General features: G+C 59.0%; 622 protein-coding genes, 12 tRNA genes, 2 pseudogenes and 1 riboswitch (1 of these 637 only partly in view). Of the genes and pseudogenes, 261 read left to right on the top strand and 375 right to left on the bottom strand.

Annotated elements, in window-relative coordinates; all coding sequences use genetic code 11:
- The 13 genes and pseudogenes from GM608_RS04610 to GM608_RS04550 all read right to left on the bottom strand — a co-directional run.
- A pseudogene (locus GM608_RS04610) lies at positions 1–1304 on the bottom strand (membrane-bound PQQ-dependent dehydrogenase, glucose/quinate/shikimate family); the annotation flags it as partial.
- Positions 1297–1677, bottom strand: a complete 381-nt coding sequence (locus GM608_RS04605) for a glycerol dehydrogenase (RefSeq protein ID WP_227431441.1) — start codon at positions 1675–1677, stop codon at positions 1297–1299. The gene GM608_RS04605 and the pseudogene GM608_RS04610, both read right to left, overlap by 8 nt.
- 167 nt (positions 1678–1844) lie before the next feature.
- Positions 1845–4049: a pyrroloquinoline quinone-dependent dehydrogenase gene (locus GM608_RS04600; RefSeq protein ID WP_333645102.1), complete on the bottom strand. Its 2205-nt coding sequence runs from the start codon at positions 4047–4049 to the stop codon at positions 1845–1847.
- A complete protein-coding gene (locus tag GM608_RS04595) occupies positions 4042–4422 on the bottom strand; it encodes a hypothetical protein (protein WP_052349052.1) in 381 nt (126 codons plus the stop codon). Before GM608_RS04595 ends, GM608_RS04600 begins: the two co-directional genes overlap by 8 nt.
- 113 nt (positions 4423–4535) lie before the next feature.
- Positions 4536–4883: a chorismate mutase gene (locus GM608_RS04590; RefSeq protein WP_249079626.1), complete on the bottom strand. Its 348-nt coding sequence runs from the start codon at positions 4881–4883 to the stop codon at positions 4536–4538.
- A complete protein-coding gene (locus GM608_RS04585) occupies positions 4873–5529 on the bottom strand; it encodes a metallophosphoesterase (RefSeq protein WP_081563190.1) in 657 nt (218 codons plus the stop codon). The genes GM608_RS04590 and GM608_RS04585 overlap by 11 nt, the downstream gene beginning before the upstream one ends.
- Positions 5530–5676: 147 nt before the next feature.
- Positions 5677–10224, bottom strand: a complete 4548-nt coding sequence (locus GM608_RS04580) for an AAA family ATPase (RefSeq protein ID WP_333645101.1) — start codon at positions 10222–10224, stop codon at positions 5677–5679.
- Positions 10225–10270: 46 nt separating this feature from the next.
- Positions 10271–10927, bottom strand: a complete 657-nt coding sequence (locus GM608_RS04575) for a thioredoxin domain-containing protein (protein WP_043560036.1) — start codon at positions 10925–10927, stop codon at positions 10271–10273.
- 87 nt (positions 10928–11014) lie between these two features.
- Positions 11015–11899, bottom strand: coding sequence for a hemolysin family protein (locus GM608_RS04570; RefSeq protein WP_081563187.1), 885 nt, complete (start codon positions 11897–11899; stop codon positions 11015–11017).
- 57 nt (positions 11900–11956) lie between these two features.
- Positions 11957–12448 (bottom strand): rRNA maturation RNase YbeY, encoded by a 492-nt coding sequence (ybeY, locus tag GM608_RS04565; protein ID WP_081563186.1) that lies wholly within the window; start codon positions 12446–12448, stop codon positions 11957–11959.
- Positions 12417–13520: a PhoH family protein gene (locus tag GM608_RS04560; protein WP_333645100.1), complete on the bottom strand. Its 1104-nt coding sequence runs from the start codon at positions 13518–13520 to the stop codon at positions 12417–12419. Before GM608_RS04560 ends, ybeY begins: the two co-directional genes overlap by 32 nt.
- A complete protein-coding gene (gene miaB, locus GM608_RS04555) occupies positions 13517–14902 on the bottom strand; it encodes a tRNA (N6-isopentenyl adenosine(37)-C2)-methylthiotransferase MiaB (RefSeq protein ID WP_081563185.1) in 1386 nt (461 codons plus the stop codon). The genes GM608_RS04560 and miaB overlap by 4 nt, the downstream gene beginning before the upstream one ends.
- Before the next feature lie 51 nt (positions 14903–14953).
- Positions 14954–15913, bottom strand: coding sequence for a lysophospholipid acyltransferase family protein (locus GM608_RS04550; RefSeq protein ID WP_333645099.1), 960 nt, complete (start codon positions 15911–15913; stop codon positions 14954–14956).
- A 195-nt stretch (positions 15914–16108) separates the two neighbouring features.
- Here GM608_RS04550 and GM608_RS04545 point away from each other — a divergent pair, with 195 nt between their 5' ends.
- The 3 genes from GM608_RS04545 (at position 16109) to GM608_RS04535 (ending at position 23153) form a co-directional block, all read left to right on the top strand.
- The gene (locus tag GM608_RS04545; RefSeq protein WP_333645098.1) at positions 16109–18214 is read left to right on the top strand and encodes a BamA/TamA family outer membrane protein; all 2106 of its coding nucleotides are present in this window, start codon (positions 16109–16111) and stop codon (positions 18212–18214) included.
- Positions 18214–22437, top strand: a complete 4224-nt coding sequence (locus GM608_RS04540; protein WP_333645097.1) for a translocation/assembly module TamB domain-containing protein — start codon at positions 18214–18216, stop codon at positions 22435–22437. Before GM608_RS04545 ends, GM608_RS04540 begins: the two co-directional genes overlap by 1 nt.
- Before the next feature lie 71 nt (positions 22438–22508).
- Positions 22509–23153 carry a YceI family protein gene (locus GM608_RS04535; RefSeq protein ID WP_043560048.1) on the top strand — a complete coding sequence of 215 codons (645 nt, stop codon included), beginning with the start codon at positions 22509–22511 and terminating at the stop codon, positions 23151–23153.
- A gap of 48 nt (positions 23154–23201) precedes the next feature.
- On the opposite strand, the gene GM608_RS04530 is transcribed toward GM608_RS04535, so the two are convergent.
- From GM608_RS04530 to GM608_RS04520, 3 genes are all read right to left on the bottom strand, one after another.
- Complete coding sequence (locus GM608_RS04530; RefSeq protein ID WP_154981424.1) at positions 23202–24002, bottom strand: SDR family NAD(P)-dependent oxidoreductase; 801 nt, start codon at positions 24000–24002, stop codon at positions 23202–23204.
- A gap of 78 nt (positions 24003–24080) precedes the next feature.
- Positions 24081–24653 carry a CarD family transcriptional regulator gene (locus GM608_RS04525; RefSeq protein WP_227431438.1) on the bottom strand — a complete coding sequence of 191 codons (573 nt, stop codon included), beginning with the start codon at positions 24651–24653 and terminating at the stop codon, positions 24081–24083.
- A gap of 88 nt (positions 24654–24741) precedes the next feature.
- Positions 24742–25617 carry a bestrophin family protein gene (locus tag GM608_RS04520; protein ID WP_086431419.1) on the bottom strand — a complete coding sequence of 292 codons (876 nt, stop codon included), beginning with the start codon at positions 25615–25617 and terminating at the stop codon, positions 24742–24744.
- A gap of 119 nt (positions 25618–25736) precedes the next feature.
- Here GM608_RS04520 and GM608_RS04515 point away from each other — a divergent pair, with 119 nt between their 5' ends.
- Positions 25737–26858 carry an S-(hydroxymethyl)glutathione dehydrogenase/class III alcohol dehydrogenase gene (locus tag GM608_RS04515; protein ID WP_043561195.1) on the top strand — a complete coding sequence of 374 codons (1122 nt, stop codon included), beginning with the start codon at positions 25737–25739 and terminating at the stop codon, positions 26856–26858.
- Complete coding sequence (gene fghA / locus GM608_RS04510) at positions 26858–27709, top strand: S-formylglutathione hydrolase (RefSeq protein ID WP_373364567.1); 852 nt, start codon at positions 26858–26860, stop codon at positions 27707–27709. Before GM608_RS04515 ends, fghA begins: the two co-directional genes overlap by 1 nt.
- A gap of 64 nt (positions 27710–27773) precedes the next feature.
- Here the strand turns inward: fghA and hisI are convergent, their stop codons facing one another.
- Both hisI and GM608_RS04500 read right to left on the bottom strand, forming a co-directional pair.
- On the bottom strand, positions 27774–28196 hold the full coding sequence (hisI, locus tag GM608_RS04505) for a phosphoribosyl-AMP cyclohydrolase (protein ID WP_081563179.1): 423 nt from the start codon (positions 28194–28196) through the stop codon (positions 27774–27776).
- A 1-nt stretch (position 28197) separates the two neighbouring features.
- Positions 28198–29046, bottom strand: a complete 849-nt coding sequence (locus GM608_RS04500) for a folate-binding protein YgfZ (protein ID WP_166651606.1) — start codon at positions 29044–29046, stop codon at positions 28198–28200.
- A gap of 87 nt (positions 29047–29133) precedes the next feature.
- Between GM608_RS04500 and GM608_RS04495 the strand changes: the two genes are divergently transcribed.
- From GM608_RS04495 to GM608_RS04475, 5 genes are read left to right on the top strand one after another with little or no spacing between them, the layout of a single operon-like run.
- Positions 29134–31524, top strand: a complete 2391-nt coding sequence (locus tag GM608_RS04495; RefSeq protein WP_243831574.1) for a cache domain-containing protein — start codon at positions 29134–29136, stop codon at positions 31522–31524.
- A complete protein-coding gene (locus GM608_RS04490) occupies positions 31521–32339 on the top strand; it encodes an ABC transporter permease (protein WP_154981426.1) in 819 nt (272 codons plus the stop codon). The genes GM608_RS04495 and GM608_RS04490 overlap by 4 nt, the downstream gene beginning before the upstream one ends.
- A 2-nt stretch (positions 32340–32341) precedes the next feature.
- Complete coding sequence (locus tag GM608_RS04485; RefSeq protein WP_052349054.1) at positions 32342–33073, top strand: ABC transporter ATP-binding protein; 732 nt, start codon at positions 32342–32344, stop codon at positions 33071–33073.
- Positions 33074–33083: 10 nt separating this feature from the next.
- On the top strand, positions 33084–34055 hold the full coding sequence (locus GM608_RS04480; protein WP_333645094.1) for an MlaD family protein: 972 nt from the start codon (positions 33084–33086) through the stop codon (positions 34053–34055).
- On the top strand, positions 34052–34840 hold the full coding sequence (locus GM608_RS04475) for a hypothetical protein (protein WP_333645093.1): 789 nt from the start codon (positions 34052–34054) through the stop codon (positions 34838–34840). Before GM608_RS04480 ends, GM608_RS04475 begins: the two co-directional genes overlap by 4 nt.
- Positions 34841–34911: 71 nt before the next feature.
- Here GM608_RS04475 and bioB read toward each other — a convergent pair whose 3' ends face one another.
- The gene (gene bioB / locus GM608_RS04470) at positions 34912–35907 is read right to left on the bottom strand and encodes a biotin synthase BioB (RefSeq protein ID WP_043560069.1); all 996 of its coding nucleotides are present in this window, start codon (positions 35905–35907) and stop codon (positions 34912–34914) included.
- A 121-nt stretch (positions 35908–36028) separates the two neighbouring features.
- Between bioB and GM608_RS04465 the strand changes: the two genes are divergently transcribed.
- The 8 genes from GM608_RS04465 (at position 36029) to mltG (ending at position 44513) form a co-directional block, all read left to right on the top strand.
- Positions 36029–36853, top strand: a complete 825-nt coding sequence (locus GM608_RS04465) for an acyl-ACP desaturase (RefSeq protein WP_043561201.1) — start codon at positions 36029–36031, stop codon at positions 36851–36853.
- Positions 36854–36890: 37 nt separating this feature from the next.
- Positions 36891–38984 carry a M13 family metallopeptidase gene (locus GM608_RS04460; protein WP_333645091.1) on the top strand — a complete coding sequence of 698 codons (2094 nt, stop codon included), beginning with the start codon at positions 36891–36893 and terminating at the stop codon, positions 38982–38984.
- A 122-nt stretch (positions 38985–39106) separates the two neighbouring features.
- On the top strand, positions 39107–39832 hold the full coding sequence (locus GM608_RS04455; protein WP_043560070.1) for a glycine betaine ABC transporter substrate-binding protein: 726 nt from the start codon (positions 39107–39109) through the stop codon (positions 39830–39832).
- Positions 39833–39880: 48 nt separating this feature from the next.
- Entirely contained in the window at positions 39881–40825 is a 945-nt protein-coding gene (gene fabD / locus GM608_RS04450; RefSeq protein ID WP_103765550.1) for an ACP S-malonyltransferase, read from the top strand.
- A 13-nt stretch (positions 40826–40838) separates the two neighbouring features.
- Positions 40839–41582 carry a 3-oxoacyl-[acyl-carrier-protein] reductase gene (gene fabG / locus GM608_RS04445; protein ID WP_043560072.1) on the top strand — a complete coding sequence of 248 codons (744 nt, stop codon included), beginning with the start codon at positions 40839–40841 and terminating at the stop codon, positions 41580–41582.
- A gap of 163 nt (positions 41583–41745) precedes the next feature.
- A complete protein-coding gene (locus GM608_RS04440; protein ID WP_043560073.1) occupies positions 41746–41988 on the top strand; it encodes an acyl carrier protein in 243 nt (80 codons plus the stop codon).
- Between the two features lie 127 nt (positions 41989–42115).
- The gene (gene fabF / locus GM608_RS04435) at positions 42116–43399 is read left to right on the top strand and encodes a beta-ketoacyl-ACP synthase II (RefSeq protein ID WP_043560074.1); all 1284 of its coding nucleotides are present in this window, start codon (positions 42116–42118) and stop codon (positions 43397–43399) included.
- A 43-nt stretch (positions 43400–43442) separates the two neighbouring features.
- On the top strand, positions 43443–44513 hold the full coding sequence (gene mltG / locus GM608_RS04430) for an endolytic transglycosylase MltG (RefSeq protein ID WP_043560075.1): 1071 nt from the start codon (positions 43443–43445) through the stop codon (positions 44511–44513).
- A 99-nt stretch (positions 44514–44612) separates the two neighbouring features.
- Here the strand turns inward: mltG and GM608_RS04425 are convergent, their stop codons facing one another.
- Positions 44613–45314, bottom strand: coding sequence for a lipid-binding SYLF domain-containing protein (locus GM608_RS04425; protein WP_052349055.1), 702 nt, complete (start codon positions 45312–45314; stop codon positions 44613–44615).
- Between the two features lie 49 nt (positions 45315–45363).
- Complete coding sequence (locus GM608_RS04420) at positions 45364–46170, bottom strand: inositol monophosphatase family protein (protein WP_192848220.1); 807 nt, start codon at positions 46168–46170, stop codon at positions 45364–45366.
- A 167-nt stretch (positions 46171–46337) separates the two neighbouring features.
- Between GM608_RS04420 and GM608_RS04415 the strand changes: the two genes are divergently transcribed.
- Positions 46338–47225, top strand: a complete 888-nt coding sequence (locus GM608_RS04415; RefSeq protein WP_333645088.1) for a hypothetical protein — start codon at positions 46338–46340, stop codon at positions 47223–47225.
- Positions 47226–47278: 53 nt separating this feature from the next.
- Here GM608_RS04415 and GM608_RS04410 read toward each other — a convergent pair whose 3' ends face one another.
- From GM608_RS04410 to GM608_RS04390, 5 genes are read right to left on the bottom strand one after another with little or no spacing between them, the layout of a single operon-like run.
- Positions 47279–48034 (bottom strand): nucleotidyltransferase family protein, encoded by a 756-nt coding sequence (locus GM608_RS04410; protein WP_154981431.1) that lies wholly within the window; start codon positions 48032–48034, stop codon positions 47279–47281.
- Positions 48031–48837, bottom strand: a complete 807-nt coding sequence (locus tag GM608_RS04405) for a sterol desaturase family protein (RefSeq protein ID WP_043560082.1) — start codon at positions 48835–48837, stop codon at positions 48031–48033. The genes GM608_RS04410 and GM608_RS04405 overlap by 4 nt, the downstream gene beginning before the upstream one ends.
- On the bottom strand, positions 48834–49934 hold the full coding sequence (locus tag GM608_RS04400) for an LptF/LptG family permease (RefSeq protein WP_052349056.1): 1101 nt from the start codon (positions 49932–49934) through the stop codon (positions 48834–48836). Before GM608_RS04400 ends, GM608_RS04405 begins: the two co-directional genes overlap by 4 nt.
- Positions 49931–51100: an LptF/LptG family permease gene (locus GM608_RS04395; protein WP_081563172.1), complete on the bottom strand. Its 1170-nt coding sequence runs from the start codon at positions 51098–51100 to the stop codon at positions 49931–49933. Before GM608_RS04395 ends, GM608_RS04400 begins: the two co-directional genes overlap by 4 nt.
- Positions 51094–51948: a metallophosphoesterase gene (locus tag GM608_RS04390; protein WP_333645087.1), complete on the bottom strand. Its 855-nt coding sequence runs from the start codon at positions 51946–51948 to the stop codon at positions 51094–51096. Before GM608_RS04390 ends, GM608_RS04395 begins: the two co-directional genes overlap by 7 nt.
- Before the next feature lie 211 nt (positions 51949–52159).
- Between GM608_RS04390 and GM608_RS04385 the strand changes: the two genes are divergently transcribed.
- Positions 52160–53146 carry a diacylglycerol kinase family protein gene (locus GM608_RS04385; RefSeq protein WP_248460666.1) on the top strand — a complete coding sequence of 329 codons (987 nt, stop codon included), beginning with the start codon at positions 52160–52162 and terminating at the stop codon, positions 53144–53146.
- Positions 53139–54074 carry a hypothetical protein gene (locus tag GM608_RS04380; RefSeq protein WP_333645120.1) on the top strand — a complete coding sequence of 312 codons (936 nt, stop codon included), beginning with the start codon at positions 53139–53141 and terminating at the stop codon, positions 54072–54074. The genes GM608_RS04385 and GM608_RS04380 overlap by 8 nt, the downstream gene beginning before the upstream one ends.
- 89 nt (positions 54075–54163) lie before the next feature.
- On the opposite strand, the gene spt is transcribed toward GM608_RS04380, so the two are convergent.
- From spt to GM608_RS04365, 3 genes are all read right to left on the bottom strand, one after another.
- Positions 54164–55363, bottom strand: a complete 1200-nt coding sequence (gene spt / locus GM608_RS04375; protein ID WP_081563168.1) for a serine palmitoyltransferase — start codon at positions 55361–55363, stop codon at positions 54164–54166.
- The gene (locus GM608_RS04370) at positions 55360–55614 is read right to left on the bottom strand and encodes an acyl carrier protein (RefSeq protein WP_043561221.1); all 255 of its coding nucleotides are present in this window, start codon (positions 55612–55614) and stop codon (positions 55360–55362) included. Before GM608_RS04370 ends, spt begins: the two co-directional genes overlap by 4 nt.
- A gap of 81 nt (positions 55615–55695) precedes the next feature.
- A complete protein-coding gene (locus tag GM608_RS04365) occupies positions 55696–57444 on the bottom strand; it encodes a fatty acyl-AMP ligase (protein WP_333645086.1) in 1749 nt (582 codons plus the stop codon).
- Positions 57445–57806: 362 nt separating this feature from the next.
- On the opposite strand from GM608_RS04365, the gene alr reads away from it, so the two are divergent.
- Both alr and GM608_RS04355 read left to right on the top strand, forming a co-directional pair.
- Positions 57807–58892, top strand: a complete 1086-nt coding sequence (gene alr / locus GM608_RS04360) for an alanine racemase (RefSeq protein WP_333645085.1) — start codon at positions 57807–57809, stop codon at positions 58890–58892.
- A gap of 299 nt (positions 58893–59191) precedes the next feature.
- Complete coding sequence (locus tag GM608_RS04355; protein ID WP_181005201.1) at positions 59192–60586, top strand: peptide MFS transporter; 1395 nt, start codon at positions 59192–59194, stop codon at positions 60584–60586.
- Positions 60587–60591: 5 nt separating this feature from the next.
- Here GM608_RS04355 and GM608_RS04350 read toward each other — a convergent pair whose 3' ends face one another.
- From GM608_RS04350 to mutM, 10 genes are all read right to left on the bottom strand, one after another.
- Positions 60592–63177 carry a cation:proton antiporter gene (locus tag GM608_RS04350; protein WP_086431402.1) on the bottom strand — a complete coding sequence of 862 codons (2586 nt, stop codon included), beginning with the start codon at positions 63175–63177 and terminating at the stop codon, positions 60592–60594.
- A 129-nt stretch (positions 63178–63306) separates the two neighbouring features.
- On the bottom strand, positions 63307–65130 hold the full coding sequence (gene glmS / locus GM608_RS04345; protein ID WP_154981436.1) for a glutamine--fructose-6-phosphate transaminase (isomerizing): 1824 nt from the start codon (positions 65128–65130) through the stop codon (positions 63307–63309).
- Positions 65130–66461 carry a bifunctional UDP-N-acetylglucosamine diphosphorylase/glucosamine-1-phosphate N-acetyltransferase GlmU gene (gene glmU / locus GM608_RS04340; RefSeq protein ID WP_333645083.1) on the bottom strand — a complete coding sequence of 444 codons (1332 nt, stop codon included), beginning with the start codon at positions 66459–66461 and terminating at the stop codon, positions 65130–65132. Before glmU ends, glmS begins: the two co-directional genes overlap by 1 nt.
- 46 nt (positions 66462–66507) lie before the next feature.
- A complete protein-coding gene (locus GM608_RS04335) occupies positions 66508–67413 on the bottom strand; it encodes a hypothetical protein (RefSeq protein ID WP_333645082.1) in 906 nt (301 codons plus the stop codon).
- Positions 67403–69850 carry a DNA topoisomerase (ATP-hydrolyzing) subunit B gene (gene gyrB / locus GM608_RS04330; RefSeq protein WP_081563161.1) on the bottom strand — a complete coding sequence of 816 codons (2448 nt, stop codon included), beginning with the start codon at positions 69848–69850 and terminating at the stop codon, positions 67403–67405. Before gyrB ends, GM608_RS04335 begins: the two co-directional genes overlap by 11 nt.
- Before the next feature lie 128 nt (positions 69851–69978).
- Positions 69979–71079: a DNA replication/repair protein RecF gene (gene recF / locus GM608_RS04325; protein ID WP_081563160.1), complete on the bottom strand. Its 1101-nt coding sequence runs from the start codon at positions 71077–71079 to the stop codon at positions 69979–69981.
- A 9-nt stretch (positions 71080–71088) separates the two neighbouring features.
- Positions 71089–72213 (bottom strand): DNA polymerase III subunit beta, encoded by a 1125-nt coding sequence (gene dnaN / locus GM608_RS04320; protein ID WP_043560108.1) that lies wholly within the window; start codon positions 72211–72213, stop codon positions 71089–71091.
- 74 nt (positions 72214–72287) lie between these two features.
- The gene (dnaA, locus tag GM608_RS04315; RefSeq protein WP_333645081.1) at positions 72288–73739 is read right to left on the bottom strand and encodes a chromosomal replication initiator protein DnaA; all 1452 of its coding nucleotides are present in this window, start codon (positions 73737–73739) and stop codon (positions 72288–72290) included.
- Between the two features lie 285 nt (positions 73740–74024).
- Positions 74025–74297, bottom strand: coding sequence for a 30S ribosomal protein S20 (gene rpsT / locus GM608_RS04310; RefSeq protein ID WP_043560115.1), 273 nt, complete (start codon positions 74295–74297; stop codon positions 74025–74027).
- Positions 74298–74405: 108 nt separating this feature from the next.
- Positions 74406–75260 carry a bifunctional DNA-formamidopyrimidine glycosylase/DNA-(apurinic or apyrimidinic site) lyase gene (gene mutM / locus GM608_RS04305; RefSeq protein ID WP_086441637.1) on the bottom strand — a complete coding sequence of 285 codons (855 nt, stop codon included), beginning with the start codon at positions 75258–75260 and terminating at the stop codon, positions 74406–74408.
- 29 nt (positions 75261–75289) lie between these two features.
- Here mutM and ubiE point away from each other — a divergent pair, with 29 nt between their 5' ends.
- The 5 genes from ubiE to GM608_RS04280 all read left to right on the top strand — a co-directional run bounded on the left by ubiE (position 75290) and on the right by GM608_RS04280 (position 80611).
- The gene (ubiE, locus tag GM608_RS04300) at positions 75290–76078 is read left to right on the top strand and encodes a bifunctional demethylmenaquinone methyltransferase/2-methoxy-6-polyprenyl-1,4-benzoquinol methylase UbiE (RefSeq protein ID WP_081563158.1); all 789 of its coding nucleotides are present in this window, start codon (positions 75290–75292) and stop codon (positions 76076–76078) included.
- Between the two features lie 2 nt (positions 76079–76080).
- Positions 76081–77268, top strand: coding sequence for a bifunctional phosphopantothenoylcysteine decarboxylase/phosphopantothenate--cysteine ligase CoaBC (gene coaBC / locus GM608_RS04295; protein WP_249085510.1), 1188 nt, complete (start codon positions 76081–76083; stop codon positions 77266–77268).
- Positions 77269–77303: 35 nt separating this feature from the next.
- Complete coding sequence (gene dut, locus GM608_RS04290) at positions 77304–77756, top strand: dUTP diphosphatase (protein WP_043560125.1); 453 nt, start codon at positions 77304–77306, stop codon at positions 77754–77756.
- Positions 77757–78010: 254 nt separating this feature from the next.
- Positions 78011–79288, top strand: a complete 1278-nt coding sequence (locus GM608_RS04285; protein ID WP_143539834.1) for a hypothetical protein — start codon at positions 78011–78013, stop codon at positions 79286–79288.
- Between the two features lie 3 nt (positions 79289–79291).
- Positions 79292–80611, top strand: a complete 1320-nt coding sequence (locus tag GM608_RS04280; RefSeq protein WP_081563154.1) for an AAA-associated domain-containing protein — start codon at positions 79292–79294, stop codon at positions 80609–80611.
- 46 nt (positions 80612–80657) lie between these two features.
- Here the strand turns inward: GM608_RS04280 and msrA are convergent, their stop codons facing one another.
- Positions 80658–81191, bottom strand: coding sequence for a peptide-methionine (S)-S-oxide reductase MsrA (gene msrA / locus GM608_RS04275; protein WP_043560130.1), 534 nt, complete (start codon positions 81189–81191; stop codon positions 80658–80660).
- Between the two features lie 170 nt (positions 81192–81361).
- Between msrA and ilvD the strand changes: the two genes are divergently transcribed.
- Positions 81362–83215, top strand: a complete 1854-nt coding sequence (gene ilvD, locus GM608_RS04270) for a dihydroxy-acid dehydratase (protein ID WP_081563153.1) — start codon at positions 81362–81364, stop codon at positions 83213–83215.
- A 104-nt stretch (positions 83216–83319) separates the two neighbouring features.
- Here the strand turns inward: ilvD and GM608_RS04265 are convergent, their stop codons facing one another.
- Both GM608_RS04265 and GM608_RS04260 read right to left on the bottom strand, forming a co-directional pair.
- The gene (locus GM608_RS04265) at positions 83320–86025 is read right to left on the bottom strand and encodes a valine--tRNA ligase (RefSeq protein WP_249085509.1); all 2706 of its coding nucleotides are present in this window, start codon (positions 86023–86025) and stop codon (positions 83320–83322) included.
- A gap of 97 nt (positions 86026–86122) precedes the next feature.
- Complete coding sequence (locus GM608_RS04260) at positions 86123–87574, bottom strand: TolC family outer membrane protein (RefSeq protein WP_081563152.1); 1452 nt, start codon at positions 87572–87574, stop codon at positions 86123–86125.
- A gap of 197 nt (positions 87575–87771) precedes the next feature.
- On the opposite strand from GM608_RS04260, the gene GM608_RS04255 reads away from it, so the two are divergent.
- Positions 87772–87845, top strand: a tRNA-Cys gene (locus tag GM608_RS04255).
- Positions 87846–88212: 367 nt separating this feature from the next.
- On the opposite strand, the gene glk is transcribed toward GM608_RS04255, so the two are convergent.
- Together glk and GM608_RS04245 are read right to left on the bottom strand one after the other, a co-directional pair.
- On the bottom strand, positions 88213–89202 hold the full coding sequence (glk, locus tag GM608_RS04250) for a glucokinase (protein ID WP_043560138.1): 990 nt from the start codon (positions 89200–89202) through the stop codon (positions 88213–88215).
- A 95-nt stretch (positions 89203–89297) separates the two neighbouring features.
- Entirely contained in the window at positions 89298–90092 is a 795-nt protein-coding gene (locus GM608_RS04245) for an SDR family oxidoreductase (RefSeq protein ID WP_043560141.1), read from the bottom strand.
- Between the two features lie 87 nt (positions 90093–90179).
- Between GM608_RS04245 and GM608_RS04240 the strand changes: the two genes are divergently transcribed.
- Entirely contained in the window at positions 90180–91358 is a 1179-nt protein-coding gene (locus GM608_RS04240; RefSeq protein WP_333645077.1) for a hypothetical protein, read from the top strand.
- Positions 91359–91410: 52 nt separating this feature from the next.
- Here GM608_RS04240 and thiL read toward each other — a convergent pair whose 3' ends face one another.
- The 3 genes from thiL to nrdR are packed head-to-tail and all read right to left on the bottom strand — an operon-like array spanning position 91411 to position 93326.
- Positions 91411–92355 carry a thiamine-phosphate kinase gene (thiL, locus tag GM608_RS04235; protein WP_081563150.1) on the bottom strand — a complete coding sequence of 315 codons (945 nt, stop codon included), beginning with the start codon at positions 92353–92355 and terminating at the stop codon, positions 91411–91413.
- 12 nt (positions 92356–92367) lie between these two features.
- On the bottom strand, positions 92368–92850 hold the full coding sequence (gene nusB, locus GM608_RS04230) for a transcription antitermination factor NusB (protein WP_154981445.1): 483 nt from the start codon (positions 92848–92850) through the stop codon (positions 92368–92370).
- A complete protein-coding gene (gene nrdR, locus GM608_RS04225) occupies positions 92847–93326 on the bottom strand; it encodes a transcriptional regulator NrdR (protein ID WP_043560151.1) in 480 nt (159 codons plus the stop codon). Before nrdR ends, nusB begins: the two co-directional genes overlap by 4 nt.
- Positions 93327–93477: 151 nt before the next feature.
- Between nrdR and GM608_RS04220 the strand changes: the two genes are divergently transcribed.
- The gene (locus GM608_RS04220; protein ID WP_052349061.1) at positions 93478–93984 is read left to right on the top strand and encodes a copper chaperone PCu(A)C; all 507 of its coding nucleotides are present in this window, start codon (positions 93478–93480) and stop codon (positions 93982–93984) included.
- Positions 93985–93995: 11 nt separating this feature from the next.
- On the opposite strand, the gene recQ is transcribed toward GM608_RS04220, so the two are convergent.
- From recQ to cydD, 4 genes are all read right to left on the bottom strand, one after another.
- On the bottom strand, positions 93996–95840 hold the full coding sequence (gene recQ / locus GM608_RS04215) for a DNA helicase RecQ (protein ID WP_249085702.1): 1845 nt from the start codon (positions 95838–95840) through the stop codon (positions 93996–93998).
- Positions 95841–95881: 41 nt separating this feature from the next.
- Entirely contained in the window at positions 95882–96298 is a 417-nt protein-coding gene (locus GM608_RS04210) for an OmpA family protein (RefSeq protein WP_043560156.1), read from the bottom strand.
- Positions 96299–96409: 111 nt separating this feature from the next.
- Positions 96410–98047, bottom strand: a complete 1638-nt coding sequence (gene cydC, locus GM608_RS04205; protein WP_333645075.1) for a thiol reductant ABC exporter subunit CydC — start codon at positions 98045–98047, stop codon at positions 96410–96412.
- Positions 98044–99741, bottom strand: coding sequence for a thiol reductant ABC exporter subunit CydD (gene cydD / locus GM608_RS04200; protein WP_333645074.1), 1698 nt, complete (start codon positions 99739–99741; stop codon positions 98044–98046). Before cydD ends, cydC begins: the two co-directional genes overlap by 4 nt.
- A gap of 133 nt (positions 99742–99874) precedes the next feature.
- On the opposite strand from cydD, the gene GM608_RS04195 reads away from it, so the two are divergent.
- A complete protein-coding gene (locus GM608_RS04195; protein WP_333645073.1) occupies positions 99875–101689 on the top strand; it encodes an ATP-binding cassette domain-containing protein in 1815 nt (604 codons plus the stop codon).
- A gap of 52 nt (positions 101690–101741) precedes the next feature.
- On the opposite strand, the gene GM608_RS04190 is transcribed toward GM608_RS04195, so the two are convergent.
- Both GM608_RS04190 and GM608_RS04185 read right to left on the bottom strand, forming a co-directional pair.
- Complete coding sequence (locus tag GM608_RS04190; RefSeq protein WP_052349062.1) at positions 101742–102164, bottom strand: superinfection immunity protein; 423 nt, start codon at positions 102162–102164, stop codon at positions 101742–101744.
- A 47-nt stretch (positions 102165–102211) separates the two neighbouring features.
- A complete protein-coding gene (locus GM608_RS04185; RefSeq protein ID WP_333645071.1) occupies positions 102212–103192 on the bottom strand; it encodes a Gfo/Idh/MocA family oxidoreductase in 981 nt (326 codons plus the stop codon).
- Positions 103193–103347: 155 nt separating this feature from the next.
- On the opposite strand from GM608_RS04185, the gene secD reads away from it, so the two are divergent.
- Together secD and secF are read left to right on the top strand one after the other, a co-directional pair.
- Positions 103348–104886 carry a protein translocase subunit SecD gene (secD, locus tag GM608_RS04180; protein WP_043560163.1) on the top strand — a complete coding sequence of 513 codons (1539 nt, stop codon included), beginning with the start codon at positions 103348–103350 and terminating at the stop codon, positions 104884–104886.
- A gap of 5 nt (positions 104887–104891) precedes the next feature.
- Positions 104892–105821, top strand: coding sequence for a protein translocase subunit SecF (secF, locus tag GM608_RS04175; protein ID WP_043560166.1), 930 nt, complete (start codon positions 104892–104894; stop codon positions 105819–105821).
- A gap of 82 nt (positions 105822–105903) precedes the next feature.
- On the opposite strand, the gene GM608_RS04170 is transcribed toward secF, so the two are convergent.
- A complete protein-coding gene (locus GM608_RS04170) occupies positions 105904–106224 on the bottom strand; it encodes a hypothetical protein (protein WP_333645070.1) in 321 nt (106 codons plus the stop codon).
- A gap of 14 nt (positions 106225–106238) precedes the next feature.
- Positions 106239–106691: a large conductance mechanosensitive channel protein MscL gene (gene mscL, locus GM608_RS04165; protein WP_043560173.1), complete on the bottom strand. Its 453-nt coding sequence runs from the start codon at positions 106689–106691 to the stop codon at positions 106239–106241.
- A 240-nt stretch (positions 106692–106931) separates the two neighbouring features.
- Here mscL and rpmE point away from each other — a divergent pair, with 240 nt between their 5' ends.
- From rpmE to GM608_RS04145, 4 genes are all read left to right on the top strand, one after another.
- A complete protein-coding gene (rpmE, locus tag GM608_RS04160) occupies positions 106932–107159 on the top strand; it encodes a 50S ribosomal protein L31 (RefSeq protein WP_043560174.1) in 228 nt (75 codons plus the stop codon).
- Positions 107160–107401: 242 nt separating this feature from the next.
- Positions 107402–108013 carry a DUF1013 domain-containing protein gene (locus tag GM608_RS04155; RefSeq protein ID WP_052349063.1) on the top strand — a complete coding sequence of 204 codons (612 nt, stop codon included), beginning with the start codon at positions 107402–107404 and terminating at the stop codon, positions 108011–108013.
- Positions 108014–108034: 21 nt separating this feature from the next.
- A complete protein-coding gene (gene purE / locus GM608_RS04150) occupies positions 108035–108529 on the top strand; it encodes a 5-(carboxyamino)imidazole ribonucleotide mutase (protein ID WP_043560177.1) in 495 nt (164 codons plus the stop codon).
- Positions 108526–109662 carry a 5-(carboxyamino)imidazole ribonucleotide synthase gene (locus GM608_RS04145; protein ID WP_282802809.1) on the top strand — a complete coding sequence of 379 codons (1137 nt, stop codon included), beginning with the start codon at positions 108526–108528 and terminating at the stop codon, positions 109660–109662. The genes purE and GM608_RS04145 overlap by 4 nt, the downstream gene beginning before the upstream one ends.
- Here GM608_RS04145 and GM608_RS04140 read toward each other — a convergent pair whose 3' ends face one another.
- Positions 109663–110301 carry a RadC family protein gene (locus GM608_RS04140; RefSeq protein ID WP_249109482.1) on the bottom strand — a complete coding sequence of 213 codons (639 nt, stop codon included), beginning with the start codon at positions 110299–110301 and terminating at the stop codon, positions 109663–109665. It lies immediately after the preceding gene.
- 5 nt (positions 110302–110306) lie between these two features.
- Complete coding sequence (locus GM608_RS04135) at positions 110307–110930, bottom strand: JAB domain-containing protein (RefSeq protein WP_052349065.1); 624 nt, start codon at positions 110928–110930, stop codon at positions 110307–110309.
- Between the two features lie 99 nt (positions 110931–111029).
- Here GM608_RS04135 and GM608_RS04130 point away from each other — a divergent pair, with 99 nt between their 5' ends.
- Genes GM608_RS04130 through GM608_RS04120 form a run of 3 tightly spaced genes read left to right on the top strand, consistent with a single transcriptional unit; the run spans position 111030 to position 115968 of the window.
- Entirely contained in the window at positions 111030–113243 is a 2214-nt protein-coding gene (locus GM608_RS04130) for a UvrD-helicase domain-containing protein (protein WP_333645069.1), read from the top strand.
- A 17-nt stretch (positions 113244–113260) separates the two neighbouring features.
- Positions 113261–114166 carry a 50S ribosomal protein L11 methyltransferase gene (locus GM608_RS04125; RefSeq protein WP_043561252.1) on the top strand — a complete coding sequence of 302 codons (906 nt, stop codon included), beginning with the start codon at positions 113261–113263 and terminating at the stop codon, positions 114164–114166.
- Positions 114167–114198: 32 nt separating this feature from the next.
- Entirely contained in the window at positions 114199–115968 is a 1770-nt protein-coding gene (locus tag GM608_RS04120; protein WP_333645068.1) for an aminopeptidase P family protein, read from the top strand.
- A gap of 79 nt (positions 115969–116047) precedes the next feature.
- Here the strand turns inward: GM608_RS04120 and GM608_RS04115 are convergent, their stop codons facing one another.
- Positions 116048–116272, bottom strand: a complete 225-nt coding sequence (locus GM608_RS04115; RefSeq protein WP_043560191.1) for a DUF3126 family protein — start codon at positions 116270–116272, stop codon at positions 116048–116050.
- An 89-nt stretch (positions 116273–116361) separates the two neighbouring features.
- Here GM608_RS04115 and GM608_RS04110 point away from each other — a divergent pair, with 89 nt between their 5' ends.
- Positions 116362–117108, top strand: coding sequence for a hypothetical protein (locus GM608_RS04110; protein ID WP_333645067.1), 747 nt, complete (start codon positions 116362–116364; stop codon positions 117106–117108).
- Between the two features lie 53 nt (positions 117109–117161).
- Here GM608_RS04110 and GM608_RS04105 read toward each other — a convergent pair whose 3' ends face one another.
- From GM608_RS04105 to GM608_RS04090, 4 genes are read right to left on the bottom strand one after another with little or no spacing between them, the layout of a single operon-like run.
- On the bottom strand, positions 117162–117857 hold the full coding sequence (locus tag GM608_RS04105; protein WP_333645066.1) for a pyridoxine 5'-phosphate synthase: 696 nt from the start codon (positions 117855–117857) through the stop codon (positions 117162–117164).
- A 19-nt stretch (positions 117858–117876) separates the two neighbouring features.
- On the bottom strand, positions 117877–118881 hold the full coding sequence (gene pdxA, locus GM608_RS04100; RefSeq protein ID WP_333645065.1) for a 4-hydroxythreonine-4-phosphate dehydrogenase PdxA: 1005 nt from the start codon (positions 118879–118881) through the stop codon (positions 117877–117879).
- A 17-nt stretch (positions 118882–118898) separates the two neighbouring features.
- Positions 118899–120314, bottom strand: a complete 1416-nt coding sequence (locus tag GM608_RS04095) for a M20/M25/M40 family metallo-hydrolase (protein ID WP_249089791.1) — start codon at positions 120312–120314, stop codon at positions 118899–118901.
- Entirely contained in the window at positions 120307–123507 is a 3201-nt protein-coding gene (locus GM608_RS04090) for a glycosyltransferase (RefSeq protein WP_333645064.1), read from the bottom strand. Before GM608_RS04090 ends, GM608_RS04095 begins: the two co-directional genes overlap by 8 nt.
- A gap of 237 nt (positions 123508–123744) precedes the next feature.
- On the opposite strand from GM608_RS04090, the gene GM608_RS04085 reads away from it, so the two are divergent.
- The 4 genes from GM608_RS04085 (at position 123745) to GM608_RS04070 (ending at position 125574) form a co-directional block, all read left to right on the top strand.
- Positions 123745–124077 carry a hypothetical protein gene (locus GM608_RS04085; protein ID WP_043560207.1) on the top strand — a complete coding sequence of 111 codons (333 nt, stop codon included), beginning with the start codon at positions 123745–123747 and terminating at the stop codon, positions 124075–124077.
- Between the two features lie 12 nt (positions 124078–124089).
- Positions 124090–124809, top strand: coding sequence for an orotidine-5'-phosphate decarboxylase (gene pyrF, locus GM608_RS04080; RefSeq protein ID WP_043560210.1), 720 nt, complete (start codon positions 124090–124092; stop codon positions 124807–124809).
- On the top strand, positions 124806–125459 hold the full coding sequence (locus GM608_RS04075; protein WP_333645063.1) for a phosphoribosylanthranilate isomerase: 654 nt from the start codon (positions 124806–124808) through the stop codon (positions 125457–125459). Before pyrF ends, GM608_RS04075 begins: the two co-directional genes overlap by 4 nt.
- A 24-nt stretch (positions 125460–125483) precedes the next feature.
- A tRNA-Ser gene (locus GM608_RS04070) sits at positions 125484–125574 on the top strand.
- Positions 125575–125670: 96 nt separating this feature from the next.
- On the opposite strand, the gene nfsB is transcribed toward GM608_RS04070, so the two are convergent.
- On the bottom strand, positions 125671–126327 hold the full coding sequence (nfsB, locus tag GM608_RS04065; RefSeq protein ID WP_081563470.1) for an oxygen-insensitive NAD(P)H nitroreductase: 657 nt from the start codon (positions 126325–126327) through the stop codon (positions 125671–125673).
- A 359-nt stretch (positions 126328–126686) separates the two neighbouring features.
- Between nfsB and bfr the strand changes: the two genes are divergently transcribed.
- Positions 126687–127181: a bacterioferritin gene (gene bfr, locus GM608_RS04060; RefSeq protein WP_081563135.1), complete on the top strand. Its 495-nt coding sequence runs from the start codon at positions 126687–126689 to the stop codon at positions 127179–127181.
- Between the two features lie 37 nt (positions 127182–127218).
- On the opposite strand, the gene GM608_RS04055 is transcribed toward bfr, so the two are convergent.
- Positions 127219–127776 (bottom strand): (2Fe-2S)-binding protein, encoded by a 558-nt coding sequence (locus GM608_RS04055; RefSeq protein ID WP_333645062.1) that lies wholly within the window; start codon positions 127774–127776, stop codon positions 127219–127221.
- A gap of 157 nt (positions 127777–127933) precedes the next feature.
- On the opposite strand from GM608_RS04055, the gene GM608_RS04050 reads away from it, so the two are divergent.
- Both GM608_RS04050 and gpmA (GM608_RS04045) read left to right on the top strand, forming a co-directional pair.
- A complete protein-coding gene (locus tag GM608_RS04050; protein ID WP_081563132.1) occupies positions 127934–129229 on the top strand; it encodes an MFS transporter in 1296 nt (431 codons plus the stop codon).
- 190 nt (positions 129230–129419) lie between these two features.
- The gene (gene gpmA / locus GM608_RS04045; RefSeq protein ID WP_081563131.1) at positions 129420–130172 is read left to right on the top strand and encodes a 2,3-diphosphoglycerate-dependent phosphoglycerate mutase; all 753 of its coding nucleotides are present in this window, start codon (positions 129420–129422) and stop codon (positions 130170–130172) included.
- A gap of 70 nt (positions 130173–130242) precedes the next feature.
- Here gpmA (GM608_RS04045) and GM608_RS04040 read toward each other — a convergent pair whose 3' ends face one another.
- Positions 130243–131547, bottom strand: coding sequence for an LTA synthase family protein (locus GM608_RS04040; RefSeq protein WP_193599730.1), 1305 nt, complete (start codon positions 131545–131547; stop codon positions 130243–130245).
- A gap of 384 nt (positions 131548–131931) precedes the next feature.
- On the opposite strand from GM608_RS04040, the gene GM608_RS04035 reads away from it, so the two are divergent.
- From GM608_RS04035 to GM608_RS04020, 4 genes are read left to right on the top strand one after another with little or no spacing between them, the layout of a single operon-like run.
- The gene (locus GM608_RS04035) at positions 131932–133056 is read left to right on the top strand and encodes a hypothetical protein (protein WP_333645061.1); all 1125 of its coding nucleotides are present in this window, start codon (positions 131932–131934) and stop codon (positions 133054–133056) included.
- On the top strand, positions 133049–134413 hold the full coding sequence (locus tag GM608_RS04030) for a capsule biosynthesis protein (protein WP_408863027.1): 1365 nt from the start codon (positions 133049–133051) through the stop codon (positions 134411–134413). Before GM608_RS04035 ends, GM608_RS04030 begins: the two co-directional genes overlap by 8 nt.
- A gap of 1 nt (position 134414) precedes the next feature.
- Positions 134415–135644 (top strand): glycosyltransferase family 1 protein, encoded by a 1230-nt coding sequence (locus GM608_RS04025; protein WP_276825064.1) that lies wholly within the window; start codon positions 134415–134417, stop codon positions 135642–135644.
- Positions 135569–136852 carry a glycosyltransferase family 1 protein gene (locus GM608_RS04020; RefSeq protein WP_333645060.1) on the top strand — a complete coding sequence of 428 codons (1284 nt, stop codon included), beginning with the start codon at positions 135569–135571 and terminating at the stop codon, positions 136850–136852. The genes GM608_RS04025 and GM608_RS04020 overlap by 76 nt, the downstream gene beginning before the upstream one ends.
- On the opposite strand, the gene GM608_RS04015 is transcribed toward GM608_RS04020, so the two are convergent.
- The 6 genes from GM608_RS04015 to GM608_RS03990 are packed head-to-tail and all read right to left on the bottom strand — an operon-like array spanning position 136828 to position 143735.
- Positions 136828–138123 carry a glycosyltransferase family 1 protein gene (locus tag GM608_RS04015; RefSeq protein WP_333645059.1) on the bottom strand — a complete coding sequence of 432 codons (1296 nt, stop codon included), beginning with the start codon at positions 138121–138123 and terminating at the stop codon, positions 136828–136830. The two genes, GM608_RS04020 and GM608_RS04015, sit on opposite strands and share 25 nt — an antisense overlap.
- A 15-nt stretch (positions 138124–138138) precedes the next feature.
- Positions 138139–139746 carry a glycosyltransferase gene (locus GM608_RS04010; RefSeq protein WP_333645058.1) on the bottom strand — a complete coding sequence of 536 codons (1608 nt, stop codon included), beginning with the start codon at positions 139744–139746 and terminating at the stop codon, positions 138139–138141.
- Between the two features lies 1 nt (position 139747).
- Positions 139748–140962 carry a glycosyltransferase family 32 protein gene (locus tag GM608_RS04005; RefSeq protein WP_276825067.1) on the bottom strand — a complete coding sequence of 405 codons (1215 nt, stop codon included), beginning with the start codon at positions 140960–140962 and terminating at the stop codon, positions 139748–139750.
- A gap of 22 nt (positions 140963–140984) precedes the next feature.
- The gene (locus GM608_RS04000) at positions 140985–141653 is read right to left on the bottom strand and encodes an ABC transporter ATP-binding protein (protein WP_284438450.1); all 669 of its coding nucleotides are present in this window, start codon (positions 141651–141653) and stop codon (positions 140985–140987) included.
- Between the two features lies 1 nt (position 141654).
- The gene (locus GM608_RS03995; protein WP_333645055.1) at positions 141655–142491 is read right to left on the bottom strand and encodes an ABC transporter permease; all 837 of its coding nucleotides are present in this window, start codon (positions 142489–142491) and stop codon (positions 141655–141657) included.
- The gene (locus GM608_RS03990) at positions 142488–143735 is read right to left on the bottom strand and encodes a capsule biosynthesis protein (RefSeq protein WP_192848173.1); all 1248 of its coding nucleotides are present in this window, start codon (positions 143733–143735) and stop codon (positions 142488–142490) included. The genes GM608_RS03995 and GM608_RS03990 overlap by 4 nt, the downstream gene beginning before the upstream one ends.
- Positions 143736–143952: 217 nt before the next feature.
- Here GM608_RS03990 and GM608_RS03985 point away from each other — a divergent pair, with 217 nt between their 5' ends.
- The gene (locus tag GM608_RS03985) at positions 143953–145206 is read left to right on the top strand and encodes a polysaccharide biosynthesis/export family protein (protein WP_249079556.1); all 1254 of its coding nucleotides are present in this window, start codon (positions 143953–143955) and stop codon (positions 145204–145206) included.
- 152 nt (positions 145207–145358) lie between these two features.
- On the top strand, positions 145359–146027 hold the full coding sequence (locus tag GM608_RS03980) for a sterol desaturase family protein (protein WP_333645054.1): 669 nt from the start codon (positions 145359–145361) through the stop codon (positions 146025–146027).
- 107 nt (positions 146028–146134) lie between these two features.
- Here GM608_RS03980 and GM608_RS03975 read toward each other — a convergent pair whose 3' ends face one another.
- Positions 146135–146269, bottom strand: coding sequence for a hypothetical protein (locus GM608_RS03975; protein ID WP_276830201.1), 135 nt, complete (start codon positions 146267–146269; stop codon positions 146135–146137).
- Between GM608_RS03975 and GM608_RS03970 the strand changes: the two genes are divergently transcribed.
- The 8 genes from GM608_RS03970 to GM608_RS03935 all read left to right on the top strand — a co-directional run bounded on the left by GM608_RS03970 (position 146257) and on the right by GM608_RS03935 (position 157388).
- On the top strand, positions 146257–148614 hold the full coding sequence (locus GM608_RS03970) for a glycoside hydrolase family 66 protein (protein WP_333645053.1): 2358 nt from the start codon (positions 146257–146259) through the stop codon (positions 148612–148614). The two genes, GM608_RS03975 and GM608_RS03970, sit on opposite strands and share 13 nt — an antisense overlap.
- Positions 148614–150890, top strand: a complete 2277-nt coding sequence (locus GM608_RS03965) for a hypothetical protein (RefSeq protein WP_333645052.1) — start codon at positions 148614–148616, stop codon at positions 150888–150890. Before GM608_RS03970 ends, GM608_RS03965 begins: the two co-directional genes overlap by 1 nt.
- Positions 150891–150943: 53 nt before the next feature.
- Positions 150944–153721 carry a hypothetical protein gene (locus tag GM608_RS03960; RefSeq protein WP_333645051.1) on the top strand — a complete coding sequence of 926 codons (2778 nt, stop codon included), beginning with the start codon at positions 150944–150946 and terminating at the stop codon, positions 153719–153721.
- Positions 153718–156228, top strand: a complete 2511-nt coding sequence (locus GM608_RS03955; protein ID WP_333645050.1) for a hypothetical protein — start codon at positions 153718–153720, stop codon at positions 156226–156228. The genes GM608_RS03960 and GM608_RS03955 overlap by 4 nt, the downstream gene beginning before the upstream one ends.
- Before the next feature lie 62 nt (positions 156229–156290).
- Positions 156291–156599, top strand: a complete 309-nt coding sequence (locus GM608_RS03950) for a hypothetical protein (RefSeq protein WP_333645049.1) — start codon at positions 156291–156293, stop codon at positions 156597–156599.
- Positions 156596–156835, top strand: coding sequence for a hypothetical protein (locus tag GM608_RS03945; protein ID WP_086441135.1), 240 nt, complete (start codon positions 156596–156598; stop codon positions 156833–156835). Before GM608_RS03950 ends, GM608_RS03945 begins: the two co-directional genes overlap by 4 nt.
- 5 nt (positions 156836–156840) lie before the next feature.
- On the top strand, positions 156841–157248 hold the full coding sequence (locus GM608_RS03940) for a structural protein P5 (RefSeq protein WP_333645048.1): 408 nt from the start codon (positions 156841–156843) through the stop codon (positions 157246–157248).
- A complete protein-coding gene (locus tag GM608_RS03935; RefSeq protein ID WP_193599779.1) occupies positions 157245–157388 on the top strand; it encodes a hypothetical protein in 144 nt (47 codons plus the stop codon). The genes GM608_RS03940 and GM608_RS03935 overlap by 4 nt, the downstream gene beginning before the upstream one ends.
- Before the next feature lie 355 nt (positions 157389–157743).
- Here GM608_RS03935 and GM608_RS03930 read toward each other — a convergent pair.
- The 4 genes from GM608_RS03930 to gatC all read right to left on the bottom strand — a co-directional run bounded on the left by GM608_RS03930 (position 157744) and on the right by gatC (position 161161).
- Positions 157744–157836 (bottom strand) — tRNA-Ser (locus GM608_RS03930).
- Between the two features lie 93 nt (positions 157837–157929).
- Positions 157930–159390 (bottom strand): Asp-tRNA(Asn)/Glu-tRNA(Gln) amidotransferase subunit GatB, encoded by a 1461-nt coding sequence (gene gatB / locus GM608_RS03925; RefSeq protein ID WP_043560255.1) that lies wholly within the window; start codon positions 159388–159390, stop codon positions 157930–157932.
- A complete protein-coding gene (gene gatA, locus GM608_RS03920; protein ID WP_043560258.1) occupies positions 159387–160874 on the bottom strand; it encodes an Asp-tRNA(Asn)/Glu-tRNA(Gln) amidotransferase subunit GatA in 1488 nt (495 codons plus the stop codon). The genes gatB and gatA overlap by 4 nt, the downstream gene beginning before the upstream one ends.
- Entirely contained in the window at positions 160874–161161 is a 288-nt protein-coding gene (gene gatC / locus GM608_RS03915) for an Asp-tRNA(Asn)/Glu-tRNA(Gln) amidotransferase subunit GatC (RefSeq protein ID WP_043560260.1), read from the bottom strand. The genes gatA and gatC overlap by 1 nt, the downstream gene beginning before the upstream one ends.
- A gap of 71 nt (positions 161162–161232) precedes the next feature.
- On the opposite strand from gatC, the gene ruvX reads away from it, so the two are divergent.
- Entirely contained in the window at positions 161233–161697 is a 465-nt protein-coding gene (gene ruvX, locus GM608_RS03910; protein ID WP_043560262.1) for a Holliday junction resolvase RuvX, read from the top strand.
- Positions 161698–161768: 71 nt separating this feature from the next.
- Here ruvX and GM608_RS03905 read toward each other — a convergent pair whose 3' ends face one another.
- From GM608_RS03905 to GM608_RS03895, 3 genes are all read right to left on the bottom strand, one after another.
- Positions 161769–163010 (bottom strand): Gfo/Idh/MocA family protein, encoded by a 1242-nt coding sequence (locus GM608_RS03905; RefSeq protein WP_052349072.1) that lies wholly within the window; start codon positions 163008–163010, stop codon positions 161769–161771.
- A 367-nt stretch (positions 163011–163377) separates the two neighbouring features.
- Entirely contained in the window at positions 163378–163758 is a 381-nt protein-coding gene (locus GM608_RS03900; protein ID WP_081563114.1) for a VOC family protein, read from the bottom strand.
- A 148-nt stretch (positions 163759–163906) separates the two neighbouring features.
- Positions 163907–163981: transfer RNA gene (locus GM608_RS03895), tRNA-Val, on the bottom strand.
- 14 nt (positions 163982–163995) lie between these two features.
- Here GM608_RS03895 and GM608_RS03890 point away from each other — a divergent pair.
- The gene (locus GM608_RS03890) at positions 163996–164910 is read left to right on the top strand and encodes an N-formylglutamate amidohydrolase (RefSeq protein WP_081563113.1); all 915 of its coding nucleotides are present in this window, start codon (positions 163996–163998) and stop codon (positions 164908–164910) included.
- 29 nt (positions 164911–164939) lie between these two features.
- Here GM608_RS03890 and GM608_RS03885 read toward each other — a convergent pair whose 3' ends face one another.
- The 5 genes from GM608_RS03885 to GM608_RS03865 all read right to left on the bottom strand — a co-directional run bounded on the left by GM608_RS03885 (position 164940) and on the right by GM608_RS03865 (position 169153).
- Positions 164940–165296, bottom strand: a complete 357-nt coding sequence (locus GM608_RS03885) for a hypothetical protein (RefSeq protein WP_043560268.1) — start codon at positions 165294–165296, stop codon at positions 164940–164942.
- Between the two features lie 142 nt (positions 165297–165438).
- Positions 165439–165813 (bottom strand): VOC family protein, encoded by a 375-nt coding sequence (locus GM608_RS03880; protein ID WP_043561274.1) that lies wholly within the window; start codon positions 165811–165813, stop codon positions 165439–165441.
- Between the two features lie 367 nt (positions 165814–166180).
- A tRNA-Val gene (locus GM608_RS03875) sits at positions 166181–166255 on the bottom strand.
- An 89-nt stretch (positions 166256–166344) separates the two neighbouring features.
- Positions 166345–168234, bottom strand: coding sequence for a hypothetical protein (locus tag GM608_RS03870; RefSeq protein ID WP_333645046.1), 1890 nt, complete (start codon positions 168232–168234; stop codon positions 166345–166347).
- Between the two features lie 4 nt (positions 168235–168238).
- Positions 168239–169153: a mitochondrial fission ELM1 family protein gene (locus GM608_RS03865; RefSeq protein WP_333645045.1), complete on the bottom strand. Its 915-nt coding sequence runs from the start codon at positions 169151–169153 to the stop codon at positions 168239–168241.
- A 104-nt stretch (positions 169154–169257) separates the two neighbouring features.
- On the opposite strand from GM608_RS03865, the gene GM608_RS03860 reads away from it, so the two are divergent.
- Positions 169258–170415, top strand: a complete 1158-nt coding sequence (locus GM608_RS03860; RefSeq protein WP_333645043.1) for a DEAD/DEAH box helicase — start codon at positions 169258–169260, stop codon at positions 170413–170415.
- 58 nt (positions 170416–170473) lie between these two features.
- Here GM608_RS03860 and glyA read toward each other — a convergent pair whose 3' ends face one another.
- Positions 170474–171769 (bottom strand): serine hydroxymethyltransferase, encoded by a 1296-nt coding sequence (glyA, locus tag GM608_RS03855; RefSeq protein ID WP_081563108.1) that lies wholly within the window; start codon positions 171767–171769, stop codon positions 170474–170476.
- A 107-nt stretch (positions 171770–171876) separates the two neighbouring features.
- Here glyA and GM608_RS03850 point away from each other — a divergent pair, with 107 nt between their 5' ends.
- The 5 genes from GM608_RS03850 to GM608_RS03830 all read left to right on the top strand — a co-directional run bounded on the left by GM608_RS03850 (position 171877) and on the right by GM608_RS03830 (position 177862).
- Positions 171877–173340, top strand: coding sequence for an APC family permease (locus GM608_RS03850; protein WP_086431021.1), 1464 nt, complete (start codon positions 171877–171879; stop codon positions 173338–173340).
- A 101-nt stretch (positions 173341–173441) separates the two neighbouring features.
- Entirely contained in the window at positions 173442–174884 is a 1443-nt protein-coding gene (locus GM608_RS03845) for an APC family permease (protein ID WP_043560304.1), read from the top strand.
- Positions 174885–174935: 51 nt separating this feature from the next.
- Complete coding sequence (locus GM608_RS03840; RefSeq protein ID WP_081563106.1) at positions 174936–176381, top strand: amino acid permease; 1446 nt, start codon at positions 174936–174938, stop codon at positions 176379–176381.
- A 94-nt stretch (positions 176382–176475) separates the two neighbouring features.
- A complete protein-coding gene (gene hemB / locus GM608_RS03835) occupies positions 176476–177471 on the top strand; it encodes a porphobilinogen synthase (RefSeq protein WP_043560310.1) in 996 nt (331 codons plus the stop codon).
- Positions 177365–177862: a YraN family protein gene (locus GM608_RS03830; protein ID WP_257788388.1), complete on the top strand. Its 498-nt coding sequence runs from the start codon at positions 177365–177367 to the stop codon at positions 177860–177862. The genes hemB and GM608_RS03830 overlap by 107 nt, the downstream gene beginning before the upstream one ends.
- Positions 177863–177947: 85 nt before the next feature.
- On the opposite strand, the gene GM608_RS03825 is transcribed toward GM608_RS03830, so the two are convergent.
- The 9 genes from GM608_RS03825 to purB all read right to left on the bottom strand — a co-directional run bounded on the left by GM608_RS03825 (position 177948) and on the right by purB (position 185181).
- Positions 177948–178265, bottom strand: coding sequence for a hypothetical protein (locus tag GM608_RS03825; RefSeq protein WP_103765496.1), 318 nt, complete (start codon positions 178263–178265; stop codon positions 177948–177950).
- A 152-nt stretch (positions 178266–178417) separates the two neighbouring features.
- Positions 178418–178753, bottom strand: a complete 336-nt coding sequence (gene grxD / locus GM608_RS03820; RefSeq protein WP_043560315.1) for a Grx4 family monothiol glutaredoxin — start codon at positions 178751–178753, stop codon at positions 178418–178420.
- An 18-nt stretch (positions 178754–178771) separates the two neighbouring features.
- The gene (locus tag GM608_RS03815) at positions 178772–178999 is read right to left on the bottom strand and encodes a BolA/IbaG family iron-sulfur metabolism protein (protein ID WP_081563465.1); all 228 of its coding nucleotides are present in this window, start codon (positions 178997–178999) and stop codon (positions 178772–178774) included.
- Between the two features lie 31 nt (positions 179000–179030).
- Positions 179031–181274: a phosphoribosylformylglycinamidine synthase subunit PurL gene (purL, locus tag GM608_RS03810; protein ID WP_052349074.1), complete on the bottom strand. Its 2244-nt coding sequence runs from the start codon at positions 181272–181274 to the stop codon at positions 179031–179033.
- Positions 181274–181972, bottom strand: a complete 699-nt coding sequence (purQ, locus tag GM608_RS03805; RefSeq protein WP_043560318.1) for a phosphoribosylformylglycinamidine synthase subunit PurQ — start codon at positions 181970–181972, stop codon at positions 181274–181276. Before purQ ends, purL begins: the two co-directional genes overlap by 1 nt.
- Before the next feature lie 17 nt (positions 181973–181989).
- Positions 181990–182742 carry a Rap1a/Tai family immunity protein gene (locus GM608_RS03800; RefSeq protein ID WP_052349075.1) on the bottom strand — a complete coding sequence of 251 codons (753 nt, stop codon included), beginning with the start codon at positions 182740–182742 and terminating at the stop codon, positions 181990–181992.
- On the bottom strand, positions 182739–182981 hold the full coding sequence (purS, locus tag GM608_RS03795) for a phosphoribosylformylglycinamidine synthase subunit PurS (RefSeq protein ID WP_103765495.1): 243 nt from the start codon (positions 182979–182981) through the stop codon (positions 182739–182741). The genes GM608_RS03800 and purS overlap by 4 nt, the downstream gene beginning before the upstream one ends.
- A complete protein-coding gene (purC, locus tag GM608_RS03790) occupies positions 182981–183742 on the bottom strand; it encodes a phosphoribosylaminoimidazolesuccinocarboxamide synthase (RefSeq protein WP_043560324.1) in 762 nt (253 codons plus the stop codon). Before purC ends, purS begins: the two co-directional genes overlap by 1 nt.
- Positions 183743–183849: 107 nt before the next feature.
- Positions 183850–185181: an adenylosuccinate lyase gene (gene purB, locus GM608_RS03785; protein ID WP_333645040.1), complete on the bottom strand. Its 1332-nt coding sequence runs from the start codon at positions 185179–185181 to the stop codon at positions 183850–183852.
- Positions 185182–185404: 223 nt separating this feature from the next.
- Here purB and GM608_RS03780 point away from each other — a divergent pair, with 223 nt between their 5' ends.
- Both GM608_RS03780 and GM608_RS03775 read left to right on the top strand, forming a co-directional pair.
- Positions 185405–186043 (top strand): TerC family protein, encoded by a 639-nt coding sequence (locus tag GM608_RS03780; RefSeq protein WP_166651618.1) that lies wholly within the window; start codon positions 185405–185407, stop codon positions 186041–186043.
- Complete coding sequence (locus tag GM608_RS03775; RefSeq protein ID WP_333645039.1) at positions 186015–187982, top strand: lytic transglycosylase domain-containing protein; 1968 nt, start codon at positions 186015–186017, stop codon at positions 187980–187982. The genes GM608_RS03780 and GM608_RS03775 overlap by 29 nt, the downstream gene beginning before the upstream one ends.
- Before the next feature lie 73 nt (positions 187983–188055).
- Here GM608_RS03775 and GM608_RS03770 read toward each other — a convergent pair whose 3' ends face one another.
- The 12 genes from GM608_RS03770 to GM608_RS03715 all read right to left on the bottom strand — a co-directional run bounded on the left by GM608_RS03770 (position 188056) and on the right by GM608_RS03715 (position 201235).
- On the bottom strand, positions 188056–188334 hold the full coding sequence (locus GM608_RS03770; protein WP_043560331.1) for a hypothetical protein: 279 nt from the start codon (positions 188332–188334) through the stop codon (positions 188056–188058).
- A 163-nt stretch (positions 188335–188497) separates the two neighbouring features.
- Positions 188498–188947, bottom strand: a complete 450-nt coding sequence (locus GM608_RS03765) for a type II toxin-antitoxin system RatA family toxin (protein WP_043560335.1) — start codon at positions 188945–188947, stop codon at positions 188498–188500.
- Positions 188947–189927: a lipoyl synthase gene (gene lipA / locus GM608_RS03760; RefSeq protein ID WP_043560338.1), complete on the bottom strand. Its 981-nt coding sequence runs from the start codon at positions 189925–189927 to the stop codon at positions 188947–188949. The genes GM608_RS03765 and lipA overlap by 1 nt, the downstream gene beginning before the upstream one ends.
- Positions 189928–189930: 3 nt before the next feature.
- Entirely contained in the window at positions 189931–191337 is a 1407-nt protein-coding gene (gene lpdA, locus GM608_RS03755; RefSeq protein WP_081563099.1) for a dihydrolipoyl dehydrogenase, read from the bottom strand.
- A gap of 2 nt (positions 191338–191339) precedes the next feature.
- A complete protein-coding gene (locus GM608_RS03750; RefSeq protein WP_333645038.1) occupies positions 191340–192587 on the bottom strand; it encodes a pyruvate dehydrogenase complex dihydrolipoamide acetyltransferase in 1248 nt (415 codons plus the stop codon).
- Between the two features lie 5 nt (positions 192588–192592).
- A complete protein-coding gene (locus GM608_RS03745) occupies positions 192593–193966 on the bottom strand; it encodes a pyruvate dehydrogenase complex E1 component subunit beta (protein ID WP_249085476.1) in 1374 nt (457 codons plus the stop codon).
- Positions 193967–193969: 3 nt separating this feature from the next.
- Entirely contained in the window at positions 193970–194974 is a 1005-nt protein-coding gene (pdhA, locus tag GM608_RS03740; protein WP_043560353.1) for a pyruvate dehydrogenase (acetyl-transferring) E1 component subunit alpha, read from the bottom strand.
- Between the two features lie 117 nt (positions 194975–195091).
- Positions 195092–196039, bottom strand: coding sequence for an indole-3-glycerol phosphate synthase TrpC (trpC, locus tag GM608_RS03735; protein ID WP_081563098.1), 948 nt, complete (start codon positions 196037–196039; stop codon positions 195092–195094).
- Positions 196040–196087: 48 nt separating this feature from the next.
- Positions 196088–197161, bottom strand: coding sequence for an anthranilate phosphoribosyltransferase (gene trpD / locus GM608_RS03730; protein WP_333645037.1), 1074 nt, complete (start codon positions 197159–197161; stop codon positions 196088–196090).
- Positions 197161–197760: an aminodeoxychorismate/anthranilate synthase component II gene (locus GM608_RS03725; protein WP_043560360.1), complete on the bottom strand. Its 600-nt coding sequence runs from the start codon at positions 197758–197760 to the stop codon at positions 197161–197163. The genes trpD and GM608_RS03725 overlap by 1 nt, the downstream gene beginning before the upstream one ends.
- The gene (locus tag GM608_RS03720) at positions 197757–199271 is read right to left on the bottom strand and encodes a chorismate-binding protein (RefSeq protein WP_333645036.1); all 1515 of its coding nucleotides are present in this window, start codon (positions 199269–199271) and stop codon (positions 197757–197759) included. Before GM608_RS03720 ends, GM608_RS03725 begins: the two co-directional genes overlap by 4 nt.
- Entirely contained in the window at positions 199268–201235 is a 1968-nt protein-coding gene (locus tag GM608_RS03715; protein ID WP_333645035.1) for a peptidyl-prolyl cis-trans isomerase, read from the bottom strand. The genes GM608_RS03720 and GM608_RS03715 overlap by 4 nt, the downstream gene beginning before the upstream one ends.
- A 158-nt stretch (positions 201236–201393) precedes the next feature.
- On the opposite strand from GM608_RS03715, the gene tpiA reads away from it, so the two are divergent.
- From tpiA to kdsA, 4 genes are all read left to right on the top strand, one after another.
- Positions 201394–202188, top strand: coding sequence for a triose-phosphate isomerase (gene tpiA / locus GM608_RS03710; RefSeq protein ID WP_043560363.1), 795 nt, complete (start codon positions 201394–201396; stop codon positions 202186–202188).
- 18 nt (positions 202189–202206) lie between these two features.
- Entirely contained in the window at positions 202207–202536 is a 330-nt protein-coding gene (gene secG / locus GM608_RS03705) for a preprotein translocase subunit SecG (RefSeq protein ID WP_043560365.1), read from the top strand.
- A 73-nt stretch (positions 202537–202609) separates the two neighbouring features.
- A complete protein-coding gene (locus tag GM608_RS03700) occupies positions 202610–204253 on the top strand; it encodes a CTP synthase (RefSeq protein WP_043560366.1) in 1644 nt (547 codons plus the stop codon).
- A complete protein-coding gene (gene kdsA, locus GM608_RS03695) occupies positions 204250–205074 on the top strand; it encodes a 3-deoxy-8-phosphooctulonate synthase (RefSeq protein WP_333645034.1) in 825 nt (274 codons plus the stop codon). The genes GM608_RS03700 and kdsA overlap by 4 nt, the downstream gene beginning before the upstream one ends.
- Before the next feature lie 20 nt (positions 205075–205094).
- Here the strand turns inward: kdsA and GM608_RS03690 are convergent, their stop codons facing one another.
- Positions 205095–205577: a DUF3429 domain-containing protein gene (locus tag GM608_RS03690; RefSeq protein ID WP_086431032.1), complete on the bottom strand. Its 483-nt coding sequence runs from the start codon at positions 205575–205577 to the stop codon at positions 205095–205097.
- A 113-nt stretch (positions 205578–205690) separates the two neighbouring features.
- On the opposite strand from GM608_RS03690, the gene eno reads away from it, so the two are divergent.
- Together eno and GM608_RS03680 are read left to right on the top strand one after the other, a co-directional pair.
- Entirely contained in the window at positions 205691–206977 is a 1287-nt protein-coding gene (eno, locus tag GM608_RS03685) for a phosphopyruvate hydratase (protein ID WP_043560384.1), read from the top strand.
- Positions 206978–207175: 198 nt separating this feature from the next.
- Positions 207176–207499 (top strand): septum formation initiator family protein, encoded by a 324-nt coding sequence (locus GM608_RS03680; RefSeq protein WP_043560387.1) that lies wholly within the window; start codon positions 207176–207178, stop codon positions 207497–207499.
- 147 nt (positions 207500–207646) lie between these two features.
- Here the strand turns inward: GM608_RS03680 and rpmG are convergent, their stop codons facing one another.
- From rpmG to GM608_RS03655, 5 genes are all read right to left on the bottom strand, one after another.
- Positions 207647–207814 (bottom strand): 50S ribosomal protein L33, encoded by a 168-nt coding sequence (gene rpmG / locus GM608_RS03675; RefSeq protein ID WP_043561310.1) that lies wholly within the window; start codon positions 207812–207814, stop codon positions 207647–207649.
- A gap of 172 nt (positions 207815–207986) precedes the next feature.
- On the bottom strand, positions 207987–209339 hold the full coding sequence (locus GM608_RS03670) for a hypothetical protein (protein WP_333645033.1): 1353 nt from the start codon (positions 209337–209339) through the stop codon (positions 207987–207989).
- Positions 209340–209477: 138 nt separating this feature from the next.
- Positions 209478–210041 carry a CDP-diacylglycerol--glycerol-3-phosphate 3-phosphatidyltransferase gene (pgsA, locus tag GM608_RS03665; protein WP_081563091.1) on the bottom strand — a complete coding sequence of 188 codons (564 nt, stop codon included), beginning with the start codon at positions 210039–210041 and terminating at the stop codon, positions 209478–209480.
- A gap of 44 nt (positions 210042–210085) precedes the next feature.
- A complete protein-coding gene (gene uvrC, locus GM608_RS03660; RefSeq protein WP_103765482.1) occupies positions 210086–211963 on the bottom strand; it encodes an excinuclease ABC subunit UvrC in 1878 nt (625 codons plus the stop codon).
- A 306-nt stretch (positions 211964–212269) separates the two neighbouring features.
- Positions 212270–213298 (bottom strand): dipeptidase, encoded by a 1029-nt coding sequence (locus tag GM608_RS03655; protein ID WP_333645032.1) that lies wholly within the window; start codon positions 213296–213298, stop codon positions 212270–212272.
- Positions 213299–213400: 102 nt separating this feature from the next.
- Here GM608_RS03655 and GM608_RS03650 point away from each other — a divergent pair, with 102 nt between their 5' ends.
- Entirely contained in the window at positions 213401–214195 is a 795-nt protein-coding gene (locus GM608_RS03650) for an exodeoxyribonuclease III (RefSeq protein ID WP_081563089.1), read from the top strand.
- Between the two features lie 82 nt (positions 214196–214277).
- Here GM608_RS03650 and GM608_RS03645 read toward each other — a convergent pair whose 3' ends face one another.
- The 8 genes from GM608_RS03645 to GM608_RS03610 form a co-directional block, all read right to left on the bottom strand.
- Positions 214278–214982 carry a response regulator transcription factor gene (locus GM608_RS03645; protein ID WP_043560399.1) on the bottom strand — a complete coding sequence of 235 codons (705 nt, stop codon included), beginning with the start codon at positions 214980–214982 and terminating at the stop codon, positions 214278–214280.
- Positions 214983–215104: 122 nt separating this feature from the next.
- The gene (locus GM608_RS03640) at positions 215105–216955 is read right to left on the bottom strand and encodes a sodium:proton antiporter (RefSeq protein WP_043560400.1); all 1851 of its coding nucleotides are present in this window, start codon (positions 216953–216955) and stop codon (positions 215105–215107) included.
- Positions 216956–217107: 152 nt separating this feature from the next.
- On the bottom strand, positions 217108–218421 hold the full coding sequence (locus tag GM608_RS03635; protein WP_248630444.1) for an RsmB/NOP family class I SAM-dependent RNA methyltransferase: 1314 nt from the start codon (positions 218419–218421) through the stop codon (positions 217108–217110).
- A 60-nt stretch (positions 218422–218481) separates the two neighbouring features.
- Complete coding sequence (gene guaB, locus GM608_RS03630) at positions 218482–219966, bottom strand: IMP dehydrogenase (RefSeq protein WP_081563087.1); 1485 nt, start codon at positions 219964–219966, stop codon at positions 218482–218484.
- 144 nt (positions 219967–220110) lie between these two features.
- Positions 220111–221499: an oxygen-independent coproporphyrinogen III oxidase gene (hemN, locus tag GM608_RS03625; RefSeq protein ID WP_333645031.1), complete on the bottom strand. Its 1389-nt coding sequence runs from the start codon at positions 221497–221499 to the stop codon at positions 220111–220113.
- A gap of 115 nt (positions 221500–221614) precedes the next feature.
- Positions 221615–221688: transfer RNA gene (locus GM608_RS03620), tRNA-Gln, on the bottom strand.
- Positions 221689–221730: 42 nt separating this feature from the next.
- Positions 221731–221804, bottom strand: a tRNA-Gln gene (locus tag GM608_RS03615).
- A 69-nt stretch (positions 221805–221873) separates the two neighbouring features.
- Positions 221874–222896, bottom strand: coding sequence for a DUF475 domain-containing protein (locus GM608_RS03610; protein ID WP_333645030.1), 1023 nt, complete (start codon positions 222894–222896; stop codon positions 221874–221876).
- Positions 222897–223023: 127 nt separating this feature from the next.
- Between GM608_RS03610 and GM608_RS03605 the strand changes: the two genes are divergently transcribed.
- Both GM608_RS03605 and GM608_RS03600 read left to right on the top strand, forming a co-directional pair.
- A complete protein-coding gene (locus GM608_RS03605; protein WP_103765474.1) occupies positions 223024–223815 on the top strand; it encodes an RlmE family RNA methyltransferase in 792 nt (263 codons plus the stop codon).
- On the top strand, positions 223805–224668 hold the full coding sequence (locus GM608_RS03600; RefSeq protein ID WP_333645026.1) for a glycosyltransferase: 864 nt from the start codon (positions 223805–223807) through the stop codon (positions 224666–224668). The genes GM608_RS03605 and GM608_RS03600 overlap by 11 nt, the downstream gene beginning before the upstream one ends.
- Positions 224669–224686: 18 nt before the next feature.
- Here GM608_RS03600 and GM608_RS03595 read toward each other — a convergent pair whose 3' ends face one another.
- A complete protein-coding gene (locus tag GM608_RS03595) occupies positions 224687–225151 on the bottom strand; it encodes an Rrf2 family transcriptional regulator (RefSeq protein WP_081563464.1) in 465 nt (154 codons plus the stop codon).
- Positions 225152–225371: 220 nt separating this feature from the next.
- Between GM608_RS03595 and hmpA the strand changes: the two genes are divergently transcribed.
- Entirely contained in the window at positions 225372–226586 is a 1215-nt protein-coding gene (gene hmpA, locus GM608_RS03590; protein ID WP_333645023.1) for an NO-inducible flavohemoprotein, read from the top strand.
- An 85-nt stretch (positions 226587–226671) separates the two neighbouring features.
- On the opposite strand, the gene mfd is transcribed toward hmpA, so the two are convergent.
- A complete protein-coding gene (gene mfd / locus GM608_RS03585; protein WP_333645021.1) occupies positions 226672–230166 on the bottom strand; it encodes a transcription-repair coupling factor in 3495 nt (1164 codons plus the stop codon).
- A 106-nt stretch (positions 230167–230272) separates the two neighbouring features.
- Between mfd and recG the strand changes: the two genes are divergently transcribed.
- Together recG and GM608_RS03575 are read left to right on the top strand one after the other, a co-directional pair.
- Positions 230273–232375: an ATP-dependent DNA helicase RecG gene (gene recG, locus GM608_RS03580; RefSeq protein ID WP_333645019.1), complete on the top strand. Its 2103-nt coding sequence runs from the start codon at positions 230273–230275 to the stop codon at positions 232373–232375.
- Between the two features lie 279 nt (positions 232376–232654).
- Entirely contained in the window at positions 232655–233341 is a 687-nt protein-coding gene (locus tag GM608_RS03575) for a cold-shock protein (protein WP_333645017.1), read from the top strand.
- 143 nt (positions 233342–233484) lie between these two features.
- On the opposite strand, the gene smpB is transcribed toward GM608_RS03575, so the two are convergent.
- The 4 genes from smpB to GM608_RS03555 all read right to left on the bottom strand — a co-directional run bounded on the left by smpB (position 233485) and on the right by GM608_RS03555 (position 236580).
- Positions 233485–233988 carry an SsrA-binding protein SmpB gene (gene smpB, locus GM608_RS03570; RefSeq protein WP_081563081.1) on the bottom strand — a complete coding sequence of 168 codons (504 nt, stop codon included), beginning with the start codon at positions 233986–233988 and terminating at the stop codon, positions 233485–233487.
- An 8-nt stretch (positions 233989–233996) separates the two neighbouring features.
- Entirely contained in the window at positions 233997–234896 is a 900-nt protein-coding gene (gene dapA, locus GM608_RS03565) for a 4-hydroxy-tetrahydrodipicolinate synthase (RefSeq protein WP_043560424.1), read from the bottom strand.
- 104 nt (positions 234897–235000) lie between these two features.
- Positions 235001–235840 (bottom strand): prephenate dehydratase, encoded by an 840-nt coding sequence (locus tag GM608_RS03560; protein WP_043560427.1) that lies wholly within the window; start codon positions 235838–235840, stop codon positions 235001–235003.
- Complete coding sequence (locus tag GM608_RS03555; protein WP_086431043.1) at positions 235831–236580, bottom strand: 3-deoxy-manno-octulosonate cytidylyltransferase; 750 nt, start codon at positions 236578–236580, stop codon at positions 235831–235833. Before GM608_RS03555 ends, GM608_RS03560 begins: the two co-directional genes overlap by 10 nt.
- 65 nt (positions 236581–236645) lie before the next feature.
- On the opposite strand from GM608_RS03555, the gene GM608_RS03550 reads away from it, so the two are divergent.
- The 3 genes from GM608_RS03550 (at position 236646) to GM608_RS03540 (ending at position 240379) form a co-directional block, all read left to right on the top strand.
- Positions 236646–237440 carry an inositol monophosphatase family protein gene (locus tag GM608_RS03550; RefSeq protein WP_086431044.1) on the top strand — a complete coding sequence of 265 codons (795 nt, stop codon included), beginning with the start codon at positions 236646–236648 and terminating at the stop codon, positions 237438–237440.
- Between the two features lie 82 nt (positions 237441–237522).
- Complete coding sequence (gene serA, locus GM608_RS03545) at positions 237523–238788, top strand: phosphoglycerate dehydrogenase (protein ID WP_333645016.1); 1266 nt, start codon at positions 237523–237525, stop codon at positions 238786–238788.
- Between the two features lie 94 nt (positions 238789–238882).
- Positions 238883–240379 (top strand): YifB family Mg chelatase-like AAA ATPase, encoded by a 1497-nt coding sequence (locus GM608_RS03540; RefSeq protein WP_043560437.1) that lies wholly within the window; start codon positions 238883–238885, stop codon positions 240377–240379.
- Between the two features lie 3 nt (positions 240380–240382).
- On the opposite strand, the gene metC is transcribed toward GM608_RS03540, so the two are convergent.
- Positions 240383–241603 (bottom strand): cystathionine beta-lyase, encoded by a 1221-nt coding sequence (gene metC / locus GM608_RS03535; RefSeq protein WP_333645014.1) that lies wholly within the window; start codon positions 241601–241603, stop codon positions 240383–240385.
- Positions 241604–241799: 196 nt separating this feature from the next.
- On the opposite strand from metC, the gene GM608_RS03530 reads away from it, so the two are divergent.
- A complete protein-coding gene (locus GM608_RS03530; RefSeq protein WP_227431353.1) occupies positions 241800–242519 on the top strand; it encodes an endonuclease/exonuclease/phosphatase family protein in 720 nt (239 codons plus the stop codon).
- On the opposite strand, the gene GM608_RS03525 is transcribed toward GM608_RS03530, so the two are convergent.
- From GM608_RS03525 to hpnA, 12 genes are all read right to left on the bottom strand, one after another.
- Positions 242510–243931: a phospholipase D-like domain-containing protein gene (locus tag GM608_RS03525; protein WP_333645012.1), complete on the bottom strand. Its 1422-nt coding sequence runs from the start codon at positions 243929–243931 to the stop codon at positions 242510–242512. The genes GM608_RS03530 and GM608_RS03525 overlap by 10 nt on opposite strands.
- 85 nt (positions 243932–244016) lie before the next feature.
- Entirely contained in the window at positions 244017–246227 is a 2211-nt protein-coding gene (parC, locus tag GM608_RS03520) for a DNA topoisomerase IV subunit A (RefSeq protein ID WP_103765464.1), read from the bottom strand.
- A gap of 41 nt (positions 246228–246268) precedes the next feature.
- Complete coding sequence (recO, locus tag GM608_RS03515; RefSeq protein ID WP_333645011.1) at positions 246269–247039, bottom strand: DNA repair protein RecO; 771 nt, start codon at positions 247037–247039, stop codon at positions 246269–246271.
- Between the two features lie 79 nt (positions 247040–247118).
- Positions 247119–248030, bottom strand: a complete 912-nt coding sequence (tsf, locus tag GM608_RS03510) for a translation elongation factor Ts (protein ID WP_043560447.1) — start codon at positions 248028–248030, stop codon at positions 247119–247121.
- A 148-nt stretch (positions 248031–248178) separates the two neighbouring features.
- On the bottom strand, positions 248179–248946 hold the full coding sequence (gene rpsB, locus GM608_RS03505; RefSeq protein ID WP_043560449.1) for a 30S ribosomal protein S2: 768 nt from the start codon (positions 248944–248946) through the stop codon (positions 248179–248181).
- 179 nt (positions 248947–249125) lie between these two features.
- Positions 249126–249764: a hypothetical protein gene (locus tag GM608_RS03500; RefSeq protein ID WP_043560452.1), complete on the bottom strand. Its 639-nt coding sequence runs from the start codon at positions 249762–249764 to the stop codon at positions 249126–249128.
- Positions 249764–251692 (bottom strand): squalene--hopene cyclase, encoded by a 1929-nt coding sequence (gene shc / locus GM608_RS03495; RefSeq protein WP_248630572.1) that lies wholly within the window; start codon positions 251690–251692, stop codon positions 249764–249766. The genes GM608_RS03500 and shc overlap by 1 nt, the downstream gene beginning before the upstream one ends.
- A gap of 101 nt (positions 251693–251793) precedes the next feature.
- Positions 251794–253098: a hydroxysqualene dehydroxylase HpnE gene (gene hpnE, locus GM608_RS03490; RefSeq protein ID WP_043560457.1), complete on the bottom strand. Its 1305-nt coding sequence runs from the start codon at positions 253096–253098 to the stop codon at positions 251794–251796.
- Positions 253095–253979: a presqualene diphosphate synthase HpnD gene (gene hpnD, locus GM608_RS03485; RefSeq protein ID WP_081563073.1), complete on the bottom strand. Its 885-nt coding sequence runs from the start codon at positions 253977–253979 to the stop codon at positions 253095–253097. Before hpnD ends, hpnE begins: the two co-directional genes overlap by 4 nt.
- Positions 253980–254096: 117 nt before the next feature.
- Positions 254097–254987 carry a squalene synthase HpnC gene (gene hpnC / locus GM608_RS03480; protein WP_232086321.1) on the bottom strand — a complete coding sequence of 297 codons (891 nt, stop codon included), beginning with the start codon at positions 254985–254987 and terminating at the stop codon, positions 254097–254099.
- The gene (locus tag GM608_RS03475) at positions 254984–256138 is read right to left on the bottom strand and encodes a glycosyltransferase (protein ID WP_043560465.1); all 1155 of its coding nucleotides are present in this window, start codon (positions 256136–256138) and stop codon (positions 254984–254986) included. Before GM608_RS03475 ends, hpnC begins: the two co-directional genes overlap by 4 nt.
- 25 nt (positions 256139–256163) lie before the next feature.
- On the bottom strand, positions 256164–257171 hold the full coding sequence (hpnA, locus tag GM608_RS03470; protein WP_043560468.1) for a hopanoid-associated sugar epimerase: 1008 nt from the start codon (positions 257169–257171) through the stop codon (positions 256164–256166).
- Positions 257172–257301: 130 nt separating this feature from the next.
- Here hpnA and GM608_RS03465 point away from each other — a divergent pair, with 130 nt between their 5' ends.
- Together GM608_RS03465 and GM608_RS03460 are read left to right on the top strand one after the other, a co-directional pair.
- Positions 257302–258312, top strand: coding sequence for a lysylphosphatidylglycerol synthase domain-containing protein (locus tag GM608_RS03465; RefSeq protein WP_086431051.1), 1011 nt, complete (start codon positions 257302–257304; stop codon positions 258310–258312).
- A 48-nt stretch (positions 258313–258360) separates the two neighbouring features.
- Positions 258361–259251: a prephenate dehydrogenase/arogenate dehydrogenase family protein gene (locus GM608_RS03460; RefSeq protein WP_043560473.1), complete on the top strand. Its 891-nt coding sequence runs from the start codon at positions 258361–258363 to the stop codon at positions 259249–259251.
- Between the two features lie 126 nt (positions 259252–259377).
- Here GM608_RS03460 and pyk read toward each other — a convergent pair whose 3' ends face one another.
- Positions 259378–260742, bottom strand: coding sequence for a pyruvate kinase (gene pyk, locus GM608_RS03455; RefSeq protein WP_043560476.1), 1365 nt, complete (start codon positions 260740–260742; stop codon positions 259378–259380).
- A 24-nt stretch (positions 260743–260766) separates the two neighbouring features.
- Positions 260767–261486, bottom strand: coding sequence for an SH3 domain-containing protein (locus GM608_RS03450; RefSeq protein ID WP_333645010.1), 720 nt, complete (start codon positions 261484–261486; stop codon positions 260767–260769).
- 315 nt (positions 261487–261801) lie between these two features.
- Between GM608_RS03450 and GM608_RS03445 the strand changes: the two genes are divergently transcribed.
- Positions 261802–262083 carry a hypothetical protein gene (locus GM608_RS03445; protein WP_249089249.1) on the top strand — a complete coding sequence of 94 codons (282 nt, stop codon included), beginning with the start codon at positions 261802–261804 and terminating at the stop codon, positions 262081–262083.
- 434 nt (positions 262084–262517) lie between these two features.
- On the opposite strand, the gene GM608_RS03440 is transcribed toward GM608_RS03445, so the two are convergent.
- From GM608_RS03440 to GM608_RS03405, 8 genes are all read right to left on the bottom strand, one after another.
- Positions 262518–263450, bottom strand: coding sequence for a hypothetical protein (locus GM608_RS03440; RefSeq protein ID WP_333645008.1), 933 nt, complete (start codon positions 263448–263450; stop codon positions 262518–262520).
- A complete protein-coding gene (locus GM608_RS03435; RefSeq protein WP_086431056.1) occupies positions 263450–265141 on the bottom strand; it encodes an AAA family ATPase in 1692 nt (563 codons plus the stop codon). Before GM608_RS03435 ends, GM608_RS03440 begins: the two co-directional genes overlap by 1 nt.
- A 9-nt stretch (positions 265142–265150) precedes the next feature.
- Entirely contained in the window at positions 265151–266302 is a 1152-nt protein-coding gene (locus GM608_RS03430) for a restriction endonuclease subunit S (protein ID WP_086431057.1), read from the bottom strand.
- Entirely contained in the window at positions 266299–267822 is a 1524-nt protein-coding gene (locus GM608_RS03425) for an N-6 DNA methylase (RefSeq protein ID WP_086431058.1), read from the bottom strand. The genes GM608_RS03430 and GM608_RS03425 overlap by 4 nt, the downstream gene beginning before the upstream one ends.
- Positions 267823–271218: a DEAD/DEAH box helicase family protein gene (locus GM608_RS03420; RefSeq protein WP_333645007.1), complete on the bottom strand. Its 3396-nt coding sequence runs from the start codon at positions 271216–271218 to the stop codon at positions 267823–267825.
- The gene (locus GM608_RS03415) at positions 271215–272072 is read right to left on the bottom strand and encodes a WYL domain-containing protein (protein WP_086431183.1); all 858 of its coding nucleotides are present in this window, start codon (positions 272070–272072) and stop codon (positions 271215–271217) included. Before GM608_RS03415 ends, GM608_RS03420 begins: the two co-directional genes overlap by 4 nt.
- 117 nt (positions 272073–272189) lie before the next feature.
- Positions 272190–272777 (bottom strand): recombinase family protein, encoded by a 588-nt coding sequence (locus GM608_RS03410; protein WP_333645006.1) that lies wholly within the window; start codon positions 272775–272777, stop codon positions 272190–272192.
- Positions 272778–272904: 127 nt separating this feature from the next.
- Positions 272905–273285, bottom strand: coding sequence for a plasmid mobilization protein (locus tag GM608_RS03405; RefSeq protein ID WP_086431061.1), 381 nt, complete (start codon positions 273283–273285; stop codon positions 272905–272907).
- 223 nt (positions 273286–273508) lie between these two features.
- Here GM608_RS03405 and GM608_RS08900 point away from each other — a divergent pair, with 223 nt between their 5' ends.
- On the top strand, positions 273509–273868 hold the full coding sequence (locus GM608_RS08900; RefSeq protein WP_086431062.1) for a TraK family protein: 360 nt from the start codon (positions 273509–273511) through the stop codon (positions 273866–273868).
- Positions 273869–274271: 403 nt separating this feature from the next.
- On the opposite strand, the gene GM608_RS03400 is transcribed toward GM608_RS08900, so the two are convergent.
- Both GM608_RS03400 and GM608_RS03395 read right to left on the bottom strand, forming a co-directional pair.
- Positions 274272–275126 (bottom strand): replication initiator protein A, encoded by an 855-nt coding sequence (locus GM608_RS03400; protein ID WP_333645005.1) that lies wholly within the window; start codon positions 275124–275126, stop codon positions 274272–274274.
- 24 nt (positions 275127–275150) lie between these two features.
- A complete protein-coding gene (locus tag GM608_RS03395) occupies positions 275151–275372 on the bottom strand; it encodes an AlpA family phage regulatory protein (protein ID WP_333645004.1) in 222 nt (73 codons plus the stop codon).
- Between the two features lie 109 nt (positions 275373–275481).
- Here GM608_RS03395 and GM608_RS03390 point away from each other — a divergent pair, with 109 nt between their 5' ends.
- Positions 275482–276324 (top strand): helix-turn-helix domain-containing protein, encoded by an 843-nt coding sequence (locus GM608_RS03390; RefSeq protein WP_333645003.1) that lies wholly within the window; start codon positions 275482–275484, stop codon positions 276322–276324.
- On the opposite strand, the gene GM608_RS03385 is transcribed toward GM608_RS03390, so the two are convergent.
- Entirely contained in the window at positions 276321–277517 is a 1197-nt protein-coding gene (locus tag GM608_RS03385; RefSeq protein ID WP_333645002.1) for a tyrosine-type recombinase/integrase, read from the bottom strand. The genes GM608_RS03390 and GM608_RS03385 overlap by 4 nt on opposite strands.
- A gap of 306 nt (positions 277518–277823) precedes the next feature.
- Positions 277824–279419 carry a glutamine-hydrolyzing GMP synthase gene (guaA, locus tag GM608_RS03380; protein ID WP_081563461.1) on the bottom strand — a complete coding sequence of 532 codons (1596 nt, stop codon included), beginning with the start codon at positions 279417–279419 and terminating at the stop codon, positions 277824–277826.
- Positions 279420–279584: 165 nt separating this feature from the next.
- Between guaA and GM608_RS03375 the strand changes: the two genes are divergently transcribed.
- The 5 genes from GM608_RS03375 to GM608_RS03355 all read left to right on the top strand — a co-directional run bounded on the left by GM608_RS03375 (position 279585) and on the right by GM608_RS03355 (position 284395).
- Positions 279585–279962, top strand: coding sequence for a hypothetical protein (locus GM608_RS03375; RefSeq protein WP_333645001.1), 378 nt, complete (start codon positions 279585–279587; stop codon positions 279960–279962).
- Between the two features lie 98 nt (positions 279963–280060).
- A tRNA-Arg gene (locus GM608_RS03370) sits at positions 280061–280137 on the top strand.
- 31 nt (positions 280138–280168) lie between these two features.
- Positions 280169–280245, top strand: a tRNA-Arg gene (locus GM608_RS03365).
- Positions 280246–280394: 149 nt separating this feature from the next.
- Positions 280395–281717, top strand: a complete 1323-nt coding sequence (gene lysA, locus GM608_RS03360; RefSeq protein WP_333645000.1) for a diaminopimelate decarboxylase — start codon at positions 280395–280397, stop codon at positions 281715–281717.
- A 5-nt stretch (positions 281718–281722) separates the two neighbouring features.
- Entirely contained in the window at positions 281723–284395 is a 2673-nt protein-coding gene (locus tag GM608_RS03355) for a DUF4175 family protein (protein ID WP_333644999.1), read from the top strand.
- Between the two features lie 202 nt (positions 284396–284597).
- On the opposite strand, the gene GM608_RS03350 is transcribed toward GM608_RS03355, so the two are convergent.
- From GM608_RS03350 to GM608_RS03340, 3 genes are all read right to left on the bottom strand, one after another.
- On the bottom strand, positions 284598–286109 hold the full coding sequence (locus GM608_RS03350) for a Ppx/GppA family phosphatase (protein ID WP_249079474.1): 1512 nt from the start codon (positions 286107–286109) through the stop codon (positions 284598–284600).
- 2 nt (positions 286110–286111) lie between these two features.
- Complete coding sequence (locus GM608_RS03345; RefSeq protein ID WP_408863026.1) at positions 286112–288229, bottom strand: RNA degradosome polyphosphate kinase; 2118 nt, start codon at positions 288227–288229, stop codon at positions 286112–286114.
- A 252-nt stretch (positions 288230–288481) separates the two neighbouring features.
- On the bottom strand, positions 288482–289192 hold the full coding sequence (locus GM608_RS03340) for a DnaA ATPase domain-containing protein (protein WP_043560490.1): 711 nt from the start codon (positions 289190–289192) through the stop codon (positions 288482–288484).
- A gap of 171 nt (positions 289193–289363) precedes the next feature.
- Here GM608_RS03340 and purM point away from each other — a divergent pair, with 171 nt between their 5' ends.
- Together purM and purN are read left to right on the top strand one after the other, a co-directional pair.
- Complete coding sequence (gene purM, locus GM608_RS03335) at positions 289364–290422, top strand: phosphoribosylformylglycinamidine cyclo-ligase (RefSeq protein ID WP_043561347.1); 1059 nt, start codon at positions 289364–289366, stop codon at positions 290420–290422.
- A gap of 7 nt (positions 290423–290429) precedes the next feature.
- Positions 290430–291020: a phosphoribosylglycinamide formyltransferase gene (gene purN, locus GM608_RS03330; RefSeq protein ID WP_333644998.1), complete on the top strand. Its 591-nt coding sequence runs from the start codon at positions 290430–290432 to the stop codon at positions 291018–291020.
- A 96-nt stretch (positions 291021–291116) separates the two neighbouring features.
- On the opposite strand, the gene ndk is transcribed toward purN, so the two are convergent.
- Positions 291117–291539 (bottom strand): nucleoside-diphosphate kinase, encoded by a 423-nt coding sequence (gene ndk, locus GM608_RS03325; protein ID WP_043560494.1) that lies wholly within the window; start codon positions 291537–291539, stop codon positions 291117–291119.
- A gap of 112 nt (positions 291540–291651) precedes the next feature.
- Here ndk and GM608_RS03320 point away from each other — a divergent pair, with 112 nt between their 5' ends.
- Together GM608_RS03320 and GM608_RS03315 are read left to right on the top strand one after the other, a co-directional pair.
- Positions 291652–293568 (top strand): ABC-F family ATP-binding cassette domain-containing protein, encoded by a 1917-nt coding sequence (locus tag GM608_RS03320; protein ID WP_333644997.1) that lies wholly within the window; start codon positions 291652–291654, stop codon positions 293566–293568.
- A gap of 70 nt (positions 293569–293638) precedes the next feature.
- Complete coding sequence (locus tag GM608_RS03315; RefSeq protein WP_333644996.1) at positions 293639–294841, top strand: AI-2E family transporter; 1203 nt, start codon at positions 293639–293641, stop codon at positions 294839–294841.
- A gap of 12 nt (positions 294842–294853) precedes the next feature.
- Here the strand turns inward: GM608_RS03315 and GM608_RS03310 are convergent, their stop codons facing one another.
- From GM608_RS03310 to GM608_RS03295, 4 genes are all read right to left on the bottom strand, one after another.
- Complete coding sequence (locus GM608_RS03310; protein WP_043560501.1) at positions 294854–295270, bottom strand: hypothetical protein; 417 nt, start codon at positions 295268–295270, stop codon at positions 294854–294856.
- Positions 295254–296408, bottom strand: a complete 1155-nt coding sequence (locus GM608_RS03305) for a DegT/DnrJ/EryC1/StrS family aminotransferase (RefSeq protein ID WP_333645115.1) — start codon at positions 296406–296408, stop codon at positions 295254–295256. Before GM608_RS03305 ends, GM608_RS03310 begins: the two co-directional genes overlap by 17 nt.
- 4 nt (positions 296409–296412) lie before the next feature.
- The gene (locus GM608_RS03300) at positions 296413–296814 is read right to left on the bottom strand and encodes a MarR family transcriptional regulator (protein WP_043561353.1); all 402 of its coding nucleotides are present in this window, start codon (positions 296812–296814) and stop codon (positions 296413–296415) included.
- 240 nt (positions 296815–297054) lie between these two features.
- Positions 297055–298461, bottom strand: a complete 1407-nt coding sequence (locus GM608_RS03295) for a leucyl aminopeptidase family protein (RefSeq protein WP_333644995.1) — start codon at positions 298459–298461, stop codon at positions 297055–297057.
- A gap of 99 nt (positions 298462–298560) precedes the next feature.
- Here GM608_RS03295 and GM608_RS03290 point away from each other — a divergent pair, with 99 nt between their 5' ends.
- The 3 genes from GM608_RS03290 (at position 298561) to fdxA (ending at position 301886) form a co-directional block, all read left to right on the top strand.
- Positions 298561–301167 (top strand): helicase-related protein, encoded by a 2607-nt coding sequence (locus GM608_RS03290; RefSeq protein WP_333644994.1) that lies wholly within the window; start codon positions 298561–298563, stop codon positions 301165–301167.
- Positions 301164–301451: an RNA-binding S4 domain-containing protein gene (locus GM608_RS03285; RefSeq protein WP_043560508.1), complete on the top strand. Its 288-nt coding sequence runs from the start codon at positions 301164–301166 to the stop codon at positions 301449–301451. The genes GM608_RS03290 and GM608_RS03285 overlap by 4 nt, the downstream gene beginning before the upstream one ends.
- A gap of 102 nt (positions 301452–301553) precedes the next feature.
- Positions 301554–301886, top strand: a complete 333-nt coding sequence (gene fdxA, locus GM608_RS03280) for a ferredoxin FdxA (protein ID WP_043561359.1) — start codon at positions 301554–301556, stop codon at positions 301884–301886.
- Between the two features lie 163 nt (positions 301887–302049).
- Here the strand turns inward: fdxA and cyoD are convergent, their stop codons facing one another.
- From cyoD to GM608_RS03255, 5 genes are all read right to left on the bottom strand, one after another.
- Positions 302050–302388 (bottom strand): cytochrome o ubiquinol oxidase subunit IV, encoded by a 339-nt coding sequence (cyoD, locus tag GM608_RS03275; protein ID WP_043560511.1) that lies wholly within the window; start codon positions 302386–302388, stop codon positions 302050–302052.
- Positions 302388–303002 carry a cytochrome o ubiquinol oxidase subunit III gene (cyoC, locus tag GM608_RS03270; RefSeq protein WP_043561362.1) on the bottom strand — a complete coding sequence of 205 codons (615 nt, stop codon included), beginning with the start codon at positions 303000–303002 and terminating at the stop codon, positions 302388–302390. The genes cyoD and cyoC overlap by 1 nt, the downstream gene beginning before the upstream one ends.
- Positions 303003–303020: 18 nt before the next feature.
- Positions 303021–305018: a cbb3-type cytochrome c oxidase subunit I gene (locus GM608_RS03265; RefSeq protein WP_043560513.1), complete on the bottom strand. Its 1998-nt coding sequence runs from the start codon at positions 305016–305018 to the stop codon at positions 303021–303023.
- Between the two features lie 14 nt (positions 305019–305032).
- On the bottom strand, positions 305033–306025 hold the full coding sequence (gene cyoA / locus GM608_RS03260) for a ubiquinol oxidase subunit II (protein WP_227431357.1): 993 nt from the start codon (positions 306023–306025) through the stop codon (positions 305033–305035).
- Between the two features lie 432 nt (positions 306026–306457).
- Positions 306458–307222 carry a Bax inhibitor-1/YccA family protein gene (locus GM608_RS03255; protein ID WP_248460507.1) on the bottom strand — a complete coding sequence of 255 codons (765 nt, stop codon included), beginning with the start codon at positions 307220–307222 and terminating at the stop codon, positions 306458–306460.
- A 155-nt stretch (positions 307223–307377) separates the two neighbouring features.
- Between GM608_RS03255 and GM608_RS03250 the strand changes: the two genes are divergently transcribed.
- Positions 307378–307971, top strand: a complete 594-nt coding sequence (locus GM608_RS03250) for a 2'-5' RNA ligase family protein (RefSeq protein WP_333644993.1) — start codon at positions 307378–307380, stop codon at positions 307969–307971.
- On the opposite strand, the gene GM608_RS03245 is transcribed toward GM608_RS03250, so the two are convergent.
- Both GM608_RS03245 and GM608_RS03240 read right to left on the bottom strand, forming a co-directional pair.
- Positions 307968–310007: a lysylphosphatidylglycerol synthase domain-containing protein gene (locus tag GM608_RS03245; protein ID WP_333644992.1), complete on the bottom strand. Its 2040-nt coding sequence runs from the start codon at positions 310005–310007 to the stop codon at positions 307968–307970. The two genes, GM608_RS03250 and GM608_RS03245, sit on opposite strands and share 4 nt — an antisense overlap.
- A 3-nt stretch (positions 310008–310010) precedes the next feature.
- On the bottom strand, positions 310011–311633 hold the full coding sequence (locus GM608_RS03240) for a lysine--tRNA ligase (protein WP_081563049.1): 1623 nt from the start codon (positions 311631–311633) through the stop codon (positions 310011–310013).
- A 106-nt stretch (positions 311634–311739) separates the two neighbouring features.
- On the opposite strand from GM608_RS03240, the gene GM608_RS03235 reads away from it, so the two are divergent.
- A complete protein-coding gene (locus GM608_RS03235; protein WP_408863032.1) occupies positions 311740–314721 on the top strand; it encodes an ATP-dependent DNA helicase in 2982 nt (993 codons plus the stop codon).
- A gap of 105 nt (positions 314722–314826) precedes the next feature.
- Here the strand turns inward: GM608_RS03235 and groL are convergent, their stop codons facing one another.
- Positions 314827–316488, bottom strand: coding sequence for a chaperonin GroEL (gene groL, locus GM608_RS03230; RefSeq protein ID WP_043560525.1), 1662 nt, complete (start codon positions 316486–316488; stop codon positions 314827–314829).
- Between the two features lie 54 nt (positions 316489–316542).
- Positions 316543–316833, bottom strand: coding sequence for a co-chaperone GroES (gene groES / locus GM608_RS03225; protein ID WP_043560528.1), 291 nt, complete (start codon positions 316831–316833; stop codon positions 316543–316545).
- A 322-nt stretch (positions 316834–317155) separates the two neighbouring features.
- Here groES and GM608_RS03220 point away from each other — a divergent pair, with 322 nt between their 5' ends.
- On the top strand, positions 317156–317944 hold the full coding sequence (locus tag GM608_RS03220; protein WP_043561370.1) for an SDR family oxidoreductase: 789 nt from the start codon (positions 317156–317158) through the stop codon (positions 317942–317944).
- Positions 317945–318019: 75 nt separating this feature from the next.
- On the opposite strand, the gene GM608_RS03215 is transcribed toward GM608_RS03220, so the two are convergent.
- The gene (locus GM608_RS03215) at positions 318020–318916 is read right to left on the bottom strand and encodes an S-methyl-5'-thioadenosine phosphorylase (RefSeq protein ID WP_043560531.1); all 897 of its coding nucleotides are present in this window, start codon (positions 318914–318916) and stop codon (positions 318020–318022) included.
- A 261-nt stretch (positions 318917–319177) separates the two neighbouring features.
- On the opposite strand from GM608_RS03215, the gene hemF reads away from it, so the two are divergent.
- Positions 319178–320083, top strand: coding sequence for an oxygen-dependent coproporphyrinogen oxidase (gene hemF / locus GM608_RS03210; protein WP_333644989.1), 906 nt, complete (start codon positions 319178–319180; stop codon positions 320081–320083).
- Positions 320084–320121: 38 nt separating this feature from the next.
- Here the strand turns inward: hemF and galE are convergent, their stop codons facing one another.
- The 8 genes from galE to GM608_RS03170 all read right to left on the bottom strand — a co-directional run bounded on the left by galE (position 320122) and on the right by GM608_RS03170 (position 327870).
- Complete coding sequence (gene galE, locus GM608_RS03205) at positions 320122–321108, bottom strand: UDP-glucose 4-epimerase GalE (protein ID WP_333644988.1); 987 nt, start codon at positions 321106–321108, stop codon at positions 320122–320124.
- Between the two features lie 148 nt (positions 321109–321256).
- A complete protein-coding gene (locus tag GM608_RS03200) occupies positions 321257–322054 on the bottom strand; it encodes an ABC transporter ATP-binding protein (RefSeq protein WP_043560539.1) in 798 nt (265 codons plus the stop codon).
- Between the two features lies 1 nt (position 322055).
- Positions 322056–323102 (bottom strand): iron ABC transporter permease, encoded by a 1047-nt coding sequence (locus GM608_RS03195; RefSeq protein ID WP_052349086.1) that lies wholly within the window; start codon positions 323100–323102, stop codon positions 322056–322058.
- Positions 323103–323139: 37 nt separating this feature from the next.
- Complete coding sequence (locus GM608_RS03190) at positions 323140–324279, bottom strand: ABC transporter substrate-binding protein (protein ID WP_043560542.1); 1140 nt, start codon at positions 324277–324279, stop codon at positions 323140–323142.
- Between the two features lie 154 nt (positions 324280–324433).
- Positions 324434–325003: a Smr/MutS family protein gene (locus GM608_RS03185; protein ID WP_276825109.1), complete on the bottom strand. Its 570-nt coding sequence runs from the start codon at positions 325001–325003 to the stop codon at positions 324434–324436.
- 4 nt (positions 325004–325007) lie between these two features.
- Positions 325008–325847 (bottom strand): site-specific DNA-methyltransferase, encoded by an 840-nt coding sequence (locus GM608_RS03180; RefSeq protein ID WP_086431081.1) that lies wholly within the window; start codon positions 325845–325847, stop codon positions 325008–325010.
- Positions 325844–327079 carry a murein transglycosylase A gene (locus GM608_RS03175; protein WP_227449642.1) on the bottom strand — a complete coding sequence of 412 codons (1236 nt, stop codon included), beginning with the start codon at positions 327077–327079 and terminating at the stop codon, positions 325844–325846. The genes GM608_RS03180 and GM608_RS03175 overlap by 4 nt, the downstream gene beginning before the upstream one ends.
- Positions 327080–327174: 95 nt before the next feature.
- Complete coding sequence (locus GM608_RS03170; RefSeq protein WP_043560551.1) at positions 327175–327870, bottom strand: Tim44/TimA family putative adaptor protein; 696 nt, start codon at positions 327868–327870, stop codon at positions 327175–327177.
- Positions 327871–328146: 276 nt separating this feature from the next.
- Here GM608_RS03170 and secB point away from each other — a divergent pair, with 276 nt between their 5' ends.
- Positions 328147–328665, top strand: a complete 519-nt coding sequence (secB, locus tag GM608_RS03165) for a protein-export chaperone SecB (protein ID WP_043560554.1) — start codon at positions 328147–328149, stop codon at positions 328663–328665.
- Between the two features lie 69 nt (positions 328666–328734).
- Here secB and GM608_RS03160 read toward each other — a convergent pair whose 3' ends face one another.
- Entirely contained in the window at positions 328735–329415 is a 681-nt protein-coding gene (locus tag GM608_RS03160) for a uroporphyrinogen-III synthase (RefSeq protein WP_333644986.1), read from the bottom strand.
- A gap of 5 nt (positions 329416–329420) precedes the next feature.
- Positions 329421–330470, bottom strand: coding sequence for a hydroxymethylbilane synthase (hemC, locus tag GM608_RS03155; RefSeq protein WP_043560559.1), 1050 nt, complete (start codon positions 330468–330470; stop codon positions 329421–329423).
- A gap of 69 nt (positions 330471–330539) precedes the next feature.
- On the opposite strand from hemC, the gene tsaD reads away from it, so the two are divergent.
- From tsaD to murJ, 4 genes are read left to right on the top strand one after another with little or no spacing between them, the layout of a single operon-like run.
- Positions 330540–331667 carry a tRNA (adenosine(37)-N6)-threonylcarbamoyltransferase complex transferase subunit TsaD gene (gene tsaD, locus GM608_RS03150; RefSeq protein WP_154981572.1) on the top strand — a complete coding sequence of 376 codons (1128 nt, stop codon included), beginning with the start codon at positions 330540–330542 and terminating at the stop codon, positions 331665–331667.
- On the top strand, positions 331664–332635 hold the full coding sequence (locus GM608_RS03145; protein ID WP_043560562.1) for an NAD(P)H-dependent glycerol-3-phosphate dehydrogenase: 972 nt from the start codon (positions 331664–331666) through the stop codon (positions 332633–332635). The genes tsaD and GM608_RS03145 overlap by 4 nt, the downstream gene beginning before the upstream one ends.
- Before the next feature lie 8 nt (positions 332636–332643).
- Positions 332644–333141: a glutathione peroxidase gene (locus GM608_RS03140; protein ID WP_043560564.1), complete on the top strand. Its 498-nt coding sequence runs from the start codon at positions 332644–332646 to the stop codon at positions 333139–333141.
- A 3-nt stretch (positions 333142–333144) separates the two neighbouring features.
- Positions 333145–334701, top strand: coding sequence for a murein biosynthesis integral membrane protein MurJ (gene murJ, locus GM608_RS03135; protein ID WP_043560565.1), 1557 nt, complete (start codon positions 333145–333147; stop codon positions 334699–334701).
- A 17-nt stretch (positions 334702–334718) separates the two neighbouring features.
- Here murJ and GM608_RS03130 read toward each other — a convergent pair whose 3' ends face one another.
- Positions 334719–335186 (bottom strand): GAF domain-containing protein, encoded by a 468-nt coding sequence (locus GM608_RS03130; protein ID WP_333645114.1) that lies wholly within the window; start codon positions 335184–335186, stop codon positions 334719–334721.
- Positions 335187–335371: 185 nt separating this feature from the next.
- Between GM608_RS03130 and mutS the strand changes: the two genes are divergently transcribed.
- Together mutS and GM608_RS03120 are read left to right on the top strand one after the other, a co-directional pair.
- The gene (gene mutS / locus GM608_RS03125; RefSeq protein WP_333644985.1) at positions 335372–338089 is read left to right on the top strand and encodes a DNA mismatch repair protein MutS; all 2718 of its coding nucleotides are present in this window, start codon (positions 335372–335374) and stop codon (positions 338087–338089) included.
- Positions 338079–340955: a [protein-PII] uridylyltransferase gene (locus GM608_RS03120; protein WP_333644984.1), complete on the top strand. Its 2877-nt coding sequence runs from the start codon at positions 338079–338081 to the stop codon at positions 340953–340955. Before mutS ends, GM608_RS03120 begins: the two co-directional genes overlap by 11 nt.
- A 46-nt stretch (positions 340956–341001) precedes the next feature.
- Here GM608_RS03120 and GM608_RS03115 read toward each other — a convergent pair whose 3' ends face one another.
- Positions 341002–343263 carry a TonB-dependent receptor gene (locus GM608_RS03115; RefSeq protein WP_333644983.1) on the bottom strand — a complete coding sequence of 754 codons (2262 nt, stop codon included), beginning with the start codon at positions 343261–343263 and terminating at the stop codon, positions 341002–341004.
- A gap of 204 nt (positions 343264–343467) precedes the next feature.
- Between GM608_RS03115 and GM608_RS03110 the strand changes: the two genes are divergently transcribed.
- The 7 genes from GM608_RS03110 (at position 343468) to GM608_RS03080 (ending at position 351460) form a co-directional block, all read left to right on the top strand.
- Positions 343468–344922, top strand: a complete 1455-nt coding sequence (locus tag GM608_RS03110) for a PepSY-associated TM helix domain-containing protein (protein WP_333644982.1) — start codon at positions 343468–343470, stop codon at positions 344920–344922.
- Entirely contained in the window at positions 344919–345239 is a 321-nt protein-coding gene (locus tag GM608_RS03105) for a hypothetical protein (protein WP_333644981.1), read from the top strand. Before GM608_RS03110 ends, GM608_RS03105 begins: the two co-directional genes overlap by 4 nt.
- On the top strand, positions 345236–346273 hold the full coding sequence (locus GM608_RS03100; RefSeq protein WP_192848060.1) for a hypothetical protein: 1038 nt from the start codon (positions 345236–345238) through the stop codon (positions 346271–346273). Before GM608_RS03105 ends, GM608_RS03100 begins: the two co-directional genes overlap by 4 nt.
- A gap of 26 nt (positions 346274–346299) precedes the next feature.
- Entirely contained in the window at positions 346300–347697 is a 1398-nt protein-coding gene (gene thrC, locus GM608_RS03095; protein WP_043560577.1) for a threonine synthase, read from the top strand.
- A gap of 163 nt (positions 347698–347860) precedes the next feature.
- Positions 347861–349129: a pitrilysin family protein gene (locus tag GM608_RS03090; protein WP_248630417.1), complete on the top strand. Its 1269-nt coding sequence runs from the start codon at positions 347861–347863 to the stop codon at positions 349127–349129.
- Positions 349126–350475 (top strand): TldD/PmbA family protein, encoded by a 1350-nt coding sequence (locus tag GM608_RS03085; RefSeq protein ID WP_192848058.1) that lies wholly within the window; start codon positions 349126–349128, stop codon positions 350473–350475. The genes GM608_RS03090 and GM608_RS03085 overlap by 4 nt, the downstream gene beginning before the upstream one ends.
- A 7-nt stretch (positions 350476–350482) precedes the next feature.
- Positions 350483–351460 carry a TIM44-like domain-containing protein gene (locus GM608_RS03080; RefSeq protein ID WP_043560579.1) on the top strand — a complete coding sequence of 326 codons (978 nt, stop codon included), beginning with the start codon at positions 350483–350485 and terminating at the stop codon, positions 351458–351460.
- 235 nt (positions 351461–351695) lie between these two features.
- Here the strand turns inward: GM608_RS03080 and GM608_RS03075 are convergent, their stop codons facing one another.
- The 3 genes from GM608_RS03075 to GM608_RS03065 all read right to left on the bottom strand — a co-directional run bounded on the left by GM608_RS03075 (position 351696) and on the right by GM608_RS03065 (position 354639).
- The gene (locus GM608_RS03075; RefSeq protein WP_249079441.1) at positions 351696–352661 is read right to left on the bottom strand and encodes a heme o synthase; all 966 of its coding nucleotides are present in this window, start codon (positions 352659–352661) and stop codon (positions 351696–351698) included.
- 11 nt (positions 352662–352672) lie between these two features.
- Positions 352673–353812: a hypothetical protein gene (locus tag GM608_RS03070; RefSeq protein ID WP_333644980.1), complete on the bottom strand. Its 1140-nt coding sequence runs from the start codon at positions 353810–353812 to the stop codon at positions 352673–352675.
- A gap of 170 nt (positions 353813–353982) precedes the next feature.
- Positions 353983–354639, bottom strand: a complete 657-nt coding sequence (locus GM608_RS03065; RefSeq protein ID WP_103765432.1) for a class I SAM-dependent methyltransferase — start codon at positions 354637–354639, stop codon at positions 353983–353985.
- A 184-nt stretch (positions 354640–354823) separates the two neighbouring features.
- Here GM608_RS03065 and GM608_RS03060 point away from each other — a divergent pair, with 184 nt between their 5' ends.
- Positions 354824–355126, top strand: a complete 303-nt coding sequence (locus GM608_RS03060) for a hypothetical protein (protein ID WP_192848055.1) — start codon at positions 354824–354826, stop codon at positions 355124–355126.
- A 40-nt stretch (positions 355127–355166) separates the two neighbouring features.
- Here the strand turns inward: GM608_RS03060 and gshB are convergent, their stop codons facing one another.
- From gshB to uvrB, 4 genes are read right to left on the bottom strand one after another with little or no spacing between them, the layout of a single operon-like run.
- Entirely contained in the window at positions 355167–356153 is a 987-nt protein-coding gene (gene gshB / locus GM608_RS03055) for a glutathione synthase (protein WP_081563030.1), read from the bottom strand.
- 59 nt (positions 356154–356212) lie between these two features.
- Positions 356213–356713 carry a transcription elongation factor GreB gene (greB, locus tag GM608_RS03050; protein ID WP_043560592.1) on the bottom strand — a complete coding sequence of 167 codons (501 nt, stop codon included), beginning with the start codon at positions 356711–356713 and terminating at the stop codon, positions 356213–356215.
- A 6-nt stretch (positions 356714–356719) separates the two neighbouring features.
- On the bottom strand, positions 356720–357628 hold the full coding sequence (locus GM608_RS03045; protein WP_086441219.1) for an aldose 1-epimerase: 909 nt from the start codon (positions 357626–357628) through the stop codon (positions 356720–356722).
- Positions 357629–357630: 2 nt separating this feature from the next.
- Positions 357631–359748 (bottom strand): excinuclease ABC subunit UvrB, encoded by a 2118-nt coding sequence (gene uvrB, locus GM608_RS03040; protein ID WP_052349096.1) that lies wholly within the window; start codon positions 359746–359748, stop codon positions 357631–357633.
- Between the two features lie 182 nt (positions 359749–359930).
- Between uvrB and GM608_RS03035 the strand changes: the two genes are divergently transcribed.
- A complete protein-coding gene (locus GM608_RS03035; protein WP_086431097.1) occupies positions 359931–360287 on the top strand; it encodes a hypothetical protein in 357 nt (118 codons plus the stop codon).
- 63 nt (positions 360288–360350) lie between these two features.
- Here GM608_RS03035 and GM608_RS03030 read toward each other — a convergent pair whose 3' ends face one another.
- The 4 genes from GM608_RS03030 to GM608_RS03015 all read right to left on the bottom strand — a co-directional run bounded on the left by GM608_RS03030 (position 360351) and on the right by GM608_RS03015 (position 369724).
- On the bottom strand, positions 360351–361709 hold the full coding sequence (locus GM608_RS03030; protein ID WP_333644979.1) for an AarF/ABC1/UbiB kinase family protein: 1359 nt from the start codon (positions 361707–361709) through the stop codon (positions 360351–360353).
- 72 nt (positions 361710–361781) lie between these two features.
- On the bottom strand, positions 361782–363641 hold the full coding sequence (locus GM608_RS03025) for a M3 family oligoendopeptidase (RefSeq protein ID WP_232086314.1): 1860 nt from the start codon (positions 363639–363641) through the stop codon (positions 361782–361784).
- A gap of 93 nt (positions 363642–363734) precedes the next feature.
- Positions 363735–368294 carry a glutamate synthase large subunit gene (gene gltB / locus GM608_RS03020; RefSeq protein ID WP_408863025.1) on the bottom strand — a complete coding sequence of 1520 codons (4560 nt, stop codon included), beginning with the start codon at positions 368292–368294 and terminating at the stop codon, positions 363735–363737.
- Positions 368294–369724 (bottom strand): NAD(P)-dependent oxidoreductase, encoded by a 1431-nt coding sequence (locus GM608_RS03015; protein ID WP_333644978.1) that lies wholly within the window; start codon positions 369722–369724, stop codon positions 368294–368296. The genes gltB and GM608_RS03015 overlap by 1 nt, the downstream gene beginning before the upstream one ends.
- A gap of 324 nt (positions 369725–370048) precedes the next feature.
- On the opposite strand from GM608_RS03015, the gene GM608_RS03010 reads away from it, so the two are divergent.
- From GM608_RS03010 to lptB, 6 genes are all read left to right on the top strand, one after another.
- Positions 370049–370135 (top strand) — tRNA-Leu (locus tag GM608_RS03010).
- 60 nt (positions 370136–370195) lie between these two features.
- Positions 370196–370846 (top strand): ribonuclease D, encoded by a 651-nt coding sequence (locus tag GM608_RS03005; RefSeq protein ID WP_043560607.1) that lies wholly within the window; start codon positions 370196–370198, stop codon positions 370844–370846.
- A 12-nt stretch (positions 370847–370858) separates the two neighbouring features.
- Positions 370859–371836 (top strand): SIS domain-containing protein, encoded by a 978-nt coding sequence (locus tag GM608_RS03000; protein WP_043560609.1) that lies wholly within the window; start codon positions 370859–370861, stop codon positions 371834–371836.
- The gene (lptC, locus tag GM608_RS02995) at positions 371833–372573 is read left to right on the top strand and encodes an LPS export ABC transporter periplasmic protein LptC (protein ID WP_043560612.1); all 741 of its coding nucleotides are present in this window, start codon (positions 371833–371835) and stop codon (positions 372571–372573) included. The genes GM608_RS03000 and lptC overlap by 4 nt, the downstream gene beginning before the upstream one ends.
- Positions 372574–372580: 7 nt before the next feature.
- The gene (locus GM608_RS02990) at positions 372581–373510 is read left to right on the top strand and encodes an LptA/OstA family protein (RefSeq protein ID WP_248630411.1); all 930 of its coding nucleotides are present in this window, start codon (positions 372581–372583) and stop codon (positions 373508–373510) included.
- A 2-nt stretch (positions 373511–373512) separates the two neighbouring features.
- The gene (gene lptB / locus GM608_RS02985) at positions 373513–374253 is read left to right on the top strand and encodes an LPS export ABC transporter ATP-binding protein (RefSeq protein ID WP_227449645.1); all 741 of its coding nucleotides are present in this window, start codon (positions 373513–373515) and stop codon (positions 374251–374253) included.
- Between the two features lie 353 nt (positions 374254–374606).
- Here lptB and GM608_RS02980 read toward each other — a convergent pair whose 3' ends face one another.
- Both GM608_RS02980 and GM608_RS02975 read right to left on the bottom strand, forming a co-directional pair.
- Positions 374607–374870 (bottom strand): DUF1150 family protein, encoded by a 264-nt coding sequence (locus tag GM608_RS02980; protein WP_227656560.1) that lies wholly within the window; start codon positions 374868–374870, stop codon positions 374607–374609.
- On the bottom strand, positions 374857–375372 hold the full coding sequence (locus GM608_RS02975; protein ID WP_043560630.1) for an Hsp20 family protein: 516 nt from the start codon (positions 375370–375372) through the stop codon (positions 374857–374859). The genes GM608_RS02980 and GM608_RS02975 overlap by 14 nt, the downstream gene beginning before the upstream one ends.
- A 182-nt stretch (positions 375373–375554) precedes the next feature.
- Between GM608_RS02975 and def the strand changes: the two genes are divergently transcribed.
- Genes def through truA form a run of 3 tightly spaced genes read left to right on the top strand, consistent with a single transcriptional unit; the run spans position 375555 to position 377826 of the window.
- Complete coding sequence (gene def, locus GM608_RS02970) at positions 375555–376106, top strand: peptide deformylase (RefSeq protein ID WP_333644977.1); 552 nt, start codon at positions 375555–375557, stop codon at positions 376104–376106.
- 3 nt (positions 376107–376109) lie between these two features.
- Complete coding sequence (gene fmt / locus GM608_RS02965; protein ID WP_333644976.1) at positions 376110–377042, top strand: methionyl-tRNA formyltransferase; 933 nt, start codon at positions 376110–376112, stop codon at positions 377040–377042.
- Positions 377035–377826: a tRNA pseudouridine(38-40) synthase TruA gene (truA, locus tag GM608_RS02960; RefSeq protein WP_182040316.1), complete on the top strand. Its 792-nt coding sequence runs from the start codon at positions 377035–377037 to the stop codon at positions 377824–377826. Before fmt ends, truA begins: the two co-directional genes overlap by 8 nt.
- A 13-nt stretch (positions 377827–377839) precedes the next feature.
- On the opposite strand, the gene GM608_RS02955 is transcribed toward truA, so the two are convergent.
- Positions 377840–378658 (bottom strand): sulfotransferase, encoded by an 819-nt coding sequence (locus tag GM608_RS02955; RefSeq protein ID WP_193599791.1) that lies wholly within the window; start codon positions 378656–378658, stop codon positions 377840–377842.
- A 255-nt stretch (positions 378659–378913) separates the two neighbouring features.
- On the opposite strand from GM608_RS02955, the gene rfaE2 reads away from it, so the two are divergent.
- Both rfaE2 and GM608_RS02945 read left to right on the top strand, forming a co-directional pair.
- Positions 378914–380404, top strand: a complete 1491-nt coding sequence (rfaE2, locus tag GM608_RS02950) for a D-glycero-beta-D-manno-heptose 1-phosphate adenylyltransferase (protein WP_249079421.1) — start codon at positions 378914–378916, stop codon at positions 380402–380404.
- Positions 380401–381534, top strand: a complete 1134-nt coding sequence (locus GM608_RS02945) for an AGE family epimerase/isomerase (protein ID WP_333644975.1) — start codon at positions 380401–380403, stop codon at positions 381532–381534. Before rfaE2 ends, GM608_RS02945 begins: the two co-directional genes overlap by 4 nt.
- Positions 381535–381558: 24 nt before the next feature.
- Here GM608_RS02945 and GM608_RS02940 read toward each other — a convergent pair whose 3' ends face one another.
- The 28 genes from GM608_RS02940 to rpoZ all read right to left on the bottom strand — a co-directional run bounded on the left by GM608_RS02940 (position 381559) and on the right by rpoZ (position 408603).
- A complete protein-coding gene (locus GM608_RS02940; protein WP_249109325.1) occupies positions 381559–383310 on the bottom strand; it encodes a chloride channel protein in 1752 nt (583 codons plus the stop codon).
- Positions 383311–383450: 140 nt separating this feature from the next.
- Positions 383451–384596, bottom strand: a complete 1146-nt coding sequence (gene dapE / locus GM608_RS02935; RefSeq protein WP_081563017.1) for a succinyl-diaminopimelate desuccinylase — start codon at positions 384594–384596, stop codon at positions 383451–383453.
- Positions 384597–384604: 8 nt separating this feature from the next.
- The gene (gene dapD, locus GM608_RS02930) at positions 384605–385435 is read right to left on the bottom strand and encodes a 2,3,4,5-tetrahydropyridine-2,6-dicarboxylate N-succinyltransferase (RefSeq protein ID WP_081563016.1); all 831 of its coding nucleotides are present in this window, start codon (positions 385433–385435) and stop codon (positions 384605–384607) included.
- Between the two features lie 54 nt (positions 385436–385489).
- The gene (gene argB, locus GM608_RS02925; protein ID WP_043561420.1) at positions 385490–386386 is read right to left on the bottom strand and encodes an acetylglutamate kinase; all 897 of its coding nucleotides are present in this window, start codon (positions 386384–386386) and stop codon (positions 385490–385492) included.
- Positions 386387–386458: 72 nt separating this feature from the next.
- Positions 386459–387124, bottom strand: a complete 666-nt coding sequence (yihA, locus tag GM608_RS02920) for a ribosome biogenesis GTP-binding protein YihA/YsxC (protein ID WP_373364570.1) — start codon at positions 387122–387124, stop codon at positions 386459–386461.
- On the bottom strand, positions 387124–388908 hold the full coding sequence (yidC, locus tag GM608_RS02915) for a membrane protein insertase YidC (protein WP_081563014.1): 1785 nt from the start codon (positions 388906–388908) through the stop codon (positions 387124–387126). The genes yihA and yidC overlap by 1 nt, the downstream gene beginning before the upstream one ends.
- A gap of 124 nt (positions 388909–389032) precedes the next feature.
- The gene (yidD, locus tag GM608_RS02910) at positions 389033–389263 is read right to left on the bottom strand and encodes a membrane protein insertion efficiency factor YidD (protein WP_248460467.1); all 231 of its coding nucleotides are present in this window, start codon (positions 389261–389263) and stop codon (positions 389033–389035) included.
- Positions 389260–389610, bottom strand: a complete 351-nt coding sequence (rnpA, locus tag GM608_RS02905) for a ribonuclease P protein component (protein ID WP_043560650.1) — start codon at positions 389608–389610, stop codon at positions 389260–389262. Before rnpA ends, yidD begins: the two co-directional genes overlap by 4 nt.
- Before the next feature lie 2 nt (positions 389611–389612).
- The gene (gene rpmH / locus GM608_RS02900) at positions 389613–389747 is read right to left on the bottom strand and encodes a 50S ribosomal protein L34 (protein ID WP_081563011.1); all 135 of its coding nucleotides are present in this window, start codon (positions 389745–389747) and stop codon (positions 389613–389615) included.
- A 174-nt stretch (positions 389748–389921) separates the two neighbouring features.
- Complete coding sequence (gene gloA, locus GM608_RS02895) at positions 389922–390317, bottom strand: lactoylglutathione lyase (protein WP_043560652.1); 396 nt, start codon at positions 390315–390317, stop codon at positions 389922–389924.
- Between the two features lie 6 nt (positions 390318–390323).
- Positions 390324–391175: an LpxI family protein gene (locus GM608_RS02890; RefSeq protein ID WP_043560655.1), complete on the bottom strand. Its 852-nt coding sequence runs from the start codon at positions 391173–391175 to the stop codon at positions 390324–390326.
- Entirely contained in the window at positions 391172–392026 is an 855-nt protein-coding gene (gene lpxA, locus GM608_RS02885) for an acyl-ACP--UDP-N-acetylglucosamine O-acyltransferase (RefSeq protein WP_086431108.1), read from the bottom strand. The genes GM608_RS02890 and lpxA overlap by 4 nt, the downstream gene beginning before the upstream one ends.
- Positions 392027–392031: 5 nt before the next feature.
- Positions 392032–392451, bottom strand: a complete 420-nt coding sequence (fabZ, locus tag GM608_RS02880; protein WP_154981692.1) for a 3-hydroxyacyl-ACP dehydratase FabZ — start codon at positions 392449–392451, stop codon at positions 392032–392034.
- Between the two features lie 175 nt (positions 392452–392626).
- On the bottom strand, positions 392627–393658 hold the full coding sequence (gene lpxD, locus GM608_RS02875; protein ID WP_043560663.1) for a UDP-3-O-(3-hydroxymyristoyl)glucosamine N-acyltransferase: 1032 nt from the start codon (positions 393656–393658) through the stop codon (positions 392627–392629).
- An 11-nt stretch (positions 393659–393669) separates the two neighbouring features.
- A complete protein-coding gene (locus GM608_RS02870) occupies positions 393670–394614 on the bottom strand; it encodes an OmpH family outer membrane protein (RefSeq protein WP_408863024.1) in 945 nt (314 codons plus the stop codon).
- Positions 394615–394698: 84 nt separating this feature from the next.
- Complete coding sequence (bamA, locus tag GM608_RS02865; RefSeq protein ID WP_043560665.1) at positions 394699–397194, bottom strand: outer membrane protein assembly factor BamA; 2496 nt, start codon at positions 397192–397194, stop codon at positions 394699–394701.
- A gap of 224 nt (positions 397195–397418) precedes the next feature.
- Positions 397419–398504, bottom strand: a complete 1086-nt coding sequence (gene rseP / locus GM608_RS02860) for an RIP metalloprotease RseP (RefSeq protein WP_081563008.1) — start codon at positions 398502–398504, stop codon at positions 397419–397421.
- Entirely contained in the window at positions 398497–399681 is a 1185-nt protein-coding gene (gene dxr, locus GM608_RS02855) for a 1-deoxy-D-xylulose-5-phosphate reductoisomerase (RefSeq protein ID WP_043560670.1), read from the bottom strand. The genes rseP and dxr overlap by 8 nt, the downstream gene beginning before the upstream one ends.
- Positions 399682–399776: 95 nt before the next feature.
- Complete coding sequence (locus tag GM608_RS02850) at positions 399777–400547, bottom strand: phosphatidate cytidylyltransferase (protein ID WP_043560672.1); 771 nt, start codon at positions 400545–400547, stop codon at positions 399777–399779.
- Positions 400544–401281 carry a polyprenyl diphosphate synthase gene (gene uppS / locus GM608_RS02845; RefSeq protein ID WP_283162639.1) on the bottom strand — a complete coding sequence of 246 codons (738 nt, stop codon included), beginning with the start codon at positions 401279–401281 and terminating at the stop codon, positions 400544–400546. Before uppS ends, GM608_RS02850 begins: the two co-directional genes overlap by 4 nt.
- 11 nt (positions 401282–401292) lie before the next feature.
- The gene (frr, locus tag GM608_RS02840; RefSeq protein WP_043560677.1) at positions 401293–401859 is read right to left on the bottom strand and encodes a ribosome recycling factor; all 567 of its coding nucleotides are present in this window, start codon (positions 401857–401859) and stop codon (positions 401293–401295) included.
- A gap of 74 nt (positions 401860–401933) precedes the next feature.
- The gene (gene pyrH, locus GM608_RS02835; protein ID WP_043560680.1) at positions 401934–402671 is read right to left on the bottom strand and encodes a UMP kinase; all 738 of its coding nucleotides are present in this window, start codon (positions 402669–402671) and stop codon (positions 401934–401936) included.
- Positions 402672–402764: 93 nt separating this feature from the next.
- Positions 402765–403691 carry a GTPase Era gene (era, locus tag GM608_RS02830; RefSeq protein WP_192848040.1) on the bottom strand — a complete coding sequence of 309 codons (927 nt, stop codon included), beginning with the start codon at positions 403689–403691 and terminating at the stop codon, positions 402765–402767.
- Positions 403684–404436 (bottom strand): ribonuclease III, encoded by a 753-nt coding sequence (rnc, locus tag GM608_RS02825; protein ID WP_086431112.1) that lies wholly within the window; start codon positions 404434–404436, stop codon positions 403684–403686. Before rnc ends, era begins: the two co-directional genes overlap by 8 nt.
- A complete protein-coding gene (gene lepB / locus GM608_RS02820; RefSeq protein ID WP_043560682.1) occupies positions 404433–405275 on the bottom strand; it encodes a signal peptidase I in 843 nt (280 codons plus the stop codon). The genes rnc and lepB overlap by 4 nt, the downstream gene beginning before the upstream one ends.
- 123 nt (positions 405276–405398) lie before the next feature.
- Entirely contained in the window at positions 405399–405803 is a 405-nt protein-coding gene (acpS, locus tag GM608_RS02815) for a holo-ACP synthase (protein WP_081563005.1), read from the bottom strand.
- Positions 405804–405807: 4 nt separating this feature from the next.
- Positions 405808–408129 carry a bifunctional (p)ppGpp synthetase/guanosine-3',5'-bis(diphosphate) 3'-pyrophosphohydrolase gene (locus GM608_RS02810; protein ID WP_081563004.1) on the bottom strand — a complete coding sequence of 774 codons (2322 nt, stop codon included), beginning with the start codon at positions 408127–408129 and terminating at the stop codon, positions 405808–405810.
- Positions 408130–408237: 108 nt separating this feature from the next.
- Positions 408238–408603, bottom strand: coding sequence for a DNA-directed RNA polymerase subunit omega (gene rpoZ, locus GM608_RS02805; RefSeq protein ID WP_043560688.1), 366 nt, complete (start codon positions 408601–408603; stop codon positions 408238–408240).
- 341 nt (positions 408604–408944) lie between these two features.
- Between rpoZ and GM608_RS02800 the strand changes: the two genes are divergently transcribed.
- The 3 genes from GM608_RS02800 to GM608_RS02790 all read left to right on the top strand — a co-directional run bounded on the left by GM608_RS02800 (position 408945) and on the right by GM608_RS02790 (position 411341).
- Positions 408945–409550 (top strand): NYN domain-containing protein, encoded by a 606-nt coding sequence (locus tag GM608_RS02800; protein ID WP_043560690.1) that lies wholly within the window; start codon positions 408945–408947, stop codon positions 409548–409550.
- A 140-nt stretch (positions 409551–409690) separates the two neighbouring features.
- Positions 409691–410566: an NAD(P)-dependent oxidoreductase gene (locus GM608_RS02795; protein ID WP_249079403.1), complete on the top strand. Its 876-nt coding sequence runs from the start codon at positions 409691–409693 to the stop codon at positions 410564–410566.
- Between the two features lie 166 nt (positions 410567–410732).
- Positions 410733–411341 carry a superoxide dismutase gene (locus GM608_RS02790; protein WP_043560695.1) on the top strand — a complete coding sequence of 203 codons (609 nt, stop codon included), beginning with the start codon at positions 410733–410735 and terminating at the stop codon, positions 411339–411341.
- Between the two features lie 105 nt (positions 411342–411446).
- Here the strand turns inward: GM608_RS02790 and yajC are convergent, their stop codons facing one another.
- A complete protein-coding gene (gene yajC, locus GM608_RS02785) occupies positions 411447–411803 on the bottom strand; it encodes a preprotein translocase subunit YajC (RefSeq protein WP_043561439.1) in 357 nt (118 codons plus the stop codon).
- An 85-nt stretch (positions 411804–411888) separates the two neighbouring features.
- Here yajC and GM608_RS02780 point away from each other — a divergent pair, with 85 nt between their 5' ends.
- Entirely contained in the window at positions 411889–412764 is an 876-nt protein-coding gene (locus GM608_RS02780) for an ATP-binding protein (protein WP_081563002.1), read from the top strand.
- A gap of 56 nt (positions 412765–412820) precedes the next feature.
- On the opposite strand, the gene GM608_RS02775 is transcribed toward GM608_RS02780, so the two are convergent.
- Entirely contained in the window at positions 412821–415358 is a 2538-nt protein-coding gene (locus GM608_RS02775) for a TonB-dependent receptor (RefSeq protein WP_333644973.1), read from the bottom strand.
- Positions 415359–415576: 218 nt separating this feature from the next.
- Between GM608_RS02775 and GM608_RS02770 the strand changes: the two genes are divergently transcribed.
- Complete coding sequence (locus tag GM608_RS02770) at positions 415577–415996, top strand: (deoxy)nucleoside triphosphate pyrophosphohydrolase (RefSeq protein ID WP_333644972.1); 420 nt, start codon at positions 415577–415579, stop codon at positions 415994–415996.
- A 63-nt stretch (positions 415997–416059) separates the two neighbouring features.
- On the opposite strand, the gene GM608_RS02765 is transcribed toward GM608_RS02770, so the two are convergent.
- Entirely contained in the window at positions 416060–416953 is an 894-nt protein-coding gene (locus GM608_RS02765) for an SMP-30/gluconolactonase/LRE family protein (protein ID WP_227431368.1), read from the bottom strand.
- 138 nt (positions 416954–417091) lie between these two features.
- On the opposite strand from GM608_RS02765, the gene GM608_RS02760 reads away from it, so the two are divergent.
- Entirely contained in the window at positions 417092–417853 is a 762-nt protein-coding gene (locus GM608_RS02760; RefSeq protein ID WP_333644971.1) for a competence/damage-inducible protein A, read from the top strand.
- A 62-nt stretch (positions 417854–417915) separates the two neighbouring features.
- On the opposite strand, the gene GM608_RS02755 is transcribed toward GM608_RS02760, so the two are convergent.
- The 3 genes from GM608_RS02755 to GM608_RS02745 form a co-directional block, all read right to left on the bottom strand.
- A complete protein-coding gene (locus GM608_RS02755; RefSeq protein ID WP_043560709.1) occupies positions 417916–418884 on the bottom strand; it encodes an acetyl-CoA carboxylase carboxyltransferase subunit alpha in 969 nt (322 codons plus the stop codon).
- 81 nt (positions 418885–418965) lie between these two features.
- Complete coding sequence (locus GM608_RS02750) at positions 418966–419919, bottom strand: tyrosine recombinase (protein WP_333644970.1); 954 nt, start codon at positions 419917–419919, stop codon at positions 418966–418968.
- Between the two features lie 12 nt (positions 419920–419931).
- Entirely contained in the window at positions 419932–420138 is a 207-nt protein-coding gene (locus GM608_RS02745; protein WP_043560710.1) for a hypothetical protein, read from the bottom strand.
- A gap of 151 nt (positions 420139–420289) precedes the next feature.
- Here GM608_RS02745 and aroB point away from each other — a divergent pair, with 151 nt between their 5' ends.
- The 6 genes from aroB to GM608_RS02715 all read left to right on the top strand — a co-directional run bounded on the left by aroB (position 420290) and on the right by GM608_RS02715 (position 428657).
- Positions 420290–421966, top strand: coding sequence for a 3-dehydroquinate synthase (gene aroB / locus GM608_RS02740; RefSeq protein WP_333644969.1), 1677 nt, complete (start codon positions 420290–420292; stop codon positions 421964–421966).
- Positions 421967–422177: 211 nt separating this feature from the next.
- Entirely contained in the window at positions 422178–423335 is a 1158-nt protein-coding gene (locus tag GM608_RS02735; RefSeq protein WP_043560711.1) for an OmpA family protein, read from the top strand.
- Positions 423336–423550: 215 nt separating this feature from the next.
- Positions 423551–423967 (top strand): GtrA family protein, encoded by a 417-nt coding sequence (locus GM608_RS02730; protein ID WP_166651622.1) that lies wholly within the window; start codon positions 423551–423553, stop codon positions 423965–423967.
- Positions 423968–424110: 143 nt separating this feature from the next.
- On the top strand, positions 424111–426750 hold the full coding sequence (alaS, locus tag GM608_RS02725) for an alanine--tRNA ligase (protein WP_043560713.1): 2640 nt from the start codon (positions 424111–424113) through the stop codon (positions 426748–426750).
- Between the two features lie 280 nt (positions 426751–427030).
- A complete protein-coding gene (locus tag GM608_RS02720; RefSeq protein WP_333644967.1) occupies positions 427031–427723 on the top strand; it encodes a carbonic anhydrase in 693 nt (230 codons plus the stop codon).
- Positions 427716–428657: an endonuclease/exonuclease/phosphatase family protein gene (locus GM608_RS02715; RefSeq protein WP_333644965.1), complete on the top strand. Its 942-nt coding sequence runs from the start codon at positions 427716–427718 to the stop codon at positions 428655–428657. Before GM608_RS02720 ends, GM608_RS02715 begins: the two co-directional genes overlap by 8 nt.
- Before the next feature lie 65 nt (positions 428658–428722).
- Here GM608_RS02715 and GM608_RS02710 read toward each other — a convergent pair whose 3' ends face one another.
- Together GM608_RS02710 and rpsD are read right to left on the bottom strand one after the other, a co-directional pair.
- Positions 428723–430264, bottom strand: a complete 1542-nt coding sequence (locus GM608_RS02710) for a peptide chain release factor 3 (RefSeq protein WP_043560717.1) — start codon at positions 430262–430264, stop codon at positions 428723–428725.
- Positions 430265–430354: 90 nt separating this feature from the next.
- Positions 430355–430972: a 30S ribosomal protein S4 gene (rpsD, locus tag GM608_RS02705; RefSeq protein WP_043560719.1), complete on the bottom strand. Its 618-nt coding sequence runs from the start codon at positions 430970–430972 to the stop codon at positions 430355–430357.
- A 329-nt stretch (positions 430973–431301) separates the two neighbouring features.
- Here rpsD and GM608_RS02700 point away from each other — a divergent pair, with 329 nt between their 5' ends.
- Positions 431302–432504, top strand: coding sequence for an MFS transporter (locus GM608_RS02700; RefSeq protein WP_043560722.1), 1203 nt, complete (start codon positions 431302–431304; stop codon positions 432502–432504).
- Positions 432505–432520: 16 nt separating this feature from the next.
- On the opposite strand, the gene GM608_RS02695 is transcribed toward GM608_RS02700, so the two are convergent.
- The 5 genes from GM608_RS02695 to GM608_RS02675 form a co-directional block, all read right to left on the bottom strand.
- Positions 432521–434218: a TolC family protein gene (locus GM608_RS02695; RefSeq protein ID WP_052349106.1), complete on the bottom strand. Its 1698-nt coding sequence runs from the start codon at positions 434216–434218 to the stop codon at positions 432521–432523.
- On the bottom strand, positions 434218–436080 hold the full coding sequence (locus tag GM608_RS02690) for an FUSC family protein (RefSeq protein WP_248460448.1): 1863 nt from the start codon (positions 436078–436080) through the stop codon (positions 434218–434220). The genes GM608_RS02695 and GM608_RS02690 overlap by 1 nt, the downstream gene beginning before the upstream one ends.
- Positions 436073–437125, bottom strand: a complete 1053-nt coding sequence (gene mdtN, locus GM608_RS02685) for a multidrug transporter subunit MdtN (RefSeq protein WP_043560724.1) — start codon at positions 437123–437125, stop codon at positions 436073–436075. The genes GM608_RS02690 and mdtN overlap by 8 nt, the downstream gene beginning before the upstream one ends.
- Before the next feature lie 15 nt (positions 437126–437140).
- Entirely contained in the window at positions 437141–437437 is a 297-nt protein-coding gene (locus GM608_RS02680; RefSeq protein WP_333644964.1) for a YtcA family lipoprotein, read from the bottom strand.
- A 272-nt stretch (positions 437438–437709) separates the two neighbouring features.
- A complete protein-coding gene (locus GM608_RS02675) occupies positions 437710–439107 on the bottom strand; it encodes an MATE family efflux transporter (protein WP_333644963.1) in 1398 nt (465 codons plus the stop codon).
- Positions 439108–439199: 92 nt separating this feature from the next.
- On the opposite strand from GM608_RS02675, the gene cysS reads away from it, so the two are divergent.
- The 3 genes from cysS (at position 439200) to GM608_RS02660 (ending at position 442435) form a co-directional block, all read left to right on the top strand.
- Positions 439200–440588, top strand: a complete 1389-nt coding sequence (gene cysS / locus GM608_RS02670) for a cysteine--tRNA ligase (RefSeq protein WP_154981603.1) — start codon at positions 439200–439202, stop codon at positions 440586–440588.
- A gap of 8 nt (positions 440589–440596) precedes the next feature.
- Complete coding sequence (locus tag GM608_RS02665; RefSeq protein WP_043560726.1) at positions 440597–441379, top strand: RNA methyltransferase; 783 nt, start codon at positions 440597–440599, stop codon at positions 441377–441379.
- Positions 441380–441451: 72 nt separating this feature from the next.
- The gene (locus GM608_RS02660) at positions 441452–442435 is read left to right on the top strand and encodes an ion channel (protein WP_333644962.1); all 984 of its coding nucleotides are present in this window, start codon (positions 441452–441454) and stop codon (positions 442433–442435) included.
- Between the two features lie 27 nt (positions 442436–442462).
- Here the strand turns inward: GM608_RS02660 and gltX (GM608_RS02655) are convergent, their stop codons facing one another.
- From gltX (GM608_RS02655) to GM608_RS02640, 4 genes are all read right to left on the bottom strand, one after another.
- Positions 442463–443800 (bottom strand): glutamate--tRNA ligase, encoded by a 1338-nt coding sequence (gene gltX / locus GM608_RS02655; RefSeq protein ID WP_249085413.1) that lies wholly within the window; start codon positions 443798–443800, stop codon positions 442463–442465.
- Between the two features lie 60 nt (positions 443801–443860).
- Complete coding sequence (locus GM608_RS02650) at positions 443861–444310, bottom strand: hypothetical protein (protein ID WP_154981695.1); 450 nt, start codon at positions 444308–444310, stop codon at positions 443861–443863.
- A gap of 107 nt (positions 444311–444417) precedes the next feature.
- A complete protein-coding gene (locus GM608_RS02645) occupies positions 444418–445593 on the bottom strand; it encodes a nicotinate phosphoribosyltransferase (RefSeq protein WP_043560740.1) in 1176 nt (391 codons plus the stop codon).
- 59 nt (positions 445594–445652) lie between these two features.
- Positions 445653–447032: a class II 3-deoxy-7-phosphoheptulonate synthase gene (locus tag GM608_RS02640; RefSeq protein WP_043560743.1), complete on the bottom strand. Its 1380-nt coding sequence runs from the start codon at positions 447030–447032 to the stop codon at positions 445653–445655.
- Positions 447033–447318: 286 nt separating this feature from the next.
- On the opposite strand from GM608_RS02640, the gene GM608_RS02635 reads away from it, so the two are divergent.
- On the top strand, positions 447319–447765 hold the full coding sequence (locus tag GM608_RS02635) for a hypothetical protein (protein ID WP_043560745.1): 447 nt from the start codon (positions 447319–447321) through the stop codon (positions 447763–447765).
- 76 nt (positions 447766–447841) lie between these two features.
- On the opposite strand, the gene GM608_RS02630 is transcribed toward GM608_RS02635, so the two are convergent.
- From GM608_RS02630 to GM608_RS02620, 3 genes are all read right to left on the bottom strand, one after another.
- Positions 447842–449935, bottom strand: a complete 2094-nt coding sequence (locus GM608_RS02630; protein WP_081562990.1) for an FUSC family protein — start codon at positions 449933–449935, stop codon at positions 447842–447844.
- A gap of 28 nt (positions 449936–449963) precedes the next feature.
- Complete coding sequence (gorA, locus tag GM608_RS02625) at positions 449964–451355, bottom strand: glutathione-disulfide reductase (RefSeq protein ID WP_086431123.1); 1392 nt, start codon at positions 451353–451355, stop codon at positions 449964–449966.
- Between the two features lie 203 nt (positions 451356–451558).
- The gene (locus tag GM608_RS02620; RefSeq protein ID WP_081562988.1) at positions 451559–452452 is read right to left on the bottom strand and encodes a ferredoxin--NADP reductase; all 894 of its coding nucleotides are present in this window, start codon (positions 452450–452452) and stop codon (positions 451559–451561) included.
- Between the two features lie 194 nt (positions 452453–452646).
- Between GM608_RS02620 and GM608_RS02615 the strand changes: the two genes are divergently transcribed.
- Complete coding sequence (locus GM608_RS02615) at positions 452647–455133, top strand: helicase-related protein (protein WP_333644961.1); 2487 nt, start codon at positions 452647–452649, stop codon at positions 455131–455133.
- Between the two features lie 69 nt (positions 455134–455202).
- Here the strand turns inward: GM608_RS02615 and GM608_RS02610 are convergent, their stop codons facing one another.
- From GM608_RS02610 to GM608_RS02570, 9 genes are all read right to left on the bottom strand, one after another.
- The gene (locus GM608_RS02610) at positions 455203–456309 is read right to left on the bottom strand and encodes a hypothetical protein (RefSeq protein ID WP_052349118.1); all 1107 of its coding nucleotides are present in this window, start codon (positions 456307–456309) and stop codon (positions 455203–455205) included.
- Between the two features lie 195 nt (positions 456310–456504).
- Positions 456505–457770, bottom strand: coding sequence for a serine--tRNA ligase (serS, locus tag GM608_RS02605; RefSeq protein WP_333644960.1), 1266 nt, complete (start codon positions 457768–457770; stop codon positions 456505–456507).
- 79 nt (positions 457771–457849) lie between these two features.
- The gene (gene tatC, locus GM608_RS02600; protein ID WP_043561487.1) at positions 457850–458632 is read right to left on the bottom strand and encodes a twin-arginine translocase subunit TatC; all 783 of its coding nucleotides are present in this window, start codon (positions 458630–458632) and stop codon (positions 457850–457852) included.
- Between the two features lie 118 nt (positions 458633–458750).
- A complete protein-coding gene (gene tatB, locus GM608_RS02595; protein ID WP_052349119.1) occupies positions 458751–459374 on the bottom strand; it encodes a Sec-independent protein translocase protein TatB in 624 nt (207 codons plus the stop codon).
- A 16-nt stretch (positions 459375–459390) separates the two neighbouring features.
- Complete coding sequence (gene scpB / locus GM608_RS02590) at positions 459391–460023, bottom strand: SMC-Scp complex subunit ScpB (RefSeq protein WP_081562985.1); 633 nt, start codon at positions 460021–460023, stop codon at positions 459391–459393.
- Positions 460016–460777 carry a ScpA family protein gene (locus tag GM608_RS02585; RefSeq protein ID WP_081562984.1) on the bottom strand — a complete coding sequence of 254 codons (762 nt, stop codon included), beginning with the start codon at positions 460775–460777 and terminating at the stop codon, positions 460016–460018. The genes scpB and GM608_RS02585 overlap by 8 nt, the downstream gene beginning before the upstream one ends.
- An 18-nt stretch (positions 460778–460795) precedes the next feature.
- Positions 460796–461974, bottom strand: coding sequence for an SPOR domain-containing protein (locus tag GM608_RS02580; RefSeq protein ID WP_333644959.1), 1179 nt, complete (start codon positions 461972–461974; stop codon positions 460796–460798).
- A 3-nt stretch (positions 461975–461977) separates the two neighbouring features.
- On the bottom strand, positions 461978–463789 hold the full coding sequence (gene argS, locus GM608_RS02575) for an arginine--tRNA ligase (protein WP_408863023.1): 1812 nt from the start codon (positions 463787–463789) through the stop codon (positions 461978–461980).
- Positions 463790–463969: 180 nt separating this feature from the next.
- Positions 463970–465145, bottom strand: coding sequence for a deoxyguanosinetriphosphate triphosphohydrolase (locus GM608_RS02570; protein WP_043560757.1), 1176 nt, complete (start codon positions 465143–465145; stop codon positions 463970–463972).
- Between the two features lie 145 nt (positions 465146–465290).
- Here GM608_RS02570 and GM608_RS02565 point away from each other — a divergent pair, with 145 nt between their 5' ends.
- Together GM608_RS02565 and xth are read left to right on the top strand one after the other, a co-directional pair.
- Entirely contained in the window at positions 465291–465626 is a 336-nt protein-coding gene (locus GM608_RS02565; RefSeq protein ID WP_043561500.1) for an iron-sulfur cluster assembly accessory protein, read from the top strand.
- A gap of 27 nt (positions 465627–465653) precedes the next feature.
- Positions 465654–466424 (top strand): exodeoxyribonuclease III, encoded by a 771-nt coding sequence (gene xth, locus GM608_RS02560; RefSeq protein ID WP_333644958.1) that lies wholly within the window; start codon positions 465654–465656, stop codon positions 466422–466424.
- Here the strand turns inward: xth and GM608_RS02555 are convergent.
- The 5 genes from GM608_RS02555 to GM608_RS02535 form a co-directional block, all read right to left on the bottom strand.
- Positions 466421–467236, bottom strand: a complete 816-nt coding sequence (locus GM608_RS02555; protein WP_333644957.1) for a nucleotidyltransferase domain-containing protein — start codon at positions 467234–467236, stop codon at positions 466421–466423. The two genes, xth and GM608_RS02555, sit on opposite strands and share 4 nt — an antisense overlap.
- Before the next feature lie 135 nt (positions 467237–467371).
- Positions 467372–469192 carry an aspartate--tRNA ligase gene (gene aspS, locus GM608_RS02550; protein ID WP_043560765.1) on the bottom strand — a complete coding sequence of 607 codons (1821 nt, stop codon included), beginning with the start codon at positions 469190–469192 and terminating at the stop codon, positions 467372–467374.
- 192 nt (positions 469193–469384) lie between these two features.
- The gene (locus GM608_RS02545; protein WP_081562980.1) at positions 469385–470335 is read right to left on the bottom strand and encodes a GNAT family N-acetyltransferase; all 951 of its coding nucleotides are present in this window, start codon (positions 470333–470335) and stop codon (positions 469385–469387) included.
- Between the two features lie 332 nt (positions 470336–470667).
- Entirely contained in the window at positions 470668–472284 is a 1617-nt protein-coding gene (locus GM608_RS02540) for an FAD-dependent oxidoreductase (RefSeq protein ID WP_081562979.1), read from the bottom strand.
- Between the two features lie 150 nt (positions 472285–472434).
- Positions 472435–473220 (bottom strand): DUF2076 domain-containing protein, encoded by a 786-nt coding sequence (locus tag GM608_RS02535; protein WP_043560769.1) that lies wholly within the window; start codon positions 473218–473220, stop codon positions 472435–472437.
- A gap of 279 nt (positions 473221–473499) precedes the next feature.
- On the opposite strand from GM608_RS02535, the gene GM608_RS02530 reads away from it, so the two are divergent.
- Together GM608_RS02530 and glyS are read left to right on the top strand one after the other, a co-directional pair.
- Positions 473500–474396 carry a glycine--tRNA ligase subunit alpha gene (locus tag GM608_RS02530; protein ID WP_081562978.1) on the top strand — a complete coding sequence of 299 codons (897 nt, stop codon included), beginning with the start codon at positions 473500–473502 and terminating at the stop codon, positions 474394–474396.
- Positions 474389–476494: a glycine--tRNA ligase subunit beta gene (glyS, locus tag GM608_RS02525; protein ID WP_333644955.1), complete on the top strand. Its 2106-nt coding sequence runs from the start codon at positions 474389–474391 to the stop codon at positions 476492–476494. The genes GM608_RS02530 and glyS overlap by 8 nt, the downstream gene beginning before the upstream one ends.
- Before the next feature lie 77 nt (positions 476495–476571).
- Here glyS and GM608_RS02520 read toward each other — a convergent pair whose 3' ends face one another.
- From GM608_RS02520 to GM608_RS02485, 8 genes are all read right to left on the bottom strand, one after another.
- The gene (locus GM608_RS02520; protein WP_043561507.1) at positions 476572–477228 is read right to left on the bottom strand and encodes a LysE family translocator; all 657 of its coding nucleotides are present in this window, start codon (positions 477226–477228) and stop codon (positions 476572–476574) included.
- 88 nt (positions 477229–477316) lie between these two features.
- Entirely contained in the window at positions 477317–478471 is a 1155-nt protein-coding gene (gene rodA / locus GM608_RS02515) for a rod shape-determining protein RodA (protein ID WP_052349127.1), read from the bottom strand.
- A gap of 16 nt (positions 478472–478487) precedes the next feature.
- A complete protein-coding gene (gene mrdA, locus GM608_RS02510) occupies positions 478488–480323 on the bottom strand; it encodes a penicillin-binding protein 2 (RefSeq protein WP_227449652.1) in 1836 nt (611 codons plus the stop codon).
- Between the two features lie 172 nt (positions 480324–480495).
- Complete coding sequence (locus GM608_RS02505; RefSeq protein WP_154981614.1) at positions 480496–481062, bottom strand: hypothetical protein; 567 nt, start codon at positions 481060–481062, stop codon at positions 480496–480498.
- Between the two features lie 230 nt (positions 481063–481292).
- Positions 481293–482225, bottom strand: a complete 933-nt coding sequence (gene mreC / locus GM608_RS02500) for a rod shape-determining protein MreC (RefSeq protein WP_154981615.1) — start codon at positions 482223–482225, stop codon at positions 481293–481295.
- 67 nt (positions 482226–482292) lie between these two features.
- On the bottom strand, positions 482293–483339 hold the full coding sequence (locus tag GM608_RS02495) for a rod shape-determining protein (protein WP_043560776.1): 1047 nt from the start codon (positions 483337–483339) through the stop codon (positions 482293–482295).
- A gap of 255 nt (positions 483340–483594) precedes the next feature.
- The gene (locus GM608_RS02490; protein WP_333644952.1) at positions 483595–485166 is read right to left on the bottom strand and encodes a 2-isopropylmalate synthase; all 1572 of its coding nucleotides are present in this window, start codon (positions 485164–485166) and stop codon (positions 483595–483597) included.
- Between the two features lie 192 nt (positions 485167–485358).
- Entirely contained in the window at positions 485359–486183 is an 825-nt protein-coding gene (locus GM608_RS02485) for an N-acetylmuramoyl-L-alanine amidase (RefSeq protein ID WP_043561514.1), read from the bottom strand.
- Between the two features lie 597 nt (positions 486184–486780).
- On the opposite strand from GM608_RS02485, the gene GM608_RS02480 reads away from it, so the two are divergent.
- Positions 486781–489579 (top strand): ribonuclease E/G, encoded by a 2799-nt coding sequence (locus GM608_RS02480; protein WP_333644951.1) that lies wholly within the window; start codon positions 486781–486783, stop codon positions 489577–489579.
- A 91-nt stretch (positions 489580–489670) separates the two neighbouring features.
- Here GM608_RS02480 and GM608_RS02475 read toward each other — a convergent pair whose 3' ends face one another.
- Both GM608_RS02475 and xseA read right to left on the bottom strand, forming a co-directional pair.
- Positions 489671–490072 (bottom strand): hypothetical protein, encoded by a 402-nt coding sequence (locus GM608_RS02475; protein ID WP_052349135.1) that lies wholly within the window; start codon positions 490070–490072, stop codon positions 489671–489673.
- A gap of 85 nt (positions 490073–490157) precedes the next feature.
- Entirely contained in the window at positions 490158–491609 is a 1452-nt protein-coding gene (gene xseA, locus GM608_RS02470; RefSeq protein WP_282799575.1) for an exodeoxyribonuclease VII large subunit, read from the bottom strand.
- Positions 491610–491684: 75 nt separating this feature from the next.
- Here xseA and purD point away from each other — a divergent pair, with 75 nt between their 5' ends.
- Positions 491685–492923 (top strand): phosphoribosylamine--glycine ligase, encoded by a 1239-nt coding sequence (gene purD, locus GM608_RS02465; protein ID WP_086431138.1) that lies wholly within the window; start codon positions 491685–491687, stop codon positions 492921–492923.
- Between the two features lie 81 nt (positions 492924–493004).
- Here purD and GM608_RS02460 read toward each other — a convergent pair whose 3' ends face one another.
- From GM608_RS02460 to polA, 3 genes are read right to left on the bottom strand one after another with little or no spacing between them, the layout of a single operon-like run.
- Positions 493005–493682, bottom strand: coding sequence for an HAD family hydrolase (locus GM608_RS02460; RefSeq protein ID WP_333644948.1), 678 nt, complete (start codon positions 493680–493682; stop codon positions 493005–493007).
- An 18-nt stretch (positions 493683–493700) separates the two neighbouring features.
- Positions 493701–494363: an SCO family protein gene (locus GM608_RS02455; protein ID WP_043561521.1), complete on the bottom strand. Its 663-nt coding sequence runs from the start codon at positions 494361–494363 to the stop codon at positions 493701–493703.
- Positions 494364–494398: 35 nt separating this feature from the next.
- The gene (gene polA, locus GM608_RS02450) at positions 494399–497179 is read right to left on the bottom strand and encodes a DNA polymerase I (RefSeq protein WP_333645111.1); all 2781 of its coding nucleotides are present in this window, start codon (positions 497177–497179) and stop codon (positions 494399–494401) included.
- Positions 497180–497276: 97 nt separating this feature from the next.
- On the opposite strand from polA, the gene GM608_RS02445 reads away from it, so the two are divergent.
- Entirely contained in the window at positions 497277–498257 is a 981-nt protein-coding gene (locus tag GM608_RS02445; protein WP_333644947.1) for an alpha/beta fold hydrolase, read from the top strand.
- Between the two features lie 70 nt (positions 498258–498327).
- Positions 498328–498404, top strand: a tRNA-Arg gene (locus GM608_RS02440).
- Positions 498405–498770: 366 nt separating this feature from the next.
- Here GM608_RS02440 and GM608_RS02435 read toward each other — a convergent pair.
- The 4 genes from GM608_RS02435 to GM608_RS02420 form a co-directional block, all read right to left on the bottom strand.
- Positions 498771–502508, bottom strand: coding sequence for a hypothetical protein (locus tag GM608_RS02435; protein ID WP_333644945.1), 3738 nt, complete (start codon positions 502506–502508; stop codon positions 498771–498773).
- A 525-nt stretch (positions 502509–503033) separates the two neighbouring features.
- Positions 503034–504230 carry a Dyp-type peroxidase gene (locus GM608_RS02430; protein WP_333644944.1) on the bottom strand — a complete coding sequence of 399 codons (1197 nt, stop codon included), beginning with the start codon at positions 504228–504230 and terminating at the stop codon, positions 503034–503036.
- Between the two features lie 10 nt (positions 504231–504240).
- Positions 504241–505407: a hypothetical protein gene (locus GM608_RS02425; protein WP_154981623.1), complete on the bottom strand. Its 1167-nt coding sequence runs from the start codon at positions 505405–505407 to the stop codon at positions 504241–504243.
- 10 nt (positions 505408–505417) lie between these two features.
- Positions 505418–506905, bottom strand: coding sequence for a carbohydrate porin (locus GM608_RS02420; protein ID WP_081562965.1), 1488 nt, complete (start codon positions 506903–506905; stop codon positions 505418–505420).
- A gap of 247 nt (positions 506906–507152) precedes the next feature.
- Here GM608_RS02420 and GM608_RS02415 point away from each other — a divergent pair, with 247 nt between their 5' ends.
- Positions 507153–507581, top strand: coding sequence for an EamA family transporter (locus GM608_RS02415; protein ID WP_043561539.1), 429 nt, complete (start codon positions 507153–507155; stop codon positions 507579–507581).
- Between the two features lie 120 nt (positions 507582–507701).
- Here the strand turns inward: GM608_RS02415 and GM608_RS02410 are convergent, their stop codons facing one another.
- The 6 genes from GM608_RS02410 to GM608_RS02385 all read right to left on the bottom strand — a co-directional run bounded on the left by GM608_RS02410 (position 507702) and on the right by GM608_RS02385 (position 514766).
- Positions 507702–509117, bottom strand: coding sequence for an amino acid permease (locus tag GM608_RS02410; RefSeq protein WP_052349139.1), 1416 nt, complete (start codon positions 509115–509117; stop codon positions 507702–507704).
- Between the two features lie 134 nt (positions 509118–509251).
- On the bottom strand, positions 509252–510781 hold the full coding sequence (locus GM608_RS02405) for a hypothetical protein (RefSeq protein WP_192848005.1): 1530 nt from the start codon (positions 510779–510781) through the stop codon (positions 509252–509254).
- Positions 510782–511029: 248 nt separating this feature from the next.
- Positions 511030–512478 carry an alginate export family protein gene (locus GM608_RS02400; RefSeq protein WP_227449654.1) on the bottom strand — a complete coding sequence of 483 codons (1449 nt, stop codon included), beginning with the start codon at positions 512476–512478 and terminating at the stop codon, positions 511030–511032.
- Between the two features lie 231 nt (positions 512479–512709).
- Positions 512710–512862: an SDR family oxidoreductase gene (locus GM608_RS02395; RefSeq protein ID WP_086431145.1), complete on the bottom strand. Its 153-nt coding sequence runs from the start codon at positions 512860–512862 to the stop codon at positions 512710–512712.
- The gene (locus GM608_RS02390) at positions 512859–513260 is read right to left on the bottom strand and encodes a hypothetical protein (RefSeq protein WP_276830478.1); all 402 of its coding nucleotides are present in this window, start codon (positions 513258–513260) and stop codon (positions 512859–512861) included. Before GM608_RS02390 ends, GM608_RS02395 begins: the two co-directional genes overlap by 4 nt.
- A 237-nt stretch (positions 513261–513497) precedes the next feature.
- The gene (locus GM608_RS02385; protein WP_333645110.1) at positions 513498–514766 is read right to left on the bottom strand and encodes a glutamate-5-semialdehyde dehydrogenase; all 1269 of its coding nucleotides are present in this window, start codon (positions 514764–514766) and stop codon (positions 513498–513500) included.
- A gap of 181 nt (positions 514767–514947) precedes the next feature.
- Here GM608_RS02385 and GM608_RS02380 point away from each other — a divergent pair, with 181 nt between their 5' ends.
- Positions 514948–516153 (top strand): multidrug effflux MFS transporter, encoded by a 1206-nt coding sequence (locus GM608_RS02380; RefSeq protein ID WP_333644941.1) that lies wholly within the window; start codon positions 514948–514950, stop codon positions 516151–516153.
- A gap of 15 nt (positions 516154–516168) precedes the next feature.
- On the opposite strand, the gene GM608_RS02375 is transcribed toward GM608_RS02380, so the two are convergent.
- From GM608_RS02375 to GM608_RS02360, 4 genes are all read right to left on the bottom strand, one after another.
- Positions 516169–516825 carry an invasion associated locus B family protein gene (locus GM608_RS02375; RefSeq protein WP_333644940.1) on the bottom strand — a complete coding sequence of 219 codons (657 nt, stop codon included), beginning with the start codon at positions 516823–516825 and terminating at the stop codon, positions 516169–516171.
- Between the two features lie 81 nt (positions 516826–516906).
- Positions 516907–519594 (bottom strand): aconitate hydratase AcnA, encoded by a 2688-nt coding sequence (gene acnA, locus GM608_RS02370; protein WP_333645109.1) that lies wholly within the window; start codon positions 519592–519594, stop codon positions 516907–516909.
- A 52-nt stretch (positions 519595–519646) separates the two neighbouring features.
- Positions 519647–520957 carry a citrate synthase gene (locus GM608_RS02365; protein ID WP_086441530.1) on the bottom strand — a complete coding sequence of 437 codons (1311 nt, stop codon included), beginning with the start codon at positions 520955–520957 and terminating at the stop codon, positions 519647–519649.
- 151 nt (positions 520958–521108) lie between these two features.
- On the bottom strand, positions 521109–521237 hold the full coding sequence (locus GM608_RS02360; protein ID WP_256462227.1) for a hypothetical protein: 129 nt from the start codon (positions 521235–521237) through the stop codon (positions 521109–521111).
- Between GM608_RS02360 and GM608_RS02355 the strand changes: the two genes are divergently transcribed.
- Positions 521236–522294, top strand: coding sequence for an isocitrate/isopropylmalate dehydrogenase family protein (locus tag GM608_RS02355; protein ID WP_086431147.1), 1059 nt, complete (start codon positions 521236–521238; stop codon positions 522292–522294). The two genes, GM608_RS02360 and GM608_RS02355, sit on opposite strands and share 2 nt — an antisense overlap.
- A gap of 69 nt (positions 522295–522363) precedes the next feature.
- Here the strand turns inward: GM608_RS02355 and GM608_RS02350 are convergent, their stop codons facing one another.
- Entirely contained in the window at positions 522364–522903 is a 540-nt protein-coding gene (locus tag GM608_RS02350) for an HdeD family acid-resistance protein (protein ID WP_081562957.1), read from the bottom strand.
- Positions 522904–523085: 182 nt separating this feature from the next.
- Between GM608_RS02350 and gpmA (GM608_RS02345) the strand changes: the two genes are divergently transcribed.
- The gene (gene gpmA / locus GM608_RS02345; RefSeq protein ID WP_333644939.1) at positions 523086–523823 is read left to right on the top strand and encodes a 2,3-diphosphoglycerate-dependent phosphoglycerate mutase; all 738 of its coding nucleotides are present in this window, start codon (positions 523086–523088) and stop codon (positions 523821–523823) included.
- Here gpmA (GM608_RS02345) and GM608_RS02340 read toward each other — a convergent pair.
- From GM608_RS02340 to GM608_RS02315, 6 genes are all read right to left on the bottom strand, one after another.
- Positions 523785–524687, bottom strand: coding sequence for a GIY-YIG nuclease family protein (locus GM608_RS02340; protein WP_333644938.1), 903 nt, complete (start codon positions 524685–524687; stop codon positions 523785–523787). The genes gpmA (GM608_RS02345) and GM608_RS02340 overlap by 39 nt on opposite strands.
- Positions 524688–524819: 132 nt before the next feature.
- Entirely contained in the window at positions 524820–526049 is a 1230-nt protein-coding gene (locus GM608_RS02335) for an SMP-30/gluconolactonase/LRE family protein (protein WP_081562955.1), read from the bottom strand.
- 74 nt (positions 526050–526123) lie between these two features.
- Complete coding sequence (locus GM608_RS02330) at positions 526124–527260, bottom strand: asparaginase (protein WP_081562954.1); 1137 nt, start codon at positions 527258–527260, stop codon at positions 526124–526126.
- A 16-nt stretch (positions 527261–527276) separates the two neighbouring features.
- The gene (locus tag GM608_RS02325; RefSeq protein WP_043560802.1) at positions 527277–528500 is read right to left on the bottom strand and encodes a hypothetical protein; all 1224 of its coding nucleotides are present in this window, start codon (positions 528498–528500) and stop codon (positions 527277–527279) included.
- Between the two features lie 127 nt (positions 528501–528627).
- A complete protein-coding gene (locus GM608_RS02320) occupies positions 528628–529833 on the bottom strand; it encodes a hypothetical protein (protein ID WP_333644936.1) in 1206 nt (401 codons plus the stop codon).
- A 79-nt stretch (positions 529834–529912) separates the two neighbouring features.
- A complete protein-coding gene (locus GM608_RS02315) occupies positions 529913–530428 on the bottom strand; it encodes a hypothetical protein (protein WP_333644935.1) in 516 nt (171 codons plus the stop codon).
- 450 nt (positions 530429–530878) lie between these two features.
- Here GM608_RS02315 and GM608_RS02310 point away from each other — a divergent pair, with 450 nt between their 5' ends.
- Positions 530879–532390 (top strand): globin-coupled sensor protein, encoded by a 1512-nt coding sequence (locus GM608_RS02310; RefSeq protein ID WP_081562952.1) that lies wholly within the window; start codon positions 530879–530881, stop codon positions 532388–532390.
- A gap of 257 nt (positions 532391–532647) precedes the next feature.
- Here GM608_RS02310 and GM608_RS02305 read toward each other — a convergent pair whose 3' ends face one another.
- Together GM608_RS02305 and panC are read right to left on the bottom strand one after the other, a co-directional pair.
- A complete protein-coding gene (locus tag GM608_RS02305; RefSeq protein WP_154981630.1) occupies positions 532648–533766 on the bottom strand; it encodes a glycerol dehydrogenase in 1119 nt (372 codons plus the stop codon).
- Between the two features lie 284 nt (positions 533767–534050).
- Entirely contained in the window at positions 534051–534881 is an 831-nt protein-coding gene (panC, locus tag GM608_RS02300) for a pantoate--beta-alanine ligase (RefSeq protein WP_043560810.1), read from the bottom strand.
- Between the two features lie 138 nt (positions 534882–535019).
- On the opposite strand from panC, the gene GM608_RS02295 reads away from it, so the two are divergent.
- Both GM608_RS02295 and GM608_RS02290 read left to right on the top strand, forming a co-directional pair.
- A complete protein-coding gene (locus tag GM608_RS02295; RefSeq protein ID WP_333644932.1) occupies positions 535020–536261 on the top strand; it encodes a TIGR03862 family flavoprotein in 1242 nt (413 codons plus the stop codon).
- Positions 536258–537727 carry an ATP-binding protein gene (locus GM608_RS02290; RefSeq protein WP_086431152.1) on the top strand — a complete coding sequence of 490 codons (1470 nt, stop codon included), beginning with the start codon at positions 536258–536260 and terminating at the stop codon, positions 537725–537727. The genes GM608_RS02295 and GM608_RS02290 overlap by 4 nt, the downstream gene beginning before the upstream one ends.
- 142 nt (positions 537728–537869) lie before the next feature.
- On the opposite strand, the gene GM608_RS02285 is transcribed toward GM608_RS02290, so the two are convergent.
- From GM608_RS02285 to tkt, 7 genes are all read right to left on the bottom strand, one after another.
- On the bottom strand, positions 537870–538430 hold the full coding sequence (locus GM608_RS02285; RefSeq protein WP_043561569.1) for a gluconokinase: 561 nt from the start codon (positions 538428–538430) through the stop codon (positions 537870–537872).
- Positions 538427–539116 (bottom strand): ribose-5-phosphate isomerase RpiA, encoded by a 690-nt coding sequence (gene rpiA / locus GM608_RS02280; RefSeq protein WP_043560820.1) that lies wholly within the window; start codon positions 539114–539116, stop codon positions 538427–538429. The genes GM608_RS02285 and rpiA overlap by 4 nt, the downstream gene beginning before the upstream one ends.
- On the bottom strand, positions 539113–539853 hold the full coding sequence (pgl, locus tag GM608_RS02275) for a 6-phosphogluconolactonase (RefSeq protein WP_043560822.1): 741 nt from the start codon (positions 539851–539853) through the stop codon (positions 539113–539115). The genes rpiA and pgl overlap by 4 nt, the downstream gene beginning before the upstream one ends.
- A 21-nt stretch (positions 539854–539874) precedes the next feature.
- Positions 539875–540711, bottom strand: a complete 837-nt coding sequence (locus GM608_RS02270; protein WP_333644930.1) for an HAD family hydrolase — start codon at positions 540709–540711, stop codon at positions 539875–539877.
- Between the two features lie 71 nt (positions 540712–540782).
- Positions 540783–541787: a phosphogluconate dehydrogenase (NAD(+)-dependent, decarboxylating) gene (gene gnd / locus GM608_RS02265; RefSeq protein ID WP_043560825.1), complete on the bottom strand. Its 1005-nt coding sequence runs from the start codon at positions 541785–541787 to the stop codon at positions 540783–540785.
- Between the two features lie 2 nt (positions 541788–541789).
- Positions 541790–544639 (bottom strand): bifunctional transaldolase/phosoglucose isomerase, encoded by a 2850-nt coding sequence (locus GM608_RS02260; protein WP_081562947.1) that lies wholly within the window; start codon positions 544637–544639, stop codon positions 541790–541792.
- Between the two features lie 20 nt (positions 544640–544659).
- A complete protein-coding gene (tkt, locus tag GM608_RS02255; RefSeq protein ID WP_333644929.1) occupies positions 544660–546711 on the bottom strand; it encodes a transketolase in 2052 nt (683 codons plus the stop codon).
- Positions 546712–547082: 371 nt separating this feature from the next.
- On the opposite strand from tkt, the gene GM608_RS02250 reads away from it, so the two are divergent.
- The 5 genes from GM608_RS02250 to GM608_RS02230 all read left to right on the top strand — a co-directional run bounded on the left by GM608_RS02250 (position 547083) and on the right by GM608_RS02230 (position 551632).
- Positions 547083–547586 carry an ankyrin repeat domain-containing protein gene (locus GM608_RS02250; RefSeq protein ID WP_043560832.1) on the top strand — a complete coding sequence of 168 codons (504 nt, stop codon included), beginning with the start codon at positions 547083–547085 and terminating at the stop codon, positions 547584–547586.
- Positions 547583–548647, top strand: coding sequence for a histidinol-phosphate transaminase (hisC, locus tag GM608_RS02245; RefSeq protein WP_086431155.1), 1065 nt, complete (start codon positions 547583–547585; stop codon positions 548645–548647). The genes GM608_RS02250 and hisC overlap by 4 nt, the downstream gene beginning before the upstream one ends.
- 44 nt (positions 548648–548691) lie before the next feature.
- Positions 548692–549930, top strand: a complete 1239-nt coding sequence (locus tag GM608_RS02240) for an aminopeptidase (protein ID WP_043561572.1) — start codon at positions 548692–548694, stop codon at positions 549928–549930.
- Positions 549931–549952: 22 nt separating this feature from the next.
- On the top strand, positions 549953–550405 hold the full coding sequence (locus tag GM608_RS02235) for a hypothetical protein (protein ID WP_081563440.1): 453 nt from the start codon (positions 549953–549955) through the stop codon (positions 550403–550405).
- Positions 550406–550888: 483 nt separating this feature from the next.
- On the top strand, positions 550889–551632 hold the full coding sequence (locus GM608_RS02230) for a response regulator transcription factor (RefSeq protein WP_333644928.1): 744 nt from the start codon (positions 550889–550891) through the stop codon (positions 551630–551632).
- A gap of 101 nt (positions 551633–551733) precedes the next feature.
- Here GM608_RS02230 and glmM read toward each other — a convergent pair whose 3' ends face one another.
- The 15 genes from glmM to secA all read right to left on the bottom strand — a co-directional run bounded on the left by glmM (position 551734) and on the right by secA (position 568264).
- The gene (gene glmM / locus GM608_RS02225) at positions 551734–553098 is read right to left on the bottom strand and encodes a phosphoglucosamine mutase (RefSeq protein ID WP_043561575.1); all 1365 of its coding nucleotides are present in this window, start codon (positions 553096–553098) and stop codon (positions 551734–551736) included.
- 196 nt (positions 553099–553294) lie between these two features.
- Complete coding sequence (gene ftsH / locus GM608_RS02220) at positions 553295–555181, bottom strand: ATP-dependent zinc metalloprotease FtsH (protein WP_333644927.1); 1887 nt, start codon at positions 555179–555181, stop codon at positions 553295–553297.
- A gap of 149 nt (positions 555182–555330) precedes the next feature.
- A complete protein-coding gene (gene tilS, locus GM608_RS02215) occupies positions 555331–556620 on the bottom strand; it encodes a tRNA lysidine(34) synthetase TilS (RefSeq protein WP_333644926.1) in 1290 nt (429 codons plus the stop codon).
- 19 nt (positions 556621–556639) lie between these two features.
- Positions 556640–557584 (bottom strand): tol-pal system YbgF family protein, encoded by a 945-nt coding sequence (locus tag GM608_RS02210; RefSeq protein ID WP_198027106.1) that lies wholly within the window; start codon positions 557582–557584, stop codon positions 556640–556642.
- A 132-nt stretch (positions 557585–557716) separates the two neighbouring features.
- Positions 557717–558199: a peptidoglycan-associated lipoprotein Pal gene (gene pal, locus GM608_RS02205; RefSeq protein ID WP_043560851.1), complete on the bottom strand. Its 483-nt coding sequence runs from the start codon at positions 558197–558199 to the stop codon at positions 557717–557719.
- A 151-nt stretch (positions 558200–558350) separates the two neighbouring features.
- Positions 558351–559718: a Tol-Pal system beta propeller repeat protein TolB gene (gene tolB, locus GM608_RS02200; RefSeq protein ID WP_043560854.1), complete on the bottom strand. Its 1368-nt coding sequence runs from the start codon at positions 559716–559718 to the stop codon at positions 558351–558353.
- Positions 559719–559743: 25 nt separating this feature from the next.
- On the bottom strand, positions 559744–560769 hold the full coding sequence (locus tag GM608_RS02195) for a hypothetical protein (protein ID WP_052349152.1): 1026 nt from the start codon (positions 560767–560769) through the stop codon (positions 559744–559746).
- Between the two features lie 11 nt (positions 560770–560780).
- On the bottom strand, positions 560781–561215 hold the full coding sequence (tolR, locus tag GM608_RS02190) for a protein TolR (RefSeq protein ID WP_043560856.1): 435 nt from the start codon (positions 561213–561215) through the stop codon (positions 560781–560783).
- A 5-nt stretch (positions 561216–561220) separates the two neighbouring features.
- Positions 561221–561952, bottom strand: a complete 732-nt coding sequence (gene tolQ, locus GM608_RS02185; RefSeq protein ID WP_043560857.1) for a protein TolQ — start codon at positions 561950–561952, stop codon at positions 561221–561223.
- Between the two features lie 127 nt (positions 561953–562079).
- Entirely contained in the window at positions 562080–562514 is a 435-nt protein-coding gene (locus GM608_RS02180) for a YbgC/FadM family acyl-CoA thioesterase (RefSeq protein WP_333644925.1), read from the bottom strand.
- A gap of 24 nt (positions 562515–562538) precedes the next feature.
- Positions 562539–563588, bottom strand: coding sequence for a Holliday junction branch migration DNA helicase RuvB (gene ruvB, locus GM608_RS02175; RefSeq protein WP_373364562.1), 1050 nt, complete (start codon positions 563586–563588; stop codon positions 562539–562541).
- 29 nt (positions 563589–563617) lie between these two features.
- The gene (ruvA, locus tag GM608_RS02170; RefSeq protein WP_333644924.1) at positions 563618–564256 is read right to left on the bottom strand and encodes a Holliday junction branch migration protein RuvA; all 639 of its coding nucleotides are present in this window, start codon (positions 564254–564256) and stop codon (positions 563618–563620) included.
- Positions 564253–564759 carry a crossover junction endodeoxyribonuclease RuvC gene (gene ruvC, locus GM608_RS02165; protein WP_043560866.1) on the bottom strand — a complete coding sequence of 169 codons (507 nt, stop codon included), beginning with the start codon at positions 564757–564759 and terminating at the stop codon, positions 564253–564255. The genes ruvA and ruvC overlap by 4 nt, the downstream gene beginning before the upstream one ends.
- Entirely contained in the window at positions 564756–565505 is a 750-nt protein-coding gene (locus GM608_RS02160) for a YebC/PmpR family DNA-binding transcriptional regulator (protein WP_043560868.1), read from the bottom strand. Before GM608_RS02160 ends, ruvC begins: the two co-directional genes overlap by 4 nt.
- 101 nt (positions 565506–565606) lie before the next feature.
- Positions 565607–568264 (bottom strand): preprotein translocase subunit SecA, encoded by a 2658-nt coding sequence (secA, locus tag GM608_RS02155; protein ID WP_333644922.1) that lies wholly within the window; start codon positions 568262–568264, stop codon positions 565607–565609.
- Between the two features lie 328 nt (positions 568265–568592).
- Between secA and GM608_RS02150 the strand changes: the two genes are divergently transcribed.
- From GM608_RS02150 to GM608_RS02115, 8 genes are all read left to right on the top strand, one after another.
- Positions 568593–569546: a peptidylprolyl isomerase gene (locus GM608_RS02150; protein ID WP_227431380.1), complete on the top strand. Its 954-nt coding sequence runs from the start codon at positions 568593–568595 to the stop codon at positions 569544–569546.
- A 3-nt stretch (positions 569547–569549) separates the two neighbouring features.
- Complete coding sequence (gene argJ / locus GM608_RS02145; RefSeq protein WP_043560878.1) at positions 569550–570785, top strand: bifunctional glutamate N-acetyltransferase/amino-acid acetyltransferase ArgJ; 1236 nt, start codon at positions 569550–569552, stop codon at positions 570783–570785.
- Between the two features lie 234 nt (positions 570786–571019).
- Entirely contained in the window at positions 571020–572282 is a 1263-nt protein-coding gene (locus tag GM608_RS02140) for an NAD(P)/FAD-dependent oxidoreductase (RefSeq protein WP_081562941.1), read from the top strand.
- Positions 572283–572519: 237 nt separating this feature from the next.
- The gene (locus tag GM608_RS02135) at positions 572520–573257 is read left to right on the top strand and encodes a 2OG-Fe dioxygenase family protein (protein ID WP_043560882.1); all 738 of its coding nucleotides are present in this window, start codon (positions 572520–572522) and stop codon (positions 573255–573257) included.
- Positions 573258–573335: 78 nt separating this feature from the next.
- Positions 573336–573884 (top strand): hypothetical protein, encoded by a 549-nt coding sequence (locus GM608_RS02130; protein WP_052349154.1) that lies wholly within the window; start codon positions 573336–573338, stop codon positions 573882–573884.
- A 334-nt stretch (positions 573885–574218) separates the two neighbouring features.
- Positions 574219–575199: a homocysteine S-methyltransferase family protein gene (locus tag GM608_RS02125; RefSeq protein WP_333644921.1), complete on the top strand. Its 981-nt coding sequence runs from the start codon at positions 574219–574221 to the stop codon at positions 575197–575199.
- A 42-nt stretch (positions 575200–575241) separates the two neighbouring features.
- Complete coding sequence (locus GM608_RS02120; RefSeq protein ID WP_333644920.1) at positions 575242–577752, top strand: TonB-dependent receptor; 2511 nt, start codon at positions 575242–575244, stop codon at positions 577750–577752.
- Positions 577753–577791: 39 nt separating this feature from the next.
- Positions 577792–579168 (top strand): cytosine permease, encoded by a 1377-nt coding sequence (locus GM608_RS02115; protein WP_333644919.1) that lies wholly within the window; start codon positions 577792–577794, stop codon positions 579166–579168.
- 32 nt (positions 579169–579200) lie between these two features.
- Here GM608_RS02115 and GM608_RS02110 read toward each other — a convergent pair.
- Positions 579201–579274, bottom strand: a tRNA-Gly gene (locus GM608_RS02110).
- Between the two features lie 168 nt (positions 579275–579442).
- Positions 579443–579523: riboswitch (SAM riboswitch) on the top strand.
- Positions 579524–579601: 78 nt separating this feature from the next.
- Between GM608_RS02110 and metZ the strand changes: the two genes are divergently transcribed.
- From metZ to GM608_RS02085, 5 genes are all read left to right on the top strand, one after another.
- On the top strand, positions 579602–580813 hold the full coding sequence (metZ, locus tag GM608_RS02105) for an O-succinylhomoserine sulfhydrylase (RefSeq protein ID WP_043560889.1): 1212 nt from the start codon (positions 579602–579604) through the stop codon (positions 580811–580813).
- Positions 580814–580973: 160 nt separating this feature from the next.
- Complete coding sequence (apaG, locus tag GM608_RS02100; protein ID WP_154981641.1) at positions 580974–581450, top strand: Co2+/Mg2+ efflux protein ApaG; 477 nt, start codon at positions 580974–580976, stop codon at positions 581448–581450.
- A gap of 26 nt (positions 581451–581476) precedes the next feature.
- Positions 581477–582700: a 2-C-methyl-D-erythritol 2,4-cyclodiphosphate synthase gene (ispF, locus tag GM608_RS02095; RefSeq protein WP_249109286.1), complete on the top strand. Its 1224-nt coding sequence runs from the start codon at positions 581477–581479 to the stop codon at positions 582698–582700.
- 347 nt (positions 582701–583047) lie between these two features.
- Positions 583048–584310, top strand: a complete 1263-nt coding sequence (locus tag GM608_RS02090) for a hypothetical protein (RefSeq protein WP_333644918.1) — start codon at positions 583048–583050, stop codon at positions 584308–584310.
- A complete protein-coding gene (locus GM608_RS02085; RefSeq protein ID WP_333644916.1) occupies positions 584307–585767 on the top strand; it encodes a hypothetical protein in 1461 nt (486 codons plus the stop codon). Before GM608_RS02090 ends, GM608_RS02085 begins: the two co-directional genes overlap by 4 nt.
- A gap of 32 nt (positions 585768–585799) precedes the next feature.
- Here GM608_RS02085 and GM608_RS02080 read toward each other — a convergent pair whose 3' ends face one another.
- The 8 genes from GM608_RS02080 to aat form a co-directional block, all read right to left on the bottom strand.
- Positions 585800–586561, bottom strand: coding sequence for an ATP12 family protein (locus GM608_RS02080; RefSeq protein WP_333644915.1), 762 nt, complete (start codon positions 586559–586561; stop codon positions 585800–585802).
- A 20-nt stretch (positions 586562–586581) separates the two neighbouring features.
- The gene (locus GM608_RS02075; RefSeq protein WP_333644914.1) at positions 586582–589194 is read right to left on the bottom strand and encodes an AsmA family protein; all 2613 of its coding nucleotides are present in this window, start codon (positions 589192–589194) and stop codon (positions 586582–586584) included.
- Positions 589195–589263: 69 nt separating this feature from the next.
- Positions 589264–590235 carry an RluA family pseudouridine synthase gene (locus tag GM608_RS02070; RefSeq protein ID WP_043560896.1) on the bottom strand — a complete coding sequence of 324 codons (972 nt, stop codon included), beginning with the start codon at positions 590233–590235 and terminating at the stop codon, positions 589264–589266.
- A complete protein-coding gene (locus GM608_RS02065) occupies positions 590232–591617 on the bottom strand; it encodes a replication-associated recombination protein A (protein ID WP_408863031.1) in 1386 nt (461 codons plus the stop codon). The genes GM608_RS02070 and GM608_RS02065 overlap by 4 nt, the downstream gene beginning before the upstream one ends.
- Positions 591618–591660: 43 nt before the next feature.
- The gene (locus GM608_RS02060) at positions 591661–594954 is read right to left on the bottom strand and encodes a DUF3971 domain-containing protein (protein ID WP_333644912.1); all 3294 of its coding nucleotides are present in this window, start codon (positions 594952–594954) and stop codon (positions 591661–591663) included.
- A 102-nt stretch (positions 594955–595056) separates the two neighbouring features.
- Complete coding sequence (locus tag GM608_RS02055; RefSeq protein WP_086431169.1) at positions 595057–595572, bottom strand: peroxiredoxin; 516 nt, start codon at positions 595570–595572, stop codon at positions 595057–595059.
- Positions 595573–595576: 4 nt separating this feature from the next.
- Complete coding sequence (locus GM608_RS02050; protein WP_333644911.1) at positions 595577–596494, bottom strand: hypothetical protein; 918 nt, start codon at positions 596492–596494, stop codon at positions 595577–595579.
- Positions 596495–596530: 36 nt separating this feature from the next.
- Positions 596531–597205 (bottom strand): leucyl/phenylalanyl-tRNA--protein transferase, encoded by a 675-nt coding sequence (gene aat, locus GM608_RS02045; protein WP_333644910.1) that lies wholly within the window; start codon positions 597203–597205, stop codon positions 596531–596533.
- A 32-nt stretch (positions 597206–597237) separates the two neighbouring features.
- On the opposite strand from aat, the gene GM608_RS02040 reads away from it, so the two are divergent.
- A complete protein-coding gene (locus GM608_RS02040) occupies positions 597238–597435 on the top strand; it encodes a hypothetical protein (protein WP_043560907.1) in 198 nt (65 codons plus the stop codon).
- A 79-nt stretch (positions 597436–597514) separates the two neighbouring features.
- On the opposite strand, the gene GM608_RS02035 is transcribed toward GM608_RS02040, so the two are convergent.
- Together GM608_RS02035 and GM608_RS02030 are read right to left on the bottom strand one after the other, a co-directional pair.
- On the bottom strand, positions 597515–598330 hold the full coding sequence (locus GM608_RS02035; protein WP_043561605.1) for an EcsC family protein: 816 nt from the start codon (positions 598328–598330) through the stop codon (positions 597515–597517).
- A gap of 57 nt (positions 598331–598387) precedes the next feature.
- Positions 598388–598807, bottom strand: a complete 420-nt coding sequence (locus GM608_RS02030) for an EVE domain-containing protein (RefSeq protein WP_081562934.1) — start codon at positions 598805–598807, stop codon at positions 598388–598390.
- Positions 598808–599008: 201 nt separating this feature from the next.
- Here GM608_RS02030 and ccmC point away from each other — a divergent pair, with 201 nt between their 5' ends.
- The 10 genes from ccmC (at position 599009) to GM608_RS01980 (ending at position 607623) form a co-directional block, all read left to right on the top strand.
- Positions 599009–599758 carry a heme ABC transporter permease CcmC gene (gene ccmC, locus GM608_RS02025; RefSeq protein WP_043560916.1) on the top strand — a complete coding sequence of 250 codons (750 nt, stop codon included), beginning with the start codon at positions 599009–599011 and terminating at the stop codon, positions 599756–599758.
- On the top strand, positions 599755–599946 hold the full coding sequence (gene ccmD / locus GM608_RS02020; RefSeq protein WP_043560918.1) for a heme exporter protein CcmD: 192 nt from the start codon (positions 599755–599757) through the stop codon (positions 599944–599946). Before ccmC ends, ccmD begins: the two co-directional genes overlap by 4 nt.
- Positions 599947–599979: 33 nt before the next feature.
- Positions 599980–600528 (top strand): cytochrome c maturation protein CcmE, encoded by a 549-nt coding sequence (gene ccmE, locus GM608_RS02015; protein ID WP_052349160.1) that lies wholly within the window; start codon positions 599980–599982, stop codon positions 600526–600528.
- Positions 600529–600547: 19 nt separating this feature from the next.
- On the top strand, positions 600548–602554 hold the full coding sequence (locus GM608_RS02010) for a heme lyase CcmF/NrfE family subunit (protein ID WP_408863030.1): 2007 nt from the start codon (positions 600548–600550) through the stop codon (positions 602552–602554).
- Complete coding sequence (locus GM608_RS02005) at positions 602545–603147, top strand: redoxin domain-containing protein (RefSeq protein WP_333644906.1); 603 nt, start codon at positions 602545–602547, stop codon at positions 603145–603147. The genes GM608_RS02010 and GM608_RS02005 overlap by 10 nt, the downstream gene beginning before the upstream one ends.
- Positions 603144–603596 (top strand): cytochrome c-type biogenesis protein, encoded by a 453-nt coding sequence (locus tag GM608_RS02000; protein ID WP_333644905.1) that lies wholly within the window; start codon positions 603144–603146, stop codon positions 603594–603596. The genes GM608_RS02005 and GM608_RS02000 overlap by 4 nt, the downstream gene beginning before the upstream one ends.
- A gap of 3 nt (positions 603597–603599) precedes the next feature.
- Positions 603600–604061: a c-type cytochrome biogenesis protein CcmI gene (gene ccmI, locus GM608_RS01995; RefSeq protein ID WP_043560921.1), complete on the top strand. Its 462-nt coding sequence runs from the start codon at positions 603600–603602 to the stop codon at positions 604059–604061.
- A complete protein-coding gene (locus tag GM608_RS01990) occupies positions 604058–604426 on the top strand; it encodes a hypothetical protein (RefSeq protein WP_154981647.1) in 369 nt (122 codons plus the stop codon). Before ccmI ends, GM608_RS01990 begins: the two co-directional genes overlap by 4 nt.
- Positions 604427–604505: 79 nt before the next feature.
- The gene (locus tag GM608_RS01985) at positions 604506–606173 is read left to right on the top strand and encodes an NAD-dependent malic enzyme (RefSeq protein ID WP_103765349.1); all 1668 of its coding nucleotides are present in this window, start codon (positions 604506–604508) and stop codon (positions 606171–606173) included.
- Between the two features lie 43 nt (positions 606174–606216).
- On the top strand, positions 606217–607623 hold the full coding sequence (locus tag GM608_RS01980) for a class II fumarate hydratase (protein ID WP_333644903.1): 1407 nt from the start codon (positions 606217–606219) through the stop codon (positions 607621–607623).
- 118 nt (positions 607624–607741) lie between these two features.
- On the opposite strand, the gene GM608_RS01975 is transcribed toward GM608_RS01980, so the two are convergent.
- From GM608_RS01975 to GM608_RS01960, 4 genes are all read right to left on the bottom strand, one after another.
- The gene (locus GM608_RS01975; RefSeq protein WP_249079311.1) at positions 607742–608056 is read right to left on the bottom strand and encodes a hypothetical protein; all 315 of its coding nucleotides are present in this window, start codon (positions 608054–608056) and stop codon (positions 607742–607744) included.
- A gap of 11 nt (positions 608057–608067) precedes the next feature.
- The gene (locus tag GM608_RS01970) at positions 608068–608496 is read right to left on the bottom strand and encodes a GH32 C-terminal domain-containing protein (protein WP_333644902.1); all 429 of its coding nucleotides are present in this window, start codon (positions 608494–608496) and stop codon (positions 608068–608070) included.
- Positions 608497–608552: 56 nt separating this feature from the next.
- Positions 608553–609401 carry a hypothetical protein gene (locus tag GM608_RS01965; RefSeq protein ID WP_333644901.1) on the bottom strand — a complete coding sequence of 283 codons (849 nt, stop codon included), beginning with the start codon at positions 609399–609401 and terminating at the stop codon, positions 608553–608555.
- Positions 609402–610013: 612 nt separating this feature from the next.
- On the bottom strand, positions 610014–613865 hold the full coding sequence (locus GM608_RS01960) for an autotransporter domain-containing protein (RefSeq protein ID WP_333644900.1): 3852 nt from the start codon (positions 613863–613865) through the stop codon (positions 610014–610016).
- A gap of 394 nt (positions 613866–614259) precedes the next feature.
- On the opposite strand from GM608_RS01960, the gene GM608_RS01955 reads away from it, so the two are divergent.
- On the top strand, positions 614260–614502 hold the full coding sequence (locus GM608_RS01955; protein ID WP_249079304.1) for a hypothetical protein: 243 nt from the start codon (positions 614260–614262) through the stop codon (positions 614500–614502).
- A 955-nt stretch (positions 614503–615457) separates the two neighbouring features.
- Here GM608_RS01955 and purF read toward each other — a convergent pair.
- The 3 genes from purF to GM608_RS01940 form a co-directional block, all read right to left on the bottom strand.
- Entirely contained in the window at positions 615458–616900 is a 1443-nt protein-coding gene (purF, locus tag GM608_RS01950) for an amidophosphoribosyltransferase (protein ID WP_043560928.1), read from the bottom strand.
- 140 nt (positions 616901–617040) lie between these two features.
- The gene (locus GM608_RS01945) at positions 617041–617595 is read right to left on the bottom strand and encodes a CvpA family protein (protein WP_081562928.1); all 555 of its coding nucleotides are present in this window, start codon (positions 617593–617595) and stop codon (positions 617041–617043) included.
- A 52-nt stretch (positions 617596–617647) separates the two neighbouring features.
- Positions 617648–617971, bottom strand: coding sequence for a hypothetical protein (locus tag GM608_RS01940; RefSeq protein ID WP_052349163.1), 324 nt, complete (start codon positions 617969–617971; stop codon positions 617648–617650).
- A gap of 597 nt (positions 617972–618568) precedes the next feature.
- Here GM608_RS01940 and GM608_RS01935 point away from each other — a divergent pair.
- From GM608_RS01935 to GM608_RS01925, 3 genes are all read left to right on the top strand, one after another.
- Positions 618569–619948 (top strand): Hint domain-containing protein, encoded by a 1380-nt coding sequence (locus GM608_RS01935; RefSeq protein ID WP_333644899.1) that lies wholly within the window; start codon positions 618569–618571, stop codon positions 619946–619948.
- A gap of 149 nt (positions 619949–620097) precedes the next feature.
- Complete coding sequence (locus tag GM608_RS01930; protein WP_154981651.1) at positions 620098–620805, top strand: hypothetical protein; 708 nt, start codon at positions 620098–620100, stop codon at positions 620803–620805.
- Entirely contained in the window at positions 620802–622703 is a 1902-nt protein-coding gene (locus tag GM608_RS01925; RefSeq protein WP_333644897.1) for a ShlB/FhaC/HecB family hemolysin secretion/activation protein, read from the top strand. Before GM608_RS01930 ends, GM608_RS01925 begins: the two co-directional genes overlap by 4 nt.
- Here GM608_RS01925 and hemA read toward each other — a convergent pair.
- The gene (gene hemA, locus GM608_RS01920; protein ID WP_043560936.1) at positions 622700–623908 is read right to left on the bottom strand and encodes a 5-aminolevulinate synthase; all 1209 of its coding nucleotides are present in this window, start codon (positions 623906–623908) and stop codon (positions 622700–622702) included. The two genes, GM608_RS01925 and hemA, sit on opposite strands and share 4 nt — an antisense overlap.
- 196 nt (positions 623909–624104) lie before the next feature.
- Between hemA and GM608_RS01915 the strand changes: the two genes are divergently transcribed.
- Positions 624105–625370: an MFS transporter gene (locus tag GM608_RS01915; RefSeq protein ID WP_333644896.1), complete on the top strand. Its 1266-nt coding sequence runs from the start codon at positions 624105–624107 to the stop codon at positions 625368–625370.
- Positions 625371–625484: 114 nt separating this feature from the next.
- Here the strand turns inward: GM608_RS01915 and GM608_RS01910 are convergent, their stop codons facing one another.
- Both GM608_RS01910 and GM608_RS01905 read right to left on the bottom strand, forming a co-directional pair.
- On the bottom strand, positions 625485–633398 hold the full coding sequence (locus tag GM608_RS01910) for an autotransporter domain-containing protein (RefSeq protein WP_333644895.1): 7914 nt from the start codon (positions 633396–633398) through the stop codon (positions 625485–625487).
- Between the two features lie 251 nt (positions 633399–633649).
- On the bottom strand, positions 633650–635266 hold the full coding sequence (locus GM608_RS01905; RefSeq protein ID WP_333645106.1) for an FAD-dependent protein: 1617 nt from the start codon (positions 635264–635266) through the stop codon (positions 633650–633652).
- 194 nt (positions 635267–635460) lie between these two features.
- Between GM608_RS01905 and GM608_RS01900 the strand changes: the two genes are divergently transcribed.
- The 3 genes from GM608_RS01900 (at position 635461) to GM608_RS01890 (ending at position 639012) form a co-directional block, all read left to right on the top strand.
- Positions 635461–636555 (top strand): cation diffusion facilitator family transporter, encoded by a 1095-nt coding sequence (locus tag GM608_RS01900; RefSeq protein ID WP_333644893.1) that lies wholly within the window; start codon positions 635461–635463, stop codon positions 636553–636555.
- Positions 636536–637486 carry a cation diffusion facilitator family transporter gene (locus tag GM608_RS01895; protein WP_052349165.1) on the top strand — a complete coding sequence of 317 codons (951 nt, stop codon included), beginning with the start codon at positions 636536–636538 and terminating at the stop codon, positions 637484–637486. The genes GM608_RS01900 and GM608_RS01895 overlap by 20 nt, the downstream gene beginning before the upstream one ends.
- Positions 637487–637656: 170 nt before the next feature.
- The gene (locus GM608_RS01890) at positions 637657–639012 is read left to right on the top strand and encodes a chloride channel protein (RefSeq protein ID WP_103765828.1); all 1356 of its coding nucleotides are present in this window, start codon (positions 637657–637659) and stop codon (positions 639010–639012) included.
- A 50-nt stretch (positions 639013–639062) separates the two neighbouring features.
- Here the strand turns inward: GM608_RS01890 and GM608_RS01885 are convergent, their stop codons facing one another.
- Together GM608_RS01885 and GM608_RS01880 are read right to left on the bottom strand one after the other, a co-directional pair.
- On the bottom strand, positions 639063–640145 hold the full coding sequence (locus tag GM608_RS01885) for a WD40 repeat domain-containing protein (RefSeq protein ID WP_043560946.1): 1083 nt from the start codon (positions 640143–640145) through the stop codon (positions 639063–639065).
- Positions 640142–641218, bottom strand: coding sequence for a GTP-binding protein (locus tag GM608_RS01880; RefSeq protein WP_333644891.1), 1077 nt, complete (start codon positions 641216–641218; stop codon positions 640142–640144). The genes GM608_RS01885 and GM608_RS01880 overlap by 4 nt, the downstream gene beginning before the upstream one ends.
- Before the next feature lie 231 nt (positions 641219–641449).
- On the opposite strand from GM608_RS01880, the gene GM608_RS01875 reads away from it, so the two are divergent.
- The 3 genes from GM608_RS01875 to GM608_RS01865 all read left to right on the top strand — a co-directional run bounded on the left by GM608_RS01875 (position 641450) and on the right by GM608_RS01865 (position 646237).
- The gene (locus tag GM608_RS01875) at positions 641450–642439 is read left to right on the top strand and encodes an aldo/keto reductase (protein WP_081562594.1); all 990 of its coding nucleotides are present in this window, start codon (positions 641450–641452) and stop codon (positions 642437–642439) included.
- Between the two features lie 251 nt (positions 642440–642690).
- Positions 642691–644331, top strand: coding sequence for a Hint domain-containing protein (locus GM608_RS01870; RefSeq protein WP_333644890.1), 1641 nt, complete (start codon positions 642691–642693; stop codon positions 644329–644331).
- 253 nt (positions 644332–644584) lie between these two features.
- Positions 644585–646237: a Hint domain-containing protein gene (locus tag GM608_RS01865; protein WP_333644889.1), complete on the top strand. Its 1653-nt coding sequence runs from the start codon at positions 644585–644587 to the stop codon at positions 646235–646237.
- 77 nt (positions 646238–646314) lie between these two features.
- Here GM608_RS01865 and GM608_RS01860 read toward each other — a convergent pair whose 3' ends face one another.
- Together GM608_RS01860 and GM608_RS01855 are read right to left on the bottom strand one after the other, a co-directional pair.
- Positions 646315–647037, bottom strand: coding sequence for a hypothetical protein (locus GM608_RS01860; protein ID WP_146046941.1), 723 nt, complete (start codon positions 647035–647037; stop codon positions 646315–646317).
- A 106-nt stretch (positions 647038–647143) separates the two neighbouring features.
- A complete protein-coding gene (locus tag GM608_RS01855; protein WP_043560954.1) occupies positions 647144–647785 on the bottom strand; it encodes a hypothetical protein in 642 nt (213 codons plus the stop codon).
- Positions 647786–648071: 286 nt separating this feature from the next.
- Between GM608_RS01855 and GM608_RS01850 the strand changes: the two genes are divergently transcribed.
- A complete protein-coding gene (locus GM608_RS01850; protein WP_081563375.1) occupies positions 648072–649022 on the top strand; it encodes a DUF2272 domain-containing protein in 951 nt (316 codons plus the stop codon).
- Between the two features lie 7 nt (positions 649023–649029).
- Here the strand turns inward: GM608_RS01850 and GM608_RS01845 are convergent, their stop codons facing one another.
- Entirely contained in the window at positions 649030–649401 is a 372-nt protein-coding gene (locus GM608_RS01845) for a rhodanese-like domain-containing protein (protein ID WP_086441343.1), read from the bottom strand.
- Positions 649402–649678: 277 nt separating this feature from the next.
- Here GM608_RS01845 and GM608_RS01840 point away from each other — a divergent pair, with 277 nt between their 5' ends.
- On the top strand, positions 649679–650701 hold the full coding sequence (locus tag GM608_RS01840) for a cysteine synthase A (protein ID WP_249103179.1): 1023 nt from the start codon (positions 649679–649681) through the stop codon (positions 650699–650701).
- 20 nt (positions 650702–650721) lie between these two features.
- Here GM608_RS01840 and GM608_RS01835 read toward each other — a convergent pair whose 3' ends face one another.
- Positions 650722–652050: a transcription antitermination factor NusB gene (locus GM608_RS01835; RefSeq protein WP_333644886.1), complete on the bottom strand. Its 1329-nt coding sequence runs from the start codon at positions 652048–652050 to the stop codon at positions 650722–650724.
- Positions 652051–652144: 94 nt separating this feature from the next.
- On the opposite strand from GM608_RS01835, the gene GM608_RS01830 reads away from it, so the two are divergent.
- The 4 genes from GM608_RS01830 to GM608_RS01815 all read left to right on the top strand — a co-directional run bounded on the left by GM608_RS01830 (position 652145) and on the right by GM608_RS01815 (position 656663).
- A complete protein-coding gene (locus GM608_RS01830; protein WP_333644885.1) occupies positions 652145–652822 on the top strand; it encodes a YggS family pyridoxal phosphate-dependent enzyme in 678 nt (225 codons plus the stop codon).
- A gap of 169 nt (positions 652823–652991) precedes the next feature.
- Positions 652992–654962, top strand: coding sequence for a potassium transporter Kup (locus tag GM608_RS01825; protein WP_043560963.1), 1971 nt, complete (start codon positions 652992–652994; stop codon positions 654960–654962).
- A 2-nt stretch (positions 654963–654964) separates the two neighbouring features.
- Positions 654965–656134 carry a radical SAM family heme chaperone HemW gene (hemW, locus tag GM608_RS01820; RefSeq protein WP_249090013.1) on the top strand — a complete coding sequence of 390 codons (1170 nt, stop codon included), beginning with the start codon at positions 654965–654967 and terminating at the stop codon, positions 656132–656134.
- Between the two features lie 76 nt (positions 656135–656210).
- Complete coding sequence (locus tag GM608_RS01815; protein ID WP_249079282.1) at positions 656211–656663, top strand: DUF1489 family protein; 453 nt, start codon at positions 656211–656213, stop codon at positions 656661–656663.
- A gap of 3 nt (positions 656664–656666) precedes the next feature.
- On the opposite strand, the gene GM608_RS01810 is transcribed toward GM608_RS01815, so the two are convergent.
- Positions 656667–657344, bottom strand: a complete 678-nt coding sequence (locus tag GM608_RS01810) for a 4-hydroxythreonine-4-phosphate dehydrogenase (protein WP_227431383.1) — start codon at positions 657342–657344, stop codon at positions 656667–656669.
- A 138-nt stretch (positions 657345–657482) separates the two neighbouring features.
- On the opposite strand from GM608_RS01810, the gene pdxH reads away from it, so the two are divergent.
- Complete coding sequence (pdxH, locus tag GM608_RS01805) at positions 657483–658139, top strand: pyridoxamine 5'-phosphate oxidase (RefSeq protein ID WP_052349169.1); 657 nt, start codon at positions 657483–657485, stop codon at positions 658137–658139.
- Between the two features lie 72 nt (positions 658140–658211).
- Here pdxH and GM608_RS01800 read toward each other — a convergent pair whose 3' ends face one another.
- The 9 genes from GM608_RS01800 to rimP form a co-directional block, all read right to left on the bottom strand.
- Positions 658212–659639, bottom strand: coding sequence for a nitronate monooxygenase family protein (locus GM608_RS01800; protein ID WP_043560968.1), 1428 nt, complete (start codon positions 659637–659639; stop codon positions 658212–658214).
- Positions 659640–659714: 75 nt separating this feature from the next.
- Entirely contained in the window at positions 659715–661865 is a 2151-nt protein-coding gene (gene pnp, locus GM608_RS01795) for a polyribonucleotide nucleotidyltransferase (protein WP_043560971.1), read from the bottom strand.
- Between the two features lie 196 nt (positions 661866–662061).
- A complete protein-coding gene (gene rpsO, locus GM608_RS01790; protein ID WP_043560974.1) occupies positions 662062–662331 on the bottom strand; it encodes a 30S ribosomal protein S15 in 270 nt (89 codons plus the stop codon).
- Positions 662315–663289, bottom strand: a complete 975-nt coding sequence (truB, locus tag GM608_RS01785; protein ID WP_043560977.1) for a tRNA pseudouridine(55) synthase TruB — start codon at positions 663287–663289, stop codon at positions 662315–662317. Before truB ends, rpsO begins: the two co-directional genes overlap by 17 nt.
- 18 nt (positions 663290–663307) lie before the next feature.
- Complete coding sequence (gene rbfA, locus GM608_RS01780) at positions 663308–663751, bottom strand: 30S ribosome-binding factor RbfA (protein ID WP_043560980.1); 444 nt, start codon at positions 663749–663751, stop codon at positions 663308–663310.
- Complete coding sequence (gene infB, locus GM608_RS01775; protein WP_154980974.1) at positions 663748–666486, bottom strand: translation initiation factor IF-2; 2739 nt, start codon at positions 666484–666486, stop codon at positions 663748–663750. Before infB ends, rbfA begins: the two co-directional genes overlap by 4 nt.
- A 16-nt stretch (positions 666487–666502) precedes the next feature.
- A complete protein-coding gene (locus GM608_RS01770) occupies positions 666503–667168 on the bottom strand; it encodes a DUF448 domain-containing protein (protein ID WP_227449778.1) in 666 nt (221 codons plus the stop codon).
- Complete coding sequence (nusA, locus tag GM608_RS01765; protein ID WP_043560987.1) at positions 667143–668684, bottom strand: transcription termination factor NusA; 1542 nt, start codon at positions 668682–668684, stop codon at positions 667143–667145. Before nusA ends, GM608_RS01770 begins: the two co-directional genes overlap by 26 nt.
- 34 nt (positions 668685–668718) lie before the next feature.
- Complete coding sequence (gene rimP / locus GM608_RS01760; protein ID WP_081563379.1) at positions 668719–669306, bottom strand: ribosome maturation factor RimP; 588 nt, start codon at positions 669304–669306, stop codon at positions 668719–668721.
- Positions 669307–669567: 261 nt separating this feature from the next.
- Between rimP and GM608_RS01755 the strand changes: the two genes are divergently transcribed.
- The 3 genes from GM608_RS01755 (at position 669568) to GM608_RS01745 (ending at position 672448) form a co-directional block, all read left to right on the top strand.
- On the top strand, positions 669568–670149 hold the full coding sequence (locus GM608_RS01755; protein ID WP_154980972.1) for a hypothetical protein: 582 nt from the start codon (positions 669568–669570) through the stop codon (positions 670147–670149).
- An 83-nt stretch (positions 670150–670232) separates the two neighbouring features.
- Positions 670233–671516: an AAA family ATPase gene (locus GM608_RS01750; protein WP_081563380.1), complete on the top strand. Its 1284-nt coding sequence runs from the start codon at positions 670233–670235 to the stop codon at positions 671514–671516.
- On the top strand, positions 671513–672448 hold the full coding sequence (locus GM608_RS01745; protein WP_333644879.1) for a hypothetical protein: 936 nt from the start codon (positions 671513–671515) through the stop codon (positions 672446–672448). The genes GM608_RS01750 and GM608_RS01745 overlap by 4 nt, the downstream gene beginning before the upstream one ends.
- Before the next feature lie 8 nt (positions 672449–672456).
- Here the strand turns inward: GM608_RS01745 and GM608_RS01740 are convergent, their stop codons facing one another.
- Together GM608_RS01740 and GM608_RS01735 are read right to left on the bottom strand one after the other, a co-directional pair.
- Positions 672457–673977, bottom strand: a complete 1521-nt coding sequence (locus tag GM608_RS01740; protein WP_052349215.1) for an ABC transporter substrate-binding protein/permease — start codon at positions 673975–673977, stop codon at positions 672457–672459.
- 68 nt (positions 673978–674045) lie between these two features.
- Entirely contained in the window at positions 674046–674789 is a 744-nt protein-coding gene (locus GM608_RS01735; protein ID WP_052349171.1) for an amino acid ABC transporter ATP-binding protein, read from the bottom strand.
- Between the two features lie 193 nt (positions 674790–674982).
- On the opposite strand from GM608_RS01735, the pseudogene ccmA reads away from it, so the two are divergent.
- Together ccmA and ccmB are read left to right on the top strand one after the other, a co-directional pair.
- Positions 674983–675564, top strand: a pseudogene (ccmA, locus tag GM608_RS01730) (heme ABC exporter ATP-binding protein CcmA); the annotation flags it as partial.
- Between the two features lie 54 nt (positions 675565–675618).
- Positions 675619–676323: a heme exporter protein CcmB gene (gene ccmB, locus GM608_RS01725; RefSeq protein WP_081847766.1), complete on the top strand. Its 705-nt coding sequence runs from the start codon at positions 675619–675621 to the stop codon at positions 676321–676323.
- Between the two features lie 66 nt (positions 676324–676389).
- Here the strand turns inward: ccmB and accC are convergent, their stop codons facing one another.
- Genes accC through aroQ form a run of 3 tightly spaced genes read right to left on the bottom strand, consistent with a single transcriptional unit; the run spans position 676390 to position 678646 of the window.
- Positions 676390–677745, bottom strand: a complete 1356-nt coding sequence (gene accC / locus GM608_RS01720; RefSeq protein ID WP_043560997.1) for an acetyl-CoA carboxylase biotin carboxylase subunit — start codon at positions 677743–677745, stop codon at positions 676390–676392.
- Positions 677745–678200 carry an acetyl-CoA carboxylase biotin carboxyl carrier protein subunit gene (locus GM608_RS01715; protein WP_043560999.1) on the bottom strand — a complete coding sequence of 152 codons (456 nt, stop codon included), beginning with the start codon at positions 678198–678200 and terminating at the stop codon, positions 677745–677747. The genes accC and GM608_RS01715 overlap by 1 nt, the downstream gene beginning before the upstream one ends.
- Positions 678197–678646, bottom strand: coding sequence for a type II 3-dehydroquinate dehydratase (gene aroQ / locus GM608_RS01710; protein WP_043561671.1), 450 nt, complete (start codon positions 678644–678646; stop codon positions 678197–678199). The genes GM608_RS01715 and aroQ overlap by 4 nt, the downstream gene beginning before the upstream one ends.
- 174 nt (positions 678647–678820) lie before the next feature.
- On the opposite strand from aroQ, the gene GM608_RS01705 reads away from it, so the two are divergent.
- Positions 678821–679411 (top strand): septal ring lytic transglycosylase RlpA family protein, encoded by a 591-nt coding sequence (locus GM608_RS01705; protein WP_333644878.1) that lies wholly within the window; start codon positions 678821–678823, stop codon positions 679409–679411.
- Positions 679412–679422: 11 nt separating this feature from the next.
- Here GM608_RS01705 and GM608_RS01700 read toward each other — a convergent pair whose 3' ends face one another.
- Both GM608_RS01700 and GM608_RS01695 read right to left on the bottom strand, forming a co-directional pair.
- The gene (locus GM608_RS01700; RefSeq protein WP_227449777.1) at positions 679423–680400 is read right to left on the bottom strand and encodes a YihY/virulence factor BrkB family protein; all 978 of its coding nucleotides are present in this window, start codon (positions 680398–680400) and stop codon (positions 679423–679425) included.
- 56 nt (positions 680401–680456) lie between these two features.
- On the bottom strand, positions 680457–681215 hold the full coding sequence (locus tag GM608_RS01695) for an aspartyl/asparaginyl beta-hydroxylase domain-containing protein (RefSeq protein WP_227656466.1): 759 nt from the start codon (positions 681213–681215) through the stop codon (positions 680457–680459).
- 466 nt (positions 681216–681681) lie between these two features.
- Here GM608_RS01695 and GM608_RS01690 point away from each other — a divergent pair, with 466 nt between their 5' ends.
- The gene (locus GM608_RS01690) at positions 681682–682821 is read left to right on the top strand and encodes a type III PLP-dependent enzyme (protein WP_043561002.1); all 1140 of its coding nucleotides are present in this window, start codon (positions 681682–681684) and stop codon (positions 682819–682821) included.
- Between the two features lie 45 nt (positions 682822–682866).
- On the opposite strand, the gene GM608_RS01685 is transcribed toward GM608_RS01690, so the two are convergent.
- Positions 682867–684660 (bottom strand): ABC transporter ATP-binding protein, encoded by a 1794-nt coding sequence (locus GM608_RS01685; protein WP_192848641.1) that lies wholly within the window; start codon positions 684658–684660, stop codon positions 682867–682869.
- A 153-nt stretch (positions 684661–684813) separates the two neighbouring features.
- Between GM608_RS01685 and nth the strand changes: the two genes are divergently transcribed.
- Together nth and GM608_RS01675 are read left to right on the top strand one after the other, a co-directional pair.
- Complete coding sequence (nth, locus tag GM608_RS01680) at positions 684814–685512, top strand: endonuclease III (protein WP_408863022.1); 699 nt, start codon at positions 684814–684816, stop codon at positions 685510–685512.
- Positions 685513–685628: 116 nt separating this feature from the next.
- Positions 685629–686573, top strand: coding sequence for a glycosyltransferase (locus GM608_RS01675; RefSeq protein WP_043561007.1), 945 nt, complete (start codon positions 685629–685631; stop codon positions 686571–686573).
- Positions 686574–686580: 7 nt separating this feature from the next.
- Here the strand turns inward: GM608_RS01675 and GM608_RS01670 are convergent, their stop codons facing one another.
- Positions 686581–688905 carry a ComEC/Rec2 family competence protein gene (locus GM608_RS01670; RefSeq protein WP_333644876.1) on the bottom strand — a complete coding sequence of 775 codons (2325 nt, stop codon included), beginning with the start codon at positions 688903–688905 and terminating at the stop codon, positions 686581–686583.
- A gap of 24 nt (positions 688906–688929) precedes the next feature.
- Here GM608_RS01670 and gltX (GM608_RS01665) point away from each other — a divergent pair, with 24 nt between their 5' ends.
- The 9 genes from gltX (GM608_RS01665) to GM608_RS01625 all read left to right on the top strand — a co-directional run bounded on the left by gltX (GM608_RS01665) (position 688930) and on the right by GM608_RS01625 (position 700914).
- Positions 688930–690333 carry a glutamate--tRNA ligase gene (gltX, locus tag GM608_RS01665; protein ID WP_086431802.1) on the top strand — a complete coding sequence of 468 codons (1404 nt, stop codon included), beginning with the start codon at positions 688930–688932 and terminating at the stop codon, positions 690331–690333.
- Positions 690330–691268: an aspartate carbamoyltransferase catalytic subunit gene (locus tag GM608_RS01660; RefSeq protein ID WP_043561013.1), complete on the top strand. Its 939-nt coding sequence runs from the start codon at positions 690330–690332 to the stop codon at positions 691266–691268. The genes gltX (GM608_RS01665) and GM608_RS01660 overlap by 4 nt, the downstream gene beginning before the upstream one ends.
- Entirely contained in the window at positions 691265–692542 is a 1278-nt protein-coding gene (locus GM608_RS01655) for a dihydroorotase family protein (RefSeq protein WP_282802659.1), read from the top strand. The genes GM608_RS01660 and GM608_RS01655 overlap by 4 nt, the downstream gene beginning before the upstream one ends.
- The gene (gene plsY / locus GM608_RS01650) at positions 692539–693174 is read left to right on the top strand and encodes a glycerol-3-phosphate 1-O-acyltransferase PlsY (protein ID WP_043561018.1); all 636 of its coding nucleotides are present in this window, start codon (positions 692539–692541) and stop codon (positions 693172–693174) included. Before GM608_RS01655 ends, plsY begins: the two co-directional genes overlap by 4 nt.
- The gene (dprA, locus tag GM608_RS01645; protein WP_333644875.1) at positions 693158–694366 is read left to right on the top strand and encodes a DNA-processing protein DprA; all 1209 of its coding nucleotides are present in this window, start codon (positions 693158–693160) and stop codon (positions 694364–694366) included. Before plsY ends, dprA begins: the two co-directional genes overlap by 17 nt.
- 60 nt (positions 694367–694426) lie before the next feature.
- Positions 694427–697153 carry a type I DNA topoisomerase gene (topA, locus tag GM608_RS01640; protein ID WP_333645104.1) on the top strand — a complete coding sequence of 909 codons (2727 nt, stop codon included), beginning with the start codon at positions 694427–694429 and terminating at the stop codon, positions 697151–697153.
- Between the two features lie 178 nt (positions 697154–697331).
- Positions 697332–699209 carry a S41 family peptidase gene (locus GM608_RS01635; RefSeq protein WP_333644873.1) on the top strand — a complete coding sequence of 626 codons (1878 nt, stop codon included), beginning with the start codon at positions 697332–697334 and terminating at the stop codon, positions 699207–699209.
- A 34-nt stretch (positions 699210–699243) separates the two neighbouring features.
- Positions 699244–699597: a DUF1491 family protein gene (locus tag GM608_RS01630; RefSeq protein WP_154980966.1), complete on the top strand. Its 354-nt coding sequence runs from the start codon at positions 699244–699246 to the stop codon at positions 699595–699597.
- A gap of 171 nt (positions 699598–699768) precedes the next feature.
- Complete coding sequence (locus tag GM608_RS01625; protein WP_043561026.1) at positions 699769–700914, top strand: OmpA family protein; 1146 nt, start codon at positions 699769–699771, stop codon at positions 700912–700914.
- Positions 700915–701042: 128 nt separating this feature from the next.
- On the opposite strand, the gene GM608_RS01620 is transcribed toward GM608_RS01625, so the two are convergent.
- Positions 701043–701651 (bottom strand): hypothetical protein, encoded by a 609-nt coding sequence (locus GM608_RS01620; RefSeq protein ID WP_248630326.1) that lies wholly within the window; start codon positions 701649–701651, stop codon positions 701043–701045.
- Positions 701652–701912: 261 nt separating this feature from the next.
- On the opposite strand from GM608_RS01620, the gene GM608_RS01615 reads away from it, so the two are divergent.
- Entirely contained in the window at positions 701913–702449 is a 537-nt protein-coding gene (locus tag GM608_RS01615; protein ID WP_081562618.1) for a hypothetical protein, read from the top strand.
- A 41-nt stretch (positions 702450–702490) separates the two neighbouring features.
- Complete coding sequence (locus GM608_RS01610) at positions 702491–704488, top strand: type IIA DNA topoisomerase subunit B (protein WP_408863021.1); 1998 nt, start codon at positions 702491–702493, stop codon at positions 704486–704488.
- Between the two features lie 65 nt (positions 704489–704553).
- Here the strand turns inward: GM608_RS01610 and GM608_RS01605 are convergent, their stop codons facing one another.
- The 3 genes from GM608_RS01605 to GM608_RS01595 form a co-directional block, all read right to left on the bottom strand.
- Entirely contained in the window at positions 704554–705390 is an 837-nt protein-coding gene (locus GM608_RS01605) for an aldo/keto reductase (protein ID WP_043561701.1), read from the bottom strand.
- 116 nt (positions 705391–705506) lie between these two features.
- Positions 705507–706559: a DNA polymerase IV gene (dinB, locus tag GM608_RS01600; protein WP_249079264.1), complete on the bottom strand. Its 1053-nt coding sequence runs from the start codon at positions 706557–706559 to the stop codon at positions 705507–705509.
- 95 nt (positions 706560–706654) lie between these two features.
- Positions 706655–707419 (bottom strand): LexA family transcriptional regulator, encoded by a 765-nt coding sequence (locus GM608_RS01595; RefSeq protein ID WP_166651630.1) that lies wholly within the window; start codon positions 707417–707419, stop codon positions 706655–706657.
- A gap of 245 nt (positions 707420–707664) precedes the next feature.
- Here GM608_RS01595 and GM608_RS01590 point away from each other — a divergent pair, with 245 nt between their 5' ends.
- The 4 genes from GM608_RS01590 (at position 707665) to GM608_RS01575 (ending at position 710708) form a co-directional block, all read left to right on the top strand.
- Positions 707665–708312: a hypothetical protein gene (locus GM608_RS01590; protein ID WP_248630325.1), complete on the top strand. Its 648-nt coding sequence runs from the start codon at positions 707665–707667 to the stop codon at positions 708310–708312.
- A gap of 299 nt (positions 708313–708611) precedes the next feature.
- Positions 708612–709016 carry a hypothetical protein gene (locus GM608_RS01585; RefSeq protein WP_086431794.1) on the top strand — a complete coding sequence of 135 codons (405 nt, stop codon included), beginning with the start codon at positions 708612–708614 and terminating at the stop codon, positions 709014–709016.
- The gene (locus GM608_RS01580; protein WP_052349176.1) at positions 709006–709464 is read left to right on the top strand and encodes a hypothetical protein; all 459 of its coding nucleotides are present in this window, start codon (positions 709006–709008) and stop codon (positions 709462–709464) included. The genes GM608_RS01585 and GM608_RS01580 overlap by 11 nt, the downstream gene beginning before the upstream one ends.
- A gap of 14 nt (positions 709465–709478) precedes the next feature.
- Positions 709479–710708 (top strand): PBSX family phage terminase large subunit, encoded by a 1230-nt coding sequence (locus GM608_RS01575; protein WP_227449774.1) that lies wholly within the window; start codon positions 709479–709481, stop codon positions 710706–710708.
- A 12-nt stretch (positions 710709–710720) separates the two neighbouring features.
- Here GM608_RS01575 and GM608_RS01570 read toward each other — a convergent pair whose 3' ends face one another.
- Complete coding sequence (locus GM608_RS01570; RefSeq protein WP_256462226.1) at positions 710721–710852, bottom strand: hypothetical protein; 132 nt, start codon at positions 710850–710852, stop codon at positions 710721–710723.
- Positions 710853–710888: 36 nt separating this feature from the next.
- Here GM608_RS01570 and GM608_RS01565 point away from each other — a divergent pair, with 36 nt between their 5' ends.
- From GM608_RS01565 to GM608_RS01540, 6 genes are read left to right on the top strand one after another with little or no spacing between them, the layout of a single operon-like run.
- Complete coding sequence (locus GM608_RS01565) at positions 710889–712325, top strand: DUF1073 domain-containing protein (protein ID WP_154980962.1); 1437 nt, start codon at positions 710889–710891, stop codon at positions 712323–712325.
- Complete coding sequence (locus tag GM608_RS01560; protein WP_086441370.1) at positions 712322–713251, top strand: DUF2213 domain-containing protein; 930 nt, start codon at positions 712322–712324, stop codon at positions 713249–713251. The genes GM608_RS01565 and GM608_RS01560 overlap by 4 nt, the downstream gene beginning before the upstream one ends.
- Positions 713252–713286: 35 nt before the next feature.
- Positions 713287–713787, top strand: a complete 501-nt coding sequence (locus GM608_RS01555; RefSeq protein ID WP_249085349.1) for a hypothetical protein — start codon at positions 713287–713289, stop codon at positions 713785–713787.
- Between the two features lie 56 nt (positions 713788–713843).
- Positions 713844–714869, top strand: a complete 1026-nt coding sequence (locus GM608_RS01550) for a hypothetical protein (protein ID WP_052349250.1) — start codon at positions 713844–713846, stop codon at positions 714867–714869.
- A 3-nt stretch (positions 714870–714872) separates the two neighbouring features.
- Complete coding sequence (locus GM608_RS01545; RefSeq protein ID WP_181005249.1) at positions 714873–715286, top strand: hypothetical protein; 414 nt, start codon at positions 714873–714875, stop codon at positions 715284–715286.
- A gap of 10 nt (positions 715287–715296) precedes the next feature.
- Positions 715297–715818 carry a DUF4054 domain-containing protein gene (locus GM608_RS01540; RefSeq protein WP_333644869.1) on the top strand — a complete coding sequence of 174 codons (522 nt, stop codon included), beginning with the start codon at positions 715297–715299 and terminating at the stop codon, positions 715816–715818.
- 56 nt (positions 715819–715874) lie between these two features.
- Here the strand turns inward: GM608_RS01540 and GM608_RS01535 are convergent, their stop codons facing one another.
- The gene (locus GM608_RS01535; RefSeq protein WP_043562128.1) at positions 715875–716066 is read right to left on the bottom strand and encodes a hypothetical protein; all 192 of its coding nucleotides are present in this window, start codon (positions 716064–716066) and stop codon (positions 715875–715877) included.
- Positions 716067–716203: 137 nt separating this feature from the next.
- On the opposite strand from GM608_RS01535, the gene GM608_RS01530 reads away from it, so the two are divergent.
- From GM608_RS01530 to GM608_RS01480, 11 genes are read left to right on the top strand one after another with little or no spacing between them, the layout of a single operon-like run.
- The gene (locus GM608_RS01530) at positions 716204–716593 is read left to right on the top strand and encodes a hypothetical protein (RefSeq protein WP_043562126.1); all 390 of its coding nucleotides are present in this window, start codon (positions 716204–716206) and stop codon (positions 716591–716593) included.
- Positions 716539–717120 (top strand): LIC_12616 family protein, encoded by a 582-nt coding sequence (locus GM608_RS01525; protein WP_277129044.1) that lies wholly within the window; start codon positions 716539–716541, stop codon positions 717118–717120. The genes GM608_RS01530 and GM608_RS01525 overlap by 55 nt, the downstream gene beginning before the upstream one ends.
- 30 nt (positions 717121–717150) lie before the next feature.
- Positions 717151–718320 carry a DUF3383 family protein gene (locus GM608_RS01520; RefSeq protein ID WP_248630319.1) on the top strand — a complete coding sequence of 390 codons (1170 nt, stop codon included), beginning with the start codon at positions 717151–717153 and terminating at the stop codon, positions 718318–718320.
- A 3-nt stretch (positions 718321–718323) separates the two neighbouring features.
- The gene (locus GM608_RS01515) at positions 718324–718767 is read left to right on the top strand and encodes a phage tail fiber protein (RefSeq protein WP_081562632.1); all 444 of its coding nucleotides are present in this window, start codon (positions 718324–718326) and stop codon (positions 718765–718767) included.
- An 11-nt stretch (positions 718768–718778) separates the two neighbouring features.
- A complete protein-coding gene (locus GM608_RS01510; protein WP_333644868.1) occupies positions 718779–719243 on the top strand; it encodes a phage tail assembly chaperone in 465 nt (154 codons plus the stop codon).
- Between the two features lie 14 nt (positions 719244–719257).
- Positions 719258–719380: a hypothetical protein gene (locus GM608_RS01505; RefSeq protein ID WP_268235067.1), complete on the top strand. Its 123-nt coding sequence runs from the start codon at positions 719258–719260 to the stop codon at positions 719378–719380.
- Positions 719367–720374: a hypothetical protein gene (locus tag GM608_RS01500; protein ID WP_333644866.1), complete on the top strand. Its 1008-nt coding sequence runs from the start codon at positions 719367–719369 to the stop codon at positions 720372–720374. The genes GM608_RS01505 and GM608_RS01500 overlap by 14 nt, the downstream gene beginning before the upstream one ends.
- 21 nt (positions 720375–720395) lie before the next feature.
- Entirely contained in the window at positions 720396–721094 is a 699-nt protein-coding gene (locus tag GM608_RS01495) for a hypothetical protein (RefSeq protein ID WP_086431786.1), read from the top strand.
- Positions 721091–721390 carry a phage baseplate plug protein gene (locus GM608_RS01490; protein ID WP_086431785.1) on the top strand — a complete coding sequence of 100 codons (300 nt, stop codon included), beginning with the start codon at positions 721091–721093 and terminating at the stop codon, positions 721388–721390. Before GM608_RS01495 ends, GM608_RS01490 begins: the two co-directional genes overlap by 4 nt.
- A complete protein-coding gene (locus tag GM608_RS01485; RefSeq protein WP_333644865.1) occupies positions 721387–722406 on the top strand; it encodes a hypothetical protein in 1020 nt (339 codons plus the stop codon). The genes GM608_RS01490 and GM608_RS01485 overlap by 4 nt, the downstream gene beginning before the upstream one ends.
- Before the next feature lie 54 nt (positions 722407–722460).
- Entirely contained in the window at positions 722461–723114 is a 654-nt protein-coding gene (locus tag GM608_RS01480; protein ID WP_043562108.1) for a Gp138 family membrane-puncturing spike protein, read from the top strand.
- A gap of 4 nt (positions 723115–723118) precedes the next feature.
- On the opposite strand, the gene GM608_RS01475 is transcribed toward GM608_RS01480, so the two are convergent.
- From GM608_RS01475 to GM608_RS01450, 6 genes are all read right to left on the bottom strand, one after another.
- On the bottom strand, positions 723119–723691 hold the full coding sequence (locus tag GM608_RS01475; RefSeq protein WP_043562106.1) for a hypothetical protein: 573 nt from the start codon (positions 723689–723691) through the stop codon (positions 723119–723121).
- A gap of 78 nt (positions 723692–723769) precedes the next feature.
- The gene (locus tag GM608_RS01470) at positions 723770–723925 is read right to left on the bottom strand and encodes a hypothetical protein (RefSeq protein WP_156878807.1); all 156 of its coding nucleotides are present in this window, start codon (positions 723923–723925) and stop codon (positions 723770–723772) included.
- A gap of 148 nt (positions 723926–724073) precedes the next feature.
- Positions 724074–724442, bottom strand: a complete 369-nt coding sequence (locus GM608_RS01465) for a hypothetical protein (protein ID WP_043562104.1) — start codon at positions 724440–724442, stop codon at positions 724074–724076.
- Positions 724443–724564: 122 nt separating this feature from the next.
- Positions 724565–724900, bottom strand: coding sequence for a hypothetical protein (locus GM608_RS01460; RefSeq protein ID WP_143539976.1), 336 nt, complete (start codon positions 724898–724900; stop codon positions 724565–724567).
- A gap of 1074 nt (positions 724901–725974) precedes the next feature.
- Positions 725975–726400 (bottom strand): hypothetical protein, encoded by a 426-nt coding sequence (locus GM608_RS01455; protein WP_146046938.1) that lies wholly within the window; start codon positions 726398–726400, stop codon positions 725975–725977.
- A gap of 175 nt (positions 726401–726575) precedes the next feature.
- Positions 726576–727145 carry a hypothetical protein gene (locus GM608_RS01450; protein WP_146046937.1) on the bottom strand — a complete coding sequence of 190 codons (570 nt, stop codon included), beginning with the start codon at positions 727143–727145 and terminating at the stop codon, positions 726576–726578.
- Between the two features lie 46 nt (positions 727146–727191).
- On the opposite strand from GM608_RS01450, the gene GM608_RS01445 reads away from it, so the two are divergent.
- Positions 727192–727542 (top strand): hypothetical protein, encoded by a 351-nt coding sequence (locus tag GM608_RS01445; RefSeq protein ID WP_333644864.1) that lies wholly within the window; start codon positions 727192–727194, stop codon positions 727540–727542.
- A protein-coding gene (locus tag GM608_RS01440) for a baseplate J/gp47 family protein (protein WP_333644863.1) crosses the window boundary here: on the top strand, positions 727529–728582 show its 5' portion. 173 nt of this gene lie beyond the right edge of the window; the window shows 1054 of its 1227 coding nt (coding positions 1–1054); its start codon is at positions 727529–727531; its stop codon lies off the right edge, out of view. The genes GM608_RS01445 and GM608_RS01440 overlap by 14 nt, the downstream gene beginning before the upstream one ends.

Here is a 728582-nt window from a genome sequence, read left to right as displayed (position 1 = left end):
GGGAAGTCTGGCAGCGGCTTGCCTGTCCGACGGTCGAGGATGAAGGTCTGGCCCCGTTTTGTAGGCATGATGAGGGCCGGGATGATGCTTCCGTCATCGGCATGATAGTCGAACAGCGTTGCCTGGGAACCAATGTCGTAATCCCAGACATCCTTGTGGACGGTCTGGAAGACCCAACGGGGTTCACCCGTGCGGACATCAAGCGCCACCACGGCGGATGACACCTTGTTTTCCGCATCGCTGCGCATGGCGCTGTAATAGTCAGCCGAGGAATTGCCCATGGGGACATAGACCAGCCCCAGGGCATTGTCGCCCGTCATGGCCGTCCAGGAATTGGGTGTTCCACGGCTGTAATAATGGTCCTTGTCCGGCTGGTGGTGGTTGTCCGGATTATTGACATCCCAAGCCCAGAGGAACTTTCCACTTTCGGCATCATATCCCCGGATGACGCCTGATGGTGCCCAGCGGCGCTGACCGTCCAGCACTTCATGATTGACCACGATCACGCCATTGATGATGGGAACCGGACTGGTCACCCCAACAAAACGGGGCACGGACCAGCCCATGCCCTGCATGAGATTGACCTGCCCGCCATGGCCAAAGGCCTCGCACGGTTTGCCGTCTTCGGCATCAACGGCGATCATCCGGTTGTCCAGCGTGGCCTCAATGATACGGTTATGGCAGGTCTGCCCATCCGCTGCGGTGGATGACGTGTAGTAGGTGACGGATTTGCAGGCAGAGGTGAAGGGAATGGCATCGTAGCTTTCATGGGCATGGAAGTGCCATTTTTCCTGCCCCGTAGCGGCATCGACACGCATCATGTCATTCGTGGCGGAGCAGAGATACAGGGAATCACCCACCTTGATGGGGGCCGTTTCCGGCGCCAGTCGATTCAGTTTGCCTTTTGGTTGCAGGACTCCGGTATGGTAGACGAACGCCCGTTGCAGCCTGCTGACATTCTCCGGTGTGATCTGGGTCAGCGGGGAATAGCGTGTGGCCCGGTCGTCCCGCCCATAGGCAGGCCAGTCCTCAGCTTTGGGATTGGCACTCTCCTGAGGGACGGCCTGGGGAAGCTGGTCGATGGGGAGCTCATCAATATCCGGCAGGTTGGCGGCATTGACGCCTGTGGCCTGGGGTGTGTTGGGAGCAGGGGGATGATAGATGGTGGAAACCGTTTCCTCCGCAGGTGCCGTCTCGTGAGACGTGCTGGGGGAGGCGGCCTCCTGGGCTTTTACGGCGGATAGTGATGTGCCGAGGATGGTACCTCCCAGAAGGAGACCAAGAAGACGGACTTGATTACGCATCGGGAGTGACTTTCTGGTTGCGGAGGAGACGGGGAAGAAAAGCAGCGACCACGATGGCCAGCAGGGTGGGCCCGAAGAGGCGCGGCAGCCATCCCCAGAAATTGAAACCGACCTCGTAGATCGTCCAGGGAATTGTCAGGGCCCAGGCGAGAAGATAGGTCCAGGCACCCACAGGGCTCTGGCGGAAAAGATAGATGCCTGAGAGGCAGAGGAGCAGTCCGCAGAGGGTGTAATACCAGGACCCACCCAGCAGAATGAGCCATGAGCCGAAAATGACGAAATAAAGCCCGAAAAGCAGAATCAGCAGGGCAAATGCCCAGATGGCTATATCTGCGCCTTTGGGTTTTTCATTGGGATAAGAGAGAAAAGACACAGTTCCATCTCCAGTTGACCAGAAAATATCAGGAAACCATGGGGATACACGTTTCGGATAAAAACAGATTGACAAGATCAACCCATATATTTGGTCAGGGAACTCAGGTTGATACACTGGACATGCCGGTTACATGATTTTTTCATGCAACCGGCACGATCCCAAGGTTACTTGCTGTCTGCCTCTGGCAGAGCATAGACAACCAGCGCATCAGACACCGGGCTGCGCATGAAGTGATGCCCCCCGGCCATGATGGCGACATATTGCCGACCATTGACGGCATAGGTCATGGCGTTGGCCTGTCCCCCACCGGGCAGCACGTCAGTCCAGAGCGTCTTGCCTGTCTTGAGGTCAATGGCGTGTATCTGGTTGTCGGTCGATGCTCCGATGAAGGCGACACCGCCAGCGGTCATGACAGGACCGCCATTGTTGGGCGTACCGATTGTCAGCGGCAGGTGCGAGGCGATACCCCACGGGCCATTGGCACGGGCCGAACCAAGTGGCTTCTGCCACAGGACCTTGTGCGCTTTGAGGTCAATGGCGGTGACCATCCCGTAGGGTGGCACATTGCACATCATCTGGGTGAAGCTGTTCCAGTACGGGGTGACGACAATTCCATAGGGCGTCTGCGCCTGTGCCCCGTTACCTTCAGCCCCACCAGCGCCAGCTTTGAACTGGGGTGAATCAATGGGAATCAGCCCCATTTTGTCAGCTTTCTTGCGGCTGACGAGCTGGTCATACATGGGCAGGCTGCTCCAGTTGGCCAGCAGGATGCCCGTCTGCGGGTTATAGGAGATGCTGCCCCAGTCACTGCCCCCATTATAGCCGGGGTATTCCAGCCACGGCTGCTTGATGGTAGGCGGTGTGAACTCGCCGACATAATGGGCCCGACGGAATTTGATGCGGCAGGCCAGCTGGTCCAGTGGCGAGATGCCCCATGTGGCGGCTTCTGTCAGCTCCGGGAAGCCAAGACGGGGAACCCCGACAGACCACGGCTGCGTTGGAGCCCGTGGATCACCCTGAACGAAGCCCGGGCTGGGAGCCGGTTTTTCCACGACAGGGAAGTCTGGCAGCGGCTTGCCTGTCCGACGGTCGAGGATGAAGGTCTGGCCCCGTTTTGTAGGCATGATGAGGGCCGGGATGATGCTTCCGTCATCGGCATGATAGTCGAACAGCGTTGCCTGGGAACCAATGTCGTAATCCCAGACATCCTTGTGGACGGTCTGGAAGACCCAACGGGGTTCACCCGTGCGGACATCAAGCGCCACCACGGCGGATGACACCTTGTTTTCCGCATCGCTGCGCATGGCGCTGTAATAGTCAACCGCAGAGTTGCCTGTGGGCACATAGACCAGCCCCAGGGCATTGTCGCCCGTCATGGCCGCCCAGGAATTGGGTGTTCCACGGCTGTAATAATGGTCCTTGTCCGGCTGGTGGTGGTTGTCCGGATTATTGACATCCCAAGCCCAGAGGAACTTCCCGCTTTCGGCATCATATCCCCGGATGACGCCTGATGGTGCCCAGCGGCGCTGGCCATCAAGCACTTCATGATTGACGACGATCACGCCATTGACGATGGGCGGAGCTGTTGTCATGGCCACGAAACCGGGGACGGACCAGCCCATGCCCTGCATGAGATTGACCTGCCCGCCATGGCCAAAAGTCTCGCAGAGCTTGCCATCTTCGGCATCAACAGCAATCAGCCTGTTGTCCAGTGTCGATTCAATGATGCGGTGATGGCAGGGCTGCCCATCCGCTGCGGTGGATGATGTGTAGTAGGTGACGGATTTGCAGGCCGCCGTATAGGGAATGGCATCGTAGCTTTCATGGGCATGGAAGTGCCATTTTTCCTGCCCCGTAGCGGCATCGACACGCATCATGTCATTCGTGGCGGAGCAGAGATACAGGGAATCACCCACCTTGATCGGCGTGGTTTCTGCAGCCCACTTGTTGGCCTTCCCTTTGGGAGGGAGGCTGCCGGTATGGTAGATGAACGCCCGTTGCAGTCTGCTGACATTTTCCGGCGTGATCTGTGTCAGCGGGGAATAGCGTGTCGCCTGGTCATCACGCCCATAGGCAGGCCAGTCCTCAGCTTTGGGATTGGCACTCTCCTGAGGGACGGCCTGGGGGAGCTGGTCGATGGGGAGCTCATCAATATCCGGCAGGTTGGCGGCATTGACGCCTGTTGGCTGGGGGGTACCCGGCTCAGGGTCGTGGTAGATGCTGGAGCTCGTCTGCGCTTCGCTGTCATTGTCCGGGCCGGGGGTTTCCAGCGAGGGAGGAATCTGGGCATGGGCCACATGGACCGGGAGCGAGGTGCCAAGGATGGTGCCACCCAGAAGGATACCGAGAAGGTAAGACTGGTTACGCATTGTAGTGTTCCTTCTGGTTGCGGAGAAGGTGAGGCAGGCAGGCAACAACGGCAACCGCCAGCAGGGTGGGCCCGAAGAGGCGCGGCAACCATCCCCAGAAATTGAAACCGACCTCATAGATCGTCCAGGGAATTGTCAGGGCCCAAGCGAGAAGATAGCTCCATGCTCCTGTGGGGCTCTGGCGGAAGAGATAGATGCCGGAAATGCAGAGAAGGAGTCCGCAGGGGGTGTAATACCAGGACCCACCCAGCAGAATGAGCCATGAGCCGAAAATGACAAAATAAAGGCCGAAAAGCAGGATCAGAAGCGCCAGTGCGTAAGTCGCCAGGCTTGCCAATCCTTGCTTCGGTCTGGAGGATGATGATGGTGACACGACATTATCTCCAGTCTAGCAGAAACCATGTCGTAACTATGAGGCCATCCAGGATGGGAGAAAAATAGATAAATAAAGTTAATTTATATTTATGATAGGTAAAATGGATCAATCTATTCTTTATTCAGGTCGGGATTTTGTGGCGTATCCTGAAATTGTGCAGCAATAGCTTTATGATTGGCAATGACCTCCCCAACAAGAAAGGCAAAGAACTTTTTTGTGAAGTCAATGTCCAATCCGGCATCCTGGGCCAGAGCATGCAGGCGGGTCAGCTGCTCTTTCTCCCGGGCCGGGTCGCAGGCAGGGAGGTGGGAGGAGGCTTTTAGAGCCCCCACATCGGCTGTGCAGCGGAAACGTTCTGCCAGCATATAGATGAGGGCAGCATCGATATTGTCGATACGCTGGCGGAGAGCGGTCAGCTGACGGGTTGGATCAGGCAATGTGTCATTTTTAGAGGTCATTGAGGTCAATCCATGCGAGATGGCCGCCTTTGCCGGCGCCGAGATCCATGAAGATGGCTTTTCCTCCCAGCCGGCCAGTTCGGTGCAGTGGGCGGCCATCAAGGGACCGTCTGTCATGCCCGACATAAACGGTTATACCTTCTGGAATACGGTTGATCCAGCTCAGGCGTCGTTCTGGATACCCGTCCGGCTGGAGGCGGCTTGTCGTTTCTCCGAAGAGTGCCCGTGAAAGAGGGGCGGACATGTCGGCAAGCCCTGTCTGTGGCGGGGGGCCGGAGAGCATGGCCGTGTGGAACCCACCATGAACGAAGAGCATGTTGCCCAGCCTCTGCCATGCCGGTGCCTGAGCGACGGCTTTGAGGGAACGGTTAGCGAGGTCTTCGGCTGTGGAGGTCTGAATCTGTTTCAGGGTGGTTTCCAGCGGGAGGTCACGGCGCAGCCGCCGCCCCTCCAACGCTCGGCCCAACTTGCGGTCGTGATTGCCGAGAACGAACATGCCCCTGTGCGTCTCCAGCAGGTCCAGCATGGTTTCCAGCACGCCAGCACTGTCCGGCCCGTGATCGACGAGATCTCCCAGCTGGATGATGAAGCGCTTTGTGGCTATGGCATGGCGGAAAGCGTTGAGATCACCGTGCACGTCTCCCACAATGCGAAGACCATGCTCGCGAATGCGGGATAAAACCGATTCGTCAAGCCGTGGTTCTGAAAAGATAGGTCGATCGCTCACGGTTTTGTAAACTCAGCCTCCAGTTGCCTTAAAGGGCACTAATTGTCTGATGATAATGGGAGAAGGTCAACCATTTACCATGCGGATGCTTTCATCCAGATTGACAGAGAGCAGGCGGCTCACGCCCCGTTCCTGCATGGTGATCCCATAGAGACGGTCCATATGGGCCATAGTCAGCTGGTGATGGGTGATGACCAGAAAACGGGTGCCCGTTTCTTTGGTGATGTCACGGATGAGCGTGCAGAAGCGCTCCACATTGGCATCATCAAGGGGGGCATCAACCTCATCCAGAACGCAGATGGGAGCTGGCGTGCAGTGAAAGGCTGCAAAAATGAGCGAGAGGGCTGTGAGAGCCTGCTCTCCGCCGGAGAGAAGAGACAGGGTTGAGAGTTTCTTTCCGGGGGGCTGGGCAAATATTTCCAGCCCGGCCTCCAGCGGGTCGTCGCTGCCAACCATCTGGAGATGTGCCTTGCCTCCACCAAACATGCGGGTGAAGAGCTTCTGGAAATGCTCATTGATGTCCGCAAAGACGGCCATGAGGCGCTGTCGGCCTTCCCGGTTGATCGCCCCGACCCCGCCACGCAGGCGGGCAATGGCGGTTGAGAGGTCCTGATGCTCCCGGGCGATTCGTTCGGATTCTTTCTGGGCTGTCTGGAACTCGTCTTCGGCACAGAGATTGACCGGGCCCAGATCATCACGGCGCTTCAGGGCCCGTTTCAGGGCCTGCCGCAGGGCCTGTTCAGCATCGGCTGAAACAGTGTTCGGGGCTTCGGCATTGTCTGGCAGGGGGGAATCATGGCGCAGGAGAGCCAGAGCCTCTTCTGCCTGTTCGGCCCGTTCACCAAGCCGGATGGTGTCTTCACGGTAGCGGCTGCTGCCATCCTTGTGGTGGTCCAGCAGGGCCTGCTGGTCATGCAGGGTGGCTTCGGTCTGGGCCAGGTGGCTGGTGAAGACCTTCTCTTCTTCTTCCAGCGTTCTGAGCGTTTCCATATCCTGCTGGAGCTGCTCTTCATGGCGGGCAAGGCTGCAGTCTTCCGCCTGCTCCGGGGTGGCCGTCATCAGGGCTGCGTGGCGGTCCGTCAGGTCCTTGATGAGGGTCTGGAGCTGGGCATGCCGGTCGGCCTGTTTCTGGCTGTCCGTCAGCAGATGCCCGTGTCGTTCTTTTAGCAGGGAAAGAGTCTGCGACAGGGTGTTATGGTCTGCCCGGTGCTGCTGAAGGGCATCCGTGGTGCTGGTCAGCCCGGCCTTCGTCCGGTCGAGTTCTTCTTTCAGAATGGCGATGTCCGGCAGATCGGACTGATTTTTCTGGCAGGCTGCCTCATCAGTCAGGCGTTTTTCTAGAGTGGTTTTCAGGGTCTGGATCTGCTGCTGGAGGCTTTCCCGCCGGGCTTGCAGGCCAGCCAGAAGGCGGCTTCGCTCCTGAAGGGCCTGTTCCTGTCGTGTGGCCTCTTTGCGGACTGTTTCGGCCTTTTGTATGGCCTCCGCTGCGGCCTGTCGGGCATGATGGAGTGCGTCTTCTGCTGTTTTCAGAGCCGACTGAAGAGCTGGAAGGTCGATCTTTGCCTGTGTGTCCAGTACGGTCTGTTTCTGTCCGCTCAGCTCCCTGATGTCCTGCTCCAGCTGGTCGATGGTCTGTGTCCGTTCAGCGAGCTGTTTCTTCAGGGCATCGTTCCTGAACAGGGCCTGTTGTCGCTCGTTTTCAGCTTTCTGGTGTTGGGAGCGGGCCTCTTCAGAGGCCAGTCGGGCTGACTGTTCTTCATCCCGGATGGTCTGGAGGACTGCCGCAGCGTCGGAGACGGCCTTGTCTGAAACGGGAAGGGCCTTCAGCTCTGACTGTACCGCAGCAAGCTGTGACTTTGTCCGGTTCTGCTGTGCCTCATGGCCGGAGGCTTCCTGTTGGAGAAGGGAGATCTGCTCCTGCTGGAAGGCATGGCGTTCCGTAAGCCCTTCCAGCTGGTGCTTCTGCCGTGCCTGTTCGTCACGTTCGTTTTGGGCAGACTGGCGCTGTTCTGCCAGTGCCTGTGCCAGTGTTTCACACTGTGTGTGCAGTGTGTCGGCGGCAGCTTTCTGGACAGCGTGCTGCTGGTCGAGTGTCTGAATGGCGGCGGCGGTCTTCTTGAGGGCCTGTGCCTGTTGGAGGCGTACCATTTCTGCCGTGGGCGTGTTGGGCTGGCGGATGAAACCATCCCAGCGCCAGAGGCCCCCTTCTTTTGTGACGAGGGCCTGACCAGGCTGAAGATAGTGGTGGAGGGCAGGGCCGTCTTCAGTCTTTTCCAGCAGGAAAATGGCCCGGAAAGCCCGCTCAAGTGGAGCCGGTATATTGATAAGGGATGCCAGACTGGGCAGGGCCGCCAGTGCCTTGACTGCGGGTGTCTGTTTCCCAAGCGGGGGCAGAGGGCGCCATTGCCGTGGCGTATCAGTCAGGGGTTCTCCCTCAGGGGGGAGAGACGCTTCCAGCCCATCTGTCAGGGCGCTTGCAACGGCCCTGATGAGGGCATCCGGGATTTCCAGCTGTTCCAGTACGGGATGGGGGATGGCGAGGAGACTGCCTTGCAGGGTGCTTTGCAGCCCTTCATGCTCGCTCTGGTAACGCAGCCGGTCCGTTTCGATCTGTTGCAGGGCCTGCCGTGCCTCTTTTTCCTGTTCCAGAAGAGCATTGTGCTGTTCTTCGGTCTGGGTGATGGCTTCGAGGCGGGAGTTGATCTGCTTTGCCAGCATGTTGAGACGGGTCCGTGCGCCATCGAGCTCTTCGATGCTGATCGCACGGTCAAGGGCGTCCTTCAGAGCGGCCTGCGCTGCTGTGGAGCGTGCCTGCTGGTCTGCCAGCTGTTCGGTCAGGCGTTTGACGTCCTGTTGCAGAAATTCGCGGCGCTGCTGGCATTTTTCCAGCGCAGCCTGCTCGCTGAGCCAGAGCTGCTCTGCCTGTTCACGCTTCTGTATCAGACCTTTTTCAGCAAGGGCGGTCTGTTCTGCCAGTGTCCGTGTGGTCTGACAGGCTGCCTGAAACCGCTCTTCTGCGGTCTTGTCAAGCAGGCCGTGTCTGATTTCCTGCTTCTGGGTTCGTTCCGTTTCCAGACGGGACTGCTGCCTGGTCACTGCCTGGGTCAGTTCTTTTTCACGCTGTTGCAGCTGTTCAAGCCGGGTTCTGGCTTCATGCAGATCACGCTGTGTGCGGTCGGTGAGAAGTCTCTGTTCCTGAAAATGAGCTTCGGCCTCCCGGGCGTTGCGTTCGCAGCTGCTGGCTTCCTCCATGCTGGCGGAGACCTGCTGGCGCAGCTGATCAGCAATTGCTTCCCGGGTGCAGTCCTGTTCGATGGCCTGAAGTTCGATTTCCAGATGGCTGAGGTTTTCCCTGTCATCAGCAATCTGACGTGCCAGCTCCTGCTGGCGGCTCTGGAGCCGTTCATGCTGGAGTGTTCCATCCTGATAACGGGATGACAGCGCAGCATGGTCGGCCCGCTGGGTGGCTTCTGTCTGTTGCAGGGCCGTGATCGTCTCTTCCAGCGCAGGGAGCTTCGTGGCGGTGGCCCGTTGCTGGTCCATGATCTGTTCCAGTGCCAGCCGGGTCTGAGCCTGCTGTTCTTCCAGCTGGCTCAACTCTTTTTTCTGTCGGGCCAGATCATCTTCCAGCTGGGCCCGCTGTCTGGCATGGTCGGCCGAGGCCTGCTGCAGGTGCTGGAGGGCAGCTTCTGCTACGCCGACATGGATGCGGTACTGCTCCAGCCGCTGGCGGAGCGTGGCCAGAGCTTCGCTTTCCTGCTGGCGTTTTTCTGCCTGTAGTTCGACATGCTTTTTGGCATCCAGAAGAGCCTGCTCATTTCTGGCCAGGGCTTCTTTGGCTTTTTCCAGAGCAGCCCGGCGGCTCTGGACGAGCTCTTCGGCTCTGGCATGTTGAAGGATGAGCAGAGACCGTTCATGCTGGCGTATATCCTCTGATGCCTGCCGGTAGCGTCGGGCCTGTTCGGACTGGGTGGAGAGGCTGCTGAGCTGCTGGTCCAGCGTTCTGCGATGCTCTTCGGCCCGTTCCAGATTGCTTTCAGCCTGACGCAGTTTCAGCTCAGCGTCCCGGCGGCGGACATGCAGGCCGGTGATCCCGGCGGCTTCCTCCAGCAGGAGGCGACGCTCTTCCGGTTTGGCAGCGATGAGCTGGCTGACACGGTTCTGGCTGATGATGGATGAGCTGCGGGCACCGGAGGACAGGTCCGCAAAGATGGTCTGTACGTCTTTGGCCCGCATGATACGATTATTGATGCGGTAGGTGCTGCCCGCACCACGTTCTGCCTGACGGGAGACTTCCAGCTCTTCCGATTGCTGGAAGGGCGGCGGCGCAAGACCGGCAGCCGCACCAAGATGGAGGGTGACACGGGCCAGATTGCGGGCCGGGCGGCTGCCTGTCCCGGCAAAGATGAGGTCATCGCTCTCTCCACCACGTAGGGCACGGGCGGAGCTTTCCCCCATCGTCCAGCGCAGGGCCTCGACAATGTTGGACTTGCCGCAGCCATTGGGGCCGACAATGCCGGTCAGGCCCGGCAGGATGTCCAGATGGACCTCATCAGCAAAGCTTTTGAAGCCGACAATATCGAGGCGGGTCGTGATCGCCTTGTGCTGTGTCATTGAACCCCGTGTGGACTGTGGCGATGGAGGAAAGCGGAAGAGGGGATCAGGCCTTGCTGACGAGCTCGGCAAATTTCTCCACGGTCTCAGGGTCCTGAGCGAATGGTGTGCTGTTGAAGCGGAAGTAGGGTGTTCCCTTGATGTCGTAGGTCTGTCCGTCCTGCTGGGTCAGCTGATACAGTTCCTGCCCGAAGGTCATGTCCTTGCTGATCCTGTCGAATTCATCCGGGGCAATTCCGGCCAGGGCAGCCTCCTGCTTGAGATGGGCAACCGGGTCTCCACCAGAGAAGGCCCACTGCATCTGGCGGGAGAAGAGGGAGCTGATGAAGGGTAGGTAACGTTCTTCAGGCAGGGAGCGTGCCACCATGGCAGCAATCATGGCAACCTGATCCAGTGGGAAATCGTGGAACTGATAACGGATCTTCCCGGTATCGATGAACTGTTCCTTGACCTGGGGGAAGATGTCCGTCGCAAAATGGGCACAGTGGGTGCAGGTCAGGGAGAACCATTCCTGAACGAGCACGGGAGCCTTGGCATCACCGATGATGCGGGGAGAGAGGCGGGGGTCTTTCGGTGCGGCAGCCTGTGTCTGTGCCAGAGCGGGACTCTGGGCAAGGAGGGTGCCGGCAGTCAGCCCGGTTGCCAGCAGGGCAGAACCACTGGTCAGAAAATGACGGCGTGAAAATGGGTGGTGGGAGGTCATGACGGCTCCTTTGTTCTGGGGGAAAGGCTACGGTGCGGTATCGGTCAACGGTTCATCCTGCCATGAACGGCAAGAGAGGTGGTACCGTCAAGAGGATGGGCCGGTGGAGGGTGTCTGCCCGTCCGCCGTTTCCGGCTGCCGCCGCAGGTGGGCAGGGACACGCATCCGCAAGGTCAGGATATGCCGGGCATCGGAATCGATCACCCGGAACTCCAGCCCGCTGGGATGAACCAGCACTTCATCACGGGCCGGGACATGCTCGGCCAGATGGAAGACAAGACCACCGACAGTTTCGATTTCTGCCTCCCGTTCCTCCCGTGTCAGAACAGGGCCAAGGCGCTCTTCCAGCTCCTTGACGGGTAGCCGGGCATCAAGGTCGATCGTGCCATCGGGACGGTTGAACCATGGTGTGGTGACCGGCTCGTCATGTTCATCAGAGATGTCGCCAACAATGGTTTCGATGAGGTCTTCAATAGTCACAAGGCCATCGATGCTGCCATATTCATCAATGACAAGCGCCATGTGGGTACGGCGCTGACGCATCTGGAGCTGGAGGTCCAGCACCGGGATGCTGGGTGCGACGAGCAGAGGCTGGCGGAGAAGGGAACGCAGGTTGAAAGGTTCTTTCGTACCGATATGGGCGACAAGGTCCTTGACGTGGATCATCCCGACGATGTCATCCAGCTCATCATGGTAGACGGGCATTCGGGAGTGATTTTCCTCCCGCATCAGCCCCAGAGCCTCATCAAAGGAGAGATCATCCGACATGGCGATGATGTCGGCCCGGGGGATCATGACGTCATCAGCGGTGATGGTACGCAGGCGCAGTACGTTCATGATGAGCGCCCGTTCCTGCCTGTCCAGCTCGGGAGAGTCAGGATTGGTCTTCCCCAGACTGGCGGCTTCCCGGACGAGGTCAGCAATATGCTGCCTTATGGTCTTTGTGCGTGCCTTGCGGTGGAAAAGTTTCATCGGGTGCGGAACGTTCCTGTTTGCGGGCGGAAGAAAAATGTGACGGTTTTTCAGGGATCAGCGGCGGGAGTGAGGGCGTGGCCTCCATGGGTCGCCGAACCCCATCCGGCAGAGAATGAAAGTTTCCAGTCCTTCCATCTGCCGGGCTTCACCGGGATGATGATGGTCATGTCCGGCCAGATGGAGCAGGCCATGAACGATCAGATGTGCCGTATGGGCCCGGAGGCTCTTGCGGGCCTGTAACGCCTCCCGGTGCATGGTCTGGTAAGCAAGGATGATGTCTCCACCCAGCATGGGAGCAGGGGGCTCGAATGTCAGGACATTCGTTGGCTTGTTCTTGCTGCGGAACTGCGCATTGAGCCGCTGGATGTGGCGGTCGTCCGTAAAGACGAATGAAGGGCCCGGCCTGCCTTGAGGGAAGACATTCCCATAGCGCTGGGCCATCTGGCAGGATTGTCGGACAAGCCGCTCCACATCTCCCAATGCAGCCCGCCAGCGTGGATCAGAAACCAGAACCTCAGCGTGGGGAGTAACGGGGCGTTTCATCATCTGTCCGGTAAGAGTGGTAGGGGTTGGCCGCTGCATCGGCACCCTTCTGATCGTAGGCTTCGACGATGCGGGCGACAAGGGGGTGGCGGACAACATCGGCTGCCGTGAGCGGGCAGACAGCAATGCCTTTGACCCCTTCCAGCGTGGCCACGGCGTCCCGCAGGCCGGATGTCACACCACGCGGCAGGTCTATCTGGCTCAGGTCGCCCGTAATGGCCATGCGGGTACCAGCCCCCATGCGGGTCAGGAACATTTTCATCTGGGCAGGGGTGGTGTTCTGGGCCTCGTCAAGAATGACAAAGGCATGGGCCAGTGTCCGTCCCCGCATGAAGGCCAGTGGCGCCACTTCGATTTCTCCACTGGCCATGCGGCGTGAGACCTGGTCACCGGGCATCATGTCGTGGAGGGCATCGTAAAGGGGGCGCAGATAGGGGTCGATCTTTTCCCGCATGTCGCCGGGCAGGAACCCAAGTCTTTCTCCGGCTTCAACGGCAGGGCGGGAGAGGATGATGCGATCCACCTGTCCTGCCTGGAACATGGCAACGGCCTGTGCCACGGCCAGATAGGTCTTGCCTGTACCCGCAGGCCCAAGGCCGAAGACAAGCTCTTTGCTGGCCAGAGCCTTCATGTAGGCGCTCTGTCCGGGGGAGCGGGGAGCAATGGCTCCACGTTTTGTCTGGATATGCGGGAGATTGTCCAGTGAGGAAGCATCCATGGGTGGAGCAGTTTCTTCAGCTGTGGGGCGGCGTGGGCTGCGGCGATGGGATGGCAGGGCTGTCAGCCTGATGACGCCATCAACCTGGTCTCCATCCAGTGTCACGCCTTTGCCAGCCTGCTGGTAGAGCGCCTGGAGGACGGCCTGCGCCCGATTGACGGCATCCGTCTCTCCGGAAATGGCCACACGGTTGCCGCGGCAGACCAGTCTCGTGCCGGTTCCCTGTTCCAGCCGGATGAGGTGACGGTCATGGTCCCCGAGGACTTTCTGCAGGCGATGATTGTCCTCGAAGCGGAGTGTCGTCGTGCGGTGTCCTTCCTGACCGGAAGAAAAGGACGCTGGGGCGGAGCGGCTCAAATGGCTGTGCTTTCCTGTTCATGAAGGTGGCCACCAAGGGAATTGGTGAAGGGCGCTGTAATGCGAACCTTGACGATCTCGCCGATCAGGGAGGGGGAGCCCTCAAAATGGACAGGCTGAAGATAGGGTGATCGTCCGTTGAGTTGCCCCGGCTTGCGACCGTGGCCTGTGACGAGAACATCCTGAACCGTACCGACAAGGGAAGCATTGAATGCATCCTGCTGTTCTCGCAGAAGAGCCTGAAGGGCTGCAAGCCGTTTTTCCTTCACATTTTCAGCTACCTGGAAAGGCTGTCCAGCAGCAGGCGTGCCGGGGCGCTGGGAGTATTTGAAGCTGTAGGCACTGGCGAATCGTACATCTCGCACCAGCTGCATGGTGGCTTCAAAATCCTCATCTGTTTCGCCGGGGTGACCGACGATGAAGTCGGATGTCAGGGCTATGTCAGGACGGGCCTCTCTCAGACGTCTGATGATCTCCCGGTATTCATCAGCCGTATGGCCACGGTTCATGGCTTTCAGCACCTTGTCGGACCCGCTCTGGACTGGCAGGTGGAGGTACGGCATGAAAATGGGATTGCTCCGGTGGGCATCTATCAGTGCCTGCTCCATATCCCTGGGATGGGACGTTATGTAACGCAGACGTTTGAGCGCTGGAATCTTTTCATGCAGGAGGGCGGCCAGTTCCGGCAGGGAGGCCGTGCCGCCGTTCCAGTCGCCATGGAAGGCATTCACGTTCTGTCCCAGCAGGGTGATTTCCTTGACACCACTGGCGACGAGCCGTTCGGCTTCGGCCAGGATGGAGGCGACAGGGCGGCTTGTCTCGGCCCCGCGGGTGTAGGGGACCACGCAGAAGGAGCAGAATTTGTCACAGCCTTCCTGGATTGTGAGAAAAGCGGTCAGGTTGCCTTCATTCTGCGGGGCGGCTTCCTCCGGAAGGAGGTCGAATTTGGATTCAACGGGGAAATCCGTATCAATCACGCTGCCACCGGCACGGGCGATGCGGGCGACCATCTCCGGGAGGCGATGGTATGTCTGCGGGCCAAGCACGAGGTCCACATAGGGGGCCCGGGCCAGAAGCTCCTTGCCTTCTGCCTGTGCCACGCATCCTGCGACAGCGATGAGGGTCTCTTTCCCTTCCAGCTTGCGGGCCTCACGGATCTGGCGCAGCCGCCCCAGTTCCGAGAAGACCTTCTCGGCCGCCCGCTCACGGATATGGCAGGTATTGAGGATGATCATGTCCGCATTGTCGGGCAGGTCCACCGGGCTGTAACCCAACGGACGCAGAACATCCGCCATACGGGCACTGTCATAGACATTCATCTGACAGCCCCATGTGATGATGTGCAGGCCCCGTGATGGGGAGGTGGAAATCTGTTCTTGCATGATGATCGCAGTCTGTCCGTGAATCAGCGGGCTATGAAAGAAAGAAGCAGGTCATGAGCGGGTGGAAGGGGTGATATCCTGCAGACGGTTCTGCCGCAGGTCTTCGCTGCCCTGTTCGATGGCGGCCCGTGCAGCATTGGAGAGGGCCTTGCGGGACGGGTAATCCTCCGGCTTGATGGGAGGATGGAATACGATAGTGGCCCGCATGGAGCGCCACTTGCCAAGGCCCATCAGATGGGGGCCAAAATCCATGTCTCCGAACCACGAAAAGACGAAAGACCGTCTGTGCCGCCCTACGGGCAGGCCCTCCAGCTGGTCATAAGCCACCGTGACGGGCTGGATGATGCAGGAGGGGTGATCGTCAGTGGCCGGGTCACTGGGGCGGCGGACTGGTTTCGCAATGGCAAAGAGTGACGACATGAAAGGCAGCAGACCATTGCCTTTGGAGGTCGTACCCTCCGGGAAAAAGGCGATGTCATACCCTTTGCGCAGCTGGTTGATGACGTTTTCGACATCCTGTCCGGCTTCCTGCCGGTTGCGGTTGATGTAAATTGTCCGGCCAAGGAAGGTCAGATAGCCGATGACAGGCCAGTGGCGGACTTCCTGTTTGGCGATGAAGAAGGCCGGAAGAACTTTCCCCAACACCAGCACGTCCAGCCATGAGCAGTGGTTGGCCACGTAGATGACCCGTCGTCCATCAGCCCGTGGCGTGAGGGACCCCGCCCGCTCTCCGATCGTGCGGACTTTCAGGTTGAGGATGCGGCAGGCCACGCTCCAGAAAAAGAGAGGGAAGCGGCGGAACATTTTGCCGGGCATGAGCAGGCACGACCCCTGCCCGACGCACCCGGCAGCAGCCCAGGCCAGCAGGGCACCAGCCCGCAGGCGGGCCCGCAGACGGTCCGTGAATGTATCCTGCAAGGCACGGTTCTGCTCGGCAAAAAGACGGTCCGGGTCGAAAACCGGCCGATGGCTCTTTCGTTTTTTTGTTGGGTGAGGCTCTGCAACAGACATAGTCGTCTAGATAGGCATTTTATGGAAGAGAGACAATCTTTATCAGCAGGATAGGGCGATCTTCCTGTCGTGACAGTGAAGAATGCTTCATATGACAGAACAGAAACTTTTTTAGAACAGAACTGTCTGTCATAAGGGGCCGGAACAGCCAGTGTTCTGGAATATATGCCGGAACTGGTTGAATCAGCGGGAAAAATGACGAGTCATCATTTGGCAGGCAGGATGGGGAAACGGTCGGAGCGTATTGCAACGCTACTGTTGTGTGTGGTGGTGCTGGGGTGGGAGACCATGCCGGTATGGGGGGAGGACAGCATGCCTGTCGTGCACGAACTGGTGCGGCACGCCCTGCCTTACACGACAAAGATTGAACCGGTTGATGACAAGGCCGTCACGGATGGCATGGCGGCAGCGTCCCAGCTGGTCAGTCTTCAGGCTACACGCAGTGTTGGTCCATATGCTCTCGCTGGCCGGATAAGGGCTGATTATGAGCGGGTGCAGGGGGCGTTGCAGTCGCGTGGTTATTATGGCGGGCATGTGAGGATCAGTGTGGAGGCCGGAGGCAGGACCGTGGATGGCCGTGCGCCGGATCTGGCTGGTTTTCTGGCGTCCGTGCAGCCGGGAGAGGCGGTCACGATCCATCTGGGAGCTGTATTGGGGGAGCAGTTCACGGTTGGGCGGATCATCATTGTCGGGGAAGATGGTGATGGCCAGGGGACGGCTGGCAAGGCTGCGGATGGGAAACAGGGAAAGGCGGACCAGCCTTCCGTACGGCAGGTTCTTTCTCTCTCGGAGGGGGAGCGCAGCAGCCTAGGGCTGAAGGAGGGAGCCCCTGCTGTTGCAGAGGATGTGCTGGCCGTACAGGGCCGCCTGCTGACATATCTTCAGGAAGAAGGCTACGGGCTTTCCGACGTGCAGGCGCCTCAGGCCATCCTGCATCCGGAGCGGAAGCAGATCGATGTGCAGATCAGGATGAAGCGGGGCCCCAAACTGGTCATTGGCCCCATGACGCTGAAGGGGCTGGAGCGTGTGAAGCCGGATTATGTCCGACGCCGCATGTTGCTCAGGGAGGGGCAGCTGTATCAACCGTCCGTGCTGGAGCAGGCACGTCTCGATCTGGGGAGTACGGGGCTGTTTGCTTCGGTCATACAGAAGAATGGGGACAAGGTATTGCCCCTACCCAGTCAGAAACCTGCCCCCGGTGGGAAAAAGTCGGCTGGGAAGAAAATGGCGGAACAGCCTCTGCCTCCTGGAGTGGAGGGGGCGCTGCCAATCGATTTTGATTTCAGCGAAGGCAAACGACACCGTCTGACAGGTGATGTCGGTTATTCGACCGATCTTGGCGGGCGTGCCGGCGTTTCATGGCTGCACAGGAACCTGCTGGGCCGTGGTGAGCAGCTGCGTGTTGCTGCCATGGCCACGGGGCTGGGTGGAACAGCCCAGCAGGGCCTTGGCTATGACGGGTATGTGGATTTCATGAAGCCGGATTTCCTTCAGCGCAGCCAGTCGCTTGACCTCCGGATCGAAGCCATACGTCAGCTTCTTTATTCCTACCGGCAGACGGCTTTTCTGGTTCAGGGGCGTGTGGAACGCCCCTTGTGGAAGGATTTTTCTGGCAGTGTAGGCATGACGCTGGAGCAGGAACATATCCGCCAGTTTGGCAGGAAAGCGGAGTATTTCATTGCTTCTGTTCCCATCAAGCTGGATTATGACGGGACGCATCGCTCAAGCCCCATTGAACCGGCGACGCATGGTTTCCGTGTTTCGCTGGGTGTGACGCCATCTGTTTCCCTGGAGCACAAGACCTCGTTCTTCATTCCCATGAACATGCAGGCTTCCACCTATTTCGATCTGGCGCGTCTGGGGCTGACCAGGCCCGGCTCCAGCGTCATTGCCATGCGTGTCATGATAGGGTCGATCCAGGGGGCTTCCACCTGGAATCTTCCGCCGGATCAGCGTCTGTATGCGGGAGGGCCGGGGTCCATCCGTGGTTTCCGCTATCAGGGGGTCGGGCCTCAGTATGGAACGACCAAATATGCCATAGGCGGGACGAGCATGGATGCCGGGACAGTGGAGTTCCGGCAGCGTCTGCCAAAGAATTTCGGTCTGGCGGCCTTTGTGGATGCAGGCCAGGTCAGTGGCAATTCCATGCCTGGTCATGGGAGACTGCGTGTCGGTTGTGGCGGGGGTGTCCGGTACTTCACGCCGATCGGCCCTGTTCGTGTGGATGTGGCCATGCCGATCAACCGGCCGAACCGTGGTGACAAGTGGGAACTCTATCTGGGCCTTGGGGAGACTTTCTGATGCTGGCGCTGGGACGCAGGATTCTCCGTTACGCCGTCGTCTTTCTGGGATGTGTGTGCCTGCTGGTGGCCGTGCTGCTTGTGGGTATCAATCTGCCACCGGCAAAACGGTTCGTGGAGCAGAAATTGCCAGAGTGGTCAGGCGGCATGGTTCAGGTCGAGGGGATGGAAGGGATTCTGCCCTGGCATCTGGCGCTGTCTCATGTGGTTCTGCGGGACCCGCAGGGCATATGGCTGGAAGGGCGGAATGCGGACCTCCGGCTCGGCCTGTTGTCCCTGCTGCACAAACAGGTCCATGTGCGGCACCTCTCTGCGGAGCAGCTGGCCTATGTCCGCAATCCTGCTTTCCCACCGGACCCGAAGGCGCAGGAAAAACCTTCAACTGGTCTGCCAGACTGGGGGGTGCGGGTCGATCATCTGGGCCTTTCCCTGCTGACAGTCGGGCCGACTGTGTTCGGGCAGGCGGCCAGTCTGAAGATTGAAGGCAAGGTCCGGCTGGAAAGCCTCAGTGCGCTGACCCGTATGCCTTCATTCAAGAAAATGCCGGCCCTACGGCTCTGGGTGAAGGCAGAGCGTCTCGACAGGCCGGCCCATCTTCTGGTTGATCTGCAAACCTGGCGGCACAGGACACATGGCCAGCTGCATTATGATGAAGATGCTCAGGGATTTGCAGCCTCGCCGGGCGGGCTGGCCGTGTTTGATCCTCTTTCGGTTGATCTCTCCCTGCATGGGCCTTACAGGGCACTGGCCGTAAAGCTGGATGTCCGGGCTGCTACCCAGCAGGACAGCCCCCTGACGGCCCTGCTGAAAGGTCGTCTCGACCTTGTCCATCTGAAGAATGACCTGACACTGGATGTCCATGCGCCGCCCATGACGGTTCTGCCCGGTATGGGGTGGGAGAAACTTGATCTGGCTGCCGCTCTGGATGGCGCCATGCTGGACCCTCATGGCACTATCCGGCTTGATGGCGTGAATCTGATGGCAGCAGGAGCCGGGGCAGGGCATCTGCATCTCCAGCTTGATGGGCAGGGAGGTGGCCTGCAGGCCCTTCTGGCACGGGATGCCATGACGTTCAGGAAGGTCATCAGAGGGCAGAACAGGGAAAGCAGGCTTTCCCTGTCCGCACGTTTTGATGGTGTCCGGGTACCTGGAAAAGCCCCAGCCATGCTGGCGGAGGCTCCGCTGGTTCTTGCAGCAACAGTGCAGCCCTATCGGGTGGACAGGCCCTATGAGGTGCATCTGGAACATGATGCGGTACGGCTGAATGTTACGGGAACGATGACTTCGGTTCTGGACGGACACATGCAGCTGGATGTGGGTCGGTTGCCGGAACTTGCTGCTCTGCTCGGCCAGAAGCTGGCCGGATCGTTCCATGCTGGTGGGGCCTTCAGCGTTCCTCTGGGGGCACCGGGCAACATGACGGCCCGTCTGGAGGGGCATTTTGGCCTGAAGGAAGGCCCGGCACAGGCAGTGGCCCTGATCGGAGATCAGGGAGCCTTGCGTCTTCAGGCGAAGCGGGACAGGGCGGGTCTGCTCCAGCTGGACCAGCTCTTTCTGGGAGGGAAAGCGTTCCGGCTGGAAGGGAAAGGCCAGCTGGACCCACAGCAGGTAGTGTCTGCCTCGCTCAGGTTGGCCCTGTCTGATCTGTCCGCATTGCATGAGGCCCTGCGGGGGCAGGCCACGCTGGAGACCAGAGTGGAAGGATCGGTGACGGACCTTGCCACACAGGCCCATCTGGCAGGAATGCTGGGGGTTGTGCATCCTGGTGTTTCCCTGCCCATGGCGCCGGTGGATCTCCATCTGGACCTGGCCCATCTTCCCTCCCGGCCGCAGGGGACAGTGCAGATGCAGGGCACGCTGGACCGTGCGCCCCTGAAGCTGCACATGACGTTTGCCCGCAAGGACGATGGCGAGGTCGTGGCCGACCTTGATACTCTGGCGTGGAAGGATCTTCAGGGGCGGGCCGCCCTGGCTCTGCCGACCGGGCAGCGCATCCCGTGGGGTGATGTGGAGTTGAGGATCGCCCGGCTGGATGGTTTCAGCCGTCTTCTGGGGCGGCCAATGGCCGGGCATCTCCAGCTGGGTCTGCATACGGTACCGGGGGTGGAGAAAGGGCTTGCGGGAGCTCCAGCGCCTGACCGCCTGACTCTGGCGCTGGATGGCCAGTTTCATACGAATGGCTATGCCGTGAAAATGGCGAGCCTGAAGGGTGAGCTTCAGCATCTTCAGGAAGACCCGGTGGCGGACATGTCTTTCCAGCTTTCTGGTCTGCAGGTCAATGACATGACGGGTAGCCTGAAGATGCGGGTGAAAGGACCACAGACAGCCTTGGGGATTCAGGCTGATGGTCTTTTTGAGCATGTCATGCAAGCTCCGGCCCGTTTTGGGCTTCTGGCGCAGGCTGACATTCCGGGGCAGGCCGTGAAGCTGGGCAGACTGTCTGCTGTTCTGAAAGGTGAAACCCTTCGTCTCCTGCGGCCGGTGACTGTGCATTACGGGCCAACCATGGCAGTTGACCACCTGACTCTTGAAGTCCAGCCTCCTCATGGTGTTGCCGCACGGGTAATGCTGAATGGTAGTCTCAAGCCAGAGATGGCTCTTGAAGCCAGCCTGGAGCATGTCACACCTGCCCTAGCAGAGCCATTTGTTCCGTCTCTTCATGCCGCAGGTGAATTCGCTGCTTCAGCGAGATTGAAGGGCAGTCTGGCAGCTCCAGCGGGCCGGATTACGCTGGATGGGACAGACCTGCGCCTGATGAGTGAGCCGACGGCGTCCTTCCCGGCGGGACGACTGCATGTTCAGGCTGATCTGAATGGGAAACAGGCCCAGCTGCGGACGGAGCTGCGTGCCGGTGAGCCGATGGCCCTGCTGGTGACAGGCCGTGTGCCGCTGTCGCCAGCAGGGGATATGGACCTTGCTGCAAAAGGGCGGCTGGTCCTGTCGGTTGCCAATGCGTTTCTGGGGACGGATGGCATGGCGGCCGGTGGGCAGATGAGCCTCGACCTTGGCATCAGAGGTCCCATGAAGCAGCCCAGCATCGATGGGAGTGTGCAGCTGCATGGTGGTTCGTTCGACCATTATGCTCAGGGGGTGCATCTTCAGGCCATTGATGCCGTGCTCATGGCTCATGGGGATACGCTGGTTCTGGATCATGTCACGGCCCGGGCGGGGCGGGGAACATTGGGGATGAAGGGGCAGGTGGGTGTCCTGCGGCCTGGTCTGCCGGTTGACCTAGAGTTCCTCATGGAGAAGGCCCAGCCGATACAGAGTGACATGTTGACGGAGCTTATCAACAGTCATCTGCATATTCATGGTCAGGCTACGACCAGGCTTGATGTCGAGGGTGACATCACGGTGCCGGAGGCTTCGATCACCCTGCCTGATTCCATGCCGGCTTCGGTGCCGCAACTGGAGATCATCACGCCGGAAGAGGCCAGGGAGGCTCCCCGACCGGAGCCGAAACTGGTCGTGGGGCTGAATATTGATTTCATCTCTCCTGGCAGACTGTTCGTCAGGGGGCATGGCCTGTTTGCCGAGATGCAGGGCAAGCTGCACATAGGTGGTGTGAGTACGGCACCCCTGCTGACAGGCGGGATCAATCTGAAGAGGGGCAATTTCAACCTGGCGGGGATCAATCTCAATTTCACACATGGGCAGGTTGGCTTTACTGGCGGTGGTGCGGCCCACCGGCTTGATCCGACAATCGATTTCAGAGCGGACCGCAACGCCAATGGGACTCTGGCAAGCCTGCTCGTGCGTGGTTATGCGAGTGATCCGAAGATTGATTTTGTCTCCAATCCGAGCCGTCCGCGTGATGAGGTCCTCTCCATCCTGCTTTTCGGGACGGACAGAAACTCTCTTTCTTCAACTCAGCTGGCATCTCTGGGGTTGGCGATCGTGCAGATTGGTGGTGGCTCTGCTTTTGACCCGATGGGCAAGGTCCGCAGCACGCTGGGGCTGGACCATCTGGCCATTGGTGGGGGCAACAGCGTGGGCAAGGGGGCTGCCAGTGTGGAGGCAGGCAAATATGTGATGAAGGGTGTCTATGTCGGTGCCAAGGAAGGTCTGTCCGGCAAGGGGGCGCAGGCGCAGGTCAAGGTTGATCTGACAAAACGGTTGCAGCTGAACACGACAGTCGGCACTGGTGGACAGGTGACAGGCTTTACAACTCCGGAGAATGATCCGGGCTCCAGCGTCGGGCTCTCCTATGGGATAGATTATTAGAGCCTGCTCCTGTAGAGAAAAGAGGCAGAGGCTTCAGTCTGCCACACGTTTTTACAGGGGAAGGACCTGCCATGCGTTTCTCATTACGGTCTGTTTTTACGGCCATTGCTCTTTCCTGCTCGGTTCCGGCAGTGGCGTCTGCACAGGTCGTGACGGATGCATCCCAGATCCAGCCGGGATATTACAGGGTCGAGCCCCAGCATACGCAGGTCAGCTTTACCGTGCTGCATTTCGGTTTTTCCGTGTTTGAAGGGCTTTTCTCCGGGGCTTCTGGTGTGCTTCGGCTGGATCCCCGCCAGCCGGAAGCCTCCAGCCTTTCCGTTTCCGTGCCGGTGTCTTCCGTCCTGACGACAAACAGCAAACTGATGGAGGAGCTGAAAGGGAGCGAATGGCTGGCGGCGGGCCAGTTTCCCAAGGCTGAGTTTGTTTCTGTCAGTGTCAAACAGACGGGACCGAATGACGCCCTCGTATCGGGCAACCTGACACTGCACGGCATCACGCATCCTGAGACGCTGCGTGTTCATTTCCTTGGGGCGGGCGTCAATATGCTCGACAAGAAATATACGGTCGGTTTTGATGCGACAGCGACCATCAGACGCAGCGATTTTGGCGTCAGGATGTTCATTCCGTATGTCAGCGATGAAGTTGAGTTGAGGATCGCTGCCGCTTTTGAACGGCAGGACGTGGCCGTTCCAGCAGGATCGGATGACAGGTGAAAGGCAGACGGCCCCGGCGGAACATCTGCGCCGGAGCCGTCTCTGGTCTTATGATGACCAGTTGTGTTCAAAATCTCCATAAAGGGTCAGGCCACCATCGACATAGAGTGTCTGGCCCGTGATGTAGCTGCTTTCCTCAGAGGCAAGGAAGCCCATGGCCGTAGCGATTTCGTCGCTGTTGCCGGGACGTTTCATAGGGATGTGGCTGGCAACTGCTTCATACTGCTTGGGATCGTTCACCCAGGCATCGTTGATCGGCGTAACGATGGCGCCGGGTGCGACGATGTTGAACCGTATTCCACGGGAGGCATATTCCAGAGCCAGGGTACGGACGATGTTGCCCACGGCACCTTTGGAAGCTGAATAGCCCAGATAATGAGGCTTGGGGATCAGCTGGTGAACGGAGGAGTTAACAACGGTTCGCCCCTTCACGCCGGTTTTCAGCCAATAGCGCAGGGCCGCACGGCAACAGAGCATGACGCCTGTCACGTTCACGGCCATGACACCTTCAAAATCGGCCAGTTTTACGTCTTCGGAGGGAGAGGGAATCTGATAGCCTGCATTGCAGATGAGGATATCAAGGCCCCCCATGCCTTCAATGCTCTTTTGGAACACGCCTTCGACAGCTTCTTCACTGGAGATGTCACCGGCAGCGATGACATGCTCGCCGCCAGCCACTTTTGGGAGGGTTTCCAGAACGGTCCGCAGCTTATCTTCCTTGCGTCCGTTAATGGCTACCTGTGCCCCGTGTCTGGCGAAATACTGCGCGGCAGCCTCACCGATTCCCTGGGAGGCGCCGGTAATCAGGACCTTCTGCCCTGCAAAACGCTTTGATGAAGTTGTGGACATAACCTCTAACCTTTCCCGTCAGGGTTCTGGAGGAAGCACCCCTCCCGGAGAGACAGGTCTGAGGGAGGGGATGAGGGATCAGGCGTTCTTCATGGTCTGGGTCAGATCTTCAAGAACCTTGGCCGGATCCTTGTTCTCAAGTACAGCCAGCTCGGCGACGAAACGTTCCTGAGCGGCTTCGAAAAGTTTACGTTCGGAAAAGCTGCCGTCAAGGCTGTCCACATTGCGGCGCAGGTCACGCAGAACCTCCGCAATCTGGACAAGATCACCGGAGTTGATCTTTTCCTGGTAGGCCACGGCGCGGCGGGCCCACATGCCACGGCTGACATGCGGCTTGCCCTTGATGACGGACATGGCCTTGTCCACGATCTCGCGCGTGGCGATCTTGCGCAGGCCGGATTTGCGGGCCTTGGCAAGCGGGATACGCAGTGTCATCTGGTTGCCGGGGAAAGAAATCTGGATCATTTCGATCTTCGTGTCGGCGATCTCTTCTTCACCGATACGGTCAACCCGGCCTACGCCGTGGGCGGCGTAAACGATGGCATCACCCTCGCGGAAAGGATTCTTTTCCTGCTCTGGGTCTTTCTGACGGGCAGTGTGCTCGGCGGCGGCGCGGGCCATCTCGTCAGTAACACCACCCTTCTGGGACATTCTGAAGCTGTTGTTCATGGCGGGGAGGATAGCAGAAAAACGGGAATATGTCTTGCAGAACCTGAAACTGGTCTTCCATGGTTGTCTGTCATGGCATCTGCCCGAAGCGGGGCTGTGGCAATGGATGATATTCCATGCCCAGTGGCTGGAGCAGGTCCCGCTCGATCGTGCGGCTCATTGTCAGCATGGGCAGGGAATGGGGGCTGACCTTGAAAGGCTCCTGAAGGTTCTGCCCGCTTCGGTCCAGCATCTGGAAGAGCACGCCAATGATGCTGGAGCCCAGCGGGGTGATCCAGCCCAGGGTCTGCACGGCGGACAGGGGCAGCAGGATGCAGAAGAGATGCGTGATGACTTTTGGCAGAAGTGAGTACTGCACGGGCAGGGGCGTGTTGCGGATGCGTTCCAGTCCGCCCTGGGCATTGGCGAGGTCGGAGAGGATACGGTCCACCGTACCATGTACGGCTCCGTCTATGTGCCGTTCCTCAACCAGGGTACGGACCTTCTGGCCGATTCTGTAAAGCAGGGCATTGGCCGGATTTGTGCAGGAGAAGACAAACCGGTAGGTGTCCGCATCCAGCAGGCCCTGGATGGCGCTGTCCGGCTCGTTGCCGCTCAGTGAGGATTTCAGGATATAGGGATAGGCTGCCATGGCCCGGGCCAGGCTGGGCTGCCCTCCGAGCAGGGACTCCAGTTCTCGCCCGAAAGAGCGGCAGTTGTTGGTGATGGCGCCCCACAGGGTGCGGGCTTCCCACCAGCGGGCATAGGCGGCGTTGTTGCGGATTCCCAGAAAAATGGCCAGGGCTGACCCCATGAGAGAAAAGGGAAGGGCGGGCTGTTCCATCCATTCCTGATGGAATATCTGGAACAGGATGACCACCACGCAGTCCCATCCTGTGAGGATGACCAGAGGGGGGAGTATCTCCCGGAAGAGTATGGAAAGTCCGTAGCGGCGTTTGATGATCAAGGTGGCAGATTCCTCACATGGCGAGTGGTGAATATGTCAGGGCTTGAAGCCCGCTCATTCTGTGGCACAATTCGGGCCGCAGAAACAGCGACAGACAGAATTAATAAGGGGTAATGAAAATGGACGTTCGCGCCGCAATCGCTCTTGAAGCAGGCAAACCGCTGGTTGTTGATACCGTCCAGCTGGAAGGGCCCCGGGATGGGGAAGTGCTGGTGGAGATCATGGCCACGGGGCTGTGCCATACGGATAAATACACGCTCTCCGGCAAGGATCCTGAAGGTCTGTTTCCGTCCATTCTGGGGCATGAGGGGGCCGGGATTGTCCGTGAGGTCGGTGCCGGGGTGAAGCACCTCAAGCCTGGTGATCATGTCATTCCCCTTTATACCCCGGAATGTCGTGAGTGTCCGTCATGCCTTTCCCGCAAGACCAACCTGTGCACGTCCATCCGCAGTACGCAGGGCAGAGGCCTGATGCCGGATGGCACGACACGGTTCTCTTACAAGGGAAAGCCGGTCCACCATTATATGGGCTGTTCCACATTCGCCAATTTCACGGTCATGCCGGAAATTGCCCTGGCAAAGATCCGTTCTGATGCTCCGTTCGACAAGGTCTGCTACATCGGCTGCGGCGTGACGACCGGCATTGGTGCCGTGCTGTTCACGGCCAAGGTCGAGGCCGGCTCCACCGTGGCGGTGTTCGGTCTGGGCGGAATCGGCCTGAATGTCATTCAGGGAGCCAAAATGGTCGGGGCAAACCGCATCATCGGCATCGATATCAACCCCGAGCGTGAGGCCATTGCCCGTAAATTCGGCATGACGGATTTCGTCAATCCCAAGGATCTGGGAGAGAATGGTGATCTTGTTGGTCATCTCATCGAACTGACGGGGGGCGGCGCCGACTATACGTTCGAGTGTGTGGGTAATGTCAGCCTGATGCGTCAGGCGCTGGAAAGTGCCCATCGCGGCTGGGGTGTGTCCTGCGTGATTGGCGTGGCCGGTGCAGGGCAGGAAATCAGCACGCGGCCTTTCCAGCTCGTGACAGGTCGCCGCTGGATCGGCTCTGCCTTCGGGGGGGCCCGTGGCCGGACTGACGTTCCGAAGATCGTGGACTGGTACATGGAAGGGCGCATCAACATTGATGATCTCATCACCCATGAGATGAAACTGGATGACATCAACCAGGGCTTCGAGATGATGGAGCGTGGCGAAGGCATCCGCAACATTGTGAATTACGGGCTATGATGGGCAGGAATCCATTCACACTGATTGAGCGTCATCCCTGCTGTGGAGGGGAGGTACACTTCCTCTCCCACCAGTCGCAGGAACTTGGGTTACCGGCCCGTGTCAGCATTTTCCTTCCGGCAAAGGCGCTTGCTGGTGATCGTGTGCCTGCCATTCATGTTCTGGCGGGCCTGACCTGCACGCAGGAGACGTTCCTCATCAAGAGCAACGCCATCCGTCATGCGGCGGACCATGGCCTTGCCCTGGTGGCGCCGGATACATCCCCACGGGGTGCAGACGTGGCCGGGGAAGATGATGCCTATGATCTGGGCACGGGTGCCGGCTATTATGTCGATGCCACGACAGACCCATGGGCGGCCCATTATCGCATGGGCTCCTATGTGCGCCGGGAGCTGCCTGCTCTGGTGGAAGAGCATTTTCCCATCATGGCCGGACGCCGTGGAATCATGGGTCATTCCATGGGAGGCATGGGGGCTCTGGCTGTGGCGCTTGGTGATGCTGGAGCGTGGCAGACTGTGTCAGCTTTTGCTCCCATTTCTTCACCCTCGCAGGTGGATTGGGGGCATAAGGTGACGGATGCCTATTTTGGCGGGCACGAGGCCGAGTGGGCGCAGTACGATCCTTGCCTTCTTCTGGAGGCCGGCATGACCCATCCGGGCACGCTGCTGGTCGATCAGGGACTGGATGACGAATTCCTGTCCCGTTTGCAGCCGGAGCGGCTGGAACAGGCGGCAAAGGCGGCTGGGCAGTCCCTGACACTGCGGCGGCATGAGGGGTATGACCATTCTTACTGGTTCGTGCAGAGTTTCATACAGGACCATCTCAAACATCATGCCGAAGGCCTGCTCTGATCATTCATGATTATGGCGTGGCTGAAGCCCTTTCCACCTTCGGGTCGGAAAGGGCTTTTCTGTGTCAGGATGATTTTTTCGTGCTGTAAAGTTCTTCAGGAGCAATGGCCGGGCTGGTCAGCTCTACACAGCCGGCAGGGGTGAGGGACTGATAAAAGCAGCTGCGGCGACCCGTATGGCAGGCAACGCCTTTCTGCTGGACGGTCAGGAGCAGACAGTCCGCATCACAGTCCAGAGCGGCGGCAAGAAGGTGCTGTTCCTGCCCGGAGCTTTCTCCTTTGCGCCAGAGTGTGTTCCGGCTGCGGGAATAGTAGCAGACCCGCCCTGTTGCCAATGTTTCGGCCAGGGCCTCCCGGTTCATCCAGGCCAGCATGAGAACTTCGCCGTTTTCATCCTGTGCGATGGCGCTGATGAGGCCCCGGCTGTTGAAATGAACTTCATCCAGCAGGGTTGTCAGGGTAGGATCGGTGATAGGCTGCCAAGGCATGTCAGGAGTCCTTTTCTTGGGTCTGTTCCGTATCTCTGGGGAGCCAGTCAGGCCAGTCCAGCGTGATGGGGTGGTCGTCCAGCTGTAGCCCGCTGGTGTTCCAGGCCCGACGGTGCAGCAGGGCGAGCCCGTGCTGACCGGCATGTGACCTGAGCTCACCGACCTCCTGTCCGTCCAGTGTCACAGTGCCCTCATCGGGTAGGGGCTGGCCATCGGTAGACCGTACCGGCAGCAGCCGTTTCTTGATGAGCCCCCGATAATGGGTCCGAGCGGTGACCTCCTGCCCCAGGTAGCAGCCTTTGGTCCATGATACGCCATGGAGGTGGTCCATGTTGGCCTCCAGCACCAGTGTCTGGCCGGGGACGATATCCTCATCTCCCGGAATACCGGTTTGAAGGCGCCGGGCAAGCAGGGCGTCGGCTTCTCTCTGCTGGACGGCTTCATCATTGGCGGGAGAGCCTGGAATGATGGCCCGCCAGCCCAGTGCTGGATGCCGGGGGTCTGCAGCATGGATGAGTGCCCCGTCCGGCCGTGGGGTTTCCGGCGCTCCTGTCAGGATGGTGGCGTCCATCCGTTCCATGTGTACGTCTGCTCTCAGTCTGAAGCGACGCAGGGTTTTCAGGAGGGAGTCCGTTTCAGTCTCTGGGAGGTCGAGAAGGAGAGCCTCTTCAGTTTTCCATAGGAAGAAGAGCGTCTGTATGCGTCCCTGGGCATTGAGCATGGCGGCCCATGCGGTCCCGTTTTGTGAAAGGGCCTGTACATCATTGGTTATGAGGCCGTTCAGAAAGCTGGTCCGTTCATTTCCTGTGAGTGAAATGACAGAACGGCGTGAAAGATGGTTGCGCTTCATCAGTGTCCGCATGATAGTGGTGGCAAAAGAAAAGGGACCTTCGCCCTATTCCAGCATGGCATAAAAGGTATCATTTCGGGATACCGGATGACCGAGGGGGATTCTAGAGCCTTGCCGACAGATGAGATCATAGATCCCGCCATTGATACGACAGGGCGGCGCTGGCAGCTTTTTCAGTTCATAGGGCCAATCCTTGGCGTGATCCTGGTCATCATGACCATCGGAGTTGTCACGCTCTACACGTACAGGACCATGCGGGAGGGGGCGATCACCCTTTCGCGGAATCTGCTCAAAAGCCAGCAGCGTTATATTACGGAAGAAGTCAGCCATTATCTCTCTCCGGCGACGGGTATTTCCTTCATGGCCAGTGGAATGCTGGCCAGTGATGACATGAAGGCGAATGCCAGTGCCTTCATGTCGTTGGGGCGCTCTGTCCTGCGGGGCATTCCGCATGTGGACAGTTTCTATCTGGCTGATGATCAGGGGCATTTCTGGATGTCTGCCCGGCGGGAAGGGCAGTACGAGGAAACGACTCTTCAGGAAGAAGACGGGGCCCCCTATTACCGCCATAGGGTCACCGACAAGGATGGCCGCTTCATCTCTACGGACAGGCTTTCTGCCGAAGGGTATGATCCACGGCTGCGTCCCTGGTACAAGGGGGCTCTCCGGTTTGAGGACAGGACACCGGACCGGCGCCTGTTCTGGACCGACCCTTATCCTTATCTCTCGACGCATCAGTTCATCGTCACGGCCTCCATGGCCTTCAGGACACTGGATGGACGGCACGTCGTTTTTGCCATCAGCATTTCATTGAATCAGCTGACACGCTTCGTGAACAGCCTCAAGGTCGGCAAGAGCGGACAGGCTGTGATCGTGGATCTGAGTGGTCATGTGATTGCGGGCCATAACATGCTGGATGTCGGCAAGCCAGGTTTCGATGCGGAGAATGTCCATCTGGACCCCAAGACACAGCCGGTGTTCGTCCGGGCGCTCAATGTGTTTCGTGTCATGGGAGATGGTACGGGCATGGTCCATGCCAGGGGACAGAACTATGTTACCATTGCCTCTGCCATGCCGCTGGCCAAGAGGTCGTGGGTGCTGCTGCTGAATGCGCCTGAAAGTGACTTTGCCAGTTTTACACATGCCGTGCAGAAACAGGCGGTTTATTTTTCTGTTGTGATTGTCGGGCTGGCGCTGATTCTCGCCATGGGGCTGATCTATCAGGGACGGCGGGTTGAACGGTTGCAGACCGGCCTGAATGTGCTTGATGAAAAAAAGAAGGAAGACAATGCGGTCCTTCTGAAGATCACCAACATGGAAGGTCTGCTCGATCCAGAGCAGGAACAGCCTTATTTCTGCGAGGCTCTGGCCGAACGTGCCGTAGCACGCCGGGCCAGCATCTGGCGGCTGCTGGCTGATGGGGACAGGCTGCTGTGTGAGGACATGTTCGACCGTGGCAGGGATGCTCACGGTTCGGGCATGGAGCTGACCAGAAACGGTCACTCTGGCGTCTTTGAATGTCTGGAAAGCGGCCATGCCGTTGATCTGCCAGATGCGGAGGAGGATCAGCGTTTCCAGAGCCTTCAGCGTGTGGTCATGCGGATGATCGGAGCCAGACATCTCTTCTTCATGCCTGTGATGGAAGAGCACCGGCCGGTGGGCGCCATCATGCTGGAGGACCCCTACCAGCTGGGTGAGGCGGACCGTGTTATTGGTCTGATCGCTTCGATTCTGGCTGTCCGTTTCGGTCATGTTCAGGAGGAAGAGAAAAAGGCGGCGCAGGCTCAGGGCGGGCCTGTCACCATGGCCGATTCTGCTGGCCGGTCCCCCAGACCCCAGATGCGTATTGTCGAGGGCTTTCTCATTCATCCGGAAGAGGAAACTGACAGGACACCGCCCATGCCCGGCCTGTATCCGACGGTGCCCATCATGGTTCTGGAATTTTCCGAGGCTTATTCTTCCAACCGCGATGCTGCCCAGGCCATGCTGGAACTGGTGGCCGAACTTGGCGGGAAGATCGAAGGCATTGCCAGGGAGCGTGGTCTGTTTTCGGCCCAGGTGGCGGGGAATCGGTTCATTTTCCTGGGCAGCTGTTCCCAGAACGTTGATGCGGAGGGGGCCGTCCATCTTGCAGAGGCAGCCATCGGAATCAGGGAAGCCTGCCTGATGGTCATTGCCCAGATGAACACGCAGCTCATGTTCCGTATCGGGATTGACGTCGGGCCTGTCCTTGTTGCCTATTTTGGGGAGAGACGGGACATCTTCAATCTGTGGGGAGAGGGGCTCACCATGGCAGAAGCCTTGGCCCACAATGCTCCTGATGGGGGGCAGGTACAGGTCTCAGAGCGAGCCTATCAGGCCCTGCAGGGCATTTTCCTGTTCCGTCTGAGGGGAGAGTTTTTCCTGCCCAACAATGGGATCTCCAACAGCTACATTCTGGCAGGCAGGAGTGAGAACACGGCGGCAGGGGGATCATGAATTTCTCCGAGCGCTTTGCCGTCATTAATAGTGGCCTGGCCATGCTGGGCCGTTTTGCCCGGTCCCAGCCCCGGTTCTTTCTCATCATGATCGGGGCTGCATGGGGGGTCGTCTATGAGATGCTGCACCCCAGCTCATGGCGTCGGACGGTCATCATCGAGTTTCGTCGCAATCTGCGTCAGCTGGTAGGTAGCGGTTTTTTCAGCGTAGTGGTGGTGGCCGTCATCACGGGGTTGGGGCTGGTTTCGCAGGCTGTTTACTGGCTGGGTTTTGCTGGCATGTCGCAGATGACCGGAAGCCTTCTCTCCAGCGTCCTGCTACGGGAAATTGCGCCCATTCTCGTCGGCGTCATTCTTCTGGGACGTTCTGGCATGTTGATGCTGACGGAAATGGGCACTCTGACAACCAGCGGGCGGCTCAAGACCCTGAATGGCATGGGTATTGATCCGTTTCTGGCACTTGTCGTGCCACGAACCATTGCGACGACGGTGGGCGGGGTCACGCTGGGTACCTTTTTCAGCGTCATCGCTTTGGGCATGGGGTATGTGGCCTGCTGGATGAAAGGGATCGTCACGTCATCCATCTGGTCTTTCATTTTCGATGTGATCAACAGCATGCAGCCGGGTGATTATATCGGGATTCCTCTGAAATTTCTTCTGAGCGGGGCCTGTGTCGGTCTGTGCTGCTGTCTGTCTGGCATGGATGTGACGGCAGAGGACAATCTGACAACCTTCATGCCACGGGGCTTTGCGCGTGGCATCATGTCCATTCTGGTCATCAATGTGGTGATCGACGTCATTCTGGGGAGCTTCTGACGGTGGAAGGCACAACTCTTTCAGAAGGGGATTATGGTTTTGTCCTGAAGCTGGATGATGCTGTTCCGGTGTCTGATTCCACAGGGTTGCCTTCAGTAAAATACAATCTGGCACTGGCACCCGGTGAATGTGTGTTCGTGGAGTGTCGTGACAGTTTCAGGGCGTCGCAGTTTACGGATTTCTGCGCAGGGCTTCTGCCCGTCAAGCAGGATGCGAGGACAGGCAGGGGACAGGGAACGGTCAGCTGCATGGGGCTGAACTGGGCGGAGCTGGATGAAAGACGGGCGCAGGCACTGCGGGGGCGTATCGGTCGCATTACCGAGGACAGTGGCTGGATTGACCTGTACGAGATGCATATGAACATTCTCTGGCCTAGCCTGCATCACAGTCGTGCCTCTTATGACAGACTGGTGGTGGAGGCCGTCCAGCTGGCCCAGTCATTCGGCATGCCCGGCCTGCCAACGCAGCTGCCTGAAAAACTCTCCCCGCTGGACAGGAAACGCTCGGAATATGTGCGAACCTTCATGAACAGGCCGTCCTTGCTTCTGTTGGAAAATCCTATCAGTCTTGGGGGACCGGTCGAGCTGTACAACGCTTTTCTGACAGAACTGACAGCTGCACGGGAGCGGGGCTGTGCGGTCGTGTGGATCGGTTCGGAGCGTTCCGCCTGGGCTGGTTATGCCGGGCCCGGCATGCAGCGTTTTCGCCTCGGTAGTAATGGTCTCGTAAAGTGAGAGATATGTGATGCGTCCTTTACGTTTACGTCGGCGTTCCGGTCTGGCAGCTCCTCTGTTCAGGAGCTCTTTCGTGGATGAGTGGGTCGGGCTGCTTGTTCTGCTGGCTCTTGTCATCCTGACAGCTGTTCTGGTCGAGGCCGGTTTTCTCAAGCAGTGGCTGACACCGGCAGGGCGTCTCCATTTCGTGCTGCCGGAAAGTGGTGTGGCGGGGTTGGCTGTCAATAATGACATTGAAGTCATGGGGGTCCGTGTAGGGGAAATCCGGCGGCTGGACCTCAATGAATCAGGCCGTATGTATGCGGAAGGAACGATCGAACCCCATTTCGAGCGCTATATTCGCAGTGACAGCATTGCTACCATCAAACGTCGCCTTGTCGTGGCGGGTGCGGGGTATATTGAAATCACCCGTGGGCAGGGAGAGCCGCTCAACTGGGATTATGCCGTGTTGAATACCAGCGTGGAACCCAACCCTGCGGACATGATTGTCCAGACCCTGATAGATCTGCGGGCCAGATTGCTTCCTGCCATGGATAATGTGGAAGAGATCACGAAGCAGGCCAAGGATATCATGGTGGACCTTCATGCAGGTAAGGGGACAGCTGGTGCCCTGCTGACCAATGAGGAAACGGCCCAGCGTGTAAATACGATCCTGGTTTCATTGAACAAGGCCATTGAGGCTGTGCAGCCACTGGAACAAAAGTTGCAGATTACGCTGAATGAAGCCAATGGCGTGATGCAGAATGTGCATGGCCTGACCAAGGGGTTGAAAGATGCCGGCCCGGAAGTGCAGCGGAGCGTCCGTAATGTGGCTGATGCCACGGAGCAGCTTCCCGCCGTTCTGGCTGAAGCTGAGGCTACGGCAGACAGCCTGCGCAAGCTGAGTGATCAGCTGCGGGGTTTGTGGTTGCTGGGCGGTGGTGGCGGCAAAAACAGGCACCGGCCTGACCGCAGGCTCCCGGCCCGTGAGGTGAGACCATGAAATTTTGCAATGTCATCATCTCTCTTTCCCTCTCCGCCGGGCTTCTCTCAGGTTGTTCCAGCGGTCCCGGTGAGTGGGAAGACCAGCGCTACGCCACAAGAATGGATGCTGCCGACAGTGTGTTCAGTCTTGGCTATATCCAACAGGCGAGGCAGCATTACGCAGATGCTCTGGAGCGGGCGTTTCTGATTGATGATGTTCAGGCCATCCATGATGCCGGTTTCAACCTGGCTACCAGCGAGCTGCGTCTGAAAGACTATCAGGCGAGTCTGGAGACATTACGCCGGGTGTCTGAAGCATTGATGGTGAGGGGCTGGACTGGCGGACGGCAGGCTGATCTGCATCTCGTACGGGCATCTGTCTTTTATGCCCAGACATATTGGCAGCATGCGGGTGATGAGGCGAAGCTGGCCAGGACCAGTCCGGATGATCGGATACGTTTCAGCGCTTATGCGTTGGGTGGTCTGGCAGCAGCTGCGCAGTTTGATCGGGCTGGGCTGGAGGAGGCCATCACCGCTCTTGCTCCCAGCAGGAATGACAAGGACCAGGCCAACCTGAAAGAACTTCTTACCCTGCGTCTGATCCTGAACAGGGATTGGCAGCCAGCGGCAGAGTCTGCCGAGGGGCTGGTGAAAATACGCAGGGAAGACATGGATTACGAAGCCATGCGTCGGGCTCTGCTGCTGGAGGCCAAAGCTCTTCGTGCCATGGGGAAGGAGCAGGCTGCTGGGCGTGTCATGCAGCGTTTCAGGGATAGTGCCCGGAAGCAGCAGAGCAGCCTGTAAGCTCGCTGCCTGTCTGGTCAGGTGGATGCGCGCCAGAAACCGTTCTGGAGCGCATCCATGGTGGGGTCAGATCAGGCTGTTGCCGTTTTCTGCATCATGGGGCTCATGCCCAGCATGGCCAGAAGCTCTGTGTCCCTGTTCTGTGCCGGATTGGGCGTCGTGAGCAGCTTTTCCCCCCAGAAAATGGAGTTGGCTCCTGCCAGAAAACAGAGCGCATGTGTTGATTCGGACATGTTTTCACGTCCCGCTGCCAGACGGACGTGGCTGGCTGGCATCATGATGCGGGCTGTTGCAATCACGCGGGCGAAGGTGATCGGATCCACGGCCTCTTCATCAGCCAGCGGAGTGCCCTCCACGCGGACGAGCAGGTTGATGGGAACACTTTCCGGGTGGGTCGGCAGATTGGCCAGTGTCGTCAGCAGGCCGGCACGGTCCTGCGTGTCTTCACCCATGCCGATGATCCCGCCGCAGCAGACCTTGATGCCGGCATCACGCACATTGGCCAGAGTATCCAGACGTTCCTGATAGGTCCGTGTGGTGATGATCTTGCCGTAGAAATCTTCTGACGTATCAAGATTATGATTGTAATAGTCCAGACCGGCCTCTTTCAGGCGGGCAGACTGGCTGGGCGTGAGCATCCCTATGGTCAGGCAGGTCTCCAGTCCGAGAGCCTTGACCTCCTCAACCATGCGGCAGACAGCATCCAGGTCACGGTCCTTCGGGGCACGCCATGCAGCGCCCATGCAGAACCGCCCGGCACCGGCTTCCTTCGAGCGTCTGGCATCGGCGATGACACGCTCCAGCGGCATGAGCTTTTCAGCGGCCATGCGCTTGTCGTGGTGGGCGCTCTGCGGACAGTAGGAGCAGTCTTCCGGGCAACCGCCGCTCTTTATGGAGAGCAGGGTTGATATCTGTACCTTTGTGGGGTCAAAAAATTGCCGGTGTGCCAGCTGTGCCTGAAAGATCAGCTCCGGGAAGGGCAGAGCAAGAAGGGCTTCTGCTTCTTCGCGAGCCCAGTCGTGCCGGAGCGTGACCTTCTGAGGCGAGGGGCAGGTCTGTTCAGTCATCTAGCTTTTGTCTCCAGAGTTGGCTGCATACACCTACCCAAAAGATGGACGCTATGCCATCCGAAAAGTATGATAGATGCATGAAGGGTTAACGTCATTTCGGAAAATTCAGGGTGTCTTTATGAAACATTGGCAGATTGATCAGATGGACTGGGCCGCCTTTGACGCGACGAAGGTGAACCCTGATATCCTTGCCCTCGTGAAGGCAGCTTCTGTGGTGGAGCGGAATGCACGGGACTATACCTGTTACCTCAGGAATGTTTTCCATGACGATTCCGGTTTCCGGGATGCCGCACAGAACTGGGCGGAAGAAGAGGTCCAGCATGGAGATGCCCTTGGGAAATGGGCCATGCTGGCAGACCCGGACTGGGATTACGCCAAAGCTTTTGAGCGATATCGGGACGCTTACAGGATAGATACGGACGTGTCCTCATCCATCAGGGGGTCTCGTACGGGGGAGCTGATTGCCCGCTGCATGGTGGAAACGGGAACATCCTCTTTCTATACGGCACTGGCTGACGCTACGGATGAGCCCGTTCTGAAGGCGGTCTGCAAGCAGATCGCTGCTGATGAATACCGTCATTTCAAACTGTTTTATGACAACATGCATCGTTATCTGGAACGTGAGAAGCTGGGGCGCTGGTTCCGTCTGCGGATTGCCCTGAGCCGTGTGATGGAAAGTGAGGATGACGAACTTGCAACAGCCTTTTACATCACGAACAGTGAGAAATTCCGTTTTTATGATCACAAGAACTGTATTGCTGCCTACATGGCCCGGGCCCTGTCCTTCTACCAGCAGAAGCATCTGGACCGTGTCACGGCCATGATTTTGAAGACATCGGGCCTGACACCCCATTCCCGCATGCAGCGGTGGCTTGCGAAGGGGATGCATGCCCTGATCTCTTGGAAGCAGAGGTCGTTCGCCCGTCAGCTTCAGCAGGCCTGAGCTGTTTCATACCCTTTTTTCAACAATGGATGTTTTCATGAAAATTCCATCATTCCGTACCGTCCTGAAACAGTGCAGCATGCTCATGGTGATCGGGGGCGGGCTTGCCGCAGGGGCAGCTGGCCAAGCACAGACCCAGACGCCTCAGGCCTACAGGAATGGCTGGGGGTTTGATCAGGCAGGAATGGATCCGGCCACTCCGCCAGGGCAGGATTTCTTTACCTATGCCAACGGCCATTATATCGGGCAGCTGAAGATTCCTGACGACATGAGCAGTTACGGGCCTTTCCATATTCTTGCTGAACTGTCTCAGGTGAGGCAGAAAGCGCTTCTGGAGGCCTTGCTACCGTATGCGGAGGTGGGAGACGAACGCAGCAAGCTGGCAACCTTTTATAGCAGCTTTCTCGATCAGAAGACTGTTGATGCCAAAGGTGGCGATCCGCTTGAGGTGGAGCTGGGCCAGATACGGGACATGAATGACAGGGCATCCTTGGCCCGTCTGTTCGGTCTTTCGGCCAGCTCCCTCATGTACAGCCCTTTTGCTCTGGATATTGAACAGAACCAGAAGGATCCGACACAGTACATGCTGATGCTGGATCAGGGCATGAGTATTGGCATCAGTGGGGGTCTTGGGCTGCCTGACATCAGCTATTACAGCAATCCTGCCCTGGCCCCGCAGAAAAATGCCTACCGGGCTCATGTTGCCAGAATGTTGGAACTGCTGGACTGGCCTGATCCGGACAATGACGCCTCAGCTGTTGTGGCTCTGGAAACGGCACTGGCGAAGGTGGAAACTCCCCGTGATCAGACACGGGACCCCGTGAAGATGTTCAATCCGATGATGGTAAAAGAGCTGGTTGGTCTGGCGCCCGATGTGGATTGGGTCACTTACCTGCGGACCATGGGGGTGCCAGAGGCAGGTCTGATGGAGCGTGTGATCGATGTGCGTGAACCGGAATCCATTGCGGAGATGGCCCGGATCATTGCCGGGGCTGACAGGAGGACGGTCAAGGCCTGGCTGTCTTTCCATCTGGCCGACAATGCAGCGCCATATCTCTCTCGTGAGTTTTCAGATGCGTCTTTTGATTTCAATGGTCGGGTTCTGATGGGCATGAAGCGTCAGCCCGACCGCTGGAAGCGTGCTGTCCGTGCTACGAATACGGCCATGGGCTGGGCGCTGGGGCGCCTCTATGTAGAACATTATTTCCCGCCTGAGGCGAAGGATCAGATCACCGGGCTGGTCCAGGAGCTGAAGAAGGCCTTCCGCTGGCGGCTGGAGCATAATGAATGGATGGATGCTCCGACCCGTCAGGCGGCGCTCGTCAAGCTGGATCATTTTGCCATGCAGGTGGGCTATCCCCACAAATGGTGGGATTACTCCGCACTGGATATTCGCCCGGGCGATGTCTATGGCAATGCCTCACGTGGCATCGCTTTCAACTGGCATCATCGTCTGGACCAGCTCGACCGTCCCGTGGACCGGGACGAATGGGACATGACGCCTCAGACGGTGAATGCCTATAATGACCCGGTAAAGAACGAGATCGTTTTCCCTGCGGCCATTCTCCAGCCGCCATTCTTTGACCCCACGGGTGATATGGCCGTCAATTATGGCGGCATTGGCGGGGTCATTGGTCATGAGATGAGCCATGGTTTTGATGATCAGGGCCGTCATTATGATGAGCATGGTCGCCTGCATGACTGGTGGAGCAGCCGGTCTTCCCAGGCTTTTGAGGAAAGAGCGAAAAGACTCGGGGCCCAGTATGATGCCGAGGAAGTTTTTCCCGGCCTGCATGTGAATGGCAGGATGACCATGGGGGAAAATATTGCTGACCTTGGGGGGCTGAATCTGGCGGTGCAGGCCTATCATGACAGCCTTCATGGTCGGACGGAGGCACCTCTTCATGGTTGGACGGGAGACCAGAGAGTGTTTCTTGGCTGGGCGCAGGTCTGGCGTGAGAAGGACAGGCCAGATGCCCTGAAACGGCAGGTTCTTTCCAACGAGCATGCTCCAGCTGCCAGCCGGGTGAACATGCCGGTTCACAATATCGATCTCTGGTATCAGGTGTTCGGTGTGAAAGCGGGAGACAGGCTGTATCTGCCGCCGGAGCAGCGGGTCAAGATATGGTAACAGGAGCAGACCATCGTCCTGCGAAGCCAGCCCCTGCCTGAGGGAAAAATGGGGGCGGGGCTTCACAAACGGCCGGGCTATGGCTATCCCGGGTCTGTTTCTTCATCATGCGGGGCTGTTTCATGTCATATCTCACTATTGGTCATCTTTACACGGCGTTGCATGCCGCCTGTGCCAGTGGCGTGGCCCGTGTCATCGAGGCGAATGGTGAGGAAGTCGCCTATGCTGATCTGAGCCGGGATGAACGTTTACAGGCTTTGGATGATGGCGAGGTCGATATTCTCGTGTCGGCATGGTTCCCGCAGGATGAGGTCATTCTGTCTCATGGGCATGAAGCCATTGGTAGCCTGTATCATCCTGAACTTCAGTTTTCCGCCCTTAAAAAATCAGGGAAGGGTGCTGGCTGGAAGGCTGCAGACTTTACCTCCCTTCTCACCACGGCCGAGGCACGCCCGTTTGTGGAGAAAGCTTTTGAGCAGCGTCCTGCCCTCAAGGAGCTCCCTCTTGAAGTTGTTGCGCCGGAAGAGGTCTTCCCGCGGTTGAAGCAGGCGGAAGAGGCAGGGGATTGTCCTCTGGTCGCTGTCTGGCAGCCTCATGCCGTTTTCCATGTCGAGATGCTGGAGGGTCTTCCTGATGGAGACCTGCTTGCTGGCGAGGTGCAGACGGCCCGGCTTGTTCTGCGCAAGGGGCTTCGTGCGGAGGTGGATGAAGACATGCTGGATGAGCTGTCCATCATGATGCTGAGCAACAAGGTCATGAGCGCTCTTGACTACGCCGTAAGCATTGATGGAATGGGCCCCGGAGACGCTGCGGAATCATGGCAGCGCGGGCGGTTGATTCCCCGCTGACGTTCTTTTGTCATCACCGTTGATAAACTGAAAGCTGGAGGTGTTTGCATGGCTCGTCATGCGTTTGTGTTTCCTGGTCAGGGCAGCCAGTCTGTCGGGATGGGGCTGGAGTTGTACAAGGCATTCCCTGTTGCCCGTGCCGTGTTTGAAGAGGTGGATGAAGCTCTTGGGGCCAATCTTTCCCGGCTGATTTTTGAGGGGGATCCCGCCGAGCTGACGGCAACGGAGAACACCCAGCCGGCTCTTTTTGCAGTTTCCATGGCGACCGTGCGGGTGCTGGAACATGAAGGGGGCTTTGCCCTGAAAGAGAAAGCCATGCTTCTGGCAGGCCATTCCCTGGGAGAATATGCTGCCCTGACAGCAGCTGGTGTCATGGGGATTGCCGAGGGTGCCCGCCTTCTCCGCTTGCGGGGCCAGGCGATGCAGCGTGCTGTGCCTGCAGGGCAGGGAGGCATGGCGGCCATTCTGGGTGTTGAGCCGGATGTGGCGCAGGAGATCTGTGCAGACTGTGCGGAAGGTGATGTTCTGGAAATCGCCAATGACAATGGTGGTGGGCAGATCGTCATTTCGGGGCATATGGCAGCGGTGGACCGTGCCATGGCAGCGGCAAAGGACAGAGGCATCCGCCGTGTGGTGAAGCTGCCCGTATCAGCCCCGTTCCATTCTTCTCTGATGGCACCGGCTGCCGCCGAGATGGAAGAGGCTCTGGCAGGGGCAGCGTTCCGGCCTGCCGCCATTCCTGTCATTGCCAACGTGACGGCAGAACCAGTCTCTCAGCCTGATGACATCCGTACCTTGCTGGGCCAGCAGATCACCGGGCGTGTGCGCTGGCGGGAGACTGTACTTTCCATGCCGGGCAAGGATGTTACCTGCCAGCATGAGCTGGGTGCCGGGAAGGTGCTGACAGGGCTGGCGCGTCGCATCGTGCCTGATCTGGCGGCTGATCATGCTGGAACTCCGGCAGAGATCGAAACAATGCTGAAAAGCCTGTAAGGGGGTAGTCCTGATGTTTTCTCTTTCTGGTAAGCTGGCTCTGGTGACCGGCGCTTCTGGTGGTATTGGTGCGGCCATTGCCCGTCAGCTGCATGAGTGTGGTGCGACTGTCGTGCTGAGCGGAACACGGGAGGGAGCCCTCCAGGATGTGGCAGCGGCTCTGGGTGGTGAGCGTGTGCATGTCGTCACGGCCAATCTGTCGGATGATGCACAGGCCGATGCTCTGGTGGCCCGTGCAGAGGAAGTGGCAGGGCAGCCTCTGGATATTCTTGTCAACAATGCGGGGCTGACACGGGATACGTTGGCCGTGCGGATGAAGGATGATGATTGGGCACAGGTGCTCAAAGTCGATCTGGAAAGTCCGTTCCGTCTGGCCCGTGCTGCGCTGAAAGGGATGCAGCGGCGCCGTACCGGGCGTATCATCTCCATTTCTTCCATTGTGGGGACAACGGGCAATCCGGGGCAGGCCAATTATGCAGCTGCAAAGGCCGGTCTGGTGGGCATGAGCAAGTCTCTGGCCCAGGAAGCAGGCCGCCGTGGTGTGACGGTCAATGTTGTGGCACCGGGCTTCGTGGAGACTGCGATGACCGATGTTCTGCCGGAAGCTGTACGGGAGAAGCTGCTGGGTAACATTCCGCTTGGCCGTATGGGGCGCCCGGAGGATGTTGCTGCAGCCGTTGTCTATCTTGCTTCGGACGAGGCTGCATGGGTGACGGGCACGACGCTTCATGTTAATGGTGGGATGGCCATGGTCTGAAAAAGTTGGCGTTTGCAGGAAAACATGCTAAGCGCGGCCTGCTTGGCCTGGCAAAGGCTCAGAGTATGGCTTCATTGCCGGGCATTCCGATGTCCCGAAGCTGACAGGCAGGCAGGTTTTTTTCTTAGAAACACCCGGTAGGGGTAGCAAGGATTTAAGGCAGATGAGCAACGAAATCGCTGACAAGGTGAAGAAGATCGTCGTCGAGCATTTGGGCGTCGAAGAAAGCCAGGTGAAGCCGGATGCTTCCTTCATCGACGATCTGGGCGCTGACAGTCTGGACACGGTCGAGCTGGTCATGGCTTTCGAGGAAGCATTCTCCGTCGAGATTCCGGAAGATGCCGCCGAGAAGATTGCTACTGTGAATGATGCCATCGAGTATATCACCAAGCAGAAAGCTGCCTGATTCCCGGTGTAGGGATTGGATGACGGGACGGGCTGGTCGGGGATCAGTCCGCTCCGTTCTGAAAGAGCGAAGCGGAGCAAGTCCGTTTCGCTTTATGCGTATTTACGAATTGTGAGGTAAGGCGGCGATGAGCGGCTCTGGAACGGACAGAAAACGTGTGGTCGTTACGGGAATAGGCGTAGTCAGCCCGTTGGCTGTTGGTGCAGAACTGACATGGAAGCGCCTTATCAACTCTCAATCCGGCATTGGTCCGATCACACAGTTTGATGCTTCTGATCTTCCGGCGAGAATTGCAGGCGAAGTTCCAGCCGGACCAACGGAAGAGGGTGGACTTACCCTTTCCGACTGGGTGCCTGTCAAGGAACAGAAAAAGATGGACCGGTTCATCCATCTTGGTCTGGCAGCGGGTATCCAGGCTGTGGAAGATTCAGGCTGGAAGCCGGAATCAGAGGAAGATCGTTGTGCAACAGGTGTCATGATCGGTTCTGGCATTGGCGGCCTGAAAACGATCTACGACAACTCGCTGGCTGTGGCAGCAGGCAAGGCACGTCGTCTTTCTCCTTTCTTTATTCCTTCATCGCTGATCAATCTCACGGCGGGGCATTTGTCCATCCGTTATGGTTTCAAGGGGCCGAATCATGCCGTGGTGACCGCTTGTGCGTCCGGTACCCATGCGATCGGTGATGCGTCCCGTCTGATCCAGCATGGCGATGCGAAGGTAATGGTTGCTGGTGGCGCAGAGTCGGCCATCTGCGAGCTCGGTATTGCCGGTTTCTGTTCAGCCCGCGCCCTTTCGACCAGTTTCAATGACAGTCCGACAACAGCATCCCGCCCGTGGGACAGGCAGCGTGACGGGTTTGTCATGGGTGAGGGTGCCGGCGTGGTCGTGCTGGAAGAGTACGAACATGCAAAGCGTCGTGGTGCCAAGATTTATGGCGAAGTCGTTGGGTATGGTCTTTCGGGGGATGCCTATCACATCACCGCTCCGGCGGAGAATCATGAAGGGGCCTTCCGTGCCATGCAGGCTGCCCTGAAGGATGCCCGGGTCAGCCCTGCCGAGATTGGCTATGTCAATGCTCATGGGACCTCCACAATGGCGGATGACCTGGAACTCGGGGCTGTAGAGCGCCTGTTTGGTGATGCAGCTGCTGGTACGAGCATGTCGTCCACAAAGTCGGCGATCGGGCATCTGCTGGGTGCCGCTGGCGCCGTGGAGGCCATTTTCTGCCTCCAGGCCATGCGTGATGGTATCTTGCCTCCTACGCTCAATCTGGATGAACCGTCCAGTGAGAGCGCCATGGACCGTATCCCTCACAAGGCGAAAGAGCAGCAGGTGGATGTTGCTCTTTCCAACAGCTTTGGCTTTGGTGGGACCAACGCCAGCCTTGTTCTGAAGCGGTTCAGGGGCTGATCTGACTGTCTGATGCAGATTTTCGACGCTGGAGACTGAAACGATGGCACAGGAACCTGCATCAGACACTTCCAGAAAACAGGGGCCTGAAGAAGAGAGTGGAAGCAGGGCCAGGAAGCGTTTCCGTCTCCTGACAAAAGGACGGGTCTTTGCTTTGCTGCTGGCCGCTGCTGGTGGAACCGTTTTCGCCGGGTATGGCCATTACACAGACCCGGGGCCTTTACAGACAGAGCGTGTGGTTGTCATCCCAAAGGGTGGCACTGGTCGGGTCATTGAAGCCCTTCAGGAAAATGGGATTCTGGCACGGGGTGGTGTGTCTTCCCTGTTCTTCAAGGTAGCCATGTATGCCACCCGCTCACAGGGAGCGATTCACGCAGCGGAACTGAAGTTTCCAGAGCGGGTGTCCATGGCTCACAGTCTTGAGATTCTCCGTCATGGGCATCCTGTCACGCACAGTTTGACCGTAGCGGAGGGCCTGACAGCAAAGCGCATCAGGACATTACTGATGCAGGCACCTGCGTTGCAAGGAGACCTTCCCACCATAGGGGAGGGGCAGGTGGCACCTCAGACGTTCTTTTATGTCTGGGGCATGGAGCGACAGGCACTTCTGCATCACATGACAGAATTAATGGGTAAGACGCTTCAGGCGATCTGGGATCAGCGGGATCAAGCAGCCTTGCAGGGTGTCATAACCACACCAGAACAGCTTCTGATTCTGGCTTCGCTTGTGGAAAGGGAGACGTCTTTGGCAGAGGAGAGACCACAGATCGCCCGGGTCTTCCTGAACCGTCTGAAACAGGGAATGAAGCTTCAGACAGATCCGACTGTCATTTATGGGTTGAGCGATGGAGATGGGGTGCTGCCTCGCCCCTTGACGCATGAGGACCTGCAGACAGAAAGCCCCTACAACAGTTATCTTCATCCGGGTCTGCCTCCGGGGCCTATCTGTTCGCCCGGTCGTGAGTCGTTGGAGGCAGCAGCTCATCCCGCTTCGGGTAATGCGCTGTATTTTGTCGCAACAGGACATGGGGGGCATAATTTTGCCCATACCCTTGCCGAACAGACGGATAACGTCCGTGCCTATCGCCGTATGAAAAAAGCGGCAGCCCAGTAATTTTTCCTGTGCAGCGGGATACCTGAAAAGAAGAAGGGGCATTATCCACTTCTGGATAATGCCCCCATCTGTGAGAAGACCGTATGATCTGCCTCAATCTTACTGGTTGAAGGCCTTCATGACGACACGACGCAGCGCATCGGCTGACTTGTTGTTGACCTGCATCCGCACAACGATGTCTTCCGGCCCGACGACCTGATGGTAATAGGAACGGTTCGCCTCACTATCGGGTTTCAGCTTGCTGCTGCCGAGGGACACACCAGCAAAAACCCCCTTCATCTTCTGCATGGCATAGACTTCCTTGGGGGTGTTCTGCGTGCTGCTGCTGTCATTGCCAAAAGCAGCATCGGCACTGGCGTCAAAGCTGAACTCGTGATCCATCAGGTTCAGGAGTGCTTTCTGGGACGTGATGAAGAAGAAAAGCTGGCTGTGCTGATAACCAGCCTGAAGACCAAAGGAGCCTGCGCTCAGGTTATAGAAAGCCGGGTCAGACCAGGAATTGTTGGCACCACGGGCCAGCAGGACGCAACGCCCACCGGTACCACCAACGATGAGAGACATCTTCGTGACGTCGGGACAGATCACGACGGCTTTTGTCTCGCCAAGTACATGGGCCGTCTTTTCCTTGACTTTGGAGTCAAGCAGAGCGGACTGCACGGCGAATGTAGCCTTGTTTACGAGAACCTGCTGTTTGGAAATCTTGGCAGCGGCTGCGTCACCGGCGCAGGCGCTCATGGCGAGCATGCCAACACCCGCAGCAATGGAAACAGTCCGTGAGATGTAGGAAAATGACTTGGACATCGGAAACCTCTCTGTAGGCTGAAAACGGATGCACGTTGGAACTATAAACTTAATCTAGTGTAACGCCTAGTGTCTTCGAGAGGGTTGCCGCAACCAGCGGGGCACAGGCGAGGATGGTCGTACGCTGCGTCAGGCCGCCCATTTTCAGGAAAGGTGACACGTGGGCTCCAGCTTCATCAAGAAGGACCAGGGCCGCAGCAACATCCCAGAGGAAGATGACGTATTCGTGATAACCATCCGAGCGACCACAGGCAACGTCAGCCAGAGCGAGGGCGCCAGACCCCAGCGACCGTGGCATGACCCCCTTGTGCAAAAGGGCCTGCATCTTTTCGGGGTACCAGCCTTCGGGGACGTAGGGTGACCAGCCAATTTCCACCATGGCTTCATTCATCTTGTCGGTTGTTGATGCCTTGATGGGGGCTCCATTGAGGAAGGCGCCTTTTCCCTTTCTTGCCGTAAAGCTTTCCCGGATGGCTGGAGCTTCTATGATACCTGCCACCGGGACATTCCGGTGCATGAGGCCTAGAGAAATGCACCAGCGATTACGGCCTCTGGCATAATTGGATGTGCCATCAATAGGGTCTATGACCCATCGGAAGAGCCCGGATGAGCTGCCGCCATGCTCTTCTCCCAGAAAGGCATCCTCGGGGAAGAGGGCTCCCAGACGGGCCGTGACAAACTGTTCCACGGTCCTGTCTGCTTCAGTCACGTAGTCCTGATGGCCCTTGAGATCAGCGGCTGGCTTACCGGGGGCAGGCTGCATGTTCAGGGCAAGGGCCGCAGCTTCCTTGATGATGGAACAGGCCGCATGAAAGCGGATGTCGATGGCGGTATCCGTATCGTATGTGATGGGCATTCATGAATCCTTGAATATGGCAGCTGCGACGTGTCCGGGGCAGAAAAGTACAGGAAGATGCTCCGGCTGTCAGCCATTCCAGAGGAACAGTAGCTCTTCCACTGGAGAGGGCAGCTCTGTATGGTGGAAGATGATTTTATGAGCATGTATCCGTAGGATGATAAGAGATGAAGCTGTTTAAAATGGACTATTGGCGTTCGGCCATTCTTCATGCTCCTTTTGAGCAGGTTATCCGGCAGAACAGTCTGGACGACATAGACATGACGTTCCTGCCGTCCTGTGGAAAGGATGGGTTTCTTGCAGATCCTTTTGGTCTATGGGACGGGGGACGCTTGCATGTTTTTGCTGAGTATTATGATTACAGCCAGGCCAAGGGTGTCATTGAGGTTCTCATTTACGATGAGTCCTTCGCCCTGCAGGAGCGTCGCTGTGTCCTGAGTGAGGATTGGCATCTCTCTTATCCCTATGTGTTCCGGCACGAGGGAGTGACCTACATGCTGCCGGAGGCCTACAAGTCCGGGCGTCTGACACTCTACAAGGCAACATCCTTTCCCTATGAGTGGCAGCGTGTGCCCATGTTCGACTTCCCCATTGGAGCGATTGACGCCACCCCACTTCATTATGCTGGACGCTGGTGGCTGTTCTGGACACCACCTGCCCCTAAACAGGCACGGCAGAGCACATTGCACATTGCTCTTGCAGAAGAGCTGACAGGCCCATGGTGCGATATGGGGCATTTTCTGATTGACCGCAGCGGTGCCCGTCCGGGAGGGACGCCGTTTGTTGAGGGCGATGAAGTGTTCCTGCCAGTGCAGGATTGTTCGGAGACATATGGCGGTGGCATCCGTCTGCTTCGGATCAGTGGCTTTGGTAAGGGGAGGCCGTCAATTTGCGGGGGAGATTCCGTCCCAGTGCATCTGCCGGAAATCAGGGACTATCCAGACGGCATGCATACTCTTTCTGCCGCTGGAGATGTAACGCTGGCGGATTTCAAGAAAATACGCCGCGGACTGGGACCTTTTCTCTTCAATATCAAGAGACAGATTTTGAAGTAAGATCGTGTTTCTCTTCATGCCGTTGTCAGAATGGGGCGGCATGAAGGGAAATGTCAGGGGTGACTCAGCAACTGCTCTGCGAGAGCTGCGTCAGCGGGTTTGTCAACATCGACAGCAGCCCGGCCGTCAGAGAGAGGGATAAGTCGTATTCTGGCGCCCGTAAGGGCATGTATGCGTTCTTCAAGCCTGTGGGAACTGAGCGTGCGCGTAAGGGTACGCAGAATGGTCGGCAGCCCCAGAATCATGGCCATGCGCAGAGGCTGTTTCCGGTAACGCTGAAGACGCTGCCAGAGCGCAACTACGGCTTTCGCCTGTGGAGTAGCCAGCCAGAAGAGATTGCAGCCTGAAAACTGAATATCTGCCAAGCGGATGTAGGTCCGCTTGGTCTGGGGTACGTCCCGCAGGATTGTCTCCTTCAAGGCGACACCGGCCGTCAGGTCGACATTGGCTGTCCGACTCTTTTCGATGAATTCCCTGACCCACTCCGGGCGGAGCAGAGCATGGTCTGCCGTCGTGACGAGGCAGGGCGTGCCGATGGCGTCGAGTGCCTGGGCAACACTTTCGCTTGGAGAGGGGGCAGACCGCAAAAGAGTGATGCGATCCCCCAAATGGCTCAATAGACCGGGCTGTTCGATACTGACCCATATTGGCCCGATTTCAGGAACCTGTTCAAGCGTATGGAGAACACGCTCAATCATGGGGCTGTTTGCAATGGGTAGCAATGCTTTGTGAGATACCTGCCCCATGCGGGCCAGAGGGTCACGCTCGCCGTCACGCGACCCGGCCAGTATCAGGACTGGAATGTTCATGCGCTCTTGGAAAGTTCTTCGTTCTTGGGAGCACGGGCAGGGTCCGGCCGGTCACGGGGAGGGGCACCTGTCCGCCGCATGACCCAAGGATAACGCTCTGCCTCTTCGACCGTGTAGCCCAGATTGAAGACATACGGGCTGCGGGGGCGTTCCTTGGCGGCCCGGTAAAAGGTACCCATCAGGCGATCTGGCAGATAGTTGGTGATGCCGTAATTGCCATCTTCATCGTGAAAATGGTGCAGGACATGGAGCTGCTTGATGTACACCACCCACTGCCAGCGGGGTTTGTAGGCCAGATGCTGGATGCAGTGGAAAAATTCATAGATGCAGGTCATGACCAGCGCTGTGGAGAGTGCTGAAAAAGCTCCACCCCAGCCGCCAATCAGCCAGCCTATGGGCATGGTGATGACCATCATGGTCGGAACTGTGTTCAGAGGAGAGCCGAACAGGACTTCGAGCAGATGGGGATCCTGGTGGTGGTCAAAATGGATACGCTTCCACATGGAGGCTGTGATGGGGTTCCGGTAGAACCAGCGTCCGTGCAGGATGTAACGGTGGATGATGTACCAGGCTGTCGGATAGACAGCGACAATGACGGGAATGGGGATGAGGACTCCCCACCAGCTGTGACGCAGATACAGGCTAAGTATGGCCGTACCGATAATCAGGGCAAAATAGAGCAGGATTGTCGGATAGGTAAGGTAAGCCGCCCATAACTGCGAAAGATTCATTTTTCCCAGATCATAACTCCTGCCTTTCTGCATGAGAGTCGTGCCCTGGAAAAATTGTTTGAACGTACTCATTTTTCCTCCATCCGCAGTATCCATGCCAGACCAAACAGGGCTGCCACGATCTGGCCCGAACTTATAGCGATTAATATGGGAAGGGAACCTGAATTTCCCAGAGCCGAGATCATGCCCTGTAGAATGACCACTCCCAGACCAGCCGCCATCACGTACACCGGCAACGGGTTCCGCAATCCCGCACGCGGCGGAATGTAGGTGATGGGCAGAGTGATGAGAAGCATCACCGCCATCTGCACCGGCAGCATCAGTGTAGCATATAATGCCATCAGATAATTTGACCTAGGTAAATTGGATGGCACTTTTCCCGAGAAAATTTTCCAGAACTGATGCGGGGTATAATACACGCCCTGCAATGTCATGTTGATGATCTCCTGCGGGGATGCCGTCAGGGTGGGAGGGGGCGGTTCGCTGCTCAGCTGAACCTGTGTCTGTTCGTTGGAAACGGTCAGCTGCCTAGCGATGCCATGGTTGACCCAGTGTCCTCCTTCATGGACCAGATTTTCATAATACTGGGCTGCGGTCAGGTTTCCGTTCTCGGCCTGACGACGGTAGAAGATGACCTTGGAAAGGTTTCTTCCACCATGGCTGATGGTTTCAACATGGATGATGTCTGTTCCGAGGCGGAACCACAGGCTGTGTAGATCGTCAGTGGCATTGGCCTGCGTTGCGCCTTCGTTCCACCAGCGGTTGAGTTCCTGCTCACAGGGGGGAATGACCCATAGTTGCACGGCCATGCAGATGACGCCAAGCAGGAGTGGAATGGGCAGAAGGTAGCGGAACATGTTGAGGGTAGAGAGCCCGGCTGCCCGCAGCACGGCAATCTCGCTGGAGAGTGCCATCTGAAGCAGCGTGAACAGGCCCCCGATCATGACCGAGAGGGGCATGATTTCAACGATGAGTGTTGGCAGGTGCAGGCCTATGTATCGGAACAGGCCACTAATCCCCAGATGCCTGTCCAGAATGGTGGAGGCATCATCCAGCAGGGCAAGAATCTCGAGCAGGGCTGTCAGCACGCCACAGCATAGGAGAATCTTTGTCAGAAGCGGCTTGAGAAAGACCTGAAGCAGGGTGGGATTGGAGGGCAGGACTCTCATGGTGACGTCCTGTTCAGGAGTACCGGTTTTCTGTGACGCCAGGAGACCTGGGAGCGTGCCAGCAGGGCTGCCGTGCAGCCAATGCAGAAGAGGAATTCGGGAACCCAGATCGTCAGCCAGACGGAGGCTTTTCCATTTGTGGCCATGCTGTGCCCAAAAAGGAGAACCTCATTGAAGCCGACCAGAATGATGGCGAGCATGATCTGCCCGACCACGGATCGGCGACGCTTGCGCCCGATGGCGAAAGCGATGGCAAGCAGTGGAATGAACATGATGCTGATGGCCCGTGCCAGACGGAAATCCATTTCGGAGCGGAGCACGATGTAGGAAATGCGTGGGGAGCCGTGGCGGAGGGCCTGGAACAGCTCGGGTGTGGTCATTTCCCGTTCATCATCACCACGGGATCGAAAAGCTTTTCGGCTTTTGCTGCGTTCGATGACACGGGCTATATGTTCAAAATGGGTAACGGTAGCATGGTCGTCAGGCACATCTGGTGTGTTAACGTGAATGACCTGCCCATCCCAGAGGTCGAGCTGGGTGGCCTGGTCCCGCTCAGAAATGGTCAGCAGCCCTCTGGGAGCCGTGATGAGCTCAGCTTTCCCATTATCCTTCAGATTGCGGATGAAGATGTTTTTCAGACGGGCCCCACCATGGTCGACACGGTCTGCTGTCAGCATGGTGGTGGAAGATGTTGAGGCGAACATGCCAGACTGAAGGTGGGGTGCCCAGCCCGTATGTTTGGCGAAATAGAATCCTTCCCGGTAGTCATATCGGGCAATCGGTTGAATGTAGCCGTACAGGAGCAGGCTGAGGGTGGCCAATATGGCCCCGACCTTGATGTAAGGCTGGCTGATGCGCAGCAGGGAAATATGGCCGGCACACAGCACGTCAATCTCGTTGTGATCGCTCATCCGGTTGACGGTCATGAAGATTGCGATGCAGAGGGCAGCCGGTAGCGCCAGTCCCATATAATGGGGCAGGAGATCGCTGAGAAGCGTGATCAGTGTGGCAATGGAGCTGCCGCTGCTGGCCAGATGGTTGAACAGCGTCAGCAGTCGCTCCAGCAGCAGGGCAACAAGCATCGTCCCCAATGCAATCGTAAAGGGGGGAATCAGCTGCTTCAGTAGGTAGCGATCCAGTGTTGGCAGGGTACTTCGTATCAACATGCAGGCTGCCTTGCCGAAATGCTGGAGAACCATTCCATGTGGGAAAAGGGGTGCCCCGTGTGGTCTCGGCGGATGAGCCTGATCTGCCATCCTTCTTCATGCGGGGTAAAGGTAAGATGGTTCCATGAGGCCCTGCGCTCGGGATTCTGGCTGTTCATGGCCGCAGCGCCGACCCCCAGAAGGGGTATGTCTGTCCCCTCGACGGTGGTTATGGTTGCATCGTGAGAGTGTCCGTGCAGGACCAGGTCTGCTCCATGGCGACGCAGGAGGCTGGACAGGGCTGGCGTGTTGATCAGGGATTTCCTGAAAGGCAGCAGCTTTTTGCGAGGGGGATGATGAAGCATGACAACCCGGCAGTATCCTTCTTCACCCAATTTCGCAAGAAGGCTTGCCAGTTTTTCGCGCTGTTTCCTGTCGATGCGTCCGTAGGCGGTAAAAGGAGGGGTTGGCAGAGCGGAGTTGAGCCCGATGACGGCGACCCTTCCGAAAAAACGGACAAAAGGAAAGGCACTGTCGGACCACGTTTCCCACTGTGCCAGGCTGTTCCTGTAAGAAATGGGCGCCATGAAGTCATGGTTGCCTGGTACGACGACGGGAGTGAGAGGCAAGGTGGACAGCCAGGCAGCCGCCTGACGATATTCTTCCTTCGTGCCGAAATTTGTTATGTCGCCGCTGATGAGCAGGGCAGAAAGTTCCTTGTGGGAGGCGATGTTTTCGAGCAGCTCGGCTGTGACGGATGGCAGCAGGACATGCTTCCGTCTGCTGACCCAGAGAATGCGGCTGAGCAGACGTTTGTTGAGGAAGGCAGACCATGCGATGGTGGGGGGAGGCAGATGCGGGTCTGACATATGGGCCAGACAGACAGAAAGGTCACGCCGGGAAGATGCAGTGGCGGACGGGTCGGAAAGCATTGTTGCACCATATCCATGAAGGGGCGGGTGATCTCTCAGGAGAAAAACTCCTTGCTGGCCCCCTTAGCATAGCCATGTTAAAGGGGTTCGGCCAGCGTATGAAATAGCCTGGCTTTTTTATGTTTCTGGGCGGATGCGTGGTGGATAGATGCAGAAATTGATGAATGTCGTACAATCGGCCCTGATACATAACCCCAACAGCCGCAAAAATGCTCAGGACAAAGGGCAGTTCGTGCGAATGGCACGGCAAAAAATGGGGGATTTCTGCGTATCTGCTCTAAATGACAGCCATCTCCCTGCGCATCTGACTGAACTGAAAAGCCGGGGTGTGGATCTGATTGCCATCAGTGGGGGGGATGGTACGGTCAGTGCCTGTCTGACAGCGATTGCTTCTGTCTATCATGACTGTCCCCTGCCGTCCGTGGCCATTCTGCCTTCCGGCAATACCAATCTCATAGCCGGTGATGTCGGGTTCGGCCTGCATGGCGAGGCCGCCATTGATCGTCTGTTGCGCCCTGAAGGGCTGAAAAGCTGTATTAGGACGCCCATAAGATTGTCCTGGCCGGATGGAGAACGGCCTTCGGTACTGGGCATGTTTGGTGGCTGTACGGGATATGCCAGAGCTGTCCGTATCGCTCATTCGCCGAATGTCCTGAAATTTGCTCCGCATGATCTTGCTGTTTTCTTTACGCTCTTCAGCAGCATGGCGAGCCTTCTTTTCCGTCGCAGCCGCCATTCCTGGATGAATGGGGACAGGCTCTCCTGGTCGGCAGAGGGAACGGGATTGCCTGTGCCAGGCAGGGAGGGGCGCAGCTTCCTTTTCATGACGACAGCGCTGGAAAAACTGTCTCATGGCATCTGGCCATTCTGGAATGAAGATACCAGTAGGGACGGGTTCCATTTTCTTGATGTCCATGCGTTTCCTGAGGCGTTGCCGAAGGCCTGTTTCAACCTCCTGAGGGGGCGGGCACCGGAATGGCTGCGGGCACACAAGGATTACACGAGCGCTACTGCCCGGGCGATGCAGCTTGAAACAGACAGTGATTTTGTTCTGGATGGTGAGGTCTTTCCAGTTTCTGCCGGTGGCCGCCTGAAACTGGAAGAAGGACCGGCCTTTCGGTTTGTCCATGTCTGACATCATCAGGAAGACGCTCATCAATGAGCTGACAACGCCCGTAGCTGGAGAGCTCGCCCAGTTTGCAGAGGCTGTTGCCAGTCGGCTGCGCAGGCCGCCGCTCGGTGTCCTATTTTATGGATCGGTTCTCCGCAAGGTTGATCCCGAGGGGATCGTTGATTTCTATGTCATCACAGACCGGCCGGAAAGTCTGGGTGTACATGCCTTGGCCCGTATGGCCAATCGTCTTCTTCCCCCCAATGTCTATTACATGGAACATGAGGTAGAGGGGCGGACCATACGAGCAAAAGTTGCCTTTCTGTCCATAGCGCAGTTTCTCGGGCGCAGTACGCTTTTTACAGTGGATACGACCATATGGGCCCGCTTCTGCCAGCCGGTGCGTCTGGTCTGGGTACGTGATGCTGGAAGTGCTGATCGTCTTTTACAGGCCATTAGCCAATGTGTGATTACGGCATCCTGCTGGGCGGCCTTGCTGGGACCTGAGCAGGGCAGGGCGGACGTATACTGGCACGATCTGTTTGCCCATACCTACGCTGCCGAGCTGCGTGTGGAAAAGAAGGGACGCAGCCACAACCTTCTGGCAGGAAGAGAGGAGCGATACGAAATCCTGCTGAAAGCAGCCTGGAGGCAGGCCTCCCTGAGCTATGCTGCGCAGGGAGACGTTCTGCTTCCCCAGCTTACGGCTTCAGCGAGAGACAAGGCAACACGGGACTGGGGAAGGGTGAAAGCCTTTGGGAAGCCGTTGAACGTGGCACGTCTCATCAAGGCAGCGTTTACGTTCAGGGATGGGGTGAGCTATCTGCTGTGGAAAATACAGCGGCACACGGGACAGACGATCCACGTATCGGCTTTTGAGAAAAGGCACCCTATTTTGACCCTGCCGCTTTTTCTTTGGCGGGCCCGGCATCTCCGGTCAGGGAGATCATGACAACGGCCTGATGGGGATGCTTATCAAAAGAAAAGCCCCCAAAGCGGAATCATGATCCTGCTTTGGGGGCTCCGGCCTGTCGGGCGGGATCAGACCAGCTTCAGTTCTTTGGCGATGGTGCCGAATGTCTCTACGGCCCGGTCAATTTCGGCAGCAGAATGTGCCGCCATGACAGAGCAGCGCAGCAACGGCCTGTTGTCCGGCGTTGCCGGAGGCAGGGAGAGATTGACATAGACTCCGGCATCAAGGAGTGCGTTCCAGAAGGTAATGGCCTGCGGAATATCTTCCAGCGTGACGGCAATGACCGGGGAGACGAAGCTGCTCGTGTTCAGTCCGACAGACTTGAATCCCTGATGCAGTCGGGCTGCATTATCTTGCAGTTTCTGGCGCAGATCAGGACGGTTCTGGATTTCCTCGAGGGCCGCCAGGGTTGCTGCGATGATTTCAGGTGGCAGCGAGGCTGTGAACATGTAGGGGCGGGAGCAGAGGCGCATGAGATCAATTTCATCATGATCCGTTACGCAATATCCCCCGACCGTCCCGAGAGATTTGGAGAACGTTCCGACGATAAAGTCGATATCGTCCTCACAGCCCTGCATTTCTGCAACGCCACGGCCATGCTCGCCCAGCACACCAAAAGAATGGGCCTCATCTACCATCAGGGGAATGTTGTGGCGCTTCTTGACCTCGACGAACTCCTTGAGGGGAGCGATGTTCCCCGTCATGGAGTAGATGCCTTCAGCGATGATCAGGCGGGCCCCGGTCGTTTTGGCTGTTCTGGCGACACGCTTCTCCAGGTCCGCCGGGTCATTGTGCCGGAAGCGGATGACCTGTGCCCCAGAAAGGCGGGCTCCATCATAGATGGAAGCATGACTGTCAGCATCGAGAAAAAGGATGTCATCCTTGTTCACGAGGGCCGAAATCGTCCCCAGATTGGCCTGGTATCCTGTCGAGAACACCATGGCGTGTTTTTTTCTGAAAACGGACGTCAGAGCCTTTTCCAACTGCTGATGCAGTCCGAACGTACCATTGGCAATGCGGGAGCCTGTAGTGCCCACGCCCATGGTTTTGGCCGTATGGATGGCTGCGTCCCGTGCTGCGGTGGATTGGCTGAGACCAAGGTAATTGTTGGTACCGAAGAGAAGGGTTTCCCGCCCCTCGATGATACCGACCGTAGCGGAAAGAGGGCGCTCTATCACGACGCCAAAAGGATTCCTCGGGCTTGCAGCCATGAGGGAGTCGTAATTTCCCTTCAGAGTGGCGTATTTGTCAAAAATGCCAGCGCTCATGCCTGTTCTGCCTTGATGGTATGCAGACAGGAAGCGAGATCTTTTATGGTACGGATGTCTGCAAGCTTGTCGAGAGGGACGGAGACATCAAGCATATCCTCAATCTCCATCACAAAATTCATGACGGCGAGACTGTCGAAGGCCAAGTCTTCCACGATCCGACTGTCTTCGGAAATGTCGCGTGGCACTTTCGGGTTTTCCAGAAGTTTCTGGAGAATCATGTGAGAGATATCAGCAACACTGTCTGTCATGTCTTGTCCCTTTGTGACCAAGCGAAGAAGGAAGACCAGCATGACCTTCCTTCTCATATTTGGGAATGGCCTCTTCAGCTCTCAGGCGAATTCCTTGTTGAGGTACATGGCCCTGGCACGAGCCCGGGTCAACTTTCCCGATGAGGTCTGGGGCAGAGACCGTGGCGGCACCAGAACCACATCCACATCAATACCATGTAGACGGCGGAACAGGGCAACCAGTTCTTCTTTCAGTCTGCTACGGGGTTCTTCTTCCGTGTAGCGACACTGGACCAGCGCCACAACCCGCTCTCCCTGGCCATCTTCAACCGAGAAGACGGCGACATCACGGGAACGGAGAGAGTCGACTTCATGCTCTGCGGCCCATTCCAGGTCCTGCGGCCAGATGTTTCGGGCATTGATGATGATGAGATCCTTGGCACGCCCGGTAATGACGATCTGGTTATCAAGCATGTAGCCGATATCGCCAGTATTCAGCCACCCATCCCCGGAGAAGGCCTTTGCCGTTTCGTCCGGGCGGTTGAAATAGCCTTTCATCAGGCTGGGGCCGCGGACATGGACGGTGCCAACCTGACGTTCCTTCAGTGCTTTGCCGGAACCGTCACGCACTTCGATCTGATGTCCGGGCAGGCAGACGCCACACAGCACGAAGTCACGTGCTGTATCGGTACCTTTCTTAGCCGGCTGCGCATAATCTTCCCGTTCCATGATGGAGAGGTCGACCGTATCTGTACGCAGCCCGGTGTTGAGCGGGGCAAAGCTGATGGCCAGAGTTGTTTCGGCCATGCCATAGCTGGCGACGAAGGCCTTTTCATCAAAGCCACGTTTGGCAAAAGTCTCGGCGAAATTGTGGATGATGTGCGGGCGGATCATGTCACCGCCGATGCCGGCCACACGCCATGAGGAAAGATCAATATCCTCCCGGGCGCCACGGCGGGCGCAGAGCTCGTAGCCAAAGGAAGGACTGTAGGACATGGTTGCCTTGTTGCGGGCAATCAGCTCCAGCCAGATATGCGGACGGCGTGCAAACTCCCGTGTGGGCAGGAGATCGACAGAAAGCTGGCAGGTCATGGGCGTCAGGAAAAAACCGACAAGCCCCATGTCATGATAAAGCGGCAGCCATGAGACGCAACGGTCATCCCGCTCATCAGAGCTGGGATAGACTTGGAGACCATGACGGGCAATGGCGTGAGCATTGGCCATTCCGGCTTTCTGCGTCACACTGATGCCCATGGGAAAGCGAGTGCTGCCCGATGAAAACTGGAGGTAGGAGAGAGAATCCTCACTGATTTCCGGCAGCGGAATATCCTTTTCCTCACAGGCTGTCAGTTCAGCCGGGGACCCGCCAAAGAGAAGGGAAAAACCAGCGACGATATCGGCTGTCCAGTCACCGATGACCTTGGGGACGACAACGGCTCTGGCATCCGCACTTGTGATCATGCCACGCAGTGTCTCGATGTACCCTTCCTTGCCACCAAAAGCGACAGGGAGGGGCAGGGGGGCGGGGACGAGACCGGCATACTGGCAACCGAAGAAAATGCGGGCGAAATCACCGTCACTTTCCGCAACAATGGCCACCCTGTCTCCCGGCTCCAGTCCCAGGCCGAGCAGGCGGCGGGCCATGGCATGGGCCTGCTGTCGCAGCTTGCTGTAGGGGAGGACTTCCAGCAGGGTTCCCCGTCCAGAATAGATATTGAAGCCACTGGCCCCCTGTGCTGCGTAGTCAAGGGCAGCGGGGAAGCTGGGGAAGTCTCCATAGCGGCGCTCGATGCCGGAGCGGCTCGGGGTGATGGAGAGTGTGGGAGTGGGTTTCTGATTGGCCTCGGTCAAACCTGGACTAGCTCCGTTTGGACCATCGGACTGAACATCCTGAGGCCCCTGCGAAATCAAAAAAACTTGACCCCTGTTCATAGGGTAAAGACCACTCTGCGCCCGCAGAGCAGTAATGCTGTGCCCTGTCTCTAATACAGAACACCCCTCTGCCTCAAGCATATGTCATGATTTTCACCGACAAAATTGCTGCCCTCTGGCGGGAGGCTTTGTCTTCCTTCCTGAAAACTGGGAGAAAAGCCCGGAAAACAGGGAAAAAACGGTATGGGATTTTATCATTAAATAATAATTTCTAAGGAAGATATTTCCTGTAAGATCAGGGCGCCTGATCTTGGACAGCATGAGAATGAGAGGCCAGAGAGATGCATTTCTGCAAGCAGACAAGTGCCCGTCTGACGGTGGATCTTGCCGCTATCAGGAGGAACCATGCGTGGTTGGCGGAGTGCGTACGGGGTGCGGAATGTGCTGCTGTGGTCAAGGCTGATGCTTATGGGCTGGGTGTGCGGGAGATTGCCTCCAGTCTTGCTGACAGGGTCCAGACCTTTTTTGTGGCCCAGCCGGAGGAAGGATGCCAGCTGCGGAGACTGCTGCCGGACAAGAGGATTTTCGTGCTGCATGGCTTCCTGACAGGGCAGCCGGAAACGATGGTGGAGCATGGTTTGATCCCGGTTCTGAACAGTCTGGAGCAGGTAAGGCAGTGGCGGGCTTTCTGTCATGGGGAGGGGCAGGATCATCCGGCGGCTCTCCAGTTCGACACGGGCATGTCCCGTTTCGGGGTTTCGAAAGATGACCTTCGCATCGAGGTTCTGAGAGGGTTGAAGCCGGTCCTCGTCATGAGCCATCTGGCCTGTGCGGATCAGCCAGATGACCCTGCCAACAGGGAGCAGCTTCAGCGTTTTCTGGCCATGAGTGCAGTTTTTCCTGATGTGCCTCGGTCATTGGCGGCTTCTTCCGGCATTTTCCTGGGAGCTGACTATCATTTCGAGATGGTTCGCCCCGGTATTGCGCTTTATGGCATTCCGCCGCATGGGGAGAGCTGCCCACTCGTGCCAGCCATTGGGCTTGAGGCTCAGATATTGCAGGTCAGGACTGTCGAGGCAGGGGGGAGTATCGGGTATGGCCTGACCTATCGTGCAGAGCGGCGCAGGCGTGTGGCGACTGTTGGTATTGGCTATGCCGATGGCATCTTCCGTTCTTTTGCCCGGGATGGTGCCTTGTGGTGGGGAGATAAACGTCTGCCTGTTCTCGGACGGATTTCCATGGATAGTCTTTCCGTTGATGTTACGGAGTTGCCGGATGAGGTTGCCCGGGAGGGTGTATGGCTGACACTCATCGGGCCGCAGCAGGATATTGCTACGATGGCCGAATGTGTGGGTACGATCGGTTATGAGGTGCTGACGTCTCTGGGCTACAGGTTTGATCGTTTTTATAATGGTTCGTGCCGGTAATTGTCTGTCAGTTTCTGATCTGTTGATGGCCAAGAACAGAACTGGGTAATGGTATGGGCTGGATCAGCCCAATGCACTATATGGTCGCAGCATGGGATGCACATTGCCATTGGGTTCTGTGAGGTCATATGATTGTGGCGTCATGGATGTTTGATACGTTGAATTTGCTGGTATGTATGGCTGGTCGTTAGATTATCTGGTTGGTTTTAACATATATGAGTTTGCATAATCTTTATTATGCGATTTTCTTTTGTGAAGGGAACTCCCACAAGATTTCTGTCGCTGCTATAAGACAACCCATGACTGACAGATTATTTGATATCCTTCCAGCCAGATATAAAAACCCGAAGACTGAATTTCTTGGGCATCCCAAAGGTTTGTGGGTTCTGTTCTGGACGGAAGGCTGGCTCTCCTTTGCCCAATACGGGATGCTTTCCATATTGGTGGTGTATCTGAAGGACATCCTGCAGCACACAGACCGGGCCCGGCATATTCTGGGCCTACCGTCCCTTCTGTCCATCAATGATAGCCTGTACGCCCCCAGTGGTCTGGACGCCACAGCTGGCAGTCTTTCGGGCCTCATCATGGCGGTCATATTTGCAGCTCCATTTGTGGGAAGTTTCATGGCAGATCACGGCCTTGGCCGGACGCGTTCTGCTGTCATTGGCATCAGTCTGCTGACAGTCAGTTTTACCCTCATGATGGCGGAAAGCTGTTTTGTTCTGGCCCTGTGGCTCTTTTTGGCAGGTGTTGCTTTGTCCGGCAGCCTGAAGGCGCAGGTTGGAGCGCTATATACGTTGGAAGACCGTAGACGTTCTGATGCTTATCAGCTTTACAGCCAGAGCATACAGATCATGGCCATCATCTCTCCCCTTCTCTGCGCCTTTCTGGGAACCATTGCCTGGCGTTGGGCTTTCATGGCAACAGCTTGTGCGATGATGATGGGGTTGGCTGGCTATCTCATGGGGTGTCGTTATCTCCCAGAAGAAACGGCCTCCTTTGCTGTTGGCAAGGATATCCGGCCAGTCGGTTGCACGGTGGTGGAAAAGAAACGGATTGTCTTTCTGCTCTGGCTGGTAGGCCTGTTTGCCCTTGGAGTTCTTCCCAATCAGGAAATCATGGATGGTTATCTTCTCTGGGGCAGTGATCATTATCGCCTGACTGTCATGGGCATTACGTGTCCCGTCAGTACGCTGGTTTCATTGGATAGCGTCATCAGCATGATTACGGGATTTCTGGTCCTGTGGTTCTGGCGCTGGTATGATCACCGCCGTGGCCGCCCCGTACATGACATGACAAAGATCATCATTGGTAGCGCCATTGCGACAGCTGGGCCGTTATTCCTGATCGCAGGAGAATATGTCTGCCCCGCCCCTCATCAGATCAGCCTCTGGTGGGGTGTGGCCTTCCATACTGTCAATGACATTGGCTGCGGGATGACTTTTCCTATCGGAATGGCCCTCTTCTCCCGTTATGCACCTGCACGGCACAGTACGACACTGATTTCCTGCTTTACATTGCATATTTTTCTGGGAAACCTGATGGTCGGCAAGCTGGCAGGGATGCTGCACCAGATCCCTGATGCGCTTTTCTGGTCGCTTCATTCAGGCGCTGCTTTCCTGTCTACGCTCGGCCTGATGGCCTCCAGCAGGATTGGCAGCCGCCTGTTTCTGGCAGGTTCTTCCCACGGCTGAAAAGGTCAGCGTTTTTCCACGATCGGCGAAATGATGAAACCGGCTTCATGGGCTGGAGAGATGGTGTTGCCTTCTCTGGTAATGACCACGTTGGCTCCGAGAGAGCCCTTCAGCCTCATGTCATGCCGCTTCATGATCTGACGCTTCACGATGGGAAAGGTTTGCAGAAGCCTGTCAAAATCAGCTTTTGGAATGGCCAGCATGTGGGAAAATTGCAGGGAGCGGACCGTATTATGCGCTCTCTGTCCCTGAATATGGCTGTTGGCGCCAATCAGGTCCCCTGCTCCCAGCATGACTTCCTGGGTTTCCGTGCTGGTGGATGTTTCTACAAGACCTGCCACCTGCGCATAGATCGTGCGGATGCGCTCGCCTTTGCGGATCAGTATCTCCCCTGGCGAGAGGAAACAGATGAAGACCCGGCCCGCCAGTTCATGAAGGGCTGCATCTGGAACCCCGTTGAAGGCAGGGAAAGACCTCAGACGCTGCTCAATGCCACTGCGCAGGTTGAAGCGTAACGGCGTGTCCAGCCGATTCCTCTGTCGTTCGATCGACTTATGAAGCTCCCGATGCAGTTCCTGCGAGATGAGGTTGTCCTTTGCCAGAGTGGCATATTCTTCATCTTCCAGACGAAGGGCTATCTGGCGCAACAGACGTCCCTCCAGCGCTTCTGAATAGCCGGAATAATGCAGCCTCAGTGTTGCCAGGGCATCATCCAGCAGTTTGCGCTGCCGTCCCAGCACTTCAGACACGATTTCCGTAATACGGAGTCCCAGAGTGGGTTCCATGCGTTCCCGGACAAAGCGTATCAGGGATGTGGAAACCAGATGGGAAATGATCAGCGTTTCAAAACGCTCCATCATGCAGGCGGTCAGCGGGCGATCAATATGAAAGCGCCTGTGCAGCATCTGTGCCAGGCGGAGACGCCAGGAAGGCTGAAGACTCTTGCGGCGTGTCTTGACGTAGCCATACCGTCCCTCCAGCTGGGTGGCATCCACGATGGCCTCTGTAGCGCGCAGCAGGGTCTCGATCACCCGACGGCTGGACATTCCCTGAACCCGGAAAAGGTCCAGCAGCAGGGTCCGCTCCTGGTTGGCAATGGTCAGCAGGGCCATGTTGACGCGATCTTTGTCGGTCAGTGCTGTCTCAAAATTGTTGCTGGCTTTTTCCTTTTCGGCACGCTGTTCAAGCCGGCTGATGACCCCGCCCCGTGTCCGGGCACCAAAACTGAGTTCATCAGACACATGGGCCACACGCTGAGCCACATGGCTGAGACCGATACCGATGATCTGGTTTCGCAGAGCTTCATCAATGGGGGACAGCCTGTCGAGCTTCAGGAAAAGAACCAGAGAGCGTAGCGTCGTGCCATTGATGAGAAGTGTGGTCAGTACAAATCCGGTAGCTACGATCCCGACAAAATGGGTGATGGAATCGTTGATGTGCGGGTTTTCATTGACAGCAAGTGCCAGCGCCAGCGTGATGGCGCCACGCAGGCCACCCCAGGCCATGGTGGTCTTGAAGCGTAATGGAACAGGTGGCGACAGTCTGGTGAGGATCAGGAGAGGAAGGAGGCCGAAGATGACGGCTGCTCTGGCGATCAGCCCTGCCAGACTGGCAATGAAGATCAGCAGAAGGTCCCACTTCGTCATGCCGATCATCATACGGGGGACAAGCATGGCCGCTAGCATGAAGACGAGCGTACTGGCCCAGAACTCGATCTGCTCCCACAATTCCCGGAGAAAGCGCCACGTCTGGGGACGGAAGGTGGATGGACCAAAAGCCGAAATGGTCAGACCGGCAGAGGCCGTGGCGACCACACCGGAAAACCCGAGGATATCGTCACAGAGGATGTAAACCCCATAGGGCAGCACGAGGGAGAGTGTGATCTCAGCTGCGGGGAATCCGCTGATGGCAGTAATCATGATGAGGGCCAGTCGGGCGACTGACACACCGATGATGACGGCTCCGGCAAAGTTGGTCAGAAAATCTATGCAGGCTTCACTGAAACTGATCTGGTGATGGGCGGTGATGGCCGATACCAGGATGGTGAAAATGGCAATGGCCGCTGCATCGTTCAGCAGGGCTTCCCCTTCCACAAGGCGGCTTAGGCGGGCCGCTGCGCCGATCTCACGGAAAATGCTGGCCACGGCAGAGGGATCTGTCGTGGCCACGATGGCCCCCAGCAGGAGGCAGGCAACGAGGCTCTGCTGTGCAAAGGGATAGAGGGCAAAGCCAATAGTCGCTGTGGAGACAATGACAGCCACGATGGCCAGCAGCAGCACCGTGGCGATTTCATGGGTCAGACTGCGGACATTGATCCCCATGGCCCCCTGAAAGACCAGGAGTGGCAGGAAGATGAGCAGGAAGCCCTCACTGCTGATGGGGAATGACAGGAGAGCCCCTGCCGGTCCTTCCAGCAGGTCCAGCCCCATGGAATTGTTGACGAGAGAGGACGCTGCCCCCAGCCCTATCCCCAATACGGCAATGATGACCGTTTCAGGCAGGTTGATCTTCTTGGCCAGGGGCGGAATGAAGCTGATGAGAAAAAGGAGGAAAACCAGGGTCAGAAGTACAGCTGCCAGCCCTATTTCCATCTGATATCCCCTTTTTTCACCCTCTGATCACGCTGCCCGGAGAGTAAGCGCAAAACCCCTGTCAGGCAAGCCTTGCAGGGGGTTATTACCTGCTTTCCACCTTTCTGAAGCATTAACGGGGCGTCGTCGTTACTCCACGGTAACGGACTTGGCCAGATTGCGGGGCTGGTCCACGTCCGTACCTTTCAGCAGGGCAACTTCGTAGGCCAGAATCTGTACCGGAATGGTGTAGAGGATGGGCGCCACGAAGGCACTGACATCCGGCAGGATGACCATGTGTTCTGCAATGTCTTTCAGCCGTTCAGCCCCCTTGTCATCGGTAAAGACAAGAATGCGTCCCCCACGGGCCCGGGCTTCCTGAAGGTTGGAAAGTGTCTTGTCAAACAGGATGGTGGAAGGTGCGATCGCCACGACAGGAACACTGGGGTCGATCAGGCTGATGGGACCATGTTTCAACTCTCCAGCGGCATAGGCTTCTGCATGGATGTAGCTGATTTCCTTGAGCTTCAGCGCCCCTTCCTGGGCAACAGGCATGCAGATTCCACGTCCCAGATAAAGGACGTCCCTGGCCTGGGCAATCACCCGTGCCATGGTGCGTATCTGGTCGAACAGGCCCAGAACTTCCATGGCATGGGATGGAAGGTCCAGCAGGTTGTCTGTCAGCTCCCGTTCCCGTTTTTCATCCAGCAGGTTGCGCTGGCGGGCAAAATCGATGGTCAGGGCAGCAAGCACGGCAAGCTGGGCCGTAAATGCCTTGGTGGAGGCAACTGATATTTCTGGTCCGGCTACCATGCCCAGAACCAGATCACTCTCCCGGCCCATGGTGGAATGTTCCACGTTCAGGATGGAGACGATGCTCTGCCCAGCCGTCTTGAGCTCCCTCAGCACCCCGAGTGTATCGGCTGTTTCACCGGACTGGGATATGAGCAGTGCCAGCCCCTTGTCAGGCTGTGGCGGGTTCCGGTAGCGCAGCTCGGAGGCCACATCAATATCAACCGGCAGCCGGGCCAGCTCTTCAAGCCAGTAGCGGCCGACCATGCCAGCATAAAAAGCTGAACCGCAGGCCGTGATCGTAGCACGGGACAGCGTACTGGCATCAAATGGCATATCTGGCAGAGCAATGCGGCGTGTGACAGGGTCGATGATGCGCTGGAGCGTCTGGCCAATGGCTACGGGATGTTCATGGAGTTCCTTCTCCATGAAATGCCGGTACCCATCCTTGCCAATCTGCCCCGTTGTCAGGGAGGCTGTCTGGATCGGCCGCTCAACAGCCCTGCCCTGCCCGTCCAGAATCTCGACATGCTCCCGCGTCAGCACGCACCAGTCCCCATCTTCAAGATAGGATATCTGGCTGGAGAGCGGTGCCAGGGCGAGACTGTCCGACCCGAGGAACATCTCCCCTTCGCCGTAGCCAATAGCCAGAGGAGCGCCATGACGTGCCCCGATGAGGAGATTGTCATGTCCCTCAAAGATCATGGCAATGGCATAAGCGCCCTGGAGCTGACGGATGGTTGCAAAAGCAGCTTCCTTGGGAGGCAGACCGTTCTGGATATGCTCATCCAGCAGATGGGCAACGGCTTCTGAATCCGTTTCAGTCTCGAAGGTACGCCCCCCGGCTTCAAGGGTTTTCTTCAGGTCTGAAAAATTCTCGATGATACCGTTATGAACAATCGCCACTTTTCCGACCCTGTGCGGGTGGGCATTGTTGGTGGTTGGTGCTCCGTGGGTTGCCCAACGGGTATGGCCAATACCTGTGGTACCGGAAAGGGGTGTTTCCTCCAGAGCCTTGGCCAGATTATCCAGCTTTCCGGCAGCCCGGCAACGTGCGAGCCGACCATGCTCCACGGTCGCAATGCCGGAAGAATCATAACCGCGATATTCCAGCCGACGGAGCCCTTCAAATACGATCGGAGTAGCAGGACGGTGTCCGACGACGCCACAAATACCACACATCAGCCCTGTTCCTTCTTCTTCCGCAGTGCCTGCTGGAGAGCCTTCCCCTTGCCTGCCTTATTGTCCTGCCGTGCCCGCCCGAATGCAAGGGCCTCGGCGGGAACGTCCTGCGTGATGACACTGCCTGCCGCTGTCATGGCATCATCGCCAATCTGGATGGGGGCCACCATGATGGTATTGGACCCTATGAAGCAGCCTTCCCCAATAACGGTTCTGTGTTTGAAGACGCCATCATAATTGCAGGTTATGCTGCCAGCGCCAACATTGCTCCCCGCACCTATCTGGCTGTCCCCCAGATAGCTGAGATGATTTGCCTTGCTTCCGGCCCCCAGAGTCGTGTTTTTGAGTTCCACGAAATTGCCGACGTGGCTGCCTTCATGGCAGACAGTGCCAGGGCGCAGCCGGGCATAAGGGCCAATCACGGCGCCCTGCTTCACAACACATCCTTCCAGATGAGAAAAGGCACGGATTACGCAACCTTCTTCGAGAGTGACGCCAGGCCCAATGAACACGTTGGGTTCGATCACCACATCGGCAGAAATGATGGTATCAGGGTCGAAAAAGACGCTGGATGGATCAATTAGGGTGGCGCCCTGTTGCAATGCTTTCTGGCGCAGACGCTGTTGGAGCCGTGCTTCGGCCTCTGCCAGCTCGGCCCGGGAGTTGATGCCGGCCAGCTCGTCCTCCGTCCCCTCGACGCAGCTTACTCGTCCTTGCTGGGCTGCGAGAGCGACGATATCCGTCAGATAATACTCGTTCTGGGCATTTTCGGGGGTAATGCGGCCCAACCAGTCTTTCAGCTGCGCAACCTCAGCACACATCATGCCTGCATTGCAGAGTGTAATGCGCCTTTCGGCGTCGGAAGCATCCTTGAACTCGACGATCCGTTCCACCTGCCCATCGGGGCCTGTCACAATCCGCCCATAATGCCCGGGCACAGCAGGGCGCATTCCCAACAGGGACAGTACGTTCTCCTGTTCTCCCTGGGCATCCAGCAGGCGCTGCATGGTATCGGCTGTCAGGAGTGGGTTATCAGCATAAAGTATGACAGCCCGTCCCTCTTCCAGCCCATCCACGCCTGTTTTTGCGGCGTGTCCCGTACCCAGACGTTCATGCTGGATGACAGTTGTGTGGGGAGATACCTGCAGGGCCAGATCATCCATTCCCGGGCCGATGACGACCACAATGCGGTCCACGACCTGCCGGGCTGTTTCGATCAGATGCCAGATCATTGGGCGGTTTCCCAGACGCTGCATGGCCTTGGGATACCGGGACTTCATGCGTGTTCCCATACCGGCAGCCAGAATGATGGCAGTAGTCATGGAACTCATAGATCAGGCCTCCCATGGAATGAAGACAGGTGCATGAGGGGAAGGCTCAGCGGGTCTGGGTGTGTGTGACAGCAGAGACTTTTGGTGCTGCCTGTAGAACGACAAGAATCTGCCCCATCTTGTAGTGATCGAATTCGATGCGTGCTGGAACGAACCCGCCCTGAGGATCATGGACAAACCAGACGGTTCCTTTGTGAGGACTGGACTGGGCGGCCTTGAAGCGTGTGCCGATGGAAAAACCACCAATCTGCCGTCCCGTGAAATCACATTTCAGGGCGTCCCCCCGAAAATAGGACCCATGATCCTTGGGAAGGGTCGTCTGGCTGGGGCCATGAACATCCAGATAGGACAGACGGATACCGTCGAAAACAGGTCTGCTGAAAGTGCAGTCCTGTTTCAGCGTCATCCGGTGTGTCAGCGCAACAAGAAAACTGAGCATGTCGACAGACTGCTTCAGCTCTGCAGCGGGCAATGGCTCCCGCTGTTTGTCTACTGGCAGGAAGACGGCCACATGCGGGCCAGTCAGATCAAAATCAATGTGAGCTTTTTCTTCCTCGCCATGGGCAAATCCACTGTTGCTGAAGGAAACCGGCGCAACATTATCTCCGTTGAAGTGCCCCTGGGCACTGCTCAGCAGATTCAGTGTCAAAAACCAGCTGGCAAGACCAACGGTATAAAGATGCGTCTCCACTCCGTAGCCCCAAGGTTGCAGGACATAATCTGCATCAGCGCCCAAGGCACGATACCCATGAATGAAAACACCGTACCGGAGATGTATGTTCTGTGCGGCAGGCAGGGTGTCGGCTGCGCTTTGCAGTGAGGGTGCCGGTGCAGGCGCGTCTGCCTGCTCTGCCAGAGCCCCCGGGGCCAGCAGACAGGAAGAAGCCAGCGTCAGGCCCGCCAGCAGGCGGCCAGTGATGGAGCGGCGGATTGAAAGCGTGTCAGACGTCAAGATTGGCAACCTTCAGTGCGTTATCCACGATGAACTCACGACGGGGTTCGACAACATCCCCCATGAGGGTGGAGAAAACCTGCCCCGCTTCTTCGACATCGCCAACCTGCACTTGCAGGAGGGTCCGGGTGGCCGGGTCCAGCGTGGTGTGCCAGAGCTGCTCATCATTCATTTCGCCCAGGCCCTTGAAGCGGTTGATGGCCAGACCACGGCGCCCCTGGGCCAGTATCTGTTCCATCATCATGCCTGGGCCAGAAAATTCGAAATTCTTCTGGTCAAGCTGCAATGTCACGGGCCTGCTGAAGAATTCAGCAAGCCACTGGGACTGCGCGAGAAGACGGCGTGCTTCACTGGAGCGAAGCAGTGTGGCTTCAAACGTGTAGCGTTCTCCCACACCACGGAGAAAACGACGGCAGGTGACGCCCTGGCTGTCGGCCTCAACTTCCCAGCCCCGCTCATTTTCAGGAGATGCTGCTTCCAGTCTGGCCAGGAAGCCATCGACTGCTTTCTGTCGGATCGCTGCATCAGGGTTGATGAGCCCGCTGACAGCCGCCTGCTCCATGATCCAGAGCGGGACACGGGCTGAAAGTGCCCGCATGTCCTGTGCCAGTCGGCTGCAACGGTCAATCACGTCACGGAGTTCCGCACCGTCCAGTACGGTTCCGTCATGGCAGGTCAGGGATGCATTGCTCAGGGCCTTGTCCAGCAGGTAGCTGTCCAGTGCAGGTTCATCCTTGAGGTAGCGTTCCTCTTGTCCACGTTTGGCACGGAAGAGCGGCGGTTGGGCAATGTAGAGATGGCCGTTTTCGATGAGTTGGGGCATCTGCCGGAAGAAGAAGGTCAGAAGCAGGGTGCGGATGTGGGAGCCATCCACGTCAGCGTCCGTCATGATGACAATCTTGTGGTAACGGAGCTTGTCAATATTGAAGCCCCCCTGCTCGGCTGGACCATGACCGATCCCCGTGCCCAAGGCTGTGATGAGGGTGCCAATTTCGGCAGAGCCAAGCATCCGGTCGAAGCGGGCACGCTCAATGTTGAGAATTTTGCCACGCAAGGGCAGAATGGCCTGGAAACGGCGGTCCCGTCCCTGTTTTGCTGTTCCGCCGGCAGAATCCCCCTCCACAATGAAGAGTTCTGCCCCTTCCGGGTTGCGTTCCTGGCAGTCGGCCAGTTTGCCCGGCAGGGATGAGACATCCAGAACGCCTTTGCGCCGTGTTAGCTCCCGGGCACGGCGGGCGGCCTCTCTCGCACTGGCGGCATCAGCAATCTTGGCAATGATGATGCGGGCTTCCTTGGGATGCGTCTCGAACCAGTGGCCGATCATGTCGGCGGCAATGGTGTGCACGACAGGCTGAACTTCGGAAGAAACCAGCTTGTCTTTTGTCTGGGATGAGAATTTGGGGTCGGGAACCTTGACGGAAAGAACGGCGGAGAGCCCTTCCCGCATATCCTCACCTGTGAGATTGCTGGTTTCTTTCTTGTTGCCCAGCAGAGAGGCATATTTCCCGACGGCCCTCGTCAGGGCCTGCCTGAAACCGGCCAGATGGGTGCCACCATCACGTTGGGGAATGTTGTTGGTGAAGCACAGCATGGTCTCGTGGAAGCTGTCATTCCAGCAGAGAGCAAATTCCACCTTGATGCCAGATGTTTCATCCTGCAGCTCCCCGGTGATGGGAGGGTCGATCAGTGGCGTCTTGGAGCTGTTGAGCCATTTGACGAACGCTGTCAGCCCCCCTTCATAGTGGAAGACAACCTCCCGTGGCTCACTGTGACGCTCATCACGCAGGATGATCTTCATACCCGAATTCAGGAAGGCCAGCTCACGGACACGGCGCTCCAAGATACTGAATTCGAATTCAGTTTTGGAGAATGTCTCCGCACTCGGCTTGAAGGTGACTTCCGTTCCGTTTTCTTCGTCCGAATCACCGATGACGGCCAAGGGAGCTACACGCTCACCGTGCCGGAAATGAATGGCATGTTCCTTGCCCTGTCGCCAGATGCGTACATCCATGGTCTCGGAGAGAGCATTGACAACCGCAGCCCCCACACCGTGCAGACCGCCGGAAACCTTGTAGGAATTCTGATTGAATTTGCCCCCGGCATGCAGCTTGGTCAGCACGACTTCAGCCGCACTGATCCCCTCTTCCTCGTGCAGGTCTGTCGGGATACCACGCCCGTTATCCCGGACTGTGACAGAGCCGTCCCCATTCAGAGTGAGAATGCAGTAGGAGGCGAAACCTGCCTGTACCTCATCAACGGCATTATCAATGATCTCGAAGACCATGTGATGCAGGCCGGAGCCATCATCCGTATCCCCGATATACATGCCAGGCCGCTTGCGGACAGCATCCAGCCCCCGCAGGACGGAGATGGAAGAGGCGCCATATTCCTCATGATCGGAAGACTGAATTTCCGGCTGGTTATGGGATTCTGACATGCCTGCGCATTACTCCGGTTGGCTGAGAGCTTTGATGAGTGAATATACTGTCAGAAGCCTTTCCTGACCAGTGCTGTCACCGGGGTTATCCCGAAATAACCGTGAGAAAAGGCCATATTCTGGCCGCCTCATGCCGGATGGAGTGCGCCATTCTGAACATGAAAGAAAGCTGCAATGTTTCTGATGGAAGAAAAAGGTTCAGCTTCGGTTCCTGTCAGGATGGTGGTCGTTTTCAGGGCAGAGAGACTGTCCATCAGGATGATCCGCCGCCGTTCATCAAGATGGGTCAAAGGTTCATCCAGAAGGATGACGGGAGCCTGCCCCCAGACCCTGCTGATGGCATGGGCATGGGAGAGGATGACGCTCAGGAGCATGATTTTCTTCTGTCCACTGCTGGAGTGTGCTGCCTGACGGCCTGTCATGGCGTCCCGCAGGCTCATGTCAGCCCTGTGTGCTCCGATAGAGGTGCTCTTGCGGGCTTTGTCCTGAAGGCGGGACTGTTGCAGGGCGTGGCGGAGCTTGTCTTCCACTTCCAGAGCCGGGCTGGCTTTCAGCGCTGTGGCGATGGGGCAGTGCAGCTCCAGAAGGGTTTGGGGGAAAGCTTCATTGCCGAAAGGGGTTTCTTCCAATGTTTCGAGAAGATGCAGCCGGGCTGCCGTTATGGCGACTGCGTGGCGGCTTATGGATTCTTCTAGGGAGGTCAGCCAGGCCGTTTCATCAGGCTGTTCCAGCAGGATGCGGTTCCGGCTCATGACGGACCGCTCATGTGCCATGAGCTGCTGCGTATGATCCGGCAGGAGAGCGACGGTTAGCCGGTCCAGAAACCGTCTACGGCTGCCAGCACCTTCAAGAAAGAGACGTTCCATCTGCGGAGTAAGCCAGACGCAGGAATAAAGTCGGGCAATTTCTGCCATGGTCCGTGTTCTTTCTCCGTCCAGGAGAAAGATGCGGCGTCCTCGCCCCTCGGTCAGGCCGGTAGACAATTGGAACTGTTGTCCTTCCCGCTCCAGATGGGCGGCGACGCCCCATTGGGTTGTTCCGTGGCGGGGCAGCATATGAGCTGGTGAGCCCAGAAGCCCCCGCCCCGGAGCAAGCAGGGAAAGGGCTTCCAGAAAATTGGTTTTGCCGCTGCCATTCTCCCCTGTCAGGACGGACAGGGTGGCGGACGGCTCCCAGACGCACCGTCTGTAATTACGAAAATCCGTTAATGTCAGACGGTGCAGGTTCAAGGAGATCGTTCAGACCCGGATGGGCATGAGAACGTACAGAGCCGCAGGTTCGGCCGTATCGCGGATCAGTGTTGGAGATGAACTGTCGGCAAGGGCGAACTCGGCTTCAGCGTCAATCTGGTCGGTGATGTCCGTCAGGTAACGGGCCTGGAAGCCGATCTCCATGTCGTCATTGTCGTAGGTGACGCTGTTTTCATCCAGCTCCTCCTGAGCAATGCCCTGATCGGGGCTGGTTGCGGAGAGGGTCAGATGGTTCTTCGTGATGGTCAGCTTTACCGGGCGGGAACGTTCCTGGCTGATGGCGGCCACACGACCTACGGCTGCCGCAAGATCCTGCTTGGTAACACGCAGGATGCGTGAATTGGACTGGGGAATGACACGGGTATATTCCGGAAAAGTGCCATCCACCAGCTTGGAGGTCAACAAGATGGAACCGATACGGAACTGGATGCGCGTCTCTGAAAGAGCCACCTCTACGGAGGCTCCATCATTATCCAGCAGTTTCCGAACTTCGGTTACGGTCTTGCGGGGGATGATGATGCCCGGCATTTCTTTTACGCCGAAAGGCGCTGGAACGTCGACCTTGGCCAGCCGGTGTCCATCTGTCGCCACAGCCCGGAGATGGTTCTTTTTGTCCACCAGTACGATATGGAGATAGATGCCGTTGAGATAATAACGGGTCTCCTCGTTGGACATGGCAAAGCGGGTACGGTCGACCAGCCGACGCAAATCACCTGCCTGAATGGCAAAATGATGAGGCAGATCGCCTGCTACCATGGCCGGAAAGTCATCAACTGGCAGAACGTTCAGGCTCGTCTCGTACCGCCCGGCCTTGAGGTGAAGGGGCCCTTCCGCATCCTTCTGTTCGAACTCGATCAGGGCACCATCGGTCAGTTTGCGGACGATCTCGAAGAGAACGGCAGCCGGAACAGTGACGGACCCGGCATGTGTGGCCTCTGATGGAATTTCCTCGACGACGGCAATCTCCATGTCCGTCGCTGTCAGGCGCAGAACCTCGCCATCATGCTCCATCAGCACATTGGCGAGAATGGGGATGGTGTTCCGTTTTTCAGCGACACCCTGAATGTGAGACAGTGCACGCAGAAGTGGCGCGCGATCAACTGTGAACTTCATGACAACCCCAAAGCCTTATCGGGAAGAGTAATATGTCTCTCTAGCAAAACAAGGACATGCTTGAAAAGCCATCTTCAGCTTTCCAGCATGTGGCGCAGCAGCTCGACGCTTTCAGCCAGACCGGGGTCCTGTTCCATGAGCTCCGAAATGCGGTTCACGGCATGCATGACAGTCGTATGGTCCCGATTGCCGAATTTCCGGCCGATTTCCGGGAGGCTGCGGCTTGTAAGCTGTTTGGCCAGATACATGGCAATCTGCCGGGGGCGGGCCACGGCCCGGGCACGACGGGCTGATGACATGTCGGTCAGACGGATATTGAAATGCTCGGCCACCTTGCGCTGGATTTCATCGATCGTGACACGGCGCTCATGAGCTTTGAGCATGTCTTTGAGGACATCCTGTGTCGATTCCAGCGTGACGGGTCTGCCTACCAGATCAGCATGGGCGATGAGGCGGTTCAGTGCACCTTCCAGCTCCCGCACGTTGGTGGTGATCTTGTGGGCCAGATATTCCAGCACCTTGGGAGGGACAGGCGTGCCAGAGGCCTTGGCCTTGGCTTCCAGAATGGAAATGCGCAGTTCGAAGGTCGTAGCGTGAATATCCGCTACCATACCGCAGCCCAGCCGTGTGCGGAGCCTGTCCTCCAGACCGGAAAGATCAGAGGGGCTCTTGTCAGCGCTGACGATGATCTGCCGCCCTGCATCCACCAGCGCATTGAATGTATGGAAGAATTCTTCCTGCGTGCTGTTCTTCCCGATCAGGAACTGGAGGTCGTCAATCATCAGCACATCAACCGACCGGAGCTGTTCCTTGAACTCCATCTGGGATTTGGACTGCATGGACGCAATGAAACGGTACATGAATTTTTCGGCAGACATATAGGCGACCGAGATGTTCCCGCGGCTGATCAGCTTGAGGCCAATAGCGTGCATGAGATGGGTCTTGCCAAGACCAACGCCACCGTACAGGAAGAGCGGGTTGAAACCGGGGCTGGCGGGATGATCCGCAACACGCCCTGCACAGGCATAGGCGAATTCATTGGGCTTGCCGACCACGAAATTGTCGAACGTGAAGCGTCGGTCCAGCGGGACGGCAAGATCATTCCGTACTTCATTCATCGAGGGCGAAGTGGCTGCAACGGCCTCTTCACGATCCAGGGCCGCTGCATCTTCATTGGCCATGGCGCTGATGGAGAGATTCGCAGCCCCCCCGCCCTCTTCAGCCTGTGGAGCATCATCCCCGGCTTTTGCGGCACGCTGTGCTTTCTTGTCGATCCGTAATTCGACATGCTGGACAGCTGGATTCTCTTCACGCCACAGGGACTGAAGGCGTTGGCCATACTGGGCACGGACCCAGTCTCTCAGAAAACGTTCCGGCAGGTAGAGGGTAATTTCATCATCATCCAGCGGGCCCAACGTAATGCGCTGGATCCACATCCTGTATTCCACATCGCCGACCTCACCTTTCAGGCGATCGCAGATGCGCAGCCAAGATGCCTTGAGAGCAGAATTTTCAGAAGAGGCCATAGCAGCGTCCTGGGACTGAGCTTTTTCCACTTCTGATCTCCGTACTTCATGGTCTTGCAGGCCTTCGGCTAGGGTAGAACCCGCCAGAAGGGGTAATCAAGTGTTTTTGCCGGGGCGTTGGGTGCCTTGTCACACTAGCTTAACCTTCAGGAAAGGGAAAGCCTGCTTGGGCCATGATACGACCCCGCCTTGCGTGAGGGCAAAAAAAGAACGCGCCCAGTGGGCGCGCCCGAAACCGTTTCATCAGGTCCTGATGAAACGGGCCATTCTGCCTGGATCGGACGATCAGGCAGCGGCGGTAAGAGACTTGATGCGGGCAGAGAGGCGGGAGAGCTTGCGGCTGACCGTGTTGCGGGAAATCACACCCTTGCCAGCTGCACGCTGCATCTCAGGCTGGGCCGCACGAAGTGCTTCTGCCGCTGCATTCTTGTCGCCGGACAGGATGGCCTTCTCAACATTCTTGATGAAGGTACGCATACGGGACAGGCGGGAAGCGTTGCGCAGACGGCGGCGCTCGTTCTGACGGATGCGTTTACGGGCAGATGCGTTGTTTGCCATGGGCTTCAGGTTTCCTGCGGATAGTTCGCTAAAAAATAATGTCTGCCCCTCTACCGCTCCGCTGACATGGCGTCAAGCACTGTCTTCATATCCTGCGGCAATAACGGGTCACTTACGCAACTTTTTCTGGCAGTGTGGACAGAAAAACGTGGACCGACTGCTCTGTGTCATACGCTGTATGGGGATGGAATGCCCTTTTGCCAGGCATGCTGGGCAGGGTTGCCCTTCCCTGCCATAGACAAGATGCAGGGTCTGGAAAGTCCCTGGCTGGCCATCAGTGTGCACATAGTCCCGCAATGTGGAGCCTCCGGCTGCAATAGCCGTCTGGAGTATCTCCACAATGAGGCTGCAGAGACGTTTTGTCTCCGCCTTGCTCAGACTGTCAGCGGCCCGTGCGGGATGGATGCGGGCCCGAAACAGGGCTTCGCAGACATAGATGTTCCCCAGTCCGACAATCCGGCGCTGGTCCAGCAGGGCATTCTTGATAGGCATCCGTGTCGTGACCAGGGTTGCCGCAAGGGCTTCTGCCGTAAACTGGTCAGAAAGAGGTTCCACTCCCAGATGGGCAAGCTGTGGCTGCTGGTGTTCCTGTTCTGTCTGGAAGAGACAGACCATGCCGAAACGTCTGGGATCCACCAGGGCGACACGATGGTCGTTGCTGGTCCACAGGACGAGATGCTCATGCTTGCGGGGTGGCAGATTCTGGCGGGCAGGGTCGATGAACAGCCTGCCGGACATGCCCAGATGTATGAGAAGGGTCCAGCCATGCTGGAAATCCATCAGAATATATTTGGCACGACGTCTCAACTGGATGATCGTTTGATGGAGGAGGATTGTGGAGAGACCTGGCGGAAAAGGCAGACGCAGGTCAGGCCGGTTGACCTCCACGCTGGACAGGCTGTGCCCCTTCAGCGAAGCCTTCATGCTCTGGAGAATGGTTTCAACTTCGGGGAGTTCTGGCATAAATATCCGCAATGAGATAACGGTGGCATATGACTGAACACCATTCTTCCCATACCTCCTCTTCTTCGTCAGCTGATTTTGAGGCTGATACGATTGATTTCGGCTACCGTGATGTGCCACGGGGCGAAAAGAAACCGCTGGTCCGACAGGTTTTTGAAAGCGTTGCTGGCAAATACGACGTCATGAATGACGCCATGTCCCTCGGTATCCATCGGGTCTGGAAGCGCATCTTCGTGACCATGCTGTCCCCGCAGCCGGGATACAGGCTGCTCGACCTTGCTGGCGGTACGGGAGACATCACTTTTGGCTGGTTGCGTCGTGGTGGTGGCCATGCCGTGCTTTCGGACATCAACGAGGCCATGCTGGAAGTTGGCCGTCAGCGGGCCATCAAGGCCGGGCTGATCGGGGAGATGGATGTCTGTGTTGCTGATGCCGAGGCACTGCCTTTTCCTGATGCTTCGATGGACAGGGTCTCCATGGCGTTCGGACTGCGCAACTGTACGGACAAGGATGCTGTCCTGCGGGAGGTCCGTCGTGTGCTGAAGCCGGGCGGGCGTTTTCTTTGCCTTGAATTTTCGAAAGTGGATGTGGCGGCCCTCTCGGCCCTTTATGATCTCTGGTCCTTTCAGGTGCTGCCCCGCATGGGGCAGATGATTGCTGGTGATGCGGAGAGCTATCAGTATCTTGCCGAAAGCATCCGCATGTTCCCGGATCAGGAAACACTGGCAGGCATGATGCGGGCGGCGGGGATGGATCGTGTATCCTATCAGAATCTTTCGGGAGGGATCGTGGCCATTCATTCTGGCTGGCGGCTTTGAGCATGGCCCGCGTCATTCTCATTCTGGGAGGTGGCATTGCTGCCTACAGGGCGCTGGATCTCGCTCGGCAGCTCCGGCATGAGGGTATGGAGGTCGTGCCCGTCATGACGGAAGCGGCGAAGCAGTTCGTGACGCCATTGTCCCTGGAAGTGTTGTGTGGCGCTCCTGTCCATGATGAGCTGTTCCGCCCCGGGCAGGAAAGTGAAATCGGTCATATCGCTCTTGCCAGGTCGGCCGACTTGGTGCTGGTCTGCCCGGCCACGGCCAATCTGATGGCTCGCATGGCACAGGGCATGGCTGATGATCTGGCCACGACCCTTCTCCTGGCAACGGCAGCTCCCATTCTTCTGGCACCGGCCATGAATCCTCACATGTGGTCCCATCCTGCCACACAGGCCAATCTTGCCCTGTTGGAGCAGCGGGGTGTCCGATGCGTTGGTCCGGCGCATGGTGCCGTGGCCTGTGGTGAAACCGGCATGGGACGTCTGGCAGAGCTGGACGAGATTCTGGCGGCAGTCCGTTCAACCCTGTCGGGGGGAACAGGCCTGAGGGGGTGCCGTATCATTGTCACGGCCGGCCCGACGGTAGAGCCGATTGACCCTGTCCGCTTCATTTCCAACCATTCATCAGGGCTTCAGGGCTATGCCATTGCAGGCGCTCTGGCGGCCAGAGGTGCCGACGTCCGGCTCGTGAGTGGTCCTGTCTTTCTGCCCACTCCACCGTCTGTCCAGCGGATTGACGTAAGGACGGCAGAAGAGATGAAGGCTGCCTGCCTTGCACAGCTTCCGGCTGATGCAGCCATCTGTGTGGCAGCTGTCAGTGACTGGCGCCCTGAGACTGTCAGCAGCCGGAAGATGAAAAAAACGGCAGAGGCTCCGCCTGTTCTTTCCCTGAGAGAGAATCCTGACATTCTGGCCACGCTGTCCCATGTTGCAAAACGTCCGGCACTGGTTGTCGGGTTTGCGGCGGAGACGGATGATCTTCAGAGTCATGCGGAGCAGAAGCGTCGCCGCAAGGGGTGTGATTGGCTTCTTGCCAATGATGTGAGCCGGCATCCGTTTGGTGGGCAGAAAAATCAGGTATTGTTCCTGACAGAGAATGGAACGGAGAGCTGGCCAGAAATGACCAAACCCGCTCTGGCAGAACAGCTTGCAGAGCGGGTGGTGGCTTTTTTCCAGAAACAGGATTAACAGTCCTCTGGCTTTAGCTGTGAGGGGATCAAGCCATGTCCGATGTCGTGAAAGTCCGTATTCTTCGCCTCCCCCATTCCGAGGGGCTGGAGCTGCCTGCCTATGGAACTGCCGGAGCTGCCGGTGTTGACTTCCAGGCGGCGGTGCAGGAGCCTCTGATACTTCGTCCGGGGGAGCGGAAACTGGTGCCGACAGGGCTGTGTGTTGCCCTGCCTGAGGGGCATGAGCTTCAGATACGTCCCCGCTCCGGGTTGGCCCTGAAGCACGGCATCATGGTGCCCAACAGTCCCGGCACCATTGATGAAGATTACCGGGGAGAAATCCGCATCATCCTCATCAATGCCGGGGCGGAAGATTTTGTCATCGAACGTGGGATGAGGATTGCCCAGGGGGTTCTGGCGCCTGTCGTGAGAATGCAGTGGCAGGAGTGCAGCAGCCTTGATACAACAGACCGAGGGCATGGGGGCTTCGGCAGTACCGGCCATTGACCGGTTTTCCAGTCCCGGCGGCTGATTTTTGAGGGGTCGGTCATGAAGATTCATTCGGCCATGGGCCAGCCATGAGACGGGATACTTGGCCCTTTGCGTACCTTTCCAGACTGGGGGAAAGAAGCAGGCACTGGCTGTTGGCTTATCAGGGAAGTGGTCTCTCCTGCTGTGTCCTGATTCTGGGGGGACTGTATGGGCTTCTGCGGGCATGTGGTCTGGTGCCCTTCCCTGTCTTCCCGTCTCCATGGGATGATATGTTCTGGACCCTGGGCAAGGGAGTGGTGGCGCTGCTTCTGGCGGCTGCGGGGCATTGTGTTCTCCTCTCCTTGGCGGCCTGTTCGACTGGCCTGCGTCGGGCGCTGGCTGGTGTGACGGCCATACTGGGAGAAATTCCCTCCCTTTGCCTTGTCGGGCTATTCTGTATGGTCATGACGCCGTTCTGGGATGTCGTGGCGGTGGGCTGCTTCAGCCTGCTGGTCAGGAGTGTCCACGCCACCCTGAAAGCGGAAACAGGAATCCCGTCCAGTTTTCTGAAAACGGCAAGAGCCTTGCGGCTGGGGCGCTGGCAGGGTTTCTGGCGCCTTCACATCCCGTTTGCCTTCCCTGAACTCGTACGGTCCGTTCTGAGGGACCTGCCCGATTTCTGGCTCCGTATTCTGGGAGGGGAGCTGGTTCTTGCACTGTTTCTTTCCCATACCCCTTCCGGGTTGGGGGGAGCACTTCTCTCGGCTCTGAAAACAGGCGGAGAGTTGTCCGCCTGTGGCGTACTGCTTCTCATGCTGGTGCCTGTGCTGCTGGTTCAGCATGGTCTCATTGCGCCCCTGCGCGGATACGGTCGGCATTATGCCGTCTGTGACCAGATGCAGACACAGAGGCTGGAGGAGCGTTCCGCTTCCTGGAAGAGGCGCTGCCTGCTGGGAGGGGCCGGAACCATGCTGACCATGATCCTTTCCTGGGGGTTCTGGGGCATACCGGGGCCGTTGGGAGCTCTTGTCGTAGCGGTCTGTCTGGTTGGTGGGGTCTGGGGGTGGCTGGGGGGCCTGCTGCTGGGTGCTCCTGTACAGGTGCAGAAGCGGATCCGGAAGGCCTGCCTGGTGGTAGCGCTTTTTCCTGTTTTCATGGTCTGGCTGGGACTGTCCGTACCCGTCCCTCTGAATGTCATGCCGGCTCTGGCGGTCATGGGCATCACTGGCTGGGCGTTTCTTCGGGAAGCCGACGTTGCGGGGCGTCAGTTCATCGTGATGGGGCATCATCTTCGTTTGCCCCTGTGGTCATTCTGGAAGGATGTCCGCCTGCCCCTGCTTTGCCCGCCTCTGCTGCAGGCAGCTGTCGTGGCGCTGCCTTTTTTCTGGGACAATGTCTATCTGGCCGCTCTGCTGGAAAGGAAAACGCTCCATCTGCGTATTCTTCAGGCTCACGCCTATAGTGTACAGGGCATCCTGCTGTGCCTGATGACGCTGATGGCTGTGTCTGTCCGATGGGGTATCTGCATTCCATTGCAGGAGCGCATGGCGCACCGTTATAGGATCTAGCTCATGAGTGCTATCTTACGCTTGGCCGACTGTGCACAGTTTGCACATAAATCCCGCCATCAGGACGTTCCCATTGTTGAACAGGTCAACATGGATGTTCGGGAGGGGGAAATTCTGGGGCTTGTCGGACGTTCAGGCTCGGGCAAATCCAGCCTTTTGAAGATCATGGCTGGCCTGGAACAGCCCCGAAAGGGGAAAGTGTTCTGGCGGGAAGGACGAGCTACTGCCCAGGCGCTCGAAACGGTGTCCATCATCCTTCAGGATGATGTTCTCTTTCCATGGCTGACAGTACGGGAAAATGTTCTTCTTGCTCTGGAGGCCAGACGTCAGCCCCGGGAAGAGCGGGAAAAAATTGCGGATGCCATCATCGAGGTCCTCGATATGGACGGATATGAAGGTGCCTATCCGAGAGAGCTTTCTGATGCTCTGGCAGAACGGGCCTCGCTGATCCGTGCTCTGGCACGGCAGCCTGAAATCCTTCTGCTTGATGAGCCTTTTCTCAATATCGATCATCTGAGTGCCGAAAACCTGCGAACAGACCTGATAGAACTGTGGCAGGAACATCGGCTGGGACCTTTGAAAGCCATGGTGCTGGCCACTCATGCCATTGAAGAAGCCGTGCTGATGTGTGACAGGATTTTACTGTTTTCATCGGGGCCAGGGCGTATCACGCATGAGATTGTTGTGCCCTTCCCCCATCCCCGGAATCGTCAGGACGATGATTTCCGCCATTTTGTGGACCAGATATATACATTGATGACCCTTCGGGCGCCCAGTGTTTCGGAGGCTGACCTTTCCACGCCCGATCAGGGAGAGGTTCAGGATGAAAGTGATTCCTTCATCGTGCTGCCCGACATTTCCATTGAACTTCTGGTCGGCCTCATGGAATCGCTGGAACATGCGCCCCTCTCTGGTCGGGCAGACCTGCCGGAGCTGGCCAATCAACTCCAGATGACTCTTGATGACCTTTTCCCGCTGGGTGAAACCCTGCAATTGCTGGATTTTGCAGAGCTGGAGGATGGAGACATCATGCTTACCAGCACGGGCCGTACCTTCGTGGAAGGCGATGCCGATGCGCGCCGGGACATCATGCGGACGGCCCTGCTCCATTCCGTCCCGCTGCTGAAGCTGATCCGCAGCACGCTGGATGAGCGGAGCAACCATGCCATGGATGCTGATATATTCCGCCGCAAGCTGGAAGATACCATGTCCACAACCTATGCCCGGCAGACAATGAATACAGCCATATCATGGGCCCGTTATGCCAATCTGTTTGGCTATGATGAAGAAACGGACCGTGTGCTGCTGGAATATGACGAGTGAAGGAACCTTTTTCCGTTCCTTCACTGTTTTCATGATGGAGAACTGATTATTTCAGCCGGTCCCGGTAGAGCTTGCGGGCCTTGGCAACCTTGGGGGCCACGACGGCGGCGCAATAGGCTGTTTCCGGGTTGCGGGCAAAATAATCATGATGGCTTTCTTCCGCCTCCCAGAAGTGGGCAGGTCCCTCAATGGAGGTGACAAGCGGTGCCTCCCAGATGTTCTGGGCTGCAATGTCGTCCCGGACTGTCCGGGCAACGGCCTGTTGGGCTTCATCACCAAAGATGACGGAGCGGTATTGCGTGCCTACGTCATTGCCCTGCCTGTTCAGCTGGGTCGGGTCATGGGTTGTGAAGAAAACCCGGAGAATATCTTCCAGACCAATTTCAGCAGGATTGAACACCACCCGTACTACCTCGGCATGGCCAGTCCTGCCGGTACAGACAGCCTTGTAGCTGGGATGCTCTACATGACCACCCGCATACCCGGGTTTGGCAGAGATGATGCCCCTGAGACCGTTGAAGATGGCTTCGACACACCAGAAGCACCCGCCCCCAAGGATGATGGATGATGTCTGTGTCATGGTTGCTCCTGTCTGTCTAAAATCGTGAGTGCCCTGCATATGGCCTTCAGCGGCCTGTATCGCTAGGGGGCAATCACCATGCTTTTCATATCTTTCAATTTTTTTGTTTTATGTTACCGTTTCTTACTATAGAACGCCCTGAAATATTTTTTTTGAAAGAGGTTTCCTGAATGCCTGCCTATCGTTCCCATACAAGCACCCGTGGCCGCAACATGGCAGGGGCCCGTGCGCTCTGGAGAGCGACAGGCATGAAGGATGGGGACTTCAGCAAGCCCATCATTGCCATTGCCAATTCCTATACTCAGTTCGTGCCCGGTCATGTCCATCTCAAGGACATGGGAGCTCTGGTGGCTTCGGCTGTGGAGGAAGCCGGTGGTGTGGCCAGGGAATTCAACACCATTGCCGTGGATGACGGTATCGCCATGGGGCATGGCGGGATGCTCTATTCCCTGCCCTCACGGGAACTGATTGCGGATTCCGTGGAATATATGGTCAATGCCCACTGTGCCGATGCGCTGGTCTGTATCAGCAACTGTGACAAGATTACACCGGGCATGCTCATGGCCTCGCTACGGCTGAACATCCCGACCGTTTTCGTGTCTGGCGGGCCAATGGAAGCTGGCAAGGCAGACATGGACGGCATTGAGCGGGCGGTTGATCTTGTGACCTCCATGGTGGCAGCAGCTGATGAACGTGTCAGTGATGACATCTCCGAACGTGTGGAACGATCCGCCTGTCCGACCTGCGGTTCATGCTCGGGCATGTTCACGGCCAATTCCATGAATTGTCTGACGGAGGCGCTTGGTCTTTCCCTGCCGGGCAATGGCTCTCTTCTGGCGACACATGCCAAACGTAAGGAGCTTTTTCTTGGGGCTGGCCGCCTGAGCGTAGAGCTGGCAAAGCGCTGGTATGAGGAAGGCGATGCAACGGCTCTTCCCCGTGGCATTGCTACGAAGGCGGCTTTCACCAACGCCATGACGCTGGACATTGCCATGGGGGGCTCCACCAACACGGTGCTGCATCTGTTGGCCGCAGCCCGGGAAGCCGGAGTCGATTTCACGATGAGTGATATTGATGCCCTGTCCCGGAAGGTCCCTCACCTCTGCAAGGTGTCGCCCTCCGTTGCCAATGTACATATGGAGGATGTCCACCGGGCTGGCGGGATTCCGGCCATTCTTGGAGAGCTGGATCGTGCCGGCCTGATTGATGCGGGAACGCCGACTGTGCACTCTCCTACGCTGGCGGCGTCCCTGAGGCGTTGGGACATCATGCAGAATCAGGATGAGGCGGAAGAGCTGTTCCGGGCAGCGCCTGGTGGTGTGCGGACGGTTGAGGCTTTTTCCCAGAACAGCCTGTACAGGGAGCTGGACCGGGACCGTCGGACCGGTGTTCTGCGTGACCGGAACCACGCCTTCTCGCAGGATGGCGGGCTGGCTGTTCTTTATGGAAATCTGGCGCTGGATGGCGCCATCGTCAAAACGGCAGGGGTTGCAGAACATATTCTGAAGTTCAAGGGGCGTGCCCGTGTCTTTGACAGTCAGGATGCTGCTGTGAATGCCATTCTGGGCAAGGAGATCATACCGGGTGATGTCGTGGTCATCCGGTATGAAGGGCCCAAAGGCGGACCGGGAATGCAGGAAATGCTCTACCCGACCAGCTATCTTAAATCCATGGGGCTGGGAGAATCCTGCGCACTGATTACTGATGGACGTTTTTCTGGCGGGAGTTCTGGGCTTTCTGTTGGTCACATGTCTCCGGAAGCCGCTGAAGGCGGTCTGATCGGCCTGGTGGAAGAAGGTGATACCATTATCATCGACATTCCTGAAAGGCGTCTGCATCTGGAAGTGTCGGAGACAGAGCTTGAAGCGCGCCGTGCTGCCATGCATGGGAAGGGCTCTGCAGGCTGGCAGCCTCAGCGTGAACGTGTCGTTTCCACGGCTCTGAAGGCTTATGCGGCCATGACGACCAGTGCAGCCCATGGGGCTGTTCGGGATCTGTCCCAGATCATCGTCAAGAAGCTGTAATATCAGGGACGGTTGTCAGTACCGTCCCTCTCGATAAATCCCTTGCAATAAAAAAGCCTGCCGTTTCAGGGCAGGCTTTTTTTTACTCTGATGGCAACGGGAAATCAGCTTATACGCCCCAGAGCTGTTTTCTGCTTGGCAAGCTCCTGCTGGAACGTCTCCAGCCGGTCACGATTTTCCTGAACAACCTCAGGCTTGGCACGGGCAACAAAGTTCTCATTGCCGAGCTTCTTTTCGACCTTGCCGATTTCCCCCTCAAGCCGTGTGATTTCCTTCTGGAGACGGGCTTTTTCCGCCTCAAGGTCGATCACACCCTCCAGCGGCAGGAAGATGGTTGCTTCATCCAGAATGAGCTGGGCAGCCATTTTCGGCGGCTCCCCTGCCAGTGGTGAAACTTCGGAGGCACGAGCCATCTGGTCGATGGCAGCCTGCCATTTACGGGCCCGTTCGAGCGTTTTTTCCGAAGCATCACGCAGCAGCAGCGGGGCTTTCTGGGATGGCGGAACATTCATTTCTGCCCGAACAGTCCGCACGTCACTGATCAACCGGATGACCCAGTTGACTTCATCCGCAGCGTCTTCAGCACCGGCAATCTGGGGAATCTCAGGCCAGCTGTCGGTCCCAAACGGTCCAGAATAACCCAGCTTCTCCCAGAGCGTGCTGGTCACGAATGGAATGACGGGGTGCATCATGCGCAGAATAATACCCAGTACATACGCACCAGCTGCCTTCAGCTCTTCTGCCTCCACACCACCGGCCCGGAAGGTCGGTTTGGAGAATTCCACGAACCAGTCACAGAAAATATTCCAGACAAAATTGTAACAGCAGCGTGTGTACTCATCAAAACGGGAGGCTTCCAGTGCCGCATCGGCTTGTGTCACGGCCTTGCGGGCTTCCTCCAGAATCCAGCGGGCCATGGTGGACTGGACAGCAGATGGATTGAAACCGGGATTCGGTTTCACTCCATTCATCTGGAGGAACCGGGAGGCGTTCCAGAGCTTCGTGATGAAGGCTCTATGTTCTTCAACACGGGTACGGCCCAGCTTGATGTCCCGTCCCAGCCCAGCACCCGCAGCAATGGCAAGGCGGGTAGCGTCCGCCCCGTAATCGGCAATCAGATCCAGAGGATCAATACCATTGCCTCGGGACTTGGACATTTTCTGTCCCTTCTCATCCCGAACAAGGCCATGGATCAGTATTTTGCGGAAAGGAACCTTCCCCATGAAGTGAAGCCCCATCATCATCATCCGGGATACCCAGAAAAAGATGATGTCAAAGCCGGTGACCAGGGTGCTGGTTGGATAATAGAACTCCAGCTCTTCCGTCCTGTCCGGCCAGCCCAGTGTCGTGAACGGCCAGAGAGCCGAGCTGAACCATGTGTCCAGCACGTCTTCATCCTGCGTCAGGGTGATGGAAGGGCCAGCCTTCTTCTGGGCTTCTTCTTCCGTCTCTGCAACGTAGGTTTTTCCATCAGACCCATACCAGGCCGGTATCTGATGCCCCCACCAGAGCTGACGGCTGATGCACCACGGCTGAAGGTCCCTCATCCAAGCGAAGAAGGTATTCTCCCATTGTTGGGGTTCAAAGACCATTTCACCGGACTGGACAGCCTCGACGGCGGGCTGTGCCAGTCTGGGCGCATCGCAGTACCATTGCAGCGTCAGTCTCGGCTCCACAATGGCACCGCCACGTTCGGCTGTGGGTACCTGAAGCACATGGGGCTCGATTTTTTCCAGCCAGCCCATCTCTTCCAGCTTTTCAACGATCTTCTTACGGGCCTCATCACGGTGGAGACCTTCCAGAGCCTGGACGAACTCGATGTCGCTTATGCCAGCGTGGTCAGCCAGTTCGGCACGGATCTCATCCAGCCAGATGCAGGCGCTTTCATCCAGAATGGTCGGTGCTGGCAGGTCATGACGCTTTCCGACTTCGAAGTCATTGAAATCATGAGCTGGTGTGATTTTAACAGCCCCTGTTCCCTTTTCCGGGTCTGAATGTTCGTCTGCCACGACAGGGATGCGCCGCCCCGTCAGGGGAAGGATGATGGTCTGGCCAACCATGCTGGTATAGCGGTCATCTTCCGGATTGACGGCCACAGCCACGTCGCCCAGCATGGTTTCCGGTCGGGTTGTGGCAATCGTGATGGTTCCACCGTTTTCCAGAGGATAACGGATATGCCACATGGAGCCTTTTGTTTCCCTGTTCTCCACCTCCAGATCAGAAATGGCCGAGCGGAAAACAGGGTCCCAGTTGACAAGACGACGGTCCCGATAGATCAGCCCTTCTTCATGCAGCTGGACGAATACCTTGCGAACGGCACGTGACAGACCTTCATCCATGGTGAACCGTTCACGGGTCCAGTCCGCCGAGGCACCAAGGCGGCGAAGCTGCTGGATGATGGTCCCGCCATATTCATTCTTCCAGTCCCAGACACGCTCAATGAAGCGGGGCCGACCAAGCTCTTTCCTGTTGATGCCTTCCTTGTCCAGAGCCCGTTCGACAACCATCTGCGTGGCGATACCGGCATGATCTGTACCGGGCTGCCAGAGAACATTGGCCCCTTTCTCCCTCTGCCAGCGGATAAGAATATCCTGGAGAGTGAAGGTCAGGGCGTGCCCGAGATGCAGTGTCCCCGTGACGTTGGGGGGCGGAAACATGATGGAATAAGGCGAGCCACCTTTCCCGGGGTCCGCCCTGAACGTCCCGGCATTTTCCCACAATCTGTAAAGCGTGGTTTCGTAATCGGCGGGGATGAAGGCCTTTTCCAGATCGGAAGGAATCAGAGAAGAGTGTGCATTCTGTTCGGACATGGTTTCCCGGGTCATGATGTAGCGTGTCAGAGGGTGATGTTCATATCACCGGCATGAAAACTTGCCGATAGGCAGAGGCGAAAAACCCCTCCCCCATTTATCGGCCTGGCTGGTTCACCTGATAATCCCCAACGCCCCAGAGGCGGTTTTTAACGGCATGATAATAGGCTTTTTCATCATACAGGGGGACATTCAGTTTCAGGTCCACAGCGGTGAGATGGCCCATGGCACGGGCAATGTCGTAGGAGGAGGTGACCAAGGATGTCACGCTCTGGATGAGTGCACGCTGTGACTGCAACAATGTGGCCTGCTGCTGGAGGACGGACAGGGTTGTTGCCGTACCGACAAGAGCCTGCCTTTCGACACCGGCAAGGGCCGCCATATTGGAGGAAACGGCAATCTGGTGGCTGCGGAGCGTGTCCTTGATGGACATGTAGGTCTGCCAGCTTTCTGATGTCTGCTCCAGGGCAGACCTGCGCTGGACATCCACCTCATTGCGGGCTGCGATGGCCGTCTGGCGGGCCTGCCGGACGGCTGCATATTCACTCCCTCCCTGATAGAGGGGAATCTGGAGGTTGAGCGTGGCGTATTTGTTGTCCTGCAGGGACTGGTCCTGCCCCTGATCTTTTGAACGCTGATAAGCCACTCCGGCAGAAAGTTTGGGCATGATGGCCGACATCTGGAGGGAGATGTTGTCTTTCTGCTGTGCTTCATTGAAGAGTGCGGCGATCACGTTCGGATTGTTCCGCACGGCCTCTGCTACGGCTTCCTGTTCCGTACGGACAGGCAGGGCCAGAGGCTGTGGTGGAACGAGGTCTGGTGGGGCCGGCACACCAACGACCTGGAGATAGCTGGCCTGGGCTGCCTGCACGGCACCTTCTGTCTGATGACGTTCGGCCGTGGCTGTTGCAAGGGCACCCTGCGCCTGCGCCACGTCTGTCCGGCTCAGTTCCCCGAGGCGGAAGCGCCTGTTCGCTGCATCCAGCTGGGCCCGCAGAGCCCTCTCATTATTGATGCTGACCTGGAGGAGCTGAAGATTGGCGACCAGACGGACATAGGCATTCATGGCCCCGTAAAGGACCTCCTGCTCCGTTTCTATCAGCCGAGCTCTCTGGGCAAAAATCTGGTTGCGGGCCATATGGATGCTCGCAACCGTTTTTCCGCCCTGATAGATGGGCTGGGTCAGCGATACGGTCGTGTTGTAACCGCCACTGTTATAATGCTGGATGTTGGGCAGCCTGACAGTCTGGCCATTGATCTCGGTCTGCTGTGTGTAGCGGCTGCTGCCCTTGTAGTAGGTCAGTGACCCATTGGCCGTAATGGTTGGTCGCCACCCCGCCTCTGCTGCGGACATCTGCTCATCAACAGAGCGGAGCTGCGCCCGGGCTTCCCGAAGCTGGGGGTTCGTCAGATAGGTCAGAGCCAAGGCATCTTTCAGGGTATGAGGGACGAACTCCGGGTTGCCATTGGGATTTGTAACCGCTGTCTGGGCATGGCCATGCTGGCACAGGAGCCCGGCTCCAACACATAGGCCCAGCCCCATCTTCATCGATTTTCTAATTTTTAAAAAAAAATGGGGCGGGAGTTTCATGCTCGTTAATCTGCCGGTTTGGTCGTCTGTTTCGGAAAAGATGTGCAAGAGGGACTATAAGGGAGAATCTCACTGAAAATAAGCGAAAAATGCCCTGTATCGTTTTCTCCCTATTGACCTGTGAGTAATAATCCTTATTAAGGACACACACCTGAGGTCTGGTGGCAGAATGGCTATGCATCGGACTGCAAATCCGCGTATGTGGGTTCGATTCCCGCCCAGACCTCCATGGTGTTATCCCGATACGTCCCAGACACCTTGAGAAACAGCCATTCTCGGGGTAGCGACTATTCCGATTAGTCCCGGTGTATCCCACAATTTTGGGGGTATATAAGGGGGTAATATTTCTGGGGAATTTCCCTTTTTGATGACGGTTTTTTGTGTGGTCGCAGGCCACACAGGCGCTTCATGGAATTTCAGATTCTACTTCGTCCAAGCTGTTTCTCCCGAAACATGACGAAAAAGGGTGCGGCTTGGTAAAACATGGGGCGAATGGAACAGTGTCCTCGATCAACCCTGCATTTTTTCAGAAAATCATATCATGATGAAGGAAGGGAGCATCCTCTTTCTGGATGACTCCCCTCCCCTCATTCAGATCAAGCAGTTTCTGCCTGTTTGCTGGCTGTTTTGCTGGCATAAGCAGCGGCAGCACCGTACAGGCCAGGCTGCGGATGTGTGATGATTTTCACCGGCATTTCGCTCATCATGGTTTCGAAACGCCCCTTGGCGATGAACCGCTCAGCAAAGCCGGAATGCGGTAGAATATTTGCCAAGCGCTGGCCCAGCCCACCGGCCACAACAACACCATGAGCCCCATGGGCAAGAGCCAGGTCCCCGGCAACAGCTCCGAGACTCAGGAAGAAGCGCTCCAGTGCTGCGGCGGCCAGATTGTCCGTTCCTTCCATCGCTGTGGTCCACAGGGTGCGGTTGTCCTTGATGGTGATGGGACGATCCTGGAGTTCTGCAATGACTTCATACAGGTTGGTCAGGCCCGGCCCTGAGACGATTCTCTCAACAGAAACACGACGGAAACGTTCACGAAGCGCCTGAAGGATATGATCTTCCACCGCATCCAGAGGCGAGAAGTCCATGTGCCCACCTTCCGTTGCGATCACATGATACCCATCTTCGCCACGCAGAAGGCTTGCAACCCCCAGCCCCGTACCCGGACCAAGAATGGTGATGGTCCCCTCGGAGGGAAGATCAACATCTGGACCACACAGGTGGTTCATGTATTCCGGGCCAACCTGGGCCACAGCATGACCGATCGCTCCGAAGTCGTTCACCAGAACGAAATCATCCAGCTTCAGGCGGCTGCCAAGCTGGGCCGGCTGGATGATCCACGGATTGTTGGTCATCTTGAGGACTTCGCCATTGATCGGACAGGCCACGGCAATGCCCGCTTCCCGGGGAATGGGGCGCCCCAGTGACCGGCCAAAAGCCTCCCATGCCAGCGCCAGGGAAGCGTGCTCGGCACATTTGAGTGTCGTTGCTTCCCCGAGAGACACCACCCGACCATCCTTGATTTCAGCGATGGCAAAGCGGGCATGGGTTCCGCCGATATCAACGGCAACAATTTCTTTCATACGTTTATCCCTTCAATACGCAGAGAGATGTGCTGCCCCATTTTCCCATGCCCCCTTCCTGTCTGCAAGCACCTGACCTGTAAGGTTTTCTTCAATTATTGGTGGGCAGTCTTTTCATGTTCAGGATGCTGCATGACATCCAGCCGCCGCAGGATGCGATGGGCGATAGGACGGGGAAGGACCATCTCCAGCAGACGGGTCAGCTGGAACACCCACGGGAATACAAGAACCCCCCTGCCCTGATTGATGCTGCGGGCGATTTTGCGGGCTGCTTTCTCCACCGGAACGAGGAAAGCCTGCTCACCGTCCAGCCGCTGGCTCATGGGGGTATCCACAAAACCTGGAGCGATCAGGCAGACACGGACATTATGAGGTGTCATGGCTGCCTGGAGGGCCGTGCTGAAGCGTCCCAACCCTGCTTTGGAGCCACTATAGACTGTGGCCAGCGGCAGATCATGGAAGGAAGCGACAGACCCCATCAGGGCGATGCGTCCATGACGACGGGCTGCCATGCGGTTTGCCATTTCGGTGGCCATGGCCACAGGGGTGGCAAAATTGACCATGGACATTCTGAGGGCTGTCTCTGCTGATTCAGCAAGGGCGCCATGAGGCCGGATGTCCGCCATCCCGGCTGAGAGGATCAGGATGTCGATCGGCAGCTGGTCATCGGTATAGGCAAGGGCTTTCAGTGCCTCATCGGCCTGTGTCAGGTCGATGCTGAAGATGTCCACGCTGGCACCTTTTGCACGCACTGCGGACGCCGTTTTTCCCAGCCGCTCTTCACTCCGTCCCCACAGTGTCAGATGTACGCCGGGACGGGCATAATACTCCGCCAGAGCCGCCCCGATGCCGCTGGAAGCGCCAGTTATGAGGATGTGATGCCGAGGCATCGTTGAGTTTTTTTCTGGTCTGGACATGAAGCCCCTTTCATTTTTGCCCTCTAGCGGGAAGGCTCGTGTACGAGTATAGCCATTGCTATGCAATGTGAAGCGCCAAACTCTCAATCTGCCAAGGTCGATGTTCGTCCCGTGACCACACGGGGAGATTTACGTCGTTTTATCACACTTCCGCGCCATATCTATAAAGGAATGGACGGCTTCGTCCCCCCGCTGGACATGGAGCAGAGGCACCTGCTCAGCCCCAAGGAATCCCCGGTTTTCCGCCATGCGGAGATACAGTATTTCTTGGCTTGGTGCGATGGTCGCCCCGTTGGACGAATCGCTGCGATTGTCGATCATAAGGCAATTGATCACTGGCAGGAAGTTATTGGGCAGTTTGGTGCGCTTGATGCCATTCCTGAACGGGAGATTGTCTCAGCCCTTCTACAGGCTGTTGAGGATTGGCTGAAAAAACGGCAGATTTCCAAGATACGCGGCCCAGTCACGCTGAGCGGAAATGCGGAGACCGGGACCATGGTGGAAGGGCAGCGCTCCGCCCCCATGATTGCCATTCCTTGGCACCCGAAAGGTCTGGATGCCCTCATCCGTCAATGTGGATATGAGAAGGCGCAGGACCTGCTGAGCTACCGGCTGGAGTTGGATGGAACGACGGAAGAGCGCTTCAAGGTTCCAGGCAATCTGAGACTCGGTGAAGGGCGGCTCAGCACGATTACGACCCGCAATCTTTCCAAGAAGGAAATCACTACCCAGGGAGAGGTGCTGCGGAAGCTGTATAATGATGCCTGGTCACATAAGTACAATTTTGTGCCCATGCAGGATTACGAAATGACGGCCATGATCGAGCAGATCAAGCCGCTCCTGCGCCCTGAGCATTATGTCCAGATTGATCAGAATGGCGAACCGGTTGCCATGGCCATGGTTCTTCCCAATCTCTACGACATTGCGGGGGATCTGGGAGGAGCACCATCACCTCTTGGGTGGATGCGGCTTGGCTACCGGCTGGCAACGCACCGTTTTCGGTCGGCCCGTGTGATTCTGCTGGGTGTTTCCAGCAAATTGCGCGGAACGATGCTAGGGTCGCTTCTGCCTTCTCTCGCCATTGTGGAACTGATGCGTCGTGGTCATACGCTGCCTTACAAATGGGTTGAACTTGGCTGGGTTCTGGAGAGTGATGTCGGAATGAGGAATCTGGCGGAATCTCTCGTGCCTCATCCACATAAAACACATCGTCTTTACGAAAAAAATCTTTCTGCCTGATGAGGCTGGGTGGAGGAAGTGCCCTTCTTCCTCCATCATGGTCTGGCAGTGATCAGAAATGCTGCCAGCCGGTCCGTGAGAAATTGATGGGGGCGTGCTGTCTGTCCAGCATGGTCACGCCTTCGCCTTCTGTCACCATGCCCACTTTGGTGAGGGGCACGCCGTGCTGTCTGCAATGGGCCTGCAAAGCGTCCTCGCTGGCGGCGGGGCAGGTCAGCAGAAGTTCGTAATCATCCCCTCCGAGGAGGATTATCTCCCGGTGAGTCGCCATATGGGCAGCAACCTCAGGGACAAGAGGCAGCTTTTCTTCAAAAAGAGTGATGGCCACACCAGATTCTTCGGCAATATGGCCAGAATCCTGCAACAGACCGTCCGAGATATCCATGGCGGCACTGACGATACCATACAGGGAAAGGCCGGTACGAGGTGTCGGTATACGATAGGCCTCTACAAGAGAAGCGTCCCCTGTCGCCAGTTTGCCCAGTCGGATCTGCAATCCCAACGCAGCCCGCCCGAGACTGCCGGTAATCCAGACACCATCTCCTGCTCTGGCACCATCACGGCGTAAAACCTGTCCCCGCTGGACTGACCCCAGAATGGTGACATTCAGCATCAGCGGGGAAGGACTGCCAGTTGTGTCGCCTCCCAGAAGAGAAATGTCATACTGTTTCTGATCCGCTGCCAGCCCGGCAGCAAATTCCGTAAACCAGGCTTCATCATAATGCCGTCCTGGCGGAACACTGACATTCAGCATGTAATGGCGTGGCCGACTGCCCATGGCAGCCAGGTCTGAGAGATTGCAGCGTAGCAGCTTGCGGGCAATCGTCCCTGCCGGATCATCTGGGAGGAAATGAAGCCCCTCAACCATGGTATCGCTGGAGAGAACAAGTTCTTCCCCTGCTGGGAGAGCCATGGTTGCTCCATCATTGCGAAGCTCCATGGCGCCCGGCCCTGCAAGTGGACGGAAATGCCGGGCTATGAAGTCAAACTCGCCCATCTGTGCCGTCCTTTACCGTGCGCCCTGCTCTCCGCCCAGCTGACGGGCAAATCTGTCCAGAATGCCATTGACCATCTTCGGTGCATCCCCACTGAAAAAGCCATGGGCGACATCCAGATACTCATTGATGGCAACCTGGGCTGGCAGCCCTGTCATCATTTCTCCAATAGCCGTGCGCAACAGGGCACGCAGGACAGGGTCAAGACGGTCCATCGGCCAGCTTTCAGGAAGCAGTGCTGTCAGAGTCGTGTCGATGGCATCCTGTTTCAGCACGGCATTGCGGACAAGCTCTTCCAGCAGGTTCAGGTCGGCATCAGGAATATGGCCATCTTCAAAACAGGCCGTAGAGGCAACATGCCGGTGCCGGATGAACTCCATGAGGACACTCTCGGGATTGGCACCTGTCTGTTCGCACTGATACAGGGCCTGCGTGGCTGCCATGCGGGCAATTGTCCGGCTGCGTTTACGTGATGTAGTGGATGACGGTTCGGTCATGGGGTCTCCTGAGAGGGGGGATTGGCGGGGCTGTTCATATCGACAAGAATTTTGGAGAACGCCTCAATCTCCCGAAAATCTTTATAGACACTGGCAAAGCGGACATAGGCAACGCCATCAATCTCACGCAGCGCATCCATGACGAGCTCTCCGATCCTGTAGGATGGGATTTCCTGTTCGCCGGAGGCTTCCAGCTGTCTGACAAGGCCATTCAGCAGGCGCTCCTGCTGTACCTCATCGACAGGCCGTTTCCGCAGGGCAATCCGGATGGACCGGGCCAGTTTGTCACGATCGAAAGGAATGTGGCGACCATCGGCCTTGATGACGGTCAGTTCACGCAGCTGCACGCGTTCAATGGTGGTGAAGCGTTGCGCACAGGCACAGCAGACACGCCGACGGCGGATGGCAGCACCATCTTCTGCCGAGCGGCTATCCTTGACCTGCGTTTCCTGATTTCCGCAAAAAGGGCAGTACATGGCATAATCCGAAAAGCAACCAGAGCAGGGTCTTTCTTGACCCCGCCTGCTGCACAGTTTATCGGAAATGGCAGCATTGAGGAATATGAAAGGGCTTTTTTCTTTATGATTGCCCTGTCTTTTCCCAGGCCATATGGCAGGAGCGAGGATCATGAACAGGACAGGACGCAACTCCCTGACAATAGCAGCCCTGCTGATCGGTCTCGGGCTGGAAAGTGCCGCCGCTACCGACAGCGGTGTAGCCCCCCCGCCTCTTTCCCTGAAGAGCATCACCATCAATGATGCCGCGCTGCACACACGCTACAGGGAAGCTCCGTTTGCTTTCGGGACATTCTCGCTGAGCAATCATGGGGTAACGGACATGCTGCTGCGCGGTATCACATCTCCCGGATGCAATTCCGTCACGTCGAACCGGAACAGCCAGGTTGCGATCCAGTCTCCCCGGCAGACATATGATATTTTCCAGCGCATGGCTGTGCCGCATGAAGGGACGCTCGTTTTTCCGACAAGTGGCTATCATCTGATCTGCCACGGGCTGAAAGTCCCCTATCAGGCTGGCAGCAAACTTGATTTCACGTTTCATTTTCAGGATGTGGGAGACGTGACGGCTTCGTTTGTCATGCAGCCGATTGTGGAAGAAAAACACGTCGGCCCCTGATGCTCCCCTTTTCAGGGAGCTTCCTGCAGAATGGCCAGAACCGCATCGCCGTAACGTTCGATCTTGCTCTGACCAACCCCACGGATGTCTCCCAGCTCCTGCCTGTTGGTTGGATGGGCCCGGATGATCTCCCGCAAGGTGGCGTCACGAAAAATGATGTAGGGCGGGATTTCCTGCTGATAGGCTTCTTCCCGCCGCCACATCTTCAGCGCTAGGAAATGGCGATATTCTTCATCAGAAAGCCCTTCATTGGGGTCATTTCGTGGCGTGTCTCCCATGCTGGCCATGTGGCGTGACGTTGCGTCTTCCCTCAGGCTGACGGACACCTCTCCCCTGAGAATGGGCCGTGCTGTCTCCCGCTTCAGTCCCAATCCGCCATGATCCCCCACCATGCCAATCGCACCACGGGCTATGAGCTGCCGGATGACCATACGCCACCAGACATCCGTTCTGTCTTTCCCAATCCCGAAGACTGAAAGGTGCTGAAGGGCGTGGCGTTCCACCGCTTCTGTCATTTTGCCCTTGAGAACAGCAATGAGCTGCACGGCTCCAAACCGTTCGCCTGTCCTGTATATGGTGGAGAGAACCTTTTGTGCTGCTTCAGTGGCATCAAAGGTAGAGGGAGGATGCAGACAGTTATCGCAATGGCCGCAGGGTTCATGCAGCGTTTCACCGAAACAGGCCAGAATGGCCTGGGTCCGGCAACCTGTTGTTTCTGTCAGGGAAATCATGCTTTCCAGCCGTCCCTGCATCGCCCGTTTTTCCGCCTCCGGCACCTGGGCTTCTTCCAACCAGTAGCGGGCTCTGGCGACACCTTCTCCGCTGTAAAGCAGAAGAGTATGCGATGGTTCACCGTCACGTCCAGCACGGCCTATCTGCTGGTAATAGCCCTCTGGTGACGTCGGCATGTCCAGATGGATGACGGTGCGGACATCTGGGCGGTCGATGCCCATGCCAAAAGCTATGGTTGCCGCAACGATCATGGGCTCACCAGAACGGAACCGCAACAGGACATTCTTCTTGTCGGCGGGGGACATGCCAGCATGAAAAGCAAAAGCTGTATGGCCTTTTTCACGCAGCTGCCGGGCCAGTGTTTCCGTCTTCTTGCGGCTACCGCAATAGACGATGGCCGCACCCTGTCCCATATGGCGGTCCAGTGCATCCAGAACCTGACGTGTCTCCGAGTGTTTGGGCTGGGCCTGAAGAAACAGGTTGCTCCTGTGGAAACTGCCCATCAGTATGTGAGCCTGGGGCATGTCCAGAGCCGCCAGCATGTCACTTCGTGTGCGAGGGTCTGCCGTGGCTGTCAGCGCAATGCGGGGAACTCTGGGGAACAGCTGCTTCAGATTGGCCAGCTCTCGATATTCCGGCCGGAAATCATGGCCCCAGGCGGAAACGCAATGCGCTTCATCAATAGCAATGAGCGACAGGCTGCATCGCCGCAGCAGGTTGAGGCTGTACGGTGTCAGCAGTCTCTCGGGTGAAATATAGAGGAGGTCGAGCTGATCACAGAGCAGATCCTCCCGGACTGTCTGCTGATCCTGATACTCCATTTCGGAATGAAGGGCTGATGCCCTCACCCCGAGCTGCCTCAACCCGGCAACCTGATCTTCCATCAGGGCGATCAGGGGGGAGATGACGAGCCCAACCCCTTTGCGGCAGAGAGCCGGTACCTGATAGCACAGGCTCTTCCCGCCGCCTGTTGGCATGAGGACGAGAACGTCCTCCCCTTTCATGACGGCCTGAACGGCACTCTCCTGAAGGCCCCGGAAGCTCTCAAAACCAAAAACCCGGTGCAGGACAGCTTCAGGAGTTTCACCAACATGACGGGGAAAGCGATCAATGGGGTTCCCTATTCCTTCGCAGGGTTCCCCGTCATGCTGACCGTGCTCCTGAATCAATGTGCGCCCAGATGGACCGTGACACGACGGAAGGCGACGCGTGAATTCTCGACATCTGTTGGCACGAAGGGTTCCTTGCGGATATCCTCACGCTTGATGCCATCCCGCACCAGCACATCAACCACAGAATCCGCACGGGCATCTGCGAGTTTTTTCAGCACGTCCGCATCCTCATTTTTCCCGGCCGAACCGGAAACCGTGATGTGCGAGATATTCCGTTTGTGGGCGGCATCAACGGCGCTGGCGATGATGGCCTCCCCTGTGGGGCTGAGGGTCACAGACTCCGTATCAAAAAACACGACATAATCATCCCGCGGCGGATGCGATACGCAGCCAGCCAGAAGCCCGGCCACCATGAGGGAGGTCGCCCCCACGGGAGCAAGACGACGCATGAAAGCAGAAACCTTCTTCATGGGAGCATCCTTCTCGTTACCTATGGAAAATGATCATCTTTAACTGCCCGTGCTTTGAGCTCCGGTCAATATGGGTCTGGGCCCTGGGAGTGGTAAAAATGCATCCATGGCTCAAAGAGGCTGGGACTTCAGGCGTCCCTCATGGAGGGTCCAGAGGTGATCCAACTGTTCCACTCCTGTAAGACGATGGGTAATCAGCAGGATGGTACGGGAGCGGTCCAGCTGGTTGAGTGTTGCCAGAAAGGCACGTTCCGTCTCCAGATCGAGCCCGGTACCGGGTTCATCAAGGATCAGTACCGGGGCTTCAGAAAGCAGCACGCGGGCCAGAGCAATGCGGCGCCCCTGCCCGCCGGAAATGTGGGACCCGTTTTCACCAATCCAGCTATCCAGCCCATCAGGCAGGGAACGCACGAAATCAGCAATCTGCGCCTGTTCCAGAGCAGCCCAGAGGGCTTTGTCAGAAAAGCCCTCCCGTCCCAGAAGCAGATTGGAGCGGATCGTGTCGTCAAAAAGATGGCTTGCCTGAGAGAGCCATGCCACCTGCTCCCGCAGGGCCTCGGTCTGGATGGAAGCCATGTCCTGCCCACCCAGTGTAATGCTTCCTTCCTGAGGCGCCACGACCTTGAGCAGCAGCGCTGCAAGACTGGACTTCCCGGCACCTGATGGTCCGACAAGTGCGGCCCTTTCCCCTGCCCGGAGTCTGAAATTCACATTCTGCAGAACGGGTTTTTCCGGTGTCCAGCCAAAGGTGACGTCCCGCCCTTCAATCTCATGGCCAGCGGGGGCAGGCGCTGTTCCTTCTGCGGGAGTGCCTTCAGGCATGACCGTGGCATCCACCACACGTTTTGCCGCATGGCGGATGCGCCCGAAAAGAAGGCCTGCCCTTGGTAGATCCACGATGCTGTCCAGAGCAGTCATGACAACAAAAAGAATGGTGATGCCCATGACAGCCTGCTCTTCAGGGAAGAAGACTCCCGCACATCCTGCCAGAGCAAGGATGATCCCCAGGCGGGTCAGCAACAGGGAGATGGCATGGATGTGTGCCATGGCCTGTCCCTGGCGACGCTGCACGGTGTAAAAGGCTTCCTCTGCGGCCAGAAACCGCTCTGCAGCGGCATCTTCCTGCCCGAAGATGCGCAATTCACGCATCCCTCCCACGAGATCAAGGGCCTGATTGTTCATGTCAGCCTGCGCCTGTTGCAGCTCTGGCCCCCAGCGATAGGACAGTTTCGCCATGAGTGCCGGCAAGGCAAAAGCGACCAGGCAGAAAATGACACCGATACTGAGTGCCAGGAGCAGGCTTCCCTTCAGACAAACCCAGATGACGATGGGCAGACTGAACAGCGCCGTTGCCAGCGGGACCAGAATACGCAGATAGAGACTGTCCAGACTCTGCACATCGGCCACGAGGCGGGAGAGCAGATCACCAGAACGCCGGAAGCCCAGCCCAGCTGCGGCTCCTTTGGCCAGATTTCTGTAAAACCAGAGGCGGATGTCTGCAAGAACCCGAAAGGTGGCGTCATGCGTGGCCAGACGTTCCAGATAGCGGAGAATGATACGGGCGGCGCCAGCAAAGCGGAGGATGCCAAAGGCAACGACCCCACCAATGGCGATCAACCCGAGGCGGGAGCCGGTCTGCCCCATGAGCAGGAAAGCGGCACAGACGGAAAGTTCGGCCAGAACCAGCCCGATAAGCAGGCGTCCCCCACGGGCTTTCCATACATTCCATAATGGCTGCAATTGCCTCATGCCAGTGTCTCCTGTTCCGTAAGCCGTCCCGTCTCCATGGTAAGACGCACGGTCTCACCAATATTGTGGAACTGGGGCGAATGGGTGGAAATCAGGGCTGTACGACCCTTCAGCAGCCCCCGGAGAGACATGAGGATGTCCTGCTCCGTCATGGGGTCAAGATGGGCGGTAGGTTCATCCATGATGAGCAGCGGGGCATCTTTCAGGAAGGCACGGGCGATGGCGATCCGCTGGGCCTGCCCACCTGAAAGGCCGAATCCTCCCTCACCCAGTCTGGTCTCCAGCCCATCAGGAAGCAGGGGCAGATATCCCGTGATGGAAGATGCTTCCAAAGCCGCCTGAAGCTGCTTTTCAGACGCTTCAGGTGCAGCGAACATGATATTCTCACGTAGCGTACCTGCAAAAATGACCGGCTTCTGACCAATCCAGCTGATCTGTTGCGTGATTTCTGCCGGGGCCAGCGCCTGGAGGTCGACACCGCCAAGACGTATGGAACCTTCGAGGGGCCTGATGAAACCCAGCAGCATTTCAATGAGGGTTGATTTTCCAGCTCCTGATGGGCCCGTCAGCAGGGCCACGTCACCCGCCTTGAGCTGGAATGATACATCGTCAAGCGCCAGTGGCCGATCCTTTACCCACTGATAGGAAACCCCCTGCACATCAAGCTCAATACCCCGAGCCGTCCGCTCGGCACGTGGCTGGTCAGCAGATGTGCCAGCTGCCATTTCTGGCAGGGTCGGCAGTTTCTGTATGGCCTCGCCGCTGCTGGTAATCTGTGCTCTGTCCTGATAGGCCGCTGAGAGTGCACGGAATGGCGCAAAGGCTTCTGGTACCATGAGCACGGCAAACAGGATGCTGGTTGTCTGCGCAACAGACCCGCCATGCATGAGACCGTGGCGCTGGTCGATCACGATCCAGACCAAGGCAACGATCATGGCAACATCAGTGGATGCTGATGTCAGAAAGGCCAGACGCAGCACTTTCATGGTCCGCTGTCGCAGTTCATCAGCAGCCTGCCCCAGGCCTTGGGCATCTTTTTCCGCATTGCCGGAAAGAACGATGGTAGCAATGCCCCTGATCCTGTCCAGAAAACGGACCTGGAGGCGGTTGAGGGCAAGAAGCTGACGGCGTGAGGCAATGGCTGTAGCAATGCCGAACACGGCCTGGAAAAAAGGAAGGGAAAGGCAGCATCCCCCCAGAATGAGCCCTGCCCGGTGATTCTGCCAGAACACAACAAGAACGACAGACCACTGCGCTACCACCCAAAGGGCCGAGGCAGGCAACCAGCGGGCAAAATAGCCCTCCAGCGCTTCGATGCGGTCTGTCAACAGAGACGCCAGTGCAGCACTGTGCTGATGCCGGAGTAGCGCCGGCCCCTGTGCAAAAAAGCGGGACAGCAGCTCGCGCCGCAGGCGTTTGCGGGCCAGCTCACCACTGGAGACAGCCAAGTGTTCCTGCACATATCCCAGAATGACACGGACGACAGACATGAGAATGAACATACCCAACCAGCGGGCATCCAGCCTCCCCCCGCCTGCCAGCAGGCCTGCCAGAATGGAGGCTAGGCTCCATACCAGCACCATTCCGGCAAGGACGTTGCACATTCCGATCAGGGCCATACACATGGTGGCTGGGCGATTGGCGCCATTTTGCTGCCGTACCCAGCCTTTGAGCATCTTCTTGTCTGCCTTCATGGGGAGACATATACAGAGGAAGCGGGGAAAAGAAAAACAGACAGAGTAAAAGTTTTCCATCGGAAAAATCTTTCTTTCACCTCTTCATCCGTTCCATATTGCAAATCTGCTTCGGTTTCTTCACATCAGGCCCATGTCTGCACCAATCCTCAATCTACAGAACATTTCATATACTCTGGGTGGCCGTCCATTGCTGGACGGTGCCACGCTCTCCGTGTTGCCGGGTGAACGGCTCTGCCTTGTCGGGCGAAATGGCTCGGGCAAATCCACCCTGCTCCGCATTGCAGCGGGGGAGCTGGAACAAGATGATGGCGAGCGTTTCCTCCAGCCAGGGCTGAAAGTACATTATCTGCCGCAGGAACCCGACCTTTCTGGGTGGGACACGGTTTTCGATTATGTGACGGCGGAGCTGGACGAGACAGCCCATTACCGGGCCCGAGCCATGCTGAGTGAGCTCGGCATGGATGGTCGTGAAAAATGTGCCAGTCTTTCTGGAGGGGAAGCACGCCGAAGCGCCCTTGCCCGGGCTCTGGCAACTGAGCCGGACCTTCTCCTTCTGGATGAACCGACCAACCATCTGGACCTCCCCTGCATCGCCTGGCTGGAGCGGGAGCTTCTGGCCTCGGGAGCGGGGATGATCATCATCAGTCATGACCGCCGCTTTCTGGAAACATTGTGCAAGGCAGTCATTTGGCTGGATCAGGGGGGCACGCAGAGGCTGGACGCCAGCTTCGCCCATTTCGAATCATGGCGGGACGAGCAGATTGAGCTTGCCGAACGGGCAGCGCACAAGCTGGACCGTCAGATTGCCCGTGAGGAAGACTGGATGCGCTATGGCGTCACAGCACGCCGAAAGCGAAATGTCCGTCGTGTTGCTGAACTGGCCGCCCTGAGGGCGGAGCGGCGTGATCTTGCCTCCCGCCAGAGAGGCTCCCTGAAGCTGGAAGCCAGTGAGACGGAGAATACCAGCAAGATTGTCATGGCTGCGGAAGGTGTTGGCTGGGCCTATCCGGAGCGTCCCCTCATCCGTGATCTGACGCTGAAGGTGACCAGAGGCGACCGGTTGGGAATCTGCGGGGCCAATGGGGCCGGGAAAACGACGCTTCTGCGCCTGCTGACCGGTGAGATGACCCCACAGGCCGGTGAAATCCGGCGTAGTCCGTCCATCCAGATGGTGACGCTGGACCAGCAGCGCAGCGCCCTGGATGGCGACCAGAGTGTGGCCAGCTTCCTGACGGACGGACATGGCGAGATGGTACAGGTCGGCACGGAAAAACGGCATGTCATTGGGTACATGAAGGACTTCCTCTTCCGGCCGGAACAGGCCCGCACGCCAGTCAGCCATCTCTCCGGGGGAGAACGGGGGCGGCTGGCGCTGGCGGCTGCCTTGGCCCGTCCTTCCAATCTGCTCGTGCTGGATGAGCCTACCAACGATCTGGACCTTGAGACGCTGGATATGTTGCAGGACATGCTGGGCGATTATGCTGGGACGGTTCTGCTCGTCAGTCACGATCGTGATTTTCTGGACAGACTGGCAACCTCAACTCTGGTGGCAGAGGGTGATGGCAGCTGGATTGAATATGCTGGTGGCTATTCCGACATGCTGGCCCAACGCAGGGGACGGTCTCCCGTAGAGAGACGCCAGAAAGACACGGCCCCCTCCTCCAGCGATACAGGTTCTTCCCCTGTACGTACTGTCAAACAGACCGTCAAACTGAGCTACAAGGAACAACGGGAGCTGGACCGGCTGCCTGAGCTTCTTGAAAAACTTGAAAAAGACGCCACGCTTTGCCGGAATGCTCTGGCTGACCTCGGGCTGTACAACCGGGACCCTGTCCGGTTTGAAAAGATTACGGCTGCGCTGGAAGACACCGAGACAAAGCTGCGCCAAGCGGAAGAGCGCTGGGTTGAGCTTGAAAGCAAACGGGAAGAACTGCTGGAAAACTGATCTTCGGCAAAGGTCCTTCCAGCCTGCAATGGCGGGCTGGAAGGACATGCCGTTACAGGCGGTTGATGAGACGTTCCTTGGCCTTGGCGAATTCAGCTTCTGTCAGGGCGCCACGGTCTTTCATCTGGGCGAGCTGCTCCAGCGTTTCAGTTGGCCGGTCAGAAGATGATCCTCCAAAAGATTGGGTCCGATCATGTGCCTGATAGGGGCCCCAGCCCTGTCCATCCTGAAATGCAACCAGTTTTTCTTTTGGCCAGAGTGCCCAGATGAGCAGGCCGATCCAGAAGAATCCTGTCCACCCAGCAAAGACATTCAGACCGATGAGAAGCCATTTCTGGGGATGCTGCCGCATGATGGCAATGATGCTGGGCAGGAAATACAGCGCCAGCATGGAGAGCATGAGGATGGCGAAGATCAGCAGGCTCAGATAAGGATTTATGGCGTTGATCTGCTGCGTGTAGTCAGTCATGTCCATGATGATTGTCCCTTCATGTCGTAAGGAAATGCACTATAGTGTCCTGATCAGTCGATCAGACCTGCATGCCGGATCAACTCCTGCGCAGCCCGTATCTCTTCACCAACTCTCAGGGCAGCGTCAAGAGCCCTGAGACCGGCCTGTCCATCCACCATCACGGGAGCACCATCCAGACAGGACGCCACAAAAGCATCATGCTCGGCAGCTAGGTTGTCATGGTCATGCCACCGCACACTCTGCCGCCGGAAGCCATTGCTGCCCGGGAGGGGTATTCCTTCATGACGGTTTATGAAAACCAGCTGTCGACTCATGAAATCCGCCGAGAGATAGCCTTCTTGAGAGAAAAGACGCATTTTCCGTTCGGTCTTGAGAGAAATGCGGCTGGCCGTAATGGAGGCAACGCAGCCATTGGCAAAACGGACACGTGCATTGGCGATGTCTTCATGAGCACTGGAGACGGCGGCGCCCATCGCATCAATATGGAGGATGGGGCTGTCCACAAGGGACAGGATGAAGTCGAGATCATGAATCATCAGGTCCAGCACGACTGATACATCCGTGCCCCGCTCCTTGTAGGGAGCGATCCTTGTGGCCTCGATGTACAGAGGCTGTTTCATGCGGGCTGAAATGGCCTGATGCTCGGCCGAATAACGCAGTAGGTGCCCGACCTGGAGGATGCGTCCCTGCTCTCCAGCACAGCGTACCAGTGCGGCCCCTTCTTCTTTTGTGGCGGCGAGAGGTTTTTCAACCAGCACGTGGCAGCCGACCATCAGGGCCTGTTGTGCCATCTGATAATGTGTTTCGGCAGGGGAAGCGATGATGACAGCCTCACACCGTTCCAGCAGCTCCTCGTAGTTTCTGAAGGCAGAGGTTCCCGTTTCTTCCGCAATGCTTTGGGCACGACCATGATCAGGGTCGTACAGCCCGACCAGCCGCTCCCGGGGGTGTCTGGCAGCCTGGAGGGCATGGTAACGGCCAAAATGCCCGGTACCCGCAATGGCGACATCAAGGAGCTTTTCCGTCTTCATGAAAGGAATCATAGCACCCGGAAATGCTTGTGCAAGGCGCCATGCAGCCATGCATAATGGTTGCAATAAAATACTGGAGAGGGCATGGTCGCACCCATCTGCGAGATTAGTTCTGGCCTCTTCATTTCCACGTTTTTGAGGTTCTCTGACCCCTTATGTTGTATTACAGCCGCCTCAGGATGTTAGGCGTGGTGGGCATCTGTTTAATCAGTGCCCTGCTCTGCCTGCCCAATTTCATGAAATCTCCCTCATCATCCCTGCCCTGGCATCAGGTACATCTGGGGCTTGATCTGAGGGGAGGCTCCTATCTCCTGTTGCAGCTGGATACGAAAACCCTCCAGCATGACCGGCTTCAGTCACTGGAAGGTGAGATCCGTCAGGGGCTGCTTAGTGCCCACCTTGGCTATCGGCTCATCCAGCGGGATGATGCTACGGCCTCCGTGCTGCTCACGCCCCGCTCCGAAAGTGAAAAGGAGAGCGACCGGAAGGTTCTGGAAGAACTGACGCCCTCCATTCCTGGTGAACTGGCCATCAATGAGAAAGATGGCCGCTTCGTCATCAGCCTGACACCGGAATCCATCCGGGCCCGGGCCCGGGAGGCTGTGTCACGCTCCATCGAGATTGTCCGTCGCCGTATCGACAGTACCGGTGCCATCGACCCGAGCATTGCCCGTGAGGGGGAAGACCGCATCGTGCTGGAACTGCCGGGCATCAGCGATCCTCAGCGTATCAAGACCCTGCTGGGCACAACAGCCCGCATGACCTTCCATCTCGTTTCTCCAGACCCGCTCCATGCTGGTCCCGGCACGACCATGCTGCCCCTGCCTGAAGGGCGTGGAGAAATCGCCGTGGAGGACAGGGTCGACGTGGATGGTGCCAACCTGACAGACGCCGCTGCCACAATGAATGAGGGGCAATGGGTTGTCGAACTGAAGTTTGACAATAAAGGTGCAGATGACTTTGCCCGCATTACGACAGAGAATGTCGGCAAGCCGTTCGCCATCGTTCTGGACGGTCGCATCCTGACAAGCCCTGTCATCAACGGCCCCATCACGGCGGGGCGCGGGATCATAACCGGGCGCTTCACGGCTCGTTCCGCCTCCGACCTGGCGCTGCTGCTCCGTGCCGGGGCCCTTCCTGCTCCCCTTGCCGTAGTGGAACAGCGCAGCATCGGGCCGAGCCTTGGTGCGGCCTCCATCCATGCTGGTGTGGTCAGTCTTGCGGCTGGCTTTGTGCTGGTCGTACTGTTCATGCTGCTGTTCTATGGCCGGTTCGGCCTATATGCGGACATTGCGCTGTTTGCCAATCTGGTCATGATCCTGGCCATCCTGTCGCTTTTTGGAGCAACACTGACCCTGCCGGGTATGGCGGGTATCCTGTTGACCCTCGGCATGGCGGTGGATGCCAATATTCTTATCAATGAGCGTATCCGGGAAGAAGTACGGAACGGCCGGAAACCTCTTCAGGCGCTTCAGGCCGGGTTCCAGCGGGCCACAGGGACCATCATCGATAGCAATGCTACGGCCTTCCTCGCCCATGTCATGCTCTTTGTCTTTGGTACGGGGCCGGTCCGCAACTTTGCCCTGACCATCACCATTGGCATCGTCACCACGCTGTTCACGACGCTGGTGCTGTCCCGCATGCTGATTGTCCGTTGGTATGCTCATAAACGTCCACAGGAATTGCCGGTCTGATCGCCATGTTTTCTCGCCCTCTTCTCCGTTTCGTACGTGATGACCGACAGATCCACTTCATGCGTGGCCGTCATGCCGGTCTGATTGTCTCCGCCCTTCTCTCCATCGCCTCTGTGGTGCTGTTCATTGCGCCGGGCCTCAATCTGGGGCTTGATTTCCGGGGTGGAATCATCGTGGAAACCCACTCTCCAGCAGCGGAAGATCCCGCCCATATGCGGGAGGTCCTCAAGGCTGGTCACATCAATGCGGCCTCCGTACAGTCTTTCGGGTCTCCGCAGGATGTCCGCATTGCCATCAACCTTCCGCCAGGGGGTGAAGATGAGCATGTTACCCAGAAGCTGGTGGATCAGGTCCGCACGGTCATCGTGCAGGCTGTTCCTGGTGTCCAGATCCAGCGGGCTGATGCTGTCGGCGGGTCCGTGTCGTCCGAACTGTTTCGGGATGGTGTGCTTGCCCTCCTCTTCAGCCTCGGGATGATTCTCATCTATATCTGGTTCCGCTTCGAGCGCGAGTTTGCCCTGAGTGCTGTCATCACACTCGTGCTGGACCTGACAAAAACCATTGGTTTTCTAGTGGTTACACGGTTCGAGTTTGACCTCGTCATGGTTGCGGCACTGCTCACCATCTTGGGTTATTCCACAAATGACAAGGTGGTCGTGTATGACCGTATCCGTGAGAATCTCCGCAAATACAGGACAATGCCTCTGCGGGAATTGCTGGATCTTTCCATCAATGAAACACTGAACCGGACACTGGGTACGTCCATGACGGTGTTCCTTGCCGCTCTGCCTCTGGCACTGTTTGGTGGAAGCACGCTGACCGGCTTTGCTACGGTCATGCTGTTCGGCATTGTCGTGGGGACATCATCATCCATCTTCATTGCCGCACCACTTCTGCTCCTGATGGGGCAGAAGCGACTGCGCAAAGCAGGCTGAGACCAGCCTTTTCACCGGAATACGGTCAGAAAAAAGGGGGCTCTGGAGCCCCCTTTTCTGTATCCTGTCCAGCTCCCGGGAACTATTTCAGGATAAGCCCAAGATAACGGGTCAGTATCTGTTCCGCCCTGAAGTCCGACCTGATCGTCTGTGAGTCCAGATTGTGGATCACAGCCTTGCGGGTCACCTCATCCATCTGGATCAGCGTGGGCATATCTTTCTGGTGCAGTTGGCCCAGCAGGAAAGCGCCACGGGCCATTCCATTGATGATGAAATATGAATAAAGGTGCGCATTGGGCGACAGAGGGACCCCGAAAGCTGTACCATCCGCCCTAGCGGAACTGGCAGACAGGACGCCTGCCAGAGCAAGACCCGCCAGGGCGCATCGTGCCGTCATTCTCATGGGGAAAAAACGGGTCATTTCTCTACTGCGCGTGCCGCCAGGAGGTCACGGATCTCCGTCAGCAGCACTTCCTCTTTGGAAGGAGCCGGCGGGGCGGAGGGCTGCGCTTCTTCCTTGCGGTGCAGCTTGCCGACCAGACGCATTACCCAGAAGATGAAAAAGGCAATGATGAGGAACTGGAGGACCGCATTGAGGAACAGGCCCACATTGATGGTCACGGCTCCGGCCTTCTGTGCCTCTGCCAGTGTATCCTTGACCGGCCCTTTCAGGGTGATGAAGATGTTGCTGAAGTCCACGCCCCCCGTCAGAAGACCCAGGATCGGGGTCAGGAGATCCTTGACGGCGCTGTTGACGATGGAGCTGAAAGCAGCGCCAACCACCACACCGATTGCCAGATCCACGACATTCCCGCGCATGATGAATTTCTGAAAATCAGAAACCCAGCCAGGTGTTTTGATAGGACTCATATAGCCTTTTCCTGAAATTTGAAGAATCTAGACCGCACGACAGGCATGATCTGTGCCATGTAGCCGAGCCCTGCCGTAGCATACAGCGTATTATGGCAAAACTGTATGAAGTCTCTAAGAATCGCTTTATCAACAAAAAGAATGATGCCCAACCTTTATTTTCCGAGCCATATCCTTTATGGAGGGCTCCGTCTGCTCCGGTCGGTATCGGAGCTTCTTTCATCAGGTTCAGGAAATATTATGAAACCCGGTATCCACCCCGACTATCATGAAATCACGGTCGTGATGGCTGATGGCAGCGAATATACAACGCGTTCCTGCTACGGCGAGCCCGGCGCGAAGCTGCGTCTGGACGTTGACCCCAAGACCCATCCGGCCTGGACGGGCGTTCAGCGTATTCTGGATACAGGGGGGCAGGTTGCCAAGTTCAACAAGCGCTTCTCCGGTATTGGCAATATCAAGAAGTAAGACAGTTTCCCTTTACGGGATGTCTGGATAGAGAAACCCTCCCCCCTTTTCCTCGGGTGGAGGGTTTCTTTTTATTTCTTTCCATCTTGACCTCTCATGGTCTCTGACGCATCTTGGCGGCACTGTCGTGCATTGTCGCAGGCACCGCCCCTCATGCGGGTGGCGGGTGATTCTTTTCCAGAGTGGCCCGGGCCCTGCCAGATGCCGGACCATATTATCGCTCTGCAAAGGACTGCGTTGACATGACCCTGCCGCTAATGCCGAAGGCAACTGCCGTCTGGCTGATTGAGAAAACCGGCCTTACCTTTGACCAGATCGCCACTTTCTGCGGGATGCACCCGCTGGAGATTCAGGCTATTGCTGATGGTGAGGTTGGCGGCGGGATCAACGGCTATGATCCTGTAAAAAACAATCAGCTGACTGAAGCCGAGATCAAGCGCTGTGAGGCCAATCCCGCCGCCCGGCTCAAGCTGACAGCCACTCCCAATCCCGTGGCCCGTCGTGCCAAGGGGGCACGCTACACACCGGTGGCCAAGCGGCATGATCGCCCCGATGCCATCGCTTTTGTCCTGCGCCAGTTCCCGCAGCTGAACGATACCCAGATTGTCCGCCTGTTGGGCACAACCAAGGATACGATTGCCAAAATCCGCAACCGTGAGCATTGGAACAGCCCCAACATCAAGCCTCGTGACCCCGTCATCCTTGGCCTCTGCACCCAGACAGACCTGAATGCTGCCGTTCAGGCCGCCAATGACCGTCTCGTCCGGGAAGGGAAGCCGCTTGAGAATGATCATGAGGCAATCGACCCGGAGAGCCTCTTCCCGTCCCGTGATGAAACCGGCAACAGCTTCTGAGACAAAGAGGGGCAGAACACGATGAGTGTCTCACCAGCGCCGTCAGTCGGTGTGATCATGGGCAGCCAGTCGGATTGGGAGACCATGAAGCATGGTTGTGAGCAGCTGGACGCTCTGGGCATCCCCTATGAGGCCCGGATCGTTTCCGCCCACCGGACGCCGGACCGGCTGGCTGATTATGCCAGAACGGCTCGTGAACGTGGCCTGAAGGTCATCATTGCCGGAGCGGGTGGCGCAGCCCATCTGCCAGGAATGTGTGCAGCATGGACGACCCTGCCTGTTTTTGGAGTGCCGGTGGAAAGCCGCACGCTCAAAGGGCAGGACAGTCTGCTCTCCATCGTGCAGATGCCTGGCGGGGTGCCTGTCGGCACACTGGCCATCGGCAAGGCTGGAGCCATCAATGCAGCTCTGCTGGCTGCATCTGTCCTTTCCCTCTCCGATGACAGCATAGCCGAAAGGCTTGAAGCCTTCAGGGTACGGCAGACGGCTTCCGTGGCTGAGGTTCCTGCAGGATGAAGACGGAAGCATTACAGCCTGGCGCCTGGATCGGCATTGTTGGGGGGGGACAGCTTGGTCGCATGTCTGCCGTGGCCGCTGCCCGGTTGGGCTATAGGGTCCATATCCTCTCCAACAGTGAGCCAAGCCCGGCAGCGGAAACATCGGCCCGTTTCACGGTTGGTGCTTACGATGATCCGGTGTGTCTGGAGCAGTTCGCCCGTTCCTGTGACGTCATTACGTTTGAATTTGAAAATATCAGCGCAGAGGGTCTGGCCCATCTGGCACGGTTCTGTCCGGTCCATCCATCCGGTCATATTCTGGAAACCAGCCAGGACCGTATCACCGAAAAGACCACTCTGGAATCCTTCGGCCTGCCGGTTGCCCCCTGGAGGGAAATCGGTTCGGCAGAGGAGTTTCATGCTCTCCCATCATTCGGCTTTCCCTGCATCCTGAAAACAACCCGTTTCGGTTATGATGGGAAGGGGCAGTTCCGTCTGGAGAATGAAGCCGCTTTCAACTCTCTGGCAGCAGAGGCAGACGCCCTCCCCTATCCGCTGGTTGCGGAGCGGAAAATTGATTTTGCCCGTGAGGTCAGCGTGATGGTTGTCCGCAATGCAGCAGGCACCGTGCGCTGCTTTGATGTTACGGAAAATCATCATCGCCAGGGGATCCTCCGTGTCTCCATCACACCAGCCCCCATCATGCCCGATCTGGCTGAAAAAGCGCAGACCCTGGCCGCAACGTTGGCTGAAAAGCTCGGGCTTGTCGGTATCATGGGGGTGGAACTGTTTGAGGATCGGGATGGCAGGCTCCTTGTCAATGAGATTGCGCCTCGCCCTCATAATTCCGGCCACTGGACCATGAGTGCCTGTCTGGTAGACCAGTTCGAAATGCATGTCCGGGCCGTGACCGGGCTGCCCCTGCCACCTGCCCGACGCCATTCTGATGCCTACATGCATAATCTGATTGGCCCGGATGACATGGCGCTCCTGCCAGAGATCGTGGGGGAGGAAAATGCCTCCATCCACCTCTATGGAAAAGAGGAAGCTCGCCCGGGGCGCAAGATGGGCCATGTAAACCGCATCTTCCCTCGTGGAGGGCTGCCCGGAAGCATGGTTCTTTCCCGCTATCAGCCCCAGCTTGAGGACTGATCAGTCATCATCAAGAAGCCCAAGCTGGCGGAAGCTGGTCTGGGTTTTTCTTGTGATGATGACATGGTCTATCAGACAGACATCGATGACAGCCAATGCCTTCTGAATGGCCTGGGTCATGGTGATGTCTCCCCGGGATGGGTTTACCTGCCCTCCCGGATGATTGTGGACCATGATGATTCCGGCTGCGCCCAACGCCAGACATCGTTTTGCTATCTCACGTGGATAGACCGAAACATGGTTGATTGTCCCGTGGCTCTGCACTTCATCGCGGATGAGGTGTTTCCTGTCATCCAGAAAAAGCAGCCGGAACTGTTCCACTCTTTCCCTGGCCATCTGGACCATCAGATAGTCCTTCAGCAATTCCGGTTGCTCCAGCAGGTTGCCCTCTGGCAGCAAGGACCGTCCATACCGATGGGCCAGCTCTTTCAGCACAGCACAGAATACGGCCAGAGGCACATCATCCCGGTTTATGGCCTTTCTGTCCGTTGGCTGAGCTGAAATGAGTTCAGCCAGTGAAGAATGATGCCGCAGAAGGCGCTCAACCAGCTCCTTGCGGGCATCTTTCCCGGCAACAACAAACGATGCGATTTTGTGAAAGCTCTCCCTGACGGAGGGCAGACGGTCCGTAATGGTCATCCTCCTTATAGAAGCCCGGATTCACTCATGCTGACATACCATCCCTCACCAATCAGGATGCCTTCATGGACGATGACATCCAGAGACCGCAAGACCTGTCTCAGCCCCCGTACCTCTGGAGCCAGTGCCGTGGCTGGACTGCGTGGATGGTAATAGACGACGATGGCCGCAGTGGCGTGGCAGTTGAGAAGTGTCTGTGCAATTGATCGGTGGAGGGCATGAAGGTTACTGGCTGCTGGCAGCAGCTTTTCCATGATCAGGCCGTTGTTGCTGTCCAGGCAGATCAGACCGATGGCTGGCTCATCTGTCCTTTGCAATGTGCCTTTCAGATAATTCATCAGAGCCTTGGCATTGCCCAGCTGAAGCGGCATGTCTTCATCACTCTCCATGAGGGAGCGTGCTGCCAATACGGGCAGTTCCAGAAGGCTCATGATGCGCTCGCTCAGACCATGCTGCTCCAGTCTGGCAGAAGATGCCTGCAACAGCTTCCCTATCGACCCGAAAGCGGAAAGCAGCGCTTTGGCCTGCGGGTTGGTGTCCCTGCGCGGAATGGCGTAGAAAAGCAGAACCTCCAGGAGCTCATAGTCGGCCAAGGTCTCGGCTCCATGGGTGAGGATGCGCTCTCTCATCCGTGCCCTGTGCCCCTGTTTGGATGAAACTGCTTTTTTCACAATCTATGGTTATGTCCTAGCCAGCGGGTATGAGCCGCATTATACCAGATAATTGTGATGGATGATCTTTTTTCCCCCCGTTTTCCGTCTTCCGGTCCTGATTATCTGCACGGGCTGAATGAAGAGCAGCGTCTTGCCGTGGAAACGACGCAAGGCCCCCTGCTGATTCTGGCTGGTGCCGGTACCGGGAAGACCCGGGTTCTGACAACACGGTTCGCTCATATCCTGCTGGAAAAGCTGGCATGGCCCGAGCAGATACTGGCCGTGACCTTTACCAACAAGGCTGCCCGGGAAATGAGGGAGCGCATCAGCGCCATCCTCGGCCGACCAGTGGAAGGCCTCTGGTTGGGAACCTTCCACTCTCTCTGTGCCCGCATGCTTCGGCAGCATGCGTCACATGTCGGGCTGGAGCGCAACTTCACCATTCTCGATACGGACGACCAGCTCCGTCTTCTCAAGCAGGTCATAGAGCCCTGGAAACTGGACCTCAAGCGCTCTCCTCCGGCACAGATCATGCATCAGATCCAGTTATGGAAAGATCAGGCCCTGCTGCCCGATGGCATCACTGCTGCGCAGACACCTGAACTGGCCAATGGCCAGCTCCCGGCCATCTACGCTGCCTATCAGATACGTCTGAAGGAAATGAATGCCTGTGATTTCGGGGATCTCATGCTGCATGTGGTGACCATCCTCCGTCAGCATCCCGATGTACTGGAGCAGTATCAGAAACGCTTCCGCTATATTCTGGTTGACGAATATCAGGATACGAACACCATTCAGTATCTGTGGTTGCGTCTTCTGGCCAGAAGGCAGGATGGACAACCCTCTAACATTGCCTGCGTCGGGGATGACGATCAATCCATCTATTCATGGCGTGGTGCCGACATCGCCAATATCCTCCGTTTCGAGAAAGATTTTCCCGGTGCACGGATCATCCGGCTGGAGCAGAATTATCGTTCCACCCCCCGCATCCTGACCGTGGCTTCGCAGGTCATTGCCCATAATGAGGGACGGTTGGGCAAGGTTCTGCGGCCTGGGCTCGACATCATGGAGGGTGATCCTGTCGAGGTCATCAACATGCCGGACTCGGATGACGAGGCCCGTGTCATTGGCCGCCGGATACAGGAGTTTCACACAAAAGGTCATCCTTACGGTTCCATCGCCATTCTGATGCGGGCTGGTTTCCAGACACGTCCCTTTGAAGATGCCCTGATGAAAATGGGCATTCCCTATCAGATTATTGGCGGTTTGCGTTTTTATGAACGGGCCGAGATACGGGATGCCATCGCCTATATGCGGGCAGTGCTGTATCCCGTTGACGATCTGGCCTTTGAGCGCATCGTCAATCTACCCAAACGGGGATTTGGCAGTGTTGCCCTGACCCGTCTGCGGAATGCTGCCAGAGAGAGGGGGCTGTCCCTTCAACAGACGCTTCAGCATCAGCTGGAACAGGGGCAGCTGAAGGGCAAGGCGGCCGCCACGCTGTCGGACCTGATGGACAGCCTCTCCAGGGCCAGAGACACTGTCAGCAAGGAAGGCCATGTTGTCGCCACTGACATGGTGCTGGAAGAAAGTGGGTATCTCGCCATGTGGCGGGATGACCCGAAGACCATAGAAGCCGCCGGCAGGCTGGACAACATCCGGGAGCTGATCCGGGCGATTGGTGAGTTTCCAACAATGGATGCGTTTCTGGAACATATCGCCCTTGTGATGGACAGCGACAATGCCGAGGACGATCCGGACAAGGTCAGCCTGATGACGCTCCACGCCGCCAAAGGGCTTGAGTTCCCAACGGTTTTCCTGCCCGGATGGGAGGAAGGCCTTTTCCCGTCCCAGCGTTCTCTGGATGAAGGTGGAAACCAGGCTCTGGAGGAAGAACGGCGCCTCGCTTATGTCGGCCTTACCCGTGCCCGTGAGCGGGTAATCATATCCCATGCAAACAGTCGTCGGCTTTATGCAAACTGGCAGGACTCCATACCAAGCCGCTTTCTGGATGAACTGCCTGAAGAACAGGTTTTACGGAATGTTGCAGAGGCCGGTCACGCCCTGCCCTCAAGGTCATTTTTCAGGCACAGGGCTCAGGTTCTGTCAGGACAGCAGTGGGCCAGACCGTCCGCTATGCAGCCTGCCGTCCCCATCGGAGCGACGGTGCGCCACAACCGTTACGGTGAAGGTGTGGTCATCGGGGTTGAAGGGGATCGTCTGTCCATCAATTTTGAAAATATCGGTCTGAAGCGGATCATGGCCGGTTTTATAGAGGTCGTATCGTGAAGACAAAACAGAGCCCTATTGCCCCCACCCATGTTGGTTCCCGCCATGCCCGGGCGCTGGAGACGCTTTCCATTGTGGTGGAGGAAATACACGTTCCACTTTTCGAGCAGGCCCTGCTTGGGGTCTGTGACACGGTCGGCATGTTCGAAGAGGATGATGAGCAGCGTTACTGGCGGCTGGAAGCCGTCAAGGAAAAAGGGCGGAATGAGGAGGAGCTGGATAACGCCCTGGCGCTTGTCCGTGCCATGACAGGCGTGGACGCACCCCTGCACCGGCAGAACACCGAGGCCGAGGGCTGGCTGGCCCGTACGCAGGAAGCCTTCCCTCCCCAATATGTCGGACGGCGGTTCTGTATCCGGGGGACACATCTGAAGGAGACGTCGCCTTCCAATCGGCTGGACATCATACTGGATGCCGGGATCGCTTTCGGGTCCGGTGAACATGGTTCCACCCGCGGGTGCCTGCGTGCCTTGGAACAGATTGCCCATCGGCGCCCCCGTCATATTCTGGACATGGGATGTGGGTCCGGTATTCTGGCCATGGCAGCGGCTCGCCTGCTGCATCGCCCTGTTCTGGCCGTGGATATCGAGCCATGGTCTGTCCGTGTTGCAGCTTCCAATGCCCGGCTGAACAGGCTCGGCCCCCTGCTGGACTGCCGCTTCGGCAATGGCTGGCATACGGAAGCTGTTCGCCGCAATGCTCCCTATGATCTTGTTTTTGCCAATATTCTGGCTCGTCCTCTCTGCCGCATGGCCAAGGATCTTGCCCGCAACCTTCAGGCAGGGGGAACAGCCATCCTGGCCGGACTGCTCAATACCCAGGCCCGCATGGTGCTGGTTGCCCACCAGAGGCAGGGCCTGATCCTTGAAAAGCAGCTCAGGGAAGGCCCCTGGAGTACCTTGATCCTTCGGAAACCAGCCTGACTGTTCTCTCCCGTTTTTCCATGGTGGCGTCTGTGTCTCTTTCATCCATTCCTTTGCAGGACCGTCCTGCTCTCGTCCGCCAGCAATTCGATAGACTTGGCATTTCCGGTGTCATCGTCACCCGGGGTGATGAATATCTGGGGGAATATGTTGCGCCCCATTCTGAAAGACTGGCCTGGCTGACCGGTTTTACGGGCAGTGCTGGCCTTGCCATCCTGCTGGCAGAAACCGGCTGTGTTTTTTCCGATGGCCGCTACACCGTACAGATGACCGAGCAGGCTCCGGCGGCATTGTGGGAAACCCGTCATGGCGGCCAGCATCCTCCCCGGCAGTGGCTGGCTGAGAAAGCGCAAGGGCTGCGCATCGGGTATGACCCCCGGCTGACCAGCCAGAGAGACCTCTCATCATGGGAGACGGATGGTATTCAGCTCGTACCCCTGTCTGACAATCCAATAGATATGTCATGGCATGATCAGCCTCCCTCACCAGCCAATCTGATCCATCACCAACCATTCGAATTTACAGGGGAAACAAGCCGGAGCAAGCGGGATCGTCTGGCCCGGCAGCTGCATGAAGCGGGGCAGGATGCCATGATCCTTGCGGACTGCCCGTCCCTCGCCTGGCTGTTGAACATCAGGGGAAGTGACATTGCCATGACCCCTGTCGCCCATGCGTACGGTCTGCTTCATGCTGATGGTTCGGCCGACATTTTTGCTGATGTGACCCGTTTCCATGATGCCCCGGAAGATTCAGGCATACGTCCATTCCCTCCTTCCGAACTGTCGAAGGCCTTGCAGGCCCTTGCCGGAAAAACCGTACGGCTGGACCCTGCCACGACACCAGTCTGGTTCAGCATGGTCCTGAAGGACGCCGGAGCTCACATCGCTGATGGGCCGGACCTGTGCACTCTTCCCAAAGCCATCAAAACAACCGTGGAACAGGATGGCAACCGTCGGGCGCATGAACTGGACAGCATTGCTCTGGCCCGGTTCCTGCACTGGCTGGAAGAACATGGCCCCGGCCATCGTGAAACAGAATTGGCCGATCGCCTTGAGGCGTTCCGGGCCATGTCCCCTGATTATCGGGGCCCCAGTTTTGAGACAATTTCTGCGGCTGGTCCCAACGGCGCTTACCCTCATTACCGGGCCGAAGCCGGGCATGACAGCATCCTCCAGAAAAACAGCGTCTATCTGGTTGATAGTGGGGCGCAATATCCTTTCGGCACCACGGACATCACACGGACTATCTGGACTGGCCCGGATGAAGCACCTGCCGCCATCCAGAAAGCTTTCACGGCAGTTCTGAAGGGGCATATTGCCCTGAGCCGCCAGCGTTTCCCCATGGGACTGCCAGGTTACAGGCTGGATACTCTTGCCCGGGCGGCTCTCTGGAATCAGGGACTGGATTTTGATCATGGTACCGGCCATGGCATTGGCAGTTATCTTTCCGTCCATGAGGGGCCTCAATCCATCTCCGTAGCGCCACGGCCGACCGGCCTTGTACCAGGGATGATCCTTTCCAACGAACCGGGCTATTACGAGGTTGGCGCTTACGGCATCCGTATCGAGAACCTGCTGCTCGTTCGGGAAAGTTCCCTGCCCGGAACCGTACGGCCCTCCCTGGAGTTCGAGGTGTTGACCCACACCCCCATAGATCGCCGTCTCATCGCCATGGAACTTCTGACAGCAGAAGAACGGCACTGGCTGGACCAGTACCATGCCACGGTTCTGGAAAAGCTCCTGCCACTGCTGGAAGATGAGCTGCACCCGTGGCTCCGTCAGAGCTGTGCACCTCTGCTTTGAAAGCAGTACCTGCATATGAAAAAACCTCTCACCATCAAGGATGAGAGGTTTCCTGCTGTACCGGTAAGACCGCTACAGGTCAGGCAGGAGGGAGGTCTTCTTCCAGCACTGTCATGTTGACGGCATAGGAGACCTCGCCCTCATCCTCATCGCGATACACAGTCCCCACGACTTCACCAGCCACTGCGATTTCCACACTCATGCCCTTGCGTGGCGGGACCTGAACTGTCAGCTCCGGAGAGCCCAGCAGACGGCGCAGTGCCTTTTGCAGGCGGGGAACCTCAGCAGCGGAAATATCGGCCATAAAGCAAACTCCAAAAAGGGAAACGGCTCCTCCTTCTCTAACCGATTGCACTGGAGACTAAAACCCATCTTTCAGACAGAAAGAAAAACATGATAAAGCAGTCCCCCCATTGCCTGCCTTTCTACTCTGATGGAGAGAGAATGACATTTCAGAAAATCCTGTTCCGGCTTACCTGTATGCTGCCGCTCGGCCTCTCTGCCTGCGGTTATTGGGATGCCCATGAGGCTCACAAAGCTCAATATGAAATGATCGGCATGACAAGCTATGATCTGCAGGCTTGTGCGGGAGCTCCCAATTCGACCAAATCACTGAATGACAGTACGGCGATCTGGGAATACGACATTTCCCGTTCGATCGCCCCTCTCCCCAGCTCTGGCCTTCTTCCAGTAAGTTCGGCTATCAGCGCCTATCAGTCTATTTTCGGTGGAGCTGGCTCAAGCTGCCGGATGCTTGTCCGTATGGATCATGATCGGGTTGCCGAGATCCATTATGCGGGCGACGATGACGAATATATTGGCGAAGACGGTATCTGCTCCATGCTGACACGCGGCTGTGCACGACAGCCTGAAGGAACAATGCGTGATGCTCCGGGCGTCTGGCCCATGGGGCCGATTTCGGCATTTCATTCCATGCCCACGGAAGAGCAGCGGCCAGAGGCCACCTATTCCGACAAATCAAGTAAATTTGTTCCGAATTACGATCATAAGCCGAACGAACCTCTTATCCAGCCAGCTCCTAAAGACGGGAGCATCCCTAAGGTCCGTCGTAACAATGGGCTATTCAGTATCCAGCAGGGCAATAATGGATTGCCCATCTTCAACACACAGCCCAACTGAATCCTGAGGGAGGTCCCAGTGACGGGACCTCTCCATGACGGTTGATGAAGTCTTCAGGAAAGCAGATCTTTCATCCGCCGCACGGAAGCTCCCAGCCCGACAAAGACGGCTTCGCTGATCAGGAAATGGCCGATATTGAGTTCTTTCAGCCCAGGCAGTTCCGTGATGGGAGAGACATTCTCATAGGTCAGACCATGACCGGCATGAAGTTCAATCCCGCATTCAGCTGTCATATGGGCAGCCCTGTGGAGACGTTCCAGCTCGCCTTCTTTCCCCAGAGCGTAGGCTCCCGTATGCAGTTCAACCACTGGAGCTCCCAGAGCAGCCGCCGTGCGAATGGCTTCCGGCTCTGGATCGATGAACAGCGAAACACGGATGCCAGCTTCCAGAAGGCGGCTGACATGCGGGGCCAGACTTTCTCGTAATCCTACGACATCAAGCCCACCTTCTGTTGTCAATTCCTCCCGTCTTTCGGGCACAAGGCAGCAGGCGTGGGGCTTCAGTGTGCAGGCCATGGTCACCATTTCGTCCGTGACAGCCATTTCAAAATTGAGTGGAGCCGAAAGCGCCCGGAGGCGACGGATATCCTCATCCCGAATGTGGCGCCGGTCCTCACGCAGATGGGCCGTAATACCATCAGCCCCATTCTCCAGAGCCAGCTCAGCAGCACGGACAGGGTCGGGGTAGCGCTCACCCCGTGCGTTCCGCAATGTTGCAACATGATCAACATTGATACCAAGACGGATCATGGGCTGTTCCTTTCCCTCTTCATGGAGTCTGCGCATCACTCATGACACGCTGGCTTGCCATATCATGGGCCATGGCAAGCGCTGATGAAAGGCTTGAAATGCTTGCCTTTCCTGTCTCACCCGGACCGACGGCAATATCAAAGGCTGTTCCATGATCTGGCGATGTGCGGATGATGGGCAGACCCAGTGTGACGTTGACACCTCCAGCCATGTCCAACGTCTTGACCGGGATGAGGCCTTGATCGTGATACAGGCAGATTGCCGCATCGTACCGGGGACGGACAGCGGCACTGAACATGGTATCTGGTGGCATGGGGCCACTTACCTCCAGCCCTTCCCGCTGCAAGGCCTCTATAGCGGGCTTGATGATGCGGCTTTCCTCATCCCCCATCATGCCATTTTCACCTGCGTGAGGGTTCAGCCCTGCAATGGCAAGCCGAGGCTGGATCAGACCGAAATCACGTTGCAGGGCAGATGCCGTTACCCGGCTCACAGCCATGATGCGGTCTGCCGAAAGCGTCTCGATGGCCTGTCTCAACGAGACATGAATGCTTGTCAAAGCAACCTTGAGCTGCGGGCAGGCCAGCATCATGACTTCCCTGCCACGGGCACCACACAGAGCTGCCAGAAACTCTGTATGCCCCGGATGGGGAAAACCGGAAGCTGCCAGCACATGCTTGGCAATAGGGTTTGTCACGACAGCTCCGGCTGCCCCTGACAGAGCGTAATGAACAGCTTTTCTGATGCTCTCGATCACCGCTACGGCATTGCCTGTTGAGGGATGCCCGGGTTTGACCGGTTCCGGGCAGGAAAGCGCCAGTACGGGCAGGGCTTCTGCAAAACAGGCGGCTGCCTCGGACGGATGGCATATTTCCCGGTAGGGTGTGTTGCCTCCCAGCAGCACCGGGTCCCCTATCCAGAAAAAAGGTCGCCCAGCCGTTCTGAGACACTCCCAGACACGGCGTGTCAGCTCCGGCCCTACACCAGCCGGGTCTCCCATGGTCAGGGCAACAGGTTGCGCCATGCCTGGTCTTATACGATTCATCGGGCCAGGGCAGCCAAGATGCGGACCCATGAGCGTATCCCGTGGAAGAATGAATCAAGACCATACTGCTCGTTGGGAGAGTGTATCCGATCATCAGCCTGAGCAAATCCCACCATGAGTGCATCCATGCCCAAGGCTTCACGGATTTCCTCTGCTACCGGGATCGAGCCTCCACAACCAGTCATGACGGCCGGTTTGCCCCATTCCTTACCCAGAGCGTCCAATGTTGCCAGAAGAAAGGGATTGTCCTGATTCACGGCAAAACCGGATGAAGCTCCATGCCCCGTAAAGACAACCTCGACATCTTCCGGCAGGGCTGCACGGACATAAGCCCGGAAGGAGTCCCGAATCCTGAGTGGGTCCTGCCCCGGTACCAGACGGAATGATACCTTCGCCGAAGCCCGGGCCGGAATGACTGTCTTGAAGCCATCCGCCTGATACCCGCCAGCAAGGCCATTGACCTCAAAACTCGGACGGCACCATGTCTGCTCAATGGCACTGAAGCCCCGCTCACCAGCAGCATGGGACAGGCCGACATCTTCCAGCAGGGCTGCATCATCAGGATAGAGTGTCCGCCACTGCTGGCGGGTATGCTCATCCGGCACGGTCACACCGTCATAAAAACCGGGCAGTGTGACCCGCCCCTGCTCATCACGCAGGCCACTGATGATCTGGCAGAGCAGAAAAGCCGGATTGGCCGCAGCATTGCCATACATCCCGGAATGAAGGTCCTGGCTGGCAGCGACGAGCTCGATTTCCTCGGCAACCGTGCCACGCAGAGAGGTCGTGATGGCCGGGGTCTCCCTGTCCGGCATGGCGGTATCACAGATCAGGGCAATATCAGCTTTCAGCTCTTCCTGATTCTCCCTGAGAAAGGGAAGCAGATTCTCACCACCGGATTCTTCTTCACCTTCCAGAAGAAAACTGACAGCCACGGGGAGGTCCCCATGAACAGCTTTCCATGCCCGACAGGCCTCGATGAAGGTCATCACCTGCCCTTTGTCATCGCTCGCTCCCCGGGCGACGAGGACCTTCCGGCCATCGCCGGTTTTCTTCAGGCAGGGTTCGAACGGATCCGTTAACCAGAGGGCTTCAGGGTCTGTCGGCTGAACATCGTAATGACCATAGAAGAGAACGTGGGTCTGCCCGTTCCGTACCTTCTCTGCATTGGCATCATCATGCCCGACAACCATTGGATGCCCCGGTTCTGCCCATGAAACATTCCGCAAAGACGTCGTAAAGCCAAGCCCCTGCAATTCTTCCGCCAACCAGCGGGCGGCTTTCCGGCAATCATCCCTGTGCTGCTTCTGTGTGGAAATGCTGGGAATCCGCAACAGTTCACAAAGCCGCTCCAGTGCCGTCTCCTTGGTGGCCTCCACATGCTGGAGGACTGCGGCCATACGTTCAGTCATTGTCAGCCTGTTCCTTCTGATTCTGGTCTTCTTCAGGCAATGTCACACCCAGATGAGTGGGAAGCGGCATGAATTCATCCTCCAGCCCGTCTTCCGACTCTTCATCTTTATCTTCGGCGGCAGGGGGGTCTCCAGCCGGTTTCAACACGATGCGCAGAGGGGCCGGTGCAAAGGAGCGATGTAGCGGTGCCCCTTCCTTCCCGGCAGGGGGGGCTACCGTAGCGGGCCCATTCAGTAATGCCTCGATGAACCGCCCAAAAGCTTCATGCAGGCGACCATGGCCGTGCCTCTCCCTGACCGTTTCATGCGCTTTGCGCCGTATCCGGTCCCAGAGAGCCGGATCTTCATACAGACGGATGATCTGCCGGGCGAAATGCTGCGGATCGTTGAAACCACCATCCAGAGCTTCTTCTTCATCCTTCCAGCCCAGACGTTCCATCTGAACCTTGTTCAGCACGGCCGGGATGCCCTGACCGGCGGCTTCCAGTATCTCGGTAGCCTGTGTGGCCGGGACCCGCGAAGGGTCCATGAGAATACGGCATCGCTGCATCATCCTGGGCAGCGTATCCATTTCGGCCAAGCCATCCAGTGGTGCCAGGCGCTCATAAAATCCCAGATCGACCAAAGGATGATGATACCCTCCGATCCCGATGGAAGGTGGCAGACTGAAATGACGTTGCAAGTGGGGCATCACGGCAAGGCAGAACCAGTCAAATCCGTCATGTCCGGAATCCCCTGCCCGGTAGATGGAAAGAGGGAACAAAATACCCTGCCGCCGTTCAAATTCGTCCTGTTTGCCCAGCTGCCGGCATGAAACAGCATAAGGCAGAGCTGTGACATTGCCGTAGCCCAGCCTGTGCAGCAGTGCGGTTGTCTGCTCATCACCCGTCACGATGCCTTGGCAGAGCCACGCATAATCCAGTTCTTTTCTGGCTTCTCTCATGAGACGTGCCGGCTCATCCACAATGCCAACGAGACGTCGCAGATGCTCTTCCACAGCTCTGAGGGCCGTGCCGTCCTGATTGACAGTATCAAGAACGATCAGCTTGTCCTGAAGGGAAATGTCCCCTGTGGCAAGAACCGGCCCCAGACGGGACAGAACATGCGTTCCACCAATCCAGAGCAGTTTCATGTCGGTCAACCGGTCCCGCAGGAAGGATGAAAAATCATCCACACCCCGCCAGCATTCCACATCAGCTGGATAATCATGAGGAATGACGAGCCTGTCTTCTTCTTTCCGGTCCAGACCGACAACCAGCACCTGCCAGCCCAGCCAACGGAAAGCATCAATCTGCTGCATGACCCGCCGTGCTGAACCACCTTCAATCAGGCGTGGAAGATGGGGGAAAACCATCATGACAAGAGGGCGATAGCTCTTGCCCATGCGGGCGTCCCCTCGTGCCACGGCATGTCTGGGCAGAAAAACGGGGAATAGACGCCGCAAGGCATCCTTTCCCATGGTCCGCCTCGCATAACTTTCCGGCGTGGCATTCAGCAGTCTGGCCTGTACGGTTGGCCAATAAGACAGGGTCCGCCCCGTGGCCCGCAACGCCATGGAAAAACAGGTAAAGAAAGGCTCCGCCCTGTGCCCTTCCAGGTAGTGCAGTGCCTGTTCCATCGCTGTGCGATGGCAGAACAGCAGCCCCCCCTGAATGGCTTCCACCATCTTCTGGAAACTGACAGACTGGGCCTGTCCTTTTTCTCCCTGACCATGGCACGTGATGCTGCCATCACGCCATACAGCGCTACCTGCTTCCAGTACGGTATTGATGCTTGTAAGAAGTTTGCCGCCCCCCTCACTTTCTTCAGCCATCATGGAAGCCATGGCAAAGGACAGGGCCATGGGCAACAGCTGCACGCCGGATTCCAGAAGCAGGATGCGCTCACCGGCAAGAAAAGGCAGACTCTCCCGCAACTGCTGCGCCAGGGGCTGGAGCTTGTCGCTGACAACGTGCCGCAACCCCTCTACTGCCTGATCCAGCCGTTGCCGGGAAAGGGTGTTGCCCGTACTGGCCACGACGACCTGCATGTCGGGAATACCCTGCGCATGCAGGGAAGCAAGCGTTGCAATATCGAGCAGATAATTGCCCTGTGAAAACAGAACGACACTCAGCTGGGGAGACGCCTGATTCACGAATCTCAAAGGCTTCCTGAACAGGGAGGGCAGACTGGCTTCGACCTTGCGTAACGCCAGCCTGTTGGCGGCAGTAATGGAAATCCCGGGAATTTCGGCGCCTGTCCGCCCTTCCTGCTGTAAAATCCAGAGCAGAAAGGGATTGTCCACGTGTGCCTTGTTGAGTGACTGGGGCATATCCAGCGTGGCCACAAACGCCCTGAAATCCAGATCAGCCGATGGATTGCGCAGCTCACTGATCCCTGCCCGGATGAAATGGGCATAACCATTGCGGAACATTCCGCTTTTCACGGCATCAGCTACGTCAGGATTCTGTGCCAGATAATAGGATTCATCAAAATAAGGGTTCGGATCATAAGCGCTGGGATTGTCACATCCCATGTAATGGTGAAGTGGCCCTGTAAATACGCCATCCTCTATCAGCTTGAGAACATCGGGATATTTTTCAAGATACCAGACAGGATCGAAGTACCAGGACGTTCTGACTGTTTTCATGTCAGGATATTCGAGGGCCAGATATTGGCTGAAGGCCCCCTGGGAGGGATCAAACGGAATGTTTTTCCCCAGACATTCACGAATGAAGAGTTCGGCATCGAAAAGGAAATGAGGCGACCGGAAACCATAATCCCCGACACGGAGAAAATGGTCATAGGCATTGACATGCCCTGCCTCACGCATGGCCCGGAGACTGTAGTCCGAATTCACCTTGAAGTAGTATTCTGCCGAGAAAAGCCAGTGTCCAGAGCAGCTCTGGCAGCCTACATCTACATAATGCTGGAACCCGCTCTGAAAGATACCTTTCTCCTGCACGCCACGCCGGACATCAGGATAGGCATTCAGGTACCATTCTTCATCAAAATACCTGTTGGGTGAAGTTCCTTCCTGTCCCTCACCGCTCTGCCATCGCTCGGCAAGCTGTCCGTCCGTCCAGACCGTCCCCGCCTCTGCCAGCTGCCGGGCATAACGGCGACGGTACCAGGCGGCATCAAATTCACTCCAGACAGGAGCCCTTGCCCGATCATTCGCTACAGCCTCGAAAAAGGTCCCATCCGTGTCCATCTTGCTTCTACCAGCCTTTCCAGCATTGAGACGACGCCTGAGCGCCTAATACCAGAGTTTCCCCTTTTTAGGGAGGATAACTACACCTCCTTTCATCAAGATCATGTAAAGACAAAACAGATGGATGACAGAATGGGCGAGTTCTTCTAGAGTCCGCCAACAACATTCACCAGCATTCTTCATGACCCTCCTGGTCCATCTTGTTTACTGCCACAAGGCAGGGTAGGAGCAATCCGCATGATTCGCCTTCTGATCATCGTTCTTTTTCTGGCCTTTACGGCCATTTTCGCCATGAGCAATCTTGATGATGCCACCGTCTGGCTGGCCTCATTCGGCTTCTCCATCAAAATGGGAAAACTCATCACCCTGCTTGCCGTGCCGTCCCTCGTGCTGGGGCTGCTGCTTGGCCTGACAGGCGAACTGCGCCAGCGTCGCCGCGCCCGCAAGGCCGAATCACAGCTGCGTACATCCCAGAAACAGCTGATCGAGCTGCATCAGCGGCTCGACCAGCTCAAGGCGGGCAGTGTTGCTCCCACTTCTGATGCGATCCAGCCTTCTTCACAGAAATAAGACCATTTCCTCATGTCTATTCGTCGTACCCGCCTCATTGCCGCATTGGATACCGCCTCCCACGACCAGGCCCAGCACTGGGCAGCAGCGCTGGAAGGCAAGGTTGATGCCATCAAGCTTGGTCTGGAATTCACCTATGCCTGCGGGCTGGATGCCGTAAAAAGTCTGGCCGCCCGGCAGGAGCTTTTTCTGGATCTGAAGCTGCATGACATTCCCAACACGGTTGCCTCTGGCCTCCGGGCTCTGGCTCCCATCCAGCCGAGCCTGATGACCATTCACGCACTTGGGGGTGCCGAGATGATCAGCCGCTCCCGTGCAGTTCTGGAAGAGGCTTTCGATGACGGGCGGAAGCGCCCCAAGCTCCTTGCTGTGACTGTACTGACCAGCATGAATGAGGAAAGCCTTGCGGAGATAGGCATCAACACCACACCGCTAAAGGAAGTGGTACGGCTGGGCCGGATGGCTGTCCGGGCCGGAGCTGATGGTCTGGTCTGTTCAGCTCATGAAATTACGGCGCTGCGTGATGCTCTGGGTGACGGACCAGAACTTGTCGTTCCGGGCATTCGTCCCGCAGGCAGCAGCACGGATGACCAGAAGCGCATCATGACACCAGCACAGGCAGCACGGGCTGGTGCCGACTGGATCGTGGTTGGCCGTCCCATCACCCGGGCGAATGATCCCGCCGCCGCCGCACAGGCCATTCAGGATGAATTGCAGGCTGCGACCTTGTGAAGGTTGACGTCAAAATCTGTGGTCTGACACGGGCAGAAGATATGGAAGCCTGTGCCGTATCGGGTGTGCGCTGGGTTGGTCTTGTGTTCCATTCCGCCTCCCCCCGTTTTGTCCGACCGGAACAGGCAGCCCGGCTGCATGAGGCCATAGCGTCTCCCTCTGCGGGGGGGCCTCTTCGTGTCGGGCTTTTTGTGCGGCCAACCCATGAGCAGATTGCTGCCGTTCTGGAGCGTATCCCTCTGGATATTCTGCAACTCTATACAGATGAAGCCACTGCTTTCACCCTGAAAGAGCAGATAGGTCGGCCCGTCTGGTTGGCCCGTGGCGTCGCCCAGCAGCACGATCTGCCTGTCTCGAAAGCCATGGATGGGTATGTCATCGAAGCACCTGCCCAGAAAGGAGATACCCGCCCCGGTGGGCTGGGGCGTGTGTTTGACTGGACGCTGACACGCCAGTGGCAGGCTCCTGCTCCGTGGCTTCTTGCCGGTGGGCTGACCCCTGACAATGTGAGCGAGGCTGTACGGGTCAGCTGCGCCCAAGCCGTTGATGTCTCATCCGGAGTGGAAGAAGCTCCTGGGATCAAGTCTGCGCTTCTTATTGAAAAATTTGTGAAAAATTCTCAGAAAAAGGCTTGCACTCGCAAAGAATAATGGTATTGTCCCCCCATCGCTCGCGGAGAGATGGCCGAGCGGCTTAAGGCGCACGCTTGGAAAGCGTGTGTACGTTAATAGCGTACCGAGGGTTCGAATCCCTCTCTCTCCGCCACTTCCCCTTGAAAATCTGCTTTCCGTTCAGCGCTCCGAGTGCATGCCTGTAGACCCCACCGGAAGATCGTAATCCCCCGGTGAAGCCTTGTGTTGCTCAGGCCTTCGAAAAGATGCTCTCAGGTGCCAGGCGGGATTTCGGGCATGTCGCATTGGCATCTTTGTCAGAATGATAGCCAAGCGCAACAATGACCAGAGGTGTCAGCCCTTTTTCTTTCAGGCCGAATTCTTCTGAAATGACATCCGGCAGGAAGCCCTCAATTGGTGTTGCATCAACACCCAACAGCCCCGCGGAAAGCAGCAGAAAGCCCTGTGCCAGATAAACCTGTTTCTGGTTCCAGTGGGCGACATCGCCAGCATCCAGATGCTGCTGGACATACCCGGCACGGGCTGTACCAAAACCCTCACGGGCCGCAGCATCAGCGTAGCGTCCGTCCTGCTCTTCTTTGTCGAGCACTGTCTCAAGATAAGATTCCGGCAGCTCATTGCGGGCGCAGAGAACCACTACATGAGAGGCCTGCGTGATCTTGGGCCGATTATAAGACAGAGACCCGGAATCTGGTGTTGCCTTGGCCAGACGCTGCTTGCCTGCATCATCATCGGCAATGATGAAATGCCAAGGCTGGGCATTGACCGAAGACGGGCTGTACCGCAGGGCTGCCAGCAGCTGCTGCACTGTCTCCTCCGGGATACGGCGAGCCGCATCGTAGGCCTTGGTCGTGTACCGTGTTTTCAGAACGTGGAGAAGATCCATGACATCCATCCTTCAGTTATGTGGGAATATGTTCTATTTATATCAAACAATAAGGATTCAGCAAACGATTCCATCCTGTTCCCAGTATCAAGATGGGGGGTGTGGGCATCAGGAGCAATGAAAAGAAAAACTTATGGGATAAACAGGATTTTTAAATATATATCGAAATGACAAGAAAAACCATGAAATACTCACCGTGCGATTTTGATAATCTTTCTTATAAAGTCTCTTTGATAATGATTATCAAGTACGAATACATCGTAATTTAATTTTTATATTGCAATCCTCAAAGTTGAAGACTATACCGACCTTCGTTGGAGATAATCCTACAGTTCATACTTCATGCGATGGAGAGAAAAATGGCCGCAAAAGACCCGAAAGTAATTGAATATCTCAATGCTCAGCTTGCCAATGAGCTGACAGCCATCAACCAGTACTTCCTTCATTCCCGCACCCTGAACCATTGGGGCGTCACCAAGCTGGGCAAGAAGGAATATGAAGAGTCCATTGAAGAAATGCGTCATGCCGACTGGCTGATCGAGCGCATCCTCTTCCTGGGTGGACTGCCGAACCTGCAGCATCTGAACCCGCTGCACATTGGCGAGAATGTCAAAGAGATCCTGGAATGTGATCTGAAGGTCGAGGCTCTGGCTCTGGAGAAAATCCGCGAGGGCATCGCCTATTGCGAAAGCGTCCGTGACTTCGTGTCCCGCGACCTGCTCTTCCGCATCCTCGCTGACGAAGAAGCCCATGAAGACTTCATCGACACCCAGCTGGACCTCATCAAGCAGATCGGCCTGGAACGCTACATTACGCTGAACTCTGAAAGCGCCGACCAGAATAGCGGCCACTGATCACTGTCAGAAGCCAGACTGATGAAAGAAGCCTCTCTTAAAGGGAGGCTTCTTTTTTTTGTATCGGGTCATCACCATTGGCTATCTGTGCAGCCATCCCCTGCTCTATTGCCATAGTTGTCGGGCAGGGACAGGTTTTCCGCTTTGCTTCTTTCAGAAGGCAGGCGACTCCCTTTACACAGTTGCCGCATTTCACCTGACACTTACGGGCAGAGTAAACCTCGGAGACTTTCACAACTCCGGCCTGAATGGCCGCCTGCACGTCCCTGTCAGACAATCCGTTGCATGAGCATATAATCATCTGGAGCCCGCCTTCCATTCTGCTGCACCCCTGTGACGCTAATGATAATGACATTCTTTCGCAACTTAATTCTCTCCTTTTTTTTCGAAGGCTTTTCAGAATGATAGCGAAATGGGTATGAAAAAATTCAGGTTTCACCGAAAACAGAAAGTGATTCATGACACGACCATGGAATATCTCTACCATTCGCCAGATATCCCGGGCGATAAGGGAGAACTGGTCGCTGGATATACAAAATTGAAAAAAAATCATCTTTATGATATCAGAAACATACTTCTGCGTCTGGACAGGCATACTGAATTCCTATTTCAGGGCTCTAATAAAACGCTTCCTGTACGGACGATAATTCAAGGGGCCTGAGCACTCTCGTAAGGCCAGTCAATCATCTATTGAGGAATGAAGCGCCACGGACTGGCTTTTTTCATCCCTCCCCAACAAATGGAGAGATTTCATGGCAGGCACGCCAGACAAGAAACCACACTTTGTTGAAAAAATAGGCATACCGGCCGCCCTGTTCTGGGCCTTTGTCGGACAGCTTCTCTTCATGGTCGGCGATGGTGTCGAGGCGGGATACCTGGATACGTTCATGCTGCACACCGGCCACCCCCAGAGTTTCGTCAACGAGCTTTTCACTTTTTACGGCATCACCGTGATGATTGCCGCCTGGTTTGCCGGGCCACTATCCGATCTCATGGGACCTAAAAAGGTCATGTGGAGCGGTCTGGTCCTATGGGCTGTCCTGGAGGTCTGCTTCCTTGTTTTTGGGCTTACCCCCAACAACAGTACATGGATATTGACGTTCTATGCTCTCCGCGGGTTTGCCTATCCGCTGTTCGCCTATGGTTTCCTGGTCTGGATTGCTGCAGCGACACCAACATCCATGCTTGGAGCGGCAGCCGGCTGGTTCTGGTTCTCTTTCTCTGCCGGCCTGCCTACTCTCGGCTCCCAGTTTGCCCGTTTTGCGATTCCTGCCATCGGTGAAATCAACACCTTCTGGTGCTCTCTGGGGCTGGTTGTTCTCGGCGGACTGATCGCCCTGCTTTTCACAAGGGAGCCAACCGGCAATCGCCGTCTTCTACCTGCCGATGTTCCTGCCCGACAGATCTTTCTGGGCTCCATCAGCATCATCTGGCGTGAGCCCAAAACTCTCATTGCCGGTATTGTCCGCACGGTTGATACATCATCGGAATATGCCTTTCTGGCCATCATGCCCGGCTTTTTTGTCGATCATCTGGGGTTCACGCTCGGGCAGTGGCTCAACCTGCTGTCACTCATCTTTTTGAGCAACATCATCGTCAATCTGATTTCAGGCATGGTGGCGGACAAAATGGGCTACCGCTTCGTCGTGGCTGTTTTTGGAGGTATCGGTGGCTTCATCACCATCCCCCTCTTCTATTATGTTCCCCTCTGGTATCCGGGCAATTTCGCAGCGGCTGCGGTTGTGGGCATACTTTATGGAGCCTCCATCGCTGCCTTCGTTCCTCTCTCCGGTCTTATGCCCCAGATCTGCCCACGGGAGAAAGCCGCTGCGCTGTCCATACTCGGGCTGGGCGCTGGAGCGTCGACATGGGTAGGGCCTGCCATTGTTTCCCTCTGCGAAATGATTTTCGGCGTCGGCATGGCCTACGTCATCTGGACATTTGCCATCATCTATCTGCTGACCGCCGGTCTGACCATGACACTGACCGTTTCATCAGAGGCTCGCCGTTTTACCGAAGAGCAGGAAAAGAAGCAGGGAACCCCCTGATCATCCCTTCCATGCCCGATCAGAACAAAGGCCATCCCCTGCGGGTGGCCTTTTTCTCTCCGTCCCTGTCATGCCTCATAACGGCTATGCTCTGACAGACGGCATGAAGTGAGGCTGAGCCCTTGCAGTTCAGGCTGTAGTGGCGCAATCTCCCAGTGTTGCTAAAACCTTATACATTAAGGAGATCATCATGGCCGTAACAAAGCTTGTTCTGGTTCGTCACGGGGAAAGCCAGTGGAACCAGGAAAACCGCTTCACTGGCTGGTATGACGTCGACCTGTCAGAGAAAGGGCGCAGCGAAGCCAAAGCTGCCGGCCAGTTGCTGCACAAGGAAGGCTATTCCTTCGATTACGCTTATACCTCCGTGTTGAAGCGTGCCATCCATACACTCTGGAACATTCTGGACGGTGTGGATCAGGCATGGCTGCCCGTTGAGAAGAACTGGCGTCTGAATGAACGTCATTATGGTGCTCTCCAGGGCCTCAACAAGGCTGAAACAGCCAAGAAATATGGCGATGAGCAGGTCAAGCAGTGGCGCCGTGGTTTTGCTGTCACGCCGCCTGCTCTGGAGCGTTCCGATGAGCGTTTCCCCGGTCATGATCCGCGTTATGCCCATCTGAGTGCTGATGAGCTGCCCGTCACGGAAAGTCTGGCCCTGACCATTGAGCGTGTGATTCCCTACTGGGAGAAGACCATCCTGCCGCGCATCAAGAAGGGCGAGAAGGTCATCATCGCTGCTCACGGCAACTCCCTTCGTGCTCTGGTGAAATATCTGGACAACATGACGGAAGATGAAATCCTGAACCTGAACATTCCTACAGGTGTGCCGCTGGTTTATGAGTTCGATGAGAACTTCAAGCCGGTCAAGCACTACTATCTGGGTGATGCCGAGGAAATTGCTGCCAAGGCAGCAGCTGTCGCCAACCAGGGGAAAGCCAAGTAATCCTCTCTGGCATATGAAAAGAAGAAGGGCGCCTCTTCATCAGGCGCCCTTTTTTTTATAGCGTATCTTTTCAGGAGCTGACGTGATGAAGAATGCTCCGATGGAGCTCGGCAGGTGTTACATCTACAGGCTCAGATGATACGCGACTTCCCTCTGGCCCATTGGGCCGCAGTATGACATAGGGTGTCCCCCTCTCCAGTCCTTCAACAGCAGGCAATGCTTCCAGCGCCGGACGATGGTCCCCAAAGAATACCAGCATGATGTCCCGCCCGCTCCCTTTGATCTCTGCAAGCAGTTCCCGCAACATGGCATCACCATTCTGCACGTGCTGATGCCACGCTTCTGCACCACTCGATTGCTCCAACCGCCCTTTCTTCCAGGGACCATGATTTTCGATTGTCACACAGTAGGCCAGAAAATGATCGTTTTTCTGGAGATATGTCAGCAGCCGTGCTGTTAGCGCAGCATCACCTACATACGGGCCAACCCTGTCCTGCTCGGAAAAACATTCCCGCCCGATGACGTCATTGAACCCCCATAAGGGCAGCAGACGATTCCGACCATAAAAACGCAGATCATAGGGATGCAGGAAAAGAGCCGTTTCATAAAAATGTTTCAGACGATTCGGCAGGGCATGGGACGGAGACTGATCCGCTGTCAGGAATGGATCAAACCGGCGATATGAGAGCATCTCCTCATCATCGCCACACAGAACCCCATATTCACTACGCATCGTATAGGCACCTAATCCGCTAGGCAGGAGCCTTCCCCATTGTACCGCTTCCTGCCGACATCGGACGAGCTCTGGCAGAGGCGACCACTCATTCTTCAGCTCCGCAGGATCGGCAAATGATTCACACTGGATGACGATGACAGACTCTGGTGCGGCAGCCGTCCGCAACAAGGCAGGCCTGACGGGTAGCGGTGCCAGCTCATGGCAGCGCCAGGCATAAAGCAGCAGTGTTGGCAGCAGCCCTCCCTCACGCACATCCCGCCACACGTCCGGCCCTGTTTCATCGGAACGACTTCCCCGTGCCAAAAGCCACCAGAGGCATAGTCCCACGGCGACTGCCTCGATACAGCCCATCAGCCGTAACCCGACAGACAGTGATGAAGCCCATGCAAGCAGGTAGAGCACCCCTGCACCACCAGCTACGACAACACACCGCACAGCAGGCGGAATGCCCTGAAGATAAAAACGTGGATGCTTCATGAACGCATCGATCAGGGCAAAGTCCGTGAAAACCAAAGGTTCATTCAACAGGCGCAGCTTCAGGTTGGATGCCGTTACAAGCACCCCCATCAGGATGGCACTCAGCAGCAGGGAAAGCCAGATGACACCTGTCAGGCAAAGAAAAATACCGGTTGCCATCATGACTGGAAAACAGCGTAAAAGGACCAGGGAGGGCTTTCTTACAATACGGACAGGGTGAACAAAAAGGTCGATACCTTCTCCAATGACAAGGCTCCCTACAATCATCAAACATAATTCTGTAATGTAATATGACATTGAAGATACTGGAACTCCGAAAGAAATGACAGAATAAACGGATTCATGAAGTTTTCCCTGGACATTTCAGGGATGGATTGATCAATGAAATGGAAATTTTGCCAATAAACTCCACTTATCGGTCGAATTATTATTCAATCGTGGAAATTAAATTATATTCACCACCCCTCTCTTCCCAAAAAAAAGACTTCCTGATAACAAGCTAGTGTTTCTACCACCTGTCCGGTATGGAAAAGGCCCCATTTCACCATGTCATGCCATGTCCCTGCGTCTGGAGCCAGAGCCATCAGGCCTGTCGTAGCCTGCCATGGAATAGCATGGTGGAAACAGCGCCGCATTCGTTCTTTTCTTGAAGGAAGAGACCCCATCCGGTTTTTCTGGTCGCCCCGTCGGGCTCTGGCCTATGCCCGGAAAAAGAATGCTGGACTGGCTGTTTGGGCAAACCGCATCACACCAGCCCTGCAGGCACAGGCTTATGCCATGCGGGTGCCCCTCTTCTTCGTGGAAGATGGCTTCATCCGGTCCATGGGACTGGGAAGCGGGTTTCTGCCTCCATGCTCCATTATCCTGGACAGCCAGGGCGCTTATGTTGATCCCTCCCACCCCAGTGATCTGGAGGACATGCTGAGGGATATCAAGGTTGCACCGGCCCTCCGTGGAAGAGCCGATACTCTCATGGAGCGCCTCAAAACGCTTCATGTTTCCAAATATGCCGCTACGCCTGATTCATCTCCCGTCAAAATGGAGCATCCTGAGGGGGGGCCGGTCATTCTGGTTCCGGGGCAGGTTGCTGGAGATCTGTCTGTCGTAAGAGGCGGAGGCAAGATTACGGATAATCTCGCCCTGCTGCGTGAGGTTCGCCGCAGGAATCCTGGAGCATGGATCATCTATCGGCCCCACCCTGATGTGGAGGCCGGCCATCGTTCCGGTCATCTTTCCGAAGCAACCATTCTTGCCTACGCCAACAGCATTGACCGCAGTGGCAGCATGAGCCAGCTCCTTACACATGTTGACGAGGTACACACCCTCACATCCCTGACAGGTTTTGAGGCGCTGATACGTGGCAAAAAGGTTACAACATACGGTGCCCCCTTTTACGCTGGCTGGGGGCTGACAACACATCTGGGACCATCTCTTCCCCGCCGGGGGCGTCAACTGGATGTAACAGACCTTGCTGCAATCGCCCTTATTCTGTATCCGCTCTATATCAATCCAGAGACAGAACAGCGATGTGACGTGGAGGAGCTGATTGACTGTTTTGGCAAGACTGAGCTCTGGAAGCCAACATACGCCATGAAATTACGGCAGAGGCAGGGCCAGCTACGCCGTTGTTTCACACATTTCATTTCATCATGCCGGGCCCCTCATGCTTGACAATACCCAGACAACATATTCTGGCCACCCTCCCGAAGAGACGGAACACGCCGAATATCCATCCAATTTTTTTGAAGATCCGAGCCTGACAGAGACCAGCACGCTTGTGCCCATGTCGCTCCAGATCCCCCCAAAAACAAAACGCAATTTCCTGCTGCTCCAGGGGCTCATGGGGCCTTTTTTCCAATCTGTTGGCCGTGCCCTGAAAAAACGGGGGCATAATGTGTGGAAAATCAACTTCAATGGAGGGGATGAGCTTTTCTGGCGTCTGGGAGGTGGTATTGCCTTCCGCAGCAATTATGGGACATGGCCCGCCTTTCTGGGGCACATCCTGCAAAAACATCACATCACGGACGTGCTGCTGTTTGGTGACTGCCGGGAACTCCATCGGCAGGCCATCCTCATCTGCCGTGAAATGAATATTGCCGTCCATGTTTTTGAGGAAGGCTATATCCGGCCAGACTGGGTCACCCTGGAACTTGGTGGCGTTAACGGTAATTCCACGCTACCCAAAGACCCTGACTGGTACTATCAGCGTGCCAGCCAGCTGCCTCCTGCCGCCCCACATGAGCCTGTCCCCTCTTCCTTCCCACGTCGTGCACTGGAAGGCGTGGCCTATAATGCAGCCACCATTCTTCTGAAGTGGCGTTTCCCGCATTGGACAGATTATCGCCCCTGGCCGCCCCTGGTGGAAGGCGTTGGGTGGTTGCGACGCCTCTGTCGCCGTAAAAAGGCTCAAAAACGCAGTCACGAACTGACTGAATGGCTGGTTGAAGGGCCCAAGCCTTACATGCTGCTCCCTCTGCAACTGGATGCCGATGCCCAGCTACGCCTGCATTCTTCCTATTCAGGCGTGGCGGAAGTCATCACCGAAGTTCTTGTATCCTTTGCCAAAAATGCCCCACTGGAGATGCGTCTTGTCATTAAAGAGCATCCGCTTGACAATGGTGTGCAGGACTGGAAGAAACTTGTCCAGCGACTTGCTGCTGCGCATGGTGTCAGCAATCGTGTGGATTACATGGAGCTTGGAGATATAGCCAGGCTTGTGCGTCATGCCCGTGGGGTCGTAACCGTTAACAGCACGACTGGTACCCTGGCTCTGGCTCATAATGTCCCTGTCATTACCTTGGGTCACGCCATTTACGACATGCCGGGACTGACTGCGCAATCGACATTGAAAGCTTTCTGGCAGGCACCCCAGCGACCTGACCCACTCATCTTTGCGGCTTTTCGTCGTGTACTGATAGATCAATGCCTAATCCCTGGAGGTTTCTTCTCTGAAGAAGGGCTTGAAAAGCTGACGTTAAGTACCATTTCCCGTTTGGAAAATTATTCCACATGCAGAAGGGTACAATAAAATGACAGTACCATCAATTTCATTTATTCTTGACATATCACGCTTGCTCTCAAGAGCAGGATCTGCAGTTCCTACGGGGATTGATCGAGTTGAACTCGCTTATGCTGAATACCTTTTAACACATCATCAAGATCAAACCTATTTTGTCGCCCTTTCTTTAACTGGACGCCTTGGAAGACTTCCACGCAGTACCGTTACCACGTTTATCTCAAATTTACTTAATGGATGGAATTTAGGTCACAAAGAGAAAATAGCGGAAGCAAAGAATATTGCAAAAAAACTAAAAATATATTTGTTTTTTCCTAACTCTTTGCCTGATATTAATGGTATAAAATTCTATTTTCTAGTATCTCACCATCATTTAATGCATAAAAAAATAATAAGAAATTTTCTTTCTAAGACAGGATCCTACTTCATACCCATGGTACATGATCTTATTCCTATTGAATATCCAGAGTACTCACGACCTCGCGAAAAAATACGTCACAAAGCCCGTATTGATAGCGTCATAGAACTGGCTCGAGCTGTAATTGTACCAACTGACTCTGTGAGAGAATCATTAAAGCCATTTTTCTCCCAAGCAAACCGCCATGGCATCCCTATTTGGAAAACACCACATGGGGTCCATAAGCAGGCCATCTATCATACTAATCAAGAGTGCAAAAATTATAAATATAAAAAGCCATATTTCGTGTATATCAGTACAATCGAACCGCGTAAAAACCATCTTTTGTTGCTCCATTTGTGGCGTTACCTTGTCCAGCAACGTGGGGAAGAGGCCGTCCCTTATCTTATTCTTATTGGTAAGCGTGGATGGGAAAATGAAAATATTCTAGACCTATTAGAAAGGTCACCCGCTTTGCAGAATCTTGTTATAGAGGAAAGTGGTCTTTCTGACGAATGTGTTGCCTCCTTATTAAGATATTCTAACGGTCTTCTTTTCCCAAGCTTTACAGAGGGTTATGGTTTACCGCTCACAGAAGCTATGAGTCTAGGAGTGCCCAGTATTTGCTCCAACATTCCTGCATTACGTGAGATAGGCCAAAATATTCCATCCTATGTGTCTCCACTTGATGCAACAGAGTGGGAAAAAATAATAGACGACTTTTCACAATACGGCCCTCTATGGCAGGCTCAAAAAGAGCGCCTTAAAAAATGGTCTCCCTTTTCATGGTCTCAGAGCGTAGCTCTTACTCTCTCTCACTGTCTCACACTAACTCAAAACGACTAATAAAAATAATGGATAATTCTTTTCTTTCATCCCACAGAAGCCACTCGACAATATGGTTTGATGGACGCAATATTGGACGTAGAAATGGGACTGGCGTTCAGTATTACGCAATCAATCATAGTAATGTAACTAGAGAACTTGGTTATAGTACAGCGTGGCTATTAGAAAACGTGGAGGGATATTCGAGCCTATCGATTGCATCTCGCATAATCGCTGCTCTACTTTCCCGTGCTCCTACAATAAGCAATATGTTTCAATCCGTCTGGGGAGATGCTTTCCTAGCAAACGACCTCTATCGTGTAGCACATCTTCATTATCGATATCATAAGCGACTTTTAAGACTAACCCCTCTTTCTCCACCAGACATAATGCACTGGACATATCCGCTTCCTCTTTTTATGGAAGGATGTCAAAATGTAGTTACAATTCATGATATAATTCCGCTTACACATCCTTCCTTAACAGGTATCGATCCTACTCGGTTTCGTAGAATTTTATCTTCTTTAATAGAAAGTCCTGTCCATTTTGTCGCCGTTTCAGAAACAGTTCGAAATCAAATAATTAATTTACTTTCTGTGCATCCAGATCGTATAACGACTCTATATCAACCCGTTGAATTTAGTAAACAAGTAAGAAATTCCATATCGAATGCTCCCCGAATTGCTCCAGCTGATTCATTTGTATTTTATGGTCGCATTGAACATCGAAAAAATATTGAAAGATTATTGGAGGCCCATGCTCTTAGTGGAACAAAAACCCCACTTATTTTAATTGGTCCTGATGGAGATGATAGACCGAATTATAAGCCGTATGGTTCAAGTAGCCAAGTAATTCGGTTACCATGGAGCAATCGTTTCTCTCTGTTACGGACTCTTCAAGAGTCTAAAGCCCTTCTTTTTCCAAGCCTTGCAGAAGGATTTGGACTTCCAATTATTGAAGCCATGTCATTAGGTGTTCCAGTTCTTACCAGCCGTGGAGGTGTTACAGAAGAAATTTCCGGTGATGCAGCCATGCTATGCGATGCTACTAATATAGTAGAGATGGCAAATTGCATAAATATACTCGATCAGCTAAGTGAGAACGACAAAAAAAGAATGATTAAGGCAGGATTAGAGAGAGCAAAATTCTTCTCTTCCAACCTGTATAAGAGAAATATTTCTTCTTTTTATGAAAAGATCAAAAGCTATCCTTCTAATACTATACTATAAAATTCCAACAACCTCTTTTTATAATTCTCTTCATCAAAATAAACTGCACGCTCCTTACCCTTATCTTTTAATGAGTTGCAAAGAAAATCATCTTTATCTAATCGTTCGATTCCGGCTTTTATCGCATTAACATCATATGGATCAACCAATAGAGCTGCATCAGAAGCAACTTCTTTCAAGGCTCCAGTATTAGAGGTGAGAACAGCCGTTTTTAAATTAAAGGCTTCCAAAATAGGTAGACCAAAACCTTCAAATATGGAGGGGAATAACACAGCACGTGCATGTTGTATTAAAGACCTTAGTAATTTAACGGGAACATATGGAATATGAATAATCACCCCCATAGCAATTCCCTGTTCAAGAAATCGCAATTCCTCTTCTTCTTTCCACCCATTAGACCCTACCAATACTAAAGGACGATTAGTTTCAGATAATAAGAAGGCTTCTAATAAACGACCGATATTTTTTTTAGGCTCAAGCTGGCCAAAATATATAAAGTACCCCCCATCAGAAATACCAAATAGTTTATTTATTTCCCGCTCTGTCCGTTCATAAGAGATATCAGAAAGAGTAAATGGTGTCGATTGATATGTATTGAAAATCTTATTTTGAAACTTTGGAAAAAAATCAACAATAGTATCCTTAGAATATTCAGAAACCGTACAGACATAATCAGCCTCATTAGCTAATGAATTCATTAAATTATAATAATAAATCTTATCATCTAAAGTTGTATAAGGCATCTTCAATGGAACTATATCATGAATAGTATAAATATTTTTTGCTCCAATAACCTTAATAGGTAAAGGATACGTCCAATGCACTATATCTTGATTCATTGTATTTTTTATTTTTAAAAAGCATCCAGTTTTCTTAAAAAAACCAGCTGCCATCTGAAAAATAAAAGGAATATTAAAAATACAATCAAACGTAGGCATGTGCTCCTCAAAGGATCGTGCCTCCACGCAATTATTAAATCTAATCAACTCAGCTTTATGCCCCAAAAAATTGAAAGCCGTTTGTCGCCACCACCTAGGAGAATACAGCCGAGGCCTCCTGTATCGCATATCTGCAGCTAATTGGTTAAAAAACATAACTTCCTGTAAATTCTCATTCAACCTCCTAGGGATATTTAGTCCATATAGTACGTTTACCTTAAATCCTATACTACTTAATGTCCTAGAGAGAACGCGACCGTAAGTAGCAACCCCCGTCCCTTTAGGAAGAGCTAAATTGAATCCATCAACTAGTACTCTAGGCGCAATTTTCATAAAACATCTCCTTTTCTAATCTGAAAACCTAAATAGATTCGTCCTAAATTTTAAGAAAGAAAACTTACTATTTTTTTCATGTTTCTCCTCTGGGGCGGCCTTTACCTTTTCAAGAGAGAGTTGAGAAATTCCACCTTGAAAATCCCCGTCAACATACAATACGAACTCAACAAATTCTTTCCTCTTAGATAGAAAAAAATCATACGTCTCGTTAGAACGTTCCGCTTCAGTGGGATACCTGGTTTCAAAATTTTCGATTGATTCCTGAGCAAAGGCAGCAGTTACTGCAATCTTTAGATTTTTAAAAACTGTTCCCTCAATGAATTTAATATTAAGTCGATAAAATCCTGCTTCCAAATCAACATGAGGGCCATACAAAATCTTACCAAGATCTTTTTTGGTAACAAGAATAGAATTCTCATCCTTCTTACCTCCATCAGCCAGACGTAGAGTAGGATGCCTAGCATCCCAAACATAATTGGAATTATCTTCAATAACTATACCCGTTACCCCTCCAAAAAAATCTCCAAAAGCACTCATCCTAAATTCAACGGATTTTTTATTAGAATCAAAATTAAAGAAAAAAACTTCTTTATTGTGCTCACTTACAAAGCCATAGTCAAAATCATATTCTCTATATATCGTATTTTCGGTTGCAATATCTAAAAAAATACGTCTATACTTGGTATTCGGCAAGAAGTTAAGAGTTATCTTATAGCTACCCGCAGGCAAATCAACATATGGGCCAAAAAAAACTCTTCCTCGAGCATGGGAAACATAAATCACCCCATTTTCCTTTTTTATTTTTTTATTCCCTATAGGAATAATATGCTGATCACTAGCAAGCCACTCATAATTCTTTTCTCCAAATACTTTTTTTTGCTTCCAAAGAAGGCAGTAACTATTAGCTCCCTTAACACCCAATTCTGATATATTGCCCGCTACGCTCTTGTTTCTCAATGCGACAACCCTTCTATCAGGGCTTACAAAAGTAACATTCTGCACAAACCTTTCAGGCGTTATGTATCTAACTTCTCCAATATATTGATCGTCGATATCCAACATATTAGAATTCTCACTAATAACAGTAGCAAAGCTACGTCCCAAAAGAGGTGAGCCTGTAACATAATGATCATGTGGACCATAATATCTATTACGACAATTATTTACAATTTTTTCAATAAGTACCTTCCACTCCTTGCGTTTAGGTAAAGACCATAAAAGGCTATTTTGCAAACTAGCCCAACATTCCATTCCATCATATGTTTCATAAAAAGCGGCTACACCACACTGTCTCGGAATCTGCCATCTATTTAGCATGTATATAGAAAGATCAAAATATAACCCACCGTAAATATACATTAGACAATATCTAGCCAAATCACTTTTATAGGCATAAGGCGTTAAGGTATCAAAAGCTTTCAAAACATCTTTTGAAAAATGACGTTTAATAAATTCTCTTATTTCATTGCCAGACCACATTTTATATGCGGCTTGAGGATATAATGAACGAGCTACATCAATATGATGCTGAATAGTAGGAGAAAAACTACGGGGCAAGACAAAGTCATCAACAATAAATATTTGATGAAGATATTTTATTTCATGAAACTCATTTGACATTTTAAATTCCTCTCACAAATTTTAAAAAACCACCTAAAAGTCCAGAGGATACCCCCCTTTCTCCTGGAAGGGGAGGAAAAGACCTCTCTTGATTCTCTATTAGAATTTTCTTTATCCCCCCCAAAAAACCATTTGGCGTATAAATTTTAAATTCCACCTTCCGCCACAGTTCCTCGACATCAAACGTATAGGAAAAAACATTGGAGACAAGCTCATCACAGGAAAAAACAATAGAATGGTGATCTATTTCAGAATAATTAGATACTATAGATAACTTTATTTCATCAAAAAAACTTTCCTCCTCAAAGACAATAGAGAATCTATATCTCCCTTTTGGGAGAGAAACGTATGGCCCATACGTCATACCCTCCTTCCTATCTAAGGAAATAATCTGCCCGCTTTCCGTTTTACTCAATCCACCTTTTACAAATATAAGAGGATCATCTGAATTCCATATCATAGGATTTTCAGCATAAACCTGCCGTGTATGCCAAAACTCATTATAATTATTAGAATTTTTGAGACCTATCTCCTTCAAATCTCCACCTGTTTTCTTATTCCGAATCGCTACAACAATACCCTCTCTTGATACGTACGTCATATTAATAATATCAGCCTCCGCAGTAACGCAACGTGTCTGACTTACATACTGACTATCTGCTTCTAAAGTATCCTTCCTAGAAGCCATAACAGACAAAAAGACCTTTCCCAACAAAACCGGACCTGTCGGATACAACGGATTGAAGCCGTAATATTTTTTACGACAGTTTTCCACTATGAGATCAATTGCCAAACGGAATTCTTCCCGTCGAGGCAACGCCCACAAAAGGCCAGTTTGAATTGCCGACCAACTCGGAGAAATAAAAGAAGGCTCCTTAAAGGCCGCAACATCCTTAGAGAAAGGTATATTCCAAGGCTTTAACAATAAGACACCAATATCAACACACAACCCTCCATAAACATACAACAAAGCATATTTAACAAGATCTGCTTTATAAGCATATGGACATAACGTCTCATAGGCCTCAAAGACAGAAGTAGGAAAATTTTTCTTCAAAAATTTTCTAATCGTCCTATCATTCCACAGCCTATATTTTGCCTTCGGATATATCTTTTTGATCGCTTGTCTATTATTTTTCACGAAATCAGGAAGTTTCCCGCTTTCCTTGTCAAGAATTAAAATTTGATGAACAGCTTCTATTTTATGTGCTTTCATTAACGCTCACCTCAGCAAGTTTTCATAAATTGTAATATTTTTCAATTCCCTCGTCAACAGAAGAAGAGAGAAATACCTTCTTGTCATGAATCAGAGCGGCCCTATTGCAGGTATGCTTAATAAAATCAGTATTATGCGAAACAATTAAGAGTGTCCTATCCGCACGTTTTGCAAAAAGCTCATCTTCACACCTTTGCGCAAAACGTGCATCTCCAACCATAATTACTTCATCAATCAAATAACAGTCAAATTCTATCGCCAGAGAAAGCGAAAAAGCCAATCGCGCATGCATACCTGATGAATATGTTTTTACAGGATCATAAAACTGTCTACCTAACTGGGCAAAGCCTTGCACATAATCCAAGGTTTCTTCATAATCTAAATGATAAACACGACAAATAAAACGCAAGTTATCATGCCCAGAAAGACTACCTTGGAACGCCCCTCCAAAAGCCAACGGCCATGAAACCGTCATCCCATAATGAATTGTTCCACTAGTCGGCTTTTCAATTCCACCAATCATCTTAATTAAAGTAGATTTTCCTGCTCCATTTCGTCCCAATATTCCCAGCCTATCTCCATAATTAACCTCTAAATTTACACGATCTAAGATGAGTCTTCTTTTTTTTCCAACATGATAAGCTTTCGAAAGATCTTGACATATCAACTTACCCATCAACTTCGCCTCCATATTACGATAACTCTATATGAGGTCTAACTCTTAAACAAAGATACAACCCAACCATAAACGTAAGTAAAGACGTATAAGTCATAAAGCATATAGAATAATGTGGAACAACTTTAGAACCAAAAAATCCAGACCTCATCATTTCAATTCCATTGGCTATAGGAGAGGTATATTCAAGAACCCACCTATATTTTGGAGGGATCCAATCAATCATCACAAAAGCCCCAGTCCACGGCAGGGCAAGATATGTCAAAACACTAACCGTTTTCTCCAACAAATCAGAACGTTCAGTCAAATAGGAAAATATAAACGAAATACCATAAGTAAAAAAAACAACAAATCCAAACCCAGAAAGTGTTAAAGCCCAATCCTCTGGGAGTTCCATGTACCCCAATGAAACAGCACCGCAGAGAACAAGGATAGCAGCCATCATGACACCTATCACTTCCAAAGTAATACGTGCAGTAATGATATCTAGAGGAGTTACCAACCTATGATAAAGCAAGCTTGAATTAACAGCATAAGCTTTCGTTGATCTAACAACAGCATGCCGAAAAAGTACCAAAGGAACATATCCCGTAACAACCATAGCAGTCATCCGGAGACCATGCTCATGCGAAGGACGAACAAGTGTCCACATAATTGTCACCCCTCCGCAAAAAAGAATAGGTTCTCCCACCACCCAAAGAAATCCTATATTCTCACGACCATACCTTGTTAACGTTTCTCGCATAATTAACGCATAAATCACACGCAACTGCGTTAAAATGGACTGAGACAATGTCAAATTGACATGTTTTTTAGCGCTCCGTACCTTCTTATTAACCATTTTTTCTCTCACTGAAGAGTATGCTCTTTCGCACCTGAGACAAGAAGAGACCCAATAACATAAAAAATCAGCATCGTTATGAAGGTCAACACAATAAATACAGCAGTTCGTGGATAAGCAGCATAATCTGGCAGACTGGGTTGAGCTACAACCGTGACATACAACATTTGACGATCCGCTTGAGCCTTCGCCATTTCCAAGGCCGTCGTCTCTGCTGCCAATTTTTTCTCAATTATCGTTTTTTTGACTGCCAGTTCATCATAACCAAGCAATTTAGGTACCAACGACCCAGAATTCATCTCATGACCAGTTATATGAGCCTGGGCATTTTTCATTTGCGTTTGAATTGATGCAATCCGCTGGGCATATACCTTCCTCAAAGGGCTATGCGGCGCCGTAAGATCCAGTTGTTTTTTTTCGGCTTCCATCATGGAAAGCGTTGCTTCTAAGGAAAGAGCTGTTCCCATCATAGGAACAGCCTGCTTCATTGGATCAATTGTTTCATTGCTATACCGATAAGCCGCCAACTGCATCTCCGTCTCGTGCAGTTCCTTCAAGGTTACGTCAAGCTCCGACTGTACAGCGTGTAAAGTATTATAGCGCTGCCGATCGTTCATCTCATTGACAAGTTTTTCACCAGCATCCAAGAGAGCTTGCGCCACCTTTTGCGAGTCTTCAGCTGAGAACGTGCGAACCTTTAAATGTGAAATCCCAGTCTCCTCATCAATTTGGGCTTTCACATGTGTTAAATAAAAAGAGTAGAAGCTCTCAAAATCATTGCGGGTAACTATAGAAGGAAATTTAGCCAAAAAATCCGCATATGACCGGGAAAAAACAGCCCTTAGATCAACCTTCTGAATCAGCATACGCAGCGCATCACGCGACATCATATAGTCTTGAACAGCATACGTGTCCTGCGTACCTCCATGATTAGCCTCCAAAAGACCAACCATTCCACCAAACCCTGAACTATTTAATGATTTTCCACGTACCAAAAAATGTGTTTCTGAAACATACTGGGGGGAGGCAAAAAACCACAAATAAGAAGCAACCAGCAAGGTTGGGAACAAAACAACGACAGAAAACATCCATTGCTTGCGGAACCACCTTGGCACCTTCATGATGAGCCCATTTACCACATACTCACCTAAGTATCGGATTGTTGATTTTGCAGATCCAGATGAAAGCTCAATGTTTCTCTCCTGAGAAGAAATCATCCGTCCCTCACTTTCAACCTCTGAAGCCGTATCACCCAATCTCCTGCCCTCCCCAATCATCCGCACAGAACTCATCCCGACGGTAGCCAGCACGCTCTTACCAATGCCAATCTTTACTCGTCAAGCTTCCTACAAAAATACCACTCTTAATATGGTCTTCCCTATATGCCGACGATACATGCTGGGCTTGCATCGTTTATAAAAAATGGATAAGAACGGGGCATCTTTTTAGAATTATCATCATCAGGACGATAAAATGATCCGGTTTTCCTCGTGTAGAAAAGCGTTCGCTCATAACGTAAGAGCATCTGCGTTGCTTTTCAGAGGTACAACTGGTTTGGCAGCTTTGCTTTTGGCCAGCTGCAGCTGGGTTCCACGCTCCAGCCCAACACAAAAACAGGTCCACCAGTATACTAAATCTTCTGCCAATACGACGGCCCTTCATTATAGATTGTTTCCCGTAACACCCGAAATCGCCGACATACTCGCCTCCCAGGTGCGTCCACTAATCTCGACATTAGATAAAAGCAATCTTAGAGTTTCTCTTAATGACCACATCGGCGCAGGAGACATTTTGGGGATTACTATATTCGAACTAGGAAATGGTCTCTTTTCTTCATCCGACAGAAGTGTAAGCGGCACCAGCTCCAATGGTGAGAGTGTAATTGGCGCAGCACCTCGTATTTCATCGCAAAATCTCCCTCCCACTCAAGTGGAAGGAGATGGTACAATAATGGTACCATATGTTGGGAGAATGAATGTTTTGGGGAAAACTCCAAGCCAAGTGGCAATGATTATCCAAAGTCATCTAAAAGACAAATCTCAAGATCCACAGGTTATGGTCCGTATTCAGAATGATATAGGAAATACTGTAATAGTTTCGGGAGAGATATTGCGCCCAGGTCGTGTCGTTCTTTCTCTAGCGAATGAACATTTGTCAGATGTGATCGCTATCGCTGGAGGGGCCAAGTACCCACCAAAAGATTCACAGGTGGAATTGGTTCGACAAGGCAAGATTGGCGCAACTGATTTAGCAACTCTCGAGGATCATCCTGAGGAAGATATTAGAGCTGATCCTGGTGACCGCATCCGTGTTATCTATCAACCGCGAACCTTCACTGCTTTTGGAGCTGTTGGACAGACCCAGCAAAGGAACGAAGTACAGTTTGGAACGGCTAATCTAAGCTTAGCGGGAGCCATTGCTCGAATTGGCGGACCAGCCGATAATAGAGCGGATGGAAATGCCGTCTACTTAATCCGCTACGAAGATGCAGAAATTTGTCGTCGTCTCGGGGTACCCATCAAGGAAGGTGAGCACTCAGCTCCAGTCATTTATGAAATTGATATGCTGAACCCTACGCAATATTTCTTGGCTCAGAAAATTCCTATGAAGGATCATGATGCTATTTTGATTGCTGATGCTGCTACGGATGCAATTTACAAGATAGATATGTTGATAGGCACATTCATGGGACAGGCCGCCACTATTGGTCTATATGGTGTTCGTTAAGAATCTGAAATATGGTATTGAAGGTCACTCTGAGTAGTACGCAGGGTGGATTAGTCTGTTTTCCTATGACGGGATTCTCGCAAAGAGCGTAAGCTTTCGATCCTAAAAGTAGCTAATAATCGTCGATGTTGCCGGTTTGGAGCAGTGTAGTCATGTCAGAATCTTCTTCCAGACTTATTAGAACAGCCGATCCAACACAGCCTTCGATTCCACATCATAAGCTTTCAAAAAAAGCTCCTCCCGTTCGAATTTTTCGTCAGGATTGGATGGAGTCTTTGACATTTATCTCTTTTCGGACCTTCCTGTGTTGTTGTTTTTTATTTGAAAGCATAGTGTTAACTATAACAGTAGAGTACAATGTGCACTTTTGGCATACCATACTATATATAGTCTATGGTTTGTTTATCTGGTTTTTGACAGAATATACACTCCATCGTTTTATCTTTCACTTTTCAAGTGAAAGAAAGATGATACAACGTCTTGTTTATATTTTCCATGGCAATCATCACATTCAGCCCAATCACCCTTATCGTACTTTGATGCCTGTCATAGTAACCCTTCCCGTTGGTTTGGTCATTTGGGCCCTTTTTGTCTTCTTATTGAAAATTGGTTTAGGGAGTGCTCTCTTTTTAGGTTTTTATCTTGGTTATATTTTTTATGATTCTGTACATTTTGCAACACATAACTTTCAAATGAAACGTTTTCCTTTTTCTCTTTGGAAAAGACACCATTTACTTCATCATTATCGAACTGAAGAGCATAACTATGCTATTAGCGTACCTTGGCTCGATAAGGTATTTCGTACACACTTTAAGTTGTAGCTTATTTATTTAATAAATTTTACTCTTTTGTTGAGATTCTCATTTATAAAATTTAGACTACACATAGTATCAGTATACCGTCTTTCAAACTTGAGATACTTGCTCCATCAACTTTCTCTTTCAAGGGACAGGACACCGGTGAGCCGGCCAACGCCGTGACGGACCGTGACGTGGAGGATGCCGCCTCCATCAGCCTGTCCGGCTGGTATCAGATTGAGGATGAAGACTGATGAAAAAGACACTGACCGCCACGGCCCTGCTGCTGGGCATGGCCGGGTCCGCCCATGCCGGTATCCTGAGCGGCCCCCTCATCAGGAGGGTGATTGATGACAGGGCCTTCTATCAGCCCGGAGACAGGGCCACCATCAGCATCGAGATGACCAACACCACGGGAGCCGATTTCAACGGCAAGCTCAACCTCACAACATGCTCCCGTGGCTATCTGCTGGCCATCGACGCCCACAATGTCAGCATCCCGGACGGGGCCAGCCAGACGGAAACCTTCACCATCACTGTGCCATCCCTCGTGGCCAACGGTTACCAGCTCTCCATCAATGCCCTCCAGGCTTCCGACAGCGGGTACGCCATGTGCACGGGGACGGGAAGCTCTTCCTCAGACCCGGTCGATATCGCAAGCGGGGCCATCAACGTGGCCAACCATGCCCAGGATGACCCCATCGAGGGCTTCGTCGATCCGCAGGCCATGCAGTCCGTCACCGATTACGAAGCCGTCGCCCGCAACATGGCGCAGTATCACATCAACATCGTCCAGTTCTATGACTGGGGTTCCCGCCATGATGCCCCCTACACCGACGCCGCCTCATGGCGGAACCTCCAGAACGTCACCGTCACCCGTGAGGAAACGGCCGGGCTGGTCGGGGCCTTCCGCCGACATGGAATCTTCTCCCAGCTCTATACCCTCTGGAACGGAGCCTATGCGGACTGGCCTTCCCGGAACCCCAACGTCACCATCGGCATGGGTGCCTTCCGGAACCGGTGCGGCCTGAAAGGCACCTGCACGGTCGCCGACCAGATCAGCATCGGCGGAAACTGGAAAGACTGGGGATGGGCCATCGACGGGATCGTGCAGGAAAATCCGGCCAATGGCCGCTGGCAGAAATGGATCACCAGCCAGTATCTCGCCGCCCTGAAGGGCTGGGGCTTTGATGGGGTCCATCTGGACACGCTTGGCGATCCGGGCATGGCCGCCCATGACGCAAAAGGCCGCCTGATCTACGATTTCGGCAGCTACCTCGCCGACTTCGCCAATCAGGTCCAGGCCGCAACGGGCGTCTGCACGGACATCAACCAGGTATCCACATGGAACCTTCAGGACGAGGCCGTGCGGGGCAACAGCTGCAACCTCTATGTCGAGCCTCACCCGGAGTTCGGAGACAATGCCTATTTTCCCTCCTTCAACGGGCTGATGGAGCAGGCGCATGAATGGACCAGCCGCCCCCTCATCGTCGTCTATTACCCCCAGCAGGTCATGAGCGGATCCCTGGAACCGGACAAGGCCCTGAGTGGCGACACCGTGCCTTTCTGCAACCCGGAGGATGACGGTGGCCAGAAGGTCTGCCCGGCCAGCAGTCCCGGCATCGAGCTCCTTCTGGGGCAGGTCGCCGTCTCGGGGGCGTCGGAGCTGATGCTGGGGGACATCGACCACCTCATCCCCGGACCCTTCTTCTCCCGCCCTACCCTGAAAATGGGAGCCGACCTCCAGCAGTTCATGGCGGATTACTACAACTGGTTCGTTGCCTTCCGGGACCTGCTGCGGGGCCATTCCGTGGACACGCCGGACATCGTCTTCATCTCGGACAGCTCCGGCCAGAACATCGGGGCATCCGATGGCAATGCCGGGAAAATCTATTATCACACGTGGGATAGGGCCGGCGTGGCGGAAGGTGTCTCCCTGACCAATCTGGTCGGGCTGAAGGACAACCGCATCGACGACCCGGATGGAACCCACAGCCCGGTCGAGCAGAAAAACATCCGGGTCACCATGCAGCTCTATGGCGGCAGGCCGACCGGGCAGGCATGGTATGCTGCACCGGACTACAATCATGGATTCCCGCAGCTCCTCTCCTACAGCGTGGGCACGTCCGGCAATGACGGGTTCGGCAACCCCGTCTACACGGCCACGTTCACCATTCCGTCCCTCAAGACCAGCGGCATTGCGTGGGTCGAGGGCAACACCCTGAAAAACCGGACGGACTGGACGCTGGACGGCACCGCCAGTGACCTCATCCGGGGTGGTACCCCCTCATGGTCACCCAACGGCATGGGAGGGCGTGTGGCCGCAACCGTGCATGGCTGCTGTGGCAGGAGCATCTACTGGGATGGCATCGACTTCGGACAGGGCGTCTCATCCCTGGCCGCCGTCACATACAGCCAGCATGGCGGGGTGATGGAGTTCCGTCTCGACAGTCAGGACGGACCCGTGCTGGCCAGGCTGACCGTGCCACAGTCAAAGGGCGGGAATGTCGACAGCATCCAGACACAGATCATCCAGTCCCCGACAGGTGTGCACCGGGTCTGGGTCGTCTTCCCCGGGCAGGATGTCAGCCTCTACGGATGGAGGCCCTGATGTCACAGTCTCCTTCTGGCCCGCAGGTCGGCCTGACATGGTTCAGCTCCTTCAGCGGCGGCGTGATGGCTCCATTGGTCGGATACAGGGCCGACATGGAGAAATGGCATTCCGGTGCCGCCGAGCTGACCAATTTCTTCGTACATGTGCAGGGCGGCATCTCAAACCGCCCCGGCACACAGTATGTCGGCACGTCAAAGGCCGATGCCTCAGGTCCCCCACCGAAGCTGATCGCCTTCATCTACAACAATACCCAGTCCTATGTGCTGGAGTTTGGCGACCGCTATCTCCGCTTCATCAGCAACGGGGCCTATCTGGCCAATGCCGATGGCAGCCCCTATGAGCTGGCCACACCTTACAGCATCGAAGACGCCTTCTGGCTGCGCCATGCCCAGTCTGCCGACGTGATGACCCTGACCCATTCCGGCTATCCGGCCATGAACCTCTCCCGCCATGGGGAGCTGGACTGGACGCTGGATGTGATCTCCTACAATGCCGGGATAGAGGCACCTTCATCACTTCTGGCCTCTGCCGTGGAAGGCAATGCCGCCAATACGGGCACGACACCAGGCGTATCAAAGGTGACGTATGAATATGCCGTCACCTCCGTCTCCAATGAGAGGAACACGGAGAGCAACGCCACGCTGGCGCCGTCCCAGACGGAAATGACCACCCAGACCCAGACCGTCACTGACCCTGTGACTGGCAGGACCAGCACGGTCACGTCACAGATACCGGTCGAGGTCGGCAGGTTCGTGACCAACTACAACATCGGCTACTACACGAATTACGGGAACTACAACACGCTCTCATGGCCTGCCGTGACGGGAGCGGACTATTACAACGTCTATCGCCGCTTTGCCGGACAGTGGGGGCTGATCGGCAACACCACGTCCCTCAGCTTTGACGATGTGAATTACGCTCCCGATACCGAGAACGGACCGCCCGCCCATCGCAACCCCTTTGATGGCAATAACAACCCGGTTTCCGTCACCTATTTCCAGCAAAGGCGGGTCTTTGCCGGATCTCTCGCCTACCCCCAGACGGTATGGATGAGCCGCTCGGCTAACTATACCAATTTCGACATTCACACGCCGGTCGTCTCCGATGACGCCATAACGGCTACCATTGCCAGCCAGCAGGTCAACACCATCAAGCATCTGGTACCGATGGCGGACCTTCTGGCTTTTACCGGAACGGGCATCTGGAAGATCTCCGGCGGCCAGACCGGCACGCCCATCACGCCCAGCAACTTCACCGCCATACCGCAGATGTTCGTGGGAAGCTCGGACGTGCAGCCCCTGCCCATCAATACTGACGTTCTGTTCATCGAAAACAAGGGCAGCCATATCCGTGACCTGCAATATGACTGGTACGCACAGATCTATCAGGGCAATGACCTCTCCGTTCTGGCTGACCATCTCTTCTATGGCTACACGATATCAGACTGGTCCTTCGCCCAGTTCCCCTTCAACCTGATCTGGGCCGTGCGGTCTGACGGCACGATGCTCGGCATGACCTACCTGAAGGAACAGAACGTCATGGCATGGCACCAGCACAGGACGGAGGGCGGGGCCTTCCAGTCCGTTGCGGTCGTGCCGGAGGAGAATGGCTACGGGGCCATCGAGGACACGCCCTATGTGGTGGTGAAGCGCAGCCTTGCTGGGCGGCAGAGCTACACCATCGAGCGCATCCAGTCCCGTCAGCTGGGGATGGAGAATGACGACATCACCCGCTCATGGTTTGTGGACTGCGGCCTGCGCTATGAGGGGAAGGACACCGGCACCGTCTCCGGGCTGGGTCATCTGGCGGGAGCAACCGTGTCAGCCTGCATTGACGGGCGGGGCTTCACGGGGCTGACGGTGGGGAATGACGGCACCCTCACCCTGCCACGGCCCGGCAGCGTGGTCACGGTCGGGCTGCCCATCCATGCACGGGCCGTCACCCTGCCGCTGGATCTCGGAAACCCTCCACAGTTCGCCCGGCGCAAGCGGGTCAGCAAGGTCTATGCCTCGCTCTACAACAGCTCCGGCCTGAGCGTCTCCACAGACGATGGAAAGACATTCCACGGGCTGGATGGTCAGGGTGCCGCCGCCGGGCCGTCAGCACCCAATCCCTACCAGAAGAAAGACACCGGTCCCGCCCTCATCTCCGGCCTGACCATGCGGATACCAACGCCCAACTGGACCCAGAAGGGCAGCTTCATCCTCCAGACCGACCAGCCTCTTCCCGTGACCGTCACCAGCATCAGCGTGGACGTGGAGCTGGGGAGCTGAGATACACCAGAATTACAAACCCCTGACATGCTCTCCCGCCACAGGGAGGGCATATGTCATTATTTTCAGGCGGACTGAACACGCTCAGGAGCGTTCAGGATGAAGGACTGGCAGGGCAGCAGTCGTCCCTTGAACAGTCGCTTGGTGCATCCGTCATGGCGGGCATCAATGACATGCCGGTCGTCCGCATCGGTGACTGGCTGCGCCATGAGACGAAAAGCACCGAAGGCGATACCCTAAGCCCGGAAGATGCCAATGCCCGCTATGGCATCAGGGGTGTTCTGAACTTCGACAGGCCTGTTTCTTCTGCACTTGCCCAGACCCTCAATGATGAGAAGCAGGCTGACCTCATCCGGCAGAACACCATCCGCAACGGGCCTGACGGCATCATCAGCGGCACCCTGAATACCGTTGCCGGGGCTGCCCCTGCTTTTCTGGACCCCATCAACTATGCCGCCGCCCTGATCCCGGGCCTTGGGGAGGAGCGCATCGGTCTCGCCCTTGGCAGTGCCGCTGCCCGTGCCGAGGGATTGGGCATGGAGCGTGTGGCGGACGGTCTGCTCAGTGCCGAAGGGCTGAACCGCCGTGCCGGGGCGGCCCTCTCCGGCAGCCTGCCGGGACGTGTGGTACAGGGTGCCAGCCAGGGTGCCATCGGCATGGCGGCCCTCGAGCCGCTCAACATGTATCTGGACCGTGACGAGCACAATGACTGGAGCATGGGTCAGGCCCTCCGGGACATCGGCTTCGGCAGCATCATGGGGGGTGGCCTGCATGGTCTGGGCCATGCCTTTGGACGGCGTCTCGAGCGGGCCGGAACCAGTGCCAGGGGGCAGGTTCTGGCCGATGGTCTCGCTTCCATGGCCAGCGACAGTCCCGGCAATGCCGAGAGCCTGCTGAACATCCATGAGGTCCAGAACGCCAGAGACGGGCTTGACCGCACCATGGCCGGGCATGGTGCCGAGCCTGATGAAACAGTGTCTCAACCTCCCCTGCGGGACAGGATTGCTGATGACCTGTCCCAGCTCCGGCAGAGCCATGCTGACACGCTGGATGAGGCGGCCCTGTATGAGCGTCCCGATGATGAGCCGGAGCAGCCAGATGCTGCTGCGCCCCAGCCTGCCATGCCGACCGGGAAGCCGCCATCAGCTCCATCCCTCTTCACCTTCCTGACCCGCCACGGTGGGGTGCTGGATGAAGGCGGCGAGCTGCGGGCCAATGACATCCACCGCCAGCGCATCGGCCTTGTGCGCCGCAATGGGGGCATGTCTCTGGATACGGCACGGGAACGGGCCATAGAGCACGGCTATCTCAGGCCCGATGCCGACATCAACGACCTTCTGGATGCCATGGTGGAAGAAAGCCACGGGCGCAAGGTGTTCCCTGATGGCAGGCTGGCCGGAAACGGAACGGATACTGCCGCCCTGGAGGAACATCACCGGGAACAGGCTGCCGATGATGCTGATGCAGCGGCCCGGGCGGCAGACATCACCCTCACACCGGAAGAGCATGCCCATGCCACGGAGGCCATCCTGTCCGGCATGCACCCAGATGCTGCCATGGAGGATGCCCTGCGGGTATCCGGCCATGCCACATGGGAGCGGTATGCGGACATGCTGGACCATGGCCGTGCCACCCACATGGAGCGCATCGGGGCAAAGCAGGAGCTTCTCCATGCCCTCACCCGCCAGCGTCTGGGCCGCTATGCCCAGCATCTTGATTCAGGCCTTGAAGGGCTGGACCTTTACGATCTCGCTGGCTCCATCCTGAAGAAGGGCAGCCCGGAAGATGCCGTGGAGCAGGCCCTGCGCCTCATCGAGGCAGAACGGGGAAAAGGCCACGACGCCAGCTGGCAGGGCCATGTGGAAGAGGCCTATCAGAACGCAAGGCAGCGGCTCGATGCCATCCAGCAGGATGCGGCAGAAGCCATCATGAGAAACCTCCATGGTCATGAAGATCATGAGGTCACGCAGAGCCGTGCCGGTCTTGCAGCCCAGAGGGAAACAGCCCCCAGCCCGGAACAGGGCCAGGATGTTTCCCCACTCCCGACCAGCGGTATTGAGCATCTGGACCTTTCAGCGGCTGGGGATCATCCTAATATAATTTGGCATATGCCAGCTGGCATGAAAGATACGCCAGCCTGGCCAACTATCATTGCTGATGGGAAGCATACCGTCAGGCTTAACAAGGAAGGCATAGATATTGGTGGGGGGCATGGAAGACTTCATATCGAAGCCAGACATGGAAACGAGATAAGAGCGCTTGGCTTCACCAACGTTGATGACTTTGTTCGTCATGTTCTTGGGAATGCAACAGAAATCAGGCGTGACCGTCCAAAGCGGAATAACGCCACCGGATCTTACATTATCGCCCATATGGGGGAAAATGCCGAAGAAAAAAGCCTGCACAAAGTGGCCGTCCTCCATCTCATGAAAGAGGATGGTTATTACCGCGTTGCCACGGCAGGAATGTTTGAGAGAAAATACATCGAAGGAAAATCGCTGCTTAGTGGGGACCACACCCCACCGCATCCCCACAGCAGAGATGCCGGACCCACCGGACCCATGCCTCCAAAGGCTGACGGGCATGGCCGTGATGACGGTATCCGTCACAGCGACATTTTGGATAATGGGAATCACTCTCCCCAAAGTCAAGATAAATCCATTATCGAAGCACAAACCTACTCTGACCAGATAGACCGTCAGCTTGCCACCCTAGGCGATCAGATAAGCCCTGAAGAACTGGCAGAGATCCGCCGTGAAAAGGATCTCTCCGATGGCAATGCCGATGCCCTCACCTCCGCCGCCGCCTGCCTTACAAGGAAAGCCCCATGACCCACGAGAACCCGTGCTACAACGAAGCCGAGAAAGCCGCTGGCCGTGAAATGTCCAAGGCAGAGCTTGACGAGATGTTCGGGCGGCTGGAGAAGGAAGCCGGACGCTACATGAAGCAGGGTCTGTCCCCTCGGGAGGCACTGGAGAAGGCCGGTGCCCGCATGGCCGATGAGGAACGTCTGGCCGCCATCATAGAGGCCAATGCCCGCAAGAAAAACCTCATCGTCAGGGCCGAACTGCGCCGCCGCATCGTGCCCGGCGATGAAGCAGCATCCCTTGAAGGCATCCTTGCCGGGAAGCAGACCGGGGAGAATGGCGCCGCCCTCTCTGTGGATGCCAGCAGCCACGCCCGCACTGCCCAGCTTCTCGGCCCTCTCATGCATGATCTGGACAAGGCAGGCGTCTTCAAGGCCCTGCTGAAGCGTGATGAACAGTTTGATGCCGATGTGGCCCGTGAGATGTGGCGTCTGGATGACCCGAAATCCGGGGCACCAACGGGCAATAAGCTGGCTGCCGAGGCCGCCCGCATTCTGTCTGAATATCAGGACACAGTGCGGCTGATGCAGAACAGGCAAGGCGCCTGGATTGGCAAGGCCGACCACTACGTCACCCGCCAGAGCCACGACATGTGGAAGATACGGGGCGATGGGTCGGACCGGGCCTACCAGAACTGGCGGGACACCATCCTCCCCCTGCTGGATGACCGTACTTTCGAGATGATGCCCGCCAAGCAGTCGAAGGAAGATTTCCTCCGCAATGTCTGGCTGAACCTCTCCACCGGTGAGCATGATAACGCCAACGGGCGGGACTGGCTTTCCGGCTTCAAAGGCACATCAAACAGAGCCAAGAAGGTCAGTCAGAACCGTGTGCTGCATTTCAAAGATGCCGATGGTTGGCTGGCCTACAACAGGAAGTTCGGCCAGGGCCATGTGGTGGACAGCATCTTCAAGGGCCTCATCAGTGGGGCACGCAACGCCGCCGTAATGGGCGATCTGGGCACGAACCCTGAGAACATGTTCCGCAGCATGATCGAGGAAAGCGTGCAGGCCGCCCGTGAGAGGGCTGATGCCAGAATGGTGGACAGGCTCCGCAGGCTGGAGCGCAGTGCCCTGCTGGACATCGTGACAGGCCGGGCCAGACAGCCGGCCAACAAGACGGTGGAAACCATCGGGGCCTACGCCCATGCGTGGAACCAGATCACGAAACTGGGCGGCGTGATGATCTCCTCCCTGCCCGATCTGGCCATCAATGCCGCCGTGCTGAGACACAATGGCGTCCCGCTGCTGGAAAGCTACTGGAACAGCCTGAAAGCCCTTGCTCCGGGCCTGAGCAGCAAAAACCCGGCAGAGCGCAAAGAGATCGCCCGGCTGCTGGGCGTGGGGCTGCAGGGGCATCTTGGATCCGTCATGAGCCGCTTTTCCGCCAATGATGCCCCACTGGGAAAGATGAGCGACCTCATCAACAAATTCTACCGCATCAACGGGCTGCAATACTGGACGGACAGCCTGTCCGAGGGCATCGGCCTGATGCTCTCCCACAATCTGGGGCGGAATGCCGGTCTGTCATATAAGGCCCTTGATGGAAAGCTGCGGGCCAGCCTGCAACGCTTCGGCATCACCCGACCGGAATGGGACGTGATGCGGCAGGCCGTGCGGACAGCCGCTGGAGAAGACCATATCCTGCCCAGCGAGATGGGACGCCTGTCTGACGATGCCGTGGCTCCCCTCATCGAAAAAGGCCAAACAGCCGATGACGTGCGGGACAGTCTGACCCGAAAGCTCTATGCCTACATCACCGACCAGACACGGGAGGGCATGACGGAACCCGATGCCCGCACGCAGGCGACCTTCCGGGGCATCAGCAACCGGCTGGATGACGTGAACCCGCTGCTCGGACAGGCTGCACGGCTTATGCTCCAGTTCAAGAGCTTCCCGGCCTCATATATCCGCCGCTTCTATCAGCGTGAGGTGAAACGCAACGGGATGGACCTTCCCGGTATCATCCACATGATCGCAGCCACGACCGTGCTGGGATACGTCGCCATGCAGGCCAAGGCCATTCTGGCCGGGAAAGAACCACGGGATGCAGGCGATGTTCGCACATGGATGTCGGCCATGGCCCAGGGCGGGGGTGCCGGGATTTATGGGGACTTCCTCTTCGGCCAGATGAGCCGCATGGGGAACACGACGCTGGAAACACTGGCTGGGCCGACCATCTCCGATATCACGAAACTGGCCGGGATATTCACCGCCACCCGTGACGAGCTGGTCGGCAGCCCTGACGCCGAGAAGGCCCGCACCTATCTGGCCGATCTCGTCCGCTTTGCCTCCGGGCAGATACCGTTCGGCAATCTTCCGGGCATCAATGCAGCCCTGAAATATGGCGTGATCTACCGCCTGCAGGACATGATAAATCCCGGTTACACGGCCCGTTATGAAAAGCTCGTCCAGCGCAGTCAGGGGCAGGGCTTCCTCGTATCGCCAACATGGAGCCCCTATGGGCGCTGAAGACACGCCCGAATTACAAACGCATGATGATCTGTCCGTCATGATGATGGAGATGGACATTCATGCGCTTCACACTAGCACTTCTTGCATCCCTGATGGCTGGAACGGCTTTTGCAGACAGCATCGCCGTTCCTCCTGCCCAGCACGGGATTTTTGATGGCGGTCAGCTCCCACCGGCGGCTCGTGGTATCATGACCTTTGGGGCAGCTGATGGAGTAAGTCTGACCGCCCGCCCCTATTCCGCCCTGCCTCTTTCGGTACCAGTTGGCACGGCCTTCTTCTGCACGGATTGCGCCGGGACGGGTCAGCCCGTCTTCTTCAATGGAAGTGCATGGGTGGATGCCTCCGGGACTGGAGCGAAACATCCATGAATGACCAGTATCTGACCCGTGCCGAAGGGCTGGAGATCAAGAAGGACATTCGAGAGATCGAGACAGATATGGCCGTTGTCAAGGACAGGCAGGCCAGCCAGCAGCAGATGCTGGAACAGATACTGTCCCAGGTCAGGCACGGCAACTCATGGCGCAGCATGTTCATTGCCGGTGGGTCAGGAGCGGGAGGGATTATCCTCGCCATCATCATGAAGATTTTCCACATCGGAGGGTAAAACCCATGGAAGTACGGGGTATCCGAAACAACAATCCGGGCAATCTGAACTATGTCGGACAGGCCGGGGCGCATCTCGAAAAGGGCGTTCATCCACGCTTTGCCGTGTTCGCAACACCTGAAGCCGGGCTGATGGCCCTGCGAGGCCAGCTGCTGCGCTACAACCAGAGGAATGGTCTGGACACGGTGGCGGGCATCATCGGCAAATGGGCGCCTCCCAGCGAGAACGACACGGCCAGCTACATTGAAGGCGTGTCCCATGCCCTCGGCGTCACACCGGACCAGAAGCTCGGACCCTTCACGCCACATCTCGTGGCGGGTCTGATGAGGGCCATCATTCTCATGGAAAACGGGAAAAATCCCTATGGCCCGCTGATCGACAGGGTGGCCGGAGTGCAGGAAGCCGCAGCATGAAGCCCCTGCACTGGCTGCGCCAGCCGACAACGCTTCAGGGCCTGTCCCTCATCATTGCCGGTGAGGCCAATGCCCAGAACGCAACCATGGTCCGCATAGACGAGGCAGCAGCCAGTACGCCACAGACCGAGGGCCAGTGAAAACCTTCTCTGGTTGTACGTCCCATACGCTCTAGTACAGACCTGTGGCCTCACCCTGCTAGGAGGGTGCAGCGAGGTCCACATCCGCCAGCAGTTGCCTCAACCTGCGAACACCTACGATAGAACAGCAACGGAGTGCCTATGCAGAGACGGTGGCTCACCCAGAGCTGAAGAACGTCCACATCCAAGCGGCTGATCTCGATTATACCCTGCGGGAAAATGCGGCCTGCTGGGGAATTACAGCTCATTCTGAGCCCCCTCAAAATTCCCCACAGCACGACTGAGACAAGCACGATAAACGGACCTAAAACCGTTACACGATCATCCAATTTTTTGCTATTTTCTGAGAGAACCGTGGCGGAGGGGATGGGATTCGAACCCACGATACGGGAGTTACCCGTATAACGGTTTAGCAAACCGCCGCCTTCAGCCTCTCGGCCACCCCTCCGCTGTAAACGGTTTTCACACGGCGTTTGCAGGAGTGTTTGTAGGGGGAAATGACGTTGACGTAAACCCCCTACAACACTCTTTTTCATAATTTTCAGGAGGCAAGCAGCTTCTTCAGCAGCTCGTTCACCATGGCAGGATTTGCCTTCCCTTTCATCGCCTTCATCGTCTGTCCGACAAAGAAGCCGAAGAGCTTGTCCTTGCCGCTCCTGTACTCCTCCACCTTGTCCGCATTGGCTGCCAGAATATCACTGATGGCTGCCTCAATGGCTCCCGTGTCGGTCACCTGCCGCAGGCCCTTGCGATCCACGATGACAGAGGGCTTCTCCCCCGTCTCCACCATGTCCTCGAAGACTTCCTTGGCAATCTTCCCGTTGATGGTGGAATCACTGATCAGGGACAGAAGCTCACGCAGGGCCTCGGCAGAAACAGGACTATCCTCGATGCTGCGCCCCGTACGGTTCAATGCGGCGAAGAAGTCACCCAGAATCCAGTTCGTGGCCAGACGGGCGTCAGCCCCACGGGCAACCGTCTCGTAAAAATCCGCAACGGACTGCTCCGCCGTCAGCACGCCAGACTCATAGCGGGACACGCCATATTCTTTTTCCAGACGGGCACGCTTGTCCTCTGGAAGTTCCGGCAAGGCAGCCTTCAGCTCATCAACCCAAGACTGCTCGATGACCAGCGGAAGAAGATCCGGCTCCGGGAAGTAGCGGTAATCATGCGCATCCTCCTTCGTCCGCAGAGACCGTGTCTCGCTCTTCACATGGTCGAAAAGACGGGTCTCCTGATCGATCTCTCCACCAGACTCCCAGATGTCCACCTGGCGCTGCGCCTCGACCTCGATCGCCTGCATGACAAAACGTACGGAATTGACGTTCTTAATCTCGCAGCGCGTGCGATACCCTTCTTCCCCCTCACGGCGGACGGAAACGTTCACATCCGCACGCATGGAGCCTTCCTCCATGTTGCCGTCACACGTCCCCAGATAACGGAGAATCTGACGCAGCTTGCGGAGGTAAGCCCCAGCCTCTTCCGGAGAGCGGATATCCGGCTCACTCACGATCTCCATGAGAGCAACACCCGCACGGTTCAGATCGATGAAAGAGCGTGTCGGGTCCTGATCGTGAATGGACTTGCCTGCATCCTGTTCCATGTGCATGCGGGTCACGCCAATATGGCGGATCTCACCATCAGAAAGTTCGATCTCGACCGTGCCCTTACCAACGATCGGATGCTCAAACTGGCTGATCTGATAGCCCGTCGGAAGATCAGCGTAGAAATAGTTCTTCCGGTCAAAGCGGCTGAAAAGATTGATCTGTGCCCGCAACCCAAGGCCCGTCCGTACGGCCTGTGCCACACACTCACGGTTCAGGACAGGCAACATGCCGGGAAAACCGGCATCAACCAAGCTGACGTGCGTGTTGGGCTCCCCGCCATATTCCGCAGAGGCACCAGAGAACAGCTTGGACTGGCTGACAATCTGGGCATGGACCTCCAGCCCGACAATGACTTCCCATTCGCCAGTTTCACCCGTGATACGATATGCGCTCATGCTGACACCCCTGCATGAATGGTGGGACGATGGGTAAAGGAAGCGGCCCGCTCCAGAACGGAGCCGGCGGCCAGCAGCGTTTCTTCATCAAAGAAACGGCCGATCAGCTGGAGCCCGAGCGGCACGCCACGGCCATCCAGCCCGGCCGGAACGGACAGGGCCGGCACGCCTGCCATGCTGGCCGGCACCGTAAAGACGTCATTCAGATAGACCTGAACCGGATCGGTCGGCTTTTCATCCCAGGCAAAAGCCCCGGAAGGAGCCGTTGGGGCTAGGATGACATCAACCGTTTCATACGCCTTCAGGAAGTCACGCTGGAGCAGCGTACGAACCTTCTGGGCACGAAGATAGTAAGCATCGTAATAGCCGGAAGACAGCACATAGGTGCCCAGCAGGATACGGCGCTTCACCTCATCCCCAAATCCGGCAGCACGGGTGGCTTCATAAAGTGCATCCAGAGACGCACCGCTGACACGCTCCCCAAAGCGGACACCATCATACCGGGCGAGGTTGGAGGATGCCTCTGCCAGAGCGGCAATGTAATAGGCTGGCAGACCATACTTCGTATGCGGCAGGGAAATGTCCACCACTTCGGCGCCAGCCTCTTTCAGCCAGTTGATCCCCTGCTGCCAGATGGCTTCAATCTCGGCAGGCAGACCATCGATGCGATATTCCTTTGGAATACCGACCTTCAGCCCCTTCACGCCACGTCCAAGAGCCGCCTCATAATGTGGGACGGGCCTGTTCACGCTGGTGGAATCCTTGGGGTCGAACCCTGCCATGGATTCAAGAAGAATGGCACAGTCCTGAAGGGTACGGGCCATCGGCCCCGCCTGATCCAGAGAGCTGGCAAAGGCGATCGTCCCAAACCGGGAGCAGCGGCCATAGGTCGGCTTGATTCCCGTAATACCGCAGAAAGCCGCAGGCTGACGGATAGAACCGCCCGTATCCGTCCCGGTCGCTCCCAGAACAAGCCCTGCCGCCACAGCAGCAGCGGACCCGCCAGAAGAGCCACCCGGCACAAGCTTTGCATCGGAATCACGACGCTTCCACGGATTTTCCACACCACCAAAAGCAGAGGTCAGGTTCGTGGAGCCCATGGCGAATTCATCAAGATTCAGTTTGCCCAGCGAAATGGCCCCATCACGCTTCAGGTTCGCTGTCACTGTGCTTTCGTAAGGCGGCACAAAATTACCCAGAATCTTGCTGGCAGCCGTCGTACGAACGCCTTCCGTTGCGAAAAGGTCCTTGATCCCGATGGGCAGGCCACAGAGGCTTCCACCTTCTCCCTTCGCCAGAAGGGCATCCGCTTCTTTGGCGGCCAGACGGGCCTGCTCGGGCGTGCGGGTGATGAAGCTGTTCAGCCCACCATCAAGACGTTCAATGGCATCAATATGGGCATCGACCAGCTCGACGGCAGAAATCTTGCGGGACCGGAGAGCCTCACGGGCAGAAGCAAGAGTATGATCAAAAATGCTGCTCATCATTCCACCACCTTCGGCACGGTATAGAAGGGGCCTTCACGGTCCGGTGCGTTGGAGAGCACCTTGTCCCGACAGTTGCCATCTGTCACCTGATCGTCCCGCAGACGTGGCTGGGCCAAACCAGTTCCAATCATCGGTGGAACGTCGGTCACATCAACCTCATTGAGCTGGTCAACCCAGCCAATGATCCCCTGCATCTCTTTCTGATAGGTGTGAACCTGCTCTTCCGAGAGGCCAACCCTTGCCAGCCTGGCCATTTTTGCCACTGTTTTCGCATCAAGCGACATGTATAATCCTGCTTTCAGACATCAATCACATCAGCCTATTACGGCCATGGAAGCGATCATACCCCTTTGCCATGACACTATTCAATCCACATGACCTGCGTAATCAGCTCCCTGCAGCACATTCCATCTTGGGGCTGGACCCCGGCAGCAAACAGATTGGCGTGGCGCTCTCCGACACTGCTCTCATGCTGGCCTCCCCCCTGACCGTGCTGGCCCGTGGTAAAATGAAGCAGATGGTTCCCCAGTTTCAGACCCTCTGTCGTAAACATGAAATTGGCGGGATTGTGGTCGGCCTTCCACTTTCACTGGATGGCAGCTTTGGCCCGGCGGCACGTGCCGCCAGTGACTGGGCCAATGACCTTAGTGAGCGGCTGGGCCTGCCTGCCTGCCTGTGGGATGAGAGGCTTTCGTCCAGTGCCGTAAACCGTTTCCTCGTTCAGGAAGCCGACATGACCCGCAAGAGGCGTGGCGAGGTCGTGGACAAGATGGCCGCCGCTTACATGCTCCAGGGCTGGCTGGACGCCACTGCGGCCTGATCCTGCCGATACAAAAAAGAGAGGCCGCATAAATGCGGCCTCCCCTCCTGCATGACATCCAATCGAAATGATCAGATGGTCTTGCGCCAATCACCCCAATCGGTGGAAACCGGGCGGCTGCCAGAATGGGCAGACTGATACATGGCCTGAATCAGACGGACATCCTGCATCCCTTCCTCACCCGTGGCTGCCAGCGGCGTATTGTTGGCAACGCTGATGGCCAGATGATCCAGCTGTGCAGAGAACTGGTTCAGGGCCGGGATGGTGAACATCGGGGTGGACCATGTATGCGTGTCACCAGTGGTGCAGTGGCTGACACTGTTGCACCAGTAACTCGTGGCCGGGTCCATCCGCAGGGAGGCGTCCGTCCCCTGAAGGTTGAAGCGGGACATGGCATTCACGTTGAAGGAGGCGCTGCCATGTGCCACGGCACCGGAACGGTACTTCATGATCCAGACGATGGTCTCGTCGATCTCACGGAACATCGGGTCAGACGGCGGCATGATGGTGGCCTGGACCTCGATTGGATCTTCATTCAGCATGTAGCGTGAACCGTTGACGCCATAGATGCCCAGATCCATCAGCGCACCACCACCAGACAGGGAGCGGGTCAGACGCCACTGGTAGGTCGGATCCGTCGGGTCGGTATTGTCACCGTTATCCGTGGTAATGATCTGCGGCTTGCCAATGCTGGTACGGGCCAGCTCGATAGCCTTGTGCGTAACGGGATCAAAGTGGCAGCGATAGCCAATCATGAGCTTCTTGCCAGCCTTCTTGCCGGCAGCAATCATGCGCTGACACTCTTCGACCGTGACGGCCATCGGCTTCTCACACAGCACATGCTTGCCGGCACGGAAAGAACGCTCCGTGAAGTCGGCATGCAGGGAGTTGGGCAGGATGATGTAAACGGCGTCAACCTCCGGGTCCTGCGCAATCTTGTCAAAATTGTCGTAGGTGTAGAGGTGCGATTCCTCGATCCCGTAATGCTTGCCCAGACGACGGGCCTTGTTGATGTCGCCGCTGACCAGCGCCGTCACCTTGGCATATTCACACTCGGCAAAAGCCGGCAGGATCTGATTGACGGCATATTTGCCAAGACCCACGATGGCATAGCCAAATTTGCGGGGACCATCATTCATCGGGCGAAGCAGATTCGGATACGGGCGTTTGCCCAGCCCGGCAGGCGGTGCGGGGAAACCGAGAGACTGGGCCACAGCCTTGCCAGCGCCGCCAGCCAGAATAGAAGCACCGAGTGCTCCAAGAACATGCCGACGACCTGCATTTACTGGTTTATGTGGTGAGTGAGAGCTCATTATGAATATATCCTTTTCACTCAAGTAAGCAGCCCCGCACGATTACAAAGGCTGGTGACGAACGGAAAATTCCATTGCTTCCCGCTTCGTTTCCCCGAAGTTAAGACTCCAGACGGGGTAATTGCAATTAACCTTGGGAAAGGAATTATTTTTGAAGGCAAGAAAGGCAATAAATAAAATTTATCTTAAAAATAAAATTCTTATTTTACAATAAGTTAAAATCAGATAAGGCGCAGTCCAGTTTCATCATGGCAACTGTATGGATGGGCTGCATTTTTATCATGGCATGAACAAAAATGGCCGCATCCCCCGTTCCAGGAGATGCGGCCATTTCACGAAAACCGAATAATCCGGTCTGAATTACCCGTTACATTTTATGAAACGCACAGAGCTTGTTTCCATCTGGGTCACGAAGATAGGCCAGATAAAGCTTCATGCCCATCACCACACGCTCACCTGGCGGATTTTCAACAGCTGTTCCCCCTGCCCTGATGCCAGCTTCATGCCACCTGCGTACATCCTCGGGAGACGACAGGCCGAGACCAACCGTACCGCCATTGGCAGCCGTAGCAGCCTCCCCGTTGATCGGACGTGTGATGATGAATATCTGCCCATCCTTCTGGTACACGATCCTGTCCGGATTATCCTGCGGGCAGAAATCAGCTCCCATGACACCGAACAGGGCATCATAGAACGCCTTGGCCTTTTCCAGATCGTTCGATCCCACAACAATATGACTCAGGAACATGGTCTCTTCCTTTCCACACCAATACACATTCTCTGCGCGTACCAGAAAATCTACAGGCTAAGTGAAATTTTCGCTAGAATAGAAAGAAGATGGCTATACAGCCACCTGCACTTCAAGCATATTTTCAGGGAGGTAATCACCAGAGGGGTGGTGGGCGCAACAGGGATTGAACCTGTGACCCCTACCATGTCAAGGTAGTGCTCTACCGCTGAGCTATGCGCCCCCGTCTGGTGTGAAATGGTGTTTACCTCAGCCTATGGATTGTGGCAAGCCTTTATTGTGAAAAAAAATCAGAAACTTCCATGCACCAACACTGCCCGCCCGTCTTCCACTGTCGGGATCCATCTTCCTTCCTGCCGGAAGCGGACACCCTTCCTGCTTTCCTCTCCACATTCAGGGCGCAATTACCCCCAGCATTTCCTGGAAATGGCCGTCCTGCCCATGACAGAGCTGGAACGCATGGAGGACCGATTCACCGATCAGCTCCTTCAATATGCCCCTGAGAATGGCCTGAGCCTCGTGCAGGCCCTGTTTCCTCGCAGTTTCTGCGATGTAAACCGGGACTGGAGAGAACTGGATGCCACCATGTTTTCTCCTCCTCTCATTGAGAAGGACCTCATCCTCAGCACGAAAGTCAGCGCAGGTTATGGTGTCATTCCCCGCTGCACATCGCCAGGCAAGAGCATCTACCGCTATTGCCTGCCTCTCGAAGAGGCGGGACATCGCCTTTCACAATATTGGGAGCCATACCATACAGCGCTCCAGCAGACGCAGAAAACACTGCACGCACAGTTTGGCGCTTCCATCCTGCTGGACATCCATTCCATGCCACCACTGGCACAGTCCCGCCCCTGTGATGTCGTCCTGGGGAACAGGCATGGGAAAACCTGCTCCGACAGACTTATCAGCCTAGTGGAGCACCTTTTCCTCGAGAAAGGGTACCATGTCCAGCGAAACACACCCTACTCGGGCGGCTACATAACGGGCAGATACGGCCAGATGGAAGAAAATCGGCAGACCCTGCAGGTGGAAATCAACCGTGCCTGCTACCTGAACCTACAGACGTTACAACCCAACCGCCATTTTGAAAAAGTACAGAAAGACATCACGGACATTCTATCCGAAATGGCACGGACTCACCCTGCCCCATAAACCGGGCAGGGTAAATCAGAGAACAGAACTTACCTGCCCAGAAGAAACGCTATCCCGGCAAGACGGTTGTTCTGTGCAACCTGAGCCACAGCCACCCCCTTGGCATTCCGTACGATTCCCTTCGAATCGATCGACCCTACCACCGTGCCCGTATTGTCATACACGACACCGGTCCGATCAACTTCTCCGATGATCTTCCCCGTACTGTTGTCCTCCACCGCTCCTGCAGGACTCACAGAACCAGAAAACGGCGCCGTTATCTGCTTCAGCCCTCCCTGCTGAGCCGTGGTATTTCCCGAAGCAGCGAACCCTATGGAAGAAGTACAGGCCCCAATGGCCATTCCTCCCAGCAGAAACATACGGGCCAGCCTGGATGATAAAGACATGGCTATCTCCTCCTGTTTTCCTTCATCAGAACACACTGAAGGAAAAGAAAAAACCTCACATACACAGGAGCCTCGTATGATCCAATCAATCATACCCACGGGACTCGCAGTAATTCCCGCCCCCCCTGCAATTATCCCACGTTCACATATCGTGACGGGCACAAAGCTTATTGCCATCGGGGTCCCGGAGATAGGCCATGAAATATTTCCTGCCTCCGATGGTCCGCACGCCAGGTGCGTCTTCTATTGCGGTTCCACCATGCTCAACACCAACCCTGTGCCAAGCCTCCACCGCCTCCACGCTCGAAAGGGCAAAACCAAGAGTAAAGCCATTCGCAGCTGTGGCAGGCTGCCCATCAATGGGGCGCCCAACCATGAACATCTGACCATCCTTCTCGTAAAGCAGCTTACCCATCAGTTCCCCAAGGGCCTGCCCTCCAAGAACGTTGAAAAGGGCATCGTAGAAAGCCTTGGCCCGTGGCAGATCATTCGTCCCGATGACAACGTGCGTATACAGCATAACCCCTCCATCCACTTGCAGACATCCAACCATCTTTGAAAGTGGGGACCACAACAGGACAGTTCAATCCCTCAGATACAGGCTACGCATGATCACCCTATCTTCCAAGCGTATACCATCGCATCACGACAAAGAACGTTCCGTACATTTTTCATCATTCTGCAAACAGGAATGGACAAAAATAAAATGTGATAAATTTTATCTCGTGGAATTGGGCAAGAACAATACCGACAAAACGAAATCCGGTCAGTTCAACCAAAAGCTGTCATTTTAAAAATGACGACACAAAGTCACCGTCAATTAAAAACAATAAGGCAGCAAAACAACTGCAAAAGCGAAAAACGACATCTTTTCAGGAAAGCCATGGTGGATGCGACAGGGATTGAACCTGTGACCCCTGCCGTGTGAAGGCAGTGCTCTACCGCTGAGCTACGCATCCGTCTCTTTGGATGAGCGCCTTATACCGCTCTCCCCCGGCACTTGCAAGAGCAATAAGGGAGAACGGTACAGATTATTTCAATAACCCTCTCAAAAACCAAACATGTGATCCAGAGAGAAACTCCCAACGCCATTCTCCAGCCCATGATACCCGAACAGACGGCAGGTCAGGTCCCGTATGAGAACATACCCCCCCTCTCCTGCCTTCTGTAACAGCTCCGCATCAAAAAGCTCATGAGGCTTCAGAAGCCAGGAACCGGAAGGCTGAATACTGATGGTCTCCTGCGCCACTTCAGCCCCATTGGCAGCGTGAAGATGCAGACAGGTCCTGGAAGGCTGACGCCCATCCCGCAGGGACGTGGGATAGATCAGATGGCAGAAGCTTTTCAGGGTAACACCATCAAGCTTCTGCCCCAGCTTCAGGAACAGCCGGGTGGTCAGGCCCGGCGGTGGACCTGCATAAGACTGCGGCTCATTCCGCCAGGTCATCATGGTGTTGAAAATATGTCCACCAAAACTGGTTTCGGCGGCATGATCTGTCCCGATATGGCGATAACGCATCAGCGCATGAGGCCAGCCATCTCCCTCCCCCCCATCACGGAAATCATAGACCAGCTCCGCATGACCGGGCTGATTCATCAGTTCATGCAGGGCCACGGCTCCCTGATGATTCCGGGGCAGATTACCCAGAAAATGACTGCCACAGCTCTGGCCTGCTTCATCAAACAGATCCAGCCTCATCGGCAGGCTCTCCAGGGCTTCCGACATGGGGGTCGGCTGGACGAAACTCGTATAGACAGCCGGGTCCGGCACCGGAAAAGGCAGAACGAAACCACGCCCAAGCAACGGGGACATCGTGCGGATTGCCGGGTCCGGCAGCAGATCGGCACGCTCAACATTCATATGGGCAATACGGGTCCGGCCCCTCTGCACAACCTCGTAGCGGGGCCGCACCAGATGCTGCCCGGAACGAAGTTCAAGCTGGGCTGGCCATTCCAGATCAGGAAACAACGCTCCCACATCAACAGCGACCGTCTCATAAGGTCCGATAACCTGCTTTACCGCACGATGCTCTTCCTCGCCCATCGGGTTCAGCGTGATCGCCCCTGACGGAATGGCCGTGCCATGACTGTTCTGTATCCAGAGGCGGACCGTCTCCTCGTCGTCTGGAGCTGGCAATGTGGCAAAGCGCATGGAAGGCCAGGCATTGGCATCATGGGTAACAGACAGGCTGGGATCACCATTCCGGCCAAAACTGTCCAGCGCATATTTCACGACATCATGGCCTTTCGCCCCGATGACATGAATGAAAAGCTGTCCAACAAAATCTGGCAGGCCAAACTGTTTCTTCACCGTGCGGCTGTCAATCACTACACCCGCATCAGCCTCTTCCACCTCCTCAAACCATTCAGCCAGAACGTGACCAGTAACATCAAAGAGCCGCAACCAATAGCGGATCGTTTCTGCACCATAATTCGACCAATAATTCGCCGTAACCAGCCTGGTGCTGAACTGTTCAGTCTCCCGGAAAAAGGCAAAATTGGTCGCAAAATTGCATTTGTCCAGATAAGGCCGCCGGTAAGGCAGAAATTTATCCGGCAACCGTGCATCCCCCAGAGTATGAAGAGGCTTCCCTCCGAGAAATCCCCCAAGACGGGACCGCATCCTGGTATCATCAAAAGACAGGGCCAGGACCGCATCCGCATCAATCTCGGCAATGTGGACGACAGCCTTTTTCTGCCCGCCAAATCCATCAGGCTGCCCGACCTGCTCGCTATCATGCGTCAGGATGACGGAAGGCTGAAGAGCAGGATACAGCCCGCATACTGTCGGCAGGTACCCCTCCGGGTCATAAACGGCAAGAGAGCAGTGCTGAAGCGTCTGCTCCAGCTCTTTCATTCCCTCTACAACCAGAGGGTGAGACAAAGCCTTATAAAGGACGTTCCCCCCCTGCGGGCCAAATGTCTTGATATCCAGCATTGGGTCATCCTTCCTGATTGAACTGAATACGGCGATGTATTTCTTCTGCTGCCAGAGAAGTATCGTCAAGTCTTTTACAAGGAGAAAACGAAACGTTTCTTAAAGAAGACTGCACACGTCCCTCTTTTTCAAGTATCTCGACGAACCTCTCAAGCCTTGAAGACCGACCCTTCAATGGCAGAATACAGACAGGGCGATCCGTCGCCACTGCTTCGGAGATCATGGATACACTATCCTGCGTCACAGCCAGAGCATCAGCGCAGGCCAGCAGTCCCATATAAGGATTCTCATTCCCTTTTCCTTCCATCACGACACCCCCCAGAGGCATCAGGCGCTCCCGCAGCACCTCCAAAGCCTGCCGTGATGTCCGTCTGGATGGTGTCAGCACGCAGCGAACACCAGTTACCTGCATGAAACCGGCCAGCTTCTCCGACAGGACCGCAGCTTCGGCCTCTTCCAACCTGTACCGCCCATTGGAGCCACCCAGAAGCACCCCCAACACCTTTTCTGCCCCTGCCCGGACACGATCCTTCCACAGCTTGCCAGCTTCTTCCAGACGGGCCGGTGTAACATCATGCATGGCTGTACGGACTGAAAGCACATTCGGCCCCTCAAGCCGGTCATGCTGACTGGCCACGACAAGAGCAAAGGGGGAGAGTTTCGCTCGTGGGTGCTGTATCTGCACTACTGGCAGACCGTACCGTTTTCCGAGAGCCGCCCCGGCCACGCCGCCCTTTCCACCCACGCTGATGATGAGACGGGTTGCAGAAGAAAGGCTGAATGGGGCAAAAAGACCCAGAGAATGCGGCCAGAAACGGACGGACAGACGTGAGACCAGCCTTCCCCTGTTGGTGATGACAGGATGGAACTCCCACGAAAAACCCGTCCGCTCTGCCAGCCCTCGCCCCTGGGATCTCATTCCGGCGAAATCTTCAGCTATGATGGCTGCATGCATTCCTGATCTCCTGCGGGTATGGTCCCGTGCATCACATCGACATCCCTCTTCTGGCAAGAACAGCATTCATGACACAAACAGATTTTACAGACCTCGGCCTTTCAGACGAGCTGGCACAGGCCGCCCGGAAAGCAGGCATGGCCAGACCAACCCCCATACAGCAGCAGGGCATCCCCCCCCTTCTGGCGGGGCGTGACGTTCTCCTGCCCGGCCAGACCGGCACGGGCAAGACGGCAGCTTTCGTCCTGCCCGCCCTCCAGAAACTGGCCAGCCTCAAACAGGACGGAACTGCCGGGTCCATTCCACGGGTCCTGATCCTAGAGCCAACCCGTGACCTCGCCATGCAGACAGCCGGGGTCTGCCGTCAGCTGGGCCGTCAACTTCCCCTCCGCACGCGGGTCATCTGTGGCGGCGTGCCCCGTGACCAGCAGGCACGCTCACTGGAACAGGGAGCCGACATCATCGTCGCCACACATGGCCGCCTTCTGGACTTCGTGGAGAAAGGCGAACTGTCGCTGGAACACATCATCTATCTGGTGCTGGATGAGGCTGACCGTCTTCTGGATGAAGAATTCTCCGCCAGCATGACGGCTCTCGTGCCCTATATCGCCGACCGGCCCCAGACCATCTTCTGTTCCGCCACGCTGCCGGAACCTGTCATGGCACTGGCAAAACAGGTTACGAAAGACCCCGTGCGGGTGGAACCCGGCGAGGAAGAGGTCACGCCACGGCGCATCCGCCAGCAGGCCCTGTTCATCACCGAGGCGCAGAAAGACACCCTGCTCCTGACACTTCTGGAACGGTCAGGAGCACAAGCCAAAGACGGAACGGGTCGAAGCATCATCTTCACGAAGACGAAGCAGAAAGCCGATTCCGTCGCAAAACTCCTGAGAAAAACCGGATACAGGGCCATTGCCCTGCATGGCGGGCAGACGCAGGGAGACCGGAAAAAGACTCTGGACCGCTACCAGAATCAGACCGGGTCCATCCTCGTGACAACGGACATTGCCGCCCGCGGACTTGATATTGACGACATCCAGCTCGTCGTGAACATGGACCTGCCCCAGACGCCAGAACTCTACATTCACCGCATCGGCCGGACAGCCCGTGCGGGAAAGCAGGGGCGGGCCGTCACGTTCGCCACGCTGGAAGAACGGACCCGCCTGCGGGATATTGAGAAGCACATCCAGTACCGCATCCGCATCATCACGACGGAAACGCTATAGAACGGCCTTCCTGCCGGGGGCTGACTGGCACGCCCTCCCCCGGCAGAACTGAACATGATCAGGCAGACGCACGATCATAGATCGGGAAGCGAGCACACAGCTCCTTCACATCCTTGCGGATACGCTCGAAGGTAGCGTCATCATTCTCATCAGCGCTCAGCACGGCATCAATCATGCGAGCCACCTGACGGAACTCTGCCTCACCGAAACCACGGGCCGTGGCGGCCGGGCTGCCCAAACGCACGCCAGAGGTGACGAACGGCTTTTCAGGATCGAACGGCACGGCATTCTTGTTGGCGGTGATGCCAGCACGTTCCATAAGGGCCTCGGCCTTCTTGCCGGTCACCTTCTTGGGGCGCAGGTCCACCAGCACAAGATGAGTATCCGTACCACCCGTCACGATATCGAACCCACATTTCAGCAGCTCGTCAGCCAGCGCACGGGCATTTGCCTGCACACGCTGCTGATATTCCTTGAACTCACCCTGCAGGGCCTCACCGAAAGCTACAGCCTTACCGGCGATGACGTGCATCAATGGGCCACCCTGGAGACCAGGGAACACCGCAGAGTTGATCTTCTTGGCGATCTCCGCATCGTTGGTCATGATGATGCCGCCACGGGGGCCACGCAGCGTCTTATGTGTCGTGGAAGTCGTGATATCAGCGTGAGGAACCGGGCTGGGATAGAGGCCAGCCGCCACAAGCCCGGCGAAATGGGCCATGTCCACCATCAGATAGGCACCGACCTCATCAGCAATCTTGCGGAAACGGGGGAAGTCGATCACGCGGGGATAGGCCGAGCTGCCCGCCACGATGATGCGGGGTTTGTGCTCACGGGCCAGACGCTCCATCTCCTCGTAATCGAGCAGGCCGTCCTCGCCACGCACACCGTACTGCACAGCCTTGAACCATTTGCCGGAATAGTTCGGGGCTGCACCGTGGGTCAGGTGGCCACCGGCGGCAAGGCTCATGCCGAGGATGGTGTCACCCGGCTTTGCCAGTGCCATGAAGGCCGCCTGATTGGCATTGGCACCGGAATGGGGCTGGACATTGACGAATTCAGCACCGAAAAGTTTCTTCAGACGGTCGATGGCAAGATTCTCGACCTTGTCCACATCAACGCAGCCACCATAATAGCGGCGACCCGGCAGACCCTCGGCATATTTGTTGGTCAGGACGGACCCCTGAGCCTCCATTACGGCGAAAGACGCCATGTTCTCAGAAGCGATCAGCTCGATGCCATCCTGCTGGCGTTCAAGCTCGGCATTCAGGATCGCACTGACTTCATGATCCCTCTCCTTGAGGGGGGCATGAAAGAAAGAATGCAGACCGGCCTGATTGGTGCTTTTGGACATTGTCATCCATCTCCCGCAAAAAAACTCTTTTCTTTCTATAGGCGCGAGAGCTAAGCGCGTCTATCGTCGCAGGTTAATTACGTTTAAAAAATGCGAGAGACCCACCAATGACCTTGCCCTTCTGGCAGACCAAACAAGTCCCCCCTCCAGAAAGTCAGAACAGTGGACTGAAAAGGGTGTTCGGCCCCTGGCGTCTCATCGCCATGGGTGTTGGCGTCACCGTTGGCACGGGTCTCTTTTCCCTTACAGGCGTTGCTGCCGGACAGAATGCCGGCCCGGCAGTCATCATCTCTTTCCTCATCGCCGCCATCGCCGCCAGCTTCGCTGGGCTCTGCTATGCCGAGCTGGCCGGGATGCTGCCCTCCGGCGGGTCCGCCTATGCCTACGCCTACGCCGGACTGGGTGAAATTGTCGCCTGGATCATCGGCTGGGACCTGATTCTGGAATATACGGTCGGGGCGGCGGCCGTCGCCTCCAGTGCTTCGGGCTACATCGCCTCCCTGCTGAAGGGATGGAACATCATCATTGACCCGAGACTGCTTGCGCCACCAATGACGGATGTCGTCATGCCGGATGGTCACACCGCCCATGCGTGGTGCAACGCACCGGGAATGTTGCTTCTCTTCATCATCACCCTGATGCTGATGCGGGGCACAAACTTCTCCGTCCGTCTCAACTCGCTGGTCGTGCTGGTAAAGATTCTCGTCATCGTCGGCCTGATCATCGTCTGCACGCCTTTTGTCGATACCAGCAATTTCCACCCCTTCATCCCGGCCAATACGGGGAAATTCGGAGAATTCGGGATCAGCGGCATCATGCGGGCTGCTGGCATGGCCTTTTTTGCCTATGTGGGCATCGACATTGTGTCCACCGCCGCACAGGACACGAAGAACCCCCAGCGCAACATGCCGATCGGCATTCTGGGGAGCCTGCTGACCTGTGCTGTCATCTATGTCGTTTTCTCCACCATCCTTCTTGGTGTGGTGGACTATCGTGCCCTCGCCCATGACCCCAGCCCCGTTGCCACGGCCATGGACAAGATTCATATGCCATGGATGGCCGTGCTGGTGAAAATCGGCATCACCTTCGGTTTCATCTCCGTGCTGTTCGGCCTGCTCATCGGGCAGAGCCGGATTGCCATGAACATGGCCGATGACGGCCTTCTGCCCCCCTTCCTTGCCAGACTGCACAAAGGCACCAGCACGCCCTGGACGGCCCATATCATCACTGCGGCAACGGCCGCCGTGCTGACGGGCTGCGTCCCCATCGCCACGTTGGGGGAGATGACCTCCATCGGCACCCTGCTCGCCTTCGTCATCGTCTGTGCCGGCGTGACGGCCCTGCGCTTCCGGGCACCGGAGGCACCACGCAGCTTCCAGGTGCCGGGCGGGCCGTTCGCCGTGCCTCTGCTGGGGATCATTTCCTGCGGGATCGTCATGGGATCCATGAGCCCGCTCACATGGATGCGTCTGATCCTCTGGCTGGCAGTCGGCTTCTGCGTCTATTTCGCTTATGGCATCAGGAAAAGTAGACTACGCAATAATTCTACAAAACAGGGTGGAAATTTATAATATTCTTCCATAGAAGAGAGATCACCCTGGATGCGGTTCCCCGCAAAGGATACCGCATCCGGGGCAGACCAGAAACGACCGGACATGAGATCTTCTTCCCCATGATGTCATCCCTGTGGCGCAAAAAGGCCATCACCTCTTCCACTCCTCCATCCACCGGACTGAAGCGCATCTTCGGGACGTGGCAGCTCATCGCCATTGGAGTGGGTGTAACCATAGGGGCCGGTCTTTTTTCCCTCACAGGTGTGGCAGCAGGACTTTATGCCGGCCCGGCCATTCCGCTCGCCTTCCTCATCGCTGCGGTTGCCGCCAGCTTTGCCGGTCTCTGCTATGCCGAACTGGCAGGCATGATCCCCTCTGGCGGATCGGCCTACTCCTACGCCTATGCCGCCCTCGGTGAATTCGTTGCCTGGGTCATCGGGTGGGACCTGATCCTTGAATATACCGTCAGCACGGCGGCCGTCGCCTCCAGCTGGTCCGGCTACATGACCTCCTTCCTCCGGGATTGGGGCATTGTCATCGATCCACGGCTCCTGAACCCGCCCATGACGCTGGTTGAACTGCCCGACGGCCACAAGGCCCATGCGTGGTTCAATGCTCCCTGCCTGTTCATCCTCTGGCTGGTCACCATCATGCTGACACGGGGCATGAAAGAATCCTCCTGGATGAATGCGCTCATCGTGGGCATCAAAATCTGCGTGCTGGTCGGCCTGACCGTTGCCTGCATCCCCTATGTCCAACTGGCCCATTTTCATCCCTTCATCCCCCCCAACGGAGGACATTATGGGGATTTTGGCTTCAGTGGTGTCATGCGGGCAGCCGGGATGGCCTTTCTCGCCTATATCGGGTTCGACATCGTCTCCACGGCGGCGCAGGACACAAAGAACCCCCAGCGTTCCATGCCCTTCGCCATCCTGGGCAGCCAGATCATCTGTGCAACCGTCTATGTCATCGTATCGGCCGTGCTGGTTGGCGTGGTGGACTACCACCACTTCGCCCATGACCCCAGCCCCGTGGCTACCGTCATGGATGTCGTCAACATCCCGTGGCTCAGCCTGCTCATCAAAGGCGGCATCTGTCTGGGCTATGTGTCTGTCGTCTATGGCCTGCTGATGGGCCAGAGCCGCATCCTGATGAGCATGTCCCAGGATGGCCTGCTGCCCACCTTCTTCCGCCGGATGCACCCGAAAAGCCATACGCCGGTGCCCAGCCACATGCTCAGCTTCCTTGTCAGTGGCGTACTGGCCTGCTGCCTGCCCATCAATGTGCTGGCCAACATGGCATCCATCGGAACCCTGACAGCCTTCGTGATTGTCTGCGCAGGTGTCATCGCCCTGCGTTTCACATCTCCCGATGCGCCCCGCACCTTTCGCCTGCCCGGAGGGCCGCTTCTGATCCCCTGCCTGGGCATCATCTCCTGCGGCAGTGTCATGCTCTCCATGAGCCTGATCACATGGATGCGTCTAATTATCTGGTTGGTCATTGGTGCTGTCATCTATTTCGCTTATAGCATACGGCACAGTCATCTCAGGACGAACGGCTGAACGGCCGTCCTCCTGTTCTGGACGACACCGAAACATCGTGGAGCAAAGTACATGAGACGGCCTTTCTGGCGTACCAAACCAATATCCCAGGCGGCAGCCCCCGAAACAGGGCTACATCGTGTACTGGGGCCGTGGCAGCTGATTGCCCTGGGTGTTGGTGTCACTGTCGGTGCTGGCCTGTTCTCCATGACGGGCGTAGCCGCAGGGCAGTATGCCGGCCCTGCCGTGACGCTTTCCTTCATGATCGCCGCCATTGCCTGCGCTTTTGCCGGTCTCTGCTATGCCGAACTAGCCGGAATGATTCCCGAGGCCGGGTCCGCCTACACCTACGCCTATACCTCCATGGGGGAAGGTATCGCCTGGATCATCGGCTGGGATCTTATCCTGGAATATACGGTAAACGCTTCCACGGTAGCAGCCAGCTGGTCAGGCTATTTTGCCAGCCTGATGCATGAAATCGGCATTTCGCTGGATCCCCGCCTGCTGGCCCCTACCGGTGCCTCCATCATGACGTCAGACGGGCAGTTCGTCCGCGCCTGGTTCAATGCTCCTGCCGTCTTCATCATCTGCGCCGTCACCTGCCTGCTGATGTGTGGCACCAGGGGCTCCAGCAAGATCAACATGGCCATCGTGGCTCTCAAGCTGCTGATTATCGGAAGCGTGACGGTCATCTGCCTGCCACACATCAGCGCTGCCAACCTGCACCCTTTCATTCCGGCCAATACAGGGCAGTTCGGACAGTTCGGCGCAAGTGGCGTGATGCGGGCTGCGGGGCTCATTTTCTTCGCCTATATCGGTTTTGATATTGTCTCCACAGCGGCGCAGGACAGCCACAACCCCCAGCGCAACATCCCCCTGAGCGTATTGGGCAGCCTGGTGCTGGCCGCCGTCATCTACGCCATTTTTTCCTTCGTGATTGTCGGTGTCGTCAATTACCGGGCCATGCTGCATGACCCCAACCCGGTCGCCACGGTCCTGCACAGCCTGCATATCCCCTGGTTCTCTGCCCTGATAACCTTCGGCATAGCCTTGGGGTATATCTCCGTCATCTATGGGCTGCTCATGGGCCAAAGCCGCATCTGTCTCTCCATGGCCAGAGACGGCCTGCTGCCCTCCCTCTTCGAAACCCTGAACAGACGCAGCCGGACACCGTGGTCCTCACATATCATCACAGCCGTGGTGGCGAGCATTCTGGCAGCCTGCCTGCCCATCGACATCCTTGGCAAGATGACCTCCATCGGGACACTGCTCGCCTTCATCATTGTCTGTTTCGGTGTAATGGTCCTGCGCCTCCGTCAACCGAATGCAGTGCGTCGCTTCAAGACACCGGGGGGGCCATTCCTCGTCCCCATCCTCGGTATCCTGTCCTGCGGAACCGTCATGCTTTCCATGGACATCATGACATGGATCAGGCTGGCCCTCTGGCTCTTGGTCGGCCTTGGAATCTACGCCGTTTATGGTCTGCACCGCAGCCGCCTCAAACATACACACCACTGAAAGCCACCATCTCCTCCATGAAGCCACCCTCCTGCGAGGGTGGCTTTTTTTAAGGGGTCTGGTCATACGGGATTTCAACAGGCATCATGCCTGCATGATGATACATTCTTTTCCCCACACCCGCCTGCGTCGCAATCGTCACGATGACGCCACACGCCGCCTTGTCAGCGAAACACACCTGCATGTCGATAATCTGATCTGGCCAATTTTTGTCTGTGAGGGCGAAAAACAGCGTCAGAAAGTACAGGCCATGCCGGGCGTGGAACGTGTGAGTCTCGATCTGCTAGCGGAGCATGTCCGCCCCGCTGTCGAGCTGGGCATACCAGCTGTCGCTCTCTTCCCCGTCACGCCCATGGAAAAACGTGACGAGATGGGAACGGAAGCCCTGAACCCCAGCAACCTGATGTGCCGGGCTGCCCGGATACTGAAAGCCGCCTATCCCGGGCTTGCTCTCGTCGGGGATGTGGCTCTGGACCCCTACACCTCCCACGGGCATGATGGCCTAGTACGGGATGGACAGATTCTGAATGATGAGTCCGTCGAGGTTCTTCGCAAACAGGCCCTCAACCAGGCAGAGGCCGGCATCGACATCATTGCTCCCTCCGACATGATGGATGGGCGCGTCCGGGCCATCCGCTCCACGCTGGATGAAAATGGGTACCAGACAACCCGCATCATGGCCTATGCAGCCAAGTATGCATCTGCATTCTACGGTCCGTTCCGCAACGCTCTGGGCTCCGATGCCCTGCTCGGCGGAGACAAGAAAAGCTACCAGATGGACCCCGCCAATAGTGATGAAGCCCTGCGCGAAGTTGCCATGGACCTTGCAGAAGGGGCCGACATGATCATGGTCAAACCAGGGATGCCTTATCTGGACATCATCCGCCGGGTGCGTGACAGTTTTGCCGCACCGACATTCGCCTACCAGGTCTCCGGTGAATATTCCATGATCATGGCCGCCATTGAGAATGGCTGGCTGGACCGTGAGAAGACCATTCTGGAAAGTCTCATGGCCTTCCGTCGTGCCGGCTGCCACGGCATCCTCACCTATTTTGCTGTCGAAGCAGCCCGTCTGCTGCGTGCCCGCTAAACCATCTTCTCTCACCCCGCCTCCTCACCGCAGGAAGCGGGGTAGCTTGGCCTATCAGGCAGGTAAACAGGCTGAAGATGCTGCTGCAGAATTTCTGGCCAGACAAGGGTATACCCCCTTGGCAAGAAGGCTACGAACTCCCTGCGGAGAAATCGACCTCCTTGTCGCCAATGATGAGTGGCTTCTTGCCATTGAGGTCAAGCAACGCACAACCCTGAGCGAAGCCCGGTACGCTCTTTCGCCCCAACAGAGCCAACGCCTGCTCCGGGCTTTTGCCTTCATTCTCGAGACAAGACCAGACTGGCAGCGCCCCAATACCCGGCTGGATGTGCTGGTCATCGATAAGACGGGACGCATTGAACAGATAGAGGATGCCCTCCGTCTATACTGACCACTTCATCCGAACAAAAAGAAACCCCACAAAGGCCAATTCAGCCTGCGGGGTTTCCCATTTTCATGCTCACAGGGAGACAGGCTCACCCGCGGCGATGATGCGTATTCCGCTGATGCCTGCTGACAACATGGCCATGGAAAGCCACGGTCCGGACAGCAACAGCCCGATGATAATGTGAAGCGGCCAGACGGGTCGGCACAGCGCCACGTGTATGGAACGCTGCCCGACGGGCAACCGTCACATGATGAAAGGCCGATGGCGGGGCGATGAGCGCACTGAATGTCAGCTTGCTCGCCTCATGCTCTGTCAGGATACGATCTGCATGGGCAGAAGGAGCAGACGCCAGCCCCACAAACCCCAGAAGCCCAAAAAGAACCCCTCCCTTAAGGGATTTCACCATGTCATCAACCCTCCACCTTTACCCCAAGCCGCTACAACAGGGATGGACCTCATTCTACAAATAATGGGCAACTCTAATCACAACAGGATGAAGAAAGCAACGTTGGAAGCCTACGCTGACCTTTATTTAATGAGGACCATCCTGCTCTGAAATCAGTCCCCGTTTTTCAGCAGGCCCTTCTCTGCCAGAAGGCTCTCCAGCTCACCGCTCTGGTACATGTCCGTCACGATGTCACACCCGCCAATAAACTCACCCTTCACATAAAGCTGTGGAATTGTCGGCCACTGGGAAAAATCCTTGATACCCTGACGCATCTCCGGGCTTTCCAGCACATTCTCCGTTTCAAAATCCACACCCACATGGGTAAGAATCTGCACAACACGAGCAGAGAACCCACATTGCGGAAACTGCTTGTCGCCCTTCATGAAGAGCATGACGGGATTCTTGTCCACCAGGGACTGGATGGTCTGAAAAACAGCCTCATTCATTTGATCATGTCCTCTCGATCAACCAGGAATACGTGTCTTGACGGCCAGAGCATGAAGCTCTGTTCCGACACGGTCCCCGAAAGCTTCATAAACCAGCTTGTGCTGCTTTACCCGTGGCACACCACGAAATGCCTCGCTGACGACCTCACAGGCAAAATGGTCGCCATCACCTGCGAGGTCTTCAACCACAATCTCGGCATCAGGAAAAGCTGCCCGGAGGGTCTTCTCTATCTCTTCTGCTGTCATCATGGTCGAAGCCTCCTTACTCTTCGTTTCCTCAGGATATTTCATCCAGATGCACGACCGGAGCATCCTCCTCTTTCTGCCCCATGAAACGGGGGAAGAAAGAGGCATGCTGCTTACGGAGATGTTCAACCGATACCGCCATGACGCCATCAAGCTTCAACACATCACCGCCGATACGGCCCAAGCGGGATACCGGTACACCAGCCGCCTGTGCAGCCTCCAGCACTGCATCAGCCTGCTTCGTGGCCAGTACATACCGGGCCTGATCCTCAGCAAACCAGTAGACATGCTCTGCCAGTCCGGCCGGTCCTTTTTCAAGGATGCATCCCCTGTCACCTGCCATGGCCATCTCAGCCAAAGCAACGATCAGGCCGCCGTCTGACACATCATGACAGGCTTCGACAAGACCTTTCTGGATCTGCTCACGCACGAAGTCGCCATTGCGCCGCTCTGCCGTAAAATCAACAGCCGGCGGGGCTCCTTCCTCACGACCCAGGATTTCCTTCAGCCAGATGGACTGACCCAGCTCCCCCCTGGTCTCACCAACCAGAAGAAGCTCACCGTCCTGCGGCATGGCCAGACCAACGGCCTTCCGGACATCATCCAGAACACCGACACCACCAATCACAGGAGCTGGCTGAATGGCCGTCACCGAACCATCATCACCACGGGTCTCATTATACAGGGAGACATTGCCGCTGACGACCGGGAAGTCCAGAGCACGCCCCGCATCGCCAATCCCTTTCACAGCCTCGACGAACTGCGCCATGATACGTGGATTTTCCGGGCTGGCAAAATTGAGATTGTCCGTCATGGCCAATGGTGTGGCACCTGTGGCTGTCAGGTTCCGCCACACTTCCAGCACGGCCTGAGCTCCCCCAACATACGGATCAGCCTGACCGTACCGTGGTGTGCAGTCGGTCGTCATGGCGAGAGCACGGTCAGTCCCTTCCACCCGGACGATGGCCGCATCAGCCCCACCGGGACGCTGGACAGTCTGCCCGCCCACGCCGCTGTCATACTGGTTCCATATCCATGCACGGGAGGCCCCATTGGCACCCGCCAGAAGGCGGCAGAGGCCTGCCTCTATTCCACATGGATCAGCAGGCGCCACCAGAGCAGGCTGCCGTTCATACGCCACCGTAGGCCGGTCATAGATCGGAGCCTCATCGGCCAGCGGACCGAGAGGAATATCCGCTTCAACCTTTCCATTATGCCGCACGATGATGCGTCCACTGTCAGTCAGCTTTCCGACAATGGCAAAATCCAGTTCCCACTTCTCGAAAATCCGGCGAGCTTCTTCCGTTCTGTCAGGACGCAGCACCATGAGCATGCGTTCCTGACTCTCGGAAAGCATCATCTCATAGGCATGCATGTTGGGCTCACGCTGCGGAACATGATCCAGCTCCAGATCAATCCCGACACCACCCTTGCTGGCCATTTCCACGGCAGATGAAGTCAGGCCCGCTGCCCCCATGTCCTGAATGGAAATCACCGCATCGGTGGCCATCAGCTCCAGACACGCCTCCAGCAGAAGTTTCTCGGTGAAGGGGTCCCCCACCTGCACGGTCGGGCGTTTGGAGCTTGATTCGGAATCAAACTCCGCTGAAGACATGGTGGCACCATGAATCCCGTCACGCCCCGTCTTGGAGCCGACATAAACAACCGGATTACCTACACCTGCCGCAGCTGAGAGGAAGATACGGTCCTGCCGGGCAATCCCGACCGTCATCGCATTGACCAGCGGATTGCAGTTATAGGAAGAATGGAAGTTCACCTCACCGCCAACGGTCGGTACCCCCATGCAGTTGCCATAGCCACCAATACCGCGCACGACACCATCCACCACACGCTTGGTATCCTTGTGGGAGGCATCACCAAAGCGCAGGGCATTCAGGTTGGCTATGGGGCGGGCACCCATGGTGAACACATCACGCAGGATACCACCAACACCCGTTGCGGCTCCCTGATAGGGTTCAATGAATGACGGATGATTGTGACTTTCCATCTTGAAGACGGCGGCCAAGCCTTCTCCAATATCAATCACACCGGCATTCTCACCCGGACCGTGGATGACCCATGGAGCCTTGGTGGGCAATGTCTTGAGATGAAGACGGGATGACTTGTAGGAACAGTGCTCCGACCACATGACGGAGAAAATGCCAAGCTCTGTCAGGCTCGGCGTCCGTCCCATGATGTTCAGCACCGTCTCATATTCGTCATCTTTCAGGCCGAAAGAACGTGCAAGCTCGATATCAACAGGTGCTGCTGTCATCAGCCCAGTGCCTCCATGATCCCGTTAAAGAGCGGCAAGCCGTCCGTGCCGCCAAGGATCTCCTCTGTCAGATTTTCAGGGTGCGGCATGAGACCACAGACACGGCGGTTCTCACTCAGCACACCGGCAATGGACCGGGCACTGCCATTCATGTTTACGTGCTCGTCCCCGTCCTTCACCTGCCCCTCTGCGGTGCAGTAACGGAAAGCGACACGGCCTTCTCCCTCCAGACGGTCCAACACGTCTGGCGCAGCCGTGTAGTTGCCGTCCCCATGGGCCATGGGTGCACGGAAAACATCACCATGCTTCCAGCCAGACGTGAAGATGCTGTCACGGCCTTCAACCTTCAGGTGACAGTCCTGCGAGAGGAAGCGCATCCCCGCATTACGCAGGAGCGCCCCCGGCAACATCTGGGCTTCCGTCAGAATCTGGAAACCATTGCAGACACCAAGGACATAACCACCCTTCTCGGCGAACTGGCGCACGGCTTTCATGATCGGTGAATGAGCCCCCATGGCACCGCTGCGGAGATAGTCCCCAAAGCTGAACCCACCGGGGAGGACGATCAGGTCAAACCCTTCGACACTGTCCTGCTGATGCCAGAGCATCTGAGGTGTCCGGCCGGATACCACCCGGAAGGCCTGAGCCATGTCGCGCTCCCGATTGGTGCCCGGAAAAACGACGATACCTGTTTTCATTGACTGTCTACTGTCCTCTACTGAGCCGCTGGTGCCGAGGCGATGGGCCGTATCGTGGAAGAGCACGGATAGTTGTCATGCAGGGCCCGGTAGATGCCACGCCCGGCGGGTTCGTTCATGGCATCTTCATGACCAGCATACCACCCGACAACCAAAGCCCGGAGCTGGGCTCCCCGGATTTCCTTCGGGACACAGAAAGCCACCGGTGTATGGACTCCCTCGACCGTGGAATAATTGCGGGCCCAGACCTCACTGTCCATCGTTCCGGCCAGATAGCCGTCACAGGCGAGCAGGCCACTCTCATGCGTGCACATGGAGACGAGGCCACGTCCCGGCAGAGAAGAAATATTCTGCGCTTCAGCCCTCTGTTCAACATACATGCCGGCCATGCCCGTAGGGCAGGCATAGTTGGCATGAAGGGCCTGATAGACGGCCCGTCCGGCAGGCTGGGCGGCCACGCCATCATGACCAGCCAACCAACCGACAACAAGCGACCGGACCTGAATACCCTTGATCCCCGCAGGCAGACAGAAAGCCGTCGCAGGGCGCGCCCCGACCAGAGCCCCAAAACTCTGCGACCAGGCAGCACCATCGACCACACCGGCCAGATAGGACCCGCAGGCAGCCCGCTTGGACTCTTTCTGGCAGAACTTTTCCAGCTCAGCGCCTGAAAGAGATGAAATACGCTGAGCGTGAGCCGCAGTCCCCAAGAACACGCATGCCATGCTGAAAAACAGGGCAAGCCCTGTCTGCCGAACAGACTTTTTCATCCAACCACCTCTACCCGAAAATCCTCAATCACCTCATTGGCCAGAAGAGCACGAGCCATTTCAGCTCCCTTCTCCTTGGCCGCCTCTGCACTGTCAGTCTTCACGCACAGATCCACCACACGGCTGATCCGCACATCAGATGCCTCCTCGAACCCGAGAGAATGCAACGCATGCTCCACTGCCTTGCCCTGCGGATCCAGCACACCGTCCTTCAGAGAAACAAACACCCTAACCTTCATCACACACTCTCCGCAGCTACGCTTTCAGCCTGGCCATGTTCCGGAAGGATACCCAGACGACGTGCCACTTCCTGATAGGCCTCACCGACGCCACCCATGTCCCGACGGAACCTGTCCTTGTCCATCTTCTCCTGTGTCCGGCTGTCCCACAGACGACAATTGTCTGGTGAAATCTCGTCAGCCAGGACTATCCTCATCTCGTCCCCCTGCCAGAGACGACCGAACTCCAGCTTGAAATCAATCAACGTGATCCCGACACCCGTAAACAGGCCGCACAGGAAGTCGTTCACCCGCAGGGCGAGGCTCTGGATTTCCTCAAGCTCCTGCGGATGCGCCCAGCCGAATGTGGCAATATGCTCTTCGGAAACCAGCGGGTCATTCAGCGCATCATTCTTGTAATAATATTCCACAAGGGTCCGGGACAGACGCTCACCTTCAGGCAGGGCAAAACGCTTGGAAAGGGACCCCGCCACAACATTGCGGACCACGACCTCCAGCGGAATGATCTCCACCTCCCGCACCAGCTGTTCGCGCATGTTCAGGCTGCGGATAAAGTGGGTGGGAATGCCCAGCTCCCCCAGACGCTGCATCAGATATTCGCTGATCCGGTTGTTGAGAACACCCTTGCCCGTAATGACGCCACTCTTGGCCCCATTGCCTGCCGTTGCATCATCCTTGAAGTACTGGACGACCGTTCCCGGCTCCGGCCCTTCAAAAATGATCTTGGCTTTTCCCTCATAAATCTGACGACGGCGAGCCATGTCATTCAATCCTTAATCGATGCACCTACAGGTCGTCCGGGCAGCCTAGCACAGCTGGACGCCCTTAGACGAGCCTGAGATCAGGCCGGCAGCTCCGGCCCTGCTGTTCAGCCAAAAACGCGGGCAAATATCTGGTCCACTGCACGGAGATGCCGTGCGGGATCCAGAGCATCATCAAGCACGGCCTTCTCGACCCGTCCGGCCACCTCGGGATCAGCCTCCAGATTTTCACGGAATGTCCGGCCTTCTGGCGTACCGAGCTTCGTCCATGTTGCCATGGCGGCACGCTGGACGATCCGGTAGGCATCCTCCCGGGAAATGCCAGCACGGGCCAGAACCAGCAGCACCTCGCCAGAATGGACCACGCCACCAAGGCTTTCCACATTGGCAAGCATCTGGTCTGGATAGACCACCAGTTTCTCCATCATCCCGGTCAGGCGGGCCAGGGCGAAGTCCAGCGTGACCGTCCCATCCGGGCAGATGTTCCGCTCCACAGAGGAATGGCTGATGTCACGCTCGTGCCACAGGGCCACATTCTCCAGCGCCGGAGTGACATAAGAGCGGATGAGGCGGGCCAGGCCCGTCAGGTTTTCGGACAGAACCGGGTTCCGCTTGTGGGGCATGGCCGAGCTGCCCTTCTGCCCGGCATGGAAGAATTCTTCTGCCTCACGCACCTCAGAGCGCTGGAGATGCCGTACTTCCGTTGCCAGACGCTCGATCCCGCTGGCGATCACGCCCAGAGCGCAGAAAAAAGCCGCATGACGGTCACGGGGGATCACCTGCGTGGAGACAGCCTCCGCCTTCAGCCCCAGGTGATTGGCCACATATTCTTCCACCTCGGGAGAGATATGGGCATAGGTACCCACCGCACCGGAAATGGCACAGACGGCGATTTCCTCACGGGCCACCTCAAGACGGCGACGGTTGCGGGCAAACTCGGCATAATGCCCGGCCAGCTTCTGACCGAAGCTCATCGGTTCAGCATGGATGCCGTGACTGCGCCCGATGGTGACGGTATGTTTGTGCTCATGGGCACGCTTTTTCAGTGCAGCCAGAAGGATGTCCATGTCCTCCAGGAGAATATCGGCCGCCTGCGTCAGCTGTACGGCCAAACAGGTATCCAGGACATCAGAGGATGTCATGCCCATGTGGACAAAACGGCTCTCCGGTCCGACCTTTTCTGCCAGCCATGTCAGGAAGGCAATGACGTCATGGCGGGTTTCGGCTTCAATCTCATCAATCCGGGCCACATCAGCATCGGAGAATGCCGCCATGGCCTCATCACCCTTCGTGCGGATGATCCTGGCAGCTTCTTCCGGAATCTCCCCTCTCTTGGCAAGCGCCTCACAGGCCAGAGCCTCAATCTCGAACCAGATGCGGTAACGGTTGACCGGTGACCAGATGGCCGTCATCCGAGGACGCGAATAGCGGGGAACCATGACGTAACTCCTGCAGAAAAAGCAATCCAGCCCTGCTTACCCCAAACAGTACCCTCTTGCCAGAGCCGACAGCGAAAAGAGACCGGCTTTTACAGGAAGGGAAGCAGAACCGTCTTTATCAATCTTCTCCGGAGAAATCATTTTACTGCATCAGAAAACATTTCTGGCTATAATGGAGGGCCGACAAAGGCAGGCCGGACACTGCAAATACGATCGTGTGATCATGTCTCTTTTCCATTTCATCGTGATGGTCTGTCTGACCATCCTCCTGAATCTGGCCCTCAGCGGCTATAACGTGATCATCCTCAAGAGGATCATAGACAGCATCAGACCAACCGGAACCGATGAAAATTTCCAGTCCTCCGAGACACAGGCAGAAATACGGCGCTACAGGCGGCAGGCTCTGATCTTCGGCACGGCTCTGGCTGCATTTCTCAGGATCGGGCTGACCCTGATCCTCAGTGATCTCCTCATTTTTTCCTACACGAAACTTGTAGCCAGCGTTCTGCTGTTCTGGACAAGCTGGACACTGTACCGTGCCCTCACGTCCCCCGTCCCGGAAGAGACAAGCAGCCACTCAACCAGCCTGGCCGAGGCCATTCCCAAGATCATCATTGCGGACCTCGCCCTCGGATTAGACAATATTCTCGCCATCGCCTGTGTGTCCATCCATCACCACATCATCCTCATTGTCGGGCTCGTCATTTCCCTCGTGATCATCACGGCCGGCGTCATCCATACGCCCACCCTCCTGTTGCGGATGCGCTGGCTGGGCTGGGTTGGCGTCCTGATCATGCTCGGCCTCAGCCTGCACCTTCTTTACCAAGGCTATCATGATATCCGCTTTCCGAACGTCCATTAAACCGCCAGGCAGACCGGGGCGGACAATCCTCCGATGCGTTCTGGCCCTCGCCTGTTCTGCTCCGGCCGTGACAGCATGGGGCGACACTTCCAGATCACTGGAAGCAGAGCTCGGCCTTTCCCCTTCTGTTCCATCCGCATCGTCCCCATCCCGGCTGGATGAATGGAAAGCGCTGACGGCCCCGGGAGGCACGGCCTACCCAGCCCAGCGTTATGCGGCTTTTCTCCGCCAGCAACCCGCCTGGCCGTTGCAGAAACGCATCGAAAGCCGGTATGAACGGGCCATGCTGATGGAAACGTCGGCGCAGGCACGTCAGGCCCTGTGTCCTGCCTTCCCCATCATGCGCAGTGATCTTCTCGCCGCCTGTGCCTCCTTTCTGCCGGACCTCCCAACCCAGGCACGTCGGCTCTGGCGGGAAACAGACATGGGTCCGGCAGAACAGGGGCTTTTCCTTACCCGTTTTTCAGCCCATCTGACAGCCGATGATGAACTGAAACGCTACGAGCGGCTGGAACGCAACGGCCCGGTCACCCTTGCCAGGGAGCAGCTTCAACGAACACCTCCTGCTCTGCGTCCTGTCCTCACAGCACGGCTGGCCAACCGTTTTGCCACGGCTGACGCCGATGCTGCCTTCCAGAATACGGATGCCTCCAGCGATGCCATGCTGGTTTATTATCGACTGAAATATCTGCGCCTTCACGACCGGCTGGATGAAGCCATCCAGCTCTGGCAGCAACCGCTTCCCACAACGTCCGTCGGTGCCCTCTCCCCGCCGACGGTCACACAATGGCAGGACGAGCGTACAAATTTTGTCCGGGCCCTGTTACGCTCCGGCAGACATGATGCCGCACTGACGGGTTTTGCCCTGCTGGACACCATACCTGCCTCCAGCCAGACCGAAGACAGCCACATGATGGCCGGATATATCGCCCTCATGCTGCTGCATGACCCCAACCGGGCTGCACCACATTTCAAGGCTCTGGCAGCAGAAACAGACCTGAACCACCGGGCCGCAGGGCTCTACTGGCAGGCCCGAAGTCTGGAAAGCCAGCACCCGGACCAGGCCGGACCACTCTTCAGGAAAGCAGCAACCCTGCCGACCACCTTTTACGGCCAAATGGCTCTGGCACGATTGACGCACACAGCATTTCTCTCGGCCACCAACCGGGACATGCGTTTCCTCGCACTGCTGAAACAGCAACTGGCTGCTCTGCCCCCCATGCCACCAGCAGGAAAGTCGCCACGACCTGATCTGATGGCAGCCGCAACACGGCTGCAACAGGCTGGTGACAACCAGAATGCTACCCTGTTCCTGACCTATCTTCAGGGCAGGACACAGGATGACCGGGCGGGGCAGCCAGCCATAGCACGCCTTTCAACCAGACTTGGCCTGCCCAAGCCTGCCATCCTCGTGGCCCGACAGCTGGCCCGGCAGGGTATCGCCTTCTATCCGGGAGGCTATCCGTCACCCCGTGTCATGGTCCCCACTTCCCTGCCCCCGAGCCTCATGCCAGCCCTGATCCGCCAGGAAAGCAGCATGGATGAATACGCTGTCAGCCCCCGCCATGCACTTGGCCTCACGCAGCTTCTCCTGCCAACAGCCATCCGGACAGCAAAACGCCATGCTCTACCGTATCAGCTGACATCCCCTGCCGACCTGCTGGACCCCAACATCAACACGACGATCGGCAGCCTTTTCATGGAGGACCTTCAGGCCCAGTTCGGTCAGGTTTTGCCCTACGCACTGGCTGCCTACAATGCCGGGCCTGGCCGCTCCAGGCAGTGGCAGGACGAAATAGGCAGCCCCACGTCTCCAACACGTGAAGATGAAGACAGTCTGCTGCGCTGGATTCTCCTCATCCCCTATAAGGAAACACGAGTCTATATCGAGCACATCATCACGGACATGTCCCTTTACGCACTTCTCCTGCCCCATTGATCTTTTAGGGACGAATCATAAAAAAAGCGGTCCCAGACGGGACCGCTTTTCCACTGCCAGAAACAGGCCTGGATCAGTTGGCCGGAGCTGCTTCCGGAGCCGGAGCTGCAGGCTGGGCCGGAGCTGCTTCCGGAGCCGGAGCTGCAGGCTGGGACTTCTGCAGGGAAGATGCGTTCAGATCTTCAGTAGCCTGCGGAGCCTTGCCGTCTTCCTTCTTCTGGCCATGCTTCATGTTGCACTTCTTGCCATGATGATGGTGATGGCGAGCATGATGGGCATCAGCAGCAAAAGCCGGAGCAGCAGCAGCTGTCAGGCCGATCAGAGCGACAGCAGAGAGAGACAGTTTCTTCATAAAATCCTCCTCAATCGTCCTTCCATGTGACGACGGGGGCAGTGTAGGACGAATACTTCTGCAAAACAATCCACACAGCACTAAAAGAAATATTACATAAAAAACAGGTCTGTAAGTCCACCCCATCCAGACCGGGCAACAGATCTTTCGTCTGCTGGTCCTGTCAGCCTGCATTCCCTCCGGGAGGCCCATAGATTGCCCCAGCCCGGGTAATAAAAGCCTTGACCATCAAGCGGACCCCCTCATTGAAGACCATGCCGATGGCATTCCTCAGAAGGCGGGACCGGAACTCAAAATCCACAAAGAAATCGACACGGCAGCCCTGCCCCTCCGGTGTGAAGGTCCAGACATTCTTGAGATGTTTGAAAGGACCACGCTCATACCCCACGACGATACGATGGGGACGCTCCAGCCGCACACGGCTCGTATAGCTTTCCCTGAACGGTCCGAAGCCGATTGTCAGGTCGGCCAGCAGCTCGTCTTCCGTACGTGACCGAACGACCGATCGCACGCACCAGGGCAGAAACTCAGGATACTTGCCAACATCAGCTACCAGATCAAAAAGCTGCTCAGCAGAATAGGGAATCACTCTCTGTTCAGCGTGTGTCGGCATCAGCCCTGACCCTTTTTCAAACGACGTTCCCGGGCCTCACGCAGCTCGGCAAAGTCCCGGTCCGCATGATAGGAGGACCGGGTCAGCGGAGACGAGCTGACCTGAAGGAACCCCTTCGCCCGGGCCATGGCACCGTAATCAGCAAATTCATCAGGCGTGACGAAGGCTTTCACTGCCGCATGTTTGACAGTGGGTTGGAGATACTGACCCAGTGTCAGAAAATCGACATCGGCAATCCGGAAATCATCCATCACCTGCGCCACCTCCATCTTCTCTTCACCCAACCCCAGCATCATGCCGGACTTCGTGAAGATGGACGGATCAAGCTTCTTGGCCTCATCCAGAAGACGGACTGACTGATAATAACGGGCCCCCGGGCGTATCCCCGGATAGAGCCGGGGCACCGTCTCGATATTGTGGTTGAACACATCCGGCCGGGCTTCCACAACCACCTCCAGCGCACCCGGCTTCCGCAGGAAATCGGGTGTCAGGATTTCTATGGTCGTACCGGGCGACGCAGCCCTGATGGCGGCGATCACATCGGCAAAATGCTGCGCCCCGCCATCAGGCAGGTCATCACGGTCCACCGATGTGATGACCACATGCTTCAGCCCCAGCTTGGCCACAGCCTCCGCCACATGGGCAGGTTCATCAGGGTCCAGCCGGTTGGGAAGGCCCGTCGTGACATTGCAGAAGGCACAGGCCCTCGTGCATATCTCACCCATGATCATCATGGTCGCATGGCGCTGGGACCAGCACTCCCCGATATTCGGGCAGGCTGCTTCCTCGCAGACGGTCGCCAGGCCATGCGTGCGCATCAGCTCTCTTGTCTCATCATAGACGGGATTGCTCCCTGGAGCCTTCACCCTGATCCATGAAGGTTTCTTCTGGATGGGGTTGTCCGGCCGGTGAGCCTTCTCAGGATGCCGTATGGCCGCCATACGCTCCCGCTGATGATTGATGACGATACGCTGGACCATGAATCAGATGTGCAGAGCACCCTCATAAGCGGCAAGAACGGCTTCGTGCATCGTCTCCGAGATGGTCGGATGCGGGAAGACCGTTTCCATAAGCTCGGCATCGGTCAGCTCGCCCGTACGGGCAATGACATACCCCTGGATCATCTCCGTAACTTCGGAGCCGATCATATGGGCACCGAGCAGCTCGCCCGTCTCGGCGTCAAAGACCGTCTTGGTCATGCCTTCAGGCTCACCCATGGCCACGGCCTTGCCGTTGGCCAGGAAGGGGAACCGCCCGACACGGACCTTGTAACCCTCTGCCTTGGCCTTCTCCTCGCTCAGCCCCACGGAAGCCACCTGCGGACGGGCATAGATGCAGCCCGGAATGTTGCGGGCATGGAGAGGCTCCGGAGAGCGTCCGCTGATCTTCTCGACGCAGATCACACCTTCATGGCTTGCCTTGTGGGCCAGCCACGGCGGAGCCGCCACGTCACCGATGGCATAGATGCCCGGCTCACCCGTGCGGCAGAACTCGTCCGTCTGGATGTGCGAACGGTCCACCTTGACCTTCGTTCCCTCGAGGCCGAGGTCTTCCACGTTCCCGACGATGCCCACGGCGCAGATCACACGATCCACCGTCAGGTCAACCTTGCCTTTTGCCGTCTCGATCGTGGTGGAGACCTCATTGGCCCCCTTCTTCAGCGGACCAACCTTCGCACCCGTATGGATGGTCATGCCACGCTTCTCGAACGCCTTGTGCGCCTGTGCGCTGATCTCGGCATCCTCGGTCATGAGGATACGGTCAGCCACTTCAGCAATCGTGACCTCACAGCCAAGATCACGATAGAAAGAGGCAAACTCGATGCCAATGGCACCAGAACCGATGACCAGAAGCCGCTTGGGCAGCGTATCTGGCGTCATGGCCTCACGGGCACCCCAGACAAGCTTGCCGTCCGTCTCAAGCCCGGGAAGCTGACGCCCCCGTGCCCCGGTGGCCAGAATGACATGAGGCGCACGGATCTGGGCCGTTTCCTTGCCATCCTTCGTGATGGAGACCTTATGCGCCTCACCAGCACGACCGGCCAGCCTGCCACGGCCATCAAAGGTCGTGACCTTGGCTTTCTTCAGAAGATGGGCCACGCCCTTCCCCATCCGCTCCGCCACGCCACGGGACCGTTTCACGATGGCTGCGAGGTCAAAGGACGGCTGGTTGGCAGAAAGACCGTACTCCTGGAGATGGCCGAGCGTATGATACACCTCGGCGGAGCGCAGCAGGGCCTTGGTGGGGATGCAGCCCCAGTTGAGGCACACGCCACCCATGTGGGTACTCTCCACCAGAGCCACATTCATGCCAAGCTGGCTGGCCCGCAGTGCGGCCACATAGCCCCCCGGGCCACCACCGATCACAACAAGATCAAAAAGGTCGGACATGATCAAAGCACCAGAGAATAAGGGTTCTGAATGAGGTCACGCAGCGTATTGAGCCACTGCGCACCAAGAGCACCATCCACGGCACGATGATCCACCGAGAGCGTGGCCGTCATGACGGTTGCCACGGCCAGCTCACCATCCCGCACCACGGGGCGTTTCTCACCCGAAGCAACCGCAAGGATGGCAGCCTGCGGCGGATTGATGATGGCGGCGAAGTCCTTCACGCCAAACATGCCCATGTTGGAGATGGAGAACGTTCCACCCTGATAGTCCTCAGGCGAGAGCTTGCCGTCACGGGCACGGGTCGCAAGACTGCGGGCCTCCTGACTGATCTCCCTGAGGCTCTTGCGGTCAGCCTGCCGGATGACCGGCGTCACCAGCCCATCCGGCACGGAGACGGCCATGGAAATGTCCACATCCTCGAAATGCAGCATCTCGGTCTCGGTGAACTGGACGTTCAGGCCCGGCAGCTTCTTCAGGGCAAGAGCCACAGCCTTGATCATCATGTCATTGACAGAGATCTTGCAGCCCTCGGCCTCCAGAGCCTTGTTCAGGCGGCTGCGCAGGGACAGCAGGGCATCCAGCTCGATATCGACAGAGACATAGAAATGCGGCACCTGTGTCTTGGATTCCGTCAGGCGGCGGGCAATCACCTTCCGCATCCCGGAATGCTTCACATGCTCCACATGACCAGCTGCCGGAGCGGCCGCAGACGACGCAGCCGGAGCAGGCTTCTGCCCCTTCGCCTTCTCCACGTCACGCCGCAGGATGCGGCCATTGGGGCCTGTCCCTGCCAGACTGGCAATATCAACCCCATGCTCCTTGGCAATGCGACGGGCCAGAGGAGAAATGAAGATACGCTCCCCTTTGCCTTTTTCAGGTGCAGCCGGCTTCTTGTCCGGGTCGAAAGAGGAAATCTCAATCGGGGCGGGAGTCTCGTCCTTTACTCCGGCCTTCTTTTCCAGTTCCGGCTTTGCCCCGGCAGCCGGAGCCTCCGGAACATCTTCCCCCTCATCCACCAGAATGGCGATCGGGGTTTTCACGGCCACATGCTCGGTCCCTTCCGGAATGAGGATCTTCCCAAGAATCCCCTCATCCGCCGCTTCCACTTCCATGGTCGCCTTGTCGGTCTCGATCTCGGCGATCACATCGCCGGACTGGACCATGTCACCCTCTTTTTTAAGCCAGCGGGCGACAGTACCTTCCGTCATGGTCGGAGACAGGGCCGGCATTAAAATATTGATTGCCATCGGTTTCAGTCTCCAAACTGCTTGCGCACAGCCTCAACAATCCATTCCGGCTTGGGCAGGGCCAGCTTCTCCAGATTTGCTGCATAAGGGAGAGGAATATCCAGCCCGCAGACACGGGCCGGAGGGGCATCCAGCCAGTCGAAGGCCTGCTCGACGGCAACCGTGCAGATTTCGGACCCGATGCCCGCAACCGGCCAGCCTTCTTCCACCGACACGATGCGGCTCGTCTTCTTCACGCTCTTGATGATCGTTTCCGTATCGAGCGGACGCAGGGTCCGCAGGTTGATCACCTCGGCCTCGATGCCCTGCTCGGCCAGAAGCTCGGCAGCTTCCAGAGCCACGCCAACCATGATGGAGAAAGCGACCAGCGTCACGTCCTTGCCTTCACGCTCGATCTTGGCCTTGCCGATCGGCAGGATGAAATCCTCATCCACCGGGCATGGGAACTTCTTGCCGTACATGATCTCGTTTTCCAGAACCACGACCGGGTTCGGATCACGGATGGCCGCACGGAGCAGGCCCTTGGCATCTGCCGCAGACCACGGGGCCACGACCTTCAGGCCCGGAATGTGGGCATACCAGCTGCCAAAGCACTGGGAATGCTGCGCCCCGACACGGGCCGCTGCTCCGTTGGGACCACGGAACACGATCGGACAGGACATCTGACCACCGGACATGTAACGTGTCTTGGCGGCAGAGTTGATGATGTGGTCCACAGCCTGAAGGGAGAAGTTCATCGTCATGAATTCGACGATCGGCTTCACACCGGACAGGGCGGCACCAACGGCCATGCCGGTGAAGCCATGCTCCGTGATGGGCATGTCCATGACACGCTTCGCACCGAATTCATCCAGAAGGCCCTGACTGACCTTGTAGGCACCCTGATACTGGGCCACTTCCTCACCGAGCAGGAACACGTCCTCATCACGACGCATCTCGGCAGCCATGGCATCACGCAGAGCCTCACGCACGGTGATCTCGGCCGTCTCCCCCCATTCAGGCTCGACCAGATCGGTCGTGGAGGTGCTGGCCGGAGCCTGTGGTGCGGGCATCTGGGCAGGAACGTTCTTTTCCACCTTGGAAGCAGAGCCAGCCTTGGGACCGAGGTCCAGCCCGTCCGCTGCAGAAGCATCCTCACCTTCCTCCAGCAGGACGGCGATAGGCGTGTTCACCGCCACGTGGTCCGTTCCCTCGGTGACGAGGATACGCCCCAGAACGCCTTCCTCGACGGCTTCCATTTCCATGGTGGCCTTGTCGGTCTCAATCTCGGCGATCACTTCGCCGGGCTTGACCACATCACCTTCTTTCTTGACCCAGCGGGCCAGTGTTCCCTCCTCCATCGTCGGGGAGAGAGCAGGCATGAGAATAGGAGAGGCCATGAGTTATTCCCCCACCAGAACGTCGGTCCAGAGCTCGGATGCATCCGGCTCAGGGCTGGTTTCTGCAAATTCGGCAGCATCCTTCACAGTGGCCTTCACATCCTGTTCCACTGCCTTGAAGAAGGCTTCATCAATCCCGTGCTTGATCATTTCTGCTTTCAGCGTTTCGATCGGGTCACGTGTCCGGCGCATCTCGTCCACCTCGGACCGCTGGCGGTACTTCGCCGGGTCTGACATGGAATGGCCACGATAGCGGTAAGTTTCCATCTCCAGCAGGAACGGCCCCTTGCCGGAGCGGCAATGCTCCATGGCTTCTCTGGCGGCCTGATAAACGGCGGCCACATCCATGCCATCCACCTTACGGGATGGAATTCCCCACGGAGCGGCATTCTTCGAGAGGTCCTTGGAGGCGGAGGAGCGCTCAATGGAAGTCCCCATGCCGTAACGGTTGTTCTCGATCACATAAAGGCAGGGAAGCTTGTGCAGGGCGGCGAGATTGAAGCTCTCATAAACCTGCCCCTGATTGGACGCACCCTCACCGAAATACACGATGGAAACGGCACCATCCTTCTTGTAGGCACTCGTCAGGGCAAGGCCGGTCCCGATGGCCACCTGCGCTCCGACAATACCATGCCCTCCGTAGAACTCCTGTTCCTTTGAAAACATGTGCATGGAGCCACCCTTGCCGTGGGAATACCCCCCTGAACGGCCTGTGAGCTCCGCCATGACGCCACGGGCCGTCATGCCAGCCACCAGCATCTGCCCGTGATCACGATAGGAGGTGATGGAACGGTCGCCCTTCTTCATGGCGAGACCGATACCAGCCACGACAGCTTCCTGACCGATATAAAGATGGCAGAAGCCACCGATCAGCCCCATGCCATACAGCTGGCCGGCCTTTTCCTCGAAGCGACGCACAAGGAGCATTTCCCTGTAGGCACGCTCCATTTCCTCCCGTGATAGCGCCGGGCCATTCTGCCGGTTCGGCGCGTCCGTCATAGAACCCATGACACTCTCCCGCGGTTGACGATTTCAGATAGGGCGGACTTGTAACAACAGTCCCTTCCAAAAGCTAGCTATCCGAGACCCCCTCCAACCATTTTTTATACCGGACCGGTACTCTTTTCAGAAACCGAGCAGCCTGCGGGCTGCAAGCCCCGGATCTTCCTCACGCAACAGTGATTCTCCGACCAGAACGGCACTGCACCCTGCCTCGCCAACCTTGGCCAGATCATCCGGCGTGGCAATGCCACTCTCGGACACGACAAGACGATCCGGCGGAACCTGCGGAGCAAGGTCCAGCGTCGTCTGAATGTCCGTCTTCAATGTCTTGAGGTTCCTGTTGTTGATGCCGATCAGGAAACTGTCATAAGCAAGCGCCCGATTCAGCTCTTCTTCGTTGTGCACCTCAAGCAGCACATCCATGTCCAGACCACGGGCCAGAGCGATCAGCTCAACAGCCTCATCTTCCTTCAGGGCGGCCATGATAAGCAGGATGCAGTCCGCCCCGATGAGGCGGCTCTCATGAACCTGCCATGGCTCAAGGATGAAATCCTTCCGCAGGATCGGAAGGCTGCATGCAGCACGGACGGCCTGAAGGTCTTCCGCACTCCCGTGGAAACAGGACCCTTCCGTCAAAACGGAAATACAGCTTGCCCCAGCATTCTGATAGGACCGGGCGATCTGCGCCGGATCATACTCAGGCCGCAGGATTCCTGCCGATGGAGATGCTTTTTTCACCTCTGCGATGAGTCCCACACGCCTGTCAGCCGTAATATGCTGAAGGGCCTGACCAAACCCACGGGTCGGCATGGAGACTTCCTTTGCCTTGGCAGCAATCTCCTTCAGCGGCATCACCTGCATCCGCTGCTCGACATCAAGGCGGGTCCGGGCACAGATGCGCTCCAGCACATCACCGCCGCTCTCCCCGCTACCTGATGTGGCAGGCTGGGAGACTTCCGACGCTACCGCCTCCTGTGCATCACCATTTGAAGGGACATCAGAAGCCGGAACCTGTCCACCATCCTCTGCAGGGGCAAAAGCAGCCATCGACCGCTGTGGCAAAAAAATCATGATCGTCCTGAATCTTTACCTTGGAACATTACCGAACGGTTCTAGCGTTCAGTCCTGAGCACTTACACCCGTTTGAGCCCGGATTAAAGCCTTCCGGGCCAGCCCTTCATCAAGGGAGCGGGCTGCCTCGGCCACGTTGCGCCTCAGAGCGGGAACAGAGAGACGGCCACTCTCAAGCAGATTCCCCCGCCCGGCAACATGCAGGCCAACAGCTGCATTCAACAGCACCGTATCCCGATAACAGCCTGTTTCTCCTGCAAAAAGAGCCCTCATGCGCTGGGCATTGCAGATGGGGTCTCCCCCCTTCAGGGCGGCAATGCCGTAATGCGGCAGACCGGCCATTTCCGGTGTCAGGTCAAAAGAAATGATCTCCCCATTCTCCCACACATCATTGTGTGTTGGGCCGGCGAGAGTCAGTTCATCAATTCCGCCTTCATCCGTATGACCATGCACAACCCAAGCGGAAACAGCCCCCAACTCACCCAGCACCCGGGCCACTGGCCGGCACCAGACTTCATCAAACACGCCCACCAGCTGCCGCCGGACCCGCGCCGGATTGCAGAGCGGCCCCAGAAGGTTGAAGAGTGTCCTGAAACCAAGCTGTTTGCGAACAGGTGCAGCCACACGCATGGCCGGGTGATGGAACGGCGCTGCCAGAAAAGCGAGATTTTCCTGCCTCAGACGTTTTTCCTGCCGGGCATGGTCCGCATCGGCAGGAATCTCCAGAGCTTCCAGAACATCCGTTGCCCCGGCCCGGGAAGACAGGGCCCGCCCCCCGTGCTTGGCCACGGGCACGCCCAGCCCAGCCAGAACAAAGGCCGTGGCTGTGGAGACATTCAATGTTCCCAGGCCATCGCCCCCTGTGCCGCAGACATCCACCGTGTCATCCGGCACCTTCTGCAAGGCCTGCATACTCCGCCGCACGGCCTGCACAGCACCTGAAAGCTCCTCAACGGTCTCTCCCCGCATCTGAAGGGCTGTCAGGAAAGCGGCAAGTTCAATATCCGAAACGGCTCCCTGCATGATGAGCCTGAAAGCCTGCTCCGCCTCAGAAACATCCAGCTCCTTTCTGGCGGCGACTTTCCTGAGAAAAGACGCAAATGGCTTCTCCTGCCCGCCCATCAGCCAGTTGCACCCTCTTTCTGCGGAAGAACATTGGCCAGTCGCAAAAAGTTGGCCAGAAGGTCACGCCCGGAATTGGAGGCAATGCTTTCAGGGTGGAACTGCACACCATGGATCGGATGCTCCCGGTGACGGACCCCCATGATGACACCATCCTCCGTCCTTGCATTGACGATGAGCGAATCCGGTATGCTGTCCGGGTCCAGCGTCAGGCTGTGATAGCGCACCATATCCACCGGGTCGGGCAGCCCGGCAAAGACCCCGCTGCCATCGTGATGGATGGCATTGATCTTGCCATGCATCGGCACGGCAGACCGGACGACCTTCGCCCCGAAGACCTGCCCAATGGACTGGTGGCCCAGACAGACACCCAGCACGGGGACCTTCCCCGCTGCTTTTTCAATCAGCTCACAGCAGATACCCGCTTCATCGGGAGAACAGGGGCCGGGAGACAGCACAATGGCAGAAGGATTCATCTCCAGCGCCCGGTCTGCGGTCAGCGCATCATTCCGTTTCACCGCACATTCCACACCCAGTGCTCCGAAATGATGCACCAGATTGAAAGTGAAACTGTCATAGTTATCAATCAGCAGGATCATCTGACTCTCTCCTCACATCCAGAGGTCATATCTGCTTTCTCAGATGATGTGCGGGATGAGGAATTACACCCCCCTTCCCCAGAAAACGCCTGCTGCCCATTATGAACAGCCTGACCAATGGCCGCCTCCGCAGCAGTGAAGAGCGCCCGGGCCTTGGCTCTCGTCTCCTGATATTCCGACTCAGGGTCAGATTCCGCCACGACACCGCAACCGGCCTGCACATGCATCTGGCCATCCTTCAGCAGGGCCATGCGCAGACCGATGCAGGTATCCATGTCACCATCCGCTCCGAAATAGCCGACACACCCGGCATAAGGGCCACGCCGGGTGGGCTCCAGCTCGTCAATGATTTCCATGGTGCGTATCTTCGGCGCCCCGGTCAGCGTTCCCGCCGGGAAAGCAGCCGAGAGAGCATCCAGCGCCCCGCACCCCGGCTTCACCCGGCCCGTCACGGTCGATGAAATATGCATGACATGGCTGTAGCGCTCCACCACGAAACGGTCGGGCACCTCCACGGTCCCGAGCTGGGACACACGCCCCACATCGTTCCTGCCCAGGTCGATCAACATGAGATGCTCGGCAAGCTCCTTGCCATCAGCGAGCAGCTCTTTCTCCAGTGCCAGATCATGGGCCCGATCCCGCCCGCGGGGCCGGGTTCCGGCCAGAGGACGGACCGTTACGATACCATCCCGCATCCGCACCAGAATCTCCGGGGACGACCCTACGAGGGTGAATTCACCCAGCTCCATCAAAAACAGGAACGGTGCCGGATTGATGCGCCGCAAACTGCGATACAGGGCCAGTGACGACAGGGGAAACGCTGTCGTGAAACGCTGGCTCGGAACAATCTGGAAGGCATCACCCGCTGCAATATAATCCTGCGCCGTCCTCACCTTCTGGAGGAAAGCCTCATGCGTGATGTTGGAAACAGGCTCCGCCAGCCGGGTTCCCTCTGGCAGGGTCTCTGCCGGGTCAGCAACGGGCTGCCGCAGAGCGGCCACAGCCTTCTCCAGCAGCGCCTCCCCTTCTGCCCTGGCCATGCCATCACGCAACGGGGTGGCCAGAATCAGCTCGTCCCGCACCGTATCGAACACAGCAAACAGCCGGGGACGGATCATCACCCCTTCTGGCAGGTCCAGGTCATTCGGCGGCGGGTTGGGAAGGTCTTCCATCTGCCGGACCATGTCATAGCCCAGCACGCCAAAGACACCCCCAATCATCGGGGGCAACCCCTCCGGCAGGTCCATACGGCTCTCATCAAGCAGAGCCTTCAGCGACACCAATGGAGCCGCCTCTTCCGGCCTTCCATCACGGAATGCCTGACCATCCTTGCAGCGCCAGACCGTATCCGGCAGCAGGGCTATGATGGAATACCGCCCTCTGGCAGCGCCTCCCTCCACACTCTCGAAAAAGAGGCGGTACGGATCATCCACCAGACGGGAAAGACGGAGAAAAACCGAGAGCGGTGTCAGCAGATCGGCTGCTTCTACCCTATGTAATATCCTGCTCACTGCTGGCCCAACCTTCCTGAAATCATGCTCAGCACCCTCTCGTTCACATCACTGAACAGAGCTGCATTGAAATGACGGGGAGGAGCCTCCCGGGTATAGGACATGCCCAGCGTCTCCTGAAGATCATTGCGGTAAGCCCCGGCTATCAGGCTTGCCTGACGCTGCCGGATGGCCTGCATCATGGTCGGTGATTCCGCATACTGCCCTGTCACATTGACAAGCCAGTAGCCATCTCCCTCCTGGAGCATGGCTGTCTGTCCCTGTTTCTGCTCAAGCGCCGCCCTGAGAATGAGGGCGGGCACATCGTTCCGCAGCTGGAGGCGAGAAAAATGCTCATCCTTCTGGAGCATGGCTTCCTCTTTCTGTCCTGCCAGAGCCTGACGCAGCCCCTCTTTTTTCGCCTGCTGATACAGGGCGGTGACCCTCTGCTCAGTGGCGTGTTTCCGGGCATCCGCCAGCCAGGCATCCTTGACGGCCTGCTGCACGGCCTCGTACGGCTCCTGCCTGCCCGGCGTGACACCATCCACCAGCACGGCAAAAGCACTGCCATCCGGTCCGGTCACGACATGCGGCGGCTCATCTTTCTTCTGACTGAAGACCTGCTCTATCAGAGCCTGACGCAGGGCGGCATCACCCGGCAAAGGAGCAGGCTCCCCGCCCGGCAGATTGCCATGGGAATCCAGACTGCCTTCCAGAGGGAAAGCACCAATGTCGGCCGGAACCTTGTCCAGCGTGACAGACCCGGCCACGGCCTCCTCAAAGGCTCTCTGACGGTCCTTCAGCATGGCCGTCGCCCGTTCATTGGCCAGATCCTCACGGAGACTGTCCTTCAGGCTTTCAAAACTGGCATGTCTCGCAGGCTTGACGGACAGCACATGTACCACGCTCCAGCCAGCGGCCGTACGAACAGGTGCGGAAACATGACCCTCCGGCGTGGCAAACGCTGCCTTGCCCAAGGCCTCATCAGGCAGATCGGTCAGACGGGCGTCATTCAACGTGGCAGGAATGGCTTTGGGGTGCTGCTTCTGCAAAGCCGCCCAAGACTGCCCTCCCCGCCATGCTGCCGCCAGACTCTTTGCCGTAGCCTCATCCGTCACGGCCAGCACCTCAATGGAGCGCAGTTCCGGACTGTTATGCCGGGCCGCCTCGGCGGGGTCCTGCATCTTCATCCTGTATGCCGCCTGGAGGTCCTCATCAGAAATCTGGATCGTCTTTGCGACACTGCCTGCCGTCATGATCACGATCCGGGCATGACGGTACTCCGGCTGCCGGAACTGCCAGAGATGGTTCTGATAATAACGCTTCAGCTGCCCATCAGTCGGTTGGGCAGACACCTCTCCCAGAGAGAACGGCAGACGCACCATATCCACCACGGCGCCATGACCGATATAGTTCATCAGCCAATCCAGCTCCTGCGCCGGGGGCTGCACGGTTTTACCGAATGCAAGCAGAGTGGCACTACCATAAAGCATGCGCCGTACTTCCTGCGTCAGATCCTGATGACTCATATTGTTACGCCCGAGCACCGCCTCCATCTTCTGCGGGTCAAAGCGGCCACTGGGATCCTGGAAATCCGGCATGGCAAAAACAACCCCACGAATCGTTTCATCCCCAGGATTGAGGCCATTCCGCCTGCCAGCCAGTTCTCCCTCATGCACCAGAATGAGACTGCGCAGGGCCGTATGGCCGATCTCCTGCCGTCCCTGCGGGGTCTTCAGGAATTCAGCCGAACCACCCGTCTGCTGAAGGACAGAGGCAACCTGATTCTGGATGGCTTTCTGAAACTCGGCAGGGGTGATCTTGTGTGCTCCGACCTGCACCACGGTATCACCGCCCAGACCGGCCATGCCGCCGCCCAGCCCAAAAAAGGTGCCTCCCAGTACAACAAAAGACACGAAAACCATTAAGGCGATCACCCGGCCGAGCCAGGAGTCAACCAGGAAATGACGCAGGGCAGTAATCATCGAAGACGCATATCACTTTACTGATGGCAGAATAGCATTAGCCGGGAAAACCCGCTAAGCTGCCCCAGCATAGAGATGCCGACACAGATTGACCAGCACGGCGTGTCCCTTCTCTGCTCATGCGCAGTGGATGCATCGTGCCGACCGGGGAGAGCAGAATGACCACCGTACCCAAATTCGTCATTGGGAACTGGAAAATGCAGGCTCGCCACGAGCACGGCCTACAGCTCGCACGGGACATTGCCCATGGCATGAAAGAAGCCCCGCCGCCAGCCCACCTTCACACCATCATCTGTCCGCCTTTCACGCAGCTCGATGGTGTCCATCAGGCCCTGAAGGAAGTCTGCCTGCCCCACGAGCAGCTGGCCCTGGGGGCACAGGACTGTTACCCGGCCTCCTCCGGGCCCTTCACGGGGGATATTTCCGCCCCGATGATCCGGGACATGGGAGCACGCTATGTCATCCTGGGGCATTCCGAACGGCGCCAGAACCATGGGGAGACGGACGCAGTCATCCGTCAGAAGGTCAAGGCCGCCACGGCAGCCGGACTGACGCCAATCGTCTGCATTGGCGAACATCTGGCCGAACGGAACGAAGGTCGGGCCGCCAGCGTACTTTCCACACAGATTGAGGGCTCCCTGACACGGGGCTTCCGTGGAATCGTGGCCTATGAGCCTGTCTGGGCCATCGGCAGTGGTATCACACCCTCCCGGGAAGAGCTCCAGAGAAAGCTCCAGCTGATCCGTGCCCTGCTGCCAATGAGACTCATGACGGATGACATTCGTGTTCCGGTCCTGTATGGCGGGTCTGTAACTTCCGTGCAGGCTCCCTCCATCATGTCCATAGAGGCAGTGGATGGGGTGCTTGTCGGCAGTGCCAGCCTCGAGGCACGAAGCTTCCTGGACATCATTGGCGCTGCGGCTGAAGCAACAACGCCTCAGCCTTCCCCATAACCTGTTGGACCTGACTGCATGACCACATTACTGCTTATCCTCACTGTTCTGGTTGCCCTGGCCCTCATCGGCATTATCCTGATCCAGCGTAGCGAAGGCGGTGGTCTCGGCGTTGGCAGCAGTCAGGGACTTGGCTCCTTCATGTCCGGCCGGGGGACAGCCACCCTGCTGACCCGCGGTACGGCCGTTCTGGCTGCCATTTTCATGATTCTCTGCCTGTGTCTGGCCGTGCTGAACCGTGGGGCCTCCAGCGGTGGCAACACGCGGGACATTCTGGCCCATCCTCCTGCCAGCCAACCAGCAGCTCCAGCGGCTCCGACAGCACCGTCCCAGCCACAGCATCCCTGAGGCCATTTTTGGGGGAAGCGGAGCACATAATCTGCTTCCCCTTCCCCCCCTCTTCACTATATAAGGGCCTCCCATGACGCGCTTTGTTTTTGTGACGGGTGGGGTTGTATCCTCCCTCGGTAAAGGTATCGCTTCGGCGGCTCTGGCTGCCCTCCTCCAGGCTCGTGGGCACAAGGTCCGCATCAGGAAGCTGGACCCTTATCTGAATGTTGATCCGGGCACGATGAGCCCGTATCAGCATGGTGAGGTGTTCATCACTGATGACGGTGCCGAGACCGACCTCGATCTCGGCCATTACGAGCGTTTTACGGGTGTTCATGCCCGTCGCTCCGACAACACCACGACGGGCCGCATTTACTCCGATGTCATCGCCCGGGAACGCCGTGGCGATTACCTCGGGGCTACGGTCCAGGTCATTCCGCACATCACGGATGCCATCAAGGAAGCCGTGGTTACCGATACGGATGGCTACGATTTTGTCCTGGTTGAAATCGGCGGCACGGTTGGCGACATTGAGAGTCTTCCTTTCCTGGAAGCCATCCGCCAGCTCCGCAATGATCTGGGGCATGAGAACACCATGTGTGTTCACCTGACCCTCCTGCCTTACATTCCCTCCGCTGGTGAGCTGAAAACCAAGCCGACCCAGCATTCCGTCAAGGAACTCCAGAATGTCGGCCTCCAGCCGCAGATTCTGCTCTGCCGCTCCGACCGTCCCATTCCGCAGACAGAGCGGCAGAAAATTGCCAGCTTCTGCAATGTCCGTCCCGAAGCCGTAATTGCAGCGCTGGATGTCGATACAATCTACGCCTGCCCTATCGCCTATCACGAGCAGGGCATGGATCGTGAAGTTCTGCGTTATTTCGGCCTGCCGTTCGAAACAGCGCCAGACCTCTCCCGCTGGGAGAAAATCGTCCGTGGCGTTCGGGAGCCGAAAGGCGAAGTCCGCATCGGCATCGTCGGCAAATATACGGCCCTGCTGGACAGCTACAAGTCCCTTGCCGAGGCCCTTCTGCATGGTGGCATCTCGCAGGATGTCCGTGTCCATATGAACTGGATTGATGCAGAAGAACTGGAAGACCCCTCCAGTCTTGAAGAGCAGCTGCGTGGCATGGATGGCATCCTCGTGCCGGGCGGCTTTGGCGAACGTGGGTCTGAAGGCAAGATCAACGCTGTCCGTTATGCCCGTGAAAACCGGATTCCGTTCCTTGGAATCTGCTTCGGGATGCAGATGGCCGTTATTGAATGTGCCCGCTCCCTCGCAGGCCTGAAGAAGGCCTCCTCCACGGAGTTCGGCCCGACAGATGAGCCACTGGTCGGCCTGATGACCGAATGGGCCCGTGGCACGGAACTGCTGCGCCGCCGTGAAGGAGGCGACCTTGGCGGAACCATGCGTGTCGGTGCCTATCCGGCCAAACTGGTTGAAGGCTCCCGTGTTGCAGAGGTCTACGGCCGGACGGACATCCGTGAGCGTCACCGCCATCGCTGGGAAGTCAACGTCCATTACCGTGACGTGCTGGAAAAAACGTCCCTGCGCTTCTCTGGCATGTCTCCCGATGGCGTTCTGCCCGAGGTGGTGGAATATCCAGACCATCCCTGGTTTATCGGTGTGCAGTACCATCCAGAGCTGCTTTCCAAGCCGTTCGACCCGCACCCGCTTTTCGTAGGGTTTGTCGGCGCGGCAAAAAAAGAACATCTGTCACGGGAACAGGATGTATGAGCGTCCCTCTGGGCAAATTTATCATTGGTCAGGATCAGCCCTTCCGGCTGATCGCTGGCCCGTGCCAGATCGAATCCCGTGATCACGCCTTCTTCATGGCCGAAGCCCTGCATGGGCTCTGTCAGGAGCTGGATATCGAGCTGATTTACAAAAGCAGTTTCGACAAGGCCAACCGCAGTTCCGTCCATGCTGCCCGTGGTGTCGGTATGGAGGAAGGGTTGAAAATCCTCTCCGACATCCGGTCCCGCTTCAATATTCCTGTGCTGACGGATGTTCACGCACCGGAACAGTGTGCTCCTGCAGCTGAAGCTGTGGATGTTCTCCAGATTCCGGCTTTTCTCTGCCGTCAGACAGACCTTCTTCTGGCCGCTGGACGGACAGGACGGGCCATCAATGTCAAAAAAGGGCAGTTCCTCGCTCCGCAGGACATGCAGAACATTGTCGACAAGCTGAAATCTACCGGCAATGAGCGTATCCTGCTCTGCGAACGTGGCACCTGCTTCGGCTACAATACACTCATCAACGACATGCGGGCCCTCCCCATCATGGCGCGCACCGGCTATCCCGTCGTCTTCGATGCCACCCACTCCGTGCAGCAACCGGGCGGATTGGGTACAGCCACCGGAGGGCAGCGTGAATTCGTTGCTCCGTTGGCCCGGGCCGCCCTGGCGACAGGTGTAAGCGCCCTGTTTATCGAGACCCATCAGGAACCGGATACGGCCCCCAGTGATGGCCCGACCATGATCCCCCTTGCTGAAATGCGGTCATTGCTGACCCCACTCAAAAAGATTGACGAACTCGTGAAAGCTGAGGGCCTCTGATCAGAGGCCCTTCCTCCCTCTCAAAACTGGCCTTGCGGTGAAAGAAGGGCAAACAGGAAGCCAATCACGCACAGACCGGTGCTGATGGCCCGGACCATGATATATCCCTGCGGCAGGTCACCATGCCGGTTGGCGATTCGTTCCAGAGCAAAAATTCCTGCAAAGCCGATTGCCTCCAGCCCGAAGCCTGTGCGCAGATTTCCCAGCAGGCCTACGCAGAGGGCAAGCCACCCCCAGAGAAACGCAAACGTCCCTGAAAGAAGCGCCCGCCTGTCCCGCAGGCTCTCTCCCTTTGGCGGAATGATCGTGGGTTTGCTGGCCAGCAAACCCCACTGTACAGCCCCATAAAAAGGCAGGAGGCATCCCCCATAGGCCAGAAGGATCTGGCTGAGATGTGGCAGGGATGTCAGCACACCCGCCAGAAACAGCCAGCCCCCCACCAGAAAGGGAAAAACGCCGCCAAGCGCAACAAGCATGGCAGCCGTGACAGGAAATTGTCGCATCTTAATTGACCTCGGGCGCGGATTTTGAGACTGAAATAGAGCGAAAGCGGATCCGGTCTGCGAGCTGATAATAGGCCGTTCGGGGTCCGCCGCATAGAGTCAGGAGAAGTCCCTTGAGCGCTATTGTTGATATTATTGCCCGCGAAATTCTGGACAGCCGTGGTAACCCGACTGTTGAGGTAGATGTTGAACTGGCCTCCGGTGTTACCGGCCGTGCCGCTGTTCCTTCCGGTGCCTCCACCGGTGCCCACGAAGCTGTAGAACTGCGTGATGGCGACAAAAAACGCTTCCACGGCAAGGGTGTCCTGAAGGCCGTCAACGCCGTGAACACGGAGATCGCCGACAAGCTGCGTGGCATGGAATCTGAAGACCAGATCGCCATCGACCAGGCCATGATCGACCTTGATGGTACACCGAACAAAGGCCGCCTTGGCGCCAATGCCATTCTCGGTGTGTCCCTCGCCGTGGCCCGTGCCACAGCTGAAGAGCTGGACCTGCCGCTGTACCGCTATGTTGGCGGCACATTCGCCCATGTTCTGCCGGTCCCGATGATGAACATCATCAACGGTGGTGAGCATGCGGACAACGCCATCGACTTCCAGGAATTCATGATCCAGCCGGTCGGGGCTTCTTCCGTTGCTGAAGCCATCCGCATGGGCTCCGAAATCTTCGCCTGTCTGAAGAAAGAGCTGCACAAGAACGGCCTGAACACCAACGTTGGTGATGAAGGTGGTTTTGCTCCGAACCTGAAGTCCACAGAGGAAGGCCTGAAGTACATCGAGAAGGCCGTTGCCGATGCCGGCTACAAGTTCGGTACGGACATCACCATCGCTCTCGACTGTGCCTCCACCGAGTTCTACAAGAACGGCCGTTACGAGATGAAGGGCGAAGGCAAGAGCTTCTCCTCCAGCGAGATGGTCTCCTACCTTGAGGAACTGACCAAGAAGTTCCCGATCGTCTCCATCGAGGATGGTCTGGCTGAAGATGACTGGGAAGGCTGGAAAGAGCTGACGGAGCGTCTGGGTGACCGCATCCAGCTGGTCGGTGACGATCTCTTCGTGACCAACCCGGCCCGTCTGAAGGAAGGCATCGAGAAGGGTGTTGCCAACTCCCTGCTCGTGAAGGTGAACCAGATCGGCTCCCTGACAGAGACACTGCACGCTGTGGAAATGGCCCAGCGCGCTGGCTACACCACTGTCATGAGCCACCGTTCTGGTGAGACCGAGGACAGCACCATTGCCGACCTCGCCGTCGCCGTGAACACGGGGCAGATCAAGACCGGGTCCCTCTCCCGCTCCGATCGCATGGCCAAGTACAACCAGCTGATCCGCATTGAGCAGCAGCTGGGCAAGAGCGCCAAGTATGCTGGTCACAGCATCCTGAAAAAAGCCCGCAAGTAATTACGGGAGCAGTTTAGCCGGTTCTCCCGGCTGAACTTGCGGAAAGGCCTCCACCTGGAAACGGGTGGGGGCTTTTTTATACCTCCCCTTCAGATTTTCTCTCTGGCATGGCCGGCAGATACCTTGCCTCTCCCGCCAACCGCTTATAAGGTGATAACCGTTTCAACCTGATCAACATGAAGACCGAGGAGCCATTGCATGATCGCTCTGCTACGGCGTGGACTGGGTGCTGTATTCGCTCCGCTCCTCTTTCTACTTCTGACAGCCTATTTCATCTGGAATGCCCTGCATGGGACTCTTGGTATTGAGGCCTATCAACGACAGAAGAAACTTCAGGCAGAGGCACAGTCCGCCCTGCTGGATGCCCATAAGGAGCAGGACATCTGGCGTCGGCGCGTCATGGCGCTGAATGAAAGAGCCCTGGACCCGGACATGCTGGATGAACGGAGCCGAGTGATGCTCAACAGCAGCCGCAAGGGCGATCTGGTCATTCCCTACGGTGAGAAAAATTCTCTTTATTGACAGACAGGATAAGCAGGCTCTGCCCCCGCTCACCTCACGTTTCCCTGCAAACCATCAAGGCGTTTCTACACGCTTGGGGGCAATGACACATAAAAAAAAAAGCGGCCCCAAAAGGCCGCCTTTCTTTTTCGTCAAATGGAATGACGATTACTTGATCTTCGCTTCACGGAAGACAACGTGCTTGCGCACAACCGGGTCGTACTTGCGTACTTCCATCTTCCCCGTTGCCGTACGGGCATTCTTCTTCGTGACATAGAAATAACCCGTATCTGCAGAAGAAACGAGACGGATCATGATTACGTTTGTCTTGGCCATACTACCCTCGGACTGCTGCCGCATGATGGGACGCTGCTTCATCAGTGTCGGAGCAGCACATCCCCTATACCTGAGCGGGACAATGATACCTTGAGCCTTTCAGGTCAAGCCCTTTCCAGCCCACGATACCCTCATTGAGACAGATTATGCTCTTTTTCTCACAAGATTGGTCTCATTTGTCCCAGTCAAACTGATAAACCCTTTCACTCTTATGAGAACGATGGGACCTCGCAGGAGCCTCAAAGCCCAGAGCATCCACGTAATCATCATCACGTTTTCTGCTCGAATGATGACGCTCCTTCTGGGCATGTGCTTCCACATGCCGTCCGGCGACCGTGTGATGCTCCCTCTCGATAACCACCACCTCATGCTGACGGGCCTGCGTATGCTTATGCCTATGCGTCCGATGCGGCTCCACCACCGGCTGTGCTGCATCCACCACTGCAGCCTCATGCCTGTGATGTGCTCCAGCCTTGCCCTTGGACCTGTGCTTGTGCTGTCTGCCCATCTCTTCATCAGCTCCAGACTGTTGTGGGAGAGGAGCTGCTACGACACCAGTCTCAGGCTGCGGACGGGGTGCTTCCGTAACGGCTGGTACCTGACGTACAGGACGCTGCGGTTCGGAAGGAACCTCGACCCTGGGCTGCGGACGGGGCGCTTCCGTAACGGCTGGCGCCTGACGTACAGGACGCTGCGGTTCGGGAGGAACTTCAACCCTGGGCTGCGGACGGGGCGCTTCCGTAACGGCTGGCGCCTGACGTACAGGACGCTGCGGTTCGGGAAGAACCTCGACCCTGGGCTGCGGACGGGGCGCTTCCGTAATCGTCGGCTCCCTGTAGGCTGGCTGCCGGGATACGGCACCCCCGCCAGCCCTGCGCTCCAGATGGGAAAGCGGTTCTGCCGGCGGTGCCTTCTGGAGCTCGGCCTGAGCCTCCTGCCGCGATTCCTCAGAAGAATGAACATGCCCGAATGTTCTGGCATGTGCGTACAGGGACGCCTTGCCCGCACTGACAACCTTCACGCTGCCATCAGGAGCGATGAGCGTATCCGTTCCATCACCATTGGGAATGGTAACCACACCCCGCCCTGCGGGCTCCATGTAAGGCCGCGCATTATCCTTGACATGGGATGGAATGGGTTTGCCTATGGGCATCACGCCCTTACCGGACCCATAACGCTGCCCGACATCTTCCCCGACACTCATGCCCTGGCCATCATTGAGCTGCTGCCGGAGATCCGCATCAAGCTGTGGTCGCGCCTTCTGCCATTTCTCAACAAAATTCCTGTCAGACCGGCTGACATCCTGAAGGCTGGGCACAGGCTCCGGCTGACCCGGCCAGACATCCCCCTCCTCGGGAAGAACAGGCATTGTGCTCAGCTTCACTCCCCGGACACGCTGCGCCGTCTCGCTCCGGGCATCTGGCATGTTCGGATTGCCAAAAGGATTGATCGTACTGCCCAGATGCCTGTCCAGACCCGTGCAGCTGACCGAAAAACTGGTACACCCCACCGCAAAGAAGGACATGACAGCGCCTACCCTCTTTAGCTTTCCTTCCCTGCTTTTCATTCCCTACCCTTTACAATCATCGCAACCTGTCCCCAGGAAGGCTCAGCCCACCTTCTGCCACCATCATCTCGAGCTGCCAGATACCTCACACCAAGTCTATCTCCGCATCTGCGCCACGGTCGCCTTGAGGTAGTCTGTCCCCGTCAGAAGCGTCGGAATGACAGACAGCCAGAGCAGCGCAGCGCCAATTACGCCAAAGCACCATGTCACGTCATGAAAGGAGGTAGAAGCCCCCTCCCCCAGAATCAGGAAACCGATGGCCACCATCTGTGTGCCTGTCTTCCATTTGGCCAGACGGGTGGACGGAATCGTCTCATTGCGGGAGGCCATATACTCCCGCAGCCCGCTGATCATGATTTCCCGAAGCATGATGAGAATGGCTGCATACAACGAGCAGAACCGCAGCCCTCCCATCCCTGCAAGTGCCAGGAGAAGCCCCCCGACAAGGAGCTTGTCTGCGATCGGATCCATCATCCTGCCAAGGTCTGATGTCAGGCCTTGCCGACGGGCCAGAGCCCCATCGAGATAGTCAGTCACACAGGCGCCAACATACAGCAGAAACGCCATATCAGCCCACAGGCCACCACCTGCCAGACACCCGATCAGCACCGGGATGACAAGGATACGGAACAGAGTGAGAAGGTTGGGAAGATTGATCACCTGATATCCCTAATATGGAAGGCCACCCCCAACACGGTGCTCAGTCAGGGTTTTTTGAGGACGTCACTCTGTTCTCTTACCCATTCTGGATGGAAATATCCATAAATGACCTGTGCCATTTCGCGATTAATTCCCGGTACATGCTCCAGCTCTTCCAGAGCCGCCTGCCCGACATGGCGTGCAGAGCCGAAGCGGGTCAGCAGAGCCTTCTTGCGAGCTGGGCCAACACCGGGAATCTCGTCGAGGCCGGAACGGGTCAACGCTCTGGAACGTCCTGCCCTGTGTGTCGTGATGACAAAACGGTGGACCTCATCCCGCAACCGCTGAAGATAGTAGAGGACAGCATCATTGACGGGCAGCTGGAACGGTTCCTTCCCCTCCACAAAGAACCATTCCCTCCCTGCATTGCGGTCCACCCCCTTGGCAATACCCACTACAGGAATGGAGGACAGGCCCCTCTCCGCCAGAATCTCCCGGACGACTCGTACCTGCCCTTTGCCGCCGTCAATCAGCAGCAGGTCCGGCCAGTTTTCACTCCCTGAATCATCCGGTGTCAGCTGGGCAAAGCGACGGGTCATGACCTCCTTCATCATGCCAAAATCATCACCCGGAGCGACGGGACCACGGATGGCAAATTTCCTGTAAGCCCGCTTCACGAAACCTTCCGGGCCGCCCACAATCATGGCGCCATAGGGAGCCTGTCCCATCAGATGGGAATTGTCATAAACTTCAATACGTTTCGGTGGCTCGGGCAGGTCGAAAAGCTCGGCCACCTTTTCCAGCAGAACGGCCTGCCCGGCCGTTTCTGCAAGCCGACGCTCCAGAGCTTCACGAGCATTGAGAATGGCGTGGTCCAACACCGCCTTCTTTTCACCCCGCTGCGGCTGGAGAATCTGCACCTTCTGCCCCCGTTGCAGGCTCAGCGCTTCAGTCAACAGAGGCTGTTCAGCAGGCTCAGAACTTGTCAGCACCTGTAAAGGAGGCTGCTTGTCCTCGTAGAACTGGAGGAGAAACGCCGCAAGAACATCAGCCGCAGGCTCATCTGCCTCATGCCGGGGATAGAAAGCCCTGTTGCCATTGTTGCGACCACCACGGATGAAAAAGACTTGGATGCAGCTCTGCCCCGCCTGCTGCCAGAGCGCAACGACATCCGCCTCCTGGATGCTTGCCGGATTGATGGCTCCTGAGGCCCTTAGATTGGCAAACCCCCGGATACGGTCACGGATGAGAGCAGCCCGTTCGAAAGCCAGCTCCTCGGAAGCCTGTTCCATTTCCAGGGTCAGGCGCTGTTGCAGCTCCCGGCCGCCTCCACTCAGGAATTCCTTCGTCTGTTCCACCAGCCCCTGATACTCCAGCGGGCTGATGCGCTCCACGCAGGGAGCAGAGCAACGCTTGATCTGGTGCAGCAGGCAGGGGCGGGTCCGGGATTCGAAAACGCTGTCCGTACAGGTCCGCAGCATGAAGGCCCGCTGAATGACCTGAATTGTCTGGTCCACTGCTCTGGATGACGCAAAAGGCCCCCAATAGGTTGCCCCTTTGACGGGCTTCCCCCGTTGGCGCATCAGGCGGGGATAAGCGTGATCCCCGCTCAGCAGAAGCCACGGATAACTCTTGTCATCCCGCAGAAGGATGTTGAAGCGGGGCTTCATCCGCTTGATGTAGTTGGCCTCCAGCAGCAGGGCCTCGGCCTCGGTGCGTGTCACGACAATTTCCATGCTGGCCGTCAGGGAGACCATGAGCTTCAACCGGTCCGGCAGACGGGCGACATGCGTGTAAGACGTGACCCGCTTCTTCAGGTTCAGCGCCTTGCCGACATACAGCACCTCCCCCTTCGCACCGATCATGCGATACACGCCGGGACTTTCAGGAATCGTCTTCAGGGCTTTCCGAATCGCAGGGGCGCCGTGGGGTCTTTCAGGCATATGTCCTAGTTTTCCGCCAGTTTTTCATGATCATGCTGCGCCTTTCATACTCATCCACCATTCCTGTGGACAAAGCTGTGAATACTCCAAGGGTAAAAGCACACAGCATAGGGTTTCTCTTCTTTTTTCATAGATTGCCCATTTTTTAGGCAAAGAATATAACCATCTGAAAAATAAGGAATTATAAAAGATTTTATCCCTGCATCCTCCCCTTTCCTGCCCCCTGATGGCGGTGTGGGCTGTCAATCCCGTTTCTGAAAAAATTACTGTGCAAAAAATACCACGAATTTTCTCAAAAAGTAAAAATCAGGTTTGACATTTCGAAATTTTATCTTCTGCCCTCTGCAACAGGCGCAGCATGTTTTCTCCACATATGGCCCGAATCTCCCCGGCATCCAGACCAGCAACAGCCAGCGCTTTGGACACATGGTGAGTCTCACTGGCATCCTGCCAGCCCTCTATCCCGCCTCCGCCATCAAAGTCGGACGAAATTCCCACATGTTCGACACCAATCCTGCGGGCCACATACAGCACATGCTCCACAAAATCTTTCAGCGTTCCACCACCACCCCGGCGCAGGAATGGCCCCATGGCTGTAATCTGGATCAGGCCACCACTGGCCTTCAGTGCATCAAGCTGTCCATCATCCAGATTGCGGGGATGATCACACAAAGCCCGCACACAGGAATGGCTGGCAAAAACAGGAACTGAGGATGCATCCACCGCCTGCATCATGGTCTTGCGGGATGCATGGGAAACATCCACCAGCACACCATGCCGGTTCATCTCACCAATAACCTCCCGCCCCAGAGCGGACAGACCGCCATGCACTTCTGCCGACCCTTGCCGGACAACCGCCGAATCCGCCAGAAGGTTATGGCCATTATGGGTCAGGGTCATGTAACGCACGCCATGCCGCCGGGCGAGATAGCCGATCCGGGCCGGGTCATCCGCCAAGGGGTAGCCATTTTCCATGACAGGCACCAAAGCCACCTGCCCGGCCTCCGTAGCCCGCCGGATATCCGGAACTCTCCGGCACAGCACAGCCTGCCCGGAAAGATGAAGCGGAACCATCTCTTCCATCGCCTCCAGCATGGCCCGTGCTCTTTGCCACGCTGCCTCATGCCCTGCGTCATCCAGACCAGCCTGCGGTGTATAGGCAGCCAGACAGGCCACCCCCATCCCACCGGCCTGCGCCTTGGGAACGGTAAACCGGCGTTCCACATCCCGCATGGCAACATCCGCCTGGTCCCGCTTATGCCAGCAGGGCAGACCTTCCGCCGTTTTTTCGTTCCATGGAATATCAATATGGCTGTCGATCATCAGGATGGGCATATGCGGGAGACTTTCCTTATTCATTCCCCCCAGATTGGGGTAAACCCTGTTCATCGCAAGATCATCCGTTGAAATTTCCCGCTCCAGAGGAGATCAGAAAACATGCGTCTCATTACATGGAACATCAATTCACTCCGCCTCCGGCTACCCCTGCTCCAGCGTCTGATTGAGGAACAGGCCCCTGATGTCATCTGCCTTCAGGAAACCAAAGTGCCGGACCCTCTCTACCCCCGTGATGCACTGGCAGAGCTGGGTTTTCCCCATCAGCTCTATCGTGGAATGAAGAGCTATAATGGGGTCACCATTCTCTCCCGCACACCGCTGGAGCCCATTACCGGCACGCCGGACTGGTGTGGCCGGGAGGATTGCCGCCATGTGGCTGCCAGCATCCAGACAGAAACCGGGCCGGTGACGCTCCACAATTTCTACGTGCCCGCCGGTGGCGATATTCCCGACCCGCAGGAAAATGAAAAATTCGCCCATAAACTCGCCTTCCTTGAGGAGGCTACAGCATGGTTCCGGGCCAATCCGCCACAGCGGAGCATTCTGGTCGGTGATCTCAACATCGCTCCGCTGGAGCATGATGTCTGGAGCCACCGTCAGCTTCTGAAAATCGTCAGCCATACGCCACCGGAAACGACACGCCTGACCGAATGGCTTCATGCCGGATTTGAAGACGCCATGCGGAAGGCCATTCCAGAACCGGAAAAGCTCTTCACATGGTGGTCATACCGCAATCGTGACTGGAAAAAATCCAACCGGGGGCGCCGTCTGGACCATATCTGGACAACACCGGACCTTCTCCCCGGCCTGAAGACAATCAATGTCCTCAGCCCCATGCGGGACTGGACCTCCCCTTCCGACCACGTTCCCGTCATGATGGATCTGGCCGTCTGACCAGACTGGACCAGATGGCAGAAAGGCTGGCAGGACTTCCTCCTGCCAGCCTTTCTTCTATCCGCCCTCAGGGCACCATCCGTCAGAGATCAGGATTCAGGCAGTACCCACCACCTTCCGTCAGCAGAATCCCGGCCCGGCCATGATCAGGCTCGATCTTCTGCCGCAGACGGTAGATGTGCGTTTCCAGCGTGTGGGTCGTCACCGAGGCGTGATAGCCCCAGACCTCATGCAGCAGCACGTCCCGCTCCACTGGCTGCCCACCGGCACGGTAGAGATATTTCAGGATTGCCGTTTCCTTTTCCGTCAGATGGATGCGCTGCCCCTTTTTCTGGTCCACCAGCTGCTTCCTGGCCGGATGGAAAACATAGGGACCGATATCAAAAACAACATCCTCACTGTTCTCGAAAAGACGCAGCTGCGCCCGCAGACGGGCCTTCAGCTCGCCCATGCGGAACGGTTTGGCCACGTAGTCATTCGCTCCAGCATCCAGACCACGAATCACGTCATCTTCATCATGCGACCCCGTCATCATGATGATGGGGATATGAATGCCCCTCTCCCGCAGCCCGGCACAGAAATCCCGCCCGTCACCATCTGGCAGGTTCACATCCAGCAGAAGAATGTCTGTCCTGCCTCCAGAAGAGTGATCCATCACCTCCCGTGCAGCCGCAATGGTGGCAGCCTGTTCAACGCGGTACGCTTCCTCCTCTCCCAGCTGTTCAGCCAGCAGAAGGCGCAAGGCATCATCATCGTCAACAATCAGTATTGAGTGATGAGCATTCATATCCCAAAAATCCCGTCCGTAATGCACTCAAAACCCCGCCTCTCCGCCCATGCCGGATGGGCAGACAGGGAGGACCTGTCTTTCTGATAGGGCACTACACTAGCCCGAATGACGGCCAAGCACTACGCCCCTGCACGCAGTTCTGCTTCCTCTTTTACATCTGCCCCCTCATCACGGCTTTCCGGCGCCCTCATGGAAATGACAAGATCCCCCATGCTCGGCATGGTCCAGGCCCGATCTTCTGCCGAGCGAACGAAGATGCCCGTACCCCGGCGAACAATGAGCAGATCCAACCGGTTTTCTTCTTTCCCGAAAAGATCCACCGTGGCATCCGTCACGCTCTGACAGACAAAACGCCAGCCACGACTGAACAGGGTATCAAAGAACGTATAGTTCCAGCCCGGTTCTCCCAGCACCTTCCCCCGGGCATCACGTGAGAGGCCACGATACAGGTCCAGCCGGGCCACACCGGGACTGACCTGATAGACCCTCTCCCGCCCCATATGCGGAGCCATGTGCCCGCAGACCATCCCGTTATAGATGGCATCCCCGGTCGTGGCGATCAGGTAGTCCGCCGGGCGCTCCTCCAGAGCCTCCTGCCCCGCTGCGGAGAGAAGTTCCGCCTTGAGGACCGGCACCCCACGCCGGGCTGCGGGCATGAGTTCCTGCGCTGTCGTATCCACCAGCAGAACAGGTACCTTCTCCTCATTCAGGCAGGCCGCCAGATCGGTCGACCAGGCATTACCACCAAGAATGACCAGAGCAGGCTCATTGGAGAGAGTCAGATGCAGCCTTCGTGCCAGCGGGCCGAGTGAAAAACCGTGGCAGATCATCGTCACGGCAATCACGCAGAACACGGCCGGCATGACAAGATCGGCAGAGGCGTACCCCGCCTCCGAAAGCTTGATCCCCGCCGCACCAGCCACAGCCGCCGCAACAATCCCTCGTGGAGCGATCCATCCGACAAAAATCCGTTCCTGCCAGCTGATGCTTGTCCCCAGCGTGGCCAGGAAAATGCACAGGGGGCGAACGACAAACAGCACAACCAGCGTGAGAAGCAGGATGGGAATGGACAGTCTGGCCAGCACGGCACGGTGCAGGTCGGCCGTCAGCAGGATGAACAGAACGGATACCATAAGGACCACCAGAGATTCCTTGGTCCGTTTCAGTTCATTCAGGCCCGGGATATGCAGGTTGGTCAGCATCATGCCGAAGACGGTCACGGCAATCAGGCCGGCCCCTTCCATCACCAGCGTGCAGGCCTCGAAAATGATCAGCGCCAGCGTGACCATGATGGGTACCTTCAACAGCTCCGGCATCAGGTCCCGGGTAAAAAGGTAACGCAGCAGATAGGCAGGCAAAATGCCCGCCGCCACGGAAACAGCCCCAGCCAGAAGCATGTCCGGCAGGGTATGGACGAAGAAAATCTGCTTGTGCAGGTCCACATGCAACAGCATGATCTGCATGACGACGGCAGCCAGAATGGCCCCCAGCGGGTCGTTGACGATGGCCTCCCACCGCAGGAAGGCCGCCACACGGGGCTGGAGTTTGGCACTCCGCAACAGGGGCAGGATGACCGTCGGCCCCGTCACCACAATGATGGCCCCGAAGAGAAAGGATGTTCCCCATTCCAGATGGGCAACATAATGGGCTGCCAGAGCTCCCAGTATCCAGTTGATTGGCAGGGCCACCATCGTCAGGCGGGCAACGCCCTGCCCGGCCTCCCGGAGCTGGCGGATATCCAGCACCATTCCACCCTCAAAGACGATCAGGGCCACCAGCATGGAGACCAGTGGACGGAACGCATGACCCAATGTTTCTGATGGATGCAACCACCCCAGAACAGGGCCAAAAAGCAGCCCCATGGCAAAGAGCAGAACAATGGCTGGGAGCCGCAGGCGCCAGGAAACCCATTGTGCCAGCATCCCTGCCCCGAATGTCAGCACCACACCGAAGAGAACATCATAGGCCATAGGGGATCTGTTTCCTCCAGTCAGACAGGACCACCCGGCCCCGTAGCAGGAACAGGCTGGCCATTGTCCAAATATTAGCCATTTTCATGACAGATGCACAAATCCGCCGCAGGGACAGACAGGAGACCGGATAGCCCGTCCCTGCATGCGTCTCAGCCCTGGGACATTTTTTCCATGGCCGCCACGAAGAAACCATCCGTCCCGAAACCATGAGGCGTCAGGGAGAAAAGTGCCTTCTGCCGCAGTTCTTCCGGCAGAAGGATGGAACGTTTCTCCGCAGGCAGCAGGGTGTAGGCCTCCTGCCTCTTCAGGAAGGCTTCAATCTGCTTTCCGTTCTCCGCCCCCAGAAGGGAACAGGTGGCATAGACCAGCTTCCCGCCCGGCCGGACGAGACGGGCTGCAATGTCCAGAATGGCTGCCTGCTTGGCGCAGAGTTCCTTGATGTCCTCCTCTGTCAAACGCAGGCGGGCATCAGGATTGCGCCGCCATGTCCCGGTACCGGAACAGGGGGCATCCACCAGTACCGTGTCAAACTGGCCTTCCCGCCGTTTCGCCCATTTGTCGCCTTCACTCAGCAGATGCCGTGTCACGTTATGGACATCCGCCCGGCGCAGACGCTTCGTGGCACCATCCAACCGGACCCGGGAGACATCACAGGCCACGATCTGCCCTTTATTCTCCATCGTCATGGCCAGAGCCAGCGTCTTTCCGGCAGCACCGGCGCAATAATCCAGCAGCCTCTGCCCCGGTCTGGCATCCACGGCAGCTGCGATCAGCTGGCTGCCTTCATCCTGTATCTCTACCAGCCCTTCCCGGAAAAGAGCCGCCACTGTAACGGGCTGACGTCCTTCAAGCCGGATGCCCCACGGAGAGAGAGCCGTCGGCTCCCCCTGAAAACCTTCCCGCCGGAGACGGCGCAGGGCCTCCTCCCGTGTTCCCTTCAGAAGATTGACCCGCAGGTCCAGGGAGGGTGCCCCCATGAGGGCCCGCATTTCCTCCTCCAGCCTGTCACCAAAATCTTCCACCAGATAAGGGTGCAGCCAGTCGGGATATTCCAGCCGGACCGGCAGTGGCTGCTTCTCGCTGCTGATGTCCTGCCCTTCCAGAGCCTCCAGCATGACCATTTCACGCTCGCTCAGCGGAGCTGGAGCGTAACGCTCCCCGCTGAAAAGGGACTGGATGGATGAAAGGGGCTGCCCGACAAAATGCAGCATGGCCGCACAGAGCAGCCTCGGGGAAACATCCTCATGCCGGTAGCGCAGGTCGGCCCGCAGATGCCAGTGCAGCCGACGCCATGCCCGCAGCACGTCCCACGCAAGGGTGGAAATGGCCCGGCGGTCACCACCACCGATATAGCGGCGTTCACGGAAGAAATTGTTGGCAACGGCATCAGCCGGACGGTGCGGTGCGTTCTGGATCGCACAAAGCAGATCAATCGCACCAGAAAGACGAGCAGCGGGGGTCATGGCCCCCGCCTACTCCGTTTCCTTTCATCAGGAAAGGAAAAAATGACCTTTCAAAGCCAATTAAAGCCGATAGTTGGGAGCTTCCCGGGTGATGGTCACATCATGCACGTGGCTTTCCCGCAGACCCGCATTGGTGATCTTGCGGAAGCGGGCACGGGCCTGAAGATCGGCAATCGTGGCGGAGCCGGTATAGCCCATGCCAGCCCGCAGGCCACCGATCAGCTGGTGTACGACAGCCGCCATCGGCCCCTTGTACGGCACCTGCCCTTCAATCCCTTCCGGCACCAGCTTCAGCGTGTCCCTCACCTCACCCTGGAAGTAACGGTCTGCCGAACCACGAGCCATGGCCCCCATGGACCCCATGCCACGATAAGCCTTGTAGGTCCGCCCCTGATACAGGAAGCTCTCGCCGGGGCTTTCCTCACATCCGGCCAGCATGGAGCCGACCATCACGACATCAGCACCAGCCCCGATGGCCTTGACGATGTCACCGGACGTGCGGATGCCACCATCGGCGATGGCAGGAATGTCCAGCTCATGACAGGCGGCTGCCGTTTCCAGCACGGCGGAGAACTGCGGCACACCCACACCGGCCACGACACGGGTCGTGCAGATGGACCCCGGACCGATGCCGACCTTCACACAGTCTGCACCGGATTCGATCAGCGCCCTGGCAGCTTCTGGCGTGGCCACGTTGCCGGCGATCAGCTGCACGTCGGCATATCTGTCACGCAGGCGGGCCACGGTCTCCAGCACGCCACGGGAATGACCGTGGGCCGTGTCGACCACCAGCACATCCACGCCCGCCTCGACAAGAGCCGCCCCACGGCGGAGACCATCCTCCCCAACGCCGATGGCCGCAGCGCAGAGCAGACGCCCCTCCGCATCCTTCACGGCCAGCGGATGGGTCATGGCCTTGTCCATGTCCTTGACGGTGATCAGACCGATGCAGCGTTCCGCATCGTCCACGACCAGCAGTTTCTCGATCCGATGATCATGCAGCAGCTGGCGGGCCTGATCCGGGGATGCCCCGTGCCGGACCGTGACCAGCCCCTCATGCGTCATCAGGTCCCGCACACGGGTATTTTTATCTTCGGTAAAGCGCATGTCACGGTTGGTCAGAATACCAACCAGCCTGCCATCCTTCTCCACGACCGGGAGGCCGGAAATGCCATGGTGGGCCATGATCTCATGAACATCGCTCAGCGTCTGGTCCGGCCCCACCGTAACGGGATTGACCACCATGCCAGCCTCAAAACGCTTCACACGACGGACCTGCTCGGCCTGTCCTTCCAGCGTCAGATTCTTGTGGATGACACCCATGCCGCCCTGCTGCGCCATGGAGATGGCCATTTCCTCTTCCGTCACCGTATCCATGGCGGAAGAGAGCAGCGGAATGTTCAGCTCCAGCTTGCGGGTAAGACGTGTCTTCGTGCTGACCTGACCGGGAAGAACCGATGATTCAACCGGCTCGATCAGCACGTCATCAAAGGCCAGGGCATCACGCACACGGCTGTAAAGTTTGTCATTCTGGAAATTGGTCATGATGCCTACGCCCTCGCTCGTGCGTCCTGTTCAATACAACTAGGTCAGCCTACCACCACTGAAAGGGTAATTAAGCTGTTGGCAGGGTCTCATAACGCACTCTGTAACCATAGGCAAAGGAAAACAGACTGCAGCCTGCTCTCCTCACAGGGAGGAAGAAAAACGGGGGACTGGTTTCCCCTCGCCTGCTGCGGCCAGTTCCTTGCGCCGTGTATCGAATACGGCCGCCAGATGCCGCAGGAAGGGGCCGCCCTTTTCTGTCAGGCTCACCCGGTTGCCCTCCCAGCGGATCAGCCCGTCCTCCTCGAAAGGACGCAGGGCTTCCAGCTCTTCTGCAAAAGCCTGTTCCAGACCCTGTCCTGACGGGATGTAGGGTGTCAGGTCCACGCCCGAAAGGCACATGACGGTCTCGATCACCTTCCCCCGCCAGCGGTCCTCCTCCGTACGGAACACCCCCCGGGCAACGGGAAGGCCATCATGCTCCTTCAATGCCCGGATATAAGCCGCCGTAGACGGAATGTTCTGGTAGAATCCGTCAGGTGTCATGGAAATGGCCGATGCTCCCATCCCCAGCAGGACGGGTGATGAATCGATCGTATAGCCCTGAAAATTGCGATGCAGTGTACCGGCCTCATAGGCATGGGCCATGGCATCTTCAGGATGGGCATAATGGTCCAGCCCGATGGACTTGTAGCCTTCCTCAACCAGAACACGGTCGATCCTGTCCGCCTGCTGCAACCGCTCTTCCGAAGATGGGAGAGAGTCTTGCGGGATGAGCTGCTGGCGTTTCTGTTTCCACGGGACATGGGCATAGCCGAAAACAGCCAGACGGTCTGGCCTCATTCCAGCAACACGCCGGGCCGTGTCCTGTACGCTCTCGACTGTCTGATAGGGCAGGCCATAGATCAGGTCGATATTCACCCCATTCACCCCTGCCGCACGGGCCTGCTCCACACAGGCCAGCGTCTGCTCGTAAGACTGCACACGCCCACAGGTCTCCTGCACAATACGATCAAGGTCCTGCACACCGAAACTGATGCGGTTGAAGCCCAGCTCGGCCAACAGGGGCAGCATGCCCTCCGGCACATGACGGGGATCCATCTCCATGGCGATTTCAGCATCATCAGCCAGCCGGAACTGTTCCCGCACTGCGGACATTACGTTACGCAGAGCCGTTTCTGGCAGGGTTGTCGGTGTGCCGCCACCAAAATGGAGATGCCGGACCACACGCCCTTGCCCAACCAGTGCAACGATACGGTGCATCTCCTCCAAGAGAATGTCACCATAGGCTGCCCGTGCCTCTTCCTGCCGCATCACTGCCGTGTTGCAGGCACAGAAGCGGCACAGCTCGTCACAAAACGGGACGTGGAAATACAGGGAGACGGACTGCTCTGGCGGCAGGGCCTTCAGCCAGTCTGCCACCTCCTGCGGCCCGATGGCATCAGAAAAACTGACCGCCGTAGGATAGCTGGTATAGCGTGGCAGGTTGCCGCCATAACGGGCGATCAGGTCAGGAGAAATATTTGCAGCCACAGTCTCACCATAATCCAGTCTCGGTCAGGGAGCTTCTGCTTACAGCGGCGCACCCTGTTACGCAAACCACCCCATGGGCAGAATGTAACGGAACGATTAACCTGTCTGAGAAAAATGGCTGGGAGACCTGGATTCGAACCAGGGCTGACCGGGTCAGAGCCGGTAGTTCTACCGCTAAACTATCTCCCAAGCGGTCGGGGCTTCCCCCCTGGAGCAAACACACCACATGACTGGCTGGGAGACCTGGATTCGAACCAGGGCTGACCGGGTCAGAGCCGGTAGTTCTACCGCTAAACTATCTCCCAAGCGGCGTTTGCTGGAGGGGTTCTAGCCCCATTCCCCCCACGACGCAAGGGGGATGGGAAAGTTTTTCCTTATTTTACCGGACGCCGGAGTGCGCTGGCCAGAAATGCTCCACCAATCAGGACAAGCCCGACAAGCCCCGTCACCCACTCCGGCACCTCCACCAGCACGCTGACCAGCATCAGGAGGGAAAGGATGAAAATGGTGTAAAACGCCCCATGCTCCACATAGACATACTCGGCCAGAGCATTCGTTTTCAGCATGGAGAGTGTCATGGAACGGACAAACATCGCCCCCACGCCCAGCCCCAGCGCAATGACAACTGGGTCCGTCGTGATCGCAAAGGCCGAGATGACACCATCAAAGGAAAAACTGGCATCAATGAATTCCAGATACAGAAAGGTCAGCAGCCCCCCGCCAGCCGCCATGCGGGACGCCCCCGGCTCGCCTATCAGCCAGACCAGCGTTTCCTTGCCCAGAATATAGGCCGCAATCCCCCCGCAGCCCCAGAACAGGAAGGCCATCGGGTCATGCCCCTGCCCTATCAGGCGGGTGATGAGCATGAGAACTGCCAGTGTCAGCCCGACCGGCAGGGCTGACACCCCGCCCAGACGGGCTGCCGGACGCTCCAGCCATGAGAGCCAGTGATGCGTCTTGTCATCATCCAGAAAATAGTTCAGCGCAATCAGCAGAAGGAACGACCCACCAAAAGCGGAAATCATGTCCTTTGCCCCCAGCATGATGGCGGCATAACGCTGCGGCTCCATGATGGCGAGATGGGCCGCCTGCCATGGTGACAGCCCGGCCACCAGAGCGACCAGAAGCACGGGGAACAGGAACCGCATCCCCAGTACGGAAAGAGGCATCCCCCAGCTGATGTACCGCTTCTGCCAGCGTGGCGACATGGTTTTGAGGATGCCATAATCCACGATGGCATTATCCATGGATTCAGCCGTTTCCATCAGGGCAAGAATGGCCACGCCCTCCACACCCATGAGAGCACCGTACAGGCTGGGCGTATGTCCGTACCCCAGAGCGGCACCAGCACACAGGGCCAGAGCGGCCAGAACAAAAGCGGCGTAAAACTGTCTCAAGAGCTGTACCTGTTTCTCAAGATGATGAGCCTTTCTGCTCATGATCCCTCATCCCTTACAGGCAAAAAGGGGCAGGCAGCAACGGACAGGCTTTGCAGGGCGACAGTAAGAGCCTATCTTTCCCTCCATGAGTCCGAAACACACGCCTCCTTCCTCCCGCCGGCCAAAGGGCGGTGCCACGCCACCCCGCATCCCCGGCAAACCCCTGCGCCACTCCCGTACGCCTGGCACCCGGGATACGGCGGATGACGCCGCCACCTCCCAGACACTGCGAACCCAGACCGTAAAACTCCGCAAGGCACGGGGCCGCACGCCAGCGCAGCAGCGCTGGCTGAACCGCCAGCTGAACGACCCCTACGTGACGGCGGCACGACAGCAGGGCTGGCGCTCCCGTGCCGCCTTCAAGCTGCTGGAAATGGATGACCGCTTCCACTTCATCAGGCCCGGAAGCCGGGTGGTGGACCTCGGAGCTGCCCCGGGAGGCTGGGCACAGATTGCCGTCAAGCGTGGAGCTGCCAAGGTGATCGGCGTGGACCTGCTGCCGGTGGACCCGGTGCCGGGGGCCGAGATCATCGAGGGTGACTTCATGGAGGCCGACATGCCGGAGCGGCTCCAGGCCATGCTGGGCGGGCGGGCTGATCTCGTCATGTCCGACATGGCACCGAACACGACCGGCCATGCCGCAACCGATCATATCCGCATCATGGCCCTGGCCGAAAACGCCCTGGATTTCGCCCTGAAGATATTGGCCGAGGACGGAGCCTTCATCGCCAAGGTCTTTCAGGGAGGGTCCGAGAAAGACATGCTGGACCTGATGAAACGCAATTTTACCGTCGTCAAGCACGTCAAACCCCCTGCCTCCCGCAAGGAATCGAGCGAGCTTTACGTCATTGCCACGGGTTTCCGTGGTGAGCCGTGAGTTCAACGACTATCCGGAACCGATTCGGAACCTCTTCATAGGGGCGCTCTGCGGCCATCAGGACGCCTGCTTTGCCCTTCTGCCGATCGGTCTGGAACAGTCCCTGTTTCCGGTCCTGTCCCGCTGCGTTCCACAGGAATTCCCCCGGAACATTCCGAAGCACATTGCCCAGTTCTGGGACAGCCCTGAACCGCCGGAAGACGTCCAGGCTGCCATGAAAGGCATCCGGAATGACAACCCGGCTTTCTCCTACCATCTGGAATGTGATGCCTCCGCCCGGGCGTTCATCCATGACCACTATGGCGCCAGCATCACCGCCCTCTATGACGTCTGCCCTCACCCGGCCATGCGGTCGGACTTCTGGCGGCTCTGCTACCTGCATGTAAAAGGCGGCGTCTATATTGATGCGGATGTAACAAGCCGTGCCCCTCTGACAGACATAACCAGAGGCACACATTTCAGGACGCTGTTACCTTATTCCGTCGGCGAACCATGGTGCCTCGACAATGACGTACTCATCCAGGAGGCTGGCAACCCTCTCATGCAGCATATCATGGAAACCATGTTCCAACGGGTCCGGCACATTCTGGAAACCGGCTATTTTGAAAATGTCTGGGTCTCGACCGGCCCCGGCGCCATGGTTGTCGGCACGATGAGCTGGATCGCCCACACCCTGAAAAACCAGAAAGTTCCATTCCATGAGATCAGCCAGTTCCTGATGGCAGCAGGAATCGCCTTTGTTGCCCATCGTCAGGTCGAGCAGACACTCGATACCTGCTCACACTTTGCCTACCAGAGCACCAATGCCAACTGGCGAAAATTCATGAAGTGGCCTGACAGCAACACCCCCTGATCCTGACAGCAACATCCATCACCGTTCCGCTCCAGTCATCATTTCCTGCACGGCCTGCATCAGGACACTTCGCTCATGAGGGGCCGTGACATCGGCCAGCGTGACTTCATCCAGCACATCCATGAAAGCGAATCGGGCTTTCAGCAGCGTCTGTTTCAGACGGCAGCCACCAACCAGAATGCAGCCAGAAGCTCCCTCCTCCTTGCCCATGCAGCCGACAAGGGCGAGATCATCCTCCGTGCAGCGGACAATGTCTCCCAGATAGATCTCCTCAGCATTCCTGCCCAAACGCAGCCCACCATTGCGGCCACGCAGCGTCTTGATGAAGCCGTGCCGCCCCAGCCTGTGCACGACCTTGACCAGATGATTCTCTGATATGCCGTACACGCGGGCAATCTCGCCAATGGAGACGAGACGCTCCTTCTGTGTCTCCAGATAGATCAGGGACCTGAAGGCATAGTCGGTATAGAGGGTCAGACGCATTCCGGGAGCTTCCTTCCGGTCGTGTTTCAGATGATCCGGCGTCACTCCAAGCCTGCATGCAAAAGAGGAGACGTGGTGGCAGTGGCTCCTTCTCCGAAACTAACAGAAAGATGACATCTGCCAACCTGTTTCCTTGCCTCGTCTCTTCCGGCTTGACAACGGCTGGTATCGACCTATTTTAAAGATGTATTTTGTATACATCTTTTAGAGAGTGTGATCCTTGTCCATTTCCCTCACCCCACAGACCCGTACCATCGTCAAAGCCTGTATTCCTGCCCTGGAGGCTCATGGCGTCGACATCACCAGAGAGATGTATCGCCGCCTTCTGAGTGATGAAAACATCCGAGACCTCTTCAACATCTCCCATCAGAAAAATGGCGACCAACCCAGGGCCCTGGCCTATGCCGTCCTCGCTTATGCCCGCCATATTGACGATCCCACGGCCCTGAAGGACATGATCGAGCGTATTGCCGAAAAACATGTCGGGCTGAACATCCTGCCAGAACATTACCCCCATGTTGGCACAGCGCTGCTTGGGGCCATTGCCCATGTCCTGGGAGAGCAGGCCACACCTGAAATCATGGAGGCATGGAAAGAGGCTTATGGTTTTCTGGCTGACGTATTGATCAACCGGGAACGGCAGATATATGAGGACCACGCCGCCAGAAAAGGCGGCTGGACAGGATGGCGTGCCTTCCGCATTGCCAATCGGCATGAGGAAACGGCTGACACCGTCTCCTTCATCCTTCAGCCGGTGGATGGCCAGCCCGTCATGCAGCACCAGCCGGGCCAGTATCTCAGCTTCCGGCTGAACATCCCTGGCCATGGCCCGGAGCGCCGCAATTACAGCATCTCATCAGCCCCGGCAGATGACCATTACCGCATCACTGTCAGGAAACAGGAAGACGGCGTCGTGTCCCGCTGGTTCCATGACGATGTCCGGACAGGTGATACTCTGGATGTCTCTGCTCCAGCCGGTGATTTCTTCCTGCAATCTTCCTCCGAAAGGCCGCTGTGCTTCATCTCTGCCGGTGCAGGCATCACGCCTGTCATGTCCATGATGGAAGCACTGACCACCCGCACTTCACATCCGGCCATCCATTTCATTCATGGCACCCAGACAGCAGACAACGAAATTTTTGCCCGCAAAACCCATGGGCTGGCTGCCTGCGGAGCCATTACGGCAGACCTGTTCTACAGCCAGATGAACAGCCTCCCACAACGGACAGATGGCCTGAACTGCCATACTGGACGCCTCACACCCTCATGGCTGAAAGCGCATAAGGACAGACAGGCTGATTTCTATATCTGTGGCCCGACAGAGTTCATGGTCAGCATGATCCACACCCTGCGGGAACAGGATATTCCCATGGATCGCATCCATTATGAAATGTTCGGCTCTGCATCCACCCCCTATCTCGTCACACAGGCCTGAACCTGTCCGACACCGCAACGACATGAAAAATGGGGCGGCACCATTATTGCCGCCCCATTCCTGCCTTGCGGATTGAAAGCAACCTTCAGCCTGCCTCGGCCGGGCGAACCTTCTCCAGCAGCTTGGTCAGAGAAGCCAGAATCTTCCGGGCCATGCTGATACGCACGGCATTGGTCATTTCCCGCACCATGGCCAGCTTGTGGTCAGGCCGTATCTTCACACCGGCCTTCTCATTGCGGGCAACCCAGCGGATCAAACCATCAGGGTTGCCGAACCTGTTCCTGCGGAACTGGAGGACCATGCCTTTCGGGCCTGCCTCCAGCCGCTCCACGCCCGTCTCACGGCAGAGCTTCTTGATCATCACGACATCCAGAAGGTTCTCCACCTCCTGCGGCAGAGGACCGAAACGGTCCACCAGTTCAACCCGCATGGCGTCCACATCCGCCTCATCCTTCAGGGCGGCAATGCGGCGGTACAGGCCAAGACGGACGGGCAGGTCCTTCACATAGTCCTCCGGCAGCAGCACCGGCAGGCCGAGGATGATGTTCGGCGTCCAGCCCGTATCTTCCTCCTCGCCTTCGTTCCTCATCCGGCGCAGGTCCGTCACGGCGTCCTGAAGCATCTGCTGGTACAGCTCGATTCCCACCTCCTTGATGTGACCGGACTGCTCATCTCCCAACAGATTTCCTGCCCCTCGCAGGTCAAGGTCATGAGATGCCAGCGTGAAGCCCGCCCCGAGGGAATCAAGCGTCTGCATGATCTCCAGCCGCTTGACGGATGAAGCCGACAGGACATGCGTCTGCGGCCAGGTCAGATAGGCATAGCCCCGCTGCTTGGCCCGCCCCACACGGCCCCGCAGCTGGTAAAGCTGCCCAAGGCCGAACATGTCCGCCCGATGAATGATGATCGTGTTGACCCGGGGCATGTCCAGCCCACTCTCCACGATGTTGGTGGAAAGCAGGATGTCGTATTTCCCCTCCGAGAACTCCGTCATCACCGTTTCCAGCTCGGTGGGAGTAAGGCGGCCATGAGCCTCCGTGATGCGGGCATCGGGCACGATCTCCCGCAGCCGGTCGGCCATGTGCCGCATGTCCGTCAGACGGGGCACCACGCAGAAGACCTGCCCTCCCCGGAAGCGTTCCCGCTGGATGGCCTCATGAATCATCACCCGGTCAAAAGGCGTGATGAAGGTGCGTACGGACAGACGGTCCGTCGGCGGGGTGGCGATAAGGCTCATTTCCCGCACGCCGGAAAGGGACAGCTGAAGCGTCCGTGGCAGAGGCGTGGCGGACAGCGTCAGCACATGCACGTCTTCCCGCAGGGCCTTCAGCTTCTCCTTATGGGACACGCCGAAATGCTGTTCCTCGTCAATGATGAGCATTCCCAGCCGTTCGAACGACACGGCTTTCGAGAGCAGCGCATGGGTGCCGATGACAATGTCCACCGTTCCATCGGCCAGCCCTTCCCGCACCTTCGTGGCTTCCTTGGCCGTGACCATGCGGGAGAGCTGCTCCACCTTCACGGGCAGCCCCTCGAACCGCTTCCTGAAGCCGATATAATGCTGCCGGGCCAGAAGGGTCGTGGGTACGACCACCGCCACCTGCATCCCGGACATGGCCGCCACGAAGGCCGCCCGCAGGGCCACTTCCGTCTTGCCGAAGCCCACATCACCACAGACGAGCCGGTCCATCGGCTTGCCACTGCTCAGGTCCTCCAGAACGTCCGCAATGGCCCGTGACTGGTCTTCCGTCTCCATGAAGGGGAAACGGGCGCAGAATTCATCCCACATCCCTTCAGCCGGGGCCATGATGGGAGCTTCCTTCATGGCACGGGCCGCCGCCGTGCGGATCAGCTCTCCGGCCATTTCCCTCAGGCGGGTCTTCATCTTCGCCTTGCGGGCCTGCCACGAGCTGCCGCCCAGACGGTCGAGCTGCACCGCCCCCTGCTCGGAGCCGAAACGGCTCAGCAGATCAATATTTTCTACGGGCAGAAGAAGCCGCTGCTCACCATCATACAGGATGGAGAGATAATCATGGGCCACACGCCCTTCCCGCACCGTCTCCAACCCGACATAACGGCCAATGCCGTATTCCTCATGCACGACGAGATCGCCCTCTGAAATCTCGCCGATCTGCGTGATGAAGTCATTGCCCTTGCGCCTGCGCCGGAGCGGACGGGCCAGACGTTCCCCCAGCAGGTCCTGTTCGGACACGAAGGCCAGACGCTCCCCGGTGAAGCCCCGTTCCATGCCCAGCACGACAAGCCCGACAGCCCCACGGGCCATGCCCGCCGCCTGCGCCCAGTCATCGAAACTCTCGCAGGGAATATCATGGTCCCGCAGCAGGCTGCTGATCCGCTCCCGGGAGCCGTTGCTCCAGGCCGTCAGATAGGTCCGCCGTCCCTGCTTCGCCCAGTCCTGCACATGGGTGGAGAACTGGTGGAAGACCCCTTCCCGTCCGGCACCGCCCATGCTGGCAAAGACCGGACCCGGCCTGTACCCGGCATCCACGCCTTCTGCGCCATCGGGCTGGGCGAAAGGTGACAGCAGGACGGTGGGGTGACCCTTCAGCATCCCGTCCCAGCCATGACGGTTCAGATAGAGCCGGTGCGGTGGCAGGGGCCGATAGGGCAGCTCCCCCTCATGCCCGGCGGCACAGCGGGCCTGATAATGGTCGGCGATCATGTCCAGCCGTGCCGTCAGGATTTCCGGCGTGTCCCGTTCGAAACTCAGGGCGGCATCCGGCAGGTAATCCAGCAGGGTTTCCATATGCTGGCCGTCGCCGTCATGGAACAGTGGCAGATAATGCTCTGCTCCACTGGCCCTGCGTCCTTCCAGAAGCTGGCGGTAGAGAACATCCTCCATCGCTCCCACGCCGAACACATCCCGCCAGCCCGTCTGGAAGCGGCTCAGGCTGGGCTTGTCCAGCGCATATTCCGAAACCGGCGTCAGGCTGAACTCCGTCCGCTGGTCCGTGGACCGCTGGGTGGCAGCATCAAAACTGCGGATATTGTCCACCTCATCCCCGAAGAGGTCCAGCCGGACAGGCTCCCCGGAATCAGCGGGGTAAAGATCGAAAATGCTGCCCCTCATGGCGAACTCGCCACGTTCCATCACCGTATCCACACGGCTGTAGCCGTTGCCCACGAGCCGTTCCGCCAGACTGGTCGCATCCAGCATATCACCGACCTTCACATGGATGGTCTGCCCCGCAAAGGCCGCACGGGGCGGCACACGCTGGAGCATGGCATGGATGGTCGTCAGCACGATGCGGCCCGTCTTGGGCCGTGGCTCCAGAAGGTGGCTCAGCGTGGCGGCACGCTCGGCCACGATGGAAGGATTGGGGGAAATCCGGTCATAAGGCAGACAGTCCCATGCCGGAAAGCGCAGGACGGTGACTTCCGGCATCAGCCAGCCCAGCATGTCCGCCAGAGACGCCAGGGCAGCGTCATCATGTGCCACATGAACAAGCGTCCCCTCATGTTCCGCCAAACGCTGACGGAGCAGGAATGCCACCGCCCCATCAGGCACCCCCCAGACTGTCGGACCAAAGGACGCAACGGCAGAACGATCAACAGGCATCAGGGCGGGCTCTCCACTAAGGACATTTTTATTATCGGCCGGTTCTGCTACCCTATAGCCCTCCACAGCCCCCCTGTCAGCCCGGAAGCCACCCGCCCCCGATGCCATGCCCCTAGCTCCCCCTTCCGCACGGATTGCGCCACTTCTGGCTCCCATCAGCAGCCTGCCGGGCACAGGCCCCCGCCACGCCACGATGCTGGGCCGGATCAGCGGCGGCAGGCGGATCATCGACCTGCTCTTCACCCTGCCAGAAAAGCTGATCGACCGGCGCAGGCTCATGAGCGTCGCCGAGGGGCGGAAACTGCCAGCGGGCGACATCCTGACAAGCCGTGTCCGTGTGACAGGCATCCGCCGCCCCATCCGCTCCTCCCAGCCCACCATCCTGACCACCAGAGACAGCACCGGCACGCTGGAGATCACCTTCTTCCAGAAGGGGCGGCTCTTCCTCCCCCCAGAGGGGGCAGAAATCCTCGTTTCCGGCAAGGTCGGGCATTACCATGACCGGCTGACCCTCTCCCGCCCGGACCACATCATGGCCTGGGAAAAGAAGGACCGATTCCCGTGGCTGGAACCGGTCTGGCCCCTCACGGCCGGGCTGTTTCCCTCCACCGTGCGGAAAGCCATGCAGGCCGCCCTGGCCCTGATCCCGCCCGACCTCCCGGAATGGCTGGACCCGCCCCTGGTGAAAAAACGGAACTGGCCCAGCTTCGCCACGGCTCTTGGGCTGATGCACTTCCCCGAAACACTGCCTTCCGACGACGACCCTACTCCCATTCTGGAGCGTGCCCGTGCCCGGCTGGCAGCCGATGAAGTTCTGGCGGACCAGCTCTGCCTGGGGCTGGCCCGGATGCAGGCCCGGACACGCACGGGCCGCCCGCTGGTGGGCGATGGCTCCCTGCGCCGTACCCTGCTTGAGCGTTTCGGCCATGAACCCACACCGGCGCAGCGGCGTGTCATGGCCGAAATCGCAGCTGACATGGAGCGTCCCACCCCCATGATGCGCCTGCTCCAGGGTGATGTCGGCGCCGGAAAAACGCTTGTCGCCCTGACGGCCATGCTCCAGGCCGTCGAGGCCGGAACACAGGCCGCCTTCATGGCCCCGACGGAGATCCTTGCCCAGCAGCATGCCAGCACGTGCGAAGCCCTGTGCCCGGTGCCGTTCGTGTTTCTCAGCGGCTCCGTCAAGGGGAAAGCACGGCGGGTCGCACTGGCGAAACTGGCCGATGGCCATGCGAAGATCGCCATAGGCACCCATGCACTCTTTCAGGATGGCGTCACCTTTGCCGACCTCGGCCTGGCCGTCATCGACGAGCAGCACCGCTTCGGCGTGGAGCAGCGCATGAGGCTGGCCAGCAAGGGGGCAGCCACCGACCTTCTCGTCATGACCGCCACCCCCATCCCCCGCACCCTGCAACTGACGGAATGGGGCGAAATGGGCGTGAGCCGGCTGGACAGCAAGCCAGCCGGCCGCCAGCCCATCCATACGACCGTGCACAACATGGGCAAGCTGGACGACATCTTCGCCGGCATGAAACGGGCCCTGGACCAGGGGAAGCAGATCTTCTGGGTCTGCCCCCTCATCGAGGAGAGTGAAACGCAGAGTGCCGCAGCGGCAGAAGAACGCTGGGCGGAGCTCACAAAACGTTTCGGCCCCATCATCGGGCTGGCTCATGGCAGGCAGGACATCGACACGAGGCAGAACGCCCTGACGGCCTTCCAGAAAGGCCAGACCCGCCTGCTGGTCGCCACCACGGTCATCGAGGTCGGCGTGGACATTCCCAATGCCACCATCATGGTCATCGAACAGGCCGAACGCTTTGGTCTGGCCCAGCTGCATCAGCTGCGTGGCCGTGTCGGCCGGGGGGCACAGAAATCCTTCTGCCTGCTGCTGCACAGTGAAGGCACCAGCTTCACAGCCCAGCGTCGCCTCCACCTCCTGCGGGATACGGAGGATGGCTTCCTGATTGCCGATGAAGATTTCCGCATCCGTGGTGGTGGCGACCTGACAGGCAACCGACAGTCCGGCCTGCCGGGCTTCCGGCTGGCCGACCCGACCCGCCTCTCCCTGCTTCTGACAGCCATGCGGCAGGACAGCCAGCGTGAACTCACCCGCAACCCCGACCTGACAGGGCCAAGGGGAGAGGCCCTCCAGGACCTCCTGCATCTGTTCGACCGGGCCATACCGGACAGACTGCTTGTATCTGGCTGAAATAAAAGACTGTCACAGAAATTGTTAACAATATTTGTTCAGCCATAAACTTACATTATTGTCATCTCTACGAAGGAGTGGCCTACAATTAGACTTCCAGACGACGCAGCATAATAACGGCAGAAAAAATTATCGTAATTTCATCTTTTTCCTTGTGGCTTAATTGAAAAAACATGCTACCGTCAGAAGTGGAACATGCAGGCATGTTTCCAACATAATGACCCTGAGGGAGCGGATCGACCGCTTCCTCCCTGATGACCCCAGTACGGGACGAGACCCTTGAGAAATAATAGATCCGACCGCAGCTCCTTTTCCTCTCGCCGCGGCGGTTTTGACCGCGATTTCATGACCCAGCCTTCCTATTTTGATGATCGCGGCAGTTACGATGCCCCGCGTGGCGGTGGTTTTGGCGGTGGCGCCCGCCGTGGCGGTGGCCGTGGTGGCCCGCAGATCACCCCGACAGGTCCGGAGATCACCGGTACCGTCAAATGGTTCAACACCGAGCGTGGCTTTGGCTTCGTTGGCCTGAGCGATGGCAGTGGCGATGTTTTCCTCCATGCCAACACGATCAGCGCCCTCGGCCATGCTGAGCCTGCACCGGGAACGACCGTTGTTATCCGTGTCGGCCAGGGGCCGAAAGGCCGCCAGGTGGCTGAGGTGATTTCTGTCGATGCCAGCACGGCCACAGCAGAAGCCCCCCGTCGCCCTGCCCCCATGCGCCAGGAACGTTTCCATCCTGCTCCGGACCTGTCCCAGGCCGAGGAAATGCGTGGAATCGTCAAGTGGTACAACACCACGAAGGGCTTCGGTTTCATTACGCCTGAGACAGGTGGCAAGGATGTGTTCGTCCACGCCTCTGCTCTGGAGCGCTCTGGCCTGCATGGTCTGGCTGATGGCCAGCAGATCGGCATGAAGGTTGTTCAGGGACACAAAGGCCCTGAGGCTGTAGAGATTACAGCCGAATAAGACAGTCTTCCGCATCCGCTGAAGAAAAACCCCACGGCCCTCAAGGAACGTGGGGTTTTCTGTATCCTCTGCCCACAACCAGCAGAAACGGGCATCCCATCCTGCTACTACTGGCCCGGGGCAGCTTTAACGGGGAATTCCCCTCAATAATCTCCACGCCCTTTGTTACGGAGCAGACGGGCCTTGTCTCGCTGCCAGTCACGGTCTGCAATGGCGTGGCGTTTGTCTTCCTTCTTGCGCCCCTTACCAAGACCAAGTGTCACTTTGGCTACACCACGGGCATTGAAGTGAATGTCCAGCGGGACCAGTGAAGCCCCGGCTCTGGTGACCTCTCCAATATATTTGGCCAGCTGTTTGCGGTGCAGCAGCAGCTTGCGAGGAGCCCGTGTATCAAACCGGGACAGCACCCCTCCCTGATATTCCGGAATATAGGAATTGATGAGCCACAGCTCACCATTCCGTTCTACGGCGTAGGCCTCGGTCAGTGTTGCTCGGCCCATGCGAAGGCTCTTGACCTCCGGCCCCTTGAGAACAAGACCCGCTTCAACCGTTTCCAGAATGGTATAGTTGAAACGGCCCTTCCTGTTCTGCGCAGCGATGCCATGGGAAATGAGCCCACCTTTTGTTTTTTTCTTGCTGGCTGCCATGGTCCGTCTTAATCCAGAAGGCCAAGCAAACGCAGAGCCTCGTCCACACGCTTCTTCGTTCCTTCCGTCGGCTCCACCATTGGCAGGCGCAGCGTGGATTCGCACAACCCGAGACGGGACATGGCGTACTTTGCCGGGGCTGGGCTGGTCTCGGCAAACAGGGCATCATGCAGCGGCAGCAGCCTGTCCTGAAGAGCAATGGCCTCCTGCACCTTCCCTTCCCGCCAGAGACGATGGAGCTGGGAGCAGAGATCCGGTACCACGTTGGACGTCACACTGATGCAGCCGTGCCCTCCGGCGGCCAGAAAGGACAGGATGGTCCCATCCTCACCAGAAAGCTGGTTGAAGTCCGCCCCAGCCTCCCGCCGCACGGCCAGCGGACGGGAAAGATTGGCCGTAGCATCCTTCGTACCGACAATATTCGGATGCTTGGCCAGACGCCCCAGGGTCTCCGGCGTCAGGTCCACAACGGAACGGCCCGGGATGCAGTACAGCCAGAGCGGCAGCGGCGTGGCGTCAGCCACCGTCATGAAGTGGCGGTACAGCCCTTCCTGCGTCGGCTTGTTGTAATAGGGAACGACCACCAGCAGGGCATCGGCCCCCACCTTGTGAGCATGACGAGCCATACCCACAGCCTCATGTGTGCTGTTGGAGCCTGCTCCGGCCATCACGAGCGCACGGCCAGCAGCCACCTCCACACAATGCTCCACGACACGGCCATGTTCCGCATGGGAGAGCGTCGGGCTTTCCCCCGTTGTCCCGGACGGAATGAGGCCTGTCGTCCCGCCCTGGATCTGACGCTCGATCAGCCTGGTAGCGGCCTGCTCGTCCAGCGTGCCGTCCTTCTTCATGGGGGTGATCAGGGCGGTCAGCGAGCTGTGGTACCGTTCATTGATATTCTGTGCCATCTCTTTACTCTCCACCCTTGTCCCTGCTCATAAAAATCCGTGGGCTGACCTCGCCAGCCGACATTCTGCTGCCATTATAGTGAGACCTCTCCGCTGGAGAAAGGTCACATCTCATCCCGAAACGAACTCCGCCGGTAGGTGCCCAGCACGTGATGATCCTGGCTCACCCCTGCCAGCTCCAGAAGAGCCTCCCGAACTCCCCTGTCATCCGGCGCCCCCTCAATGTCCATCAGAAAACGGGATGCCTCAAAAGAGCCTCCCAGCATGTAGCTTTCAATCCGTGTCATGTTGACCCCATGCCGTGCAAAACAGGCCAGAACATCACACAATGCCCCCGGCACATGCCGGACATGAACGATCAGCGTCGTCATCATCGGCTGGCCTGCCACGGATTCCACCACAGCGTCCGGAGGGGCCACACGGTAGAAACGGGTGGTATTGTGGGCGGCATCTTCCACATTGCGCAGAAGAACTTCGAGCCCGTTCAGCTCTCCAGCAAGGGAGGACGCCACCGCCGCCTCTTCCCTGCGCCCCCAGCCTGCCACAAGCTCGGCGGCTCCCGCCGTGTCAAACTCCGTTACCGGCTCCAGATCATACCGTGCCAGAAGACCCCGGACCTGCGCCATCGCCACAGGGTGCGTATGGACACGCTTCACATCTTCAAGCCGTGCCCCCTTCACACCCAACAGACAGTGTTCCACCCGCTGGAAATGCTCCCCCACGATCTTCAATCCCGCTTCCGGCAGCAGCGCATGGATCTCTGCCACACGACCGGCAAGGGAATTCTCGCATGGCAGAAGGGCCTCATCCGCCAGACCATCCCGCACGGCCTCGATCGTCTCGGCAAAGCTGCGACAGGGCAGCGTGGCCCAGCCCGGACGTGTGGCCCGGCAGGCCAGATCGGAATAAGCTCCCGGCCGCCCCTGAAACGCAATTACCGGCATGATGGCTGCTCCCCCACTCTGGCCCGGACTCTCGCAAGGTCTTCCGGCGTATCCACCCCCAAGGGAGCCGTGGCAATCCGGGCACAGCCAATCGTCATGCCCGCCTCCAGCGCACGGAGCTGCTCCAGCTTTTCCCGCTCTTCCAGCCCGGAGGGCGGCAGGGTAACGAACCGGGCCAAGGCCTCACGACGCCACGCATAGACACCCACATGATGCCAGTACACGCCCTCACCCCACGGAATCACGGACCGGGAAAAATAGAGTGCCCGGGCCACGTCATCGTCACTCTGGAAACTACAGGCCACCTTCACGACCGACTCGGCGTCACGCTCCTCGGGCCCCTGCACCGGGGCAACCAGTGTCCCGATGTCGAACCGCCCTTCTGCCAGTGGGCGCAAGGCCTGCTGGAGGGTCTCCGGTTCCACAAGAGGGAGGTCACCCTGAAGATTGATCACGCAGTCATGCCGCCTCTGCGGGTCGTGAGCTTCAATCGCCGCCTGCACCCTGTCCGATCCGCTTGGCAGGGCCGGGTCTGTCAGAATGGCCTTCACCCCCGCCATGCCTGCCACAGCGTCCCGGATTTCCTCATCTCCGGCCGCCACGAGGACAGGCCCCAACCCGGCCGCCACAGCCCGGCGGGCGACATGAACGATCATGGCCTCGCCATCAATCTCGGCCAGAGCCTTGCGTGGAAGCCTTGTGGAGGCAATTCTGGAGGGAATGACAATAATCGGTTGCATGATCCCTGATTGCCGTGCGGTCCTGTCCACGTCAATCAACCCAGCAGGAAAAAGGCACAATCCTCATGCGTCAGTCTGATCTTTCCTCCCATCTGGCCCTTGCCCAGCGCTGCGCCGATGCTGCCCGACAGGTCATCCTGCCGTATTTCCGCCAGTCCCTCACCATCATCTCCAAGGCCGATGACAGCCCCGTCACCCTGGCCGACCGGGAAGCCGAATCTGCCATGAGGGCCATTCTGGAAAAGCATGTTCCCCATCATGCCATCCTGGGCGAAGAGGCCGGTGCCTCTGGCACTCCGGGGAAAGACTGGCTCTGGGTGCTGGACCCCATTGACGGCACACGCTCCTTCGTAACGGGCCGACCAAGCTTCACGACACTGATCTCACTGTTTCATGAAGGCCGTCCCGTACTGGGCCTGATCGACCAGCCCGTCACCAATGAACGCTGGCTCGGGCTGGATGGTGAATCCAGCCGCTATGTCGCCCCGCACATGCCCGGCACCATCGGCACCCGGCAGACTGTCCGCCTCAAAGAGGCTGAGCTTTCCTGCACGGCACCGGAAATCTTCCGTCCTGCCCAGTTCCGGCAGTTTCAGGCACTTCAGCAAAAAGTCCGCCGGACCTCATGGGGAGGAGATGCCTACGCTTACGGACTGTTGGCTCTGGGACAGATCGACCTCATTGCGGAAGATACGCTCAAACCATGGGACTGGGGACCACTGGCCCCCATCATCAGGGGGGCCGGTGGCAGCCTGACGGACTGGTCCGGCGCCCCGCTGACACTGGAAAGTGACGGCACCGTACTGGCCTGTGCCAGCACACCCCTGCGTGATGAGGCCATGGAAGCCCTTTCCACCTGACGATCTGTCCATTACACATAGATAACGATTCTTCACGAGGTCACGCCTGCTGACCCGGTTCCCACGATGAAGGTTACCCGCCATGCCCCTCTCCCTCGCCAAAGACAGAATCAACATTCTTCTGCTGGAAGGCATCCATGACAGTGCCGTCAACTATCTGGAACAGCAGGGCTACGCCTCTGTCACCCGGCTGAAAGGCGCCCTGGAAGGCGATGCCCTCAAGGAAGCCCTTCAGGGTGTCCATATGGTCGGCATTCGCAGCCGGACGCAGCTGACAGCCGATATCATCAACTCTGCCAACCGCCTCATGGCCATTGGGTGCTTCTGCATCGGCACCAACCAGGTGGACCTCAAGGCTGCCCGGATGGCCGGGATTCCCGTCTTCAATGCGCCTTTCAGCAACACCCGTTCCGTGGCCGAGCTGGTCATGGGCGAGATCGTGATGCTGCTGCGCCGCATTCCGTCCCGCTCGGAGGCCTGCCACAAGGGGGGCTGGGAAAAGTCCGCCAACAATGCGTGGGAAGTCCGCGGCAAGACGGTCGGCATCGTGGGTTACGGCTCCATCGGGTCCCAGCTGTCCGTTCTGGCCGAATCCTTCGGCCTGCGGGTGCTCTTTTACGACATCGCCCCCCGCCTGCCACACGGCAACGCCATTGCCGTCAGCTCTCTGGAAGAGCTGCTGGGCCAGTCCGACATCGTGACGCTGCATGTTCCTGAGACACCGGAAACGCAGAACATGATCGGCGAGGCTGAAATCCGGGCCATGAAGCCGAACTCCATTCTGCTCAACAACGCCCGTGGCACGGTGGTGGATATTGAAGCCCTGGCCCGTGCCCTGAAGGACGGCCACCTGATGGGTGCGGCCATCGACGTCTTCCCCGTGGAACCGAAGAGCAGTCAGGAATGCTTCACCTCTCCGCTCCAGGGGCTGGAAAACGTACTGCTGACCCCACACATCGGTGGCTCCACCATGGAAGCACAGGAGCGCATCGGTGTCGAAGTCGCCCAGAAGCTGGTGGATTATTCTGATGTCGGCTCCACCATCGGGGCTGTCAACTTCCCACAGGTTCAGCTGGGTGAGCGCCCCGGCGGGATGCGCTTCATGCATGTCCACTCCAACCAGCCGGGCATCCTTGGGCAGATCAACGACATTTTTGCCAAAGCCGCCTGCAACCTGACGGCCCAGTTCCTCCAGACAGATGGTGAGCTTGGCTACGTCGTGACCGAAGCCGAAGCACAGGAAGGCCAGAATGTCGCCGAACTGGAAAAAGAGCTTCTGGAGCAGCTCCGTAGCCTGAAAGGAACCCTGCGGGCCCGCTCCATCCGTCCGGTCCCGGCTGAAGACTGAGCCGTCCTGCTGCCCTGTCCGGTCTGCTTCTGACAATCGCCCGGCAGGTCCACTGTCGGGCGGTTTCATATCCGACCCACAAGGACTTCTGATCATGGCCACCACCCCGCCCGCTCTTGCCCGCATCCAGAGCGTCACCTTCTCTGGAATCGATGCCTTGCCTGTCATGGTGGAAGTTCAGATTTCCAGCGGGCTGCCATCCTTCATCATTGTCGGGATGCCCGCCCGGGCCATTGCCGAATCCCGGGAGCGTGTCCGTGCGGCACTCTCCGCCATGGGGCTGGCCCTCCCTCCGAAACGGATCCTCGTCAATCTCACCCCGGCCGACCTCCCCAAGGAAGGAGCCCATTTCGACCTCCCCATCGCTCTGGGCCTGCTTGCCGCCATGGGTGTCATCCCGGCCGACTCCATCACGGCCCTGACCGCTTTGGGTGAAATCGCCCTTGATGGAACGGTCACCCCTGTAAACGGCATCCTCTGCGCCGCCCTGACAGCATCGACCCAGGGCCAGGGGCTGATCTGCCCAGCATCGCAGGGGGCAGAGGCACGCTGGGGCCATCCGGCCCTTGAGATCATCGCCACGCCATCCCTCACGGCATTGATCGGCCATCTCCGCAAAGAACAGCCCCTGCCGGATGAACCCCCTCCTACCCCCCAGCCTCCCGATTATGGCCTCGACCTCCGGGATGTGAAGGGCATGATGCAGGCCCGTCGTGTGCTGGAAATTGCCGCCGCAGGTCGTCACTCCCTGCTCATGTCTGGCCCGCCCGGGTCTGGAAAATCCATGCTGGCCAGCCGTCTGCCCGGTATCCTGCCTGATCTCTCTGCGACGGAAATCCTGGAGACCAGCCGCATCCACAGCATTGGTGGCCTGTTGCCTGCCGGGCAGCTTGTCAACCGTCCCCCCTATCGGGCGCCACACCACAATACGACACTGCCTGCTCTGGTCGGTGGCGGTCCAAAAGCCATGCCCGGCGAGGTCAGCCTCGCCCATAATGGCGTCCTGTTTCTGGATGAACTCCCTGAATTTCCCCGCAACTGTCTTGAAGGACTGCGCCAGCCTGTCGAATCAGGTGAGGTCACCATCTCCCGTGCCGCACGGCATACACACTATCCGGCCCGTTTCCAGCTTGTTGCCGCCATGAACCCCTGCCGCTGCGGGTATGTCCATGATGCCGAGCGTTCCTGCAACCGGGCACCACGCTGCGCACAGGATTATACGGCCCGCATCTCCGGCCCGATGCTGGACCGCATGGATCTGTGCGTTCATATCCACTCCCTTTCACCTCTGGCCATCAGCCGTGCCCCCACAGGGGAAAGCAGCGCAGAGGTACGGGCCAGAGTGCAAAAGGCCTATGATCGGCAGATGGAACGACAGGGAACCTGCAACAGCACCATGCCCCCCGATGGGTTCCTCTTCGAAGCGGACGCCCTGGCTCTTGCAGAACAGGCAGCCCTGCGGATGAAACTTTCACACCGTGGCATCACACGCATGTTCCGTGTCGCCCGCACGATTGCCGATCTGGACGGCACGGAAACCGTGCAGAAACACCATGCGGCAGAAGCTCTCTCCTACCGCACCCCGCTCTGAAGATCAGGAAGACAGTCCATCCAGCCCACGGGCCAGATCAGCCTTCAAATCCGCCACGTCCTCCAGCCCGACCTGAATACGGAAGGCTGCGCCCTTCGGCAAACCCTCTTCATGATGTCGTGTCAGTCCCCCGGATGTCGGCAGGACAAGACTTTCATACCCCCCCCAACTGGCTCCAATGCTGAAGAGGTTCAGTCCGTTCAGCATGGCGACCATGGCTTCCTGCGTGATCCCTTCAACCAGCTCCACACCGAACAGACCACTGGCATCCGTGAAATCACGCTTCCATATCTCATGCCCCGGACAGCCCGGCAGGGCTGGATGCCGCACATGGGCGACCTCCGGGCGACTCTCCAGCCAGAGGGCCAGCTCATAAGCGGAGCGGGCCTGCTGGGCCAGACGGACAGCCATGGTCTTCAGGCCCCGCAGGGTCAGCCAGCAGTCATCCGGGGCACCGCAGGCTCCCAGCTCGATGGCGGCACGGCGCAGGGCCTGCCAGTGTTCCTGCCGCTGGACCGTGATGGACCCGAGAATCACATCCGCATGGCCGCTGGGATATTTCGTCAGGGCCTGAATGGACACATCCACCCCATGCGTGAAGGGCTGGAACGCCCCGATCCCCCATGTATTGTCCAGCAGCAGCCGTGCCCCGGCTCCGTGTGCCAGACGGGCGATCCGGGGAACGTCCTGCACCTCGAACGTATGACTGCCCGGGCTTTCGGCAAAAACCACGGCCGTGTTGGGCCGGAGATGCGCCCGCAGGGTGGCTTCATCCGCACGGGGCGGATAAAAGCCGGTCTCAACCCCAAAACGGGCCAACATTCCCAACGCAAAACGCCGTGTCGGACCATAGACGGAATCTGGCAGAAGCAGATGGTCCCCGCTCTTCAGGAACGCCAGCAGAGCCACGCTACAGGCTGCCAGACCGGAATTGACAACCTGCGTATGGCTTCCGCCTTCCAGGGCTGCAATCACCTGTTCCAGCCTGTGCTGGGCGGGGTTGCCCATGGCGCCATAAACAAGCCTGTGATCGTAGGCATGAACGCCCTGGGCCTCCATGTCCTCAACGGTCGGGAACACGACCGTTGAACCACGCTCAACCGGCATGTTGACAAATCCGCCTTCCCGACCCGGCTGCTGACGCCCGGCGTGGGTCAGAAACGTCGCAAATTTCTGCCAGCCCTCACCAATGACAGACCCTGCCCCTATGCTCCTGCTCTTCATACCTGTCACTCCTGCTATCCATGCGGGTCGGACAGACATTTTCCCTTCTTCACGAAGAGACGCAACCCCCCTTCATGAAGCCCCCTGCCGTACAGCTTTCTCCTGTAGAGAAGGCCGGTATCTGGCATGAAGGTTCCATGATGTTCTTTACCGCCAAAACGGTATAGACTGCCTTCTCCCTTTCAGGCCTGTGCAGATGGGTCTTGTTTCTGTTGATTATCAGGTCATTACAACAATGCAGGACCCGACATTGCCGTTTGCAGTCCCCCATGCCCTCCGGCTGGTGAGCTGGAACCTTTTTCATGAGGATGGTGCCACGCTGGAGGATATCCGCCTCCTGCTGCGGGTTACGAAGCCCGACATACTGCTCATGCAGGAATGCCGCCCCTTCATCAACCGTCTGCCCGACCTCATAGGGGGGCATTTCAGCCGTCTGGCTTCAGAGGGACGGGTCCATGGCACCGCCTGCTGGAGCCGCCATCCCTTTCTCTCCTCCCCACGGCTGCACATGCTGCCGCCCGGTCTGGCTGCCCACCGTTCTGCCCAGCTGCTGGAATTTGATACAGGGTTTGGGCCGTTCGGCCTCGCCAATGTCCATCTCTCCCACGGTCCCATCCTCAACCGGCGTCAGCTGCGGCTCATCCGGGAGGAACTGCCGGAACGGGCCATCATCATCGGAGACTTCAATCAGGTAGGCCCCGCCATGCTGCGGGGTTTCAGGGATGTGGGACCACGGGAGCAGACCCACCGGATGCTCGACAGGGTGCCCCTGCGGCTGGACCGCTGCCTTGTCCGCGGTTTCTCCCTGATGGAACGGCGGGTCTATCCCCGTTTCGGATCAGACCATCGCCCCATTGCCGTCACCCTGCAACCAGAGGCCGTAAGCAGCAGCCTCACCCTTCCTGATCAGAGATAAGGCAGGAAGAGACAGCAGGCCGCATTCCGCAGGCGGACCGGCAGGGACCATGAATCAATTTCAGCAAGCGTCAGCTGATGGCTGCAATGGCCAAGGATGAACTCTTCCAGATGACCTGCCGTCTCCGCACCATGCAGGGTCAGATTGCATTCGAAATTGAGACGCAGGGAACGTCGGTCCAGATTGGCACTGCCAACAAGGCTCCAGGCCCGGTCCACTGTCATGAGCTTGGAGTGGTTGAAAGGCGGATCCCCCAGCCAGACCCGGCAACCCGCCAGCACCAGGTTCCTGAGGCGGGCATTGCGGGCATAATCCGTCACCGGATGGTTGCTGTGACGGGGAACAACAATATCCACCCGCACCCCACGCAGGGCAGCCAGCCCAAGCTCTGTGGCAAACCGGTTATCCGGGATGAAATAAGGGGTCATGAAGCAGACATGGCTGCGGGCCAGAATGACAGCCTGAAGAATGGTATATTCAATCTTCTCAACATCCATGTCCGGCCCTGACGTCACGACACGGGCCGGAATGCTGCCACCCGCCACGGGCACCGGAAAATAACGCTCCCCTTCCAGGGTTTCCCCAGTCGTGAAGGCCCAGTCCCTCACAAAGACCTCGGAAAGCTGCTGGACCACGGGGCCTTCCAGCTGGAAATGCGTATCCGCCACCGGGATGCGCCGCCCTCTGGGCTGGTTGAGCAGATTTTCCGCTCCAATATTCAACCCACCCATGAAGCCTGTCCGGCCATCCACCACCAATATCTTGCGATGGTCCCGCAGATTGATGAACGGCATCCGCCACGGCCAGAGAGAATGCATGAACCGGGCACAGGGTATGTTCTCCCGCCTCAACCTCTGGATGATCGGGCTGTAGAGATAGCCACTGCCGATGCCATCCACCAGTACACGGACCTCGACCCCACGCTGCCGGGCCTCCGCCAGAGCTGCCACGAATTTCCTGCCGATTCCATCATCCCGAAAAATGTAGGAACAGAGCAGAATGGAGTGCTTTGCCCGGGCAATGCTTTCCAGCATCCTCGGATACGCATGGTCGCCATCATGCAGGCAGGTCACGCTGTTCCCCTTGAGCAGGGGCAGGCCAGTCAGTCCATCCAGCATCTTTACCAGAGGTGCCATGAAACTGTCGGCAGCATCATGGGTCCATGTCGCCAGAAAGGCCGTCTCCTCCGGGCTGACATCTTCCCGCAGCTTCTGCGCCCGGCGATGGACACGATTGATCCCCAGGCAGAGATAAAGCAGCGACCCCAGATAGGGCATGACCCAGCAGAAACCTATCCAGCCAGCGGCAGCAGCCGTATCCCGTTTGGTGAGCAGGATATGGCCTGTTACCAGAAGGGAAAGACTGACATGCAGCAGCCCCAGCAGGAAGGTGTATGAAAAAAGCGCTGCCATGTCCTCTCCTCAGCATGGTCCCATAATCAGCCCGCCCCCACCTGTAGGCGGAGACGGGCGGCAGGCTGTTTCAGGCTTGTCCCGCCTATCGGCGCAGCATCCATTGTGGTGCTGCCCGCCCGACAGCGCCCCGGCGGCCAACCAGCGGGGCCAGATCAGCCGGGGACCGGACCTTCTGCCCCTCCTGCCAGACGAGGCCCTCTTCCAGAGAGAAGAGACGGATATGGCTGATCGCCACGCCATCAGCCAGTTTCTGGAGGCTGACACCCCCTCCCTTCGCCACTTCGGCCACCTGCTCCAGCGGGAAGATGAGCGCACGTCTGGCTGTTGTCAGGCAGAGAACATGCGTCCCCTCAGCGGGCAGGGCAAGCCATACCTGCGCTCCATCCCGCACGTTGAACACCTGCCGCCCTGTTCTCTTCTCCGCTGCAAGATTGCTGGCGGCCACCTGCATCCCCCGGCCATCGGTACTGGCCAGAAAATACCGAGCATCATCCTCACCAAGAACAAACAGGGCCACAGCCTGATCATCCTGCGCCAGATCAGCCAGTGTCCGCACCGGCTGACCAAAGCCACGCCCCCGGGGCAGGTCCGCCACCTTCAGCGTGAAAGCTCGCCCCCCGGCTGCCATCAGACAGAGACGGTCCGTACTCTGACACTCGACATGCCAGGCCAGTCCGTCCCCTTCCTTGAAGCGATGGTTCTCCACATCATGCCCATGCCCCTTGACGGCACGAACCCAGCCCTCCTGTGAAAGAAGCACCGTGACAGGTTCCCGTTCCACCGCCAGAGCGGCAGAGGTATCAATGCTGACCGGGGCCTCACCCATGACCGTGCGACGCTGGCCATAGGGTCCACCTTCAAACAGGGCCTGCATCTTCTGGAGATCTTTCCCGATCCGGCTCCAGCGCCGCTTTTCAGACCCTAGCAGAGCCTCCAGTGACGCCTGCTCTTTGCCCAGACCGTCCCATTCCTTGCGGATTTCCATTTCTTCCAGCCGTCGAAGGGACCGCAGACGCATGTTCAGCACATGATCCGCCTGAAGCTCACTCAAGGAGAACGCTTTCATGAGGGCAGGCTTCGGCTCATCCTCTTCCCGGATGATGCGGATGACCTCATCAAGATTGAGATAGACCTTCAGGAAACCATCCAGAATTTCCAGCCTTTTCAGGACGGCATCCAGACGGTGCTGCGTGCGGCGGACCAGTACATCATGCACATGCTCCAGCCATGCCTTCAGAACATCCTTGAGAGACAGCACGCCGGGGATTTTCCCCTGGCTGAGAACGTTCATGTTCAGGCTGAAGCGGCTTTCCAGCATGGTGTGCCGGAAGAGCGTTTCCATCAGCACATCAGGCTCGCAACTGCGGGTTCTGGGTTCCAGAACCAACCGGATATCCGTTGTGCTTTCATCCCGTACATCAGCCAGGAGAGGAAGTTTCTTCTCTTCCATCTTCCTGGCGATATCTTCGATCAGTTTACCCTTCTGCACCTGATAGGGAATTTCCGAGACGATGATGGTCCATGCGCCACCACGGCCCTTCTCGACCGCCCAGCGTGCCCGGATGCGGAAGCTGCCACGCCCTGTCTCATAGGCCTGGACGAGCGTCTGGCGGTCCTCAACCAGCAGGCCACCAGTGGGGAAATCCGGCCCCGGCACGACATCCAGCAGCTCCTCCGTGCTACAGTCCGGCTTCTCGATCAGCAACCGGGCCGCCTGATAGAGTTCGGCGGCATTATGAGGAGGGATGCTGGTGGCCATACCCACGGCAATCCCGGCCGCTCCATTGGCCAGAAGATTGGGGAAAAGCCCCGGCAGGACGACCGGTTCCTGATCCTCATTGTCGTAGGTCGGACGGAAATCGACCGCATCATCGCTGATTCCTTCCAGCATGATGCGGGCCGTTTCGGTCATGCGGCTTTCGGTGTACCGCATGGCAGCCGCACCATCGCCATCAATGGACCCGAAATTGCCCTGTCCTTCCACCAGCGGATAACGCACGGCAAAATCCTGCGCCAGACGCACCAGCGCATCATAGACGGACGCATCCCCATGGGGATGGAACTTACCGATGACATCACCCACCACACGGGCACATTTCTTGAAGCCGGAACTCGGGTCCAGCTTGAGCTGCTGCATGGCATAGAGCAAACGGCGATGCACCGGTTTGAGCCCATCCCGTACATCCGGCAGAGAGCGTGACGTGATGGTGGACATGGCGTAGGCCAGATAACGCTCACTCAGTGCCTCAGCCAGCCGTGTATCTTCGATATGCCCGGCGAGATCGCCCGTCATAAGGTCTCCTGCTTCATGTTCGCCTCTCTGATGGAGACAGGTTAGACACGCTCTTCTTCCTCCTGTCCAGAGGCCGCATCCTCAGCCAGTCGATACAGGGCTGTCATCAGCCGGTCCCGTGCAGCGGGCAAAGGACGATGGCAGGCAGCAAAAACAGCCCGCTGAAGAAAATGGCCACTCAGCCTTGCCCCAGCAAGCCAGTCTGCCGGCTTTCCTTCCTCTTCACCATCCAGAAGACAGGACGGCAGAGGAAGAAGACGATCCTTCCACTCCCCAGCTCCCTCCTCACTTACGGCACGCCCCGTGCGGGGAGACACATAGGCCAGCCCCTCCCGCACGCCCGTAACGGCACATTGGTCCAACGTCAGGCCATACCCCAGCTGCTCCAGAAGAAGCAGTTCCCAACGCAGATAAAGCGCCACGGGTGGCAGGGCGGCGGACACGCTCATCACCCCCATGAAATGGGCCAGAGACGCAAACAGCGCCTCATGTGGCTCCCTCTCTGGCAGGGCTTCACTACACAGGCCACAGGCACTCCCGAGCAGGGACAGAGATAGAGGATGGTCGAGGAGGAAAGACGCTGTGGGCCGCACAAGCTCCGCTGTCATGTAACCCAACTGTTCTGGCAGGCGGGCCTTCCAGCGGGCCACGACCAGACTGCCCTCCTGCCAGAGCGCCGCCTGCCGCCGGGACTGCCCGCCACGCACCAGAGCATGAAAAACCCCCCGATGCCGGGTCAGTGCACGGACCAGCAGACTGCTTTCCCCATGAGGAGAAAGCCGCAGGATGATGGCCGGGTCTTCCCACTCCATACCGTTACCCTCAAGACAGAAAAAGGGGCCCCGCCATATTGGCGAAGCCCCTTTCTTCTAGCAAGAAACCGTTAAAGGCTTATTTCTTCTGGCCAGAAGCCGCAGCCACCTCGGCAGCAAAGTCCGTCTCAGCCTTCTCGATGCCTTCACCCAGCTTGTAGCGGGCAAAACCAACCAGCTTGGCACCAGCCTTCTTGACGACTTCCTTCACGCGGCTCTCACCGTCATGCACCCAGACCTGCTCCAGCAGAACCACTTCCTCGTAGAACTTGCGGATACGGCCTTCCACCATCTTCTCGATGATGGCTTCCGGCTTGCCGGAGGCACGGGCCTGGTCTTCCAGCACCTTGCGCTCGTGAGCAACGGACGCAGCGTCCACGCCATCCACATCCAGGGCCGTCGGGCTGGTGGCAGCAACGTGCATACCGATCTGGCGGCCCAGTGTCAGCAGAGCTTCACTCTCGGAAGGAGCCTCGACAGCAGCCAGCACACCGATACGGCCTACGCCGGGGCGCAGGGCACCGTGAACGTAGCTGGCCACGACACCAGACGGCACGCTCAGCACGTCCACGCGACGCAGGCTCATGTTCTCACCAATGGTGGCGACCAGATGGGTCAGCTCATCAGCAACGGTGCGGCCAGACGGCATCTTGGCAGCCTTGACGGCCTCCAGATCACCACCAACCTGCAGAGCCACCTTGGCGATGTCTTCCACAGCCTGCTGGAAGGCATCATTGCGAGCCACGAAGTCCGTCTCGGCATTGACCTCAACCATGGCAGCCTTCTTGCCATCAACGGCCACACCCACCAGACCTTCAGCCGCAACGCGGCCAGACTTCTTGGCAGCCTGGGACAGACCCTTCTTGCGCAGCCAGTCGATGGCAGCCTGCATGTCGCCATTGGCTTCCGTCAGGGCCTTTTTACAGTCCATCATGCCTGCGCTTGTTGTATCGCGCAGCTCACGCACCATTGCAGCAGTAACTTCTGCCATATCTCTTCATCCCCGATAAAACACCCATGCAGCCGGAAAGTCTCCACGGCTGCATGAGCTGTTCATGTCACAATATCCACTGTCCGGCCACTCCATGAAAGACGGGCCGGACTGTCCGCATGGCCCTGTGGCCAAAAGCCGGAGAGGCTTATTCAGCCTTCTCTGCCACAACGGTTTCCTCAACCGGCAGCTCTGCGGAAGCGCCAATGTCCTGCCCGGACGCAGCCAGCTCGGCAGAAATGCCATCCAGCACGGCACCGGAGACCAGGTCGCAATATGTGGCGATGGCACGGATGGCATCATCATTGCCCGGGATCGGGAAAGTGACACCCTTCGGGTCGGAGTTGCTGTCCAGCACGGCAATCACGGGGATGCCCAGCTTGTTGGCTTCCTCAACAGCCAGCTTCTCCTTGTTCGTGTCGATCACGAACAGCAGGTCCGGCAGGCCACCCATATCCTTGATGCCGCCGAGGGAGCGTTCCAGCTTTTCGCGGTCACGGGTGATGTCGAGGACTTCCTTCTTGGTCAGGCCGGTCGTGTCGCCAGCCAGCATTTCGTCAATGCCACGCAGACGCTTGATGGAGCCGGTGATGGTCTTCCAGTTCGTCAGCATCCCACCGAGCCAACGGTGATTGACGTAGTACTGGCCGCAACGCTGTGCTGCATCAGCCACCAGATCGGCAGCGGAGCGCTTCGTACCGACGAACAGAACACGTCCACCGGAAGCCACGGTGTCACGCACCTGCTTCAGGGCGCGGTCCAGCAGCGGAACGGTCTGCTGAAGGTCGATGATGTGCACCTGGTTGCGGACACCGAACAGGTACGGTGCCATGGCCGGGTTCCAGCGACGTGTGTGATGACCGAAATGAACACCAGCCTCGAGCAGCTGGCGCATCGTGAACTGTGGCATTGCCATAGTCTGAAACTTTCTTTCTCTGGTTTGTCCTCCGCATGGCAACGCCCCTTGGTGGCAAGGGACACCAGGCAATCCGGGCCATGCGTGCGAAATATACCTCCCGCCCCACATGGAAGCGGCAAATACGGCCCTTCTCTAGAACAGGCCGGACGGAAACGCAAGTACTCCGACGACGCCTTTCAGACCCGTGCGAGCGGAAGTGTTTCCAGAAAATCAGCCATGGCCTGATGGGCACGGGCAGCATCACGCCCCAGGCCGATCAAGGCGCCAATCTGCACGGGATGCCTCAGGATGGACCCCAGCAAAGCCGGCACGTGGACCCGCCCGTCCTTCAGGCCTTCCCGGGCAGCGGGGGGAAGGTCCCTGCCCGCATCGTCACAGATCACCCGCAGAACCGCAAAGGGCAGGCCAGACCGGGCTACGAGACCACTCTCCATATCCACGGCGTGGCACCCCGTCCGGGAAAAAAGGTCTGCTTTCTCTCTGGCCGTGCCAATCATGACCGGACTGTGCAGGATGCCACCCCGGACAGCCGCCTGGGCCGCACCGAAACGGGCACTCAGGGCGGGATCAGCCCTGTAATGCTCACCATCAGCCTGCACATATTCAGCCACCTGCACACTCCCCGGTGGCAGGACGGCATCCAGCGCCCCGGAGCAGCCAAAAGACAGCAATGCCGTCACACCTTCATCCTGAAGAACCTGAAGAGCCTGCCGTGCCCCGGTCTCACAGGCATGGCTCAGGGCGATCTTCGCCCCGGGGAAAAAACGGCGGGCCAGCCGTGCTTCCTGCCTGAGCCCTGCCAGGACCCCCAGCATCAGAAACCGAACTCCACCTGCCCGGAATTGCTATCAGCCAGATTGCGGTACCGGGACAGCGCCATGAGCGGGAAGAACTGCTTGTAGCCATGATAGCGCAGGTAAAAAACCTTGGGGAAACCAACGGCATTATACGGCGCCTCGTGCCATTCACCCTGATCGTCCTGCGCCTGCATCAGATAGGCCATGCCACGGCGGACAGCCTCACTATCGTGGCGACCAACAGCCATCAGCCCCAACGTTGCCCAGGCCGTCTGGGTCGGCAGGCTCTCCTTGTAGAGGCCCTGTGGGGCCCCCTCATAGCTGGCGCAGTCCTCACCCCAGCCGCCATCATCATTCTGTACGCTCTCCAGCCAAGCGACGGCCCGACGCACCATCGGGTCATCATGACTGATGCCAGCAATGTTCAGGGCACAGAGAACGGACCACGTGCCGTAAATGTAATTCGTCCCCCAGCGGCCGAACCAGCTGCCGGATTTTTCCTGCTCGGAGCGGATATAATCCAGCCCCTTGCGGATCACCTCACGATCTTCCGGATGACCCAACTGGGAGAGGAACGAAATGCAGCGTGCGGAGACATCCACCGTCGGTGGGTCCAGCAGCGCACCGTGGTCGGAGAATGGAATGTGGTTCAGCACCTCCATGTTGTTGTCGATGTCGAAGGCACCCCAACCACCATTGCTGCTCTGCATGCCAATGATCCATTCCCGGGCACGCTCGATGGCCGTACGGTTCTCTTCAGGGTCGATCCTGTGCAGCAACATGCCGACAACAGCCGTATCATCCACGTCCGGATAATAATCATTCTCGTACTGGAAAGCCCAACCTCCCGGACGCAGGGTCGGCGCATTGATGGCCCAGTCCCCTCTGACATCCAGAATCTGGCGCTCCCTGAGCCAGGCAGCGGCCTTCTTCAGGGCAGTCGCCGTCTCGGCCGGCATCACGCCCCTGGCACCGGTCGAAGCCTCCAGCATGGCAAGACCGGAAAGCCCCGTATCCCACACAGGCGACACGCAGGGCTGGCAATAGGCCTCATCATCCTTCACTACCAGCAGGCCCTGTACCGCCTCCCATGCCTGGACAACCCGTGGATCATCATCCGGCACCCCCAGGGTCCGGTACATCATGATCACATTCGCCATGGCAGGATAAATGGCACCCAGTCCACCGCCACTCAGCCGCTTCTCGATGAAGTCGATCGTGACACGGATGGCCTTCTCATGAACGGAACGGGGAATGAATGGAACCAGCGGCCGGATGAGCTTGTCCAGACCGGTAAATACCCGCCCCCAGACCGACCGGTACGGACCGCGTATCCAGTCCCTGATGGTGGCTGGCGGTCTCCTGAACAGCTCCTGCACCCGCACGCCACGGGGATTCAGGGCCAGCGGCCTGTAAGCTGCCAGAATGAGCAGCGGCGCTATGACCGCCCTGGACCAGTAGGACATGTTCCAGACCGAGAAAAACGCCTTGCGGGGCAGCAGCATGAGCTCCACTGGCATGACGGGCACGGCATCCCACGGAACTTCCCCGTACAGGGCCAGCTGGATGCGGGTGAAGACGTTGCTCCGCTCTGCCCCGCCATGATGCAGGATGGCCGCACGGGCCTTGCGCATGTGGGGGGCCTCCGGATCATCCCCGATCATCTTCAGGGCGAAATAGGCCTTCACGCTGGCGGAAAGATCAAACCGGCCATCCGTATAGAGGGGCCAACCCCCATGCTCACCCTGTGTCCGTCGCAGATAGACTCCGATCTTCTGCTCAAGCTCCACATCAATGCAGTCAAGGAAATGGCGCAGCAGAACATATTCCGACGGGATGGTTGCATCGGCTTCCAGTTCAAAGACCCAATGACCGTCACTCTTCTGACGCTTGCCCAAGGCAGTATGGGAAGCCCTGACAGCCTGCTCCACCACCGTGGCATCCATGTTATGACGGAACAACGTCTTGTTCACTGACCTCTCCTCCAAAATCCTCGCACAGCAGGGCTTGTGCCTGTCCACATGTGCGGAGACCATAAACCAGTTCTTCAGGTACACGCCGCTCCGGCAGACGCCGTGCGAAAACCAAGCGCTCCCACCGCCACCAGCCCGGACTGTATGGCACCCTCGATCGTGGAAGGCAGACCAGTATCCGTCCAGTCCCCGGCAAGAGCAAGATTGGGATGAGCCGTTTTTGCTCCCGGCCGCTTTTTATCCTGTTCCGGTGTGGCTGCAAAGGTGGCCCGCTTCTCCCGGATCAACCGGGCAGCCGGCATGTCCTGCGGCAGCGGGGTCTCAACCAGCGGGTCCAGGGCCTGATGCAGTTCCGCCCATATGTGCGCCAGCATCTCGTCCTGGCGCCAGTCCGCATAGCGGTTGGCCGCACTGACCGTGACGGACAGGACCTCATCATGCAGGAAGACCCACTCCGCCACACCACCAACAAGCCCAAGAAAACCAGCCTGCTTCAGAGCACCACGAGGCCGCAGAGGCTGCTGGAGGCGATAATGGGCATTGGCAATGCTCTCGAACTCATCCGGCCCTTCCAGCCCCGGCAGCAGCCCGACCGCCACCGGTGACGGAACGGCCAGGATGACCGCATCTTCTGCCCCCAGTCTCACAGGGCCACTGGATGTCTCCAGCGCACTCACACGCCCTGATCCGTCCTCAAACGCAAGGGCAGAGACGCGCGTACCCGTAAGCACCTGAGCATGAAACTGCTCCAAGTAATGCAGTGCGGGGGTCACAAAACTTTCCGAAAGCCCTCTGGCGGCCATCCACGGGCAACAGGCCTGTCCCCCTTTGGCCAGCGTCCGCCGTACGATGTTACCCAGCAGACGGGCACTTCCCCGGTCTATGCCCGTATTGAGGCCGGAGACAGCCAGCGGCTCCAGCAGGCGCCGGGCAAACTGCCCCGGCAGGAGACAGTCTGCCACGCTGGCCTGATCACCAGCCTTCATCAGGCGGAACAGAGCCCTCACCTCCCCAAGACGCATACCGGGCACACGGCTGCCCCGCCGCAGCAGCCAGAAAGGCAGACGCCCCGGCGAGAGGCGCAACGTCCAGGAAAGGCCCGCCTCCAGATCATGCCACGGAAAAACGGGAGCCCCCGGCCCCTGCAACGTATCCCGGGCACCCAGACGGTCGAGATAGCGGAACGTGGCAGGATTGGCGGAAAGGAGCAGATGATTGCCATTATCGATGACCGTGTCCAGCGCCCTGTCATGAAAGGACCGGGCCCGCCCCCCACAGGCCGGACCAGCCTCATAGACGGTCACCTGCGCCTGGGGTGCCAGCTCCACAGCAGCGGAAAGACCCGCAAGTCCTCCACCAATGACATGAACATGGCTCACAATGACACTCCAGCCGCCGCCAGCAGCATGGCCAGCTTCTTGCGGACGGAACAAACCCGCAGGGGGGCCTCCGGGTTGCGCCAGCCACGGCGACAGAGAGCGGCCAGCGTGACCCGGTAGGAGGCCGCCATGATCCGGGCCGGGCGCACCGTGGCTGCCGGGCACTGTTTCATCAGGGCCGTAGCCCGGCGGAAATGATCTTTTGCCCGTCCTGCGAGGATACGGCACAGCCCATCCAGCCCAACGGCATAGAGAGCCTCGGCGGGATCAGCCGGCACGCTGTAACGCCGCAGCAGTTCGGCTGGCAGGTACAGCCGCCCACGGGCTGCATCTTCGGCAATGTCACGCAGGATGTTCGTCAGCTGAAGGGCACGGCCCAGATGGTAGGCAAGCCTGTCTCCCTGCTCCTCCGGCGTGCCGAAGATGCGCACGGACAACCTGCCCACAGCAGACGCCACCCGGTCGCAGTACAGGTCCAGCGTAGCCTCATCAGGAGCCACGACCGGTTCACCACAATCCATGAGCATCCCATCAATGATGGCGATGAAATCATCCTGCCTGAGCCCGAACTGCCTGATGGCCTCAAGCAGGACACGCTCCAGCGCCGTATCGGCCTGCCCCTCATACAGGGCGGCAATACGACCTTTCCAGCTCTCCAGGGCGGAAGCAGGGTCATCATGAGGGGTGTCGCCATCGGCGATGTCATCCACGACACGACAGAAGGCATAGATGGCAAACATGCCATCCCGCCGCCCGGGAGGCAGGATTTTCATCCCCCGTCCAAACGACGTCCCTGACCGGTTGACGATCTCTTCCACCTGTCTCAGGTCAGACGGAGCACATGGCAGACCCTGAGACGTATTGTGACGAACAGAGACCATAACCTTCCTCATATCCCTTCAATGGCCGCAGCCAGAACCGTAACCACAGGCCGATCACAGCCTGCCCTCTTCTAGCGGCAAAGTCTGCCGTGGCAAAGGGCCAGCATGAAACCCGCCTCAGCGCAGGTAACGCATGGCCCAGCCCAACGCCCGCAGACCATCAGACTTTGTCAGCGCCACCCGTTCGGCTATCGGGTCCTGCCGGTGCAGACGCTCTGTCAGGCGGCGGCAGAGTGCCACGATCACGGCGGCCTCCAGCCTCATGCGACGGTCTTTCACAAGTGCGGGAAGACGTGCGGCCTCCTCATTCAGGGCATCAACATGAGCCAGCATGCGATCGAACACGCGCCGTACACCCGGCTTGCTGCGGGCAAGGATGAGGTCCTTCAGGTGGACATTCTCTTCCTGCAACCACGGGAGAGGCACATAACAGCGGTTCAGCTGCTTCAGATCACTGCTGACATCCTGCATGTGATTGACAATCTGCAATGCCGTGCAGAGCGCATCCGACGGACCGAAGGTCTCTTCCCCTTCACCATGCAGCATCAGCAGGAAGCGCCCTACGGGATTGGCCGAATAGCGGCAGTAATGCAGCAGCTCCGACCAGTGTTCATAGCGTGTCTTTTCCGCATCCATGATGAAGGCCGTTATCAGGTCGCTTCCCAGCTCCAACGGCAGGTTGCGCTCCTGAAGAACCGTCCGGAGGATGACCGCACTCCAGGCATCAGCCCGGCCAGGCGGGGGCTTCCGCTCGCCGTGCAGGACCTCACGCAGGGCTTTCAGCCGGACCACCTTCTGAGCGGGAGACAGCCGGGTATTGTCCACCATGTCGTCCGCCACACGGGCAAACCTGTAATAGGCATGGACGGCGGGCCTGTGTCCCGGAGATATCAGGAAAGACCCGACGGGGAAGTTCTCATCCTTCATGCCCTTGCTGGAAGAAACGTCCTGTTTTCCCCAGATATGGGCATCCTCCTGCGCCATGGCCCCACCAGACTGTGGCATCATGATTCTGCTCCTTCATACGACCGCCCGCGCCAGCTGACACCTTTGCCCCGATAATGATTCACTGCGGAGCCGACGGTTGCCATCATGTAGAAGGCAGCCACCAGCGGCAATGAGAGGACGCGCCACCATGACAGGTTGAACCAGCGCAGGGTCGGCATGAACGTAATGCAGCTGAGCGCATATGCACAGCCACCCACCACGCGGTTTTTACCACGGCCGAACAGAAGAAGGCGAACCGGCAGAAACCATATCAGAACCATGCCGGCCAAGGCTTTCAGAAGGTTCCAGGGGGAGAATTCGAGCTGGACATAAGCGTTGCGGGCGATCATGTGCCATATCTCGCCCAAGGTCTGATAGGTGCGGATGGACCATGCCTGTTCGCTGCACCCAAGATAAAGCCGCCCTCCGGCCTCCTTGACACGGGCACCGAGCGTACAGTCGTCGATCAAGGCATCCCTGAGGGTCTGTATTCCCCCTATCATCTCCAGCATCTTGCGGCGGATCAGCACCGTCCCCCCGGCAGCTCCAGCCACTGGAGACTGCGGGTCAGCGATCCTTCGAAAAGGATAGAGCATGGCAAAGAAATAGACGAAGGCCGGAACAAAAACCTTTTCCCAGAAACAGGCGCAGTTCAGCTTCACCATCTCGGAAACCATGTCGATATTTTCGCTCTGGGCTCTCTCCACCAGAGAGGAAACATGGTCTTCCTTATGGACAATATCGGCATCTGTCAGAAGGACATAGCCATCAGCAGGAAGGAACTCCAGAGCCTCTTCCTGCCCCTGCCCAACGGCCCAGAGTTTGCCGCTCCACCCCGCCGGGTGGGGCTTCCCATCCAGAACGGTCAGGCGTCCTTGCGGGTCTGGCACACGGCGGGCAATATCCCCCGTACCATCAGTACTTTCATCATCCACAAGGAAAACATGATAGCGCCCCTGATAATCCTGCCCCAGCAGGGAAGACAGGCAGGCACTGATGGAGGCTGCTTCATCACGGGCTGGAACGATGACAGCCACGGCTGGAAGGCCATTCTTCCAACGTCTGGCCTTCAGCCCCCTCCTGAGCCAGGGGCCACCAATCCAGAACTGACCATGAAAAAATGTCAGCCCCAGCCAGGCCAACAAGGAAAACAACGCCATCACAAAAACCATCACCGTGCCAGCCTGCTACTACCTCTCAAGATAAAAAATGTCCCCGCCCATGCTGGCGGAACCAGGCCACGGAATCGGCAACGGCCTGACGGGCCGGACGGGGGCGGTACCCCAGCTCCTGCTCCGCCTTGGCCGAAGAAAAAAACATCAACTTTTTGGACATGTCCAGCATCTCTTTCGTGACACGAGGCTGAATTCCAAAGCCTTTTGCCAACAGTTCGGAAAGATAGGCTACCGGATAAAGCCATGACTGCCTGAGCTGGATACGGGGCGGACGGCGATGGGCGACCTCCGCCACCATGCGAAAAAGATCACCCAGCATGAGATTTTCGCCGCCCAGAATATATTTTTCGCCAATCGTACCATGCTCAAAAGCAAGCACATGGCCTTCTGCCACATCATCAACATGGACAATATTCAGCCCAGTCTCGACATAAGCCGGCATACGGCCTGTCGCACAGTCCAGAATCATCTGCCCGGTCGGTGTCGGCTTGATGTCCCGTGGTCCCACCGGAGTCGATGGATTCACAATGACAGCCGGCAGGCCCTCCTCCCGGACAAGGCGCAGAACTTCCTGCTCCGCCCGATATTTGGACCGCTTGTAAACGCCCACGATCTGATCCTCCGTCACGGGGGAAGACTCCGTGGCCGGAATGCCATCATGGGCCGTGGCCAGTGCCGCAACGGAGGAACAATACACGATACGCTTTACACCCGCCTTCATGGCGGCGAGCATCAGGCGCCGGGTTCCCTCGACATTGGCCTTCATCATCACTTCAGGGTTTGGTACCCAAAGGCGATAATCCGCCGCTACATGGAAAAGATAGGTCACGCCCTCCAGCGCCTCAGCCAGGCTCTGAGGGTCTGCCAGGTCTCCGACAACAAATTCCACGGGCAGGTCGGCCACGTTGCGGCGATCCGATGTCTGCCGGACCAGAAGGCGCAGACGACGACCACGCTCCAGCAAAGCCCGTGCAACGGCCGATCCCACAAAACCGGTTGCCCCGGTCACCAGGGTCACATCTTCTGACATCTCCGCTCCTTCCTCACTTCAGCGCCTTGTTCTGCCGGATATAGGCCCCGTCATTATGGCGGGTAAAGCCCTGCTGATTGGACGTGCGCTACGGAGTGGCCTAGAAGGACATGAACATGAATTTAACACTATGGCGGGCACCTTGAAAAAAATACTTCCCTTTGTTCTTTCCCTTACAGGTGTCGTCCTTTTCTGTTTTCTGACCCTGCGTACTGGCATACACCCGATTTTGGCCTCACTTGCCAAGATCGGCCTCAGCGGGTTCATCCTGCTGATCCTCAGCCAGCTGGCCGTCAACGTTCTCCTCGGCGTCGCCTGGAAAAGCAGCATCGCCAGCATCAGCTTCCTCCGCCTGACCTTTTCCCGGTTTGTCCGGGATGCTGCAGCAGCGTGCCTGCCTTTTTCCCAGCTTGGCGGAATGCTCATCGGCATACGGGCCACCACGGCGGGCCACCCCCGCCATACGACGGATGGACAGCCCATCAGCTGGACAGAGGGAGTTGCCGCCAACATTGTTGACATCACAACGGAAGTTCTGGGGCAGCTCGCTTTCATCATCATCGCCCTGCTCTGCCTTGTCGGCCAGGCCGATGCCGGGCGATTTGTCTGGCCGCTGGCCATTGGCATCGTTCTGCTGAGCATCGGCATGGCGGGTTTCATCTGGACACAGCAGCGCAGCGGCAATGCCCTCCAGGCGCTGGCCCGTTTTCTTTCCAAGCACATCTCTGCCGACTGGCATGATGCGCTGGCTGAAAACAGCGAAAATTTCCAGAGCTATATTGAAAGCCTCTGGGACCAGCCGGTCCGCATCGGCCTGGGGGCAGCGCTGCATCTGCTCTGCTGGATTGGTAGCGCCCTGCTGACATGGCTGTCCCTTATCCTGCTGGGCGCACACTGTTCTTTTCTCAATGCACTGGCCATTGAAGGGGCCGTCTGTGGTATCATGTCCGCCGGTTTTCTGGTGCCCGGTGCCTTGGGGGTGCAGGAAGCAGGTTATGTGGCTCTGGGGCATCTGTTCGGCATCAGTGCCGACATTTCCATCAGCATCTCCCTGCTGCGACGGGGACGGGACATCGTCATCGGCGTGCCTGTCCTGTTGCTCTGGCAGCTCTATGAGTTCCGCCAGCTGCGCCGGTCCTGAACAACACACTGGCCCACATGCGCTTTACAGGATGAAACGGATATCTCCATGGCTGATGCCCCCCTCTTTGACACCCTGACCATCATCGGCCCGGGGCTGATCGGCTCTTCCATCCTCCGCCGTGCCCGACAGACAGGCACCCTTGCCCGCCGCCTCATCACAGCCGACAGCGCCCCGGCTGTTCTCCAGCGGGCAAGAGAGCTGGACCTGGCGGATGAAGTCACAGCCTCCCTGACAGAGGCAGCCGCAAAATCCGATGCTGTCATCCTCTGCATTCCCACGGGGGCCATCCGGCCGGTCGCTGCGGCCATCCTTCCCCACATGAGGCCCGGGAGCATCCTCAGTGACGTCGCCTCCGTCCGCAGCACATTGGGGCCGGACATCAGCGCTCTGCTGCCAGAAGATGTCAGCTATGTTCCGGCTCACCCCATGGCTGGTACGGAATATTCCGGCCCAGATGCCGGGTTCGCCACCCTGTTCGAGAATCGCTGGACCCTGCTCGTCCCCCCCGCGGGAACACCCTCTGAAGCCATCACCACGATGGAAACTTTCTGGCAGCGCTGTGGGGCCCGCACCCGACAGATTACCGACCAGTATCATGACCAGATATGCGCCATGGTCAGCCATCTCCCGCATCTTCTGGCCTTCACCATATGCGATACTGCGGACCGTCTTTCCGCCGACCTCCGGGCCGATGTGCTGGAATATGCCGCTTCGGGCTTTCGGGACTTCACCCGCATCGCTGCGTCCGACCCGACCATGTGGCGAGACATCTTCCTGACAAACAGGGACGTCCTGCTCGCCACGTTCGAGCGTTTCGAGAAGGATGCCCACCTCATGGTCGAGGCCATACGTAATGGCGATTCCGAGGCCATCACGGAGCGCATCAGGCGTGGACGCCGTATCCGGCAGGGGTTGATCGAGAACAAGCAGGCCTGACCGTTTCTTCTTCAACCCCATGCAAAAGGAGCCCGGCAGGTGATCAGCCTGCCGGGCTCCTTCTTTTCTCCCTGCGTCCCTGAAGGCCGAAGCCTCCAGGGATGCAGACAACGCATCAGCGAAGGATCAGACCTTGACGATGCGCAGGTTCTTGGAGCTGTCGAGCAGGACGACATGCTCACCGCCCTTAGCGAACTCGCCAACGGCCTTCACATCATCCTTGCTGGAAACAACCTTCGGGAACACGCCCCAGACCACACACAGGCGGCGGGAGGTCGTCTCGTTCGTCAGGGCCACGACCGGCTCATGCGGACGCTCCCGGGAAACCAGCACGGCACTGCGGCCATTCTCCGTATGCACGGCCAGAGCGGCTGCACGGGCGTTGCGGGCCACATCAAAGGCTGACTTGGCCTGTGCACCCTGGATCGTGTGCTCGGAGACCGGGCGCATGCGGTCCATGCGGGCACGCCATTCCGGGTCCTGTTCCACACGGGCGGTGACACGGGCCATCGTGGCCACGGCTTCCGGCCCGAAGGAACCGGCAGCACTCTCAGCGGAGAGCATGACAGCATCAGCACCGTCGTAAACAGCATTGGCCACGTCGGAGACTTCCGCACGGGTCGCCACCGGGCTGCTGATCATGCTTTCCATCATCTGCGTTGCCACGATGACCGGACGTCCCTGACGACGGGCCTCGGTGATGGCACGCTTCTGGATGACTGGAACATCCTCGGCCGGCAGCTCGACACCCAGGTCGCCACGGGCCACCATCAGCGCATCGGAGAGACGGATGATCTCATCGAGGCACTCAACAGCCTGCGGCTTCTCCAGCTTGGTGACGATCCATGCACGGCCCTTGACGATGTCACGGGCTTCCTGAATGTCTTCCGGACGCTGGACGAAGGACAGGGCGATCAGATCCACACCAATGGAGAGGGCGAACTGGAGATCCTTGTGGTCCTTCTCTGTCAGGGCCGGGATCGGCAGGGCAACGTCAGGAACGTTCACACCTTTGCGCTCGGAGAGCTTGCCCCCCACGAGAACTTCCGTCTCCAGCGCTTCCTTGTGCTTCTTCGTGACGCGCAGAGCCAGCTTGCCGTCATCCAGCAGGAGGCGGTGACCGACATCAACAGCGGCGATGATCTCCGGGTGCGGCAGGTTGACACGGTTGGCATCGCCGGGGGTCTTGTCCAGATCCAGCGTGAATTTCTGGCCGACCTTCAGCTGGACCGGGCCATCCTTGAACACGCCAACACGCAGCTTCGGCCCCTGGAAGTCGGCCAGGACGGCCAGAGGGCGGCCCAGCTTGGCTTCGGCCTCACGCACGGCCTTGTGACGGGCGGCGTGCTCATCATGGGCACCGTGGGAGAAGTTCAGGCGGAAAACATTCACACCGGTCTTGGCAAGATGGAGAATCTGCTCAGCGGTTTCTGATGCCGGCCCGAGGGTCGCAACAATCCGAGTGCGGCGATGATGGATGTTGGCTGTCATAACATTCCTCGACTTTTCATTTGTTCAGTCAGGCTGAATGATTTCACCGGGTTGCACCCCCCATAACAGGCGGCGTTCGATCCACCCGTCATAGCCCCTGACTGTGACATGACACCATGATGAGCCCTGTGGACAGGCCTTGATCTTTCCGATCGCCCCCGGCTCCAGCAGGGCGACGACGGTCCGGTCCGGCTTGTCCGAACTCATCAGAGGGACGTCATGATTCTGGCCCCGTGCCACCTCCCCCGCCGGCACGTATGCCACAATGCGGGAATCAGCATGACCCGTGGTCGAAACTTTAGACGCATCCCCATCATAGGACACGGAACCGGGTATGATAAAGGAACGGCTGCCATGCAGCGTCACCTGATGCACCCAGCCCTTCTGGCCATCCTGGTCCTCCACAAGACGCCAGACCCCGAATTCCCGCTCGATCAGCACCGGATATCCACGGCGATGATAGACCCAGTCGATCGGATACCGCTCACCGGGGCCACGCCGCATGTAAACACGGTCCGCCCGCATGGCGGCATAGCGGGGCAGTGGCAGCTTTGTCTCCGTACCGACATTGTCGGGAACAGGAGGCGGAGCTGGCTGCGTCATCGGAGCCGCAGGAGCGACCTTGTGAGGGGTAGTGCGCCCATGGTGGACACGCCCATGCGCTTTTGCCGCATGGGCTGGCTCATGCACGGCGGCGTGGTGCTTTTCATGCCGCTTACCATGATGATGGGAAGCATGAGACATAGCCTGCTCTCCCTCCGCCCCACGGGCGGGACAAGCTGCAAACAGGGCCATCACCACAATCGGTAACGCCCCCTGCACGGGCAGCCTACAGGAAAATGAAACAGGTACTCTCATCCCTTTATCCCTGCCAAGGGACAGCCATTTGGGCAAGCCGTATTCCCCCTCTCATGTCCAAAAAATCCGCTCATGTACAGCAACCCTGCCCTGCCAGAAAAGCGTGGCATGGTCACGCCACGCTTCTGTCCGCCCATGCGAACCAGAACACACTCATACCACAAATCAGGACCAACAATGAGGCATCAGGGAGTCCTGATCATGTCCCAGACCACCAGAGGCCGCCTCATGATCCTGTTTCTGGGGCAGCTGCTTTTCACGGCTTCATTCTCAGTCGATCTGACCCTGACAGGGATTGTCGGCTATCAGCTGACGCCTGACAAGACTCTGGCCACTCTCCCTTACTCCCTCATCACGCTCGTGGCCTGCCTGACAACTTTTGGAGCTTCGATCCTCATGGGCAGACTGGGGCGGAGGATCGGCTTCATACTGGGAGCAATGGCTGGAACATCCTCTTTGTCTCCGGTTCAACTCTGCTTGTGAAAGCCATCCCTTACCCGGACTGCACACCACTCCTCCCAGGAAAGGAAGGAAATGCAATAAAATCCAACCGCCTGGCAGTCTCTATTCACTCATCTTTTCCCTCATAGGACATGCTTTCATATCTCATGACCTTTCTGTACAGACTGACATCTTCCTGACCATCATCAGGGCACAAAAAAGGCCTGCATTCCTGCAGGCCTTCCCCATCATTCCCCATAATGTTCTGCAGTCTCACTCCCACTCGATTGTTGATGGTGGTGTTAAGTGTCAGTATTTAATCATATAATAGTTCGCTGCGGAAGTGGATGCCATGAATTGTGCCATGCTCGACCGGTTGCATCTGCTATGCGTCAGTCTGGGGCCGTTTGCAACGAGGCATAGGGGGCAGACTGTTGAGTGAAGTGCTGGCCACCAGTCTCACAGCCATGCAGCTATCAGAACAGTTCGGTACTACCATCCTCGCGGATGCGCACAGCCGATCCAACACGAGCGTAGACCGTTGATCCGTCTGAAAATCTGCTGCGAAGCCCCTGAGCGTGTTCGAAGTTCAGTAAGGTGAAAGCGGCTGACTCCTCGGGGCCATCCGCAGATAGGCCCGCCCCGATCATAATTCCACCAAGCTCCGTCAGAACGTACCGATCATGGAAGTCCTCACCTCCTAATTTTTCCGACCAGGCGTAAAATTCGATGCGATAGCCAGGAGGCAGCAATCCCTTGACCTGAGCCGATCCGTCTCGCGCAAGGATCTCAGCCGATGGGCGAGTGTCGTGGTCACGGAAATGAATTCTGATAGCTTTCGTCTGACCCGGAGCCCCCGCAAGCCGCGCAAGCAGTGAGACTAGCGTGGCAAGATAGTTTCCCTTCGCCGGTCGGAGATCGAAATACGGATCAACGATATCGACATGCTTGGATACCGCGGTCAGGATATGCAAGGAATCGGCAATCTGGTCAGCGGTCCTGGTCACGTCACAGCTGGTTGTTGCTCTAAACAGCGGGTGCGCATCAGAGCAATCGTCCGGCTCCATTGCTTCAGCGCAAGCAGCTTTTCCGGCATTGCATATGATTGCTTTGAATGGTCGCGAAGCGTGTTCGCGCAGGGCGTTGTTAATCCAGTCTGCTTCGTAGTCATAGGTACGATTGAAATCGACAACTTTGTGTTTAAAGAGGCGCAAACGCTCTACGATGCTGGACATTCGAACATCCGGCACGCCAGCCTCTTTTGCTGCTTGGATAACCTTCCTCTCCCATTTCGTTGGAAAGCGAGAAATCAGCCGACCCTTGTCGGCGCCGAAGCGGTCGATCAAGTCCTTGAAGATTCGCCAGTTCGCACCGATGGCTGCAGGTTCTACTGCGTATTCCGATAGCATCAGAACAGTTCCTCGGCCCGTTCTGCGAAGAAGCCACGCGGCCATGGGTCTACGAAATCACCGTCTGAGCTGACGCGCAAGGGCCGGAAGCGGACACTTTCGGCCGAGGACTCGACGTAGATCACTGATAGGTCATCAGGCGTCAGTCCGAGCATGCTAGGCGGAACCTCACCCTCAGTCTGCTCCCGCACGCGGCGAAGCAGCCGCAGCATGATGTGCTCGCTATGCGTCTCAATGATTAAGGTCTTTCCCGCGGTGAGCTTGTCATGGTCGCCAGCCGCAGCCTTGATGAACATGTCACCCATGCGGACCTGAATGGCGGGATGGACATGGAGTTCCGGCTGCTCAATCCCGAGAACGCCGTCCTGTTTGCGCAACGAGGCGACGATCACCGGGACCATCTGTGAGATGCCGACGCCAACGTCACCCGGTGCGACGAGGATGCCTAGATTGAAGTCACGCAGAGCGATTTCCGTCCGCGTGGCAAGGCTCAGATAGAGCTCTTGCAATTCGCCAATGTCGTCCTCGTTGAGACCGCGCTCGAACATCTGGTGCATGACGCTGGGAACCGGGATTTCTTTAAACTCCACCCGCTCTAGCCTGTAGGTCGTTCTCAGCCGCTCCTCGCCCGAGAGCCACCAGTTGACTTCGGTCATGAGGTCACCGCGACGGTCGTTATAAAGCAGGTCCCACGCGGCAAGCCCATGGGCCCAGCGAGCCTCATCTGGCGTCACCTGCGGCCGATAATTGCGCGACGGAATGTCGCGCAACGGGCCAATGTAGGTCATCTGCGTAAGATGGTCACGGACAAGCTTAACCGGTCCGAGGATCATTTCGGAGAGCAGAGCGCGAAGGCCGTTGACGCGCGGCGTCCGGTCCTCCTGTTCGGCCTTCTTCACGTCCGGGTCGCGGATATCGAGGATGAGGTCGCGGTCCAATCGTGGCAGTGCGCCTAGCCCGGTGCCAACGGCGATCCGCAGCTGATTATCGGGAGAGCTCGGCGTTGAGCGGTCGGCGGCGGCTTCGCGTGCGAGCGACCAGATCTCGTCCTCGAGCGGGGACCCCGTGGCGAAGTCCTCATCGTCGTCTGGCATATCGTCTGTAAGAACTGCCCGCCGCAGGAGCGGATGATCAAAATTGAAATCGGTCAACTGTGCCCGGCCCTCGGTGGGGGGCGAAACGATGGCTGCAAGCGGTTCGTCATCCAACTCTATCGCGAGGCGGGAGACATAGGGCGCCTGCTCGAGCGCGCTCCAGCGGATGTCGACTTCCAGTCCGGCGTCCTGCACGATGGCGTAGTCGCGATACTCGTCACTTTCTCCGACCAGGTATCGGACAGGCAGTTCTGTGAACTCGGGCTCTCCTATCGAGAGACCAGCGTTCAGCGGCAGGCCGTCTGAGCCCTGTTCATCTGAGAGGTCGAGGACGACCTTCAGGGTCACAGTTCGGTCGAGTTCGTGGTTGTGGACCAGCGTTGCGAAGCCTCCTAGGTCAATGAGGCCGCCAGCAATTGTCTTATCAGGATCGACGTTCCCGCGTTCGAGGATTTCGCGCAGGTAGTGCAGCGCCTGCAGGATCGTGCTCTTGCCTGCACTGTTTGGGCCGAACAGTAGCGTTATTGGCCGCAGGTCGATCCGCTGCCGTGAGCCGATGCCTTTGAAGTTCTCAATTTCGATCCGGGTCAAGCGCATGGCGTCACCTCAAAGCTCGCCATGCAAAGCGCGCGAAGCTAGCGAGCCAAAGAGCGCTTCGCCGTCTTTTCTGGATTCCTCAAGACGTAGTCTGAGCGACATCATGCGCGAAAAGAAACGCCCAAAGTCACGTTGCTCATCGAGAGGCGGCCTAAGAAATTCGATCTCTTGAAACTTCCCTTTACTCACCATTCCCTTCATCGAATCCGTCGAATTTGCCTGTACAAGGTTCTTTGAGACAAGGAACTGACAATAGAGAAAGTATGGATCAGTCTCACGGTTTGGGACTACTGCGTTGATTTGCTGATTAAAGGCGACCTCTCTATCGGCCAACGCAGCGTTGCCTATTACACTTGGGCTCCCTGCTATGCACGTAACAAGAGTGGAGCCAACTGGAGCCGTGCGTCCAATTCTCTTTCCAGTGGCGCTGAGCCATTCATCCGCCTGGGTCAGGAAGTGACTTGGAGTGTTAATGTTGTCCGATTTTATCCACTCGACATCTTGTCCGAAATTGGACGAATCTTTTCGAGGCGGGGTGTTGCCAGTGACAACTTTTCCGAATGATTTGATTGGAGAAGTTGGAAGGTTTTTGAGGTTTGTTGCGGCGCTTCCAAACCGAAAAACAAACTCTGACTTAATCAAGTCATCGACATACTTAAGGGAAAGCGAGCGCTTTCGCCTTACAGCGTCTGCCTTATCGAGGATCGTCGCCAATCGCCTCTGTTCTTCGAGGGGGGGGAGGCTTGGAATAGATATATCTCTTAAGCCACTTAATGTAAGCGCCTTTTGGGTTGCTCCGGTGCAGCGTTTGTCCTTTTCCAAGTGAAACTGCGGACTCCTCAAGAGCCAGAAAAGAAACCTGGATTCTAGAATGTCTTGCCGGGGGCGAAGGTTGAAAAAGCCGGTTGAAAAGATAGCGTCCGCGACCCTACCGTTTACATGTACAACTTTGTCGGTTGCTTGCATTTTCGCAAATAGCACATCGCCGTGCTCTGCAACCAGATTCGCACGCGTTGGGCGGTCCGTGAAATTGACCTCCACGCCGTCTAGTAGATCGGCCCCATTTACGTCTGCGGTTGCGAAGTATCGCTTGGTGCCAGCGAACTCAGTTGGGCCGCTTGCAAGGACATCTGCCACATCCAGAATTGGAACGTTCCTCATGCAAGCAGCGCCTCGATATCAGAAAGCTCTGACGCAATATCTTCGTTCAGTTTCAATATGCGTTTAAGAATTTCTTGTGGCGATTCATGATCCTCTTCTTCGTGGGGCCTGTCGAAATACCGCTTGAAGGATAGGTCAAAGCCGTGCTCGCGTAGTTCCTCTGCAGGCACAAAGAAAAATTTCGATCCTCGATCTCGATCAATCTTTGGATCACGCGAGCGCCAGCGGGCGAGACAATCGGGTAAATCGTTAACTGCTACTGGTTCCCGTTTATCATCGAGCGAAAGACCGTCAGCCTTGACATCGTAGAAGAAGACATTGTCGGTTCTGCCCCCTTTGGTAAAGATCAAGATGCCGGTGGAAACACCCGCGTACGGTTTGAACACGCCGCTCGGCAATGAAATAACTGCCTCCAGCTGGTTCTGCTCCACCAAGAGCTGGCGCAGCCGACGGTGCGCGTTGGAAGAGCCGAAAAGAACGCCATCGGGCACGATGGTTGCGGATCGGCCGCCGGTGTTCAGCATGCGCAGGATCAGCGCGAGAAACAGCAGCTCGGTCTTCTTGGTCTTGACTTGGCGCAGAAGCCCCGAGTGCACGTCTTCAAAATCGAGGCTACCCTTGAAAGGCGGGTTGGCGAGGATGACGTCGAAGCCCTCGCTCGCCTGCCGAGGGAATTTGTCCGTGAAGCCGGTGCTCAGCGTGTCCTGATAATGGATGCCGGGATCGTCGACCCCGTGCAGCATGAGGTTCATCGCCGCGATCCGCAGCATGGTCGCGTCGAAGTCGAAGCCATGGAACATGCTGCTGCGAATGTGGTCGCGGTGCTCTTCGAGCAGGTCGCCGGTGAAAATCTTTTCGACCACGCCAGTCTCGGGATCCTTCTCCTCGATCACAGCCTCGGGCGAGGTGTAGGTCTCAAGCAGATATTCCATCACGCTGGCGAGGAAACCGCCGGTGCCGCAGGCGGGGTCGCATATCACGTCCGTCGGCTTAGGTTCCAGCATGTCGACCATCAGCCGAATGATGTGCCGCGGCGTGCGGAACTGCCCGTTGATGCCAGCCGTCGTCAGTTTGCTGAGCAGGTACTCGTAGAGGTCGCCCTTGGTGTCGCCCTCCGTCAGCGGCAGCTCATGGATCATGTTTATGGCTTTCACCAGAAGGCCCGGCTTCTGAATCATCAGCTGCGCGTCCTTCATGAACTCGGCGAAGGCCGTGCCACTGGCCACTGTGGAGCGGAAATGCGGAAAGACCTTATCTCGCACGAGCGGAAGCATCTGGTCGGATCCCAGGTGCCTAAACTGCGACCAGCGCAGGTGCTGCTCGTCCTCTTTAAAGCGGCGCTCGAACGACTTGCCCGTCCGCTTCTGGCGGTTCTCATCTCGCGCCTCATTGATGTCGAGGAGGCGCGCGTACATCAGAAACGTGATCTGCTCGATCACCGTCAGCGGGTTAGTGATCCCGCCCTGCCAGAATTCCGTCCAGAGCGTGTCGACGCGCCGCTTGAGCTCACCCGTGACCATTTATGATTTCCTCTCGTTCGGGTTGTCGTCGGGGCGCCCCTCGACCGTGGGACTGAAGGAGCGCACAATATTGATGAGATCGGTGAGGTCGGCCTCGTCATCGAAAACCCCGTCCGGCCCGTCGGCGTCGACTACAGTAAAGGGGTCATCGTAGAGCCGCTCGACCTCAATCGTGCCGTAGCGCGCAATGTGGTTTTGCAGCAGCCCGAGGAAACGTGTCTGCTTCGCGCTCAGCTTCGGATGTTTTTGTACGAAGGCGGTGAACTTCTCTCGCACCGCCTCGGGATCCATGCCTACAATTATCCGGATCGCAAGATAGAGCGGACCCGCCGTCTCGCTGAAGAACTCCTCAAGATGCTCACGCTGCACGTCCGGGTGCTGAGTGAGAATAAGCGACACGAGCGAATCGATTTCGCGGTCGGACACTGCCTCGCCAGCACGGATTTTCTTGAGGACCGGGTTGGTCTCGAAGTGCTTCTTGAGCTCAGCCTCGACGATCTGCTGATAGGCTTTCATGTCGACGGATTTCAGGCTCGCCGAACGCCGTGCAAACTGCATCTGCCCGCGATCCTCGGTGATATCGACCACCTTCGGAGGAAGGCCCTGCGAACCGCCTTTGGCACGGTGATGCATGATTTCGCGCAGCCGAATTCGTGCGTCCTCCAGATCGGCGGCAGCTACATCCTTCCAGAAAGCATCCGACTTTACGCGTTTGATGACTTCCGCCTTCTCGCGTACGGGGTTCAGGTGCATCTGCAGACATGCCAAGCGGTCGAAGAGCTCGATTTTCAGATCGGCAATCTCGCCTGAGCCACGAAGCACTGCGATTTGCATCCGCGCTATGAGAAGATCGAGCGCAAGGGCATCGCTGAATCCACGGATGTTTCGCCACTGCATCAGAGGTGCGATCTCCTGGCGAAGTCTCGCGACCGTCGCCGGGGCGAACGCCTTCAATACCTCGGGACGAGATAGCGCGCGCTTCTCCTTCCATTTCTCCCGAATGGCGATGGATTCTTCCGGTAACGCATTGATATCCTGTGCCACAAGGTCGATCACAGCGTCGAAGGCCGAGATTTCGCTCTTCTGAAGGGCGATCTCGGCAACATTTAAACGCTCTTCGAAGACCTGCTGAGCCAACGGCTTGCCCTGTGTAGGTTCGGCAGGGCGATAGCCCATTTCGAAGCGGGCAAAATTGCCCCAGTGGTCAAAGATGCGAAACACGCTCTTATGCTGGCCGAGACCGAAGAGGTCCGGACAGAGACGCGTGCCTCGGCCAATCATTTGCCAGAACTTCACTGGCGATTTGACGGGTCTGGCGAAAACCAGGTTCACGATCTCCGGGATGTCGATCCCGGTATCGAGCATGTCGACCGAGATCGCTATGGTCAGATCATTGTTGGTACCTTCGCCCTTGAAATCGTCGATCAACTGCTCGGCACGCGGATCATAGTTGTCGATCACCTGGCAGAACTTGCCGGCGTATTGCGGATACATTTCATCGAAGAGCTGACGCATCAGCATCGCATGCTGATGGTTCCGTGCAAAAATGATGCTCTTTCCTAAGATTTGTGCGGTCGCATCCTTGATCCCGTTTTCCATCAGGTTTCGGAGGATCGCGCGGTTGGTGTCCTTGTTATAGATGACCTTGTCGATCTGCTCCGAGGAGAAATCATACTGCGCCGGGTCATCCCCCTGGTCTTCGAGCTCTTGGATTTGCTGGGGCGATAGGCCATCGAGGGTGATGCCGTCGCGGAGAAACTGCGTCGTGTGCTCATAGACCTCGAATGGGATCAGGTAGCCTGCCTGAACCGCCTGCTCGAGATCATAATTTGACGTGGGAAGTTGCCCTTCGCACCCAAAGAGGCGGAAGGTGCTCCTCGCAACGAAGTCAACTGGCGTCGCGGTAAGCCCCACCTGATGACAGTCGAAATAGTGAAAGATGTCTCCGTAGACGTTGTAGATGCTTCGATGAGATTCATCCGCGATGATGAGGTCGAAGAAGCCAGGGTCGAAAGACTGGAAGACCTTTTGCATCGCGGGATAGGTCGCAAGGAAGACGCGCTCACTGGCGTTCGTCCTAACGCGCGATGTAATGATCCGCGTGGGCTCCGATAGGAAATCGTTGAAGGCGTTCTTGGCCTGCTTCCGGAGTTCCTTGCGATCACAGAGGAAGAGGACCCGCTTGACCCAACCGGCTCTGATCAGAAGGTCCGTCAGCGCGATCGCAACGCGTGTCTTGCCTGTACCAGTGGCCTGAACCACCAGCGCCCGACGGTGCTTCTGCGAAAACCGCTCAGAAACCCTTTTGATAGCTTCCAGCTGGTACAGCCGATCTACGATCTGATCGCTGATCGCGACCGTGTCGAGTGGCTGTTTGTTGTGCCGTTGGTAGTTCGCCAGATGCTGAAGGCTGTCCTTGGAGTAGAAGCCATAGAGCTTCCGCGGAGGAAAGTCTTGCGCGTCGTCCCAAATCCAGATGTCGAAGCCGTTCGTGTAGAAGATGACCGGGCGGTGCCCATACCGCTTTTCAAGGCTATCGGCATAGAGTTTGGCTTGATGTCGACCAAGCTCGGCATCGGTCGAGGTCTTTTTCGCCTCGATAACGGCCAGCGGGTTCCCGTTGTCATCCCACAGCACGTAATCGGCGTAACCGATGCCCGTAGCCGTAGGTTGTCCGTCGACCTCGACTTCCTTGCCCACTTGAGTCGTGTTCTTGACGCCTTCGGCGATATCCCATCCGACGCTCGCCAACATGCTATCGATGAGGCGCGCTCGGGTTTCTGCTTCGCTGAAATGAAGTTCATCGGCCGCTGCCTGTGCCGAGCTTGCAAGCTGCTTGAGCTCAGCCGCTTCCTTCTGGGCGGCGGTTGCCTTCGTGCGCGCTTCTTCGAGTTCTGAAAGCAGCGCGTCCATCTGGGCTTCCTGGGCCGCCAATTTTTCGAGGACCTGGCGCCGTTCCCGCTCCTCAACCTGACCTGGAATAGCCGGCTGCTGGAAGGTGTTAAGCTGGTCTGCTTTCGCTTTCCCGTACCGGACACACATCCAGCGAGCTAGGTCGTGTGCCTCCTTGAGCAGCCGTAGAGCGTGCTGGCTCCTTACAGGCTCGCCATGCGCGGCTTTGTTGCCGTGAATCCGCAACGCGTGGAGTTTGTCGAGCACAACCTTCGGCGTGATTGCGATGAAGGCGTCGTTCTTCAAGAGATCAACGAATGTGGGCAAGTCAGGCTTTGGCAACCGGAGCTCGCGGTAGATATCCTTCGTCAGATTTTCTGCGAAGAGCCGAAGCTTGACGAGTGCGCTTGCAGGATCAGCGTGAGCATAGGCTTCTGCAAAGGCGCCAAGACCTGCGAGTTCAGGCCAGTCGTCGCAAAGGATTTCGAAATTGACAGACTTCATGCCATCGCCTCCGCGAGCGCTGCGTCAAAGGCAGTTCGGTTGGCGACCACGACCGGGACTTCGTGGGGGTTGTCCAGCTTGTCTGCGACATCCAGACGGAGGCGCTTCAGGAAGTAGTAGAGCAGCGCCTTTCTCACCATTACTTCAGTGCGCCCGTTCGTCATTTCATAATCTTGGGCGATGATCGATCGCTGGGTCGCGCTCAGGGCTGGATTCGGTGCGAGCGCGACCGCGAAGCGATCATGCCAAAGCTTGTCGTCATTCGCGGACGCGCCGGACAGTCCATGCTTTCGGATCTTCATGCAGCGCGAGAGAATGAAGTCCTTGAACTTGTGGTCGATGTGACAGAAGGCACGGATATGCCAGCGCAGTCCGTCATTGCCGAGAGCGTGGGGAGAAATCCGCCTCCACTCGGGGGTGGGCTTCTTGGCGCTCATCGACTGGTAGAAGACCTCTATGGAATGACCTTCTCTAACGGCCTTGAGGACATCGCGAAGGACGTCGACCTCCACGCGTCGGTGTGGAATAGGCAGGGCATCATGCTCGGGCGCCGATGCAAGCCAAGCTTCGGTTACACCAGACGCTCCTCCGTTAGTCTCGCGCAGGTGGGCGAGGTACGTGGATGCATTGGGCTGCATGAAAACAGGCTTGAAATCTTCCGCCGCTTTGTAGCGTTTGACGCTCTTGTCGTAGATCAGATTTCCCGGTGCCTTCTCCTCGTAGAGTGTCAGGTCCTTCGAGGCCTGGGGCACGGACACGCCGAACTGGTCTACGATGTCGGCACGGTTGATCCCGCCCTCCCAAAAGAGGCGGAATTCAATGAACTCCAACCGCTTTTCGATACCCCAGCGCATGGCAAGCCCTCGTTGAACGGGTGCGACGAGCGCGCCCACCAGAATTGTTTGATAATGGGTATATAAACTATACGCATATCTACAATCAACCCCTCGCGCGGACTTTTGGGGCGGAGTTCAATCTTCGGTGTCCGCCAGGCAGCGCTGCCGCTGCTCACCGACATGCTTGTAAAGCGTCGTACATGACACCCCATAGCGCCGCGCCACATCGGCCACCTGGATGTCCGGGTCGCGCAGGAGGGACTTGCTCTCGCGCACCTGCTTCTCCCCGAGCTTGGGCTTGCGACCGCCTGAGCGGCCTCTGGCGCGCGCTGCGGCGAGTCCGGCATGGGTGCGCTCGGGGATCAGGCTGCGCTCGAACTCCGCGAGGGCGGCAGAGACATGGAAGATCAGCTTCCCAGCGGCGCTTTCTGTCTTGATTTTCTCGGTAACGCTTTCGAAGCTGATGCCACTGCGTTCGAGATCGGCCACAATCTGTACCAAATCGGGCAAGCTACGGCCGAGCCGGTCCAGCCGCCACACCACCAGCGTGTCACCGGTGCGCAGGGCTTTGCGGCATTGTTCAAGCTCCAAGCGCTCGGCATTTTTCCCGCTTGCAGCTTCCTCGTAGATGACGTGGCTCCCCGACTGCTGAAGCGCGTGACGCTGCAGGTCCAGATGCTGGTCTTCCGTAGAGACCCGTGCATACCCAATACGCTGATTCATTGACGAAACCGAGACATTGAAAACTTGACGAGAATGTTAACTCGTCAATTGAGGTTCGAATGTCCCGGATGCCGTTTTTTGGTGCGTTCGGAAAACCACCGTTTAATGGACAGCTACCATATGCGTTCTAACGTCGAATTAAAGGCCGCATCTCACTTATCAAATCAGCAACCTGTCCTTGGCGTTCCAATATCTCGGTCAAAGCCTCCCGAACGACCTTATTGGACACCACAGCATCAGGCCGATCGACCAGCCATAGCTTGAGAAGGCCACCAAGACGGCCCAGATCACCTCTCAGACTGAACAGCTCAAGAAAAGTCTCCTGATCGACACGACTAGGCGGACTATAGCCAAGAGCCAAGTTCCTCATCAGGGTGGAAGCTGGAAGCCTCACTTGGCTAGCTGTGCGCTCAATGGCCTCTTTTTCTTCTGCGGTCACTTTAACCGGAATACGTTGACCCGACCGTGGTCCGATATTTTTTTGGCGTTTTTTCTCGATCTCGGTCACTAGACCGCCCCTTTACCAGCGTTGAGCCACAGGCGAACAAGCACGTTGCCGTGCACACGGCAACCTATCTTGCTTTCAAACATCACGCGACAATATGCAATTATATGCGAATGCACCCCCGGTCTCACGATCAGGAAGATTTTCGCATATATTCGCATATAATTGCACATATTGGAGTATATTCGCACGCTAATAGGAAGGCTATGCCTTGGAAGTGGTTACAATGACGCCAAATAAGAAGGGGATGGCTCGCGTGAGGTTTCTTGCCCTGAAATCCGTCATCGCAGAAGAGTTGAAGCAAGGTTACAACAGGTCAGATGTCTTCCAAAAACATCACGATACTCTTCAGATGAGCTACAGTCAGTTCACTCGGCACGTCAGGAAATTTATTTTGGGGCTCTCTTCACAGATATCCCAAAAAGAGCTGTCCTCTACCCCTTCTACCGCCTTCGAGAAACAGAGTCCAAAGGCATCTCCGAAACGTCACGTCTTCAGCCCAAGGCCGCTAAACCTCAATCCGAGCCCTGATCCTGAGCTCATTGCCTACTGGCTGTCTCCCGCAGACGGCTCAGAGAAATTATGAATTGCATGCCGTTTAAACGCTACGATCAAAGTGTTTAAACGCCCTAGCCTCTCGACTACATCCTATAACGAGGAGCGCCGCGGTAGACATATCCCCAGATGGAATAGCCCCTCAGACGTTAAAAGAATATATTTAAGTTAAAACGCGCGCGCGCGTGTTACGGGTTAGAAAAACATATCAGTTTCAACATGTTATATACCACTCGTGTGGGTGAAAGTACGTGTCCGGGCGTGTGTAAAGGTACGTGCTAATCCACAGGGAAACGTGGGTGAAGGTACGTGTCGTTCCACAAAGCTGTCACCACTTATCAACAGGGCATTTTTGGAAGATCAGGTGTTCAATATCGCGCTGCTGCTGATAAAATGAGCGCCCCGTTCAGCGACAGATTGCGGCCAGCCGCTTTTTAGCGATCTTCTCTATTGGCAAAGAAAGTTACGTGGTCACGCTCTGTATCGAGCGATATCTGATAATCAGGTAGCAGGTTGATAACAGACAGTTCCTTTATCTGCCGTCGAAACTCTCTCAACGTCGCGGTACTGCCGCTTTTCGCGTACAGGACCGTCACAGACACGCGCCATTTTGGCTGAAGACCACAATGTTTGCGGGCAAGTTCATATATGCGCCGCTCAAGCGGCTTGCGGAGTTTGAAATAGTCCCGTGAAAGGGTCAGAACCCGCATGGTCGCAACAGAACGGAATAACCAGTGAGGCAAATCCACCTCAATGGCGGTCACACGATCATCTGTTGGCGACTTTTCTACAATGCGCCATGAATCAATCAGTCCAAAGCCGCGTCGCTCACGCTGTCCATTCGTCTCAATGTTAGTCTCGATGCCAGTCCCTCTCAGCCTTGCAAGCATACCGACTATACGGCGGTAGCCGACACCCCCTGTTGAGCGGTTCGTACTACGGAGAAAATCATAGGCCGTAAAACGCACTGTTGGTGTTATGGGGCGTCCACGGTTCTTGGCCTCAACCAACTGACTGATGCAATAAATCCATAGGTCCTTGTCATGTATGGTCGCACAGCCATCCGACCCGGGCTTCACAGTCACCACGAGACCGTTACGCTCATAGGTTCTTACACGCCTATCGCCCGCTTTTAACGCAAACAGTGGATGCTCCATGCTAACCGCGTCACCCTTTGGTGCAGCCGCCAGAATGTCTGCAACGAAAAAGCCTTCCCGATGGCAGAGCTCTGCTGGGGAACATTTTGATGCCTTGCTGACGGCATGCTGTTCCCAGCGAATAGGAGACACAGGCGTTACAAACAAGCTTTGAAATCAGAAGCTCATACCAGGACGATGCGCCTGAGCACCCTGTGCCTTGCGCGTCTCAATCCACTCTATGACCTCTTCGAGATCCCACGCCACGTTTCTACTGGTCAGCGCGATACGGCGTGGAAACTCGCCACGCCGCTCCATATTGAAGATGGTTCTTTCGGCTAGCGGTATCATTGCGTGAAGCTTTTTGCGGTCAATAAGAACCCTACCCGTGTTTCCCATTTCTCTTCCCTCTGCACCCCGATGACAATGTGCTTGAGGTTACCTGCCACTGCCTGCTGCAGCTGAAAAAAAGATTGAATTTAGTTGACACTGCGGACATAAATTGACCATGGCTAAAGATCACGAAACCCACCTTGCTTTCGATCCGATCCTCGAGCGCGTAGTTACCAAACGGGAAGCCACCGGTCGCATTGAGGCCAAGCTTTCAGACAATTTGACATGGTGTTTTTGTGAGCTTTGTGGAAATCTCACTGAATATTCAGCAATACGCTTCAATCCAGTTGTAGTAAAAAAACTGAAGAACAAAAACGCCAAGCTTGTTCCTCTAACAGAAAAAATGATTTCGTTAGGGCTGGAGAGAGCAAAGAAACTAGCTGAACATTATTCAGAGGCCTTGTCAGGAAAATATGGCCCTCATAAAGCGAGCCAAATGATCGCTCGTTATGGCGATCTAGTCGAGATGCGTGCAGATTGTTCCGTAGAGAGTTTCCACGAATACATCGAACCAAAAATGAAGTTACGGGAGCATGCACGTCATGGTGACCTTGCGTGGACAACTCGCTTGGCAGGCTCTCCCACTGCTAGCCCTAAACCTAGTAAGTTATATTGTGAGAAACACCATCCCAGCAGAAGTGCTTCTTCAAGAAGAGCCTATCAACGTGATCGGAGATTTATTTGGGAATACCGTGCCCTGATGGAACAAATTTGGTCTCATGGTTTCAATAATTCGACCCTCTCTGGCTGGGATATTGAAGAACATGCTTACGTGCGGAGAGAAGCTTATAGACAAGTTAAAGCCTTACGATCTCCCACAAGCATGCTGGATGATTTTCTATCAAAAGGCACAATGACGCAGGCTGAAATAGCTCGGCAACTCGGCATTTCCCGTCAAGCCGTTTCAGCAGCCATCAAACGACGCGCCCTAAAAAAACGTCAAGAAAGCGATCGTTAACGTGGCTTGATCGTCCATTCATCAATCATATCAGCCCAGTCTTGCAGCATAGCGGTACGCTGCTCACGATATTCAGCCTTGTTGTAAACGGCTCTTACCCCTTTCTGTTCATGAGCAAGGCACTTTTCGATCCAATCGGTATTGTAGCCGGCCTCATGCAGCAGAGTGCTTGCCGTCCTGCGCAAATCATGAGGACCAAATTTTGCGAGCGGCTTTCCTTCTTTCTGAGCGAGCCTGTAGGTCAGCGTGAGTACCTGATTGAGCGTGGCACTACTCATCGGCTGATCGGTGTCGTAGCGGGACGGCAATATATAATCTGAGCCCCCGGAAAACGTCTTCAGAGCAATGAAAATATCGAGCGCCTGTCGCGACAGAAACACCAAATGGGGGTTGCGCCGCTTCATCCGCTCTTTGGGGATCGTCCAAAGCGCCTGACTAAAACTGACCTCGCTCCACGTTGCGTTGGTCAACTCGCTCTTTCGGACCATCGTCAGTAAAAGCAGCTTGGCTGCGGCCCGGATCGACGGGGTAGTGCCGATGCGCTCGATATACCGATACATCAGGCCGATCTCTTCAGGCGTCAGAGCACGATCCCTTGGCTCAAATTTTGCTATGCTGGTCGGACGAACCAGTTCAGCTGGATTTTCGACCTTCTGCCCTCGTTCGATAGCCCACCGGTAGACTTGAAACATCACCTCTCGGGCATGCACAGCAGTCGCCGGAGCGCCACGTTCGACAATAGCATCAGTCAGTGCGCGCAAGTCTTCATGGGTAATCTCTACAAGCTTCTGATTGGCAAATTTAGGCTTCAGCTCACGCTCGTAGACAGATTTGCGCATGTCACGAGTGGAGTCCGCCATCTGATATCCGCGCAGCCATTTCTCGGCCCACGCTCCAAACGTCTCCACGCCCTTGATACGCGCTTTTTCTCGAGCTTTTTCCTTCGCAGGTGACTTGCCTGCTGCGATCAGCTTTTTAGCCTCACCTAATTGCTCACGGGCTTCGGCTAGAGTAATGCCCCCAACGCCATACCGGCCAAAGGTCAGAGTCTCCTGCCTTCCGTGGATCGCATAGTTATATCGGAACGAGATGCTGCCCGCAGGCGTCACCGCGACGTACAGCCCGTCGCGGTCATTCACCTTGTAAAGCTTATCCGTCGGCTTGAGATTGCGCAGTTTGGTATCAGTCAGCATCGGCTCATGGCACTCCAAACCACGATACCATGACCAAAAACCATCAAAATAACCGGATAAAATCCTTATTATTCATATGGTTATTAAATATCGATACCATGACACCCATAGAATGTCTGACATGGTATCAACAAAAATCATGGCGTCAGACTCAGTCAGTGCCACGCACTATGCCATAAAAAATAACTGCTTGGCGATACCGTTCGATGCCAGACAATGCCGGACCAAAAAACAAAAAAGCCCGCATTTCTGCGGGCTTTAAGGCACTTTCATGCCGGGTGGTGCCACCCTATGCCAGACGCGCGATCATTCCCACTCGATCGTGCCCGGTGGCTTGGAGGTGATGTCGTAGGTGACACGGTTGATGCCACGCACCTCGTTCACGATGCGGCCAGCGACACGGTTGAGGAACTCGAAAGTGAAGGGATAGACCTCGGCGGTCATGCCGTCCGTGCTGGTGACGGCACGCAGGGCGCAGGCCTGATCGTAGGTACGGTCATCACCCATCACGCCCACTGTGCGGACAGGCAGGAGAACCGCAAAAGCCTGCCAGATTTCATCATACAGGCCAGCCTTGCGGATTTCCTCCAGATAGATACTGTCCACCTTCCGCAGGAGGTCCAGCTTCTCCCGTGTGATGTCACCGGGGATACGGATGGCCAGTCCCGGCCCCGGGAATGGATGCCGCCCGACAATATGCTCCGGCACGCCGATCTCACGGCCCAGCGCACGGACCTCATCCTTGAAAAGTTCACGCAGCGGCTCGACCAGCTCCATGTTCATCCGTTCTGGCAGACCGCCCACATTGTGATGGGACTTGATGGTCACGGACGGCCCGCCATTGAAGCTGACACTCTCGATCACATCCGGATACAGCGTGCCCTGCGCCAGGAACTGCGCCCCGCCCAGCTTGGCCGCTTCCTGCTCGAAGACCTCAATGAAGAGGCGGCCAATGGTCTTGCGCTTCACCTCCGGGTCCGTCACCCCGGCCAGCTCGCCAAGGAACAGGTCGGAGGCATCACGATGGACCAGATGGATGTTGAAACGGTCACGGAAGGTCTTCACCACCTCGTCAGCCTCACCGGCACGCAGGATGCCCGGATCGACAAAGATGCAGGTCAGCTGGTCCCCGATGGCATCATGGATCAGCTTGGCCGCCACGGAGCTGTCCACCCCGCCGGAGAGACCACAGATCACCTTGCCATCACCCACCTGCTTGCGGATGCGGGCAATTTCCAGATCACGGAAACCGGCCATCGTCCACGTGCCGGAGCAGCCTGCCACGCCATGCGTGAAGTTGCGGATCAGCTCCGCCCCATGTGGCGTATGCACCACCTCCGGGTGGAACTGCACGCCATAGATGCGGCGTTCTTCATTGGCGATGATGGCAAACGGTGCCCCCTCGGAATAGGCCACGGCCCTGAAGCCCGGCGGCAGGGCCGCCACACGGTCACCGTGGCTCATCCAGACCTGCTCACGCCCACCCTGTGCCCAGAGACCGTGGAACAGCGCACATTCCTCGGCGACATCAATATAGGCACGGCCAAATTCACGGTGGTCATGGGTTTCCACACGCCCGCCCAGCGTATGGCAGAGAACCTGCTGGCCGTAGCAGATACCCAGAATGGGGCGCTTCAGCTCCAGCAGCCCTTCCGGCAGGGTCGGCGCATTGTCGTCATGCACGCTGGCCGGGCTGCCGGACAGGATGATGCCCCGCGGGTTGAACTCACGGATTTTCTCCAGCGGGGAAGTGAACGGCCAGATCTCGCAATACACCCCGCTTTCCCGCACACGACGGGCGATCAGCTGGGTCACCTGGCTGCCGAAATCCAGAATCAGGATACGGTCTTCATGGAGGGTTTCATCAAGCTGCTGAAGGGTGTCTGCGTTTTTCTGCGTCAAGTTCCGGGCCTCGCCTGCTGGATATGGCACAATGCTCAATTCGTGCTAGTCTCTATAGGACGATCGACCGCCAACGTCATCCTTATTCTCCACCGGTTTTTACCTTCCGGCAAAGATTTCCGCGGCGGCTCACATTACTCGAACATGTTTTTCAGGAACTGCGCAATGCGTCCCGCTTTTCTCACCTGTCTGGTCAGCCTCTGCACTCTGGGGGCCTGCTCCTCCCTTCCCGACCCGGCTTCCGACCCCTATGGCCTGTGGACGGGCAAGCTCGTTACCGAGCAAGGAGTCTGCCCGACCGGGGACATATCCTCCCTTCGCATCCGTGGGCATGAGGTCGTTTTCAACCCCGGCATGAATACATCCACTCTCCGGGGCACCTATGAAAAAGGCCAGCAGCACTACCTGGCCGAACTGACCGACAAGGGAATGAACGATACCCCCTACAGGCAGACATTCAACGGCTATCCGGTTGGTACGGCCATCGGTGGGACCTACACGTCACCACGCTGCCGTGCCCATGTTTCGCTGATTCGCCGCTGAAAAACGCCGGGAACATCCCACTGGAAAATATTTAAAAAAACTTCTCCAGTGGGGTTGCACCACTGCCCCAGACCGGATAGAAGCCTCCTCAACACGGCGCACCCGTAGCTCAATTGGATAGAGCACCAGACTACGAATCTGGGGGTTAGAGGTTCGAGTCCTCTCGGGTGCACCATGTCATCATATACTCGGGTCTTCCGGGGTCTGCACCCGTAGCTCAATTGGATAGAGCACCAGACTACGAATCTGGGGGTTAGAGGTTCGAGTCCTCTCGGGTGCACCACATATCTCCTCATCCAGAATACATGATTGAAGCGCTTCCATAGCTGCTTGGGAAGAGCGTCAGGGTGTTCCGTACTGTCTGCGACTGCGCCCCTGTTTCCTGCGGGTTACACCTTCCCATTTTGGCTGCTGGTCTGTAATCATGCGGTCATGACTTCGACACATCCCGACCCGACATTCCAGACCCTCCTGAACAACCACCCCAACCTGTCCTACGAAGGCAGACAGGGGCTGGTCATGGATGGCACCTCTCTCACGGATATTGCCAGAGAGCACGGAACACCCTGCTGGGTCATCAGCGCCGATACGCTACGCCAGCGTGCCCATGCCCTTCAGGATGCATTCAGGGCCCGCAATCTGCCCATCCATTGCCACTTTGCCGTCAAGGCACAGGATCATCAGGCCTGCCTGACCGTTCTGGCACAATGTGGCTTCGGGGCTGATGTCGTCAGCGGTGGAGAGCTGCGGCGGGCTCTTGCGGCGGGCATCAGGGCCCGTGACATCGTCTTCTCAGGAATCGGCAAGACGGATGACGAGCTGGAGCTGGCGATTCATCATCAGATCGGTCAGATCAATGTCGAAAGTGTGGAAGAACTGCACCGGCTCAACGCTCTGGCACAAAACATGCAGCAGCGGGCCCGCATCGCCTTCCGGGTCAATCCCGATATTGACGCCCAGACACACAGCAAGATCACGACAGGGCGTGCCGAAGACAAATTCGGCATTGCTCATGACGCCATCCCGGCCCTCTACCGGAAGGCACAGACAGACATGCCCGGTGTGGAGCTGGTCGGTCTTGCCGTTCATCTCGGCAGCCAGATGGTGACGGCAGCTCCCTTCCGCAAAGGCTATGAGCGAATTGCCGCACTCGTCCGCACCCTGCGGGAAGATGGGCTGCATGTCAGCGACATTGACTGCGGCGGCGGCCTTGGTATCGCCTACCGGAACGAGCAGGCACCTCCCCCCGCCATGCTGGCTGATGTCATTGCCGAGACGCTGGGAGACCTGGATGTGCAGCTGCATGTCGAGCCCGGCCGCTGGCTGGCGGCACCCGCCGGGGTTCTTCTGGCCCGTGTGATCGACGTGAAGGACGCTGCCCGCCGTTTCGTCATCATTGATGCTGGCATGAATGACCTCGTCCGCCCAGCCATGTATGATTCCTGGCATGGCATCCTCCCCCTGAACGAACCGGACACCACCACCGAAGAGTGCGTAGATGTGGTCGGTCCCATCTGTGAGAGCAGCGACATCTTTGCCCGCCAGCGTTCCCTGCCCCCTTTGAAGAAAGGAGATCTGGTTGCTCTGCTGGATGCCGGAGCCTATGGCACAGTCATGAGCTCCACCTACAATTCACGCCCCCTTGCTGCGCAGGTCATGATTGAAGGCGGCCGGAAAGCCATCATCCGCGGACGCCAGACACTTGAAGAGCTGCTGGCACAGGAAGCCGTCCCCGACTGGCTGGCCCGCCCCTGACCCCCGTGAAGCCCACACCCCTCCCTCCCCGGTTTGCCCACATCCAGCGGCAGGCCTACCGTCGGCTCCGGCTGGAACAGTGCTGGCATCATGCCCGCTGGCCCCTGCTGCTTGCTGGCCTGTGGGGCTGTGCGGCCCTGCTTCATCTCCCACAATCCCTGCCTGACAGCCTGCACCTCCTGCTGGAAGTCTCCTCCTTCGGAAGTGTGCTGTTCTTGGCAGCCCGGCGCCTCCACCGCCTGCCCCGTCCCTCCGCTGCACAGGTGGATCAGCGTATCGCCAGCGATTCCGGGCTTGCCTTTCCGCCCTTGGCAGCCCTGACAGACCGCCCCGCTCTGCCTGAAGGCCTCTCCGAGGAAGACATACGCCGGGAAGGGCAGCTCTGGACCATCCACCGGCAACGGCTTCTGGAGTCGTTCGACTCTCTCCGCCTGCGTCTTCCACGGCTCTTTCCACACTGGGCAGGCAGGCTGACAACCGCTCTTGTCATGCTCTGCCTGTTCGTCCTTGGGGGGCTGGCGGGACCACAGGCCGGGCTGAGACTGAAGGCTGGCTTCATCCCCGGCATGGATGATGACGCCGCACCGCTCCCTGCCATGCAGGCATGGATCGATCAGCCCGCCTATTCACCCGGCCCACCCATCTTCCTGACGGCACACAGTCCCGCCCTCTCACTACCGGAAGGAGCACGGCTCCACGCCGTGCTGGACGCCACATCAGGACGCCCCGCCCTGCATGGTACTGTCGAGCACAGCCAGACATCCCGGGAGAAAGGAAGCTGGCAGATTGAAGGAACCCTGCGAAAGAGCGGCACCATAAGTCTTTCTGTCCGGGGCCGCAGGCTGGGGCGCTGGCAGCTTCATGTCAGTGCCGACACACCGCCAGACATTCAATGGACCGCCAAAGCCGGTGCCATATCCCAGGACTGGTATACCAGCTTTCCATGGTCAGTCAGCCAGCCCCATGGTGTCGCTTCCCTGGAAGCCAGACTGCACCCCATCATTCCACCAGCGCACACGCCGGACCCTGCTCATGGTCTGACCATTCCCCTGCCGCTGGAAAAACAGCCGACCAAAGCCACGGGCACCACCCGGCTCGACCTCTCCGACAGCCCCTTCGCCGGGCTGGAAGTTGCCGGGCAGCTCTGCGCCCGCAGCAGCTCTGGCAAAGAACGCTGCTCCAAACTCCAGACCTTCCGCCTGGGGCACCGTTCCTTTCACGATCCACTGAGCCGCGCACTGCTGGACCTGCGATTGGCTCTTGTTCTCAAGCGCACAACAGAAGCACAGGCAGCCCACCTGCTGGCCCTTCTGACAGACCTGCCTCTTCCGGCTGATCTCAGCCTGCCACTCGCCCTGCTACAGCGGCAGGCAACGACAGGCCTGCCCCTCCAGGCCCTGACTGAACAGCTCTGGTTCACAGCCCTTTATGCGGAAGACCGTTCACAATCCGGGCAGGCCATTGCGGCCTCCATGCTTCATGTACGGGCCTTGCAGAACGGGATACGCCTGCATCTTCTCGCTCTCGGGCAGCATCCCGCTCCCCCGCCTCCAGCTGAACAGCAGGCGCTGCATGACGAACTGGAAAGCCTGAAAACTGCTCTGGACGGCCACATGGCCTTCATTTTCCAGAAGGCCAGCCAAAGCGGCCTCGTCATGCCCATGCCCGGTGGCCGGGGGATGCCCTGGATCCGCCTTGCCGGGCAGGTCCAGTCTGATGCGTTGGCCGGACGGACAGAACAGGCTTTGGAGCACCTGCGCAATATGGTGGAACCTGCCGAACAGCTCCGGCAGGCGACCCTGCCAGACATGCAGTCGCTGGCCGCCTCCATGCAGGCGCAGGCTGAAGCCCGTACCCAGCGCCTCGCCCTGCGGGATCTGATACGGCAGGAAACCGACCTTCTGAACCACGCCCAGAAACGTCTTGCCTCAGAGCGCCCCAAAACGAATGATCAGGACACCCAGCACAAGGATGTCTCCCAGATGTCCACAGCCGAACTGCTCAGCCAGCTTGGCATGGTTTCCGCCTCAACAGACAGTTCTTCCACAACATCACAGTTGGATCAGGAGGCCGTTCTCCTTCATGCTGATGAACGGCAAAAGGACCATGCAACCCAATATGCCCTGCGCCTTCTGGTCAGCACGCTCAACCATCGTGGGGAAACCCTGACAAAGAAAAAAATGTCCAATCTGCTAAAAGCGGAAAAAGATATGGGAGCTGTCCTGAAGAGCCTCGCCAACCGTCAGGACGAAGAAAGCGTGAAGAACATCCAGACCGTCCTGAATGATCTGTCACAGTCCCGTCATGAGATGAGCCGGAACCAGTCTGCATCCAGTCAGGAAAGCAAGGGGCATCTTGGCTTCATTCCTCCTCCTTCTGCCTCCTCATCGCCAGATGAGCAGAACGGCACCCCCTCTGCCTCCCCCGATGACGACCCGAACAGCGGGCAGGATGAGGACACACATGATGATGAGGAAAAACAGCCGGAGAATCAGGACCCGCTGGGCCGGAAACTGGATGACAGTCCGGACTCTGATGCCCACATCCCGGACCATGAACGCAACCGTGCCCATGACATCGAGCGTGAACTGCAACGTCGTGCCTCTGACCGCACCCGCCCCCAGAGTGAGCTGGATTATCTCAACCGGCTTCTTGCCCCCCTCCGTCAGTCGCACTGATCCTGTCAGATGGCGGGAGCCAGCCGGCAGAAACCCGTCATATCGGGTGGAATGGAGAAAAAGCTGAACCGTCTGACATGCCCCCCTGAAGGACGACAAAACGTCTGGGAATAGGACCAGGCCCGCAAGATCATGTCAGATTAAAAAAAGAGCCAGCATCCCATCGGGGATGCTGGCTCTTTGTACAGAAAACAGCCGCCTGTCAGCGCAGGGACGGTTTCATCCCCAGCGCCTCGGCCAGGCGTTCCAGCTGACGGGAAATGGCGCTGCCACCAGAACGCAGTCGACTGCCATGCAGGCTGAGCACCAGCTTGTCATCCTTCATGGCCAGGTGTGTTCTTTCCAGAAGAACCTCTGTCCCAGCACATAATGTATAGACCAGACGCAGCACCAGCCCGAGCTGCACGGCCGCCTCGTAGCGTCCCTTGCTCAGCAGACGGCGGGACGGCTCCAGAACGGGATCATCCCTGTTGATCTCGTACCGCACGGCCAGCACGAGGGCCAGAAAGGCCCGCGATTCATGGGAAAAACCAACACCATGACAGTACAGGACCCGTCGATAGGTCTGCTCTGCCCGATATTGCGGATGGTCATATGACCCGATATCGGAGATGGTACAGGCCAGCCGGAGCTGTGCTGCCAGAAAAGAATCTTCTACCCAGTCCAGTCCGGTCAGGAAGACAGGAGACACCCATGTGATAAGAGGCTCGGCCAAGGAGGCATTACGGCCAAGCCGCCCTGCCATCTCCCGCGCCAGAGCCTCCATAGGGTCTTCCTCAGCGACAGAGGAGGCAACCTCACGCATGTACCAGCCTTCCCGCAGACCCTCCGCACTGAAAACGACCTCCTGCGCATCCGTCTGGGCCAGCAGGGCGAGCAGAACCTGGGCTGCAAATGGCGCATCCACCATCCGCTTGCGTGGGACGTTGCCGATCTTTTCCATCTGCTTGCGGCTGGCCCCGATGACCCAGCCTGCCATTTCCTCTGCCTCTGACCGGCTGAGCCGGAAGAGATGGACCATGTTCAGAGGATACTCCATACGAGCCACATGCAGGCGGGCCAGCGCCCGGAAGGCCCCACCCACCAGATAAAGAGGCTTGCCGGCCGCCGTTGCCAGCCATGAGACATCTGCCAGCGTCTTTCTGGCAATCTTGCTGGCCTCTCCCAGGTCCTCCTGCGAACGCTCCCGCAACCGGATCACTCCAAGCGGTGTCGTCCCAGCCTCGAAATAGGCCCCGTTCCTGACACGGATCAGCTCCAGCGAGCCCCCTCCAATATCGGCCACCACACCATCAGCATCCGGCAGGGCACACAGCACCCCTGCGGCGGAATAATCCGCTTCTTCCTCTCCATTCAGCACACGGAAGCGGGCTTCCGGCATGCGGGCTTTGGCCGCTTTCACAAAGTCAGCCCCATTATGGGCATCCCTCACGGCAGCCGTGGCAAGAACATCGAACGGTTCCACCTTCATGGCCTGACCAATGGCCTGATAACGGGCAAGGACCTCCAACGCGCGGTTGATGCCTTCCTCGCTCAGCATCCCTGTGGCCTCCAGCCCTGCGCCAAGACGCAGAGTGGCCTTTTCGTTGAAGATGGGAACGGGATTGCGGGCAACCCCCTCATAGACCACCATCCGCACGGAGTTGGAGCCCAGGTCCACGATTGCAGCCCGGCGGGACTCCCGTCCCCCCCACTGCGCTGCCGTATACACCATTCTTACGCCTCCTTCGCAGGCCCTTCCCCATCCTCGGAGTCCAGCCGGGGATTCGCTGGAGTGTCTGCTTCTTTAGCCGACGCAGAGGCTTTTTCCATAAAATACTCATGCGCGGAAAGGGGAGATTCGCCGGGTTCGACACGTTTCCAGCGGCCATCAGGCAGCATTACCCAGCTCTGCAACGTATCATGAACATTCACCACCATGATCTCGCCCAGGATGCGGTCATGAGACTCCGTATCCGTAATGGGCACCATGGCCTCAATGCGGCGGTCCATGTTCCGTTTCATCCAGTCAGCCGATGCAATGTACAGCTTTGCCTGGCGGGAAGGCAGCTCACACCCGTTGCCAAAGGCAAAGACACGGGCATGCTCCAGATACCGCCCCACGATGGACCGTACCTCAATCCCTTCAGAAAGGCCCGGCACACCCGGCCGCAGGCTGCACATCCCCCTCACCACAATGGTGATCTTCACACCGGCCTGTGATGCCTCGTAGAGAAGCTCGATCAGCTTCCTGTCCACAAGGCTGTTCATCTTCAGCCATATCTGCCCGGGCCGTCCGGCGCTGACATGCTCCATCTCTTCCCGCACCAGCTTTTCCAGCGTCGGGCGAATAGTAAGAGGCGAAAAAGCCACCGCATGAAGCTCCGGCACCGCAGCGCCGGTAATACAGTTGAAGAGCCGGGCACAGTCATCAACCAGGACAGGATTACAGGTAAAATAGGAAATGTCCGTATAGATCTTAGCTGTATTGGGATGATAGTTGCCCGTCCCGTAATGGGCATAGGACTGGAGGTGGTCGCCTTCACGCCGTACCACCAGGATCATCTTGGCATGGGTCTTGTAAGCCGCCAGACCATACACGACCTGCACGCCTCTGGTCTCCAGTGCCCGGGCAAGACGGATATTGGCTTCTTCGTCAAACCTGGCCCGCAGCTCCACCTCTACCGTAACGGATTTACCCGCCTCAACAGCCTCGATCAGCGCATCCACGATCGGGCTGTCATGCGATGTCCGGTAGATGGACTGCTTGATGGACAGGACATCCGGATCCCGTGCTGCCTGCTGGAGGAAATGAACAACCGTATCAAAACTCTCATACGGATGATGGACGACAAGGTCAGCCTCCCGGATCGTGGCGAAATAATCGCCGTCATGCTTCAGGACACGCTGCGGAATACTGGGATGATACGGTCTGAAAAGAAGCTCCGGCCGGTCGGACACGATGAGCTGCTTGACATCGCCCACACCGACCATGGTCGGCAGATGGACAACATCATCCTTGGCCACGCCCAGCTTGCGGATAAGATGCCCGGGCAGGCGACCATCCACCTCCAGATGGATGCAGGCCCCACGCCGCCGTTCCTTCACAGCCTTCTCGAAGCTGTTCAGCAGGTCTTCAGCATCTTCTTCCAGCTCCACATCCAGGTCACGCACAAGGCGCAACATGCCTGAACGGCTAGCATGAAGCCCCGGATACAGACGTTTGGCAAAGCGGGAGATCACATCCTCCAGCAATACGAAGCGGATCGTGCCATCCTGGTCCGGCAGACGGATGAAACGAGGCAGCTGCTCTGGCAGGACAACCATGCCATCCATCATGTGATGATCCGTCTTCGGGTCCTTGAGACAGAGCACCAGCGCCTGCCCGCCACTGAAGATGAACGGCAGGGGATGGGTGGGATTCAGGGTCAGCGGCGTCAGTACAGGAAAAAGCTGGCTGTCAAAATATTTGGAAAGCCACTCCTGATCGTGATGATGGAGCTTCTCAACATTCCTGATGAGAATATTCTCGTCCCGCAGCTCCTTCAGCATGTCACCCCAGATGCGCTGCTGCTCTCCCTGGAGATGCCATGCCTGGTGCCGTACCGTTTCAAGCTGCTGGGCCGGGGTCAGCCCGTCGGGGCTTTTCTTGCCGGAACCATCCTTCAGCTGGTGCACCAGCCCAGCGACACGGACGGCGTAGAATTCATCCATGTTGCCCGCACTGATGGAGAGAAAGCGCAGCCGCTCCAGCAGGGGCGCTGCCGGATTTTCAGCTTCATCCAGAACACGCTGGTTGAAATCCAGCCAACCAAGCTCACGATTGATGAAACGGGTCTGATGTTTCTTTGTCATGGCTTCACTCGCCATGTTTGTCTCAACAAACGCCATATTCCCTATGTTGGACATGACAGTCTCCTCACCTGGCTGGTCAGCAGGCACAATCCCGCTTCTTTATTGCTTCAATAAGACAGAGGTTCCGTCAATATGACAATTATTAAGATAGTATTTCAGCCTTGCAGGTAACAAATGCAATTGGGGCTGGACAGTTCCTGATCTGGCAGAAAACCGCCTCTTATTTCTTCCCCTGGACCATGCAAGGCTCCATCAGTCTTCTTCTTTGAGAAGATCGGCCAGCACCTCCATGGCCAGAGCACGGCTGATGGCGCTGCCCCGTTTCATGGCAGCATCATCCAGTCTGTTCACCGCCCGGACCAGTGCCTCCCCTGTCCGGGGCAGCTGACGCCAGAGCCAGTCCGTGACGGACTGTGGCACGACAAGCTGCCGCTCAGCCATGAGAGACAGCAGCAGGGTTGCCCGCAACTCATCCTCTGGCTCTTCCAGCCCCGCTGTCATGGTCGCCCTGAGCCGACTCGCAAGGTCTGGCAGATGGAAAAAACGGCGTGCCGGTGGATGCCGGGATGCCATGAGCACCCGCCTGCCCGCCGCATGAGCACGGTTGAGCAGATGCAGCAGCGCCACTTCCTGTTCCTGCTCCAGCCCTTCCAGATGGTCGATCACGAACGGGGTCACGCCCGGCTCCAACTTCTGCCCCGCCACCAGCAGGGCCCCATCTGCATCACAGGACAGTGCCGCAGCCTCGAACTGCACAGCCCCATTCTGCTGCGCCCAGACATGCAGCAGATGGCTTTTGCCTGTACCCGCAGGCCCCCACAGCCAGAGCCTCCCTTCCGGCCAGCGGGCCCGTGCCAGCCATGCACGCGCCGACGCATTGGACGAACCAGCAATGAACCGTTCCGCCGAGAAAGGACGGTCCTGCTGAAGATCCAACACCAGCTGTACCCGTGCGTCTGTCATCCCCGCTTCATCCGCCCCCTTGCCTCAGCCTGCCTGCCCCTGTCATCGGGGAGCAGAAGGTTTCCCATTCTTTCACAAAACCGAAATGATTTGACAGTCCTGCACATTCCGTCTTCACGCAGGATGCTCTATAAAGGCACCAGCATCAACCAGCAGGGACATCATACCCCCATGACCAAGACATCCTCCTCCCCCAGTGCCAGTTACGCCGCAGCCGGTGTGGACATCGAAGCCGGAGATGCCTTGGTCGATGCCATCAAGCCGGCGGCCAAGGCCACGACACGCCCCGGTGTCATGGGCGGGCTTGGAGGGTTCGGTGCCCTGTTCGACCCCAAGGCAGCGGGCCTGAAAGACCCCGTGCTCGTCAGCTGCACGGATGGTGTGGGCACGAAGCTCCTGCTCGCCATCGAAAGCGGCCTGCATGATGAGATCGGCATCGACCTCGTGGCCATGTGCGTCAATGACCTGATCGTGCAGGGTGCCCAGCCGCTCTTCTTCCTAGACTACATGGCAACGGGCAGCCTTTCCGTCGCCGTGGCGGAACGGATCATCAAGGGCATTGCCAACGCCTGCAAGGAAAGCGGCTGCGCCCTGGTGGGGGGTGAAACGGCTGAAATGCCGGGACTCTATGGCAAGGGCCATTACGACCTTGCAGGCTTCAGCGTTGGTGCCGTGGAACGTGATGCCATGCTGCCCGCCACCATCCATGAAGGCGACAGCCTGATCGCCCTGCCATCCTCCGGTGTCCATTCCAACGGCTTCTCCCTCGTCCGCCACATCGTGGGAGCCTCCGGCCTGAGCTGGAACGACCCTGCCCCCTTCTCCCCGAAGCAGACGCTGGCCGAAGCCTTCCTGACGCCCACACGCCTCTATGTCAGCACCGTTCTTGCCCTGCATGAGAAGAAGCTGATCAATGGCTGCGCCCATATCACCGGTGGCGGCCTGCCCGGGAACCTGCCCCGTGTCCTGCCTGAAGGGCTGGGTGTGGAAGTGGACGGGCAGAGCTGGCCGATCCCCGGCATCTTCTCATGGCTTGCCGAGCAGGGACCTGTCAGCGAGGATGAAATGCTGAAGGTCTTCAACTGCGGCATCGGCATGGTGCTGGTCACCAGCGAGCCGGAGAAGGTCATGGCAGAGCTGGAACAGCGTGATGAAGAAGCCATGCTGATTGGCCGTGTCGTCCGCAGCAGCACGCCGTTCCGCCTCACCTCCCCGCTGAATCTGGGCTGAGGAACCAATGGTGAAGAAGACCCCCATCGCCGTTTTCATCAGCGGTCGTGGCAGCAACATGGTCGCCCTGATGGAAGCCTGTGCCCGGCCAGACTTTCCTGCCGAGATCGTTCTTGTCCTCAGCAACCGGGCCGATGCGGCCGGGCTGGAAACGGCCAGCAGGGCTGGAATAAAAACACTCTGCATTCCCCACAAGGAATACGGCAAGGATCGTGAAGCTCATGAGCGGGCACTGGACGAGGCCGTCCGGGCCTCTGGTGCGAAGCTGATCTGCCTTGCAGGCTACATGCGGGTGCTGACCCCCTGGCTTGTCCAGCAGTGGCAGAGCCGCATGATCAACATCCATCCCAGCCTGCTGCCCGCCTTCCCCGGCCTGCATACGCATGAGGCCGCCCTTAAGGCGGGAGCCAAGGAGCATGGCTGCACCATCCATCTCGTAACAGATGGTGTGGATGAAGGCCCCATTCTGGCCCAGGCCCATGTCCCCGTCCTGCCCGGCGATGATGCTGACACTCTGGCAGCCCGTGTTCTGGAGCAGGAACACCGCCTCTACCCGGAAACACTGCGCCGGTTCATCGAGGGACGGCAGATTTCCTGAACAGGATCCACCAGCTGGATACAGAAAAGGGAGCCGTCTCCGGCTCCCTTTCTTATAGGGGCCGATGCCCCATGCCGCTCTCCATTCAGAGAGGGATCAGGGCAGGATTTCCGTCTCGGCAAAGAAGAAAGAAATCTCACGCTTTGCATTCTCGAGGCTGTCAGAGCCATGAACGGAATTCTCGCCAATGCTCTGGGCATAAAGCTTGCGGACGGTTCCCTCTGCGGCTTCGGCCGGGTTGGTGGCACCCATCACGTCACGATGGTGGGCAACAGCATTCTCGCCCTCCAGAACCTGCACGACCACCGGAGCGGAGCACATGAAGGACACCAGCTCACCAAAGAAGGGGCGGTCCTTGTGGACTTCGTAGAAAGCACCAGCCTGCTTCTCTGTCAGCTGGATGCGCTTCTGGGCCACGATGCGCAGGCCTGCATTCTCGAATACAGTATTCACCTTGCCGGTCAGGTTGCGACGTGTGGCATCAGGCTTGATGATGGACAGTGTACGTTCCAGAGCCATAAGACCCTCCTCAGTAATAGACGTCTATAATCAGCCTCCCCTAGAGGAAAAAACCTGTTTCTGGTAGTGTTCGGGGCATCTTTTTTCGTATTTTCATCGTCCGAGGGCCTGCGTGAGTCTGCTTTCCATTACCGATCTTACCTTGCGCATCGCAGGCCGTACCCTGCTCGACCAGGCCTCCCTCACCATCGAACCCGGGCGGCGCATCGGGCTGATCGGCCATAACGGGGCAGGAAAATCCACCCTTCTGGCCGCCATTGCCGGGGACATCTCTCCCGATGGCGGCAGCATCACCCTTTCCGGCCGTGCCACGATGGGCCGGGTGAAGCAGGAAACACCCTCCGGCCACCTCTCTCTTCTGGACACGGTCCTGAACAGCCATGAGGAACGCACCCGCCTTCTGGCAGAAGCCGACAGCACGACAGACCCGACCCGTCTGGCGGACGTGCATGAACGCCTGCTCGCCATCGATGCCCACAGTGCGCCAGCCCGGGCCAGCACCATTCTTGCGGGTCTGGGGTTCGATCAGGCGGCACAGCAGCGTCCCGTCAATGATTTCTCGGGCGGATGGCGGATGCGTGTGGCCCTGGCCAGTGCGCTCTTTCTGGCCCCCGACCTCCTGCTGCTGGACGAGCCGACGAACCATCTGGACATCGAGGCCACGCTCTGGCTGGAGAACTGGCTGGCCCGCTTCCCCGGTGCGGCCCTGATCGTCAGCCATGACCGTGCGCTGCTGGACAACAGCGTGCAGGCCATTGCCCATCTGGACCAGAAAAAACTCTCTCTCACCCCCGGCGGCTATGAACGCTTCGTGCAGATACGCACGGAACAGAGGCTCCAGCAGAACCGGCAGGCCGAAAAGCTGGCGGACCAGCGGGCGAAGATGGAGGCCTTCGTGGCCCGCTTCCGGGCCAAGGCCACGAAAGCCAAGCAGGCCCAGTCCCGCCTGAAGGCTCTGGCCCGCCTCCCGCAGATTGATGCGGTGGTGGAGGACACCCCCACCCATTTCTCCTTCCCGGCCCCCGGTGCCCTGCCCCCCCCCATGCTGAAACTGGATGACGTGTCCGTCGGCTATGGTGAGACGGCCATCCTGCGCCGCCTCTCCCTCCGGCTGGACAGTGAGGACAGGATAGCCCTGCTGGGGCGCAACGGGCACGGCAAATCCACCTTCGCCAAACTTCTGGCAGGGCAGCTGTCTCCCATGTCCGGCGAGGTGCAGGCCTCCTCCCGTCTGCGGGTTGGCTATTTTGCCCAGCATCAGACGGATGAACTGGTTCTGGATGAAACCCCCGTCCAGCACATGGCCCGTACGCTGAAGGAGGCCACCCCGCCACAGGTCCGTGCCCAGCTGGCCCGTTTCGGGCTGGATGCAGAACGGGCGGAAACCCCTGTCAGCAGCCTCTCCGGTGGCGAGAAGGCTCGCCTGCTTCTGGCTCTGGCCACCCGCCACGCTCCCCATCTGCTGCTGCTGGACGAACCGACCAACCATCTGGACCTTGATGCCCGTGATGCGCTCATCCGTGCCCTCGGTGAGTTTGAAGGGGCCGTCATTCTCATCAGCCATGACAGCCATCTGGTGGAATCCGTCGCTGACCAGCTCTGGATTGCCGAAAACGGGACGATCACGCCTTTTGACGGCGACATGGACGATTACCGCACATGGCTGGACGAACGGGCCAGACAGGCCACGCAGGAAAACCAGCGTCAGGCAGCCCGATCCCGGAAAGACACGGATGACGACATCCCGCAGCCGGACAGGAACCAGCAGCGTGCCCAGCGCAAGGAGCAGACCCGCCAGCTCGCTCCACTCCGCCGCAAGATCCGTGATCTGGAAACACGGCTGGAACGTCTGGAAAAAGCCAAAGCCCAGCTGGAAGCCAAACTGGCCGACCCAGACCTTTATCAGTCCAGCCGTGCAGAAGATATTGCCACGCTGAACAGCGATCTCGCCCTCGTCAGCCAGAAACAGGACGAAACAGAAATGCACTGGCTGGAAGCGCAGGAGGAACTTGAAAAAGCCACAAATTGACCTGCCGTGAAATAAGCCACATTATCTCTTTCGTCATCTTCGCCGCCCCTCACAGGAACTGCCCCGCCCGATGTCTTTTTTCTTCAGCCGCCCTCCCATTCCTGCGGCACAGCAGACTCCCGCCAATGCGCTGGACCGTATCTACGGCATCATTCGCCTGACGTTATGGCTTTCCCTCATCATGCTGGCCATCTGGCTCATGGGCGAGGTACTGGCGGTCCTGTTTGCTGCCACACTGATGGCCATTGTTCTGCACGGGCTGGCCCGCATCCTGCGGCGACACATGAAATTCATTCCCTATCCGGTTGCTGTCAGCCTTGTCGCCCTCGCTGTCATTGGCATCATGACGGCTCTGGTCTGGAGCAACGGCCCGGCCATCGGGGAACAGTTCATTGCCCTCAAGAACGCCCTGGTTGCACAGTCCGGTGACATGCACCAGCATCTCTCCCAGACAACCATCGGGCAGATGGTGCTGGACCACCTGCCCGTCTCGCTGGGTGGCAATGATGCAACAACCCCCCTCAGCAGCTTTGGCTTTGGTCTTGCCGGGTCCGTCACCGGCCTGCTGGGCAGCGCTTTCGGTCTGGTTGGTACGCTCTTTGTCGTGCTGATTTCAGCCTTCTATTTTGCCGTCTCCCCGTCCCTCTACATCAACGGCTTTCTTCGGCTCGTACCGCCCGACCAGCGGGAAACCGCCCGCAACCTCCTCTACAGTGCAGGCAACACTCTCTGGGCATGGACCGCCGGACAGGCTCTGGACATGCTGGCTGTCGGTCTTTTCTCCGGCCTCGGCCTGTATCTGATCGGCATTCCGCTGGCCCTTGCTCTGGGTGTCGTGGCCGGGCTCTGCAACTTCATACCCTATATCGGGGCCATCCTGGGGGCTGTGCCCGCCCTGCTCATCAGCCTGTCCCTCGGCACACGAGAGGCTTTCTTCGTGGCCATTCTCTACAGCATCATCCAGTTCTGCGAAGGGAACATCCTGGCCCCCCTCATCCAGCGGCGGGCCGTTCACATGCCGCCTGCTCTGGCCATCCTGTCACAGAGTGTTTTCGGCTCCATCCTTGGTGTGCCAGGGCTTGTGCTGGCGTCCCCCATCACGGCCGCCCTGCTGGCCGTGTTTGACAAGGCGACTCCACCACTGGCGGATGCTACAAAAACCCAGCTGGAAACCAGTGAGCTGACCCAGCTGGAAATGGCCAGAAACAGGCAGGAACAATCTGACAGCACAAAAAAGGAGACGGATGGCTCAGCCTCTCCGCCCAAGAAATGAGCGACTTTCCCCTCAGGGAAGATCAGGCAGATGGAGTGTCCCACGTTCGAAAGAACGCATCCGGTACGCCCCACCTGCCTTTGTCTGGATACCCACCACATCGGCACCATGCCGGAAGTGCCAGGCTGACAGAATGACGGCCTGACCATCGGCACTGGAAAGCTGATAAACAGCCTCCGCCGGTGTATCCTTGGGGGGGACCTCGCCAGAAATTCCCCAGCCTGTCTGGTGCTGGTGCAGCCACTGGTTCATGGCCGTGATCTCATCGGCCATGAGGTTCCGCTCTTCTCCAGCTTCCTGCACTGTCCCACGGGCAATGTCCGGCAGGGACCAGGGGCGCAGAATGGGCCACGCCACCGTCCAGATCAGCACGACCGGCACGATCACCGCCACCGCAAAAACCAGAAGAAACTTATTGTTGCGGCTCATCCTGCTCCTCCGCCCATGTTCCAGTCACAGCCAGCACATGCGCAACCGCCTCATCAGAAAGATCAGGATGGATCGGCAGGGCCAGCACATGCTCTCCTATCCTCTCTGCCACAGGCAGGGCAACGCCATCATGCACCGCCCGGTACGCTGGCTGCTGATGCAACGGCATGGGATAATAGATGGCCGTGGCGATTTCCGCCTCGGCAAGGCGGGCCCGCAGACTGTCCCGCAGGGCACGGGATGGCAGGGTCACGCAATAGACAGCCCAAGCGCTCTGGCTTTCCGGCACCCGTGCTGGCGGACGGACCAGCGACGGCAGACCAGCATCATAAGCACAGGCCACAGCCTCACGCCTCTTCAGCTCCTCATCAAAAACATCCATCTTGGCCAACAGAACAGCTGCCTGAAGACTGTCCAGCCGGGCATTCAGCCCGATGCGCTGCACGTCATAACGCTGCGACCCTTCCCCATGGCTTCTCAGAGAGCGATAAAGTGCGGCCCTGTCGTCATCGTCCGTCAGGACGGCCCCGCCATCGCCATAACATCCCAACGGTTTGGAAGGGAAAAAGGACAAAGTCGTGGCTCTGGCCTCATGCCCCAGCCGGCGCCCCCTGTAAGAAGCGCCAAAAGACTGGGCGCAGTCCGCAACAAGAAAAAGCCCTTCCCGGGTGGCAAGGTCGTTCAGCTCATCCCATGGGGCTGGCTGCCCGAACAGATCCACCCCCATGATGGCTACAGGTTTCAGACGACCATCCTGCCGGACATCCGCCAGACGCTGCTCCAGAGATGGCAGGCTGATCTGGAAGGTATGCGGGTCCACATCCACAAAAACTGGCACCGCCCCCAGCAGAAGCACCACCTCCGCAGTGGCCGTGTAGGTAAAGGCTGGCAGAAAAACCGCCATGCCGGGGCCAATGCCCTCCGCCATCAGAACCATCAGCAGGGCATCCGTCCCGGAGGACACGCCGACAGCATGTCTGGCACCGCCATGACGGGCCAGACGCTCCTCCAGCTCCGCCACTTCCGGCCCCATTACGAAACGGCAATGAGCCATAACCCGATCCAGCCGCTCCCGCAGGGCCGCCCCAAGACGCCTCTGCTGGGCGGGCAGGTCGAGAAAAGAAACAGGCCCGGACAAGAAATCAGCCAGCCCGACGGGTCTGGAGAGACGCCACGGATGAAAGAACAGGCGCACGGACGACCACATCATCAGCGCAGGCTTCTTCCATCACGCCACGCAGGTCCCGCAAATAGGCCGAGCCTTTCAGGGTTCGCTGAACAAGAATGGAACGACGGTCCAGCGGGTCCACCTTGCGGCGGGCCAGATCAAGCTCGCTCAGTCGGTCCAGCGCACGGGTAATAGCTGGTTTGGACACATTGAGAGACTGGGCAAGGCCCCGCACCGTATGGGCGCCATCTTCCAGATAGCAGCTCAGAAACACAGCCAGCTGACGGGCAGAAAGATCCGGCCCCTCACCACGTACTGTGGAAACGATCGTATCACGCAGCAACTGAAGCATGCGATTATCAGCATTCCGACTCATAACAAAAGCCCCATCGTTTCCCGGTTTCACACACCCTATCATCCTGCCGGCCCAGCAAGCCTTCCGGCTGTGGTATCAGACGCACCTGTATAGGGATTTCATTCTACTATCCATTCTGTGACGTTTTCACATCGAAATGACAAGCACTCTCAGCGCAAGGCAGCCATTCCAAAACCCGTTTCCCTTGCAAAAGGCAAGAAAAAACAGGTTGCTGCACACAAGATTACAAATTGTTTCTTTTCAGAAACTTTCCGAGAACGCACGGAAAAGTGCCCTCAGGGCCAGCACCTCCCCGCCTGCGGGACGACCGGGCCGGGCCGTGTCATTCCACGCATAGGTATCCACATGCGCCCATCTCTGCCCTTCCGGAACGAAACGCTGGAGGAACAGGGCTGCCGTGATCGCCCCGGCCATCGGGCGGGATGACAGGTTGTTGCAGTCCGCAATGGAGCTGTCCATCCAGCCGTCATAATCTGCCCAGAGCGGCAGCTGCCAGAGCGGGTCGTGAGCTTCCCTGCCGGAGGTCAGGATATGGTCCGCCAGCTCCTCGTCATTGCTGAAAAGGGCAGGCAGGTCAGGCCCCAGAGCCACACGGGCGGCCCCCGTCAGCGTCGCCGCATCCAACAGGACGTCAGGCTGGCTCTCGGCAGCCTCTGCCAGAAGGTCTGCCAGAACGAGACGCCCCTCCGCATCCGTGTTGCCCACCTCGACACGCAGCCCCCTTCGGGTTGTCAGCACGTCCCCCGGGCGCATGGCATGGCCGGAGACGCTGTTCTCCACACAGCCGAGGCGGATTTCCAGCGCAATGTCAGTTCCGGCATCCAGCAGGGCACAGGCCAGTGCCAGCATCAGGGCAGCCCCGCCCATGTCCTTCTTCATCTTCGCCATGGAGGAGCCGGGCTTGATGTCATACCCGCCCGTATCGAAGCAGACGCCCTTCCCCACGAGGGACAGGCGGGGAGCATCCTTGCTCCGGCCATCCCGGCGGCCGATCACGACCACGGCTGGTCTGTCCGACCCGGCACCCACCGCCGCCAGACAGGGATAGGCTTTCTCCAGAGCCTCACCTTCCACCAGCTCAACCGCAACCTTCCGCTCCTCCAGCATCCTGCGGGCAGCAGTAGCCAGCTCCGCCGGTCCCATGAGATTGGCGGGCGTGTTGATAAGGTCCCGCCCCAGCCAGGCAGCCCGGGCCAGAATCCGGGCCTCTCTCCCGAGGCTGGCCGGAATGCAGAGTTTTGGCCCCGTCTTCTGGTCTTTGCCTCCCTCATGCTTCAGCGAATAATCATACGCCCCAAGGCAGAACCCCAGAACCAGCTCCTCCAGCATGGCGTCGTGAGCGGCGTCCTTCTGCCCTTCAGGCTGCGGCTGCCAGCATCCTTCCTTCAGATGGGCAGGCAGGGCACCATAAGGCATGGGGCCTCGCCCCTCCTCCACGCAGAACACGGCCCCGGCCACACCGGAACCACCCGGCAGGAAGGTGAACTGCCCCGCACACCCCTCGAAGCCCTGCTGCCGCAGGAAGGCCTCATGCTCCCCCAGCAGGTGGGCAAGGGTCGCCTCATCACCCGCCTTGACCAGATGGAGGGGGAGAGCCACCCCACCATCGCCAGAGGTACAGAGGGGCAAAAACGGAGCGTCAGACATATGGATACCGTCCCATCATCCAGAGCGTGACTCTGGCCTTCCTGAAAAACTGCATGGAATGTCTTGCTTTTATCCGATTCAGGCAAGATCATTCCAGCCATGACGGGACCACATCCAGCCTTTGCCCCAGCCACTTCCCGGCAATCGGGGGTGATCCATGCCGTACTTGGCCCCACCAACACCGGCAAGACCCATTACGCCCTGACCCGCATGATGGCGCACCAGAGCGGCATCATCGGCTTTCCCCTCCGCCTGCTGGCCCGGGAGAATTACGAGCGCCTTGTGAAGCTGAAAGGCGAGCGCCATGTCGCCCTGCTGACAGGGGAAGAAAAAATCATTCCACCGGGGGCCCGCTGGTTCTCCTGCACGGTGGAGGCCATGCCGCTGGACCGGAAGGTGGATTTTGTCGGCATTGACGAGATACAGCTCGCCGCAGACCCGGACCGTGGCCACATCTTCACCGACCGGCTCCTCCATGCCCGTGGCAAGGGAGAAACGCTCTTTCTGGGGGCTGAGACCATCCGGGGGCTGCTCCGGCAGCTGGTTCCCGGCATCACGATCGAGACCCGGGAACGCCTCTCCCGGCTGACGAACATCGGGCCGGTCAACCTCACACGTCTGCCACCACGCTCGGCCATCGTGGCCTTCTCCGCCACGGAGGTATATGCCATTGCCGAGGCCATCCGGCAGAAACGGGGTGGCTGTGCCATCATCATGGGCCGTCTCAGCCCCCGTACCCGCAATGCACAGGTCGCCCTCTACCAGAACCGGGATGTGGACTATCTCGTGGCTACCGATGCCATCGGAATGGGGCTGAACATGGATGTGGACCATGTCGCCCTCGCCGCCCTGCACAAGTTTGACGGCCAGAACTCCCGTGCCCTCACGCCGCAGGAAGTCGCCCAGATCACCGGTCGGGCTGGCCGGGGCATGAGGGATGGTACCTTCGGCACGACGGCCTCCTGCCCGCCCATGAGCCAGCAGCTCGTCAAGGCAGTGGAAGACCATGAGTTCGAGGCCATCAAGGCCGTCTACTGGCGGCAGACGGCTCTGGATTACACCTCGCCCGAGACGCTTCTCAACAGCCTGATGCGCAAGCCTCCCCGCCCCGGCCTGATCACCGGGCGTACGGCCTCCGATCTGGATGTCCTGACCGGCCTCATGCAGATGGACGACATCCGGGAAGTGGCCCGTGGCCACAGGGCAACGGAACTGCTCTGGGATGTCTGCCAGATTCCGGACTTCCGCAAGCTGGGCGATGGCAGCCATACACGCCTCTGTGCCCGCCTGTTCCTTGACCTCCTGAAACATCGCCGCATCCCTCCAGCGTGGATGGAAAGCCAGCTGAGAGGGCTGGACAGGCTGGATGGCGACATGGACACACTGATGCACCGGCTCTCCGGCGTGCGGGTCTGCGCCTATGTGGCTGCCCGGACGGGCTGGATGCACCAGAGCCGCCAGTGGCAGGAACGCTGCCGTGCCGTGGAGGACCGCCTCTCCGACACGCTGCATGAACGGCTGAAGGAACGCTTCGTCAACAGGCGGGCCACCGCCCTGCTCCGCCGTCCTGAACCCGGGGCGGCCTCCGAGGCTCTCCATGCCGTCACCCCCCAGAACCGCATCATCGTGGAAGGGCACGAGGTCGGGCAGATTGTGGGCTTCACCATGCAGATCGACACGCCCGCCGACAGCCGGGAGGGTGACCTGCTGCGCCGGGCAGGCAGGCGTGCCCTGCGGCAGGCCATGCCCGCCCGGATACGCCATTTCCTCACACAGGACATCAGCCGGTTCACCCTGACCGATGACAGGCAGATTCACTGGGAAGGTGCCCCCATTGCCACCCTCGTGCGGGGCGATGACCTGTTTCACCCCCTCATCCAGCTTCTGCCCGGTGAGTTTCAGGACAACCACCAGAGCCGACAGGTACAGACCCATCTTCAGGCCCTGATGACGGAGCGGATCAGCACCGTTCTGGAATTCTTTTTCCGTCTGGAAGACAAGCTGCAGGACAGTCCCATCCTGCGTGGCCTCTATTACCGCCTGCGGGAGGATGGCGGCACCACCCCTACCCTGCCCGAAGACCGCACCCTTACCCCTGCCGAGAGAAAACGCCTGCACCGCAGCGGGGTTCGCATCGGCTGGCGGCAGGTCTACTGCCCGCAGCTGTTCCGCCCGGCCTGCCTGCCGATGATGGTCCTGCTGCACAACATCTGGCATGACCGCCAGCAGGCCACACCCGATGCCGCCCGCATCTGTCTCACAAGCGATGGCCATCCCATCCCCCCGCCGGGCTGGGAAAAGGCCGGCCCCGTGCATGTCCGTCTGGACAGGCTGGATGCCCTGCTCTCCACCCTTCGCCCTCATGGCAGGCAGCCCGGCCGCAATATCGTGACTCCCGACACACTGGCTTCATCCCTCGGGATAAAGGCGACCCTGCTGCCCGCCCTGCTCAAGAGCCTGAACATTCCCCATCATGCGCCGCAGCCGCTTTCGGCCGGGCAGTATGGCGTCGCCTCGCCCCTCATCATTCTGGGTCGGACGGGCCGCAGGGACACACGGCCTTCCGGCCGCCAGAAAGGCACCGAACGGCGCAGGAACCGGCAACAGAAACCGTCTGCTGGCCGCAGGGAACAGAAAGCCGCCCAGAAGCAGGCCGACTCACCATTCGCAGCCCTCCGGAACTGGTCATCTGGCAGATCATCATGATGGACGGACAGCGGCTTGATCTCTGGCTCTATTACACCCGCCTGGCCAAAACCCGTGGTCTCTGCGCCGCCTTCATCCGCAAGGGACGGGTTCGCATCAACGGACAGCGGACCCACAAGACCCATGCCCGCCTCCGGTTGGGAGACATCGTCAGCTTCGCCTCTCCCCACCGTCAGGGGGAGGTCTGCGTATGGCGTGTCATGCAGCTGGGAGAGCGACGTGGTCCTGCCAGAGAGGCCGCCCTCCTTTATGAACGGATCGAGGAAAAGACGGCCAATTTCTGACAATAGGCTTGCAAAAGGCCCTCCGCTTTCGGCATATCAGTGCTGGAATCTTTGAAATGGGCCGTTTGGCTGGCCTGCAACACCAAACCGGAGACGGCAATAATGGCCTATGTGGTCACAGAAAACTGTGTTCGCTGCAAGTTCATGGACTGTGTGGAAGTCTGCCCCGTTGACTGCTTCTACGCTGGTGAGAACTTCCTCGTCATCAATCCTGATGAATGCATTGACTGCGGCGTGTGCGAGCCTGAGTGCCCGGCAGAAGCCATCTTCCCCGACAGTGATGCCCGTGCCGCTGACTGGATGGAGATCAATGCCAAATATTCAGCCATCTGGCCGAACATGAGCCAGAAGGGCACGCCCCCGGCCGACCGTGAGGAATGGAACGGCAAGGAAGGCAAGCGTGAGATGCTCTCCGAAGAGCCACACAAGGACTGACGCCAGCCTTCTTCCTGCTGGAACGGAACAGAACCCCCGGGGGAATTCTCCCTCCGGGGGTTTTTCTTTGCATGGCTGCCACGGCTGCATCACACATAAAAAAAACCGGTGGAGGTTTCTCCCCACCGGTTTCTTCATGTCGCTGACATGATGGGCCGGTCTATCAACCAGCCATCATGTTCGCCTGAGCGTCCCAGAGAACGAACAGATACCCGGCAACCACGATCAGGACCATCAGGGCCGTCACGATGAAAGCTGCCAGATTCTGCCGCTGGGAGAGGCTCTTCGTACCCATGTGCAGGAAGAAGATCAGATGGACGACCATCTGGACTGCAGCCAGCACACCGAGAATGGCAATCGTCTGCCAGAAGGAGAAGGCCTTGCTGAGAACAGTGGCAAAGGATGCCACTGTCAGGACCACGGCAAGGATGAACCCTACAATGTAGGAGCCATAGGAGCCGTGATTTTCACCTTCGTGCGATGTCGTATGATTCCCGCTCATTAGACAACACTCCCCAGGTAAACGAAGGAAAAGACGCAGATCCAGACGATGTCAAGGAAATGCCAGAACAGGCTCAGGCACGTCAGTTTCGTCTGCATCCGGGTGCTAAGCCCCTGTTTGCCCATGATCTGGAAGAACAGGACCAGCATCCAGATCAGACCGATCGTGACATGCAGCCCATGTGTCCCTACCAGCGTGAAGAAAGAAGACAGGAAGGCGGACTTGTCCGGCCCTGCGCCGTGAGCCACGAGCTCGTGGAACTCGTTGATCTCCAGAACGACGAAGGACACGCCGAGCACGAAGGTCAGCAGCAGCCAACCCAGCACGGCACCCTTGTTCTTCTTGTGGGCGTTGATGGAAGCAAAGCCGTAGGTGATGGAGGAGAAAAGCAGGATGGCTGTTTCGATCTCAACATTCTTGATATCGAACAGGTCCTTCCCCGTCGGCCCACCAGCAAAGTGATGGCAGAGTGTAGCAAAGACGGCAAACAGCGTGCCGAAAATGATACAGTCTGTCATCAGGTAGATCCAGAAACCAAAGATCGTGGTTTCCTGCTGATGATGCTCATGCTCATCGTGATGAGCAGAGGGCGCGTGCATTACGTCATAAGACATGGTTTTCATCGCCTCCCTTTACTCTGCTGCCTTGGCAGCGGCAAGCCGCCGGGCAAAAGCTTCTTCATCAGCACGGATCTCTTCCACGGTGACGTAGAAATCAACATCCAGGTTCGCACTGCGGTGAACGATGGTGAAGAAGGCTACGACCAGCCCTACGATCACAGCCCACCAGATGTGCCAGACCAGCGCAAAGCCGATCAGCAGCCCGCAGGCACCCAGCATCGGGCCAACCGCCGAATATTTCGGCATGTGGATCGGCTCCAGCTCGGAGACCGGTGCCGGGCGACCCAGCTCCTTCTCGATATGGAACGTATCCAGGCCACGGATGACCGGCAGACGTGCGAAGTTGTAGTGCGGAACCGGAGACGGAAGGGACCATTCCAGCGTACGGCCAGAACCCCAGTTGTCACCCGTCAGATCCAGAGCATCCGGCTTCTTGTTGACGGCGTCAAACGCAGCCAGCACGAACTGGATGACCTGGCAGGCCAGACCGGCAGCCAGAACGAACACGCCAACACAGGCCACGAGCAGCCAGGGGTGCCAGTTCGGGTTGTCGTAATGGTTCATACGACGGGTCATGCCCTCCAGACCAACAGCATAGAGCGGGATGAAGGAGAGGTAGAAACCGACGAACCAGAAACGGAACGCCCATTTACCCCAGACATCGCGCATCTTGTAGCCGAAAGCCTTCGGGAACCAGTAGCTCAGACCAGCCACGTAACCGAAGAACACACCACCAATAATCACGTTATGGAAGTGCGCCACCAGGAACAGGGAGTTGTGGATCACCCAGTCTGCTGCCGGCATGGCCATCATGACACCGGTCATACCACCGATGGAGAAGGTGATCATGAAGCCGACGATCCAGTGCATCGGACCTTCGAAGCGGACACGCCCCTTGTACATGGTGAAGAGCCAGTTGAATATCTTCACACCCGTCGGCACGGCGATGAACATCGTCATGATACCGAAGAAGGTGTTCACATCAGCACCAGCACCCATCGTGAAGAAGTGGTGAACCCACACGATGCTGCCCAGGAAGGTGATGATACCCGTTGCGATGACCATCGTGGCATAACCGAAGAGCGGCTTGCCGGAGAAGGTCGCTGCAATTTCGGAGAACACACCGAAGGCAGGCAGGATGAGGATGTAAACTTCCGGATGACCCCAGGACCAGATCAGGTTCAGGTAGAGCATGACGCTACCGCCACCATCATTGGTAAAGAAGTGCATGCCGAGGTAACGATCCAGAGCCAGCAGAGCCATGGAAACCGTCAGAACCGGGAAGGTCGTCAGGATCATGATGCAGGCAAAGAAAGCCGTCCATGTGAAGACAGGAATGTGCATCCACTTCATGCCGGGGGCACGCAGCTTGATGATCGTCGTCAGGAAGTTCATCCCTGTCAGCAGAGTACCGATACCGGAGATCTGCACCGACCAGATGTAGTAATCCACACCGACGCCGGGATTGAACTGCAGTTCGGAGATCGGCGGGTAGCCGAGCCAGCCAACATTGGAGAACTCACCAATGAAGAGGGAGATGTTGATGAGAATGGCACTGACGAGCGTCATGTAGAAGCTGATCGAGTTGATCAGCGGGAACGCAACGTCGCGCGCACCAATCTGCAATGGCACCACGAAGTTGAACAGGGCCTGCATCATCACCATGGCCATGAAGAAGATCATGATCGTACCATGGGCCGAGAAGACCTGGTCATAATGGTGCGGAGGCAGATAACCGGGGTTACCTGCGTAGGCAAGGGCAAGCTGTGTACGCATCATCAGCGCATCGGCAAAGCCACGCACAAGCATGACGAGACCGAGAACAACATACATGATGGCGAGCTTCTTGTGGTCGACCGTGGTCAGCCACTCGCGCCACAGATAACCCCATTTTTTGAAATAGGTGACCGCCGCAAGAACGGCAATCCCGATTACAGCCACACCGATGAATGTACCGACAAGAATCGGCACATCATACGGTATGGACGAAAGGGTAAGTTTTCCGAGCATCTTTAGATCAGTCCTCACATGCCGGTATTGGAAGGTGCAGCCGTATGAGACTCAGCAGGCATGTCCATGGACTTGTCGCCCATGCTCGTGCCGTGGTTCTCATGGGTCATGCCGACATTGTATTTCGCAACAATGCTCTCAAACAGCCCAGACTGTACGTTGGAGAAATACACGACCGGAGCCGGCTTGGGTGCCTCAGCATGCGGGGCAGCCGGTGCGGCGTGATATTTCAGGTACGTCTGTGCATCCAAGGCTTCCTTGGCTGCGAGCGGATTGTCGCCACTGCGTACATTCTGTACCCAGGCGTCAAACTGCTCCTGCGGCATGGCAATCGTGCGGAAGCGCATGTCGGAGAAGCCCGGCCCCGTGTACTGGGCGGCCTCACCCTGGAAGTTGCCCGGGCGGCTTGCCATCAGGTGGAGCTGTGTTTCCATCCCGGCCATGCTGTAGATCTGTGACCCCAGCTGCGGAATGAAGAACGATGTCATCACACTGTCAGACGTAATCCGGAAATCCAGAGGTGTCTTTGTGGGGACATCCAGCTCGTTGATGGTTGCAATCCCAAGGTCTGGGTAAATGAACAGCCACTTCCAGTCCAGGGAAACAACTTCCACATGGAGCGGCTTTGCATCAGGCGCACCAACTTTTACCTGCATCTCTTTGGAGATGGGCTTGTACGGGTCGTAATAATGCGTGCTCCAGTAATTGAAGACACTCAGAACAAGAATGATCAGAATGGGGACACCCCAGATGAACACTTCAATCTTGTTTGAATGTGACCAGTTCCGCAGATATTCCGCCTTCGTATTGGAAGCCCGGTATTTCCAGGCAAATACGAGTGTCGCAATAATCACCGGAACCACAACGCACATCATGACGGCCCATTCAAGCACCATCATGTCGCGATTACCTTCCCCGATCGGGCCGGCTGGCTGAAGAAGATCAACCGTACAGCCCGACAGCATCAATGCAGGCAACGCCGGGAAAAATCGCCAGAGTCTTTTCATGGATCCTGCCTCTATCTGTTGTTCCGCCATAAAAAGGCCGGAACACTTTCTGACACAGTCAGGACAGCGCGATCGCCACCGAACGTTGTCATCTTATATGTGCCTTTCCCGTTCGTATCCTGACAACAGAAGGGAACTCCCTCCGTACTCAATATGAAATATGGAGCCCTGAGACCCCAGTGCCGCCCACTTTATTCTTCCCGAATAACGGAGATTACAAGGGGGCAAGCCTCATAAAAAAAAGGAACCCCGTCGGTCTTTTTAAAAAAAGACCGGTTATCTGCCATTTCTGAGAAAACATCATATTTTCATCAAAAACAAGAAGATGATCGCTTAATTTTCCATTTTCCTTTCAACCGCAAAAAATCGCAACAAAAAAGGAGCCCGGAGGCTCCTCTTCCTGTCAGGGCACTGACCCGACTCATCAGTGGATCAATCGCGCCCACCAGATCTTGTTCCTGTAAACTGCAGCAGGAACTGAAAGAGATTTACAAAATTCAGATACATCGTCAGGGCATCATAGATCCCCATCTTCCCCGTCTCTTCAGCCGGAAGGACAGACGCATACTGCTGATAGGAAAGCTTGATGCGCTGGGTGTCATAAGCTGTCAGCCCCGTGAACAGCAGCACCCCGATGAAAGATATGGCCACTGTCAGCCCATGGGCCGGGATGAACATGTTGACCAGAGAAGCGATCACCAGACCTATCAGCCCCATCGTCAGGAACGACCCCATCCCCATGAGGGACCGGTTCGTCACATACCCCCAGAGAGACATGACGCCATACAGGGAGGCGGCAATAAAGAATGTCCGGACAACAGAAGACCCTGTGTAGGCCAGAAGCAGCGATGCCATGCTGACGCCCATGGCCACGCTGAACAGCACAAACAGAAGCTGCACTGTCGAACGGGAGAGACGGTTCACACCAAAGGACAGCACCATAACAAAGACCAGAGGGGCGAAAACACTCACCATCCCCAGTCCGGTCGGAGCCAGCGCAAAAGCATCCCCTCTCTGCACGACATGAAAGAACAGCGCCCGGAGCGACGTATGGACCACGGCATAGGCCGTCACCCCCGTTATCCCCAGAGCAAGAGCCATCCAGTTGTAGACACGCAGCATGTAAGCCCGCAGACCCGCATCAAAAGCGGCAGCCGCCTGTCCTCGTGTTGTCTCGTAATCGGAATGGAAAGCCATGATATCCACTTGCTGCGATAAGTCTTCAGGGGGGGACTCATTGGGCCCGCCCCTATCGTTCCCGTAGAATGTGGGGTAGTTTCCTCCCAAGTCAAGAATTCAGGACAAGACCCTGACTTTCTTTTTGTTAATCTCCCTGATTTGCGGGAGGCCCCATGAATCTTTCCCTCGCCCTCACGCTGTCCCCCACCATACAGGCAGAACTTGGCCTGCTGCGTGGCAGTCTGGATGATGTCCGCTGGTCACCGGCAGAACAGTGTCTGATCCCCCTCCAGCCCCTTGGCCACCTAAACAGCCGCCACGAGATGGAGGAGCTGGACATGACCCTGTCCCACCTGCGATGGGAACCTTTCTCTCTGGCCCTCCATCAGGTCGGCCATCAGATGGGAGAGATGGAAGACCGGCTGACAGTCAGCCTCACTCCGCAGGCTCCGCTGCTTGCCTTGCAGAAGCGGCTTGCCAGCACCCTCCGCCGCGCAGGCCTCTCCCTGCCCCGCCGTGCCGTCGTCCCGGAAGTGACCATTGCCTGGCTGGAACCGGCCTCCTCGACCGATCTCATCCCATGGATACAGCGGCACAACCTCTTTCACAGCTCTGAAATGACAGTAGACCACATCAGTCTGGTAGAGCATCTGCCTTCTGGCACCGGCCCCCATCTCCAGATTCTGGAAGCCTACCCGGCCCAGCCGGGGCTTGCCCTGCCGCACGTCAGCCCTCTTCTGGCTGATGAGGAAAACGGGTTTTTCTAAAGGCCCAGCAGCAGCTTCAGGGCGTGATAATCTTCCGGCCGGCAGACAAGAAACCATCCCTCGTCGCCTTCAAGAGAAAAAAGACCAAGGCCGAAAGAGGCGTAGATGTCCGCCTGCCGTGCTCCCTGCTGAAGGACGGCCAGCTGGCACCCTTCCTGCACGGCGTAATCCCGCAGCCGCCAGACAGCACCACCCCGCTGTCCCCGTGCTCCCACAGCTCCGCCCAGACACAGGAGCACTGGCTCCGACAGCAAGAAAGGCTTCAGCCGGACCACCGCGCAGGCAGCTTTCCCTGTTGCATCCGACAACATGCCATCAGGCACGAAAAGGCGCTCACACGGCAGGGAAAGAGCCTCTGCTGAATCCTGAAGGCAGGCGTACTGCACCCGGGCATCCATGTTCCATGGGAGAAGATGCAGCCGTGCTTTCCTCAGGGCAAACCACAGCCCCAGCAGACAGCACACGGCCGCACCACCGAGAAACCAGCGCCCGACCGCCGTATGGGCATCATGAACCATAGAACGCCACCAGACATGCCCGAGATGCCGCTGACGGGCGATCCAGCTGACACCGGCCAACCCGCACAGCCAGAGCGAAAATGGCGCCAGAACAAAAGGAGAAAACGGCTCTACCCGCCAGTAAGCCTGCCTGTAATAGGTCTTGCGGAATGGCAGCAAAACGAACAGCACGGCCAGCACGACAAGAAAAGCCACCCAATGGGCCTGCCTTACGGTCAGGATCAACAGCGTGATGGACAGAGCCCCGACAGAAAGCCGCCAGGCCAACGCCACCCGCTGGGACAGCCCCAGAGACAGGCCGACGAGCATCACCCCGATGAGGGTCAGCAGAAAAGCGGCGCCCTGAAGAAGGACCGCACTCCAGAAAGAATGGAACGGAGGCAATGGTGCCAGAAGGGCATAAACCACGATGACGAGGCCCAGCACGGCCTGACTGCCCGTGGCAACGATCGTGGCGAAATCCGCTTCAGATGAACGCAAACTCTGGCTGTGCTCCACGGTCCTGCCAAACCGGGCCAGCAGAGGTGCCCCTTTTATGAACAGCTCATGCCCGGCAAACATGGCACCCGCCAGAAGCAGGGGAATGATGTAATAGAACAGGCGAAAAACCAGAATCCCTGCCATGATGTGCGGCACGGAAAACCACGGGGACAGCGCCAGCAGCATGGTGCTGTCGAACACTCCCAGCCCACCCGGAACATTGGCCAGCAGACCGGCCGTGTAAGCCCCGATATAGATGGCCAGAAACCCGCCAAATGTCAGGCCGCTCCCATTGGGCAGCGTATCCAGCACACACCAGGCGATCAGGGCGGTAGCAGACATGTCCGCCATGCTGGACAGGATCTGCCCCAGCCCGATCCGCCAGTCTGGAAACCGCAATGTCCACCTGCCAATATGCACTTCCTGCTTCCAGCAGGGCAGAAGCACATAGGCCAGCAGGACAGAGAAACAGGCTGCTCCCCCAAGATCAGTTACCCAGGGCGGCAGATGACGGACATAAGGAATAATGCCCGGCTGGGCCAGCAGGATGAACCCCACAAGCCCCAGCATCCCCAACCAGTAGGTGACGGAACAGAACGCCACGATGGCCGCAATCTTGATCCCCGGCACACCCCAGTTACGATAGAGCCTGTAGCGCACAGCCGTGCCCGAAATGGCTGCGCACCCAAGATTATGGGACAGGACATAGGAACAGAACGCCACAAAGGCTGACCGCCGCCACGAAATGCCCGCCTGCACATGATGACAGGCCAGACCATCGTAGAAAGACAGGATGGCATAAGAAAGAATGGTTGCCCCGGCCCCCTTCCACAAGGCGGCGGCAGGAATGGCATGAAGCCCCGCCATCACCTGCTGGAGGGACAGATGCTGAAGCTCCCGCCAGATCACCAGCCCCGCAAAAATGAGCAGGACCAGCCCCACCATGGCCGGCAGACGCGTCAGAAAACGCCGCAGCCGTCCGTCAGCAAGTGACGGAGAGGCATCCGCACCATCTGGCATACCGGAGGGAGCCGTCATGCCTCAGCCTCTGGTTTCCTCCGTTGCCCCGGCAGGCTCAACAGGACGTGCCAGAGCCTCATCAATGAGGGCAACAGTCTCCTTCAGGCCAAACAAAGCCGCAAAAATGCCGAAGCGGGGGCCCTCTTTCTGCCCCAGCAGCACCTCATACAGGCACCCGAACCAGGACCGCAGCTCCGGCTTGGCAAAGTAACGCTTGCCGACCTCAAATACGACATTCTGCACATCATCCGGGGTCGCATTGTCCGGCACCGTCTTCAGCGTTGCTGCGAGGTCTTCCAGACCTTTGCGCTCTGTCTCCGTCGGAGCACGGAACACCTTGGTCGGACGGACACGCTCATTGAAGTAATCCAGAGCGTGCTGCACCAGCTGTGCCACATAAGGATGTGTCTCTGGCGACAGGCTGGAATCATAACGCCGCAGGAACTTCCAGAGTGTCTCCACTTCCCTGGCATTGGCCACACTGGCCAGATTCAGCAGAGCTGTGAAGGAAACCGGGCTGGTATCCTGCGGGCGCAGTTTCCCTTCATGGATGAACCATACCGGATTGGAAAGGAACTCCTCTGCGCTCTGCTGCTCACCCTTCTGCACGAGGGCCAGATATTCATCCGTGGCTCTGGGGATCATGTCCGTATAGAGCCTTTTGGCACGGGTCGGTTGCTGGAACATGTAATGAGCCAGACTCTCCGACGGGCCGTACCGCAGCCATTCCTCCACGGAGAGGCCATTTCCCTTGGACTTGCTGATCTTCTGCCCATTGGCATCGAGGAACAGCTCATAGGTCAGGTTCAGCGGTGGCTCACTGCCAAGAATGCGGCATATCCTGGAGGAAAGCTTCACACTGTCGATGAGGTCCTTGCCGGACATCTCATAATCGACACCCAGAGCATACCAGCGCATGGCCCAGTCGGCCTTCCACTGCATCTTGGCCTGCCCGCCATAGACGGATGTCTCAAAGCTCTTCCCGTCCTCGTCCTTCCAGACGACTGTTCCGGCTTCCGGGTTCACGCTGATGATGGGCACCTGCATGACACGGCCCGTCTCGGGATGGATCGGCAGCACAGGGGAATAGGTCGCCCGCCGTTCCTTGCCCAGCGTGGGAGCGATCACCTCGATGATGCGATCATGCTCTTCCAGAACACGCTTCAGGGCCGCATCGAAGATGCCGGACGTGTAGTAATCGGTTGCAGAAGCAAATTCATAATCGAACCCGAACGCATCAAGGAACTGGCGCAGGCGGGCATTGTTGTGCGCCGCAAAACTCTCATGCGTGCCAAACGGATCGGGAATACGGGAGAGCGGCAGGCCAAGATGCTCAGCCAGCATCTCCTGCTGGGGGACATTGCCCGGCACCTTGCGCAGGGCATCCATGTCATCAGAAAAGGCCAGAAGACGGGTCTGGCGACCTGTCAGCTTCTCAAAAGCCTGCCGGACCCATGTCGTCCGGGCCACTTCGCCGAACGTACCGATATGCGGCAGGCCGGAAGGCCCGTAGCCTGTCTCCATCAGAACCGGTTTGCTGGGGTCCCTGTCTGCCACACGGGCGGCCAGTTTACGGGCTTCCTCAAACGGCCAGAGCTTGGGGAAAGACGAATCATTCTGGGGAGAAGGCGTTTTGTTCTGCATAAGACTACGTTAATTATGAACCCTCCCCCCTCTGGTCAAGTATGCAGGCGGGACGTGCACTGCTTTCCCCTCGCAGAAGGAGGACTTCCTGTGTATGAGTTGGAGCATGCCCAGCCTGTTCCGCTCCTACCTTGATGCGCCAGCCCTGATCGCACGACATGGCCTCTCCTCCCTCATCACGCCTGATGGTGAGGTGCTGGACATTCCCCTTGCCGAAGTCCGGGACATGCTCCGCCAGCTGCCGCCGCCGCTGCTCATCCACGGGCCTGCCACGCTCCGTCTGCTGGAACTACCCCCGGAACCTCTTCCCGCTCCCTGGCTGGACCTGCTGGAACTCTTCCTTCTCGTCCATCCGGCCCGGAGCGTGACCCCGACAGCCCGTGGCCTCGCCCTGGAGCTGGGCCTTGCAGAACCAACGGATACAGCTCCCCTACAGGCCGACAGTCTCTACCGTATTGCCCAGCACCTTCTGGATGAGCTGTCGGGACAGCCTTCCCAGAAAATCGCCACGCTCCACCTTCTGCTGCCCACTCTGGACCAGGCCGGATGGAGCTGGCACGACATCGTGAAAGAGGCCCTGCCTCCTCCCTCTGCATCTTCGGGACGATCCAGAGAAATTGATGCCCTGAAAATATGGCGGCGCCTGCCCCAGTGGGAGGAGCGTGCGCCCCGTCCCCCGGCTGGCAGCCAGCCAGTCAGCCAGCAGGAAGCCCGCAGGCGTCTTTCCGCCCTGCTGGGCAGGCATGCAGAACCCCGCCCCGGTCAGGCCGATTTTGCCTCGGCCACCAGCTACGCCTTCACCCCCCGGGATGTCGCCAATGCCCCCAACATCATGCTGGCCGAGGCGGGTACCGGCACGGGCAAGACAATGGGCTACATCGCCCCGGCCAGCCTCTGGGCCGAAAAGAATGACGGAGCTGTCTGGGTCAGTACCTATACCCGCCATCTGCAACGGCAGATCGAACAGGAACTGACCCGTCTTTACCCCGATCCGACAGAACGGCATGAGCTTGCCGTCATCCGCAAGGGGCGGGAAAACTATCTCTGCCTCCTGAACCTGGAAGATATCACCACCGCCCTTCTCAACCGCCAGCCACAGGCGCAGCCTGGCCTCATCCCGCTGGTCTTTCTCGCTCTCTGGGCCGAAACCACGGAAGATGGCGACCTGATGGGGGGCGACCTTCCCGGCTGGTTCGGGGACCTGTTCCAACCCGGGCTGCTGAACATGATTGCCGACCGGCGGGGCGAGTGCATCCATTCCGCCTGCCCGCATTATCAGAGCTGCTTCATCGAGCATGGCATACGCCGTGCACAACATGCCCGGTTCGTCATCGCCAACCATGCGCTCGTCCTGTCCCAGGCAGCGTGGAACGCCATGCTGCCGCAGGACATGGCACCCGGCAATCTGGCAGACGAAAATGGCGTCCCCACCCGTTATGTTTTTGATGAAGGCCATCATATCCCTGATGCAGCAGACAGTGCCTTCTCTCTGGTCTTCTCCGGGCTGGAAGCAGCCGACCTGCGCCGCTGGATACTCGGGGCTGAGGGGAGCCGCTCCCGTGCCCGTGGCCTGATGCGCCGCATGGAAGACCTGATGGAGCGCCTGCCAGCCCTCAAGGATGCCCTTCAGGAGCTTGTCCTTGCCACACAGAAAGGCCTGCCACGCCCGGGCTGGAGCGGACGCCTGCATGAGGCCCGGCAGGCCCGCATGGCCCCGCCGCCACCAGACGTCCCCCCGCTGGAAGACAGGCCTGCCACCCCGCCTGATGACGATGAGGAAGACCCTTTCCCCCTCGCCATGGTCGAGGAAGCGTCCCTCCCCCAACCGGCCGAGGCGTTCCTCCAGATGCTGGACATGCATCTGGATGCCCGCATAGCGGAAATACAGATGCAGACCCGCGGCCAGCAGGGCCATTATCCTCGCCAGGAATGCGACCTGCACCCCATACCCGCCCCGCTGCGTGAGCACGCCGAAACCCTGCTCACGGCCCTTCAGGACATCGTCACCCCGCTGGACCGGATCATCCGGCACCTTCAGGAAGCTCTGGAAGCGCAGGAGGAAGACCCCGATACAGCCTTCCAGCAACGGCTGGAGGGAACCATACGCAGCCTGCATCGCCGTGCCCTCTCCCGCCTTCAAGGGTGGATCAGCATGGTACGGGCCATCATGGAGCAACCCGTTGCCCAGACAAGCCTGCCGACCTACGTGGACTTCATCCACCGGGAGCCTTTACCCCCCACACGGCTCCTCCAGGGAGGACACGACATTGCCCTGAACCGCCACTGGCTGGACCCGACCATTCCCTTCGCCAGCACCCTGCAAAGCACCACGCACGGGCTGCTCATCACCTCCGCCACCCTGCGGGACCGCAGCCCGGATGAAGACGGGGAAGCCGGATGGGAAAAGGCTGAGCGACGATTGGGCACGGCGCATTTCCTCAAGCCCCCCATGCGGGCTGCCCTGATGAGTCCCTTCGACTATGCCCACCAAACCCGGGCCTACATCATCACGGATGTCTCACGGGACCCGGCAGCACAGGCGCAGGCCTTTCAGGCTCTTTTTGAAACCGCCAATGGGGGAGCTCTGGGGCTTTTCACAGCCATTCAACGGCTGAAAGAGGTCCACCGCCGCATCCATGAGCCGCTGGGGATGAAGAACATCCCCCTCTACGCCCAGCATGTGGACGCCATGAACAACGCCACGCTGGTGGATGTCTTCCGTACCGAGACGAACAGCTGCCTGCTGGGCACGGATGCCATGCGGGATGGCGTGGATGTCCCTGGAGAGGCCCTCCGCATGGTGGTGATGGAACGTACCCCCTGGCCCCGGCCCGACATTCTTCACCGGGAACGCCGCCGCCATCTTTCCGGCGGCAGGCCGGGCGATTATGACGACCTCATCACCCGGATGCGCCTGCGTCAGGCCTTCGGGCGCCTCATCCGCCGGGCTGATGACCGGGGCGTGTTCATCATTCTGGACAGCCGGATGCCGTCCCGCCTTCTCTCCGCCTTCCCTGATGGCGTACCTGTCCAGCGGCTGCCACTGACCGAAGCACTGACAGACATTGACGGCTTCCTGAACAGGTAAAACACAAAAAAGCCCCGCTCCCGAAAGAGCGAGGCTTTTCTTTCTGCCTGTACGGGACAGGAGGCCATCCCGGCCAGAGTGACCGGGATGGGGAAGGATGAGCGATCAGAAGCCGCCCATACCACCCATGCCACCCATTCCGCCCATGCCACCCATACCGGCACCAGCAGCATCGTCGGACTTCTTCTCCGGACGCTCGGCAACCATGGCTTCGGTGGTGATCAGCAGGCCAGCCACGGAGGCTGCATCCTGAAGGGCCGTGCGGACGACCTTGGTCGGGTCAATGATACCGGCAGCCACGAGGTCCTTGTACTCACCCTTCTGGGCGTCAAAGCCTTCGTTGTAGTTGCTCAGTTCCAGCACCTTGCCAGCAATCACGGCACCATCTTCACCAGCATTGTGGGCGATCTGGCGCAGCGGAGCCTGAAGAGCCTTGCGGACGATCTGGGCACCAGCACGCTGGTCGTCATTCTCGAAGGTCAGGTCATCGAACAGCAGGCTTGCACGGGCCAGAGCCGTACCACCACCCGGGACGATACCTTCCTCAACAGCCGCGCGGGTTGCGTGCAGGGCGTCATCAACACGGTCCTTGCGCTCCTTCACCTCAACCTCGGTGCTGCCACCGACACGGATGACGGCAACGCCACCAGCCAGCTTGGCCAGACGCTCCTGGAGCTTCTCACGGTCATAGTCGGATGTCGTGGCTTCGATCTGAGAGCGGATCTGGGCGCAACGGCCCTTGATGCCCTCGGCAGCACCGGCACCCTCGACGATGGTGGTGTTCTCCTTGTCGATATGCACCTTCTTGGCCGTGCCAAGCATGTCCAGCGTGACGGATTCCAGCTTGATGCCGATATCCTCGGAGACGACCTGACCACCGGTCACGATGGCGATGTCTTCCAGCATGGCCTTGCGACGGTCACCGAAGCCCGGAGCCTTCACGGCAGCGATCTTCAGGCCACCACGCAGCTTGTTGACGACCAGCGTGGCCAGAGCCTCACCATCGACTTCCTCAGCGATGATCAGCAGCGGGCGGCCAGACTGCACGACGCTTTCCAGCAGCGGCAGCATCGGCTGGAGAGAAGAGATCTTCTTCTCATGGATCAGGATGTAGGGGTTTTCCAGATCAGCCGTCATCTTCTCCGTGTTCGTCACGAAGTACGGGGAGATGTAGCCACGGTCAAACTGCATGCCTTCCACGACATCCAGCTCGGTGTGCAGGCCCTTGGCCTCTTCCACCGTGATGACACCCTCGTGACCGACCTTCTCCATGGCTTCGGAGATCATCTTGCCGACTTCGGACTCGCCGTTGGCAGAGATCGTGCCGACCTGGGAAATCTCATCCTGGGAGGAGATCTTCTTGGTGCGGGTCTTCAGCTCTTCCACAACACGCAGCACGGCCTTGTCGATGCCACGCTTCAGGTCCATCGGGTTCATGCCGGCGGCGACAGCCTTGGCACCCTCACGGATGATGGCCTGGGCCAGAACGGTAGCGGTCGTGGTGCCGTCACCAGCCACATCGTTGGTCTTGGAGGACACTTCACGCACCATCTGTGCGCCCATGTTCTCGAACTTGTCGGCCAGCTCGATCTCCTTGGCGACGGAAACGCCGTCCTTGGTGATGCGGGGGGCACCGTAGCTCTTGTCCAGAACGACATTGCGGCCCTTCGGACCGAGCGTCACCTTCACGGCATTGGCAAGAATATCAACACCACGGAGCATGCGCTCACGGGCATCAGCACCAAATTTCACGTCTTTAGCAGCCATAACACCTAATTCCTTCAAAGATGGTCGGAGAGAAAAATGTCCGGGAATGTGGCCTCAGCCGACGATGCCCAGAATGTCGCTCTCTTTCATGATCAGCAGGTCTTCACCGCCGATCTTCACCTCGGTACCGGACCACTTGCCAAACAGGACACGGTCGCCAGCCTTGACATCCAGCGGCACGACCTGACCCTGCTCATTGCGGGCACCGGACCCAACGGCCAAGACCTCGCCTTCCATCGGCTTTTCCTTGGCGGTTTCAGGAATGATGATACCACCGGCGGTTTTTTCTTCACCGTCCAGACGGCGGACCACTACACGGTCGTGAAGGGGACGAAACTTCGTCATGGATCACTCCATTTTAGGCTGGCCCTTCCATAAAGCAGCGCAGCCGGGTTATTGCGCTCATTCTAGCAGCGCACCAGTAAACTCCCCGATCAAACGGGGCGAATGAGAGATAGTGATGCCCCCCTGTAGCGTCAAGAACTCCCCTCCGAGGCACCGGAGATTTTTTAATCGTTCTTACTTTTAAATAAACATTAATGAATAGGCGCATCCTGTCATTAACCACACCGTTTCATTCCCTCTTGCTCCTGACCACGAAGAGGTGAAAACTTCTCTTTTCCATTCCCTGAAAAGGGGCGTCTTTACAGGATCAGGAGAGGCCATCATGGACCTGCATCTGCAAGAACGAACAGCCATCATCATGGGAGGAAGCCGGGGGCTGGGACTGGGCATTGCCCGATCCCTGGCACGGGAAGGCGTCCGCCCCTGTCTGCTGGCCCGTGATGAAAACAGACTGCGGCAGGCCGCTCATGATCTGGCAGCCGATACCGGCATCACCCCGCACTGGCATGCCGTGGATTTCTCGGCACCAGACAGCGTACAGACCTGCCTGACAGCCCTCCAGAATATCATGCCGGAGACGGACATCATCATCGGCAATGGCGGCGGACCGCCCCTGGAGCCTGCCACGGCCTGCGATCCGGCACTCTGGCAGAAAGAAACCGCCACGATGCTTCTGCCTGTCATGCAGCTTGTCGGCCAGTATCTGCCGGGCATGAGGCAACGACAGTTCGGCCGGATCATCATGGTGTCCTCCACCAGTATCGTGGAGCCCATTCCCAACCTCGTTCTCTCCAGCGCACTCCGCTCCGCACTGGCCAGCTGGGGTAAAACCCTCGCCCGGGAGGTCGCCCATGATGGCGTGACGGTCAATACGCTGCTGCCCGGCCGCTTCGAGACGGACCGCGTCGCCACCCTGAACAGAATACGGGCTGAAAAGGCTGGCATTCCGCTCGAAGAGTTCCGCAGGCAGAAAGAAAACGGCGTGCCCGCAGGCCGCTACGGCCAACCCGAAGAGCTGGGGCACATGGCCGCCTTTCTGGCCAGCCCTCTGGCGGCCTACATCACCGGGACCCGCATCCCGGTTGACGGGGGCCTGCTTCACGGTTTCTGAAGGCCCTGCATGCAGAAAGACCTCCCCGCCATCCGGCAGGGAGGCCCTCCCTTCACAAAGCCATCAGGCTGGCGCTCAGCTGAACAGCACACGCCCCGCAACAGCGTCCAGACGGGCCAGAACGGAGAAGTCTCTGGCTTCCGGCGGCGTGATGATGGCATTGTCCAGCGCACGCTCGGCTGCACCGGTACCGGTGCAGATGGGGCGGGCCTTGCCAAGGGCCGGAATGGCCCGGCGAACAAGCTCCCGGGCATGTTTGGAGTTGCTCTTCATGGTACGGACGACAGCATCCACCGTGACGTGCTCATGCTCTTCGTGCCAGCAGTCATAATCGGTCACCATGGCAACGGTGGCATAGTTCATTTCTGCCTCACGGGCCAGACGGGCCTCCGGCATGTTCGTCATGCCGATGACCGACGCCCCCCATGAGCGATAAAGCTCGCTCTCGGCCCGGGTGGAAAACTGCGGCCCCTCGATCACGACATAGCTGCCGCCCCGTGTAACCGTGATACCCAGCTTTTCGGCCTCATCAGCCAGCGTGGTGGCCATGCGGGCGGAAACCGGCTCACCCATGCTGACATGGGCCACACAGCCTTCCTCAAAAAAGGTCCGGGGGCGCCCCTGTGTCAGGTCAATGAACTGATCCACCAGCACAAAATGGCCCGGAGCCAGCTCTTCCTTCAGAGACCCCACGGCAGAGAGAGAGATGATGTCCGTCACACCGGCCCGCTTGAGGGCATCAATGTTCGCACGGTAATTCAGACGTGAGGGCGGAATGGGATGCCCACGGCCATGACGGGGCAGAAACACGCAGCGCACCCCCTCCAGCGTGCCAAAGAGGAGCTCATCGGAAGGAGCGCCCCAAGGGGATTCACAACGCCGCCACTCCCGGTTTTCCAGCCCGTCAATCTCATAAAGGCCTGAGCCCCCGATGACACCAATGACAGGTTCGATCATCTTGTCTGCAACCATAAATCCTCACTCCATCCTGCCTCGACCCGGTCGCCGCTCGCAGGGCACACAGTCCTGCACAACCCTTCCGGCAGTCCTCTCATCAGATAGCGGACAGTCTTTCAGAAGACCAACCCAAAAATCAATAGGCAGGGTTGTCTGCCCTTTTTACAACATCAGGAAAAGCCAGTAAGCCAGAATGAGCCTTTTGGCCTATGAACAGCATGACAACCCAGAGTGACAAACCATCCATTTCTGCCCCACACAGATCAGGAGATGCCCATGCCATCCTCAACGCCTTTTGCCCTGCCCGACCTGCCCCATGCCGGCCTGACGGACGAGGCCCGCCGCTGGTTCGAAAGCCTGCGTGACAGGATATGCACCGCCTATGAGGCTCTGGAAGACGAGGCAGCAGCCGGGGACGCTCCCGTTCTGGTCGGGCATGAGCTGCCGGGGCGTTTCCAGCGTACGGCTTGGGAGAGGCCTGAAGGTGGCGGTGGTGTCATGTCTGTCATGAAGGGGCGTGTCTTTGAGAAGGTTGGCGTGAATGTCTCAACCGTCTGGGGGGAATTTTCACCAGAATTCCGCAAGACCATTCCCGGTGCGGCGGAGGACCCACGCTTCTTTGCCACAGGCATCTCTCTGGTGGCCCATCCCTGCAACCCCCATGTCAGTGCGGCGCATTTCAACACCCGCATGATCATCACCTCAAAGGGATGGTTCGGTGGGGGTGGCGACATCACGCCCATGTTCCCTGAAAGCCCGGAAGCCCTCGAAGATGCGGCCACGTTCCACCGGGCCTTTCAGGAGGCCTGCGACAGACACGACCCGGACTACTATCCCCGCTTCAAGAAATGGTGTGATGAGTATTTCTTCCTGAAACACCGCAACGAACCCCGTGGGCTGGGCGGCATCTTCTATGACTGGCTGGACAGCCAGAACCTCGCCAATGACTTCACCTTCACCCGGGATGTGGGAGAAGCCTTCCTGAACAGCTATGCCGGCATCGTCCGGGGGCGGATGTTCACTCCCTGGACGGATGGAGACCGTCAGGCCCAGCTCAGGCGACGGGGCCGTTATGTGGAGTTCAACCTCCTTTATGACCGGGGGACGCTCTTCGGCCTGAAAACAGGCGGCAATACCGAGGCCATCCTGATGTCCATGCCACCAGAAGTCATCTGGCCCTGAAGCATTCATGTCCAGCTCCATACGGAGCTGGAGAATGATCAGTCAGCATAGCCCTGCGGATGAGCCTGCCGCCAGCGCAGGGCTGTTTCAACAATCATGTCAAGCCCTGCAAATCTGGGCGTCCAGCCTGTATCGGCGTGCAGTCGTGCCGGGTCTGCCACCAGTCTGACAGGGTCTCCTTCCCGCCTTGGAGCAGGCTCCCAAGGTACCGACCGGCCGCTTACCCTTTCAACACTGGCAATAACCTCCAGATTGGAATAACCACACCCGGTCCCGATATTGTAGCATATGCTGCCCTGCTCCATCTGCTCCAGCGCCCTGAGATGGGCTTCGGCAATATCGGCGACATGCACATAGTCACGAATACAGGACCCGTCCATCGTTGGATAATCTAGGCCAAACAGCTTCAGCGTTGGCCGCATTCCCAACGCAGCCTCGATCGTCAAAGGAATCAGGTGCGTTTCAGGGCGATGATCTTCACCTGCCCTTCCAGCGGGATCGGCCCCAGCAGCATTAAAATAACGCAGGCAGGCGCTTCTCATGCCGTATATCCTGTCAGCCCAATGCAGGACACGTTCGATCATGAATTTGCTTTCCCCATAGGGGGAACCGGGATCAACAGATGCCGCTTCTGAAATGAGGCCAGTGCGCTCCGTTCCTCCAAACAGTGCCGCTGTGGAGGAAAAGACAAATTTCTTCACGCCATTGGCCACACAAGCTTCGATGAGATTGAGCGTGGTGAGATAATTCCGCCTCAGATAATGGAGGGGCCTTCTCACACTGTCACCAACACGGGACAGGGCAGCGAAATGCAGCACACCATCCCACGGCCCCTGGGCCATCACACCCGCTGTGGCCTCCTGACTGGCCAGATCGACCAGAAAGAAAGGGACGCCGGGTGGCACGGCTGCCCGATGCCCTGTGCTCAGATCATCAAGAACAGCAACTTCATGCCCTGCATCCAGCAGGGCAAGCACGACATGACTGCCAACAAAACCGGCACCACCCGTCACGAGATAACGCATCGGGGCCTCCTGACCAGAAAAGCCCCGAAAGAACTCACGACATCTGAAAACAGTCCGTTACTGGGCAATGGCTCATCCTGTCCCTACCTGACAAACACGCCATGGTATCCGTGCGGGTCATCATGGGACTTTCCGGCAGCACAGTGCCTCAGCCATCACTCCCAATAATGCCATCCACCAGCACATGGGGCAGCCCACGGGGACAGACCTCCAGACGGGTCTGGACACCATAGACATCTCCCAGCACGGCAGGTGTTGTCACGGCCATGACAGCCCCCTGTGCCACAAGCCGACCATCCCGCATATAGACAACATCATGAGCACGTTGCAGAGCGATGTTCAGATCGTGAACAACCAGTAGCGTCACGATATCACGTTTCCGTGTCTCACGACGGACGACGTCCATGACGGCAAACTGATACCGCAGGTCCAGCGCACTCAAGGGTTCATCCAGCAGCAACATGGCCGGACGGCGCACCAGGGCCTGCGCCAGTCCCACCATCTGCCGCTGACCACCAGACAGTTCATCCATGTAGCGGAGGGCCAGCCTGCCGATACCCAGCTCCTCCAGAACGTCGGTGCTTTCCCGCAGGGCACACTCGGCAGACACGGCCTCCCCCGCCCGACGGGCCACCATCACCGCCTCGATCACCTGAAGATGAACGGCAGGCGGCAGGCTCTGTGGCAGATAGGCAGCCAGCCTGGCCCGCTCACCAACCCCCAGTTTTGAAAGATCCTGCCCGGCAAGGCGAACACATCCCTCCGCCCGGGTCAGGCCGGCAACTCCCCGCATGAAGGTGGACTTGCCCGAGCCATTCGGCCCCAGCAGGGCCGTCACACGCCCGGCCCGCATGGGGGCAAGCGTCATGTCATGCAGGACCTGCCGCCGCCCATAATGGACACTGAAATTTTCAACTTCCAGCTGATGTGTCTGACAGTTCCCCATTTCAGGCCCCCTTTCTCAGAACCACGGCAAGGAAGAAAGGAATTCCCACCAGTGAGGTAACAATCCCCACCGGAATCACGACCCCCGGCAGAATGTTCTTGGCCGCGATGGAGGCCAGCGACATGATGAGCCCACCGCACAGGGCAGCCCCGGGCAGATAAAAACGATGATCCTCCCCCAGCAGGCGGCGGGCAATGTGGGGCGCAACCAGCCCCACGAAACCGATCGTCCCGACAAAGGATACAGCCAGGGCAGACAGCACACTGATGCGCAGCAGAGACATCATCCGCAGGCGTTTCGTATCCACACCATAGCTTGCAGCCCGGTCCTCTCCCAGCCGCAGGGCTGTCAGGGCCGGAGCCGCCCGGAAGCAGAACGGCAGCACCAACAGGCAACCGAGGCTCATGACGGAAATCTTGCCCCAGTCAGCCCGGGTCAGGCTACCCATCGTCCAGAAAACAAGGTCCTGAAGAGCATCCTCATCAGCGATGAACTGCATCAAGGCCACGAAGGCATGAAAAGTGAATACCAGCGCAATACCGAACAGCACCACCATGGCCGTGGAATGGCCCCGTGCCCGGGCCACCAGCTCCAGCAGACCAGCCGAACCCACAGCAAACACGAACGCCTCCAGCGGGACCATCCAGTTTTCCGGCACATAAGGGATATGCCAATGCAGCACGATGGCCAGAGAGGCCCCAAATGCCGCCGCCGCCGACACACCCAGCGTGTAAGGGCTGGCCAGGGGGTTATCCAGCACCGTCTGCATCTCCCCACCGGATATTCCCAAAGCAACGCCCACCAGGGCCGCCATCAGGGCATAAGGCAGGCGGATATGCCATACGATGACGGCATTCGTCCCGGATGAGGGATGCATGAGCGCATGAAACAAGGCCGCCGGACCAAGACCGGCCGGGCCCAGGGAAAAATCAAGCAGTATGGAAAAAAGGATCAGCCCTGCCATCAGGCAGAGGACACCCACCCTGTGGCGGGTCAGCTTTACATAGGATGCCTGTATGCCTGTCAATCGTGCGGCAAGACGGGCCATTTCGTCTGATGGCCCGTCTGTTCTGGTCTCTGTCTCTTTAATGGGCATTCGCCTTGATCCAATATGTCCCGCTGTTCGGCATCACTGTAAAACGGCTCTGTACCAGGCTGCGGTCAGCATCCGGGTCCAGATCCCTGAAGCGTTCGGGATAAAACCATTTTGCCATGACCTCAATGGCGAGAATATTGAACGGACTGTCATAGAACGTGTGCCAGATACCATAGGCACGTCCATTGCGGACCGCCCCAAGCCCGGCAAGTTCAGGCGCTTTCAGCAGGGCTGCAAGAGAGGCCTGTGCCATCTCCGGCGTCACCTGTGATCCCATCTTCAGGCCCGGCCCGCTGTTGCCCGGCCCCCGGGTGCCATCCAGAATCAGCACGTCGGGATCTTTGGCGATGACCATCTCTGCCGAAACATCGCCGATATAACCCGGCAGAAGATCGGCTGCGATGTTGCGCCCCCCGGCAGCCTCGATAAAGGCTCCCATGTTGCCTCGCCCTGCCGTATGGCAGCAGCTCTGCCGCGCCCCGGCCAGCATGTTGATGAACACGCTGGGGCGTTGGGCCTCCGGGATTGTCTCCACGACAGACTGGATGGCCTTCAGGCGGCTTTCATAAAAATCCGTATAGGCTTTTGCTTCTGCCTCACGCCCGAGGGCCTGGCCGAGAATGACCATGCTGGGAACGGTCGTTTTTACCGGGTCCTGCCGGAAATCCACAAACAGGACAGGCACATGCGCTGCCCGCAGCCTGGCCGTCACATCACCAGTCTGCCCGGGACCATGGCCGGTCGTGCTGAAAATGGCGAGATCAGGATGAAGGTCCAGCACCTTCTCCGGACTGATCGTATCAGCGGTTGTCCGTCCGATCACGGCGACCTTGTCAGCCTCCGGAAATGTCTTGAGCATCTGCTCATAATTCTGTCTGTCGGCCTCCCGGAATTCCCCCTGCCAGCCGACGATACGGTCAAACAGATGCTTTCCCTCCAGAGGCTCCAGGGCGTAGATCAGCCGCCCTTCTCCCAGAATGATGCGCTGGGGATGATCCGGAACGGACACGACCGCCCCCGTGATGTCCCGCACATCCTTCGCCTGAGCCTGATGGACTGGCCACATACCGCCAGCCAGGGCTGCCAGCATGACGCCGGCAGAGCCAAACAGGGCTTTCAATGAAACCATGATCTTGCGCCTTTCCCGGAAAGGTCATCCCGCAGGGACACCGTGCCCCCCATGGATGAAACCTCCTTCTTTAATTGATAATCATTCTCGATATTAATGTTATAGAAAACCTCTTCCCCTTCTCCAAGATCGGAATGATCCTCCCTTTCCTCTTCTAGCGTTTTTTCCGCAAAAGAAGCCGCAAGGCACCCTGATTTCCCTGATGGCTGTGCACCACACCCAGCACCATGGGCGCTATGTCGGCACGATGCAGCCAATGAGGCAATTCCCGGCGGATGCTCCCTCCCCGGATGCCACTGCCCAGCCCGGTAACGACCTCGACGCAGCGCCACCCCATGACACGGCTGCGCTGCATGAAGCGGTGAAACTCCTCAAAAGCCTCCTGCACGACGTAGCCATGCAGGTCGAGCCGGGCATCCACACGCATCTGCCCACGGGACAGACGACGCCACTGCGTATCATCAAGGCCAGGAGCACGGACCCCCACATGCGGGGCAGGACGGGGACGGGGTGCCCTGGCCGGCTGGGCCATCACCAGCCTGACCGTCATCATCCCTGTATTCCGCCCCCCTTCCGACTGGCGGGCTACCGTACTCTCCGTCTTGCCAGTCTCCTCCCGGACAAACCTGCCCGCAGCCTCCCTTCGCCCCCGCAACGGGGCAACATCCCGGACGAAAGCTTTCCACAGCGCCGCTTCATCATCATCCAGAGTCCGTCTTGCCACCTTGTTATGCCCCGTCTTCCGTCACTGCGCCGGTATCACCCTGCATTATCATGGCACGCAGACGCTTGCGTGCAAACCGGACATAGGTCGTATCGGCCTCAATGCCGATGGAGCGGACCTTCAGCGACTCTGCGGCCACAAGGCTCGTCCCCGTTCCCATGAACGGGTCCAGCACCATCATCTCAGGATGCACCCCATGCAGGCGGATGCAACGCTCCGGCAGGGCAACGGGGAAGGTCCCCGGATGGCTGTAGCGGGCTGAACGACTCCGTACCGTTTCATAGGGGATGAACCATGTATCACCCCGACACCGCCGGTCCTCCCTGTGCTGGCGACGATGGATGTTGCTTTTGTCCGTGAAAGGAACACCCGCCCCGAGCCGGTCCAGCTCCACATCTCCCTGTTTGGTCAGGTGGAAAATATGCTCATGGTTCCGGTTGACGTAGCGAGGTGAATTGACCGGCTTGAAGTGCCCATGCGTCACCTCCCCTACCGATACGGACTTGATCCATGAAATATGGTTCTGAAGGGTAAACAGCTTCCTCAACCGGACCATCAGCTCGAATGGCAACCATGGCTGGGCAGATGACCCGGCTATATTGAGAAAAAAAGACCCATCATCCCGCATCACACGGGCTACCTTGGAGCAGATGATCTCCATCCAGTCGAGATAACTCTCCTCGGAGAGGCTGTCCCTGTAGCTGCGGTAAGCAAGCCCCAGATTATAGGGAGGGGATGTCACCACCACATCCACACTGCCTGCGGGCATACGCCGCATGACACTCAGACAGTCTCCCCGGATGAGCGTATGCATCCCCAGCGTCTCACGACGCGCACGAATCATCTGGCTGTCTGCCCCGCCCCTGCTGCCATGACCTCCGTTGCCGTACCGACGACCGGCTGCTCACCAGCCTGCTTTGCCTCAGGCAGGGGGACGAGAACCATCATCTGACCGTGATTCTTCATGTCCCCAGCAATCCTGGCGGCCTTCTCACCCCACCCGAGGAACAGGTCCCCACGCGCTGCACCCCGTATGTCGCTCCCGGTATCCTGCGCAAAGACCATCCGGGACCATGTCACGAAACGCCCCTGCGCATCCTTGCCGCTGATATTCACCCAGACAGGCATCCCATACCCCACGAAGCGCCTGTCCACGGCAAGAGAACGCTGAGGAGTCAGCGGCAGGCCAAAGCCCCCTGTCGGTCCTTCATCAGCCGTGCGCTGCGTACGACGGAAAAAGACATAACTGGGGTTTGCCTCCAGGACAGAAGCAACCTGATCCGGATTGTTGGCCAGCCAGTCCCGGATGCTCTGGGCATCCACATCTTCCGACTTCATCAGCCCACGTTTGACCAGCACGCGGCCAATCGGAACATAAGGCCGCCCATTGCGGCCATCATAACCAAGAAACACCTGCTGGCCGTCCGGCAGGCGCAAACGGCCAGAGCCCTGCGTCTGCAGGAACAGCAGATCGACAGGGCTTTTCAGCCAGGCCAGCTCCAGCCCCTTCCCCTCCAGAGAACCAGAATTGATGGTTGCCCGGTCATCATAGGGCCGGAACACGGAATTCACCCAATGGCCATATTCCAGCTCGCCATTTTCATCCCGCCCCCGCAGGAGGTCTTTCGGGCGGGCATAAACAGGAATCTGATACTCTCCACCCTGTGTAAGCGAGGCAGAAACCTCAGGGTCATAGTACCCCGTATAGAAAGCATCCTGCTGGACGAGGTAGGGCTGGAACCAGCTCTCGAAGAACTGTCTGGCCTCCGTCCTGTTACTCCGCACCGACGAGGCTGCCACGCAGACATTCTTCCAGTCTTTCATGTCACGGCCATAAGGCAGGGTAACGGCGCCTCCAAGAGAAGTCCCCGCAGGCAGATGGGCGATACGCAGGCACTCCAGCCGCACCATGTTGACCAGCGCCGTATGGTCCTCTCCCTCCCAGCCGGGGAGCTGGCTGAAGCTGACAGGAGCAACATCCATCCTGCCCTTGGGAGCGCCGGGCATACACCCGGCAAGAAGAAGCATCAGAGGGCCCAGCACCAGACCAGCAGAGGAGAAACGACGTTTCATCATGACAGAGTTACCCCACCCCGGCATGAACAAGCACCGGGTCTTCATCATACCCGGCCTCCCCGTGCGGGAGACCAACCTTACCCAGCGGGGTAGCCTCAGTCCGCTTCTGTGGCAACCACCTTCCACTGGCCATTTTCGCCCTGTTCAAAGGTCCAGCGATCACGAAACTCCGTCAGGGCTTCCGTTCCCTCGACGAGCATCCCCTTCTCATCCCGGCAGTAGCTGACCTGCCACGACACGATGCGGACACCGAGACGGCAGGCACCACCCTCCCCATCTCCCGGATGCACGGATGCATAATCCAGCCGCTCGATCCGTCGCAGTTCCAGATGAACCTGCTCATGACGCTTCTTCCGCTCCTCCAGAACGTGACTGAACGTTTCCAGCACGGCGGGGGACAGAACCTTCTCCAGCGCAGGAAGATCAGCGCAGGCAAAGGCCTTGATGGTACGGGCGAAAATATCCTCAGCCTTCTTCAGGAAATATTCTGCCGAGAACCCGCTGACATCCATTCCGACTCGGGCCAGAGCCTGTCCGAGCTGCGTATCCGCCTCCGGGAGCCTGTATTCCGTCGCTTTCTGCTCTCCGCCGACACGGCCGGGCAACGGCGGTGGCTTGGGGGCATCGGCCACGCCCCCCTCCTGCCGCTGGCCAACAGCACGGGCTGCCGGCATCTGTTCCTGCCGGATGGCCTGCGCCCCCATGCGGCGCCCCAGAACAAAAAATACGGCACTGCCCACGGCCACGGCCAGCAGAGCCCAAAAAACGATATCCCAGGGGAAATCCGTCATCTCAAGTCCCAATCATCACACCCGGAGCCGGCCTGCACGGCCCTCTCCTCATCATGCCCTAAAGGTAGGCCGCCCCGTCGGCAATCTCAAGAGTGACCACCCTCTCGCACCGCAGCAGCAAAAGAAGAACCGCATCTGCTTGGCCCCTTCTTCAAGACATGCTACCGCCATAGAAGACGTGCGTACGCAGGAGGCGGGCCCATCCCCCCGTCGGAAAGCGGCTTCATCCCTGCGGGCGCCCCATCTAGAGTTACGTTCACGCAAGGATGATCCCGAATGTCCGACAAGACAAACCCTGAGGCCCCGCAGGACAACACCCCTCCCTCCCTGCCGCTGGCCATCAACCTGCAATATACCAAGGATCTCTCCTTCGAAGTTCCCCGTGGTGCGTCAACCTTCACCTCCCTTCAGGCTCCGCCGCAGGTTGGCGTGAACATCGACGTGCAGGCGAACCGCATCGAAAAAGAACAGTCCATCTATGAGGTCACGCTGATCATCCGCACCGAGGCCACCGAGGCTCCGGCAGAAGGAAGCCAGACCCCCGGGCCAGTGGTGTTCATCACGGAGCTCGCCTATGCCGCCATCGTCACGCTGGACAACCCGCCGCAGGAAATCATTGAGCCGATCCTGCTGGTGGAAGTACCCCGCCTGATCTTCCCCTTCGCCCGGGCCATCATCAGCGATGTCACACGGGATGGCGGCTTCCCGCCGGTGGCTCTCCAGCCCATCGACTTTGCCGCTCTGTGGCAGGCCAAGCAGGAGCAGAATTTCCCCGAGCCGGAAGGCGAAGCCTGAAGCCGGGAAACACGCTGTGGCCAGACCACAACAAGGAAAGGCGGACCCAATGAGGGTTCGCCTTTTTTCTTATCCTCTTCCCAGCAACCTCAGGGGAGGACCAACCTCAACCTGCCCCCACAGGCCGCTCTCCCCGACACGCCCGGCGATGGCCTGGGAGAGACAGATGGCCCTGCAATGGCCAAGCTGCCGGTACAGGTCCGGCGGGCACAGCTCCATGAACAGGGAAACCGTCTCACTGGAATAAAAAAGGACAGCACTCACCTCTTTGCTCGCCAAGGCGGTCCTTGCCGCCGCAGCAAGCTGTCTGACAGGCTGTACCTGATAGGCCTCAACACGCTGCGCCCCCAGATTGGCCGCCAGATCGGCCCCGTAGGGCTGTCCATGCCGCCCCCGCCCGCAGGCCAGCACAAGGCCGGAGCCAGACAACCCCTTCTGGCGGCAGAGCGTTTCCAGACCGGCCTGTGTCCCTGATGCCGCCTCGACACGCCGGAACCCCATCGCCACAGCCCGCTCCGCCGTACGGTGGCCCACTGTCAGCAGCAGCCTGTCACGGTCCTGATGGACCAGAAAAGGCAGGGCCTGACCGCTCGTTACCAGCAGAGCGTGACAGGGCCGGTCCGCCATTGGCGGTTCCTGACGTATGGTCATGACAGGGCTGGCAACGGCCCGCCAACCCTGCGCCTGCACGGCACCGACTGTCTCGCTCAGCCCCGGCTCAGGCCGGGTTACCAGCACAGTCTGACGCATGGTCGTTATGGCTGGACGATCTTCGCAAAGATGGCAGGCGGTGTATCCCGCCGCAGCTCACAGGCCAGCTCATAGCCCAGACGAGCCGCATCTTCCGGCAGTCCTTCAGTTTCCCGGCGCAGCAGGAAGGTGCCATCTTCGCTGGCCACGAGGCCGGAAAGATGAAGCCGCCCTTCCTTCAGCTGGGCATAACCGCCAATCGGAGTCCGGCAGGAGCCATCAAGTTCCGCCAGCAGGGCACGTTCCGCCGTGGCCACGGCACGGGCCTCCGGGTCCTCAATGGCGGAAAGCAGCTCCCTCAGCTCATGGTCGCTCTCACGTACCGTCACGCCCACGATGCCCTGCCCGGAGGCCGGAAGCATCACCTCGGGGGAAAGCGGCACGTCGATGCGGTCTTCCATGCCGAGGCGTTTCAGCCCGGCGTAGGCCAGCAGCGTCGCATCGCACTGTCCTGCCCCCAGCTTGTCCAGCCGGGTCTGCACATTGCCCCGCAGCAGGGTGAAGCGGAGGTCCGGCCGGACATGAAGCATCTGCGCCTGGCGGCGGACAGACGCACAGCCCACGAGTGCTCCTTCCGGCAGACAGTCGAACGGCCTTTCAGGATCAACCGTCACGCCCCGTTTGCGCAGCATCAGCACATCACGGGCATCCTCACGCTTCATCGTGCAGGCCAGCACCAGTCCCGGCGGCAGGTGGGTCTCAAGGTCCTTGAGGCTGTGGACGGCAAAATCGATCCCGCCCACGGCCAGAAGTTCATGAATCTCTTTGGAGAACAGCCCCTTCCCACCGATCTCGGCCAGACGGTCCTTGAGGTTCAGGTCCCCGGAGGTCTGCATCTGCTCTTCCTTGAAGGCCCCCATGTCCCGCAGAACGGGACAGAAACGGGTCAGCCGGGTCAGGAAGTGCCGCGTCTGCACCAGTGCCAGCGGGGACGCCCGTGTCCCGACCCGCAGGGGAAGTTTGCGCCGGTCCGGTGGAGCCTGCGCATGGGAGCGGCGAGCCGCTTCGGCAGCAATTTTCTGAAGTGCTGCGGAGGAAAAGTTTGAAGCATTCATGGTGTTCCCTCCATAACCGATTCTGGAAGGGGTGTCATGCTCCGAAGAATCCGCCATAATGAACCAATCATGTCTGACATTTCCCACCTGACGCCGCTTCTGGCCATCGAGACCTCATGCGATGACACCGCCTGCGCCATTCTGGACGCCCACGGAGCCCTGCTCGGGGAAAGCGTCCTCTCGCAGGAGGATCATGCTGCCCTGGGCGGTGTCGTGCCGGAGCTGGCCGCCCGTGCCCACCTGAAGGCCCTGCCGGAACTGGTGGAGCTGACCCTCCAGCGGGCCGGACTGGAGCTGGAGGACATCGCCCTTTTTGCCGCCACGACCGGCCCCGGCCTGATTGGCGGGCTGATTGTTGGCAGTTCCTACGCCAAGGGGCTGGCCATGGCCTGCGGGAAGCCTTTCATGGGCATCAACCATATCGAAGGCCACATCCTGACCCCCCGCCTGCCTGCGGCCCTGCGGCCGGATGAAACGGCCCCGGCTTTCCCCTATCTCGCCCTGCTCGTCTCTGGCGGGCACTGCCAGTGCATCACCGTGGAGGATACCGGCCAGTATCGCCGCCTTGGAGGCACGATTGACGATTCCGCCGGGGAAGCCTTCGACAAGGTGGCCAAGATGCTGGGACTGGGCTGGCCCGGCGGCCCGGCACTGGAGAAGCTCGCCAGAGAAGGCGACCCGCAGGCCTACAGCCTGCCTCGCCCGCTGAAAGGCCGCCCCGGCTGCGATTTTTCCTTCTCCGGCCTCAAGACGGCCGTCGCCCGCCACATCGAACCATACGGACGTGAGGCACTACCCCGGCAGGTGGCCGCCGACCTCGCCGCCTCCTTCCAGCAGGCCGTGACGGACGTGATGGCGGACCGCATCCTCAATGCTCTGGCTCTGGCACCGCAGGTCACCTCACTCGTGGTGGCCGGTGGCGTGGCGGCCAACAGCGTGCTGCGCCAGAGGCTGGAAAAAATTGCCAGCCAGCACGGGATCACCTTCCTTGCGCCCCCGCTACGTCTCTGCACCGACAATGCCGCCATGATCGGCTGGGCTGCGCTGGAACGGCTGAAACAGGGTGAAGTGCCGGACGACATCACCCTGGCCCCCCGCCCCCGCTGGCCGCTGAGTGAACGCCAGCCCTACCGGCCACAGGCCACACAGGAAACGTCCTCCACCGGACACAGCTCTCTGATGGAACCATCCGCATGACCGTCCAGCCACATATTGCCGTCATCGGTGCCGGAGCATGGGGCATCGCTCTGGCCTGCACCCTCTCCCACATCGCCCGGATCACCCTCTGGACACGCACTCCCGTTCCGGCAGGCATCCGTGCCCTGCCGCACCTGCCACAGGTCACCCTGCCAGAGGCCGTCACCGTCACCAGCGACCTGCCGACGGAAGCCGACATCGTGGTGCTTGTTGTCCCCACGCAGGGGCTGCGGGATGTCACCATGGCCCTCCAGAAGCATCTGAAGCCTGACGTGCCGGTCATCACATGCTGCAAGGGGATGGAGCGGGGCACCTTCCTGCTCCCTCTCCAGATCGTGGAGCAGACCATGCCCGGCCGACCGGCTGCCGTTCTCTCCGGCCCCAACTTCGCCATCGAGGTGGCCCGGGGCATGCCCGCCGCAGCCACGCTGGCCGCGCATGATCTCGCCTTCGTCACGGCGCTGACCGAACGCCTCACCACCCCCACCCTGCGCCTCTATGCCAGCACGGACCCGCTGGGCGTGCAGATCGCCGGGGCGGCCAAGAATGTCATCGCCATCGGGGCGGGCATCAGTGTCGGTGCCGGGATGGGTGAAAATGCCAGAGCCGCCATCATCACCCGTGCGCTGGCCGAAACGGCCCGCCTTGTCGATGCCATGGGGGGGCAAGGCCGTACCATGTACGGTCTGGCCGGAATGGGCGACCTGATCCTGACCGCCACGGGGGCTGGATCCCGCAATTACAGCCTGGGCGTGGCCATGGGGAAAGGCGAGAACATACAGGACATCCTCGCCCAGCGTGACACGGTGGCTGAGGGCGTTCTGACAGCCCCGACATTGCAGGAGCTTGGCCAGCGTTTCGGCATCGAAACCCCCATCATCAATGTCATCACCCGTCTCCTGTCCGGGGAGCTGACCCCCCATCAGGCCCGTGACGAGCTGCTGGACCGCCCCACCCGTTTTGAATAGGCCCCATCATGACCAGCTTTTATGATTTCCGGCTCCCCGCCCTTGAAGGCGGCGAGATTGACCTCTCCCAGTGGCGGGGCCGCCCCGTACTGGTCGTCAACACAGCCTCCGAATGTGGCTTCACCAAACAGTATGAGGGCCTCCAGACCCTGTGGCGTGACATGGGACATTCCACGCCGGATGGCCTCATCGTGCTTGGCGTGCCCAGCAATGATTTCGGCAGACAGGAGCCGGGGACATCGGAGCAGATCAGCCAGTTCTGCCAGCGTCGTTATGGCGTGAGCTTCCCTCTGGCGGCACGCTCCGTCGTCCGGGGAACGGAAGCCATTCCGCTGTTCCGCTGGCTGGCGAAGGAAGGAGGCTTCCTCTCCCTGCCCCGCTGGAATTTCTACAAATATCTCATCGACCGTCAGGGAAAGCTGCACCGCTGGTTCACTCCGCTGACAGACCCCCAGGCCCCCCGCCTGCTGGAGGAGATCCGCCGGGTAAGCCGGAAACACGCCTGAACGATGCTGCGTCACCTTCTCACCGTTGGCAGCTGGACCATGCTGTCCCGCCTGCTGGGGCTGGTGCGGGACCAGCTTCTGGCCATGTTTCTGGGGGCCGGCCCCGTGCAGGATGCGTACCAGATCGCCTTCCGCCTGCCCAACATGTTCCGCCGCCTCTTCGGAGAAGGGGCCCTGAACGCCGCTTTCGTTCCGCTTTTCACATCCCGTTATGAGAAGGAAGGCCCACCGGCTGCCCTTCTGCTGGCCGGGCAGGCCTTCTCCCTCCTGCTGCTCTGGCTGAGCCTGCTGACCATTCTGGCAGAAATCTTCATGCCGTGGGTGATCGACCTCATCGCCCCCGGCTTCCGCTCCCACGGCACGGGCCGTTTCGCCATCGCCGTGCAGCTCACCCGCATCACCATGCCCTATACGGTGCTGATCTGCGGGGCAGCCCTGGTCGCCGGCATCCTCAATGCCCGCAACCATTTCGCAGCCGCCTCGGCGGCGTACATTTCCTTCAACATCGTCGGGATCGCCGCCATTCTTGTGGGGGCCTTCTGGGGGCACCAGCATGTCGCCCCGACCAGCGCATGGGGCATCACCCTCTCCGGTATCGCCCAGCTTGCCGGGCTGCTCTGGGCAGCCCGAAAGGCCGGAATGACGGTGCCACTGGTCCGCCCGGCGCTGTCGCCCGACATCCGGCTGCTACTCCGCCGGATGCTGCCGGGGCTGGTCGGCTCCGGCGTCACGCAGATCAACCTGACCATCGACACCATCATCGCCACCCTGCTGCCAACAGGCTCCATCTCGTGGCTCTATTTTGCAGACCGGGTCAACCAGCTTCCTCTTGGCGTGCTGGGGGCGGCCCTCGGCACGACGCTGCTGCCGCTTTTCACCCGTCACGTCGCTGCCAATGACCGCTCCGCCCTCCAGACCAGCCTGAACCAGGCCCTGAACTACGCCCTGCTGCTCAGCCTCCCCGCCATGATCGGCCTGTTCAGCCTGGCACCGGAGATCATGGCCACCCTGTTCGGCTATGGGCATTTCACACCCCATGACGTGCAGAATTCCGCCGCAGCCCTCCGCATGTATGCGCTCGGGCTGCCCGCCTTCATCATCATCAAGCTGCTGGCTCCGGCCTTTTTTGCCGAAGGCGACACCACGACACCGGTTCGCATCGGCTTCGTCACGATGGGGATCAATCTGGCCCTCAACCTGCTGCTGTACCGCACGCTGGCCCATCTGGCTCCACCACTGGCCAGCACGCTGGCCGCCATCGTCAACATGGGGGCACTGGCCCTGCTGCTCTGGAGACGGGACTCGTTCCGCCCCACCGTCACGAGCCTGTCACGGGCCATCCGCATCATGGTGGCCGCTCTCATCATGGGCGTCTGGGCCTGGGGCTGTGCCCGCTTTCTGACCACCGGCCTGCCGGAATGGCACGCCCTGCCCCGACTCTGCGCCCTGATCATCCTGATCGGCAGCAGCGCAGCCCTCTATGGCGGGCTGCTCGTGGCCCTGCGTGTGCTGGGGCTGGAGGAACTCCGTACCCGCCTGCTCCGGCGTTTCAGGCGCTAGGCAGGCGGGACACGCCGTCAGATGTGCGATTCCAGAAGCCGGACAAGGGCCTCCAGCCTCTGCTGGTCCTCTGCCGAGAAACGGTCCTTCACGGGACTGTCGATGTCCAGCACGCCATGCACTTCCCCACCCTTCATGATGGGCAGGACGATCTCCGATTCCGAGGCTCCATCACAGGCGATGTGACCGGGGAAGGCATGAACATCCGCCACACGCTGCACGGCCCGTTCTGCCACGGCAGCCCCGCAGACACCCTTGCCCACGGCAATCCTCGTGCAGGCCACCCGGCCCTGGAACGGACCAAGGACCAGCTCGCCCCCCTTCATCAGGTAAAAACCGACCCAGTTGACCTGCGCCATCGCCTCGAACAGCAGGGCAGCAATATTGGCCAGATTGGCGATTTCGTCCCGTTCGGCTTCCAGCAGTCCCTGAGCCATCGGGAGAACATCTTCAAAAACAACATGATTTTCCGGTGCAGTACTCATGAGGCCACCATGCCGCCCCGGGGCAGGTTGTGGCAAGGGAAACCACTCTACCCTGCCCTGCCATCATGACTCTGGCCTTCCCCTCACCATTTCATGATAATAAGAAGCATCGCATCTCAACTTAACCTTCCATTAATCTTCATGGGCTGCCCAGCCACGACAAAGCGGTGAGGTCTTTTTTCTGCATGGTCGACCAGAAACCATCCGTCCCTCCCATTCCCCCGCAGGTAACGGGGAAGGTCACGCCGACCATGGAGCAGTGGTTCACCCTGAAAAAGCAGGAACCTGATGCCCTGCTCTTCTTCCGCATGGGAGACTTCTACGAGCTTTTCTTTGGCGATGCCCATGCGGCCGCCCTTGCGCTGGACATCACCCTCACCCACCGGGGAACTCATGATGAGGAACCCATCCCCATGTGTGGCGTGCCCGTGGGCACGGCGCAGGTCTACCTCTCCCGGCTCATCCGCCGGGGCTTCCGGGTAGCCGTGGCCGAACAGACGGAAATCCCCCGCAAGGGCCAGAAAGGCCCGCTCCGCCGGGAGATCGTCCGTGTCATCACGCCCGGTACCCTGACGGAAGATGAGCTGCTGGAAGCCGGACGGGCCAACACGCTGCTGGCCATCGTCGCCCCGGACAGACGCCGCAGGCACTGCCTCGGTGCGGCCTGGATCGACATTTCCACCGGTACGCTGGAACTGCTCCGGCTGGAGGCAGACACCCTGGCCGAGCTGCTGGCCCGCCTCTCCCCCTCGGAAATTCTCTCCGACCCGGCCCTGATCCCGGCGGACCATGCCGGAATCATCACCCCCTCCACGGCCGCCCCCAGCCGGGAGGCCGCAGAACGCACCGTGACAGACGCCTATCAGGTCGCCCAGATGGATGCGCTGGGGGATTTCCGGGATGAACAGATCATCGCCTGTGCCATGCTGCTGGACTATGTCCGCCGCAGCCAGGCGGGCAGGCTCCCCCGGCTGGCCCCTCCCATCGACCACGGGCTGGACAGCATCATGGGGCTGGACCCGGCCACCCGCAGCAGTCTCGACATTCTCCAGTCCCGGGATGGCGGCAGCAGGCACACGCTCTTCACCAGTGTCAATCAGACAGCCACAGCGGCCGGTACCCGCCTTTTGTCCCACTGGGTCAGCACCCCCAGCACGGACCTCACCCTCATCACGCAACGGCAGGAGGGCTGGAACTGGCTTCACCAGCATCCCCAGCCCACGGGAACATTGCGGGACATCCTCCGGCAGGCTCCCGATTCCGCCCGTGCCTTGGGGCGCATCTCCAGCGGCCGTCCCCTGCCACGGGACCTTGCCGCCATCCGGGACACGCTCCGGGCAGCGGATCAGATCACCGGGATACTCGGCGGACTGACAGAAACCGGCATGCCCGAGCGCATCCGCCATGTCGGAGCCAGCCTGTACGGGCGGGCCGACGCCCTGCTGGAACGGCTTGAGGCCGCCCTCAACACCGAGCTGCCCGTCAAGATCGAAGATGGCGGGGTCATCGCTCCCGGCTTTGATGCCGAGCTGGACCGCCAGCGGGACCTGCGGGACAACAGCCGCCGCCTGATCGCCCAGCTGCAGGTCCGCCTGTCGGAAGACTATGAGATTTCCAGCCTGCGCATCCGCCATCACAACCAGCTCGGCTACGTCATCGAGGTTCCTGCGGCGGCAGGCCGGAAGCTGCGCCAGCATGAGGGGCTGAGCCTGCGGCAGGGCACGGCGAGTCTCGCCCGCTTCTCCAATGAGGAACTCTCCTCGCTCAACCAGGCCATTCTGGAAGCGTCGGAAAAAGCCGACGAGCTGGAACGTCACCTTTTTGCCGACCTGGCCCAGCACTGCCTCAACACCCCTGCCCTTGATGATGTCGGCCGTGCCCTGGCCGAGCTGGATGCGCTGATCTCCTGCGCCCGCATCATGGACCGTGGCACATGGTGCCGCCCCACCATGACGGACGGGCAGGACTTCACGCTCCGTTCCTGCCGTCACCCCGTGGTGGAAGCCGCCCTGCACGATCAGGCCGCCCATGACACGGCCTTCATCGCCAATGACTGCACCCTGCCACCGGAAAAACACGCCATCCTGCTGACAGGCCCCAACATGGCCGGGAAATCGACCTTCCTGCGCCAGAACGCCCTGGCCGTCATTCTGGCACAGGCCGGGCTGCCCGTCCCGGCACAGGAGGCAACGATCGGCATCGTGGACCGGCTCTTCTCCCGTGTGGGGGCGGCCGACGATCTGGCCCGTGGGCGTTCCACCTTCATGGTGGAAATGACGGAGACCGCCGCCATCCTCAATCAGGCGGGGCCACGCTCCCTTGTCGTGGTGGATGAGATCGGGCGGGGCACCTCGACGCTGGATGGCCTCTCCATCGCCTGGGCCACGCTGGAGGCCCTGCACTCCCAGCTGCGCTGCCGCACCATCTTCGCCACGCACTTTCATGAGCTCGGTGCCCTGCTGGAAACCCTCCCCCGGCTGGCCGCCTGCACCATGGCCGTGCGGGAATGGAAGGGGCATGTCGTCTTCCAGCACGAGGTCCGGCCCGGGCTGGCCCAGAAAAGCTGGGGCCTGCATGTGGCAAAGCTGGCGGGCATTCCAGCTTCCGTCCTCCAGCGGGCACGGGTCCTGCTGGCACGCCTCGAGGGCGAACGGGGACAGACCCGCCAGCCTGCCAGCCTGCCCCTGTTTGAACAGGCCGCCATGGAAACCCCTCCACCGGATGCCCCCCTGCCCACTGGCCATACCTCCACCGACGGACTGGCCACCCTCCATGCCCTGCGTGACGAACTGGCAGGGCTGGACCCGGACTCCCTCTCCCCCCGGGAGGCCCATTCAGCCCTCTATCAGCTGAAAAGCCTGATGGATGGCCTTGCCAAAAAGGATGTTGCGGATGCAGAATGACGCAACGGGTACCCTGCAAAACCTGCCAGAGCCTGCCGCCAACAAGAGAGCTGTCATGTCTGCTCCCCTCACCTCCACCCCTCCATCACACATGAGCCAGGCCTGGCAGCCCGTCGTGCCCCGCCAGGAAGCTCTGGAACAGCTGAGAACAGAACTCGGCCTGCAACGGGAGCGTATCCGCCAGCAGTTTGAAAAACGGGAAACGAGCGGTGTGGAAACAGCCCGCAACCTCGCCCTGCTGATGGACCATGTCATTGCAGAACTGGCCCGCCATGCCGGGCTGCCCTCTGCCCCACAGGAAGATGGAACAGGTGAGGCCTTCTGCCTCTGTGCCACGGGCGGACATGGTGCGGGACTGCTGGCTCCCTTCAGTGATGTGGACCTGCTCTTCCTGACCGAGGCCCCTCCCTCTGCGAACCTCATCAAAGCCATCGAGTACATCCTCTATACACTGTGGGACCTAGGGCTGCGGGTCGGCCATGCCACACGCACCATCGACAGTGCCATGGAGATGGCCAGAACAGACCAGACCTCCTGCACGACCCTGCTGGACATACGCCCTCTCCACGGACAGAAATCACTCGTCCTGGCTCTCCAGGAAAAGCTGGAAGCCTATCTGAAAGGCCCTGCACTGGAGCGCTTCGTCCTCCAGGCCATCACCCAGCGGGAGGAGCGGCACCAGAGGTTTGGTGATACACCCTATCTGGTCGAGCCACACATCAAGGAAGGCAAAGGCGGGCTGCGGGACCTTCAGGTCCTGAACTGGATTGGCTATGCCGTGCTGGGAAATGGTCTTTCAATAAAATCCAACCTCCAGCGTGCCCAGGGGCTGGCCCCGGCCTGTACCCTGCTCGGCCTGCTGACACAACGGGAAATATCCCGTACCCGCAGCCTCTGGAACTTCCTCTGGACGGTGCGGCTCAACCTTCATTACATCACCGGCCGGAATGAAGAACGTCTGACATTTGATGTCCAGCCCATTATCGGGGCCAGGATGCGCTATGGCAATCATGGTCATCAGCGAGGGGTGGAGCGCTTCATGCGCCACCATTTCCTCATGGCCCGGGCCGTGATGCGGCTGACCCATGTCTTCCAGCCTGCCATCCTTCTGCACCTGCGCAACCAGCTCCAGCAGCGCCCCCCGCGGGTGGAACCGGGGCCAGACGGATTCCAGCGCATTGATGGCTGCCTCAGTTTCCCCAACCCGCTAGCCCTTGTCCGGGAACCTGTGACCGTCCTGCGTTTTCTGGACTGTGCACGCCGCCATCAACTGGCTCTGCACCCTGCTGCCATACAGCATATCATCCGTTTTGAACGGCACAGCGCCTTCCTCCGCCATGATGATGAGGCCTCCGCCCTCTTCATCAGGCTGCTCTGCGAACCGGCTGCTGAACTTCCGACACCAGGCACAGCTACTGTACCGGAGCAATATCCCGAGCAGTGGCAGGACCGCCTCTTCTGGCTGCCACTGCTCAACGAGACGGGCATCCTCTCCCATCTCCTGCCTGGCTGGTCCCGCATCCTCGGTCGGACGCAGTTTGATGGCTATCACATCCATACCGTGGATGCCCATACGATCGAAGCCATCCGTATCCTGCGGATGATTGAGCAGAACCGCATGGCAGACGAGCTGCCGCTGGCCTACAGGCTGGCCCGTACCATGACACAACGGCCCCTGCTCTATCTTGCCACGCTGATGCATGACATCGGCAAGGGCCGGGGCGGCAACCACTCCGAGATCGGGGCCGAAATCGCCACACATATCTGCCAGCAGCTTGGTCTCTCCGCCAGCGACACAGATACGGTCTCATGGCTGGTGCTCCACCACCTGCTGCTGTCCCGCACGGCTTTCAGCCGGGACATTGATGACCCCCAGACCATTCTGGACCTCGCTGACACCATCCAGTCCCCCAAGCGGCTGCGGATGCTGCTCCTGCTCAGCATTGCCGACATCCGGGCCGTTGGCCCACGGGCATGGAACGCATGGAAGGCCACCCTGCTGGGCCGCCTCTATGCCCGCATAGCCGATGTGCTGGAAGGCGGCCTGCAGGCCCGGGAAGATGATGAACGGGTGGAACACAACAAGGCCTTCGTCCGGCAGGAGCTGATGGACAAAGACATGGCCCCCGCAGACATCGCCTCCTTCATGAAGCTTGGCAGCCCCGGCTACTGGCTGAGCTTCGACCCGCAGAGCCATGTCCGCCATGCCGGATTGATCAGCCAACACCGTGAGGACGGGCGTGACAACGCCATCATCATGGACATCGTCCCCCTCCCAAGCCGGGGAATCACGGAGCTGACCGTCTTCTGCAAGGACAAGCCGGGCCTCTTCTCCCGCATCACGGGGGCACTGGCCCTCTGCGGGGCCACCATCGCCGATGCCCGCATCCATACGCTCCACAATGGCATGGTGCTGGACACATTCTGGTTCCAGACCCCCCACGGCGAGGCTTTTCTGGAGCCGGAACATGTAGAACGCCTGCGTGAGACAATCACGCAGGTCATGGAAGGGGATGTCAATCTGGACGAGACGCTCAGTGCCGCCAGCTTCCCCCTCGTCCGGCGGCTGGAAGCCCTTCCCATTCCCTCCCGTGTTCTCATCGACAATGATGCGTCAGAAAATCACAGCATCGTCGAGGTCAACGGGCGGGACAGACCGGCCCTGCTGTACAACATCACCGCCACGCTCAGCCGCCTGAAGCTGCACATTTCTTCCGCCCATATCATGACCTACGGGCTGCGGGCCGTGGACGTATTCTATGTGACGAATGCGGAGGGTCACAAGCTGGCAACGCCAGAGCAGGAAGAGGCCCTTCAGACAGCCCTGCTGGAAACGCTCCGCCACACGGAGGCGGACATCTCCTGACGGGAACAGGGCCGTGCCTGCATGGCATGGCCCCGTCCGGTTCGACTCACATGTCGGTCGAGAAAGACGCCTTGAAGGTCCGTGGCAGCCCCTGGGTCAGATAACCGTTCACGCTGCTAAACGCCGTGTAGGATGAAGCCCAGTAATGGCTGTTGGTGAGATTTTCCACACCAAAACGGAAGGTCATCGGGCGTTTCGGTGTCATCATGAAGGTGTAGCGGGCACCGAGATCGTAGGTCGTCCAGTTCGGAATCCGCAGGGAATTCTGGACATTGACCCACTGATGGCCCGTATGGGTGACACGCCCCGTCAGGGTCAGTCCCTTCACGAAAGGAATATCATACTCCAGATTCCCGTTGATCGTATAACCGGGAATGCCGACAGCCCTGTTGCCGACATAGTCCCCCTTGACCTGCTTGGCCTGGATGAGGGCACTGCCCCCGTTGAAGCGCAGCCCGTGAATGATCTCGCCATTGACGTTCAGCTCGATGCCCTGATTGCGCTGCCTGCCACTGGCCTTGAATATCTGTTCCGTCCCATAATCCTCGACCAGCCCTGTCGGCCGGTCCAACCGGTAAAAGGCCAGGGACGCACTGAAACGGCCAATGTCATATTTCCCGCCAACTTCATACTGGACGGTCCGTGTGGGTGACAGGAACTGCTGCGCATTGACCAGATTGGGATAGAGGGAACTCCGTGCCGGGGCCTGAAGCCCCTGGTTCAGCCCCTCCACCCGGTTGAAATAGAGAGAAGCATGGCGGGCCACATGCACCACCAGCCCAACCACAGGCGTGATGGCATCCCGGGAATAATGGGTCGGCGTGTACTGGTAGCTGTTCTGGAGAATGTGCTGGTACCGGAAGCCTCCCGTCAGGGCGATGCGGTCATGCCAGAAAGACATCGTATCCGAGAAGAACAGGCTGTAAAGCTGCGTCTTCGTGGCTGGCGTTGCCGAAACATGATGGACCGACGCCGGCTTGGCCTGGACCCCGGGGGCATACAGGCTCGTATCGCCGACCATTCCGCCCGCATAGCCCGTGGAGGCCTCCGACCACAGGGCCGACCCACCGGCATTGACCTCATGCTTCAGGAAACCTGTCCTGAAATGCGCCCGCACGCCACCCCGGGTGCTTTCATTGGTCTGCTGGTAGGGGACGTAGGACCCGTATCCGAAGCCGGTGCCCTTCAGCCCGTCCGAGACATAGACCGTATCGTAATTGCCTTCCTCATGGCCTGTCATGCCCCCGAACGTGCCATAGAGCATGACATGGCTGTTCAGGTCATGCTCGACATTGAGCAGCCCGAACACATAGTGCATGTCCTCATAGCTCCAGCCCTGGCTCCAGTTGCGCCCCGGTCTCGTGGGTCTGGGAATGGCCGTCAGACCGGAATTCAGCACCACGGACCCCCGCCCCTGCTGGACGTTCTGGTTCTGGTAATTGATGTCGAGGCTGATCCGGGTGTCGTCATTGTGCCAGTCCGTATCCAGGCCCAGCGCAACGGAATGACGCCGCTCACCAGAAATGGAGGTCTGGCCGTCCATGCCCGCCGCATTGAAACGGATGCCGAACTGGTCATTCCTGCCAAAGCGACGCCCCACATCCAGACTGCCGCCTCCCTGACCCCTGCTGGTATAGTCGCCCGTCAGACGGGCAAGCGGTTCGCTCCCCGCATGTTTGAACTGGAGGTTGATGTTGCCACCGACCGACGTTCCCCCCGGAGCGGCCCCGTTGATGAAGGCACTCGCCCCATTCAGCACCTGCACCGAATCATAGAGCTGGGGAGAAATCAGCTGGCGGGGGCTGATTCCATACAGGCCGTTGATGGCCACATCATCCCCATAAACCGGCATCCCCCGGATGATGAACGTCTCCGAGAAATTGCCAAAACCATAGGTCGTCCGCACGGACGGGTCGTTCTGAAGCACCTGCCCCAGTGTCTGGGACTGCTGGTTCAGGATCATGCTGGACGTATAGCTGCGCAGGTTGAAGGGCAGGTCCAGCCCCTTCTTGTTGCCCAGCACGCCGGCCTGCCCGCCCAGCTTCACCTCCATCTGCTCCCGCCGCCGTGCCTTGACGAGGATGGTTTCCACCGGGGGTGCGTCCGCCTGCTGGCGGTCCTTTCCGACGCTCTTCTTCCTGATGTCAGCCTTGCCGTCCGGCTGGCCGGGCCGGGCCATCTGGCCCTTTGCCGTCTGTTCTCTGCCCTCATCTCCGGCAGCCCAGACGGGATGCCCCGTCAGCATGCTGCCTGCCAGAAGGCACCAGAGAGTGACGGTTCTGCGGGAAAAACGGAAAGGAATAACCATGCGTGCCCATCCTGAACTGTGAAACTGAATGAGTGCCGCTTTATATGTTAACGATAATTATTCTCAACTTTTTTCATAAAAAAACCTTTTTCCTCTTACCGTTTTTTACACCCCTGTCATTTTTGCGTCCTGCCCCATTTACAGAACTGCCAAAACCTCGTAATAAATGAGAATCATTCTCATTTATGCCGTGTTGCGTCCATCATGTCTCCAAGGCTCCGCACCGCACTACGCCTTTTCCATCGCTGGATCGGCTTCCCGGCTGGCCTTTTCCTGTTCGTTCTCTGCTTCACCGGCTCGCTGGCCTGTTTTTCTCCGGAAATACAGGGCTGGATGCAGCCCCGCACCGCCCTCCACAGTCCCCTGCCCGCCATGACACGCACCGGCCTACTGGAGGCCGGACAGAATCTGAAGACACAGCTCGACACGGGCATCTTCGCTTTCCTGAAACTTCCCTCTCCACGGGACCCCGTTTTCCGCCTCTGGCACTATGATGGGCGCATCTTCCTCGGCCCGGCCCTTGCGCCTGACACGGGCCTGCCGCTGACAGACCATGACGTCACCGGCGGCACGTTTTTCGTGACCCTCCATGCCAGCCTTCACCTGCCCAGCCCATGGGGGCAGATACTGACAACCACCGTAGGCATCGGTCTGCTCGTGACACTGTTGACCGGCCTGTGGCTCCAGCTGCGCCGCTTCCTGCCGGACCTGCTGCTTTTCCGCCCCCGGGCTGCCTCCCAACGCCGCTGGCTGGACCTGCACCTGCTGTGCGGCACGCTGAGCCTGCCCGTCCTGTTCATCATCGGCCTGTCCGGCGTGGTCCTGCAGTCCCAGAAACTCATCCACATGATGAACCCGCCCCATCACCCCGCAGGCCATGCCAGTCGCCATCAGGCCCACACAGCCATACCACCGTTCCTGTCTCCCGCCATCATCAGCAGCCTGACCGAAAACGGCCTGCGGCAGTGGGGCACGGTAGCAGATGGATTCTTCATGCAGACCGGCAGGGAAATCGGCCTTTATGGCCCTGACACCCTGCATTTCTGCCTCCAGAGGCAGGCCCTGACACCTTCCCACCCCACCCTGCCGCCCCGATCCGTTTGCCCGACCGTACACAGCTTCTTCGTGGGACTGCACAACCTGCGCTGGGCCGGACTGGCAACACGCTGGTTCTACTGCTTCAGCGGTCTGATGGGCTGCATCATCATCGGGTCCGGCCTGGTCCTCTTCCTGCAGTCGGAAAGGAACAGCATCACCCATCACCCTGTTTCCTCCACAATCCGGCAGCGCCTCCAGCGCAGTCATGAGGCCGTCACCATCGCCACCACACTGGGGCTGCCCCTGGCCACGCTGGCCCTGTTCTGGAGCACACGCCTCCCCACGCCGTTTTCCCTGTCGCCCATTCTCTGGGAAAAAAGTGTTTTCTTCGGTCTCTGGAGCCTCTCACTGCTCCATGCCTTCATCATCAGACCGGCAACCTGCCAGCAGCTCGCCCTTGTGGCTGTTATGGGCACTGGCACTACAGGACTCGACCTGCTGACTCGCCCTTTTCATACGGGGCGACCTCTCCTCTTCGGCGCCGTGGACCTTCTGGCAGCCTGCCTTGGACTGGCTGCCCTGTCCGTTCTTCTGCATCTTTTCCGAAAGCAGGCGGCATGATCATCCTGTTCCTCATGGGCCTCTGGGCTGCTGTCTGGCTGCTCCATCTCAACAGACTGCCCACCTACAGGCGACAGAATCCCTGCCATCTTCCCCCTGCCGGAACGCTACAGACGCTTCTCCGCCTGACCCTGCCTGCCGCCGGCCTGACCGGAGCCTACCTTCTGGAAGGACTGGACGGACTGTTCCTCTGGGCCTTCACAGCTCCAGCCACGGGCTTTCTGCTCGGCCTGACCCTCCCCCATCTGCCACACTCACCAGCTCCCAAAGGCCGGAACTTGCAAAACCATCGGGGAACACCCAGATACCTGCCATGAAAATACGTCTGTCCTCACTGCTGACCTCAGCCCTTATCATGTCGGCCGCCGTTCTGGGGCTCAGCCCCGCTGCCAGAGCAGACCGCCCCTGGCAGGACGCCCATGTGCAGGCCCGGATTGTTGGCGAACATGAGCTGAGCCTGCCGCTGGCCCCCTCGCTGAATTCCCTTCCCGATGGGTCCCCCTTCGCCTTGGGTATGACGGGCAAGATCTATCGTCTGGACCCCGTGGACAGCCGCCTCACTCTCCTGATGGACGAGTTGCCCGCCATCACGGCCCTGACGGCGACATCCCAGGGCCTCTGGGCCGTAACACAGGCGCCCACGCCCGCACTGCTCAATATCGCACCGGATACAGGGGTCATCCTCAACCATATCGGCTTCAGCAATGCCCTGGCCGTTGGCAGCCACATTTCGGCCCTTCAGGTCACGGACAGCAAGGCTTTTCTGGTCGATGACGGCGTTCCGGCTTTCGTCATCATCGACCTCAGGAGCGGTCATGCAGAGCGTCTGCTGGAAGGCGCCCCCTCCCTCAGCAGCCATGCCCCTCTCATCCGGCATGGCCAGCCCGTCACGACGGCACAGGGGCAGCCCAAAACGGGGGGCAACGTGCGCTTCCTTCTACTGGACCACGGCAAAAACTGGCTATTTTATCAGACCCCGACAGGACCACTTTACCGAATCGGAACTGACATTCTGACCGATTCCAGCCTTGGCCCGGCGGAACGGATAGAAGCCATGACAAACTGGCGCCGTACCCCCAGCCTTGGCGGCATGACCATCAGCCGGGATGACACGATCTACATGATCGACATCGAACATGGAGACCTGCTCGCCTTTGGTGCCGACCGCCTGCCCTGGCGCCTGCTTCATGATGAGAAACTCTATGATGCCCAGGCCGTCACACTGCTCAAAGGTCGCTCAGGCGTGCCGGGACGGCTGGCTGTCCTGACCGGTTCCGCCATGCCGGAAAACGGCACGAATCCGGCCCCAATAACCAATCACCAGCATCTTCTGGAAATTACCCTGCCCTGATGGCGTTTCGGTGATATAGTGAGGGCATGCGTTATCGATCTACCCGCGGCACACTGGATGCCGCTGCCCCCGACTTTTCCGATATTCTGCTCAGCGGTCTGGCTGGTGATGGCGGGCTCTACATGCCCGATCACTGGCCGCATATCCCCCGCGAGACCCTGACAGGCTGGCGCACCCTCTCCTATGCCGACCTTGCGGCAGAGGTCATCGGCCTGTTCACCGAGGGCAGCATAGACCGTGACACACTCCGTACCATGGCGCACGACGTCTACGGACAATTCGACCACGCCGCCGTAGCACCGCTGGTGGAAGTGGAGGATGGTCTCTTTTCGCTGGAGCTGTTCCACGGCCCGACGCTCGCCTTCAAGGACATGGCCATGCAGATGCTTGGCCGCCTCTTCGAACATGTACTGAAACAGCGCAACCACCATGTGACCATTGTCGGTGCCACATCGGGCGATACAGGATCCGCCGCCATCGAGGCCTTCCGTGGCCGGGAACATGTGTCCATCGTCATTCTCCATCCCCATGGCCGGACGTCGGAAGTCCAGCGCCGCCAGATGACCACAGTGCTGGAGGACAACGTCCTCAACATCGCCGTGGAAGGCGACTTTGATGACTGTCAGGACATGGTCAAAGCCATGTTCGCCGATGAATCCTTCCGTACGGACTGCGCCCTCTCCGCCGTCAACTCCATCAACTGGGCCCGCATTGCAGCCCAGATTCCCTATTATGTCCGCTCCGCCCTCGCTCTTGGTGGGCCGGACCGCCCGGTTTCCTTCGCCGTGCCAACCGGCAACTTCGGCAACATCCTGGCCGCCTGGGTGGCCAGCCAGATGGGGCTGCCTGTCGATCATCTCTGTGTCGGCTCCAACCGGAACGACATCCTGACCCGCTTCCTTCTGAACAACGACATGACGAAGCGGCAGGTGGAGCCGAGCCTCTCCCCCTCCATGGACATTCAGGTTTCGTCCAACTTCGAGCGTCTGCTGTTCGAGATGCTGGGCCGTGATCCCAACCGCTGCCGTGCCATCATGGAAGAATTCCGGCAGACGGGCTGCATGGCCGTGCCACATGACGCCTGGGAGCAGATCCGGGAAACTTTCCACGGCGTTGCCCTGAGTGACGAGCAGACGACCGCCACGATGAAGGCACTTTACGCTGAAAGCCATTATCTGGCAGACCCTCACTCCGCCATCGGCTTGGCAGCGGGGCGGCGCTTCCGTGAAGCAGGCGTGCCGATGGTGGCCGCCGCCACGGCCCACCCGGCCAAGTTCCCCGATGCCGTAAAGAAAGCAACCGGCATCCATCCGGAGTTGCCGCCGCATCTGGCAGACCTCTTCTCCCGCAAGGAACGTTATGAGGTTCTTCCCAACGACCTCGAAAAGGTCAAAGCGGCTGTCCGGGCGCATCGCGGACGCTGAGTCCTGCGCTGGCTGCTACACATGGGCAAAAGGGGATGGCCCTGTCAGGCTGTCCCCTTTTCCGTCTGCCCCGTGAAAAACGGGGGGACTGGAAAAAGACTCCCGGCACCCCATATTGCAAACACTTTCCGCTTCTTCTCACATCATGGACACGCAGAACTGCATGAGCGAACAGATCAGACGTACGACTCTTGAAAATGGCCTCAACATCGTGACGGAACGGATGGAGCGTGTCGAAACCGTCTCGTTCGGAGCCTATGTGGCTGCTGGCACCCGCCATGAAAGCGAAGCCACCAATGGAGCAGCCCATTTTCTCGAGCATATGGCCTTCAAAGGAACAGGGCGTCGTTCTGCCATCCGCATTGCCGAGGAAATCGAAAATGTGGGCGGTTATCTCAACGCCTACACGGCCAGGGAGAATACAGCCTATTACGTCAAGCTGCTGAAGGATGATCTGCCCCTTGGCGTGGACCTCATCGGCGACATCCTCACCCACAGCACCTTTCTGCCAGAAGAAGTGGAGCGGGAACGTGGTGTCATCCTTCAGGAAATCGGTCAGGCGAATGATACGCCTGATGACATCGTCTTTGACCATTTCCAGGAATGTGCCTACCCCGATCAGCCCATGGGCCGCCCCATCCTTGGCACGGAAGATGGCATCGCCAGCATGAGCCGGGAGACGCTCATGGCCTACATGCATGAGCATTACAGCACGCAGAACATGGTCATCGCCGCAGCGGGCAATCTCCACCATGATGAGGTTGTCGACCTCGTCCGTACCCATTTTGCCGACCTGCCCACGCACACGCCACCACAGGCCGTACCGGGCCGGTATGTCGGCGGGATAAAGCAGACGGACCGCAAGCTGGACCAGGTCCACCTCCTGCTGGGTTTCCCCGCCCCCGGCTATCGGGAAAAAGGCTATTACAGTGCCATGATCCTCTCCACCCTGCTGGGAGGTGGCATGTCGTCCCGTCTGTTCCAGGAAATCCGGGAGCGGCGCGGGCTCGTCTACAGCGTCTACACCTTTGCCAGCCCCTTTGCGGACAGCGGCATGTTCGGCCTCTATGCCGGGACCGGGCCAGACAAGACGGACGAACTGATTCCTGCCGCCCTGACTGAGCTCAGCACCCTCCAGAAGGGAATCAGCAAGGAAGAACTGGACCGTGCCCGCACGCAGCTCAAGGCCTCGCTGCTCATGTCGCTGGAGAGCACAGGCAGCCGCTGTGCCCAGATCGCCCGCCAGATCCAGGTCCATGACCGCATCATTTCCACCAGCGACATGATCCGCAAGATTGATGCCGTAACGGAAGAAGACGTCCTGGCCATGGCCCGGACCATCTTCAACGGGGCTCCGACGCTGACCACCATGGGACCAGCCCGCAACATCCCCGGGCCAGATGCCATCCACGCCGCACTGAAATCCGCATGACCGATCTGCTCCCCCATCTTGAGGCCGCCCTGAAGTTTGCCCGCCAGCACGGTGCCGACCATGCCGATGCGGTCATGCTCCGTGGCCGGAGCCGCTCCGCCATGATCCGGCAGGGTCAGGCGGAAGGCCTCCGCCATGCGGAGAGCCTGTCCCTCGGGCTGCGTGTCTTCCATCAGGGCCGTGTGGCCACGGTCTCCGGCAATGACGTAACGCCGGAAGCCCTCTCACAGCTTGCAGAACGGGCCTGTGCCATGGCCAGGGTCGTTCCTCCATCCCCTGATGACGGTCTGGCAGACGAACCGCTCATGCCTGTTCCTGCCAGCACGATTGCAAAGCTCGACCTGTTCGACCCCTCTGGCACGCCGGATACGCCGGCCCTGCTGGACAGAGCCCGTGAGATGGAAGACGCAGCCCTCTCACATGCAGGCATCACCAACAGCAGTGGTGCCTCAACCAGCACGACCCTTCAGGACATCGCCCTGGCCACCAGTGCCGGCTTTGCCGGCCAGTATCAGCGCAGCGGCCACAGCTGTGGCGTCAGCGTCCTGGCGGGAACAGGAACAGGGATGCAACGGGATTATGCCCTGCACAGTGCCGTGCATCAGGCCGACCTAGAAAATCCTGCCCGGCTGGGCCATGAGGCGGCCCGCCGTGCCCTTGCCCGGCTGAACCCTACCCGCCCCAGAACGGGCCTCTATCCGGTCCTGTTCGATCCCCGCGTGTCCGGCTCCCTGCTAGGGCATCTCGCTGGGGCGATCAATGGATCCGCCATCGTGCAGGGGACTTCCTTCCTCAAGGACAGGCTGGATGAAGCGGTATTTGGGTCTGGCGTCACCATCACCGATGACCCGACCCTGCCCCGTCTTGCCGGTTCCCGCCCCTTTGATGGTGAGGGCACGGCCTGCCTGCCGCTGGACCTTGTGAAAGACGGGCAGCTTCGCCACTGGCTGCTGGACAGCCGCTGTGCCCGCAGGCTGGGTCTGCCTGCCAGCAATGGCCGGGCCAACCGGACCGGCGGGGGCAATGTCCACCCCGGTCCGTCCAACCTGTTCCTTCATGCGGGCACCCACTCCCCTGAAGAACTGAGACGTGATATCAGGGAGGGTGTGCTCATCACCGAACTGATGGGCAACGCCATCAACATGCTGACAGGCGATTACAGCCGGGGCGGTTCAGGCTTCATGATCCGCAATGGCGAGATTGCCGAGCCTGTATCAGGCATCACGGTGGCAGGTAATCTGCTTGACATGTTTGCGCGGCTCATCCCCGCCAATGACCTCAACCTGATGACGGGCCATCACGCCCCAACCATCCGTATTGACCAGATGAGTCTTGCTGGAGACTGACCAGATTATGCGTATTCGTCTTTTCCCCCTAGCAGCGGCAGCCCTGTGCCTGCCACTCTTTGCCCTTGCTCCGGCTGCCGATGCCAGAGCTGGCATGGGGTCTTCCCTGGGCAGCCGGGGCTCCCGCACCTATAGCCCCCCGCCCCGCACCAGCCTCACCCCCAACTGGACCCGGCCCATGGACCGCAGCATGACGCCCCGCACGCCGTCCTATGCCTCTCCGGCACCGGAGAGCGGCTTCAGTCGGCCAAACTTCGGCAACAGCATGCGACCACCCTTTGCCATGCGGCACCCCTTTCTGACCGGGCTGGCTGGTGGCTTCCTTGGGGCCGGGCTGTTCGGAATGCTGAGCGGGCATGGCTTCTTCAGCGGTTTCAGCGGAGGCGGCGGGTCCTTCTTCGGCTTCCTCATTCAGGTGCTGGTCGTTGCCTTCATCATCAATTTCCTCATCAAACTCTGGCGGAAACGGTCTTCCAACAACACCATGTCCAGCAATGCAGGTGGCTCTGGCCTGTTTGGTGCAGCCGGTGGCGCTTCCTCCCCCTTCACCAGCCAGCCGCAGCAGGCTCCTTCGCAGGGCGTGACCCTGACGCCTGATGATTACAGCACCTTCCAGCAGTTGCTGATAAACGTACAGGCTGCCTGGAGCGCACAGGACATGATGTCCCTCCAGCGCATGGCGACGCCTGAAATGGTCAGTTACTTCAACAACCAGCTTTCCGAGCTGACAAGCCGTGGTGCCCGCAACATCGTCTCTGATATCCAGTTCCTGCGGGGTGACCTTGCCGAAGCCTGGCGGGAAGGCACAATCACCTACGCCACCGTGGCCCTGCAATATTCCGCCATTGATGTCACGACCGACAGCATGGGCAATGTTCTGGACGGCAGCAAAACCGAACGCCAGACCATCACGGAACTCTGGACCTTCCTCCGTGCCGATGGCCGGGGCAACTGGATCCTCTCCGCCATCCAGCAGGCCGGGTGACCACTCCCCTGGGCGAGAGGCAGCCACCCTGCCTCTCAGCCGCCCTCACCTGAATGAAAAAACCCCGCTTGCCCGAACCTTTCATGGACAGGCAGGCGGGGTTTTTCTTTCCCATCTACGAGAAGACGTTACAGTCGGTACAAAGCCACCACGAACAGGGCCAGCGTGAAAAAGGAAAGCCCGAGAACGATGCCGAAGAGACGGCCCTGGCGGCGGGAAGGAGTGTTATGATCGCTCATGCCAGAAGAACCCTGTCAATCAGAAGGCCACAGAAGAGGAAGAACAGATAGGCCAGTGAATAGCGAAACGCATGACGGGCCGGTTTATCTTTCGTCAGGCTGTTCCCCTTCTCATCCTGTCTGTCGAACAGGACCCGCAGGCCGTAATAGATGAAACCGAGGTCCAGCAGGCTGGCACAGACCGTGTAGAACCAGCCACACTGCCCTGCCACGCTCGGCACGAGAGACACGGCCCCCAGAATGAAAGTGTAGATGACGATCTGCCAGCGTGTATGGCGTGCGCCCTTCACGACCGGCAGCATGGGGATGCCCGCACTCTCGTAATCCTTGCACGCATAAAGGGAGAGCGACCAGAAATGCGGAGGCGTCCACAGAAAGACGATGGCGAACATCACCACCGGCAGCACGTCCAGCGATCCCATCGTCGCTGCCCAACCGATCATGGGGGGAAAAGCTCCGGCTGCACCGCCAATCACGATGTTCTGCGGCGTGCTGCGCTTGAGCCACATGGTGTAGATCACACCATAAAAAAAGATGGAAAAAGCCAGAATCCCTGCCGCCAGCAGGTTGGTCGCCAACCAGAGCAGCACAACGGAGGCTACCGACAGCACAACCGCATAAACCAACGCACTCGTCGGTTCGACCCGCCCTCCGGGAACAGGACGAACGCGGGTTCGCTTCATGATCGCATCAATGTCACGATCATACCACATGTTGATGGCACCCGCCGCACCGGCCCCGATGCAGATGCAGGCAATGATAACCAGCCCGACAGGTACGGACGGCCATTTCGGCGCTACGGCCATGCCCGCCAACCCGGTGAAGACCACAAGTGAAATCACCCGTGGTTTGAGCAGCGCCACCCAATCTTGCAGAGCCGTATCACCAGCATGTCCCTCGACACGCAGCGCCCCCAGAAAACGGGCCAGTGGAGAGGCCGAAAGACCGGATGATGCCTGCATGGAAAAACACCTTACTCTTCAGGAAAAAGCCCCATTGTCCCCTGGGTCCGCTCTACCAGCAGGCCATACCAGACCATTCCGGCAGACAGGGCGAACATGAGCAGGCTGCAGCCCATCAACAGCACGGCAGGCACGACCAGCTGCGGCAGAATGGAACAGAGCGCCCCGACAAACGTGATGAAAGCATGAATCATGCCAAAAATGGAAAAAGATCGCCCCCACCGTGCCAGTCTGGCCCCGCACCAGCCATAGAAAGCTGCACTGAGAGCAAGAAGGCTGCCGAACATCACAAGCTGATGCCCTGCCGCCCCCAGAACGAAGGCCCCCGGCGGCACCCCCTGTCTGCCCCAGACTGGTTCGGTCAGCATGGCGGCCCAGCCAGCGAGCAGCAATACAAGCCCACCGGAAGCCCAGGCCGCCACTGGCCCCGATGGCAGGGCAGTACGCCATCTATCCCCGGCAAAGGCTACGAGAAGAACCAGACAGGGAACCCCCAGCCCGATGCTTAATCCAGCGCTGTAAACCGATGACGGAAGCCCGCCGAAGAGATGGTCAGCCCAGAGCAGAACAGGCACCACACCCATGACGCCAAACGCATGGGGAGCACAGCGGGGTACCCACCCCTGCTCCTTCTGCCCGGGCAGAAGAGCAGCCATGATGATGCCAAGCGAAGGCACGCTCAGCAGGGTCATTTCCACACTGCCACGCAGAACCGTCAGAAGGGCTTCCGGCCCGGCACCAGCCAGACCACTCCGCAGCAGAAAAGCCAGCAGAACGGGAGCGATGATGAGCACAGACAGAGCATTGGCCAGAAACGCCCAGACCAGCGGCGGAAAATCACGGAAGGGGATGGACCGCATCTCCAGAACCGTGGCCAGCACATTGAAAGCCAGCGCCAGCACGCCAATGCTCCAGAGAGCCAGCCCGACAAACGGCATGACCGGCAACAGAAAGGCACCTACAGCCAGCACGCCAAAACCGGTACGGACCGCAAACGGCAGAGCCATGCCCTCGCCTTTCAGCAGGTCCGGCAGGAACCAGCGGGCCATCCCGCCCAGAAAAGCCGGGCATACAACATAAAATGTCATCAGCACGGCATGGGACACAACGACACCAGGAGACGGATGCACATGCAGGAAAGGCAACCCCATGGCGCCCCCCAACATGCCAGCAAACAACGCCAGCAGAAAAAACGCCCCACCGCTTCTCCCATGACGGGATGAAGATACTGTCTGAAATAACGGCCTTGAAGTCACTCTATTCCGCCAGCCTGTTGCCACCATGAAACATCTGCCTTTCTCGGAGGCAGATGGGTTTCCCCCTACTTAGTCTTCTCAGGCGGCAATGTCACGAGGGTGAACAGACCCGCCGGAGGGACGGGCACGATGGTCGCCCGGGCCATATCCTCCGGTGGAAGCAGGGATTCAATGGCAAAATCAGGATGCCAGCCCAGCGCACGGGAGGCCCGGGCCATGACCTTCTCCACCTTCAGCCGAAGGCCCCCACGGGCAAGGAAATGGTTGACAAAAAGGATGTGTCCCCCCGGTTTCACCACCCTCTTCAACTCTGCCAGAAGCAGGTCCGGATGAGGCACGACAGAGGCCACGAACATGCCGACGGCGATATCAAAGCTGTTATCGGCAAAGGTGGTATGTTCGGCGTCCATCACCATAAGTTCATCAACATTACGGAGACCTTCCCTCTTCACACGCTCCCGGGCAAGGGCCAGCATGTCTTCCGAGAGGTCGATTCCTGTAATGCGTTTGTCGGACCTGTAGGAAGGAAGGGCCAGCCCGGTTCCAACTCCCACCTCCAGCACACGCGTGCCCGGAAGCGCATTGACAGCCGCCACGGCCCGCCGTCGCCCGAAAGCAGATACACCGCCAAAAACCTTGTCGTACATGCGGGCCCAACGGCGATAGGCATCACGTACGCTGTCAGCATCGAGGGAAGAACGGGGTTTAAGGGAAGACACCATGAAAATGCAGCCTCAACTGTCTGCCCCCAACAAAGCGGGGAGCATTATCGCTACTGATACCGATCAGTCCGCCCCTTTCTTGCCCCCCAACGCCCTTGGCTGACAAGGTATTCTGACGATATTATGCGAAAAAATTTGGTCTACCTGTCCAGAACAGAACCAGAACTCATGACTGGATCACACGATGAAGCATCTCGATCTCATATTGGCCCTTCTCTGCCTGTTTTTCTGGGTGGCCCTTTATGTTGTCTATTACCATGAAAGACTGTTTCCATGGCTCATCAACAGGTTCAGCCGGGACAGACCATCCAGGGACCTGAAGGTGGAAAATGGATATTTCTCTGATGGCGTACCCATTCCATTCCGGGACAATCTCTATCCTTCCGACCCTGAAAAAGATGCCAGGACAGAGGACGGCTCCACATCACCGGAAGAGCCTCCCCACGAGACCGTAACACGGAAAACGGACCAGACACCAAACAGGTGAAAGGCCTGACCATAGGGCCAGGCCGCTTCCATGTTTCCTTTCAGGAAAGACGGGCCTCGATGCAGTCCCAGATCATCCCGGCACTGTTGATGCCATCAAAACGGTCCAGTTCCTGTAGGCCCGTCGGGGAGGTGACGTTGATCTCCGTCAGCCAGTTCCCGATCACGTCAATCCCCGTGAAAATGAGGCCATGTTCCTTCAGGTACGGACCAATGGTCCGGCAGATTTCCCTGTCACGGTCCGTCAGTTCCACACGCTCGGCACGGCCGCCGACATGCATGTTGGACCGGGCATCACCCTGCGCAGGAACACGGTTGATTGCCCCGATCGGCTCGCCATCCACAAGGATGATGCGCTTGTCCCCCAGCCGCACGGCAGGCTCATAACGCTGCACCATCAGCGGTTCACGGGAGCGGGAGAAGTGCATCTCCAGCAGGGAGGAGAAATTCTCGTCATCCTCCTTCACCCGGAAGATGCCCGCTCCGCCATTGCCATAAAGCGGCTTCAGGATGATGTCCCTGTGCTTCTGCCGGAAAGCGGCAATCGCCTCCCGGTCCCACGTCACCAACGTTGGCGGCATGAGCTGGGGAAAATGCGTGACCAGCAGCTTCTCCGGTGCATTGCGTACGGATACCGGATCATTCACCACGAGGGCCTGCCCCTCGCCCGTGCCATGAACATGCTCCAGCATGTGGGTGGCCGTGATGTAGCCCATGTCGAAAGGCGGGTCCTGCCGCATGAGCACGACATCACATGAGCCGATGTCCAGAACCTCCTCCGGGCCAAAGGCAGCATGATCGCCTTTCTTCCGCTGTACGGTCACCCTGCGGCTCCGGGCCTGAAGACGGCCTGCCGTGCCCTTTCCTTCCAGCAGGGACAGGGTGGTGGGGTGATAGACATGCAGCTCGTGCCCACGACGCTGGGCTTCCAGCATCAGGGCAAAGGTGGAATCACCATCGATGTTGATGTCTTCCAGCGGGTCCATCTGCACGGCAACACGCCGCCGGGAGGAAGAGGACTGGACCATAAGAATAACTCCGCAAAAGCAGTTCAGGACCAAACGGTTTCTTTCAGGCCCCCACCATATCAGGCCGGGTCTGGATAGGCGATGGACAGCACTTCCACAAGGACAGGGCCGGATGGTGTCTGCATGGTGACCTCGTCATGCACGGCAGCTTTCATGAGAGCACGGGCCACCGGAGCCTGCAGGCTGACCTCCCCATGCTCCAGCCGGGACTCATCCACGCCAAGGATCGTCACGGTATAATGACGGTCCTCCTCATCCGCATAGCAGACGGTGGCGCCAAAGAAGACACGGTTCCGGTTGGTCTGGGCTGCCGGGTCCACAATCACGGCCTGATCCAGCCGTTTCGTCAGGAACCGGATGCGCCGGTCGATCTCCCGCAGGCGGCGTTTGCCATACTGGTAGTCCGCATTCTCCGAACGGTCGCCATTACTCGCCGCCCATGAGACGACCTCCACGACCTGCGGCCGCTCCTTCTGGGTCAGCTCTTTCAGCTCAGCCCGCATCCGGGCCGCACCCTGTGGGGAAAGATAACGGTGCAGGGCAATCTTCTCGGCGGCCATGCGGCGTCAGCCTTCCGCCGGACGACGTGAGACATCAGCACGGAAGCGGATCATGCCACCAAGGCTCTGCCCCGGTGCCAGCACATGCACGCCACGCCCGGCGATCTCCGGCCTGTTGAGGGCATCCGTCATGCTCGTGACCGGCTCGATGGCCACATAGCCTTCCTCCGGCTGGGAGAAGACCACCAGATGCGAGAAAATCCGGTCCGCTTCCACCGTCAGGTCTGGCAGACCCCCGGGCTGCTCCAGCCGGGCCTGACCGGCAAACCCGGCAAACCCGTTATCCAGCTTCAGCTCCTCAAGGGCCTGCCCTTTCGAAAAATCCCACTCACCTTCGCAGGATTTTTTTTCGGTCGGCAGGCCGTGACCGTCCGTCAGCCAGACCGAGTCCGCTGCGAATTTCAGGCGGGATTTGGCCTCCGAATGGAAGAAAGGATGGAACCCCAGACCGACCGGCTGATCGACCGTATCGCTGTTCCGGATCACGATGGAGACATGCAGCCCGTCCGCCCGCAGCTCGTAGGACATGACGGCCCGATAGGCATAGGGCCATTCCCCCCGACCGGCTTCATCATCAGAAGGCGTGTGATCGAAAGTCAGGATGGCGTGACTGTCCGTTCTGTGCGCCACCTGCCATTCATGCTCCCAGCCATTGCCATGGATGGGATGCGGGCAGCCCTCCATGTTGGGGACAAGCCTGTGCTCCTCTCCCCCGAAGGCAAAATGGCCGTCTGCAATCCTGTTGACATAGGGCAGCAGAGGATAGGCCCCCACGGCCACGCCCTTCTGGTTCCGCAGGGCCGGATTGGCGACCGGACGGAGCATCTCATGCCCCTGCACCTGCCACTGGCCAAGGGCAGCCCCCGTCTCCGGCAGGATGGTCAGGCTCTGCCCGTCTCTCTTGAGTTCCAGCATGGTCAGTCCTTCTTTTTCCGTCTGGTCGTCTTGCGTTGTCTGGCCTGCGAAGCTGCCGGGGCCGGAGCAATGAGGCCAATGTCACTGGCCTCCCGCCGGTGAATCTCGTCCCGCAGGGCGGCGGCCTGTTCAAAGTCCAGCTCAGCTGCTGCTTCACGCATTTTCTTGCGCAGATCGTCAATGGTGAGCTGTGGATCAGACTCCGGCGGGGCTTCCTTGCCCGCCAGCTCTTCCTGAAAGAGCGTGTCGCTGATGCGGCTGCGGACCGTCTGCGGCGTGATGCCGTGCGCCTCGTTCCAGGCCATCTGCTTTTCCCGGCGGCGGGCCGTTTCCTCGATGGCGTAACGCAGGCTGTCCGTCTCCTTGTCCGCATAGAGCAGGACACGGCCATTCACGTTGCGAGCGGCTCGGCCGATCGTCTGCACAAGAGAGGTGCGGGACCGCAGGAAGCCTTCCTTGTCTGCATCGAGAATCGCCACAAGGGCACATTCGGGAATATCCAACCCTTCCCGCAGCAGGTTGATGCCCACAAGAACATCAAAGGCCCCCAGCCGCAGGTCCCGGATGATCTCCATGCGCTCCAGCGTATCAATGTCGGAATGGAGATACCGCACCTTCACGCCATGTTCGGAAAGATATTCCGTCAGGTCCTCAGCCATGCGCTTGGTCAGGGTCGTGACGAGGACACGGCCATTCTCGGCAATGGTTGCCCTGGCCTCATGCAGCAGGTCGTCCACCTGCCCTTCCACGGGTCGGATGATGGTAATGGGGTCTGTCAGGCCGGTCGGACGGATGATCTGCTCGGCAAACACGCCTTCCGTCTGTTCCATCTCCCACGGCCCCGGCGTGGCGGACACGAAGATGCTCTGCGGCCGGAAGGCATCCCACTCCGAAAAAGACAGGGGCCGGTTATCCAGACAGGAGGGAAGACGGAACCCGAAATCTGCCAGCGTTTCCTTGCGGGCACGGTCCCCCCGTTCCATCCCGCCAATCTGGGGCACGCCGACATGGCTTTCATCCACGATCAGCAGGGCATCTTCCGGCAGATATTCAAAGAGGGTTGGCGGCGGATCACCGGGACGGCGACCTGAAAGATAGCGGGAGTAGTTCTCAATCCCCTTGCAGACGCCTGTCGTTTCCAGCATTTCCAGATCAAAATTGGTCCGTTGAAGGATGCGTTCTTCCTCCAGCGGCTTTCCCTTGTCCCTGAAATACTGGATGCGGTCCTGCAGTTCATCCTTGATGCTGACCATCGCCTGATTGAGCGTTGGGCGGGGCGTCACATAATGGGAACTGGCATAGAGGCTGACCTCTTCCAGATCAGCCGTCTTCTCCCCCGTCAGCGGGTCGAATTCGGTGATGCTTTCCACCTCATCCCCGAAGAGCATGACACGCCACGCCCTGTCCTCGTTCTGGATGGGGAAAATGTCCACCTGCTCCCCCCGCACCCGGAATGACCCACGCTCGAAGGCCAGATCATTCCGCTGGTATTGCAGCTCCACCAGATGGCGGATCAGGTCGTCCCGGTCGATGATCTCCCCCGGCACGAGGCGGATTTTCATGCGGGCATAGGATTCGGGCGAGCCGATACCATAAATGCAGGACACGGAGGCCACGATGATGACATCGTTCCTTTCCAGCAGGGCCTGCGTGGCAGCATGGCGCATCCGGTCTATGCGCTCGTTGCGCTGGCTGTCCTTCTCGATGAAGGTATCCGAGCGGGGCACATAGGCTTCCGGCTGATAGTAATCATAGTAGGAAACGAAATATTCCACCGCATTGTCGGGGAAGAACTGTTTCATCTCACTATAGAGCTGGGCCGCCAGGGTCTTGTTGGGAGCCATGATGAGCGTGGGCCGCTGCGCCGCCTCGATCACCTTGGCCATGGTGAAGGTCTTGCCCGACCCTGTCACACCCATCAGCACCTGATCCCGCTCCCCGGCCTGCAACCCGTCCAGCAGGGCGGCAATCGCCTGCGGCTGGTCCCCGGAGGGTTCGTAATCCGATTTGACGACAAACCGGTTGGTCTTCGGTTTGGCGGGCTGTTTTTCAGGGAAAAAATCCGTCTGACGGGGCGCGACCGGTTTTTTCTTTTTGCGGGACGACGAAGAAACTGCCATGGCCCCTAGATGGGAGCATGTTCCTGCCACCACAAGATGCCTCTGACGGAATAAATGGAGCCACCCGTTTCCGGCTGTTCATTCCTCATAAAAAGACTGGCAGTTTTTACAGGGTCGTTTACCATCACACCGCCTCTTCACTGCCCAATGAGGCTCCACTTCCACAAAAAGGTCAGAACCTTATGGATATCGAACAGATCGAGCAGAGCTACACGCAGTTCCGCAACACGGCGCAGCAGGCCTTCCAGCTGATTGACCGGCTGATCGGCCAGATGCAGGACGCCTCGCAGAATGGCGACACACAGGCCGGGGAATGGGCTGCGAGCCTCCAGCAGATTTCCTCCATCTTCCAGAATGGCCAGGGCCATGCCGGGGACCTCGTCGGCCAGCTGGCCGGTCTGGTGAGCCATCTCGGCGAGAAAAACGGGGGCGAAAGCTCCGGTGAGCAGAGCAGCGGCTTCGCCAGCTTCGGCAAGGCCCTCCAGCAGGACGTGATCCAGGAAATCGGTGGCAACCTGCTGAGCAAATTCTTCCGCTGACAGTTCTCTGCCCATCCTGACAGGCAAGGCCGGACCGGTATGCTCACCCGTCCGGCCTTGCCTTCATCTGGCGGGCTGGACCTGCGCCTTCCGCAGGGCATCCTTCTGCCGGGCCGCCAGAACATCCACATTGAAATCCTGCGTCAGCTCCATGAAGAGCCGGTGCCAGTTCACCCGTGCTCCCAGCCGCAGGAAGGCACTGCCCAGCCCGATGGCCGAGCGGTCCAGCATGACGAATTCCCGTGGCAGAGTGATGCCGCCCGTGCGCTTCAGCCCGTCATAGACATGCTCCAGCACCCGGCGGGCCTCCTGCGGGTTGTTGCTCTCTTCCACGTTGCAGATTTCATCCGTCATGAGAGGACGATAGAAGAAGCGTGCCCACTCATTGAGCACGGCAGCCTGCTCCCGTGAAATGTCCCTGAAGCCCCAGTCATGATAGGCCTCGTAGGCCCGTTCCTCATCGCCATCCCGCAGGGCATCGAAGAGAGACAGGACACCACCGACAAACCGGGGCGAGAAAATGCGTACGGAACCGAAATCCAGCAGGTTCAGCCCACCATCCTGCCGCACGGTGAAATTGCCCATATGCGGGTCACCATGCACGACGCCATAATGATAGACGGGCCTGTACCAGGCCTTGAACAGCGCAACCGCAATGGCGTTGCGCTCTTCCTGCGGGAGCTGTTCCTCCAGCACGGACTTCATGGAGCGGCCCCCCACCCAGTCCATCGTCAGCAGCCGTTCCGTGACCAGCCCGGGTACGGGGGCGGGCACGGTAACTTCCGGCACGTCCGCCAGCATGAGCCTGTAGAGCCGCAGGTGGCTGGCCTCCCGTGTGTAATCCAGCTCTTCCCGCATCCGTTCGGCCAGTTCGGCATAGACCTCATCCTGCCGGATGGCATTGCCCACGAGGCTGAACACGCCCAGACCCCGCTTCAGCTGCCGGAGGTCCTGCTCCATGGCTCCCGCCATGCCGGGATATTGCAGCTTGCAGGCCACCTCCCGCCCGTCGGCCAGAGCCGCACGATGCACCTGCCCCAGTGACGCCGCCGCCACGGCCTCATGGCTGAAAGACCGGAAGCGGGATTCCCACCGCGCCCCCAGCTCGGCCCTCATCCGCCGCTGGACGAAGTTCCATCCCATCGGCGGCGCATTGGCCTGGAGATGGGCCAGCTCCTCGGCATAGTCATCAGGCAGGGCACCGGGAATGGTCGAGAGAAGCTGGGCAGCCTTCATCATCGGGCCTTTCAGGTTGCCCAGAACGGCCCGCAGCTCCTCCGCATGGCTGGTCGTGTTGCTCCGCAGGCCCAGCTTGTGCCCGGCCATGCGGGCCGCAACACCCCCCACCATGCTGGAGGCCCGGAACATGCGCTGCATGTTATCGACAAAGCCCGTCCTGTCGATGTCACGTTCACGTGCCATGATCTCAACCCTTACCTGTTGCCCTGTCAGGCAGTGTGCCAGCCTGCATGGCGTGCAGGCCGGCTTTCATCCTCATGCAGCCGGTTCAGCCTCAAGCTGGTCGATCAGCCCGGAAATGACATCCAGACCACGGTTCCAGAAGGACGGATCACCGGCATTCAGCCCGAACGGTGCGAGCAGCTCCTGATGGCGCAACGTGCCACCGGCGGCAAGCATCTCCTTGTATTTTTCCGCAAAGCCTGCCGGGCTGTCCTGATACACGCCATAAAGCGCATTCACCAGACAGTCGCCAAAGGCATAGGCGTACACGTAGAAGGGCGAGTGGATGAAATGCGGAATGTATGACCAGTAGAGGTCATAATCCGGGGTGAAGCTGAAGGCCGGGCCAAGGCTGCGTGTCTGCACGTCCCGCCAGATTTCACCAAGACGCTCGGCAGGGATTTCGCCTCTGCGGCGTTCATCATGCACCTGCACCTCGAACTGGTAGAAGGCGATCTGCCGCACGACCGTGTTCAGCATGTCCTCCACCTTGGAGGCCAGCAGATGATGACGGCGTTTCGGATCACTCTCCGCATCCAGCAGGGACTGGAAGGTCAGCATCTCCCCGAAGACGGAGGCCGTCTCGGCCAGCGTCAGCGGCGTGTCGGAACGGAGATAGCCCTGCTTCTTCCCGGCCAGCATCTGATGGATGCCGTGCCCCATCTCATGGGCCAGCGTCATGACGTCACGGGGACGGCCATGATAGTTCATCAGCAGATAAGGATGCACGGAGGGCACGACCGGATGGGCAAACGCCCCGGAAGACTTGCCCGGTACAGCGGCCGCATCGATCCACGGGCTGTTGAGGAACGTGCTGGCATGGCGGCCCATCTCCTCATCAAAATCCTGATAGGCACGCTGGACGATCGCCTTGCCCTCATCCCAGCTCAGCCGCCTGTCCTGCACGTCGGGCAGCGGGGCATTGCGGTCCCAGTGTTCCAGCTTGTCCAGCCCCAGCCAGCGGGCCTTCATGCCGTAATAACGGTGGGAGAGACGGGAGAAGGACGACTGCACGGCATCCACCAGCGCATCCACCACCTCGTCTTCCACCATGTTCGCCCGGTTGCGACTGCTGACAGGCCGGGGGTAACCCCGCATGGTATCAATCGTGGCCTTGTCCTTGGCCAGCGTGTTGGTGATGCCCACCAGCAGCTTGTTGTTGGCTGCCAGCGTGGCACTGATGGCCCTGGCCGCCCCTTCCCGCTTTTTCCGGTCGCTGTCCGTCATGTAATTGAACACGTCGCCCAGCGGCTGCTCTTTCCCCTCGAAGGAGACCATCAGCCCGGCCATGGTCTCGTCAAACAGCCGCACCCACGCATTCCGGCCAGAGACGGCCATGTCCATCAGAACACGCTCAACCTCATCGGAAAGCTGATAGGGGCGGAAGACCCGCAGGTCCCGCAGATAAGGCTTCCATGAGGCCAGCTCCGCATTCTCGCTGAAGCCTTTTTCAAGGGCTGCATCATCCAGCCGGTTCAGCTCCAGCGGGAAGAACAGCAGGAAAGCTGAAATGGCGGTCAGACGTTCCCGCACGCTCTGGGCGAAACGGCCACAGGCAGGGTCGGTCGTGTGGGCTGCAAAGAGAAGCTGGGAATAGGAACCGATCTTCCCCAGCCCTTCCTCGATCACCTCATAGCCCTGGAGGGCATGGGCCAGATCGGCCGGAGAGGCCTTGCCCAGCGTACCCTTCCAGCGGCTTTCAAATGTCCGGGCCTCATGGTCCAGCCGGACGAAATCCGATTCAATGGCCGGGTCCTCCGGGGAGGCATAGAGGTCGGAAAGGTCCCAGCGGGGGGCGGCCACGGGCGCAGCCGCCTCACCTTCCGGGGCGGAAACCTGCCTGCCTTCCGGCAGACGGGCAAAGGAGCGTGTCTTGAGAAATGATGTCATCATCCCTGCAGACTAGCCAAGCGAGGAGGCTGTGAAAACTCTCTTTTCTGTCACGGTCCATCCTCCAGCCCCGCAGCCCTGCCCGGGTGGCCCCTGTCAGGCTGACAGGCTTCTGAGATCGGCCTCCTCATACCCGATGATGCGGGCATAATCCTTCGGCACGACATGCCAGAATTTCGGCAGAACCTCCTCCCAGTGGTGAAGAAGATCCGCCGCATAGGCACTGCCCGTCTCACGCTCGTGCCGCTCCACGAGGCCCCGCAGCTCATCTTTCCACCGTCTGGCCGTCACGGGCTGGCACATGACCGTGTCGTGATTCACCCGTTTCGGGAAATCGCCATCACGGTCCAGCACATAGGCCGTACCACCCGTGAAGCCTGCCCCGAAATTGTCCCCGGCCTTGCCCAGAACAACGACAGTACCGCCTGTCATGTATTCGCAGCCATTGGAGCCACAGCCTTCCACCACGGCCACGGCACCGGAGTTCCGCACGGCGAACCGTTCCCCGGCCTGCCCGGCGGCAAAGAGTGCTCCCGCCGTCGCACCATAAAGCACCGTGTTGCCGATGATGGAATTCTTCTCCGTGGCGCAGGGTGTCGCACTGCTGGGCCGCAGCACCAGAGTGGCCCCGGAGAGCCCCTTGCCAACATAATCGTTGGCATCACCTTCCACCTCGATGCGCAGCCCCTGTACGGCGAAGGCCCCAAGGGACTGACCGGCAGACCCACGCAGGGAGAGCGTCAGATGCCCTTCCGGCAGGCTGGCCATGCCGAAGCGACGGGTGATGAGGGATGACAGCCTCGTCCCCACCGCACGATGCGTGTTGCGGACGATATAGTGCAGATGCAGCTTCTCCCGCCGCTCGAACAGCGGCTGCGCATCAGCGATGATCTGTGCATCCAGCGTGTCCGGGACCTCATTGCGGCCCTCCAGCGTGCAGTGACGGGCAAAGCCGCCCGTATCCGCCTGCACCAGCAGGGCGTTGAGGTCCAGATCATCCAGATAATCCGAGCCACGATAGACCTGATGGAGCAGGTCCGTCCGGCCAATGATCTCCTCAAGGGAGCGGTATCCCAGACGGGCCAGAATGTTGCGGACATCCTCGGCGATCAGCGTGAAAAGGTTGATGACCTTCTCCGGCGTGCCCTCGAACTTCTTCCGCAGCTCCTCATCCTGCACGCAGACACCGACAGGGCAGGTATTGGTATGGCACTGCCGCACCATGATGCAGCCCATCGCCACAAGAGCCGCCGTACCGATGCCGAACTCCTCGGCCCCCAGCATGGCGGCGATCACCACGTCACGCCCGGTCTTGATTCCACCATCGACACGCAGCTTCAGCCGGTGGCGCAGACGGTTGAGCATCAGCACCTGATGGGTCTCGCTCAGCCCCATTTCCCACGGCAGGCCGGCATAATAGATGGAAGACTGGGCACTGGCCCCCGTCCCACCGGAATGGCCGGAGATCAGGATGGCATCAGCCTTGGCCTTGGCCACACCGGCGGCGATGGTCCCGATGCCCGTCCGGGCCACGAGCTTCACCGTCACGGTCGCCTCCGGATTGATCTGCTTGAGGTCGTAGATCAGCTGGGCAAGGTCCTCGATGGAATAGATGTCATGATGCGGCGGCGGCGAGATCAGCGTGACGCCCGGCGTGGCATGACGGAGACGGGCGATCAGCTCCGTGACCTTGAAGCCCGGAAGCTGGCCTCCCTCACCCGGCTTGGCCCCCTGTGCGACCTTGATCTCCAGCTCCCGGCAGTTGTTGAGATATTCCGCCGTCACGCCGAAGCGGCCGGACGCCACCTGTTTGATGGCCGAGGACGCATTGTCCCCGTTGGGCCGTGGTGTGGCCCGGGCCGGGTCCTCACCTCCCTCGCCGGAATCGGACTTCGCCCCGATGCGGTTCATGGCGATGGCCAGCGTCTCATGCGCTTCCGGACTCAGCGCACCGAGGGAGATGCCCGGGGCAACCAGCCTGCGGCGGATCTGGGTGATGCCTTCCACGTCATCCACGTCAATGGACCGTGCGCTGGAACGGAAATCCAGCAGATCACGCAGGGCGACCGGCTCCTGCGCCTCCAGAGCGTCCGCATAACGGCGGAAGAGCCTGTAGCTGTTGGCCTGCACCGCCGTCTGCAGCATGTGGACCGCACTGGCCGAAAAGGAGTGCGCCTCCCCACCCGGGCGGATCTTGTACCGCCCCCCGATGGGCAGCGGAGACACGTTGGCGGGCTGCCATGCCTGCCTGTGCGCCTTGATGACGTTCCGGGCGATACCGGGCAGGCCGATGCCCGAAATGCGGGACGCCATGCCGGGGAAGAACTCGGCCACAAGCGCACGGGAGAGGCCGATCGCCTCGAAATTGTACCCGCCACGATAGGCCGAAACGACCGAAATCCCCGCCTTGGACATGATCTTGAGCAGCCCCTTGTCCACGGCCTTGCGGTACTGCTCCATGGCCTGCCGCAGGGTCATCTTTCCGAACAGCCCCCGCTGGAGACGATCGGCAATGCTCTGCTGGGCCAGCCACGGATTGACCGTGGAGGCCCCCACTCCGACCATCACGGCGAGGCTGTGCACGTCCAGCACATCGGAGGCCCGGACATTCACGGAGGTGAAGGTCCGCAGGCTGTGATTGGTGAGATGGACATGCACGGCCGCCACGGCCAGCACCATGGGAACCGCCACACGGTCCTCCGTGGCGTGTTCATCGGTCAGAAAGAGATGGGCACAGCCACCCCGCACGGCATCCTCGGCCTTCTGGCATATCTGCGTCAGGGCCGCCCGCATCCCGTCCTCGCCCTCGGCCAGCGGGAAGGTACAGTCGATGACCTCACCCTGCCTGCCGCACATCTCCTGAAGACGGCTGAATTCGCCATTCGTCAGGATGGGGCTGGAAAGCTGGAGAAGCTGGCACTGGCCCGCTTCCTCGGCAAGGATGTTGCCCAGATTACCCAGCCTCGTCACCAGGCTCATGGCCCGTGTTTCCCGCAGGCTGTCGATCGGCGGATTCGTCACCTGGCTGAATCCCTGCCGGAAATAGTGGGACAGCCCCCGATAATGCCGGGACAGCACCTGAAGCGGCGTGTCATCCCCCATGGAGGCCAGAGCCTCGCTGCCATTCTCCACCATCGGCTGGAGCGTGGCCTCCATGTCCTCATAGGTCAGGTTGACGGCCAGCTGGCGACGGCGCAGCGTCTCAGCGTCAATGCCGTCCGGTTCCGTCACCTGGGCCATCAACGGCCCGACATCCTCGATGCCGTCCCTGATCCAGCTCTCATAATCCTGCCGGTTGATAAGCATGTCCAGCACGTCATCCGGCGTGTAGAAACGGGCTTCATCAAGGTCCAGCGCAAGGGTCTGCCCCGGCCCGAGCCGCCCACGCAGGGCGATGGCCTCATCCGGCACACGCACCATACCCGTCTCGGACCCGACGATCAGCAGCCCGTCCTTCGTGATGCTGTAGCGCAGCGGCCGCAGACCGGCCCTGTCCAGCCCGGCGATGATCCAGCGGCCATCCGTCCCGCACAGGGCCGCCGGACCGTCCCACGGCTCGATGACGGCATTGCAGTAGCGGTAGAATGCCTTGGCCCGGGCGGACAGGGAAGAATTCGCCCCCGCCGCTGCCGGGATCAGCAGGGCCTTGGCCGATGGTGCCGTCCGTCCAGCGAAGGTCAGAAGCTCGAAGACATTGTCCAGAGCGGCCGTGTCGGACCCCGCCACCTGCACGACCGGCTTGAGGGCCTCCATGTAGTCATCCAGCACCGGGCTGCTCAGCCGTGTCTCATGCGCCCGCATCCAGTTGACGTTGCCGGAGAGCGTGTTGATCTCCCCATTATGGGCGATCTTGCGGAAAGGCTGGGCGAGCTTCCATTTCGGGAAGGTGTTGGTGGAATAACGCTGGTGATAGATAGCAAAACGGGAGACAAACCGTTCATCCAGCAGGTCCGGGTAAAAATCCGTCAGGTTTTCCGCCAGAAACATGCCCTTGTAGATGAGGGAACGGCAGGACAGGGAGCAGATGTACAGCTCCACCTGTGCCCGTGTCGCCGCCTGCTCGATCCGACGACGGATGACATAGAGGTCCCGTTCCAGCGTTTCCTCATCACGCCCCAGCGTGTTGCGGATCATGATCTGCTCAATCTCGGGACGGGTCTCGTTGGCCTTCTCGCCAATGCAGGCCGTATCAATCGGCACCTGACGCCAGCCATAGATGCCGTAGCCGAACCGCAGGATTTCCGTCTCGATGATCTGGCGGCAGCGTTCCTGCGCTCCCAGGTCCGTGCGGGGCAGGAAGACCATCCCGACGGAGATGCGTCCCTCGATCCGCAGGTCACCCGCATTATGGATGGCATCCTCAAAGAAATTCTGCGGGATTTCCACATGGATGCCAGCCCCGTCCCCCGTCTTGCCATCAGCATCGACGGCACCACGGTGCCAGATGTTGCCCAGGGCCTCGATGCCCGCCTGCACCACGGCACGGCTGGGCCTGCCATCCATCGCCGCCACAAGCCCCACACCACAGGCATCATGCTCCTGCGCCGGGTCATACAGCCCTTCCAGCCGTTCAACATTGGCCTGATAGGCCTTCACGAAGTCCCGTGCCGTTTCCGGAGCGGATGTCATGGTCGTGGTTTCGTTCATGGTGGTCATCAGGCACACTCCCCGACAGATGTTGCGGTCCGGGCAGCCCCGGCAGACAGATGGTTCATTATGGCGTCAGCGGCGTCCCGCCCGTCCCGGATGGCCCAGACGACGAGGCTCGCCCCCCGGACGATGTCCCCACCGGCAAAGACACCCGGCAGGCTGGTTTCATGCCCGCTGCCGGAGACCTCCACCGTGCCCCACCGTGTCACGGCAAGGTCGGGCCGGTTCCAGAGGTCCGGCAGGTCTTCCGGCTCGAACCCCAGCGCACAGATGACCAGATCGGCCTTCAGTTCACGAGTCGATTCCGTCGGCTCCACGGCCCGGCGGCCCGCCGCATCAGCTGCCCCGAGGCGCATCTCCCGCAGGCGGACGGCCTTCACCCTGTCATCGCCAAGGAAGGCCTCCGGTGTCAGCATCCACTCAAAGCGGGCTCCCTCTTCCTCCGCATTGAGAACCTCCTGACGGGAGCCGGGCATGTTGTCACGGTCCCGACGATAGGCGCAGACCACTTCCTTCGCCCCCTGCCGGATGGCCGTGCGGACGCAGTCCATGGCGGTATCACCGCCCCCCAGCACCACGACACGTTTGCCTTTCGCTGTCAGGCCAGCAGTCTCATGCTCCGTCTGGGAGGCCTTGAGGTAAGGAAGGGCCTCCACCACGTTGGCCAGACCGGCCCCCGGCCCCTTCACCTGCCGGGCACGATACACACCCGTGGCCAGAAAAACGGCATCATGCCGCTGACGCAGTTCCTCCAGAGGCAGAGCACCATCGCCATGCCCGACGGACTGCCCCAGGTGGAAGATGATTCCCTGTTTCTCCAGCAGCTTCCAGCGACGTTCCACGACGCTCTTGTCCAGCTTGAAGCCCGGAATCCCGTACATCAGCAGCCCGCCGGGTTTTTCCTGCCGTTCATAGACGTGCACCTCATGCCCTGCGGCCCGCAGACGCTCGGCACAGGCAAGACCGGCCGGGCCGGACCCGACAATCCCCACGCTCTGCCCCGTTTCCTCGGCGGGCAGACGGGGCAGGACCCAGCCTTCCGCAAAGGCCGTCTCGGTAACATACCGCTCCACGGCCCCGATGGTCACGCTGCTGAAACCCGGACGGATGACGCAGTTCCCTTCACAGAGGCGGTCCTGCGGGCAGATGCGGCCACAGATTTCCGGAAAGCTGTTGGTGCTGGAGGAAAGTTCATAGGCTTCCTTCAGCCGCCCTTCCGTCGTCAGGCGCAGCCATTCGGGAATGACATTGCCCAGCGGGCAGTGGACCGTGCAGTACGGAATCCCACACTGGGAACAGCGTGACGCCTGCTCCTGCGCCCTCTGAGGGCTGAACCCGGCGTAAATCTCGCCAAAATCCTTCCGTCTCTCGGCAGCCGAGCGTTTGTCCGGGAGTTTCTGGGAGCAGTTTACGAACCGCAGCATCTGTTCAGCCATTATGACATCAATCCCCGTCTTGCCTGCACCGTGAAGCGCAGAATGGTCCTTGTCGCCCCAGCACTAAACAGCTCAGCCATAAAAGACCAGACAGTACCGCTTACCTAATGAGTGTCATAACATCCTGAAAATGCGCATGATTGTCATTTTCATTTTACAAAATAAGTCCGAAACGGACCTATTATCACCCTGACATCATTCCATTCGTTTTTTTTCAAAAGGATGCATTTTCCTCATTGACGTCCCCCCTCCTGCGCCGTAAAAGCATCTTCAACAGAGCTGAGGCGGCTTCCTCACGGAGACAGCTTCCTCTTACAGCTTTATGCCCAGATGGCGGAATTGGTAGACGCGCAGGCTTCAGGTGCCTGTGTCCGCAAGGACGTGGAAGTTCGAGTCTTCTTCTGGGCACCAAGGCTTTCTCCCCTGACATGCAGGGCAGAATTGTCCCCTCTCAGAAAATCCGGTGAATCTATGAGCACTCCGCGTAACGCCATTCATCTATATGAGGGCGACCTCCCGGACAATCTTGAGCTGGGCTCTTCCATCGCCATTGATACCGAGACCATGGGGCTCAACCCCCACCGGGACCGCCTCTGCCTCGTGCAGATTTCCGCCGGGGATGGTCAGGCGCATCTCGTACAGTTCGTGCCGGAACATCTGGGCGGGCGTGGCTACGGGCACTGCCCCAACCTCAAGGCGCTCCTTCAGGACAGTTCTGTCACCAAGCTGATGCATTTTGCCCGGTTCGACGTGGCCGTTCTCCAGCATTATCTCGGCATCACGCTGAATTCCGTCATCTGCACGAAGATTGCCGCCCGTCTTGTCTATACCTTCACGGACAGGCATGGCCTTGCCTATCTCAGCCGGGAGCTGCTGGGCGTCGAGATGTCCAAACAGCAGCAGAGCTCCGACTGGGGCAGCCCGACGCTGACAGAAGAGCAGCGCCAGTATGCAGCCTCCGATGTGCTGCATCTCCATGCCCTTTGGGAAAAGCTGGAAGCCATGCTCATCCGGGAAGGGCGGCGTGATCTTGCGCAGAGCTGCTATGATTTCCTCCCTGCCCGTGCAAAGCTGGACCTTCTGGGCTATGATGTGTCGGACATTTTCGCCCATCGTGCCTGACATAGCTGCTCCATGACCTCATCTTCCCTCTCGACCGCCTGCCGTGCCCTCCAGACAGAACGTCAGGGGCTTGAGCAGCTCGAGGCGTGCCTGCGTGGCCCCATGCAGGAAGGGTTTGAAGCCGCTCTCACTGCCATACTGTCCATGAAAGGCCGCCTCATCCTGACAGGGATGGGGAAATCCGGCCATATCGGTCGCAAGATCAACGCCACCCTGGCCTCCACGGGAACACCATCACTGTTCCTTCATCCTGCCGAAGCCGCCCACGGGGATCTCGGCATGGTAGAGGCCGATGATGTCATCCTCTATCTCTCCAATTCCGGCGAGACCAACGAGCTGGCGCCAGTCCTGCTTCATGCAGCCCGCCTGAATCTCACGCAGATCGCCTTTACGACACGGGCCTCATCGACACTGGCCCAGTCGGTGCAGATTCCCCTCATCCTCCCTGCCGCGCCGGAAGCCTGCCCGATGGGACTGGCCCCGACGACCTCCTGCCTGCTCCAGCTGGCCCTGGGGGATGCGCTGGCCATCGCCCTGCTGGAACGCCGTGGCTTCAATGCGCATGATTTCGGTCTCCTGCATCCGGCAGGGACGCTGGGTGCCCAGCTCCGCCCCGTCAGCAATTTCATGCATACAGGGCAGGACATGCCACTGGGCCATGAAAACATGTCCCTTCGTGCCGTGATTCTGGAAATCACCCACAAGAGTTTCGGCTGCATCGGCATTCTGGATGACGAAGGCCGCCTTGCCGGGCTCATCAGCGATGGTGACCTCCGCCCCGCTTTGGACCGTGATCTCGACAACACCACGGCCGTGGAGATCATGAACCGCACGCCCCTGACGGGCACGGCAGACATGCGGGCTCAGGACATACGGCACCTCATGAATGACCGCCCTGTCCCGGTGAACAGTCTTTTCATTCTGGATGAAGAGCGTCGCCCTGTCGGGATTCTTCATCTGCATGATCTCCTGCGGGCAGGTCTCTCATGAACGCACCGCAGCCCAACCGGGAAGATTTTGACCCGGACCGTCTGGAAAAGACCCGCCAGCTGGATGCCATGCGACAGGAAAGCATGGCCAGACGACGCACGCCCCCTTCAGCCGAAGCCATGGCCAGACGGAGCCTGCTGCTGAAGCGGGCCAAATGGGGTCTCCCCGGTCTTGCGATGTTCCTGCTGTTCTCGGTCGCCATATGGCCGGAAATCAATCATCTGATCCACCAGAACAGCGCCATTCTGGCCAGCATGCGTCATGCCCATACGGATAGCGGCATGATGGAACATGCCGCCTACCACGATCTTGATTCGCAGGACCGCCCCTATACCATCACATCCCGCATTGCCCGCCAGAGCGAGCCGGACCGCATCGACATGACCGAGCCTGAGGCAGACATCCTGCTGCACAATCATCAGTGGGTCCATGCCCGGGCGGATAGCGGCATGTATCTCCAGCACGAACAGACGCTGACACTGAACGGCCATGTCGTGATCTACCGCAGTGACGGCGTCCTGCTGAACAGCCCTTCAGCCGATATTGACCTGCCCCAGCAGGTCATCGCCACGCATGACTGGGTCCATGCCGAAGGGCCCTTCGGCACGCAGGATGCAGAAGGCGCCTTCATGGACCAGCAGACAGGGACTCTCCAATTTCTCGGTGCCGGACGTACGGATCATTTTGAGGATTTATCACCCGCCCCCTCTTCTCCCGCAACGCCGAAAAGCCCATAAAGGAAGCATGATGCGTCTCCCTGTTTTTTCCCGCCCTCATGCTTTTCTTGCCGCTGCCGGTTTTCTTCTGGCCGAGGCCCTGGCCCCCTCTCCCACTGCTCTGGCAGCCGACCCGACACCCGGGGATCAGGCCCATGGGCAGGTCGTCCATCTTTTCTGGAAGAAAGAAGAGATCTACGACCATAACCGCCAGACCGTTACCCTGACGGGGGGTGCCCGTGCCCAGCGGGGCGACATGACTGTCGATGCCGATACACTCATCGGTTATCTGCGCCCGAAAAAGCAGGCCGCAGGCACATCCAGTACTGATGAGAGCCAGAAAAATGGTGGCAGCAGCGACATGGAACTGTACCGTGTTGAGGCCTTCGGCCATGTCCATATCTACAATCTGGAAGATCAGGGCTGGGGCGATCACGGGCTGTACGATGTTGACAGGGCCGTCCTGCTGATGACGGGCAAAGCCATGAAATTCACTACGCCCCGTCAGCTCATGACAGCTCGGGACCTTGTGGAATATCACCCCCAGACCCATACCTCCATTGGCTGGGGAGAAGCGACCGTCAATACCAGTGACGGCAAACGCATCACCGCTGATGTCATGCAGGCTGTGGAACTTTCCGATGCCCAGAAAGCCGCCAACAGGGCCAGCCAGGCTGCTGGTGGGGAAAAAGCGAAGAGTGGCAATCTGGACCGGGCCTATGGCTGGGGCCATGTGGTCATCCGTACGGACCGGCAGACCGCTACCGGAGACCGTGGCGTCTATCTGGCCGGACCGGAGCTGGCCCGGCTGATCGGCCATGTCCGTGTCACGCAGGGGCAGAACCAGAACAATGGTTCGCAGGCCATCGTGAACATGAAGACCGGCGTCTCCCATATGCTCTCCGGCTCCAGCGATCCCGTACAGGGGCTGATCGTCCCCAATGAGGCAGGCAAATGACCATGCAGGAAAATCAGGGGAAACCAGGCCTGGCTGCCCGGGGTATCGGCAAAAGCTACAAAAAGCGCACCGTCGTCCATGATGTCTCTCTCCACGTGCAGCGTGGCGAGGCTGTCGGGCTGCTTGGCCCGAATGGTGCAGGAAAAACGACCAGCTTTTACATGATTGTCGGGCTGGTGCAGACAGACATGGGCAGCATCACGCTTGATGGTGCCGACATCACCCCCCTGCCCATGTACCGGCGGGCCAGGCTGGGAGTCGGTTATCTGCCGCAGGAAGCCAGCATTTTCCGAGGGCTCAATGTCGAGCAGAACATCCTTGTTGCTCTGGAAGCCGTCGAGAAGGACCGGGACAGGCGGCAGGCCATGCTGGATGGCCTGCTGGCTGAATTCGGCATCACCCGTCTGCGCCACTCTCCTGCCCTGGCTCTCTCGGGGGGTGAACGCCGCCGTCTCGAGATCGCCCGCGCCCTGGCAAGCCAGCCAAACTACATCCTTCTGGATGAGCCACTGGCCGGGATCGATCCCATTGCCGTCAGCGAGATCCGTGCCCTCGTCTCCCATCTGAAGGACCGTGGCATCGGCGTTCTCATCACGGACCACAACGTGCGTGAAACGCTGGAGGTCATCGACCGGGCCTATATTCTTCATGGCGGCCGTGTCCTGATGGAAGGAACACCGGAAGCCATCGTGGCCAACGAGGACGTGCGCCGGGTCTATCTGGGAGAAAATTTCTCCCTGTAAGGGGGGAAAATTCTTTCACACCCCTGCCATAATGAGCTGCCAGTATCTGTCAGGAAAAGTGGATGTGCCCATGTCCACTCCGGATACTGGGGAGGCCATGAAAAAAATCCTGTTCGAAGGTTCACAGACCTGCTCTTTCGTCACGTGCAGCATGATCTCGGACCGTACCTCCCACCAGCTGGGCCTCTACTGGGGCATCGGACACAGTGACCTCCTCGACCTCGCCTGCATGGTCGTCATAGTCCTTCCCCTATGCCTGCTGTTTGACTGGATTCAGACACGTTGCCGCTCGCAAAACAGACGATGATCCAGCCTTCCCTCCGCCAGGAAAGGGCAGCCCCACGGCTGGCCCTTCATTGCAGGAAGGTCGGCACCATGTCCTGCTCCAGGATGGCATCCACGGCACTGTCCTCATCCTCGGCAATGCCAACCGGGGTGCCGTCCGCTGCATGAATGGCCACCAGCGTGGCCCCCTCATGCGTTATGGTCCGGAAATAGGCAACTTCCTTCATCCCCCAGTCCCGCAGCTCCGCACCCGTCATGGTACGGGCCCGGACCTGCATGTCCCCTGCCAACCCAGCGTCGGCAGAGGCTCCCCTCTCATCATTCCCGGCCAAAAGGCTCCTCCTCTGCGACAGGAGGAAGATCACGGGCCAGCTCCACATCACGGGCTGGTGGTGCCGGGGCCCGTACGGCTCCCCCGGAACTGCCCTGCTGGATGGCAATATGCTTCACCCGCACCTCCGGCTCCGGGCGATGAAGGTCGATGTGCAGCAGGCCGTTATCCAGCCAGGCTCCAGCAATCTCGATTCCCTCTGCCAGAACAAAGGCCTTGTGAAACTGCCGTGCTGCAATCCCACGGTGCAGGAAAACGCGCCCCTGCGTGTCATCCGCCTGCCGCCCACGAATCACGAGCTGGTTGTCTTCCTGGGTGATCTGGAGATCATCCATGACAAAACCTGCAACAGCCAGCGTGATGCGGAGTGCCGTGCGGCTCAGCTGTTCGATATTGTAGGGCGGGTACCCATCCGATGCTGTTTTTGATGCCCGTTCAAGCATTTGTTCCAGATGATCAAACCCCAGAAACATGGGGGAAGTGAAAAGACGTCCAGACGACATGGCTCTAAAATGCCTCCTCAGGGAGCGAGACGTGAATGAAGACGAACGACCCTACACAAGGCATCGCCCGTCCCCGCTGATATGAGGATGGAAAGACCATGATGCAAGGCCCGCCATGCCCCGGCCTGCCGCATCAAAGAACAGGCTGGCATTACACACAGCCAGCCGCTAACATGCCTGCCATGAAAAATTTAGAGTTTCTCGACCGGCTTGATGACATCGCCCCGACATCAATCCTTGTTGCCCCCCAGCCCGTGCTGAGCCAGGTGGCCCATGAGGTCCGCCCGGAAGACATGACGGCCCTCCGTGAGGCCCTGCCGGGCATGTTCTCCGCCATGTACAAGGCCCCCGGCATAGGTCTGGCCGCCCCGCAGGTGGGGCTCAGCCAGCGTTTCGTGCTGGTTGATGTCGCCCGGGAGGATGAACCCCGCCGACCGATGGTCCTCATCAATCCCGAGATCATCGAGTCCACCGAGACCCTGGCCGTGCGGGAGGAAGGCTGCCTCTCCCTCCCCAACCAGTATGCCGAGGTCATCCGGCCGGAATCCATCCGTGTCCGCTATCGTGACCTGGACGGCCAGACCATCGAGCAGGATGCGGACGGCCTGCTGGCCACCTGTATCCAGCACGAAATCGACCATCTTGATGGCATCCTGTTCGTCGATCATCTGTCCTCCCTGAAGCGCCACATGATCATGCGCCGTCTGGCCAAGGAACAGAAGCGGAGACGATAACCCATGCGCCTCGTTTTCATGGGATCGCCGGATTTTTCCGTCCCGGCCCTGCACGGCCTGATCGAGGCCGGGCATGAGATTGTCGCCGTCTATACGCAGCCCCCCCGTCCCGCAGGCCGGGGCAAGGCCCTGCGGCGTCAGCCCGTTCATGAGGCAGCCGATGCGCTCGGCATTCCCGTGCGGACCCCGGAAAAACTGCGCCACAATGATGAGGAGCTGGCCTTCTTCCAGAGCCTGAAGGCCGATGCCGCCATCGTGGCTGCCTACGGCCTCATCCTGCCGGAAGCCATCCTGAAAGCTCCCCGGCTGGGCTGCCTGAACATCCATGCCAGCCTGCTCCCCCGCTGGCGAGGGGCCTCGCCCATCCAGTCCGCCATCCGGGCCGGAGATGCCAAAAGCGGCGTCTGCATCATGCAGATGGACAAGGGGCTGGATACCGGAGCCGTCCTTCTCTCCGAGGCCACCCCCATCACACCCGAGGACACGGCAGGCAGCCTGCATGACCGGCTGGCTGGGATCGGTGCCCAGCTGGTCGTCCGCACGCTGGAGGAACAGCCAACTGCCGTTCCACAGGATGATTCCCGGAGCTGCTACGCTCCAAGACTGGAACGCAAGGACGGGCAGATCGACTGGGGCCGTTCTGCCGTGGAGATTGAACGTCAGGTACGGGCCTTCATTCCGTGGCCCGGCAGCTACACGCTGCTGGAGGGGCAGACCTACCGCATCGGAGCCGTCAGCCTGCCTGACGAGGCCGAAACTGCCGCCCTCATGGCCTCGGCTCCCGCTCCGGGCACGGTTCTGGATGACAGGCTGACCATTGCCTGCGGGACAGGCTGCCTGCGGATCGAACGCATCCAGAAACCGGGCCGGGCCATGATGGACCGGGAAGCCTTCCTCCGTGGCACGAAACTGGACAGAGGGATGCGCCTTGACTGACGCCGCCCCGCCCGGCATCAGCCGCTGGGCCATCCGCATCGAATTTGACGGGCGGCCCTATGTCGGCTGGCAACGCCAGAAAAGTGGCCTTTCCGTCCAGCAGCTCATCGAGGAGGCCGCCGAGCATCTCACGCAGGGTCGCAGGGTCAGCAGCGTGACGGCGGGCCGGACCGATTCAGGCGTCCATGCCGCCGGACTCGTGGCCCATCTGGACTTTCCCGATGATGCCCCCCTCAGCCGCAAGGCCGTGCGGGACGCCATCGGCTACCATCTGAAGCCCCATCCCATTTCCATTCTGGAAGCCGCCCCGGCCCCCGAGGGCTGGAACGCCCGCTTCTCCGCCACATGGCGGCGTTACCGCTATACCATCCTCAACCGTCCGGCCCGTCCGGCCATGCAGGAAGGGTTCGTCTGGCACATCCGTGCCCCGCTGGATGTCGAGGCCATGCAGGAAGGCGCCAACCATCTGCTGGGCGGGCATGACTTCACCTCCTTCCGGGCGGCGGCCTGCCAGGCCCGGGACGCCCTGCGGACGCTGGATGAACTCACCATCACCCGCTCCGGCGACCATGTCCATGTGGACGTGCAGGCCCGGTCCTTCCTGCACCATCAGGTCCGCAACATGGTGGGAACGCTGGCTCTGGTCGGCCATCATCAATGGCATCCGGACCGTGTAAAGGAGGCTTTGGAAGCCCGGGACCGCTGCAAGGCTGGTCCCACCGCTCCCCCCGACGGGCTGTGCCTGATGGATGTCGGCTACCCGGATGATCCTTTCCGGCCATAAACTCTGCTGGTTTTCATATGATCCGTACCGACTTCGGGTTCATGCTTCTGTCCCTCCAGAATGCACCCCCAGCAAGACGGTTCACGACATCGGGTGGCAATATGAGAGGATGCTTCTGAGGTTCCACCTTCGGGGCAATCTCATGCAGCCCCGGCGTTTCCAGAGCCTTGTCGTATGCCGTAGGAGGCGTGTAACGGACATTGTCCATGTCATAAGTGGCAGCAGGAACGTTCAGTTCCTTTTCCAGAAGGCGCATGACGGACAGGGGCTGTGTCACTAGGCTGTCATAATCAACCAGTACCAGTTTGGACGAAAACTGTCCGAAAAACGCCTCCTGCAAGGCCTGATACGCAAAACCGAAAGCCCCCGCAGGAGACAGCAGATAATTCACCCGCTGATGAAGAGTGGCCCGATGTTCCACGGGCACGAGATAGGATGAAAGCGTCGGGTCCCTGCCAATGATGCGCTCAAAGGAGTTGATCACCCAGACAGGATCACGCACACAGCAGATCACTTTTGCATCAGGGTAGAGATAGTCCAGAAGCTGAAGCTTGCTGCACCAGGCCCGATTATTGTCAATGACCAAATTCGGCCTTGATGGCAGGTCATGATATGTGTCCATTGTCTTCTTAAGAAGATTCATGACCTTTTCATCGCTAAATTCAGTTTTATATTCACCTTCTGAAATAACGGAAAGCATCTTTGTCATGAGAGAACAGACAGGCGTTGAATATTCTGCACAGTAAATGTCAGGATGCTGCCCTAAAAGAACACTAAGAAGGGTACTTCCTGAGCGGGGAAGACCGGATATAAAGTGAACATGACGAGACATTACGTACTTCCCGGCCCTGTTTTTTTTGTTTCAGTCTGTATTGCATGAGTATGTGTCATAATTACCACTGTCAACTTAAAAAATGTATAAAAATTTATTTATTGTGCCGCAGACCCTCTCCCGGGCTGGATAAGACCCTTTCCCTGACGACAGAGCGGTAAAAACATCCTAAACTTTCCCCTCCAGACATGAGGCCACGGACGCTGCCGAACGCCACTCACGGGCAGTGCTGTCTCCTGAAGGGAGGGACGTTTTTTGACTGACACGCTGAATGACGGTGCCATCACCATTCTGGGTGATCTGCTGCTGGACCAGTACATCACCGGGGATGTCACCCGCATCTCGCCGGAAGCCCCCGTCCCTGTCCTGCTGAGCAGCCACCAGCGGTCCACGCCCGGCGGAGCCGCCAACGTGGCCGTGAACGTGGCCGCCCTCGGTCATCCGGTCCATCTGGTCGGCGTGGTAGGTACGGATCAGGCGGCCAGAACGCTCCGTCAGGCCCTTTCGGTCTGGCAGGAGATCAGGCTGGACAGTCTGGTCGATGATGCCAGCTGGACAACCATCACGAAGACCCGTGTCCTCAGCGGGCGGCAGCAGATCGTCCGGCTGGATAATGAAAAGCTCGTCCCTTTCTCCAGGGCCACCGAGGAAGCCCTCATCGCCTCCACCCTGAAGGCACTGGAAACATCCCGGATTCTCATCTGCTCCGACTATGCCAAAGGTGTCCTCTCCGACCGTGTCCTGCACGCCGTCATGGAGGCCGCCCGCAGCCGGAACATTCCCGTTCTGGTGGACCCCAAGCGGGCCGATCTCTCCGCCTATCGGGGGGCCAGCCTGCTGACACCCAACCGGCAGGAACTCGGCAAGGCCCTTGCCGCCTCCGGCATCGCCCACCCGGCAGGCCGCCCGTGGACACTGACGGATGATGAGGAGGTGGAACAGGCCTGCGCCGCCATCGCCCCGCTGACGGGCGGCGACATTCTCCTCACACGCTCCGAAAAAGGCATGACGCTCTGGCAGCAGAAGGCCGCCCCGCTGCACTGCCGGGCCCATCCTTCAGAAGTCTATGACGTCTCTGGGGCCGGAGACACCGTCATCGCCACGATCGCCTGCGCCCTGGCCAGTGGCCGCTCCCTGGCCAGTGCCGTGACCATGGCCACCACGGCCGCCGCCATTGCCGTCAGCAAGCTGGGCACGGCCTTTGTCACCCGGGACGAACTGCACCAGAAGCTGCTGGAAGAAATCGCCGACAGCGGAGCCTGCCTTCCCCTGCCCGACGCCTGCGCCATCGTGGAGAACTGGAAACGGCACGGAGCCTCCGTCGTCCTGACGAATGGCTGTTTCGACCTGCTCCATCCCGGCCATGTCTCGCTCATCCAGTTTGCCGCCAGCCAGGGTGACAAGCTGATCGTCGCCCTCAACACCGACGCCTCCATCAGGCGGCTGAAAGGCCCCCGCCGCCCGCTCCAGACCGAACAGGCCCGGGCCACGGTCATCCGTGCCCTGCGGCATGTCGATCTGGTCGTCCTCTTTGATGAGGACACGCCACTGGACATCATCTCCGCCCTGAAGCCCCACGTCCTCGTGAAAGGGGCCGATTACCGGGAAGATGAGGTCATCGGGGGTGATGTCGTCAGGGAACATGGCGGGCGTGTCTGTCTGGCCCCGCTGCTGGACGGACATTCCACAAGCCGCATCGTGCAGACGATGGATGACAGCCACCCGGCAAAGGACACCCAACAATGACATACAGACAGACATGGCAGGACTGGCTGCTCCACAAGGCTCTGCCCCTCTGGTCCCAGGCCGGTTTCGACAGGGATGCAGGCCTCTATCACGAGCGGTTGACCTTTGAGGCCACCCCCATCACCCTGCCCCATCGCCGCCTGATGGTGCAGGCCCGGCAGATCGCCACCTACTGTCAGGCCGCCCTGAACGGCCATTACGACGCCGGGGAGCAGGCCCTGACGGTGCTGGACCATGTCACGCAGCAATATCACCGGGCCGACGGCAGCGCAGGCTGGGTCTTCGCCCTTGGGCCTGATCTGGCCCCTTCCGACGCAAAACGGGACCTGTACGGCCACGCCTTCATCCTCTTTGCCCATGGATGGGCCTACCGTCTGGGCAAAGACCCCGCCCTGCTGCACAGGGCTGAGGCCAGCCTGGCCGAAATCGACCAGCTCTTCCCCTCCACACATGGCGGATACCGGGATGTCCTGCCTGCCACGTCGGACCGGCACTCCCAGAACCCCCACATGCATCTGCTGGAAGCCTGTCTGACACTTTTCGAGGTCTCGGGTCGGGAGGTGTTCCTCCATCATGCCGACGCCATCCTGAAACTGGCCCTGCACTCCTTCATCCCGGCCGGAATGGATGCCCTGCTGGAATTCTTCACGCCGGAATGGAAGCCGGAACGGCCTGCGGGCCAGAACCGTGTCGAACCCGGCCATCAGGCGGAATGGTGCTGGCTACTGGGCGAGTATCTCCGTCTTGCCCCCGATGGCAGGCACGCCGCTACTGCCCGTCAGGCGCAGCAGCGCCTCCATGACCGCCTTCAGAAGACCGCTCCCGGCCCTCTCCTGCCGGATGCCCTGCTGGATGATGGCTCGATGCTAGAAGCCTCCACACGCATCTGGCCCCAGACCGAAATGATGCGCCTTCTGGCCCAGCATGGTCCGGCGGATCTCCAGTCCCGGCAGGAACGGCTCGCCACCATGAGCCAGCTCTTCTTCACCCATTATGCCCCGGCCCCGCTCAATGGTGGGTGGATCGACCGGCTGGATGAGCAGGGAAAAACTGCCACGGACCACATGCCCGCCAGCAGCCTCTATCACATCTACAGTGCCGGACAGGCCATCCTCGGCACCACTCCATAAGTCCGCTCCACCGGGGACGGACCATCACACGGAAAAACGTCCATCCCCGGCAAGGTCCCGGCGGCTGCGCTCCAGCTCCACGGCGTAGCAGCGCAGCGTGTGCCGTTCGCTCAGCTGCCCGACAAGCTGGCGGGACTGACGGTCTTCCACCACGGCCAGCACGTCAGCTTCCGCCTCTGCAAACAGGTCGGCTGCCTCACGGATGGTCATGTGCGGCTCAAGCATGATGTCCCGATAGCAGGCCAGACTGGAGACAGGCTCCTCGCCTGCGCAGGCCGCCGTGATCTCGGACACCAGGACAATTCCCTGATACCGGCCCTCCTCATCCACCAGCACGAGCCGCTCCTCAATCCCCAGTGTCAGCTGCGCCTGTGCCTGCCGGATGGTCATGGACGCCGGAAAGCTGCGGACCTGTGCCCGCATCAGCTTCTGCACGGTCAGGGTACGGAAGCGGCCCACATCCACGGCGGACCGGATGGTCTCTCCCCTCAGGTGAAAACGCCATGTCGCGAAATTGTATCCGAAGAGCCTCCGGACCGTCAGCAGGGACAGGGTGGCCGACAGCACCACGGCACTGCTGAGCGGCATGATCCCCGTCATTTCCAGCACCATGCAGATCATCGTCATGGGGCCTCCAATGATGGCCGTGGCCATGGCCGCCATGCCCAACACGGAACAGACATGACCATCAGCCGGGGCCAGACCATAAGGAGCCAGAAGAGCCCCGAATGCCTCACCGGCCAGAACACCCAGAAACAGCGAGGCAAAAAACAGGCCACCCCGGAAACCCGACCCGATGGACAGGCACGACGCCACCGCCTTGAGGACCAGCAGCAGAAGAGCCAGGGACGGCACGATCTCCCCCTTCAGCACCAGCCCAACCCCACCATGCCCGGCCGACAGGACCGAGGGGAAAGGTGCCGCCAGACAGGCCACAAGCAGACCACCAGCGACAGGCCGTAGCCAGACCGGTACAGGCAGCTTCTGGAACACCGCCTGGGTCTGCGTCACGCAGTACATGATGAGAATGGCCACGAAAGCACACAGAATGGCCAGCAGGCTGACCCCGGGCACATCAGCCCAGCCCATCTGCCAGCTGGTCACCAGCGGTGGCAGGCCGCCATCCATCCGCATGAGATGCCGGACACCCAGCCCGGCCATGGCCGCCAGCGCAATGGGAAACAGGTTGGCAAGACTGTACGTTCCCAGCACCAGCTCGAACGCATAGAAGGCTCCGGCAATCGGAGCATCAAACCCGGCACTGACAGCCCCGGCCGCCCCGGCCCCCACCAGAATCCGCATGTCCTCCCGCCGGACATGGAAGACCCGCCCCAGCCACGAACCGAAAGCAGCGGATATCTGCACATAGCCAGCCTCCAGCCCGATGGAGGCCCCCACGCCGTTGGACAGGACCGTCTGCACGGCAAGACTGATACTGTCCCGGACGGACATGCGCCCGCCATGCAGGGCATTGGCCTCCACCGGGTCCACCGGGCGCCGCTTCATCCAGCGACGCAGCAGGGCACTCAGCCCGCCAACCGCCAGACCACCACCGCCCAGCACCAGCAGACAACGCCATAGTGGCAGTGCAGGCAGTTCCGACAGTCTGCCACCATTATGCAGGCCATAGAACACGACATGCAGGCCGAGGGTCACGACATTGATCAGCAGGACACAGCAGCCCGCCAGTCCCCCCGTCAGCAGGGCCAGCAGGAACAGCCCCAGCCCGTCACGCCGGACGAAGGACCGCAGCGTGGCAGGGGCCAACAACCTCATCCGTGATGACCCGTTCCCTCTGGACATGCGGGGCTCTCTCCTCTTTCCAGTATCGGCCGTGCTACAGAGTCCCGCCCTGTATACAGAAAACCCGCCTCAGACGGGCGGGTTTCCCAGACATCCATCATTGTGAAAGAAGCTCAGACACCAAAACGCTGCATGAACTCCAGATAAACCTGTGTCAGCTGCTCCACGGAGGCCAGAGACACATGCTCGTCACGCTTGTGCATGGTGGCCCCCACAAGCCCGAACTCCGCCACGGGGCAGCAATGCGTGATGAAGCGGGCGTCGGATGTTCCCCCGCCCGTGTCGAGCTTCGGCGTCCTCCCCGTCACGGCCTGCACGGCCTGGGAGAGTTTCTCCACCTCGGCACCGGGTTCCGTCAGGAAAGATTCCCCGCTGACAGCCACATCAAGATCAGCCTCCGGCGCATGGCAGGCAACGACATCCTCAATCCAGTTGCGCAGGCTGCCGCTCGTATGAAGGTCATTGAAACGGATGTTCACCCGGGCCTGTGCCGTGGCGGGAATGACGTTGGTGGCCGGATTCCCGACATCCACACTCGTGATCTGCAAGGAAGACGGAGCAAACCAGTCACTGCCGTGATCCAACGTGCGGGATGTCAGATCATGCAGGATCGGCACAAGGCGGTGAATGGGATTGTCTGCCAGATGCGGATAGGCCACATGCCCCTGCGTGCCCTTGACGGTAATCACCACATTCATGCTGCCACGGCGACCGATCTTGATGACCTCGCCCATTTCAGCCGGATTGGTCGGCTCGCCCAGCAGGCAGAAATCCGGGGCCTCGCCCTGTTCTTTCATCCATTCCAGCACGGAACGGGTGCCATACCGGGCCGGTCCTTCCTCATCCCCCGTTATGAGGAAGGCCAGACTGCCCTTCAGCGGTCCGGCCTCCAGCCTGCGGGCTACGGCAGCCAGAGCAGCGGCGACACCGCCCTTCATGTCCGCCGTGCCACGGCCGTAGATATGCCCGTCCCGGATATCTCCGGCGAAAGGGTCGCAGCTCCAGCCCTCACCGGGAGGAACGACATCCGTATGCCCTGCGAAGCAGAGACAGGGACCGCCCTGTCCCAGCCGGGCATAGAGGTTGGGCGTCTGCCCGCCTTCGGGACCGAAGGCAAGGCGTGTGACCTCAAACCCCATCATCTCCAGCGACCGGGCCACGACGCCCAGTGCCCCGTCATCCGCCGGAGTGACGGAGCGGCACCGCAGAAGGTCCTGCAACAGGGCGACGGGATTGGAAGGAGATGATGGATGGCTCATGAGGTCACTCAGTCACGCAGCAGCTCATTGATGGATGTCTTGGAGCGTGTCCGCTCGTCAACACGCTTGACGATCACGGCACAGGCCAGGGACGGCCCGCCCGGAGTCTTCGGCGGCAGGGTTCCCGGCACGACCACGGAGTAGGCCGGAACACGCCCCATATGGATCTCACCCGTCGTACGGTCCACGATCTTGGTGGAGGCCCCAAGGAACACGCCCATGGAGAGGACTGAGCCACGCTCCACGACCACGCCCTCGGCCACCTCGGAACGGGCACCGATGAAGCAGTCATCCCCGATGATGACCGGTGCGGCCTGGAGCGGCTCCAGAACACCGCCGATCCCGGCACCACCGCTGATATGGCAGTTCTTGCCGATCTGTGCACAGGAGCCGACCGTGGCCCATGTATCGATCATCGTGCCGCTCTCGACACGGGCACCCAGATTGACGAAGCTCGGCATCAGCACGACACCCGGAGCGATGTAGGCGGAACGGCGGACGACAGCCCCCGGAACGGCCCGGAACCCGGCCTTCTCGAACTCTGCCTTGCCCCAGCCGGCGAATTTCAGCGGCACCTTGTCAAAACCCGGAGCCCCACCGCAGCCATTGGCCATCGGCTCGGATTCATACAGGCGGAAGGACATGAGGACGGCCTTCTTCAGCCATTCATGCACGACACGTCCATCTTCCTGCTGCTCGGCAACGCGAAAGGTCCCGTCATCCAGCCCGGCAAGAGCGGCTTCCACGACATCACGGGCCTGACCCTGCGTCTGCGGGGACAGGCTGGCACGGTCTTCCCAAAGGGTTTCAATCTGCTTGCGAAGCTCTGCGTGATCCATAAAACGCTCCTTATTCTACAACCATAATCCAGGCAGGCTGCCCTGCCCCATCTCTCAGTCCGCCTTGATGAGCGTACCCTGCCCTGCCCTGGTGAAGAGTTCCAGCAGGCAGGTATGTGGCACCCGACCATCCAGAATGACGGCCGCCTTGGCCCCGGCCTGCACGGCCTTGAGGCAGGTCTCCACCTTGGGAATCATGCCGCCCGTGATGTGCCCCTCCCGGATGAGACGGCGGGCTTCCTCGGCTGTCAGCTCCTCGATGCGCTGGCCATTCTCATCCAGCACGCCGGGAACATCCGTCAGCATCAGCAGGCGGGAGGCCCGCACGGCACCGGCAACCGCACCAGCAGCCGTATCCGCATTGATGTTGTAAATCTCACCTTCATCCCCAGCCCCGAGCGGCGCCACGACCGGGATCAGGCCAGCCCCCAGCAGGGCATACAGCACCCGGGGGTCCACATGCTCCGGCTTGCCGACAAAGCCCAGATCGACCGCTTCCCGCCCGTTTCCTTCCGTCCGGTGATAATGGACAAGACGGCTGGCCTGGATCAGACGCCCATCACGCCCCGAAATGCCCACGGCCAACGCTCCAGCGTGGCTGATGAGATCGGCCACCTGCTTGTTCACCGTGCCGGAGAGAACCATCTCGATCACGTCGATCATCTCACGGTCCGTGACACGAAGGCCATCAATGAAGCGGGACTCAACACCAAGCCGCTTCATCATGCTGTTGATCTGCGGACCACCGCCATGCACCACGATCGGGTTGATGCCCACCAGCTTGAGCAGGGCAATGTCCCGGCCAAAGGTGGCGGCAAGGCTGTTCTCGACCATGGCGTGGCCACCATACTTCACCACGATGGTGTCGCCAGCATAACGGCGCAGATAAGGCAGCGCACCGGCAAGGACGGCAGCCTGCTGCTGGTCGCTCAGCAGGCCACCATGGGCCATCAGGGCATCCGGGAAAGCGGTAGAAGAGGTATCAGAAGAAGACATGGGCATTTCACTATACAGAAAAACTTTTCAGGGCCGTGTACCGGCGGGCTCGGCAAAGCGGGCCATTATGCCACGCAGCTCGGCAATCCCCAATGATGTCGTACTGCTTGTTGCCACAATATGCGGGAAAGCCGCCGCATGGGTCTTTGCCAAAGCCTCCACCTCTTTCTGCCGTGTGGCCAGAGCGGAAGCCGACAGAGCATCACATTTCGTCAGTACAATCTGGAACACCACAGCGGCCCTGTCCAACAGGTCGCAGACCTCCCTGTCGGAAGCCTTGAGGCCCACACGCCCGTCAATCAGCAGGATCACGCGGGCCAGATTCGGCCTGCCCCGCAGATAGGCGAACATCGTCCTCTGCCAATCTTCCTTCACCGCTTTGGAGGCCTTGGCAAAGCCGTAACCGGGCATGTCCACGAGGGAGAGCCTCCCCCCCAGATTGAAGAAATTGAGCTGCTTGGTCCGCCCCGGCTCGGACGAAGCCCGGGCCAGAGCCTTCCGGCCTGTCAGCGCATTGATGAGGCTGGACTTGCCCACATTGGAGCGGCCAGCAAACGCCACCTCCGCCCGGTCGGGCGGGGGCAGCTGCTCGATTGTCTGCGCCCCGAAGAAGAAATCACAGGGACCTGAAAAAAGTCTGCGTCCTTCCTCCAGCTCATCCTCGCTGGGCAGGACTGTCTGCATCTGCTCCATCACGAGCCCTTCTTCTTCTCACCGCCCTTGCGCGGTGCCTTGCCTTTGCGACCGATCAACGGCACGGGCAGGCTGGTCCGACGCTCGATGTAATGCTGCTGAAGGAAAGTCAGCACGTTGTTCCATGTGTAGTAGACCAGCAGGCCCGCCGGGAAGCTGGACATCACGAAGACATACACGATGGGCATGAACTGCATGATGCGGGCCTGGGCCGGGTCCATGCTGACCATGCTGTGCTTCTGGAGCAGCCAGAAGGTGATGCCCAGTGCCGCCCCCCAGATGCTGAGATGCAGGAAGGAGAAGATGTGCGTGGGATCAAACGGCAGCAGCCCGAACAGATTGAACAGATTGGTCGGGTCCGGTACGGAAAGGTCCTTGATCCAGCCAAAGAAGGGCGCATGGCGCTCATCGATGCTGAGATTGAGCATCTTGTACAGGCAAAAGAAGATCGGTGCCTGGATCAGCATGGGCAGACATCCACCTGCCGGGTTGATCTTCTCTTCCTTATACATGGCCATGACCTTCTGGTTCATGGTTGCCGGATCATTCTTGTATTTTTCACGTATCTCCGTGACCTTCGGCGCAATCATGCGCATGCGGGCCGAAGACTGCGCCGCCTTGGAGGCCAGCGGGAACAGGACAATCTTGACGATCAGTGTCATGGCCATCAGCCCAAGGCCGAAATTGCCGATATGCGCATAGAGCCAGTGCAGCAGAAACAGGATCGGCTTCGTCAGGAAGCTGAACCAGCCGAAGTCGATGCTGTCATCAAAACGGGGCAGCCCCAGCTTGCGACCATAATAGCGCAGCAGGCCCGGCTCCTTGGCCCCGGCAAACAGGTAACTGCCCTGCCCGAGGCGGGCCCCGTCCTGAATGACCTGCGGCTCCTGCGAAGTGAAGGTCACACGATAGGACCCGTGCTCTTCCGGCAGGTAACTGTACCGGATGCGCACGTTGGCAGACGCATCCGCCCCAACGGCTGTCAGCCAGTACTTATCCGTGATGCCACCCCAGCCGCCTTTTCCGGCGTCTGTCCATGACACATGGTCCGGGCCGTTGCCATCAGTCCGCAGGGACTTGTACCCCTTGTCCGCCAGACGGCCATTCATGACGGCGATTGGCCCCTCATAAGCCGTGAAGGAACCGGTATCCTCCGGCAGATAGTCACGCTGGACACGCTGGAACGGATAGACCGACACGGGTTGGCCGGAATGGTTCTCCACCTCCTGCCGCACCGTCACCATGTAGTGGTGGTCCTGCTCCAGATGAATGAGGAAGCGGACCCCTGCCCCATTGTCCCAATGCAGGCTGACCGGGGATTCCGGCGTCAGGCTGGTCTGCTCCCCATCAACCTGCCAGAGGGAATGGTCATTGGGTAGACGGGTGGTGAACCCGGCAGCATTTTCCCAGCCAATGACCAGATAGGTCGGCTGGGCACTGCCTGCCCTGTCCAGCAGACGGACCAGAGGGCTGTCCTTGGCAATCGTCTCACGATAGCGGGTCAGCTCCAGATCATCCAGCCGTGCACCACGAAGGTTGAAGGAACCCTGCACATCCGATGACGTAACCTTCAGCCGATGTTCCTGGTGATCATCCGCCTCATCCATAGGGCCAGCAGGCGCCGGAGATGCCAGAGCGGGTTGCTGCACGGCAGACGCTGGTGCCGGAGCAGACCCCTGATCCTCCACCGGTTTGTGTCTGTCCGGCGGAAGGAAGATGTTGAAACCGATCAGGATCATGGCCGACAGGATGACGGCCAGAATAATACGTTTGCTACTTTCCATCGGGCTGGAGCCGCTCTTTCTTCATGCTGGAAGGGTAGATTGCCTCTTCACTGGCGTAAAATCGTCCTCAAAACAATAGCCACGCCATTTTTTTTACATTTTCTGCCAGAGCATCAGAGGCGGATCAGGGGGGATAGTCCACGCCACCCGGATGAAAAGGATGGCATCTGCAAATGCGGCAAAGTGTCAGCCACCCACCCCGCACAGGACCATGACGGCGGATGGCTTCCTCGCCATAAACGCTGCAACTGGGATAAAAACGGCACTGCCGTCCCATGAATGGACTGAGGAACAGGCGATAGAGCCTTATCAGCCCCAACAGAAGAAGCGAAAACAGCCCGCTGGCCGCCCTCACTCTGCCTCTTCCCGGCCAAGGGCCTGCAGAACCCGACGCACGTCATGCTTCAGAAGGGGGAAAGGCCGCTTTCTGGTTGCGGCGCGTCCGATCAGGACGAGATCACCAGAGGAAGAACAGCCTTCCTCTTTCACCACCAGGCGGAGAGCCTCCCGTAGGCGGCGACGGGTACGGTTGCGCACGACAGAATTACCGACCTTCTTGGTCACGGTAAAACCGGCCCGTACCGTCACGTCCCCCGGCTCCGGCAGAACCTGGCCAATCAGCCCGGGAGACACGACCTTATGGCCCTTGCGGGCCACACGCAGAAACTGCGACCGCTTCTTCAGGCGGTCAGGCTGTTTCATGCTCAGGCAGAAAGTTTCTTGCGGCCCTTGGCGCGACGGCTTGCCAGAACACGACGACCACCAACAGTAGCGGAACGCGTGCGGAAACCGTGGCGACGCTTACGAACCAGACGGGAAGGCTGATATGTGCGCTTCATCTTTTCAATCCTCTAATCTCAACAACACACCTGTGAAGGCGTGTATCAGAACAGGACGCACCCAGTAACGCCCCTCCACTCAGGGAGTGGCTTTTAAGGGGATGGCCCTGCCCTGTCAATCCTGCAATTCCATCCAGAGCGGACAGATCCCGAAGCTGTACCCGGCTTTTGAGCTCAGGCGTCCTTCTTTTCAATCAGCTCGATCTTGTAGCCATCAGGGTCCTGCACGAAGGCAATGACAATACCCGTATTGCCCATCGGTCCGGCCTCACGGGTGACACGCCCACCGCCCTGGCGGACCACGTCCACGGCTGCTGCGACATCACGCACGCCAACAGCAAAATGCCCGAAGCCTGTCCCGTGTGTGTAATCCTCGGTCTGATCCCAGTTATAGGTCAGTTCGATCTCGGCCTCACCACGGGCATTACCCTCATAACCAATATAAACCAACGTGAAACGCCCCTCCGGCACCTCCAGCCGACGGAGTTCACGCATGCCCAGAAGGTGATAAAAAGCCAGACTGCGATCAAGGTCCCGCACACGGACCATCGTATGAAGATAGATGCTCATATATCTTTATGTCCTTTTGTCAGAAAGGAAGTCTGGTCCCAGCCCGTAGAGAAACAGTCCCAGACGATCCGCCTCCTTTATACAGCGATCTGGCTCCATGACCAAGGTAAGCCGTGCGGGAAAGGCGATCCCCCGCAACCCGGCTGCTGCCGCATTCCTGATAGTGACCGGCCCAATGGCAGGCATGTCCGCCCGCAGCTCCTGTCCTGCCTTTGGCATTTTCACGAGCACCCCACCAGCCACCCCATCCTGCCGCAGACCTCCACAGCGATGCAGCATGGCATCCGTTCCTTCAAGGGCCTCAACAGCCAGTGTCAGGCCATTCTGCACCACACATCCCTGCCCTATATCCAGAGGCCCCATGACAGACAATATGCGCACGGCCTGATGAATGTCGGCCATGGCCTGACGGTCAGGGGGAACCCTGCCCCATGCTCCCCAGCGATTGCTCTCCGTATCCAGGAATTCATGCGCTCCCCGCACCCGGAAGCCTTCTTCTTCCAGCAGCCGGATGATGGATGCCAGCAGGCCGTCATCACCGGCAAACAGGGCACGCCCAAGCCGGGCCAGCAGGCGCACCCCCTCCGCATCTGGCCGCAGAGACCGCCATGAGGGCCGGCGGACAGGTCCTATCAGGACAAGTTCGGAACATCCCTGCCGACGCAGAGACCGAAGGATCGCACCGGCCGCTGCCAGACGGATCATTTCATGAGAATAAGGGGCCAGCAGGGCTTCATCAGCAAAACCCTGGAAGCCTATGAGAAAAGGCTCCCGCCCTCTTTTCCTGAGAGCCTCTGCCACCTGGGCTGGAAGCGGCCCGCCACCGGCCAGGATCCCAACCCGTGCAGGCCTGCTCACCTGTCAACATCCCTGTCACTGCCAGCCTGCCCCGGCCGCGTCAGCCCACGGCGGCTGGGAGCCTCCATGAAGCGTAGCATTTCCCGTACACGCTCAATGTGACCATAACGCTGACGCACCTGGTCCATGCGTTCTCCCAAAAGCGGCCCACCACGGCCAGACCGTGGATAAAGCTCCCGGAACGCCAGACGCATCTGCTGGATCTCACTGGCCTCCACGCCAGACCGCTTGAGACCGATCCAGTTCAACCCAACCAGCCTGGCCCGGTTACCCAGGACGCTGCCGTACGGGATGACATCCATCTCCACACCGCACAGCCCTCCGACAACAGCCCCATGCCCGATGCGGACAAACTGATGCAGGGCCGCAGAGCCCATGATCCTGGCATTGTCTCCGATCAGGACATGCCCCCCCATGACTACGTTGTTGACGATGATGACACCATCACCCAACACACAATCATGAGCGATATGGGCATTGGCCATGAGCAGGCAGCCCCGGCCAATCCGGGTTTCTCCCGTGCCTTGTGCCGTGCCCCGATGGATGGTCACATTCTCCCGTACAACCGTCCCTGCACCAATATGGCACCTGGTCGGCTCTCCAGCATATTTCAGGTCCTGCGGGGGATAGCCTACGGTCGAAAAGGGGTAAACCTCCACCCCATCCTCCAGCACCGTATGCCCGTCCACCATGACAGAAGCGTGCAGCCGGACATGATCTCCCAGCCGCACATCCGCACCGACCATGCACCAGGGACCAATCCTCACTCCCTGACCGAGGGACGCCCGTGGATCCACAAGAGCCGTGGGATGAATCTCGGTTTTTCCAGGGCGCTGTCCCGGTTCTGGCATCAGGATCAGTCCACGATCATGGCGCTGAAAGATGCTTCCGCCACCGTGGTTCCATCAACCTTGGCAACCCCACGGAACCGCCAGACCGTTCCACGGGCGCGTTCCTTGTTGACATGAATGCGCAGCTGATCCCCCGGCCCGACCGGGCGACGGAATTTTGCATTCTCCACCGTCATGAAATAGACCAGCTTGCCCTCGAAGGCCTTGCCCAGTGTCAGCACGACAAGCGTGGCCGCCGTCTGGGCCATGGCCTCAACGATGAGCACACCCGGCATGACAGGGCGTGCTGGGAAATGCCCCTGGAAGAATGGCTCATTGACTGTCACGTTCTTGATGCCAACGGCTGATTCCGCCGCCTTGATCTCTTCCATCCGGTCCAGCAGGAGGAAAGGATAGCGATGAGGAATCGCCTTCATAATCTGCATCACATCTACGCTCTCAGGCACCTGATGTGTCTGCCCAGCAGCATCACCCACTTATCTCATCTCCCGGTTTTTTTTTCGACAAAATGCAACCGTCCGCCCCTGTCCCCGCGGGGAGAGGCAGTCAATGTCTACACCTTATTACCAAAAAAAATCCCGAAACACCAACTGGATCATCTTACTTGCGCGAAAGCTTACGCAACGTCGCCACATTTCGGAAGAATTCCCTGAACGGCATAGCCGGGCTGCCGATGACATCAGCCCCGGCTTCCACATCATTCATCACGCCACACTGCGCCCCGATACGGGCCTTGCTGCCAATGTGAATATGACCGATGAGCCCAGCCTGGGCTGCAATCGTCACGAAATCCTCAATCTCGGTGGAACCTGAAACACCAGCCTGCGATACCACGATGCAGCACCGACCCAGACGGGCATTGTGACCAATCTGCACCAGATTATCGATCCGGGTCCCGGCCCCGATGACCGTATCCCGCATGGAGCCTCGGTCAATCGTTGAATTGGCACCGATCTCCACACCATCCTCAAGGATGACACGCCCCAGCTGGGGAACGGTCTCAAATCCGTCAGGCCCCACCGCAAAGCCGAAACCATCCTGCCCGATCCGGGCCCCGGGATACAGGATGACCCGCTCCCCCAGCAGAGCATGGGTGAGAGTTACATGCGCCCCGATCCGACAGCCATCTCCCAGCACGACATGGTCCCCCAGCATGGCATGAGGCCCAATGACACAGCCATCACCAATCTGCACGCCATCGCCGATGACCGCAAAAGGACCTATCTCCACCCGGTCACCAATGACGACATTCTCACCAATGACAGCCGTCGGATGCTGGCTGGCCCGTGCAGGCGGAAGAGGATGGAACAGACGGGCAACCCGGGACCATGCCAGATAGGGCTCCCGACTGACCAGAGCGGCACAGCCTTCTGGCACCTTGTCCGCAAAAGCAGGGGCCAGCACGACGGCGCCAGCCTTCGTCTCCTTGAGAAGGGGCAGATAGCGGCGGTTGTCCAGAAAGGAGATGTGCTGCGGGCCAGCAGCATGAAGCGGGGCCACGCCCTCGAAAGACGCCCCCATCTCAGCGCAACCTGCGGCCTCCGCTCCCGTTACTTCCAGAAGGTGCTTCAACGCAAAAGGGCCACACCGCCTGAAAAAACGGGAATCACCCGGGAGCTGGTCCGCCACCATCGCCCTTCCCCTTACTTCTGGCGACGCAGGATGGACCCCTTGGCCTGTGCCGGAGCCTCGGCAGGCTGCTGCGGAGCCGCCTGATTCATCAGGCGTTCTTCATCAGCCGTTGTCGGCATCTTCCCGGATTTTGCCAGAACCTCCGGGTCCACCCCGTCATCCGGAATGAAGACATGCGGCAGAACCTTGTTCAGACGGTCTGCTACCTCCTCGGTTATGTCCTGACCATCCACATGCAGGACAGCCTGCTCGGCATGCAGAACAAGATTCATGCCATGGGCCGCAGCCACCTTGGCAATGATTCCATCACGCTGCTCCAGCACACGCTCGATCTGATGGAATGCCACCTGATAGGCTTCCTGAATGATCCGGGCCTTGTTGCTGAAATCCCTCTGATCCTTCGCACGCCGCTCCTGCAGATGACGGACACGGAGCTGGAGCTGGTCGGATGTCAGAGTGCGAGCCTGAACCTGAAGCTTCTGCTGCTCTTCCCGCCAGGCGCCCTCTTCCTTCTGCACCGCACGGGCCAGACGGTCACGACGCTCACCAAGCACCTGCTGCATTTCCTGCGCAGCCGTGGAAAGCTGCATCACACCCTGAACGCTGATGAGGCCAAGCACAACCGGCGGCGGGGCATCTTCCTTCGGAACAGCCGGAGAAGACGGTACAGGCGGCAGAGGCAGCACGGGCGCTGCCTGCTGCTGGCCTTCCCCATCCGGAGCGCCAGCATCACCACCATCATCCAGGCCTGCCATGTCCGGCACAGCAGCCGGAGCAGGAGCAGCAGCCGGAGCCGCATGATGATGGGAGGCGGCTGGAGCCGATGGCTGGGCCGTTTTCGGAACAAACCAGGCACCGTTTCCATCATTGCCATCAGCAGCCACGGAAGAACCAACCGCCATGAAAGCCAGAGCACTCACGGTCATCAGGGTCAAAGGCAGTGAAAAACGTGACATGAAAAACCTCTTTATGAAAATGGGCATCCCCCAGGTCACCCTGCCAGCCCGGAATGAAGCCGGCATCGTGGCCTGCACCTTTCCTCAGAACTGCTGCCCGAAGCCAAAGCGAACCGGATAAAGCCTGTCCCCATGCTCACGATGGATCGGGACCGCACCGTCAATATTGACCAGGCCGAAGGGGCTCTTCCAGGAAATACCAAGACCACCAGAGACACGGGGCGTCATGGTGCTGCCGCCAATCGGCGTATAGTACGGGTCGTTCCAGTTACGGTAATGGTTGCGGTCCTTCACACGCTTGCCGGAAAGACTACCGGCATCGATGAAACCACGCCCGGAGATGCCAAGGCTGTCACCCATCGGCAGCGGGAAATTCAGCTGGACAGATGCCGTGTACATGAAAGTACCACCGATCAGGTCCTCCTGTCCGGCACCCGGGCAGTAGCCATTCCGGGCCTGCCCCAGCGGCGTATTGGCGGCACCGCTGTGGCAGGGCGCCTTGTAATGACTGCTGCGGGGCCCGACACCACCCTGGAGGAACCCGCGCAGGTTCTGACCACCGAGGTAGAAGTTGTCGACGATGTTGCGGTCGCCGCTGGAGCTCCAGTCATGCATGTAGCCAACACCGCCCTTGAACTGGAAGCCCCAGCTGTGGCTGCCTGTCAGGTCATCCAGCGGCAGATAATAGCTGCCATTGGCTTTGACACGGTAATATTTCTCGTTGCCACCCAGACCGGCAAAATCACCTCCGGCACTGAGAACGTAGCCAGACCGTGGATTCATGCGGTTGTCACGACGGTCATAAGTGATGTTCGTGCCAATCTGGGAAAGGAGCGACCAGCCTGCGGCATCACGCACATAAACGGACGGCGTGTCATCTTCCCACCCCGGATACTGCGACCCCGGCACCCCGTTACCCACGTGACGGTCCACGACCGTATAGGTCCAGGACTGGGAAAGATACCGGTTATAGGCATAACCAAGCCGGACAGACGCACCATACTGGCCTTCATTATAGCTCTGATACGTCTGGTAATTGTTCTGGATCGTATAAATGTCGAACCCGGCCACGAAATTGCGCCCGAGGAAGTATGGGTCCGTCACGGACAGGTCGGCCTGTTTCTCATAATAGGCAACCGTACCGGAGAACCCGGCATCAATCCCGGTCCCCAGCAGGTTATGCTGCTTCAACCCGAGATTCCCCATGATACCGGCATCGGTCGAGTACCCACCGCCGAGGGAGAACTCGCCGGTTGGCTTCTCCACCACATTGGCACTGACATTGACCTTGTCCGGCGCAGACCCCTGGGACTGGTCCACATTGGTGCTGCTGAAATACCCCATATCCTGAAGGGCCAGCTTGGAATATTTGCGGTTGAACGGCGTATAGGCATCGCCCTCGACCATCGGCAGGTTGCGGCGGATCACATGGTCACGTGTGATCGTATTGCCGTTGATGTCGATCCGCTCCACATAAACATGCGGCCCCTCGACAATATCAAACAGCAGGTCAACGACCTTCTTTTCAGGATTGCGGGCAATCTCAGGCCGGACCATGGCAAACGGGTGCCCGTTGGCCTGGAGCCACTCCTGCATGTCCGTCGCATTGTCCTGCACGGCCGTACCGTCATAATACTGGTTCTTGTAAACCTCGATGTGCCTCTTCATCGTGTCAGCCGTGACATGATGCACATTGGAACGCACACCAATCTTGCCCAGACGGTACCGTGGCCCTTCATGCAGGGTGTAGGTGACGTAGAAGCTCTTGTGGTCCGGAGAGAGCTCACCCGTGGCATCCACCATGTGGAAATCCACAAAGCCGCTATGCAGATAGAAACGTCTCAGCAGTTCCGCATCGTAGCGGATACGCTCCGGGTTATATTCATCCGAGGAAGAAAAAAAACGGTACCAGGCATGTTCCTTGGAAGACACGACATGAGACAGGGCAGCTTCGCTGAAACTGTCATTGCCAACAAAAGCAATCTTCCGGACCAGTGTCTGCTGGGATTCATTGATGTTGAAGATCACATCAACACGATTGTGGGACAGACGGATGACCTGCGGCACCACCGTGGCCCCATAGCGGGCACGGGCCGCATACATGTTCAGGATTTTCTGCCTGTCCACAGCCACGGTCTGGGCCGAAAAGACGGCACGGGTCCGCAGGCTGATCTCCTTCATCAGGTCCTTGTCCTTGAGGGCATGGTTCCCCTCGAAGACAATCCGGTTCACCACGGGATTTTCCGTCAGCTCCACCAGCAGGGTGCTGCCTTCACGCCTCAGCGTCACATCCCTGAAGAGACCTGTAGCGTAAAGTGTCTTCAGCGAACGGTTCAGCGCATCACGGTCAAAACTGTCGCCCGGCTGCACGACCATGTAGGAAAGGACGGTACTGGTCTCGATCCGGGTATTGCCGTGGACTTCGATGGCCTGGATCAGACCACCGGCCGGCGCATAGCCATCCCCCGCAGACCGGCGGGCATGATGGATGCTGCGCCCCTTCTGGGGGGCTGCCTCTGCCGCACAGAGCAAAGCCGGTGCCGTACAGACAGAAGCCAGCAGAGCCAGTCGAACGGCCATCGGCCGGAACCTTTTCGTACGCAATCCTGACAAAACCGGTATTCCTCGTCCCAAATTTCTACGAACGGCCATCCCGCCACACAACCCTGATGCAGGAGGTCCAGACAGTCCCATACGCACAACCGCACCAGACAGACTCCCACGACATCACAATGAAGGGAGCTGCCTGTTTCAGTTATATACTCTACCCTAGAAGGTCTTTTCCATCATTGGAGGGGGAAAGATCAACCCCCATGTGCAAACAACCAGTGAAAAACTCCCAACCCTCTGAGATCATTCACCGTTGAGAAAATGAAAAGCCCCACGACCAGCAGCAGCCCGAACTGGAGGGCATAGCTCTGTGTCCGCTCGGAGAGAGGCCGCCCCAGAACTGCCTCAAAAGCATAGAAAAGCAGATGGCCGCCATCCAGCATCGGCACGGGGAACAGGTTCAGCAGGCCAAGATTGAGCGACAGGAGAGCCACGAACCCCAGCGCACTGGCCACGCCATAATCCACGGCCTGCCCGGACATGTGAATGATGCCGATGGTCCCGGAGAGCTGCCTGGCGCTCCGCTGCCCGCTGATGATCTGCCAGATTCCCTCCAGCATGTTGCCGCACATGTCCCACGTCTGCCCGATGGCCGCCGGAACAGCCTTGTAGACAGGCAGGGGCGCACTGTGGCTGACGGCAAAGCCGACCCCCAGCCGACCGACGTCATGCCCCCCCTGCCGGATACGGTCCAGCGTGACCGGAAGCTCCAGGCTCTGCCCCTTCCGCAGCAGACCAACCTTCATGACCTCACCCGGATGGGCCGCCACCTGCGCCTGGATGTCGCCAATGCTCAGGATGTGATGCCCGTCCAGACGCTGTATCTCGTCACCCACCTGAAGCCCGGCCTTCATGGCTGCACCATTCGGGGCCAGCGTGCCGATGTCGGGCCGGGCCTCCGGCCTGCCAAAGCAGGACAGCAGCACCACGAACAGAAGGATCGTCAGCAGGAAGTTGAAGACAGGCCCCGCCACCGTCACGATTGCCCGCGAGAGGACAGACTTGCGGTTGAAGGCATTCTCGTCACCTTCTTCCCGGGGCGCATCGGGACGGTTCTCAAACCCGTGGAGTTTGACATACCCTCCCAGCGGCAGCAGGCTGATCTGCCAGCGTGTTCCGACCCGGTCCTTCCATGATGTCAGTGCAGGACCGAACCCGATGGAAAAGACGGTCACCTGCACACCACGCCAGCGTGCGGCCAGATAATGGCCTAGCTCATGAATGAAGACGACGATCCCGAAAACGGCCAGACCGGCAAGGATGCTCTGAAGACTATGCATGGTCGGCCATCCGCTTCATCTGTGTCCGGGCCAGCTCACGCCCCATTTCGTCCCAGTGATAGACATCCTCCAGAGATGTCGGCACCGGGTTTTCCGGCATGGCCTGAAGGCTGGCATCAATCAGCTCACCAATGCCAAGGAAACGGATCTTCCCGGCGAGGAAAGCCTCCACGGCAATCTCGTTGGCAGCGGAGAACACGGTCGGGGCCACGCCACCAGCCCGCAGGACCTGACGGGCCAGACGCAGCGGGATGAAGCGGTCCTCATCCACTGCCTCGAAATTCATCTGCCCGAGCTTCACGAAATCCAGACGCTCGCATCCCGTCTGCATCCGGGTCGGGGCGGCCAGCGTGTGTGCGATGGGAATCCGCATGTCCGCCGTCCCCATCTGGGCCACGAAGCTGCCATCACGGAAACAGACCATGCCATGCACGACTGACTGCGGGTGAACCAGCACGTCTATCTGATGTTCAGGCAGATCGAACAGGCGGGCGGCCTCGATGACCTCCAGCCCCTTGTTGGCCATGGAGGCGGAGTCAATCGTGATCTTAGCCCCCATGGACCATGTGGGATGCTTCAGGGCCTGTTCGGGCGTGGCCTTCGCCATCTCCTCCTTTGTGGAGCAGCGGAACGGTCCGCCAGAGGCCGTGAGGACGATCTTCTCCACGAGGGACATGTCCGCCCCACCCAGGGACTGCACGATCGCATTATGTTCGGAATCAACAGGCAGCAGCTCGGCTCCGGCATCACGCACAGCTTCCAGCATGACGTTGCCAGCACAAACGAGAGCTTCCTTGTTGGCCAGAGCCACCTTGTGCCCGTTGCGGACGGCTTCCAGCGTGGGGGCCAAGCCGGCAGCCCCAGTGATGGCGGCCATCGTCCAGTCCGCTTCCAGCGCACCGGCCTCGATGACAGCCTGCCGTCCGGCAGCTACCTTCACGCCGGTGCCAGCGAGACGCTCTTTCAGCTCCTCGTAATGCTGCTCATCATTCAGGACGGCCAGCTCGGCGTTCAGCTCACGGGCCTGTTCGGCCAGAAGGGCGGCGTTCTTTCCCCCCACGAGAGCCCGCACCTGGATGGAGTCTGCCTGCTGCTTCAGAAGATCGACTGTCGAGACACCAATGCTGCCTGTACTGCCAAGCACGCTAATGCGCCGACGCCCGGAACCTCCCCCCATGGAATACCTCTCCCTTGATGATTTCAACATGATACGTGATGGCGGGTCTGCCTCATGACAGACCTATAGCAGAGACTGCCGCTCCAGAATAAGACTTAACGGAAAAGCTGCCAGAATGGCCCCTCTCCGGCCATGAGGGCCAGGATGGCTGCAACAGGGGCCGCCAGCAGGAGGGCATCCAGCCGGTCCAGCAGTCCCCCATGACCGGGGATGAGCCGCCCTGAATCCTTGACGCCCAGACGCCGCTTGAAGGCACTCTCCAGCAGATCGCCTGCCTGGGCCGCCACGGCAATCACTCCACCCGTCAGGCAGGCAGAGAACGACCAGCCATGACCCGACCAGTGCCCGACCAGCCCGCCGAGGATCACGGCTCCCACGATGCCCCCCAACGAGCCGGAAATGGTCTTGCCGGGAGAAATGGCCGGGGCCAGTTTCGGCCCGCCAATCAGACGCCCGGTGGCGTAGGCGCAGCTGTCACTGGCTATGACGGCGAAAATGACGAAAAAGGTCTCCAAAAAACCGTCAGGCCGCCCCCGCAGCCAGAGCAGGGAAAAACCACCCAGCATGGCCACCAGAACCGGACCGCAGGCCCGCCTGCCAAACAGGACGCTGGACACCAGAAGGTAAAAGGCCGCAAACCACTGCCCTTTGATGGCGATCAGTCCACCACAGAGAGGCCAGAGCAGAAGCAGAGCACCCCGCAGACTTTTCATCGGCTGGCCAAGCAGGGTTTCCCCTTCCCAGACAATCCCGACCATGACGAGCAGCACCAGTACCCGATAGGCCCATCCACCAAACCAGAGACAGAGGAGCACCACCGGAACAATCACAAGGCTGGAGAGGATGCGTTTCTGCAACTCTGTCATTCTGGCCGCCCACCGAAACGCCTCTGACGGCGCATGTACCGCATCATGGCCTCGGCAAAATCCTTCTCACCGAAATCCGGCCAGAGCACGTCAAGAAACACAAGTTCTGCATAGGCGGATTGCCAGAGCAGGAAATTGGAAAGTCGGCTCTCTCCACTCGTCCGCATGACAAGGTCGGGGTCGGGCATGTCATGCGTCTGGAGGGCACTGGCGAACAGGGCTTCGTCAATCTCATGCGGCTCCAGCGTGCCCGCCCGGACCCGTTCGGCCAAATGGCGGGCACTTCCGGCAATCTCCGCACGACTGCCATAGGAAAGAGCCAGAGCCAGAGTCAGCCGGGTATTGTGGCATGTCTTTTCCTCTGCCCGACGCAGCTCCCGGCAGAAAGACGCCCCGAAACGTTCAGGATCACCAATGATGCGCAGCCGGACACCCTGCTCATCCAGCTCCCGGAAACGATGCCGCAGATAAAACTGCATCAGCCCTGTCAGGTCGCTGATCTCCTCACCGGACCGGCGCCAGTTCTCTGATGAGAATGCATAGAGTGTCAGATAATCCACCCCATGCTCCATGGCGGCACGGACACAACGCTGCACGGCCTCGCCTCCCTCACGATGGCCCTGTGCGATCGGTACGCCACGTGCTCTGGCCCAGCGTCCGTTGCCATCCATGATGACGGCAACATGACGTGGGAGTGTGCCAGCCGGGCGGGAAGAAGGGTGAAGTTCCGACAATGTTCTGGCGATCAGACCTGTTTGATGTCCCGCTCCTTGTCAGCCAGCAGGCTGTCCACACGGCCGATATGCTCATCTGTCAGCTTCTGGATGGCAGCCGTCCAGACCTTCATGTCGTCCTGACTGATATCGCCATTCTTTTCCAGGGCCTTGGCCTTGTCCATGCCATCCCGGCGGACACCACGCACGGCCACACGGCCACCTTCGGCGTAACGGGCAGCGGCCTTGGCCATCTCGTTGCGTCGTTCCTCTGTCAACTGCGGGATGGGCACACGGATGGTCTGCCCTTCAGCAGCAGGGTTCAGCCCCAGCCCACTGTCACGGATGGCTTTCTCAACAGAGGAAACAACACTGGCATCCCAGACAGAGACCGTCAGCATCCGGGCTTCCGGCACGGCAACGGAACCAACCTGGGAGAGGGGCACCACGGAGCCATAAGCCTCCACACGTACCGGCTCCAGAAGGTTCGGGCTGGCACGGCCGGAGCGCAGGCCAGAGAGATCACGGCGCAGGCTCTCCAGCGCCCCTTCCATGCGACGTTTGAGGTCATCAAGCAGGTCGTTCAGTTCTGTGCTCATGGCAAATCACTTCCTCAGTAATCGTTCCGTTCGTCAGCCGGTGCGGGCTGACATGGTAATCTGGTCGCTCGCTCTCAACCCTCAACAATCCGGGTGAAGCGCCCTTCACCTTTCATGGCTGCCGCAAAAGCCCCCGGCGCATGCATGTTGAACACGATGATCGGCAGAGCATTCTCCCGGGCGAGACTGACAGCTGCTGCATCCATGACCTTCAGATTGCGGGCCAGGGCATCCATGTAGGTCAGCTGTTCATAACGCTCGGCATCGGGATTCAGGCGAGGATCATCGGAATAGACACCATCAACCTGCGTCCCTTTGAAGAGGGCATCGCACTCCATCTCGTTCGCCCGCAGGGCAGCAGCCGTATCAGTTGTGAAGAACGGATTGCCCGTACCGGCTGCGAAGATGACCACACGGCCCTTCTCCATATGACGGACGGCCCGGCGGCGAATATAAGGCTCGGCAATGGAGGCCATGTGGATGGCCGTCATCACCCGGGTCTCCACATGACGCTTCTCCAGCGCATTCTGGAGCATCAGGGCATTGATGACCGTTGCCAGCATCCCGGCATAGTCCCCCTGCACCCGGTCCATTCCCTTGGCGGCAGCGGCCAGTCCACGGAAGATGTTGCCTCCCCCCACGACGAGACAGACCTGCCCGCCCAGAGCGGCCACACCGGCGATGTCCGCAGCCACCATGTCCACCATCTCCGGGTCAACACCGGCAGTTCCCTTGCCCATCAGCGCCTCGCCAGACACTTTGAGAAGGACCCGTTTATAAGGGAAGTTCGGCTCTTGGGGGGCGGTGCTCATGATCGTACCGGCTCTCTGGTTGATGATGTCCTGAAATCTGTCTGCTCCCTCATACAGAGCTACCCCTGCATGAACAAGCGAAACTCGTGCGCTTCAGCCATAATCTGCAAGACCGAGGGCCCGCAGTCGGGCTGTTTCCTTGTCCCACGCAGCCCTCTCCTTCACATTGAGGAAAAGATGGCAGGGAGCATCCAGAAGGCCTTCCAGCTGTTTCCGGGCCCGCATCCCGATCTCCCGGATGCGCTGCCCCCGCTCCCCGATGAGGATGGCCTTGTGCCCTGCCCGTGACACATAGATCGTCACGTCGATGCGGATGGATCCGTCCTTGCGTGTCTTGAAGGATTCCGTCTCCACCGTGGCATGGTAGGGAATCTCCTCATGGGTCTGGAGGAAGACCTGCTCCCGCACGATTTCCGCTGCCAGCAGACGGTCTGGCAGATCTGTCAGATCATCTTCAGGGTAATGGTAAGGCCCAACGGGCATGGCCCTGGCCAACCCGTCCAGCAGGCCCTCAACCCCATCACCGGACCGGGCACTGACCATATAGACCTCTTCCACCGGCAGGAGGTCCGTGATGGCCTTCGTCAGGGGCAGAAGCTGATCCCGCTGGATGAGGTCTGTCTTGTTCAGCACCAGCCAGACAGGCCGCTTCCCCTCTTTCAGTCGAGCGATGATCTCCCTGATCTCATCTGTCAGACCGATGCGGCTATCCACCAGCAGCAGGTTGAGGTCAGCATCCTGCGACCCGCTCCAGGCAGCATTGACCATCGCCTGGTCCAGCCGTCGGCGGGGCTTGAAGATGCCCGGCAGGTCCACAAACACGATCTGCGCCGTATCCCGCATCACAATGCCAAGCGTACGGAACCGTGTCGTCTGCGCCTTGGGGCTGACAATGGACAGCTTGGCCCCAGCCATGCGGTTCAGCAGGGTGGATTTTCCTGCATTGGGAGCCCCGACAAGAGCAACAAAACCGCAGCGTGTCTCTCCGCCCGTGGCGGTCTTTTCTGTATCCTCAGGCACGTTCTGTCTCCTGCCCCATCTTCTTCAGCAAATCTGTCGCCGCCGCACTTTCAGCCAGCCGCTTGCTGCCTGCACGGCCAACACCCACCTGCCCCAGTGCCCGAACCTCCACACGGAATATCGGTGCATGGGACGGCCCATCAGCGGCGGTCAGTTCATAATGCGGCAAGGCCTCGCCACGCCCCAGCAGAAACTCCTGAAGCAGCGTTTTCGGCTCCTTGTGGGGCTGTCCACTCTTCTCGATGTCCCTGTCCCAGAGGCGACGGACCACATGCCGGGCCGGGTCCAGCCCGGCATCCAGATAGAGTGCGCCCAGCAGGGCTTCCATCGCATCGGCCAGAACACTGGCCAGAACACGTATGCCGGCACTTTCCTCATGCTGGGCAATCTGTATCGCCTCGGAAAGCTCAATCCCTTCCGCAATCCGGGCCAGAACAGGACGGGAGACCAGATGGGCGTGGCGGGCCCCCAGAGCGCCTTCCTGCTCCTCCGGATAGCGCTCAAAGAGCCATTCCGCCATCAGCAGGCCAAGCACCCTGTCCCCCACGAACTCCAGACGCTCGTTGGACCCCTGCCCCCGTGGCGTTTTCCCCGGAGCATGCCCCTTCTGCCGCCCCCGGTTCCGTCCCTGCCGCCGTGGCACGGCGGACCGGTGGGTCAAAGCCTCATGCAGAAGTGCGGGGTCAGCAAAACGGTGTTCCAGCTTCGCCTCGACATGGCGGACAGCCTCATCACGTGTCATCATTCGTCAATACCACGCAGGAAACGGCCCCAGCGTATCTCTGTCGGCCAATACCAGAACTGCCAGGCCGGATGCCGCATATCAACGGAGAACAGCACCATCTTTGCCCGTCCGACCAGATTGATCACAGGCACGAACCCCAGATCATGACCGCCGCTATCCGTCAGATAATCACGCCCGGCCGGGACAGCACAGGCACCGCTCTCATGCCCTCCCTGAAAGCGGCTGTCCGAACTGTCATCCCGGTCATCCCCCATGGCAAACAGGCAGCCCTCTGGCACGGTATATTCAGGCGTATTGTTGGCAAGGTCATCATCCCGCATCTTCAGGATATCATGCGGTACCGTCTTGCCATCCTCCCGGGGCAGCATTTCCCGATAACGGGTCCCAGACAGCACATAGCCCCGCTCATCCATCACGCTGTAATGCCCCCGGTCCTCCCGCGGCACTTCCTGACCATTGATGAAGAGATGCCCCTGTTCCATGCGGATGCGATCCCCGGGCAGGCCGACAATCCGCTTGATGTAATCGACTGACGTATCCTTGGTGAACCGGAACACCGCCACATCCCCACGGTGCGGCATGGAAGCGAACACACGTCCCGAAATGAACGGCGGCGAGAACGGAAAAGAATACCGGGAATAACCGTAGCTCATCTTGGAGACCGCCACAAAATCCCCGACCTGAAGGGTCGGGATCATGGAGGCAGACGGAATATTGAACGGTTCGACCAGCAGTGAACGTACGGCAACCACCAGAATGAGCCATAGAAGAATCTGTCTTATAGAGGCCAGAAGGCTTTCCGGCTTTTCTGTCTGTTCTTCCTGTCTGTCTTCGTTCATGGTCCCTGTTCATCCTGTTCTGGCAAGAAGCAGGCAGACTGCCCTGCCCGTTTCTGCCATAGCCTGCCTGACCCGCCGGGTCATGCGTTAATTCCATCCTGACGATATTTCAAGCCGCCAAGACTAAAGGGCAACAGCCTGTATCAGCACCTGTGCCATGGCCATGGGCGGCTCATCACTCAGGCTCAACAGCAATTCGGCCCGATGCCCTGCTGGCAGGCGCTGGTCCAGAAGGGTCGCCGCTGCGCCCGAAAGGCTGAGCACAGGAGCCCCCAGATCATTCCGCCCCACGGAAATATCCTGAAGCTGCACCCCCTGGGCAAAGCCTGTTCCCAAAGCCTTGGCGCAGGCCTCCTTCGCTGCCCAGCGTTTGGCACAGGCCCCTGCCCGGGCCGCCCCCCGCAATGCCTGCACATACTGACGCTCCTCCAGCGTGAACACACGCTCCAGAAACGCATCCCCATGGCGGGCCAGGGCCCGTTCGATCCGCCCGATGGAGCAGAGATCAACCCCGATCCCCAGAATCATGAGGTCATCCCTTTGTCCGTTCGGCCTGAAGAACACCCTTCTCGGCCCGGAACCCTGCCAGAACCGTTGCCAGATGCCCCTTGCTCCGCACCTCGAGGTCCACCAGAATTTCCATGAAATCCAGCTGGCGGTTCACGATCCGCAGATTGATCACGCTGGCCTCGTGCCGTGTGGCCAGGTTGGTCAGCGCTGCCAGAACAGCCGGGTCATTTCCCGCCACGACGGAAAGGCGGGCCGTGTAACGGGGGGCATCCCGCCCTGTCCGCCCAAGGGCCTCCTCACTCCATGAGATTTCAAGAAAGCGCTCGGGCATGTCCGAAAACATGCTGAGATTGTGGCATTTGCGCCGATGTACGGTCACTCCCTTGCCCTGGGCAATGATGCCCACGATGCGGTCCCCCGGCAAAGGACGGCAGCAACCCGCAAAGTGCAGTTCAATACCCCGCCCGACACCATTGACCAACGTGCCCTCATAACTGGAAGGCCGTCTTGGCGGCAGGGGCTTCTGGTCCAGCCTTCCCTCCAGCCGGGGGGACAGGCCGGGCACGATACGGGGCACCTGCCCCTGACGGGACAGCTCCGGATAGGCCGCCCCTACAACATCCCTCGGGTCCAGCTGCCCGGCCCCGACGCTGCCATACAGCTCATCAAGGCTGTTCTGCTTCAGCGTGCCAAGAAGGCCCTCCAGCACTTTCTCCGACCCATCAACACCTTTCTGGCGGAACGCACGGGCAACAGCACCACGGCCATTCTCAACGTTGTTCTGCCGCTGCTGGAGGGCCACGAAGCGCCGCACACGGGCACGGGCCTTGCCCGTGACGACAAACCGCTCCCATGACGGGGACGGCGTGCCCCCCCGTGCCGTCATGATGTCGATCTGGTCGCCATTCTCCAGAACATGCTTCAGCGGGACAAGACGCCCATTGACCTTGGCCCCCACACACCGGTCCCCGACCTGACTGTGTACGGCATAGGCAAAATCCACCGGCGTAGCCCCACGAGGCAGGGAAATGAGCTGTCCCTTGGGGGTGAAGCAGAAGACCTGATCCTGATAGAGTTCGAGCTTGGTATTCTCCAGAAACTCGTCCGGCCCCTGACTGTCCTCCAGAATGTCCAGCAGGTCCTGCACCCAACGCAGCTTGCGGGTATAGGCCCCGAATGTTTCCGAAAGAACGGCCGTCTCATGCTCGCTGGGGCTGCTGCCATCCTTGTAGCTCCAGTGGGAGGCCACGCCATTCTCTGCCAGATCGTGCATCTCCGGTGTGCGTATCTGCACCTCGATCTTCTGGCTGTGCGGCCGATAGAGCGTCACCCCTGTATGCAGGGACTGGTAGCCGTTCGTCTTGGGGGTGGAGATGTAGTCCTTGAAGCGTCCGGCAATCATGGGGTAGGCCCCGTGCACCGCCCCCAGCGCCGCATAGCAGGCCTCTCTCGTGGGCACGAGAATGCGGAACGCCATGATGTCGGAAAGCTGCTCGAAAGCAACATTCCGCCGCTTCATCTTTTCCCAGATGGAATAGGGGGATTTTTCCCGCCCGATGACGGTCGCCCCCTCCACCCCGGCTTCCTTGCAGAGTGTGGCCAGCTCGCAGCGTATCTGCTCGATCATGTCCGCACCCTGCCCACGCAGGTAATTCAGCCGGGCCCGGATGGTGGCATCAGCCTCCGGCTCCAGATTGACAAAGGCAATATCCTGGAGTTCCGTCTTCACCCGGTCCATGCCGATGCGTTCGGCCAGAGGGGCGTAGATGTCCAGTGTTTCCCTGGCGATACGCTGCCGCCGGTCTGTCCGCTGGACATAATGCAGCGTCCGCATGTTGTGCAGCCGGTCCGCCAGCTTGACGATGAGCACACGGATGTCCCGCGACATGGCGAGCACCAGCTTGCGGAAATTCTCCGCCTGCTTGGTCCTGTCGGACTGAAGCTCCAGCCGTGTCAGCTTGGTCACGCCATCAACGATGGCCGCTACATCCTTGCCAAAACGCCCTGCCAGCATCTCCAGAGAGATGCCCGTATCCTCCACGGTATCATGCAGGAAACCCACCATGATGGACACGGGGTCCATACGGAACCCGGCCAGTATGTTGGCCACGGCAATCGGATGGGTGATGTAAGGATCACCATTGTCCCGGCACTGGCCCTCATGGGCTTTGGCGGCCAGATCGTAGGCCTCCTGCATCAGGGCCAGATCAGCATGGGGATCGTAACAGCGGACCCGCTCCAGCAGGCCGCTTATGGAGGGGTGGAAATCCTGCAAGAGGGCGTCCCCGGCACCAGCCACCGTCTCCGCCGGGAGATCGGTGGAAAGCAGCGTTTCATCAGCCATGGATCAGCCCCCATTCTTCACTGATGGAAGAACCTGCATCCCATCCCCGCCCGAAGGCGAAGAAAAGGGGGCCCCTCCCCAGGGCGCACACCTCAGTTCCTGAAAGGCTTAGCGACGCCCCCGGCCGGAGCCGGCTTCATCAGCTGCCATGTTGGCAGCTTCCTCTTCCGCAGATACATCCTGAAGACCGAAAATGTTCTGGTCTGTCGGGATGAGGTCCATCACTTCCTCATCGGAAGGCTCGACTTCCGGCTGGTTGCTCATGGAGCGGACAATGCCGTTCTTCAGCCCCTCGAGGCTCACATGATCCTCGGCGATCTCACGCAGGGCAACAACGGTATTCTTGTCATTATCCCGCGGAACCTGCATCTCCTCCCCGCGGGAAAGACCACGGGCCCGCTGGGCGGCCAGCAGCACCAGGTCAAAACGGTTCGGAACCTTCTCGATGCAGTCCTCTACGGTCACACGTGCCATAAAACCGGCGCTCCCCACTCACATGCTGAAATGGCCCCTGCAAACGGGCCGGGACAGCCCCACCTGCCGAAACAGGCAACCTGTCCCATTGCTATCTCACAATCTGGACTTTTGTTACCACAAAGGCCTTTATTGACGCAACGCAAAGCTGTAAGAGGGAAGCAGGAGGCTGTCCTGCTTTCTCCACCCGACATGCCTTCCATCATCAAATCTGGTGCTGAGTCCGCCATACATACGGAACAGGGAAACAATCAAAGGGCAGCCCTGCCCGAGACTGACAGGACATTTCTTGATCAACACTCCCCGCACCCAAGACTAACCCAAGACCATATGTGAGCCATATGTCCAACCTTCTCCTACGCAAAAACGATCGCACATCACTTTTCATCAACGGGGCCAGCCTGCACCACGCCGCACGCAACCTGGGGTTCGAGGTCGATTTCCTCGCCCTGCGGGATCTTTTCGAACAGCAGTGTTCCTTCCAGCGGGCCTTCTATTATGCGGCCATGCCGGAGACGGAAGATTACTCCCCCCTCCGCCCGCTGACAGACTGGCTGGCCTATAACGGCTATCATCTGGTCACCAAGACGGCACGGGAATTCACCAACCAGTCCGGCCAACGCCGCGTAAAGGGCAACATGAATGTCGAGCTGGCCGTGGACCTGATCGAACAGGCCCCCCGGCTGGACCATATCGTGATCGTCAGCGGGGATTCCGACCTGCGCCGTGCCGTGGAGGCCGTGCAGTCCCGTGGCGTGCGGGTCACGGTCATTTCCTCCGTCAAGACGACACCACCGATGATTGGTGACGACCTGCGCCGCCAGACAGACCACTTCGTGGAACTGGCTGACATTGCTCACCACTTCACCCGCCGCAATGCGGACAACCGGTCCCGTCCCCCCATCCGCCACCCGGCCGATGCAGAAGATTACGACGACGAGGAATGATCCTTTTCCAACCCCGCTCCGGCGGGGTTTTTTCATGGCGGCTTTCCATCACGCTTCCGCCATCCCTCTTTAATCCCCGCCCACCCCGGTCCATCTCCTCCATACAGACTGACTCAACAAACCCTGGAAGGAACCCACCCATGTCCATCAAGACCATCGGTTTCATCGGTTATGGTGCCATGGCGTCCCTCATGGGGCGCAATCTGGTCCGGGCCGGATACGATGTCGTCGCTCACACGCCATCAGGCCGGAGCAATGGCGCTGAGGCGGATGTCCCCATGCTGGCCTCTCCCCGCCTCGTGGCGGAAAGGAGCGACGCCATCATCATCTGTGTCCCGAATGACGAGGCGGAGAACACGGCCCTGCATGGTCCGGATGGCCTCCTGGCGGGACTGCGGAGCGGGCAGCTCGTGCTGGACACCTCCACCGTCTCACCGGAACAGGCCGACCACCTCGCAGCCCTGCTGGGTGAGCGCAATGTCGCCGTGCTGGACGCCCCCATGTCAGGCAGCACGCCGGAAGCCGAAAAAGGGGCCCTCATCATGCTGGTGGGAGGCCCGGAAGCAACCGTAACGCTCGCCCGCCCCATTCTGGACCATATCGGCCGCATCACCATCCATGCCGGTCCGGCCGGGAGCGCAGCCCGGCTGAAGCTCGTCGTCAACGGCATCATGGGGGGCACGCTGAACATCATTGCTGAAGGGATCGCCTATGGCCTGGCCGCTGGCGTGGAGCGCAGCGTCCTTTTCGATGCCCTTCAGGAACTGGCCGTCATCAGCCCCCATCACAAGCGCAAGATCGGCATGGGCAAGGCAGGGCATTTCCCCTCCCAGTTTCCAACCCGCCTGATGAGCAAGGACATGGGCCTGCTGATGGAGGCCGCCCGCCGCTGTGGCGTCCCGATGCACGGCATGGCGGCAGCCTCCCAGAATCTGGCCGCCTCCAATCGGAATCATGCTGATGACGATTACTCCGCCCTGATTGCCCGGATGGAACGGGAGGCTGCCAACCGCTGAAAGGTACCCAGCGGTCCTTCTTCCCACTATTGGGACTGTTTTACTCTTTTTTTAAGACACTCCGCCCCACACACCTTGACGTTGCCGCCCGGCAACCATAGCTAGAGGGGGTCATGAATTGGCAGGAGGGATGCCTCCTGCCCCTCATATGTCAAGGAAGATTCACATGGCTTTTGAACTCCCAAAACTCCCCTATGCCGAAAACGCCCTAGCCGATGCCGGCATGTGCCAGGAAACACTGGAGCTGCACCACGGCAAGCACCATCAGGCCTATGTCACAGCCCTGAACGGCTTCGTCGAGAGCAAGCCGGAACTGGCAGGCAAGGCCCTTGAAGAAATCATTGCCCTGTCTCACGCTGATTCCTCCCTGGCCCCGGTCTTCAACAATGCCGGCCAGCACTGGAACCACTGCATCTTCTGGAACTGCCTCTCCCCCAACGGCGGCCGCATCCCCGGTGCGCTGGAGAAGAAACTGACCGAGGATTTCGGCTCCGTTGATGCCTTCAAGGCCGCTTTCAAGCAGGCTGCCACGACACAGTTCGGGTCTGGCTGGGCATGGCTGGTTCTGGGCTCCGATGGCAAGCTCAAGGTTACCAAGACGGCCAATGCCGCCAATCCGCTCTCCGAGGATGAGGGGCGTACGCTGCTGGGGCTGGATGTGTGGGAGCACTCCTACTATCTGGACTTCCGCAACCGTCGTCCGGACTACGTCACCAACTTCCTCGACCGTCTCGCCAACTACGAGTACGCCGAGAGCTGCCTGAAGGGTGCCTGATCGTCCGGCCCACCCGACATGAGAAAGGCCCTGCCACGGTTCATCGTGGCAGGGCCTTTTCTTTATGGTACCAGCTGGGCATGAAACCCGCTGAGGAACGTTCCCTTACGCCTCGTTGGCAGGCTTGCCCTCACGCCGCAGGATGGTCGTGATCGTACTGCGGATGACCTTCACCTTCACGCCCTGTGCGATTTCCACATCCACTTCCTGCGAATCATCACGGGTGTTCTGTACCGTCCCCACGATGCCACCTGCCGTGACAATCCGGTCACCACGACGCAGGCTGTTCTGCTCCTCCCGCAGTTCACGCTGGCGCTTCTGCTGTGGGCGGATCAGGAAGAAATAGAAGACCACAAAGATCAGCACGAAAGGTGCATACTGCACAAGCGCTGCCGAACTGAAGGCGCCGCCATTGGTACCGGCATCAGCGGCATAAGCCGTGGAAAAAAGAATATTGTGCATAGGTGGTGTTGGTTCCATCTTGATGAGATAATTGCGGACCATATCGTGCCAGACCGTCACGTCAAGCTCATTACACAGGAAGACCATGCCAGCAACCGCTCTTCTCCCCCTCCTGACCCGCATTGCCGAAAGTCTGGAACGCATGGCTCCTCCACCAGCAGACCCTGCCATGCTGGATGACCCCACGCAGGACAGCTTCATCTGGCAGGGCGGGAGCGGCCATCTGCTGCCCATCCCCCACATGCAGGCCGTCCCGCTGAAGCTGCTGAAGGGCATTGACCGGCAGATCAGGCAGGTCATGGGCAACACACGCTTCTTTGCCCACGGACTGGCAGCCAACAACGTGATGCTCTGGGGTGCCAGAGGCATGGGCAAGTCCTCGCTCGTCAAGGCCTGTCTTCTGGCCGTCAATGAGGAACAGCGCAGGAACGGCCACCCCCCGCTGGCACTGATCGAGATTCCACGGGATGACCTCGCCACCCTGCCGCAGCTTCTGGCCCTGCTGCGCCGCACCTCCCGCCGGGTCATCCTGTTCTGTGACGATCTCTCCTTCGAGACGCAGGACGCGGATTACAAGTCCCTGAAATCGGTCCTGGATGGGGGCATCGCCGGACGGCCTGACAATGTGCTGGTCTATGCCACCTCCAACCGCCGCCACCTCATGCCGCAGAACATGATCGAGAATGAAGCGGGGGATGCCATCAACCCGGGCGAGGCCATCGAGGAGAAGGTGTCCCTCTCCGACCGGTTCGGCCTGTGGATCGGCCTCTATGGTGCTTCCCAGCCCCATTATCTCAGCATCATCGATGCCTATGCGGAGGAGAGGCAGCTCCCCATCGCCAGGGAGGAGCTGCACCGGCGTGCCCTGCAATGGGCCATGCAGCGGGGCAGCCGCTCCGGCCGGGTCGCCTCGCAGTTCATCACCGCCCTGAGTGCCGAACTGACCGAAGAAGCCCGCTGAACGGCAGAACGGCCCGCCTGAAACCAGAGCGGGCCGTTCTTCATGCTGCGGACCAGTCAGAAGGCTGCACTGATCGTTCCGAAATATTCCCGTGTCGCCCCGCGCTCCAGGGACTGGTAATCCCCCACGGGCGGGTTGTTGTTCTCACCCATCATGGCGATATATTTGTTGTTGAACAGGTTGTAGACGTTGAAGCTGACCGTCAGGTCCCGCACGCCTGCCAGTTTCCTGAACGTATAAGTCACCCCCGTATTGGCCAGCCAGTAGCTGCCGATTGAGGTGTCGTTCATGAAGCTGTAATACCGCCTGCCAAAATAGTTGGCATCAAAATGCGCATTCAGCCCACGCCATGTATAGGCAATGGAAGCCTTGTACATCCATGCCGGGTAATTGACGATGTTCTTGCCCTTCAGCGGGTAATAATTCCCGGCACTGGAGGTCACGTTCCGGTCATAGGTGCCCTTGTTGTAACTGAGCGTATTGGTGATGATCAGCCCCGGCAGGGGACGGACGGACACGCTGCCATTGGCCCCCGTCATGGAAATGCGCCCGAAATCGAATTCTTCAGAAATCGGATTGAACATCGTTCCCCGTGCCCCAGCCAGAAGCTCGTGCATCAGGGTGGAGTGATAGACGGTCGCATCCAGCTGCACGATGGAAGACGTGAAACGATACCCCCCCATGTAGGTCCAGGCCCGGGCCGGTTTGGTCTGCGCCTTCTGCCGCAGGAACTCCTGCTGGTTGGGCACGGAGAAGAGCGAGTTGGCCACACCCGTGCCGGAGACCTCATAGGCCCGCATGTTCTTGGAGACGTCGATGTAGAACTCGTTCTGCCGGTTCAGACGCCAGTCCAGATTGAAATGGGGCAGGAAAGCTCCCGTGGCATGAAGGGAGCCGGAGGGCAGGCCACCGGCATCCAGAGCCGCCCATGAGTCGTCATTCTCATGCCCGCCACCGGATGTCTGGGAGATCAGGGAGCGGAAGCCCGCTGTCAGCGTCAACCCCTTGAGGATGGTGTAGGTGTCCTGAAGGTGGGTCTGCACCACATTGGTACGCCATCTGAAATTATAGACCCGGTCGGCCGGCCCATACACATTGTAAGGCCCGACCGCCTTGACGGGCGCACCCGCCCCCAGCTCCGGCTCCAGATAATTGTAAAGCCCGGCGGTCTGGTTGTTGTTCTCGTACCAGACACCCGTGTTGATCCTGTGATGCCTCCAGCGATAGTCCAGACTGCTGTTGATGCCGAAACGCTGCTGGCTGTTCTTCCAGACTTCCTGATAGAGCGGCACGCCATTCGGCGTGGCGACCTGCAGGTCCGGGTCCTCCGAAGCGGCGGATGCGGCAGCCGTGTAGCTGTAATTGCCGGACTGGGCGTGACCATAGGCCGTGGTATGCCATGTCAGATGGTCCGTCAGGGCAAGATCAAGATTCAGGCCACCCAGAAAATTGGTCTCATGCTGCCCACCGTCATAATAGGGCATCTGACAGGCATTCACCTGCCCGTTGGACCCCGGATAGGCCATGAAATTGTTCGGACTGTTATTGCACTGCTGCGCCCACTGATAGGCCTTGCCATAATCCGGGTAGAGATGCGGGACACGCCAGCCCAGATTGTTGATCATCCCCAGTGAGAGGTCCGGATAGTTCTGCTGCTGAAGGTCCGTCCAGTCGAAGAAGGCCGAAACCCTGCTGCGCTCGCCAAGCGGCTGCACCAGCTTGGCATTGACCTGCTGAAGGAACTGGTCCCCCTTCCCCTCCCACATGCCTTCATCCGTACGGGCGTAGGAGGTGTAGAATTTCGTGCCGGAGTCATTCAGACGGCCGGAATCAAACCGGGCATAGGTGCGGTAAGACCCGTAACTGCCAAAAGCCTGGCTGACCTTGCCGCCCAGCCTGTCGGACGGATCGCCGGAGGTGAAACGGATGGTCCCGCCCAGCGTGTTGGTGGACGGCACATCCACGCCACCCCCACCCTGCGACATCGTCATGCTGCCGATATCATCAGGAATGATGGCCGAGGCAAGGCTCAGACCATTGACGGACTGATAGGTCTGGTCATTCAGGGGAATGCCATCCAGCGTCACGCCCAGCTGGTTCATGAAGAAGCCACGGACGTACAGATTCGCCCCGAAACTGTCGATTCCGAACGGGTCCGTGGAGGTGAAGCTCACGCCCGGCATACGGTCCAGTGCCTTGTAGGGGCTGGTCCCGGGCACATATTCCTTCATCACGCTTTTCGGTACGACCAGCTCCGCCGCCCGGCTGACGTGCGAGGCGTGGACGGACAGGCTCTGCACCCCATGAGCAGACACATATTTCGGCCTGTGATGGCTGGCCGCCTTCACACGCCCTGCACCAGTCCCTGCCGCTGCTGCCTGGTTTCCACCCTTGCCTGTCATATCCCGGCGACTGCCATGCCGGTGCCCCGTCAGGGTGTGCCCACCATGCTGTGCGGCAGAAACACCTGCCGTTTTACCAGCGGAACTCACCGGAGTTGATGAACGGGTCTGGGCAAAGGCAGTTCCACTCCCCATTCCCAGAAAAATGGCAGCAGAGGACAGAAGAAGATGGCGGCGCAATGCGTCTGGCACTCCCAACAATATTGGCACACAATAAAAAGCCCATGTCAGGGTTGTCTCCCTGTCAGGGCAGCTATCAACTCATGTTATGGTGGACTTCCTACAGAGCAGCAGCCTCTGCCGCAAAGGTTATGACGTTTTTTTAACGTTTCCTCTTTCCCCTGTGACATAAAAGGCGCATTTTCAACTGGCATCCCATACAACAGGACATTCTGGATACGGAGCCTCTGATGACCTCACCTTTCCGTCCCCACACTCTGCTTGTCGTGGCAGCCATCCTCATCCAGCCGGATGGCTCTGTCCTGCTGGCACAGCGGCCGGAGGGAAAAACCTTTGCCGGACTGTGGGAATTTCCCGGTGGAAAGGTGGAAGTACCCGAATCCCCGGAAACCGCCCTGGCACGGGAGCTCCATGAAGAGCTGGGCATTACCATTCAACCCGACCGCCTGGAACCCTTCACGTTTGTCAGTGAAGACTGTGCTACCTTCCACCTGCTCATGACGCTCTATCTTGTCCGGGAGTGGGGGAATGACCCTGTCGGGCGGGAAGGCCAGACACTGGCATGGGTGCCTGCCTCAAGGTTGGATGAATACCCCATGCCCAAGGCCGATGCCCCTCTTGTTCCCCGTATTCAGGCCCTGCTGGGCTGACATGGACGAAAGGGGCCCTCGAAAGCCCCTTTCCTGGCAGGTCTACCCTCAACAGACGAAGGATCAGACACCTTCCAGCACGAAACTGTGCTGCGGATTGCCCGGAACGTCCGTCCGGAACGCAAAAATGCCACCAGCCTGCGGCTGGGCTGCCAGCTCCTCGGGGTCCAACCCCTTGCGGGCTGTCGTCACGAACACGGTCCTGTAATCATCCCCACCAAACGCCACCTTCGTGACATTGGCTACCGGCAGGGCAATCGGGTCCATCATGGTGCCATCCGGGCGGAAGCGGGTGATCTGTCCCCCTGCCCATGTCCCGCACCAGAGATTGCCCTCGCTGTCCGTCACAACCCCATCTGGATACCCTTTGGTGAAAGTTGCAAAAATGCGCTTGCCTGTCAGGCGGCCATCTGCTGCGACATCAAAGGCGTAGATACGCTGCCGGGGACTGTCGCAGGCATAAAGCACCCGACCACAAGGTGACAGGGCCGGACCGTTGGAAACGGTATAACCACTATCCCAATGTGAGATATCCAGCTGGCCGTTCCTGTGGTCAACCCGGTAGAGAGACCCGCTCTCCCGACTTTCCCCGTCATCCATCGTACCAAACCAGATGCGCCCCCGCTGGTCGACACAGCCATCATTCAGCCGGTTCCCCTCATCGTCCGGCTCGATGACGCAGGCCCGCTCGAAATAGCCTTTTTTCACATCAAACCGATGCAGACCATCCGGCAGACCGGCCAGAAATGTCCCGTCACTGACAGGCAGAAGAAAACCCGTACGATTGGGAGCATCCCAGCCTGACAGGGAGCCATCCGTCAGGCTGTACCGATGAATGCGGTGGCTCACAATATCGACAAAATAGAAAGAATTTTCTGCCTTGATCCAGACCGGCCCCTCCCCCAGCACTGCTCGAAACTCTGACAGGCACACGGGCTTATGGTGTTCCAGCTTCACAGGCATCTCTCCCTTTCTAAAAGGCCATACCCTCCCATATAATGAAGAAGGTTCAATTTCCACACCCCCGGATGCCACGCCCGAGGGCCCCAAGCCCGCAGAAAAACAATGCGGCCAGCACCAAGGTATTACAGGCTCATGGCTCCCCGTACTGCATGTTTTCTTGTCATCGGCAATGAAATCCTTTCAGGCCGCACGCAGGACGCCAACATCCGTGTCCTGGCCCAGGCCCTGAATGGCCGAGGCATCCGACTTCTTGAAGTCCGGGTCATTCCCGACATCCCGGAACACATCATAACCACCATCAATGACTGCCGGGCCCGATTCGATCTTCTCTTCACCAGCGGCGGCATCGGCCCCACCCATGACGACATTACCGCTGCATGTGTGGCCGAGGCCTTTGGGGTCCCCCTGACATGCCATGAAGAGAGCTTCCACCAGCTGAAAGCCCTCTTCCCGGCGGGAGAATTCAACAAGGCCAGACAGCGCATGGCATGGCTGCCCAAAGGCGCCACACCCATAGAAAACAGCGTGTCCACAGCACCCGGGTTCTCGTTGGGCAATGTCCATGTCATGGCCGGAGTCCCCCGCATCTTTCAAGCCATGGTGGGCTGGCTCATGCCACGTCTTGAGGGCGGAGCTCCACTGACCAGTGCCAGCTGGTACAGTTACAATGTCTATGAAGGCGATCTTGCCGAGGCACTCACGGCCATCCAGCATGACTTCCCTACACTGGATATCGGCTCCTACCCGTTTGACGAAGGACAGAAACGGGGTGTGGCCCTTGTTGCAAAAGGCTATGACGCTGAGGCTGTCACCTTGGCTGGGGCGGCCCTGCGCACCCTTCTTGCCAGCCTGGGCTTCACCCCCCTGGAGGGAGATCCTCCACGAGGAGCCTGAAAAAAAAAGCCGCCTAAAAAAGGCGGCTTTCCCAAAAACTCCATATCAGTCAGGCGGAACGGTCAGCCTACCCGTGTCATTTCCAGATAACGCTCCCGACGCCGGGCCAGCAGCTCTTCCTTTGAGAGCCCCTGGACGGAGGCCAGTTCTGCAGCAATGGCCTCACCCACGCGATTGATGGCTTCAGCAGGAAGACGCTGGGCGCCCCCCACCGGCTCATCAATCACATGATCGATCAGGCCAAGTTTTTTCAGATCCTGCGCCGTCAGACGAAGCGCTTCGGCAGCGGCTGGCGCCATCTTGGGGTCACGCCAGAGAATGGAAGCGGCCGCCTCGGGAGAGATGACAGAATAAATGGCATGTTCCAGCATCAGAACACGATCGCCTGCGGCAATGGCAATGGCACCACCAGACCCGCCCTCGCCGATCACCGTAGCGATCAGCGGAACCTTGACCTGAAGGCAGGTATCAATCGCCCGGGCAATCGCCTCTGCCTGCCCGCGGGCCTCGGCATCAATCCCCGGCCACGCACCGGCCGTATCCACAAATGTCAGAATCGGCAGGCCAAAACGCTCTGCCATGCGCATCAGACGCTGGGCCTTGCGATACCCTTCCGGTCGGGCCATGCCAAAATTGTGACGGAGACGACTCTCCGTATCAGAACCACGCTCGGTCCCGATGACCACGACCGGCTGCCCACGGAAACGGGCCAGCCCCCCTACAAGAGCCTGATCATCCCCAAAAACACGGTCCCCGGCGAGCGGGGTATAATCCGTCATCAGCGACTGGATGTAATCCAGCGCATGAGGCCGCTGTGCGTGACGGGCCACCTGCACTTTCTGGAGAGGGGTCAGCTTGCTGTAGAGCGTGCGGAGCTGCTTGTCCGCTTTCTCCGCAAGGCGGGCTGTCTCCTCATCAATGTTCAGACCATCCAGACCAGCGCCATCCTCCTGGCGACCAACCTGACGAAGTTCACCGATCTTGGTCTCAAGCTCGGCAACCGATTTTTCGAAATCTAGGAACTGGCGCATGTTCTGCCCGATAGCACGCAAACAGGACGCAAGACAGCCCTAAATTGACACGAAGCAGGAAAACTCTGCCGGAGCCGGCTATCACCCCCGCTTTCCCGCCTCCCCGCTCTGCCTGTCCTGCCCTAGGGGATGATGCTGGCGGACAACTTCTTTCAGCCGCTCCGTCATGACCTGCGTGTAAATCTGGGTCGTCGTGATATCGGCATGTCCCAGCAGCACCTGAAGCGCCCGCAGGTCCGCCCCCCTGTTGAGCAGGTGGGTCGCAAAGGAATGACGCAGCACGTGCGGGCTGACACGCAGGGGGTCCAGCCCGGCCTTGAGCGCACAGGCATGAAGTATCTTGTCGAATCCCTGCCTTGTCAGTGGCTTCCGGGGATTGCGCCCCGGGAACAGCCACGGGCTGTCCAGCACGGCATCATAGGCCAGCAGCGCCTCTGCCGCTTCCCTAGCTGCGCTGGAGAAAGGCACGAGCCTTTCCCGCCCGCCCTTGCCCCGCACGGGCAGCATGCCGCCTCTCTGCCGGACACAGCCCGCTGGCAGGCTCAGAAGCTCGCTGATGCGCAGGCCTGTCGTGTACAGCATCTCCAGCGCCACACGGGAGAGAAGGTCCCGGCGCAGATCCGCATGGCCGCAGGTGCCCTTTTCCAGAAGTCGCCTGACCTCATCCTCACTCAATGGATGAGGCAGACCACTCTGATAGCGGGGAGATGCCTGCCCGGCGGTCAGCTCGTCCGCCCGCACGCCCATCTGGAGCATGAAACGGGCAAACTGCCGAAAGCAGGAAAGACGGCGGGCCTGTGTCCGGGCGGAAATGCCACGGCGCCCCTGGTCGACAAAATAGGCCTGTACACTGCCCCGGGATACATCTGCCAACGACAGGGGCGCACACCAGCAGGCAAAATCTTCCAGATCAGCCCGATAGGCCGCTCTCGTCTGCTCTGCTGCTCCCCGTTCTGCCACGATGGCCTCAAGAAACGCCTCTATCAGGGCAGCAGATTCTGCAGGGCAGCGCCGGACCTCCCGCCCGTCCGTCATGAGGGCCGCTCCTCAATGCCCTCCAACAGGTGGAAGCTCCGGCAGGCCCGGGGCCGCCTTCTGGGCAGAGGTGGCAGGGGACACGGCCTGCGGTGTCAGGTCACGATGCACCATCACCGGTGCCGGGGGCTGCGTATCGTGAGCCGTCAGGACGTACCCACCCCCCACCAACACCACAAGAACCAGCAGGACCAGCACCAGACGGGCAACGGTTTTCATAAGACGGCTCCATGTCAAAGGATACGTCCCGTTTATAGAAGGATCATCCCGTTTTAAAAACCCTCTTCTCTTCCACCGGAGACACACCCTCCCAGAGACATGGGCGATGAGAGACCTACCCCACCTCTCTCACCCGTGATAGAGGGACAGCATGTCCCCTTCCTTGCACGCCCCGCAGCCAGCCAGACCACCGTTCCGCATCATTGTCCTTGTCGGCCTCATGGGGGCCGGAAAAACGACTCTGGGACGGATGCTGGCCCAGCATTATGGCATCCCCTTCATCGATACCGATGCCGAGATCGAAAAAGCCTCCCGCCAGAGCATCCCGGAAATCTTCGCCCACCATGGCGAAGCCCATTTCCGTGCCGGGGAACATCGGGTCATACGCCGCCTCCTGAAGAACGGCCCCTGCATTCTGGCCACCGGTGGTGGCGCCTGGATGCATCCGCAGACCCGTGCCCTCATCCACAAGGCAGCAGATGTCTGTGCTGTCTGGCTGCATGTCCCCATGGCTGTCCTGCTCAGACGCCTGCTCAACAACCGTGGAAGCCGCCCCCTCCTCGCCCAGGGCGACCCGGCGGCCACCCTGCGTCAGCTCGCCACCGTGCGGTATCCGCGCTATGCCGAGGCAGACATCATTATCGACTGTGGAGATGAAAGCGTGGAACAGGCCACCCGGACCATTACTGATACCCTTGCCAATACGAGTCTGCCCCATCATGTCCCGGTTGCTCTCGCCGGCCACAGTTATGAGGTTCTCATCGGCCGTGAGCTGCTGGCGCAGGCGGGCCTGCGGGTAAAGCCCCATCTGCCCAATGGCCACGCCATCATCCTGACCGACGAGACAGTTGCCACCCATCATCTGGCCACGCTGGAACGCAGTTTCCGTGAGGTCGGCATCCGCTTTCACACCGTCATCGTGCCTCCGGGAGAGGGCAGCAAATCTCTCGCCCGTTTTGAAGCCGTCATGGAAGAAATGCTCGAACGGGGCATCGAGCGTGGCACCACCGTCATTGCCCTGGGTGGGGGGGTCATTGGTGACCTTGCCGGATTTGTGGCGGCTACGGCGCTGCGCGGGATTCCCTTCATCCAGATTCCCACAACATTGCTGGCACAGGTGGACAGTTCTGTCGGAGGCAAAACAGGAATCAATGCCCGGGCCGGAAAGAATCTCATCGGAGCCTTCTGGCAGCCCCGGCTCGTGCTGGCCGATACGGAAACGCTGGCCACTCTCCCCCGCCGCCAGCTCGTGGCGGGTTATGCAGAAATCGTCAAGGCAGGCCTCATCGCTGATGCCGAACTGTTTGCCTGGTGCGAAGCCAATGGTCAGGCCGTTCTGGAGGGAGAGCCCGAGAAGCTGGGTGAAGCTGTCCGCCGGGCCTGTGCCTTCAAGGCCGGAGTCGTACAGGACGATGAACGGGAGCAGGCAGGATCAGGCGGTCGGGCCCTGCTCAATCTGGGCCACACCTTCGCCCATGCCTTTGAAGCCGAGTTCCATTATGACGGCCGCCTCCTGCATGGGGAAGCCGTCTCCATCGGCCTGCACATGGCCCTGGCACTGTCCGTCAGGATGGGGCTTGCCCCCGAGGATGACCTGGCACGGCTTGACACCCATCTCCACGCCCTGGGAATGCCCGCCGGTGCAGCAGACCTGCCCCACGGCCTCAGTACGGAAACCCTGCTGAACCACATGGGCCGGGACAAGAAGTTGCGCGACGGGAAGATCACCTTCGTTCTGCTCCGCGGAATCGGCATGGCTTTCACCTGCCGTGATGTCGCCATGGATGATGTCCGGGCCCTGCTTCTGGCTGAAGGTTTTGCCCCCTGATACCGCCACATTCCAGCCTTTATTCCGATAATGTGTTGTATTGGTCACAGTGTATGTTCCATCGCAAACGCAGGGCGGAAAACCTCTTAACTTCCCACCAGCTTTCCATTACATCTCGGTTATCGGCCGCGCTGGCTCCATACGGTGATCGTTCCGACGCCCGCCAACCGTAATGGCCGTAAGTATACAGAATTAAGGACTGAGGAAGTAAATGCGTATTCGTAATGCACTTCTCGCCATGACCTCAATGGTGGCCCTGCCGTCATTTGCCATGGCCAGCACGATCACCGGCCCGTATGTCGACATGGCAGGCGGTTACAACCTGGTTCAGCACCAGCAGTTCCGTCAGGGCAACCCTGGCACCTCCCACGGTCGTGGCATCGGTGGCAACGCCCACTCCGGCACCGGCTTCAATGGCTACCTCTCCACTGGTTACGGCTTCGGTAACGGCCTGCGCCTCGAGATCGAGGGCACCTACAACCAGACCCACATCACCCGTCTGGGTGGCGCCTTTGCCGCTGGTGGCAACCGCAAGGCCCACGGCAAGAGCGAAGGCTGGGGCGGGTTCGCCAACGTGCTGTATGACATCGATCTCGGCATGTTCGGCCTGAACGATGTTCCGGTTACACCGTTCGTCGGTATCGGTGCTGGTTACATGTGGCAGCGTTACCGCAAGGTCTACAACCGCAGCACCGGTCGTCCTGACCCGAACTTCAACAACACCCAGGGTGGTTTCGCTGCTCAGTTCATCGCTGGTGCCGCTTACGACATCCCGGGCGTTCCGGGCCTGGCTCTGACCACGCAGTATCGCTTCATGGGCCAGACGGGTTCCATGAGCGGCGTGACCAGCGGCCGTCAGTACCTGCACAACAACAACGAGAACCATGGCAAGGGTGACCGCGTAAGCTTCAACACGCGCTACACGCACCAGTTCATGCTCGGCCTGCGTTATGCCTTCAACAATGCTCCGCCGCCGCCGCCGCCGGCTCCGCATGTTGTCGTTCCGCCGCCGGCTCAGGCTGCCCGTACTTACCTCGTCTTCTTTGACTGGGATAAGTCCAACCTGACAGGCCGCGCCCGCGACATCGTTGCCCAGGCTGCCCAGGCTTCCACGCACGTGCAGACGACACGCATCGAAGTTAACGGTTACACCGATAACTCCGCTGCTCATCCGGGTCCGCGCGGTGAGAAGTACAACATGGGTCTGTCCCTCCGTCGTGCAAACAGCGTCAAGGCTGAGCTGATCCGTCTGGGCGTTCCGGCTACGGCCATCGACATCCACGGTTACGGCGATGCCAACCCGCTGGTGGCAACTGCCAAGAACACGCGTGAGCCGCAGAACCGTCGCGTTGAGATCATCCTGAAGTAATCTTCAGAGCTGATTTTCAGCCCGGGCCTTACGGTCACGGAAAAAGGGTGTCTTCGGGCACCCTTTTTTTATGGCCCGTTCCTCCTGTGCAACCTTTCACAAGAAAAGATTTACCTCTCCCCTGTGAAGCTGTGTTAGGGTCCCCTCCGCCTCTGCAACAATCCTTATGGTTTTCCAGCTGAAAAATGCTTGAACAGTTCATTCCCAGAAGCCTGATGAAGTTCCTTCCTCTCATGCAGCGCTTCTTCTATTTCGGCGTTGTGGGAGCTGTCGGCTTTCTCGTGGACTGGGCAAGCCTCTCCCTTTTCCGCCATGTTGTCGGGCTCCGTGCTGCCGCCCTGCTCGCTTATGTCATTGCCTCAAGCAACAACTGGATTCTGAACCGTTACTGGACATTCCGGGACTGTTGCCGCAAACGCCACAAGGTGCATCATCAATGGGGGCGCTTTGTACTGGCCAATCTTCCCGGTTTCATCATCAACCGTGGGATCGTGCTGGCCCTCTTCAGCCTTTGGCCGCTGACACGGCATTACACCGTCATTGCTCTGCTCTGCGGGACAGCAGGCGGCATGTTCATCAATTTTGCCCTCTGCCATCACTTCGTCTTTCACAAGAAGACCCCCCAGTCATAAAGCCCCATTCCCCGGCTGGTGGTCTTCTTTTCCTGCACGCTTCCCTGCATCTCCTCCATAGGACCTCCATTTCCAAAAGCCAGAAAATCGGCTAGAAAACAGGAACCATCCTTTCTTTCTCCGGAACCCGGACCTACAGACTCATGATCAGTACCAACGATATCCGCGCACAATTCCTTCAGTATTTTGAATCCCACGGGCACCGCATCCTTCCGTCTGCCTCTCTGGTTCCGCAGAATGATCCGTCCCTGCTCTTCACCAATGCGGGGATGGTGCCTTTCAAGAACGTTTTTACCGGGCAGGAGACCCTGCCTTTCAAGCGGGCCACAACAGCCCAGAAGGTCGTCCGTGCCGGTGGCAAACATAATGATCTGGACAATGTCGGTTACACGGCACGTCATCACACATTCTTTGAAATGATGGGGAATTTCAGCTTTGGAGATTACTTCAAGGCTGAGGTCATCGAATTTGCCTGGACGCTGCTGACCAAGGGCTTCGGCATCCCGGCCGAGAAGCTGCTCGTCACCGTCTATGCGGACGATCATGAGGCCGCTTCCCTCTGGAAGAAGATCGCTGGCCTCTCGGATGACAAGATCATCCCCATCGCCACGTCCGACAATTTCTGGCGTATGGGCGATACCGGCCCCTGCGGTCCGTCCTCCGAAATCTTCTACGATCATGGCCCGTCCGTGGCCGGTGGCCCCCCAGGCAGCCCTGATGAAGACGGCGACCGGTTCGTCGAGATATGGAACCTCGTCTTCATGCAGTTCTTTGAAGAAGGCGAAGGCAAGCGGACCAATCTTCCCCACCCTTCCATTGATACCGGCATGGGGCTGGAGCGTTTCGCCGCTGTCATGCAGGGCAAGAAGGACAATTACGACACGGACACGATCCGTGCCCTCATCGAGGCCTCTGCCGACCTGCTGAAACAGGATGCGGATGGACGCTTCAAGACAAGCCATCGTGTGGTGGCCGACCATCTGCGGTCCACCGCCTTCCTCATCTCCGATGGTGTTCTGCCCTCCCGTGAGGGACGTGGCTATGTGCTGCGCCGCATCATGCGCCGTGCCATGCGTCACCTCCACCTGATGGGGGCGAAGGAGCCGGTCTTCTACCGTCTGCTGCCTGCCCTCATCCAGCAGATGGGCCATGCCTATCCTGAGCTGAACCAGCACAAGGCCCTCATCACCGAAACCATGAAGGGTGAGGAAGAACGCTTCTCCGCCCTTCTGGGCCGTGGCATGGCCCTGCTGGAAGACGAGATGGGCCGCCTCTCCAGCAACGGTCATCTGCCCGGTGACGTGGCCTTCAAGCTCTATGACACGTTCGGCTTCCCGCTGGACCTGACGCAGGACGTGCTGCGTGAGCGTGGCCACAAGGTCGATGAGGCCGGTTTTGAAAGTGCCATGGCCGAGCAGCGCCAGCGTGCCCGTGCCGCCTGGGTTGGCTCCGGTGACAGTGCCGTGGAGACCGTCTGGTTCGATGCCCGTGACCGCTTCGGCAGCACGGAGTTCCTCGGCTATGTGAGCGAGGCTGCCGATGCCCAGGTGCAGGCCGTCTTCCGTGGCAGCGATGAGCTTGCCGAAGCCAAAGCCGGTGACGAAGTCGCCATCCTGCTCAACCAGTCCCCCTTCTATGGAGAAAGCGGCGGACAGGTTGGCGATCATGGTACGCTGACAGCCCCGGGCCTGCGGATCGAAATCACTGACACGCAGAAGAAGAACGGCTCCCTGATCGTCCATTATGGCCGCATCGTGGAAGGCACGCTCAGGCCGGGCATGGATGTTCATGCCGAGATCGACCACGCCCGCCGCACCGCCGTGCGGGGGCATCACTCCGCAACACATCTGCTGCATGAGGCCCTACGCCGCCATATCGGTGAGCATGTCACCCAGAAGGGCAGCCTGAACACGCCGGACCGTCTGCGCTTCGACATCAGCCAGCCCCGCCCTCTGACGGAGGATGAGCTGAAGACCATCGAGGCCGAGGTGAATGCCCGCATCCGCCAGAACAGCCCGGTCGAAACCCGCCTGATGACGCAGGAACAGGCCATTGAAAGCGGCGCCATGGCCCTCTTCGGTGAGAAATATGGCGATGAAGTCCGTGTCGTCTTCATGGGCAATGAGGATGAGAAAAACCGTCAGGCCTATTCCATCGAACTCTGCGGCGGTACGCATGTGACCCGTCTGGGTGAGATCGGCCTGTTCCGCATCGTCTCCGAAAGTGGCGTCTCCTCCGGCGTCCGCCGTATCGAGGCTGTCTGCGGGGCTGCGGCCGAGCAGACCATCCGCACCAGTGAGGAACGGCTGGCCGAAATGGCTGCCCTCCTGAAGGTCACGCCTGCCGAGGCTCCGGCCCGTCTTGCCGCCCTGCTGGAAGAACGCAAGGCCCTCAATGCGCAGATTTCCTCCCTCCAGCACAAGCTGGCCACGGGGGAAGGGTCTGCCTCCAGCGAGACCATCAATGGCGTCACTCTGGCGGCCCGCTTCCTTGAGGATGTCAGCCCCAAGGACCTCAAGGGGCTGGCTGATGGCCTGCTGAAGCAGATCTCCTCCGGCGTGGTGGCCCTGATCTCCGGCGCCAATGACCGGGGCAGCATCGTCATCGCCGTCAGCAAGGACCTTACGGACCGCTTCGATGCCGTGAAGCTGGCCCGGGAAGCCTCCGCCCTGATGGGCGGCAAAGGCGGCGGTGGCCGCCCTGACATGGCGCAGGCTGGTGGCTCCGAACCGGCTGCCGATGCCGTATTCGCCATGCTGCGCAAGACACTGGCCGAAGGCTGAGACCTGCGAGACCTCTTTTCTGACGAAAAGAACTACCCTGAAGAGAGCGTCAGGCCTGTTATGGAGGGCCTGACGCTTTTTTCTTGCAGATGATCCTGCTCTGGCCTTGCCCGCCTAGGTCATGAAAGACATTTCATGAATCAGGAGGGGCTTTCGTCTGGACGCTTCTTAAAAAGATTTTTAATATATGGCCTATGGGCACCGTGACCTGCCTCGCCCATAGTGGGCTCGCCAGGGCTTTGCCCCGCATGATGCGTCTTTGATCAGGAAACATAACGCTATGGTCTTCCACCGTAACACTCTTCTGGAACTCCTTGATGGCGTCCGCACCTTTGAAGAAGAGGTGTATCCGGGAAAAAAGGATCTCTTCCAGAGTCTGGCTTACGATCAGAACCCACCAACGCTATTCATCACCTGCGCCGACAGCCGCATCAGCCCGAGCCTGATCACCCAGACAGAACCGGGTGAGCTGTTCCTCATCCGCAATGTCGGCAACATCGTTCCGGCCTATGGCAACATGGTCGGGGCCGTGGCTTCCGCCATCGAATACGCCGTCGGAGCTCTGGGGGTAAAAAACATCATCATCTGTGGCCACTCCAACTGCGGGGCCATGTCCGCCCTCATCAATCTGACCACAAACCCGGAAAAGCTGGCCGACATGCCAACCGTCCGCCGCTGGCTGCACAATGCCGAGGCCGCTGCTGCCACCATCGGCGATCTGCGGGCTGAAGATGTTGGCCCCAAAGATGTCCGCGATCTGGCTGAGGCCAATGTCCGCCTTCAGCTCACCCATCTGAAGACACACCCGATCGTTGCCAAGGCTCTGTCCCGTAACGAGCTGAACGTACAAGGCTGGTACTACGACATCCAGAATGGACGCATGTACATTCTCCACGAGAATAACAAGACGGAATATTCCGTTGAAGAGGCCATCGCCCTTCTCAAGGAAACCGGCACAGCCAACCATGCCTGACAGCGTGCCCTTTCTGGCACCGGAGAGCCGTCTGTCCCCCGGGGCAGGCGGTTTTTCATGCCACGCCCTGTCCCTTGCACTCTCTCTGCTGTGCAGCTTCATCCTGCTGCTGTCCCCAGCACAGGCTTCGGAAAGCCTGAAGCTGACCAGCTGGAACATGGACTGGCTCACCCTCCGCCCTGCCAGTGACCATACCCTGCCCCCTGATGCCCCCACACGCACGGCTACAGACTTCGCAGCCCTGCGTCATCAGGCACACCGTCTCCACAGTGACATCCTCGCTTTTGAAGAAGTGGACAGTCTTGCGGCGGCCCAGCTTGTTTTCCCTCAGGACGAGTATGACCTCTACATCACGCCAGACCCTATTCCCCAGAAGGTCGGGCTGGCGATCCGGCGGACGGCCGGCCTGAGCGTCACCGTCAATCCCGAGATCACGGCTCTCAATATCCCGCAGCCGGGGCATCATCACCCCCTCCGGGGCGGCATGGATGTCACCCTCCGCAAAGGAGCCTCCAGCCTGAGACTGCTCATCGTCCATCTGAAAACCGGATGCTGGGCACAGCCTCTTGCTGCCAGAAAACGTGCCTGTTCCCTACTCTATCAACAATTCCATGTCATCGAGGACTGGATACTGGACAGGGTGGATGACGGGACGCCCTTTGCCATTCTGGGAGATTTCAACCGCCGCCTGACACCGGCTGACCCTCTCATGCAAAATCTCCAGAACGACGCCAGCCTGACTCTCACCACGGCGGGCTTTACCAGCCCCTGCCGCCGCAGTGGTGACCTGTTCATCGATCACATCCTGCTCGGCAATCAGGCCCGGGACTGGTTCATTCCGGGAAGTCTCCGTGTCATGCTCTTGCGCAATGTGGCACAAGGGCTGACCCTTTCAGACCACTGTCCTGTCTCCGTGCAGATCAGGCTGCCCTGAAAACAGAAAAGCCCGGGACGGTCTCCCCGCCCGGGCCTTTCCTCATGTTTCGGGCAGGAAGAACTTCAGGCCGTTCCAGACATCCCGATCTGCTTGATGTCATGGAAACTGAGAGCCTCATTCATCTCGATAGCCCGGTTCATCATGAAGCCAGAACCGGCAAGGAAGACTGGATCACCATCCAGATCATCAGCCATCGCACTCCGGTTTAGGGCCACAAACTGCTCCAGGGCAGCTTTATCGCCCGTGACCCAACGGGCAAGCGTGAAAGGCGTGCTCTCAAAACCGACCGGCACGTTATATTCCGCCTGGAGGCGGGACTGCAGCACGTCCAGCTGGAGGGTCCCCACCACGCCCACGATTGGCGGGGCTCCATCCTGCGGGCGGAACAGCTGGACGACCCCCTCTTCCGCCAGCTCCACGAGGGCCTGACGCAGCTTCTTCGCCTTCATGGCATCATCCAGCCGCACACGACGCAGGATTTCCGGGGCAAAATGCGGAACCCCCGTGAAGCGCAGGTCCTCACCATCCGTCAACGTATCACCAATGCGAAGTGTCCCATGGTTGGGAATCCCCACCACGTCCCCGGCAAAGGCTTCCTCCACCAGCTGCCGGTCCTGCGCAAAGAAAAACTGTGGCGTATGAAGGGCGAACTGCTTGCCGATACGCACATGCTTCAGACGCATCCCACGGGTCAGCTTCCCTGAACAGACACGGGCAAAAGCCATGCGATCCCGGTGATTGGGGTCCATATTGGCCTGAATCTTGAAAATCAGGGCCGTGACATTCTCTTCCGTCGCCTGCACATCCCGTGTCTCAGAGGGCTGGGCACGGGGCGGCGGCCCATAGGCAGCCAGAGCATCCAGAAGGTCCGTCACCCCAATCTCTTTCATGGCTGAACCGAAGAAAACGGGTGTCAGATGTCCTTCATCGAAAAATTCCTTCTCGAAAGGAGGAAGGGCCACCTCGGCCAGTTCTACTTCTTCCCGCATCTGGGCCAGCCGCTCATCATCCTCGGGCAGCTCTTCCTTCAGGTGCAAGGACTTCGTACGAAGGTCATAAATACCGGCAAATTTCGCCGCACGCCCGACCGGCCATGTCGCCGGGGAGACGTCCAGAGCCAGCGCACTGGAGATTTCATCCAGCAGGGCAAAACAGTCCTGCGCCTCACGGTCCATCTTGTTGATGAAGGTGACGATGGGAATATCCCGCAGACGGCAGATCTCGAACAGCTTGCGGGTCCGGGCCTCGATGCCCTTGGCGGCATCAATCACCATCACGGCGCAGTCCACCGCTGTCAACGTGCGGTAGGTATCCTCGGAGAAGTCCTCATGGCCCGGCGTGTCCAGCAGGTTGAAGACACATCCACCATAATTGAAGGTCATCACCGAGGTGACGACCGAAATGCCACGGTCCTTCTCGATGCTCATCCAGTCCGACCGTGTCCGCCGCCGCTCTCCCTTGGCCCGGACATTCCCGGCCATCTGGATGGCCCCACCTGCCCGCAGGATGCGCTCTGTCAGCGTGGTCTTACCGGCATCAGGATGGGAAATGATGGCAAAAGTGCGCCGCCGGGGAATCTCCGCAGCGATGGTAGGGTCGGACATATCAGCCTTCCTGGGAAGAGAGCGTAAGAAACGGCAAACGCCGGACGGTAAAACCGCCCGGCGCCTCCATATACAGCCAGTAGCCGTATCTTAGCGGGAGTAGAACTCGACCACCAGATTCGGTTCCATCTGCACCGGGTAAGGCACATCGGAGAGCTGCGGAACACGGATGAAGGTACCCTTCATCTGGCGATGATCCACCTCGATGTATTCCGGCACATCACGCTCGGCACTCTGGACGGAATCCAGAACGATGGCGAGCTGCTTGGACTTCTCACGCACCTCGATCACATCGCCTTCCTTCACCAGATAGGAGGGGATGTTGACGCGCTTGCCGTTGACCAGCACATGACCGTGGCTGACGAACTGACGGGCAGCGAACGGCGTCATGGCGAATTTCAGACGGTAGATGACGGCATCCAGACGACGCTCCAGCAGGCCGATCAGGTTCTCAGAGGTATCACCCTTGCGGCGCACGGCCTCGTCATAATAGCGGCGGAACTGCTTCTCGCTGATGTTGCCGTAATAGCCCTTCAGCTTCTGCTTGGCCATCAGCTGCACGGAGTAGTCAGACGGCTTCTGACGGCGACGCTGACCATGCTGACCCGGGCCATATTCACGACGGTTGACCGGGGACTTGGCACGGCCCCACAGGTTGACGCCGAGGCGGCGGTTGATCTTGTACTTGCTCTCAAGACGTTTTGACATCGGTTAAACCCGTATTCTCTCAGACCGGCGGCTCTGTGCGACAGCCCTTTGTTGCACCGGTAGGTTCCCCTCCCCCATCACGGGGTACTGGAGAACGGAACAGCCTGCGGACCTCATGGAACAGTGCGCCACAGCACGCATCATCCCGGCCAGACCATCCAACATTCCCGGCAATGGCACTGCCGTTACACGAGGCAGGACAGAGTGTCAAGAAATCCGACCATGTGGGAAGGTCGTACGCCATGCCTGAACGGCAAGAAGAGATTGGAAAAAACAGGCCATATCCCGTATATCCTCGTCATCCCCAATCAGACTGGAGCACTCCCTTTATGGAGCAGACCGAAACGGTTACAGGCCCACGCCTGACCCCGCCTCATGGCGTCGCCCCGGCCATTGCAGCCCTCATGCTCGGGACCTTTACCATTGGCACGGGAGAATTCGGAATGATGGGCATCCTGCCTGCCTTCTCCCATGCCCTTGACATTTCCATCGGGCAGGCCAGCGCCGTCATCTCCGCCTATGCTCTTGGCGTGGTAGTGGGTGCCCCCATCATGGCCATCGCCGGAGCCCGCCTGCCCCGCCGGACAGTCCTGCTGCTTCTGCTCTCCCTGTTCTGCATCGGCAATATCGGCACCATCCTCTTTACCTCACTCCTGCCCATCGAGGTCATGCGCTTCATCACAGGGCTGCCCCATGGGGCCTATTTCGGTATCGCTGCCCTGACGGGTGCCTCCATGGTCGAACGGGCCCGGCGGGGACGGGCCATCAGCATGGTCCTGTCCGGCATCATGATCTCCACCGTCATAGGCGCACCACTCAGCACGTTCCTCTCCCAATATGTTCCGTGGGAAGTGATTTATGGAGCCCTGTCCGTTCTGGGGCTGATCTGCGTGGCCGGGGTAGCCTTTTTCATCCCCGCTGACCGCCCGCAGAACAACATCAATGCCCGTTCCGAGCTGTCCGCCTTCAGGAACCCCCACGTCCTGCTGACCCTGCTGACCGGGGCCATCGGTTTCGGCGGCATGTTCGCCGTCTATACCTTCCTGACCTCCGGGCTGGGACAGGTAACGCATCTCAGCCCCTGGATGGTCACGCTCTATCAGGTCATCTGGGGATGCGGAATGGTCGCCGGCAATGCCTTCGGCGGGGCCATGATTGACAGGAACCTGAACCGCACGACCATTTTCAGCCTGATTGCCAGCGTTGTCTTCATGCTGGCCTTCTGGCTGCTGCTTCCCTCCAGCACTGCCATGCTGGTTGTCTGCTTCTTCCTGCCTGCTGCCACGATCATCCTCAGTCCCGCCATGCAGGCCCGTCTCATGGATGTTGCCGGAGATGCCCAGACGCTGGCAGCCTCGCTGAATCACTCGGCCTTCAACATCGCCAACGCTCTGGGGGCATCCCTGGGTGCCATGCTGGTAGAGCACGGCCTAGGCATCAGCGCCGTTGGCTGGGGCGGGGCCATCCTCTCAGCCAGCGGGCTGCTGATCTACCTCGTCACGCTCCAGGTCGCCCGCCTTCACAAGCCATGAAAAAACGGCAGGCCCCTCAGCCGGGGGCCTGACCGCTGGAGACCGGCACAGCCGGAGCTGCTTCTTCCAATGAACCTTCAATATTGGACAGAACACTGCTGCTGCCCAGCGTACCAGCCGCATAGGCCAATGATGCGGCTGCACTCAACATGCCGTAATAGCTGTCCGAAACGGACAGGCGGGCATTGAGCAGCGTATTCTGGAGCTCCAGCATCCGGGTCATCGTACCATCACCCGAACGGTAGGCTGTAAGGGCGGCATCAAAGCCGGTCTGGCTAGCCTTCTGGAGGCTCAGTGCCGCCTGATAGGCCGTGATGCCCGTATGCAGCATGGCCTCTGCACTCACGATCGTCCGGACAGCATTGTTCTGCGTGTCCTGCAGCGCAGCACGGGCACTGTCTTCCCGCTCATGCGCCTGCCGCAGACGATTGCGACGCAGCCCGCCATCATAGATCGGCACGGAAATACCTGCCGTGATGAGACCCCCGAATGTGTGCACACGATCGTTGATCGAGTTCACATTGACAAGCGGCAGGTTGCGAAAATGCAGGTCATCAAAGTTGTACCCGACATTGCCACTCATGAAAATCTGCGGCCTGTAGCTGGCACGGGCGCCTTCCACCGCACTCTGGGCGGCACGCAGGCTCGTATAGGCTGCCAGGACATCCGGCCGACGGGCCACAGCCTCATGCACCATCTCATCACTCAGGCGGATATCCTCAACGCGGATGTTCCTCCCGCTGTCCGTCTGCACATGCAGTGGCTGGGATGGATTCACGCCCACGGCAGCCAGCAGCTCCAGCCGGTATGTCTCCACATCCCCTTCCGTTCTGGCCAGCACCAGCTCGGCTTCCGCCACGGCCTGCTCGGCCTGTGACGTATCAATGACCGTCCCTTCCCCGTTTCTCAGGTTGGCATCTGCGGCCCGGGCAATCGCATGGGCATTCTCAAGAGACTGGCGCACAAGCGCCACATTGTTCAGAGCAGCCGCATAACGGTAATAAGCCAGAGCCACCTTGTGGATGACCTTCTGGTGTTCACCAGTAAAGAGGATGTTCTGCCCAATGCTCTTCTGGGTCGCTTCCTCCATCACGGCACGACGTTTGCCGAAGTCGAACAGCAACCATTCCAGCCCGACCTGCTGACGTTCCAGTGTGCCCTGAAGGCGGGTATTCAGACTCGCATGCTGGCCTGCCACCCGGAAGCGGTTGTGTGGCTCCAGCAGGCCATACCCCCCCATGGCTACGGCTGTCAGATGCGGCAGATAGGCCGAGCGGGCAATGCCCGTCTCTGCCGCACTGACCCGTGCTGCATCCCAGGCCTGACGTGTAGAGGGGTTGATGGACTGGGCCATGTCGATCAGATCAGCCAGATCGTAGGAATGATCCACCTGCACGGTGCCCAGTGCAGCAGGCTGCGGCAGGACACGGTCCGATGCGAGGCGGTACCCCGCAGGCATTTTCAGGACACGTCCCCCCTTCTGGCCCGGTGCCCCTTTTTCATGCCCCTCGATGATATGACCATTCACATCAACCGGTGCATTCCATGGCTGGTTGGGGGCAGGCGGCATATTCCGCATGGCCGTTGTCTGGCAACCACTCAACGCACTGCTGCAGAGAAGGGCACTACAGACCAGCACGGCCCTGCGCCATACCTTCCCCGGCTGCTGCATTTTTTTACGCTCCATGACCTGTTTCCACTCAAAACCATCCATCAGAGACCTCCTCCTTCCTTAAGGGAAGCGGTCTCTCCCCCCTTCAGTATCTGCCCCAGACGAAGAGACTGTTTCTGCTGGCTGGCAGCAATATCCCCGAACAGACACCCGGCACTCATGGCCGCACGCCGCAGGAACAGCATGTACTGCCTCATGCGATGTTTTGTCGGACGCATGGCGGCCGGTTCTATCATGACCTGCCGCAGCTGGCTCATGGCCCCACTGGCCGTTTCCTGTATCCGTGCCGCCTGAAGCATGCGCTGGTCGTGATTCCAGTCCGTGATATCCTGCGCCAGCAGGCCATCAAGCGCCTTGAGCTTTTGCAGGGCCCCACCCATCGCACTGTGTGGCCAGAACATGGTATGCACGACATATGTGATGGCCAGACCGATCAAGATACCGATGATACGGTCACGGGGCACTGTCAGGTCCGTCGTTGGCGCATATTTGGCAAGATCAGCCAGCGTGAAGGTCACGATGATCTGCAACCCAAGGTAGGAAATGCGCTGGTCGCCGGCCTTGACCCATGCCCCGATGAAAATGACCACACCCATGACCAGCATGATCTCGGCTATGTCCGTCATGTGTGGCATGAGCCATACGATGGTGCCCATGGCCATGAAACAGCCTATCAGAGCCCCGACAATACGCAGCCGCTGTTTGTCCAGCACGGCCCCCATCGTCGGCAGGGACACGATGAAGCAGGTGATGATGCACGTATGCACCCCCGGCCAGTTCAGCATCTTGTATGTGATGATGGAAAGGCAGACAGAGACGGTCCCCTTGACGGCAAAACGGACATGCTCCGGGTCCGTAAAGGCACCAGGAAGGAAAAAGCCCGATTTCTTTTTCGGTGCGGCATTTCCGGACTGGCTGGAAGGCAGCTGCACGTCCTCGGCTGTCAGGGGCTGGTCCAGACTGTTCAGCAGGCGCTCCATCTCCTGGGCGATATCACCTGAGCAGACCTGATCCGTGCCCGTTTCGGCCGGGCGGCCACCTGTTTCAAAACACTCCGCCGCTTCTTCCAGCCGCTTGGCCAGATACGCACAATCCTCCATGGAAATGGGGGCGTTGGGCTTCAGGCAGCGTTCAACAAATTGCAGGATGCCAAAACTGTTCAGAGCTGCCCGGCGCAGGTAGGACAGGTCTTCCGGGCTCCAGCGCTGTTCCGCAGTGGCAGCACCGAGCATGCCGAACATGCCGCTGACCCCCTCACCCACGGTATCCATGACAGCATCCTGCCAGGCCTGAGGGATGCCGCGCCCCTCGCCCCGCCGTCCCAGACATTTCGCCGACAGGCGCAGCCGCTCGATGATCTGGTCCGTGAGGACATGCTCTGGAGACGGAGAAAGACAGCTCCCCACAAAGGCCATCATGCCGGCGATGATGAGAAACACACGCCATGCCGACAGAACAAGACGGGCGATACTGTCACCGCTCTGCACATTGTCCAGCGCCACCAGCATGTAGGAAAGGATCAACCCGCCAATGACACTAATCATGCCAAGGATGGTTGTCGTGCTGAGGAAGAAAAAGACGAAGCTGAGAACAAGGTTGAAAATGAGCGTTGCCAGAAAATTGTTGATTGTCGTGGCAACCCCCACATAGAGAGCCCCCGTCACACCGGAAAAGAAGATGATGTACATGACGGAGATCTTCATGTTCGCCACCCTGTTCCCCTGCCACAACGCCCCCAGGGTGAGCGTGAGCAGGGTCAACATGGGCAGCTGCCATATCTCACCTATGAGGACGAGCGCCATGCATACGATGGCGGTCCGCAAGGCCAGCGCCGTGCGCCCACGGGTTGGCCTTACGGCCAACCGCCAGAGACGCATGAAGGCGTCCAGATAGGGTTTAACCATGACAGGCAGCACCATGGAGAATTTCCACGTTGGCTGTTGCCCCCAGTCTCATCAGATGTTCAGGAGCATGTTCGATCCTGATGCGCACAGGGAAACGCTGGGCAATATGCACCCAGTCCATCTGCCGCTCGACAGACGGCACACCACGTTCGCTTTCCCTCATGTAATCGGTCGTCACACCCCGGCCAATGCTCTCGACAACCCCGTGGATGGCATGGCTGCGGTCGATCATGGAATACACGGTGGCGCAGTCACCCGGACGGACCGGCTTCAGGTTGATTTCCCGGATTGGGGCAATGGCATACCACTCATCCTTGGAAACCAGCGTAAACAGGTTCTCGTTGGCAGCCAGCACCTCGCCTTCCCGAACATTCAGACTCGTCACATAGCCATCTATGTTGGCCGTCACACGGGTCTGACGCAGCTCATAGCGGGCATGTTCCACCGCCACGGATGCTTCCTGCAACATGGCCTCGGCGTGTTTGACATCACCGACAGCCACCTGGCTGGCCTGCTGTTCGTGCTGGGCTTCTGCCAGGGCATCCACGGCAGAGTTGAACTTCGTCACGGCCTGGTCATAGACCTGCCATGACACATAATGCTGCTCGGCCAATGGCTTGAGACGGGTCACCGTACGCCAGGCAAGGTCCTTCTCATCCTCGGCCTGGTGCCGCTTGCGCTCGTTGGTTGCCGCATTGGCCATGCGGACGGCCAGAGCACGGCGGGCGTCGTTCAGGTCGGCCTGTGCCTGTGTTTCACTGGCCTCAGCCTTGTGCAGGGCAATCTCATAGGGCTCGGGATCAATCTGGTACAGCAGATCCCCCTTGTGGACGACCTGATTCTCCCGGACAGAAAGAGTCTGGAGGCGCCCACCCACCAGAGCGGCCACATGTACGCTTTCCGTATAGATGACAGCACTATCACTGTTGGGATGCTGGCCTGACCGGTGATCCACATACAGGACACCGAGGAGAGCACATAACAGCGTGGCTGCTGCAATCACGCTCCCCACCGGGAAGCGGCCTTTAATCCGTTCTTTTTTCATGAAACCGCCCCTGAATTACCCGTAGAGAAGAAGCCAGCCGACAAGCCCTATCATCGTGCCCATGGAAAGGTAGGTGACCAGATGATACCGCAACAGGCCATCAACATGCAGGATCAGAAAGACCAGCCGCAGCAGGGCGGCGGACACCGCACCGATGAACAGGCAGATGAGCCAGGCCGGAAAATACGCACCGGCCAGAGGAAAGCTCGGTGCCCCGATCCCGGCACAACCCTGCAAGGGCACCATGAGCAGGGCCAGCCCCCACCTTGGGGCTCCATGAGCCCTGAAAGAAAATACTCCGGGCAGCTTCATGCACGCTCCTGTTTCCAGCTACGGGGACAACACACAGCCCTGAAGGGCCTGCCCCCGTACATACGGAAACACCTGCCCTCGCAAAGCATCTGACCAACCAGACCACTCATCTTTTTTACACATCGAAGCGCCCGACGATACGGGAGCATGACCCCTTTTTTCAAACGAATTGAGACAACCAGCATCTCAATCCCTATAAAGTAACATTTAACAACCTGAAAAATGTTTCAGATTACCTATCCTCCCGCAGGGTCTTCCCGCAAGTGACCTTTTTAAGGCCGTGCATCCCCCGTCCTGTACAGCAGAAGGTAAAGCCGTGCCCCAAGGGCAAAGGCCGTCACACCCAGCCCGGCCGCAAGGCCGATCCATAGCCCCTCCACACCATAGCCCTGGTGGAAAGCCAGCCAGTACCCCAGACCGATCCCCACGACACCATAACTCACGATACTGATCACCATCGGAACAAAGGTATCCCCACAGCCCCGCAACGCCCCGTTGCAGACAGCCTGCACCCCGTCGACGATCTGGAAAATTCCGGCAATCTTCAGCAGCAGGACGGTAGTGGCGAACGTACCGGCATCCGGTGGTCCACCAGTATAATAGAGGCGGGCGATCCAACCCGGCAGCAGCATGAGGACAAGGCCCGTCAGAATGGTCCAGGCCAGCACCAGCAACAGGGCACCGCTGGAAGCCCGACAGGCTTCTGCCCTCTTCCGGGCCCCCCGCCAGTAAGCCACCCGTACGTTCGCCGCCTGCCCGATGGCCAGACACACCATGAAAAGCAAAGAAATCGTGTTCAGTGCAACCTGATGCGCTGCAAGGCTGCGTGTCCCCAATCGCCCCGCATTGAGAGTCGTGATCTGGAACAGCAGCAGCTCGGAGGCTGCCGTGACCATCATGGGCAGACCCAGCACCAGCAGTTCCCTGAAGAGCGGCCAGTGGACCCTCGCAGGCTTCAGCAGGTGCCGAAGCTGTGGCCGCCCGAGGCAGAGAAGCAGCAGGACGAGGCTCATGGCCCAGCCCGTCAGCATCGTGGCATGAGCGGACCCGAACAGCCCATAGGCTGGCAGGCCGAACCAGCCGTGAATCAGGGCCGCATTGAGCACCCCATTGCACAGGGCCATGGCTGGCATCGTCCACAACAGCAGGGATTCCGCTCCCAAGGATGGCAGAGCCACACGACACAGGCCAAGCAGAACCAGATTGGGCCACAGGGCATAGAGCAGCACATTGATGAACTGCCCTCCCTGCCTGGTCACCATCTCCGGCTCCCCCATCAGGCTGAAAATACCGCTGGAACAGAGAAGAAGGAGCAGACAGGGAATAAACGCCACCATGCCCAGCACGACCCCCGCACTGATGATGCTGCGCCTGTCATGCCCGCCCCCATGGCCATGCTCCACACCACCACGGGCATGGGACAGCAACACGCCGACTCCACCAAGCACGGCCTGAAAGGAGATCATCGTCGTGAAAAAGAAATTGTTGGAAATTCCCCCGATGGCGACTGCATCCACCCCCAGGCTGCCCAGCAGAACGGTATCCGTCACCGCCATGGCCATCTCCGAAAGCTGGGACAGCGCAAGAGGCAGGCCAACCTGCACAAGAGTGCGGATATGGGTCGGCATCCCCACAATCCGGGGGCCCTGTTTCATACGTGATGCAGACATGAGACCGTCTCTATCGCATATAAAGCAAAGTGCAAATTCTAAAAATAAATTCCCCTGTTGCACCAAACGCATCTCTGTCGCATTGAACAGACATGAGCACGCAGAAGAGCAATACAGCCCCCATCTCCCCCCGGCCCGGCCTGAGGCTTCACAACAGCCATCAGCGCACCACTGTTCCCTTCACCCCCGATGATGCCAGCAATGTCCGCCTCTATTTCTGCGGGCCAACCGTGTATGACCGGGTCCATCTCGGCAATCTGCGCTCCATGCTGAGTGCAGACGTGCTTGTCCGGCTGCTCAAGGCGCTCTACCCACAGGTTACCTACGTTCGCAACATTACCGACATTGACGACAAGATCATCCAGCGGGCACGGGAGAATGATGAAGACATCTCCCATCTGACAGAACGGACCACGAAAGACTTCCACGACGATCTTGCTGCCCTGAACATCCTGCCTCCCACTGTGGAACCCAGAGCCACCCAGCACATTCCCGACATGCTGGAGATGATCGGCCGCCTCATCACGCAGGGCCATGCCTATGAGACGGAGGGGCATGTTCTCTTCGACGTCACATCATTCCCCAGTTACGGGGCCCTGTCGGGCCGCTCGCTGGAGGACATGCTGGCCGGTGCCCGAGTGGACGTGGCCGACTACAAGCGCAACCCTGGCGATTTCGTCCTCTGGAAACCTTCCAGCAACGATGAGCCGGGCTGGGACAGCCCATATGGCCGTGGCCGCCCCGGCTGGCACATTGAATGCTCTGCCATGGCAGAACGCTATCTTGGGGAGAGTTTCGACATTCACGGCGGTGGAAACGACCTGCTTTTTCCCCACCACGAGAATGAACGGGCACAATCCCTCTGCTGCTATCCGCATGGCCATTTCGCCCGGCACTGGGTCCATACCGGGATGCTGCTCTCCAATGGTGAGAAGATGTCCAAATCCCTGGGCAACTTCCATACCATCCATGAAGTGCTGGAGCGTGCTCCAGCCGAGGCCCTGCGGCTGCTCTTTCTTGGCTCCCATTACCGCTCCACGCTGGACTTCACATGGGAGAAGCTGGACGAAGCCCGCCGCATCATGGACCGATTCTACCGGGCGCTGGAGAAAACGCCACCAGCCAGCACGGACAGCATTCCGGCCGACATGCTGGAAGCCCTGTGTGACGACCTCAACACGCCGCTGGCCCTCAGCGCTCTCCACCGTTACGCCGATGCTGCGCTGGAAGGCCAGCAGAACGCTGCGAACCACCTCTGGGCCGGCGGGCAGCTGCTTGGGCTGTTCACCATGAAACCGGCAGACTGGTTCCAGGGAGGGACAGACCTTGATCCCGCCACCATTGAAGCCCTGATTGAAAAACGTCTGGCCGCCCGCAAGGCCCGTGACTTTGCACTGGCCGACCAGATACGCAACGACCTGGCAGAACAGGGCATCCTTCTGGAAGATGGACCTGCCGGCACAACATGGCGGAAAGGATAAGTCATCCCATGACAGGCCGTAATGGTGGAGCTGATCTGGCTCCGCCCGCTCCCTTTGACCCCGTCGTCATCCTTGTCCGCCCGCAGCTGGCTGAAAATATCGGGACCACCGCCCGGGCCATGGCCAATGGCGGGCTGTTCCATCTCCGCCTCGTGGCCCCCCGTGACGGCTGGCCGCAGCCCCGGGCCTGGTATGCCTCCTCCGGTGCCGACCGCATCCTTGAAGAGGCCACGGTCTTCGAGACGGTGGATGACGCCATCGCCGACCTCCACCGTGTTTTTGCCACCTGTCCACGCCCTCGCCACATCATCAAACCGGTCATGACAGCCCGTGGAGCAGCAGCAGAACTGCGGGCCACCAGCAGCCGGAAGCTGAAAAGCGGCATCCTCTTCGGTCCCGAACGGGCAGGGCTGGACAATGAGGACATGGCCCGGGCGGACACACTCATCCGCTATCCGCTCAATCCTCGCTTCATGTCGCTGAATCTGGCCCAGGCGGTGCTGGTCATGGCCTATGAGTGGTACCTGACCGAAGATACGGTGCCGGAGCAGTATCTCATGACCAACGAGACGCATGTGGCAACCAAGGGCGAGGTGGAAAATTTCATGACCCACCTGCTGCGGGATCTCGATGAGTGCGGTTTCCTCCACCACGAGCAGAAAAGGCCGGGCATGATCCGCAACCTGCGCCATCTTTTCGCCCGTGGAGAGGTAACGGAACAGGAACTACGGACACTGCATGGTGTCGTCAGCGAACTCTCACGGGCCAGGAAAATCCGCCATATGAAATGACCCGTCCCGGTCTGCCCGGCCAGATTCCGGGCAGGCAGCATCCCCATCCCTCCATCCTGCCATAGGCTCCCCATGCATCTGAAACTGCCAGAAACCCTGCTCCACCAGCATAAGACGGCACCACAGACACCGGGTCTGAGCCTTCTCTCGCAGGACAACGTCCTGAACATCGTCACGCGCAGGAAATCAAAGGGCCGCCTGCTGGGAGACATGTATCACAACTGTCTGACCATGGGGTGGCTGTCCTTCTTTGCCACGATGACAGCTGCCTATCTGCTGCTCAACCTGCTGTTCAGCGTCGGTTTCTATCTCGTGCCGCATGGGCTGAGCAACGTGCACAGTGGAAATTTCTGGGGAGACTTCTTCTTCAGCGCCCAGACCCTCTCCACAGTCGGATATGGATATATCTATCCCCAGAGCCCAGCGGCCAATGCGCTCGCCACGTTCGAGATGCTGGTGGGGGTCATCTCGACCGCCATCATCACCGGGCTTGTCTTCGCCCGTTTTTCACGCCCGCAGGCCAGGGTCCTGTTCAGCAGCATCGTCACGATCTTCCAGGAGGGGGAGAATCTCAAACTCAATTTCCGGCTGGGGAACCTGCGCAATACACCGTTGATGAATACCAGCGTGGAGGCCATTCTGGCCCGTACGCGATGCGACGAAAATGGCCATACCTCGCTCCAGCTGGAAATACTGCCACTGGTTTACAACCATTTCCCGGTTTTTCCGGTCAGCCTCTCCTTCACCCACCACATCACGGAAAGCAGTCCACTCCACGGGCTGGACAAAGCCACCCTTGAGGAACAACAGGCCCGCATTTTCCTCATCTTCAATGCCACCGATCCCGTTTCAGCGCAGGATGTCTTCGCCCACCATACCTACATGGCACAGGACATGCTCTACGGGGCACGCTTCGTCAGCCTTCTGAGAGCCTCCGGACAGGGCCTGATGGAAGTGGATTTCAGCCTCTTCCACACGACATCTCCAGACCCGCTGCCCGCCAGGGATGAGGAGCCCATCACCGTGACAGATGAGACCTCTGCCGGGACAGACTGACAGGCAGCCCGCCCCGGTCTCATCAGGTCAATGCTGCATGGCATCCTGCAGACGGTGCAGGACCCGCTCCCGCCCCATGAGCGGCAGAAGGGCTGCCAGTTCAGGCCCGGCATCCTCGCCTGTCAGGGCCAGACGCAGGGGCAGGAAGAGCGTCTTTCCCTTGCGGCCGGTTTCACTCTTCAGCACGTCAGTCCAACGCTTCCAGACCGTCCCATCCCACGGTCCTTCCGGCAGGAGACGGGCTGCTTCCTGAAGAAACCCTGCCTCTTCAGGCTGGGACGGAGCCACGATGTCCCCCTTCACGACAGACCACCAGTGAGCGATCTCCACGGCCAGATCGATATTGCCCCGGATGGCCAGCCAGAAGGCCTCATCAGCCCCTTCCGGCAGGTGAGGCCGTATCTCTTCATAGGACATGCCATGCAGGACACGGCGGTTCAGCCCCAGCAGCTGCGGGACATCGAACCGGGCCGCGGACCGGGACACATGACCGATGTCATAGCCGCGCACGATCTCATCCATGCTGGAGGCGGCCTGCGGGTCATCCGAACTGCCCAGACGGGCCAGATAGGCCACGAGGGCACGGGGCTCGATCCCGTCATTACGCAATGTGGAAAGGGCCAGCCCGCCCAGACGCTTGGACAGCTTGCCACCATCCTGCCCCAGCAGCAGCGGCAGATGCCCGAAGGTGAAACGCCCTTCCTTCGCCCCGAGGGCCTCGGCAAGGTCAAGCTGCACGCCCGTGTTGGTCACATGGTCCTCACCCCGCAGGATGTGGGTGATGCCCATGTCCAGATCATCAATCACCGAGGCCAGCGTGTAGAGGATGCTGCCATCCGCCCGCACCAGAACAGGATCGGAAACGGCGGTCAGCTTCACATGGCAGTCCCCCATCACGAGGTCAGTCCAGCGGCGGGTGGCCCCGCTCAGCTTGAAACGCCAGTACGGCACCTTGCCGTTGGCCTCTGCCCGGGCACGCTGCTCGGCCGTCATTTTCAGCATGCCACGGTCATAAAGCGGCGGCTTGCCGGCCCGCAGACGCTGCTCCCGCTTGTATTTCAGCTCCAGCTCACTCTCGAAACAGGGATAGAGCCGCCCCGTTTCCTTGAGGTGCTCGATCACCTCCTCATACCGGGCAAGACGTTCCGACTGGCGGGCGTACTCGTCCCAGTCCAGCCCCAGCCAGGTCAGGTCCCGGCGGATGGCTTCCTCGTAGGCACTGTTGCCACGCTGCGTATCCGTATCATCCATCCGCAGCAGGAACCGGCCACCATGCCGACGGGCGAACAGCCAGTTCGCCACGGCAAGACGGGCATTGCCAACATGAAGATGCCCTGTTGGTGAAGGGGCAAAACGTACTTTCATACCGTACTCTGTTCTCATTCTCTCATGGGACGCATGGCTGCAGGACCGGTTCCCGGTCCCTTACTGCTGCCCGTCCTGACGGCGGCGGATGACCTCCGCCACGAAGGCCTCATCATCATCGTCATCCTGACCGTCCTCATCAGGCGGTCCGGCCAGCTCCTCGTCACTCACGAGGCGGCGGGGGTCCAGTGCCCGCCAGTCACGTTCCATCGGCGTGGCCGGGCTGGAAACGAAATCATCCAGTTCCGTGCTGGACTTCCATCCGTCTTCCCCAGCATCCACGACCTCGGCATTCTCGCCAAAAGCAAACCAGCTCTGCAACACATCCCGATCCGCCGCACCGGGGACACGGCACCGCTCGATGCTGTCCCGCACATAAGCCCGGGCAAAAGCGTTGGCGTGGGCGAGGTCGAAGAAGCCCTTCACCTCTTCCACCACATCATCGTCACCCTCACTGGCGCCGGACTGATCCAGAATACGGACAACCCAACCAGCTTCATCCTGCTTCATGGTTGCCTCGGCCTCTGCCTGCACGGCTTCCTCGGTACTCTGCCCGCTTTCTCCGCCCCGGATTCCATTGATGAAAGCCCGTCTGGCTTCTTTATCCTCGTCATTCATCATCCGGCCCTTTCCTGAATTTTCTGAAGAAGGAACTCACGCCCGATCTTCACCCTCGGCTCACCGTCGTAGGAAACAATATCAGCCGTGGCGTAGGTTTCTGACCAACGATCCGGCAGGAACGACCCCGTCCCCACAATGTCGATCGGTGCAGAAGCATCATGCATGGCCATGCATTTGGAAATACCGAACCCGGACGAAACGACAATTTTCACCTTCGGAAAACCTGCCTCATCCAACGCTTCCCGCATCCGCCAGATGGCGGCCGCAGAAACGCCCGTCCCTACCAGATAGCGCAGCTCCTTTTCCGACCGGTAGCGGCGGATGGTGCCTGGCGTGTTCCGCTCCAGCACCTCATAGGAGCGCTGCGGGTCCAGCCCTTCGAGGAAGCGCCCTCCGTGCGTGTCCAGCCGCACACTCAACTCACCTGCGGCGGCCCTTTCCGGAAAGCGGCGACAGACTTCCAGCATGTCCGTCACTTCCTGCCCAAAATAGTCCACCAGCACAGTCAAAGGTTCATCAGGGAACCGCTCCACATACATTTCCGCCGCCCGCAGGGTAGACCCGGCATAACCGATGAAGGCATGAGGCATGGTCCCCAATCCACGCTCCTGCCCGAAAAAACGGGCCGTGGCATGGTTGGCATTGCCGATGAAGCCCACGGCCCCTTCCGCCTGTGCCGCCCGTGACCCCACGGCAGCGGCATAGGCCATCAGCTCCTGCATCTCACCACCGGCACAATGACGGGCATCCATCGCCAGAAAAGGCACCTTCGGCAGGGCAAGGGCCATCTGGTAGGCGTTATGAGCTGCCACGCAGGCAGCACCCGTCTTCTGGAGCAGCAACGTCTCCAACGGCGCCAGCGCAACAAGCGACCCTGTCAGATAGAAGAGCGGATCCCCTGCTCCGACCCATGTACCTTCTGGATGCACCTCCGTGATCCTGACGGAAAAACCCTGATGACGGGCGACATTCTGCACCCATTGCAGGGCCAGCCCATAGGCCGCCACGACTGGACGGCGGACGAACACGGCATAGGTGACCTCACAATCGCCAAACTGGCTGACGATGTCCCGCATCCGCAGGAAATAGGCATCCGTCCGTCCCTCGATCTGCGGCGCATCCAACGCCTCCTGCGGGCTGCGGGCCTGCTCGAGAGTCTGTTTCCAACTCATCACGCTGTCTCCCCTGACAGAACTGGGCCGATCCTGCGCTTACGGCCGGGCGGACACCTTCAGCGTTTTCCGAAAATACGCTTCAGCCGGTCTGAAAGCTGAAAGGCGATCTCCAGAGACTGCTCGGCATTCAGCCGCGGGTCACAGAATGTCGTGTACCGGGTCGGCAGATCGGCATCCGTCAGACACCGGGGACCACCCGTACATTCCGTCACGTCGCTGCCGGTCATCTCAAGATGAATGCCACCAGGCACCACACCGGCCTGCTCGAACACATCAAGGAAGCCCATGATCTCGTCCAGAACATGCTCGAAAGCACGGGTCTTGTATTTGTTGGACGACGTGGTGGTGTTGCCGTGCATGGGGTCACATATCCATGTCACGGTCCGGCCTGTCCTGCGCACGGCCTCCAGCAGCGGGGGCAGGAGCTCACGCACCTTGCTGTGGCCCATGCGGGAAATGAGCGTGATGCGGCCTGCTTCATCCTGCGGATTAAGGATTTCCAGAAGTTTCTGGAGGTCCTCAATGGTCGTGGTCGGCCCGACCTTGATGCCGATCGGGTTGTCCACCCCACGCAGGAACTCCACATGCGCCCCCTCTGGCTGGCGGGTACGGTCGCCAATCCAGAGGAAATGGGCCGACAGGCCATAATGGCGGCCTGTCACCTCATCCACACGGGCCAGAGCCTGCTCATACGGCAGGAGCAGGGCCTCATGAGAGGTATAGAACTCCACCTCATCGTAATGCGGGGCATTGTCCTCCACGCCACAGGCTTTCATGAAGGCCAGCGTATCCTCCACCTGGGAGGCCAGCTGCTCATAACGCTCACCCTGCGGGGAGTTGCGGACATAGTCCAGATTCCAGCGATGGATGTCATGCAAATTGGCAAACCCGCCCCGGGAATAGGCCCGCAGCAGGTTCAGCACGCCTGCCGCCTGAAAATAGCCCATCTCCATACGGGCCGGGTCCGGCCTGCGGGCCTCGGCAGTGAATTCCGGACTATTGACATTGTCACCACGGTAGCAGGGCAGCTCCACGCCATCCCGCTTCTCCACATCGGAAGAACGGGGCTTGGCATACTGCCCGGCCATGCGCCCGATCTTCACGACCGGAACCTTGGCGGAGAAGGTCAGGATGGCAGCCATCTGCAACAGGACACGGAACGTATCCCGGATGATGTCCCCGGTGAACTCCCCGAAACTTTCGGCACAAGGCCCTCCCTGAAGAACGAAGGCCTCCCCGCGGGAGGCAGCCGCCAGACGCTCTTTCAGGCGGCGGGCCTCCCCGCCAAAAACGAGCGGCGGATAGCGATGCAGACGTTCTTCCACTGCGGCAAGGGCTGCCCCATCCTCATAGGTCGGGGCCTGACGGATCGGACGCAGGCGCCAGCTGGCCGGTGACCATTGTGTCGTGCTGCTGTGCCCGTCTGACTGCTGCATCTTGTTCTCCTGCGACAAGGGAAGCGACCCTGCTCATGGGATGGGCCGCCCGTAACGTAATGGTTGGAGCTGTCATTCCAGTGGGTGATTTTATGACCGAAATGTCCGCTGAATGGTAGAGCAGGCCGCAAAATATTCAACCCGGCTCCTTTCGCCCATGCGGCCATGCCATGACCGCCCTGCGGTTCCTTCATCATTTTACCCTGAAAAGGCTTGATCATCCCGCCGCCTGAAAGGATATATGGGGGAAGGAAGTACTTCCCATCTACGCAGGAACAGAACACACATGGCTTCGCCTTTTCATTCAGTCTCCAGATGCCTGACAGCCGTGACGGCTGCCCTCGGTCTTGCGGCTCTTGTTCCGGCTGCTATGCCGGGTGCCATGGCCCAGACGGTCCACTTCAGCACCCCCTATCAGGACAACCCCGCCACTACCTCCTCAAAACAGGCTGCCCAGCAGGCACAGAAAAACGCCGTGAAAGGTGGTGAGCACTTCCGTGCCCGGGGGCATCGTCCGCCGCCGCCGGGCTATCAGGATGTTCCCTCCACGGAGTTCGAAAATGGCCCGGACCCGGAGCACGAGGCCCATCTCCGCTCCAACCGTGATGCTGTCACGGGCAGCAATCTCGGCAAATTCGGCAGCTCCTATCAGGATACCAACCCCATCCAGAGTGGCCAGGTGGGTGACGCTACCGGCAATGGCTGGGTCGCCCCGCGCGGCAATGGTTTCTGAGGGGAAAAGCGACCTGTAAACGGTCAGCCCGCCCCCGGAAAAGCCCCGTCTCCCCGCTAGGAGACGGGGCTTTTTTTCATCCTGCCCCCAGTACCTGCCCTGCTGCGGCGCCATACCCCCTGAGAAAGAACGTCCGGCTTGTCTGATACTCAAAGCGGATGATCCTGAGGCAGCCTATCCCGGCAGCAAGGTCCCGCCGGCGGGACAGCCCTCTACTGCCATGGAAGACAGTTTCCAGATGGGCCTGTTCCTGCGTGAACTCTTCCACCGTCATCGGGCTGCTTTCCTGCCCCTGTTCAGTCAGATGGATGATGTCCCGGACCATATGCTCCCCGGCGGCCAGGGCACTTGGGGGCAGACGCCCGAGCGCAACAAGGTCCCGCAGGGTCAACAGGTTCCGCCCGACCGTCATGACGGCCAGCGTGCCACGAATCATGCTGTCAACCTCATCCTGCGGGATCTGGCCCGCAAAACGGATGATCTGCTCCATCCGCAGGGTTGTCTCGTTGGTCCAGAGCCGTTGGGTCTGGGCCCGTCCCCGCAGGGGCTCTTTCAGCTTCTGAATCTCCTTGACCAGCTGCCGCCGCAACTGTGCCCATGCCTGTGTCACGGAGAAAGGCAGAACCGTGCGGAACACCTGCACACCGCTCCACAAGGCAAGCAACAGGGCAAGCGACTGGTTGAACCATGTCACCTCATCCACCCTGGCCTGATTGTCCAGAGTTAGAACCCACGGAAAGAAATTGACATAGGACGCTGCAACCCCTGCCAGAGCGGGTATACGCAGTGCCAGCCCCCCGAGGAACATCAGCACGGCAACCGGTATGGCGAAAACGGCATAGTCCGACGTGATGGGCATGACCAGGAAAACCGGAATGATGCTGGCCAGTACGGAGCAGACAGCCCCATAGAAGAAATATTTGCTGATCAGGATCATGTTGTTCATGATTGCGAACCGGGCGCACACCACGCTGAGCAGGCTCATGTAAGCCCCCCCATAGGACCATGCCGTCACCTCCCAGACAAAGGCGCCGATCAATATGGCCACGGCAGCCCGGATGGCGTTGATGGTTGCAAGCCGCCCATCCGCCTGACGTTTTATGCGATGGCGTTTCAGGGCGGGCAGTTTCCGCAGACCTGCATAGTGGGACTCCACCGCCGAGCGGAAATCAATGAGCATGATCTCCACCCCTACCCCAACAATACCCTGCTGGAGAGCATCCTCATCATCCCGGGAGAGGCAGCGTTCCAGCTCGTCATGATTTTCCTGGAGCATGGTTTCAAGCTGGCCCAGCCCAGCCATGACATGAGCCGTGTCCTGCCTGAGCAGGGCTGCGATGCCATCCAGCTCCCCGGCGACACGTTCCAGGCCGGCTGCCAGCCGGGCCGGTATGTGCGGTGCTGATGCAAGCCGGGAGCGGACCCCCACCCCACGGGCCAGCACGAAGGACACACGCTCCAGCGTCACATAGGCCTGATCCGCCTCTTCGCCTGCATGACGGGAATCAATACGGATGAATTCAAGCTGATCATTGAACCCCTGCAACGAGCCAAGAATGCGGGTCATCTCCGCCACACCCTTCTCGTCCTGACGCAGGATGAGGGCCAGAGCCGCGGCTGTCTGGCTGAGCAGGGCAGCCATACGCTGCTGGAGGTCCGTACGGGCCACCCGGTCTGCCCCCGGCACGGTGACCATTCCTGCCACCATTTCACACACCACACCCAGCAGGATGTAAGACCCGCGGGCCATGGCAATATAGAAGACCTGATCGGGATGTTCCGAAGCACCGACAGCAATGATGGCCCCGGTATAACCGGCCAGAACCATGGCATAACCCCGGAAATTCTCCAGCATGCAGGCCATGCCGGTACACCAGCCAACCCAGCCGGCCAGCAACACAAAGAAAATCCACGGATGCTGCGGGGCTACCGCTATCAGGCTGATGCCTCCCACCATGCCCAGCAGGGTTCCGGCAATGCGCCAGCGCCCTTTGGAAAGGCTCATCCCACGGGAATTCTGCGCCACGATCCAGACCGTCATGGCAGCCCACTGGGGCGATCCCATCTCCATCCAGAAGGCGATGGCAAGCGCCACAAGCGAGGCGATGGTCGTCCGCAGGGAGAACAGAACGGCACTCAGGGTATTCGGCTGTAACTTGAGCCAGTTCATGATCCGCCCCGCCCTCCTGCCAGCCCGTTCAGTGGCGGTCCACCAGACGGGTGGGCGTCCTCATCGTCACGAACTCCTCTGCCGTGCTGGGGTGCAGGGCCACAGTCTGGTCCAGCTGCTTCTTTGTCAGCTTCGCCGTCACGGCAATGGCCAGCATCTGGATGATCTCAGGAGCATCCGGCCCGACCATGTGGGCACCCAGCACCACATCACTGTGACGGTCCACCACCAGCTTCATCAGTATCTTCCCGGCCCGTTTGGGCAGCGTCTGCCGCATGGGGGTGAAGCGGGACGTATAGATGGCAAGATCATGCGTTTTGGCTGCCTCTTCCTCGCTCATCCCCACGACACCCACGGGGGATGAGAAGAAGACGGCCTTCGGCAGGGTCTCGAAGGACCATGTCCGCCCCTGCGGATTGAAGAGCTGCTCGGCCAGCATGTGACCTTCCGCAATGGCAGTAGGGGTCAGGTTGTACTGATCCCTGACATCCCCGATGGCATAGATGGAGGGCACATTGGTCCTGCCATCCACCCCCGCCACGACATGTCCTTTCTCCACCGCCACACCTGCGGCATCCAGCCCCAGGGAATCCACGGCAGCCCGGCGCCCCGTAGCCATGATGACCGCATCGACCTCGTAAGAGGCCCCGTCATCCATCACCAGACGAACGGCCCTGCCGCCACCAATATCCTCCAGACGGACCGGCGAGGTGCCCGGATGCTGGGTGATGCCATGCAGGTCGATCAGCTCCCTGAGATGCGTACGGACTTCCTCATCAAATCCACGCAGTGGCAGGGGCTGGCGGTAGAACAGGTCCACCTGCGAGCCCATGCCCGCCAGAATCCCGGCGAATTCCACCCCGATATAACCGCCGCCAATGATGGCAACCCTCTGGGGCCGCTCGGGCAGATGGAACAGCTCATCAGAGGTGATGGCCAGCTCAGCACCCGGAATATCCAGCCGCACGGGGGTGGAGCCGGGTGCCAGCACGATCTTCCTGGCCCGGATGCGCTGGACCGGAGCCTCCGGTGCCAGAACGGACGGGCCGATCTCCAGCGTATTGGCATCCAGCAATCGGGCATCACCCGTGTAGAGGTCGATCCCGGCCTTCTCCAGCATGGAGACATAAATGCCATTCAGCCGCTCGATTTCCCGGTCCTTGGCGGCGAGGAAGCCGTACCAGTCAAAGGAGGACGGGCGCTGCACATCCCAGCCGAACGCCGGGGCATCCTCGATCATCCGGCCCGTTTCGGCTGCATAGACCATCAGCTTCTTGGGAACACAGCCCAGATTGACACAGGTACCACCCCAGTGTCTGCGCTCGGCAATACCCACACGGGCACCATTCTGGGCTGCAATGCGGGCGCAGCGCACCCCGCCCGACCCCGCACCGATCACAAAGAGATCATAATCCTGCATAACGTTCCTCCCACCTCTCCCCCTTCAGCCAGGGGAAACAGGCCCTGATTATCGCCACACCTGCATGACCCGTTTCCACCAGATAGCAGAACGGGCAGGCCCGAGGGGCTTCAACGATGCGTGAGGGGCCCCGCCACACATCGCCTACTCATACCCGCTCGAACCTGCCCGCTTACGGGTCCGCTGATTTTACAGCCTCGCCTTTACCGCTCGGCAAAAGCCTTTTCGACCACATAGGAGCCCTGACGGCTCATGTTGCCTTCCTCAAAGCCACGCTCTTCCAGCAGCTTCTGGGTATCGGCCAGCATCTCCGGGGACCCGCAGATCATCACGCGGTCATGCTCGGGGTCCAGCTCGTCAATGTTCAGGTCACGGAAGATGCGCCCGTTATTGATCAGGGCCGTGATGCGCTCCTGCACGGGGAACTCCTCACGGGTGACAGCCGGATAATATTTCAGCTTGGCGGCCACATCCTCACCGAGGAACTCATGTTTGGGCAGGATGTTCGTGATGTAATCACGATAGGCCAGCTCGCCACGCTCACGCACCGTATGGGTGAGAATCACGTTCTCATAACGGTCATAGGCGTCCGGGTCCTTGATGAGGCTCAGGAACGGCGCAAGACCTGTCCCGGTGGAGAGGAAATACAGATTGCGGCCCGGCTTCAGGTTGTCCAGCAGCAGGGTCCCCACCGGCTTGCGGCCGATCAGCACCGTGTCACCCACCTTGACGTGACGCAGGCGGGAGGTCAGCGGGCCATTCTCCACGGCAATGGAGAGGAACTCCATCTGGTCCTCATAGTTGGCGGAAGCAAGAGAATAGGCACGCAGCAGCGGCTTGCCCTCCACCTCGATGCCAATCATCGCAAACTGGCCGTTGGAGAAACGCAGGCCGGGGTCACGAGTCGTGGTGAAGCTGAAAAGGCGGTTCGTCCAGTGATGGACCTGCTGGACCTTGGCCGGATAGAGATGACCATATTCCTTGGTCGGTTCGGCAAGGCGGTACTGGCCCTCGTGCCCCTCAAAGGGGACAAGGCCGGTCAACGGCTCATCAATCACGGGTGTGGGGGCGGATTCAGCGGGGTAAGGCGTGCTCATGATCCGTCGTCATCTCCAGAAATGCAAAAATCACATCATGTTCAGTCAACAGGGCACGGCACCACCCGGAGACCGGGGGCACCGACCGGCATGTTCGACAACATGCCTTTCTTTTACCCGATTGTCACCAGAAACGGGACGCCATGCCCCCTTTTCTCTTGACTTCCCGGCCCTGCCCTCCTGAAAACACCTGCATGACAGACAGTTCCCAGCCCCACGATCCCTCCTCCTTCACCCCCGCCTCCCCGGCAGAACGTGCCCTCGAACAGGCTGAATCTGCCTTTGGGGCGCACCTGGCCATCACCCCACGGGAACGGGCCTCCCTCCTGCGGCAGGTCGCCCGCCGGCTGGGAGCCGACAAGACGGAGATCAACGAGGCCGAGCTGCTCCATGCGCTCTGCCAGGTCCGCCGCCGCAGCTGGGCCAGTGGCATGATAAACCGTGCCCATCGCAACGGAGATGTCTGGGTCCGCAAGGCCGATGTCCTTCTGGCGGCCGAACGCATCAGCGATCCGCTGATTGACGAGAACGGCCAGAACGCCGTGCTGGAAAGCGTGCTGGAAGAACGCTGGCGGGACATGGCAGACACCCCCCTGCGGGTGCTGGACGACATGCGGGCGGACTTTGCCGATGTCGGCACCTTCCTCTCCGGCACGCAGATTGAACGGCTCTCCCACAGCATCGCCCGGGCCTTTGGTGGCGTGGACCTTGGCTTCGAGGATGAGATGATCCTTGAAGAGGAACGCCGGGCACGGGAGCAGGAAGATATCCGGGCCAGGGCCGAAGCCCGCCGGGCACGGGAACTCCAGAAGATCAGGGACTGGGAAGCCACCCTTGTCGGCTTCGAAAAGGTTCCCGCCCTGCTGCACTGCTCCCGCCGGGAAGCCCTGCGCTGGATCGCCGAGAACCGCATCCCCGTCGCCAAGCGGGACATGCAGCCGGACGGGCTGGAGATTTTCCATTTCGACCCGGCAGAGCTGAAAAAATGCCGCCTCCTGCTCAACAGCTGGCGACGTGGCACGGGCCAGAAGGAGAGTGACGGCTATGATGACAGCCCGCAGGCCCGCAAGGGCAATGCGGCCATCGCCCGTGTCGCCGCACTGGACCGCTTCGCCGCCCATTTCCGCACTGCCCGTGCGCTGAAACGCCGCATCACGCTGGTGACCGGCCCGACCAATTCCGGCAAGTCCCACACGGCACTGGAGGCCCTCGCCCAGGCAGAGAGCGGTCTGGCCCTCGCCCCCCTCCGGCTGCTGGCCCATGAATTCCGGGAAGCCATGCTCAGCCGGGGTGTTCCGGCCTCACTGACAACCGGAGAAGAACGCATCATCGACCCCACGGCCCGCCATCTGGCCGCCACGGTGGAGATGTGCCCCTTCAGCAACCCTGTTGACGTGGCCATCATCGATGAGGCCCAGATGCTCAGCGACCCGGACCGGGGAGCGGCGTGGACGGCCGCCATCATGGGCGTTCCGGCACGGCACGTCTTCATCCTCGGAGCGGCGGACTGCATCCCGCTCGTCAAGCGCATTGCCGAACTCTGCAATGACCCGGTGGATGAGATCCATCTGGAGCGCAAAAGCCCGCTCCGCCCCGCCGGAACACTGGCCCTGACGGACCTGCGGGCCGGTGATGCCCTCATCGCCTTTTCACGCCGGGACGTGCTGGACCTCCGGGCCGAACTGATGGCCCATAACCGCCGGGTCGCCGTCATCTATGGTGCCCTAAGCCCGGAAGTCCGCCGGGCCGAGGCCGCCCGCTTCAACCGGGGTGAAGCGGACATCCTCATCGCGACGGATGCCATCGGCATGGGCCTCAACCTCTCCATCCGCCGGGTGGTGTTCAGCACGCTGCGCAAATATGACGGACGGCAGACACGCAACCTTGTCTCGCAGGAAGTCAAACAGATCGGTGGACGGGCAGGCCGTTTCGGCAAGCATGAGGAAGGACTGGTCTGCGTGCTGGAAGGGGCAGGCCGCCCCAGCTTCATCCGCCAGATGCTGGACGCTCCGCCGGAACCCACGCTGGAACTCCGCCCCCTCGTCCAGCCCGATGCGGACATCGTGCAGGCCGTTGCGCAGGAAATGGGATCAGACAGCCTTTACGGCGTGCTGACCCGCATCAAGCGGGCTGTCCTCCGCCCGGATGACCCAAATTACCGTCTTGCCGACATGGAGCAGGCTCTGGAAATTGCCGCCGCACTGGAAGGCGTGGACGGGCTGGACCTCTCCACCCGCTGGACCTACGCCATGTGCCCGATCAACACACGGGACAACGGCATTCCCCGCCTTGTGGAATGGGCCGCCCTCCATGCCCGTGGGCAGCGCATCTTCCCCCCCGGCACGGGCCGTCTCCCCGCCGCCGCCACGGCCGGGCGGGAAGAGCTGGAACGGGCCGAGAAACGCCATCGTCGCCTTGTCACATGGCGGTGGCTGGCCATGCGCTTCCCGGAGAACTATCCGGAACTCATCGTTGCCGAACGCAATGCCGCCATTCTCGATGAATGGATCGAACAGGTTCTCCGCACCCAGAGCCGGATGCGTGAATCCTCCCGCCGCCATCAGGGTCGCCGGACTGGCCCTCCCGGGCGCCAGGAAAACCATGGTCGGCCCAAAGGGCCACGAGGCAAGGCTGGAGGCTTCGAGAAGAAAAAACCACACAAACGGCGCAGGAAGGAATAATCCACCACAAAAAACGGGCGGGCCTTTCACAAGGCACGCCCGTTCCTGTTTCAGGTCAGCCAGTCAGCCTCAGCGGCTGGGAATGGTGACCATGGCCCCCTTGGCAGACGCTGTCTCTGCAATGGCATGAATGAACTGGAGCATCGAAAAAGCCAGCTTGCTGGCCAGATCATCCTTGGCAATCCAGTACCATGATCCCTCATACTCGACGGAGGTGTAAGCCTGCTCGTTGCTGGGTTTCTCCGGACTGCAATGAATGATGATGGCCGGCTGCGGTTCGTTCGGACCACGGACCACGGACGGAGCCGTCACGCCCTTGTCCACCATCTTCTGCGGCACTTCCATCGTGCTCGCAACGTCTTCCCAGATCGACAGCATGGAACGTGTCACCATCGCCACCTGGCCCGGATGATCCGCCGTACGGCCATAGATGACCTCGGCCTGTTCACAGCCCGGCGGAAGCTGGAGAGCCTGCCGCACCTGCCCCTGAAGCTCGGTAATCTCCGGCGCACTGCTGTGGGGCAGCAGGATGAAGGTCCGTTCTGGCTGAGCGGGTTGCGTCTTGGTTGCCGGTGTCGGCGCAATGCTCCGGATACTCAGCGCATTGCCTGCCTGGAGTTTCCGCAGTGCCCGCAGCAGATAGGTGAAACGGATGGAGGCTTCCTTGCCTTCCGTCCCGGCAATCGTGCTGGTCGTGTTGCTGGCTGGACCGATGGACTGCATCGTCATCTGCAACAGCGTATCGACCGGCAGACCGCTGGAAATCAGCGGCAGAAGCGTCTGCGGTGAGATGGGCCGCAGGATGTTGACCGAGAACTGCATCCCGGAAACCGGCTGATACGTCACCGTCGGGCTGTCACTATAGGAATAGCCCAGCGAGCCGCCCAGTGTTCCCCCGGCACCCTGAATCCAGGGCGTACCGCTGATGTTCGCACTGGTATTCGTCTCTGCCGTATAGGCCGAGATGATCTGTGTCGGTTCGATCAATGTAGGTGACAGGGAATAGCGGAGCTGCACGATGTTGAAGAGCATCTCCTGATTCTGCTGCCGACTCATCTCCTTCTCATAATCCAGCCGGTCGCGCCGCATGTTGTGTGGCCCGATAGATGATGAGCAGGCAGACAGGGCCAATGTACCCACAGCAAAGGCACATCCCAGAGAACGAAGCAGTGTCATGAGTTATCCTGAAAAACAAAATATGCCAGAGCGTCCATGCCGCCTGCACATGATCAAGTCCACGACATCTATCACACGCCCCCCGCCACTGACCAGCAAGCAGGCTCATGACTCAATGGAAATATTTTTCAGGCCTCAAGCACCATCAGGCAATCATCCATATCCCAGCCGATACGGATGATCCCTCCTGCTTTTTCAGGCCCGGATGACGTCCAGACCACCCATGTAGTGGCGCAGAACCTCCGGCACCCTGATGCTGCCATCTTCCTGCTGGTGGACTTCCATCAGGGCGATCATGACCCGGCCCACAGCAAGGCCGGAGCCGTTGAGGGTATGGACGAAAACCGTCGTCTTCTCCCGGCGCATCCGGGCATTCATGCGGCGGGCCTGAAAGTCCCTCGTGTTGGAGCAGGACGACACCTCACGCCATGCCTGCTGCCCCGGCAGCCAAGCTTCCAGATCGTACGTCTTTGCCGCACCAAAGCCCGTATCCCCGGCACAGAGCAGCACCCGGCGGAAGGGCAGGCCCAGCCTTTCCAACACCGTTTCCGCAGCACGGGTCATGCGCTCATGCTCCGCCTCGCTCTCCTCTGGTGCCACAACGGACACAAGCTCACATTTGGTAAACTGATGCTGACGGAGCATCCCCCGCACGTCCCGCCCTGCCGACCCGGCCTCGGACCGGAAACAGGTGGAAAGGGTCGTCATGCGGCGTGGCAGGCTCTCGGCGGGCAGGATGTCCCCCATGACGGAGGCCGTCAGCGGCACTTCACCGGTCGGGATCAGCCAGCGGCCATCATCGGTATGGAAGGAATCCTCGGCAAATTTCGGCAGCTTGTCCGTGCCATACATGGCTGCATCATTGACGAGCAGAGGGACAGTCACTTCCTCATAACCGAATTCACCCGTATGGGTATCCAGCATGAACTGCCCCAGTGCCCGCTCCAGCCGGGCCAGGGCGCCCCGCAGCATCACGAAGCGGGACCCGGCAATTTTTCCCGCGGAAGGGAAGTCCATCATGCCCAGAGCCTCGCCCAGCTCGAAATGCTGCTTCGCCTCGAAAGCGAAGGACGGCACCTCCCCCCACTGATGCACGACCACATTGTCGTTTTCATCCCGGCCATCAGGCACGTTTGCATCCAGCTGATTCGGCAGCTGCTGGAGCACATCATCGATACGCTTCTGTATCTCATTGGCACGGGCTTCCAGAGTGGCGATCTGGTCCCGAAGGGCAGCACCACGAGCCTCAATCCCAGCCGTATCCTCACCTTTGCGCTTGGCCTGTCCGATTTCCTTGGCCAGCCCTTTTCTCTGCCCCTGTGCCTCCTGCAACTCGGCCAGGGCGGCACGGCGCCGCTCATCCTCCTTCACGAGGGATTCAGCCACGGCGGGCAGGCCACGACGGGCAAGGGCGGCATCAAAAGCGGCGGGGTCTGCACGTAGGGCTTTGAGGTCATGCATGGGTCGGGATACTCCGCTGGGTCTCTACAACTGTCAGGGTCTGTCTATACCAGTTTCCCCTGCCGGGGAAATGTCGCCTTCAGGCGGCGTCCCCACGCTCGGGCAGGGCCTCATCATCGTCATCGGCCGTAACCGGCTTCGGCTCGACCATGCGGGCGGCAAGGATGGACACCTCGTACAGCCCGACCAGCGGTATGGCCAGCCCAAGCATGGTGATGGCATCCGGCGGGGCGATGACCGCCGCAATGGCGAAGGCGCCGACATAGGCATAACGGCGGATGCGCCGCAGCAGGGCCGTACCCACCAGTCCGGCCCGGACCAGAAGGGTCAGCACCACAGGCAGCTCGAAACAGATGCCAAAGGCCATGATCATCTTCGTGACCAGATTCAGATATTCCGACACGCGGGCCTGAAGTTCAATCCCCATCTGATTCTCACCACCAAGCTGCTGGAAGGACAGGAAGAACTTCCACGCAAACGGGAAGACCAGATAATAGGCCAGCGCCGCCCCGGCCAGAAACAGCAGCGGCGTGGCGATCAGGAACGGGGCGAACGCCTTCTTCTCATTGCGGTACAGACCCGGCGCAATGAATATCCATGCCTGGATGGCCATCATGGGAAAAGACAGGAAGAACGCCCCGAACACGGCCACACGCACATAGGTGAAGAAAGCCTCGTACAGGGCGGTATAGATGAGATGCGGCTGCTCGCCCTTCTGCCGCATGATGCTGGCCAGAGGCGCCGCCAGAAACCGGTATATCTCGCCGGAAAAATGATAGCAGACGAGAAAGGCCACCACAAAGGTTGCCAGAGACCAGATGAGCCGCCGCCGCAGTTCCATCAGATGATCAAGCAGGGGCATGGGCGTATCACCGGCCACGCTGCGCTCCTGCGCCTGCCCTGGCACCGTTCCGCCCCCCGGCGCCCCAGCAGGCTGCTCCACCTGCTGGGCGGGTGTCCGTGCCGTATCACCGGATGTCTCAGGCTGAACCATGCTGCGGCTCTCCTTTCATGCTCTCAGAGGGCTGGGCTGCTGTCAGGATGGCCGCACGACGACCATTATGCAGGGCAATCTCCGGCGGAAGAAATGCCGGACGGTGCCAATAACGGGATTCCTCGATCAACCGCAGGGCTGTTGTCGGAGGAAGGATGGCCGGGGCACGCTCCAGCGCTTCTGCCTGTGCCTGCATACGGGCGTTATGAGGCTGGGCGGGGGGAACATGGGACCGGGAGCCCCCCAACTCCTCACTGCCCGGTGCGGGCGGTGGTGGAGGAGGTGGTGGTGGCGGTGGAGGCGCCATGGGCATCCCTTCCTGCCGCCCAACATCCAGCTGCCTGTCCAGCGAGCGGTCCGGGTCAATGGCCCTGCGCAGCTGCTCCCGTGGGCTGAACTGCCTGATCTCCCGCAGCTGGTCCCTCGCCTCGCTGAGATCCGCCTCCTTGACCATCTCATCAATATGCTGCTGGAACTCTGCCCCCAACCGACGGATGCCCTTTATGGCTCTGGACAGGGTCCGCATGGCTACCGGAAGGTCCTTGGGGCCGATGCAGACGAGGGCCACGATCACCAGAAGGGCAATTTCTGTCCAGCTCAGGTCGAACATCGGTGGCCATCTCCCCTCATGAAGGCTGTATGGTGTCTTCTAGCCCAGTTCCCGCCCCATCGGAAGAAGGCTCGAAAAGCAATTCCTCCCTACGGGGCAGGTCTGCAAGGCTTGCAAGGCCAAACAGTTTCAGGAACTGGGGCGTCGTTCCCCACAGTACGGGACGGCCCGGTACCTCCTTGCGACCCTTGGGCGTGATCAGCCCTTCCTCCAGCAATGTATCAAGAATGCTCTGCCCCAGCCGGACCCCGCGGATCGTCTCGATCTCCACCCGGGTGCAGGGCTGGTGATAGGCCACGATGGCCAGAGCCTCCAGTGTCCCCTGGCTCAGCCGTCTCGGCCGCTCGATCACCCGTGCCAGAGCCGGGCCGAACATGGCTCTCGTCCGAAACTGCCAGCCACCGGAAATGGCCTGAAGCTCCACCGCATGGCCCCTGTACCGCTGGGCTACCCCATCCAGCACGGCACCCGGACTGTCGGCCTGTGCCTCCAGCCCCTGCTCCCGCAGAAGCCCCACAATGCTGCTGGCCGTCACCGGCCCTGCACTGGCAAAAAGCAGAGCCTCCACGAGGCTTACAGCTCTGGCAAACTCATCCTGCCCGGCCATGTCCGGCGGGAGCTCCTGAAAGGCTGGCCCTCTCTCATTCATGCCCGGTCTCCTCTCTTTCCCGCCATTCAATAGTGCCGAAGGCCCTGTCCTGCCGCAGCTCCAGCCTGCCGCCACGAGCCATTTCCAGCCCGGCCATCAGGGCACCGGCCAAAGCAGCCCGCTTCTCCAGCGCTCCACCTTCCATCAGCTCTGGCAGAACATCTGTCAGGGACTGCCAGCCTGCCACCCGCCTGCGCCCCAGCAGGCGGGCCAGAGCCTCCCGCGCCTGCTGGGCACTCCAGTACCGTGCCACACGGGGGGAATAGGTCCGCTTGCGCCCTCCCCGCCGCCGTGCCGCCAGATAGGCCAGAACAAGGGACGGCACATCCCCCTTCAGCGGTGCCATTTCAATCCGTGTGTGATTTTCCGCCTCGGCCCGGGCGAAAACATCCCGTCCCAGCCGTGGCTGTTCCTCCAGCCAGGCGGCCGCCCGGTGCATCTGCTCCAGGTCGATCAACCGCTCATGCAGCTGGCCCGCAGCATCCTCCGCTTCATCATCCTGCTCGGCCGAGGGCAGAAGAAGGCGGGACTTCAGCCACGCCAGCCAGGCTGCCATGACGAGCCAGTCCGCCGCAATTTCCAGCCGCAGGGCCGCCGCCCCCTGCCGGGCCCGCTCCACAACCTCCAGATACTGCTCACTGAGCTGGAGAATGGAAATCTGCTGGAGGTCCACCTTCTGGGAACGTGCAAGGTCAAGCAGAAGGTCCAGCGGTCCCTCGAATCCCTCCAGCACGAGATGCAATGCGTCACTCACTGGCTGATGCTGCCACGATCAGTTCGTCGCCACGGCGCAGGCCTGTGCCTGTGCATGCAGCCGGACACAGAGCTGGCGTGCCGCCGCCCTGTCTTCGAACCCGCCTATGCGCAGCCGAATGAAGGTTTTCCCGTCCCGTTCCACCTTCCGGTAGACCGGATCATACCCTCCCAGAAGGTCGGGCAGCCTGTGGCGCAGGCGGCTCCATTCCTGCCGGGCCTGATCCTCACTGGCCAGAGCAGCAAGCTGGACCTCATACCGCCCTGCCGCACCTGTTTCAGCAGCCTTTCTGCGGGGTCCCTCAGAAGACACCATCGGGGTGGCAGGCTTTGCCCGGGCGGGTACAGGCGGCGGCAACGCCTCATCAGACACATCATCCCCAGCAGCCTTGCGGGCCGGCGGTGTCTCCCGCTTTGGCACCTCCACCCTGCTGCTGGCCTCATCCGGGCTGTTGTCCGCCTCATCGGCCTCATCCCCAGCATCGGATGATGGCTCGCGCTTCTTCGGTGCGGACACTGTGGCTGAGGACGCCCCCTTATCCGCCACATCTCCCTTTGCCGTCTGATCCGCCGTATCATCTGGCGGCAGGGACGTGCTCTGGATGTCCCCGCCCTGGGTCACGCCACCTTTTCCAGCATCTGCGTCCCCTCCGGGGGCAGCCACCTGTTTCCCGGGCGACACTGCATCCCCTGCCGGTCCGCTATTGGCAGACGCTACCTTCTGGGCCGCTTCTCCCGCCCCAGGCCCGGAGGCGGACGGTGCCAGACGACCGGCCAGCATGCTGGCATCCGGCTGTTCAGGCGGGGGAGCCAGATGCACGGCTCCACGACCGGTCACATCGCTCTTCGTGGTGTCATCGCCCATGACCATCATGCCACCCGGATCAGCCGGACGATCCTTCACAGGGTAAGGTGGCGGACCGATGACCGGAACACCAGACGGATGATGGCTGGCCATCCAGCTCCAGACCCCACCAATCCCCAGCAGCAGCGCAGCCCCGATCACGCCAAGCAGCATCAATCCCCGTGTGCCGGACTGCCCCCCCATGAGCGACGCCAGCAGGCCTGACCGTACCTCGGCCCGTTCTCCCCGAGATTCATCAGGGCGACTGCGGGGCGGCCTGCGGCTTCCTCCCCCCAGGCGGTCATCAGCCTGAGGGGGCGCTATGTCGTTATGGTGATCGTCCGGCATGGACATGGTTCAGCGCAGCTCCTCTACGGCTTCGACACCAAGGATGCCAAGGCCGATCCGCAATGTTGAGGCAATGGCGGCCACGAGGGCCAGCCGGGCCTTGCTGACCTCCGGTGCATCATCCTGGATGAAACGCAGGCTGGTTTCCTCACGTCCCCGGTTCCAGAGCGCATGGAAGTCCGATGCCAGATCGATGCAGTATGTGGCGATGCGGTGCGGCTCCCGGGCAAGAGCGGCAGCCTCGACCTGCCGTGGCAGGCTGGCAATGCGGCGCAGGACGGCCAGCTCCTCATCCGCTGTCAGGATGGACAGGTTCTGCCCGGCGAGCGCCTCGTCCGTCACGGCGGCGGCACCATAGGTTTCTTCTCCCAACCGCAGGACGGACCGGCAGCGTGCATGGGCATAGTTGACGTAGAAGACCGGGTTGTCCCGGGTCTGCGCCACGACGGCGTTCAGGTCGAACTCCATCTGCGCATCGGCCTTGCGGGTCAGCATGGTGAAGCGCACGGCATCCCGGCCCACCTCATCAATCAGATCCCGCAGCGTGACAAAGGTCCCGGCCCGCTTGGACATGCGCACCGGCTCACCGTCCTTCACCACACGGACGATCTGGCACATGACGACCTCAAAATCCGTCTTCCCTTCCGTCAGGGCGGCGACGGCAGCCCTCATGCGGGAGACATACCCGCCATGGTCAGCTCCCAGAACATCGATCAGCAGATCGGAGCGGGACGCCTTGCGGGCGTGATAGCCGACATCATTGGCGAAGTAGGTGTTGGACCCGTCAGACTTCCGCAGGGCACGGTCCTGATCGTCACCGAATTCGGTGGAACGGAACAGCGTCTGCGGGCGGGCTTCCCAGTCTTCCAGCTTCTTGCCCTTGGGGGGCTCCAGCACGCCTTCGTAAAGCAGGCCACGCGTCTCAAGGCTGGCAATGGCGGCATCAACCTCGCCGCTCTTCAGCACTTCGGCCTCGCTGCTGAAAATCTCGTGATGGATACCCAGAGCGGCAAGGTCATCCCGGATCATGCCCATCATGTGCTCAAGGGCTTCCGCACGGACGGTCTCGAACCATGTGTCTACCGGGGCCACGCCACCATCGGCGGATGCGAGGGAGCGGCCATGCTTTTCGGCTAGCGCCTGCCCGACGGCAATGAGATACTCACCCTGATATTGCAGTCCGCTGGGTGCCAGCTCTCCGAATTCCTCGGCAGGAATATCCGTACCGATGGCCTGAAGGTAGCGCCAGTAGGCGGCCCATGTCAGGGCGATGACCTGTGCCCCGGCATCATTGACATAATACTCCCGTGTGACCCTGAAACCTGCCGCCTCCAGCAGGTTGGCCAGCGCATCCCCCACAACAGCACCACGGCAATGACCGACATGCATCGGGCCTGTCGGGTTGGCGGACACATATTCCACATTGGCACGGCGCCCCGCCCCGAGGGAGGACCGCCCATAGGCGGCCCCACGCTTCAGCACGGCCCGGGCGACATCGTGGAACAGCTCCGGCTTCAGCGTCATGTTCACGAAACCCGGACCGGCCATCTCCACATGGGCGATCTCCGGCAGGGCGGCCAGCTCGGCCACCAGCTCCCTGGCGATTTCGAACGGCTTGCGCCTTGCGGGCTTGGCGGCCAGCAAGGCGGCATTGGTGGCCATGTCCCCATGGGCGGCATCACGGGGAGGCGTGACCTCCACCCGGGCTGCGACATCGTCCGGCAGGTCTGGCAGAACGGCCTTGAGAGCTGTTACGACCTTCTCCCGCATGATGGCGAAAAGACAATCCGGGGATGATGCTGTCGGGGCAATGCCGGCCATATTCTGCAACTTTCTCTATCCAACCTGTCAAAATCCCCTGAAAGGGGGTCATGATCCACTACATGACAGGCCACCAGAACTGCCTGCCATCCTTGTTCCGTGCCACTATAAAAGCCACCGCCTCTTTTTGGAACAGCCCAGCAGGCACTCGCTGCCAGAACAGGCGATTCTTGCAACCTCTTACCCCAGAACGGACAGGTCCATCAGGCGGCGATGTTCCTCCATGGCGAAACGGTCTGTCATCCCGGCAATATAATCAGCCACGACACGACGTGCAGCAGCCTCGTTGCCTGCACGTCGCCGCTCCAGGGCCAGCTCCTGCCAAGGCGTGGGCAGAAGTTCCGGCTCATCCCCCAGAATGGCACATATGTCGGCCAGAGCGATGCGGGCCTTGCGGGTCATCCGCCGGACACGCCAGTGGCGATACATCCGGGCGTGAAGGAATGTGCGGATTTCCTTGTTCCGGTCTGCCATTTCCGGAGAAAATTCGACGATGGCACGACCCGCATGGCGTACGTCATCGGCACTCTGCGGCTTCAGCTCATCCAGAGCTTTCCGGCTCTGTTCAATCAGGTCGCTGACGAGCCGATTGATGACACGCCGGACCGTTTCATGACGGATACGCTGGTCACGGTCGAACGCTCCATGCCCTGACCAGTTCAGAGACCGGGCCTCCTCGAGGCAGGTTTTCAGCAGGGGAACCGCCTCGATGTCCTCAAAACTCAGAAGACCGGCACGGAGACCATCATCAAGGTCATGCCCGTGATAGGCCACGTCGTCACAGATGGCGGCGATCTGCGCTTCCACGGAGGCATGGCTGGAGAGTTCCAGCGGGTAGCGCCCATCAAAACTGGCCAGCCACGGTGCAGGACGGCGGACAGGCCCGTGATGTTTCGCCAGCCCCTCCAGCGTTTCCCATGTCAGGTTGAGGCCGTCGAAACCATGATAGCGGGCCTCGATCTCGGTGACCTGCCGGAGGGACTGGATATTGTGGTCGAACCCGCCCCAGTCCTTCATGGCGGCCTGCAACGCATCCTCACCGGCATGACCGAAAGGCGTGTGGCCAAGATCATGCGCCAGGGCGATCACCTCCGCAAGGTCCTCGTTGACACCGAGTGTCCGGGCAATGGAACGGGAAATCTGGGCAACTTCCAGCGAATGGGTCAGGCGGGTACGGAAGAAATCCCCCTCGTGATTGAGGAAGACCTGCGTCTTGTACTGCAGCTGGCGGAAACCGGATGAATGAAGCACCCTGTCCCTGTCCCGCTGCCACGGCGTGCGGGTGCGGCTTTCCTCCTCGGCAAACTGACGCCCACGGGCACCCTGCCGCTGCACTGCGTATCTGGCCATTTCCATCTGCCATCCCCATATCCGAGCGGGCCGCACGAAGCATACAGCCTTTCCGGTTTCGATTCTTGGCGGCCGGCCTTATAGTGTCAACATCTCTCCGCCATGTATGCTGCAATGGCGTGAAATTTTGTGATGATTATGGAGATTGTCCGTGGCCGATTTTAGCATTTCAGGGGCGGCAGCTGCCCGCATTGCAGAGATCATCAGCCAGCAGTCCGAACCGGACGGCATGGCCCTGCGTGTGTCCGTTCTCGCCGGAGGATGCAATGGCTTCCAGTACCAGTTCAAACTGGTGCGGGAGAAAAAGGCTGGTGACCATCTGATCGAAAAGGACGGGGCCCGCGTGTTCATCGACCCCGTCAGCTTCGACCTTCTGGAAGGGGCCGAGCTGGACTTCATCGACAAGCTGATGGGTGCCCATTTCACCGTCAACAACCCCAATGCCGCCTCATCCTGCGGGTGTGGCAGCAGCTTCTCCCTCGCCTGACTTTTCACTCTGGAGGCCCGCCACCCCATGTCCCTGACCTTTGCCAGCTGGAACATCAACTCCATCCGCACCCGTGCCCATCTGGTAAAGGACTGGCTGGACCGTAACCCGGACTGCACCCTGCTGTGCCTTCAGGAGATCAAGTGCGAGGCGCACCAGTTTCCGAAACTCTTTGAGGAAGCCGGATTTCACGCCGCCGTGGCGGGGCAGAAGGCCTATAATGGGGTGGCTCTCATCAGCCGTGTCCCTCTGACCGTCACGACCGATCATCTGCCCGGCTTCGAGAGTGACGAGGCCCGCTACATCGAGACGGAGCTTGAAGGGGTCACCATCGGCAATCTCTACCTGCCCAATGGCAATTCAGGCGGGGACGCCGGTTTCGCCAAAAAGCTGAACTTTCTTGAGGCCCTGCACCAGCGGTCCCTGACCCTGCAGAAAGAGGAACGATCCTTTACCTTCATCGGGGATTACAATGTCTGCCCGACAGATGAGGATTACGCCCCCAAGGCCCTGTCCCCGGACGATGCCCTGCTCCGCCCGGAAAGCCGTGCGGGCTTCCGCCGCCTTCTCTGGTCCGGCCTGACGGACGCCTTGCGCTGCCTGCACCCTGCGGGGCGGCATTACACGTTCTGGGACTATCAGGCGGGAGCCTACCAGCGCAATTCCGGCCTGCGGATCGACCATGCCCTGCTCTCCCCCCGCCTTGCCGACCACCTGACCGGCTTCACCATCGACAAGGACGAACGGGGACGGGAAAAGCCATCCGACCATGTGCCGGTAGTGGTCAGCCTTTCCTAGAGCTCGGCTTTCACCAGCTTCCGAAACAAGGCTTCGGCCTGCTCATGCACGTCCATGCCCGGCCTTGGCAGGGTCATGGCCTCGGCATGGGCGAATTCGGCTTCGATCAGCTCATTCACGGCAGGGATGGAGGGGCCGCTCTGCTGCTCCCGGCTTCTGGACTTGAGGTGCAGCAGCTCCCGGATGGGCCTGAGCACGGCAGCCGGAAGGTCGCAGCCCTGACAGAGGGCCTGAAAGTTCATCGGAGGCTGGCCATGCTCATGCAGGCGCATCCAGCGTAAGGCCATGGCTGGACGAAGCGCATAGAAGAGCCGCTTGTAATGCGTGCTGCCATCCTCCCGGATCGCCCGTCTCCAGCTGTTGCGGCCCAGATTCAGGTAGTGAAGCTGGCAGCTCAGTCCAGCTTCGACCTGTCTGGCAAAAGCAGCCAGCTCATCCGCTTCCTCCCGCCACAGATAACGCACCGGGCTGACCAGCCACTCCATCAGGGTTGGGTTGGGTTTCGTCAGCAGGTTCAGGGCCTTGCGCAGGTCCCAGCCATTCACGTCCAGATCATCGGAAATGGGCAGCTCGATCACGTCCCGGCCCGGCTTCAGGGACAGGTACCAGTCCAGCCTGTGACGGTAGATGAAGCGGACATCGTAGTCACTGTCCGGTGAGGGAAAGCCCCAGGCCCGGCTACCACTTTCCACAGCGAACAGGATGTCAACATCATGGTCCCGCTCGATCTGACGCAGGATGGTCATGACCTCCTCCCGTATGTCCGGTGCAATTTCCGGCACATAATCCGGCATGATCTCATCAAAATTCATGACAGGTCTCCTTCCCTTTCTTTCCCAGAATGGGACAGAGCGGCGCAGGAAGAAACACCTGACACGAAAAAGGCCGGAGCGGATCGCGCCGCCCCGGCCTTGCCCGGATCAGATCAACAGATCAGAGAACCAGAATCAGCCCTGCTTTTCCTGAGCTTTGCTGCCACCAGCAGAGGGCTTCGGCTTGGGCAGGTCCAGCTTGAGGGAAAGTTCCTTCAGGCGGGCAGGCTCGACCGGAGCCGGAGCTTCCATCATCAGGTCCTCACCGCTCTGGTTCAGCGGGAAGAGAATGACCTCACGGATGTTCGGCTCATCAGCCAGCAGCATGACGATACGGTCCACACCCGGCGCAGCGCCACCATGCGGCGGGGCACCATAACGGAACGCATTGAGCATCCCGCCAAAGCGGGCCTCCACCACATCCGGGCCATAACCGGCGATCTCGAAGGCCCGCAGCATCACGTCCGGCAGGTGGTTACGCACGGCACCGGAGGACAGCTCCACACCGTTACAGACGATGTCGTACTGATAGGCCTTGATGGTCAGCGGGTCCTGCGTGTTCAGGGCTTCCAGACCGCCCTGCGGCATGGAGAACGGATTGTGGGAGAAGTCGATCTCGCCCGTTTCCTCGTTGCGCTCATACATCGGGAAGTCCACGACCCAGCAGAAGCGGAAGGCATTCTTCTCGATGAGATCCAGATCGGTCGCCACCTTCGTCCGCACCACGCCGGAGAACTTGACGACCTCATCCCCCTTGCCCGCTGCAAAGAAGACCGCATCACCGGCCTTCAGGCCGCAGATTTCACGGATTTTCTCGACACGGTCAGCTTCCAGGTTCTTGGCGATCGGCCCCTTGCCACCTTCCTCATCAAAGATGATGTAACCGAGGCCCCCGGCCCCCTGATCCCGTGCCCAGTTATTGAGCTTGTCGAAGAACGCCCGGGGGCGGCTGCCCGCACCCGGTGCGGGGATGGCACGCACACGGCCACCAGAGGCTGCAATGCGGGCGAACAGACCGAAACCGGAGTCAGCGAACTGTTCCGTCACGTCCCTGATGATGAGCGGGTTGCGGAGGTCCGGCTTGTCGGACCCGTAATCCCGCATCGCATCGGCATACGGGATGCGGGGGAAGGCCCCGTCCGTGATCTTCCAGCCTTCCGGTGTGAATTCGTTGAACACGCCAGCCAGAACCGGCTCCAGCACGCTGAAGATGTCTTCCTGCGTGACGAAGGACATCTCGAAATCGAGCTGATAGAACTCGCCAGGGCTGCGATCCGCACGGGAGGCCTCATCACGGAAGCAGGGGGCGATCTGGAAATAACGGTCGAACCCGGCCACCATCGCCAGCTGCTTGAACTGCTGCGGAGCCTGCGGCAGGGCGTAGAACTTGCCGGGATGCAGACGGGCCGGAACGAGGAAGTCCCGTGCGCCTTCCGGGGAGGAGGCCGTCAGGATGGGAGTCTGGAATTCCGTGAAGCCCTGCTCGACCATGCGGCGGCGCAGGCTGGTGATGACCTGGCTGCGCAGCATGATGTTGCGGTGCATCTTCTCCCGGCGCAGGTCGATGTAACGGTATTTCAGGCGCAGGTCCTCGGGATAGTTCTCCTGCCCGGCCACCTGGAAGGGCAGAACCTCCGCCCGGGACTGCACGTCAATCCCGCTGGCCCGGACCTCCACATCACCCGTTGGCAGGGAAGGGTTGCGCTGCCCCTCCTCACGCACCACGACCTCACCCGTCACGGTGATGACGCTCTCCACCCGCAGACGCTCGGCCTGTTCCAGCAGCGCCCCTTCGGACGGAACGACGATCTGCGTCACGCCATAATTGTCCCGCAGGTCGATGAAGAGCAGCCCGCCATGGTCACGCTTGCTGTGAATCCAGCCCGACAGCCGTACGGTCCTGCCTGCATCATCAGCACGCAGGGCGTTGCAGAAATGGGTACGGTACTGATGCATGAATTCAAACCTCGTCAATCTGTCTGTGACCCGGCTCCGCACAGGCTGTGCCCAATGCTCCGGCTCGCTACATGGAATGGCGGCCACGCCCTGAACGCAGCTCTCCCCGTAAGGGATTTCCTACCCCAATCGTGGTGGAAAAGCCAATCCTAATCAGCGCCACCACCCCGGAACCAGGGCCAGATGATGGCCTCAGAAAAGATCGTAACCCCGGTACTTCCTGAGCACATGCCGCCGGACAACATTGATGAGACGGCACTTCATGGCGTAAAGGGGCGTCTCGAAGCGGATTTCCGGCCTTATGACCGGCTTCTGCCCGAAACTGGCCAGCATCTTGGCCGTTCTGACAGACCCGAAACCATCGAAATCAAAAATCAGGTTGCGCCTCTTGGCTTCCTCGATCGCCTTCCAGATCAGCAGCATGTTCATGCCCGGCACTCTGGAGCGGCGGACACGGACGGCCTGCCAGTAGTACAGCACCCTGTCATCCCAGACGAGCAGGGCTGCCGAGACGGGCACGCCCCCATCATGAGCATAGAGCGCCATGGCCTGGTCCCGATTACGGGCCTCCGTAAACAGGTCTTCCAGCAGGGCATAGTCATGATGGTTCTGTGGCAGTTCCTGCCTGACCAGGTCGATGAACGGAGCCACATCCCCAGACTGCTGGACAGTGAGTTTTTTATCCGCCGTGCGGATGAGGTTGCGGGTCTTCTGGTCACAATCCTGCCAGGCCATGTCCAGAGTTTTTTCAGGCATGATGCGGAAGGTGAAATCCTGGTACACCCTGAACCCAGCCAGCCTGAACGCAAAGGAGGACGCATTGTCGGGGTCCAGATAGAAATGGACACCATGATATTTGGGCAGGCTGGCAACGGTCCTGTCCACGACATGCCTGATATTTTGCTCCTGGCGAAATGTTTTTGATGGTGGCAGAGCAAAATCCGGCCCCAGCGTGCGGGTATATTTGGGCATCCTGATGACAGGAGAGCCAAGCCTCTTTTTCATTACGAAAGGAAAACGGGAAACAACCCTGCCCCCCATTTCCACATCAATGAAGGACACTGCCTGCCGACTGGCCGTAGCAAGCCACCATTCCTGATGAAAAATGGAAGTATGCGGACGAGACGGTGCAGTATCTGGCATAATATCTCAATACATGTTGTAACAAAAGAATGGATGGCGCCTCATAGCACTTGCCTAATCATATAAAAATTAATTATTTTTTTAATTTGCAAATCAATATCACATGACACACTCATAATTTATCATTAATATTTCTTTTTGGTAAAAACAGAACTTACAATTATTGCAGAACAGATACGAAGACTCTCACTTATACCCACGGCATGAGCATGGGCTGACAGTCATGCCATCCCATGTCCCCCTCTCCCGACAAAACAGCTGCGGAAACAGAAAACGGCTGCCCTGCAGAAGGCAGCCGTTAACCATGTGGAACAAACAGGATGCAAGCCCTATCACACGATGCTTGTCCGCACCTCTTTTGCAACGAACCCATCAAAATCGACCGCAGCACGAGCCATGGCGGAAGACCGGCCAGCCGAAACCAGCGCCACCACCTTCTGCCCCCTCATGTAAGCCGCCATGAAGTCGAACCCGCTCAAGTCCCCTTCTATCAGGACCCGGTCGAACGGCTCTCCCCACCCCATATATTCCAGCTTTTTGCCGAACTGCTGGGTCCAGTACCAGGGGATGGGCATGGGCTGCCGGGACAGACCAAGAATAGTCCGGGCAGCGGCCCGCCCCTCTATCTGCGCCTGACGCCAGTGTTCAATGCGACAAAGCGTTCCTTCATGTTGGAAGGCGGCCACATCCCCCGCCGCATAAATGCCGGGCAGAACCCGCATGTCCTCATCCACAACAATGCCAGACACCCCACCATCAGCGTCCGTCCCAACATCATCAGGCAGGAAACTGCGGCATGGCTCATTGCCGACAGCCACCAGAACATGGGTGCAGGGCAGCTTCATGCCATCATCAAGCTCGATGCCCTCCACATGGTCCTTTCCGTATATGTTCACCACTTCACTATCCGTGATGAAAGCTACGCCATTGTCAGCGTGCAGGCGCAGCAGGATGCGCCCGACCTCCCGCCCCCACTGGGCCTCCATGGGAATGACCTGCTCCGGGGCAATCACCGTCACACCAGCCCCTTTCTGCCGCAGGGCAGAAGCCAGCTCCAACGTGGTCAGCCCGCCACCTATCAGCACGACAGCCTGCTCCCCCGTGATCTCCTCTGCAATCTGGCGGGCATCTTGCACGCCATGCATGGTCATCACCCCGGTCAGCTCGATGCCGGGAAGATCCGGCTTCGCAGGCCGCCCCCCTGTCGTGATCAGCACATGGTCCGCACTGTAATCCCGCCCGTCAGCCAGTTCGACACGCTTTGCCGTGCAGTCCAGACTGGTGATTGTCCCCTGCACACGGGTGATCTCATGATGGGCAAAAAAAGCATCATTCAGCAGCAGCGGAGGCTGAACCTTGTCCGGCCCCCCAAGAAAAATGCCCTTGCTGAGCGATGGACGGTCATAAGGAGGCAGGCTCTCATCTCCGATGAGGATGATACTACCGGCAAAACCCTCCTCACGCAGGGTATAGATGGCACTGGCTGCCGCCGCACCGCCACCCAGCACCAGCACGGAACTGTCCTCCATGCAGGGCTCAGGAACTCTGGCAGGCAAAGGACTGACCCCGACCAGCACCCGCCCCTCCACGAGGCGGACAGGATAGACGGGCAGGCCAGAAAAGGCGACCGGCTCCTTCACCCGGCCATCCCGTACGCCAAACACCGCCTTATGCCACGGGCAGACAATCACATCACCGTGAGCCTTGCTGTAACAGTGCAGACGCCCCCGCAGCGGCGCCCCCTTGTGCGGGCAACGCCCCCCCAGCGCATGAACCTCCCCCCCGACACGCACGAGAGCAATGGACTGCTCCTTGATGATGACAGAAAAAACCTCTCCTTCCCTGACATCCTCAACAGCAGCCACATCATACAGGGTCCGGTCCGGCTGCTGGTCCGGTGTCTCAGCGCTGGCATCAGGCCCGAGAACGGGCTGGGGGGCTTTTTCCATAACTCTCTGTCCTGTCCCTTTCTGTCAGCCCCCGGCGGTCACATAGCCTGTTCCGAACATGGGGCCATCACGGCCGGAATATGTACTCCATGATGACAAGACGGGGCCCCTGAAGGCCCCGCCTGCATCATGCTCCGTTCGGAGCCGATCTCAGAAAAAATCGTCCCTGTCGATGTCATCACCACCGAAGCCACCGCCATTATCAACCGGCGCATCCTGCGGGCCAAAATCCTGCGGAGAGAACCCTGCGGCATCTGTCCCGCTTCCGGCAAACGGATCAGAATAATTGTCCCCATAATTGTTGATGATGGTCGTTTCACTGCCAAAACCATCGCCAGCACCACCGACACCTTCATGGCCATGCTCCCCGGAGAACAGACCCTCCAGCGCATGGGCCGCCATCATCCCGCCTGCGACACCGGCCGCCGTGGACAGGGCAGACCCCAGAAAGCCGGAGCCGGACCGCCCGAACATACCCGGCTGATAACCCGGTGGCGGGGCATAACTCCGCCCCATCTCCGGCGCAGCAGCACCAGAGGCAGGCCCCCAGCCCGGTGGCAGGGAGGCCCCGCGGGGCGGTGGAGCGGACGCAGAAGCCCCCCGACCGAACAGCCCGGAGAAGAACCCACCTGACTGCTGCCCCGGCTGACTGGCCTGCTGCTGGAGCTGGGCGATCTGCCCCCTCGCCTGCTGGAGCTGGAACTCCAGATCACGGATGCGGGCCTGCGCCTGGGAGAGAGCCGCCTCCTGCACGACAGCCAGCTGCGTGATACGGTAGCGGGCCTCCGGGAAACGCTGGAAATTCTCGGCGATGAAGCGGTCTGCCTCCGGGTCGATCGGCGGCAGGGACGCCGGGCTCTGGCCATTCGGCAGCCCCACGCCTCCCCCAACACGGGCAACAAAGCGACTTATGAGATCACGTTCTTCCGAGTTCATGGGCGTGCTGTCCTTCACAACTGCTCAGCAGCCCCTGCCCGCCCGGGCGGGGCGCGACATGGGCGCTGTCTCTTCATGCCACATGATATGATACAGCTCTCCATCCCCCGCAAGGGTCTTGGCCCCCCTCTTCTCCCGGCAGAGGCCCACAGAATGCACCTGCCGTAAAGACCATCTTAAGAAACCACCCTGCACGGCGGCAACTTCTTTACCCTCTCCCACCCCTACCCGCTGGTGATCCGGCCTCTCATCCTGTAATATGCAGACATCTTTACGTTAATGGAGCCTAGTGAATTGTCCACATCCCGGCCCCCCTGCTTTCAGGATCTGATCCTGCGCCTTCATCAGTTCTGGTCACAGAAGGGCTGTGCCATTCTCCAGCCTTACGATACTGAACTGGGTGCGGGTACACTGTCCCCTCACACGACCCTGCGGGCACTGGGCCGCAAGCCGTGGGCTGCCGCCTATGTGCAGCCCTGCCGCCGCCCGTCCGACGGCCGTTATGGCGAGAACCCGAACCGCCTCCAGCATTATTACCAGTATCAGGTGCTGCTCAAACCCACCCCGCAGGAAAGCCAGGACCTGCTGCTGGAAAGCTACCGGGCCATCGGGATCGACCCGGAAAAGCACGACATCCGTTTCGTGGAGGATGACTGGGAAAACCCCACCATCGGGGCCTGGGGGCTGGGCTGGGAGGTCTGGTGCGACGGCATGGAAGTCACACAGTTTACCTACTTCCAGCAGGTTGGTGGCATCCCGACCGTCGTTCCCTCCACCGAGCTGACCTACGGGCTGGAACGTCTGGCCATGTATGTGCAGGGGGTCGAGAATGTCTATGACCTCGACTTCAATGGCCGGGGCCTGACCTATGGAGATGTCTTCCTCCGGGCAGAGCGGGACTATTCACGGCACAATTTCGAGCTGGCTGATACGGACATGCTTCTGGCGCAGTTCCGGGCAGCCGAGGCTGAGTCCATCCGCCTCTCCGAAGCTGGCGTGGCCCAGCCCGCCTATGACCAGTGCCTGAAGGCCTCCCATCTGTTCAATCTGCTGGATGCACGAGGGGTCATTTCTGTTTCAGAACGTGCCTCCTATATCGGGCGTGTACGCACGCTGGCCAAAGCTGCCTGCGAAGCATGGCTTGCTGGAGACGAGGAGGAAACCACCCATGGCTGAACTGCTTCTTGACCTCTTCTGCGAGGAAATCCCCTCCGGGATGCAGGCCCGTGCTGCCGAGGACCTCGCCCGCCTGCTGGAACAGGCCCTCGCCGATCTGAACCCCCGCAACATCCGCAGCTTTCATGGTGCCCGCCACATTGCGGCCAGCCTCGAGGTGGATGAGAGCATCCCCACCCGCACCATTTCCGAACGTGGCCCCCGGGAAACTGCCCCGGAAAAGGCCCTTGCCGGGTTCTCCCGCAAGCATGGCGTCAGCCCCGATGAGCTGACGAAGGAAAACGGTTTCTGGGTTCTCAACCGTACCCTGCCGCCAGTCAGGGCGGCGGAGCTGGTTGCCGAACAGCTGCCGGACCTCCTCTGGAAGTTCCCGTGGCCCAAGGCCATGCGCTGGGGCAATGGCTCCCTCTTCACCTGGGTACGCCCGCTCCATCACGTTGTCTGCCTGCTGGATGGCCAGACAGTTCCCTTCACCCTGGCCCGTCAGGATGACGACGCCCACGGGCTGAAGAGCGGCAACGTGACCGAAGGCCACCGCATCCTCTCCCCCGGCACGTTCACCGTCACCGGCACGGAACAGTGGCTGAAGGAGCTGGAAGCCCGCCACGTCGTCATCAACGAGGAGAAACGGGCCGATCTCATCCGTCAGGGTGTCCATGCGCTCGCTGATGAGAAGGGGCTGGCGCTTGTCGAGGATGAAGGGCTGGTCCGTGAAGTCAGCGGGCTGGTGGAATATCCCGTGCCCCTGCTGGGCCGCATCGATGATGCCTTCATGGACCTTCCACCGGAAGTCATGCAGGTCTCCATGCGGGTCAACCAGCGGTACTTTGCCCTGCGCACGAAAGACGGCAAAGCCGCTCCCTATTTCGCCTTCGTGGCCAACCAGACCTTCAGCGACGGCGGCACGCTCTGCATCGCTGGGAATGAACGTGTCCTGCGGGCCCGCTTCGCCGATGCCCGCCATTTCTGGGACCTCGACCGCAAGACGAAACTGGCCGGCCGTGTCGAGGCCCTGAAGCCTGTCACCTTCCATGCGAAACTGGGCACTCAGGAAGAGCGGGCACGGCGCATCAGCACTCTGGCAGGCATCATCGCCACGGCCATGCAGCTGAGTGACGCACAGGTAAAACACGCCGAACGGGCCGGTCTGCTCGCCAAGGCCGACCTAACGACCGGCATGGTCGGTGAGTTCCCCGAGCTTCAGGGCGTGATGGGCGGCTATTACGCCGCCCATGATGGTGAAGCCCCGGAAGTAGCCCAGGCCGTTGCCGAACATTACATGCCCCGTGGATTGCAGGATGGCACGGCCAGTGCTCCCGTCTCCGTTGCCGTCGCTCTGGCGGACCGGCTGGACATGCTGGCCGGGTTCTTCGCCATCGGGGAAACCCCCACCGGCTCTGGCGACCCGTATGGCCTGCGCCGTGCCGCCCTTGGGGTGATCCGCACCATCCGGGACAATGGCCTGCGTATCGACCTCGGCAGCCTGCTTTCCAGAGCAGCTGAGGCCTATGCCGGGAAGGAGGGCAAAGATTCCGCTCTGGGTGAGCTGGAACCCTTCTTCACCGACAGGCTCCGGGTCCAGCTCCGCAATGAAGGACGCCGTCACGACGTGCTGGATGCCACGCTGGCCGTCACACAGGTGCAGGAAAACAGGAGCCTCTTCACCGATCATCTGGATGGCGACCTGGTCCGCCTGCTCAGCCGTGTGGAGGCCCTGTCCGACATGATGGGCACGGAAGACGGGCAGAACCTTCTGGCAGCCTACCGCCGGGCCACGAACATCCTGCGCATCGAGGAGAAAAAGGACGGCCCGCACCATCAGGCCCCTGAAGCGGCACTCTATGTACAGGATGAGGAACGTGACCTGGATGCGGCCCTGAATGAAGCCGGGCCGAAGATCACGGCCAGTCTGGCCGATGATGACTTCACCAGTGCCATGCAGCATCTCGCCGCCCTGCGTCCGATCATGGACCGCTTCTTCGAGGCTGTGACCGTCAATGCGGAAGATGCTGGCCAGCGTCTCAACCGTCTGCGCCTGCTGTCGGCCTTCAGCCGCAGTGGCCAGCTGATTGCTGATTTTGGCCGGATCGAAGGCTGAGCTTCAGTCTCACAAACAGGCTACGATAAAAAGGCCGGTGGGAGCGTTCTCTCACCGGCCTTTTTTATGTGTCCCTCTCAGTGCGAGGGACTGTCTGTCAGGAATATCTTGGCTCCGAAACCGATGAAGACCAGCCCGGTCAGCCGGTCCAGACGGCGCACCACGACGGGCCTGTTGAAGAACTGTGCCAGCGGGACCGTCAGGGCCACCAGCAGCCCCAGCCATATGAAGGTCAGCACAACCTGGATCACCACCTGCACGAGCGTAAACGCCACCACATCCGTGGCAGGCGGGATGAACTGAGGGAAAAAGGTGATCACGAAAATACCCGCCTTGGGGTTGAGCAGGTCCGTCAGCATCCCACGGCGGAATCCCGGCCAGAAGGCGTTGCGATGTTCCACCCGCCGGGCCTGCTCCGGCCCGGCCTCCGTCGTCAGTGCCATACGGGGGCGCAGAAGCTGGCTGACGCCCATCCAGACCAGATAAACCGCACCAACACATTTGACGACGAAGAACGCCGTGGAAGACGCCGCCAGAAGGGCTGTCAGCCCGAAGGCCGCTGCCAGCCCCCAGAGGCTCAGCCCCACGGCAATGCCAAAAATGGCCCCGATCCCAGCACGGCGCCCATCGGAGGCAGCCGTCCGCAGGACCATGACGGAGTCCAGCCCCGGCGTGATGGTGAAAATTGCCGCTGCGGTCGTAAAAGCCAGCAGGGGAAGAAGCCACTGATGCATAAAAAACAGACACCTGAAAAAAACCGGCCACGATACTCCGCAACCCGACCTCCTCCAGATGGGGTCTCGGCCCTACGGTTCCAATAGATCAGTCAGGGTCATCCCGATGCACCCAGCTGGAAAGCAGCAGACCGAAACCGAACATCATGGTCAGCATGGCTGACCCTCCATAGGAGATCAGCGGTAGCGGCACGCCTCCCACCGGGATGACCCCCATGACCATGGAGAGATTGACCACGCAATACAGGAAGAAATCCATGGCGATGCCCAGCCCGACCAGCCGGCCAAAGCGGTTCCGACAACGCAGGGCAATCAGCATGCTGCTCAGCAGGATCAGGAACAGTAGCCCGATGACGGCCACACCCCCGACATACCCCCATTCCTCCCCGATCATGGTGAAGATGAAGTCTGTCTGTTTCTCCGGCAGGAAGCTCAGCTGTCCCTGCGTGCCATGCAGGTAGCCTTGCCCCCAGCGCCCACCCGCCCCCAGAGCAATACGGGACTGGAGAATGTTGTACCCTGCCCCCAGCGGATCGTGCTCAGGATGCAGAAAGGTATCAATCCGAGCCTTCTGATAATCATGGAGATGATTATAGATGAAGGGCCCCAGAAACGGCAGGGGCGCAACAAGGATGATGATCTGCCACCACCGCATCCCCGCCGCAAAGAACAGTGAAGCCCCGATCACACCAACAATGGTTGCTGTCCCCAGATTGGGCTCCTTCAACACCAGCACAACCGGCAGAAGTGTCAGAAGCGCCGGGATGATGAGCCGCAGCGGATTGCCCATACGGTCCCGCCCGATCCGGTAAAACCATGTTGAAAGCATGAGGACCAGGGCAATCTTGGCAAACTCGGAGGGCTGGAACTGGAAGCCGCCCAGATTGATCCAGCGTTCCGCCCCCTTGCCAACATGCCCCATCTTCAGCACCAGTACCAGGAGCAGGATGGACAGCCCATAAATGGGCACGGAGAGCATCCTCAAGACCCGTGGGCTGGCCAGCGCCACGCCCAGCATCATCAGCAGACCGAAACAGAAACGGATGAGCTGGGGCTGGGCAAAAGCCTCCGCACGCCCGCCACCGGCTGAATACAGGGCAACATACCCCACACCGGCCAGACAGCAGACCAGCAGAACAAAGAACCAGTTGATCTGCCAGAGCCGGGAGAACATGCGCAGGTTCGGCTCTGCCCGCAGCAGGCGGCGGGCCGTACGGGGAACGGTGAAGTCCTTCAGCGGCATGACGTCCTTCTATCCCTCAGTCATCCAGGCCGTCAGCCCTCGCCACGACCCCCCGGGACAGGGAGGTCCGGCTGGCCGGGTCCCTGATGAGAGTATCCGTCATGATCTGTGCAGCCAGAGGGGCCGCCTCGGTCGCACCCGCATTGCCATGCTCCACCACGACAGACACCGCATAACGGGGATTGTCATAAGGTGCAAAGCAGATGAACAACGCATGAGGACGATACTGCCACGGCAGGTTCATGGAGTTGAAGTGCCCGCTCTCACGCAGGGCTCTCGGCACGTTCCGCACCTGTGCAGAGCCGGTCTTGCCAGCCATCTGCACACCAGGCAGGCTCAACCGGGCGGCCGGAGCCGTGCCCTGTGGCTCATTCACCACAGCAAACATCCCCCCCCGGGCAGCAGCGAGGGCCTCCTTTGCGAAAGGCAGGGGATCCAGAACCGGTGCAATGCCCTGCCCGCTCACCGAGCGCAGAAGATGTGGCTGCACAAACCGCCCCGTTGCCAGACGGGATACATAAGTGGCCAGTGCCAGAGGTGTTGTCTGCACCAGCCCCTGCCCAATACCGGCATTGACGGTATCACCACCATTCCAGTGGTGACCATGGCGACGGCGCATCTCCGGGGTCGGAACGGACCCTGCCCGCATGTGGGGCAGCTCTATCGGCAGCTTCCCATCCAGCCCCAGGAAGGCGGCGGCTTCATGAATCGCCTCCATGCCACAGCGCCGGGCCACCTGATAGAAATAGACATCGCAGGAATATTTCAGTGCCTGATGCAGGTTGATCGACCCATGACCGTAACGGCTCCAGCAGTGGAAGCGCACGCCCCCCATGTCGTAATAACCCGGACAGGAAAAACGGTCCGACGGGGTGATGGCATGGGCCTTCAGGGCGGCCAGTGCCACGGCAGGCTTGAAGGTGGAGCCCGGCGGATAAAGGCCGGAAACGGCCTTGTCCACCAGCGGCGTGCGCTGGTCGGTGATCAGACTGTTCCACTGTGTCCGGCTGATGCCACCATCAAAAAGGGTCGGGTCGAAAGAAGGTGTGCTGACCAGCCCCATCACCTCGCCATTGCGGCAGTCCATCACCACGGCACTGGCCACACGCTCGCCAATCCGCTCCCGGATGCGGGTCTGCAAGGCGCTATCCAGCGTCAGCTCCAGCCGGGCCCCGGGCTGGCCTTCCACACGCTCAAGCTCGCCCATGACACGGCCATGGGCGTTGACCTCCATCTCCACCGTGCCGGGCTGTCCACGCAGATGGCTTTCCTGCGTCTGCTCGACCCCGGCACGCCCCACCTTCATCCCCGGCAGGGCCATGATGCCATCCCGCTGGACATCCGTCTCATTGGGAGGGGCCACATACCCGATGATATGGGACAACAGGTCCTTGAACGGATATTCCCGTGTTGTTCCCACATCGATCAGAACACCGGGCAGGGTCGGAGCATTCAGCCCCAGCCGGGCGACATCATCCCAGGAGAGGAATTCCTTGAGGGTCAGCGGGACGTAACGATGGATATGTTTGCGATCATGCTCGATACGGGCCCGGTCACGGTCATCCAGCGGCACGATCGTAGCAAAGCGGTCCACCACGGCCTGGAGGTCCGTCGTTTCCTCCGTCATGATCAGCGCACGCCAGTTGGGACGGTTGCCGGCAAGCAGCACACCGCAGCGGTCGTAGATCTCACCACGGGCTGGTGCAATCTGGCGGCGGCTGGTCCGGTTGCGGCGTGCCTGCTCCTTCAGCTCATCGCCATGAACGACCTGCATCTGATAGAGATGATGGGCAAGCGTCCCCATGACCCCTGTCTGCGCTGCCAGAAGCAGCAGGGCACGGCGTGTGAACATACCCCCACCGACAGCCTGTTCTTCTGAAAAAGACAGGTCAGCCGCTGGCCCACTTCGTTTCCGAAATGGCGGACGAGTTTCATCACGCCGGAAGAACATCTGCAATATACGCTTAAAAAAAGATTAAGGAAGGAAAACTCAAGGCTTCCACACTTCAGATGGTCATAGTCTATTACAGTCTGTCATGCTTTTCCATAACAGAAAGCCCCCATAAATACAGAACATGCAGAAAGGGATAACTCCCTACAGCGAGAGCCTCCTGAAAAACAATGGGATAGACCGACAGCGCCCCCCGGACCCGGATGACCATCAACACCCAGTCTGTCAGGGCCTCTCCCAGCACAATCACCCCATACAGGCTCCAGGAAAGCAGGAATCCACGACGGGACAGACCAACACGGCAGCCATGAGCCACGCCATAGGCTACCAGCATCCAGAACAGGAGCACGCCGGGCGGATTGGCACTGAAGAACTCGATCACCACCCCACTACAGAACAGCCCGAACAGGGGCATGAAAGCAGGACGGTAAAGCGCCCAGAACCAGACCGTCCCCAGTGTCAGGGCTGTCTGGAGTTCGGTCTGCCCGAGTATGCCAAACGGGGCGGACAACACAAAAGCCAGAACCACCATGATGACACAGGGGGACAGCTTGCGCCGCACACGAACCATCAGCTTGCGCTGCCGTGTTCCCTCCAGCGCCTCATGATCCAGACGCCCCTGCTCCAACCGTAATGCCATAGCCCCGTACCCGTTGCTGCTCCACCGCCCCCGTGCCTTCCCGGAAATAGTGCTCTCTTCTACAGAAAGCAAACCTCCCTGGAGGGCAGATCACGCCTTCGGGGCAGGTTTCATGCCATTACCCGAATCGTGCCACAAATGCCACCTGACCGCCTTATAAGGCCTTGATGATAACAAACGGCTTAATTTGAGACCGTATATCAGGAACGCCGACCGTCCAGAAAGTACCCTCAGCCGTTCCTGAGAGACGAAAATGGCAGAAAACGGCGCAGATTCTGCCAATTCGAAGGGGCTTCCCCATCCCGATGATCCGGCAGGAGCGGAGGCTTCTCCCGGACCCTTCCCGCACTGGGTGGGGCCTCCAGGGTAAAGCCACCATCAAAAATACGAACCAGCTCCAGTTTTCCCAGAGCGGCATCAGGGATGACAACCGGCTGCCCTGGCGCCAGATAATGCACATGACCAACGGCAACACCGCCTGTCAGGCCTGTCTGCCCCCGTGTGACGATATGCTCGCCTTCTTCCGGCATGAGGCTCTGATTGTAATACATGAGACGGGGATAAGGCGTATTGTCGCCAATCATCATGGCATCCCCCCCGCTGCTCTGTAACGTGACGGGAATCCGGCTGGCAGCATCCTCAATCAGCAGCACTCGCACCACATGCGGTCCCACCTCACTGACACGCCCGACAAGCCCGAAAGAATCAACGGCCAGACTTCCCTGCTGCACCCGATGTTCCCCCACCTGCAACAGAACCGCCCGCAGGTAAGGGCCACTCTCATCCCGAACGACCCATCCGCTGACATAATCCCGGGTATCTTCCGCTCCCCAGTGCAGCACAGCCTTCAGACGGGCATTTTCCTGCCGAAGAGTCTGGGCCTCACCATGCCAGTAAGCAAGTTTCTGGTTTTCCTGCCGAAGCTGCGCATTGGCGGCCAGCAGGTCCCCCACCCCCTGCAGGGTGATCTGCCATTCATGAAACTGCCGCTGAGGGAACAACAGAACCTGATAGATGGCCCCGGCCTTCTGCGCCGCCGCCATGCGAATCTGTATGGCCCTGCCCGACCATATCTGCCCGGCCAGAACAGTCCCCACAGCCAGAAAAACCATGACCGGCAGAACAAGCCCGGACAGAAGCTGACGTGTGTGAATGGAGACCATGGCCCGCCTTTTCCCTCCGCTCAGCCCCCGGTCACGGAGGATACCATCCCCCGCCGGAGACCAGGGATCAATACATGCTGCTCAGGACACTGCGGAGCTGCTGCATGTGCTCCAGCGTGCGGCCAGTCCCCACAGCCACGCATGAAAGCGCATTCTCTGCCACGAAAACCGGCAGGCCGGTAGCCTGACGCAGGACATCATCCAGACGCCGCAGCAGCGCTCCCCCGCCGGACAGGACAATGCCCTTCTCCACGATGTCAGCGGCCAGCTCCGGCGGTGTATGCTCCAGCACGGTGGCTACGGCATCAATGATATGCCCGACAGGCTCCTGAAGGGCTTCGGCAATCTGGGCCTCACTGACGGTGATTTCCCGGGGGACGCCATTCAGCAGGTCACGCCCCTTGAGCGGCATGGTCCGCTCTTCCGTCTGTATGTTGGCGTCAAAAGACGCAGCGCCGAGATCAATCTTGATCCGCTCGGCGGAGCTTTCCCCGATCATGAGGTTATAGTTGCGACGGATGTAAGCCATGATGGCCTCATCCATCTGGTCGCCACCAACCCGGACAGACCGGGCATAGACAATCCCGCCAAGGGAGATCACGGCAACCTCGGTCGTTCCCCCACCGATATCCACGATCATGCTGCCGGAAGGCTCCGTCACGGCCAGACCGGCCCCAATGGCTGCGGCCATCGGCTCCTCAATCAGATAGACCTTGCGGGCACCAGCACTCTCTGCACTCTCCTGGATGGCACGGCGCTCCACGGCAGTGGAACCGGACGGCACGCAGATGACGATCTGGGAACTGAAGAAGGAACGGCGGTTGTGAACCTTGCGGATGAAATGCTTGATCATCTCCTCCGCACTCTCGAAGTCGGCGATGACACCGTCACGGAGAGGGCGGATGGCCTGAATGTTCCCCGGCGTACGGCCGACCATCAGTTTGGCTTCATTTCCCACGGCCAGGACCTGTCTGCGCCCGCGCACTTCCGTTACAGCGACGACGGAAGGCTCACTCAGCACCACGCCACGCCCCTTGACATAAACGAGGGTATTGGCAGTGCCGAGATCGATCGCCATATCAGCGGAAATGAGCCCCAACAGACGAGAGAACATTCAAAACTCCTGGCCGGATAACCCCGCACGCACGGGGAATGAAAATAAGCAGAACACCACCCACAGCATTCGCCACAAATTATAGAGCCCCACAACAGTTCAGCAAGGCCATATTCCTGCCAGAGACAATATTTTTCGCAGAAAACTCCGCTTCAATTAACATGCGGTAACGTTTCATTCCCACCATGACAGAAGGAAAACAGCAGCCGACATGCAGGCATGGCAGTATCGGCTACCGGTCCCCTTCTCTCATCTTCAGGCAGACATTTCTTCCGGTTCACCCCGCAGACGTTTCACCAGCAGCTTGTTCAGGGCATGGATATAGGCCCGGGCTGCCGAAACGACCGTATCCGGGTCACTCCCCTGCCCGTCCACCAGGCGCCCCCCTTCCTGGAGACGCACGGTCGTACGGGCCTGCGCATCCGTACCTTCTGTCACATTGGCCACGGAGAACAGCGCCAGCGTCGCCTGATGCGGGAAGGCCTCACCGATGGCCCGGAACACGGCATCCACAGGCCCATTGCCCGTGGCAGAGACATGACGGGCCTCACCATCCACCTCGATATCCAGAACGACCTGGGCAGCATGCTGCGTACCGCCCTTCAGCTCCAGCGAGATCAGACGGACACGCTCATGGTCACGGCTCTCATCATCCACCAGTGCCCGCACATCATCATCAAAAACGATCTTCTTGTGGTCTGCCAGGGTCTTGAAACGCTGGAAGGCCGCATTGACCGTCTCTTCAGTCAGGTCATCATAACCCAGAGCCTTCAGCTTGTCCCGGAAGGCCGCACGGCCGGAATGTTTGCCCAGCACCAGCGAGGTGCTCGTCCAGCCCACGCTTTCCGGCGTCATGATCTCATAAGTCCCGGCATGCTTCAGGATGCCATCCTGATGGATGCCACTCTCATGGGCGAAGGCATTCCGCCCCACGATGGCCTTGTTCGGCTGGACATCGAAGCCCGTGATGGTCGCCAGCAGACGGGACATGCCCAGCAGGCGGGGCGTTTCAATGCCGGTTTCCATGCCATAACGGTCATGACGGGTCCGCAGGGCCATCACGACTTCTTCCAGAGCGGCATTACCAGCACGCTCGCCAATGCCGTTGATCGTACATTCAATCTGTCGGGCACCACCTTCAACCGCTGCCAGCGTGTTGCCAACAGCCAGCCCCAGATCATTGTGGTTATGCGTGGAGAAAATGACCTGATCCGCCCCCGGCACACGCTCCCTCAGCATATTGAAGATGCGCTCCATCTCATCGGGGGTTGCAAACCCGACCGTATCGGGAATGTTGATGGTCGTTGCCCCGTTGGCAATGGCCGTTTCCACACAGCGGCACAGAAAATCCGGGTCCGTGCGGGATCCATCCTCAGCAGACCATTCCACGTCATCCGTGTAACGGCGGGATTCCTTGTTGCCGAAAGCGATCAGCTCCAACACCCGCTCCGGCTCCATCCGCAGCTTGTACTTCATGTGCAGTGGAGACGTGGAGATGAAGTTGTGGATACGCCCACGCCGTGCGCCCTTGATGGCCCTTCCGGCAGCCTCGATGTCTTTGGCGGCGCTGCGGGCCAGGCCACAGATTACGGGGCCATCCACATTATCGGCAATCTGCTTCACGCTCTCGAAGTCTCCTTCCGATGCAGCCGGGAAGCCTGCCTCTATGACGTCAACGCCCAGAGCTGCCAGCGCATGGGCCATCCGCAGCTTCTCGCCCAGATTCATGGAGAAACCAGGGGACTGCTCACCATCACGCAGGGTCGTGTCAAAAATGATGACACGGTTATCGGCAACATGACCAAAGGAAGGATGCTGAAAAGACATAACTACGCTCTAACTCCAGATATCTACGAAAACCCGAAATGGGAAAAAATACCCCTGAACGCAGCAAAGCAACCTGCTCGCCTGTATGGCGTTCAGGGGTTCATAAGTCGTAGAAGGAGGGCGTGAAAAAATGTCATTACCCCTCCACGCTAGCGAGCAATGACAGGGAATGCAAGCGGAACTCTCTGTTTTTTACAGCATCCCTTTCCGCTGCCGCAGGAAATAGCCATCAATGGCCTGTTTCATGGCCTGGGTGATCTGCGTACGGTGGGCAGCACGCCGCAGCGCCTGTTCATCCAGATGGTTGGACATGAACCCCATTTCCACCAGAACGGACGGAATGTCTCCAGACTTCAGAACCCGGAAGGCCGCATGGCGGGATGGATGATGCAGGAGCTGGATGCGGTTCTGGAATGACCGGATCACACTGGCCGCCATATGCGCAGACCCCCGGCGCGTCTCTTCACGAACAAGACTGTTGAGTATTTCCTCCACATCCGGCGGCACGTCGGCCATGCCCGGTCCGGCAAAACGGTCGGCACTGTTTTCCGTCTCTGCCAGCAGGGCGGTCTGCCTGTCCGAAGCGTTGCCGGACAGCGTATAGACACTGGCCCCACGCACATCAGACTGATGCAGCGCATCGGCATGCATGGAGATGAAAAGATCCGCCTTGTGCCGATGGGCCAGCTCCACCCGCCCGGCAAGGGGGATGAAACGGTCATCCGTCCGGCTCAGCACCACATCATACCGGCCAGACGCCATGAGAAGCGCGCGCAGCTCCGTTGCTGCAGCCACAGCAATATGCTTCTCATATGTTCCTGAGACACCGATGGCCCCGGGGTCTTTTCCGCCATGGCCGGGGTCCAGCATGATGACGGGTCTGGGCGGTGATGCTCCACGCAATACGGCGGGGGCCTTCCGCAAGCCATGCCGTGCTGCCGCAGCCTTTCCCGCTCCGCCCGCCAGCAGCCCGCTGGCAGCCGCACCAAGAAGATGACGACGTGTCAGCTTTGCCATGGTGATCCTCCTCCCTCTCCGGTCTAGGTCCTGCCTGTCACACCCCATTAGGCGATCATTCCTGCCACGGGAACAATCTTCCTGCTTTCTTTGGTTAACAGCCCGATACAGGCAGGAAAAAATGGCTTTATTCTGCCCCTTTCACCACCCCCCAACTACCCACTTGCCATGAAGGCCGATTTAGGCCATTGTCGCTTTGCAGAAGCCCGGATCTCCCATGCATCCCCGCCCCTGACAACGGGCAGGCAGGACAGCATCAGACAGGGCCCGCACATGCAGTACCTTTCGCGCCGTTTGGTGCAGATAGCCCGGGACGGTTGTTCCCGGTGTGCTCACACCCTGGCGGAGACACTGCATCCGAACCACAGGCAGCCTACCCGGATGGCCACACCATCCCCCGGCGGGCTGCGTCAATTCCCGATGGCAGGACCTGCCATCAGCGTGTTTACCAGAGGCTGCAATGCTGTTCTGTGTTATCCAATCTGGCGACCCCCTCAGGGTATCTGCCTGCAAGAGACCGGACCACCTGCCCTCTGCTGACCAAGACAATCGGCGCAGACAGGGCCATGCCCCGTGCGCCACGGAGTCCAGTCCTTCATGACAAAGCAGATGCTCATAGACGCCACACACGCCGAAGAAACCCGCGTTGTGGTCATGAACGGCAAGCGCATTGAAGATTATGATGTCGAGACATCAGCGCGCCGTCAGCTCAAAGGCAACATCTACCTCGCCAAGGTCATCCGTGTAGAGCCCAGCCTCCAGGCGGCCTTCGTGGATTACGGCGGCAACCGCCACGGCTTTCTGGCCTTCAGCGAGATCCACCCCGACTATTTCCAGATCCCCGTTGCGGACAGGGAAAAGCTCCTTGCCCTGCAGGAAGAAGAATACGCTGCCGAGCAGCGGGGCCGGGACAGCGATCCAGAGGCTGATGATGACGAAGACAGCCTTCCCGAGGATGACGAGCCCGGCCCGGAGATCGTCAGCGGGGAACATGATACCGGTGAGGAACAGAGCGCCAGCCGCCGCATGGCCCGGTTCCTCCGCAATTACCGCATTCAGGAAGTCATCCGCCGTCGGCAGGTGATCCTTGTCCAGGTTGTCAAGGAAGAACGTGGCAACAAGGGCGCCGCCCTGACGACCTACCTCTCCCTTGCCGGACGATATGGCGTGCTGATGCCCAACGCCCTGCGTGGCGGTGGGGTCTCCCGCAAGATCACCTCCGAAACGGACCGTCGTCGCCTGCGGGACATTGTCGGCAAGCTGGACCTGCCCCGGACGATGGCCATGATCATCCGCACGGCCGGTGCAGGCCGCCCGGAAGCGGAAATCACCAAAGACTGCGACTACCTTCTCCAGCTATGGGACAACATCCGCAACCACGCCCTCTCCTCCATCGCCCCGGCGCTGATCTATGAGGAAGCAAGCCTGATCAAGCGGGCCATCCGGGACCTGTTCACCCGTGATATCGAGACCGTACTGGTGGATGGGGAAGAGGCATGGAAAAACACGAAGGAATTTGCCCGCCTGCTGATGCCCCACAATGCCAGCCGCATCCGCATGTGGCAGAACAGGGGGCAGAATCTCTTCGCCCATTATCAGGTGGAGAGCCACCTGGAGGCCATGTTCTCACCGACGGTAAAGCTGGAATCCGGCGGATATCTCGTCATCAACCAGACTGAAGCTCTGGTGGCCATTGACGTCAACTCCGGCAAGTCCACCTCCCAGCGCAATATCGAGGAAACCGCCCTCCGCACCAATCTGGAAGCGGCCGAGGAGGTCGCCCGCCAGCTGCGCCTGCGTGATCTGGCCGGGCTGATCGTGATCGACTTCATCGACATGGAAAGCCGCCGCCACAACAGCCAGGTGGAAAAGCGCCTCAAGGATGCCCTCCGGGTGGACCGTGCCCGCATCCAGCTGGGCCGCATCTCCCATTTCGGCCTGCTGGAAATGTCCCGGCAGCGTCTGCGCCCCTCCATTGCCGAGAGCATGCTCAGCCCCTGCCCGCACTGTCAGGGTACCGGCTTCATCCGGGGTGTGGAAAGCATGGCCCTCCAGGTCCTCCGCAGCGTGGAGGATGAAGCCAGCCGCCGTCGCTCTTCGGACATTATCGTCCATGTCAGCCCCAGCATCGTTCTTTACATGCTCAACAGCAAACGGGCTGCCATCAGCCAGCTTGAACAACGGCATGACATGACCATCCGTTTCGAAAATGACGACAGCCTGCCGGAAGGCGAGCTCCGCATCGAACGGCTGGCCGCACGCCAGAAACCCTCCCGTGAGGACAGCCCTGTCAACACGGTCCGTACGATCGACATCACGGAAGGGGCTGCCCCTGCAATGGAAGCCAGCCTGCCAGCCGAGGCCGAAGATACCCGGGACGAACAGGAAACGGGCAGTGAAAGCAGCTCCCGTCGCCGCCGCCGCCGCCGTGGTGGACGTCGCCGCAACGAGCAGGAGACCCGGGACGAAACGGCAGAGACCAGCCTGCAGGAGGCAAGCCCCGCAGCGCCAGAGGCTGACAGCACGGCAGATACCAATGATGACCAGGCTCTCATGCCCGGTCGTCGCCGGACAAGGACACGGCGTGTCACGACCGCCGCTCCGTCTGCTCCAAGCCACCGTGAGGAAGAGACCGAGCAGCCCAGCCGCCGCCGTGAACGCCCGGCATCCCGTCGCCGCCCGGCACGCCATCAGGATGAACCGGCCCCCGGTCAGGCATCTTCTGGCTATCAGGGACCAACACCGGCCAATCCCTTCCAGGGGGCTGGCATCGACATCTTCGACATGATGGAGCAGCAGGAGGCCCGCCTGAGCGGACGTGCTGAAGCCCCTCCTGCCACAGAAGAAGAACCTGCCGTTTCTTCCCGCCCCCACAGGCAGCCCGTGGAAACGGGAAGCCCTGCAGAAGGGGATGATGAAAAACCGGCCCGTCGCACCCGTACCCGTCGCCGCCCGGCTACACGCAGCCGCATCGTGGTGGACGAAGACCAGGAAGAAGACGACAATCGTGTCGTGAAGATACCGGCCCGTCCAGTCGATCCTGCCGAAGCTGAAGAGGAAGCCGCTCGTCGTCAGGCGCGCCGCCCCCGTCCCCGCCGCCGCCCGGCACGGAACGAAACGGCAGAAGCGGACGCTGCCCCGGCTGCGGAAGAGGCGCCTGTTTCTGTCGCTGAAACCGGTGTGGACAATGAGACACCAACCGAGACAGAGGCAAAACCAGCCCGTCGGCGGCGCCCAGCTCGCCGCAAAAAGGCGGACACGGCAGAAGAGGCCCCTGTAGCAGCCGCCCCCAAGGCTGAGGACACAGCCCCGGTCGAGAATGTGGCAGCACCGCAGCCTGTCAATATCGATGAGGCAAAGCCCAAAAAGCGGCGTGTCGGCTGGTGGAAGCGCTAAAGGCGCCTCCACCCCCTCCCATCGGAGCCCATGAAAAAGGGCGGCCAGATCACTCTCTGGCCGCCCTTTTCACATCCACACAAATATGATGTTAGCGACAGACGCTATTGTTGCCATCCTCCGCAATGAACGTCCCCGTCAATGGCTGGAAGCAGGCATTACGGGTACAGCTGTTGCCTGTAGCCAGACTGCGACCATAGATTTCGCTCCCCGTACTGGCCTGCTCACGCAGGGCCGTACCACAAAGCGGTGTATTGACGGGAGCAGATGGCAGGTTCGTCTTCATCTGTGGTGAGGACGAACTGTCCCCGCTCCCCCCACCAGACGGCGCCCCGGCAAAGCTCTGGATGGCCGGATGTTGCGCTGCCTCGACCTGCCGGGCTGTTGGCTGGCTGCTACAGCCTGCCAGGACACTCCCTGCCACAAGAAGCAGGCCACAGCCCAGTCTCTGCAAGCCACATCTGTGGCGGCCCCTCGCAATGTTACGCACCATATCCCTCCTCCACATCCTCATGGATGTCCTGTCCTTCCTCGGGACGCCATGATGGCTCCCGGGGCTCCGAAATCTCCCGTGCAGACTATCTGCGGCCTTCATCCGGGTCCAGCCGGGCCTGCCGGACACCATCCGCAAAGGAAAGCTGCACATGGCTCCCCACTGGCAGGGCAGCGGATGATGTCACGGCATGACCTGCCTCATCCTGCACCAGAACATAGCCCCGTTCCAGAATGGCGAGGGGTGAGACGGCCTTCAGATGCCGGGCCACCCCTTCCAGCCTCGTCCGCTGGAGGGCAAGCCGGGACTGCACCGTCTCCAGCCGCAATGGCGCCCGCAACAGACGCATCTGGCAGCCATCCAGATACCGCTCCCAACCAGACTGCAACCGCCCGGCCTGTGCCTCCACGAGGCCACGCCGCTGCCCCATGACGGTCTCCACGGCGGGCAAATGATAGGCAGCCTGCCCCAGCCGGGCACGGGCACGCATCACAAATCCCGGCAGGGCCAGCTCCAGCCTCTGGGCACGATCATCCAGCCGCATCCGGGCTGTGTCCAGAAGCCCCGGAAGGTCCGGCATCCGGGCCGCCACGGCCTGGAGCCGCAGCCCCTGCCGCTGCAGTATCCCCGCCAGACCACCAGAAAGCCGTGCCGCCCGATGGGCGAGGTCCGCCATCAGCTCGGACCGCAGGGGCACCGCCATTTCAGCGGCGGCAGTCGGTGTGGGGGCCCGACGGTCGGCAGCGTAATCAACGAGGGTCGTATCCGTCTCATGCCCCACGGCAGAAATCACCGGCAGGGGGCAGGCCGCCACGGCCCGTACCACGGCTTCATCATTGAAGGCCATCAGGTCCTCCAATGAGCCACCACCACGGGCCACGATCAGCACATCAGGCGGATTGGGAAGGTTCCCCATGGCCTGCACGGCATGGGTGATCTGACGGGCTGCCCCTTCCCCCTGCACTGCCACGGGCCAGAGCAGGACATCCCGCGGGAAACGGCGGGATATGGTCGTGCAGATGTCGTGCAGCACCGCCCCGGACCGGGACGTCACCACCCCCACGCAACGGGGCAGGAACGGAATGGGCTTCTTGCGCCCCTGATCGAACAGCCCCTCATCCCGCAGGCGGACACGCAGGGCTTCGATCCGGGCCAGAAGGGCACCTTCCCCTGCAAACTCCATGCTGTCGATGATGAGCTGATAGTTTGAGCGTTCGCCATAGGACGAAATCTTCCCGGTGGCGATGACCTCCGTTCCATTCTCCGGCACCATCCCCAGCCGGGAGACGTTCCCCCGCCAGATGACACCCGATATCTTCCCGCCCTCATCCTTGAGGGAGAGATAGACATGACCGGAAGCATACCGCTTCATCTCCGTGATCTCGCCACGGACACGTACCCGCCCGAAGGTGCCTTCCAGCACACGTTTGATCGCCGAGGAAATGGCTCCTACAGAATATTCCGGTATGTTGCTGCTCTCCGGCCCCGTACCGCCCTGCGGTCCGGCGGGAGAAAGAAGGCTCTCTCGTTCCATCATGCGGCCATTCTATGCTAAATGGCAGATGACGTGAAAGCGGCTATCTGCATCACACGAGATATAAAAGGAAACAGGATGCGCGTACTTCTGGTGGGTTCAGGTGGGCGGGAACATGCCCTTGCCACAGCCATTGCCCGGTCCCCTCTGCTGGACACACTCTTTGCCGCCCCCGGCAACCCCGGCATGGCAGCCTGCGCACGCTGTGTTCCCATTGCGGCTGATGACATTGCCGGTCTTGTCGAGTTCGCCCGGAAGGAAAAGATCGACCTCGTCGTACCGGGGCCAGAAGTCTCCCTCGTGGCAGGGCTGACCGATGCCTGCCAGAAAGCGGGTATCGCCTGCGCTGGCCCCTCCCAGGCTGCCGCCGCTCTGGAAGGCAGCAAGGCCTTCACCAAGGAAGTGGCCGATGCTGCCGGTATCCCCACCGCCCGCTGGCAGCGTTTCGACGCCAGCAGCAGCAAGGAGGCCGCCAAGGCCTACGTCCGTGAACAGGGTGCTCCCATCGTCATCAAGGCGGATGGTCTGGCCGCCGGCAAAGGCGTGGTCGTGGCCCAGAGCGTGGATGAGGCTCTGGAAGCCATCGACCGCCTCGGCCTGCCACTGGTGATCGAGGAATGTCTTGTCGGACGGGAAGTGTCCCTCTTCGCCTTCTGTGCGGATGACAAAGCCAGCCTGATCGGGGCTGCACGGGACCACAAGCGGGTCGGTGATGGCGATACCGGGCCAAACACCGGCGGCATGGGAGCCATCTGCCCGCCACCGGATTTCGACCGGGCGGCGCAGGAAGCCGCACTGGACCTCACGGTCCGCCCGATGCTGGCCGAGATGGTCCGCCGGGGCACGCCGTTCCGTGGCGTCATCTTTGCTGGCCTGATGCTGACGGAAGAAGGGCCGAAGCTGATCGAATACAACGTGCGCTTTGGTGACCCGGAAGCACAGGCCCTGCTCATCCGTCTGGAAAGCGACCTTCTCCCTGCCCTCAAGGCTCTGGCGGAAGGGACACTGTCCGAGGACAGCATCCGCTTCTCGGACAAGCCGTCCATTTCTCTGGTGCTGGCCGCCAAGGGATACCCGGATGCGCCCGTCAAGGGCGGTGTCATTTCCGGGCTGGACCGGACGGAACAGCTGCCCGGTGTATCCGTCTTCCATGCCGGAACCAAGATGGATGGCGACCGGCTTCTGGCCAATGGCGGGCGTGTCCTGACCATCTGCGCCACGGGTCCCACGGCAGCCAAGGCACGCTCCCGGGCCTATGAAGCTGCTGCGACCATCCAGTGGGATGACAAGATGCTCCGCAGCGACATCGGGCTGTAAGATTTTCCGCACCTGCAAAACAGGCCCGGCCCATGAAAATGAGCCGGGCCTGTTCCGTATGAACCTGTCCGCCGGGTTCTGTCAGCTTTCCGTTTCTGACAGCAGATTCGGCAGTTCCCACAAGCTGTCAAACTGATAGGTAGGTTTCATCTCCCTGCAAACCTCTGCCACACCGTGACCGTAACTGGCCCAGCAGACATCCATGCCAAGGGTCTGGGCAAACCCGATATCCGCTGTCGTATCACCCACCATGAGGCACTGCTCCGCCCCCCAGCCCGGCAGCATATGGGCCAGACGCTGCGTGAAAACCTCCTTCTCCGGCTTGCGGGGCAGCCCCTCTTCAGCACCGATGGACGCCTCAAAAAACGGCTCCAGCTGAAACCGGGCAAGACTGTGCCGCAGGGTCGGGCCGTGCTTGTTGCTTACGGCAATCATCCTGTAGCCCCGCCCCTGGAGAATCTGGAGCACCTCACGGGCTCCGTCATACAGATAGGTTTCTTCCTCATCCGCCTGGGCATAACGCTGGCGGTAGGCAGCCACATAACGCTGGGCCTCATCCATGGAGGCCCCTTCATCCACAATGCTCTGATAGAACCCCTGTAGCGCATCCCCCTTACCCAGCCGCTCCTTCAGGTAGGAACGGGGCGGTGGCGTCCGGCCAATATCCGTGAAGGCCTCCTCCAGACTCCGCAGGATGGCAGGGCGGGTCTCGGCCAAAGTGCCGTCATAATCCAGCAGAAGAATGGGGTAACGTAGCATGTGGGCTCTTCCTTGCTCTCAATTCTGTCCTGAACGGGCCATGATCTGTTCCAGACCCGCCGTCAGACCAGCTGCATCATCCGTCACGGGCAGCGTGTCAGCGTAATGACCTTCCGGTGTCATGACCACAAAAGATGGAGCCGACTGATAGTAACTCTGCCCCGGCTCCAGCGCATAGGGCGCATGGTAGAGGCGTGTCATGGCCTGTGTCATGTTCGGGGTCGCAAAGACCGGGAAGATGTGCGGGGCTACGCCCATCACATAGTCCTTCAGCGTGTCCGGGTCTTCCGCCCGGGCATCCAGCGAGACGACCAGAGGCAGGACAGGCTGGCCTTTCTGCTTCATCGTCACGAGGGTCTGGTCCAGAGCCTTGAGCGGAGGCTGGCAGCGTTCCGGCGGGCAGCGTGGGTCCACAAACCAGACGACCGTCCATGAGCCCCGGAAGTCACCTTCCGTCACCATGCCACCACCAAGGGAAAAGACCCGGAAAGAGCCGCCCACCACATTGCCCTGTGCGTGAACCCGTGCCCCTTCATCCGCCCCTGTGGAGAGCCAGTAACCACCATAGCCCAGCAGCCCTGCCAGCAGGATCAGCCCCAGAACGACCAGCCCGGCCCGACGGACGACTGTTTTCTTCGGGTCAGTTTCCGGGCCTGCCCCGGTCTTCGAACGGTCCGTCATGTCTGTTCCTGTCTCCTCATTCCTGTCCGGCTGCATCAGTGCGCCTCAGCCCAGTTCTGGCCAAGCCCCGTTTCCACGGAAAGAGCGACATCCAGCCTGGCCACGGATTCCATGACCTCCCTCACGAGGGCCGCCGTCTCCTCAGACTCGGCTTCCGGGACTTCAAAAAGCAGCTCATCATGTACCTGAAGCAGCATCCGGGCCTTCAGCCCGGCCTCGGCCAGACGGTCCGGCAGGGTGACCATGGCCTTCTTGATGATGTCCGCCGCTCCACCCTGCAGGGGAGCATTGATGGCCTGACGCTCGGCATAGGACCGCTGCGCTGCCTGCTTTGCCGTGATTCCCGGCACATAGCAGCGGCGACCGAAGGGGGTCAGCACATAACCCTTCTCCCGGGCCTCTTCCTTCATCTTTTCCATATAATCCCGGATACCGGGATAGCGGTCAAAATAGGCCTCGATATAGCGTTTGGCCTCGCCCTGCGGCACCTGAAGCTGCCGGGCCAGCCCGAAGGCCGAAATGCCGTAAATGATGCCGAAATTGATGGCCTTGGCCCGTCGCCTTGTCAGCGGGTCCATCTCTTCCAGCGGGATGCCGAACACTTCGGACGCCGTGCGGGCATGGATGTCCTGCCCGTGACGGAACGCATCCAGCAGCGGCTCAATCTGCGCCACATGAGCCAGAAGACGCAGCTCGATCTGGCTGTAATCGGCAGACAGAAGCCTGTATCCCGGAGCCGCCACGAAAGCCTGACGGATGCGTGCCCCCTCCTCCGTGCGGATGGGAATGTTCTGGAGGTTCGGCTCGTTGGAGGAGAGACGCCCCGTGGTCGTGGTCGTCATCTGGAAGGTGGTATGCACACGCTGGGTCTTCGGGTCCATCAGCTTGAGCAGCGCATCCGCATAGGTGGATTTCAGCTTGGCCAGACGCCGCCAGTTCAGGATTGCCGTCGGCAGATCATGGCCCTGCTCGGCCAGCTCTTCCAGCACACGGGAATCCGTTCCCCACGAGCCCGTTTTGGTGCGCTTGCCACCGGGAAGGCCCATCTCATCAAACAGGATTTCCCCCAGCTGCTTGGGCGACCCGATGTTGAAGGGCCGCCCCGCACGGTCATGAATCCCCTGTTCCATCTCCGCCATGCGGATGGCGAAGTCCTCCGACAGGCGGCGCAGCTCATCGGCGTCCACCCGCACGCCAGCTTCCTCCATGCGCTCCAGAACGGTGATGAGCGGGCGTTCCATTTCCTCATACAGGGCCGCCGCCTTCTGGCGGGGCAGCGTCACACGCAGCACCTCCCAGAGGCGCAGCGTCACGTCGGCGTCTTCCGCTGCATAGGCAGTCGCTTTATCCAGCGGCACCTGCGTGAAAGGCACCCGGTTGCGCCCCTTGCCCGTCACGTCATCATAGGGAATGGGGGTATGATCCAGATGCAGGCGGGAGAGTTCATCCATGCCCTGCCCGTGCGCCCCGGCGGACTGGGCGTAGGACAGCAGCATTGTATCATCCAGCGGGGCAATGACCTCCAGACCGGCCTGCCGCAGGATGGTGAGGTCATATTTTGCATTCTGGAAAATCTTCAGGACGGCCTCATCAGCCATCAGCGGGGCCAGCTGATCCAGCGTTGCCTTCACGTCCAGCTGGTCGCCCACGGGAGCTTCCAGCGTGCCTTCATGACGGAACGGCACATAACAGGCCCTGCCCGGAGCCACGGCCAGAGACAGGCCAACAATTTCGGCCGTGCGGGCGTTCAGGCCGGTTGTTTCCGTATCCACGGCCACACGTCCTGCGGCACGGGCGGCGTCGATCCACTGGGCCAGCGTGTCCCTGTCCGTGACGGTCTCATAGGGACCGAAAGGAGCCTCACTGCGGGGTATCTCCCCGGCATCCTGCCCCTCTGCCGCAGCTGAGGCCGGGCTGGCCTCGGGCCTGCGCTGTGCCGGGTGGCGGGCCTTGCCGCCAAAACCCATGCGCTGGAGAATGGAAGAGAACCCCATGCTCTCCAGCCAGCTCCGCAACGTTTCGGCGTCCGGCTCACGGGGACGCAGCTCATCGACAGGTGTCGGCACGGCCACATCATCCGCCAGCAGGACAAGCTGCCGGGAAATGCGGGCACCTTCGGCGTGATCGATCAGATTCTGCCGCCGCTTGGAAGGCTTCATCCCGGGGGCTGCGGCCAGAACGGCCTCCAGCGATCCATATTCATTGATCAGCTGCGCCGCTCCCTTGGGGCCGATGCCCGGCACGCCCGGTACGTTGTCGGTGGAATCCCCCATGAGGGCCTGCACATCCACCACCTTGTCTGGCGTGACGCCAAACTTGGCTTCAACCTCGGCCAGACCGATGGGCTTCTGCTTCATCGGGTCTTTCAGGGAAACACCGGGGCGGACAAGCTGCATCAGGTCCTTGTCTGACGAGATGATGGTGCAGCTGCCGCCCTGCTCCACGACCAGGCGGGCATAGGTCGCCAGCAGGTCATCCGCCTCCCAGCCCGGCAGCTCGATGGCCGGAATTCCGAACTGGTCGGTCGCCTGACGAATAAGGTCGAACTGGGGGCGCAGGTCTTCCGGCGGTTCGGGGCGATGGGCTTTATAATCAGGGTAAATGTCGTTACGGAAGGTCTTGCGGCCTGCATCGAAGATCACGGCCATCGGCTGGCCTTCATGCTCCTTGATGAGCCGGGAGAGCATGTTGGTGAAGCCATAGACGGCATTGACGGGCACACCCTCCGGGCTGCTCATGGGGGGAATGGCAAAGAAGGCACGGAAAATGAACCCCGAACCATCCACCAGAACCAGATGTGTGTTTTCTGACGTCACGCCGTCTTTCTCCCCTGCCCGTGCTGGCAGATCAGTCTTGCAGATGCTTTCTTCTCTAGCCGATTTCCGCCGTTTTAAAAACGGCCCCCTGTCCGTCATGTCCGCATTTCTGCTCATGGGCCTGCCCGGAGGATGCCAGACACCCCCAGCCCCCCGGAGCCTGCCCCACCGCCCTGCCGAGGCGGCTTACATCCCAGCCAGCGTGACGGTTGCCCTCTCCGATGGCCGCAGGGCACCGGTACGGCTCTACCCGGCAACTGTTCCCCAGCGTGGTATCATTCTGGCCTTTCATGGCTTTGGAGACAGCCGGGACGCCTGGGAGGTCATGGCCCCGGCCCTCAACAGGGCGGGCTTTCTCATCATCGCACCGGACGTGCGGGGCTTTGGCGAATTCCCCGCCAAAGGGGGATGGAGCACGACCGACAGGATGGTTGCCGATGCCGTGGAGGAAACCCGCTGGTGCCAGCAGCACTGGCCCGGCCAGCCCCTCCATCTGATGGGGGAAAGCATGGGGGGTGCCCTTGCCCTCCTGACCAGCACGGCCCTGTCGACTCCCCGCCCTGACGGGCTGATCCTTCTGGCCCCGGCCATCATGACGATTGGTGAGCCTTGGCAGACCCTTCTGGAAGGCTGGAACCTCATCACGCCACAGGCACGGCTGACGGGTGCGCATATGCCGGGGCATCATGTCGCCACGGCCAATCTCAGGGCCATGCGCCGCATGTTCTTCGACCCGCTGACCCGCCACGGCACGAACGTGCACGCCCTGCGAGGGCTGACGCATCTGATGGCCCGTGCGCTGGCGCAGGCACCCTCCGTACAGATACCGACCCTGCTCGTCTGGGGAGACAGGGACCAGTTCGTCCCCGCCTCTGCCACACGTCGGCTGATACGGCAGGCTCCGCCATCCCTCTTCCGGCTGGATGAGCTGCCCCGTGGGTATCACCTCATCACCCGTGAACCGCAGGACCGTCCGGCCAGGGACATCATCTCATGGATCGAGCGGCCTGACCGCTTTCTGCCCTCTGGCGGAGACAGTGCCGCCACCATGTGGCTCTGGCTGGAACAGACACGCTGACATGGATGAAAAAAGAGTGCCGCAAGGGCTAGGCAAGCACGCCACTTGCCGTTAAAAGTACCGCCAACAGGGACCCGTAGCTCAGCTGGATAGAGCGTTGCCCTCCGAAGGCAAAGGTCGCGCGTTCGAATCGCGCCGGGTCCACCATGGATTTTCCCAATTTTCTGGCATTTTACCGTCGAGTCCGGCATCACTCCACAAGGAACTGATCCGATTTGAACTAAGCCATGGTATTTTTTGATCAGATCGAAAATGATTCTGAAGAAAAATAGCCTCGATCGTTCATTCCTACAAAGGAATCCTCTAACGAGAACAAGCAAAACAGCACTGAAGAATAAACTTATTATTTAAGTCAATCCAAGCGACATTTCTTACAGCGGCTGATCAGCAAGTCCCATATAAAGTAAATTTTATGCTCCTTTTAAAGGAACAATCCACCATCTGATAAGAGTTAGAGGGTATAATCATATGTTATGGATATAAACTCCATCTCTTGATCTTGGTATTTACCTATCATGAATTTCTCATTCGTTTCTTATTCACCCTTATGCTGTCTTTCTCCGCTTTTTTCCAAGAACTTACAATATTTTCATTCCGAAGACGCTCTAATATTTTAATGTTCTCCTTACTGTCCTCAATACGAAGCCTGCTGGTGCTTTCATCAGAAAGCTGAAGATAAACACCCCCTAAACCACACAGAATACGCAAGAAAACATCTTTTCCAACCTGATCAATCACTCTTACCAAGAGTCCTACAAAAATTTTATCATCAATCCTCTCAAGGCTACGTACAGCCCTTTCCAATACCGCTCCAACAATAGGAATATTTTTTTTATAAGCATATTTTATTATTTCCTCCCAGGAAGATCCATCAAAAACTTCCATGAAGTTTTCTGCGTTCTGGACAATATACTTTTTAATATCCGATGGAATTTTCTTATCTTTAAAGAGTTGAGTTAGATCTCCTGCAACGAGATCAGGAGTCATATACGACCGAAAATTCTTGGACTTACTTATGAAATCAGAACGTGCTGACCATTCCATTTGAAAGAGTCGTTCATAAGATTTTTCATCATCAACAATAATATCCCTCTCAATCAGCCATCCAAAGAGCTTGTTGTCTCGTGAGACAATTTTATCAACTTGTAGATACTTTCCTAACTTCAAATCAGAGACCAATTTCGTCCGTAAGTCGGATGAAAAGAAATTATCAGGACAATTAAGAATACAATATGCTATATTTTCACGCCTCGTTTCCCCTTCGTCAGAATTATTCTCATCTATCACTTCAACTTCCGATATACCCTCTTTGGCCTTAAGTAAAGAAGCAAGATTTTCATCCACTTCTCCATTTTCTCCAACATATAAACAGATATTATGAAGTGTCGGTTGAAATCTTCCAGTTTCCGCCAAAAGGGGCCAGACATCATCAGGAAGAGACTCTATTTTTTCCACCACACAACTATCATGAACATTAATTAATACATCTTTAAGGCAAGAAACATTATAAGAAAAAAGCTCTCTAATTACTTCAACAAAAGACTCATTATTGTCTATAGAAAAAACTTTCCCCTTGATAACTTCAATATACTCGGAAATTTTGGACAATACATAATCATATACTTCCTTATTATTGCTTCTAATTCTATTAAGTGAAATACTATCCTTTGAAAGGTCTGCGGCTAAAGAAATATTTTCACATGTAAGCTTATAAATATTTTTCCTTACGAAAGCCTTCTGAAGTTCCTCACCAAGATACCGCAATGCAGGCACACATACCTTAGCTCTCCTATAGAGTTGAGAAATACTCTCAGCATTCTCATGAGACATTCTACCAGACAGAACAGAAAATTTATCATAATTTTCCAACAAATAATCTGCCACAGATTCATCTATGCTTTGCTCTTTGAGACAAGATATGTCGGACAATATCCCATTTATTAAAATTATCCGAATGTTATTGTTAAAGTCCTCTCCACCTATGAAGTGAAAAATAATCTCAGATGAGAATTTAGCCAGTTTTTGAGCAAGTTTTATCTTGTCCTCATTCGTCACCAAATCTGACTTATAATAAGAATTAAGAAACTTTTTTTCATGTTTTCCTAGAAGACTCAATTTTCTAGAAATAATATCTAAACCATTCTCTTCCTTATCTAGAAGATATTTTAGAATATCAATATTATAAAAAGAATATTTTGAGGAAATTTCATCCCTATAATCATTAATGATATTCTCAACATCACAATGATCCAAGTGAAAATATTCATCCATAACGTCACACTCTATATGATGGATGATAAAATTCATTGCATTGGAACTAAAATAGGAATCATGGTAACGGGTCGTATATAAAGAAAAATTGCGTCCAACATAGCCGTGCTCGACAAGTTGATAAGCCAACTTGCTCTGCAATAGTGTACGAACTTCTGTTATAAAATCTTTGTCACCTTCCTCCGCATTGGAGACCTCCATAGAACTTGAATAAGTTATCAATTCATGAAAGTCACATACATTCAAATATCTATTTTCTTTATCTAATTTCTCTATCTCCTTTTCCAGATTCTCTCTATCCAACTCCATCAACTTTAGAAAATCCACCTCACGCCCTACCAAATCACAGATACGATCTCTCGATAGATTTATTTTTAATTCTTCAAACTGACTTAGATAAGCTGACCTACTTATACGTTCATTACATTCCCAGACAAGATTGTAAGCCCCCTGTTCAATATCCATCCAGAATTTAGAAGATTTCATCTCATCCATAGAATGATGAACACTACCAACAGTAAAATTCTTAACATTAACAGAAACACCCATATCCCGCCCCACATTTTCTATGTATTTTTTTATTATATCATGTAGCCGCACACTATTCCCTTCTAAATTTTCAATTTCATTCAAATTATCTCTCATCTCTTTTATCTTAGTAGCATTCAAATTTATGCGTCTATTAATAAATTCACGGCTCATCCTATACAAATCATCTATCCTGCTTTTTCTAAAGCGTATGTTTTCAAAATCTTCTAAATGAGTATTTTTATACACAACCATCGCAAAAAGCTCATTATCCTTCAATTTAAGAGCTTCACCACCTCCTGAGAAAATCATTTTTCTGAATACAATAAATTCATTCAATATATTCTTTAGTAACCTCATATCCGGAATGGCTGACATGGCTATATTGATCAACTTATTATCAATCTTATGATCTTTAATTTTCTCATCAATTATATCTTTTGCAAGACTCTTGGATGTCAAATATGTCACGAAAGGGACAATAGGAATGATTATATCAAAAAATTTTGTTCTATTAGAGTTGACCGCTTCCTTATGAACAAATCCGTCCAAATCCGTCTCACCTTCTCTCCTTTCAAAAATACTATCCTTTACAGCATAAATAAATCTAATATTCTTTTTTATTTGAGGAGAATTATTTAACAATGTATTCAATGAACGTAAAGTATCAAAAATATGACAGTCATCAAAACGATCGATATCCTCAAAAATTACTATATCCTTTTTAGAAGTATCAAAAAAATAGACAATCTCATCAAGATATTGATCAAAATACGACGCAGAATTTTCATCCAATGAAACAGTAGCTGATCCTGCTGATAACTGCTTTACTCTAATTCGTCCATCAAAAATCTTAAACAGACAAAATATAGAAACAAAAAAGACAAATGGAAATACCGCATATGACAAAGGTTTATATGCATATAATAAAGGAAACTCCTTTAGAATTTTCTCCACCCACCCCGCAAGAAAAAAGATAACGGTTAATATCACGCTTGCCCAAAAAGATATGAATATACATCTCATACATTGAAAACGCTCAATTCGCCTGAAACGTGACGCAGGAGCCTTTTTAGGACTTTCTCTATATAAAAGCTGCTTGACAATCTCTTTCTGAATCTGGTTTGTTAGCGTCATTGCTTGTGGAGGCAAAGTAGCTTGCTCCTCATTATCTGGAATATTACTTTCTTTTATTTTCTCATATGTGCTTTTCCCAAATAAAGATAGAGTGGATAAGGACAACTCAATTACACCATTCTTACCTGCTGTAAATTTCTTTAGAATACTGCTTTTCCCCGTTCCATAAGGACCGGATAGAGCTATATTAAGATTTTCCTTATTCTTGAGAGCTTCCTCAAGTGCTTTTACATATGTGCCATGTTCCTCTTCTATGTAGGCAGGTTTCAGCGAAACCAAAGAAACATCAAAATCACAACAATTTTCATCAATCATATTTTTTACTCTCCAGCCATAGACTCACAGTCGTTCACTGTCGTCTCAAAGCTCCATTTTCAGCAACATGACCTAACACATTTCTCATGTCCGGCTCCACACGCATCACCCTCCAAAAGAACAAGAAAAAACAGACATTGGGAGCATTTATAGTGCCGATACGTGTATTGATTCCGAAATGAAGATTCCCATGCATAAATAAAATATAATTCATCATCGAATAAATTAAAAATCGAAACTTTAATGAAATTACAAAATAGTATAAGTCAAGCTGGGGATACACTTGTAAAATCCATTAAAAAATTTTGACAAAATCATTTTCTTGACACTAGAAATCTACCTCCACGCCAGAATAATTCTCACTTTAAGAGACGTATACATCGTCAGCCAATACAAAATAACCCCTCCCATCTCACATCCCAGAGAACACTCTACGGCCCCCCACACTCAACCCGCCATGGAAACTTTACCCTCCAGATTTGCCTGAGCCTTGGAGCCTTCCCCACACAAGAGGGGAACCAGCCCTCACCCCAGCAGCTCCTCGCCCACATAATGACCATCAAGACGCCCCGGGCAGGCGAACAGGCCACTGCCTATGTGGGTCGTGTATTGGTTCATCATGTCGAATTTCGACATGCGCTCGAATATCCTGGTGAAAGCCGTGCGAGGGTCCTGCTGATAGGCGAGGAACATCAGCCCGGCGTCAAACTCGTTGCCCTGCCGCCACGGGGGCCAGCGTTCGGCAATGTAACTCAAGCCGTTATCATAGGAATAAGACCGCCTCAGCAGCTCCGCACCGCCATTCTCCTGCGGGGCGGCAAGGCGGGCGTGTGCATTTTCAGGCGTAATGGGGTTACCGTCTTTATCCGTCTGCTTCAGCGTTAGGGGTTCATATTCATGATGCCCCCCAATGGGGGCACCGCTCTGCTTCCGACGCCCCATCGTCTCCTCCTGAAAGCCCGTCCTCGTGCGGTCCCAATGCTCCAGGGCAATGCGGATGATGCGGGCCACAAGATAGGTTCCCCCCTGCATCCACGCTTCGTCCGTCGGGGCTGCCCAGAGGACCCGCTTCGCCACGGCGGGATTGGCTATATCGGGCTGTATGGTGCCATCCTTGAAGCCCATCAGATTGCGGGGTGTCTGATGCCGGCCAAACTCCGGTGAAAAACCGGTCTGTGCCCAGCGTGGGGTTGCCCTGCCGTCGGCCAGACGGGCCAGGATGCGGATGGCATGAAAGGCCGTCTGCGGATCCGTCGCACAGCTCTGGATGCAGACATCACCTCCCGTATGGGCCGGAACGAGCTGATCCCCCGTAAAGCGGGGCAGGTCGGCCAGCGGAGCCGGACGCCGGTCCGCAAGACCATACCGGTCTTTCCCCTCCTTCGTGAACAACCCCGGCCCGAAGCCGAAGGTCAGGGTCAGGCTCGCCTGCTCCAGACCATCCACATCACCGGAATCAACAAGATGCGGGGCGGGCCGGTGCGCCATCAGGGCCTCGGCGGCCTCCGTCCATGCCCTCATCATGTCGGCCACATCGGCCTTCTTCTCCGCCGTGAGATCAAACGTGATGAAATACAGGAACGGCAGCTGCGGCAGCATGATGCCGGGCTGATGACGCAGGGAAGAGGCCATCGCAAGGCTGGTGGCGGGGCGCATCAGCTCCAGCCCTGCCAGCCCCAGCGCCCCCCCCAGAAGAGTGCGGCGGGAAAGAGAAAATGTCATGGTTCTACTTTCACGGAAGGGCAACATTGAGCGTGTTCATGTCATCTTCGACATAATAGAATCCCCTGTTGTCAGGGGTCATCGCCAGACCGAACAGGTCGCCATTGCCCGGGGGCTGCTGGGCCTGGTCATTGTCCACCCACTGGGCATAGAGCTGTTTCTTCGCCACGGGGTCTATCTCGACAACCTGCCCGTTGCGCCCGTTGGCCACCAGCAGGTGATGCCCCGGCACCCAGATCATCGCCAGTGGCCAGTTGAGCAGCTGCCCTCTGGTGATGATACGCCCCACGGCATCATTCTGACGTGTCACGGGGGTCGTGCGGTTCACGGCATCATCAATGGCCGTGACCTCCTCATCATAGCCATCCGTGACATACAGCGTGCCGTCACTGTCCAGAGCCAGTCCGGTTGGCCCAAAAAGAAAATTGTCACGATCGGCACGACCGGCAAACCCGGTCGCTATGATTGACTGTCTGTCCAGCACAGGGGGCTTACCCGGCGGAACATGCAGATTGAAACGCATGACCGTCGCATTGTGCAGGATGGGTGGATAATGCGTTGCCGGGTCCAGAACATAGGGGCTTGGCAGCCCCGCCGCCGCCATGGAGATGAAAAGCGTGGCCGTGTCTCCGTTATCAATGCTGGCAATATTCCCCCACGGCCCCGTAATGTCCGGTCCTTTCCACGCCGTGGCGAATTTTCCGTTGGCATCAAAAACCAGAAGGCAGCCATCCCCCTTCGTGCCTGTTGTCCCATCCTTGCTTGGCGTGCTGCCAACAATGACCCAGCCCGCCTTGAGCACCGTCAGGGCCGTCGTGAAGCCGATCCCCCCCGGGCAGGCTGCCAGATTGGCCGGAGCACTGGCAAACAGGCGTATGTTTTTTGTCACGGGCGAATAGGCCACGATGGTCGTGCCGGTTCCCTGAAGATTGTTCACATTGTTGAAGTTGGTGATGAGCACCTCATCCTTCTTCAGGCTGCCCATGTCCTGCGGCACCAGATAGATCGCATAGGGATTGAGATCGCCATTGCCCGGACTTGTGGAGGCCAGCATGGCATGGCGGTGGATGGTCTCCAGAAATCCCTTCGGAGCAGCCTCCCCTCCCTGTGGAGCAGACACGGCAGCGAAAGCGAAGCAGGCCAGGCCGGGCAGAACTCTGCGTAGAAACTGTTTCATGAAGCACCTCCTACAGGGCAATGATCGCACGCAGACCAAGGACGGCAATGTCCTTCACGCGCCTGTCAGGGTGAAGAGTGTTCGGCACCCCACCTGACGGATTGAAAATGTACTGGAAGTCCGGCTGGAGCTGGAGCCAGCCTGTCATCTGGCACTGATACATCAGCTCCATGTAGGTTTCCCCGCTCTGGGACGGCATGTAGCTCCCGTTGTAGAACCGGGTCGCCCTGTCAAATTTGGCCAGCGCCTTGCTGAAATGCGTGTAGCCCATGGCAAGCCCCAGCGTGTCATCCTGCCGGTATGGCAGCGGGTCCTTGAACGTGAAGCCGAAATTCAGGCTGAAATCGTTGGGCGCACGGTCGGACTGCGGCGTCCCCATCGCCCGGCCAAAGACATTGAATGTCCGGTTGGGATCGTAATGGCTGTGCCACAGCATCTGGTCCACCACCGCATACAGGCTGAAAAGGCCACGGTGACGGCGAGCCACGCCACTGCTGGCCGGAGACGCAAGCGGCACGTGCATGTTGTCCCAGTACTGGTCCGCAAAAGGCTCGGAATCATACCAGGCCCCGATGCGATAGACCCGTGAGAGCGCATCGGCCTGATCTGGCGAGACCATGGCCCCCAGGGCGGGATAGACATACTGGAACTCCACCAGAGCCAGCACACCCCGGTTCAACACGAAACTCGTCCCGGATGGATTGCTCTTCTGAGCATCCACACTGACATTATGAGCAGGACTGCCACTGAACACGCCAGCCTGCACATACAATGGCGTGGCCATCCAGTATTTCGCCCTCACCCCCAGTGAGGAGAGCGGATAGGCCGGTCCGCCACCGGGCATGTCCGCCGAAGGCACCATGGGCCAGCCGAACATGGTGTTGGCAAACACGAGCGCATTGCTGCTCACCATCCATTCCTGGTCCAGGCTCTGCTGGCCAATCTTTATGTCCAGAGCCTGCTGGTCCAGAAATTTCTGGTCAAACCACATTTCCCACAGGCGGGTGGAACGGTCTGCCTCGATCCCGCTGATGGTCTGGGCCACCTGAAGATTGTCATCACTGAGACTGCGCCCATGTATCTGTTCCATGCTGACCTGAAAGGTACCACCGTACCAGCCAAAGGCCCGCTGCGTATTCAGTTGCAGCACCGCAACAGTCAGGCCGTCATAGGCGGCTCCCCGCCGTGTTCCCCCCGTGACATTGCCGAAAATCTCCGACGTCTCCTGAAGGGCAAAAACCAGCCCCGCCTTCCCCATGGCTGTCCGCAGGCCCCACATGCTGCCGAGCAGGTTGGAATCCCGTTTCCAGTTTGACAGAAACCCGAAGAGGCCGTCTGCACTCTCATCCCCTGCCGCTGCGGCATTGCCCAGATTGACCACGGGGGCACGGGCCTGAGCTGTACTTTCCATAAAAAACGAGAGCAGGCCAATCACTGCAACCTGCACAGCACAATAACGGGACCGGGTGAACAGCCTTCTGAAAGTAAGGGTGGGCATGGCGGCTCCGATAACTGTTAATGATTCTTATTATTGATATCGGAAAAATTTTTCGATTCAATTAAAAATTGATTCTCATTCGCAATTGAGAGACGTTACCAGCACTCTGAACAGCCCATTCCCGTCAAAGAAGCAGAATTGCCATGATGTCTACTCCCCACCATGATTGAAACACGAAGACAGCCCGCAGGCCCATCCGGTCATCTTTCAGAACGTCTCTGCCACAATATCAGGAGGACACATCATCATGCTTTCCACCTCATGGGTCTTCTGGGCTCTGCTTTCAGCAGTTTTTGCTGCACTGACAGCTCTGTGCGCCAAGATTGGCGTCAACAACATTGATTCCGACCTGGCCACCTTCATCCGCACGCTGGTCATACTCGGCGTACTGGGGATGATCTTGCTGATTACAGGCAAATTTCACGAGACCAGAGGCTTCAACATGCGGGGCTGCCTGTTCCTGCTATTATCCGGTCTGGCGACGGGGGCCTCATGGCTCTGCTATTTCCGTGCCCTAAAGCTGGGCGATGCTGCCCGTGTTGCCCCCCTTGACAAACTGAGCGTTGTTTTCGTGGCCATACTCAGTGTCACCGTCCTCGGGGAGCAACTCTCCCTCAAGGGCTGGCTGGGAGTCCTGTTCATCGGGCTGGGAGCCATTCTGGTCTCCCTGGGGTAGACCTTTCTCCCCTTTATCAGTCGCCACAAAAAAACGGACCCACCCAGAGGGCGGGTCCGTTTTCTTCAGAAAAGACTCTTCCGTCAGAAGAGGGAGGCAGGCCTTCCCTCTTCCTCCAGCTTACTCGCCTTCTTTACCGGTTTCTTCTTCAACCGCAGCCGGCTCTTCCGTCGTTACGGGAGCCAGACGGCTGGCAAAGTTGCAAGCCATCAGGTAGCAGACGACCGCCGTACCGAGAGAAGCAAAAGCCGTGTTGCGCTCACCCGGATTGATCAGCATGGCCACGAATACCAGAATGATGGCACCCAGGCACAGGAGGCTGAGATACGGGAAAAGCGGCAGGGTGAAGTGCTTGCTCGTCCCAGAGCGTTTGCTCCGGCGGCGCAGCACGATGTACGTCGTGGAAATCAGCGCATATGTCAGCAGGATCAGACCACCACTACAGTTCAGCAGGAAGCCGAAAATCTCGCTCGGTGCAAAAATCGAGGAGAAGGCGACCAGAAGACCAGCCACGGAGCTGATGGTAATGGCCATGCGGGGCGCCTTGTCCGGCGACGTACGCACCAGAAACGCCGGGGCATCACCCTGGATGGCCAGCTCTGTCAGAATGCGGGACGTGATGTACATGCTGGAGTTCAGGCAGGACAACACGGCGCTGAGGATGGCGATCTGCATGATCAGCGCAGCACCCGGCACACCCATGGTCTGAAGCACGGCCACGAACGGGGACTTGCCCGGATACAGGCTCCACCACGGCACGATCATCGTGATCAGGCAGATGGAGGAAACGTAGAACATCATGATGCGCAGGCCGAGTGTCCGCGTCACACGGGAGACATTCTGCCCCGGATCAGACGTCTCGGACGCCGCCACGGTGGAGATCTCGGAGCCCATCATGGTGAACAGCACGGTCGGCACCAGCGCCAGCAGCGGCACGATCCCGTTGGGGAAGAGCCCACGACGACCAAACAGGTTGTGATGGACCGGCACACCCGGACCAAAAACATGCAGGACATACAGCAGCGCCAGCAGGATGAAGGCCACGATGGTGAAAACCTTGATGCTGGAAAGCCAGAACTCGCACTCACCAAAAATCTTCGGGGCAAAGAAATTCACAAACTTCATGCTGAGGATGAGGATGATCGACAGCAGCCAGACAGGCAGGTCGATCCAGTCCCGCAGCATCATGGCACCAGCGATGGCTTCCGAGCCGATCACGACCACCCAGAAGAACCAGTAGAGCCAGCCGGAGGCAAAGCCGATCCGGTCACCATGCGCAAGGCGGATATACTCCACGAAGGAGCCACGCCCCGGGTCGCTGACAACAATCTCGCCAAGCATCCGCATGATCCCCATGATCAGGAATCCGACGACAACGAACACAAGCGCAATGCCTGGTCCCGCTTTGGCAATGGCGGCACTGCTACCAACAAAAAGCCCGGCGCCGATCACGCCGCCGAGGGCAATCATCGCAATATGACGACTCGAGAGCCCCTTATCTTCGGCCTGAGCCTGGTCAGTGGTGGGTTCCTTCATGAAAAGGTCCTTATGAATAGTTGGCTGTGCAAATCGCCCATCCAGTAGATGACGGGTTCTCCGCTAAGTCATTCCCATTTTGTAACATCTACTGTCAAAATGGAAGCCGGAACAGATTAAAACTCCGTTCCTTCTCAGAAGTGACGGTAAAAATAAAGCTCCAGCACACCTGATGTCCCATGTATGGGCGGCATAGGCATGCCTCCCGGAACACCGGCCTTTGCCAGTGCCTTTCCCGCTGGCCCCGCAAAAGCAACACCGCCAGCGATCGCTCCTGATGTGTTGCCATCAAACGTGTATTCTGCGGAGAAATCAAGCTCATCCGACATGTGGCTCCCCACATTGCGAGACAAACCCGACCCTGTGGGGTAGAGAAAAGACAGGTCGTAGAAATGCAGGCCGAGCTTCAGCTCGTCCGCCTTGCGCAACAGATGGACGGGTGGGACACCTGTCAGATCCACCTGATGGATCTCCATATTGGACAGGGGAGACAGATACATGCCCGTGATTTCCCCCGGCCAGTAGCCACCATAGGTATACCGGCGCCCATCGTACAGAAAGTACGTATCATAATTGTGCTTTGTCCGGCTATGTGGGTTTTTCCCCCCGCTGAAACGGGTGTAACGGTAAAAGACGTGCGGCTTCCATGGCAGGCTGGTGAACGTATAGCCTGGCTCGATATATGTCGAATAGGCACTGACCCCCTTGTAACCATTGCCCGCATGGCTGTTCTGCTCGGAAACGAATGTGCCATAGAGCGTGAAGTGCTTTGAGATGCCCAGCGCCCGGATGGGCACGAACGTACCACCCCAGCTCAGCTGACTGACATTCATCCCCTGCCTGTCCCCACGATTGGCGTAGTCGTAGGCTGAACCGATATTCGCCTTCCGCACATGAAAATAGGTCAGGGTCAGATAAGCCGCCCTGTCCTCGTAGACGGCCCCGCCATCCCCTCCTGGCCTGCTGCGAAACCATGTGATGTCAAACCCCTCAAACTTGGTCTCCGGCCTGTCATTATTGCGGGTCTGCTTGTTGTTGGTGTTGTTCTCCAGCATGAAGACATCCGCCCGCAGCGCCTTCCCCTGATATTTGATGACACCAGGGCCGGAAAAGGCAAACCGGGGCGCATACCACCAGGCGCCACGATCCCCGGAGCTGTAAGCACCCTTCCCCATCAGAAAGCCATCATCAATCTGGAACTTCTGCCGTCCTCCCTCAATGATCAGCTTCCGCTCCTTGTTGAAGGGCAGGTCTATGCCCAGATTGGCCTCCTCCAGCGTGACCGCACGAGGGGTCCGTGTCGTCTGGGAAATGCTCTCGGCATCGCCATCCCCCAATGTCGTGGAGCCAATGGCCGATGCCTGCCCGAATACGCTGAACCCCCAGGGCGTTTTCCACTGCCCTGCAAGAATGGGTTTGCCGTACAGCTCGGCATACGTCGTATCCTTGATGAGGGCATAGCCGCCCGTCCGCTTTTCACGGTACGACCCTGTCCCGAAGTTGGTATTGGGCAGAAAGAACGCATCACCCCCAATATCCAGAGAGGCCTTGAGAGAAATGTTTCTGGTCGCAACAAGTGTCTGGTCAGCATAAGCATCAGAAATCACATAAACGTTGCCCAAAGCGGCCAACGAAACGAAGAGTTTCCGCAGTTTTGATGACATATGAGGAACCTTTTGGAAATTTTCCTCACAATTTTATTACAGAAGAACCGTTCCTTGTCTATCGAGCGTCTGACTTGTTTATCAGTACATTCTATGAAATGGAGACAATATACAATTTATTCTTTTTCTTCATCATGACGATACTGCCTCACGAAAACACGCTCTAAATGGCAGTTTATTAACCCTTCCACGCCCTGTTCCGTATCAAACCGGACAGAAGAACAGAAACGGAATGATGGGCGCTAATATTAAAAATGTTTATAAAAATAAATTTCCATTACACCGGAAGCTCCATGGATCTTCGGCATGGTCTGTCCATCCGGCACGCCAGCCTTGGCCAGTGCCCGCCCTGCTGGACCAGAAAAGGCAGCACCCGCTGCAATCGCACCGGATGTATTCGCATCAAAAGCATATTCTGCTGAAACGTTGACTTCATCCGACATATGTCGCTTCGTACCCGCAGGCAGGCCTGCGCCCGTGGGATACAGATAGGCAAGATCGTAAAAATGCAGGCCAAGCTTCAGCTCATCATCCTTCTTCAGCAGATGGACGGGCGGCACACCGGTAATGTCAAACTGATGGACCTCCATGTTGGAGAGTGGGGACATGTTGTTCCCCACAATCTCCCCCGGCCAGTAACCGCCGTACGTGTAACGGGCACCATCATAAAGAAAAAACGTATCGTAATTGTGCTTCGTCCGGCTGTGGGGATCCCGCCCCCCGCTGAAGCGGGTGTACCGGTAGAAAACATGAGGCCGCCACGGAACCCGGGAAAACGTATAGCCCGGCTCCACATAGACGGCATAGGCACTGACCCCCTTGTACCCATTGCCTGCGTGGCTGTTCTGCTCGGAAACAAAATTGCCATAGAAGGTGATGTTCTTCGTGAAGGGCCGGCTCTTCATCGCAAAGGGCGTTCCCCCCCAGCTCAGGGCCGTCACGCTCATGCCCTGCCGGTCCGCCCTGTTGGAGTAATCGTAGGCCGCTCCCTTGTCGGCATGGCGGACATAAAAATAGGTCAGCGTGACATAGGCCGCCCGGTCTCCGTAGGACGAGCCGCCATCTCCATCCGGACGGCTGCGGAAGAGCGTCACGTCAAAACCGACAAACTTCGTTTCCGGCTTGTCATTGCCGTAGGTCTGCCGGTTGTTGCTGTTGTTCTCCAGCATGAACACATCGGACCGGATGGATGTCCCCTCATACTTGATGACCCCCGGCCCGGAGAAAGCAAACCGGGGCGCATACCACCAGGCCCCACGCTCACCAGAGCTGTAGGCTCCCTTCCCCATGAGAAAACCGTCATCAATCTGGAATTTCTGCCGTCCCCCCTCGATGATCAGACGTCTTTTCCCATTCAGCGGAATCTTCACGCCCAGATTGGCATCCTCAAGATTCACCTGCCGGGGCGTGCCGGAGGTCTGGCTCACGCTCTCTGCATCGCCGTCACCCAACGTCGTGGACCCGATGGCCGAAACCAGCCCGAACACCGAAAAACCCCACGGGGTCTGCCATGTGCCTGAAAGCATGGGCTGGCCATACAGCTCACCAAGACCAACATTTTTCGTGCGTGTGTAATAACCCGCCTTGTGCGGTGCATAAGAGCCCGTGCCAAAATTGGCATTGGGGAAATAAAAGGCATCACCCCCAATATCGAGAGCGGCATTCAGGGTGATATCCTTGCGGGAAAACAGGGTCACGTCCGCAGATGCTTCAGAAGCGGTAAAAACACCAGCCGACATTGCAGCTGTACAAAGCAGTTTCCGCACCCTTGCCGCCATGACCATCCTTATTCTCAGGCTGTTCTGGCGGCTTATTACCTCATGTCTGCCATATAATCCAGAGAATGCAGCCCAGAGAATGTTACGATCTCGGAAAAATATCTCGAAAGAGCCTGCGCCTCATGTTCTCCACAGGCAGCCCGCCTTCCCTCAGCCCGGTACGCCGTCACCGCCGGTGATGCCCCAGACCTGCCCAGTCACGTAGCTGCTCTCCTGAGAGGCCAGGGTGACATAGACCGGCGCAATCTCCACCGGCTGTCCGGGACGGTAATAGGGTGTCTCCTGTTCACACAAGAACGTCATGACTTCCTCCGTGACCACAGCTTCCGAAGAAAGAAGGCAATGCCCTCAATCAGAAGAACAAGAAGGACGATGCCAACCACTTCGAAAATCCCTGCCATTATCAGGAACTTCTTGACGACCTTCTCAGTAGGACGACAAGCAACCTGTACGTCCGAAAGATTCAGCTTGGACGTACAGACCATGACTGTCTCGCTACCCTTGGGCATGGTCATGGTAATGGTGGCAGGAATGGAGAGGGGAGCAGCTTCGGCAACTACAGGAGCGGCGAGAAGCAGACCAATGACAAGAGCCGCCACACCGGAGAAAAACGCCCGCCTGCCCACGGATGACACGCCCTCGCCTTCATGGCTGGCAGCAGCCTCACCTGGCCGGGTCGTATCCATCTCATCTCGGAACATGGGGCATCTCCTGTTCAACAGCTCTTCCTGATGAAGACGACCTTCTGCGAATATCGGCCATCACGTCAAGCTGTTTCAGTTCAACAGCTCTTCCTGATGAAGACCACCTTCTGCCCCGCCCCGCACGTCAACTGCCCTCCCGGAGCGCATCAAACGGTTTCACGTCACGATCCGTTTACATGACCATGCACGGCCCGTTCCGGTTCAGGAATGGTCTGGAAGGGTCATCCCGGTCCGTCACGGGCGCAGCTGCCCTGTTCCGTGCACCTCATAACGCCATGTCATGAGCTGGGCCGGGCCAACCGGGCCACGGGGCGGCAGGCGGCCTGACATGATGCCGATTTCCCCACCCAGTCCGAATTCACCACCATCACTGAACTGCGTCGAGGTGTTCCACATCACGATGGCACTGGGGACACGTTGCATGAAATACTGCGCCACGGCCTCATCTTCCGTCAGGATCGCCTCCGTATGACGGGACGAGAAGCGGACAATATGCGCCAGTGCCGCATCCACCCCTTCCACGACGGAAATGTTCAGAACCTTGTCCAGCCATTCCGTGGCAAAATCTTCCTCCGTGGCAGCGGGCAGTTCCGGCAGGATGCTGCGGGCGGCCTCGTCAGCCCGGAAGGTGCAGCCCTCCGCTGCCAGATCGGCCACAAGCTGCGGCAGGAGACCCGGAGCAATGGCAGCGTCTATCAGGAGCGTTTCCGTGGCCCCACAGATGCCGGGACGGCGCAGCCTGGCATTGCGCACGACCCTCCAGGCCAGCTCATGATCCGCCGCCGCATGGACGTAGCTGTGGCACAGCCCCGCCGCATGGGCCAGAACCGGCATCCGTGCCTCGGCCTGCACACGCTCCACCAGCGTACGCCCGCCACGGACCACAGTCACGTCGATCAGCCCTGCCGCACGGAGCATGTCTCCCACATGCTCCGGTCCGGCATCCGGCACCATGAGCACGGCATCCTCCGGCAGGCCAGCACGGGCCAGCCCCTGCTGGATCACATGATGCAGGGCCTGTGTGCTGTGAAAACTCTCCGGCCCGCCCCGCAGCAGCAGGGCATTGCCGGACCGGATGGCCAGAGTGGCCGCATCTACCCCAACGGTGGGCCGCCCCTCATGGATCATCCCCAGCACGCCAAGTGGCGTGGCCACACGACGCAGCTTCAGGCCATTCGGCTGCTGCCATGCGGCCAGAACCTGTCCGACCGGGTCTTCCATGCCCGCAAGGGCGTCCACGCTGCGGGCCACGCCCTCAAGCCGTTCCGCCGTCAGGGTCAGCCTCTCCTGAAAGAACGGGCTGAGACTGGCCTGCTCAAGGTCCCGGCGATTGGCAGCCAGCAAGGTTTCCGTTCCGTCCCGCAAGCCTGCGGCCACATGGCGCAGTGCCGCCGTCCGCTGCCCTGCCGGACATACGGCCAGAATCCCGGCTGCCTCACGGGCACGCCGTGCCAGCACATGCATGGGCGGGACGTGAGCGTCCGTCTGCGTTCCTGTCGGCATGGGTCTTTCTCCTCCATCTCCACCGGCCCGGCCTCCCGCTGCCGGATGATCCGCACCATCCATCACCAGCCCCATCGTGCCGATCTGGACCGGCATGGCAAGGTCACTCCGGCAGAAACCCGCCATGCCCATGTACCGCCCCTGCTTGACAGGCCGACAACGGCCCCGCATCTCTTGAGGCATGTCCTCCACCGCCACACAGCCACCAACCGTCCACTCCCTCCGCCTGCTGGGGATTCTCAGCGTCCTGATGGGGTTTGCGGCCATCTCCACCGATTTCTATCTGCCGGCCATGCCCACCATGGCGCAGGCCCTGCAGGCGCCGGGAGGTGAAATGGCCTGGACGATCTCCGGCTATCTGGTGGGGTTCAGTTTCAGCCAGCTCATCTGGGGGCCGGTCAGTGACCATTATGGCCGACGGCTGCCCATTGCCATCGGGCTGGTCCTGTTCACTCTCGGGTCGGCAGGCTGTGCCGCTGCTGGTTCCATCACGACGCTCATCGCCTTCCGCCTCCTTCAGGCCATCGGGGCCTGCGCCAATGTCGTGATCGCCCGGGCCATGGTGCGGGACCTCTATCACGGCCACCGTGCCGCCCAGATGCTCTCCACACTGATGACCGTCACGGCCATCACGCCTCTGCTGGCCCCGCTGGTTGGCGGACAGATTCTGGCCTTCTGGGGCTGGCGGGCCATCTTCGTCAGTCTGGTCTGTGTGGGCCTCATCATGCTCGGCAGCCTGTTCTTCCTGCCGGAGACTTTGCCGAAGCGGGATGAACGCCCCCACTCCGTTCTCCATGCCTTCTCACACTATGCCCACCTCATCCGCCGCCCCCGCCTGCTGGGCTATGCCTGTGCCGGCGGCTGCTACTATGCGGGGACGTTCGCCTACATTTCCGGCTCCCCCTTTGCCTATATCAGCTACCACCACGCCTCCTCCCTGCTCTATGCGCTGCTCTTCGGAATGGGCATCGTGGGCATCATGACGGCCAACATGATCAATGCCCGGCTGGTCCACGCATGGGGCAGCGACAGGCTGCTTGCCATGGGGGTCATCATCAGCGTTCTGGTCTCGCTCTGGCTGGTCGCTGATGTCTGGGCTGATTATGGCGGACTGTGGGGGCTGTTCCTGCCGCTCTTCCTCTATGTCGCCATGGCCGGATTCATCGTGGCCAATTCCCTCTCCGGTGCCCTGCATGATGACCCCGCCCATGCGGGCACCGTCTCCGCCATGACGGGAGCCGTCCATTATGGCAGCGGCATCATCGGGTCCGGGCTGGTGGGGCTGCTGGCGGATGCCACACCCCGCCCCATGGCCACGATCATCTGCGTGGCCTCGCTGTTCAGCCTCGTCTTCCTGCTGCTCATCCGTGATGGCAGGAAGGGCTGAAGGCCGGCCCGCTTCTTACGGGTTCAGCTCGCCCCGCTCCAGCCAGCCTGCAATCTGCTGCATCCCCGTCTGGATGTCGGAGAGCGGGAACTCATAGGCCCATGTCTCGCCCGTTTTCGTCTTCGCCGTCAGCTGTGCCGTCTTCCCCGATGACAGAGCCTGCACGGCACTGACCGGAAGCTCCTGCTGGGCCATGCAGCCTGTCTCGTCACAGGATTGCAGGGGCAAAGGCACGGCCTGCCCGTTATCCACGCTCAGCTGAAGAGTGGCCTTCATGTCGAACGGCAAGCGTGTCGGCAGGTTCAGGCTGATCTGCCAGGGCTGTTGGGCCAGCGGCTTCCTGATGAGGTCTGGCGTGGCATGAGCCAGCAGGAAAAATCCGCTATCCATCGTCGTCCCCGTCATGCGTTCCAGCTGGATGGTGCAGAACTGCGTCCCCTGTCGGCTGCCCTTGGCCGGATAGGCACAACCATAACGCCATGGCCCGGCAAAAGCGGACCGGGCCGTTACTCCCGGATGTTCAGCCGCCATGATTTCCGGCAGACCTCCCCCTTTTTCCGTCACGGCTTCCACAGCTGCGGCCCGACCATCCTTCGACCCAGCCGCAGAAGCTGGCACGGCAGACAGCAGACCAAGTGTCATCACCATGACGGCATGAGGGCGTCTGAACATCTTTCTTTCTCCTTCTACGGTCATGCCGCCACCGTAACACCAACCGGCACACACATCATCAGGAAAACATGGACCATGCCGTCACCGCACGCTCCCGCCATCCGCAATGCGCTGCAACACATAAGGCAGGATACCCCCCTGGGCGACATAGGCCAGCTCAGCCTCCGTCTCCAGCTGGAGGGTGGCCTGCACGACCTGCTCCATGCCATCCGGTGCCGTAAAACACACACGGACAGGCTGCCGGGGCTCAAGCCGGGCCGGAAGGTCGATGCTCACTTCTTCCTGCCCCGTCAGGCCGAGCGTCTGACGGGTCACCCCCTTGGGAAAGGTAAGGGGCAGAACCCCCATCCCTGCCAGATTGGCCCGGTGAATCCGTTCGAAATCCTCGGCAATGACAGCCTTTACCCCCAGGAGACGGGGGCCTTTCGCTGCCCAGTCCCGTGATGACCCCATGCCGTAATTCCGCCCCGCTACCACCACCAGCGGTACCTGCTCCTGCTGATACCGGGCAGCAGCATCGAAAATGGCTCCTTCCTCCCCATCTGGCCAGTGCCGGGTCACGCCACCCTCACTACCGGGGATCATCTCATTACGGATACGGATATTGGCAAATGTCCCCCGTGCCATGACACGATCATTCCCACGGCGGCTGCCATAAGAGTTGAACTGCGCCGGTGAGACGCCATGCTCCTCAAGATACCGGGCAGCAGGCGAACCGATGGCAATCGTTCCGGCCGGAGAAATATGATCCGTCGTGATGTTGTCCCCGAACAGGGCCAGAATCCTGGCCTTGCGGATTGGCCCCGTCACGCCGGCAGCCTCCTCCAGCCACGGCGGTGACTGGATGTAGGTTGAAGACCCATCCCACGCAAACGTTGCACCGGCCTTGCCGTCTCCCAGTGCCTGCCACTGGGCAGGCCCCTGCTCCACAGTCGCATAGCCACGGGCAAAGGCCTCCGCCACGACGGACTGCGCCATGAGATTCGCCACCTCATCCCCGCCGGGCCAGATATCGGCCAGCATGACAGGCTGACCGGCCTCATCATGGCCAAGAGGTTCCACCGCAAGATTCCGTGTCACGGTCCCGGCCAAGGCATAGGCCATCACGAGCGGTGGGCTGGTGATGTAATTCAGCTTCGTATGAGGGGAAACACGCCCCTCGAAATTACGGTTCCCGGACAGCACTGCGGCAACTGTCAGATCATGCTCCGTGATCGTCCGGGCAATGTCAGCCTGCAAGGGGCCGCTATTGCCGATGCAGGTCGTGCAGCCATAACCAACGATCTCAAACCCTAACGCACTGAAATCCTCCAGCAGACCGGCCCGTTCCAGATACCGGGTTACGGCCTGGCTGCCCGGGGCCAGAGAGGTCTTGATGCGCCGTGCCACCTTCATGCCCCGCTGACGGGCCTTCCGGGCCAGAAGCCCTGCTGTCAGCATGGCCGCAGGGTTGGATGTATTGGTGCAGGATGTAATGGCTGCCAGCACGACATCCCCGGCACCAAGGCTTTCCCCCGCAAGGGCGGCATCCTTCGTGCAGATGGGGAAACGGACATCCCCCTGTCCTTCAGCCGCCAAGGCGGCCCGGCTGGTCTCTGCCACGGCAGGAAGGTCATGACGCTGGGAGGGTGTTTTCGGCCCGGCAACAGAAGGCTTCACAGTCCCCAGGTCCAGACGCAGCACAGTGGTGAAAAGCGGTGTTTCATTACCCTCCCGGAACAGTCCCTGCTGCCGCAGGTACGCTTCCACGAGCCGGACATGATCCGGCGAACGGCCTGTCAGGGTCAGATAGTCCATGGCCAGTGCATCGGGTGGAAAATAGCCGCAGGTCGCTCCATATTCAGGTGCCATGTTGGCAATGGTGGCCCGATCCGCCACCGGCAGGTGGTCCAGCGCCGGACCGAAAAACTCCACAAACTTGCCGACAACCCCTTCCGCCCGGAGTTGTTCTGTCAGGGTCAGCACGATGTCCGTCGCTGTCACGCCGGGAGCGGACCGTCCCTCCAGATACACCCCCACCACATCGGGCAGACGCATGGCAATGGCCTCTCCCAAGGCGGCGGCTTCGGCCTCGATGCCACCAACACCCCAGCCCAGAACACCAAGGCCGTTGATCATGGTCGTATGGCTGTCTGTTCCGAAGACCGTATCCGGGAAAAGGGTCGTCACGCCCTCTTCCTCCTTCCGCATGACCAGCGGAGCCAGATATTCCAGATTCACCTGATGGCAGATGCCGGCCTCTGGCGGAATGACCCGGAAATTGTCGAATGCCTGCTGCCCCCAGCGCAGAAAGCTGTACCTCTCCCGGTTGCGGCTGAACTCGTGGGCCACATTCTGCTCCAGAGCATCTTTCTGCCCCGCCACATCCACTGTCACGGAATGATCGATCACAAGATCTACAGGGATGAACGGATTGACCTCCTCCGGATCGCCACCCAGCCGTTTCATGCCGTCACGCATGGCGGCAAGATCGACCACAGCGGGAACACCTGTAAAATCCTGCATCAGGATACGGGCCGGACGGAACGGAATCTCACCTTCGGCATGGCAGGTCTCAGCCCAACCCGTCACCAGCGCCGCCGCATCATGCTGCCCCTGCCGCAACACGTTCTCCAGAACGATCTTCAACACATAAGGCAGGCGTTGCGCCTTCTCCCCCGCTCCGGCCAGAGCATGGGGGAGCGATACATATCGATAACTCTGCCCCTCATGCTCCAGCCTCTGCCATGGAATGCCCCCCTGCCCGGCTGTCCTGTCTGTTCCAGTCATCATGCCCTCCCGCTTGCCAGTCTCGTGCCCTGTTTCTTCAGCCGGCTGCTCCTCAGGACGCCGGCACATCCCGCCTGTCCGGCCCGACATAAAGGGCACGGGGACGGCTGATGCCTGCGCGGCTCTCCAGCATTTCCTTCCACTGGGCAACCCATCCCGCTGTACGGGCCACAGCAAAAAACACCGTGAACATGGAGGACGGAATCCCCATCGCCCGGAGGATGATTCCGGAATAGAAATCCACATTGGGATAGAGCCGCCGGGAGATGAAATACTCATCATTCAGGGCTGTCTCTTCCAGCTTCATGGCCAGCTCGAGACGGGGATCATGATCCATCCCGAGCTCTGCCAGCACTTCATGGCAGATGTTCCGCATCAGCCCGGCCCGTGGGTCCAGATTCCTGTAGACACGGTGGCCAAAGCCCATCAGCCGCGTACCATCCTCCTGATTCCTGACACGGTTCATAAAAGCCGGAATGCCGTCCACCGTACCGATCTCATCCAGCATATCCAGCACGGCCTCGTTCGCACCGCCATGTGCTGGCCCCCAGAGCGCCGCCACACCAGCAGCGACACACGCAAAAGGATTGACTCCCGTGGCCCCCACCGTCCGCACGGTGGATGTAGAAACATTCTGCCCATGGTCGGCATGAAGGATCAGAATCCTCTCGAAGGCCCGTGCCAGAACCGGATTCACCTCCCAGGCTGCTTCCGGCATGGAGAAGAGCATGTGCAGACAGTTCTCCGCATAGCTCAGTCCCGGACGGGGGTAGATCAGCGGCAACCCCCGGCTGTAGCGGTAGACCCAGGCTGCCAGAGTCGGCATCTTGGCCACAAGCCGCAGGGTAGACATCTCCCGCTCCTCTGATGTGATACGGTGCCGCTGGTCCGCTCCCTGATTGCCATAGAAGCTGGAGAGGCCAGCCAACGTCCCGCAGAGCATGGCCATGGGGTGGGAATCCCGCCGGAACCCGTTGAAGAAGTTGCGTATCTGCTCATGCAGATGTGCCTCAGCCATCAACCCATGTTCGAAACGGGCCTTCTGCCGTGCATCAGGCAGCTCTCCGTGTGACAGCAGCCAGGCGACTTCCGGGAAACTCGCTTTCTGGCAAAGCTGCTCAATCGGGTAGCCACGATGCAGCAATATCCCGGCCTCACCATCAATATAGGTGATGGCACTCATGCAGGATGCCGTATTGGCAAAACCGGGGTCATAGGAAAACACACCCGCCCGCCGGTAGAGGGTCCGCATGTCCACCACATCCGGCCCCAGCTGCCCCTTCATGCTGCCCAGCGGCACCTCCTGCGCGGTTCCCTCCACCCTGCGAAGCACCCACTGCCCGGCATCCTGCTGTGCTGCCATTACTTCACGGATCCCCATGATGTGACCTCCCTGCGAAACAACACCGGAACAGTCCATTTAATTTCGGTATCGTTATATTTGAGTAACGCACATAGTTCCTGCCCCCGCAAGCATCATGCTCTACAAAAAAATCTTTATCTTCCAGCTCTTGTCACATTCCCATGAAGCATGATGAGCTGGTGCTCTCTGGCTGGATCATGCCACCGGCCAGACAGAAAGGCTCACCCACCACGGGCATGAAGAGGGCACACAGCCCCATTTTCAGGGAGAATTCCCCCATGTCAGCCCACACATCCTCCACAGCAGGACAACCCATACCCGTAACACTGATTCCCGGTGATGGAATCGGCCCGGAAATCACACGGGCCACAAAAGAGGTTCTGGCGGCCCTTGGCGCCCCCTTCCTCTGGGACGAGCAGAAAGCCGGAGTCCATGCTCTGGAAGACGAAGGAACCCCTTTGCCGGACGCCACCCTCCGCAGCCTGGAACGCACCCGCCTTGCCCTCAAGGCACCGCTGGCCACGCCCAGCGGCACGGGATTCCGCTCCGTCAATGTCACACTGCGCCAGAAATTCGACCTTTACGCCAACATACGCCCTGCCCGTACTCTTCTCCCACGGGATGACCTGCGCCGCTATGACGGGCTGGACATCGTGCTCATCCGGGAAAATATCGAGGGTTATTACGCCGCCCGTGACTATTATCTTCCCCAGGGCGATGACCCGCAGGGCATGGCTCTTTCAGCTGGTTATACAACACGAGCCGAATGCGAACGCATCGTGACCCATGCCTTTGACTATGCACTGGCCCATGGTCGCAGAAAGGTAACGCTGGTCCACAAGGCCAACATCCTCAAGCTGATGAGCGGCCTTTTCCTGGAAACAGGGCGCAAGGTTGCCGCCCGTTATGAAGGGCGCATCGCCTGTGATGAACGGATCGTGGATGCCTGCGCCATGCAGCTCTGCCTCGACCCCTCCCAGTTTGATGTAATTGTCACCACCAATCTCTTCGGTGACATCCTTTCCGACCAGATATCCGGTCTGACAGGTGGGCTGGGACTGGCTCCGGGGGCCAATATTGGAAAAGACATGGCCATCTTCGAGGCCGTGCATGGCTCCGCTCCCGACATTGCCGGACAGAACAGGGCGAACCCCACGGCTCTCCTGCTCGCAGGCGCCCTCATGCTGGACCACACAAACCATGCAGCCCTGGCCACCCGCCTGAGAACCGCCATCATCCAGACACTCCAGAACGGCACACGCACGGGCGACCTCGGTGGCACGGCCACAACAGACCAGTTCACCAGAGCCGTCATAAACGCCCTGGAGAAACCCTGAACCGGAACATGAAAAAAACCCGGCCTTTTCTGGCCGGGTTCTGACCTCATCCAGGCCTGAAAGCAGGGCTCAGACCAGATGCTTGAGCAGGATGCTGCGATGGATGACCGAAAAGCCCCAGAACATCAGGCTGATAGCCACATAATAGCCCAGCGCCGCCTGTGCCGTGATCGGGTTGATGCAGAACAGTGTCACGCCCAGAACAATATTGACGATGGCATCCAGCGCCATGAAGCTGCGGCCATAAGGCGAAGCCCCCATTCCGGCCAGCTCCATCACGCCACGCACGATGAACCATGCAGCAACCCAGATCGTCAGCCCGATGGCCGACCCTACGGGGTTGAAGAAGATCAGGATGGCCAGGATGATGAAGAAAATACCCAGGAGACCATCCAGCATCCGGCGTTCCATGCCTGTCCGGCGGAACACATCCACCAGCGTGAAAACCCCGACGAACAGAAGCCCGACCGCAATGAGGGCCGTAAGAGAGATGATGCTCAGCACGGGTGTCATGGCCACAAGCACACCCGTGAGGACGATCAGGGCCCCCATGACGATTCCACAATTACCTTCCTGCTTTACCAGATTTTTCTGCTGATTATCAGTCATGAGCCTTATCCCTCCATAATCTTCCCTGAAAAGGATGACGTATATTCACATTTCTGACAAGTATCAGAAGCCATGCGTAATAATGATGCCTGCCATCTTTTCCAGCCTGACATATCCTGCCATCTTGGCCTGCCATGCGCACATGCATGACAGTACGGCATGGAGCAGAAAGGAGGACCCTCATGATGACGGGGGCAAAGCTGGTGCTGATGCGCCACGGGCAGAGCCTGGGCAATGAGGCCAACCTGTTCACGGGCTGGAATGATCTGGACCTCTCCGCCAACGGCCATGAGGAAGCCCGCAGGGCAGGCCGCCTGATGCGGCACCACGGCTTCCTCTTCGATGCAGCCCACAGCTCCATGCTGAAAAGAACCATCCACACACTGCATCACTGTCTGGACGAGCTGGACCAGTCATGGCTGCCGGAATACAGGAGCTGGCGGCTGAATGAACGCCATTATGGTGCCCTGCAGGGGCTGAACAAGGACGACACCATCGCACGCTACGGCCGGGAACAGGTGCAGCAATGGCGCCGGAGTTTTGACGTCACACCGCCAGCTGTAAAGCCGGACAGCCCGCACCATCCGGGGAACGACCCCCGCTATGCCTCCATCCCTAGATGCGATCTTCCCTGCGCCGAAAGTCTGGCCATGACCATGAAGCGGGTGCTGCCCTACTGGCAGGATACGCTGCTGCCAGCCCTGCGGCAGGGCCGTTCCCTGCTCGTCGTCACGCATGGGACTGTCATGCGGGCCCTCATCGGCCATCTGGAGGAGCTCCCTCCGGGGGAAACCCGGACGCTGGAAATCCCGACAGGTACACCACTTGTCTATGAAATGGATGATACCGGCAACCCTGAACAGCCCCACTATCTGGAACCTTCAGACATCATCCTCGACGACATCCCGTATCCGTTGTGACAGGGTACGCCCTTCTCCATCTTTCCATTCTATCCAACCGTTGGCAGAACGTCCCAACAAAAAGCTGGCAGCTGGCGAAGGATTCTTGAAAAGCGTGTCCCGTGTCAGCACCAGCCTTTCTCCCTCCAACCGCAAAAGACCGTTGTCAAGAGCTTCCTGACGCCCCTCCGCCGCACGGGGAGCATATTCCTCATATCTCGGAGAAGACCTGCGTCCATAAGACCCTGCCAAAATCACCATGCCTTCTTCGGTATAGTGGCCCCGCCCTTCAACACCAGTCCCTCGACAGAAAAACAGTTCCGGTACATCATCCTGCACTTGGGCAACCTGCCCTTCACCTAAAGGAAACTGCTCCAGGACCGGTTTAAAAACAGGATACCCCAGAGTCGTCAACAGAATGCTGATGGTCTCAAAGAGTTCATCACAGACAGCCCTCATGGAGGGAGACATATGCGGGAAATCCCCGCCTTTCTGTCTGTTGTCCAGCACATACCGGCCGACCGCCTCTGCCTGCCTGAGAGACCACACCTCCAGAAAACGGGCATGCACCTCGGTCAAGACATCCGTCGACGTGACAGCCACCACAGCCCTGTTCCAGAAATCCTTTTCCCCGTTATGCTGCTTCAGCCGCTCCCCCAACTTTCCGGTCTGACCAACATATACTTTCGGCCGTTCCGTCTTATCTTCCTCCCCGAAAAGAAAATAAAGACCCACCCGCCCTGCTTCCGGTCTTTGTAAAAAAAGACGCAGCTGTGACCGGGGAATTTCAACCAGACTGACAGTACGGGTCACAACCGAGGCGACACGCAGACTCTGGGGATCCCCAGACGGCAAAAAAATCTCGATGGTCTGAGGATGTGGCATGAGCATTCCGTCCTGTCCTTCCAAAAAACATCAGAAAACGGACTGCCGTTTTCCATACCCGCTATTCACACGCTCATCCCCAGATCATCCACCATTCCATCCGCGGAAACTGTGGGTAACCTCTGATGATGCTCAGCTGTGGCCAGCACCCTGCGTGGCGGTGATGAGGCTGAACAGGGCCGTCCCGCAGCACATATAGAGGATATTGCGCTTCGGCCCCCCAAAAGTGAGGTTCGAACAGCCGACAGGCAGGCGGATACGGCCAATCATCTGGCCATGTGGATTATAGATGAACACACCGCAAAGCCCCAGCGGCCCCCAGGCACCGCACCAGAGGTTGCCCTCCACATCGGTGCGCAGGCCATCAGGGCGCATGGCCCGGCCAGCCAGCGTAAAATCCGTGAAGAGACGCCCGTTGGTCGGCCGCCCCTGTTTCAGGTCGAACACATGGATGGCATGGTCCGGCAAAGGCGGCTGCGCACCAGGGCCCACACCAGAGGACGCCACATAGAGCCGGCTACCATCAGGGGAAAAACAGAGACCATTGGGCCCTGCCACATCCTTCTGCCCCAGCACAGCCTCCACCTTCCCGGTTTTTGCATCCACCCGGAAGGTATGATCCTCCTGCCGACGCAACCCGCCATACTGGCTTGTCAGCTCCGCATCCAGATAAGGATTGAGATGACGCTGGGGATTGGCAGGACCATCCACATCGGCGTGGCCTTCTACCACTCCGTCCCCGTAGGCCGGGTCTGTGAACCAGATGCTGCCATCGGGTGCTGCCACGACATCATTGGGAGAGTTGAGCGTCCTGCCCCTGTACCGGTCCGCCAGCACGGTGACACTGCCATCATGCTCCCAGCGTATGACCCGGCGCATCCCATGCTCACAGGTCACCAGCCGCCCTTCAGCATCAAACGTGTTGCCATTGGCATTAAAACTTTCCCGCCGGTACAGGCTCACATGACCCTGCGGCCCATCCTCCGGGTCGTAGCGATACTGACACCCCGTGATCGTATCGCTCAGCAGCAGAAAACGCCCGACCGTACACCAGGCCGGGCCTTCCAGCCAGCCAGCCCCCTGCCAGAGCTTCCGCAAGGGAGCATTGCCATAATTCACAAGCCCGAAGGATGGATCAAGCGCCAGCACGTCAGGGTCGGGCAGATTGACCGGTGTCTCCTCCGCACCCCATGTCCGGGGCGGGGAGGAAATCACACTCGGACCCGACACGATGGACCCAAGAGCATGTCCCGCCACGGGAGACGCCGCTACCCCTGCAAGACCCGCCAGCAGACCGCGGCGTGTCAGACGGCCGGCAGAACCACCAGCCCCTGCTTTTCCATCCCGCATCGGTTCATCCATATTCACATCCTCCCCCGGCCCGTTTCATGCCGACATCCAGCACTCACACCAAGGTAGAACTCAGCACGACGCAATCAATACCCGAAGGCAAAAGCACGCTGCACGGCCTGGACATCCTGCACCCCACCGGCCAGGAGCAGCTGTAGCAACAGACGGGCCTTCTGCGGGTTGAGGTCATACGACGCCACGAAGTGATGGGCCTCATCATCCACTTCCACATCACGGTTGACAAACCCGTCACCGACACGGCTGGAACGTACGACTACAATCCCCGCCCGGACGGCCCTGTCCAACGCCTGCATGGCCTGGGCCGACACATTGCCATCCCCCATTCCAGCAATGACGATCCCCTTCACACCGGCACGGATGGCATCATCAATCTGGCGACCATCCATATCCGCATGCGCATACACCACATCCACAGCAGGCAGCGTTGCTCCATCCGGCAGGGACAGGAACAGACGGGGCCGCGGCGGCCCGTAAAAGCGTACAGCGGCAGGGTCCACAATACCCACAGGCCCTGTCTGTCGGGACACGAAGGTCTGCAGGACCGTGCTGTCCGCCTTGCTGACCCAATGGGCCGCATGGATGGTATCATTCAGCACGACCAGCACCCCCCGCCCCTTCGCCTGCGGATGGGCTGCCACCTTGACTGCCTCATAAATGTTGGCCGGACCATCCGCACTGATGGCCGAGCCCGGACGCATGGCCCCTGTCATCACCACAGGCTGGTCATGATGCAGGACGGTATCCAGAAAGAAGGCTGTCTCCTCCATCGTATCCGTCCCGTGGGTGATGACTACGGCATCGGCCTCATGCCGGGCAAAAGCCTGATTGATGCGCTCCATCAACCGGAACCAGACCTTGTGATTCATGTCCTGCGAAGGAATGTTGGCGATCTGCTCCACCTGAAGCTGGGCCAGCCTGTCCACACCCGGCACAGCGGCCACAAGCTGCTGCCCCGTTGTCGAGCCTGCATCATAACCGATGGCAGAACGTGGGTCCGCCTTTCCCGCTATGGTCCCCCCCGTGGCCAGAACGAGCACACGGGGCAACCGCCCCATGCCCTGCCCTGCCTGCGCCGAAGCCGGGGTGGCGGCCACCAGCCCGGTACCAAGCGGAAGAACCCTGAGAGCGGAAAAAGCCAGCTTCAGGCAGCGTCGGGCCCCCTTATGGGGTTTCAGACTGTTCAGCGTGTGTCGGATGGTCATGACGGACGGCCCTTTCTTACACGAAAGCCACGATGAGCGGACCAAGCAGGGTCAGCAGCACATTGGCCACGGCATAGGTAATGGCAAAGGGAACAGTAGGGCTGCCATGGCCAGCCTTGGCCAGAACCTCACCAAAAGCCGGATTGGAGCTGCGTGTCCCCGCAAGAGCCCCTGCAAAGAGGGCAACATTCCGATACCCCAGCAGAAAACGCCCGACAAGAGCCGTGATCACCAATGGCACGATGGTGACGATCATGCCCAGCAGCAGAATCGTTCCCCCCTGGCGGGTAATGATCGCCACGACCTGCCCACCTGTCTGAAGGCCTGTCACTGCGACGAAACCTGCCAGACCGAAACTGCCCCAGAGCAGGCAGACAGAAGACGGCATGGCGCCGTAGCCCGGATGTCGCCCATGCCACCAGCCAAAAAGCAGGCCGGACAGCAGGGCTCCACCACCACTGCCCAGCGTGATGGGCACCCCGCCCAGATGGACGACCACAAGCCCGAACAGCAGCCCCAGCGCCATGCCCAGCATGTTGTAGACAAGGTCCGTCGTAACCGGCACGGCAGTCCGCTGGACCGTCCCATTCTGGACAGCAGGCAGCGTATCCTCCGTCGCATCTTCTGGCAGGGATTCTGCCTTCAGCGCATCATCCCGCAAATTGCGACGCATGCAGAGTGGCAGAATGGTGGCGCAGAAAATGATGGTGCCGATGGACCCGAAGATATAGGTCACGGCATAGCCGACAGCAACATCCGCCTGCATCTGCTGCACCTGCGCCAGAGGGAGGCCAAGCTTCTCCAGAGCGGAACTGGCAGTGCCAATGATGGCAGACTGCGTCAGCCCCCCTGCCGCCAGACCGGCGGCTATGCCTTTGTCCAGATGGAACAGCCGCGCAACCCCGATAACGGTCCCGAACGCACTGATGGCCATAATGACCGCCAGTGCCACCTCCCGCAGGGACTGCCGCCCCAGAGAGCGGAAAAAGTTTGGGCCACTGCGATATCCCACAGCGTAGATGAACAGGATGAACAGTACTGTCCTGAGGCTGGACCCCACATGCACACCAAACTGGCTGATCAGCACGGCCATCAACAATGACCCTGCCACGCCCCCAAGCTGAAACACGCCTATCCTTATGCGCCCGATCAGAAAGCCAAAACCGACGGACAGGAAAAAAGCCAGCTCTGGATTCTCTCCAAAGAGATGAGACAACCCGTGAAACAGACGCTGGAACATGCCGTGACCTTTTCTCCAAACAGTCATGGAGAAAGCCTGGCGGTTTCCCAACCAGGCTTTCTCTACAGAACATTACTTACCGATTATGGGACGTTCCATCCAGACGGGATGGATGCCAGCGAACAGCCTACCCGAAAGCCACAATGAACGGCCCCAGAAGAGTCAGCAGCACATTGGCCACGGCATAGGTAATGACAAAAGGGATGGCCGGTGTGTTGTTGCCTGCCTTGGCCAGGACCTCACTGAAGGCCGGGTTGGCACTACGTGCCCCCGACAGGGCCCCGGCAAACAGGGCGACATTCCGGTACCCCATGAAGAAACGGCCAATAAGCGCCGTAATGACCAGCGGCAGGATCGTCACCACCATACCGAGCAGCAGGAGGAGCACCCCCTGATGGACAATGACTTCCACAGCCTCCCGGCCTGTCTGCAACCCCGTCACCACCACGAAGCCGGCCAGACCGAAATTGCCCCAGAAGGAACAGACAGACGACGGCATCTCCCCATAACCGGCGTGCCGCCTGTGCCACCAGCCGAACAGCAGGCCGGACATCAGTGCCCCGCCCCCGCAACCGAGCGTCAGGGACATACCCCACACACGGATGACCACAAGGCCAATGACCAGCCCGACAGCCACGCCGAGCATGTTGTAGACGAGATCGGTCGCCGCTGGAACAACGCCACGCGGCTCGGTCTCACCTCCCACATCCTCTGGCAGCCCCACTGCCTCTGCCGCCAGGGCATCGGCCTTCATGTCACGCCGCATGAAGAAGGGCAGGATATCCACGCAGAAAATGATGGTACCGATGGAACCGAAAATATAGGTCACGGCATAACCTGCGGCCACATGGGCCTGCATCTGCTGCAACTGTGCAGCGGACAATCCCAGCTCCGCAAGGGCCGAACTGGCCGTACCGATGATGGCAGACTGGGTCAGCCCCCCTGCCGCCAGACCGGCCGCCATGCCCTTGTCCAGGTGGAACAGACGCCCTACCCCGACAACCGTTGCAAACCCGCTGACAGCCAGAATGACGGACAGCATGATCTCTCGCAGGGACTGCCGCCCCAGAGAGCGGAAAAAATCGGGCCCGCTGCTATACCCCACCGCATAGATGAAAAGAACGAAAAGAACGATCTTGAGGTCAGAATCCATCTTGACGCCAAACTGGCTGATCAGAACCGCCATCACCAGCGACCCTGCAATACCGCCGAGCTGGAACGTACCGATCTTTATCTGACCTATCCAAAAACCAAGACCGATGGAAAGAAAAAAAGCCAGCTCCGGACTCTGCGCAAAAAGCGACGACAGACCGTGAGACAGAAACTGGAACATTTCGGGACCTTTCTCCCAAACACTCAATGAAAAGCCACACACGTATCACGGCCCATGGTGGCTTTTCTGCGACCCGTTTTTACTCAGCTGCTGTAAAAATTTCCTCGAGATATTCCAAGGAGACAGCCTCCCGGGTATCGGGAATGGGCTTGCCCTCGTGGTCCAGTTTTTCAATCTCGTACACGATGAAACCCTCATCATCATAATGTACATCGATGACAAGGAAGCGGTCGGACGCATCGCCTTCACCACGATGCTCTTCCGTCTTCACCAGCTTCTGGTCCTTGGCGAACGGCAGGTCAGCCAGCTTTTCTTCGTCGATCTGACGGACGGCATGGTTCCATTCTTCGTAGGTCTTCCGGATGGCCGCATAGATTGCTGCCGTATCGGGAAATTCTTCAACATCCTCTGTCGTGGTGACATCCACCGTAGCAATGTCGGACCCGAAATTGGCCTGAACCTGATAAGGCTCGGGCGCAAGCGCCTTCACAGCCTCCAGAATACGCTCAAGGAACTCAGGCCCATACATGGATGAATTGAAATTCAGCATCTTGGAACGATCAAGAGTAACACTGATTTTGGCGGTTGTGGCCATGGCCCCCTCCTGGATAAAAAATTGCCGGGGCCCATTCTACCAGAACAGGGGACCCCGCACACCCCCTCAGGGGTCAGTCACGCCCCACGCACAACCTCATCCTCATGCTGGAATCTGGCTTTTTCCCTGATGAATACTGGCAATTCATGACATGAACGCCATAAAACACACCTGCGTTACAAAAACGTAACATGGTTGCTGATGGGCCAGCCTCATGCCCCTCGCCCTCGCCAACAGCCACACAGCCGATGGGATTGGCCCTCAGAGAGGGAACGGCATGAGATGGTTAACGCAACATGCTGAAGAAGGTAACATCAGGCTACACGAACACCAAATATATTAAAATAAGATTTCTTTTAATACTTCAGAAAGCTTCCATCCGCCATAAGGCTTTAAAAAGGCTTTTTTAAGTCTTATCCATGATAATATCTGTTACTTCACGAGGGAATCATGTCAAAATTTTCAGCTATCATGCATAACCCGAATGAAAGCCTTGAGGATACTGACGACCTGAGAGAGCGGCTGCATTTCCTCCAACTGGGTGAACAGGACTGCCTGGCCATCCGCCGTATTGAAAAATACGTCATCAGATGCCTGCCCAAGGCATTGGATGCCTTCTATGACACGGTCCGCCGGACCCCCCAGACCAGAAGCTTTTTTTCCTCAGAAGCACAGATACAGAAAGCCAAAAAGGCGCAGCTGACTTACTGGAAGAACATCGCAGGTGCCAATTTCGGCCTGCAATATGCCAATACGGTGCGCCGCATCGGCCGGACCCACGCCGAAATCGGGCTGGAACCACGCTGGTACATCGGCGGCTACGCCCTGCTGCTTGCCAACATCATCGCAGATGTCTCAAATCAGCTGGCCCCTCCGGCACCGCTGTTGCCCCCAAAGATGCCCTTCTCCAAGCTGACGGACTCCCTCGCCAGCCTCAGCAAGGCCGTCTTCCTGGACATGGACCTCACCATTTCCATCTACATTGATGAAGCCAGAAAGCTCAACAAGGAAGAAATGAGCAAACTGGATGAGGCCATTGAAGAAGAACGCCGGTTTGTGACTGAGCGCTTTGGCCACATCATCGACGCCCTTGCCAACAAGAACCTCTCCCACACGGTGGATGGGAACTTCCCCAATACCTACCTCCCCATGCGGGACAACCTCAATCACGCCATCTCGTCCCTCTGCCAGACGCTTCATACCATCAGCGAGGCAACGGAGAGCATCGACAATACCGCTGATGAGATCAACAGCGCGGCACAGGACCTCGCCCAGCGCACGGAACGGCAGGCTGCCTCTGTCGAAAAAACGGCCGCTGCCGTGGAGCAGATCACCGCTACGGTATCTTCCACCGAATCCCGTGTCAGCGAGGCGACCCAGTTCGTTGAGGAGTGCCAGGCCATCACGGAACGTTTCGGCACCATGATCCGCCGTGCCAGCACGGCCATGGAAGAGATTGAACGTTCTGCCGAAGCCGTAAACAAGATCACCAACGTCATCTCCAACATTGCCACGCAGACCAATCTTCTGGCACTGAACACCGGTGTTGAAGCCGCCCATGCGGGCGAAGCCGGCAGCGGGTTCCGTGTCCTGGCGCAGGAGATCCGCAAACTGGCCAACCGGGTGGGCGATGCTTCCGAAGAGGTGAAGGACCTCATCAATACCTCCCAGACCCATGTTGATTCCGGTTCAGCCATCATGAAGGATGCCAGCAGCGCCATCGACACCATCATCTCCAGCGTGGCCAATATCGGCACACATCTCAGAGAGATCTCAAAGGCCACATCTGAGCAGGCATCGGCCCTGCGGGACGTGAATGGTGCCGTCGTCACCATCGACCAGGGCACCCGGGAAAACGCCGCCATGGTGGAAGAAACCTCTGCGGCCACCTCCAACATGGCCCAGCGGACACGCCAGCTACGGCAGCTGCTGGATGGGTTCGTTCTCCGGGGACAGAAATGATACGGGGGGCCTCCGTGCCCCTCTAGCCGGTCGGCATACTGCACCATGGAGCAGTACAGGACAGACAGGACAACAAACGCCCTTCTCTGACCATCCACCCGACCTGAAGCCACACTGGCCAGACAGCGGAAGACGGCCCCGCTGAACAACAGATCACTGATAGTGTCCATCCCCCATGAAAAAAGGTCCGGAGCCTAGCACCCCGGACCTTTTCCCTAATGGGTCATGTTGCCATGACCTCACCCTGTCGGACCTTTTCAGGCCTGATGGGCGGCACGATAGCGCTCACCAAGGGCGTTCGCAGCCACCATGGCATGATAGACATCATCCGGCGTGACCTTGAAGGGCAGATTGCCCATCGTGTCGTTCTTGTCGCAGGCGATCTCGGCCACCTTGCGCCAGTCAGCCTCCACAAACTCCTTGACACCCAGCTCCTTGAGGGTCATCGGCAGGCCAGCTGCCCGCACGACACGCAGCACCTCTTCAATCTCTTCCTTCGGTGCATTCTCCAGCACCAGCTGGGTCATCAGACCAAAGACCACCTTCTCACCATGCTGGGCATGATGGAGATCCTCGATAGCGGTCATGCCATTATGCACGGCATGAGCAGCGGCAAGACCACCCGTCTCGGCACCGGTCCCGCTGAGATAAATGGTTGCCTCGACCATCTCTTCCAGAGCCCGGGTCGGCACCTTGTTGCGCACGGCATCCATGGCGAGATCAACATTCTTGCAGACCAGGTCATAGCACATGCGGGCCAGACCGAGTCCCGTACGGGACGGACGCTTGCAGGAAAGGTTCACCCCATCAGACCGGTAGCAGGCGCGGGCCTCAAAGTATGTGGAAAGGGCATCACCGATACCAGCAGCAAAGAAGCGCACCGGGGCACCGGCAATCACACCCGTATCAGCCACAACGACATCGGGATTCTGCGGCAGGAAGAGGTACCGGTCGAACTCGCCCTTCTCCGTATAGATCACAGCCAGCGCAATGCAGGGTGCATCGGTGGAGGCAATGGTCGGATAGAGGATGAGTGGCAGCTTGTAATAATGGGCAACGGCCTTGCTGGTATCCAGCGTCTTGCCACCACCAATACCGACAATGACATTGGCACCACGTGTCTTGGCCAGCTCGCCCAGACGCTTGATCTCGGCATCCGTACATTCACAGCCGAACCTCTCGGCTGTGCCTTTCAGCCCGGCTTTCTCCAGCCCAGCCACGGATTCCTTCTGGACACGCTCCACAAAGAATTCATCGCTGATGATGAAAGCGTTGTCGCCAAAATCTTTTACATAGTCATGCAGCTGGGCCAGCAGACCCGTACCGATAATGAATTTCTTGGGGGCTGAAACGGTGCGCGGGGTTTTCTCAACCATGCTCGATATCTCCTTCAAGCATATGTAAATGCCTTGTTACCCCGCCACGCTACCCCTTCGCCCGCCACTTGACCAGAAGACATTACTGGCTTTCACAACATGCCAGCATGTATTGCCATGCATAGGTGACAGGCGTGTCCCGCCTCCTCTCTGATCTCACCTCATGGCTGGCAAATAACAGGACAAATACAACCCTCTTTATTGAGGGATGAATATCCGGCAAACGCAATTACCAATATGAGAATTATTGCATCCTGTTCTCAACAAAGGGGCATGACCACTTTTCAGAACAGCGGCATATTGTCGATCAGCCGCACGGCCCCCAGCTGCACGGCCAGCAAGGCCAGAGCCCCCTCCCGGACCTCCTCTTCAGCCTGGAACGTATCCGGATTCACGATGGTGACATAGTCAATATCCACAAGCCCGGCCTGCACCAGCACATCCCGCATGGCCCCCTCCAGCACGGCACGGCGGCGCTCACCAGCCTGCACCAGGGTCCGGCCCCGGCAGAGAGCCTGATGCAGCACCGGGGCCCTGTGGCGTTCCGCCTCCGTCAGACGACTGTTGCGGCTCGACCCGGCAAGACCGTCCGCCTCCCGCCATGTTGGCAGGGTCACAATATCTACCGGAATATTCAGGTCCCGCACGAACCGCTGGACAACAGCACATTGCTGGGCATCTTTCTGCCCAAAATAGGCCCGCTGCGGCTGGATGATGTTGAAGAATTTCGCCAGCACCGTCGCCACACCTGCAAAATGGCCGGGACGGGACGGCCCCTCAAGCTCCAGCGCCACACCACCAACATCCACCTGCGTGGCGAACCCTTCAGGGTAGAATTCTGCCGCTTCCGGCGTAAAAACACAGGCCACGCCCTCCCTGCGCAGCAGGGCAATATCCCGTTCCAGCGCCCGGGGATAATTGGCAAGATCATCCGCCGACCCGAACTGTATGGGATTGACAAAGAGACTGACGACAACAGCATCAGTCTCCTCCCGGGCACGGCGAACAAGCGAAAGATGCCCCTCATGCAGGAAGCCCATCGTCGGTACAAAGCCGACCCTGCCAAGCTGCGCCCGCTCCTGCCGCATCTCCTGAACCGTCGTGCAGAGTTTCATGTCGTCCCTTTCCCGGATGATTGCCCTCGCAGGCTACGCCTTTCCATACCCTGTCTGCCTCCTGTCTGTCTTCCCCGACAGGCCGGAACAGGCTAACAACACCTCACCGCCGCCACACCCAGCCAGAACGGACTGCCCATGCCCGACACCAGTACGGCCCGTACACTCCCCATTGCCATCATCGGGGCTGGCCCGGCAGGGCTGTTTGCCGCTGAATGTCTGAGCCGGAAGGGCCATGAGGTCCATCTGTTCGACCACATGGCCAGGCCGGGACGGAAACTCCTCATGGCAGGCCGCAGCGGCCTGAACCTCACCCACAGTGAACCGCTGGAACCATTCCTGCAACGCTACGGGACAGCACGGGACTGGCTGGAACCTGCCATCCACCACTTCCCGCCCGAGGCTCTCCGCCTCTGGGCTGAAGGATTGGGCGAACCCTGCTTCACCGGCAGTTCTGGCCGGGTCTTTCTGAAATCCCTCAAGGCCTCTCCCCTGCTGCGCCGCTGGCTGGTCCGCCTTCAGGAACAGGGCGTGCAATTCTTTCCCCGCCACAGGCTGACAGATATGCAGGGCCTGTCTCTCACCTTCCAGACACCGGAAGGCCCGGTCCAGCAGACAGGACGTGCCGTCATCCTCGCCCTGGGGGGCAGCAGCTGGGCACGACTGGGCAGTAACGGGCAATGGGCATCGCTGCTGGAACAGCACTGCACGCCTTTTGCCCCCTCCAACTGCGGCTTCATGCCGGACTGGCCTGCCGAATTCCTGCTCCGCCACGAAGGCGAGACCCTGCGGGGAGTCACGCTCAACTTCGCCGGCCAGACACATCGTGGCGATCTCATCATCACGAAACGGGGGCTGGAGGGAGCACCACTTTACGCCCTTTCAGCTCCACTGCGACAGGCTCTGGCAAAATCAGGCGGAGACACCGTAACCGTCCACCTGAATCTCCGCCCGACTCTGACGCAGGAACGCATACTGGAACGCCTCGCCCGCCAGCGTCTCCGTGAAAGCCGGAGCAACAGGCTGCGCAAGGCTCTGGGGCTGGACCGTACCATGCGGGAGCTGCTCACCCAGCTCTGCCCGGACGCCCGCACACCCGGTGAGCTGACAGACGCCATCACGCAGGCCCCCCTGCACCTTGTGGCTCCTGCTGCGCTGGACAGGGCCATTTCCACCGCCGGAGGGCTGAAACAGGCAGCGCTGGATGAAGGCTTCATGCTGCGCCACCAGCCCGGCCTGTTCGCCTGTGGTGAAATGCTGGACTGGGATGCTCCTACAGGGGGCTATCTGCTCCAGGGCTGTTTTTCCACCGCCTGCTTCTGTGCAGAGGCTGTTCATCACTGGCTCTCCCGTCCATTGCCCGGTAAAGTGGCGCCATGAGTTCATCACATTTTGGCCCCCTTCTTCTTGGCACCACAGCCCGTGGTGAGGATGCCCACATCGACCTGCCTGAACTGCTGGCTACCCGCCTGCTCGTGCAGGGCAATTCCGGCTCTGGGAAATCCCACCTCCTCCGGCGTCTGCTGGAGCAGAGCGCAACTCTCGTCCAACAGGTCATCATCGACCCGGAAGGGGATTTCGTCACGCTGGCAGAAAAATACGACCATCTCGTCATCGAGACGGACACACAGTCCGAAGCCAGCCTGCGAAGTGCGGGGGAACGGGTCCGGATGCACCGGGCCTCTGTCGTGCTGAATCTTGAGCAGAGCGAGCCGGAAGGGCAGCTCCGTTCTGTCGGTGCCTTCCTGACCGGCATGTTCGAAGCGCCAAGGGCCTACTGGTATCCTGTCCTCATCGTGGTGGACGAAGCCCAGCTCTTCGCCCCCATTGCCGGGGGTGATACCTCTGACGAGGCACGCCGCCTCTCCCTCAATGCGATGACCAACCTCATGTGCCGGGGACGCAAAAGGGGCATGGCAGGCATCATTGCCACCCAGCGTCTGGCCAAGCTGGCCAAGAATGTCGCCGCCGAGGCTTCCAACTTCCTGATGGGACGGACCTTTCTGGATATCGACATGGCTCGTGCCGCCGACCTTCTGGGCATGGAGCGCCGTGCTGCCGAAGGCTTCAGGGACCTTGCCCGTGGGCAGTTCATGGCGCTGGGACCCGCCCTCGCCCGTCGCCCCCAACGTGTCACCATCGGTCCGGTCGAGACAGCCAGCCATGCAGGTGGCCCTGCCCTCATGCCGCTTGAACAGCCCAACATTCCTGTGGATGAGCTGCGGGATCTCATCCTCGAGGCCCCGCCCGAACCCGCTTCCCGCCCCCGCAAGGAACCGGCTGCCCCCAAACCGGACCTGCTGGCGCAGCTTGATGCCTACAGCTCCTCCCGTGACGCCAGAGAGCAGCAGCAGAGCCAGCAGATGGCTGCACCAGACCCGGAAACTCTCTGGACTCTCGTCGCCGAAGCCGGACAGGATGAGGATGCCGCCTACCGGCCACTCGCCACCCTGTATCAGGACTTCCAGATGAGGGCACGGCTGGCCGGGTTCTCCCGCAACATCCTGCCCATGCCGCAGTTCCAGACCATGCTGAGCACCATCCGCTGCGGTATCACCCGTGAACGGGCCGAGAGCGAGGCCTGGCAGGACATCCAGCAGCGGGCCAGCCGCCTGCCGGACGACATGCAGCCTGTCTATTTCCTGCTCGCCCATGCAGCCATGGAAGGCAAACCCTGCCCGGATGATGCCGCTCTGGCCCGGGCCTATGGCACCCATTCTCTAGGGCGGGCACGGCGGCAGCTTACTTATCTTGAGAAATGCGAGGCCATCATCCTTCAGGGCACGGGCCGCCACCGTCGGATCGCCATTATTGGCCCGGGCTGGCAGACAGCCTCCCCGGCCTGACCCCCCTGAACAGCCCCCATGGGAAGGAGCCGCCCGGGCAAGGGTCTCCTTTCCCCACGAAAAATGGCGGAGCCAGAGGCCCCGCCATTTCCTGATGCCCAAAGAAAGGGCCATCACTGAACCGGTAATAACCGACCCTGTATCAGTCCACCACCTTCGGCGGGGGGACAACACGCAGACGCTCAATCACACGGTCCCGCAGCTCTTCCGGCGTTGCATCACCAGGAACACGGATCACCGGCTCGTCATCTGTCGGCTCCTCCAGAGTGGCCAGCTGGCTCGGCAGAAGGGTCGGCGGCATATAATGCCCGACACGGTGCTTCAGCCGGTCCTCTATGATCTTCGGGTCCACCTTCAGGTAGACGAACTGGACCGGAATATGCTTGGCCAACGCATCACGATATTTCTTCTTCAGGGCGGAACAGGTCAGCACGGCACCGGTCCCCTTCTCGGCGCACTTGGCCAGCCAGTCGTGGCACAGCTCCAGCCAGGGGGCACGATCTTCATCCGTCAACGGGTGGCCACTGCGCATCTTTTCCACATTGGCTTTGGGATGCAGGTCATCACCTTCCTGAAACGGCCAGCCAAGGCTCTTGGAAAGCAGCTCAGCCACAGTGGTCTTGCCGTTGCCGGAAACCCCCATCACCACAATGTAATGCGGAGCAATACCCGATGCAGCCTTGGCGGCTTCTTTTTCTGTCATGGCGTCCATTGTTCAACCTCCCGTTCGGTGGCAACCAGCACATCGGTTGCCATATTGGGGAACAAACCATGCTCCACCACGCCTACCGTACCATCCAGACGCGTGGCGAGAGCCTGCACGTCACTGATCGGACCGAAAGCGCAATCAAGTATCCTGTTCCCGTTATCGGTAATAAGCAGCTCGCCTGTCAGATGCCGACGGGGACGGATGACCTTTGCCCCCAGAGCCTCCAGACGGGCTGCCGTTGCCTCGTAGCCAAATGGAACAACCTCCACTGGTACAGGCACCCGCTGGCCAAGCTGGTCAACCGGTTTGGTTACATCCACGATCACGACAAAACGCCGTGACGCCTGGGCAACGATCTTCTCACGCAGCAGAGCAGCCCCCAGCCCCTTGATGAGATTCAGCGTCTTGCGCTCCACCTCATCTGCGCCATCAATGGTGATGTCGACTACGGAATGTTCTGCAAACGTCGTGATCGGAATCCCCGCTGCACGGGCAAGTCTTGTCGATTCCTCGGAGGTCGGGATGGCATGAATATCCAGCCCTTCCCCGGCAACACGCTCACCGAGCCTTTCAATCATGAATGCTGCGGTACTGCCTGTCCCCAGCCCGACGACCATCCCCGGTTTGACGAGGCTTGCAGCAAGATGGGCAGCAGCACGTTTACAGTCATCTACATTCATGAAAGCTCTCCAGCAGCGGCTTCATCGGCCAGTATGAGGATTTTCCCCTCGGAAACAATACGCCCTGATGGGATGCTGCCATCCCCCTGACGCAAACGGGCCAGCATTGGTACTTTATTTTCCCCGGTGACAAGGAAAACGACCAGTGCACTGGAGGCAATGGCCGGGTAGGTCAGCGTAAGGCGCTCATGCGGGGCCGTACGGGGCGCTGCGACGCCAACCCAGGCCTTCTTTTCCTCAAGGACAGGCTCCCCCGGGAACAGGGATGCCGTATGCCCATCCGTACCCAGGCCAAGCATGACGATATCAAACAGCGGGCGGCCTGCTTCCAGCTTCGTGGCACCATAGGCCTGTTCCAGAACGCTCTGGTAGCTGGCAGCATCTTCCGCAACCGTAGCGGCTGTCGGCATCGGATGGACCTGAGCCGCCGGGATGGAGACCCTGGAGAGCAGCAGCTCCCGGGCGCTGGCATGGTTGCTGTCCGCATGGCCCTCGGGCACGTGACGTTCATCCCCATAGAAAATTTCGACACGGGACCAGTCCACCTGCCGGGCCATGTCGGGCTGGGCAAGAATCGCAAAAAGCTGCTTGGGCGTGGATCCACCAGAGAGAGCAATGCGCACCCTGCCCTGTTGCTTTTCTTTCACCGTCCTGATCAGCAGTCTGGCCATTTCCATAGCCACGGCTTCTGAGTCCTTCAGAACCTCTACGACCGCATGGCGCATGTCTGTCGTCATACCCGTACCCTCCGAATCACGTCATCTCCCCTGCTGGCAGGGGGCTAGCGGCATAATGAACGTCTCGGCAGCATATGCCCAGCCACCTTCATCAGGTTTTCCGGTCACATGGGTGGCTTCTTTCTTCACGGAATCCGGCGCCTGCCCCATGGCGATGCCCATGCAAGCCGCCTGCAGCATCGGGATGTCATTGGGGGCATCGCCAAGAGCAGCCACTTCCTGCGGTGTTACGCCATACAGTCTGGCCAGCTCTGCCACCGCCTTGCCCTTCGTGGCCAGGGCAGGTGTGATGTTCAACTTGTGTGGGGCCGAACGCAGCAGGCTCGCCCGCCCGGCAAAAGGAGCCGCCAGCTCGGCTTCCAGCCGGGCAATCAGGGCTGTATCGTCAGAACAGACCATAAGGCGGTTCACGGTCTTCGGCGTGACGGGCCATGAAGATACTGCCCGGGGCGTGATGCCCGTCAACTCCTGCTCCCGCTTTGCCAGCAGCGTCTGACTGTCACGCACCAGCCATTCCTGTTCTGTCTGAAACCAGACCTCCACAGGGAAAGGAGACAGAGCTTCGAGAATAGCCGCAAGATCCCCGACAGAAAAATGGTGGCTCTTCAGAATGGTGCCATCCGGCATGAAAAAGACGCCCCCATTAAATCCGGCACAGGGCCCTTTCAGCCCGAGCTGCCGGACATAAGGCAGCACAGCCGCCGGGATGCGGGCACTGACGAGCGCCAGAGCCACACCCCGCTCTGCCAGATGCTGGACGGCCGTGCCTGTTGTGGGAGAAATGGTTCTGTCAGAACCAAGAATGGTGCCATCCATATCGGACAGCACCAGCCTGATCCTGGGGGATGTTTCTGTCATGAGTATCTTCCTCCCTCACGGGGGAAGAAGGGGTGCGGCCCCCTACCGCATCCCCCATTCTCCAGAACAGTTTATTTCTTGCGCTCGGTATGGCCACCAAATCCATACCGCATGGCCGAAAGAGCCTTCTCGGCGAAATTGTTGCCGGTACGGGACCGGAAACGGGTATAAAGGGCTGCGGTCATTACCGGGGCAGGCACGGCCTCCTCAATGGCGGCTTCGATCGTCCAGCGGCCTTCACCGGAATCCTGCACCTCGCCACTGAACTCGCTCAGATCACCGGAACGGGCCAGCGCCTCGGCTGTCAGGTCCAGCAGCCAGGAGGACACGACACTACCACGGCGCCACACCTCGGCAATATCAGCCAGATGCAGGTCATAACGCTCATCTTCCGGCAGCTTTTCGGAGTTCTTGCTGGCCAGCACATCAAAACCCTCAGCGATGGCCTGCATCATGCCGTATTCGATGCCGTTATGGATCATCTTCACGAAATGACCAGCCCCGGCCGGACCACAGTAAAGATACCCCCTCTCGGCCCGCGGGTCGTGGCGGCCATCATCCTCACGGTCCGGCGTGCGGGGCACATCACCCATGCCCGGAGCCAGCGCATCCAGAATGGGGTCCACATAATCCGCAGCGTGCTTCTCGCCGCCATACATCATGCAGTAGCCACGCTCCAGCCCCCAGACACCACCAGAGGTCCCGACATCGATATAATCGATGCCACGCTCGCCCAGCTCTTTCGCCCGGCGGATATCTTCCTTGTAATAGGTGTTGCCACCATCGATGATGATGTCACCTTTGCCCAACAGCGGGGCGAGCTTCTGTATGCAGTCTTCCGTCACCTTGCCAGCTGGCAGCATGACCCAGATGACACGACGCTCCTCACTGGAAAGGAGTTCGGCCATTTTCTCGAAGGTCTCGGCCCCCTGGGCACGCCCCTTCTCTGACCGCTCGACAATCTTCTCGGTGACAGCGGGAGTCCGGTCGAACACGACAACATCATGCCCCTTGCGGGTCAGGCGGACGGCAATATTGCCACCCATGCGGCCAAGTCCGATAATTCCGATACGCATCCTCAAGCTCCTTTTAGAATATCTGTCACCAGCTGAGCGAGACGGTCCAGTCCTTCATGCAGGGGACCGACAACATGCACACGCAGCGCACGACGGCCACGAGCGGCCAGAACGTCGAAATCCCCCCGGGCCTGAGCGGCCTTGACGACACCAAAGCTGTAAGCGTGTCCCGGTATGGGCAGGTCCGCAGCATCATCCGCCGTCACCTGCAGGAAGACACCGCTGTTGGGCCCCCCCTTGTAAGCCTGACCTGTCGAGTGGAGGAACCGTGGACCAAACTGCGCCGCCGTGGCGACATGAAGCCGATCCCTCAACTCTGTTCTCACCGTCTGCTCCCAGGCGATATGGGCTTTGTTCCGCTCAATGTAAGCGAGGAGGCCAATATAGTCGTTCTTGCCCACACGGTCAAAATGAGCTTTCAGAATGGTTTCTGCACTACCGCTGCCCAGCGCCTCACGGTTGCGCTCATCAGCGTAAAAAGCGAGGTTTCCATCCTGGGCGAACGGCGTCTCTTCCGGCAGATGGCCCGTCTCGGCATAGGCTTTGGTCAGCTTGCGGGTCTCAACCTTGCTGAATTCCACATCAGGCTGGTCAAAAGGATTGATTCCCAGCACGGAGCCAGCCACCGCCGTGGCAAATTCAAACACGAAGAACGCCTGCACGATCTGCCCGACATCCTCGAGATGCAGGGTCACGACAGGATGTCCCGCCTCCCGCAGGGCCTTGATCCCCGGGCTGACGGGCTCATGCCCCAGCCGCAGTTCCACGAACATGCGGTCATCACCATAAACCTCCGGCGCCCCCAGCGGCTCGCCATCAATAGGGATGAGCCCCGTGCCGTTCTTGCCAGTGCTTTCAGCCAGAAGCTGCTCCAGCCAGGCACCGAGGGAGGCGATCTTCTCCGAAGCCACGAACGTGACCTTGTCCCGCCGGAAACTGGTGGCCGCCACCCCAAGGGCCAGCCCCAGACTGACACCAGGGTTTGTCACAGGCGGAACGGAAGCATCGCACGCCTCGATCATCAGCTGCGTGCTGTCCAGCAGGGCCCGGACATCGTACCCTGCTGCCGCCGCCGGAGCGAGACCAAAGGCGGACAGAACGGAATACCGCCCGCCGATCTCCGGGTTGCCGTGGAAGATATGGGCAAAGCCACGGTCTCTGGCCAGTGTTTCCAGCGATGAGCCGGGGTCCGTCACGGCGACGAAACGCTCACCGGGCTGACGGCCAAGGGCCTTCTCCGCCTGATCCCAGAAATAGGCGAACAGGATGTTCGGCTCCAGCGTACTGCCGGACTTGCTGGACACGATGAACAGCGTGTTGGCCGGGTCGATGGCCCGGCCGAAGCTGGCAACCTGCTGAGGGTCCGTACTGTCCAGAACATGCAGCTTTGGGCCACCGGGGGCTCGGCCAAAGGTTTCCTCCAGCACTTCCGGTCCGAGGCTGGAACCGCCCATGGCCAGCAGCAGCACATCGCTGTAGCCACGTTCCTTCACCTCACGGCCCAAGGTCTCATAAGACTCAAGAGCCGCACGGCCATTCTTGACCACATCCAGCCAGCCGAGCCATCGGCTTTCCGGCCCACCGGTCCAGACGGACGCATCACGCTCCCAGATGCGCCGCACCTTGCCATCCTGGCTCCAGCTCTTGCCCGCCGCAACCACGGCATTTTCCAACTCACCCGACAATGCCAAGGATACTCGCATAAGACGTTCCCCCAAAACAGCTTCCCGGCGGGCTGCCACCGCACCGAGCAATCCATCAAAAGCGACCTCGAAAGCCGTCACACCTTCTTCCAACAAGGTGGTGGTCACACTGTCCAGATCAAGCCCCAATCGCCCTGCTTCTGCCAGAATCAGGCTGGCGCTCTCTCCACCCTGCGCAAGGCGCTCCTCCGGGATGCCATGATCCCGGAAGGCTTCCAGCGTACGGGGTGGCAATGTATTGACCGTATCAGCGCCAATCAGCTCCTCCACGTACAGCACGTCACGATAGGCCTTGTCCTTCGTGCTCGTACTGGCCCAGAGAAGACGCTGCGTCTGCGCTCCTTTCCCTGCCAGAGCTTTCCAGCGCGGGCTTTCCGTTACCCTGAGATAATGCTGATACGCCATGCGGGCATTGGCAATGGCCACCTGCCCCCGCAGGGCCTTCAACGCCTCGGCTTCCGGGTCACCGGCGGCCAGACGGCGGTCGATGCGGGCATCAATGCGCCCATCAATCCGGCTGACAAAGAAAGACGCCACACTACCAACGTGATTCACCGGCAGACCGGCCTTCACCCTGGCCTCCAGCCCCCGCAGATAGGCGTCCAGCACCTTCTCGTACATGCCCAGCGCAAAAAGGAGCGTGACATTGACGTTGATGCCCTCGGCAGTAGCCTGCTCAATGGCTGGAATGGCCTCTTCCGTCGCCGGAATCTTGATCATCACATTGGGGTGACCAACACGCTGCCAGAGCCTGCGGGCTTCTGCCAGCGTGCCTTCAGCATCATATGCCAGGTAAGGAGAAACCTCGAGACTGACATAGCCATCCCGTCCGCCGGTTTCGTCAAACACGGGCCGCAGAACCTCGCAGGCCTGACGGATATCTTCCACGGCCAGCGCCTCATAAAGCGCACCGGCTGTCAGGCTGCCGCTGGCCAGGAGGGCCTGCACGGCTTCCTCATATTCCGCACCATGGCCAATGGCCTGCTCGAAAATGGCCGGGTTGGAGGTCACCCCTTTCAGGGCGTCCTCCTTCACCATGGCTGCCAGACGGCCATCCTCGATGAAATCCCTCCGGATGAAATCCAGCCAGATGGACTGCCCATGGCTGACCAGACGGGTCAAAGGTGTCTCTGGCGGGGTGTTTTCCATCACTCTCACTCCTTATCCAGTCAGTCTGCCTTCTGTAACAACTGGCGGGCCTGTTCATAAACAGAGTCTACCGTAAAGCCGAACTTCGCCATCAGCTCTGCTGCTGCGCCGGATTCCCCAAAGCTGTTCATGGCAATGACGACACCATCCAGCCCCACATAGCGGTCCCACCCAAAGCCGGAAGCCATCTCTACACCGACACGCCTACGGACAGAAGGTGGCAGGACGGTGTCACGATAGGCCCTGTCCTGGCTCTCGAACAGATCGAAGCTTGGCATGGAGACCACACGGGCCCGCACGCCTTCAGCCTTCAGCCGCTCATAGACACCGACCACGAGCGAAACCTCGGAGCCGGACGCCATCAACAGAATCTCCGGCTCACCCTCACAGTCCGCCAGAATGTAGCCACCACGGGCCACACCCTCGGCCGAGGCATACCGGGTACGGTCCAGCGTTGGCAGGTTCTGCCGTGTCAGGGCAAGAGCCACGGGGCCAGCACGATGCTGCATGGCCACACGCCAGCTTTCCACCACCTCATTGGCATCTGCCGGACGCAGCATGGTCAGCCCCGGCATGGACCGGAACTGAGCGAGCTGCTCGATGGGCTGATGGGTCGGGCCATCCTCCCCCACGCCGATGGAATCATGCGTGAACACATAGATCACCGGCAGGTGCATCAGCGCTGCCAGACGGATGGCGGGCTTCATGTAATCAGAAAAGATCAGGAAGCCCGCACAGAAAGGCCGCAGGCCACTCAGGGCCAAGCCGTTGCAGATGGCGGCCATCGCATGTTCACGCACACCGAAGTGCATGTTGCGGCCATCATAGCCAGCCCCTTCCTGCACCATGTTTGAAGGGGCCTGCACCGACCGGGCGCCCTTGATGAGTGTCTTGGTAGAAGGCGCAAGGTCCGCCGCCCCGCCAACCAGCCAGGGGAACTGGGATGCCACGGCATTGAGCACCTCCCCGGAACTCTGGCGGGAGGCCAGCCCTTTCTCATCCGCCGGATAGACAGGCAGCTCCGTTTCCCAGCCTTCTGGCAGGGTTCCGGCAAAAATGTGCCGCAGCTCGTCCCCTTCCTTCGGATACCGGGCGCAGTACTCGGCAAACCGTGCCTCCCATTCCGCCTGTGCTCTGGCCCCACGCTGCCCGGCCAGTGCCTCGAAATGCTCCTGCACGCCATCCGGCACAGTAAAATGCGGCGCATCTTCGGGCCAGCCATAGGCCTTCTTGGCCCCTGCCAGCTCCTCCATGCCAAGCGGCTCACCATGGGCAGAGGCCGTTCCCGCCTTGCCCGGTGCCCCATAACCGATGATCGTCCTGAGAATGATCAGGGTCGGGCGGGAGGTTTCCTCCCGTCCCTGTTTCAGGGCTTCACAGATGGCAGGCACGTCGTTGCCATCAGCAACTTCCAGCACCTGCCAGCCATAGGATTCAAACCGCATGGCCACATTCTCCGTGAAGGTCACATCCGTGGAGCCCTCAATGGAAATGCGGTTGCTGTCATACACCCATGTCAGGTTGCCCAGCTTCAGATGTCCGGCCAAGGATGCGGCCTCGGCCGCAACCCCCTCCATGATATCCCCATCACCACAGAAAGAGGTAATGTGATAGCCAAAGAGGTCGAACCCCGGGCGGCCGTAATGTGTGGCAAGCCATCGCTCGGCCATGGCCATGCCCACCGCACTGCTGCACCCCTGCCCCAGCGGGCCGGTCGTGATCTCCACCCCGGCTGTCAGCCCGTATTCGGGATGGCCCGGTGTGCGGGATTCAAAACGGCGGAAATTTTTCAGGTCTTCCAGCGTCAGGGCGGGGCGATCGACCACCTGCCCGTTCTCAATATCCTTCACCCCGGCCAGAAACACCGTGGCATAGAGAAGGATGGACGCATGCCCACCCGAGAGGATAAATCGGTCACGCCCCGGCCAAAAGGGATCGGCCGGGTTATAATACATCGTAAACTGCCAGTAAGCATACATGGCCGGGGCCAGAGCCATTGCGGTACCCGGATGGCCGGATTTTGCACGCTCCACACTATCCATCACCAATGTGCGGATCGTGTCTATGCTCATTTTCGACAGCATACTGTTCACTGATCTAACGTCCTCAATTCAAACAATCATCCGATCACCCACAGCAGGCTCATGCCCCTTAACACGGCCCGATGCAGTCCGGATATTTCACAAGTGGCCTTATCCTGCGAAAGAACGCAATGCCCTACCGGCAAATAAGATCAATTTTCCTACCCATCCCTTACAGACAGGCTGGACCTGTCAGACCCGGCGGCAGATTCCGGTCAGCCTGCCCTCTTCCATCAGGCCTGCCGCAACCACATATCCTGCACGCCAGAAAGGCCTTTTCCCCCTTGACCTGACCACCGGCAGGCAGGACATTCAGAGGCCTCTGACACGACCCATTCTTTTACCGCAAAGGCAGCCCATCCATGACGCAGCCCGAAATGTCCTTCACCCCGGAGCAGATCACCGCTCTCTTCATCGATGCGGCCCGCAATGGTGAGAATGATCTGGTCAGGCAGTTTCTTGAGGCCGGCATGCCGGCAGACTGTGCCGACAGCCGGGGCTATACACCCCTCATCGTCGCCACCTACAACGACCAGCTCGACACGGCCAGCCTGCTGCTGGACAACGGGGCCGACCCGAACGGCGTGGACGCCAAGGGGGCCACGGCGCTCTCCGGTGTGGCCTTCAAGGGGTATGAGGCCATTGCCCGCCTGCTGCTGGAGCGTGGCGCCAATATCGACCAGGCCAACCATGCCGGGCGCACGCCGCTCATGTTTGCCATCATGTTCGGACGGCAGGGCATGGCCCGCCTGCTGCTGGAACGTGGCGCCAACCCGGACATCCGGGATACGGAAGGCCTTTCCGCCAGAGACCTTGCCCACCGCCAGGGCCTTGGCAGCCTCTTTGCGGAGGCCACCGCCCCATGAGCCGTTTCTGGAACCGGCAGGTCCACGACCTCCAGCCCTACATCCCCGGTGAACAGCCCCGCATGACCAATCTGGTCAAGCTGAACACCAATGAGTCCCCCTACGGTCCGTCCCCCCGTGCGCTGGAAGCGATGAAGGCCAGCGTAACTGATGACCTGCGCCTCTATCCAGACCCGACAGCCCTGGCCCTGCGCACGGCCATTGCTGAACAGGAAGGAGTTCCGGTCGAGTGCGTCTTCACCGGCAACGGTTCTGACGAGGTCCTGGCCCACGCCTTCCGGGCCCTCTTCCGTGACGATGCGCCGGTCCTGTTCAGCGATGTGACCTATGGCTTCTACCCGATCTACTGCCAGATGTTCGGGCTGGATTACCGCACCATTCCCCTGCGGGATGATTTCACCATCGCACCAGACGATTATGACGGTCCGGCTGGTGGTGTCATAATCGCCAATCCCAATGCCAACACCGGCATCAGCCTGCCCCTGCCAGCCATTGAAGGACTTCTGAAGCGCTTCAATGCCCAGACGGTCATCATCGATGAAGCCTATGTCGATTTCGGCGGGACCAGCGCCGTGGCCCTGACACAGCGTTATCCCAACCTTCTCATCGTCCGTACCTTCTCCAAATCCTCCGGTCTGGCGGGGCTGCGCGTGGGCTATGCCATCGGCTCGGCGGAGCTGGTGGAAGGGCTGACACGGGTAAAAGACAGCTTCAACTCCTATCCGCTGTCCCGCCCGGCACAGGCCGGGGCTGAAGCCTCCATCCGGGACACGGAGTGGCTGGAACAGACCACCACCCGCATCATCGCCACACGGGAGCGCACCGTGGCAGCCCTGAGGGAGCGTGGCATGACGGTCCTGCCCTCCACGGCCAATTTCATTCTGGCCCATCACCCCTCATGCCCAGCTGACACGCTTTTCACCGGCCTGCGGGAGCGGGCCATCATCGTCCGCCATCAGGGCGGCAGCCCCCGCATCAGCGACTGGCTCCGCATCACCATCGGCACGGATGAGGAGATGGACGCCCTGCTGGCCGCACTGGATGACCTGCTGCCCCGCTGACGCATCAGCCCCCTCATCATTTTACAGATTAACAGGACAGACCCATGCCCACATCCTCTTTCACACATGACCAGCTTCTGGACCGTCTGGCCGAAGTTTCCGTCCGTACGGGGCTGAACATCACACCTGGCCAGCAGCTCATCATCACGGCAGGGCTGGAAGCCGTACCCCTCATCCGGCGCATCACGGCCCATGCATACAAGGCCGGAGCGTCACTGGTCACAACCCTGTATCAGGATGATGAGACTACGCTGGCCCGCTTCCAGCACGGTCATGAAGACAGCTTTGACACGGCAGCGGGCTGGCTGGCCAACGGCATGGCGGAAGCCTTTGGCAAAGGAGCCGCCCGCATGGCCATCACGGGGGGGAACCCGACCCTGCTGAAGGACCAGAACCCGGACCACATCTCCCGTGTCAGCCGGGCCAGCTCCACGGCCTATCGTCCGGCCATGGAACGCATCACCAATTTTGACATCAACTGGAACATCATTGCCTGCGCCACACCGGCCTGGGCCGAGCAGGTTTTTCCACATCTGCCAGCAGAGGAAGCCCTCACCGCCCTGTGGAATGGCATCTTCCAGGCTTCCCGCGTGGATGTGGCCGACCCGGTAGCCGCCTGGGCGGACCATAACCGGACCCTCCATGCCCGTGCTGCCATGCTGAATGACCGCCGCTTCGACGCCCTGCACTTCACCGGACCGGGCACAGACCTGACGGTCGGGCTGGCGGATGGCCACCTCTGGGCCGGTGGTGCCGAAGAAGCCAAGAATGGCATTGTCTGCAACCCGAACATCCCGACAGAGGAAGTCTTCACCACCCCACACTGTGCCCGTGTGGAAGGGACCGTCTCCAGCACCAAGCCACTCTTCCATCAGGGATCGCTGATTGACGGAATCCGGGTCCGCTTCGAAAAGGGGCGCATCGTGGAGGCTCATGCCAGCAAAGGCGAAGATGTGCTGAAACGCATTCTGGACAGTGATGAAGGCGCACGCCGCATTGGCGAGGTTGCCCTCGTACCCCACTCCTCCCCCATCTCCCGGAGTGGCATCCTGTACCAGAACACCCTGTTCGATGAGAATGCCGCCTGCCACATCGCTCTTGGGCAGGCTTACACGAAATGCATGACCAACCCTGAAGGGCAGAGTGAAGAAGAGCTGATTGCCCGTGGAGCCAATCATTCCATCATCCATATCGACTGGATGATCGGTTCCGACAGGATCAACATTGACGGCCTGAAGGATGGCCAGCGCACACCCCTCATGCGCTCTGGCGAATGGGTCTGACCCCTCCAAGGAAACAGCAACCGTGACCATTGCTCTTGACCCCGCCCGCCTGCCAAAGCTGGACATCCTCTCCCTCGCCCGGACCGGCCTCATCCTCCGTGCCGAGCGGGAGACACCCGATACGGGTATCCCCAGTTTCCTGACCCGGTCAGGCTGGGTCGAGCTGGTCACCCATCACCGTCGCTCCACAACCGACGGAATTGAAACGGAGGAGCAGACAGCCAACCGCCTGCTCCCCGCACTGGAGCGCATCTGCGCCCGCCTCCTCAGCGAGGCGGCCCGTGGGGCAAAGGCACAGGACAGGCAGGATGCCTCCGTCTTTACCGTGGAAACAGACCTTTTCCCCAGCTCTACGCAGACACGCATTGTCCTGGTTGCAGACAGGACCCATCCCGTTGCCTGCGCCCTGATCGGCACGCCAGAACAGATCACCCAGCTTCTGGCCTCCACCGATACGAAGAGCGGTGAAGCCTGAAACGATTCGGACCTCCTACATCCTATTTCCAAATGTTTTACCCTCGAAATAGGATTAAAACAGTTTTATTTTATCATTAAAAGAATTGATGACCTGCCCCGTTCCCATAAAAAAAATTAGGAACGTTCTATAACCCTTGTTCGACAGGCCCATTTAGCAAAACTATATTGTTGCTTAATTTTTCACTTATATTTAAATAAAATTTTTTACTATGGTAATTGCTGAGAATAATTTCAGTATGTAAAAAAAAATTATAAATTAAATGTAAGTATAACTTCACATTACCTTATCAGAAGCCTATCATATTCTTCTTTTCTGTAAAGAAAAACATCAAAAAACCCCTTGTTTGACACAAAAAAGTCCTATGATTCCGACATATACGACGAAAGTTCTGGTTGTATGGATTGCTAAAAAAACAATCAAAGGTTGCATTTCATAAAAAATCTCTTCCATAATACAACCGTTCCAAGGGGAGTTGAAATTATGCGTATTCTCATCGCTGATAGCGACAGCGGCGCTGTAAGCCATCTGGTAAAGGTACTGGGGAAGTCCTCTTACGCGGTCGACCATGTCAAAACCGCCGATGAAGCCCTCAACATGTTCAAGCACTATGAATATGATCTCTTCATAACCGAGCTGGTACTGAGCGACCTGCCGGGAGAAGAGCTCATCCGTCAGGTCCGGCGCTCCCGGATCTCCACGCCCATCATGGTTCTGTCCGTCCGGACAGACTCCCCGACCAAGGTGGCCGCCTTCTCAGCTGGGGCTGATGACTACGTTACCAAACCCTTCGACATGAGCGAGACCCAGGCGCGCATCCAGGCTCTGACCCGCCGTTCTTACGGCATCGCTGAATCACGCCTGCGCGTTGGCCCGCTGGAACTGGACCTTGAAAGCCGGATGGTCAGCGTCAATGGTCACTTCCTGCACCTCACCAGCAAGGAATATTCCATTCTGGAGCTGCTGCTCCTGCGCAAGGGTGCAGTCCTCACCAAGGACATGTTCCTGAACCATCTCTATGGTGGCATTGACGAACCCGAAATGAAGATCATTGATGTCTTCATCTGCAAGCTGCGGCGCAAGCTTCAGCGCTTCGGTGCCGAACACATGATCACCACTGTCTGGGGTCGGGGTTACATCCTTCAGGATCCGGCCGCGGCGGCTGGTACCTCTGCTTCTTCGCAAGGCTTTACCGAAGGGTCAGCTCCCCTGCGTCAGGCAGGCTGAAATCCAGGCACGGAGCAGCCCTCCCATCTCCCGTGAAGTAAAGAAAAAGGCCCTTGCCCCATGGTGCAGGGGCTTTTTCTTTACTGAAAGGGAAAGGCTTTTCAGGCTCCGGCCAACGTCTGGATATGGGCACTGACCCGGTCCACGACCTCGGCTACCAGAGCCCTGTCCCGGGCCTCCACCATCACGCGGATCAACGGTTCTGTCCCGCTGGCCCGCAGTACAAGACGCCCCTTCCCCTTCAGCCGTTCTTCCGCCCAGCTGACAATCTCCCCAAGGGCCGGATGCTTCATAGGATTATCACCCTTGTAGGCCACATTTTTCAGGGTCTGGGGATAAGGCTCAAAAAGATGACACAGCTCACTGGCTGGCTGGCCGGATTCCACCAGAGCTGCCAGAACCTGAAGCGCCGCCAGCAGGCCATCCCCTGTTGTGGCGTGATCGGACAGCACCATATGGCCGGACTGCTCCCCGCCAAGATTGCCTCCCGTCTGGCGCATGCGCTCCACAACATAACGGTCCCCGACAGCCGTTCGATACAGGCTTAGCCCCTGCGTTGCCAGATAATCCTCCAGCCCGATATTGGACATGACAGTCGCCACGATCTCGGAACCATTCAGCCGCCCCATGCGCTTCCAGAGTGTAGCGATGAGAGCCAGTATCTGGTCCCCGTCCACCAGCTCGCCCCGCTCATTGGTGAACAGGACACGGTCCGCATCCCCATCCAGCGCAATACCGCAATCTGCCCCATGAGCCCGCACAGCTTCACAGAGTGCCTGCGGATGGGTAGAGCCGACACCATCATTGATGTTCAACCCATCCGGTGAGGCCCCTATGGTTATGACCTCTGCCCCCAGTTCCCAAAGGGCTGCAGGTGCCACACGGTAGGCAGAACCATGCGCACAATCGAGCACGATTTTCAGGCCATCCAGCCGCAGTCCCCGCGGGAAGGACGATTTGACACTCTCAATATACCGGCCTGCCGCATCATTCAGGCGGGAGGCCCGCCCTATGGCCGCAGGCGATGCCAGCTGTCCGCTCAGATCGTCCCCCATCAGGGCTTCAATCTCTGCCTCAACAGCATCGGAAAGCTTGAACCCGTCCGGACCGAACAGCTTGATCCCGTTATCCGTGAAAGGATTGTGGGATGCCGAAATCATGACACCCAGATCAGCCCGCAGGGAGCGGGTCAGAAAAGCAACAGCAGGCGTAGGCAGCGGCCCCAGCAGGACGACATCCACACCTGCCGAGAGAAAACCGGACACCAGGGCACACTCGATCATGTAACCGGAAAGACGCGTATCTTTGCCCAGCACAACCGTGTGGCGATGCTGGCGCCCTGTCTGCCGGCAGAAATACAGACCCGCCGCCTGCCCCAGCTTCTGGGCTATCTCCACCGTCATGGGTGCCGTATTGGCCTCGCCACGGATCCCGTCAGTCCCGAAAAACTTCCGCCCGTCTGCCATGACTTCCCCTCCGTCTTCCATACCATATGCGGCTTCTGCCAACAGCTGACAGGGCTTGCCTTCCTGCACCAGATGCTCCCTGCAATGCCAGCCATTCCCCCGATACGCAAGCCTTTCATAAACAGAACGGGCGCATGGCCAGTGCTGCCATGCGCCCGTCATCCCTGTCAGTCAGACCAGAATAGCCTCAGCCCGATCAGGCCGGCTGGGAGACCACATCTCCCCCACTGGCAGCGCCCGACATGGCACCGGAAGATGGCACCGACGGACGACGCCCATTGAAGGAATATTCCTCCTCTTCTTCCTTGCCCAGCGGTTCCCCCCGGATGACCTTTTTCACTTCCTCGCCCGTCAGCGTCTCATATTCCACCAGCGCCGCAGCAAGGGCATGAAGGGCATCAATATGGGTCAGAAGAGTATGCTTGCACTGGCCATATGCCTGATCGATCAGCTTGCGGACTTCCTGGTCGATCTCACGACCTGTCTGGCCGGAAATCTGACTCCTGTCCGTGCAGTCCACCATGCCGATAAGCTCGCTCATGCCGATCTGTGCCACCATGGACCGGGCTGTGCTGGTCGCCTGGCTGATGTCGGAGGCCGCACCGCTGGTCACGGCATCATGACCATAAATGATCTCCTCCGCCACACGCCCGGCCACGGCCACGACGATACGGGCATAGGCCTCCCGACGGGATATGACATCAGGGTCCTTGTCCGGCAGGCTCATCACCATGCCAAGAGTCCGCCCACGAGGCACGATCGTAGCCTTGTGGATGGGGGTTGTCCCCGGGGTCAGCACGGAAGCAATGGCATGGCCAGCCTCGTGATAGGCTGTCATGCGCTTTTCTTCCTCCTCAATGACGGCAGACCGGCGCTCGGCACCCATCCATATCTTGTCCCGGGCCTCCTCAAACTGGGCCATGGAGACGACCTTCCTGTTCTGCCGTGCCGCAAACAGGGCGGCCTCATTGACAAGATTGGCCAGTTCCGCACCCGAAAAACCCGGCGTGCCCCGTGCAATCACCCTTGGGTTGACATCCGCAGACAGGGGCAGCTTCTTCAGATGAACCTGAAGAATCTTTTCACGCCCCAGCATGTCCGGGTTGGGCACGACGACCTGCCGGTCGAACCGGCCCGGACGCAGCAGAGCCTGATCCAGCACATCGGGACGGTTGGTCGCTGCAATGAGGATGACACCCTCGTTACTGTCGAAACCATCCATCTCCACAAGCATCTGGTTCAGTGTCTGCTCACGTTCATCATTGCCACCTCCCAGACCAGCACCACGCTGGCGGCCTACGGCATCGATCTCATCGATGAAGATGATGCAGGGCGCATTCTTCTTCCCCTGTTCGAACATGTCACGGACACGGGATGCACCAACACCGACGAACATCTCGACAAAATCGGATCCGGAAACGCTGAAGAACGGCACATTGGCCTCGCCAGCCACGGCACGGGCCAGCAGGGTCTTCCCTGTACCGGGAGGACCAACCAGCAGAACACCCTTGGGCAGGCGTCCCCCCAGACGGGTGAATTTATGCGGGTCCTTGAGGAAGTCGACAATCTCGACAAGGTCTTCCTTGGCTTCATCCACCCCGGCCACGTCGGCAAAGGTGACACGCCCCTTCTTCTCCACCATCATCTTGGCACGGGACTTGCCGAAGCTCATCGCCCCCCGCCCGGCCCCGCCATTCTGCATCTGGCGAAAGACCATGAAGCCCAGGCCCAGCATCAGGATGATCGGCAGATAAGCCGCAATGTAACGAAGAACGGGATTGTCATCACTCTGGGGCGGGTGGGCAGTCACCTCAACTCCAGCTGCCGTCAGCCGGGACACCATCGAGGGGTCGGACGGAGCATAGGTCTCGAACGACGTACCATTGGTCAGCACGCCGGAAATGTTCTGCTCCCGGATGGTAACGGACCGGACCTCATGACGCTCCACATCATGCACGAAGTCGGAATAAGCGATCTTCTGAACGGCCTGTCGGCTGCCCCCAGGCTGGAATGCCGCCAACATGCCGATGACCGCCAGGACGATGACCACCCAGATCGCAACATTACGGCCAATGTTTTTCATCTCTTCAAAAACCTCACAAATCGGGACGCACAGGCCGGGCCGGCGTCACACTCAGTGCCTTCAAGATAGGTATTTCTGGCAGCGTTCCCACCCCCATCAGGCCAAAATGGATGAAAAACCCTGATTCCGCCTCATTCGCACGGCCTGTTTCATCCCGTCCAGTCCCGTTCCCCTGTCAGGGGCGTTCCCCCATCCCAGACAAAAGTCACACGGGGCAGGTCGGGCCGCAGCCCTCTCATGCCCTCTGGAACTGCAACAGGTTCACCCCCAACCCACAAGGCAGGCAGAGCGGGCAGAACACAGGCCGGAACGGCCCGGCCCGCCCGCTGCCACGGCCCCAGAGCCGCCACGACCGCATCCGTATGATCAGGCCCCAGATACCGCCAGCGCCCGTCCCAGCACTGCCCATGCCGGGCCGGACGCTTTTCCGTCAGATTCCTGGCCTCGCGGTACAGCATCCAGCCTGTTTCCCGCCCCCGGAGAGGATGCAGGCAGACCCGCCCCAGAGAGCCTTTTCCAGCCCGCCGCAGGGCCACAACAGCCTGACGGGAAGGCACATAATCCTGCCCCCCCACAAGGCGGATCAGCCGCCCCAGCAATTCATCCTCCAGCAGCGGCTCCATGTCATGATCCTCACCGCCCCCCAGCTGAAGAATTTCCGGTGCAAGTTTCAGCCATCCTTCCGGCTGCCAGGCCACCCCACAGGCCATGAGAGCCGCCAGCCGATCCTCAACCCTCTTCTGTCTGGCACAGGCATCCTGCCTGAGAACATGCATCGCCCGCCGCCCGGCATCTGTCAGATCCTGCCGGACTTCCACACGGCGGAAACGGCGGTTCTGATTTGATGGGTCCTCACACCAGGACACCCCAGCGGTGCGCAGCGTCATTTTCAGCCGTTCCGGCCGAATCCCCAATAACGGCCTCAGCAGAGTGATCCGCCCCCGCACAGTCCGGGCCGCCATGCCACACAATCCCCGGGGTCCACTGCCCCGCTCCTGACGCATCCAGAGTGTTTCCTCCTGGTCCGCCTCATGATGCGCCACCAGCAGAACGGAGCCTCCAGCGTCGATACAGGCACTTTCCAGAACACCGAAACGGGCTTCTCTGGCCCGGTTCTGTATCCCGCCGGGTCTGAGAGGGGCCAACGTGAGCTGCCGTGCCGGAATATCCAGTTCCGCAAGACGCTGGCAGGTCAGAGCAGCTTCCCCGGCCGATTCAGGCCGCAGGGCATGATCCACGACCAGCGCCAGAACATGGCGCCTCCACCCCCGGGCCAGCAGGGCCAATGCCATGGAATCGCCCCCACCAGACACGGCGATGCAGAGTGGATGCGCCGCCTCATCCGGCCCCACAGGACCGATCCGGGACATGATGTCAGCAAACTCACCGGGCGTGACGGGCCTCACCCCATCTTTATCCAGCTCCGTCGTCCCCACCATGCTCCTTAATGACAGCCTGTTAATGACAGCCTGCCCGCTCGCTGAAAATTTTCTCGGACGACTTCACCCGGGCCGAAGCATTGGGGAATTCCTTGTGCAGCCGTTGCAGGGCCTCGCAGGATGCCGTCCTGTTGCCCAGTGCCAGCATGGACGCCGAAACACCCAGCAGGGCCTCTGGTGCCCGTGGGGAATCAGGCGAATGGCTGTACACATCGTAGTAGGTCAGTGCGGCATTCTTGTAGGATTTCTGCCCGGCCAGCGACTGCGCCAGCAGATACTGGGCCTCCGTGCGGCTCCAGCCTGTCTTGCTCTGCTTGAGGGCCTGCCGGGCCTGTGTCTCCGCAGCCTCATACTGATGGGCCTTCAGGGCCGCACGACCTGCCTTGAGGGTATCGGCCACGGAGGTTGCCTGTGGCGTTGCCGGCGGCGGCGCTACGACCGCCGCCGGGGCTGATGCCGCCGCTTCCCCGGCTTCGGGAGCCGGACGGGACGCAGCATGATGACCATTCTCGAGGGCAAACTGCATGTCCCCCATCTGCTTCGCCACCGCAGCCTCATCCTGATGAAGCTGATTGCTCATCTGCTCCATCTGGCCATGCATCTCCCGCACCTGGCTCTCCAGAGAATTCACACGCTCCAGCAGATTGGCCACAAGATCGCCTCCGCTACGCCCTGATGAAACACCCGAAGACCGGTTGCTGTCATCACCGCTGGATGTCGGAAGGGGAGCGGAAAGATCCTCACCCTGCTCATCAACACTGCCCACACCATCACCCAGGCCACCACCATCATGCTGACGGGCCAGTGCCTGATGCTGCCGCATGATGGCCTCGCGGGAGAGACCATCCTCCGCCCATGCCGGAGCAAATGCTGCGCTTGCCGTGCAGGAGAGCAGCACGGCCCCCAGCGCACTTTTCAGAATGGCTGAAACAGGCCCCAGAACAGGCCGAGCAGAATGACCCATGATCTCATCTCCCAACGGACAGGCAATCATCACACATAAAAAAAATCGGGCCGGTTTCCTCAACCGGCCCGACCTTTCCCGGAAAGGGCATCATCTGCCCCTTCCTACAGGTTTCCCGGAACCGGGCCTGCTTTAACGGACAGACGTAATGGCGTTACGGTTCTGTGCCCATGCTTCCGGCGTATCACCATCAGCTGTCGGCCGGTCCTTACCATAAGAGATCGTCATGATACGGGACGGCGCCACACCCTTGGCCTCCAGATACTCACGGGCAGCATTGGCACGACGCTGACCCAGAGCAATGTTATACTCCTCGGTGCCACGGTCGTCACAGTTGCCAGCCACCAGGATGTTGACCTGCGGGTAACGGGCAAGCCAGGCAGCCTGCTTGTCCAGCGTGGCGCGGCCCTCGCTGTTGAGCTGGTTCTTGTTCAGCTCGAAATAGACGCGGTCCCCGGCAGTGGCGACCAGATCAGCCTGGCTGCCCGGAACGGGACCCTGGCTCATCTGCTGCATGTTCTGCCCATCGCCATTGTTGTCGTGGTCCTTGTGGTTACCACTACAGGCGGTCAGAGCGCAGGCCATGCCCAGCACGGCGAACATCTTCAACTTCATGACAATCTCCTGCAAAAAGATGCACCCCAGTAGATGGGGAGTTTTTCACCCACCTGCAAGACGCAGATGGGGAAAGGCGGCTGGCAGCCCGAAGGCCACCGATGCCATGGAAGCACAAGGTCTCCCATGGCCAGAAAAACATTCCCTGCGCTCAGCGCCGCAGCGGCGACCAGGCCGGGTCAGAAGCCCCGGTCGTAGTAGGAATGATATGCTCATTGAAGCCTGCCACGTCAATCACGGCGATGGAAGAGCTGAAGCCCGCTCCCCCAGCCCCTGCCGCATTCTGGCGACAGAATGCCAGCGCACGGCCATTGGGGGCAAAGCTTGGGCTTTCCACCGTGAAGCCCTGTGTCAAAGACCGCTCACCAACGCCATCCGGCCCCATCACGCCAAGGGTGAACCCCCCTGAACCAATGCGGACAAAAGCGATCTGGTCCCCTCTTGGTGACCACACGGGCGAGCCATAGTGACCATGGCCGTAGGATATGCGCCGGGCATCCCCACCATTGACGCTCATCACGTAAAGTTGTGGCGAACCGCCACGGTCAGAGTTGAAGACGATGTTCTGGCCATCCGGGCTGAAGCACGGGCTGGTATCAATCACACCCGGGGCCGATGTCAGACGACGCCGATGCTGGGTCGCCAGATCAATCAGATACAGATCCGCCCCGCCATCCCTTGTCGTGGCGGACAGGATGATGCTCCGCCCATCAGGAGAAAAGCGGGGAGCGAAAGAGATACCCTCGAACGTGCCCAGAATGGTCTGCTGTCCCGTATTGAGGTCATAGACATACACACGGGGCCGATTGTTGGCATAGGACAGAAATGCCAGCTGCTCGCTGATCGGGCTGAAGCGGGGTTCCAGCGTCAGCCAGCTGCCATTGGTCAGCATGTGGGCATTGGCCCCATCCTGATCCATGATGGCCAGACGGGTGGACTGATGCCGCCGGGGACCTGTACGGGAAATATAGGCGATGCGGGTATCGAAATAACCATCCTCGCCCAGCAGGCGCTTGTAGATGGCATCCGCAATGATGTGTGCAATGCGGCGCCAGTTGCTCTGGGAGGCCGTATAGGCCCGACCTTCCATCTGCTGGCCCGCCACAACGTCCCAAAGGCGCATCTCGACCCGCACGCTGTCAGACCCGGCGGCACTGCCAGCCACGGCCACACGGGCCCCACGGCCCTTCAGTGCCGAGAAATCCGGCTGAACGGAAGCCGGTACCGTTCCCCCCATGACCTGGAAAAGCCCTGTGCTGGACAGGTCGGCCGAAATGACGCCAGAAATCTGGTTCCCCAGCCCCGGGCCGAAATCAGGAATCACGATGGGAATGGGGGCCTGATGGGCGCCAGCGACCGTGATCTCTGCCGGAGCGCTGTCACCTGCTGCCCGGGCCGTCCCGCCCAGAAGAGCCAGCGGCGTGACAAGCACACCACTGGCGGCAGCACCGCCCAGAAGGGAGCGGCGGGACAGATGCCGCTGGAGGATGCCGGCTTCGGTATCAGAAAAAAACGACATGAAACAACCTCAGATAAATCCAGCCTCAGGGCTTGAACAGAAAACGGAACTGCCGCACCTGCCCCAGCAGGCGCTTCGGCACGGGCAGGCGGGAACAGGTTGGACTCAACACGGCATCCCTCGCCCGCTCGGCCTGGACCCGATAGGTCGGATCCGCTGCCATACGGGCACGGGTCTCCGGCAGAAATGTGACCATGCGGGCCTCGCCGGAGGCATCCACCGTCACCATCATGCGGGCAGAGAAATTCTGGTAATTCCGGGCCAGCGTATCCTCCTGGTAGCAGCGCTGCACGGACGACCCGATGGCATTCTGCTCACCACTTGTCAGCGCCCCGGTATCGCCATCAGGACGGCCACCACCACGAGGTGACCCACCCTGCGCCTGATTGGGCATCGCCTTGGGCGGGCGCTCCTGCTTCTCCTGGCTCCGGTACTCATCCAGCGTGGCCAGCAGGGAGCGGCTGTCCTCCTGCGTTTTTTTGGCCTCATGCTCCTGCTGGGTATGGGAGAGCTGCGGCTTGGCAGGGGGCTTTTCCACCTTGTGATCCGGCGCCTTGACCTGTGCCTGCTTATGCACGGGCTCCGGCTTCGGCTTTGCCTGTTCACTCACCTCACCCTTTTCCTGCACGGGAGCACGCTGCTGGACCGGCGTTTTCACCGCCACATGGGAAGGTTCCGGCGCAGCCTGTACAGGCCGGGGTGGTGGCGGAGCGGGCGGAGGTGGCTCAACCGGCTTCGGCTTGGGCGGCTGTGGCGCCGGTGGGGCCTTTGTCTCCGTAGGTGCCTGCGGCGCCGGAACCTCGGCCTTGTGAGAAGACCGGGCCGCTGGCCGGGCCCCGCCGGTCGTCTCATACACCATGGTGACCGTCTGCTCGTCCGGCTGAGGTTCCGGCAGCGGTGGCTGTGGATGCCAGAGCAGAAAGCCCAGCACTCCCCCATGCAGCAGCAGGGAAGCCAGCACCCCGCCCGTCACCAGGCTGGACTGCTTCCTTTCCCGCCGCTGATAGGGCGGTGGTGTTTCGTCAAACGGTGATGACGCAGAGAGGCTCACACAGTCTCTCCTTACTGGCCGCCCTGCGGCTGCTGTGCCAGCAGGGCAACATGCGTGAAGCCGCCAGATGTGATCTGCCCCATCGTGCTCATCACCTTGCCATAGTCGATATGGGCATCGGCCCGCACAAAGATGCGACGGCCAGGATCATCGCTTGCCATCTGCTTCAGCCGTGTCACGAGGTCATCCCCACTGACAGGGTCATCCCCCAGATACAGGCTGCCGTCGCTCTTGATGGATACCGTAATGGGTTTGTCGTCCGAGTTGACCGGCTTGGCGCTTGTCTGCGGCAGATCGACATTCACACCGCTGGTCAGCATCGGTGCCGTCACCATGAAGATGATGAGCAGCACGAGCATGACATCCACCAGCGGGGTGACATTGATGCCAGCTTCAGGCTGGCTCCGCCGCCTGCCCCTGCGTCCACTGCGTGATGAAGCCTCCATGATGCTCAGCCCCTCCCGCTGCCGCGCTCTTCGGACTGGCGGGAGAGGATGGCTGCAAACTCGGTCCCGAAGCCTTCCATCCGCTCAGCAAAATTGTCCACGCTACGGCTGATGAGGTTGTAGGCCACATAGGCCGGGATGGCCGTGAGCAGACCGATGGCCGTCGCAAACAGGGCCTCGGAAATGCCCGGTGCCACGACGGAGAGGTTCGTATTGTGCATGGAAGCGATGGAGCTGAATGCGTGCATGATACCCCAGACCGTCCCGAACAGCCCGACAAACGGAGCTACCGGGCCGATGGTGGCCAGCATGACGAGGTAGCGGCTCAGACGTTCGGTCTCACGAGCGACCGTAATGCTGATGGCCCGGTCGATGCGCTCGGACGTACCCCCATGAATCACGTCAATGCCCGCAATACGGGAGGACCGACGCCACTCCCCCATCGCCGCCCCGAAAACGGCAGCCATCGGATGGACAGGCCGGGCACCCTCGCTGTCATAAAGATCATCCAGAGACCCGCCGGACCAGAATCTGTCCTCAAACCCCGTAGCCTCACGATTGACCCGGCGGAGGAGAAGCACCTTCTCCACAATCACCGCCCACACAAAAATGCTGCACAGCACCAGCCCGATCATGACCAGCTGCACAGCCAGCGAAGCATTCAGGAACAGATGAAAGGGCGAAAGCCCCGCTGCCCCGGCAGCACCCAGAGCACTCGAATTCACAGCCTGATCCACTCCGCTTTCTCCTGTTTTCTATGGTTCTGTTGGATAAAGGACTACTGCCCCATGTTGCGGCAGGATGCTCCTTTTTCAATGGCACAGGACGCAGAAAGAGCAAACATCTTTATCTTTAAATCTTTTGTCAGGCGGAACGTTCTTCCGGCACCGTCAGTCCTGAGAGTTTTCCCCTGTAGGATGCCGGAAGACGCAAGGGGCTCATGCCAGCCAGCTTCAGGCAGGCCAGTTCCACCTCAATCACCACTGACTTCTGCCCCTCACGGGAAAGATTGGTGATGACCTGCCGCAGATTCAGCCGGGCTCCCGACATCTGAAGCAGCACCGTCTCCACATCCATCAGTTCATCCAGCCGCAGGGGCGCATGATACCGGATACCCAGCTGCCTGACGACAAAACCGATTCCATCCTGTTCTGCCATCTCTCCGACGCCAAGCCCAAGGCTGCGCAAGGCCTCGGCCCGGGCCCGTTCGGCAAAACCCAGATACCGGGCATGATAAACGATGCCCCCTGCATCTGTATCCTCATAATAGATACGGAACTGACAGTGATGTGCCGCCATGCTGTTCTCCCCCGATGACGGCCCCTACAGGAACCGTGGTGCCAGATTGTCTGATGGCGGTGTGAGACCGAGATAACGCCAGCCCGGTTCACCCAGCATCCGCCCCCGTGAGGTCCGCAGGACGAGCCCTTCCTGTATCAGATAGGGTTCCACGACGTCCTCCAGCGTATCACGGGCTTCTGCCAAAGCTGCCGCCAGAGTTTCCACCCCTACTGGGCCACCCCTGTGATGCTCGGCAATGCGGCGCAGATAGCGCCTGTCCATCGCATCAAGACCATGACTGTCCACCTCCAGCCGGGAGAGGGCTGCATCTGCCAGCGCACGGTCAACAATCTCTTTCTTCGCCACAAGCGCAAAGTCCCGCACGCGGCGCAGCAGCCTTCCGGCAATGCGCGGCGTCCCTCGGGAACGGCGGGCAATTTCCTCGGCTCCTTCATCTGTCAGGGCCATGCCCAGCTTCCCCGCCCCCCGGCTGACGATCTGCCGCAATTCATCAGGCGTATAGAACACCAGACGCAACGGAATGCCGAACCGGTCCCGCAATGGTGTGGCCAGCAGGCCGGACCGTGTCGTAGCTGCCACGAGTGTGAAAGGCGCCAGATCAATCCGCACGGAACGGGCCGCGGGGCCTTCCCCGATGACGAGGTCCAGCTGGAAGTCCTCCATCGCCGGATAGAGGATTTCCTCAATCGCTGGCTGGAGACGATGAATCTCATCAATGAACAGCACATCACGAGGCTGAAGATTTGTCAGGATGGCCGCAAGGTCTCCAGCCCGCTGGATCACCGGCCCGGACGTGGCACGAAAGCCCACGCCAAGCTCACGGGAGACGATCTGCGCAAGAGTCGTCTTTCCCAGCCCCGGCGGGCCATGCAGCAGGACGTGGTCCAGCGCATCACCCCGTTTGCGGGCTGCCTCGATGAAGATGGAGAGATTTTCCCGACTGGCTTTCTGGCCCGTAAAGTCGGCCAGGGTCTGCGGCCGCAGGGTGGCATCGGCCACATCCTCCGGCTGGCGTGTGGCATCCGTCTCCGGCGCACGGCCGGGCGGCATATCTGGCACAAACTGGTTCATCGGCCCCGTTCTTTCCCTCTACCCTCTGCCTACCGGGCCAGTTCCTTGAGAGCAAGACGGATGATGACATCCAGCCCTTCCCCAACGTGGTCTCCAATGAGACGGCTGATGATGGGCCAGCTTTCAGCCCGACGGAAGCCCAGCCCTTCCAGCGCCATGAGGGCATCCTGCTCCAGCCCGGCACTGCCATGCAGGCTGGTACTGATGGCTGCTCCGCCCCCCCCAGCATTCATGGACGTCCCACTCATGCTGGCAGGAGCCGGCATTTTGGCCACTTTGCTCCTGAGCTCCGTCAGGAGGCGGACTGCCAGCTTGGGGCCAACCCCGGCAGCCTGCGTAAAGGCTGTCCTGTCCTCAGCATGGACAGCCTGCCAGAGCAGACTGGGGCGGCTGACTGACAGAATGGCCAGAGCCACACGGGCCCCTACACCCTGAACGGTCGTGAGAAGACGGAACCACGCCTGCTCATCCGCCTCCGCAAAACCAAAGAGCTGGATGGCATCTTCCCGCACAACCGTTTCCACCAGTACACGGGCGACTTCCGGCGGGCGGGGCAGCAGCCCCAGCGTATGGCTGGAGGCTGAGACAACATACCCCACCCCATTCACATCAATGAGGCAGTGATCACCATCGATATGAGAGACAAGGCCTGTCAGCTGTCCGATCATGCCATGCGTACTCCTGCGGCTACATGCCGGGCACTGGCCCGATGATGGGCATGGCAGATGGCGATAGCCAGTGCATCGGACGCATCAGCCCGCCGGACCTCCGCCCCCGGCAACAGACGGCGGACCATCATGCTGACCTGCTCCTTCGTGGCCGCCCCCGTACCAACCACAGCCCGCTTCACAGCCATGGCCCCATATTCATGCACGCTCAGCCCGGCAAGGGCGGGCACAAGCAGGGCCACGCCACGGGCATAGCCCAGCTTGAGCGTGGAGGAGCCGTTGCGGTTCACATAGGTTTCCTCAACGGCAGCTTCTGCAGGACCATACTGCTGGATGAGCCTCATCAGCCCCTCATGCAGGTCGCACAGACGGCGGGGAACGTCATCACCGCTCTGGGTCGCCAGCACACCGTCAGCCACATGGCGCAGGCGGTTCCCCTCCACATCCACGATACCCCAGCCCATGAAACGCAGGCCGGGGTCGATCCCCATGAGACGGATCAAGCTGCCAGAGCCTCGGCCACCTCATCAGGGAGGTCGAAATTGGCATAGACGGCCTGCACATCGTCATTCTCCTCAAGCACGTCAATCAGCTTGAGAACGGAGCGGGCCTGATCCTCATCCAGCGTGACGGTCGTCTGCGGACGCCAGTCCAGCTTGGCGGAACGGGGTTCGCCAAAACGGCCTTCCAGCGCATCACGCACGCTCATCAGGGCCTCCATGGCCGTGGTGATTTCGTGGCCGTCTTCCGTGGTCTCCACGTTATCAGCCCCGGCTTCAATGGCGGCTTCCAGCATGTCATCCTCAGAAGCAGCATCCTGCGGATAGGTGATCACGCCGATATGGTCAAAGCCAAAGGACACGGAATTGGTTTCTCCCATGGAACCACCATGCTTGGAGAAAGCCGCCCGGACTTCGGAGGCCGTACGGTTGCGGTTATCGGTCAGCCCCTCGATGATGATGGCCACACCAGCCGGACCGTAGCCCTCATAACGGACGGCCACATAATCCTCACCACCACCGGCACCGCTGGCCTTCTTGATGGCACGCTCGACCGTATCCTTGGGCATGTTGACCTCACGGGCTGCCGTGATGGCAGCACGCAGGCGGGGGTTCATGGCCGGGTCTGGCATGCCGGACCGTGTGGCCACCGTGATCTCACGGATGACCTTGGCAAACTGCTTGGCGCGCTTGGCATCCTGCGCACCTTTGCGGTGCATGATGTTCTTGAACTGTGAATGTCCTGCCATGGACCTTACTTCTCCCAAAACAATGTTGAAACACCCATTACCATGCACCAGCACACCGTGCATCAGAAGGGGCTGCCCCCAGCAGGAAGCAGCCCGCCTTCTCAGATCATCCTGCCGTGGCAGTGCTTGAATTTCTGCCCGGACCCGCAGGGACAGGGAGCATTGCGGGGGACCTCATTGAGCCAGCGGGCCAGCGTGGCCGTATCCAGCGCCTCCTCATCAGCGGGACCATCCTCCTCCATGAAGCCAGTCGGCCCCGGCGGCATGGACGGTGCCTCGCTGACAGGCTGGACATGCCCGACAGACTGCACGACACGCAGCCGCAGGTCCTCCAGCATGTATGTGAACATCTGGAAGGCTTCCTGCTTGTACTCGTTCAGCGGGTCACGCTGGGCATAAGCCCGCAGGCCGATCCCCTGACGCATCTGGTCCAGCCCGTGCAGATGTTCTTTCCATGCCGCATCGAATGACGTCAGAAGAATATGCTTCTCGATCAACCGCATCATTTCCGGGCCAACAGTCGCTGAACGGGCTGCATGGGCCTTCGTGGCTGTTTCTTCGATGCGGTCGATCAGATGCTCCTCATCCATGCCATCTTCTTTTGCCCAGTCGGCAATCGGCATGTCCAGATTCAGGATGCGATGCAGCTCACCAGCAAGGCCATCCACATCCCAGGCCTCCACAAAGGAATTCTCCGGAATATGGGCATGGACGAGCTCTTCAATCACCTTCCCCCGCATCTCGGCAATCACACCAGACACATCGGCGGATGCCATATATTCACGGCGCTGGGCATAGACCTCCTTGCGCTGTGCATTCATGACATCATCGTATTTCAGCGTGTTCTTGCGCATGTCGAAGTTGCGGGCCTCGACCTTCTTCTGCGCCTTTTCCAGCGCACGGTTCAGCCACGGATGCACGATGGCCTCACCCCGCTTGAGACCCATCTTCTGCATCATCGCCCCCATGCGGTCGGAGCCGAAAATGCGGATGAGGTCATCCTGAAGGGAAAGGAAAAAGCGGGAATTGCCCGGGTCACCCTGACGGCCAGACCGCCCACGCAGCTGGTTGTCCACCCGGCGGCTCTCATGCCGCTCCGTCCCGATGACATACAGCCCACCAAGCTCGTGTACCCGCTTGTGGTCAACGGCCACCTGCGCCCGGACCTGTTCCGCAATGGCAGCCCGCTCAGCTTCATCCTCAATACCGGCAGTCTTTTCAGCCACCAGCATCTCGACATTGCCACCGAGCTTGATGTCCGTACCACGCCCTGCCATGTTCGTGGCGATGGTGATGGCACCCGGCGCACCGGCCTGTGCGACAATGCTGGCCTCACGCTCATGATGCCGGGCATTCAGCACATTATGCGGAATACGCTTCTGCCGCAGCAGGTGTGACAGAACCTCGCTCTGCTCGATGGAGGCCGTACCGACAAGAATGGGCTGGCCTGTCTCATGCACCTTGCGGACGAGTTCAGCCACGGCCTCATATTTCTCTTCCGCCGTGAGATAGACCTCGTCATCCGCATCCTTGCGGCGCACGGGCAGATTGGTCGGAATCTCCACGACCTGAAGATTGTAGATCTCGGCGAATTCGTCAGCTTCCGTCATGGCCGTACCGGTCATGCCAGCCAGCTTGGGATAAAGACGGAAATAATTCTGGAAAGTAATGGAGGCCAGCGTCTGATTTTCCTGCTGGATTTCCACACCTTCCTTGGCTTCCAGTGCCTGATGCAGGCCATCAGAGTACCGACGGCCATCCATCATGCGGCCCGTGAACTCGTCAATCAGCATCACCTTGTCGTCACGGACGATATAATCGACGTCCCTCGTAAAAAGCGTCCGGGCCCGCAGGGACTGCTGGACATGATGGACAACCGAGACGTTGTGGAGGTCATACAGACCGCCTTCACGCAGCAGGCCCGCCTCCTGAAGCAGCTCCTCGACACGGTCGGAGCCTTTTTCCGTCAGCGTGACAGTACGCAGCTTCTCATCCTTGTCATAAACATCCGGCTCTTTCACCAGCCGGGCAATCACGGCATCCACATGGCGATAAAGGTCGGAGCTGTCATCCGCCGGACCGGAAATGATGAGCGGCGTACGGGCCTCATCAATGAGGATGCTGTCCACCTCATCGACAATGGCAAAGCTGAAAGCACGCTGGACCATTTCATCCAGCGAATACTTCATGTTGTCCCGCAGATAGTCGAAGCCGAACTCGTTGTTCGTGCCGTATGTGATGTCCGCTCCATAGGCCGCACGGCGCTGGTCGTCCGTCAGGTTCGGGATGATCACGCCGGTGGTCAGGCCAAGGAAGCCGTAGAGGCGGGACATTTCCTCAGCGTCACGCTTCGCCAGATAATCATTGACGGTAACAACATGCACGCCCTTGCCAGACAAGGCATTCAGATAGACAGCCAGGGTCCCGACAAGGGTCTTGCCCTCACCCGTCCGCATCTCGGCAATCCGCCCATCATGCAGGACCATGCCCCCGATGAGCTGCACATCAAAATGACGCATCCCCAGCACACGGCGGGAGGCCTCACGACAGACAGCAAAGGCCTCGTCCAGAAGATCATCAAGGGAGGCACCCTCAGCCAGACGCTGGCGGAATTCCGCAGTTTTACCCTTCAGTTCATCATCCGTGAGAGCCTGCATCTGCGGCTCCAGAGCATTGATCTCCGGCACGCGCCGCTGATACTTCTTGAGTGAGCGGTCGTTGGAGTGGCCGAAGAGGGCGCGAGCAAGGCGTGAAAGCATGAGTTACCCTGAAAATTTTGCCACCAGCAACCATGTGCGCCCCTCTCCCCTGTGGGAAACAAGGAAACGCCCGCTGCGGATGGTCACAACGCTTTTCATATCATGTCCGACATAAGGGCCCTCGTCATCATGGTCAATGGGAAAGCCCCCGTCCGGCTTCCGGACGCAGCGCAATTCTCCGCTTTTTCCCCTGTCAGGCACCAGCAGCCCAACCTGACGTCCGTACCAACATAAAATATAGGCAATACTTCGCCTTTCCGGCACCAAAGCCCTTGCTAGGGCAGGCAGGCTTTGTCATGGTGAAAGGGCTGAGTTTTAACAGATCGAAATGATGAGGTCTTACATGCGGCTTTCCCGCTCTCTTCTCCTGTGCACGGCCCTTATCGGGGGTGTCTCCTCTTCTGCCTCGCTGACAGCGCAGGCCGTGGCCGCCGACGCCCAGCCGGCCCCCGCCGCACAGCCGCAGGCCAAGCCCGCAGCAGACCCGAACATGCTGCTCGCCACCGTGAATGACCAGAAGATCACCCTGGGCGATGTCCAGCGCGCTGCTGCCACCCTGCCGCCGGAGGCGCGCCAGCTCCAGCCGGCCGTCATCATTCCGCTCCTGATCAACCAGCTCATCGACCAGAAGGCCATCCAGCTCCAGGCGGACAAGGCCGGTCTGGCCAGCAAGCCGGCTGTCAAGGCTGCCATGGAAGCAGCAGCAAACAATGTGCTCCAGAATGCCTATCTGGAGGAGCAGGTTGCACCGAAGCTGACGGACGATGCCCTGAAGGCCTACTATCAGGAGCATTTCGCCTCCAAGAAGCCTGAGGAGGAAGTCCATGCCCGCCACATCCTCGTGGATAGCGAGGCCAAGGCTGAAGGGATCATCCGGCAGCTGAACAAGGGGGCCGACTTTGCCAAGCTGGCTGGCCGTCTCTCCACGGACAAGGCATCCGGCGGCACGAATGGTGGCGATCTTGGCTGGTTCAAGCGTGGGGACATGATCCCGGATTTCTCCAACGCCGCTTTTGCCATGAAGTCCGGCACCATCACCCAGAAGCCGGTCCATACCCAGTATGGCTGGCACGTGATCCAGGTTCTGGGGACCCGCACGGCCCCCGTGCCGAGCTTTGAGCAGGTGCGTGACCAGATCCGCCGCGACCTGATCCGCCAGGAAGTCCGCAAGGTGGTGGAAGCTGCCGAGAAGCAGGCCCGAATCGTGCATTACGATGCCAAGGGCCAGCCCATCACCAGTGCACCGGCACCTGCCGCTGCCCCGGCACAGGCAACACACTGAGCCATGGCCAAACCATACCCCCGCTCCCCACTGGCACTCTCACTGCCCAAGCTGACCTCGATTGCCGGGGTGCGGCTCAGTGGTGTGGAGGCCAACATCCGCTACAGCGGGCGGACCGACCTCATGCTGGTCGAGTTCGCCCCTGGCACGACGGCCGCAGGTGTCTATACCCGCAATCTCTGCCCGGGGGCTCCCATCCCCTGGTGTCGCCGTGCGCTCGCCAGCACGCCCCATGCCCGGGCGCTGCTGGTGAACTCCGGCAATGCAAATGTCTTCACCGGTCGTGCCGGGGAAGAGGCCGTGGTAGCCTGTGCCGGAGAGGTCGCCCATCAGCTGGGCTGCCCTGTCGAGGATGTCTTCCTGGCCTCTACCGGGGTGATTGGCGAGACGCTTCCCTACAAGAAGATCCTCTCTGCCCTGCCCGCAGCCATTGAAGCCCTGCATGTTGATGGATGGGAAGAAGCGGCCCGGGCCATCATGACCACGGACACCTTCCCCAAGGCGGCCCGTCGTGAAGTGAAGATCGGCAGCACAACGGTCTGCCTCCAGGGCATAGCCAAGGGGTCGGGCATGGTTGCGCCGGACATGGCCACCATGCTGGCCTACGTCGCCACAGATGCCTCCCTGCCCCAGCCGGTCCTTCAGGCCCTGCTGGAAGAAGGCGTGGGGCCGAGCTTCAACTCCATCACGGTGGACTCTGATACCTCTACATCCGACATGCTGATGCTTTTTGCCACCGGGCAGGCCGAGCATGAAGAGATCGGCAGTCATGAGGATGCCGCCCTGGCGGAATTCCGCACGGCCCTGAAGGACCTGCTCCATGAGCTGGCTCTGCTGGTCGTCCGTGATGGCGAGGGTGCCACCAAGCTGATCCGTGTCGATGTGCAGGAAGCTCAGGATGACGGGTCCGCCCGCAGGATCGCCATGGCCATTGCCAATTCTCCGCTGGTGAAAACCGCCATTGCCGGAGAGGATGCCAACTGGGGGCGTATTGTCATGGCCGTTGGCAAGAGTGGTGAGCCTGCCGACAGGGACCGCCTTTCCATTGCCATCGGGGACCACTGGGTGGCCAGCCAGGGCAGTGTGAAGGACCATGATGTCGAGGCGCTGAATGCCTACATGCGCCAGCAGGAGATCACGATCACGGCAGATCTGGGGCTTGGATCCGGCCGTGCGAGCGTCTGGACCTGTGATCTGACACACGGTTACATCGACATAAACGGCTCATACAGAAGCTGATACCGGGGGCATTTCCGCCCATATCCGGCAGGGTCAACCCCCAGTTGCGGACGGGGGCAGGCCCTGCCCCGGCAGGCACCGGTACCCCCCGGGGTGATAGGGGACCGGGACAATCAGAAAACAACATCGATGACCATGACAGGGCTTGTATATGGCAGGGCGGACCGCTAGAGCTCAGATATTGCTGCGCGTTCTGTTTGCGCCTGTCACGTCGGAAAAACGAGGAACGGTTCCATGTCCGCAAAGAAACATGTCGTCATTCTGGGAGGTGGTGTTGGCGGGCTGGAAGCCGCAACCCAGCTCAGCCACAACTCCCATGTCCGCATTACCCTGATTGATCAGAACGCCGTCCATATCTGGAAGCCTGTCCTGCATGAGCTGGCATCCGGCACGATCGGTCAGAAAGGCAACCTGTTCGCCTTCAATGAGCTTTCCAAACGTTTCGGCTTCTCCTTCATCCAGAGCACGCTGGACACCATCGACAGCACGACAAAGACGCTGAACCTGGAAAACGGGCAGGTCCTGAATTACGATCTGCTCATCGTGGCTCTGGGCTCCTGCGCAAACGACTTCGGCACGCCCGGGGCGAAAGAAAACTGCCTCTTCCTCAATACCCTGGCTGATGCCAACGCCATCCACGACCGTTTCCGTACGCTCATCGAGCGGGCGCAGCTGACAAACAAGCCTGTCCACCTGAACATTGTTGGGGGTGGTGCCACTGGGGTGCAGCTGGCTGCCGAGCTCTGCCAGGCCATCGACAGCACTCCCGGCCTTGGCCCCTCTGCCCGCAAAAGGCTGCTCAGGCCCACGCTGATCGAGGCGCAGGACAGACTGCTGCCGCCTTTCCCCGAGCAGGTTTCGGCCGAGGCCAAGGCCGAACTGGAGAAGCTGGGATTCGATGTCATCACCGGCGGCATGGTCAGTGAGGTCGGCTGCGGATACATCGCCCTCAAGGATGGCCGGCGCATCGAGTCCGACTTCCCCATCTGGGCTGCTGGGGTGAAAGCCTGCGTGGCGACCTCTCTCCTGAAGAATCTTGAGCTCAGCCGCAGCGGGCAGATCATGGTCACCAACACGCTCCAGACCACGAAAGACCCGTCCATCTATGCCATCGGTGACTGCGCCCGCATGGAGGTCAACCCCACAGCCCCCACGGCGCAGGCCGCCCGGCAGGAAGGCCGTTATGTCGGCCGGGTTGCCATTCCCCGCCAGCTGGCTGGCAAGGCAGCGGTCCCATTCGTCTATAACGACCGTGGCGCCGTCGTGGCCCTAGGGCGGTACAATGCCTGGGGCATGTGGCCCTCCAAGAAGGGGTTCGGCGGCCATGGCTTTGGGGCCCAGCTGGCCCGCTTCATCCATGAAGGTCTGTTCCGCCAGCACCAGATGGGCATCAGCGGTCTTTTCCGTACCGTCTGCGCAGCCCTCGGCGAACGCTTCAAGCCCAACAATCCTGATCTGAACGGCAAGAAACCGTCAGCACAGCCGGAACAGGACTGAAGCGGCCCTTCCCCCCCAACCCGGCAGCCCCCTTCACGGCAGGTGAAGGGGATTTGCCCTGCGGGGGCTCAAAAGGCCTGTACACTCCACCATCAAGGTTTCTCACCAGGACGGCACAAGGCGCAAGACAGTTGCCGGGAGACCTTTTATACTCGGGCTCTGTGCCATCATGATCCGTACCGCCAGAAAAGGGCAGCCCCAGTCTGCTCCCCTTGCGGCGACAGGGGAACGCCTGCCATGACCCTATCCTGTACAGCTTCCACCGGTTCTATCGAACAGCAGATCATCAAAAACGGTTTTGCCTTTCTCCCCGCTCGACAGGCCAGAGCGTGGCTGGAGCCCTGCGGCCTGAAAGACTGGCAGGGTTTTGCTGAAAGCTGGAATGATCTGGGCATGGACCTCTACATGGCTGATGGCGGGCGCTACCGCCGTCGTCGCTATGGAACTTTTTCCATCACCGGGAACAGCCTGACCCGCAAGGACCATCAGCCCCATTATCAGAGCCGGGATTACAATCTGCTCAATGGCGGGGTAGAACGCTGGTTCAGTCCCATCACTGACGAGGTGGGGCGACATCCGGCCCTTGCGGCCATTCTCCAGGCCACCTCCACCATGGCGGACCACCTCTCCCCGGAACGACCCCAGCCAGCCCCGTGGCATGTGGAGGTCCATCAGTTCCGCATCGAGGCCGCCAGCGATGCAGAGGCTCTTCCCACGCCGGAAGGGATGCATCGTGATGGCGTGGACTGGGTTTTCGTCTTCATGGTCAACCGCTGCAACATACGGGAAGGCGTCACGAGCATCCATGCGCTGGACCAGCAGACCGTACTGGGGTCCTTCACCCTGACAGAGCCGCTGGATACTGCCATTGTGGACGATCACCGTGTCTATCACGGTGTGACGGCGGTAGAACCGGAAGACCCCACCCTGCCCGCCTACCGTGACGTGCTCGTCGTCACCTTGCGGTATGAATGAACACAACCCCGTTACCCTGCCATTCATGGCGGGCTTCCCTGTCTTTTCCTGACCCGTCCCCCAGAGGATAACGACGCCATGACCCGTTCATCACCTGTTCCTGTCCGCCTCCGTGGCCTTGCCGGAAACCTGTGCCGTTCCGCCATCGTCATGGGTCTCTTCGGTTTCATCCAGACCAGCCCGGCCGAGGCGGCCAGCCAGAAGCATCCGTCACGTCATCATCATTCAGCACAGCACTCCAGCACGACACCCGTGGAGCTGAAAGCCCAGCCCGGCACGGAGCTGGACAGGCAGGCCCGCAGCCTGAATGCAGACCTTCTGGACGATGCGGCCCGCCACAACGAGACACCCATCGTCCTGACAGGGACAGCCAAACTCGCCCCAAAGCAGAAAAACATGATCCTGTTCGTGCAGCTGCAATCATACCGCCTCTGCGGGTCTGCAGGCTGTACCACCTCCATCTATCGCAGGAATGGCAACAAATGGGATACACTGCTGGACAGCGTGAACGGTTCCATCCGTATTGCCCGCCAGCGTCACAACGGTCTGGCTGACATCATTATTGATGGCAACGACCGCTGGGTATTTGACGGGCAGAAATACGAGGACACTCTCAACAGCCCCTGATTCTTCGGGCCCCACCGTCATGTTGGCAGGCGCTGGGGCCCTTTTTCATCTTTCTGCAAAGGAATGACAAAATCCGGCTGATACCGGAGAAAATATTTTTTACAGTTTTTTATATAGATATAATCATATCATTATATGATAAATACAATACATTAACTTGCCGTCACCTTTAGCTCTCAATAATACCCATCTCCGCCCACTTCTATACTTTACATATAACATCATGCTTATATGTGTATGGGATTGATATTTTCGTCAAGTTTTTTTACCCATGGCGCTCCTTCAACAGACAGAAAACGGGGACCAGACCACAGCCCCCCAATGAGCCAGCGCCATGCCTTCTTCCACCACGCCCTTCTCTTCCGTAGCTGACCGGACACCTCTCATCCTTGATGGTGGCATGGGGCGGGAGCTGCACCGCATGGGAGCTCCGTTCCGCCAGCCGGAATGGTCAGCCCTCAGCCTGATGGAGCGGCCCGATCTGGTGCAGCAGGCCCATGAGAACTTCCTCAAGGCCGGGGCGCATGTCATCACGACCAACAGCTATGCCGTCGTGCCATTCCATATCGGTGAGGAACGTTTTGCCGCACGGGGCGAGGAACTGGCCCGCCTCTCCGGCCATCTGGGACGGCAGGCCATTGCAGCACAGGCCCAGGGTGGAAAGCCGTCTCTTCTGGCCGGTTCCCTGCCACCGGCAGGCGGCTCTTACCGTCCCGACCTGTTCACCCCCCAGAAGGCAGAGGCTATCCTGACGCCGCTCATCCGTGGGCTGGCACCCTCGGCCGATCTCTGGCTGGCAGAAACACAGAGCAGCATCGCCGAACTTCAGACAGCCCACAGGCTCGTCCAGCAAAGCACGGACGATGCACGCCCCTTCTGGGGAAGTTTCACGCTGGATGATTCCGATCCCGCCGCTCTCATCCACCAGCACGCCCCGGTCCGCCTGCGGTCGGGTGAACTGCTGGAAGAAGCCGTGGAAGCCGCCCTTCAGCTGAAGCTGGAGGCCCTGCTCTTCAACTGCAGCGACCCCCGCATCATGGAAACGGCCCTGCACACAGCCCGAAAGGTGCTGAAGACCCACGGTGATTCCACCACCCTGAAACTGGGCGTGTATGCCAACGGTTTCGCCCACAACCATCATGACGGCGAAGGCGAAGGAGCCAATGAAAGCATCACTCCACTGGATGGCACGCTGACATCCCAGCGTTATGCCGACTTCGCCCAGCACTGGCTTGCCGCCGGGGCCGACATCATCGGGGGCTGCTGTGGCATCGGGCCGGAGCATCTCGCCGCCCTCGCCGCCCATTTTTCCTGACCTGCTGACCCACCGCCCATTTCGCACTCTGGAGACACCACAATGCCCCGCCTGCATGGCTCTCACCGTCTGCCTGCCTCCCTGCTGTCCCTCTCCTGGCTTATGGGGTCATGCGGCATGGGCCTTGGCCTCGCCACGGCCCTGTCAGGCTCCCTGTCCACCGCCAGAGCCGCCACAGTGACAGGCACGGCCACGACCTCCCCAGCGGCCAGCAGAAAGACACAGGCCCGCAAGAGCACATCCACAACCCGCCACAGGCCCCATGCCATCAATGCCAGATCAGCCGAACATCTGACCGTCCACCGGACAAACACACCGCTGAAACGGGCACGGGCCAGCACCTCACCGGTGGATATCGTCACGGCACAGCAGCTCCAGCGCACGGGGCAGCTGAACGTGGCGGAAGCTCTGGCCCGCATCAATCCGTCCATCACCATCAGTGCAGCAGGGTATGACGCCTCGGCCCTGACCTCCTCCATCCGCCTGCGGGGGCTGAACCCCAACCACACGCTCGTGCTCGTCAACGGCATACGCCGCCACACCACGGCGAACATCAGTGCCGACAGCGGGCCGGAGGAAGGCTCCAGCCCGGTGGACCTGAACATGATCCCCCCGGAAGCCATCGACCATATCGAAATCCTGCGGGACGGTGCCGCCTCCCGCTACGGGGCGGACGGGCTGGCCGGTGTCATCAACATCGTGCTGAAAAAGGACGTCAGAAGCTCCGACATTGATGCCCAGACAGGCGCAAATGCCTATAACGGCGATGGCTGGCAGTACCAGTTCGGCTTCGACAAGGGCCTAGCCCTGGGCGAGGACGGGTACGTCAATCTGGCCGGGCAGATGTACCATACCGACCATTTCATCCAGAAAGGTCTGGACGTCCGCACGAACCGTTATGACGACCCGGCCCTCAGCCTTGCCGAGGAAACCCGCCAGACCCTCAGCCTCAATTTCGGCAAGCATTTCACCCAATCCCTGGAAGGCTACGGCTTTGTCACCTACGCCCACCGTCACGGTGAAGGCTTCCAGGATTACCGGACGCCGGACACGTTCCCGCAATATTATCCCGACGGGTTTTCTCCCATCGAGGCCATGGAGGAACAGGACTACGCCGTCACACTGGGGCTGAAGGGCCGCCTGCCTGCCGGGTTCCACTGGGATGCCAACACGACATACGGGGCCGATGATGACCACATGACCCTGAAGAACAGTGGCAGCCCGGCCTATTATGCCGATTATGGCACATCCCCCACGAAGGTCCGGACGGAACGCTTCAAGAACGAACAGTGGAACAACACGCTGAACATCAGCCGCAGGTTCGCCTTTGCTCCCGGCCGCTCGCTGGACCTCTCCTTCGGCGCCCAGCACAGGCTGGAGAAATACACCATCGGGGCCGGTGAGCCTGCCTCCTACTACAAGGGTGGTCTCCAGGGCTTTGCGGGCCTGATGCCGCAGAATGCGGGATCATGGACCCGCAACGTCTGGGCGGGCTACATTGATGCGGACTTCCACCCGCTCCGGCATCTCGATGTCGATTTCGGCGGGCGGTATGAGCATTATACCGATTCCGGCAATGCCGAGACGGGCAAGATCGCCGCCCGGTATGACGTGACGAAACGCTTTGCCCTGCGGGCCACCATCAGCAACGGCTACCGTGCTCCCACCCTGCTGGAGCAGCATTACAGCGTGCTCAGCGTCATCCCCAACGGGGCCTCGGCCAGTCTGCCCGTCAATTCCGCAGCGGCCAGCTCCCTCGGGGCCCAGCGGCTGAAGGCGGAACGCTCCACCAACGCCAGCGGCGGCATCGTGCTGGAACCCGTCACGAACCTTCATGTCTCGGCTGACGTGTACCAGATCAACATCCGCAACCGCATCTCACCGGGCGGCAGCTTCCAGGGCAGTGCGGCAGAAAATGCCATCGCCCTGATGGGGGCCTCCCTGCCCGGCGGGCTGGACCCGGACAACGTCACAGCCACCTACTTCACCAACGGGGCCAGCACCCGCACGCAGGGGCTGGACATCATGGCCGATTACGCCCTGAAGCTGCACCGCTACGGGTCACTCAATCTCAGCCTGGCCCTCAACCTGAACCGCACCCGCATCCACCATCTCAACACCTATGCGGACGGATCGCCCATCCTCAATGCCCAGCAGATCGGCTACCTCACCACGGCGTCACCCCGCAGCAAGATCGTTCTCAACGCATACTGGAAGCTGAACCGCTGGAATGTGAACCTCCGCCAGACACGCTATGGCGAGACGGTCAACAACGTGACCTATCAGGACCAGGCCCCGGCGGCCCTGCAATATTCGCAGAGCCAGTTCCACCGCTTCGTGAACACGCCTGCCTGGCTGACGGACCTTGAGGTCGGCTTCCAGGCCACGAAGCGCATCCATCTGGCCGTCGGCGGGAACAACCTCTTCAACGTCCGGCCCCGCCGGATGCCGCTGGAAAACTCCTACACCGGCTCACTGTTCTACGACAACAATTCCGCCGGTATCCCCATGACGGGCGGCTATTACTACGGGCGCATCAACATCAGCCTGTAACCCCGGAGACAGGCACGGACCACGACAGGGCAGACCACCATGTTCTCAGCGATCGAGCAGCACACCATCCACCCCATCCCCGCCTCGGACAGACGGGGCCGCCCGCGGGACCAGTTCACCATCTGGTTCAGCACCAACATGACGCTGCTGACGGTCGTGACGGGTGCGCTGGGGCCGTTGCAGTGCCACATCTCCTTCACTCTCACGGCCCTTGCCTTCCTGCTTGGCAGCCTGCTCGGGGCTGTCTTCATGGCCCTTCATGCCGTGCAGGGGCCACGGCTTGGCGTGCCGCAGATGATCCAGAGCCGGGGGCAGTTCGGCGCATGGGGGGCCATGCCGGTCATCCTGATGGTCGTCGTCATGTATGTCAGCTTCGTCGCCTCCAACTGCGTGGTGGGCGGCGATGCGCTGCGGAGTGTCCTGCCCTCGCTGGGAGCACATCCGGCCATCCTCATCATGGCCGTCCTCAGCCTGCTGCCCTGCATCATCGGCTACCGGACGATCGAGATATTCTCCTCGGCGGTTTCCTTCATCACGACGGCCGTCATCCTGCTCTGCTTCTTTGTCGGGCTGGCGAGCCTGCCACACGGGCAGGCCTTTCTGGCAGACATGCACGGCTCCTTTGCCGGGTTTCTCCAGGCCTTTTCCATCGCCGTGCTCTGGCAGATCGCCACGGCTCCCTATGTCTCCGATTCCTCACGCTACCTGCCGGATGAGAAGGCCAGCTATCCCCGCATCTTCCTCGCCTGCTATGGCGGCACGGTCGGCGGAACCTTTCTGGCGATGGCAGCGGGGGCCTTCCTCAGTGCCGCCACAGGGCTATCACCCGCCGTCGCCATCACCCACATGACGGGACCATGGGCAGGGCTGATCATCCTCGTCCTGGGGCTGTCCATCGCCTTCGCCAATGCCATGGACCTCTACTGCTGCACGCTCTCCCTCATCACGCTGCTGCACAGCTGCCGCACCAGCTGGCAGCCACGGGGGCGCAGCCGCCTCATCATCACCCTGCTGATCATCCTGACAGCCACGGCGATGGCCCTCTTCATGGCGAAGTCCTTCAATGCCGCCTACAGCGCCCTGCTGGACCTGCTCATGGCCGTCATGATCCCATGGACAGCCATCAATCTCTCGGACTTCTACCTCGTCCGCAAGGGGGACTATCATGTCCCATCCTTTTTCGAACGGGATGGCGGGGTCTATGGGCTTGTGAACGGCCCGGCCCTGTTCAGCTACGGGCTGGGGATTCTGGCGGAAATTCCCTTCCTCAACCTGTCCTTCTATCACGGCCCGCTGCTGGAACGGCTGCATGGCGTGGACATCTCATGGCTGACGGCCCTGCTCGTCTCCACGCTCAGCTATCTTCTGCTGGCACGGCACGGAAAAGCCCACCACACCCAACAACCGGGCGGATGAAGAGACGACCTTCTGATTTTCAGGGGAAAGACTGGAGCGGATGAGGGGAATCGAACCCCCGTATGCAGCTTGGGAAGCTGCCGTTCTACCATTGAACTACATCCGCTTCGTGGGGCCTCTTATACCGGCTGGCAAAACCCTGCGCAATCCCCTTTCCATCATATTTTCCAGCAGAGTATCGCCCTTCCCCGAACATCTTCCGGCGAACCGTGACCGGTTCTCCTTGACGCCCCCTTCCACCGGGCGCATAGTCGGGGCGTGGCGTTGCTGGACGGTAACCCACCCTCGTGATTTGATAGGCCGGCTTGCGGCGAGGTAAAAGAACATGCGCTAAAGAGGCCCTGTTTCTCTCCCGCAGAATCAGGACTTCATACGGCCTCCATCCTAATCGGGCAGGCCGCCGGGTGGTCTGCCTCTTCAGCTGGAGGAACCCATGCCCTCTACCGACCAGTCCTTCCTCTCCTCCTGCCGCACCGACACACGTCTGCTGCACGAGGCCCGCAACCGCACCGAACATGGTGAAACGTCGGACGCCATCTTCCCGACCTCCGGTTTTGTCTATGACAGTGCAGAACAGGCCGAAGCCACCTTTGAAGGAACAATCCAGCATCTTCAGTATTCCCGCTATGGGAACCCCACGGTTGATGCGCTGCAGGATCGCCTTGCCCTGCTTGAAGGGGCCGAGGCCTGCCAGACGACATCCACCGGCATGGGGGCCGTCTCCTGTGCCCTGCTGGCCCAGCTGAAGGCTGGTGACCGTGTCGTGGCCAGCAGTGCGCTCTTCGGCTCCACACACTGGCTGCTGGACTCGCTGCTGCCCGGCTATGGCATCGAGACCGTCATGCTGGACGGCACCGACCTCAAGGCCTGGGAAGAGGCTCTTTCCAAACCCACCCAGGCCGTGCTGATCGAGACCCCCTCCAACCCGATGCTGGATGTTCTGGACATCCGCCACATTGCCGACCTTGCCCACAAGGCGGGGGCCATCTTCATGGTGGACAATGTCTTCGCCACACCTGTCGGCCAGAAGCCGCTGGAGCTCGGGGCGGATGTCGTCATCTACTCCTGTACCAAGCATATTGACGGTCAGGGCCGTGTGATGGGCGGAGCCATTCTGGGCAGTCAGGAATGGATCACCGGAACACTCCAGCCCTTCGTCCGCAATACAGGCAACACGCTGTCTCCCTTCAATGCCTGGGTGCTGTCCAAGGGGCTGGAAACGCTGCGCCTGCGTGTGGAGGCCATGGCCCGCAATGCCGCCCGCCTTGCTGACGCCCTGAGCGAACTGCCCGGCATCACGTCCGTCCGCTATCCCGGCCGCAAGGATCATCCCCATGCCGACCTTGCCCGGAAACAGATGAGCAATGGCGGAACACTGGTGGCCTTCAGCGTCGCCAATGGCAAGAAAGGGGCGTTTGCCTGCCTCAACGCCTTCCGGCTCATTGCCATTTCCAACAATCTGGGGGATGCCCGCAGCCTTGCCACCCACCCCGCCACCACCACCCACCGCAAGCTGACACAGGAACAGCGTGATGCTCTGGGCATCACGGATGGGTCCATCCGCTTCTCGGTCGGGCTAGAAGATGTGGAGGACCTGATCGAGGACCTGCGCCGTGGGGCCGAAGCCGCCCGGCAGGCAGGCTGAACGACCCGGCCTGCAAGCCCGTCCCCGCACTCCCCGTGAACGGGACGGGCGGCCACGACAGGTCAGACATATGAAGACATTCCAGAATACCAGTAAGGAAAATCCGCCGCTCCTGACAGAATGACCTGACAAATCCCCATAATGATTCTAGTAAAGGCCCATGTCCGATAATTCCCTCCCCCCGGAAGGCCCGATGGCCGAGACGGAAACCCTCGAGATGGAGCCCATCACGTCCCTGCCCGCCTTTACGGCCCATACCGGCGACGTGACCGTGAATGTCCGCCCTTTCTGGGTTGATGAACATTCCGACCCGGAAGAACACCGTTATGTCTGGCTCTATCATGTGCTGATTGAAAACAGAGGCAAGGAGAGCATCCAGCTTCTCTCACGCAGCTGGACCATCACGGATGATCGGGGTGGGCGTGAAGACGTGCATGGTGAAGGCGTGGTGGGCGAGCAGCCCGTCATTGCTCCAGACAGCAGCTATCAATATACATCCGGAGCTGAACTCAAAACACCGAGCGGCTTCATGGAGGGCCTCTACCACATGGTCACTCCGGCCAGCGGCCATCGTTTTGATGTCACCGTGCCCGTATTCAGTCTGGACAGTCCCCATCACATGGGCATGACCCACTGACGGACAGCAGAAAAGGACCCGCCATCTTGAACGCCCCTCATGCCCGCCCGAAACACAGACGCATTGCCGCCCTTCTTCTGGCGGCGGGGCGTGGGCGGCGGTTCTCTGCCGGTGCCCCGCAGGAACAGGCCAACATAAGCAAGCAGTTCCATCTTCTGGCCGGGCAGCCGGTCATCCGGCACGCCGCCATGGCCCTGCTGCCGCATATCGATGTCCTCCAGCCGGTTGGCAGCGACCCGCTCCTGCCCGAGGCCCTGGCAGGGCTGGATGTCCTTCCCCCGGTCGAGGGCGGAGCCGAACGGCATGACAGCGTGCGGGCCGGACTGGAGGCCCTGGCAAAACTGCCCGAGCCGCCTGATGTCGTTCTCGTGCATGATGGTGCCCGCCCCTGCGTCCCGGCTGCTGTCATCACCCGTACCCTTGAGGCACTGGAGACCCATGAGGGTGTCATCCCGGCCCTGCCTGTCAGCGACACGCTGAAGAAGGTGGAGAATGGCCTCATCACCGGGACGGTCTCACGGGAAGGCCTCTGGCGTGCCCAGACCCCGCAGGGCTTCTCCTTCCCGCTGCTGCGGGACCTGCATGACCGGCACCGCACCGCCCTGACCGATGATGCCGGCCTGCTGGAGGCGGAAGGCCACAAGGTGGCGATCGTCATGGGTTCGGAAGACAATATCAAACTGACCGTTACGGAGGATCTGATGCGGCTTGAACGTGTAATTGAGGACCAGAAGACCCAGCCTGCGCAGGCTCCCGTTCTGCTGCCCCGTGTCGGTCTGGGCTACGATGTTCACGCCTTCGCCGAGGGCCGCAAGCTCATCCTCTGTGGCATCGAGATTCCTCATGAGAAGGGCCTTGCCGGTCACTCCGATGCCGATGTGGGCATCCATACGCTCTGCGACGCCATCTATGGTGCGCTGAATGAGGGCGACATTGGCCGTCACTTCCCCCCCACGGATGAGAAATGGCGTGACATGGATTCCGCCCGCTTCCTCATCCATGCCGGAGAGCTGATCCGCTCCAAAGGAGGAATGCTGGTCAATGCGGACCTGACGATCATCTGCGAGCGCCCGAAGATCGGCCCTCATGCCAAGGCCATGTGTGCCCGTCTTGCCGAGCTGCTGAAGGTCAGTCCCAGCCGCATTTCCGTCAAGGCCACGACCTCCGAGCGTCTGGGCTTCACGGGGCGGGAAGAAGGCATCGCCGCCACGGCTGCCGTCAGCATCATGGTGCCGGACAGCGGGGAGTAAGTCAGTTTACACATTCTGACGTGACAGACCATCAGAAAACCCCTCTCCCGACCCGCACACTACTAAATTCTCTGAGTAGATTAAATTTTAAATAATAATTTTCTCCCCGATCAAAGGGGACGAGTATAGTGGGAAGGGGATTTTCTGACAGGACGATTTAGTCCTGCTTTTATCTCCTAATCAAAAAGAGTATAATTTAAAAATAGGGAAGCTCCTTATCATCGGTCTAGCCTGTTTTGAAACATCCTCGAATATAAAAAAAAAACTTTACACCACATTGAAAATATGTCTCCCTATAAAAGAGACAAAGGTGACCGTTAAATCTTGCTGATAAATAGGTATTGATCATGAATCTGGAAATTTTGGATACCTTCCAAGAAGAAGGGGCTACTTGTCGCCTCTGCAAGACCTCCCTTAAGGAATATATTTCAAATTTACCAGATGATTTCCAGGAATTTGATATCCAAAGAAGTCTGGTCCAAAATCATTTTCTTGATAAGATTTTTTCAACCCTTCTGAAAAAACAGCATATCCCATTAATTGTCCTTGTCAGCAAAGATCTTGTCAATGAAGATGACGTGAAACAAGAGGCGGGGGTCACTTCTTTTAAACTGAGTAAAAATTTTAAAATTCTTGATGGATTACAACGTAGCCATCGATTGAAAGAAATATGGGATGCAATTAATTTTATTGAAGAAGATTTTAAGGATGATGATAAGGATATGACCGTCGTTCAAATATCACGTAAAATTTCAAAAACGCTCCGAAGTAAAAAAATAGCCCCAAACATCTTCCGTAAAGTATTAAAAGAATATCGTGAAGATAGTGATAGAATCAGAAACTTATTTAATGGTAACAATATCTGGTTAGAAGTATGGTTTTCTCTAAAACGAGATGACCAAATAAAAAAGATGCTTGTTCTTAATGCAGGACACAAATCTGTTAATATAAAACATCAAATTGAGCTTCTGTTTCTAAACCAACTGGATACACTAAAAGGGAAAATAGACGAAGAGGGTGAAAAGGGTGAAATTTTCCGCGAAAAAGATAAATCTTCTATCCAATATAGTAAAGAACGAAAAAAGGGTCAGTATCATTTTTCACATCTGATTTCTGCCTTTGTATCCTTACTTGAGGGACGCCCCGTAACTACAAATGCAGAATATTCAGCAGCACATGCATTTTCGGATGAAACAGAATTTAATAGTTACTTATCTGATGTTGACGCCGACATTCTAAACAGTTTTGTGAAAGCAATCACCTCATTAGATAAGGGGAGCCCGTCAGATAAAGAGGTCCGCTGGTTTGGACGAGAAGTGGTCCTCTCAGGAATATTCGGAGCCATTGGTGCGGTGGCTAAAAAGAAAAATACTGACTCTCCTAAAGAGGAGATTCTTTCAACCATTACATATTTCGTAAATGAGCTACCTAATTTTTTAAAAAATTTAAACGTTGAAGGGTTTGAAGAATGGAGAAACCAGCAAAACCTATCTAGTATAAATATCGGCAACAAAAATAAGTCTAAAGTTTTTGAAGCAACACGTCAATTTCTTGAGGACAAGATAGACAGTAAAATTGATTGGACCAATATAAAGGAGGTCGAAAAATGACACACAATAATCAGATTAAACCTGTTGATGAAATTCGAGAGACAATCAAATCTTTTTTGCAGTACTTAGACGGAAATATCCCTTTAGGAAAGATAAAGGATGACTCTGATAAGGAATCAGCGGACACTTCCTCAGACTTAATAGAAAACGCATTACATAACTGCTTAAAGGATGATGAAGAAACTGCTGCTAAGGCCTTTGAAGGCCTGTTTTCTGATGGCAGTACTTTTCCGGATGAATTTAATACTTTGGAAATCAACCTTAAAACTCTTCAGAGCAGAACGAGAGATGATAATGTATTAATGTCCTACAATAAGATCTTTTTACTTCTGAAACTAATCAAGGAGATCAAACTAAGCCTAGCACTAGATCCTATTCCAACGAACCTGGGTGAGTTTGATCTATATGAGGAGGATCATTCAGATAGAGATGATTTGACATTTTACAACAGTGCAGACGATTCCGAAGAAAACTACTATGTATATGATGGGGATGATAAAAAAAACTCTTTTGTTTTTATGAGAATTTCCTCCTCTGGGAGATTAGAAATCAATGATACAGAGAGAACTGCTCCAAGAACTCCTATACTACTTTATACAATTCTCTTAATTTGCCGACGTAGTGAGCCCATACGTCAGGGGAAATGGCTCGTCTCTAACATCACCGATCCGAAGAACCGTCTCTCTTATGTAAAATATCATATGCTCTTAAAAGGATATTATTTAAATAAATTAGCTCCATCTATTACAAATAAACATCCTAACATTGAAAAAATTTTAGATAGCTCTAAAGATTATGCTCAGTTTCATGAACTGTTCGAAATTATGAGCGAGATAAATAGCCGCAAAACTTTGCTCGATAAGTTCATGAGTTGTTATCATGCACTGGAAAATTACATGCTCCGGACGAAAATAGTTGCAATCATTTCTAATAATGACGGCCATCTTTTTGGCGTTCGGCAATTCAAACATCTTGGCTTACAAGTGGAAGAAAAAGAGCTCGATCATCTTAAAAAATTATTCAGAACCTCTTCAGATCGAATAGTGAGTGGAGAAAATCAAAATCTAAGGGACAGCATTGAAAAAAAATTTCAATCTTTTCGTTGTGGGTTGGGAGACCCCGACCAGAAAAATATCAGAAAATTTATAGAAAAAACCTCTTCCGACGGTAAAGTGCCTAATATAAACTTTAGAAATGACACAAATGACACAGATTTTTATGAAAGTCTTCCAAAGATCATTTACCAAATAAGATGTTCGATTGTTCATAATAAAGCCACTGAATATCATCTTTCCAGTAGAGAAATGGCAGACCCTATAAAGAAAAAATTCATCGAAGAGCTATGCATTCCTTGCATGGAGATACTTGCTTTTGGACTGCCTGCCAGCACACAGGGACAGGATAATAGAGATAAGCATCCTCTCAAGTATACGAGGGAGAGCATACCACTTTATTAGGCGTCACATAATCCCAGCATCCTCTCCCATCCTTATTGCGGAGATTCTCTTTCTGTTAATGGTTTTAAGGCCCCATCTCTCATCAGTCTTCCTTCATCGCCCTGTGTAAACCATAAAAAACGGAGCGCATCGGCAATGTCTGTGTTCCGCTTCTCAAGCAGTGTGGCGAGTTCCCTGTCGTGGCCCCATTTTTCCAGCTGGCGGTATTCGTCGGCATGGGCAAGATGCACGGCCTCGTCAAAGCTGACCACGTCATGCACCAGAGCCAGCGGCAGAAGCAGGCTGCCCATGATGGGCACCATGACACCCAGAGCCGTCAGCTGGGCAGGCTCCAGCTGCGACAGGTAATGCGTCAGGGCCTCGCCATAGGCGGCAGGCTGCTCCAGAGGCATGAGACCATCCGTCATGGCCGGATGCAGCCCCTGTTCCGCTGCCCAGGCCCGGATGCGGGCCGTCACGGCATCATCCTGCGCCACGCTCCGGTAGCAGAGATTGTCATCAATGCCATAAGCGCGCAGGGCGGCTTCCATCGCTGCACGATCGGGCAGGATGCGCTCGATATGACTGCCCGCCATGCGGGTCAGGACCAGATCATCCGGGGTGAACTGGGCACCCTCGGCAATCTGACGCCATTCTTCCGCAAGGGCCTCTGCCAGAGCAGGAGATGACACGGCCAGGGCCGTTCCGGCAGGCAGCTTCACGGGCCTGCCATCCAGCAATGGTCCCTGCTGGCCAGACTCACCGACTGGCCCCACTGTCACCTGTTTCCAGAAACGCCTGTGCAACTGTGCCATGACGCTGCCCTTCCTTCCTGTCAGTTGCCACCAAGACCAAGGGCCCGGAGAATCCCGCCTGCCCCGCCAGAATGGCCATCATCCCGTGCAGGCAGGGCCAGACCCTTCTGCCCGCCACGAGCCTGCTGGACAGCATGAGCACAAGCATCACTGCCAAAACGGGCTGTATCCAGAACAGCCTGATCCTTGTCCTGCGCTCCTATATGAACCGTGCCATTCTGCCCTGAAAGGGCCAGTGGTGTGGAAAAATCCGCCCCTACAAGCGTGACATGCGGCATGAGCTGGAACGTGTAGCTCATGTCACCCAGCTTCATCGTCCCCTGCCCGATGAGGGAAAGATGCTTCACCTCCAGAGCCATGTCACTGAAATGTGCCTGACCATGCCCGAATGTCGCCGTCCCGGCAAAGCAGCGCAGCCCCATCGTGCCAGAACCCAGCTTGAGGAGACTGGCCGCAGGGCCTGCCAATGGTGCCAGAACCTCCCTTTGGACACGGCCATCCACAAGGGACAGGCCCATCTGGCCATCCAGGGCCTGCCACAGGGCCTCAGGCTGGGCGCCTTCCGTCCCGAGAGCCCCTTCCAGCTGCACAGGCCCCTCAAACATCACAGGCTGCCCCAGCAGGCTCTGTACCCAGCTGGCCGGCAGAATGAATGGATGCGCCTTCATGCCCATCCGCAGAGGGTCAGCCGTGCCATCCAGCACAACCTCACCAGCAAGCGGCACGTCCTGCACGCTCCCTCCCAGCACGGAAAGACTCAACCGCCCCCCCAGCCCCAGAAGATGCAGATGCAGCCCCTGATAGGCGATGCCTGCCACATGGAGCTGATCTGCCGTCATATCCACATCGAACGGTCGCCCCGCCATGCTTCCGAACCACTGCATCAGACGGGTCTCAGACGCCTTTCCTTCCGCGGGGGCCACCTCTGGCGGCCGGGATGCCTGCGCAGCATCACCGGGCTCTCCCTTGCCCGCTGCGGGCACAGGCCCCGCCTGCACTGCCGGCTCGGCAGCAGGTGTGAGCGATGCGGAAGAGACACGCTCCCCCTCCAGATGGGTCAGATGCAGTTTGCCCACAAGCCCCGCATCCGGCTGCATGGGCAGGTCCGCCGACAGGTTTCCGCCCGCTTCCTGACTGTCAAACACCACATCCTGAAGCGACAGGGAAGAAAGGCCTGCATCCTTCACCGGCCCCAAGACAAGCTGCCCCTTCACATGACCATCATGCACCAGCAGGCCCGGAATTCCCCTGATGTCAGGAAACTGGAACAGGGCTGCCTGGCCGGAAAAAGCCAGCGTACTGCCCTGCCGCCCGGCCTGTCCCTGAAGGTCGAAAGACACATTGTCCTGTCTGGCATCCGTTCTGGCGGCATCACCCCGGCTGAACAGGCTGGATAATGTTCTGTCCTGCCCCTGCACGTTCAGCTTCAGCCCGACAGATGCCGGGATGCGGCCCAAAAGAGCAGACTGTGCCTTCTGCAAACTCTCTGCCTCACCATGAAACAGCCAGGCATAACGCCCCCAGGCAGCCTGCCCCTGAAGGACAAATGGTGCCTGCGCACTGTCAGCATCAATCTGGATGTCGCTCAGCTGCAGCGGTGCCGCCACATGCCACATGCCCGCAGGCAGGGTCGCACTGCCCAAATGGGCATGAACCTGATCCAGCACCAGACGCCGGGGCAGATGCAGCAGGGCATCCGTCAGAGCCATGTCCGTTCCGTTGCTGGCAGCCACCATGTCATCATCACTGTGGAAGCGGACTGTCCCCTCAAGCTGCCCCAGATCAACCGGCATCGCCCGTGAGAGCAGATGCCGCAGGCCCCGCAGGGATGTCCAGCGACCGGACAGCGTGAAATTCACACCTTTCAGCCGGTGGGCGTCCCGCATGAGGCCATCAAGCGTGGCATGGTCCTGGTGCTCGCCGGTCCCCAGCGTCAGCCCCAGGCTGAAAGCCCACGGGTCTTTCTGTCCGGCAGACGCAGAGAGAAGCTGATGGAGAGGGCCAAGCCGTCCCCGCAGCGTAAAAGGCGTGTGCCCATATGTGCCCCGCAGATCCACCCACGGGCTCACACTGCGCATGCCCGCCATCTCCAGACTTGCCAGATGAAGGTGGCCTCCTTCCGGGACATGACTGTCCGACAGATCATCCTGCCATGAGAGTTCAGCATCAGTCAGATGCAGCCCTCCGAAGCTGACCTTCCAGCGGGGGGTGACGGCATCACCGGCCACAGGCGCTGCGGCCCTCTGATCCTGCGAGATTACAGGGAGCCACGTGGAGCACTGTTTCTCGCTGGCCCGATGCAGCATGATGCCCGCACCCCTCACCGTGAATTCCTGAAAGGAAATCTCCCGGTTCAGTATCGCCAGCAAAGACAGGTCCGCATGGACGGACCGGGCCGCCACGAAAGGCGTGCAGCCCGGTCTTGTCAGTACGACATTTGTTGCCTGAAAAGACGGCCATGGCAGCAGCTGGAAAGACGTTTCCCCCATCTTCAGCTCCAGCCCCGTCTGCTGCTGGAAGGCCTCCGTGACACGCTGCCGCAGCCTGTTCTGGTCTATCAGAAACTGCGGAGCAAGGCTCACGCCTGTCACCACCACCACCAGCCCGATCAGGATTGCTGCCAGCTTTTTCATCTGCCTGTGTCCTCGTTTTCTCAGGCGGCCAGGTCCCCCTGCAAAGGGCCAGCCGTCCCTGTCAGTCTTTCACCGTGTCCGGCGTGGTGCTGGTGTGTCACCAGCAATGAAACCCAGCGTCTGGAACGTCTCACGCATATGGGGCGGCAAGGGAGCCGCCACCTGCAACCTTCCCCCCGCCGGATGAGGGAACTCCAGCATCCTTGCATGGAGGTGCAGCCTGTCCGGGAAACCCTCCACATGGGCCGTTTCGCCCCCATAGCGGGGATCACCCAGAATGGGCGTGCCCAGACTCTCCGTATGGACACGCAGCTGGTGCGTCCGCCCCGTCCAGGGGGACAGGGCCAGCCAGCTGAAACGCTTGCCTGTGGCATCCAGCGTCTCGTAAGAACTCTTGGCACTCATCGCATCCTCTTCCCCACGGGCGACCGGCACGATAAGCGAGGCACCCCCGGCCCCGACCTTGGCCAGAGGCTGGTCGATCACACCTTCAGCAGGGCTGGGCCGCCCGACAACCACCGCCCAGTAGGTCTTGCTCACCTCACGCCCCCGAAAGGCCGCTGCCAGTTTTGCCGCCACACCGGGCGTGCGGGCCAGCAGCAGGATGCCGGACGTATCACGGTCAATGCGATGCACGAGGCGGGGCTTGTCGCCTCCCTCCGGCCTCAGCCCCTCCAGCATCATGTCCACGTGTACGGTGATGCCGGGGCCACCCTGTGTTGCCAGACCGGACGGCTTGTTCAGCACGATGAGATGGTCATCCTCATAAAGGATCATGTCCCGCAGCTGCTGGACGAGTTCCGGGTTGGGCGGTGGCGGCGGGGCCGGGCGGCTCTGGTCCGGCAGAGGGGGGATACGGATGCTCTGGCCGGGATTGAGCCTTTTATTGGGCTGCACCCGCCCTCCATCAACCCGCACCTGCCCCTTGCGGCACAGCTTCTGCAACCCGCCCTGTGTCAGGTTGGGATAATGACGGCGAAACCAGCGGTCGAGACGCAGATCGGCCTCATCTTCGCTGACAATACGATTCTCAACACTCATGACTGGCGAGATGCCCGTTTCTGCGCCAGCATGTCCAGCCGTTTCCTGATTCTTTCTTCAAATCCACGGTCGACCGGCCTGTAGAGCGTCACCCGTTCCATGCCGTCGGGGAAGTAGTTCTGGCCGGAAACACCATCCTCGCAGTCATGATCGTATTCGTAGCCCTTCTTGTAACCCAGCTCCTTCATCAGCGCTGTCGGAGCATTGCGGATATGGGCCGGAGGCATGAGGCTGCCCGTCTGCTTCGCCAATACCCTGGCCTCATTATAAGCCCGATACACTGCGTTGGACTTGGAGGCGACCGCCAGATGGACCACAACCTGCGCCAGGGCCACCTCCCCCTCTGGAGAGCCGAGCCTCTCATAAGCCATCGCTCCGGCCTGTGCCAACGGCAGGGAGGTCGGATCAGCCTCGCCAATATCCTCACTGGCAAAGCGGACGAGACGGCGGGCAATGTAGCGGGGGTCTTCCCCACCTTCCAGCATACGGGCGAACCAGTAAAGTCCCGCATCAGGGTCACTCCCCCGCAGGGATTTGTGCAGAGCGGAAATCAGATTGTAATGCTCGTCCCGGTCCCTGTCATACAGGACAGGCCGCCGGGACAGGGACCGGGCCAGCTCCTCCGGCCCCAGCGGGCGGGTTCCATCCTTCGTCAGGGAAAGAAGCTGCTCGACCATGTTCAGCAGATAGCGCCCATCCCCATCCGCCATGGCCCGCAGGGAGGCCCGGCCCTCATCCGTCAGGGGCAGGGTCCGCTCCGTGGCCGTTTCGGCCCGCACAAGAAGCTGCTCCAGCGCAGCATCATCCAGCCTGTGCAGGACAAGAACCTGACAGCGTGACAACAGGGCGGAGTTCAGCGTGAAGGACGGATTCTCGGTCGTGGCTCCCACCAGCACGACCGTTCCCCGTTCCACATAGGGCAGAAAGCCATCCTGCTGCGCCCGGTTGAAGCGGTGAATCTCATCCACGAAGAGCAGCGTGCCACGCCCGGTGGCCTCGGCCTTGCGGCGGGCTTCATCAAAGGCTTTTTTCAGATCCGCCACACCGGAAAAAACAGCGGAAATCTTCGTGTAAAACAGTCCCACCCGTTCGGCGAGCAGCTGGGCAATGGTTGTCTTGCCGCATCCCGGCCCACCCCAGAGAATCAGGCTGGACAGATGGCCACTTCCCAGCATCCGGGTCAACGTACCCTCCGGCCCCAGAAGATGGACCTGCCCCTGCACCTCATCCAATGACTGCGGACGCAGACGGTCCGCCAGCGGCTGGGTGCCCGCAGCACGGCGTGACGGAGAGGACTCTGACCGACGTGCCCCCTCCTCATGCCGGGAAACACCACCCGATGAGGAACCCCCAAAGAGATCCGGCATGGTATCCGACATCATCATCCCTCCTGCCTTTCCCACCACTGCCAGACCCGGCAGCCTCTCATTCGAACAGACGCCGCAGCCCACCGGGCAGCAGGGCGGAGAAAGGGTTAACATGCATCTGTGGCTTGGCCAAACTGCCATCCAGCCTGTAGGTCATGGCCATGATACCACTTCCCTTCCGGGCTCCGAAAAAACTGCCCGCAGCCTGATTGATCCCAAAGAATGGCGAGATGGTGCCCTGCATCTGCATCATGGCCTGCCCGAAATCCATCTGCCCTTTCATCGTCACCCCCAGAATGGCATTGCCGGCCCGCGCCTCTGCCAGATCAAGCCGCTCCCCCGCTACCCGGAAGGACGCCCGCAACTGGACATCTTCAAACTGTTTGCGGGAAATCTGCCCCCAATGCAGAGGGGCAGCCAGCGTGGCAATAACAAGAGCCGTCGGCGGATTTTTCAGCGTAAGATGGTCCACGGCCAGCGTGCCATCAAAGGGCGGCAGCCCCAGTCCCAGCCCCATGGTACGCTCGGCACTGGTCACATGCGCATCGGCCGCCACGGGCTGGCAATGGCCCTGGAGGTCCACCGTGCCACCAGCCAGCTGGTCATACACACCAAGAGACGCCAGAATCCTGCCCAGATCAGCAGCAATGAGCCTTACATCCAGCACGCCTATCCGTCTGGAATCCTGTGCGAGATCAAACGTGAGGGACGGCTGGGCCACATGCAGGAAAGCCCCCTGCACCCGCTGCGCTGCCCAGCGAAGGTTGGCTGACACATGGCTGGCTGTCTGTTCAGCTCCATAGATCACCCTGTCAGCCCGCAACCCGATAGCCCATATCCCCTCCGGCAGGATGGAGGCCTGGCCGGCGCTGCCGGGTGCCCGTCTGACCTTTTTCTCCACGGGATGAATAGGCTGTGAGCGTGACTTTCCGGTGGCCGGATGCCCGAACCAGGGGGTCAGGTCCAGAGTACTGGCCTGCACGGATATCTGGTACCGCCGGTCATCCGCCGTTCCGTCCCGCACCGGCCAGTCCATCACGGCACTGCCGCTCGTCCGTCCAAACTGGAAATGGGTGAGGTTGATCCCTCCCAGCTGACCAGACCTCATGCGCCCTTCTGCCTGAAGGGCCAGCTGGGGACCATGGGCGCGAACATCATCCAGACGGATCATCTGCCCATCCTGCCATGTCACTCCTGCCTGCAAGCCCGCAGGGACACCAACAGGCTTGTGCCAGAAACGGGCCCGGACACCCAAACCTCTCAGGTCCACCTGCACCGAGGCAGTCCCCCGACTATGGCCGGGGCCCCCACCGTACTGGCTGTAGACAACATGCCCCACGCCACTGCCCTGCATGATGGAGTCCTGCGCCAGCCCCGCCGGAACCCCGAGACTGCGCAACTCCTTTGCCCCCAATGAGGCCTGCAGATCTGCTTTCAACATCAGGCGTCCCGGCACATTGGCCTGAAAACTGTCGAACAGGCTGCCCGTCATCATCACGCCACGGAACCGGGCACCTCCCTTCACGGCAAGTCCGGCTTCATTGACCGAAAAGTGCCCATTCCCCTGCTGTATCCGCCCCAGGGACGGCAGAGCGAACCAGATGTTCTGGAAATCAAACTCTGCCCCATATCCCACATCCTTCATCAGAAGGTGACTGTTGAGCGGCAGCTTCAGCGAGAGCGTGCCTTTCAGCATCCCGCCCGTATTGGCTGGATTGACCGGATGACGGGACAGCAGATTGAGCCGTGGACAGGAAAGGACCGCCACAAAAGCTGACAGGGGACCTTCCATCCCCAACGAGAATTCACCTGTCTGCTCCCGCTTGAGCAGATCACTCAGAACAATATGCCCCGTCGGTACGGTCACCGAGCCCCCTCGACCATCCGCAAGATGACCATGCTGCACGTCGATCAGCAGACGGTCATCATCCACAAAATGGGCGTAGGCATCCTCCCCCGTGACCTGTGGCATACCCTCCATCCATGTCACGCTCAGGCTATGGCCTGTCAGTTCACCCCCCAGCGCCCTGACATCCAACCCGTCGAGACCGGTATTGCTGGTAAAATCAAGCTGAAGATGCAGATTCTCACCACGTCCTGCCGTCATGTTGGTGGTCATCCAGCGACGGGCTCCACGGGCTGTGCCATCCGGCCAGACACTCGCCAATGTGGCAAAATCGAATGTTGGCACATGGCCATCCACCAACAGCTCCACATCCTTTGGCCTGTCCAGATGATCCAGCCGCCCATGGGCATCAATGATGAAAGGGACCGTCCGCCCCAGGGAGTCCAGTGCCGCAAGCTCCGTATGCAATGCCAGAACCAGGGGAGCCTGCTGGCCAGCCTCCGCAGGGTCCAGATGGAACGATACCTTCCCCGATGAGAGACGGAACGGAATGCGGCCAGGCCGGTCAATCTCGCCAGCTCCAGCGTCCACCTCCCCTGCCATGTGAGCAAAATGGCCGACCAGCCCATGCCCCTCCAGAATCCCTTCCAGATGAAACGCCAGAGGCATGTTCGGGATGCCCATGCCTTTTTTCCCGGCTGGCGACAGCGGCAGCCAGGCCGCCAGAGCCGGAAAACGGACCGGAGAAACAGTCAGCTGCCAGCGTGTCCGTGCCGCTCCGTCGGGAGCCATGTCACCTGCCAGATGGACCGTGGCCTCCTCCTGCCCTGCACCCAGCCCGACCCCCTGGAGGGACGCCTCCATCCGCCCCTGCCAGCCGGTCTGCCTGTCATGATCCGCCTTCAGTTCCGGCAGGGTTACAATGAGCGAAGAATCCGGTGCCGTCTCATCCCTTATGGTCAGCCTGATATCCTGAAGATCAAGATGCCAGGGCATGATGGCAGCCAGAGGTGGCAGAGTGCCTCCACCCGGATGCTGCGCCCCGGGCTTCACACCGCCCAGGCTGACATGACCCTCCGCATCCCGGAACGCCACAAGGCGCAGCCCCCGGACATCCAGCGACCGCAGGCCCACCTGCCCATGCAGCAGGCTCGCAAGCCGGAAAACAACCCCGACATGATCAAGCTGCTGTTCCGGCACTTCGGCAGCCACCTCATCAGCCCCCCCGCCTTCTGGAAGGGCACGATACCGGACACCCTCAAGGCTGAGCAGAATCTTGGCCGAATGACCGTTCTTTCCGGGTTTCCACGACAGGGCCATGCGCTCCCAGTGGAGACGCCCCCCACCAGCATGGGTCAGGGCCCCTCCCCAACGATGGGACAGCCCCGTCACATCCAGAGGCCCCTGGGCCAGCCGTCCCAACAGCAGGGCCACCGCCAGCAGCAGCCCCACCAGCGGCACCAGAAGCCCCAAGGCCACACGGCGCAGGATTGTCTGCCATGTCATGTCCACGATACCCCGGATAAAGAGACATCCCGTGATGTCCTGAAACAGAAAAACAGGAGAGCGGCTGCCCGGAACAGACCGGAGACTGGCGGAAACCGGCTGTCAGAGCCGGGACAGAGCCTCCTGCACCCATGCCACATGCCTGGCGGGGCTGACCTTCCGCTTGAAAGCAGCAAGACGCCCTTCCGCATCGACCAGAAAGGAGCTCCGCTCAATCCCCATGAACTCCCGCCCATAGAGCTTCTTCTTCACCCACACGCCATAGGCTTCGGCCAATGCATGATCGGGGTCTGACAGCAGGGTGAAGCTGAGCGCCTGTTTCAGAATGAATTTTTCCAGCGCTCCCACACCATCGGGACTAACACCCAGCACACGCAGACCATCCCCACCGGGGATACGCAGCTCGGCCAGATGGTCACGCAGATCGCAGGCCTGAGTGGTGCAGCCCGGCGTGGAAGCCCGTGGATAGAAATACAGAAGATAGGGCTGCCCGCGGAGGGCATGGCTGCTCACCCTCTCCTCGCCTGTGGGGCCCATCCCCGCCAGATCGAAATCGGGCACCGGGGCCCCCACGGCCAGCCCCTCACCGGAACCTGAAACCTTTTCTGCCTGTGTCATGCTTTTACTGCTCCGCACTGTTGGGCTGGTCACCATGGGAGACACTGCCATCTCCCACCGAATCATCAGGGCTGTGTGGCTGATCCGGCACGCTGCTGCCCTCACCCCCAGTACGGGCGGCACCATGCGCCGTACCATCCAGTGGAGCATCCGGAACGGGACGGGCCTGTGCCGGCTGGGATGCCGGCCTGCCCTTGAGGAAGGGACTGACCCTCTGAAACCCGGCAGGCGGCTGGAAACGGTCTGCCGGAATGTCCTCATACCGCACGGACACGGCCTGAAGATGGCCCTGAAGACCATCAGCATCCACACCATCCTCGGCGAGGATGAGGCCATCCTCCGTCACGCAGGCCGTTGCCTTGCCACGAGGGCTTTCAATGGCCCATTCCCGGCAAGGCACGCCAGCAATCTGCTTCATCCCGCCAGCATGGTAGGTCATATCCAGACTGAGCAGGAACGTATTGTGCAGCCCATGCATGGGACGGAACTGGATGTAGCGCCTCTCCTGCATGCTGACGAGCGTCATGATCTGGTTGGGGCGGTCCAGAATGGTGGCGCTCTGCCCATCATCAGGATCAATCCGCAGCCGGTCACCCGAAGCAGCAAAAGAAACCGCCACCTGATGCTCCGGCCCGGCTTCCTTCCCCTTGCCCGGCAGCACTTCTGTCTGGAACCGGTAGGTCACCACAGCATCCCGCATCGGTGCCAGAGGGGGATGATCCGCTGGCGCAGCGGCTTCGGCAATGCCACAGGCCAGCACGGCAGCCCCAAGGGCCGCCAGCACTGTCCCCCCGGCCCGCCGCACGACCTTATCCCGCCCCGGCATGACTTCCCTGATACACCACTGCATCCGCACGTCTTCCTCCATCTCCATCCATGACCGGCACCGGACACCGCCCAGCCTGCAAACGGGCAGAAGCATATCCAGACCATGACAGCAGGGCCAGAGAGAAATTGGTTACCTTTCTGCCCGCCCGGCAGAGCCCTGCACCATGGCCTCCAGTTCCGGCCCCAGAGCAGCAAGGCTGACATCTCCAGGCCATCGGGCAGGCTGCTGCATGGCCGCCGCAAGCTGCTGCCTGTAAGCCGCAAAGGGCACTCCCACACAGCCAAGACTGGCCAGATGCGGGGTGACGTACTGCGTATCCAGCAGGCCATATCCCCCCTGCCGCAGGGCCGCCATCAGATGTACCAGCGCTATCTTGGACGCATCCCGCACATGGGACACCATGCTCTCCCCGAAGAAGGCACCATGCAGGGACACACCATAAAGCCCCCCAAGAAGCGCTCCGCTCTCCCTGTCCCGGACCTCCACGGAATGGGCATGGCCCAGACGGTGCAGCTCGCCATAAAGCTGGCGGATGCGCCCGCTGATCCATGTTTCCGGCCGGGAGGGCGTCAGGCGGGCGCAGGCCTGCATCATGCCATCGAAATCCTCATCACTGCACAGGCGGTACTGCCCGGCCATGACGGTCCGCATCAGCCGCCGGGGCAGGGCTGGTACCTCCAGGGGAATGATCCCCCGCTCCTGCGGGCAGAACCATTCCAGCTCATCGCTCTGCTCATCCGGTGCCATGGGGAACAGACCTTCCCCATAAGCACGCAGAAGCAGGTCAGATGTGATAGGCTCCATCAGATAATCTTTCCCTACAGAGAAGCCGAATCATGTCCAGCCAGTCTCCCTCACGCCCTTCATCGCAGACCTACATCTATACGATCGCACTGGCCCTGTCCTTCCTCCTTCAGCTGGTCTGGCCTGCATTGACTCCCCTCATGGGTGTCATGCGCGTTTTTGCCCTCATGGGTATTCTCGTCTTCGGACCACTGGAGCTGTATCAGCTCTACCGCATGGCCCCACGCTGAAAACGCCACCCGGACAGAAAAACAGAGGGGCGGCCCCTGCCGGAGTCCGCCCCTCTGAAAGCCATGCAGACAACCCTGCTCACGCTTCTGCGCTGCGACCTCGATACGCCTCGGCGGCATCCCGCACAGCAGCCCCGTGCAGGCGCTCCAGCCTGCGGATGGTGAAATGGGCCTTGGCCAGAGCCCGATAATGAGCAAGGAAGGCCGAGTTGATGGCCGCCCCGCACAGAGCCCCGGCTACCGGCACCATCTGGGCTGCCAGCTTGCGGGACAGGGCCATGCCATAATGTCCCGCCACCTCGGCCATCAGCATCACAAGCGGCTGGCCACGCATCAGGCCACGGGCAGCGAAAAAGCCCAGCTCCCCCTCGCCTTTCTGCTCTCCCATGCTCCGCAGGGCGAAGACTTCCAGACAGGCCCGGCGTGTCTCCTCGCTCCGCAGGTCTTCACCATTTTCCTGAGCGATGGCGGCAATCTCCCGCATGATGGCCAGCGTGGTGAACCCGACATCCGGCACCATGCTGGCAAAGCCACCAAAACCACCCGCCGCACCGGAGACCGCCACGGCGGCCTGGATCAGATTCTCACGCCGTGCCCCGGCCCCACCTGCCTTGCGGTCCAGACCAAGAATGGCCAGACGGTAGGCCTGGTCCAGCGCAGAACTGGCCAGCTTCTGGAGTTTTTCCTGAAGGCCCGGCGCCAGAGACAGGCCCTGCAACCCCATATGGGCTGCCCGGCCCACAGCACCACCCATCAGGTCACCCAGACGGGCCAGCGTGCCCCGACCTTTCTCCACCCCATCCAGCACGGCATGGAGCTGGGACAGGGCTTCTGCATCAAGATCATGGGACAGGAAACTCGCACTGGGCACATGGTCCTTACGCTGTTCCGTCATGGTCTGAATCTCCTCATTTCCAGAGCGGGCCACCACAGCAGGGGGCCGGGTCCATCGTTACTGCGCTTTTTCCCACTGGCCCTTGCGGGTCAGATAGGCGAATTCTTCCTCTGTCACCGGGGCAACAGAAAGGCGGGACTGCTTGAGCAATGCCATGCTTTCCAGAGCCGGGTCAGCCTTGATCTCCGCAAGCGTGATGGGGGAGCGAAAGGCTCCATCGGCCTTCACGTCCACGCAGACCCAGCGGGGATCATCCGCCGTCGGGTCCGGAAAGGCCTCCCGCACGACCTCGACCACACCGACGATGCGCTTTTCCGTCACGGAATGGTAGAACAAGGCCCTGTCCCCGCACTTCATGGCGGCAAGATTGTTGCGTGCCTGGTAGTTCCGTACGCCGGTCCACGGTTCGACATCATTCTTCACCTGCTCATCCCATGAGAAAGAGGCCGGTTCCGATTTGATCAGCCAGAAGGCCATGCGTCACAATCTCCCTGTTTTCCGGGGCGGCACTCCCGGTTTTTCCGCTCCATCTGTCCACGGCCATATCGTGTGTGGCCAGCCACTCTACAATGCCTGACTTTGAGGCTTTTTCAAAGCGGGAGCTTCCCGGAACGTCTGCCGCCATGATGACACCATTTTTCATTTCTCTTCTTTCCGTGAAGCCGCCATACTTGCCCCATGTCTTTTTCCACCTCCCCCGCACCATCCGGACGATGGACAGGCAGCCCGGCCCGATTCCTGCATGTCACCCGCCCCATGGCCCTGCCCTGCCTGCTTGTCGGGCTGGCGGTACTGGCTGCCGGTCTGATCTGGGGCCTCGGCTTCGCCCCGGCAGACTGGCAGCAGGGCGAGACGGTGCGCATCATGTATCTGCATGTCCCCATGGCGTGGCTGGCTTCTGCCGGTTACGTGCTGCTGGCTGCCTGCGGGCTTCTGTCCCTCGTCTGGCGGCATCCGCTGGCCGGTATCGTCGCCCTCGAAGCCGGACCGCTGGGAGCCACGGCCGCCGCCCTGTGCCTGATCACCGGGTCACTCTGGGGCAAGCCGGGCTGGGGGACATGGTGGGTCTGGGATGCCCGACTGACCTCCATGCTTGTGCTGTTCTTCCTCTATCTCGGACACATCCTGACCATCCGGGCCTTTGACGACCCCGTGCGGGGCCAGAGGGCCGCTGCCCTGCTGGCTCTGGCCGGTGTGGTGGACCTGCCCATCATCAAGTTCAGCGTGCAGTGGTGGAACACCCTGCACCAGCCCGACAGCATCACCCTGACCGGTGCCCCCACCATGGCCATGAGCATGTTCTGGCCCCTGCTCGTCTGCACGGCAGGCTTTACACTGACGGGAACGGCCCTGCTCCTCATACGCTGCCGGGCCGCCCTGCTGGAGCGCCGCACCCAGGCATTGGCCCTGCGGGACATCTCACCATGACCGCACCCGCCTTCTGGCCCCCGCACTGGGGGTTCGTGCTGGCCAGCTACGGGCTGGTCATCGTCATCCTGGCCGTGACGGTCAGCAGCAGCCTGCTCCGCCTTCGCCGGGCCAAACGGCGGCTTGCCCTCATGCAGCGTCTCCAGCAGAAAACGGCAAATCTGCCTGCCGGACAGGAAAGGGATTAACAGCCCGCCCTCGTGTCTTTAAACGGGAACGGTATGTCTGCGTCATTTCCCCTCACCCGCCGCAAGGCCGGACGTTTCTGGATCATCCTGGCCTGCCTGCTCTGCCTAGGTGGGGCGGTCGGGCTGGTTCTCAATGCGCTTTCCAGCACCATCGTCTTCTTCATGGCTCCTTCACAGGTGCTGGCCCATCCGCCGGCACCAACCCGGACCATCCGGCTGGGCGGCATGGTCGTGGCCGGGTCCCTCCATACTGGCAGGGCCTCCGACGACACGCCAGAGGCCCGCTTTGACGTGACGGACGGGCAGGCTGCCGTCACCGTGCAGTATAGGGGCATCCTGCCGGACCTGTTCCGGGAAGGGCAGAGCGTGGTGGCTCTGGGCCGGTATGATGGCCACGGCTTCACCGCCAGCGAGGTTCTCGCCAAGCATGATGAAACCTACATGCCCAAAGAGGTTGCCGATGCTCTCCAGAAAAGTGGCCGGTGGGACCCCCGTTTCGGCCCTCCTCCCAATGCCGCCGACTGGAACAGCATGACCGTGCCCCACCCGGACACGCCTCCCGGGCCAGGGGCCGCACCGTGACATGACCATGCTGGCCACCATCTTCTGCCCCGAGGGCGGGCATTTTGCGCTGGCTCTGGCCTGTGCCCTGGCCCTCATGCAGGGTGTCCTGCCGCTGGCCGGTCTCCGCCGGACGGACAGCCCCCTGACGGCCCTGGCCCGCCCTCTGGCCCTCAGCCAGTGCCTTGCCCTGCTTTTTGCATGGACCTGCCTCGTCACCGCCTCTCTGGGCAATGATTTCTCCCTGAAACTCATTGCCGAAACCTCGGCCATCAACAAGCCGTGGGCCTACAAGATCGCCGGTCTCTGGGGCAATCATGAGGGTTCCCTCCTGCTCTGGGTCACGCTGCTGAGCCTCTGGTGTGCAGGGCTGGCCCTTCTCCCCGGCCAGAGTGCCGCCCGGCCGGAAGGGCTGCCCCTCCGCCTGCGGGCACGGCTTCTGGCCCTGCTGGGACTGGTGGGAGCTGGCTTCCAGCTCTTCTGCCTGACGACCTCCAACCCCTTCCTGCGGCTCTGGCCCGTTCCGGCCGACGGGATGGGCATGAATCCGCTCCTTCAGGACCCCGGCCTCGCCGTGCATCCCCCGCTGCTCTATAGCGGTTATGTCGGCTTTGCCGTGCCCTTCGCCTTTGCCATCAGTGCACTGCTGGACGGCAGGGCTAATGCGCTCTGGGCCCGCCACATGCGCCCGTGGGTCATCAGTGCTTGGGCCCTGCTGACGCTGGGAATCACGCTCGGGTCATGGTGGTCCTATTCCGTGCTGGGATGGGGGGGATACTGGTTCTGGGACCCGGTGGAAAATGCCGCCCTCATCCCATGGCTGACGGGCACGGCCCTGCTGCACAGCGTTCTGGTCGTGGAGAAACGCAATCTGCTGCACGTCTGGTGCCTGCTGCTGGCAATTGCCACCTTTGCCTTTTCCCTCTCCGGGACGTTCCTCGTCCGGTCGGGCATTCTCAATTCCGTCCATGCCTTCGCCAACGACCCGGCCCGGGGGCTGTTCATTCTGGGGCTTCTGGGCCTGTATGGCGGCGGCAGCCTGCTGCTCTTCACCATCCGTGCTCCTGCCCTGCCTACCCCGCAGGCAGGTTTCTCGCCCCTCTCCCGTGAGAGTGCGCTGCTGCTCAACAACATCCTGCTCTGCACGCTCTGCGCCGTCGTGCTGACGGGGACGCTCTACCCCCCCTTCATGCAGCTGCTCTTTGGCCGCACCCTCTCCGTTGGCAAACCCTTCTTTGACGCCACGACCATTCCGCTCACCCTGCCACTTCTGGCCGTCATGGGGGTGAGCATGGCCCTGCCATGGCGACAGACCAGAGCGGACAGGCTCCTGCCCCGTCTGGCCCCGGCCCTGCTCATCACGGCCGGAAACATCCTGCCCGCCTTCTGGCTGTTCCCCACACCACTGGCGGCCCTGTCGGCCCTGCTGGCCCTGTGGGTCATCAGCGCCGCCCTCTGTGACCTGATCCTCCGTCTGCGTGGCCTGCCTGAAGGCAGCCGCCAATTGCACCGCCTGCCCCGCAGTCTCTGGGCCGCCAGCCTGGCCCATGTCGGCGTGGGGGTGACCATCCTCGGTCTCTGCGGCATGGCGGGCAGCCAGGAACGCCTCATAGAGGCCAGACCCGGCACCCATGCCACGCTGACCGGGCGGGACTGGGAACTGACCGCCCTGACCGCCCATCACGGCCCCAATTATGAGGCCGTGGAAGCACACCTGACCATCCGCCATCACGATGCCCACGGGCCGGTTCTCACCGAACTGACGCCAGAGATCCGCCTCTTCCCCCGGCAGGGGCAGCGTACACTGCATGTCGCCATCCTCCACCGCCCGCTGGAAGACCTCTATGCTGCCCTTGGCAGCGTGAAGGAAGAGCGTGACCCACAGGGGCAGAGCCATTACAGTGCCATCCTGCGCCTGCATGAAAATCCTCTGGCCTCATGGATATGGCTGGGCGGCATCATCATGGCCCTTGGCGGGGGGCTGCATCTGCTCCCCTCACGGCGGCGTCCGAAACCGGTGGAAGGGGAGCTCAGATCATGCCGCTGACACGCCGCCATCTTCTGGCCGCCCTGCCCTCCCTGGGGGCTGCGGGGCTGGGACTTGGATTCATCAGGATGCTTCATGGACTGGATCGGGGGCAGTTTGATCCCAGAGCCATCAACACCCCGCTGACGGGCCAGCCCGTGCCGGAGTTCCCCGCCCTCTCCTCCCTGCCCGGACAGGCCGGGCTGACCCGGAAAGATTTCAGGACCATGACGCAGCCGGTCCTGCTGTCCGTCTGGGCCTCATGGTGCCTGCCCTGCGTGGAAGAAATCCCGTTCATCAGCCAGCTTGCCGCCTCCCTCGCCGCTCCCCGGAAGAAGCGTGATGCACCGCTGGCCCTCTGGGGCCTCTGCTACAAAGACCAGCCCGCCAGTGCCTCCCGCTGGCTGGAACGGGCAGGCCAGCCTTTCACCCGGCTTGGTCTGGATCAGGATGGACAGGCCGCCATTGAATGGGGCGTGACCGGCGTGCCGGAAACCTTTCTCATCATGCCTGACCCGCAGATGGGCGGACGGATTGTCTGGCATGGAACGGGTGGCCTGACGGAGGCGGTCTACCAGACCCGTGTCGTTCCGCATCTGGAGGCAGCACCATGAGGCTGGCCGTCACCCTGCTCCTGCTGCTTCTCGTCAGCCCGACCTGTCTGGCCGTGGACACGCCGGATGAGATGCTGTCTGACCCGGCTCTTGAGCGGAAGGCCCAGCAGATCGGCCAGCAGCTCCGCTGCCTCGTCTGCCAGAATGAGAGCATCGAGGAAAGTTCTGCCCCTCTGGCCAGGGACCTGCGCCATGCTGTCCGCCAGCAGCTCCAGCAGGGACATACGGCAAAAGAGATCAGGGCCTGGATGGTCCAGCGATACGGAGAATTCATCCGTCTACGCCCCGCCTTCTCGCCAGCCACGGCGCTGCTCTGGCTCATGCCCCTGCTCGGCCTCATGGTGGCCCTGCTTCTGGCCTGCCGTCTCTGGCACCGTCCCGCTCCGCCACCGGCCCCCCTCACGGCGGAAGAACGCCGCACTCTGGACAGCCTGCTGAAAAAGGACTGACCCATGTCACTGCTGATCGTTGCCCTCATCTGCCTGTTCATCGGGCTGCCCATCGGCCTCAGCCTCATCCTGCGGATGAAGGTCTCCAGCCAGACGGACGACCCCACCCTGTCCCTCTACAGACGTCGGCTTGATTCGCTGGAACGGGACCGGAAGGCCGGCCTGCTGGAAAAACAGCCCTATGATGCAGCCCGCATCGAGACGGAGCGGGAGATCGTCAACCATGTCTCCACCCCGCCCCGGAGCCTCTCCGGTGCAGGCAATGCCCACAAGATCATCGGCCTTGCCACCCTGCTGCTCATCCCCCTGCTGGCCCTGCTGCTCTATGCCATCAATGGCCAGCCCTTCTTCGGACCGCAGCCTGCCAGCCAGATTCCAGCATCCGCCTTCAGGACCTCGCCCATCAGCCCACCGGCCAGCACCATGACACCATCATCCACTTCCCAGAGTGGCCAACAGCCATGAAACCCGGTCCACTCCCCCGCCTGACACGCAGTGCGGCCACCCGTCTGGACAGCACCCCGCAAAGCCTGCCCCCACGCAGCATGAGTGCCTGCCCCTGCTGCCATCAGCCGATACAGAACACGGCCAGTGTCTGCCCGCACTGCCGGGCCGAAAAACATTATGGCCCTGTGAAACGGGAGGTCCTGCTCTCCTCTCTCTGCGGTCTGGCGCTAGTCCTTGGCCTCACCCGGCTGCTTTTTCCCCAGCTCTTCGCCCCCTTCTCCCCATGGTTGATTCTGCTCATGCTGGCAGGACTGGCCGTAGGGTTCATCTTTGCCCAGTTCCGCTTTGCCGGAGACCGGTGGCTGCACCTCCACAAAGACTGAAGGCGGGTTCCTTTTCACCCTTCATGAGCCTATCATCTGCCCCGTTTTCCAGCCTGCATGATTCCGGAGGATCATACCCATGTCCGCTACGCCATCTTCCCATCCCGTCACCCAGCGTGGCATGGCAGTGCTGAATGATCCCCTCCTGAACAAGGGCACCGCCTTCCCCTGGGAAGAACGCACGGCCCTGGGGCTGCATGGTCTCCTTCCACCCGGCATCCACACGCTGGAAGAGCAGGTCGCACAGGCCTATGAAAACATCATGAGTGAAACGGACATGCTGGACCGGCATGTTCGCCTCCGTGCCATACAGGACACGAACGAGACCCTCTTCTATGCCCTGTTGCAGAAGTATCTCACGGAGCTCATGCCTGTCGTGTACACACCGGGTGTAGGGCAGGCCTGTCAGGAGTTCTCCAGAATCTGGCAGAAACCACGGGGGCTCTTTCTCTCCGGGTCGGACCGTGGGCACATGGCAGGTCGGCTGGCTGCCATCCCCAATGACGACATCCGCCTTGTCATCGTCACGGATGGTGAGCGCATCCTCGGGCTGGGCGATCTGGGAGCCAATGGCATGGGCATCCCCATTGGCAAGATTTCCCTCTACACGGCCTGCGCCGGGATCAATCCAGCCCTGATGATGCCCATCATGCTGGATGTCGGGACGGACAACGTCGCCCTCCGCAATGACCCTACCTATATCGGCAGCCGCACCCCCCGCCTGAGAGGGCAGGACTATGAAGACTTCATCGAGGAATTCGTAACGGCCCTTCAGGCGCGCTGGCCGGGCTGCCTGCTGCACTGGGAGGATTTTGCCGGACGCAATGCCGCACCACTTCTCCAGCGTTATCGGAACCGTATACCCAGCTTCAATGATGACATTCAGGGCACGGCAGGCATTGCCACGGCTGCCATCCTCAGCGGCCTGAAGGCCAAAGGCGAAACACTGGAGCAGCAGTGCATTGCCTTTGCAGGCGGCGGTGCGGCGGGTATTGGCATTGCCGGGCTTCTCCTTGCCGCCATGAAGGCCGAAGGGCTGTCGCAGGAAGAGGCCCTGAAGCGTTTCTATATCGTGGACCGCCAAGGCCTGCTGACCCATGACATGGACGGGCTGAGCGAAGGGCAGGCCCTCTTTGCCCGGCAGGATGAAACAGCCCAGAATGGACAGGGCCGGACTCTGGCGGAGGTCATCAGCAAGAATCACCCGACCATCCTCATTGGTGTTTCCGGTCAGGCGGGCCTCTTCAAGGAAGCCATGATCCGGGAGATGGCGTCATACTGCTCCCATCCCCTCATCTTCCCTCTCTCCAACCCGACAAGCCATGTCGAGGCCACTCCGATGGACATTCTGACATGGACAGGCGGACGGGCCATCGTCAGCACGGGCAGCCCGTTCTCCCCGGTTGAACTTGATGACCGCAGCATCATCATTGACCAGACCAACAATTCCTACATCTTCCCCGGTCTTGGGCTGGGGGCGCTGGCCTGCAAGGCAGAAAACATCAGCGAGGGGATGATCATGGCCGCAGCACAGGCTGTTGCGGCCCTCTCCCCGATGCAGACCGGGGGCAGCAACCTGCTTCCCCCCATTGAGACCATTCATGATGTCGCCCTAAAGGTTGCCCACGCCGTAGCCCGGCAGGCCCAGGAAGAACAGCTCTGCCCTGCCCTTGATGATGAAGCCTTGCAGGAAGCCCTCTCCACCCTGAGCTGGCGGCCCCGCTACCAGCCCTACCGGGCAGCCTGACCCTCTCCTCTTTTCCACCATTCTCCGGCAGGACCTCTTCATCATGGCAAACCGTACAGAAACTGATGGCCTCGGCCCGATCGACGTTCCCCAGACAGCCCTCTGGGGGGCCCAGACCCAGCGGTCACTCCGCTATTTCAGCATCGGGCAGGAACTCATCCCCCGTGAGATGATCGAGGCCTATGCCATTCTCAAGCGGGCCTGCGCCGTAGCCAATACGGCCAGCGGACGGCTGGAAAAGGACAAGGCAGAGCTCATCGTCCGCATCTGTGACGAAATCATGAGCGGAATGCATGACCGGCACTTCCCTCTCCATGTCTGGATGACTGGCTCCGGCACGCAGTTCAACATGAATGTCAATGAGGTCATCGCCAACCGGGCCAGCCAGATGACCGGGCAGAAACTGGGCAGCAAGAAGCCGCTGCACCCGAATGACCATGTAAACATGGCACAATCCACCAACGACACCTTCCCCAGTGCCATGTACATCGCCAGCGCCCTGACGGCCCATCGCCGCCTGATCCCGGCGCTGGAACGTCTGCACGGGGCCATTGCCCACAAAGCCGCACAGTGGAAGCATATCGTCAAGGTAGGACGGACACATCTTCAGGATGCCGTGCCCATCACGCTGGGACAGGAATGGGAAGGCTATGCCGGGATGCTGGAAGACAACCTCCAGCGGCTGGAGCAGGCCCGTGACGGACTGCTGCCGCTGGCTCTGGGGGGGACGGCCCTTGGTACGGGCGTGAACACCGACCCGCAGTTCGCTGCCCGGGCCTGCAAGGAGATTGCCCGCCTCACCCAGCTGGACTTCACCAGCGGGGCCAACAAATTTGCCCTGCAGGGAGCACATGATGCTCTGGTGCATCTCTCCTCTACCCTGCGGACGCTGGCGGGCAGCCTCTTCAAGATCGCCAACGACATCCGCCTGCTGGCCTGCGGACCCCGGGCGGGGCTGGGTGAGCTGAACCTGCCGGTGAATGAACCCGGCTCCTCCATCATGCCCGGCAAGATCAACCCCACGCAGGCCGAAGCCCTGACGATGCTGTGCCTTCAGGTCATGGGCAATGACGTGGTCGTGGGCATGGCGGGCGCTGGCGGAATGCTGGACATGAACGCCTACAAGCCCGTGATGATCCAGAACATCATGCAGAGCCTGACCCTGCTGCATGACGGCATGGAAAATTTCCGCCGCTTCCTCATCGAGGGCACGACCGCCAATGAGGACCATATCCGCCAGCAGCTGGACCATTCCCTTGTGCTGGTCACGGCCCTGTCCCCCAGCATTGGGTATGACAGAGCCTCGCAGGTCGCTCACCATGCCGTGGAGAACGGTCTCAGCCCCCGCCAGAGTGCGCTGGCTCTCGGCTTCATGACAGGTGAGGAGTATGACCGTGTGGCCGACCCGAAACTGATGCTCCAGCCGAACATCAAACCACCCAAGGGCTGAAAATCTATCTCCACGTAAATGAAAGGGGCCCAACGGACTGCTCCGTCAGGCCCCTTCTGCCATGTCATGCTGCTGTCACCGAGATGAAGCAGCGACAGGAAAAAGAATGATCCGTCTCTCAGACACGATGGCTTCTAGGCAGACGGCCATAGGCAATAACATCAACCGGGTCTCTGGAGCTGTTCCAGAAAGCAGTCCGCCCCTGATTATGGGCCAGCTTGCTCAGCGTGAACCCGTAACGGTCACAGACATGCTCTTTTGTCACACCGCACGTATTGAAGACATTGCCATCATAGTAAGACGGGACAATAACCATAACCTTGTCACTGAGAAAACTCACAGGGAACCGGATGTAATCGCCGTTACCGGCAGCCACCCTGAAACGGATGTGATCCCTCTCCACGATGAGCGTGTTGGTAATGATCTCAGACATTGGTCCTAACCTCAATAATCACTTGTCGAAACGGACACATGAACAGGCTGCGTTGACGTAATGTTGACCCCCGTACATCCCTTCGGTGGGAAGACCAGCCCTGTCAGGGACGTCTGGCCTCCATTGATGAACACTTCCAGGCTGCTGGTATCGATCAGGATGGTGATGATCATGTTGGAAGTCGCATTGCTCTTCAGACCTGCCGGAATGGAATACGTCTTTCCCCAGCCCTCAGGTGGTTCATTGGGATAGCCGGGATACAGGATGCCTGCTCTGGTCCTGTCAAACGTGATCTGACCGCTCCGGTAGATGATCAGGTCGGTACTGTACTCCGTGCCTTCCACCCGGCCCTTATTGACGGATATGCGTACTTCCTCTGGCCAGTGACCATCAACCTGATCCAGCACAACATCCAGACGATAGCAGTCCGACGTCTCCACCTCATCTGACGCAAAATCAGGATTGCCCTCACCACCTATCGTCTGCCTGGGGCCCCCTATCCCAGTGATACCATCCGCTTTTTCCACAGGAAATGTGTAGACTTTCTGCTGGCCACTGTAGTCGTCTGTATCCAGCAAGCCCTGGGATAGGACTGGATGTTCTGGAAACCCTTATAGGGTGAAGGCAGGAGCGAATAATCCCAATTACCCAGCCAGCACCCCACATAGGTCGACCTGCCATTGCGGCCTGCCACGGTCGCATAGGAATCCGGCCCGTAATCCAGAGGGATGGCCTTGGCCTGCTCATCCGGAATAAACTGCGTGCCATCCCACGCCCCCAGCCAGGCCACACAGCATTCATGCGACTGGGTCCCGCCAGGATAATCACCCTGCACGGCTCCCAGTATCGCCCACTTATGTCCCAGAGTATTCCCATGATCATCCACGATTTTCAGCTTCATGACATTGGGGCACTCCACCAGCGGTCCTGGTCCTTCCATGCTGGAAAGAAAATCCCATGACGTCCCATTAACGCTGCGAAAGAACGCAAACCGTGTTCCGATCGTCGTTGCCATCACCAGCTGGCTGTTATCGTCATCCCAGAATACACGGCAGTCCCTGAAGTCCCGCCCCTCATCACGCACGGAGTCCGGCACGAGATCAGGAGAACAGCATATCCCCAAATTGTACGGAACCTCGCCGAGCCTCTTCGCCACCAGGAGATATATGGCCTGCAAGACAGGGGCCAGGCCAGATATGTAATAATAGACACTGCCCCGACCACGGCCCAGCCTGTCTTCTTCATCCACCCACACACTTCCGGACCAGTACGTGCCGGAAAGACTGCTATTCTTGTCGATGAAGACATCCTTGCCGGAAGGCTCACGATCATCATCCGACGTCATCGTATCGATGGTAGGGCCGCTATAAGAAATCCACGACGTCGTTGGAAAACCGCTGTTAGGAGTCCATTCCGGGTTTCCCAGAGCCCACGTCCTCCACAGTCTGGCCTTCCGGTCATAAACGTAGTTTTGACCGTCATTCTGCCATTTGTGTCTGCCGGGGACCGGTACAGGAGCCAGATGCCTCTTAGGATAATACGCTACCGAAACATTGGACAGGTCCGTCATAGACAAAAACCTTTCGTGACAAAATCCGATGACAGTACCGATAGGGCACATGGCCCCGTCTCATGAGAGCGTTGCCATAAAAATTGTGCCATTTACGGCAAATATTATCAAAAATAAGAATCATGACCATAAAATGACAAACAACATTGGTATATTGATTGTAAATTAATGATTTTATATATTAATTTATAATCATCAACGCCCATAATCATGAAACAGTACATTATATTAATAAAAATCAATTTTCATAATTGCTTTCATGAACCACCAGAAGGGATACCCATGTGCCAGCCTCTACAGAAAAAGCCCGCATGGCGTGTCCATGCGGGCTTTCCCTTTGATCCATCAGACAGGGGCCGCCTCCTGAACGACCTTCCTCCATTTAATTTAAAATTTGTAACGGAAGTTCCCAGACCCGCCAGAGCTGGTCTGATGCCCGCCATACTGACCGACATAATCGACATTCACGTCGATCCGGTCCGTCAGATGCGCCGCAAAACCCGTGTTGATCTGCGCCGTACTGACAGAAAGTGGGGTCCCCTGCACGCTCATGCCATACCCATCACCCAGCGTGGAGAACCCTTCCCGCACAGAGGCGTTCGTCCGCCCGAAGGCCCGACGGTATCCGGCCTCCAGATGAGGCGAGAAGATAACCCTGCCAATATTCACGCTCGTGGCCAGCTTGACCCCGACCGTGGAGAACCCGATGGAACTGTTGCGTCCCTTCACGGCAAGAGCCGTCTCAGCTCCATGTTCATGGAAGCCGGTCTGGTCATAGTTCAGGTAGGTCATCCGGGCAAAAGGCTCGACCTCAAGCGGGAGGCGGCTCTCACTGGCAAAAACCATGCGATACCCCGTCTCTACAAAGGCCTGCCCCGTGCCGGTCCGGTTGTTGGAGGACAGACGACCCGCATAATCACCATAGGTGACACGACGGCTCGTATGCAGCATGTTCCAAGAATAGCTGAGGCCTCCCTTGAAGGTGATGGCCGCATTGTCCGTCAGCCCACCGACACGCCACGCATTTCCCACATAGGCACCGATGGTGGCGGAATTGGCATGGGCCGAAGAGCCACGGCCTGACTGCACACTGAACCAGTCACGCCCATAGGCCAGAAGCCCGCCAAGACGCCAGCCACCTTTCAGCCCCGTGTCAGCCCCCATGATCCAGCCCACGCTGGACTGGCCCATATGCCCCGCACCGGCAGCTCCGCCGGACTGGCCACCCTTCTGCCCATAGACCGTCCCCCAGACGGAGACATGACGGGTCGGATCCACATCGCAGTAACCGCTCGTCTGCTCCCTGCCATCATGGGCATGGGCACGCAGCGCATCCCCTGCACAGTCCAGACGGTCCACCACGGTTTCCTGAACATAGAAACTGTCATTGACCATCGCCGTCTTGGCACTGGCATTGATCTCACCCGAGAGGGCATTATAAGCCCCGCGGACCTGCTCACCCGTCTGCATGGCGGACCCGGCTAGGGCATCCATGAAGCCTGCCGATGTCCCAGCCCGGTCCAGACTGCCGGCAACCTGCCGCTCGTTACGGTCCTGCGCATAGGCATTGAAATTCGCCACACGCACATAATCCATAATCCAGCTGCGTCCATCCTGCGCTTCCGATACCGTACCTCTCAGGAAAGCCGTGCTCAGAGGGGATACCGCCCCCTCATCACTGCTGGACATCCGGGCCTTCTCACCCAACGTACCGGTAGCTAGGGCCCCATCGGCCAGTTTCAAGATAGTTGTCCTGTAATGCTGCCGCATGGCCATACTGGACAAATTGCTGACCGTAGCCGCAACCTGTGCCCCGTTCAGGTGGTTCTCGGTACCTGCCAGCGTCAGCGATGTGGCTGCTCCCTTACCGCCATCCAGCGTCACGCCAAGGGAAGCGTTCGGGTCCAAGGACAGGTTGTGGACCGTCCCGCTGCCGGAGATCATGGCCCCGGCGGCCACGTTCGTGGCACCACCAAGCGTGCCGTTCACGGCCAGCCCGCCCTGACGCACGTTCGTCGTGCCGTCGAAATGACTGTCATCAACAGACTGGGCCAACGTCAGGAAACCCGTTCCGGTCTTGTTGAAGGTTCCGGAACCGCTCAGGGAATTATCGAGACTTTCCGTGCCATTCTCCTCGACCGTCAGCGTACCGTCCACGGCAATGCCGTTCGTGCCCAGAGACTGCGTTCCAGCCGTGACATCAGCCTCCTGGGCAATCTCCGTGCCACCAGAATAATAGTTCGTCCCCCTGAAGACGACATTCTGCCCCTGAACGATCAGCCCGCCCTGACCGAACAAGGCATCACCATAAGAGGTGTTGCTCCCTGTCAGCGTCAGCGTCGAACCGTTCCCTAGATACCCCGTGCCATAGCCCGTCAGGGTGCCGATCCCGGCCTTCGCATTGTCGGCAACGACGAAAAGATTTCCCGCTCCCTTCAGGTCACCCAGTACGGCTCCGGAATTTCCCGTCATGCTATCATGCACCGCCAGCAGCAGGGACCGGGTCTGCGGGTCTGTCGTTCTGGAAAGCTGCGCCTCCACATAGGCCTGACGGCTGGCACTCATCCGGCCATCCGTCCGGTCCAGTCCGGCAGCCTGGTCAAGCTCCTGCGAGCCATTGCTCTTCAGCGTGCCGATGCTGGCACTGTCCGCCAGCGTGACCATACCGGACTGCTGGTCCAGCGTTCCTGTCACCCTGCCCTGGCCGCTCAGCTGCACCGTGCCCATATTGGTCATGGAGGCCACCTGCCCCGTACCGGAAATGGTGGCCTGACCACTGCTGTTGGACACGTCCCCCGTCTGACCAGTCACGGAAAGCGTGCCGTTGTTCACGATGCGGCCAACCTGTCCAGCCACATCCAGCTCAGCCCCCTGTGCCACGGAAACCTGGCTCCTGTCGGAGATCACCGCATTCCGGGCCACGTCCAGCGTGCCGGCCAGCACACCTGTGGCACCGCCATAATCGTTCCGACCCGCCAGCGTGACGGTTCCAGTCCCCGTTTTCATCAGGCCTGTCTTGGACGGACCATCATCCACGATGGACGTGGCAATCGTGCCACTACGCCCTGCCTCGGCATTCACGCCCAACATGTTCTGGCCACTACTGGTTGGCACCGCTGCCAGTCCCCCACCGGTCAGCGCATAGCCACCAGAGCCGAAATTGACGACGGAGGCCTGAGTAGGCTGCGAGCCGCTCCCTTCAACCGTAATTGTCCCGCCTGATCCAACAAAATTTGGGGGAGCTATAGGAGAACCCATTTGTCCATCAAAAACACCATATGAAGTCATGACGGCATCACCACCAGACCATGATGTCAAAGTAATTTGCTGTGTTTTCTCCCCACTACCAGACGTACCCGTACCGCCAGTCGTGCCCTCATGGGCCGTAGCCGCACCCGTATTGTCTGCACCAGTCGCCGTGCCAGTCCCCGACGTGTTGGCTGTACCGCCTCTTCCTCTCCCATCTGTGGTGACCTGAGCTACCATGACGTCAACACTCTTTGCTGCGTCATCATGGACGTAGCTGAGCATCTGCCCGGCTCTGGTTGGCAGCAGCGTGGCCTGCTGCTGCCCGGAAAGCGTGCCCGTATAATCGATCAGATGATAGATGCCAACATCGACAGCACCATTCTGCCCCCTGTTCTGCCCGGCAATTCCCGCAATCTGAATGTTGCCACCCAGCGTTACATTGCCGCTGACTTCAGCATGGGAATTATAGGCATCCCCCTTATTCCCTTTGTCTGAGGTCGTCCCTTCATAAAAGGTTGTCGTGCTGCCTCCGGCAAGATTCAGGTCACCATACAGCTTCAGACTACCGGCACTCGTAGCCGTACCGATGTTCAAGCTACCACCATCCGAGACCGTAAAGGTGCCCTGCCGCTGCGTGTTGAAGGTTGATCCCTGATTTTCCGGCACGAGACCAAGCGGCTTCATGCCCGTCACCGTGGCCGTACCACCCTGATTGATGGCTATGTTACCCGCACCATTCTGGCCGCCCAGAACGGCAAAGGAACTGTCCAGATTCAGCTGCCCACCATGATCAACGATGATGTCGCCAGACCCTTTCCCGCCATCGACTGGGCCGATCCAGAGACCACCATTCTGGACATTCAGCTGAGCAGACTGACCCACCGTACCCGGATTGACAAAATTACCGGACGCATCATACCCGACCTGATTCCCAGTGACATGAATGACACCATGAGCTTCACCTTCAGAATAATAAGGATTGGTGTTCATGCCATTTGTTCGATCATCCGGGCCATTCCCTGCTGAATTCCCGAGATAAACACCACCATTAATCCCGCCGCCGGACACAAAAAGAGCTGCACCATTAGCAATCCATAATGTCCCATGAGACGCCCCATAAAACGGGGTAAAACCCAAATCAGGATTAGACGTAAAAAGAGACATGACGGAGGAAGGCACACGGCCAGTCTGCTGACCTACAACCAGCTGTTCAGTATGTAAAGACGTCCCCTCATCACTTACAACAAGCGTTGCATTATTAGAATCAACTCCACCTCCACCATATACAGGACCGTTTGATGTACTCTCAGTGAAGTATCCGTTATCATACCCTCCAGCAACCCGAAGCTCCCCAACATCTACCTCTGCTCCAGCGTGAAGAAATGTGTTCCCCATCTGTCTTGGCGTAATATCCTCTCCCGAATGGTATCCGTTACCTGAAATATCAAATAATCCAAGATTGTTAATTTTTACCTGTTTAAAATCTGAAAAAGAAGAATTTACAGAAAAAAGCGGATATACTACCGAATATGACGAATTTGAACCAGAAGAAACGTACTTAGTATTTGATGATGGGAAACCTGCCATATCTAAGTTCCCATCACCTTTAATAGAACCTGAAAAATGACTCCCAGAACCATATATGTACAATTTTCCGACAACAGAGAATTGAGAACCATCTCCCTGTATAGGAGTCTTCGTGTTAATAAGAGAGATACCTCCACTGCCATTTATTGAATTAAAAGAATTATAAATACTATTTTGAGCGGAATTTATGCGCAAAAAACTTCCATCTTTAATATTCAAATCAGGATATGACACCTCTTTTATATTGCTGTTTGGATATAAATTCTTCAAACCAGAAGCAACACCCCCACCACTGTTGCCGTCCTGAATATCAATAAGTATTCCATTGTCTATATTTATTGTTTTTATATCATTTGATGAAAATCCTATATTTCCTCCACCTACCGAAAGGGAGCCACCACCTTCTAATTTTAAAGTGTTAGCATTTATTGAATAGTATGACACATAACTATTATATGGACTCTTCCCTCCACTTATAAGGTTAAGATCACTCAGTTTATTGTAATCATTATTCGAAAGTCCATCGTAGTTATTATTTCCACTTCCGAACAATACTTCCTGCCCTACCGGCACTGAAACAGTTACAGTACCAGATTGACCATTCACCTGCGTAATAACGTCCATCGGCTGCATGACATCAGCCTGAACAACACCCATCACCCCGACCGTCAAAGCCAGAACGCTCACAGACATTCCAATACATCCGAGATATCTTTTCTTATTATGATGTCCTTTACAAGAAGAAGAACAAAAATCTAGATTACCAAATCCCTTAAAAGAAAATAGATTATACCTAGGCACCGTTCTCACTCCAAAGAATCAAAAGGACATACTCTATGTATATGCATATTTTATTGCCATTCCCATTCACAGAAAGACAATTCCTTACATAAGGTTAATTTAATTTCATTCTGTGACTTTTCAACCACACAAAAAAAAGCCCGCATGGCGTGTCCATGCGGGCTTTCCCCTAAGCCAATCAGCCAAGTTCTCGCTTACTGCTGGATCAGATTGCCATCCTTGTCCACCAGTGTGATGGGGTAATCCCCGGAGAAGCAGGCATCGCAGTTTGTATGGTTCTCCACCGGGCGCCCCTGATGACCAAGGGCACGGTAGAGGCCATCGAAACTGATGAACGCCAGACTGTCCGCATTGATGGCCTTGCACATCTCTTCCAGCGAATGACGGGCGGCCAGAAGATGCTTCTCGGAGGGCGTATCAATCCCGTAGAAGCAGGGATGTTTGGTCGGTGGAGAAGTGATGCGCATGTGCACCTCCTTCGCTCCCGCTGCCCGGACCATGTCCACAATCTTGCGGGATGTTGTGCCGCGCACGATGGAATCGTCCACCAGAATGACCCGGCGTCCTTCCAGCACGGCCTTATTGGCCGAGTGTTTCATCTTCACGCCAAGATTACGGACCTGATCGGTCGGCTGGATGAACGTCCGGCCTACATAATGGTTGCGCACGATGCCCATCTCATAGGGCAGGCCACTCTCATGAGCATACCCGATGGCAGAAGGCACGCCAGAATCCGGCACAGGCACGACCACATCAGCGTCGACCCCACTCTCCCGGGCCAATTCGCCACCGATGCGGGTCCGCACTTCATAGACGGACTGTCCCTCCAGCACGGAATCCGGCCGGGCAAAATAGATGTATTCAAAAATGCAGAACCGGCGGCCAATATCCCCAAACGGCCAGAGAGATTTCACCCCATCCGCATTGATGACGACAATTTCACCCGGCTCGATGTCACGCACATAGTCAGCACCGATGATGTCCAGCGCACAGGTCTCACTGGCCAGCACCCAGCCGCCCTGTTTGTCCTCATGCCCGGGCATGCGGCCCAGAACCAGCGGTCGCACGCCCAGCGGGTCCCTCATCCCCAGCATCCCGTCATCCGGTGTCAGGGTAATGAGGGAATAAGCCCCCTTGATCTTCTTTGCCGCATCCATCAACCGCTCGATCACCGTGTCATAGAGCGAAATGGCGACAAGATGGACGATGACCTCCGTATCCATCGTGGAATGAAAAATACAGCCACGCTTTACCAGCGCCTTGCGCAGGGTGGCGGCATTGGTCAGATTGCCATTATGGGCCACGGCCAGACCACCAAAGGCGTAATCGGCATAGATGGGCTGGACATTGCGCACATGGCTGCCACCCGTTGTGCCATAACGGTTGTGCCCTATGGCCGCCTCCCCCGGCAGGCCTGCTATCACGTCCTGATTGCCAAACACATCTCCGACGAGGCCCAGCGCCTTGTGCTGGTGGAACGTATCGCCATCAAAACTGACGATACCGGCCGCCTCCTGACCACGATGCTGGAGGGCATGCAGGCCGAGAGCTGTCAGCGCTGCCGCATTCGGCACACCCCAGACACCAAAAACACCACATTCCTCATAGGGACGACTGGACGATTCAGGAAAAGACATATCGATGGAGCAAACCTGACGGGCGAATCCCGCTCATATCTAAGTGGCACAGCGGCACAGGCAGCCAACCCCTTGAAAAAACCGGCCATTGCCCTTCTTCAGGGCAGCCTGTCCGTCAGGGTGATGCCTGCGACCCCCCTTCAATGGCTATTCGATGGCAGAAAGGCAAGATGTTCCGACCATGAAAGCGGTATATATCCCTGCAAAAAAGCCACGCCACGCACCACGAAGGGTGCAAGGACGCTCCCCTGCATGGCGGCTTCCAGCCAGTCCTGCGCCAGATAGCTGCCCGCACAGAAGAGCAGCACCAGCACGACATAACCCCGCACCAGCCCGAAACCAGCCCCAAGCAGTGCGTCCAACGGGCCGGAGAGCAGCCCTCTCATGCCACGGGCCAGCTGGCTGGTCACCAGATTCAGAACAATCATGACCAGAACGAACAGCCCCAGCCGCCCGCCCCAGGTGAAAACAGCCGTCCCCTGAAAGGTAGGAGAAACAAGCGGAGCCAGATGGGACAAGGCCACGCCCCCCCAGCGGCCTACCAGCCAGAAACTGCCTATCCAGACCAGCAGGGCTCCGCTCTCGTGCGAAAGCCCTCTCACCAGCCCCCAGAGGGCCGACAGGCCAACAAGAACCAGCATGGCCCAGTCCATCGCGCCAAGATGCTCCAGAAATGTTCCGTGCAGGCCTGTCATTGCGGCTCCCGTCGCTCTTCCACCATCAATCCCGCTACCTGCCACCAGCCTGTCAGGGCAGTTTCGTGGAGCGGTAACGGCCCCCCTTGCGGGCCCGGATGCCACGTTTCAGCAAATCGGATGAAAGGTCAATCCGCTCACTCAGTTCCTGCCAGATGGCACTTTCATCCACACCATGCTGCTGCCATATCTTCCGTATCTCCAGCAGGAACACCGCACTATCCTCGACCAGGGCCTTCGGCTCCCCGTACAGATAGTCCAGAAGACAATCGGTAGCCTGCTCGGCCAGCATCTTGCATTCCTGCCCATCCTTGTTTCTGACCCCAGCCATGGCTGGCCCATATCGTGCAGACTGTGTCATTTCGGCTCCCATCATATCCACCCTGCCCCTCCTGCAAAAGAGGAGAGGGCACACAGGTCTGTTACTCACATTCAAGGGAGGAACAGAAATTAATAAAAATTCAATAATAAATTGATTAATACTATATTAGTGAAAAATAGTACAATTCATTAACAGGAAAATCTTTTCTTTTTCTAATACCATTCAAGGAATTCAGATATCATCGCTGAAATTACACCACAAAAATACCACAGAGCCTCATCATCATCTCCCTATTTCGTACAGAATCATCGACGGTCTGCACCCCACTGGAGAACAGTCATGTCAATCACATGGGAAAAACCACAGAAGTACTCCAACCTGTCTCCTGATACAGGGGGCGGCAATACTACTGGTCTCCCCGGCTTCTGGTTTGGTCCGGAGACCCTCCCGAACCCAGCAACCGGGAACGTTTTCAACACCCGGCTCACTGCAACAAACCAGCTCACTTCTGCCCAGCCGATATATCAGCTGGCCATGGTCCAAGGCGTGAACATAAGCCAGTCGGGAGACAAGGCTGTTGTCCTCATGCATATCCCCAACACAAATGTTTTTGCTGTAACGTACCTGTCTTATGTAGGTTCGTTTACCTACATGGATGTCATTCCTCCAACTCCTTCTGTCGTTGCAGAGTTTGCGATAAAGAATGTTCAATTCATAAAACAGATAGGGGACGGGCAACAGTATGCCCCTCTTCCTCCTGACGAACAACAGACGTATCTTGGCCTGTCCAATCTGGCAGCAGCCGTCCAAACCGGGAAGCATTATCTCTATCTACAGCTTGTCCCCAATACGGGCTTTGATTCCCTGAATCAGGGCAGCCCAGCGACACCGGGATCGCCTGTAACACTCAGCAATGTCGACTGGACCTTTGACACCGGCGTCACCAACATCGACATCGCCTGCTTCCTCCCCGGGTCCATGATCATGACGGATGCTGGACCTCGGGCTGTCGAAACTCTCGCTGTTGGTGATCTCGTCCTGACCGGCCCTGACGGCAACCAGAAGCTGGAGCCGATAACATGGGCAGGGCGGGGCCGTATCGATGTCCAGCCCCATCTGCCGGATGACCGGGCAGGCTATGCCGTCTGCATCAGAAAAAATGCACTGGGAGATGGCTGCCCTGATGCCGACCTGTATGTAACATCAGAGCACACGCTCTATCTTGATGGCCATTTCGTCCCGGTGCGGATGCTCGTCAATCACCGGTCCATCCACTATGACCGTGAACGTCTCTCTTACGACTATTATCACTTTGAGACGGCAGAGCACAGCATCGTCCGTGCCAACAGCGTGATGACGGAAAGTTATCTCAGCGGCAGCAGCCGCCGCAATTTCCATGAGATGACTTTCCTCCAGGAAGGAAATGTCGTGGCTTTCCCGCCCTCCAAGAGCTGGGAAAAGGATGCCTGCGCTCCGCTGACCGTGGATACCGCCTCCATCCAGCCACTGCATGAGGCGCTGGACGAGCGGGCCCGCGCCCTCGGTTTTGCCCGGCAGGTACCACCTGTCTCCCTGGTGCAGGATTCAGACTTCCATCTGGTCACCAATGCCGGGGACGTTCTCTACCCTGTCCGCCGGATACAGGACCGGGCCATCTTCCTTCTGCCGGAAGGCGTGACAGCCCTTTACCTTCGCTCCCGCACAAGCCGCCCCTGCGACACCATCGGCCCCTATGTGGATGACCGCCGTTTCCTCGGTGTCCTCGTCGGTGCCGTGGAGCTGTACCAGGAAAAGCAGACCCACAGCCTGACATCCCATATGTCGGATCCTCACGCTTCCGGCTGGGATGTGATGGAGAACAGCCCCTGCCGCTGGACAAACGGCAACGCCCTCCTCTCTCTGGAAGAGTTTCCCACCATTCATGAGCGGGACATGCTGAGCATCCAGCTCCTGGCGGAAGGGCCCTATGTTGATGAGGCCGGGATAGCCCAGCCAACCATTTCCCTGCCTGAAAGTGTGGCACAGAGATGAGGCCCCTCCCGGCCTGTCCCGACCATATCGGGACAGGCCGGGACTGTTCCCACTCCCCCGAAATACTTTGCCACTCATGAAAGATACTTTATACATCCCCTGTCCGTGAACGGCTGCATTGTCTGTCCACCAAGGGGGGGTCATCTGTCATGGGTGCCTGCACCACAGCCATTCTGACCAGAATCCTGCCTGCCCTGCTGGCTGGCGGTGTACTGTATGTCTCTGCTCCCCAATCAGCATTGGGCCAGAGCACACCGGTGGCCGGTTATTCCCCGGGCGCCCGGAGCGCAACCACCGCCAACACGATGCTCGACAGTGTCGTGGGCAACACCCATTCCCCCATAAAGAACCAGACCAGCCTTACCGGGGAACTTTACCATATTGCAGCGGATGGCACGGTCACAGCGCCCAACGGGCTGCTTGTCTCTCCCGGCGGGTGCCAGACACCGGGCACGGCCCATCTGCCAACCTCCATGAAAACTGCAGGGCCACACACGCCGTACCGCTTCGGCACGCTGAGACACGGCAAAGGGTTCGAAACGGTAACCATCGGAGTCAGCGCCCAGCCCGACCTGACCACGACAGACCCCAAGGCGCCCAGGACACGCCGTGCCACCCTGAATGCCTCCTTCGGCCCGACCGGGCTTTACATTCTCCCGGAACCCTGCGCCCGCACCGGCTCCAGCGACAGCGCCCTGACGCTGGATGCCGCCGCCAGCCTGGCCAGTGCCGACGGGAATGCCTTTACCCTTGCAGGAAACCGCTCCAGCGAAATTCCCGTCAACAAGGCGGAGACCCTGCCTGATGGAGATGTGGAGCTGCGCAACAGTGCTCTCCCCGGTGCTGCTGCCCCGTGACCGTCAGCCCGTTCCGTCTTTTCGCCCTGCCCGTCCTCTCTTTCCCGTCCTGCGGGTCCGCCATGGCTCTGGCGGCCCTGTTTCTACCGGGAACAGCCATGGCCCAGACCATTCCTCCGGCCAGCACCCCCGCCGGGATTCCGGCTACAGCCCTGCCCACCCCCCTGGGGTTTTTCAATCATCATACGATCGGCAGTCCCTCTGCCGATACCAGAGGGACCGAACCGGATACCAGCCGTACACCATCATCCCACCCCATCATCCCTCTCCAGCCGGGGACTGCGGGCCCCAACCCGACCCCGCATCTGGAAGACACTCTCGCCCTGCCCCGCCTCCAGGCCGTCATCCTGCAGCCGGCAGGCCATACAGGCAGCAGAACAGCCCAGCAGCCCATTTCTTCCGAAGGGCTGAAGCTGAGCCACGCACCCGGTCTCTATCGGGTAATCCTCCCCTATATCGGCCATCCTCTGACATTCCAGAAAATGCATGAGCTGACGGGAGCCATCGCCATCTTCTTCCGCCAGCATGACCGGGCCTTCATCAGCATCACCGTGCCTCCCCAGCGTGTACACGGGGGCGTGCTGCATATTGATGTCTCGGAATACCGGCTTGACCGCATCACCGTGCATGGCAACCGCTGGACACCTGCCTGGCAGGTCCGGCAGGCCAGCAACCTCACTCCCAACCAGACCATGGCCCTGACGGCCCTCCAGACAGACCTGGACTGGCTGAACCTCAACCCCTTCCGCACGGCGGACCTCATCTACCGCCCCGGCAGCCACCCCGGCAGCACGGATGTGGACATCAACGTGACAGACCGCTTTCCCGTCTATGGCTATGCCGCCATGAACAATCAGGCGGACCGCTCACTGGGCCGGCTCAACTGGTACACGGGGGCCTCATGGGGCAATGCTTTCGGGCTGGGACAGATACTGACCTACCAGTTCAACCGCACCTTCATGAACCGGTTCGACAACCACACGGGCAGCTGGACCATCCCGCTCTTCGGCCATAATGCCTTGCAGATTTTCGGAAACTATGCCCTCTCCCACCCGACCAGCAACACGCCGGGCCTCATAAACCGGGGTCTCAGCGGGCAGATTTCACTGCGCTGGCTGCACATGTTCGACCATATTGCCCTTGGCCGGGATGCCGGGCTGGACGGCATGATCCAGCTCGGTTTTGACTGGAAAAACACCCATTCCGACCAGTTCTACCATGCCCACACCATCACGCTCTCCAAAGCCGCCACGGCCCAGTTTGTCGTGGGCTATACAGGGTCCATACAGGACCCGTGGGGGCAGACGCAGATCAACAACCAGTTTTTCTACGGTCCCGGCGGCCTGATGAAAAATGATACGCGGCGAGCCTATGAGAGCATCTTCCCTCTCTCCAGCCCCAATTATGTCTATGACCGGCTGATGCTCACCCGGACACAGAACCTGCCCTACGGCTTTTCTTCCACAACGAAGGTAACATTCCAGCGGACCAGCAAGAACCTGCTCTATAGTGAACAGCTCATGATCGGCGGCATGGGCAATGCCCGTGGCTATTTTGCCAATACATCCTTCGGCAGCAACGGCAATGCCGTCAGCGAGGAAGTCTTCACTCCCGCTCTCTCCCTGCTCCAGCTGGCTCACCTGCCCACACCGGGACAGCCGGACAGCAACAAGCTTGGCATCTTCTGGGACTGGGCGGACAACCGGCAGGTCCACCATGTGGGCACGGGCGCCCGGGCGGCCACCCTCGCCAGCGTGGGCGCCGACCTTACCGGCAGTCTGAACCAGCACATCAACGTCACTTTTGATGCTGGCATCCGCCTACGCCGCATCCACACGACGGAACTGGCAAACCGTCGTGGGACCTTCTGCGACTTTCAGATTGTCGGAGGCTTTTAAGCCTCCGAACGGGGCAGTTTCAGTTCTGTCCAGAGCGTGTCCAGCGCACTGACCAGAGAGGTCAGCTCCTCTTCCGTATGGAGCGGCCCCGGGGTCAGGCGCAGGCGCTCCGTCCCTCGGGGGACGGTCGGATAGTTGATAGGCTGGAGATAATGGCCGAAGCGCTTCAGCAGGCTGTCCGTCAGCTCACGGCAGAGGGTGGCATCTCCCACCATGACGGGCGTGATGTGCGACTGACCAGGCATGTAGGGGATTTTCACCTCGTCCAGCTTCTTCCTCAGCAGGGCCACGGCCTCCCGCTGCCCCTTGCGCTCGGCATCGCTGTGGCGCAGATGCCGGACACTGGCCAGCACACCCGCCGCAATCATCGGCGGCAGGGAGGTGGAGAAAATGAAGCCTGAGCCAAAAGAGCGCACGAAATCACACAGGGCAGCAGAGGCTGCGATATAGCCCCCCACCACGCCATAGGCCTTGCCCAACGTCCCCTCGATGACGGTCAGCCGGTGTTCCAGACCACGCTCCTGCGCTACGCCGCCACCCTGCGGGCCATACATGCCCACGGCATGGACCTCATCCAGATAGGTCATGGCGTTGTAACGGTCGGCCAGATCGCAGATTTCTTCAATCGGAGCAATGTCACCATTCATGGAATAGACGGACTCGAAGGCGATGATCTTCGGCGTATCCAGAGGCAGCTCTTTCAGCCTGGCCTCAAGGTCTTCAAGATCATTGTGCCTGAAGATGCGTTTCTCCGCACGGGAATGGCGGATGCCTTCGATCATGGAGGCATGATTGAGTTCATCAGACAGCACGACACAGCCTTTCAGCCGTGCGGCCAACGTGCCCAGCGTCACCCAGTTGGAGAGATAACCGGAATTGAAAAGCAGGGCACTTTCCTTGCCATGCAGGGAGGCCAGCTCCTTTTCCAGCAGGACATGATGATGGTTGGTGCCGGAGATGTTCCGTGTCCCGCCTGCACCTGCACCACTTTCATCCAGAGATTTATGGATGGCCTCCAGCACTGCGGGGTGCTGCCCCATACCCAGATAGTCGTTGGAGCACCAGACCGTTACATCACGCCCGACGCCATGGTGGAAGGCTTTGGGAAACCTGCCGACGTGACGTTCCAGCTCCGCAAAATAACGGTAGCTGCCATCAGCCCGGAGGCCATCCAGCGCATTCTGGAACAGGGTATCATAATTCATAGACATTGCTCTCCTCAGGGTCATCAATTTATGGTCCGCCCCCCAGAAAGCAAGGTTTAAACACTGTTATAAACGAAAACATGGTTACAGGACCCATTAAACAGGACTGTCTGGCTACAGTTTTTTTACCCACTCCTCTATAGCTGGTGGCTCCATATCTCCCCAGGCGGGGAACATCGTTTGCCGGAGGCCTGTCTTGCCTGTTTCCGCTTCTTCCTCCTCTCCGGGTGGCCGGCCCGGATTCAGCGCCCTGCTGCCTTACTGGCAGGTCACCCTTGCTGCTTTCAGCGGCTGGTTTCTCGATGCCTTTGACCAGACAACCCTGATGTTCACCCTGCCCGACATTGCCCGGGATTTCGGCTGCACGCTGGCCGCCCTTGGCAGTGTCTTTCTGGCACAGGCTCTGGGACGGGCCGTAGGCAACACGGGTTGGGGCTGGCTCTCCGACCGTTTCGGTCGCAAGCCTGCCTTCACGCTCGGCATCCTCTTCTTCGCCCTCTTTGCCGCCCTCACGGGGACAACCCACAGCATCACCACGCTGGTCATCACACAATTCCTGTTCGGGATCGGTTTTGGTGGAGAATGGACGGCCTCCGCCACCCTGCTGATGGAAAGTGTTCCCGGCCCGCTGCGGCCTCTGGCCTCCGCCACCATGATGGCCGGTTACGAAATCGGCTATATGGCAGCGGCCGGAGCACAGGCCCTCATCCTGCCCCATCATGGCTGGCGTGTCATGTTTTTCATCGGGCTGCTGCCTGCCCTGCTCATCTTCTTCATCCGTTTCAGGGTGAAGGAAAGCCCTCTCTGGCTCGCTGCGCAGGAAGAGAAAAAGCGTCAGCACGATCAGGCTCCGGCAGAACCGGCCGCCTCTTTCTGGCAGACTGCCCGGCAGTTCTGGAACGGCGCCGCCTTCCAGGCCATTGCCTTCATGTGTTTTCTGGAGTTCCAGAAGGCCGCCCTCTACACATTCTATCCTGCCATCCTGCGGGACAACCACCATCTCAGCCCCCAGATCATCTTCTGGCCGGTGGCCCTCTACTGCCTCGGCTCGCTTGCCGGGAAGATCCTCTGCGGGGCACTGGCAACCCGCTTCGGGGAAGGGCTCGTCATGCGGGTGGCGCTCGGAGCTGTCATGCTGCTGATCATCCCCTTCCTCACAGCTGGACCATGGGCCATCCTGCTGGCCTCCGCCTTCTTCATCGGGGCAGCGGCCTCCGGTATCTATGCTCTGGTGCCCCATTATCTCTCCCAGCGCTTCCCCGATGCAGGCCGCAGCGCAGGCATGGGCACCAGCTATGCTGTCGGCTCTCTGGGGCAGGGTGTGGCCGGGCGGCTGGTCCCCTCCCTTGCTCCGCTGCTGGCAGGAGGGTTGCCTGCTGCCGCCATCCTCTGCGTTCTTTCGGGAAGTTTCATCAGCCTCGGCATCACAGTCTTCCGCCCGAAAGACGTGCAGGATTTCTGAACCGTTCCGCCTTCCCTGAAGGCCTTTCTCCCTGGCAGAAGGGCATGAAAAAACGGGGTGGAGCCTGCGCCCCACCCCGTTCCTTCCAGCAGGAGATGTCCCCCGGTCCGCCTCTCAGAAGCGGACCTTGACGGACCCTGTCCCACCACTCTCGGTGGACTGGTTGCCATACTGCCCGATATAGGACAGGTCCAGGTCAACACGCTCGCTCACCCGGGCGGTCACACCAGCCTGCACGACGGCCGCATTTCTGGAAAGCAGCACACCGGCCACATCCATGTCACCGGCACCACTACCCATGGCGAAGGTCTCACGCTGGCGGGAGCCCGTCCGACCAAAGGCATGACGGTATGCAGCGGACAGGTGCGGCATGAAGACCGCCTTGCCAATGCCTACAGTCGTTGCCGTGCGGAAGCCGAAGCTCGAGAAGGTCACACCCGTATCCGTCCCGTGGCTGTGCAGGGCAGCCTCGTTGCCATGCTCACGATAGCTGTCGCTCTGCATGTTCACATAAGCCACGTTCATGAACGGCTCGAACATGCTGCGTTCCCCACGGAACTTGTAACCCAGCTCCCCGAAGCCCTGGGCCGTACCACCCAGATAGCTGCTGCTGAGACGCCCGCCATAATCACCCACGGCAACATGACGATGGGTATTGATGACGTTCCAGCTATAGATGGCCCCGAAGCGGAGATTCAGGCGACCCCAGTGCGTCCCGGCATAGGCACCAATGCTGATATTGTTGCTGTTGGCCGAGGAGGAACGACCACGCTGAACGTTGAACTGGGAATGACCGTAAGAGATCAGCCCGCCAACACGCCAGTTGCTATGGTTGATTGGCCCATCCGCCCCGATGACAAAGCCTGCGGTGTTATGGTGCATGAGGGCAGCATTGCCGTCCCCACTGTTGAAGCCCATGCCACCATAGGCCTGCCCCCACAGGACCGCATGATCGGAATAGCAGGCGCCATCCTTCCTGCGTGTCTTCAGGTCATAGAAGCTCTGGCCATTGTGACCATAGTCACAGTCGGCCGCAGCCAGACGGTTCAGGGCTGCATTGCGGATATAGAAGCTGTCCTGGATCAACCCTGTACGGATGGAGGCGTGAAGCTCACCAGACAGGTTGTTCAGCGCATGACGGGCCTGGTCTTTTGTCAGGACCGTCATGGCCTTGGCCAGATCACTGTTTTCGGAGATATGGTTCAGCCCTTCCCCGGCAGCGATCTCGTTGCGGGTCTGGCCCACATACTCGAAACCATGGATGGAACGACGCAGCATCACATCCACATCATTGCCCTGATAGACAAGACGAGGATCAAGATAGGCGTAATCCTGACCGATATTGGTCTCCAGGTCATCATAATGCCCATTCACGCCACCATTGGCCGTCAGCACATGGTAGGCCTGACCATATTTCAGGGCCGTCGGGTCCTTCACCTTCAGAGCCAGCGTACCCCCCTGGAGGTCCGCCTTGCCTGAGACCAGAACCTGGTCAGACTTCAGCTCGCTGTAGGAGAAGCCGTCCGGTGCGACCAGCTGACGCCCGGTCGCCTCATTGCTCCCGCGGATGGACAGGACCGAGCCCTTGGCCATGGTCAGATCACCCATGACATGCAGGGCACCCGCATCTGTCTCGTTGCCAGCCCCCAGCATACCACCGCTGGACACGACCGTGCTGCCCACGGAGCCATTACCGGCCAGAACGGCACCATGCTGCACGGTCATGGCAGAATGGCTCATGTTGCCATCAACAATCATGTCTCCGGACTGGATGTCCGTCGGACCATTGAAGCCGGAACCATCACCAGCAAACGTGAGCACCCCGGTGCCCGTCTTGGTCAGGGCATGATCACCGGCACTGCCATCATCCGTCAGGACGACATTATTGCCCAGTGTCATCCGGTTCTCATCCTGCACGTCGAACACTGCCCCCTTGGAGCCGATGGCCGTATTCACGTTGCTGGTCAGATCAGAACCCTTGATGTTCTGGAGCGTACCGCCATCCAGCGTCAGCTGGGCCTTGGCACCCTCTTCGGCCACCAGGCCGGGCTTGCCGTCAACATCACCAGCACTCAGCCTGCTGCCACTCAGCACATCGAGTCTGGCGTCGGTGCCATCAGCCGGAGCTGTCTCCGCTTTGGCAAACACGACCGGACCATGGCTGTGGAGAGCTGCACCATCAGAGAGGCTGACGTCACCCGCCTTGCCTGCACCAATCTTCACACTACTGTCTGTCGTCAGCTGAGCCTTCGCCCCGGCCAGAGCCAGCGTACCACCAGCCACGGAGACAGGCCCCCCAAGATGGGACTGGTCTGTCAACGTCTCATGACCACCGGAAAGTGTCAGCCCGCCATTGCCGGACAGGGACCCGGCATAGGTATCCTTGGCATTGGTCAGAGTCAGGGTGCCATTGAGAACACCATTTCCAGACCCGGCAAGGGAGCCGGCATCAGAACCATGATCCGTGACGCTGAAAGATCCGCCATTGGCCGCCAGCGTCCCGGCAATCTGGTTCCCGTCAAGGGTCAGGTCACCCTTGCTGTTGGTGACATCACCCGTGACATGGTTGCCTGCACCCAGCGTCATGCTGCCGCTGTTGTCCGCAGAGGCCAGAGTGCCACCCGTCGCCTTGAAGGTCGCCCCGTCAGCATTGGTCACGTGACCAGCCGTGCTGTCTGCCAGAGAGGCCGTACCAGCCTGGTTGGCAACATCGGCCAGCGTGGCGTTCTGTGCCGTCAGCTGACCATGGTTGGCCGTCGTCCCGGCAATCTGGTTCCCGTCAAGGGTCAGGTCACCCCTGCTGTTGGTGACATCACCCGTGACATGGTTGCCTGCACCCAGCGTCATGCTGCCGCTGTTGTCCGCAGAAGCCAGAGTGCCACCCGTCGCCTTGAAGGTCGCCCCGTCAGCATTGGTCACGTGACCAGCCGTGCTGTCCGCCAGAGAGGCCGTACCAGCCTGGTTGGCAACATCGGCCAGCGTGGCGTTCTGTGCCGCCAACTGACCATGGTTGGCCGTCGTCCCGGCAATCTGGTTCCCGTCAAGGGTCAGGTCACCCCTGCTGTTGGTGACATCACCCGTGACATGGTTGCCTGCACCCAGCGTCATGCTGCCGCTGTTGTCCGCAGAAGCCAGAGTGCCACCCGTCGCCTTGAAGGTCGCCCCGTCAGCATTGGTCACGTGACCAGCCGTGCTGTCCGCCAGAGAGGCCGTACCAGCCTGGTTGGCAACATCAGCCAGCGTGGCGTTCTGTGCCGTCAGCTGACCATGGTTGGCCGTCGTCCCGGCAATCTGGTTCCCGTCAAGGGTCAGGTCACCCCTGCTGTTGGTGACATCACCCGTGACATGGTTGCCTGCACCCAGCGTCATGCTGCCGCTGTTGTCCGCAGAGGCCAGAGTGCCACCCGTCGCCTTGAAGGTCGCCCCGTCAGCGTTGGTCACGTGACCAGCCGTGCTGTCCGCCAGAGAGGCCGTACCAGCCTGGTTGGCAACATCAGCCAGCGTGGCGTTCTGTGCCGTCAACTGACCATGGTTGGCCGTCGTCCCAGCAATCTGGTTCCCGTCAAGGGTCAGGTCACCCTTGCTGTTGGTGACATCACCCGTGACATGGTTGCCTGCACCCAGCGTCATGCTGCCGCTGTTGTCGGCAGAGGCCAGAGTGCCACCCGCCGCCTTGAAGGTCGCCCCGTCAGCATTGGTCACGTGACCAGCCGTGCTGTCCGCCAGAGAGGCCGTACCAGCCTGGTTGGCAACATCGGCCAGCGTGGCGTTCTGTGCCGTCAGGGTACCAGTGTTGGTCGTGGTCCCTGCAACCTTGCCACCATTGACGTCAGTCGCTGCAGCGTTGTTCAGCTTGCCAGCAAGGGACCCTGTCAGGTTCAGACGACCGTTCTGGACATCCGTATCCCCCGTGTAGCTGTTCGCCCCGCTGAGCGTTGTCGTGCCCTGCCCTTTCTGGACGAAGGAGCCGGTACCGGAGATCGTCTGACCCAACGTGACATCATTGCTGTGATCCACAGCCAGAGTCCCGTCATTGACAATGTCCTGCTGGCCGACAGACCCTGTCGTCCCACCATTGCCGAGCTGGAGCGTGCCAGCCTCAACATGGGTCGGCTTTGCAAAGTCATTGTCGGAGCTGAGGATGAGCGTACCAAGGTCCGTCTTTTCCAGCCCTGTGCCGCCATCAACCTTGCTGCCATCAATGACAGAAGCGATCTCTGCCGTGATGTCCTTGCCAGAAGACGTCCCGTCACCCACACGGATGACCGTCTTGCCGGTGGAGGCATACAGGTTGTCGCCTGTCACGAGGTAATTCTTGCCATCAAGGTTGGCAAACTGGGCACCGGAGAAGATGACCGGAGCCTGCGTGCCATCCTCGGCCTTGTCATTGACATGGACCGTACCGGCAGAGGCTGCAAAAATGGCCATGTTGCCATTCTGCCACTGGCCGTTGGCAGAGCCGTCGGCTGTAGCCCAGCTGGGTGTGCCCTGCGGTCTTGCCGCCGTCCAGACACCATCCCCACCGTCAATGCGGCCATTACCCCTTCCATCATCGGAGCGATGGGCGCTGCTGCCACCATCCCAGTAGTTGAATCCACCTGTATTGACCGCCAGGTTGACCTGATGGTCGATGGATGTCTGGACAACCATCCCCTCTGGAAGAGGCTTGGAGGCCACGTCAACCGACTGCTGGGTTCCAGAAAGCACACCACCGTAGCTGTACAGGCGGTACAGACCGGCCATCAGCGAAGAATTGTTCACATCCGGACCAGCATCAACCGGCTGGATGGACAGCGTGCCACCAAGCGCCAGGTTCCCCTTGACGTTGATGAAGTCGTTGTAGGCGCCACCTTCCGTATCAGCCTGCCCCAGACGGAAAACCTGACGGGACCCATCGGCCAGATTCAGGCTCCCGTTGACGGTCAGTGTGGACGGCGCCTCAGCCGTCCCGGCGGCCAGTGTCCCGCCAGAGCCGATATTCACATCGCCACCGATCGTCCCCGTACCGCGCAGCGTGGCGCCATCGGTAACGGATGTCAGACCCTTGGCGGCGCTGTTGTCACCGTTCACATCGAGCTGCCCGCCCGTCTGCACGAGAGTGTTGCCAGAATAGCTGTTATTGCCTGTCAGGACTTCGTGCCCACCAGAAACCGTCAGCCCGCCATTGCCACCCATGCTACCGGCATAGGTACTGCTGGCATCGGTCAGGTTCAGCGTGCCTTCCAACTGGGCATTGCCGCTCCCTTCAAGAGATCCGGCGGTGAAGCCGTTATTACCGATGGTGAGCTGGCCACCATGAGCTGCCAGCACGCCCTTTGTTTTGGAACCATCCAGCATCAGGTCGCCTGCGTGCTGGGCAATGCTCCCATGGACAATGACACCCTGATCCAGCGTCATGTTGCCATTGTTCACGACAGAGTCCAGCTGCCCGCCCGCTGCACTGAAGGTCCCGCCGGATTCGTTGGTGACATCAGCCAGTGTCGCCTTGCTGGCGGTCAGTGTTCCACTGTTCGTGGTCGTACCAGCAACACGTCCGCCAGTGATGTCTGTCGTTCCGGCATTGTTCAGCGCACTGGCAAGGCTCCCTTTCAGGGTCAGGCCACCATTCTGCGTGACATCGGTCTCACCCGTGTAGGTGTTGTTGCCTGCCAGGGTCTCACGTCCCCCGGAGATGGTCAGCCCGCCATTGCCGGAGATGTTGCCTGCATAGGTGTCAGCTGCCTTGGTCAGGTTCAGCGTGCCTTCCAGCTGACCATTCGCACGACCGGCAAGCGATTCTACACTGGCGCCACCGCTGGTAATGTCAAACGTGCCGCCCCTGGCAAAAAGCACGCCGTTGACCTGAGAATCATCAAGGGTCAGCTTGCCGTCATTCTGAAGGATATCACCATTGACGACACTCTTCTGCGCCAGAAGGAATGTCCCCGTGTTGGTGAACGTCGCCAGCTCACTGTCATAGAACTCTGCATCACCACCATTGGTGAAGTTGCCCTTCCTGGGCACGGAACCCGCCCGGTTGGTGAGGTCATCCTCATCCCCCATCCGGTTGGTGATCGTTGCTCCGGAATCCCCACTGCGGCCTGCCAGAACGTCCGAATTGCTCTCCGAGTCCGCAGCGGACGGGAGGCCCGGAACCTTGGAATGGACAGCCAGAACCTTGCCGGTATTCGCAAACCGCCCATCAACAACCGTATCCTTGAAGTCCAGCACGCTTTTTTCGGTGCTGGTCACTTCATGAACAAGCGTGTTCCTCAGGGTCGCATTGCCACCAAGATTGACAAGATTGGCCAGCGTGCTGTCCGTGGCCGTAAAGCTGCTGTTGTTCGTGACCACGCCCTTGACGTTGGTATGATCAACAGACGCCGTACCGATATTGGCCAGTGTCCCGTCCAGCTCACCACCCTTCTGCACATACGTGCCGTTGGTCTGGTTGATGACCTGACCCGACAGCGTCGCATCCGTCACGGACAGGGTACCGGCTTCCACGTTCGTCATGCCCTTGTAGGCAAGATTACCCGAAAGCCCCAGGGTCCCCGTGCCGGTCTTGTCGACCCCACCATCCCCCGTCAGGCCGCCTTTCCATGACATGGTGTTGCTGTCCTGGACATTGAACTCGTTCATGCCGGTCAGGTTGGCAGCAACCGTGCTGGTGAAGTCACGCCCCTGGATGTTCCGTATCGTGGCGGCATCAAGATTGATGGCAGCCTTGGCTCCGTCCTCTGCGGCGATGGCAGGAGAAGAGCCATCATCACCAGCTACCAGCACACCATGATCCAGCACATTCAGCGTGCCATCGGAGGCTGCGCCGGTCCCCGGCACACCGAAGCGGATCGTCCCGTCATTCTGGAAGCGCCCGCCATCAACCGTCACGGTCCCCTTGCCACCAGCACCGATGATCGTGTTGCCGTTCTGCATCGTACCATCGACACCGACAACGAGGCTCCCGTTGCCGCCATCCTCGCCAAACCTTGCTTCATCAGCGCGGAAGCTGGCACCGTCGCTGATATTCACAACACCGGTCCCCTCGTTACCGATGTGGGCATTGGTAGCTTCCACGGCAGAGCCACTGCCCGTCACATTCACCGTGCCAGTCAGGGACTGAGAGGCTGCGGCATAAAATTCATCAGCCTCAACACGGGAACCATTCTCGACGTTCAGCTCACCATTCTGGTCATTGCCAACGACAACATACATGCCCTCGTTGGTACGGTTGTTGATCTGTGCCCCATCCGTCAGTGTGGCATCGCTCTTCCCGATCGGGCCAGACCCACCACCATAAGTCGGGTCGCCGTTACCGATGAAGACGGACATCCGCTGTATCCTGGCGTCCGGACCTTCCAGCACCAGATGCCCCTCATTCCCCCGTGCCAGACCGACATCCAGCGGGCCCCGCGGGCTGCCTTTTTCCGTGAAGAAAGTTCCTTTGTCCCGCAGGATCAGCGTACCATTGCGGATGTCCACAGTGCCGTTGATCTGATTCTGGCCTGTCAGCACCTGTGTGCCAGACAGCAGGCTCAGGACACCCGTCCCCTTGAGAGACCCGCCATACGTCTCCCCTTTACCCTGCGTGATCGTCAGTTCCCCCTGATAAGGGGCGGACGGATCGGGAGACGGTGTCATGATATAGTTGTGGTTGTCGTCCGCCTTGTCGAGCACGGCATCTGCACTGCCTGCCAGGGACTGCACCAGCGTACCACGATGGCTCGCCCCGTTATGCCCGAAAATGGCCGTGCCCCCATCCAGATGCAGGGTACCAGCCACGCTTGTACCATCCAGACCGAGCTGACCATCCTTCTGGTACAGGTCCCCCTTGACCTCCGTTCCCTGGGGAAGGTTGCGCGTCTGAGTGTTCGTCATGTCTCCGGAAGAAACAGACGCACCATCATCGGCACGGGCCACACTGCCCACCCCAGCGACCAGGGATACTCCGCTGAGCAGAGCCAACATGTAACCAAAACGGCGATACCCTGCCTTGTGGCTCGCCAGATACCGCAGCGGGGCCTGCCCGCTCTGCCCAGTAATCAACACCGGCTTATCCTTGTAATATCCACACTGTTGCAACTGGAGGTGCTGCGTATACCTCCGCCCACTGTGGAAACCGGTACCTGGTGATTAGGGTCTAATTATCGCATAACTTTGGCAGAAACTTGACTAACCAATTACTTCTTTTAATTTGGTGTTAATATACTCTGTTATGTTAGGTAATTATGATATGTTTCATTAATAAATAATTTCCAATATTCATGAGGGAGCCCGCAGAACTCCCATTTGGCCTCCCATCACAGGGAGGCCACCAGCCACTCCGCCACACGGATGCCGTCAATCCCGGCGGAGAGGATTCCCCCAGCATAGCCAGCTCCCTCACCAGCAGGGAAAAGCCTCCGCAGAGCTGGACTCTGGCCCGTGGCGTCACGGTCAATCCGCAAGGGCGAGGATGTCCGTGTCTCGACACCGGTCATCACGGCATCATCCATGCTGTAACCCTTGATCCTGCGCTCGAACCGGGGCAGGGCTTCCCGGATGGAGGCCACCACGAAATCCGGCAGACAACGGGAAAGGTCAGTCGGCGTCACACCGGGCTGGTAAGAGGGCACGACCGTGCCCAGAGAGGTGGAGGCCCGCCCTGCAAGGAAGTCCCCCACACGCTGCGCCGGAGCACGATAATCCCCGCCACCTGCCACGAAGGCCGCCTTCTCCCACTGACGCTGGAAGGCGATCCCCGCCAGCGGCTCATCCGGGAAATCGACACCGGGGCGGACCTCCACCACGATGCCGCTATTGGCGTTCCGCTCGGCCCGGGAATACTGGCTCATCCCGTTCGTGACGACCTGATCCTTCTCCGAGGTTGCCGCCACGACCTGCCCACCGGGACACATGCAGAAGGAATAGACACCCCGCCCCGTGCTGGCATGATGCACCAGCTTGTAATCGGCCGCACCAAGCAGCGGATGCCCCGCCTGCGGGCCAAACCGGGCCACGTCGATCACCGCCTGCGGATGCTCGATCCGCACTCCGATGGAGAAAGGCTTGGCCTGCATCGGCACACCTTCCTCATGCAGCATGGCGAACGTGTCCCGGGCAGAATGACCGACCGCCAGAATGACCCGGTCAGCAGGCAGCACTTCCCCGGTGGAGAGACGCAGCCCCGTCACCTGTCGGCCACCACCCTCACAGGGTGCCGTCTCGATGCCCTCCAGCCGGGTCTCGAAACGGTATTCCCCTCCCAGCTCCTCGATCTGCGCCCGCAGGGACTGCACGACCGTCACGAGCCGGAACGTCCCGATATGCGGCTTGGAGAGGGTCAGGATTTCCTCCGGCGCACCGGCCTTCACGAACTCCTCCAGCACCTTGCGCCCCAGATGGCGGGGATCCGACACGCCGGAATAGAGCTTGCCATCGGAGAATGTTCCGGCTCCCCCTTCACCGAACTGCACGTTGCTTTCTGCCGTGAAGCGGGATTTCCGCCAGAGGGCGAACGTATCGACCGTACGGTCCCTCACGGCCCGGCCACGCTCTATGATGATCGGCTTCAGCCCCGCCTGGGCCAGCACGAGAGCTGCCATCAGGCCACAGGGCCCCGCCCCAATCACGACGGGCCGCTGCGTGCGCCCGGCGGCGTGAGAGGGCAGGACGGGCGGAATCCAGCGCATGTCCGGCGTCGGACGGACATGCTGGTCCCCGCTGAAACGGGCCAGCACGGCATCCAGCTCCCGCAACTCACAGTCCAGCGTATAGACGAGCTGGATGTTCCCCCGCCGTCGGGCATCATGCCCCCGGCGGAAGACATGATAGGCCAGCAGCTCCTCCGGCCTTACGGCCAGACGGGCCACGATGGCGGCCCGGAGGTCTTCCGGCGTGTGGTCGAGAGGAAGGGCAAGATTGCTGAGGCGGAGCATGGGGGAAAAGGCTGTCATGCCCGTTCCTTTAAAGCCAGCACCGGGGCACTGGCAAGCAGGGAGGACAGACAGGCCACCGGTCCCGGTCCCTGCCCTGCTCCATGTGAAACAGGACAAGAAAAATGGTGAAAGCTGGATAGGTCTAACTTATACTGCATCCCCTCATACATCTTCGTGCCTATCAGGGTTCCTCCATGACGACCACGCCCCATCCTCCACACGAGCCGGCAGAAGGCACAGCCTGCTCCCACCACGACCATGATCACCACGACGGGCATGGGCATGGGCATGGGCATGGGCACCATCATCATGGCGGGCACGGGCATGTCCACGCTCCGGCCTCCTTTGGTGGCACGTTCCTCATCGCCATCATCCTCAACACGCTCTATCTCGCCGGGGAAGCCGGATGGGGCTTCGCCGCCCACTCCCTCTCCCTGCTGGCCGATGCGGGGCACAATCTCTCGGACGTGCTGAGCCTGCTGGCCGCATGGGGGGCCCAGATACTCGCCCGCCGCACCCCCAGCGAACGCTTCACCTACGGGCTGAAACGCGCCACCATCCTGACGGCCCTGCTCAACGCCACCATCCTCCTGCTCGTCACCGGGGGCATCATCTGGCAGGCCATCTGGCACCTCATCCATCCCGAAACCGTGCAGGGACAGACCATCAGCATCGTGGCGGGCATCGGCATCCTCATCAATGGCGGGACGGCCCTGCTGCTCATGCGGGGCGCCCATCATGACCTGAACATGCGGGGAGCCTTCCTGCACATGGCCTCCGATGCCCTCATGGCCCTGGGCGTGGTCATTGCCGGTGTCCTCATCACGCTGACCGGCTTCTCCTGCATCGACCCTCTGGCCAGCCTCATCGTGTCGGGACTCATCATCTGGGGGACATGGTCCCTGCTGACCCATGCACTCGGCCTGGCCCTTGATGGCGTGCCGCAGACCATCACTCCCCGTGCCGTGGAAGACGCCCTGCGGAGCCTGCCCGGCATTGCCGACCTGCATCACCTTCACATCTGGCCCATCAGCACGACCGAGACAGCCCTGACGGTCCATCTGGTCCTCCACCCCGTGCCGGAAGACTGCACCATTCTGGAAGCCCAGAGCCGGACGGCCGACCTTCTGGCCCGGGCGACCATCCTGCTGCGGGAGGAATTCGCCATAGGCCATCCCACCTTCCAGGTGGAACCGCCCGAAGGAGCCGGCTGCGCCACACCCGGCTGCAACACCCCCCACACCGCCCCGAAAGAGACGGACTGCACCCATGACCACCACCACGCCTGAAAGCGCCGTGCCAAGGGAGAACACGACCACGCCACTCCGCCTGCGGGTGGCCCGTCTTTCCATCCTCGTCAGCCTCGTGGTGCTGGGCATCAAATATGCGGCATGGGCCGTCTCCGGCTCCGGTGCCCTGCTGTCCGATGCCATCGAGACCATCCTCAACGTTCTGGCCTCCGTCGGCACGCTCTGGGCCGTGGCCTTTGCCGCCCGCCCGGCAGATGACAACCACCCTTACGGGCACGGCAAGGCGGAATATGTCTGGGCCGTCATCGAGGGGGTTCTCGTGGTGCTGACGGCCCTGGTCATCCTGGCCATCGCCGGGCACGATGCCCTGCACATACAGGCCCCGGAAGCCCCCCTGCCGGGGGCGCTCCTCAATGCCTCTGCCGGGGTCATCAACCTCATCTGGGCCCTCATCCTACGACGGATGGGCCGGACACATCACTCACAGGCCCTTAGTTCGGCCGGGGATCATGTTCTCTCCGATGTCTGGGCCAGCCTGGCCCTGCTGGTCGGTGTCTGCCTCATCCCCCTGCTGCACTGGCTCTGGCTGGACCCGCTGCTCTCCGCCCTCGTGGCCCTGAATGTCCTCTGGACCGGCTTCGGCATGATGCGCCATTCCATGACCGGCCTGCTGGACGAGGCTCCACCGCCGGAACTGGTCCATGAGGTCGGCCAGACCATCACGCAGGCAGGCCAGGGAGCACTGGAGGCCCACGACCTCCGCATGAGGCGGGTGGGGTCCCTCTATTTCGTGGAGTTCCACCTCATCGTGCCGGATGAGATGCGCATCACGGACGCCCATGACATCTGCGACCGGATCGAAAATGCCATCCGGGCCGTGCTGGGCCGCTCCTCCATCCATATCCATGTGGAGCCGGAGGACCTCGCCAAACGCCACAAGCCCGGGGCCAGCGGTGTGCTCGTCATGTAACCGTCATGTCACATCTGCCATGCAAAACCATGGCCCCCCTTGACCGCAGGGAAGGCTCCGTCCGAAACAGGGCATGACCTCTTCACCCCCAGCCCTGTGGCGGATCCACCCCAGACGTGTCCGATTCTTCCCAAAGCGCCCCCGCTCCTGCCCCCGGTTCACCCCACGCCATGAGGCGGCGCAACCGCATCACGCATTTCCGCCGTTCGGCCCGGATGCGCACCTCGCAGTGGCGACGGACCTTCATCTTCTGGGCCGGGGCCATCACGGTCGGCATTGCGGCGTGGCTGTTCGCCCGGGCGGCTGACTATGCCAGCTCCCTCTGCATGGGCCTCCAGCACTGGAATCCCTATGTCATGTTCGCTGTCATTCCCAGCGGGCTCGCCCTCTCCATGTGGCTGACAAAACGCTTCTTCCCCGGGGCGCAGGGGTCCGGCATCCCGCAGACCATCGCCACGCTGCATATTGAGGACTTCTCCCTCGTCAACCGCATCCTTGCCCTGCGCATTGCCGTCGGAAAGGTGTGCATGACCACACTCGGCCTGCTCTGCGGAGCCTCCATCGGGCGGGAAGGCCCCACGGTGCAGGTCGGGGCGGCCATCATGAACGCCTATTCCCGCTTCTTGGGCCATGCCAACGTCTCGACCCGTCGGGGTGTCATCCTGGCAGGCGGGGCTGCCGGTGTGGCCGCCGCCTTCAACACGCCGCTGGCTGGCATTGTCTTCGCCATCGAAGAACTGGCCAGTTCCTTCCAGCAGCGGACATCCGGCGTGATGCTGACGGGCGTCGTCCTCGCCGGTGTGACAGCCATTGTCCTGACGGGCGGAAACTATACCTATTTCGGCCATGCCTCGGTGGATGTTCCCGTCGGAACGGCCTGGATTGCCGTGCTGGCCTGCGGCATTCTCGGCGGGCTGGGCGGGGGGCTCTTCTCCACCATTCTCATCCGGGTCGGCAAGGGTCTGCCCGGCTTCATCGGGTCCATCCAGAAGAACCGGCCCATCCTGTTCACGGCCCTGTGCGGGATCATCCTCGCCATGCTGGGCTTTGCCAGCCACGGTGACACGTTTGGCACGGGCTATGTGCAGGCCCATCATCTGGTGGCTGGCTCCCGCCATGCCCACATGTCCTATTTCCTGATGAAATATGCCGCCACCATCATCTCCTACTGTTCCGGCATACCGGGCGGGCTGTTTGCGCCGTCCCTCTCCATAGGAGCCTCGGTGGGGGGCTGGGTTGCCCGCTTCCTGCCTCACACAGCCCCCGGAGCCGTCGTGCTGCTGGGCATGGTCGGCTATTTCTCCGGTGTGGTGCAGTCCCCGCTGACAGCCACCGTCATCGTGATGGAAATGTGCGACAACCAGCAGATCACCCTGGCCCTGCTGGCCACGGCTTTTCTGGCCTTTGGTGTCTCACGCATGGTCTGCCCCCACTCCCTCTACGGGCGTCTGGCCGACCAGTTCATGGCCCGGCAGGAAGGGTATCTCCAGAAGAAACACGAAGAGAACAAACAGTCCAAGGACTGAGAAAAAAAAGATGGTCTGCCGGACTGGAGGCAGACCATCCCTGATGGCCATCAGCCCTGAGCGGACAAGTCCACAACCCCGACATAGCCTTCTTCGGTCCCGAAGATGACGGCTCCCCCCTGCGGGGTGAAGGCGATGGCATTCACAGCACCACGGGCGGCACCACCGCTGCGCTGGCCATTGCAGAGTGGCAGGATGCGGCCCTCTCCTGCGGCAGCCTCGTCAGCATGATTGGGCACTTCCGCCAGAAGGACCGTGCCATCCTCAAACCCGATAGCCAGAATGTCATCCGTGGGATGGGCACAGACGCAGGTCACGAACAGCCCCGGCAGGCGGGCCAGCTCCATGGGGGGCTTGCCCATCGGCCCCCCCCCGAAGAACGGCCACAGCACGGCGGCATCCGCCCCTGATGTGGCCAGCCAGCGACCCTTGCGGGTGAAGCTCATGGACCCGATCTTGCGGGGATAGCCACTCATGCGCATGTTGTGCCCGTCAGACAGACGCCAGCCATGCAGCTCATTCTCCTGCATGCTCGTCACCAGTGCCTCGCCGCCCGGATGGATGCACAGCCCGGTATGGCTGCCCTTCCATTCCAGCGAACGGACATTGGCGTCCTTCGCCTGCACGAACCACATGGACACGCCATTATAATGCGAGGCAGCCAGCCTCTTGCCTTTGGCATCGAAGGCAAGACCGCTCAGGGCCGAAGGATGCTCCAGCACCTTCAGGGGTTCATCCGCGCCGTGGGCGTAGAGATGAACCTCCTTCCTGCTGGCGCAGGCCCAGTGGGTAGGCGTACTGGCCAGACAGTCCACCCAGCCACGGCCCTCATGACGGTCTGTCATGGTGCCATCGGCCCGTGTTTCCACGACACGGCCATCTTCCCCGCCACTGAGGAAGCTGTCCTTCCCGCAACCCTGCGCAAGGGACACCGCCCCGTCATGCACAGACAGGCACTGCCAGTCTTCGGAAGCCCGCAGGCCGTCCCGGGAGATGAGGATGAGCTCTCCATCCATCGTCAGGGCGGCAAAGGTCCGGCCATCACGGCTGGCCTGCACGCCGGTGATCGGAGCCTCAAACTGACGCTCGGCCCCACGGGTCTGCAACAGGGTCCTGCTCTGCGGCGCACTCATACGGCCACGCACCCTTCAAAGCCACGCTGAAGCTGGGCACAGTCCAGCTTGCGGCCGATGAACACGATGCGGGACTGTTTCGTCTCTCCCGCCCTGAACGGCCCGATATAATCGCCATCCGCCATCATGTGCACGGCCTGGAAGGCAAAACGCTCATCCTTGCCCCTGAAATGCAGGATGCCCTTTGCCCGCAGGATGTCCGGTCCCTGCTCCTGCAGGACAAGGCCGATCCAGGCGTGGAAACGTTCCTCATCCAGCGGTTCCGTGACGGTGAAGGAGTGACTCGTCACATCCTCGCTATGGGCGTGATGATGCCCGCCCGGCCCGTGGGCTGCCTCATGATGGTGGTCGTGGTCATGACAATGGCAATGGTCGTGATCGTGATCGTGATCGTGATGATGGTGGTCATGCCCGTCCTCCTCAAGGAAGTCCGGCATGGTGGACAGGGCACGCCTGAGGTCGAACCCGCCACGGTTGAGGATGTTATCCAGAGCCACCTTGCCCCGCTCGGCCCGATGAATCCGCACGACGGAATTGATGGCCCGCAGCTTCTGCTCCACCCCGGCCAGTGCGGCCTCATCCAGAAGGTCACATTTGTTCAGGATGATGACATCGGCAAAAGCCACCTGATTGACGGCTTCCGGGCTTTCCTTGAGGGTCTGGAGCACGTTGTAGGCGTCCACGACCGTCACGACGGCATCCAGCTCGGCTTTTTCACGGATGCCCTCATCCACAAAGAAGGTCTGCGCCACGGGGGCCGGATCGGCCAGGCCGGTAGTCTCGACGATGATGCCATCAAATTTGCCACGGCGGCGCAGCAGACGGCTGAGAATCCGGATGAGATCGCCCCGCACCGTGCAGCAGATGCAGCCATTGTTCATCTCGAAGATTTCTTCGTCAGCATCGACCACCAGATCATTGTCGATGCCCAGCTCCCCGAACTCATTGACCACCACGGCGTAATTCCGCCCGTGATCGGCTGTCAGGATGTGGTTGAGCAGCGTGGTCTTGCCCGCTCCCAGAAAGCCGGTAAGAACCGTGACGGGGATTTTTCTGGTCTGTGAATCAGCCATGATGTCTGTCCTTGTTCTCCTTGAGAGTTGAGCTGAGCATACTCTTCTCCCGTCTCAAAACCAAAAAGAAGAACAGGTGGTTGCATAACCCGCCGCCCCTATCCCAATATGGGCGGAGAGGCCGGAAGGGCCTTGCCCGCCCCCGCATGATGAGGGGCCGCCCTCCAGGTCCGGGCCGAGGCATGATTCATTCCGCATCCTCCGCCCTCATTTTCTGATGGAGACAAACCCATGAATGAAAACACCATTCTCATTCCCGGTTTTGACAGACCCGTATCACGCGTTGCCCTTGGCACATGGGCCATTGGCGGCTGGATGTGGGGCGGCCCTGATGACGACAATGCCGTCCGTACCATCCACCGTGCCCTTGATGAAGGCGTGGACCTGATCGACACCGCTCCGGTCTATGGCTTTGGTCATTCCGAGGAAGTCGTGGGCCGTGCTCTGGCAGAAAAACCCCACAGGGCCCGCATCGCCACCAAGCTCGCACTGGACTGGAACGACGATCACCAGCCGTTCCGCAATTCCAGCCCTGCCCGCATCCGCAAGGAAGTGGAAGACTCCCTGCGCCGCCTGCGTGTCGAGACCATCGACCTCGAGCAGGTTCACTGGCCGGACCCCAACACGCCGATCGACGAGACGGCCCGTGAGCTCCAGAAGCTCCACAAGGAGGGGAAAATCCGTGCCCTTGGCGTAAGCAACTACTCCCCGGAGCAGATGGACATCTTCCGTGAGGTGGCCCCGCTGGCCAGTGTCCAGTCCCCCTACAATCTCTTTGAACGTGAGATTGAAAAGGACGTGCTGCCCTATGCGAAGACGCACAAGCTCGTCACGCTGGCCTATGGCCCGCTCTGCCGTGGCCTGCTGACCGGCAAGATGACAGCGGACAAGACCTTCCCGGAAAGTGATCTGCGGTCTGGCGACCCCAAGTTCCAGAAAGAGCACTTCAAGGACTATCTGGCTGCTGTGGACGAGCTGAAGACGATTGCGGACCGCCACGGCAAGTCCCTCATGGTGCTGGCCATCCGCTGGGTGCTGGACCAGGGACCGACCATTGCCCTGTGGGGTGCCCGCAAGCCGGAACAGATTGATGGTGTTGCGGATGTCTTCGGCTGGCAGCTGACCGATCAGGACAGGAAGGATATTGACGCCATTCTGGAACGTCATGTCCCCACACCCATCTCTCCTGCCTTCATGGCCCCACCAGCCCGGAAGTCATGAGAAAAAACTTCACGTTAAATTGAAGCAATATGGCGAAGAAGTGGCATGGCTTTCTCGCCACTTCTTCTGCTGCTTTTGGACCAGAACATGACATGGGCCAACATACGAAAAAATATGAAGTCCTTCTTTTTGAAGTTAACTTTATATTAGTTTTTATACAACTTTAATGCCATTTTTTGTTAAGAAAATTATAAGATGAACGACCTATATCCTTTCCGGAGAGCAAGCCTTACCTCCGAAGGATACAGACGTTGGCTGGTAACCCGAAACCTGTTGTCGCTACCGGGACCTACCTGGTGGATATCGCCTCCCTGACAGTTGACCCGAGAACGAAACGGGCCACCATCTCCAATCCCAAATACAACGTGGAAGCCACTTTCACGACCCATACCCCGACCGGTCGCAATGACAAGAAGGTCCAGGATTTCACCTTCCAGGATCCGCAAACGAAAAAACAGCTTACCGGCAGTTATGATTACTCATGGGGCAACAAGTCGGTAAACGGCTTCATCATCGGCAATGGGTCGGGGGGCTATTACATCATCACCTCCGCCGTGCCTGGCAGCTCCTCATCCACCATTGATGGTGCCACCCTGCTTGACCCCTCGGAGGCACGTTACACTTACATCAACGATTCCTCCAGAAACTGGGCCAATGGCAACTTCTTCGACCTCGATCTGAATGGTCAGCATTATTACTTCCATCAGGACAATGATGGTACAGCCACTGATGGTGCTCTGAACGAACAGTTTACCTTCAATACATGCTTTCTGGCTGGCAGCCTGATCGAAACGCCAGACGGCCCCCGCAAGGTGGAAGAGCTCAAGACTGGTGATGTCATTCTCACCCACAACCCCATCAGCGGGCAGACCCTGCCGCAACGTCTCACATGGGCAGGCAGAAGTCGGCTGCGGATAACATCCTCCCCCCATATGGATATGGCCGGCTACCCTGTACGGATCAGAAAAGACGCCCTGGCGGATGGCGTACCCTCCGAAGACCTTCTGGTTACGGCGGAGCACTGCCTGTTTCTTGATGACCGCTTTGTCCCTGCCCGCATGCTGGTCAATGGCCGGTCCATCCATTTCGAGATGACAGACAGAATCCGGCAGATGGCCTGCGACATTTTCCACATTGAGACGGAAATGCACAGCGTCATCTTCGCCAATGATGTGATGACGGAAAGCTATCTGGATACGGGCAACCGTTACCAGTTCGTGGGGTCCAGCCACGACAGTCATACAGGCAATGTCATCACCCATGACTTCTCTACACGGAAACGGTCATGGTACCGTGATGCCGCTGCTCCCCTGTGCACGGCCCGGGAATTCGTGGCGCCCCTTCATCAGGGATTCCTCCAGCGTGCAGAAGAGCTGAGTTTCCCCATCCAGCACCCCTACAAGGCTGAGGCCCTTTGCGAGGATCCAGCCTTCCACCTGGTCACGGACCGGGGAGAGGTCCTGCATGAGAAGCGGACATCCGCAGGGTACCGGCTCTTTTCCATTCCCCTCGGAACAACCCATGTCACGCTGGTCTCCAGAACAGGCCGCCCCTGTGACACTCACGGCCCCTTTGTTGATGACCGGCGCACACTAGGGGTACTGGTCGGAGAAATTCTCCACTTCCAGGCTGCCCATTCCACCAGCATCGACACACACCTGACGACCGATCAGCTGGATGGCTGGTGCGGGCTGGAAAACCCCTCCATGCGCTGGACGCAGGGGGCTGCAAGACTCCCTCTCCCCAGTCAGCCGGAATACAATGATGGTGTGGAGACGGGGCTGCTGGCCATACAGATCATGGCGGCAGGCCCCTATCCCCTGTCTGCCAACAACTCTCTGGAAGATGGAGCTGACATGACGACACAGCCCGGTCTCGTCAGGGCTGTATAACGAAGGAAAACTGGGGGCGTCTGATACTGGTTCCCACGAAACACCAAGAGAACATGAGTAGCAAAGGAACCTTCCTTCCGCTCTTGTGCACCTGAAATGCGCTACCTGCCCGATCAGAAAATACGATTTACCAGAAAAAAGAATGTACATTTATTGATATTTGGTTAATTTTACTCAAAAGACAATTGAATTTGCACTTAAAATATTATTATTATACGGTAAAGGAAAGATTGGCTCTTTTGGAGAATCATGCATGCCCGGCAATCCGCAGCCTGTCGTTGCACTTGGAACATATAGAGTAAATATTGCATCCCTATCTGTTGACGCAAATGGAAATGGCTACATAACATCCCAGTTGTTTGGTGTTGATGCCACTTTTACAACTCACACCCCTACCCAAACATCTGACCAAAAGGTACAGGACTTTGTAATAAAGGATCCGAATACGGGAAGTGTCATTACATCTGGTGGTTATGATTTCTCTTGGGGAAATAAGGCTGTAAATGGTTTTATCATTGGTAATGGCAGTGGTGGGTATTACGTTATCACGTCTGATGTTCCGGGCAGCTCATCTTCCAGTATTGATGGACGCTCCCTGATCGACCCAACACAAGCGCAGTATTCATACAGTTTTAATTTTCGACTTCCTTGGTCTATCGGGAACAATTTTACTCTTTGGTTAAATGGAATTCCTTACACCTTCAAGCAGGACGATAACGGTACAGCAACAGATGGCTCACTTGGCCAGAAATTTACATTTGATACATGCTTTCTTTCTGGAACCATGATTGAAACCCTCTCAGGGCCGAAAAAGATAGAAAATTTGACCAGAAATGACATTGTAATTACTTTCAATCCTGAATCGGGGCGAAATGAGCCTCTTCCCCAGCATGTTGTCTTCTGCCAACAGAGCAGGGTCCGTATAGACTCATCTCTCCCCTTGGACATGGCCGGCTATCCGGTCCGTATCAAAAAAAATGCACTGGCAGACAATGTACCTTCCGAGGATCTTCTGGTTACAGCGGAGCACTGCCTGCTTCTGGAGAAACATTTTATTCCAGTCCGTATCATGGTGAACGGACGATCAATATATTATGATACGAGCATGCACGATACATCCAAAAAGAGCGGACCATTCTTTTATTATGACATATTTCATATAGAAACATCAAAACACAGCATCATTTCTGCAAATAATGTTCTTACGGAAAGTTATCTCAATACAGGAAACCGTTTCCAGTTTCAGCGAGATAATGGAGACACAAACGTCATAGAATATGATTTTACTTCAAAAAATCTATCATGGGAGAAAGATGCTGCAGCGCCATTATGCACAGCAGAAAATTTTGTAGCTCCTATCCATCAAAAGCTGCTTGAACGTGCAAAACAGCTTCTGTTTCCAGTTCAGCACGCCTACAAAACTGAAACCGTGTCCCGCAATCCTGCCTTGCAACTACTCACGGAACAGGGGCATGTTCTTCAGGAAAAACGGTCCTCAAACAACTACAAAGTATTTCACATACCTGCCGTGGTAAAAAGAGTAACCATCCTCTCAAAAACAGGAAGACCTTATGACGTCCATGGTCCTGTCGTGGATGACAGGCGCGAGCTTGGCGTTTTGGTAGGAGAAATACTTTATTTCCATGGAATAGATTGCATAAATATCGATAGACACCTAACACATGAAGATATGGAAGGCTGGTTCGATTTGGAAAATTCTAAAATGAGGTGGACTAAAGGAGCGGCTACCCTTGATCTACCCCATACCAGTCAACACTCTGTAACGGAAGCTGGACTGCTGGCCATCGAAATCATTTCCGCTGGGCCTTATCCGGCTGATGCAGAACATCTGCTGACGACCTATCAAAACGAACTGAAATACAAACCCGTCAAAAAAGCGGGATAAATCAATGGATAACGGAGAGCCTGTTCCAACACCGCATTGGATCAATGCTCTCCGTTTCCTGCCATATATGCCAACCTTTACTGGCCGGATGGAGCAACGGCAGTTGGTGTCAGGGTCATGCCCGGAATACCAAGGGCCTGTTTCTCTGCCGGGGTCATGATCCAGCTGTCCTGCTGTGTATCCGGGGAGCCTTCACCATGGAACTCCCGGATCCTCTTCTTTGATTTCTTGTGCGTGTGCTTACGCACATACTGATGCTTCTTGCGGACAATCCGGCTCAGGTCTTTTTCAACATGCACGGCCGTCACGTCATTATCCGCATCAACCGTAATCCTGTTCCACATGAACATGGCTGGTGCCACATCATGCTGTGAGGGCTTCCCCTGCTGGGCAGCTGCCTCGTCATTGACATAAAAATGAGGCCGTGTGGCGAGAAGCCAGCTACCAGCCGGAAGGTTGGCAAACACCAGCTGACAGGCATCATTGCGGGCAGCATGCCGTACCAGGGCAAGGGCCTTGCTGTTGCCAATTTTCTCCCTGAACCCCGCCTGTGCCATGTCGATGCGGAGATAATCACGGAAATACGGGGCGTCCGGCATCAGCACGACATCCACATCAGCAACCCTGCAGGAAAGCTGTGGATGGAGGTTATCGTGGCCAGAAATCTGCACGGCCAAAGTCCTGTTACCTGGCTGTCCAGCCCAGGCCAGCTGCTTGGCCTTGAAATTTCCATCATAGCCGGAGCATCCGCTCAACAGTCCCATGATCCCGGCAAGTCCTGCCAGAGTATACAGTCTCATTTTTCCAAAAACCATTATCCGGAATGACCCTTCTTCCAGTGACGTCAAATCTCTATGGCGCAGCCATACCGTCTGCATGATAGGCGGCAAAAGATACGGAATGCCATCATTTTGCCTCGACCACCTGTCGCATCTCCTGGTCGGAGAGTCCCAGCCCCTTCATTTCTTCCTCTGTCGGATGCCACGTACTGACATCCGCAGCCGCTCCAAAATGTCGGGCCTTGAACAGGCCGATATCATTTCGCCTGTTGCCATCCTGAACAACCTGTCGTGCAATGACCCCCATGTCATCCTGCACGACAATACCTCCCCACAACAGGTTGAAGCCGGAAATATTGCTACGCAGCTCCATCCCGCTTACCCAGTGCGTCTGCGGTTGCGCCAGATAATGCTGGATGTTGCCAAAAAACATCCATTTTCCAGCAGGAACATTCCTGAACACAAATGTGCACATGGCCTGCCGGGGAGCCTTGCGCAACAGGGCCTTCGCCTTCCGGGTAATGTCACCCTTAAAATGATAGGGGGACTGCAGTACCCGTATCCAGTCCCGATAGTACGGTGTATCCGGGAAGAGGAACGAGTTTTCCACCAGATTGGCACAATAATACTGCTTTTGCCCAAAAATGGCGGACGCCCGTACGATCACGGTTGCATGTCCAGTCCGGGCCGCCCAAGCATGATCCTCATCCTTATACGGTATCTTGACCGTATCACAGCCACCAAGCACCATCAGGGACACGCAACACATGAATGTACCTGGAATGGAGTATCGTCTCATACCCTGCAGCCCCCAGTCTTATTCTGAACGAATACGACCAATTACTCAAAATGCATTACAAATGCCATAGTTGTGACATAAAATAATACCCTGCCCCTGAAACCATATTACCCCGTCCCGGCAAGACGACAGACCACCATCCTTTCTCCTGCCGCTTTAGCAAAATACGTTCCCAATCCCATGAAAACATTCTAATCTGGGCCTCTTCCGGGCATGAAAAATGCTCACAGACGCAGCAGGCAAGCGTAAGGTCATCATGAAGGCAGTTCGTCACTCTGAAAGCAATCAGGCGGCCCATTGGGATGTCGCCCGCAGGGCCCTGGCTGGCTGGGGGGCGCTCTGCGGTCTGGCCCTGCTTGCCGCATGTAGCAGCAGCCAGCATTCTCCTGCTCTCACCCCCATGACGCAATATGCCAATGGGCAGACTGGCCCGCTGGGATACGACACACATGTCCCGGCTTTTGCCAGCGAAAATTTTGCCCCCTTCAACCGTCAGGATGTCGCCGCCATCGCCCTGCGGGAATGGCGGATGTTCGGAAGTCCGGTTGCCGATGCGGACCCGCATGACAGGCCAGAGCCCACAAGCCCCGCCCTCAAGCCGGAGCGTCTGCCCGGCCTGTGGCAGCGCATTGGTGAATATTGGTGGATCGGCCAGGCCCCGGAAGAAAATGAGGCCCGCTGGACAGGCCGTACCGATGGCAATGGCACCCTGTTCTCCTTCCAGCGGGACGGCAACTACGCTTGGTCCGCCGCCTTCATCTCCTACGTCATGCGCATTGGCGGTGCCAATATCCGCTTCCCCTACTCCCCGAACCACGCTACCTACATCAATGCCGCAGCCTCCGGCAACAATCCGGGCATTTCAGCACAGAATCCCGCCAATTATGCCCCACGGTTGGGGGACATACTCTGCGTGGGCCGTGGACGGAGCCGCAGCATCACATATGCCATGCTGCCGACCTCCTACGGCTTCCCGGCCCATTGCGGCATCGTGGTGGCCACGGGCCAGAATGCCCCGCCTTTCGGCAAGGAAATCAGCATCGTGGGAGGCAATGTGGATGATGCCGTCTCGCTGACCCACGTTCCAACGGACAGCACCGGCCATGTCAGCACACCAGACGGGCGAAGCTACGACAGCCGTTACCCGTGGTGTGCCATCCTGACCCCCCGCTACGATGCCGACATGGACCCGGACAGCGGGCAGTAAAACGATCCTACTTCACAGGCAGGCCGCTGGCCTTCCACCCCGTGCCGGGGCCGTGCCTGTCTTCGAAGCCATCAGCAACGTTCGTCAGCGTCCTGTACCCGGCCTGGGCAGCCAGTGCGGCAGCCTTCTGCGACCGCATGCCTGAACGGCAGATGAAAAAGATCGGCGTGGCCTTGTCCGGCACGGCCTCTTCCAGTCCGTGGAGGAACTCGGCCTCACTGCCTTCCCCCCATGTCAACGCCACAACCTTCCGGCCCAGAGCTCCCAGCTCTGGCAGGCCCACCTGCGCCCATTCCTCCGGTGTACGGACATCCACCAGCACGGCCCGTGCATCAGCCTGAAGACGGTCCCAGCTTTCCTTCGCAGTACAATGTTCCATGTCAGCCTCCTTCTACGCAGGCGCCCCGTCCCGGCCATGTTTCGCTCCCCCAACAGACGGGCGAACATTCACGACCCGGAACCGTACAGCCAGACCTGCACTCATCATACAACCTGATGTTGTTCCGCTCTCCCCAGAGTTCAATGGCGGGGAGAGTATTATAACCATCTTAAATAGTTATAATGATTCTTCCACACCATTTTACGTAGAACATAATGATGATACCCTCTCTGCCATCATGACCTCGCCCCACACCATCCACTGGAACAAAGCACATATGTCACATCTGTCATCCCATCCTCACGCCTTGCCCTGCCCCTCTCTGGTGGAAGCCATTGGCAATACCCCGCTCATCCGCCTGCATCATGCTTCCGAGATCACGGGCTGCACCATCTATGGCAAGGCGGAATTCATGAATCCCGGCGGGTCCGTCAAGGACAGGGCGGCCCTTTCCATCATTCAGGACGGTTTTGCCCGTGGTGCCCTCAGCAAGGGCGGCACGATCGTGGAAGGCACGGCAGGCAACACGGGCATCGGCATCACGCTCGTGGCCCATGCACTGGGCTGCAAGGCCGTCATCGTCGTGCCGGAAACCCAGAGCCGGGAAAAGCTGGACTTCCTCCGCATGATCGGAGCGGACCTGCGCCTCGTGCCCGCCAGACCGTACCGGGACCCCGGCAATTACGTGCATGTCTCCCGCCGTCTGGCCGAAGAAACCGGGGCCTTCTGGGCCAACCAGTTCGACAACACGGCCAACCGGGACGCCCACCGCACGACCACGGCCCCGGAAATCTGGTCCCAGCTGGACGGAAAGGTCGACGCCTTCACCTGCTCCTGCGGGTCCGGCGGTACACTGGCAGGAATCGCCTTCGGCCTGCGGGAGCTGGCCCAGCGGGATGGCCGGAAATCTCCCGAGATCGTCCTGGCCGACCCGGAGGGCTCCGGCCTGTATGGCTGGGTGACCACCAATGACCTCAGCATCACCGGCAGTTCCATCACCGAAGGGATCGGCCAGTCCCGTGTGACGGCCAATCTGGAAGGCTGTGCGCCCGATCACGCCGAACGCATCCCCGATGCCGAAGCTCTGGAACAGATCTACCAGCTCACCATGAAAGAGGGTCTCTCCGTGGGTGGGTCATCAGGCATCAACATTGCTGCGGCCATCCGCACGGCCCGCCGTCTCGGGCCGGGGCATACCATCGTCACCATCCTCAGCGATGGCGGGGCACGATACCAGTCCAAGCTCTTCAACCCGGACTTCCTCCGCAGCAAAAACCTGCCCACCCCGCCCTGGATGTGACATCCCGGGCTGGTCCGCTCCTAACGGCGGATCAGCCGGGCGGCAAAGAAGCCATCCATGCCCCCCTGTGCCACGTTCATGCCCGGATGGGTACGGAAGTACCCTTCCTCCGTGCGGGCACGGGGAAGAGCCGCCAGCTCATCCTCCGTAAAAGGAGACAGCTTCCACCGGCCATCTTCCAGAGCGTGAGCGATACGCTGCGGACCTTCCTCATCCTGAAGGGAACAGACGGCATAGAGCAGCATCCCGCCCGGCTTCAGCATGTCATAGGCGGCATCAATGAAACGGTCCTGCCCCGCTGCCAGCGTGGTGATGTCCCGGGGGCGTTTGATCCACAAGACATCCGGGTGACGCCGCAGCGTCCCCGTGGCCGAGCAGGGCGCATCCAGCAGCACGGCATCCAGCGGCTCGGAAGGACGCCAGCGAAGGGCATCCCCCACAATGACCTCGGCCTTCAGCTGGAGGCGGGCCAGATTCTCCTTCAGCCTCTGGGCACGGGGCTTCTCACGCTCCACGGCCATCACCTCGGCACCCGCACAGAGCAGCTGGGCCGTCTTGCCCCCCGGTGCGGCGCACAGGTCGGCCACCCGCTTCCCCCGCATGTCGCCCATCAGCCGGACCGGCATGGCCGCCGCCATGTCCTGCGCCCAGAACTGCCCTTCCGCAAAGCCCGGCAGGTCTGCCATTTTCGTACCCGCCGGGTAGCGGACCGTCCCCGTCGGCAGGGTCTCGCCCCCTTCCGGGGCCTCATAACCAGGCTTCACGGTGAGGTCCAGCGGCGCTTCCTGATAGAAACCCTGCGTGATGGACCGTGCCCGCCGCCCCCAGGAACTCCAGAGCCAGTGCGGCACATCCAGCCGGGCATCATCCAGCCCCTCCTTCAGCGTTTCAGCCTCCCGCACCACACGGCGCAGGACGGCATTGGCCAGACCGGCAAAAGGCGACAGGCCACGCCGGTGCAGGAGGTCCACGATCGTGCCCACGGCCGCATGAGGGGGTGTCTGAAGATGGATGATCTGCGCCACACCCAGCAGCAGGGCACAGCGGACCGGCTCCGGCGGCTGGCGGCGGAGGAGCGGCTGGAGCAGCTCCGTCATGCTGCCCAGATGGCGGAGCGTGGCCGCCGCCAGACGGTGGGCGGCCGCACGGTCCCGCCCCTCGCAGCTGCTGCGCTCCAGCGTGGTTTCCAGCATCCGGCGATGTTCCACCACACCGCAGATGATGTCGAAGGCCAGATCCCTCACCGGGTCTTCATGGCGGGAAATGGAGGCAGGGCGGGCAGCAGGCCGCCGCCCCCGGCCACCCTTGGGGGGTGAACGGGCTGGACGGGGAGAAGAAGCATTTGTCATGCGCCCGTTTTCAGGAGTCAGCGGCAGGAAAGTCAAGATGGTTTTTACACGCCCCCTTGACCCTCCCCGCCAAAGGGGCTGCAATCCATCAATCATGACAGACCATACCATCGCCCATGCCTTGGAAGGCATCCAGACCCGCATCAGCGCCGCCTGCCAGAGGGCTGCCCGCCCGGCGGAGGCGGTCAGCCTCGTGGCCGTCAGCAAGTTCCATCCGCAAAGTGCGGTACAGCAGGCCCTTGAAGCTGGGCAGCGCATTTTCGGGGAGAACCGCGTGCAGGAGGCCGCCGCCAAATTTCCTGCCCTGCGGGAAAAATGGCCGGACCTCCGCCTGCATCTCATAGGCACGCTCCAGAGCAACAAGGCAACCGAGGCCTGCGCCCTTGCCGACGTGATCGAAAGTCTGGACCGCCCCTCCCTCAGCACGGCGCTGGAAAAGGCGTCCCAGAAAACGGGCCGCCTGCCTGAGCTGTTCGTGCAGGTGAACATTGGTGATGAACCGCAGAAATCCGGCATCGCCACCTCGGAGGCGGACCGGTTCATCGAGGATGCCCTGCGCCGTTTTGGCCAGCATGTGAAAGGTCTCATGGCCATCCCGCCCGCCGACGAAGACCCGCGCCCCTTCTTCCACAGGCTGGCGGAGATGAACCGCCGCCATGGCCTTCCCGCTCTCTCCATGGGCATGTCGGCCGACTTTGAGACCGCCATCGCCGAGGGGGCAACACTTGTCCGTATCGGCACGGCCATCTTTGGAGACCGCCCCGCCCCGTAATATCGGCATGACAGGGATGACAGTTTTTTCGGGCTGTCTCTTGCATTCCCCATAAAAAAACTGTCATGAAGCCAGAATCATTACAGCCTGTGCTTCCTTCCGTGGGGGCACTTCTGCCTGTCTTCCTGCGGGGGATGGGTGTCTATCAGTCATACAGGATGGTTTCACCATGTCTGAACAGGATAGCGTGTCCCTCAAGGAATCTTCTTCTGACGCCCGGTATCCCAGCTCTGTTGGTACGCCAACGGCAGCACCGCCGCCGCCGGAGCCCGGCGGGCACAGCCACCCCAAGGGCATTGGCGCCATGCTGGCCGCTCTGGGTGTCGTATATGGCGACATCGGGACCAGCCCGCTCTACGCCCTGCAATCCTCCATCCGCAATGTCGGGTCGGAAACCCACCCCGCCCATGCGTGGGAAGTCATCGGGCTGACCAGCCTCACCTTCTGGGCCCTGATGCTGGTTGTGACCATCAAATATGTCATTCTCATCATGCGGGCCGACCATAACAAGGAGGGGGGCATCATCGCCCTCATGGCTCTGGCGCAGCGTGTCTGCAAATCCAACTATTTCCGCTGGGTCTTCGGGCTGATCGGCATTGCCGGGGCCTGTCTGTTCTTCGGGGATGGCATCATCACACCAGCCATCTCCGTCCTCTCCGCCGTGGAAGGGGTGGAGGTCTCGGTGCCGGAGGCTTCAGCCTTCATCATCCCGGCGGCCATCATCATCCTGCTGGGGCTGTTTGCCGCCCAGGCTCTGGGCACTGGCAAGATAGGCCGGGCTTTCGGGCCCATCATGCTGGTATGGTTCTTCACCATCGCCATACTGGGGGCAAGAGGGATCATGCTGCATCCGGGTGTGCTGCTGGCCCTGTCCCCGCTGGAGGCCATCCGCTTCATCGTCACGCATGGCAAGCTGTCCTTCATTGCGCTGGGATCGGTCGTGCTGTCCGTCACCGGGGCGGAGGCCCTCTATGCCGACATGGGCCATTTCGGGCGCACACCCATCCGCTTTGCATGGCTTTTCCTTGTGCTGCCTGCCCTGACGCTGAACTATTTCGGGCAGGCTGCCTCCATCATCCACAACCCGACCACGTTGGCCAATCCTTTCTACTATCTGGCCCCGCACTGGATGCAGATACCCATGCTGCTGCTGGCGACCATGGCCACCATCATTGCCAGCCAGGCGGGCATCTCTGGCAGTTTCTCCCTCTGCCGCCAGCTCATCCAGCTTGGTTACCTGCCCCGCACACGCATCATCCACACCAACCCGCATGAGGAAGCGCAGATCTACCTGCCGTCCCTCAACTGGCTGCTGGCCTTCGGGTCCGTCGTGCTGGTCATCGCCTTCCGCTCTTCTGCGGCCCTGGCGTCTGCCTACGGCATCGCCGTGACAGGGACCTTCCTCTGCACCTGTGTGCTGGCCATGGTGGTCTTCCGCCGTGTCTTCCAGTGGAAGAGCTATGCCGTGGGGACCGTGTTCGGCTTCTTCTTCATCATGGATGCCGTCTTCTTCTCCTCCAACGTGATGAAGATTCCGGATGGAGGGTGGGTCCCGCTCAGCATCGCCGTTGGCAGCACACTCATCATGACCACATGGCAACGTGGCCGCCAGCTCATCCGCAACACGAAAAAACGTGATGCCGTGCCGATGGGCTCCTTCATCACCCGGTTGACCCAGTCCCGCACCATCCGTGTGCCCGGTCTGGCCGTCTTCCTGACCTCGGACCCGGAAATGGTGCCGGATGCCCTGCTCTACAACCTGCGGCACAACAAGGTCCTGCACCAGACAGTCCTGTTCGTCACCGTGCAGACGCTCGACCAGCCGGAAGCGGACCCCGACCAGCGCATGACTGTCAAGGAACTGGCACCAGGCATCCGCCGGGTCATCATCCGTTACGGCTTCATGGAGATGCCCAACCTGCCCCTGACACTGGCTGGCATGACAGAAATGGATTTCGACCCCATTCAGGCGTCCTATTTCACCTCGCATGACCTCGTCTTCCGCTCCAAGGTGCCGAAGATGTCACTCTGGCGGATGTGGGTGTTCCTCTATCTCCTCAACAATGCCACGTCGATTTCCGAGTTCTTCCGGATTCCGCCGGAGCGTGTCATGGAGTTCGGGGTACGGGTCGCGATCTGATCGTGGCCCACCAGCCCCTTCCGCTTTCGCTCTATATCCACTGGCCTTTCTGCCTTGCCAAATGCCCGTACTGTGATTTCAACTCCCATGTGCGGGAAACCATCCCTCAGGAGCGTTTCGCCAACGCCCTGAGGGCCGAGCTGGAGCATGAAGCCACACGGCTGATTCAGGACGCCCCCCGGCAGCTTGTCTCGATCTTTTTCGGAGGGGGAACGCCCTCCCTCATGCAGCCGGAAACGGTCCATCATCTGATCGAGGATGCCCGCCGCCTCTTCCCCAGCGTGAATGACCTCGAGATCACTCTGGAGGCCAACCCCACCAGTGTGGAGGCCGACAGGTTCCGTGCCTTTGCAGAGGCAGGTGTCAACCGTCTTTCCCTCGGCGTGCAGAGCCTTGATGAGACCGACCTGGCCGCTCTGGGGCGGCAACATTCGGCACGACAGGCCATTGCGGCCCTGGAGCTGGGGCGCAGCATTTTCCCCCGCCTCTCCTTTGACCTGATCTATGCCCGCCCCGGCCAGACGGAAGAAAAATGGCGTGCGGAACTTCGGCAGGCCCTGGCTCTGGCCGCAGACCACCTCTCACTCTACCAGCTGACGATCGAACCCGGCACGAAATTCGAGGCCCAGCACAGGCGGGGCAACCTCGTCCTGCCTGAGGATGATCTGGCGGCGTCCCTCTACATGATGACCCGTGACGAAGCCGCCCGTTTCGGCCTGCGTGACTATGAAATCTCCAACTATGCCATCCCCGGTGCCGAAAGCCGCCACAACCTCACCTACTGGCATTATGACGACTATCTGGGCATTGGCCCCGGTGCCCACAGCCGCCTGACCTTCAGGGGCCAGCTCCACGCCACACGCCGCCATCGTGCCCCGGAACCCTGGGCAGAGCGTGTGGAAACACATGGGCATGGCACAAGGGACGATGAAACACTCTCACCGGACATGAAGGCTCATGAAGCCCTGCTCATGGGGCTGCGCCTGCGGGAAGGCATCAATGCGGCCCATTTCAGCAGACGGACCGGCCTGCCGCTGCGAGACTGCCTCGACCCCGTCATTCTGGAGGCCTGTCTTGAGGAAGGCTATCTGGAACAGGATGCCCAGACCCTCCGGGCCACGGATGAAGGCCGTCTCCGGCTGGAAGCCCTGCTTGGCCAGCTTGTTCTCTGAACGCCACCTTTGAAAAGAACAGACTGCACCCCATCTACAGGGGCAGCCTTCCATCATCCACAGCGTGATGCCCGCCATGTCTGCACAGAAAGCCCCCACCCTCCACATGATAAAGCTGATCGTAGGCTGCACCTCCCCCGAAATGCTGCGGGACTGGGTGGCGGTGGAACGCCACAAGGGGACAGCCTACGTGCGCACCCGCACCATGCCCAAACGGGCTGCGGAAATCGTGCAGGGTGGCGGGTCCATCTACCGGGTCATCAACGGTCTCATCATGTGTCGGCAGCCCATCATCGGGTTTGACAGCTACACCCGGGATGACGGCCATCCCGGCACGCTGATCCTCGTCTCGGACGAGGTCATCCCGACCCAGCCACGGCCCATGCGGCCTTTTCAGGGCTGGCGGTACTTCAAACCGGAAGATGCTCCACCCGATCTTGGTCAGGGGGCCGCTGATCTCCCCGATGACGGGATCAGTTCCCTGCCGGCCTCCCTCCGCAACCAGCTGTCCGAGCTGGGCCTTCTGTAACGGTCAGGAACAGCAGGCCATCACGGCCCGGAGCTGATCTTCCAGACCACTGCTTTCGGCGGGAAATGTCCCTTCCAGAGCCGATGTCCCCACGGTGAACCCCGCCGCCCCGGCCTGCCGGACCGTCCTGATCTGTTCCGGTGTGCTGATGGACCCTGCCACAATCACGGGTTTCTCTACGGCTGCACAGCTGGCCCGGATGACCTCCGGGACATTCCCGTCATTCCGGTACGCCAGCAGGTCCAGCCCCGTCACGGCGGGATGGGCTGCCCATTCCACCGCATTGCGGGCTATTTCCTCCGGTGAGCCTTTCAGCACGCTTGGATGCCCCACAACATGCCCTGCAAACGGGTAGTAGGCTACGTCATGCCCTGCCAGAAGAGGCAACACATCCGGCACATGCGTGCCTCCCATCAGGCAGTCCACCCCCAGGGACAGCCCGGCCTTGACGGAATCCAGCTCCCGCTCCCGGTCCGGTGACACGATTTCCAGGTATGAAGTCGCTCCAGCAGAACGGATCCTGTCCGCCAGTATCCGCAACTGCTCCACGGGCAGACCAATATCCTTGAAGCCAACATGCCGGATGCCCAGCCGCAGGGCGATATCCACAGCCTCCAGAGCATTGTCCACCGTGCGGTCATCACGGGTCAGCATAAAAATGAACCGGAGCGCTTCCATCATCCCTCGTCCCTGACTGTCCTGATCCTCTCTCCCTCATATGGGATGCACATCATACCCAGCCAAGCCCCTATGGACATTCCCCCCCCGCCCCTCCCATGATGGTGGGCCAACATGGCTACAGTGACAGGACACGCCACCATGAACGATACGCCCCACAAGACCCCCGATGACTCCATTGAGGCAGCCTTTCAGGATGATGAGCAGACCATCACCGGAGAAGACCCTTTCCTGCTTTTTCATGAATGGCTGACGCTGGCCGGCACGAAGGAACCCAATGACCCCAATGCAATGGCTCTGGCGACGGTTGATGAACATGGCCTGCCCGATGCACGCATGGTGCTGCTGAAAGGCGTTGATGAGACAGGTTTCATCTTCTACACGAACAGCGAATCTGCCAAAGGACGGGAACTGGAAGGCAACATGCAGGCGGCCCTGCTCTTCCACTGGAAGAGCCTGCGCCGACAGGTCCGCATCCGGGGCCGGGTCTCACGTCTTCCTGCCGTAGATGCGGACGCCTATTTCGACTCCCGCCCCCGGGCGAGCCGCATCGGCGCCTGGGCCAGCCAGCAGTCCCGCCCCATCGCCAGCCGCAAAGCCCTCTGGAAGGCCGTGACAAAAGAAACGGCCCGTTTCGCCATCGGGCCCATCCCCCGGCCTCCATACTGGAATGGCTATCACGTCACCCCGGCCTCCATGGAGTTCTGGATGGACAAGCCATTCCGCCTCCATGACCGGGTACTCTTCACCCGTACACAGGATGGCCAGCACTGGACAACACAGCGTCTTTTTCCGTGAGAGCAGGCACAAAAAAAGGTGCGGGCCCAAAAACCCGCACCTTCCCATGGTCCATGACTGGCAGAGGCTGTTTTACCGCCCTGTCATGATGCGATCGACCAGCTCCTTGACGGTCGGAATATGCCCGTTGGCGTAGAACGGGTCTGTGGCAAAGCGCCACGCATTCGTTCCACCGAAGACCAGATTGTGGTCCACGATCTTTTTCTGCTCCTCTGGCGAGACATCCTGCAAATGGGAGATCGTCTGAAGGGTCTTCTGAATACAGAAAGAACGGGGATCCGCCCGCTGGCCTGTGCTGAAGGTCGGGCCCTTCTGGCTCCAGTTGGAGAAACGGCACTGGGAAAGGCACCCCATGCAGGCCGCCTGATCAGCCAGAACCTGCCGGGCCGTCTCCAGCGTCTCGAATACCACAGTATCATCCGGCGTCCGCATGGGCTGGGTATACCCGGCGGCCTTCCAGCGATTCACCTTCTCGGCATCATCAGCCCGGACAAAAACCTCCCGTCCTCGCCCGCCCAGACAGATGGGCGTATCAAACTCGGCCTCTGCTGCCGCACGGAAAGCAATCTGTCGCTCGGACCGCTCATACAGCTCCCGCAGGAAACCATTTTTCACGGCCGATGAATAAAAACCCGTCGGAGAGAAACGGTTCAGATAGACATCACCCTCCTTCAGCGTCAGCAGCAGCTGCTTCCACGCATCCGGGACAGGGCTTTCCTGCGTCAACAAGGGGCGGGTACCGAACTGGAAGGCAATCAGCCCGATCTCGGGGTTGTCCAGCCAGTCACTCCACTCTTCCAGATGCCAGACACCACCAGCCATGATGATGGGCACATGCTGAAGGCCAAAACCATTCATGACCTTCCGCAGGGCTGCCACACGGTGGTAGGGCTCCTCCGGTTTCAGAGGGTTTTCCGTATTCGAGAGGCCATTATGACCGCCGGCCCGCCAGGGGTCCTCATAGACAACACCGCCCAGCAGCTCGGAAAAACGCACATAGGAGCGCTTCCAGAGCGCACTGAACGCACGGCCGGATGAGACGATCGGGTAGTAATGTATCCCGAACTGCGCCGCAATTTCAGCCAGCCGGTAGGGCATCCCTGCGCCACAGGTCAACCCCTGGATCAACCCGGGAGCACCTTCCAGTATCCCGGTAATGACTTCCTCGGCAGCGCCCATTTCCCACATGAAATTGGCATGAACACGGCCACGGCCACCGGAAATGTCCCGGGCTATCCGTGCCTGTGCGATACCCCCTTCTATGGCATAGCGCACCAGCTCGGCCTGCCGCTCCCGGCGTGTCCGGCCATGATAGACCTGCGGAACAGGATTGCCCTGCTCGTCATAACTGTCCGCATTGACAGCAGAGAGCGTTCCGACCCCACCTGCCGCAGCCCAATGACCCGCAGACACACCATTGGAGACAGAAACACCTTTGCCCCCTTCGACCAGGGGCAGAACCTCCTGACCACCAAAACGGACGGCATTGATCGACTTCATAGAGGCCAGATGTCCCCACTACTCAATCACAAAACTCACTCATGCAAAGGGAGCCTGGGCTCCCCTCACACATCCTTACTCCGCATCACGACGAGGGCGACCCGGCTTTGCGCCAACGCTCTCCGTAATGTCCGCACCAGTCTCCTGGTCCACGACACGCATGGAAAGCTTCACCTTGCCACGATCATCAAAACCAATGACCTTGACCTTGACGGCATCACCCTGCTTGACAACATCCGTTGTCTTGGCGACCCGACCATCCGTCAGTTCGGAAATATGAACCAGACCATCCTTGGGGCCAAGGAAGTTCACGAACGCACCGAAGTCGGCCGTCTTGACAACCTTCCCATCGTAGATGCGTCCCATCTCCGGTTCCGCCACGATGCCCTCAATGCGGCTGATGGCCTTCTGGGCCTGCTCATCACTGGCAGCAGCAATCTTGATGACGCCGTCATCCCCGATATCAACCTTGGCGCCAGAATACTCACAAATCTCACGAATGACCTTGCCGCCCGATCCGATCACATCACGGATCTTCGCAACAGGAACGGTCATGGTCGTGATCTTCGGTGCATTGCCAGCCACGTCGGAGCGTCCCTCGGAGAGGGCCTTGCTCATTTCACCAAGAATGTGCAGACGGCCTTCACGGGCCTGCTCCAGCGCCACCTTCATGATTTCCGGCGTGATGGAAGTGATCTTGATGTCCATCTGGAGAGCGGTCACACCCTCGGACGTACCAGCAACCTTGAAGTCCATATCCCCAAGGTGATCCTCATCCCCAAGAATATCTGTCAGGACAGCATGGCCACGCTCTTCCTTGATAAGGCCCATGGCAATGCCAGCCACCGGGCGCGGCATGGGTACGCCGGCATCCATCAGGGACAGGGACGTTCCACAAACCGTAGCCATGGAGGAAGAGCCGTTGCTTTCCGTAATTTCGGAAACGACACGCAGCGTATACGGAAAATCTTCCTTGGACGGCAGGAGCGGATTGATGGCACGCCATGCCAGCTTGCCATGTCCGATCTCACGACGGCCCGGAGACCCCATGCGGCCACACTCACCAACGGAGAACGGCGGGAAGTTGTAATGCAGCATGAAGCGGGACCGGTATTCCCCCTCCAGCGCATCAATCACCTGCTCATCCTGACCTGTCCCCAAGGTGGCGACAACCAGCGCCTGCGTCTCGCCACGGGTAAAAAGGGCAGACCCATGAGAGCGGGGCAGCACACCAACCTCAGCCATGATGGGACGCACCGTCTTCGTGTCACGGCCATCGATGCGGATGCCCGTTTTCAGGATGGTGCCACGGACAACCTGTGCCTCCAGATCCTTGATCATCGGCTTGGCCAGCTCGGCATCAAAGCCTTCCTCCTCAAGGGTGGCCACGATCTTCTCGCGAGCTGCGGCGACCTTCTCCACGCGGGCCTGCTTGTGGCGTTCCTTGTAGGCCTCGGCAATCAGCTTGTTGCCCACCTTGTCCACACGCTTGCGCAGGGCGACCTCTTCCTTGGAGACCTCCGGCAGGTCCCACGGGGCACGGGCAGCCGATTCTGCGAGGTCGATGATCGCATCAATCACCGGCTGGAAAGCCGTATGACCCAGCATGACAGCCTCGAGCATCTCATCCTCGGAGAGCTCCTGCGCCTCGGACTCAACCATCAGCACACCCTCGGACGTACCAGCCACCACGAGGTCCAGCACACTGTCCTTCACCTGGCTGAGGGTCGGGTTGACAACAAACTTGCCATCAATGTGACCGATACGGGCAGCCCCAACCGGACCGAAGAAGGGAATACCGGACAGTGTCAGCGCTGCGGAACAGCCAATCAGAGCCACCAGGGCCGGATCATTTTCCATGTCATGGCTGAGGACCGTGGCAACGACCTGAACCTCGTTCCGGAAATTGTCCGGGAAAAGCGGACGGATCGGCCGGTCGATCAGACGGGAGGACAGCACCTCATGCTCGGACGGGCGGCCTTCCCGCTTGAAGAACCCGCCGGGAATCTTGCCTGCAGCGTAGGCCTTCTCCTGATAGTTCACGGTCAGCGGAAAGAAATCCTGCCCCGGCTTCACAGTCTTGGCACCAACGGCAGTACAGAGCACGACCGTATCACCATAGGTGACCACAACGGCCCCATCAGCCTGACGGGCAATCTTGCCCGTCTCAAGCACCAGCGGACGGCCGGCCCATTCAATTTCTTTGCGGAAATAATTGTCAAACATTCTGTCTTCCTCCGGAAGCAATAATCACGGCCCGACCGGTACCAGACTACAAACAGCGTTTCGGACGGCATGGCGAGGATGACGCACCAGACGCGTCATGACACCATGTGGCCTGAAACGCCGGAAAAGCGTTTTCTGGCAGCTCAACCCGGGCCCAAATCCGGGGGAGACCTCTCCCCCGGAGAAAGGTCGAAAATCAGCGGCGCAGGCCGAGACGTTCGATCAGAGTCTTGTAGCGCTCTTCGCTCTTGCGCTTCAGATAATCCAGCAGCGCACGACGGCGACCGACCAGCATCAGCAGACCACGACGGGAGTGGAAGTCCTTGTTGTGGCTCTTCATGTGCTCGGTCAGGTTCACGATGCGCTCGGTCAGCAGGGCGACCTGCACTTCCGGGGAGCCCGTATCACCTTCGGCACGACGGTATTCAGCGATAAGCTGGCTGCGACGTTCAGCTGTAATCGACATCCTGTTCTCCAAAAAACAAATGATTTTCCAACATTCTGACTGCCCGCAACCGCCCTTCGGCAACCCGGCACAGCCCGATGACATGCTCCCCGATCATGACCCGCCAGAGTGGAACAGTCTCCACCCCATCAGGCACGCCCCCCTCAAGATGGGCCAGCGTGACAGCCTGCCCACAGATCAGGGATTTTCCTTCCGCTTTCGTGACGGCCAGCGCCGGGATGTCGACCAGCGCGGTCGCCGCCTCCAGCAGAGGAACCGGAAGAACACATGCCTTGTCTCTAGTTTCGTCCGTTTTGTCCAGCCCTAACTGTTCTGCTGAACAAGCATGGGAAAGATCAAACGGCCCGCATTTTGTGCGCCGCAGAACAGAGATATGCCCCACAGTACCACAGGCCAGAGCAATATCCCGCGCAAGCGACCGCATATAAACCCCCTTGCCTGACTGGACGTCAAAAACGGCCGTATCGGCATCGGGGCGGTCCACGAGAGTAATCGAATCGATTCGAGCAGGACGGGGGGGAAGTTCCGGCGGACGCCCCGCCCGGGCCAGATCGTAAGCCCGCTGCCCACCGACACGAAGAGCCGAAAAAACTGGAGGCACCTGCATCACATCCCCGCAAAGCGAAGGCAATACAGCCCTGATATCTTCATCCGATGGCCGGACATCGGACGTTGCAAGAACATCACCCTCCCGGTCATCCGTCGTCCGGCTTTCACCAAAAGAGAGGGTAAACCGATACCGTTTGGTTGCATCCATGATGTACGGAATGGTGCTGGTTGCCTTGCCAAAGGCGATCGGCAGAACACCTGACGCCAGAGGATCCAGAGTCCCGCCGTGGCCGGCCTTGCGTCCATCAAAAAAACGCAGCAGCCGGTTGACCATCGTTGTGGAACTCGGCCCCAATGGCTTGTCCAGAATCAGCCAGCCATGAATGTCCCTGCCTCTCTTGCGTGCCATCAGTATTCTGGCCCGGCCTCAGTCTTCATCATCCAAAGCCTGGTCACGGTGCAGGTCCCGCTGGACCTCTGGCGAGCGCAGGATGCTCTCCACTTCCATCGCATGCTCCAGAGACGTATCAGGCTGAAAATGCAGCTCCGGCACTGTCCTCAGACGCAGGGCCGTGGAAAGACGTTTCCGCAGGAAAGAGGCCACACGCTTCAGAGCTGGCAGGACAGCCTCAACATCATCTCGCCCCAGACGTGTGACGAACACCGTTGCATGGCGCAGGTCCGGTGAAATACGGACCTCCGTTACCGTGATGGTCACACCATAGAGTTCCGGGTCGCGGAACTCCGTTCTGGCAAACAGTTCTGCGAGAACATGGCGGACCTCTTCAGCTACACGCAGCTGGCGGGTGCTTGGGCCGACGGCGCTTTCACCCGCCGGCCCGAGGAGGTCAAAGGAAGGCCGCGTCTTCAAGCCGGGATCTCTTCCATCTCATAGCATTCAACCACATCACCTTCCCGCAGGTCGTTGTAACCGGCGAAGGAAAGGCCGCACTCATAATTATGAGCCACTTCACGGACATCATCCTTGAAGCGTTTCAGCTGGCTCAGCTCACCCTCATGAATGACGACGTTGTCACGCAGCAGGCGTACGCCACAGCCACGTTTGACGACACCCTCGGTGACGTAGCACCCGGCAACCTTGCCGACCTTGGTAATGTTGAAGACCTGACGGATCTCTGCATAACCAAGGAACTTCTCCCGATGCTTCGGTGCGATACGTCCTTTGACCAGCTTCTCCACATCATCAGAGACCTGATAGATGATGGAATAGTAGCGGATGTCCACACCATCACGCTGGGCCAGCTCACGGGCCTGAACGGTAGCCCGCACATTGAAAGCAATGATGACAGCATTGGACGCCTTGGCCAGCTGCACGTCACTTTCGGTGATCTGACCAACGCTGGCATTCAGCACCCGTACGGCCACTTCCTCATGGGAGAGCTTCTCCACCGTTGCCTGAATGGCTTCGGCAGAACCCTGCACATCCGCCTTGACGATCAGGGCCACTTCCTTCTGCTCACCAGCCTGGATGCGGGCCAGCATCTGGTCCAGCGTACCACGGGCAGCAACCTGCATGGCGGTGGCCTTCTCCCGGGCCTTGCGCTGGCGGAACTCGCTGATCTCACGGGCACGGTTCTCGCTATCGACAACCACAAACGGCGCACCGGCATCCGGCACCCCGCTCATGCCCAGAATCTCGACCGGCACGGACGGTCCAGCCTTCTTGATCTGCTTGCCATGATCATCAAGCAGCGCACGGACACGACCCCAATGGGCTCCGGCCACCACGATGTCCGTCCGGTTGAGCGTCCCTTTCTGGACCAGCACCGTTGCCACGGAACCACGGCCACGATCCAGGCGGCTCTCGATGACGGCACCCTCGGCAATCCGGTTCGGATTCGCCTTCAGGTCAAGAATCTCGGCCTGAAGCAGGATGGCTTCCAGCAGACGGTCAAGACCATCACGCTTGAGGGCGGAGACCTCCACCTCCTGCGTGTCGCCACCCATGCTCTCCACCACGATCTCATGGTTCAGCAGCTCATTGCGGACACGGTCCGGATTGGCGCCAGGCTTGTCCATCTTGTTGATGGCCACGATGATCGGCGCATTGGCAGCCTTGGCATGTTTGATGGCCTCAATCGTCTGCGGCATCACACCATCATCAGCAGCCACCACCAGAACGACAATGTCCGTCACGGAAGCGCCACGGGCACGCATGGAGGTGAAGGCTTCATGGCCCGGTGTATCGATGAAGGTTACCTTCTGACCGGAAGCCACGGTTACCTGATAGGCACCGATATGCTGGGTGATCCCACCAGCCTCGCCATGAGCCACGTCTGTCGTGCGCAGGGCATCCAGCAGGGAGGTCTTGCCATGATCTACATGGCCCATCACCGTCACGACCGGCGGACGGGGCTTCATGTCCTCCGGCTTGTCCTCAATGCCCTCGATGCCCAGCTCAACGTCACTGTCTGCCACACGCTTGATGCGATGGCCGAATTCACTCACGACAAGCTCGGCCGTATCACCATCGATGCTCTGAGCAGCCGTTGCCATGACGCCCATCTTCATCAGCATCTTGATGACCTCGCCCTGACGGGCAGCCATACGGTTGGCCAGTTCACCCACGGTGATGGTTTCCGGCACGGTCACGTCACGCACGACACGAACCTGATCGGAACGCAGGCGCTCCAGCTCGGCCTGACGGCGCTCGCGGTCACGCTGACGCCGGACGGAAGCCAGCGAACGGGTCTTGCCGTCATCACCTTCAATGGCGGCACGGACGTCAATACGGCCTGACCGACGGTCCTGACCACCACCCCCGCTGCGGCGGGGCGAAGAACGGCGGGACGACGGAGAAGAACGCCGGGCGCCCCCGGCACCGCCACGACGGGAAGGCCCTGCTCCCTCGTCATCGGCACCTCCCACGGCCCCAGTGCGTCCCCGCAGGTGCAGCGTCTCGCTGGCGTCATTGCTGGAACGGGCTGAAGAAGCCCGTGAAGACGCCGCCGTATTCAGCGGGCGGCTCGGCATGATGGCCCGCTCGGCCAGCGGACGCAGACGCTTGGTCGGCTCGGCCAGCTGCACACCCCCGGTCGTGGAACCCGTCAGCGGCGGCGGCACCTTCCGTTCAGCTTCCTGGCGACGGGCTGCAACTTCGGCCTTCTTGCGAACTTCTTCCTCGGCCGCACGGCTCCGGGCCTCTTCCTCTTCCTGGGCACGACGGCTTTCGGCCTCAGCCTTCTGCCGGGCCTCTTCCTCAGCAGCGGAACGGATACGGATCTTCTCGGCTTCCCGGCGGGCTTCCTCTTCTGCCTCACGCCGGGCAGCCTCTGCGGCGGCCTCAGCCAGAACGCGCTGGCGCTTTTCCTGCTCGGAAGCCGTCAGGCCACGGACACCAGCCGTGGCACGACCGCCACGCCCCCCTGCGGCCCCGCTTCTCTTGGGCTTGCGCACTTCAACCCGGACCTCCTTGGAGCGCCCATGGCTGAAGCTCTGTCTTACAGAGCCAGCCTCTACGGTCCGCCCCACGTCCTTGCGTCCTGCCGGACGCAGGGACAGGCGGCCGGAGCTCTTGCCCTGCCCTTCTTTTGGGGTGGTCCCCTTTGGAGTTCCGTTCTGGTTGCGCTCGTTGCCGTCGCTCATAATTTCTGCCTGTTCCTTACTGCCCTACCGTATCAGGGCCCGGGAGCGTGCCTTCGGCCACCCCCGCAAATCTCTTATATTCTGCCTTCAGCCGCTCTGCCAGAGCGCCAGGAGCCATCACGGCATAAACCGCACGCTCCCTCCCGAAGGACGCTGCCAGGATATCCCCCGGCACCCAGACCACCGGCAGCTCCCGCTGGCCTGACAGCAGACGGGCCACCTCATCCTGGCTCGCACCTGCTGCACAAATGACAACCCCGACTCTGCCAGCAACGATCCGTTCCCGACACTTCTGGAACCCACAGACCGCCTCACCAGCGCGTCGGCCCAGACTGATACCATCCAGAAGGCGCTTTGCCAAACCATCCCTGAGAGACTCCACAAGCCCCACAGGCACGTCCACCTTCTGCCGCGCCGCCCGGGAGAAGGCCCGAGCCAGCTGTCCATCTTCCAGAACAGCCCTGTCCGCCTGCACCCACATGCCACGCCCGGGCAGCCGGGCGGCAAGGTCCGCCACGATCTGGCCATCGGGCCCGACGACAAACCGTATCATGTGACACGGCTCACCATGTGTGCGGCTGATCAGACAGCGCCGCCGGGATGAGGCACGACGCCCCCGCCCGGACGGGCCATCATCCACATCGGGGATATGATCCTCAGTCGTGACCCGAGTCTCCTTCACCAGCTCCCTCGTCACCCTCAAACCAGTGGGCACGAGCGGCCATGATGATCTCATTGGCCTCGGCTTCCTCAAGTGGCTCATCACCACCCAGAAGCTCGATCAGCTCATCGGCAGCGAGGTCGGCCAGGTCATCCAGCGTCCTGATCCCCTTCTCCCCGAGTTCAACCAGAACCTGGAGGGAGAAGACACCAAGATTGACCAGATCATCACTGACACCCAGCTCACGACGCCGCTCATCCAGCGCCTGCTCACGACTGGCCAGATAATTGTTGGCACGGTTCATCAGCTCTTCGGCCACTGCCTCATCGAAACCTTCAATGTCGTGCAGCTCTGCCGGGTCGGCATAGGCCAGGTCCTCGATGGTATGATAGCCCTCGGTTACCAGCAGTCCGGCAATGACGTCGTCCACATCCAGCTCATTGACGAACTGGCTGGTCCGCTTGCGGAACTCTTCCTGACGGCGTTCCGATTCCTCAGCTTCAGTCAGGATGTCGATGTCCCAGCGGGTCAGCTGGCTGGCAAGGCGAACATTCTGCCCACGCCGACCAATGGCCAGTGAGAGCTGCTCATCCGGCACCACGACCTCGACCCGGCCGGCATCCTCATCCATCACCACCTTGGTCACCTCAGCAGGCGCCAGGGCATTCACCACGAAGGTAGCCGCATGGGGACTCCAGGGGATGATGTCGATCTTCTCCCCCTGAAGCTCTGCCACAACAGCCTGCACACGGGACCCACGCATACCCACGCAGGCACCGACCGGATCGATGGAGGCATCACGGGACTCGACAGCCATCTTGGCACGGGAACCCGGATCACGGGCCACGGCCTTGATCTCGATGATCCCGTCATAGATTTCCGGCACTTCCTGCGCAAACAGTTTGGCCAGGAAGCCCGGATGGGTACGGGAGAGGAAAATCTGCGGCCCGCGGGGCTCGTCACGCACATCGTAAATGTAGGCACGAATGCGGTCGGAGTTGCGGAACTCCTCACGGGGGATCATTTCATCACGACGCAGCAGCCCTTCGGCCTGACCGCCCAGCTCCACCATAAGGTTGCCGTATTCGGTCTGCTTGAGCGTCCCGTTGATGATCTCACCCACACGGTCCTTGAACTCGTCATACTGGCGTTTGCGCTCATACTCACGCACACGCTGGACGATCACCTGTTTGGCTGTCTGCGCCGCAATACGGCCGAAATCGATCGGCGGCAGAGGATCGACGATAAACTCACCTTCCTGGATCTCAGGCCGGAATTTCCGGGCGATCTTCAGGGGAATCTGGGCATCCTCATTTTCCACAACCTCGACGGCTTCCGTCCAGCGGCTCAGCCGGACCTCTCCCGTCTTGCGGTCGATCGTGGCACGGATGTCCTTCTCATGCCCATATTTCGCACGGCCAGCCTTCTGGATGGCCTGCTCCATGGCTTCGAGCACCTGCTCACGATCAATATTCTTTTCCCTTGAGACCGCATCAGCGACCAGAAGCAGCTCAGGACGGGTAACAGATGTGTCCATCAGATCGGACCTCCAACCAGCATAAGACGGGTCATCAGTTTTTCTTCCCCGGCTTTTTGGGTTTCAGCTTTGGCGCCCGGCGGGTCCTGCCATCGGCCTCGGCTTCGTCTTCCTGCGCCACGCCTGCCAGCGCAGCACTTGCCTCAATCAGCTCATCCGTCAGGACCAGCCGTGCCTTGCGCATGTCATCCAGCGGCAGGGCCACTTCCTGCCCGTCATCCAGACGAAGCAGGCCAAGCCCGTCACGCTCGCCAAGGACAATACCGGCAAAACGCTTGCGACCATCCAGCGGAACCTCCAGCTCCACCTTGGCCAGATGCCCGGCAAAACGTTCCCAGTCCTTCGCCCGGGTCAACGGACGGTCGATCCCGGCAGAGGAAACCTCCAGCATCCATGCCCCTGGTATCGGGTCATCCACATCCAGCACAGCGCCCACTGCGTGGCTGATCTGCTCGCAGTCATCAACACTGATGAGCGAGCCATCGGCACGGTCGGCCATGACCTGGACGGTCGGTGTCTCATGCCCGAGAACCGAGAGGCGTACCAGCTCGTACCCCATGTCGGCCAGAGTCGGGGCAATCCTGTCCGCAATGCGTGCTTCCAGCCCGCTCAGACGGCGGATACCATGGGAGCTTTCACCCTCATGAAACGGAGCGGATGGACCGGACTGGTCCGACGATGTGGAAAAATGATCCAAAACAAAAAAGGCGGCCCGTCAGGGCCACCCCCCAAAAGAGCGGAAAGTGAAAACATCTCCCTGATACGACAGAGCCACACCCAATGCAAGCACTTCCCGCCCGCAACTGCTCGACAGGGAAAAGATGAAAGAAACGCCATTCTGCCTTCCTGCCCTTATGGTATATGGTGATGCGAAATGACAGCCATGAACCAGCCTTCCCCCTCTCCCGAACCACAGAAACAGCCTCTCTGGCGCCCCGTGGCCGTGGTTGCGGCCGTTGTGGGACTGGGGGGCGCCCTTCTGGCATGGCATGGCCAGCCATCTCCGCACGATGCCGCCCAGCAAACACCACAACCCCAGGCGGCGGAACAGGCCATTCCCATGGCGGCAGGCTCACTCCCGCTCTCCATGCTTCCCCCAGATGATGCAGCCCGGGCCATTGCCCGCAGCACAATCCCTGCCCAGCAGAAACCTGCCCTTCTGGCCGCACTCAAGGACAACCGCATCCGGCTGGCAGCCCTCCCCCTGGCCGATGCGGCAGGCCATGCGGGACAGATGCTGACCGTAAGCAGCAGTGGCATCAGCCAGCAGATCATCCTCGGCCCCAGAGCACAGGCCGTGCTGCTCCCCATCGCCCGGGAAGGCATCGTCACACTGACACGCACCAGTCCAGCAGGCATGGGCCCCGTATCCATTGCAACGCTGGACATGTTCCATAATGTCGTGGTCCTGCCTCCCCTTACCCCTGCCAGCCCTTCCTTCGCCATCCCGGTGGTTGTCCAGTAGCTGTCAGGAAAAGGACTTGACCCCATCCCGGCCTGCCAGTGAAAACAGGGGGTTCCCCTCCCGGCAGGATGCAGAAGCCCATGATGAAATCCCTGATCCCCTGGCTCTCCCGCATGATGCCCCTGATGATGGCGGCCTTCCTGATACTGGCGGCTGTCCAGCTGGCTCTCATGGTCCACCTCTCCCCCACGGCGCTGCTGCATGCGCTGCTCGTTGCTGCCAACTGGGCCCGCCCCGGCTATCTTCCCGCCGGGATCGCCGGGCTTGCCCTCTCTCTTGCCGGGGTGTTCTACTGTCTCTCGTCCGACCGTCTGGCCCGCCGTGGCCTGCGCCACAGAAAGAGTCTTCTCATGGATGTTCTCAGCCGTCTGACCAACCGCACCGCTCTGGAGGAAATGCTGGCACGCCAGCAGCGTGAGAGTGCCATCAATGCTGAGGAGCTGGCCGCTGCCCTGCGTGCCCGTGTCATCGGGCAGGACCAGGTCTGCGAGGATATTGCCCAGCAGCTGCGCCGCCGGCTGGCTCTCCAGAACCGTGACCGTCCCGTCGGGGTCTTCCTCCTTGCTGGGCCGCCCGGTACCGGCAAGACCTATCTGGCCAAGCAGATTGCCAACCAGACGGAACGCCCGCTGCTGCATTTCGACATGACCCAGATGTCCAGCCCGCATGCTGCCACACAGCTTTTCGGCTCTCCCAAAGGCTATGTTGGGTCTGACACGTTCGGGCGGCTGACAGGTGGCCTGAAGGAAAATCCCGATGCCGTCGTCCTGCTGGATGAGATCGAAAAGGCCCACCCGGACGTCTTCAAGAAATTCCTTACGGCCTGGAATGACGGCCATGTAACGGAAGCCTCCACCAACGAGCTGGTACCAACCACACGGGCCATCTTTGTTCTGACATCCAACATTGCCACGGATGCTCTCAGCGCCATTGCGGACAGGCTGGCTGACGAGCCCGAGAAAATGCGGGCCGAATCGACCGAAGCCCTGCGTCGGGCCGGGTTTGCGCCGGAGGTCCTGAACAGGCTGGACCGCATCTTCGTGTTCCGTGCGCTGCGGGGGCTGGACCTCGCCCGTGTGGCTGCTCTGGAAATCGAGCAGATGATCCGTGGCTACGGGCTGAATGTTGAAGCCGGTGGCATCGACCCTGCCCTTCTCTTCGAAATCCTTCAACGCCAGCAGAAACTGGGCAGCATGGCCAGTGCCCGGGATATTCTCCGGTCCATTGAAGACATGATCAGCGACAGCCTCATCACGGCCCGCCAGCAGGGACGCACCCATGTCCACCTCGTCATGGAAGGAGAAGGACGCATCCGGGCTGAAACAAGCGAAGAGCCTCAGGAAAGAATGAACAAGGCCAGCCTGTGAAGCATCTCCTCCGTACCTGCATCTCCCTCTGGAAGCAGGCCCCCCTGTGGCGCCTCTCCTTCATGATCGGGCTTGGCGGGCTGATGATGGCAGCCTTTTTCCCAACCCCCTGGCTGAAAAAACAGGCTCCCTGGCTCCCCGGCATGGCGCCGGCAGCAACGCACGCTCCTCACGATTCAGCTCATGCAGACGGCGGCCCGGGCGATGCTGACAACGCACCCTCCGGGCCGATGCCGGTGCATCTGCAATATCCCAGCATGTCTGAGATTGTACGGGATCGTGTTATCTTGGGTGGCCATACCATTCCTCTACCCAAAGGAGAGTGGCACCCCATTCTCTCCGCCCAGATCAGCAACGAGTCCCCCCTCTCTTTTCTGGCTCTTGTCCGTACACATCAGGGGGCCATTACCGGCCTCATCATCGCCCAGGCAACCCAGCAGCCCATTGCTCTGGACCGGGCTGGGAACGTGACGGCCATCTGCCATGATGACCGCAACTTCCTCAATCACAGCCTGCCGGTCTCTCCAGCAGGAGAAGACTGCATCGGCTCTGGTACTGTGGTGATACAGGGCAATGATGTCAGCACCAATCCACTCATCAACCAGTCCATCGCCCGCTTGCAGGCCCTCGGCGTCACGCCCATCCCCCCCCTGTTTCTGGCTGTCCAATGGCGACACGTCGCTACCACGACGGATGGTCAGGCCCAGGTTGGCCTTGTGGACACGCTGATTCCACCACTGGACCAGCAGACCCACCAGCTGCTTGCCCCCATTCCCGTCTGGTCCAGGGATGCGCTGTCACCCTACCCCGAGGCCAGAACATTCCTGACCAGGATGCGCAGCTGGGCGCTGGAGTGGCAGAAGGCCCTGCAGCTGGGGTTCGGGAACCAGTTGCAGGGTCACACCCCGCCACCGGACCCGCTGATCCCCTGATGGGGCCTTCAGTGATGCCCCTTGGCGACGACGCGCCCCATGCGCTTCTCCGCCATGCGGGCGAGGCGCACAAAAGGCAGGCCAACCAGAAGATAGGCCAGACCGACCATGAGCCCCGTGCCGATATAGTCATAATAGGTTGACGAGAGACGGATATAGGTCTGGCTCAGCTCTGTCAGCGTGATGACGGAAACGAGGGAACTGTCCTTGAGCAGGGCAATGAAATCGTTCGTCATGACGGGTACGACCGTGCGGAAGGCCTGCGGAACGATCACGAGCCGGAGGGCCTGCATGTGGGTCATGTTCAGGGCGATGGCCGCTTCCATCTGCCCACGGGGAACAGAAAGCAGCCCCGCCCGGTAATTTTCCGCCTCATAGGCCGCATAATTCAGCCCCAGCGACAGCACGCCCGCCGCAAAAGGCGACAGACGCAGACCAAAAGCAGGCAGTCCATAGAAAATGAACAGCACCTGTATCAGCAACGGCGTGCCCCGCACGATCTCCACATACAGCCCGGCCAGCCAGCGTAACGGTGCCACCCCGTAGGCCCGGGCCAGAGCCAGCACCAGCCCCATCGCCACGGCAAGCACCATCGCCAGAGCCGACACGCCCAGCGTCATCAACGCCCCGCTGCCTATCAGAGGCAGAAAACTGACATAACGGTGGACCATGGCCTGCACGCTGCTGCCGGACATCCGCTCCATCGTCTGGCGGTAATCCACCCAGGCCGTTGGCTGGACTGTTGAGAGAGTCTGATCCCCCGTGTAATCGGCCATCTGCGGCGTCCAGAGATTCCAGCGGGCCAGAATCTGATGCAGGGTGCCATCGCTCATGAGATCACCCAGAACGGAATCCACAGCATCACGCAGGCCGGGATTGTTCTTAGGGAAGGCAATTCCATAAGCCACACGACCGATCGGCGGCCCAACGAGCTTCAGATCATCCGACCGGTAATAAAGGGCAATAGGCTCATCAATCAGAATGGCATCAAGACGTCCGTTCTTCAGGTCAGAAAACAGATTTGTCTCTTCATCATAAGAACGCACATTGGCCGGATCGTGATCCAGCAGAAGACGCTCGGCAGCCGTGCTCTTGATGGTCCCGACCACATGGCCTTTCAGGGCATCAAGCGTGTCCAGCCCTTTTTCATCATTCCGCAGGACAATCCGATCCACCGTCACATAATAGGGCCGGGAAAAAAGCACGGCAGCCTTATGCTCCGGCGTCATCTCGATACCATCAATGACCAGGGCATACAGGTCCCGTGAGAGGCCGGGGATCAGCCCGTCCCAGCCATTCTGTACGAAACGCCCATGCCGTCCCATCCGGGCGCTGATGGTCTGCATCAGGTCATATTCAAAACCTGTCATCCGCCCTTCATGGGCTGGATCGTGAAAGACGTAAGGCACGTTGGCCTCTCCGTCCGACGCCCAGGGAAGGTCCCTGTCATCCGTAGCACCGGGAACCCGCAGGGAAGCTACTGCTGGAGTACCGCCTTCAGCCCAGGCAGGAGCGGACAGACCTGCCATACCCCACAGCCCGAACAGGGCCAGAGCCAGCGCAAACATCACACGCTTCATCACCGTGCCCCCATTCATCAAAGGAGTGTCCGCAGGAAACGCCGGGTTCCTGCCTCACGCGGGTTGGCGAACATCACATCGGGGTCGCCACTTTCCACAATCTGTCCAGCTTCCATGAACAGCACACGGTCCGAGGCCGCCCGGGCGAAACGCATGTCGTGCGTCACGACGAGCTGGGTCATGCCTTCTGCATCCAGCGCCCTCATGACAGACAGCACCTCTTCGGAAAGTTCCGGGTCCAGAGCGGATGTCGGCTCATCATACAGCATGACGGAAGGCTTCATCGCCAGAGCCCGGGCAATGGCCGCACGCTGCTGCTGCCCGCCGGAGAGCCTGTCCGGGTAACGGTTCTTCACGGCGGCAAGGCCAACCTTCTCCAGAAGTTCGCAGGCAACATGCTTCGCCTGCGTCTCACTCATGCGTTTGACCTGCATGGGGGCCAGCATGACGTTCTCCAGCACCGTGCGATGTGGAAACAGGTTGAAGGACTGGAAGACCATGCCCACATGGCTGCGCAGACGGTGGGCCTGAACCTCGTCCGCACGGCGCCATGAGCCCGTACTGGCCACGGTCACATCCTCAACCCGCACCTCTCCGGCATCAGGATGTTCCAGAAAATTGAGACAGCGGAGGAACGTTGATTTCCCACAGCCGGACGGCCCGATGATGGAAATCAGCTCCCCACGTTCCACTTCCAGAGAAATTCCCCGCAGAATTTCATTCCCGGCGAAAGACTTGGCGATACCGGTCGCCTTCAGCACCCAGTCAGTCAGTTCCGAACATCCTCCTGCACGCTACAACATGGACAACCATCCTGTAGTCATTCACCATGCGCTTTCTTAACCATAACCACCCTTCAAGCAAAACATCCTTTTCTGTATTTTCCACCCGGAAGGGCATATTTTTCTCCCGGACCTTCCCCAGGCCCCTTCCAGCTCCACATGAAACATCACCATGGCCTCCAGCACCTCATGCCCGCCTGCCTCTCCACCACAATCCCTTCTCCGGCTGGATCATGTCCGGCTGGAGCGGGCAGGACGCTGTCTGGTCCCTGATCTCTCCCTGAACCTCGCTACCGGTGATGCCCTCCTCCTTACCGGGCCAAATGGTACGGGCAAATCATCACTTCTGCGGCTGATGGCAGGGCTGTGTCCCCCTGCTGGAGGCACAGTAACCCGCCGGGCCGACATTGCCTGGCTTGGCCCTGCTGACGCCCTGAAATCCACCCTGACGGTCGAGCAGAATCTCTGTCTCTTCATGCCTCATGGGACAGAAACCATCCATGCTGCCCTGAAGCGTCTGGCGCTGGCCCATCTTCTGGACTGCCCTGTCCGCCTGCTCTCGCTGGGGCAGAAACGTCGTGTAGCCCTGAGCCGCCTGCTGCTCCTTCCCGATGCCCGGCTGTGGCTGCTGGATGAGCCTGCCAATGGTCTGGATGCTGCCAGCCTTGCCCTGCTGGAGACCCTGCTGGCGGAGCATCGTGCCCGTGGGGGGGCCGTGGCCATTGCCTCCCATGCGCCACTATCCCTACCGGGCAGCCAGCACCTCACACCCGGCATGGTGGCACCATCCATCACGCCAGACCTGACCATGCAAACCCCGCCAGTGCATGAGGAGCCAGCCTCGAAAAAGACCCTTCATCCATTGCTCCTGCATCTGCGCCGGGAGCTGCATCTGGCCCGCCTGAACGGTGCCGAAACCGTAGGGGGGCTGCTGTTCCTGACAGTCTGCAGCACACTTTTTCCTCTTGCCCTCGGCCCCACCCCCGCCCTGCTCCAGCAGACCGGCCCGGCCATTCTGTGGGTCTGTACCCTGCTGGCCTCACTCCTGCCGCTGGAGCGCCTCTATGATGAAGATGCGGAAGACGGATCACTGGACATGCTCCAGATCACCCTGCACCCTGCCTTCATTGCGCTGGGGAAAATGTTCGCCCACTGGGTGACAGGTGGACTGCCCATCCTGCTGGCCACCCCTCTGCTGGCCCTGTTCTTCCAGCTGCCAGCCCATAACCTGACGGTGCTCATGCTCAGCCTTACTCTGGGCAGCCTGACCCTCTCTCTCACAGGGGGCATGACAGCGGCCATAACACTGGGAGCACGCCGCAACAGCCTTCTGCTCCCCGTGCTGACACTGCCGCTGATGACTCCTGGTCTCATCTTCGGCACACTGGCCTGCACCACCCCGACAGGAACAGCCTGTACGGCCAATCTGAGCCTTCTGGCGGCCCTTTTCCTTCTGGCCCTGCCGGGCTGCCCCCTCATCGCTGGAGCCAGCCTGAAAGAAGCACGGGGCTGACCATAAAAAAAGCCGCTCCCTGCTACGGGAACGGCTTTCTGAACGGACAGGCCGAAGCAGAAATCTTCAGGCTTTATCGGCCTGAAGTTTTGCCACGAAATTCTCCAGCCAGTGAATGGTATATTCACCCTTCTGGAACTCCGGGTCTGCCAGAATTTTCTGATGCAAAGGAATGACCGTCTTCACCCCCTCCACAACACACTCCGTCAGGGCCCGCTGCATGCGGCTGATGGCTAGCGCACGGGTGGGAGCATGAACGATCAGCTTGGCAATCATGCTGTCGTAATAGGGAGGCACCCTGTAACCGGCAAAGAGCGCACTGTCCATACGGACACCAAGACCACCGGGAGCATGGAACACCTTGACCGTCCCCGGGTTGGGCGCAAAGGTTTCCGGGTCCTCGGCGTTGATGCGGCACTCGATGGCATGGCCGTTCATCACGATGTCTTCCTGCCGGTAGCTCAGCTTTTCACCAGCGGCCACACGGATCTGCTCCCGCACGAGGTCCACATCGCAGACCATTTCCGTCACCGGATGTTCCACCTGAAGGCGGGTATTCATCTCAATGAAGCAGAACTGCCCGTCCTGATACAGGAACTCGAGCGTACCGGCATTGCGATACCCCATGCGTGACAGGGCATCCGTAACAGTTTTGCCAATCTCGTTGCGCTGCTCTGGCGTGATGACGGGGGAACCGGCTTCCTCCAGCAGCTTCTGATGGCGACGCTGGAGGGAGCAGTCACGCTCCCCGAAATGCACGACATTGCCGTGCGTGTCACCCATGATCTGAAGCTCGATATGACGGGGCTTGTCGAGATATTTCTCCAGATAGACCTCGTCATTGCCAAAAGCGGCACGGGCTTCCGTCCGGGCCACGCTCCAGGCTTCCTCCAGCTCATCAGCTGTCTGGGCTACCTTCATGCCACGACCACCACCACCGGCAGCGGCCTTGATGAGCACCGGATACCCGACACGGGCCGCAACTTCCCGGGCCTCGTCCAGGCTCCGCAGGGCCCCGTCCGACCCGGGCACCAGCGGCACGCCGAGGGCCTCCATGGTCGTTTTGGCGGTGATCTTGTCACCCATCATGCGGATGTGCTCGGCTGTCGGGCCAATGAAGGCGATGCCGTGCTCCTCCACCGTTTCGGCGAATTCCGCATTTTCGGAAAGGAAGCCATAGCCCGGATGGATGGCCTCTGCTCCGGTGATGGTGGCGGCAGAAAGAATAGCCGCCACATTCAGGTAAGAATCACGGGAGCTTGGCGGCCCGATGCAGACAGCCTCATCGGCCAGACGCACATGCATGGCGTCAGCATCTGCCGTGGAATGCACCGCCACCGTCTTGATGCCCATCTCCCGGCAGGCGCGCAGCACCCGCAGGGCAATCTCGCCACGATTGGCTATCAGGATCTTGGAAAACATCACTCGATGATCGCCAATGTTGCCCCGAATTCAACCGGATCGCCAGATGCCACGCAGTAGCGGACCAGCTTGCCTGCACGCGGTGCCTTGATCTGGTTGAAGGTCTTCATCGCCTCGATGAGCATGATGGTCTGCCCGGCAGCGACCTGGCCTCCTTCCTGCACGAACGGAGGGGAGGAGGGGTCCGGTGTCAGATAGGCCACGCCCACCATCGGGCTGGGAACAGCGCCAGGATGGGATGACGGGTCTGCCGGGGCCACGGCCTCTTCCGCCACGGGGGCGGGAGCCGCAGCAGGAGCAGCGGCCACGGGAGCAGCCGCAGCCTGTACGGTCACATTCCGGGCAACACGAAGGCGGCTGTCGCCTTCGGAAACTTCAATCTCGGTCAGGCCTGTATCCGTCAGGATATCGGCCAGTGCCCGAATGGCCTCCTTGTCCACGAGCATACGGCTCATCCTTCATCCTCAATCATATCTGCCACCGCCTGGAGAGCATGGGCATACCCGCGTATCCCCAGCCCGCAGATGACTCCACGGGCTGCCTGTGAAACATACGTGTGATGACGAAATGCTTCCCGGCGATGAATGTTAGACATATGCACCTCAATCACTGGCAGCTCAACAGCCAGCAGCGCATCAAGCAAAGCAATCGATGTGTGCCCATAGGCCGCAGGATTTATGACAATACCGCTTGCACGGCCCCGGCATTCCTGCACCCATGACACAAGCTCCCCCTCGCCATTGGTCTGGCGGAAGTCGATCGTCACATCGAGCCGCTCCGCAGCCTGAAGGCACAGCTGCTCCACATCATCCAGTGTGGCTTCGCCGTAAATCTCAGGCTGCCGCAGCCCCAGCATATTCAGGTTCGGTCCGTTCAGGACAACAATAAGAGGTCGCTTCATCCGAACGGCTGATAGCACCTTCATCTTCATCAGGTAAAGCCACTTCTTTTACAGTCTGGCACCGCAATCTTCATATGTTATCCAATAGTTTACAATCATCTGGACGCCCACGCTGGCCCATCTGTTCAAGTTGTGACACACTCGGGATGACCATCAACAATATCCGTGGGTAACATGAAGGCAAACACACCTTTTCCTGCTTCCATGGAAGCTGTCGTCCCCCGTGGGCGGAACAGGCGGTTCCCCTTCACAGCCTCTACCCTGCCGTGTCTGATCATTCTTGCATGTCTGGGGCATGTCGCCTCCAGCCCATCCGCCCTGGCGGCCGGGATGTCATCAGACGTGGAGAAGACGGAAGAAGCTGCACTCCCTCCCACGCAAAGCGGGCTGGCCAGCTGGTATGGCGGCAAAAAGCTGATCGGAAAACGGACTGCCAGCGGCGAACGCTTCAGCCCCGATGCGCTGACGGCCGCCCATCCGTCCCTCCCTCTGGGAACGAAACTGCTGGTCCATTCATCCGTCACGGGCCGATCTGTCATCGTGAGGGTCAATGACCGCGGGCCAGCCGACAGCGACCGCATCATCGACCTCTCACAGGGGGCTGCGGCCAGCCTAGGAATCATGAATCACGGTGTCAGCCACATCACCATAACGGTCCTTCCCCGCCGCCGCTCCCGTTTCCGCCACCCTACCGACATGCACGAGATTCTTCAGGACCAGGCCCGTCAGGCCGAAAAAATCGCACAGGACAGCCCGCTCCGGTAACCGGCAGCTCCTCAGTGATCCGCTGGCCTGACGGGGATTCCCATTTCCTTGCGGACGATCCGCCGGTAGCCCCGCTCCTCCAGCTCGGCATTCAGCACGGCGCCAAACAGCACGACATACGCACTGACAAAAAGCCACATCATGACAGCCGCCACGGCACCCAGTGGCCCATACGTCGTACCATAACTGGCAAAGTGCGAGACGTACCACGAAAAACCAATGGACACGCCAACCCAGAGCAGGGTCGCCAGAAACGCACCGGGCAGGATCCAGCGCCATGATGTCATGCGCTCCCGGCACGGGGCGATACGATACAGCACGATCAGCGCCATGAAGACGAAACAGAGCATGATGGAAGGGGCCAGCCAGTGAACGAGAACGGGCGTGCCCTGCTCCACCAGAAAATGGAGCGATGGCGGCAGGCTATCTATCGTCACCCCCACATAACTCAGATAGCGTGGCAGATAATCCACGATGGCCGGAGCCGCCACCATGAGCGCCAACGTCAGGCAGGCCCCTATCACGGCCAGAAGAGTTGTGCCGAAGGCCAGAACCTGAAAATGCAGGAAACCACGAGTTTCCCTGGCATGATAGACGATATTCAGGGCAGACAGGATGGACTTGCTGCTGGCCGTGACGGACCAGAGAGCCACCAGCAGGGAAAAAACCAGCCCCAGGGTCAGTGAGGACTGAGGCTGAGTCACCAGCGCATGGATCCTGTCGAAGATCATCTCATAGGCGGCAGGAGGGAGCATATGCCTGACGACACGCAGCTGCTCTTCTGCCGTCTGTACGTCAAAAGCCAGCCCATAGACAGAGATCAGCGCCGTCAGGGCGGGAAACAGCGACAGGGTTGCAAAGAAGGCGCATCCCGCCGCACTGAGGGACGTCTGGCTGTCTCCGCTGTTGCTCAGGACCTGCCTGAACGTGGCCCAGAGGCCTTTTGGTGGTGGCGGAGGCTCCAATGGCATCTCGATCTTGTCGGGCACGGGGTGCGCTTTTCCTCTCCCTGCGAGGCCGTGACAGCAAGATCACGGCTCCATCATCACACTTTCTCCAGTTCAGCCTGAATACGGTTCCAGCGTTCGATATTGTTCTGGGCATCCCTGACAAAGGCGGATTTTTTCACCCCTCCAAGGAAAATACGCTGCATCAACCATCCCAGACCACGGGTAGGCCGCTCAAACTGAATGAACAGTATGCCACGCACCTCATCGGTGTTGTTCTGCACCGTATGCCGGTAGGTATCATCAAAGATGAACAGCCTGCCATCATCCCAGTGCAGCGTGTGATCTGCGACCTTGATCCAGCAATTATCACGATCTCGTGGAACCCCCAAGCCCTGATGTGCATTCAGCATCCCTTTGGTAACCCCTTTATGGGGTGGAATTTCCCCACCGGGCTCCAGAACAGAGAACAGGGCGGAACAGAGACCGGGAATCCCGGCCACAAGCTGGGCCGTAACAGGGGCCTTGGCACAATTCTCTGGAACAGGAATGCCGTAGCCGTACAGAAAAAATGACTTCCAGCGGCTGTCCGGCGCAATGCGCTCATGATCGGGCGAAAGGTCACGCAGGGGCGGAATTTTCTCACGCTCAGCCATGATGGCCTGAAACTCTTTCTGCATCAGCGGGGCAGCCTTCTCCAGGGCCACCGCCCAAGGAAACAGGCCATTGTCCAGCAGAGGTGTATTGGGGACCAGTGACCCTCTGGCAATCAGGGCATTGAACAAGGGGCGCAGCGCCTTGCCAACCCGCACAAGAAAGGGGCGTTTTTTCTTATCGTCATGACCTACCGTCATCATGTCCTCCATTAGCAGAAAACACATCAAACCAGTCCACGCAGACGTTACACTGTTACCAGAACAGTTTTCTTAACTGAAAGTCACCCTATCGACATGGCATCTACCGGCCATGACTGACCCCACTCAACAACACACTGAATTTTAATAAAAATCCTTCCTGAACAGAGCGCTCCCTTCCCGTCCCCTCCTGCTGAATGGCTGGCTTGACATCACTTTTTTGTGATGAGAACCATACCCGGAAGCCACCCTTCAGTTTCCCCTTGCATTGAAAAAAAATCTGGGCATTGTCACGCACTCCACGCAGCAACGCACGTGCCACTGGCCCTCATGAGGTTACGCAACGACGTCAAGCGCTCTGGCCCCGTATCCCCTTGCCTGCAGGGGGCAGGCGGAATCCCGCCGGTCCGTTCGACCGTTTCGCAACATCTCCCCCGACCGGGGAGAATTTATAGGGGACGTGAGTATCATGACTCCCAGAATCGCCCGTTTTCTCACCGAACAAAAACCCGCCACCCCTTGCCTTGTCGTGGACCTGGACTGCGTACGCACGCAGTACCACGCCCTGCACGATGCCCTTCCCTCTGCCCGGATCCATTACGCCGTAAAGGCCAATCCGGCACCAGCGATCCTGAAGGAGCTGCATGCCCTCGGCTCGTTCTTCGACATCGCATCCCCCGGAGAGATCGACATCTGCCTACAAGCAGGCATTCCGGCGCAGAAACTTTCTTTCGGCCACACCGTCAAGACGGTGCGCTCCATTGCCTATGCCCATCAGAAAGGCCTGACACTCTATGCATTCGACTGCATGGAGGAGCTGGAAAAACTGGCAGAACACGCCCCCGGCTGTGAGGTTTTCTGTCGGCTGGGAGTTCTCAATACCGGGGCGCAGTGGCCGCTCTCCCGCAAGTTTGGCACGACGCCGGAAAGCGCTTTTACCCTGTTGCAGAAAGCCCGTGAGCTGGGCCTGAAACCAGCTGGCCTGTCTTTCCATGTCGGTAGCCAGCAGACCAGCACGACAGCCTATGCCGACGCCATTGCTCAGGCTGCCGAAATCTGCCACCGCCTCCAGAAGCAGGGCATCACGCTGGACTTCATCAATATGGGCGGGGGCTTTCCAACCTATTACAACAGCCCCATCCCCAGCATCGACCAGTTCGGCACGACCATAACGGAGGCCATGGCAGCGCATTTCCCACAAGGGGCCCCCCGCATTCTGCTGGAGCCGGGCCGCTACATGGTTGGCAGTGCGGGAATCGTGCATACCGAGGTCGTGCTGGCCAGCAGGCGGGGCGGTGAGGACAACACTCCCCGCTGGGTCTATCTGGATATCGGCCGCTTTGGTGGTCTGGCGGAAACAGAAGGCGAATCCATCCGCTATGTCTTCCAGACACCCCATGACGACACCACGAGCAGCCGCTCACCCTGCATCCTGGCCGGGCCGACATGCGACAGCATGGACGTGCTATACGAGAAAAATCCCGTTCCCCTGCCAGAAGAGCTCAAGGCAGGAGACAGGATCAACATCCTCGCCACTGGTGCCTATGTGTCCACTTACTGCTCGACCGGGTTCAATGGCTTTCCACCACTGGATGAACATTACATCTGACCCTTCCGCAGGGCAGGAGACGACCATCCAGCATCAGCCAGCCCGTTACGGGCTGGCTGCATCAAGCGATTGCAGCGACACGAGCCGCCGATAGGCCCCGTCCTTCAGAGCCATCAGACTCTCGTGCGTGCCATCCTCAACGATCTGCCCCTGATGAAATACCAGAATCCTGTCCAGGTCACGCACGGTGGCCAGACGGTGCGCCACAACCAGTACGGTGCGTGTTTCCATCAGGCGGGTCATGGCCTCCTGCACCAGCATTTCTGATTCAGAATCGAGGCTTGCCGTGGCTTCATCAAAAATCACAATCGGCGCATCAACCAGAAAAGCCCGGGCAATCGCCACGCGCTGGCGCTCTCCCCCGGAGAGCTTCACGCCACGTTCACCAACCAGCGTCTCATACCCTTCGGCAAGACGGGTAATGAATCCATCAGCATTGGCAAGCCGTGCCGCCTGCTCGATCTCCTCCCGGGTGGCATCAGGCCGACCATAGGCAATGTTCTCAGCCAATGTTCGATGGAACAGCATGGGTTCCTGCGGGACAAGCGCAATCTGGCGCCGCAGGCTCTGCTGGGTGACGTAAGCAATATCCTGCCCATCAATCAGAATATTACCACCATCCACATCATACAGACGCTGCAACAACCGTGTCAGCGTCGTCTTGCCCGACCCGGACGCCCCGACCAGGGCCACACGGCTCCCCGGTGCGATCCTCAGCGACAGCCCCTGATAGATCGGCTTTTCCTGGGATGGATACCGGAAACTCACATCCAGAAGGACAATCTCCCCCGCCGTCACCTCCAACGGAATGGCACCGGGGATATCCCGGATGGCCGGTTCACTCGAGAACAGCCCGACGAGTTCTTCCATCTCATTGACCGACCGCTGAACCTGGCTCACCTGCTGCCCCAGATCCCGCAGATAACCCTGGATGAGGAACATCATCGTCAGCACATAGGCCACATCACCCGGCCCGGCCATACCACGCCACCAGAGCAGCACAGCCAGACCAATCATCACCACACGCATCAGCAGCGTATAGGACGCCTGAAAGTTGGCGCTGTTCGTCCCCCGATACCAGCTGTAATAGGTCTTGTCCGCCCACGTGCGGGCTACGGCATGGAGCTGCCGCTCCTCCCGTTCCTCCGCCCCGAAACTCTTCACCACCGCATTGCAGGTAATGGCATCCCCCAGCACGGCCCCCATCCTGGAATCACAGGCGTTGGATATCCGGGCTGTTGGCGCCACATAACGCAGAGCCAGCCAGATGGACATGCAGGCAAACAGCCCGACCATCACGGCCAGCACCAGCCCCATGAGGGGCGCCCGCACCAGCAGGACCAGGGTCGTCCCCAGCAGGACCAGAACCTCTGGCGTAATGAGCAGGAGAAGCGTGTCATCCAGCGTATCAATGGCCCAGATTCCCCGGGTGATCCGCCGCACGGTAGAGCCCGCAAAATTGTTGGCGTGCCAGTCTGACGAGAAACGCTGCACCCGGGCGAAAGCATCATCCAGCACCCGGCGCATGACAGCAAGGCTGAGTTTGCTGATCCCCAGGTAGGAAGACCGCCGGCCCATGACGCCCACCAGCCCCAGAACCAGCAGCCCGCTGACCATGAGCAGGGCATCATGCAGCAAAGCCTCCCGGCCACCAGCAGCCGATGAGGCAGATGTCGTTGTGGAAATATCACCCACCAGGCGACCAGCCAGAAGAGGAGTGCATATATCAGCTACCGTGGCCAAGGCCACACCGCCCAGCGTCCATGCCAGCATGGCAGGCTGGCCCAGCCAGCGCTTCACCACAAAAGCCAGTATCGCCCCAAAGGAGAGTTTCTTCATGCTGTCCCGTCCATCCCCATTTTCTGCCACGTCTGCCTTTTCCTCCTTCAAAACCTATCAGACCACACCCGGCCCCTCCGCTTGAAGAAAAACCCGACTCCCCTTAGGAACGGACAGAGTTTTTCCCATAATGGCCGGACCCACCATACCCTCATGGCTTCTACCAGCACGCCCCGCACACGCTCGACCAGCTCCCAGCCCCGCATGAGCCTGAAGGCCGTCCGTGCCTTTCTGGCCGCGCTGGAAAAAGCACACCCGGACGCCCGCAGCGAGCTGATCTATCACAACACGTTCGAGCTGCTCGTCAGTGTCGTGCTTTCAGCACAGGCGACGGATGTTTCCGTCAACAAGGCCACCCGTGCCCTGTACGAAGAAGCCCCCGACCCTGCCAGCATGGCCGCACTGGGTGAGGAAGGCATCGCCAGACATATCCGCACCATAGGCCTCTGGCGCTCAAAAGCCCATAACGTGGCCCTGCTCTGCCAGCAGCTGCTGGAAAAACATGACGGGCAGGTCCCCGGAAACCGGGAAGAGCTGGAAGCCCTGCCCGGCGTGGGTCGGAAAACAGCCAATGTCGTCCTCAACATCGCCTTCGACCAGCCAACCATGGCTGTCGATACCCATATTTTCCGCCTCGGCAACCGTACTGGCCTCGCACCGGGCAAGACCGTCCGTGCCGTGGAGGATGAGCTGGTCCGCCGCATCCCCAAAGAGATGCTCCGCCCTGCCCATCACTGGCTCATCCTGCATGGCCGCTATGTCTGCAAGGCCCGCACACCGGAATGCTGGCGCTGCCCCGTCACTGAATGGTGTCTCTACAGGGAAAAGAACAAAATACCCCCCAAGCGCTGAGCAGGCCAGAAGCTTCTCCTCCAAAAAAAGCCTTCATATCAAGTCCTTTATTTTATCGTAAAAGTCTATAAAAGACCTTTTGTGTCTAATTTTACGATCAAACCATGAGATAGACCATGCCATCGCCTCGACTGGAAGAGACGGCCATCGTTTTTGGCACGAATGGCAAAGACCTCTGGGCCACGCTCTGTGCCATCCAGTCCGTCGTGGATCACAATCCCCGCACGAAGCTCGATTTCCACATCCTCCACACCAATGTGGCGCCAGCCCTCCAGCTCATCATCAGTGACCTGTTCCGAACAGAATACAGCCTGCTGACCTTTCACGATGTCGGACAGAAAGCCGCAGCCCTGCGCCTGCACACCCATCAACGATGGCGCAATGAATGTTTCTATCGCTGCTATCTCCCGGTGCTGTTCCGGGATGATGTCCATGTGCTCTGGCTGGACAGTGCCCTGCTCGTTACCGGACCATTGCCCCCCCTGCTGAACCGTTTTCCCCGGCAGGCCGCCATCGGTGCCGTGGCCGACCCTGTCGCCCAGATTCTCCGCCAGCATGAAGTGCCCATCCATACCCTGCTGGGCGATGCTCCCGCTGCCGGGCTGCCCGATGTCTCCCTGCCCGACTATACCCGCCAGCATCTCTCCCTTGCCCGGCCGGAAGACTACTTCAACAGCAGCATGATGCTGCTCCGCCCCCGGCTCATCTCACCGTCGCAGATAAACCGCTGCTTCACCCTTGCTACACGCCCCTATCTCTGCCCGGGGACAGACATCCTCAATCAGGTCTTCCACGACCATGTCCATCTCCTGCCCGAACGCTGGAACTTCCTGACCGGCAAGCTGACGGAAAATCTCTGCCTGCATCTCCCGGAACCATGGAAGAAACGCCGGGAAAGCGAACGGCTGAAACGCTGCATCATCCAGTTCCCCGAGGGGACCAAACCGTGGGAAGACCCGGCATTGCCTGGTGCCAGCCATTACCGGCGCCTCTCCGCTGCCCTGGAGCAGCGCCTCAGCCGCATTGCCCCGCCACTGATCCGTACATTGTGCGGGTCCTGATTCTCTTTCACTCAGCCGGAGCTGGTGGCAGGGGCACGACATTCTGGAACGCTCCTTCGCCGGTCCAGAGGCGATCCCCCTGCACCATTCTGTCCGACACGAGCCTGATACCACCCGCCCCCGTCCCATAAACGGCCCAGCTTCCTTCCCGCCGCAGATCAGCCGGACCAAGCTGCCGGACAGACGGACAGAGAGGATGCTGTCCGCCCATACGTATCTCCAACACAACATCCCGGCATGATGCCTCTCCACCACGCTCCGGCCCGGCAACCCCACGCCACAAAACCAGCCGATCATTCCCAAGGCGTAGATGACAGAGACCTGCCGCACAGTCCGGCTGCCCCAGCCCTCTGACATTCCAGCCCAAGGCACGCTGCATCTCCTGTCGGACCAGCCCGCTACCAGGGCGCCCCTCCATCACCCTCATGGCCCCTTCCTGCCGGACAGCCAAAACGGCACCCTGCTCCACCAGCAGCATCACGGGCCGGTCCACCAGCCAGGGTGCTGAAAGCGCCACAGCCATCACACCCACGCCAGCAAACCGGCCCCATCCCCGCCACAGACACATCACGGTCAGCCCCAGCAGATACAGCCCCACCCCCCAGGCCGGAAAAGACGGCACCGGCAATGATGCAAGCGGAGCCGCCGCCACACACCCTGCCAGCCAGCCGATACCCTTTATGCCCCACCCCATCACGTGCAGTGGCCCCGAAGAAAGGCCAAATGGCATCAGCAGCAGGGCCACAATCCCGGCAGGCATCACCCAGACACCCATCAAGGGGACTGCCAGAAGATTGGCCATGACAAACCATGGCTGGAAGGCGCCGAAATACGCCATGCTGAGCGGCAGGGTCGCCAGTCCGGCCAGCAGGGAGGTCAGAACAAGGGCCACCAGCAGAGCTGCCCCCCGCCGCCAGAGAGCCGGGGCCTGCTGCCCATGATGCCCTCCCAACCGGAACAGCCAGTTCCTCCATGATTCGTGACCCGCAATCAGAGCCATCACAGCTGCGAAAGACATCTGGAAGGAAACATCCAGCACCAGAACAGGAGACATCACCTCCAGCACCAGGCAGACCAGAGCCAGCCCCCGCATGGAAACGGCCCGCCGCCCCAGCAGCAGGGCCAACACGGCCAACCCCGCCATGCCCAGCGCTCTCAGCCCCGGCACATGCAACCCTGTCAGCACCACATAAACCACCCCGGCCCCAAAAGAGACCAGCATGGCAACCTCACGACAGGGCCAGTAGGCCGACAGGCGCTGCGACAGGCTGAGGCAACGTCTGACCGTGGCAAACACCAGCCCCATCACCAGCCCCAGATGCAGGCCCGCCACGGCCAGAAGATGCGCCAGCCCGGCAGCCGCATAGCTCTGCCTCGTCTCGGCAGAAAGACGGCCCGTTTCGCCACACAGCACGGCGGATGCCACCGCTCCCACCTGCCCCGGCAGGGCCGCTCCGATCATCCAGGCCATTGTCTGCCGCAGATGGACCAGCCTGTCATCCAGACGGCCCACAACACCACCTGCCGGGGCAGCTCTCAGCGGCAAGGGCGGTGAGAGGGCCAGTCCCGCTCCGGCACGTCCAGCAAACCAGGCCGCACGCTGCCCATCATGCCCTCCCGGCCAGAGCGGTGGGGGCGGAGAGCGCAGAAGCGCCCGTATCCGCACAGGCTGGCCTGTCACCAACGCCATCAGGCCATCTTCCTGCCCTTCTCTGGGCAGAAAGGTGACAGTCACCCGCCGTTGCAGGGGCGCCATGCCATTCCACCATGGAGAGTCGAACACGGCCCCCTCCACCACCACATGCCAGCTGGGCTTCTGCCCTTCATGTCGGCCTGGAACAGGTTCCAGAGCCGCCAGCCGTCCTTCCAGCCAGACCGATTCCATGGGCAGGAGCGGCATGGGGGACTGCCGGACAGCCTGCCCCCAGGCCAGCAGAAACCCCAGGCCAATCACCAGGAGGCCACTTCCCAGACAATGCCCCAACACCTGCCAGTGTGCCGCCTGTTCCGTCCCGGCCACCATCCAGCGGCAGCAGGCCAGCAACACCAGCCCCATGCCCGCCAAACCACCCATCATCAGGCCTGTGCTCCACGCAGGTTCTGCCGGCAGGGCAAAATACCCCACAATGCCCAAGGCTACACCGACAGGCAGCCAGCAGGTCAGGCGACTGCCCTGACGGGCCAGCCCCGACGCTACCATCCTGAGTACAGCCTGCCCCATCATCCTCCGCTCTGCCGCCTCCTGCATCCACCCCTGGCCCGTCCATTCCACAAGTGCCGCTGCCTGTGATAAAGCCCATGATGACACATTGAAGTGGATGGCCCGACCCATCCCGGCATGTTATAAGGCCTGCTCATGAAGATCCGTACCCGTTTTGCCCCCTCGCCCACCGGCCTGCTCCATATCGGCAACGCCCGTGCTGCCCTGTTCAACTATCTCTTCGCCCGTCATCACGGTGGAGAATTTGTCCTGCGCATCGAGGATACAGACCGGGAACGCTCCACCCAGCACGCCGTGGACGTCATTTTTGATGGCCTGAAATGGATGGGACTGGACTGGGACGGAGAGCCTGTCTTCCAGGCCAGCCGGCAGGACCGTCATGCCGAGGTCGTGGCCCAGCTCATGGAAAAGGGCATGGCCTACCGCTGCTACTGCACGCCCGAAGAGCTGGCCGCCATGCGGGAGAAGGCCCGGGCCGAGAAACGCCCGCCCCGCTATGATGGCACATGGCGTGACCGTGACCCGTCCGAAGCCCCGGAAGGCGTGCCTTATGCCATCCGCCTCAAGGCCCCGAAAGAGGGTGAGACCATCATCAGGGACCATGTGCAGGGAGAGGTCCGTGTCGCCAATGCGGAGATGGATGACCTCATCCTGCTCCGTTCCGACGGGACACCGACCTATCTGCTCGCCGTGGTGGTGGATGACCACGACATGGGCATCACGCACGTCATGCGGGGTGACGACCACCTGACAAACACCTTCCGTCAGGCCATGATCTACCGGGCCATGGGCTGGGACCTTCCGGAGTTCGCCCATCTGCCCCTCATCCACGGGCCGGATGGAGCCAAGCTCTCCAAACGTCATGGTGCCCAGTCCGTCGTGGACTTCCGTGAGGAAGGCATCCTGCCGGAGGCCCTCTGCAACTATCTGCTGCGCCTCGGCTGGGGGCATGGCGATGCCGAGGTGCTGGACCGTGAGGAACAGATCAGGCTTTTCGACATGGACGGCATCGGCCGCTCTCCCTCCCGGATGGATTACGTCAAGCTCAGCCACCTCAACGGCATCTGGATGCGCCGTGCCGATGACGAGCGGCTGACGGCCCTTGTCATGCAGCGCCTGGAGCGACGTGATGACCTTGACCATGACGAGACGGTCCGTGCCCGTGTACTTGCCCTCATGCCGGGGCTGAAGGAACGGGCAAAGACGGTCGTGGAGCTGGCCGACAACGCCGCCTTCGCCGGGCTGCGCCTGCCGCTGACCATCACCCCCAAGGCGGAAAAGCATCTGGGCGAGGAAGGCCGGAAGGTTCTCGCCGGGCTGGAGGAAAAACTCGCCGGGCTGGAACCTTTCACGGCAGAAGGGATCGACAGCACGCTGCGGGCCTTCGCTGCCGAGCATGAGCTGAAACTGGGTGCCGTCGCCCAGCCGCTCCGTGCTGCCATGACAGGTACCACGACATCGCCCGGAATCGACCTCACGCTCGCCGCATTGGGCCGGGATGAGGTTCTCGCCCGCATCCGGAGTGTCCTGTCCGCATGAACCCCACACACCACACGCCCCATCTTCTCGGCATTGAAGGCATGACAGAAAAGGACATCACGCCTTTTCTGGACCTCGCCGAGAGCTATGCCCTGCTCAGCCGTTCCCGCAATGCACCACGGGACGTGCTACAGGGCCGTACCGTCATCAATCTCTTCTTTGAGGACAGCACGCGCACGCGCACCAGCTTCGAGCTGGCCGCCAAGCGGCTGGGTGCCGATGTGGTGAACATGACCGTCGCCACAAGCTCGGTCAACAAGGGCGAAACCCTGCTGGACACGGCCTCCACCCTCAACGCCATGCACTGCGACCTGCTGGTGGTCCGCCATGCCCAGAGCGGCGCCCCAGCCCTGCTCTCGCAGAAGGTCGAGGCCAGTGTCGTCAATGCCGGGGACGGGATGCACGAGCACCCCACGCAGGCCCTGCTGGACGGCCTGACCATCCGGCGGCATTTCGGCCGCCTCAGCGGGCTGAAAATCGCCATATGCGGCGACATCGCCCACAGCCGTGTGGCCCGGTCGGACATTCACCTCCTGCGGGCCATGGGCAACGACATCCATCTGGCAGGTCCCCCTACCCTGCTGCCCGGTGCCCTCGGCACGCTGGAAGGCGTCACCCTGCATCATGACATTGATGAGGCCCTGAAGGATGCGGACGTGGCCATGTGTCTCCGTGTCCAGCGGGAGCGCATGGGCAGCGGCCTTGTCCCCAGCGCACGGGAATATTTCTCCCTCTTCGGGCTGGACCGCCGCCGCCTCGCTCTGGCCAAGCCAGGAGCCCTGGTGATGCATCCCGGCCCGATGAACCGGGGTGTTGAAATTGCCTCCGATGTCGCCGATTCGCCACAGAGCGTCATTTCTGAACAGGTCGAGATGGGCGTGGCCGTCCGCATGGCTGTCCTCGACCGTCTTTCCCGCATGAAGAATCCCGCATGAGCAGCATCCTTTTTGAAAATGTCCGGCTGATTGACCCTGCCTCCGGGCGGGATGGCAAAGGGAGCCTGCTGGTCGAGAAAGGGCGCATTGCCGCCCTCGACCCCAAGGAGACCCCCAAGGCTGCCCGCATCGTGGATGGCAAAGGGGCCGTCCTCTGCCCCGGCCTCGTGGACATGCGGGCCAGCTTTGGCGAACCCGGAGCTGAATACCGGGAGAGCATTGATTCCGGTATTCAGGCTGCCGTGGCAGGAGGCATCACCTCCCTGGCCCTGCTTCCCGATACCGAGCCTGCCATCGACAACCCGGCACTCGTCCATTACATCCGCCGCCGTGGGGAAGAGACTGGTCTTGTCTCCATCTATCCCTATGGAGCCCTGACAAAAGGCTGCGCCGGAACGGACATGGCCGAAATCGGCCTGCTGAAAAAAGCCGGGGCCATCGGCTTCACCGACGGTGCCCGGGCCATTGCCGACACCAAGCAGATGCGCAACCTGCTGGCCTATTCCGGCTTTCTGGATACCGTCATTGTCCTCCACCCGGAAGATCCCTCCCTGGCCAAAGGGGGCTGCGCCACTGCCAGCCCGCAGGCCGTGAAAATGGGCCTGCCACAGATTCCCGCCTGCGCCGAGGCCATGATGATCGCCCGTGACCTTCGCCTTGCCGAACTGACGGGCGCACGCATCCATTTCGGGCATGTTTCCACCGGGGAAGCCCTCGGCCTGATTGCTGATGCCAAAAAGCGGGGCATCCGGGTCACCTGCGACACGGCACCGCCCTATTTCGCCATGACGGAGGCGGATATCGGGGATTTCCGCACCTACGCCAAGCTCTCCCCGCCGCTGCGGCTGGAAGCTGACCGGCAGGCCGTTCTGGCGGGTCTGGCAGACGGCACCATTGATGCCATCGCCTCCGATCACAGCCCGGCCGATGCGGATGACAAGCGTCTTCCCTTTGCCCAAGCCCGGGCTGGCGGGACCGGCCTCGTCACCCTGCTGGGTGTCACGCTTCAGGCTGGCCTGCCGCTGCTGGAGGCCCTGCGCCTGCTCACCGTGGCTCCGGCCCGTCTTCTGGGGCTGGAAGCCGGGACGCTGGCCGTCGGTGCCCCGGCAGACCTCTGCCTGTTTGACCCGGAAGAAGAATGGACCGTCACCGCGGGCAGCCTGCCCGGCCGGGCACAGAATACCCCCTTTGATGGCCGAAACCTCAAAGGACGTGTCCTGCGGACCTTCCGTCAGGGTCGTGAAGTCTTCACTGCCAAAGGTCTCCCTGCATGAGCGGCATCCTGACCTGGTCCCTCATGCCCCCCAGCCTGCCTGTCATCGCTCTGGGGGCCTATCTTCTGGGGAGCATCCCTTTCGGCCTCCTGCTTACCGCACTCAGTGGGCAGGGTGACATCCGGCGCATCGGTTCCGGCAACATCGGGGCCACCAACGTGCTGCGGACAGGCCGCAAAGGCCTCGCTGCGGCAACCCTGCTTCTGGATGCCTTCAAGGGGCTTCTGGCCGTCCTGCTGGCGGAGGCCCTCTCCCCTCACGACACGGCCCTGTGCCTCTCCGTAGCAGGGTGTGCCGCTGTCGTGGGGCACTGCTTCCCCATATGGCTCAGGTTTCGTGGCGGCAAGGGCGTTGCTACAGGCATCGGTGTTTTCTGGGGCATGTGCTGGCCGGTCGGGCTGCTCTGCACCCTGCTCTGGCTGGCTGGTGTCCGTCTGAGCAGGATTTCTTCCGTGGGGGCGCTTCTGGCTTTTCTGGCAGCACCGTTCCTGATGGTGGCCTTCTCTCTGGCACCCATCATGTCGGCCCGTCCCATTGCAGCAGCATGCATCACCCTGCTGATCCTCCTGCGCCATTACGGCAACATTGCCCGCCTCTGTAGCGGAACGGAACCCCGTGTCGGACAGAAATGAGCCAGCTGCATTATCAGAAGCCAACCTGACAGCAACGGAACGTCTGGCTCGATTGCGGCTGGCCCGCACAAAGGGCATTGGCAACGCCACATTCAGCCGGTTGATGGGCCTTTACGGCACGGCAGAGCAGGCCATTGCAGCGCTGCCTGCCCGTGCCCGCCTTTCCGGCCGTCCGGCGCCAGCCATTCCCTCCGCATCCCGCATGGAAGACGAAATTGCCTGGCTGGGAAAACGGGGAGGCCACCATCTGCTACGCTCCGACCCTGCCTATCCCCGCCTGCTGGCCGGACTGCCGAATGCTCCCGTGCTTCTATTCACCCAAGGCAATACAGACCTGCTCTCCACGCCCTCCCTGGCCATTGTCGGGGCCCGCAAGGCCTCCAATCCGGCCCTGAAACTGACAAAGGAATTCGCCGCCGGTCTGGCAGAAGCCGGCCTGACTGTCGTTTCCGGTCTGGCCCGTGGAGTTGATGGAGCGGCCCACCGGGGAGCCCTGCCCTCTGGACGGACCATCGCCGCCCTGCCCGGCGGGCTGGACATTACCTACCCTCCCGAACATGCAGGCTTGCAGGCCGCCATAGCCCAGCAGGGCTGCCTGATTACGGAATATCCTCCCGGCATGCCGGCCAATGCCCGCCATTTTCCACGGCGCAACCTTCTCATTGCCGGTCTGGCCCGTGGCTGCCTGCTGGTTGAGGCAGCCAGACGCTCCGGCACACTCATCACGGCCCGACTCGCTGCAACCTTCCAGCGTCTGCTCTTTGCCGTGCCTGGCTTTCCCGGCGATCCACGTTCCAGCGGCGGGAATGACCTGCTGAAACAGAATCAGGCCATACTGGTCGAGCAGGTTCAGGACATCCTGTCCGCCCTGGCAGACACGCCCTCACCAGACCCCGGACTGGCCCCATGGAGCAGGCCTCCCTCACGCCAGCCATCCCTTTTCACACCCACTGAAAAAGTACCGACCGCCCCGCCAGCTGCCCCCCAGGAAGCCCCTGCGGCCAGTCAATCATTACCGGAATCTGACGAAAAAAATATTCTCTCCCTGCTGGCGCATACCCCCTCCACTGTTGACGAGATTGCATCACGCTGTCAGTTGTCCATCTCAGCAGTTGCGGCAATACTCATCGAGCTGGAAATGAACGGAGCTGTCCAACGCCACGACGATGGGCAGATCACACTTCCCAGCTAGCGGGCATCGGCCAGACAGCCTTACCACCAGGACACCAGAGACCGGGAAAGACTCATGGCAGTGAAGAATGTTGTGGTTGTAGAAAGCCCTGCCAAGGCAAAGACCATCAACCGTTATCTCGGCAGCGATTATACCGTCATCGCCTCCTTCGGCCATGTGCGGGACCTTCCTCCCAAGGATGGAAGCGTGCGCCCTGACGAGAATTTCGCCATGTCGTGGCAGACCGATGATCGTGGCTCGAAACAGATTGCCACCATTGCCAAGGCTCTCAAAGGGGCCAGCAAACTGATTCTCGCCACCGACCCGGACAGGGAAGGTGAGGCCATCTCGTGGCATGTCCGCAGTGCCCTCGAGGAAAAAAAGCTCCTCAAGGATATTGAGGTCGAGCGGGTCACCTTCAACGAGATCACCAAAAACGCCATCGCTGCGGCCATGAAGGCCCCCCGTACGCTGGACCGCCCCCTGATTGATGCCTATCTGGCCCGCCGTGCGCTGGACTATCTGGTCGGCTTCACCCTGTCTCCCGTTCTCTGGCGCAAACTGCCGGGCAGCCGCAGTGCAGGGCGTGTGCAGTCTGTCGCCCTGCGGCTGATCTGCGAACGGGAAGCGGAAATCGAGGTCTTCAAACCCCGGGAATACTGGAGTGTGGAAGGTCTCTTCACAACTCCCGCCAAGGCGGACTTCACCGCAAAACTGACCCATCTTGAAGGCAGAAAACTCGACCAGTTCGCCCTGACCAATGAGGACATGGCCCACAGGGCCCGTGATCTGGTCCGCTCCTCCGCCCTCAGCGTACGGAAGATCGAGCGGAAGCGGACACGCCGCAATCCGGCACCGCCTTTCACCACCTCCACCCTCCAGCAGGAAGCCTCCCGCAAGCTGGGCATGAGTGCACAGACCACCATGCGCACCGCCCAGCAGCTTTATGAGGGTGTGGACCTGAATGGCGAGACGTTCGGCCTGATCACCTACATGCGTACCGATGGCGTCACCATGGCCTCGGAGGCCGTGCAGGCCATCCGCTCCCATATCAGCTCATCCTTTGGCAAAGATTACTGCCCGGGCAAGCCACGCTCCTACACCACGAAGGCAAAAAACGCACAGGAAGCCCACGAGGCCATCCGCCCTACCGATGTGTCCCGTACACCTTCTTCTGTCGCCTCCGTGCTCACGGCGGACCAGAAACGCCTTTATGAACTGATCTGGAAGCGCTCCGTTGCTTCACAGATGCAGTCTGCCGAGCTGGACCAGACAGCCGTCACCATCGGTGATGAACAGGAGCAGACCCTGCTGCGGGCCACCGGCTCCATCATCGCCTTTGACGGCTTTCTGAAGCTCTATATCGAAGGCCATGATGACAAGGAAAAAGGCGGGGATGATGACCAGAACCGCCTTCTCCCCGCCATGAAGGAAGGCGACCAGCTGGGCACGAAGGACGTGACAGCCGAACAGCACTTCACCCAGCCACCTCCCCGCTATTCCGAAGCATCACTGGTCAAGAAGATGGAAGAAATCGGCATCGGGCGGCCTTCCACCTATGCCTCCATCCTCAGCGTCCTGCGGGACCGCAATTATGTGCGCCTTGATGCCCGACGCTTCGTGCCGGAAGACAGGGGGCGGCTGGTCACGGCTTTTCTCACCTCTTTCTTCCAGCGTTATGTGGATACGGGCTTCACGGCCTCGCTGGAGACGCAGCTGGATGACATCTCGGATGGCCGGGCTGACTGGCATGATGTCATGTCCGCCTTCTGGAACGACTTCTCGGCCACGGTTGCCAAGACAAAAGACCTGAAAATCTCTGATGTCATTGATGCGCTGGACCAGGACCTCGGCAACCATTTCTTCCCACCCCGACCGGATGGCAGTGATCCACGCAGCTGCCCGTCCTGCACTGATGGACGGCTGGGCCTCAAGCTGGGGCGGCATGGAGCCTTCCTGGGATGCTCCAACTATCCGGAGTGCCGTGTCACCCGCCCCCTGGCGGTTGATAATGGCGAGGAGACTGCCCTACCGGACGGTATGCGCCTGCTTGGCCATGACCCTGCCACGGGCGAGGACATCACCCTCCGTCGTGGGCCTTACGGGCTGTATGTCCAGCGTGGCGAGCCGGACCCTGAAGACAAGAAGGCCAAACCAAAACGGGCCACCATCCCCAAGGACCGTAACGGCGAAACGCTCACCCTTGAGGAAGCCATCGGCCTTCTCTCCCTCCCCCGTGAGGTTGGCCCCCACCCGGAAACGGGCGAGATGATCACGGCCGGTCTTGGCCGTTTCGGACCGTTCGTCAAGATGGGCAGCATCTACGGCACGCTCAGCAAGGATGATGACGTGCTGACCATCGGCCTGAACCGGGCCGTTGATGCTCTGGCCAAAAAGCTGGCTTCCATCCGCACGTTGGGTACGCACCCCAAGGATGGTGAGGTCGTCATGGTCCGCAAGGGACGTTTTGGTCCCTATGTGCAGCATGGCCAGACCATTGCCACTCTCCCCAAAGGGGACTCGATGGATGACGTCACGCTGGAAGAGGCCCTCACCCTGCTGGATGAAAAAGGCAAACCGCTGAAAGGTGGCCGCAAGACAACCACGAAAAAAACGGCCGCCAAAAAGACCACGACCAGAAAAACCACTACGGCGAAGAGCACGACCAGAAAAACGGCCACCAAAAAGGCAGCGACAGGGAAGGCAACCAGCAGAGCCAAAACGACAAAAAGCGGAACCACAAAAACCGGCAGCCGCAGCAAAACCTCACCAGAGGCGCCCATCAGCAAGGATGACCTTCCTTTCTGATTTCCCTTCTTCCATGAATGCGGCATAATAGCGGGGGATGTGTCTTCCATGATGGCACGCCCCCGGCCCGCGACGGGCACGATCCGCCCTGCCCGGCCTCTGTCCCCGAAAGAAACCATGTGACAGTGTCCCGGCTTTTCATCTTCCCTTTTTCTTACCAGTCCGGTCCATCGCCTTCATGATGCCAGTTCGCCTCCTGCGTCCCGTCTGCACAGCCTTCACCGGGGTTGCCCTGTCCGGCGTGCTGACAGTCGGCTCTGCCATCGCCCAGCCTGTTCAGGCCCATCCTTTCTGGAACCGGCTGCTCCACCATTTTGCCGGCCGCCCTGGAGCACCCTCCTCCACTCCGGTCGGATCCATCACCACCACAACATCCCAACCCGCAGGGACAGGCAGCTCCTCCCGACCCACCCCCGTCCCCACCGCTCCGGCTCTCCCGGAATTCACGGATGAAGACCGGCTGGCAGAGCTGACATTATCAACCGCCCTTACATTCATGCTTCCCCGGACGCTGACCCCGCACACACCGCAGGAACTCTGCCTCTGGGGGATGCAGGCCCTGCTGGAAGTCCCCCAGCCTTTACAACAGCCGGACCATGGGCAGGCGCCATCATCCAGCTTCACCCTCGCCGTCCAGCCCGGAACCATGTTCAGCCCGGCTCACATGAGCCTGCTCCATGACAGGCACCCTCTGCTGTCTGTCCGGACACCCGGCAAGGACGACGTGACCGGCTGGAGCCATCTGAGCCTCCAGCTCATCACGCTCCTGCGACGTGATGTGCCATCCTACCAGCTCATGAATGATGAAACCCTGCTGAGCCGTTTTCTCAATGGCCTTCTGGCCAGGCTGGACCCCTATTCCCGCTATCAGTCTCCTCCACCGCCGCCCAGCCAGTCTGATGCCGTCACGCCTGCCCAGCCCCCACCCGAACCCGCAGCAAGCGTCGGGCTGACCCTCCGCCGGACACGAGCCCATTTCCCTGTCGTGGCAGCCCTCAACCTCGACAGCCCTCTATGGGATGCCGGAATCATACCGGGAGACAGCCTGACCAGCCTCGACCACCAGAGCACACGCCAGATGGCCCTGCCCGCCCTCCAGGCCATGCTGACTGGCCCTGCTGGCAGTACGGTGGAGCTGGAATTCCGCACCAAGGACGGACATCATCTCATCAGGAATTTCACCCGTGGGCGCATGGCAGAAGAAAGTGTCTTCCCTGAACAGGCCGGGCGGTTCCCCATCCTGCGGGTCACCCATTTTTCCAGCCGGACGGCCGAAGAAGTCAGCCAGTATCTTTCCACGCTCCTGCCAGAAACACCCCCAAATAGCAGTCTGCCCCACCCTCCAGACGGCCGGACCCCACCAGCGCCCACCCTGCCCGGCCTCGTGCTGGACCTGCGCGGGAACCATGGAGGAATCCTGCAACAGGCGGTCATGACGGCGGCGCTCTTCCTAGACCACGGCGTGATCGCCACAACCGAAGGACGGGCGGCGGAAGCCAATCACGTCTGGAGCATCCAGGGCGGGGATCTGACCAACAATACCCCGCTGGCCCTGCTGGTTGACCAGGATACGGGCAGTGCAGCCGAAGTTCTGGCAGCAGCGTTGGCCGACCAGCAAAGGGCCGTTGTGACCGGCAGCAGTACCTTTGGCAAAGGCATGGTCCAGATTTCTTCCACCCTGCCCAACGGGGGGCACCTGTCCCTGACATGGGCACACATCACCGCTCCCCAAGGCTGGGCCCTGCAGAACCTTGGGGTCCTGCCCCAGCTCTGCACAAGCCCCCAGGGACAGTTTTCCCTCCGGGACCAGCTGGCAGCGCTTCGTGCTGACCAGTCCCTCATGACCGATGCCCTGCGCCAGTCCCGCCTCATCCACACAGACAGCCCGGAGGCGGCACGGCGTGCCCTGCGACAGGTCTGCCCCCCTGCCGCTGCCAGCCCGACCGACATCTCCGCCGCTCTGGCACTTTTCATCATCCCCCACACCTATCGTGCTGCCCTCCTGCATCTGCCGGACAACACGGCAATTCACCCGGCGGCCAACACCACCCCATGACGACTATGCACCATCTGGCAGGGAGACCAGACTCATGTTCCATGGCCTGAAAACCGGATTCTGGGTCCGTGCCACCCTCAGGCACCTCAACCAGAATGGCCTGATGGCCGTTCTGGTCCGTAAAGGTGACGAAGATGCTGGCAGTGTCTTCATCATGCTGAATGGCCGGGATGGACGCATCGCCATATTACGGGAACAGGGTGCGACATGGCTGCGCCAGACCTTTGAGGACAGCGACACGGAAAGTGCCATGATGCAGGCCAATGCCTATCTGGAACGGCAGAAACGGTACGACCCTGACCTCTGGATCATGGAGGTTGATGTCCTAGACAGCACCCACCCGCTGGAGCATGACATCACCACACGCCGCTTCAGCCATGAAGACTGACCAGCCCCATGTTCCCCGGGGGCCGACCGACGCCTCATCCACCTGTAACACATAGGACACATCTTTTCCCGATTCAGACGCAAACGGCACAGGTATGTCCCGGCAATCCATTGCGTTTACTGTCACTTTCAGTGAAAAGGGTAGCCACCTGTCTGGCTGGAGAGTAATTACATGACCGCACGCCCCTCCATTACATCACTGCTGGCCCGCAGCGCCTGTGCCGCCTGCCTGTCAGTCATGGCGTTTGGTGCGGCCCGGGCACAGCCTGTCCGTGGCCTCTATGTCGGCGGGGCAGCGGGGGCGAGCTTCAACCAGTCCCAGACCGTCAATCCCCACACGAAGCTCTTTGCGCATGGTCGGGACGACTTTGCGACAGGCATCACCGGGCTGGGCAGCATCGGCTGGGGACTGGGGAACGGTTTCCGTGTGGAAGTGGAGGGCAACTACCGCAACAACCGCCTTTCCCGGTTCCATTCCCCCGGCTTCAGCAGCACAGCCCATGGTCACCAGCAGAAATACGGGGGCATGGCCAATGCCCTGTTTGACATGGATATCGGCCAGAACTGGATCTACCCCTATTTCGGGGCTGGTATCGGTTATGGAAGCCAGTTCACGAACACCAGAATCCAGGGGACAGGCGCAGACAGGGGCTACAGGCAGCGGACCCGTGACAGCGCAGGCGGCTTTGCCTATCAGGGCATCTTTGGTGTTTCACTGCCCGTGCCATGGGTTGTTGGCCTTTCCACCACAATGGAATATCGCTTCTACACCATCACGGGCCGCCACAGGCACTTCACGACAGCATCCTACAACATCGCTGCCCCCGACAGTGGACCCGTCAGCGGCAAGCGTGGCAGCCGGACAGATTTCAACCATTCCCTGATGCTCGGGCTGCGCTATGAGTTCAACCCGGCTCCGCCGCCACCGACACAAGCCCCCACCCTCTCCACCCCGGCACCTGCCCCCGTCCGCACCTATCTGGTGTTCTTCGACTGGGATCGTGCCAACCTGTCCGACCGGGCGCGGGCCATCGTGGAAACAGCTGCCCGCAACTCCACATCAGCCCAGTTCACCCGGATCCAGGTCAATGGCCATGCCGATTCTTCGGCTGTCCGTCCTGGCAGCCGGAAGGCTGAAGCCTACAACATGGCCCTGTCTCTCCGCCGTGCGCAGACCATCAAGGCAGAGCTGATCCGCGATGGCGTACCGGCTGGCGTCATCGAGGTTCACGGTTTTGGTGATTCGAAGCCACTGGTCTCCACCCGCCCCGGTACGGCAGAACCGCAGAACCGCCGGGTGGAAATCGACTTCCAGTAAACAGGTACTTCAGAGTCTGACCGGCCTTCGCCTGCCGGTCAGACATCCTGATGTGCTCTCTCAAAAAACGGGCCGGACACGTATTCAGTGTGTCCGGCCCGTTTTTTCTGACAGGTCTCTACGCCCTGTTACTTCGTCTTGGCTGCCGGAGCGTGCCTGCTGACGGCATGATGCACCGTTCGGGAGGTCGCATGATGGACAGCCTGAGGCGTCTTTTTCTCAGTTGATTCGGCCATCTTCTTGCCCGGTTCCTCAGAGGGGGCAGGGGCAGCTGCAACGACAGCCGGCTCGACCTGCACACGGACCTGAAGCTGACGGCGTGGCTGTGCATGGGCAGGAATCAACTCCACGGTGAAGCCGTCAGCCCCCTTGTAATCCGCCGCAGGGGTGTATTCCACATATGTGCGGTTATCATAATTATACAGAAAGGCCCTGCCATTCTCCGGCGGAGGAACCACACCAAAAGACACGTAACTGCCTCCACCCCCTTTGCTGATGGAAAACGGGCAGGTACCGCCATCACCAGCGCTGACCGTCATGCTCACACTCATGCGGCCCGTGGCGTCTGTCTGCACAGGCGATACCTCACAATGAGCAGCCCGCTTCTCGTTGGCAAAAGGATTGGGAGGAATCTCGATGCCACTCGGCCCCCTTGACTGCTGGCCGACACACCCGCCAAGGGCCAGAAGAGTTGCACCGACAACCCCTGCCCGCACTAGAAAACTGCTCTGCTGCACAGTCCACTCCAGAGAAAACTAAAAACAGATAAAAAAGGCGCATCCAGGCCCCTGCCCGCAATCCGCCAGTTTTCAGAACGCACGATACGCTTTCAGCACCATCATGAGAATGAGGTCTTCCATATTTCTTTCTCTGTCAGTTATATTTAACGTTTCCTTCATCATTACACGGCCATATCCACCAAAGAATTGCCCGTCTCAGGGCAGACTTTCCCAAATGACCATGATATAGGCAGAGAACCTGTCAGCGGGAGTTTTCATATGTCTCTTCTGTCCTACGGCCTGTCCTTCTCCAGGACTGGACTGGCCCTTGCCACTGCGGCTTTTTTTGCCATTGCCCCTGCCTCATGGGCAGCAGCCTGCCACTCTTCGGCAGAAGACCATTCAGCCTTCAATCTGGCTGGTCTGAAATCGGAACTCATGGTGACGGCTCTCTCCTGCCAGACGCAGGACCGTTACAACCAGTTCATCACACGCTTCCGCCCCATCCTGACAGAATCGGAAAGACGGCTGGATTCCTATTTCCACCGGACATTTGGCCGCCAGGCGCAGAAAAAACATGATGATTACATCACCCAGCTGGCGGATGTGCAGTCCTTGGGGGGGCTGAAGTCCGGTACGGCCTTCTGTGCCCAACGTGTGCCGATGTATGACGAGATCGAGGCGCTGGACGATTCGAACAGCGACCTCGCCCATTATGCCGAGGCCAAGGATATTGTTCAGCCTTCTTCCTACGAAAGCTGCACGGCACCCCAGCCTCCCCACCGGGCCACGAGCCGCCGCAGGCGCCGGGGCTGACCTCCCGCCCCTCCCCACGCCCCGACAGACAGGATCACAGGATGGCCGATATGTTCGAGCAGGGTTCCACACCTGCCCCCTCCCATGTACAGCCAGCTGAACAGTATGATGCCGGGGCCATTGAGGTCCTTGAAGGGCTGGAGCCCGTACGCCGTCGCCCTGGCATGTATATCGGGGGTACGGACGATGCGGCCTACCACCATCTTGCCTCCGAAATCATTGACAACGCCATGGATGAAGCCGTGGCGGGTCATGCCACGACCATCGAGGTCTGTCTGGAAGACGCCCACACCCTGATGGTCCGTGACAATGGCCGTGGGATTCCGACTGACCCCCATCCCCGCTTCCCGAAAAAATCAGCCCTTGAGGTCATTTTCACCACGCTCCATGCGGGGGGGAAATTCTCTGGCAAATCCTATGCCACATCAGGCGGTCTGCATGGTGTGGGCAGCTCTGTCGTCAACGCACTGGCCTCCCATCTGGAAGTCGAGGTCTACCGCAACCGCAAGGGATGGCGACAGACTTTCTCCCGTGGTCTGCCAACCAGTACGCTAGAAAGCACAAAACCTGCCATCCGGCGTGGCACGATGGTGCGTTTCACCCCGGACAGTGACATTTTCGGCCCCCTGCATTTCTCCCCGGCCCGTCTGTACCGCCAGTGCCAGATCAAGGCAGCGCTGTTCCGGGGGGTCAGCATCACATGGTCCTGTGCCCCGGAACTTCTGAAAGGGGACAATGCTCCACCAGCCGAAGCTATCATCGCCTATCCAAATGGTCTGGAAGATGCCCTGACGGCTGATCTTGGTCCCTCACCTGCCCTGCTTACCCCCCTCTGGGCTGGTGAGGCTGAGCTGCCTGTGGCTGCCGATGGCCAACCCGGTGGGCGTGTCGAGTGGGCTGTTGCCTTTCTCGACCAGGGAAACAGCGCTCTCATTTCCTACTGCAACACCATTCCCACACCGCAGGGTGGCACCCATGAGAACGGCCTGCGGGCGGCACTCGTCAAAGGCTTCCGCAACTGGGGGGACCAGCGCAAGATTCGCCGTTCCAGCACCATCACGGCGGAAGATGTGCTGGGCACCATCAATGCCCGTCTGTCCGTTTTCATCCGCAACCCACAATTCCAGGGACAGACAAAGGACAGGCTGACCACACAGGAGGCCAGCCGCCTCGTGGAAGGTGCCCTGCGGGACCGGATCGACCACTGGCTGGGGGGCAATCCCCAGCAGGCTGACAGTCTGGTCGGCTATATGGTCGAACGGGCAGAAGAACGCCTGCGCCGCCGTGAAGCCCGTGAAACAACCCGCAAAACGGCGACAAAGCGCCTGCGTCTGCCCGGCAAGCTGACAGACTGCTCCCGCAGCAATGCCCATGAGACGGAAATCTTTCTCGTGGAAGGCGAATCAGCCGGGGGGTCTGCCCGTCAGGCCCGTGACAGGGAAACACAGGCCGTTCTGCCCCTGCGGGGCAAGATACTCAATGTCGCCTCTGCCACACAGGAAAAACTGCTGGCCAATACGGAGCTGAAAGACCTGATCGAGGCACTTGGCTGTGGCTTTGGCAAGACTCTCGACCTTGAAAAACTGCGCTATGGCCGCATCATCATCATGACAGATGCTGACGTGGATGGCGCCCATATCGCCTCCCTGCTGATGACCTTCTTCTTCCGGGAGATGCCGGACCTCGTCCGGCAGGGGCACCTCTACCTGGCGCAGCCACCACTCTACCGGCTCACTCATGGCAGCAAGACCGTCTACGCCATGAACGACCTCGACCGTGACCGCAGGTTGAAGACGGACTTCAAGCCCAATGCCAAAGTTGAAATTTCACGCTTCAAAGGGCTGGGGGAAATGCCGGTTTCCGACCTCAAGGAAACCACCATGTCCCCTGCACGCCGCACACTCCTGCGTGTAACCGTCCCGACAGAAGACAACCTGATGACCCGCAGACGGATCGAGAGCCTCATGGGCCGCAAGCCTGAGCTGCGCTTCCAGTTCATTCAGGAGCAGGCCCAGTCGGTCAATCTTCTCGATATCTGACACGCCCGAGCATCCCCGGAAACAGGAAGAGGCGCATCCCACAAACAGGATGCGCCTCTTCCATGTCAGCCGAATACCGGATTCGCCGGATTCTCTCCCATGCGGCCATCCGCCCTATGGAGCGTGGCGATCGCCGCCATCTCCTGCTCGGGCAGGACAAAATCGAACAGGTCCAGATTCTCTGCCATGCGCTCCCGATGAACTGATTTGGGAATCACGATCACCCCATTCTGGAGGTGCCAGCGCAGAATCACCTGTGCCGGGCTTTTGCCGTGGCGTCTGGCAATATCACCAATCAGCTCGTTGTTCAGTACAGTCCCCTTGCCCAGAGGACGCCACGCTTCGGTCTGAATTCCCACGCTTTTATGAAAAGCCCGCAACTCCTCCTGCTGGAAGAAAGGATGAATCTCGATCTGATTGACGGCAGGCACAACACCTGTCTCATCCATGATTCGCTGGAGGTGATCTTTCTCAAAATTGGACACGCCGATAGACCGGACACGCCCCTGTTTCTGCAGGTCGATCAGAGCCTTCCACGTCTCCACATACAGTCCCTGCTGCGGCATTGCCCAATGAATGAGGTAGAGATCCACCACATCACGCTGCAGCAGACGGGCACTCTCATCAAAAGCTTTCAGGGTCGAATCATAACCCTGCTCGTCATTCCAGACCTTGGTTGTGACAAACATGGCGGGGTGCCCTTTCAGCCCCTCGCCAACTCCCGCCTCATTGCGATACAGCCGGGCCGTATCCACGGCCCTGTAGCCCAGCTCTATGGCTGTTCTGACAACATCAGCTGTTTCATCAGGCGGTGTTTCCCAGACACCAAGCCCGATCCACGGCATGGCATGACCATCATTCAGCTGTACACAGGATGCAGCATCCTTGGGAAAATCACTCATGTTCCCTCCCTGATTCTGGGCGACACGGCACTGACCACCAGCCAGTGCCGCCGGTTCATTCATCCTCGCTCTTCCCGAAAGATCAGGCAAGCCATTCTCCATGCACTCCCGGGAAATCAGACAGTCTGCTCAAACAGACCCATCTGTACCGGCAGGGAACGGTCCTCATACGACACCAGCGAGGAAATGGTCAGTCCCAGCAGTCGCACTGGCCGGTCCAGCGGGAAGAAACTGCGCAGAATTTCCAGAGCCACTGGCAGCAATACGCACTCATCGGCGGCAGGGAAAGCCATTGAGCGAGCCCGGGTTACCGTATGAAATCCGGCATAGCGCAACTTGAGCGTAACGGTCCGTCCGGCAAGGCGCTTCTGCGCACAGCCAGCAGCCAGTTTGCTGACAATCGCTTTCAACGTCGCTGCCAGCCTGTCCCATTCAGCCACGTCATGCGGAAAGGTTGTCTCCGTTCCCAATGACTTCCTGGGCCGGTTGGCCTCTACCGGGCGATGATCCTGACCTCTGGCGATATCATGATAGAACTGGGCTGAACTGCCAAAATGCTGCCTCAACTCCGGTACTGTCCATTTTCTGAGGTCCGCTCCCGTGTGGATTCCCAGACCATGCATCCGCCGCGTGGTCGCCGGCCCCACACCATGGAATTTCTCCACAGGCAGATCCGCCACGAAAGCAGCGCCCTGCCGGGGAGAAATCACAAAAAGCCCGTCGGGCTTTCGCTGCCCCGAAGCCAGTTTGGCCAGAAAACGGTTATACGATACCCCCGCTGAAGCCGTCAGCCCTGTCTGCTGCCGAATATCCCGCCGGATGGCTTCAGCAACGGCTGTAGCAGATCCATAAGGAGGCCACTGTTCCGTAACATCCAGATAGGCCTCATCCAGCGCCAGCGGCTGTATGAGCGCCGTATAATGCCGGAAAATGGCATGAATCTGAGCCGAGACAGCACGATAGACGTCAAAACGGGGAGGAACGAAGATCAGCTCCGGGCAACGTTCCAGTGCCATGTGCGAGGGCAAAGCGGAACGTACACCAAAGACACGGGCCTCATAGCTAGCAGCGGCCACGACACCTCTACCTGACCCACGCCCCACAGCCACTGGCCTGCCCCGTAAAGCCGGATTGTCTCGCTGCTCGATGGAAGCATAAAACGCATCCATGTCCACATGCAGGATCCGCCTCGCAGCGTCATCAGCCCTACCCTCTTTCACCCTTTCCAACCCCGCCGGATGGGACATGCCTGCCTCAGCCCCTCTCACGATCCCTGAAAAGATGCCGTTGGCATCGGCACATAACTGCCGACAACCAGCGCAAGGATGGTTACATCCGGGCTCTCAGCAGCGCTGTGGCAGACCGTATCACCCGGTGCAGGCAGGATGATCGGTGACTGAAACTCCGGCTCGGTACTCTGGGGCCAGAGAACCATCTGTCCGCTTTCCTTGACCTGAACCGCCTTTATGGTGGCCTCGAAACCATCCGACACTCTGGAACGTTGCATGGCGACCACATAATCCCCATTACGGGGCCGGCGTCCCAGCTCGGAAAAATTGATGACGATAACCACCGAACCATCCTGAAACACACGGTTCATGGACTGCCCCTTCACCATCAACCCGTATCGCTTCAGACCGGGATAGGCTGCATCGTAAGGAATGGTGATCGCATACTGGTCTGGAAGAGGCCATTCATGTGCCTCCTTCCAGACCCCGGCCTGCACCTCACCACAGACCTGCACCTGCGAAACAGGCAGATTAGGAGACGGCGCTGGCTGTTCGACTGTCTTCTGCTCTTCAGACCTGCTGATCTCTGCTACCAGCGGACCAACCGGCACACCCAGCACCTGGGCCAGGGCTGCCAGTTTGTCCGTACGGGGGAGATGTTTGCGCCGACGCATGTCCCGCAAAAAATCCACACCAACAGCAGGATTGATCTCACGGGCTTTCAGACAGGCCCGCCTGTCGGACAATCCCTGGGCCGCCAGAAGGGAATCCAGATGCGACAACAACGATTCAATAGACATGGTACGGGGATTATCCCTCTTTCCTGCGTATGTCCAGACAGGGGACACCCTAGGTCCTGTTAATTTTTCTTGACATTTAAGGGTATATCCCCGCATCCTCAGAGCAATTCCTTACAGGAGGCTCTCCGACACTCAATCTGCCAAGGAAGAAATACCCTCACTGCTTTCATCCTTTCCATATGACCTGATTGTCATGGGGCCATGCCCCATTACGGACCATAACGCAGTTTTCCGGGAGAATTCCTTTGTCTCGCATCACGCACATCACGACCACCCCGACCCGGGAGCGGACCCGCAAGCCCGATTATGAAATCATCGGCCGCAGGCGCCGCCGTGCCAACACTCTTGGTGCCCTCTCCTCCCGTCTGACTGCTGATGTCATTTCTGAAGCAGAACAGTGGGTCAAGGACTGGATGCTGGCCGAACACGGCTATCTCGACATCATGAAAAATGGCGGCGCCCCCGCACAGGCGGGGAATGTCTTCACCTTCAATGCATTGCAGGGCAAAGCCTGGGGGCGGCTGAACGCCTTCCGCCGCCATGCAGGACGGGCCCGACACCAGCTGCTCGTGAACATGCTGGGACTCGGCTGGTCCTTTTCTTCCCTCGGCTCCAAACTCTATCCCGATCTGCACCCGGACAGTGCCCGCAAAAAGGCTTCGGAAGAGTGCGCCGCCACACTGGAAATGCTGGCCGCCTTCTGGCAGGGACAGAGACGCGAAAAAGCCAGACAGGCTGTCACCATTGCCCGGGAACATCGCAAAGGGCTCGACATGATGACCCTGTCCAGACGCTATCATCTGGCCCCTGAAGGTCTTGAGAAGATCATCCGGCATGGCGAGATCATCCTGAACAAACCCCGGAAGATCACGGCTGCGGAACTCCGCAACTGACCATGGCACCCGGATTGCTTTTTTCCTGTTGACAGCTTACCCGCTTTATCCTATAAAAAGGACATCATCACGAGCCGTGCGCCCAGAGGGGTGTACGGCTTTTTTCATGACTGCTGTTCCAAGACAGACAGCTTTTCTTTCCCTTCAGGATGGATTCCGCAAACCACCGCCCTTCCTGGCGGTGCGACCCCATGCGCCATGATCCACCTCCACTGCACCACCGAGGCCCATCCTGCCGGACATGCATGATCCGGCTTCCATGCCCGGCACCTGCATTCATTAAAAACGGACTTTCTTCCATGGCTCACATGCCTTCCTCCCCCGCCGGGCAGCCGCTCGGCCGCGGCCGCATCGTTCTGACCAGACGCGGCCTCTGCACCGTTCTTGCCGAAGAGGGCAACAGTCTTGTTCTCTGCCCGATCCACGAAGCTCCAGCCCTGACACACAGGGCCGACATTCCTCTGACATGGAGGGATGAACTCATTCTGGGACTGAAACAAAATGCGGTCGTCAGGGCCATTCCCTTCCTCAAGCAGCGTCAGGCCGTCACCCCCCAGCCTGCAAGTCTCTCCGCCTTCACCCTCACCCAGCTCCGCCTCCGGACACACCGGGAACTGCAGGTCAACGCTCTGGAAAGTGACAGGCTGCCCTTCTTCTCTGGCAGACATGCCCGCAACCGCCTCCATGCGACCCATGTCTCATGACACGCCCCGCAAAAAGCCTGTCTCCTTCTCGCAGAAACTCTTTGATGAAATGATGGAAGACCTCATGCTCGGCACTCCCCTGCATGACATCTGCTCCGGCGCACAGCGCCCCACCCTGCGCAGCTTCTATCGTTGGCTCCAGAAACATCCGGCCCTCCTGCCCCGTTATCGCCGGGCACGGGAACTGTCTGCCGACAGTCTGGAAAGCACCATCCTCTCCCATATCAGGGCCATGCCAGAAAAAGCTGATGCGGCCACGGTCAATTTCCACAAGCTGAGGTTCGACATGCTCCGCTGGATCATGGCCCGCCGTGCCCCAAAGCGGTATGGTGACCGGCAAACCATGGAACATGCCGGGCATGATGGCGGCCCCGTACACACCATCCAGCGGCTCATCATTGATCCCGCTGCTCCGGGCACAACACCACCGGACACATCACCGCAATAAAATGCAGGGGCCTCATGACAACAGACCGGGTCACCATCATGACACCCCGGGCCTTTGCGCCCCTTCTACAGCCTGCCCGCTATAAAGGCATCTGGGGAGGACGAGGTTCCGGGAAGTCCTGTTTCTTTGCCGGAATGCTGATCGAACAGGCCACACTGCGCCCCGGGTTGCGGGCGGTCTGCATCCGGGAAATCCAGAAATCCCTGACTGTTTCCGTTCACCAGCTGCTCCGGGACACCATCGCACGCCTGAACCTGTCCCACCTCTTCACAGTTTTGGACAGGGAAATCCGTACACCCGGCGGCGGTGTCATCCTCTTCCAGGGGATGCAGTCCCACAATGCCGAAACCATAAAATCCCTGGAAGGAATGAACATCGCCTGGGTGGAGGAAGCGCAGTCCCTCTCGGCCAGGTCCCTGAAACTCCTGCGCCCGACCATCCGCCAGCCCGGTTCCGAACTCTGGTTCAGCTGGAATCCCAATCATCCCTCCGACCCTGTGGATGCCTTCATGCGTGATCCTGCCACGGAAGGTGACCCCTCCTTCATCACGATCCGGGCGAACTGGTCAGACAATCCGTGGTTCCCAAATGTTCTGGACCAGGAACGAAAACGGGATCAACATCTGCGACCACAGGACTATGGCCATATCTGGGAGGGAGGCTATCAGCTGCATCACGAAGCCCTCATCTTCCCCGACCGCATCACGGTTGAAGAGTTCCGGCCCCCCAGCAGCTGCCGCTTCCATTTTGGAGTGGACTGGGGCTTCTCACGGGACCCCACAGCCGTCATACGCTGCTTCATTCACGAGGACATCCTCCATATCGACCATGAGGCAGGCGGCACCCACATTCCACTGGACCACCTGCCTGCCCTGTTCGACAGGATACCGGGCATCCGCCACTGGCCCATCCGGGCAGACGGTGCCCGGCCGGAAACGATCAGTTACCTTCGCACCCGCCATCATTTCCGCATCAGTGCCGCCCGAAAATGGCCCGGAAGCGTACAGGATGGCATCGAGAGGCTGCGCTCCTTCCGGTCCATCCGCATCCATCCCCGCTGCCAGCAGACAGTCCGTGAGTTCCGCCTCTACCGTTACAGGTCGGACCCGCTGACAGGCGATGTCCTCCCGCAGGTGGAAGATGCGAACAACCATTACATCGACGCCCTGCGTTACGCTCTGGATGGCCTCATCACCAACCAGTCCCCCCTGCCGGATTTCTCACGGTTTGCACCACCTACCTGATGGACATGGCTCTCACGGATGACCCAGCGCCCAGACCAGCCATCCCCCTACGGCTCCCCCCAGTATCAGCCCACCCAGAAGGGCCAGCAGAAGCATCCGTCCGGCAATACGCTGTGATGATGCCTTCCAGTCGATCCATCTCATGACACGTCTCCTTTCCGTTACAGATAGGCCTTACCCATGCCCGGTTTTTCTCTCACCCGTCTGTTTGAAAAACAGCCCACAACAACCGCACGCCCCCGGCAGGAACCCGCCGCTCCACGTCACACCAGTATGGCCGGGAAGACAAGTCCCCACTGGCTGACCCGCCTGTGGCGGGCCTCCCACACCATCCCTACACCCGATGACAGAGAGACAGCCACGCCATTCTCCCCCTACCGGCCACCACCGGGCGTCGTGCCGGAAGGGCATGACCAGCCCGGCATGGATTCTGCCCCCACGGCCATGATGGACATGGCCTGCTGGGCTATGGGACAGACGGCAGCCCAGCCATCATGGATGGCCGACGGGCTTGGTTTTCTGGGGTATCCGACCCTCGCCCAGATGGCCCAGCGGGCGGAGTTCCGCAAACCCTGTGATGTCATCGCACGGGAAGCCACACGGGAATGGATCAGCCTCAGCACGCACAACCCAGACCATCCCTCTCCGGCTCTTCCGTCGGATCCCGCAGCCCGCCTTCATGCGCTGGATGTGGAGATGAAACGGCTGAATGTCCGCGAGCTTCTGCACCAGCAGATTCTGGACAGCCTGCTCTACGGCATCGGCCATATCTGGCTCAACATGGCTGACACGCCCCGCACGACCTATGGGCAGACACTCCCGCTGCCCCTCACCCCCCACGGGGTCCGCAGGGGAACTCTGGCCGGGCTGAAAAACATCGAACCGGTCTGGACCACGCCCAACGCCTACAATGCCGACTCTCCCCTGCAGGATGACTATTACCGGCCCCGCAACTGGTGGGTGCAGGGTAGCCTTGTCCATCGGGACAGGCTCATCAGCATGGTGCCTTATGGCGTATCCGACCTCTTCAAACCGTCATTCAATTTCGGCGGGATGAGCCTGACACAGCAGCTGCGCCCCTATGTCCACAACTTCCTGCGGACCCGCAACAGCATCAGCAACATCACGACCAATTTCTCCAGGCTTGTCCTGAAGACCGACATGGGCGGCCTGATGGCCACCGGCACCAGCGACGAGGCCGACCCGACAGCCTCCATCACGGGGCGGGCCTCCTTCATGCAGAAAATTTCCGAAGGACAGGACATCATCGTGGCCGACCGGCAGAACGAGGATGTATCCATCGTGGCCACACCCCTGACAGGGCTTGCCGACCTCCAGTCCCAGGCCATGGAAGCCATGGCCTCCATACCCGGCATACCGCTCGTAAAGCTCTTCGGCATCACCCCCAACGGGCTGAACGCCTCCTCCGCTGGAGAAATCAGGGTGTTCTACGATGAGATCGCCGCCTTTCAGGAAGCCCACATGCGGCCCGTGCTGAGCCGCCTGCTCACCCTGATCCAGCTCAACCTCTGGGGAGACACCGACCCTGCGCTGGAGATCACCTTCAAGCCCCTCTGGCAGCAGACCACACAACCACAGCCATCCGAGGCCTCATGACCATTCTCGCCTATGACCGCACCGGGTCCGTCCGCAGTTTTGATGACAACGGACGCCTCCGTGTGGAACGGACCCCCATCAGCAAGGCCAACATCTGCCTCTATCAGGGGCGGGAAATTCCCGACCATGCCCGGCTGGGCCTGAACCCGGACCAGTCCTACCGCCTCCTGCGGGACCCGAAAGAACTGGAAAAGGCGGCAGACAGTTTCAACTCCCTGCCTGTTCTGGAGGAACACGTCCCCACCAGTGCGGATGCCCACCCAAGGGAGCTGACGGTCGGCTCCACCATGGACAATGCCCGCTTCGAAAGCCCCTACCTGACGGTCGGCATGGTCATCTTTGATGGTCCTGCCATCACCCGCATCCAGTCCGGTGACCAGAAGGAACTATCCTGCGGCTACGCCTATGAGGCGGACATGACACCGGGCACCCATGAGGGCCAGCCCTATGACGGACGCATGGTCAACATCCGGGGAAACCATATTGCCCTCGTAACAAAAGGACGGGCCGGCCCTGACGTGCTGGTCCATGATTCTTCAGCCCCAGGGAAAGCAGCCACCACCATGACACGGAAAGACGACACGCCCACCGCCGAGGCACCCCACCATGAAGAGGCGGAATCTGCCCTGAACGAGGCCATCCAGAAGGCCCTTTCCGCCGACCGCGCCCTGCGCCAGGCCACGGAGGAGGCACGCCGCCTTGTCCGCCCCCTGGTCGGAGAGGTTCATGGCATGGAAAGTGCCGATGACGTCTACCGCTATGCCCTCCGGCAGTCCGGCATGGCAGCGGACAGTCTCGCCGCCATCAATCAGGCCGGTCTTCATGCCCTCGTCCAGACCCGTCTGGAGGCCATGACTCCACCCATCACGCACGCTCCTGCCGCTGATGAAACCGCCACCGGGTATACGGCCCCACGCCGTTACTGACCCCATCCCTGCCCAGATTTACAGAAAGCACATCCATGTCCGATTTCCAGCAGACTGTCTCCTACACATGGCCGCAGGGTTTTCCCGGAGCCCCGGCCAGTGCCAACCCCATCCGCACGGCCATCGCCCCGGAAGGCGGATTCATCGCCGGAGAGGGCGGGCTGACCATTGCCCGTTTCGTCTGGCGTCATGAAGACGGCGTGAGCCTGAGCCATACCGGCACCACCACACCGGCGGGCTTCCTCTACCGTTCGCAGCAGGGGCTGACGACGCAGTATCTCCAGTCCGCCACCATGACCCTGCCGCAGGGCTTCATGGCCAGCCTTGCTGAGGGCGGAGACTTCTGGGCCGTGGCCAGCACGGCAGCCACGGCGGGACAGGCCGTCTATGCCTCCACAGGTGACGGCAGCCTCCAGACGGCCCCGGCAGGCAACACACCGCAGGGAACCGTGGCCACAGGCTGGACGGTCTCCCGTGGCGGCAGTGCGGGAGAACCGATCATCATTTCCGGCCCCATGCACCCCATGACGGCCTGACCCCTCTTCAACCCGCCCGCCCCTTCTCCGCTCCCGACCACAAGCAAGGTATCACCATGCCCCACTCCATTTCTTCCGCCATGCTGAAACGTGACTTCGGCATTCATGGCGTGCTTGACCACGCCATGGCCTTCGACAGCGCCGTGACGGCTCCCAATTCCGGCATTCCGTCCATCTTTTCCACCTATGCCGACCCTCGCACCATCAAGGCTCTCATCACACCCATCCGGGCCGAGGCCATCTATGGCCAGGGCCAGAAAGGCGACTGGCTGACGGACACGGCACAATTCCCCTTTGTCGAACTTTCCGGCCAGACAGCTTCCTACGGGGACTATGACAGCTCCGGGGACAGTGACGTCAACGCCAACTGGGTGCAGAGGCAGTCCTTCCATTTCCAGACATGGACCCGCTGGGGAGAACGGGAGGCGGAACGCATGGGGGCGGCACGGCTGGACTGGGTCTCCCGCAAGAATGAGGCGTCCATCTCCATCCTGAACAAGACGAGCAACCGCATCAGCCTCTTCGGAATGGAAGGTCTCCAGCTGCGTGGTGCCCTCAATGACACGGCCCTGCCACCGGCCATCCAGCCCACCCCGAAGATTGCTCCTTCCGGAGCGGCAACGGGCAGCAGCGACTGGCTGAGCATGACCGACCCGATGCAGGTCTATGCCGACATTCTCAAGGCCTTCCAGCAGCTTTCCGAACAGATGGGCGGAAATGTCACGCTGGAAAGCCCCCTGACCCTCGTCATTCCGACGGAGCGGCAGCAGTGCCTGCTGTACACGAACCAGTTCCGTGTCTCCCTTCGTGAACTGCTGCGGGAGAACCTGCCCAACCTGAAGATCGAGACCCTGCCGGAAGCCGGCAGTACGCTGTCTGGTGGTCTCAGCAAGGTCACGCAGATGCAGCTCTTCCTGCGGGAGGTGGACGGGCAGGAAAGTGTCACCACCGCCTTTACCGAGAAGCTGCGTGCCCATGCGGTCGAACGCTACAGCTCCTACATCCGCCAGAAAAAATCCCAGGGCACATGGGGAACCATCTGGTTCTACCCGGTGGCCTGCGTCACCATGACAGGAATCTGAACCATGGCCGATACTGTCACCGTCCTCTGCCGTCTGCCTTCCGGCATCCGGCTCGACCTGCATGACCTCTCCAGCCTGAGCGAACGGACACAGGCCACGGCCCCCGTCATGACTCCGCCACAGGCCCGGTCCTCCATACTGCTGAATGGCATCCGGCAGGACCCGCTCTACCATCCGGTGGAAAACCGTCTGCTCGGGCGGGCGGGACGGACCACCGTGCCGACCAACTTCTGGAAAGCCTGGCTGGAACAGAACAGGCAAAGCGACCTCATCACCCGGAAGATCATCTTTGCCGAAACCACGCCCGCCCGTGCCGACAATGCCATGGCCGAACTGGCCAAGGACCGCACGGGGCTGGAAGGGGCTGACAACACCACCCTGGCCGAAGGTGTCACCCCCATGCAGAAAACAGCCTGACCACCCGCCCGTGCCTTATGCCCTCCAGCCCAACGGCACGGGCCTCCAACCGGGAGACAATGCCACCATGACGGACTCCTCCCCCCCAGGGCAGGTTACCTTTTCCTATCAGGACTGGCTCGCCGCCTATCCGGCCTTCGTCGGGCATGTCAGTGCCGGGCAGGCGGAAAGCTTCTTCCAGCTGGCAGAACTGATCCTCAACAATACGGGCCGTTCCCCTGTCCGGGACATGACACGACGCAGGACGCTGCTCTGGCTGCTGGTAGCGCACCAAGCGCAGCTCTTCGCCACCGAAACACCAGCCCAGTCTGGTGAGGCCACCGGCAGCCCGCCAGCGGCACCGCCAGTCGGACGGGTCGCCTCCGCCACACGGGGGGCCGTCTCCATCACACTGGATGGCAGTACCCTGCCAAGGCAGGCCGGGTGGTTCAGCCAGACACAGTATGGACTGATCTTCTGGCAGGCCACGGCCCCCCTCCGCCAGATGCGCTTCCTGCCTGGCCAGGCACATCCAGCCTACCTCTGGCCCTGATACGGAAACGGCCCACCCCAGAAGGGTGGGCCGTCTTCCATCATCACCTGACGCTCTCAGTGCCAGAGCAGCTTCCAGACAACATAGGCGAACAGGAAAGGCACCACGAGATGGACCAGCGTACCGAAGGTGATACGCTTGCCATCACCGGCCCGCATCATCAGGAAAATGGTCCGTGTCAGAGAAAGCAGACACAGGATCAGCACCACGGCAAACAGCACGGCCTTGCCGGTTACAGCACCATACATACGATCTTACTCCTGTCTCACTGGCTGAACACGCATCCGCAACCAGCCAGAACTGGCCGTAAAGTGGCGCAGTCATGCGCTTTCGTCAATCCAGTCCCGCCTGACCGGTTTCACCACCTGATGGAAGGCCAGACAGCATGAATCTCTTCTCTCTCGCCAGCAGCGTGACAACCACCATCAACCCGCTTCAGCCTGCCATTCTCCGCCGCATGACAGGCAGCCAGATTGCCGCCGATTACAGCACGACCCCGCTTCATGAGGACATCCCTGTGCTGATCGACATCCAGCCCGCCCCGGCCACTCTCCTCCAGCTCATTGGCGACATCGCCCAGCAGGGAGAAAGCCGCACCGTCTTTCTGCAAGGCAGCGCCCATACTCTCAGTCGCCCTCTGCAGAGCGGGGGCGACAGCCTCCTGTTTGAAGGATCGGAATGGCTGGTCACGAAAATACTCGAACAATGGGGAGCCAATGAATGGTGCCGCCTGATCGTCACCCGCCAGATTCCATGCCGGCAGAGTTCCAGCTGACCCCGACAGACAGCACGGTCATGCAGATGCTGGGAGACTGGCTGAAAGCAGAAATTCTGCCTGAAGGCTGGGGCCTCTTCCAGGGCCAGCAGAACCGTCTGCCCATGCCTTCAGGCAGCCATCTCGTCATGCAGCCAACCACACGCCGTCCGCTCGCCACCAACAGCCATGACCATGATGAAGAAGGCGTCACCATCTCCCAGCCCGTGGAACTGTCCATCCGGCTCACCGCCCGTGGGCCTGAATCCCTGACGGTTCTGGGCGGTGTCAGCACCCTGTGGCGGGACCGGCGGACCGTGGCGTGGTTCCGCCACAGACGGCCTGACATGGCCCCCATAGACACCGGGCCCCTCACGCAGCAGGACTTCACCAGTGCGGAACAGCAGTATGAGGCCTCCGCCACCCTGACACTGCGTCTCGTCATCATGACCACCCTGAAACGCCCGGCCGAGACGGCCACAGCCCTCGGCATGGCCTCCATGGTGGAAGCCACCCTGGCCACTCCCCTCCCATCTGCCGACCACTGATTCCTTTTTCACAGACAAGGACACTCCATCATGGCCTCCCTGACCGGCACCATCCCTCTTGCCCAGACTGTCAGCATCAATCCCGTCACACTCGGCACAGCCAGTGGCGTTCCTTTCATGAACGGGCTGCTCATCACAACCCCTTCGGATTCAGCCGCTCTCGGTACAGGTCAGCTGAAATCCTACGGCTCCCTGGCAGACGTGACGAAAGACTTCCCCGCCAACAGCCCGGAAGCCCGCATGGCCGCCGTCTATTTCGCCAGCCATGACGATGCAGCCCAGATACCGCCCACCCTGCTGATCCATATGGCGGACCCGGCCCACCAGGCCGATCCTGCCAGCCTGATGGACCTCATCACCAGCCAGAATCAGGCTTTCACCGGCTTCACCACCACATGGGAACCCACCCTGACACAGAAACAGGCCTTCGCCACATGGGTGGCCGGCACGACGGACCGTTACTGGTATGTCCCATGGGACACGGACGAGCAGGCCCTCAACCCGCAGAACAGTGCCAGCTTCGGCACATGGTTGCAGAACCGGAACATTGATGGCACCACCCTGATCTATCAGGACCCTCTAGCTGCCGCCTTCTGTCTCGGCTGGCTGGCCTCGCTCGATTTCAGCGCAACGGACGGGCGCACCACGCTCTGCTTTCGCCGCAGCGGGCTGCTCACCCCCAGCGTGACCGATGCCACGACAGCCGCCACCCTCCGGGCCAATGGCTACAATTTCTACGGGGCCTATGCCAACGGGCTGGGCCGCTTCCAGTGGCTGGAGGACGGGCATGTCTCGGGGGCTTTCCTCTGGGCGGACAGCTACATCAACCAGATATGGCTCAATGCGTCCTTCCAGTCCGCCCTGACCACGCTTCTGCTCCAGACCGGGCAGATTCCGTATGACAGCATCGGGGATGGGCTGATCTCGGCAAGCGTGCAGGACACCATCAACCAGGCCCTGCGCTTCGGGGCCATCCGCCCCGGAATCCAGCTGACATCCCTTCAGAAACAGCAGATCGACCAGGCTGCCGGAACCACCATCAGCGACACGGTGCAGAGCCGGGGCTGGTACTTCCAGCCCAATGCCTCCACCGCCGCAGCCGACATCCGGGCCGCCCGCAGAAGTCCCCCGTGCCGCTTCTGGTACACGGATGGCCAGTCCGTCCAGTCCATTCATCTTGCATCCATCGAGGTCCAGTAAGTCATGTCCCGCACTGCGCTCATCACCTCGGCTGACGCCGTTTTCACCCTCACGGTCAAGACCCTGTTCAATGCGCCCATCACGCTGGAGAACTGGGCAACCGACCATGGCTGGAGTGGCTCCCAGAAGCTGAAGCTGGCCACGACGAGCCTCTCCATTGATGGCCGTCTCAACAAGGGATTTGTCCCTTCGGCCTATCACATGGCCCTGCATTTCTCTGCCGGATCACGCTCCCTTCCCGTCTTCGATGCCATCGCCACGGCCTCCCGGCAGGCCCGGACAGTCTATGAACTGAACGGCGAGCTTCTGCTGCATGGGCTGGGACAGCGTTTCACCTTCACCAATGGCTGCCTGACGGATTATGACCCCGTTCCGGCGGGGGATACAACGCTGGGCAACCGGACCGTAAACATCACATGGGAAAATGTCCTCCCGGCAGGGCTGTAAGGCACCCCACCATGAAAACCATCGAATGGACCCCTGCCAAAGGCCCTGATGCAGGCAAATGTTTTGTCATTTCCCGCATGTCGGCCTTCACGGCGGACCGCTGGGCACGGCATGTCGTCCGTGCCCTGGCCCGTGCCGGAGCCAACACCCCACGAGAGGCCCTGCACAGCGGCATTGCCGGTCTCTCCGGCCAGAGCATGGCCCTGTTCGGGCACATGAGCGATGAAGACTGTGACCGGGCTTTCTCCGGCCTTCTGGACTGTGTGACAATCCGCCGGGACCCCACGAACCGGGCCCTTGAGCCTGCCCCGCTCATCGAGGCGGACATAACGGACCCCAACACGTTGCCTGCCTTGCGGGCAGAGGCCTTCCGGCTGAACGTGGATTTTTTCAAGGCCGCAATTTACCAGATATACCCCCTCATCGCCATCTTGAGGGAGACACAGCCGGACGGGGACCTCCCGCCCGCTGCGTGAATCTCTCCAGTCCGATGGCCTTTGTCATCGGGGCGGGGCTGGCCACACTGCATGAGCTGAAAACCCTCTATGACAGCGAAGACATGTGGCTTCTCTGGGAAATTGCGGCCGTGGAGCGCATGAATGGCCATTCTTGATACACTCATTGCCCAGTCGGACCTGATACGTCCCCCGACCCATCTCCCCCTGAAACAGGGCACGGCAGCCTTCCGGCGGAATGTCATGGGGGCACTGGCCCTTTTCACCGGGGGGCGATCACTCACTGGTCTGAAACAGCAGGACACAGACGGAACAGATGTCCCTGTCATGGCACGCCCTCTGCCCGCCATGATGCCAATGCCGGAGCCACCGGCCCGCCAGAGCGATGCCACAACTCCCGAAGCGAAAGCCCCTTCACCCCAGCCCATGCCTCCCTCGGCGGTACAGACCGTGCGGGACTGGTCCACCCTGCTGGCCCAGTCCACCCCTGCCGCCCGACAGGCCCTGAAGGACGTGGAGCCAACCCTCCACAATGCAGAGCAGGCTCTGGAGCGTGTCCTTCACCTCCAGGCACGACAGGTTGATACGACACGGGAGGGAGCGGACCCCGGCCCCCTCCTGCAAGGTTTTTCAGCCATGATGACGGCCCGCAGCATCCTGAACCTTCATGCTCCTGAAGGCCTCTCCTCACCCCATGATGAAACCGGACGCCAGAAGACACCCCCTCCTCGCCAGCCGGGCAGGCTCCTGCCTGCCATGTCCATCCCATACCTGACCGGCACGGCCTCACGGGAACTGAACGTCTCACCCACGCCGCAGCAGGACCAGGAGCGGCTGCATCGCCTGTCCCTGACCCTTGCCCGTACGGATCAGACACTCTCACGGATGCTTCCTGCAGCACCGGGTTCCCGTTCCCCCGCCATTCCGGGCAGGCCCACTCCCGGTGCAGGGCCAGCTCTTGCCCACCTTGCCCGGCATGTCGAAACCGCAGCACGACCGCACCCTCTCACGACCCACAACACGACCACGCACAGCCCGACCATCAACATCACCGTGACGGCAGGTCATGACAGACCGCAAGACATTGCCCGTGCCGTGGAAGCCAGCACCATAAAAGCCCTTGCCCGCCAGACCCTCACCCAGACCGGATAATCTCTTTCTGGAGCAGTCCTCATGTCCATCCTGACATCTCTCCGGGCGTCAGCCTCCGCCACCGGTGGTGAAACGCTGGGAAACTGGGCCGTACAGCGTGCCGCCCGCCAATGGGGCATCTTCCGCCGCCCGACGGCTGACCAGTTCAGTTCCCTCACATCGTCCGGTTTCAACCGATCAGCTGGCGGCCCATCCAGTTTCCTGTCAGGCCAGGCGCCAAGACGTGTCCTCTCCGCCGCCCATGTCGATTCCCTGCGACTGGATGAACAGGCCAACATCTGCTCCGCCCCACAGGAAAACGGTACCTTCACGAGCTACAACAAGGTATTCCTGCCCTACCGGGCCATGATCCGCATGGTCTGTGACGGGTCGGAAACAGGCTCCCTTGGTGAAAACCTGCTGCCAGACTTCATACGCAGCACCCTTGGTGTGGGGTCTGACACGGTGCGGAAAGATTTTCTGGAAACGCTTTCCCGGCTCGTAAAGGACACAAACCTCTATTTCGTCGCCACGCCAGAGGGCATCTACCCCAATGCCAACATCACCGGTTACACCTTCACCCGCACGGTCGACAGCGGCGTTGACATCATAACGGCCAACATCACCATTCAGGAAGTCCGACAGGGAAACACGTCCCGCTGGACGGGAAGCCGCCACCCACAGGGTGCGCAAACCCGCAATGCAGGCCCCGTCACCCTTCAGCCGGAGAAACGGACATGATCTACACGGTTCCGCTCCAGCCAACAGCAGCCCAGAGCATGACCTGCCCCATTGCCGGGCTGCAATGCCACATCTGGCTGAGACAGCTTTCCACCGGGCTATACATGGACCTGACCGTCGGTACCGAAGCCCTTCTCCGTGGCATTGTCTGCCAGAACGGGACCAACATCATCCGCAACCCTGCCAGCCTGCTGCCAGGCCGCCTGTACTTCACCGACACACAAGGGGCTGATGATCCCACATTTTCAGGTCTGGGGTCCCGATTCCTGCTTCATTACGAAGATGATACATCATGACAGCCATCACATATCCCAATGCCACCACGACACACAGCTTTGCCCGCAAACAGATAACCGTCACATTCTTCATACCCGGGCTGAACGGAGGCCTGGACAGCTTCACGGTTGGCGAGGGACATGCAATACAGGCCACCATAAGACATGCGGGATTCACCACCGGTTCCGAAGCTGACCTCACCATCAGGGGGCTCTCCCAGATAGACAGAGACAGCCTTTCCATCCTTCCCGACCATCCTGCACCAGACAACCTCAACACAATCACTGCTGGCCAGACTTTCATCACCATACAGGCCAGTGATGAAGGGAGCCCGCTGACAAACCTGTTCACTGGAACAGTCGACAGTGCCCAGACGGATTATGATGATCTGGACAGTCCCTTCCATATCCATGCCATGACCAGCACCATTCCAGCGTCCATCCTGCCACAGGCCAAAGGCTATGCCGGACCGCAGGACGTCATCACCCTGATGGCAGATATCTGCAAAGAAGCAGGCTTCCAGCTGCTGGATCATGGTGGCTGGGAACGCCATGCCAGCCTGACAAACCATTACAGATGGGGAACGGCTCTTGAGCAGATACAGGCCATCCTGACGGCGACGAAAGGCACCTTCAATCTCTCACCTTTCATCCCCATGATGGAAAGCAACCAGGGGGCCATTCCCTACAGGGGGCTCCTTGAAGTATGGGGGCCGACCTTTACCGGCATCCCGCCAGCAGGGCAGGAATCAACAGTTCCTGTCATCTCAGCCGCAACGGGGATGATCGGCTATCCCCGATACAGCAGTTCCGGCATATCCCTGACAACCCTCCTCCGGCCAGACATCACCTTCTGGCGTCCACTGGCTCTGGAAAGCACCTTTGCACCCGTCACCGGAACATGCACAACCGGCACCCCACCTTGGAACGGCCTGTGGCTGGCCACCTTTGTCTGGCACGACATCAGTACCGAGACCTCACATGGAGCCTGGCATACACATATGGAATGCATCCGTACGACCCTTGGCAGACGATGACGGGCCGCCACCTTCCTGAACAACCACCTCCAGAACGGCCTGAAGGATCACAGCATGCCTGCTACAGCCACGCCCTATCTCCTGCGCTCCAATGCGGGCAAAAACAGCCTGAAAGGTGCACTGGATTCACTCATTGCCAGCCACATCAACCAGATCGGCCCTTCCATGCTGGTACAGGTAGAAACAGTCACGACCGAGGCCGCTGCCATTACAGGCAAGGTCACGGTCCGTCCCATGGTACAGCAGCAGGATGCGCTCTCCCGCACCCTGCCACATGACCTCATCCACAATGTTCCTTACCTGCGTTTGCAAGGCGGCCGTTCCGCCTTCATCATCGATCCCAAACCGGGAGATATTGGCTTCATCATCATATCAGGGCGGGACCACACCCATGCCATCACGACCCGACAGCCCTCACCTCCGGCCTCGTTCCGACAGTTCTCCATGCAGGACTGCGTATATGTGGGCGGCTTCCTCAATGAAGGGCCAGACCAGTTCATACAGGCAACGGATCAGGGCTGGCGGATCGTGACGCCGGGATCCGTCACCATAGACGCACAAGGGCCCCTCACCCTGAAAGCCAGCCGCATTGAAGCCACCTGCGATATTGTCACATCCGGCGACGTTCAGGCGGGTGGCATCTCGCTAAAACAGCATACTCACGGCGGCGTGCAGACCGGTCCGGGCACAAGCGCTCCCCCGCAATGAAATATCATTTCGGAAACGGCATATTTCCACGCCAGGCTGTCTCGGCCAGTGTGCGGACGAACTCATCCCCGTGATCGAAATCGATGTGGGCTGCGCCCCCTGCCCAGGACATGCTGACAGACGTACTGCCTGCCAGGGCATCAAACAGGGCGTGCCCCTCAGCTTCGGAGACATAACATCCCCATTGCGTGCCCCGGTTGATGATGCCTGTATAATGGAAGCCTTTCACCTCGTATCCGTTGGAGAAACGGACCTCCAGTTCTGGCTGGTGAATCTCATGATTCTTCAGGACGAACATGAGAAAGACATCACCACCCCGACGTGGCGATGCAGACAACATGACATCATTTTCTGCCAGAAGAGCCGTAAGCGTGTGGTCCAGCTCCAGCATCTGCCATTTACCGGTCTGCCCCAAGCGCTGCCCCCCATTGGGAGATACACCAAGAGCGGCCAGACCGCTTGTTGTCACCGTTCCATCCTGCGCCACATCCAGCGGGGTCTGGGCCCGGGCATCTGTCAGACTGCCCGCCAGCAGCATCAGACTCAGGCCTGTCATGCACAGTGTCGTCCGCATCATCACTTTCCTTTCCCTCACGATACAGGGGCGGGGGCAGGACGGAACAGGCCCGCCTGCCCATGTCGCCCGTAACAGATTTCAGTCAGTTACAGTTTCGGATTCATCACTGGAGACTTCATCGAGCACTTCATGATGGCGCTCATGAGCCTTTTCACGTTCCTCAGCTGGCATGTTCCTGATCACGTCGTGTACTGCCTTCACAGGGTTTGCAGCCGGTTCTTCCTTCTCGGACACGATACTCCCTTTCCAGTCATTCACTATCGGACGCCCTCTTTTCCAGCAGGGCGCAGCCCAGCACTGAACCATCAGGAACGGTCGATCAAGCGCACGGTCCCTCTATCACTGCACGACTGCCTTGCAGAGAAACCACTGCTCCAGCCGGTTAGCGTTCGCAGATTCCAGAATTCTCGACGTAAGTGACAAGCCGCTGGTCACTCTGCAACAGGGCCGCCGAACTGCCCTTTGCATCGGCTGTCAGCTGACGGATATACTGGGCACAGGGCGAATGGGGGCGGTGTGATACGGCCCAGAGACCATCCCTCACCGTCTCGGCGGAAAGGCCGATGCGGCGCAAATTCTCCTCATCCGTCCGCTGCTCCTGATGATTCACCCCCTGATGCGCCTGCACCTTGGCACTATGCAGCGCCTGAGAGAGGGTGCCTCTGGTTTCGGGCATGTGACTCAATGCATCCGCACGGGCTACTCCGCCCCAGACAGAAACGGCTGCAATTACAAAAAGAACGTGTTTCATGGACAGGATTCCTGCATTACGCCCCATAGGCTACGGAGAAAATAGCGCATCCTGACAACCTCTCCAATGTGGTTTCACCCCATGCGCTGGCAATCAGACAATTTTCTGGCCGGGTGTTGCTTTCAGGGCGCTCTCAGGCCCTGCGGCTCGTCCGTAACGGCATCATCACTGGCCAGATCCGGCCTGTAACAATATTTCGGCACATTTCCTGGCCCATCATCAAAATATCTGAGCACATGGACGACAGCATCGTAGCAATTGCCCCGCCGTTTGTTGATGAGCACATCATAGGCATTATCCGCCACCCGCTTGCTGGAATAAGCCTTGTGAAGAAATTCGTACAGTTTTGGAGGGTCTATGGCGAAAGACCCATCCTCATTTTTCAGATACACAGCCTCCGCCCGTGCCACACCGGGCAGAGCCAGTGCGAACACGGCGCACAGCACCAGATGTTTCATGCCCATAATCCTGTTCATTCCTGAAATTGACAGCACCCACCCTACCGGGTGCAGCCACCGACTCTGACAACCACATCCTGATCCATCAGGGCCACATATGAAAACCACACTCAACGGACCTGTGGAAGAGCCTGCTTCTACCACAAACCTGTGGTGATCGGTTTTTCCAAAAAAGAAAAAGAGAGCCGCACAACGGGCTGGACCAGTTCATCCAGGCAACAGATGAAAGATGGCATGTCGGCAGTAAGGAAGGAGCTTTTTGCTTCCTCCCCCTTACCTCTTTACTTCCCGTAGAACTGGTCCAGAACTTTCAGGAAGTCTTGAGCCGTCATGGATTGCATCAACTGGTTGACCTGATCCTCATTCTCCTCAGCTCTCGCCGAAAGAGAGTATCCAAAAGCCCAGAAGCCAGAACAAAAGCAACGCCTAATTTCTTCATGATCTCCTCCACGTAACTACTCCTCTTTTTCTGCCTCCAATACCTGCTGGATCAGAAGGAGGATCGTTTCGGCACAGGTAACCCCATGTGTCCACAACCCGCACAACCTCCCTAACCTCTAACTGAAAAAGTACTTCAATCATGGTTGACGCCAAATTAAACAAAAACACTCTCGCGGAATACTGCAATCTTCTCTGGGAAATATTAGAATGATCCAGTCAAGACAATATCAGTCATTACTCTTTTCGCCAAATATAAGGGGAACCAAAACAGCGCATTTTTCCTATCACCAGGCCACCTACTAAATGATATTTACAACGACGTAGAGAATAGTCACAACACCATGGAGACAGGAGCTTCACAGGGCCGGGATTTCCTTTTCCTGCCTTCTGCGGCCAGACATCTCCTACTATCAGCCCGTGAAGGTGGTAAAAGAGTACACTCCTGCCGGGTGGGTGGCCGGCGAAAACGGCCTGAACCAGCAGGGACAGCGCATCGCCTCAGCCCCATGGAATGGCCTGTGGCTGCCCTACAGCATTACTCACGAGGTCACTGCCGAGATACCGGGCGGCAACTGGCACACCTTTGTGGACTGCCAGTTGACTAGCGCAGGACAGCAAATCGCCGTTAAATAGTCAGTCGAGGTTCTTCTTCTCGCATGTCCCTGAGCGCTCGATAGAAATGATGAGGTCCTCATCATAATCTCTACGAGACAATCCTCTGTCATAATCAGCTGTAAGCTGGGCCACATAGTGAGAACATGCGCTATAGGGCTTGTGTTGCGTTGCCCATGCAGCCTTACGGGCGACATCAGGGGACATGCCGAGTTGACGCAAATGGATCTCTGTTTCCGCAGCCATGCGATTTGAAACAGCATCCCAATCGCTTTGGGATGGCTCTATGACTGGACGGCTGCAATGAGGCGCACACAAAGAATCAATTACTTTCCTGTTGGCTTCCATCTGCCGCTCATTCCTCTGAGCAAGAGTAAGCCCATTATCTGCCCAAGCCACGCCGGACAGCCCGATGATAGCGGCGGTGATGAGAAGAAAGTGTTTCATGGTCAACTCCCGTAAGGTCATTCGTCCATCTAAGGCATCAGAACAATAAAGGGGAAGACCCATGCCAACAAATAACACCCCCTACTGGGGCCAATCAGGGCAGTAGGAAGACAATCGCGCCTGAGTAAACTCACGAGAACGCTGTAGTCTGCCTAATCTCCGCAACAGTCAAAAATTACGGCGAAATCCCGAATTTATCATAAAAATCAGGATTAAGTAATGGGTCTATATCATTCCTATACTGCGAAGCAGCTGCTTCGAACCCGCTTCCGTGCAGAATTATCTGCTGATTGCCATAAATTACACTTACTGGATAAGCACCCGTGGCAAACTTGGCCGCAACATCTTTTTGGGAATCTTCCCCCATTTTTGTTGCTAAAACAGTTCCCCTAGACGTGTCTACGGAGGACTTGGGAAGGCAATCCCCTCTTCCTTCAAGAGGCAAAGAGTCTCCATTCGAGAAACTGAGCGTAACAGCCTTCTCAGAACAATCAAAATATTGTCCCGGAATAATTAAAGTCGCTCCCGCCTTTTGCGGTGATGAGCGTGTTTGGGGAGGCACCCAAAATGCCGTCAACACGAACTCACGCCCAGAAGAAAATTCCAACTCCGGCGCGCCAGCAACATCGTGGATTGCTCGCCATACTCCAGTAACAACCCCTGCGGTTATATAGCGATCATCGGCGCACGCTTTGCCCCCTGCCAATGCCCATACAGCAGCGGCAGCAAACAGAAGTTTCTTCATCTCACATCCTCCCTATTCCGTAGAACGCTACTCCACAGGATGCCCCATGAAAACCCTCTCCCTCACCCCTGACTGGGACCTGACACTGGACAGCACGGGCAATCTGGTCGTGCTGGCGGACAAGGCGGCCATCCTTCAGGACGTATGCTCTGCCGCCCGCACATGGCTGGGCGAGGTGCTCTACGACACCGGGCAGGGCATCCCCTACGACACGGACATCCTCCGCTCGGACGTGGACCTCTCCTTCTATTCTTCGGAGATCGAGGATGCCGCCACGTCTGTCCCCGGCGTGGCGGCGGCCACCTGCCACCTCGCCAATCCCACCAAGGAACGCCAGCTCACCGGCGTCATTCTCGTAACCTTCAGCGATGGGAGCACGGACCATGCCCAGTTCTGACGCCACGACCAACGTCCCGGCCCCCATCCTCACCGATGCGGGCTTCACCGCCCCTTCCGAGCAGGACATCCTTGCCGGGGTTCTGGCCGACATGAACGCCGCCCTGGGCGGTGGGGCCAACACGGCCCTTTCCACTCCACAAGGGCAGATCGCCCTTTCCGAGACCGCCATCCTTGGCGACTTTCTGGGGGCGATGATCGCCATATTCAATGGCGTGGACCCGGCCTCTTCTTCCGGGCGGATGCAGGAGGCCATAGGGCGCATCTACTTCATGGAACGTCGGCCGGCTACGGCAACGACCGTCACGGTGCAGGCCAGCGTGAACGCCCCCGGCCAGAACATCGCCGCCGGTACGGTCGTGGCGCAGGGAACGGATGGCAGCCTCTATGTGGCCCCGCAGGCCATCACGCTCCCCCAGTCCGCCACGGCCAGCCTCGACCTCTCCTGCCAGACTGCAGGGGCCGTGAGCTGTCCCGCCAGCAGCCTGACGCTCTATCAGGCGGGGCTGGGGCTGGCATCCCTCACCAATCCTGCCCCCGGCGCCACGGGCGCTGATGCCGAAAGCCGCACCGACTTTGAAGCCCGCAGGCAGGCCAGCGTGGCGGCCAACAGCATCGGGCAGAACGCTTCCCTCATGGGGGCACTGCTGGAGCTGCCCGGCGTGACGGATGCTTATGTGACGGACAATCCGGCACAGGCTCCGACAGTGCAGCAGGGCGTGACCATCCCGGCGGGGGCGCAGTACATTCTGGTGGAAGGGGGCAACCCGCAGGACATCGGCCAGGCCATCCTGCACAAGAAGCCCCCGGGCATCCCCACCGTTGGCACCCAGATCGTCACGGTGCAGGACACCAACCCTGTTTATGCGGGCAACCAGCCATCATACTCGTTCCGCTATGACAGGCCGACGCCGGTTGCTGTCCATGTGGTCATGGAGATTGCGGCCTCGGATGCCGTGCCATCCAATGCGGCGCAGCTCATCCAGCAGGCCATCGTGGCGTATCTGACAACGGGGGCCAACCGCATCCGGCTGGGCAGAA

This window comes from Bombella sp. ESL0380 (assembly GCF_009725805.1).
Lineage (GTDB): Bacteria > Pseudomonadota > Alphaproteobacteria > Acetobacterales > Acetobacteraceae > Bombella > Bombella apis.
Note: the sequence above shows the minus strand (reverse complement) of the source record. Positions and strands in the feature narration are given on the sequence as shown.

Bases quoted from the DNA above. Each gene is read 5' to 3' on its own strand.
- GM608_RS04600 (WP_333645102.1), bottom strand. From the start codon at position 4,049: ATGCGTAACCAGTCTTACCTTCTCGGTATCCTTCTGGGTGGCACCATC.
- GM608_RS04590 (WP_249079626.1), bottom strand. From the start codon at position 4,883: ATGACCTCTAAAAATGACACATTGCCTGATCCAACCCGTCAGCTGACC.
- GM608_RS04580 (WP_333645101.1), bottom strand. From the start codon at position 10,224: ATGACACAGCACAAGGCGATCACGACCCGCCTCGATATTGTCGGCTTC.
- GM608_RS04575 (WP_043560036.1), bottom strand. From the start codon at position 10,927: ATGACCTCCCACCACCCATTTTCACGCCGTCATTTTCTGACCAGTGGT.
- GM608_RS04570 (WP_081563187.1), bottom strand. From the start codon at position 11,899: ATGAAACTTTTCCACCGCAAGGCACGCACAAAGACCATAAGGCAGCAT.
- ybeY (WP_081563186.1), bottom strand. From the start codon at position 12,448: ATGATGAAACGCCCCGTTACTCCCCACGCTGAGGTTCTGGTTTCTGAT.
- miaB (WP_081563185.1), bottom strand. From the start codon at position 14,902: ATGCAAGAACAGATTTCCACCTCCCCATCACGGGGCCTGCACATCATC.
- GM608_RS04550 (WP_333645099.1), bottom strand. From the start codon at position 15,913: ATGTCTGTTGCAGAGCCTCACCCAACAAAAAAACGAAAGAGCCATCGG.
- GM608_RS04545 (WP_333645098.1), top strand. From the start codon at position 16,109: ATGACGAGTCATCATTTGGCAGGCAGGATGGGGAAACGGTCGGAGCGT.
- GM608_RS04540 (WP_333645097.1), top strand. From the start codon at position 18,214: ATGCTGGCGCTGGGACGCAGGATTCTCCGTTACGCCGTCGTCTTTCTG.
- GM608_RS04535 (WP_043560048.1), top strand. From the start codon at position 22,509: ATGCGTTTCTCATTACGGTCTGTTTTTACGGCCATTGCTCTTTCCTGC.
- GM608_RS04530 (WP_154981424.1), bottom strand. From the start codon at position 24,002: ATGTCCACAACTTCATCAAAGCGTTTTGCAGGGCAGAAGGTCCTGATT.
- GM608_RS04525 (WP_227431438.1), bottom strand. From the start codon at position 24,653: ATGTCCCAGAAGGGTGGTGTTACTGACGAGATGGCCCGCGCCGCCGCC.
- GM608_RS04515 (WP_043561195.1), top strand. From the start codon at position 25,737: ATGGACGTTCGCGCCGCAATCGCTCTTGAAGCAGGCAAACCGCTGGTT.
- fghA (WP_373364567.1), top strand. From the start codon at position 26,858: ATGGGCAGGAATCCATTCACACTGATTGAGCGTCATCCCTGCTGTGGA.
- hisI (WP_081563179.1), bottom strand. From the start codon at position 28,196: ATGCCTTGGCAGCCTATCACCGATCCTACCCTGACAACCCTGCTGGAT.
- GM608_RS04500 (WP_166651606.1), bottom strand. From the start codon at position 29,046: ATGAAGCGCAACCATCTTTCACGCCGTTCTGTCATTTCACTCACAGGA.
- GM608_RS04495 (WP_243831574.1), top strand. From the start codon at position 29,134: ATGACCGAGGGGGATTCTAGAGCCTTGCCGACAGATGAGATCATAGAT.
- GM608_RS04490 (WP_154981426.1), top strand. From the start codon at position 31,521: ATGAATTTCTCCGAGCGCTTTGCCGTCATTAATAGTGGCCTGGCCATG.
- GM608_RS04480 (WP_333645094.1), top strand. From the start codon at position 33,084: ATGCGTCCTTTACGTTTACGTCGGCGTTCCGGTCTGGCAGCTCCTCTG.
- GM608_RS04475 (WP_333645093.1), top strand. From the start codon at position 34,052: ATGAAATTTTGCAATGTCATCATCTCTCTTTCCCTCTCCGCCGGGCTT.
- bioB (WP_043560069.1), bottom strand. From the start codon at position 35,907: ATGACTGAACAGACCTGCCCCTCGCCTCAGAAGGTCACGCTCCGGCAC.
- GM608_RS04465 (WP_043561201.1), top strand. From the start codon at position 36,029: ATGAAACATTGGCAGATTGATCAGATGGACTGGGCCGCCTTTGACGCG.
- GM608_RS04460 (WP_333645091.1), top strand. From the start codon at position 36,891: ATGAAAATTCCATCATTCCGTACCGTCCTGAAACAGTGCAGCATGCTC.
- GM608_RS04455 (WP_043560070.1), top strand. From the start codon at position 39,107: ATGTCATATCTCACTATTGGTCATCTTTACACGGCGTTGCATGCCGCC.
- fabD (WP_103765550.1), top strand. From the start codon at position 39,881: ATGGCTCGTCATGCGTTTGTGTTTCCTGGTCAGGGCAGCCAGTCTGTC.
- fabG (WP_043560072.1), top strand. From the start codon at position 40,839: ATGTTTTCTCTTTCTGGTAAGCTGGCTCTGGTGACCGGCGCTTCTGGT.
- GM608_RS04440 (WP_043560073.1), top strand. From the start codon at position 41,746: ATGAGCAACGAAATCGCTGACAAGGTGAAGAAGATCGTCGTCGAGCAT.
- fabF (WP_043560074.1), top strand. From the start codon at position 42,116: ATGAGCGGCTCTGGAACGGACAGAAAACGTGTGGTCGTTACGGGAATA.
- mltG (WP_043560075.1), top strand. From the start codon at position 43,443: ATGGCACAGGAACCTGCATCAGACACTTCCAGAAAACAGGGGCCTGAA.
- GM608_RS04425 (WP_052349055.1), bottom strand. From the start codon at position 45,314: ATGTCCAAGTCATTTTCCTACATCTCACGGACTGTTTCCATTGCTGCG.
- GM608_RS04420 (WP_192848220.1), bottom strand. From the start codon at position 46,170: ATGCCCATCACATACGATACGGATACCGCCATCGACATCCGCTTTCAT.
- GM608_RS04415 (WP_333645088.1), top strand. From the start codon at position 46,338: ATGAAGCTGTTTAAAATGGACTATTGGCGTTCGGCCATTCTTCATGCT.
- GM608_RS04410 (WP_154981431.1), bottom strand. From the start codon at position 48,034: ATGAACATTCCAGTCCTGATACTGGCCGGGTCGCGTGACGGCGAGCGT.
- GM608_RS04405 (WP_043560082.1), bottom strand. From the start codon at position 48,837: ATGAGTACGTTCAAACAATTTTTCCAGGGCACGACTCTCATGCAGAAA.
- GM608_RS04400 (WP_052349056.1), bottom strand. From the start codon at position 49,934: ATGAGAGTCCTGCCCTCCAATCCCACCCTGCTTCAGGTCTTTCTCAAG.
- GM608_RS04395 (WP_081563172.1), bottom strand. From the start codon at position 51,100: ATGTTGATACGAAGTACCCTGCCAACACTGGATCGCTACCTACTGAAG.
- GM608_RS04390 (WP_333645087.1), bottom strand. From the start codon at position 51,948: ATGTCAGACCCGCATCTGCCTCCCCCCACCATCGCATGGTCTGCCTTC.
- GM608_RS04385 (WP_248460666.1), top strand. From the start codon at position 52,160: ATGCAGAAATTGATGAATGTCGTACAATCGGCCCTGATACATAACCCC.
- GM608_RS04380 (WP_333645120.1), top strand. From the start codon at position 53,139: ATGTCTGACATCATCAGGAAGACGCTCATCAATGAGCTGACAACGCCC.
- spt (WP_081563168.1), bottom strand. From the start codon at position 55,363: ATGAGCGCTGGCATTTTTGACAAATACGCCACTCTGAAGGGAAATTAC.
- GM608_RS04370 (WP_043561221.1), bottom strand. From the start codon at position 55,614: ATGACAGACAGTGTTGCTGATATCTCTCACATGATTCTCCAGAAACTT.
- alr (WP_333645085.1), top strand. From the start codon at position 57,807: ATGCATTTCTGCAAGCAGACAAGTGCCCGTCTGACGGTGGATCTTGCC.
- GM608_RS04355 (WP_181005201.1), top strand. From the start codon at position 59,192: ATGACTGACAGATTATTTGATATCCTTCCAGCCAGATATAAAAACCCG.
- GM608_RS04350 (WP_086431402.1), bottom strand. From the start codon at position 63,177: ATGGAAATAGGGCTGGCAGCTGTACTTCTGACCCTGGTTTTCCTCCTT.
- glmS (WP_154981436.1), bottom strand. From the start codon at position 65,130: ATGTGTGGTATTTGTGGCGTCGTCGGACACCGTCCTGCTACTCCGATC.
- glmU (WP_333645083.1), bottom strand. From the start codon at position 66,461: ATGAGTTCCATGACTACTGCCATCATTCTGGCTGCCGGTATGGGAACA.
- gyrB (WP_081563161.1), bottom strand. From the start codon at position 69,850: ATGTCAGAATCCCATAACCAGCCGGAAATTCAGTCTTCCGATCATGAG.
- dnaN (WP_043560108.1), bottom strand. From the start codon at position 72,213: ATGAAGTTCACAGTTGATCGCGCGCCACTTCTGCGTGCACTGTCTCAC.
- dnaA (WP_333645081.1), bottom strand. From the start codon at position 73,739: ATGGCCTCTTCTGAAAATTCTGCTCTCAAGGCATCTTGGCTGCGCATC.
- rpsT (WP_043560115.1), bottom strand. From the start codon at position 74,297: ATGGCAAACAACGCATCTGCCCGTAAACGCATCCGTCAGAACGAGCGC.
- mutM (WP_086441637.1), bottom strand. From the start codon at position 75,260: ATGCCAGAACTCCCCGAAGTTGAAACCATTCTCCAGAGCATGAAGGCT.
- ubiE (WP_081563158.1), top strand. From the start codon at position 75,290: ATGACTGAACACCATTCTTCCCATACCTCCTCTTCTTCGTCAGCTGAT.
- coaBC (WP_249085510.1), top strand. From the start codon at position 76,081: ATGGCCCGCGTCATTCTCATTCTGGGAGGTGGCATTGCTGCCTACAGG.
- dut (WP_043560125.1), top strand. From the start codon at position 77,304: ATGTCCGATGTCGTGAAAGTCCGTATTCTTCGCCTCCCCCATTCCGAG.
- GM608_RS04285 (WP_143539834.1), top strand. From the start codon at position 78,011: ATGTTCTGGACCCTGGGCAAGGGAGTGGTGGCGCTGCTTCTGGCGGCT.
- GM608_RS04280 (WP_081563154.1), top strand. From the start codon at position 79,292: ATGAGTGCTATCTTACGCTTGGCCGACTGTGCACAGTTTGCACATAAA.
- msrA (WP_043560130.1), bottom strand. From the start codon at position 81,191: ATGACACAGACATCATCCATCATCCTTGGGGGCGGGTGCTTCTGGTGT.
- ilvD (WP_081563153.1), top strand. From the start codon at position 81,362: ATGCCTGCCTATCGTTCCCATACAAGCACCCGTGGCCGCAACATGGCA.
- GM608_RS04265 (WP_249085509.1), bottom strand. From the start codon at position 86,025: ATGTCCGAACAGAATGCACACTCTTCTCTGATTCCTTCCGATCTGGAA.
- GM608_RS04260 (WP_081563152.1), bottom strand. From the start codon at position 87,574: ATGAAGATGGGGCTGGGCCTATGTGTTGGAGCCGGGCTCCTGTGCCAG.
- glk (WP_043560138.1), bottom strand. From the start codon at position 89,202: ATGAAAGAAATTGTTGCCGTTGATATCGGCGGAACCCATGCCCGCTTT.
- GM608_RS04245 (WP_043560141.1), bottom strand. From the start codon at position 90,092: ATGCCTCGGCATCACATCCTCATAACTGGCGCTTCCAGCGGCATCGGG.
- GM608_RS04240 (WP_333645077.1), top strand. From the start codon at position 90,180: ATGCAATGTGAAGCGCCAAACTCTCAATCTGCCAAGGTCGATGTTCGT.
- thiL (WP_081563150.1), bottom strand. From the start codon at position 92,355: ATGGGCGAGTTTGACTTCATAGCCCGGCATTTCCGTCCACTTGCAGGG.
- nusB (WP_154981445.1), bottom strand. From the start codon at position 92,850: ATGACCGAACCGTCATCCACTACATCACGTAAACGCAGCCGGACAATT.
- nrdR (WP_043560151.1), bottom strand. From the start codon at position 93,326: ATGTACTGCCCTTTTTGCGGAAATCAGGAAACGCAGGTCAAGGATAGC.
- GM608_RS04220 (WP_052349061.1), top strand. From the start codon at position 93,478: ATGAACAGGACAGGACGCAACTCCCTGACAATAGCAGCCCTGCTGATC.
- GM608_RS04210 (WP_043560156.1), bottom strand. From the start codon at position 96,298: ATGAAGAAGGTTTCTGCTTTCATGCGTCGTCTTGCTCCCGTGGGGGCG.
- cydC (WP_333645075.1), bottom strand. From the start codon at position 98,047: ATGAGGCAATTGCAGCCATTATGGAATGTATGGAAAGCCCGTGGGGGA.
- cydD (WP_333645074.1), bottom strand. From the start codon at position 99,741: ATGAAGGCAGACAAGAAGATGCTCAAAGGCTGGGTACGGCAGCAAAAT.
- GM608_RS04195 (WP_333645073.1), top strand. From the start codon at position 99,875: ATGTCTGCACCAATCCTCAATCTACAGAACATTTCATATACTCTGGGT.
- GM608_RS04190 (WP_052349062.1), bottom strand. From the start codon at position 102,164: ATGGACATGACTGACTACACGCAGCAGATCAACGCCATAAATCCTTAT.
- GM608_RS04185 (WP_333645071.1), bottom strand. From the start codon at position 103,192: ATGAAGACGGAAAAGCTCCTTGATGTCGCCATTGCGGGTACCGGGCAT.
- secD (WP_043560163.1), top strand. From the start codon at position 103,348: ATGTTGTATTACAGCCGCCTCAGGATGTTAGGCGTGGTGGGCATCTGT.
- secF (WP_043560166.1), top strand. From the start codon at position 104,892: ATGTTTTCTCGCCCTCTTCTCCGTTTCGTACGTGATGACCGACAGATC.
- GM608_RS04170 (WP_333645070.1), bottom strand. From the start codon at position 106,224: ATGAGAATGACGGCACGATGCGCCCTGGCGGGTCTTGCTCTGGCAGGC.
- mscL (WP_043560173.1), bottom strand. From the start codon at position 106,691: ATGAGTCCTATCAAAACACCTGGCTGGGTTTCTGATTTTCAGAAATTC.
- rpmE (WP_043560174.1), top strand. From the start codon at position 106,932: ATGAAACCCGGTATCCACCCCGACTATCATGAAATCACGGTCGTGATG.
- GM608_RS04155 (WP_052349063.1), top strand. From the start codon at position 107,402: ATGACCCTGCCGCTAATGCCGAAGGCAACTGCCGTCTGGCTGATTGAG.
- purE (WP_043560177.1), top strand. From the start codon at position 108,035: ATGAGTGTCTCACCAGCGCCGTCAGTCGGTGTGATCATGGGCAGCCAG.
- GM608_RS04145 (WP_282802809.1), top strand. From the start codon at position 108,526: ATGAAGACGGAAGCATTACAGCCTGGCGCCTGGATCGGCATTGTTGGG.
- GM608_RS04140 (WP_249109482.1), bottom strand. From the start codon at position 110,301: ATGACCATTACGGACCGTCTGCCCTCCGTCAGGGAGAGCTTTCACAAA.
- GM608_RS04135 (WP_052349065.1), bottom strand. From the start codon at position 110,930: ATGAGAGAGCGCATCCTCACCCATGGAGCCGAGACCTTGGCCGACTAT.
- GM608_RS04130 (WP_333645069.1), top strand. From the start codon at position 111,030: ATGGATGATCTTTTTTCCCCCCGTTTTCCGTCTTCCGGTCCTGATTAT.
- GM608_RS04115 (WP_043560191.1), bottom strand. From the start codon at position 116,272: ATGGCCGATATTTCCGCTGCTGAGGTTCCCCGCCTGCAAAAGGCACTG.
- GM608_RS04110 (WP_333645067.1), top strand. From the start codon at position 116,362: ATGATAAAGCAGTCCCCCCATTGCCTGCCTTTCTACTCTGATGGAGAG.
- GM608_RS04105 (WP_333645066.1), bottom strand. From the start codon at position 117,857: ATGATCCGTCTTGGTATCAATGTTGATCATGTTGCAACATTGCGGAAC.
- pdxA (WP_333645065.1), bottom strand. From the start codon at position 118,881: ATGGCGCAACCTGTTGCCCTGACCATGGGAGACCCGGCTGGTGTAGGG.
- GM608_RS04095 (WP_249089791.1), bottom strand. From the start codon at position 120,314: ATGACTGAACGTATGGCCGCAGTCCTCCAGCATGTGGAGGCCACCAAG.
- GM608_RS04090 (WP_333645064.1), bottom strand. From the start codon at position 123,507: ATGGACACGGATGGGACCTTTTTCGAGGCTGTAGCGAATGATCGGGCA.
- GM608_RS04085 (WP_043560207.1), top strand. From the start codon at position 123,745: ATGATTCGCCTTCTGATCATCGTTCTTTTTCTGGCCTTTACGGCCATT.
- pyrF (WP_043560210.1), top strand. From the start codon at position 124,090: ATGTCTATTCGTCGTACCCGCCTCATTGCCGCATTGGATACCGCCTCC.
- nfsB (WP_081563470.1), bottom strand. From the start codon at position 126,327: ATGGATCTTCTCCACGTTCTGAAAACACGGTACACGACCAAGGCCTAC.
- bfr (WP_081563135.1), top strand. From the start codon at position 126,687: ATGGCCGCAAAAGACCCGAAAGTAATTGAATATCTCAATGCTCAGCTT.
- GM608_RS04055 (WP_333645062.1), bottom strand. From the start codon at position 127,776: ATGCCTGTCCAGACGCAGAAGTATGTTTCTGATATCATAAAGATGATT.
- GM608_RS04050 (WP_081563132.1), top strand. From the start codon at position 127,934: ATGGCAGGCACGCCAGACAAGAAACCACACTTTGTTGAAAAAATAGGC.
- gpmA (WP_081563131.1), top strand. From the start codon at position 129,420: ATGGCCGTAACAAAGCTTGTTCTGGTTCGTCACGGGGAAAGCCAGTGG.
- GM608_RS04040 (WP_193599730.1), bottom strand. From the start codon at position 131,547: ATGATGGCAACCGGTATTTTTCTTTGCCTGACAGGTGTCATCTGGCTT.
- GM608_RS04035 (WP_333645061.1), top strand. From the start codon at position 131,932: ATGTCATGCCATGTCCCTGCGTCTGGAGCCAGAGCCATCAGGCCTGTC.
- GM608_RS04030 (WP_408863027.1), top strand. From the start codon at position 133,049: ATGCTTGACAATACCCAGACAACATATTCTGGCCACCCTCCCGAAGAG.
- GM608_RS04025 (WP_276825064.1), top strand. From the start codon at position 134,415: ATGACAGTACCATCAATTTCATTTATTCTTGACATATCACGCTTGCTC.
- GM608_RS04020 (WP_333645060.1), top strand. From the start codon at position 135,569: ATGGTCTCCCTTTTCATGGTCTCAGAGCGTAGCTCTTACTCTCTCTCA.
- GM608_RS04015 (WP_333645059.1), bottom strand. From the start codon at position 138,123: ATGAAAATTGCGCCTAGAGTACTAGTTGATGGATTCAATTTAGCTCTT.
- GM608_RS04010 (WP_333645058.1), bottom strand. From the start codon at position 139,746: ATGTCAAATGAGTTTCATGAAATAAAATATCTTCATCAAATATTTATT.
- GM608_RS04005 (WP_276825067.1), bottom strand. From the start codon at position 140,962: ATGAAAGCACATAAAATAGAAGCTGTTCATCAAATTTTAATTCTTGAC.
- GM608_RS04000 (WP_284438450.1), bottom strand. From the start codon at position 141,653: ATGGAGGCGAAGTTGATGGGTAAGTTGATATGTCAAGATCTTTCGAAA.
- GM608_RS03985 (WP_249079556.1), top strand. From the start codon at position 143,953: ATGATCCGGTTTTCCTCGTGTAGAAAAGCGTTCGCTCATAACGTAAGA.
- GM608_RS03980 (WP_333645054.1), top strand. From the start codon at position 145,359: ATGTCAGAATCTTCTTCCAGACTTATTAGAACAGCCGATCCAACACAG.
- GM608_RS03970 (WP_333645053.1), top strand. From the start codon at position 146,257: ATGAAAAAGACACTGACCGCCACGGCCCTGCTGCTGGGCATGGCCGGG.
- GM608_RS03965 (WP_333645052.1), top strand. From the start codon at position 148,614: ATGTCACAGTCTCCTTCTGGCCCGCAGGTCGGCCTGACATGGTTCAGC.
- GM608_RS03960 (WP_333645051.1), top strand. From the start codon at position 150,944: ATGTCATTATTTTCAGGCGGACTGAACACGCTCAGGAGCGTTCAGGAT.
- GM608_RS03955 (WP_333645050.1), top strand. From the start codon at position 153,718: ATGACCCACGAGAACCCGTGCTACAACGAAGCCGAGAAAGCCGCTGGC.
- GM608_RS03950 (WP_333645049.1), top strand. From the start codon at position 156,291: ATGCGCTTCACACTAGCACTTCTTGCATCCCTGATGGCTGGAACGGCT.
- GM608_RS03945 (WP_086441135.1), top strand. From the start codon at position 156,596: ATGAATGACCAGTATCTGACCCGTGCCGAAGGGCTGGAGATCAAGAAG.
- GM608_RS03940 (WP_333645048.1), top strand. From the start codon at position 156,841: ATGGAAGTACGGGGTATCCGAAACAACAATCCGGGCAATCTGAACTAT.
- GM608_RS03935 (WP_193599779.1), top strand. From the start codon at position 157,245: ATGAAGCCCCTGCACTGGCTGCGCCAGCCGACAACGCTTCAGGGCCTG.
- gatB (WP_043560255.1), bottom strand. From the start codon at position 159,390: ATGAGCGCATATCGTATCACGGGTGAAACTGGCGAATGGGAAGTCATT.
- gatA (WP_043560258.1), bottom strand. From the start codon at position 160,874: ATGAGCAGCATTTTTGATCATACTCTTGCTTCTGCCCGTGAGGCTCTC.
- gatC (WP_043560260.1), bottom strand. From the start codon at position 161,161: ATGTCGCTTGATGCGAAAACAGTGGCAAAAATGGCCAGGCTGGCAAGG.
- ruvX (WP_043560262.1), top strand. From the start codon at position 161,233: ATGACACTATTCAATCCACATGACCTGCGTAATCAGCTCCCTGCAGCA.
- GM608_RS03905 (WP_052349072.1), bottom strand. From the start codon at position 163,010: ATGAGCTCTCACTCACCACATAAACCAGTAAATGCAGGTCGTCGGCAT.
- GM608_RS03900 (WP_081563114.1), bottom strand. From the start codon at position 163,758: ATGTTCCTGAGTCATATTGTTGTGGGATCGAACGATCTGGAAAAGGCC.
- GM608_RS03890 (WP_081563113.1), top strand. From the start codon at position 163,996: ATGGTGTTTACCTCAGCCTATGGATTGTGGCAAGCCTTTATTGTGAAA.
- GM608_RS03885 (WP_043560268.1), bottom strand. From the start codon at position 165,296: ATGTCTTTATCATCCAGGCTGGCCCGTATGTTTCTGCTGGGAGGAATG.
- GM608_RS03870 (WP_333645046.1), bottom strand. From the start codon at position 168,234: ATGCTGGATATCAAGACATTTGGCCCGCAGGGGGGGAACGTCCTTTAT.
- GM608_RS03865 (WP_333645045.1), bottom strand. From the start codon at position 169,153: ATGAGATCCCAGGGGCGAGGGCTGGCAGAGCGGACGGGTTTTTCGTGG.
- GM608_RS03860 (WP_333645043.1), top strand. From the start codon at position 169,258: ATGACACAAACAGATTTTACAGACCTCGGCCTTTCAGACGAGCTGGCA.
- glyA (WP_081563108.1), bottom strand. From the start codon at position 171,769: ATGTCCAAAAGCACCAATCAGGCCGGTCTGCATTCTTTCTTTCATGCC.
- GM608_RS03850 (WP_086431021.1), top strand. From the start codon at position 171,877: ATGACCTTGCCCTTCTGGCAGACCAAACAAGTCCCCCCTCCAGAAAGT.
- GM608_RS03845 (WP_043560304.1), top strand. From the start codon at position 173,442: ATGATGTCATCCCTGTGGCGCAAAAAGGCCATCACCTCTTCCACTCCT.
- GM608_RS03840 (WP_081563106.1), top strand. From the start codon at position 174,936: ATGAGACGGCCTTTCTGGCGTACCAAACCAATATCCCAGGCGGCAGCC.
- hemB (WP_043560310.1), top strand. From the start codon at position 176,476: ATGATGATACATTCTTTTCCCCACACCCGCCTGCGTCGCAATCGTCAC.
- GM608_RS03825 (WP_103765496.1), bottom strand. From the start codon at position 178,265: ATGGTGAAATCCCTTAAGGGAGGGGTTCTTTTTGGGCTTCTGGGGTTT.
- grxD (WP_043560315.1), bottom strand. From the start codon at position 178,753: ATGAATGAGGCTGTTTTTCAGACCATCCAGTCCCTGGTGGACAAGAAT.
- GM608_RS03815 (WP_081563465.1), bottom strand. From the start codon at position 178,999: ATGACAGCAGAAGAGATAGAGAAGACCCTCCGGGCAGCTTTTCCTGAT.
- purL (WP_052349074.1), bottom strand. From the start codon at position 181,274: ATGACAGCAGCACCTGTTGATATCGAGCTTGCACGTTCTTTCGGCCTG.
- purQ (WP_043560318.1), bottom strand. From the start codon at position 181,972: ATGAAAACAGGTATCGTCGTTTTTCCGGGCACCAATCGGGAGCGCGAC.
- GM608_RS03800 (WP_052349075.1), bottom strand. From the start codon at position 182,742: ATGAAAAAGTCTGTTCGGCAGACAGGGCTTGCCCTGTTTTTCAGCATG.
- purS (WP_103765495.1), bottom strand. From the start codon at position 182,981: ATGAAGGTTAGGGTGTTTGTTTCTCTGAAGGACGGTGTGCTGGATCCG.
- purC (WP_043560324.1), bottom strand. From the start codon at position 183,742: ATGGCTCGCCGTCGTCAGATTTATGAGGGAAAAGCCAAGATCATTTTT.
- purB (WP_333645040.1), bottom strand. From the start codon at position 185,181: ATGGTTCCCCGCTATTCGCGTCCTCGGATGACGGCCATCTGGTCACCG.
- GM608_RS03780 (WP_166651618.1), top strand. From the start codon at position 185,405: ATGTCTCTTTTCCATTTCATCGTGATGGTCTGTCTGACCATCCTCCTG.
- GM608_RS03775 (WP_333645039.1), top strand. From the start codon at position 186,015: ATGATATCCGCTTTCCGAACGTCCATTAAACCGCCAGGCAGACCGGGG.
- GM608_RS03770 (WP_043560331.1), bottom strand. From the start codon at position 188,334: ATGAAGAAACTGTCTCTCTCTGCTGTCGCTCTGATCGGCCTGACAGCT.
- GM608_RS03765 (WP_043560335.1), bottom strand. From the start codon at position 188,947: ATGCCGACACACGCTGAACAGAGAGTGATTCCCTATTCTGCTGAGCAG.
- lipA (WP_043560338.1), bottom strand. From the start codon at position 189,927: ATGGTCCAGCGTATCGTCATCAATCATCAGCGGGAGCGTATGGCGGCC.
- lpdA (WP_081563099.1), bottom strand. From the start codon at position 191,337: ATGTCCGACCTTTTTGATCTTGTTGTGATCGGTGGTGGCCCGGGGGGC.
- GM608_RS03750 (WP_333645038.1), bottom strand. From the start codon at position 192,587: ATGGCAATCAATATTTTAATGCCGGCCCTGTCTCCGACCATGACGGAA.
- GM608_RS03745 (WP_249085476.1), bottom strand. From the start codon at position 193,966: ATGGCCTCTCCTATTCTCATGCCTGCTCTCTCCCCGACGATGGAGGAG.
- pdhA (WP_043560353.1), bottom strand. From the start codon at position 194,974: ATGGGTTCTATGACGGACGCGCCGAACCGGCAGAATGGCCCGGCGCTA.
- trpC (WP_081563098.1), bottom strand. From the start codon at position 196,039: ATGATTTTTTTGCCACAGCGGTCGATGGCTGCTTTTGCCCCTGCAGAG.
- trpD (WP_333645037.1), bottom strand. From the start codon at position 197,161: ATGGGCGGGCAGGAGAAGCCATTTGCGTCTTTTCTCAGGAAAGTCGCC.
- GM608_RS03725 (WP_043560360.1), bottom strand. From the start codon at position 197,760: ATGATCCTGCTGATTGATAACTATGACAGTTTCACTTTCAATCTGGTG.
- GM608_RS03715 (WP_333645035.1), bottom strand. From the start codon at position 201,235: ATGATTACTGCCCTGCGTCATTTCCTGGTTGACTCCTGGCTCGGCCGG.
- tpiA (WP_043560363.1), top strand. From the start codon at position 201,394: ATGACCACCGTACCCAAATTCGTCATTGGGAACTGGAAAATGCAGGCT.
- secG (WP_043560365.1), top strand. From the start codon at position 202,207: ATGACCACATTACTGCTTATCCTCACTGTTCTGGTTGCCCTGGCCCTC.
- GM608_RS03700 (WP_043560366.1), top strand. From the start codon at position 202,610: ATGACGCGCTTTGTTTTTGTGACGGGTGGGGTTGTATCCTCCCTCGGT.
- kdsA (WP_333645034.1), top strand. From the start codon at position 204,250: ATGAGCGTCCCTCTGGGCAAATTTATCATTGGTCAGGATCAGCCCTTC.
- GM608_RS03690 (WP_086431032.1), bottom strand. From the start codon at position 205,577: ATGCGACAATTTCCTGTCACGGCTGCCATGCTTGTTGCGCTTGGCGGC.
- GM608_RS03680 (WP_043560387.1), top strand. From the start codon at position 207,176: ATGATCGCTCTGCTACGGCGTGGACTGGGTGCTGTATTCGCTCCGCTC.
- rpmG (WP_043561310.1), bottom strand. From the start codon at position 207,814: ATGGCCAAGACAAACGTAATCATGATCCGTCTCGTTTCTTCTGCAGAT.
- GM608_RS03670 (WP_333645033.1), bottom strand. From the start codon at position 209,339: ATGTCCTTCTTTGCGGTGGGGTGTACCAGTTTTTCGGTCAGCTGCACG.
- uvrC (WP_103765482.1), bottom strand. From the start codon at position 211,963: ATGCCTGAAAGACCCCACGGCGCCCCTGCGATTCGGAAAGCCCTGAAG.
- GM608_RS03655 (WP_333645032.1), bottom strand. From the start codon at position 213,298: ATGCCCATCCTGATGATCGACAGCCATATTGATATTCCATGGAACGAA.
- GM608_RS03650 (WP_081563089.1), top strand. From the start codon at position 213,401: ATGCGTCTCATTACATGGAACATCAATTCACTCCGCCTCCGGCTACCC.
- GM608_RS03645 (WP_043560399.1), bottom strand. From the start codon at position 214,982: ATGAATGCTCATCACTCAATACTGATTGTTGACGATGATGATGCCTTG.
- GM608_RS03640 (WP_043560400.1), bottom strand. From the start codon at position 216,955: ATGGCCTATGATGTTCTCTTCGGTGTGGTGCTGACATTCGGGGCAGGG.
- GM608_RS03635 (WP_248630444.1), bottom strand. From the start codon at position 218,421: ATGACCCCCGCTGCTCGTCTTTCTGGTGCGATTGATCTGCTTTGTGCG.
- guaB (WP_081563087.1), bottom strand. From the start codon at position 219,966: ATGACCAATTTCCAGAATGACAAACTTTACAGCCGTGTGCGTGATGCC.
- GM608_RS03605 (WP_103765474.1), top strand. From the start codon at position 223,024: ATGAGTCCGAAACACACGCCTCCTTCCTCCCGCCGGCCAAAGGGCGGT.
- GM608_RS03595 (WP_081563464.1), bottom strand. From the start codon at position 225,151: ATGCGTCTGACCCTCTATACCGACTATGCCTTCAGGTCCCTGATCTAT.
- mfd (WP_333645021.1), bottom strand. From the start codon at position 230,166: ATGCCTGTTGATCGTTCTGCCGTTGCGTCCTTTGGTCCGACAGTCTGG.
- recG (WP_333645019.1), top strand. From the start codon at position 230,273: ATGCCCCTAGCTCCCCCTTCCGCACGGATTGCGCCACTTCTGGCTCCC.
- smpB (WP_081563081.1), bottom strand. From the start codon at position 233,988: ATGGCAGCCAGCAAGAAAAAAACAAAAGGTGGGCTCATTTCCCATGGC.
- dapA (WP_043560424.1), bottom strand. From the start codon at position 234,896: ATGGCACAGAATATCAATGAACGGTACCACAGCTCGCTGACCGCCCTG.
- GM608_RS03560 (WP_043560427.1), bottom strand. From the start codon at position 235,840: ATGCCGGTAATTGCGTTTCAGGGGCGGCCGGGAGCTTATTCCGATCTG.
- GM608_RS03555 (WP_086431043.1), bottom strand. From the start codon at position 236,580: ATGCAACCGATTATTGTCATTCCCTCCAGAATTGCCTCCACAAGGCTT.
- GM608_RS03550 (WP_086431044.1), top strand. From the start codon at position 236,646: ATGCGTCAGTCTGATCTTTCCTCCCATCTGGCCCTTGCCCAGCGCTGC.
- serA (WP_333645016.1), top strand. From the start codon at position 237,523: ATGCCCCTCTCCCTCGCCAAAGACAGAATCAACATTCTTCTGCTGGAA.
- GM608_RS03540 (WP_043560437.1), top strand. From the start codon at position 238,883: ATGGCCACCACCCCGCCCGCTCTTGCCCGCATCCAGAGCGTCACCTTC.
- metC (WP_333645014.1), bottom strand. From the start codon at position 241,603: ATGAAGAGCAGGAGCATAGGGGCAGGGTCTGTCATTGGTGAGGGCTGG.
- GM608_RS03530 (WP_227431353.1), top strand. From the start codon at position 241,800: ATGGGTCTTGTTTCTGTTGATTATCAGGTCATTACAACAATGCAGGAC.
- GM608_RS03525 (WP_333645012.1), bottom strand. From the start codon at position 243,931: ATGGCAGCGCTTTTTTCATACACCTTCCTGCTGGGGCTGCTGCATGTC.
- parC (WP_103765464.1), bottom strand. From the start codon at position 246,227: ATGACGGGCGATCTCGCCGGGCATATCGAAGATACACGGCTGGCTGAG.
- recO (WP_333645011.1), bottom strand. From the start codon at position 247,039: ATGGAGTGGGAAGACCCGGCCATCATCCTGCGGCTTTCTCCTCATGGG.
- tsf (WP_043560447.1), bottom strand. From the start codon at position 248,030: ATGGCAGAAGTTACTGCTGCAATGGTGCGTGAGCTGCGCGATACAACA.
- rpsB (WP_043560449.1), bottom strand. From the start codon at position 248,946: ATGGCAATGCCACAGTTCACGATGCGCCAGCTGCTCGAGGCTGGTGTT.
- GM608_RS03500 (WP_043560452.1), bottom strand. From the start codon at position 249,764: ATGCTGGGGGTCCTGGCAGGGCTCAGGCAGGAAGCACGGCTGGCCCGC.
- shc (WP_248630572.1), bottom strand. From the start codon at position 251,692: ATGGATGCCACGGTGGTGGAGCAGGCTGTCAGGGCTTCCCATACTGCC.
- hpnD (WP_081563073.1), bottom strand. From the start codon at position 253,979: ATGGTCTCTGTTCGTCACAATACGTCTCAGGGTCTGCCATGTGCTCCG.
- hpnC (WP_232086321.1), bottom strand. From the start codon at position 254,987: ATGATGCCACAGTCTGGTGGGGCCATGGCGCAGGAGGATGCCCATATC.
- GM608_RS03475 (WP_043560465.1), bottom strand. From the start codon at position 256,138: ATGGTTTTTGTGATGGCGTTGTTTTCCTTGTTGGCCTGGCTGGGGCTG.
- hpnA (WP_043560468.1), bottom strand. From the start codon at position 257,171: ATGTCAGAAGATGTGACCCTGGTGACCGGGGCAACCGGTTTTGTGGGA.
- GM608_RS03465 (WP_086431051.1), top strand. From the start codon at position 257,302: ATGGCGGGCACCTTGAAAAAAATACTTCCCTTTGTTCTTTCCCTTACA.
- GM608_RS03460 (WP_043560473.1), top strand. From the start codon at position 258,361: ATGGCTGATGCCCCCCTCTTTGACACCCTGACCATCATCGGCCCGGGG.
- pyk (WP_043560476.1), bottom strand. From the start codon at position 260,742: ATGACAGCCAACATCCATCATCGCCGCACTCGGATTGTTGCGACCCTC.
- GM608_RS03450 (WP_333645010.1), bottom strand. From the start codon at position 261,486: ATGTCTCATGCTTCCCATCATCATGGTAAGCGGCATGAAAAGCACCAC.
- GM608_RS03445 (WP_249089249.1), top strand. From the start codon at position 261,802: ATGTCCCAGACCACCAGAGGCCGCCTCATGATCCTGTTTCTGGGGCAG.
- GM608_RS03440 (WP_333645008.1), bottom strand. From the start codon at position 263,450: ATGCTATCGGAATACGCAGTAGAACCTGCAGCCATCGGTGCGAACTGG.
- GM608_RS03435 (WP_086431056.1), bottom strand. From the start codon at position 265,141: ATGCGCTTGACCCGGATCGAAATTGAGAACTTCAAAGGCATCGGCTCA.
- GM608_RS03430 (WP_086431057.1), bottom strand. From the start codon at position 266,302: ATGAGGAACGTTCCAATTCTGGATGTGGCAGATGTCCTTGCAAGCGGC.
- GM608_RS03425 (WP_086431058.1), bottom strand. From the start codon at position 267,822: ATGGTCACGGGTGAGCTCAAGCGGCGCGTCGACACGCTCTGGACGGAA.
- GM608_RS03420 (WP_333645007.1), bottom strand. From the start codon at position 271,218: ATGAAGTCTGTCAATTTCGAAATCCTTTGCGACGACTGGCCTGAACTC.
- GM608_RS03415 (WP_086431183.1), bottom strand. From the start codon at position 272,072: ATGCGCTGGGGTATCGAAAAGCGGTTGGAGTTCATTGAATTCCGCCTC.
- GM608_RS03410 (WP_333645006.1), bottom strand. From the start codon at position 272,777: ATGAATCAGCGTATTGGGTATGCACGGGTCTCTACGGAAGACCAGCAT.
- GM608_RS08900 (WP_086431062.1), top strand. From the start codon at position 273,509: ATGACGCCAAATAAGAAGGGGATGGCTCGCGTGAGGTTTCTTGCCCTG.
- GM608_RS03395 (WP_333645004.1), bottom strand. From the start codon at position 275,372: ATGGGAAACACGGGTAGGGTTCTTATTGACCGCAAAAAGCTTCACGCA.
- GM608_RS03390 (WP_333645003.1), top strand. From the start codon at position 275,482: ATGGCTAAAGATCACGAAACCCACCTTGCTTTCGATCCGATCCTCGAG.
- GM608_RS03385 (WP_333645002.1), bottom strand. From the start codon at position 277,517: ATGCTGACTGATACCAAACTGCGCAATCTCAAGCCGACGGATAAGCTT.
- GM608_RS03375 (WP_333645001.1), top strand. From the start codon at position 279,585: ATGCGTCCCGCTTTTCTCACCTGTCTGGTCAGCCTCTGCACTCTGGGG.
- lysA (WP_333645000.1), top strand. From the start codon at position 280,395: ATGACTTCGACACATCCCGACCCGACATTCCAGACCCTCCTGAACAAC.
- GM608_RS03350 (WP_249079474.1), bottom strand. From the start codon at position 286,109: ATGGTGTATACGGCAGCGCAGTGGGGGGGACGGGAGTCCCGCCGGGCT.
- GM608_RS03345 (WP_408863026.1), bottom strand. From the start codon at position 288,229: ATGACAAAGAAACATCAGACCCGTTTCATCAATCGTGAGCTTGGTTGG.
- GM608_RS03340 (WP_043560490.1), bottom strand. From the start codon at position 289,192: ATGACAGACGCACGGGTACAGCTGGTGTTGGATCTTCAGCAGGACCGT.
- purM (WP_043561347.1), top strand. From the start codon at position 289,364: ATGACCAAGACATCCTCCTCCCCCAGTGCCAGTTACGCCGCAGCCGGT.
- purN (WP_333644998.1), top strand. From the start codon at position 290,430: ATGGTGAAGAAGACCCCCATCGCCGTTTTCATCAGCGGTCGTGGCAGC.
- ndk (WP_043560494.1), bottom strand. From the start codon at position 291,539: ATGGCTCTGGAACGTACACTGTCCATCATCAAGCCTGATGCCACACGT.
- GM608_RS03315 (WP_333644996.1), top strand. From the start codon at position 293,639: ATGTCTTTTTTCTTCAGCCGCCCTCCCATTCCTGCGGCACAGCAGACT.
- GM608_RS03310 (WP_043560501.1), bottom strand. From the start codon at position 295,270: ATGAGCCGCAACAATAAGTTTCTTCTGGTTTTTGCGGTGGCGGTGATC.
- GM608_RS03300 (WP_043561353.1), bottom strand. From the start codon at position 296,814: ATGAGTCGGAATGCTGATAATCGCATGCTTCAGTTGCTGCGTGATACG.
- GM608_RS03295 (WP_333644995.1), bottom strand. From the start codon at position 298,461: ATGTCTGACGCTCCGTTTTTGCCCCTCTGTACCTCTGGCGATGGTGGG.
- GM608_RS03290 (WP_333644994.1), top strand. From the start codon at position 298,561: ATGACGGGACCACATCCAGCCTTTGCCCCAGCCACTTCCCGGCAATCG.
- GM608_RS03285 (WP_043560508.1), top strand. From the start codon at position 301,164: ATGATGGACGGACAGCGGCTTGATCTCTGGCTCTATTACACCCGCCTG.
- fdxA (WP_043561359.1), top strand. From the start codon at position 301,554: ATGGCCTATGTGGTCACAGAAAACTGTGTTCGCTGCAAGTTCATGGAC.
- cyoD (WP_043560511.1), bottom strand. From the start codon at position 302,388: ATGAGCGGGAATCATACGACATCGCACGAAGGTGAAAATCACGGCTCC.
- cyoC (WP_043561362.1), bottom strand. From the start codon at position 303,002: ATGTCTTATGACGTAATGCACGCGCCCTCTGCTCATCACGATGAGCAT.
- GM608_RS03265 (WP_043560513.1), bottom strand. From the start codon at position 305,018: ATGCTCGGAAAACTTACCCTTTCGTCCATACCGTATGATGTGCCGATT.
- cyoA (WP_227431357.1), bottom strand. From the start codon at position 306,025: ATGAAAAGACTCTGGCGATTTTTCCCGGCGTTGCCTGCATTGATGCTG.
- GM608_RS03255 (WP_248460507.1), bottom strand. From the start codon at position 307,222: ATGGCTTTCCATTCCGATTACGAGACAACACGAGGACAGGCGGCTGCC.
- GM608_RS03250 (WP_333644993.1), top strand. From the start codon at position 307,378: ATGAATCTTTCCCTCGCCCTCACGCTGTCCCCCACCATACAGGCAGAA.
- GM608_RS03245 (WP_333644992.1), bottom strand. From the start codon at position 310,007: ATGACGGCTCCCTCCGGTATGCCAGATGGTGCGGATGCCTCTCCGTCA.
- GM608_RS03240 (WP_081563049.1), bottom strand. From the start codon at position 311,633: ATGCAGAACAAAACGCCTTCTCCCCAGAATGATTCGTCTTTCCCCAAG.
- GM608_RS03235 (WP_408863032.1), top strand. From the start codon at position 311,740: ATGCCCAGCCTGTTCCGCTCCTACCTTGATGCGCCAGCCCTGATCGCA.
- groL (WP_043560525.1), bottom strand. From the start codon at position 316,488: ATGGCTGCTAAAGACGTGAAATTTGGTGCTGATGCCCGTGAGCGCATG.
- groES (WP_043560528.1), bottom strand. From the start codon at position 316,833: ATGACGAAGTTTCGTCCCCTTCACGACCGTGTAGTGGTCCGCCGTCTG.
- GM608_RS03220 (WP_043561370.1), top strand. From the start codon at position 317,156: ATGGACCTGCATCTGCAAGAACGAACAGCCATCATCATGGGAGGAAGC.
- GM608_RS03215 (WP_043560531.1), bottom strand. From the start codon at position 318,916: ATGGTTGCAGACAAGATGATCGAACCTGTCATTGGTGTCATCGGGGGC.
- hemF (WP_333644989.1), top strand. From the start codon at position 319,178: ATGCCATCCTCAACGCCTTTTGCCCTGCCCGACCTGCCCCATGCCGGC.
- galE (WP_333644988.1), bottom strand. From the start codon at position 321,108: ATGCGTTATCTCGTGACGGGTGGTGCCGGTTTTGTTGGCAGTCATGTC.
- GM608_RS03200 (WP_043560539.1), bottom strand. From the start codon at position 322,054: ATGGGGAACTGTCAGACACATCAGCTGGAAGTTGAAAATTTCAGTGTC.
- GM608_RS03195 (WP_052349086.1), bottom strand. From the start codon at position 323,102: ATGGCCCGTCTTGCCGCACGATTGACAGGCATACAGGCATCCTATGTA.
- GM608_RS03190 (WP_043560542.1), bottom strand. From the start codon at position 324,279: ATGGTTTCATTGAAAGCCCTGTTTGGCTCTGCCGGCGTCATGCTGGCA.
- GM608_RS03180 (WP_086431081.1), bottom strand. From the start codon at position 325,847: ATGATTCGTGCGCGTCGTGAGACGCTGGGGATGCATACGCTCATCCGG.
- GM608_RS03175 (WP_227449642.1), bottom strand. From the start codon at position 327,079: ATGATGAAACGTCGTTTCTCCTCTGCTGGTCTGGTGCTGGGCCCTCTG.
- GM608_RS03170 (WP_043560551.1), bottom strand. From the start codon at position 327,870: ATGACGGATTTCCCCTGGGATATCGTTTTTTGGGCTCTGCTGGCCGTG.
- secB (WP_043560554.1), top strand. From the start codon at position 328,147: ATGTCCGACAAGACAAACCCTGAGGCCCCGCAGGACAACACCCCTCCC.
- GM608_RS03160 (WP_333644986.1), bottom strand. From the start codon at position 329,415: ATGCGTCAGACTGTGCTGGTAACCCGGCCTGAGCCGGGGCTGAGCGAG.
- hemC (WP_043560559.1), bottom strand. From the start codon at position 330,470: ATGAATGCTTCAAACTTTTCCTCCGCAGCACTTCAGAAAATTGCTGCC.
- tsaD (WP_154981572.1), top strand. From the start codon at position 330,540: ATGTCTGACATTTCCCACCTGACGCCGCTTCTGGCCATCGAGACCTCA.
- GM608_RS03145 (WP_043560562.1), top strand. From the start codon at position 331,664: ATGACCGTCCAGCCACATATTGCCGTCATCGGTGCCGGAGCATGGGGC.
- GM608_RS03140 (WP_043560564.1), top strand. From the start codon at position 332,644: ATGACCAGCTTTTATGATTTCCGGCTCCCCGCCCTTGAAGGCGGCGAG.
- murJ (WP_043560565.1), top strand. From the start codon at position 333,145: ATGCTGCGTCACCTTCTCACCGTTGGCAGCTGGACCATGCTGTCCCGC.
- GM608_RS03130 (WP_333645114.1), bottom strand. From the start codon at position 335,186: ATGAGTACTGCACCGGAAAATCATGTTGTTTTTGAAGATGTTCTCCCG.
- mutS (WP_333644985.1), top strand. From the start codon at position 335,372: ATGGTCGACCAGAAACCATCCGTCCCTCCCATTCCCCCGCAGGTAACG.
- GM608_RS03120 (WP_333644984.1), top strand. From the start codon at position 338,079: ATGCAGAATGACGCAACGGGTACCCTGCAAAACCTGCCAGAGCCTGCC.
- GM608_RS03115 (WP_333644983.1), bottom strand. From the start codon at position 343,263: ATGGTTATTCCTTTCCGTTTTTCCCGCAGAACCGTCACTCTCTGGTGC.
- GM608_RS03110 (WP_333644982.1), top strand. From the start codon at position 343,468: ATGTCTCCAAGGCTCCGCACCGCACTACGCCTTTTCCATCGCTGGATC.
- GM608_RS03105 (WP_333644981.1), top strand. From the start codon at position 344,919: ATGATCATCCTGTTCCTCATGGGCCTCTGGGCTGCTGTCTGGCTGCTC.
- GM608_RS03100 (WP_192848060.1), top strand. From the start codon at position 345,236: ATGAAAATACGTCTGTCCTCACTGCTGACCTCAGCCCTTATCATGTCG.
- thrC (WP_043560577.1), top strand. From the start codon at position 346,300: ATGCGTTATCGATCTACCCGCGGCACACTGGATGCCGCTGCCCCCGAC.
- GM608_RS03090 (WP_248630417.1), top strand. From the start codon at position 347,861: ATGAGCGAACAGATCAGACGTACGACTCTTGAAAATGGCCTCAACATC.
- GM608_RS03085 (WP_192848058.1), top strand. From the start codon at position 349,126: ATGACCGATCTGCTCCCCCATCTTGAGGCCGCCCTGAAGTTTGCCCGC.
- GM608_RS03080 (WP_043560579.1), top strand. From the start codon at position 350,483: ATGCGTATTCGTCTTTTCCCCCTAGCAGCGGCAGCCCTGTGCCTGCCA.
- GM608_RS03075 (WP_249079441.1), bottom strand. From the start codon at position 352,661: ATGCAGGCATCATCCGGTCTTTCGGCCTCTCCACTGGCCCGTTTTCTG.
- GM608_RS03070 (WP_333644980.1), bottom strand. From the start codon at position 353,812: ATGGGGTTGCCTTTCCTGCATGTGCATCCGTCTCCTGGTGTCGTTGTG.
- GM608_RS03065 (WP_103765432.1), bottom strand. From the start codon at position 354,639: ATGGTGTCTTCCCTTAAACCCCGTTCTTCCCTCGATGCTGACAGCGTA.
- GM608_RS03060 (WP_192848055.1), top strand. From the start codon at position 354,824: ATGAAGCATCTCGATCTCATATTGGCCCTTCTCTGCCTGTTTTTCTGG.
- gshB (WP_081563030.1), bottom strand. From the start codon at position 356,153: ATGGTCCAGTCCTCTTCCTCCCGGCGGCGTGTTGCCGTGCAGATGGAC.
- greB (WP_043560592.1), bottom strand. From the start codon at position 356,713: ATGGCCGCCGAGAAGATTGCCCTGCACCGTTATCTTTCCCCACAGGGT.
- GM608_RS03045 (WP_086441219.1), bottom strand. From the start codon at position 357,628: ATGCTGGAACTCAAGAGAGACGGGCAGAGCCTGACCATCCTGCCGGAG.
- uvrB (WP_052349096.1), bottom strand. From the start codon at position 359,748: ATGGCAGTTTCTTCGTCGTCCCGCAAAAAGAAAAAACCGGTCGCGCCC.
- GM608_RS03035 (WP_086431097.1), top strand. From the start codon at position 359,931: ATGGATATCGAACAGATCGAGCAGAGCTACACGCAGTTCCGCAACACG.
- GM608_RS03030 (WP_333644979.1), bottom strand. From the start codon at position 361,709: ATGGCACGTGAACGTGACATCGACAGGACGGGCTTTGTCGATAACATG.
- GM608_RS03025 (WP_232086314.1), bottom strand. From the start codon at position 363,641: ATGATGACATCATTTCTCAAGACACGCTCCTTTGCCCGTCTGCCGGAA.
- gltB (WP_408863025.1), bottom strand. From the start codon at position 368,294: ATGACCACCATGAACGAAACCACGACCATGACATCCGCTCCGGAAACG.
- GM608_RS03015 (WP_333644978.1), bottom strand. From the start codon at position 369,724: ATGGCTGAACAGATGCTGCGGTTCGTAAACTGCTCCCAGAAACTCCCG.
- GM608_RS03005 (WP_043560607.1), top strand. From the start codon at position 370,196: ATGAGCACTCCGCGTAACGCCATTCATCTATATGAGGGCGACCTCCCG.
- GM608_RS03000 (WP_043560609.1), top strand. From the start codon at position 370,859: ATGACCTCATCTTCCCTCTCGACCGCCTGCCGTGCCCTCCAGACAGAA.
- lptC (WP_043560612.1), top strand. From the start codon at position 371,833: ATGAACGCACCGCAGCCCAACCGGGAAGATTTTGACCCGGACCGTCTG.
- GM608_RS02990 (WP_248630411.1), top strand. From the start codon at position 372,581: ATGATGCGTCTCCCTGTTTTTTCCCGCCCTCATGCTTTTCTTGCCGCT.
- lptB (WP_227449645.1), top strand. From the start codon at position 373,513: ATGCAGGAAAATCAGGGGAAACCAGGCCTGGCTGCCCGGGGTATCGGC.
- GM608_RS02975 (WP_043560630.1), bottom strand. From the start codon at position 375,372: ATGTCGTCTGGACGTCTTTTCACTTCCCCCATGTTTCTGGGGTTTGAT.
- def (WP_333644977.1), top strand. From the start codon at position 375,555: ATGAAAAATTTAGAGTTTCTCGACCGGCTTGATGACATCGCCCCGACA.
- fmt (WP_333644976.1), top strand. From the start codon at position 376,110: ATGCGCCTCGTTTTCATGGGATCGCCGGATTTTTCCGTCCCGGCCCTG.
- GM608_RS02955 (WP_193599791.1), bottom strand. From the start codon at position 378,658: ATGTCTCGTCATGTTCACTTTATATCCGGTCTTCCCCGCTCAGGAAGT.
- GM608_RS02945 (WP_333644975.1), top strand. From the start codon at position 380,401: ATGACATACAGACAGACATGGCAGGACTGGCTGCTCCACAAGGCTCTG.
- GM608_RS02940 (WP_249109325.1), bottom strand. From the start codon at position 383,310: ATGAGGTTGTTGGCCCCTGCCACGCTGCGGTCCTTCGTCCGGCGTGAC.
- dapE (WP_081563017.1), bottom strand. From the start codon at position 384,596: ATGAGCCATCCATCATCTCCTTCCAATCCCGTCGCCCTGTTGCAGGAC.
- dapD (WP_081563016.1), bottom strand. From the start codon at position 385,435: ATGGATCACGCAGAGCTTCGCAAGCAGATTGAAACCCTTTGGGAAGAC.
- argB (WP_043561420.1), bottom strand. From the start codon at position 386,386: ATGGCCCATGGTGGCCTGCTGAGCGACCAGCAGCAGGCTGCCGTCCTT.
- yihA (WP_373364570.1), bottom strand. From the start codon at position 387,124: ATGGAGCAGATGCAGACAGTCCTGCCCAGCGAGGATGAGCTGGAGGAA.
- yidC (WP_081563014.1), bottom strand. From the start codon at position 388,908: ATGGAAAGTAGCAAACGTATTATTCTGGCCGTCATCCTGTCGGCCATG.
- rnpA (WP_043560650.1), bottom strand. From the start codon at position 389,610: ATGAAACAGCCTGACCGCCTGAAGAAGCGGTCGCAGTTTCTGCGTGTG.
- rpmH (WP_081563011.1), bottom strand. From the start codon at position 389,747: ATGAAGCGCACATATCAGCCTTCCCGTCTGGTTCGTAAGCGTCGCCAC.
- gloA (WP_043560652.1), bottom strand. From the start codon at position 390,317: ATGAGCATCTATCTTCATACGATGGTCCGTGTGCGGGACCTTGATCGC.
- lpxA (WP_086431108.1), bottom strand. From the start codon at position 392,026: ATGCCAGAACCGGGACAGCGCCCTGGAAAAACCGAGATTCATCCCACG.
- fabZ (WP_154981692.1), bottom strand. From the start codon at position 392,451: ATGCAGATTATGAAGGCGATTCCTCATCGCTATCCTTTCCTCCTGCTG.
- lpxD (WP_043560663.1), bottom strand. From the start codon at position 393,658: ATGGTGGCGGACCAGCTCCCGGGTGATTCCCGTTTTTTCAGGCGGTGT.
- GM608_RS02870 (WP_408863024.1), bottom strand. From the start codon at position 394,614: ATGTCACGTTTTTCACTGCCTTTGACCCTGATGACCGTGAGTGCTCTG.
- bamA (WP_043560665.1), bottom strand. From the start codon at position 397,194: ATGGCCGTTCGACTGGCTCTGCTGGCTTCTGTCTGTACGGCACCGGCT.
- rseP (WP_081563008.1), bottom strand. From the start codon at position 398,504: ATGCATAGTCTTCAGAGCATCCTTGCCGGTCTGGCCGTTTTCGGGATC.
- dxr (WP_043560670.1), bottom strand. From the start codon at position 399,681: ATGGGGGGAGGTTCCGGGCGTCGGCGCATTAGCGTGCTTGGCAGTACA.
- GM608_RS02850 (WP_043560672.1), bottom strand. From the start codon at position 400,547: ATGACAGAGTTGCAGAAACGCATCCTCTCCAGCCTTGTGATTGTTCCG.
- frr (WP_043560677.1), bottom strand. From the start codon at position 401,859: ATGAGCACAGAACTGAACGACCTGCTTGATGACCTCAAACGTCGCATG.
- pyrH (WP_043560680.1), bottom strand. From the start codon at position 402,671: ATGAGCACCGCCCCCCAAGAGCCGAACTTCCCTTATAAACGGGTCCTT.
- rnc (WP_086431112.1), bottom strand. From the start codon at position 404,436: ATGATGACACGTGATGAGGCTGTCCGCCATGTCGAGGCGAAGCTGGAA.
- lepB (WP_043560682.1), bottom strand. From the start codon at position 405,275: ATGAACGAAGACAGACAGGAAGAACAGACAGAAAAGCCGGAAAGCCTT.
- acpS (WP_081563005.1), bottom strand. From the start codon at position 405,803: ATGATTCTGGGGATCGGGGTTGATCTCTGCTCCATCGGGCGGATCGAA.
- GM608_RS02810 (WP_081563004.1), bottom strand. From the start codon at position 408,129: ATGGCTGATGAAACGCTGCTTTCCACCGATCTCCCGGCGGAGACGGTG.
- rpoZ (WP_043560688.1), bottom strand. From the start codon at position 408,603: ATGGCACGTGTGACCGTAGAGGACTGCATCGAGAAGGTTCCGAACCGT.
- GM608_RS02800 (WP_043560690.1), top strand. From the start codon at position 408,945: ATGTCCAACCTTCTCCTACGCAAAAACGATCGCACATCACTTTTCATC.
- GM608_RS02795 (WP_249079403.1), top strand. From the start codon at position 409,691: ATGTCCATCAAGACCATCGGTTTCATCGGTTATGGTGCCATGGCGTCC.
- GM608_RS02790 (WP_043560695.1), top strand. From the start codon at position 410,733: ATGGCTTTTGAACTCCCAAAACTCCCCTATGCCGAAAACGCCCTAGCC.
- yajC (WP_043561439.1), bottom strand. From the start codon at position 411,803: ATGCACAATATTCTTTTTTCCACGGCTTATGCCGCTGATGCCGGTACC.
- GM608_RS02780 (WP_081563002.1), top strand. From the start codon at position 411,889: ATGCCAGCAACCGCTCTTCTCCCCCTCCTGACCCGCATTGCCGAAAGT.
- GM608_RS02770 (WP_333644972.1), top strand. From the start codon at position 415,577: ATGACCTCACCTTTCCGTCCCCACACTCTGCTTGTCGTGGCAGCCATC.
- GM608_RS02760 (WP_333644971.1), top strand. From the start codon at position 417,092: ATGGCTCCCCGTACTGCATGTTTTCTTGTCATCGGCAATGAAATCCTT.
- GM608_RS02755 (WP_043560709.1), bottom strand. From the start codon at position 418,884: ATGCGCCAGTTCCTAGATTTCGAAAAATCGGTTGCCGAGCTTGAGACC.
- GM608_RS02750 (WP_333644970.1), bottom strand. From the start codon at position 419,919: ATGACGGACGGGCGGGAGGTCCGGCGCTGCCCTGCAGAATCTGCTGCC.
- GM608_RS02745 (WP_043560710.1), bottom strand. From the start codon at position 420,138: ATGAAAACCGTTGCCCGTCTGGTGCTGGTCCTGCTGGTTCTTGTGGTG.
- aroB (WP_333644969.1), top strand. From the start codon at position 420,290: ATGTCCCCTTCCTTGCACGCCCCGCAGCCAGCCAGACCACCGTTCCGC.
- GM608_RS02735 (WP_043560711.1), top strand. From the start codon at position 422,178: ATGCGTATTCGTAATGCACTTCTCGCCATGACCTCAATGGTGGCCCTG.
- GM608_RS02730 (WP_166651622.1), top strand. From the start codon at position 423,551: ATGAAGTTCCTTCCTCTCATGCAGCGCTTCTTCTATTTCGGCGTTGTG.
- alaS (WP_043560713.1), top strand. From the start codon at position 424,111: ATGATCAGTACCAACGATATCCGCGCACAATTCCTTCAGTATTTTGAA.
- GM608_RS02720 (WP_333644967.1), top strand. From the start codon at position 427,031: ATGGTCTTCCACCGTAACACTCTTCTGGAACTCCTTGATGGCGTCCGC.
- GM608_RS02715 (WP_333644965.1), top strand. From the start codon at position 427,716: ATGCCTGACAGCGTGCCCTTTCTGGCACCGGAGAGCCGTCTGTCCCCC.
- GM608_RS02710 (WP_043560717.1), bottom strand. From the start codon at position 430,264: ATGTCCGACCCTACCATCGCTGCGGAGATTCCCCGGCGGCGCACTTTT.
- rpsD (WP_043560719.1), bottom strand. From the start codon at position 430,972: ATGTCAAAACGTCTTGAGAGCAAGTACAAGATCAACCGCCGCCTCGGC.
- GM608_RS02700 (WP_043560722.1), top strand. From the start codon at position 431,302: ATGGAGCAGACCGAAACGGTTACAGGCCCACGCCTGACCCCGCCTCAT.
- GM608_RS02695 (WP_052349106.1), bottom strand. From the start codon at position 434,218: ATGGATGGTTTTGAGTGGAAACAGGTCATGGAGCGTAAAAAAATGCAG.
- GM608_RS02690 (WP_248460448.1), bottom strand. From the start codon at position 436,080: ATGGTTAAACCCTATCTGGACGCCTTCATGCGTCTCTGGCGGTTGGCC.
- mdtN (WP_043560724.1), bottom strand. From the start codon at position 437,125: ATGAAAAAAGAACGGATTAAAGGCCGCTTCCCGGTGGGGAGCGTGATT.
- GM608_RS02680 (WP_333644964.1), bottom strand. From the start codon at position 437,437: ATGAAGCTGCCCGGAGTATTTTCTTTCAGGGCTCATGGAGCCCCAAGG.
- GM608_RS02675 (WP_333644963.1), bottom strand. From the start codon at position 439,107: ATGTCTGCATCACGTATGAAACAGGGCCCCCGGATTGTGGGGATGCCG.
- cysS (WP_154981603.1), top strand. From the start codon at position 439,200: ATGAGCACGCAGAAGAGCAATACAGCCCCCATCTCCCCCCGGCCCGGC.
- GM608_RS02665 (WP_043560726.1), top strand. From the start codon at position 440,597: ATGACAGGCCGTAATGGTGGAGCTGATCTGGCTCCGCCCGCTCCCTTT.
- GM608_RS02660 (WP_333644962.1), top strand. From the start codon at position 441,452: ATGCATCTGAAACTGCCAGAAACCCTGCTCCACCAGCATAAGACGGCA.
- gltX (WP_249085413.1), bottom strand. From the start codon at position 443,800: ATGAAAGTACGTTTTGCCCCTTCACCAACAGGGCATCTTCATGTTGGC.
- GM608_RS02650 (WP_154981695.1), bottom strand. From the start codon at position 444,310: ATGAAGCAGGATGAAGCTGGTTGGGTTGTCCGTATTCTGGATCAGTCC.
- GM608_RS02645 (WP_043560740.1), bottom strand. From the start codon at position 445,593: ATGAGTTGGAAACAGACTCTCGAGCAGGCCCGCAGCCCGCAGGAGGCG.
- GM608_RS02640 (WP_043560743.1), bottom strand. From the start codon at position 447,032: ATGCAGCAGTCAGACGGGCACAGCAGCACGACACAATGGTCACCGGCC.
- GM608_RS02635 (WP_043560745.1), top strand. From the start codon at position 447,319: ATGGCTTCGCCTTTTCATTCAGTCTCCAGATGCCTGACAGCCGTGACG.
- GM608_RS02630 (WP_081562990.1), bottom strand. From the start codon at position 449,935: ATGAACTGGCTCAAGTTACAGCCGAATACCCTGAGTGCCGTTCTGTTC.
- gorA (WP_086431123.1), bottom strand. From the start codon at position 451,355: ATGCAGGATTATGATCTCTTTGTGATCGGTGCGGGGTCGGGCGGGGTG.
- GM608_RS02620 (WP_081562988.1), bottom strand. From the start codon at position 452,452: ATGAGCACGCCTTACCCCGCTGAATCCGCCCCCACACCCGTGATTGAT.
- GM608_RS02615 (WP_333644961.1), top strand. From the start codon at position 452,647: ATGACAGACAGTTCCCAGCCCCACGATCCCTCCTCCTTCACCCCCGCC.
- GM608_RS02610 (WP_052349118.1), bottom strand. From the start codon at position 456,309: ATGACACTGCTTCGTTCTCTGGGATGTGCCTTTGCTGTGGGTACATTG.
- serS (WP_333644960.1), bottom strand. From the start codon at position 457,770: ATGCATGACCTCAAAGCCCTACGTGCAGACCCCGCCGCTTTTGATGCC.
- tatC (WP_043561487.1), bottom strand. From the start codon at position 458,632: ATGCCCCTGCTTGATCATCTGATGGAACTGCGGCGGCGGCTCATCTGG.
- tatB (WP_052349119.1), bottom strand. From the start codon at position 459,374: ATGTTCGACCTGAGCTGGACAGAAATTGCCCTTCTGGTGATCGTGGCC.
- scpB (WP_081562985.1), bottom strand. From the start codon at position 460,023: ATGAATGAGAGAGGGCCAGCCTTTCAGGAGCTCCCGCCGGACATGGCC.
- GM608_RS02580 (WP_333644959.1), bottom strand. From the start codon at position 461,974: ATGTCCATGCCGGACGATCACCATAACGACATAGCGCCCCCTCAGGCT.
- argS (WP_408863023.1), bottom strand. From the start codon at position 463,789: ATGGCCGGCATTGCCCCGACAGCATCATCCCCGGATTGTCTTTTCGCC.
- GM608_RS02570 (WP_043560757.1), bottom strand. From the start codon at position 465,145: ATGGAAATGGCCAGATACGCAGTGCAGCGGCAGGGTGCCCGTGGGCGT.
- xth (WP_333644958.1), top strand. From the start codon at position 465,654: ATGTCCCTGACCTTTGCCAGCTGGAACATCAACTCCATCCGCACCCGT.
- GM608_RS02555 (WP_333644957.1), bottom strand. From the start codon at position 467,236: ATGAATTTTGATGAGATCATGCCGGATTATGTGCCGGAAATTGCACCG.
- aspS (WP_043560765.1), bottom strand. From the start codon at position 469,192: ATGCATCAGTACCGTACCCATTTCTGCAACGCCCTGCGTGCTGATGAT.
- GM608_RS02545 (WP_081562980.1), bottom strand. From the start codon at position 470,335: ATGCCAGATACTGCACCGTCTCGTCCGCATACTTCCATTTTTCATCAG.
- GM608_RS02540 (WP_081562979.1), bottom strand. From the start codon at position 472,284: ATGGAAAAAGCCCCCCAGCCCGTTCTCGGGCCTGATGCCAGCGCTGAG.
- GM608_RS02535 (WP_043560769.1), bottom strand. From the start codon at position 473,220: ATGAACTCGGAAGAACGTGATCTCATAAGTCGCTTTGTTGCCCGTGTT.
- GM608_RS02530 (WP_081562978.1), top strand. From the start codon at position 473,500: ATGGAGCCTAGTGAATTGTCCACATCCCGGCCCCCCTGCTTTCAGGAT.
- glyS (WP_333644955.1), top strand. From the start codon at position 474,389: ATGGCTGAACTGCTTCTTGACCTCTTCTGCGAGGAAATCCCCTCCGGG.
- GM608_RS02520 (WP_043561507.1), bottom strand. From the start codon at position 477,228: ATGCATCAGTGGCTTCTTCCCCTGCTGGCTTTTACGACCGCAGCGGCA.
- rodA (WP_052349127.1), bottom strand. From the start codon at position 478,471: ATGCCGCTGAAGGACTTCACCGTTCCCCGTACGGCCCGCCGCCTGCTG.
- mrdA (WP_227449652.1), bottom strand. From the start codon at position 480,323: ATGTTCACACGCCGTGCCCTGCTGCTTCTGGCAGCGCAGACAGGGGTC.
- GM608_RS02505 (WP_154981614.1), bottom strand. From the start codon at position 481,062: ATGGCATTACGGTTGGAGCAGGGGCGTCTGGATCATGAGGCGCTGGAG.
- mreC (WP_154981615.1), bottom strand. From the start codon at position 482,225: ATGGTCTCCATTCACACACGTCAGCTTCTGTCCGGGCTTGTTCTGCCG.
- GM608_RS02495 (WP_043560776.1), bottom strand. From the start codon at position 483,339: ATGTTCTCTCGTCTGTTGGGGCTCATTTCCGCTGATATGGCGATCGAT.
- GM608_RS02490 (WP_333644952.1), bottom strand. From the start codon at position 485,166: ATGTCTTTTCAGCATCCTTCCTTTGGTCATGTTGCCGATAACCGTGTC.
- GM608_RS02485 (WP_043561514.1), bottom strand. From the start codon at position 486,183: ATGGCAAAGCTGACACGTCGTCATCTTCTTGGTGCGGCTGCCAGCGGG.
- GM608_RS02480 (WP_333644951.1), top strand. From the start codon at position 486,781: ATGACAAAGCAGATGCTCATAGACGCCACACACGCCGAAGAAACCCGC.
- GM608_RS02475 (WP_052349135.1), bottom strand. From the start codon at position 490,072: ATGGTGCGTAACATTGCGAGGGGCCGCCACAGATGTGGCTTGCAGAGA.
- xseA (WP_282799575.1), bottom strand. From the start codon at position 491,609: ATGATGGAACGAGAGAGCCTTCTTTCTCCCGCCGGACCGCAGGGCGGT.
- purD (WP_086431138.1), top strand. From the start codon at position 491,685: ATGCGCGTACTTCTGGTGGGTTCAGGTGGGCGGGAACATGCCCTTGCC.
- GM608_RS02460 (WP_333644948.1), bottom strand. From the start codon at position 493,682: ATGCTACGTTACCCCATTCTTCTGCTGGATTATGACGGCACTTTGGCC.
- GM608_RS02455 (WP_043561521.1), bottom strand. From the start codon at position 494,363: ATGACGGACCGTTCGAAGACCGGGGCAGGCCCGGAAACTGACCCGAAG.
- GM608_RS02445 (WP_333644947.1), top strand. From the start codon at position 497,277: ATGTCCGCATTTCTGCTCATGGGCCTGCCCGGAGGATGCCAGACACCC.
- GM608_RS02435 (WP_333644945.1), bottom strand. From the start codon at position 502,508: ATGATTGATGAAAATTGTTGTGATTTTGATGTTTCTTTGGTTTCGCTG.
- GM608_RS02430 (WP_333644944.1), bottom strand. From the start codon at position 504,230: ATGACATTTTCTCTTTCCCGCCGCACTCTTCTGGGGGGGGCGCTGGGG.
- GM608_RS02425 (WP_154981623.1), bottom strand. From the start codon at position 505,407: ATGAAACAGTTTCTACGCAGAGTTCTGCCCGGCCTGGCCTGCTTCGCT.
- GM608_RS02420 (WP_081562965.1), bottom strand. From the start codon at position 506,905: ATGCCCACCCTTACTTTCAGAAGGCTGTTCACCCGGTCCCGTTATTGT.
- GM608_RS02415 (WP_043561539.1), top strand. From the start codon at position 507,153: ATGCTTTCCACCTCATGGGTCTTCTGGGCTCTGCTTTCAGCAGTTTTT.
- GM608_RS02410 (WP_052349139.1), bottom strand. From the start codon at position 509,117: ATGAAGGAACCCACCACTGACCAGGCTCAGGCCGAAGATAAGGGGCTC.
- GM608_RS02405 (WP_192848005.1), bottom strand. From the start codon at position 510,781: ATGTCATCAAAACTGCGGAAACTCTTCGTTTCGTTGGCCGCTTTGGGC.
- GM608_RS02395 (WP_086431145.1), bottom strand. From the start codon at position 512,862: ATGACGTTCTTGTGTGAACAGGAGACACCCTATTACCGTCCCGGACAG.
- GM608_RS02390 (WP_276830478.1), bottom strand. From the start codon at position 513,260: ATGTTCCGAGATGAGATGGATACGACCCGGCCAGGTGAGGCTGCTGCC.
- GM608_RS02385 (WP_333645110.1), bottom strand. From the start codon at position 514,766: ATGCCGACAGGAACGCAGACGGACGCTCACGTCCCGCCCATGCATGTG.
- GM608_RS02380 (WP_333644941.1), top strand. From the start codon at position 514,948: ATGTCCTCCACCGCCACACAGCCACCAACCGTCCACTCCCTCCGCCTG.
- GM608_RS02375 (WP_333644940.1), bottom strand. From the start codon at position 516,825: ATGTTCAGACGCCCTCATGCCGTCATGGTGATGACACTTGGTCTGCTG.
- acnA (WP_333645109.1), bottom strand. From the start codon at position 519,594: ATGACTGGAACAGACAGGACAGCCGGGCAGGGGGGCATTCCATGGCAG.
- GM608_RS02365 (WP_086441530.1), bottom strand. From the start codon at position 520,957: ATGGCAGCACAGCAGGATGCCGGGCAGTGGGTGCTTCGCAGGGTGGAG.
- GM608_RS02355 (WP_086431147.1), top strand. From the start codon at position 521,236: ATGTCAGCCCACACATCCTCCACAGCAGGACAACCCATACCCGTAACA.
- GM608_RS02360 (WP_256462227.1), bottom strand. From the start codon at position 521,237: ATGGGGGAATTCTCCCTGAAAATGGGGCTGTGTGCCCTCTTCATGCCC.
- GM608_RS02350 (WP_081562957.1), bottom strand. From the start codon at position 522,903: ATGACTGATAATCAGCAGAAAAATCTGGTAAAGCAGGAAGGTAATTGT.
- gpmA (WP_333644939.1), top strand. From the start codon at position 523,086: ATGATGACGGGGGCAAAGCTGGTGCTGATGCGCCACGGGCAGAGCCTG.
- GM608_RS02340 (WP_333644938.1), bottom strand. From the start codon at position 524,687: ATGCCACATCCTCAGACCATCGAGATTTTTTTGCCGTCTGGGGATCCC.
- GM608_RS02335 (WP_081562955.1), bottom strand. From the start codon at position 526,049: ATGGATGAACCGATGCGGGATGGAAAAGCAGGGGCTGGTGGTTCTGCC.
- GM608_RS02330 (WP_081562954.1), bottom strand. From the start codon at position 527,260: ATGACCATCCGACACACGCTGAACAGTCTGAAACCCCATAAGGGGGCC.
- GM608_RS02325 (WP_043560802.1), bottom strand. From the start codon at position 528,500: ATGTTCCAGCGTCTGTTTCACGGGTTGTCTCATCTCTTTGGAGAGAAT.
- GM608_RS02320 (WP_333644936.1), bottom strand. From the start codon at position 529,833: ATGTTCCAGTTTCTGTCTCACGGTCTGTCGTCGCTTTTTGCGCAGAGT.
- GM608_RS02315 (WP_333644935.1), bottom strand. From the start codon at position 530,428: ATGGCCACAACCGCCAAAATCAGTGTTACTCTTGATCGTTCCAAGATG.
- GM608_RS02310 (WP_081562952.1), top strand. From the start codon at position 530,879: ATGTCAAAATTTTCAGCTATCATGCATAACCCGAATGAAAGCCTTGAG.
- GM608_RS02305 (WP_154981630.1), bottom strand. From the start codon at position 533,766: ATGGTTGAGAAAACCCCGCGCACCGTTTCAGCCCCCAAGAAATTCATT.
- panC (WP_043560810.1), bottom strand. From the start codon at position 534,881: ATGAAACTCTGCACGACGGTTCAGGAGATGCGGCAGGAGCGGGCGCAG.
- GM608_RS02295 (WP_333644932.1), top strand. From the start codon at position 535,020: ATGCCCGACACCAGTACGGCCCGTACACTCCCCATTGCCATCATCGGG.
- GM608_RS02290 (WP_086431152.1), top strand. From the start codon at position 536,258: ATGAGTTCATCACATTTTGGCCCCCTTCTTCTTGGCACCACAGCCCGT.
- GM608_RS02285 (WP_043561569.1), bottom strand. From the start codon at position 538,430: ATGACAGAAAAAGAAGCCGCCAAGGCTGCATCGGGTATTGCTCCGCAT.
- rpiA (WP_043560820.1), bottom strand. From the start codon at position 539,116: ATGAATGTAGATGACTGTAAACGTGCTGCTGCCCATCTTGCTGCAAGC.
- pgl (WP_043560822.1), bottom strand. From the start codon at position 539,853: ATGACGACAGACATGCGCCATGCGGTCGTAGAGGTTCTGAAGGACTCA.
- GM608_RS02270 (WP_333644930.1), bottom strand. From the start codon at position 540,711: ATGACAGAAACATCCCCCAGGATCAGGCTGGTGCTGTCCGATATGGAT.
- gnd (WP_043560825.1), bottom strand. From the start codon at position 541,787: ATGCGTATCGGAATTATCGGACTTGGCCGCATGGGTGGCAATATTGCC.
- GM608_RS02260 (WP_081562947.1), bottom strand. From the start codon at position 544,639: ATGGAAAACACCCCGCCAGAGACACCTTTGACCCGTCTGGTCAGCCAT.
- tkt (WP_333644929.1), bottom strand. From the start codon at position 546,711: ATGAGCATAGACACGATCCGCACATTGGTGATGGATAGTGTGGAGCGT.
- GM608_RS02250 (WP_043560832.1), top strand. From the start codon at position 547,083: ATGACGCAGCCCGAAATGTCCTTCACCCCGGAGCAGATCACCGCTCTC.
- hisC (WP_086431155.1), top strand. From the start codon at position 547,583: ATGAGCCGTTTCTGGAACCGGCAGGTCCACGACCTCCAGCCCTACATC.
- GM608_RS02240 (WP_043561572.1), top strand. From the start codon at position 548,692: ATGCCCACATCCTCTTTCACACATGACCAGCTTCTGGACCGTCTGGCC.
- GM608_RS02230 (WP_333644928.1), top strand. From the start codon at position 550,889: ATGCGTATTCTCATCGCTGATAGCGACAGCGGCGCTGTAAGCCATCTG.
- glmM (WP_043561575.1), bottom strand. From the start codon at position 553,098: ATGGCAGACGGGCGGAAGTTTTTCGGGACTGACGGGATCCGTGGCGAG.
- ftsH (WP_333644927.1), bottom strand. From the start codon at position 555,181: ATGAAAAACATTGGCCGTAATGTTGCGATCTGGGTGGTCATCGTCCTG.
- tilS (WP_333644926.1), bottom strand. From the start codon at position 556,620: ATGGTGGGGACGACGGAGCTGGATAAAGATGGGGTGAGGCCCGTCACG.
- GM608_RS02210 (WP_198027106.1), bottom strand. From the start codon at position 557,584: ATGGGTCATTCTGCTCGGCCTGTTCTGGGGCCTGTTTCAGCCATTCTG.
- pal (WP_043560851.1), bottom strand. From the start codon at position 558,199: ATGAAGTTGAAGATGTTCGCCGTGCTGGGCATGGCCTGCGCTCTGACC.
- tolB (WP_043560854.1), bottom strand. From the start codon at position 559,718: ATGTCGTTTTTTTCTGATACCGAAGCCGGCATCCTCCAGCGGCATCTG.
- tolR (WP_043560856.1), bottom strand. From the start codon at position 561,215: ATGGAGGCTTCATCACGCAGTGGACGCAGGGGCAGGCGGCGGAGCCAG.
- GM608_RS02180 (WP_333644925.1), bottom strand. From the start codon at position 562,514: ATGGCGGCACATCACTGTCAGTTCCGTATCTATTATGAGGATACAGAT.
- ruvB (WP_373364562.1), bottom strand. From the start codon at position 563,588: ATGAACCAGTTTGTGCCAGATATGCCGCCCGGCCGTGCGCCGGAGACG.
- ruvA (WP_333644924.1), bottom strand. From the start codon at position 564,256: ATGATCGGACAGCTGACAGGCCTTGTCTCTCATATCGATGGTGATCAC.
- GM608_RS02160 (WP_043560868.1), bottom strand. From the start codon at position 565,505: ATGGCAGGACATTCACAGTTCAAGAACATCATGCACCGCAAAGGTGCG.
- secA (WP_333644922.1), bottom strand. From the start codon at position 568,264: ATGCTTTCACGCCTTGCTCGCGCCCTCTTCGGCCACTCCAACGACCGC.
- GM608_RS02150 (WP_227431380.1), top strand. From the start codon at position 568,593: ATGATGAGGTCTTACATGCGGCTTTCCCGCTCTCTTCTCCTGTGCACG.
- argJ (WP_043560878.1), top strand. From the start codon at position 569,550: ATGGCCAAACCATACCCCCGCTCCCCACTGGCACTCTCACTGCCCAAG.
- GM608_RS02140 (WP_081562941.1), top strand. From the start codon at position 571,020: ATGTCCGCAAAGAAACATGTCGTCATTCTGGGAGGTGGTGTTGGCGGG.
- GM608_RS02135 (WP_043560882.1), top strand. From the start codon at position 572,520: ATGACCCTATCCTGTACAGCTTCCACCGGTTCTATCGAACAGCAGATC.
- GM608_RS02130 (WP_052349154.1), top strand. From the start codon at position 573,336: ATGACCCGTTCATCACCTGTTCCTGTCCGCCTCCGTGGCCTTGCCGGA.
- GM608_RS02125 (WP_333644921.1), top strand. From the start codon at position 574,219: ATGCCTTCTTCCACCACGCCCTTCTCTTCCGTAGCTGACCGGACACCT.
- GM608_RS02120 (WP_333644920.1), top strand. From the start codon at position 575,242: ATGCCCCGCCTGCATGGCTCTCACCGTCTGCCTGCCTCCCTGCTGTCC.
- GM608_RS02115 (WP_333644919.1), top strand. From the start codon at position 577,792: ATGTTCTCAGCGATCGAGCAGCACACCATCCACCCCATCCCCGCCTCG.
- metZ (WP_043560889.1), top strand. From the start codon at position 579,602: ATGCCCTCTACCGACCAGTCCTTCCTCTCCTCCTGCCGCACCGACACA.
- apaG (WP_154981641.1), top strand. From the start codon at position 580,974: ATGTCCGATAATTCCCTCCCCCCGGAAGGCCCGATGGCCGAGACGGAA.
- GM608_RS02090 (WP_333644918.1), top strand. From the start codon at position 583,048: ATGAATCTGGAAATTTTGGATACCTTCCAAGAAGAAGGGGCTACTTGT.
- GM608_RS02085 (WP_333644916.1), top strand. From the start codon at position 584,307: ATGACACACAATAATCAGATTAAACCTGTTGATGAAATTCGAGAGACA.
- GM608_RS02080 (WP_333644915.1), bottom strand. From the start codon at position 586,561: ATGGCACAGTTGCACAGGCGTTTCTGGAAACAGGTGACAGTGGGGCCA.
- GM608_RS02075 (WP_333644914.1), bottom strand. From the start codon at position 589,194: ATGAAAAAGCTGGCAGCAATCCTGATCGGGCTGGTGGTGGTGGTGACA.
- GM608_RS02070 (WP_043560896.1), bottom strand. From the start codon at position 590,235: ATGAGTGTTGAGAATCGTATTGTCAGCGAAGATGAGGCCGATCTGCGT.
- GM608_RS02065 (WP_408863031.1), bottom strand. From the start codon at position 591,617: ATGATGTCGGATACCATGCCGGATCTCTTTGGGGGTTCCTCATCGGGT.
- GM608_RS02060 (WP_333644912.1), bottom strand. From the start codon at position 594,954: ATGACATGGCAGACAATCCTGCGCCGTGTGGCCTTGGGGCTTCTGGTG.
- GM608_RS02055 (WP_086431169.1), bottom strand. From the start codon at position 595,572: ATGACACAGGCAGAAAAGGTTTCAGGTTCCGGTGAGGGGCTGGCCGTG.
- GM608_RS02050 (WP_333644911.1), bottom strand. From the start codon at position 596,494: ATGCTTCTGCCCGTTTGCAGGCTGGGCGGTGTCCGGTGCCGGTCATGG.
- aat (WP_333644910.1), bottom strand. From the start codon at position 597,205: ATGGAGCCTATCACATCTGACCTGCTTCTGCGTGCTTATGGGGAAGGT.
- GM608_RS02040 (WP_043560907.1), top strand. From the start codon at position 597,238: ATGTCCAGCCAGTCTCCCTCACGCCCTTCATCGCAGACCTACATCTAT.
- GM608_RS02035 (WP_043561605.1), bottom strand. From the start codon at position 598,330: ATGACGGAACAGCGTAAGGACCATGTGCCCAGTGCGAGTTTCCTGTCC.
- GM608_RS02030 (WP_081562934.1), bottom strand. From the start codon at position 598,807: ATGGCCTTCTGGCTGATCAAATCGGAACCGGCCTCTTTCTCATGGGAT.
- ccmC (WP_043560916.1), top strand. From the start codon at position 599,009: ATGTCTTTTTCCACCTCCCCCGCACCATCCGGACGATGGACAGGCAGC.
- ccmD (WP_043560918.1), top strand. From the start codon at position 599,755: ATGACCGCACCCGCCTTCTGGCCCCCGCACTGGGGGTTCGTGCTGGCC.
- ccmE (WP_052349160.1), top strand. From the start codon at position 599,980: ATGTCTGCGTCATTTCCCCTCACCCGCCGCAAGGCCGGACGTTTCTGG.
- GM608_RS02005 (WP_333644906.1), top strand. From the start codon at position 602,545: ATGCCGCTGACACGCCGCCATCTTCTGGCCGCCCTGCCCTCCCTGGGG.
- GM608_RS02000 (WP_333644905.1), top strand. From the start codon at position 603,144: ATGAGGCTGGCCGTCACCCTGCTCCTGCTGCTTCTCGTCAGCCCGACC.
- ccmI (WP_043560921.1), top strand. From the start codon at position 603,600: ATGTCACTGCTGATCGTTGCCCTCATCTGCCTGTTCATCGGGCTGCCC.
- GM608_RS01990 (WP_154981647.1), top strand. From the start codon at position 604,058: ATGAAACCCGGTCCACTCCCCCGCCTGACACGCAGTGCGGCCACCCGT.
- GM608_RS01985 (WP_103765349.1), top strand. From the start codon at position 604,506: ATGTCCGCTACGCCATCTTCCCATCCCGTCACCCAGCGTGGCATGGCA.
- GM608_RS01980 (WP_333644903.1), top strand. From the start codon at position 606,217: ATGGCAAACCGTACAGAAACTGATGGCCTCGGCCCGATCGACGTTCCC.
- GM608_RS01975 (WP_249079311.1), bottom strand. From the start codon at position 608,056: ATGTCTGAGATCATTACCAACACGCTCATCGTGGAGAGGGATCACATC.
- GM608_RS01965 (WP_333644901.1), bottom strand. From the start codon at position 609,401: ATGACGTCGGATGATGATCGTGAGCCTTCCGGCAAGGATGTCTTCATC.
- GM608_RS01960 (WP_333644900.1), bottom strand. From the start codon at position 613,865: ATGAACACCAATCCTTATTATTCTGAAGGTGAAGCTCATGGTGTCATT.
- purF (WP_043560928.1), bottom strand. From the start codon at position 616,900: ATGTCTTTTCCTGAATCGTCCAGTCGTCCCTATGAGGAATGTGGTGTT.
- GM608_RS01945 (WP_081562928.1), bottom strand. From the start codon at position 617,595: ATGACAGGCCTGCACGGAACATTTCTGGAGCATCTTGGCGCGATGGAC.
- GM608_RS01940 (WP_052349163.1), bottom strand. From the start codon at position 617,971: ATGATGGGAGCCGAAATGACACAGTCTGCACGATATGGGCCAGCCATG.
- GM608_RS01935 (WP_333644899.1), top strand. From the start codon at position 618,569: ATGGATGTCATTCCTCCAACTCCTTCTGTCGTTGCAGAGTTTGCGATA.
- GM608_RS01930 (WP_154981651.1), top strand. From the start codon at position 620,098: ATGGGTGCCTGCACCACAGCCATTCTGACCAGAATCCTGCCTGCCCTG.
- hemA (WP_043560936.1), bottom strand. From the start codon at position 623,908: ATGAATTATGATACCCTGTTCCAGAATGCGCTGGATGGCCTCCGGGCT.
- GM608_RS01905 (WP_333645106.1), bottom strand. From the start codon at position 635,266: ATGCTCCGCCTCAGCAATCTTGCCCTTCCTCTCGACCACACGCCGGAA.
- GM608_RS01900 (WP_333644893.1), top strand. From the start codon at position 635,461: ATGACGACCACGCCCCATCCTCCACACGAGCCGGCAGAAGGCACAGCC.
- GM608_RS01895 (WP_052349165.1), top strand. From the start codon at position 636,536: ATGACCACCACCACGCCTGAAAGCGCCGTGCCAAGGGAGAACACGACC.
- GM608_RS01890 (WP_103765828.1), top strand. From the start codon at position 637,657: ATGAGGCGGCGCAACCGCATCACGCATTTCCGCCGTTCGGCCCGGATG.
- GM608_RS01885 (WP_043560946.1), bottom strand. From the start codon at position 640,145: ATGAGTGCGCCGCAGAGCAGGACCCTGTTGCAGACCCGTGGGGCCGAG.
- GM608_RS01880 (WP_333644891.1), bottom strand. From the start codon at position 641,218: ATGGCTGATTCACAGACCAGAAAAATCCCCGTCACGGTTCTTACCGGC.
- GM608_RS01875 (WP_081562594.1), top strand. From the start codon at position 641,450: ATGAATGAAAACACCATTCTCATTCCCGGTTTTGACAGACCCGTATCA.
- GM608_RS01865 (WP_333644889.1), top strand. From the start codon at position 644,585: ATGCCCGGCAATCCGCAGCCTGTCGTTGCACTTGGAACATATAGAGTA.
- GM608_RS01860 (WP_146046941.1), bottom strand. From the start codon at position 647,037: ATGAGACTGTATACTCTGGCAGGACTTGCCGGGATCATGGGACTGTTG.
- GM608_RS01855 (WP_043560954.1), bottom strand. From the start codon at position 647,785: ATGTGTTGCGTGTCCCTGATGGTGCTTGGTGGCTGTGATACGGTCAAG.
- GM608_RS01850 (WP_081563375.1), top strand. From the start codon at position 648,072: ATGAAGGCAGTTCGTCACTCTGAAAGCAATCAGGCGGCCCATTGGGAT.
- GM608_RS01845 (WP_086441343.1), bottom strand. From the start codon at position 649,401: ATGGAACATTGTACTGCGAAGGAAAGCTGGGACCGTCTTCAGGCTGAT.
- GM608_RS01840 (WP_249103179.1), top strand. From the start codon at position 649,679: ATGTCACATCTGTCATCCCATCCTCACGCCTTGCCCTGCCCCTCTCTG.
- GM608_RS01835 (WP_333644886.1), bottom strand. From the start codon at position 652,050: ATGACAAATGCTTCTTCTCCCCGTCCAGCCCGTTCACCCCCCAAGGGT.
- GM608_RS01830 (WP_333644885.1), top strand. From the start codon at position 652,145: ATGACAGACCATACCATCGCCCATGCCTTGGAAGGCATCCAGACCCGC.
- GM608_RS01825 (WP_043560963.1), top strand. From the start codon at position 652,992: ATGTCTGAACAGGATAGCGTGTCCCTCAAGGAATCTTCTTCTGACGCC.
- GM608_RS01815 (WP_249079282.1), top strand. From the start codon at position 656,211: ATGTCTGCACAGAAAGCCCCCACCCTCCACATGATAAAGCTGATCGTA.
- GM608_RS01810 (WP_227431383.1), bottom strand. From the start codon at position 657,344: ATGATGGAAGCGCTCCGGTTCATTTTTATGCTGACCCGTGATGACCGC.
- pdxH (WP_052349169.1), top strand. From the start codon at position 657,483: ATGAACGATACGCCCCACAAGACCCCCGATGACTCCATTGAGGCAGCC.
- GM608_RS01800 (WP_043560968.1), bottom strand. From the start codon at position 659,639: ATGAAGTCGATCAATGCCGTCCGTTTTGGTGGTCAGGAGGTTCTGCCC.
- pnp (WP_043560971.1), bottom strand. From the start codon at position 661,865: ATGTTTGACAATTATTTCCGCAAAGAAATTGAATGGGCCGGCCGTCCG.
- rpsO (WP_043560974.1), bottom strand. From the start codon at position 662,331: ATGTCGATTACAGCTGAACGTCGCAGCCAGCTTATCGCTGAATACCGT.
- truB (WP_043560977.1), bottom strand. From the start codon at position 663,289: ATGGCACGCAAGAGAGGCAGGGACATTCATGGCTGGCTGATTCTGGAC.
- infB (WP_154980974.1), bottom strand. From the start codon at position 666,486: ATGAGCGACGGCAACGAGCGCAACCAGAACGGAACTCCAAAGGGGACC.
- nusA (WP_043560987.1), bottom strand. From the start codon at position 668,684: ATGGACACATCTGTTACCCGTCCTGAGCTGCTTCTGGTCGCTGATGCG.
- GM608_RS01755 (WP_154980972.1), top strand. From the start codon at position 669,568: ATGAACCAGCCTTCCCCCTCTCCCGAACCACAGAAACAGCCTCTCTGG.
- GM608_RS01750 (WP_081563380.1), top strand. From the start codon at position 670,233: ATGAAATCCCTGATCCCCTGGCTCTCCCGCATGATGCCCCTGATGATG.
- GM608_RS01740 (WP_052349215.1), bottom strand. From the start codon at position 673,977: ATGGCAGGTCTGTCCGCTCCTGCCTGGGCTGAAGGCGGTACTCCAGCA.
- ccmB (WP_081847766.1), top strand. From the start codon at position 675,619: ATGCAAACCCCGCCAGTGCATGAGGAGCCAGCCTCGAAAAAGACCCTT.
- accC (WP_043560997.1), bottom strand. From the start codon at position 677,745: ATGTTTTCCAAGATCCTGATAGCCAATCGTGGCGAGATTGCCCTGCGG.
- GM608_RS01715 (WP_043560999.1), bottom strand. From the start codon at position 678,200: ATGAGCCGTATGCTCGTGGACAAGGAGGCCATTCGGGCACTGGCCGAT.
- aroQ (WP_043561671.1), bottom strand. From the start codon at position 678,646: ATGAAGCGACCTCTTATTGTTGTCCTGAACGGACCGAACCTGAATATG.
- GM608_RS01705 (WP_333644878.1), top strand. From the start codon at position 678,821: ATGAAGGCAAACACACCTTTTCCTGCTTCCATGGAAGCTGTCGTCCCC.
- GM608_RS01695 (WP_227656466.1), bottom strand. From the start codon at position 681,215: ATGATGACGGTAGGTCATGACGATAAGAAAAAACGCCCCTTTCTTGTG.
- GM608_RS01690 (WP_043561002.1), top strand. From the start codon at position 681,682: ATGACTCCCAGAATCGCCCGTTTTCTCACCGAACAAAAACCCGCCACC.
- GM608_RS01685 (WP_192848641.1), bottom strand. From the start codon at position 684,660: ATGAAGAAACTCTCCTTTGGGGCGATACTGGCTTTTGTGGTGAAGCGC.
- nth (WP_408863022.1), top strand. From the start codon at position 684,814: ATGGCTTCTACCAGCACGCCCCGCACACGCTCGACCAGCTCCCAGCCC.
- GM608_RS01675 (WP_043561007.1), top strand. From the start codon at position 685,629: ATGCCATCGCCTCGACTGGAAGAGACGGCCATCGTTTTTGGCACGAAT.
- GM608_RS01670 (WP_333644876.1), bottom strand. From the start codon at position 688,905: ATGGGTCGGGCCATCCACTTCAATGTGTCATCATGGGCTTTATCACAG.
- gltX (WP_086431802.1), top strand. From the start codon at position 688,930: ATGAAGATCCGTACCCGTTTTGCCCCCTCGCCCACCGGCCTGCTCCAT.
- GM608_RS01660 (WP_043561013.1), top strand. From the start codon at position 690,330: ATGAACCCCACACACCACACGCCCCATCTTCTCGGCATTGAAGGCATG.
- GM608_RS01655 (WP_282802659.1), top strand. From the start codon at position 691,265: ATGAGCAGCATCCTTTTTGAAAATGTCCGGCTGATTGACCCTGCCTCC.
- plsY (WP_043561018.1), top strand. From the start codon at position 692,539: ATGAGCGGCATCCTGACCTGGTCCCTCATGCCCCCCAGCCTGCCTGTC.
- GM608_RS01635 (WP_333644873.1), top strand. From the start codon at position 697,332: ATGATGCCAGTTCGCCTCCTGCGTCCCGTCTGCACAGCCTTCACCGGG.
- GM608_RS01630 (WP_154980966.1), top strand. From the start codon at position 699,244: ATGTTCCATGGCCTGAAAACCGGATTCTGGGTCCGTGCCACCCTCAGG.
- GM608_RS01625 (WP_043561026.1), top strand. From the start codon at position 699,769: ATGACCGCACGCCCCTCCATTACATCACTGCTGGCCCGCAGCGCCTGT.
- GM608_RS01615 (WP_081562618.1), top strand. From the start codon at position 701,913: ATGTCTCTTCTGTCCTACGGCCTGTCCTTCTCCAGGACTGGACTGGCC.
- GM608_RS01610 (WP_408863021.1), top strand. From the start codon at position 702,491: ATGGCCGATATGTTCGAGCAGGGTTCCACACCTGCCCCCTCCCATGTA.
- GM608_RS01605 (WP_043561701.1), bottom strand. From the start codon at position 705,390: ATGAGTGATTTTCCCAAGGATGCTGCATCCTGTGTACAGCTGAATGAT.
- dinB (WP_249079264.1), bottom strand. From the start codon at position 706,559: ATGGATGCGTTTTATGCTTCCATCGAGCAGCGAGACAATCCGGCTTTA.
- GM608_RS01595 (WP_166651630.1), bottom strand. From the start codon at position 707,419: ATGTCTATTGAATCGTTGTTGTCGCATCTGGATTCCCTTCTGGCGGCC.
- GM608_RS01585 (WP_086431794.1), top strand. From the start codon at position 708,612: ATGGCTCACATGCCTTCCTCCCCCGCCGGGCAGCCGCTCGGCCGCGGC.
- GM608_RS01580 (WP_052349176.1), top strand. From the start codon at position 709,006: ATGTCTCATGACACGCCCCGCAAAAAGCCTGTCTCCTTCTCGCAGAAA.
- GM608_RS01575 (WP_227449774.1), top strand. From the start codon at position 709,479: ATGACAACAGACCGGGTCACCATCATGACACCCCGGGCCTTTGCGCCC.
- GM608_RS01570 (WP_256462226.1), bottom strand. From the start codon at position 710,852: ATGAGATGGATCGACTGGAAGGCATCATCACAGCGTATTGCCGGACGG.
- GM608_RS01565 (WP_154980962.1), top strand. From the start codon at position 710,889: ATGCCCGGTTTTTCTCTCACCCGTCTGTTTGAAAAACAGCCCACAACA.
- GM608_RS01560 (WP_086441370.1), top strand. From the start codon at position 712,322: ATGACCATTCTCGCCTATGACCGCACCGGGTCCGTCCGCAGTTTTGAT.
- GM608_RS01555 (WP_249085349.1), top strand. From the start codon at position 713,287: ATGTCCGATTTCCAGCAGACTGTCTCCTACACATGGCCGCAGGGTTTT.
- GM608_RS01550 (WP_052349250.1), top strand. From the start codon at position 713,844: ATGCCCCACTCCATTTCTTCCGCCATGCTGAAACGTGACTTCGGCATT.
- GM608_RS01545 (WP_181005249.1), top strand. From the start codon at position 714,873: ATGGCCGATACTGTCACCGTCCTCTGCCGTCTGCCTTCCGGCATCCGG.
- GM608_RS01535 (WP_043562128.1), bottom strand. From the start codon at position 716,066: ATGTATGGTGCTGTAACCGGCAAGGCCGTGCTGTTTGCCGTGGTGCTG.
- GM608_RS01530 (WP_043562126.1), top strand. From the start codon at position 716,204: ATGAATCTCTTCTCTCTCGCCAGCAGCGTGACAACCACCATCAACCCG.
- GM608_RS01525 (WP_277129044.1), top strand. From the start codon at position 716,539: ATGGTGCCGCCTGATCGTCACCCGCCAGATTCCATGCCGGCAGAGTTC.
- GM608_RS01520 (WP_248630319.1), top strand. From the start codon at position 717,151: ATGGCCTCCCTGACCGGCACCATCCCTCTTGCCCAGACTGTCAGCATC.
- GM608_RS01515 (WP_081562632.1), top strand. From the start codon at position 718,324: ATGTCCCGCACTGCGCTCATCACCTCGGCTGACGCCGTTTTCACCCTC.
- GM608_RS01510 (WP_333644868.1), top strand. From the start codon at position 718,779: ATGAAAACCATCGAATGGACCCCTGCCAAAGGCCCTGATGCAGGCAAA.
- GM608_RS01505 (WP_268235067.1), top strand. From the start codon at position 719,258: ATGGCCTTTGTCATCGGGGCGGGGCTGGCCACACTGCATGAGCTGAAA.
- GM608_RS01500 (WP_333644866.1), top strand. From the start codon at position 719,367: ATGGCCATTCTTGATACACTCATTGCCCAGTCGGACCTGATACGTCCC.
- GM608_RS01495 (WP_086431786.1), top strand. From the start codon at position 720,396: ATGTCCATCCTGACATCTCTCCGGGCGTCAGCCTCCGCCACCGGTGGT.
- GM608_RS01490 (WP_086431785.1), top strand. From the start codon at position 721,091: ATGATCTACACGGTTCCGCTCCAGCCAACAGCAGCCCAGAGCATGACC.
- GM608_RS01485 (WP_333644865.1), top strand. From the start codon at position 721,387: ATGACAGCCATCACATATCCCAATGCCACCACGACACACAGCTTTGCC.
- GM608_RS01480 (WP_043562108.1), top strand. From the start codon at position 722,461: ATGCCTGCTACAGCCACGCCCTATCTCCTGCGCTCCAATGCGGGCAAA.
- GM608_RS01475 (WP_043562106.1), bottom strand. From the start codon at position 723,691: ATGATGCGGACGACACTGTGCATGACAGGCCTGAGTCTGATGCTGCTG.
- GM608_RS01465 (WP_043562104.1), bottom strand. From the start codon at position 724,442: ATGAAACACGTTCTTTTTGTAATTGCAGCCGTTTCTGTCTGGGGCGGA.
- GM608_RS01460 (WP_143539976.1), bottom strand. From the start codon at position 724,900: ATGAAACATCTGGTGCTGTGCGCCGTGTTCGCACTGGCTCTGCCCGGT.
- GM608_RS01455 (WP_146046938.1), bottom strand. From the start codon at position 726,400: ATGAAACACTTTCTTCTCATCACCGCCGCTATCATCGGGCTGTCCGGC.
- GM608_RS01450 (WP_146046937.1), bottom strand. From the start codon at position 727,145: ATGAAGAAACTTCTGTTTGCTGCCGCTGCTGTATGGGCATTGGCAGGG.
- GM608_RS01445 (WP_333644864.1), top strand. From the start codon at position 727,192: ATGAAAACCCTCTCCCTCACCCCTGACTGGGACCTGACACTGGACAGC.